Here is a 922,746-nt window from a genome sequence, read left to right on the forward strand (position 1 = left end):
TGTGAGGAGGCCTTCGACGAGCAGTTTTACGGCGGCTATCTGTTGCTCGGCGGTTCCGGGTGTCACGGCGGCCCGGGCGCCCGAGGCTCGAATGGCTCCCGACAGAGCCGTGGCCAGGGCATCACTGTCGGAGCCTTGGCGCAATTGACCTGCAGCGAGTGCCGTGGAAAGGTCGAGTTTGATCAGCGCCTCGAACGACTCGGATGTCCGCCGCACACCGGAAAGGACAGGTGTGACGTCCGGCCCCATAAGGCCGTAGAAGCGTCCTGAAGGACTGCTGGTCATTTCCACGTAGGCGCGTGCCAAAGCTGATATGCGGCCTGCTGTGTCGCTTGCTTCGTCGCGAAGCTCCAGGCCTCGGGCGTGCACGGCGTCTGCGACCCGCAGGTACACTTCCCGGACTACATCATCGCGCCCGCCGGGAAAATGCGCGTACACAGTCCCCCGGGAGAGTCCAGCCCGCTGGCTGACTTCTTCGAGGGCGAGCCCGGAGTAACCACTCTCGCCCAACATCTCTGCCGCAGCGTCGAGAATGTCTGATCGCGTCCGAAGCCGGTTCCGCTCACGCAGCGACAGTTGCTTGTCCGTTTTCAGGTCCATGCGGTTACCCAACCTTCCCAAGGCCATCCGTTGTCTTGCTTATTCAATAATGACACACGTCACTCAAAAACTGAACACGCTGTACTGTTGCCAAACTATGTGTGCAGGATTTAGCTTTAGGTATGACCCCGCTCACAACCGGGCTCAGGAAGCAGGAAATCAGCATGACAACAGAAGCGGCAATCCGAACAGTCAGGGGAGCGCTGGAGCAGTACGGTTTTGATCCAACCGCCCCTATTGAATTGGTCAAGTACCGGGAGAACTACGTTTTCCGGCTCACATCTGACTCCGGGGACAGCTATGCCATCCGCCTGCATCGGGCCGGGTACAGGACTGATGCGGAGATCAACACCGAGCTTGCCTATCTGCATGCGCTGGCCGAGCACGGGCTAAGCGTGTCCCAGCCGGTTGCCACCCTCAGCGGTGACTTCGTATGCGTAGTCACAGCTGAGGATGGGACCGTTTTCCAACTGGACGTCTTGCGTTGGGTGGACGGTGGGGTGCCCTTGGGTGACATCACTGAAGCGATGGCGGGGGAAAGCTCGCTTGATCCGGCAGTATTCCGCCAGTTGGGCGTCCTGACCGCTGAACTGCACACATGCACTTCCACAATCGGCCGAGTCGAAGCGTTCCGGCGCCAGGCCTGGGATGCCGACGGGCTGGTAGGCGACTCGGCCCAGTGGGGTAATCCGTTGGCCCTTCAGAGCCTGGGTCCCGAGGGCGAATCACTCCTGGAATCCGGGGTGGAGAAGTTGCGGCAAGACCTTGCGGCCCTTCCAAAGTCTGTCGAGGTCTACGGGGTGATCCACGCTGATCTGACTCCCGAAAACGTTCTGGTCGGTCAAGACGGCCAGATGGTTTTGATCGATTTCGACGACTTCGGTGAGGGTTGGCACCTCTTCGATTTGGCAACGATCATGTTCTTCTTCCAGCCGCACCCCCTTTACGAGAGCTACCGCGGAGCTCTGCTTGAGGGCTACGCCTCGGCCCGAGCCTTGCCGGACGGATTCCTCAAATCCTGGGACTGCATGCTGCTCTCGCGGGGGTTGACCTATTTGGGCTGGGCATCCACGCGCAGAGGTGACGAAGCTGCAGAATTCATCGTCGAACGCATTGTTCCGATGGTCCTTGGACTCGCCCGAAACTACATCTCCAAAAGCTATACGTCCGCAGCCACCTAACCATCATTCCCCGGAAATCTCCGGTCAGGCGGCCTGTCTCCCCACGCCCGTGCAGCTTTCCGGCTCACCGGCGGGTACCCAGTTGTGCCAAAAAGCACGACCTTCGCTCGTACATCTCCCAGGAGTAAACCCCGTGAAACCTCAATTCCCTGAGCAAGGCGCTGCCGGCACCGAGCTCTCTTCCAATGCCTTGGGCGTCGGAGGCATCGTTTTTCTGGTGCTGGCAGCGGTAGCCCCGTTGACCGGCATCATCGTTATCGCGACACTAGGCATTGCCCTGGGCAACGGAGGGGGTATGCCCGGTGCGTTTATCATCGCAACCCTGATTTTGTTGCTCTTCGCTGTCGGCTACGCACAAATGGCCAAGAAGCTCGTCAGTGCCGGAGGGTTTTACGCTTTCGTCGTCAAAGGCCTCGGCCGTCGCATGGGCCTTGTGGCAGGCAACATCGCCCTGCTCGGCTATAACTGCTTTGTGGCTGGAGCCATCGGCACGTCCGGCTTCTTCACCGCCACAGTCATCAAAGAACTGACAGGACTGGACCTGCCGTGGTTCGTCTGGAGCCTCATCACCGTGGTGCTGATTTTCTTGCTGACACGCCGAGGCATCGATTTCAGCGCAAAAGTGTTGGGCGTCTGCCTGGTCCTGGAGGTGTCCATCCTCTTGATCCTGGACTTCAACGTTCTGCTCACGCACGGGTTCTCATTTGAAGCGCTGATGCCCCAGGCAGTGTTCTCGGGATCACTGGGACTGGCCTTGCTCTTCGCAGCCAATTGCTTTGTCGGCTTCGAAGCAACCGGCCTGTTCAGCGAGGAAGCCCGGGACCCCCACCGCACGATCCCGAAAGCGACGTACATCGCCATCTTGTTCATTGGCGCTTTCGCTGCATTCACGACGTGGGCCATCGTCAGCGCCCTGGGTGTCGCCCAGGCACAGGACACCGCCATCGAGCACTTGCCCACAGGTGACTTGGTCTTCATGCTCTCAAATCAATACCTCGGCGACACCCTCACCAAGGTCATGATGGTCCTGCTTCTGGTCTCACTCTTCGCTGCGCTGCTGGCACTCCACAACTCGGCCGCCCGCTACATCTACGCCTACGGCCGCGTCGGAATTCTGCCGAGAGCCCTCAGCCGCACACGAAGCTCCAACGGATCCCCCCAGAACGCCAGCGCCGCGCAGCTACTTTTCGGCACGCTGATTGCGGGAATCTACTACGCGGCTGGTTTGGACCCCATTACCGCCCTGACCGCCTCAATGACGGGATTCGGCACCTTGGGAATCCTGACCCTTCAAATGCTTGCCGCTGTGGCCGTTGTCGTCCACTTCCGCCGCAACAGGGACCCAAGGCTCTGGAAAACCCTGGTAGCCCCGAGCCTTGGAGCACTCGGGCTTGCCCTGATCGTGCTGCTGGCGATTCTAAACTTCACCGCACTGGCCGGTTCCGACAATCCCGTCATTGGCGCGCTGCCGTGGCTGCTCGTTGTTGCGGTTCTCACCGGACTCGCCACTGCGCAGTGGCTCAAGTCCCGCAGGCCTGAGATTTACCACGAGCTGCTCAGCGACATGGAGCACTACGACAAAGCGCATCGCGACCTCGCCGATGCCACCAGCACATCTGGACCCGGCGCATGGTAGACCTCCGACTAGAGGGCCGGCGAGTCCTGGTCACCGGCGGAACGTCGGGCATCGGGCTCGCAGTGGCCGATGCCTTCGCCAGAGAAGGGGCCAACGTAGGCATTGTCGGCAGGTCGTCGCAACGGCTCTCGACGGCGGTGGACGACTTACGTGCGAGACATCCCCACGTAACCGTCGTCGGAGGCGTCTGTGACATGTCCGACGAGTCAGCTGTACAGTCCGCCACCAGTGACCTGGTGTCACAATTGGGCGGGTTGGATCACCTTGTCAGCAGCGCCGGCATCTCTGGATCCCTCGGCAGCCCTGTGGATCAGGTTCCGGCCGAGGAGTTCATGGAGGTCCAACGGACCAACGTGCTGGGCCCGTTCCTGGCGATCAAGACAGCGTTGCCCCATCTTCGCGAGGGGACAGGTGCGACATATACGCTCATCGGCAATGACTCCGGCTTCGTCGCCGTGCCAGGCATGTTGGCTTACAACGCATCCAAGGGCGCAATCGTCCAGCTGACTCGGGCTTTGTCGACGGAACTCTACAATGACGGCATCCGCGTCAACAGCGTCTGCCCGTCAATCGTGGATACGCCAATGGCCCGCGAAGGCCTCGGCATTGACTCATTTGAGAACGCCGGATACCCCGTCAGTAAGCCCTCGGATGTTGCCTGGCTTGTGCTCAGTCTTGCATCCCCTCTCTCCGGCCCTGTCAACGGTGTCTCCCTCATGGCTGACTACGGCTACCACGCACGGTCGTCTTTTCCTGCCTGAACGACTACCGCAACCACCACGAAAGGATTTCATTTTGAACACCACAACAACGCCCGAGTTTATTTCCGTCGGCGCCCTGGGTGAGGGTTTCGCCGTTAACAACAACATTCTCGAAGTGAACGAGGGCCTGAACGGCCAGGGCTTAATGCTCCATTTTCCCGGCGGACGCACTCACGAGTGCCGGATCTTGAACAGCCAGACACTGGTCTGGGACGGCCGGGAGCAGGACGCACGCGTCACCTCCGTCAGGGAAGGCATTTACTTCATTGATTTCCTCATGGGCGACGGTTTCCTCGTGGGCGACTCGGTCAAGAAGTCAGTAAGCCTCGTACTGGACAACAACAACGGGCAAGCGACCCTGATAGAGGGAGCACTCCCTGACGAGCAAGCCACTTCCATCAGTGCCTACGACAGGGCACGCCAAGGCACGGAACTAACTGGAGTTGAAGCAGCCATTCTTCACGGCTCGGTAGGCGGGACGCACGGCGGAACCGCACACGCCCCCACCGGCGAACTGATCGGGCTAAGGAACCGTTACCACTACAGCCCCGAAGAGGTATACGAACACGTTTACCTGAACAACAACTTCTACACGTGGCACTGCATTGAGGGCTCAGAAGCCGGTCTGGGTGACACCGACCGCTGCAACTACATCAAAATCGCTGAGGCTCTGTATCTTTTCGTCTGGCGTGAAAAGATCGTCCCCACCCTCGGCGTCATTCTCATCGATATGAACCGACTAAAAACAGACGGCAAGATCTTTGGGTACAACGGCTTCGACTTCTCCACCTACACAAACTTCCCCGTGGGTGCCATTACGGAAGTAGTCAACGTCACCACTCACTAAGGCGTCTCCGGTTTCGGCATTGCTGTAGGCCCATGCAGGATGCAGAGCGCCGTGGCCCATATGTCACGTGGGTCTCGGTGGGGCCCCACCGGGCATTCTGCGTGGCCTGCCTATACTCAAACCATGACAACCGAGAACGCCCCGAACACTCCCTCTACAGCGGACTCGTCCCCTCCGGAAAGTGGTCAGCAGGGCGCCCTCGAAGCCATTATCGCGCTGCAAGTCAGGCGCTACAGAGTCGAAGCCGGCATGTCGGCCGCTGAACTTGCTATTCGTACCGGGCTTTCCAAGGCCATGGTTTCCAAGATTGAGTCCGCCAGCACTTCATCTTCTTTGACAACCCTTCAACGGCTGGCGTTGGGGCTTAACATCCCTGTCACCGCCCTTTTCCAGGGGGCTGATACGGAGCGCGAGGCCTCGCTCACTCGTGCCGGAGAAGGGAGCGTCACGGTACGGACCGGAACTCGACATGGCCACGAGTATCGTTTGCTGGGCTCCCTTAAGCGGCGGGAACATGCCGTCGAACCCACTCTGGTCACCCTTTCCAGTGCCTCTGATGTTTTCCCGCAGTTCCAGCACACGGGCACTGAATTCATCTACATGCTCGAAGGTCGAATGGTTTACAGTCACGGATCCTACGAGTATGAGCTCGCACCAGGAGACTCGTTGTTGTTCGAGGCTGAGGGACCGCACGGACCACTTCGGCTAACGGAACTCCCCATTCGCTTTCTGGCAGTTGCTTCGCATTAATTGCAGTGGTACGACTGCAACTATTTCCGGGGCGTAATCGGTCTGCACATCAGGTGCGGCAATTATGAGCGTGAAGGGGAGCCGAGCATTTCGGGTTCTTCGTCGATGAGGTAGGCTTCTTCGGCGTGGGCGGCGATGTCGATGCCTCGCATTTCGTCTTCCGGTCGTATGCGCAAGCCGACGGTGACGTGGACGAGCTTAGCTACGAGCCATGTCACGGCGAACGAGTAGACCAGCACTGCCCCAGTGGCCAGCGCCTGTGTGCCCAGCAGGCCCAGTCCGCCCCCGTAGAGCAATCCCGCAGTCTTGTTGGGTGCAGCTTCGGTCGCGAAGATGCCGATGAGCAGTGTGCCGATGACGCCTCCCACGAGGTGCACGCCCACAACGTCCAGGGAGTCATCAAAGCCGAGGCGAAATTTCCATTCGACCGCCAGGGAGCACACGGCTCCGGCGATGGCTCCAATGGCAATGGCACCCAGCGGGCTGACTGCGCCACACGCTGGAGTGATGGCAACGAGGCCGGCCACGAGACCGGATGCGGCCCCGATGCTGCTGGCGCGCCCACGGCGGAGGCGTTCGACGGCGATCCAGCCCAGGAGCGCAGCGGTACCAGCCACCGCGGTGGTCAGAAAGACGACCGATGCGGTGTTACCGGCGGCGAGGGCTGAACCGGCATTGAATCCGTACCAGCCGACCCAGAGCAGACCGGCACCGACAAGTACCAGCGGGCGGCTGTGCGGACGGACGTGTTCGCTTTTGGGCCAACCGGCGCTGCGGCCGAGCACCAGCGAAAGCGCCAACGCTGCGACGCCGGCGTTAATGTGGACGGCCGTTCCGCCGGCGAAGTCGATGGCTTTCAGGCTGTTGAGGATCCAGCCGCCGGTGACAGTGCCGTCAGGGGAGTTGAGGGCAAAGACCCAGTGGGCCACGGGCAGGTAGACCAGTGTTGACCAGAGCGCCGCGAAGAGCATCCATGCGCCGAACTTCATCCGCCCGGCCGCGGCACCGGCGATGATGGCAGTGGTGATCCCGGCGAAGAAGAGTTGGAAGACGGCAAAGACTGCTGGGGGAACGTCGGCGTTGGGATCAGCGGCGAGCAGCTGGTTCATGCCCAGGTATTGGATGGGATCGCCGATCAGGCCCAATCCACCGATGGAATTGCCGAAGACTGCCGAGTAGCCGAAAGCGGCCCAGAGGACCGCGACAATGCTGACGCCGCCGAAGCACATCATCATCATGTTCAGTATCCGGCGTGAACCCACCATGCCTCCGTAGAACAGAGCGAGGGCGGGGATCATCAAACACACCAAAGCCGAGCTGACCAGCAGCCAGGCGACATTTCCGGAATCCATGGGATGCCCTTTCTGAGGAGAGTGGGAATGTGCCCCACGCCGGTTTGCGGCGCGGGGCACACACGTTTACTTATGGACCGCAATCACCGGGCGCGGCCCGGCGGTAGGAAGCGCGTGGGATTATGCGAGGGCCGGGGTGTCCCAGAGATTCAGGACCGTACCGATGTTCTTCTCCTCGGCAGCGTGGTAAAGATCGGTGGCCCAGGCGACATCCTCAATGGGCATGCCGCCTACGGAGTAGAGGATGACTTCCTCATCGTCGCGGCGGGCAGGGAGCTTGCCGGTGGCAATGTCCGCGATCTCCTCGATTTTCGAGGCCGGAATCTTTCCTTCCTCCAGAAGCCCGAACCAGTGTGATCCCGGAATGCCGAGGATTTGGTAGGCCGTGGGTCCATATTCTTCGAGCCACGCCTGGTAGAGGCCTTCGGCGTCGATGACCAGGCGGGCATCGCCCTGCAGGAAGTCGTCGTCGAAACGGGCAGCAGCGGGAAGGAGCAGCAGTGCACCGGGCTTGATGGCTGATTTCGGGAAGTACGGGAAGGCGTCGCTGCCGGCGGCATCGGTGGATGTGGTCGCCATAACCACATCGGCGTCGGCGATGGCGTCTTCGATGGTTTCAGCTGCGGTGACGTTGGTGAGTTGGGGGAAGGTTGCTTTCGCCCAATCCACAAAGGTGCCGGTGCTTCCTTCGCTACGGCCCTTCACGTACAGGGTGTCGATCGAAGGGCGCAAGGCCAGCGTGGTTGAAAGGACCGAGCGGGCGATGACACCGGGGCCGACCACCGCTGCGACTTTGGCGTCGGCCTTGGCCAGGTGCTTGACGCCGACGCCGGGAACGGCGCCTGTGCGGTATGCGCTCAGCAGGTTTGCGCTCATGATCGCCAGTGGCGCGCCAGTGTCGCTGTCGTTCAGGACGAATACGTGGATCGAGCGGGGAAGTCCCTTCTTGCGGTTTTCAGTGTTGGAGCCGTACCACTTCACGCCCGAGGTGCCGAAGCGGCCGCCCAGGTAGGCGGGCATAGCCATGAAACGACGATCCGGTCCATCCTTTGGCATGCCTTCAAACTCAGGAGCGATGGGGAAAGTGATCATGGCGCCGTGGGAATTGCCGTTCTCGCCGGCCATTCGGTAGTCCCCTTGACGCAATAGAACGAGGGCTTCCTCCATGACGTCGGTGCATCGGACGAGATCGCCGACGCCGGCCTCGATCATGTCGGGCTCGCTCAGGTAACGGAAGTTGATTTGTGTGGACATGGCACTCCTTAGTCGTTGAATCTTATGAAACATGAATTACTAACAGTAAACACGGAAGGGATTTCTGATGGGTCAAGCCAGCGTTTCCGGCTTGTTACTTCTTTCTCGGGGACATTCCAGAGCGGCTGTTTTGCTGAACGCCTCAGTTCATGAGGCTCGCGAGTGCGTCGGCCAGAGCCTGCGCCCCGATTTCGGCGTCCTCGTCCACCACGTGTTCTTCGGGGGAGTGGGAGACGCCGCTGGGATTCCGGACGAATACCATGGCGGTGGGCACGAAAGGTGAGAGGACCCCGGCGTCGTGACCGGCTCCGGTGTCGAGGATGGGCGCATCCGGCAGGGCGTGCTGCAGTTGATTCTGCAGGCCTAAGTCGAAATGAACGGTGGGGCTGCGGGATTCTTCTGTCAGCTCCAAGGTGCAGCCTTCTTCAGCAGCAATCAGCTGGGCCTGGCGCTGGATGGTCTCAACGAGCGATGCGGTAATGGCGTCGTCCGGGTGCCGGACATCGAGCCAAAAGTCCACCCTGGAGGCGATGACGTTGGTGCCACCCGGGATTGGCTGAAGCCGCCCGACAGTTGCCCGGGCGTGGGATTGGTTCTTCGCGGTGTCGCGGATGGCGACGACCATGCGTGAAGCGGCGATCATGGGGTCTTTACGATCGGCCATGAGCGTTGTCCCGGCGTGGTTGCCCTGTCCTTGAATGCTGAGCCGCCAGCGGCCGTGTCCCAGGATGGAGGAGGCAATTGCGATGGGCCGGTCGAGGTCGATGAGCCCCCGGCCTTGTTCCACATGGAGTTCAACGAACGCCCCGATACTGCCAAGGAGCTGCTCATCCTTGCCGATGTAGCGGGGGTCCAAACCGTTGGCGCGGGCGATGTCCGCAAAGGTGTTGCCGTCCGGATCCCGTAGGTTTCGGGCTTTGTTGGGGTCGATGGCACCTGTCATCAGACGGGAGCCCAGGCAGGCCACCCCGAAGCGGGACCCTTCTTCTTCGGGGAACACCGCGATGGCCAGTGGCCGGGCCGGAATGGGGTTTCGGGCTTTGAGGATGTCGACGGCGACGAGGGCCGAGGCGACGCCAAGGGGTCCGTCGAACGCACCTCCTCCGGGGACGGAGTCGAGGTGGCTGCCGGTGACGAGGCTGTTGCTTCGATCCCCTCCGGGGGTGTCCCACCACGCCCAGATGGTGCCGTTACGGTCCGTTTCCACAGACAGCCCGCGTCGGGTGGCTTGATCGATGAACCACGTCCGAAGGTCCAGTTCGGCGGTTGAATAGACGGGACGGGTGTAGCCTCCGCGCAGTGGATCGGTGCCCGTGGTGGCGATGTCGGACAGCAACCCGGTGACGGTGGCCGCCGTCGTGCTTGTCTGGATGGTGACAGGGGTGACGTGTTGCATTTAGTGGGCTCCTGCTGATGCGGCGGCGAGGCGGAACTGTTCCGGGACGGCTCCAGTGCCGGTGGCCAGGTCTGCGGCCAGTTGGCCGATCAGTGGCGCGAATTTCGCTCCGTGGCCCGAACAGGGGGACAGGAGGGTGATGCCCTCGGCGCGGTCCAGGATGAAGTCCTCATTGGGCGTATTGGTGAAGAGGCACGTGGTCTCTGCGTACGGTTCGGGGACCAGCCCCGGGAGGTATTTCTCGACGTAGTCGATGACTCGACGGCGGTTGGCCGGGTCGATCTGACCGTCCTGGTCCGCTGCGGACGGCAGAATTTTTCCGCCGTTGTATTCGGCGACCTTTTGTCCGCGGAAGCCGGCATCGCGGCCACCGGGCAGACCGTAGGCCTGCCAACCTTCGCGTTTGTGGATGAAGGTGGGCCACGGCGAGCTGCTGTCGGCGTACGGGAAGTGATAAGCCAGCTCCTGCCGCACTTCAAGAGCGGGGATACTTTCCAGGAATGAAGACGGCAGGGACAGGGAGCCCAGCAGCTGGGGGAGCCAGCCGCCCGCGGCGACGATCACGTTTACGGCCATCATCGAACGGCCGTCTTCGGAAGTCAGCGTGTAATGGCCGGCTGATCCTTTGATGGAGGCCACGGCCCAGTTGGTGTGCAGTGCCGCGCCATGGGCCACTGCCTGGTCAACCATGGCGGCCACTGATTCGTGGGCGTCGATCACGCCGGCGCCGGGGTGCCAAAGCACCTGGGTGTCGAAGGCGATCTGCGGCCATCGTGCCTGCGCTTCGTCGGGGGACAGGAGTTCATGGTCAATGCCGTGTGCGGACAAAGCCGCGGCGAGGCGTTCGGGTTGCCTGACCGTTCCATAGTCGACGGCGCCGGTAGGTGTAATGAGCTGTTTACCGCTCAGGCGCGCAAGCTCGTCCCAACCGGCCTTGGCCTCTTTGACCAGACCCGTGTAGAAGTCGCCCGGGTAGGCGTAGCGGAAAATCCGCGCCGATCCATGCGAGCTCCCGGCGTCGTTGGCCGGCGTCGAGCGTTCAAGCAGTGCAACGTCGTGGCCGCGGGCGGCAAGCTGCCAAGCCGTGGCGGCACCCGACAGCCCCGCTCCGACGACGACGTATTCGATCGATTCCATGGACGGCTCCTGTACGTGGTGGTTGTTGCGTTGTTTCGCTTCAACCAGTTACCCACGCGAGATTGAACTGCGTCCAATATCATTTCTGTAGCAATTATTAGCGTCAATCGAAAGAATCATCATGGAACTGCGACAGCTCCGCTACTTCCTCGTGGTCGCTGAGGAGCTCCACTTTGGCCGGGCGGCAGAACGCCTGCACCTTACGCAGCCACCGCTAACTGTCGCCATCAGACGGCTGGAGCGTGAGCTCGGGGTTCAGTTGTTTGACCGGACCACCCGACGCGTTGCGCTGACCCATGCTGGGGAGGCGTTCAAGCGGCGCGTTCAAGACGCAGTGACCGAACTCGACGAAGCGGCGGGTGACCTTGCCAGCGTCGCGGCGGGCCTCAGTGGCCGGATCAGGGTGGGCTTCGTCAGTTCGGCCAGCTACACCACCATCCCTGAAGCCATCAGGGCTTTCCGCCAACAACGCCCCCGCGTGGAACTGATCCTGAGTCCGCTCACCAGCGGTGAGCAGATCGAACAGCTGCTTGACGGCGACCTGGACATAGGGCTCATCCGAGATCCCGGAGAAGTTCCGGGACTGACAATGGAACTCGTGGGCACCGAAGACCTGGTCGCCGTCCTGCCTGAGGCGCACCCACTGGCTTTGCAGGAGGAAATCCGGCCCGCAGATTTGGAAGGGGAACCGATGATCCTGTTCCCGTACCGCCTGATGCCCGGATTCGTGACCCGGGTACACCGGTTGTTTGATGGATTGGAAACCTCCCCGCAGGTGGTTCAGCAGACGATCCACCAGGAAACCGTCCTGGGACTGGTAGCCGCGGGCCTGGGAATCTCCATCCTCCCCGCGTCAGTCCGACGCTTCCAGATGCCCGGCGTCCTGACCCGGCCCATCGCCGGACGGCCGCAGACGGCCCTCTACGCAGCCAGGGGACGAGGCCACTCGCCAGCGGTGGACCATTTCATGTCCGGCCTGCTGAGCAGTACGAGGTTGCGGGGCTGAAACTCGATGGGGTCGCCCACCGTCAGGTGTTTTCGGCCAGGTCCTGGGCATCGAAGGTCTCGCGTGCTTGTTCGATGTGGGGCATGTGCGCTGCGGCCCATTCCAGGAGCACGTCCATGGGGTGGCGAAGTGTCTTGCCGAATGGTGTGATGCGGTACTCGATCGCCACGGGGCGCGAGCTGAGCAGCTCGCGTTCGATGATGCCGTTGCGTTCGAGGCGACGCAGCGTCGCGGTCAGGGACTTCTGCGACACCGATGGGATCGCGCGCCGCAGTTGGCTGAACCGGCATGGCCGCTCGCAGAGTTCGTTGAGCACGCTCAATGACCACTTGTCCAGAACTTGATCGAGCAATTCCCGGTGCGGGGTGCTGATCTCCAGAGGGTCAGCATGGCTGGTGGTATCCGGCATGAAACCTGGTCTCGTTGAAGTGTCCTGCATCTACCAGGTATCAAAGATATACCAAGGTTCATCTCTCTTCCTAAGGAGTCTCATGTCTGTTCAGCGTTTCAGCCCGGAAGGCCTGTTGCAGCCCACCCCGTACCACCACGTCGCCGTCGGCACCGGCACCCGTCACGTTCACGTCGCCGGCCAGATTTCACGCCTGGCCGATGCTACCCCCGTCGCCCCGGGCGATTTGGCCGGCCAGGTCGCCCAGGCTCTCCGCAATACCGCGAGCGCGCTTGCCGGCGCCGAAGCGAGCTTCGACGACGTCGTGCGTTTGACGTTCTATGTCACCACTTGGGCCCCGGAGAAGATCACCGCTTTCATGGAAGGTATCGAAAGTGTCGCCGCGGAGATCGGACTGCCCACGCCGATGCCGCCGACCTCGCTGATCGGCGTCGAGTATCTGTTCGAACCGGATGTGCTCGTCGAGGTCGAAGCAACTGCAGTACTGGATTAGCAGCACCAGGTACCCGAACCGCCGCCGGGCTATGAGGAGCCACGGCGCGGAGTGTTCCCGTCCTGCGCCCCGTGGCACTTGGCGCCGGAGCGCCAGTAGCCTGAGTGCCTACAAGGCGTCCCCCGGTGAGGTAGCGGCCATGCGGGGGACCCGGATGCAAAAGCAGGCACCGTCGTCGGGGAAGTCTGTGGCTTCTGCGGTCAGCGTGAGTCCCATGCGTTCCGCAAGCCGTGCTGCGATGGAGAGGCCGAGGCCGCTGCCGGTGGGGCGTTGTCCGTTGTAGCGGTGATGGAGGACGCCGCGATCGAAGGCGACGGCGGTGTCTTCGGCCGTGAGACCCGGGCCGCTGTCCCGCACTTCGATGAGGATCACGTTGGAGGTGCCAGGGAACTGATCAGGGGATTGGGCCGACCCCGCGGTTGTGGGGCGTTCTTCTAACCTGGCGCGGAGGATGAGCGGTTTCCCTCGCGGGGTGACGCGCAGGGCGTTGCCCACGAGCCCGTCGATGATTTGGCGTAACCGTTGCGCGTCCGTAGTCACCAGCAATGGTTCACTCGTGGCTGCTTCCGGCAGCTGGAGAGTCAGTTCCACCCCGGCCTCCGTGGCTGCACCCTGCCATGTCCGCTGTACTTGTCCGAAGAGCGCTGCGACGTCGACGGGTTGGAGGTCCAGGGTGAAATCGTCCGCTTCCAGTCGGGCCAGTGCGAGAAGGTCGCGGACAAAACCATCGAGACGGTCCGTTTCCGCGGACAGTGTGCGCCCTATCCGTGACATGTCCTCCGGCGGGATCAGCCCGTCCTCAAGGGCTTCGGCGTAGCCCCGCATGGCGGTGAGTGGTGTTCGGATCTCGTGGGAGATGGACAGCAGGAATTCACGTTGCCTGCTTTCGCTGGACAGCAACGCGTGATCCAGGGTGTTAATGGCTTCTCCCACATCGCGCACCTCAGTAACTCCGGCCGGGTCAACGCGAACGGTCCGTTCACCGGCAGCCATCCGCCGCGCGGCTGCAGCAGTCCTGACGAGGGGGCCGGAGAGACGCCGGGCCAGCAGTGTTCCGGCAAGCACCGCGATTAACAGTCCGGCCGCAAGGGCCAGCAACGTGCGTTGGAGGAGCTGGGAGGAGGCGGCGTTCACATCGTCCAAGGACCTGCTCAGCACGATCCCCCCGCTCTTGGGAAGGGCCCTTGCCTCCACAAGGAGTTGGGCACCGTCATGGACAACTGTCGCGGACACCTTGTGGCCGGAAAGCACTTGTTGAATGTCGGCTGGCCCCAGGAGCTGTGTGGCTGGCCCCCGGACGGTGCCGGTGGCGGTGATGGTGGACAGCTCGTAGGTGTCCGGTCCAAGAAGGTGCCTCTCGCGAAGGTCCAGCGCCTGGGAGGCAACGGGTGCCGCGGCGAACGCGTCGGCTTGGCGGAACAGCTGCTGTCTGGCCTGTTCGACGGCCGCGGATCGTATCAGTGGGTAGGCGGTGCCTCCGGTGACCAGTACCGCCAGGACAGCCACCGCGGCAGTCACGAGCGTGATTCTTCCCGCCAGTGAGCGCAGCCAACCCGACGCCGGATTCCGGCTTTCGCGGTTAGCGTGACCGTCAAGCCCGCCGTTACCAGCGTCATGGATTTTCACGTGCGGCCGCCATCGACAGAGTATCCAACACCTCGCAGCGTACGGATGGGGCTGTCATCGCCGAGTTTGGAGCGAAGCTGGGCTATATGTACGTCCACGGTCCGCCCACCCGCGTAATTGGCCTGCCCCCAGACCGAAGACAGAAGCTGTTCACGGCTGAACACTCTGCCCGGGCTGGCCATCAAAAAGGCGAGCACGTCGAATTCCCTCGCGGTCAGCTCCACCGCTGAACCATCGACGCTGACAGTGCGGCTGCCCCGGTCCAGGGTCACGGAGCCAACCCGCAGGACGCCGCTGCCGGGGGCGCCCGTGCTTCGGCGCAAGACCGTCTTGAGCCTGGTCACCAACTCCCGAGGTGAAAACGGCTTAGTCATGTAGTCGTCTGCGCCCAGTTCCAATCCCAAAAGCATGTCCACCTCCTCGTCCCGGGCAGTGACAAAAATGATCGGTGTCCAATCCTCCTGAGTGCGCATCCGGCGGCATACCTCGATTCCGTCGATGCCAGGCAGCCCGACGTCCAACACGACAGCGACGGGTCGAAGACTTCTGACCCGCTCCAGGGCGCCTTCGCCGGTGGGTTCCACATGCACGCCGAACCCCGCTTGGCTCAGATACAGCCGTTCCACGTCGGCGATCGCACGCTCATCTTCCACGATCATCACCAGACCACGGGAAGGCGTCGCATCGGGAGTCGATGGTTGTTCCATGCTTCCATTGAACGCTCTGTTGGGGCGGGTAACGCAGCAAGGGCCCATACTTTACCGTCCCCTTACATTCCCCGAACCTGTCCCGGACGTCGGCAGGCGATAGTGGAATGGTAAGGACCCCTACTGGCCCAATCCAATGGGGTCCCACCGGATCACTCAGGAGACGTCATGAACAACAAGCAAATGCCAAGCGGTGACGTTATCCGTCGATGGCGGATGCGCGGTGCCGCCTTGGCGGCAGGTGCTGTCCTTCTCGGGGGAGCAGCAATTGGGGCAACAGCTGCCTCGGCAGACGGTCAGAGCCCGTCCCCTTCTCCAAGCGCGTCATCCTCAGCCTCGACGGCGGGACCGGACAGCGCGAGCCACGCTAAACATCCATTTGCCCGAGCCCTTCCAGCCGTGCTGAGGGTCAGCATCCGGGCCGAGGCCGGGTTCGGGGACAAAGCCCACGAGGTCGCTTACCTCCTGATCCACCACCCCAAGGCGTTCAGCAAACTCCCCGCAAATCTGCAGACCGACCTGAAGACCTTGGAAGCAGCCCCGGCATCAGAGCGGGACGCAGACGCCTCAAAAATCAAGGACACCGCACTCAACGGAGGCTACGGCGAGCAGATACAGAAACACGCAAAAAACATCCAGACGAAACTGGCCCAGACACCAGCAAAGTCCCAGTAGAGGGTTTAGGTCAGCGAAGTCCCAAAGCTCAAGTACCGCAACGATGGAGCATGAAATGGCGACTGGTACGGTCAAATGGTTCAGCACCGAAAAGCGTTTCGGGTTCATTGCCCCCGACGACGGTTCAGATGAGGTCTTCGCCCACTACTCGGCGATCGTCAGCGGCGGGTACCACTCCTTGGAAGGGAACCAGCGTGTCCAGTTCGATGTTGTGCAGGGCTCCAAGGGACCCCAGGCGGAAAATATTCGTCCTGTGGGGTGGCCGCGATAGCCAAGCTGCTCCGTCCTTCCGGAGCTTCACTCAGTGCTGCCGGTGGTAGCTTGCGGTTATGGTGAATGCCCTCGCTTGGTTCTCACAGTCCGGCATCGTGCAGGGCTTACTTCTCGGTGGGGTGCTTGCGTTCTTGACGGCGATCGTCGTGATGAATGCCGTGGGCAGGGCCATCACGACGACGGTCAACGGCTGGAGTGCCATCCCCAGGTGTGGCCAGCGTGGAAACGGAGTCTTTGTGCGGGCCGCCTGCGCGAAGGCCCTGCCTCTGGTTAATGTGTTTGAAGAGGCCGCGTATTGGACAACGAAGGTTGATGCTGCAGGACAAACCTTGAGCGGCGGGAACGGATATGTCCTGCGTTTCCCTGCCGGGCAACTCCCGCCCCATAACGCTTTCTGGTCTCTCATTCCGACCGATGTTGTCGGATACATGGTGAAGAACCCGACTAACCGGTACAGCATTGGGGACCGTTCACCCCTGGTGCGGAACGCTGACGGTTCGCTCGATATTTATCTCCAACACCAAGCGCCGGGCAGAAACGAGCAAAACTGGCTGCCGATTCCCTCGGGGAAGTTCAAGCTGACGTTCCGTGTGTATCTGCCCGGTCCGGCAATACTCGAGGGCTCGTACCATTTGCCACCTGTCATAAGGGCGCACTGACATGAACCGCCTCATCCTGAAGTACGGCCGTCCCCTTACTGTTGCCATACTGTTGATCTTCGCCTGGGTCATCTTCCGGCGGATCGTCAACGGGGACGAGATCATGCCTTTGGCGTTAGCCGCAGTCATCGTCTGGGGGCTGGGAACGCCGGCTTTCATTTTCTTTTGGCCGCGGCTTACGGTCCATGGCTACAAGAAGGCAATTCTTAAGCATGGTCTTGGGCAAGGCCCGATCCCTGTCAACACGCTGTATGCCGTGCCTGGAACGTCGTCCCCTTCGGCCTCCCATGGGAGCCTCATGGCGACCGGAGCCGACGATCTTCTCTACATCGGCGGCTGGCTTGACTTGGGCAACGGGCCGCAAGTTCTGCACGTTCCAGACATGGCCGAACGCTACTTCAGCTTGCAGTTCACCGACCCGTCGACGAGCGCCAACTTTGCCTACGTCGGCAAACGGACCACGGGAACCGAAGTCGGTGACTATGTTCTCAGCGGGCCGGTTTGGAAGGGGGCGATGCCCACCGGCATGATACAGATTTCCTCACCAGCCAATTCAGTGCTCGTCATTGGGCGTGTGTTCGTCGAGAACGACGACGATCTGCCGGTCGCTTACTCGCTTGCGAAGCAAATACAGTTGGCCCCACTGAGGCAGTAGAAGTCACCAACCCCATAGTTCCCATTGGCGATCAAGACTGGCCGGACAACGTTCTTCCTCGGATGAGCTGACTGCTGGGCGAAGGGGTCAAACTAGCTAGATGCCGATTGTTGAGATTCGCATTTCTGACTTGGAGCAGGACCCCATCGAACGGAGCCGTCCTCAGCTGGATCCGGAGCGGGTGTCCTATTACCTGGAGCATTTGGCCGAGTCCGCGCCGGTAGTGGTGTTCAGCGTTAATGGCCACTTGCTTTTAGCTGATGGTCACCACCGCGTCGCAGCAGCCGAACAGCTTGGCCGATCTACCCTAAGGGCGAATGTGCGAGAAGGCAGCAGGGGAGATGCCCTGCAGTTCGCGATCGAGATCGCACAGCAGCAGAGGAGCCTTTCACGGGAGCAGATCATGGAGGCCATCGCGCGCCGCGGGCGTCGACCAGAAAATCTGTAGACGCGGCTAAAGAACGTGAAGGGTCACAGCGTTCGGAGAGCCGCCGTTTCCCCCTGCCGGGCGTCGGAGGTGCCGGCCATTATGGCGACCAGAGCACAGATGGCTTTAACCGCATCTTCGTTGGAAAGCCCGTTGTCATGGCACAGTGACCGCCACGTCCAGAATGAAATAGCGTGGCCCATGATGGCACCGAGCCGGCCGGTCCTGTCTTGCTGTGAAAACGGTTCGCAGAGGACATCGCGAAAGTAGGCGTTGCGGGTTTCGAGGTCCTCTCGGTGTCCTTTCGGGAGCGCATCCTTGTCCGCATAGATGCGCGTCAGCATGGCCTCGCCGTCGCGATAGAAGCGGTAAAGGTCGGACAAGCCGAACTTTAGCCGTTCCAGGGGATCGGAATGCCCGGACCAGGCGGCAGGGTCCGGAAGCTGCTGCTGTCCGCGCCAGTGCGAGGAGCACGCGGAGAATAACGCCTCATCGTCAGGAAAATGCCGATAGACCGTCAGGCGCGTGACACCGGCCTTCTCGGCGACTCCGGCGATCGTCGTGCGCGCCGGTCCCACCGAGCCGTGGAGGGCCACGGCGGCATCGACAATACGCTGCCGTGTGCTGTCCACAAGTTCGGCCCGCCTGCTCATCTGATAGCGGCGGGATTTGGATGAACCATGCTGTTCACTCAAAGTATTGACACCCGTTCTTTGCGGCCGGACAATTTCGATATACACCATTGTATATCGAAATTAGAAAGCGGACTTGTGATGGACATTGAAGGGGCTCCGCGGCTGACGGTCGTGCAGCCGGGACAAGGGCGGCAGAGCAGCCTCGGAAGCATCGGGGTTGTGTTCAAGCTGTTCGGCGAACACACCAATGAGCAGATCTCGATCGTGGAGCATCCGTTCCCGGTCGGGGCCCTGGTTCCGCCGCACACGCATACCCGTGAAGATGAGTATTCGATCGTCCTTGAAGGGGAGATCGGGTTCAGGTCGGGCGAGCGTGAGGCCGTGCTGGGCGCTGGTGGCTACATCACCAAGCCGCGCGGGGAACTGCACACCATGTGGAACCCAGGCAAGGTCCCGGCACGGATGATCGAGGTGATTAGTCCTGCGGGGTTTGAGCATTTCTTCTGGGGATTGGCCGATCAACTCGAAGCCGGGCCACCCGATCCCGAGGCCATCGGCAAACTTGCTGCCAAATACGGGCTTCAGTTCGGGGAAGCCCCGTGGCTGCCGGAGATCATTGCCCGGTATGGCCTGACGCCTCCAATGGGCTGACAGGAACCGGTCATGGGTGTCCTGGCTTCCCTTGAGCGGCCGAAGTTCAGCAGTGCAAGAACCGCGCGGTGGCGGCTGACTCCCGTGGCAGGCATGGCGGGCACCATCATCGCTTTGCACGCGGTGGGCTGGGGTGTTTTGGTTTTCAGCATCGTTCCTCAAAGCCTGCACCTCAGCTCCACACAAATCTTCGGCATGGGGATCGGAACCGGCGCGTACCTGCTAGGAGCACGGCACGCGTTCGACGCCGACCATATCGCAGCCATCGACTGCACCACCCGCAAGCTCATCGGTGAGGGCCTTAGGCCGCTCTCGGTGGGCTTCTGGTTCTCGCTCGGCCACGCCAGCGTCGTCTTCGGACTTTGCGCACTACTGGCAGGAGGAGCACAGTATCTCGGAATCCTCGTCGGTAAGGACGCCTCGCCCCTGCGCGAAGCTCTCGGGCTGGCTGGAACCACTATCTCGGGAGTGTTCCTCTATATCCTGGCGGCACTCAACGTGACTCTTCTGATCCGGGTCGTTGTGGACTTCCGCCGGCTTCGGGCTGGCCACGCAGTGCCTCCAGAGACCGGATCTCCCACAACGCTGATGGTCCGTGTCCTGCGGCCGGTCATGCGGAGCATCACGCGCCCGTGGCAAATGTACTTGGTAGGGCTGCTTTTCGGCCTGGGGTTCGACACGGCGACTGAAGTGGCCCTGCTGGTCATTGCCGGCGGCGCGGCCACAATGGCGCTTCCCTGGTACGCCGTCCTGATCCTGCCAGTGCTTTTCGCCGCCGGCATGAGTCTGTTCGACACGGTGGACGGATGGTTCATGAACCTCGCCTATAACTGGGCGTTCTCGAAGCCGGACCGCCGGCTTCAGTACAACATCGTCCTCACGGGGCTCTCCGCAGCCGTCGCGCTAAGCATCGGAACGGTGGAGCTGATCTCCGTGGTTGTTGCAAAAACCGGAACCATTGGAGGGGCACTGGCGACGATCGGAAGCATCGATCTGACCGGATTGGGCTATGCGATAGTCGGCATGTTCGTACTCTGCTGGGTCCTGGCCGCTTGCGCCAGTCGATTGCGCACCGGCAGGAAAGCGCCTATCCGAACCAGGCCCGCTTTTAGTACGCCGAGCCGGACAATGAAACCTTGATGCGCCGGGCCTCGGCAACAGTCCTCTATAGCGCCCACCAGGAGTGTCCCGATTCCAAGGTTCTCTCGGGGTCCGACGGGACTCCGGCAAGGAAAAGGGCTCGTTTGTGCAGGTCAGGCGTCGTCGGGCGCCACCATGTCGTGGGCCACAGGTGTGGTCCTAGCGATTACACCCGTCGGAGAGTGGCGGGATTCGCCGCCGGGCCCAACCTGATCGAGGTCGGCCCTGATCGAGGCCGGCGCCCGCAGTGGTTTCAGCGCAGCCTGCTGAAGAACTCCCGGACGTCGGCGACGAGCAGGTCAGGGGCCTCCATGGCGGCGAAGTGGCCGCCGCGGCTGAATTCGGACCAGTGCACGAGAGTGTGTTCGAGCTCGACGGTGCGCCGGATCGACACATCCATGGGGAACACCGCGACCCCGGTCGGCACTTTGGAACGTTCACTCGCGCCCCAGGCTCCGGCGTGCGCGGTTTCATAGTAGCTGTTGGCCGAGGACCCGGCGGTGCCGGTCAGCCAATAGAGCATCACGTTGGTGAGTAACAGATCCCGGTCTACCGCGTCCTCGGGCAGTTCTGCGGCCGGATCGGTCCACTCCTTGAACTTCTCCACGATCCAGGCCAACTGCCCGACCGGGGAGTCGTGCAGCCCGTGCGCCAGGGTCTGCGGCCGGGTGATCTGGATCATCATGTAGCCGGACTGCTCGGTCTTCAGGTACTGCAGGTGATCCAGCCGCGCCCGCTCGGCCTCGGTCAGCTCGCCCGCCTCGTCCGGGTTGACCTCGGTGAACGCAGAGAGCCCGTTCGCGTGCACGCCGACGACCTTGTCGGGGTTGAGCCGGCCGAGCCCCGGGGAGATGACCGCGCCGGTGTCCCCGCCCTGCGCGCCGTAGCGGTCGTAGCCGAGCCGGCTCATCAGCTCAGCGAAGGCCCTGGTCACCCGGTTGGTGTCCCAGCCAGCCTCGCCGGTGGGTCCGGAGAATCCGCTGCCGGGGATCGACGGGATCACCAGGTGGAACGCGTCCGCCGGATCTCCGCCATGTGCCCTGGGGTCGGTCAGCGGGCCGATGACATTCAGAAACTCCACAATCGAGCCGGGCCAGCCGTGGGTCAGGATCAGCGGCAGCGCGTCCGGCTCGGGCGAGAGGACGTGCAGGAAGTGGATGTTCTGTCCGTCGATCTCGGTGGTGAACTGTGGGTACTTGTTCAGTTCCCGCTCGTAGACGCGCCAGTCGTAGCCATCGCGCCAGTACTCGGCCAGGCCCTTGAGGTAGCCCACCGGCACCCCGCGGCTCCAGCCGACATTGGGCAGGTCCGCGGCCCACCGGGTTCTGGCGAGCCGGTCCCGCAGGTCGTCCAGGTCAGCCTGGGGAATGTCGATGGTGAAGGGCCGGATCTCTGTGTTGTTCTCCATGCCGATAACTCTAGGAGCCGGTTAGGTCAGTTTCGGTCCTAGGACTATGGCAGACTTCAAATCATGTGGGAAACCTCGGCACGGCTGCTGCGACTACTCTCTCTCCTGCAGACCCGACGCGACTGGTCCGGCACCGAATTGGCCGAGCGGCTGGAGATTACTCCACGCACTGTGCGCCGCGATATCGACCGGCTTCGCGGCCTCGGCTACCCCGTGATGGCCACCCCGGGCACCGCCGGTTACCGGCTGGGCGCAGGCGCGGACCTGCCACCGCTGCTGCTCGACGACGACGAAGCCGTCGCGGTCGCGATGGGCCTGCGCACGGCCGCCGGCGGGTCGATTACAGGCATCGAGGAGGCCTCAGTGCGGGCACTGGCCAAGCTCGAACAGGTACTTCCGTCCCGGCTGCGCCACCGGATCAACGCCCTGCAGTCGATGGTCGTGCCGATGGCCAACTCCGGCCCCACCGTCGACCCGAGCACGCTCACGGCCATCGCCGCCGCCTGCCGTGACTCGCTGCGCCTTCGCTTCGACTACTGCACCCACGACGGAACCAGCAGCATCCGCACGACCGAGCCACACCGGGTGGTGCACGCGGGCCGGCGCTGGTACCTCATTGGCTGGGACGTCGACCGCCAGGACTGGCGCACTTACCGCGTGGACCGCCTCGATCCGCGCACGCCCACCGGGCCCCGGTTCACTCCGCGCACCCCGCCTCACCCGGATATCAGCGGCTATGCCTCGCGGGCGATCTCCACGTCGGCCTACCGCTACCAGGCCCGGTTCACCCTGCAAGTCAGCGCCGAGACCGCTGCGGAGCGGATTGCCCCCACCACTGGGGCGCTGGAGCCGATCGACGAGCACAGCTGCACCCTGCGGGCCGGTTCCAACTCGCTGGACGAGTTGGCCATCTACGTGACAACCAAAGGGTTCGACTTCCAGGTGCACGAACCCCAAGAGCTTGTCGAGCACGTCAGGTCGCTGGCAGCCAGGCTCGCCAACGCGACCGATTAGGCGGTCCAAGGACGTCCAGTAGGCTCTGCGCATGCTCGATGCACTCAGGGCCTACCGGCTCTGGGAGCTCCGCGGGTTCCGGAGCTGACACAAGTCGAGCTTCGAGCCGCTAGGGCATGATCTTGTACAGATCGATCACGGTCTCCTCGGGCTGCGCTGCAAATCCGCCTTCGATTCCCTGCTGCATCCGGGGAAGGAGGATGCCGTCACGGAATTTCTCCCAGCTCTCCTTCGATTCGTGGACGGCCATGATGGTCCAACCTCCCTCCGAGGCGCCCGCTGCGTGGAAGGTCTGCCCCTCGGGCAAGAGCCCTTCCCCCGGGTGGACGGCAGCAATTGATGCCTCGTATTGGTCCTGTGTGCCTCCTGGGAAGAAGTGCACAACTCCATAGCCGTTGGCTTCCATGTCCGCTCCTTGGATGTGGGAATGCATTCAACATGCCAAGCACTAGACCCCATTACTCGGGAAGTCAAGGACTTCGCGTTAGATGCTTTGTTGCTGCCATAGGGGCCGGATTCTCCGATGGCAGCAGCACCTTCCATCCCTCTGGATTGGGAGTCCTAGGGTGAATTTCAGTATTCAGGCGGAGCGGCTCCTGGCCGTGGATTCGCGAACCACCAGACGGCCGCCCAGTGCTCTCCGACCAAACTCAGTTGACACCAATGAGGCCCACCTCACCCTGCTGGGAAATCGAGTATTACAGTTGATGTATGGCTGCCAGCCGGAATCCGCTCGATGACCTGCGCGAAACCATCGGCCACTTGGCCAATCAGCTCAAGCTGCCCGGTTCGGAACGCGTCGATGACCTGATGGGCGATCTCATCGGTGCCAGGCAGGGTCCGGCCCGGCCGCTGTCCGAGGTACAGGCCGAACTCGACGCGCTGGTCGGACTGGAAACCGTGAAGGAACAGGTGCGGGGCCTGGTCGCATTGCTCCAGGTTCAGGCCCGCCGCAAGGCGCACGGCCTTCCGGAGGTGGCCACATCCCAGCATCTGGTGTTCCTCGGAAACCCCGGCACAGGCAAGACGACAGTGGCACGGCTCCTGGCCGAAATGTACCGCGCGGTCGGTCTGCTGCAGAAAGGACACCTGGTCGAGGTCGACCGTTCGGGCCTGGTGGGGCAGTACGTGGGTGCGACCGCTATCAAGACGGACAGGGTGATCCGGCGTGCGCTGGACGGCGTCCTGTTCATCGACGAGGCCTACGCGCTGGCACCGGAGGACGGCCGGACTGACTTCGGTCCCGAGGCGATCGAGGTCCTGCTCAAGCGGATGGAGGACCACCGCCACCGCCTGGTGGTGATTGTGGCCGGGTACCCGCGGCTGATGGAATCCTTCTTGCTCTCCAACCCTGGGCTGCGCTCCCGGTTCGCTCGCGAGATCACGTTCCCCGACTACTCCGTCGACGAACTCCAGACGATCTTCCACCAGATGCTGGCCCAACACGAATACACGCTGGAGCCGGGAGCGGACCAGATGCTGCGCCGCATCCTTACCGGGCTCCACGCCGGGGAGGACTCCGGCAATGCACGGTTCGCCCGCACGCTGTTCGAGCAGGCGCTCAACCGCCAGGCGCTGAGGCTGTCGCTCGACGAGGAACAAAGTCTGGACGCTCTCGATCGTGAGGCTGTCATGACGCTCACCGCGGAGGACATCGCCGAGGCCGCACTGGCCTTGGGTGAGGAGCCAGAGCCGGAGCCTGAACCGACGCCGGAACGGGAACAGTCACGGTGGTGGCGCTGGTTGGTCTGACCGGACCTGTGACGGCTCTCAGGCTAAATGCCTGTCATTTTTAGAAGACACGTGCTCACGAAGCTGCAACGTCAATAAAGAGATCGGCGAGGCGACTTCGCTGCCACCGGGCGTGAATCATCCAAAGTGGGGCCATGATGTCATCCGGGTCGATGTCTACGGCCACGACTCCGGCGCGGGAGATGTTCGCATTCGACGTGGACAGGAGGGCGATGCCCACGTTGGCAGCGGTGAGGGCCAGCTGCGTCTCCAGGCTCGTGGCGTATCCCTTAACCAATGGCTCGAAACCGGCGGACCGGCAGGCAGAGACGAGCAGGTCGTAGTACGAAGGGTTGTACTCGCGTGGCAGGAAAACCATCGGCTGCTCACGGAGGTCTATTAGTTTGAGGCTGGTGCGGGAAGCGAAGGGATGTTCCTCAGGCAGGAATGCCTTAAACGATTCGTCAAGAATGTGTGTGGACACCACCTTGTTGTCCATTGCGGCCGAGCGTACGAATCCGATGTCGATGTTCCCGGCCACGACTGCGCGCACTTGCGCGCCGGCATCGAGGAAGTGCTGAAGCTCAACCATGCACCCTGGTTCTTTCCCGAGAAGGCGACGGATAAGGTCCGGCACGGGGCCGTTGGCAGCTGCGCCGAGACATCCGATCACCAGGCGGCCAAAAAGACCGTCCCTTGCATCGAGCACTGTTTCCCGCGCACGCTCCGCCTCGGCGAGAGTTCTCCGGCACGACTGGAGGAACAGCTCACCGATCTGGGTCAGGCCGACGGCGCGGCTGGACCGCGCGAGCAGTTGAACGTTCAGCTCGTCTTCGAGCTTGCGGATCTTCTGACTGAGCGCGGGCTGACTCATTTCCAACTGCTGGGCCGCCCTGCCGAAGTGCAATTCGTCCGCGAGTGTGCGGAAGGCCAGCATGTCCTTGAGGTCCATAAGTACAGGTTATCGCATCAGAACCTGAACCCCATCGACTTATTGATGCGGGAGTTTCAGACTGGACTCATGTTAGAGAAAATGTCCCGCCGACATGGGCTGGAACTGACGTTCCTCGCATTGAAAGGTCCTGTTGGCAGCTCCCTCGCTGAGTTATTAGTTCAATGGAAAAGAGGTGCATCTGATGCTGTGGACCAAGGAGTTTGAAGCCCCTCAGCGGCGGGCCGCCACGGAGGCTGGTCCTTCCCGCTCGGCTTCAACGTCCTCATCTACGGGTCGAAACGTCGGCTCGTGGTTCGTGCGGTTTGGCCCGACGATCGTCTTGATCGTCCTCGGCCTGCTGTTTTGGCAGTTCGTGCTCACCCGGGTCAATTTCCTGGGGATTCCTTCGAGATATCTGGGTTCTCCCAAGGGGATCATCGACGCACTCGTCACGCTCATACAGTCCGGCTACACCGGAACCCCGTTGTGGCAGCACTTCCTGGCGAGTATCAGCAGAACACTTTTCGGGGTGGGGCTGGCTACCGTCATCGGAGTGCCGCTTGGCCTGGGCATCGGCCTCAACCGGTTCCTCGACCGGCTGCTTAGCCCGATCATCGGGTTCCTTCGGCCCATCCCGGCGCTTGCCTGGATTCCGATCGTGGTTATCTGGCTGGGTATCGGTGAACAGTCGAAGGTGTTCGTCATCTTCATGACGGCGGTGCTGTTTGTGTCCACAGGCGCGGCTCTTGGTGTTCGGGCAGTGCCTCAGGATTTCTATCTTGTGGCCCGTAATTATGGACTGAGCAGGTTGCAGTTCCTGAGGAAAGTCGTGCTTCCACCGGCACTCCCGCAGATCCTTGCGGGGCTGCGGACCGCCTTGACCGTCGGTTGGGCAGTTGTGGTCGCGGCGGAGTTGATCGGCGCATCGCAGGGCCTCGGCTATATGATCCGTAACTCCTCCCAGGTGTTCGATGTCAACACGGGCTACGTGGGGATTCTCCTTATCGGTGTGGTTGGCGTCGCCTTCGAGTACGGGTTCCGTTACTTCGAGAATCGCCTGTTGCATTGGCAGGTCTCGCGATGAACCAGAAGAACATCCTCTCGTCCCGTCCCACCAGAGAGCAGACCATGAACGGCATGGACAAAACGCCGGCCCGCGCGATCGGCGACACGAAAATCACCTTGAGCGGCGCAGCCCAGGCGTACTCCGTACGTGGAGGACGCCGGGAGGTACTCACCGGGCTTGACATTGAAATCAAGACAAACGAGAGCGTCGCTGTCATTGGACCGACCGGCGTCGGCAAGAGCACGCTGCTCCGTCTGATCGCAGGATTCGAGAGTCCCACCACTGGCGAAGTGAAGCTTTGGGATGACGGCAGAAGCAGCCTCGCGGCACCGGCGGCGGAGATCGGTTACCTCTTCCAGCAACCGGCTTTGTTCCCGTGGATGACCGTAAAGGAGAACGTGCTGTTTGGAGCCAGGCATGCAAAGACGTACGGCACCGATAAGCAGGCCATGTTCTCCCAAGCTGACTACTTCATGGACCGTGTCGGGCTTTCGGACGCGGCGGACCTCTTCCCGTATCAGATCTCAGGGGGCATGCGGGCCCGGACTGCTCTGGCAAGGGTCTTCCTCACCCGGCCGAAGGTGCTCCTCATGGACGAACCTTTCGGCGCACTGGATGCCCTGACCCGCCGCGAGATGTACGTGCTCCTGCGCGATCTCGTGTCGACGTCGCCAGAGCTCACTACCGTCATGGTCACGCACGACGTCGACGAGGCGATCACGCTGTGCGGAACCATCATGATCATCTCGGGTATCCCGGGAACCATCACCTCTGTATATCGCAGCAGACTCGCAGCGATGGCGGAGTCGGCGGAAGACCTGCAGCGCGAGCCCGACTACGTCGAACTCAAGGCAGCGCTCCTCAGGTCGCTCAACGCGCGCCGGAATGAAACCAGAACAACCACCGGCGCCACATCCTAGCCAAACCCATCACATCACGTACGAATCAACGGAGATCGAAAATGTTTAACTTTCGTCTGCGTCGGTATGCCACTGCCTTGGCGGCGGCCCTGACGCTGTCCCTCGGACTTGCAGCCTGCTCTTCCCCCGGTTCATCCGGCGGAGGAGGGGGCGAGACGCCCACCATCCGGGTTGCCTACGCGCAGGGCCTGCAAGCCAACTTCTACTATGCCCTCCAGCATGATCTCTTCGCGAAGCACGGAGTCAAGGTTGAAGGCACGAAGTTCGATTCCGGGCCTGCCCTCATCTCCGCCCTGGTGGGCGGCAGCGCAGACGTGGGTTACTTCGGAGTTCCTGCCATGGCTACAGCCAACGAGCAGGGCGCACAGCTCCAAGTCTTCAGCATCGCAAACAACGCCGGAGACATGGCCGCCCTATATGTGAAGCCGGACAGCGGCATCCACTCCATTCAGGATCTTCGAGGCAAGAAGGTAGCGACCACCCAGAATACAGTGGCGCACATCTTCCTGCTGATCGCCCTGGAAAAAGCGGGCATGACTCCCAGCGATGTTCAGATTGAGTTCTACGACCCGGCTGGCCTGGTCGCCGGCTTCGACCGCGGGGACCTTAGTGCCGTGTTCATGTTCGCCTCAGTCGGCGCCAAGTTTATTTCCAGCGGTGCCCAGATCGTGAAAGGCACGACGTCGACCGACCTCGGCGTCCCGGATACCGGAAACTTCATCGCGTCGAAGGACTATATCAACAGCAACAAGGCTGCTTTGCAGAAGTTCATGGCAGCCGTGGACGAGGCAACTCCCATCGTCAATCAGGACAAGGCCACTTACATCGACGCGCTGCAAAAGGGCATCGGCCTTGCCGGCGATCAGGCTCAGATCATCTACGACAACCAGCCCTCGCCTTGCCTGGTCTCTTCCACGCTTGCTGACCCTGGTTCGCCCGTTTCTCTGGCGCCGGGCGCCGGCTTCACCAAGATCACCCAAAAGATGATCGAAACGATGACCAAACTCGGCATCCTCAAGTCCGCTCCGAACGTCGCCGACTTCGTCACATCCTCCGTTGTGGAAGGCATGGGCAAATGACACAACCATCACATGCCCGACCCAATGTAGTGATCATCATCTGCGACGACCTCGGCTACGGTGACCTCGCGTGCAATGGCGGCACAGTGATCGCCACACCCCGGCTCGACGAGCTTGCAGCAGACGGAGTGCGTGCCACGGCCATGTACAGCGGGGGGCCCACATGTTCACCGGCGCGGGCGGCGCTGCTCACGGGCCGGGTGGCAGCGCGCACCGGCGTAGGCAGGGTGCTGTTCCCGGACGAGGATACCGGTCTCCATAAGGACGAGATGACGATCGCGTCCTACCTGTCCAGAGCTGGTTATGCCACAGGAGCATTCGGCAAATGGCATGTGGGACAGATGCCCGCAAGGGGTCCGCTCCGTTTCGGCTTTGATCATTACTTCGGCCTGCCGTTCAGTAATGACACTCCACCGTACTTCCTGTATCGAAATGAGGAAGTGCTCGAGGACGGCCCGGATATGTCTTCCCTGACCCGCCGCTATGTCGAAGAAGCCATCGGGTTCATTGACAACGTTCCTGAGGGGCAGCCGTTTTTCACCTATGTCGCCTTCACCACTCCGCACTACCCTGTGGAGCCGGACCCCGAGTTTGAGGGCAGGTCTGCAGGAGGTCCCTACGGGGACACCGTTGAGAGCATCGATCATCACGTCGGAGTGTTTCGTGACGCCCTTGAAGAGCGAGGCATTCTTGAGGACACCATTTTCGTGTTCACCGCTGACCACGGCCCATGGTTCGAGGGGTCAACGGGCGGCATGCGAGGACGGAAGTTCGAGACGTGGGAAGGGGGCACGCGTGTCCCGTTCCTGGCGTCGTGGCCAAGGCAGCTTCCGCGGTCAGTGGTCATGAACTCGCCTCTGGCGTCGGTTGACGTCCTGCCGACCATTTGCCACTACCTCGGGCTGGATCCCGACGGAAAGCCAGTGGACGGCCAGATCATCGCGGACACCCTTGAGGGCAAGGAATCCACTGAACACGACCCCATCTGGTATTTCGACGGATATGAACTGAATGCGGTCCGCAAAGGGAAGTGGAAGCTGCACCGCCGTCGACAGACCTGGGGAGCGGAGCGATTCGCCACCATGTCCCTGCCTCAGCTGTTCGATATCGAGGCCGATGCCGGGGAGTCCTACGACCTCAGCAGGAGGCATCCCGACGTCGTCGCCGAACTTAGCCGCCTGATGGACCAACAGGAGGGAACCATCGACAGGTCCGACGACGATGGCCGCCTTTGGTGGCTCGAAGGCAATGTCGACGCCCGATGAACCGAAAATCCCAAGAGAGGACTAAAACCATGTATGCATACCAAGTCAATGCCTGGGGTGACGTTGTGGGCACCCCGGGAGCCGTCACTGATTTGGCTTCCGGACACTATCTCACCCCGGGAGATTTGGACCCCGCGCTTGAAGCCATAGCAACAGCAGGGTTTTCCGGCGTCGAAATCTTCGACGGCAACCTGTTGGCCATGGGTGACGGTGCGCAATCATTCGGACGCCGCCTGGAAACCCATGGCCTGACACTGGCAGGTGTCTACTCCGGCGGCCACTTCATCTATCCAGACGCACACGAGGAGGAATACCTGCGTTTCGAGCGCTCCATCAAGGTGGCCGCTTCCGTGGGTGCCCGCCACTTCGTTATCGGAGGAGGTGGAGTGAGGGTACGCGGCCGGCTCGATTCCGACTACCGGGTTATGGCGGAGCTGCTGGAGCGTGTAGCCGCATGCGCGACGGCGGAGGGTCTCATCCCCAGCTACCACCCCCATCTGGGCAGCCTCGCTGAAAACCCGGACCAGATCGACGCCCTCTTCGCCGCCTCATCCATTGGCCTGTGCGCCGACGTCGCCCACCTCGCCGCCGGTGGTGGCGATCCGATCAAGATCATGGACCGCTACGCTGACCGGCTCACGTACGTCCATCTTAAGAACTACATCGCAGCTTCGGGCACGTTTGTCCCTCTGGCAGATGGGGATCTCGACATTCGTGCCATCCTCGCTGCGATAACAACCCTCGGTTACTCCGATTGGATCGGAGTGGAACTCGACGGCTATCCGGGTGATCCGGGCGTTGCAGCCGTCGAAAATTACAAATTCCTTCAGGAGGCTACCAATGCGTGATGTAAACATCGCCCTCATCGGCGGAGGCTTCATGGGCAAAGCCCATTCTCTGGCCTACGCGGCAATGCCAATGTTCTTCTGGCCGGCACCGGCCCGCCCCATCCGAAAGGTGGTGGTCGACGCCACCGACGAACTGGCCAGGACCGCAGCCGATCGCTACGGCTGGGAGCGGCACTCCTCGTCCTGGCAGGAGATCGTCGAAGATCCCACGATTGACGTCGTCGACATCGCCACGCCCAATCATCTCCACGCCGAAATCGCAATTGCCGCTGCGAAAGCGGGCAAGCACGTCATTTGCGAGAAGCCCCTGGCACCAACGGCAGACGAAGCACGGCTCATGCTCGACGCAGTCGAAAGGGCCGGAGTGGTCAATGCTGTCGCCTTCAACTATCGGCGAACCCCTGCCGTGGTCCTGGCCAGGAAGTACATCGAGAACGGCGAGATTGGTGACATCCTCAACTTCCGCGGTACCTACTTGCAGGATTGGAGTGCGGACCCCAACTCGCCTCTGAGTTGGCGCTTCCAGAAAAAGATCGCAGGCTCCGGTGCCATAGGCGACATCGGCTCGCACGTCGTGGACCTCGCACGCTATCTAGTCGGAGAAATTGCCGAGGTAAATTCCGTCGTCTCGACCTGGATCAAGGAGCGTCCGCTGCAAAGTGGCGGATTCGACACCCTCGGCACGGCCAAGGTCTCCTCTGGGCCAAGGGGAACTGTCGACGTCGACGATGAGGCGGTGACTCTGGTCAGGTTCACCAACGGGGCAGTAGGGTCGCTGGAAGCCACGCGAAATGCCTGGGGCCGGAACAATTTCCTGACGTTTGAGATCCACGGCACCCGCGGTTCCCTGGTATTCAACTACGAGCGCCGGGACGAACTCCAGGTTGCATTCGCAGATGATCCTGCAGACCGGCGAGGCTTCCGCACTGTATATACCGGGCCGGCCACGCCGTACGGCGAAGCACTCTGGCCCATTCCTGCACTCGGCATCGGATACGGCGAGACCAAGATCATCGAGGCTTATGAACTCATGAAGGCCATAGAAACTGGGGAGCGGATTCGGCCGGACTTCGCTGATGGCTACCAGACGGCCCTCGTCGATGAAGCGATCGCGACATCAGGAGCGACGCGCGAGTGGGTAAAGGTGGAACCCGTGCAAACGGCAGCCCACGCCCAGCGGTGACAGGGGGAAAGTAAGAAATGGGAGAAGCCTGATGCTCGGCTGCTGTTCCACATCCATCAAGCCGGGGAGTGAGAACAAAAGGCGCTCTGTGGATCAGGACGAGACTTCGACTCCTCCTGCTTGGCTGCCAGTGCATGACGAAGTGCTGCTTTCCGGTGGAGTGTTCTCCATGGGGGACGCATTCGATGAGGGATACACCGCCGACGGCGAGACACCGGTTCACAGGGTGCGGCTGGACGCCTTCCGAATCGACGCGACAGCGGTCACCAACAGCATGTTCGCATCCTTTGTCAAGGAAACCGGGTATCGGACTGAGGCCGAGCAGTACGGCACCTCCGCCGTGTTCCATCTGCTCGTCCGTGCCCCGGAGCGGGATATCGTCGGCACCGCGGCGGGGGCGCCGTGGTGGCTCAACGTTCGCGGTGCCGACTGGGCCCATCCTTTCGGCCCGGATTCCCACTGGAACGAGCTACCGGATCATCCGGTCGTGCAGGTTTCCCACTTCGACGCCCTGGCCTATTGCGCCTGGGCCGGTCGGCGGCTGCCCACGGAGGCGGAGTGGGAATACGCCGCCCGCGGCGGACTAGAAGGCAAACGGTACGCCTGGGGTGACGAGCTCACCCCAGGCGGGGAGCACTACTGCAACATCTGGCAAGGCGTCTTTCCCGGAGCAAACACGAGCGAAGACGGATATCTCGGAACCTCGCCTGTGAAGACCTTCCCCGCCAACGGCTATGGGCTCTACGAAATGGCCGGCAACATCTGGGAATGGTGCACCGACTGGTTCTTGCCCAAGTACTACCGCACGTCACCCATAGACAATCCGCAGGGGCCCACGATCGGTGCAGGACGCGTCATGCGGGGCGGCTCCTACCTCTGCCATGACTCCTACTGCAACCGCTACCGTGTAGCCGCACGCACCTTCAACACGCCCGAGTCGTCCAGCGGCAACTGCGGCTTCCGGACCGTTAGGAACGCCTCATAAACCGGCGAAGCATTCACCAGCATCATCGAACAAGGACATGGAGAATTGAGAATGAAAGCAGTCATCCTTCCCGGTGACGGGCGAGTCAGCGTGGAAGACCGGAATATCCCGGACCTCGGCCCGCATGACGTACTGGTCCGCACCCGTGCCTCGGCCATTTGCCGCAGCGACATGAGCCTCTACCATGGGAGCCCGATTGTCGGTGGTGAAGGGGCCCGGCAAGGATCCGTCATCCCAGGACACGAAGCCGCGGGTGAAGTCGTCCGCATCGGCGATTCCGTCACCTACGTAAAGGAAGGTGATCGCGTAGCCGGGTACCTCGCTCTGGGCTGCAACTTCTGCGAATACTGCCTCAGCGGCTACATGATGCTATGCAAGCAGTGGAAGTGTTGGGGATTCGATGTCCACGGAGGCGACGCCGACTACTTCGTCCTGCCTGAACGGAACTGCTTACATCTCCCGGACGAGCTCTCCTTCCGGGCCGGAGCAGTCATGACCGACATGCTCGGCAGCCAGTACCACGTGCAGAAGAAGCTCGGAGTGGCAGGCGGCAAGACCGTCGCCGTCTTCGGCATAGGCCCCATGGGATTGGCCGCGGTACTTGTTGGGAAGGCGTTCGGCGCCCGTATCATCGCCGTCGATGTCATTGCCGACCGTTTGGAACAGGCTAGGCGGCTCGGGGCAGATGTCGTCATCAACAGTGCGACCGACGATGCCCTCCAACGGGTCCGTAACCTCACCCAAGGCCGTGGTGCCGAGATCTGCATCGATTGCTCCGGCAATCCGGCCGGGCAAAACTCAGCCCTGGATGCTGCGGCGAAGTTAGGAGCCGTCGCCTTCGTCGGAGAATCCCGGGCAACGGAAATCAACCCAAGCGAGCAGATCATCCGCAAGCTTCTCACCGTCGTCGGGGGCTGGTACTTCCCTGTCGGTGATTGGGAAGGAATCGTCCGCCTTGTCCTTGATCAGAAGGTCCCGGTTGAAGAGCTCATCAGCCACGAATTCTCCATCGACCAGGCCGAGGAAGCCTTCCAAGCCTTCGATCGTCGCGAAACCGAAAAAGCCCTCTTTACGTGGTAGTCCCAAAATCAGTTTCTTCGAAAGAAAAGTTCATGTTCAGATATGCCGCCGAACTGGTCCCGTTCCACGACTACGACTTCGAGGATTCGATCCGCGATCTCGCAGACATCGGCTTCAAGGAAGTCAACCTCTGGTCCTCAGCTGCACCGCTGGCTCATCACGTCAACCCGGGCGAGGACCCGGGCGCCATCCGTGGATTGCTCGATAAGTACGGACTAACCCCGTGCGGGCTGACTGTCTACGGCAAGACTCAGGACGAAATCCTCGAACGCGTCGATTTCGCCGCTGACCTGGGCATCGACACGCTGATCTTTGATTGTGAGGCGAACTATGCCGACTTCGTCTCCACCTTCCTGCCTCCTATCGTTGAGGCGGGAGCCCGGAGGGGTGTGCGGATAGCTGTTGAGAACCACCTCACAGTGCCTTTCGCCGAGGACTTCGAATCCGGCGCCAACGAAGACAAGCGGTGGCACGACGGCGTAGACACCCTGGCCCAGATGAAGCGGCTGATCCGAGACATCGACCACCCCTATCTTGGAGTATGCATTGCACCTCCGCACCTATGGGTTATGCAGGAAACCATCAGCGAGGCCATCACCTTCCTCGCAGAACGCAAACGGCTTTTCTATTACTACATCTGGGATATTGACCGGGCCTACCGTCACGGCATGGACGGCCTCAACTTCGGTCCGGGTGAGCAACAACTCCCGCGCGCCGACGGGACCTTGGACCACTACGTCATGCTGAGCACTCTACGCCGCGTCGGATATCAAGGCGTGGCAAGCCTTAAATGCCACGGAACCGGGGGCTGGAGCTTTGAAAAGATCAGCAAACACCTCCGCGCCTCCGACGCCTACATCAAAGAATGCATGAAAAGGGATGAGCTCTTACCAGTATTGAATTCCAGGCAGGAGAAAGTGCGGTGAAAGACAAACGGCTTGGCGTGGCCGCGATCGGCTACGCGTTCATGGGGAAGGCCCACTCGAATGCATGGCGGAACGTGGCCAGCTTCTTCGACGTCCCGGCCTTCGAGCAGAAAGTCCTCGTCGGCCGGGATGCCGGTGCCGTCGCGGAAGCCGCGGCAAAGTACGGTTGGACCGAGTCCGCCACCGACTGGCGGTCCGTCCTTGAACGGGACGACATCCACATCGTCGATATCTGCGCCCCGGGCTGGATGCACGCCGAAATCGCCATCGCCGCCCTCCAGGCCGGCAAGCACGTCCTGGTGGAAAAGCCGCTGGCGAACACCCTGGCCGAGGCCGAAGCCATGACTGCAGCCGCCGCTGCCGCCCGTGCGAACGCCGTGCAGTCCATGATCGGCTTCAACTACCGCCGCGTCCCGGCATTGGCGCTTGCACGCGAGCTGATCGCCGAAGGCCGGCTTGGCACTGTCCGGCATGTCCGGGCTGCGTATTTGCAGGACTGGCTCTCCGACGCCGAATCCCCCATGAGTTGGCGGCTCCGGAAGGAAACCGCCGGTTCCGGCGCCTTGGGTGACATCGCTTCGCACGCGATCGACCAGATCCAGTTCCTGACGGGTCAGACCATCCTTGAAGCATCAGGTGTCCTGAAAACCTTCACGACCGAACGCCCGGGACCGAAGGGGTTGGAAGAGGTCACCGTTGACGACGCAGCCTGGGCAACCTTCTGGCTTACCGGAGACATGGGCGCGTCCGTCGAAGCGTCCAGGGTCGCAACAGGGCAGAAGAACAGCCTTCAGATCGAGATCTACGGTGCCCAGGGAGCCCTGGCATTCAATCTGGAGAACCTCAATGAACTGCAGTTCATGGACGCGACGGCCCCAGTCCGCGAGCAGGGTTTCCGCCGGATCCTCGTCAACGAACCCGAACACCCCTACCTCGAAGCGTGGTGGCCGCAGGGTCACGTTATCGGCTGGGAACACACCTTCACACATCAGATCCGGGACTTCCTGCTGGCCATTCGGGACGGCAGCCAGCCGTCACCGTCCTTCGAAGAAGGCCTGCAGGTCCAGCGCGTTCTGGCAGCAGTGGAAGCATCGGCCAAGAACAAAAGCACCATCACAGCCGTCGAGCACAACTCACTCGTTACTGAAGGAGCCTGACCGTGTCCCGCCCGTACACCCTGTTCACGGGCTCTGGCGGGCTGAATGCCTAGCTTCCTAGATGCGCAACCATTCCAGCTCGACGTGAACCGGACGCTCGCCGATGGTGAGCTGTCCGCCCGCCAATGGCTCGCCGTTAATCCGGATCGACGCGGGACGGGGGAGCCGCACCCCCGTCCCCGCCGGCGGTGCCAGCCACCCGGCTCCAGGAAGTCGACGCACCGTGAAGGAGGCTCCTTGCGTGTCCCAGCCAAGATGTTCGACGGCGAGCCCTCCGCGTGCGCGAAGTCCCGTCACGGACCCGCGCGGCCATGCGGCAGGTACCGCCGGCAGTACTGACAGCGAGTCGGTGGTGGACCCGAGCAACATCGAGGCGACGAGTCCTGGAAGACCTCCGCTTGCGTCCAGGTTGAAAATCCTGCCCGCATCGTGCGTTGTTGTGAGCGTCGGACTCCAGTGATCGATCGCGAGCCAGTTGACGCAGGTCTCCGCCGCCGCTGCATCCCCGAGCGCTGCAGCGGCCATCCCGAGCTGGACGAGGCCGAAGGCCATCTCCATGCGTCCAGGGGGAGAGGTGGGCGCCTCAGCACGCCACGCTATCTTGTTCTTCACGGTTTCAGAGGCGGCTGCACGCAATCGCGTCGCCTCCCCGCCGTCGCCGTCAAAAGCCGGATCGATCTCGTACCACAGCGGGTAAAGCTGGGAGGCGTGGCGGTGCGCGATGTTCTCGTTCCACTGTGGGTCAAGCCATTCGGCAAGTGTGCCGTCGCCTGCGATGCGATAGGCCGGCAAGTGGCGCAGCACATTTGACCACCGCTCATCCAGGGAGTCGTCGCCGCGGGCTCGGCCAAGTAGCGCGGTCGCCCGGGCAGCATCGCGGAGAATGGCGACGTCGATCGTCGCGTCCGTCGCGAGGGGGACCCGGGCGCTTCCCGGTGTGTTTTCGGGTGAGTAAGAGGGGACGATCCTGCGGACGCCGTCGACTTCGGGAAATGCGGTTTCGGCAAACCGGAGGACTCCTTCGGCCAGTTCCCACACTCTGTCGTCCACGATCGATCGATTGCCGGTAGTGGCCACGGCATCGGCTATGACCCGCAGAACCCACCCGCCGCACCCGGTCCAGAACAGGTGGGGATATTGCTCGGCGAAATGGTTGGCGCGGCCGTGGGTCGACATCCGCGACGGTAGTAGCATTCCCTCGGCACCAAAGACCCGTCGTGCGTTATCCCGGTAGTCGTCAAGATGCGGGAGTACGAGGTTGAGGAGCGACAGGGCAAGCTCCGGGGTGCCTGTTGGAGTCATACCTGCCATGGCGCCATTCTGTACGTTGCCGTTGAGGGTGTAGTCGGCCGACCAAGCAGGCCGCCAGGTTCCCTGCCAGACACCCTGGAGGGTCGGCGGCAGCTCGCCGGTGGAGGCGATGATGTTCGCCCGTCCGCTCAAATACGCTGCCTCGACCACCCGGCGTCGCGCATTTTCGTCACCGATGCGGGCCTTTGCCCATAGTTCCTCGGTTCGTGTCTCGGACGAGCCGCTTTGCAGATCGAGCATTGACGCGGCAGTGAGGGGATAACGCGCTTCCCGCTGCTGGTTGCGGACTTCATCCCACGACGCCGGAATGGCTCCGGCCGCTTTAGCGTTTCGCCCGGTGGTCGGCAGCGCGATGTCGACGCGGATCAGCCGAGGGACGTCGGGCCCCGTCTGTGCAGCCGAGCGTGTAACGTCTCCATCGACCTCCCACGTCGTCCCCGTTACTGCCGTAACGGCAGCACGGATGGCAGCGGGCCCATCGCCTGCAGAAGCCACGAGTAAGCCACGGGCCCCGCCCTCGAAACTCGCGCTGACTGCGGCGGAAGCGTCGGGAACCCCGGTGTCAAAGGACGTTGGCGCGCCGGCACCCAGGCTTAGCTCGACAATGCTGGTGCTTTCGCGTTCCGCCTCAAGCGCAAGCAGGACAGACTCGCTACCGTGCGGGGCGATGAGGCGGAGCGCGTGCCGTCCAAGTTCGAGATCGGTCCACTCGATCGCGACCTCGCCAAGAAGCGGATCGATGGTCCGGTGCGACTCAGAGACGCCGCCGGGGGTTCGTATGGTCAGTGTCGCGCAGAGACCGAGCGGGTCGGTCCAGATCAGGCCATCGCCGTACCCGCTTGCGCGGACGCCATCACTGACTGCGGCGTTTGCGGCGTCAGCATCACCGGAGAGGAGGGCGTCCTGCAGCCGCCCCCGCACAGGATCGAGATCGGGTGCGTTAGGTCGCGGATTCACGGGGAGGAAGTACTTCTCGTGCGCGAGGGAAATGGTGATCGCGTCGGCCGGACCGTACGCGACGGCACCGACCCGACCACTGCCGACGATAAGCCCTTCCTCCCAGGTCAGCGCGTTTGTGGCCGTCACGAAGACGGGTCCCTGGTTTGCGGTGGCAGCGGGAAGGCCAGTCATTAAGCTGACTCGCGCTGGACCAGGGAAGTGCTCAGAACTGGCCGTCGGTCGACGTCGCGCCCACGCAGGACCGCGAGTATGGTCTCGGCGGCGACGCGGCCCATATCCTCCAACGGCTGTCGAACTGTCGTGAGTGTTGGATCCATGGTGGTCGCAATGGAGACGTCGTCGAAGCCGATCACGGCGACGTCGGACGGAACGCGTCGACCCGCTGCCTGGAGGACCCGAATCGCCCCGCTCGCCATCAGGTCGGAGGACGCGAAAACGCCGTCTAGGTCCGGGTATCGCTTGAGGAGTCGCGCCATCGCAGCTGAACCGCTCATGAGGGTGAAGTCGCCATGCACGATCGGGCTGTGGTCGATGCCGAGCTCCGTGAGTTCGTCGCGCCAGCCCCTGATGCGTTCGCGGGCCGGCTCCATATCGTTCGGGCCTGCGATGATGCCCAGTTGTCGTCGTCCGGCGTCGGCCAGTGCCCGGGCAGCGAGCCTTCCGCCACCGTGGTTGTCAGAGTCGATGACGATCGCGTCGGGAGCAAGTGGGACGCGGGGTTGCCCAACCCACGCAATCGGAATGGGGGAGTCCGTGAGCGCCTGCGCCAGATGCGTGATCTCGTGCTGAAGGATGACGATCGCACCGTCGATTGCCCCCGAGCGCAGAAACCGTGGGATACGGTCGCCCTCGTCGTGGTCGGCCGGGACCAGTATGGGTTGGACTTCGCCGGCGTAAAGGCCCTTCGCAGCACCCTTGAGCACCGAAGTGAAGAACGTGCCTGTCAGGCTGTCAAGCTCGTTGAAGGCGACGATGAGAGCGATCGCCCCCGCCCGCCCGCCGCGCAGCATGCGTGCTGCACTGTTGGTCTCATAGCCCAACTCCTTTGCGGCGTGCTCGACAGCCGCTGCCATCGTGACGTCGACATTCGTCTCACCGGCGAGTACCCGCGCAGCCGTGGCACGGGACACGCCCGCCATTTTGGCAACATCCACCAGGGTGGGTCTTGGCATTGTGCATCCTTCTGAAGGTTGTCGACGGCGGACCTTGGTTCATCGAAACGCGTCCCATTGGCGAAACTTTGTTATCCAACAGTATAGAGATCGATACCCCGAGGATTGAAGTGTTGTCCCAAAAAGCTATTGCGTGGCGCCAAACTGCAAGCTACGGTTGGCCCAGAGATCGTTCTCTGGCCCCAGACTGAACGCTCTGAAATCCCTTCCAAGTCCCCAAAGAAGAGGAATTGTCGTGAAAAGAAGCTTGTCGGCGATAATCGCCGCTGCAGCAGCACTTGCCGTCGCTCTCACCGGATGCTCCTCCGGCGGCAGCGGAAAAGCAGCCGATCCGAATGCGGAGGTTTCCTTCTGGTCCTTCACCGGGATCAACGCGAAGGACAGCGTCAATGAGTACGCCAAGAAGGTGCCCGGCGCGAAGGTCAAGCTGACTGAGGTCGGAAGCACCACCGAGACTGCAACTGCCCTCACCGCCGCGCTGGCCGGGGGCAAGGTCCCCGATCTCGTCATGATCCAGAATGACGATTTGCCCAAGTTCGTCGAGAACAGCACCAACTTCCTGGACCTGCGAAAGCTGGGCGGTGACAACATCGCCCACGACTATCTCGACTGGGCCGCGGGTGCTGCGACCGCGCCGGACGGCTCCGTCATCGGCATTCCGACGGATGTCGGAGGACTGGGTTTCGCCTACCGTGCGGACCTCTTCGAGCAGGCCGGCCTGCCGACGAACCCTGATGAGGTCGCTGCCATGTGGAAGGATTGGCCCTCGTTCATCGAGATGGGACGGAAGTACACCGCCGCCACGGGTAAGCCTTTCGTGGACAATATTGAGACCAGCGTCTTCTTCTCGACCGTTAACCAGGTCAGTGAGAAGTACTATTCGGACGAGGGAAAGCTCGTCTACGACACGAACCCCCAGGTGAAAGACGCGTTCGACGTCGCGGTCAAAACCCACGACGCCGGCATCAGTGCAGGTATTGCGGCGTGGTCCTCGGGCTGGGCTCCAGGCCGTGCGAACGGTGCCTTTGCCGTCACCATTGCTCCCTCATGGATCCTCAAGGGCATCAAGACTGATGCCCCTGACACCGCGGGCAAGTGGCGCATCGCCAGCGTGCCCGGCGTCGGTGGCAACTGGGGTGGCAGCGTCATTGCCATCCCGGCCCGCGCGGAGCACCCCGAGGCCGCCTGGCAGTACATCAAGACAATGATGTCGGCTGAGGGTCAAACGGACCACTTCACGCAGTCGGGCACGTTCCCGGCGGCGACCTCCGCCGTCGCAAGCCAGTCAGTCCTGGACTACACCGACCCCTTCTTCGGAGACTCGAAGATCGGAAAGGTTATGGCCACTTCCGTCCAGCAGTTCCCGTCGTTCTATAACGGCCCCGACACGACACCAATCAACGGTGCGCTCCTGAACACCCTCGTCCAGCTGGAAGCCGGCGGTGTGACTCCCGATAAAGCCTGGACGACTGCCCTCCAGACGGCCAAGCAGGCCATCGGCGGCTGATCGTCCCACCCACCCGAGTGGCCCGGTGCGGACAGGGCCGGGCCACTCTTCGACGGAGGTACACCTATGTCATCGGCGACAGCCACTCTCTCCCGCAAACAGCGCAAAGCCCCGATTCAGAAGGCCACGCGGATCCGTAACCCGCTCGCTGAGCGAATCGCTCCCTACGCGTACGTTGCGCCCTTTTTCATCATCTTCATTGTCTTTGGACTTTTCCCCCTCGTCTTCACCTTTTACGTCTCGCTTTTCGACTGGAATCCCATTGGAAAGCAGACCTTCGTCGGCTTTAAGAACTTTGAGCAGCTCTTCGCCGACGGACGGTTCTGGAATGCGCTACTGAACACGTTTGGGATCTTCCTGATCTCGACGATCCCGCAGCTGCTCCTAGCGCTTTTTCTCGCGCACCTGCTCAACCATGCGCGTCTTCGCTGGGCGAACTTCTTTCGCATGGCACTGCTGGTTCCTTACATCACCTCAGTGGCAGCGACCGCGATCGTCTTCGCTCAGATCTTCGACAAGAACTTTGGCCTCATCAACTGGTTCCTAGGACTGTTCGGGCTCCCGTCGGTGAACTTCCTTGCCACCAACTACGGCTCCTGGATCCTCATCTCGGCAATGGTGATGTGGCGCTGGTTCGGGTACAACACCCTGCTTTACCTGGCTGGATTGCAATCGATGCCCCGGGAGATGTTCGAGGCGGCCTCCGTGGACGGCGCTTCGAGCTGGCAGCAGTTCCGGCATCTGACGATCCCATCGCTGCGTCCCATCATCGTGTTCAGTGTCATCATGTCAACCATCGGTGGGCTGCAAATCTTCACGGAGCCGCTTCTCGTATCGCCCGAATCCGGCCTCACCTGCGGGGCGGGCCGACAGTGCCAGACTCTTTCCCTCTTTCTTTATGAGCAGGGTTTTGGCCTCTTCAAGTTTGGCTATGGTTCCGCAATCGGCGTCGTGCTGTTTGTGATCGTGGTTCTCGTATCGCTCCTTAACTTCTTCCTGTCCACACGTACGAGAAAGGCCAGCTGATGTCCGATGTAATCGATGAGGTTATCCCGCAGCGCCTGGCCGTCCGTGGGGTGAAACCGGGCCGCCAACCCAAGCGGCGCGGCAAGGGCGGCGGAGTCAGCCGGCGCGTGTACATGTTCCTCGCCCTCGCCGTCATCGTGTCGGTGTTCCCGCTGTACTACATGTTCGTCATCGCGTCTGCGGGAGCCACAGCTGTGACCTCAATCCCGCCCCGAATGTATCCGGGCACGCAGTTCTTCGAGGTCGCCGCGAAGGTGTTCGACACCGTCCCGTTCTTCGCTTCGCTGATCAACAGTATTTTCGTCTCGCTCACAATCGCGGTCGTTTCCGCGATCATGTGCGCGATGGCGGGCTTCGCATTCGCCAAGCTTCAGTTCCCCGGCCGGAATTTGTTGTTCCTCATCGTCCTGTTGACGATGACTGTCCCTGCGCAGCTCAGTGTGATTCCGCAGTATCTGATCATTTCCGGACTTGATTGGGTGGACACGCTGCAAGCAATCATCGTGCCTGGGCTGGCCAGTGCGTTTGGTATCTTCTGGATGCGTCAACATATGGCGACCACCGTGAGCGACGAGCTTATCCAGTCGGCCCGGATTGACGGTGCTAATTCGTGGCAGATGTTCTGGGGGATCGCATTCCCGGTGGTGCGTCCGGCCGCGTTTGTGCTTGGACTGATTACGTTCACCAGCGTGTGGAACGACTTCATGTGGCCATTCATTGTCCTGAAGTCCCCGGAGCTGTTCACTGTGCAGATCGCGCTGAAACAACTCCAGGCCAACCGTACGATTGACGTTGCGTTGGCCATGGGCGGCTCGTTCCTGGCTACGCTGCCCCTGCTGATCGTGTTCTTTTTTGTCGGCCGGCGCATGGTGTCCGGGATCATGGATGGGGCGTTCAAGGGCTGATGCTGCACAATATTTCCAGCGCAAATGCATTGCCCATCACCGGTTCTGCGGATAGCCCCGGTCAGCAGGGCTGGCGGGATCGCTCTCTCCCTGCTTGGGAACGCGCTTGCTTGCTTACCGCCGAGCTGACCCTTGAAGAGAAAGCCGCCCAGCTAGGATCCGTTTGGCTTACCGATTCCGCTGACGACTTCGCGCCCAAGCTGGAGGGCGGTGTTGAGTCCGGCGCCGATCGGTTTGAGGGTGGACTCGGGCAGCTGACTCGCGTTTTCGGCACGGAACCGGTCACTGTCGCGGAGGGAGTGCGCCGTCTGCGCGAATTACAGGAGCGCGTCGTTGATTCCAACCGCTTCGGCATTCCAGCCATCGCACACGAGGAGTGCCTCACCGGGCTTGCAGCCTATGGCGCCACGGCATTCCCGACGCCGCTCGCCTGGGCGGCCACCTTCAATGAGGAACTGGTCCATCGGATGGCGGAAGCTATCGGCTCCGACATGCGCGCACTCGGCATCCATCAAGGTCTCGCTCCCGTGGTGGATGTGGTGAAGGACTACCGCTGGGGCCGGGTTGAAGAGACCCTCGGTGAAGACCCTTACCTCGTGTCGCAACTGGGTGCCGCATACGTAGCCGGACTGGAGAGCACGGGGATCATTTCGACGCTGAAGCACTTCGCCGGCTACTCAGCATCCCGCGGTGCCCGTAACCACGGCCCCGTCAGCATGGGTGCGCGTGAGTTCGCTGACACTGTACTACTGCCATTTGAGGCCGCGCTGCGCCAAGGAGGTGCCCGCAGTGTCATGACGTCGTATACGGATATCGACGGCGTGCCGAGCAGTTCAAATGGGCAACTCCTGACGACGTTGCTGCGGGACCGTTGGGGCTTCGAGGGCACCGTGGTGGCGGACTACTGGGCTGTGCCGTTCCTCTCAGCCATGCATCACGTCGCGGTTGATACGGCCGACGCGGGCCGCCTTGCCCTGAGCGCAGGAGTCGACGTCGAACTTCCGCAGACAGCGGCGTATGGTGAGTTGCCGCGCTTGATCCGAGAGGGCGTCGTGGACGAACACGACCTCGATCGCTCGGTCCAGCGCCACCTCCGGCACAAGTTCGAGCTGGGGCTGTTCGATGACGTACACCTTGTGCCGCTCGATGCCGAAAGCGTCGATCTCGACAGCGAGCACAATCGGTCGATTTCATCGCGGCTTGCAGAGGAGTCCGTAGTGCTGCTGCGTGACGAGGGCGCTCTTGCGCTTCTCGGCTCGGGGAACATCGCGGTCCTCGGCCCGGCGGCTGACCAATTCCGCAGCCTCGTTGGATGCTACGCGTTCCCCAACCATGTACTTTCGAAATACCCTGGCCACGATCTCGGCATCAGGATTCAGACTGTGCTGGCCGCTGTCCGCGACGAGTTCGGAGCGGACCGGGTGCAATTCAAGGCTGGGGCTGAAATAACGTCCGAGGACTCCGACGCCCTCTCCGCAGCTGTTGCGCTTGCCCGCGACAGCGACGTAGCGATCGTGGTGGTTGGAGACATTGCCGGGCTGTTCGGCGACGGCACCTCAGGCGAAGGCTGCGACGCCGCGGACCTTCGGTTGCCCGGCGGACAGGATGCACTCGTCACCGCCATTCTCGACACTGGAGTGCCCACTGTCCTGGTCGTCTTGTCCGGCCGCCCGTACGCCCTTGGTGCCTACGGGAAGGCGCGTGCCATTATCCAAGCATTCTTCCCCGGAGCCGATGGCGCCGCTGCGGTTGCCGGAGTGCTGTCCGGTCGCGTCCCGGCAACAGGACGCCTGCCCGTGCAGATTCCGCGCTTTCCCTACGCCTCGATGACGTACCTGCAGCCAGCGCTCGGGCTCTCGAATCCCGGGATCACCTCCCTGGACAACACGCCGCTGTACCCGTTCGGGTTCGGGCTCACTCGGGGCACGATCGTCTACGAAAACATCACCGTTGCCGCGAACCTCAGCACTGATGGCTCGCTCGTCGTGGACGTGACGATACGCAACGACGGCGATAACACCGTGGAGGTCGTCCAGCTCTACGCCGCGTTCCCGTCCGCCCCAGTGGTGCGCCCGGCCGTACAACTCATCGGATACGCACGGATCCCGATCGGATCCTCTGAATCGCGGACAGTCTCCTTCCACGTAGATGCAGCCCGACTCGCGATCACAGGTGTTGACGGGACGCTGGGAGTGGACCCCGGTCCGCTGCGGCTCATCGCTGGCCCCTCGGCTGCCGAGGCCGCGGTAACAGCTGAGGTGACCATCGTCGGCGAACGACGACTGCTGGCCGAGCGCGTCCTGCGCACACCCTGGTCGATCAGCGCCGCGACTGGCTAGATGGAGAGGTTCTTCCCGGCTCGGGCTCGACCTGCATTCCGTGAGGGGGAGACCGGCAAGCCTTCAGTCACGGCAGTCGGGCCAGAGTTGGCGGCTCGTTTCCTGAATGCCAAAGCCACAGGATTTGGGTCGCGGGTCCGTTTCGGAGGGAGTCCTGCACCCCGTCGTCGGATGTGCGGCTCCGCTCGGCACTTTGACCGGTGAGCTTCCCTTGGGGGCTCCGCCAAAGTTAGGGGTGACTGTTATCCGCTTCATGGCTCCTCCTGCATCCTTGCTGGTTCAACCATGCTGCAGCTGGATCAAGAGTTCCCCTGGTTTTGCGCAGCTTCGGCAAAGTTTATGGACAGGAAAAGGGGCAAGTCATAGGGGGGAGGGTCAGGGCGTAGCTTTGTAGCAACGCCATCTTGTTCTTCCGGCCTGCTAGATCCCGGACAAACTGCTGACTGCGCAGATTGCTCCTCCGGCGCTCCGCGCCTCGGCGCCGTTGGCCAGGCCATCCGGCCCCGGGACGATCGAGAATGTCTGGCGTTTGGTCATCGGGGAGGCCAGCCGGTAGCTAAAGGTTTTACCCGTCAGGTCGATTCCTTCACGGCGCATGTGCTCGCCCATCATCAGAGCCAGAAGAGGACCGTGGATCACCAGGCCGTCGTAGCCCTCATTCAGGCACCAGTCGAGGTCGTAGTGAATCCTGTGTGCGTTGTACGTCAGTGCGGAGAATCGGAACAGCAGTCGTTCATCGGCGGCTTGCTCCAGCACAGGGCCCTTGGGTGGGGGCGGCGGGGTTTGCGGGTCGGGTAAGGGGGCGCTGCCCGGGGCCCGGTAGACAATGTCCTGTTCTTCGCGGATCACCAGACTATTGTTTTGGAAGACTTCGTGGCGAACGGTGGTGAATGTAAGTGGCCCTGTGCGGCCGGCCTTCTCGACTGATCCGGCCACGGCAATGACTTTTGTGGCCGGGGTTCCGATCTTGAGTTGGCCGAAGGTTGAGACGCGACCCCCGGCAAACATTCTGCGCCGCCCCGGCCCAGGTGGGGCCGGAATACCCACAGTGGGATGACCATCCGGCCCCAGGTCGCTCTGCCGGTTGCGCTCCAGAAGGTAGAGCCAGTGCCATAGTGGAGGGACTGTTGTGCCCTCGTCGAAGGGCACGTCAATATCCAGTGCGGCCGCAAGGGATTCAACGGGTTCCGCGGCGATGCGTTCAGTGCGTTCGACCCGCTCGGTCAAGGTAGTTGGTGTCATAGTGAGTCTTACTCCAGATGGGTAGAGGGGTTGCGCTGAGGGCGTTGATCAGTTTGTCGAGGGTGGATGCTGAATCCAGGTTCTCCACCGCCTCGATTAGCTGCGCTGCTGCCTCGTTGCCGTAGGGGCGCAGAAGGGCCTGTGCTTTGGCGACGACCTCACCGTGGGTCATGGGGTTCTTTTCAGAACCTTTGGCATCTGTGGGGTTTCCGGCCAGGAGCGTGATTTTTTCGCCGGACATCAGGTCAAAATCGAGACGGGGCCCGTCCTCGAGCTGGATCGACGGGTCCAGCACCATTGAGATCCTGGCGAAGGTCTCTTGGATCCGGGGTTCCGAAATGCGTGGTGGGTCGAATTGCTCCAACCCTACTGAGCGGTTCTCCAGCGCCACGCTGATGGCGTAGGGCAAGCTGAATTGGGCATCAAACACGGTCTCGATGGGGTCAACATTGAGCATGTTGATCGCAGTTTCGCCCGCGGTCACAGTGATGGAGAGTACATCGGAGGGTTGCAGATCGCGTTCTGCGATCAGCTTCAGCACCGCGTCAACCGCTGAGTGGCTGCCTCGGCAGCAGGCATAGGGCTTGAGATAGGACGTGGAGACGTTGAAGGTCTCACCAAGACCTGCTGTGACCCGTTCGGGGAAACCCCGGCCGTCCCCATAGGTGGCAAAAATCCCACCCCATGGAGCCTCGAAGAGCCGATGAGGGCCAGTGATACCCGCTCGGGCCAAAAACGCTGCATCGATTCCTGACTCGCCGGCTTTGCCTGGGTGCACCCGCTTTGTCCATGCGCCATCTTCTATGAAGGCCCAGACCCCTCCAGTGAATGAGCCGGCAATGCCGAGCGCATTCGCGAAGGTGTCCGCATCAAGATGCAGGATTTTGGCGCACGCGGCAGCCGCCGCAAACGTGCCAAACGTCCCCGTAGAGTGCCAGCCCCGGTCGGTATGCGCGGCAAATCCGCCGATGCCCTGCAAGAGCCGATAACTGACGTCGTAGCCCGCGCAGGCGGCGACAATCAAGTCCTTGCCGCTTGCGCCGACCAGTTCTGCGGCAGCGATCGCGGCTGGCAAAGTTGCCGAGCCGGCGTGTCCTGGTCCGCCGCCGTCGTCGAAGTCCCGTGCGTGGGCCGAGGTTCCATTGGCAAGAGCCGCGTGGGCCGGGTTCAGCCGTCCCCGGGTGCCCCAGATGAGGCATGGACCGCCGTTGGACATGCCGGAGAGGGCATTGCGGACACGGCGGGATTCCTCCGAAGGGATACCGGCCATAGCCACGGCCAGTGTGTCGAGGATGTGGTCTTTCATGGCGGAAACCACATCCTGTGGGAGGTCGTCGTAGGTGGTTCCGGCCCAGTATTCGGAGAGAACTTCTGTGATGGATGGTTCGGAGTGGGATTCAGTTGACATGAATGACCTCAGCTTCTGGGGCCAAGATCGACGGTTAGTTTCTTAATCGTCCACCGCCCGGCGGTCTGGCTTATTGCTGATTCGGATTCGACGACGCTGGCCTGGGGGTAATGGCGCGCGAGGTGTGAGACGACCTCTTCGATTTCCACCTTCGCCAGTCCTTGACCCAGGCAGTTGTGAGGGCCCGTGCTGAACGTTAGTGGTTGGTTTCGCTCGCGGCCCAGGACGAATTCGCCGGGGTTTTCGAACCGTTCAGGGTCTCGGTTGGCTGACCAGACGGCCACATGCACATCGGCGCCAGCCGGGATGGTGATCCCGCCAACCTCCATGTCCTCCGTCGCAATCTTGCTGATAACACCCGTCCGGGGATAGAGGCGGAGCGCTTCCACCACTGCGGTAGGTATCCACGTAGGGTCGGCAACAATCTGCTCCCAGACTTCCGGGTTGCGCAGCAAATTCCAGACGACGAGGCCGATCTGGTGGCCCGTGTTCACGGAACTTGCTTCAAGCATCGAGGTTGCCTCGTCGAACAGTTCCTGTGCGGTGAGCTTCCCCTCGTCTGCGAGTGTCATCAGGTGGGAGAGCATGTCGTCGCCAAGGCCGTGGCCACGCTTTCGCTCCATCAGATCATTGAGGTACCGGAATAGGTCGTCGTAGGCAGAGAGGATGTCGGTTTTCAGGCTGGGATCCCTCGCCAGAAGCGCCAATGTCCGTTCGGACAATTCCTGTACCTTGGGTGCATCGGATTGCGGAGCTCCCGCTAAATGGCAGTAAACCAAGGAGGGGATTCTGCGATCAACCCCTGCATGAAAATCCACCGGCTTCGTGTCCTTGAGGTCGTTGAAGATGCCTGTCACGATGTCCGTGAGGACGTCGCGGGTGTTCTGCACTGTTGCCGGGCCCATGAAACGTGCAAGCGGAGTCCGTAAGCGCAGTTGCTGGGCTCCGTCTTGCATGATGATGCTGCGGGCTCGAAATCCGTGGACAGAGCCGTCGTTGATGCCGAACTCTTCCATCAGGCGCAATGCTGAGTTGGCAAACCGTGGATTGCGCAGCACCTCGGTAGAGAGTTGGTAGGACAGAACGGCGTAACCATCGGATCCGACCGCGATTCCTCCATCGGGAAGCGCGCCGCCCTGGTGGCCGTTGGCCTGTGGAGAGAACAGTTCGAATGCTGGCACTGTGGTTGTCATGACCGCGAAATCGCTCCCATCGGGCAGCAAAGGATGACTTCTTCAAGTTCGCTTTCGCGATCGTCTTCGACGTCGGAAGCCAGCTGTACCAACGTGCCATCCTTCTCTATGTGGAACACGTCCGGCATTAAGGCTGCGCAGGTGCCGTTGGCATCGCAGCGCTGCAGGTCCACGTTGACTTTAATCATGGGGATGCCCTCTCTCGGAATCATCGGGCCGGAGCAGCCCGGGTTTCCGGGCAAGGAGTGCGGCGACCATTTGGTGTTTCAAGGTCTACCTTGGTGCCGCCCGCGACATTTCACAAATACCAAAATTCCGGGATACTCATCTATTTCGCATATACCTTGATTGGTATACCGCACCGGCTCGAGAGAGAAGGGCTGTTCCCTTACGACGGGGTTTGAACCCCGGAAAACAGGACTGCAAACCGCTCAGCTACCGGAGTTACTACGCCGTCGCGTCGCGTGACGATGGCAATTGGCACGTTGGGCCAACCGCCAACCACGGGAATTTGTGCGACATCCGGGTGGAGGCGGGCCATCTCCAAACTGGAGAGGGATACTCCGACTCCCGCACCCACCAACTGTGCGGCAGTCATGACCGTCGGTACTTGGATCACCTCGGTTGGGTTTGCCCCGGCGGGTGCGAACTTGTCGGCCCAGATTCGCCAGAGGATGCGCACTCCCGGAATTCGGGCGGGCAGGATCCACGTGGCGTCCGTCAGCGTCGCAACGTCCACTGGCGTGATTTCCGAAAGGCCCCAGGATCTGGGTGCGATGAGCGTTAGCGGCAGTTCGTCCACAACTGTGATGTCGAAATGCACTCCGTTGATGGGTTGCAGCGGCTCCTCGGCCACTATGGGCATGATCGCCAGGTCAAGGGTGCCATCGGCCAGCCGGTCCAGCTGCACTTTGGGATTGGCGTCTGTCAGGTCCAGGGTCACGTTTCGGTAGATCGAGAGGAACTCCGAGATTTTGGTACTGCCGATCCGCCATAGGCACATCGGTTCGCACCCGAGGTGGAGTTCGCCCGCAAGCCCCTGCCCCATGGCTTTGAGCGTGTCTGAGATTCTTCGCTCTTCAGCCAGAAGCCGGCGTCCGGCATGGTGCAGATACTCGCCCGCGGCGGTCAGTTCGATGCCTCGGGGCTTCCTGTCGAACAGGGTCACTCCGAGCTCTTTTTCGAGCTTCGCCATAGCCATGCTCAAGGGTGGCTGGGATATCCGCAAGGCTTGGGAAGCCTCGGTAATGGAACCGTTCTCCGCCACCGCGATGAAGTATCGAACATTCCTGAGATCCATGCATTCAGTATATGGAAACCTCTACTAATTGGTATTTGATGTATGGCCGGATGTGGACGACCGTTGGTTGAGGGCAGCGACGCTCACGTCATTTCCGCAGGTTTACAACGGAGGCATCATGGAATACCAGCAGCAGGTAATTGTGGCCGGAGCCGGTCCTACTGGTCTGCTCAATGCACTGGGCCTGGCACAGCAGGGACTGGACGTTACCGTCGTCGAACGCTCAAGGGAGCCAAGTGACGCCCCGCGGGCGATCCTCTACCACTGGTCCACACTCGACGGTCTGGAACGTCTCGGTCTTTTCGTCGACGCTTCACGGGCCGGGTTCCTGAAGCAGGATTATGCCCATTACGTCCGGGACACCGGTGAAACTATTAATTACGGTTTGAAGGCGTTGGAGGGCCGCGTAACCCACCCCTACAACCTGCACCTCGGCCAGGGTGCGCTGGCCACGATCATTCTTCGCCACCTTGAGCAATTTCCCAACGTCCGCGTCCTCTGGGGACACCAGATCACGGGGCTGACCCAGGATGACTCAGCAGTGACAATCACGGCGGAGCACGACGGAAATCGTGTTAAGTTGCGGGCTCCCTGGCTCATAGGTGCCGACGGCGCGGGCTCTGCCGTCAGGAATGCATTGAATCTGCCTTTTGAAGGTTTTACGTGGCCGGAGCGCTTTGTTGCCGCCAACATCCGTTTCCCCGACGACCGCAAGGGCTGGGCCCAAACGACCTTCTACGTCGACGATGTTCTCGGAGCAATCATCGTGAAGATCGATAATTCCGGGCCCCACGGGCTGTGGCGCTACACCTACATGGAGGATGCCGTTCTACCCGAAGCAGGCGTGGTGGACCGTCTGCCTCGGTTCTTGGAACAGATATTCGGCCCTGAGGTGGCTGCCGGCACCACCCTGGATGCCATTGCGCCTTATCGTATGCACCAGCGCAGTGCTCCAACCTACCGGCTTGGCCGTGTTCTGCTTGCCGGCGATGCAGCGCACGCAACAAACCCGACAGGCGGCTTCGGGCTGACAATGGGGCTGTTCGACTCCTACCTGCTGAACGAGGCATTGGGCGCCGTGATTGCGGGAAATGCCGATGAGTCCGTTCTTGATGCCTACTCCGAACTACGACGCGCCGCTTTCATTGACAAGGCCAGTCCCCGCGCCACCGCAAACAAGCGGTTGATCTTTCACTCGACAGACCACGTTCAGAGGGATAAAGACCTGGAGCTGTTCCGGAGGATGGGCAACGATCCAGAACTGGCCGCAGAAGTCCTCTACTTCACCAAGACACTCGAGACGCCCTCGCTTGTTGCCGCATAGAGCGCCTTCGCGTTCGTCAACAAGCCGGCACTACCTACTTCAGGAGTTAACATCATGCTTCCTCTGAGCGGCATCACAGTCGTCTCGCTTGAGCAGGCGGTCGCAGCACCGTTTGCTACACGCCAACTCGCCGATTTGGGGGCCAGGGTCATCAAGATCGAGCGCCCAGGCGTGGGAGACTTCGCCCGCGGGTACGACGAAACAGTCAAGGGCATGGCGAGCCACTTTGTTTGGCTGAACCGGTCCAAGGAGTCAGTCGCCTTGGACCTGAAGAGCCCAGAGGGTCATCATGCCGTGCACGAGTTGATTCGCAGTGCTGACATCTTCGTGCAGAACCTGGCCCCGGGTGCGGCAGAACGTCTCGGGCTCGGCGCCGATGCGCTGCGTGCTGAGCGTCCGGAGCTGATCCACGTCTCAATTTCCGGCTATGGTGCCGACGGTCCGTATTCATCAAAGAAGGCTTATGACCTCCTGGTGCAGTGCGAAGCCGGTCTGGTGTCCATTACCGGCTCTGAAGAGACCCCATCCAAAGTGGGGATTTCGATTGCGGATATCGCCTCCGGTATGTACGCCTACTCAGGCATCCTGACTGCGCTGCTTCAGCGCGGGCAGACCGGGGAGGGGGCAACCATCGAATTATCGATGCTCGAGGCGCTCGGTGAATGGATGGGATACGCCATGAACTATGCAGTTTACGGCGGAACCGCACCAAAGCGGACAGGTTCATCACATGCAGCAATCGCCCCGTACGGTCCCTTCACGTGTGGTGACTCGCAGCAGGTGTTCCTGGGAATCCAGAACGAACGTGAGTGGGCAACCTTTTGTGAGCGGGTCCTTGGCCGTCCAATGGTCGCATTGGATGAACGCTTCGCGCGAAATTCCCTGCGTGTAAAGCACCGAGCGGACCTCACGTTGGTGATAGAGGAGGGGCTGTCCCGGTACCCGGCGGACGAGGTTGTGGACTTGCTTGAGAAAGCCGGGATAGCGAACGCACTGCTGCGTGACATGCAGGGCTTCGCTGACCACCCCCAACTGGCGGCGCGCAACAGATGGCGGGAATATGACTCACCGGTCGGGCCCTTACGTGCCCTGATTCCTCCAGCCACGTTCGTCGGGCAGGAGCCTGTGATGGGTCGCGTTCCCCAAGTGGGAGAAGACACCGAACGCATTCTGGCAGAGTTCAAAGTGCTGGAAACAACATGAGCAAGGACTCTTTGGCGTTGCTTCAGAGCGCCCGCTCGTTCCTGTTTGTCCCGGGGGACCGGCCCGAGCGGTTCTCGAAAGCGCAAACTTCCGGGGCTGATGTGGTCATCCTCGATTTGGAAGACGCCGTCAGCGCTCGCAATAAGGATTCGGCCTTGCTGGCCGTCACCTCCTGGTTGTCAGGAACAGGTCAAGCGGTGGTGCGGATCGAGCGGGACCAGGAGGTTGCTTCTTTGAGGGGCATCCCGGGCCTTATTGGGGTAATGGTGCCCAAGTCCGAAGACCCGGTCCACGTGTCCAGAGTCCATCAAACGCTGGGATGCCCTGTCATAGCGCTCATTGAGTCAGCCTCCGGCGTTGTGGCCGCCCACTCCCTGGCGAGTGTTCCGGGCGTGGCTCGACTCGCTTTTGGCGAGCTCGATTTCGCGGCGGATATTGCTGCGCAGCCGAACCAGCGCGCAATGTTGCTGGCCCGTTCGTCACTGGTCCTCGCCTCCCGCGCCCACGGCCTTCCGGGTCCCCTGGACGGCGTTACCCCAAAGTTCGACGACGACTCCGCGCTGACGCAGGACCTGCACGCCGCCCTCGAGTTGGGAATGTCCGGAAAACTCCTGATTCATCCCCGTCAGGTCGCCGTAACGCACCACGTCTTCCGTCCCAGTGACGACGAGGTCGCGTGGGCGGGGCGGATTGTGAAATCCATCAGTGACGGGGGAGCCGTGGTCAAGGTTGACAGTGCCATGGTGGACGCCCCTGTGCTGCGGCGCGCGCAAGCCATCCTCGCGCGCCTCGCGTCCGATGCACGCACGCTGGTCAATCACCGGGAAGCACACGCCGGCGGCAGCCTGGCAGAGGAGGACAAATGACTCACCCTATGAATCATCGGCCTGTTGCCGTCATCACCGGCGGCGGCGGTGGCCTCGGAAATGACATCGCCGATCGCCTGGCGGATGACGGGTTCGACCTCGCGCTCCTTGACGTCTCGTCGTCGGCGCTACAGAGCGCAGCAGCCAGACTCTCGGAGAGATCGCCGAAGCTCAAAGTGCTGACATACGCGGGGAACCTGGCCGAGGAATCAGTGGTCGCCGAGACCTTCACCCGTATCGAGGAGGAGTTTGGGCGCATCGATGTCCTCGTCAGCGCGGCTGGAGGCAGTGGCACTGCCAAGGTCCGTGAACTCTCAGAACTGAGCGGCGAGGTGTGGCGTGCAGTGATCGAAAGCAACCTCACCAGCACTTTCCTGTGCGCGCGGCAGGCTGTCCCGATCATGCTGAAGCGCGGCTATGGACGGATCGTAAATTTCTCGTCGCTGGTTGCCGACGGTCTCGATGGGCCGTCAGGAACTGTAGGCGCCCGGCTGGCCTATGCTGCGTCCAAGGGAGGCATCGTGAGTCTCACCAAGCAGCTCGGCAAAGACCTCGGTGGCACCGGGATTACCGTGAACGCCGTAGCTCCTGGACTCATCCTCCCCACCACTGGGCGGGTCCGGGACACCTTCGAGGTGATGGGGGCGGAAGAGAAGGCCGCCGCCTCTGCCGCCATCCCCGTTGGCAGACCAGGAACCGGCCGCGAGATTGCCGCCGCCGTGGCATACCTCGCCTCAGCGGCAGCCGCATTCACCTCAGGCACCGTCCTGCACGTCGACGGAGCAGCATCTTGACCACCAACCCCACTTGCAACGGAGACTTCAGATGAAACACCCCCCGCTGATCATGCTTCCGGCCCTGGGCGCCGACTCCCGGCTATGGCAGCCGGTCATTGACGAACTCGGGGGAGAGTTCGAATGCACGGTGGTCCGTGGTGAAGGGCAGACGATCCAGGCCATGGCGGACCATGTGCTGTCACTGGCCCCCAGCGAATTTATCCTGGTTGGAATTTCGATGGGAGGGTATGTCGCCCTTGAGATAGCGCTAAGGAAGACCGGAAGAGTCAAGGCTTTGGCGTTGTTCAACACCTCGGCCATTGCCGCGCCGGAGGATCGTCGGAAGAACTCCGAAAGCCTTATCTCGCTGGTGAATTCCGGGGGATTCCTGGAAGCGATCACCCGCACGGCCCCGGCCGTATCGCGGGGAATCCCCGAGGTTCAGCGGGTTGTGGAGGCGATGACCGAAGAACTGGGCGAACAGGTTTTCGTGGATCAGCAGCGCGCCGTAATGGATCGGTCCGACCGACGTTCGGAACTGGCCTCCATGGACTGTCGCACCCTGGTGGTGGGCGCTGCCGAAGACATCATTACGCCGCCGGCTTTGAGCGAGGATCTCGCTGGACGACTCCCTGATGCGCGCTTTGTCCTTATCCAGGAGAGCGGGCATTTCGTTCCACTGGAGCAACCAAAGGCGGCCGCAACCGCGCTGCAGGCTTTTCTTCGGAACCAGGCGGAAGGTTCGCCGCAGGTGGTCGGCAGGTGAGCATCACTTCCCTCCTTCCATCCTGAACTGGAGCACCACGCCATTGAAAGGAAGTCCTCCATGAGCAAAGACCTAGGTCCGGAATCGCTCACTGACGCTGTCATCGACAGTTTCAAAGACACTGCTGACCCGCGGCTTAAGGCCATTCTGGAAAGCCTGACCCGCAACCTTCACAACTTCGTTCGTCAGGTAAGCCCCAGCATTTCCGAATGGGAAGCGGCAATCAACTTCCTTACCGCAACAGGCCGGAAGTGCGATGACGTGCGCCAGGAGTTCATCCTGCTTTCGGACGTACTGGGAGTTTCCATGCTGGTGGAGACGATCAACGATCAGGAAACCCCGGACGCTACGGATTCGACCGTCCTCGGGCCCTTCCATATGGTCGAATCACCCGAACGGCATCTGGGCGACAACATCTCTTCCGAAAGCGAAGGGGACGTGTGCGTTGTCAGGGGGAGGGTCCTCTCAGTCACCGGACTGCCTATTCCCAACGCCCGGATTGACGTGTGGCAGGCCAACACCACGGGCTTCTACGACGTCCAGCAGCCGGGCATTCAAAGCGTCGGCAACGGCAGGGGACTCTTCCGTACCGACGAAAACGGTGCGTTCCATTTCCGCAGCGTTGTACCGAGCTACTATCCGATTCCAACCGATGGTCCGGTTGGAGGTCTGTTGAAGGCCAGTGGAAGACACCCCTACCGTCCAGCCCATATCCACTTCATTGTCACCGCGGCGGGTTTCAAGGAGCTGACGACCCACATCTTCATTGGGGGAAGCGAATACATCGACTCGGATGCGGTCTTCGCTGTCAAGGAAAGCCTCATCAAACCCTTCACCCCCAACGAGGACCCTGCGGCGGCCGCAGAGTTTGGGGTGGATTCCCCGTTCATCGAGGGAGTCATCGACATTCTGCTGCACCCGGAGAGCCAATCTCCCAGCTCACGTTTCCAAGTATCCGAGGAGGTAGTCCGGTGAAGGAATTCCGCTATGAAGCACTGCCGATGCGGGTAACTTTCGGCGCGGGGTCGGTCAAGACTCTCCCCGAGGAGGTCCGTGCGTTGGGCCTGCGGCGTGTACTGGTCCTGTCCACTCCGTTTCAGGAAGATCTGGCCAGGAACGTATCCAGGCAATTGGGCGAGTTGAGCGCCGGGGTGCACGCAGAAGCCGAGATGCACGTCCCCATTGAATCAGCCCACAGGGCACGTGATGCAGCAAGGGCAGCGGATGCCGATGGTTATGTAGCAGTAGGGGGTGGATCCACCACGGGACTTGGGAAGGCAATAGCTTTGGAGTTTGGCGCCCCCATCATCGCGGTGCCCACCACCTACGCCGGATCGGAAATGACGCCGATCTGGGGGCTGACAGCCGACGGCGAAAAGAAGACCGGCCGTGACCCGCGCGTGTTGCCTACAAGCGTCATTTATGACCCGGAACTTACGCTGACCCTTCCGGTGGGCATGTCCGTCACCAGCGGTTTCAATGCGATAGCCCATGCGGTGGAAGCGCTCTATGCCCCTGACGGATCTCCTGTCATCTCGCTCATGGCAGAGGAAGGAGCCCGTGCAATGCTCAACGCCTTGCAGAAAATCGTCAAGGATCCAGCCCATGCGGAGGCCAGGTCAGATGCGCTGTACGGGGCATGGCTTTGTGGTGCCACTCTGGGAGCGACCACGATGTCGCTGCACCACAAGCTCTGCCACATCCTCGGCGGGACCTTCAACTTGCCCCACGCTGAAACCCATACGGTAGTGCTGCCCTATGCGCTGAACTTCAATGCCGGGCATGCTCCCGATGCCATCGCTGCATTGCAGCGGGCCACTGGGGCACAGAATCCTGCCCGCCACATACGTGAACTCGCTGTGAACCTGGGCGGTCCGCGTTCTCTGCGTGAACTCGGCTTCACCGACGAAGACATCGACACGGCCGTCGAACTGGCAACCCACAATCAATATGCCAACCCGCGTCCATTGACAGCAACAGGCCTCCGGGGCCTCCTCACCGCCGCGCTTAACGGTGACGCCCTGACATCTCCCTAGGCATACATCAAATAGATGCCTAGCGGAATTAATTGGTATTTGTGCAATACCAACTGCGGTCACAGAGTAGAGGAAAGCAGTGATTCACCTCACGCAAACTCACAACAGAAAGACAGGCCATGGTCCAAACCACTACCGACATTGTGATTGTTGGGGGATCGACGGCGGCACTTAGGGCGGCTGAGACCGTCAGCCGCCGGGCACCGGGCTTGAAGGTCACGGTGGTCAGTGCCGAGCAGCATCTGCCCTATGAATTGCCCCCGTTGTCGAAGATCCCCTTGAAGGAATCCGTCGACATTGAAGCGTTGATCTACCCCTCTGCGCGCGCTCTGCAGGAGAGCGGCGTGGAGTTCCGACTCGGAGACACGGCCACGGCCCTTGACCCGCAACGTCAGGTGGTGACCACAGGCAGTGGCGACATCAAATATCGGGCAGCAATCATCACCACAGGATGTGAACCGATCATGCCTCCAATATTCGATGGGGAACGGGACGTGTTCGTCTTGCGGCGCTTTGAAGACTCCGTAGGACTCCGGGAAGCCGTCAACGATCGCCGTCGCTCCGTGGCCATCGTGGGTGCAGGGTTTATTGGTGGAGAATTCGCCTCGACCTTGATCGGGGACGGCCGCGAAGTATCCCTGATCGATCTCTCCGAACACCCGCTTATCCGCTTCGGTGAAGAAGTTTCCAGGGTTTACGAGGACCTGCATCGAGGCAAGGGAGTGGAAACATTCTTTGGATTGGGCGCAACGGCCACCATCGAACGGAACGGCCGTCGATTCCTGAAGCTTAGTGATGGCCGTGAAGTTGCCGCTGATGTGATTGTGGTGGGAGTCGGGGTGCGGCCCGCCGTTTCGTGGTTGGCTTCTTCGGGTATCGAACTGGAAAACGGCATTCTTGCCGACGAATATCTGCAGAGTACCCGGGGCGTCTTCGCCGCAGGTGACGCCGTCCGGTGGCCCAATAAACGATTCGATGCAGCCATGCGCATTGAGCACTGGACCACCGCAGCCGAACAAGGGCGAGCAGCCGGACTGAACGCGGTGAACTATCTTGAGGGATCACCACTGGTGCCCTGCGCTACTGTTCCCTTCTTCTGGTCCGACCAACATGGTCAAAGGGTGCAGTGGGCCGGACATCAGTCCGGAGGGGAACAAGTGTATTCCAGCCAGAATGACAACGGATCACTTTTCCTCTTCCGTCAGGGAGGTTTCCTCGCCGGGGCCTTGGCCTTCGAACGGCGCCAGGAGTTCGTGCAATTGCGCGCAAAACTACGCCAGCCCCTCGCCTGGGAAGTAGCCATGGGCATGGTCCCGGGGCTCGAGCCCATGAGCAGCGCGGTCCTGGTGCCATGACTGTTAATCGGCGCCGCTATGTCTCATGCCCGTGCGGCATCCTCCTGGATGGGGTGGACGATGAGGAGCTGGTCATCGCGGTGCGTGCTCACTTGAACGAATCTCATCCAGGACTGGACTACACACGGGACCAGATCCTTCTCATGGCCTACTGACATCAAACAAAGGAGTTTCAATGTCTGTTAAAACACCAGGGCGAATGAAATCGGTACTCTTTTCAAGTTTCATGGGAACAGCCATCGAATTTTACGACTTTCTGCTCTATGGACTGGCTGCCAGCCTGGTTTTCGCTCCGCTCTACTTCGCCAATCTCTCACCCGCATTGGGCATCGTGGCGTCGTTCGCGACCCTGGCAGTCGGTTACTTGGCGAGACCACTGGGTGGTCTGATCTTCGGCCACTTCGGTGATCGGGTCGGACGAAAGCAGATGCTCGTCCTGACCATGCTCCTGATGGGCGGTGCAAGCTTCTGCATCGGTCTCCTCCCAACCCAGGCAGCAATCGGCCAGCTGGCGCCCCTGCTGTTGATTGTGCTCCGCGTGATTCAGGGTATCGCTGTCGGAGGCGAATGGGGTGGGGCTGCCCTGATGGCCATGGAACACTCGATGCCGGAGCGGCGGGGCTTCTCCGCCAGCTTCGCCAACATGGGTGGCCCTGCCGGCGCTGCTTTGGCAACGGTGGTCTTCAGCCTCTGCAGCATGATGCCTGAGGAACTGTTCATGACATGGGGATGGCGGTTGCCGTTCCTGTTCAGTGCAGTCCTGGTTGGCGTCGGACTCTTCGTGCGCCTCAAGGTCGCTGAATCGCCAGTCTTCCTGGAAACGCAGCGCAAGGAAGCTGCGTCGCAACACCGCAGGGTGCATCCGCTCCTGGAGGTAGTCCGGAAGTATCCGCGCGCCGTCGTGATCGCTTGCCTGGGTACGATCATGGCCTTTGCCATGCAGTCACTTCTCGCCACCTTTGCCATGCCGTATGCCGTTGCCGCCGGGCACAACCGCTCGGAAGTCCTGTGGATCAGCCTCGCGACCCAGGTAATCCATGTGTTCACGATCCCTATGTTTGCAGCGTTGTCAGACAGGGTAGGGCGACGCAAAGTGATGATGACCGGCGTAATCGGCATGATTTTGCTCATCCATCCCATCTGGTTGATGATCGCTGTAGACAACGTTGTGCTGTTGTTCGTGGCTTTCCTGATTGGAAATCCACTGCTCCAGGCCATGGTGTACGGACCCACAGCGGCCTACATCTCCGAGATGTTCGGCGCCGAATCCCGCTATACAGGTGCATCCTTGGCGTATCAGGTGTCCGCGACGTTGGGTGGCGGACTGGTTCCCCTTGCGGCAACCGCGTTGCTGGCAGCCCGTGGTGGAAACGACCCCGTCTACGTTTCGGGCCTGGTCATTACCATTGGCATTGTCAGCCTGTTGGCCTTGTTGGTACCCGGCCGCCGTCAGAACAATGATCATGCTCAGGCGGACACCGAGGCGTCGATTTCCGTGCAGTAATCGGGACAAACGAGAGGATCAAAATGATCTACGAACATGCCGATCTCCGGATCAATCCTGACACCGAGGAGAAATTTGTCAGGGACTTCAGTGCCGTCAGGAAATCACTGGTCGAGGCGGAAGGGTGTCATTCAGTTGAGTTGCTGGTTAGCGTGGACAGCCCCAATACATATCTTTTGCGGGTAGGTTGGGAGAATATTGAAGACCACACCGTAAGATTTCCAGGTACCTCGGAAGCAAACGAGCTACGCCGGGTCCTGATGGAACACTGCGTCACTCCGCCACAGGTTCTCCATTTCGGTGGACAGGACGTTTCGATCTCACTGTGAGGCCGGTGCCTTCGACTCAAATCTAAACGGCTACGCGCTGTTTTGCAGCTCTTTTCTGGCATATTCTCCACGTATGGCGGATCAATGAATATTGTATTTGTGCTCAAGGCGGATGAAGCACAGGCTGGACTTAGTCCCGCATTGTTGCGAGGCAATCACCACACTCAATGAGGAGTACAAATGGGTACCATCGGCACTTATCTTGGAACAATACTGAGCTTGCATTCCGTGTCACCCTCCAACCCGGGCCCCTCGTCCTGGAACGTGGGCCACCGCGGGCCATCGGGGCGCATAGTGGCCCATCCATGGGCAGGCTGGTTCATCGAGGACAGCGCCGAGGCAGAACCGGAAACCGACACCGTCGCGTAACGCGAGAGGAGCTGGTGCCCTATTGTGCCCTGGTCCGGCCTGCCAGCCAGGATGCGACTTGGGTTCGTGAAGTGAAACCAAGCTTGGACAATATTCGCTCGATGTGACCACTGACCGTCCTTGGGGACAGAACCAGTTCGGCAGCGATTTCCTTGTTGCTGCGCCCTTGGGCAACAAGGGCCGCAACTTGCGTTTCCCGCTCGGTCAGCTGTGGCCCGCCCGGGCTGTATAGACCCACAAACTCCGCTTTGTTTGAACGACGCAGTTCGGCACGGTTCCTGCTCTCAACGGAGTCCGCCCGGGGCGAAACATAGGAGCTTTTGGCCAGGTTCAATGCGAGCTCAACAGCTTGGTCCTTGGACAGAGCCGGCCCCCCGTCGACTATTGACCGGAACCGCGCCTCCCCGAGCTCCCGTCGAATCTGCCCCACAGTCTGCTTGAAATCTGTTTCCAGCGGACCGAAGGCAGAAACGGTGGTGCCGATCCCTTTCCAAACCGATTGAGCTGCGTGAAGAAGTGCTGCTGCCGATTCAAACTGCCCGTTCGAAGCGGCTGTCCACGACATTTGCTCGATGGTCAGGGCAATGCAAAGCCCATCGTGAAAATCCCGTTGAATTTCCAGCGCGGAGATCTGGCATCGGCGGGCATCCTCGAGCTGACCAAGGTGCCAGTGGCAAAGGCCCATGACCGCGTGCCCATACGCACGGCTCCACCGCTCACCGTGCCTGCCGCTTTCAGCCAGTACCCGCTGGCAGGTCGCGAGGGCTTCCTCTATCCGCCCGGCATACATCTGAGTCCAGGCCAAAAGGAAAGTCGCCGTAAGTGCTGAAGCGCAGTCCTCCTGCAACCGGTGGACGGCTGCTGCGCGGCCAAAGAGCCCTATAGCCTCTTCGAGCCGACCTCCGAGGACTTCGCTTAAAGCCTGCCATTGGTCGGCATGAGCTGCCAGCACCGGATCATCCAGGTCATGAGCGATTTCACGGCATTCGGCCAAGTACCCCTGTGCGGGTTCCGGATCGCCCTGAAGCAGGGCTACCCACGCGGCTACCCATAGGACATTTCCACGCTCGCGCGTTCTGCCCGTAGCCAGACCAAGCATCCGCTCAAGCCACCCACGGCCATCTGAAAGGTTGCCCCCAGCGACCCAGTGGTACCTGAGAAGGGCCGCCAGATTCATCCCTGCCAGTTCCTCACCCGGAGTGCTTGCCGACCATTCCAACGCCGAGAGAATATTCGTATGATCCCGCCGCGCGGCAGCGAGGCGCGTTGACTGTTCCGGACCGCACCAGAGCGCAACAGTTTCGGACGCTTTTCCGAGGTAGTGGTCGCGTTGGCGACGGCGGAGTTCGGAAGACTCGCCGTTGCGATCAAGCAACGCCGCCCCGTATTCCCTGAAGGTCATCAGTTGCCAGTACCGCCTTGGCTGGTCGCCCGCAGACATGACGTCAATGACGTTTTCTGCGACCACCAGAGACTTTGCGACGAGGTGATCCAGCAGGTCCAGGACATCCACTTTGTTGATCTCGCCGAATCCGCAGACCTCCTCCGCGGCCTCGACGTCAAAGCCGGCCGGGAAGACCGCAAGCCTGGCCCACAAAATCTGTTCCTCCCGGGTACAGAGTTCATAGCTCCAGTCCACCAGCGCCCGCAGCGTCTGCTGCCGGGGAATTGCTGCCCTGTTTCCGCCCTTAAGGATGTCAAAGCGCCGGTCCAGCCGCTCCACGAGTTGAACAACCGATAATGAGCGCAGTCGGGCAGCAGCAAGTTCAATGGCAAGAGGTATGCCGTCCAACATCTGGCACAGTTGGGCAACGGCCTGCCGGTTGCCATCGGTGATCTCAAATCCAGCGTTTATGCTTTTCGCTCGATCAACCAACAGCCGAACAGACTCAAAAGCCTCAATCGTTCCGGCTTCGATGTCGGACGCCGAAGGGGCACTGAGCGGTGGCACTTGGTAGACCTGCTCACCGAAGATCCCCAGGGGTTCCCTGCTGGTTGCAATGACACGCAGCTCTGGTGAAATTTCCAGGAGCCTTGCCACCAAAGCCGGTATCACGTCCAGAAGATGTTCGCAGTTGTCCAGGACCAAGAGCAGTTGCCGTTCCTGGACGTACTCCGCAATCCTCTCTGCGGGTGATCGGTTCGACTGGTCAGGCAGTCGAAGGGAAGCCGCAATCTGCGAAACAACCAAAGAGGTGTCTTCCAAGGCTGCAAGTTCAACTATCCAAACGCCATCGCGAAACGCCTTGCGGGTTCGTGCGGAAAGCTCCGCAGCGAGGCGCGTCTTACCGACGCCTCCGGGTCCGGCAAGCGTAAGGAGGCGGGAGCGTGACATCAGCTCCCTCGCTGCGCCGAGTTCATTGCGTCGTCCAATAAAGCTCGTTAGGTTATGGCCCCCCAAGGAGCCAATGGTCACTGCTTCGGTACTCATGACCCTCCTGTGATGCAGATAACAATACAGGTAGCAGATGGGGTCATTTGACCCGTCCGCTGGCAGTCGCAGCCGCGCACACTGGATGCAGTCAGAACGACTCTTGGAGCAAATCGGAAGGCAAGCGCGATGAGGCGCAGAGCAGCAAATCCAAGCACCTGCCGGAACGGCGGCAACGGATCAAGTGCAAGCACTAATCCAGCCACTGTATTTTCCGGTTTCTCCAAAGACGGCGGCCCTGCCGGCGCCGTTTCCAATCCATGGGCGGCGGACAATTTCTGGCCGGACTGTATTGACACACAAGTCCGCGAATTCCTGCCTGTTTTCCTCACAGACTACAGCAGTAAGCAACGCTATCTCGATATCTGAGGGCTATTTCCTCAATCCTTAAGGCAAAATGCGGCGGGAATTCGCCTGCGCTATTCCACGGTTTACCACAATTACTCAGCAATGAAAGAGGCGCCATGACAGCGACGTCAATCACCGAATTGTCAGATATCAACGTTCCGGATGCTGAATTGGTGGCCCGCGCTGCCAATTTGGTGCCGTTGGTCCGGGAGTTCGCAGCGCAGGGTTCCGAAGCCCGCCGCGTTGCCCCGGAAGTGGTAACGGCACTGGAAGGCGCCGGACTTTTCCGGATGTTGGTTCCGAAGCGATACGGGGGCATGGGTGCTTCATTGCGCACAGCCGTGGAAGTGACGAAGGAAATATCCCGCGGTGATGGTTCCACGGGGTGGGTCACCACGCTCATGATGGTGGGAACAGGTTTCGCCTCGACTTTTTCGGAGCAAGCCCAGGAAGAGGTCTTTGGAAGCAATCCCTTGGCGAAGGTGGCTGGCACGTTCAGCCCCGGAAGCAAGAGTGAGCGCGTTGACGGTGGCTATTTGATCAGTGGCCGGTGGCCGTATTCCTCCGGTTCCTTTGCTGCGGACTGGGCGACGCTTGGTGTGTTGCTTGATGGCGATGACCCGATGGCGCTGGCCCTCATCCCCGCCGAAGCATGGACCATCGAGCCGACTTGGTTTGTCGCGGGTATGAAGGGCACAGGCAGTGACACGATCGTGGTGGAAGACCACTTCGTGCCGGAGCACCGGGTGCAGCGACTCAGCAACATGCTCACCTCGAATTTCCTGTCCCCGTACAAGGACGACCGCATGGCAAATGTGGCCTTCAACGCCGTGGCAGCCGCTATCCTCATTGCCCCGCAGATCGGCCTGGCGCGGCACGCACTGGAAATCACCTTGGCCAAGCTGCCCGGCAAACCGGTGGCCTACACCATGTACAGCAACGCCAAAGATTCCCCCACCCATCAGTTGGCCGTTGCGAAGGCAGCTTCAAATCTGCATATGTCTGAGCTACTGCTGAACAGGATGTGCCTGGACATTGACACAGCCGCCGACGCCGGTGAGAAGTTGGATCTTCCCACAAGGGCCCGTATCCGCAATGACACTGGAGTTATCGCCGAATTGATCGGGCAGGCCATCGATGCGCTGATGACCGCCAACGGTGCAGGATCCTTTGCCGAAGCCAACGTCCTTAACCAGATCTGGCGCGATTCCGAAATTGCCGCACGGCATGCCTTTGTGACTCCTGAAATTGGTAAAGAAGCCTACGGCCGGGTCCTGATGGGCCTGGAACCCACCATCAACCTCTAAGGCAAGGTCAACATGTCCATTCCCACGATCCCCGAAGCGCCTGCTGAAGACCCCGCACGAACCTACCGGCACGTTCTCGGACACGTCCCCACAAGCGTCGCGGTAGTAACAGCCGGCTTAAGGTCCGGGCCTGTCGGCATGACTGTGGGCTCCTTCACATCGGTGTCACTGGAACCACCCTTGGTGGCGTTTTTTGTAGACAAGTCGTCTAAAACGTGGCTTCGGCTCTATGAGGCAAGCCACTTTGGCGTCAATATCCTCGGCCAGGACCAGACCGAGCTCTGCAAGGCGTTTGCCCGCCGTTCGGAAGACCGCTTCAACGAAGTGGACTGGACGCTCTCCGAGCGTGGGGTGCCACTGCTGAACGATGCCATAGTCACGCTTGAATGCACCCGTTACAAAATCGATCTCATTGGAGACCACTACCAAATCGTCGGGCGGGTCGAGTCCCTGGAACTGCGAGCCACCAACCCACCCTTGATCTTCCTTCAAGGCAGCTTCCTCAACCTCTCGGTTTAGTGGCGAAGAACGCCACCGGAAGGACCGCCCCAGGCAATTGGGCAGCCCTTCGTCCCAACAACTTTTAGCAAGGAGAACGCATGTCTCTCATCGTTGAGAAGCCAAACGATCTGGACCGCAAGCATTTCTTTATCGACGGCGTTTGGGTCAAGCCCACAGGGGGTCGGACCCGAAACCAGGTGGAGGCAGCCACCGGAGAAGTCATCGGTATAGCCGCTATGGGTTCGGAAGCAGACATCGACGCCGCGGTCAGGGCAGCCCGGCGAGCCCTGGACGATGGGCCTTGGGGTAAAACGTCTCCCCAGGAACGCGCTGAGGTGATGCGACGATTCGCCCGTGAGCTCGACCTCCGATCCACCTACACATCCGAGCTGGTCTCTCGCGAGAATGGGATGCCAATCGGGTTGTCGCAGATGTTGAACGGCGGGGCGCCATCCGTCCTCCTGAACATCTATGCGGACGTCATCGAGAACCTCTCCTTGGAAGAGGTGCGCACCAGCCAGGCTGGCTCGACCATTGTCCGCCGAGAGCCCGTCGGAGTAGTCGGCGCGATCGCACCATGGAACTTTCCGCAAGCGTTGGCCATGTTCAAGATCGCGCCGGCCCTTGCTGCCGGCTGCACGGTGGTGCTCAAGCCCTCGCCGGAAACAGCATTGGATTCTTATGTCTTTGCCGATGCTGCAAAGGCCGCCGGTCTGCCTGATGGCGTATTGAACATCGTCCTGGGTGATCGGGACGCAGGCGCAGCGCTCGTCTCGCACCCTCTGGTGGACAAAATCGCATTTACAGGTTCAACCGCAGCGGGCAGAATTATCGGCGCCGAGTGCGGGCGTTTGATCCGCCGCTGCACGCTTGAACTTGGCGGCAAATCCGCAGCTGTCTTCCTCGAAGACGGCGACGTCAACACCCTGCTGGCTGGCCTGGACAACGCCTCCTTCCTGAACAACAGCCAAACCTGCACCACCCAATCACGAATTCTCATCGCTCGATCCCGATACAACGAAGTCGTTGACGCGATCGGGAGCTTCGCTGACTCGTACAGGTTGGGGAACCCGCTCGATCCAACAGTGACCATGGGGCCAATGGCCACACATGAGCACCTGGAACGGGTGATGGAGTACATCGATATGGCAAAAGCCTCCAACGCCCGTTTGGTGACAGGAGGCAGCCGCCCTGATGGCCTTGATAGCGGGTGGTTCGTTCAGCCCACAGTCTTTGCCGACGTCGACAATAATGACCGCCTCGCACGTGAGGAAGTCTTTGGTCCCGTCATGGCACTGATTCCTTTTGACGATGACGACGACGCCGTTCGGATGGCAAACGACAGCAACTACGGTCTTGGAGGATCGGTGTGGAGCGCCGACGAAGACAGGGCCTTGTCCGTTGCGCGGCGGGTAAGGACCGGAACCATCGGACTCAATTACTACACCTTGGACCTGGGGGCGCCGTTCGGCGGATTCAAGGATTCCGGTGTCGGCAGGGAACTCGGGCCCGAGGGTATCAACGCATACCTGGAATACAAGTCAATCTATGCCTCTGCCAGGTATCTCAGCGTCTGACCCAAAAAGCCCAGTAACAACGCCATGCAACCTTCAACGGGTTGCAATGGAAGGAGATCGAACCGCATGAGTAATTCAGCTGAGATTGTCGCGGCCTATTTCGACGGCGTGAAAGCGGGCGATGCGGATGCAGTGGCCAACCTGTTTGCCCCTGATGCGCAGTTGATCAATGCTGCGGGGATCCTCAAAGGGGCTGATGCCATCAGACGGATGTACCAAAACGGACTGACGCCCGGAGCGATGACGCCAAGCCCGCATCCGCCGGTGGTGAACGGAGAGCACGTAGCCGTCGAGATAGACCTGAATGCCAACGGAGCCAGCCTCAAACTCGGAGACTTCTTCACCATTCGCGATGGGAAGATCCACAGTCTCACCATCTATAGCCTTACCCCATCAGACGCGCGCCTCTTCGACGACGTCGGAATAGACCCCGCACGGTAGGGCCTGATCCATCCGCCAACCGCAGCCAGTCCAAGATCGTGAAAATACCAGGAGAACACATGAAAATAGCTGTCTTTGGCCCTCATCGTCGCGTGGGTGTCATCAAGGACGATAAGATCGTCGACGCCAATGGAGCCTACGCAAAGTTCCTGTCCGTAACGTCAGAGCTGACGCGCCCTCAGGCACAAGCCGACGCTGACGTCCCTTCGGAACTTGGGGCGTTTATCGCAGAGGGGGACCGGGCCCTGGAAGGCGCCCAAGCCGCCGTCGAGCACTTATGGGCCAAAGCCCAGGACGATCGTGGGCTCGCGGGGGAGCCGCTCTTCTTTGGCCTCGGTGAGACTGAACTTCATGCCCCGGTGGCCCAAGGTTCCCGGATCTTTTGCGCTTTGGCCAACTTCTTCGATCACATGGAAGCCGCCAGCAAGAACAGTGCAGGGAATGACACAGCTGAAGTCCTTGACCGGCTGGTCCAGGGTGGACCCAAATACTTCCTGAAGGACCACCGGGCAGTAGGAGCTGACGCCCAGCCGGTGCGTTACCCCGCAAGGACCCGTCGCTTGGATTACGAGGCCGAGGTGGCGATTATCGTCGGGAAACAAGGTCGCGATATCGGCCGCGACGATGCTCTTCCCTATATCTGGGGATACACATTGCATAACGACTGGTCGATCCGCGACAACGTGTCCTTCGGGCCGGACTTCATGCACTCCAAGAACTTCGATACGTCGGCAACCATTGGGCCCTGGATCGTTGTCAATGAAGGCATTGACCCGCAGGACATTCCCATTGAGTGCCGTGTCAACGGGGAGGTCCGGCAAAGCGGCAACACCAAATCAATGGTGCACGATTTCTCCGCCTTCATCCAACACCTCTCAGCTGACACCACCCTGTATCCGGGCGATCTCATCAGCAGCGGAACGCCAAAGGGAACCGCCGTCGATTCCAGCCGGCAACAAACTGACGGATCTCATCCGGACACGCTGTTCGTGAAGCCCGGCGACGTCGTCGAGGTGTCCTCGAGTCTCATCGGCACCATCCGGAACGAAGTTATCAGTCCCGCCACGTGAGATTTCAGATCAGCGTGAAGTCTTCAGCCATTGCTCCCCTTGGCACACATAAAGAAAGATGACCATGAGCGAACAGCAGCACAACGTGGGCGGTGTTCTCTACGACCGCCCCTTCAAAATCCGCCGGCTCAACCATTTTGGCATCAGCGTCGAAGATACAGGCGCGTCGCTGACCTTCTACCGGGATCTCCTCGGATTCCAGGTGGCCGATGCCCTTGACCTGGAAAAGTATGACCCAGGGGTATGGCTTGATGGCCTCGCCGACAAACATATCTATTTCCTTCGCCACAACAGCGATCACCACACCTTCGTCCTGATGCCGAAGGCCTGGGTGGACCATATGGATTCCCCGGCCAGGGGTGACCTGACCATCAACCAGATCACGTGGCAAGTTGGAAGCCTTCGCGAGGTGGTCCAGGCACGGCTATGGCTCGAGTCCCTGGGTAACAAGATCGAACGCTATGGCCGGGACCCCGGATCCAACTGGCACACTTACTTCCCCGATCCCACAGGGCACACCAACGAACTGGAATATGGCATCGAACAGGTCGGTTGGGATGGCCGGAGCAAACCCGAAGTCTTGTGGCCATGGGCGAACGAGCACCCTTCGCTTCCCACGACGTCGGAGGGCAGCGAGCTGGCTGCCGCCGAGGCGGATGGTGTGGATCTCACCAGCGGTTACCGGTGGGTGGACGAGTTGCCGAAGACGTTCGATGTAGGCGGTGTGCTCCTTTCCCGCCCGTTCAAACCCGTTCGCATCGGACCTGTCAGCATCTTCGTTGAGGACGTCGCCAGCGCAGAGGAGTTCTACACGCAGCGGCTTGGCCTGGTAAAGAGCGAGGAAACGGTGGTCCATGGTCACCGTGCCGTCTTCCTGAGGGCAAACACGGAACACCACAGCCTGGGACTCTTCCCGATGGAACTCCGGAAAAACCTGGGCGTCAGCGAACACACCACGTTGCTCTCCTTCGGCATCCAACTCGGCTCGTATGAACAGTTGCGAGCAGCGCGAAGCTACCTCGAAGAACGCGGTGTCAAGCTCCTGGACCTGCCACAGGAGATCCACCCCGGTGTCGACTACACGCTTCACGCAGTCGATCCCGACGGCCACGTCATGGAGTTGTACTACTACATGGAACAGGTGGGATGGGACGGGACCGTGCGGACACCAGCACAACGACGCGTTATCGATCCCGAGGTTTGGCCCGAGGCGCTGTCTCCCATGTCCGATACGTACGGCGGCGAAACCTTCTGGGGTCCCCTCGGCTGACGCCGGATCACTTGCACCACCGTTCCCGCCAAAGAGGCCGGGAGCAAGAAACTACAAAAAGGAGGCCTGAAGTGGGCCGTATCATCATCAGTGGGGCGTCGGGGGATCTTGGGCGCAGAGTCACAGAACTGCTTCTGGCAGCTAACCCGGACATAGAACTAACGCTGGTATCACGTACGCCGGAAAAGCTGTACAAACACAAGAATCCGGGCATCCGCGTGATGCGTGGCGATTACCAGGAACCTGAATCCCTCAACGAGGCCTACATCGGCGGCGAAGTCCTCTTCCTCATCAGCGGACTCAACCTTGGCCGCCGGGTTGCCGAGACGAGGAACGCGATTGCCGCAGCACAGCATGCTGGTGTCCGCCACATCGTGTACACGTCCGTGGGCGGCATTCACCCCAACAACCCGGCTCTTTCAGCCAGGGACCACTATCAGAGCGAATTGGATCTCCGGAATTCGGGCTTGGCCTACACCTTCCTCCGCAACGCGCTGTACGCGGAGATCATCAGTAACATTCTTGTTGCTCCTGCGGTAGCCAGCGGAGTGATGGCACAGGCAACGGGTCATGGACGGCTGGCACCGGCCGCCAAAGCCGATGTCGCCCGCAGCGCAGCCGCTGTATTGCTTGCTGCAGAAAGGCATGCGGGTGCTGTCTATGAAATCACAGGGCCTGAACTGCTGACTTTTGAAGACATTGCGCGCATCGGTTCGAAGGTACACGGCGCGCCAATTGATTATCAGCCGATTTCCGATGATGAGCGGCTCGCCTTCTTTGATTCCATAGGTATCCCAAGGACTTACGACCCCTCCATGCCGCCGAGTGCCGACGGCCACATGTGGGCAAGTGATGAGTTGGTTACTGCTGAAGTCGCCATTGCCGAGGGGTATCAGACCGTTCTCTCAGGACACGTTCAGCTGATCACCGGGCGCAGTCCCGAACCGCTGCAATCGGTGATGGAAGCCGTCAAATCGGTGCCGTACGACCAAATCCCGGCACAGGTGTCCTAGCTCTTTACTTCAGGCATGCGTTCCACAGGACGGCTTCGCTCATAGGGATATGGGCGAAGCCGTCTTTGCATTCCTGCCGTGCCAAGACCAAGTGAGTCTTCTTGGGTGCCGCCAAGTCTTGTGCAATACGATACGGTTCGTATAAGTTGGGTGGACTGAGATGCAAGGGCGGGCCCCTTGGCTTAGCAACCCTGTGTTCTCAATCCCGTCCTTCTCGCGCCAAGGGACCAGCGGCGTGCCGGGCGGTCCCCAATGAAAGGAAAGCATGATCGTGAAGACTGCCTTGGAGCCACGTGATGCTGTGGTGGTCGCCTACCGCCGAACACCGATTGGCCGGGCCCGTAAGGGTTCATTGGCCGCTGAGCGTCCCGAGGATCTGGCCCTCGCAGCCATTCGGGGAGCACTCGCTGCCGTTCCACAGCTGGGCTCTGACGAGTTCGCGGATGCCTACGTGGGGTGCGCTGTCCCGCAGGGCGCACAGGGCGACAACATCGGACGTCGAATCATGGTGCTTGCAGGAATGGACACTGTCCCGGCGGTCACAGTAAACCGTTTCTGCGCCTCCTCGTTGCAGGCTACGGCAATGGCAGCACAGGCCGTGCGCGCGGGCGACGGCGATGCCTTCCTGGTTGCGGGTGTCGAATCGACCAGCGCAGTTCCTCCAGTGACTGATAACCCCCACCCGGCCTTTGCCGAGGCAGCGCGACGGGCCGATGCCAGCTTCGAAGCTGGTCAGCCGTGGGTGGACCCCAGGGACCATGGGGAGCTGCCCGATGTGTATCTTTCGATGGGCAAGACTGCCGAGTTCGTAGCCCGTCAATCCGGGACCTCGCGCCACGACCAGGACGAATGGGCTCTTGAGTCTCAACGCCGGGCGGAACGAGCTGTCCTGTCCGGGTACTTTGCGAGAGAGATTGTCTCAGTGACCACGGCTTCCGGCATGGTGGTAAGCGCCGATGACGGCCCGCGACCGGGAACCACCATGGAAGCCCTGTCAGGTCTGAAGCCTGTGTTCCACGAGTCCGGAACCGTGACCGCGGGCAACGCCAGCCCGCTGAACGACGGTGCGTCGGCTTTGGTGGTAATGAGCGCCCGCCGCGCTGGCGAACTTGGATTGCGGCCGTTGGCCCGGATTCTGGGCAGCGCCGCCAGCGGGCTTTCACCAGAGATCATGGGACTGGGACCGGTTGCTGCGTCCAGTCGTTTGCTTGATCGCTTGGGACTGTCGATCGGTGACATTGACGTCGTCGAACTGAATGAGGCCTTCGCCGCCCAAGTGGTCCCAGTAGTCCGCAAGCTCGGCGCCGATCCTGAGCGGGTCAATCCCTTTGGCGGCGCAATCGCCCTGGGCCACCCCTTCGGTGCAACGGGAGTGAGGTTGGTTGGAACGATCATCAATGGACTGCAAACCACTGACGGATCCCTCGGCCTGGCCACCCTGTGCGTGGGCGGCGGCCAGGGTATGGCGATGGTGCTGGAGAGGCTCTCATGAAACCGACGGCACTTATTGCGGACCCGGCCCGCTCAATGCTCGCCGCAGACCGCTCCTTGGAAGGCCTGGGTATTCGGGTGTTGAACGCAAGTGAAGGGCGGGCCACTGCAGTCATGACCGTTATGCCACAGATGGCCAACGGGCACGGGATCGCTCACGGTGGCTTTGTCTTCGCGTTGGCAGACACCGCATTCGCCATGGCCGCGAACACGTTCGGAGCCGGAATCGCGACTGCGGAGGCTTCGATCTCCTATGTTTCCCCGGCCCGTATCTCGGAGGAGCTTGTTGCCTGCGCTGAAGTGACATTTCACGAGGGCCGCAGGATGATCGTGGATGTCATGGTGCGGGCAGGGGAGCGAACCGTTGCCATCTACCGCGGAACAGGCAGGGCGCTTCGCGCAGTGGACTAATTGTCGTGCACGGCGTCGGGGCCACGCGGTGGTCCAGCCATGCACGAGGAAACCCCTTGGATCACCGGGCAATAAACAAGTCGGCGATCCAAGGGGCTTTCCGTGCCAGCTCACGGCCGGCCACGCTTTATGCGGAGACGCGTCCGCGGAGGAATTCGGAGTCAGGTGAGTCCGTGACTGGAAGGCCCGAAGCTTGCAGGCTGGCGCGTAGCTGCTTCATGAAGCGGTCGGGCAGCCTGACTGCCGGAGGACGCAGCGCGCCCCCATTAAATCCGGAGAGCCATTCCTGGTATTTCCACTGGGTGCGGTTGATGGAGCTCGTTCCCGGAGTGGAAGTGGACGACACCGCAATATTCGCGGCCCGGGCGGGCTGCACCTCCCAGTACCGTTCCATGGCCTCCTCCCACTTGCCCGTGCGCGCCAGCTCAAAGGCCTTGGGGTAGTAGTCACCCATCCAGTTAGTGTTCGCGGTACCGGAGAATTGAACGTCCAGGACCGACATGAGGGGGATCAACTCGGCCTCAATGGGGCAGGAGATCACTACTTCATCGCGGAAGTGATGGTACATCTCCATGACACCTGGAATGCCCGGGTATCCCTGTTCGGCCTTGATGGCAACAATGCTGGGCATGGCATCAAGGACGCGGCGCACGAAATCAACGCTCATGCCCGCGGGGTGAATCCTCTCGAACCCCCAAGCCGGCAGCGGGAACAACATGGTGGCAAGGTCGGTTTCGTCGGTAAAACGCTTGGTGTAGTCGAAAACCTCGTCGTACGAAGTGGGCCAGAACGAGGAAGGATAGGCCAGCAGGGCACGGTCGGCGCCGGCCTTGGTCGCCAGGTTCGCGGCGTGGATGTTTTCTTCCAATGTCCCGAAAATGGCGTGGAAAAAGAGGCCGAAGTCTTCCCCGGCGGCCTCCCGGGCCACCTCGGTCATCCGGGCATTCTCCTCCGGAGTTATGTTGGCTTCGGCGATCAGCAGGGAACCCTTGTAGCCGCGTTCCTTGAGCAGGAGGATGTCGTGCCGGATTGCATTTTCGTTGATGCCGGAGAAATCCGGCGTGAAGGATGGGTGCGTGACGGCGACAGTGCCGACAAAGTTTTCCCGGGCCCAGGAACGCGCCTCGGATTTGGTGTAGTCCACCATGATGTACTCCTTGTTTTTTCAGTTGGTTCTGGTCTGGGGCCTATTTGCGGCTGGTGACGATGCCGACCGGCAGGACCGTGCCAACGCCCTCGGCACGGGCGCGATCCACGAGCATTTCGGCCACCACGATGTCCTGCAATCCGGAACCCGTTGACTTATATATCCGAATCCCGCGCTCCACATTGATGGCAGTTTCCCCGCTGAGGACCGCATTGAGCGTGACGACGAGCGAATCGACGTCGACGCCGTTCGCCCGGGCCGCGATCATGTCCCCGCTGCCGTGAACAACCTCGTCACGGGTGTCCACCACTACTGTTGTGGCCCTTGCGATCAGCTCCGCAGGCAGTTCCCGTTGGGCTGGGGTCGTGGAACCGATCGAGACTACCGCGGAGTCGGGGCCGACCCATTCGGCCTGCAGGGTGGGGGACTCGTCCCGTGAGCGGGCCGCGCACAAAATCAGATCAGCCCCTTCCGCAGCCTCGCGGGCGGAACCGACAGCGCGGACGGGGGCGCCAAAGGCGCCGTCGAACTCGGCGGCAAAGGCCTCGCGATTGGCGGCCGTTGGGCTGAACACGCGAACGTCCGCGAATTCAAGGACATGCGAAAACGCGGTCAGATGGGAACGTGCTTCAAAGCCGGAGCCGATCACCCCGACGCTCAGCGGCCGTGGCGGGACAATGCTGGAGGCGCCCACTGCTGTGGTTGCGGCGGTGCGCAGGCCGGTCACACGGTTTCCGTCCACCAGCGCCACAAGATCCGCGGTGTCTTTATCGAAGAGGGAAATCAAGTAGCTGACGCGGAGTCCATCCGCGAATGACCCTGCGATGGATTTCGCGCCGAACAGTTGCCCGCTTGGTGGGACCGAGGGCATGACCCGCAGCCATTCCCGTGGCGTCTGGGCGAATATGCGTCCAGGCGTGCCGGCGTCGTCGGCGGGATTCTTATAAGCGGCGCGGATTGCCTGGATCGCCGCAGGCCAGTCCGAAATGCTGGCCACATCGGCGTCGGTAAGAAAGAGTGGAAGGTTCGTCGGTAGCTCACCGTCGGTGCTCACGGGCACTCCTTTGTGTCGTGCAGCCGAAGTGGCTGCTGCGTGGGTGGATGAATCAGGAGAAGGATCGAAGATTGTGTCCGATACGCATCGTATCCTATAGTCGTGACGAAGAACACGTCTCTGGAAGAGGACCTGCCCATGGCAATTGCAACCGTCAACCCCGCCACCGGTTTAACCGAATTGATCATTGAGCCGCACACCGCGGAGGAAGTCCAGGAGCGCATTGCAGAATCGGCCAAAGCAGCGCAAGTGCTGCGGGGGACAACCTTTGCCCAGCGCGCGCGGTGGATGCTCGCCGCAGCGGAAATTCTCGAGGATCAGGCGGAGGGCCTGGGTGAGCTGATCACCGTTGAGATGGGTAAGCCAATTGCGCAATCCATCGCCGAAGTGCACAAGTGCGTTAAGGCCATGCGCTTTTATGCCGCGCGGGCCGAGGAATTCCTTGCTGACGCTCCCTTGGACAACCCGTCATCGGTGGGGGCCAGCAGGGCGTGGACCCGCTACGAACCGTTGGGGACCGTCCTGGCGGTCATGCCTTGGAACTATCCGTTGTGGCAAGTCATTCGTTTTGCGGCCCCGGCGCTCATGGCAGGCAACTCGGGCCTGCTCAAACACGCATCAAACGTGCCGCAGGCCGCGCTCTTTCTGGACACGCTCTTTGAGCGGGCGGGTTTCCCGATTGGCTCTTTCCGCACCCTGCTGATTGGCGGCTCTGCGGTCGCCTCCGTTCTGGCCGATGAGCGAGTCAAGGCCGTCACGCTGACCGGATCCGAGCCGGCAGGACGTTCGGTGGCTTCCATCGCCGCCGACCACGTGAAGAAATCCGTGCTGGAGCTCGGCGGCTCGGACCCCTTCATTGTCATGCCTTCGGCCGATGTCGCCGAGGCAGCAGCGACCGCCGTCCGAGCACGTATCAGCAACAATGGCCAGTCATGCATTGCGGGCAAGCGCTTCATTGTGCACACCGAGGTCTACGACGCATTCGCCGCCGAATTCGTGAAGCTGATGTCGGAGCTTTCCGTGGGGGACCCGCTGGACCCCGCAACCCAGGTGGGACCGTTGGCCACCTCGTCCGGACGCGACGAGCTGGCTGAACTCGTCGAGGACGCACGCGCTTTGGGCGCCCAGGTGCTGACCGGCGGGACAGTCCCGGAAGGTCCGGGATTCTTCTACACCCCGACGGTGCTCGCCGGACTTACTGAAGAGATGCGGATCATCCAGGAAGAGGCCTTCGGCCCGGTCGCGTCGCTGTACCGCGCCCGTGATCGCGAGGATGCCTTGCGGATTGCGAACCAGACTGCCTTTGGGCTTTCGAGTTCGGTCTGGACCGGCGATGTTCAGGAGGAGGAATGGTTCCTGGCGAATCTCGACGCGGGGGCGGTCTTTATCAACGGAATGACGGTTTCGTATCAGGAGCTTCCCTTTGGCGGAATCAAGCGCTCCGGCTTTGGTCGTGAACTGGCTGCCGACGGCATCAGGGAGTTCTGCAACCTCAAGACAGTCTGGAAGGCCTAAGCCGGCAGGCCCCGTTTTAGGCGCTTCCCTGCACCCTTGTGCCCCTGCGTGATGCATGTTACTTTTTATTCGAAACGATACGTACTGAACTTGAAGGAGCGAGATGACTAACGTCAACGTCGACGTCGTAGTGATCGGGGGAGGGCCCGTTGGAGTCACTGCCTTGGCCTTGTTGGGGCGCGCAGGTCTGACCGCAGTCGGGGTGGAGCGGGATACCCAGGTTTGGCCAACCGCCCGCGCCGTGCATTTTGATGGTGAAACCTTCCGTACCCTCCAATCGCTGGGGGTAGCAGAGCGCTTTGCCGAAGCAACTTTGCCGATGTCCTCCTTCCACATTGAGAATGAGGAACGGGAAGTCCTCGTGTCCGTGCCCACTGGCCAATTCGGCACTCAGGGCTGGCATGATGACCTCACTTTTCACCAACCGGACATCGAAGTTCTGCTACGGGGCGTGGTGGAAGAACTTCCCGGTGTTGACTTCCGACAAGGCGCCACCGTGATCTCAGTGCGCAACCAGGCGCCCGGCGTCGCGGTGGCGGTGCGGGACGCTGACGGCACGGAATCACTCATCCATGCCCGCTGGGCCATTGCTGCGGATGGGGCCCGTTCGTCAATCCGCCAGGCGTTGGGGATTGAGTGTGAAAAGCTGGGTGAAGATGCGCAGTGGCTGGTCGCAGACGGCATTTTGGAAGAAGGCCCTGGGTTGTCTTCCGACATGATCTTCCTGGGCCATCACACCCGGCCCTCCCTGTGGATCCGCCTGCCCGGCAAGCGTGTTCGCATGGAGTTCATGTTGATGCCGGGGGATGACCCCGAAGAAATTGCAACCCCCGCGGGCGTTGAAAGAATCAGCCACGGCGTCCTGCCGGCAGGGAAGTTTATGGCAGACCGCCTCGCCGTCTATACCTTCCGCGGCCGCATCGCGCAGCAGTGGCGGGCCGGCAACATATTCCTGGCAGGAGATGCAGCCCACCAGGCACCCCCGCTTTTTGGGCAGGGACTTTGCGCAGGAATGCGGGATGTGGCCAACCTGGTCTGGAAGCTTGGCGCTGTCAAGCGGCGCACGGCCAATGAAAGCCTGCTCGACACCTATGAGAGTGAACGCATGCCGCATGCACGGTTCTGGGTGGAGCAGGCAACAAGAGCAGCGGGTTTCATGCAAACAACCGACGCCGAGGTCGCCAAGCAGCGTGACGCCTTCATTCGCGCAAACCCTGCTGCCTCCGCCCCGGTAGCCCCCGCACTGGGCCCGGGCCTGCACGAAGGTGGTGTCGATGAACGTGCTGGCAGGCTGGCCATTCAACCGATCCTCAGCGACGGAGTGCGTCTGGATGACATGGTGGGAAGCCGGTTCCTCGTGGCAACAACACGCGAAATCTATTCCGCAATCCCATCCCAACTGCGCGACCAACTCGAGGATTCTGCCGACGTCGTGGTCCTGTTTGATCCGGCAAAAGTGGGCCAGATCCTTCAGGCCGCCGGCGCCCAGGCTGTTGTCATCCGCCCCGACCGCTACATCCTGGGCTTAGGCGATACCCCTGAGGCCTTCGAGCGCCTCATCAGCAGAATCCCGGGCCTTGCCCGGGAAGTGCCGGCACCTCTCTAAGGCAAAAATTCGACAGACCACACACGGACAGGAACACAGGAGCGCATCATGGCATTCAGCCCGATCACACACCTCAGGCACTTCGACATCGCAGTGCCCGATTACCAAAAGCAGGTTGAGTTTTACAAGAACCACTGGGGACTCACCGAAATGGAGAACGACGGCGACGTGACGTACTTCGCCGCCGAAGGCTCACCGGAACAGTATTCGGTTCGTGTTCGTAAGGCCGATGAAAAGCGCCTCGACATGGTCGCTTTCGGTGCAGCGGACAAGTCCTCAGTGGACCAACTCGCCTCGGATCTCATTGCCAAGGGCGTAAAGCTGATCGGGGAACCCGATGACGTCAAGACCCTTGGAGGTGGGTACGGCTTCCGGTTCTTCGACCTGGAGGGACGCACTATTGAGGTCTCCTCAGACGTAGATGTACGCAAGCATCGCAAGATTGAGGAACGCGAGGCGATCCCGGTGCGGCTCTCCCACGTGGTGCTGAACTCTCCTGAGCCCGAGAAAATGCGCGCCTGGTATGAGCAGCACCTGGGTTTCCGTCTCTCCGACACCCTGAAGCACCCGCACATGGGGGACCTCTTCTACTTCATGCGCTGCAACGCCCAACACCATTCCATAGCGATCTCCCGCGGCCCGCACGCTTCACTGCAGCACGCATCCTTCGAACTCCGCGGTATCGACGAGTACATGCGCGGCAGTGGCAAACTGCTGCGTTCGGGATTCAAGAAGATCTGGGGTCCCGGCCGCCACAAAGCCGGAGACAACACCTTCACCTACTTCCACGATCCCAACGGGAACACCATGGAGTACACCACGGAGCTGGACTCGGTGGACGAGGATACGTGGCATCCCAGCATCTTCGACACCCGCGACCCTGAGACGTCTGACCAGTGGGGAACCGGTGGCGACATGGACGAATTCATCGCCCGCGAGATGTTCAACGACCAGGACAAGGGCCTCTATGTCGCCCCGCCCGTTTAGCGGCACCAGATGATGGCCATTGGAGGATTCATGGAAGAAAACCAAGTGAACGGCTTCACGCTGGGCACCTTCGAAAAGGCGGGGGAGAGCTTCCCCGGTGCGGTCTTTGGGGACCGGGTAGTTGACCTGCGCATCGTGCTGCCGGGAATTTCACGCATCGGCGATCTCTTCGCCGATTGGGACGCACACCTGGATGTGCTCGGGTCCATCGACGTGGCCGCCGCGGCTACCCTCCCGCTCAAAGGGCTGAAGGTGCAGGCGCCGGTCCAGCCCGTGGGCAGCATCATCGCTGCCGGGGCAAACTACCGCGAGCACGTCGTTCAAATGAGCGTCGCCCACAAGCTCGGCAAGGAAGGCGCCGACCCAGCGCAGCTGGCAGCTGACGCGGCGGCCGAAATCGATGAGCGGGGCCGCTCGGGGGATCCGTATGTCTGGACGGGTATACCCTCGGCGGTGTGCGGAGCCTACGACGACGTACAACTTCCTGATGTGGGTGGCAACGTCGACTGGGAACTGGAGTTGGGAGTGGTCATCGGACGCAAGGCCCACAGGGTCTCAGCCGAGGACGCTTTTGACTACGTGGCCGGATACACCATCGTCAATGACATCACCGCACGCACGTTGGTCCCGCGCAACGACATTGCGATGATGGGTACCGACTGGTTTCGCGCAAAAAACCAGCCCACGTTCTTTCCTACGGGCCCCTACCTCGTGCCAAAGCGGTTCGTCCCGGATCCGGCAAAGCTGCGGATCCGCCTGAGCCTGAACGGCAATCCAATGCAGGATGCTCTGGCCGATGACCTGGTCTTCGACATTCCGAGCCTGATCGCCTACGCATCCTCCGTAGCGGTACTGCTGCCTGGGGATGTCCTTATCACCGGTTCCCCGGCAGGCAACGGTTCTCATTGGGGCCGTTTCTTAAGGGACGGTGACGTCATGGAGGCGGAAATCAGTGGACTGGGTACCCAACGTTCGACTGTTCGCGGGCCCAGCGGGCAGTTGCCTCCCTGGTATGTGGATCGGCCGCTCGCCGTCGCTGCTGCTCGCGGAGCCGCCCAGTGACCCTGCGCCAGAGCCATTTTGTCCCGCCGGTGTCCTATCTGCTGGCGGAAGATCTTGGATTCCTGCGAGGATCAGACGTGGTGCTCACCCGCACCACCTCAAGCGCCGAACAGCTTCGAGCCCTGCTCGCAGGGGAACAGGACATGGTTGTCACGGCGATCGACAACCTGTTCGAGTGGACCCTGGCCGGGGCCGACCTTCGCCTGGTGGCCCAGATGGAGGCGACCACGCCGCTGGGCATCCATGCCCGCAGTGGCCTGGAGACAATAGCGGATCTGGCAGGTTGCCGGTTCGCGGTTGACGCTCCCAACAACGGTTTCGCGCTCATTGCCAAGCGTCTGCTGGGGGACGCCGGCGTCGAAGTCGACTACGTAGTGGTGGGCGGTGTGCGCGAACGCCTTGAGGCACTGCTCGACGGCGAAGTGGACGTGACTCTGCTCGGGGCGCCGTTCGACAAACTTGCGGAGAAAGCCGGATTCGCCCGAATAGTGGACATCAATACATGGCTGCCGGAGCTGCCGGGCCAAGGACTGGTGGTCCGTGCCGACGTTGTCGGATCCGTGGAGCTGGAACGCTACCTCCGAGCCCTGGTGCGCGGCGTGGAGGCCGGAGTTCCAATGTCAGATGCGCAGGGCATCGAATTACTTCAACGGTGCGGTTTCCATGCTGGGGCTCCGCGCGCATGGGACTCACGGGCGCGGACGCTAACCGTGGACCAGCGCGGGCTGGAGCTGTTGACCGGGATCCGACAAAGCCTGGGTATGCTTCCGCCGGGCATCGGTCTGGAGGAGCTCTACAACGGCGAACCGCTCTTGCGGGCCAGCCGGTCCGCCCCTATCTGTAACTGAGCATGATCCCCACGAAGTTGCCTATTGCAACCGCATCAAGCCGATACGATACTGTACGTATCGTATGAGAAATCTAAAGGAGCAATCATGAAATTGGGAAGAATTGCAGTGCCAACGCCTGATGGCGAACAGATTCGACTCGTCGCGGTCCAGCCCGAACAAGGCCGGGTAATTGACCTTGCCCGCGCCTACGCCCTGACACTTCAGCGCAAGGCCGCCGAGCCGGATCGTGCCCGTGCGCTCGCGTTGGCGGTGCTTCCAGGAAGCTTGGCAGCGGGAATCGGAGGAGGCTCCATCTTCCTGGACGCCGCGCACGATGCGCTCGCTGCGGCAGACGACGCTTCCTACAACATCGACGACGTTTTGTGGCGCGCAGCTGTTGACGCCCCAGTCATCCGCGACGGGCTGACTTTCGAAAAGCACATCCAAAACTTCCACCGTATTGTCGCCAAGGCCCAGCCGGCACGCTCGATTTACGAGCGGCCGGGTTATTTCAAGGGAACCACGGCCATGTCCTACGGGCACAACGAGGAGCTGCCTTACCCCGACTTCACGGAGGCCCTGGACTGGGAACTTGAGGTCGGGTATGTGGTGGGCAAGTCGGGAAGCGACCTGACCCCTGACACGGCGATGGACCATCTCTTTGGCATCACCGTCTTCAACGACTTCAGCGCACGCGATGTCCAGAGCGCGGAAATGGCGATCGGCATGGGCCCGCAGAAGTGCAAGGACTTCGGTTACGGCATCGGCCCCTGGGTCACTACGATGGACGAAATCGATTCGATCGAGGGGCTGCGCGGCCAGGTCCGTGTCAACGGCGAGGTGCTCTCCGATACCAAGGTCGAGGACTTCGTCTACACCCCCGCGGAGTTGCTGGCCTACGTCTCGATCTCCGACCGCCTACAGCCAGGGGACATTATCGGGTCCGGCACCATGGGCTTCGGCGCCGGCGTGGAGATCGGAAAATTCCTAAAGCCCGGCGACGTTATTGAGTTGGAACTCGAGGGTGTGGGCACACTGCGCACCCCGATTTCCACTGAACGCCAAAAGGCCCCCTGGTGGCCCGAACCCCGCACCTACCCGCATGAAGAATGGGTGGCCTGATGACCCGGCCCGCAGTTCGCCGCATCGTCACCGGTCACGACGACGAGGGACGCGCCATCATCCTCTCGGATGGAGCGGCACCCAACAACTGGTCCTCGGACATGATTCCGGGATTTGGTGCCACAGTCCCCTGGGTGACCGAGGCAGGGGCGATCGATCATGTGAGCGACGAGGATCCGGCTGGCGCGGACGTCGAGATCCCCAGCTTCCCTGCCCCGGGCCAGACGATACTGCGCGTCGCCGATTTTCCGCCGGACTCTGTGTACCCGGACGAGGCTGGCTCGGTCATCTTCAACGAGATCGACGGACACGAGGAGGCTGAAGCCGGGGCCGAGCACAGCGGTTCCAGGCATTTCTGGTTCCACCGCACTGACTCGCTGGACTATGCGGTCGTTCTTGAAGGTGAAATCACGCTGCTGGTTGACGAAGGTGAGGCAACCATGCGCGCCGGTGATGTGGCCGTGCAACGTGCCACGAGCCACGCCTGGTCCAACCGCACGGAGCAGACCGCCAGGGTCCTGTTCGTACTGATCGGAACCGAACCGCTGACCGCGGCACAGATTGCCGAGCAGCGCAGGAAGGCCTCCCGGCACTTGGAGAGGGCATGATTACCAACGCGCAGGCCGCAGATGGCGAATTGATCTGGCAACCTGATCTGGAACGGGCGCCCGAGACCGGCGTTGGCCGATTCGCCGAGTTCCTGGCCGGCCACAGCGTCGGGATTGGGGCGGGCTACGACGAACTGTGGCAGTGGTCAGTGGATGAGCCCGGGAAGTTCTGGGAGCTTTTCGCCGAGTTTGCCGGCGTCGATTTAGGTGGAACTCCGGGGCCGGTGTGCAGCAGCGACCCCATGCCACACACGCGCTGGTTCCCCGGCCGCACGCTCAACTTTGCAAAGCATCTGCTGCAGGGCCACGAGGGAGTCGCCCTCATCGGCATCGATGAGGATGGGAAGCGCGAGGAGGTCACATGGGCTGCTCTGAGGCGGGACGTTGCCTCCTTGGCTGCCCATCTTCGTAGTTGCGGCGTAGGCCAGGGGGACAGGGTTGTCGGAATACTTCCCAACGTTGCCGAGGCCGTCGTCGGGCTGCTTGCCAGTGCGTCCGTCGGCGCTATCTGGTCGGTCTGTGCCCCGGAGTTCGGCCCGGGTGCAATCGTTACACGCTTTGCCCAGCTCGAACCAAAGGTCATCCTTGCCGCGCCGGGCTACCGACTCGGCGGGAAGGACCGGGATCGTCGTGGTGAGCTGGTGGAAATCATCGCAAAGCTGCCTACGCTCGAGCACATCATCTGGGTGGGGCGGCATACTTCCATTCCAAGTATCCCCACCCAGATCCCGGGCACGGCTTGGGAGCAGGCCATCGCCGATCCAGCGGAGCTTGTCTTCACCGACCTCGAGTTCAGCCACCCCCTGTGGGTACTGTTTTCTTCGGGGACCACAGGGATTCCCAAGGGGATCGTTCACGGTCACGGCGGAGCGCTGCTTGAGGAGCTGAAAATGCTCCTTATACATTCCGACCTGCGCCCGGGGGATCGATACCTCAACGTTGCTTCAACGAGCTGGGTGTTGTGGAACTCTCTGGTCTCTGCGCTCGGAGTTGGTGCCACAGCGGTCCTGGTTGATGGAAACCCCACTTTCCCGTCCTTGGACCGGGTATGGCAGATCGCCGCAGCAGAGCAGATTGCTGTCCTGGGCGTGGGTGCTGGTTTCATCCACGCCTGCGCAAAGGTTTCCCTGGCACCGATGCGCGACCATGACCTGGCTGCCTTGAAATCCGTTCAGGTCACAGGTTCACCGCTCTCCGCTGACGGCTATCGCTGGGTTTACGGCAATGTGGGCGATGTCTGGTTGAACTCGATGAGTGGCGGTACTGACATCGCCTCGATTTTCGTAGGGGGATGTCCCACACTGCCCGTCCACGTCGGCTATATCCAGGCGCCTGCCCTTGGGGTACGTGTGGAGTCCTGGGATGAAGCCGGCAATCCCACGCGTGGCAAAGGCGAACTGGTGGTTACCCAAGCAATGCCATCGATGCCCCTGAGCTTCTGGGGTGACGACGGCAGCCGCTATCACGACAGCTACTTCGCGACTTATCCGGGGGTGTGGCGGCATGGGGATTTCATCGAGTTCACCCTCCAGGGCATCCTCATCCACGGCCGCTCCGACTCAACCCTCAACCGCAATGGGCTGCGGCTCGGTTCGGCAGATATCTATGCCGTGGTTGAATCGCTGCAGGAGGTCGCCGAGGCCTTGGTTGTCGGTGCGGAACTGGACGTTGATTATTACATGCCACTGTTTGTCCATTTGGCCAACGGAGTAGACCCAAGCATCGCCCGGGAAGCGATCACCAGATCCATTCGGGAGAACCTGTCCGTTCGGTACCTTCCCGACGACATTGTGTTCATGCCCGGAATTCCGCATACCCGCACTGGAAAGAAGCTGGAGGTCCCCGTAAAGCGGCTCTTGCAGGGTGCGCCACTGGAATCCGTCGCGGATCTCGGGTCAGTGGACAACGCCGCCCTGTTGGAAGAATATGCAAGGTTTGCCCTTAATCGGCAGACCGTATCACCGTAAGCGGCACCGCCCTACGGGCAATGGAAATGGGGGAGAGGACGAGCCGGACCGGCGCAAGCGAGGTCCGGCTCGTCGTCGTGCTCGGGCACTTGCGTCAAAGCCGTCCAGAAGCTGATTCGCCCGCTAGCGACGGCCCATCACCGCTTTCCTCGGGGTGCGATGCATCCAGGACTTCGACTGCGTATTGCACCACCGCTTTGGCCCGGTTTGTGAGGACCGCTTCCTTGGGCCACACCGCGACGACGGAGGTTTGGCCGGCACGGGGGCGGAGGTGCCTGGTGACGAGCCCTCTGCCTTCGCTCGAAACGGGGATCTGGTTGGGCCGCGACATCAGCAGACTATAGCCGAGTCCCCGCCCGACCATTGCCCGGACAAGATCTATTTGCGGTACTACGGCCCGGAGATGTGCTTTGAGTCCGCGCTGGGAGAACATCAACTGCGTATATTCGGTGCTGGGCGCCGTGTTCAGCATGATGAGCGGCTTGGTAGCCAAAGCTTCCAGTTCAATGTCCTCCTCCCGGGCAAGGGGATCGTCTGCGCCCAGAACGGCCATGACTTCGGTTTCGTAGATGACTTTGCGCTCCACGTCCGCGGGCAGGCCGATGTCATAGACGATCGCAGTGTCCAGGCTTCCGTCTTCCAGAGCGGGCAGCAGGTCGGCATGGTCCCCAACCGTGATGCTGACTTCAACCTTTGGGTGAAGTTTGGCCATGCCCTCGAGGACGGCGGGGAGCACGTTGCTTGCCAGGCCTGTGTAGCAGCCCAGTGACACAGGACCCTTGAGCTCGCCTCGAAGTTCCCCCAATCCGTCTGCCAGCGCGCTGGCTTCCCGAAGCAATTCCCCGGCCCGCTTTGCGAAGTGGCGTCCAGTGGGTGTCAGGTGCATTCCCTTGGCTTTCCTGCGGATGCACAGCTGTTCCCCCAGTGCTGCCTCCAGTTCACTGATGGCGTGGGAGAGCGCGGATTCGGAGATGTGCAGCTGTTGTGCTGCTGACCCCAAGGTGCTGTGTTCGGGGAGCGCGGCGAACAGTTCGAGCTGTCGAAAGGTGAACTTCGGCACTTGAGTCTCTATTCCTAAGAAATCGAATTACTTCCACTGATATCCGCAGTTTACTGGAGAATGTTTTCCCGTGACACTGATTACACGACGACGTACCAGCAGCACCGGTACACAATGACGTGCCAGTAGGAGAGCAAGCGATGACGACACAAGCGGGCGGGTGCCCGTTCCACGGGAACGCGGCGATTATCCAAACGACAGCAGCCCCGGTTCGCGGCAGCGGGGGAGAGGAGCCTGCAACCGTTTCACCGGATGCCGCTGACTACCCGGTGGCTGATTGGGTTGACGTAGCCGCCCTTGCAACTGATCCTTACCCGACTTATGCCCGGCTCCGGGCCGAGTCTCCGGTGGCGTGGGTTCCTCAGCTTAACAAGTTCCTGGTGACGACTTACGCCGGTTGCCACACGGTTGAACAGGACCAGGAGCTGTTCAGCGCGAACGTTTCGGGTGCGACGATGACCCGTGCGATCGGCGCCCAGCCAATGTTGCGCAAAGACGATCCGGAGCACTCAGTAGACAGGGCGCCTGTAAATCCTGTTCTTCGCCCCAAGTCCATCAAGGAAGTCTGGGGACCGGTTTTTGAGCGTAACGCCGAGGCCTACCTTCAGAAAGTCGCCGAGCTGGGGCCGGAGGAAGCAGACCTGAACCGGGATTACGCAGCTCCCGTGGCATCGCAGAACCTTATTGACCTCCTGGGATTGAAGGACGTTTCCGTGGAGCAGGTGCGGCGCTGGTCTCACGACTTCATCGCTGGGATGGGAAATGTTCTGGATGATCAGTCGATCTGGGATCGGTGTGATGCCGCTACCGCGGAGGCTGATCGCTTGCTGGAGGAGCTCATCCCCTATTACCGGCAGAATCCGGACGCCTCGATGGTGTCCGCTTTTGCCAACAGTGGACTCCCCACCGCGAATGTTGCGGCCAACGTCAAACTGACCATTTCCGGTGGTATGAACGAGCCGCAGCATGTGGTTACCAACATGGTGTGGGCGCTGAGCAATCATGGGGACCAACGCGAGCAGGTCCTTGCTGATCCAGCTTTGTGGGCATCAGTGTTTGATGAGGCGGTCAGATGGCAGTCACCGATCGGAATGTACCCCCGGGAAACGACACGGGAAACTGTCCTCGGAGGCGTCCGTATACCTGCCGGCGCCGGTGTCGGCGTCGTCGTGGCATCTGCCAACCGCGACGCGGGCCACTTCGGCGCTTCAGCTGCAGAATTCGATATCAATCGGACCAAACGCCCCCACCTCGCCTTCGGCAGCGGCGTCCACCTCTGCGCCGGTCACTGGGCGGCGAAGACCTCCATTGGCCAGATCGCCGTGCCGATGGCCTACGAGCGCTTTCCGGGCCTGCGCGTGGACAAGCGACGGAGTGAAAGCTGGGATGGCTGGGTCTTCCGCGGACTGACCAGCCTGCCCGTCACCTGGAACTAACCCAACTACCCATTACCAAAAGGAGCAACGATGCCCAGCGTCACCTACACCCAGCCCAATGGCACCCAACAAACCCTCCAGGTCGAGTCAGGCACTACCCTGATGCGCGCTGCTGTCAACAACGGCGTCGACGGCATCATCGGCGAATGTGGAGGCCAGGCCATGTGCGCCACCTGCCACGTCTACGTCCGCCCGGAATATGCGCAAGCGCTCCCGGACATCAGCGATGACGAAGACGAAATGCTTGACTGCGCCACGGCCGAGAGGACGGACAGCTCCCGGCTCGCCTGCCAGATCCAACTCAACGCGGAGCTCTCGGAGATTGTCGTGGACATCCCGGTCGGCCAACTCTAGAACGGGGACAGTGATATGAGCGTTGTCATCATTGGTGCCGGACAGGCCGGCCTGCAGCTCGCCGACTCTCTGCGGACAGAAGGATACGACGGCAAGATCGAGGTGATAGGCGAGGAATTCGGTGTGCCCTATCAGCGCCCCCCTCTGTCAAAGGACTACCTCGCTCCGGGTAAGGAAGCAGCTCCATTGCCGTTGCGCGGCCCATCCTTCTTCCTCGATAAGCACATCACGCTTCATGCAGGGGTTCGGGCACTGACTGTTGACCGGCCTGAACGCACGGTGAAAACCACTGAAGGGATGCTCGAATACGACCACCTCGTTTTCGCAACCGGCGCCAGAAACAGGATGCTGAGCTGCCCGGGCGCCCTCCTGCCCGGCGTCCATGGTCTAAAAACACTCTCGGATGCAGAGGCATTGCACATGGCGCTGCCCGCGGCCCGCAACATCGTGATCATCGGTGCCGGATTTATCGGACTCGAATTCGCGGCGGCAGCCTTGGCACACGGATGCAACGTCACAGTCCTGGAATTCGCTCCCCGTCCAATGGGACGAGCGCTGACTCCCGTCATGAGCGAATGGTTCGCAGGCGCCCTTCGCTCCCAAGGCATAAGCCTGCGCCTCGATGAAGGAATTGAGCGCTTCGAGCCTGGAACTGATGGCCGGGTAGCAGCCGCAATCTCCACCTCAGGGGCTTCCTACCCAGCAGATCTCGTCCTCGTCGGCATTGGCGTACAGCCCAACGACACCTTGGCTCGCGACAGCGGAATCGAAACAAGCAACGGAATCGTCGTCGATGAAACACTCCGCACAGCAGACCCCGCTATTCTGGCAATCGGCGACTGTGCGAATTTCCCCAGCGCGCATTCCTTGGGCAATTTGCGCCTGGAGTCCGTGCAAAACGCCACCGACCAGGGACGTCACGCGGCACGTACAATCCTGGGAACAGAAAGCCCCTACAATGCACTCCCGTGGTTTTGGTCCACCCAGGGCCCCTACAAGCTGCAGATGGCAGGCATTCCACAACCCAATGACGACATTCTCATCTTGGGCGACCAGAGCGAAGCAAAGTTCTCAGTCCTCTGCTTCAGGCAAGGCATCCTCGCAGCTGTGGAATCGGTCAACAACGCCGCGGACCATATGGCGGCCCGCAAACTACTCTCCGCAGGCACCGCCATCACCCGTAACCTAGTGGAAAGCGAGGGCTTCACCCTCAAGGCTGCCACTAGGGAGGTATCGCTTGTCAGCCCAGTCCCCTAATGGATGGACCCCCACCGGGATGGACCTGAATCTGTTGATGCCCCTGCGTGTGTTGCTGGAGGAGCGCAACGTCAGCGCGGCCGCTCTTCGGTTGAATGTCAGTCAGCCCACCGCTTCCACATTTCTTGCCAAGCTTCGTCGGTACTTTGATGACCCTCTGCTGGTGCGGGAAGGCAATATCTACAGATTGTCCCCTCTGGCAATGCGCTTGAAGGAAGAGCTACCGGGCGCCCTGCGGTCTCTCGAACAGATCATGAGGGCCAAATCGGAGTTCAATCCTTCCACCAGCGATCACGAATTCACCATTTTGGCCACGGACTATGCCAGTTGGCGCGTCGGCACCCAGCTGCTTCCCCGACTTGAGTCCTTGGCTCCGGGGATCAAGATCAGGTTCGACCATGTCCTTCCCGCCCACGTCGACGGCGCGCCCGAGTCCCTCAAAGATGTGGATGGCATGCTGCTGCCGCACGGCTACCTCGCCCAACAGCCCTACTTGGACGTCCTCCTTGACGATTGGACATGCTTGGTCGCCAGCGACAACCCGCACTTGGGGGAGCGCCCTTCACGGGAAGAACTTCTGGCGATGCCGTGGATCATGACCATCAGTGGCAGGGGAGCGTTTACTCCCGCCGCACGGCAACTTCAGATAGCCGGGATCGACCCAGTGGTAAGCACCATTACCCCAAATTTCTTCGTCATTCCTTCCCTGATTGAAGGATCCAACAAGGCCGCCTTGATGCCCGGGGCGTTAGCCCGGAGGGCAGTCCAAAGCTCAAGCCGACTCCGCCTTGTGGACCCTCCTATCCCTCTGTCTGCGCTTTCAGAGGCCTTCTGGTGGCACCGGGACCGAGAACACGAGCCCGCGCACCGCTGGTTCCGCCAGCAGTTGGAACTGGCCTGTGCGCCGCTGCTTCGAGCGCCCTCGGAAGAGTTTTAACACCGCTCAAGGCAGACCTTCCACTATCTGGTTTTCCAATAGTTCCTATTGGAAAATCCCGCTTCCCAATAGCTATGAGCCAGCTCACACTGAAATAGCCGGCAGATAACAAGCAATGGAAATTTGCTACGGCTTTACAGAAAGGATCGACGATGATCCACCTCCTCTCACATCTTTCCCACATCGAGATTTACGCGAGCGATCTCGAGGAATCCGTCCGCTATTACGAAGAGCAGGTTGGTCTTCGGGTCGTGGACCGTGCACACGGCAAGGTGTACCTCCGTTGTTGGGGTGACTACTACGCGTACAGCGTGGTCTTGACTCCCGGAAATGAGCCTGGGATGGTGTCGATGGCGTGGCGCACCTCCAGCGACGAAGCGCTTCAGGAAGCTGCGCGGCGGCTTGACGCAACAGCATATGCCGGAGGTTGGAAGGATGCGGGAGAAGGCCTCGGGCGCTCCTACGTCTTTACAGGACCGTACGGCCACACAATGCAGCTTTTCTGGGAAGTTGACCTTTACAAGGGCGAAGGCGAATTCGCTTCGACGTACCCTGACCGGCCTTCCAAAAGGAGCAACCAAGGCATCGCGCCCCGCCAACTGGATCACGTCACCATCGCCGCTTCCGATGTTGAGGGATTTGCCACGTGGTACAACGAGATGCTGGGCTTCCGCATCATGGCCTTCGCAGGCTTGGAGCACCCGGACATCACTTTCTTTGGGGTCCTGACCACCAACGAGAAGTCACACGATCTGGGAATTCTGCTCGATGCTTCCGACCGTCCCGGTCGCATTCATCACTACGCCTTCTGGGTGGATAACCAGGCTGAGCTGGCCCGCGCGGCAGACCTCCTCATCGAGAACGGCACACCCATGGAGTTCGGTTCAGGCATTCACGGTATCGGTGAGCAGGATTACCTGTACTTCCGGGAGGCAAGCGGCCTACGAATTGAGGTCAATACCGGCGGATACCGTAACTACGTGCCTGACTGGAAGCCAAACCGCTGGACCCCTGCCCTCGGGGCGAACGATCTCTACCGGAACAGGGAACTGCCGCAGTCGATGCTGGAGGCGTTCCCGCCCGCAGCAGCACCAACCGCTACCGAGCAGGGCCTTGTTCCCGGCACCGAAGCCGAACTTATTGAACAAGCGGCGCTGCGAACGGAGAGGTTCATTGGATCATGACCGCATTCCCGGAATCAAAGCAGAGTTTGTCCTCTTTCACTGACTCCGTCGGCCTTACCTGGCGCCATTGGGCCTACTTCACACTCATTACGCTCGTCCTCCTGGCAGACGGGATGGAAGTTACGATTATCAGCCACACCTTCCCTTCGCTTGTGAAGGAGTGGGGTGTCTCTGTGGGCGGCGGTATCACCCTCATCGTGACTGCTGGCTTCATCACTATGGGAATCGGCGCGATCATCGCCGGACGTCTTGCTGATGTGCTGGGAAGAAAGACAGTGTTGACCAGCGCCGCCGGCCTCTTCTCCATCGCAACGACGCTAGGGGCAACATCCCCGGATTTCACCGCTTTCACCATGTGGCGGCTCGTGGCTTGCTTCGGCATCGGCGCCGTGATGCCAACCGGCGTCACTCTCCTTGCTGATCTGGTTCCAGCCAAGCGACGCGGGGCAATGGTTGCGGCAGCATATGCGGGCGTAGGACTGGGAACGACGGTTGGTGCAGCACTCGCCGGCCTGCTGATACCCAGTGGCGGTTGGAGGGCGCTTCTCGTTGCAGGCGGCCTTGCCCCGGTGGCCATCATCATTGTGCTTGCATTCCTCGTGCCCGAACCGCCTGCTTTCCATGCCGCCCGTGGGGCGACTGAGAGAGCGAAACAGGGACTGGCGCGCCTTGTTCCGAAGGTTGATCTCGCACATGTCGATCTGACGCCACCGGCAAAGGGAGACACTAAGGAAGCCCTTAAAGTCGTTGTCTCCAAACGCTTTGCCGTCACGACCATACTCCTCTGGGTCTTCGGGTTCTTCTCCCTCGGTACGCAGTTGCTGATCGCCCAGTATCTTCCGACGCTCCTCCAGCAGCCCGTCCCCGGCCTCAACACGGTGCAGAGCAGCACCATCGTGGGTGCATATGGATTCTCCAGCGTTCTTGGTGGACTGGTCCTTGGGGCCATTTTGACCAAGGTATCCCGATACTTGACCATTGGCCTCGTCCTTGGAATGTCCGTAGCAATGACCCTGGTCATCGCTCTTGTACCGAGTCCCGGGTTTTCCACGTTGTTGCCGCTCTTCACGATCGCTGGCTTCATCCTGCCGACAGGCTTCGGCCCTACACGCAACATCCTCGCCACTGCTGCTTACCCGACGGCGGTCCGCGGCACCGGCGTCGGAATGACAGAACTCGGAGCACGCCTTGGTTCGGCCGCCGGAGGAGCGGCCGGCGGCACCCTGATAGGTGCCGGACTGAGTCTCTCGGCCATTTTCCTCGCGCTCCTTGTACCTCTCGCAGTCCTGCTTGGCGCTCTCGTCGGCTTGAGAGCCGAAGCGAAACGAACGGGAGAAACCGGGGCGGAGGCCTCCGAAGAAGTAGCCGGTCCGGTCCTTGCCGCACCTACCGTTGCCAACTGACGCCGTCGTCGTTCCTCTGCCTTGGATTATTTGATGGCGCCTGCCCCGATTCCTTTGACGATGTGCCGCTGCGCCAGCAGATAGAAGACGATGACGGGAACAATCGATATCGCAGTTGCCGCCAGGAGGATTTGTTGTTGCGGTGTTTCTGCCGAATCGAAGCTGGTCAGGCCTCGCTGTATGGGCATGAGTGAATTGTCGTCGAAGAGAACAAGGGCCATTAGATATTCGTTCCATGCAGCCAGTCCTTGGATTACAGCTACCGCCGCCAAGCCCGGCTTGGCCAAGGGGAGGATGACGCTGGCGAAGATCCTGAGGGAGGAAGCGCCATCAAGAGCCGCCGCTTCCTCAAGATCCTTGGGCTGGCTGGCAAAGAAGCTGCGCATGATCAAGGTGGCCATGGGAACACCTGAAGTGATGAGGATCAGGACGTAACCTACCCGGCTGTTGGTGAGCCCGAGGTCGGTGAGTAGCCGGTATTGGGCGAGGAACATAGCCGGGGCCGGGATAATCATGACGGCGAGAATCACGACTGTGAAGATGCTCTTGCCCCGGAACTCCATGCGGGCCAGGGCGTAGCCGGCCATGCTCGATGCCACGAGAATCCCGGCGACTGCCGCCAACGTGTACGTAATGCTATTGAGCAGGTACATGCCCAGATCGCCCTGCACCCATGCCGTGACGTAATTTTCCCAATGCGCATCAAGGGGCACGAGGCTTTTTCCCGCAAGTAACTCCTCCAACGACTGGAGGGAGCCGGAAACCATCCACAGGAGGGGGAAGAGCGCTATGAGGGCTGCGACGATCAGCAGTCCGTACAGACCGATTTTGTCAGGCCGGATCCGACTCCTGCGAACGCGCACGTGCTGATCCTGGGGTGCAGCACCGGCGGGGATGCGAGCCCGATGTTCGGCGACTTCAGTGTTCTTCAATGACATCAGAGGCTTCTTTCGGATGATTGGTGTGTCCTCATGCCCGGGACCGCCTGGCTGAGACGGCAAGCTGAACCAGAGAGAGCAGCACGAGGGCACCGCCGAAGACAACCGACATGGCGGCAGCGCTGCCATACTCGTGGTTGGTAAAAGCTTCAGCATAAATTTGCAGGGTCGGAACCATCGTGTGATAGCCGGGTCCTCCGTTCGTCAGCACCTGGACGGTGCCAAAGACCTGCAGTGCCGCCAAGAGGGTGAGCAGGCTGACAATGGTGGTTACAGGCGCCAGCTGCGGCCAGGTGATGAACCGGAATTTCGACCACGCCCTGGCCCCGTCCAATTCAGCGGCTTCGTAAAGTTCCGAGGGAATGTCCTGGAGTCCTGCGAGGAAAAGCAGGAATCCGAAGCCCCAGTGGAACCAGATGAACACCGCAATGACCGATGGCAGCGCGAGGGCAGGATCGCCGAGCCAGTTTTGTTGGAAGGCGCCGAGTCCCACGATCTCGAGCATGCGATTGAGGACTCCGGATTGCGGTGAGAAGAGCGAGGTAAAGATCAAACCAACGACGACGACCGAGAGGACTCCGGGAAGATAGAAGACTGTCCGGAAGAAGGTTTTTCCTCGTACCACTTTGTTGACTGCCACGGCCATGGCGATCGCGAGACCGTTACCGATGAAGAAACCGACCAGAGCGAAGACTGCGACGTTCTGCATGGATGCCCAGAACGCTTCGTTCTTAAACACTGACTCGTAGTTCTTCCAGCCGATAAAGGGCGTGTCCGGGCTGACACCGTCCCAGCTCTGGAAACTGAGCAGGATGGCTTGCGCGAATGGAGTGATGGTGAACGTAGCTATCAGAACGATCGCAGGGGAGAGGAAGAAAAGCCCGAGCAGCGTCTTGCGCGCGCTGCCTCTGCGTCGCGGCGCCCCGAAGGAGCGCCGCGACGCAGATGTCGCGAGGTGGGGGGACATCAGCTCTTATCCTGGGCAGCCTGCAGGTCATCCAGGACCTGGTCGATCGTAAGCTCGCCGAGGACAAGGCCCTGCGCATCCCGGATGATAGCGGTGTTCACGTTGGTCTTGATGGTGTTCGGCAGAACCTGCATGTCCTTAACACCTGCCCCAAATCCGGAAAGTTGGGGCGATAGTGTCCCGCTTGCCAGCAGCTCAGGGTTCGATGGCATGATGTGACCCACTTCAGCGAAGACCTTCTGCTGTGAAGGAGCAGTCAGCCATTTGACGAACTCCAGCGCTTCCTTGGGGTGCTTACCCTTCGGATTGATGACTGCGCCCTTTCCAGGAAGGCCCGGTGAGCGGGGTGCAAGCTTGCCGTTGGCGGCCGGCGGAACGGTCAAAGAGATGAAGCTGTTGTAGTCGGGGGCGGTCTTGAATCCGACCGAGACTCCGGGGGAAGCGTCGAAAATGGCGCCAACTTCATGCTTGCTGAAAAATGATGCTTCCACGGTGGGATTGTCATTTTGGCCGCCCGTAAGGGAGCCGTTGGCAATGACGCCGGCCTTTTTCAAATCCACGAGCAGTTGGAAGGCATTGCGCCACCCCTCGGACTTCCAGCTGGCCTTGCCGTCAAAAGTCGCGGAGATCTCATCGTCCGTCAGCCAGTTTGAGGCGAACCCCTGGATAAGCTGGGGTGTCAGCGAGGCTGCGACAGAGAAGGTGCCCTGGCCGTTCTTGCTGGCCGCTGCGAGTTTTGAGATGAGTTCACTGGACGTCTTTGGCAGGGCCTTGGGGTCGATGCCCGTCGCTGCCGTGTCCAGGAGGAGCCCGTACGTCTGGGTTTCCCAATGCGCCGTGTAGATTCCGGCGGGAACACCCAGGTTATTCCCATCTGCGAACGTAGACATGTTGATCACGGCGGGGCTGAAGTTCTTGCCCCAGTCTCCCTGCAACTCCGATTGAAGGTTCATCGCCCAGCCGGCCTTGTAGAAGGGCGCCATGTCCGTTGCATTGAAAGAGGAGTAGATGTCAGGCATGGATTTCGACTGTGCTTTTGCCTGCAGCTTGGGCAGATAATCAGTCGGGCCGGGCGAATCAACCGTGATTTTGATGCCCTTCTCCTTGGAGTACTGCTCCGCGAGCTGATTCAGGGCCGCTTCCTGTCCGCGGGATTGGTTAAGGAAGGTCAACTCAACCGCACCAGAGCTGTCACCGGACGCGTTCGTGGAGCCGCCGCCAGCGGAACAGCCCTGGAGGAAGAGTGAAGCGGCGACTGCAACCGCGCCGACGGTAACAGCCCGACGCCGGATGGTTGCCGGACTTGCTGGAGTACTGCTGTTTTTACGCATGAATTCTCACCTTTGAAAAGGACGTAAGGAGTGGGGGAGTTTTGGATTCTGTTGTTCAAGGAACGAGTTCAGGACCGCCTTGGCAGCGCGGAGGCGCCGGGCCTCCTGAATGGCGGACCGGGCGGACAGCTGATTTCATGGGCACGATGATTGCTCCACCAAGGCCGAAGATGGTTGGAGGTATGCGCTGGATGTGATGGCTTGGTGTTCGATAACCGCCACACCTTGCGACTCGAGGACCATTCCAGCTGTTGGGCCTCCGCTCAGCAGATCTGTGCCTCTGGCGGTGAGAGTTACAGGAACGCAGCCATGGTTGATCACGAAGCTCACTTCGCCGCGCCGGACGGTCTCAACCCATCCTTCTCCGTCGGGTATCTCCGTAGCCGTATCGAATGCGATGCCTGCTTCGCCGAGCAAGGTGTGGACCAGCTCGGTCATCGCGCGGGGTTCCAGACGGGTGGCCAAATACCACGCTGCGCCGTTCCCCGTGGATCTGCGCGTGAGGGCAGGCATTCCCTTAAGGTGGCCTTGTCCGAAGCGCGCCTTGACCTCTGCGTCCTGGATGCGTACCGCTTCGCTCCATCCAAGAGCCGTGGCGCCGCCGCCGGCAAATACGTCGCCGAGCACTTCTACTGTTGGAGGGATGGTCGCGTCGGGCCGAACCGGGATGGAGCCGGGTCGCTGCCATGCAGCCGCAAGGGGTACGAACTCTTCGATCCACGCCCCCAGGGTCTGCTGCAGCTTGCCAAGATAGCCGTTCAGCCGGACATGCAGGGACTCATCGAGGATCGCCGATTGGGCTGTGACGAAAACGGTCGATCCGGAGTTGGCGGCCTTGTCCAGAGCGTCAAGTTGGGCGTCTGTTGCTACGAGGAGGTTGGGGACGATGATGAGGGGATATGCGGCGAGGTCCTCATCGCCGCGAACGAAATCGACCACGATACCGGCCCTTGTCATGGCTGCGTGCCAAGGAGCTACGAGGGCGAGATAGCTGGATTCGACTGGTTGCCCGCGCTGCTCCAAGGCCCACCAACTGTTCCAATCGAAAACGATCGCCGCCTGGGCGGGGACGTGTTTGCCCATGAGCTGGGGGAGTCTGTCCAGCTCGTGCCCGAGCTGGGCTACTTCGCGCCAGATCCGCGTGTCGGTCCCGGAATGGGGCAGCATCGCTGAGTGGAATTTCTCTGCGCCAGCTGCGGATTGGCGCCACTGGAAGAAGAGAATTCCGTCGGCTCCACGGGCCATGGCCTGGTAGGACAATGCCCGCATCTGCCCTGGCGTCTTGGGAGCGTTCTCTGGCCGGGTGATAACAGCGCCGGTGGACTGTTCCATCAGGATCCACGGCTTGCCCCTGCCCAAGGACCGCATGAGGTCGCGCGCCATGGCTGCGCCGAGGGGCGCGTCGGGGTCTGCAGGATCGGGGTACAGATCATCTGAAATGACATCGACGTGTTGCGCCCATTGCCAGTAGTCCGCACCGCGGAAGACACCCATGAAGTTGGTGGTCACCGGTATGTCCGGCGTTACTTCTCGCAGGATGGCTTTCTCGGCAAGGAAGCAGCCGAGCAGTTCGTCAGAGCTGAAGCGGTCAAAGTCGAGCAGTTGGGTGGGGTTTGCGAAGGCTGCTGTCGTCCGCGGAGGCAAGACCTCGGCGAAGGACCCGTAGCGCTGGGACCAGAAGGCTGTACCCCAAGCATGGTTGAGTCCGTTGACGTCGACGTATTTCTTTTCAAGCCAGCGTCGGAAAGCTGCCGCCGATTCGTCGCAATAGCAGCGGGCCACATGGCATCCGTACTCGTTGTTGATATGCCATAGGGCCAGCGCGGGATGCTGACCATACCGCTCGGCAAGCTTTCGTGCGAGCCGTCCCGCGGCTGAACGGTAGGCTGGCGAGCTCGGGCAGTATGTCTGGCGTGAGCCCGGGGCCAAGCGGACGCCGTCGGCTGTCACCGGAAGTGACTCCGGATAGGCCAAGGAAAACCATGGCGGAGGTGAAGCCGTCGCCGTTGCAAGATCGACGCGGATGTTCCCAGCGTGGAGGTTGTCCAAGGCCCGGTCGAGCCATTCGAAATCGTACTGGTTCTCTTTCGGCTCCAGCATGGCCCAGGAGAAAACGCCAACAGTTGCGAGATTGACTCCTGCAGCCTTCATCAGGCGAACGTCTTCAGGCCATATCGATTCGGGCCACTGTTCGGGGTTGTAGTCACCGCCGTACCACGGGGTGGTGGAGAACGCGGAGCGCATAGCTGCCTCTCTCATTGGTGATGGAAGGAAAAAGCGTGGTTCTAGCGGCTTGAATGGGGGGAAACGGCGTATCCGCTGAAGCGGGGCAGAGTGTTGAAACCCTCCGCGGCGAGTCGCCAACCTGGTGGGAGTGCTGCTCCACGATCAACAGCAAGGGCCAGATGGGCTATCGCAGCCAGGAGGCCACCGTTGGCAGGAAGGTAAAGAGTGAGGAAGCCCGGGATCTGGGGATTGTGCCCATTGACGAGGAACTGGTTCTTCGGCGACGGCAGAAGAAGTGCCTGAATCGCCCTCTCCATGTCTCCCAGCCGTGCTGCCGACATGGACATGACGGGATAGTCCCATCCCCAGCTGGATTGAAGGTCCCAATTCAGCCATACGGATTCAAGGGTTGCGCGCATGGCCTCGGGATCAATAATGTCCGTGTCGGGCAACCAGCCAAGAGCCATCAGCATGGAGGGATGGTCTTTGCGCAGCAGGTATGGCGGAGTCGCCAAGGCAGCGTACGTTCCGTCGGGCATCAACCGGGGTTGATGCATGCGCCGACCGATAAGGTCCCAGTCCTCACGAATCGGTAGGTTCAGCCGTTGCCGCCATTCATTCGCAACGTTCAGCGCCCAGGACCAGTAGGCGAGTTCGAAGGTGGGATCTGTGTTTGTAGCCCGGTCAACGAGGTAGCTTTCCTGGGCAGGGATAAGCGGCGGTGGCAGGATAAAGGTTCCGTCATGCTCTTCAACGAAGTCGGCCATGAAGTCGGCTGTCGCTTCAATAAGTCTGTAATGCTCCTCGAGGAACCCTTGTTCGCGGCCCTCGCTGTATAGAAGTTCGAGCAGGTGGATCAAATGTGGCTGCTGCCATATGAGGAACACGCCGATATGACTGGGCGATTCCCGCGCTGACGGGTCTGTTTGCTTCGGCCAACGGGCACCCTTGTATCCTTGGCGGCTGGCCGTTTCCTGGGCAGCCGGGAGGGCTGTGTTGTACCAGCCGAGGCTACGTTCAAGGAGTGCCCCGCGCCCCCACAACGGGAAATGGGCGCCATGCCACCAATGCATTTCGAGGTGGAACTTCCCGCACCAGGTGTTGTAAGTCAACCCTGTTTCTGCAGGCGGCGTCCCTCCAGCGCTATTCACTGCGAGGAGGTACTGGGACAGCACAACCCGGCGTTCAAGCTCCGTGGCGCCTGCGTCTGTGCTTCCGTCGAAGCTTACGGCGGCACCGCTCAGCCAGTAGTCCTCCCATGCAGAAGCGGCGGCGGTACTGACTGCCTCAAAAGTGCGGGGAGAGTCAGTCGGTTGAGGCGCCGGAACGGGCTGTAAGGTAACGACGACTTCGAGCTCGTCCTCATCGGTAACTGCCATCACGCGGGTCCCGCCGTCGAGCAGGCATAACGTACCCGTTGTCTCCACTCGGACTTCGTAGGTTGTGGATTCCACAACTCTGCGGGCCAGCCATGTCCCGGGTGATGTCTCTTCCCAACGCACGCTCTCGGCCAACGGGAGTTCGAACGGGGCCAAGTCATCGCGCTGGGGGTCGAAGATCCAGGACACTGCCAGTCCGCTGCGCAGCAGTTCTGATCTGATTCTCGTTGCGAAACTCTGGGCGGTGGGATGCGCCGTGGTGGCTACTTCGACAGGTACGCCTTGGAGCTGATAACCGGCACGCACTGTGCCGGACCACAAGTCGAGTTCAGTTTGTGCGCCCTCCAGTTCGTTCGGATGGACTATCCGGGGACCTGCCTCGGTTGCATCCAGCGCGAGGCGGCCCAGATGCATCCTTCTGGGGTTGAAGGCGAACCAGGCACTTGCGCTCAGTTCGTCGGGAATTGGATCGGCGGCGCGTTGCAGCCCCATTCGATCCAGGTAGGGTACCGGGCCCCTGGGGGTTTGGTGCATGGTGGTGGCATCTTCCTGAGAAAATTCCTGTCCGCTCCGGGTGCTGTACCAGCCCCAGCTCGATTGAGTGCGAAGGGGGATTTGGAAGTCGTCCACGTTAAAGGGCCGTATCTGTTGTTCAGGCAGGCCCCTGCTGCCGTCGTCGGCATTCCGCAGTGGATCCGGCCGGAGTTCGTGAAACGCCGGAAAAGTCTGTAGCCCGGAAATGTCCACGGTCATGGCAACGTCGCCGTTGCCCACGCTCAGCGTGTTGGTAGCGTGCGCCTGTGTGAGCACGGGATTATGACGGCACACGGTGCTGCGCCGATTGATTTTCATGCGCGTACCCCACGCAGGTCGTCAAACGATATCTGGCCAGGGCGTGTCACCTTAAGCGGTTGACAGTGTTTGGGCATCTTTGCCTCCTCGACGCTTTGACCCGAATTCTGAGTCAACTATAATTTCTGCTTAGAGGATAGCGTTAAGGTTTGAAACGAATCAATAGTTTTCACGAAAGGACTTGATATGGCGGAAAAGCGGGGGGAGTACGCAAAGTCGAACAAGCGCCGGGAAGCGCTCAGCGCGGCGGCGCTCAATCTTGTGCAGGCCAAGGGGCATCGGAATGTCACGGTCTCCGAGGTTGCCCAAATGGCCGGGGCCAGCGAGCCGACGGTCTTCTACCATTTCCCCACCAAGGAAAGTCTGTGGATCTCTGCCTTGAAGCAGTTTGACGACGAGAACATCCGCAGCGTTGGTCATGAGGCCGGAGCTATCGCTGATATGGGCCGTCGTGCGGAAGTAGGTGTTCGCCGCCCCCACATTCCGCTTCTTTATGCGGAAATGGCGGGCGCCGCCGTCGACCGGGAAAACCCCGCGAACCCCTACTTCCAAGAGCGAATGGCCCGATCCCTGCAGGTCATAGCGACCGATATTGAACGCCTGCAGGGCGAAGGCAAGGTACCGGCTGACATAGATGCGCACGTGGCAGCCCGCGTTCTCCTCGCGTGCTGGGAAGGTTTGCAATTCCAGTGGCAGCACGGACCTGAGTTCGACATTCGAGCCCATTTGGAATGGAACATCCGGGCAGTCCTGGGTCCTGACGCACTGACCCCGCCGTGATGGCTTCCGGCAGCGGCGGGGACAGTGGGTCAATTTACATCATGGGTAGAACTGGCCTCAGTGCACCAGGGCATGCACCAAGCGGTCCACGGCTGTGACAGTGATCGTGGCCGTTTGGTTCGCGCCTTTCACCGTGATGGTGATTTCACCTGCTCCGGTGGGGCGCACGATTGCCAGTGCCCTTCCCTCGTAGGTGTTGCCGACGTCGGAGCGGAAGGAATCCTGTGACTGCGGGTTGCCATTACCGACCCCCTGCAACACGCCGTCGCCCTCCACTACAACAGAGAAGGGCTCCGCTCCCTGTCTGAAGACGCGGCCCGCATCGTCTTCCAGGGATATGTCGACGAACGCGAGATCGCCGTCGGAGGCGTCGATGGTGGTCCGATCGGTTCGAACCCGGAGGGTGGGCAAGCCCTCCGGAGTCGTGAGGCTCCATCTTGCCTCCGATCCGTCGGCATTTCTGGCAATAGCCGTTACCTCGCCAGCGGCGAATTCGGTTTCGAAGATCGCCTTGAACCCGTTCGCGGGGCCTGTCGGGCGGACTCCTGTACTCTTGCCGTTGATCTGCAGTTCCACCTCAGGCGCTGCGCTGTAAACCTCGATGCGCATCGGTGTTCCCTCGGCAACATCCCAATCCCATGTTGCAACTGCGTCGCTGAAAGACCATTGAGTGGGGCGTGCCTCCCGCATGAAATTTTCGGGGGGATGCACAGCGATGTAGGGCTCGGCCCTGAGACCGAACACAATTTCACGGAAGTAGGAAACAGGCCGGCGATGTCCGGTAATGTCGATGTCCCCGCACCACGCGGTCCGCCAAGGGAATGGTGCACCGAAGGACTGGGGTCCTTCGTCAGCGTAGTTGACGCGTCCTATACCGGCCTCACCCAGGTAGTCCCATCCTGTCCAGGTGAAGTCGCCGATGAGATGTGAGTTCTGTTCAATGGCCACCCAGTTCTCACTGATCTTTGCGGGGAAAGTCTCGGTCCCCACGATGAGGCGGTTCGGGAACAGCTTACGGTCCAGCTCGTACCTGCTCTCTCCATAGTTGAGTCCGGCAACGTCGACTACCGCAAAAGACTCCTCAGTGCTGTTGGTGACCAGGTCCGACGTCGCGATGTCCTTCATCAAATCGCCCATCTGATTCATGGCTGAGTTGACGCCGCCTTCCATGTTCCTTCCCGCCTCGGCGAGGCGGTGGATGACGGAGACCATCGGATTCATGCCGTTCGTTGTGAAGCGGGTGGGATCCAACTGACGGATCTTCTCAGTGATGCGCCTGCCCCACACTGCGCCCAGGGAGTTTCCGGTCTCGGGAATCTCATTCCCGATCGAATACATGATGACGCTGGGGTGGTTGGCGTCTTTGAGCACCATCGCTTCGACGTCGCGCTCCCACCAGTCAGCGAAGCGCAGTGAATAGTCAAAGGATGATTTGGACTCGGTCCAAACGTCGAAGGCCTCATCGATGACAAGTAGCCCCTGGCGGTCGCAAGCGTCGAGCATGGCGGGGCTGAGGGGGTTATGGCTACTCCTGATGGCGTTGAATCCGGCCTTCTTGAGCAGTTCGACGCGGCGTTCTTCTGCCCTGCGGATGGTGGCTGCGCCGAGGGGTCCATTGTCATGGTGAATGCACGCGCCCCGCAGTTTAACGGTCCGTCCGTTCAGGCGCAGGCCGTGCGCGGTATCCAGTTGCAGCGTGCGGAAGCCAAACGCGGTGGTGGAAAGCTCAAGCTCGTCGCCGCCGTCGAACACGCGGGTCACCGCTGTGTAAAGGTTGGGATCATTGACGTCCCACAGCTGTGGGTTCTTGATGGTCAGACGCTGGCGCAGCACCGCGGACTCAGCCGGAAGGACAGTTACGGGGGCCTCAGTTTGCGCGACCAACACCTGTTCCTGGTCAAGGATGTCAACGTGAACCCGCACTGTTCGCGGTCGGGCCCCGGAGTTGCGCAGCGTCGTCGCTATGGCTGCGACGCCCAGGTCAGCATCAAGGTCAGGGGTCGTGATCTGGACGCCCGCGTAGTCGAGATGCACGTCGCCGGCGACAGTGAGCCAGACATCACGGTAAATGCCCACACCGCTGTACCAGCGTGAGTCCTCGTGCGCGCGTGCCTCAACCCGGATGACATTCCGTTCCCCATGGCGTAGGTGGGGGGTCATGTCCACGCGGAAACCGGAGTAGCCGTACGGGCGTTGGGCCACGAAGTCGTCATTTACGAAAACCATCGCGTCGCGGTAGACGCCCTCAAAGTCGACCGCGACGTGGCAATCGCTCCACTCGGACGGCACATCGAACTCCTTCGAGTACGCGAACGCACCCCCGGGGACGTAGCCGGTGTTCGACCCGTTATCGCTGGGAATCCGTGCTGATCCCACAAGCGCGTCGTGAGGTAGGCAGATAGATTCCGGTGGTGCCTGGCCGGGGCGCAACTCGGAGAAGAAGCCGATTTTCGGGCGAACGGACCACCCACTGTTGAAGGAAACGCGTGTGGGCTGCCTGTATTCGGTGAGGTCCTTCGTCATAATCTCTTCCTGTCGGTCTTGGGTGTTCCGTGGACGGGCTTCCCACGGTTGCGCATGCAACAGCCGCTGCAGAGGCCGGAGCAGGTCAAAGGCAGGGCAGCGCAAAATGACCTTTGCTGGGGGACGCGGAAGTACTGACTCTCCGCTCGGGCATGGGCAGAGCCTGAGATCTGGCGACACGCCCATGGTCTCGTTGCTTCAGGTGCACGTTGGTGATTGGGCAGCAGCTACGCGAACTGGGAAGCTTGAATTGAATAGTAACCGCCATGGTAACTATTGGCAAGGTTCGACAGGCCTAAGCTGACGTCCCGTCTTCGTAGTCCGTGACGCCGGCCAGGTCGCGTCCTGCGATGTATCCAAAGGTGAGGGCGGGGCCGAGGTTGATGCCGCCGGCGGGGTAGTGGCCGCCCATGACTGAGGCTTGGTCGTTGCCGGCGACGTAGAGTCCGTTGATGGCTCGCCCTGCATTGTCCAAGGCACGCCCGCGCGGATCGGTGGCGAGGCCGGCAAAGGTGCCGAAGGAGCCGGGGAGAACCTTGACGGCGTAGAACGGACCCTTTTCCACGGCTCGGAGGGATGGGTTGGGGGTGTTCTTGGGGTCTCCGCCGTATCGGTTGAATTCGGTGGTTCCCCGGTTGAATTCGGGGTCGATGCCTTTGCGGGCGTTTTCGTTGAAGTCCGCCACGGTTTGCGCCAATGCTGTTGGATTAATGCCGCAGGCGGTGGCCAGTTCTTCGATCGTGTCGCCCTTTTTCAGGTAGCCGGATCGGAGGTAGGGGAACAGTGGGACGGGCAGTGGTTTGGCCATTCCCAGGGGGAACTTGCGGACGTAGGCGGCGTCGGCGATTTGCCAGGCTTCGACGGGTTCGCCGTCGGGCGTTGCTTTGAGCATTCCTTCGACGTAGTCGTAGTAGCCGTTGGCTTCGTTGACGAACCGTTTTCCATTGCGGAGCACGCCGATGCTGCCTGGTTTGGCGCGGTCCATGATGTGGGGGAATGTTCCTGTGCGGCCGTTGCGGTAGGGAACCAGGGAGACCGGGCACCAGGCGGCAGGCGATTCGACGTTGGTGTTGAAGCTTGCCCCTACGGCCTGGGCCATCGTTATGCCGTCTCCGGTGGCTTCCTTGGGTGCCAGGGTCCAGTGTTCCTTGCCCGTGGGGGTTTTAGGGAATAGTTCTGCGCGGCGGGCCACGTCGTTCGGGAAGCCGCCCGTCGCGAGCACGACGCCGCGCGAAGCGTTGATGGTGTACCTTCCGTCGGGTGAATGTACGACGGCGCCGCTCACCTTGCCTTCCTTATCGGTGAGTAAGTGTTGGGCTGGTGTGGAGACGCGGATGTCAGCACCAAGATCGTCAGCTGACTTCAACAGCCTGGCGGTGAGGGCGGTGCCGTTGACGAGTTGCATGTTGCGACGATGGATGAGCAGATCCAGAACATGCCGTCCCACCCGCCATGTTGCGTGGAGCAGGCCCTGGATGTTGCCCTGGGATGCCGAAAGGAATTTAGTGAGGTCAGGTCCGGCCATGATGCCCATGCCCAGGAACGAGGTTTCGTAGAGCTGGTGGCGCGCCTTTGAACGTAGCTCGGGCTTGATATTGCGTGCATTGAGGGGTTTGGGGCCGACAGAGCGGTTTCCGGTGCCCGCGCCAGGAGTCTGGCCATAGATGTCTTTGATCTTGGCCCCGGGGACGAATTGGAGGCTGGTCTTGTTATGGAAGAACCCAACCATGTGGGGGACTGCTTCAAGGAAGGCCTCGATCCTTTCCGCGTTGTAGTTCTTGCCGAGGCGGTGGCGCAGGTAGGTGCGGAAGAGTTCGGGGTCCTCCTTGATTCCTGCGGCCGTGGCCAACGGGTTTCCAGGGGTCCAGGCCCAGCCGCCGGACCAGGACGTGGCACCGCCACAGACGTGCGCCTTTTCCACGACGATGACTTTCAGCCCGTGGTAGGCCGCTGTGACCGCAGCTGAGAGGCCGCCTGCGCCCGATCCGATGACGAGGACGTCGCAGTCGAACGTGGTGCCGGAGGTTGCGCTTGATTCGATGGTTTTGGTGGTCTTCACTCGGTTCTGGCCTTCAATGTTGTTTGTTGGTCTCGTGTACGGGCTGGTTGGGTACTGCTGGGTTCAGCGGTGTTCTTTGTTGGCCCACTTATAGGACCAAAGGCTGGAGACCAGTGCTATGAGGCATAGCCCTGCAAGGAGTGCTGCTGCCGGGACCCAGCTGCCGCTGCTTGCCATCAGGGCGGTGGCGATCAGGGGAATAAAACCGCCGACGGCACCAGCCAGTGCGTAGGCAAATCCTGCGCCGCTGTATCGGATCCGGACGTCGAACATGTCGGTGAACCACGTTTGCTGGACGCAGGTGGAGATATTGTGTCCGAGGTTGATCAACGCGACGAAGCCAAGGATCATCGGGACCAGCTCACCGCTTTCTAGGGCCGCGAAGAACGGGGCTGCTGCAAGTGCTGCGGCCAGTGGGCCGATGATGTAGAACCATTTCCGGCCGAACTTGTCCGCGAGTCGGCCCCAGAGGGCAAGGAAGGGAATGGCCAGGACCATGGCGACCATGGAAGCGGTCAGGACGGTTGAGGACGGCGTGTCTGTGAAGTTCTTGACGTAGGCGAGTGAGAACGTGAAGCCCATGTAGAAGGTGCTTTGGTCCACCATTCGCATTCCGATCACTGCCAGGATCTTTTTCGGGCTTGTCCTCAGGGCTTCGGCCAAAGGTGCCTGGGCGGCTTTGTGTTCTTCCTTGGCTGCGGCAAACTCCGCTGATTCCGGCACGCCTGCCCTGATCCAGAGGCCGACGAGGGCGAAGAGGATGCTGATCAGGAATGGCAGCCGCCAGCCCCAGGCAAGGAACTGTTCTGGGGTGGTCATGGCGGTGACCAGCGAGAACGCCGCGGTGCCGAGCAGCAAGCCGACGAATGAGCCGATCTGGACGCCGGTCGCCAGGAAGTTCCGCTTACCTGCGGGTGCGTTTTCCACCGCCATCAGGGCGGCTCCGCCCCATTCCCCGCCGACAGCCATTCCTTGGATGGCCCGCAGGGTCACCAGCAGGATGGGCGCGGCGACACCGATGGCAGCGTAACCGGGGAGCAACCCGATGGCCGTGCTGGCCAGGCCCATCATGATGACGGTGATGAAGAGCATGGTGCGGCGGCCGTACTTGTCACCGAAGTGGCCGAAGATGGCCCCGCCCAGTGGGCGGAACAGGAACCCGACGGCGAAGGAACCCATGGATGCCAGCAGGCCGGCAACTTGGTTGTCGGACGGGAAGTACAGGGGACCGAAGACAACGGCAGCGGCTGTGCCATAGAGAAAGAAGTCGTACCAGTCAACGACTGCGCCGACTGTGCTGGCCAGTGCTGCACGGCGGCCTGCCCTGGCGCTGATCGTTACCGGGGGATGGGTGGGAGTGCTCATGGCGGCAGTGCTCCCTGTGCTGGGGGTTTGGGGAGTCGTCATTGCGGTTCACCGCAACCTTTCTGTAGCTCGGCACCTTTGCCGGCGAGTGGGATAAGTGCTTTAATGACTACGCAGTCATTTAGTGATTTTGATCATACGCGCATCGTTGGATCGCGGTCAAACACCCATTAAGCAGGACGGAAGTTATGAACAGAACCATTGGTCTGGCCCACTTGTCAGCGTTGCATCTGAGCCCGCCCGAACTGGTCCAGGCTGCGGCTAACGCCGGCTTCACCTCTGTGGGCATCCGCGTTTACCCCGCGACCAAGGGCGAATCGACCTACCCCATGGCGATTGGCTCCACCATGTTTGTACACACGATTGATCGTCTCGCAGGGACGGGAATAGCGGTGCGTGATGTGGAGGTATTCACGCTCAACGGGAACCGTGGACGCGCCGAATGGGAGCCCGTGCTTGAAGCGGGAGCTGCCCTGGGTGCGAGTGTTCTGAACGTGATCGGAAGTGATCCGGATGGGGGCCGGCTAAGGGACAGCCTTGCGGCGCTGGTCGAAGATGCCCGCGCGTTCGGGATCAGGCCCTCCGTTGAGCCGATCTCCTACCAGCCCCTGGCAACCGTGCCTGGAGCGGGACTGCTTGTCCAGCAAACGGGATGCGGAATCATGCTCGATGTTCTTCACTTCGTGCGTGCCGGCGGCAGGATTGGCGAACTGGAGCATCTGCCGGCAGGGGCAGTGACTGTCATCCAGCTATGTGACGGCCCAGCCGACACCCCGGACTTGCCGGTCCCGCGTGCCATGCCCTTGGGACAGGACGTCAACGGATCCCCCCGGCAGATCGAATCCCGGTCAAAGAGGCTAGCGCCAGGGGAGGGTGTCTTCCCCCTCAGGGAGATCCTGGACCTCTTCCCGGACACGCCGATCAGCGTCGAAGTCCCTGACGTCCTGGCCGTCGAGGCGCAAGGCACATTTGCCCACCTCCAACACCTCTATGAGGCAGCCGCAACGCTGACCCGCACCCCCCCGAAAACCGAAACGAAGTGAACACCATGAGCGAACTCACCCAAGAAAAAACAACCCGAACCGCAACCCCGGAGACCTATTGGCCCGGTCGCTTCCAGGACCAGGTGATCCTCGTGACCGGCGCCGCCGGCGGCCTCGGCTCGGACACCGCGGACCGGCTGGCACGCGAAGGTGCCACAGTTGTATGCACGGACGTCAATGCCGGCGGCCGGGGTGACGGCAGCAGTCCGTCGAACTGCATGGCCCTGAATGTCACCCAAAGGCAGGACTGGGACCACACCGTGCAGGCCGTTCTGCAGCGGTACGGCAGGATCGACGGGGCGCTCTTTGCCCACGGCATCCAGGGACCGGAGGTTCCCGTGACGGAGATGCCGGCAGAAGGATGGGCCAGAACCCTGAGCGTGAATCTGGACGGCTGCCTCCACGGTCTGGCCAGCATCCTGCCGGTCCTCACCAAGCAGGCCTACGGCAGGATTGCCATCCTGTCATCCATTTCCGCGCGTGAAGGGAATCCGCACCAGGCCGCCTACTCGGCTTCCAAGGCGGGCCTGGTCGCACTGGTGAAAACGGCAGCCAAAGAGGTGGCACCTTACGGTGTTACGGTCAATTCCATCGCCCCGTCCATGATGAAAACCCGGCTCCTTCAGGACCTGAGCCCGGAACGAAACGCCCAACTCCTCGCCAAGGTTCCCATGGGAAGAGTCGGGCTACCGGAAGAATTCTCGGCTCTGGCCTCATGGCTGCTATCCACCGAGGCCAGCTACATGACAGGCCAGACACTGGACCTCAGCGGCGGCCGCAACACCGCCTAAGCGGGCGGTCCCGTCGTCCCCCGCACCTGCATATGGACCGGAAACACCGTCTTCATCGTTTCGCTGGGAGGCTCACCTTCGATCCTCCCAGCAAGACGGTCCACTGCCAGATACGACATCTCCGGGATCGGCTGATGCACAGTGGTGAGGTTGATGAAAGCCCACCGCGCCGGCCCGGAATCATCGAACCCCACCACGGAAAGCTGCTGGGGAACACTGATCCCCAGTTGCGCAGCGGCGTCCAACACGGCAAACGCCAAAGCATCCGTCACGCAATAAATTGCCGTCGGCCGGTCCTGGGTATCCAACAACTCCAGCGCGGCCCGGACCCCTTCTTCATGGGTTAGCCTCAGATGCCGAATCCAGTCCTCACGAACCTGAAGTCCACGCCGTCCCATGGCCGCCCGGAACCCGTCCTCACGGTCCCGGCCATTGGACCGGTCCCTCAACGTGGTCAGGAGACCGATGCTCTTGTGCCCCAGGCCTTCGAGATGGGCCACGACGAGCTCGCCAGCGCGTCGGTCATCGGCAAGGACCGCCTCGACCTCAACAGTCGTATCGTCACGGCTAAGCAAAACCGCCGGTGTCCCGCGCTCCAACACCCTGCGGACGGCGGCAGAAGATTCCCGGGCCGAAACAAAAATCATTCCGTCCACCGTTGCACTGTCCAGGACATCAACTGCCTCAGGGTCAGGTGAAATGTCCGGGTCCCGGATGAGGACCATCCGATACCCGCGCTCAAGAAGCCGATTCTGCAACGACTCAACAATGACCGGATAAATAGGGCTGGTCAGGTCAGCAACTACCACACCAACGGCGTGTGTCCGCCGCGTCACCATCATCCGGGCAGCAGCATCGGGCACATACCCAAGCTCCCGTGCCACGGAAAGAATCCGCGCTTTCGTAGCCGGGGCAACGGATGGATGGCCCCGAAGGGCACGGGACACTGTCGACTGCGACAATCCCAAATGACGGGCCACGTCAACGCTGGTTACCATTCCACCATCGTATTTCACCAGATCAGGTCGGGTCCCGATGCTATTGAACGTGCGTCTGGCTCTGCTGAGCGGACGGGCTGTCTTGCTGGTGCCGTGGGTCTGCGGTGTCCTGACTGAACTTCTTGCGGGTTTCGGGTGCGAGGAGTGCGGACACCACCGTGATGATCCCAATGATGCTGAAGTACAGGATCACCCATCCTGGTTCACCATTCCCGGCGTTCAAAAGGGCGACGGCGACCAGCGGCGCGACGCCACCGGCGAGCACCGAGCCGAACTGATAGCCCATGGAGGCTCCGCTGTAGCGCAATTTAGTAGAGAACAGTTCTGCAAAGAAGGCTGCCTGTGGCCCATACATCGAGTTGTGGAAAACAGCGAGGCCAATGATGATGGCGAGGGTTGCCAGCAACGCACTGCCTGTGTCGGTCATGACGAAGTACAACGGGAAGAACAGGAGTCCTCCGATGGCGCCGAAAAGGTAGACGGGCTTGCGGCCGATTTTGTCGGAAAGGATGGCCCAGAGGGGGACGGCGATAATGCCAATCGCGGAGGCGATAAGTACCGACATCGTTCCTTGGTTGGCGCGGTCGGTCCCAAAGGTCTTCATGATGTAGACCACGGAGAAGGTGGTGTAGAGGTAATAGGCGGAGTTTTCTGCCAAACGCATTCCGACGACGAGCCAAATGCCCTTGGCCTCTTTCTGCAGTGCCTCACCCAAGGGTTTCTGCGAGGTCTGCTTGGCCGCGACGAGTTCTTTGAAGTCGTCGGAGTCCTCGAGCTTGGAGCGGACGATGATGCCGGTAACGATCAGGAGGACACTGAGCAGGAACGGTATCCGCCACGCCCAGGCGTCGAAAACGTCGGCTGGCACTGAGGCTTTTACGGCAAGGACGCTGGAATTGGCGAGCAGCATTCCGGCGGGAACGCCCATCTGGGTGAAGCTCCCGAACAAACCACTGCGGCCCGCAGGCGCGTGCTCGATGGAAATAACTGCCGCTCCCGCCCATTCTGCTCCTGCCCCGAAACCTTGCAGCAGGCGCAACATCGTGAGCAGGACGGGAGCCCAGAATCCGATCTGGGCGTAGGTCGGCAAGAGTCCCATGGCAAGGGTCGCGACCCCCATGATCAGGAGGGAGAGAACGAGCATGGGTTTCCGGCCGATCTTATCTCCGAAGTGACCGGCGAACATCCCCCCGAAGGGGCGGGCCACGAAACCCACCGCGTAGGTGACAAAGGCAAGAAGGAGACCGGTTGCTGGGTCTTGTTCGGGAAAATACAGTCTGCTGAAGACCCCGGTCGCGGCAAGGATGCCAAAAATGTAGTAGTCATACCATTCGATGGTTGTGCCGACGAAGCTGGCGAGTGGCACACGCCAGGGGGTCTTTGTGCTGATGGATGTGCTGGGAAGTGTCATGGGATTTTCTTTCAGCTTGGTACAAGGGAGTTGGCGGGGGAGTTGGTCAGGCGAAGGGGTTGGACAGTCCGATGTAGACGGTCTCGAGGAATTCCTCGATTCCTTCGGCTCCGCCTTCACGACCGAGGCCTGACTGCTTGACACCGCCGAACGGTGCTGCGGGGTTGGAGATGATGCCCGAGTTCACGCCGAGCATGCCGGTCTCGAGTTGTTCGGATAGGCGAAGGACCCGGTTGATGTCGCGGGTGAACACGTAGGAGATCAACCCGTAGGGGGTCGCGTTGGCGAGGTTGATTGCCTCTTGTTCGTCGTGGAAAGGAACAATCGGGGCCACCGGTCCGAAGATCTCCTCTGTTAGTGCACGCGCCTCGGCCGGCACATCGGTGAGGACGGTGGGTTCGTAAAAGTAGCCGGGTCCGGGCAGCATCCTTCCACCGGTGAACACGCGTGCCCCCTTACTGACAGCGTCATCGACAAGGTCTGCGACTTTTTGGCGGCTGTGCTCGTCAATGAGCGGTCCGATCTGAACTCCGGCCTCCGTCCCGCGACCGAGTGTCATTTCGGACATTCGGGAGGCCAGACGCTTGGCGAACACATCGGCAAGGCTGTGGTGAACGTAGAACCGGTTGGCCGACGTGCAGGCCTGTCCGCCGTTCCGGAGCTTGGCTGCGATGGCACCTTCAACTGCCGCGTCGAGGTCTGCGTCGGCGAACACCAGGAACGGTGCGTTTCCACCAAGTTCCATGGAGGTTCGAAGCACGGTCCCCGCTGCCGCTTGCAGGAGGCGGACCCCGACTTCCGTGGAACCGGTAAACGAGAGTTTCCGCAACCGGGGATCTGCGATGAGGGGACCCGTCACAGCTCCCGCCGAGGATGTGGGTACCACGTTGAGCACACCTGCCGGCAATCCTGCCTCGTGCATGACCTGCGCGAAAAGGAGCGTCGTCAGCGGTGTCAGGGCCGGTGGCTTGATCACCATCGTGCAGCCGGCCGCGATTGCAGGAGCGACTTTCCGTGTCGCCATCGCCAAGGGAAAGTTCCACGGAGTGATGAACAAGCAGGGGCCGACCGGTCGTTTCGTCACCAGAAGGCGCGAATTCCCGTCCGGCGATGGGGAATACCGGCCCGAGATGTGGGCTGCTTCTTCACTGAACCAGCGGAGGAACTCTGCGCCGTAGGCGACCTCGCCGCGAGCCTCAGTAAGGGACTTGCCCATCTCCATTGTCATCAAGAGAGCGAAGTCCTCGCCGCGGGCAGTGACGGCTTCGAAGCCGGCTCGGAGGATTTCGGCGCGGCTGCGCGCGGGGGTGCTGGCCCAGGCAGATTGGGCTGCCGCAGCCGCGTCGAGTGCTGCCAATCCGTCCACAGGGGATCCATCGGCGACGGTGGTGAGGACTTTCCCGGTGGCAGGGTCTTCAACATCGAAACGTTGCCGTGTCGCGGCGTCATGCCACTTTCCAGCAATGAAGACCCCGGTTGGTAAGGAGTCCAGCAGGGAGATTTCCGAAGCCGCGTTCACCGGGGATCTGCTTCGGTTGCCGCAAACGTGATGATTTGTCGCACTGCGAGGCCGTCCGCGAGGTCGTCCATTGCTTGGTTTACTTCCTGGAGGGTGATGGTTGATGAAATCAGTGCTTCGATGGGTAGCCGCCCCTCACGCCAGAGCTGCGCGAAGGCGGGGATGTCACGGGCAGGGACGGCGGAACCGAGGTAACTGCCAATGATCGTGCGGGCCTCGGCCGTGAGTCCGAGCGGCTTGATCGCCGCTTCCGCAGTTGGTGCTGGAAGGCCAACGGTGACGGTCCGGCCACCTACGCCGGTCAGTGCCACGGCAGTTTCAAAGGCTCTGGCGTTACCGGCAGCTTCGATCACGATCGGCGCCTTGAGCCCTGCTTCGAAGGCCTGACCGGGCGTGTAGACCGCGCTTGCGCCCAGAGCAGTGGCTCGTTCGAGCTTGTCGACGACCGCGTCCACTCCGATGACGTCCCCTTTTCCGAGGGAAACCGCGGTGAGCAGCGCCGCCATTCCGACTCCGCCGAGACCCACCACTATGGTGGTCTCTCCCTCTTCGGGCTTGGCGGCGTTGATGACTGCCCCGCCCCCTGTGAGCACGGCGCATCCAAGGACTGCGGCGATCTCCGGCGGGATGTCGTCGTCAACAGGCACCAGTGAGCGCCGATCGATGACGGCGTGGGTTGCGAACGCGGATACACCCAGATGGTGGTAGACATCCTGCCCGCCGCGATGCAGGCGTGTTCCGCCTGAAAGCAAGGTTCCCGCATTGTTCGCTCCCGAGCCGGGCGTGCAGGGTAGTCGCCCGTTCGTGCGGCAATTGGCGCATTCCCCGCATCGGGGAAGGAAGGCCATCACGACCCGTTGGCCAGTGACCAAGTCCTCGACTCCAGGCCCCCAACTGACGACACGGCCGGCAGCTTCATGGCCGAGCAGCATCGGTAGCGGTCGAACCCGGTTGCCGTCCACGACGGACAGGTCGGAGTGGCAGATTCCTGCTGCTTCGATTTTGATCAGGACCTCACCTGGGCCCGGCGGATCGAGTTCGAGTTCGCTGACGGTGATAGGACGGGAGGCTCCGAAAGGCCTTGGGCGGCCGATTTCTTCCAGGACTGCTCCGGTTATTTTCATGGTGTGGCTTTCATGTCGATGTTTCCCCGGTCGGTCCGGGGTGATGGGAATGCGGGGTCGCTCCCTCGGCGATGGCCGAAGATACCGCCGTGGTGATGTCGTCACCAGCGCGCAGTGGGCGGCCTGAAAAGATGCCTTCGTGCGCGAGGATGGGGCGTCGGTCACCGGCCAGTTCCGGGTAGCGTTCCTCGAGTGCTTCACGGCGCTCGGCAACCCGGTGCCAGTGCGCGATCGTTTCGCGGTCGCCCCGTCCGACCGCGTTCCAGCTACGCGGCATCTGCTCCCGGGAGGGTCCGGCGGACGCGCGCCCCCCAATGTTTAGCCGGGAAGGGCGCTTACTGGTTTCAGCCCCACACCCTGGACAGGGCGGGTTGGCTGATGTCATTGCCGCGAGGCCGGCCTCGAAGTGGTGCCCGTTCTGGCAAGCGAAATCGTAGAGGATCATGTGCTCTCTCCCAGCGCCGGCTCAGCTGTAAAACCCATCGGGTGCATATCGCAGTGACCTGGCCTGTTCGCCGTCGTGGCCGAAGATAACCTCCGCCCCCGTCCGATCGGCGATGGCCCGGAGTTTTTCGACAGACTCAAGCCAGCGAACGTTATCCCAAACGATCGCCGCACCGACGGCGGGAGGCCCCCAACTGTCCGCAAGGTACACCGCGTCCGACGTGAAAATCTTCGTACCCTCGTTCTTGAGATCAAGCTGCAACGACATGGTTCCCCAGGTGTGCCCCGGGGTCTCCAGTACCTTGACGCCGGGCACGATCTCCACGTCGCCGCTGACCCCCTCCAGATCGAGCGACTCGTAGTCCGAGACGATGTGCGCCCCCTTCGAATAGCCTTCAATGGCACGTGCGCCAGCGATCTCGGCGCTGTTGGCGATGATCCGGGTTTTGCCGTTGTCGAACATCGAGGCGTTTGCTGCATGGTCGAAATGCAAGTGTGAGAGCACCAGCATGTCGATATCATCCGGTGTCAATTCCAGCTGAGCCAGAGAAGAGTCCAGATAGCCCGGTCCGTCCACTGGCTCACGTACCGGAAAGAAGTCCTGAAACCCTGTCGGCGCCCATCGCTGCTCCCAGTCACGGGGAACGCCCGTGTCCCACAGAATCCGCCCCTCAGGATGCTCGATGAGCACAGCATGGGTGGGGCATTCGCCCCAGACGACAGGCTCCTCTTTGTGGTGCCGGTCTCGGATAGTCCGCCCACCTTTGAGCAGGAGCCAAGTCAGGTCGGTCTCCATGACCCCGGTGGACAGAATATGGACCCGCATATCAGTCACTACAACCTCCTTGTTGTTAGCGGCAACTTTTACCGTTCCCCCACTCTGCAGGTTCATGGGAAGCAAAACCATGGTGCTAAGGGATATACAAATGGTGAATACATAGCCGGAATCGACATATGTCACTTAGAATCACGGTATGACCGAGTCCAGAATCCAGGAATTCAGGGCACCGGGGGACCCGGAAATCCTCATGGCCGCCACCGAAAGCTCGACTGACCTGGCGAGCGTGCGCGATCGTACGCTCATCCTCAAGGGGATCCTGCGCCGCACCCGCACCCTTTTAGGTGCCGACATGGCATACCTCAGTCTGAATGACCTCCCTGCCGGGGAGACGTACATCCATGTCACGGACAACGTGCGTACCGAGGAATATCGGAACATCCGCATGCCGTTGGGTACCGGGGTACTCGGAGCAGTCGCCACGGGCGGCTCAACCGCGTCCACTCTTGATTACCTGGCTGACCCAAACATGAACCACATCCCTGCGATCGACCAGATCGTCGCCCTCGAAGGGGTAAAGGCGATCGCCGGGGCGCCGCTTAGGGTAGGTGGTCGGATAGTCGGTGCCCTGCTCGTCGCACATCGCGCGCCGGCCAGCCTTCCGGCTGCCGGGCAACGGGCCCTTGAGCACATGGCAGCCCAAGCGGCCCTCGCACTCGAACAGACCCGCCGAGGAAGTGAGATTACTCAGCTTCGGGCGTTGATAGGCAGTACGACTACCAGCAACGCCGGCCGGACCCGGGAACTGGAATCAATGCTTGCGTTGGATGAGCGGCTGATGGGAAGTATGGTCGCCTCCGTCAACGCGGAGGGCGTCATTGCGGTGCTTGAAGAAGCATCGGGGCGGCCCTTGGGACTGTTTGACCCGGCAGGGCGTCACCGCTTCGGATCCGTGACGCTGAGTAAGCCCGCGCTTGAGACGTGGGGGGTGCAATCGGCAATCAGCAGTTCGCTGCATGGCGCGAGTGCTGCGACCGTTCGACACAAAGGTGATGCCTACACGGTTGTCGCCATCGCGGCCGGCAATGAGCACCTGGCAACGTTGGTCATGAACGGCTCCGCCAGCAAAGAGACCTCACTCCTTGAGCGGGGTTCGGTGTTTGTGAGCGCAGCGCTACTGTTCGAACGCACCCTCGTGGATGCCAACAACCGCGCCCAATCAACGCTCATGGAAGATCTGCTTACCAGCCGAACTGAGGACCAGGCTCAGGCTGTGAGAACCAGGTTCGCCGCCTACGGCATTGAACTCCGCAATAAAATCGCCGTCCTGGTCATCCTGGTTGATCCTGCGGTCCGGCACGCTGCGCTTGCGATAGTGCAACAGAGACTTCGAAAAGCTCCGATGCTCATTTCGTCCCACATGGGCCACATCTGCGTGGTGACGACGTCGAGCGCGGCAGCCTTGGCCGAAGAACTGGACCAGATCCTGCACGAGGATGGGCTCTCTGCAGTAATTGGCCACGCAACAGCTACCGGCGAAACCATCAGCAGTGTCCGGGAGGCCCATGATGAGGCCTCCCAAGTCGTTACGGCCGCCAAAGAACTCGGCTGGCGACGCGGGTTTGCCGACCTCAACGATTTGGGTATTGCCGGAATCATGCTCAGCCATGACCGTGCTGCAACCGCAGCGCGGATCATCGAACGAACGCTCGGCCCTGTTCAGGAGTACGACCGGGCGCACAGAACTGAACTGCTTGGCACGCTCTGGGCGTACCTCGAGACTGGGAGTCGTCTCCAAAGCACGGCTGCGCAGCTGCACATCCACCAGAACACCGTCAAGCAACGGCTCGAGCGGATCGACTCCCTGCTCGGCCCGGAGTGGCGTACGCCCTCACGCCGCGTCGATGTGCACTTCGCGCTGCGGCTCTGGAAACTGACTCCGCAACGACTACACGAACCGCACCGATAGTATTCCGTGATGGCAGCCCCACGGACTTAGGAAGAACCAGTCACAAGAATTGCCCTGGCATACAGAGCTGCTCCGATCAATCCAGCGTCTTGGCCAAGGGTTGCAGGGAGAATGCGGGGGCGGCGATGAAAGGTCAGCAGTTCGTAGACCGCTTTTCGTAAGGGGACAAGCAAGGCTTCTCCCGCTTGGGAGAGTCCACCACCGATGACGAAGACCTCCGTGCCCAGGATGCTGACGCACTGGCTGATACTGAAGGCCAGTGCGTCTACTGCTTGTTCCCAGACTTGCCGGGCGATTGGGTCGCCCTCGGCGGCGAGCGAGAGTACAGCTTTTGCGCCGTCTACCGTGTTGCCGCTGATTGCCGTGTAGCGGTGGGTGATGGCTCCTGCTGAGCCGAGGGCTTCAAGTATCGTCGTACCGCCGGAAGGGGCCGGGACCAGTGCGTGGCCTATTTCCCCGGCGTAGCCTCCGGCGGTCACGGGTTTGTCGCCGGAGAACACGGCGGCGGCAATTCCCGTGCCGATGATGAGGACGGCGGCGTCGTGGTGGTCGTGTGTCTGGCGCATTTGTAGTTCGGCTGCCCCTGCGGCGGCCACGTCATGGCCGAAAGCCACGGGCATGCCCAGCCTGGACTGGGCTTGGGTGGTGAAGGGGAAGTCGCGCCATCCTAGATTGGCGGAGTAGATGCCCGTCCCTGTGGCGGCGTCTACTATGCCCGGTACCGTTAGCCCAGCTGCTTGGACCCCCGCGTGAGGGTGTTCTGCTTGTAGCTCGCGGGCGAGCTCTCCGATCCGGTCCAATATCGTCTCTGCCGGTTGCGTTGGATGCAGTGGCGTGGCCACGCTGCGGGAGCCCCGCACGTCGCCGTTGGTATCGACCAGCGCGGCTTTGATGAATGAACCGCCGACGTCGAAGGCCAGGACTGAGGCGGATGCTGCGCCAAGTGACACGGGGGATGGCATGGGTGTCCTACTCTTTGTCTTTGGAATGGTGGAACGATTGCAGATGGCCGGTTTATACCGCGCCGTAGGACAGTCCTGAGATGAGCCGGCGCTGGAAGATGATCGCGAGGACCAGGATTGGGATTGTTCCCACTGTTGCCGCGGCGGCCATTTGTCCGAAATCTGTTCCCGCGATCGAGATGAAGAAGTTGACGGTCGTCGGGAAAGTGCGGGCGTCGATGGACGTCAGGAATTGTGCGAACGCGAATTCGTTCCAGGTCTGGATAACAAGCAGCAGACCTGCCGACACCATTCCAGGGCCGAGGATGGGGGTGTGGATGGTCCACAGGATCCTCCATCGGGATGCCCCGTCCAGTTGGGCGGCTTCGTCGATGTCCATGGGAATGTCGCGCATGAACCCCCGGAGCATCCAGACGGCAAGGGGGACGTTCATGGTCATGCAGGAAATGATGAGCAGGATCTGGGTGTCCAGGAGACCGATGAACTGGGCTATCAGGAAGAACGGGATCACGACCGCGATGGCCGGGATCATGCGGAAGGACAGCACGTTCAAAGCGACGGAGCGTTCCTTCCGGAGGCCGAAACGAGTCAGGCCATAGGCGGCCATGAGCGCGAGAACGAGGGATGGTATGACCGACCCGATTGTCACGATGACGCTGTTGGTGATGTACCCGCCGAAGTGCTTCCCCTGGAAGAGCTCGGCGTAATTGTTCAGCGTGGGTTGGAAGATGAATGCTGCAGGGTTCAAAACGTCGCGCTTGAGTTTGAAGGATGAGATGAGCGTGAAGGCGACGGGGAAGAGAGTGATGATGCCCCATATACCGACGACGGCGTAGATAAGGGCTGTTGTTGTTCTCGCCTTTCGGCGGTTGGCGCTCATGACGGCAGGTTTCGCGGGAGCCGCGATTTTTTCCGTCAGGTTCGGTCCTTCTACGACGGTCATCCCTGAAGCCCTTCTGCTTTTTTGAGGTGGCGTGTGACGAATTGGGAAATGATGATGACCAGAATGAGCAGCAGGACTGCGACGGCTGACGCGCGGCCGATCCATCCTGAGGTATAGAGGCCGTAGTGGAAAACCATCAGGCCCAAGGTTTCGGTGGCCTGTCCTGGGCCGCCTTGCGTCAGGGCGTAGGCGGTATCGAATATTTTGACTGAATCGATGAGGCGCAGGGCGATCACGAGCCCGAAGATTGGCTGGATCATGGGAAAGGTGATGTTCCGGAACAACTGCCAGGCATTTGCTCCGTCGAGCTGGGCTGCTTCTTTGGGGCGGGGGTCCAGGGATCGCAGTCCTGCGAACATAATGAGCGCTACGAACGGGGTCCACTGCCAGGTTTCGACGATGAGAACGGAAATGAAGGCCAGTGGTGGCGAGCCGAGCCAGGCCTGGTCAAGGCCGATGGGCCTGAGGAATGCGTTCAGGGCGCCGTTGAGGTCGTTGAAGATCAGGCGCCAGATGAGCCCGGCCATGACGGGCGCCATGACGAGCGGGATCAGCAGGAGCGTGGTGATGATGCCGCGGCCGATGAGAATGCGGTCAAGCAGGAGTGCCAGGATGGTGCCCAGCAGGACCGTGGTCAGGGTTGAGCTGAGCAAGAAGCCAATGGTGACTCCGACTGCCGGCCAGAAGTTGGTGTCCGTTCCGGAAATCAGCCGGGTGTAGTTCTCCAGTCCGATGAACTTTGCTGCGCTCAGTGGTGTTCCCCTGTCGTAGTCGAAGAGGCTTATTCCATAGAGGAACAGGCCCGGCAGGACTCCCACCAGGGTGACGATGATCACTGCCGGGGCAACAAACAGCCGCCCGGTGCGGTCATTGCGTAATTCAGAGGGGCTTCGCTGCGTTTGGCGTTTGGCCCTGGTCGGCGCTACCGATGCTGCGCTCACAAGATTGCTCCTTGCTGGGTCATGGTGGTGGTTGAGGGCTGTCCGCAACCACCACCATTCGTTCTTACTTGATCAGAGTGATTTGATTTCGGCGCTGGCGCGTTCGAGGGCTTCCTTGGCTGTCAGGTTTCCTACGAAGGCTTCTGAGCAGTAGTTGCCGATGATGGTCAGTTTTTCGTCGAGCTGTTCTACCTTGGGCAACCAGCTGATGCCTTCATCGCTGAGGTTCTTGGCCTTGTCCAGGGATTCAAGCATTGCAGGGTACGTGACCTTCTCCTGGTCGGTCTGGGGGTTGGCCAGGGTGCTGGTCCGGGTCGGAACCCCGCCGTTGTGGGTGTATTCCGCGGCCTTGGCCTTGGAGGTCATGTAGGTGATGAAGGCCCAGGCAGCGTCAGCGTTCTTGGCCTTCGACGCCAGGCTGAGGCCCCATCCGGCAAGTGCTCCGAACTGGCCCTTTGGTCCCGAGGGCGGCGGAACGAAAGCGACTTTGTCGGCGACAACTGACGAGTCGGGGTTCAGGATCGTCGGGGCGATGGCTGTAGCGTCAAACCACATGGCCGAATGTCCCGAGGTGAAGGCTGAGAGGGCTTCTTCGTGCGTGTAGCTTCCCACGTCCTTGGGCATGGTCTTGAGCAGGTCGAGGTAGTACTGGAGAGCCTCGACGTTCTCGGGAGAGGCAATTTGGTCCGCCCCCGTCTTTGGATCCCAGAAGCCCGTGCTGAACTGGTACATCAAGGTGAGCAAGCCGGACGCGAAATGGATGCCCTTCTGTGCCCGCATGGACGTTCCGTACAGCCCGTCTTCCTTGCCATTGAAGAACTGTGCCAGTTCCAGGTATTCCTTCATGGTGGTTGGTGGTTTCTTGCCGTACTTGTCAAAGAGGTCCTTGCGGTACCCAATGAAGCGGGTTTCGCCGGCGATCTGGACCCCATATGACTTGCCGTCAACTTCCTGCAAGCCTTCACTGTAGGCCGGAAGGATGTCTTTGTAGTCGAAGAAATCCGGGGCGCTGTTCAACCGCTGACTGACGTCTGCGACTATGCCGCGTTCAGCGAAACTGGACATCCAGAACCCGTCCACCATGACGGCGTCGTAAGCGGCGTTGCCGCTCTGGTAATCCAGTTCGATCTTCTGCTTGAGGCTGTTCTGGTCAACGATGTCCCACCGGACGTCAATGCCCGTCAACGCTGTGAAGTCGGCAGTCATTGCCTGCATTGCAGCAGTACTTGGGTGTGTTTGGGCTGCGATGGTGATGGACGTACCGTTGTACTTTTCCTTCACGCTCGTCGCCCAGTCCTGCACGCCGGGGTCCTGGGTGGCGCCCGACGTCGTGCCGCCCCCGGTAGTGCTGCAGCCGGCGAGCAGCAGAGCCGTGACGCCGACTGCGAGCAGCCGTTGCCTGTTGCGCTTCATGGTTGTTCCTTAGGTCTTGTTGGGAGTGGGTGGTGAAGAGATGCCTTGCGTGGACGATCTGCGGTGCACCGGATTCCGGTGAACCCTCGATCGCGACAAGGACCTCGTTGACCGGCAGATGGCGGCGGCTCGAAGGTCCCGGGGAGTATGCGGGGGACTGGCGCTGTTGTCCTTTGCTGGGGGAGATGCATCAGCTGACAGGGGCGGGAGCCAGGAGGCTTTCGCGGGTTGTAAGGGAAACGCTCTCGCCGCTCTCCAGCGAACGGTGGACCGCTTCGATGGCGTGGGTGACGATGAGTCCCTGTGTTGCTGTGGGCACGGTGGTGACCGTGCCGCGGACGAAGTCGATGAATTCGTTAACCATGTCAATGGGTACGCCCCCAATGCGGCTGGCACGCTCGGTGACGCCCCATTGAGGCCATGAAACCCGGTCCTGGGAGTAATGGGTGATGCCCTGGTTGGAGACATCGATGTGGAAGGCATCCGTGCTGGTCTGCACTTCGTAGCGGAAATCGTACACCGCAGGTGCGGTTTGGGGCAGGATCCACGATGAGTGCAGGACGGCTGTGGAATCGTCGTCCATGACGAACGTTGCGCTGATGCAGTCCCATGTGTCCACGTCAAGGGCGGGCAGCACACGTTTCACTCCGACGGCATGGACCGAAACCGGTCGCGCACCGCTGAGCCACATGGCCAGGTCCAGGGAGTGGGGCATGAGGAACCATGCCGGGGAACTCTTGGCAGCCCAGGAGAGCATCTTCGTCGGAACGAAGATGGTGTCGTTCAGGCTGATGATCTGGTTCAGGACACTGCCACTGTCCTGGGTCTTCAAAAGCTCCCGCACGGCGGAGAACCGCGGGTTCCAGCGGTTTTCGAAACCGACCATGATCCTGGCCCCGCCTGCCGCTGCGGCCTCGATGATGGCCTCTGCATCAGCTGTGGAAGTGGCCAGCGGTTTTTCGATCATCAAATCCAAGCCGGCGGCGGCGCAGGCGATCGCTGCTTCTTTATGGGCGAAGTCCGGGGTGGCGACTACCGCAGCCGTGAGCTCAGGATGGGCGATGAGCATCTCGTCCACGGAGGGGTAGCCGGGGACGCCGTGTTTGGAGGCAACAGTATCCCGTGCGTGTGGGCTTGGATCACAGACCGCAATCAGTTGACCCAGGGGGTTCTCCCGGATTGCCCGGGCAAAGAGCCCGCCACGGATTCCTCCACCCACTATCCCGACATTTGCCGTTTTCAAACTGGTCATTAGCGTCAGATCCTTCAATAGGGAGCGGAGCCCGTCATTGGTACCCGAGAACGAGTGACTTCAGTCACTAGGGTTTGTATGAGTGCCCAGCATACATACTTCATGTAAGGTGTGTCCATACATATCTTTTGGAGTTCAGCTGGCTTGAAGGAGAATCTCGTCGTGGACGTTCAAGACAAGCCCCCGTTTACCGCCTCGCCGTCCAAGAGCGGCCCGGTGGAGTCGAGGCGGCTGATTACTGCATCCCGTATCGGTGAAGCTAATCGTGCACGAGTGCTGCAGGTTCTTCACACGGACGGCCCTGCCAGCCGGGCACAGTTGGCACGCGCGCTGAACGTGAACCGCGCAACCATTGCTTCGATTCTGCAGCCCCTGATTGATGACGGTGCTTTAGTTGAGGGCGAGCCCGTGTCTGCAGCGGTGACCGGTGGAAAGCCAGCCCGGCCGTTATGGTTCAGCCATCACGGGCCACTCCTGGGCGGAGTGCGTATTTCCCCGGACGGAGTGACGGTTGCGCTCATGGGAATAGACGGCAAAATCCGCGTTCAGGCTTCGCGTGCCTACGGACGGGACGCTTCGGGCGAGGCCATTATGGAGGCCATTGAGGAGTCCGCCGATGAGTGTTTTGTCGGGCGGAAAATCATCGGCATCGGTGTGGGTGCTGCGGGTATGGTCAATGCCACCACAGGCACCATCATCTCCATGCACCTCACCCCAGGACTGAACGGGCTGCAGGTCGGTACACGGCTTCAGGAGCGGTACGGAGTTCCCGTCCTGGTGGATCACCACCCGAGAGTCCAGGCCCTGGGGGACCGCTGGTTTGGCCTCGGCCGGCATGTGCAGGACTTTGCCTCCGTCTATACGGGGGAGGCATTGGGCTTCGGGATCGTCTACCAGGGAGCAATAGTCCGCGGCAGGGACGGTGCGGGTGGTGAATCCGGCCATACCACCGTGCAGCTCGACGGCGCTCCATGTCGGTGCGGGCGCCAAGGGTGCTGGGAAACCGTGGCTACCCTCGGTTGGCTCCGGGAACGGGCAGCCGAGCTCCAACTACCGCAGGCGGAATCGATGGATTCCGCTGCGCTGGTGGCATTGTCGGCTGAGGGAAATGCCGCCGCAGCGGACTTGATGGATCTCTATGCACGCAACCTTGCCGTTGGAATGGCCAACAACGAAGAAGTACTCGGCTCGGGGACCTACATCATGCATGGTGATGTGTGCGGAGGTGGAGAGCCAATGCGCGCAGCCATTCAAGCCTGGATGATCAAGCTTCCCCTTGACCGTGGGCAGCCCGCCACCGTGGTCTTTGCCGACGCTCAGGATCCTATGACCCTGCTCGGAGGCGGTGGCCTCATCCTTGCCTCAACGTTCTCGATAACCGTTTAGCCATCCGGTGCTCCCCGGAACTTCGCATGGGTTAAGCGATGAACAACCAAGGTCCAAAGTTTGTGAGCCGGGGTGCGCTCAGGCGAAGTCAGGGAGGTTCAACGTATGGGCAGTACGGTCGCGTTTGGCGGCAAGGTAGCGGTGGTTGGTAGAGGACAGGTGGACTCCCGTAGGCACCTGCTCCGTCACCTGGATCCCGAGGGCTCCCAATTGAGCTGTCTTGTCAGGATTGTTGGTCAGCAGTCGGATGCTGTCGGCGCCAAGGGCGGTCAGCATCTGGGCCGCTGCTGTGTAGTCGCGCTCGTCTTCACCATGGCCAAGAGCCAGATTGGCTTCGTAGGTGTCCAGGCCGGCGTCTTGGAGGGCGTAGGCATCCAGCTTTGAGTACAGGCCTATTCCGCGGCCCTCCTGCCGAAGGTAAAGCAGGAATCCGCCTGCTGCGGCGATCTGTTCCACGCCTTCTCGCAGTTGGGGCCCGCAGTCACAGCGCTCAGATCCGAACACGTCTCCCGTCAGGCATTCGCTATGTAGCCGGACGAGTGGTGCCGGGTCCGTATGGCGCAGCAGTGCCTGCTCCCACTCGCCCAGGGCAAGCAGCAGATGCTCCTTCCCATCGGCCAGTCCGTTGAAGGTCAGCACTTCGGCTGTTGCTCTAAAGCCGTCGGGGAACTGCAGGGGCACAGTGACCTGGCTTCGGACCGCCGCTCGAGAAAGGGCGGCGGCCATTCCGTGCGCTTTGATGGTCGCGGATACAACAGTCATCTCAGATCCTCAGGCATTCAGTAGGCGGGCATCAGATTTTTACTTCACGTATGAAGCAAACGTTAGGGCTATTTAGTTCACAACGCAAGTGAATGACGTCAAAATAAAGTTCATGCGTGAAGTTTTCTAGGCTATGCTTGGGCTCATGGAAGATTCTTCGGGACCTCGGTGGCTAAATGACGAGGAGCGACAGGCCTGGCTCGCATTCGTTGGCGTGCTGATGCGGCTGCCCCCTGCCCTGGATGCTCAACTGCAGCGCGACGCAGGGCTCAGCCACTTTGAGTACACGGTTCTCGCTGGGCTCTCTGAGGCCCCTGACAGGACCCGTCGTATGAGCGACTTGGCTGGCTTTGCGGAGGCTGGGCTCCCGCGCCTGTCCCAGGTGGTTGCCCGTCTTGAAAAGCGCGGTTGGGTGCTCCGCTCACCCGACCCCACCGACGGCCGCACTACTCTGGCAACCCTGACCGAAGAAGGGTGGGAAAAAATCGCCAGCTCAGCCCCCGGTCATGTAGAGGCTGTCCGAAGCCTCGTCTTCGATCCTCTCACTAAGACGCAGTCACGCCAGCTGAGCGAAATCTGCCAACGCATCATGCGCACCATCGACCCTGACGATCGATGCCTCCGTGACATCGACTGATTCGCGATCGTGTCCATGATCCTTAACCCTCATCCACTCAACGCGGCAACCGCCAACGCAGCCGGAGGATGATAGATAGGGCAACGTATCCGCCGTCGCGGAGGTTAGTCACGAGTCAACGCGTGCTCTGGCCTGAGAGGGAAAGCAGGCGTAGCGTCGGTCGAAGAATTGGCATTGACGGCAGCAACACGACCCGCTGGATCAGGGCGGGCGATTCAGATTTGTGAGGGCCTGAGATGGCTGGCTGGAATGCGGACACGGCGGCGGGGCCTCTGGGAGCCGGGACGATTACCCTGCTCGAGGGGTCCTCGTTCTGCATCTCTTTGCAGAGCGGGGACATGCAGCCGGAACATCCACACGGTCTTTTTGTCAGGGACACACGCATTTTGTCCTGCTGGCAGCTCACGATTAACGGTTACCCCCTTGAGCCGTTGGCGGCGGAGATGAAGGAGCCGTACCGAGCGCTGTTTGCAACGCGGGTTCCCCGCTCTGACGGGTATGCGGACAGCCCGCTGATTGTGGAGCGGCTGCGGGAAGTTGGAGTGGGCATACAAGAACATGTGCGCATCGGAAATTACTCACTGGACCGCGTCGATTGTGTTGTCTCACTGAGAGTTGAGGCGGATTTCGCAGATCTGTTCGAGGTGAAGGAGGCGCGGATCCAGCGGCGCTGGGATCAGACCCGCCAATCTGACGGGGACACACTAACCATCCAGGCTGTTTGGCAAGATGTCCGGAAGGGCGTTGTTGTCCAGGCTCCTGGAGCGGACATTGGTCAAGAGACGCTCACATACCGGGTCTCGGTCCCGCCGCACGGCGAGTGGAGCACTACCTTGACAGTGACTCCGATGGCCGAGGGGACCAATCCTGAAGCTATGTTTGTCCATCCTGATGAGGACGGCCTATCCCCTCGTGACCTGCGTCGGCAGAAATGGGTGGCAAAGATTCCCGTAGTGCAGATGGGAAACCTCTCTATCGAGCGAATTGGCCGCCGGAGCTACGACGACTTGGGTTCCCTTCGCATAGAGGATCCGAACCATCCTGACCGTGTCGTGGTGGCCGCGGGCGCACCCTGGTTTATGACGCTGTTTGGCCGCGATTCACTGTGGGCATCCGAGATGTCGATGCCGGTGGATCCGTCGTTGGCATTGGGCACACTCCAAACGCTGGCAGAACGGCAAGGAACAGTGGTGGATCCTTTGAGCGAGGAGGAGCCAGGCAAGATCCTCCACGAAGTCCGGCTTGACGTTTCCAGCGGTTTGTCCCTGGGTGGAAAATCCGTCTACTACGGGAGTGTCGACGCAACGCCCCTGTTTTTGGTGGTCTTGGGGTCCGTCGGTCGCTGGGGCTTCGCGAAAGAAACCATCGCCGATCTCCTTCCGCATGCAGATCGGGCGCTGGCTTGGATCAGGGATTACGGCGACAAGGACGGTGATGGATTCGTTGAGTACGAGCGACTCAATCCCAACGGGCTCGTCAACCAAGGCTGGAAGGACTCTTGGGATGGCATCAATTTCGCTGACGGAGCCTTGGCCGTACCCCCTATCGCTCTCTGCGAGGTGCAGGCCTACGTCTACGTTGCGTATCTCTCGCGTGCATGGATGGCCTACCAAGCGGGAGACGGTCCCTTGGGAAACGAGTTGGCCATTCGTGCCAGCCAGTTGAAGGAACAGTTCAATGAGCAGTTCTGGATGCCGGATCGGGGCTACTATGCGGTGGCCTTGGACCGCGACAAGCGTCAAGTCGATGCCTGCGCTTCCAACATGGGCCACTGCCTTTGGGCCGGACTCGTGGACGAGGACAAGGCCCCACTGGTTGCTGAAAGGCTGATGTCCCCGGAAATGTTCAGCGGCTGGGGAGTGCGGACTTTGGCTAGCGACATGTGCGCTTACAACCCGGCAAGCTATCACAACGGTTCGGTGTGGCCGCATGACAATGCGATCATTGCCGCCGGCCTGCTGCGCTACGGATTCGTTGAGGAAGCGCAGCGTATCGCCACTGCCCTGCTCGAGGCGGCCGAGCTTTCCGATGGCCGATTGCCAGAGCTGTTCTGCGGCTTCAGCCGGGAACGCTACGCGCGGCCCGTGCCCTATCCCACGGCCTGTACCCCGCAGGCTTGGGCAGCGACCACACCCATCTTCCTGGTGACCAGCCTGCTGGGATTTGATGCCGATGCGTCCCAGGGCGGTTTCTGGATGGATCCTGTGCTCCCGAAGTCCTATGGTGACCTGCATGTCAGGAACGCACCCATGGCCGCTGGCCGGATCAGTCTCGACATCGAGGATTCAATACCCTCAGTCCACGAAATGCCTGAAGGTATGGTCTTCCACCGCGGCCGCAGGCCGTGGCTGGCAGAACTCGTCCGGCAAGCTGGCCGCGAGAAATGGCCTAACACCCACAACGCTCCGCCGGAATAAGCCGCTGATCGGCAATCACGTCCCCCTGGCCCGTCAGGCGAAGGCTCAGCGGGTACTTCGAACAGCGCAAACGCGACCTTCATGACAGCTCGTCAGAGTGCTGCCGGACTATCGTGAACGTTTCGTATTGGATGGATCACGTATTAGAGTCATCGTATGGCGATTAGAAGCGAGCAGAGTCAAAGAGCGATCCTCGACGCCACCATGGCGTTGCTTGATGACAGAAAACCTGGTGCCTTGACCGTCCAAAAGCTATCGATTGAGCGTGTCGCCCGGGAGGCGGGCGTAAGCAAGACAACGATTTACAGGTGGTGGCCCAGCAAGGCTGCGGTCGTGATTGACACCTTCCTCGACAACCACATCGCGCGTACTCCCATACTGGAGGATGTTCCGGCGATCGAGGCACTCAAAGAGCATCTTGGCTCACTGGCTGAGGTTTATGGCGGCCGGGAGGGCCACCTCGTCGCCCAGCTGATCGCGGAGTGCCAGTACGATCCGGCTGCCATGGCCGAGTTCAAGGACCGATTCTGGAATCACCGTTTGGAAGCCGCGCTTGCCCTCATTGAGCGGGCGGTCCAGGAGGGGTCGATCAGGAGTGACATACCTGCCATGGTTGTGACTGAACTTCTCTACTCGCCAATCTATTTTCGGTTGTTGCTTCACACTGGACCACTAGACCGAAAGATGACGGACCAGACGCTAAGGGCAGTGCTGGAAGGCGTCCGCGCATAGCTGGATAAGGAACAAACACAGGAAGGGATTGGCGCTGACAGCGTCAATCCCTTCCTCTTTGCCTGCCCGGGAGCCCGCGCCCGAAGGCGTAAATCACGCCAGCCCTCGCCAGCTGCATCTGGGATAGCCCGGCCGGGTTTGGCAGACAGGCCCGCCCTTGAGGCATTGTCAATACGATACGAACCGTATATATTCGGGCTGGGGCGTCGCGCTGCATCGGCCCGGCGGGTTTTACGTCACCCATTTCCGTGAACAAAGGAGTTCCACGTGACTTATCCGAATCAACTTGGCAAACCATCGAATCAAGGTCCTGAGCCGAACCCGCCCGGCATCCAGGTTCGTGTGGGCGCGACCCTTACCGCAGCCTTTGCCGCACCGTTCGTCTCCTCGATTGCGAACGTCATACCCGGATCACTGAACGGTGTTCTGCAGCAGCACTTTCACGCCCACGCTTCGCAGCTCACGTGGATCACCGCAGCATTCCTGATTCCGGTTGTCGTCTTCGAGCTAACCTTCGGAGCCATCGGTGACATCTTTGGGCGAAAGAGGCTCATGTATCTGGGGTCGCTGCTCCTTCTGGCTGGAAGCGTAGCCTCGGTGTTGGCTCCGACGGTTGAAGTGATGTGGCTTGGCGCTGCACTGAACGGCCTGGGTGCGGGCGCGTTGTATCCGACGTCGTTGGCGATGGTGGCCGCCGTCGTGCACACACCAGTCCAGCGGACCCGAGCCATCGCGGCCTGGGCAGGATTTCTCTCCCTTGGCGGTGCCATCTGTCCCATCATTGCCGGGGCGTTCGCAAACGCGGGCTGGTGGCAGGGCGGCTATGTGCTGATCGCGGTCGGCGCAGTGATTACGCTTGCTTTGGTTATCCGGGCAACGGATTCGTCGGCGCCTATGGGCCGAAAGCTGGATCTTCCCGGACAGGTGACGTTTGCTGTGGGCCTGACCGTGGCCCTTTGGGCGACAGTGCAGGGATCCGAGGTCGGCTGGAGCCAACCGGAGATCATCATCGGCTACCTCGTCGCGGCTGTCCTGCTGGCCTCATTCATCATCATCGAATTGCGAACACCTTCGCCGCTGCTGCACCTGGGCATGTTCAGGATTCGTTCATTCTCGATTGTTGGCATGGTGACTGTGATCGGTACCTTTGGATTTCTCGTTTATTGTTTCTCCACCAGCGTTTGGCTTGGCGTGCTGCAGCACCAGAATGCGGTCTACATCGGGGTCATTTGGCTCGTGATGCAGGGCCCGTCCTTCGTCTTCGCCCCGGTCGTTGGCAGGCTCCTGCACTCCGTCAGTCCACGGTGGCTTCTCAGTCTCGGGTTCGCGTTGATCGCCGTTGGTGCCTTTATCGCGGGCGGATTTGACCCGCACGACTTTGACTGGACGAAGTTCTTCCTTCCAGGGGCGTTCATCGGTATTGGCTGGGCCCTGACCATCGCGTCGATTTCGGAGGTATCTGTGAACACCGTGCCGAAGTCCCTTGCCGGGATGGGCAGCGCTACGACGAACCTTGTTCGCGATCTCGGTTTCGCGCTCGGCCCCGTCATTGGCAGTGCGATCGCTTTCGGGACGGCCAACAGCCAGCTGATTCCTGCCTTGGGCGCGCTAAACCTCCCGGCGGAGCAGGCAGGCCCGGTTCTGGGTATCGCCCAGGCCGGTGGAGCAATTGCCGTCAATAGTGTTCCCACCCTCCCAGCTGGTGCGCACGAGGTTGCCCTGACAGTATTGGGCAGTGGATTCCAATTGGCCTTCCTGATCGGTGCGATCGCTGCCGCTGTTGCAGCGGTCGTCACACTCGTCGGCCTCGCTGGCATGGACAACCAACCGGCGGTCGAAGAGGTTACAGCCCAGGACCTGGAGCCTCTGGCCGATCCCGTCTGACCTTACTTCCCAAGGCGTCTCGTCGGTCGCCCACGGCGGGTTTGCGTTTACCGTCGCTGCCACCGCGAGCACGTACCCGGATGAGGCAGGTGTTGAATCTGACTGTCATAAAGGGTGCGGGAAGCCTGAAGCCAGGATGCTGTTTGGCTCGAGATTTGCCCGGGATATCGACTTCCCCGATGATGACGACCGCGACGACCAGCCGACGACGGCGGCGAACTCCCGCCGTCGTCGGCTGCAAGGTCCTCTGGAACCTTCTTGAGATGTGGACGGAAAGGGGGCTACCTTGCGGGAAAGACTGTTCGTGAACCAGAGACTGAACTCCGCTACGCCGAATGCAAGTCAGCTAGCGCTCTTGCGTTCCAGGATGTTGACCATTTGCCTGAAACCTTCAGCATGCGTCTGGCTGAGTTCGAGCGCGACCGGCTGTGGGCAGGAGGAGAACTTCGCAATAACAGTGTCGCTGACAGGGTCAATCCAGATGAATTGGCCGTGGATCCCGGCAGCGTAGACCGTGCCTCGCGGATCTCCGGGGACCCACCATTGGTTTCGGTATGAGCCGTTGGGGTGGACTTGCTGGTAGGCCGTTCCCCGGGCCAGTTGCGGGTCTCCGCCACGCATCGTGTCCTTGATCCACCATGATGGGACGATTGTTTGCCCGTTGGCTTTTCCCTCGTCAAGCATTAGCTGTCCGATTTTTGCCATGTCCCGTGCGGTGCAGGCGATTCCTCCGTTCGCAAAGGCGAACCCCCCGGAATCGGTGGTAATGAGTGCATCATCGCTGGTCCCAAGCCGGGACCATAGTTCGTCCGAGAGGACTTCGGCGTATCGCTTTCCGGTGACGTTCTCAATGACCCATGCGAGCACGTCTGTACTGGCCGAGCAGTACTGGAATGATCTGCCGTGGTCGCCGGCAGGTTGGAGCCGCGTGAGGAATTCGTAGGTGTCCCTTGAATCTGTCTCGAGCTTTGGACGCCAGCCGGCGACCCTGTCCTGCTGCTGGACTTCAGCGTCCGCATCCAGGTAATCCTCGCTGTAGCGAACTGCCGCGGTCATATCGAGCACTTGGCGGACAGTCGCGTTTCCGTAGGCGCTTTCCTTCAGCGCCGGCACGTAGTGGCGGACACTCTGTTGGGTATCTATGAGTTCCTGGCCTACCAGGATGCCCATGGTGAGCGCGCAGATGGATTTGGAAACAGACATCAGGACGTGCCGGTCGTGCGACTGGAAAGCGCCAAAGTAGCGTTCCATGACCACGTTCCCGTGCTGGAGGACCACGATGGCATCTGTGTGCGTGGATTCCAGGAACTGGTCAACACTGCGCCACTTCTCTGCGTGTTCCGTGGTGACTGGAGCGATTCCAGTAGGCGGCTGGGATGAGCTGTCCCGACGGATCGTTGCGGTGGTGATGAGTTCATTAATGTGAGCGAAGCCCCAGCGGTTGAATGGACTTTCCTGCCAGTTGTCCAGGGTGACGTTCCCGTTGAAGTCCTGGCCTGTGTAGCGGTCGATCTTACCGGGATTCGTAAGGAGGAAACCACTTGCTGTTGTCTCTGGCATGTTCTAGTCGCTGCCTTGCGTGTTAAGGGTGTGGGCGTTTGCAATCTCTGGTTGGCCATGCCCTGGGGCTGCCTCGAGGAGTTTGCGGGTGTAGTCGTGCTGTGGGTTGGTGAAGATCCGCTCGGCTGGTCCGCTTTCTACGATCTTTCCGGTCTTCATGACCGCAACGTCATCGCTAAGGTAGCGGACGACGTCGAGATCATGAGAGATCAGCAGATACGTCAGCCCTTTTTGTTGCTGCAAGTCCCGGAGCAGGTTCAAAATCTGGGCCTGGACGGAAACATCAAGAGCGCTGGTGGGTTCATCCAGGATCAGGAGACGGGGCGAGGTGGCCAGAGCGCGTGCTATGCCGACGCGTTGGCATTGTCCTCCGGAGAGTTGGTGTGGGAGCCTATGTGCGTGTTCGGCTCCCAGCCCGACCTCGTCAAGCAGATTGTTTACTCTTGCTTGGAGGGTCTGCCCCTTCAGGGAAGTGTGGGTCCGTAGTGGCTCTGCCACTGAAGCCCCGATGGTCATGCGTGGGTTCAAGGCCGCCACGGGATTCTGCAGTACTATCCCCATTCGCGAACGGACAGCGCGCAGTGCCTTGGGTGCGAGCATGCCGAGGTCTTGTCCTTCAAAGATGGCCCGCCCGGATGTTGTCCGCATTAGCTGCATGGCGCAGCGGGCCAGGGTACTTTTGCCAGAGCCGGATTCTCCGACCAGGCCGTAGACGGTACCTTCCTGGATGTTGAGGGAGACGTCGTCGACTGCGGTGAAGACTCTTCTATGGTGCGGGAACGTTTTGACGATGTTTTCGAGGGTGAGAACGTTGGTCATAGTTCGGCTTCCTGGAGGCAGGCGACTGCCTGGTGTGGTCCTGTCTCGGTGAGGAGCGGGTCGGTGAGGGAGCAGTCGGTGACTGCATGCAAGCAACGGTTTCTGAAGGCGCACCCGGTGAGGGAGAGGAGGTTTCCCGGCACTGTTCCAGGGATGGCATTCAGTCGCTGGCCGTGGGTTCGCCCTGCTGGGAGGGCGCCCAGAAGGCCGCGGGTGTAGGGGTGGCGTGGGTTGTTCATGACCGCTTCGACAGTTCCGGTTTCGATCACCCTGCCTGCGTAGAGGACCGCAACCCGGTCACATACATCGCGAATGATGCCAAGGTTATGGCTGATGAGCAGCACACCGAACCCAAACTTGTGCCGGAGTTCGTCAATCAGGACCAAAATTTGCCGGGCGACAGTGACGTCCAGGGCCGTCGTCGGCTCATCCAGTATCAACAGCCGGGGCTGGCGCAGCAGAGCCATGGCAATCATGGCCCGCTGCAGCATCCCGCCGGACAATTGATGCGGATAACTGCGGTAGACACGTTCGGGGTCGGGAAGGCCGACCAGGCTCAGGTGTCGTATGATTTCAACTTTGCCTTCGGGCCTTGAGATCTGTCGGTGCCGGCTCAGGACATCGCTGAGTTGGCGGCCAAGCGTGAAGACGGGGTTGAAGGCAGTTCCGGGGTTTTGGAACACGATGGCCACTGGCCCGCCTGGTTCCGAGGAGGCGTGTAAGGGATCATTGCTGATGCTCACTTGCCCCGTGCGCCGTGCACCGCGGGGAAGGATCCCCAAGGCTGCAAGTCCTGTGAGGGACTTACCGCAGCCCGTTTCACCTACCAGGCCGAGGATTTCACCCGCGGAAACATCAAGGTCGATCCCGCGGACGGGGCGGTTGGTAACCTTCCCCCGGTCGGTGAATTCGACGTTTAGGTCGCGGATGCTAAGTACGTGTGTCATCGCTTTACCTGCCTGGGGTCAAGGAGGTCGCGCAGCGAATCTCCGAGGAGGTTGAATCCCAGGACGGCCACAAAGATGGCCAGCCCCGGAAAGGTGGCTATCCACCAGGAGCTGAATATAAGTCCTCGTCCTTCGGCGACCATCAGGCCCCAGTCGGGCAAGGGCGGCTGCGTTCCAAGACCGATGAATGCCAGGGATCCGGCGGCCAGGATCACAGTACCGATGTCAACGGTTGCTTGGACGAGGATGGGCGTCATGCAGTTGCGAAGTATGTGGCGGCTGATGATGAGCAGTTGCGGAATGCCCATGGCGCGGGCTGCTTCGACGTAGGAGCGTTCCCGAAGGGATTTTGCTTCCGCTCGCACAAGGCGCGCATACCAGGGCCACCAGCTGATGGCCAAGGCGATGCCGGCGTTGGTCAGGCTGGGCCCAAGAATCGCAACGGTCACCATCGCCAGGAGCAGAGGCGGGAAGGCCTGGAAGATCTCGGTCACACGCATCAAGGCTTCGTCAAGCCAGCCACCGCAATACCCGGCGACAGCGCCGAGGGGAATGCCGATGAGGGCAGCGGCCGCGACAACGACGGAAGATATGGTGAGCGCCGGGTTCGCGCCCATGATGATGCGGCTGAGAACGTCACGACCGAGTTGATCGGTGCCTAGCCAGTTTAAGGCGTTGGGGGCGAGGTTTCGGGCGGAGGCATTGGTCGCACCCATTCCCTGATCAGGGAAAGGTGCCAGCCATTGCCCGAAAACAGCCAGGATTACGAGAAGGATAATGATCATGGCGCCGACGGCGGCCAAACGGTCACGGCCCAGCGTCTGTTTGAGTAGCTTGATCGGTGTGAGGGTTCGCTGTTCTCCGGTCGTTCCGGAAAGGCTAGGGGCGGCGATTTGGGTGGTGGGGCTCATGACATGCTCACTCTGGGGTCGATTCGGGATTGCAGGATGTCCACCAGAAGGTTGGCCAGCAGGTAGGCTGTGGCGCCCATGAGTGTAATTGCCATGATGGCCGGGTAGTCCACTGCAAGCATGGAGGATGTAGCGAACTGCCCGATCCCTGGCCAGTTGAAGACAGCTTCGACGAAGAAGGTTCCGGTCAGGGCGTAGGCTGCAGCCATTCCGGCGATAGACAGGACGGGTGGCAGAGCATTTTTCAGGGCGACGCGCCACCGGATGGCGGACTCCCTTAGACCGTAGGCCCGGGCGGTGAAGATGTAATCCTGGTTCATGACATCGAGCATGGCGGCCCTTGTCATTCGTGCAACGAGTCCGAGAGGGTATGCGGCCAGGGTGAGGGCCGGCAGGATCATGTGCTGCAACCCGTCGGTGAAGGCCACGCCGTTGCCGGTGATCATGCTGTCTAACAGGGGAAGACCGGTCACGTGACTAATGGGGTTGGAGTATTTGATGGAGTTGCTGAATTGCCCCGTTGCTGGAAGTATTCCCAGCCCCCCAACGAACAGGAGTTGAAGGAGCAGTCCGAGCCAGAAGGCCGGCACTGAAATCCCTCCGATAGAGAGGAAACGGATTGCTCCGTCGAGGAATCCGCCGGGGCGGCGGGAGGCCACCACGCCAAGGATGATCCCCGCCATAACAGCCAGGACTATGGCAAACCCGATGAGTTCCAATGTGGCCGGAAGGCGGGTGAACAGCTCGTCCAATACGGGGCGTTTTGTGGCAAGAGAATGCCCCCAGTCACCGGTGACCAGGTTCCTCAAGTATTCGAAGTACTGAATGAATATGGGACGATCAAAACCCAGCTCTTGGCGGACCCGGTCAAGCTCGGCCGGTGGGGCCTTTGGACCGGCATAAATGACGGCAGGGTCGCTGGGAACGATACGGGATAGTACGAAGACGATCGCTGTGAGCACGGCGAGAACCAGCACCGATGTGATGAGCCGTCTGAGGACGAAGCGCAACATGGTTCTCCTTATCTTGGTGATGGAATGAAGGTCAGGACAGGGGAGACGCGGCCCGGTTCAACGAGCCCGGGCCGCGTCTCTGAAGGGACAGCTAGGCAGAGGGTTTGATGGATGCAAAGAACACTGTGAAGGGATAATTTTCGTTGAACTGGGAAATGTTCAGTCCAACGGGAACGACGGAGACGGCGCGGGCATCGTAGAGGAACGCAGCAGGTGCCTCCTTATAAAGGAGCTGCATGGCTTCCTCATAGAGGTCCTGGGCTGCAGACCTGTCCGTTCCTGTCAGTGTTGCCGCCTTATCCACCAATGCGTCGTACTCGGGGGATTTCCAGTAGCTCAAGTTGAAGGACGGCTTTTCGCTGGAATGGAACAGTGTGGTGAGGTTGTCACTGCCGGCGTCGCTGTAGGTCGGCCAGTAATACAGCACAAAAATGTCCTGAGCTGTTGCGGGATCGGCCTTGGCGGCATCCCACTGCTGATTGAACAACTGGGCCTTGACGTCCACTTCCACACCGATTTTGGCGAACGCATCCTTGATCAGTGGCACAAAGCGGGCTTCCGCAGGGTTTTCGGAGGCATAGCTAAGAGTGAGCTTCAGGCCGTCGGCATGGCCAGCTGAGGCCAACAGTTGCTTGGCCTTTTCCAAGTCTTGGGAGTACTGCAGGACATCCTCGCTGTACGGGAATATGCCCTTGGGAGCAGGGCCGTGGGACTGCGTACCGTAGCCCTGCCCTCCGATGTCGATGATCTCCTTGTACGGAATTGCGTAGCTGAGCGCGCGGCGGACCTCCGGGTCATTCAGCGGTGCGCGGCTGGTGTTAAACATGGCCAGGAAGTTGAAGGGTGAGTTGAAGTCTTTCACCGTGAACTTCGGATCGTTAGCCAGCGTCTTGGCGTTTTCCACGGGGATGCTGGTCGCATAATCGACCTCTCCTGCGGTCAACATTTGCTGGGCCGTCACCGCATCCGGAGTGATGGAGATGTCCACAACGTCGAAATGCGGGGCCTCTTCTTTGTTCCAGTGGGCATCGAACCTTTTCAGCGCGACCTCAGAGCCGGGTTTGTAGGAGTCGATGGTGTAAGGTCCGGAGCCCGCGTCAATTCCGGCATCAAAGTACTTCTCGTCCTTAGCCGATGCCGCCAGGGCTTTGGGGGAAACGATCCAGGCGCCATAGGTGGAGGAAGCTACGAGGTCCATCGGGGCAGCGTATTTAAGATTGATAGCCACAGTTGAGTCGTCAGGGGTTTCTATGCTCTCCACCGGGGCCCAGATGAAGGATGCTGCTGCCCGCTCCCTTGCGGCGTCAATGCTGGCCTTGACAGCTGCAGAATTGACGGGCTCGCCGTCGTGGAAGGTTGCGCCTGAACGGATCTTAAAGGTCCATGCCTTTCCGTCCTCACTGGCGCTCCAAGACTCGGCGATGGCCGGCTTGAATTCTTCGGCGGAGCCTTCAGGGTTCTTCCATAGCAGGGGCTCATAGACGTTTCCCATGTACAGCGCCTCGGTTGAAAAGGAACGCACGGGATCCCATGTGGTTATGGCAGCAGACGCGGCGACCGTGAACACATCCGGCTTTGAAGGTGCATCCGGAGAGGGAGTGCAGCCCGCTGAGCTTAAGGCAAGAACCACCGTGGCGGCCGCAGCGAACACGGTCCGAGCCGGGGTTGGAAATGAGAGTGCCAAGAGAGACTCCTTGAAGAAGGGGGGAAGTGTGACGAGTCTAACTAGGCGACACTATGCCTGGGAAATGCCTATGATGGGTAGAACCAATACCTTGGAGGCATAGGTGGACTTAAGGCACCTGACATATTTCCTGAGCATCGTTGATGAAGGATCCATCAATGCTGCGTCACGCTCGTTGATGGTGGCCCAACCATCTTTATCCCGGCAGCTTCGTTCGTTGGAGAAGGACCTCGGGCTGACCCTCTTCGATAGATCAGCAGCAAAATTGTCACTGACCGCTGCGGGCACTGCATTTCTGCCCATCGCCAAGGATCTGGTCACTCGCGCCGCCCAGGCCAAATCATCCGCACGTGCAATGGCCGGGGGATCAGTGCAACGGCTGACGATAGCGGCAGCCTCTGCCACCATCGCCGACATCATCGCCCCCTTCATTGTTTCGCAGGGGCCAGATGGAGTCCTTACCAATGTTGTCGAGGCAACCCCTGAGTTTGTCTACGATGCGTTGCAAGAAGGTAAGGCTGACTTTGCGCTGGGAACAAAGCCACCGCCATCCGAGCTTGAATCAGTTGTAGTGGGGAGGGCGTTCCTTTGGGCGCAGTGCAACGCCGAACACCCACTTGCCGGGCGGGAGAAAATCAGCCTCCAGGAACTCGTGCAATGGCCGCTCATAACCATGACAACCGATTTTGGTGTCCGCACAATGTTCGATGATGCTGTTAGCGCCGAGAGTCTCACGTATAAAGCCGAATTTGAAGTACGCTCCGCCCGGGTCGGCCAAGCGCTGGCGGCCGCAGGCAAAGGCATCTGTGTGCTCTCGGATGATCCGGGTTTTGGAGTGCATGCCATGCCCATAACTCATCGCGGAAAGGATCTGGTGTTCACGCTCTTCGGCGTGTGGAATCCGCTGCACTTCGCCACACCTGCGATAGGGGAGTGCCTGAACAACCTTTCACGTTTCACATCGGACCTGTATCCGGCCGCTCGAACATAGAAGGGACCTCACTCCCTTGTCTTGGTTTTCACCATGGTCCTCGCGTAGCTGATCAGAAACTCGTACTCGTCTTCCGGTGTCAGGTCACCGAGGAGCACGTCCATTACAAGGCCGTCCTCGAGGGCTACGAAGCTCCGGGCCAGGAATCCGGCGGGCGCCGACAGGGTGAAAGTATCCTCCTGCGCGCCTCGTTCCAGGATCCCCTTGTAGAGGTTCGTTTGGCGTTCCACGAACGCCATCTGCTGTCGGGCAGCTGCTTCGTTGCGCAGATAAACCGGGATCAGTTCCACGAGGATTCGGGATGCTGTTTCGCTTTCCCCTGGCCAAGGTACGCCGGAATGGACGCAGGCCCTGAGCTGCGCTTCAGGTCCGCTCTCAGCTTGGATGCGAGCCTCCCTCCGGTCACAGTACTCCGTAACGCCTTGATGGAAGACTTCGCTGAAGAGCTCGTCAACGTCGCGGTAGTAATACAGCACTGCAGCTGGGGTGACACCGGCTTCGTTTGCAATGTCGGAAAGGCGGGCCGCTGATGAGCCCCTGTCCAGGAGGACTCGTCCAGCCGCTGCTACGAGTTGATCCCTGCGTTCTGTCTGGTTCCGTGGTCTTGCCATGATCTCAATGCTTTCACACCGCGCTCAAGGTGAGCCTTGACACACCCAGGTTCCTTAATTAATCTTTAATTAATCTTTATTTAAGAAACTCGCTATACGCAAGGAAACCTCCCTGTCATGACTCGACTTCTCCCTCTCGCTCTTGTGCAATCACCTGCAGAGACGTTGACTGATTTTGCTGCTGGTCTCGAGCGGAAGGTCAAAGCACATGCGGTTGCCGACCTTTTCGTTTACCCGGAGCTGCACTTGAACACGGCAGACTCTCCGGGTCCTGAGGGCCGGCAGGCCTACATGGAAGCCTCGGCCGAACCTCTCGATGGCCTGCGCGGGCGCACTCTTTCCGAGCTTGCCGGAGACCTTGGAATCTGGCTTTTGCCGGGCAGCGTGCTCGAACGTGGCACGGACGGACGAATCTACAACACCGCCGTCGTGTACTCCCCGCAAGGAAAAGCTGTAGCCGCGTATCGGAAGATCTTTCCCTGGAAACCCTACGAGACCGTTTCTTCCGGCCAGGACTTCGTAGTCTTCGATATGACTGGTTACGGCCGCGTCGGCCTATCCATTTGCTACGACGCATGGTTCCCCGAGCACAGCAGGCATCTGGCGTGGATGGGCGCGGAACTCGTCCTTAACGTTGTCCAGACCCCGACCAATGACCGCGTGCAGGAAGTGGTCATCGGGCAAGCCAACGCAATCGTCAACCAAAATTTCGTTGCCAGTGTTAACGCGGCCGGTCCGCACGGGGTCGGACGCAGTTTTCTGGTTGACCCTGAAGGCCGCGTGCGGATCTCTGCGACCGGGCCTGAAGACGCCACCCTGGTGGATGTGATCGACCTGGACCAAGTAGGAAATGTACGTCAGTATGGCACTGCGGGCGTCACCCGCCCCTGGGACCAATTCGCTGAAAATGATGACAGCATTCCGTTGCCGCTCTACGCGGGTCAGCTGGATCCCCGCCTCTGGCGGCAAACCAACTCCCCATCAAACCTGACCAACCTCAGCACTGCCCCAGCCCAAGGAACCTCCCATGTCCGCTGAGAACATCAAACTCACCCCCAAACTATCCCTGCTATCGGTGGTCGTGTTCGGCTTGGCCTATATGGCGCCGGGCATCGTCATGACGATCTTCGGTGTGATCTCCTCCACCAGCGACGGAACAGCCCCGACAGCATTCGCCCTCGCCACTGCCGCCATGCTGCTGACGGCCCTCAGCTACGCAAAAATGGCAAAGATCTTTCCGAACTCAGGTTCGGCCTACGTGTATGCGCGCCGACTACTCGATTCCCGCGTCGGCTTCCTCGTCGGGTGGGCGATCCTCCTGGACTACCTCTTCCTTCCCACCGTGGCCTGGCTCTTCCAATCGTTCTACCTCGCAGCACAGTTTCCCGACATCCCCGTTTGGGCCTGGCTCGCCTTGAATGCAGGACTGACAACGATCATCAACGTCACGGGCATCGTGCTCACCGACCGTGTCAATAAGACGCTGACCCTCCTGGTGGTTACCCTCATCGGGATCTTCATCGCCTACTGCCTGGCCTACCTCGGTGGAAACCCGCCGTCCTCGTTCACGGACCCCTTCTGGAATAGTGCGACGACGGTAGGCGGCGTCGCCGCGGCTGCGGCCATCGCTGCCTACGCCTTCCTGGGATTCGACGCCGTCAGCACACTCAGCGAAGAAACCAAAGACGCCGAGCGCAATATTCCGCGGGCTATCCTCCTGACAGTCCTCGTCGGAGGAGTACTTTTTGCCGTTGTCTCCTACATCATGCAGCTCGTTCATCCCGGCGGGGACTTTGAAGAAGCAGCCACTGCGGCATATGCGATGCAGGTTCTCGTCGGAGGGCAGTTCTACGCCAACATCACCAACATGCTGTTTATCGTCGGCGGGTTCGCGTCGGGGCTCGCCATCCAGGCCAGCACCAGCCGGCTCCTCTACGTCATGGGCCGCGACGGAGTCCTGCCCCGCCGGCTCTTCGGGCGCCTTCACCCCCGAACCAGGACGCCTATCTTCAATCTGGTCCTCGTTGGTGCCGTGGCCATGCTGGCTCTGAACATCTCCTTGGAGGTCGCAACGTCCTTCATCAACTTCGGCGCCTTCCTGGCATTCACCACCGTGAACCTCTGCGTCGTCGCCTACTTCATCCGAAGCCGTCGGCAAGGAAAAGACCTTTCGATCATTGGCTTCATCGTCCTACCAATACTCGGGGCTGCCGTCGACATCTACCTTCTAACCCAGCTCAGTCCCATCGCCATCACCATCGGCGTCTGCTGGATCGGCCTGGGCGTGCTCTACCTCGCCTTCCTCACCAAAGGATTCCGCAAAGAACCACCAGAAATGCGGCTACAAGACCGTGAGGGTCAGCCGGGCGAACCCACTAACGTTCTGCCGCCAAAGGCGGACGACACACGGGCAGCCAGGCAGAAAGCAGCCCCGGTCCAGCCCACTGAAATCTAAACTCCCCGACAACTATAAGGACGGGCCGGGCACGGGTGCCCAGGCCTGTCCTTGCGTGGCATGCGAAATGACGACCAATCCAAGTCGACACAAAGAGCAAAGCAGGAGTCCAATGATCATTACGATCGAGGCCGGCCGCTACTTCCACATCACCGGCCAATCGACAACAGAAATCTCAGACAGTATCAACACGGCTGTAGAGATGGCCCGCGACCACTCGATGACAGAAGGATGGCAGGGCATTATTGTCACCCGCCACGGGCCTGACATGTACACGGTGAACCTGAGCTCTGATGTTCCCTATGGAGTAACGGTGGAACGGGATCTCACCAGCGGCAACCAGCCTAAGGACTGGGGACGTCAGGCAGCTATCTAGAAACACGCCGACGACGGCAGCAAAGTCCCGCCGTCGTCGGCTGTAATGTACCCCGAGCTTTCTCGAGGTGCGGCCGCAAACCGGCTACCTGGCCGCGGTTGCCGGCGCCTCTTGGAAAGCCGGTACAACGTGCTCGATGAAGAGTTCGAGCGAGAGCTTCTTCTCCTCGTGCGAGAGGCTGTTGTCGGACCAGATGCTGAACTCCGTAACCCCCAGTGCCTCGTAGTGGCGGAGCCGTTCGATCACTTCTTCAGGGGTCCCGATCATTGCCGTTTGGTGGAGGGACTCCGGTGTGAACTCCGGACGGTCGGCGAACTTTTCTTCGGGGCTGGGCTCGAGGAAGCCGTTGATCGGAGTGTTCTTGTTTCCGAACCAGGCGTCGAATGTCCTATAGAACTTGTTGATGGCCTCGGCCGGGCGGCGCCACCCGTCAGGTTCGTCGGCTGAGTGGACATGCGTGTGGCGGAGCACCATGAGATCCGGCCGGGGGACACCCGGGTTGTTTTCGACGGCGGTATCAAACTTGCGCGCGAGGTCGTCGACTTCCTCGTCGCCCTTCATCAGCGGGGTCACCATGACGTTGCAGCCGTTCGCGACCGCGAACTCGTGCGAGGAGATGTCGCGGGCTGCGATCCACATGGGCGGAGTCGGTTTCTGTATGGGCTTGGGGACGCTGGTGGATGTGGGGAACTGCCAGATCTCGCCGTCGTGTGCGTAGTCACCTTCCCAGAGCGCGCGCACGGCGGGAACGATTTCGCGAAGGTGCTTGCCGCCGTCCACCGCGGACATGCCTCCCATGAGGCGGTCGAACTCGAACTGGTAAGCGCCGCGGGCGAGCCCTACCTCCATTCTGCCGTTGCTGATGACATCCAGAAGTGCGGTCTCTCCAGCCACGCGGAGCGGGTTCCAGAAGGGCGCAATAATGGTCCCGGCGCCCAGCCGGATGCGTGAGGTTCGCGCCGCCAGGTAGGCGAGTTGGGGCATGGGGCTGGGGGAGATGGTGTACTCCATGGAGTGGTGCTCACCGATCCAGACGGTGCTGAATCCTCCAGCTTCCGCGAGGAGGGCCAGCTCCGTCAGGTTCTCGAAGCATTCGCGGTGGGAGACGGACTCGTCCCAACGCTCCATGTGGACGAAGAGGGAAAACCGCATTAGTGACTCCTTCGTTCTGCGGCGGCGTGTGCCGGCGAATCGATGTTTGGGGCAGCTTCCTGGGCTGCTGCATTGCGTTCGGCAATGGTCTGATTGCCGCGGGACCAGTGTTCGTGCTGGATTTCGCGGATGATGACCGTGGTATTTTCGGGCAACGCGCCCACAGAGATCTCGGCGGCGCGGTGGAGCTCGTCAATGAGCGATCGGAGCTGCTCGGGGGTCCTGCCCCGGGCGATTGAGACTTCGATAAGAGGCAAGATTGTCAGCTCCTCATGATGAAGGGGTCGGCGATGGGGGATTCGTCGGTGTTGATCCAGACGCTCTTGACCCTGGTGTATTCACGGATGCTTTCCACGCCGTGTTCCACGCCCACGCCGCTGGTCTTGAAACCTTCGCGTGGTGATTGGGGAGACATGGTGCGGTAGGTGTTGACCCAGATCGTTCCTGCCTCCAGACGGCTGGCCATCCGGTGTGCCCTGGCCAGGTTGGTGGTCCAGACGCCGGCGGCGAGTCCGTACGTGGTGTCGTTGGCAAGGCGAAGTACTTCGTCCTCGGTTTCAAAGGGCATGATCGCTGCGACCGGGCCAAAAATTTCCTCCCGAACCACACGCATGGAGTTGTTCACGTCGGTAAGGACGGTTGGCTCGAAGAAGTAGCCGCCGAGGCCGGTGTTGGGTCGGCCCCCGCCGGTCAGGACAGTAGCCCCTTCAGAGACACCGAGATCCACGTAACTGGCCACCTTGTCACGTTGGTCCTGGAATGCCAACGGTCCCAGTTCAGTGGCGTCAAGCAGGGGATCGCCAATGACAATGCTGCGGGCGCGGTTGGCAACGCGCTCAAGCAGTTCGTCGTAGATGGATTTGTGGGCGAACACACGACTTCCTGCAATGCAGGTCTGCCCGGCGGCGGCGAATATGCCAGCTACTACTCCCATGGACGCATTGGCAATGTCAGCGTCGCCGAAAACAATATTCGGGGATTTGCCGCCCAGCTCCAGGGTTGAACCGATGAATCGGGATGCGGTTGAGGAAGCAATGCGAGCGCCTGTGGCGGTGCTGCCTGTGAATGAGATCTTTGCCAGGCGGCGGTCCTCCACCAGCGCGGCCCCCGCCTCTGCGCCGAACCCTGTGACGACGTTGATGACACCGGGCGGAAAACCGGCTTCATCGGCCAGCGCGGCGAGGCGCAGGACGGTGGCCGACGTGTATTCGGAGGGCTTGATGACAATGGTGTTGCCGGTCGCCAGTGCGGGGGCCAGCTTGCTCGTGGTCAATGTCAGGGGCGAGTTCCACGGTGTAATGGCACCCACGACGCCGAGGGGTTCCCGCAGCGTGTAGTTCAGCATGGCGCGGCTTGAGCCAGGTATGGTGTCGCCCTGGATCTTGTCGGCGAGGCCCGCGTAATAGTAGTAGTACTCGGGCATCGCGGCGAGCTGGGCCCGCATTTCGCGCAGGAGCTTACCGTTGTCAAGGGATTCCATGCGGGCGAGTTCGTCACCGTGCTCGCCGATCAAATCGCCGAGCCGGCGGAGGAGGTGTCCGCGCTTGGTCTGGCTCAGGTCCCGCCAGGCCGGGTTCTCGAAAGCCGCAGATGCTGCTGAAACGGCCTTGGAGACATCGGCTTCGTTGCCGCGTGCTGCGCGGTACAGGACGTCGAGGGTTGCGGGGTTGCTGCTGTCGAAGTAGTCCCCATTGGATGGCGCAACCCACTCGCCGTTAATGAAGTGTTCGTAGCGGCGTTCAGTGGACATTCGAATGCTCCTTGATGAAGGCTGTCAGCTCGTTCGCGAGCTCTTGGGGACGCTCAACGGGCATCATGTGGCGTGCCCCGCTGATGATGGAGTATGTGCAGCCGGGGATGGCCGCAGCCAGCCGTGCACTCATCTCGGGCGTTGATCCCGGGTCCAGCTCGCCCGTCACAGCAAGGGACGGAACGTTAATCCGGGGAAGCTCGGGGGCAATTTCGGCATCCGCAGTTGCGAATACCCGATAGCAGGCCAGGAAGGACTGGGGATCGTTGCGAAGCAGGACCTTTCTGGTTGCCTCGACCAACTCGGGCGTCACGGAGGACCCTTCCGGATACCAGCGGAGGATAGATGCTTCCACGGTGGCGGGAAAATCGGCGGCAGCTGAGGCCAACCGCGTCATCACTGCGGCGTGCTCGTGCGGTGTCCGGTTACATACTGATCCGACCGAAACCAGGGAGGCCACAAGATCGGGCCGGTAACGAGCCAGATGCTGGGCGACGAGGGCGCCGAGCGAGAACCCCACGAGGTGGGTGCCGGGTTCGAGGTGTCCCGCGACATCCGCGGCGAGTTGGGCGAGCGTCACTCCTTCCGGTGCGGCCTGCCCGCGGCTTCCGTGGCCGAGGAGTTCAATTACTTGAGTGTCGAACTCAGGTTCGAGGAATTCACGGAGCGGCCCCCACATCGACCCGTCAAGGCCGACTCCGTGAATGAGTGCGATGCGGGCGCGGCTCACTGGGCAATCTCCTTAGTTGGCTTCGGTGCTGAAGGCCGCGAGGCGCTGCTGGGGCCGCCCCTGGGCTGCTGCTGCGAGGGCAATCACGATTTCATCGGCGTGCGGAGCATCGTTAATCCGGACTTCGATGCTTTGGTGGTGGGACCGGATGGTCGCATCAGTGATGTGCTTGAGGGGAATATCGAAGACAACACCAGCAGGGCCACGCTTTTCCACGGCCGGCAAGAGGGTGGTGGCGTTGGCAGCGTCACGGAAGTGATTTCCGAACGCGAGGGTGTGGATGAGGCCGGAACCGTGCTCGATTTCACCGTTCAGTCCCACGATCGCAGCTTTGCCATATGCTTCGGCGGGGGAGCCGAGCGCTTCAAGCACGCGGGGAGCGAGGAGGGCCCCGATGTCCGATGCATTGCCATTGATACCGGCGGAAAGGTCCTCAACAAACCCTTGGCCTGCCCACGGATTCTTAATGATGGCTGCGACAACTGCGACCCTCGCGGTCGGGCTGACCTCCCGGCCTCCTTCAGTCAGGACGTCTTCGGTCAGGGTGACAATTTTGCGAATGCTCATGAAACAAGTTCTCCTAGGGTGTCTGCTTTGACGATGGGATCAGTGCGGCGGTCACCAATGCGGGAATGCGGCCTGGGCCCGGTTGAGGCGCCGAGGACGACGACGATCTCGTCTGGGCGCGGGGCGTCACCGATGCGTGTGGTGATGCTCTGGTAATGGGTGCGGGTGGCGGCGGCGTTCTTATGCCAGAGGGGTACCACGAGCGAGGTCCCTGCCTCTGCACGATCGTCTGCGAAGCAAATGATGGATTCGCCATCGAAGCTTTCACGGACCAGGTTGCCAAAGAACGGTGTGTGGATAAGTGCGGCGCCGTGTTCAATTTCGCCGTCGATGCCGACCAGCGCGGCCTTGCCGAACGCCTCGATGGCGTCCACGCCGCCGAGGTTGGCAGCGAGGACGTCGGTCAGTTTTCGTGCAAGCACCGGAGCGAGCTGTACTACTTCCTTGCCGAGGTCATCGCTCGCGTCGCCGCCCAGCCATGGGTTGGTGACCACGGCAGCAGCTGTCGCGCGAACCGCTGGAATGGCGGGGGAGGCACCATTTTCGAGCAGGATTTCCTCGCTGTAGTAGACAATCTTGCGGATGCCTAGTCTTTGGTCGTTCATTATCGGTTCTTTCCAATGGTGGTGGAGCGCATGGCTTCCTTTCGTCGTCGTTGCTTCAGCTCCGGCGGCCCGGAACCGGTTCGGTGAGGGCCTCCCTCGATGAGGCGTGAACGTGGTTCCTCATGGCGGATTCGGCCCCGAAGGGGTCCTTGTGCTCGATCATGTCCAACACAGCCCGATGTTCACGCGTGGAGGCTTCGAGCCTCCCCGGGTGTTCAACCGTGCGCAGGACAAGGCGTTGGTACGCGAGCTGGTTCATGAGCCGTTCGTAGTGCTCAATAAGCTTTCGGTTATCCGAGCCCCGAACGATCGTCCAGTGAAACTCATGGACCAGCCGGGCATAGGTGTCAGTGTCGTGGGTGAGGGAAGTCATTTCGGACTCTTCCAGGTTCCGCCGCAGTATTGAGAGCTCCTTGACCTCTCCGCGTCCGGCGAGCAGGGATGCAGCGAGTCCCTCCAGGGACTCCTTGAGCTGGAAGAGCTCGATGATCTCCCTGCGCGTGGGCTCACGCACGAAAGTGCCCACTTTGGGCCGGATCTCAACCAGACCTTCATGCTGCAGCTGCTTTAGTGCTTCGCGGATAGGGGTCCGGCTCACGTCGAACTCCTGGGCCAGGAATGCTTCGGGAAGAACTGCGCCCGGAGGAAAATCCCCTCCCAGTACCAGTCTGCGGATCCGATCAAGGAGGGCGTCGCGGTCAGCCAGCGCATTCTCTACTTCCAGGTTCTCTTGCATACATGAAAGACTATGTTGCATGCATCAGCGGAGTCAACAGCGCATCGCAAACTTTTGCTAAAGCCCGCTATTACAGGGAATTTGCCAATTTTGCGTTGGCCTATTGACGTTGGCATGTGACCTGTCTTACGGTCATTGGTATGCAACAGACGCTCGAACCGCTTATCACGTCAGCTTGGCTCGCCGCTTGGGACAAGGGAGACCTTGATGCTTTGGACAGCCTCGTATCTCCCGGTTATACCCGCACCAGTAAGGCGACAGGCGCAACTGTCGACCTCGCCGGCCTCAAGTCGGAGATCGCCGCCGTTCGGGAGGCCTTCCCGGACCTGCGCACTACTGTCGATGACGTCGTCGAAGGGGACGGCACAGTCGCCGTTTTCTGGACCTCCACCGGCACCCACACCCATGAATACCTCGGCGTACCGGCCACTGGTCTGACTGTGCAGACCCGTGGCTCAAACATCCTGATCCTTCAGGACGGCAAAATACTCAACGAAACCGTGACGTGGGACGGCAGCGAACTGCTCGCCGGCCTTGGAATCCGGCCGCTGCGCGGGATTGCAGCCCCGATTGTTCCGGATGGCGACGAGTTTGCCGAATTGGACCCATCGCTGATGAAGGCTTTCAACCGCCAGTTCATTACAGGAGTTACGGTCGTGACCACAAAGGAAGGGGAGACCCCAAAGGGCCTGGCAGCCAACTCCTACTGCTCGGTCTCCCTGGAACCACCGCTGGTGCTTGTCTGTGTCCAAAAGACGTCCAGCACCTACCCGGCCCTTTTTTCTTCAAGCCATTTGGGCATCAACATTCTCGGCACGGAGCAGTTGGGCACTGTGAAGACTTTCGCTTCGAAGGCTCCTGACAAGTTCGCTGAGCTCGACTGGCACGAAGGGCCCAAGGGAAGTCCTCTGTTGGACGGCTCGGCCGCTTCCCTTGAAGCTGAAATCCAGGAACGTTTCCAAGCCAAGACCCACACGGTCTTCATCTGCAGGGTCCGCCACGCGGAAATCAGCGAAAGTGCGCCGATGGTCTACAAGGCCGGGCACTTTTTCGACGGCGCTCAACTCGCCGAACTTTAGACGGCCGGCGCGGCCAACAATCCCCGACAGGAAACCAACCGCGCCGACCGAACTGCTCGTAAGCAGCGCACCGAGGTGCGCATCCAACATTAGGACAAAAATGAGCCCGGATACCATTCGCGCTGCAGAAAGCAGCATTGCCGAAGATCGCGGTTACCGCGACAGCCTCACCAAGATCGAGCCTTACGGCATAGAGCACATCCCCGACGTCGAACGCCACGGCAAACCCCGTTCCCAGTTCTTCCTCTGGTTCGCCGCCGGAATGAACTTCCCCATTGTCGTACTGGGGTTCAGTGCCACATATTTCGGCCTGCCGTTCTGGGCTGCGGCCCTGGCGATCATCCTCGCCGGCGTGACCTCCTCGGCGGGAATGGGCTACCTGTCCGCAATGGGTGTTCGGCTGGGCGTCCCACAGCAGATGCAGGGGCGCGGTCCTCTTGGTTTCATCGGCAACCTCTTCCCGGTGGCCTACGTGAATGTCTTCGCTGGAATCGGCTGGGCCGCCGTTACAGTCATCCTCGGCGGCCAGGCGATCGCCCTGCTCACCGATATCCCCTTTTGGCTCTCGTCACTGATCCTCATGGGCATCCAGCTTGGAGTGGCCGTCATTGGCTACAACCTGATCCACTTCCTGCAGCGCATCCTGTCCTTTGTCCTGGTGATCGGGTTTGTCTTCATCACCATCGTGGCAGCGGCCAACGGACGCGTCGAGACCGACTTCAACCCCGCAGCCCTGGGCTTCAACGGCCTCGGAGGGTGGATCGTCTTCTTCGGCTGGTTCTTCTCCTTCATCGTCGCGTGGATGCCCTTTGCGTCCGACTACTCCCGTTACCTTCCCAATACAGCCGGGAACAGGCGCGGTGCCGGCTGGGCTACCATGCTGGGGAACTTCGTCACCCTTGTCTGGATGGGGATCCTCGGAACCCTCCTGGGAACAACCACCACGGCGTCCGACAGCATCGGTGCGCTGAAGGAACTTATGGGCCCTTGGGCCGCCGTCGGCCTCGGCGTCGTCGCTTTGTCCTCGTTCACGCAGAACTTCCTCAATGTCTACGGCGGTGCCATTTCCATCCAGACCATGGGCGTCCCCGTGAAGCGACACACAGCAGTAGTCTTCATCTGTGCCGCATCGTATCTCGTGGCACAGTGGGGCCAGACCGGGTTCAACGAAGGCTTTACTGCATTCCTTAATCTGACTGCCTACTGCATCGCCCCGTACGTCGCCGTCCTGGTCTGCGATTACCTGTTCGGAGGCCGACGCACCGATCGTGGGCTGCGCGAACTTTTCGATAAGAGTCGGAAGTTCGAATGGGGCTTCGTGGCTTGGGCAGCCGGCGTCGTGCTTTCCTCCCCGTTCTGGATGTCCTCGATCTATACCGGACCGATAGCCGCTGCTTTCCCGCAAATGGGTGACCTCTCCTATTACATTGGTGCGGCCATTGCTGCTGGCACCTACCTCGCCACGCATCGCCGCAGGCGTCTTTCAGGGCTGGAAATGCTCGACCGCAGCCCCGGCGCGCAAACCCTCTAACCATCAAGGTGGCAAAGGTCGCGGAGTGGTCCACCCAGGATCCTCCCCGGCCTTTGCACAACAACCTTCAAACCCCGGGCAACCGAGCGCATCAGGAGCACCGATGAGTACCGCAACACTGCAAGGGACGAGCGCGGAAGTAGACTTCACCGCAGTCTTCCCGCCCCGGGCCGTTGTAGCTGTGGTGGTTCAATGGCGCGGACGAATTGCCCTCTTCAAGCGCAGCCAGTCCGTCGGTCATGAACGCGGACTCTGGCACTGCATCACCGGATACCTCGAACCAGCCGTTTCGCCGCTCCAGCAGGCACTGGCTGAACTCGAGGAAGAAGCAGGTCTCGCCCTCGGGGATCTCGCTAGCTTCCGGACCGGTGAACAGCTTCAAATTTCTGACCACGAAGGCAATCCGTGGCTGGTCCATACCTATACAGCCGTCAGCAAGAGGCGACGGTTAACGATCAATGACGAGCATGACACTTATCGCTGGGCTGCTCCCGGGAAGATCCGGCGGTTCTCAAATCGGGTCCCGTGGCTGGACATGGTCCTGGGGAGCCTGATGCCGGGTGCCGAAACGAATGCAGGACGATGAACGCTGCGTCGGGTCCTGGAACACAACATGAGCTACGCAATAGTAAGGAACCCTCTGTGGCCGAAAACTCTACTTTGATGATTGACCGGGAAACGAGCCTCCTCGCGTCCGTGCCCACCGGATTGTTGATCGGTGGGCAGTGGCGGGACGCGTCCGACGGCGGCACGTTCGATGTGCACGATCCGGCCACTGGGGAGGTGCTCGCCACGCTCGCCTCGGCGACCAGCGAAGACGCGGTCGCAGCGTTGGATGCCGCCGACGCCGCCCAGTCCTCTTGGGCGCGGACCGCACCCCGGGTCCGGGCCGAGATCCTGCGCCGGGCCTTCGATTTGGTGACTGAACGGGCTGAGGACTTCGCTTTGCTGATGACCCTGGAAATGGGCAAGCCCCTGGCCGAAGCACGCGGCGAAGTCACGTACGGGGCCGAGTTCTTGCGCTGGTTCTCCGAAGAAACCGTCCGCGACTACGGCCGGTACCTCACCACCCCCGAGGGCAAGAACAAGATCCTGGTCCACCACAAACCCGTCGGACCCTGTTTGCTGATTACCCCGTGGAACTTCCCCCTGGCGATGGCCACCCGCAAAGTCGCTCCCGCTGTCGCGGCAGGCTGCACGATGGTGCTCAAACCCGCCAAGCTCACACCCCTGACGGCCCAGTACTTCGCGAAGACCATGCTCGACGCCGGCCTGCCCGCCGGAGTCTTGAACGTCGTCGCCTCCTCGTCCGCGTCCGGGATTTCCGGGCCGCTGTTGAAGGATTCCCGGTTGCGGAAGGTCTCCTTCACCGGCTCCACCCCCGTGGGCAAGCGGCTCATCGCAGACGCCTCCCAGAACGTCCTGCGGACCTCCATGGAACTTGGCGGGAACGCCCCGTTCGTCGTCTTCGAAGACGCCGACCTCGACGCCGCCGTCGAAGGCGCCATGGCCGCGAAAATGCGGAACATGGGCGAAGCCTGCACCGCCGCCAACCGCTTCCTCGTCCACGAATCCGTCGCCCAAGAGTTCACCCGTAAGTTTGCCGCCGCCATGGGCGCCCTGGTGACCGGCCGAGGCACCGAACCCACCACGCAGGTCGGGCCGCTGATCGACGCCGGCGCCCGGGAGGACGTCCACGCCTTGGTGAATGCCGCCGTCGACGCCGGAGCTGTTGCAGTTACGGGCGGTGCGCCCGTGGACGGACCCGGGTACTTCTACCAGCCCACCGTCCTGTCCAACGTCCCGAACGACGCAGCGATCCTGGGCCAGGAAATCTTCGGACCCGTCGCCCCCGTCACCACCTTCACTAGCGAGGAAGACGCCATCCGCCTGGCCAACGCCTCCGAGTACGGGCTCGCGTCCTACCTCTACAGCCGCGACTTCAACCGGCTCCTACGTGTCGCTGAGCAGATCGAGTTCGGCATGGTTGGCTTCAACGCCGGCGTCATCTCCAACGCCGCGGCACCCTTTGGCGGGGTCAAGCAATCCGGCCTCGGCCGCGAAGGCGGCTCCGAAGGCATCGCCGAATACACCACCACCCAATACATCGGCATAGCCGACCCGTACGCGGACTAAGAAGGCAGAGAAACCGTGAATAGCCCCACGCGAGGAGCCTCAACCCGCGAATCAAAAGGCCATCTGGTCATTATCGACATGCAGCGCGCCTTCCGTGAAGTGGGGGACTGGCACATCCCGCGCTACGACGAAGCCGCCCAGACCATCGCACGGCTGGCAGGCGCAGGATTTCAACCAATAACCACCCGGTTCGTCCCCGACACGACAGAACCGGGTTCGTGGTTGTCCTATTACGACCGGTGGTCAAGCATGCGCCGGGAACCCACGGATCACATGTGGGATCTCGCTCTTCCAGGTGTGGACGCCCCAAGCTCCATTGTCCTTCCGACGTTCACTAAGTGGGGCGAAGCCATGGCGGATCGAATTCCTGTGGGCGGAGAGCTCATCCTGACAGGTGTGGCAACCGACTGCTGCGTCCTCGCCACCGCCCTTGGTGCCGCAGACGCAGGCCGGTTTGTCACGGTTGTCCAGGACGCGTGCGCTGGACAGAACGACGACGCCCATGATCAGGCGCTCAACCTCATGCAGCTGCTGTCGCCGATGATCAACGTGGTCAAGAGCGAAACCCTGCTCCAGCCGTAGCGTCATGACTTCTAATCCGGGTCGTTTATTGGCCAAGGAATGCGTTATCGGGGTAGCCGGAGCGATATAGAGTTCATACGATTGTCGTCATCCAATCAATATACGGCGGTGAAAAATCGCTGCTATTACAGGAGAAGTTATGACAACATTCGTTCTCGTTCACGGCTCATGGCACGACGGAGCTTCTTGGGATTCCGTCATTGAGCATCTGGAATCCCTTGGACACAGGGCCTACGGTCCCACTCTCGCCGGCCACGGCATCGGCGTCAATAAGGAAGTGAACCACGACGATTGTGTGCAGTCTGTAGTTCAATTCATTACGGACAATGATCTGACGGACGTGGTTCTTTTGGGGCACAGTTTCGGCGGCACAGTAATTGCGCGAGTCGCGGAAGAGATTCCAGAGCGGCTGCGCCGGCTCATTTTCTGGAACGCATTCGTTCCGCAGTCGGGGAATTCGCTGCTTGACGAAGTTCCCCCACACTACCGTGAACTTTTCAGCTCGCTGGCTGCCGGTTCTGAAGACAATACTGTAGCGCTGCCGTTTTCAATCTGGCGTGATGCATTCATTCAGGACGCGGACTTGAAACTCGCGGAATCTACTTTCGAATTGTTGTCTCCAGAACCCTTCCAGCCCTTCGCCGACCACTTGGACCTCACCGCTTTCTATCAGTCAGCAATTCCCAAGAGCTACCTCAACGGGACCGAAGACACTGCGTTGCCGCCTGGAGAATGGGGCTGGCACCCGCGGATGTCCAGCCGGCTTGGGCTCCACCGTCTGGTCCAAATGCCGGGGAGTCACGAAGTCGTCTTTACCAACCCCGAATTGCTGGCCGTCAAAATTGTGGATGCCGGGCAGGACTGATTCCACATAGTGGTTCCAACAACATGAAAGCGGTAACCGTGAGTAATTCACCTGTAGTTACAACGTCGTACGGCGATGTGGTGGGCGTTTTCGAAGAAGACCTGAGTGTCTTCCGGGGAATTCCGTACGCCGCACCCCCAGTCGGCGATCTGCGGTGGCAATCTGCACGCCCCCACGAGGGGTGGGCGGGGATAAGGAGCGCTGAAAATTATGGACCGTCGGCGCTCCAGCCATTTGTCCCCGGCGGATCGCCTATTCTGGGGGAGCACGGGTCCCCACCGTTCGATGAAGATTGCCTCAGTCTAAATATTTGGACGCCCTCTGCCGATGACAAGCGGAGGCCGGTCCTGGTCTGGATTCACGGTGGCGGACTGCTCATCGGTTCTGGGAATATTCCCTACTACGCTGGCGATACTTTTGCGAAAAACGGCGACTTGGTGGTTGTTACGATCAACTACCGGCTCGGTGCCTTGGGGTACCTGTCCGGGATGGGTGACCGTCAGAACCTATGGCTCGATGACCAAGCCGTTGCCCTGCGCTGGATTGTAGATAACATCGAAGCATTCGGTGGTGACCCCAACGCCATCACTCTCCTAGGTCAATCAGGTGGTGCCCTCTCAATAGGAGGACTTGTACAGCACCCCACTTCCCGTGGCCTTTTTCATCGGGCGATACTGCAAAGCATCCCTCTGGGCATCGAGTTTCAAACACCTTCGGAGGCATTCGAGCGCACCCGGAAACTCGCCGCCCTGCTCGGCCACGACGACGTCGAAGCGCTAAGGAATGAGCCAGGGGAACGTCTCGTTGAGGGCTCCCTGGGAGTACTGAATGACAACGCGGCGTTTGGAAATTGGCCGCTGGCATTCCTGCCGGTTATCGACGAGGACAGTATCCCGGTTCATCCACTGCAGGCGCTGGCGGAATCTGACGTTGAGCTGCTGGTCGGCTGGACCGAAGATGAGGCTAGTTTCGCGTTCGCGTTGGACCCCCAGTATGCAGATACAAGCCAGTCCCAGGTGTTGGATTGGTTGGGCAGTGAGGGCGAGGAGGCCCTCGGCATCTATGGGGCCTACACCAGCTCGGGACGAAGCACCCCAAAGGAGGTGCTTTCCGGTGTTGTCAGCGACAACCTCTTCAGGCGGAGCGCGCTGGACTTGGTGGAAAAACGGGCTGTAGACGCTCCGGTGTACGCGTATGAGTTCCGACTCGATTCGCCGGCATTTGACGGCAGGCTGGGCGCGACTCATTGCCTGGACCTGCCATTTACGTTCAACAATGTCGATAAATGGTCGGGGGCAGGATTTATTCAGGGCATTGAGGAAGTTGTCTTTGAGAGGATCGGGACGTCAATGCATAAGGCTTTTATTTCCTTTGTTGTTACGGGAGACCCAAAGCATGAGGGTTTTGCCTGGCCGAAATATACCTCTGAGCAGGGCGAACTGCTTCTGATCGACCAAAACATCCGGGTGGGCACCGAGGTTGGAAGACCCTGGCAGAGCCTTGATGGGTCACGTCCCTCGTAGGGTCCCTCCTTCATAAGGATCTGAGCGGCGAGTGCTGGAATGACGAGGGCGCTGCCCTTGTCATTCCAGCACTCGCCAATTGTCATAGGCGAGATGTCAGCGCCGCAGCGTAGCGGATGGCGGGAATCCGTAGCGTTCCCGATACTGCGCGGCGAACCTGCCCAAGTTTGAGAACCCCCAACGGTCTGCCACTTCTGCAACTGTCCTGCCCCGGCCCGACAGGAGGTCGTCGTGGGCCCTGCGAAGCCGCACGTCTCTAATGAATCCGATGGGAGTTGTCCCCAGCTGGTTCCGGAAAGCCTCCTGAAGCGCCCTGACACCCAACCCAGAACTTTTTGCGAGGTCGGCTACTTGATATTGATATTCCGGCCGGGCCTCAACTATCGCCATGACCCGACGGACAGCGGCTGAGTCAGCTTGCAAGCCAACTTCCTCCCCGGCGTCGATCGCCAGCGGGTGGGTGTCTGCGAGGGCGGCGACGGCGGTACGGATCAGCTGGTCTTGCAATAGTGGATAACCGGCGCCGGAAGTGTTGGCATGGGACTCCCGAACCAGCAGTGACGATACTGCATTCCAAGTGGCAGCGGCCCGCAAAGACTTGGGCCCTTGCAAACCAAACCGTACCCGGGACGTTGTCTTGTCACCGCGCAAATCATGCAGGGCCTGTTCCACGTATGCACGGTCAAACCGGAAAGTGAGGAGCTGGGAGTTCATCCCAAATACGAGCCTGAAGTTTCGATACGAGTCCAAGACAATCGTCTGCCCTGACGTCAGAATACGTTCAGCACCACCCGAACTTACGGCCAGTCTGCCTTTGAGCACCATACTGATCAAGATCCATGAGGCTAGCGGTTCCGCATCGACAGATGCCTCCGATCCGTAACTCAGCCTGTGTATGGAAAGAGGGCCTAAGGTGGCCTCTTCCTGGACAGCATGGAAGGCCCTGGGCTGGGAAACAGCCAGGATGTGGGGGCAGTATGCGTTACTGAGTGCCTCGCGAGCCTCAGAGGGGTCGTGCGTGTCCAGGACGAGGGGACCGCCTCCCGTACCAAGCCCGTGGGTATGCATCTAGTACTCCAAAGTTTTCGATGTGGGTTGATAATCCGGATACGGGCTTGCCGGAGTAGAGCCGGAGGTATATCGAGTTTATTTGATTATCGTCATGGATTCAATATACTTTCTTTGACATCGCGGCCATTTCAGGACGGCCTGGCGGGCGCAGGTCCCAGCCCGTAACAGGAAACGAAGTTGGGAAAAGTATTGACGCCTCCACACGCTCGTGTAACGATAAACGCATCCTAAAGCACACTTTCTCGTGATGCATCCGGATCTCCCGTTTATCGTTACATGCCTAGCCTTTCGCTGGGCATGTACGCGTAGCAAGGAAGGTGCGCAGTTTATGAAAATCCAACCCATTAATCGCAGGGGATTCCTCGGCCTTACGGCCGCCGGTGTGGCAGCCGCAGCTCTTAGCGGCTGCAAGGTCAACACGTCTAGCCCAGCAGGAGGCAGCTCTTCCGGCAAGGGTGCACTGACCATCATGGGCAACGATGGTGAGATCACCAAGGACGTGATTTCCGGCTGGCAGCAACTCAACGCCGATGCTCCCATAACGTTTATCAAGTACGACGAGACCCGCCTCAACGCAATGCTCACTGCCGGCACACCCCCGGACCTGGTCCGCGGCGCTGGTGCCCAAGTGACTCCGTATCTGGCTTCCCGAAAGATTGCGAAACCGCTGGACGACTACCTTTCCGGCAGCTCCCTCATCCACTCGGGCGACCTCGAAGCAATCAATGATGTGTGGAAGTGGGACGGTACCCGGCAGGGCAGCGGCAGCACCTACGGACTGACCAAGGACTGGAGCCTGGACATGATGTTCTGGTACAACCAGTCCGTTTTCGAGGAGGTGGGTGCCCGGGTCCCTGACAGTGCCAATCCGTTCACCTACGACGAATTGCTGGACGTTGCCAAGAGCATGACTGCAACCTCGGGCGGCAAGTCTTCCCGCTATGGCTTGTTCGCCACTACCCCTGATGTCGCGTTCCTTCAGGGCATGCTCGCCACAACCGGCGTCTCGCTGTTCAGTGAAGATTTGAAGAAGGTGGACTTCAGTTCACCCGAGGCCCAGAAGGCCGTCGGCTGGCTGGCAGAGGTGGCGAAGGCCAAGGCTGGCTACACACTCCTGGATCCCAACCCCGACGGCTGGGACTGGCCCCCGTTCAGTTCAGGCCGGCAGGCCATGCAGAGTGCCGGATACTGGCTGACCGGCGTCGTGTCCGGCGACACGAAGGCGCCCGACTTTGCCCGTATGGCACCTGCGCCCTTGTTGGGCAAGGAGCGGGTAAGCCCCACCACCAGCGCCACAGGCCATTGGATTCCCGCCAAGGCCAAAAATCCAGACGGAGGCTTCGCCTTCCTCGAATGGTTCACTGCCGGGCAGCCCGCAAAGGACCGTGCAGCAACCGGTGGTGGTCTCCCCGTCATGAAGAACCTTCGTTCCAGCCTTCCTGCCAAGGAGGCGTACCAGAAGTCAGCCCTGGAAACCCAGACGGCCGAGGACAAGTACGCCAAGGTGTTGAGCTTTTCCCCATACGCAACCGTCACGGCGCTGACAGCTGCAGTTTCGGAGCAGTTCCCCAAGCTGGTCCAGGGATCCCTGACGGCCGGGCAGTTCGCCGATCAAGTCAACACCAAATGCAACGCACTCCTCGCCGAGGGTGTTTCGCGTATCGGCGGTTGACATGGCTTCTACGCTAAGCGTTGCCCGTCCCGTACGGCGGGGCAGCCCATTGACCAAGCGGCGTAGCCGGGCTTTTTACCTCTTCATCTCGCCCTGGCTCATCGGCACCGTCCTGCTCACGATCTTTCCGCTCGCCTACGCCCTGGGTGTCAGCTTGACCGACTGGGACGGCGTGAGCCCGGGTTTTCGCTGGGTGGGTGCGCAGAACTATCTCGATGTCCTGGGTGACCCTGAAACGTGGGCGAGCATGTCGCGGTCTGCAGTCCTGGCTGTTGTTGTAGTGCCTCTTACAGTTGCGGGCAGTCTCGGTCTGGCCATCCTGCTGAACCAGAAGGTGCGACTGAGGTCTTTCTGGCGGACCATGATCTACCTCCCCGCCGTCTTCCCCCCAGTGGCGTCGGCATTGAGTTGGAAGCTGGTGTTTGACCGGGATTCCGGCGCCATCAACGCTGTCCGTGCCTGGTTCGGGCAGGACGCCGTGAACTGGATGACGGGGCAGCAAGTGTTCGTGGTCCTGCTGGCCGTGATGCTTTGGGGCATTGGTGCCGGCATGATCATCAACCTCGCTGCGCTGCAGGATGTTTCCCCGGAGCTCCTGGAGGCCGCAACGTTGGATGGAGCCGGACCTTGGCGCCGGTTCACGGCAGTGACACTTCCCACCATCTCGCCAGTGCTCCTCTTCCAGACCGTGACTTCGACCATCGGCGTTCTGCAAACTTTCGTTCCCGCCCTTTTGCTTTCCCCGACCACTGGCGCAGCTGCTGTCACGGCGGTTCCCGAAGCCAACAGGATTTTCATGATCGACGTCTATGCACAGTACTTTGCCTACTCCCGCTACGGTTATGCCTCAGCGATGTTGTGGCTGTTCTTCCTGGCCATCCTGGTGGTAACGGTCTTGTTCTTCCGTGCGAGCCGAAAGACTGTCTTCTATTCCGTGGATCCTTCCAGCGATGGAGGGAAGTAGATGACCCTCAAGGAACTGCAGTCATCCAAACGGGCGCATCCCTACCCGGTGCAGTCACCTGGTCATGAGCGGGGCACGCGAAGCCGATCGGGCATTCGGCGACGCTCGACCATTCTGGTCACGGCCGTCCTCGTGTTCATCACTGCCCTTGTTGCCTTTCCCATGTACTGGGTGCTGGCCACGGCGTTCAAATCGCCTGAGCAGTTGTACTCAGGGATCGCCGTTCTGTGGCCGCTCCCATCGCACATTGAGAACTTCGTAGAGGCACTAACGAGGATCCCCTTCCTTCCGTACATGCTGAACTCCTTGTTCCTGGCCACGGTCAACGGAGTCCTTACTACGCTGTCTTCGGCATTGGTCGGTTACGGTTTTGCCAGGCTCCGCGGGCCGGGAAAGGGAATTTTTTTCGGAGTACTCATCGCCATGATGATGATGCCCGGCATTGTGACACTCATTCCCACCTATCTGTTGTTTTCGCAGGTGGGACTTGTGGGGAATTACTGGCCTTGGGTGATCTGGGGATTGGTGGGATCTCCCTATCTGATCTTCCTCTACCGTCAGTTCTTTGCCGGCCTTCCCAAGGAACTGGAGGAGGCGGCCATCCTGGACGGGTGCGGACAATTCCGCATATTCACCAGGATCTTTCTCCCTATCTCCAAACCGATCGTCGTCACCGCCTTCGTCATGTCATTCCTGGCGGTCTGGGGCGATTTCATAGCTCCCAACCTTCTCTTGGATCAAAGCAACACCACCTTGGCAGTTGCGTTGTCATCCGGGTACGTCAATGAAAGGGGTTTCCCACTAAACAACCTCATAGCCGCAGGATCCATCCTTTACGTGATACCTGTAGTTCTGGTCTTCTTCTTCGTCCAGCAGCGCTACACGCAAAGTTTTAGTTCTGCCGGCATCAAATAAGTTTTGTGGAAATGGGGTCTGCAATGGTCACGATGTCTGACGTAGCGCGGCTGGCAGGAGTGTCAACAATGACGGTATCCAACGTCGTGAACGGCCGGCGGTCTGTAAATCTGGATATCCGCAGGCGTGTCCTGGAGGCAGTGGAGGAGAGCGGTTACGTCATGAACCGTTCTGCAAGGACATTGCGCACCGGGACCACCGGGGTGATCGGGTTGGCGGTTCCTGCCCTCAGCCACGCCTATTTCGGTGAGCTCAGTGGCAGGGTTGTTGCCCAGGCCGCCGAGCTCGGATACCGCGTGGCCGTTGAGCAGACCGGTCTGCACATCGAAGACGAACTCGACGCCGTCGCAATGTCGCGCAATCTGGAATACGACGGCCTGATTCTCTCTGCACTGGTACTGGGGCCGGAGGAAGCCAGCCTTCTGAACCAGTCCATACCCCTGGTCCTCCTCGGCGAAAAGATATACGGCGATGCCGTTGATCACGTGGTGATGCCAAACGCAGAAGGAGCCAAGGCGGCCACCGCACATCTCGTGGAGCAAGGGTGCCAACGCATCGCGTGGGCGAGTAACTACTCTCCCGAAACCGAGCTCCACAATGTTGTACTGGATCGTCTTAAGGGCTACCGACAGGGCTTGGCGGACGCAGGACTCAGCGACGACCCCTCGCTGCACGTGCCCATGGATCAACCCAGCATGGAGCATGCCGCTGATGGCATCAAGAAGCTGGTCCACGACGGTATTGAATTCGACGGCGTGGTAGCCGTTACCGATGCGGTCGCCTTCGGGGTGATTCGAGGTCTTAAAGACGCCGGCTTGCGAGTTCCGGAGGACGTGAAGGTCATCGGTTTCGACGACGTCCAGCAGGCAGCATTTTCCGTTCCGTCCCTTTCCACCATCGCACCGGACCATGACTGGATGGTCCGGTCCTCACTCTCCCTTCTCACCGAACGGATTAAAGACCGTTCCCCCCGCCCCGGGCGCGAGCTCGTGGCCCCTTTCCGGCTCATCGTCCGGGAATCAACCAGCTGAATCACACATAGACTTTGGAGAAATCTTGACCATGGCATCTTCGCCCCGGCTCGTCGTCAATCTGGACATTGCGGGTCCCACCATCAGCCGTCACGTCTACGGCCATTTCGCCGAACATTTGGGCCGTTGCATCTACGGTGGTTTTTGGGTGGGGGAGGACAGCGAAATACCCAACACCCGTGGCATCCGGAATGATGTGGTGGAAGCCCTGCGCGAGTTGCGCATCCCAAATCTTCGCTGGCCCGGCGGTTGCTTCGCCGATGAATACCACTGGCGTCACGGCGTCGGCCCTCGTGAGCAGCGCCCCGTGATGGTCAATTCCCATTGGGGCGATGTCGTAGAAGACAATTCGTTTGGCACCCATGAGTTCATGGACCTCTGCGAAATGCTCGGCGCGGACGCCTACGTCAACGGCAATGTGGGTTCCGGCACGGTCCAGGAAATGAGCGAATGGATCGAATACCTCACCCGCGCCGATGATTCACCTATGGCTCGCCTGAGGCGACAGAACGGACGCGACCAGCCCTGGAAAGTCCCCTTCTTCGGCATCGGCAACGAACCTTGGGGGTGCGGTGGCAACTTCCGGGCTGAGGCCTACGCAGACTTGGCCCGGCAGTACAGCACCTTTGTCCGCTCCCACAACGGCAATGATGTTTACCGGATAGCAGCCGGCGCCAACGACGATGACGTGGCATGGACCAAAGCCCTGATGGAAGCGCTTCATGACAAGGGCGGGCCAGGCCGCAAGAGCTCCCCATATCAAGGTGTCTCGCTCCACTACTACACGATGTCCGGTCACTGGGACAGCAAAGGCTCCGCCACGGAATTCAATGAGGAAGAGTACTGGAAGACGGTCAAGGCCGCCCATCACATTGAGACCCTGCTGACTGCGCACTCCACCATGATGGACGTCTACGATCCGCACAAGGCGGTGGGGTTGGTCCTGGACGAGTGGGGCACATGGTGGGACGTAGAGCCCGGCACCAACCCCGGCTTCCTCTATCAGCAGAACACCATCCGCGACGCCCTCGTGGCCGCAATCCACTTTGACTCCTTCCACCGTCATGCCGACCGTCTCGTCATGGCGAACATCGCCCAAACGGTCAACGTCCTGCAAGCCATGCTGCTCACGGATCCAGAGAGCGGAGCGCTCGTAAAGACGCCCACGTTCCACGTCTTCGCCATGAACGCAGGGCATCAGGATGCCACCGCGTTGCATACCCACCTTGACTCTGACGGCTCGCACAAGCTGGAGGGGGAGCAGGTTCCCACGTTCACTGCCTCCGCCAGCACCAAGGATGGCCAAGTGCTCATCTCCATGGCCAACCTGGAACTGGAGGACGAGAGCGAGGTGGTGCTGGACCTGCGCGGCGGGTCCCTGGAGCAGGTGGAAGCACTGGTCCTTTCCGGCGACAAAGTTTCAGCGTTCAACGCGCCCGCACACCCCGACGCCGTCACGCCGCGCTTCCTCGAAGTTGAAGAACGCGAGGGCCAGTTGGTACTGCGTCTTCCAGCCCACTCTTTCGCGACCGTTCGGGGAACACTGTCTGGTCAGGTCCCTGTAGTCACTGCTGCAGCGGCCGCGACGTCCAGCCCCGCCACGGGCAGCAAGCCCTGCTTGAACTGTTGAGATGACCATGACTTTTGACTACCGCCCCCTCAGCCAAATTCGGCTTCGCGAGGGCGTCTTTGCTGAAGCCCAGCGTGTGAACCGTGAAGCACTGCTGCGTCTGGATCCTGATCGTCTTCTGGCGCCCTTCCGTCTCGAAGCGGGCCTCCCCGCTACGGCGGAGCTCTACGGCGGTTGGGAATCAACGGGACTCAACGGCCACACGGCAGGGCACGTCCTGTCAGCGCTTGCCCACGCTGTATCCGGGGACGGTGACCCACGCCTGGAGAAGATGCTTGGAAGCCTGCTGTCCGGACTGCGGGAAGTGCAGCAGGCCTCCGGCACAGGATACTTGGGCGGCGTACCTCAAGGGCGGCAGCTCTGGGACGAGCTCATTCAGGGAGACATTAGAGCCTCCCCCTTTGAGCTCAACGGGCGTTGGGTTCCCCTGTATAACCTGCACAAGACGCTGGCGGGCTTGGTGGATGTCGCATGGAATGTTCCCTCCGTGGAGGCGGACCAGATCCTGGATGAGCTGGCCAATTGGTGGCTGGAAACCACGGACCGGCTGGACCAGGAAGCACTCGAGCTCATCATGCAAACCGAGTTCGGCGGACTTACTGAAGCGTTCGCCCGCATGGCACTTCTCCGGCAGGACGGGCGCTACCTTCACCTGTCCATGAGGTTCATTCGGGAAGAGCTGATAACCCGGGTGCTGGCTCTACCGGGCGAAACAACGCAGGACTCACTTGCAGGACTCCACGCCAACACGCAGATTCCGGTTGTGGTGGGCTACGCCGCCATTGCCAGGGCTGCCCGCGAACTGGGGTTGGAAGATGCAGCGACAGCGCGCATCGGGCAAGCCGCCCGAGACTTTTTCGACGACGTCGTTGCGTGGCGCAGCAGCGCCATTGGCGGCAACAGTGTTCGGGAGCACTTCCACCGCAGGGACGACTTCTCCCCGATGTTCCTCGGGCGGGAGGGCCCCGAGAGCTGCAACAGCTACAACATGGTCAAGCTGGCAGCCGAGCTTTATCTCCTGGATAAAGAGGACCGCTACCTGGACTACATCGAGGTCACTCAGTGCAGCCATGTGCTATCCACGCAGCACCCTGGGCACGGTGGCCTGGTCTACTTCACTTCCCACCGTCCGGGCCACTACCGGATGTATTCGCCGGAACAGGACGGCTTTTGGTGCTGTATGGGCTCCGGGTACGAGGCTCACGCAAAGCATGCTGCGCACGTGTACGTCGCTGATGGCGACGAACTCCGTATCAGCTGGCTTTTGGCCACGGAACTGAACTGGATGGAGCAGGGCGTCCGGGTCACCATTGACTCGGCCTTACCCTCAGGGAACACCGCCTCCGTCCGCGTGAGAGTGGAGGAGCCGCGGGAATTCACCCTCGCCATCCGCCTACCGCAATGGGCGCGAGGCGCCAAGGCCACACTGGGCGACGGCGGCAGGATCGACGGCGGCAGGCTCGAGGAAGAAGCGGGTTGGTGGCGACTGCGCCGCGTGTGGGACGGGACGGAGGAGATTCTGCTAAGTCTGGACCGTGAACTGCAGATGGTGCGGGCCGCGGATGATTCCCCATGGGCCTGGATCAGATACGGACCCACGGTCCTTGCCGAAGAGATCCCGGACAATGGACTGCATTACCGGGCAACGGGGGCCAGGGCCGCCCACATCGCTTCAGGGCCGCTCAGGCCGCTGGCTGAGACGCCTGTTCTGCTTGCCAGTGGGCTGGAAACGCACTCCGAAGGGGGCGAAGAGCTCTCGGTTCTCGCCTCGGATGGGCAGAGGCTGACGCTAAAGCCTCTGCACAGGATCCACGATGCCCGGTACAGGCTCTCCTGGCCTATGGCTCAGGACGGAATGCAGATCACCGAAATCCAGGGGAAGTTGGCGGAGCAAGACAGGGCATCTACCGCCTTGGAAGCACGGGTAGTGGACGGGGTCACCTTCGGGGAACAGCAGCCTGAACTTGATCATGAGGTTAGCGCCCAGCATGCTGAGCGTGGAATGACACCCGACGGGGCACACTGGCTGCGCCCCAAGGAGCCGCTCACACTGGTGCTGCGTGACTGGACGATGATCGGCACGAGCCTTCGCATTGAAAGCGTGCCGGGGGAGGATCAGGAATCGTTCCTTCTCTCCGGGGCAGACAACGGGACGGCAGCAACAGTCAGGCAAGGGCCGGACGGTACCAGTGAGATTCAGTTCAACAGCAACGGCAGCTCGGAGGCCCGGCTGGTCATTGCTCCTCGGCCGGGCCACACGATGCCAAGGCTAAGGCGCCTGCTGCTCTTGACCGATGCCGCGGATTCGTTGGCCTGAAAAGTTGGGGTCCTCACTGCATCATCTGCAGTGAGGAACCCCAAGGGCTTTTCTTACTGGACCGACCACGCACCGTCCGATGGCAGGACGGCGCCGGAGATGTTGGTTCCGTCCTCGCTGAGGAGGAACGTGATGGAGGCAGCCAGCTGCGAGGCCACAGCAACAGGTGGGATTATCTGCATGAACGGAGCCAACCGGTTCGCCCCGAGCTCCGAGCCAAAGGTGGCCTCGATGCCTGTTGCAACCGGGCCCGGGGCGACTGCGTTGACGCGGATTCCCTGGGGCGCGTACATAAAGGCAGTACTGCGGGTCATTCCGAGAACTGCGTGTTTGGACGCGGTGTACGCGAGCCCTGCAGAGTTGCCGCGGAGCGCGGCTTCGGAGGCAACGTTCACGATGGAACCGCGTCCGGCAGCCAGCATGGCCGGTAGTACGGCGCGGGTCAGGCGGAACATTCCGTCGACGTTGACCGCGAATACCCGGTTCCAGACGTCATCGGCCACCTCGTGCAAGGGGGTCATGTCGTCCATGATTCCGGCGACGTTTGCCAAGGCATATATACGGTCTCCAGCCGCTTCAACAATCCTCAGAATGTCTTCATCCTTGGTGATGTCGGCCTGCACTGTTACCACGTCAGCCTGCGGGTGATCCATCGCCAGTGAGTCGAGCCGGGCAGCTGCGATGTCTACGGCAATCACCCTTCCCCCTTCCCGGGCAATCCTGGAAGCAGTGGCGCGGCCGATCCCGGAGCCGGCGCCCGTGACGATGACAGTCTTGCCCAGGAATCTGCCGTCGGTGATGCGTTCCTGCCACAGGGCGTCGTCGATGTCCTCAGCGTCCTCCTCGGGTTCGATTCCACCATTTGCTTCCCTCACCAGATGATCAAGCAGGGACTGCGGGAACTGTCCGCCACCGAGTTCAACCAGCTGTTGCAGGGCAAGGTGATCGATGGGTTTCAGGGCTGATTCGTCCTGTCCGGCCTCGTTAAGCATTCCCCGAAGGAGGGGACCGCCAGCGGGATGGGCGAGCCATTCCCGAACGGGACGCGAGCCGGTTAGTGCTTTGATGTTGTTGGTCATTTTGCTCCTTCGAGGGCCGGTGCTGGATTGAGCTCGCTTGTTATGTTTTCGGGAACTTCTGTTTCGTCCATGGCGGGCTTGGCACCGTTGAGACCAGTCCATCGGGCACGCAGGGTGTGAGCTGCCGCTTTTGGTTTTCTGTCCCGGCTAAAAACGCCCTTACGGTTGCCGTCCACGCGGTGGATCCCGTTTGACGTTTGGAAGTCGGCGAAGTTCCAGACGTGTTCACCTACGAAGCCATCAATCCTGTCAAAGACGCGGTGGTTCATGGCGAGGAACGATTGCTGGTACTCCTCGCTCCAAGGCATGTCCCAGATGGAGTGTTGTCCGGGCATGGTGTCTGCCCCGTATTCGCTCATCATGATGGGTTTGCCGAAGGCCTCCAGCCAGCCGCGGAGGTCACGTTCAAGGTAATCTTCTGCCGTCTTAAGATCCCCCGTAAAGACGTACCAGCCGTAGTAGCGATTAATGCTGAGGACGTCGAAGAGGTCTGCGATTTTGTCGTTCTGGAAGGTTGCAAACATGACTGCGGCGTAGGTCAGCGGACGCGTTGGATCGAGCTCACGGGCCAGTTGAACGAGTGGCTTGAAGAACTCCCGGGCCCCGTCCTCGTTCGAGGCCGGTTCGTTGGCGATACTCCACATGACAACGCTTGGGTGGTTCTTATCGCGTGAGATGACCTCGCGAAGGTGCTGTGCGTGGGCCGCCTGGGTTTCGTGGTTGAAGGTGTCCGGCGAAAACGTGGGCTTGGGGCCCACCCCTGTCAGCCCTCCCTGGACCCCCAGGTTCAGTCCGACGGCGGCAGTTTCATCGACGACGACGATGCCGTGGCGGTCAGCGAATTCCAGCACCTCCTCCGCGTAGGGGTAGTGCGAGGTCCTGAACGAGTTGGCGCCCACCCAATCCAGCAACTGGAAGTCGTGCACAAGGTAGGCGTTGTCGTGACCCTTGCCCCGAACGGCTGTGTCCTCGTGCTTACCGAAGCCAGTAAAGTAGAAGGGCTCTCCGTTGATAAGGAACTGGGTCCCGCGGACTTCGACGGTCCTCACACCAAACGGCTCCGTATAGCTGTCAATCACGTCTTCGCCGTCGAGGAGCTCTACCACCAGGTTGTACAGGTAGGCTGCACCTGGTCGCCACAGCAAGACGTCGTCAATAGTGAGTGTTCCTTGGCTGCCTTCTGCCGATGAAACTTCCTGGCCTGTAGCATCCAAAACCCGCACACGGACCGATGTTTGGTGATTGGTTTCGACAGAATAATCCACGACGCCGGTTCGGCCAATAACGCCGGTAACAACGGTGATGTCGCTGATGTGGCGTTCTGGCTTGCTGTAGAGCCACACTGACCTCGCCAGGCCAGCGTAGTTGTAGAAGTCATGCAGGTAAGTCTGTTGGCGTCGGCCGTCCTGGCTGACGCTGATGCTGCCAGGTGGGATGGTGGCACTGGTCAGTTCATTATTTACCCCAACGGTGAGCCTGAATTCACCTCCGGGTGAGACGTGGTCGGTGATGTCTGCTTCAAAGGGCGTGTAGCCACCGACGTGCCGGGCTACCAGGACGTCGTCAACATAGACCTTGCCCTCGTGCGTGGCTGCGTCCAAACGGAGCAAAACCCTTTCCCCGGTCCAGCCCCGCGGTACGCGCACCGTCCGCTGGTACCACACCCAGCCCACGTGGTCCCGGATCTTCTGGTCAGCAAAGAGATCGTTATAACTCGAGGGGACAGGGGCTTCGAGTTTGCCCCCCAGGACGCCTCTCCAAGGCTCGGGAACGTCTGCATCTTCAAGGGCGAAGCGCCAAAGACCGTCCAGGTTGATAAGTTCTCGGGTAATTGTAGGGCGGGGCTTAAGCAATGTCTTTTCTCCTGCTTGGCTGTCAATGAGATAACTGGCTGGCGATGGTGTCCAGGGTGCGGAACACGGCAATCGTGTCTTTCGCCGGATGTATTGAGTGGTGGATTTCCCCGGCCCGGATTGCTTCGCTGGCGGCTCTGAGCATGGGGACGTAGCCGTTGCCCTCGCGGGCGTGATCGATGGGTTCAGGGGCGAACATTTTTTCCCAGGAACCGGCGTGAATCTGGAGTGTGGTGGATGTCCAGAACATGCCTGGGATGGTGATCCAGCCCTTGGCGCCGTTGATAGCGGCGGAGGGATCGACGAATTCGGTCATTGAACTCGCGCATTGCGCAAACTGGCCACCGGCGAAGTCGAGGGTGAAATGTTCCGCGAAGTCCAGCCCGTCGGCCCTAAGGCGTCCATGGGCCGTGATGGCTGTTGGCTCACCGAAGATTGAGTGGGCCAATGTCACCGGGTAGATCCCTTGATCAAGGAGCGTTCCTCCGCTGCGCGCAATGTCCCATCTGCTGCCACCGTCGGCGATCAGGGGAAAGCCAAATCCCGCCCGGAGGCTGGACGGCTTTCCGATGATTCCGGTGCGGAGTAGCTCGAAAAGGTGTTGGAATGCCGGGTTGAACTTCATCCACATTGCCTCCATGAGGAAGAGTCCTTGGCTTTCGGCCAGCGCAAAGAGGTCTTGCACATCATCGGCGTTCAATGCCATGGGCTTCTCAACAACCACATGTTTGCCGGCAAGCAGGGCCTGGCGCGCCATGGCGGCATGAGTAGCGAATGGCGTCGCCAGGTACACAACGTCGACGCCAGGGTCCCTGACAAGGGAATCGAAGTCGTCGGTCCACCGGTCCAGGCCGAACTCCTCTGCGAAGCTGGCTGCATTCGCCGGGTTCCTGCTGAAGATCATTTCCACGTGGTCTCCGGGCAAGAGCTGCAAATCCGGCACTATGCTCCGGGAGATAGTGCCGGCCCCGGCGATAGCCCACCGCAATGGAGTTTGGGGACGCCGTGTCTCCTCCACGGTTCTTTCCGTCATCCCGACACTCCTGCTTGGATATGCTGATCCCGGTGCAGCTCCGCAAGGCGATGGCGATCTGCCCGGCGTTTTTCTTGCTCCACAGGGTCTGCGATGGGCGCTGCGAGTAACAGCCTCTGGGTGTAGGGATGCTCTGGAGTGGAAGTTACCCGGTCGGCGCGGCCAGTTTCAACGATGTCCCCTCTGTAGACGACGCTGACGCGGTGGCTGATGTGCCGAACCACGGCCAAATCGTGCGAGACGAACAAGTAGGCAACGCCTGTGCGCCGTTGAATGTCGATGAAAAGGTCCATGACGCGGGCCTGTGTGGAAAGGTCCAACGCGGAGACCGGCTCGTCGCAGACAATGAGTTTCGGTTCCGGCGCAAGTGCCCGGGCTATGGCGACCCGTTGACGTTGTCCGCCACTGAACTCCCGGGGCAAACGTTCGGCAGCGTCACCGGGCAGGCCGACTTGATCCAACAGCATGCGTACACGGGCCCGGGCTTCAGTGGCACTTGTTCCCTGGACGATGAGGGGCTCGCTCAGGGTGTCACCAATGGTCAGGGACGGGTTGAGGGAGGTATACGGGTCCTGGAAGACTACCTGGATGTCTTTGGACAGGGTACGGCGTTCCTTCGGAGTGGCATGGGTAATGTCAGAACCCCGGAAGGTGATGCGCCCACCACTGGGCTTTACAAGACCCAGCACTGCCCGCCCAATGGTGGTCTTTCCGGATCCGGATTCGCCCACGACGCCGAGTGTCTCACCCTCCGCGATTGTTAGGGAAACCCCGTGCAGGACTTCCACCTCCCGGGGCCGGAATCCGCGGCCTTTGAAGGCCACGCGGAGGTCTTTTACGTTCAATAGCGGTGTTGTCATCAGTTCTTTCCCCCGGTGGCCGTCACGACAGGCCTAGGCTGGTCGGTTCGAACGGTGTGCTCGTCGAGGATGGAGCCCAGAAGCAGTTGAGTGTATGAATGTTGCGGCTCCCGGAAGAGCTCCAGCGCGGTCCCTGATTCGACAACCCGGCCGTCCTGCATCACGGCGATCCGATCGCAGATATCTGCCACGACTCCAAAGTTGTGCGTTACGAGCAACACAGCCATGTTGAGCTCGGCCTGGAGGTCCCGTATCAGGTCCAGGATTTCGGCCTGGACTGTGACGTCAAGTGCCGTCGTGGGTTCATCGGCGATGAGGAGCTTGGGGCGGCTTGCCACGGCGCCTGCGATGAGGACGCGTTGTGCCATTCCGCCGGAGATCTGGTGCGGGTAGGAATTGAACGTTCGCTGGGGATCTTGGATACCCACACGTGCCAGCAGCGCTATCACCTTCGCCTTTGCCTCCCGGCGTGACATCCGGGCTGAGGCGCGGATGCCTTCGACGAGTTGGGCGCCAACTGTGTAGGAGGGGTCCAAATTCGACATGGGTTCCTGCGGGATGTACGCGATCTCGCGTCCTCGCAGGGTGCGTAGCCCTTGCTCCGAAAGACCGATCAGATGGCGGCCATCCAACTGAATAGCGCCTTGTGTGATCACGGCCTCGGGCGGAAGCACACCGAGGATGGCAAACGCGGTCTGCGTCTTTCCGGAGCCGGATTCACCCACCAAGCCCAGGGTTTCACCTGCACGCAGGCTGAGGCTGACTCCCTTCACCACTTCCCTCAGCTGGCCTGATGGAGTGGGGTAAGCGATGGCCAGGTCGTCAACCGAGAGCAGGTCCGCCGCTGAACCTTGGATGCTGTCCGTGGTGGGGGTAATTGCTCTGGGGGTATTTGTTCTGGGCGCCGAAGCCTTGGATGGTTTCAGCTTTGCTCCCTCAAAGGCGTCCCGGAGGGAATTTCCGAGCAATACAAGGGAAGCAGTAAGCGTGCCGAGCATGACGCTGGGCCAGATGAATTGGGTGGGATCGACATAAAGGTTTGTGAAGCCGTCGGCGATCATTGCACCAAAGCTGGGAACGAGGTTGGACCCAACGCCGAGAAAGGCCAGGCCGGACTGCAGGCTGATCGCCGAACCTATCAGGAACGCTGCGGCGACGATGATGGGCCCACGGACAGCGAACAGCACGTGGCGGCCCAGGATTCTAAGGTTGGACAGTCCGGAGACGCGGGCGGCATCGACGTAGAGTTCGTTCTTCACGCCAAGGACCAGGTTCCTCACGATGCGATAGACCCCGGGGGAGAGCAGCACTCCAAAGATCAGCATGGTTGCCCGGTAGTCGCCCTTGGTCACGGGCATCAGGACGATCAGGAGCAGCAGCCCGGGGAACGTCATGATGAGGCTGAAGACCCACTCTGTCGCGGTTCGGAGCCGTCGGCCGAAGTATCCGCCGATAAGGCCAAAAGTTATTCCGATAGCCAGGGCAACGCTTGCTCCAATCAGGCCTGCGATCAGGCTGGTGCTGATTGAATGGAGGAGCCGGGAAGCGATGTCGCGTCCGTTCTGGTCGGCTCCGAGGGGGTATCCCGGGGTGCCAGGTGTGGCGTTTATCGCATTGAGTTGTGCCTCATTGGGATCGTGCGGGGCGATCCAGGGAGTGAGAAGACCCAGGATGATGATGACCAGTAGCAGGACCGAAGTAATCACTGCCTGAGGGTCGGTGGCGAGTTTCCGTAGCGGAGACTTCCGGGGTGGGGCTGCCAACCCGGAAGTCACGCTGAGTTCTTCGATGCTCAATAGATTCTCGCCTTCGGGTTGAGCCAGCCGTTCACTACGTCTGTGATGAGGTTCACCGTGACAACCAACATGACGCTGAACAAAGTGATGCCCATGATGATGGGGATATCGCCCTGGAGCGAGGCGTTGAATGCGTAAGCGCCAAAGCCAGGAAGCGCGAACACGTTCTCGATGATGAGCGCACCACCGAGCATTTGAATAAATTCAAGGGACAGGACAGTCAGGGCAGGACTTGCAGCATTCCGAAGCGCGTGGCGAAGCACGATCGACCGCGTCGGTACACCACGGGTCCGCAGGGTACGGACGTAGTCTTTCCTGAGCTCCCCGATCATGGTGCCGCGGATCTGTGCAGCCATGCTGGCCACTCCACCAATGACAAGCACAATGACAGGGATAGTGATCGATGCCGCCCACTTTCCAGGATTCTGCGCAAAGGGAGTAAAACCGGTGGCAGGCAGCAACTTCAGATTCACGGCGAACACAGCCACAAGGACTATGGCGATGAGCAACCCGGGGACGACGTAACCTATCAAGGACAAGCCTTGGGAAACCTTATCGGCGAGTCCTCCTCGGGTTGCCGCCCAGACGCCCAGCGCAACGCTGACGAGCACTGTGATGATGAGCGCGGTGACGACCAGCGACAGCGTGACGCCCAGACGCGCAGCAACGGCAGGCGCCACTGGTTGGCTGGTGAAAAGAGAAGTACCGAAATCACCGGTCAGTACCGAGCCGAGCCAGTCCATGTATTGGACGATGGCCGGCCGATCGAAGCCAAGCTGGGTCATCAGTGCTTTCAGGGATTCTGGCGTCGCTGCACTGCCCAGGCGTTCGCGGGCAACAGATTCCAAGGATCCGCTGAGGAGGAAGAAAGTGATGAGGGTGACGAGCAGCGCAAGGACAATGCCTGCACCAAGACGTCGGAGGGCGTAACTGATCATGACCCGCGGCCCTATTTTCCAGATACGCCGAAGTCACGTACGGTCGGCAAAACCACCCCGGTAGGGAGGAAATCAATGCCCGGAGCTGTCGCCCAGAGCGTGCCTACGTAGGCGATCGGCGCGTTCAATGCCTGCTTCACGGTGTATTCGTTGACCTTCTTATACAGAGCATCGCGGGCTGTATCGTCTGGTTCGGTGGCAATGGACTGAAGCAACTTGTCGAATTCAGGGTCCTGCCACTTGAAGGGGTTGAGGAAGGCTTCAGGGGCGTACATGTCGCCCACCTGACGGCCCGCGCTGTTCAGACCGTAGAACCACAGAACCGCCGGATACTTCTTCGAGGCAATTGATGATGCCGTATTCTGCGGAGGCACAGGTTCCCACGTCACCTTCACCCCGATGTCCGAAAGAGCCTGCGTGATCACCGGCTCGAAGGACTGGGAGATCACCGTGCTTGGCATCGTCATGGAGAAACCGTCGGCGTATCCTGCCTCAGCCAATAGCTTGCGTGCCTTCGCCGGATCGAAGCTGTAGGCATCTTCAAGCCCGGGATCGTATGCTCCACTGTTGGGGTCGAACACCTGGACCGTGGGCTTACCCAGTCCATTGAGGAGGGCCTTGACCACCTGTGCCCGGTCAAAGGCCATGTTGATAGCCTGGCGGACCTTTACATTGGCCAGGGCAGGAACGAGTTCTCCCTTCCGGTCGGCCAGGACGAGAACGAGAGCGGCCGTAGCCTGCACCTCCTTGACTGCGAATCCTGCACCTTCGGCCTGCTTGCGTTGCGGGGCCTGGATCAGGGCTGCCTTTACTTCCCCTGCCTGGAGCGCGTTGTACTGGGCGGTCCTGTCCTGGATGACCTTGACCTTCACGGTCTTGAATGGATAGGCCGAGGCGTTCCAGTAGTCATCCCGGCGTTCCATGACGTACTCGGTGCCGTCGACAGTCTTGTCCGAGAGGACGTAGGGTCCGGAGCCAGTTGGGCGGAGTTTGGTGGTGTCGGACGCCAACGTGTCCGCGTCACCAATGACGCCTGTGGCTTGCGCCAGATAGTTCAGCAGCGATGGTTCCGGAGCGGAAAGCTGAATAACTACTGTCGAGGCATCGGGGGCGGAAATGGAGGACACCTTGGCGAGCTTGGGCTGTTGCTGGCCCGGTGTCGTCCTGGTCCTCTCCAAGGTTGCGGCTACGTCCTTGGAAGTGACGGCGTCTCCGGAACTGAACTTCAGGTCGCTGCGAAGCTTGAGGGTCAGCGTGCGCAGGTCATCAGAATATTTCCAGCTCTCAGCCGCGTTGGGACGGATCTTGTTGTCCTTGTCCACCATGAGAAGGGTGTCGAAAATTGATGCCCAGATGTAGGACTGCTGTCCTTCAGCGAGCTGGGCCGGGTCCAACGAAGCCGGCTGGGCTTGAACGGCAATGCTGAGTTCCTCGTTGCGTGAGGAATTAGTAGGTTCCGACGCCGGCGCGGAAGAGGAACACGCCGCCGTGGAGAGTAGCGCTGCTACCGCGACGGCGGCTACTGCCGCACGGGTCAGTGATGTGGTTCGGGACAAGACAGGGAACATGTCTTGAGACTCCTTTGTCATTGAGGAAAAGCTTCTGGAGATTTTTTGGGGGGCCATTGTTTGGGCCATTTAGTCTGGGGTGACCGATATCACTAGCAAAGCACTAGAAAAGCGAAAAGGCAACCGATTGCCATCATTTTAAAAAAGTTAATGTTGCCCTGAAATCCTGTTGCATTTCGGGTACTCCAAATGACCACCTGGAATTCAGAAATAAAGTGTCCGGAATTCGGGGCGGTCTTGTCTTGCTAAATCCTGCGGTGGAAGTTTGTGGTCTGTTGAGATCAGCTTTGCGACATGAATTCAGTCATTTCTTGTTTGAACTTCATGAGTGGGTAACCGTTAAGGGCAAGGAATGACTGTGATACTGCCGCCGTCAGATCCAGGGAAGGGTCGATAAGCCATTGCATGCGAAGACCGCTCCATGCGGCCATCATTTGGCGGGCAACCCTGTCCGGATCGAGTTTGGGATCAGCAATTCCCTTGGCCTGGCGTCTTTTGACTCCTTCAGTGAACTCAAAAATCACCTGCTCATGGTGGGCCTTCAGGTACGCGTGGGCCGGATGTTCGGGGTTGACTGCCTCTGCGCTTAACGCGAGGAACAGGCGGGTCGTAGCTTGGTCATCCAGGGTCAGGTGAGCCATTGCGGGTGGAGGCCAGTCGGCCTTCCCGCCATCGATAACGTGAAACTCGGCCGTAAGGATGGCGCGATAATCCTCATCGGCCAGCTCCATGGCCGCGACAAGAATGTGGTCGCGCGTCGGGAAATGGTAGAGCATGGCGGTCTCGCTCATCGAGGCCCGCGCTGCCACCTCCGCCGTGGTCAAAGCTCGATGCCCCTTCTCCAGGACGATGTCGAGGGCGGCCCGGGCTACGGCAGACCGGCGCTCAAGTGTTTTTGCGTACCGCTTCCGGGGGGCTGTTGTCGAGTCCATGCACTAACGGTAGTCGAAAATTGAGTGTTACACCATAGGACTCCTGAAATTGAGCTACCTCCAAACGTCGCCAAAGAGAGTTTGGCTGTAAAAAGGGAGCATCACTCAGTTTTATAGGACTCCCTTCCAAGGTCCCGCAGACCCCCGGATGATCAATTCGGTGTCTAAGGGCAGGGTTTGGGGATCTTGAACAGTGCCGGAGAGGGAGGCCAGGGCCAGGCCGGCGGACAACGATCCGCACTGCCCCAGCGGGGACCTGATGCTTGTCAATGACGGCGTGGTGAAGTCTGCGCCGAAAATATCGTCAAAGCCTATGATGCTGAGGGCATCGGGTATGACAACTCCCGCGTTTTGGAGTTCGTGCATCAGGCCAATCGCCAGCAGATCGTTGTGGGTGATGACGGCCGTTGCTCCCGAGGCCTTGACGGCCCGTGCGACTCGCCTGCCCCCGTCAACGGTTGGTGCCGCCGACTCGATGCGTTCGGCTGCGAGATGGCACCACTCGCAGGCGGCCGAGATGGCGTCCCATCGGCGGGCGGACATCCAGGACAATTCCGGCCCCGCGACGAAGAGGACCTTTTTGTGCCCATTCCCTGCCAAGAGGCGGATTGCCTGGCTAACACCCCTGTCTGGATCAGGGATGACGCAACTAATGCCATTTACCTCCCGGTTTATCACGACTACCTGTGTGGTCTTGGCTAGAAGCTGAATATCAGTGTCACTCATGCGGGGGCTGGTCAAAATCAGCCCGTCCACGGCATTGATAACTCGATTGGCCGAAGCGAGTTCTTTGCTCGGGGACTCGGCTGCATTTACCAGAACCACGGTGTAGTCGCGTTGTGCCGCGACTCTTCCTGCCTCGCGAAGAATGCCAAAGAAGGTTGGATTGGTGACGTCAGAAACAATTAGCCCGAGCGTCTTTGTTGATCCTGTCTGCAGTACTTGGGCGGCATGGTTCAGTTGAAAATTGAGTTCACTTGCGGTTGCTTCAATGAAACGTCTTGTGCGGGCATTGACTCTTTCGGGATTATTGAGTGCCCTGGAAACTGTTGATGGATTAACGCCGGCTTGCCGCGCTACATCATAGATAGTTGCCTTGGCTGTTCTCGATTGCATTATTGTCTCGTCGGACGGCACTCTTCACTTCCTTGCACGGTGGAGCACATCACAGCGGAACACCAGCACAGCGGAACACCAGCACAGTGGAGGACAGCACAGTGCTGCGCCCAGCCAGGCACGTGTGCATCTTGCTGCCGCGCACGTGCCTGGCTGGAGGGTGATCCTGCTGGCGTTAGATGGTCTGGCCTGCGTCGGCCAGGAGCGTGCTGCCGGTCATGATGGTGGACAGGTCGCTTGCGCAGAACAGGACCACGCGTGCGATGTCATCCGGTGTTCCCATCCGGCCAATGAGGCTGTTGGTCATGACGTCCATGGCCGCTGTCCCATCTGCGGGGGCGTGCGCAGCAGCGGCGGCCATGTTGCCCTCGGTTGGCACAAAGGTTGGGGCAACGCCGAGCACGCGGATGCCCAGTGGGGCAAACTCGAGGGCCATTTGCTTGGTGATGCCACGGACAGCATGTTTCGATCCGACGTAGGCGGACAAGCCCGGTGCCGTCCCACCGAATCCGGCCGTGGAGACGATGTTGACAATGACGCCGCCGTGATTCCCGTTGGACATGTGGCGTGCGGCTTCGCGGGAGCCATTGAAAACGCCGCGGGTGTTGACGGCAAAGACTTGCTCCCACATCCTGTCAGTCGTCTCCAGGACCGGGACGCTGGGGAAGATGCCCGCGTTGTTGACCCAGATGTCGATACCTCCGAATGACTCCACGGCTTCCAGTGCGCCGAGCCGGACCGATTCGGCGTCGGTGACGTCCATGCCCAGGCCTAGTGTCCGGACCGGGAAGCGGTTCGCGATTTCCGTAGCGGCATCGAGGGCTAGGTCCGCGTTTACGTCCCCGATCAGCACGTCCGCACCGGCTTCTGCCAGGCGGAGTGCAATGGCTTTGCCCAGGCCTTGCGCGCCGCCGGTAATGACGGCCCTGCGTCCGGCCAGGGAAAGCAGGTCCTGGACAGGGGTGAGCGAGGCATCGGCGAATGCGGTGGTCATGCGGAAACCTCGACGTCGAGCTGGTTGCTCTGGGCGACGCGGCCAAGCCAGGCGAGGCTGGGCTTTGGTGTGCGGGCAAAGGTTTCCCTATCGACGGCGATCAGGCCGAACGTAGGTTCCCAGTGCCCCCATTCGAAGTTGTCCAGCAGGGACCAGTGGAGGTAGCCCCGAACGTCAATTCCTTCGGTCATGGTCTGGTCCAAGCCCTGCAGTGCCTCTGTGGTGTAGCGGATCCGCTGCTGGTCATCAGCTGTAGCGATGCCGTTCTCCGTGACCAGTACGGGGATGCCCCCGGTAATCTTCCAGGCGTGGCGCACTGCCATGGCCAATGCGTCGGGCCGGTATGCCGTGCCCACCAGGGTGTTGTCCGGGTGCGGCGGATGTGGGACGAGCCCGTTGGCGTCGACTTGCTGGCTGGAGTAGGCCTGAACGCCAACGAAATCATCGCCGCGGCTACCTTCCCAGTAGACGTCTTCTTTGCCGTAGCGGATCTCCAGCAGCTTCTCTTCCCCGCCAGGGGCGGCAGTGAGCGCCCCGGCCGCAATGGTCCATCCCACCTTCGCGTCGGTGTGGGCGCGGATAATCTCCCTGGCAGCGTGGTGGATGGCGGTGAACGTCCTTCCTATTTCCGGATCGGCATAGGTCAGGAAGTCGCTGTGCGTTTGTTTGGTCTCTTCGGTGCCTTCGACCGTGGGACTTTGCCACTGGCCGCCCTCGGCCAATTGCATTCGGCGCATGGCTGTCATGATCGCTGCCTGCATGTTCGGCTCGTTCATCGTCGCTACCCACTCCACCCCGTCCAGGATGGTGGTGGTTTCCTTGACGTAGCGCTGGAACTTCTCCGATGCGTCCGGAGCCAACCAGCCGCCGTCGTTCGCGAACCATTGCGGAGTGGTGAAGTGCTGCAAGGTCACCACCGGGGTGACGTTCCGGGCGAAGCAGTGCTCGATCATGCGGCGGTAATGGGCGAGTTCGGCCTTGGAGAAGGCGCCGGGGGCGGGTTCGATGCGGGACCATTCGAGGCTGAAACGGTACGAGGTCAGGCCTGCGTCGGCAAGAAGATCGATGTCCTCACGGTACCGGTGGTAACTGTCGCACGCGTCGCCGGAGAGTTCCATGCCCGGCATGGTCAGTTCGCGTGCCCACCAGTCGCTGTTGACGTTGTTGCCTTCGATTTGGTGTCCGGCGGTTGCGGCGCCCCAGAGAAAATTGGCAGGGAAAGTTGTCATGGGTTTCTCATTTCTTGAAAGGTGTGATGCCCTTGCAGGCGGATTGAAGGTGTCTCAGGCGGGACTTGGCACGCTGATGCCGTGCAAAGCCGCAGGCGCTGCGGCGCGGAACCTGCCCGGACCGGCTGTGTATTCGGATCCGTCGGGGAAGAGGATCCGGGCTGTCGTCTCTGCCGGGATGTCGGCGTCGATGCGGAGGTCGTCACCGTCGAGTTGCCAGTGGACGCTGATGGTGCCGTTGGGGGTTTCATGAGAGCCCCTGGCCCACGTAACCGACGGTCCGGGGGTGGGGGCAATGATGATGGAGTGCCAGGCCACAGAGCCTTCGGCCTGGCGCAATCCAAGGGTGTGCTCGTGCAGGAACCGGAGCACGGTTGCCTTGCTGTAGTGGTTCAGCGAATCATGGGCGTCGCCGTTGTTGTCGATCCCTTCCCAGGATTCCCAGATAGTGGTGGCGCCCTTGTCCACCATGTACAGCCACGACGGCGATGTGCGCTGAAGAAGCAATTCATAGGCGACGTCGGCCCTGCCGGCTTCAACCAGGACCGGGAGCAGGTAGCCCGTTGAGAGGAACCCCGTTCCCAGGTGTGTGTCTGCGGAGCGGATGAGTTCCACCAGCCGCTCGACGGCACGTTCGCGTGATTGTCCGGGAAGCAGGCCGAACGCGAGGGCCCGGACGTAGCTGGCCTGGGTGTCGGCGTCGGTTGTTCCGTCGGGACGCAGATATGCTGCACGCCAAGCATCGCGAACAGCGCCCGAAACCTCCTCAAACTCTGTCGCCTCTGTGGATCGTCCGAGGACGCGGGCAATCCGGGCGAGCGTTGCGGCCGAGCGGTAAAGATAGGCCGTACCTACCTCGCCCTTGTCTTCCATGAACCAGGCCATCGGGTTGTCCTGGACGGGGTCGATCAAGCGTCCATCGGCGTCGCGTTCCTTGGGTTCCGTCCATTCACCCCAATGGAAGGTGCCATCCCACAGATATTGCTCGTACGGCTCAGGCTCGGGGGATGCCTTTGCCCGTGCATGATGGCGCGTTGTGCGTGCCATTTCCAGCGCCCACCGGACCCACCGGAGCATTGAATCCCAGTTCTCGGCGAGAACGGCTTCATCTCCGTAGGCCTCATACAACTCCCAAGGAACAGTGACGATCGCATCTCCCCACCCGGCAGATCCGGTCATCATGGCGAACTGATCGTCCACGTGGTTCTTGATGCCGCGGCCGTCAGGGGAGAAGTTCGTAATGCGGCCATCGGCAAGCTGGTCGTCACGCACCGATCTCAACCACTTCCGGCTGAACCCGAGCACATCCCTCAAGCGCGTTGCTGTGGAAATAAACACTTGGTAGTCACCACTCCACGCCAGGCGTTCGCGGGTTGGGCAGTCTGTAGGAACATCCACAGCATTTCCCAGGAAGCTCCACTGTCCGATGCGATGAAGTTGATTCAGGTCCTCGTTACTGCAAGCGAACTCACCCGTGCTGGGGAGGTCGCTGTGCACAATCTGCATGCTGAGCTTTGACGGGTCCAGGCTTGCTCCGTTGCGGCTGATGCGCGCGTACTGGAAACCGTGGACGGTGTGGCGGGGTTCAAAGACTTGCCCGGACGCGCCCGCGGTTACTTCGTCGCACTGGGAGAAGATCCTTGCTGGTTCTCCTGGCCGGTGCGAATCCAGGTGTGAGGTTGAGAGGTCGCCATCACTGTCAACGTGCTCACCGTACTCGATCACTGTTCGCGTTCCTTCCGGCCCAAGGTCTTCAAGCCGGATCCATCCGGAGGCGTTCTGGCCGAAGTCCGCAATCCACACGCCGGGCCTTACTTCGCTAACGGCTTTCGCCACTCGTGATTCGATGACCCGCACAGGTGGAGCGGGAGACCAGTCAATCGGGGGTGCGTCCACGACGTTGAGCAGGACGTTCGACGGCGGTGCGGTCGGGGCGGTAAAGTCCACCGTTTGTCCGTCCATAAGGTCCGCACGTGTTGTGGTGGACGGTGTGCTGGTCCAGTCGCCATCCGTCACGATGATCTGGTGCGATCCATCGACACGTTCAATGTGCAGTTCCGCGCGGGTCCCCACCGAAGTTCCCCAACCGGCGGGATGGCGGAACGCACCCACTTGACCCCGATACCAGCCGTCGGACAGTTCAATGGCCAGCCTGTTGAGTCCGGGGGCCAGCGAGGATGTCACGTCTGACGCTTGGGCGTAGAGAGTATGGTCGTACGACGTCGACCCGGGGGACAGTTCCGCGGTCCCGGCCCGTTCTCCGTTGATAACAGCGGTGTAGACACCAAGGGCTGTGGCGTAGAGACGGGCCGTCTTAACCTCCGCGTCCACCATGAATTCTGTGGCAAGGACATGGGCGGGCCGCTGGCCGTATGCCTTGTCCTCTTGCTCGACCGGGGAAATCCAGGAAGCCGTCCAGTCGCCGTCGAGAAGACCTGTTTCAAAAGCAGACCACGCCGACCATTCGGACGTCTTTTCTGCAATCCGTACGCGCCAGGCGACACGCTGCCGGCTGCGGAGTTCCTGCCACGGCCATGAAACGTGAAGGCGGCTGGCCGTCGTCGACGTCGGCTGCGCCACGCCGTCGACCGTTGCTTCCAGCTCGTAAGCCGTCGCCGCAACGTCGGCGGGAATCTTCCACGAGAGCCTCGGAGAGGGGCCGGTGACGGAGAACTGGTCTCCACCGCTGTCCACGATGAGGTCATAGGGCGCTTCGCCCATAGTTTTTCTTCTTTCTTCTGCCGACGCGGGCGTTATCGAATGGACTTGACCTTGAGCGCGATCACGAGCCCACCGATCAGCGCCAGTACAGCGCCCGAGAGATACAGGAAGGTGTAGTTCTTGTCCGATCCGGTGATGCCGATGGTGATGATCACGGAGGCGACCAGTGGGGCCACGGCGCTTGGGATCTTCTGGGCGAAGGCAACCACCGCCATGTACCGTGCCGTTTCGGTGCGGTTGGGCAGAATCGCGAAGACGATGGCCTGGTCTACCGTCGCGAATACGGCGATGGCAGTCTGCATGAGAATTGCGCCGATGATCAGCTGGGGGAGCGACCATGCGAAGGCTTCAGCCAAGGCTCCACCCACAAAGAGAACTGCGGCAATGACCACAAACAAGCGGCGTCGCTTGAGCTTGTCGGAAAGGAAGCCACCCAGCAGTGCACCGGCCGCAGCAGCCACCACGCCGAGCATTCCAATGGTCGCCACAACGCCGGCCACTTCCCTCACGGGGAGCCCGAGACGCTGGGCGTAGAAGAACGTGCCGAAAGTGGTGTTGAAATACAGGCCCATGAAGAAGACGAAACGGCCCAGCCAGTTCCATGCAAAGTCCGGATATTTACGGATACTGAATCCGTAGCTTGCGATCACCGAACGGAAGGTGACCCGGTTGTCCACGGTAATGTTCTGTGAACTTCCTTCCGGCTTGATGAGCGGGAAGAGTGCCAGGAGGATGGCGCCGATCACGCCCGGGACGACGAACACCAGGAAAGTGTTCGAAGAAACTGCGTAGGCAACACCAATGCCCAGGACGGGAGCAATCTGCGTCATGAGTCCCGTCAGTGCCGAGACGCGGCCGCGCTGGCCTTCCGGCAACTTGTCAGCCATCAGATTCTGGATTGCAGCACCGGAAATGGACCAGCCGGCCATTCCAAGGACCCACCCTGCACCCACCAGCAGGAGGTCCGGGGCGAGACCCATAACCACCAATCCCGCCAGGCCAATGCCTGTGCCCAGGAAGATGAACGGAGCCCTGCGGCCGAAGCGGGACCGCGTGCGGTCGCTCCAGATGCCGATGATGGGGCTGACAACCAGGTAGATGCCCTGCGCTGTCCCTGTGATGAAGCCGAGCATCTGCTCCTGGCCGGGAGCAAGTTCGGTGATCCGAACGGCAATGCCATAGGAGAGGGGCACCATCATTGCGATTGATGCGCCGAAGCTGGCCAACATCAGCCACAGAATGTAGCCCTTGCTCACGGGAGTCTGGGGCTCTTCCGTGAGCTCTGGATGTTCGACGGGGCCGACTGGCAGATGACTGCCCGGCGATGGTTCGGCGGCTGCAATGCCGCCGGCGAGACGTGGAGCCCCGTGCTTATCAGTAGTCACCAATGACTCCTCTATAAAGGTAGTTGGTCGCCTGCGGCATCGCAGGCGAGGACTGGACGACGGTGGGGTCGGGTACCAGTAAAGGTAACCACAATGGTTACTATTCGTGAATAGTAGTCACAGTGGTTACAATTGACAAGACCCAACGCAAAAAAGAGATTTTCCGTTCGTGAGAGAAGGCTGTTCGTGACTACCACTTCTGAGCAGGAGACCGGGAAGAAAGTCAGCTCCGGTAGGCGTGGCCCATACGCAACAACGCCGGCTCGTCGCGCGGAGATCGTGCGCGCGGCCTCGGCCAGCTTCGCTGAACACGGCTATGAGCGGGCAAGCCTCAGGGATATCGCTGCCCGGGCCAACGTCACCCACGCAGCCCTGCTTCGTCACTTCGCCACCAAGGATGACCTTCTCCTCGCCGCCCTTGCGGAGCGGGACGCCGACGACGCCGAGCTGGCCAAACGCATTGTGCAATCCAAGGTGCCACGGGAGTTGGTGTTGAGCAGTGTTCTTAAAGAGGAATTTGCGCGGCCCGATCACATGCGAAATTGGCTGTCCATCACCATCGCAGCTACCAACCCCGAGCATCCCGCCCATGACTTCTTCATCGCGCGCCGTGAGCGAATGCGGGACTACTTCACCAGCAAGCGACTCGCCACTGCCCAGGACAGTGAGGAGCTCACTGCTGATGACAAGGTCACCATGGTGATGGCGATGATCGACGGACTCCGGATTCAATTCCTTCTTGACCCCCATCGGAAAACACTGCACCTGCTGGAGACGCTGATGCGGTTCATCGACACGCCGCCGGAAGAAGCTTAACCAGTCAGCAGCAGTTCAGGCGTTGCTGCGCAGCTCGCGACTTACAGCCTGCAGGCCGGTTTCAAGTGCACGGAGCTCCTCAACCGAGAGCCCGGCAAGGACTTCTCCACCAAGCTCGGGGCGTGCGGCCATAAGTTCACGAACGACGGATCGGCCCAGGTCGGTTGCGTATATCCGCCGAACCCTCTGATCTTCCGAATCGAGGGATTTCGTGACCAGTCCTGCGGCCTCAAGGCGATCGACAAGTTTGGACATGGAGGCCATGGAGACGCCGAATGTTTCGACCAACCCGACGCCGGTCGCTCCAGGCTCCGTGGTGACCACAACTGACAGGACTTTCAATTGCTGGATTGTCAGGTCAGTTGTCAGAAGCGGCTGAAGGACGCGGGGGATGGAGCGGATGGTGATGGCGATAGCCAAAGCGTCAATGCTCTTTTGTACCGCATCCCGGTCGCGTGATTCCGCCATGACAATAAGATATCCCGGGACTTCGCTTTGCCGAATTGCTTAGCTTCAGGCTAAGCTTTTTTCGTAAGCCGACCCGTAGTCGTGTCGACGCGTACAGGAAGCATCTGTGGGCTATTTCCCCGGACCTGGATCGCGGGCGCACATTGGGGGCGTTCGCGTAAACGTGCGCATGGCGCAGAAGCGAAGCGAGGACGATCCATGAGTCAAACGAAAAACCAGGAACGGCTTGATATCGAAGCGCTCCGGGCCAAGTACCGCGCCGAGCGCGACAGGCGGATCCGGCCAGAGGGCCTCGGACAGTATCAAAGTGCAGCCGGTGGGTTCGGCTACTACGCGAAGGATCCCTATACCGAGCCGGTCGACCGGGACCCACAGACGGATTTCGTGGAAGTACTCGTCATCGGCGCCGGGTTTGGCGGGCTGCTCGCAGCCGCCAGGCTTCGGGAGGAGGGCGTGGAGTCCATTCGAATGATGGACGAGGCTGGCGACGTTGGTGGCACGTGGTACTGGAACCGATATCCGGGAATCCATTGCGATATCGAATCGTACGTGTACATGCCGCTTCTTGAAGAGGTGGGATACGTGCCCAAATGGCGCTACGCCCCGGGTGAGGAGATCCGGCAGCACGCCATAGCTGTTGCCAAGCGTTTTGACCTGTATCGGGACACACTTTTTCACACCAGGGCAACGGCCCTGACCTGGGATGAAGCAGCCGAGGTATGGATTGTTGAGACCGACCGCGAGGACAGGTTCCGTGCACGCTTTGTTATCACGTCCTCCGGAACACTCACACAGCCCAAGCTGCCGGGCATCCCGGGCATCGAGACTTTTCGCGGGCACACGTTCCACACCAGCCGCTGGGATTATGCGTACACCGGTGGATCTGCCGAGGGCGGCTTGGCCCTACTGGCCGGAAAGCGGGTCGCCGTCGTTGGCACCGGGGCCACGGGCGTTCAGGTCATTCCCCATCTGGGCCGCGATTCGGAGCAGCTCTACGTGTTCCAACGGACGCCGTCCACCATCGGTGTGCGTGATAATCGCCTGACGGACCCAACCTGGGAAGCGTCACTTGAGCCAGGGTGGCAGCGCGAACGCATGGAAAACTTCCTTTCGGTGCTTGCGGGGGAGCCGGTAGAGGGAAGCCTCGTCACGGACGGGTGGACGGAAACCATCCAGTTGCAGCGCAAGATCCTCTCCGGTGCGGTCGACACCACCCTCACACCGGCGGAACGTGAATTGCGGGACGAACTTGCCGACTTCGAGACGATGAACCGCATCCGTTCCCGCGTGGACGAGATCGTGCAGGATCGCGGAAAGGCCGAGCTCCTCAAGCCGTGGTACCGGTACATGTGCAAGCGCCCATGCTTCAGTGACACATACCTCCAGACATTCAACCGACCCAACGTGACGCTCGTGGACACCGCGGACTTTGGAGGCATCACCCGTCTCACCGAGACGACGATCGTCGTCGGCGAAATCCACTATGAAGTGGACTGCATCATTTTCGCTACCGGCTTCGATGTAGGCGTCTCTGGGGTGCTGTCCGGCACCCTGCCCGTCCGGGGGCGCGGCGGGCGGTCACTGCTGGAAACATGGGCCGGCGGACTGCGCACCTTGCATGGGTTCTACAGCCATGGATTCGAGAATCTGTTTCACCTCGGTGCCCTGCAGAACGCAAACTCCGTCAACTTCGTACACATCCTTCAGAAGCAAGCCGAGCACATCGCCGCCGTCATTTCACGGGGACGTGCCAGCGGTGTGCAAGTCATCGAACCCACTCCCGAATCCGAGGCCGCCTGGGTAAGGACCGTCGTCGAGACGGCGTCCGACAACAGCGCCTTCCAGGCAGAGTGCACCCCGGGCTACTACAACGGCGAGGGAACGCGCACCATCACGGGTTCTTCGTTTAGCCCCGGTCCTGTAGCCTTCCACCGCATCCTTCGGGATTGGCGCGAAGGTGACATGAGCGACGTCCTTGCCCCTGCAAGACCCAGGACTGAAGTATGAAGCGGTCGCGCGGACAGAGATCCAACGCGTCAGTTGTCCCGGCGGCAGTTGCGATCACCCTTGCACTGTCCGGCTGCACTGCGGCTACCCCTTCCCCGACTACTGAGGCCCCTGTCCCATCCAAAGGGACGGCAACGGAGCTCCTTCAGGCAACGTCGGTCCACGAAGCCACCGGGATGACGTTACTGGAAGGGCCCACACTGGGGCCGGATGGAGACCTGTACATCGTGGACGTAACCGCGCCGGCAGGATCCCCAAAGGTCATGGCAATCGATCCGGGGTCCCGCGAAAAGCGGTCCGTCTACACAGACGACACGAGCGCATTTACCTCCGCCCAATTCAACCCCCTCGACGGACGCCTGTATCTGACGGACTTCCTCGGCTCCATCGTGAGCATCACGCCGGACGGCAAAGATCCACGTGTCTTCTTCGCTGGTCCGGTAGCCGGGGCACCCATGAATCCGGACGACATCAGTTTTGACCAAGCCGGAAACCTCTACATCACAGATTCAACCGGCGCCCAGGACCCGTACTGGAAGCCACAAGGACGTCTGATTCGAATCGATGGTCGAACAGCGGAGGCAACGGTCCTGGCCCACGGGTTGCCTGCCCCCAACGGGCTCGCCTTTACGCCTGGCTTCGATGGGCTGTGGGTCAGTCACAACACGGCGAACCGGATCGACTACATCCGTCTAACCGAGGACGGGCGTGAAGTGAAGACCGCACACCCCGCGATTCACGTCAGCGCTGGCGCCGGCCAAATCGACTCCTTGGCAGTAGATGCGGACGGGAACCTATACGTCGGCTTTCACAACCGGGCAGCAATCTTTGTGTATGACACCGTTGGCGAACACATCTCGACAATATCCATACCCACAGAAGGCGATGGATTATCGTCAGCGACCAACATCGCCATCGCTCCGGGAACCACCGATGCCTACGTAACGGTCAGCGGAAAAGAAGGCGGATGGATTTATAGGTTTCGGTCTCTTGCCGAGGGGATCAGACAATCAAATGGAGGGTAGGGGCAGCGCTACACGACTTGTGAAGCCTTCTTCCCGGTGGGCTGGGTCTTAGCTCCTTAGCGGGCTCCGCCGCGCAGGGGAGCGGAGGCGAACTCCCGCATTCCCTCCTCAAAGTCGATAGTTGGAGACCAGCCAAGCTCGGATTTGATGAGTTCCGAGGACGCAGTGATGTGCCTGACGTCCCCTGATCTGTACCGACCTGTAACCACAGGAGCCGGCCCGTTGCCAAGGGCACTTAAGGTTTTGGCGACGTCGCCTATGGTGTGGGCCTGGTCGGCGCCCACGTTGTAGGCGCGGAAACATCCTTCCTGGCTTTGGAGAATGGACTGAAGAGCGGCGATGTTTGCGCTCGCTACGTCGCGAACGTGAATGAAGCTGCGGCGCTGGCCACCATCTTCGAAGACCAGGGGCGCCTCGCCGCGGGCCAATGCTGAACGGAACAGCGACGCCACGCCGGCGTAGGGCGTATCCCGCGGCATCCTGGGCCCGTACACGTTGTGGTAGCGCAGCGCTATCGCGTTGCCTCCCGTGCTTCGTGCCCACGAGGCGGCGAGGTGTTCCTGGCACACCTTGGAGGCGGCGTAGACGTTTCGCGGGTCAAGGGGTGCCTCCTCCGTGACCAAGGCAGGTTCGAGTGGCGTGCCGGAGTCAGGATTACGTGGCTCGAAAATGCCCGCCCTTAGATCAGCTTCGGCACGCGGACCCGGCCTGACGGGACGCCCGGTGGAGGGGTCCGTGTACGCGCCCTCCCCGTAAACCACCATGGACGATGCCAGCACGAGCCGCTGGATTGTGTGCCGTTCCATGGCGGACAAGAGGACGGCCGTGGCGTAGTCGTTGTTGCGGATGTAGTCCGGCGCATCGGCGAAGCTGACACCCAGCCCCACTTTGGCACTTTGGTGGCAGACGGACTCAATGCCCTTCATGGCACGGTCCACGGTAGCGGGATCAGTGACATCACCCGTCATCAATTCCACGCGTGGGTCCACCGGTGGCGGGCCGGAATGGAGGGCAGGGTCCAGGGAGTCCAGGATCCGGACCTCCCACCCCTTGTCCAAGGCGGCATCCACGATATGCGAACCAATGAACCCTGCCCCGCCGGTCACCAGGATTGTCACAGGGCGGACACCGCCTGCCTGGCTACGGGGAGGGCCATGATTCGTTCAACAGCGGTGGGATTCATCAATTGCCGGGGAACGTAGTTGTCGCCAATCGAAGCAATCGTGGCTTCAAGCACGGTAAGAATACTGGATTGGGCGTCCTTAATGCGTGCGAATACGGCCTCGGCGGTCACCGGCTCCGAGCCATCGTGGCCTGTATCCGAGTCCGTGACGAAGGCCAGATTGCCGAAGCCCATGTTGAGTTCGGCGGCGAGAACCGGCTCAGGGTATTGGGTCATGCTGATGATGTCGGCACCGCCGGCCACATACCAGGCCGATTCCGCTTTCGTCGAGAAGCGGGGGCCGTTGACCACCACCACAGTTCCCTGCGGTGCAAACTTCACCGGGCGGGCGGCCAGCGCGCTGGTCAGGTGTGAGCGCAATGTGGGGCAGAACGGCTCTGAGCCTGGCAGGTGCTGTACGCCGGCTGGGGCCATGCCCTCAATCACCGTACCGTCGAAGAAGGTATCGGCCCGGCCCCAGGTCCTGTCGATCAATTGGTCGGTGACCACAAAGGTCTCCGGTCCGTAGCCCTCCCGCAAGCCGCCAACCGCCGACGAGGACATGACCGCTTGCACCCCGAGGCTCTTCAACGCCCACATATTGGCCCGGTAGTTGATTTTCTGGGGCGGCAAGGAGTGGGTCCCGCCGTGGCGGGGAAGGAAGGCGACCGTTCGTCCAGCGACTTCCGCCAACGTCACAGCGGACGACGGCGGCCCGTAGGGAGTTTCGACGTCGAACGTCGCCTTGATAGTGGCGCGAGGAAGGCCGTAAGTCCCGGAGCCTCCGATGATGGCGACGCGGGGGCGGGCTGTTTCAGGGGTCTGTGGCATGGTTGTCATCCTGTCATTCGTGCGGAAGGGTTTGTTCAAGCTCGTGCCGGCGCCGCAGCCACGCAGCGGCCATGAGTATGGCGGCAGCGGCGAGCAGGGCGCTTTGATTGATGGGACCGGCGTATTGCACGGGTTTGGGCACCATGTAGATAAAGCCCAAGGCCAGGATTACTGCCAGGTACTCCCACCTGCGGCTGAGTACGATGAACGGCAGCAGCATCAAGGAGTACCACGGGTAGTTGGGGCTGATAATCAGCAGCGTGAGGCCGATCATCACTGTTTGTTGGGTCCACATCGAACGCGCGTTTGACCGCTTCAGCACCACCAGAGCCACGATGGCCAACACTGCCGCGCTCAGGACCGCTGGCCAGATGCCCACAGACACGAGTTGGGCGAGGCCGAACCTGATGCCGCCGCCCTGGCTGTACCCCTCTTCTTTGAGGTACCCAGGCAGGAAGCCAAGGACGGCCGGCCCGGCAACCACCAGGTACGGAACGTAGAGAGCCAGGAACGTTGCCACCGCGGCCACGACGAACCGGACGGGCCGGCGAAACAGGAGAGCCGGCGCCGCGATGACCGGAATGAACTTTGTGGCCACAGCGGCACCGAAAGCCACCCCGGATCCAAGCGGTTTTCCGCCCACGAGAAACATTCCGGCAAGCAGGAGCAGGGCAGCGCCCAGCACATCTACGTGGGCATTGTTAACAGCCTCCAGCATGACCAATGGACTCCAGGCCCACACGACGGCCAATTGCAAGGGCATCTTCCGCCTGTCCAGCACGCGCAACAGCATGAGTGTCACGGCCGAGCTGATGAGGAGGCCACCAAGCTGCATGGGAAGATAGCCAACCGAGTCCGGAACGGCCGCTCGTACCACCAGGAAGTAAACTTCGGCAGTTGGTGGATAAATGGTGGGCGCGTAAGGGCGGTTGATCGCAGTACAAAGTGGGTCCCCTGAAGGAAACCCCGTGGCCGGTACGGACTCCGTGCCGAACAGCTCCGGGGGGCATGCCGGGCTTCCGCCGGCCCCGGCGGCACCAGGGGCAAAGAGCCAGTCCGGCCGAAGGTTGTTGAGCGTTTCGTCAGTTGGCACATAGGAGTACGGGGAAATTCCAGCCTTTTGGACGATGCCGTCCCAAGCATACCGGGCTGAATCATTACTGGTCCGCGGCGGGGCACTTGCTGCCATCAGTCCCAAGAGGAGCGAGCCGGCCATGATCACCACGCCTAACCGGTGCCGCGGGACATTTGCCAGGAGCTTAACCACCATCAGGAGCGCCAACCACCAGAGGCACGATCCTACGATCGGCGCAGAGTCGATGGGGTTCCCGGGCCACACCATCCACCAGAGCAAAGCCGCGCCAGCAAGAAACACCGCCGGAAGGGCGATGACGAGCTTGGTTCGGCGGGATCCATCCAGCTCGGGTGCAGTGGGGGTCACCCTAACGATCCTGCCGCATGCCGAATGCTATTTGGGGCACTTCCGGACTCCACGGGCGAGGCTTCCGGGAATCGTAAGATCTGGGTCAACCCCCAACCACGGTTTGATGGTGTGATCGAGCTATGGAAAAGTTCACCAACGCCTTGGCAAGCAGGTTTGCTTCGCCGACGCGCAGCACGCGGCTCACCGTAGTGTTGGGGCGATGGCTGGGCGTCACCTTTACTGTCTGTTTCCTCACCGGCCTCCTGAGTCACGGCTTGCAGAATCCGCCGGGATGGATGTTCTTCCCTACCCAGCCGGTTTGGATCTATCAACTGACACAAGGCTTGCATGTGACAGCAGGAATCGCGTCCATCCCGCTGCTCCTGGCGAAACTGTGGTCCGTGTACCCCGAGCTACTGAGATGGCCACCCATCAAGTCCTTCGTGCAGGCGCTGGAACGGGGCACTATTGCCTTGTTCATCGCCTCGTCACTTATCCAGCTCACTACCGGCCTGATCAATACCTACAAGTGGTATCCGTGGCCCTTCCCTTTCCGCGAAACGCACTACTGGCTGGCATGGGTCATTTGGGGTTCGCTGCTGCTGCACATCGCGGTCAAACTCCCCGCAATCCTTGAGCATTGGCGCGTACGCCCGCAATCCGGGGCCGCCAGTATGCACAAAGCGGTTCAGGACGAAGCCAGCCCGGCACCCGGGCGTTGGTCGCGGCGCAGCTTCCTTACCGCCGTCGGGACCACAACCGGAGCAGTAGTGCTGACGACGGCGGGCCAGTCGTTTTCCTGGCTGGACCCGCTTAATCTCTTCGCACCCAGGAACATGGGGACTGGGCCACAGTCGGTACCGGTGAACCGCACGGCGGCCGAAGCGAAGGTGACCGACCTTGCCCGCGCAGCTGATTGGATCCTGACGGTCACGTACGCGGGCATCAGCAGGCCGTTCACGCTGGCGGATCTCCAAGGCCTGCCACAGCATGAGCACGAACTCCCCATTGCCTGTGTGGAGGGCTGGAGCCAAACTGCCACGTGGCGCGGAGTCCGGGTCCGGGATCTCGTGGGCGCGGTAGGAGGCCCTCCTTCCGCCGAACTGCGGGTCACTAGCCTGGAACCGGAAGGCGCCTACAGGACCATGCTGATGCCCGCCGCCTATGTCCAGGACGAGCAGACCCTGGTGGCGCTGGAATTGAACGGCCAGACCCTGGATCTGGACCATGGCTATCCCGCCCGGATCATCGCTCCAGGGCGCCCGGGCGTCCTGCAAACCAAATGGCTGAGTTCCATGGAGGTGCTGTGAAGGACATGGTGAAATCCAAGGGAGGAACGCCGGCAACTTCTCGAACGGTTTGGGCTGTTCGCTTTGTTCTGGGAGCGGCGGGGCTGGGCCTCATGGGCTATGGAGCCATGGGCTTTCCCACTCAGCTGGGACCGTCGCAGCTTCTGGGGCTGTTGGTGTGGATGGCGGCTGCCATCCTGATTCATGATGGCCTCATCGTCCCGTTGTCCACCCTGGCAGGATTTGGACTTCGGCGCTCAGGATCCAGCCTTCGTCCCGCGTCTGCGGCCGTGATGCGGGGATCGCTCATGGCCGGCGCCGTGGTAACGCTCATCGTTGGTGTGTTGCTGAAAGCACAGACTGTGGCTCGAAGCACCAGCGCCCTCGAAGGCGATTATGCCATCAACCTGATGTGGTTCTGGGCTGTCCTGCTCACAGTCGCAGCCGGGCTGATCTATACGATCGAACGCAAGTCCCGGCGTGGTTCCAGCCGTGGGACGAGCCGGTAGAAGACCCGGCCCTGCACATGCTGTTTGGCTGCTACCGTCCAACCTGAGGACCTTGTCCGCGACTCCAGCCCTACGCTGCCCGTTCGTGCCCACCCAAAGGCGTCGCTCCGGTTTCCCTCCTCATCTTCAATAACGGCCGAATAGGAAGTATCCAGATCCATGTCAGCTTCCACCTCGACCAGGAGGACCCCGGTGGGAGCGACCAGTTGCCGGCAGCGGCGAAGCAACGAGCTGATGCTCCCGCCGATGCCGATGTTGCCATCCAGCAACAGCAGGCTCTGCCACTGACCCGTGTGCGGTACCGCAGCGAAAACGGACTGTTGAATGGCGCGGCCACCCTGCCCCTTCGCCCGGTTGACCGCCTCGGAACTGGTATCGATGCCGAGGGCGGGCATCCCCACTGAGCGTGCTGCCGCCAGCATCCGCCCCGGTCCACACCCAACATCCAAGAGCGGCCCCTGCAGACTGCACAGTAAGGATCTCTCCAACAAATTCGCGTCGGAACACCAGGAACCGACATCAAATTGGACGGGCCCTGCCGTGGCTGGATTGGTCTCGGGCCACAGGGTCAACGTTCCTGATCCCGTCCTCAGTGCACGTGCGTACGGCTCGCTGTCTCCCGCGCCGAACTGGGTTGTGGGCGCTGTCATTCGTCCCGTCATGGCAACGTGTTCCTGAGCCCGGTAACTGCCCCGGCAAAAGCGCTCCCGGGAATTTCGGCGGCAATATGTACGGCGTCGTGGAGGAAGTCCATGTCCCGCAGTACCGGAAGCATTCCCACGGAGATGCCTGCGGAAGTCAACCGGGCGAGCTGTTCCTCCCCGGTGGTATCTGTTGACATTCGCACCCCACGGATCAACGCAGCGCGGGGGTTGGCCAGGGCGAGTGCCCAGAAGCCACCATCTGCTGCCGGGCCAAACCAGGCATCATGTTGCCTGTTTTCCGTTGCCCAGTCATGGAACACTGCGGCGAGATGGTCCGAAGAGAGCTGCGGGGTGTCCATCCCGACGATGAGCAAGGGTCCAGCCACGGCATCGCAGATAGCGGCCAATCGTTCGTCCAACCCTCCGGACGCTTGCGGCAACACCACAAAGTCCCTGGCATCGGAAGCTGATGGCGTTCCATCCATAACCAACCACCGCTCCCTCACTGGCAGGTGCCGGACCGTATCCAGTGTTTGGCTTAGGCTCAGCTGCGCCAGCATGGCTGCTTCCGTCGGCGACAACGGAGGACTCAACCGGGTTTTCACCTTCCCGGGGAGGCATTCCTTGGCGATGACGGCAATGGTGAGATCCCAGATCGCGCTCATCTGGTTTGTTCCTTGGATGGGGCCCCGTGGGGCTGCGCTGCTGCGACGGCGTCCTTGAGTTGGACGGACATGTCTTTCACAGCGCTCAGCGTTCCCTTCAGGGTGCCTGTGACTTTGGACTTCCCGGTCCGGGGGAAATAACCAACGGGAACCTCAACGATCCGCCATCCGCGGAGGCTTGCTTTGAGGAACATCTCCAGTGGATAGCCGCTTCGCCGGTCTTCCAACCCCAGGGACAGCAAACTGCTGCGGCGGGCAATACGCAATGGCCCAAGGTCCGTCACCCGGTGTCCGGTCAGGCGTCGCAGCCGCCACGCCAGGGCCTTGTTGGCCAGGCGCGCGTGGAGGGGCCAGGAGCCTCGTTCGGGTCGCCGACTACCGAGCACCAGATCAGCTTTGCCCTCCAGGATCGGCGCCAGGAGCCTCGGCAGCTGGGCCGGGTCAAGTGAGCCGTCGCAATCACAGAAGGCGACAAAGTCGGCTGTTGCTGCGAGGAGGCCTGCATGCGCAGCCGCTCCGAAACCCCGCCGTGGCTCCGTGACAACCTCCGCGCCGAGCCTGGCCGCCGTTTCGGCCGAACCGTCCGTGGATCCGTTATCGACCACGATCGCACGGTATCCCTCAGGTAGCCGGGACAGTACCCACGGTAGGGCGCCGACCTCGTTCAAACAGGGGAGAACTACATCAACCTGCGGCTCTGTCGCTTCAAACATGCTCCAAGGCTACGGATCAGGGACCGCCCGAAGGCGGCTAAATCCTTACGGTATGTGGACGGAAAATTGCTGGGGTCCTCCGCTGAGGTGCGGCGGCACTTTTCCACCGACAGCTCCGAACGACTCTATAAGGAAGCCAGCGGTTTGGGGGTTACTGGCCGCCGGTCACGGTTCCTGCCGTGTCTCCGCCATCGATGACGAATTCAATGCCGGTGACAAAGGATGCCTCGGTTGAAGACAGGAACAGAACGAGATCGGCCACCTCCCCGGGATGACCCACCCTGGACAGTGCCGTGTGGCTCATGTCTATCGGCATCCCGGCCGTCATGGGTGTGGAAATAACGCCGGGGTGGACCGAGTTGACCCGGATACCATACGACCCAAGTCCAACGCTGCGCTCTTCGTCAACCCCGCCCCCCAAATTTCGAGGCGCTGTATCCGGGAATCCCTTCGTATCCCGCAGCCCGGCTATCGACGAAATATTCACGATCGACCCGCCGCGCGCCTCTTTCAGAGCCGGAATTGCGGCTTTGATCCCGTTAACGGTCCCGGTTAGGTTCACCGCCAGCACAGCGTTCCATTGATCCAGCGAGTAGTCCTCGATCGGGGCTGGGGACTAAGCCGGCGGCCTGTTGTTTCCAGGATCCCGACGTCGTGGCAGACTCCTGCTATGACTGCAGTCGCGCCTGGGCTGCATCGGCGTTTTCCTCCAAGAGAGCCGGGTCTTGTCTGCAATACGACTGCCACGAACGGAACGGACCTGACGTGACCTCTGTTGATGGTCGGGAGAAGAGCTTCCTTCAGCTTCCCGTTGTGGGCGCGGCCAGATTGAACGCTGATCAGGTCCTGAACCAGCTTGATTCGGGCATGACAGGACTATCGGATCAGGAATCCGTGTCCCGAATAGCCATAGTGGGGCCCAACGCTGTCCTGTCACATAAGGCCAACGGTTGGGCCGTGCTTGGACGTCAGCTCGCCAGCCCAATCCTGATCTTGCTGCTCGTCACAGCATCCGTATCGATGTTCTTGGGGGACGTGACCAACTCGATAGTGATTGGTGCAATTCTGCTGGCCAGCGTTGGTCTGGGCTTCAGCAGTGAATTCCGGGCTGAACGTGCATCGGAAGCCCTGCACTCACAGATCACCCATCAGGCTTTGGTGCTTCGGGATGGCAGGACCCTTCCAGTGGACGTGACGGACAGCGTCCCTGGCGATATCGTTCAGCTGGGACTGGGAACAATCATTCCTGCGGACATTCGGCTGCTGGAAACGAACAATCTGCTGTGCGATGAGAGCATTCTCACGGGGGAGTCCCTACCGGCGTTGAAAGACCCGTCTCCCGCAGCGGATAACGCAGCCCTGGGAGATCTGGCATCGTGCGCGTTTATGGGCACGGTCGTACACTCCGGCGGTGGAACCGGCGTGGTGGTGGCCACCGGGAGCGGCACCGAATTTGGCCGCATCGCCTCCGGACTGGGAGAACGTCAGCCGCAGACGGAGTTCCAGATCGGGCTTAGGCGTTTCTCATTCCTCCTGCTGCAGGTCGCCATCGGCCTGACCACCTTGATTTTCATAGCCAACCTGCTGCTCCAACGACCGATCATCGAATCCCTGCTGTTCTCACTGGCCATCGCCGTCGGTATCACTCCCCAACTTCTCCCGGCTGTCGTCAGCACCAGTTTGGCCACCGGCACACGGTTGCTGGCCAAACGGAAGGTACTCGTCAAACGGCTCGTCTGCATCGAAGACCTGGGCGACATGGACATCCTGGTCACCGACAAGACCGGCACGCTGACAGAAGGCAGGATCAGTTTCACCGACGCACTTCCAGCGACCTCGCCGATTTCAAAGGATTATCTGCTCACATTGGGGTTGCTGTCCACGGAGTCGGATTACACCACTGCCAAGTATTCAACTGCCGGACAGAACCCACTGGATGCCGCCCTTTGGGCCAGCCCCCAAGCGGCCAAGCTTGACCCTGAACGTTTTAAACGCCTGGACCTGATCAGCTTTGACCACGAACGTCGGCGTACCACCGTGCTGGTCCAAGAAAACGCAGGCCGGAGGCTGCTGATCACCAAGGGCGCCCCGGAAGAAGTCCTCACCCTCTGCGGGCCGCCAGCACCCACGGCGCTGGCCACGCTGAATGAACAGTTCCAGGCAGGATCCCGTGTCGTGGCGGTCGCCTACCGTGAGGTCCCTGGAGTGTTCGAAGTCAGTGAAGCAGATGAACACGACCTCACCTTGGCGGGCTTTCTGATCTTCCTGGACCAGCCCAAAGCCAATGTAAAAGCGTCACTGGACCAGCTGGAAGCCCTGCAGATCACGGTAAAGATTGCCACTGGAGACAATGCCAAGGTAGCCGAGAAAGTTTGTGCCGACATCGGCGTGCTGTCCGGGGGTACGCTCACAGGGGCCGACATCGATGGGATGTCAGATGCGGAACTTGTTCCCGCAGCCCACACAGCCTCAATTTTTGCCCGCGTTTCGCCGGAACATAAAGCACGAATCATCACTGCTCTGCGTCAGAGCGGCGGCTCCGTGGGGTTCCTGGGAGATGGGGTAAACGACGCCCTGGCCCTACACAAAGCCGACATAGGCATCTCGGTGGATACGGCCACCGACGTCGCCAAGGATGCGGCCGACGTCATCTTGCTCGACAAAGACCTCGGCGTCCTTGCCGATGGCGTCAGGGAGGGCCGCCGGATCTTCGCGAACACGATCAAATACGTCCTGATGGGAACATCAAGCAATTTCGGAAACATGTTCAGTGCCGCGACTGCCTCAGTGGTGTTGAGCTTCCTGCCCATGCTCCCGGGCCAGATCCTGCTCAATAACCTGCTCTATGACGCCGGTCAACTGGCCATTCCCAGCGACAGAGTCGACAACGAACAACTCCGTGCCCCTGCCCACTGGAATATCGCCTTCATCCGACGATTCATGTTCCTCTTCGGGCCCATCAGCTCAATCTTTGACTTCGCCACCTTCGCCCTGATGCTGACAGTGTTCCATGCTGTGCCCGGGGAGTTCCGTGCCGGATGGTTTATCGAATCAATCGCCACCCAAACCCTGATCATCTTCGTCATCCGGACCCGCAAGGTGCCGTTCCTTCGCAGCAGGCCCTCGGCCGGGCTCGTCGTCGCATCCTTGACGGTAGTCGCCGTTGGGGTGGCCTTGCCCCTGTCACCGATAGGACCGTGGTTAGGTTTCGATCCACTACCGGCACCGTTCTTCCTGGCCCTCCTGGGCATGGTTATCGTCTACCTGATACTGGTGGAGATAGCCAAAAAATGGTTCTTCTCCCGGGCCAAGCAACAATCCCTTGCCGCCGCGTTACCTATTCCCCGGCGTCGGGCAACCCATCACATCAGCAGGCGGGCCTCCCGCTTCAGCATCGCCGCAAAACTATCCAGGCCAGTAGAGAACACCCCCGGCACCTGAGCAGCCCCCGTCAAGCCCAATAAAGGACCGGTTCGTCCAGAAGTCCGCCAACCTGGGCTGGCTGCGTCCGGATCCGTTAGCTCTTGGACTGGAAGGCGCGTCTGCTGGCCCGGTCCGTCTCAGGGAGCGGTTTCGGGCGAATGGACGACGACGACGGGACAGTGGGCGTGAGCTACGACTGCCGAACTCACTGAACCCAGAAGGAGGCCACCAAAGCCACCATGTCCGCGGCGGCCGACGACGACGAGTGCAGCATGCTGGCTGCCCTCCACCAAGGCAGCCCTTGCTGAGCCTTGGACAAGACGTGTGCTGACGTTCTTTGGCAGGTGGGCTCCGAACGCGTCCTCAAGGGCGTCCTTCACGTGCCGCTCTGCATCATGGGCGAAACCATCGATGCCCATCGCCAGATATCCTTCGTATCCGAGCGGAAGCTCCCAACAGCCCCACGCCTCCAAGGGCGCATTGAGGGCCATCGCCAGATGTTGGGCTTGGCGCAGCGCCTCCACTGACGCCTTGGACCCATCGACGCCAACGATGATCTTGCTGGGGTTCAAGCGACCGGCCATCATGGACTCCTCTTGGTTGAACGCACATTCATGAAGAGAGTCGCCCAGTAGGTGCCGCAGCCCATCAGCATGAAGCCCGTTATGCCGAGCACTGGTTCCCCCATCGCCACTCCGGCCAGCAGCAAACCGAGTCCCGCCAGGCCAACAAAGGCACCCTGGAGGGCATGCTTCCAGCGGATTCGTCCAAGATCTTCCAGGCTCATTAGGGTGGCCAGCTTGGGATCCTCTTCTTCGAGACCCCGAGCAATCTTGTCCAATGCCAGCTTTTCAAAGTTGGAGAGTTCCACGGCTTTGCCTCCTGCTCTCCTGTCAAGCATGGGCGGCCGTCATGTAATGAAACAGGGCCAAAAGTCACAGTGGTCACAACATAGCCGCGTGTATTGGGCATCATTCCGGTCTCATTGTTGCGGGTGTGGGGTCGAAGGTCATGCCCTGGAGGTGTTCGGGCCCTTGCCCCCGGATCTGTACCCGTAATCCGACGACTCACCTAGACTCGGGAGAGGCAGTCCATAGCAGTTCAGGGAGGCAAAGGCCTATGGGTACGGATCACCCTTGGCGCTCCCCGCTGAAGGGGCGCGTTGAAACACTCCTCCGTGAGTTCGTGCAGCGTGCGGATGAGATGATCCATGCACAGGAACAAATGAACGGGTTGCTCTCAGCGGTAATTTCCATTGCCGAGGACCTCAGCCTGGAAGCTGTCCTGGACCGCGTCGTCAGGTCGGCCTGCGAATTGGTTGACGCCCGATACGGAGCTCTTGGTGTCATCGGAGAGGATCAGCAGCTCAGCCACTTCATTACGGTCGGCATGGATGAGGACGCCATTGGATCCATCGGCGATCTTCCCACCGGGCATGGTGTCCTGGGACACCTGATCCGCGAACCCGAACCACTCCGTCTTCACGATCTCACCGCTCACCCAATGGCTGTGGGCTTCCCGGCAAACCACCCTCCCATGAAGTCGTTTCTCGGAGTACCAATTCGGGTCCGAGATATTGCTTTTGGCAACCTGTACCTCACCGAGAAGCGGGACGGGAAGGACTTCAGCCAAGATGATCAGGAGCTTGCCATCGCACTGGCGGCAGCAGCCGGCGTCGCCATCCAAAATGCGCGCCTGTTCGACGAAAGCAATCGCCGGCAGCGATGGTTGGAAGCGGGTATGGAGCTTGGCAGCCGCCTCATTGCAAGCAAGCCCGACGACGACTCCGGCAACCTGGATCTTGTGGCGGAGGCGGCCGTCCGTGCTTCCGACTCAATCCTGGGTGTCGTTGCCATACCAACGCCCGGGGGAGAGGTCCGCTGTAGATCGGCGGTCGGAGTGCAGGGCTTGAACACGGGCCAGCAATTGCCGGGCTCCGAAGTAGTAGCATCAGTGCTTGCCACTGGCGACTCCCGCCTCGTGCAGGATGCTTCCCAAGTTCTCGGTCCCGAGGTTTCGGAGAAGCTGGGCACTGTGTTGGTAGCGGCCCTGGGCCACAGGGGGAGGGGAAACGGAGTTCTGCTGATGGCCCGGGCCGTTGGCGGCCCGGCCTATACCCGTTCTGATCTGGAATCCAGTGCGTTGTTTGGCAGCAGGATCGGCCTCGCACTGGATCTCGCGGAAGTAAGCGCTCTCCGTGAGCAGGCCTTGTTGCTCTCAGACAGGGAGCGCATAGCCCGCGACCTTCATGACCTGGTCATTCAGCGTATATTTGCGGCCGGCTTGGGAACGCAGAACTTGAAGCGATTCCTGGTGGAACCTGCAGCCGTTGAGCGGATGATGCACGTCACGTCGGAATTGGATGACACCATCCGCACTCTTAGAAAGACAATCGAAGACCTCCGTTCCGAGGAATCGCCGCCCATGCAATAGGCCTCTCCGTGACTTTGGACCCTGTCTAAGGACGCTCCCCAGCGCCATTCTGGAGGGATCGAAGCTTTCATTTGGCAGGAGAAGTCATGGACAAAGTCGGCTCAACGGGAGAAATCATTGTCGGAGTCGATGGCTCCGATGCGTCCATAGCTGCACTCCAAGAAGCCCAATTGTTGGCGAAGCCCTTGGGCGCTGACGTGATTGCCACGGCTTTCTGGGAATATCCCCCCGTGTACGAGGGCTATGTGGCGATGGGCATCACCGGTTTTGAGGAAGCCGCCAGGCGAATCCTGAAGCAGTCCGTGGAAACGGCCTTCGGCCCGACCCAGCCCGACAACGTCCATTCCCGCCTTGTTCAGGGTCATCCCAGACAAGGACTGATCGAAGCGAGCCGGAAGGCAGACATGATTGTTGTGGGGCGACGTGGACACGGTGGTTTCGGTGGGATGCTGCTGGGATCAGTCACCTCAGCCTGCGTAGCTCATGCCCACTGTCCGGTTCTCGTGGTCCACGTACGTGAGGACCACTCGAACGAAGCCAATGAAGGGCGACCATGATGGAAATCTTGGTGGTCTACGAAACAATGTACGGAAATACCCGCAGGGTAGCTGAAGCAATTGCCAGCGGCTTTGATGGCGAGCCTGGGGCCATAGCACAGGATATCGATGCAAACGTCGGCATACGTGAGTGGCTGGCCCAGCTCCGACCTGCCATCCCGGGCCAAAAAGCCGCAGCATTCGACACCCGCAACCACGGACCGGCATTCCTCACCGGCAGAGCATCCAAACACATCACCTCCGGGCTGCGAAAAGCCGGCTTCGAGCTCATTGCAGAACCGGAGAGCTTCGAAGTCAGCCAGGAACCTTCGATAAGCGAAGACGAGTTCCACCGCGCTGCAAGATGGGGCAAAGCTCTGGCCGCATTAATTGACACCCGAAAATAAGGAGTTTGGGCTTTGAGAAGAAGTAACAACGAAAGAGAACGAGCAATGAGCAGCAGGCCCTGGGAGCCACTGGGCTCCAGGCCTGCTGCTCGCTACTTACTTGGAATGCTTGACCGGCTGGATCCTGGTGATGATTGTGGGGCACGGCAGTTTGGTAAGGACTGCGTGGGCCGTAGATCCCATGAGTAGACGTTTGAAGCCGCCACGGCCCCTGCTGCCGACGACCAGGAGGCTGGCTGTTGCGGCGGCATTTACCAGCGCCTCGGCAGGACGCATGTGGGTCTCCAAGTTCTGGTGCACAACAAGATCCGGATATTTATCCGCCAAGCCCGCGACCGTTTCCGCAAGAACCACCCGTTCCTCCTCGGTCACGAGTTCAAAGAAATTGCCGTGGGGCACTCCACGATCTACCCATGGATCCGGTGTCCGGAAAGCGTGCAGGACGGTTAGCTCCTGGCCTTCACGGTCTGCCTCTGCGGCAGCAAATGCCACGGCCTGAGTGGACTCTTCGGAACCATCGACTCCGACCAGAACGCCGCGTCGACTGGTCATATCATGTTCACCGATCACAGCTACGGGGCACTTCGCCACTGCGGCAACCTGTAGCGCACGGTCCGCGAGGGATCCGCCTGACCAACTATGGCCGGAACCAATAACCACCATCGATGCCGTTTTTGACCTCTTGCGCAGGGCGTACCCGGCTCCTCCCGAGACGAGATCCGTGCTGATTTTGACCGTTGGCTCGATTTTTTCGGCCCGGTCTTTGGCAGTAGCAAGGAATTTTTCACCGGATTCCCGGATCCACTCGTTATAGCCAATGGCATCGTAGGCCCAACGATCATCCACAGCGTGTACCAGGAGAACAGGTAATTTGAGGGCAGCGGCCCTTTGCACGGCCCATCGGCTCGCGGCCTCACTACTGGGTGAATCGCTGACGCCGACGACAATTGCTTCCTTCATGACTGCTCCAGTTCTAGTTCGATGGTCCCCGGATAATCCGTTTGCCGGGTCCTGCCAGTCCAGCTTCTGCCCGCCAGATGCAGGCTTGGTGCCTCGGGGGCGTGTCTGGAGAAACCGCGGGGCCTGATGCTGGGCGGCTTCATCTCCCGTTCTCCCAGCGTCCGTTTAATCGCCCCATCCCAACAGGGCCTAAAGTCACGCGCGGGGCATGGGTCCTTGGGCCCTTGTGGCACAGTCATGCAGTCGGCAAGAATTTGGCATCAATGAAGTGTCGGCAAGCGCGGTTGTCGCCGCCGGCCGGAGAGGGAATGTCATGAATCACCCGGATGTCCCAGGCCTTGCCAGGGCGGCTTCGCCAGAAAGTCCTGTTCGTGTGTTCATTCTTGATGACCACGAATTGGTTCGCCGTGGGTTGCAGGAACTTTTGGAAAGCGAAGGTTTCCAAGTGGTGGGCATGTCCGGATCAGCTGAGGAAGCAACGCGTCGTATACCGGCATTGCACCCCGACGTCTCAGTCCTGGATGCACGGCTGCCTGACGGTACGGGCATTGAAGTCTGCCGTGATGTCAGATCCGTTGACCCTCGCTTGAATTGTCTGATTCTGACCAGCTACGACGATGAAATGGCTCTGCGAGGTGCAGTCCTGGCAGGAGCCGCCGGATACATCCTCAAGGAAATCGGTGGTTCAGACCTTCTGGGTGCGCTGCGCCGGGCGGCGCGTGGCGAGTCGCTCTTTGATGAATCAGTAAAGTCGCGGATTATCCAGGGACTCACGGAACCGAAGAGGCTCGATCCGCGGGTAGCCGCCCTGACCCCCCAGGAGCGGCGCGTACTGGAATACGTCGGTGAGGGAATGACCAATCGCCAGATAGGCGAGGAGATGTTGTTGGCCGAAAAGACAGTTAAGAACTACGTCTCGTCCCTTTTGGCGAAACTTGGGTTCGAGCGACGGACCCAAGCCGCAGTCTTTATGGCCCACGCACCCGACGAAGACGCTGGTTCCGTTCGCTGACACTCAGGCCAAAGGAACGGACCAAGTCAGCGAAGTACCCTTCCCAGGCGTGCTGGTGACAGTGAATGCGCCGTTAAGTTCTGCAGCCCTACGGGCCATGTTCGGCAGCCCGTTACCGGATCCGTTTGCCCTGAAGCCGCGGCCGTCGTCACTGAGTTCCATGCTTAGCATGCCGTCAGCAACCCAAACTGACACGTCAATGGTGTCCGCGCCGGAATGACGAACAGCGTTGCTGAGGCTCTCCGAGATAACCGCCAGGAGGTGGCCTATCGTGACATCGTCCTCCACGGAATCAACCGGTCCCATCAAGGCCAGATGCGGCGTCTGTGCCAACGATTTTGCCCCGGCTTGTATCGTTTGGAAGATCCGGCTGCTCAGGAGTTCGCGCTCGTTGGTACTTGTCCGCAGGAAGTAGATGGTGTTCCGAAGGTCGCGGATGGTCGTATCGAGTTCGTCCGTTATGGAGTCGATGCGTTCAAGGGCTGAGCTGCCCGCGGTGTAGCGCCGGAGGCTCTGGATGCTCAAGCCCGCGGCAAAGAGGCGTTGGATGACCAGGTCATGAAGGTCCCTGGCAATCCTGTCCCGGTCGGTGAAAACCACAAGCTGCTCCCGGACGAGATGGATCCGGTCCAGCGCCAAAGCCAAGGCTACATGTGAGCCGAAGACTGGGGCCATCTCAACATCTGTGGCAGAAAAAGGCCCGGCGCCGGGTTTTCGACCAAGAACCAGCAGCCCTTGATGGGTGCCTTGGGCGCTGAGGTCTACGACGAGTATTTCTCCCGGACATTCGCCGGCCGGATCGCCAAGGAGGAGCCAAGGGTCCTCGCCTTGGGTTGCTCCTTGGGCGGTGACGTCAAGGAAATCGGTGGAATCCAAGGATAGTACCCGGCCCATCAGGCCCGGGCCCGTCTCGCCTGCTACCGCCTCTAGGGTGTAGTCTCCGCCGTGCTCTGCACGGGGCATCAGGACCACGGCAAGGTGGCATCCGGACTCCCTGAGAGCCCTGTCTGCAATGAGGTCAAGGGCATCACTTTCGGGCTGGTCCTCCTCCAGCATCAGCCCCGTAATTTCCATACAAGCTTCAAGCCACGACGTCCGGTGCCCGGCGTCCTCGTAGAGCCGGGCGTTTTCGATCGCGACGGCGGCAGCTGCCGCCAATGCCACCGCGACATCCTCATCTTCCGGAGTGAAGTCCTCGCCGCCGTCCTTCTCTGTCAGGTACAGGTTGCCGAAGACGACGTCCCGGATGCGGATTGGAACACCGAGGAAAGACTTCATCGGCGGGTGGTGCTGCGGGAAGCCGTAGGCCATCGGGTGTTCACGGAGGTCGTGGAGCCGCAAAGGTGAAGGTTCGGTAATGAGCAGTCCCAGAACCCCATGTCCAGTGGGCCGAGGACCAATCCGGCTCGTCAAATCGTCGTCGATTCCCACTGTGATGAAATGGCTGAGCGCCTTGTCCTCGCCGATAACACCCAACGCACCATAGCGTGCCTGCAAGAGATTGCATGCGGAAGTAACCACCCGCTCCAGCACAGATTCAAGGCTCAGGTCTTCTGCAACGGCCACGACGGCCTCGAGCAGGCCCCGCGTCCTCTCCTGGGCCTGCAGTAACTCGTCTGCCCTGGACGTGAAGTCCTTCAATAGGTCCTCCAGTTGGACCGCCGGAGCAACCGTGTGGTGTTCGCGTGGGAGATTGGGAGAGTCTTTCATCGCCGCCTTTCGGCGCCCGCCACCAGCGTGGTGCACGGCGTTACTGTTTGGCACTTTCGGTGTCAGCCTACTCCGGGCCCGTACGGCTAGCCATAACCGCAGGCAGAAGGGGTCTTTGGGCCCTGTCGCAGCAACCGAGGCAGGCTTAGGATCCTCGCATGAGGAACGAACCATCAGCATCCGAGGCCGAGCACCTGGACACCAAGCAATGTTGGGAGCAACTCCGCAGCGTATCCGTGGGCCGCCTGGCAGTGTGGATGGGCGACCATCCCGATATCTTCCCCATCAACTACAAAGTTGACCACGGCACCTTGGTCTTCCGAACCGGCGAAGGAACCAAACTCCATGCTGCGCTTGGAACAACGCCGGTAGCGCTGGAAGCCGACGGTGTGGATACAGCCTCGGGAATTGCCTGGAGCGTGGTGGTAAAGGGGACGGCCGAAAGCATCCAGCTGACGCAGGAAGTACTGGACAGTGTGGGACTGCTGCTCTTCCCCTGGCAAGCCGGGCGGAAGGATCACTTCGTCCGGATTATCCCAACCACGATGACGGGGAGGCGTTTCAAGGTGACACCGCCATTGACGTGGTGGAGCCCTTTGGACGATGCCACCCGTGCGGGTTTGGAATGACGGTGCCGTTCAGCGGCAGCCAGGACCAACGGCCCTAACGACGCCCGCATGGCCGTCCTGCTGGAGGGACATCAGTAAATTTTCCTGCTCCAAGGCTCCTACAGGAATGGACCACACCATGAAGGCACTCGTCTATGAAGGACCAGGATCCACGTCCTGGAAGGACGTTCCTGATCCACACATCACCCACCCTACGGATGCGATTGTCCGCATTGACACGACCACCATCTGCGGGACGGACCTGCACATCCTCAAGGGCGACGTCCCAGCGGTACAGCCAGGACGGATCCTCGGGCATGAAGGCGTCGGTACCGTCACCGAGATAGGCACCTCGGTTAGTGGCCTGCGCGTTGGTGACCGGGTCATCATCTCGTGCATCAAGTCCTGCGGCCATTGCAGCAACTGCAGGAAGGGCTTGTTTTCCCATTGCCTTGGAGAAGAGGGCCAGGTGGGGACGGGGTGGATCTTCGGTCACCTCATCGACGGGACCCAAGCGGAATTCGTTCGCGTCCCGTACGCGGACAACTCGCTCCACAAGCTCCCCCCGGGGGTAAGCGATGATCAGGCCGTTATGCTCTCCGATATCCTGCCCACAGCCTTCGAAATCGGTGTCCGCGATGGTCGCGTGGCCCCCGGTGACGTCATTGCCGTTGTTGGCGCCGGGCCCATCGGTCTGGCAGTGATGGCGACGGCGGGGCTTCACGGTGCCGCGACCATTATTGCCATTGACCCCAACGAGAGCCGCCTGGCCCGGGCGGCGGAATTTGGTGCGACGCACGCCGTGAATCCAATGAACCCCGAGTGGATCAGTGAGGTCCTTGCCCTCACTGATGGTGCCGGGGTTGATGTTGCCCTGGAAGCCGTCGGGCTCCCGGAGACTTTTGAGATGGCATTGCGCTTGGTGCGGCCAGGGGGAAACGTTGCAAACATTGGCGTTCACGGGAAGCCCGTCGAACTTCCGCTCCAAGATCTTTGGATCCGCAACATCAATATCAGCATGGGCTTGGTCAACACCAACACGACTCCGATGCTGCTTCGCCTCGTCGCCCAACAAAAGCTGCCTGCCGGGAAATTCGCAACCCATCATTTCGCGCTTGACCAGATTATGGATGCGTACGACACATTCTCAAGGGCGGTCGAAACGGAGGCTTTGAAGGTGGTCCTCAGCAGAACCCCGCATGATTAGCGCCATGGCGCCGCAAGTAGCGAAGCTTGCGCTGCGCTTTCCTTTAGTAGCGTCCACCGTGCTGGCAGGGGTCATCGTTGCGGGATTGGTCATCGCGGGACACGCCGCAGCGGCCCAGGGAACAGCCACCATTTATTCACTCTCGGTGGCCATATACCGTACGGTGGCTATGGTCAAGGGCCTCCTTCGGGGACGGTGGGGCATCGACCTCTTGGCTGTGACGGCGATTGGTTCCACAGCAGCGGTTGGGGAATACGTGGCCTCATTGGTCATCGTCCTCATGTTGACCGGCGGCGAAGCGCTGGAAGACTTTGCACAGGGCCGGGCCACAAGAGAGCTCCGAGCGTTGTTGGAGCGTGCTCCCCGGAGCGCCCATCGCGAGGGATCGGATGGCCAGGTGGTGGACGTTGGTGTCGATGTCATCCGTCCTGGCGACCTCCTCTTGGTGAAGCCGGCAGAAACGGTCCCCGTCGATGGCAGGATGTTGTCCGACGTCGGGACTCTTGACGAGTCCGCGATCACAGGGGAAAGCCTGCCGGCGGAGCGAGCAAAGGGTGACCTGCTGCTCAGTGGCTCCCTGAACGGAGCCGACGCCATACGGATGGTGGCCACTGCCTCAACGGAGGAGTCCCAGTACAGCCAGATCGTCGCCTTGGTACGGGAAGCTGCAGCGAGCCGCGCCCCCATGGTGCGCCTGGCTGACAGGTACGCAGTGTCGTTCACGCTGGTTGCGTTTCTTCTTGCCGGTACGGCGTGGCTGCTCAGCCAGGATCCCGTACGCTTTGCCCAGGTGCTGGTGGTTGCAACACCCTGCCCTCTGTTGATAGCCGCACCTGTGGCCTTTCTTGCCGGTGCCAGCCGTGCCGCCAAAGCAGGAATCATTATTAAGAACGCCGGTACGCTGGAGAAGCTCAGCCGGGTGAAGACGGCTGTGTTCGATAAGACCGGGACACTCACTCAGGGCAGGCCCGTCCTGTCCGGGATACGGCTTGCTGCCGGGGGAACCCTGTCCGAGGACAGGCTGCTGCAGCTGGCGGCATCGGCCGAGCAATATTCCTCCCATGTCTTCGCGGCTTCTGTCATTGAAGCGGCTCGCGAGCGTGGCTTACCTCTGTTGCCGGCGTCCGGTGCCAGCGAACACGCCACCAATGGTGTCAGCGCCGCTGTGGGGCCGCAGATGGTTCTCGTAGGAAAGCCTGCGTTCGTCAGCGCAAATACGAGCGGGTTCGAACGCACCAACCTGGAAGGTGGACAGCTCGCCGTGTACGTCGGTGTCGATGGCACATATGCCGGAAGCCTGATCATGAGCGATCCGCTGCGCACCAACGCCGTTGATACACTCGCCCTGCTCCGGAAGTTCGGTGTCGTGGAGACGATGCTGCTGACGGGCGACACCGCCAGTACTGCCCGCCATATTGCCGCTGTTGCCGGGATCGGCAACGTCCTGGCGGAATGCCTGCCGGCCGACAAAGTCGCTGCCGTTGCGTCCCTGCCGATGAGGCAGGTCATGATGGTGGGCGACGGCGTCAATGACGCACCCGTCCTGGCTGCGGCCGACGTCGGAGTCGCCATGGGCGCCAAAGGCGCCACCGCAGCCAGCGAGTCGGCCGATGTGGTCATCATGGTCGATGACCTGTCCAGGGTCGCGTCGGCTGTGGACATCGGGGAGTACACGCTGCGGATTGCCCGGCAGAGTATCTGGACCGGCATTCTGTTGAGCCTGGGCCTGATGGTCATGGCATCGTTCGGGGTGATCCCGGCTGTTGCCGGAGCACTGCTGCAGGAACTTGTAGACCTGGCGACGATTCTGAACGCGCTAAGGGCACTTGGACCGGTGCAGCATTTCAAGCCCGCACAACTGGAAACCGTCCAACGCGAACGGATTCCGCGTCAGTAACGTTCCGGCTCATCCCCAAGTTCAAAGTAACGGCCCTGGATGCTTGTCGGAGTAATTTCGACGTAGGTGTACTTGCGGGTGGCAATCCATGGTTTGAGGGGCAGCTTGTCTGCCTCGTCGATTTCGGTTTGCGACTCAATAACCCTCGCCTTGCCCTTAAGAACTACGCTCCATGCCTGTGCATCTAAAATCTCCTCCACTTCGAAGGCCACCTTCTCGTTCACCGTCAGTTCGGCCAGCTTCGTTCCCGGGTTGGTTCTTAGGAGCAGCCGATGGTTGTGGGCGATGAAGTTCAGGGGATAGATGTCGGGCTCACCCAAAACGCTGACCGCCAGGCGACCATGTTGGTTGCGTTCGAGGACTTTCCATGAATCGTCCTCAGACAGGACGGTGCCGGGCCGCTCGTCATTTTCCATGATCGTTGTCTCCTGTGGTGCGGACGGGACAGGCGCCGAGGGTTCCTGCCATCTGATGTCGTGATCCTATGGCTGCGGTCGTGCCCGCCAACAGAGTCCAAGGTCCCGCAGCAACCTGTCCACCGTGACCTTCGGCTCTACGCTGGCCCCCAAGGACGCGTTAGGCTCGGCGCCATGGAGAACACATCAATGGACCAGGACACCAAAGAGCTCAGCGTTCACGACTGCTGGAAGTATCTTCAGTCCACATCCACCTGCAGGATTGCACTCATCAACGGAAACGTTCCGGAGATCTTTCCGGTGAACTACATTCCCAATTTCGGGACGATCCTGTTCAGGACAGGGCAAGGGACCAAACACAAAGCCCTTCGTGAAGGGACACCGCTTGCCCTGGAGGCTGATGGATTTAATCGTTATGGAACCATCGCGTGGAGTGTCATCATCAAGGGTCATCCAGAGTTCGTAACCCACCCCGAGGAAATTCAGGAAGCCGTAAATGCAGGGTTGTCGCCATGGCAGCCAGGTGCAAAGGACATTCTGGTCAGGGTCACTCCCACGGAAATCAGTGGTCGGCGCTTTGTGATCACGCCGCCGTCGAAATGGTGGCCGCCCCTGGACCCGTCGGCTGCTGCGCAGGACTCGGTCACCCCGGAGGATGTGCCGGACGGGGACTCCTCGAAACGGAACGACGACGAAATCCGCTAATTGCCTTGCCCCAGGTTCGGGTCGGGCCGGGTCAGGATTGTGGGGCACTGGACGTTCAGGAGAACATGCTGTGCCACAGATCCCAGCAGCACGCGCAGTCCGCCGCGACCCCTGCATCCCATCACCAGGATCTGGGCTTCCTTTGCAGCAGCGACGAGTGCATCCCCTGGACGGTGGTCCAAGTCCAACTTCTCCCGGACGTTCAGGGCCGGGTAACGTTCTTTGACCCACCGGACAGAGTCGCCCATAACGTCCCCATCCTTGCCAGATCCATCCCTGGGAAACGGGGCCCCTGGACCTGATGCATGAACAATCACCAGCGCCTCCCTTAGGCGTGAGGCTTCAGTAGCTGCCATGTCCAAGGCGCACAGCGAATCTGGGGAGCCGTCTACTCCGACCACCACTCCAGAACGTTTCCCTGCAGTAATGTCCGGGACCACAGCGACAGGCGCTTTGCTGGTGACTGCGATCTGGAAACTGACCGAGCCGTACCCCTGCCCTTCGGTACCTGGGCCGCGATCCGTTCCAACCACCACCATCTCCGCTTCCGAGGACAGGGAGGCAATCGTTTCCGCGGGTTCGCCGGAGAATTGTGTGGATTTGATCTCCATCGAGGGAAAGACCCCGGCAAGTCGCGCTGCTTCGCTCTTGAGGAGGTCGTTGGCACGCTCCATCGCCAAGGTACGGTCACCCGGGAGTGGGAATGCCCAATCCGGGGGAACGACGTGGATGAGATTGAGTACCAGACCGAGGGAATCTGCACGGGCGAGAGCCCAGTCTGCGACACGGCTGCCCGCCCTGGAACCATCAAGGGCCGCCAGAATCTGCTTTTTCACGTACAGACGTCCCTTCGGTTCATTCCGATAGTGATCGTCTCCACTATCGGCGTGGCGGACCGTCGTGGCAAGGGTCCGAAGCCCCTCCCGCTGATCGGCAGAGTGCGTTAGGGTCCTCAGCAGAGAGTGCTTGACCTTTCACCGAAGACCGACGGGAAGGACATGAGGTGCACGTTCTTGTGCTGAACCCCGGCTCGTCGTCACTGAAGTACCACCTGAGAGACACCACGGTCCCGACCGGAAACAACAGCATCCTGGCTTCCGGACAAGTCAACTGGCCGCCGGATCACCGTTTCGATGTCGCCCGCCTCCACGGCGTTTTTGACGAAATCGTTACGGCTGTGGCCAACAGCCTGGATTCAGGTACTCCGGATTCAGTCGGGCATCGTGTGGTCCACGGCGGCGACCGCTTCAGCACCCCTGCACTTGTCACGCCAGACGTTGTAGGGGTTATTGAAGGGCTCAGCCCGCTGGCGCCGCTTCACAATCCTGCCAGCGCCGCGTGCATGAACACTGCGCAAGAGCGTTGGCCGGGCGTTCCACAGGTGGCCGTCTTCGACACCGCTTTCCACCGGTCCATACCGGAGTTCGCCGCCCGCTATGCCGTTCCGGAAGACAGCTATGTGGAACACCCCATCAGGCGCTTCGGATTTCATGGTATATCCGTGGGGATGGCCTGCCGTGACACTGCGTCCTACCTCGGGGTGAACGGTTCCTCGTTGAATGCGATTGTGGCGCATATCGGAAACGGGGCCTCAGTCACTGCCGTGAGGGGAGGTCAGAGCGTTGACACCTCCATGGGAATGACACCGCTGGAGGGACTCGTCATGGGAACCCGCTCCGGTGATCTGGACCCTTCCATCATCCTGTTGATGCAACGTGCGGGAGCGTCGGCCGACGACGTCGATGAGGTGCTCAACCACAGATCAGGCCTCCGGGCATTGGCCGGGACCGCGGACATGCGTGAGGTCTGCGCGGCTGCAACGAGGGGAGAACCCAAGGCCATTCTCGCCCTCGAAACGGCTGCCTATCGTTTGGCCAAGTACGTAGCGGCGTACTCCATGGTGGTTCAAAAGCCCGACGCGTTGGTGTTCACAGGTGGGGTGGGCGAGAACTCCGATGTGTTCAGGTCGCGGGTCCTCTCATGGCTGGCCCCCTTGGGACTGCGCATCGCGGAGGACAGGAATTCGGCCCCAGTGGAAGGCATCCGTGGAGTCAGCTCCGATGACTCGTCATTTCCTGTGCTGGTGGTGCCCAGCGACGAGGAACGGGCGATAGCTGAAGCAACTGCATCACTCCTCGGTGGACATAGTTAGGAAGGAACGCGGCATGACGCAACGCACTCAAGACAGCCACCCAGGTTCGGGGTCGGAAAGCGAAGACTTCGAACTGCTCAACAAGTACTGGGCAGCGGCGAACTACCTGACTGTTGCACAGATCTATCTCCAGGAAAATCCGCTGCTCCGCGAGCCATTGGAAGCCCAGCACATCAAGCCCAGACTTCTGGGCCATTGGGGGACCAGTCCCGGGTTGTCTCTCATTTACGCCCACCTGAATCGCCTCATCCGTCGCACGAGTGCGGAAGTCCTCTTGGTGACGGGCCCCGGTCACGGAGGCCCCGCCGTCGTCGCCAACACATATCTCGAAGGCAGCTATTCCGAGGTCTATCCCGCTGTTGGCAGGGATCTTGCAGGGCTGAGACGACTTGTCAGGCAGTTTTCGACGCCGGGCGGGATCGCGAGCCATGTCGGACCGGCCACGCCAGGTTCCATTCACGAAGGCGGTGAATTGGGGTATTCGCTGATGCATGCCACAGGTGCGGCAATGGACAACCCCGGCCTGATCGTTGCGTGTGTGGTGGGGGACGGGGAGGCAGAAACCGGGCCATTGGAGGGTTCCTGGAAGGCGCCGTCGTTTCTTAACCCGCTGAGCGACGGCGCTGTGCTTCCGATTCTCCACCTCAACGGCTACAAGATCTCGGGGCCTACTGTCTTGGGACGGCGCTCGAACCTGGAGGTGGCGTCGTTGCTCGAAGCGCATGGCTGGGAGCCTGTGATCGTCGACGGGGATGATCCTGACCTTGTCCATCCAGCATTGGCATCAGCCATGGACTCGGCCTATGCAGCCATCCGGGCGATACAGTCACATGCCCGCCAGGAAGGCGTTACGGGGCCGGCCCGATGGCCAGCCATTATCCTGCGGACACCCAAAGGCTGGACGGGGCCGGCCACCGTTGATGGGGTCCCCGTCGAAGGTACTTTCCGTTCACATCAGGTCCCTCTTGCCGGAGTGCGGGAAAAGCCGGAGCACCTGGCGCAACTGGAAACCTGGATGCGCTCCTACCGGCCGGAGGAACTGTTCGACGCCGATGGCCGGCTTGTCGCCGAACTGTCGGCGCTGGCTCCCGACGGCGATCTGCGCATGGGCGCGCTGCCGGCCAGCCGCGGCGTGGGTGGCACGGATCTCGTGGTTCCGCCCATCCAAAAGTACGCTGTGGAGACCCTGCCCCGAGGCCAAAAAATGTACCAAAGCACAAAGCCGCTGGGGGAGATGCTCCGGGACATCTATATTGACACTGCCGAGGATCCCAGATTCCGGCTTTTCTGCCCCGACGAAACCAACAGCAACAGGCTCGGTGCCGTCTTTGAAGCCACAGACCGTTGCCTTCTGGAGCCGGATGCCAGTGTGGCTGCCCCACGTGGCGGCGACCATGTTTCCGCTAATGGACGCGTCATGGAAGTCCTCTCCGAACATCTCTGCCAAGGTTGGCTGGAAGGATATGTCCTTACTGGCAGGTACGGCTTGTTCGCGAGCTACGAGGCGTTTGCAATGGTGAGTGCGTCCATGACAGTCCAGCACGCCAAATGGCTCCAACATTCGCGGGACCTGGAGTGGCGACGGCCTGTGCCGAGCCTGAATATCCTCCTGACCTCTACCTGCTGGCGGAACGACCACAACGGTTTCAGCCATCAGGGTCCGGGACTCATCGACACGGTTTTGTCACTGTCCGGCACTGTCATACGGGTCTACCTTCCACCGGATGCCAACACCCTGCTGGTCACAGCGGAACACATGCTCAAAAGCAAGAACTATGTGAACCTTGCTGTCATCGACAAGCAGGACCACCCGCAGTATTTGACCCTCGACGAGGCCAGGAAGCACGCCGCCGTCGGTGCATCCGTATGGGACTGGGCGGGGAACGAAGTGTCCCTGGGGTCTTCGAAGGACGTTGCGAAACCCGACATCATCCTGGCCTGTGCGGGGGATGTTCCGACCCAGGAGACCCTGGCAGCGGCATGGCTGCTCCGGCGCCATGTTCCCGATCTGACTGTCAGGGTGGTCAACGTCATGGACGCCATGGTCCTACCGCCTCCGGACACGCATCCGCATGGGCTTTCCAGTGAGAAATTTGAAGAGATCTTTACTGGTGACGTGGATGTGGTGATGGCATGGCACGGGTATGCACGGGCCCTCCATCAGCTCCTGCATGGTCGCCCGCTGCCTGAGAGGTTCCACGTCCGCGGATACAACGAGCAAGGTACTACGACCACACCGTTTGACATGGTGGTCCTGAACAAAGTCAGCCGCTATCACGTCGTCATGGAATCACTTCGCCGTTCCCGCGGACATTTCGCGGGTGCAGAAGAACTCCTGGAACACTGCCGCAACCAGCTCGACGCCCACGCTGCACATATACGCGAACACTTCGAGGACCTCCCTGAAATCCGCGACTGGGTATGGACGGAGCCGGATTCCTAAAGGATCTCGATCTCCTCGTGCCGAATGTCCGAATGCAGGGCAGCAGACCCTACGCTGGGTTCATGAGTGAGAGACCGGCTACCTGGCATAGGCAGCATAAAGCAGGTTTGAGCCGGGGCGAGCGCGCAGCGGATATCCTTCGGAATGGCATGGGTAGTTGGATCTTCGTATCGCTGTTCCTTGCATTTATGGCTGCTTGGGCTGCTATCAACTCGTTTGTTTTTACGTCACATGCGTGGGATCCATATCCATTCATCCTTCTGAACCTCTTCCTGTCCATGCTGGCTGGGCTTCAGGGCGCAATATTGCTGATAGCTGCAAAGCGGCAAGACGCCATCGCAGCAGCTATGGCCTTGCATGACTATGAAACGGACGTGCAGGCAAAAACCGAGATCGATCGGCTGATGGCAATCAACAGCCAACAACTGGAACTTCTTGAGGAACTGAGGGCCCTGTTGTTGCGGCCCAGAACGTCGGGAGGCGACGGCGACTGGGAGCCGGGGCAAGCCGCGGAAGAGTAATCTCAATGGCCCCAGCAAGTTGCTGGTATGTCTAGCCGTACCCCACGTTTAGTGTTGGAGGGTGGAAGTACAGGGAGAACTTAAGACTGCTCAAGAGGCCGCCAATGATCCTCGTATCCTGGTTTTCGGGCGTTTGCTTGGTGCTGCTAACCGGCTGGAGTATTTGCTTGGTCGATCTTTGGAGCAGGAGGTGGGGCTCAGTCACTCACTGTTCGAACTCCTTCTCTTAGTGGGCCGTGCTGGTGACAAGGGAATGCCTGTGCGCGATATTGCGCAAGCCAGGGTGCTGACCTCGGGTGGTGCTACCCGGCTGGTTCAGCGTGCATCGGCGCAGGGTTTGATCGAGCGCAGAGATTCCACGGATGATCGTCGCGTCCAGCTGATCCACCTCACCCCTCACGGAGAGCAAGTCCTCCTTCGGGCGGCTGCCATTCATGCCCGAAACGTAGAACGCTATGTCATCGACCCCTTGACTGTTGATCAAGCCGAGGTCTTTGCGACAGCTATCCGAACACTGAGCAAGAACGCCGCGAAAGAACTGCCGACCATGCCGTGATCACCTGTCCGTGCGCGGGAGGGGAATAGCTGACTAGTCAGCTTTGTTGATGGCTGCAGGCGATGAAGAAAACGCCTGTCCGGACGTTCCCTGCTGTACACGAGAAGGAGCACCACCATGTCGCTTAACTTCGAAGTCTTCGATCTGGACTTTCCCGCCGGTTCACCCAATAAGTCAGCCACTCTGGTGACAGGTCCCACAGGAGCGCTGCTCGTTGATGCCGGCTTCACCCGGGCAGACGGACACCGGTTGGTGGCCGCCATCCTCGACTCCGGGAAGGACCTGGCCACGGTCTTGGTAAGCCACGCCGACCCGGATTTCTATTTCGGCCTTGAAGCTATCGCTGATGCGTTTCCCGACGCGGCCATCGTCGCCACGCCGATCGTGATCGAGCACATCCGCGACTCCTTCGAAGGCAAGCTCAAGGCGTGGGCCACGCTGGGAGCGAACCTGCCAACGCGATTGGTCCCGATCACCCCGCTCGTCGGTGATTTCCTTGAGCTGGATGGTTACAGATTCGACGTCAGGGGAGGTTCGACCCTGCTGCCGGACCGGCATTATCTGTGGAACGCCGATTACCAGGCCGTCGTTGGTGGGGTCCTGGTGTTCCAGCAAGAACATGTCTGGACCGCCGATACCGCGACGCCGGAACAGCGGGCTGCCTGGATCGACATGCTCGATGAGATGCAATCGCTGGAGCCTCAGTTGGTCGTCGCCGGACACCGGCTCCCTGGGACCGCAAACGATGCGAGCGGCATAGGCTACACCCGCAAGTATCTGCAGGACTTCGAGCGCATTCTCGAACATTCCCCCGATGGTGCTTCGGCAACAGCCGCGCTCGTGGAAAGCTATCCGGAATCGGGAATGCTGATCGCGGCACAAATTGGACCCAAGGTGGCAAAAGGTGAGATGACATGGGGCTGAACGAGACGATGGACCCAAGGACGTCCACAGCCCCTCGTGATGTTGTCCGCCGGCAGTACATTGCCTCAGCCGCCGGTGACCTTGAGGCGCTTCGTGCCACGATGGCGCCCGACGTCGAATGGACTGAAATGGCGGGGTTTCCCCTTGCGGGAACCTATCGCACACCGCAGGGCGTCACGTCCAACGTCATGGAAGTACTCGGGCGCGACTGGGACGGTTGGACTGCTCACGATGACAACTACGTCGTCGATGGTGAGAACGTCGTCGTCCTCGCACGATACACAGCAACGCACCGTAAAACGGAGCGGAAGCTCAATGTCCGGGTAGCCCATCACTTCATCGTCCGCGGGGGTCTCATCGTGCGCTTCGAGCAGTTCGTCGACACCGCGAAAGTCGCGGAAGCCGCCAGCGGCGAGGGGGACCATTGACGAATGCCGACCCGGCCGCAGACTAGTCCAGCGGGTCGCCGTCTTCCTTCTACCAGAACAGGCCGTATTGGTGGATGGTGTTGCCGTATTAGCCGATGTCGCCCGCTATCCCGAGCCAGGTCACGTTTGATTCACGTCACTTCGTGACGCGCGGATCGACTCCATATTGGGTCGGAGCGCCCAGATGTTCGCGCAGGGTTGTGCCCTCATATTCCCGATGGAAGAGCCCGCGATCCTGGAGGATTGGCACCACGCCATCTACGAAAGCGTCAATCCCGTCCTCGTATATATCCGGCGACACCCAGAAGCCGTCCACAGCTTCTGCTTCGAACCATTCCTGCATGTGGTCAGCGGCTCCGGCGGCCGGTCCGACGACGACGGGGTGATAGTCGATCACACCGTGCGCGAGCACATCGCGGACCGTCCAGCCTTCACTCGCGATCCTGAGTGCATTAGCCGAGCGAGGGTCGCCCGCTGATGGCCGCGCCTTGGACAGCTGCTCCTGCGATAGTGGCTCGTCGAGCTGTGCCGGATCGAGGCCCAGGCCGAGCATTTGTCCAAGATAGGACGCGCGCTGAGGAAAGATTCGCCCACTCAGCGTAATTCGGCGATCAAGACCTTCGCGCTTGTCCTTGGCGATCGTCGTCATTAGGCCGGCAAAGAACTTGAGTTCGTCCGGATCCCGCCCGGCGCGTTCGGCCGCTTCGCGAAACGCGGCGCGCTGCGCACGCGCATCGTTGATGGTGAAAGCTGCGCCGATAACGCCGTTGGCGTAACGACCGGCGAGTTCGAGGGCGTTCGCACTGCCTCCCGCGTGGAAGACAACAGGTTGACCCTGCTCGGATGGAGGGATATACAGCGGACCACGCGAGGCGACGAAATTGCCACCCATATTGATGGGTGCGATCTGGTCGGCGTCCGCGAAGCGGCCCGTTGCCTTATCGTGCATCCACGCTGTCTTTCCCCAGCTGCCCCAAAGAGACTGTACTAGCTGGATCGTCTCATGCGCTCTCCCGTAGCGTTCCTGGCTGGATGGAAGTCGTTGGCCATAATTTGCCGCGACATCTTGTCCGCTCGAGGTGACGGCATTCCAACCCGTCCGCCCATGACTCATGACATCCAGCGCCTTGAACTGTCGGGCGAGGTTGAACGGCTCGTTGAACGTCGTCGAGCCGGTGGCGACGAGGCCAATCCGGCTCGTTTCGCGCGCGACAGCTGCCAACGTCACCATGACGTCGAGATTGAAGTGGGGCGGCTCGTTCTCGATATCGCCGACGTGAGTGGGGCCATCCGGTAGGAACAGGAACTGGAGCTTCCCGCGCTCGGCCGCCTGGGCATGGCGAACCTTCGCGTCAAAACTCGTATAGTTCCTGGGGTCTACTGCCGGGGCGCGCCAGGCCCCAGGCAGGTTGCCGTATCCGTTGCCCAGATGCATGCCGACAATCATTTGTCTGGTCATGATCTCTTCTTTCTGTGCGCAGATTGGGGTTGCCGACAGTCCTGTTCCGGCCCAGTTCGCCCAGGTTCCGGCTATTGCGCGCCCGCGGTGTCGGGATGATCGCGAAAAATCCACCTCAGCGTCTCCGGGAGGACTGCGCCACCGTGCAGGAGCGAGTGTCCGCCCTCGCCATACACGAATTTGGCATCGTAGCGTCGATACTCAAGGGCTGCGAACATGTCGTGGTTGGCGATCGGAATACTGCCGAAAATGACGTCAAGATCCCGGGCTCCAGTTTGTAGCCAGACCCGGATTGGTTTTCGTGGGTTCTGCCGGATTGCCGAGGGGTGATTGTGGCCGCCCCGGATATTGATGAAGCTGCCGCAATGGGAGATGACGTTGCCGAAGACGTCAGGACGTGCCCATGCTGCGGTGAACGCACAATTGCCGCCCGAGCTGATGCCTACAAGCACTCGATCCCGGGGAACTGTGGAGACATTGAGATGCCCTATGGCATCCGGAAGGAATTCGTCCGTGAGGAATCTGGCATAGTCGCCGTTGACGGAGTCGTACTCGATGCTGCGGTTGTCCGTTCCACCAAAGTGGGGATATCCCGGGCCTTGCTCGCCTGCTTCAATGAATATGGCCACCGTAACCGGGATCTCGCCCTTGTTGATGAGGTTGTCCAGGACGATATCCGCGCTGGCCTTCGGTGCCAGATACAGATTGGCATCCTGAAAAATGGCAAGGGCGGCGGGCTTGTCTGGCGTGTATTGAGCAGGGACGTAGAGGTAGTAGCTCCGTTCCACGCCAGGGTAAACGCTTCGCCCTGTGTGATGTCCCTTTGTCAGCGTGCCTTGAGGGGTGCCTGGCTGTCGCTCGGAATCTGGACCCAGCGAATAGATCGGCTTGGTGTCATCGGCGAGGACATAGGCAGAAGCATCCTTGCCGGAGATTGTGAGGTCATCCTGGTAGTCGTTTTCCTGCCGGTAATCAGCATCCGGGGTCTGGCCATTGTTACCAGGCACGCGTGGTTCGGTGTCCGGGGAGTGCGTCATTGTGATCCTTTCAGTGAGAGGTGAACCCGCCGTCGATGACGAGTTCCGTTCCGGTGATGAACTTGGCCTCATCCGATGCGAGGTAGAGCATGCCATACGCGATGTCGGATGCTTCCCCCGCGTGGGGCGGCAAAGGAACGGTTTCAGGGTTGGCCAGCGATTCCCTGGTGAGCCCGTAGCCACGGGTCAGGCCGGTGTCGACCGGACCGGGATGCACTGAATTCACCCGGATGTTGTCCTTTGCAAACCACTGGGCAGTGTGTTTTGTCAGGGAACGGACTGCCCCCTTCGAAGCGGAGTAGGCTGCACTGCCGCCATCCGAGGCGCCACCCACAATGCCAGCGATCGATGACACGTTCACGATGGAACCGGCGCCCGCGGCCTGCATGGCGGGAATGACGCTCTTCATTCCCAGCCAAGGTCCGGTGACATTGATGGCCATCACCCTATTCCAGTCGTCAAGCTCGGCTTCGAGAACACCCTTCGCCATGGCAATTCCGGCGTTGTTGATCAGGATGTCGATCGTGCCCCACTCGGCGAGTACGTCCTCGACTACACGCTTCCAGTCCTCAGCGGAGGAAACATCGTGCGTGCGTGCAATTGCCTCGCCTCCGTTTTCGGTGACTTCCCCGACTGCCTGTCGCAGTGCCTCTGCGGAGATGTCCGTGGCCGCTACCCGCGCCCCCTCGGCTACGAAGAGCTTGAGGGCGGAGAGGCCCATTCCGCTGGCTGCGCCCGTGATGATGGCGACCTTGCCGACCAATCGTGACATGTCATCTTCCTTCCCTGATGGTTGATGTGTGAGCACGTGTTACGGACGCCGGATATGAGACAGCTCAGGCTTCTCCTGACCGCTTCCGAGACCGTGTGTAGGCGTCCAGCGAGACGGCGGCGAGCACGATCACACCAAGGGCCACCTCTTGTGTTGCCTGCGGAAATGCCAGGATGTCAAAGACGTTGTTGATAGTCCCAAAGATCAGGATGCCGACGAGTGTTCGCCACATGGCGCCTTCTCCGCCGAGCAATGAAGTTCCGCCGATGATGACGATCGCGATCGAGTTAAGCGTGACTCCAACGGCCACGCCTGGCTGTCCGACGCCGATGACCGACCCCAGGACGATTCCCGCGAGGGTTGCCAGCATCGCTGTCAGCACGTAGGTACTTGCCCGGAGGGACACCACGGGCAGTCCGGCCAACCTTGCGGCTTCGTTGTTGCCGCCGATCGCGTAGATGCCCCGGCCGTACACGGTTCTGGAAAGTGCGAACCATCCTGCCGCTACGAGGACGGCAAGCAGCCAGACGGAGAGCGGCGCCCCAAGGAAGTCCTTGTCCGAGAGGAAGTCGTAGCCGCCTGCGGCCATGGGAACCGGTTTGGAGTTCGTGAACAGCAAGGTCAGGCCGCTGAACAATGAGGCTGTCGCGAGAGTAGCGATGAACGCGTTCACTTTCGCTTTTGTGATGAGGAGGGCATTGATCAGGCCGAGAAGGAATCCGATCACCAGCGTGATGAGTATCGCCAGACCCGCAGGCATCATGTGGGACAGCGTTGCGTAAGACACTCCGCCGATGGCCAGTACGGCGGCGACCGAAAGGTCGAAACCTCCGGCGATAATAATGAACGTCATCCCTACGGCGATAATGCCGACAGGTGCATTTTGGGTGAGGATGTTGACGAGGTTTCCTGGGTTGAGGAAGCGAGGATTGAGGCTGATCGCCGTCATCACGAGGATGATGAGCACCCAGACCATCCCGAGGCTCGCTGCTCTCTCCCGTAGATTGACTCTTCTCTTTCTTGTGACAGGGGGAGCAACGGTGTTATCCGGGGTGGTGTCCCTGTCGATGGTGGCGCTCATGCGTTCTCCTTCAATCCGAAAGCAGCTTTCAGTACGTCTTCCATGGCGATCTCTTGATCGCCGTTTCGCTCCAGCAGGCCCATGCTGTGGCCCTTGGCTACGACGAGTACACGGTCAGAAACGGCCAGCACTTCCTCGAGTTCGGATGAGACCACGATGACGCCGACGCCGTCGTCCGCCATTTTGCGCAGGCTCTCAAGCAACTCGCCCTTGGCGCCGATGTCTATACCGCGTGTGGGCTCGTCAGCGAGGAGCACTTTCGGGCGGTCGTACAACCACCGTGCCATCAAGAGCTTCTGTTGGTTGCCGCCGGAAAACCGGTCGCTCCGTTCACCCAGCCGGGCTATCGGGAAGTTCAGCTTCGAGGCAGCCTCGGCAACCATGGCACGCAGTTTCCTTCGCCCAATTACGCCGCCTGATGAGGCTGCGCCAAGATTGGACAGGGCAATGTTGTCCGCGGCATTTCGGGGCATAACCAGGCCCTGGCCCTTACGGTCTTCCGGGATCAGACCGATTCCCAGCTTGCGGGCCGCGCGAACTGTTCGCGGCCAGGGGGACTGGGCCCCCGACAAGCGGATGCTTCCCCGGGCAGTCGATTCCGCGCCGGCAATCGCCCTCAGCAACGTCGAGCGGCCCGAACCTACCAGACCGGCAATGCCGAGTATTTCGCCTGGCTTCACTTCCAGGTCGATGTTCTCGATGACCCCCGGCACAGTAAGGCCGACCACTTCAAGGACCGGCGCAAGAGACGGGTCAATCGATTTCTGGTGGATACCGGCCGGCTTGTCCATCAGCACCCGGCCAAGGGTTTGGTCACCTCGCTGCTCGCCAAGCATCGCGCGCACGAGTTCGGCGCGCGAACTCTCTCCCCGCCCGCTCGTGACGATGGCCCGGCCATTCCGGAATACCGTGACTCTGTCGGCCAGTCGTTCGATTTCATCGAAGTTGTGACTGACAATCACGATGGTGACGCCGCGCTTACGCAATCCTTCGATCGCTCTATACAGGGCTTCCCGCTCCTCCACGGCCAGGGATGCGCTCGGCTCATCGAAGAGGATGACGCGAGGATCCACCACCAGCGACCGCATGATCTCAAGCAATTGCTGCTCAGCCACTGACAGGGTGCCGACGGGCACGCCAGCCGGAACGACCTGGACCTCCAGCTGGGCACACAGCTGGACGTATTTGCGTCGCATCTCAGCGGCGGAGAGAACTCCGAACCGGGACAGGACGGACCCGAGAAAAACGTTCGCTGCTGCATCCAGATGCGGGATGATCGTCAGTTCCTGATAGATGGCCGAGACACCGCTCCGGCGTGCAGCGCGAAGGTTCCCCGGTTCAACTTGTTCACCGAAGACTTCGACGACACCCCCGTCATAGTCGACGCGACCGGCGATAGCGCCCAACGCCGTGGACTTGCCCGCTCCGTTCTCGCCGATCAGTGCATGTACCGTTCCTTCATGGATCTCAACGTCCACATCGATTAATGCGCGTGTGGCACCGTAGGTCTTCGACACCGCTTTTAGTGCGACGGCGATAACCGGGTCCGATTTCGAAGGCTCCATTGCCAGTTCTACTTTCTATGTTGGGCTGGGCAGCGTTCGAGCGAACGACGCCCAGCCCCAGGCTGGTGAGCTGCCGCGCTAGCGTAGCTCGGCGGGCAGTTGTGAAATCGTTTCCTTTGTGACTACGAAGGGATTCTTTGCAGTGCCAACGACCGAGTCATCCACAAAGCGTGTGCCGGCGTCCCCGCGTTGCGCAGCGGCAATGGAGTTGAGGTTTGCCTTCATTTGGTTGAAAGGGAACAGCATTGTGGAGAGCTGTACCGTACCGGCCTCCAATTGTTGGATCTGGAACTTGCCGAAGCCGATGTCCACGACGTGCACCTTCTCCGACAGGCCCGCGTCTTTTTCGGCCTGGACGACGCCCTGTGTGAGGTCGGGCGAGGACGCGGACATGATGAGGGTGGTGTCAGGATGGCCCTGCAGGTAGGTCTGGGTCTTGTTGTAGGCGTCGGTCGTCGTCCAGTCCGTGTAAATCGTCTCAACGGAATAGTCGGGGTTGTCGGCCGTGAGCTTTGCCAGTGCTGCTTCTGTGACGCGTGTCTGGGTGTTGACCGCGGGGCCAAGAACAGCAACGATCTTCTGCTTGCCGGGGTTTGCCTTTGCTGCTGCCGCCAACCAGCCGTCGACATAGTCGCGGGTGGTGTTGCTGCCCACGAAGTTCAACGTCCCCGGCGCCCAGACGTCGTCAACGGACTTGCCGGCCTGGTTTTTGCCGTCGTCGCACAGGGGTGAGCCCGAAATCGACGTAAGGATATTCGCCTTTGCGAAGTCATGGGTGAGGAGCTTGCAGGACATCACGCCGTCGAGGGCCATTACCACTGCTGCATCGAAGTTGCCGGAAGTCATCGCAGTCTGCATTTGGTTGAGCTGCTTGTTCGGGTCATAGCCTGCGTCGAACAAGGTCATGTCCATGCCAAGTTCCTTGGCAGTCACGTTCGCTGCCCTCTCCTGCTCCAGCCCGAACTCATTGGCAACACCCGGGATAAAAACGGCGACCTTAAGGCCCTTGCCGGTCTTCAAGTTGACTGTCATGTCATTGCCGACATCGATTGCGACCGTGCCGGCCGGGCCCTGACTGCCCGGTTTACCGGCGTCGTTCCCGGCACAACCGGCCAAAGCCAGCAGCACTGCCGTAGATCCAGCAGCCAACATGACCAGCGACTTCGTTGTACGCATAATTCTCCTGATTACCTGGTGCCCGCGCCTTAGGCGGCCGGGGTGAATGTGATGTGTCACGGAGCTTCATTGCTTCGCGATCTTGATTGGGGCGGCTGGCGTTACGGTGTAAGCCGCCGCAGCGGTCCTCCAGGCGATCTGCGCGGCTAGCGTAGTTCGGCGGGAAGCTGGGAGATCGTGCCATTCGTGACAGTGAAAGGACTCTTCGCAGTGCCGATGACCGAGTCATCCACAAAACGAGGTCCGGCATCTCCGTGTTGAGCCGCAGCGATGGCCTCCAGGGATACCTTTATCCCGTTGTAGGGGAAGAACAGCGTTGAGAACTGGATATTTCCTGCTTCAATCTGTTTGATTGAAAATTCGCCGAATCCCTGGTCAACAATGTGGACCTTTCCAAGAAGGCCTGCGTCCTCCACGGCCTTGACGATGCCCTGTGAGATGTCTGGCGTGTACATGGAGAGGATGAGGCTGGTGTCCGCGTGGCCTTGCAGGTAGGTTTGGGTCTCATTGAACGTGCCGGTAGTCGTGTAATCGGTGTAGATCTTATCCACCGTGTACTCGGGGTTGTCCTGCGCGAACTTCGCCAAGGCAACCTCAATCACCCGTGTTTGGGCGGCGACAGCAGGACCTAGTACAGCAACAACGTTCTGCTTTCCGGGGTTTGCTTTTGCTGCCGCGGAGAACCAGCCGTCGATGTAAGCGCGGGTGTTGTTGCTGCCTACAAAGTTCATCGTTCCCGGCGCCCAGACCTCCTCGACTGACTTGCCGGTCTGATTTGTGCCGTAGTCGCACAATGGGGTGACGTTGTTCACCACAAGAATGTTGGCCTTGGGGTAATCCTCGGTGAGGGTTTTGCAGACTACTGTGCCGTCGAGGGCCTGCACGACGGCAGCGTCATAGCCCCCGGATACGAGCGCGGTCTGCATTTGATTGAGTTGCTGGCTCGGGTTATAGCCCCCGTCGAACAATGTCATGTCCATGCCGAGCTGCTTGGCCGTCTCCTTTGCGGCAAGCTCCTGCGCCTGGCCGTAGGCATTGGCAACGCCCGGGATAAAAACGGCGACCTTGAGGTTGGGGCTTGTCTTCAGGTTGACCTTCATATTGTTGCCGACATCGATTGCGACAGTGTCAGCGGGGCCTTGGCTGCTCGGGCTTTGCGCGCAACCAGCCAGGGCCAGCAGCACCGCCGTCGAGCCTGCAGTCACCATGATTCGCGACTTCATTGTTCGCATTTTTCTCCTCGCGTTTCGCGGTTTCCCACTTGTAGGTCATCCAGACCTCATATCCGTTGGCTTTGCTGATCAGGCTCTTAGTGGCTAACAGCATGGACCTTCGTGGGGTCGGTCTCTGTGTCGACTGCATGCAGATCGGTGATGCGCTTGGGTGCCAGCACCGCCCAGACGATCACGAAGAAAGCGATAATCACGGCCGACGCGATATAGATGCCGGCAAACGTTGCCTCAGGGATGAATCCGTCGGGGCCGGGCACCAGCACGTTCAAAATAATTGCAACGGCTATCATCGCTCCGACGAACTGGATGATTGTTTGCATGCCAATGGTCGTCGCCATATTGTCCTGGCGGCCAGCCGCGGCAACGAGAGTGTACCCGGTGGTCAGGCAGCTGACGATCGTGAGGGTGTACAGGAACACCCACATCCACGACAACCACACTTGATCGTGCACCAACGCGAGTCCGAGGAAGACGAAGATGCCAGCGCCGCCAGAAACTACCAGGACGATTCTCGGTCCCAGACGCCGAAGGCCCCATCGGGTCCAAAGGTATCCCAGTGCCGCCCCCGGAATCATCGCCAAGTAGGCATACGTGGACTCCAGGGCAGAGAGGCCGTGACCATATCCGGAAGAAGCCGGGGTCTGCAGCAACGCCGGCAGCACGATAAAGATGCCTTGGCCAACCAGGCTGATCAGGAGGATTCCGGAGTAGCCGATGACCGCCTGACGGATATCCATGTTGCGGAATGACACTAAAGGCTCCTGAGCGCGTCGCTGCTGAATGATCCAGGCAGCCAGTGTGACTGCGCACACGATGAAGGCACCCAAGACCAGAGGCGAGGTCCAGCCCTGCCCGGGACCTTCAGCAATTCCGATCAGGAGTGCGGTGACCCACACGCCGAGCCCCAGCGCACCGAACCAGTCCAACTGCGCCACGGCGCGGGCGGCGACGGGCGTCTCGGGTGAGATCAGGGCGAGGACCAGCATCACCGCGTACAAAGCGAAGGTCAGCCAGAAGACGGTCTGCCAGGGCAATCCCAATCCAACGATGAGTCCGCCAGCACTAAGTGCCAGCGGTCCAAAGACTGCCATGACTGTTGAGAGCACCAGCGAGACCTGTCGGATTTGCCGGGCGGTACCCCGCGGGCGCAGAAGCCCCCAGCTGAGTGGAATCGTGGTAGCGAGGCCCATGAGGAATCGGCCCGCGACCAGAGGCCAGAAACCATTGGCGGTCGCACCGAGTGCGCATCCCACCAGTGCCAAGACGATCAGCGCGAGGAGAACTCTGCGATGCCCGAAAATGTCTCCCATACGGGCGGTCAGGCTGACAGAAATCACACTGCCAATCATCATCGCGTTAAGGACCCACCCGATTTCCGAACCCGTTAGGCCTGACTCGGTCGCAATCACGCCAATGAGCGGGGCGAGGATTCCGTATTGGATGTCAAGTGTTATGCCACTCAACAGGAGTAGGGCAATTATTGCTGTGCTTTGGCCAGTGCGGGACTCGACCAATGTTGTTTGTGTCATCTTTGATCACCTTGTATGTAACCAGCAGTCGCTGGAGTCGTTCCTGACCGCAGAGAACCCTGCTTCTTTGCCGGGCCTGCGTAGGCTTCAACGGTAAGGTGGGCCGGCCCCGACCCGGCACGGCAATCAACGCCGTCCACATGGGAATGTACGCCAAGGTGTGTCGCGGGTCACGTGAGGATCAGGAGCGTTCAAGAGACCGGTGGGAGCAGGCCTAGGCCCCGGAGCTGACCTTGCTCTTGTACTGGGAAGCTTCCCGGTAGGCCGTCGGTGGCATCCCCTTCCACCGCTTAAAGGCGATGGTGAAGCTGGCAGGCTCTGTATAGCCAAGCCTGCGCGATATCCTCGCTACCGAAAGATCCGTATTCGAGAGTAAATCGGCGGCGAGATCACTCAAGGTCTTGTCCCGGAGTTGGGCGAAGTCATCCCCAGTAAGTTCGAGCTTGCGTTGCAGCGTGCGGGGGGAAACCCGAAGTGTTGCGGCCACATTTGCCAGTTTGCGGTTGAGCTCGGGCGCAGTCCGTATGGTCTTGGCGACAGTGTCGGCCCAGTCTCCGGTCGCCCTTAGAGTATCGACAATCTGGGTATCCGCCTTGATCCATGCCGCGTGCTGAAAGGCGTTACCAAAGGGAAGTTCCTGTGCAGACGTTGCGGGGTCCCACCATAGCCGCAGTGTTTCGGCGCCGCATTCAATGCCGCAGGGGACGTTGCTCGAGAGCTCGGGGGAGGCTTCCGGGAGAGGGAATTCAATCCGGGTGAAGGGGAAGGGGCTGCCATAGAGCCATGTGAAGTTTCGGGCAATGAAACAGAGGTCGCGGTAAACGCTGAAGGGGATCAGCTCTTCCGGGGCATCGGGGTAGGTGAACTCCATCCCCGTTACCGCGCCATCCGCTGTCCTCAGAGACGTTAACTCGAACAGGGCAGGGCCATAGTCAGTGGTACTTGCAACATCAACCCACGCCTCGATGGTCGGTGCAGTAGCGAGGGCCAATCCTCTAACTCCGAAGGAGCCAAGTGAGTAGGCACGTGCGGCCCGCACCCAGAGATCCACACGATCTCCTGTGAGACCAACGAACTGAAGCTGGAAGGCCAGCTCCTTCCTGGCAGGAATAGTACCTCCCGGGCGGTTCACCGCGTCGGGGTCTATTTCCGCATTCGCCAGGGCAGTTTGCCAATCCAAATCCGCATCCTCAAGCAGCCCCCGCAGTATGTGCACGCTGAAGTTAGGCACGCGCAGGTTCTGATATGTTCCGCCTTTCACCGTCGCCACCCTCTCCCGCAGTCATAATCCGAGTACCAGAAGCCTCGTGAAGTCATGTCAGTAGCTTTGCACCTCCGGCGGGGCTGAAACGCACACGAGGTGACGTTTGGCGCGGTTTCCCATCTACTTGGCGTCGCCTGTCATGCCGGCCGACGCTGAAGGCTCCTAACGTTGAAGCTAACCAAGGCTCCGCAGTGGAGCCGAACAAACAACCCAACAAAGAGAGGGAACGAGATGACACGCGAAGAAGCCTTTACACTCTGCCCTTCCGACTCCTACGTGGAGCTCTACGGCAACCAGTGGCTCATCGTTCCGTTTGCACCGGTCGCCCAGCCTCAGTTCTTTATCTGCACACCAGGCCAGCGAACTCCCAAGCACGGTAATTGATCCTGCCTTCGAAGCCACAGCCGCAAAAGCCTATGGGGATCATTCATCTTGTGATTGAGTGAAGCATGGCTGCCCCGATTGAGGATTATGCGCTGCTTTCGGATCTCCACACTGGACCCCTTGTTTCCCGCCAGGGCAGTGTTGACTGGCTCTGCTTCCCGCGTTTCGACTCGCCGTCGCTCTTTGCCTCCCTGCTCGGGCATGAAGACCATGGCCGGTGGCTGCTGGCCCCGAGTCCGCCGGAGGCAGTTGTGGTGGACCGTCACTATATGGAGTCGACGTTCGTACTCCAGACAACGTGGCAGACGAATTCCGGAAAGGTCCTGGTGACGGACTTTATGCCGGTTGGTGCCGCCCATCCATCACTCGTCCGGCGGGTCACTGGACTCAGCGGGACAGTTCCCATGCACCAAGAGATAAGAATTCGGCCCCAGTATGCCACCGTCTTGCCTTGGGTAAGCAGGATCCGCGACAGCGCCGACCCCGGCGCCGAAATACTTCTCGCAATGTCCGGCCCGGATGCTCTGTCTTTGCGGGGCGACTTTCTTCCACAGGCCGAAGACCACCGGCATGCGGGGGAGTTCACGGTTGAGCAGGGACGGAATGTGGACTTTCACCTGACATGGTTCCCCTCCTACCAGGACGTGCCTCCTTCCATCAACATTGATGCAGCCCTGGACTACGCCATCCACTACTGGACGACGTGGGCGGCCAATTGCCGCTACGACGGGCCGCATCAGGATGCAGTCAAGCGATCACTTCTGGTCTTACGTGCTTTGACCCACTATGAGACGGGCGGCATTGTGGCCGCTCCCACCACTTCCCTGCCCGAAGAGTTTGGCGGACCACGCAACTGGGACTACCGCTACTGTTGGCTTCGCGATGCATCGTTGACACTTGAAGCCATGCTGACGCACGGCTACGAATCCGAAGCCCTGAAGTGGCGCAACTGGCTTCTGCGTGCGCTGGCCGGCGATCCGGAAGATCTGCAAATAATGTATGGCGTAGGGGGCGAACGGGACCTGACAGAAAAGGAACTCCCGCACCTGCCGGGCTACCAGGACGCCAGACCCGTTCGAATCGGCAATGCAGCCGTCTCCCAGCATCAGGCCGACGTCGTGGGGGAAGTGATGGTGGTACTGGAGAGGCTTCGCTTGGCCGGTGGCAAGGAAGATCATTTCTCCTGGGCCTTGCAGCGCGCCCTTCTTGGTTCCGTGGACAAACACTTCGACGACAAAGACCTGGGATTGTGGGAAATGCGCGGGGCACCGCAGTATTTCACGCACTCGCGGGTCATGATGTGGGCAGCCTATGACAGCGGGGTACGGGCTGTCCGGGACCACGGATTGCCTGGGCCGCTGGAGGATTGGGAGCGGCATCGGGATCGGCTCGCCGTAGAAATAACGGATCTCGGATTCAACCGTGAACTTAATTCCTTCACTCAGACTTACGGTGGTGAGGCGACGGACGCGGCCCTGCTGGTTTTGCCGCAGGTAGGCTTTCTCGCCTACGACGACGAGCGGATGTTGGGAACCGTCGCCCAGCTGGAGAAGGAGCTACTCACCACTGATGGATTTCTGATGCGCTACCGCACCGAGACGGGCGTCGACGGGTTGGCGCCCGGAGAACATCCATTCCTTGCCTGTTCCTTCTGGTTGGTGGAACAGTACGCACGCTCAGGCCGACGGGCAGACGCCAAGAACCTGATGGGCGCCCTGGTGGGACTTTGCAATGACCTCGGTCTGCTGAGCGAAGAATATTCAATGAACGAAAAACGCATGGCGGGAAACTTTCCACAAGCCTTCTCCCACCTGGCCCTGATACGTGCCGCAGACGCCATGCACAGCGAAAGCGTCTAAGCCGTGGAACCCGCGTTGTTCTTGTATCGGGATGCTTCCCTGTAGGCCGTCGGTGGCATCCCATTCCATCGTTTGAAGGCGATGGTGAAGCTCGTTGGGTCTGTATAGCCCAGAGTGCGGGATATCCGTGCCACAGAGTGGTCCGTTTTCGAGAGCAGATCGGCGGCAAGGTCACGCAGGGCTTTGTCCCGCAGTTGGGCAAAGTCGTCACCGGTTAGTTCAAGCTTGCGTTGCAACGTGCGGGGGGAGACCCGAAGTGTTGCTGCCACATTTGCCAGTTTGCGATTGAGCTCGGGCGCGGCCCTAATAATCTTCATGACGGTGTCAGGCCAATCGCCGGTCGCCCTGAGGTCGTCAAGGATCTGATGATCCGCCTTGAGCCATGCCTCGTGCTGGAAGGCGTTGCCGAAAGGGAGCTCGTGTACAGATGTTGCCGGATCCCACCAGAGGCGCAGTGCGTCGGATCCGCAGTCGATGGCGCAGGGGACGTAGTTCGAAATCTCGGGGGAGGCGTCTGCGAAGGGGAATTCGACCTGAGTGAAGGGGAAAGGGCTGCCGTACATCCATGTGAAAGTTCGGGCAACGACGCAGAAATCGCGGTAGACGCTGAACGGGATGAGCTCTTCCGGAGTATCGGGGTAGGTGTACTCCATACCAATCACCGTGCCACCCGGTGCCCTGAGAGGCGTAATTTCCATCAGGCCAGGGGCATAGTCTGTTGAGCTGCCAGCTTCTACCCAGGCCTCAATGGTGGGCGCTGTAGCGAGGGCCAATCCGCGAATTCCGAAGGATCCCAGCGTGTAGGCCTGTGCGGCCTTAACCCAAAGGTCGACGCGATCCTTTGTGAGAGCCACGAATTGCAATTGGAAGGCCAACTCCTTCTTGGCGGGAATAGTGCCTCCCGGGCGGTCTATGGCATCTGGGTCGATCTCTGCATTTCTGAGCGCAGTTTGCCAATCAAGATCCGCATCCTTCAACACTGCGCAGAGTCCGTGAACGCTGAAGTTCGGTAGCCGCAGATTCTGGTAGGAGCTTAGTTTCACTGCCGCCCCCTTTCACCGTTGACGAAGAGGCGCTCCAGAGCCCAGGGCGAGGAGTCGCACAGGCCCAGCATGTGAAGCACGTCACCAGCTTTGCATCCCATGCCATGTATTCACAAGAGGCCCCAGCCTGACGCAGTTTCCCATCTGTTTGGCATGTCTTGCCATGCCGCCTACCTCACCTACGCACCTAACGTTGAAGCCCTAAGCAAGGGCCGGCAGTGAAGCCGGCGAACTGATATCAAAGGAGATCCGGTGAGCTTATCCATCACCCAAAGCCTTGAACCTGCAGTCACTGCCGACGAATTCAAGGCGGCGTTTCGCAACCATCCCGGTGGTGTTGCTGTCATCACCGCTGATGCGGGCAACGGGCCTGTCGGCCTGACGGCAACGTCTGTCATTTCCGCCAGTGCCGAACCCCCCATTCTGGCCTTCTCAGTATCGGAATTTTCCTCCAGTACCCCCACCATTCTGGCTGCAGACACCGTCGTCGTGCATCTACTGGGCGCTGATCAGGTGGACATTGCCAAACTCTGCGCCACCAGCGGGATCGATCGCTTTGCTGACACCTCTCTCTGGTCCCGTCTCGAGTCGGGGGAGCCCTACTTTGTGCAGGCCCAGACTTGGATCCGGGGAAGGATCATCAACTCGATGGCCGCCGGAGGGTCCACCATCGTGGCGGTCGAGGCGCTTCAGGCGTCTCTGGCGCTCTCAAGTGAGGCAGCGCCCGCGGACCCGCTGGTCTATCACAACCGGACCTGGCACGTCCTTGGGGATGCATCCCAAATCTGAAACGCGACCCTGCCGGTCATAGCAATTCCAACCCCTTCTGCACCCAATTTCAATCTTCCCGAAAGGACGGCGATTATGAGCATCGCATCCAACGAAACTTCCACCGACCAAGCCGTTGATCGCGACTTCGTCGCGGATTACACAGTCGAGCGTGACAAGGGCCCGATGGTCGGAAGCGACAACGCTTTCAAGGTCGCGATCTTCGGGGCGAACGTGTCCACGGGCCAAGGCGGCCTGAACTTCGCCGAGAACTCCATCAAGCTTGGCAACTGGGGCGAAGTGCAGCATCTCGCCCAGAAGGCCGACCGGTACGGCTTGGACGGATTCATCCCCATCGCTCGCTGGCAGGGGCTCGCTGGTCCCGACCGGCCCTGGGGTCGTCAGTTCGAGACGTTCACCTGGGCGGCAGGTATCGCCGCGGTGACGCAGAACATTCAGATCATCGCCACCTGCAACGTGCAGTTCATCAACCCCGTGATGGGCGCGAAAATGGTGACAACCATTGACCACATCAGTGGTGGTCGCATGGGGCTGAACGTGACAGCGGGCTACTTCAAACCCGAGTACGACATCTTCGGCGTCGAACTCCCAGAGCACGATGTGCGATACGAGCTCGCCGACGAGTGGATTGAGATCGCCGAGCGGCTGTGGGCGAACGAGGAGCAGGAGTTCGACTTCGACGGCAAGTTCTTCAATCTGAAGGGCGCGCAGGCGCACCCGAAGCCCGTGCAGTCCCCGCGCCCGATGGTGATGAGCGCCGGTTCGAGCCCAGCAGGGCAGGAGTTCGCGTTCAAGCACGCAAACGTCCTGTTCGCGTCGGTTGCCAGCGTCGAACACAGTGGCGAGCTGACACCGAAACTGCGGCAGAAAGCCGACGCCGCTGGACGCGAGGATCTCGGCCTGTGGGCTGGCGCGCACATCATCGTCAAGGACACCGAGAAGGAAGCGCGCGCCTACGCGGACTACGTCACGGAAAACACTGACTGGGAGAGCGCGCTTCGCTATCGCGAGATCATTCGCAGCGGCACGCAGAGCTTCAACTGGGATGAGTACAAGCAGTCCGAGGACTACAAGCGTGACGAATCCGTGAGGGCCTTTGGCCGCGCGGCGCTTATGCCCATCACTGGTACTCCCGAGATGGTCGTCGAGGAGCTGCAGAAGTTGCAGGCCTCGGGCATCACGGGCATCTGCACCGGCCTCGTCGACTATGACGAGGGCCTGGACCGGCTGAACGAGCAAGTCTTCCCGCTGATGCGCGAGGCGGGCCTGCGCGCCTGACCACTAAGCGCCCAACCGCGAAGCGTCCATCCACGAAGGAGTGAACACAGATGACTTTTCCTGATCCCAAAAAATTCCAACTCGTCGTCGCGGGGCCGAACGAGGCCGGCGAGGCCGACTTCCTCGAAGTCGGCCCGGCCGCAGAGTTCGACTTCCCCGGCGTGGCAGCGGGTGCCTTTTACTGGGCTGTTGACGGGGGCCACAGCAAAACGAACATCGGCGCCCCGCCAAGCAAGGTCGCCTTGGCTGGACCCAACGGATCCACCTTCGGTATCAGCAGCTTCCCTGCGCACTCTTCCGGGGAGGTGGACGCTGAGACGCTGGACGAGAGCATGAACGCCACCGACGACGACGGCGACGCCGGGATGCACGCGAGCGACACCATCGACTACGAGGTGGTTATCTCGGGCAAAGTTGACCTCGTTCTCCCGGGTGGGAAGAAGCGGACGCTCGTGCCGGGAGACCTGCTAGTCATGGCCGGGGTGCCCCATGCCTGGAAGAACCCGTACGACGAAGACTGCGTCTACGTCGTGGTAACTGTCGGTTTCAACACCCCTGAGGTGGCATCATGAGTCTGACCTCACCGGGCAAGGCGCTGCGTGCCGTCTTCGACAGTCCCCAGACGGCCCTGGTGCCGTTCGGCGCCTTGCCGCTCCACGCACAGATGGCGCAGCACGCAGGTTTCGACGCGTTCCAGCTCTCCGGCGGCATGTCGGCTTGGTGGCAGGGCGTCTCCGACACGGGATGGCTCACCCTGACCGAAGTGGTTGAGCATGCAAAACGTACCGCCCGCGCCGCTGACATTCCGATCTATTGCGATGCCGATACCGGCTTCGGTGCACCGATCAACGTGCAGCGCACAGTGTCAGAGTTCATTGATGCCGGCGTCGCCGGAATCCACATTGAGGATCAGCGGGAGCCCAAGAAATCAGGCGGCGTAGCCGGGATCGAATTGGTTTCGGACGCCGAGGCTATCGGACGACTGAACGCCGCCGTCGATGCCCGCGACAAATTGGACAGCGATTTCGTCATCGTTGCCCGCACCGACGGCTATGGTGCCGCCGGCGGTGGCGTGGACGAGGCGATCCGCCGCGCGCAACTCTACAAGGCCGAGACCGGTGCGGACGTCATCTTCTACGAGGGATTCCATACCTGGGAGCAGGCCGAACTCGCGCTGAAGGAGACACCCGGGCCCGCCTACGCCGTCGGAGTTCCGTTGATCGGCCGAAAGACCGTCGCCGAGATGACAGCGCTCGGCCAGGCGATCCAGCCTGTGGCTTTCGTGCTCCCGGGCGTCAAAGAGGTATGGCGCCTGCTCATGGAGGTCAAGGAATCCGGCGAGGCCACACCCATCGGCGAGTACATCGACCACTTGAACGATGGCCCGGACAGCATCGGCTGGGGCGCAATGTTCGGCCGGCCCCTGACCGACTACGTGCGTGAAACCGAGGACAGGTTCCTCCCACAGGAATCGCGCCGCAATTATGACAACAACGTCCATGTTGGAGAGAACTACTGATGAATGAGGAAAAACTGATGATGAAAGACAAAGCCGGTCTCGTCACCGGCGCGGGCTCGGGCATTGGCCGGGCAGGTGCCCTGGCGTTCGCGAAGAATGGTGCGCGCGTAGTGGTGTCAGATATTGATGAGGCCTCCGGGCGCGAAACAGTGGAGATGATCACCGAATCCGGTGGAAAGGCTGTCTTCTTCCAGTGCGATGTCAGCGATGAGGAGCAGGTCAAAGGCCTCGTCGACGCGACGGTGTCGAACTTCGGGCAGCTGGATTTCGCTTTCAACAATGCAGGGATGAACGGTGTCTTCGCACCTATTGGGGAGACTGACAGCGAGACCTGGGATCGAGTCATGAAGGTGAACCTCTACAGCACCTTCTACTGCCTCAAGCACGAAGTCAACGCGATGCTGAAGACCGGAGGTGGCGCGATCGTGAACACAGCTTCTGCTGCGGGCTTGATCGGCATCGCCAACAACGCGCCGTACACGGCCTCGAAGTTCGGCGTCGTCGGGATGACGAGGAACGCGGCCATTGATTATGGGCCCTTGGGCATCCGTATTAACGCTCTCACGCCGGGGTCGACGACGAGTCCCATGATGAAGAACGCTTTCGAGCAGAACCCGCCCGAATTCCGGGAAAGGATCCTGTCGGCGATTCCGATGCGCGGGCTGGCTGAACCCGAGGACCAGGCAGATGCGGTTGTGTGGCTCTGCTCGGAGCAAGCCCGCATGGTTACCGGAATTTCCCTGGCGGTCGACGGCGGCTGGCTGGCTGGAAAGTAATGGCAACGCCTGCCCGCTTCCACAAGAAATGGAGTAACTGAAAAATGAACAATCTTGATTTCAAGGGCCGGGTGGCAATTGTCACGGGTGCCGGACAGGGAATGGGCCGCGAGCACGCAAAGATGCTCGCCTCCCGCGGGGCCCGCGTCGTCGTCAACGATGTCAACGTGGCGAACGCCTCCGCGGCCGTGGCCGAAATTACCGACGCCGGCGGTATGGCAGTGGTTGACAGCAATAACGTTGTCACGAACGCGTCTGACATAGTCCAGACCGCACTGGACTCCTTTGGGCAGCTCGACATCGTCGTGAACAACGCCGGGATCAACGCGTTCGGCCGCTTCTGGGAGATGGAGCCCGATACGTGGTGGCGCATCTTCGATGTGGCCGTCAAGGGCGTGGTCGGAGTCTCACGTGCTGCCATGCCGCACCTCATTGCCTCCGGCAGTGGCCGGCTTATCAATATTTCGTCGAACGGGGTCATGGGCGTGCCGACGGACTCGGCCTACAACGCTGCCAAGGCCGCGATCTGGGGTCTGGGTATTACCCTCGCGGCCGAGGCCCGTGAGGTGGGAGTTCAAGTCACCACCCTGATGCCGGTTGCCTTGACACCAATGACGGAGGACGCCTTCCCCAATCCCGTCGTCAAGGACGCCATGCGCACCAATGTTCCGGCGAGCTCTGTGTCTGCGTTCGTGACGTGGCTGGCGCACCAGGACACTTCAGTCTTCGGCGAAACGTTCGAGATTGCCGGAGTCGCTGCCGGCCGCGTGGCCATTGCCGGCATGCCGCGAATGAAGGTCGAATCACCTACGCCCGAGAGTTGGGCCGACAGCGGGGAGGCGCTCATGAAGGGCGGCGAGCTGCGGGAATTCCGCAATGCGAGCGAGTCGTTCCGCGACCAGATGGTGTACTTGGCGCCCGAATTGGACACGGTGCTCCCAGTCGACGCAGCGGACGTTTCGCGGTGACGGTCGCGGCATCAATTACCACGTAGGGGCAAGTTCAAGGCCGGAACCGGCTCACAAACAAGACAAGGATTCTCATGAAGATCGGCATTGTAGGAGCAGGATCAATCGGAGCGACACTCGCCCGCAAACTCAGTGGAGCTGGCCATGATGTGAAGGTTGCTAATTCCCGCGGCCCTGAAACCATCAGTTCGGACATTGTCGCGTCGGGAGCCAGGCCAGTAGAGGCAACCAGCGTCGCCACCGACGTCGATGTCCTCATCACGTCCATACCGCTCAGCCGGATGCCGGAGGTCAAAACCCTTATCGAGGACCTCCCGGCCCACGCCGTCATCGTCGATACGTCCAATTACTACCCCCTTCGTGATGGGCGGGTGGATGCCCTGGAAAACGGGATGGTCGAAAGCGTCTGGATCACCCAGCAGCTCGGGCGTCCCGTTGCCAAGGCCTGGAACGCCATTACGGCTGGGTCTTTCGAGGCCTATGGACGTGAAGACGGCGATCCCGATCGGATCGCGATCCCCGTGGCCGCGGATCGCGACCACGACAAAGCGGTGGCGATGGCCCTCGTCGAGGAAACCGGCTTTGACGCGGTCGACGCCGGATCCCTGGCGGAGTCTTGGCGCCAGCAGCCCGGATCCCCCAGCTACTGCACCGATCTCACCCGCCAGAAGATACCCCACGCCCTTGCTTCAGCCGATAAGGCGCGGAGCCCACACCGACGCGACATCGCTCTTGCTGCCATTACAGAACGCTTCCCGAACTATTCGGATGTCACCGCCGACTACCTTGTTCGACTTCACCGGGCCCTCTACAGCTAAACCCGTGACTATTCGCCAGCAGCCCCAGGGCCAAGGAGCATCAATGAACCGTAAGGAAGATATTGTCATCGTTGGGGCTGCCCGGACTCCCCAGGGCCGGTTGATGGGTCAGCTCGCCGCGTTGTCCGCCGTCGAGCTCGGCGGCGCTGCAATCGCTGCCGCCCTGGACAGGGCAGGCATCAGTGCGGATGCTGTTGACGCTGTTCTCATGGGCCAGGTAATCCAGGCGGGCGCTGGCCAGAACCCTGCACGACAAGCAGCAGTAGCCGGCGGCATACCGCTCAATGCCCACGCTGTCACCGTTAACAAGGTATGCCTGTCCGGACTGACCGCGATTATCGAAGCCAGCCGGCTACTCCAGCTTGGCGAAGCGGAAGTAGTCATCGCGGGCGGACAAGAATCAATGAGCAATGCACCGCATCTGCTTCCCGGTTTACGCGCCGGGCAGATCTACGGGGATGCCGTGCTGTCGGACTCTGTTGCCCATGACGGGCTAACCGATGCCTTCGACCACGAGTCCATGGGCCTTAATACTGACCGTGCCAATGAGGTACACGGCATCGCTCGTGCCGAGCAGGACAAGGCCGCTGCAGACTCCCATCGACGGGCAGCAGCGGCCCACAGCGCAGGGTACTTTGATGCGCAAATTGTTCCGGTCAAAGTGCCGCGTCGGCGGGGAACGGCCGAATTGGCAGGCATGGACGAGGGTGTCCGTCCGGACAGCAATGCGGAGTCCCTCAGCAAACTCCGGCCGGCTTTTTCCCCTGGCGGTACCGTAACGGCAGGCAACGCATCGCCGCTCACTGATGGTGCTGCCGCCGTCGTCCTTACCACTCGCGGATACGCAGAGACCCATCGCCTGGAGATCTGGGCTGTGCTCGGAGCTCATGGACAGATTGCCGGCCCCGACACATCCCTGCCGGACAAACCAGCGCAAGCCATTGCGAAAGCGCTCGGAGCCGCGGGCTGGACCGTAGAAGAGTTGGATTTCGTGGAGATCAACGAAGCGTTCGCGTCCGTAGCCCTCCACTCAGCTGCGCAGCTCGGAATTGCAATGGACAAGGTCAACGTGAACGGCGGCGCCATCGCTCTCGGACACCCCATTGGCGCCTCCGGGGCGCGCGTGGTTGTCTCCGCTGTCTACGAGCTGCAGCGCCGCGAAAGGGGCAAAGTTGCTGTGGCACTGTGTGGTGGAGGCGGCCAGGGCGAGGCGCTGCTCCTGTCCCGGACCCGATAGATGACTGGAGTAATTGAGCCCATGAAGGAGGCTACGCCGAACACCGGCAAAACGGTGGACTGGGCTGCCGAGCTGGACCAACTGCGTGTCCTGGTCGCCAAGCAGGAGCTGAACGAGAACATGATCCGCTATTGCCGGGGCATGGACCGGAAGGAACTGGACCTGATGAAGTCCACGTACTGGCCTGAGGCGACTGAGGATCATGGCATGTATGTGGGCCTGTCCCATGACTTCTGCGACTGGGCCTATTCCATGCGGCGGGAGTCCTCCCACAAGGCCAGTCACTACGTGACCAACATACTCATCGACCTCAACGGCAACGAAGCCAAGCGTGAAACAGCGTTCATCTACCGTACGGTTCCAGCCGACGGCGGCCCTACGGACCTGCTTTTTGGCCGTTACCGGGATCTTTGTGAGCGGCGCCAAGGGGAGTGGAAGGTGCTCGCGAGGACTTGCGTCTGGGACGGGGCGCAACGGCTCGGTCCGGAAGCGGACGTAGCCGAGCTGTTTGGCATCCCACCCACGTCGAACTTCGGCGATCGCTATCCGCACGACCCGATCTATGCCACGGATTGGGGAAAAGCATCCCCTGTCCAGACCACGAATGCAAAGGAGCATTTCAATGACTAGCGACCAAATCCTCGCTGGAAAGCACATCCTCATTACCGGCGCCGGTCGCGGCCTCGGCGAGGCTTATGCACACGCGGCCGCAGCGGAAGGTGCCCGCGTCGTCGTCTCGGACATTAATGCCGAAAGCGCCGAGGCTGTGGCGGAGGCGATCAATCGGGAGGGCGGCGAAGCATTAGCCGTCGCGGCCGACGTCACCGATTGGGACAGTTGCCAGCGGCTTGTCTCGGCGGCGGTAGAACGCTTCGGGAAACTTGACGGCCTGGTAAACAACGCCGGTTACTTGGAGACGGTGACGGCCGGGGAGGAGACCCAGGAGCACATCCGCCGCCATGTGGACATCAACGTCTGTGGTACCTACTTCATGTCAGTCCATGGCCTTGCCGCCATGGAGGGACGCGGATCGATCGTCAACGTGACCTCGGGCGCGGTTGTAGGTCTCCGGATGATGAGTGCTTATGCCGCAGCCAAGGCGGCGATCGCCTCGTTGACTTTCGCCTGGGCAACCGAGTTCGGCGCCGAAGGCGGAGATATCCGGGTAAACGCCATGGCACCCCATGCCGACACACCGATGATGACGGCCGGCACCGAGGCGTACACGAAGTTCTTCGGCGGAAACCCCATCGCACCGCCGCCGTCCACAAACGCTCCAGTGGTGCTTTATCTCCTGTCTGACCTCAGCAAGGGAGTAAACGGCCAAGTGGTCCGTTTTGCGAACGGGCATGACCTCATGCTGCTTTCGCACCCGGCCGTCGTCGACTCCGCCCTCACCCGCGAGTCATGGACGCCCCTTGATGTCAGCGCTGCGTTCGATGACGTCCTGCGCGCCAGGATGCAGCCGTGCGGCCAACTGACGTACATGGATTCCCGCATCACGGAGCCAGAACTGACGGAGTTTGCAGGAGTCAGCCAGTGAACGAGCGGAATGAACCCGCGAAGCGCAGCGTCGACGTCCTGATTATCGGAGCTGGTCCGGTGGGACTTTCGGCGGCGATCCTCCTGGGGCGGTTCGGCGTCGACACCCTCGTTGTCGAGCGACGAACCGAGCGGTCGCGCCACCCCAGGTCCCGTGCGGTCAGTTGCCGCACCATGGAGGTTTTTCGCGAACTCGGTCTCGCGGAAGAAGTACGGGCTGCGGCACTTCCTGGCGGACCACGGCGCCTGCTGGGAAGCGATGCCGTATCACCGTGGCGTTCTGTAGTCACCAGCAGCGGTGCTGACGGCCCCGCCGACACCAGCCTCGGTCCGGAGACCCTGGATGTGGTGCTGTGCTCACAGGACGCCCTTGAGCCCATCCTCGTTGACGCGGCCCAGGCAGAGGACACGGTCACGATCGAGTTCGGAAGGACGGTGTCGACGGTTAAGGACACAGGGACAGAAGTCCTCGTGTCCATAGCCGATGATGATGGCTCTGTGGACGTTGCCGCAAAATATGTCATCGCGGCCGACGGCGCCGCCAGCCAGGTGCGCACTGCCCTGCGGATCGGGACGACGGGCGATCAGGACCTGCAGACGGCGGTGAGCGTGCTGTTCCGTTCGCCTGTTATCCAGCGGCGCACGGGCGATCCGTCCAGCTTTATCTATCTCGATAATCCAGAGACCATCGGCGCTGTCGTGATCGCTCCCGTTGACGCGACCGATCGGGTAGCGATGCTGGGCCGCCCACTGGTCATGGACAGGGTGCCCTTCGAGGACATTGACTGGACGACGCAAATACGGGACGCGATCGGCGATCCTCACGAGTCGGTGGAGTTAATGGACGCCCGGACCTGGACTGTGGGCGCCTGGGTGGCAGACAGCTACCAGTCCGGCCGGATCCTGCTCGCCGGAGACGCCGTGCACGTCATGCCTCCATACGGCGGCTTCAACCAAAACACCGGCATTCAGGACGTCCACAACATCGCATGGAAGCTGGCAGCTGTCCTCAAGGGCTGGGCTGATCCTGCCCTCCTGGCCACCTACGAAGTGGAGCGGCGGCCCGTTGCAGTGTTTAATATGGCCGAATCCGTCCGCAACTTCCGATCTATTGTGGGTAACGCCGATGAAGGCCCCCGCTCCTTCCGGCCGGAAAACTTTGTACACCCTGGCCTGGACATCGGATTCCGCTATAACCGTGGAGCGGTAGCGGGACCCACCTCGCCGGATGCCGGCTGGCCGGTGGGAACCTTCACGCCAACTGCTGCCGTGGGTGAACGCGCCCCGCACGTGTGGCTCAACGCCGAGGAAACTACTTCAACGCTTGATTTGTTCGGACGCGAACTGACCATCCTCGCGCGCTCCGGTTCGGAGCCAGCAAGGGAGGCAGCGCGGCGCGCAGACATCCGTGGCATTCCATACCGCTTGGTGACGTTCGGGCCCTCAGGTGACTTTGACGCTGCAGAGGCCGAGTGGGCGGCTGCTTACCGTGTAAACGGGGACGAGGCCATCCTTGTACGGCCCGATGGGCACGTGCTGGCGCGGTTGGACAGCGAGGACCCGGCAACGCTGGACGCCGCCCTGCTCGCTTACACCGGCCGGAGGACTGCCGCATGATTCCGGCAGAGTTGGACCTGCCGCCGCCGGCAAGTCCAAGGCAGGCTCGAAACGCTATTCTTCGCGCGGATTTTTGCCAACGACTATTGAGAACTCGCGCTATTTGTATATACAGTTCATATTACGAGAGTTTAGCCGCGCTGGCCGGACGGCCTTATGGAGCGCGACTCATGGCTCAATCACAGAAATAAGGAGATTCACGATGGCGTGGATAACGTTTGATGATTACAAGGACAAGTACCAGCACATCAAATTGGAGCGTGACGAGGATGGCATTCTGCTGGTCACGTTCCATACGGATGGAAGCGACGTCGTCTGGGGTGTGGGAGTCCATGACAATGTTTCATCGCTCTGGGATGACATCAGCCGGGACCGGGGGAACCGCGTTGTCATCATCACCGGAGCGGGCGACACCTTCATCGACAAGGAAGCCCCGATTGATAACAAGAACTGGGTAACCCCTGAGATCTGGCTCGGCCTTCATCACGACGCCAAGCGCCTTGTGCTCGGCCACCTCGACATCGAGGTTCCGATGATTGCCGCAGTAAACGGTCCGGCGAGGTATCACAATGAGCAGGCGCTGTTGTGCGACATTGTCATCGCTTCCGAGGATGCCGTGTTCGCCGATCATGCACATTTCTCCCAGGGAAACATTCCCGGCGACGGCATGCAGATCATCTGGCCGCTGGTCATCGGCCTGAACCGGGGCCGGTACTTCCACCTCACCGGCCAGGAGATCACTGCGCAGCAGGCATACGAATGGGGTGCCGTGAACGAAGTGGTGCCCAAGGATCAGGTAGTCACCAGGGCATATGAACTTGCCCGGATGCTTGCCGCGAAGCCTACGCTGACGCTGCGCTCCACGCGGATGCTGATGGTGAACGAGCTCAAAAAGACCATGAATGACGCGGTCAGCCACGGAATGATGACCGAAGGTCTTGTTGCCATGGGCGAAGGCTGGAATCCGACTCCGCTCACGGGACCGGAGCTGGCCGCGGGTGTAAAAACTCCGGCCTGACGCAAATGAAAGCGCCGACGACTTGAGATGTCGTCGGCGCTTTCTGCTCGTGAATCAGTTGCAACAAACTGTCAGGAATAACCGAAGTGGCGGGCCTTGCGGGCCCAGTCTGCCGCATCGATTGCTTCCATGATGGGTATGTAAGCGCCGCCTTCTGCTTCGCCCTCGAGCAACTCACCACGCGCGAGGAGGGACAGATTCTCGCGAAAGCCCGCCACGGCACCGTTCACGGTGTTGATGACCAGCAGCATCTTTACACCCGCGTCTTCGAGTTCCTGGCGCTCTTCCAGGGTGGGATTCTTTACGGTCACCATGACGTACTTGCCTGGGACGACTTCCGAGAGCTTGGGCAAGTCGAGAAGGGGGTAGCCGCACGGATAGAGCATGTCTGCGCCGGCAGCAGAATAGGCAGCCATGCGTTCAGAGAGGTTGTCGAAGCCAAAGCGGCTGGCATCCGATCGGGCCACGATCACCATATCCGGGGACGTCCGCGCTTCCACGCAGGCACGGATGATGTCACTCATCTCCTCGACGGTGCGAAGTTTGAGTTGCGGCTTCCAGCGCTCCCCGCCGTCTCTGGGTGTCCAAAAGTGCTTCGTTGCAGGCACCATGTCTTCGACCAGCAGGGCTGCGACGCCGGCTTGCTCGGCAAGTTGGACGCCACGGAACGCTTGAAGGGGTGATCCTCCTGCATCATCAAAGTCGAGAATGAGTGGCAGGTCTGTGACTGCGGTGATGCGCCTCCCGGCCTCGATGAGTTCTCCCTGGGAGATAAAACCGTTATCCGGCACCCCGTAGTGGAAGTTGGAGTAAGTGCCCCCGGCGATAAGCACGACATCGAAGCCGGCTTGCTCAATCAACTTCGCTGAGAGTGCATCGTAGGCTCCCGGCGCGATGATCATTTTGGAATCCGCGAGCAGTTCCCGGAGTCTTTGCGCGGGTTTCATGGTTATTTCCCTTCATTCCATCCGAAATTGTGGCTAGCACGAGAAAGAAGAAATCCTCGTGGAAAGTAGCAATGTTACTATCGTATCACGGTAGTAACATTCACCATTTGAAAATAACGAGATCAGCAGTCCGCAGCTCTCTTCCCATCATGACGACCCAAAGGATGAACGATGCAACAAACCCAACCTCAAGCAGGAGCAAGCAACAAACAGAGTGAGCCAAGCGTTCACGTCAGCAACTCCGGGGGAGTTCGCATCATGACGATCACCCGTCCGCACAAGCGAAATGCCATTGACCGCCCCACAGCACTGGCGCTTGCAGCTGCGTTCGATGCGTTCGACGCCGATGATTCTGCAAGCGTCGCCATCCTCACCGGCGCTGGCGGATACTTCTCGGCAGGCGCTGACCTCGTATCGGTTGCAGCGGGAGACGTCCCGGTCCTTGAAGGACGTGGTTTCGCCGGCATCACCCGTCGGCCGCCCGTGAAACCCGTCATTGCCGCCGTCGAAGGCTACGCCTACGCAGGGGGATTTGAGCTTGCGCTCGCATGCGATTTGATCGTGGCCAGCTCAACGGCCTCGTTTGCCCTTCCTGAGGTAAAGCGGGGACTGATCGCCGCAGGCGGCGGGCTACTCCGCCTACCGGACCGTATGCCGTATCACATCGCGATGGAGCTGGCGCTGCTGGGAGAGCCGATCACTGCGGCCCGCCTCGCCGAGCTCGGCCTCATCAACAGGCTGACGGAGCCGGGCAAAGCACTCGACACAGCACTGGAACTCGCCGGGAAAATCCAGCTCAACGGACCCGTTGCAATGAAGACTGCCAAACGCATCATCTCGGAGTCGCGGTATGCCGCAGCGGAGGCGCGCTTCGCTGCCCAGGAAGAAATCGTTGCTCCGTTGCGAAGCGGACCGGAAGCGCGTGAGGGTGCCCTGGCCTTTGTGGAACGGCGCGACCCCGCGTGGGCAGTCACTGCGCAGGGCAGCGATAGCCGCTGAGTTAACAAACTGGAAGTCTGGCGTGGCTTCCTACGTCATTGGCGTCCTATGCCGTGTCGCTCAGGGTCCGCCCCCTCTTAGCGTTGTTTCAGAGCAAAGATCGGTTGAAATGCCGCAGCACTAACATCCATAAACACGAAAGGCCAAGGCAACGATGCCCGAAAATCACCAGAAATTGCACTTCGGACCGGCACGTACAGAACTGCACGTAGGCGTTGATCTCGAGCGGATGCGTCGAGAACGCGCTGACCGTATGCGGGCCCTGATGCGCTCCAAGGGCATACCTGCGCTCCTGCTCACGGGCGCGGACAACGTGCGTTATCTGACAGGTTTTTGGTGGGGAGAATTCTCGCTCCAAGTGGGCTATGCATTGTTCTTCGCAGATGAGGAACCAATCGTGTTCGCGCCAGCGGGATCCCTCCAGCAAATGCCCGACCAGGCTCCATGGATCACACAGTGGCGCCCAGCCATCTCTTGGCTCGGCGGTGTGGCGCCCACTTCTGCAATTGCCGAACTGTCGGCCGTTTTCGCAGCCCAGATCCGCGACGAACTTGCATCACGATCTCTCGAGGGCGAGCAGTTGGCCGTCAGCGAGATTGATGAGCCCGGTATGAATGCCCTGGCCGATGCAGGCATCCAAACAATTCCCGGGCTCCCTCTCTTGCTCGAATGCTCAACGATCAAGACCGCTGATGAAATCTCCTGCATCTCGATGGCGGCGAGCTTGAGCACCGCAGGGTTTGAGGCGACCCGGGCCGCATTGCGGCCCGGAACCAAGCAGGCCCAGATCGCGTTGATGGCCCGTCGCGCCATTGAAGATGCCGGTGCGGAAGTGGGAGCCGCCCGTCTGCTCTCCGGACCACTGTCATTCCCCCGTGGGATCAGCGGTGGAGACCGCATCGTTGAGCATGGCGATCTCGCCTACCTCCTCACCTGCGGAACTTCCTACATGGGGTACACCGCGTGTCTCTACCGCCAATACGTCGTGGGCCGCGCCCCGACGTCAGCCGAGCGCTCGTCCTACGCAAAGCTGACGGACCGTTTGGATCTGGCGATGTCGCTCATGAAACCCGGCGCAAGCACAGCTGACGTGGCCTCCGTACTTGCCCCCGCGGAAGATCTTGGCTTTCCGTCCGAGGCAGAGTGTTTCAGCATCGAACTGGGGCACGGGATCGGCCTGGTCAACGCAGGGTCCCGGGCAATCCACTACAACCCGCCCACCATTACGCGCTCGTGGTCGCTTGACCATCCTGAGGAGATCCAAGAAGGCATGGTCATTGCCATCGAAGGTATCGAAGGGCAGCACCGTGTCGGAGGCGTACGTCTTGAGAACCTCGTTGTCGTCACGGCAAATGGCGCGGAACTTCTTGACCACTACCCGCGCCTGGACATGGTCCAAACAGCTGGGTGACCATCCCAGGCCAGACCGACTGCGATTGCGAAACACCGAAGGCTGACATGACCCTGATAGTTGAAAAGCACGTCCCTGTCGCAATGCGCGACGGCGTTACCCTCTCTGGAGATGTGTACCGGCCAAGTGCTGGGGAACCGCGGTCCACAGTTCTGATACGAACGCCCTACTGCAAGGATGACCCCGCGCACGCCAACACGTGGATTAACGTCCTGCGTGCCGTGGAAAGCGGGTGGGCGGTGGTGGTTCAGGACGTACGGGGCCGGTTTCGAAGCGAGGGCGACTTCGTTCCTTTTGTGAATGAAGCCGATGATGGTGTGGACACTATCCAGTGGGTGCGCGGGCAACCGTGGTCCGACGGCAAAGTGGGCATGGTAGGCGGGTCATACGTAGGTATCAGCCAGTGGTTGGCGGCGGCGAAGAATCCTGAAGGCCTCATTGGCATTGTTCCCGCTGTGACCGCCGACGACGTCCATTCCGGTTGGCTTTACGAGGACGACAACGTCGTGTTGGGATTCCTTGCACACTGGGTGTCGATTCTCCTCGCAAGCGCCGGTATGGATGAAAATAGCCGTCCGCGGATCGCAGGCCTGGAGCGGAACGTCGCAGAGGGGAAAATCCGTACTTTTCACCAACTCATCGAGGAGGCGGGGGAATTCGCGCCGTACCTGCGCGACTGGCGGGACCGTAGCCGTTCGCTGGTGGATCCGGAGCTGGCTGGGCACGTTGAGGTGCCGGCATTTGTCATCGGAGGCTGGTTCGACATTTTCCTTCCAGGAACGGTTGCCAGTTTTGTCCGACGAGAGGCCATGGGTGCGCGGAGTCGCCATGATCGCCTCTTGATAGGGCCCTGGGCGCACGGTCTCATGGGCGGATGGTTCCCGGCGCGCTTCTTTGGTCCTGCATCATCGTTTGACAGCCTGGACCCGACCTCCCTTCAACTCGGTTGGTTGGAGGAAATACGCGACGGCCGCAACCACGCTGACCACCCTGTGAGTGTTTTCTCCATGGGAGCTGATGAATGGCGATGCTTCTCAAGCTGGCCACCGGATGACGCCCGCCGAATGCAGCTTCAATTACGCTCCAGCACGCCGGACCGTGCTAAAACGAGTGCGGATACCTACGGCGTGCTGTCACTGGAGCCACCCGTACCGACAATCGGCGGGCGAACATTCTTCCCGGGCTACAAGGTGGGCGCGAATTCAGGTCCGCGAATGGTGGACGCATTGAGTGCGCGCCACGACGTGCAGACCTTCGTTTCAGATCCACTGTTCGAAGACGTCGAGATCCTGGGGACGGTCACCTGCAGGCTCAAGGTGGCGGCCACTGGTCCCACGCCTGTGGTCATCAAGCTGGCAACACTGGATGACAACGGCTCCTCGGAGCTGCTCTGCGAGGGGTCCTCATACAGCAGTGGGGACGGTGGAAGCGGGAAGCCAATCACCGTGAATCTTGGATCCACCGCGATCCGGCTTTCGAAAGGAACCCGCTTGTGCGTTTACCTTGCCAGCTCAGATTTTCCACGGTTGGAGGACGGCCCCCGGACATCCCTGGAAGTTTTTCACGGGGAAGGGGGGCCGGTACTGGAACTTGACGTACTACGGCTGGGTTGAGTCTCCTTCTTCTTCGTCGAGGCGACGGGCTTCCATCAGAGCATCGAGGCACACCTGGAAGTGCTCCTCGTTGGTAAATCGATGAAGCGGGACCGTAATCGTCAGAGCAGTGCGGGGGCGTTGCGAGCCTTCGAAGAGAGGAACTGCCATGCCGCAGACGCCCAGGACGTATTCCTGGTGGTCCAGTGCGTAACCACGCGATCTGGTCACCTCAAGATCGGCCAAGAATTCAGGAAGGGTAGTGATCGTATGCTCGGTTCGCCGCGTGAGTTCACCGTCTACGAACCGGATCCGTTCCAGTTGTGATTCGGGACCGAAGGCGAGGAGGGCCTTGCCTGAGGCGCGAGCATGAATGTCGCCGGAAACGCCAACCCTAAGATCCGCTACCCGAACCGCGTGGCTGCCCTCCTCAACGGCGACCACAGTGACAGTGCCGCCTTGCCACGCGGAAAGGTAGGCGCTTTCGCCGGTAGCATCAACCACCATCTTCAAGAGACGCAGCGCCAGGGGCGAGGGACGCCAGTCGTCTTCCACGCGCGAACTAAGATCCAGGATTTTCCCGGCGGCGAGTTTGTAGGTGCGCTCGTTACGTTCCAGATAACCGGCATGTACAAGCGTCGCCAGTAAATGGGAGGTCGTCGCAATGTGCAGGTTTACCGCGCTCGCGATGGACTGGGCCCGCATGGGCTCCTTCGACGCCGCAACGACATCAACGATGTTCAGGGCCCGGGCAACCGACTGCACCAGGTCTTTCGGAGCTTCGCTGTCGGGAGACGGTTTGTCGATTGTCTTAGTTGTACTTGCCATGCGGAAATCATACGCACATGGCGAAAGGAGAGCTACAACGCCATGAGAAAGAGTCGGTACCCGGGGACAGCATTTTATCCGTTGACAGCAACTAGAAAGCTAGCGTAGTTATTACATTATGAATGCAACTATCACATCAAGAGAGTTTGAGCGGGATGGCGACGCTGCCAGGCCCGTGGCGGGAGCGGAATCTGTTCAGTTCGCAGCTTCTGTTCCGATAGGAAAAGTGGGGCAGGTAGGGATCCTCGTGCCGGACCTGGACGAGGCCATCGACTTGTACGGCCGAGCCTTCGGCATCGACGAGTGGACTTGTTACAGCTATGACCAGGAGTTCATGCCCTGGTCACGCTTTGGCGCCGAGGAAGGCGCTTTTGCCATGAAGCTCGCCATGGGCGGGTCCAATCCCCAGATCGAGCTCATCCAGCCATTGGCCGGTCCAAGTATCTATCACGAGTTCACCGAACAGGGGCGCACCGGCCTGCACCACTTGGGCGTCTTCGTGGACAGCCTTGATGACGCGATCACGCTCATGGAAGGGTCCGGATATCGGGTTACGCAAACCGCGCGTGGCTATGGCCAGGGCGGCGACGGCGGATTTGCCTACTTCGATACCGAACGTGATCTCGGCGTCGTGGTCGAGGCAATAGAAGTCCCCGCCCGCCGCAGGCCGGGGACCATCCGACGTACTGGAGGAATGTAAATGTTGGATAGCAAGGCCGTTTTGAGCCCGGTGCGCATCGATAACCCTCTAAAGGCAGAGAGTGTGGCAGTGGTTGGCCCCTCCCGGGACGCATGGAAGACCTCGGGACGGACCTTGGATTACCTCGCCCGGCTCGGCTTCGAGGGGCGGTACTACGCAGTCAGCAGCGTGCACAAGGAAGTGCTCGGTGTACCCACCGTGGAGAGCCTCTCCGACCTCCCCGAGGTGCCCGACGTTGCTGTCCTCGTGGGTCCGGCCGACAGGGTCATCGAGGATCTTCGCGAGTGCGTGGCGCTCGGCGTCCCTTTCGCGGTGGCCTTCGCTGCCGGCTTCGGTGAGACCGGCAGGCACGACCGCGACGAGTTGCTCCGTGCAGAATTGGCCAAGGGCACCACCCGACTTATCGGGCCCAACTGCATCGGCTTTATGCACGTGGGCCGGTCACTGACCGCAACGTTCTCCTCGGTCCTGCAGCGTAGTGCGATTCCGGCAGGTCACGTGGCCATGTTCAGCCAGAGCGGCGGACTCGGAAACGCGCTCATGCAATCCCTTGCCGCACGCGGCGCGAGCGGCTTGAGTGCATGGGCCAGCTCAGGAAACGAGATTTCTACGGGCTTTACCGACTGGGCGCAGTGGTTGGGCGCTGATTCGGACACGCATGTCCTCACCTGCATCGTCGAGAGCTTCAGCGCAAACGACGACCTCGAAGCCGCTGCAACCGCTGCGGGGGACCGCGGAATCCCGGTCATCGTCCTGAAACTGGGACGGTCCACCCGCGGCGCGATGAGCGCCCAGTCGCATACCGGGAAGCTGGCGGGCAGCGGCCGTGTCGCTCTGAGCGTCCTGCGCCACCGTTTCGGAATGGTGTGTACCTCGCCTGAGCAACTCCTTGATTTGACCGAGACGTTCGACGTCTTCCATGGACGGCTCTCCGGCGGTGACCAGGAACTGACGGTCGTCACGACTTCCGGCGCCCAGGTGGGGCTCTGGAACGACCTGGCCGATGACCGCGGCCTGACTTTCCGGGATCTTGAACCAGATGCGCTCCAATCAATCGGCGATGCGGTTGGCAGCAATCACCTCGGCAACCCCATCGACGTCGGAGTCCAGTCATCCACTGCCGACTACCTGCGCATCCTTGAACGGGTCTTCGCCACGACGTCGGACGGTTGGGTTATCGTGACGGCGACCCGGCTCGCGCACGATTTCGATGAGTTGGCGGCCGGTATCGCCGGGATGAGCATCCCGGCGGGAGTGCGCGTCATGGTGGTCCCCTTGTCCGAGGACGACCGGGTCACGGCCACCCAGGCCGGGATCCTGCGCAAAGCAGGAGTACTTTCCCTGCCTACAGCGGGGCGTGCGCTGGATGCAATCGCGGCCGCATCTTCATGGGCCCAGGTCCAAAGAACCCGTGCCAACCGCGGAGATCTCGTGGGGAGGGCCCTCAAGACGACGACGACTGACGGGACGTCCAACCTGACGTGGCGTGAGGTGGCTGAATCCTTGGCGGAATCCGGTGTCCCTGTGCCCGCCAGCCGCGCCGTCCGTGATGTCGACGGCGTTGTCCAGGCCGCCGAGGAGATCGGCTTCCCAGTGGCGATCAAAATTGACGACGCCGAGATCCTGCACAAGGCAGACGCCGGCGGCGTTTTCATCGGCGTCAACGACGCCGACAGCGCGCGTGCGGCAGCCACCCAGCTCGCATCCCTCCAGGGGGAGGCCGCGACGATCTCTGTCCAGGCGATGGCACCAGGGAAGACCGAAGTCCTCCTGGGGCTTCGACGCGATCCCGAATTTGGTCCGGTCCTCGTCATCGGCGCCGGCGGCGGGATGACTGAGGCAATCGACGATATAAGTATCCTTCCGCTCCCGGTGTCCCGGTCGGAGGTCCGGCAAGCCATCTCTGACGCGCGCGTTGTGGCCACCAGCCTTCGCGGTGAGGCCGGCGGGAAGACCCTCGAGGCCCTTACGAGCACTGTGATCGACATAGTTGCCTGGGCCGAACGGCACGGGAACATCCACGAGTTCGAATTCAATCCCATCCTTGCGGACCCGGCGACAGCAACCGTCACGGTCGTCGATGCTGTCGTCTCAGTCCACACCACCTCGTTAGGACCAACAACATGACCAGCGCAGCTACTGCCGTACCGGCAAAGCAGATCACCGATGAAGACGTCGCTTACATGAAGAGCTTTGTCGGCGAGTCAGCCGTTATCGTGCAATGGAACGAGGAGGCCAGCACCGACTCGATCCGCCACTACGCGTGGGGGATCGGCGACGAGAACCCGCTGTGGCTATCCGACTCGTACGCGCAGACAACGCGGTACGGTACCCGGGTTGCACCCCCCACCTTCCTCTACTCCGTGTGTGACGCCGAAGTCGCAATGGGCATGTCAGAGGGCCTCCAGGCCATTCATCTTGGTGCCGACCTCGACTTACGCCGGCCGATCCGGCTGGGGGAGCGGGTGCGGGCCCGCGCCTTCGTCGAGGACGTACGCGAACGGGTTGGCCGCCGGTCGGGCCGCCTCGTGGAGCAGGTGGGGCGCACCGATTACTTCGTCGGCGAAGAGCTGGTCGGGATCGTCCGTAACACGATCGTCTGCGTGGCTCGAAGTTCCGAGGCCCAGCGGATGCACGAACCGCGAGACCCCCACGTCTACACGGACGAGGAGAAGGACCAGATCCGAGCCGCGATCCTTGCTGAGGAGATCCGCGGCCAGCGCACGCGTTTTGCTGAGACGGTATCCGTCGGCGATGTCGTGCCGCAGGTGGTCAAGGGTCCGCTCGACCTCATCACCATGACTGCGTACTACGCGGGCGCAATCGGTACCGCCGGCTACCGCGGCGTCGAGACCCGAGTGCGCCAGCAGGAGCGAGTGAGGAACGGCGACCCAAGCGCGCCGACGAACCTCGGTCCCGAGCACTTCCTCTCCGAGCCCTTCCCGAGCTTGGGACACCAGGACGCTGCCATGGCGCATGCGATCGGTATGCCGGGCGCGTACGACAACGGCAACCAGCGCGTGTCGTGGATGTCGCACTGCGTGACCAACTGGATGGGCGACGACGCGGATCTTGTGTCGCTTTCGGTCCGCATTAAGCAGCCGGGTGTCTTTGGTGATACCCAGTGGATCGGAGGCGAGGTCACGCGCGTGTTCCGCGATGAGAACCATGGAGCATGCGCTGAACTCACACTGAAGGCCATTAACCAGTTAGGTGTGGAGACCACGAGCGCCGTAGCGATCGTCGCCTTGGCCGAGACCCGCACGAGTTGACGCTAACCGGGTGGATGACTGGATGACGCATTTTCCCGCCATATTGGCGTCCATTGCCATGCCGGTCCTGCCCCAGCGGCTCTTAGCGTTATTTGTGAACCGTTATTTGTGAACGAGGATCGGCAAAGAAGCCGACGCACTGACATCAAAGGAGATCCGGTGGGCTTTTCAAACGTACGAAATCAGGCAGACGGGACTGAGGAATATTCCGTCGTCGTGATCGGCGCGGGCATGGGGGGCATCTACGCCCTCCACCGTTTTGCAGATCTGGGACATGACGTCCACGGCTTTGAGGGAGCAGACGGCGTCGGGGGCGTCTGGTATCACAATGCCTACCCGGGTGCCCGCGTGGACTTGGAGAGCCACAGCTACTCCTTCATGTTTGATCCCGAACTTTACGCGGGATGGGACTGGAGCGAACGATACGCAGCGCAACCCGAAATCCTGCGCTACCTGAACTATGTTGCGGACCGCCTCGATGTGCGCCGAAACCTTTCGCTAAGCACCTGGGTGACGTCGGCTGAGTGGCAGCCGCATGAGAACAAATACTTGATCAAGACCAATACGGGCCGGACAGTTTGGGCCCGCTACCTGGTCATGGCCACCGGACAGCTGTCAAAGCCGCGCAAGCCGGACTTCCCCGGCCTGGATGATTTCCAAGGTGAATGGCATCAAACCGGCCACTGGCCACAAACCCCCGTCGAGTTTGCCGGCAAGCGCGTGGCAGTCATAGGAACGGGCTCTTCAGGCGTGCAGGCTGCGACTGAGATCGCCAAGACCGCCGGGCAACTCTATGTCCTGCAGAGGACCCCGAACTACTCGATCCCTGCACACAACGGGCCAGCGGACAGGAGGAAGAAGGCCCGGCTCAACAAGAAAGTCCTGCAACTGCGTGATGAGTCATACAATTCTCCAGTTGGGTACGTCATGCAGGGCTTTGCGGGCAAGGCTTCAGACTTTTCCGAGGAACAGCAACAGCAGATTCTCGAGTCGAGATGGGCGTTCGGGGGCCAGACTTTGCTCGGAACTTTCTCGGACCAGGGGACGAACATCGACGTTAATAACGTTGTAGCTGAATTCGTCCGCGGCAAGATCCGCGACATGATCGATGATCCGGAGACCGCGGAGAAGCTGATGCCAACCTCCTACCCAATCGGCATACGGCGCCTCTGCATCGACACCGGGTACTACTCGATCTTCAATCAAAGCAACGTCAGTCTGGTTGACTTGAGAAGTGATCCGGTGGAGCGCATCACCAAGACCGGGATCAAGACCCGGAACAATGAGTACGAGGTTGATCTCATCGTTTTTGCCCTCGGCTTCGAGGCCTTTACGGGAGCCCTGGACCAGGCCAACGTCCGCAATGAGCACGGCCAACAGCCCAGCGACCGGTGGAAGCATAAGCCGCAGACCCATTTGGGGGTCATGACGCATGGATTCCCCAACCTGTTCATGCTTACCGGCCCGCAGAGCCCCAGTGTGCTTGCAAACTTCTTCGTGGGGAACAACCAACACGTTGATTTTGTAGCGGACATCATGGCGCACGCCGAAAAGAAGGGCGCCGTCCGCATTGAGGCCAGCCTTGAGGCAGAGCGGGAGTGGGGCGAGCACTGCAATGAGATTGCGGAGCCGCTGTTGCGCCGGGCCGTGGACAACTACATGGTCCACGTCAACAAATACGACGGCTCGCGCTATTTCATTCCGTATGCCGGGGGCTTCGACAAATACGTCAAAAAGGTCCAGGAAGTTGTCTCCGATGACTACCGCGGCTTCATGTTTTCGAAGGCGTTCGCGTCCGGCAATGCAGGACAAACCGGGAATGAAAGCCGGAGCCGTGACGCGGTTCTGACAGCAAAGTAGATAGACAGCCAACGGGCTCCCCGGAAGCAGGACTGGTCATCCAGTTCAGGCTTCCGGGGAGCTTTTGTTCTTGCGGGCAGTCTTCGCCGAGGACACATCTTGGCGCAGTTTCCTTCCTTGTTGGCGCCGATGGCCATGCCGTTGCAGCCCCATCCGCTCATAGCGTTGATGGTGGGCCAACTACCAGGACATGAAGGAACAACCATGGACAACATACTTGAAGGCAAGACAGCAGTAATCACCGGTGCGGGTTCAGGCATGGGTTTGGCAACCGCCCGCCTGTTTCATCAGCATGGCGCAAACATTGTCCTGGCCGACTTCTCCGGGGCCCAGGAGAAGACGGCAGTCGAGCTGGGAGACCGCACGGTGCCGATCCAGGCTGACATCTCAAACTCGGTAGACGCCAAGGCCATGGTCAGCTTGGCCGTCAGCGAATTCGGTGGACTCGACATCCTGTGCAATATCGCAGGAGCCAATGCCCCAATGGTGCAGCACCATGAGGCGCTGGAATCGGACTTCGACAAGATGATCAACGTGAATCTCCGGGGTGCTTTCCTCACGATGAAGTTTGCCATTCCGGCAATGTTGGAGCGCGGCGGGGGATCGATAGTCAATGTGGCTTCAGCCGCAGCCTTGATGGGAACGCCCTTGTATGGCAGCTACAGCGCCTCCAAGACCGGCCTCCTGGGATTGACCCGCACCATCGCGCTTGAATACGCGGCACAGAATATCCGCGCGAATTCCATCTGCCCGGGCCCCATTAGGACTCCAATGATGGAAGAAGCCCTCGCGGAAAACCCTGCGGCCGCCGACTACCTCATCAATATGGTTCCGGCACGTCGCGTCGGAACCGCAGAAGAAGTAGCCAATGCCGTCCTGTTCCTCGCCAGTGAGCAGTCTTCGTACATTACCGGGATCGCCCTGCCTATTGACGGCGGCCAGACCGCAGCATAGCGGTCGCGGCGTATTCGGTCCGGGAGTGGTTCGAGAGCGACCACTCCACTCGGGCACCGAGAGGAAGAAAATCATGAGTCAAAAATTTATGACCCGGCCGAAGGTCAGTGCATTCGGCAACGACCCCTTGGTGGTGCGAAGCACGTTCGCGCAGTTTCCCTCCGGCGTTGCAGTGCTGGCGATTGAAGCCGGCGATGAGAAGCATGCACTCGTTGCGTCATCGTTCATGGTTGGAGTGTCGCTGGAACCGTGCCTGGTTGCGGTAGCTGTGCAGAAGTCGTCGGAGACGTGGGAACAGATCAAGGACGCTGCCTCGCTCGGGGTTTCGATCTTTGGCAAGGGGCAAGGGCATCTGACCCGCAAGCTCGCAGGCAAGGACCGTGCCACACGCTTTGAGCAGGTGGCAGTTGACATCGGCGAGGACGGAGCCGTGTTCATAGAAGACGCGGCGTTGTGGCTGGAGTGCTCCATCCATGAGGTTTCAGAAGCCGGCGACCACTGGATGGCGCTGCTTGAGGTGAAGAAGCTCGGAGTTGGGGAAAACGAGCCGCTCATCTGGCACGGTGCAAAGTTCCGCGAGCTTGTTAACTCCCGGTCGATCGACGTCGTGTAGCGGCCTGGGCCGGTTGCTGCACGTGGGAGGTAAATACGCGCTGGGAGGAAAATATGAGCGCCATTGATGCGGTGTCCAATGTCGGGTTTCCGTCACTCGCTGCGCATGACATCCCGGCGGACCGTACCGTGATTGCGGCCGTGGTCCAGTGGCGGGACAAAATTGCCCTGTTCAGAAGAAGCGGAAATCTTGGTCACGACTGCGGTCTTTGGCATTGCATCACCGGTTTTATGGAAGCCGGTGCCACGCCTGAACAACAGACCCTTGAAGAGTTATTTGAAGAAACCGGCCTCCAAGACAATGATCTCCTGGCCCTCCTGCCGGGACCGGACGTGGTGGTGGCCGACGGTTTGGGGAATCCGTGGCTCATCCACACTTTCACTGCTGTGACGTCCCGCCGGCGGCTGAAGATCAACTGGGAAAACGACGCCTACCGGTGGACCGCTCCGCACAAGGCCAAGCGGTTCGCCAACCGGGTGGCCTGGCTGGACAACGTGCTCGACGCAACCGGCCACCTCCCCAATCCACCACTCTCAAAAGAGGAATAGATATGACCACCCTTGGAATTATTGGCACCGGAAACATCGGTGCTGCCATAGCGCGTCTGGCCGTAAATGCCGGGATCCGTGTAGTGCTGTCCAACTCCCGCGGCCCGGAGACCCTAGCCGGCTTCGTCTCAGAGCTGGGACCCCTGGCTTCCGCCGGCACCGTCGAACAGGCCGCAGCGGCCGGAGACGTTGTGGTGCTCTCCGTGCCGCTCACGGCACACACCGCCGTTCCTGCATCGCTCCTGGAAGGGAAAGCTGTACTGGACACCACCAACTACTACCCGTTCCGGGATGGAAGGGTGGCTGAGCTCGACGAGGAACGGCTCACTACGAGCGAGCTTGTCCTGCGGCACTTTCAAGGAGCCGGCCTGACAAAGGCATTCAATAACATCCTGGCGCACCACATTCCGCAGCTGGTTCGTCCCGCCGGCGCCTCCGATCGCACCGCCCTTCCGGTGGCGGGCAATGACGTTTCTGCCAAAACCAAGGTAATGGGCGTTATCGAGCAACTGGGTTTCGATGCCGTGGACGCTGGCGCGTTGGCCGAGAGCTGGCGTTTCGAACCGGAAGCCGCTGCCTACACCAGGCTTTACCTGGCTGACCCCGCAACCCCGGACGAAAGCATGCTCGAAGCTCCCGCGGCACCTGTGTCAGCTGAGCGTCTGGGCGAGGCCCTGAAGCGGGCCGAACCAGTGCGGGTCGCCGCACGCACGTTCTAAAAACCCCAACGAGGGTAGTCAAAGAAGCTGCCTGACGTTTGAAGTAGAAAGTCTGGATATATGTCTCTCACAGATGCTCAACTAAATGAGTTGTATGACAAGCAAGCCCTCCACGACAATCTGATGTTGTACGCGAGGGGCGCGGACCGGCACGACCGCGAGCTGATGAAATCCACCTACTGGCATGATTCATTCGATGATCACGGCAGCTACGTCGGAAACGGCCATGGGTGGGCCGATGCAGCCATGACCTGGCACGACAAGATCCACAGTTGCAGCCACCATATCTCCAATGTCTTGTCCGAGATCGACGGTAATCGGGCGAAGCGCGAAAGCATGTTCATCTGCGTTGTTCCCTTCAAAGAGCCCGAAGTAACAATGTTCCAGGCAGGCCGCTACCGCGATCTGTGCGAGAAGCGCGATGGCGTGTGGAAGATCCTTCATCGGACCTGCATCTGGGACTGGATCGACGTCCGGCCCATCAACTCGGATTGGGACGTCGTAAATGTCCCTCGTGTCTCACACTGGGGAGCTTGGCACCCGGAGGACCCGATCTACCTGGACTGGGTGGACAGCCCGGCCACAGAGTTCTCGCGGTAGTCACTGCATCTGCGGCGACTGCCTTCCCTGGACCAACGTTGTCTGGCCCAACACTAAAGCGCCTGCCGGCTCCCTCAATAGGGGCCGGCAGGCGCTTTTGGTGTGTCTTCCGGCGTTTAGTGGGCGTAGGGGTCGGCGATGCCGATGTATTGGGTGGTGGTGTAGTCGTTGATGCCTTCGGAGCCGCCTTCGCGTCCGAGGCCGGATTGTTTGACTCCGCCAAAGGGTGCTGCGGCGTTGGAGATGACGCCGGCGTTGAAGCCGACCATGCCGAACTCGATCTGCTCCGCAACCCGTAGGAGGCGGTTGAAGTCGCGACTGTAGAGGTAGGACGCGAGCCCGTACTCGGAGGCGTTGGCCAGGCGGATGGCGTCCTCTTCGCTAGTAAAGGTGGTGACGGGGGCGACAGGGCCGAAGATTTCCTGGCCCAGGATCGCTGCGTCGTTGGGAACGTTTGCCAGGACGGTGGGCTGGTAGAAGTAGCCGGGTCCGTCCACGGGCGCACCGCCCGTAACTGCAACAGCTCCGGCGTCGACGGCGGCACTCACCAAGGCGTGCACATCCTCCCGGGCCCCGGCGTCGATCAGCGGACCAACCTGGGTGGCGGGGTCGGTGCCTCGCCCGGTGGTCAGCGCGCCCATGGCGGCGGCGAACTTGGCCGTGAACTCCTTTGCGACGGATTCGTGGAGGAGGAAGCGGTTGGCGGCGGTGCAGGCTTCGCCCATGTTCCGCATCTTCGCGGCCATGGCCCCTGCGACGGCGGCGTCCAGGTCTGCGTCTTCGAACACGATGAACGGGGCGTTCCCGCCGAGCTCCATCGAGGTCCGCAGGACGTTCTGTGCGGCGTCTGCGATGAGCCGCTTCCCCACTGGGGTTGATCCGGTGAAGGAGATCTTCCGCAGTCGTGAATCCTGCAGGAGCGGCCCGGAGATCCCGGACGCACTGGAGGAGGCGACGACGTTCAGGACTCCGGCGGGCAGGCCGGCGTCGAGCATGGTCTTGGCGAAGTACTGGGCCGTCAACGGTGTGAGCTTGGCGGGTTTGAGGACCATGGTGCAGCCGGCCGCGACGGCGGGGGCGACCTTGCGGGTGGCCATCGCCAGCGGGAAGTTCCACGGGGTGATCAGCAGGCAGGGTCCGACGGGTTTGTGCTGGACCAGGATCTTGTTCTTGCCTTCGGGCGTGGTGAGGTACCGGCCGTAGTCGCGGACGGTTTCTTCGGAGAACCAACGCAGGAACTCAGCACCATAGCTGACCTCGCCGCGTGCTTCGGCCAGGGGTTTGCCCATTTCCAGGGTCATCAGCAGGGCGAAGTCCTCGGCCCGTTCGGTGACGAGGTCAAAGGCGCGGCGGAGGATCTCGGCCCGGGTTCGGGGTGCGGTGCGCGCCCAGGAGGACTGGGCGGCGTCGGCCGCGTCCAACGCGGCAACAGCGTCCTCGCTGGTCGCGGAAGCGAGGGTGGCCAGCACCGCCCCAGTGGCGGGATCGTGCACATCGAACGTGCTGCCGTCGGACGCGTCCCGCCACTGCCCACCGATCAACAAACCGGTAGGCACGGACGCGAGCAGCGTAGCTTCGCGTTCAGATGATACGGCAGGGGAAAGCGCAGAAACTGTCATGAAGGGAAGTCCTTAAAAGTTGAGGGTTTGAGCGGCTCAAGTGAGCCGATGGCTGATGGGTGGTTAGTAGGCTTTGACTCTCTGCTCAACCACCAGATGGATCAGCGCAAACACGCGGTCCTCGTCTATGGCTTTCAGAGCAGCCTTGATGGCTGCAGGAATGTCAGCATCAAGTTCCACCTTGATCCCGAAGCCGCCGAAGGCCTGCGCCATGAGCGCGAATTCCGGGTTCTTCAACTGGGTCCCTGACACCCGCTCCGGGTAGTGACGTTCCTGGTGGGTGCGGATGGTGCCGTACTCCTGGTTGTCCATGACGATGACCAAGGGAGTGGCGCCGTATTGGGCGGCTGTCGCGAGTTCCTGGCCATTCATCAGGAATTCGCCGTCACCGGCAATGGTCACCACACGCCGGCCTGGGTATTCCAGGGATGCGGCGATGGCGGAGGGGACCGAGTAGCCCATGGAACCGTTCCGGGCACTGATCATCGAGGCATACCGCTGGGTGGGGAAGTAGCGATGGGCCCAGTTGGTGTGCTCCCCGGCACCGAGGGTCACCATGGCGTCAGCAGGTAGCGTGGGGACGAGGTTGGCCATCAGTGTATCCATCCGTGCGGGGCCAGCCGACGGCGTCGCCGGGGGCAGGCTGGCGAAGGCTTCCTGCTCCCCGCGCATTTTCGACGTCCAGTTCACCCATTCATCCTTGACGGGAAGATCTATCTTTGCCAGGTCACGGATAAAGACGTCCGGTTTGGCCAGGATTTGGTAGGAGACCGGACCCGAGCGGCCACGGAGCGAGGGGTCGATGGTGACAAGGAAGTTCTTTTTTGCCCAGTCCTGGCGGCAGAGGAATCCGTTGGTAATAACATCCCCGGGAACCGTGCCCACAAAGATCAGCAGGTCGGTTTCTTCCAGCAGATCATAGGTGGGGCGGGGCCTGCCGTAGCCGATGGGGCCTACGTAGGACGCCGAATCGAAGGGGATGGTGCCTTCGGTGCGCCATTCAGCTGCGGCCGGGATGTGGTGCTTTTCCAGCCAGCGCGTGAGCTGGTCGGCGCCTTCCTGGGTCCAGTCGTTCCCACCCGTCACAAACAGTGGCTTGCTGGATGCGGCCAGGGCATCGGCCAGCGCGGCCGCGTCCAAGGTGGTCATTCCGCCGGTGGCGACTGGGATGGCTGGATGGAGTTCGGCGGGGATCTGCTGACGGATAACGTCTTCGGGAAGGCCGACGACGACAGGCCCAGGCCGTCCGCTCATCGCCGCGAACAAGGCTTCGGCAACGATTTCGGAAGCGCGTGCCGCGTGGTCCAAGACCATCACACGCTTCGCGCCCGTATCGAACCAGGCCTTAATATCGAATTCCTGGAAGGCCTCGCGATCCCTGTGGGCGAAGGGGATCAGCCCCACGAACAGAACCATCGGCGTTGAGTCCTGCCACGCTGTATGCAGTCCAACATGGGCATTGGCAGCGCCGGGTCCACGGGTAACCATTGCGATCCCGGGCAGCTGGTTCATCTTCCCATCAGCCTCGGCCATGTATGTGGCTCCACCCTCATGGCGGCAAACGATGGTTTCGATGGGGGAGCCGTGGAGCCCGTCAAGAACGTCAAGGAAGCTCTCGCCCGGCACCACATGCGCCCGCTTGATGCCATGGGCGGCCAGCGTATCAACGATGACATGGCCCGCGGACTTGAGGGATGGCTGCAGCACGGCCTCTTGCAATTCGTCGTGCTCGGCTGTTACTTGAGTCATGGATAGGACCTTTTCGATGGATGCCGCGTCATTGCGCAACAGGTTTAAGTCGATGGATGGACTACAGGAGAATGCTGAGCGGGTTCTCTATGCGCGCCTTGAATGCAGCCAGCAACTGGGCTGCCACCGCGCCGTCGATAACACGGTGGTCTGCGGAGAGGGTGCAGCTCATGACCGTGGCAACTGCCAACTGGCCGGAGCGCACCACGGCGCGCTGTTCCGCCGCACCGACGGCCAGGATCCCTGCCTGGGGCGGGTTCAGGATGGCCGAGAACTCCCGTGTTCCATACATGCCCAGGTTCGTGAGGCTGAAGGACCCACCGTCGAGTTCTTGCTGCCGGATCCGGCCGGCGGCGGCACGTTCTTTGTAGTCACCCATCAGCCTGCCCAGAGAGCTGAGGGAGAGGTTTTCCAGGCCGCGGACCACCGGTGTCAGCAGGCCGTCCGTGGTCGCGATGGCCACGGAGACATCGACTGTGGAATAACGGCGGATGGCTTCACCTTGCCAGGAAGCATTTGCAGCGGGCACGTCCACGAGGGCGCCTCCCAGGGCTTTCAGAACGAGGTCGTTGACGGTCGTTTTCTGTCCCTGGGCGGGCATGTCCTGATTGATCTGTTTGCGTAAGGCCAGGAGCGCGTCCATTTCGACGTCAATGGAGACATAGAAATGGGGAACGCTGGTCTTCGACTCGGTCAGCCGCCTGGCAATGGCCTTGCGCATGCCGGAGAGTGGTACGTCCTGGAAGTTTTGCGCTCCCGTCTGCGATGAAGCCATCGGGGGAGCGGGAGCGGGTTCTTGCACCCTGGGGACGGGCTGTGGCCCCACTGCTTGATGCCTTCCGGCAGCTTCAACGTCGCCGCGCAGAATCCTGCCGTTGGGTCCGGAACCCTCCAATGCTGAGAGGTCTATCCCCATTTCTTTTGCGAGCTTTCGGGCCAGGGGTGACCCGAAGATGCGCGAGCCCGGTCCTTGATTCTTGCTGGACGCTTCAGGGCTGGAGTCCGGAGCCCCACGCCGCGGATCCCGGGTTGTTGGGGCTTCAGTGTCCTCCGGAACTAGATGCTCTGCAATGCTGTGCGAGGCGCCGCCAGCGGAGGCGATCTGCTTGTCGATGGACGCCTCATCTTCCCCGGCTTCCACGAGCACGGCAATGGGCTCACCGACACCTACCGAAGTTCCCGGCTGTATTAACAGCCTTCCTATGGTGCCCGGAAACTCAGCCTGAAGCTCAACAGTGGCCTTTTCAGTCTCAATTTCGGCGATGGGCTGTCCGGCGGCGATCGTGTCGCCTATTTTCACGAGCCAGTCCTGGAGGGCTGCTTCGGTGGCGTCTGCGACGACGGCCGGCATGGTGATGATGGTTGCCATGGTGAATATCCTTTGATGGGAGCCGGTTCAGGAACGGCCGAGGTTGCGGGCTATTTCGTCAAAGCCGGCAAGGACGTCGTCGACATCGGCATTGGCGGCAGCCTCAAGGACTTTCGATATGCTCGGCGCCGCTTCCCTGCCCGTAACTCTTTGGACGGGCTGGTCGAGGTAGTCGAAGAATCTGCGTTGGATCTCGTCGGACAGCCAGCCGCCATATGAGGTGCCCCGGGCGCCTTGCTCGACGATCAGGACGTTGTTGGTTTTCTGGATTGAGGCCCCGATCGTGTCCCAGTCCAGGGAGGCTCGGTCAAGCCACCGGAGATCAATGATTTCGGGGTCGAGATCCATTCGCTGCCCGGCAGCCCGGAGGGATACGTCCACCATGTTCAGGTAGCTCAGTACGGTGACGCCTTCGCCTGCGCGACGCACGGCAGCCTTGCCAACGGGCAACTGGTAGTCGAGATTTCCAGCGGGTATGTCTCCCTTGGTCCCGTAGAGGTCAACGTGCTCAAGCACCAGCACAGGGTCCTGGAGTTCCAGCGCAGTATTCATCAGGCCGATGTAGTCGTGCGGAGTTGACGGCGCTACGATTCGCCAGCCCGGGTTGTTGGCGAAGATACCTGCCGGGTCCATGGAATGCTGGGAGCCATAGCCGGCTCCCATTGCAACCTTGGAGCGCAGAACCACGGGCATCGTAGACTGGCCGCCGAACATGTGCCGCGCCTTGCCGATCTGGTTAAATATCTGGTCAGCCGCGACCCACAGGAAGTCCGAGTACATGAACTCAACAACTGGTTTGTAGCGCCCTGTCATGGACAGGCCGCCCGCGAGGCCCGCGAAGGCGTTCTCACTAATGGGTGTACCAAGGACCCGATCGGGGTAGGCGTCCTTCAGCCCGCGGGTGGCCCCGTTGGTGCCGCCCTTGAGCCGGTGAACGTCCTCGCCCAGGACCAGCACACCCGGGTCAACGTCCATCCGGCGCCCCAGTACATCTGCAATTGCATCTACGAAGCGGCGCTCCTCGGTGCCGGTTTCGGTGCTTTCTCCGGAGGTTGATCCTGTCAGCGCAGGTTCGCTCCTGATGTCCGTGTCCACCCCTGTGGGGTCGGGCCAAAGCGTCGGGCGGATGCGGCGGGCGCCTTTGGTGCTTTCCGGGTCCTTCTCCGTAATTCCGTCTACAATTCGGGTGATGTGTTCTGTGATGTGCGAGGTGAGATCGCTCAGTTGTTCATCGGTGAGGAGTCCGCGCCGGGTCATCTCGACGGCCAGCTTGGCCAGCGGGTCGCGATCACGCCACTGCTTTTCCTCCTCCTTGGTCCGGTAGCCGAAGGCACTGCCCGGGAAGGGGCCGTTCTGATGGAAATAGCGGTAGGTTTCCGCCTCGATGAGGGTTGCGCCCTTGCCTGCGCGCATATGATCCACGGCTGCCTTCTGGGCAAGATAGACCGCGAGGGGATCCATCCCGTCCACGCGCCAGGATCTGATTCCGAAGCCAGGGCCACGAGCCGCCAGCCGAGGTTCACCGGTAACGTCGGCAACATGGGTCGAAACGGCATACAGGTTGTTCTCAATGTAGAAGCACAGTGGCAAGCGCCAGGCAGCGGCAAGATTCAGCGTCTCCAATGTCGAGCCTATGTTTGAGGCGCCATCGCCGAAATAGGTCACCGTGACGCCCATGCCGTCTGCCGGCCCGCCGCCGTCGTGGATTTCTGCGTCATGGCGCTGTGCCCAGGCGTTGCCTGCGGCAAGCGGCACTCCGCCACCCACGATCGCGTTCGTACCCAGCGCTCCGGCCTCAAGCCACTGCAGATGCATTGAGCCGCCCCGACCACCGCTGAAACCGGCTTTGAGACCCAAAATCTCGGACATCGTTCGTCGGATGAACTCCGTGACTTGGTCGTTCTTTATCCCGTCGATGATCGACATGCCGTTCGGGGACAGGTAAGCAAGACCCTTTGCCAGGAATTGGTGATGGCCTCGGTGCGTGCCGTTGACGCCGTCGGCGCCCCTCAGCGCCAGAATGGATCCAACGGCGGCACCCTCCTGACCGATACTGGAGTGGGCGGGGCCGTGTACGAGGCCCTCACCTGCCAGCTGCAGGACAATTTCCTCGAAAATTCGAATGGTGTGCATCTGTACCAGCATGGATTCGAGCAGCTCCGGAGCTGCTTCATCCCAGTCTTTACGGGTTGTCCGCAGCTCTGTGCACTCTGTCGAGTAGGTCAAAGGCGTGGTGGTTGACATCTATGGCTCCCAGGTGGCGAACGTGAAATGGCTTTGAGGCGTTCGTACAACCATAGAGGGGCGAATGGATCCAATGCAATGCATAGGACCATGTTTTACACGCCAAACATCATCGAATGGATCCATTGGAGCCGAGTCCGTATGCTGTAGTTATGTCCATCGAAGCTGTTCCGTTGAAGAAGTCGGGTGCTGCGAGTCAGCGCATCGCAAACGAATTGAGTCAGAGGATTCTCGACGGCGATCTTGCGCCTGGCACGAGGATCCGCCAGGAGCAGATTGCAGAAGAGTTTGGCGTGAGCAGGCTGCCGATTCGGGAAGCGTTGCGCATTCTTGAATCGCATGGTCTCGTCACGCTGGTCGCCTCCTCGGGTGCCTGGGTCAGCTCAATGAACCTCGCTGAGTGCCAGGAGACGTATCTGATTCGCGAACGAATTGAGCCGCTTGCGTTGGGGCAGGCCATTGACAGCGTCAGTGCCGAAACCATGGATCGGCTCAGCGAGCTGGCGGAGCAGATGGAAACTTGCACGGTGGTGGAGGACTTCGTTGAACTCGACCGGGAATTCCACCTGTTGAGTTTTCAGGATGCGGGCATGCCAACGTTATTGGAGATGGTCGAGAGGCTCTGGAACACTACACAGCATTATCGGCGCGCGTACGTACAGCTGATCGGTCCCGAGGGGCTCGGAGACACGAATTTGGAGCATCGGCTCCTCGTGGCAGCAATCCGCCGGCGTGACATCCGCTCTGCAGAGGAACTGCTGGCGATGCACGTCCGCAAAACCCGCATTGCGCTGCTTGATCACCCAGAGATATTTGATCGCTAGAGACATACGGCTGGAGAAGTAGATGAACCTGGACGCCGAACAGCAAAACGCCCCCATCGAACGAAGCGGGCTGCCGGGCATCCGCGGGACAGACCACGTTGGATTCACGGTGCCCGACATGGAACAGGCACACGAATTCCTCGTTAATGTCATTGGATGTCAGCATGTTTACTCCCTGGGGCCCTACCCGCAGGATCCCGTGTTGATGCGGACCAAGCTCAACGTCCATCCGGAGGCAACGCTGGTGGAAATACGCTTCTACCGCTGCTTCAATGGATCAAATTTTGAAGTCTTCAACTATTCCTCGCCGGATCAACGCTTGGACCAGCCCCGCAACAGCGACATCGGAGGTCATCACCTCGCCTTCTACGTCGAGGATCTCGATGTAGCTGTCGACTACCTCAAGGGTCACGGCATCCAGGTGCTTGGGGACCCGACCCTGAGCTCCGGCGCGAGCAAGGGGCAGCGTTGGGTTTACTTCCTGGCACCATGGGGGATGCAATTCGAGCTCGTGTCCTTTCCGCAGGGAAAAGCCTACGAGTCGCAAACCCCGCTGCGGCTTTGGATGCCTTGACCAGGGTTGCCCTGCGGTCGAGACTGCTCCAAGACAAACACTGAAGTATCGCAATACGAGAGTTTAAAACTTAGCGCGAAAGTTTTCCTTGACGCCGCATGTTGGGCCGAAGTAGCGTCGGCATACCGACCTGATCGATGAAGAGAATCTTCAGGCCGGACCCACTTGCAACCCGGCTACGCTTTTGCGCCGGCGAAAACACCCAGGAGAACTTATGCGGACGACGAAGTCCCAGGCCCTGCTGACAAATCAATCGATCGTGGAGAAGGACGCATCTATCGTCCTACCCGCAGAAACCAGAAAGTTCGGACCAGAAGAGAAGAAGCTGTTGCGCCGTACTGTCGCCGGTAGCGTCGTTGGCAACATCATCGAGCAATATGATTTCGTCCTGTACGGATCGGTGGCCGCGCTGGTCTTCGGAAAACTGTTCTTCCCGAGCTTCGACCCGACTGCAGCACTACTTGCATCGTTTACCACCTACGCCGTCGGCTTCATTGCCCGGCCTCTTGGCAGTTTGGTAGCGGGACATGTTGGCGACCTGCATGGCAGGAAACGGGTCTTGGTGGCCATGCTGCTTATCGCAGGCCTTTCAACCACTGCTATCGGGCTGCTTCCGACCTACGCCGCAATCGGCTTTTGGGCGTCCATTTTCCTCGTGATGCTGCGATTCGTGCAGGGCTTCTCCTTCGGAGGCGAGTACGGTGGCGCCATTCTGATGGTGAGTGAGACGGCGCCGCCGGAAAGGCGCGGTTTTTATACAGGGTTAATTCCGGCATCCTCCGCGATCGGCGGACTGCTGTCCACCGGTGTGCTCTTCGCTTTGAGTTTCATGCCTGCTGAGACCTTCGAAGCGTGGGGATGGCGGGTCCCGTTCCTGCTGTCGATCATCCTCGTGGTGACGGGCCTGATTATTCGGCTGCGCCTGAAAGAGACCCCGGTGTTCAAAGCCGCAGAGGCTCAAGGTAAGACCACCCGCAAACCCATCCTGGAAGTCATGAGGTCCAACCCCAAGGAGCTTCTCCTCGCAGCTGGGATCAGTTTTGGATTCGGCACGCTCGCGTACATCCTCGTGACCTGGTTGCTCAGCTATATAACCATCGGCCTCAAGCTTGACGCGGGGGTAAGCCTTATCGCTCTGACCATCGCTTTCGTCTTCTACGGCCTTAGCGACTGGGTCAGCTCAGCAATCTCCGACAAGGTGGGTCGTCGACCCGTCATACTCGCAGGGGGCATTGCCTTCGCTCTCTGGGCATTTCCCATGTTTGCCCTGGTTGACACCAAGAACCCTGTATTGATCACGGTGGCAATGACAGGTGGCACTATCCTGGCCGGTATGATTTATGGCCCGCTGGCCTCATTGATCAGTGAGCTCTTCGCTACCAAATTCAGGTACAGCGGTGCTTCGATGGGTTACCAGTTCGGACAGACGCTGGGCGGCGGGTTCTCGCCACTGATCGCAACGGCCCTGTACGCAGCAACGCTGGCTTCCTGGTCCGTCGCGCTCTATCTGGTGGTGGCCGGGGTCATCACAGCAGTGTGTGTGTTCTTCCTGACGGAAACCAAGGGACGAGACCTCACACACTGACCGTCAGCCAACTGTCGCCGACTCTGCCCACCCGGACGCTGCCGCGGACAGGGCAGAGCTCGGACCAGAAGTTGGGTGGCGCATATTCGAGGGTTGTTGACGCGGATGGCTATGGCCTGGCGATGCGCCTGGTACTAGCCTTAAACAAGCGTGAATCTGAGCGAAAACAACTATCGCACGGCCATCATCGTTCGGAGAATTCTTCGGGCCCGAACGGCGCCTGGAGATAGAGGAAATGAGTTTGCATGACGACAGAGACTTCTGAGGGCGTCGGGTTTCGGTCTCGGCGAGGACCTATCCTCATCGCCTTGATGCTCGCAACGGGTCTGGTAGCGATTGATTCGACGATTGTTGCGACGGCGGTTCCTTCAATTGTGGGTGACGTCGGCGGCTTCACGTCTTTTCCTTGGCTCTTTTCCGCTTACCTGTTGGCGCAGGCTATCTCGGTGCCGGTCTACGCGAAGCTCTCAGACATGGTTGGGCGTAAGCCGATTATCCTTTGCGGTATCGGACTCTTCCTGCTCGGATCGATCCTCTGCGGAGTAGCGTGGAGCATGCCCGCCCTCATAGCATTCCGGGTTCTTCAGGGTCTTGGCGCCGGAGCAGTGCTGCCGATGTCCATGACCATCGTGGGTGATATCTACACTGTGGCTGAACGGTCTAAAGTGCAGGGCTACCTCGCCAGTGTTTGGGCCCTTTCCTCGGTGGTTGGCCCAACCTCCGGAGGCGTGTTCGCGTCGCTGGGCATCTGGCGTGGGATCTTCTTCGTGAACATTCCACTTTGCCTCTTGGCGGGTTGGATGCTGATTCGCTCGTTCCACGAGAATATTGAGCGGGCCAAGCACCGTGTGGACTTCCTGGGGGCGGGCCTGCTGTCACTTTCTCTGAGCCTGCTCATTCTTGGGGCACTCGGCGGTGGCCAGTCATGGGCCTGGAACTCTCCCATAAGTATCGCGATATTTGCTGCCGGCTCTGTCCTGTTCGCTGCGTTTGTGCTCGCCGAAAGGAGGGCAACGGAGCCGATACTGCCTGCGTGGGTAGTGTCCCGTCGGCTGCTGGCGACGACGGCGATGACCTCTTTTGGCGTCGGTGCGGTCATGTTCGGCCTCACCTCCTACGTTCCCACGTACCTTCAAGGAGCCACCTCGACCTCCCCAATCATCGCGGGGCTCGCTTTGGCTGCCCTGACCATCGGTTGGCCGATCAGTGCATCCCAGGCGGGCCGTTTCTATCTCCGCATCGGGTTCCGGAGGACCGCCCTGATTGGTGTCACGATCACGGTCTTGAGTACAGCTGTTCTTGCTCTGACTGCGCCTGCGCCCAACATTTTTGTGGTGGCTGCGGGCTGCTTCGTCGTCGGGCTTGGCCTGGGGCTGGTGGCGACCCCGAGCCTCATTGCCGCACAGACCAGCGTCGAATGGAATGAGCGAGGCGTAGTTACCGGTACCAATCTTTTTGCACGTTCGATCGGCAGCTCTGTCGGCGTCGCCGTTTTCGGGGCTGTCGCTAACGCGATATACGCCCGTGTTCCCGGCGGAAATTCGGATCCCCAGACAATCGTGACGGCATCTACCGCTGTATTCATCGCCGTGCTGGTCAGCGCCATACTCACTGTGGTCGCCGTTATCGCCATGCCCTCGGTCAACGGCGAAAGCAACACACTCGAGGCATCGGCGGAGGCCAGGGCGGCCTCTTCATCTGGTTAGGAACGAGTCGCCGTATAGACCCGAATCAAATTCTTGCGCTGAGCGCCCGACCCCCTCGTCGAGGGGGTCGTTGCTTTTAACGTGTGCTCCTGATCGTGGGAACCCCAGCGGCAAGGAACGTGCAGGCCGTCCAGGCACTCGACAAATATTATGATTCGATCTACGATACGAACGTACCAAAAAACGTACTCAACAGATCAAGGGTGATCACATTGGACGTAGACCTCTTCACCGATATCAGCGGCCCCTATGTGGACGAAAGTGCGTGTGCTGCCTGGGTTCTCTGCGACCGCCATGATCCGGAGTCAACGGCCTACACGGTAGTCGAAGACAACGGAGCGGCAAAAGCGGTCACTTACGGCGAACTCCACAACGAATCGATCAGGCTTGCCAACGGCTTTCGCGACCTCGGAGTGCAGCCTGGCACCCGCGTTGCCACTCTTCTCCACAAGGGCCCCGAACTCGTGACCACAATGCTTGCGGTATGGCGACTGGGCGCGGTGTACGTGCCGTTGTTTACCGCCTTTGCAGGCAAAGCCGTCGAATTTCGGATCCATACGGCACAGGTAGGCCTGGTTATTACGGACACAGCCCAACGCGGGAAGCTTCCGGACCTCACGGGGAGCCCCATCAAGGTCGTCGTTGTCGATGGAGCCGGCGAGCCCGAAGATGTTGACTACCGAACGTTGCTGGCTACCGCTTCCACCAAAGACTTGGGTGCTTTTGTTCAGGGTCCCGATGGCCCTCTCGTCCACATGTTCACATCCGGTACAACTGGTTCCCCCAAAGGTGTCATTCACCCGCTGCGACAAGCGGCAGGATGGCACAGCTACCTTAAGTACGGGCTCGGAGTCGCCAACGACGACGTGTATTGGTGCGCAGCGGACCCTGGGTGGGCCTATGGCCTATATGCCGGAATCGTGGCCCCGCTCGCGAATGGGACGGGGGCGATCCTGCAAGCCGGAGCCTTTGAGCCCACTGCTGCATGGAAAATCATCGAGAACCTGGGAGTCACAAACCTGACGGCGGCCCCCACCGTATACCGGGCGCTACGCACTCATTTCCCGGTCCTCCCCTCGCGCACCCGTCTGAAGCGCCTGTCAAGTGCGGGTGAACCGCTCACGCCGGAGGTCAACGTATGGGCAGGGGAACAGTTGGGCCTGGAGGTCCACGACCACTTCGGCCAGACAGAAGTTGGTATGGTCTTCGGCAACGTCCACCACCCCGCGATCGCCCGCAAGGTTGTCCCGGGATCCATGGGCTACCCGCTTCCCGGATGGGCGGCGACGGTGCTTGGTGAAGACGAGGCCATGGAACTCGCGCCGGGCGTGATGGGCCGGGTGGCAATCGATGTCGCGAAGAGTCCAGCGATGACATTCCGAAGCTACCAGGACCCCTCGCAGACAGCATCGCGATTCACCCGCGACGGGCGCTTCTATCTCTTGGGCGACCTCGGCCATCGGGACGCTGATGGAGCATTCCATTTCGCATCCCGCGATGACGACGTCATCATCATGGCCGGCTATCGGATCGGCCCGTTTGAGATCGAATCGATGCTCAGCGAACACCCGGCCGTCGCCGAAAGCGCTGCGATCGCCGCTCCCGACGCGGATAGGGGAGAAGTGCTGGAAGCCTACGTCGTACTCAGTGATGGGTGGGAGCCGTCTGACGCCCTTCGGCAGGATCTTCAAGGATTTGTGAAAAGCCATTATGCCGCTCATGCATACCCCCGATCCATCCACTTCATCCAAGAGCTTCCGAAGACACCCAGCGGCAAAATCCAACGCTATGTCTTGAGGCAGCAGCGACGTTCCGAGGTGGAGAAGGCAGGGCAGCTGTGACGTCCCAGCATCTCCAAGTCGAACAACGGGGAGCGGTCCGGTGGCTCTTCCTGAACCGCCCAGCTCAGCGCAATGCTCTCAATGGCGCCTTAGCGAACGCCTTGGCCGCTCAAGTCGACGATATCGCCCATGATCCAGGGACGGCCGTCGTCGTGCTGGCCGGGAAAGGCAAAAGTTTCAGTGCTGGCGGGGATTTCCGGCATTTCCTTGCACTTGAGGACGAAAGCGAAGCCGGCGTGGTGGAATTCCTCGAACGTCTTTCGAACGTCGTCACGACTATAGAGCGAAGCTCCAAGCCCTGGGTTGCAGCTCTCCACGGACACGCAATCGCCGGCGGTCTTGAACTCGCTTTAGCCTGCGACGTCGTCATTGCTGCTGAAGGAACACTGGTCGGCGACGGGCACCTGAACAATAAGCTGACGCCCGGGGCAGGGTCCAGCGTTCGTCTGGAGCGCGCTGTTGGAAAGAGCCCGGCACGGTGGATGCACCTCAGCGGTCAGCCCATGACAGCGGAAGCATTGCGACCAACTGGCTGGCTGCATGACGTGGTGCCATATCAGCAGTTGCACCTGAGGGCCGCCGAGGTCGCCGCCCAGCTCGCCGCCAGGGACTCGCCGGCGCAGCAGAACCTCAAAAACCTGCTTTCCTCGATTGTCGAACTCGACGATTCAGACGCCCTTGATCTGGAACTCGCAGCATTCCAGGCCAATTGGCGTGACAACAATGTTCCAGATGCGCTCCGCCAGTTTCTGGCAGCACGCAGGCTCAACCAGAAGTAGGAGACACACGCCTTGAAAACCCACAAGACCCCGGTGACCGACCGATATAAAGGCAGGACCGTTGCGATAACAGGGGCTGCCCAAGGCCTGGGATTGGCTATGGCCAGCCGCTTTGCAGCGGAGGGTGCTTCCTTGGCGCTGGCCGACGTCAACGACGTATTGCTCAGCGAGGCCATGAACCAGATCCAGGTCCACGGCGACGCCACCGTCAGCCAGAATGTGGTTGACGTGACGGACTCGTCCACGGTGAATGGATGGATCTTGGAAGTGGAACAAACCCAGGGAGCAGTCGATGTGCTGGTGAACAACGCTGGGATCATCCGGGACAACCGCATCGAGAAAATCAGCGACGCGGACTGGGACGCAGTGGTGGACGTCAGTCTGAAAGGTGCCTTTTACTGCTCGCGTGCCGTATTCCCGGGGATGCGGAAACGCCGCTACGGCCGGATCATCTCGTTTTCGTCGATGTCCTGGAGAGGAAACTTCGGACAGTCCAACTACGTGGCGGCCAAAGCCGGCGTGGTGGGGCTGACGAGAACCCTTGCCCTGGAGGGGGCGCGAGACGGTATAACTGCCAACGCCATCGCTCCCGGGCTCATTGAGACGCCCATGCTTGCATCAATGAACGATGCAGCACGGAACCTCCTCATCAATAAGGTCCCGATGATGCACACGGGTGACCCCTCGGACATCGCGGAAGCAGCAGCCTTTCTGGGCTCCGAGGGAGCGGCATTCATCACAGGTGTAGTTCTCGATGTTGACGGAGGCATCTCGATCGGGTCTTCCATACGTTGAACAGACCCCGATGCGGGGAAGGTGCTCGCCCACCTTCCCCGCATAGTTACTGGGGCTTAGCCGTCAATCCGTGGATGACGAGCTCGCCGATTTCCGTGAACGCCTCACCTGCAGTCAGTCCCGTCGCCTCCAGGAGCTCGCCGGACTGCACACCGTCAATCAGCAAAGAAATGGCTTGACCAGCCAAGGCTGCATCTGCGGCCCGGAACGCTCCCGAGGCCACACCATCTTCGATCATGCCTTGAACTTTTCGGGCAGCGGCACGGGAATTCAACCGATAGATCGCCGCGGTTGGCTCGTAGGTAATCATGTCGAGGTAAAAAGCGCGCGAATTACGACTCATGGCAGAGCCGACACCCGCAAGATAGCGGATAATCCGGTCTGCGGGATCCTCGATAGCGGTAATTCCAGCCTCTATGGCCTTGGTAGACCGTTCAAAAAAGTGCCTTGTAACCTTTTGGATGATCTGCTCGCGGCTGCGGGCCACTGAGTAGAGCGTAGTTTTGGAGCATCGAAGCCGGCTGCAGAGTTCCTCGATCGTCAAACCGCTGAATCCCTCTGCCAAAAAGAGAGCTTCAAGCTCCACCAGTAATTCCTGGCTCCTGGACCCGTCGTCGCTCTTGCGGGATCGACGGGCGCGGCCCGTTGCCGACGTGGCACCTTGAGGCATCATGTGACGAGCCCTCCTTGTCTGAACTTGGGAGTACGAACGTACCATGTCCCGTACACCTCAGTTCTTCCTTGGCGCCTCGGCTTGCCGCCGTGCCCTCCCAAACTGTCCACCGGCCGCCGTCGAACGTTAAATGTTCGACGACGGCCGGGGCTCGGGCGGTTCCTAGCCGTTGATGACGGGCAAGACGAGTCGGCTGGGATGCTCGGATCCGTGCATGATCCGGTTGGTCGCTACGACCGCCTGATCCACAGACTCCTGGGCGATAAAGCCTCCGGTGTTCGTATTCCGGTCGTAGCGGGGGAAGTTGCTGCTGGAAATATCGAGTCGGATGCGGTGACCGGGCAGGAAGACGTTGGAGGTCACCGCCATCGGTACGGTCACCTCGTACACCTCACCGGGGGTCAGGGGCGCGGGGTTCGACAGGTCGTTCCGGTAGCGCAGACGCAGGATGCCGTCGCAGAGGTTGATTGCGCGTCCGTCGGGGAAGACGTCAACGAGTTTGGCGGTGATATCCGTGTCCACGGCGCTTGAAGAGACGAACACCTTGAGCTCCACGTGCCCGGTCACTTCAATGGGCTCCTCGAGGACGGGTCCGGTGTAGCAGAGGACGTCGGATCGGCCATCCACAACCTTCTGGTCAACTGGGCCCACCAATCCGGGCACGCTCGGAAGAAGGGCGCCACCGGCGGTGGGCAGTGGATCACGTGGATCGTACTGGAATTCGTCGTGGCCCGCCAACGAGGATGCCGCGGACTGGAGGGTGCCATCGCCGTGGCGGGTGTTGGCCGACCCGCCACTATGCAGGTGGTAATCCGTGTAGGACGTGTCGGGGAGCGGCCAATCCTGCTCATCACGCCATTGATCAATGCCCATGACGAAGATCCGCACCCTGGGTGCGGGGGACTCGGGTGCGAGGTTACGAAGCGTCTGGTTGAAGAATGTGATGTGTGCCTCGGTGGCGTCTCCAACGCCAAGTGGCCCGAAGTGCCGATCTGCATACTGCCCGGTGAGCGGCCCGTGTTCCCATGGGCCGATAATCAGACGGGAGTCCTCACGGGCCGTTTCCGATGCGCCCTGTGTGCGGACCCTGATGAAGTCTGAGACCGTCCCGTTGATCTTGAGGTCATACCAGCCACCGATGGCCAAGACGGGAACCTCCACCGAGCTGACCAAGGGGGACCAGTCTTGGGCGGCCCAATAGCCGTCGAAGTCGGGGTGGGCCAGCCAATCGTCGAACCAGCGCCCCTTTCCGATCACCGGCAAATCGGCGACGGGCGTGGCGTCATTCAGTGATAGGACGTTCAGGAATGAGCCGCCGAGCCGTATCAGTGTGGCGGGGTCACTCGCCCTGCCGCTTGCCAGATCACGTTGTTCTTCGTTGGCGTACATCATGACGTTCCACATGGTGTCAAGGCTCAAGGACAGTGCGCCACCTTTTGAATACCAAAGCTCGGAATACCAGTCGGTCGCTGCCATGGTGGGGGCAATGGCTTTCAGGCCCGGCGTTTCCTTGATCGCCAGGGCCCACTGGGTCATCCCCATGTACGAAGCCCCATACATGCCGATCGTGCCGTCTGACCATGCCTGCCGGGTGATCCAATCCGCCGTGTCCTGACCATCAGCGATCTCGTTGATCTTGGGCTCGAACTCACCTTCCGAGCCAAAGGTGCCTCGCGCGTCCTGAAGGACGACTGCGTACCCCGCGTTCACCAGTCCGATCAGGCTGGGGTGTGGAGTTCCTGGTCCACCGTACATCGTCGGCGTCTGCCTGTTGTACGGAGTTCGTACCAGAAGGGTCGGTGCGGTTCCTTCGAGCGGGCGCCAAATGTCAGCTGCCAGTGTGACTCCGTCCCGCATCGTCATCGTAACGTCGGGCTCATATATGTGCTTCATGAGTCTCTCCTTTGAGAACTCGAACGATCAGCACTGGCGTACGCCTCAGCTGTGTCCGCTTGGTCAGCGTTAATGTTTAGCAGTGTGCCTTGGATGAGGCATGGCGTCAGCGGGTGAAGCAGGGGGAGATCAATGCCGACGCGGGTACGATCTTTGATACGAACTACCCTTAAAACGTATCACAAAACATGGGGAGTGCAAGGGGCGATTTGGCTGGCGCACAGGCAGTTTGCTTACCGCTGTTACACTGAATGATGGAATCATCAATCAAGCGACTCCCATCATGGGGCGAGAGGCAAGCATGGATGAATTTTCCGATTTTCGGGCGCCTCTGTATGAGGTGAAGGCAAACCTTTTCAAGGGCTTGGCGCATCCTGTCAGGATCAGGGTCTTGGAGTTGCTGAGCGCAGCTCCGGAGGTATCGGTGACCGACATGCTGGCCGAGACTGGTCTGGAAGCATCCCACCTGTCCCAGCACCTGTCCGTGCTGCGCCGCTACCACCTTGTCACCGGTGAACGCCGTGCGTTGCAAATGTTCTATTCGTTGGCCTACCCGCAGGTCGCAGAACTGCTGGCGGTGGCCCGGCAACTGCTACATGACATGCTGAACAACACCCGCGAGCAGCTTGAACATTCAACGGCGAACCTTTCCGCGACAGCCCGTTCCGGCGCCCCGCGATGACCGCCCTTCGCGCGGCCCGGGCGCTGCTGCCGTCCTGGCGGGACTACGCGGAACTTCCCCGGTCGTGGAAAGGGGATCTCGTTGCAGGGCTTACCGTTGGAATCGTTGCGCTGCCCTTGGCTCTGGCTTTTGGAGTCAGCTCCGGGGCCGGAGCGGCCAGTGGACTGATTACCGCGGTGATCGCCGGAATCGTTGCGGCTGTTTTCGGTGGGTCCAATATTCAGGTATCCGGGCCGACCGGTGCCATGGTTGTTGTCCTCGGCCCTGTCATCGCAGCTCACGGTATCGGCGCGTTGGCCGCTGTGTCCGTCCTTGCCGGCATAATGGTCATCGTCGCTGGTGTCCTTAAGCTCGGCCGCGTCGTGACCCTGCTGCCCTGGCCGGTGATCGAAGGATTCACCCTGGGCATCGCGCTGATCATCTTCCTCCAGCAGGTGCCCGCTGCGTTCGGGGTGCACGCCGGGTCAAGCAGCAACGCGGCCGTCTCGGCTTTCCAGGGGCTGGCGACGACGTCGCTGGCCGCTGTATGGGCTCCCGTGGTCCTGGTGGTCCTGGTAGCAGTGATCATGGTCGCCGCACCGCGGATCCATCCGCAGATTCCCGGTTCCCTCCTCGCCATCATCGTGGCCAGCGTCGCTGCCCAGGTTCTGGACCTTCCGGTGGCGAGGATCGGCGCACTTCCTGGCGCGCTGCCGTCCCCAGTCGCCCCCGCCCTTGACTGGGGCACTGTGGCAGCGCTGGCAGCCCCGGCCGCAACGATCGCAGCGCTGGCTGCGATCGAGTCACTGCTTTCTGCACGGGTCGCCGCCTCGATCTCTGACACCGGTCCCTATGATGCAGACCGCGAACTCCTGGGCCAAGGCCTGGCCTCTATCTGCTCCGGGTTTTTCGGCGGTATGCCTGCCACCGGTGCCATCGCCCGCACAGCAGTGAACATCCGCTCTGGCGGCCGGACCAGGCTGTCCGCCGTCATCCACGCCGTAGTCCTGCTGGCCGTTGTCTACCTTGCTACGGGTCCAGTCTCGCGGATTCCGCTCGCTGCTTTGGCCGGTGTCCTGATGATCACCGCCACCCGCATGGTTTCCGTGGCCACCCTGCGCAGTGTGATCGGGTCCACGCGGGCAGATGCTGTCGTTTTCTTTGTCACTGCCGTGATCACCGTGTCCTTTGACCTGATTCAGGCCGTAGCCATCGGCATCGCCGTCGCGTCCTTCTTTGCCCTGCGCACGATGGTCAAGTCCAGCGGGGTGCACCGTGAGGAAATTCCCGGTCCTGTCCAAGACGGGGATGAACACATTGCCGTGTTTCGACTGGATGGGGCGTTGTTCTTCGGCGCCGCCGAGCGTGTTCTGGAACGCGTCAGTGCTATCCGCAACGTTGACGCAGTCATTATCCGCATGTCCCAACTCCAAGTCCTGGATGCTACTGGGGCGAGGGTCATCACCGACATCGTCAATGCACTGGAACGGCGCGGAATCACAGTGTTGATCAAGGGAATCCAGGCCCGGCACCTTGCCTTGGTCACGCGGGTGGGCGTGCTGGAATCCCTACGCCACCACAAACACCTGTTCGAGGACCTGGCCCCGGCCGTCGAGCACGCGCGCAGTCATGTCGCCCGGGCGATGGCCGCCCGCGCCGCGGAGCAAGCCGGCGCACCTCCAGGACGACGGTCCGATCAATGATCAGGAACCCCTTCGCCGGCCTGAGAAGGCCTGTCCACTGAGGATCTATTCGAACGAGGCACGTCGGGCATCATTTGTTTTGGTTTGCCACACGTCGGGTGCGTTGACCTTGAACCGCCGGCCTGTCAGGGCGCGGGGTACCAGTCGGATGTAGTTATCCTTGGGGCCAGGTTGCCATGGTTCAAGTCCCAGCGCATCGACCTTCGCTGTCTCGTCGGGATCTGTCATGAGAATTGTTTCACCGCGGGCGACGACACTCCAGGCTTCCGTTGTCGCGGCGTCGTACCCATCGATTTCCAAAACCCCGGGCCTGGACGCCATTGCTCCCCACAGTTTCCGTCCGGGGCTGCTGCGGAAAACGATGTGACGGTCAAAGAGAACGTAATTCACCGGGAAGATTTCGGGGTGGTCATCCACCACCAGGCCAAGGCGGCCTATTGTCGCCGCAGCCAGCAAATTCCAGCACTCGTTAAACGACAGCGACGAGTCATGGCCTTCAGAGGTTCCGTCGTCCAGCGTTGGGGAATCATTCATCTCAGACCTCACATCTTCCTGTGGTTGGTTCCGGAGCTGTCGTTCCAACAATGCCTTGTGGGCTGGTTTGGTTCAATGGCCAGGTTCCGGCCGTTTAGTGTTCCCGTCCTGTACCGAAGAAAAGTGCGACGGCGGCACTCGCCCGAGTGCCGCCGTCGTCCGGTTCCTTCTAGCTAAGCCAGGACGTCACCGTTTGCTGGTGCGCGTCCACCCACTTTTTGGCTGCGGCCTCGGGCGTCATGCCGCCTTGGATATCCGTGGCAACTGAATTTTGGTCATCATTGGTCCATTTGAAGCCCTTGGCCAGTTTGGCTGCAGGTGAGCCGCTGTCGGCGAACTTCTTGGAAATGACCTTGTTGAGGGTATAGGTCGGGTAATCGCAGGCGACCTTTTCCGCGTCGGTATCGCAGCCCTCGGTCCAGGCCGGCAGGGCGACCTTCTTAAGTGGAACCTGGGACAGGAACCACTGTGGCTCGTAGAAGTAGCCCAGTAACGGCGTCTTGTTTTGTTCCGCCGTCCGGAACGACTGGATAAGGGCAGCCTCCGAGCCAGAGAACACCACCTTGTAATCCAGGTTCAGATTCTTCACCAAGGCTTCGTCGTTCGTGACGAAAGCGGGGTCGCCGTCGAGGACCTGGCCCTTTCCGCCGGACTCGGAAGTAGTGAACATCGAGGCGTACTTGTTCAGGTTCTTCCCGTCCGTGATGTCCGGGTACTTCTCTGCCATCCATGGTGGTACGTACCAGCCGATGTGGCCTTCATTGCCGGTGGCACCGGCGTCTACAGCCACCTTCTGATCCGTAATGTACTGCTTGGTGAGATCAGCATGGCCCCAGTTTTCCATGATCACGTCCACCTCACCGGAGGCGAAACCCTGCCAGGAAATCTGTTCGTTCAGGTCCTTCTGCACCACAGTGCAGCCAAGCTGGTTTTTCGCTACGTAGCTGTACACGGCGGCATTGGCCGTATAGCCGACCCAGGCGTTCATCGCGACACTAACAGCTCCGCAGGGTGCATCCCCGCCGCTTGCGGGGGCGGCGGCCACCTGGTTCACGGAAGCACCCCCACAGCCTGTCAGCAGCAAAGCGGCCGCAGCGACTCCTGCCATCAGCGGGATAGTTCGTTTCAACAGCGGTGGGACTTTTTTCATTTGTTTGGTCTCCTTGTTGGGGGTGGGAGTATGGCGGGCTGGATTGTTGGTTTGAGCGACTAGGTTGAGGGGGTCTTGGCCGAGGCAATTTTCCGTATCGGGGCTGCCGCTGCAGCCTGGGTCATCCTGTCGAGCAGGATGCCGAGGAACACGATGGCAAGGCCAGCGGCCAGGCCCTTGCCGAACAGGGAACTTTGGACAAAGCCGGCGACGACGTCGTACCCGAGTCCGCCTGCACCGACCAAGGCACCCACGACCACCATGGCAAGGACGTAGATCAACCCTTGGTTGGCGGCGAGGGCCAGGGATTTCCTGGCCATCGGCAGCTGGACCTTGGTGATGACCTGCCATGGCGTCGACCCGCTGGAAATGGCAGCTTCAAGGACGGTGGGGGAGATCGCTGCGATGCCGTCGGCGGTGATTTTGATGGCGACAGGAGCTGCATAGATGATGCCTGCGATGATCGCCGTGAAACGGGTAGCGCCGAATAGTCCCAGGAAAGGAACAAGGTAGACGAACGCGGGCATCGTCTGGCCGGCGTCGAGTATTGGCCGGAGGACTTGGTCTACTCTTTGGGAACGGCCCATGGCGACGCCGAAGACCACACCAAGGACCATGACCAGCACGGTGGCCACCAGCGTTCCTGCGAGGGTGACCATGGAATCGCTCCATAGGCCGAGGTAGATGATGACACCAAGGCAGGCGGTGGTCACGGCGGCGAGCTTCCAGCCGCCCAATGCGTATGCCGCCAGGGCAATGACGCCGACGAGGATGTAGAAAGGCGTGTCCGTGAGCAGGGACTGGAACGGGTTAAGGATTCCAGTGGTGATTGATTCCCGCAGGGACACCGTGAACAGGGACAGGTTGTTCTGCATCCACTGGCTTGCCGAGCTTACGGCTTGAACGATCGCCGGGCCGATGTTGAAGTCTTTGGGGAAAGCCGCGGCCCACAATGAGCTCCTGGACAACTGGACCATGACCAAGGCCAGGCCCAGCGTGACGCCCAAGAGTATGTATCGATTCCTGCGGGAGATTCGTCCGTTCCGGGCAGCGCCGGGTTCCGCACGGCGGCTGGCCGCAGTGGTCACCCGGTCCAGCACGATCGCCAGCAGGACGATGGAGAGGCCGGCATTTACTGCAGTGCCGACGTCGAGCGATTGCAACGCGCGGACAACAACCTGGCCAAGCCCTGGAGCGGCAATAAGTGCCGCGATAGTAACCATGGATAGAGCCGCCATGGTGCTTTGGTTGATTCCCATGACAACCGTCCGCCGGGCCATGGGAAGCTGCAGGGTGAGCAGCCGCTGGAGGCCTGTTGTACCCAGCGAGTCCGATGCCTCCCGGGTGTTCTCCGGGATGCTCCGGATGCCGTGGGCCGTAAGGCGGATGACCGGAGGCGCGGCGTAGATGACGGTAGCAATGACGGCCGAGGCCGGGCCAATGAGGAAGATGAGCGCCAAGGGTGCCAGGTAAACGAACGTGGGCAAAGTCTGCATGAAGTCCAGTACCGGCGTGATCACGGTGGCGACGCGCGTGGAGACGCCGGCGAGGATACCGAGCGGGATTCCGACCAGTAGTGTCAGCAGCACCGCGGTGAGGACCAGGGCGAACGTGTAAGTGGCCTCGACGAACAGACCTTGGAAGCCGAAGAAGGTAAAGACGGCTACCGTCAAGAGGGCCACGCGGGCGTTCCCGACTGCGAATGCAATCCAGCCAAGCAGTCCTACGGTTCCAAACCAGCCGATTTCTGGCAGTCGCAGACCGGTGGAACTTGCGGCAAAGAGCGTGATGAAGAGGTTGGCGACGTTGTCCACCACTGCCCGCAGGGGCGTGAAGACATACAGGAAGACCGGGTTGTCCGCGCGGTTGGCAGCGACCCAGGCGTTGAACTGGTTCAGCGAGCGATGCAGATCAGTCAGCTCGGAGGCAGGCAAAGTCAGAGTCGACGTCCCGTGCAGGATCAAAAATCCCAGGATCCAGAAGACGCCCGCGCCCACCAGCAGAACGGTGCGGCGGCTGGGCCGGCGGCGCGGTTCCCTGACAGGGGTCGATGTTGGCTGGACCTTTTCCTGGTCCCGGACAAGCGTAGTCATCAGGCCGCTGCTTCCGCTGGCTGCAGCACTGAGAGGATGCTGTCACGGTCGATCTGTCCGATGATCCTGCCTGCCTCGTCCTCCACGAGGACAGGGCAGGAGGAATGCATCACAGCTGTTATGGCGTCCCGGATGATCATCCCGGAACTGAGGACCGGAGCATCCAGGGGCGTTCCATCCGTCACGGGACGGATGATCCACTTCAAGGTCAGAACGTCCGCGCGGGGAACCTCGGACACAAAATCAGCAATGTACTTATCTGCCGGGGATCCCACCAATTCATCCCCGGTGCCGCACTGGACCATCTCGCCATTGCGCATGATCAGGATGCGGTCACCGAGCTTGAGTGCTTCGGAAAGGTCATGGGTGACGAACACCATGGTCTTACCCATTTCCTTGTGGAGCCGGATGACCTCGGCCTGCATGTCACGCCTGATGAGGGGATCCAGTGCCGAGAAGGGCTCGTCGAAAAGGATAGTGTCTGGATCGCCCGCCAAGGCCCGGCCAAGGCCAACGCGCTGCTGCATCCCGCCGGACAGTTGGTCCGGATAGTGCTGTTCGTACCCCTTCAGGCCGACCAGTTCAATGATTTCCCGAGCCCGGCCGTAGCGCTCGTTCTTGGCCGCCCCACGGATCTGCAGCCCGTAGGAGACGTTGTCCAAAACCGTCCGGTGGGGCAGGAGTCCGAAGTGCTGGAACACCATGGACATTTTGCGCCGGCGCAGTTCCCGCAGCTCCCCAACGCCTGCCTGCAGGACATCCTTGCCGTCCACCATTACCTGCCCTGACGTGGGTTCGATAAGCCGTGTGAGGCAGCGGATCAGGGTTGATTTGCCGGATCCCGAAAGACCCATGACTACAAAGACCTCACCCTTTGCGACGTCGAAACTCAGGTTCCGGACGGCCGCCACGCAGCCCGAGGCTGCCAACAGTTCAGCAGAGCTAAGGGACGAAAGCTGGGGATCGCCAGGGACCTTTTCTCCAGCGGCGCCAAAAACCTTCCAGAGGTTCCGTACTGAGATGTCGGGGCTGTTCATTGCTGTACTCCTGCTTATGGCGGCTCGAACCAATGGCCGGGCTTTGAGTGGACTGGCTTGGGGAAGGCCGGGGTTACGTCGGTGAAGGTAGTGCTCTCGATGTGATGCCTCTGACGCCTTCAGGCAAGTCATGTGGCGATGTCGCTAGGGCACTTGTGGATCTCTTTCGCTGCGGACGGGCTGAATCTGCAGGCTGTTGGTTGTGCATGTGTCAACATCACCCGTAATACGCAACAGTGAGGTATCTCACTCATTGCTGTCAAGGGTTGGAAATAAGTAAAAACGATGGCCAACGCGTTTATGAGCTTGACCTTCAGGAGGGACAGCCTGCCTGAGCCCAAGCCGACGCGGCGCATTACGGCAATGCGCTTCCCGACAGACGCGGCCAACACCCTTGTGTTTCAGGTGACTGCCGGAGAGGGTCGCCCGGCTTCGACTTCGGCGGCCGTGCGACTTAGAGATCGTCTTCGGGCCGGGCAGTGAGAATTCGATTGGCGCTTTGCTGCAGGATGCCGAGCGACTCCTGGATCAGGGGCGATGTGATGCTGCCTCGGCGCACGGCAGCGACAATGCGGCGTGACGGCTTGCCCCTTCCGGTGATACGCAGGCGGACTACGTTTTCTGCACTACGCAGCGGCGCCAGTCGCGGCAGCAGGCCCACGCCCAGCCCTGCGCCCACGAACGCGATTTGGGTTTCCCACTCAACGGCCTCATGGGCAATTCGTGGTGTTACCCCGGCCGCGGTGAACGCCGCGGTGAAGAGGGAATGGTAGGTGGAGCCGGCGGCCTCGGTGATCCAGGGTTCTGACGCCAGCTCTTGGAGAGTCACTGTTTCCCGCGATGCCAACGGATGGTCAGAGGGAATGATCACGTCCAGGGGGTCATCGAGCAGGACGGTCTGTTCGAAGCGCGGATCGTCCTCAGCGTAAGTGTCGGACTGCATGGCGACGATGACCGCAAGGTCGATCCGCTCTGCGACCAACAAATCGAAGCAGCGAGATGGATTGGCCTCGAGTACCTGCACCTCCAGCAGGGGACGTGTTGAGCGAAGTGTCGCGGCCAGCGGCGCGAGCAACTGGGCGGCCGCCGTCGAGAATCCGCCGAGGCCAAAATGTGACTGCACCTGGTCGCCGGCCTCCATGGCTGCGGCGCGAAGGCTCTCCCAGTCGGCAATGAGGGTGTCCGAACCCGCCACGAGAAAGCGGCCGGTAGCGGTCAGCCGCACGCCCCGGCCGTCCTTGGTCAGCAGCTGCATTCCCAGCACGCGCTGGAGCTCGCGCAACTGCGCGGAGACGGCGGAGGGAGAATAGCCTGTGAGCTCCGCAGTGGCGCCAATGGTCCCGCAGCGCGCAAACACTCGAAGTGTGATGAGTCTCGCATCGATCATGCACCTATTGTGCATGGTTATCTTCTAAATGTTGCGCTTTTGTTGCAGCTCATTCGTCCCTAATCTCATGACTACAAGGATTTTGAATACAACATCGGTTGCACCCAAGCACCCTTGGTCGCCATGAATCGCACGCTAACCCAGGCCTCCCGGGAGGAAACACATGTCTGCTCCAGTCTTGCCCCTCAATTCACGCGGAAAACTCGCTTCATCTTTGCCTGCAGAGCAGCTGGCAGAGATCAGCGAGTTGTTCGAGTTCCGGCGCAAGGGATATTCCCTCGATGCGCCTTTCTACACCGATGCCACGATCTTCAAGATCGACATGGAAGCCATTTTTGGCCAGCACTGGATCTTTGCCGCCAGCATCGCGGAACTTCCGGAGCCGGGCGACTACGTCACCGTCGACTATGGTCCCTACTCCCTGATCGTGCTGCGCAATGACGACGGCGGCGTGAACGTCCTGCACAACGTGTGCCGCCACCGCGGCGCCCGCGTCTTGACCGAGCCCGCCGGGTCAACAGGCAACCTGGTCTGCGGCTACCACTCCTGGACATACTCCCCGGAGGGCAACCTGATCCATGCCTCGGCGCCGGGGGAGACGAAGTTCGACAAGGGCTGCTTCGGCCTCAAGCGCGCCCACAGCCGCGTGGTTGCCGGACTGATCTTCGTCTGCATTGCGGACGAACCGCCCACCGACTTTGACGAGACCTCCAAGATCTTCGAGCCCTACCTCGCACCCCACGATCTGTCCAAGACGAAAGTCGCTTACCAGCAGAACATCGTTGAAGAGGGCAACTGGAAGCTCGTCATGGAAAACAACCGTGAGTGCTACCACTGCGACGGCCACCCGGAACTCGCTTGTTCCCTCTTCCCCACCTGGGGCCTGACGGAGGGCTTGATCCCGGCCCACCTTGAAGAGGTCTGGGACCGCAACAAGGAAGCACAGGCATCGCTCGAGGAGCGTTGCCGCCGCTATGGCCTTCCCTACGAGGTGGTGGAAGAGCTCGACACCCGAATTGCTGGAATCCGTATCTCACGGGAATCGTTGGACGGCGACGGCGAATCGTTCTCGCCCGATGGGCACAGGCTCTCCAAGAAGCTGCTCGGCGATTTGCCCGACTTCCGGCTTGGCCGCTGCTCGATGCACCTTCAGCCCAACAGCTGGTTCCACTTCCAGAGCGACCACGTCATCACGTTCGGGGTCTTCCCCATCAACGAGCACCAGTCCTTGGTCCGCACCACGTGGCTGGTAGCCGACGACGCCGTGGAAGGTGTCGACTACGACCTGGAGAAGCTCACCTACACCTGGAAGCAGACCAATCTGCAGGACAAGGCGTTCGTGGAGCTGTGCCAGACGGGCGCTGGCAGCCCCGCCTACGAGCCCGGCCCGTACATGAAGAGTGAATACCAGGTGGAGGCATTCATTAACTGGTACGTGCAGCGTGTCCAGGAGCACCTGGCATGATTGAACTCCTCACTGAGACGGCAGTCCAGGAACCGCAGCGCATTCGCGGCCTTGAGATGCCTTGGAACCGGGTGATGGGAAGCACCGAGGGACCCGCCAGCGCTGCCCGCGCGCTGGGCCCTTGGCATCCCCAGGAGTTCATGGCCGAGTGTGTCGAGGTGGTTCCCGAGGTGGGCGGCATGATGACCTTCGTGTTCCGCCGCTGCGACGGCGCGCCCCTGGCGTTCCGTGCGGGGCAGTACGTGAACGTCGCCTTTCCCGTGAACGGCGAGGACCAGGATCCGGTGGACCGGAGCTACTCACTGTCCAGTTCGCCCACTCAGCCGTGGACCTTTAACATCACAGTCAAACGCGACGCCACTGGCCTTGTCTCACCTTGGGTGCACGAGAACATCAAAGCCGGGACAGTCCTGGACATGCTCGGACCGGTCGGGGCATTTCACCTGCCCGACGCCGACCGCCGTGCGCGATACCTCTTGTTGGCCGCCGGCGCAGGGATCACCCCCATCATGTCGATGGTGCGGACCATCCACTCCCTGCCCGGGCACGCGGATGTCATCGTGCTCTATCACGGCGCGGAGGCGGGAGGCTTTGCGTTCCACAAGGAGTTGGCCTACATCGCCTCCGTGGACTCGCGGGTCAAGGTCTTCTACTCCCTTGGCGACCGCAGCAAGCCGGAGGGGTGGGAAGGGCTCACCGGAAGGCTGACGGCGGCCATGCTGGACGAAGTGGCCCCGGACGCCAACGGCCGCCAAGTCTATGCCTGTGGTCCAGAGGGTTACCTGAACACCGCAACGGAGCTCCTGGGGAAGGTCGGCGTCGACGACACCTCCATCTACATGGAATTCTTTTCGGGAGACCGCCAGACCATCCTTGAGTACCAGGCGGAGCTCGCGCTAGCGGCGGACATCGCCGAGGAAATCGCGGACGAAATCGCCGATTCCGCGGAGGACTACTACGAAAGCCAGCCCACGGCGTTCGGGCTCTATGAGCCAGGCTACGACGCCGAGGGAACCCTGAAAGCCGGGGGACTGCCGCTGGAAACCATCGATCCAGATGCACCTAGTGCGGAAGCGCCCGACGGCGGTTCGGACGCGGTCCCGCAGGCCTCGTCCCCGGATGCCTCAAGCTTCGACACCGTGGGAACGGGAAGCCTCACGCTGTCCTTCATGCGCACCGGAATTAATGTGCGCATCGACCCCACCGAACACATCCTGGGGGCGGCCCAGCGTGCGGGCGTCAGGATCGGTGCGAACTGCAAGGAAGGCATGTGCGGCTCGTGCAAGGTCGTCAAGCTTTCCGGTGAAGTGGAAATGAACCACCAGGGCGGGATCCGGGCTAGGGAAATTGATGCAGGCAAGTTCCTGCCCTGCTGCTCCACAGCGCGGACCGATATGGTGATCGATGCCTAGGGTCTTCCAGGTGCCTGAACCGAAACTTCCCTGATTTCCCGCTGCTTGGAGGCTTGGAACCCATCTGGGGTCTATCTTCAGGCCCCGCAAACCCCCTCGTCAGAGGGGGTTTCTGCTTTAAGCTACTGCACCACAAATTTATAAGCATACTTACTACTCAAATCATTGACACTAAGCATACTTACCTTTCGGCTCGAAAATAGAAGGGCAATACCGGGGTTGGTATGGGATTCTTCTTCAAAGGCCAGTGACAGTGGCATGGCGGCGATGCGATCCGACAAGCCGGCCCCCGCTCCTCTCTACCGCAACCGGCGGAACCTAAGAAAACCATGATGTCCGTATTTCCACGTGACACTGTTGGCATACCTGTGGGTATTCCAGCTTCTGGGGATGACTTGGGGAAAGAACGGACGAGTCCAGGGAGTACAAAAATGTCCATCATGCGCAGAATCACCACGGCAGCAGTGGCAGCAGTGGTTGGCATCGCGGCCAACATCTGTGGTGTCAACGTTGGTCCTGTGGCCGCTGCAGTCCTTGGTGAGGCCACCGCAGTAGACGCCTCCGGACGAGATCGGACCATTTGCGATGCCGCTGCCAACGGTATGCCTGTAACGATCATGCAAAACTAAGCACTTCACATCAGAAAGGCAGCCGCCGGAGACCCAGGGTCTCCGGCGTTGCCGTTCCCGCGATGCTTAGATAAGTGATCGGAAAATGTCCCACCGGTGCCAATCGTTTCGTCGGTGGGAACGAACCCTGTAACTACCCGTAGATGACGTTTCCCTCAGTGTCGTCCGTCGGGAGCGGCTATATCCCTCGTCAGTCAAGGTTTCCGAGGGGCCGTCTCAAGGGATTTAAACCCTCCGCAGCCCAGTCAGACTAGTTGAAAGGGCAGCCGTGGGACGCTTCTGAACATCCATCAGCCTAAGAACTCCTTGAATCTGCCTGTTCAGGTTGCGGGAAGCACCGTGGCGGTGCACTCACCAAAATCGATGATTGAGCCCCCCGGGCCAGGGGCTGTTCCCCGGAGGGTGACAGTTTGTCCGTCCGCCAGAAAGCTCATTTCAGTATCCGCTGTCAAGGCGAACGGTTCCTTTCCGCCCCACGACAGTTCCAGGAACGATCCGCGCTGGTTCTTCTCGGGGCCGGACACCGTCCCTGAGCCGAAAAAGTCGCCTGGACGCAGGGGAGCGCCATTGACGGTCATGTGAGCAACCATTTGAGGTGCAGTCCAGTAAAGGGCGCTCACAGGCGGACGTGCAACTGTATACCCGTCAACGATGACCTCCATCGTGATGTCCAGTCCCCACGGCTCATCCCCCTCGTCATTCAGATACGAGGCAAGCGCCTGCTCGCGCGCCGGCGGAGTGACCCGGGCGGCGGTCAATGCTTCGAAGGGCACGACCCAGAGGGAAATTGTTGAGGCGAACGACTTCCCCAGGTAGGGGCCGAGGGGGACGTATTCGTAGGCCTGGATATCGCGTGCGGACCAGTCATTGAAGAGCACCACGCCGAAGAGGTGTTTAGCGGCCCCGGCCACCGAGACTTCTCCAGCGGGGGCGGATCCACCCAGGATGAACCCCATCTCGGCTTCGATGTCCAAGCGGCGGGACGGGCCGAAACTGGGGGTGCCGTTCTGCTCGGGCCGCAAACCTTTAGGACGCGGGAAATCCCGGCCGGAAGGAATCACCGAGCCGGAGCGTCCGTGGTAGCCCACCGGAAGGTGTTTCCAGTTGGGCAGCAACGGCGCTTGGTCCGGACGGAAGATCTTACCCACGTTGCCGGCGTGGTGTTCGGAGGCGTAGTAGTCGACGTAGTCGGCCACGGTGAAAGGCATGTGCAGGCGAACATCGTCAACCGAATAAGAGGAATCCGCGACCATCTCGTCATTGCCGTCAGTGGTTACGGCATCGACAAGCCAGGCCCGCAAAGCTGTCCATGCCTGGTATCCGGCCGCCAGCAGCGCGTCCAGATTCGGAGTTGAAATGGCGGCCTGGACGCTGTCGTCAAGTCCGCCCGCTGCATCGGACAGTGCGGAAAGATCGATGGCCTGGTTACCGAGGCGTGCGCCTAGTCGAGGTTGTCCGCCGGCTGGGGAGAAGGAGGCGTAGGGCAGGTTTTCGGGGCCGAAACCCTCGGTTGCGAAACGGTCGGCGGCAGTAGTCACGGAAGATTCTTTCTGAGTGCAGGGGCAGGTCGTGTGGGGTGGGAGGGTGCCCGCCCTGCTGTTTCAGAGGGCGGGCATTCCATTTATCCCAGTCCTGGGGGGAACAGGCCCAGACCGGCCAGGCTTTCGGCGGGCTCGGCGACGCTACACGTGCCAAATGAGATGAAGAACTTGCGCCACGTTCCCGCGGAGGTACGTGCGAGCTCGGCCAGAGCGGTTGGGTCCGTGGCCGCGAGCAGTGCCGCGACCCGTTCCACGTCTTCCCCCCGCAGGGCGGCCTCGGTGGCCACCGCGATGTTGAGGAAACCATGGTGAGTGAATCCGGTAACCGGGTTCGTGTAGCGGATGGCCTCATGCAGTCCGGCGGTGAGCTTGAACGGGACGGACGCGGCGATCGTCTGGGTTAGCACTGCGGCGAGTTGCTCTGGGGTGGGGAACAAGTGTGCCTCCAAGCCGCCACGTCAGCCCCGGAACCGTTTCGGCCCCCTTTGCAAGGCGAGGCATCCGGCCTCACTCGGATGCCCGGCGAAGGCGATTAAGCGCTACTTGGAGAAGGTGACCGATCCGGCCTTGACCCCTGATGGGTTGACGAACTACTTGAAATACGGTCCGGTCATCGATGGCAGAATCCTGAGGGGCAACACGTGGGCGGAGGGCGCCCCGCAGCCCGGGCCAATGCCGTCACTGCCGAAGATTGAGCTGTTGCTCCGGATCACAACCGATATCGGCTTCTGGAACTACTCGCTGAGGCTGTCGTCGGCCAAAGCCGAACAGGTGGGGGCTCCTGTATCCGCGTACGAATGCCAGTGGAGGACTCCGTGCTTCGACGGCATGTGGTCACCACACGGCGTCGAGCTTCCGTTCATCTTCCACTGCCAGGACTATGGCGCCGCCTGGGACGGCGAGGACTCCAACGAGGCACGCATCGCCGCTGACCCGAACGGAGACCGCTTCGATGTTGGCGACAAGATGTTCGAAGCCTGAATGAACTTCGCCAGGACAGGCGACCCTCAACGGGCAGCCTCGCCTGGCCTGCCTACAACACGACCTCGCGCCCGACCATGGTGTTCGACACGCACACCCGTGTTGTCAACGACCTCCGAGGGGACGTCCGGCCCCACATCACGGCGCTCACGGTTCGGTGGAGGTGTCGGTCGCACCGGCATCTACAATTCAGCCGGGAAGCGCCGCTGCCGAGGCCAGCACCGTGCTTAGGGGGCAGGAACAAGCAGGGCTCCTTTGACACTAGCGCCGTTAGTCGGCTTGGGTGCGTGGATGGAGAGGCGTTTCGGCCAGCCCATGCCGCACGCGGCGTATCGGCCCATCCGTATGCGATGTCGTGCAACTCCGCGTCTGCTTTGGCAGCTTTGACATCATGGCTGTTCGGGTTTGCGATTGGGAGGACGCCAGAGTCGGGAAGGCTCGTTCGTAAAAGATCTAGTTACGAACAGCTGAGCAAGCAGCGACCATCTTAATTGGTTGCAGGTTCCGAAACACCCCAGCGAGTCCTGGTAACCGTGAGAATGCACTCCGAAAGACCAACCGCGCTTATCGGACCACGTTGAAGGCAGCACCTCTGTCTCGTGGGTAATCATCCTCGACTTGGGAGGGACTAGTCGACCTGTTCCGCCCAGATGTGTTGGATCTCTTGGGAATTGCCGAGGCATAATCTTTGCACTTGTCGATGAACGATTGTTCACCAACTTCGGTACCGCCCCTTTATTGCCGGCGGTTTCTTCTTCCCGAAAAGGTTCTCCGTTCATGACAGCACCCCCTTTCCCGCGTCGGGAGCGCAAAGCTTCCGCCATCACCGCAGTGCTTGCACTGAGCGGCACCGTTGTGGCGCTGATGCAGACCTTGGTCGTGCCGCTGCTGCCCATTTTTCCCGCCGTCTTTTCGGTCTCCGGGGATGATGCGTCGTGGACGGTGACCGTCACGTTGCTTTCCAGCGCAGTGGCTACTCCTATGGTCTCGCGCAGTGCCGACATGTACGGCAAGCGCAAGATGATGATAATCTGCCTCGCAATCATGGTCGTCGGCTCCATCATCGCGGCGCTGGGCGGGACCTTCCTTTGGACGATCATCGGCCGCGCACTCCAAGGATTTTCCTTATCTCTGATCCCGGTGGGGATCAGCATTATGCGCGATGAACTTCCCAAGGAAAAAATGGGTTCAGCCGTGGCGCTCATGAGCGCCACTTTGGGCATTGGCAGCGCCATGGGGCTTCCCCTCGCGGGGCTCCTCTACGAAGGCTTGGGCTGGGAGGCCTGTTTTTGGGTTTCCGCAGCTGCCGGCGTTGTGTTGCTGGCCGCGGTGCTCCTGGTGGTTCCCGAATCCAAAGTCCGCTCGCCTGGCCGCTTCGACTACATCGGCGCGCTCGTGCTGTCCGCAGCACTGGGCGCACTGCTGTTGGCTATCTCCAAGGGCGGATCATGGGGCTGGCGCTCGGAACTTGTGATCGTACTATTCCTTGCCGCCGCTGTTCTCATGGTCTTTTGGGTGCCCTACCAGCTGAAGGCCGGTCACCCCATGGTGAACCTGCGGACCACAGCCCGGCGCCCTGTTCTCATGACCAACCTCGCGTCCCTGCTTGTCGGCTTTGCCATGTTTGCCAACATGCTCCTTACCACCCAGCAACTTCAACTCCCTGCAGCAACCGGTTATGGACTTGCACTTACTGTATTTAATGCCGGTTTGTGCATGGTGCCCTCCGGGTTGGCAATGGTGATCTTTTCTCCAGCGGCGGGCGCGATCATTCGCAACTTTGGTGGCAGAAGTGCCCTCATGGCGGGTGCTGGAGTCATGATCATTGGCTATGTCGGCCGGGTCTTCCTTCATGACTCTATCGCTTGGGTGATACTAGGTTCCGCTGTGGTGGCTATCGGCACGGCGATCGCCTATGCCGCCATGCCGACGTTGATCATGGGCGCGGTTCCGATCACGGAAACTGCATCCGCCAATGGCTTGAACACCTTGGTCCGTTCAATCGGGACGTCAACATCCAGCGCCGTGATCGCCGCGATCCTCACGTCGGTCACCATGCCTTTAGGAGGAGCCCCGCTGCCATCGTTTGACGCATTCAGAGATGTCTTCTGGATGGCCGCGCTGGCGTGCGGCGCATGCATCACAGCAGCTTTCTTCATCCCACGAGCAACACATCGCTCTGCGGCTTCGGCAGCCGAGCTCGTGGTGCAGGGACGCGTCCTGGCGCCGAACCACAGGACGCTGACGCCAGCACTCGTCAGCGTCCTTCAGACGGAAGGCGAACCCGTTGACTGGAGCCTCGTGGACACCGAGGGTAACTACTCCGTTGCGCTGCCGGGGGTCGGGAAGTATGTGGTAGTAGCCAGCGCGAGGGGGTGGGCGCCGGTTGCGGAAATCTTCGACTTTGATGGTGAGACTGGCAAGCATGACTTCCATCTAAGGGAACGACTTGAAATCAGCGGGCGTGCGATGGCGTTCGGGGAGGCAGCGCCCGCCGCGGTGCTGACTCTCTTGCGGGCAACGGGCGAGCGGGTAGCAACTTCGCGGGCAGATTCGCGCGGAAATTACACGATTCCCCTTCCCGCCCCTGGACACTACTTGCTGACTATGTTCCAACAGGAACCGCTTCAGGCCGTCGCCCAAAAAATCACCGTCGATAACCGGTCCGTAGTGCTGGATTTGGTTATCGAAGGCACGGACTCGCCACCTACACGTACTGACATGGGGTCCGTCGCAAGATCGGGGAAAACAATTTCAGTAAAAGCGCAACGGGCGCAGGGAGCCACAGACTCAGAGATCTTCTCCGAGGCGATGGGCGATGGCAATGGCAGCTTTCACTAACATTCCACCGAACTTGTCTTGCAACTCAGCAGACATTCGATGAATCGGGGTTGAGATGCCTATCCCAGCGACCCCTACGCCGGCGACAACGATGGGGGCTGCAATACCGTGGACGCCTTCTTGCCACTGCTGGTCGTTCACTGCGTAGCCCCGCACCCGGGCTTGATGAATGGCAGAGCCAAGAGTAGCAACATCCGTGATGGTAAATGGTGTGTAGGCGGTCAATCCCCGGAGCAGGACTCCTTGAACCTCCTTCTCAGACCGTGTCGAGAGAAAGGCGTGCCCGTGGGCGGAGGCCAACAGTGGAATCGACATACCTGGAGAGACGTGCGCGCGTACTGCTTGAGGGCTGTCGAGAGTCTCAAGGACAAAGACAGAGTCCCCCTTAACGGTCGCGAGATGTATGGTCTCTCGGGTCTCCTCCCGAAGCTGCTCCATCACCGGTAGCGCTATCGTGCGGAGATCATTGCCAGCTTGATGTCGCTGCCCCAACTGAAACATCTTCGGCGTCAACGTCCAACGGGTCACCTCGCCGTGGACCTCGGCGGCCCAACCTCCCTCCTGAAGCGTGCGGAGCATCCGCTGTACGGACGACTTCGGGAGTCCCAGGTCTCTTGCCAGCTCCGATACGCCCACCAGACCGGGCTCGGTAAGCCGCTCCAGCACCCGCATTGCCGTCAACACGCTTCTCACGCCGTCACTGGCCACGCGATTCCTCCCAATTTAGCCGCCACTGCACATGATCTCGCCAGCTTACTGCGTCCGGAAGTACCAGTCGGAACGTCGAACGACCACCGGCAGGGACGCTGCTGAATCGTGCTGTGATTTCACTTCGGGATTTATCGACTATTACGAGGACGTCATCGTGTCGGTTACTCGTATTCGACCTGGTCGCGGGGGAGCCAACGGAATGTCATTGGGAACACAGCCCCGGTGAACGCGGACCCAAGTCCCCGCTTAGCGACAGCTTTGGGGAAGGGATCGGGCCGAGAATTGCCTGCCCGACGGCGCGTGGGTGAGCGAGCCCAGCACAAGACAACCGTCGGGGGTAACCCCATCAGAGGAATCCCCATTAGGTACCGGCGAGTGACAACTGCCAGCATGATCTCTGTTGGCGTTCAAGGCTATGAAGGCCGCTCGCGCTGCCAGGCGACAGGGCGCTTGTGTCTATGTCTTGGTTGATGTGCCCTGGCCCTGGTGAGGGCCGGGGCAGTTGACGACAGAATCCCCCGGACCTCGTCGGCGCCAGGACGGACTGCATGCGCGGAGCTAGCTTGAAGGCGAAAGTACCTGTTCAATTGCGGCAACCCTGTCAGCTTACGAATGAGGGCGGTACTCGTATCATTTGCCTGCTGATATGGCGCAGCCCTCTGGAACGCGTCCATTCGATCAAACCTCCGTCATCAGCGATTGGTCCGCTGTAGCGATGGAGGGTGGTGTTGTACGGCCGCCCCAGGCAGCGAACACGAACAAAATACCACCGACGATGAACATGCCAGAAACGGCGGCCGTGCTATCGGTCCCGGAGGCCGTTATGAGTGCCAAAGCCAGCACCGGACCGAATCCGGCGGCAACTGCGCCACTCGATTCCTTGGCCACGCCTATGCCCGTCACACGGGATTTGGTCGCAAACTGGCGTGCCATAAAGGGGCTTGTGGCTACGGAGAGAAGTGGTGCAAGAAGGCCCGTGCCGAGAATCAAGGCGATCCAGATGTACAGCGGGACTGCCGTGTTGAGTAGCCAGAAGAAAGGGAACGCGTAGAGGATGACCAGCAGGCCGCCGAACGCCAGGACTCTCTGAACAGGGATCATGTCGCAGAGTCGGCCGCAAAATGGCGTCCAGAAAATTGCGACCGCGCTGGCCAATGTTATGCCGAAGCTACTGACAGCACCGCCTATGTCTTTGAATTCAGCAAGGTAAGAAATAGAGAACGTCTTCCACAGAGTCGCGATGAGTGCGTAGCCAGCGTAGGCAGCAAATACGATGACCAGGCCTCTCCAGTCGGACCTGAATAGGTCGGTCAGAACACGAAACCAGCTTCTCCGGGTTTCTGCCACTGGCATTGCCTCGAAATCGGGACTTTCCGGTAGCTTGAGGCGAATTACATATCCCACGACGGCAACGAGAAAGCTTATTACAAAGGGGATGCGCCAACCCCAGGAGTAGAAAAAGTCGTCGCCGATCATGGCCAAGCCGGCCACCGCGAGTGAGGCGAAGAAGACACCCAAGTTGACTCCTAGCGTCGGGAGAGAGCCGAACCGCCCGCGCTTGCCGTCCCCGGCATGTTCATACGAGACCGTTATCGCAGCACTGAACTCTGCGCCTGCGCCAATACCTTGGAAGATGCGAAGCACGACCAGCAGGATTGGGGCTGCCACGCCGATGGAATCGTACGAAGGAATGAATCCCATCAGTCCCGTGGATCCGCCCATCAGGATAAGACTCCAGGACAATACCACCTTGCGTCCGAACTTATCTCCCAGAATGCCGAACACAAGTCCCGCAAGTGGGCGGGCGAGGAACCCGACGCCGAACGTGGCGAGGGCCGCCATTGCGCTTGCCGTCGAGTCCGATGAGGGGAAGAACGTGGGGCCAATTACGAGTCCGGCCATCGCCGAGTACAGAAAGAAATCGAAATATTCGAGAGCGGTGCCCACGACAACTGCGGGTCCTACGCGACGATGACCAGCCTTAGCTGCTTGCGTATAAGCCCCACTGGGCGGTGTTGGATAACTCACTGCGTAACCTCCGATTAGTCGGGTTGGTCAATAGCTCCCCACCCAATTTGCCAGATTCGGCACGGCGTTCCATTAGGCGGCACGAATCATGATGCCCGTCACATAGCTCGGTGTCAATGGTCCAGCACTCCTACACGGGGGTAGTGGGAAAATGTCGATGAGATTCTTCCGTCTATTCCTGGAGAGCGCTGCTGGCGTGCCCAGGCGCAGGCCGGCGGTAACGCTGGGCGAATGTCTGCGGGTGGACGTGGTTGGCCGTTAGACGTCCGGCCTCTATATGACTGCTAGTGGTCTGTCTCAGTTTTGTTTGAGGGTTTTGAGGGCGACGCGGCCACGGGCTGGAGGAGCCGACCATTTTTCCGGCGACCACATCCAGGGCAGCGAACAGCGTCGCCGTTCCATGTGTCGATTCCTCGATGATGTCCTGGCTTCATCCCTTTGCAGGTACAAAACCGGCTCTATGGGTGGGGCGTTATCAAAAGCCTTGATCAGTTGGATCGGAAGTGCGGAATCCAGCCCTATCCAATCGCCGCTTTGCTTCTGCGTAGACGTCCTCCGCCAGACTCCCTCGAGCTGCAGCCTGGGCATTCTCCCGTACATGCTCAGGAGAGGCTGTTCCGACAATGACTGTGGACACTTCCGTCCGCGTCATCACGAAGCGAAGGAGGAATCCCTGCAAGTCGTCGCCATCCAGCAGATCGTCGAAGGCAAGATCCGCCGGCGAGTCAGCACGGCTGTCCACAATCTGTTTTGCCTGCACCGAGCGTGCCGTTCCTCCCCGCACAATGACGCCCGCGCCGGAGGCGTTGATAAGTGGAAGATATTTTTCAAGAGAACGCTCGAGTGCGGAATACGGGACTTGGAACGTCTCGAATACGCCGAGGTCGATGTGGTCAAGGATGTCCGGAAAAGTTGAGGATATGCCAATCGCCCGCACCTTGCCCTCCTCCCTGGCACCTTCCAGTGTCTCCAGCACGTCATCACGTTGAAGAACCGCTACAGAGGGCCCAATGTGGACCTGCGCCAGGTCCAAATAATCAGTTCGAAGACGCGAAAGGCTTTGCTCGATCCCTGCACGGATATTCGCAGGGGAATAGTCATGGACAAGAGGGCCGTAGGAAGGGCCATCTGGTTGGTGGTCCAGAGGACAGCCCACCTTGGACGCGAGCAGATACTCCGACCGACGATGGCCAATATGGCGCCCAATGAGCTCTTCACTCTCCCCATAGTCGATTGAAGTATCGATGAATCGGATGCCTTCGTCGAGCACGGTATTGAGAAGCGCTTCAGCAACTCCCTTATCGAGTAAACGGGGCACGCGGTGCGAGGCTCCCCGTAGCTCCATGGCGCCAAAACCCAGCACTGTGCTGCGCTGCCCTGTACTTGTGAGGGGGCGCTCTTCAAATCGAATCATGGGCTAAAGTACCTTTCTCCGGGCCCCATTGTTTGGATGCTCCATTCCTTGCAGCGTCGCTTCGTTGCTACTCATTCGGTGCGCCTTGGTAGCCGTGGTCATTTAAGGTCATTGCGGCCGCAGTTGCGGTTGTTCATCAATGCGTCGCCGTGCGGTCGATCGGCCCAATCGCCAAGACGCCCTCCAGACCCTTAAATACGGCTTCCACCCTCGGTCTCTGAATGAGCAAGCGGGCTGCGAGGCAGTTCCGCTGAGTCGATGAGGCTGTTGGTGTCCTGGCTATCAACGAGGTACTGGGCCTCTTCCGTTGTTTCCACGTTGGGCATGGACCCATTTAGGGGTTTCCTGCTTGTTTCTTTGAGGAAAAAGACGGAAATTAGTCCAAGAAGGGCAGCGCCCATCAGGTAGTAGGCGGGCACCATCTTGTTCCCGGTAACTCCGATAAGCGCCGCAACAACCAGTGGAGCCGTACCGCCAAAGGCAGCATTTCCCACATTGTATGCAAGCCCAAGAGCGCTGGAGCGCGACGGCGTAGGGAACTGCTCAGGTAGCGAAGAAGCGTAGCTCGACGAAAAGAGGGTGGCGCAGATCATGATGAAAAGTGTCCCGAGTTGGGCACCCCAAAGCTGGCCGGACCCCATCATCATGAACGCTGGAACCGGAAGCACGACGCCCAGGATTGCGCCGCTGAACAGGATCCGTTTCCTGCCTATCTTGTCCGAGAGCGAGGCAAAGAACTGGGTTGCGAAGGCCGCAAGGACGAACAAGGGAAAAATCACAAGGGTGCCAAGGGATCCTTGGAAGCCCAACGTCTGATTCAGATATGTGGGAGTGAACGACGTCATGGTGTAGGCAATGACGTTGCCGGCCGCCGCGACACCCATGACGGGCAGGATATAGCGCCCGTGGGCCCGAACGACCTGCACAATGCCCGGATTTTTTGCCATCTCACCGGTTTTGCGGGATTCCTCAGCGCGTTCCTTCAGGACTGCACTGAAGGTAGGGGATTCTTCGATCCGATAGCGGAAATACAGGGCTATCCCAGCAAGCGGCCCAGCGATGAGAAAAGGAATACGCCAGCCGAAGGCTTGCATCTCGTCCTGACCCAGGCTTAGCTGAAGGACAGCCACCAGACCGGCTCCAACGGCAAATCCGAGGTAACTGGATCCCATAAATCCTACATAGAAGCCCCGTCGCTTATCTGGAGCGTATTCGCTCAGGAAAGTCGCACCACCGGTGTATTCTCCACTGGCTGAGAACCCTTGCAGCAGTTTCAGGAACACAAGAAGGGCCGGAGCCCAGAGCCCGATAACGGCGTAGCCCGGGAGCAGACCGGTAGCAAACGTGGCGATGGACATCAGGAGCAACGTAAACGTCAAAACCTTCCGTCGCCCGATCCGGTCTCCCAGCCATCCGAAGAAAACGCCGCCCAACGGCCGGGCAACGAATGTAACTGCGAATGTGCCATATAGGTACAGCGACTGGACTGTCGGATCGGCCTGCGGCAGGAAGACAGGGCCCATTACGGTTATGAGGTAGGCAAATACACCGAACTCATACCATTCGATGATGTTCCCGACGACTGTTCCGGCAACAGCGCGCTTCAAGGCGGCCTTGTTGACTATTCGGATGTCACTTATTTTCAAATGCCGCGTGCCACCATGGGCGCCGTCGGCGTTTCCAAATCTTTGGTCTCCAGTAGACATTGATATCCTTCGTCGATTCACTGATGCTGGGGTGAGGTCGCAGAGGACCGCGGCCCAAAAGACCGCGGTCTTGCATCGGTACGGACACATAAGCAGCTATCGTCACGGTGATCCATAAGACATTCGCCAACGAAATACTTGCAAGCTTGTATCGCCTCCGATCCAGGCAACCGTGCCGAGTTAAATTCACCTCTTGTTTGGTGCCCCGACGATGGGCTTCGGTTGTGGCTTCCGGAGATCGAACGGCCGGCCCATGGTTCATTGTCATCCCATCATCTGGTGATTTTTAGCCCTGGGCGAAGCTCGACGCCGTCGCCGACGGCATCGACGGCTTCGATGTCCAGAATCGGGGGAAGGAGAAGTCCGGGCCGGACTGCCCCTTTCGATTGGTGACCTCGGACTCATTAACGTCAAACGCCGTGACTCGGATGCGCACCTGCCCAGGCTCGACGTCGGGGATTTGTACCTGGGAAACGGTGAGTTCGTTGGGTGTGACCAGGCAAGCCAGTGGATAGCGCGCAAGGTATTAGTCACCGTGGGTCCCCTGGGCTGCTATGGGTTCGATAGCGGGGAGGTTGACGAGTGCTTGGTACGCGCGGCGGACCATGTTCTGGTCAAGCGGCAGGTCTTCGTGGAAGAGGCGATAACTCCACCACCCCCACAAGAGAGCGTCGACGGCTCGGGCGGAACCGTCGGAGAAGGAGCGGCGGAGGATCACAAGGGATTCTTCCTGGAAGTCGCGGAGGAGGTCCGCCACCTGAGAGCTTCGTGCTCCGTAGTGGCGCATCTCCTCGTAGAGCCGGATGTCATCGAGGGTCGGGCTTGTCGTGCCGCACGTGGCGTCAACGAGCACCTCAACTGCTTCGGCATTGTTCTGGGCGGCGCGCAGCGGGGCCGCGTATCGGGGCTCCAGGCCATCCCGGAGTGTCTCGAACGCACTGACGATCAGGGCCTCCAGATCGGAGAAGTAGTACGTTGTGGACCCCAGCGGCACACCAGCTTGCGCGGCAATACGCCGATACGAGGCGGCGTGAACCCCTTCCGTGCCAATGATTTCAAGGGCTGCGCGAAGGATTCGCGCCCGGCGCTCTGGATCATTCGGTTTGCCCTTTCGCACCGGTTCCTCCTTTGTCAGACCAAGTGCGTACAATGGTACGCACTTCGACTGGATGAAACGCGACGAAGGAGGAACACATGCACGGTGACACGCTGCAACAGCGCGCCAGGGACCGCGTCGAAGAGCTGCCGGGCGCCGGACTCGAGCATCCGTTCGGGCCCGACTGGGACGTGTTCAAGGTGGGGGAGAAGGTCTTCATGTTGATGACCGAGGTCACGGGACAACCCATCGTGATCGTCAAGGCCGACCCCGAAGACGGAAAATCACTTCGCGAGGAATACGGTGACATCACCCCCGGCTATCACATGAACAAGGAACACTGGATCACGCTGCACCCCGGCGGAACCCTGACGGAGACCCTCGTTGATGAGCTGGTTATCGAGTCTTACCTGCTCGTCGTCGAAAATCTGCCCAAGGCGAAGCGCCCCGTAGACCCCGTCCTGTTTGGCAGGACAGGCTGATGACCCTCTCTGGTGACCTGCTGCAACAGGCAGCCCGTAACACCGCGGCCGCACTGGGCGATGTCAGCAATGGGCGGCCGTTCACGCCCCACCTCGACGTGTGGAAGGTGCGTGGCAAGGTGTTCCTCATCATCACCGAGGACAACCCCGAACAGCAGATCATCACTGTCAAGGTCGACCCGCATCACGGCGACGCGCTCCGCCGCGACCACGACACGATCACTCCCGGTCAGTACCTCGACAAACAGCACTGGATCTCCGTCGGCCCAGGCCCAGGTGTGACGAAGCGGCTCGTTGAGAACCTGGTGCAGGACTCCTACGACCTCGTCTCCGGCCGCCAAGCGGAGGAGCGATCGTGAGCGAGCAACCGATGTCACTGTTCGACATGGACGATTCCTCACGGCCCCTCGCCGATCGGCTGCGCCCGCGCACACTGCAGGACGTCCTCGGCCAGGACCACCTCCTTGCAGCAGATGCCCCGATCGGGCGCATGGTCGGCGCTCAACGACTGGTGTCGATGATCCTGTGGGGGCCACCTGGCTGCGGGAAGACCACCATCGCCCGCCTCCTCGCAGAGCAAACCAACCTGGCGTTCGAACCGCTATCCGCCACCTTCTCGGGTGTCGCGGACCTTCGCAAGGTGTTCCAAGCAGCCCAGCGCCGCCGGGAGATCGGGCAGGGAACACTGCTCTTCGTCGACGAGATCCACCGCTTCAACCGTGCCCAACAGGACTCTTTCCTGCCCTACGTCGAAGACGGCACAATTGTCCTCGTCGGCGCAACCACCGAAAACCCCAGCTTCGAACTCAACGGCGCACTGCTGTCCCGCTGCCAGGTATTCGTCCTGAAACGCCTCGACGACGTGGCGCTCCACGCCCTCATCAACCGCGCAGAAGACATACTCGGTGCACCACTGCCCCTGGACGAGAACGCCCGGCAGGCACTTATCGCCATGGCAGATGGAGACGGCAGGTACCTGCTGAACATGATCGAACAGGTCCAATCGCTGCCCGCGCCCGTGGATCCGACAACCCTAGCGGCCGCGGTGCAGAAGCGCGCGCCGCTATACGACAAGGCGCAGGAAGGCCACTACAACCTCATCTCGGCGCTCCACAAGTCGATGCGCGGCTCGGACCCGGACGCGGCCCTGTACTGGTTTGCCCGAATGCTCGACGGCGGCGAGGACCCGTTGTTCATCGCCCGCCGCCTTACACGCTTCGCCACCGAAGACATCGGCATGGCCGACCCCAACGCGGTACAGCAGGCCCTCGCCGCCTGGGACGTTTATGAACGTCTCGGTTCCCCGGAAGGCGAACTCGCGATCGCCCAAGCCGTGCTCTACCTCGCAACAGCGCCCAAGTCGATCGGAGTGTACCGCGGCTTCAACAGGGCCAGCGCCGCAGCACGAGGAACCGGGTCGCTGATGCCGCCAGCGCACATCCTCAATGCCCCCACCCGGCTGATGAAGGACCTCGGCTACGGCAAGGGCTACCAATACGACCCCGACACGGACACCGGATTCTCCGGCGCCGACTACTTCCCCGACGACATGCCCCGACAGACCTTCTACGAACCCACAACCAACGGATACGAACGCGCCATCAGCGAACGACTCCACCACTGGGAACAACTGCGGACCGCTGGCCCAAACGCGTCTATCCACAACAACTCCATTACCCCCGAAACTGACTGAGCTTTTAGAAAGGACTTCACCTGTGACCGACACCAGCGGCACCTCTACCAACCAACACGCAGTTCGCTCCTGGCTGGGCATTCCCTACGCCACCGCTGAACGGTTCCGCCGAGCCACCCTGCTGCCCTTCAACCCGGACCTCCCCTACGACCAGAAGGGACCCGCACCGCTTCAAGCCGGAGACACCAGCTGGCTCGAAGCCGACAACGGGTTCAGTGAGGACTGCCTGAACCTCAACGTCTGGGCACCCGAAAACGCTGGTGACGAGCCACTCCCTGTGGTCGTCTACATCTTCGGTGGCGGGTGGGAGCTTGGGGCGAACACCCAGACCACCTCGAACGCGTCAGGCCTGGCCGCGACCGGTCGGGCAATCGGCGTCTCGATCAACTACCGGCTCGGCCCGTTCGGCTGGCTCTCCCTCTCCCACTATGGCGGTGCACTCGAGGAGGCCACGAACCTTGGCCTGCAGGACATCATCACCGCGCTGGGATGGGTGCAGGAGAACATCGCCCGATTCGGCGGGAACCCGGAGAACGTCACCGTCACCGGCCACAGCGCCGGCGCCTTCTCCGCCCTCGGCCTTCTTGCCGCGCCATCAGCCAACGGCCTCTGCCACCACATCGCCGCGTTCTCCGGCATGCCATCACGCCTGGTGCCGGCCTGGGGAGCGGAAGAGCGCGCGCTGGAAGTCCTCACCGAGCTGGGAATTCAGGACGATCCCGAACAGCTCCTGAACGTGGACGCGAAGCTGCTCGCCGAGACGATGAGCAAAACGCAACTGTCGGACCCTGGTGCACGGCACGGCATCGACAACAACGTCATCGCAATCGTCGATGACAGCACTCAGCCCGGCGGCGTCATCGCCGATCATCCCCTGAGAGCCCTCGAGTCCGGACGCCACCGAGACGTCGACATATTGTTCAGCAGCACCACTCACGAGACCGACTGGTGGGTCCAGCACAAGACGGACGAGTTCGACCCCGGCAGCATCAGCGACCTCGCCGAGGAATTCGCCGCCCGGAACCGCATCCCACGCAGCCGCGCCCGAAAAATCATCGCTGCGTACGACGTCGAAGGGCGCACCCCGGTCGAGGCCCGCGGCGCGTTGCTCACCGACTTCTCCTTCACCCTGCCTCAGGTCCGTGGCGCGCTCGCGCACGCCGCGGCTGGAGGAAGCGCACATCTGCTCTCCATCGGTCCTGCGGAAGGTGCGCATGCCGTCCACGGCACGGAAATGTACGGCATCGTTGGTCAGGTCCGACCTGACGCCAGCGACGAGCAGGTACTCCGCGACACCTTCGTTCGGGACGCCCTCCTCGCCCTTGCATCAGGCAAAACTGACCAATTGTGGGAACCCGTGACCGCCACACCCGCCACGAAGGGCATCGGCAACATGCCCTACGACGCCACCACCCACGCCAAGAACGTGCTCGAGATCTTCACGGACATCGACCGACCATAGCCACCGCAACCGGACTCGGATCTTCAAGACGCACCTTCAGCACTTGCGTGGTCACAGCCGGGGACAGGCATCGTCTGTCTTCCCGGCCGGTCCTGCGGTTGTCGGCGAGCCAGCACATAATCTTACAAGGCGCGCCTGCATCTGAATTGGACGTCTTTGGGCTGTTGGGTGGATCCCGTTTCGGGACGATCGAGCACAGCGAGTGCCGTTGTCCTCTACACGGGGAACGGTGTTGCTTCAGTGACCGGTGAACTCGATGGTGTCCAGGTCTTCTTTGCTATGAAAAGCGCTCACGGCACGTTTGTGGTCGTCAGTGGCAGCCAAGACTCCCTGCGCAAGACCCTCACGGTCCAGTGCATCGCGGAGGGTGCCGTCCACAGAGCGGTTGGTAAGGAACTTGGTCAGGCCCAGGGCCAAAGGGGCTCGCCGGGAGAGCGCTGCGCAGTACGCCACGGCTTGGTCGTCGAACGACTCACCTTCCAGAACCTCGGCAACGAAACCTAGCTGCTTGCCTTCATGCGCGGAAAACCTGCGCATATTCAGCACCGCCTCCTTGGCCCGATGTAACCCGATGGATTGGGCGAGAAAATATGTTCCCCCCATGTCCGGCATTAGTCCCATTTTTACGAAAGATTGTTGGAACCAGGCCTGCGGGGCGGCCAAAATGACATCGCAGGCGAGGGCAAGGTTGAAACCAGCTCCCGAAGCGATGCCATTCACGGCGGCCACGACCGGCTTCTGCAGGTTGTAAAGGCCTTCGATGATCTGGCGGCCGTAAGTCAACACTTGGTTCATCTCAGCTGGGGTGCGTTGCCCCATGCCTCGAATATCGCCACCGGAACAGAACGCGCGGCCAGCACCGGTCAGCATCAGCACACGCACCTCAGGATCTGAAGCTGACTGGAGAATTTGCTCCAACAAGGCACGCTTGACTGGATCATCAAGCGCGTTCAAAGTTTCCACTCCGTCCAACCGGCAGCGGAGTACCCCCGGCGCTGGGCGGTCGGTCCTTAGCTCTGTCATGGCTGCACCCCCAAAAGAGAGCGTCGCTGGATGTTGTTCAGGTAGTGGTGCAATCCGCCGGGTGAATTGAGCCTACTACGCATTCGATCATCGCTGTCGAGTACGCGGTCCGCACTTCGAGCGGCCGCTGCGGTCGGAGTGATCCAGGCCGCCGAATGGATCCTCGGTGCTACATTGGCATAGCCGAACGCGTAATTTTGTAGCCCCGTCGCAGCTTCCAAACCGCTAAGCTCCAACAGCATCGCTACTACCAGTTCTCATGGAACGAGCGAAATTCGGGAATCTGGCAGGCAGCTTGGTACTCGATACGCAGGCGTTGAACCAGTTCAGATACTGAAGGAGCATCGTCTATGAGGTCGATGCCTTGGCCGGCGCTCCAGATGTCACGCCATGGTCGGGTGTTGGGCGGCAGATGGTCATAATTGCCCCGGCCGGATGAGACCGGAAGTTCCTCAGGATTTAAGCCGATTGAGGCGAGTGAGGGCTTCAACCAATTGGCCGGAACCGCAGTGACACTGCTCGTATAGATTAGGTCAGTCGACCTCGACTCTACAAGCATCTGCCGATACGCGGGAGCAACATTAGCCTCCTTAGTCGCAATAAAGCGAGTCCCCAGGTACGCAAGATCAGCCCCGAGGATCTCAGCGGACCTTATCGCGGCGCCGGTTGAAATGGCCCCGGCCAAGAGTATTGTGCCATCGAACATGCTCCGCACCTGCGGAATAAAGACGAATGGGCTGAGTAGCCCAGAGTGGCCACCTCCTCCGCCTACGATGCAAGTCAGGCCGTCGACGCCGGCAGAAATTGCCTTCTCAGCGAAACGCATACTCGTCACGTCATGAAAGACCTTGCCGCCCCACCCGTGCACAGTCCTGGTGAGTTCGGTCGGATCGCCCATGGCACTGACGATGACGTCTACACCGTACTGAGCGCAGAGATCAAGGTTTGCTCTCATTTCGTCATCGGTCCAGCGTCGAGAGAAATTCACTGCCAGGGGGCCGATGATCGCTAAGGGATTACGTTGGTGGTGTTCGTCAAGGTCGCGGCGGATCTGACGGAGCCAGTCCCCGAATTGTGTGATGTCCGCGGCGTTGTGTCGGGGCAGAACGCCCATGATTCCTGATTTGCACGCTTCGCGGACCAAGTCGGGCCCTGACACCCACGCCATGGGTGCGCACACAACCGGGAGAACGAGCGAGTTACGTTGTGTTGGATCCAATGACATTTTATGCCCTCTGCTCTTTTAGTCCAGGAGACTTGGTCGGCGGTTTCGGGCCTCACAGACCGAAATATCGATGTGTCCACGCTAACATAATTGCGTATCGAAAAGTAAGTTTCTGAAGTATTTCACCCGAAAAGAGATGCGGTGAGCGGTCAAACGATGCGGGGCTGGGGCCTCGTGTTCCAAGCTTTAGTTTGCCAAAGCCTGGGCCGCTAGGGATTCATTGGGGCCCGCGGTTCTCAGTCGCTGTGACTCCTGCTGTGACGACTCATGCGGACAGCGGACCCAGTGCTGTATGAAGCAATACGAAGGTCAAGACCCTCGATGCTCTGGTGTCTCACCCGTGGTTGGGGTCCCCGCGGAGGATCCCCTAGCTCGTGTCAGCAACGTGCACCCAACCACAATGAGCACTTGGCTTGCCGCCAAGATGCTAGCTCTTTCGGCGTCGGTCGGCTTGATCTACGAGCTCCGTGATCCATGGCCTGTGCCCGCGATGGAAAGTCAAGTCTTTGGGTAACCCCTCGACGGATGGGATGGAGTTTGAGATGTCGATGGTGATCCGTCCGCCAGCCATGGGAGCGTTGGTGATGTGGACGTCGCCAAAGGACGCGGGGAGGACTGGGTCCATCCAAACGCCGCCTTGAGAAACGTGTGCGTCGTACCGCATTAGGCCTGTCACCAGCAATATGGGCGTTGTTGATGCCCAGGCCTGGGGTGAACATGCCGTCGGATAGGGCAGGGGCACGGCGAATTGTTCTCGGCTGAAACCGCAAAATAGTTCAGGGAGGCGGCCACCGGAAAACTCGGCGGCCTCCAGCAGGGCGGTCGAGATCCGTTGAGCCGCGTCCACAAACCCATATCGCAGCAGCCCGGCTGCAATAATGGCGTTGTCGTGGGGCCATACGGAACCGTTGTGATAGCTGGCGGGGTTATAGGCGCCCATGTCCGTGGCCAAGGTTCGGACGCCCCATCCACTGAACATTTCGGGGGACATGAGGTGCTTCACCACCGACGGCGCCTTGTCCTCATCCACAAGTCCGAGCCATAGGCAGTGACCCATGTTGGAAGCGCAAGCGTCGACCTGGCGCTTCTTGCCGTCCAAGGCCACGGCGTAATAGCCACGTTCCGGCATCCAGAATTCCTCGTTGAAGCGCTTCTTCAACTGCACCATGAGATCGGCATACTCGTTCCCCAGGGCATCGTCGCCGGCGTCATAAGCCATCCAGGCGCGGGCCGCGTAGGCTCCGTAGACATACGCCTGCACCTCACACAGGGCTATCGGTGGCTCGGGCATACTTCCATCCGCGAAATTAATTCCGTCCCAGGAATCCTTCCAGCCCTGATTAATCAACCCCCGATTGTTCAGGCGCTCATATTCGACGAAACCGTCGCCGTCTTTGTCCCCATACTTCTGAATCCATTCAAGCGCGCGGTCTGCATGAGGCAGCAGAGCGGCAATGGTGTCCGCTGCGAATCCCCAACGACTAACCGATCCGAGAACCATGACGAACAAGGGGGTCGCATCAACGCTGCCGTAATAGGTGGCTTTTCCTCCCAGCGCCAGTGCGCTTGAGACATCCAACCTGACCTCGTGCAAAATCTTGCCGGGTTCTTCTTCGCTAATTGGGTCCACTATGCGTCCCTGGCGATCGGCGAGCGTTTGCAGCGTGCCCAGCGCTAAGGAGGGATCAATTGGAAGCGACATCTCCGAAGCCCATAGTGAGTCCCGGCCAAAAAGGGTCATGAACCACGGTGCACCGGCGGCCACGACGACCCGGTCTGGGTGATTAGGGTCTTCGATCCTGAGTGCACCCAGATCGTCATAGCTACGCCGCATAGTCCGTTCAATCGACCGGTTCCCCATCTGCAGGACCGGAATCTTGGCCACCCACTGTTGTCGGCGTTGGTCACTGGGGGAGAGTTCGCCGTCGGCGTGAACGAAAGACGCTGGACGACTGCCGCCCTGGGTTTCGGGCATCACCGTCAGAGTTGTGCTCCACCGGCCGTGCGGTGGGATGGTCACCCTATATGTCAGTGTTTCGGGCGTAACCTGTGCTCCTGGGGCACGAATAACAACGCCCTTTCGGACATCTTGCCAGGTGGCTTGAATGACCAGCTCATCGCCCCGGTTGTGGCGGGTTTGGTCCCAACGCCTTTTGATTCGGGCCTCCTTCACTTCGAAAAGATCAGCGAAATCGGCCGCAACCCGAAGCGAAACCAGGCAGTCCGCACTCACCGGCGAGTAGTTCCGAACGGTGATCTGTTCGTGGATTCCCGACCCTACTTCGCGCAGCCGCTCCACAATAAGGGGGCTATCGGCACGTCCGCTAAGGTCGGGTACCCGCCCCGCAAATAGCGCGCGGTACGGCTCCTTCGTTTCAGCCCCCAACTCTTCTACGAGCTGGCCGTCTACGGACAAGCCCCAGTGCGACAGGATACGAGTGTCTTGGACGAAAAGACCATGCGGATGCTCAGGATGGATATCACCATTCCCCAAGGAGATACAGAAAGACGAACCCTCAACCAGGGTAACCGTGCCTGCACCCAGAGGCCCCGCAGCGTTATCAACATTCCAACCGGACATTCCAGCCCTCCGAGTAGAGGCTAGCGCTGATTAGCCACCGATGCGCTACACGTCTCAAGTGAACATTTCCTCGAAATGGACGCTACTCTCGCCTGTGGTTATAGGCCAGAGCGTGGAGACCGGAAGCGAGTAAGTTGGGTGGATTCAGGAGGGCACGAGCCGCTCAGATGGCCTGAACTTTCTCGTCCAGCGACTGTTTCGCGTCTTGTTCGATTCTCGTCATTCTCCTGTCGTACCACCCTCTCCGGACGGCTGCCGACTCCTTGGAGACGTGGGCTTCGGGCACCATCAGATCGGAACCATGTATTGTGCCCGCCCACTGGTGGAGGTCTGCTGTGCCACCGGAGCGCCAGATTGCCTGAGCCAAAGCCGTTGTGTCGTCTCGAAAGGCATCACTGGCGCCGCACATGAGAAATACGGGTGGAAAGCCGGAGAAATCTTCGTCGATAAGTCGGCCAACAGCGAGGTGTGGATAATCGTCAAGTATCGAGGGCGAGGCCTCTCCCAGGACGGCGTTCCACATCACGCGGTACATGCTGGCGACGTCTGCAGCGCTGCTTTCCAGTTGTTGATAGGAGTGCGAGCCCATCCGATCGTCAATCATGGCCCCGTCGATGACCAAGCCGGCATATTCCAGGGCGGCTGCCCGCGCTTCAAACGCTACTGCAGCGGCGAGGCCAGCACCGCCGCTGAGTCCATGCAGGAACAGGGCGTTCCGTGGATAGTTGAGTTCGTCTGCATGGGCTGCGACCCATCTAAAAGCATCAAGGGAATCCAGCATCCCGGCTGGGGCGGGGTTTTCGGGTGCCCGGCCGTATTCCACTGCAACGACGAGTAAGGACTGATCTTCGGCGATGTCCAAAATTTGGGGAAGATCCAGTGAGAGAGCCGCCCCGGAAACCATCCCGCCGCTATGCAACCAGACGATAGCACCACGTGTCGGCTGGCGTGCCGGACGTATGACATGCAGGGTCACGGAGCGTCCCTGCCGGCCCTGTATGACCTTCGTGCGAGCGGTGAACGTTCCATTGCGAGTAATCTGATCTTCCCCTAGAACTAATTCCCTCTGCTGAATCATCACTTTGAGCGCGGCCCGTTGGTCTTCGTGGCGTGGAATGCTGGCGATGAACGGTGCGATTTCTGGATCGTACGGAGGGAGGGGACCGACGGCAGAGGGTTGAACTGACATTGACAATCCGTTTCTTAGGGCCGAATGCGGTACGAGTGATCGGGTGCAGGAATGAAGCCCGCGCAGAGCCGAGTGCAATGAGCCAGCATGCTACTGCTCCGGCACCAAGACGGGCGGTGTAAGCACGTCCAGTTCAGGAATATCGCCTGACCATGCTTCGACTTCAACGAGCGCGTGCTGGGCAGTAGTGGCCTGTGAAAGACTTGAGGACGGCCTGTCGGATGTCAGCACATTGGGATTGCCGTGACGGCAGAACGATGGATCATCGGGATCGGGGTCGTACCAGGCCCCTGCTGAAAGCTGGACAACGCCTGGACGGATCGCAGCGGAAGTCACCAGGCCGGCCAGGCACCTTCCCCGGTCGTTTCGAACCAAGACAACCTGACCGTCCGAAAGTCCCCGGGCAGCGGCATCTTCAGGATTCATTCGAAGGGGCTCGCGTCCCTTTATTTTAGACTTTTGGCTGGTGGCCCCTATGTCCAGCTGGCTGTGTAGTTTGGTCTTAGGTTGATTAGCTATCAGATGCAGCTTGTAATCGCCAGCTGATCCAAGCCATTCGTCGGGCTCAATCCAAACGGGATGACCGGGGCAATCAGGGTAGCCGAAACTTTCGATCTTCGAGGAAAAAATCTCAATCTTGCCGCTGGGGGTGGCCAGTGGATTCCCAATTGGATCGCGCCGGAACTCGGAAAAAAGAACCTGATCCGGTTTTATCACGGGGATCTCAATCTTCTCGCTCGCCCAAAATGTGTCGAAATCCACGACGACGGTTCCCTTGTCAGCGAGCCTCTTCTGCCACCCGTCGTATAGATGGCGAAGCCAGCCCATAGTGTCCCGGTTTTCGGTGAAAACTTCACCCCGTCCCATCTTTTCCGCCACAGCGGCGAAAATATCGAAATCATCGCGTGCTTCTCCAGCGGGCGCCGTCAGAGCGTGCATGGGAAAGAACGTAGGGTCGTTGCGGCCGGCCCCGTAATCGTTTCGCTCAAACGTCATTGTTGCAGGCAGTACTATATCGGCGTGCCGTGCGGTACTCGTCCAGAACTGTTCATTGACGATGACCGTTGCCGGCTTTGACCATGCTTTACGGAATTTGGCAAGGTCTTGGTGATGATGGAAGGGGTTGCCGCCAGCCCAATAGATCAATTCGATTTTCGGCAAAGTCAGACGGTTGCCATTGAAGTCGATCTGGCTGCCCGGTTCGAGCAACATGTCTGAGATCCGAGCTACCGGGATATAGGACGGTTCTTCGTTTCGCCCCTGGGGAAAGGACGGGGCGCTCGAGACCCGCAATGGCAATCCGACGTCCGCAGAAGAGCCGTACCCATGCTGGAAACCACCGCCAGGCAGGCCTATCTGGCCCAGCATGGCTGCCAGTGTCACACCGAGCCAAACAGGTTGCTCGCCATGCTGTTGCCGCTGCATCGACCAACTGATGTTAATCATCGTCCGCGAGGCTGCCATCTCGCGCGCAAGCCGAACGATTCGCTCAGCCGGTATCGACGTCAACTTTTCTGCCCATTGAGGATTCTTGGGCGCTCCGTCAATTTCACCGCGTACGTAGGACAAGAATTTGTTCGCCCCAACGCAATATCGGTCCAGGAATTCCGAGTCAGCGAGGTTCTCTGAATCCAGAACGAAGGCCAATGCCAGCATCAAGGCGGCGTCACTGCCGGGAACGGGGGCGATCCATTCGGCTTGGGCTTCCCTGTAAGTATCATCTGCGATTGGTGATACATCGACGAAGCGGCAGCCGCGCGCAACTGCGTCCTTAATTGCGTTGCGAGCGACGTGCCGACCAATTCCACCTGGGCCTATTCCGCTGTTTTTTTCTGACAATCCGCCAAAAGCAACGAACAGCTCTGTGTTCTGGCTGACCACGTCCCAAGATGTTGCCTTCGCCATGATTTCAACTGGGGGAGCGATGACGTGCGGAAGCAGTACGCCGGAGGCCCCATAGCTGTAGTCGGTCACACCTGCAACGTATCCGCCCAGGGAGTTCAGGAATCGGTGGATTTGGCTTTGGGTGTGATGGAAACGGCCGGCGCTGGCCCATCCGTATGAGCAGCCGTATATAGCCATGGGGCCGTATGCGCCGTAGACGCGACTAAGTTCCGCACTGACTAGCTCTATGGCCCGTTCCCATGACACCTCCACGAATGGCTCGGAACCACGTCCTGATCCGCTCCCGGGTCCGTGCTCCAGCCATCCCGAGCGAACGGCCGGGCGCAGCACGCGAGTTGGATGATGTTGCGCTGAGGCCACATTATCGAGAATGTCTCGGGGGTCTGGATCTCCAGACCATGGTTTGACGGACCGTAGAGACGTGCCGTCGCTCTCAGCTTCGAAGGCTCCCCAGTGTGTCAAATGCGTACCCATGCTTTGGGTCCCCCTGCGTCGTTTCGTGTACGTCGGTCTGGTTCCCGTTCAAGTCGTTGGACGTACCAGGCCATTCTGAAAAAAGATTAGGTCCGGAATAGGAGCGTGGACATTGGAGTAGAGCCGACAGCTGTCTCGTGTGCTCGGCGAAACTCCAAATCCGCTCAAGAACTACCCATGCAGCACCGTCCGCGAACCGGCTGGCAAGCAGCCAGGCTGTGCCGGGACGTATCTCTTCCTGCGCTCAGGGACGGCTGGAACGCGAACGAAACCATCGATCAATCTTGGTGAATCGGCCAGTTCCGGATGTCTAAGAGTGTGTCCAATATCATGTTAGACCGCTGAATTTGCGTGTCCAAACGACACCTGGAGCGGCGGTTCCGAAATCACGTACCGACCGTGCGAGGCAGACGACGCAAATCGCCTCTCGCGGAGAAATCACCTCCTCGGGTCGTGCGGCAACAGGTTTTGTCACACCAACCTGGGGGTACCGCTTGTGGCCCTACCTCGATCATTGGTGCTGCAAAAATCGTGAACTAAGAAGGGACAACAAATGGATTTGACGATTCCGGCGGCCGCTGAGCGGTCCACCCAATCGCCCCACCTCACTGGCAACATGGGCTTCTTCCAGCTGATCTTTAGCGTGATGGCCTACAACGCACCGATGGTAGTTGTCATCGGAATTATCCCGATCATGGTCATGGAGGGGGCCGGTATCGGAACTCCCATCTCCTTTGTCGTAGCCGGTATCATCCTGGCTCTGTTCTCAGTCGGATTCACCAGAATGGCAAGGGTGTTGCCCAATCCGGGCGGCTTCTATGCCCTTATCACTGCAGGTCTCGGCCGCCATGTAGGCCTGGGGTCCGGTTATATCGCTTTGCTCGCTTATTTCTGCGTCTACGCCGGCACCTTCTCGTTCGCTGGCATCGTAGCGGGAGAACTCATTACAAACACTCTGCATGGTCCGGAGCTTCCCTGGTATGCCTGGGCGGCCTGCTTTTGGCTGGGTTCAGCGGTCCTCAGCTATTTCAAGGTCGAGTTGTCAGCTAAGGTTCTCACGATCTTCCTCTTCTCCGAACTGACTGTCATCGTTGTCTACTGCGCCTTGGTTTTCATTAATGGAGGTGCCAATGGTGCTGGCGTTTCCTTGGAGCCCCTGAGCCCGGCCCATTGGTTTGACGGAAACTTCAGTCTGGGAGTTCTCCTGGCGATCGGTATGTATGGTGGATTCGAGGTCACCGTGCTCTTCCGGGAGGAAGTACGTAATCCAGTCCGTGTCATCCCCCGTGCCACCTTCGCCGTCATTGCCATCGCCATGGCGACTTATGCATTGTCGTCGGTTGTATTCATAGGTTCTTTGGGCATCGACAACGTAGTAGGGCTGGCACAGGAAGACCCGACCGGGGCAATGAATGCCAGTATTCACTCCTCTGGTGGAGAATTGCTCGCTACCCTTGCCGCAGTGATGGTCGTTACAAGTACCTTCGCGGTGATCCTGGCTGCGCACAACATCACTGCTCGATACGTCTTCAACCTCAGCGCCGATAAGATATTGCCTGCGAGGATGGCCTCAGTCCATAAGCGTCACGGATCGCCGCACATCGCCTCAATCATGACCAGCGCTGCTGCCCTCGTTCTCAATGCTGCCGCCGTTGTTTTCGGGCTGGATCCCCTCGTCTTCTACACGGCGGTACTTGGTATGACCAGTTTCATCGCCCTGGTCATCATCTTTGTCTGCAACATGTCAGTGGGAACCTATATGCGTCACAACGGCGGCCAGCTCGCCTCGCCCTGGGCAACCGTTGCCTGCCCGATTCTGGCTGCAGTAGGCCTGGGCAGCGTCCTGGTGATGGCTGCAATAAACTTCCCCATGTTGGTTGGAGGTTCCGAAGCACTAGCCGGTGGACTCATGGCCTTTATCGTCGGTGTGTTCGTCTTGGGCGTAGTGACGGCGAGCGTCCATCGCCGTAAAAATGCTGATATTTATAGCCGCATCGGTCGGCAGTAATCTCCCGTTCCCAAGGTCCTGACGACGGCGACGCCACCTCGGAAGGGGGCGTCGCCGTCGTCGTTTATCCACGCTGTTTAGAGCCAGATGGGGCGACTGGCTGGCCCCGCCGATAGTTATCGTGGCGTCCTGCCCACGTAAGCGGTAGCAACTCCCCGTCCAGCCACGGTACGCATCAGCGTATCCATTCGCGAACGTCAGCGGCTCCGCGGCTTCCGAGTCCGACATGCTCTGCAAGGCTTACACACCAGGCCAATCCGATCACCGCCGCCGGACCGGTGTTGGTCACTCTGCCGCGAGGGAAACAAATCCTCCATCATCGAATTGGGAAACAACCGTTCCCGATACATGGCAGGAAAGGCGAAAACGCTGGCCGGGACCATCAAGTCCCGGCCAGCGTTTTCGCGAGTTTTCAGTTCTGCGTACTTGAATCCGAAGTCATGGAACCGTCGGGCGTAACGACAATCTTGCCGATATGGGTTCTCTTCAGCATCGTCTCCTGAGCCTTACTGAGCTCAGAGAGCGGAAAGACCTCTTCTACGAGAGGCTTGATCTTTCCCTCCTCGATGAGACTGACAAGACGCGCAAACGTCTCCGGCGTCGGGTTAGTGATCCCGTGCAACTCCAGATCCTTATAGATGAGCTCCCGAAGGTCAATGCGGCTCACCGGTCCACCGATGGCTCCTGCGGTCGCATATCGACCCCCACGCCGAAGCATGAGGAGCAAACTCTCGAACATGCTCCCCCCGACAACATCGATAACGACGTCGGCACCACGTTCACCGATGACAGCTGCTACGGCAGCCGCCAGGTCCGGTACGTCTCGAGCGACAAATCCGTCGACGCCGAGCTCCCGCAACCGTGCCTCTTTGCCAGCACTCGCAATGGCGATAACACGGGCACCACGTGCCTTCGCCAGCTGGATCGTCGCAGTGCCCACGCCGCCGGCTGCGCCGGTGACGACGACTGTCTCGCCCTCGCTCAGCTCGGTCCTGGCCAACATCTCCTCGGCAGTGTCGTAAGAGCAGGGGAAAGTGGCGAGCTCAGCGTCACTGAGGTCGGTGCTCACGCGATGCGCGTTCACAGACGGCACATGCACATACTCAGCGAATCCTCCGTCCCGGTCTCCGCCCAGGTACTCAACAATCTGTGCACGCCGGGGAAGCTTCGGATCCCGAACAGACGGGTCGACGATGATTCGGGTACCGATCCGGCTCTCATCAACTCCTTCACCGACTGCCACGATCGTTCCAGCCACCGAGGCCCCTTGAACGCGGGGAAACGACATTTTCGTGCTATTCCACGTGGCGCCGGCATCGTCGTCGCGCCCCGACCGTCCAAGTTCCTCCGAGACAGACTCCTCCACGACGCGGTCGTACCATCCAGTGCGCGTGTTGATCTCGGTATTGTTGAGCGCGCACGCACCAACCTTGACCAGCACTTCTCCCGGGCCCGCCACAGGCGTCGGCACCTCGGTCCGGTACACCAGCTGATCGAGACCGCCGTGGCCGACCAGCTGGACCGCAGCCATCATTGTGGGAATGTTCGTAATCGTGGGCACTGCTCTCTCTGTCATCTCTTAGTCCTCCAGCTTCTAAAGGTCGAGGCCAGGCTTGACCATGACGTGCTTCAGCTGGGAGTACTCGTCCAGCCCGTGCAGCGATAGTTCGCGGCCGTAGCCCGACTCACCGTATCCACCGAATGGCATCTCTGACACATTCGGCGTGTGTTGGTTGACCCAGACCGTGCCGAAGCGCAGTTCTTTGCTAAAGCGCATGGTGCGCGCAAGATTGGTCGTCCACACGCTGGCCGACAGGCCGTAATTGACGTCGTTCGCGAGCTGCAGCATTTCGTCGTCGCTTTTTGCCGATTGGATGCTCACTACCGGGCCGAACACTTCGCTCTGAACGATCTCGTCCGTCTGCTTGACGTCGGTGATCACAGTCGGTTCGATAAACCAGCCCGGACGATCTGCCTGTCGTCCGCCCTGCCTGATCGTGTTGCCGGCATCCCGTGCGCGTTCGATGAACCCGAGGACGGACTTCAGTTGCTTTTCTGAAATGACGGGTCCCAGCGTGGTGGCAGGATCGGATGGGTCGCCGAGGACAAGCTCGCTCACTTCCTTGCAGTACGCCTCGACGAATTCCTCGTAGACAGACTCTTCAACGATGATGCGGCAAGCAGCCGTGCAATCCTGGCCAGCGCCGGAATAGCCGAAAGTCACGAGGTCCCTGGCCGTCTCGCGAATCGGGCTATCCGCAAACACCAGCACCGGAGCCTTACCGCCAAGCTCCAGGCCCACCTTTTTGACGGTATCCGCAGCCGTTGCCGCCACAAACTTGCCGGTCGAGGTTGCTCCGGTGAACGCGATCTTTCGAATTCCGGGGTGTTTGGCCATCGCAGTGCCGGCCGATCCGCTACCCAGAATGAGGTTGATTACGCCTTCAGGAAGGAAGCGGTTGGCGATCTCTACAAGCTTGAGGGTACTGAGTGGTGTCACAGTCGCCGGCTTGAGCAGCATTGTGTTGCCGGCTGCGAGGGCTGGCGCGATCTTCCAAGCTCCCATAAGGAGAGGATAGTTCCAGGGCGTGATGAGCCCGACGACACCGAGCGGCTCGCGCCGAACCCATGAGGTACTCTCGTTGTCGTACTCATCGACGGCGGGCGCCGTAGAGATGCGGGCAGCACCCGCGAAGAATCGAAGAACATCCACGACAGTCGGCACCACGAAGTCGCGCACGTCTCCGATCGGAAGGCCCACGTTCAGGCTCTCGATCCGCGCGAACTCCTCGATTTCCTGCTCGACGGCGTCAGCGATCTTAAGCAGCGCGGCCGCGCGCTCAGCAGGGGACGTGCTTCCCCATGTCTTGAACGCCTCCGAAGCTCGCTGCACGGCAGCATCGACGTCGGAATCAGACGCTATGGGGAATCTGGCGATTACTTCGCCGGTCGCCGGGTTGAATACCTTCGAAGCGCCTTCACCTTTCTCATCAGCGAGGTACGTTTCCGCAAAGGCCATAAAGTCCATGCTTTCCAGGGTCATTGTCGAGTTGCTCCTCAGTGGTCGTGGTCGTCGTCCAAGGTTGGGTCACTGTCAAGCTCAATCATCGCTTGCCGCGGTGGACGCCGCCTCGTAGATTTTCCGATGCGAGTACAGAAAAGTGAGCGGTGGCACAAAGTGGCGACGACCTGCAGGCATCCGGAACACCGCCCTCCCCGGCGCTCCGCCCAGGAGGGCGGTGTTCCGCTGACATGTCATGGCTCACAAGATGCCATGCTGCACTTCGTAATCTTCCCTAGCCCATCCCGTTGGCATCTGGGGAAAGATAATCGTAAGGCCATGGCTTTGCGTCGGATGACGCCGCTCGACAATGCCATCTACCAAGTGAGGACAAAACAATGAAGCTTGACGCTTATGACTACATCATTGTTGGGGGAGGTTCGGCAGGTTGTGTCCTCGCGAACCGTTTGAGCGAGGATCCGCAAAATCGGGTGTTGGTTCTTGAGGCTGGTCACAGGTACTCCTTGTTTGATGTGCCGGTGCGGGTGCCTGCGGCTTTCCTCTTCCTCATGGGCCACCCTTTCTATGACTGGCGTACTAAGTCCGAGCCTGAGACTGGGCTTAAGGGTCGTCGAATCGACCATTATCACGGCAGGGTCATGGGGGGAAGCAGTTCGATTAATGGGATGTTTTATCAGCGCGCCAATCCGCTCGTCTACGAGCGCTGGGCCCGAGAGACCGGGGCCGAGGAATGGGACTACGCTCACGTTCTTCCGTACTTTAAGCGGATTGAGTCGTTCAAGGGATCGGATCCAACGGGTGAGTACCGAGGTCGGTCTGGACCTATTCCGGTTAATCAGCATCATCACAAGGGTTCGCGGAACCCGTTGTTTGGTGCGCTCTTTGAAGCGGCCGAGCAATCGGGCTACGAACTCGTCAACAACGTCAACGGCTACCGCCAAGAGGGCTTCTCCTCGTTCGATTCAAACATTGAGAACGGCGAACGCTACAACGCCGCGCGCACCTATTTTGCCCCGGTGAAGAAGCGGAAGAACCTCGACGTCATCACCGGTGCGCGGGCAACACGGGTGGTCTTTGAGGGGACTCGCGCGGTCGGCGTCGAGTTTGCCACCCGGTTTCGGAAGCGGAGCATCGCGAGAGGCGCTGAAGTCATTTTGAGCGGCGGCGCATATAACTCGCCGCAGCTGCTGCAACTTTCGGGCGTCGGTAACGCCGCCGAGCTAAGGGAGCATGGCATTGACGTCGTAGCCGATCTGCCTGGCGTCGGCGAGAACCTGCAGGATCACCTTGAAGCGTTCATCATGTTCGAGTGCAAACAGCCCGTCTCCAACCAGAGCATCGTCAAAAAGCACACCTATCCGATGACAGGTCTCAAGTGGTTGTTCAATAGGACAGGGCCGGGTGCGTCGAATCACTTCGAGGGCGGCGGGTTCGTCCGCTCGTTCGATGACGCCCCCATGCCGAACCTGATGCTGACCATGCTCACGCTCGGGGTGCGGAACGACGGCACCCCTGCCGAGACGCCTCACGCATATCAGATCAACCTCGGTCCGCAGCAGCCACAGTCGAAGGGGCACATTAAGTTGCGGAACAGCGACCCGTTCGAACAACCCGTTGCGACGTTCAACTATCTGTCCACTGAGCGTGATCGCCAGGAATGGATTGACGGTGTTCGCACTACCCGTGCCCTCATGAATCAGCCCGCTTTCGCAGCATTCAACGGCGGTGAGCTCTCGCCCGGCCCCGAAGTCCAGACGGACGAGGAGATCCTCGACTGGGTCTCAAAGGATGCAGAGACGACCTACCATCCGTGCGGGACCTGCAAGATGGGGAACGATGACCTGTCCGTCGTTGACCCCCACAGCTTCCGAGTGCACGGAGTTGAGGGCCTTCGAGTCGTCGATGCGTCGGTGATGCCGTCTATTCCGAATGCCAACCTCTATGCGCCGGTCATGATGATCGCCGAGAAAGCAGCCGACGTCATCCTCGACAAGGCGCCACTTCCCGCTGAGCACGTCGACTTCTACAGGCATGCTGCGGCGGAGGGTCTCAGCCTCTAGCCCGAGCATTCGGCCCGCCCGCGGGTTGCGAGTGTCCGCAGCAGTCTGCCTTTTCTCCAAGTCACTACGACGGCGGGGTGCGGCTTCGTGTGGAAGCGGCACCCCGCCGTCGTGCTGACTGCGAAAATGTCGCATGCTTCCCGGCGAAAGAAAGATCATGCAACTTTATCAAGTTGCTTGTGTATATTATACGAATGGGCGAAGTTATAGTGTATTCCTCTATTGAGAACCTGAATCCGCTACTTCACACAATGCATCCGGGGCGGACGATGCCCCTAGACAAGAATGGAACGTTGGACCATCCTGCCGATATTCGGCGGACAACGATTTCCAAAGGGGCGGGCCTATTGCACGCCAGCTCACACGGAATCACCTCTGCCGTCCGTGAACTTAAGCCAGGCGAGCCCGTCTCGGGGATTGGCTACAGCGTGGCCTGTCGGCCGAGCCGGATCGGGCCCACCGAGGCCGCACGCCAGCGGCTGTACAAAGAGTGTGCCGGAGGGTACGAAAGAGTGTCTGGTGTCGGGATAAGGACATCGATGCTCCAAGAGCGGGCGACTATTGAAGCAGCGGTATCTGTCCCGAAGGACACTGGCATCGGATTCGTTCGATGACTGACTCGCCTGCGCCCTCCCGCTTGGTTCCGGCGCTGATTTATGCAGCCCTTTCGACGTCGATCGTGAGTTCGCTCGGCATGTTGCTGGTGCCTGCCATATCTCGCGAGATGGATGTTTCCGTCAGCAACGCCCAGTGGATGCTCACCGTCAACCTGTTGTTTGGAGCGATCTCAACACCAATAATGGGACGTCTAAGCGATGGCCCCCATAAGAAGCGGCTTCTCCTGGTCTCCTTGACCGTCATCCTTGTTGGCTCCGTGGTGGCGGCCTTGGCGCCAAACTTTACGGTATTCCTCATCGGTCGAGCCCTTCAGGGATTGACCTATGGAATAGTACCGGTGACGATCGCTCTTGCCCGCCGCTACGCTTCGGCCGACAAAGTGCAGGTTTCTATCTCGAGCCTATCTGTGACGGTGGCTACCGGCCTGGGACTTGGGTACCCCTTGACGGGAGTGATCGCGGGCCTGACGGATTTTCGTGTCGCGTTCTGGTTTGCCGTGCTTTTTGTAGTTTCCGCAATCGTAGTGGTGTTCGTTGCAGTTCCGGCAGGACCTGACACGCAAGCCGCGCGGTTACCGTTCGATTACTGCGGAGCCGCGTTGCTCAGCCTAGGTCTGGGCGGACTACTGCTCAGTGTGAGCGAGGCACCAACGTGGGGGTGGGCGTCTCCGTGGACTATGGGCAGCTTTGCTCTGGCCGCTCTCTTTCTGTTCCTTTGGGTCAGGACCGGGCTTCGACTGCGGGACCCGCTGATCAACCTACGAGTATTCCGGCACGGTGAGGTCTTGCTCGCTAATGCCACTGGAACCGGATTAGGCGCCGCCCTGTACATCGGCCTCTCAATTTCAAGTCTCGTCGCACAAGCTCCCCTGTCCACCGGGTATGGCATCGCCCTTCCGGTCTTCTGGGCTGGATTCGTGATGCTGCCGCTCTCCGTGGGAAGCTTCGCGGCCAACCGGCTGGTCCGCTGGCTCTCACGACGAATAAAGCTAACAACGCTTCTGCCGATTGGTGCCGGCATTATGACCGGGGCTGGAATGTTGCTCTGGTTTGCCCACGATGAACTCTGGGAGATTCTGGCGGGGATGGTCACTTTCGGTGTCGGTATGGGGGCCAGTTACGCCGCAATGCCCGCTCTCATTGCACGAAGTGTGGCTAGGGCAGAATTGGGAAGTTCCGTGAGCTTCAACCAGGTCTTACGATCAGTTGGCGCTTCCTTCGGCACCGCCGTTTCTGGCGCTGTACTCGCGGCGAATATGGCACCTGACCTCCACGCAACCGGGGACGGAATCCGGGCAACCTTCGCGATCGGTGCGCTGCTCTGCATGGCGGTGTTCATAGCGCTGCTTATCCACGCATTCGCCGGCCGTCGTCGCCAAATCGGCCAGGGGTGACCGTTCATTTCATGGCTTAGCTGAGCAGGCTGGGATGTGTAGTCTGCGGTGAGGCGGGGAGCGCATACTCGACAATGTATGCGGTGGGGAGAAGGCTTGGACCGTCAGCAGGGCACTCGGCCAGCTGCCTGCGGCACAGTCGGGGCGGCGATGGTCAAGTTCCCCAAGACGCTACCTCTGACCTCGACCGTTGGGGAAGTTCGTTCCCTCTTCGCTGACGAACACGTGCAGCTGGCCTTAGTGGTCGCGGCAGACGGACAGCTTTTGACCACCATCGAACGCTCTGACATTGCGGCGGAAGCGCCCGACGAAGCGCCCGCAGTCCACTTGGGAGAGTATCCGAGCTGCACCCGAGTCTGCCGTACATTCTCCACTTTCCACTTTGTCGCTCCTTCTCATATATTCCTCCCAACTCTCCCTGAAGAAATCGGAAGCCATTTAGCCACGCAGCTCCCGGAGGAATCCCTCTGCCTGGTCGGGACCCTAAGTAGGGCTACGCCCCCACTGTCGGGATAAGAGCGGCAACTCGCTCAAGCGTATGTGCCGAGCGAAAGCTTCCTAACGTTCGAATTTCCTCGACATCTGCCGCATTTGACTCCTGTAACCGGGAATCAACCGCGGCCAAAGTACAGGAGCCTGAACCACCATGAGGACTGACAACTACGCCGGAACGGGCGAAAGCAACAGTATCGCCGTGGGGCAACCTCTTGAGCCGGGCTTTGCCGCCGGAACCTCGACAGGCTACCGGACAGTCGAGACGGAACCAGGCAGACTGCGCGGCGTGGTCGCCGATGGGCTGGCCGTGTTCACGGACATCCACTATGGTGCATCGACGGCGGGGCCCAATCGCTTCCTGCCGCCTCGGCTAGTCACGCCTTGGGCGGGGGTGCGAAACGCGCTCGAGCTAGGTCCTCAATGTCCCCAGATCAACCCGGACTTTCCTGACTGGGTGGACCCCAGCCGTTGAAAACGAGGACTGCCTCGTTCTCAACGGCTGGGCGCCGGACCACGCGACCATGTCCTCGAAGCTGCCCGTCATGGTCTGACTGCACGGCGGGGCCTTCATCTGGGGTTCGGCGGGGGCGCCGTTCTACGACGGGGGCAGCATGGCGCCCCGCGGCGACGTCATCGCCGTCGGCGTCAAGCACGGCTAAACGCATTCGGATAGCTCGGTGAGTCTGCCGACGAGCGGTTCGCTACCTCGGAAAATGTCGGCCAGCTCGATCTCGTTGCCGCGCTGCATTGGGTGAGGGAGAACATCTCGTCCTTCGGCGGCGATCCGGACAACGTCACAATCTTCGGCCAGTCCGGGGGAGGCGCCAAGGTCATGACTCTGATGGCGATGGAAGAAGCCAAAGGCCTCTTCCACAAGGCCATCGTGATGAGCGGCTCCCTGCTCAGTTCGAACACCGCTGAGGATGCCTCCTCCGTGACGGCAGGCCTCTACAGCGAACTAGGCATCCGCGAGGGTGACCTTGAAGCCCTGCAGGCGGCCCCGGCGAGGGCGATAGTGCGCTACGTAGAGAAGGTGACTGACCCGCCTTTGACCCCGGACGGGTTGACGGCCTCCTTGAAATGCGGCCCGGTAATCGACGGCAGAATCCTGAGGGGTAACTCTTGGGCAGATGGTGCTCCGGAGTCTGCCGGCCACATCCCGATGATGATCGGTACCGATCTGCACGAGACGGTGGGTTTTGCCGGCTTCGTCCCACGAGACCTGGAGATACCGACTGCCGACGACCTCGAGTTCGCGCGGAGACTGGTTCTGTACGCCATCGTCAGCAACGTCAAGGTTGAGGAGCTCGTCCCCCTGATTGCTGAATACCGGCGGGCCATGCCGTTGCTGCCGCAGACGGAGCTTTTGCTGCGGATCACGACCGACATCGGTTTTTGGAACAGTGCAGTGCGGCAAGACCGAACAGGGCGGGGCCCCGGTCTTCGCGTATGAATGCCAATGGAGGACTCCCTGTTTCGACGGCAGGTGGTCTCCGCACGGCGTCGAGCTTCCGTTCGTCTTCAACCGTCAGGACTACGGTGTGGTCTGGGACGGCGAGGACTCCAACGAGGCACGCACCGCCGCGGACCCGAATGGCGACAGGTTCCATGTAGGCAACAAGATGTTCGATGCCTAGATGAACTTCGCCAGGACGGGCAACCCCTCAACGGACAGCCTGGACTGGCTGGCCTACAACACGACCTCGCGCCCCACTATGGTGTTCGATGCGCACACCCGAGTGGTCAGCGACCTCCGCGGGGACCTCCGGCCGCACATCATTGCGCTCACCATCTGGTGAGGGCGCCGCAAGCGCGGGTTACCCGCCCCGTCGCTGTCCTAAAGCAGCCACGTGGGGGCGTCGACGTCCCTCACGGCGCTTTGGGACCTTCCTTCGTCGATGGGGCTTCCGCACGCCTGGCCTAAAAGGACGCAACCTCTCTGCCCAAACAACTTGACAAGGGCGGGCCGCGGCCGCTCGATGTGTCGGGCTTGTGGGATCCACCAACGGCGATCTCCCTTTTATGAAAATCAACAATTAACGGTGATCTTTTTCACAGATAAGTTCTTTATCAATCGTCATCGGTCTGTCCGATGCACCGAACATGGAGGCGTACCACATGGATCACAGCAGTCACGAGTCGTCCGCAGCAAGGCCCGTCAATCCGTTCAAACTGGAGGCTTCCCGGCGGCAGGTGCTCGCGGTCGGCGGCATCAGCCTCGGCGCACTATTGCTGGCTGCTTGCACCAGCTCGCCCGGCACCGGTTCCGAACAGTCCGGCGGAACGCCTCAGAAGGGCGGTACCCTGCGCCTCTCGATCAGTGACGGTAGCAGTTCGGACACCCTGGACCCTGGCACCGCCCTCACGGGAAATGCGTCCACGGTCTTAAAAGTGGTTTATGACATGCTTGTGGTGACCGACCCCAATTTTGTGGCGCAGCCAGCTCTGGCGACCGCGTGGGAAGTAAACTCCGGTGCCACACAGTGGACAATCCACCTTCGGGAAGGCGTTAAATGGCATGACGGAAGTGACTTCACGTCAAAGGACGTCGTTTACACGATAGGCCGCTGGCTCGATCCAAAGACAGGGAGTTCGATGAACGCATTCCTGTCGCCTTACCTCGACATGGGCGAGGTTTCGGCACCGGACGCCTCGACGGTTGTGCTCAAGCTTAAGAAGCCCAACAGTGTCCTGATGCAGACTATGGGCAATTCTCTTAGTCAAATAGTCAAGGACGGAACCACTGATTTCAGCGGTACCAACGTCGTAGGCACGGGGCCGTTCAAGTTGACGGCGTGGAGCCCGGGCACAAGCTGGAAGGCTGTCCGAAACGACGCATACTGGGGTGGCGCGGCGTACCTGGATGGGATCGAGGCAACGATTACGCCGGATCAGGGCGCCAAGTTGCAGGCAGCGCTGTCAGGAGCGGCAGATCTCACCGACCTGATTCCGATCTCCTTGTGGGCCGGGATTCAAGGTCGCAATGACCTGGTACTCGAAACGATCAAGAACCGGCAACAATGGATCTTTGCATTCGATCAGCGCGTCGCGCCGTTCAACGACCAGCGGGTGCTCGATGCCATCAAGCTGGCAACCGATCGCGACAAGATGGTCGAAACCGCGCTGCAAGGCCACGGTGCGGCAGCAGCAGACGTGTTCATCGCCCCCGACTCTTCGTGGTATCCGGCAGGCCTCAAGCCCGAGTACGCACCAGACAAGGCAAGGACGCTGCTGGCCGAGGCCGGTTTCCCGAATGGCCTCGACATCAAGTTGAGTGTCACCGATTCAGTGCCTGGGATGTTGGACGCTGCTCAAGCATGGCAGCAGGCCGTAAAGAGCGCGGGGATCAACGTAACACTGGACCAGTTCTCGCCGGACACGTACTGGTCCAAGGGATATATGGTCACTCCTGCTTTTATGTCTTACTGTCCCCAGGTCTTCCCCGTGTCCCGGTTTGACGCCTCCTACCGGAAGGACGCGGCTTGGCCCTATAGCCACTTCTCAGATCCAGTTCTGGACAAGATCGTTGACGAGCTTTACGCCACAACAGATCAGAGCCGGCAGATCGAACTGACTCAGCAGGCTTACCTTCAAGCCCGGAAGACCTACGGCATTCTCCTTCCTGTCTGGGCGGACGCTGCTTATGCGCGGTCTTCCAAAGTCAACGGACTCTTCATCACCATTGACACAGTGGACTTCAGGAAGACGTGGTTGGCCTGAAAGCCCGGGGACGGGCAGACACGATCGATGACTCGCAACTGAGAAGGGTAATGACATGACCATCGTGGCAGCGGAACCGGTAGCCGACCCGGTGGTAGCTGGCGGCAGGAGCATGACTCGCGTTTTGGCGTTGAGCCGTCAGCTTCTGATGTCGGTTCTGACGCTCTTGCTGATTTCGTTCATAGCGTTCGCAGCAATGAACCGTTCAGGTGAGCAAATCGCACGCAACGCCCTCGGGATCAACGTCACCGACGAGCAGTTGCAATCGTTCATCACGGTGCAGGGACTGGATCGTCCGTTGCTGGTTCGATACTTCGACTGGCTCGGTCACTATATCCAGGGTGATTGGGGAACAACTCTGATCTCAAAAGTACCGATCAAGCCGCTGGTACTTCCTGCTTTCGCCCATACGGCAGAGCTCGCTTTGGCATCTCTGGCCTGGTCCCTTCCCGTTGCCATCCTCCTGGGAGTGTTCATGGCTCGAAAAGGAGGGTTCTTTGATCGAGTTGCATTCGTGGTGATGACAGTGCTGGCCGCGCTCCCGGAGTTCGTCATCGGATTGGGCGTAATGATCCTGTTGGCCGTTCAGGTTCGCTGGCTGCCCGTTGGTTCGTCTGCCGCCGCGGGGGAGGTCACTGCTGCCTGGTTCCTGGCATTCGTCCTCCCCGCGTTGACTTTGGGACTGAGTGTCGTGCCTTACGTTTCACGAATAGCACGTGCGTCCGTTTCGGAGGCATTGAACGCACCGTTCACAAGGAACGCCGTTTTGCGGGGGTTGCCCAGACGACTAGTCGTATGGCAACACGCCACCCGGTCTGCTGCCGTCCCGCTCGTGCACGCTGTCGCGCTCGTCATGACTTACCTTCTGGGAGGAGCCATCATCGTTGAGAACGTATTCGGTTTCCCAGGGCTGGGCCGTCTTTTGATTCAGGCCATCACCCAGGGTGACACCAACTCCGCTCTATCGATAACCGTGCTACTGGGGGCGGTATTTATCGCCCTTAGTTTCATCGCGGATATCTTCGTCACGTATCTCAACCCACGATTGAAGGCAGCCCGATGAGCGTTGATTCCATGCCTCAAGCCACAGCTGTTCATCGCAGACCAGTACGTAAGTTTCGTCCTCTGAGACCCATTACCCACACCTGGTCGGGTCGCTTCGGACTGGTTATTGTCAGCGCCGTCCTGCTAGTGCTCATTCTTGGTCCGGCATTGGCTCCACATGCGTACGATCAGCTTGCTGTCGGGCGCCCGCTCTCGCCGCCCAGCAGTGGTCTGCCGTTCGGAACGGACCACTTGGGGCGGGACGTTTTCAGCAGATTCCTACTGGGCGGCCAGATGGTGTTGCTGATTCCCTTGGCGGCCGTCGCACTGGCGACTATCACCGGGGGCTTGTTGGGGATGGTTGCTGCATATGCCGGGGGAGTGTTCGATAAGGTGGTTGCCCGAGTCTTCGACATTCTCCTGACTCTCCCACCCCTACTCATTGCCCTCTCGGTTATAGCTGGATTCGGCTCGTCGGCGACAGTCCTGTTGATCACAGTGGCTGTAGTCTTTGTACCGCCCATCGGACGAGTCGCCCGGGGTGCAACGCTCGCAGTTGTCACGGCCGATTATGTCCAAGCCGCTCGGGCACGCGGCGAGCATGCTGTTTCCATTGTCGTGCGGGAGATCGCCCCGAACATCGTCGGACCGCTCGTCTCGGATCTTGCCCTCAGGATCACCTACGGGGTGCTCTTCGTGGCAGCCCTCAATTTCCTTGGCCTTGGAGCGACGCCACCCTCCCCGGACTGGGCCCTTTCTATCGCGACCAGCTTGGGCTACGTGCAGGTTCAGCCCTGGGCGGCTCTCGCACCGGTAGTCGGCATCGCCGCTCTGTCGGTTGGCCTCAACCTGATCGCAGATGCGATCATCTCCTATGTCAACAAAGACACTACTAAGGACTTCATGCTATGAGTACCTCGGTCGCACTGGAAGTGCGAGGCCTCTCAGTGGGGTACGGCCTGCGGAACGGCGTCCTGAAAGAGGTCGTGAGCGACGTCGATTTCGTGCTGGAGCGAGGAAAGATCCTCGGAATGGCGGGCGAATCCGGCTGCGGCAAGAGCACGACGGCGTTGGCGGCGATCGGTTATCGGCCGGGTGCCATGCAAGTGCCCGCTGGCCAGTCAAAGCTCGGCGACATTGATCTGCTGAACATCCCCCTTGCACAACTTCGACGCATATGGGGGAGCAAGGTAGTTTACATGCCCCAAGCATCGTCGAATGGATTGACTCCGGCCTTGACTATTGGGCGTCAGATGGCCGAGCCCCTGAAGATCCACCTCGGACTAACCGGACAAGCCAACCATGACAGGCAAGTGGAACTTTTGAAGGAGGTCGGCGTTCCTAATCCGGAGGCCGCGCTTCGACGTTATCCGCATCAGTTCAGTGGTGGTCAGCAACAGCGGATCAATCTGGCGATTGCTATCTCATGCAATCCCGAGGTGTTGATCCTCGACGAGCCGACGACTGGGTTGGACGTTACGACCCAAGCGAGGATCGTCAAACTTCTCCGACGCGTAGTGGAGGAACACCAGACCGCTGCCTTGTTCGTGAGCCATGACCTGCCTCTCCTCGCGGAAATCTCCGACCGAATCGCAATCATGTATGCGGGCCAAGTCATCGAGTCCGGTCCAGCGGGTGAATTGATGTCACGTCCGGAGCATCCCTACACCAGGGCGCTGCTGGCGGCTGTTCCGGATGCAACCGGCACTCGCGCATTATCAGGGATCCCCGGGGCACCGCCTCCAGGGGTTGTAGCTGGGGCCTGTCCCTTCGCACCACGATGCCAGTTCAGTATCAAGAGCTGCTCGGAATCCAACCCCAAGCTGTTGCCGCTGCGACCAACCCACAACGTTCGGTGCCTCCGGGCTGGCAACTACGAAACCCTTTCGATCAGTGATCGACCTGGAGTCCTGGGAACAGTCGAGGATTCAGCCTCGCTGCTTTCTGTTGATGATGTCTGGTGCGAGTACGGCTCGCGTGGTCATGCGATCCCGGTCGTCAAGGGAGTCACATTCAGCGTCGCTCCAGGCGAGACGCTCGCCTTTGTCGGTGAATCAGGCAGCGGAAAATCAACTCTGCTGCGTGCCATTGCAGGATTGCACCCACGCAGCAGCGGAGAAATTCAGTTTGATGGCGCCACTCTGGCCCCAGACGTGGGAAAGAGGTCACGCTCCGCGCGGCGCGACGTGCAAATAGTCTTCCAAAACCCCGACATGTCCCTGAACCCGCGGCACGACGTAATGAGCCTCGTCACCAGACCACTGCAACTCTTTGCACCCGAGCTATCCAAGGCCGACCGTGAAGAACGAGCACGTAAAATCCTGGCCGACGTAAACCTTCCCGAATCAATGGTCCATCGATACCCAAGTGAGCTCTCTGGCGGGCAGAAGCAACGCATAGCCATCGCGCGGGCATTCGTGACGAATCCACGGCTTATCCTTGCCGACGAAATCACCTCAGCACTTGATGTGTCCGTGCAGGCTGCAATACTCGATCTCCTGTCCGGACTGTCTGCTGAGTACGGCACATCTGTAGTATTCGTCACCCATGACCTCGCGGTAGTACGCGCAATAGCCCATCGCGCGCTCGTTTTGCAGAAGGGCGTTGTCAGGGAGATCGGTCCGGTCACCCAATTATTCGATTCACCGGCGGACGACTACACGCGTGAACTCGTTGGCGCCATCCCGATGTTCAGGCCACAAACGTATGGAGTCGACGCTACGAGCTCACTTACCTGAAAAAGACGCACAGTACGGCTTCGATCCTGAGGTTGAAAGCTGTACTGTGCGAGTTCAGGGGATCGTTCTCATCACGGCTCACCCTTGACGTGAAACCTGCCGTACATGCCACTTCCCTGTCGCCGGAATCGGCGAATGTAGTTTAGGATGCGGCCGTCGGCCGACCGGGAGGATTTCGCTACCTGGTGCCGGATCACCGAACTAAATGCGGTGGTTGCTGTCGTCGAGTAGCGGTTGGCACCTGAGTTCCTTTAGAACTGCTCTGTATAGGACTGTTACGCCGGTTTGCTCGGCGGATATAAACCTGGATGGGGCCTGGATCGAGCCGGCCAAACTTATTATCGAGGGCGCTGGCGCTGGTAGCGGCATCACTCAGGCGTCGCGTTCAGGAGGCTGATATGTAGTTCCGGTTGTCAAGAGGCATGGATGAACGGCTCCTGGCTTTTGTGCCGGGGGCCGTTCATCTTGTGCCGGCCGGTCGTGGTGACTTGTGGTGCCGAGTCTTTCTCGACTGCAGTGTCAGGCTGACATTCGCGGGTTGGTTGCCGCATGACGATGTGTTCGGCTGGAGCGTATCGGAGTCTAGAATCGAGCGCCGTCGACGGTTTAGCCCGTCTGCTCATTGGTCGTTGGCCGCCCCGCTCCAGCAAGGAGAACGCATGAACGCGGCCTGACCCCGAACGTGCCTCCGGGACGTGGTGCGACTGCGATGGCAGCAGCGGAGCCAACTCGAGAGCCAGGCTTGCGGTGGAGTCTGTGGTTTCCTTCCAGGGCGCGGATGCGGGTGGCCGGGTCGACGAGATCGAGCTGGCGCATCAGTCGTTGCCCGGGCCGGGCGTAGGCGCGGCGGTGTTGCCACGCCGCTTCGATGAGGAGTTTGCGGGCATAGGTGTTCCCGGCCTTGGTGATCGGGCCCTGGTGCCGGGATTGACCGGAGGACTCCTCGCTGGGCACCAGCCCGAGGTAGGAACCGATGGACGAACCGCTGAATCGGGTCCAGTCCCCGATCTCCACGGCCAGCCCGACGCCCTGGTCATCTGGATGCCCCGCAGGCACATCACCGCCTCGAGCACCGGGGAGTAGCGGCTGGCCGCGGCGTGTTTGTCGATCCGTGATAGATGCGCGACGAGTAGTTCGGGCTGTTCAACGTCGGCCTCGTAGGTGAACTGCAGGGCCGGTTCCTCAAAGCGCTGGCGGTGCAGCCACTCGGGATGTTCCTTCGTCCACCAGGTGTCCTTGGGGTAGCGGATGCCGTGGCGCAGCAGGATGGCGTTGACGTGTTGGCGGGCGTGTGCGAGGTCCCTGGCCATGCCGGACCGCAGCCGGGACAAATCCCGCAGAGCCTCTTCGTCCAGGTCAGGGATCCGCACCTCGGTGACCGAGCCCACCGCGAGCATCTCGGCCAAAGCCCGGGCGTCGCGCCGGTCGGTTTTAATGCGGTCCCCGGGAGCTCGCAGCAGTTTCGAGGACGCCGCGACCACGCAGCTGATGTACCGGGCCCGGACGAACGCGGTAGGGCCGGAGTCGTACACGGCCTTGACGGGTGGCTCGAAGTGGCGGACCCACTCCAGCACCATGGCCGGGTCAGCGGCCATCGTGTGGTTGTAGATTTCACCGGTGGCCGGGTTCAGCGCATGGCCCACCACGTTGACCGCGTGAACATCCAGACCAATGAAAGCATGCTCAAACGTAGCCGGGACCTCCCAAACCTCACATGTGGCACTACCATCGCACTCCCGACGAGCCGGTCGGGCCAAGGGAGCCGCCAATGGCAACCCACGGCCTTGTGAAACAGAAGGCCCCGGCCCCAGCCCCTCCCGGCCGTTCCCGGTCCGTCCGAAACAAAGGACATCACCGCCGGGGTTTCGGGGCCCGCTTCGCCGCTTGCCCGCACCAAGAAACCGATCACCAGGCCTACGCTGCGGGACCGGCCCCGGTGAAAATGGACGGCCCGGACGGACAGAACCCTCAACCCCTCGCTTCATCTAGACCGCGGGGGCATCTCTCGCTGGCCAGGTTCGTATCTATAAATTACCTGACAACAGGGAAGCTGCTGTCGGGTCGCACCTGCGCCGTCGGAAGCTGCTGATCATTCCGGCTTGCCGAGAGCGTACGTCGAACTAGGGCCGTGTTTCCCGTTGAGGATGCGGAGGCTGAGAGGAAATTGCAAAGCGCCCTGATCGAAAGGCTGCTTCATTTCGTTGCAGAGCCCACTCATTCGACACACCTGTCTGAATTGACGTTTGCAAAGCGGCCCGCGATTCGATGCCGTCCATCGAACGATTTGGGCCGTCGGCGAACTGTCAACGAGTCCCGAGTCGCGTGACAGCCGATACCAAGGTCGACCGGCCGGAGTTGAACGTGCCGGCATCGCCCATGGTCAGTAATTAGGGACTTTAATCTGGGCGACGCTGGGGATGATCAGTTCGACGGCTTGCCTTTCCATCACGGTGCCGGGTCTGCTCGCCGGGTGCCGCGAAGATCGCATCAATCGGGTTCACCGGGACCTTTCCACAGTTGCTCCTGGAACACCGCATCTCCCCGGATAGGCCCCCGCCCGCAGGCCGGTGGACCCGGCGTTCTTATTGAATTACTCCAGGACCATGGACTGGGTCGTGAGCCCTGTTCCCGGCAGTCGGTTCATCGCCCGGATGCCCATCTGGCGCTCCGGGGCCCATGTACTAGAACACTCATTAACCGCCACAGGTTACGAAAAACGTAACTGGAGGCGCCGGCATCATCGACCCACCCGAGACGGGTTTGGACCCTCCGCCCTAGGACGCAAGCCCGCCGGCCAGTGGCGGCCTCCCGGGAATGGCTCAAAGAACAGCTCCGGGCGTCACCTGGCGAGAAGGGGGCGTCGGTGTTGACCAAGGGATGATGAGGGCCAGAGAGACTTGGGCAGTCGACATGTCGCAGCGACAAGTAGCGCCACGAGCGATTCCGGTCCGGGATTGGCAACACCGCCGGAGTTCGCTGGCTTCCCACGCAGCAGTGTACTTATGGCCCCAGCAAGATTCCCCTCCGCGCGCACAGATCCCGGTCAGGTGTACTCTTGCGGGACGTCCGCTGCCGATCGTTTGATCTCCGAGGATCCCACAGCAAGTGGATCGTTCAGAGCCGGAAGACTAAGTCGAGTGGTCTCGTGGGAGTCGGGTCGGCGCGCGATGCGTCTGGGTCCCCCGCGAGACTGCCCATAGCAAGCTTATTCAAAAAACGGGTATCAGCAAGGCATAGGAGGCACTGCACCATTTGGACCAAATCAACATTTTCAGATTGTGATTTCCCCGTTCGTATCAGTCGCCTCCCTAAGCGTCCACCGACGGCAAAAGGGGTTGCTGAAGGAACATCTGGTAACCGTCAGCTGCATGGAAGAGGCGACGTTCCCCAACCCATGAAGTAACCCAGATAATAGTCCGGTCGAAACTCAACGCGTCTACCGTTCCGGAGAAACGGTGATTCCCATTTTCGAGAACTACGTTATGCCCTTCTTCGACCAGATCCCAGGGGGTGGTTGACGGTGGCGCCCAAGCCTTTTGAGAGCCTCCGAGACCTTCATCATATGTTGCTTCCATAGCTGGGATTCGCCCTAAGCGACTTCGTCGCGCCAGTGGACTGGGCTGATGGAAAGCAAGAGGCGGGTACCCGGGGTTGCGCTGTACTGGACAGTGGTTCCTTTAGGAAGAACAAGCAGTTCATCGGCGTCACCAATCAGGTCTTCCTTGTGGTCGCCGTTGATTATGATCAGGCGAGCCTGACCGTCAATCACGTAAATTGTTTCTTCATACTGAACCGTCCACGGGTCACTGAAGCCCTCCTCCTGAAAGGTCATAATGTATGTTCCAAGCTGCCTGAGCTTGCTTCCGGCCGTTCGATGTTCGATTTTTGCCGGACCAAAGTCGTTAACGTTGCTCGGATCAAAAGTGGGTTTGTGGGTCAAAGCGTTTGTCATGAGGGCTCCATGTTCTGTAGTTCGTGATTCGATGGCCAGCAAGGCGTACTTCGACGATTTGCTGGCCGAGCTTGAGAGGGAGAGTAACTGGGACTTGGGGCAGGGTTGTTGGATCAGCCCTGCAGGGCGCCATCGAGTGCCATCGCGACGGCTTCCGGAAGTGGTCGGGAACGGGCCTGAGTTGGGTCGACGTTAACGTAAACGAGTTCGACGTTCGCCAGCTCCTTTCCACCACGAGCAATCGAAACGTCAATCTTGAAGCTGGAATTCCCGACGTTTCGGCACTTGACGTCAACGTCGAGAAGGTCGTCGAAGTAAGCGGGGGATTTGAAGGAAAGAACTGCACTGACAACCGAGGGATCCGTCCCTTCAGCGACCAGCTTCGGGTAGGGCCAACCAATACTGCGGAAGAACTCCGTCATAGCGACGTCGGCGATTTCGAGATAGCGGCTGTTGAAGAGAAACCCCTGAGAGTCCACCTCGTGGTTCCTCACGCGATGCTGGTACAGCGGCATCATGCGCCCATTTCTGCCTGCAGCTTGGCGTACAGATCCAGCCTCCGCAGTGCCAGGCCGGGTGCTTCGGGTTTTGCACGTGAGGCAACCAACAGGTCGTGGTCCAAATCGGCGATCAGTACTTCTTCGTCGGCTGACGCAGTGGTGGCCAGGATCCCGTCGTTGACTCCCACTGTTTTGTCCACGGGCCCGGCGACTAGGGCCTTACCAACTGCGAACATCGGGGAATCGGTGGGAATGCCGCTTGTACCGGACAGTGGTGACATCACCACGTACAGTTGGTTCTCGATAGCACGCGCCTGACAGCCGGTACGCACCCGGTGGACGCCCCGCCGGTTCCACGTGAGCGAAGGGCAAAGGATCAGGTCAACGCCTTTATGGACCAGATAACGTGAGAGCTCAGGGAACTGGATGTCCGCGCAGATCAGCAGGCCGACCGTAAACGGCCCAATCTTTGTGACCAGGAGTTCATCGCCGCCCCGGGCGCCTAGAGCATGCTCCTGTGGTGTGAGGTGAATCTTGTCTTGGGACTCGATCCGACCATCCGGGTGGGCGATGAACGCTGTATTGCGCAGCGATCCATCTTCGGCGACCCGGTTGTGACTTCCACCAGCAACCACGATGTTGTAATCCTGGGCCATCCTGCGCATGCCCTCAACGAGGTCATCCGTGAACTCCGGCAGGAACTTCCAGTAGTCCGATGTGATTGTGGCGGTCGTAACTTCGTGATCTGTGACTGCTCCGAGGAGCCCCGTGCTTGCGAGCTCTGGGAAAAGCACGAGTTCGGCCTTTTGTTCCGCCGCGCGCTTTACCAGCCCCTCCACATGATCCAGATACTGCTGGAGAGTCCTCTCCGGCCGGAGTTCGAACTGAATGGTGGCTACCTTTAGTGACGCCTTGGTCATAGGAATCTCCTGTCTGAGAAGTCGGCCGTCGCTGGTCGGCGATTCTTCCTTTATGTTCTTCCCGCGGTTGCGGACGAGTTGGTCGGCAGGTCGTAGAAAGAATATTCAGGTGGGGCATGGCGTTGTTGTCACAATCCATGTGCCGGGCGACTCATGCAATAGACGCTAACGGAGCGTCGAGGGGCTGAATACTAGGAGGATTCTGAAAGGGTAGTCAATGATTTGGTTCTCAGGCCAAAGGGTCAGGACTACTGAGCCAGTTGCTACGGCTTTTGACTTGGAAAGAAGGCTGTAGAGCTAGTCGGCAGAGATTCTGAGCGCGGACCGGTTCTTTTTCAAGGCACCAGCAAAGGTGCTGGTCTCCCCGGCGATGACCTCCGCCATCACCTGGCCGCAGATGGGCGCGCTTGCGATGCCCCACGCGTGGCCGACGTTTATATAGGCGCCGTCAGCCCGATCGACGATGGGCAGATGGTCCGTTGTTTCGCTTCCGAGTCCAGCCCAAAGTCCGGTAACGCCGTATTCAGCAAGGCTTGAGTATCTGTCCAAGGTTGTTGAAACCATTGCGTTTGTAGCATTAATGCTGATGTGGGGATTTAGGGAACCCCGTCCGTCAAGACTATTGCCGATGAATATTGACCCACCGCGGTTTTGGGCGATCGAGTCGTCATAGTCAACGAACGAGGACCCTGAAGTCCCGCCGGGGCTCGTTCCCGCGCTGGAACTGTTCGGGCCGGCAAAAACCGCGGCTTCATAAGTTGGAAGGTCAGTGAGCGCCCCGCATCCGTACACACCCCGGGGTCCATGCATTATGGCGTTCAAGCGCGTGTCTATGGGCTGAGTCAGCATCTGACCCACTCTTGCAGTGCTGATTGGGACGTCGATCCCCTCGGCCCGGAGGTTGGTTGACCAGGCACCCGTTGCCCACACCACGCCCGATGCATGGATCTCGCCCCGGACCGTGCGGACCCCTGTTACGGTTTCGCCGTTTCGCAGGGTTGAAAGGACAGACGTATTTTCAAAAGTTCGGATACCTGCCCGCACACAGGCGCTGGCCAGAGCGTTGACGAACTGCACACCATCTATTTGGGCATCATCGGCGCAAAAGACGGCGCCGAGCGCGCTTTCCGGAAGGATGGAGGAGTGCTTCTGAGCCTCTTCCCGGCTGATCATGGTTGCGTCCAAGCCGGCTGCCCGCCGGTTGGCAGCATAATCTTCAAGAACCCGGCCCTGCGCGTCGTTTTCGAAGAAAAAGAGGCCGCCTTGATTGCGATAGTCGAACACATCGCCAAGTTCGCTCAAGTAGTCCTGGTACTTTTCCTTGCCGGCTTTAGCGAGAGAGAGTTCGTCCCCTGTACGCCGCGTCTGCAGCCATAGGGAACCTGCGTTTCGTCCGGAAGCACCGTAGGCAGGAAACCGCTGTTCTACGACGACGACGTCGAATCCCCGCTTGCGCAGCTCCCAAGCGGTGCAAAGCCCCACAATTCCTGCTCCTATGACGACAATGTCACCTGTCGCAAGTGTGTCAGCGCTCATGGCAAGGTACCTTCTTCCTCGGGCTGTCCTGTGGCCCTCTTCGTTAGTCTTCCAGATAGACGAATCCGATAGCAGGGTGAGAAGTCCTTGACGCTTGAATTTCCAGAGGTCAAGCCCATGCAACATGACCTATACGCCAGAGAACGCAAGCAGGCCCCATATGCCCAGCCGTATGGTGTTCGAGTCTCTACCTGCGACGTTAGGAGCCCACCAGCACAGGTGTAATTGTTTCTTGTCCAACGTTCGTCGAATAGCGTTAGAATTCTCACAGGGGGACGGCTAAATTTCTGGTCTAGTCTGGGCGAAAGCGGTAGGCGAGGCCAACCGCCCGTCCCGGTCTCTTCCCGAAAGAGTTCCCTATGATAGTTGATCCGACCTCCTTGCCACTGGGAGCAGTTCTAGCGGACTTGGGTCCTGCCGCGAAGCTTGTCGCGGGGGACGCTTCCCAGCAGTCCAGGCAAGTTCGTGGCGCTGTTGTCTTGCTGAAGCCGGAAGACTTACCCACCGACGTGGATGTGGTCGTGATATGCCCAGGTGCCGCAAGCTTTAGTGACTTGGTCGCGGACCGGCTCGATGGGCCCGGACGCGTCATCTTCGTTACGGCGTCCGAGTCCTCTCTTTCGGAAGGGATCCAAGTCGTCGGGGAGCAGCACGTCGTCATCGCTGTTGATCCAGCCCTGAACGTCGCTAGCGTCGTGATGTCATTTTCTCGATCGATGCAAATGCCGGAGGAATCCGTTTCCCGCCGATTAGCCTCCTTGCAGAGGGCGCTCAGTCAAGCGATGACAGAAACTGAACCGATACCGGCGCTACTAAGCCGATTGGCGCACGTATGTAATGCCACCGCAGTCCTCATCGACAGATTCGGTAAGACTGTCCATGCCACCGGGCCCACACCCATGTCACTTTTGTTTGAAGAGATCGGCCGCACCGAGGCCGATTCACAGAACGTGGACGTGGACGGATGGAGGGGGGTGGCAGCCAGAATTTCGGCTCCTGACGAGGCCGACTCGCATTTCGGTTGGCTCGTCATCACGGCTCGGCGGACGAATTTTCCGGATAGCCATTCGACCTCCGCCGCTCACGTAGCCGCAACCTTGGTCGAGGCCAGCCAGCGAATGGCCGTGGCCGCCAGACAACAAGAACGAGCCATACGCACTGCCGTGCTTGAGGAGGCGCTGGCATTGCGCCGCGAGCCTCACAATCCCGAATTGGCGGCCCGAATAGCGGCTTTCGGCCTGTCTTTTGCCGACGAGTTGCGGACCATTGTTTTCCGGCCAATTCGACCTGCGGTCGCATCGCGCTCGTTGCCGGCGTCTGAGGATCTATCGGAAATGTTGGGCAAGGCACTGGAGTCACAGTCCATCGCGTACCTCATGACCGCCAAGGACAAGACAATAACGATAGCGGCGCAGTGTAGCGTTCAAGCCTTCCGGCGAGTGATCGTGGCGGAAGGCTCCAAACTCCCAGGCGCCCTCATTGGAATCGGCCGCAGTGTGCATGCCTTAGGCGACATTCTGGACTCATACCAGGACGCGCAGTTGGCGGTTCGAACCCTTCGCCGTAATTCGCGAGGTCCTAAACTTATGGCGTACGAAGACTTCAACTATGCAACTAGGCTTTTCGCTGACGTCGGTTTCGACAAGATGATCAAATGGGCCCAGGAGTTCCTGAAGCCCTTGGAGGGGCGCGAGCTGCTGGTAGAGGGTCTTCAGACATACTTTGAGCATGCTCAGAACATCAACGCTGCGGCCGACTACCTGGAAATCCACCACAACTCACTGCGCTACCGGATAGCTAAAGCTGAAGAAATCCTGGGCATCAATTTGAGGGAACCGGGTGCTGTTTCTTCCGTTTTCTTAGCTCTGACGGCCCTTGAGCTGGGACGGATTCAACAGCTGCGGCCCAAATCGTCCGGCGATACGGGACGAAGCCGTAAACCATCGGACGTTGAAGCAAGCGACGTCGTGCCCTACTCGAGGCCATTCGTCGAAAGAGCCGGCGTAGTTCGTGCTCCCGCCAGGTGAGACACGGAGCGGGTGATCCTAAGAGCGTGGGCGTCGCCTTCCAAACCTCGGACGGAGTATCGATTCGGTATGACGACGAAGGACACGGCCGGCCCATCGTTTTTGCGTCCGGCGGCACCGCTCACAGCGCCTACTTTGTATGGCAGCGTCATGCGCTACTTGAAGCCGGATACCGGGTTATCCGTTACGATCACAGGCTGCACGGCCGCTCGGACATGCCGGAGCACGGTCAGAGGATGAGCAGGCTAGGCCTGGACCTTGGAGAGCTTCTCACGGCCCTCGACCTCCGCGATACGGTTCTGGTGGGGCACTCCATGGGAGTTTCGGCAAGCTTGGCCTACTTCTCGATTACGGCTGACCCATGGGATCGCATATCGGCATTTGTCGCCGCTGAGCAAACTGCAAAAATTGTCAACACCGCAGACTGGCAGCTGGGTGTCCGGGGTATCACCGAACAGAATGTTTTCGATGCCATCGACTTTAAGTTCAATTGGGACAACGATGGCGTAGAGCCGGATCTGCCAGAGCATGTCCAGCAGTTTTTTGACTCGATTACGCCATCTTGGAAGGACTTTGCGTGGGACAAGTCACGCCGTCTTTTCGCAGATCATTTTCTCTCAGATTGGCGAGACGTCGTGCCACGAATCAAAATCCCCACTCTCGTGATCGCAGGCAGGCATTCTCCCTTCTACGACGTTGACGTAATGCGTTGGTTCGCCGAAACGGTACCCGATGGTCGGCTCAGCGTCTTCGAGCACAGCGGCCACGACCCCTATCTGAACGAATACGTGGAGTTCAACTCTCAGCTCTTGGAGTTCATCTCTAAACACTAGTCATCGTTGCTAACACTTCCGATTGGGGTTCCGGCATTTGCCCCCTCGGGTTGACAACTGTGCACATGCTGCGCGCCGCCTACTGCTAGCTTCAATGTGTTTGGCAATGAAACAAGTTTGCCCGTTACCGTTGACGAACTCCTGCCACTTTGCCGCGCGGTAACCCGCTCTGCCAGGCGCGCACTGGTCGTCGCCGACCTACCGTTTGGCAGCTATGAGGTATCAGCCCCGGCAAGCCATCGCCACCGGCATCAGGTTCCTCAAAGAGGGGCTGGCCCATGCCGTGAAAATCGAAGGCGGAGGCTTTTACGCCGGAACTGTGAGGACGATGGTAGAGGCAGGAATTCCCGTCATCGCTCACGTCGGGCTCACTCCTCAGAGCGAGCACGCTCTCGGCGGATACCGCGTGCAGGGCCGAAGCCACGACGGCCAAAGGTTGATTGAAGACGCCCTGGCCTTGGAAGAGGCGGGCGCCTTCTGCGTTCTGATGGAAATGGTTCCTGCGGATACCGCGGGACGGGTCGATGCAGCGATATATCCCCACAATCGGCATCGGCGCTGGCAAAGCGACCACCGAACAGGTTCTGGTGTGGCAGGATATGGCCGGGATTCGCGGTGGGAAGTTGCTAGGTTGTCAAGCAATACGCAGATCTTCGATCAAGACTACTCCAGGCTGCAACGACCTCCGGACAAGAAGTTCGTTCCGGCGAATTTCCCGAAAGCAAACACTCCTTGTAACAACTGCCCGGCCACTTTCTCTAACTAATTCCAAACACGATGAATCTAATTGCCGGCCAAGTTCTACTTATCCCTTGCTGGCCACCACTTGATCTCTAACTACGCCAGTAACGATTGCACATGCGTGAGAGTCGAAGATGAGGTGATGAAACGAATTCTGAGCAGGAGGCCGCCAGGTGGGGAGGGACTTTAGCCCGCATTGCCCGCCCACCAAGGGTTTTTTGGCTTGTCACGGTTCCTGGTGATGGTCCGGCAACGATGAGTACTTCGATCTCTATTCACCACCGGCAAACCGTGCGCCAGAGCCGACCGTTTTCGAAGCGGTGTTGGTCAGTACCCAGCATCGCTGGTCCAATTTTCGCTGGATCAGCCGCCACGAGAAACCGAACGAAGCGGCTTCCTCGGCGATGGCCCCGGTGGATCCGATGAGGGTGGCCACCAGCGCTTCACGGGGCCTGCGGCTGTGCCGTGCCGGCACGGGACCTGCGCTGTCTGCTCGCTGAAGCTCTGGCGCGGGCACGGCACAGCCGCAGAAGGATCATCGCTTTGCCGGCGCGTCAACCCGACCAGCGACAGGAATGTCACGCAGAGGTTGATGCCGGCGGAAGCGTCCTATCCACTCGGTTCGTTCCGGGAGCCGAGGCCTCTCAAGGAGACTAGGACATAATCCTTAGGGGAGTGCCGTGGCAACTAGAACAGGCGCCGGCTCGAGTCTGCCATTAGCCGCTACTGCGGTGGTCTGCCTTGATGACAATCCGAGAATAAGATCCAAGGCGGTCGAAACTCTGCTGGATACGTCCGAGATACTTCCCAGACCATCCACCCCCGTTAAGATGGCGCGTTCGCCGTACCGGGACGTAACGGCGGTTGTCTGGTCGAAATACAGTTTCATCCTGTTTCTTATGACTTCCGCAGTGTCGTCCGAGCGGTTTTCGCGTTCAGCTCTCTGGAGTAAGCGCTGGACCAGTTCTTCTGTATCGGCAGTGAGCTGCAGTACGACGTCAAGCTCGCGCCCCTTGGTTGCAAGGATCTCGTCGAGATAGTCAACCTGACCTAGAGTGCGGGGATATCCATCCAACAGAAATCCGTTGTCCGCGTCGTTTTGTTCCAGGCGCTCACGAACCATCGCGTTCGTCACCGAATCGGGCACAAATTGCCCTGCATCCAGATATGATTTAGCCGTTTGGCCCAAGCGTGTTTCATTTTTGACATTTTCGCGGAAGATGTCCCCGGTTGAAATGCTGACGATCCCGAACCTCTTTGCAATGTAGCTTGCTTGCGTACCTTTGCCAGCTCCGGGAGGACCTATGAGAAGCATTCTGATCACGGAAGCATCCTATCTAGCGGATCGAGGTCATTCAGGACGGTTCTGGAAACTGCGGGGGAGGATGCCGCCGCTAGCGCAGTGTCGTCTTGCCAGCAGTTGAAGAGCTCGGAGAGCGTTGGAAACCATACACCTTCAAATGAAGTGACGTGGTCGAGGAACTTTTCGAGCATTACAAGGTTGTGTGCCCGTCCAATGGTCTGCGGGTGTAGTGTCCACGTCATTGCGCCCCCGGCACATCGCTCATAGGCGAAATTGAAACTGTCGATCCAACGGGCCAGAACCGTTTCGTTGCTCTGCATGAGCGCGTTTCCCTTGAAAGATTCGAGTTCGGGGAAATCGTCGAGGAACCAGGACACAGGGAACTCAAGTACGCTGCTCTCCGGGCCGAAGGTGTTGCCTTCTTCCTCGCTAACGCCGACCACCATCCGGGGCCGGTAAGGCTCGAAGTCCCTCCCCATGAGAGACGAATCCCAGTCAAACTCGAATTTCGCAAGGAGATCGAGGGTGTTGTCCGTAACATCCAATGCAGGAGAGCGGTATCCCCGAGGACGTTTACCCAGGAGCTTTTCGTGCTGGGCTATTTGAAGTTCCAGCAGCCGTTCCTCCTCGGCTCGATCGAGTGAAGGCACATATTCGTGGTAGACACCGTGAGCGCCGATTTCATGGCCGGAGTCGACAATTGCATCTACTGAGCTGCGGAATGTTTGCATCGTGTGTGTGGGCACACACCATGTCGTAGTGATTCCGTAGCGACGGAACACGTCCAGGAGTCGTGGGGCACCGACTAAGGCACCGAATTCACCTCGGGACATCAAGGACTGGGACGTTGATCGAAAAGTGCCTAGCCATACGCTTTGGGCATCAAAATCGGGGCTTAGAGAAACGGCGAGTCGTTTGCCATCGGGTAGATGAAGAGGCACTTCGAGCAACTTTCTATTTCAGGCAAGGGGAGTTCGCCTTGACGAATGTTCTGGTTCGAGGCGCCAACCTAGGCTGGCCGCCGGGAAAGGAGGACGATCCAGTCGCCTTCCTGGCAGATCACGCCGTCCTGGTTCAGAATTTGAACCCGAGTGGTCACAACACCCCGGTCGGGCTTGCTGGCGGATGGCTTGATGCCAATCACTTCTTCGCGGACACTGATGGTGTCGCCAATACGGATCGGGGCACGGAGGTTCCAGTTGTCAATTCCTAGAAAGGCGATTGCTGAGCCGTTCTTCCATCCCAGTGCCATTTCCAGCCCAAAGGCAATTGAAAGTGCGCCGGGACCATGGAAGAGCCGGGTGCCAAATTCTGTCGTTTTGGCGTACTCCTCGTTGGTGTGCAGCGGGTGCATGTCTCCGGACCATGTGGCGAACGTTACGACATCGAACTCTGTGACGGTCCGTCCTGCCGAGTTCCACTGCTGTCCAAGTTCCAACTCGCCCAGGTAGCGCACGGCTGACTCATTGGTCGTGCCGAGTAGATGAGTAGTCAATGTTTCTTTCACTTCCGTATAGATTTGGTGCTCTTGTGGCAGGGGCGGGTGCCCGGTGCTAATAGCGGATGACTCCGTCTACCGGGGTGGTCAGGGACGACCGGTAGAGGGAAAGTTCGTCGAGGGAGTGGCTGAGGCGGTCGCCTGAGATCAGTTCGGCCACCAGCTTTCCCGTGATCGGCCCGGCCAAGTTGCCGTAGACGTGCCCGGTGGCCAGAATCAGCCCGGGAAGTTCCTCCACCTCGTCAACGATCGGGAGGGAGTCAGCCGTGGCGGGGACGAGGCCAGCCCAGGCACGTTCAATACCGAGAGACCTGTAGTTCGGGAAGGTTTTGAGCAATGAATCGATGGCCAGCTTTAGACCGGCGGCAGGCATCCTGTCGTCGAGTTGGTCGGGGTAGTCCATTGGGCAGCCAATGAATAGATTCCCGTCCTCGGTCTTGGCCACACATTCCATGTGTTCGAGGCCCTGTGATTGGTCCTCTGAAGGGGAGGTGAAGTACTCGTCCCGGTAACTGGGGAGGTTCCGGATGTGGGCGTATTGCTTCGCAGCAAGCGGTCCATTGAGGATTTTATCGAGCTTCTCCTCTACAGGAGCCAGTAGGACAGCACCCAGCCTGTGCGGCTTGATGGGTACGGTTACGCCCTCTGATTCGAGCATTGTAGACCACACACCACCCGCCCAAACGACGTTGTCCGCTGAAACGCTGCCGCCGGCTGTTCGTACTCCGACGACTTTCGAGCCATTCCGCAGGAGTCCGAGGACTGGCGTGTTTTCATGAATTCGAACACCGAGCCTGCGGCATTCCTGCGCCAAGGCACGGACGAACTTCGGGGTACGAATTTGGCCATCTTCGGGGCTGAACGTGGCTCCAATAACATCGGGCGGCAATATCGGGGCGGCTTCATGCGCGGCCTGGTCGTCAAGGAGCTCGGCTTTGAATCCGTCTGCGATCCGGGCTTCCACAAATTCCTTATAGACTCGCCGCTGATCGTCCGTGTAGAAGAACGTCATGGCACCGTTGCTTCTGTATTCGAAGGATGGCCCGAGGATGTCTGCAAAGTCGTCGTACAGGGCCCTCCCTGCACGGGTCAGTTCGACGGCGTAGTCGCCGTGGCGATTCTGCATGTGGAGGAAGCCGAGATTTCGCCCGGAAGCGCCGTGGCCAAGTTCCCGCTGTTCGAGAAGCACAACATCGTGCCCCTTTGAAGCAAGAAAATAGGCAGTTGATACACCCACTATTCCGCCGCCTACAACAACCACACCGGCCTTGTCGAACTTCATTTCGTCATGTCCTAACTTCGTCTTGATGCAACACGTATGAGGGTGGCCGGCTCGTGATTTGTCGGCCTAGGAGCCGGCTGCTAAGCCCTGCCCTGGCTCTTTTCAGCTGTCAACAGTGTCGCCACGTCCCGCCTATTGACTTTGCCGGTTGTCGAATTCACTGGAAGCGAGTCGACGGCGATGAACTCGCTTGGAACCTTGTATGATGACAAGCGGGCGGCAGCGAATCCCTTCAGGTCGGCTTCGTCGAGGGGCTCTATGCCCCTGGGGACGACGGCAGCAACCACGCGCTGGCCGTAGACGTCATCGGGAAGACCAACAACGGCCACTTCACCAACGGAGGCGTGCTCCTGAAGTACACGCTCAACTTCCGCCGGCGAGATGTTTGTTCCACCACGGATGATGACGTCTGAGAGCCGCCCAACCACGTAGACGAAACCGTCCTCATCCACCCGAACGAGATCTTTTGTGCGGTACCAGCCGTCATCAGTGATGGCTGTCCGCGTTTGTTCTTCATCACGCCAGTAGCCGAGCATAAGCCCCGGTCCAGTCGAGTACGCCTCCCCAACCTGCCCGGGTGGAACTTCCGCTCCGTCGGCGTCGAGAACTTTCAGCTTTGACCGCGGCACGAGCTTGCCTGCCGACCCCGGTTGGGGAGTAGGGTTTGCGACGGGATCGTAAGTCACCAGGGGCAGGCATTCGGAGGCGCAATAAGCATCCAGGACTGGTAGTCCGGTCTGGACTTCCCAGCGGCTGAATGCGGCTTCGTTCCTTGGCTCTCCGCCCGAGATGCATAGCCGAAGTGATGGGAAAGCGGGGCGGTCCCCGGCTTGGAGTTCGGCGTACTGGGCCAGCTTTCCGAAAGTCGCCGTGACGCCGGCGAGGAAAGTGGCCGAATGCTGCTCAATGGCCGGAGCTATCATGTCCGGCCGTGCCCTCCGGACCACCACCACTGTGCCGCCACGCAGCAGGACGGCCAGGGAGGTGCTCGCGAGCCCATAGAGCCACGCCATCGGCAGGCAGATTATTGCCTTGTCTTCGGGGGACAGGTGCCATACTTCGCCGTACGTGTCCGCGCAGTTATATATGGCTGTGGCTGAAAGCATGATCGCCTTCGGTCGGCTGGTGGTGCCTGACGAGAAGCAGATCATGGCCAGCGGTTCGCGAAGACCTTCAGGATTGGGTAGGGCGTCGTGCCGGACACTCGTTACCTTGAAGTCCACGATGTCGACGATGGGGGCGTTCTGCGCAGCGGCAGCGAAATGCGCGGAATTTACGCTTGCTGAGACGATAATCAACGCAGGGTCACTCGTGGCAATTGCATATTCCAAGTCCTCTGGACCTGAAGAAGGATAGACAGTGACCAGTACGCCCCCACTGCGCCATACCGCCAGGGCCGTGGAAAGATAGTCCGCTGAGCTTTCCGCCACAAGGGCCACGCGGTAACCCGGCTTGAGTCCGGCCGCAAGCAGAACGGCTGAGCGTCGCTCGATCGATGCCTGCAGATCCTTGTAGCTGATGGTGGTGTCGCCGTCGACAATGGCTGTCTTTCCGGGGTACTGATCGGCAATGCTTTCCAGTGCGGAGACACAATCCGCTGGCTTCGGCGACAATGTATTCATATTCGCTCTACTTTCATTTAATACTTGGAAGATTCCAACTGGCCCGTTGAGCCGATCTGGTCGAACTCAACGGGCCCCTTGGCTTTGACGTAGTCGATGGTTGTTACTGTCCGGCCGAAAGTCGACGGAGAATTTTCTCTGCATCTGATGCCATGTTCTCGACAATCTCGCCTGCAGGCAGGATTTCGTGAACAAGCTGCATGGTCTGGCCAACAGGCATCATCCCGAAGTCCATGTCACCGTCCTGGTATCCAGTTTCGACCCGCGTGCCGGCAACAGCGTACTGTCCGGGGAAGCCTGCGGGTTTCTTGTCAGAAGACTCCCATTCCGAGGTCCATTTGTTCTCGAATGCACGCATACGCTTACCGCTGTACGAGTAAGTGATAGTGCTATCCTTGAAGGATCCTTCCACCACTCGGTTCTTGAAATTGTCGTGCCCATATGCTTCGGGGCTGGCAATGAATCGCGTTCCCACCCAGACGCCCGCCGCGCCCAAAGCCAGGGAGGCGGCCAGGCCGCGTCCATCGGCGATCCCGCCGGCGGCCAGGACTGGCTGATCCACCACATCAATAACGGCAGGGACAAGGGTCATAGTGGATGCGTATCCGGTGTGGCCGCCGGCCTCAGTTCCTTGAGCGACAATAAAGTCGACACCCGCTGCGCTGGCCTCCTGGGCCTTGCCCACGGAGCCGACAAGAGAGAAGACCGTGATTCCGCGGTCCTTGCACTCTTTGATGAACCAGTCCGGTGTAGCGAACGTCAAAACAACTGCCGAGGGTGCGGCATCCAGGACAATCTGCACCTGGTCTGCAACGGCCCCAGGCGTCAAAAGCGCCTCTACACCTGCAAGCTTTTCTTGGTCTGCACCCGAAAGCGATTGCCACAGTTCGCGCACTGGCGCCCACTGCGCTTCATCTTCAGTGGTGAGTGAGTCCGGTAGCAGGAGATTAATTGCATAGGGCTTGTCGGTTCCAGCTTCGATCTTCTTGATTTCGGCGCGAAGGTCATCGGGCATGAAGCTGACGCCGCCCAGGCATCCCAGGCCGCCAGCGTTACTGACCGCGGTGACGAGTTCGGCCTGCGCCACACGCGCCATGCCGGCGGAGCAGACGGGGTATTGGAGGCCCAGGGCTTCCGTCAAAGCTGTCTTGATCACTTATACACCTTTCACTTCGGAGCCCAAGATCATCCTGGTTTCCGGTTGGTTCATGTTTGCCCCGAAGGGGGAGTTGGTGGGGTACCTGTTGTTAGCAGGCCACACGGTCGGCAGGACTATGTCGCGTTCCAGCCGCCGTCGACCTGGATCGTTTGCCCGTTCACATAACCAGCAGCGTCGGACGCGAGGAACAGCACTACGCTCGCCACCTCTGAGGGTTCGCCCGATCGCTTTGCCGGAATGAGGAAGTCCATAATTTCAGGCGACACCCCGATGCCTCGCTGCTGCGTCGAAACGAGATCACCCAAGATCTCCTCAGAAGTCGCACGAAGATTTGTCTTGATGACGCCCGGGGCGACAACGTTGGCGGTTACCCCGTGTGGAGCAACATCGATGGCGAGACGACGGGTCAGCCCCTCTATGCCCGCCTTGGACGCGACGTAGGAGATGCCGTCTGCTGCGCCCCTTTGGCCCGCGACGGAGCCGATTGTAATGATGCGACCCGAGTTCTGCTTCGTCATTGCCTGCGCCGCTGCACGGCAGCCGTAGAACGTTCCTGTCAGGTTGACTCCGATAATCTTGGCCCACAACTCGGGCGTCGTTTCGAGCACGTCTGCATACCCGTCGAAGACTCCCGCGCTGTTGACCATGACGTCCAGTTTGCCGGTCTTCTCGACAACCTCGTCCACCAAGGCAGACACCGAGTGGTAGTCGCTAACATCTACGACCCGTGTGTGCAGTGAGTCCGGAGAGCCGAGCTCTTGCCGGGTCTCCGCCAAACGTTCCTCTGAAACGTCACTCGCATAGACTTCGTAGTCTGCTTCGACGAATGCCTGGGCAATGGCCCGGCCGATGCCAGAGCCGGATCCGGTGATAATTACGCTTTTGCTTCCCATGCCCTACAAACTACGTTGGGGATCTTCCGAGTGAAACTGTCATCTTCACGGCTTTTTGTCGACGTTGTCGTGGAAGCTACAGGAGCCGGGTTGGAGGTTCGGTATCTGGGCCGCCCACTCATGGACTCGCAAGTGAGGGATGAGGATGGGCGCTGGCGCCCTGCGTTTGTACTTTGACTAGGGGCGGGTGGCGGCCGTTGAAAAAATTCCGGGGCCGGTACCCGTCTTGTCGCTTTAAGGTGGCGGGTACGACAAACCGTCACCAGATTCCGGCAAATCAAGGCGCCCAGACCACAGAACGGGAAGGGCAACGATTATGCCGGTACCAACCCCGGGTCCCCCAACTGACCGTACGCTGGGGGACCCGGCTCCAAGCAGTGCCACGTTTTTCGTCGCTTGACTGATCCGTCAGCACTTGCGCAGATGCGTTAGTAATTTTCCGCCTGGAGGTCACGGCTTCAGAAAATCTCCAATGCCAGGATGATGCGGTTGATTCTAAAGTTCAAGGACATGGCCGATTTTGGAGCTTGGCTCGTCATCTTGCCTAGCACCGCAGGCCCTTTGAAACACATGACGGTTCGGGAGAAACATTGCAAAAGGATACTGCAGACCAGTCTGGGGCCTATTGGTCATCTTCTGTTAGCCAAGTCACTGATACGAACGTTTATGTTCGCGGCTATGACCTTGAGGATCTGATCGGGCAAATCCCCTTCACGGCAGCCATATTTCTCGTGATCCGTGGTCGGATCCCTTCGGACCATGAGATACGGGCGCTGGACGCAGTCCTCAGCGGAATCCTGGATTATGGTCTTGAAAAGCCCGGGACAGTGGCCGCGAGGTTTGCTGTCTCCGCCAATCCAAGTATGGCTATCGGCATGTCAGCCGCCTGTTTATCTGTCGGGAAGCACACGCTGGCGACTGAGGACAGCGGCCGCTTCATCCGGGCCACGCATGCGGAGTTCCTGGGATCCGGCCTCACGCTCGAAGCTTTCGCTGAGGATAAGGTAAACCGCATGCGTGAAGCAAGGGAACGCATCCCGGGCTTGGGGCACCCCATTTTTAAGGTTGTTGATCCTCGCGCTGAACGGCTCCGATCGATTGCTATGCAGGAAGGTCTGTGGGACCAGGCGGCTGAAGTGTACGAGGCAGTGCACAGGGCCTTCACGAAACTCCCAGGTAAGTCGGACATCCCGATAAATGACGTTGGTGTTATGGCCGCGATACTGCTGGGGCTCGGCTTCACACCAGAAGAAGGGACAGGTATTGCCTTGCTCTCGACGCTGCCTGGGGTTATCGCCCACGTATCCGAAGAGCTCTCCGGAGGGAAGCCAATCCGAATCGTCCCGAGAGATTCAGCATCCTATGAGGGGGCTACTGGCCGTGATTTTAATGCGGATCGACTCGAAGCCGGCTGGGGCCCTTCCGGGGCCTAGGCGGTAACCGAACAGGAGCAAAGATGGATGCAGGGGCCGGGAATCGTCTGATCCCTTCAGCAACCCGATTCTTTGAGGATCTCCAAACAGGAGATTCGTGGTCGTCTCAAGGGCGAACGATTACAGAGACGGACCTGGTTACCTTCGCGACGTGGTCGGGGGATATGCACCCCCTACACACCAACCAGGAGTATGCCCGTGGTACTCAGTTTGGAGAACGGGTTTTCCACGGTCCTGGGACACTTGCGATCGCTTTTGGCCTGGAAATGGGAATGGGGTGGAAGGAACGTTCGGCCATAGCATTTCTCGGCATTCATGACTGGAACCTCATTGCACCTGTTCGCATCGGCGACACCATTGCTGTACGGGAAGAGGTAGTAGAGCTCCGGCCTTCTGCGACTAAGCCGGACCGGGGCATTGTGAAAACCAGACTTCAGATACTCAATCAGCGAGGCGAAGTCTGCCAAGAGGGTTTCTGGGTCGTTCTTCTGTATCGGTCTGCTGCTTACACACCATGACAACGAGAGTTGGGCAACTCGGCGGGAGGAATCAATGAGCATTACCGCTGGTGAGGAGATATGCGCAATGGACCCACCGGTTCCGCGGCTTGCGGTAAGCGTGGTCCTGATGCGGGATTCCCTGCACGGAGTTGAAGTCTTTGTCCAACGCAGGGCACTAACGATGGATTTTGCTGCTGGTGTGGTCGCATTTCCAGGAGGCCGCGTCGACGCTGTTGACTCCTTGCCATCGGCGCTGAGCAGAACGCTGTTGGACTCTCAGGCGGTGGCATGGCGGCGGACCAGGGTTGGAACGGAAGCAACGAGTGCGCCCCAAACTGCCGCTTGCCTCCTGTCTGCCGCCGTGCGTGAACTGGCAGAAGAATGCGATGTTGTCCTACAACCAGAAGACTTGGTCCCTTGGGCAAACTGGGTCACACCTGAGGGCTTTCCCAGACGTTTCGATACGTTCTTTTTTGTGACTGCTGTAGCGCCCGATCTGGAGCCCCAGCATGTGACGACGGAGGCAACATCGTCGCAATGGATGCTGGTGCGAAGGATCCTTTCAGACGAAGCTGCCGGAAGGCTTAAGCTCCTCCCCCCAACGCTGGCAATTCTGGATGAAATTGCAGTAATGCGCACCACCGAGCAAGTGCTTTCGGGGAAACGGGCAATCGAGTCGGTGTGCCTACGCCTTGATGAAGTAGAGGAGTTCCACCGCCTGCGGCAACTGAGCATGACGGATACACGGAAGCGGTCTTGATACAGCTTCGCGTGCCTATACCAGCTGCGCATTCGGGGATGCCACACTGCCAACCCACTACCAATATTTTCACCAGAGTTTGGGTGAAGGGGTTGGTGCAATTCCAGTAGCATCGCCGAAGCAGTCGTCGTAGCGTGACGCATGTGCCGCAGAGCGGATGAAACTGTCATGAGGACAAAGGAGCAAGTGTGGCCCACGCTGGTGATCCGGACGCTCTGATGACGAACGCTCTCCAGAGCGTGTCAACGTCGCTGCGGGCAGACACGCTGTTTCCGGGAGATGTTCCTCTCCAACTGGACAGGTTTGTCACCAGAAGATTTTTTCAATATTGCATATCCGACGTGCGTGCCCGGCTTCACCGGGACGAAACTGGAGCCTGATTACGCTATGACTCAAGATGTCCTCTCCACACCGGGCCGTGCACCGGTCCTTGCCCGGCTGGAAGCCGCGGGCGTGCTTGCCGAAGAAATGGGCCATCGTATTGCCGCGTATTCCTATGACGCGTCCAACTACAGGGTTCCGCCTGTTGCCGTGGTCTTCCCACGAAGCGTCCAGGATGTCGTGGCTGCGGTGGCCGCATGCCGGGAAACCGGCACACCGTTGGTGAGCCGGGGTGGCGGGACATCCATGGCCGGCAACGCCATAGGCCCCGGCATTGTTCTGGACTTCTCCCGGTACATGAACCGGATCAACAGCGTCGATGAGGCCACCAAAACCGCCGACGTCGACCCCGGCGTCGTCCTCTCCCACCTCACCGTTGAGACAGAGAGGGTCACCGGTGGGAGGCTCACGTTCGCACCGGACCCTTCGTCAAAGAACCGGGCCACGATCGGCGGCTCACTCGGGAACGATGCTTGCGGTAATCACTCAGTACGCTATGGCCGCACCTCTGATCATGTGCTGGAGATTGACGTTGTCACTTCCGACGGCGCACAGTTGACCGCCACGGCGATCGGTCTGCGCGCAACTGACCCAGCCGATACGTTCTCGGTCTCCCGCGCATTTGAGCTGGGGGATGAGCTTAAGCAACTCGCCCAGGACAACCTGGCAAGTTTCCGGATAGAGCTGGGCCGTATCCAGCGCCAGGTCTCCGGTTACCACCTGGGCAACCTCCTGCCTGAAAATGGTTTCAACGTGGCCCGAGCCCTCGTGGGAACCGAGGGCACTTGCGCGATCGTCGTGCGGGCCCGCATGAAACTCGTCCCTAAAGCACCCAGCGCCCTCCTCGTGTGTCTCGGGTACGCCGATGTCGTGGACGCCGCCAAGGATATCGAGACCATCCTGGAATTTTCGCCCGCCGCCGTCGAGGGCATTGACGAGGCCATCGTGGACACAATGAAGTTGCGACGCGGACCCGATTCAGTTCTGGGCCTGCCCGAAGGCAAGGCCTTCCTCTATGTGGACTTGGACGGGGACAACCCCGAGCAGGTAGCGGGGGAAGCGTCCCGGCTCCTCGAACGGCTGGCGGCAAACGGACGGATGGTAGACGGGCGCGCGGTTCCAGACCTCGTCCAGCGCGCCACCCTCTGGCGGGTCCGGGAAGACGGGGCGGGTCTTTCCTCCCGGCCGGCAAGCGGCGGGGAATCACAGGCAGGCTGGGAAGACTCAGCTGTTGCGCCGCGGAACCTGGCCGCATATCTGTCCGATTTCCGTGACCTTTTAGCTGAGTTCGGGTTGACCGGAATTATGTACGGGCACTTTGGTGCAGGCTGCATGCACATCCGCATCACTTATGACCTGCGTAGCGAGGAGGGCCGGGGCGTCTTTCGTAAGTTCACCCACGCCGCAGCTGACCTCGTAGTGCGGCACGGTGGCTCATTGTCTGGTGAGCATGGCGACGGACGCGCCCGCTCGGAGTTTCTGCCGGTCATGTATTCCCCAAAAATGATCGCAGCATTTGAGACCTACCGTGGACTTTGGGACCCTGCCGGCATCCTGAACCCAGGATCCATGACAGATGCGGACCCCATGGATGCCAACTTGGCGCACGAAGGTATTCCCCAACGCGAGTGGCGAACTCACTTTGAGCTCCGTCCGGTCGAGGCCGCGGCCGCCGGTGCTGACCCGTGGGTTCATGCCGTCCAGTCCTGCATTGGCGTGGGCAGGTGCCGATCCGATGCCGGTGGCGTCATGTGCCCGAGCTACCGAGCCACAGGGGACGAAAAGGATTCAACGCGCGGCCGTTCCCGTGCTCTGCAGGACATGGTCCGAGGTGCCAAAAGCATCGACGAAGGTTGGAAGTCGAAGGATGTCCGGGAAACACTGGATCTGTGCCTGGCGTGTAAAGCCTGCTCCAACGACTGCCCTGCCGGGGTGGACATGGCCACGTACAAGTCGGAGTTCTTCTCCCACTACTACGAGGGCAAACTGCGGCCCATGTCGCATTTCTCCCTTGGCTGGTTGCCGCGCTGGCTGAAACTGACCACCCTGATCAGCCCGCTCGTGAATCTGGTCCTTGCCAGTCCGCTGGGCAAGGTGGTGGCCGCAGCAGGCGGGCTGACTACGCACCGGAAGATGCCGAAGTTTGCCTCCCGGGCCATGCTCCGCAAGGAATTGGCGCCCTACGCGTATTCATCGGCCCCGGCAGATGCGGTCCTTTTCGTGGACTCGTTCACCAAGGGCTTCAGGCCTGAGGTTGCCGGGGCTGCTGCCCGGGTCATGGAAAGCACAGGTCGCACTGTCGGCTGCGAGTCCGATGCTTGCTGCGGCTTGACCTGGATCTCCACCGGCCAGTTGGACACCGCCAAGAAGCTCATGGGCAATGCGGTCGCGAAGCTCGACGACGGGGCCGATACCCCCATCGTGGTGATTGAACCTAGCTGCGCCGCGGCGTTGAAGAAGGACGCACCCGAACTGCTCGGCAGCGAAGCGGCCGAACGCGTCTCCCACAGGATCCGGAGCTTCGCGGAGGCCGTGAAGGAATGGGTCGACGGCGGCTGGACACCACCTGCCGTGCCGACGGACGTCACCGTGCAAACCCACTGCCACGAATACTCCACCTTCGGGGCCACCGTCCAACGAAAGGCCTTGGCCGCCCTCGGTGTCGCAAACGTCAACGAAGCCACAGGCTGCTGCGGGGTCGCCGGGAACTTCGGGTTTGAAGCCAACCACTACGCCATCTCGATGAAGGTGGCCGAACAGGCCTTGGCTCCGGCCTTGTCTAAAACAGCCTCCGACGTCCCCGTTCTGGCCGACGGTTTCAGCTGCGCCATGCAGGTCAAGCAGCTGGACCCGGACCGCAAGAGCCTGCATTTAGCGGAACTGCTCGACCAACGCGCGCCTGGAGGTGAAATGCAGTGAAGAAGTTAGAGCCAGCAACAAGCTTTCCGGTCGCAGTCGAACCCCACACCCCGGGCTTGCCCCTCTTTTTCGACCCATTGGTTGAGCTGACAAAACACGGCCCGTCCAGGAGTCCGCAATCCGAACTCGCCGGCCCTAAGAAGCCACCTCTCCGGCGCGGACGACCGCGGAACCGATCCCGCGACAGGTCAACTGACAGGAGTGCGATGCTCGACATGGTCGTCCATGACCTGCAAGCCCTTGGTGTCCGACTCAACAGCAGCAGCGCCCTTTCGTCCGAGCACTCGTCCTACCTTCAGATCGTGCGCACGGAGCTCCCGCCCCTTAGCTGCCGCGGCGAGTCCTCAGGCGCAATCTAGCGCAAGGCCATCCTCGTCGCGGAGTTCGTGTTACCCGGCCACCCTTCAATGAAGATCTCAAGAAAAGGCCTCCCGTAATGCAAAACGCACAAAAGTCCTCAGGAATGCCCGCCCACCGCTACACGCCGTTCCAGGACCAGATCAAGGTGGAACTGCCAGACCGCACCTGGCCGGACAAAATCATCGCCAAGGCGCCCCGCTGGTGCGCCGTGGACCTGCGCGACGGTAACCAGTCTCTGATCGATCCCATGAGCCCGGCGCGCAAGATGAAGATGTTCGACCTGCTGGTCCGCATGGGCTACAAGGAGATCGAGCTCGGGTTCCCGTCCGCCTCCCAGACCGATTTCGATTTCGTCCGGCAGCTCATTGAGGGCAACCATATCCCGGACGATGTGACCATCCAGGTACTGACCCAGGCCCGCGAACACCTGATTGAGCGGACCTACGAATCCTTGGTGGGCGCCAAGCAGGCGATTGTCCATCTTTACAACGCCACCTCGGTGTTGCAGCGCCGCGTGGTGTTCAACCAAGACGAGGACGGAATTTTGGATATCGCCCTCCAAGGCGCCCGGCTCTGCAAAAAATACGAGGAAACGCTCGTTGACACGCATATCATCTATGAGTACTCCCCGGAATCCTTCACGGGCACGGAACTGGAGTACGCGGTGAGGGTGTGCAATGCCGTGGCCCATGTTTTTGAAGCCTCCGCTGACCGGCAGGTCATCATTAACCTGCCCGCCACCGTGGAAATGGCTACTCCCAATGTTTACGCCGATTCGATCGAGTGGATGAGCCGTCATCTGCACCCCAGGGAGGGCATCATCCTGTCCATGCACCCACACAACGACCGCGGAACGGGTGTTGCTGCCGCGGAACTGGGGTACATGGCTGGCGCGGAGCGGATCGAAGGCTGCCTCTTCGGCAACGGCGAGCGGACCGGAAACGTGGACCTTGTCACCCTGGGCCTGAACCTTTTCGTCCAGGGCATCGATCCCATGATTGACTTCTCCAATATCGACGAGGTCCGCCGCACGGTGGAGTACTGCAACCAGCTGCCCGTCCCGGAGCGTTCGCCCTACGGTGGCGATCTCGTCTTCACCGCGTTCTCCGGATCACACCAAGACGCCATCAAGAAGGGCTTCGAAGCACTCGAACGGGACGCGGCCGCTGCCGGCAAAGACGTTTCCGACTTCACTTGGCAGGTTCCGTATCTGCCCATCGACCCCAAGGACCTGGGTCGCTCCTATGAAGCAGTCATCAGGGTCAATTCCCAGTCCGGCAAGGGCGGAGTGGCCTACCTGCTTAAGGCCGAGCACAGCCTGGATCTGCCGCGACGTGCCCAGATCGAGTTCTCGGGCGTCATCCAGCGACGCACTGACACAATGGGCGGGGAAGTCAGCGGCGCTCAGCTTTGGCAGATCTTCCAGGACGAATATCTGCCCTCCCGCGAGGCTGACGGGCGGTGGGGCCGATACTCGCTGGGCGCGGTCAAGACGGAAACAGATGACGACGGCGGCATGACGCTTCACGCCTCACTCGCCGTAGACGGCGTGCAGGTTCAGCGCACCGGCACCGGCAACGGCCCAATCGCTGCCCTGCTGAGCATCCTGCAGCAGGATGGTGTGGACCTCAGGGTGCTGGACTACAGGGAGCACGCCCTCTCAGAGGGCGGTAGCGCGATGGCTTCAGCCTACGTGGAGTGTGCAGTGGGGGAGCGCGTGCTGTGGGGCGTCGGCATCGACGCCAACACAAGCACGGCCGCTCTCAAGGCTGTCATTTCCGCCGTGAATCGAGCCATCCGCGACGCTCAGGCCTGATCTCGGCAGCTGGTTGACCGCCTCGCAGGATTCTGGACACGGCTGGACGCCCGACGAGTCGTGTCCGGAACCTCAAGCTCGGTTGCCGCATGAGGCCAGCGTCGCGATCGTTTTCTTTCTGGGCGAGAAGTCGATACGCGCCCTGCCAGAGAGGCTTTTCGCATGAAAGAGCAAGCAGGTTGATCAAGTCGGTTGTATATTCGAGGCATGATTGACCAGAAGAAAATGACACACTCCTTCTTTGAGGCGCTGCACCCTCTACTGGCGCGCTTGAACGTAGAACGGACCCTCTCGCCTGGAAAGCTGGGCATTCTCAGATATCTGTCCGAGCACGGCCGGGCCACCACTTCGGAACTTGCTGTGGCTGGACGGGTCAGCCCTCAGGGCATCTCGCTCGCTGCGCGGGAATTGGAACGGCTGCAGCTTGTGACGCGCGTACCTGATGACGTGGACCGTCGCCGGGTCTGGATCGAACTTACGCGGGAGGGCGGCGAAAAACTTTCTCAGGAGGTGTCTGTTGGGTACGGCTGGCTGGACCGGACAGTCAGCGAGCGCTTGACGCCGGAAGACCGCAGGGTGCTCGAGGCAGTCATTCCCGTTCTCAGAAAGCTGGCGTCCGAGGCGAGCAGCGACTGAGCCCTGGTACCGGATGCTCAGCTGAGAGAGTTCCGCCTCGGGCCTGGGCATGCGCCGGTCTAAATCTCGTCTTGCCAAAAACTGCAGTAATATCATAGTTGCTAAGCAAGTATTATATTCCCAAGGTCCGGAGACGCTAACGCAAGGTAGGCGCTCGTCCTCCCGGGCAATCCCCGCCGCACAAGTCGCCCACCAGGTTTCCCGGTGACCTCGCAATGCCCTTCTGTAGAGAGCCGATCTGACGGTGTCGGACCGCCACTACTGCCTCCCTCGACTAAGGAATGACATATGACAAACCCGACTCGCACGGTAGCTCAATCCGGTGATCCGGATGCCAAGCCCCTCGGCGGGCTGTCGCCCTATGTGCAATTGACAGAGGTCCAGCTGCCTGGAGCCGGCAACTTCGCGCTGATCACTCTGACCGGTGGTGACGGCAAGCCCGCCACCTTTAGCCCCGAGTCGCTGCAGGCACTCCACGGGATGCTTGCGGAAGTCGCGAAGCGAGTCGACTCAGGACGCGTGGCTGGCGTTGGCATCACCGGCCAGAATCGCTTTTTTGTGGCCGGCGCAGACTTAAAGTCTCTGAAATGCGTGAAGGACCTGGAGTCGGCCCGAGCTGTTGCACGTCTAGGACATCAGGTGTTTGGCGCACTCGCGGCAATAAAAGTTCCAACTTTCGCCTTCATCAATGGCGCGGCCATAGGCGGCGGGCTGGAAGTCGCGTTGGCAGCGCGCTACCGTACAATTTCATCGGACGCGAAGGGGATATCTCTGCCCGAGGCCTACCTCGGCCTGGTTCCCGGCTGGGGCGGAGTGTACCGACTTCCCCGGCTCATCGGGCCCGCTAATGCGGTGAAGTTGATGATCGAGAACCCACTGGCTAACAACAAGGTTCTTGACGGCAGGTCAGCGTATGAGCTTGGTATTTCAGACACTGTATTCGACAGTCCCGATTTCCTGAGTCAGTCACTGGCCTGGGCTGACCTGGTTATTACCGATACGGCATTCCGGGAAGAACTTGACCGACGGCGGGCCTCGGTTGCCGGCTCCTCTCGGGAAGAATGGGATGCGGCCGTGGCTGCGGGTCGGGCCATCGTTGCATCCAAGACCTCCAATGCCTCACCTGCCCCTGCTCGTCTGCTGGATCTGCTCGAACTCGGCAGGAGTCTGGATCAGGCACAATCCGCGGATTTGGAAGTCAACGCACTCGGCGAACTGATCCTGACACCGCAGTTCAAGAATTCAATGTATGCGTTTCTTGAACTTCTACAGCGTAGAGCCAAGAATCCGTCGAATGCGCCTGATCCGGCGCTGGCCCGCCCGATCAACAAGGTCGGAGTTGTCGGCGCTGGACTGATGGCCGGGCAGCTGGCCCTGCTGTTTGCCCGACAGCTCCAGGTACCCGTTGTGATGACGGACATCGACCAAGGCCGCGTAGATAGAGGTGTAGGTGACGTCCACGCCCAGGTGGACAAACTGTTCACCCGCAAACGCATCTCCCTGGACGACGCCGATCGCCTTAAAACCCTTATTAGCGGCTCGGTGTCCAAAACCGCCTTTGCCGACGCTGACTTTGTGATCGAGGCGGTCTTCGAAGAACTCTCTGTCAAGAAGCAGGTCCTCGCAGAAGTCGAGTCCGTCGTTTCCGAAAAGTGCGTTCTTGCCACCAATACGTCCTCGCTGCTGGTGACGGAGATGGCCGCAGACCTCCTGCACCCGGAACGCGTCATCGGGTTTCACTTTTTTAATCCGGCCGCCGCCATGCCCCTGCTGGAGGTTGTGCAGGCAGCCAAAACCAATGATGAAGCCTTGGCCACAGCGTTCGTCCTCGGTAGCACGCTGAAAAAGACCTCGGTGCTCATCCGTGATGCCACAGGATTTGTGGTCAACCGTGTACTACTGCGGCTGGTTGTGGAGGTCCTGAGGGCCTTTGACGCGGGCACCCCTGCTATCGTCGCCGACAAGGCACTCAAGCCCATGGGACTGCCAATGACGCCATTTCGGCTTTTGGCCATGATCGGTCTTCCTGTGGCGCAGCATGTTATCGAATCCCTCCATCTCGCCTTCGGCGACCGGTTCCCCATCTCGACTAATCTCCAGAGACTTATAGACCATGGCATCACCTCGTTCTGGTCTGATGAATCCGATGGCAGCCCGCACATCCCACGGTCCACCTTGGAAATCCTGGAGTTCACTGACAGCCCTGCGACTTCGGAGCAACTGCTTGAACGTGTCCAGGACGCCTTGGCGCAAGAGATCGGGCTTCTACTTGACGAAGGAGTGGTCGCATCGGCGGAGGACGTGGACCTTTGCATGATCGCTGGCGCTGGCTGGCCGCTCCACCTCGGTGGTATCACTCCTTATTTGGACCGGACGGGCGCCTCCGAAAGAGTCAATGGCCAGCGGTTTCACCTGGACAAGCGGCAGGTCCAGCTGCGGAGCCCATCTTGCCCTGGGACCCCTTGAGACACTTTCGACGTCATAAGTGCTTTCCTGGGTTGCGGCGCCAACAATGTGAATGCCTGCTCAGGCCCACCAGGGACCGCGGAGGTTGGTGGAGTGGGGTTTGTCTGGCTCCCTTGATTCGCTTCTAGAAAGTCCACCGGACCAGGCTCTGCTGACCCAGCTGCATTCCGGGATCGGCTGCTAGATTCTTCTTTGATTGATAGTCGACAAATAAGTTCTTGATTGCTGACCAGTAAGTTGTTATGCTGCAAGGGCGTTCTAAGGAGTAAGACGTGCGCAAAGGGCAAGAAGTCGAAGAAGCAGCGGGATGGCCTTCACCCAGTTGGACTGTTCAAGAAGAGGCTGAGCTGCGGCGGCAGACTGTCCGGGGAAGCAAACGCGTAGCAAGCAAAGAAACGCAGACCTCGCCGCCGCAACGCCGCACTCAGCAAGAGCGGCGCGAGGAAGCTGAGATGAGGCTTCTTGCGGCAGCGCGGACCCTGCTCTCGCGCAAAGGATGGGTCGGAATGACCTTGGCGGAGGTGGGCCTCACGGCTGGCTACAGCCGGGGACAAGCCGCGCACCACTTCGGCAGCAAAGGTGCGCTGTTGCGTGCCCTGACGCTGCACATCAATCGGTCGTTCGCGCAGGAGATGCAAGATGCGCCAAAGCCTCCTGCCGGCCTGCAGGCGGTTCTCGGCTATGTCCGAGTGTACCTGGGGCGTAGCGATCCGAAGTGGATAAACACCCGAACCCTCCTGTTGCTGCTGGCGGAGTCCTTGCTCGAAGACTCGGAGACGGCCGACGTAGTAGCGGTATATAACCGCGAAATGTTTGCCTGGCTGGAGGACAACCTTCGCATCGGAATTGAGCAGGGCGAGGTGCGCCGCGATATTAATCCAGCGCTCGGAGCTGAGTTCGTTGTGGGCGCGCTGCGTGGCCTTGCATCGCAACGTCTTATACAGGGTTCGCCGGCAGACATACGTGGAATTAAGGATCAGGTAGTGCAATTAGTCGAACACACGTTCGCAGCGCCCTCCGATCGCGAACAGAAGGAAGGAGCAAACGATGGATGATGAAACTCGCGAGATGCTCCATCAAACGGCAGCGAGCATTTTCGCTGAGGGACCCTCTGACTTATGGGAGGTCCTTAAAAGCGTTGGATTTGACAAGGCATTGGTGCCTGAAAGCAAGGGCGGCGTGGGCGTGAGCTGGGCAGTTGCCTGCGAGCTTCTGGCAATCGCAGGCAAGCACGCAGCTGCCGTGCCGATGGCCGAGGCAATGATTGGGCACTGGCTCGTTGATCTTGCAGGTGTTGAAGAGATAGAACTGCCGACCCTCGGCTTTTCGTCGCTCTCGGAACCGGTCCGGCTCACCCGCACCGGCGACGAGTGGCACGTCGGCGGGGCACTTGTACGGGTGCCTTGGGGCAGTGCCTGCACACACATCGTATTCATTAGTGAGGGCCCGGAAGCCCAACTGATCGTAGTTGCCCGCGATGCATCGGGCGTCTCAATTACGCCCGGTCACAATCTCGCAGGGGAGCCGCGCGATGACATCGCCTTCGAAGGCGTAGTGCCGCATGCGGTGGTGCCTGCGCCGTTTGAATCGAATTCGCTGCAGGCGGTAGCTGCAATCACGCGCAGTGCTCTGATGGCAGGCGCCATCGAACGTGCTTTGACCCTGACTGTGGATTACGCCAACATGCGGGTCCAATTCGGCAGGCCGATTGGCAAGTTCCAAGCGGTCCAGCAGAACATTGCCGTACTTGCGACCCAGGCAGCAGCCGCGCGTGCAGCGACCGAAGCCGGGAGTGAGGCGATTGACGACTGGATCGCTGGCGAGAATGAGTCACTCATGCACAGCGTTGCAGTGGCAAGCGCGAAGATCCGCACTGGGGAAGCAGCCGGAGAAGCCGCTGCCATCGCACACCAGGTATTCGGGGCGATCGGCTTCACTGAGGAACACGAATTGCAGCGCTTCACGAAACGACTCTGGTCCTGGCGCGACGAATACGGCAACGAAGCCTTTTGGGCCGAAGTTCTCGGGCAACGCGTTCTGGCCGACGAATCTGGGAAAACCCTCTGGCGCACGCTGACGCCGGCGGGCAGTGCCCTCGAATTAGGAGCGACGCGATGAGTAACCTGTCCTTTCCGCGCCCAAGGCAGTCCGAGGTCGGCGAACGGCTGCGGGCAGAGGTACGCGAGTTCCTCGACGATTTTGATTTTCGGGGCGACCCACACACAGCCAGCGTTTTTGGTGGCTTCGATCCTGAATTTAGCGAAGCGCTTGGCGCGCGGGGATGGATCGGCATGGGCTTTCCACAGCGCTATGGCGGTGGCGGCTACGGCCTCGTTGAACGCTATGTGGTTTTGGAAGAGCTGCTCGCCGCCCGCGCTCCGATCACCGCGCACTCCGTAGCCGACCGACAGAGCGGCCAATTGCTGCTGCGCTTTGGCAATGAGCGTCAGCGTGAGGAAATTTTGCCCCGCATCGCCGCCGGCAAATCTTACTTTTGTATCGGAATGAGCGAGCCGGACTCCGGGTCCGACCTGGCGTCGGTTCGCACTCGTGCGACGAAAGTGGACGGAGGCTGGCTTGTAAGCGGCGCGAAAATCTGGACCACGAATGCACACCGCAGCCACTACATGATCCTGCTCTGCCGCACATCGCCGGCCACCCAGGAACGTCACGCGGGCCTGAGCCAGTTCCTGGTGGACATGAAGACGCCCGGAATCGTGTGCAAGCCGATCGTCAACATCGCCGGAGTGCACGACTTTAATGAAGTGCACTTGCAGAATGCTTTCCTCCCCGACGAGGCGCTTATCGGGGTCGAGGGTGAAGGATGGAAGCAGGTCACCAGTGAGCTGGCGTTCGAACGTAGCGGGCCGGAGCGCTTTCTGTCTCATCTCGGTCTCTTGGAAGAATTCGTACATGTTCTGAAACGGCAACCGTCGGCGGAGGGCGCCAAAGCCCTAGGGCGCCTGGTTGCCCACCTCGCCACCCTGCGCCGGATGTCACGATCTGTGGCGACGATGATCTCCGACGGTCAAGACGCTGCACTGCACGCGGCGCTAGTAAAAGATCTGGGCACCTGCTTCGAACAGGAGATTCCCGAGATCCTGCGGCTCGCTCTGCAGACTGAGCCCGATCCCAACGCCTCTGACGCCTATCGTGCTGCACTGGCTCACGTGGTTTTGAACGCGCCTTCCTCCACAATTCGAGGGGGAACCAAAGAAGTGCTGCGCAGCATCGTCGCGAAGGGGCTCGGACTGCGATGAGCGGGCACGCCATGAACACGCAGGTTCCTGCGTCAAAGAACGTGATGCTCAAACCCACCAAGAACTACCTAAAGAGGGCTTCAATAGAACGCCCGAGGATGCAAAACGTAGCTAATTGAGAAGGGCAAAACGAATGTCTATAGAGCTGTCAACGGAGACGGACGAACTTCATCTGCAGCAGTCCGAGCACGTCTTGTGGCTAAGGCTAAACCGGCCGCAGGCATTGAATGCGCTTACCGCGTCGCTTGTTGATGATCTAACCAAGGTCATTCAGGAGGCTGATGAAGATCCAGATGTGCGGGTTATTGTCCTCACTGGAACTGGTAGGGCTTTCTGTGCCGGCGCGGATTTGAAGGAGAGTGCAAAGCGCAGTACCGAAGAGGGTGCTCGTTTTGTGAAGAAAATTGGTGAACTCACGAACCTCATCGAAGAGTGCACTAAACCTGTGATCGCGGCGATTAATGGTATCGCTATCGCCGGTGGTCTGGAATTGGTGCTGGCGTGCGACGTTGTGATCGCGGCGGAGGCGGCGGTCCTCGGGGACGCCCATTCAAATTACGCTATGTTCCCTGGGGCGGGCGCCACAGTGCGTTTGCCGCGCAAGATCGGCCTTAACAATGCCAAGTATCTGATGTTCACGGGCGATATGCCTAGCGCCCGCGAGTGGCTGGCGATGGGCTTGGTAAGCCAGGTCGTCCCTGGCGAAGGCCTAAATGACGCGGTATCGGCACTGGCCAGCAAGCTTGCCGGTAAAAGCCCGTTCGGTTTGGCAAAAATGAAGCAGGCGCTAAATGACTCTCTGGATCAGCCGGCACAAATCGGACTGCGCTACGAACGGGCGTTGGTAAACCTTTATAGCCACTCTGCCGATCGCGTAGAAGGGCTGGCGGCATTCCGGGAAAAGCGTCCTCCGCAGTTTCAGGGTAGATAGACGGCGGTGCGTCCCGGGCCGAGGCCCCTCACCTGCGTATTCAAGATTTGAGGAATGAGATCTATGGAACAGAACGTCAAAGGACCGTTGTCAGGCATACGAGTGATCGATGTCGGCACCATGGTCGCTGGACCCGTGGCTGCAACTCTGATGGCCGATTTCGGCGCGGAGGTGATCAAGGTTGAGCAACCCGGCAAAGGTGACACTTTGCGTCATATCGGCCCGAGCTTGGGCGACGGTGAGAGCTTGTGGTGGAACGTCGAGGGGCGCAATAAAAAATCGATCACGCTGGACCTACGTCAACCCGAGGGGCAACGGATCCTGAAGGAGCTAGTGAAGACCGCCGATGTCCTGGTGGAGAATTTTCGTCCAGGGACCTTGGAACGATGGAACCTTGCTTGGGAAGACCTAGAACAGGTGAACCCCGGGTTGGTAATGCTCAGCGTCTCCGGGTACGGACAAACTGGCCCATATGCCTCTCGAGCGGGCTATGACCGAATGGGTCTGGCGCTGGGCGGGGTGTTGAACGCGACAGGCTACCCGGATCGGGCTCCCGTGAAGGTTGGCGTTGCCATCGCTGACTACCAGACAGCGGTGCTTGCAGCTTTCGGGACGATGGTGGCCCTGTACAACAGGGACGTTGGCGGTGGTAAGGGCCAGCAGATCGACCTTTCGCTGTATGAAACGGTCTTCCGATTCACTGATGTGATGGTGACCGCGTTCGATAAGTTTGGCGACAGGCGCGAGCGCACAGGGAACCTTCATTTCGCGGCCGCGCCGGGGGACCACTTCGAAACGATCGATGGGCGCCACATCGTCCTGACAGTATCCTCGGACCGCATGTTCCGCCGCCTGTGCGAAGCAATACCGGAGCTGATCGGTGATGATCGGTTCACCACTCACGCGGATCGCATCTCCAACATCGAGGAGATAAATCGACTCGTGGGGGAGTGGATCAAGTCTCGACCCATTCCGGAACTCTGTCAGATCCTCGATGAAAAGGGCCTGGCGTACTCTCTCATTTACTCGATCGAGGACATCGTTGTCGATCCGCAGTATCAAGCGCGGGGCACCATCGCCACCGTCGAGAATCCGCGGTACGGTGCGCTCAAAATGCCAGCACCGCAGCCGAGGCTGAACCGAACGCCAGCGCCTGCGATGCGACCAGCTCCCGAATTGGGATCGCATACGGACGAGGTTCTAAGTGAACTTATTGGTCTCTCGGCCGAGGAGATCGCAGGACTGCGCAAAGCGGGCACCATCTAGGCGCAGGAACGGCACTGCGCTGCAAAAATGTTGGGAAGACTGCAGGTGAAGTTGCAGGGCGGTTCGGCCGGCGCGATGCTACCGCCGTTCTGCCGGAGTCCACCTGATAGCCAATGAAGGCCTTCAGCAAGAACTACCGAAATCGAGACACTGCTAGGAGAAGTGCGTTGATATCATCACGCGTCACGACTGAAGTGCAGGACCCCGCGAGTGTGGAAGCTGCCATCGAGAGCCGCTTCTCGTGCCGGGCATTCCTTCCGGACAAAGCCGTCGCCCGAAGCGACATCCAAGAAATATTACGCGTCGCCAGCCAATCCGCGTCCGGCACGAATACGCAACCGTGGAAGGTGTATGTGCTTCAGGGCGATCAGCGGGATAACCTTGTCCACCAAGTGTGCGCTGTGGACGACGCGGTCTTTTCTGATCCGGGCTTGGCCGAAAAGCACCGCGACAAGGTCGACTTCTACCCGGCTGAATGGGTCTCGCCGTACATCGACCGGCGTCGTCAAAACGGCTGGAGCTTGTATGACCTTCTCGGCATCGGCAGGGGCGAGAAGAACAAGATGCACGCTCAGCTACAGCGTAACTACCGCTTCTTTGATGCCCCCGTGGGGCTGATATTTACGGTCGATAAGGTCATGGGGCGAGGATCGCTCATCGATTACGGCATGTTCCTGCAGAACATCATGCTTATGGCCCGGGCTCGGGGCCTCCACACGTGCCCGCAGGCGGCTTGGAACTACTACGAGTCGACAATTAAGCCGATCATCGGCGCTGGTGCGGACGAAACGCTGGTTTGCGGTATGTCACTTGGCTACGCCGATGAGTCGGCGCCAGTGAACTCACTCGTGACGCCGCGGGAGACCGTGGATAGTTTCACCCAGTGGGTTTGAACTCGAAAGTCAAGTTCCTGATCAGTCGGGAAAATGCGACTTTTCCATCCTGGCAAGGGGCCCTTGGTCTTCACCGCCAAAGTCACACCGGCAATTCATCTTAAGAGCAACGGAGAACGAATCGTGGAGAAAATCATCGTCCTGGACGGTGCACGCACCCCTATTGGCAGCTTCGGAGGCATCTTCAAGGATGTTCCCGGCCATGTGTTGGGGGCGACGGCCAGCAGGGCAGCCCTGGAACGCGCCGATGTTACCGGCGACGACATCGACGAAGTCGTCATGGGTTGCATTGGCCAGGTGGGGGCCGACGCGTATAACGCGCGGCGAGTCGCTGTCACGGCGGGACTGCCAACGGGTGTTCCGGCCTTCAACGTCAACCGGCTGTGCGGTTCCGGCTTGCAGGCAATCTGGTCGGCAGCCATGGAAATGCAGTGGAACCAGCTTGACTTCGCTCTGGCTGGCGGCAACGAGTCCATGACAAGGATGCCGTACTACGACTTCGGCGCGCGCCAAGGCTACCGCCTTGGCGACCGTTCCCTCAGCGATGGCACTCTCATGATGCTTACCGACCCCTTGCACGGCATCCACATGGGAGTCACTGCCGAGAACGTCGCCAGCAAATACAACGTCTCCCGCCGGGAACAGGACGAGTTCGCTGTCGAATCACAACGCCGCGCCGCTACGCCCGAGGCCCAGGCAGCGTTCGCCGAGGAAATCACGCCAGTCAATGTCGCGGGTCGAAAGCCTTTCACAGCTGACAAGGATGAGCACCCCAAGCCTGAGACAAGCATGGAGACCTTGGCGGGATTGCGTCCTGCATTTGCCACTGGTGGGACAGTCACGGCCGGTAATGCATCGGGTATCAACGACGGCGCCGCAGCCGTCGTCCTTGCTCGCGAGTCCGTCGCTGCTCAGCGTGGCCTGAAGGGCTTGGTTAGTCTTGAGGCGGTGGCCACGGCCGCCATGGAACCCGAACTCATGGGGTACGCACCCACGCTGGCTCTGAGGTCCTTGTTCGAGAAGACCGGCACCACCCCGAAGGATATCGATTCGATTGAACTGAACGAGGCATTTGCCTCACAGGCTGTCGCTGTCATCCGGGACGCCGACCTCGATCCGGCCCAGGTCAATCCCTACGGCGGAGCCATTGCCCTAGGGCATCCGGTCGGTGCCACCGGAGCGATCCTGACGCTGCGCCTTGCCAAGGACATGGCACGCCGGGATCTGGAACTCGGAATTGTCACCATGTGCATCGGTGGAGGACAGGCGCTCGCAGCACTCTTCCGGAGGATCTGATGTCAAAGCCCGTAACTTTAACTACGGTCGGCGGCGTCGGACACCTGCAGCTCAACCGCCCGGAGGCGGCCAACACTATAAATATGCCCTTAGCCGTAGCCCTCGGAGAGGCGGTTAGCCGGGTTGCGGAGGACGACGCGATTAAGGCAGTCTTGCTGACCGGCAACGGCAAGCGGTTCTGCGCCGGTGGAGACATTTCTGCGTTCACGGAGTCCCCAGACCAGGGTCGGTTCCTGACTGAATTGGCGGCCACGGTTGATGCGGCTGTGCAGGCTCTCGAATCTCTGGAGAAGCCCGTGGTGGCGGCTGTTCACGGGGCCGTTGCCGGTGGTGGGCTTGGTATCATGCTGGCCGCTGACGTGATCATCGCAGGGGAAGGTACAAGCTTTGTGTTTGCCTACCCCTCCATTGGCCTGACTCCCGACTGTGGCACTTCCGCCAGCTTGCCCCGCGCCATGGGGCTACACCGCGCACTGGCCTTTGCCCTATCCGGCCGGCCTTTGAATGCCAGTCAGGCGCTCGACCAGGGACTTGTTTCAGAGGTGGTCGTCGACCCGATGGACCGAGCGCAAGAGGTGGTCGCAGCTTGGGTTGCCGGGGCTCCGGGTGCGCTCGGCGATGTCCGAAGGCTGTTGCGTCAGGGCCTCGGCCTCTCGCGCGCGGAGGTGGGTGCATGCGAGTCCGTGACTATCGGTGAGCGCATGGCCGCCGACGAGGCTCAGGTCCTCATTCCGGCATTCCTTGGTCGCTGACCGGTCGGCTGTGGCTTTCGTCTTCTGAAGGGCGAAACCGCACCACCTTTGCAATTCTGCACAGGCGGTCCAACAAAATAGTTGTCGAGCAACTAGTATTTTTCGCTAACTCCCCGTAGATTGGGATATGAAAGCGAAAGCGTTAGCCCACCGAGGAGGGTTCTCCATGAAGATAGTTGTGTTGGCGAAGCAGGTTCCGGACACCTGGTCCGATCGTAAAATCGACCTGGAATCCGGAATGCTGGACCGCGGTGCGTCCGAGTCTGTGCCGGACGAGATCAATGAACGGGCCTTGGAGAACGCCCTTCAGCTAAAGGATTCGCGTAAAGATATCGAAATTGTGGTGGTCGCAATGGGGCCGGAGGACGCGGGCAAGAGCATTCGGAAGCTGTTGTCGATGGGCGCTGACTCCGCCGTTTTGGTCTCGGACGAGTCTTTGGCGGGTTCCGACATGGTGCAGACAGCGCGGGTGCTGGCCGCCGCCGTCGAAAAGCTCGGAGGCGTGGATCTGGTCCTCGCCGGCAACGCGGCCACGGACGGTCGGGGTGGAATGGTTCCAGCAATGGTTGCCGAGATCCTCGGGTGGCCTGTACTCCCGGGACTTGATGAGGTCGTCATCGAACCCGACGCCGTCTCGGGCCGGGCGCAGGTGGACGGCGGTGCTCTTCGCTTGTCATCGGCCTTGCCGGCAGTGGTGTCTGTCACGGAGAAGTCCGCCGATGCCCGCTTTCCAAACTTCAAGGGAATTATGGCGGCAAAGAAGAAGCCGCTGGCGAATTGGTCGCTCAGTGATCTAGGAATCGCCGTAACTCCGGAAGTCGCATCGGTGATGGTCTCGGCGTCGGCCCGCCCTGCGAAGCAAGCCGGGCCGAAGGTTGTCGACGACGGCACCGCGGCTGCGCAGCTGGCCGAGTTCCTGGCGGCGAACCGCCTCATCTGAACATGAGCGGACCCTACTGACACAGAAGTTAAACAGCTGAAGGAAAACACCATGCCATATACCGGAAACGTTCTGGTCCTGATCGAGACCAACCGCGAGGGGTCGCCGAAGTCCACTGCCGCTGGCCTGCTTAGGTTGGCTGCCGACCTCGGCAAGCCCGTTGCGGTGGCGGTTACTGCCCCGGGCCGGTCCGGGGACCTAGTCGCTGAATTGGGGACCTTGGGCGCGGCCAATGTGTACCTGACCGAATCGGAGAGTGCCGCCACCGAATTGGGGTCCGCGCTGGTCGGTGCCCTGGCAGACGCCGTACATACGTATGGGGCGGACTTGGTGTTGGTACCGGCGACGAACGATTCCAACGCTGTGGCAGGTCGGCTCGCAATTGTGGCTGGCGGTTCTGTAGCCGCTGACGCGGTCGCGGTTCGCTTCGACGAGGAGAGCCAGGAGCTCATAGCTACCCACTCAATTTTCGGCGGCGACTTCACGACCGAGTCGACCGTGGAAGGTGGCCTAATGGTAGTTACAGTGCGTCCGGGCTCCATCGAAGGCGTGGCAGAAGCCGTCGACTCTCCTTCGGTCACGTTTGCACAGATATCAACCACGACGGCGACTGGGGCCACGGTCGATGAGGTCAGCGAGGCTGGGGCGAAGGCAGGCAGGCCGATGTTGAGAGGGGCAAAGAACGTCGTCTCCGGCGGACGCGGTGTTGGTTCGAAGGAGGCGTTCAGCGTGGTGGAGGAACTAGCCGACGTGCTGGGTGCCGCTGTGGGTGCCTCGCGTGCCGCCGTTGATGCCGGGTACGTGCCGCAGTCCTACCAGGTGGGTCAAACTGGCGTTACGGTGACCCCCCAACTCTATGTGGCGCTGGGAATCTCAGGGGCCATCCAGCACCGGGCTGGCATGCAGACTTCCAAAACGATCGTTGCCATCAACAAGGACGAGGATGCTCCGATTTTCGACGTCGCGGATTTCGGCATCGTCGGGGATGTGTTCACAGTGGTCCCACAGCTGATCGAAGAGATCAACAACCGACGCAGCTGACCCCGGTGCCGGGCAGTCCGCTACCCAGTGAGGACCATGAGCAATGGTCTGACGGAGGCCTTCCGGCCATTTGAACCCGAAGTTGATACCCATGCAAAGGACCGAGATCTATGACTAGCGAGCGAGACCCCAGCCAGGCACCCACACGGCGTCACATGGCAGGATACACGCCGCTAGCGCCCGAGCGCACCGATGCCGGGCCCATGTCTGCAGAGCGCGTACAGACGCATGTGCAGCAGCAGCCGGGCGATTCGTCGGTTACAGAGAAGGCCATGACGATGTCGCCGACCATCGATGACGTCACTGCGATGATCGATAAGACGGCGCCTCAGGGAATCGACCTGTCAGCGGAGCGGGAACGCGAGCAAGCCAAGCCCGCTGCTGAGCACGCTCCTCCACGCAAGCGCCGGATGGGCGCTGTCCCGTCGGCTGCCGGAGAGCAGGAGGTCGCGCGTCCATCGACTGATTCTGCAGTAGGGAGCGGTTCTGGTTCCGCACAGGCGGGTTTGGTCGCACCAGCGGCCAAAATGACCTCTTCGGCTAGTCTCCTCGGCACAAAGGGGGCGGCAGAGGACGGCCCCATAAGTAAGTCGAGGGTGACTGGCCCGGCATGGCGGAAACCCGCCGTAGTTACCGCTGTGTTGTTGGTTCTGGGCCTGCTGATGGTGGTTGGCGCGCGTTGGCTACGTACGCTTGAGGGTGTACAGCAGTTCGTTATGTCTTACAGTGGGCACGCCTGGCAGCCCGAAGGTGCGCCGGTCGGAATCCCGGCATGGCTAGGCTGGCAACACTTTCTCAATATGTTCTTCATCGTGTTGATTGTCCGCACCGGCCTTCAGGTCCGTACGGAGCGTAAGCCTCCCGGCTACTGGACGGCGGAGAAGAACTCGTTCTTCTCCCCGAAGGGCAACAGCCCGAAAAAGGTATCACTGTCCCAATGGCTGCACCAGACTCTGGATGTGCTCTGGGTGGCGAACGGGATAATCTTCGTCGCTCTGCTATTTGTCAGCGGGCACTGGACACGGATCGTACCGATGAGTTGGGACATCTTCCCAAACATGCTCTCAGCAGCACTCCAGTATGCCTCGCTGGACTGGCCGGCCGAAAACGGCTGGGTGCACTACAACGCACTGCAGGTGATGGCGTACTTCCTCACGGTGTTCATCGCCGCTCCGTTGGCGGTTCTGACAGGCGTCCGGATGTCGACTTGGTGGCCCGAACGTGCTCGACGCCTCACGATGATATTTCCGGTGGAATGGGCGCGGGCATTGCACTTTCCGGTGATGCTCTACTTCGTTGCGTTTACGGTGGTGCATGTATTCCTGGTGTTCTTCACCGGAGCCTTACAGAACCTAAACCACATGTACGGCTCCCGGGACGTGGTGGACTGGTGGGGCCTTGTCATCTTCCTGATCTCGCTATTGGTCATCGCCGCAGCCTGGTTCCTGACCAAACCGTTGTTCACCACACCCATCGCAAACCGTATGGGCAAGGTCACCAAATAGTCCAACGAACTCCAGCCCGATGGAGTGAAGCATGGGTAGGAATCACCGCTGATCCCTGCGTGACCTACAGGAACAAACCCAATAACAGGCCGCCGAAAGACCATTTCCGGTTGGGACCTCCCGTTCGGAAGACGCCCGGTGCGCTGACGTCGAGAGTTGCCGGCACTGTTCGCCTGGTCACTCTAGGTCGGTCAGCGGGCCGGACGGAAGAGTGCGTGGGCTTGTGCGACTGGCTTGGTTTCGAAGGCCTTGTCAAGGTTCTCTCGCCGAGCAGTTTCTGAGCCACGTGATGCCGGGTTCCGTGGAGTTGTACGGATGCTGAACAGTTCCACGTCCACGCTGCACAGGGAGCGGCCTGCATGTCGGATTCGTGCGCGTGTAGCAATCGGTCCAGTGGACGGGCGCAGAAACACCATCCGAAGGGACTGGAGATCGAAGTGATCAGGAGCCGGAGTGGCCGCATGGGCACCGAGTCCCGCCATCATGGTCATGGCCCCTCCGTGAACGGTCCCATTGCGATTCATAAACTCATCGACCGCAGGGAAATCCGGTCCCCGAAGGAAACCTTCGGTATTCGCCGGCTTCCCGCCCGCAGGGCTCGAGGCCGGACTACGCATGCCAAGCAGCCTGTCCAACGTGACGTCGGATTCGGGTCCCAAGGGCAGCGCGCCCATACGGTTGAAATGGTCAAGTGCCCCGGCAGGGGTGGGTCCGACTGTTTGAAACCAGCCAACGGCATGTACGTGCTCCCTACCGTCCGGCCCACGGAGACTACCAAAGGACACGCCTCCCCTCGGATCCACGAAGCCGCTTCTGGTCCAAGCCTCCAGTACTGTGCCGTCAGCAGGTAGCGGGGCCAGGAAGTTCAGTTGCAGCTCCGTCGTGACCATCCAAGTAAGGTCCGGGGCGGCGGCGCGGATAGAAGTTGCGAGAGTTTGGTCCAACAGGGAGGCGGCCGTCAACCCCGTTGGGCGCCCCTCATGGTCCAGGCACCAAACTCCAGTGACCATGGAACCGGTGCATTCGGGTACGGTGCCGTCAACGGCGCCATGCAGCCGGGTTCGCATGAGCCGCTCGACGCGCCCCGACGTGGGCGCCACAGCACCGCGGGAAGCTGCGGTGCGGGGGTCGGCGGGCGGGGAGGACTTGTGCATGCCCGGAGTTGAAGGAGCCATTCCACGAACATATCGCAGTCTTCGCTATGGCTGAATCCGTTTAGCAATCTATGAGCCCTCAGTGTCCGGCTGGTCTCTGCCGCAAAACCTCCCAGTCGAACTTGGTCCGCCGGCCCGGTAAACACTTGATTGTTGATCAGTAAGTGATATCCTGCTTGCATAGTACCGCCCTCAGCTAGTCGGAACACTGGCAAGCGAGACGATTAGGCCACGGGGTTGCGACTAGCTCGCCGGCTCCGAGGGTCGGCAATCTAGGTTGCAAGGGCGGCCTAGAGGAACTGCCACGGTACTCACGAGACTCGCATCGCGGATCTGGTACCTCGCTGCATTGGCGGTTGGGCGCAATATGAGAAACCAGCGTGCAGGACCGGAGCATTTCGGTGCGCAAGCTACCGAACTACAGGTAAAACTAGAACTGAGGACATCAAGTGACCACACGTGATACCAATGCTTGGGAAACTGACATAGGGGAAGTCGAGAAGGACGATGTAATTATTCGGGGACACCGCCTGAGTCAATTGATCGGGAATACTTCATATTCTGAGATGATGTACCTGGTTCTTACCGGGAACCGTGCAACACCTGGTCAAGCTCGCGTTCTCGATGCTCTACTCGTCTCGGTGATGGAACACGGAATATCGCCGTCGAGTACGATCACCAGAATGCTCGCCTCATACGGGGTTCCCATTCAAGTAGGGATTGCAGCCGGAGTAACCACCTTCGGGGACATCCAGGGTGGCGCTGGACAACAGCTGGCATTGAAGTTGCAGTCGGTTGTTCATCGACTAGCCGAAGATGGCGAGGTCACTGACGAATCGCTGCAGCGGGCCGCCAAGGAGATTGTGGCTGACAGCAGGGCAAGGCGTGCCCCTCTTGAGGGGTTTGGTCATCCGCAACACGGTGCGGATCCGCGCTTTCCTATTCTGATGGGTATCGCCAAGGAAGAAGGGGTCTTCTCCCATCACTCGACATTGCTGGCCCACCTGGAACACGAGCTGAGTCAAGCGGTTGGGCGCAAGATTCCAGCGAACGTTGATGGCGCGATTGCAGCCCTCATTCTTGATCTCGGGTTCACCTGGGAGACGACGCGAATCTTCCTGGTCGCACCGCGGTCTGTCGGCCTGGCAGCCCACTACTTGGAGGAGGTTGCACAAGGAAACACCTGGCGGCACGTACCTGCCGACCAGGTAAATTACACTGGCCCAAACCCATCGTAATTGGTAATCCAACGGTGATGACAATGTTCGAGTAGCAGTATTGGCGTTGCCGCTGCGGTCATCGTGTAGTTCTCACAATCAACTTATGTGAAGTTTTGCTTTCTGAGTTCCCACATGTTCAGTTGAGCGACGACACAACTGCATCGGAATTTCAGTGCATCTCAGCGTGGCTCGAGACAATCTCGCTCGAGCATCAGTATTAAAGAACGATCGAATGGATGGGAGCAGGCTTATGGGTGTTCTGGATGGAAGAGTGGCGATTGTGACTGGCGCCGGACGCGGTCTCGGCCGCGAGCACGCCCTGCTGCTTGCGGCCGAGGGTGCGCGTGTGGTTGTAAACGACGTTGGGGGAGCGAGCCCGGACAATGGTCCGGCGCATGACGTGGTTGCCGAAATCATATCCGCGGGCGGGCAGGCCGTGGCTAATACTGACAGCGTCAGTGATTGGCATGGCGCGCAGCGGCTGGTCGAAAGCGCCATCCGCGAATTCGGAGACCTCCATGTGGTGGTAAACAACGCGGGCATCATGAGGGATCGGACGTTGATCAACATGACCGAGGAGGAGTTTGACTCGGTGGTGGACGTCAATCTAAAGGGTACTTTCGCTGTCAGCAGGCACGCGGCTGCGTATTGGCGTAACCAATCAAAATTGGGGTTGGCCGCAGACCGGGCGATTATCAATACCTCCTCGGCCGCGGGTCTACAGCCTGGGGCAGGCCAGACGAACTACGCCGCAGCGAAGGCAGGGATCGCTGCCATGACGCAGGTCGCTTCAAAAGAGCTCAAGAGGTATGGCGTACGGGTCAACTGTATTGCGCCGGCTGCGCGGACCCACTTGACTCTGTCTACGCCGGGGCTCAGTGAACGGGTTGCGGAGCCCGAATCCGAGACGGAGTTTGACAGCTGGCACCCCGGAAATATCTCGCCGCTGGTCGCGTTCCTGGCGGCCGAGCGCTGCGCCCTCTCCGGCCATATGTTCCGTGTGGTGGGTGATCTGATCGGAGTCTACGAAGGATGGCGGGTCGTAGAGACATTCGAGAATGGTAGCCGCTGGAGTGTGCCGCAGATCGAGCAGGCACTTGTCGGCGTCGCAGTCGAGCCCGTCGCCCAAGAAGCCTGAGCGTAACACGTCCTTCCATTGCCGAACGGGAGAGGCTCCGTGCCCGAATTCGCCTGCGCACACAGGTGCTTGCGTCCTCGCACTGATGAGGGGACAGCTGCGTTTCGTCGCGGTGGAAAACTGCTGACCGAGACGTTGGCAAGAGTCGCCTGATTCGGAAATCGAAACTAAACACTTGATTGCCAACCAGTAAGTGTTATACTAGCCAAAGGCTACTTGAGCAAACAACCCGCACTGGAGCGGAGCCTTTTCGTTTTTGTTGAGAGAGTGAATTGGAGTAACTATGACCGACCGCGTAGCGATCGCTGGAATTGGAATGACTTCTTTTGGGAAGTTTCTTGATCGATCGGTGAAGAGTCTCTCCGAGGAAGCTGTGAGAATAGCGCTGGAGGATGCCGGAATCGATGCGGACAAAGTAGACCGCGTCTACTTCGGCAACTCGGCGTCTGGAGTCATCACCGGGCAGGAGATGATTCGAGGCCAAGCCGCGCTCAGGAACACGGGCCTCATGGGCAAGCCCATAATCAATGTGGAAAACGCTTGCGCTACGGGCAGCACAGCGTTCCATCTGGCGTGGCAGACAGTGGCCAGTGGCCAGGCAGATGTTGTGCTGGCAGTGGGAGCGGAGAAGCTGAGCCATGCAGACAAGACCGTCTCCATCGCAGCGTTCGGAGGTGCGGTAGACAAGGAAGAGGAACTGCCCTCGCATGTTGGCTCCGGCAGCGGCTCCATTTTTATGGACATTTACGCAGAACGTACTCGCAGGTACATGGACGACACGGGAACGACGCCGGCCGATTTTGCTCGAATAACCGTCAAGAGTCGCCACGCTGCGTCGCTCAACCCCTTCGCGCAGTTTCGTCAAGAGACGACGGTCGAGGAAGTGCTGGCAAGCCGGATGATCAGTGAACCGCTGACGCTTCCTATGTGCTCTGCAATCGGCGATGGGGCAGCAGCGGTGGTCCTGTGTTCGGCTCGTGTGGCGTCCAAGCTCTCAAGGTTCAGGCCTGTTTGGGTAGCCAGTTCGGCGCTTGTTTCGGGCTCAGCAGATCCGACGAAGCCGAACGCTTCGTCTCGGGCTGCGAAGGTGGCTTACGAGGCAGCTTCGATTGGTCCCGAGGACGTCCATGTGGCAGAGGTTCACGACGCATCGGCCCCTGGCGAGCTAATCAATTACGAAGTCATGCAGTTCTGTGCGCCGGGGGGTGCTGCGGAACTGTTGCGCAGTGGTGCGACGGACCTTGGCGGAAGGATTTCCGTCAATCCGAGCGGTGGTTTGCTCAGCAGGGGCCACCCCATTGGCGCTACCGGAACCGCTCAGATATTCGAACTGGTCCATCAGTTGCGTGGAGAAGCGGGTGCACGGCAACGGGAGTCGGCAAAGGTCGCCGTAGCACAGAACTCTGGGGGGCAGGTTGGCGGAGATTCTGCTGCAGCGGTGGTCTCAATCCTCGTATCGTAGGCATCTTTCGCTGCCAGCATGATGAGGATCCTGGCGCCTTGGTCTAAGGCTGGGAGACCCGACGACTTGTCGTCACAAGGGGATGCGGCGGTGTCCGCATCCCCTTTGTGGTCTTGCATGCGACGACAAGGGTTCTCCGTCTCCTCTCGGGGCAGCGTTCGTCGAGTAAGGCGCATTGCTAAGACATTGCACCTGCTGGCTCTGATCGACCCGACGGATGCGACCATTTGGGGACTCCTCGCCTGAAAGCTGACTGGACTCCAGTGCCAGCCACCGCCGGGCCGCAGCGCAGGTGGAGGAATACAGTCTCCCATCCCGCCGCCCAGGCAGCAGTGGTCGCTTGCGCGCGGTCCGAACGCTATATGTTCACTTCCTGACACGATTTCGGAAAGCAAGCCTGGCCGCTTTGGTGTGCAATGCCGAGAAGCTCGCGCCGTCGTAACGCCGGATTCTGGGACAGGCACGGAAGGAGCCGGCGACGGTTCAACTGACCGAATCAGCCGCGTTCTCGCTGGTATCTACGCCCAGCCATAGACTCCAGGGGACCGGGGGAGAGTGATTCTCCGTTCGGCCTGATGGAAACGGGATAGGACTCCACCGACGAGGCTGGCCGTGTTGGTGGCTAGAACCACTTCGTTGTGGTCCACTATGCACGTGTTTGGTGGCAAAGGCCGGAGGAACGCGTCGAATTCAGTCTGGAGCCGGCTGACGGGAACCTCGACGGCAGCAACGCCTACCATCTTGCCCGGCTTAGGAAAACGTCAGTGCCTTGTAGATGATGCTGCAATGCAGTCGGACACGGCGCGTGAGAGACCGCATCCGCCTCAGCATCCCAGCTCCGCCAGACAAACGCACTTACATCCATACACCGAATGCTCGCAGCGTCCTTTGGTTTGCAACAATCATCGTTTACAGCTTCACTTGCAGCCTCACATCCGTCGTCGGATGCTGCCCCAACACGCCGCTCGCTCCTGTATCTGCCCCATACCGCCTTCTGCTTGGCCGCTTCACTGGGAGCCCTCAGCTTTTAAAGCGGCGTCCTCACAGGACATGCGTTTGGGGGCGATGGGCATCAGCCGCCGGCGCCCACCCATTCCACCGTTCCATCAGTGAAGAACTGTTCCTTCCAGATGGGAACCTGTTCATTTATTCGATCCAGCAGCTCGGAGCCACGTCGAAAGCCTGGCCACGGTGAGCTGCGGACACCGCGCACACCAGCGCGGGATCGCCGATTTGGAGCACGCCGATTTGGAGCACGGCGATTCGGTGGGCTGCCCAGATGCGGATGGACTGCGAGGACGCAGGGCCCTCTCCGTCGGAGCTGCTGGATGCCTGCTGTTTTGCGACCAGCTTCCCGACGTCCGCCAACACTTGGTGTGCGGTGGGGTGCGCACTGTAGCTGAGGCGCTCAATCGCCTAGCCGCCGTCGTGGTTCCGCACCACGCCGCTGAAGCTGACCACGGCGCCGACCGTGTCAGTTTCCGCGGCCGCACTGGCCTGATCAACGGAGATGCGCTCCGCGCTCAGGACAGCATTGACTACCTCGAATGAGGTTTCAGTGCGCATGTCCGCCATCGCAACTTTATCGCGTCAGTTCCAGTCACTTGTCAGCAGTCTGCCGGTCGATCGGGGGCTGGTTCCCCATATCCGGAGCGCTGGGAGAAACCCGGATAGCGTTCAGCAACCGTCTCAATCAGCTGCAAAGCGAAAGAGTCCTAGTTTTACAGCGGGCAGGGCGATTATCGATGACATCGGAGGTACGTAAGCCTGCGGCGTACGGACCGGGTCAGTGGGCACTGCGCCGCCTGATCTGCGCAGTGCCCACTGGATCATTTAGGTACGGGGAACTTGTTTCTCTTCCGTTGGGACGATGGGGAGTTGGATGTATGACGGACGGCTGGCGTCGTGGTAGAGCCGCTGATGTGCGGTGACGAACTCCGTCCCGCCCTGGTCACCGGTGTTGAGGTTGCGGTCCCAGTGAGGGAAGCAGCTGTTGGTGACCTGAACCCTGATCCTGTGTCCGGCCAGGAACACGTTGCTTGTTGACCACAGATCGATCTCGATCTCCTGGGCCTTGTCCGCACCGCTGTGAATGCGGCGGATTCCGTCGGTCAGGTTCAGGGACCGCCCGTCGGGGTCCACGTCGCAGAGGCGGGCGACCCAGTCGGTGGATGGCGCCGAGCTCGCCACGTGCAGCCGTACCCGGATCGGGCCCGTCACCTCGAGGTCCTCCTGGAGAACCTCTGAGGTGAAGACGAGCACGTCCGGCCGGGACTCGACCAGCGCCTGGTCAAGGGGGCCCCGGCCCGCACCAAGGCCCATTACCCCACCATGGGTGGGGACCGGGTCTGCTGGGTCATAATCGATTTCACTCGGCCTTGCCTCAATAGGTAGCGACGTCGTGCCAAGGCCACCATCGGCGTGCAGGTGCCAGCGCTCGGTGCGGGCGCGCTGCAGGGGCCAGGTTTCCTCGTCCCGCCATTGATTGCGTCCCATCACGAAGATCCTTACCGGCGCCGACGCGCTCACGGGTGCATCATCGGTGAGGTGACCGCGGACAAATGCCAGCACCTCATCGCTCCAACTCCCGTTCGGATGGGCCCCCGCGTCCCGGCTGGACATGATTCCGAAGTCCACGGCGCCAACCCGGGGGCCGAAGTCCACGTGCGTCCACGGGCCGATGATCAGTCGCGATTCCCGGCCGAGGTCGCGCATCGTCGTGAAGTTGTCGATGGTTCCCTGTAAGCAGCTGTCGAACCAGCCTCCCGTGTGCAGGCTGGGGAGCTGGACACGCTTCTGGCCCCCGGCGACCCGCATGTGCTGCGTGGCTTCGACATCGTTGGCTTCGCCGGGCTCTACGAACATTGGCGTACCGTGCCGACGCAGCACGGGCAGTTCGGCGACCGGCAATCCCCAGTAGCCGTCCTTTTCGAGACTGTCGAAATCTTCGACCAAGGCCGCGGCCCGGGCGGCCAACTCGTCTCCGGTCAGGCCCTGACGGCCCAACCAGTCGAACCCGGAAGACAGCGACCACCCGGATATAACCGCCGCCTGGGTGGCACCACCGCGGGCCACCAGGGCTTCACGCGGTTCCGTCCACGTCATCAGGGGTGTGATCACCTTCAACGCGGGCGGCTGTTGAAGCGCGGCCTGCCATTGCGTATGACCGCAGTAACTGCCGCCGAGCATGCCAACGCGCCCGCTGGACCCGGCCAGTTGGGCGGCCCACTCAATGGTGTCAAAGCCGTCAGCGCCCTCATGGCGCAGAGGCTCCCAGTCACCATCAGACGCATAACGCCCACGGACATCCTGGATGACCATAATGAATCCGCTCCGCGCTACTTCTGTCGGTGAGAAACCGTTCCAGAGGTTGTCAGCCGCGCCGGCCTTGTTGTAAGGCGTGCGCACCACCAATGTGGGCCAGGGACCATCGCCCGACGGGCGGTAAACATCAGCCCGCAGTACCACGCCGTCCCGCATCCGGGCCGGGACGTCGAACTCCACCTGCACTGACGCGATGGAATTAGCGTCCGTCTTCACGACACTGCTCATTTTCTGCTCTTTCATTTCCAGGGTCATTTGTCTTCAATCTGATCGCGGAAGATCCATTTGAGTGTTTCCGGAAACGCCTCGCCAGCATGTCGCAGGGTGTGCCCGCCTGTGCCGAACACGAACATCGAATCATAGCGGCGATACTTCAGAGCGGCATCGAGGTCGTGGTTGGCGATGGGGATGTTGCCGAAGATGATGTCGACGTCGCGCTGACCCGTCTGGTGCCAGACACGGATCGGCTTGCGCGGGGCGCGCCGGACCATGCTGGGCAGGTTGTTTGCACCCAGGATGTTGATGAAGCTGCCGCAGTGCGAGATCACATTCCCGAACACATCCGGTCGATGGAACGCCGCGGTAAAAGCACCGGCGCCGCCGGAGCTATGGCCGCAGATAACTCGGCCTTTCGGGTCGTCCGTGAGCCTGACCTTGGTCCGGATGACCGGAAATAGCTCCTCGGCCAGGAAACGGGCGAAGTCTCCGTTGACGGTGTCGTACTCGACGGCACGATTTGTGGTGCCCCCGTAGACCGGATATCCCGGTCCAGTCTCGCCCGGGTTGTGGAATAGGCCAACGGTCAGGGGGATTTCGCCCGCGTGGACCAGGTTGTCCAGAACCGTGGTGGCACGACACTGCTCGTCGACGTAGTAAAGGCCGTCCAGGCAGACCATCAGGTTGACCGACTCAGCCTCCTCCGCCCCATGCGGCAGGTACAGGTAAATGCTGCTCGTCACGCCCGGGTAGACGGTGTGGCTGGTCCAACGAAAGTGGTAAAACTTTCCCGCGCGAACTCCCTCCTGCGGCAGCGACTGGTAGGTCAACCGATAGTCAGAATTGACGTCATCGCTGGACTCCCATAAAACGGCTCGATCCTTACTCGGGTAAGAATCCAAATCCGACATATCGTCGTTGAAAACCGATTCGGAGTGGTCCAGACCTACAAGCTGGAGATCGACCGCAGCTGTCTGCGGATGGGTCATTTGAAACACCCTTTCTTCTTCTCAAGGTTGCCGAGATCATGTCTCGACGTCGCGTGAATACTAGGCCGCCGCGCTGTGCGTTGAGCTCGAAGCTGAATCCGTTGGCGGTCCCGCCGTCACAGACACTAAGAACAGTGCTGTAATGACTTTGGACCCTTCCGTCTCCAGCGCGCAATCCCACACCTTCACGTCAGTCGCGTGAATCGATTTTGCCCAGGGTGAACTGCTTCGGGTAGTGGTGTTTTAACCACTAGACCTGGAATGACTTGGGGCTATTCCAGTGCCCGGCTAGTCTTGCGGCCCTAGCCGCAGGACTGAAAGAAGGCGCATTTTAGGACTACTTGCGAGTTGCCTTCCCTATCTAAGCGACGAGCCCAACGTGCTCGACTACGGCCGGCCTCCTCCATCACGGCCGTCTGCCCTGGTGCAAAGGTCAACGTCGAGAACCGCGTCGCTAACAAGCATGCCAAGTCCTGCGACTCCGCTTCTGCTCAGCCAGCTTGAGATGGCGGCTCGGGTTTTCGTGACTGGGAGGAGGCCAAGGTCCTGGAGGCTCGTTTGGTAAAACAACTAGTTACGAATAGACGACCAAGCAGCGAACATCATCTTCAGATAAATCGGCGTGTGATGCAAGTCCCAACAACCAAGCAGGCCCTTTGGACCTTGACTATGCACTCCTGAGGGAGCAGCCGCTCGTGTCGGACCGCGATGAGGGTCCGAGCCCTTTGTTGGCGACAACGATTCTTTCCTAGGAAGGTACTTATTGAATATGGACGTAACGAATTATGTGGAAACTAAGGCTCCGCCGCAGAGCCAGCCACACCTAAAGGGGAACATGGGGTTCTTCTCGCTGTTCTTCAGCGTAGTGGCCTATAACGCGCCTCTGATGGTCCTCGTTGGGGGCATCCCCATCATGGTGAGCAGCGGCGCAGGCTTGGGGACGCCCGTGTCGTTCATCATCGCAGGACTTATCCTGGCCGCCTTCGCAGTCGGATTCACACGTATGTCCAAAATTATGCCGAAACCCGGCGGCTTTTACTCCATGATCACCGCCGGACTGGGCCGGGAAGTTGGCCTTGGCGCCGGTCTTATTGCCCTTCTAGGGTATTTCTGCGCTTACGCGGGAACCTTCGCTTTTGGAGGCCTCGTACTCGGCGAACTTGTACACGGCACGCTCAACGGCCCAGAGCTCCCTTGGTATGTCTGGAGTTCCGTCTTTTGGGCGATCAGCGCGATCCTGGGCTATTTCAAGGTCGAACTGTCGGCTAAGTTGTTGACCGTCTTCCTACTATTTGAGGTCATCATCGTCGTGTCCTACGACTTCCTTGTCTTCATTAACGGTGGCTTCGATCAGCAGGGCATCTCCGCGGCACCGCTGAGCCCGACCCACTGGTTCGACGGTTCTTTCCCTCTGGGCCTGCTATTCGGTCTCGGGATGTACGCCGGCTTCGAAGTGACCGTTCTGTTCCGTGAGGAGGTCCGTGACCCGAGCCGCACGATTCCTCGCGTCACCTTCGCCGTAATCGCTATTTCGATGATCGTCTACACCGTCTCTTCACTGCTGTTTATCAATTCGATCGGCGTCGACCAGGTGGTCGAAGCCGCCACGGCGGACCCGTCAGGGTCGATGACGCAAAGCTTGCAGGCCTTCGGGGGAAAGGTCCTCTCGGACTGTGCCACGATTATGGTCAATACGAGCACGGTTGCCGTGATCCTCGCAGCGCACAACATCACTGCACGGTATTCCTTCAATCTGAGTGCGGACGGAATCCTCCCGAGGAAACTGAGCATGGTGCACTCTCGCCACGGCTCGCCGCACATCTCGTCTCTCTCCGTTAGCGGTGCAGGCCTGATAGTGAACCTGGTCGTGATTTTCACCGGCATCGGACCCGTTAATTTCTATACTGCAATGCTTGGAATCACCAGTTTCGTGATCCTTGGTGTGATCTTCGTTGCAGCCGTCGCAACCCCGGTCTACCTTAACCGTCATGGCAAGCAGCATTCGGTGTGGAGCAGGGTTGTCTTCCCGACCTTAGCAATTGTCGGTTTAGGATCCGGACTGGTCCTTGCGGGCGTGAATTACCCCCTCCTGGTCGGCGGGTCCAACGTCCTTGCCACCATCCTGATGACGGTGATCTTCGGCCTGTTCGCGCTCGGCATTGTTCTTGCAGTGGTTTACCGAAGGACCAAGCCGGAGACCTATGCCCGAATCGGCCGCCAGTAAGCCCCAGCAACAGCTAGGTAACAGGACGCCGAAAGCTCCGAACTTGAAGGGTCTGCACCCTAAGGGGGCGGTGTGATTGCTCCCCGTGAGCTGGACCGATCTCACGTCCGGGTTCGCGGGGAGCAGTCGTATACAGGTCGCTTTTACCTTCCCGGCCAGTTGCCCGGTGCGACTGACGGATGAATTAGCGGGCCGGGGGCCATTCCGTCGGATTGTGGCCGCAAACCTGCGCGAGTTTGGGGTGCTCCGTCGATCATGAGTCGGTAACCGGCGGCAACTACAACAGCCCAATGGAGATCCGTGCTGTATTTTGCGATGGCATGAGCATCCTGCGCCGATGCGGCCTCGCGCACCCTCGTTAGGGCCTCGCGCAGCGGCGAGGGGTCAGGATGCAACGCCGGATAGGCCGCCGCCGGAGGTACCTCGAGAGCGAGGCGGACAAATTAGACCTACGTGAGGTCGTCCTGGGAGGCGGACCGAACGAAGGTTCCCCGGCGAGGAAGGTTCTCGGCCAACCGGGTCGAAGAGAGTTCGCGCAGTGCTTCACGGACCGGCGCCTGGCTGACGCCGAAATCCTTGGCGAGCTGGAGCTCCAGAAGCCGAATGCCCGCCGACTAAACGCCGTCGTGGGAAATGTGTGCGTCGTAACGCATGAGGCTGGTCACAAGCAGAATAGGTGTTGTGGCAGCCCATGCCTGAGGTGAGCAGGCCGTTGGGTAAGGTACGGGCTCAGCGAAGTGATCACGGCTGAACCCACAAAACAACTCGGGCAATCGCCCGCCGGAGTACTCGGCTGCCTCCAGCAGAGCAGTCGAAATCCGTTGGGCCTCCTCCGTGAAGCCGTAACGCATGAGCCCGGCGGCTATGATCGCGTTGTCGTGGGGCCACACAGAACCGTTGTGGTAGCTAACAGGGTTATACGCGCCCATGTTGCTGGCCAATGTCCGGACGCCCCAGCCACTGAACATTTCCGGAGACATGAGCCGTTCGGCTACCAATGGGGCCTTGTCGTCGTCAATAAGCCCCAACCGAAGGCAGTGGCCCATGTTGGAGGCGCAAGCATCGACTTGCCGCTTGTTGGCGTCCAGTGCCACTGCGTAGTAGCCCCGCTCGGGGATCCAGAACTGCTCGTTGAAGGCGCTCATATTCGACGAATCCATCCCCGTCCTTGTCCCCGTACTTGCGGATCCACTCGAGCGCCCCGTCCGCGTTCGGAAGCAGCTCTGCGATAGTGTCCTTGGCGAATCCCCACCGGCTGACTGATCCGAGAACGGCCACGAACAGTGGGGTGGCATCGACGCTGCCGTAATAGATGGACTTGCCGCCCAAGGCCAGCGCGCTTGAGACGTCGAGGCGGACTTCATGAAGGATTTTTCCGGTTCTTCCTCGCTTTGCAGGTCGACCTTACTGCCTTGGTATTCTGCCAACGTCTGCACCGTCCCCAATGCCAGGGAGGGGTCTACTGGGAGCGCCATCTCAGAGGCCCACAGGGAATCCCTGCCAAAGAACCAGGGTGCCCCAGCGGCTACGACAACACGTTCAGGGTGTTGGGGATCCTCGATCCGGAGCGCGCCGAGGTCATCGTAACTACGCCGCAAAGTTCGTTCGATGGATCCGTTACCCATGCGCAACAACGGGATTCTCTCTACCCATTCCTGTCTACGGCGGTCCCGGGGGGACAGACCATCCTCGTTCTCATGACGGAACGCCGCTGAACTTTCCGCTGCCTCAGTGGCAGCAATCACCTTGAGCGTTGTACTCCAGTGGCCGTGCGGGGCGACCGTAATCCGGTAGGTGATGTATTGCCCATCAACATTTGCCGCTCAACCACGAGGGGAGTGTCAGCATATCCATCCGAGATAGGGATGCGGCAAGCGAACAGAGCGCGATACGGCGCTTACATCTCAGCGCTTAAGGGTTCGAGCGATTGACCGTTCACTTCCAAAATCCAGCCGGAGAGGATGCGCGTGTCCTGATAAAAGACACCATGAGGAAAATCGGAGTGAATGTCTCCGTTACTCAACGAGATGCAAAAAGAAGATCCCTCGACCAGCGTCACTGATCCAGTCCCAAGCGCACCAGCTGCCGTATCTGCATTCCAACCAGCCATGTCATCCTCCTTTTTGAACAACATCAACCCGTCAGCGTCGCCTTCGTGTAGATCGCTCAAATGGAGGCTACTCCCTCATCTCTCTGGAAGCCCGCAGTATGGCAACGGACTCAGAGTCGCCTCGACTCGGCTTCGACGTGGCGGACCCCGCTGCCCGAAGGGCCGCTACTAGAAGGAGTGTTTGGTCTCCGGGAATTCACCTGAACGAACTTCTTGCCCGAAGGTCATTGCGGTCTGGAGGAGGGCTGATCGAAGATCCGCATACTGTCTGACGAACCTGGCCATTTTCCCGCTGCGAATCCCGGCCATATCCTGCCACACCAGAACCTGTCCGGTCGTCGCATTTCCAGCGCCGATGCCGATTGTCGGGATATTTATGGCGGCATCCACGCGTTCTGCTGTGGCAGCAGGAGCCATTTCCATCAGGACGCAGAACGCTCCCGCTTCTTCCATGGCCAAGGCGTCTTCGATCAGCCTCTGCCCGTCATGGTTTCGGCCTTGCACGCAGTACCCTCCGAGCGTGCTCGCTTTTGAGGCGTAAATCCAGTGTGGGCAATGACCGGACTTCCTGCCTCTACCATCGCCCTCGCTGTTCCGGCATAAAGGCTTCCACCCCCGAGTTTGTCTGCATGGCCCAGCCCCCTCGTTGAGGAACCGGATGCCGCTGGCTACGGCTTGCTGTGTGGATACCTCGTGGCTGCCAAACGGCAAGGTCAGCGACAACCAGTGCACGCTTGGCAGAACGGGCTACTGCGCTGCAGCAGAGTGGCAGTGAGCATCGCAAAGCGTTCGCCGTTGTCCTTTGCCTGCTGCAGGTGATGCGTCCTAGTCCGTCCTTTCCACTTTCCGGCCGGGCCGTTCTCTGGATCCCGTCTTTGCGAAATGCCATTTCCATAAGGCGCCGGCTCTTCCAGTGGCATATGGACTGGATATTCTGGCATTTGCCATAGTTCTATTTCACCTTTTCGGCTCGTGTCCGCCTCGGGCGGACATGTTTGTATCAGCTGCGATGGCTAGTGTTCAGAGATAAAGTCCAAAAGCTGTGAGTTGAACTCCGGGTATTCGTTGAGATATGGATCATGGCCGCTGTGTTCGAAGATGCTCAACCGACCATCCGGGACCGTTTCAGCGAACCAACGCATGACGTCAACGTCATAGAAGGGTGAATGCCTGCCTGCGATGACTAATGTTGGGACCTTGATGCGCGGTACAACATCACGCCAATCCGAGAGAAAGTGATCTGTGAAAAGACGGCGCGACTTGTCCCACGCGAAGTCCTTCCAGGAGGGTGTGATCGAGTCAAAAAACTGCTGAACGTGCTCCGGCAGATCCGGCTCCACGCCACCATTGTCCCAATTGAACTTAAAGTCGATGGCATCGAAAACATTCTGTTCAGTGATGCCCCGAACGCCCAACTGCCATTCGGCGTTGTTGACGATTTTGGGCGTTTGCTCGGCGGCGACAAACGCCGATATACGCTCCCATGGGTCAGCCGTAATCGAGAAGTAGGCCAAGCTTGCTGAAACGCCCATGGAGTGTCCCACCAGAACCACATTGCGGAGGTCAAGCGTTGCAATAAGTTCTCCAAGGTCCAGCCCTAGCCTGCTCATCCTCTGACCGTGCTCAGGCATGTCCGAGCGACCGTGCAGCCTGTGATCGTAACGGATAACCCGGTATCCGGCTTCAAGGAGCGCATCACGCTGCCATGCAAAGTAGGCGCTGTGAGCCGTACCACCGGATGCGAAAACTATGGGTCGTCCTTCTCCTTCGTCGTCATACCGAATGGACACTCCGTCGGAGGTTATTAAGGCCAGGTTAATTCCAGTCATTGTGCTTCCTTATGATTTTCATATCTATCGCAGCGAACTTGGCCACCGGACAGACGGCTCACGCATCCAGCAGCCCAGCTGCAATAAACCCTCCGTCCACGGGCAGGGTGTGACCGTTGATGTAGTTAGCCTTTTCGGACGCAAGGAATACAACGGCGTTGGCAATGTCCTCTACCTTTCCGTAGCGCCGCAGCGGGATGTGTCGGTTGTAGGCCTCGCGGGTCGCATCGGTGTGGACGAGGTTCGCCAACGGCGTATCGATGGGGCCGGGAGCGACGGCGTTGGTAGTGATGCCTACCGACCCTAGTTCGGCCGCGAACTGTCTCGTAAGCGCGTCCACTGCCGCCTTGGTCGGGCCGTAGGCTGCACGTCCCACACCCGCGCGAATCCCGCTGATCGAGCTGATGTTGACGATGCGCCCCCAGCCTCCCCGTGCCATGAGACGCGCAGCATGCTGACTGCAGCGGAATGTCCCAATCAGGTTGATCTGTACGGTGCTCGCAAAGAGATCGTCGGAGAAGTTCAGAATGTCACGGATCTGAGACACGCCGGCGTTGTTGACGAGGATGTCACAGCGATGATGCTCCTGGTCGATGCTCGCGAATAGTGCCGCGATTGAGTCTCGGTCGCCGATGTCAACGTGTTTGGCCTGCGCGCGCAGCCCTCGCTGAAGAAGCTGGTCAACGACGTGCTCGGCGGCGTCGAGGTCTCGATCGGCGACTATGACGTGATGGCCCTGAGTGGCCAACAGGTCGGCGGTTGCGGCTCCAATGCCGGAGCCTGCACCCGTGATGACTGCAAGCCTGGATGTCATGTGAGTTCCTCCTCGGATATCAGTGGCATGCCGCCTCGACGACTGACACTGAAAGTGGTTGGCAGACCGAGAACGATCCGTGGCCGTGATCTCAGTCTGGTTCACCGTGGGTGTCAGGCGGAAGCGTCCCCGAGAGGAAGACCTGGAGCCGATTTGCGACTATTTGTCGGGAGCCTGTGTTGGGTGGATGAGGTGCAGAAGATGGAGTCCGATATGCAGTTCGAGGCGGTTGCGGCCGTCGTCTAGATCAAGTCCGGTTGCTTCCCGAATTTGGTCCAACCGATAGTACAAAGTCGTGCGGTGGAGATGCATGGCATTGGCTGTCGCAGCGATAGACCCGCCGTGGTCAAGGTACGTCCGCAAGGTGTGCAAGAGTTTTCCGTCGCGGTCCTGGTCGTAGAGCGCTCGAACTGAGGTGGGCACGCTCTCCCAATCCAGGTCGGACTCTGGCAGTCTGAGAAGGATGGCGTCTACGCCGAGGTCGGCCCAGAACACTGTCCTCGCATTATCAGTCCTCATTTGGCGACGGGAAGCCCTCAGTGCAGTGTCAGCACGGCGTCCTGCGAGCCATGCCGCATCCAGTCCGCGGTCAACGTTACCTATGCCGATATCGACGCGGCAGTGTCGCCCCAGGGAGCGTCGGAGCTCGACGACGATCCGGTCGGCTTGGTCTCTTAACGCGCCGCGATGGATCTCACTCGAATCAATCTGTATCAGCAGGGCCCGACTATCCTCGACGAGATAAAGTGACCTTCGACTGTGAGTACGGTTTGCCGTCTCCAGCGCGAGATTCAGCGCGATGTAGAGCGACGCCCTGGTGGCATCCCCGAGCGGAACTTGGACCATGGTAACGGAGACTTGCCGCGCAGTGGCGAAGTTTGCTTCCTCAGCGAAGAAGTCCAAGGCTTCGCGCCGGGTTGACTCATGCTCACTGAGGAGGGCTTGTGTCTTTCGCTGCCGCTCGACGTGATCAGGGTCGGTGTTGATGCGATCTGCGTAGAGCTGGGCGGCGATCTCGTGTGCCGCGGCCTCGATACGTTCTCGCTCCAGGATGGTCAACGACTGGTCGGCGTCGATGACCATCATATTTCCCAGAAGCCAGCCGGAACCCAACAGCGGGACGCAGAAACGAGACACCATCCCCAAATCGGGATTGCCTGGCAGCACATGCGGCTCGCGCCACTGATTTACGCCTTGGGCAAGGATGGATCCGGCGAGCTCAGCGCCGCCGTCGCCGTAAAGCACGGCACGGATGCGTGCGGAATCTTCGTCTCCGTAGTGGGTGCTGGCATATATCAGACGAACGGACTGGTCGTTCACGACGACAGAACGCTGAAGGTCTCGTGAAAGTTCGTCCACGAGCTGACGTAGTTGATTTCCTGCGCTCATCTTTGCCGTCATTTGGTCGGCCCCATCGTCACTCTTTCCAAGAAATCAGCCTAGATCAAGCCTAACTGCACAGTGCGTGCGTGTGGTTGGCGAGAGGGGATGACGAAAGCCCCGGAGGGAGCCTAACGCTAGCAGGTCCCTCCGAGGCTGGTTCGTGACGAAGTGCGCACACACTTCGCACCTGATCGTTGAGTCCTTAGAACCAGCGGTGGTCGACGGTCTTGCTGCCGACCAACTTGCCGATGTCCGAGACGTGGCGAACAATCATCCCTGCATCAGACCCAAGCGCAACCATCCCGAAGCCCTGGTCGCGCCGTGCTACGACGTCGTCAGCATTGCGTGCGACAACCGCGCTGGCGATGCCTTGGGCCTTCGCTCGCTGGACCAGGTCGAGTATTTCCTCGCCCACACCTGGTGCTTCCCACTGTCCGATGTGGCCGTAGCTGGACGAGAGGTCTCCCGGCCCGAAGACAACCGCCTCAACTTGATCAAGGGCGATGATGTCGTCGAACGCCGCAGTCGCCTCTTTGGACTCGATCATGGGGAAGATCATGATCTCGTCGTTTGCCCTCTTGATGTAATCTTCCAGCCCAAGGCCCCAGCGTACGTTGCGCTCACCTCCGAGGCCCCGTTCACCCCGGGGTGGGTAGTAAGCGTACTGCTGGATCCGCTCGACTTCCGCTGCATTGCGGACGAGCGGGATGACGATGCCATGTGCTCCCAGATCGAGCACTCGCTTTGTCGGTTCAAGGTCATGCGATGGCACGCGGACGATGACGCTAAGATCGGTGCCCTTCGCCGCGCGCAGGTGGTTGGCGACATGCTCGTAGCTCAGATATCCGTGTTCGAGGTCTATCACAACCCAGTCGAGCCCTAGCTCGGCGGCGATCTCGATGACTGCTGGGCTTTCCATCGTCACCCATAGCCCGTATGCGGTTTCGCTGGCGCCGATCTTGGCGCGGAGCTTCTCATTCATAGCCATTCCTTTCTCGGGCGCGGGTAATCGTCCCGTTCCACACTGGACAACGATCGCAGCAGCGACGGCGGTCGTGCCACCGCATCCCGTAGCAAGTTTTCTCAGCGTTCTTCGTCATTTTGTCGCAACGGCAACACAAGGACTTGACCGAATGGCGAAGAGGAATCCGGGGGTCTGTCCGGTTCCCAATGGCAAGCCGCTGTTGAGCGGTCACTCTCAATGGAAGGGTTGGCCGAGGGGCCTAGCCGGTAGTGAATGAATGCAAAGGAAATCGCCATGAGCGGTACGAACCTGGCCTTGACGTGACCCGTGCATACGAACAGGGCAAGCCATGGCTCGGTCTGATGTGGCGGCCGAGCTACATGACGCAGAAGTACGACCTCACCCGCGTTGAATTCCCCGAACACTCCAAAGAATGCTGGGGCAACACCTACGCCTGCCAGTGACCGGAAACTGTCGTCCATCAGTGGGCTTCCTCCGTGGTCGAGAAGGACTACCCGGCGCTCTGGAGAATCCTGAAAAACTACAACCTGAACAACGATCAGCTCCATGCTCCCTGTAGTCGAAGGGGTGGTTCTCAGACCATTGATGTCTGAGAACCACCCCCCCCCTTCGTTTAAAGGCTGAAAGGTCCGAAGCGGGCGATTGCTACGCCAGCCGCAAGAATGACGATGGCGACGTTGAAGATGACGTTGGGCTTTTCGCCGCGTCGACCATGGGTGATGGCAGCGCCGAGCATAAGGACCGCCAGCCCGATTGCAGCCGTTGGCACGAGGACCGTGGCTACGCCAGCGAGCGCGGGGAGGATCAATCCAAGCGCGGCGAGGACCTCGAGGCTACCGATTCCCTTGACGGTCCCGTCGGAGAAGTCCTCCACCCAGCCTTGACCTGAGGCAGCCAGTTTCGCCTTGGGTTGCACGATTTTCATCGTCCCGGCTGCAAGGAAGAGAAGTGCAAGGATTGCGGTGATGATCCAGAGGGTGATGTTCATGATGATTGTTCTTTCTTGAGGAAGGTGTGACTACGAACCGGCCGTGTGGGCACTATCCGCAAGGATTTCGCGGACCATGGGAACCACCCTGCTGCCGTAGAGTTCGACTGCTTTGAGCCGGTGGCTGATCGGCTGGGCTCCGGAGGTGAAGATGAGGTCGAACCGGCCAATCTCCATTGCGCCGACTGCCCGGGCGATCTTCTTGGCCACCGTCTCGGGGGACCCGATGTACATGGAGCCATGCTCGATTTCCGATTCAAAATCTGAGCGGCGAACGGGTGGCCAGCCGCGGAGTGCTCCGATCCGATCACGGACTATTTTGTAGTGGGGCCAGAAGATCTCTTTGGCTTCGTTGTCCGTGTCGGCTATGAACCCGGGGGAGTGCATTCCTACAGGCCATGCTGTGGTGCCGAATTCTGCGGAAGCCCGCTTGTACAGATCAATGAATGGCGTGAACCGCTCAGGCTGACCTCCAATGATGGCGAGCATCAAAGGGAAGCCATACTTTGCTGTCCGGACCACGGACGCGGGTGTGCCTCCGACGCCGACCCAGGTCTTGAGCCCGTGTTCGGTCTTCGGATAGACATCCGCGTCAACCAGCGGCGTGCGCGTGGAGCCGTTCCACGTGACGGGTTTCTCTTTCAGGAGTTGTGCGAAGAGCTCAATCTTTTCCTCAAAGAGTTTGTCGTAGTCCTTCAGGTCATAGCCGAAAAGCGGGAACGACTCCGTAAAGGAGCCTCTGCCCAGGATGACATCGGCCCGTCCGTTGGAAAGTGCATCAACTGTGGCAAACCGCTGGAAGACCCTTACCGGATCGTCCGAGCTGAGCACCGTAACGCCGGATCCAAGCCGGATACGGGAGGTAACAGTCGCCATCCCGGCCAGCACAGTTTCCGGGGACGACACCGAATATTCCGGGCGGTGGTGCTCGCCAACGGTGAAGACATCCACGCCGAGCTGATCAGCGATCACGGCCTCATCCACCAATTGCCGGATGGCTCGGGCGTGGCTTGCTGGTATGCCGGCATCGTCCAGCGGGATATCGCCAAAAGTATCCAAACCAAAGATCAACGTGCTCACGGCCCTTCACTAGTTGATACGTCAATTACTTAATTGACGCGTCAATCATGACCCGGTATTGTTGACCTGTCAAGCGAGGGGAAATGTTCTTATGAAGCAAAGCACCAACGGCGCCAGGCGGAGCCCAACCGCCGATGAGCTGGCTATTTGGCGTGAGTACGTAGAAACAAGCGAGGAAATCCGGCAGGCGATGGCAGCGGGCCTGCAGGCCACCTCCGGCGTATCACCGGGGGATTACTCGGTGCTCCTTGCGTTGAGCGAAGCAGACGGGCATCGTCTCAGGTCCTCCACCTTGGCCGAAGGAATTGGGTGGGAGCGGAGCAGGCTGTCCCATCATTTGGCGCGGATGGAGAGTCGAGGGCTCATCTGCAGAAAGAAGTCGGGTCAGGACAGTCGCGGCGCAGTGGTGGAACTGACCGACGACGGCGCACGCACTTTCCGCGCGTCCTCTGCGCCCCATCTTCGACTCGTACGCGAGCTGTTCATTGACGCGCTCAGCACCGAAGAGTTGGACGCCCTTGCCAAGATCATCAAGCTTCTGCGCCAACATTTGGGAGAAGTCCTACCAAGATCCGGCTCCACGAACACCATGATTTGAGGAGGCGCATTCTGGAAGGGCGTCCTCTGACGCTCAGCCATTCCCGGTAGAGCTGCCGGCATCACCCACTGGATTGCCCGGCTTCAATGGTCGGATTTCACCAATTCGTGGGCCAGACGTGCGGTAACATCTTCCGCCGTAGGAGGTGGCCCGAAAAGCTGCATCTGTCGCCGGGTGTTGGCTACATATCTTCCGGTATCGAACCAGACAAACATTGCCGTCATGTCCTGAATAATAGGCTTGATTCGGCCCGCCATCGCGCCTATGAAACGGACGACGCCGGAAGGAACTGCGCGTACCCGGATCGGCTTCCCAGCACTGACTTCTATCAGCTCTGCCAACTCAAGTACACTAACCGGCCGGTCCCAACCGATATCGATGCGCTCAGCGTCTCCTGCATCGGCGTCGACGGCGGCTGCCAGATATCCAGCAAGATCTGACGTGTGGACGAACGTCAGAGGGACGGATGGCTTACCCAGCCACAACATTCGGCCTTTTTGGATCGGATTGCCGCCCATGCTCGCTACCTGGTCGATGAATGCCCCTGGCCGCAGGGCGATGAACGGAACGCCGAGCTGTTCCAGCCTGTCCTCGGCGACTTTTTTGTGCCAGAAGTGCGGAACGTTGGGTGTCTGGTCGCTGGTCAGGATGCTGGTCAGTACGAATCGCCGGATATTGGTCCGGCGCGCCGCTTCGGCAAGGTTGGAGTTGCCGACAATATCTATGTCCTGCGCGTTTTTGCCACCGCGTGTGTATCCGGCTGCCGTGGTGATGACGGCATCTGTGCCATGCATGGCGGCGACCAGAGAGTCGACGTCGAGCATGTCACCACGAGCGATTTCGACCCCTTTGTTCTCAAGCCGGCTGGCGTCCGTAGTTGAGCGAACCAACGCGCGAACGCTTCTGCCGCGTTGGAGCAATTCATCCACAACTTTGCCACCGAGGGAGCCGGTGGCGCCAACGACGAGGACTGGGAGGTTTGAGGGAGAGGCGGTCATAAAGTTTCACTTTCCGTCCCGTGCATTGCGGCACGGGCGTTAATTGCGCCAACGATGGCGTTGGCTGCGTTCAATATGGATTCCGCCTGCGCTGGTGACAGGTTTCGTGTAGTGGTCTCCTCCAGCGTTTTCCACATGGTCGCGATGGGTTCTCGCATGGCCTGGCCCTTGTCGGTGAGGTAGACCACCATCACACGACGGTCATGATCGGCCGGTTGACGGATGAGAAGACCGGCGTCCTGCATTCGACGCAGGGTCTTGGAAACCGTGGAATGGTCGAGCCCGACGCTGGCGAGGAGCTCGGACTGGGTCTGGCCGTCCCGGTCGAAGAGGTGCATGAGCACCAATTCCTGCCCGGGATGCAGATCGAGTTGGCGGAGGAGCCCTGCAGCGTATCCCCGGTGGGCTCGGGCAAGCTCGAAGACTGCGTAACTCACAGGTCCTTCGTTAGCTGTAGTGGGGATGTGTGGTGTGGGAGATGCCATGTAGTTCCTCAGTGGGATGAAGCGGGAGAGATTTCGGATTGGCGTGGTCAGTTCATGGTGAGCACAAGCTTGCCGCGGATGTGTCCGTTATCGCTGATTTCCTGCGCCGTTGCCGCGTGACTAAGAGGGTATCGATTGACGGTGGTGACGATCTTTCCGGCCGCAACGTCCCGTGCCAGTGCCTCCAGGTGCTCGACCGAATGATCGCGTTGGCCCGTAGCGAAAGTGATCCCGAGCTGATGGGCCCTGAAATCGGCGAGAGTGACGATCCGTTCAGTGCCGCCGCGGAGGGTAATGGAGTCCTCCAGCGCTCCCTTTCCCGCGACATCGAACACAGCGTCGACGCCATCGGGAGCAAGACGTTTCACCCGATCCACCAGCCCGTCACCGTACAGGGTCGAGGTTGCTCCGAGCGAGGTCACATAGTCTTGGTTGCCCGGACCAGCGGTTCCGATAACGCGCGCACCGCGGGCTATTGCGAGCTGGACCACGATGGTTCCGACCGCCCCTGCGGCTCCATGGACGAGCAAAGTTTCTCCGCGTGCGACGCCGAGTAATGTCAAGACCCGCTCGGCTGCCTCGCCAGCTACGGGAAGCGCGACGGCGGCGTCCCAGCCAAGTCCGACTGGCTTGCGAGCGACGGTGGTAGCCAGAGCGTACTGCGCGTAGGCGCCTGTGTCTGACCATCCCACGACGTCGTCTCCCACGTTCACATCCTTCACGCCGACGCCGACTGCGTCCACCGTGCCGGCGACTTCAAACCCTGGAATGACGGGCAGTGGTGTCGGGAACGCAGCCTGCATCGAACCTGAGCGGATCTTCCCGTCCAGCGCATTAACTCCGGCGGCCCTGACGTGCACGCGTACTTGCCCGGGACCGGGCTGGGGGACCTCGACGTCCACCTCGCGGAGGACATCGCTTCCGCCGAACTCTTCAAACTGAATAGCCTTCATGGTCTCTTCTCCAGATCCATCGGTAGATTATGTGGTTAGCCACATACTTTACATCAAACTATGTGGCTAGCCAAGTATTCGAGAGACCAGGCTGACTATTTCTTAAAAGATTGAGACCGGCGCCAATAGGCGCCGGTCTCAACGGGGTATATAGACAGGAGCGGGCTCGCGCTAAGCGGTGGCGCGTCGCGCCACGTTGTAGAAGCGGATGTTCTCGTACTCTTCGAGGCCCTCGGCGCTTCCTTCGCGTCCGAGACCTGATTGCTTGACGCCTCCGAAGGGGGCGCCTGCGTTGGATGGGACGCCTTGGTTGATGCCGACGATCCCTGTCTGGAGACTGTCGGCGACATTAAGGGCGCGGTCCAGGTTCTCGGTGAAGACGTAGCCGGCGAGTCCGAATTCTGTGGCGTTGGCGCGGTCGATTACTTCGGCCTCGGAGCTGAAGCGCTGTATCGCTGCGATGGGTCCGAAAATCTCGGACTGGGCGACGTCGGAATCTTCCGTAACGCCGTCCAGGACGGTCGGGGCGAAGAAGTTGCCTACGGAATCGTATCCGTGGCCGCCGGTGAGCAGTGTGGCGCCCAGGGCAACGGCGTTCTCGGTGTAGGCCTGCATTTGAGCGACTGCACGGTCATCGATGAGTGCGCCGAGTCCCGTCTGCTGTCCGAGACCGCTTCCCACACTGACCTGGCCGAAGCGTTCGGTGAGCGCTGCTACAAAGTCATCCGCTATTCCGTCCTGCACGTAGATTCGGTTGGCTCCAATGCAGGACTGGCCGCCGTTGCGGAGTTTTGCGGCAAACGTTCCATCCACTGCCCGCTGCAGATCGGCGTCGCTGAAGACGATGAGCGGAGCGTTGCCGCCAAGCTCCATTGAGCTTCGGAGAACATTCTGGGAGGCGAGCTTCAGGAGCTGACGGCCCACCGGCGTCGATCCCGTGAAGGATACCTTCCTGACTCTGGGATCGAGCAGGACGGCTTCGCTGAACGCGCCTGATTTTGAGGTCGTGATGACCTGGATCAGTTCTTCAGGAACCCCCGCTTCGATGGCGAGTTGAACAGCAAAGTACGTCGTGAGTGGAGTGAGGGTCGCAGGCTTGATGACTACGGGGCATCCTGCAGCCAGGGCGGGTGCCATTTTTCGGGTTGCCATCGCTAACGGGAAATTCCACGGCGTGATCAGTACCGCCAGGCCGACGGGGGATCGGCGTGTCAGGAGGCTCGCACCACCATCCGGCGTTTCGCGGAAGTTTCCTGCGGGACGCACAGCTTCCTCGGCGTACCAGCGAACGAAGTCGGTGCCGTATTTGACCTCGCCGCGTGCCTCTGCCAGCGGCTTGCCCATTTCGCGCGAAATCAGGTGAGCGAGATCCTCAGTGTGGGCCACGAGCTTGTCGTACCAGGCGTGCAGGACGTTGGCGCGCTGGCGCAGGGTGCTCTTGGACCACACCGCTCCAGCGTTGTCGGCCTTCGCAACAGCTTCCAGGGCGGCCTCGACATCGGCGTCGGGGACATGAGCTATGGTCTCACCTGTCGCAGGATCGTGGACTGCGATGCCCGAGCTGGGAAGGCTGATGGATTGAATGACGGCATGCGCGTGTTGGAGGCTTACGGGGTCTGCCGCGATCAGGGGAGTAGTGACGTCGGATATGAGGCTCATCGGTTCTCTCTTTAGTAGTGGCCTGCCTGAAGCCAATGTATCTACGACGAAAAGTAAATAAAAGCGAACCTTTTTGACGCGTATATGTAAGCGCTCCTTACATGTCGGTGGCGTGCAGCACTTGGGTTATCGCTTCCCTGACGGCGACAAGGGAAGCGCCGCGCTCCGAGCCTGACCGAACGAGGAACTGGATGCTGCGCTGTTGGTCGGCCGGCAACCAGGAACTAGGTGAAATGAGACTGCCTGCTTCGCGCACCACCATGTCAGGCAGGAAGGCCGCGGCGAGGCCTTGTTCAACCATGCGGAGGTGGAAAAGGAGATCCGAAGACACGTAGGCAATCGCGGGTTCAATGCCTAGTTCACGGCAGACACGCATTGCCCATTGTGACGAGGCCGTATGCGGCGGCTCTGCTGCCCAACGTAGCTCCTTTAGATCGTCAAAGTCGGCGAACTCCAGGCCATGGGGGAGGTAGCCGCGGATTGGGTCCTGACCGATCACGGTGGTGTGCACTCCTCCGGGTGGCGCCGCTGCGGTTCCAGGAAACGCATCGCTGACCACGGCATCGACCTGCCGCGAGATCAACTGGACGACTGCCTGCTCGGGATCCTCGCGTCGCAACCTGACGTCGAGTCCGGGATAATTTCGGGCCAGCTCGGCCAGCGCAAAAGGCATCACGCTTCGGCTGATGGTGCTGAATGCCGCTATGGTCACAATCCCCTGGGGCCGTTCATGGGAGGTCGCAAGATCAGCCTCAGCGCGCTCCATCGCGGCCAGTATTGCCTCCGTATTTCGCACGAGTTCCTCGCCTGCTGGAGTGAGCCGGACATTGCGCCCCACCCGCTCAAGAAGGACGACACCTGTTTCCTTCTCCAACAAGCTGAGCTGCTGCGAGATGGCGGAGTGGCTGTAGGAAAGTTCGCGGGCGGCGGCACTCATGCTGCCGTGCAGCTTGACTTCCCTGAGAAGGGTGAGGCGATGGAGGTCGAGCATGCTGGCACCTGTCTGATTGCTGTCGGTTGAGTTCAACGGCGCGCGATCCAGCGGTGTGACTGGGTGTGCTCCCCTCCAATCAAACCAGCTGGGGACTCCCATGGATTCTATCCAGAACCATTACTTACTAGCCCACTCTTTACGCAATACGCAGTGTGCAATATATTGGAGCTATGCAGCCCTTTCTATCCGGGACAAGGTTCCAATGAATCCGCGTTTGACAGTTGTTGATAAGCCCTTGCCGGCAACGATGAGGCCAGCGGGCTCCGCCCGCCTCGTTGTTGGGATTCTGGGTGGGATGGGGCCAGCGGCTACGGCGGACTTTTATCTGAAGCTGGTCAGAGCAACCCCGGCCACCAGGGATCAGGAACACCTCCGGGTGCTGATCTGGTCCGATCCCACCATCCCGGATCGTACAGCCGCCCTTCTGACAAATGGTCTCGATCCGACTCCTGCGCTTATCGCCGGGGCGAGGCTCCTACAGGACTCAGGTGCATCCATGTTGGCGGTGCCCTGCAATACTGCCCACGCCTTTTTGTCCGAGGTTCAGCGCGCCGTCGACATTCCGATCGTCCACATGATCGGTGAGACGGCCCTCCGGGTCCAGGGCCTGAGACCTCGCATTGAAAAGGTGGGACTGCTTTCTACCAGCGGAACGCAAAAGGCAGGGCTCTACCAGTCGTGGCTCGAACGGCGGGGGATTGCTGTCATATCCCCCACGGACGACGCCCAGGAGGAGTTGGTGATGAACCCCATTCTGGCCATCAAAGCGGGCAAGGCCGGAAACGATGTCCGGCCACAGTTAATCCGTGCCGCGCAGGGGCTCATCAAGGCCGGGGCGCAAGCCATCATTGGTGGTTGCACTGAAGTTCCAGTGGGACTTTCGGCCGAGGACATCCCCGTTCCCTTCATAGATCCGGCAGAAATTCTTGCCGTCGCAGTGGTGAAGCGCATGCTCGTCAAGAGATGACGCGGAGTACAGTATGCAATATGCCACTAGTTCGCGTGACAACTGTTGAACGACCAAAAATGAGCGACGCCGCCTACGACCGCCTGCGCGACGCGATCGTCAGAGGCGAACTCGCTCCCGGTGAAAAAATCAAGGATGCGGACCTCGCCGAGATGCTCGGTCTGAGCAGGACACCTGTACGGGAAGCCATTACCCGCCTCGTGGACAGTGGACTCGTGGAATCGAAGCCCGGCGTTTACACGCGCATCTCAACTCTCAACCATGACGACGTTGCTGCGAATCTGGCAGTATTGAAGGCCCTGGACTCGCTGGCCATGGCTTCAGCAGTCCCGCACCTCACCGAGCGGGACCTGCAAAACATGCGTCAGGCCAACAAGACCTTCGCCAGTGCAGTAAAAAAGCAGGACGTCTCCAAGGCGTTGGCCGCAGATGACTCTTTCCACGGCGTCGTAATCCAGGCAGCCGGCAATCCCGTCATTGAACGGATCATCGACCAACTCCACCCTCAACTCCACCGCATCCTCTACAGGAAGTTTTCGGGCCTGCTCGGGGGAGAGGACACCGTCAAGCACCACGACGAGCTGATCAGGGCCTGCGAATTTGGCGACGCCCAGGCCGCGGCTGCCATGTCCGGTGAACATTGGTCGCGGCTCGGCGACCTGATCAGCGGACTATTCGACTCCAAAGAGCTTTCCGAATAGTCAGATAAGCGTCCCCTGCCCCGCGGAACCGGCCGCATCCGGTTCCGCGCCTGGGAACTACTGAGACATCCGAGGATACGGGTAGATGCGGCAGATCGAGATGCCGGAGTGCGCGTGGCCCATCGGAATCGGGAAGACCGCAGTGGACATTGGTTCGTTGTGTGGATGGATCCACGTAGTGCCGCCTGCTGTCTCATCCCCGTTGAGTAAACGTCCGGATCGGGCATCAGCCACCCCGGATATTTCCTGCACGGATTCCATGCCGATGTTCGATTCTCCGTCGATCGCGGTGAAAGCTATTTTGAATCCGCGGCCGATCGCCGCGAACTCATTGGATCCCAGCTGGCGGATGATCCCGTAAGCGCATGTGCCGATAGGGTCGGTTCCGATGGCAGTCATCCGCGTTACAGTCATTCGAACAGTCGAAAAGACGAGGTCGATCTGCGGCTGCTGATCAGTGAGGAAGAACCCGCGCTGTTGGCCAGCGGAGAACGCGGTGTCGCTAAGTAGATGATCGGCGCGGGCGAGGAGATCGTAGGCGTCAGCAAGTGCTTGGAGATCCTCGGCGCTGCCGGAATCAACGCCGAATGGTGATACGCCGAGGGCGCCGAATTCTCCGATGGCTTCAAAGATATGCCCGACTCCAGTAATGTCGCGCCGCATTTCCGGGATGAACAGTCCCTTGGATGCGGCAACGTAGTTGCCGAAGATTGTCCTGCTGTCTCCGAAATAGAAATCGGGCGCCAGCAGATCGATGGAGGGCGCGCACGCCTGCCAGATATCGGCGACGTGGGGGAGCGGCCCACCACTTGGATAGATGCCTGGCCGCTGGCCTCCAGCAACAGCGAAACCCGGAAGGTCGACGTCGATATCGCTGTCCAGCCACGTGTTCACAAATAGGGGAAGTGCCGAGTGCTGCCGGCCGGCATGTGCGACACGTTCGATGTGGGTTGCGATCCCGTACGCCATGAAGGCCTCGTCAGAGCGGTCGGGAGAGGGAAGTACTTCCGGCCACACGGTGATATTGGCGCCCAGTGCTTCTCGTGGCCGGTTTGCCAGGGCATCAACCACAGGCTGCGGCACTGGTTTGGTGAATGCAGCATTGGCTGGATGGGAATGATCCCGCGGAGCTCCAAGAAGGCCGACCTCGTTCTCCACCTGCACCATGAGGACGGTTCTCTGCTCGCCGTCGATCATCTCGACGTGCCGCATCAGAGCGGCAAACGCCGTGGCATCCAATGGCTCCTCTGTGAAGGGAGAAAGGGTGTCAGTGAGACGCCCATCCTCCAGAACGCATCGCGTAAAGCGCGTCCAGTCCCTCTTTACCCAGGCAGGAGCATAGGTGGAGGCCCCATTCTTCCAAGCCCCGAACCAGAGGATGATCAAACGCAATCCAACACCGCGGGCCGACTCAATCAAGTGTGTAACGTGGGCCAGTTCAAAGGTGCCTTCAGTGGGCTCGACGGTCTCCCACGACACCGGTGCCAGGACTGTATTCGCGCCAACCGTGAGGGCTGACTCCAGTCCATTCCGGAACGCTTCAGGGGACGAACTGGACGAGTTATGCAGTTCGACGCCTCGGACCAGAAAGGGCGAGCCATCGACGATGAGTCGTGCCCGTCCAGTTGATCTTTCGAGCGTGGGAACATGCGTCGAATTCAACTTCATTTCGAGAAGTACTTCGGTTGACACGATTTGGACCTCCATTGGTTAAAATGTGGCAAGTGCACGGTTTTAGAGTAGCAGGACATAGGAACTTTTCTAAAAATGTAGCGCATGCACTGTTTTTGAGCTAACGTCTTCCTTGTCGGACCTTCGTCCCATGCAAAGGAGCATCCCCAATGGCAATAACTTCCTCAGCCCCAGGCCAGTCTCAGGACGCCGTGCCGGCCCCACGACTAGGGCGCCTCGGGCCACTTCTCTTCCTGGCGCATGCTGGCTGGATGCTACCGTTCAGTGCTGCTGGCGCCCTTATCCCCGCCCTGATGGCCCAGATTGATCCCGATCAAAAGGTCGCACTCTATGCCACGCTGGCAGCGGCCGGATCGATCGCCAGCATGATAGCGACCATCGTTTTCGGTGCCTTGTCAGATCGGACACGTAGCCGTTTCGGACGGCGAAATCCTTGGATTGCAAGCGGTGGAATCGTGCTCGGCCTTGCCGCCACGATGATGTCGTTCACGAGCGAGTTTGCCATCCTGGTTGTTCTCTGGGTTGTGCTTCAGATCGGGCTTGCTGTCGTCCTCGCTCCGCTGTTCGCCGTGCTGCCCGAACGAGTGAGCGCCAAGAACCTCGGGAAGGCCTCCACCCTCATCGGACTCGGTCAGCTGCTGGCGCAGAGTCTGGGCGCGATCGTTGGTGGCGCTTACATCATGATGCCGAGGGAGGGACTCCGTTGGCTGCCGTGGCTCATAGCCGTGGCAATGATCATCTTTGTCCTCCTCTCGCGTGAGAAGGACAACCGCGACGTCGCACGCGAACCCCTGTCTATTGGCGCACTGTTGCGCGGCTTCGTTCCGCCAAAGGACAGAGATTTCCTTCTCGCCCTCATCGGCCGTTTCCTTCTTCTCCTGTCGTTCATGATGGTCTTGCTGTACCAACTCTTCGTCCTCACTGACTACATCGGACTCGATATTTCCGAGGCGGGCGGTGTTATCGGGACGGGCGGCGTGATCATGGCCGTCTCCTCTGGAATCGCCACGCTGATCTCGGGACCACTCTCGGACAAGATCAGGCGGCGCAAACCAGTCGTCATCGTCGCTTCGTTGGTTTTCGCCGCAGCCGAACTTCCGCTCGTCTTTGCCGCCGACCTTAGTGCCTTCTACCTGTTCCTGGCCGTCGGGGGTTTCGCCTACGGAATGTATATCGCCGTCGACCAAGCGCTACTCGCTGAAGTTCTCCCGGACGCCGAGAACCAAGGCAAGGACATGGGCATCCTGAACATTGCCAATACTGGACCCCAGATCATTGCCCCGATCGTCGCCGGGATAGTCGTATCGATCGCAGGATTCCAACTGGTGTTCGGGATGGCGGTTGCGCTAGCGGTTCTGGCAGCGGTGGTACTGGTTCCGATTCGCCGCGTCCGATGACAGTAGACGGGGGGTCTGCCACCTGGTTGACCCCCCGGTCCGCGTAGCATTGCCACGTGACTACATCCGCTACGCCGACCCCCAAAAGAGCTACCCGCGGCAGCTACGCGAAAACGGAAGCCCGCCGGCGGCAAATCATCGAAGCCGCCACCGTCGAGTTCGCCACCCGCGGTTACACAGGTGGCTCTCTCCGGGAAATCGCAAAGGCCCTTTCGTTAAGCTTCACAGGCTTGATGCACCATTTTCCGAGCAAGGAACTGCTCCTCGAAGCCGTGCTTGAGCACGCGGACCAGTTAGCTGCCAGCGAGTTCGAACGCCGTCGACTTGCCGACGGTCTCCTCGAGGCGATCCTTTGGCTGGCGGAATATAACCTCGGGCATCCCCAGCTGCTCCGCCTCCTGGCCGTCCTCAGTGCGGAAGCATCGTCGCCGGGGCACCCTGCGCACGGATGGTTCACAACCCGATATGCGAACCTCCGGCAGGCCTTCACGGCGCATATTCGCGAGGATCAGGCTAAAGGACTCATCGATACAAGCTGTAATGCTGAGCTCGCCGCTGCCTCCATCGTGGCCAGCTGGGACGGGACCCAGCTTCAGTGGCTCATCGATCCAGACTTTGACATGATGCCCGCCTTTAGCCACTCAATCCGGACCGCGCTGCGCGGCATGGCGTAAAGCCCATCACAAGGTATTCCCGGATTGGTCAGCCCGTGGTTCCGGTGTCATCATGCGCCGAGCCGACGGGCTTGGACTCCGGGGATCCGCGTTGGCGAAGGTAAATCGACAGGACCACCATGGATCCGACCGCAAGGAACTCCGACTGCCAGTTCTGCAGGGTACGGTTCCAAAAGTCAGGGGACACCAGGTATTCGGCCCATGAAAGGGGCTCTTGGAAGTTGCGCAGTTGCTCTTCATTGAGGGCGATGTGACCTGCGATGGACTGGACCAGCCACGACAGGATAAAAATCAATCCCATGGTTCCAGCAAGTGAGTTTGAGAAAGCGGTGAGGCGCCAACCTTTGGCCTTGGCCCATGCGGGGGACTTGGCATTGGCATGCTCGCCAACGAGTTGTTCTTCGTCGGATTCCAGGCCGGGTTTGTCCAGCTCTTTTGATTCCGGCGAGCCCTTCTGAAGCAGCCAGATGGTGGCTGTGATGTAAAGGAGAAACTGCAGGTACTCCGACTGCCAGTTTTCTGACACGTCAACGGCGAAGCTGGAAGAAGTGATGTATTGGGTGAAACTGATTTCATCAAGGCCGGCGGTGAGTTGACCTTCGTTGAAGACGGCCTGTCCAGTAATGGCTTGACCCGCCAAGGCCAGAATGAAGATCAGACCGAAAAATAGACTCAGTCCGTTGTTCCTCAAAGCTGTTTTCACGTCGCCCCCTATCCGTGAACCAGTCCAACGGCGGCCATATAGGCAAGCCCGCCGAAGATGAGAATGAGATAGAGAGTAAAGACCACACGCATTGCTATCTGCCTCCTACTTCACAGGAATAGGGGGTTTCCTCCCTCGGCGTGCATCCGGCAGCAGTCACACGCCAAGTTGAGCCGGAAACAGCCACGAAAACCGCATCCCCCTCGAACTCCACCAACGCTTCCCGGCCATAGGCTTCGGTTTTGACCACTTGGCCGGGGACTCGAAGATGTACGGACGCCAAGTGGGACTGGCAGTCATCGCCATTCTGCTCTTCCGACTTTTCCCGGATCGTGGGCTGGAGCAAATCGCATGCAGCGGCCCAGTTCGAGGCATCCACGGCACGATGGAAATCCTCCGCGACCTTGGTTGCGCCTGCAGTGTCTACGGCGCAGCCTGTTGCAGTCAGAAGGAGAAGGGTGGCGGCAGTGGCGGGGAATATTCTGCGCATGGGGCCCAGCTTAAGAGACTGGGCCAGCCAACCGTAGCTTCGACATCCGCCCATGCGTTCCTCCCCGCCACCGACACTAAGCAACCTGATGATCTGGTATGGCTTCAGTGTAAACCAAGGGACTGCTTAGCTACTCGTGGTGAAGGAACTCCACTTCTGCCAGGTTGGTGTTGCCGCCGTGTTCGTCGAGCACCCTGACCTGGGCGTAGTCAACCCGTTGGGGAAGGCTGAAGGCGTACCAGTCGGCCGCAGACATGCCAGTGATCGTCAGGAATGTCTGCCACGTGGCGCCGCCATCGTTGGATCCCTGGACAACAGTTCCATTTCCGCGGGTCACAAAGCCGGCTCGCGGGTACACGCGGACGATGTCGGCGGTAATGCGCGTCGCATCGGTCGGCTTTACCGTCACCCAGCCATTCGCCGTCGTGGTGTCCGTGTACGTGGTGGTGTTGTGGTCGAACATCTTCCAGGCGTTCTCTTGCGTGGTGCCTGTTCCGGGCCATGCCCGGGTGGAGGCGTTCACCCAGCCTTGAACCACCGGTACCCGTTGTATCGCGGTGTTCCACAGGGCAAGCCGGCTGTTATCGGTGGTGGCGGTGATTGTCGTCCCGGTCTTACCGGAGGCAGTCTGATAGTCCACGGTGAACTGTACGTCACGGCCGTATCCGACGTCGTTGGGCAGTTGCGCGGTGGCCTTCCAGTTGATCCCGTCGGCAGATGTGGCGATCGCAGCTTGTCCCTCGACGACGACCTTCAGTTCGGACAGCGGCTCATTTGCGACGGCGTTGAACGTCACCGTGTCACCGTTGGTCGCCAGACTCTTGTCCGGGTTGGAGGTGGAGATGGACAGGGAGGAAACAGCCATTGCCATCTCGTGCCGTTCCCCTTGGATATGGAACTCGCTGAAGGAAGAGATGCCGGGGTATGCGGGATCAGTAGCCACGCCGGGGTGATCCACCTGGACTTTGAAATAGCGGAACGTCTGCCCCGCGACATCTGCCCGCACGGGGATGGTCTCCATCGCGAAGCCACTGGCCGTTGTGTCGGTGGTTTCACGTTCGGTCAACAGAGTCCAAGTTCGTCCGTCGCGGGAACCGTAGACATTTGCCCCTTGGGAACGATTGGCGAAGTTGTACCGGGCTTGAATGCCGAACGATTTCGCTGAAACCTGGAAGCCTTGTCCGAAGTCGACGGTGAACGGCGCGCGCAGGTCTCCAGTGGTGGTGTCGAAGCTTCCGTCCAGGAGATTCCTGGGCTGAACGGTTGCCGGGTCGGTGGTGACGAGTCCGCGGTAGTCGATGGACCCGTCGCTCGCCAGACGGGGTGTCAAGAGTTTGAGCGCCTTGACAGCATCCTGGAGACGAACGAGCTGATCGAGGAAGCCTCCGTCGTCGGCCGTATCAATGGCTGAACGGACCTCGGCCCGAACCTTTTCAAAGGCTGCAAACGACGGCGTTTCATAAACGGCAGTGGGATCGAAACCCGTCAATGCGGTGTCGACGGCGGCCTGCCGGTTCGCTGCAATGATCACTTTTGCCGGACGCGTCGCCACGGAGATACCGTCATCTGCAGTGACCTGGAACGTGTGTTCGCCAACTGCTGTGGTTGGTGCGGCCCATGTGAGTTGGCCTGTGGCGGGATCCAGCCCGGCACCGGCCGGCAGACCGACAGCGGAGTATTGGAGCGCCTCCCCGCCGGCATCGGTTGCAGCGAGCGAGCGTGAGAGTTCTGCTCCTGCCAACCCGATGAGGGGAGTGGTGGTGTCCTTGGGGAACTGCGGAATGGTCAGTTGCGTCTTGGCTTCGAGGTTCACGTAGTCAAAGTCGACTTGTGTATCCTCAGCTCCGCTCATGACGGTGAAGTACGCCAGGTTCTCGCCACCAAGGCTCATGCCGGTCAGTTTCTCAGCGTCAACGTCATAGGTAACGTAGCGCCACTGACCGCGGGTATCGGGAAGGGGGACGGAGAGCCGGTTTGCCTGGTCCTTACCGATGGCCAGGGTTGCGGGGCCGTTGGTGCGGAACTGGACGCCAACGGGGCTATATCCGCTTTGGCTCACATACATGAGGGTTCGCACTGCGATCGTGCGGCCCTTGCCGGTCGCATTGACCTGAACATACGTTCGTCCGTCTTCGTTCAGGACCTTGAGCTTCTTACCATCCGTTGCCGAGCTTCGCGTCTCCATCTGTACTTTGGCATCTGTGGCGACGGGCCGGGCCTGGCCGGCAACTGAGGGCGGCAGGGACAGCCAGAACTCCGGGCTGTAATCGGGGTTACTTTCCCAGGAGTTGTAGGCGCCGACGCCCCAGAAGAACTTTGGCCCGTCCGCCTTGGCGTGCAGCTCGGCGACATAGGGCGCCTCACGTTCAACATCCACGCCAAGCTGGTACTTGTAGACGTTGTAGAGCTCATCAATGGGGTTATAGATGCGGCCGCGATATGCCTCAGAGATTCGGCCCGGTCCGCCGGTGGTATCGATCCATGGAGTGTCGTAGCCGAGCATATAACCAGTGAAAGCGTTCGCGGCCATGAGCAGACGGTTACCAAGGAATTTGTAGGGCGAGACTGCGTTCGGAGCCGTGGACACTGTGCCGGCAGTCGGATCCACTTTGGTCCCCTGGATTGTCAGGAACCGCGCGATTGCCCCCGTGGCGTTGATGCCGTCTCCGGCGTGGGCCTGGTCCCGGCCCATCTCCTGGTGCTGGACGAAGGAATAGCCATAGGGATTCAGGGGATCATTGGCTGATATGAGGGGGAACTGGGCTGCGATGGAGCCGTTCTGCTCCGGACGGGACGTGGAAGCGTTGACCGTGTACCACTCGACAGCCTCGGAATAGCGGTCACGGTTCCCAGTGAAGATGTATCCAGCGATGGAACCGACCAAGGGATAGGTGTGTTGATTCAGGTAGCGCCAGTTCGTGTGCAGGAAAGTTTCCGTCATCGGCACGATGAGATTGGTGCTGAGCCTGCTCGTGTCCTGGTCATGCCAGCCCAGGTCGTAGGCCGTGTAGCCGTCCGGAACACTGGTGGATCGGAAAATTTCGGCTGCCGCGACAAGCCTGTACAGCGGAACGCCGGAGTGGATGTGCGCATCCGGATAGTAGGCGTACTTGGCGGGGTCCATATTGGTCCACGTGCGGATAATCCGCATGCCGTTCTCCCTGTACACGGGATCACCTGTGATGACGTAGAGGGTGGCCTGTGTGTAGGCGCCGAACGCGTCCCGGATGAGTTTGCTCTGTACCCCTTGGGAGTTGAAGGCCGTGGTGCCCGGCTGGTCAATGATGCTGCTGGAATTTGAGGAGCGGAAGTCCCGCGCTGCAAATGACGTCTCTGCCATCGCAGCGTAGTAGCTCTTCCACGGTTCCGTGCCCGCCTTAACCATGGAGCGGGCGTTGCGCAGGCTATCGGCGCTCACGCCAATTCCAGGGTGGACGAAGCCACTCGCGTCCACGCTTTCGGTAATGGTCACCTCCTGCCCGGAATCCGCAACGGCCGGGGCCACGCCACCAAAGACGGGGATGCCTCCGGCCGGTGCAATGAGGGCGACGGCGGCGCCAAGCGCAAGCACGCGGGCCCACCGCCTTACAGTTTGAGGATGCTTCATCGTCCTCCTGGATCGATAAGTAATGAGAGTGATGTGGTGCAGTTCTGGCGTGGACATTTCGCCTGCCGCTTGGGGTAGGCCCAGGACACGAAAGGGCCAGGCGGGGTATTCGCAGACGAGCCGAATTGCGTGTGGCTCGGGACATCGGGCGGATCGGAAAGGTCTTCACCACCGTTCCGGCGGCAGTCAGCCTGCCGCAACGGGTCGAATGTCGGCAAGCTTAGCTGGGGAGAGTCATTCAGGCAATCGTTTTCCTGAAGCTGCACTGGTGGCATCGCGGAGATCCCCGAGTCGCCTTTACGCCGACTTCGGGCAGCCTCTTGACAGCCCGTGATTCACGCCGCAGGATAGGGGATAACGTTTTCCTCGCTATCCCTTCCAGCCCTTCGCCAGTACGGAAACATGCCACGGTGGCATCGTCTCCCATCACTGTGAGTCCCACCTTCTAGAGTCAAGGGAGTGTGCCATGCAACAGCGCATGACCGCCCACAACGAGAACACCGCGGATTATGCGGTCTCTGTTCCTAAAGCACGCGCCAAGCTTTCACGAAAACACCGCAGCCGCGGTTCCGGCGTCCTGCTGCTTCTGGCAGCGCCGGGAATCGCCTGGTTCCTGATTTTTGCCTATGCTCCCATGGCTGGACTGATCGTTGCCTTCAAGAATTTCGATGTCAGCAAAGGGATTTTCAACAGTCCGTGGAGCGGACTGGATAATTTCAAGTACTTCATCGAAAGCGGTGATGCTCCCGCCATTGTGCTGAACACTCTTGTCCTCAATGTTCTCTTCCTCGCGGCAACCTTGGGAGCTGGCCTCGCCCTGGCCATCATGCTCAATGAACTGCGCGCCCGGTTGTTCAAGAAGTTCATGCAGTCCGCGATCTTTTTTCCTTACTTCGTGTCCCCGATAGTGATCAGCATCATCCTTCAGGTCATACTTGCCGGCGCAGGCGGCCACGGGGGAGCAGTCAATGACGCGCTGGGATTGTTCAACCTTCCTCAGATCAGTTGGTACACAGAACCAGGTCCCTGGCCTTGGATCCTTACCATCGTGAAAGTCTGGCAGCTGGGTGGCTACATGTCGGTCATTTTCCTGGCAGCGATTACCTCTATCCCCGAGGATGTCTACGAAGCAGCAATGCTCGACGGCGCAACCCGGGCACGGATGGCATTGTCCATCACCCTGCCCCTCTTGAAACCGACGGCCGCCATCCTGATCGTGCTTGGCGTGGGAAGGATCTTCTACGGAGACTTCGGCACCATCTTTGCCATCATCGGCGACAACGGCACACTGTTCTCCACCACTGACGTGATCGACACCTACGTTTTCCGTTCCCTCAGGACCATCGGTGACTTCGGTACCACAGCCGCGATTGGCCTCTTCCAGTCCGTGGTCGGATTCATCCTCGTTACAGCGGCAGTGCTCATCCAACGCCGCTACTCGAAAGAAAGCAGCATCCTGTGAGCACCTCCACATCACCGGCCGTGACAGCAGATGACAATCCTTCAGAGGCCAGCGTAAGCGCACCCAAAGGGTCGTTCTCCCGGGCAGCAAAACTGACCAAGGTTTCGCATGGCAAAGGACCCAAAAAGACCAGGCTTGAGCCCTTCACGGCAATCAGTTATGTGGGTGTTACAGTCTTTGGCCTCTTTGCCCTGATTCCGTTGTGGATGATCGTGGCAGGCTCTTTGACGGAAGAGTCCGCTCTTGCCCGCAGCGGCTACAGCTTCTTTCCCGAACCATTCTCGTTGGATGCGTACGTTGCCATTTTCAGCGGTACGGCCCTCTTCCAAGGCTATGCGGCCACGTTGTTCATCACTGTGGTTGGCACCGCGCTGTCGCTGTGCGCCACGGCGTCGTTGTCCTGGGTCATTGCGCGCCGGATGCCCCGGATCAGCAGGCCGCTGACTGTCTTCGCCTACCTTCCCATGCTCTTCTCGGGTGGTCTGGTGCCCCTGTATCTGCTGGTAACGCAGGTGCTGCAGCTCCAGAACAGCTGGTTCGCCGTCATTCTCCCGCACATGATGGCCCCCTTCCTTGTCTTCGTAGCCGTCAGCTTCTTTCGCCAGCTCCCCGAAGAAATCCTTGATTCCGCAAAGGTAGATGGCGCGGGCGAACTGAGGGTCTTTTTTGAGATCGTACTTCCGCTGTCCAAACCCATCCTGGCCGTCATTGGCCTGTTCTATGCCGTGTCCTACTGGAATGAATGGTTCACAGCCATGCTCTTCATCTCCGATCCCGAGAAGTACCCCTTGCAGCTGATGCTGCAGAACCTCATCGCCAACGTCACCAACGCCGCGATGCTGCCCGGATCCGGCTCAGTGGCCCCTATCTACCAGCTCCGCCTGGCCCTGACCGTCGTAACCATCGGCCCCATCCTCCTGGCGTATCCGTTCGCGCAGCGTTACTTCGTCAAAGGCCTCACGCTTGGCGCCACCAAAGGCTAGCCGCTCCGTAAACACCAGATCTTCGTTCCAGTCTCCAGCCCCAAAAACTCTTTAGCCCCACAAAGTGTCTGGCCCACGATGCCAGCGTACAAAGGAGTGCAGCACATGATCCCCAACTCATCAGTTTCCCGGCGCGGTTTCCTTGGTCTGGCCGGTGGACTTGGAGCAGCGGCAGCGCTTGCCGGCTGCGGTACATCAGGATCGTCCTCCACGGGCGGCGCCGTCACGGGCACGTCGGTGGCAGTCCTGCCCAGCACTGCTCCAGCCACCTGGAATGCTGTTCTGGCCAAGGTAAACAGCAAGCTCAAAAGTGATCTCGGCTTCGATTTGGACGCGCAGTTCATTAACTGGTCCAACTACCAGCAGCAGTCCCTGCTCAAGTTCACGGCCGGAGAGAAATTCGATTCAGCCCTGCAGGCGCTTTGGCTGAACATGGCGCAACTACAGCAGAGCGGGTCCCTGGCAGATCTCACCAATGAGGTGGCCAAATACAAGAACCTCAGTGCAACACTGCCCAAGAAACTGTTGGAGTCCAACAGCTGGGACGGGAAGCTCTGGGGGATCCCGCAGGTCAACAGTGCGGCACGCGTCCAGCACTTCGTCATTCGCCAGGACATTGCCGACTCCGTTGGCTTCTCCACGATTGCAGACTTTGACCAGCTCGAGCAGTTCTTCTACGCCGTGAAGCAGAAAAACGATGGCACCGTTGCTTATGGAGCGGCTTCCAACAGTGGTTACCTTCACGCGCTCCCCGTTCCCACGGGAATGTTCAATGCCTCCTCATGGGAGACCCCGGACACGATTGCCCGCGCCTTCAGCGGAAAGGGTATGTTCTTCCTGCTCGCCAAGGATGCCGCCAAAACGGGGTCCTCAACGCCCAAGGCCTTTTGGGACGACGAAGGCATCGTGGATACCCTTCACCGGATCCGCAAGTATTACAACGACGGAATCATCAACGCCGATGCGCTGAACACCGATGCAGCAACCCTGAAGAGCCAATGGATCGCCGGTAAGTACGCAGCTGGATGGGCCATGACCGATGGCACCGCGAGCAACTCACTCAGCACCCTGCAAAAGGCCGTCCCCAAGGCAGCGTTGGCCAATATCATGCCCCTCACAGGTGGCTTGTCTGCAAAACCGAACCAAACATTCCAGGCCGACAATCTCGTTGTGGTCAATTCCAAGGGCGGCAATCTGGACCGGACCATGCAGCTTCAGGACTGGCTCTCCATCAAGGAAAACCACGACCTCATCACGTATGGGATTGAAGGCACTGACTGGGAACCTGCAGACGGGAACAAATTCAAGCCCCTGAACGACTACGCGTTTCCGGGTTACGCGCTGTCCTGGCGGTCAAGCCTGGAGCGGAAATCTATGTCCATCAGTCCCACGGAAGAGAAGATCTTCGACTGGGCACAGAACTTCGACAACTTCACTCTTGACCCCTTTGCTTCCTTCATCCCGGACACCACACCCGTGAAACAGCAGGTGGCGGCGATGTCCAACGTCATCACGCAGTTCGCCAACCCGCTCTTCTACGGTGTGGTGGATGTAGAGGATCAATTGGACAAGCTGAAAAAAGCCGCCGACGGTGCCGGGGTCGCGAAATTGCAGGAAGAGATGGAAAAGCAAGCCAACGCCCATCTCAAAAAGCAAGCCTGACCCTGCCTGAACACTGATCAAGAGAAAGGTTCCTGATGCTGTCATACCGGTTGGCACTGCCCGAGTCACCGGCCACCGCCGTCGTCATCGCCATCCACGGCCTGATGGAATCTGCAGAGTGCCTCGAAGCTGCCCGTCCGCACTGGATTTCCCAGCAATGGGCAGCCCTGACAATGGATCTTCGCGGGCACGGCAGTTCGCCCCGCTGGTCAGAACAGGAGCTTCGGGAACACCCAGGGGATGTCATGGTCAGGGATGTCCTGGACCTCCTTGAGTTGGAGGAACTGCAGGACGTGGCACAGCTCCCGGCTCTTTATTATGGGCACTCAGCCGGCGGTGGCGTTGCAGCCGCGGTTGCCGCCAGCGCGTTGAAAAGGACACCTGCCGGATTTCGCCCGGCGGGTGTCCTCCTCGAGGATCCATTCTGGCGGCTACCAGTGACGAGGCTGCAGGACCGTGATGTTGCAGAAGCCGCCTACGCTCACCTCGTTGACGTTCAATCCCGCACGCCGGAAGAACGTGTGCAGATGAGGAGACGCGAGTGGCCCAACTGGAGCGAGGCCGAGATTCAGCGCAGTTGCAAGGCGCAGGAGGATTGCGACACAAACCTGTTGCGCAACGGCAACGTCATTCCGAGCACGCCGTGGCCGGAGTTGCTCGCATCATTCACGGCATCCGGCGTCCCTACGCTGATTATCACTGGCACCGTCAGAACCGGGATCACGCCGCGGCACCAGCAGATCGCCCGAACCGCAGGCGCCGCGATTGAGGTATTCGACGGCGCGTCCCACTTCATCCGGCGCGATATGGAAGACAGATTCATGGACACCGCAACCAGCTTTTTCACGAAATCCCTGGAGGGGAAGGGCAAGCAACGGGCAAAGCCCGTCGCCATGGCAGTCATGGCACCGCCTGAACTCTTCTCCAAGCTCTTCTCGAATGCCGCGATGAGCACGTTGGACCGGTTGGTGGACCTTCGTGGACCGGTCTTCAAAGACTTCTCGACGCCGGGCGCCCAGGCAGCACTTGCCGACGTCGAAGTCCTTATTACCGGCTGGGGATGCCCGAAAATCGATGGGGACGTCCTTTCCGCAGCCCCCAAGCTGCGTGCCATCATCCATGCCGGTGGGGTCATCGCGGGAAACATAGGGCCGATTCCCGCAGGCAGGAAAATTGTGGGTTCCAATGCTGGTTAGGCGAATGGACGTCCCGTCGCGGAGTACACGCTGGCCATGATCCTGCTCGCCAACAAACAAGCCTTCGAAAGCGCCCGCATGTACGCGGAGCGCCGTTCGCCGATAGACCGTGAACAGGAATTTCCCCGGGCGGGAAACTACCAGAAAACCGTGGGCCTGGTGGGAGCTTCCCGCATCGGCCGCCAGGTTGCCAAGCTGCTGTGGCCGTTCGATCTCGACGTAGTGATTCATGACCCCTATCTGGACGAGGCAGAAGCAGCCGCCCTGGGGGTGACGCTGCTTCCACTGCAGGAGCTGATGACCCGGAGCGACATTGTGTCCCTCCACGTCCCCGTCACGTCGGAAACCACAGCCATGATCGGGGCGTCCGAACTGGCGTCAATGAAGGATGGCGCCACGCTCATTAATACGGCGAGAGGCGAGGTCCTGGACCAGGCAGCCCTCGAAAAAGAGCTGGCCAGCGGACGGATCAACGCGATCCTCGATGTGGCAGTGCCGGACGTGCTGCCCCCGGACCATCCTTTTTACGAGCTGCCCAACGTCATGCTCACACCCCACATCGCTGGTTCCATGGGCACCGAACTGCTCCGCATGGGGGACCACGTGGTGGCCGAAATGGAACGGTACGTCAAGGGAGAGCCGTTCGCCTACCCGGAAGAGCTTTCCTAGCATGGAGAAATTAGTGACCGTCAACAGCAACCCTGTCCTGCCGGGGTTCTCGCCAGATCCGTCCCTTATCCGTGTGGGTGAGTGGTTCTACCTGGCCAACAGCTCCTTCGAGTGGTACCCAATTGTCCCGATCCACCGCTCCCGGGACCTGAAAACCTGGGAGTTTGCCGGCTCGTTCAGCGGCCCGGACGCGGTTCTGGAACTCAGGGGACTCGGGGACTCTGCAGGCGTCTGGGCACCGTCGTTGAGTTGGTCTGATGGCCTTTTTTGGCTGGTCTTTACCGTGGTCCGGAGTTTCGGCGGACCACACAAAGACATGGACACCTACGTTACGAGAGCGGTGGATGTGGCAGGGGAATGGTCAAAACCAACCCGTGTGACCACCACGGGTTTTGATCCATCCATCTTTCATCACGAGGGCCGCCACTGGCTATTGAACATGGAATGGGACCACAGGCCAACCGGGCGCGGAGGATTTGCCGGCATCAACCTCCAGGAGCTGAACGCAACCGGGACAGCGACCATTGGCGAACCCCGCATCATTCATCGTCGTGCCGAACTCATCGAAGGTCCCAATCTCTACTTCTTCAAGGACCGCTTCTACCTCATGCTCGCCGAGGGCGGAACGGGTCAGAACCATGGCATCGCCATGATGCGTTCCGGTTCTCTTTTCGGCCCTTATGAACCGGATCCGCACGGTCCGGTGCTGACCTCCCGCGACCATCCCACCCACATGCTGCAAAAGGCCGGGCACGGTGAAATCGCCGTCGCTGAGGATGGGACCCTTTTCCTGGCACATTTGGCTAGCCGGTGGGCTGAAAAGGACGGCAAGCAATATTCCATCCTTGGACGCGAGACGTGCATTCAGCGAATGCGGTTTACTGACGACGGCTGGTTGCGCCTGGAGCAGGATGGCTGGCATCCGTCCCTGACGGCTGAAGGTCCAAAACCAACGCTCGACGGCGCCGCTCCGGTTTCGACGTCGGTGCCGGCCGCTCGGGCTGCTGATACCAGCACCGTTGGCGGGTTCGCCACAGAAGCGGTGACCAATGATGGCCACCTGACTCTGGGTTGGCCCTGGAGTTCCCTGAGGCATCCCGTCTCATCACAGTGGGCCAGCCTTTCGGAACGGCCTGGATGGCTTCGCCTCACGGGACGATACAGCACGGACTCGGTCCTGGAGCAGTCACTGGTGGCGCGCCGCTTGACCAGCGGCAGCGTGAGGGCGGGGGTGACAGTTGAAGCGCAACCAACCAATTTCACTCAAAGCGCCGGACTCATTTTCTACTACAACACCTCAAGTTACTTCTACCTCAGGACCACCGTAAGGGAAGCCGGCGGAGAACTGCTTGATGGCGACGCACCAACTGAGCAGATTCTCGAAGTGTTCGAGAAAGACCCCCATAAGGGCCTGCATTCCTTCGGGTCCGTTGTGGTGGAATCAAGCTTCCCCCTCCGTTTGGAAGCGACTCTTGACGGCGGACGCCTGCAATTCTTCTGGTCCCAGGTGGGGAAACCGCTGCAACCAATTGGGCCCGAACTCAATGCCCTTCAATTGTCCGATGATCATGGGGACACATTGCGGTTCACTGGGGCCCTCGTCGGCGTGGCCGCACAGGACCTGCGCGACCAGCGCTTTACTGCCGACTTCACGGACTTTCAGTTCCAGCCACTGGCAGGGCAGTGAGGCCCATGAGCGAGAGCCCTAATAAGCAGACCCCCATGAAACAGAAACCTCCGGTCCTCGGGGATGTCGCGAAGGCTGCCGGCGTTTCCGTTCCAACGGTTTCCCGTGTCTTGACTAGCAGCAAGTACGTTGCCCCCAGCCTCCGGACCCGTGTCCTGAAAGCAGTCAACGACCTCGGCTATCGTCCCAACGTGGCCGCTCGAGCCACAAGGTCCGGAAAACGTTCAATGGTGGCGGTTCTGACGGGCGCTACGTCCAACTATGGATACGCCCAAACCGTTGAAGGCATTGAGAGAGCTGCACGCCAAGCGGGCATGTCCGTCATCATCGCGGTAGTGGAATCCGACGCCGAAGAGGCAGTCAACGCCGCAATCGACCTCGTCCTCTCCCAACCCGTGGCCGGCGTAGTGATCCTCGAATTCGATCGCCCCGGACTTGCTGCCGTCCGGGCCTTTCCGCGCTCCATTCCCATGGTGGTAGCCGGCGGAGGAACAGGCCGTTCCACCAGAACCACCAGCGCTCTGCTCGACGAACATGGTGCCGGAAAGGATGCTACCGACCACCTTCTTTCGCTGGGGCATCGGACAGTGCACCACATAGCAGTTCCCACCATGGGCAAGCAGTCCGGCCGAACAGAGGGTTGGAAGGCAGCTTTGACAGCAGCGGGGATTCCTCTTCCCCGGATCCTGCACGCTACCTGGGAGCCTTCCAGCGGCTACAGCGTGGGGCGGAAACTCGCCGCCCAAAGTGATGTTACGGCTGTGTTCTGCGGGAATGATGATGTGGCGATTGGCGTCATCAAGGCATTCGTGGAATCCGGCAGGCGAATTCCCGAGGATGTTTCCGTGGTGGGCTTTGACGATCAGCCGCATGTGGCCATGTGGCGACCAGCTCTAACCACCATCCGGCAGGACTTCCAGGACCTCGGTTCCCGCGCGTTCGGGCTGCTGGAAAAGGCTTTGGACGGCGGTCCCAAGCCGCCGACTGCTTCCACCGTTAAACCAAAACTCATCATCCGCGGCTCCACTGGTGCCGTCGGATCCATCTTCAGCGACTGACAAAAGGAGAGCTTTACCCATGAACACTTCCTGGAGGGCACCGTGACCCTCACGCACCCCAGTTCCGAGCTTGAGAACAAGCCTCCCACCGCAGGTGTTCCCCAAGGAGGGGATGTCCTGGCGTGGGGTAATGATTGCCTGACCTTGCACATTCTCCATGGGGAGCACATGGCTCCGAGGCTGCTTGCCATCGGGCACGCACAGCTTCCGCTGCCAGTCCTGGAAGGATTGCGTCGGTCGTCCTTGCCCATTGTGGAGATTGCACTGGCCGGCGACGGTCGGCATGGCACCGCGGGCAAGCGGCACGTCGACGGCGCTGCCGCCCAGCGGCTACGACTCATCGAGGTGCATGAATCTGAGACACATGGTGTGGCCCGGCTCTGCCTGCTTGCCCGCGATCCGGAGACCGGCCTTGAGGCAACTGTCTATTATGAGCTGGCGCCAGGGTCCTCCGTGCTGCGAAGCTGGACTGAGCTACGGGCCGGGGCATCCGCCGTCGGGCTTGAATATGTGTCTTCCCTGGTTCTTTCCGGGCTGGGCCGCTCCCGGGACTGGGAGGAGGGGATGGGTCTATGGCAGGCAGCGAACCCGTGGTCCGGCGAATTTCGGTGGCGGCGTGCCAGTCTTGCCGAGCGTGGCCTGTACAACGTGGGCATGGTGGACTACGAGCAAGTCGGTTCCAAAAACCGGATCGCGCTGACATCCACCGGTGCATGGTCCACGGCAGAACACCTTCCCATGGGAATCCTGGAAGATCTTGCAACAGGGACGATGCTTGCGTGGCAGGTAGAGCACAACGGAGCCTGGCACTACGAATTAGGGGACCGGTACAACGACCTCTACCTCGCAGCTTCCGGTCCAACAGCCGCTGAACACCAGTGGGCACTGACCCTCCAACCGGGAGAAACTTTCACCACCGTTCCTGCAGCTGTGGCTGTTGTACCCGCCGGCGGTATTGACGCTGTCACGGCAGAACTTACTGCCTACCGTCGCCGGATTCGCAGGCCTCACACTGACAATGTTGAGCTTCCCGTTATTTACAACGACTTCCTCAACGGCCTCATGTCGGATCCCACAACCGCAAAGGAACGTCCGCTCATTGCAGCAGCATCAGCACTTGGCGTCGAAGTCTTCTGCATCGACGCCGGCTGGTACGACGACGAAAACGGCGGCTGGTGGGATTCGGTAGGGGAGTGGGAGCCCTCCGTGACCCGCTTCCCCGACGGCGGTCTGGCTGGCCTGATTGCAGAAATCCGGGCCGCCGGCATGAAACCCGGGTTGTGGCTGGAACCTGAAGTTGTGGGTGCGCGAAGTCGAATCGCTGAGCAGTTGCCTGCCGAGGCCTTCTTCGTGCGCAGTGGCCGACGGGTCAAAGAATGGGGACGCTACCAGCTGGACTTGCGGCACCCTGCTGGTAGGTCACATCTGGACGGGGTGGTCGACAGGTTGATGGCTGACTTCGATCTTGCGTATCTCAAACTGGACTACAACGTCGATATCGGCGCAGGCACAGACCTGAACGGTGCCACTGGTGCAGGGCTCCTGGAGCACAACCGAGCCTATCTGGACTGGGTGTCTTCAGTGATGGATCGGCACCCCGGACTGACTGTTGAAGGTTGCGCGGCCGGTGGATCCCGGACTGACGGTGCGTCCGGTGCCGTCTTCCCCATCCAATCGCTGACGGATCAGCAGGACTTCGTCAAGACGCCACCCATCTCAGCTGCCGCACCACTCGCCATTACTCCCGAACAGTCCGGTGTTTGGGCCTCCGTGGATGGGTCAATGGGTGATGAGCAATTGGCGTTTTCGATCGCCAGCGCGCTGCTCTCCCGCGTGCACCTCGGGGGCCGGATCGATACCCTCAGCCCCGGGCAGTTGGGTGTGATCCGTGCGGGCCTTGATGCCTATAAGGCCCTGCGCGCCGATATTTCATCCAGCGTGCCAACCTTCCCCTTGAGGCTGCCGGGCTGGCGGGATAACTGGATCGCGCAGGGCGCGCGGCTGGGAGAACGGATGCTTGCCGTCATTGTTCACAGGCGGGGAGGTGAAGAGCAGCAATCAATTGACCTGCCTGCCTGGCTTGGAGAGCACCCCAGCGTGACGGTGGCGTATCCGACCTGGGGTGCGGCAGACGCCGTCGTACTTCCAGCGGCGGCCGGTGCGGCGGTACTCAACGTGAGGCTCGCTCAAGAACACAGCGCAAGACTGATCCTCCTGCACGCCTAAGAACACTTCCATTAACTCCAGAGTCAGGTACCGATATGAGCCCTTTTCCGCAGACGGCAGCCACCATCCGAACAGCCGCAGCCGTGACCGACCAACACGGTGACGTCGCCCAACTCCATGGAGTGGGCGTGCTGTTCCACGAGGGCCGATACTACGCATGGGGTGAAGAAAAAAGCGCAGGAGCACTCTTTACCTCCGTCGAGTGCTACTCAACCGAGAACTTCGCCGTATGGCGCCACGAGGGGACTTCCCTTCGCAGGGAAGCAGCCGGCGATCTGGGTCCACAAAGGATCGTTGAGAGGCCGAAGGTGCTTTTCAATTCCGCCACGGGGTATTTCGTGATGTTCCTGCATATCGACTCACCCGACTACGCCGAAGCCAGACTTGGTTTCGCCCGATCAACATCACTCATAGGCCCCTATGAGTACCTGAGGAGCTCCCGTCCGCTCGGCAATTCAAGCCGCGATATTGGCGTGTACCAGGAGACCTCCGGCCTCGGTGTGCTGATGTCTGAAGACCGGGAAAACGGGTTGCGTCTATACCGCCTCGCGCCGGACTATCTGAGTGTTGAGTCTGTTCTTTCCACCACTCTGAAAAATGATGGAAGCCATGGGTACGAATCGCCGGCTTTGGTACGCGTTGATGGTTTGTATTATCTGTTTGGATCAGACTTGACCGGCTGGAACATGAACGACAATAAATTCGCAACCGCCTCCCTTGAGGGGCCATGGTCTGAATGGCATGATTTCGCTCCATCCGGCAGCCGAACGTTTGATTCACAGGTCAGCGCCATAGTCCCTGTCCTCGGATCCAGCAGTGTTTCCCACGTCTACATTGGCGACCGCTGGAACCAGCACGACCTCTACAACTCCCTCCCCGTCATCCTTCCCATCAGCATTGGAGGCGGGCACGCCAGTCTTAGCTGGCGGGACGAGTGGTGGTTGGACTGACGGCGGCAGTTGACTCCCGGATAACGAGCTCGGGCTTAACGGCCGAGGAACCGGGAGCCTCGCCAGTGGCCACTGTTGCGGCAAGAAGTGCAAAAGCCCTAGCTCCCAGGTCCCGGAAATCCTGCCGCACGGTGGTCAAGGCGGGCCGCCACATAGCCACGTGCGGCTGGTCGTCGAAGCCAACCACCGACACGTCCTCCGGGACGCGCTTGCCGCTGTCGAGGAGGGCACTGATCACGCCGATGGCGACATCGTCATTGCCGCAGAAAACCGCAGTGACGTCATCTCTGGCTGCAAGCTCTTTCCCCACGCGGTAACCGCTGGCCGGCTCCCAGGTTGCGTGCAATACCGGCGGGACCGGGGCACCCGCAGCCGTCAGGGCCGCCCGCCATCCTTCGGTGCGGCCCGAGTGCTTTCCCATCGTCGGAACTGAAACGTGATGGACAGTTTGGTGCCCGAGCGACAGCAGGTGGTTGGTTGCGTCCCTCCCGGAACCGCGCTCATCCAGAAGCGCCGCCGGAGTTTTTCCAGTCCGTCTGCTTCCCCCTCCGGCCGAGACCAAGGGGACAGATTTCGGGAACGCTTTCACTGCAGCCAGGCCCGGCCGGTCGAACTCAAGGATGATGACGCCAGCCACCGGCTGGGAAAGGACGAGGTCGATGGCCGCGTTGACGGCGTCGTCGTCGTCGGACTCAATCACTGAAATGATCACTGAGAGGCCCGCGGCCCGGGCCGCCTTCTCGACGCCCTCGATGGTCTTGGCATAACCGTAATTCGAAGTTGCTCCAGTCAACACGGCGACCATCGATCGTTTCCCGGATCTGGTAGCCCGGGCAGCACCGTTGGGCCTGTAGCCGAGCTCTGCGACAGCTTTCATTACCCGTTCGCGGAGTTCCGGTGCAACATACTTGCTGCTGGTCAGAACACGCGAAACCGTGGGAACGGACACCCCCGCTGCCTTGGCGACGTCGCTCAGCACGGGAATCTTCTGCTTCAAGGGGTAGTCCGGAATCTTGGTCACAGTCCTCAGAGTAACCGCACTTCCCGCCATGTCATGGGAAGCTCCGGGCTGTGGAGGTAATCGTTATCTTCACGTCAGGTCGTCGAAGTCTCCTCGCGCCCAGGCTGCATGCCGTTGGGCCGAATCGTGTAGAACCGCTTTGGCTCCGGAGGCGATGACGTTGTTGAAGTTGCCGTAGATCCTGTCGAACGTGAGTTCTTCCAGCTGCGCCGCCACCCGCAATGCTACTGCCCCCGACAGCGGCAGATGATTCGGGTAGCTGCGCATGAAGGCGACGGAGCGGCGGTCTGGATTAGGAAAGACGCTGTCGCCTGTCAGCAGGACCCCTTTGCCGCCCGCTCCTGCAGTCCAGTGCGCCACTGCGCTGCCGGGGAAGTGGCCTCCGGTCTGGTGCAGTGTCAACCCTTCGGTGATGGTCCTGCTGCCGGTCCAGTAGGAGATGACTGGATCATTACGGCCAACCCATCGCCGGTCGGCGTCCGCCACAAGCACAGGCACGTCGCCAAGCAGGCGTGACCATTCCACCTGTACCCCGAACATGTGGGGATGACTCGCTGCGATCGCCACAACGGGGCCTCGCTCAAGGACTGCTTTCACAGTGATGTCATCAACGAATCCAACGGGATCCCACAGCAGCGAACCCTCTGGTGTCACGACAAGTTGGGTAGTTTGGCCGATCCCGACTTTCGGCGCGGTTCTGATGCCGATTAGCCCGGGCTCGTTCTCCTCCAGCAGTAACTGCTGGCCGGCCTGCGCCAACTCGTCGAGTGAAAGCCACTTTTGCCCGTCCTCGGGCACGTACTGCCGCTCGTCGGTGCAGATCGGGCAGAGTTCGGGCGTCGGCTCGTCGCGTTCGACGGCGCAGGTTGCGCAGATCAGCATAGCTTCCCCTTCCCGGCTTAGGACCCGGTCGGATGCGGCCGGCGCCCGGATAGATTTTCAACGGCTTGCTCGATCCCCACTGCCTCGGCTTCGACGTCCTCCATATACAGCCTGCCGGACGTGATCAGGCCGTCGTTTACTTCGAAGAGTGTGACCCCACGGGCTTGGAAGGGTTGCCCGTCGGTACGATTACCGGTCCATGACCATTCTGTCCATGTGGTGTTTCCGTCGTCGACTGAGCGGATCGATTCTGTCCGAAAGTCAGGTATTCCAGCGAACATCGCAGCCCAGTTCGCGTGCATCTGACCCCTGCCTGTGAAAGTACGGCCAGGGTGGGCAGGCTGCTCGCTGTGGTAGTTCTCGTGGAACAGAGCTTCCATCGCTTCGGGATCGTGGGCGTTCATCGCCAGCAAGAGCCGGTCTATGACTTCACTCAACCTTGGTTTCCTTCCGCTCAGTGTTTGCCACCTTCAACCGCGCTTCTGGACGCGCGTGATGAGATGCCCAGTCTGGCGCCAATTTACGCGCAATCAGCCCTCCACTCCAGACCCTGTATCTGGGGCAGGGTGTGGATTTCATCCGGGTCTGGTTCACGCTCTGAACTAAAACCCGTGCGTGTACAGCACGTACAGCAGGTAGAGCCGTGAACCTGCGGCCAGTCAGGGATGTAGCCTAAGACCCTAAGTCCATCCCTGAACCAATAGAGGTAGCACTGAATGGCCAAGGCCGACGCCGCGCCGGACGTTGCCCCGACGCCGCGCCACCAACACTTGATCGTCACTGTCTATGGCTTGTATGCCCGGCATCAGGACGGAACGTTTGCGATCGCGGACCTCGTACAACTCCTGGGAGACCTGGGAGTTGAATCAGCCGGAGTACGTTCGTCCGTGTCGCGGTTGAAGAAACGCGGAGTCCTGGTCAGTGTCAAACGCGGGAATTCTGCGGCATACAAGCTATCGCCGGAACTCGAGGACGTTTTCAATGCCGGTGACGAACGGATTTTCGCTCCCCGTCGTGCGGACAAAGACGACGCATGGCTCCTCGCCTCTTTCTCGGTCCCCGAGACACAGCGGCACTTGCGACACAAGCTCCGGAGCATCCTGACCCGTATTGGCTGTGGGCAGGTGTCTCCGGGGTTGTGGATCGCACCCGGAAATCTTGCGTCCGACGTCGAACACCAGCTGCGGCGGGCCGCGCTCATGGACTACGTGGAGCTCTTCAAGGCAACCCATCTGACCGGCGGCCACCTGGAGGAGAAGGTGGGCCAATGGTGGGATCTGCCCTCGTTGGAAACCCTGTACACGGACTTCATTGCACGGCATCAGCCCGTACTCGATCGCTGGGAGAACCACGAGGAGGAGGCTGGGGCGTCCAAACTGCTGAAGCAGGCCTTTGTGGATTACGTTCCCATAGTCACGCAATGGCGGAGGCTTCCCTATATGGACCCTGGGCTCCCGGAAGAATACCTGCCGGAAAATTGGCATGGACTGGCCGCACAGGAGCTCTTCACCAAACTGCACGAGCTATTGGGTCCGAGGGCCCAGGATTATGCGCTGTCCGTCGTCGGATCACCTGCGGAACCAGATGCGGTAGCAGTCGCATCCCCTTAAGAACTGTGTGAAAGTACGCAACGGCGGAAAAGGTTGGGGCAGCATTGCGCCCCAACCCTTTTCCAACGCACCACCCAGGATCAGTGTCCTTGGAAGGCCTCCGCCAGCCACCAGGAGCCACCATCCGAGGCGATCTTGGCATCGATCACCAAGGGCCGGTCCTGTCCGCCATCGCGGAACGCGGCAACCCATTCCCGTACTGGTTGAAGGTCCTCCAGCGTCCGGACGGTCACGCCGTCGGCTCCGTATCCCCGGGCGATCGCGGCAATATCCGTCTCCGGGAAGGACACGCTGCCCAATTCCTCTTGCGTGTGGTGCTCCGCGAAGTGATGGACTTCAGCGCCGTACGCGGCATCGTTGTAGACGATGCAGACCAGCGGCAACTTCAGCCGGACGGCGGTCTCCAGTTCGCTGATGCCCATCAGGAACCCACCATCTCCGGCCCCCAGGACCGGCAACCGCTGCGGTTGCGCTATGGCAGCGCCGATCGCCGTGGAGAGGCCAAGGCCAATCGCCTGGAATGCCTGGGTAAAACAGAACCCGAATTCGTCCGGCACCGCCAAATACTGGCTCGGGTAGCCCATGAAGTTGCCCGAATCCACTGCGACAATCCGGTCGGCGGGAAGGATGGTATCCAGGTCCCGGCTGATGACCCGTGGGTCGATCGACGTCGCAGTGCCAAGGTCCGGAGTCTCCACGTCCCGCCACCGTGCACTCTGTTTGATGGCCAGGGCGTTCTGCTCGGTGCGGTACTTTTCCGCCGCAGCAGGCTGGATCGTCCTGAGGACGTCCAGGGCGTCCTCGGCCGTGAGGGCGGAATCACCCAGCACGCCCAGTGTGATCTGCCTGTTGGCGCCCAACGAGGAATCTTCGACGTCGATCTGCACTACTTTTGTTCCCGCCGAGATCAGCCGGCCGTGACGCATGGTCCACATATTCAGGGTGCAACCCCACCCGATAATCAGGTCCGCTGAGGTAATAAGCTCCGCGGTCAGGGGAGAGGAGAACCCGCCGGAGATGCCCAAATTGTGGGAATCGCCGTTGAACAGCCCGTTCGCGACAGCCGAGGTCGCCACGAGTGCCCCCGCATGCCGGGCCAGGGCCAGGATGGAATCCCGGGCGCCCCTGCCGCCGCGGCCCGCTACAAACACGGGACGTTTCGCGTTCGAGATCAGCTCCACCAACTGGTTCACTGCGCCGGTATCCGGACGAAGCCGCGCCGGTACAGGCACGACGACGGTACTCACCGTGTCTGCCGCGGATCCGCTTTGGACATCCAAGGGCAAGCTCAGGACCACGGTCCTGCGCTCGTTCACCGCTGTTCGGAAGGCCCGGACCGTATCCGCTACAGCCGTTTCGGGGGAGTGGATCCGTTCCGCCACGGCCCCGACACTGCGCGCCAGTGCATCCTGATCGATCTTGAAGTTGGACCGGATGGCCGCCGCCTGCGTATCGGCAGTCAGCACAATCATCGGTGTGCGGCTCTTGGCAGCTTCTCCGACGCCGGTGATCGCGTTGGTCAGGCCACATCCTTGGTGCGTGGTTACCACACCCACCTTGCCCGACATCCTGGAGTAGGCATCGGCCATGGTGGCAGCGCCGCCCTCATGGCGGGCCGCGGTGTACGGAATTCCGGCGTTCATCAGCGTGCTCGTGATGTCGAAGTTGCCGCTACCCACCACCCCGAAGACGTGACCGACTCCCAGTTTTGCCAGAGTCTGGCCCACCAGCGTGGAGACCCTTACCTGCTCGCTCATGCGACCGGCTCCGATGCTGTGCTTGCAGGGCTCTCAACCAGCGCATAAACGCGGCTGGGGCTTCCCGTGCCGCCGACGATGGGCAGGGGTGCAACCACCAGCGTCGCGCCGGTGACTGGGAGGCGGTCAACGTTCCGCAGCGACGTCACACCGTATTTGTCCGCGCCGAGCAGGAACGAATGGACGGGGAACATCGGGTCCAGCGTGGCTGCCTGGCCGGCGTCGATGCCGACCGTTTCCACGCCGAAGCCGCTGATGGATGCATTTCCGGCGAGCCATTTGGCACCAGCCGCGGAGACCCCCGGAGTGTGGGGACCGGCGTCGTCAGCGTTCATGAAGTCCGCAGCGTTACCGCCGCGGGTGGACCAGCCGGTGCGGAAGATGACCCAGCAGTTTTCCGGGAAGGGGCCATGCTCCTGCTGCCACTGCTCGAAGTGTTCGGGCTCCAGCAGGAAGTCGGGGTCCTGGGCGGCTTCGGCGCTCTTGTCAATCACCACCGCCGGCCCCACCAGGCGGTGCGGCTCTATCTGGTCCACGGACTTCCCGTCCTTGCCCGTGATCCAGTGGACGGGAGCGTCCAGGTGCGTCCCGGCGTGTTCGCCCACCGTGACGTCGTTCCACGCCCAGGCCGGTCCGGCGTCGTCGAAATTGCTGACGGGAGTCAGCGAAAGCCCAACCGTATTGGCCAGGGGTTGGGGAAGATTCAGAATCGGGGTATCACCGCTGAGCGGGGTGGTGAGGTCGACGACGTCGATGGCGCCGGATGACAAGGCTGCGGTGAGCTCATTTAGAACAGACATTGTTCTCCTGTCGGGTTGATGTGTGGTTCATTTCAGTTTCTGGGCAACTAAATGCCCCGATCCGCCGGATAGCCCGGGGCCGGGGTGGGTGGAAGCGCCGATGTGCCACAAGCCCTTGACGGGGGTTTTGTGGTTGGCGGCCTGAGGGAAGGGCCGCCAGAGGAGGTTTTGGAAAAGCTCCGCGGATCCGCCGTACGGATCACCGTTGACGGCATTGGGGTTTTCCGCGGCCAGATCGGTTGGTGCCAGGATGTCCCAGGCAAGGACGGAAGCCCGGGTGCCCGGTGCGAATTGCTCGAGCCTGGTCAGGACGCGCTCCATGTACTGTTCCTTGAGGTCCTGTGTCCACCCGCCGTCCACGGCGAGCGCCCCTGCGGCATCCGCCACAGGCGAAAAGGGCACTTCCTGTAACTGCAGCCATAGTGTCGCTTTGCCTGCTGGGGCTCTGGAAGAATCCAGGACGCACTGTTGACCGACGACGACGGTAGGTTCCGTAGGCAAGAGTCCCGCCTCGGCTTGGGCGCAAGCAATTGCAGTGCTGTCCGAACCGTTGCTCACGTGAACCAGGGGCACGGAATCCAATCGGGGATCGAGCCATTGGACCGGTTTGTCCAGGGCCAGGTGGATCTGCATGGCCCCGCGGCCGTTCTGGTAACGCGCGGCTGCCTCGGCCAACCCGGCTGGTGGCTGGCGCAACAGCTTGGAATACAGGGCCTGGGGTGACACGTTTGCCAGGACGGTCCGTGCGCTGAGCAGCCCGTTGGAGGTTTTCACTCCCGTTGCACCTTTGGAATCGACCAGGATTTCCTCGGCTTCTGTGTCCAGCATGATCCGGACGCCTTTATCCCTCAGGAGGGTCTCAAAAGCAGCGACGAAGTTCCCCGCTCCGCCTTTCACTACCGGGAGGCCAAAGCTGTGCATGCTCAAAGCCATGACCGGAAGCATGACGCCGCCGGTCGCTTGGTCCGGGCCGAGGCCGGCGTGAAGGAGCCAAGGGGACCACAGCTGGTCGGTTTGCCATCCGTTGAAGCGGCTGCGGAGGTAGTTGCGGCCGCTCATGACTGAATCGCGGACGAAAGCCTCCGTACCCTTGACCTTTCCTCGCCTCAAAGCGCCGGCGGCGATCGCCAGCACCTCCCTGAAAGAGCGCAGTTCAGCACCGAACGCACCGAAGATGGTCCCTGCATTGCGGCCGAGGTCCTCCAGCATCGCCAGGTAGGCGCCTTCGTCTCCGCTCTCCTGCAAAGCCGAGGCAGTGAGTGCCGGGTCGCGATGGGCCACGACCACCCTGTGTTGCCCTGTCTTTGGGTCGGCTGCCACGCTGGCCGTCACCGCGCCGTCGGAATTGCAGTATTCCAATCCCCTCGCATGCAGTTCACTTCCCAAGGCCTGGTATGCGCCTCCGGAAACGAACAGGGGGTGCCAGGAAGAGAAGGAATCGTGGATGAACCCGGGCAGCGTGCGTTCCCCTGAATGGATGAAGCCGCCCAGCCTGCCGGCCCGTTCAATGAGGCAGACGCGCTTCCCGGCCATGGCAAGCTCCGCGGCGGCTACCAGGGAGTTGATTCCCGAACCAATGATGGCAATATCAGTGGAGTCCGTCATGGAGGGCACCGTCATCTCAGAAGTCCGGGTGGTTGGTTGCGGCGTGGTATTTGCCGCTGTGGAACAGGAGGGGTTCCCCTCCAGCATTCTCGTACCTCTCCACCTCGCCTACGTAGATGACGTGGTCGCCGGCATCGTGTCGTGAGACGGTCCGGCACTGGAACGTGGCAACGGCGCCGTCCAGCAACGGAATTCCGGCGATTCCCTCGGTGGTTTCCGCGCCGGCGAATTTGTCTGTTGCCGGCGTTGCGAACTGGCGCGAGAGGACGTGCTGGTCACTGGCAAGGATGTTGATGGCGAAGTGCGTAGCGTCCTCGAAGTCCACAAGGCTCGGAGCCCGCTTGCTGGGGCACCACAACACCAGCGGAGGTTCCATGGAAACGGACGTGAAGGAGTTGGCGGTCATGCCCACCTTCCGCCCGTCGACTCCAAGGGTGGTGACCACCGTGACGCCCGTGGCGAATTGTCCCAGGGCGCCCCGGAAGTCCCTCAGGTCAAAAGCTGACGAATCTTCGTCCTTGCGTGCCTGCACGAACTCGGCGGCAGCTGCGGGATCGAACCACCATGGGTAGAACGTGCGGGGATCATCGAATCCGCCAGCGATGCTTGCGGCCAGTGCCGGGTGATCAGCTGCTTCGGCCAGGACGGCCTGTTGGTGTTCCCGCCGGGGTTTGAGCATGTCATTTGTCCACGCCACGGCCCACTGACCCCAGCCCCGCCAGAACTCGTCAAAGGTGCGTTCCATCCACTGCTTGTCGAAGGGCTGCTGCCCTCGCCGCACGATGGAATCCAGGTAATACTTGGCGGCCAGCGTCGCGTTGTTGGATCCCTGCCCGGTGAGGGGATCGTTGAGCAGGACGGCGTCGCCCAGGCCGAAGACAAGGTTGCCATTGCCCAGTTCGCCCACTGCCGAGCGAACGGTCGGGGTGATCCGGCCCAAGAGTGTTGCGCCCTCATCGGTGAGCGTTGCGTTGGCGAAGTTCTTCGCCTCGTGGGGGAAATGCTCTTCCAGGATTTCCAGTGATCGGCTCAGCTGTTCCTGTGGGCTTGTAACATCGGTCCACTTGTCCATAGGGCCGCCCACGACGCCTTCAAAGACCATCATCCGGCAGGGCCCGGACACGGTAAGTCCGGGAAAGGTGAAGAATTCCCCGACGCCGGGGACTACGGACATGCGAATGCTGTCACTGGGCTGATCGGCCGGTTCGGTGGATGTATCGGTTGAGACCGAATCGAATGACACCGTATCGAGTGAGACATAATTCAGGGCGAGCACTCGTTGCGGCCGGTCGAACGGGGACTTGGACCTGTCCTTGGGGAAGATCTGGGCGATCTCGCCCTTTCCGGTGCTGACGATCACCAGCTCGTAGTCCCGTGCGAGCTCCTCCAGCATGCGCGGCGTGACTTTCTCTATACGGAAATCGCCGCCGCCAGCTACAAAGGCCTCGATCCAGGCCGCACTCTTGATCCGCTGATCCACCGAGTGGGCGGTCCCCTCAAGGGGCGCCTCCCACTCGATGGCCCCGGCGCCCGATTCGCCTTCGACACGCAACCGGATGGCACTGATCCCAGGCACGGCTTCGCCGTCATAAAGCTTCGTAAGAGCTGAACTCAGCTGCGCTTCAGCGGCCAGGGCTGTGGGGAACATGCATTGGCTGGACATGACCTTGCCGGTACGGATTTGAGCAGCCGAACGGTCCGAGAACAGGGTGACTTCATACCCCTCCCGCTGCAGGCCCAAGGCCAGTTGGGCGCCGGATTCGCCGGCTCCGATGATTGCGATCTTTCGCATGTCTGGTTTTCCTTCGAGGAACGTTGTTGCCAGGAGTAGTGGAGCGACTGTCAGGTCGCGGGTACGGCGGAGCCCACGCTTGCAAGGTATGCAGCGGCCTTATCCGGATCCATGAACCATTCCTGGAAGTCCGGCGGGTTGTTGAATCCGTTGGCGAACCGGTGCGCGATCTCGGCCGACTGACCGGCCGCTCCCAGAAGCGAAAGGACATGCGGGGGCGGCGGAGCCAGCAGCGCGTTCGTCCACTGTGCTACGTGCTGCGCATAGCTCCAATACGTTTCGAAAGTGGCCTGCATGAACGCTGCGTCGAAGGCACCTTCGCCGTGCGCCGCGATGCTCTGCAAGTAGGACGCCGCGCATTTGCTGGCGTTGTTGGAGCCCTGGCCAGTGATGGGGTCGTTCAGCACCACGACGTCGGCGAGTCCCAGGACCTTCTTGCCGCTGGGAAGCGTGGCGATGGGATGGCGGACAGTGGGCGCGAACCGGCCCTGCAGGAACCCGTTGGGATCGGTCAGCTCGACGTCGGACGCCCGGCTGGCTTCCCACGGCAAGTACTGCTTCAGGATGTTTTTGGACGTCTCCAGGTGTTCCCCGGGAGTCAGGCCCTTCCAGCAATCCATGGGTCCGCCCGGGATGCCCTCGAAAACCATGATTTCGCACGGACCGGTGGTGGTGAGCGCCGGGAAGGCAAAATACTCGCCCACGCCTGGAATCAAATTGAAGGAAACGGCCGAGTGTTTTGCCCTGGGCTCCATTCCCGTGACATACGTCAACGCCAAAGCGCGTTGCGGTGCGTCATAGGCGCTGCGCTGGGCATCGCGGGTGAAGAGCTGGGCAATTTCTCCCTTGCCGGCGGCCACAATCACCAGATCGGAGTTCAGGGAGTATCGTTCCAGTTCCTCCACACCGGCGTCCTCGAACACGAGCTCGCCGCCCTGCGCCACGAACTCTTCCATAAACCTCGGGAATTTGACCCGTTGGTCAATGGACTTGGCCGGGTTATCCAGGCGGGATGCCCAGCTGATGGCCTTCTCACCAGCAACCTCAGGATGGGGGATCGTAAACGATATTCCGTCCACGGTGGGAGCGTCAGGCCAGAAGTCCAGGCCGAGCGCCCTCTCGTGCTCAAGGGCATCGTGGAAGATGCACTGGCTCGAGGAGACTTTTCCATCATGGATTTCTTCGGCCGTGCGGTTGGAGATCGTGGTGACCGCAAAACCGGCCTTAAGCAAACCGATGGCAAGTTGCAGGCCCGATTGCCCTGCTCCGACGATGGTGATGTGGCGCTGTGTCATAGTGTTGACCTTGTCTTTCTGCTGTCTCTGCATCCGTAAATGATGGGGGAAGATATTTGGCCTGGCCTCGGCGTTGGCTCGGGATGGGTTTGTTCCCAGCCGGGGAGGCCAATGTGTACGAGCTTGATGTCATTCATGTGTCGTCACCTCTTTTCGGCGGCGAGTAGTGGGATGGCTTCTTCGGCGCGCTCGGGTCCCAAAGCGGAGTAGCCGCCGTCGACGGCCCAATCAGCGCCTGTCACGAAGCTGGCGGCATCGCTGGCGAGGAAGGCGACGACTGCTCCGATCTCCTCTGGCCGTCCCACCCGCTTGAGCGCGTGGAACGGGGCTGCCACTGAATCTGTTTTGTCAATGTCGCCGCCGGACAGGGTGTCCATGATGTTGCTCCAGACCCATCCGGGGCTGACAGAATTGACACGGATGCCGTCGTCGGCGAGATCTACTGCCATGCTCCGGGTCAACTGGACCAGGGCAGCCTTGCCCGCGGGGTAGAGCCAGCGGCCTGTCTGGGCAACGGAACTCGAAATCGAGGTGAAGTTGATGATGGCTCCGTGCTGGGACGCCTTGAGGTACGGGCGCGCCGCGTTGCTTGCCATCACGGCGCTCACCACATTGACGTTCAGTGCCTGCAGCCAATCGTTCCTGTCCGAAGCCGCGCCATCGTCCTTGTAGGTGCAGGCCAGGTTGACGAGGATGTCGATGCCTCCGTGGGATGCTGCCGTATCGTCCATGAGCCGCGCCACCGCTGCGTCATCTGTGATGTCAGTGAGGGAAAAGCTGATGTCACTTCCCAGCGTGTGGAGCTGGGCGCCGCCGTCGGCGTCGATGTCGGCGACCACAACGGTGGCACCGGCATCGCGCAGCGCCTTCGCGACGCCTTGGCCGATCTTGGTGACGCCGCCTGTGACGATTGCGGTCCTGCCCGAGAGTGCTGACATGGCCAAACCTTTCGTAGTGAATCCATGGGATGGGAAGTCTTATGTACGCATAACGCTCGTCGTTGCCGACGGTGGGCCTCTACTTGACGCTGGGCCTGGGCGCGGGCTTCGGATGAGTCCGTTCCCACTCGATTCGGCGGTCATGCACCAGCTTGACGTTCTTCATCTCTGCTCACCCCTTCCGTCGGTTTCGTTGCTGCGTTTCTATGACGTGCGTCATACTTGTTCTAAGAGCGACTCTATTCACAGGCGAAAAACGGGTCTATCCGCTTGGCGCAGGGCTCATCCGAAAAACGAAAACCGGGGAAGGAACGCGCAATGGTGAGAATCCTTCCCCGTGATGTCCTACGAGGTCTCCCAACAGTGAGCACGACCGACGTGGATGATGCGCACCAGAAAATCGCCGATTTGTTCTGCGGTCACGATCTCGTTCCGCAGACCCGGGGGACGTCCGTGGACATGAAGCTGCGCTCGTTGCATCGCGGTGACGTTGGCATCGAATTCCTGGATTATGGCGCCAACGTCCGGATCAGTCCGGAAGGCCTGGAGAACTTCCATCTCATCCAGATCCCCCTCGCGGGCCACGCACACATGGAAGTGGGCTCATCCTCGGTGGAGTCCAGCCCCAAAACCGCCACAGTTCCGCCAATCGATCGCCCATTCACCATGACGTGGGATCGCGGAACCCCGCATTTGATTGTTTACGTGAGCCGCCTCGCCCTTGCTTCCGTGGCGGCGCAACTCTATGGCGAGGATCCGCACGGTCGTGATCCCGGCAGCGGCGATCCGGAGAAGAGCGTGAAACTCGGCTACGCGATGGACCTCACCGGCTCTGCCGGCCGGGCATTCCTGAGGTCTGTCGTCGAACTCCACGACGACATGATCAGCCAACGGCAAAGAACAGCCCCAGGCTTCGTCCAGAAGCTTCTCGCGGACACGATGGTTTCCCGGCTGCTCCTGGCAATGAATCCCGTGACGGAGGCTGACCACTCCAGTCCGGCTTCCGAAAGCCGGTTGATACGACAATTCCGGGAACTGCTGGAACGGCATGCCTCTGAGGAGTTGGGGGTTCCGGACATCGCAGAGAATCTGGGCGTGTCCGTACGAACCCTGCAACTGGCGCTTCGCTCCGAAGTGGGGGCAACGCCGTCGGAGTTGTTGAGGAGAGTGCGTCTGGACCGGGCCCGGGAACTGCTTCTTGCTGCTGCCCCCGGACAGGAAACTATTGTTTCGATCGCGGAGCGCTGCGGTTTCTCCCATCAAGGGCGCTTCTCGGCCCTCTACCTTGACACGTTCGGCGAACTCCCATCGGAGAGCCTTCGCCGCTAGCCTCGCTCGGGTGTCAGCGTGAGATGGTCCTCAATGACTCACTTGACCAACCCACTGCGGAGGTTTAGAGGCCTGCTGTTTAGGGACGCCCCGCAATCTTTGCAGCGTAGCGGACGGCGATTCCTTGTACTTTTCGCTGTAGTATGCGGCAAACCGCCCAAGGTGGGAGAAGCCGGCGTCGAAGGCGGCTTCGGCCACCGTGGCCGCGACTGGACCGGCCTGTCCCTCCAACATCCGGCGTGCACGCGCCAGCCTCATGTCTCTCAGTACGTGTGCGGGGCTCTGGCCGATGTGCGCCTGAAAGGCATTATGCAGCTGCCTTGTACTGATACCGACGGCGGAGGCCACATCATCAATCCGGATGTTTGCCCCCAGGTTCTGCTCCAGGTAATTGCAGGCTGACTCAACGTACGCCGGAGCCCCCTTATTGCCAGGCAAGGGGGCGAAAGCCGGCTCCAGGAAAGGAGCAAGCCCGGCGGACATTGTGGCAAGAAGGATATTCTCAAGCCACGTGACAGATTCTCCTGCGATGCCCTGGTCCAGCTGGCGGCAGGCTTCCAACCAGGTTTGCGACACCATGTTTGGATTGCTGAGCTGTAAGGGAACGTCGCTAGCAAGGGAAATGGGCTTGACCAGCACGCGATTCGACGTAGCCGCCAAATAGTTTTCCAGCACATCGGCGTCGACACCGCCAACCAGGGCTCCGCGCAGTGGATCCGGAACCATCTTGGTCTGATGGTGGGAGCTCAAAGCGAACGGAGTGTTCGCCACCCACTGGTTGCCGCAGGATTCCACGAGCATCGGACCCCTCGGTATGACAAGCAGCGCCCGGCGACCCGAGGGCGGACTGACAATCGTGACCCCGGTGCCATACGAGACAAAAACCAGGCTGATGGCGCCCGCCACCAGGCCGTTGACCGTCCCGTCGATTCCGCGTCCCTGATGCGGAACCAGCAGATGCTCATCCGACGTCAGGCTGTTGACGGAGTCCCGGACAACTGTTGGCGAGGTGCTGCGGGTTAGAGCATGTGCCTCAAGGGGTCTAGCCGCAGGCAACTGACATGAAACAGCGTCTAACGCCCCAGCTGAGTCCATGTAATGACCTTTCCCTGAAAGGGATCTTGATCCCGGTCGCGCCAGCTGCTCCTCGAACATCGTCAAAGGCATATAGCGTGTGCTTGACGATAGTCATTGCTTCTATACATTGGCAAGTGCCGGTTCGCGAACGCCCAGCTTCTCCAAGCGCGGAAGTACCTCCTGGACGAAGTACTCAAGCTCGCCCGCGTAGTCCACAAAGGCAAGTGTCATCCCGTCAAAACCCGCCTTGGCGAAGCGGGCAATTTCAGCGGCCACTTCATCGGGGGTGCCGACGAGCGGGCAGGAGCCATGGCCCGCGGCAAAACGGGATCGCATGGTCCCCAACATTTCCTTGGTGAAGGACTCCGCGTGCAGACCCTGGAGATTCATCAGGTAGTCCACCGCACCCCAATCGGCATTCTCTTCTGCGTAATACGCGAGATAGTCCGTTGCCTCCTGATGGCTCGGCCGGCACACCACGTGGCTAAGCGTCAGAACACCAACCTCACGCTGGTAATTCGCCATCGCCTGGCTTTTCACGGAGCGGACAATTTCCGCCCCGTCCTCGGGCCCGCCGACCACCGTGAAGACGAAATCCGAGTTCCTTCCAGCGAAGTTCCTGCCTTGCGCGGAGGAACCCGCATTGAGAATGGGAACCTTTCCGCCGGCGGGCTTCGGCGATGCCTCAACATGCTTAAGCGAGAAGAATTTCCCGTCGAAATCAAAGATTCCTTCCTCTTGCCATGCTCGGCGCACCACCTCCCACCACTCCTGGGCGAAACCGTAGCGATCGTCATGGGCCTCCGCCATGTCCACGCCCATGGTTTCGTACTCGGGTTGATTCCAGCCGGCCACGATATTCAGTCCAGCACGGCCGCCACCGATCGCATCAAGGGTGGCGATCTGCTTCGCCGTCACCAGTGGATGGTTGAACGCTGTGTGAACCGTTGAGAAGACAGAAATCCTTTCGGTGGCGGCCAGGAGCGCGGCGGCCCATGGAATGGGCTCGAGTACCGAACCATGAAAGTTCGTATCGCCCTTGTAACCGATCCATCTCGCGATGGGCAGCAGGAAATCAATTCCTGCCTGGTCGGCGATGCGGGCCATCCGAAGGTTTTCCTCCCACGTTGCTCCCCATCTTTCGGGAATCTTCGTAACGGCCAATCCTCCCGAGCAATTTGCCGAGAATAGTCCGAGCTTGAAGTGGTCTTTTCTGTCCATGGGATGCATGATTCCTCTTTCTGGTCCTGTCAAAGTGTTGGTGATGTCACGAGCCGTCAGGCGCTTTTCTACGGTTTCCGCAAGTGCTGAAAGAGCAGGGGATCGAACGACTCCGGTTGCGTTATGTGGTCCACTTGGCCGACCAGGATCATGTGGTCGCCGCCCTCATAGCGGGCCCATAGCCGGCAGTCGAGTCGCAGCCCTACGTCCGGCAACGCAGGCGCGCCGGTATATCCCACAAGGGGAATGAGACCTTCAAACTTGTCCTTGCCGCGCTGGGCGAAGCGGGGGACGTAGTGCCCAAGATCCTTCCCCAAAACGTGGATGGAGAAGTTATCTGTCGCCATCCAGGTCTCAATGCTGGACGATGCTTTGTCCACGCACCATGAGACAAGGGCCGGGTCCAGGGAGACGGACGCGAAGCTGTTCATGACCATGCCGGCCCGTCGACCACCCGCCGCCGTTGTCACGACGCTGACTCCGGAGGGCCAATGCCGCATGACGGACCTCAGGTCCGGAGGGACCTCACAGGCTTCCAGGTCTTTTGCTACAAGCGGTTGCTGTTGGATGCTTTCAGTCAACATCGTGTGCCACCTCCAGTCAGTGTTGCGAACGTTCCACAATTCTGCGGATCGCAGGCTGACTGGACTATCCGTTCTTCGCTGACTTATGGCCGTTTTGCGACAACCAGCGCCGCGCCCCAATCCCGCGAGGGAAAGTACGAGGCGGCGTTCCTGTCACTGGAACGCGCCCAGCTGGATGTTGACGGCAAGCACGACGGACGCCAGCGCGAGGATTCCCGCGCCGAGCTGCAGGAGGAAGCCGTCCTTGGAACGCCGCAGCCCTCCTGGCATGGACCGTGGCATGAGGGAGACTGCACTGAAGCTGGTCACCAGTGCCGCTGCGATGATGACGCTCAAGCTCAGCATGGCGTCAGAACCTTCCCCGGCTTGGATAGCTTCCAGGGTGATACACGACGACGTTGTCGCATTGTGACTGCCTTTCGCAGACGAATGCAACAACAATATCGTCAATTGTTGACAATGAACAAGGCTTTGTTGCTGGTCTTCGCTCAGCCTTCCCTGGGGGCGTCGGTCGAAGTCAGGGACCGTTCGGCAAGTTCGCGCGCCATCTCATCTCCGACTTCCCTGAGCTTTTCTGCCAGGAGTGCTGCACTCGGGGCCAAGGGCCTATCTGGATGGAGCAATAGCCCGACTTGTTGAGCCAGCCCGTTCAGATGAAGGCTGAGGATCTTTACATCCGGTTCAGCCAAGGCCATGGATTCCGGCATGAGGGCCAGGAACCCGGCCTCCACCACGAGCGTACGTACGGTGGCCGGAGCGCCGGATTCGACCTGTTGCGCAGGAGGGGCAAGTCCAGCATTCCGGAAGTTCTGTTCGAGCTCATCCCGAAGGGGCGTGTTGGCAAGTGGTACCACCCATCGGTAATCTGCCAGGTCCTGCAGGGAGACTTCGGGTATGGCGTGGGCGGGGTGCCACGGAGCGGCGACGATACGGAAGTCCTCGCGATACAGCGGGACAAGCCGCAGCCGGGCGGTACTCGGATGGTCGGTCACCCGGCCTACCAACAGGTCCAGGTCACCGTTACCCAGTTCCTGGATCAGCGTTTCGGGAGGTGCTTCGCGCAGTCGAACTTCCACCCGCGGCTTTTCGCCAGTGAGCCGGGCGACGGCCCGCGGCAACAGAAGATTGGCCCCTGTGACATGCGCGCCCACCTTGACAAGGCCCGACGCCGGGTCGGCCAGTTCCTCTACCCGTCGCCGCAGGGTGCTGAGATGGCCGACGATCGCTCTTGCATGCTCAAGGCATGCCTCCCCGGCCAGCGTAGGCACCATCCCACGCGCTGTTCTCTCGAAAAGAGGCGCGCCGATGGCATGCTCGGCTTCCCGTAAAGCCCGGCTCAACGCCGGCTGTGTCAGATAGAGTTCTTCGGCGGCCCGGACAAGGCTGCCTTGCTCCGCGACGGCGAGCACAATAACAAGGTGGCGCAGCTTTACGTGGGTTGTCAGCAGCGCCCGCAGGTCCATGTCTTCATCCTACGGGTCCTCCTCCTGCGGGCTGCTGCACCGACAGCGGGCCGTGATCAATCAGCGGGCAGCAACAGCAGCCGCCCGCCGCGGGGAGGTGATATCCCTGTCCCACTGTGCTGCCTCCCGGCCGGCGGCTTTAAGCACCTGCTTGCGCACTTTGCCGTTCTCGGTCTGGGGCAGTTCATCCACCACCCGCAGGAAGCGGGGGATGGCGAAGGAAGCGAGCCGGGGAACACAGAACTGGCACAACTCGGCAAAATCCACAGGCTCACGGAGGACCAGTGCGGCCATCACCTCATCTTCACCGAGTTCGGAATCCACTGCGTACACGGCAGCCTCCTGGACGGCGGGATGCTGCCGCAGAACCTGCTCAACCTCTACTGAGGAGATATTTTCCCCGCGGCGCCGGATGACATCCTTGATCCGGTCAACAAACCGAACCCAGCCGTCCTCTTCCAGGACGACCCTGTCCCCGGAATGGAACCAGAGATCCTGCCACGCCTTCGTTGTCGCCTCGGGCATGGCATGATATCCGGTGGCCATTGCATGGGGCTGGTCACTGCGGATGAGCAACTCACCCGGATGCCCGTTGGGAACGGGCACTCCGTGGGCGTCCACAACGCGGATGGAGAATCCGGGCCGCACCCGGCCAACGTACCCTGGGCGCCACTGATGGGGCGTGGACCCGATCACCGAGTTCGTCTCGGTGGATCCGTAGCCGTCCAGGAGGAGCACTCCGAACCGCACCTGGAAGGGTTCGACCAGCCGGGCAGGTGTGGCCGGGGAAAGGGCCAGGCGAATGTGGTGGTTCCGATCACCCGGTCCCGGCTCCTTGCCAGCGAGTATTCCGACCATCGCGCCGAGAAGGTATGTCACCGTCGCTCCCGCTGAGGAGGCATCTGCCCAGAACCGCGAGGCCGAAAACCGTGGGCCGAGTACGTACTCGCCTCCGCAAGCGACGGCCTGCATGAAGGCATTGAGGGCGTTCGTGTGAAACAGCGGCAAACAGGTGTAGAGCACGTCATCGGGCCTCAGACCCAGCTGGTCTGACATATTTTCAGCCCACCAATAGAACTGCCCTTGAGGGCACAGCACACCCTTGGATACCCCGGTGGTGCCGGAGGTGTAAAGGATGGCAGCCGTGTCTGCCGGTCCTGTTTCCACTGGCTCCACTCCGGGAACCGGTTCAGGGACCGGAGTGACCTCGAAAGCGGGGGTGACCCCAAAAGCCGTGGTGGGGTCCGCCGTCGGCCGATCAAGTACCCACACCTGCTGTAGGTCCGGTACGGGACCAGCTGCGGCGATATGTGGCAACAGTTCAGCTTCAGCTACCATCAGTGCCGGCCGGGAGTTGGTCAGGACATGGCGCAACTGTTCGCCCCTGCTCGCCGTGTTCACGGGGACAGCGACGGCGCCGATCCATGCGCAGCCCAGGATGAAGTCCAGCAGTTCTGTCCTGTTGGAGGACATCAGGGCCACTGTTTGACCAGCCTCGATCCCGGCACTGCGCAGCAGGCCGCCAGCGCGGGCGGCGGCGTCGGCCATCATCTGGCTGTCCCGACGAATTTCACCGCAGCGGAAAAGAGGCGCTGCAGGAGCTTTCCGGGCTCGTTCAAGGAGCATTTCGGGGATGGTCAAGGGACGGAGGCTTGGGTCTGTTACCTGGGGGTTCATGGCTGATTCTCATTTACGTTTGAGCGGACAGGGATGAAGGCGTGGACGCCGGGGCCGGCGTTTGGGTTGTTGGTGAGCGGCAGGCTTTCACCGGGCACTGTCGTGCCGCCGGTCACGCGGGCAATGACATGAGGCCCATTCGGGATGGTCAACGTGGCCAGAAGCGTGCCGTCGGCCAGTTGCGTTGTCTGCTGGACGTCTGCCTGCTCGGCCTGGACCGTTGAAAAGTCATCCTGTCCGCAGCGGGGACAGATGAGACGTGCCGGAAAGAGGAGGCTCCCGCATCCAAGGCAGGCTTGGATGGCGGCGCTCATTGGGCTGCCTCCAGCACCGACATCGTGGCGCAGGCCCCGTAACGGTAGAGGACCATCCCGTAACCGCTCACGACTGCGTGGCGTGCCGTGACCTGGCGGGCCCCAGCCCGCCCCATCAGCTGGGCGGCGGCTTCAACCAGTCCGTGCATTCCGCCCGCAGCCCCGGCCTGCCCGGCCGAAAGCTGGCCTCCGGAGGTGTTGACCGGCAACAGGCGCGTGGCAATTCGGTGTTCGATGAAATCGGCCGGGTGGTCCTGATTTGAAAGAATGCCCAGATCCGCCAATTGCGCCACCACCATGGCCGGGTAGTCGTCATAGACGCAGGCGAGTCCTATGTCGCTGGGACCGATCCCGGCCTGCTCCCAGCCGTTGGTTGCGCAGGCTTGCAGGCCCGTTGCCAAGCCGTCGTCGGACTGTTGGTCGGAGTTGTACGAGGCCTTTACGGAAAGCACTTTGGCACGGGGAGTTCCCTTGCTCCGATCTGCCACCAGGACAACGGCGTCCGCCCCGGTAACAGGAGGTACACAGTCGTACCGGCCCAAGGGGGTGGCAACCATCGGGGCGTTAAGGTATTGGTCCATGCTCAGTGATTCGCGGTAGACAGCAGCTGGGTTATCCATGGCCCATTGGCGCTGCGCCACGGCGATGCGGCCGTAATCTTCACGGCAGAGTCCGAGCTGCTCCATCTGGCGGGAAGTGAGCATCGCAAAGAGTGCATTCGGTCCGTTCATCGGCAGGGGCGCCAGATGGTCTTCAGTCGCCTTGTTGTAACTGGCAACAAGACGGGAGAACGCGGCCTGGTCCATGAGGTCGCCTGCGGCCAGAACGATGACGTTTGCGTCGCCTGCTTGAATGGCACGGACGGCATGCTGGAGCATTCCGCCTGCGCTGGCGCCCCCGTTGGTGTCTTGCATCAGCCAGGAGAGTCGAAGGCCCATGCGCCAGGCCAGATCAATGGCGTGATCGGGTGCGAGCGTGAAGCTGGATACTGCAAACCCATCCACGTCACTGGTTTGGAGGCCGGCATCATGCAATGCCTTGCTCACAGCCCGGGCAATAATCTGGGACGTCGTTGTCCCTGCTGAAGGGTGCCGGGTGTAGGGGGACTGTCCAGTCCCAATGATGGAGACCGTCATGGCCATCCTTTCTAAAAAACGACAGCAGAGCAGAAGAACTTTTGGGGTGCCTACGAGAGAACTTCTGCCTCGTGGCCGGCCTTTTCCTTCTGGTCGGCTTTGATGCCATGGCGGGAGAAAACCAGTGCTATGAGCGTGACCAAGACCAGGCCAATCACATATAGGGATACCGGAATGGAGGAACCGTATTGCAACAGCAAGGCTGTGGCGATCAACGGGGCGAATCCGCCGGCAAAGACCGCTGCGAGCTCGTGGGCGATCGCCATCGCGGAATAGCGGACCTCGGCGTTGAACAGTTCGTGGAAGAAAGCTGGCTGCGTTCCGATCATTGCGCCGTGGCAGAGGCCATTGCCCAGGAGGAAGGCCAGGATGACGATGGCGGGAGTGTTGGAATCAATCATGGAAAAGAACGGGAAAGCCATGGCACCCATGCCAATTGCACCAAGGGCGTAGACAGGACGCCGTCCAATCCTGTCTGAGAGATGGCCGAAGAAGATGTAGGTGCCAAACGAGACAAGCATGGATACTGCCACTGCCATCAGCAGCAGGCCCTTGTCCACGCCCACGTGAACTCCATAGGCAATGGAGAAGGAGAGGAAAATGTACGAGCCGCCGTTCTCGGCCACACGAAGTCCCATGGCGACGAGGATTTCGCGGGGGTGGGTTTTGATGGCCGCAAGCACGGGGAGGCGGTGTTGCTTGCTGTGGCTGGCGGCGGTGAACTCCTTGCTTTCCGGTAGCCGGAAGCGGATGTAGGCACCTACTGCCAGCAGCACCACGCTCAGGAGGAACGGGACGCGCCAGCCCCACGCCAGGAACTGGGCGTCCGGCATCAACTGGACCACAAAGAAGACCAAGGAGGACAGCACGAAGCCGAGCGAAATTCCTCCCTGGCTGAAGGCGGAGAGCATGCCCCTGCGGGTAGTGGAGGAGTTCTCGCTGATCAGCAGGACGCCTCCGCCCCATTCACCACCGGCCGCGATGCCCTGGATGACCCTGAGCAGGATCAACAAGGCAGGGGCCCACAGCCCTACTTGCGCATAAGTGGGCAGCAAGCCCATGAGAGCTGTGCTGATTCCCATGATGGATAGCGTCATGACCAATGCGCGCTTGCGCCCCAGCCTGTCTCCGATGTGACCGAAAATGATTCCGCCCAGAGGACGGGCTGCGAACCCGACGGCGAAACCAGCGAAGGCGGCCATGGTACCAACCAGGGGGTCGACGTTGGAGGGGAAAAACAACCGACCAAAGACGACTGCCGATGCAGTGGCGTAGAGGAAGAAGTCATACCACTCCAGCGCATTGCCCACGAGCGAGGCAACAACGTACCGTCGGACGCCGGGACGTTGTCCCGGCAAGGTGTGCTGTGGATGGGACATTGTTGCTCCTTAGTGCGAAAAACTCTGGCAATGCTCCGGCCAATTCGACGTATCGTCCTGGCTGAAACTCTGCGATCAGGTTGTCCGCTTCATGATCGAAACGGTCAATTGTGATGGGCGTTACAGCTGCTGATTTCAGTTTCCCCCGCGGTCAGGGCAACGTCGAATGCCGGTTTTGCCAGGGGCTATGCCTTTCCGGGTAACCCTTGCGATTTGCACAAAAACGCTGTTCCGGTGCGTATGAATGTGCTGCTAATGTCGCAGCCACAAGTCCTGTTGCGCACCGCCACGGGACCCTCAACGCCCTCATCGACGGCGAACCCATCCCCAAGGAACTCTTATGGATACCAGCAGCAATATTGACGTGCGCCAGGGCAGCGTAGCCCAGGTGCTTGCCGGCCTCGCCACGGGCCGGATTGATGTCATTGACCTGACCACCAGGCTCTCGATCAACACTCCAACTCTCGAACTGCCGGAGCCCTTCGCAAACCTCATTGACTTCAGCCTCGAAGAGGTCTCCGCCTACAACCGCCCCGGACCCTTCTGGAAGCATCACAACATCCACACCGGCGAACACATAGGCACCCATCTGGACGCGCCCGTCCACTGGATCACCGGGCGTGACGGCAAAGACGTCGCCCAGATCGAACCCGCCCGGCTCGTGGGCCCGGCCATCGTCCTTGACGCGACCGAGGAGGCTACTGCGGACCCGGGCTTTCTCCTCGACCGTCACCACATCCTCCGATGGGAGGAAACCTACGGAGCACTGCCCGACGGCGGCTGGCTCCTCATTCGAACAGGGTGGGACAAGCGCTCCCAAGACCGACAACGATTCCTGAACAAGGACGAGCACGGCCCACATTCTCCCGGGCTCACGGTCGAATGCGCCCGATGGATTGCCGAGGAGTCTGCATTGTCCGGCATTGGCGTGGAAACCGTTGGTATCGATGCCGGGGCCGCCGGTGGACAGGAACCTCCATTTCCGGCCCATCACTTCCTGCTGGGGAACGACAAGTACGGAATCACCTCATTGCAAAACCTGGACCAACTGCCCCCAACCGGAGCAGCCCTCATCGTTGCGCCCTTGCCAATCGTTGGCGGAACCGGGAGCCCAGCTCGCGTGTTCGCGCTCAAAGAAGGAGAAACACGATGACCGTCACCACCAGCGGACCGGTACTCAAGGAGGACTCCACGGCACTGGCCCCCGCATCCCGCTCTGACAATGTTGCCGAACTCGTGGGGAACACCCTTGCCCGGCTCGGCATCGGCCACGTCTTCGGAGTAGTGGGCAGCGGAAATTTCGTCGTGACAAACGCACTGCGCCGGGCAGGAGTTCCCTATACCGCAGCAAGGCACGAAGGCGGCGCAGCCACCATGGCTGATGCCTACGGGAGGATGTCGGGCAAGGTCGGAGTCGTCACTACGCATCAGGGTTGTGGGTTGACCAATGCGGTAACAGGAATCGGCGAGGCAGCGAAGAGCCGCACCCCCATGATCGTCCTAACCGCGGACACACCTGCATCGGCCGTCAGGTCCAACTTCACCATCGATCAGGATGCACTAGCCCGAAGCGTCGGTGCAGTGGCTGAACGGGTCCACTCACCGCAAAGCGCAGTAGCAGACACCCTCCGCGCCTACCGCACGGCAGTCAACGAACGCCGGACGGTGGTCCTTTCCCTGCCGACAGACGTCCAAAGTGCAGAGGCACCGGCAGAAGTCGGCCTCTTGGAGCCGTTGGAACCCCGCCAGCGGACCAGGCCCTCAGCCGCGGCAGTCACGAAGCTGGCAGAGCTCATCCAAGGTGCGAAGAAGCCCGTATTTGTGGCTGGCCGTGGAGGCCGCCAGGCAGGACCGGAAATCGCGGCGCTCGCCGAAACCGCTGGCGCGCTCGTGGCGACCTCCGCCGTCGCTCACGGACTCTTCAACGGCGACGCATTCAACCTGGGGATTTCCGGTGGATTCTCCTCGCCGTTCACCGCGGACATTGTGCGCGAAGCTGACTTGATCGTCGGTTGGGGCTGTGCACTGAACATGTGGACGATGCGCCATGGTTCGCTCATTGGCCCAGGAACAAAAGTGGTGCAAGTGGACCTTGAGGACTCGGCTTTGGGGGCAAACCGGCCCGTCGACCTGGGGGTACTGGGGGATTGCAGCGAGACAGCCCTTGCTGTGCTCAATGAACTGCGTTCTGCCGGACACCAGGCGGTTGGCCTGCGTACCTCACAGATGGCTGACCGGATAGCCGTGCACGCGCGCTGGAACTCGGTGGACACAGAAGACCTGTCCGCTGCGGGGACCATCGATCCCCGGGTCCTCAGCCGCGAGCTTGACCGGATCCTGCCGGACAATCGCATTGTTTCCGTTGATTCCGGCAATTTCATGGGGTATCCAAGCGCCTACCTGTCCGTTCCTGATGAGTATGGCTTTTGCTTCACCCAGGCTTTTCAGTCGATTGGGCTGGGGTTGTCCACTGCGATCGGCGCGGCGAAAGCCCAACCGGAACGCGTGCCGGTCCTGGGCACCGGCGATGGTGGCTTCCTCATGGCCATTTCGGAATTGGAGACGCTGGTCCGTGAGCGGATTCCCATGGCGGTGATTGTCTACAATGATTCCGCGTACGGCGCCGAGGTCCATCACTTCGATGCAGATGATGAAGACCTGGAAGTGGTTCGATTCCCCACGACAGATATCGCCTCCATCGCCGCAGGCTACGGTGCTGCCACCGTGACGGTCCGGTGCGTCGCGGATCTGGCCCCGGTGGAGGAATGGGTTGCGGGTCCTCGGACTATGCCGCTGGTCATTGACGCGCGGATCGCTTCCGACGGCGGCGCGTGGTGGCTGGCCGAGGCCTTTAAAGGCCATTGAGGCTAAACGGCGGAGTCGCTAGTCTGGCTCGCAGTGATGTCGATCCCGGGCCACCCGATCGGCGTACGGTTCGAGGCAGCATCCGGTTGCCTCTCATGCGAAGGAGTACATGATGGGAATCCTCTCGGTCGATCTTTTCATCACCCTTGATGGCGTGTATCAAGGCCCGGGTGGCCCTGATGAGGACCGTGAGGGTGGCTTCGAGTTCGGCGGCTGGCAGGCGGCTTATTCCGATGAAGAGACCGGGCGGGTGATCGTCGAGGGAATCAACCGCATGGATGCGCTGCTCTTGGGGCGCAAAACCTACGACATCTTCGCGGGATACTGGCCCAACCGGGCCGATGACCCGATCGCTGATACGTTCAACGCACTGCCCAAGTTCGTCGTCTCCCGCTCGCTGACGGACCCTGGATGGGCGGGCACGACGGCGTTGTCCGGGGTGGCGGAAGTGGCTGCCCTGAAAGATCGGTTCGAGGACATACATGTCATAGGCAGCGGCGAGCTGGTGCGGTCCTTGCTGAAGGCCGACGTCGTTGATCGACTGAACCTCTTCCTGTATCCCATCACGCTTGGAGCCGGAAAGAAATTGTTCCCCGACGGCGCCGGCGTGCCGGCAGCGTTCCGCTTTGCACAACCACCGCAGGGGTTCCCGACGGGCACCGTTGCCCTCGCTTACGAGCGCGCGGGTATGCCGGTTACAGGCATCGACATCGGCGAAGGATAGTCACGATCCTGCACGGCCGGGCCATTCCTTGCCGGCCCAGGGGTCGTAATCGGCGATGAGCTCCTCTTGGGGAGGACGCTTTGCTTCGGGGATGTGCTGCAGGTTCACCCGGACCCTGTACCAGAGCGAACTCGAGCCGCGCATCCCGTCGATGAGTACATCCGCCGGGTGCAGCTCCGGGACCACGTCGGCGTGCCGGGCCTTCCATTCATCGAGGGCGGCCACCGCTTCGGGCTTTGTCTTGGTGCGGGCCACCTCAATGAGTGGCATCGTTGAGACCCGGCGCCCGGACCCGTCGCCGGCGCGCGGCGCCTTCTCCGCCGGTCCAAGTTCCTTCGCCAAGGCCAGCAGGCCCTCAAGGGACCCAACGGCGTCATCGATGCCGGCATGGGGATCACCCAGGTCCGCGAAGCGCTCGGGCACTGAGCGGACGGTGAATTGTTCGGGCCTCGTGGACGTGACCTCATCCCACGTCAGGGGAGTGGAGACCCGGGCATCAGGCCGGGGTCTGACCGAGTACGCCGACGCAACAGTCCGGTCCTTCGCATTCTGGTTGAAGTCGACGAAGACGCTCTCGCCGCGTTCTTCCTTCCACCACCGCGCCGTGGCAAGCCCGGGTGCGCGGTTCTCCACCTCGCGGGCAAGGGTCTCGGCGGCGAGCCGCAGCTCGCTATAAGACCATTCCGGGGCGATCCGCACCAAAATGTGGAGTCCGCGGGAGCCGCTCGTCTTAGGCCAACCCACCAGCCCGACGTCGTCAAGCACCTCGCGCGCCACATAGGCGACGTCGACGATCTGCGACCAGTCCACTCCAGGCATGGGATCGAGGTCGATTCGGAGTTCGTCGGGATGATCCAGGTCCTCGGCACGGACGGGGTGGGGGTTGAGGTCCAGGCAGCCAAGATTTACCACCCACGCCAAACCGGCAGCGTCCCGGATGACAGTTTCTTCTGCTGAGGTCCCCGATGAGTAGTGCAGCGTTGCCGTATCAATGAACTCCGGATGATTTTCGGGAACGCGTTTCTGAAAGAACGGCTCAGCGTCGATGCCCTTGGGGAAGCGCTTGAGCACCATGGGGCGGCCGCCGGCGCCCCGCAGCGCACCCTCCGCAACTGAAAGGTAATAGCGGACCAAATCCAGCTTGGTTAGTCCGGGTTCGGGGAAAACCACCTTGTCCGGATTGGAGACGCGAACTTCGGCGTCGTCTATGTCCAGAATCTCTGCCGGAGTCTTCGACGGGTTCATGCCGCCACGCTAGCAACGATCGGCGGCCCCAGCTAGACCATCACAGCTAGACCGTCACAGCCAGACCAAGGGCAAGGGCGACTATATTGACCATGTCAGCCCACCACCACAATCGCGGGAGTCTGCACACTATGGCCAAGGAACTTGCTACCCAGCTCATCGAACAACTCCAGGCTGCCGGCGTGCAGCGGATTTATGGAATCGTCGGAGACAGCCTCAATCCAATAGTGGACGCTGTCCGTCAAACGGGAGGTTCGGCCAAAGGCGGCATCGACTGGATCCATGTCCGCCACGAGGAGGCCGCCGCTTTTGCCGCAGCGGCCGAGGCGCAACTTACTGGGAAGCTTGCTGTCTGTGCCGGCTCTTGTGGCCCTGGCAACCTCCATTTGATCAACGGACTCTACGACGCCAACCGCACTGGGGCGCCGGTCCTTGCCATCGCTTCGCACATCCCCAGCAAGCAGATCGGCAGCGGATTCTTCCAGGAAACCCATCCCGACCGGATCTTCACTGAATGCTCGGTCTATTCGGAACTGATCAGCACCGCCGAGCAGGCGCCCCGCGTGATGCACAGCGCTATCCAGAACGCTGTAGCCCTGGGAGGGGTCGCCGTCGTGACTCTTCCCGGCGATATCGCCGGGCTTGAAGCCACCGCGCCGACGCCGTTGCCCGCCATCTTCCGGCCAGCGAGCCTGGTCCCGGACCAGTCGAGCGTTCAGGAACTGGCTGACGCCATCAACGACGCCGGTAAGGTCGCCATTTTCGCGGGGGCGGGTGTCCAGGGAGCCCACGACGAACTCATTGCTTTGGCGGAGTTGGTCAATGCTCCGATTGGCCACTCACTGCGCGGCAAGGACTTCGTCCAGTACGACAACCCGTTCGACATCGGTATGACCGGTCTTCTCGGCTACGGTGCGGCGGCGGAGGGCATCGAGGACGCTGATCTGCTGATCCTCCTGGGTACCGATTTTCCCTACGACCAATTCCTGCCGGACACACGGACGGCACAGGTTGACCGCGCGGCGCAGCGGCTGGGGAGGAGGACCGACGTCGACATTGCTGTTCATGGAGATGTCCTTCCTACTCTGACCGCCCTTCTGCCTTTGGTGAATCCAAAGAAGAACCGCCGCTTCCTGGACCAGATGCTGAAGAAGCACGACCGCCTGATGAACAAGGCCGTGGGCGCGTACACAAGGAAGGTCGAAAAGAAGCAGCCCATTCATCCTGAGTACGCTGCTTCGCTGCTGGACCAAGTGGCGGCGGATGACGCCATCTTCACCGCGGATACCGGAATGTGCAACGTCTGGACGGCTCGCTATATCAACCCGCTCGGCACGCGCCGGCTGATCGGTTCCTTCCTTCACGGGTCCATGGCCAACGCCCTTCCGCACGCGATCGGTGCACAGGTTGCCTATCCCGGGCGCCAGGTGGTTTCTGTCTCCGGCGACGGGGGCTTGTCCATGCTGCTGGGTGAGCTCATTACCGTGGCCGCACATCAACTGCCGGTAAACGTCGTGGTCTTCAACAACTCAACGCTGGGCATGGTCAAGCTCGAAATGTTGGTGGACGGGCTGCCCGATTTCGGCGTTGATGTGCCGGACGCCAACTATGCGGCCGTTGCGAAGGCCTTGGGCTTCCATGCTGTTCGGGTGACGGATCCGGCGAATATCGAGGAAGCGTATCGGGAGGCGTTCGCCCACCCGGGTCCTTCGCTGGTGGAACTCATCACTGATCCGAATGCACTGTCCATCCCGCCAAAGATTTCCGGGCAACAAGTCATCGGTTTCGCGACGGCCATGTCCAAAGTGGTCTTGAACCGCGGAGCCGGTGAAGCTGTGAGCATGGCCCGGAGCAACCTGCGCAATATTCCTCGGCGCTGAGAGGAGTCTTTGGCGGCAGCAGCTTCAAGCCGACAGCAGGTATAGATTCTCTGGCCTACGAATGTTCGTCAAGTAGGTTTCCAAGGATGGTGAGGGCTTTGGACAACTGGAGGTCGGACACTGCGCCATACCCGATGACCAATCCGTTCACCGGTGGGCGTTCGGCGTAATACCCGGCCAAAGGGATGACCCGCACGCCCCGTTCCAGCGCCTTCGCAGCCAGGTCCGCTGCGTCAGGCTGTTCGAAGCGGATCACTGCATGCAATCCGCCGTCGAGGCCTGCAAGCTCCACATCTGTCCGCGCGCCTAAGCGCTCAATGAGCAGGGAACGGCGGTGCGAATATTCCCTCCGGGCGCGGGCAATGTGACGGGAGAGTCCACCGCCCTGAAGGTAATAGGCGAGGGCCGACTGCAGGACCCCGGCAACCGGAGTGTCCAACGCTTCACGCATTGCCTTGAGGCGTTGTCCGGCTGCGCCCCGGACCACCAGATATCCGCAGCGCAGCCAAGGACTCAGGTTCTTTGAGAACGTTCCGAGAAGTACGACGTCGGCAGCTGCGGGCAAGGATGCGACGGCCGGCAGGGGCATTCTGCTGTGACGGAATTCGCTGTCGTAATCGTCCTCCAGCACCAGCACGCCGTGGCGGTCCGCCCACTTCAGCAGGCCGAGCCGTTCCTGGACTGCCATCCTGCCACCAAGAGGGTACTGGTGGCTGGGGGTGATGAGGACGGCGTCGGGAATGGCGTTGAGTCCTGCGAGTTGGGAGCTCTTCAGGCCGTCTTGGTCCACGGGAAGCAGCTGAAGTTGGGCACCAGCCGCGCTCATCACGCGTCGCGCCGTGGGGTAGCCCGGGTCCTCAACCAGGATGCGCGGATTGTTCCTCTTGCCGCGAAGCATGGCCACTATCAAGTGCAGCGCATCACTGGTGCCAGCCGTAATGATGACGTCCTCGGGGTCTACGGCCAGGCCCCTGGACACCGCCAGGTGACCGGCCACGGCTTCCCGCAGGTCCAACGTTCCAAGGGCTGGCGGCAGATGCGTGTTTCCTTGCTCCGCCAAGGCCCTTTTCCATGCATTACGCCACTCCCTGTCCTGGAACGGCGATCCCGAGGGGCGGCCGGGGGTCAGGTCAATCACCTCCGCGCGGACAGGGCTGTTGCTCTGCGACTTCTGTTCAAAGGGGCGCTGTTGGATGTCCGGCCGGACCGCTACTTTGGTCCCGCCAGTACCGCTGCTTTCCAGGAACCCTTCCCCGGAGAGTTGCTCGAAGGCGCGCACCACCACACCACGGGAAACCCTTAAATCCGCGGCCAGCCGGCGGGTGGCGGGGAGCGTGTGCTCAGGCTGCAGGAGTCCGCTGAGGATGGCGGTACGGAGCTGGCTTGCAACTTGGGCGGACAGGGAGGCCGGACTCTTCCTGTCGAGCTCGATGGGTATTTCCGATTCGCTCATTGGACCTCCAGAGTTGTTCATTCTTGGATCTAGTGTAGGACCAAGCCCTTTGACAGCATGAGACGCGTAGTCACCCATTTGCTGTGTTCGCACCCGGCCACAGCCACAAGAAAGCAGGACTGTAGTGTTCAACGGCCTCAGCGCATTCCCCCTGACACCCATGAGCGGTGAAAGTGTCGATCTGGACGCCGTTGCCCGGCTGGTGGCCCGCGCGGCGCAGTCCGGTGTGGATTCACTCGGTGTTCTTGGCTCGACTGGAAACTACGCTTATCTCTCCCGTGAAGAACGCCGCATGGTCCTTGAAACGTCCGTAGAGGCTGCGGGTGGCGTGCCAGTTTTGGCTGGTGTTGGGGCTTTGCGTACCCGCGACGTCCTCACGCTTGCCGGCGATGCACATACCGCCGGCGCCTCAGCATTGCTCTTGTCCCCGGTGTCCTATCAACGCCTGTCGGAAGCGGAGGTTTTCGGTCTGTTTGAGGACGTTGCGTCGGAGTCAGACCTTCCGATCGTTGTGTATGACAACCCCGGCACAACGGGCTTTACCTTCACCGACGAGCTGCACGGACGGATCGCCCGGATCCCAGGGATCACATCCATCAAGATTCCGCCGCCCGCCGACAGTGACATTGCCACCAGGCTCGGCAAGCTCCGCGCAGTTTTGCCCCAGCAAACATCTGTGGGAATCAGCGGAGATTGGATCGCCGCCGAAGCACTGCTTGCCGGTTGCGATCTCTGGTACTCGGTGATCGGCGGGATCCTTCCTCGTCAGGCCCGGGAAATCGTTGATCACGCTTTGGCTGGTCGGCGCGATGATGCGATGGCAGCTTCCGCCGCGCTGGAACCCCTCTGGTCCCTTTTCCGAACCTACGGCAGCCTCCGTGTCACCGCAGCACTGGCCGAAGAGCTGAGGCTCATTCCATCCTCAGCCTTGCCCTTGCCGCTGCGTGGCCTGGATCCCGAAGGACGCAGCAGAGTCGCCGATGCCATCCGCCAATGTGGATTGGAGACGACATGAGCCTCATCGAAGGGCGCAAAGCCAGCCGTACAGCTACGGGTGAGCAGACATCTCCGGGCGGGTTGGCCCGCTATGTCGTTGCAGCCACCCTGGCCCGCAGCGCCGATGGGGGTGCGGTCGTCGCCATTGTCCTGCTGGTGACAACCAGCGGGGCGCCGGGTTGGCTGGCCGGAATACTGGGTGCCTGCATCACCGCTCCCCACCTCTTCGGTCCGTTCGTTGCCAGAACTCTCGATACTGCCCGGGACGGCAGGACGGTGATCGCTTGGGCGTGCCTGATGCACGGCGTTACCTTGGCAGCAGCTGTCCTGCTGTACCCGCTGACTCCTCCAATCGTTCCGGCTCTACTGCTCATTGCGTCCGGATTGGTCGGTCCACTACTGACAGGCGGTATTAGCAGCAGGCTCTCGGCGATCGCTGGGGCCAGCAGAACCAGCCAGCGACGCGCACATGGATGGGATGTAGCAACGTATGGCATCAGCGGAACCATTGGTCCCTCTTTGGTCGCAGCTGTTTCGGCCTGGGCGAATCCGGCACTGGCGGCATTGATCCTTGCCGGATTAACATTTGTCGCCGCCGCTCTCGTCAGGCTTTTGCCCCCTTCTCCTCCAGCATTGGCCCCATCTGACGTACCGCGCCCTGGCCGTACATTGCTGATGATACTGTCCACCGGACCCTTGCGCCGCACGCTCTACCTGACGGTCATCATCGCCCTGTCGGTCGCTGCGTTGCCGATCACAGCAGTGGCTTCGACGGCAGAACTCGGAGTCGAGCCAGCTGCTGCAGGAGTCCTGACGGCCGCATATGGTCTGGGCGGGCTTCTCGGATCCGCCGGCGTCATGATCCGGCCCCTGCGAAGCGAAGCGGACCACCTCATGTCCTGGCTGGGAGCTGCTGTTGGGGTTGCGCTGTGTGGGGCAGCCTTCGCCGGGATGTTTCCGGCAGCCGTGGTGGTCTATTCCCTGGCTGGAGTGCTCAACTCCTGCTTTTTCGCCGCAACACTGGCCGCACGCAGCGAATACGCCCCAACTGGCGCACGAGGTCAGGTCTTCGTGTGGATCGGCGCCTTGAAGATCACTGCAGGTTCTGCCGGCACAGCGTTGGCAGGGGCCATGGTTGTACCAATGACACATCTGCCCTTGCTTTTGGCGTCCGCACTCATCGCGGTGGCCGTGAGCGCTTCCCTGGTTGACCGGCGTCGTGAGCGTGCCCAAACGGCAGGACCGGCTCCTCTCAGCTGATCTGACGTGGTTGATTCGACAGAGGTCAGTGCTGGAGTGTGCCGGCGTCAATCAGCCGCTGGGCGGTTACGACCTCAGCTCCCAGGAGGCGCAGGTGCGTGGTGAGGTCCTCGCCGGCGGCAAGGAGATCGTCGGTGGTCACGGGTGCGAGGGCATCAAGAATGAACAACGCCGAGGTTGTATCGTCCCGCAGTTGCGTGCGGCGGCCCTGGCGCCAATTCCAGCGACGGCAAGTGACGCCGTCGACGTCGCACCATACAACTTCCCCTTCATCGGGGTGTTCGACAATGGGCTCGCCGCTGGCAACCGTGTCGAAGGGCTCCTGGCCCGTTGCACGGATCAGCCGCGGCGCCCCACTGTAACTGGAAAGGTCTTCGCCGCCGAGCGGAATCTGGTGCAGTACCGATACCGCGTTGTAGAGGTCCGTGAGCCTGTTGACCCTGGGCAGGCCGGCATCAGCCCGTCGAAGCAGTGCTTCAAGGCTGTTGCGGGTGCGGTTGGGCTTTGCTCCGAAGGATTGGTAGGCCTTCCGCCACGCGGCAACATGCGGGAGGTGCTCGACCTTCTGCTCTCTGAGCGCCGTCCGGGCTGCCGCCTCCGCCTGATGCAACAGGGCATCGCTGGCATCATCGCTGGGACCCGGCACGAGACCATCGACGGCGATTAAGAGGGCTTTGTAGTCCGGTTGCAGTTCGAAGACGGCAGGTTCAACGTGGGCGGCGTGGAGAATTTCCTGGAGGTATTCAACCCTAAGCATTGTTCGCCTCTCGATGCGCCGATCCCACTCCACGTTCAAAAACAGCGAGTGAGAACCTTGCTGCGTCCGGGCCGTTGTTGCCGTAGGAATGGGCTACGTCTCCCGGGAAAGACAGCGAGTCGCCCGCCTCAAGGACCACCGTCTGCTCTGCGGCGACGACGGTAACGGTGCCTTGCAGAACCTGCAGGAGTTCCTTGGTACCAGGCGTATGAGGCTCACTGACGTGCTGGTCTCCAGGGGCGAGGGTCCAATCCCAGAGTTCCATCACTTCCGGCGGTTCCGTTCCCGCAACGAGTACTCCGCGTCCGCCTGCTTCACTGCTCCACAGCAGGGCACCTTCACCCTTTCGTGTCACCTTGACTCCCTTGGGCTCGGGGGACTGGACCAGGTCCGGCAGACCTACACCGAGCGCGGCGCTGATCCTCAGAAGAGTGCCCACACTGGGGTTCATGGTTGCTTGTTCCACGTTGATGAGCATGCGTCGGCTTACGCCGGCAGCTTCGGCCAGTTGGTCCAGGGTCCAGTGACGTGCCTGGCGCTCCTGCCTAACCCGTCCCCCGATGGCGGAGGCAAGCGATGCGATGTTTTCTTCCATCAATGCAGCATAATGCACTTAGAGTGCAGTGGGCAATATCCCTGCCAACCAGTCCAAGAAGCAATACACCAATGGGATATGTTTGTACCGGCCAATTTGCTGGACACGCTTGCCGCGGCGGCATTCCTGCATCGAAGGACGCCCAAACACATGTTCACATCCCTCAGACAGGAGCGTCCGTGCCGAAGAGTCCACGTGATGAGATAGATGCGCAGATTCTGGCCGAGCTGCGGCGCAATGCCCGTATCAGCCTTGCCCAGCTGGGGGAGAAGGTGCTGCTCTCCCGCAACGCGGTGCGGCAACGGATTGAGCGGCTTGAACGGGACGGGTATATCCACGGATACACCATCAAGGAATCGGCCGGAGAAGGCACGCCCACGGTCAATGCCGTGCTTCTGATCCAACGGCATGACAGGATGCGGGGCGGGGACGTGATTGCCGGGCTCAAGGCAATTCCTGAAATCGCAACTTGCGATGTTGTCAGCGGCGAACTGGATATCGTGGTCAGGGTTGAGGCCCCGGACGCCGCACGAATCCAGGAAATCTGGAGGCAGGTCTCAGAGTTTCGTGGAGTCCGCGACATCACCACCGCCTTGTCCCTCTCCACAGTCATCGACAGGCAGGCGCCTCGTTAAGGCAGCGTGCTGAGACGGCGTGAACCATGCTGGGCTTAAATGGTTCCGGCGCTGCGGAACCAAGGTGGTTACGCAACGCCGGATCGGCACAGCCTGATTGATTGACGGTAACGTCAGACGATCGTCATGAAGTGATCGCTATGACCTTGGGCTGCGTCATTTCCTCGTAGGCGAAGCGGACGCCTTCCCTGCCCATGCTGCCGTATTTCGAACCGCCAAAAGGCATGGCATCTAGCCGGTAGTCCGAAGAATCGTTGATCATCACCCCGCCTGCGTCGATTGCCTTGGCGGTGGCCAGCGCACGGGCCAAGTCCTTGGTGAATACCCCGGCCTGCAAGGCGTATTCGCTGTCGTTGGCCAGTTCGATGGCTTCCTCGGCGGAGTCGAAAGGTTCCACCAGGACCACGGGTGCGAACAATTCTTCGCTCCATGCCTCGCAGTTGCGCGGGACTCCGGTCAGGACAGCAGGCGTCAGGAGCGCGCCATCCAGGGTGCCGCCAGTGAGCAGTCGTGCCCCGGCCGACACTGCCTCGTCGATCTTACGCTTCGCTTCAGCGGCAGACGCAGCGCTGATCATGGGTCCGACGTCGGTCTGCTCCCTGCGGGGATCGCCTGCAATCAGGGCGGCCGTTTGGGCAACAAAGGCGTGAAGGAAGGCGTCGAAGACTGACCGCTGGACGAGGATCCGCTGGGCGCCGATGCAGTTCTGTCCAGCGGCCCAGAAGGAACCGGAAACACTGGCCTCGACGGCGGCGGGAAGGTCCGCGTCGTCGAACACGATGACTGGCGCGTTGCCGCCAAGTTCCATGGACAGGCGCTTGATGCCGGCGTTGGCGGCGATGGCCCGGCCCGTGGAAAAGCCGCCCGTGAAGGAGACCATTCGAACCAGTTTGGACGAGATGATGGTTTGCGCGATGGTGCGATCGCCCAGGACAACAGTGACGAACTCCGCCGGCAGGCCTGCCTCGCGCAACAGGTCCACGAGGAGAATGGCCGTCAGGGGTGTCAGCTGGGATGGCTTGAGGATGACGGTGTTTCCTCCGGCAATCGCCGGCCCGAGCTTGTGCGCCACCAGGTTCAGGGCGTCGTTGTAAGGGGTGATGGCAGCGATAAGCCCCAACGGCTCACGGGTGAACCATCCCTGGCGGTTTTCGGAGCCGGCGAAGGAGTCGAAGGGAACTACTTCGCCAACGTTACGGCGGGTTTCCGCTGCCGACAGCTTGAGCGTGTTGACCGCACGGGAGACCTCTTTGAGTGCCTGCGTGATGGTCTTCCCGGCCTCGGCGACGATTAGCCCAGCCACTTTCTGCGCCCGTTGCTGGAGCAGGTCTGCAGCGGCGTCCAGAATTCGGCCACGCTCATGGCGGGGCATGGCTGCCGCTGCCGGAGCGGACGCAGCGGCGCGGATGAGTTCGACGCGTACGTCTGCCTCCGTGCACTGGGGAAGGGTTGCCAGGACGGTACCGTCAAATTTGTCGTACACCACCAGGTCACTGGTAGCGGCTGCCGTTGTCGAGTGGGCAATGGCTGTTTCAGGCACGGACCGCTCCTTTGGCGAATTCGTCGACGGCGATGATGTCGGAGATGAGGGCATAGGCAGTTTCCACGCGCCCGGCTCCAGGGCCCGATACCGTGACGGCCCCCAGCAAATCCGTGCTGAAGGATACGGCGTTGGTGGCACCGGAAATCCCAGCCAGCGGGTGGTCTGCCGGGAGGGCGATGGGCTGGACAGTAGCAACGATGCTGCCATCGCTCTCGCGGCGTGCTTCGCCGATGAGCTTCCAGCGGAGGCCATTGGCCAGGGCTTGGGCGACGTCATCACCCTTGATGTCCTGAATGCCTGTGGTTTGAACATCATTGGGGTGGATGGTGGCACCGAGCAGCTCATTGGCCAGGATGGCGACCTTCAACCGGACATCCGAGCCGCCGATGTCTGCAGTGGGATCCGCTTCGGCGTATCCACGCTCCTGGGCTTCGGCAATGGCTGCGTCCAGGCCCAGCCCGGCCTCCATCCGACCCAGGACGTAATTGCTGGTTCCGTTCAGGATGCCTTGAACGGAGTTCAATTCGAGGCCGCCCAGCATTTTGTGTGCGAGTCGAATGACGGGCGTGCCGCTCATGACTGAGCCCTCGTATTCGAAACGGACACCATTGTTTGCCGCAAGCTGGCCCAGTTCCCGGCCGTGCAACGCCACAGGACCCTTGTTGGTGGTCACCACATGCTTGCCGGACTCGATGGCCCATTTGACATGCGAAACTGCCGGTTCGCCGTCGATCGGACTGGTGAAGGTAGCCTCAACGACGATGTCGGCCGGGCTGTTCTTGATGACGTCTTCGTTGCGGGGATCCGGGCTGCCACCTGGCAGTCCCTCGAACGAGGCCCCTCGGGGCATAGCGAGCACGGCCGTAAGGTCGATCCCGTCTCCTTGGACGAGCGAGCCGAAGGCAAGATCAGTGATGGCCACGACGCGAAGCTCGAATCCGAGTGAGGCAAATCGCTGGGGTTCGTCCCGGATGAGCTCGGCCAAAGCGCGGTTGACGCCTCCGAAACCGATGAGGGCCAGGTTGTAGGTAGTCACGTGATCTCCTTGGTAGGGCGGTGGTGCTGTCCTTTAAGCCTCGGTTCCAGGAGTGTCAGTTCCCTAGACGCGAATCGCCCGCCAAGGATGACGAAACGCCCAAAAAAGCTGCCAACCATGCTCAAACGCCCGCGGTGCGGCCCCTCGTTGGAAGAGGAGCCGGTACGACGGGTTGCTGTTGCCGCCGCCCGCCGCGCTGCGCCGCAGCACCGGCGACAATGACGAGCAAGAGACCTGCGAGTTGCAGCATCGATGGCAACTGACGCAGGACGATCGCGCCGAGCAGCACGCCGATGGCTGGTTCCATAGCCAGAAGAGTCCCGAATGCTGTGTGTGTCATGCGGCGGAGGGCAAACATTTCCAGAATGTAGGGCAGAACCGGTATAATAGCACTGCCAAGGCGGCGGCAACGGCCACGGTTTCCCACGTGATGTGGCCTATGGCTTGCGGCAGTCCAAAGGGTGCCGCGGCTACAGCAGCAATCGGAATGGTCAGCGCGAGGCCTCCGATTCCATTGAAGCGATCACCCACCCGCTGGGTCAAAAGGATGTAGATGGCCCACCCCACGGCGCCCATCACCGCAAAACCGACTCCGAGCAGGTCCACGTGGCCTGCCCACGGTTCGGTGAGCAGCACGACGCCTGCCAGTGCCGTTGCCGGCAGGATCAAGGAACGGACCCCGCGGCCCCGCAAGGCTGCAACCGTAAGCGGTCCGAGGAATTCAATGGCAACCGCTGTTCCCATGGGAATGCGTTCCATGGCGGCAAGAAACGTCACCGACATTACTGCGGTGGCGACGCCGAGGCCAACCACCACCGGAGCGTCACGAAGTCGCAGGTTCTTCAGGGGTGGACGGGCCAGCGCCAGCAGGATGAGCGCTCCCATACTCAGGCGCAGCCATGCTGTTCCGAGGGGACCCAACGTCGGCATCAACCCCAGGGAGAGGGCGGAGCCGAGCTGGATGGAGAACATTGCTGCGACGGTCAGGAGCCATGGGGGGATTCGGCCTTTGATTGTGGTCATAAGGCATAATACTGCACTTTGAGTGCAGTCTTGTTCTTACCGCTCGACGGCGGCTACCGCACTGATCTCCACCAGCGCCCCGGGAACGCCCAAACGGGACACAAACGCTGCTGTCACGAGGGGCGGCTCGTCGGCGGCGAGGTCTGCCGCGATGGCCCCATACCCTGCCGCGAGGTCGGCACCGTCCACGAAGAGAACCGTCCACTGCACAACATCGCTGAGGGTTGCCCCGGCAGCCGCCAGCGCGGTCTTTGCGTTCGCCAAGGCGCGGGCAGATTGCACTCCAACATCACCTTCGCCGATAAGCGAACCGCCACTGTCGACCGAGTTCTGGCCACCGACGTAGATGGTGGTGGCGTTTGGAGGGACGATGGCTACGTGGCTGAATGCGGGGCTGGAGACAAGCCCCTCGGGCCTGATGCGCTGGATGGATGACATGACTGTATGCTGCCATCCCCGACCAATTGCCAAAAGGGGGTGCGGCCTAGCGCCCGGGCTGGCCGGCTTCGTCATTCAGGCACCCGTCATTCAGGCGACGGCCGCCGTCGTTGCTGTTTGGTTGCTGCCCTCTGTACTTTTGCGGCGCGGTGCCGCTGGGCAGACCCGCGGGTGGGCTTCGTTGCCCTGCGCACAGTCCTTGGGGCAAGGCCGGCCACCACAATGTCAGCGAACTTGGCCAGGGCACTCTCGCGGTTGCGTAACTGCGAGCGCTGCTCGGAGGCTGTGACAGTGATGACACCGTCGACGAGTCGCTTCTCCAGTCGACGCAGCAGGATCTCCCTTTGGCTTTCTGTCAACGCTTCCGACATGGCTACGTTCCAGAAAAGCTCAGCCCTGCTGTCGGTTGTGTTGACGTGTTGACCGCCCGGTCCTGATGAACGCGAGAACCGCCAGCCGAGTTCCGAGGCCGGAATCGTGAGGGAAGGCGAGATTTCCAAGTCCATGGAACAAGCGTTGCACGTCAGGGGTGGGTCTTCCCAGCGGAGCGGCGCTTCGACGTGACGTGTCAGAGTAGCTTTGCAGGTCAGAGCAGGTTTGCAGTCAGCGTTGAGGCGACAAACCGGCCATACTGCTCTGCGCTCCACCCTCGTTTCAGGACGAGGCTCTCGAACAGTTCGGGGGTGGTGCACGCGAACATGACGTCCGCGGCCTCTTCCGGGGACAAGCCCGGACGAAGCAGGCCACGGGCAATCAGTTGGCGCGCGTTGTGCAGCATCCGGCGATGGCGGGCGTCGTCGACGTCCTTCAGGAGGTTGGCCATGTCGGCATCCCCTGTTGCGGCGGCGTCGCGGATGAGCAGGATGATCGGCGCCGCGAGGGGGCCGATTTCTGCAGTGAACCGGCCGAACTGCTCCATCAGTGCTCGCGGGTCGTCTGCCGCCTCTTGTGCGAGGTCTGAGCGCTGTTCGGCAGGCGCGCCGCCCTTGCCAAGGAGGCTCTGCTCGTGGAGGGCCCGGACGAGACCAGCCTTGCTGCCAAAGTTCTTGTAGATGGACTCGGCCGACACCCCGGACGCACCTGCAATTTCGGCGATGGTGGTTGCGCCGAAACCCTGCAGGAGAAACAGTTCCCGGGCGCGCGCAAGGATGGTGCGCCGGGATGCCTCGGCCGCTTGGCGGCGACGGCTTGCATCGTAGCTGCGTTGAGTCCCGGATGTTCCGCCGGGACTCTTGATTCCGGTTGTCATGACTTCTAGACTCCAATCAATACAGAGAACTGTATTGAATTCAAGATACCAGCCCTGCCCGCCCGTGAGGGGAAAATTGCGGGGCACCAAGGAGTCACCATGGCAACCGTGGAGGGACTTGAGCGCCTTCCGGAAGGACCCGTTCGCCGGATGTTCGCAGCTTCCGGACGCCACGACCTTGACGCTTTGGTCGCCGAATTCGCCGACGACTACGTCAACATCACGCCGATTCATCCCGAACGGAATTTCACCGGCAGCGCCCAGGTCCGCGCCAACTGGACCAGCCTTTTTGCTGGCATCCCCGATCTCACACCGGCAATCGCCGACGCCGCAGAAGGCAAGCACGGAACCATTTGGGTGGAATGGGGCGCCCGGGGCACCAGGCGCGATGCCACGCCGGTGGAACTTGCCGGCGTCGCGATCTTTACAGTGCGCCAGGAGCGAATCGCCTCCGTGCGTTTCTATCTCGAACCTGTGGAACGTACTTCAGGTGACATCGACGACGCCGTCCAGGCCACTGCGGGCGCGGGTCTTCTGGCTGGGGCCGTACTTCCGACATCGCAGGGGTCATGATCCTCGTAGTGGGTGGCACGGGCCGCCTGGGTTCACGCCTTACCGGGGAGCTGGTTGGGCACGGGGCTTCTGTGCGGGTCATGGCCAGGGGCGAATCCCAGCCATTCCCAGGAAAGCCGATGGACGGCGTCGAGCTTGTCCGTGGGTCCCTCGCCTCAGGCACGGACTGCGGGCGGGGCGTTGCCGGGTGCAGCCATGTGGTGTTTGCGGCGTCGGGCTTTGGGCTGAAAAGGGGCGGCAACCCGCGCACTGTGGACCGCGACGGCGCACTGCGGCTCATCGATGCCGCATCCCGGGCGGGCGTGGAGCATGTGGTCATGATGTCGATGCATGGGGCAGCTCCGGATGCCCCTCTGGATTTCCTGCGCATGAAGTACGCAGCGGAGGAGGCGCTGAAGGCCTCGGGCATGGCGTGGTCAGTGATCCGAATGGGAGCAAACCTCGAGCAGTTCCTCGATTCAATGAGCCAGCCCCTTCACACGAAGGGCAGGGTGCTTGTCTTCGGTTCGGGACGGGCACCAGTGACATTTACGTCGACGCCGGACGCTGCAGCCGCTGTCTTGTTGGCTCTTTCCGGCCCTTCCTTGCATGGAAGGACCATTGAGTGGGGGTCCGAAACGCATTCCTTCAACACGCTCGCGGAAGCTGTCCTCGCGCACGCCGGAAAGGGTTCGATCCAACGGATACCAGTGGCAGCCTTACGGGTGATGGCCGCCGTCGCACGTCCGATTTCGCCGTTTATGGCCCGGATGGCGAGGGCGGCCCTGTGGATGGAATCGGGAGAGGCGTCCTTCAATCCAGCGGTGCAACGTGCCGCCTTCCCTGAAATTCCGGTGATCGGACTGCGTGAGAGTTTGGACCAGATCAGGAGCACGTGAGTCGTGGTGCAAACCGTCCTTCGGGAGGACAATGCTAGGCACAACCCGAAATCTCGTGAGGAGCAGACATGGGTGAGCCAACTACAGAAGCGACATCAGCGCAGTTGACGGTGGACTTGATCATATCCCTGGACGGGTATGCCTCCGCCGAGGGCTGGCCCGGCTGGTGGGGACTGGAATCCCCGGAATACCTTGCCTGGCTCGAGGAGGAAGGGAAGAAGGAGTTCACCACTCTTATGGGGGCCAACACCTACCGGGTGATGTCAAGCATGTCAGAGCAGGCCGCGGGCGAAGACTCCGGCTTCTCCGAGGAAGAGGGAGCGGCATTGACCGGCCTGGCGGCCGTGCCAAAGATCATCTTCTCGTCCACTCTTCAGGAACCGCTGGCCTGGCCGAATTCTGAACTGGTGGGCGGTGATGCGGTGGAAGCTGTCAAGGAGCTGAAGCGGACCCGGACCGGCGCCCTGACCACTCTGGGAAGCCTCAGCCTCTGTCGCTCCTTGTTGACGGCCGGACTCGTGGACCGCTACAGGATTGTTGTTTTCCCCGTGATCACAGGCCGCACCGGCAGGGAGCGGATTTATGACGGGTATCCTGACATTTCCCTTGAAATGGTGAACAGCAGGACTTTCGATGGTCAACTGCAGCTGCTGGAGTACATACCCACCTTGATCAGCGGTCCGCCTGTCCGGCAGCCGTGAACAACGGCTCCAGCGAATCCGAATAGCTGGACAGTATTTCGGCAAACGTGAGCAGTTGGAATCCTTCAGTGCGGCACAGGAGTGGCTCGCAGCTGGTTCCCTTCGCGGAAAGCGTCGCAATTCCCCATGGATGCGTTGGCTCGCCGACCGTGATGCCTGCTGCGTCGAACGTGTCACGGAGCACGTAACGCGTGACGGTCCGCCAGGACTGCAGGAACGGTGACCGCAACTGCTCAATGAGTTCTTCGTCGTTGGCGTCGTAGGCCGCCCACAGGTTCATGGACAGCTCGTCCCACTCCTTGGCGTCGCGGACCATGAGGTGGGCGGCCCGGAGGCGCGCAATCGTTTCGTTCAACGTCATGGTCAGTCCCCAAACTTCCTGTCGTTTTTGATCTTCCGCCACCCACCTGCGCGATTGTTGGCGGCAATCTGTCGCAGCATCTCAATCAGGGGCTTCGTAGGTACTTCGTCATCGACGTAAAAGCTGATCATTCGGCCAGTCTTGTTATCGTGCCCGGCTGTAATGATCCCGGCAGGGTCGGGAACAATTGCGCCATCATAGAGAAAGAGGTTGACGTGGTTCTTGGCCGCGAGCAAAGCACAGACGTTTCCCTCCAGGACAAAGTACGGCTGAACCCGTCTCTTGATCGTCTCCACGACGTCCGGTTCTGCCTCGTGGATCACGTCCCGCAGTTCCTCACAAACTGCTTTTTGCCAGGCCGGGAGGGCGTCCATGTAACTATCGACTCCGGGATGGCGCGCGTAGTTCCCCATGACGTTATTAGGGCATCACACCCCACGGCTTGTCCAGAGCAGGGGATTGTCCATACCAGGGGATTGTCCATACCACGAGGTTGAAGGTGATGAGTAGGCTTGCTCACATGCACGACGTCGAGCGGTTCCGGGTTCTCCTGGAGGAGGAACGCGCCCGGAAGCTTGCGCTGCTGAAGGCGCTGCGCAGCGACATCACGGGAGTCAGCCTTGCCCGCCAGGACTCGAACGTCGACGACGAGCATGATCCTGAAGGCACAACCATCGCCTTCGAGCTCTCACAGGCCTCGGCGCTGCTGGACCAGAGCCGTATCGGCCTGGAGCAGATTGAGGCCGCATTGCAGCGGATTTCGGATGGAACGTACGGTATATGCGCGATTTGTGGTGTCGCCATTCCCGAAGGGCGGCTCGAAGCCAGGCCGTGGACGCCCTATTGCGTGAGTCACGCCTCAGGTAACCGGTAAAACCCGGTAAACAGTAAAACCCAGGCAGATATGAAACCCGCCCCAGCGCAATTCACGCCATGTCAGGGCTGATGGGGACGAACTCGATACCCTGCTGGACCTTCTTTTTTGGTCCCCGGTCGAAGCCCTTGCCGTCGAGGTTGTTTCCTGCCCGGAACGCGGCCAACGCATCGTCGAAGATTTCGTTGAGCCGCTTGCCCTGGAAAACCTTCTGGGTGCCGTCGGCAAAGGTGATGGACACGGAGGCGCTGGCGGGAAAATGCCGGCTCATTCGGATGAAGCCTTGGGAATCCTGCCGGAGGGAGATCATTACTTGTCCACGCTTTCAGTATCTGGGTTCCACCACAATTCACGGTGAAGTCCCACTCTGTCATTCCGAGGGACTTTCCGCCTCATTTACATTCCCTTGATCGGGGGCCACAATAGCGCCCATGTCCATACTCAAGGTGCCATCCGAGTCCGAGGCCACGGGTCTGACCGCCGAAATCTACCAAGCCGATCTGCAGTCGATGGGCTATGTTCCGAGCCACACGAAGGCCATGAGCATAAACCCGGAGGCGTACAAGGCATGGCAGGCACTGGTTAAGGCAATCGTGTCATCGCTGGGTTTGCGACGATACGAACTTGTGACACTCGCCGCCGCCCAGGCTATCGGTTCCTCCCACTGCCGGTTGGCCCATGGGAAGAAGACGTTGGCCATCATTGATGAGGAGCAACTACTCGCTGTCGCCCGGGACTACAGGGATGCCGGGCTGCCCCCGGAGGAAGTCGCGATGATGGACTACGCGGTCAGGCTCAGCACCGATGCGGCTGCAATGAACGACGACGACACGCAGCACCTTCGCGATCTGGGCTTCAGCGACCGGGAGATTGCCGACATCACTCTCGCTGCCACTGCCAGGAACTACTTCAGCCGCGCACTTCTTGCCCTGGCCGTGGACCTCGATGTACCTCCAGGCGTGACCGCCGAGCTTCAGGACGCCTTGTTGACGCCGCTGCCGGCTCAAGGTGACTGAACGGCTTCGGTGTTGGCACGGTCTGCGGATGCCCCTTGCCTCCGGCTCGCCAGCAGGAATGGCACCGAAATGAGCTCGATGATGCCCGCCATGGCCAACGAGGCCGGGTAGCCGTAGAGGTCGGCGCCCCGGCCAAGGAGCGGCTGAACCACCACTCCGCCGCTTGAGCCCATGAGCGAATCGAAGCTCAGGACCGTGGCCCGCTGCTTCGAGGGGATCATGTCGTTGACGTACGCCTGCCGGACCGGGGTTGCTGCGGAACCGACCACCGCCCAGAGTGCCAGCAGCACCAGTGCCAGCCAAAAGACACGCGTGAAGCCGAGGACGACCAGGATCACGAATCCTGCCAGGCCGCCAAGGATGAGCACCGAGGTTCGTTTATGGAATAAACGCCGGGCATGCGGCGCAAGCCAGCCACCCAGGATTTGCGAACCGGCCACAATTGCAGCGGCCAGACCCGCAATGGAATAGGCCCGCGGGTCGCCATACAGGTCAAGAAGGAATGGCTGCAGGGCGTAGAAGACATAAATCCCGACGCCGGCACTAAAGGGAGCGGCCAGCATGACGTACCGGACGGGCGGGTTTTTCAAGCCGTTCTCGATCGAGGCAGAAAGTACTGCGCGGGTGGCTCGGAGGGGGTGAGTGGACCGCTCAGGTGAGAACCCGACGTCGTGCATTAACCCAAACGCTACGGCGAACATGGCAACCAGAACGAAAACCCGAATGAGGAACGGGACGCCAAGGTTGGTGACTTGGGCGATCACCCCACCTGCCACTGAACCCAGCAGCATCGCCACACCCTGCACCATCTGGCCGCGCCCCAGAACGGTTTCAAGGCCGCCTTCATAGCCGGAGAAGCGCAAGGCATCCACCAGCCAGGCTTCCACGGCTCCGGAGAAGAACGTGAACCCGAGACCAAGGAGCACCGACACAACGGCCCACATCCAAAACGGTGCGGAAATCTGCCAGAGCACGTAGTACAAGTACGTAGACGCCGCCAACGTGATCGTTCCAAGCAGGAACGACGTGCGGCGGCCCCAGCCATCAGCGACAACGCCTGTGGGTATCTCGAAAAGGACCATTCCGGCTGTGAAGAAAGCGTTGGCCGCGAAGGCTTCAAGGTTGCTCAAGCCCGCATCAAGCAGGAAAAGCGTGTTGATACCCCAGATGAAGGAAGCAGCCACCGTGTTGCCCAGCGTCAGCGTGAGATAGACACGTTGAATCTTTCTGGCGGCGTCGTTCAGGGTGTCGCCGCCAGCGCTGGGAGGGGTGACCACAAGCCCATTCTCGTCCCGTTGCCGTGCGTCCGCCAGAGCCCGTGGGCACAGTTTGCTACCTCAGAGTTTGCTACGTCCCGTGTGTGGTTGGGATGCCCTGGGACGTTGCCCACTCGCTGACGTCCCGGCGCTCAATTGCCGCCGCCATCATCTCCGGAAACAGGTCCGGCGTGCAGGCAAAAGCCGGGACACCAATCCCGGCGAGCGCTGCGGCGTGGCTGGAGTCGAAGGACGGATGACCACTGTCGCTCAGGGCAAGCAAGGCGATCATGGTAGTTCCCGCGCCAACAATCGAAGCGGCACGGCGCAGCATCTCCTCGGCTATCCCACCTTCGTAAAGGTCACTGATCAGCACCAGGATGGTCTCAGCTGGCTTGGTGATCTGATCCTGGCAATAGGCCAGGGCGCGATTGATGTCGGTACCACCACCGAGCTGCACACCAAACAACACGTCCACGGGATCATCCAGGTCCTCGGTCAGATCAACGACTTCGGTATCGAAGACCACCAGACGGGTGCTCACGGAACGCAGTGAACTGAGCACCGCGCCGAAGACGCTGGAGTACACCACGGATTCCGCCATGGATCCTGATTGGTCGATGCACAGGATGATCTCGCGCTGGATCTCCGTGCTGCGCCGGGCATGGCCATGGAGTTGTTCGGGCACAACCGTCCGATATTCGGGCTGGTAATGCTTAAGGTTGGCCGCAACGGTCCTGTTCCAGTCAATATCCCTGTGCCGTGGTCGCCTGGTCCGGGCGGACCGATTCAGCGCCCCGGCGACAGCCTGAACGGTCTTTGCGCGCAAACGATCCTCAAGATCCTTGGTCACTTGGCGAACCACAGACCTTGCTGTCTCGCGCGACTGCTCGGGGATAACCCTGCCCAGGCCAACAAGCGTGCTTACCAAGGCGATATCCGCTTGGACCGTTCGCAACATCTCGGGTTCAAGGAGCAATTGCCGCAGCCCCAGACGGTCCATTGCGTCAGCCTGCATCACCTGGACCACGGAAGAGGGGAAATATCCCCGGATATCTCCGAGCCACCGAGCCACGCGTGGACTCGAGGCCCCGAGCCCACCTCGGCGAGTGGAACCCGCGCCATATAGCTCCTCAAGATCCTGGTCACGCCGGGCATCATCGGCCGAGAGCTGGACGCGCTCGCCGTCGGCTTTTGAGATGCCGTCTGCCTCGTTACCGCCCAGCACGAGACGCCAACGGCCCAGCCGGTCGCGCCCCCGATCCTCCTCAAAGTTGCCATCTGTCATGTGATCTCCTCCCATCCGAGGATTCTGGCCATCGTCCTGATGGCTGGGCTTGCCGCAGCCAGGTCAAAGCTTGTACCTGCTGTGGTGTCCCGCGAGGCGCCGGAACGGCTCAGCTGCTCACCGATCTCGCGCCGTTCAGGGCGGCTGAAGGCCGAGAATGTCCTGCGCAGGAGCGGCAGCACGTCCTCGAAAACCTCGTCCTGCACGCCATCCACCCACTCATCCACAATCTGAAGGAGGCGGCGATCATGGATCAGCAGCGTGGCATCGCCGGACAGCAGCCCATCCAACCAGGCCGCAGCCTCGGGGGCCGGGGCTGCGACAGACAAACGGCGGCTGAGGTTCGCCGCAACGTCTTCGGCGTCCACCAGGGCGGCGTCCAGCAGGAGACGTAGAGCACGACCGGCCACGGAGCCGTGGATCCGGTCAGAATGTGCCACCGCGGCGAGCGCTGAATGCCAGTCGTCCAAGGGCAAGTCCGGGAGCAGGGACAGCCCGTCCTGGGCGGAGTCGATCGCCCCGCGCATGACGGTGGCAGCCTCGTCGTCCAAAGCTGCGCACGCTGTGGGCAGGCCAACGCAGGCGCGCACGACAGTGGCTTCCAGGATCTTTCGGACATTGCTCACGTCCACCCCGCGCACGTTTCCGTACCGGCATGTGCGGGCAAGAGGCGCAATGGTTTCCAGGAGCGGGGGAACGTCCTGCTGGAGCGCTGTTCGTTCAGCAAGAGCGGAGACGACGCCGGAAATACCGTCCGGGAGGTCCGCGAGCAGGCAGTTTGCCAGCAGTTCGGACAGGACAGGAAGGCCGTCGGCGGCCTGGGCTTCTTCGGTCACAAACGCCGCTGCGGCGGAGGCAACTGTTGTGCCGTACCGGCTGGCTTCCACCAAGGACAGGGCGAGTTCAGGCTTCCAGAGAAGGGTCCACGCCTCCTTGAACGTGCCGGTGGTACGGCCGGTGTCAGTGGGCACGCCCCAGTCCACACCCAGCAGTGACAGGCGATGGAGCAGCACGGAACGCGCCAGTTGGTTGGGTTTTCGCAGGTCCAAGACCCTGACCTCTTCCATGGCGCTGGCTTTCATCCTCAGTTTGCGTTGTGCCGCGGCGAGGTCAGCAGCCAGCGGAAGCGTAGGCGCGGAGTCCGGCACCCTGCCGAAATCCCGTCCGACACTTAGTTCGCGATGTACCAGTGCCAACGGCAGGGGAGAGCCATCGCACAGGACGGCCTGCGCAGCGTCGTCCAGTTCGGGTAACCCCGGGCTTGGCCGACCCCGAACGGCAGCGAGGGTCTTTGCCATCCGGCTCGCCTCCACCACGGAGGCCGTCGAGGCGTCGAGGTTTTCCTTGCGCAAAGCCCGGGCAACTCGAACAAGCCAGGTCGTAGACACATCCACGCCTGGATCCTGGGCCATCCAGTGCGCGAACAGATGCTGATACCAGCCCGGTGCCGTCACACCTGCCCCGTATCCGCTCCGCAGGCTGAGCCGGTCCGATGTCCACGGGACCCATGTCACGGCCACCTTGGCCTTGGGCAGGCCAGAGAGTACTTTGTTGTCCGCGGAAACGGAGGGGAAGCCGGCGGGCACGAGTGCTGGTGCATGGTAGGCGCCGCAGACCACAGCGATACGACCATATCCTTCACGAATCGCCGCTCTCAGGATGCGCCGCATTGCCGCTTCCCGGCGGTGGTTCTCCACGACGTCCGGATGATCGGGGGATCGGTCGTCCAGTGCCCGGATTTCGGAAATGGCATCGATCAAGGCCTCGAAGCGCTCCACGGGGTTTGAGTTGCGGTGCTCGACGGCGTCCTCCCACCAGCGCTCGGCATCGCTGTACCCGGCAGCTTCTGCCAGGATGCCGATTGCATCCGGGCGGTACGGCTGATCCGGGGTGGAAATCGACTCAACGGCTTCGGCAGCTACCCTCAGTCCGAACGTGTGTGCCGCTGGCAGATCGATGGCCTGCACGGGGGTCCCTGTGGACAGCGCCCAGCGGATGGCTACCCATTCAGGTGAGAAGCTGGCCATGGGATAAAAGGAAGCCAACCGCGGCTCATCCACTGCATAGATCAGGCCGGCTACGGGAGGAACCATCCCTGGATCGGTGATGAGCGGAATGACTTGGTCGAGCTCAGGTGGGCCCTCGACCAGCACCAGATCCGGGCGAAGGGTAGCCAACGCTTCGGCCACCGAGTGCGCCGAGCCGGGTCCGTGGTGCCGGATCCCCAGAATGTGGACGTCAGTCATCGCCTAGGTCGTCGACTCGAGGTCACGGCAGGCCCGATAGAGGTCCTTCCACTCGGGTCGGTTCCGCACCACCGTCTCCAGGTACTCCTGCCAAATCACCCTGTCTTGTACAGGATCCTTGATCACTGCGCCCACCAAGCTCGCCGCAACGTCATCGGCCCGGACCGTTCCGTCGCCGAAGTGCGCAGCGAGGGACAGCCCGTTGGTCATCACGGAAATGGCCTCCGCCGTGGACAGAGTGGCCGACGGGGATTTGATGGTGGTGCGTTGATCCTGGGTGACCCCGGAACGCAGTTCACGCATGACGGTGACAACCCTGCGGATTTCGGAGAGGGCCGCCAAGTCTGCCGGAAGCTCCAGCGCCTCGCCCAAGCTGCGCACACGTGTTGTCACGATCTCCACCTCCTGATCGATAGTGTCCGGAAGCGGCAGGACAACTGTGTTGAACCGCCGGCGGAGAGCCGAGGAGAGCTCGTTGACGCCTTTGTCGCGGTTGTTCGCGGTGGCGATCACATTGAACCCCTTGCGGGCCTGCACTTCCTCATTGAGTTCGGGGATGGGCAGAGTCTTCTCGCTGAGGATGGTGATGAGGGAATCCTGGACGTCAGAGGGGATGCGCGTCAGTTCTTCCACGCGCACCAGGCTGCCGGCCTCCATTGCACGCATCACAGGTCCCGGAACCATGGCTGCCCTCGAGGGACCTTCGGCGAGTAGTCGTGCATAGTTCCACCCGTACCGCAATGCTTCTTCGGGTGTTCCCGCCGTGCCCTGGACCACCAGCGTGGACGCGCCCGAAATAGCCGCGGCCAGGTGCTCGCCAAGCCAGGTCTTCGCAGTTCCCGGCACGCCCAGGAGCAGCAGGGCCCGGTCCGTAGCAAGGGATGCCACAGCGATTTCCACCAAACGCTCCTGACCCAGGTATTTCGGCGTGATCTCAGCGCCATTGGGTAGGGTTCCGCCCAGGATGTAGGTGGTGACCGCCCATGGTGAGAGGCGCCAACTGGGTGGCCGGGGCCGGTCGTCAACCGCCGCCAACACACTGAGTTCATCGGCGTACGCATTTTCGGCGTGGGCCCGGAGAACATCGGTTCCGTATGGGGCATCTGTCATTGGAAGGCCTCCGTGAGGGATTGTCGGAATGCTTGGTATTGAACAGCGTCGCGGAGCACCCGACGCCGGGCAGGGTCCTCGTCTGAACGCTCCAGAAGGCGTCGGCATTGCTCGGCGGCCTCCGGCGGCAGCGCGGTTGGCAGCACCTGCGCCAGCATGGCCGCCAATTGGCCACCGTTCTTGCCGGCAATCAGCCCGAGCAGCGCATCAGCCAACCCCAACCCCCACGGCTGGTGCAGATCCCGTAACAGCGGAACCAAGGTCAGGGGCTGGTCAATGCCATTGCGGATGTACCCTTCCAGCCATTGCTCACGCTCACCAGCAGGCAGGCAACCCAGCAGCCGCACGTCGGTCCGGACGGTCAGCAGCGCGCGGATCCACTCGAGGTCTTTCCGGCTCACAGCAGCTGTGATGAGGCCATCCAGGACCCGGGGCTCGGGTTTCAGGAGTTCCACAGTTGAGGCCGGGCCGCGGCCGGACACGGATGTCCAGACCTCAAGCGGTGCACCCCTGATGATGATGTCCAATCGCGCCAGTCTGTCAGGTTCACCACTGCGTTGGTTGGACGGGATGCCGTCGCGTACAGCTTGCTCATCCGGGTCTGGCGGAAGATCGATGTCGATCCGCTTGTTCAACAGCCCCTTCAAATGCAGCAGGGGAAGCAGCCGGGCAGACATGCGCCCGGCTCGGAGACTGCCAGGGAGTCGGTCCAACAATCCGGTTGCCACCTCGCGCACACTCTTCGCTTTGTCGTCCAAGGCGCGTTCCAACAGCTCTTCGTCGTCGCTGCCCATGTTCGTGGCCAACAGGGCCAGTTGATGTGCGCGTTCCCGGGCGCTTAGGTCATCCCAGTGCGTCGCCAGCCTCTTACGTGCAGCTGCAGGGTCAGTGCTTCGGAGGCGTTCAAGGTCCGCCCTGGCGTCTTCGCTCCCCAGCTCTGCCCCTTCATCGGCCGGCTTCGGAACTGATGTTTTTGAGAGACTTTGAAGCCAGCGGCCGCGGGTTCCGATGGCTGGCTCCAAGCGCTTGAAGACAGCTGCTTTAGTTTCGGCCAACGCGAACATCGCCGGAAGCAGTCGGTGCGGGACCCGGCGTCGTGATTCTTCTGCCAGCTGAAGCCAGTCCACTACCAACTGGTTCCTCAACTCCAGTCCGACCGGCGGTTGAGTGAGCAGGAGTTCCAGCAGCCGGGCAGCTTCTCCAGCGGCCTGCGGCTCCGTATCAGGCGACGCCGGCAGCGGCAGAGTGGCGGCGGGCGCTTGGGCGGGTCTGCGGGACGCGCGGATGACGACATCCGCCATGGCGGCCTGGTCCAGCACCTCTTCCTCACGGGACAATCCTTCGGGAGGGCGCACACCCAGTCCAGCTGGCGGAGACGGCGCGGAATGCCTCCCTGTTCCTACGAGTGCGGCAGTGCGTAACCCGTCCAACCATGTCAGCTCGTCCAACCACGTCATGGAGTCACCACCGCGTCATCGACGACGACGGTCAGCGGCCGCAGGCGGCCATCCTCCAGTTCGCCGAAAACATCCACCGGGTGCCCGCCCGTCAGCGCCAGCAGCGAATCGAGGGGAGCATCCATCAAGGGAAGAGCGTTGTCGTTACCGTCAAGCAGCCAACCATGGTCCTCCGGCAGGATGGTGACGCCGGCCAACAGTACCGGCTGACGGTCGCGCCACGGTGAGCGGGCAACAGCGGCTGACTGCTGCTCGAGGGCTTGGGCGATGGTGCAGCCAGGACCGAGGCTGGTGGCCAGTCCTTGTGATGCAACGGCACTGGTGAACATCGCGCGTTGCGGCGGGGAGCCGGGGTAGCGGGCAACCGTGACGTCCAACAGGGCGCCCGCGAGTTGAGGTGTCGCGAGCCCTTGGCCTTGCCCGGCAAAATCCAGGATGACCACCACCGTGCCATCGGGACCCCGGAGCCAGGTCCGCTGCTGTTGGAGCCGGCCGTCGTCGCTTCGATGGGCTCCCAGTACCAGCCATGGGCCGGGGAGCGCCTCGGTATCGTTGACGTCGGCCGATGCAGTGGCCCAACCGACGGCTGCTTTAACGTCTGCAAATTCCTCGGCGGACAGCGTGTCCCGTGCGGCCCAGGCTTTGGTCAGCGCCCACCAGCGGCCTGCATGAAGCAACAGGTGGTCTGCCCAGTCGGTCCTGCCGTGGACCTCCGAAGCCATGGTCCGCACTTGTTCGGCAAGGCCGGGCAACTGGGAGTCGACCAATCGGGCCGCCACACCATCCCACCAGGAATAGGGCTGGCTGCGGGCGGCGGCAAGCCCGGTCCGGATCAGGTCGGTGAGCCAGCGGGCGAAGTCTGCGATTCCTGCATCCATGAGTGCTTGTCGCTCGGCGAGCCGCTTCGCCTGCGCTTCGGGATCCGATGCCTCCCCTGACTTCCTGCGGTCCTTGGCGGTGGCACGTTCTGCGCGCTGGCCTGCCCATTCCTGCGCGAAGTCCGCCGTCTCGGCCGAAGCCTCTGCAGCCTCACCCCGTGCCCACAGAAGAAGCAGTGCCAGGGCGTGTTTGCAGGGAAATTTGCGGCTCGGACATGAGCATCGGTAGGCAGGGGCGACGATGTCCACGCTCACTTGATAGGGCGTTTTCCCGCTGCCTTGGCATTTGCCCCAAACCAGGACGTCGTTGCTCCCTGAGTCCGACCACGGGCCGGGACGTGCCAGTTTTCGTGCCGCTGCCAAAGACGATTCGTCGGGGGCGGCGTTGATGACTCTCTCTTCGCTCCAACGCCCCATGAGGGCTATTCTGCCTGACACCTGCGACGCTTTGGGAGAGGACCGCGACAGCGCGGCGATTTGCTGCCGGGAGCCTTGCCCGGCTCCCGGCAGCTGCCTCCGTCGTTACGCCTGGTGGCTGACCAGATCGGCGTCCGTTGTGGTCGACTTTTCCCGCTGCCCGGAATGCACAGTGGTCCCGGAATGCACGGTGGCGAAGAACTCACCGAGTTCCGCGGTGGCTGTCAGTGGGAGCACGTTCGCGACGTATTGGTCGGGACGAACCACCACAACCACACCGTCGCGGCTGAGGCCGCGCATATCGAAAATGTCGTTGGCGGGGTCCGTCCCGAAGACCTTCTCCAGGTAGGTGAGCTTGAACGGTCCAACGGTCGGCTTGAACGCCGTGGGGACGGCATTGATGTCTACGTTGGTGTGGTCCTGTTGGTAGATCACCTTCACATCGAACCAGGCGTCACGGTCAGCGTCCGACGGCGTCGCGGCCAGCGGTGAATCCGGCGAGTTCGCAATCCACTCAGCGAGGTCCGCGACGGGTCCCGGGGCGCCTGCAGGGGCGGCGTCGGCAAAGACGTAGATGCGCCAGCGCCCGTCTGCCTTGGCATGGTGGCCGAGGTGCATCGGGTTCGTGTCGCAGACCCGCAGGACCGGGGCAGACTTGAAGCGTTTGCCAATCGGGAAACCGGTGGCCAACTCTTGGTGTTTCGCTTCGGCCACGAGCATGGACGGAGCGTACTGAGTCATGAAGCCTGCAGGGAACTCGGCCGTGCTGGTGTAGAAAGTCTCCAGCTCCGCCGGGTCTTCGAACTCTTCGGGCTTCTTGGCCATCAGGGTGGACCATTGCTTGTCGAAGTCGATGAGGTTCTTCGCGACCACCTGGCGCTCAGCCGAGTAAGTATCCAGCAGGCTTTCGGGGCTGCGGCCTTCCAGGACGTGCCCGAGCTTCCAGCCGATGTTGAAGCCGTCCTGCATGGAAACGTTCATTCCCTGCCCGGCCTTAGCGCTGTGCGTGTGGCAGGCATCGCCGGTGATGAAGACACGTGGCGTGCGCGTGCCGCGTTCCTCCGGCAGGACGTCGTCGAACCTGTCTGTGAGCCGGTGGCCTACCTCGTAAACGCTGTGCCAGGCGACGTTGCGGACATCCAGAGTGTACGGGTGGAGGATGTCGTTGGCTTTCTGGATGATCTGCTCGATGGTCGTTTTCCGCACGGCGCCGTGATCCTCCAGTTTTACCTCGCCGAGGTCCACGTACATGCGGAACAGGTGGCCGCCCTCGCGGGGGATCAGCAGGATGCTGCCGCCGGCACCGGATTGGATAGCACATTTGGTGCGGATGTCCGGGAAGTCCGTGATGGCCAGGACGTCCATGACCCCCCAGGCATGGTTTGCCTGGTCACCTGCCAGATGGCATCCGATGGACTCGCGGACCTTGCTGCGTGCCCCGTCCGCACCGACGACGTACTTAGCCCGGATGGTGCGCTCCTTACCCTCGTTGGCCCCGGAGGTGTAACCGAGGGTCACCTCCACCGGGTAGTCACCCTCGCCGGTGACCTTCAGGCCGTGGAACTCGTAGCCATAGTCAGGCTTCATACGCGTGGGGGAGTTGGCCATGAACTCCGCGAAGTAATCCAGCACGCGGGCCTGGTTCACGATCAGGTGCGGGAACTCGCTGATACCTGTGGGGTCATCCACTGCCCGGGCAGCCCGGACGATGCGCGAGTGGTCAGCGGGGTCCGGCTTCCAGAACGCCATTTCGGTGATGCGGTATGCCTCGGCAATGATCCGCTCGGCAAACCCGAAAGCCTGGAAAGTCTCGACGCTGCGGGCCTGAATGCCGTCGGCCTGGCCGATCGCCAGACGCCCGGGCCGGCGCTCAATAATACGTGTGGTGATATCCGGGAACTGGGCCAGTTGCGCCGCAGTCAGCATCCCCGCAGGACCGGTGCCCACGATAAGAACATCAACTTCATCGGGAAGCTCGGCCGGGCGGTTGATTCCGACGCCGGCGGCCGGCTCGACTCGAGGGTCACCGGATACGTAACCGTGGTGGTGGAACTGCACGGGCTTTCCTCACTTCTTTGTGGGTCGAAATTATCTGATGTTCTATAGTTGAACACGTTGTTCTATTATCGCTCACATTATCGTAATGCGGCTCACAGTGCGGATCAAGTCTTTGCCCAGCCCACCGACGAGGTTTAGCTCAGGTTCACGGTGATTCCGGGCAGGACGTGTCAGGATCAGGTATGCCTCGACTCATGCTCCTGGACACTGCCTCCTTGTATTTCCGCGCCTTCTACGGCATTCCGGACTCCATCCGCCGCTCCGACGGCACACCAGTCAACGCCGTCCGTGGCCTGATGGACATGGTTGCCCGCCTCACCACCGAGTATGAAGCGACCCACGTGGTCGCTTGCTGGGACAATGACTGGCGCCCGAAATGGCGGGTTGAGCTGATCCCCAGCTACAAGGCGCACAGGGTGGCAGAAATCGTCCCGGTGGGCCCCGACGTCGAAATCGTTCCCGATCCTCTCGAAGCGCAGATCCCGCTGATCCGCCACGTGCTGGACCTTGCGGGAATTGCTGTGGTGGGCATGGATGACCATGAAGCTGACGATGTTGTAGGCACGTACGCCAGCCTGGCGCAGCTGCCAACCGATGTGGTCACGGGTGACCGGGACCTTTTCCAGCTCGTCGATGACGATCGGGACGTCCGCGTCATTTACACCGCCCGTGGCATGAGGAACCTCGAAGTGGTGACCGACGTCGTCGTCGTTGGAAAGTACCGCGTGCTGCCGCAACAGTACGCCGACTACGCCACGCTGCGCGGCGATTCCTCCGACGGACTCCCGGGCGTGGCCGGCATCGGCGAGAAAACGGCCGCGTCTTTGCTCGCGGAATACGGCTCCCTGGAGGACCTCCTGGAGGCAGCAGAGGATCCCGACGGCGGACTGTCCAGTTCCGTACGCGCCAAGCTTTCCGCAGCGGCCGGATACCTGAAGGTGGCGCCCGCGGTCGTAAACGTGGTTCGCGACTTGAAGGTTCCCACCCTTGAGGAGGCAGGCGCCCAGCTGCGCCCCGTGACAGGTGAGGCACGCGCTGAGCTTGAGCGCTTGGCCACGGACTGGAACCTGGGTGGTTCGGTCAAGCGATTGCTTGCGGCCTTGGACACCCAACCGCACCTTCACAGCTGATTGACAGCTTCACAACAGCGTGGGCTTGGGTGATCGACTCATTGTAGTAACAGGACGGTGTTACAGATCGTCTGGAAGTTACAAGCTGTCTGGAAGTTATAGGCCGCTCGGACGGCTCAGCAGCCGTTACAGCGGCGCCGGATTGAGGAGAGGCACCATGTCAAAGACCAAGAGAATCACGCTGGGCATTACAGCCGGAGCGTTGGCGCTGGGTGCAGGGCTGGGTGTCACCAGCGTTGCTTCAGCCACCACGACGCCGACGCCGAGCGCAACGTCGTCAGCCGATGCCACCACGCCCCCGGAGGGCCACGGAAGGCCCGGAGTCCACGGCCCCGACCGCGGTCAACTCGCAGCGGACCTTGCCGCCAAGTTGGGAGTGGACGAAGCCAAAGTCACCGACGCGTTGAAGGCCTTCAGAGAAGCGAATAAGCCCACCACTCCACCAACTCAAGGCACCGAGGGAACCAAGCCGGACCGGACGGCGCAGGAGGCCGCCATGGCCAAGTCCCTGGCCGCTGCGCTGGGCATTGATGAATCCAAGGTCACTGCCGCCTTGCAAGAAATCCGCACTGCGGCCCAGGAGGAGCGCGCCGCTGCCCTCAAGACCAGGCTGGACAAGGCCGTCACGGACGGCAAGCTCACACAAGCCGAAGCTGACGCCGTCACCAAGGCTGTTGAAGCCGGAGTTATCGGAGGCGGCGGCCGCTAAGGCCCCTGCCCGCGAGCCGCTGAGGCTCTGCTAGCGAAGAGAAGAAACCACGACGCCTACACTTGGCAACAAAGGATCCCCCGGACAGTGCTCGTAACACCTCCGGGGGATCCTTTGCGTGCACGCCCTTGTCACCAGTGGCGACCCTATCCAGGCCTGAACCTGTCCACGACAGGACATTCAAAGGGTTCGCCAGCGAAGAGACCCACGTTGTTCAAGTACCTGACGACGATTGCGTACGAAGCTGCCAGTGAAGTCTCCGTGTAAGGGATGTCCAGTTCCCGGCAACATTCCTTGACGATTCCGGAGGCACGCTGCAGGTAAGGCCTGGGCATGTCCGGGAAGAGGTGGTGTTCGATCTGCCGGTTCAGTCCGCCCATAAGTGCGTCAAGGAACCGTCCCCCGGAAATGTTCCGGGCAGTAAGAACCTGGCGGTTCAGGAAATCCGCCCTGCTGGATGCTGGCAGGATGGGCATGCCTTTGTGATTGGGGGCGAATGCAGCGCCCATATAAAAGCCGAAGACGCCCAATTGGACGCCAAGGAAGGCAAAGGCCATTCCCAGCGGCAACAAGGAGAACACCAAAACCGGCACCACAAGCAGGCGCAGCATAAGGACAGGGATTTCCACCCAGCGGTGATCTGCCTTTCGTTGGCGTAACAAGTACTTCAACGAATCAACATGCAGGCTCGCACCGAGGAAGAACAACAGGGGGAACAGCAACCATCCCTGTTTCCGGGTGACACTCACCATTGGGCCGCGACGCGATGCGGCGGCCTCGGGATGGAAGGCGATGGCGCCTGTGTGGATATCCGGGTCCTTATCGATGACATTGGGGAAGTTGTGGTGCCGGGTATGCTTTTGGGCCCACATCGCATAACTGATTCCCACCAACCCCGTGCCAATCAGGCGCGCGGACCATTCGTTCATGCTCTTGGATTTGAACACCTGGCGATGGGCGGCCTCATGTGCGAGAAACGCGAATTGAGTGAGGACAACGCCCATGCCCGCCGCGATCAAGAGCTGGAACCACGTGTCCCGCAAGAGAAGAAAGCCACTCCATGTTCCGGCCCACGCCAGCATCAGAATCACGAAAACCGTGATGTAGAAACCCCGGCGGCGCTTCAGCAAGCCCGCACTGCGGACGGACTTCAGGAGGGCTGCATAGGAGTTAACCATCCGGGCGGCGGCACCGCGTTCCGGAAAAAAGTCTTCGGGAGAGCGTGATGATGCCATGATGCCTCGAACCAGTTACCGGCGGGAAAACACATCGTTTATCCACTGTTCCTCAGGATACGCCCGGCAGCCCTGGATGGAACGGGAAATTTCTTTTGAGAGGTTGTCGATTTCGCCTCGCACTGTTCGACCCATGAATGAGAAGGTCGAAGGGCGACCTTCCACAACACAGGAGATTGAGTGCAATGGCCAAGTACATGCTGATCATGCGGGCAACCGACGAATCGTTCGCCAAGTTCGAGAACATCGACTTCAACGAAATCCTCGAAGCGATGGGCAAGTTCAACGACGAACTGATCCGGGCTGGAGTGCTGCTCGCTGCTGAAGGACTGGACGATGCAAAGGAAACCGTCGTGGTCGACTTCACCGGTGACACCCCGGTGGTCACTGATGGCCCGTACGGTGAAACGAAGGAACTGTTTGCCGGTTACTACATCCTGGATGTCGCCTCCAAGCAGGAAGCAATCGAGTGGGCCAAGCGTGCTCCGATGACCGCAGGCAGCAAGACAGAGATCCGCCGGGTCACCAGCATCGACGAATTCCCCCAAGACAACGAATGGATCCAAAAGGAGCGGGCTTGGCGCGAGCGGACCGGACAGCTGTAGACGGGACGGCCATTGCTTCGGGGGAGCACCTGCAACGAGCAGCACCAGACGTGAGCAGCACCAGACGTGAGCAGCAACTGACGTGAGCAGCAACGAGGTAAGGGCCGCCGTCGAAGCGGTGTGGCGCAGCGAATCCGCCCGCATCGTCGGCGCCCTTGCCCGCTATACAGGGGACTTTCCACTGGCAGAGGACCTCGCACAGGAAGCACTCGCAGAGGCCCTCGTCTCGTGGTCTGTCAATGGCGCACCTGCCGAGCCGGTGGGATGGCTCCTCACAGCGGGTCGTCGTCGTGCCATCGATGCTTTCCGGCGGCGGGCAGCCCTGGACGAGAAATACGCGCTTCTGGCACGCGATCTCACAGAGGAAGAAGCGGGTGTGGATACGCTGTTCAACCCCCAAGCCATTGATGACGATGTCCTGGCCCTGATGTTCATTTCCTGCCACCCCGTGGTGTCCAGGGAGGCCCGGATTGCCATGACACTTCGCGTTGTGGGCGGCATGACCACGGATGAGATCGCCAAGGCATTCCTGGTCCCGGTGCCAACCATCCAGGCGCGCATCACCAGGGCAAAGAAGACTCTCGCCGCTGCCCGCATCCCGTTTGCAGTGCCCGAGGCCGATCAGGTTCCTGAGCGGCTTGGTTCGGTGCTGAATGTCCTCTACCTGATCTTCACGGAGGGGGCCTACGCTTCCGGAGGAGAAAACTGGATGCGCACCGAGTTGGCGAGTGAAGCACGTCGACTTGCCCGGGTGTTGGTCCGCGTGGCGCCGGAACCCGAAGCATTCGGATTGCTGGCACTGATGGAACTCACAGCCGCGCGATTCCCGGCAAGGCTCGACGCAGCTGGCCAACCGGTACTGCTGGAAGACCAGGATCGACGTCGGTGGGATCAGTCAGCAATCCGGCGCGGACGCGCAGCACTTTCGACGGCGGTGGATGCCGGCCGTGGGCTCGGCGCCTACGGGCTCCAGGCTTCCATTGCCGAATGCCATGCTGTGGCGCGCACGGTGGAGGACACAGACTGGGAGCGAATCGTGGTCCTGTACGAGTCACTTGGGCGACTCACGCCGTCGCCAATCATTGATTTGAACCATGCCGTCGCCGTCTCCATGGCCTCTGGCCCGGCCGCCGGACTGGACCTCGTTGACGGATTGGCGGCCCGGGGTGAACTCAAGGGATCGCATCTCTTGCCGGCGGTCAAGGGCGAGCTGCTGTCGCGGCTTGGGCGCCCTGAAGAAGCGAACGAGGCTTTTCACCAGGCTCTTGAGCTGTGCTCAAACGGCGCGGAACGATTGGCCCTTGAGCGAAAGATTAAGGACTTGGAACTCATGTAGCGTCAACAACGGGCCGCGCGAATGGGTACACCTCGGCTGCACTCCGCGTCTGGTCGTCGTGAGGCGCAATTTAGCGCGATGGCACTCTTATGTTCTGAGGGGTGTGTGGTGGTGGTTGCGTCGGGGGGGTTTGTTTGGGGTCGATGTGTGGTGGTGGGGTGAACCAGGGCACGCCGGTGGTCATGTCGATCCGCCACTGTTCTTTGTGGATGACGCCGTGGTGGTGGCTGCAGAGCAGGGTGCCGTTCTCGGTTCCTGTGGTGCCGCCGTGTGACCAGTAGGTGATGTGGTGGGCTTCGCACCAGGGAGCGGGCATGGTGCAGTCGGGGAACGCGCAGCCGCCGTCGCGGGCGGTGATGGCTTTGCGGATGTGCGGTGGGAAGATCCGGGTGGTGCGGCCGATGTCCAGGACGCGGGAGTCGCTGCCGAGCAGGACGGGGAGGATATCGGCGTCGCAGGCGATTTTGCGGATGGTGTTGGGGTGCATCGGGCCGACGAAGGTCGCGGTCCCGGTGCTGAGTCGTTGATGGTCGGTGCGTCGTTCGAAGAGGTCGCGTTCGTCGATGGTGAGGGTGAGTTGGGGTCGGAGTCCGCCGTTGGCTGGCAGTTTCCCGGTGGTCATGGCGACGGCGCAGGCTCCGACGAGTCCGTCGAGGAGTTTCATGGGGCGGGAACGCCGGTCGAGATCCGGTCCGGTGGGATTATTATCCGTGGTGAGTCGGGGGTTGGTGGCGACGTTCATGGCGGTGGTGAGGGTTTCGTATTGTTCGGCGGTGGCGAAGATTTCGATGTGGTGGAGCCCGTGGCGGCGTCGGCGGCGGAAGAACGCGCCTTGGAGTTGGCGGAGAACTTCCTCGGACGGTTCGGAGCCGTCTTGGTCGATCGAGTCGACCCAGCGTTTGGCCATTTTGGTGACGAAGTCCGGGTCGGTTTCCACTGCTGTTGCGGTGAGGGCGTGTTCCATCCGGGTGAGGGTGTCGTCGTCGGTGAGGAGGCGTACTTTGTCCAGGGTGGCGCTGATGATGCTCGCGGACCGGGTGGGTATGCGTGTGGTTTCGAGGGCTTGGGCCAGGATTTCGCGGCGGGGCGGGATCTCCTGCCCGGCGATTCCGGTCCGGGGGAGGACCTCGGCGGCCAGGGCGAGCCGGCGGTTGGCTTCGCTTTTGCTGATCCGCAGGCTCGCGCGCAGGAATTCCGCGGCGTTCCGGTAGCCATCATCCGCCACCGCAGCAGCGTCTGCCGAAGCAACCGGGTTTGGTCCTGCGGCCGGGGCCGCGGGGTGTGTGGTTCCGGGGTCGGTCCAGCCTGTCTGCCATCCCGTCCCAGCGGCGGATGAGGGCCGTGCCTGCTGCGCTTGCGTGCGGGTCCGTTCCACAGCATGCGCCGCGATGACCTGCAGGTACTCCACGGTGCGGGCAATCTCCTCCACCCGCCCGGCGAACCCTGCGGCCTCGGTAAACCCGAACGTCAGGGCACCGGCCACAGTCGCGGAACGCAGAGATTCCAACGCTTCAACACTTTCAGCCAGCGCACCCTCGATTCCCAACGCACCGTCAAGCCCGTGGGAAACGCTAAACCCACGGAAATCGTCAGGTCCCGGGGAAACAGGGGCGACTTCAGGAGCGATTTCAGGGTCCACTTCACCAGGGGCGACGAAGGGCCCTGGTTCAATGCCGCGAAGCAGCCAAATGCCCCTGGGGTTGTCCGAATCGGTGGCTACCGCCGTCGGGCTTTCATGGGCCGCCAGCTCGTTGGCAGGAACGGTGTGGCTTGCTCGGGGAACTCTTCGGGGGCGCAACGCCACGCCAGACATCGCTGCCCGACGCGCCAACATCTCCCCAATACTTCCCATGAATAAACCCTCTCATTGGGGTCTGACATTTTAGGAAGCCCGCTAAAAGCCCTCAGCCCGGATAGCCATACTCCGCATCTGTCACTAGCTCGCCCCACGTAGTTTCGGAACCGTCGGTGGCTCCGATGGTTTCCCACATGGCGAGGTGGCTCATGAAATGCTCCGGAGCAGCACCGTGCCAGTGCCATTCGCCCGGTGGCGTGTAGATGGTGTCACCTTGGCGGACCACTATGACCTCGCCTCCGCGTGCCTGGACCAGGCCTACGCCGTCCGTCACATGGAGGGTCTGTCCAACCGCGTGGGTGTGCCACGCCGTTCTAGCGCACGGAGCGAAGCGGACGATGTTCACCCGCAGTCGGGAGGGCTCGTCTCCCTTGGCGATGACGTCGAAATAGACGTCGCCCGTGAAGAGCTCTGACGGTCCCTTGGTGCTGGTGGTTTTGGGGGTAATGTCCATGGTTCCTTTGTCGTTCCAGAATTAGTTGCGGTTCGTCTTGCGAAGGTCTTGGCCGAATTCAGACCTGCCGGATTCAGGCGCGAGCGTGGTTGCAGCCCAACTCGCCAGTAACTGCAGGGCATCCTCGGTTCCGGTGCCAGGCTCAGCGTTGTAGATGGTCATGGTCAGGCCGTCGTCGGCGGAGAGCTCAAACGCCTCGTAGAGCATGTGCAGGTCCCCGACGATCGGATGCCGGAACTGCTTCTTCCCGGTGTAATGCTGCCGGACGTTGTGCGCTGCCCAGCGAACACGGAATTCTTCGCTGCGGGTGGACAGCTCACCTACGAGGTCGGTGAGTCCACGGTCGTAGGGGTTACGCCCGGCCTCGGTCCGCATGATGGCTACGGTGTCGTTGGCGGCCCGTTCCCAATCGGTGTAGAAGTCATGGCTTCGAGGGTCAAGGAACAGGAAGCGGGCAAGGTTGGGCGGCCCGAAAGGCGTGTCAAAGCTATCCGCGTACAGTGCCCTGCCCAAAGCGTTGGTAGCGAGGATATCGAGCCGGCCATTGCGGACGAAGGCCGGCGAATGCGTGATCGCGTCCAACGTGAGTTGGACACCCTGTCGGATGGACTGCTTCCGTACCGGACGACGCCGCAACCGACCGCCGTCGTTGGCCGCACGGGCGAGGTCGAAGAGGTGTGCCCGTTCGGCGTCGTCCAGTTGCAGGGCGTTAGCCAGGGCTTCCAGCACGCTATCCGAGACGCCGGAGAGGTTCCCCCGCTCCAAACGGGTGTAGTACTCAACGCTGACGCCGGCAAGCATGGCAACTTCGCCGCGGCGGAGCCCAAGGACACGCCGATTGCCGCCATAGGCGGCCAGGCCAGCTTGCTCTGGGGTGATCTTCGCTCTTCGGGTAGAGAGGAAATCGCGCGTCTCGGTCCGGTTGTCCATGGTTCCAACGGTATGGCTTTTGGCCCTCCAAGGGAGTCCCTGTCATTACCCCTAACAGCAGTAACTCCTTGCATTTTGGAAAAGAGGGTTAGATGGAAGCATCCACTCATCTTCATCACGCAGGAGAAACATGCCTTCCGCTAACGCTTATGCTTCACCTTCGGCCACGGGCGACCTCACCCTGACCACCATCGAACGCCGCGACGTTGGACCTCACGACGTCCACATTGACATCAAATTCGCCGGTATCTGCCACTCTGATATCCATACTGTCCGGGGCGATTGGGGTCCCCAGCAGTACCCGCTCGTCCCCGGCCACGAGATTGCCGGCATCGTTACCGAAGTCGGTCCGGAGGTCACCAAGCACAAAGTGGGCGACCGCGTAGGTGTTGGCTGCATGGTCAACTCCTGTAAAGAGTGCAGGAACTGCCTGGCGGGCGAGGAACAGTATTGCCTCAACGGCAACGTGGGCACCTACGGCGCGGTCGACCGTGATGGCACCATTACCCAGGGTGGATACTCCCGGAACGTCGTCGTGAACGAGGACTTTGTCGTGACCATCCCTGAAGCGCTGGACCTCGACGTCGCCGCACCGCTTCTGTGCGCAGGCATCACGACCTTCTCCCCGCTACATCACTGGGACGCCGGTCCTGGCAAGAAGGTCGCGATCGTGGGCTTGGGCGGCCTGGGACACATGGGCGTCAAGATTGCCCACGCCATGGGTGCCGAGGTGACGGTCCTCTCGCAGTCCCTGAAGAAGATGGAAGACGGCTTGAAGCTGGGCGCAGACCACTACTACGCCACCAGTGATCCGGCCACGTTTGAGCAGCTGGCAGGGACGTTTGACCTCATCATCAACACGGTCAGCGCGTCCATCGACATCAGCGCCTACCTGCAACTGCTGAGCCTTGACGGCACGCTGGTGAACGTTGGTGCACCCGCCGAGCCGTTGCCCGTGAATGCTTTCGCCCTCATTGGTGGGCGCCGCAGGTTCGCCGGCTCCATGATTGGCGGAATCCGCGAAACCCAGGAGATGTTGGACTTCTGTGCCGAGCATGGACTGGGTGCTGAGATCGAGGTCATTCCGGCCAGCGAGATCAACGAGGCCTATGAGCGGGTGCTCGCCTCCGATGTCCGCTATCGCTTCGTGATTGACACGTCCACCATTGGCTAGCACACTGACCCAAGAGCAATAACGTTGAAGGGGCCACGCCTCCTCGCAGCCGTCAGGTTCACCGAGGAGGCGTGGCCTTTTTAGTGCTGGCAAGCAGGGACAATGGTCTGGTGACTTTCAGACTGGACACCATCGGCGCAGGACTGGTTTTCGCTGATTCGTTGGGAAGGCTCGCCGCCGCTTTGGAGAACCAGGGCGACGGCGGAACGGTGGTCGTCCAGGCACCGCCCGGGACGGGAAAGACCACCCTGGTTCCTCCACTGCTTGCCAACTTCGTGGGGGAGAGGCACCCCGGCCAGCCGCGCGTCGTCGTCACCCAACCGCGCAGGGTGGCCGCGCGTTCAGCGGCCCGCCGTCTTGCCTCACTCGACGGCAGCCGTCTGGGCGGCCGGGTGGGTTATACGGTCCGCGGCGAAAGCACCGCTGGTTCGGACACTGTGGTGGAGTTCGTCACTCCCGGCATTCTCCTGCGACGCCTCCTTGCTGATCCCGGACTCGAGGGAACGCAAGCGGTGATCCTGGATGAGGTCCACGAGCGTGGACTCGAAACCGACCTGCTCGTGGGCATGCTCGCGGAAGTTCGGGAACTTCGCGGCGACCTCACGCTGGTGGCTATGTCGGCAACTCTCGACGCCACGCGTTTCGCCGCCCTGCTCGGACGAAGCGGGTTAGGGCGTACCGGCTTGGGGGAGGCCGACGACGGCGCGCCGGCTCCCGTCGTCGACTGTCCTTCGGTTCTGCATGCCTTGGACATTGATTGGGTTCCGGCCTCAGTTCCGCGCCTGGACGAGCGCGGCGTTGCCTCCAGCTTCCTCAACCATGTTGCCGCAACTACGGTGGCTGCCCACGACGAAGCGCTCATGGAAAACCCCGATGTTGACGCTCTGGTCTTCCTCCCGGGCGTGCGTGAAGTTTCCGACGTCGCCAGCCGGCTCCGCGGGCTGGTCCGGGCCGACGTCGAGGTACTTGAGCTGCACGGCCAGATCGGTGCGGACGCCCAGGATCGGGCAGTTTCAGGCAGGGAACCCGGCGACCCTCCTCGAATTATTGTGTCAACGGCGTTGGCCGAGTCCTCACTCACGGTGCCGGGCGTCCGGCTCGTCATTGATTCCGGCCTGTCACGTGAACCGCGTCGCGACGCCGGCAGGGGCATGTCCGGGCTGGTGACGGTATCCTGCTCAAAGGCGTCGGCCGAGCAGCGGGCCGGCCGCGCAGCGCGCCAAGGACCAGGCAGGGTGGTTCGGTGCTACGACCAGCAGGCCTTCGCCGCCGCGCCAGCGCATCAAACTCCCGAGATTTCGGTGGCCGACCTGACCAGTGCTGCTTTGGTGCTCGCCTGCTGGGGAGCACCCGGGGGCCGTGGGCTTGCACTGCCCGACGCACCACCACGTGCGGCTATGGAGGACGCCGTCGAGGTCCTTCGGGAACTCGGTGCCGTGACCGCGGAAGGAACTGTCACGGACGTGGGCAGGACGCTCGCGAAGATCCCGGCAGACCCTCGGCTTGCCCGGGCGCTGCTGGACGGTTCTGCGCTGGTTGGCCGTCGCCTTGCCGCTGAAACGGTGGCACTGGTAGCCGGTGATCAACGTGCGCCGGGTGCTGACCTCACAAAACTGTTGGCGTCAGTTCGTTCCGGATCAGACCCGGCAGCCCGACGATTTGCCGAAGACGTCAAACGGATGGAATCGATCGCGCGCCAGGAAACTTTCGGCATCGCCTATCAACAAGGCATCGATGAGCAACGGGCACTGGACGTTTCAGCGAGGGAGGCGCCCGGGTTCGTGGTCGCGTTGGCCTTCCCGGACCGTATTGCCAGGCGGGTTCCCGGCCAAGGGGCGCCAACATATCTGCTGACATCGGGCACCAGGGCTGGTCTGCCCGCAGGTAGCTCCCTGGCTGGCCATGAGTGGTTGGCCGTGGCGGAGGTTTCCCGCGCCCAAGGCAGGGATGCCGCGGGCACGGGAGCCGTGATCCGATCGGCGGCGCCCTTGTCCGCTGAGTTGGCGGCCGCCGCGGCGCCGGAGCTGCTGGCCGAGGAGGTAACAGCACGTTTCGCCCAGGGTCGGGTGACGGCGAGGCTCGATCGGAAACTGGGAGCCCTTGTGCTGTCCTCCACGCCCGTGCGCCCCAGCGTAGAGCAGGCCCGTGATGCTGTTGCGGTTGCACTGGAAAAGGCAGGACTCTCGATGATCGGGTGGTCCGCTGCGGCAGATGCGCTGCGCCGGCGCCTTGCTTTGTTGCACAGGGAACTAGGCGATCCGTGGCCCGATGTCAGCGAATCCGCACTTTTGTCCAGATTGGATGACTGGCTTGCCCCGGAGCTCGAATCCATGGCCACCGGCACCCCCGCCACCGCCATTGACCTCAGCGATCCACTCCGGCGCCTGCTTCCGTGGCCCGAGGCTTCCAACTTGGACAGCCTGGTGCCCGAGCGCCTCCAGGTCCCCAGTGGCTCGCGGGTGCGGATCCAGTACCCAGAGGTCTCTGAGGGCACCGACCGAAAGAAAGCGGAGAACGACGGCGGTAGCCCGGTTGTAGCGGTCAAGCTGCAGGAATGTTTCGGCTGGGACCGCACGCCTCGCCTTGTTGGCGGAAGGGTGCCGGTGCTTTTCCACCTTTTGTCTCCCGCAGGCAGGCCGTTGGCGGTGACAGGTGATCTCGCATCGTTTTGGTCCGGGCCCTACGCCCAGGTTCGGGCAGAGATGCGTGGGCGCTACCCCAGGCATCCCTGGCCCGAAGATCCGTGGACGGCACTAGCCACGGCCAAAACCAAGAACCGGATGTAGCCCGCCCGATCACAAGGGCTGGGCGGATCACAACGTTTAGGCGAGCCTTTCCAGCATGAACTGGATCTCGCCATCCACGAACGTTCCCAGCACGCTGCTGGCGGCAAACTCGTCCGGGGCGGTGGTCAGTGGATCGCGCTCAAACGCGGTGAAGTCGGCGCGTTTACCCACCGTGATCGAACCCGAAACGTCCCACAATCCTGCAGCTCGTGCGGCGTGCGAGGTGTAGCCCTCAAGCGCCTGAAGTGCGGTGAGTGCCTGCGAAGGTGCGATCGGTTCCTGTTCCGGATGTCCGGAACGGCGCCGCAACTGGGCGTCTGCAATGATCGGCAAGGGTTCGTACGGAGCGATCGGCCAGTCGGAGCCGATACCCACGGTAACTCCAGCCTCGCGGAGGTCCCTGCAACGCCATGCGCGGTCGGCACGGACCTTGCCAAGCCTGGTGGACCAATTGTCACTGTGGTCTGCCAGGGAATAGTGCGTGCAGTGCGTGGGCTGCATGCTCGCCACCACTTCGGCGTGCTGGAAGCGTTCCACCAGCTGGTCGGGCACCGTCTCGATGTGTTCAATCCTGTGAACCGTCTGGCGGAGCACGTCCGAGGGCACAACACCGCGGAGCGACTCCAAGGCGTACAGCACATGTTCCACGCCGGCATCGCCAATGGCGTGGGTCGCCGTCGGGATGCCGCGGGAGGCAAAGTAGCGAACCGCAGCTGTGTATTCTTCCGGCCGTGGCCAGAATGGCGCAGTGGATTGGCCGTACAGGTCCGGCTCGTAAAGCCACGCGGTCCCGTTGTCCACGGTTCCGTCAACGAACAGTTTGATGGCCTCGACGGACCAGCGGCGTCCGCCGGTGCCTATGGTGTGGGCAAGTCCCTTCCACTCAGCCTCGTCAGTGCCCGGCATGCACCATGGCGCACTCCGCAGCCGCAGGGGCAGCTCGCCGTCGGCTTCCAAAGCCTGAAAAAGGGCGGCCGACTCCTCGTTGTGGTCCATGACGTGCCCGCCGGTCAGGCCGGACAGGGCGAAGTCCCGGAGCAAGTTGCCCAGGCGGGTCTTCCGTTCCTCAAACGATTCCTTGGGAATGTGACGCTGCACCAGATCAATGGCCGCCGCTTCCAGGAGCATCCCGGTGGGGACGCCCTCGGCATCGCAGACCACCTCGGCGCTCTGGTCAAATTCAACACGGCCGTGGATCCCAGCCAGTTCCAGGGCCCGGCTGTTCGCCAACGCGGAATGGCCGTCGAACAACCGGATCATGGCTGGCCGGTCACCGGAGACCTCGTCGATCACGTTCCGGTGCAGGGGCACTGGCCCAAACGCGTTCGGGTTCAGGCCCCAGGCACGCAACCAGCCGCCGTCGTTTTGTGATGCGAAGCTTGCTGATTCTGCCTGCAGCAGCGCCCGTACTTCAGCCAAAGTGGATGCGCCGGACAGATCGCAGCCAATGGTCAGGTCCAGGCCAAACACGGGGTGGATGTGGCAATCAACCAGGCCTGGCGTCAGCGTGGCACTGCCAAGATCCACTATTCGCGTGCCTGGCTGACGCCACTCCTGGGCGTCCTCCCTGGATCCGACGGCGGCGATCAAACCCTCCCTGACGGCGACGGCCTGAATAGCCGGACCCGAACTGTTAGCCGGGCGGTCGTCGAGCGTGTGGATGGTGTCAGCAAGCACGATGAGGTCAGGAGTCATGGGTTTCGAAGCTTCCAATCCGGGCAAAGATGGCGGGGCGGGTGGTGCGCAATCTGCGGGCGATCAGCAGACCGGCCAGGAAAACAAGGGGCGTCACCAGCATGAGAACGGTGTTGGTGAGGGCATCGGCGAACGTCAGGAGTTCGATGTTGATGGCGATCAACGCAACCACGCCAAACAGCAGGATGGCTGACGCAATGCTCAAGGGAATGAGTAGCCTGTTGGTCACGGCCTCGGGATTGCGCCGCAGGTAGATGAAAGCTGCCACGGAAACCAGTCCCTGCAAGGCGACAATGCCGAAGATGCCGGGAGTGTTGACCCAGATCAGCAGCTGTTTGTAGGGATCGGCGCCGGCGATGGCGCAAATGATGATGACGACGGCGGCGAGGGCTGTCTGGATTTGCCCAGCGCGGTGCGGGGACTTGTACTTCGGGTGGGTCCTGCCGAGGAATGCGGGAAGGACGCCGTCTTTGGCGAGCATGTAAACGTAGCGATTGATGGCATTGTGGAACGCCAACTGGGAGGCATACACGCTGGTCACGATCAGTACGTACATGACAACTTCTGCCCAGGGTCCCACGTAATGGTTGATCGTGGCGAAGAACATGCCGTCCGCCAATTCACCGGCAGCAGCCATCACGTCGCCATCTCCATAGGCCTGGATGACTGTCCACACGATGAAGGCGTAGAACACGGACATGAAGCCGACGGCAATGTAGGTTGCCCGCGGCACGGACTTGTCAGGGTTGCGGGCCTCACGCCGGTACAGCACCGTGGATTCAAAGCCCATGAAGGCGGCGAAGCAGATAGCAAGGATGGCAAGGACGCCAGGGGTGAAGGCGTGCTCGGGGGAGAAGGAGGCAACGCTGATGCCTTGTGCGCCGCCGTTCGCCAGAATGCCGGCGCCCATGACGGCAAGTATGGCGGTCTCGGCAATGAGCAGGACGCCCAGGACCTTGGCCCCAACGTCGATGCCCCGATAGCCAAGGAACCAGACGGCGGCCACGGCTGCCAGCGCTACCGCCGGCCATGGGACGTCCAAGCCGAAGAGTGTCCGGAGCATGGCCTGGGTCTGGACTGCAAAGAGTCCATAAACGCCGATCTGCAGGCAGTTATAGGAAACGATGGCGAGAATGGCCGAGGCAAGCCCCACCGTTTTTCCCATGGCCAGTGTGATGTAGGTGTAGAAACCGCCGGCTGCTTTGACGTGCTTGGTCATGGCCATGAAGGCCACGGCGAAGATCAACAGAACGGCGCCGGCGATGACGTAGCCCATGGGGGCGCCAATGCCCCCGATGCCAATGGCCACAGGTGCCACGCCGGCCATTACGGTCAAGGGGGCTGCTGCGGAGATCACCAGGAAGGCAATGCCGCCGGTGCCGATGGCATTCTTCTTGAGCCCGTTTCCAGCATCCGCTTCAGGAGGGCGGGTTTCGATTTCAGACATGGTGTCCTCGGAGGTCTAATGCGGGGAGATTCAGGGGAGGAGCCGATCGATAAGCGAAAGGCTTTCGTTTATCGTAAGGCCTTGTGATGGGGCGCACAATACCTTTGCCCAAACTTCTGGCTAGAGTCGTAACAACACTTTGATTGGAGACCCAATGCCACGCCCGCTGGTTCCGCTGATATCCATCGACGCTCTCGTCACCGCCGCCTTGGAGCTGGTAGACGAAGCCGGGGACTTCAGCCTGCCCAAACTGGCCAAGAGGATCGGCGTCAGCCAATCGTCCATTTACAACCACGTCAGCGGCCGGGAAGAAATACTGGAGCTCATGCGCGGGCGGATCATCGCCGAGAGCCCCTACACCCTCCATGAAGGGCAGGACTGGGAGGAGGCCCTCAGAGTTATTGTCCGCAGCTACCGTGACGCGTTCGCCCGGCATCCCCGTCTGGCCCCGCTGCTGGTGTTGCAAACGGTGCAGGACGATCAGGTGCTGGCTCTCTACGAGAATCTGGCCGTCGCCCTGGAAAAGGCCGGTTTCCAGGGACAGGATGTGGTTTCGGCGATCTCCACCATCGACAGTTTTGCCTTGGGATTTGCGTTGGACCTGGCCGCTCCCGACGTCGTGTGGGCACCTCCGGTTCACGGCTACCCGACCCTTACCCAGGCGTTGACGCACGCCGGTCCGCCGGACCAGCGTGGTGAAGCGGCCTTCGATTTCGGTTTGGAGATCCTGGTAGCGGGACTCCGTTCACGCCTCAAATCCTCGGTGCTGTGAACGGTGCTGTGAACCCTGCTGTGAACTTGCTGCAAACCTGGTGGGCGGCCGTAGTCCGTGGCTTCACCGACGTCCAGACTACTGCCGTGCCCCTGCCTGCGTTGTTGGCGATTCTCGCTGGAGCCACCATTCTGAGCATCCCTCGAGCCACATGGCGATGGTTCGGTCTCTACGTGACATTCGTCCATGAGCTTGGCCACGCATATGCCGCCCTCATGACGGGGCGATTTGTCCACAGTCTTCGCATCGGACTGGATCATTCGGGTCGCCTCGTCAGCAGCGGCCGGAGCCCTTTCGGCGCAGCCTGGTCAGGGTTCTGGGGTTATCCCGCCCCGGCAGTCGTGGGACTTGCCTTAATTGCTGCGTTCGCCGCGGGCCGATCGGGAGCCGCGATGTCTGTGGGCGCCCTCATCCTGCTCGTCTCCCTGATTTTCCTGCGCAACCTGACAGGGATCCTCGTGGCGGTGGTCAGCGCAGCTATCGCCCAGCTTTTGCTCCTCTTCGGATCGCCCACCATCGTCAACTACATTGTGCTGGCCCTGGGGATCGCCCTGTCAGTGGGTGCCGTGCGGGACCTCTTCAAGCTCGCCGGCGTCCATACACGGCGCCGGGACCGGCTAGCAGCGTCGGACGCCTACATCCTTGGCCGAACCACGGGTGTCCCGTCGTTCCTGTGGCTGACAGGATTCTCCGTGGTCATCACAGGGAGCACAGTCACCTCAGCATGGTTGTTATGGGGGATGGTCGCGGCCTAGAACCCCTTGGCCACTTCGCGCTGGCTCTTCGTCCGCGGCTGGGTCTTGCCCTGTGGTCGCCTCAGGGTGTCCAATCCTCTTACACGTTCGAACCTTTCGGCGCGTTCGAACTCCGAGCTTGGATAGGACACCAGGAGGTGCTCATGTCCGCGAAGGGCACACGGGAGACGGCCAAGGCGGCCGGACCCGGCACACCCGAGTCCCGGCGAAGCGAGAACGGAACGGCTCTGGCGGCAAGTGATCCTGCCAAGATACGCAACGTGGCACTCGTAGGGCATTCAGGTGCAGGGAAGTCGATGCTCGTTGAGGCGCTGTTGGCTGCCACCGGTGCCATCACCCGGATGGGTTCCATCACTGAGGGAACAACTGTCAGCGATTCAGACCCTTCAGCCATCCATCAGCAGAGGTCCGTCACCATGTCCGTGGCCCCGATCCTGGTGGGCGAGGTCAAAGTGAACCTGATCGACACTCCGGGGTACACGGATTTCACGGGGGAATTACGAGCAGGGTTGAGGGCCGCCGATGCGGCCCTCTTTGTCGTCTCCGCCGTGGACGGCATCGACGGCGCCACCATCGCCTTGTGGGGTGAATGCGAGAAGATCCGCATGCCGCGGGCTGTAGTAGTCAGCCGCCTGGACCACCCCCGCGCGGACTTCAGCGCCGCCGTCGTACGTTGCCAGGAAGCCTTCGGTGAGTCTGTCCTTCCGCTGTATCTGCCCTCTGGCGGAGGGTTGGCAGGGGTGCTCGAGGGGAACAACGATGATCCCGTCGTGGAGGAAGCCCGCGGCCCTTTGATTGAAGGGATCATTGCCGAAAGCGAAGACGAGACCTTGATGGACCGCTATCTGGGCGGTGAAGAGTTGCCCTTGGAAGACCTCATCAGGGACCTGGAAACCGCCGTGGCCAGGGGCTCCTTCTTCCCTGTGATGGCTACCTCGGCGGAAACGGGTTTGGGGCTTCCCGAGCTCATGGCACTGATGATCGATGCTTTGCCTTCGCCGCTGGAACGCACCGCGCCCCCAGCGATGAAACTCGATGGTTCGTCCTTGAAACCACTGGAATGCGACCCCGCAGGACGCCTCGCTGCCGAGGTAGTGCGGACTACCGTGGATCCGTTCCTGGGCCGCGTCTGCCTGGTCCGTGTTTTTTCCGGCACCCTTCATGAAGATTCAGCCATCCACATCGGCGGCAGGGGATTGGCCGACAGGGGCCACGAGGACCACGACAGCGATGAACGTGTCACGCACCTGTACTCGCCCGTCGGATCAAGCCTGAAGGCTGTTTCGCAGTGCATCGCCGGTGACATTTGCGCCATCAGCAAGCTGGCGAGCGCGGAGACCGGGGACACTGTCTCGGACAAGGACGCTCCGCTGCTGATCGAAACCTGGAACATGCCTGAGCCGCTGATGCCCATAGCGATCGAAGGAGTGTCCCGTAGCGACGAGGACGCGCTCGCCAAGAGCATCGGGAAGGTAGTCGCGGCAGATCCGACGCTTCGGGTGGAACGCAACCAGGACACGCACCAGTTGATTCTTTGGTGCATGGGTGAGGCGCATGCCGAAGTGATATTGGACAGGCTGCGCAACCAGGGCGTCAAGCTTCAAATGGTGGAGGTCATCACGCCGCTGCGTGAGACCTTCGCCAGCAAGGCCGCAGGGCACGGCCGGCATGTCAAGCAATCAGGCGGACACGGACAGTTCGCCATCTGCGACATCGAAGTTGAGCCGTTGGCGCGCGGGGAGGGGTTTGAATTCGCTGACAAGACGGTGGGCGGAGTTATTCCCGGTACGTTCGTCACTTCCGTGGAAAAGGGCGTGCGCTCCCAGATGCTCAAGGGCGTTTCCGCTGGGTTCCCCGTGGTGGATATCAAGGTCACCTTGGTGGGCGGAAAAACGCACAGCGTGGATTCCTCAGACGCAGCCTTCCAGGCAGCCGGTGCATTGGCGCTTCGAGAAGCCGCGTCAACGGCCAGGATCCAGCTTCTGGAACCCGTGTCCGCCGTGGTGGTCAGCGTCCCGGACGAACACGTGGGGGCGGTGATGAGTGATTTGTCGGGCCGGAGGGGACGGGTGACCGGAACTACGGCAGCTAACGGCGAGGGTACTGAGATCACCGCAGAAGTCCCTGACCAGGAGCTTCTGCGCTACGCCGTTGAACTTCGGGCGCTCACGGCGGGTACGGGGCGCTTCCGGCGATCGTATCTGCGCCACGAGCCGGTGCCGAAGTAGTTCCTCAACTGTTTTCCCTCATGAATCCCGCCACTGCGGGTGCAAGCGAGGCACCTATCTCGGCGGCACTGCGCTTGAGGCCCTTGACCACAAACGAATGGTCGGCATTTTCGCTCCACTGGAGAGTCGCCGTCGAGCCTATCCTGGCCACTACCGACTCCAGAAGTTCCGGCGTCGCGAAGGTATCGCGAGTGCCTTGGAGGAAGAGCATGGGCACCGTTATCCCATAGAGGTGTTCATCGCGGAGCTTCTCCGGTTTGCCCGGTGCGTGGAGGGGATAACCGAGGTACACCAGGCCAGCCGCGGGCATTCCCTCGGCCACGGCCATGGATGCCATCCGACCCCCAAAGGATTTTCCGCCGGCCCACAACGGTTCATCGCCTGCGAGATCCGCGGCCTTTTCCATGACGGCCCGCCACGTGGCAATCGCTGCGGGCGGACGGTCGGGGAAACGGCGTCCGGCTTCCCGGTACGGAAAATTGAAGCGCAGGGTACTGACGCCTTCCTCCGCCATCGCTTCGGCAAATCCCTGCAGGAAGGGGTGTTCCTTGCCTGCTCCGGCGCCGTGGGCAACTACGAGGGTCGCGAACGACTTCTCCGGACGGACGTGGATCGCCGATACCTTGGTGTCTCCCACGGCAACAGTCAGGGCGGTTTCAGTGTTTGGCATGTATCCATCATGGTGCAGTTTGGCCTTTGAGCTGTCAGGCACTACTTCACGCCGCCCGAAAAAAGGAACGCAGGATGCTGACGTGAACGCCCTTGACGGGGTAGCTTGTGGCCATGGCGAGCGAATCAGCAACAGTCTCCGTGCCCGGTCCCGAGGGCCCCCGCGAAGTCCGGATTTCAAGTCCAAGCCGCGTCATGTGGCCCGAGGCCGGACTGACGAAACTGGACCTGGCTAACTACCTGGTGGATGTGGGCGATGCTTTTGTGGCGGCTAACGGCAACCGGCCCGTCAGTCTCCAGCGTTACTCCGGCAACATCGAGGGCGAGATGTTCTTCTCCAAGAACCCTCCCAAGGGTGCGCCGGAGTATGTCCGCTCGGTCATGGTGACCTATCCGAGCGCCCGGACCCATCCGCAGTTGGTAATCGACGAACCTGCGGCCGCGGTGTGGGCAGCGCAAATGAACACGGTCGTCTTCCACCCGTGGGCTTCCCGTGCCAACGATCCCGACAATCCCGACCAGCTGCGTATCGACCTCGATCCGCAGCCGGGAACGGACTTTGATGACGCCATACCGGCCGCGCAGGAACTCCGCGCGTTGTTGGACGAAGCCGGGCTGACGGCCTTCATCAAGACCTCGGGCAACCGGGGACTGCATGTGTATGCGCCCATCCACCCCAAGCATGAATTCCTGGAAGTGCGCCACGCGGTGATCGCTGCGGGCCGGGAGTTGGAGCGACGGATGCCCGAGAAGGTCACCACGGCATGGTGGAAAGAAGAACGCGGGACCAGGATCTTCGTGGACTTCAACCAGGCCAACCGGGACCGGACGATTGCCGGTGCGTACAGTCCGCGTGCCGTGCCGAATGCACAGGTATCGTGCCCGTTGGCGTGGGAAGAGCTGGAAAATGCAGATCCGGCCAAATACACCATCAGCACAGTTCCGGACCGGTTGAAGACGACAGGCGACCCTTGGGCCACCATGCATGAGAAGCCCGGGGACATCGACGTCCTTCTGCAATGGTGGGAGCGCGACGTCAAGAACGGCCAAGGCGAAATGCCGTTCCCACCGGAATTTCCCAAGATGCCGGGCGAGCCGATGCGGGTACAGCCGAGCCGCGCTCGGAAACAGGAGGAGTAACCGCAGGAGCAAGCATGCATCCAGGTTCACGCAGGGGAATTGTGACCGCAGCGCTTGTGTGCGGACTGTTCCTCGCTGGCTGCACGGGCGAACCGCAGCCCAACCCGTTTCCGCCGGCACCAGTGACGAGCTCGACGTCGGTCCCTCCCACAGTACCCACCCCGCCATCCGGGAGGGCACAGTCCACCACGGCATCAGCCTCACCACCAGTAACACCCGCCTTTGGCGAGCTGCAGGCAACTTTGGAGCTCTTTAGCCGGGAAATGCTGCAGAACGGTGCCCCCGCGGTGCTGATAGAGGCCAGGGCCGGCCAAGAAGTGTGGAGGCACGCGGCGGGTGTCAGGAGCCTTCACGGAGGTGCTCCTGTGCAGGCGGATGATCCGATCCGGGTGGGCGGGCTCACACGGACCATGGTGGCAGTTTCCGTGTTGAAGCTGGTGGAAGAAGGCCGGCTGGTACTTGAGGATTCGATCGCCAAATACTTGCCGGGGATCGACGTCCTCCTGCCGCCGGAGCCAGAGTCCGTGACAGTCCGGCAATTGCTGGGCCACACCGCAGGGATTCCCTATGCCAGCGGGCTTTCGGACTATGCAGTCCTTGGCTTTTTGGTGGAGCGGCTCCGGGGCGCTCCTTTGGCCGCGGTCCTGCGAACGGAAATCCTGGATCCCTTGAATCTGCACTCAACCATGCTTTTGGACGCGGGCCCCCTTTCAAACACCCTGGTCCATGGTTATGCAGTGGTGGGGGGTGAAACGGTGGACGTCACGCATTCCGTCCAGCAAGGCGGCCCGGCTTCCGACGGCGTGATCGCGAGTGTTACCGACATTGACGCCTTCTACGCAGCGTTGCTCAAGGGGCGGCTGCTGTTACCGGAGAGCCTGGTGGAGATGAAGGGTTCGGTTTTCGCCGATTACGGATTGGGCCTGGACCACTGGAAGGACACGTGCACCAACGGCTACTATTACGGCCACTCAGGTGACGTACCGGGCTATGGCACCATCTCCATCAGCAGTGCTGATGGGAACCGTCAGCTCACCATTTCCTTGGCCCACCCGCCGTCGCCCCTGTCTACGCAACCTTCGGCCATCGCTTTGGAACTGACAGGACTCGCCCAGGTCGCTTTGAACGCGAGTTGCCGTTTCCATTTCCGCTGATCGCGGTTCGACCCCCGCTGGGACCCTATTCGAACCTTGAAGGATCGCCCGTTCCGCGCCGAACTACTTCTGCCGTGCCGCTGGAGAAATCGATCACCGTGGTGGGCTCCGAACCCGTATCGCCGGAATCGATCACGGCGTCCACTTCGTTGTCCAGCCGCTCCTTGATTTCCCAGCCCTGAGTGAGGGGCTCTTCCTGGTCGGGCAGCAGGAGCGTGCTGGAAAGCAAGGGTTCACCGAGCTCCGCCAAGAGCGCCTGAACCACTTTGTGATCCGGGATGCGTACGCCCACTGTCTTCTTTTTCGGGTGGAGCAGGCGCTTGGGAACCTCGCGCGTGGCCGGAAGGATGAACGTGTAGCTGCCTGGGGTGACGGCCTTGATGCTGCGGAAGACATCGTTATCGATCATCACGAACTGCCCCATTTGGGCGAAATCCTTGCAGACCAGGGTGAAGTGGTGTTTATCGTCCAACTGCCGAATAGTCCGGATACGATCCAAGGCTTCCCTGTTGCCGATCTGGGCACCCAGTGCGTAGCAGGAGTCGGTGGGGTAGGCGATCAGCCCGCCGCTTTGGAGCATATTAACCACTTGGCCGATGGCGCGTGGTTGGGGATCTTCAGGGTGCACGTCAAAGAATCTGGCCATGGAGAGAGCCTACGTCAAAGCTAGGACAGGATGTCTTTGGTGGAGAACTTCCCGTAGGCCAGCGCGCCGCAGACGGCGATATAACCGGCTTGGAGCAGCGCGTTCTCGCCAAACGATGTCCAGGAGATCGGTTGCCGGAGGAGGTCGGCGAAGCCCAGCCAGTGGTGGCTGAACAGCCAGGGATGCAGCCAATCGAGTTGTGGCAGGTTATCCAGGACCTGCGATACCACCGAGAGGACGATGGTCGCCGCCATCGCTCCTACTGGGACATCCGTGAAGGTCGAGATGAGCAGCCCGATCGCAGACAATCCCAGGAGCGAGACCGTGATGTAGGCAGCAATCAGCAACGAGCGCAGTACTGACTCGCCTACCCCGATCGTGTCGCCGGACAGTAGCGTCACGGGACCGATGGGGAAGAACACGACGCCGGCCAGGGCACCTGCCGCTGCGACGGTGGCTGTTGCGGCGCAGCAGAAAGCGACGGCACCGGCGTACTTGATCAAGAGCAGGCGGATACGCCCCGCCGGTGCCAGGAGCAGATAGCGCAACGTTCCAAGGTTGGCCTCCCCGGCGATGGTGTCTCCTGCCACCACTCCGATGGTGAGGGGGAGGAACAGCGGGACACAAACCACCAGGGCTGTCACAGCAACAAAGAGGCCATTCTGGGTGATGCGATCCAAGAATAATGGCCCGCGACCGGGTGTCGCTGGCCGGGACGAGAGCTTGACCGCAAGGGCAATCAGGATCGGAACGGCGGCGAGGGCCACCAGCATTGCCCAGGTCCGGAGGCGACGGAACAGCACGGATAGCTCCGAGCCAAGCAGCGCCCACCCCATCCCGGGATGGACAGCATTGTCATTGGAAATAGCAGTCGTACCAGTAGTAGGAGTCGCTCCAGCCCTTCCAGCAGTTTCAGCGGTCCCAGCAGTTTCAAGAGTGTCACCAGTTTCAGCCGACAACGTCGAACCCCTCTCCGGTCAAGGACACGAAGCGCTCCTCCAGGCTTGCGTTCTCCACAGTGAAGCCCCTGACCCTGACGCCATCGGCCACCAATGCGGCAACGATCTCTTCAGGCTTAACGCCGTCCAGGCCGTTTCCCTGGACCACCTCGCGGCCAGGCGCTTCGCCGGGTACCAGACCCAACCGGGCCAGAACACGGGCAGCACGTTCGACGTCGGGCGTTCGCACCAGGACGTGCGCTTGCCCGGCAGAGCGCAGTTCATCCAGCGGTCCTTGGGCTACCAGCCGTCCGGCACTCATCACGCCCACATGGGTGCACATCTGTTCCACCTCGGCCAGGAGGTGGCTGGAAACGAAGACGGTGGTCCCGCCGGCGGCAAGGGAGCGCACCAGGCTTCGCACCTCCCGGGTACCTTGGGGGTCCAGCCCGTTGGTTGGTTCGTCGAGCACCAGCAGTTCCCGCGGCCGGAGCATGGCGTTGGCCAGCCCGAGGCGCTGTTTCATACCCAGTGAGTAGGCACGCACTTTCTTCCCCGCTGCATGGCTGAGGCCTACGCGGTCCAACGCCTCGTCCACGCGCTGGCGTCGGGTGGAAGAGGATGCATGGCGATCAGCGGAGTCCAACCGCAGCAGATTGGCCGCTCCGGAAAGAAATGGATAGAAGCCCGGCGCCTCCACCAGCGCGCCGACCTCGGGCAACACCGAGGCCAATTGCTGCGGCATCTCCCTGCCTAGAACCCGTATTTCACCGCTGTTCGCTGAAGCGAGCCCCAGCAAGACCCGGATGGTGGTGGTCTTTCCCGAACCGTTGGGCCCCAGGAAACCGAACACCGCACCACGGGGGACCGCAAGGTCAATGCCATCCACCGCGGAACGGTGCCCAAAGCGCTTCACGAGGCCATGGGTTTCTATGGCAAGGTCAATCGATTGAGCGCCGGGTGCAGTTTCACGGATCTCCGTCACAGGCTGCCGATCATGGGGTGCCGATCATGGTGCCGTCGCGGCTGATTCCAGCCGGTCCAACGGCACCAATCCCGCAAACACGCGGCCGTCGTCGAGAATGAGGACGCTCACCAAGGAGGTAGTCAAGGCTCGTCCGCCACTCACGGGTTGCAGGGCCTGGGCGAGTAGCGGGTTCGAGGTGAGTTCGGCGGGCGCCGTTCCAGCGGGCAAGCCGATCACGGTGTCCCACCCTTCACCGGTCACTGAAGGGCTGGGGTGGGGGAGCATCGGAGTGGCTGATCCCTCAGGAGTTGGAACAACAGCATCCGGGGTCGGAGCCGGCTCAGTGGTAGCTGGCTCATTGGGGCTTGGGACGGGAGCATCCGGTGCCGGGGCAGCAGGACCTTCCATCGCAGGCGGCACCGGCTTCATGGGGACCGGCTTCTCCGTGACAGTGGCACCGGCAGGAGGAGTGAAATTGAACAAAGCCGCGTCTGGAGCGGTGAGGTTTATTTCGGTATAGGCAAGGGAGTACGCGGGCTCCGGCTGGCCCTTCGCGCGGACCTCGACGCCCAGCGGCAAACCGGTTTCGGAGTCGACGTCGATCGACACCGAAGCAACCAAGGTTCCGTCACTGCGCGGCAGCAGGCTCAGCCGGTATGCGCTGCGACCCGCCACTGTGGACGCATCTCCCACAGTTACTTTGGTGCTGGAATCAATGGCTGACAAGAAGTGACTGGCCATCGCCTCCGGAGTGGGAATGTCAGGACGGGCTGTTTCGCTTGGCCCGGATCCTCTCCGCTCAGCCTTTGACGGCACAGGGACGCTCAGGTGCGTTGCGCTGTTGTCCGCGGAGTTGTAGAACCAGGCATCGCCGCCATTGACCACAAAGTCACGTTCGGCCATCCGGTCCAGGATCTGCAGCCTGGCCTTGAAGGGCCCGTCCAGATAGACCCGCGCTGTGTGCGAGCCTGTGAGCAGCTCAAGTGCCGACGTGGCTCCGGGCACGATTCCCGGGCCAGCCGTGGGAACTTCAGGCAGCCCCAACTCCGCAGTTTGCACCACAGTGCCGGATAACGCCCGCACCTCGGTACGGGCTATCATCGCCAGGATCTCGTCGGCCGTTTTAGGCGGCAGGGAGACAGTTGCGCCGGCCTGGACGGAGCCAATAAGCGCCGCCAGTGCCAAAGCAAGGGGAATCAGGAGAGCTGGCAACCACCGCTGCCTGGCCCGCGCCATTGCTACCGACCACCACACGTGAGAGGCATGAATCCAGACTACGCCTGGCTGCTTCCTGCGCCTACCAGGTTTCAGTGACCTTCAGCAGGCCACGCGGCGCATCCGGATCATTGCCGCGCTCCACCGACAACTGCAACGCCAGTCGCTGGAGGGGCAGGATCTGCAGGATAGGAGAAAGCTCCTCCGGAACGCCCGCAGGCAAAGGAAGCACCAAACTGCCTGGAAGGGCGGCAGCGGGATCGCCCACCACGCACACGTGCGCCCCCCGCTCCGAGAGTCTGTTCAGGACCGGGCGCATCGCCGCACCTCCGATTCCTTCCGGTACAACTGCAATCACAGGGTGCTGCGAGTCAATCATCGCGAACGGGCCGTGCAGCAGATCCGCGCCAGAGAATGCCTGGGCAGGAAGATAGGAGGTCTCCATGAGCTTCAAGGCGCCTTCCCTCGCCGTGGGGTAGGAATAGCCACGACCCGTGGTGATGATGCGGTCGGCAAAACGGTAACCACCAGCGACCTCCAGCACGGTGTCGTCGGCAAGGACGGAAGCGGCCCACTCTGGAAGACCCGCGGCGTCGGCGAACGTCCCATCACGCCACGCATCAACCAACAACCACAGGGCCAGAAGCTGCGCCGTGTAGCTCTTGGTAGCGGCAACTGCAGTTTCGCTTCCCGCCCGAATATCCAGGTGATGCTCCGCCGCCCCAGCCAGCGCGGACTCCGGCGAGTTTGTCACCGCAACAGTGAGGGCGCCCAGGCGGCGAGCTGCCGCCGTCGACTCCACCAGGTCCGGTGAGCCGCCGGACTGGCTAACCGCCAACCACAGCACGCCCTCCAGTTGGGGCGTGGCGCCATAGGCGGTGAGGGTCGACGGCGATGCGAGGCCAACCGGCAGCCCCAAGCTGATTTCAATGAGGTACTTCGCGTACAAAGCCGCATGGTCACTCGTGCCGCGGGCGGCCAGCAGGACAAACCGAGGGCTCGCCTTCTTGATGATGTCCGCCATCGCCACGAACTGGCGCCGGCCTGAGTCCAGGAGCCCGGCAAGAACCTTGGGCTGCTCGCCGATCTCATGGGCCATCTTCACGCCGGGAGTATTGTGCGAGACGTCTGGGGAGGTAGGAGTGATCGTCATGGTTCCTGTCTGTTGTTCGAAGGGGCAAAATCTCTGGGAGTCAGGGCTGGATCAGCTGCCGTGCGAGCTTTACGGCCCCGTGCACCGGCGCCTGGCTCTGGATCCTGATCAGCGACGGATCCTCCACGGCAACCTTGCGGGCAACAGCGCCCGCCAACTGCTGTTGATTGACCAGAAGGCCGCCAGCCATCACCAACGGCAGGTCCAATCCGAGCTCGCCCAGTACTTGCCTGGCCAACGTGGCCAGAGAATGTGCCGCTTCGGCTTGAATCCGCAACGCAGCAGGATCACCCTCAACTGCAAGGTCCAGGACCAGCGGGGCAAGGCCCGCCCAATGGTCCGGCTCGGGCTTGGCATAGAACAGATCCATGAGCTGCAGCGCGTCCGCGCTCGCCGTCGCAGCCAAGAGTGCGCTGACCATGGTGCCGGGTTCCAGCCCCGCGTAATACTCCCGCAAGGCCTCCCGGACCGCGTCACGCACCACGGAATAGCCTCCGCCTTCATCGCCGAGCAAGTAGCCGTAGCCGCCGCTGCGCGCTTCCCGTCCCTCCCGGTTCCGGCCCCAAGCTACCGAGCCGGTGCCTGCGACCAGGACCGCTCCGGCGTCGAGGTCTGCTGCGGCGAGGATGATGCGGGTGTCATGGACCACCTCAATCCTGGCGCCGGGAAAATACCCTGTAAGTAAAGCACTCAGGACTGCCCTGCTGGCAGGAGTATCAGCCCCCGCGGCGCCTGCGCAAACCGCCTCGACACCGTCACCGACGGCAACCGCGATCCGCCGCAGCACGGCATCTGCTCCCTGATGACCCACTGAGGACAGGTTGGCGCTCGCCTCAGTGATCTCCAGAGGTGCCTCGCTTGCCTGCGCGCCCCGGCTCGAGTCCGACTCCGAGTGCACATCCGAACGGACAGCATGTGTCTTGGAACCTCCAATATGAAGGCCCAACACTGCCGGCGTCATCGGCTAGCCGCCAGTTCGGTGTTTTCCTGTGGGGGGACCTGGCCGGCTGCCACAGGCTCCGGCCACTTCCCACCGTTTTCCCAGTACTGCTGTATTTCCTCCAAGGGGCGGCCCTTCGTCTCGGGAGCGAACTTGTGGACAAACATAAAGCCGAGAATAGCCAGTACACCGAACACTGCGAAGGTGCCCGCACCACCCAATCGCTGGAGCGTGATCAGGAAGAAGGCTGCCACCAGGACATTGGCACCTATCGTTTTCGGAGTTTCTCTGCAATTGGTTTAGACCAACCTGCACAAGATTGGCATAGACCAATGACGTTGTCTACAAGTAGGATGTCCAATATGTCCTCCAATGCCACGCCGGCAATGCCCAAGTACTACCTCCTCAAGACCGAGCTGCTTGCCTCGATCGCCGGAGAGCAGCCGGGCACGCTCATTCCAACGGAGCGGGCGCTGGCTGAGAAGTACAATACGTCCCGCACCACCGTTCGGCAGGCCATTAGCGAGCTGGTTGCAGAAGGGAAACTGGGCCGCATCCAAGGGCACGGCACGTTTGTGGCGCCGCCAAAGATCACCCACGTGCGGCAGCTCACGTCCTTCTCCGACGACGCGAAGAACCAAGGCCTTCGGCCCGACTCGCAGCTTCTGTCCCTTGCAACAGCAAAGGCGGACATCGACGTCGCGGCGCACATGGGGCTCGACGACGGCGCTGTTGTCACCCGGCTTGAGCGAATCCGGTTAATCGACGGCGAACCGCTGGCCCACGAGATCGCCTACCTCCCAGGCAAGCTGCCGCGGTTCAAGGCAAACCTCGAGAAGGCCGGTTCGCTCTATACAGCCCTGGCCGACATGTACGGCATCCACATCTCCGACGTTGAGGACACCGTGGAAACGGCACTTGCCGGGCCCGAGGACGTCCGGCTCCTCGGGATTGAAATGGGGGCACCGTTGCTGGTGGTCCACCGCCTGGCACGGGACGCTGCAGGCGTCCCCGTCGAGTGGACGCGCAGCACGTTTCGCGGCGACCGCTTCCGGTTCGTCTCACGCGTGAAGTCCGGCTCCTGAAATGGCCAACTCACAATCGGGCGAATCCGTAATCCGCCGCGTCGTTCGCTTGGTTGGAGCTTTCGACGACGGACACCGGACCATGAGTGTGGCAGGTCTTGCCCGCCGGTCCGGGCTCCCCGTCACCACCACGTATCGTTTGGTCGATGAACTGCTCGCGGAGGGGCTGCTGGAAAGGGAAACCAACAGCGAGGTTCGCATAGGTACGCGGCTCTGGGAACTCGTTTCCAGATGTTCACGGATGGTCGGCCTTCGTGAAGCCGCGCTGCCGTTCATGGAGGACGTCCAGTCGGTGGTGCAGCATTCAACAACTCTGGGAATCCTGGATTCGGATGAAGTCCTGTACATCGAGCGGATCGGCTCCAGGGACTCCATGGTGGATATCACGAAGGTCGCAGGGCGCCTTCCGGTGCACGGGACTTCCTCCGGCCTGGTCTTGTTGGCCCACTCTCCGGCGGCATACCAGGACCTCTTGCTGTCACGGCCATTGGAAAAGTTTACGGACGCGACGCTCACCGATCCGGCTGAACTGCGCCGCCATCTGGCAAGCATCCGCCAACGGGGCTTCGCGTCCATGCCTGGAATCATCGTCCCGGAGTCCAGTGGCATCGCCGTTCCCGTCTTTGACCGCTCCAATACAGTGGTCGCAGCCCTTAGCGTCGTCGTACCGCGGAATGAAGAAAATGCGGCCATCCGCGTGCCGGTGTTGATGACAGCGGCCCGCGGCATTTCGCGTGCTTTAGGGTGGCGCGGCGAACTAAAACGAACCTTGCGGCAGAGCAACGGCAATATCTGATTCCCGTTCATCGGTAACGTTGTGTTCCCACTCACAGGTCGCTGGAAGAGTGGAGTTCAAGCAGGGCAGCTCGCCCGGCAACCACAATTTTCAGCCCCAACGGGCTATTCCGTGCTGCCCTGCGTCGAATCGATGGTTGAGCAGCCGCAATCCCGCGGCAGGAGGAGTTGTTCATGGAGACTGCAGCGCATTCAGTTCCCGAAGGGACGGCACGCCGCGTGGCCGGCAAGGTAGCCGTGGTCACGGGCGGCAGGGGTGACCTGGGCAGCGCAACAGCCCGTTTGCTGGCGGACCATGGGGCAGTGGTCGCCAGCCTGGACCGGGCAGGAACGGGCAGCAGGCACGGGCACCCGGGAGTTGAGGAGTACGACGTCGATGTCACCGATGAGTCGAGCGTCGCGGAGGCTGTCCGGCAAGTAACCACAGACCTTGGCACTCCGGACGTCCTGGTCAACGCTGCCGGCATCATCGGACCAGCGGGAGCCAGCCACACTGCAACCCTTGAAGATTTCAACGTCATTTTTGACGTCAATGTCAAAGGCGTATGGCTGATGACCAAGTATGTCGTCCCGGGGATGATCCACAAGAAGTCGGGAAGCATCATCAACTTCTCCTCCATCCACGGAATCACCGGTGGACGCAATGTCCCGCTTTATCACGCCACCAAAGGTGCTGTCCGGCTCCTGAGCAAGTCCGATGCGGCAGCCTACGGCATTCACGGTATCCGGGTGAACTCCATCCACCCGGGTTCCATGAACACCAGGATGAGCCAACGCTCGGCTGAGCAGTCCGATATCGGCCCCGAGGCCTACTACAAGCAGCTCGTGGGCGGAAACCCGCTACCGCGCCAGGGCGAACCGGACGAAATTGCCTACGGAGTCCTCTATCTCGCCTCCGATGAATCCCGTTTCACCACCGGCTCTGAGCTTGTCATCGACGGCGGCTACACAGCTGTCTGACGTTCACGCACCATCGTTTTCCAGAGAGGCATGATCATGAAATTCCTGAACGGCACACGTTCCGATACCTATGACGTCGTAGTGGTTGGTTCCGGCGCAGGCGCTTTGACCGCAGCGGCGACTGCCGCACGGGCCGGTAAGTCCGTCGTCGTGCTTGAAAAGACCCAACTGTTGGGCGGTACGTCCGCAGTGTCCGGCGGCATGCTGTGGGTGGCTGACAACCACCATGCCCGTGCGGCCGGCTCAGCGATTCCAAGAACGACGCCGCCCGCTACGTCCGGGCCGTCGCGCGGGGCCGAGGCAGGGAAGAACTGCTGGATGCCGCGTTGAACTACGGGGACGCGATGCTCCGGTTCACCGAGGACGAGTGCGGACTACGTTTCATCTTCCTGGAGAACTTTCCGGACTATCGTCAGGATCTCCCCGGATCCGTCACAGGCGGCAGGACAGTTGAACCTGAGCTCTTCAACATTCGTGAAGCACTTGGGGGGCTGGCAGAGCATGTCCGCTCCGACGGCCGGGCACCTTTCACCATGCAGGAATACGAAACGTGGGGTGCTTTCACCAAATTTCCTTGGGAGAAGCTCAACCAGCGGCAAGAGGACGGCCTCGTGGCCAAGGGCCAGGCCCTCATCGCGATGTTGCTGGCCAGCTTGGTCCGCGACGGTGCCTCGTTGGTGGTCGGTGCGCGCGGTGATCGATTGTTGCACGACGACGGCAGGGTAGTGGGCGTAAGGCTCGAGTCGGGTGAGGCTTTCCACGCTAATGACGGCGTTGTCCTTGCCACCGGCGGTTTCGAATGGGACAAGGCCTTGGCGGACTCGCTCCTGGCATCGCGCTTGTACATTATGTGCTCGCCCCCTTCGAATACGGGAGACGGACTCAGGATGGCCCAGCGGATCGGGGCACAAACCCGCGGAACCCGGGAGGCGTGGTGGGCTCCCATGTCCATCACGGGGGATACCCGGGATGGCGCGCCCATTGGCACACTGCTCCGGTTCGAACGGCAAGGACCAGGCTCGCTCATGGTGAACCGCCACGGGCGACGGTTCGCCAACGAGGCCCAAAACTACAACGACCTCGCCCGATGCTTGCAGTCCTGGGATTCGCCCAACAACCAGACCTTGAACACCCCTGCATACGTGGTGTTCGATCACAGCTACCTGGAGCGGTACGGTGTGCTGGCGCACCGGGCGGGCCAGCCGACGCCGGACTACTTGATCGAAGCTCCCACGCTGATGGAACTGGCCGGAAAGATCGGCGTCCCTGCGGAGAATCTGGCAGCCACGGTCCATCGCTTCAACGAATTCGCAGTCAAAGGCGAAGACCCTGACTTCAGTCGTGGCGAAAGCGCCTACGACAAGTACTGGGGCGACGACGACTGCCCGTGGCCCAACCCCTCCTTGGGGCCGTTGCAAACTGGTCCGTTCTACGCCATGGAGGTAGTCAACGGTGCCTTCGGCAGCAACGGAGGCGTAGCCACTGATGGTCTCGCCCGGGTTCTGGACGTGGACGGGCAACCCATCTCCGGGCTGTTCGCTGCCGGAAATACCACGGAAAATGCTTACGCTGCCGGCTACCCCGGAGCGGGGGCAACCCTGGGCCCCATCATGACCATGGGATACCTGGCGGGCAGGACTCTTGCGAACCAAACGGCAGAATACGAAGGTCTCCCGGCCGAGGTGGCCTCATGATCCGCCATACGGTCTTGTTCAAGTTCAAACCTGACTTCCCAGCGCTGGACAAAGCCGCCTGGATCGAAGGCCTTGACCGGATGGCCGGCAATGTTCCTGGGCTGTTGACACTCACCCACGGCCCGGACATCCTCCAGCACGGGCGATCCTTCGACTACGCCATTGTGGCCGATTTCAACGCCGTGGAAGACATCGAGGTCTACAACACCCACCCCTTGCATGAGCCCCTGAAGAAGTACTCGTTCCCCAACAGCGAGCAGATCATCGCCGTTGATTTTCAGTTGTAAGCCCGGCCTGCCATTCAAAGGAGAATCGCTATGTTAAGCACCACCCGGCAGCCGCAAGCGCTGCGTAAGACCCCACGAAAAGCCGCACTCGCCTCTTTTCTGGGAAGCACCCTGGAGTACTACGACTTCTTCATCTACGGTTCGGCTGCCGCCCTGGTTTTCGGCCCGTTGTTCTTTCCGTCCGAGGACCCTGCAATGGGACTCATCGGGGCATTCGCTACCTTTGGAGTCGCGTATGTTGCCCGCCCGGTAGGCGGCATGGTCATGGGACACTTCGGCGACAAGCTGGGCCGGAAGAAGGTCCTGCTCATCACCCTGGGGGTGATGGGCACCGCGTCCCTGGGCATCGGTTTCCTGCCCAGCTACAGCCAGATCGGCATTTGGGCGCCAATCCTGCTGGTGATTGGTCGGCTGGCACAAGGCTTCTCGGCCGGTGGGGAATCAGCGGGCGCCTCTACCCTGACCTTGGAACACTCCCCGGAGGGCCGCCGTGGCTTCTTCACCAGTTTTGTGATGACCGGCTACGCCTCCGGAATGGTCCTCGCAACGCTCGTGTTCATCCCAATAGCTGCGTTGCCCACTGAAGCACTCATGAGCTGGGGTTGGCGCATTCCATTCTGGTTGTCCATCGTGGTCCTGGCCATCGCCTACTGGGTGCGCACACATTTGGACGAGACGCCGGTATTCGAGGAAGCAAAGGACCGCCAAGCGGTAGCACCGATGCCGATCCGCGAGGTCCTGCGCTTCCAGTCCGGGGACGTGATCAGGGTAGTGGGCATGTCCATCATGTCCGTCATGCAAACCATATTCACGGTGTTTGGCCTCTCCTACGCCACAGGATCGGCGGGCTTTGACAAAGCATCGATCCTGACGGTGAACGCCGTAGCTATTGGATTGTCGATGTTCGTGATGCCTTTGGCTGCGAAGCTCTCTGACAGAGTGGGGCGCAGGCCGCTTCTCCTGACGGCTGCCCTCGGCTGCTCGGTCACGATCTTCGCCTATTTCGCCGCGTTGTCCACCGGCAACATCATGCTGGTCTTTGCTGCAGCATTTGCCAACATGACGCTGCTCTATTCCTGCTTCAACGGCATCTGGCCAGCCTACTTCGCCGAGCTGTTCGCCTCACCGGTCCGTTATTCCGGCATGGCTTTGGGAAACCAGCTTGGTTTGGTGGTCGCTGGATTTGGACCGTTGATCGCCGGACTCCTCCTGGGTAAGGGCCACGACGGCTGGCTACCTGTCGCGGGCTTCGCGGTCCTCTGCATGCTCATCGCAGCAGTGGCAGCTTTCTTCTCCCGCGAAACGGCAAGAACGCCCATTGACGAGCTCGGCTCGCCGTACTGGCTTGGGGTGGCCGCTAGGAAACAGTAACCATCGCGCTTCCCTCCAAGGTGCGGCGCACGAACTCCGCGCTTGGTTCCGCGTAGGCCTCCACAATCCGTTTGAACAGCGCAGTGCCTTCGGCCCCGGGCCAGTCTTCAGGCAGGAATGTACCGGGCAGCCCGGGGTCGAGGTAGGGGATGATCCGCCAGCGGTCGATGCATTGGACGTACCTGGCAAAGGCCCCCTGGGTCGCTTCGATCCCGTCGCTGTCCGGTTCAGGCACCGCGGCGCCGTGCTCCCGGATGAAATCCTTGTGCAGCTCCGCCACCGAATCCAAATCCCACCAAGCTGACGCAGCGTCCTGGAGGGTGCCGCCCACCAGTGGGGTTTGCGTGACGAAGAGGGTTGCCATCCCTCGGAGTCCGAGGTCGGCAAGGATTTCCTCCACCTCGCCGCGAAGGGTATCCGGGCAAATCCACAAGCCGGCGGCCACAGTCCCGCACCCAATCCAGTGGAGCCTTCGCCGCAACTGATGGCGCTTCTCCCGCTCGGTCTCCGGAATCGAAAAGGACACCAGGCACCATGGATCGGACGGTGACATGCTGATGGGGTTGTAAATGCGGCGGTCGCCGCGGGCCAGCATGGTGGCCGCTCCCTCGGTCAGGGTGAATCCGGGTATCCCGTCGCGTGTCTCCTGCAGCACCACGTCCTTCTTCCGGAGGCGGCCCAGGGCCGTCCGGGTCACTGTCCCGGATGTGCCCAGGGCCTCCATGAGGACGACGATGTCCTTGGCCGACATCCATCCGCCGGCTTCCCGCAAGTACAAGCCGATGACTGTTCGCAGCAACGATGTGGTACTCCCGGGACGGGAGTCCATATCGTCAAGGACGGCACTCACAGCAGTTCGGCGAGGGCGTCGCGGATAGCGGTCACTCCCAGCTCAACCTCGGCGTAGCTCGTGCTCAAGGGAGACAGGCCGATGCGCAGACCATGCGGGGGACGGAAGTCAGGGATGACGCCCTGCTCCCACAGTTTGGCTGTGACGTCGGCAAAGAGCGGGTGGTCCACCGTGATGTGCGAGCCACGCTCGGCAGCATCGCGGGGGCTCACGATTTCCACGCCAAGTGGCACCAGGAGTTCTTCGGCGAGGGCAATCGCGTACTCCGTTAGTTTGACGGACTTCTCCCGGACCGCATCCATGCCCACGGAGGCGATCAGTTCCACCATGTCGTTGATTGGCTGCATGGCAAGAACCGGAGGAGTACCCGTGATGAACCGGCGGATTCCCTCTGCGGGGCGGTAGGAATCCGTCATGCCAAACGGATTGTCCGCCCCCATCCAGCCCCAAATTGGCTGCTGGAGCACGTCCTGCCGTGAGGCGTTGACATATGCGAACGCGGGGGAGCCCGGACCACCGTTGAGGTACTTGTAGGTGCAGCCGACGGCCAGGTCAACGTCCCAAGCATCAAGTTCCAACGGCACGGAACCTACGGAATGGCACAGGTCCCAGAGCATGAGGGCACCGGCAGCATGTACTTTGCCGGTGATTGCCTTCGCGTCTGCAAGGAACCCCGAGCGGTAAGCCACATGGCTAAGAACCACGACGGCGGTCCGCTCGCCCAGGAGCCCGTCGAGATCCGCGGCACGGACACCGCTGGAGGGGTTGGCCGCGATCCATTTGATGCTTGCCCCACGTTCTTTGGCGATCCCTTCGATGATGAAGCGGTCCGTGGGGAAGTTGTCGCGGTCAATGATGATCTCGTCACGCCCTGGCTGGGCATCTACGGCTGCCCGAATCAGCTTGTAGAGCATGACCGACGTCGAGTCGCCCACAGTGACCTGCCCCGGCGCCGCACCAAGCGCCACTTCGCCAATGCGGTCGCCCACGCGAGTAGGCTCATCCATCCATTGTTCGTCCCAGCCGCGGATCAGGCGGCTGCCCCAGGCGTCTTGCACAAACGACTGCAGGCTGGCAGCAGTTACCTTCAACGGGCGTCCGAGTGAGTTGCCGTCCAGATAAGAGGTGAGCTGCCCGGCGTCGGGCGTGTAGAAGGCCTCACGCTGGGCGGCGAGTGGATCTGCGGCGTCCAGCTCGGCCGACGTTGGCCATTGGGTCTGCTGGGCGGTAGTCATATTTCCCTCCTGGGGAGTGGTGGGCCGGGTGTTTGCTTAGTTGCCGATCTCAGTACGGACGGCGTACAGCTCGGGGAAGAAGGTGAGATCAAGGGCGCGCTTGAGGAAGTCGACACCTGAGGAGCCGCCGGTGCCCACCTTGAACCCGATGGTCCGCTGGACCGTACGCAGGTGGCGGAACCGCCAGGCCTGGAAGTTGTCTTCGACGTCCACCAGGTCTTCGCACGCCTCGTACAGCCCCCATTGGGTATCGTCCGATTCGTAGATCTTCTGGAAGACGGGGACCAGATCCTTGCGGAAGGTCCAGGGCTCGCTGGTGTCCCGTTCAAGGATGTCTGCCGGAATGTCATATCCGGCGCGGGCGAGCACCGCCAGGAAGGCGTCATACAGCGTGGGCTCTTCCAGCAGCCTGCTGAGCAGGGCATGTGCCTCGGGGTCGCTTTCGAAGACCCTCAGCATTCCACGGTTCTTGTTGCCCAGCAGGAATTCAACGCCACGGTATTGGTACGACTGGAAACCTGAGGAACTGCCCAGGAAGCCGCGGAACTGAGCATACTCGCGAGGCGTGAGCGTACCCAGGACCGACCACTGTTCGGTCATGGTGCGCTGGATGGCCTTGACGCGGGCGATGCACTTGAGTGCCTTGCCAAGGTTGTCAAGGTCAAAGAGCCTGCGGGCTTCCAGCAGCTCATGAAGGACCAGCTTGAGCCAAAGCTCGCTGGTCTGGTGCTGGATGATGAACAGCAGTTCGTCGTGGTGCTCCGGCTGGCTGAGCGGATGCTGGGAGCTGAGCAGGTGGTCCAGGTCCAGATAGCCGCCATAGGACATCGCATGCCGGAAATCGGTGCGGACAGAGTCTTCAATGTGGCGGACACTTTGGGGGGAATGGACTGGGGGCTTTTCCATATCTTCGAGATTATCACTTCCATGACGAACGTCAAGAGAATGATTTGATTTGTATGTTCTTCCCCTGAAGTTCTCCGCCGTACCGTACGCTGGGCTTGATACACCGGAACCTGGGGGAAGGGAGGACGGCCATGGCCTCCAACATGCCGGTGTCCATATATTTGGACGTCGACGGCGTGGTGAACCCGTTCGGACCCCAAGGCGTCACTGATTGGGGCGGCGAGTGGAAAATCGCCGACGCCGGCATCCTTGACGTCGCGTTCGCGCCGGAGGCAGTGGCCGAACTGAACGAGATCTCGGAGCATCCCCTCGCCCGTTTTGTTTGGCTTACCACCTGGGAACGCCTTGCCCCGGAGTTCCTCTGCCCTGCCATTGGACTGAAGGGCGAGGACTGGCCTGTCCTCTCCAGCCAGGGCTGGGACCAAAGCCCGGAATGGTGGAAACTCGGCGCGCTCCAGAAGGACCTGGCCGCGATTGGGGCTGATCGCTTCGTATGGCTGGACGACCAACTTGGCCAGGAGTCAGATGCCCGTTCCTGGGCCGAATACCACCAGGACCGTGTGCTTTGCATCTCACCGGATCCGCGTAAGGGGCTCTCCCGCCGCGATCTTGCCTCGGTCCGGACCTTCCTCGGTTGAGCGAAGCGCCGGTAAATGTTTGTCGGCTCGGTGGTTGGCACGTAGGATTCTAAAGGTTTCAAGCCCGCCGGATAGAGTGCGGCAAGTCCAGTCAGCTGAACATTGGCTGAACTATGCTGTGCATGGCAGGTATGGGGAAGTGGAACTGCTGAACGTCGACTCTGCAGATTGGGCAACAGGTGGAAATCACCTTCATGGTCGCGCTTGTCATAGCGTTGGCCCTATTCTTTGACTTCACCAACGGCTTTCATGACACAGCCAATGCGATGGCTACGCCTATCGCTACGGGGGCGATCAAGCCCAAGACGGCGGTTGCCCTGGCTGCCGTGCTCAACCTTGTTGGGGCGTTCCTATCAACTGAAGTGGCAAAAACCATTTCCGGTGGACTCATCCGGGAAGGCTCGGACGGTATCCACATCACGCCGGACATCATCTTTGCCGGCCTGATGGGTGCAATCCTCTGGAACATGGTCACCTGGCTCAAGGGCCTGCCCTCCAGTTCCTCCCACGCACTGTTCGGCGGCCTCATCGGCGCCGCCGTGGTGGGTATCGGAGTACACTCCATCAACTTTGAAACAGTGCTGCAGAAGGTGATCCTGCCGGCTGTCTTCGCACCACTCATCGCCGGCGCCGTGGCATACCTTTGCACGCGCCTGGCCTATGCGCTGACGTCCCGCCATGACCCGGAAACGGGCGACAAGCTCACGCAGAAACGCGGCGGTTTCCGGACAGGCCAGATCTTCACGTCCAGCCTCGTCGCCCTCGCGCACGGCACCAATGACGCCCAGAAGACCATGGGCATCATCACCCTGGTCCTCATCGCCGCAGGTACGCAGGCGCCTGGATCCGGTCCCCAGTTCTGGGTCGTGACCGCCTGTGCCCTGGCGATCGCCATCGGTACGTACGCCGGCGGATGGCGCATCATCCGCACCATGGGTTCGGGCTTGACCGAAGTGAAGCCTGCTCAAGGATTCTCAGCGGAGACCAGCACGGCCTCCGCCATCCTGGCTTCTTCCCATTTGGGGTTCGCGCTCTCCACCACGCAGGTCGCCTCCGGCTCGGTCATTGGTTCCGGCTTGGGCCGAAAGGGCACCTCCGTGCGCTGGGGCACTGCGGGCAAGATCGCTTTGGGTTGGCTGTTTACCCTGCCGGCATCGGCCATCGTGGGCGGACTTACCGCTCTGCTGGTGAACATCGGCGTCGTGGGCGTGGTCATTGCCGCCGTCGTAGGTAGCGCCGCCGTGGTCTTCATGTTTGTTGCGTCGCGCAAATCGCATGTCGGCCACCACAACGCAGTGGAAGTCGAAGAGGCCGGCCACGCCGTGAAGTTCAGCAAGAAGAAGAAAACCCGAAAGTCCGTCAACAACAAGGATGTGCAGCGATGAAGTGGCTGGAATTGCTTCAGGTTGCCGGCGTCACGCTCGTTGCTGCCGTGACACTGGTGGTCCTTTACTCCCTGGGAGTACGCCTCACCGCAATTGCAGGTGACGCCCAGCAGAAGTCGCCTGGACTCATCCGTTCCCTGGCCGTCGTATGTTTCGGCGTTTGCGGACTGGCCGTGCTGTTCGGCATCTACTTGATCGTGCCCTACTTCGGAAAGTAACGGCCTCTCTGGCAGCAAAGTCCTTTCGGGAGAATAATCAGCAGTGAAGTTACATCACTGCGTGATTGTGATCCGGCAGATGTGGGGCTGTCATGAAGTGCCATTCCCGAAGCCATCTCATCGGACTGGCGCTGGTTCCGGTCCTGATGCTGGCACTTTCTGCCTGCGTTCCCAACGCTGCCTCACCAGGTAGTCCTTCTCCCAATCCGGCATCTCCCGCCACCACCGCAACGGCACCAGCGGTTCCCACCGCCGTCGATCCCACTGCCGGGCAGCCCGCCGGTCCGGCCGGCCCCGGGGCTCCACAGGCGGAAGCGCCCGTGGTGCGTTGGGTACCCATTGGGCCGGTGGGCCCCAACGATCCCACGTCCGGTCAGCGCTATCTCCTGCTGCAGCAATTCCAATGCGATGCCCTCGCCCAGAGCCTGGAAGGTGCGGAAGACGCTGCTGTCTGGCAAGCGGGCGCCGCTGTCTGCAAGGCACTCCAAAGCGGTTCCCAGCAGGACTGGCAGCGGGCTTCGAACGCCGTAGCAGCCACACCGCGCATACCCCAGACCCAGTGTCTCGAATTCACGGTTGCCGCCACGTCAGCCTCTGCGATCGCCCAACACCGCAGCAACCCGGGAGTTCCACTAAAGCCCGAGACCGCCCCGGGTGAAGCTTGCCCTCGGCACTTGAGCGGCCTCACGGTGGTAGACAACGACCTGAGACCAGTGGCCGGCACAGCACGTGCCTCCGGCCCCCGAACAGGCGGAACTGTCGTCAGGCTGGATGGCTATTACGTCAGGGTTGGGGACATCCTGTTCGACGGCGTCCCGGCAGCTCCCGAAATAGTTGCCGGCGGCGGGGATTACGAAACGCTATACCTGAGGATGCCTCCGTCCGACGGCCGCGACTCCGTCCGCATCTCCATCACGGACACCGTGGACATCAGCGGAACCGTGACGTTCTTCTATGAAGATTCCACGCCCACCAGCACGGGCCCGGGTGGAACGCCTGGAACCCGGCCAAGTGATGGACCCACGCAGAGCGGCCCGCCAACCATTCCTTCCTTTGGCGCCTCCCCAACGGCAACTCCATGAGCGTCCCCCAGGAGTCCGCTGCCTCACAGGAGTCCGCTGCCTCACAGGAGCCCGCTGCGTCACAAGAAGCCGAGGAGCGGAGCCTGGTCAACAACCGCTGGCAGCGGACCCTGGACGTCCTCTCCGTCATTGGTCCGCCCCTCACCGTGGCCACGGCGTTGTTGGTCTACTTCGGCTGGGCGCGTACGGATGCCCAGGCGAAAGCCATGGGCCTGGACGTCAGCCTGTTCGGTTATACCGTGCAGGACTTTATCCTGCGGAGTATCCAGTCGCTCTTTCAGCCGTTGGCCTGGCTCGTGGTGATCGGGTTGTTGTGGCTCATGGTGGATAGGCTGGTTTCCCGACTCCTGGGCGCCGCACGCTACCGGACACTTCTGCGAAGAGCCGCCCTGGTAGTGCTGGTTCTTGGCTTCGCCTACGCGGCCGTGATGTGGGTGGCGATCGTGACCCAGCCGGAACGGATCCTGCTCTATGCGCCGTTCCTCATCGCGGCCGGCCTACTTGTGGGGGCTTGGGGACTGAGCGTGCGCCGGCGGGCCGCCGATCCGGCCCAACGGGGACTCCGCGCCACCACTCCGCGCTCGCTCGAGAGATCCCTGGTGTTTGTCCTGGTCACCCTGCTTCTCTTCTGGGGTACGTCCGATTACGCGCAAGCCCTTGGGCGGGGCGCAGCCATCGATTACCAGGAACGGTCCAGTCTGCTGCCAACAGCCGTGGTGTACAGCAAGGAGCGGTTGGCCGTGACAGCGCCCAACGTCCATGAGGAGTCAGCTGGTACAGATGCCGTGCCGCTGTACCGGTACACAGGCCTGAGACTGCTGGTGGTCAGCGGCGGAAGAATCTTTCTACTGAACGACGGATGGACGCTTGCCCAGGGCCGGGTGGTGGTACTCCGCGATGATGGCAGTGTGCGTGTGGAGTATGGGAACGCCAACGCCAACTGACTAGTCTGGGGCCATGTCGATCTTCCAGTACTACGTTGCCTCCACCGTCGACGGCTTCATTGCTTCTCCGGACGACGACCTCGGCTGGCTCCTGCAATTCGACCAGGTTGAAGGCGTGAGCGGCAGCTATGAGTCCTTCTTCGCAGGGGTGGGTTGTATCGCCATGGGCGGCGAGACCTACCGTTGGCTCATGGAGCACGAGCCCGGCAAGTGGCCCTACCCCGACACCCCCTGTTGGGTGTTCACCCACCATGAATATTCGGCTCCGGCCGGTTCGAACGTCACGTTCGTCCGTGGGGATGTGCGCGAGTTCGCCCCGGACCTCCTCGCCGACGCCGGAGACAAGAACGTCTGGCTGGTGGGCGGCGGGGACCTGGTAGCCCAGTTCGCCAACGCCGGATTGCTCCACGAGATGATCGTCACCATCATCCCCGTTGTGCTCGGCGCCGGTAAGCGGCTGCTGCCGCTCAAGGGTCCGACGGCGCCACTTGAGTTGCTGTCCTCGCGCATCCTTGGCGGGGCCGCGGCTGAACTGCATTACCGCATGCCGCCGGTGTAATTGATTCGGCGTAGCTGGTTGATCAGTAGCTGCTTGGGCCGTAGCTGGTTGGTCAGTGGCGGTTGTTGCGGATCATGTTGGTAATCCGGGCAGTTGAAAGCCTCCGGCCTTTTTCGTCTGTGATAACGATCTCGTGCGTGGCCAACGTCCCGCCCAGGTGGATCGCCGTACACGTGCCGGTTACCGTTCCGCTGGCGATCGAGCGGTGATGCGTCGCGCCGACTTCGATTCCCACAGCGTGCCGCCCTCTGCCGGCGTGAAGCGACGCAGCAAATGAGCCCAGGGTTTCCGCGAGGACCACGTGGGCTCCGCCGTGAAGGATGCCGGCTACTTGCGTGTTCCCTTCCACAGGCATGGTTGCCACAGTGCGTTCGGCACTGAGCTCGGTAAACCGAATACCCATTTTCACCACAAGGGAGCCAACGCCATGCCCGGAAAGCCAATCATGGAACTCTTCGGGCACACCTGCCTCGTTCAGCTCGTCGACAAACCGGTTCGGCGTGAAATTGTCCATCATGCCAACTAGGCTGGCACCTGTGAGTGAAACAACCAAACCGGACCAGGTTCCAACGGCCCAAGCTGCTGCCATTGCAACAGCACCCACCCCCTCTTCCACCGCTTCACCCAGCACCACGGGGGAGGGCCGGCCCAGGTTGCTGGTCCTGGATGGCCATTCCATGGCGTTCCGGGCCTTCTACGCCCTCCCTGCTGAAAACTTCTCTACTGCCAGAGGCCAGTACACCAACGCCGTGCATGGATTCACCTCCATGCTCATCAACTTGATCAAGGACCAGAAGCCCACGCACGTCGCCGTAGCGTTTGATGTCTCTGACGACACCACCTTCCGCAAGGCCGAGTACAGCGAGTACAAGGGCGGCCGTAACGCGACGCCCGCGGAGTTCCAGGGCCAAATCGCCCTCATCGCGAGGGTTATGGAGGCGTGGGGAATCAAGACCATTGCTCTGCCCGGCTACGAAGCTGATGACATCCTGGCCACCCTAGCGGCCCAGGCGGATGCCGCCGGCTTTGAGGTCCTCCTGGTCTCGGGCGATAGGGACTCCTTCCAGCTCATCAACGACAACGTTTTTGTGCTCTACCCCAAACAGGGCGTGAGCAACATCCCCAAGCTGGATGCTGCGGCGATCGAAGAGAAGTACTTTGTCAAGCCCGCGTTGTATTCGGACCTGGCTGCCCTGGTGGGCGAATCGGCGGACAACCTTCCGGGCGTACCCGGCGTGGGGCCAAAGACCGCCGCCAAGTGGATCAACCTCTACGGTGGCCTGGAGGGCATCCTGGAGAACCTTGACGCAATCGGTGGCAAGGTGGGCGGAGCGCTCAAGGAGAACCTTGAGAACGTCAAACGGAACCGCAGGCTGAACCAGCTGCTGACAGACCTCGAACTGCCCGTCAGGCTGGAGGACCTCCACGAGCCGCGCCCCGACCGCCGCGCCATCGAGGAACTGTTCGAGGAGCTGGAATTTCGTACGCTCCGCCCCCGGCTCTTCGATCTCTACGGCGACGACACCACCGGTGCTGCCCCGGACACCATCGAAGCCCCCGAGTTTGTCACACTCCAGGGCGCCGCTGAGCTTGAGGCCTTCTTCAGCGCCGGTTCCGGCACTCGTTCCGCGATAGCCATCCAGCCTGTCCAGGGCCGTATCGGCGAGGATGCCAGCGCGTTGGCTGTGGTCCGGAACAATGGCGCTGCCTACATCGAGCTCAGCGGGCTGGATTCAGCAGCCGAGTCGGCGCTGGCCAGCTGGCTCCGGGACCCTGAAGAAGCCAAGGTGGTGCACGAGTTCAAGGCCGCGCTCAAGGCCCTGCACAACCGTGGTCTGGGCTTGGAAGGCGTTGTGGATGACACGTCGATTTCCGGATACCTGATCCAGCCGGACCGCCGCAGCTACGACCTCCCGGAGCTCGCCCAGGTCCACCTCAAGATCTCCTTGGGCGTTGTGACCGCATCCGCCGGGCAGTTGGAGCTGGACCTCACGGGAGGCAGCGACCAAGCCGCGGCCGCAGCGCTCGTCCAGCAGGCCGCCGTCGTGCATGCCCTCAGCAAGCACTTCGAAAGGGAACTTGCCGGTATCAAGGCCGACGCCCTGCTGACCACGCTGGAGCTTCCGGTATCCCGCGTCCTGGCGCAGATGGAACTGACCGGTATCTACGTCTCCACGGACCGTATGGACGAACAGCTTGCGGACCTCACCAAGGTGATCGAGAACGCCCAGGAACAGGCGTTTGCGGCAATCGGTCATGAGGTAAACCTGGGATCACCCAAGCAGCTCCAGACCGTCCTGTTCGAGGAACTTGGACTTCCCAAGACCAAGAAGATCAAGTCCGGCTACACCACCGACGCCGCGTCCCTGAAGGGCTTGCTGGAAAAGACCGGCCACGAGTTCCTGGTGCAGCTCATGGCCCACCGCGAATCCTCAAAGCTCGCCCAGATGGTGGAAACCCTCAAGAAGTCCGTCGCGGATGACGGGCGCATCCACACCACCTACGCGCAGAACATCGCCGCCACGGGCAGGATCTCCTCAAACAACCCCAACCTGCAAAATATCCCGGTGCGCAGTGAAGAAGGCCGCCGGGTCCGCGGGATCTTCGTGGTCAGCGAGGGGTATGAATGCCTTCTGTCTGCTGACTACTCACAGATTGAAATGCGCATCATGGCCCACCTCTCCGGTGACGAGGCGCTGATCCAGGCCTACAGGGATGGCGAGGACCTGCACCGCTTCGTGGGCTCGCGGATCTTCAATGTCCCTCCTGCCGAGGTCACCAGCGCGATGCGCTCCAAGGTGAAGGCGATGTCCTACGGCCTGGCTTACGGACTGACCTCGTTTGGCCTCTCAAAGCAGCTGGAAATTTCGGTGGATGAGGCCAGGACGCTGATGAAGGACTACTTCGATCGCTTCGGCGGTGTGCGTGACTATCTCAGGGGCGTTGTGGATCAGGCGAGGGTGGACGGGTACACGGCCACCATTGAAGGTCGTCGCCGTTACCTCCCGGACCTCACCAGCACCAATCGTCAGGCCCGGGAAGCAGCCGAGCGCATTGCGCTTAATTCGCCCATCCAGGGTTCCGCCGCCGACCTCATCAAGCGGGCAATGCTGGGCGTCTCAGCCGAACTTGCGAGCCAGGGCTTGAAATCGCGGATGCTCCTCCAGGTCCATGACGAACTCGTCCTGGAGGTGGCACCGGGAGAGCGCGACGCCGTCGAAAAACTGGTCGTAGAGCAAATGGGGACTGCTGCTGAGCTGTCAGTCCCGTTGGACGTCCAGCTCGGCGTAGGGTCCAGCTGGTACGAGGCCGGCCACTAGTAGCCCGCACGTTCGAAAGGATCGCCGGAGGGCGCGCCGCCTTGATGGTGGCGCGCCCTCCGGCGTCTGGCTAGGCTCGGGGCGTGGCTGATCCCAATGAAAGTTATTCCGAAACGAACTCCGCCGAGAAATATGCCGATCAATACAGGGTTCAACAATTCCCTGCTACAGCTGATCGTGAGGACCCTGCCTACTCCCGCTGTGCCGCATGGGTCCAGGCTGTCTCGCACGGCTTCCACCAGCACAGGCGTGACGACGAATACATCGCCAAGACCCTGGCGGCCTACCGCACAGACCAGCGTGAATTGACCGGGGTGTACATCAACGGAGACGTTCCCGAGCATGCTATGGGCGTCGAGGTCCCGGTGGCCACGTACGGCACCATGCGCAAATCCCTGAATATCGGGTTTGGCCGACAACTGGAATCAAACCTGGTGACCAACGTGACTGTCCGTGGAACGCACCGGCGCAAAGGGCTGCTCCGGGGCATGATCACCGCTGACCTTGCCGGCGCAAAGGACGATGGTCTCGCCATGGCAGCGCTGACCGCCTCAGAGGGGTCCATCTACGGCCGCTTCGGTTTTGGCGTGGCTACCTTTGAACGCAGCATCAAGGTCGACACCGGCCCTCGTTTCCGCCTCAAGGGGTTGGCGACAGGAACGGTTGAGGTGGCTGACCCCAGCGTGCTCCTGGAGGTTGCGCCACAGATCTTCGGCCACGTCCAGCGTGCGACTCCTGGCTCAGTAGACCGCCAAGAGTACTATCGCTTGCTGGCTTCCGGAGCGATCGGCCATGACGGAAAGCCTGACACCGGTGTCAGAAGCGCCCTGCACTACAACGCCTCCGGATCACTGGACGGCTACGTTTCCTATCGCTTCAAGGGCTGGGATGCCAAGCCCTACACCATGGAAATCGTGGACCTCGTTGCTGGTACCAATGCGGCCTATCTCGATCTCTGGCGCTTCCTTGGGAGCATCGATCTCATTGAGCAGGTGACGTGGGCCGAGGCTCCCGTGGACGATCCGCTGACCTGGGCCTTGCAAGATCCCAGATGCATCGACTCCTCGGATGTTCGGGACATGTTGTGGCTACGGATCCTGGACGTTCCGGCAGCGCTGGCCGCCCGACGGTATCCGGTTGCCGGAAAGCTGGTCATGGAAGTCTCGGATACACTTGGCCTGGCTGGTGGCACATGGGCGTTGGAGTCCGACGGCGGTGGTACCGCGGCCGTCACCGAGGCATCCGGCCAACAACCTGATCTCCGCATGGATGTCGCGGATCTCGCGTCCATCTATCTTGGTGCTGTGTCCCCAGTGACGCTCACTGCTGCCGGGCGGATGAGCGAAGGCAAGCCCGGTGCCGCGTTCGCAGCCCAGCAGCTTTTTGCTGTGGAACGGCCGGCGCACTGCCTCACGCACTTCTAAAAAGCATTTCCGGAAACAAGCACTTTTACAAGCGACTCACATACTCAATAGACAAGGACATCCATGGGGGATTCCAAGCGGCGGCCGTTGGCCGGCCGGCGTTCGGTGCTGCTTGGAATGGCGGGGCTGGCAACTGCAGCTCTGGCGGCTTGCGCGGACAACGGGAGAGGGGCGCTCCCGGACGCCGCCGGACCAGGGCAGACGGCGCCTGGCACCCCACCAAACGGACCCGGGGCCGGCCCTGCGACGCCACCGCCCTCCATCGCCGCGCTGTCCAGTGAGCAAGCTGCTGCTGCCCTCGCCGCCAAGGCCGGCAGCGGTGAGGGAGGCAGCCGCGACGCAGGCAACCAAAGTCCAGTGCCGCCGTCGAGCGCTCCCGCATTGCCAGCCGCCATCCCAGGCAAGCCGCAGATCCTGGCAGAATTTGGATCCCTGCGGCCGCAGGAGTGGGGCCTTCACGTGACGGGTGTGGTGAACAATTCGGCATCCCGGCATGTGGCCCTCACGTTCGATGCCTGCGGTGGCCCAGGCGGAACCGGCTGTGACCACAAGCTGCTCAAGTCACTTCGCAGCCTCAACGTCCCCGCCACACTTTTCATTAACAGCCGTTGGATTAACGCCAACAAGTCACTTGCCGCGGAACTGGCCGCCGACCCCCTGTTCGAGCTCTCGAACCACGGCACACTTCACCTGCCCTTGTCAGTCAATGGCAAGTCCGCTTACGGCATAGCCGGAACGGCAAACCCTGCGGCAGTGTACGAGGAATTGATGGGCAACCAGGCCCTCATGCATGAGTTAACCGGGGTTTCCCCGCGCTTCTTCCGGCCAGGAACGGCGTTCTACGATGACGTCGCTGCCAGCATGACCCGCAGGCTGGGGATGCTGCCAGTCAACTTCACGATAAACGGCGACGGCGGGGCCACCTTTGCGCCGGCTACCGTCGCCGGGGAAGTGGCCAAGGCAGCGGCGGGAGACATCGTCATCTCGCACTTCAACAGGCCGGGCGCCGGAACTGCAGAGGGTTACGCGAGGGCTTTGCCTCGCTTGCTGGACCGAGGGGTTACGTTCGCGCGACTCGGAGACGTCCTGCCTGTATGAAGGCCTTTGCTGGTCCTGCCGGAGTCCTTTTGACCCTGCTTTGCAGATACGACTAGAATAAACGGGCGTGTACTACGTGCATGCGTCCATTTTGTATTAATCCACAAATCAGGATGACCCGGTATTTTGCCGTGTTCTGCCGTCCGGACCCGGGCGGCAGCGGTTTGCCTGACCGACTAACTATCCACAACGGAGCCCCTACTACATGACCATCACCTCCACCGAGAAGCCCGGTACCCCCGTAGTCGCCATTAACGACATCGGTACCGCTGAGGACTTCCTCGCAGCTGTCGACGCCACCATTAAGTACTTCAACGACGGTGACCTCGTCGAAGGTACCGTCGTCAAGGTCGACCGCGACGAAGTCCTGCTCGACATCGGTTACAAAACCGAAGGTGTCATCCCTTCCCGCGAGCTTTCCATCAAGCACGACGTTGACCCCGGCGAAGTTGTTGCCGTTGGCGATCAGGTCGAAGCTTTGGTTCTCACCAAGGAAGACAAAGAAGGCCGTCTGATCCTCTCCAAGAAGCGTGCTCAGTACGAGCGCGCCTGGGGCGACATCGAGAAGGTCAAGGAAGAAGACGGCGTCGTTACCGGTACCGTCATCGAGGTTGTCAAGGGTGGCCTCATCCTGGACATCGGCCTGCGCGGCTTCCTGCCCGCATCCCTCGTCGAGATGCGTCGTGTCCGCGACCTCGCTCCGTACATCGGTCAGCAGATCGAAGCCAAGATCATCGAGCTGGACAAGAACCGCAACAACGTTGTGCTGTCCCGCCGTGCATGGCTCGAGCAGACCCAGTCCGAGGTCCGCTCCACGTTCCTCAACAAGCTGGAAAAGGGCCAGGTTCGTCCCGGCGTTGTTTCCTCCATCGTCAACTTCGGTGCATTCGTGGACCTTGGCGGCGTAGACGGCCTCGTTCACGTTTCCGAGCTCTCCTGGAAGCACATCGACCACCCGTCCGAGGTTGTCGAGGTTGGCCAGGAAGTCACCGTCGAGGTCCTCGAAGTGGATCTGGACCGCGAGCGTGTCTCCCTGTCGCTCAAGGCTACGCAGGAAGACCCGTGGCAGACCTTCGCCCGCACCCACGCCCTGGGCCAGGTTGTCCCGGGTAAGGTCACCAAGCTGGTTCCGTTCGGTGCGTTCGTTCGCGTCGAAGACGGCATCGAAGGCCTCGTTCACATCTCCGAGCTGGCTGTCCGCCACGTTGAGCTCGCCGAGCAGGTTGTCTCCGTTGGCGACGAACTGTTCGTCAAGGTCATCGACATCGACCTCGAGCGTCGCCGCATCTCCCTCTCCCTCAAGCAGGCTAACGAGGGCGTTGACGCTGACAGCACCGAGTTCGATCCCGCTCTGTACGGTATGGCCGCCGAGTACGACGAAGAGGGCAACTACAAGTACCCCGAGGGCTTCGACCCCGAGTCGAACGAATGGCTCGAAGGCTACGAGACCCAGCGCGCCGCTTGGGAGCAGCAGTACGCTGACGCCCAGACCCGTTGGGAAGCCCACAAGAAGCAGGTTGCCCAGCACGCTGCTGACGACGCTGCCGCTGCAACGTCCGGTGAGAGCGATTCCGGCACCACCAGCTACTCCTCGGAGCCGGCTGCTGCTGAGTCCAACGCCGGCACCCTGGCGTCCGACGAAGCTCTCGCCGCACTGCGTGAGAAGCTGACCGGCAACTAATTCCGCCACCCCACACGGGATGCGCTGAATAGCCAAAGAAGGACCCCTGCCATGTGGCAGGGGTCCTTCTGCTTAAGCTAAGCCGGCCCTTCGAGTCCGGCTGCGGCCACCCGGGGTTGCATAGTTGATTCAGGGCACATCGATCCACTCCGTTCCCTGCGGACTCAGTGTGCCCGTGCCTGCAGTGAGGGCCGCTACACGGGAGTCAGCCTCAGCCAAGGCGTCGCTGTTGTCCGCCAGCGCGACCCGGAGGACTGTGTGCTTGGCTTCATAGCTGGTGTTCGCCATGACAAAGCCGGATCCGCGGAGTTCGTTCTCCAAGCGTCCGGCGTCCGCATGCGGCACGTCGATGTCGCAAAGCCGCAGCCGTCGACGCTGCACCAGGGGTGCCAGTTCCAAAGCTGCAGATACCGATTCGGAATAGGCACGGACCAGCCCGCCCGCGCCCAGGAGGATTCCGCCGAAATAGCGGACGACGACGACACTTACGTCGCTAAGGTCGGTCACCCCGGGTGCTGTCTCACGTTTGAGCAGTGCTTCCAGCATGGGAATACCGGCCGTGCCCGACGGTTCGCCGTCGTCACTGGAACGTTGTATCATCCTGTCCGGACCTACAACGAAAGCCGAACAGTGGTGCCGTGCGTCATGGAACTCGCGTCTCAGCGCAGCCACCAGGGAGCGTGCAGTTTCTTCGTCCGGCGAGCGGCGGAGAACAGTGATGAAGCGGGAACGCCGGATCTCCAGTTCGTGGCGGAAATCCGGACCTTCAGCCAACGTTGTGTAACTGGTTGCACGGCTGTCATCCTCAATTTCCACCGCTTCAGTCTAGTGTGGAGGGGTGTTGAAGATCGGGCTGACGGGCGGTATCGCCTCGGGAAAATCGCTGGTAGCTGCCAGGCTGCAGGAGTTGGGGGCCGTGCTCATTGATGCTGACCTCATTGCCAGGCAAGTGGTGGAGCCCGGAACTCCGGGGCTCGCCCGCGTAGTAGAGGCTTTTGGACCGGGGATCCTGGGCCCTGAGGGGAGACTGGACCGGCCCGCCCTTGGCGCCATAGTTTTCCAGGATCCCTCACGGCGTGAAGTGCTCAACGGCATCATCCACCCTTTGGTCCGGGAGTCCGCAGCCGCAATCGTTGCCCAAGCCGCGGATGAAGACATTCTGGTCCAGGACATTCCCCTGTTGGTTGAGACAGGGCAGGGGAGTGCTTTCCATTTGGTGATTGTGGTGGATGCTCCCGATGACGTGCGGATACAACGGATGGTAGACCTTCGCGGGATGAGCCTGGAGGACGCGCGTTCCCGAATGGCGGCCCAAGCCAGCCAAGAGGCAAGAAACGCTGCAGCGGACATCGTCCTGGAAAATTCCGGCAGCCGGGAGGAACTGCTCGCCACAGTGGATGCCTTGTGGTTCGGTCGACTGCTGCCCTTCGCGGACAATTGCCGGCGGGGTGTTCGTGCACGGCGAACAGAAGGGCCAGTCCTGTCTGCTTCCAGAACCGACTGGGGCCCGCAAGCGGCCCGACTGTCCTCGCGGATCCAGGCAGCGGCACCGGAGGACATCCTTGCCGTGGACCACATTGGATCTACATCGGTGCCCGGGTTGGCGGCCAAGGACGTCATTGACCTTCAACTGACTGTTGCCGATCTTGAGGTGGCGGATCGGATTGCGCCACATCTGGCCGCAGCCGGATACCCGCGTGTTCCGGGCGTCGTCGCAGACACCCCGAAGCCGTCGCAGCCGGATCCGGCCCAATGGCAGAAACGCTTCCATGCCAACGCGGATCCAGGACGCCCGACGAACCTGCATGTGCGCGTTGCCGGCTCGCCCGGCTGGAGATACGCGCTGCTGTTTCGTGACTGGTTGAGGGCCGAAGCTTCTGCTGTTGCCCTGTATGAGGGGCACAAGCGCCAACTTGCTGCACAACATGCCAGCGACCCCGGCACGGCTGCCTACGCCGATGCCAAAGAACCCTGGTTCACGGATGTGGCCTGGCCGCTGATGGATGAGTGGGCCAGCCGCACCGGCTGGCAACCGCCGTCGTATTCTTCTGTTGCAGCGGGACTTAATTCCGAACAATAAACTGTCGGGGTGCGGGGGTAGATTGGTGTCATGAGTCTTGCCCAGGAGATCAACCGTGTCGTCGCGCCCTTCGAAGTCGTCAGCGATTACAAACCCGCCGGCGACCAGCCGGCGGCAATTGCGGAACTGACAGAACGCATCAACAACGGCGAGAAGGATGTTGTCCTTCTCGGCGCTACCGGTACGGGCAAGAGCGCCACCACAGCCTGGCTTATTGAGCAGGTGCAGCGTCCCACGCTGGTCATGGTTCAAAACAAGACCCTGGCAGCCCAGCTGGCCAACGAGTTCAGGGAACTCCTGCCCAACAATGCGGTGGAGTACTTCGTCTCGTACTACGACTACTACCAGCCCGAAGCGTACGTACCCCAGACGGATACGTTCATCGAAAAGGACTCCTCGGTCAATGAGGAAGTCGAGCGCCTTCGGCACTCGGCAACCAACGCGCTGCTGACCCGGCGCGACGTCATCGTAGTAGCCACAGTCTCCTGTATCTACGGCCTGGGAACACCCGAAGAGTACATCGCGGGCATGGTGACGCTCACCAAGGGCGCCGAAATGAACCGGGATCATCTCCTTCGCAAGTTCGTTTCCATGCAGTACGCGCGCAATGACATGGACTTCCACAGGGGCACCTTCCGCGTCCGTGGGGACACCGTAGAGATCATTCCCATGTACGAGGAACTCGCACTCAGAATCGAATTTTTCGGCGACGAAATCGAGAACATCTACACGCTGCATCCGGTAACGGGCGAGGTCATCCGCGAGGAAACCGAAATGTACGTCTTCCCGGCCTCCCACTACGTTGCCGGCCCGGAGCGGATGGGCCGCGCAATCTCGGCCATCGAGGACGAACTCGCAGAGCGCCTGAAGGTGCTGGAGAGCCAGAACAAGCTGGTGGAAGCCCAGCGGCTGCGGATGCGGACCACCTACGATCTGGAAATGATGCAGCAGATGGGTTTCTGCAACGGCATCGAGAATTACTCGCGGCACATCGACGGCCGTGCAGGCGGTACGGCACCGCACTGCCTCCTGGACTACTTCCCAGACGACTTCCTTCTGGTCATCGACGAATCCCACGTCACTGTCCCGCAAATCGGCGCTATGTACGAAGGGGACATGTCCCGCAAGCGCACGCTGGTGGACCATGGGTTCCGGCTGCCCTCGGCCATGGATAACAGGCCTTTGAAGTGGGACGAGTTCCTTGAACGCATCGGCCAGACCGTGTACTTGTCGGCCACGCCCGGCAAGTACGAGCTCGGGAAGGCAGACGGCACTGTCCAGCAGATCATCCGGCCCACTGGACTCATCGATCCCGAGGTGATCGTGAAGCCCACCAAGGGACAGATCGATGATCTCCTGGGCGAAATCCGCCAGCGCACTGAACGCGATGAACGCGTCCTGGTCACCACTTTGACCAAACGGATGGCCGAAGATCTCACGGACTACCTCCTGGGCCACGGCGTCAAAGTCCAGTACCTCCACTCCGACGTCGACACTCTTCGCCGGGTTGAGCTGCTGCGCGAGCTCCGGATGGGTGTCTTTGACGTCCTGGTCGGCATCAACCTCCTGCGCGAAGGCCTGGACCTGCCAGAAGTCTCGCTGGTCAGCATCCTGGATGCGGACAAAGAAGGCTTCCTGCGTTCATCCACGTCCCTTATCCAGACGATTGGCCGTGCCGCTCGAAACGTGTCCGGCCAGGTCCACATGTATGCGGACAGGATCACGGACTCCATGGCGCACGCCATCGAGGAAACCAACCGTCGCCGCGCCATCCAGGTCAAGTACAACACCGACAATGGCGTTGATCCCCAGCCGCTTCGGAAGAAAATCGCTGATATCACGGACCAGCTGGCCCGCGAAGATGCTGATACCCAGGAGCTCCTGAACAACAACAGGCTGGCCAAGGGAGCCAAACGTACCTCGGGCAGCAAGGGTGCAGCCACCGTCCGGAAGGACGGACTGGCCGCGGCTCCCGCAGAAGATCTGGTTGGCCTGATCGAACAACTCACGGAACAGATGCACGGGGCCGCTGCCGAGCTGCAGTTCGAGGTCGCCGCCCGAATCCGCGACGAAGTGGGGGAGTTGAAGCGCGAATTGCGTCAAATGCAGTCCGCAGGGCACGCCTAAGGTAAGGTTGTGGTCACGTAGGGGAGTATCCCAAGCGCTATGTCCGTCAGCACGCAAGGCACAGATGCCTCGCCGGACTTAGTGGGCCGCTGAATGTGCATTCACCGCACTGGCAGGCCGGAGAGACTTACACCGCTTTCCCGTACCCTGCGAAAGGCCTGCATTAATGGAGCTTCCAATCTGGTTTGAGGTCGGCTCATTCGTCGCCCTCGGCATCATCCTGCTCATCGACCTCCTCCTGGTGGTCAAGCGTCCCCACGAACCATCAATGAAGGAAGCCGGCCTCTGGGTCGCCTTCTACGTTGCCTTGGCCCTGGTCTTTGCCGGTGCCATGTTCTACTTCACTGGCCCCGAATATGGCAGCCAGTTCGTCGCCGGCTGGGTTACTGAATACAGCCTGAGTATCGACAACCTGTTCGTCTTCATCATCATCATGGCCCGCTTCTCCGTGCCGCGGAAATACCAGCAGGAAGTGCTGATGGTGGGCATCATCATCGCACTGGTCCTCCGCGGTATTTTCATTGCCCTGGGCGCGGTGGTCATCGAGCAGTTCAGCTGGATCTTCTACATCTTCGGCGCGTTCCTGCTGTGGACTGCCTGGAAGCAGGCCACGGATTCCGGTGAAGACGAAGAAGAAGGTGCCGAAAACCCCTTGGTTGCGCGCCTGCGCAAGGTCCTTCCGATGTCTGAAAAGTTCGACGGCGGCAAGCTGCGGACCACCGTAAACGGCAAGAAGGTCTTCACCCCGATGGTGATCGTCTTCGTGACCATCGGCATGACCGACCTCCTGTTCGCGGTGGACTCCATTCCCGCGATCTTCGGCCTGACCCAGAGTGCCTTCATCGTCTTCACAGCCAACATCTTCGCGCTCATGGGCCTGCGCCAGCTGTACTTCCTGCTGGGTGGACTGATGAGCCGCCTGATCTACTTGAAGCACGCCCTGTCAGTCATTCTTGCCTTCATTGGCGTCAAACTCGTCCTGCACGCAATGCACGTCAACGAGCTTCCGTTCATCAACAACGGCCACCACATCGAGTGGGCTCCCGAGATTCCTACCTTCGTTTCTTTGGCGGTCATTATCGGCACGATCGTCGTAGCAGTCGTCGCCAGCTTGCTCAGCCCGGCGGCGCGCCAGTCGAAGCTGGACGCACGGTTGGAAGAGGACTCGAAGAAGAGCTTGAGCGAAGCCGAGTAACCGGGCTGTGAAAGTTGTAGTCTCGTGAAGTGACTACCACTTCTACTACGGCGCTGGACCCCCAACGGGTCCAGCGTCGTACTGTTTTCCTGCTCAGTTCGGCCCAGCTCCTCAGCGGAGTCGGCAACGGCGCCACATTGTCCATTGGTTCGCTCCTAGCCGTGGATCTGTCCGGGTCCGAGGCGTGGGCGGGATCGATCACTACTGTCCTCACCCTCGCGGCAGCCTTGACTGCCCTACCGCTGGCACGGCTTGCGGAAGCGCGCGGACGCCGGGTGGGCCTCGTCTCTGGCCTGGTTGCTGCCACGATCGGGGCTCTTCTGGTGATGGTCTCCGTGGTGGCCGAATCATTCCCGTTGCTCCTGCTCGCTGCCGGTTTTCTCGGACTTGGTACAGCCGCCAACCTTCAGGCGAGGTTCGCCGCCGTCGACCTCGCCCACGCTGAGCACCGCGGCAGGTCACTGTCCACTGTCGTCTGGGCGATCACTATCGGAGCCGTGGCCGGTCCAAACCTCATCCAACCTGGTGCCGCAGTGGGGTCCGCGTTGGGCCTGCCACCCATTGCCGGTCCTTTCGTCTTCTCAGCCGCAGGTCTGTTCCTGGCGGCGGTGTTGCTCTTCATCGGTTTGCGGCCGGACCCGTTGCTGCTGGCGCGGCGGTTGGCCTCGGAGTCCGCAGGCTCGGGGACCCTCCCTGTCAGGGGCACTATCCGCTCCGGCCTTCAAGCTGTTCGTTCCTCGCCCCGGGCCATCCTTGCGCTTGCAGCCGTGGTTGCTGCCCACGGCGTCATGGTGGCGATCATGTCCATGACGCCCTTGCACCTGCAGCAGCTGGTGGGCGGTTCACATGCCGGCCATCACGGCGGAACAACCGACAGCACAGACGCCTTGGTTGTCATTGGGCTGACAATTTCGCTGCATATCGCCGGCATGTTCGCCCTCTCGCCGCTCTGGGGCTGGCTAACGGACAAAGCCGGCCGCATCCAAACGATCGCCATAGGGCACGGACTTCTGCTGGTGGCAGTGCTGATCGCGGGAATCGGTCAGCAAGAGCCCGTATTGGTGACCATAGGCCTGATCATCCTTGGCCTTGGATGGTCCGCCGCGACCATTGCCGGGTCCACGCTCCTTGCTGAAAGTGTTGCCCAAGAGCAGAAGGTAACCGTGCAAGGCGTTTCCGATACGCTCATGGGCGCGGCGGGTGCAACGGGCGGCGCCACATCCGGACTTGTCCTCGCCTGGCTCGGCTACGAAGGGCTGAACATAGCCGCCGGAGTGCTGGCCGCTGTGATGCTGACACTGACAGCCGCCACCGCTGCCCGGGCGCGCCGTGCAATCCCTGCCTAGGACAGATGTGGCCTCAGCGGGAACCCCGCACCAGCCCGAAAAGCCGCCCAAAGATGCCTTCGCCGTCTTCCCCGATGCCGTCATGGTGGAAGTCGTCCGTCACCCAGGTTTGAAGCCCACGGACTGCCGCGGCGGTTTCCATTGAGAGGTCATGGTCTACGTAGATGTCGTCCTTGTAGACGGCCGCTGCCACTGGAACCTTGTTGACCGCCAACTGCTGGTGGTCATATAGGGGACACCAATCCGACTTGGCAGCCAGCAAGGCGGCTACGTCGTGGAGCGGGATCAGCGCCGGATCCTGTTCGAAGTACCAGGGGTAGACCATTTCTCCCGTGAGCAGCGGGGCCTCCGCTCCCGGCTTGAACTCGGGGAATTCTTCCAGCACGCGCCAAGCTGCCCAATCCGTGGCTTCGCCCTGCCCGTAGATCGATTCATGGAGTACCGCGTACAAGGGGTTCCCTGCGCGGCTCACGAGGCTACGCACTTGCTCCAGGAACACCTCCGACAGTCGTTCACCCAAAGGTGTTTCGATGAAAGCGTCCTCCAGGAGGTAGTGCAGGGAGTCCACCCGGGTGTTGCCGCCGAGGAATGATCCCACCATCTGGAACCGCTCGGGCGTCAGCCGTTCTCCGCTGGCCAGGAATTCCTCATGCTGTTCTAGGTGGCGGACGATCCTGGTGACAGTTTCGCGGTCTTCCGGATACCAGGCGAAGTACTCCGCGTTCCGCTCGGCCACCCGCCGGAATGTGGCACGGTACACGCGCTCGGCCGGGCCATGCAGGGGAGCAAGTCCTCCCGTGATGAGGACCTCCCGCAGCCCTTTCGGGGCGAAGGACAAATAGGTCAACGCGCAGAATCCACCAAAGCTCTGTCCCAGCACTGACCATGGCCCGGAATCCAAGATATGCCGGATGAACTCGGCGTCGGCCACGATCGAATCAGCCCGGAAGTGCGTCAGATAGTCAGCCTGGGCTGCAGCGTCACCGCGGAGCGCCAATGACTGTCGCTCCATAGGTGTGGAGAGGCCCGTGCCACGCTGGTCCAGCATCAGGATCCGAAAATCCTTGGCCGCCGCCTTCATCCACCCTGAAAGGGAAGTGACGCGGTTCCCGCGCCCGCCAGGTCCACCTTGGAGGAACAGCAACCATGGAAGTTTGGCGGCCTCCTCCTCTGAGTGATCGGTGGAGGAATACTCCCGTGCGAACACGGTGATCGTTTCGCCGCTCGCCTGGTCGTCCGTAACGGATTTAGCCGAACCATGGTCCAGGGGGACAGTGAAGTAGTGCTCGGCGGTTCGGAGGCCTCGGAATTCATGCCGGGCGCGGATACGGTGAGCGTCGGTCAAGGCTCGCGTCTCAGCCATGGGCAAGAGCCTTGTTGCTTGTGCTGGCACCTGCTCCGAACGCTTCCAGCGCCTCGCCGGTCAGCCTGAACGTGGACCACTCCTCCATGGGGAAGGCGCCAAGGTTCTTGTAGAACTTGATGGACGGTTCGTTCCAGTCCAGGACGCTCCACTCCACCCGGGCATAGCCGCGTTCGACGGCGGTCGCGGCCAGATGCTGAAGGAGCGCCTTGCCGTGGCCCTCTCCACGCGCGTCCGGAACGACGTAGAGGTCTTCCAGGTAAATGCCGTGAACACCTTCCCACGTTGAGTAATTCAGGAACCACAGGGCAAAGCCCTGCACTGTACCAGCGGCATTACTGGCCATGCTCGCGTACACCCGCGGGTTCTCTCCGAACAACGCCTCGGTCAGCAGCTCCGGGGTATTCCTGACGGCGTCGGGTTCCTTTTCGTAGATCGCAAGATCGTGGATCATGCGCAGGATTGTGGGAACGTCTTCAACGGTGGCAGGGCGGATTACACTCATGCTTCCGAGCTTACTAGGGGCCGGGGTTTACCAGGGGCCGGCCGCCTACCGCCAACGCCGTGCGGAGGAACCGTACGTGACAGGCGGTTCTTGATAAGCAATGGGAACACCGTCCACCGCGATGGGCGGACCGACGTACCGGAGACGGCCGTAGGGGCTGTCTACCTCGTGGTAATCGGGCTCTGGTAGCTCGACGTCAGTCCCGATGCCCGTCGGAAGGAGAAGTAGCTCTTCCGCTGTCCGGGCCAGCGAAAGCCGGGCCGTTCCGCCACGTCCCGTAGCCAGTCGCTGGGTCAGCAAAGCGAACACTGCCGCAGCAAGGCCATAGCCCGTGGCATGATCCAGCGCCTGCACCGGTAGCGCGCCAGGCCGCCACCCGCCGTCGTGGTCATGACCATATCGGTCAGCTATGCCGCACGCTGCCTGGACCAGACTGTCAAAACCACGTCGCCCCTGCCAAGGACCTCCGTGGCCCCATGCACTCAAGGTGGCCACCACGAGGTCCGGGCGGCGCAGCAGCAGCGCGTCAGGTGTCAATTCAAAACGATCCAGCCCGCCGTCGCGATACCCCATGATCACTACGTCTGCCATCTCCAGAAGTTCCATGACAGCAGCCAGATCGTCCGGATTCCGGAAGTCTGCTTCGGCGCTGCGCTTGTCAAAGCCGGAGTCAATGAAGGCGTCTGTCAACTCCGGAAGGTGCAGAGGGTCGATCCGGAGGACGTCGGCGCCCAAGGCTCCGAGGAGCCGGGTTGCCACGGGGCCGGCAATAACGCGGGTCAGGTCCAGGACTTTCAGACCTGCCAAAGGGCGTTCCGGATCCGTGGAAGGAACCCACGACGACGGGCGGCTTGTTTTCGCGGATGGTGCCGCGTCGTCGAAACTGATCCAAGGCCCGCCACTGGCCACTTCATGCATGGGAGTGGATGCCCACTCGTCCCTGGTACGGACGGCGGCAGCTACGCCGTTGTTTCCGAGAATAAGGCCTTCGGCTTCCAAAGAGGTCATGGCCAGTAATGCGCGGTCCACATCCGAAGCTTCGCTGGCCGAGACTGCTTCCATGAGCCGGGCCGCGTGGTGCGGATAGTTGGCGTGGAGGCGGATCCAGCCATCAGCGGTCCTTCGGAAACCGGACAAGGGAGCGAACCCCTCAGGTTTCTGGCCGGCTATCCGCAGGTGCCCCAGGGAATCGAAGGCAGCCGCCGTACGCCCGGCAGCGACAGAATATCTGTGCGTCGCTCCCGTCAACGCGTTCAGTGCCGTTGCTGCCGCCCGGACCGCACCCAAAGCCAGGCCTTCAACGTCCAGTCCCGGAACGCCATCTGCAACTGCCCACCATCGTCGCGGTCCAGTCCAAGGAGCCGTAGGCTGTGTGCTCATGACGTCCAGCGCCCGCAAGCTGCTGCCGAGACCAGGGACGGATTCCACGGGACCTCCTTCAGACGGTTGACTAGAGCCGGTTGACGTTCGTCACCCGAACCACAGCGGTGCCCGTCTCATCGGAAGCCGCGAGATCCACATCGGCCGAGATGCCCCAGTCGTGGTTTCCGGCGGGGTCATCGAAGATCTGGCGGACCCGCCACGTGCCGGGTTCTTCGGTGATGATAAGCAATCCGGGCCCACGGGCATCGGGGCCCGTGCCGATGTCATCGTGTTCATCGAAGTAGTCGTCCAGAACCTCTTCCCAGCGTTCGGCGTCCCAGCCGGCGTCGGCGTCCAGCTCACCCAGCGCGGCAGAGTCTTCGTCCGCGAAGAGCTCCACCCTGCGGAACATTTCGTTCCGGACCATGACCCGGAAAGCCCGGATGTTCGTGGTCAAAAGCGGTGGCGGTGGCGGGGGAGCGTCGTGCGGTGTAGGCGTAAGCCCTGACGTGAGCTCCTCCCACTCATCAAGGAGGCTGGAGTCCACTTGCCGGACAAGTTCACCCAGCCAGGCGATGAGGTCCTCGAGGTCCTCGCGCAACAAGTCCTGGGGCACGGTCTGCCTGAGAGCACGGAATCCATCCGCCAAGTAGCGCAGGACGATGCCCTCCGAGCGGGCCAGGCCGTAGAACTGCACGAACTCTCCGAAGTTCATGGCACGTTCATACATGTCGCGGATGATTGATTTGGGCGCCAGCTCAAAGTCGCCCACCCACGGGGCAGCCTTGCGGTACACCTCGAAAGCCTCGCCGAGAATCTCCGCCAAGGGCATCGGGTACGTCACTTCGTCGAGCATGGCCATGCGCTGCTCATATTCGATGCCGTCAGCCTTCATGGCGGCAACTGCCTCACCACGGGCCTTCTTCTGCTGTGCAGAGAGAATCTGGCGCGGCTTCTCCAACGTGGCCTCGATAACCGAAACAACATCCAGCGCATACGACGGCGACTCTGGATCCAACAGTTCCAGCGCGGCAAGCGCAAACGGAGAAAGCGGTTGGTTCAGGGCGAAGTTGGCCTGCAAGTGGACCGTCAAGCGGACAGAACGGCCTTCGGACTGTTGTTCATCCTCCGGAATGCGTTCAACCACACCCGCGGCCAACAGTTCGCGGTAGATTCCCAAGGCCTTCTTCATGAGTTTCAACTGCGCCGGACGGCTCTCATGGTTTTCGCTGAGCAAGCGCCGCGTTGCCTGGAAAGGATCTCCGGGGCGTTCCATGAGGTTCAACAGCATTGCGTGGGTGACAGTGAAACTTGAAGTCAAGGGCTCGGGTACGGACTCCACAAGGCGCTTGAACGTCGGCTCACCCCAGGAAACGAATCCTTCCGGAGGCTTTTTCTTGACCACTTGGCGCAGTTTCTTCTGGTCATCGCCAAATTTGGCGGTGGCTTTGGCCATGGCTTTGGTGTTCTCCACCACGTGGTCAGGAGCCTGAACCACTACGGTACCGGCGGTGTCGTACCCGGCGCGGCCGGCGCGGCCGGCAATCTGGTGGAACTCACGCGAGTTAAGCGATCTGGTGCGTACGCCGTCGTACTTGCTCAACGCCGTCAACAGAACCGTACGGATGGGAACGTTGATGCCCACGCCCAGGGTGTCGGTACCGCAAATGACCTTAAGGAGCCCGGCTTGTGCGAGTTGCTCCACCAAACGCCGGTACTTGGGCAACATCCCGGCGTGATGGACACCGATGCCATGGCGGACCAACCGGTTGAGCGTCTTTCCGAAGCCTGCGGCAAACCGAAAGCCGGCGATGAGCTCTGCGATCCGGTCCTTTTCATCCCGGCTGCACATGTTGATGCTCATCAGGTTCTGGGCGCGTTCGATCGCTTCTGCCTGGCTGAAGTGCACAACGTAGACGGGGACCTGCTTGGTGGAGAGCAGTTCTTCCAGGGTCTCGTGGACCGGAGTGAGGTGATAGTAGTAATGCAGCGGAATCGGTCGCTCCGCAGAGCTAACGGTTGTGGTGGACCGGCCGGTGAGTTCAGTGAGGCCGGCTTCGAAACGGCTGACGTCGCCCAGCGTCGCGGACATGAGCAGGAACTGGGCCTGGGGGAGTTCGAGCAGGGGAACCTGCCAGGCCCATCCGCGCTGGGGATCGGAGTAAAAGTGGAATTCATCCATGATCACAGCGCCAAGTTCCGCGGAGGCTCCCTCGCGGAGGGCAATATTGGCCAGGATCTCGGCGGTGCAGCAAATAATCGGCGCATCCTGGTTCACGCCGGAGTCGCCTGTAATCATGCCAACGTTTTCGGCACCGAAGATATCGCAGAGCGCGAAGAACTTCTCCGAGACCAAAGCCTTGATGGGAGCGGTGTAGTAACTTCGTTGGCCGCGGGCCATGGCCTCGAAGTGGGCTGCAATGGCAACAAGCGATTTTCCCGAGCCCGTAGGCGTCGCCAGGATGACGTTGGCGCCAGAGGCGAGTTCCATGATGGCCTCGTCCTGGGCGGCATACAACTGCAAGCCGCGGCCCTCTGTCCACTCAACGAACCGTGTGTAGATCTCATCCGGACCCAAGGGGTTGGAGGCGGTGGAACCAGGGAGCTGCTCAAGAAGTTTCATTGGTTTCCAGCTTAGTGCCCGGACGGTTTAGGCTCGCCCCAGCGCTGCTGCCAAATGCGAGGAGGCTTATATGAGGTGGGATCCATCCAAGTATGTGGAGTTCGGCAATCACAGGGACAGGCCGTTCCATGACCTCGTGGCCAGGATTCAGGCTGAGTCACCGCGGAAAGTGGTGGATCTTGGATGCGGCCCCGGTAACCTCACAGCCACACTGGCTGTGCGCTGGCCTGATGCCCGCATCGTCGGCCTCGATTCCTCTGGCGAGATGCTTGCGAAGGCACTTGGACAAGCCCGGAAATTCGCCAACCTGGAATTCGAGCAGGCGGATATTGCTGGCTGGCAGCCTGACCAGGAGACCGACGTCGTAGTAACCAATGCCGCGCTCCAGTGGGTTCCCGGGCACCAAGCCATGCTGGGTCAGTGGCTACGTGAACTTAAGCCGGGTGCCTGGTTCGCCCTGCAGGTGCCGGGAAATTTCACATCCCCTTCGCACACGCTCATGAGGGAGCTAGCCGAGTCATCCAAGTGGTCCTCCCGCCTTGGCGACGTTCTTCGGCATGATGGCGTTGTGGGTAGTCCCGCCGACTACCTTGGGATCATGCTCGACGCCGGATGCGCAGCTGACGCTTGGGAAACCACCTACCAGCAGGTACTACCGGGCAAGGATCCGGTCCTTGAATGGGTGCGGGGCACGGGACTCCGGCCAGTGCTCACAGCCTTGTCTCCCGAGGATGCCGCCGACTTCGAGCACGAATATTCCGCTTTGCTGCGCAAGGCTTATCCGGCCACAAGCCACGGAACAGTGTTCCCGTTCCGCCGCATCTTTGCGGTGGCCCGGAGGGACACGTGAGGCCGCACGACCCGTTGCCGGCCGTAGCAATTAAGTTTCCAGCCGTAAGTGGCTTGTTCCCGTTCCGCGTCGCTGGTCTAATTCTCGGCATGGACCATGGACGCTTCATTCAGCAGCAAACGCCCGCATGGGTCCCGGCACCTGGCCGGTGTTCGCGATGACTGCCATGGACGGATTTCCCGGGAACTGGCGCCCCAACACCAGCAGCGGAGTTGCCCTTTTTGAGCAGTTGAGACTGCGCATCATCGAACTCGCAGACTCCGGGGTCCTCGCAGTGGGAGCCAAGCTCCCGCCGGTGCGCAATCTTGCGGGCGTGCTGGATGTGGCCCCACATACAGTGGCCCGGGCCTATAAGGAGTTGGAGGCTGCGGGTGTCGTCGCTACGCGGGGACGCAACGGCACCATCGTGTGTGCCCGGGATGACCGCTGGGGCGCGCTTGCGGAGGTTGCCGCCCAATATGCTGCTGCGGCTAAGGCCCAAGGCGCCTCATTCGCCGAAGCGGTACAGCTTCTTGCGGCCGCGTATGACGCTGATTGATACCGATGAGTAGCATGTGAGGCACGACATGGAAATTCGAAGAAGTTTTCGATTAGCATTGGTAGGTGCCCAAAGCCTTAGCTGAAGATGCAGCCATCGATGCCCTGAAGAGCGTAGCCGTCGTTCCCGATACCAAGCCCACCAGGCCGGACCTGTCCCGGCTGGTAGTCAAGGGCGCACGTGAACACAACCTGCGCAATGTAGATCTGGACCTCCCAAGGGACGCGATGATCGTGTTCACGGGCCTTTCGGGTTCGGGCAAGTCCTCCTTGGCCTTCGATACGATCTTCGCCGAAGGACAGCGGCGGTACGTGGAATCGTTGTCCGCCTATGCCCGCCAGTTCCTGGGCCAAGTGGACAAGCCGGACGTGGACTTCATTGAGGGCCTGTCCCCGGCAGTGTCGATCGATCAGAAGTCCACCAGCAAGAACCCCCGTTCCACGGTGGGCACCATCACCGAAATTTACGATTACATGCGTCTTCTCTGGGCGCGTGTAGGCCGTCCCCACTGCCCTGTCTGTGGCGAGCCCATCGCCCGGCAGACCCCGCAGCAGATCGTTGATCAGCTCCTGGAACTGGAAAAGGGCACACGCTTCCAAGTTCTGGCCCCCGTGGTTCGCGGGCGCAAGGGCGAGTTCGTGGACCTCTTCAAGGAGCTGACGGCCAAGGGTTATTCGCGCGCCCGGGTGGACGGCGAGCTGGTACAGCTCAGCGAGCCGCCCAAGCTTGGCAAGCAGTTCAAGCACACCATCGAAGTGGTAGTGGACCGCTTGGTGGTCAAGGAAGACATCAGCCAGCGGCTTACCGATTCCATTGAAACTGCGCTGGGCTTGGCAGAAGGCCGGGTGCTGATTGAGTTCGTGGACCTTGAGGCCGGAGACCCCGCACGTATCCGTGCCTTCTCCGAGAACCTCGCATGCCCCAACGAGCACCCCCTGGCCATCGATGAAATCGAGCCTCGCTCTTTCTCGTTCAACAACCCCTTCGGCGCCTGCTCAGCCTGCAGTGGCATCGGAACCAGGCTTGAAGTGGATGAGGAACTGATCGTTCCCAACCCCGAGCTTTCCCTGGCACAGGGCGCCATCGCGCCTTGGTCCCTGGGCACCGCCACCACCGAGTACTGGAACCGCCTCCTGGAGGGCCTGGCCCATGAACTCGGCTTCTCCATGGACACCTCGTGGGAAAAGCTCCCCAAGGATGTCCGGAACACCGTGCTGCACGGCAAGGATCACAAGGTTGTGGTCCAGTACCGGAACCGGTTTGGCCGGGAACGCAAGTACAGCACCGGCTTTGAGGGTGCCATCCAATACGTACACCGCAAGCACGGCGAAACCGACTCGGATTGGGCGCGGGACAGGTACGAAGAGTACATGCGCCAGATTCCCTGCCCCGAGTGCAACGGTGCGCGACTCAACCCTGCTTCGTTGTCGGTGTTGATTAATGGCAAGTCAATCGCTGAAGTAGCGGCGCTTCCCATGCGTGACTGCGCGTCGTTCCTGGGCAGCTTGACCTTGACAGACCGCGAGGCGCAGATTGCCCACCAGGTTCTGAAGGAAATTCAGGCCCGTCTGACGTTCCTTCTGGACGTAGGGCTTGAATACCTGAACCTGGAACGTCCTTCCGGGACCTTGTCCGGCGGTGAAGCCCAGCGCATCCGCCTTGCTACCCAAATTGGGTCCGGCCTCGTGGGAGTCCTCTACGTCCTGGACGAGCCCTCCATCGGCCTTCACCAGCGCGATAACCGCCGCTTGATCGAGACACTGACCCGCCTTCGGGATCTCGGCAACACCCTGATCGTGGTGGAGCATGACGAGGACACCATCCATGAAGCGGACTGGGTGGTTGATATTGGACCTGGCGCCGGCGAGCACGGCGGACAGGTTGTACATTCCGGTACTTACAAGGAGCTCCTGGAAAACAAGGAGTCCTTGACTGGCGACTATCTGTCCGGCCGCCGAAAGATCGACATCCCGGCCAAGCGCCGCAAGTACGACAAAAAGCGTGAGCTCAAGGTCATCGGTGCCAGGGAAAACAACTTGGACAATGTGGATGCCACATTCCCCCTGGGCCTCTTTACGGCAGTGACGGGTGTCAGCGGCTCCGGCAAATCCACGCTCGTGAACGAAATCCTTTATAAGGTCCTCGCCAACAAGCTCAACGGCGCCAAGCAGGTTGCCGGGCGGCACAGGAGCGTGAATGGATTGGAGCACCTGGACAAGGTGGTCCACGTTGACCAGAGCCCCATCGGACGCACACCGCGCTCCAACCCGGCAACGTACACAGGCGTCTTCGACAACATCCGGAAACTGTTTGCTGAAACCACCGAAGCAAAGGTCCGCGGTTACCAGCCCGGCCGCTTCTCGTTCAACGTCAAGGGCGGCCGCTGCGAAGCATGCTCCGGCGATGGCACATTGAAGATCGAAATGAACTTCCTGCCTGACGTCTACGTTCCCTGTGAGGTGTGCCACGGCGCCCGTTACAACCGTGAAACCCTTGAAGTGCATTACAAGGGAAAGACCATTGCCGATGTCCTTAACATGCCTATCGAGGAAGGCGCTGAATTCCTTGCTGCCTTCACTCCCATCGCACGGCATCTGAACACCTTGGTGGACGTAGGACTGGGCTATGTCAGGCTGGGCCAGCCAGCTACAACCCTGTCCGGTGGAGAAGCGCAACGTGTGAAGTTGGCCGCAGAACTCCAGAAGAGGTCCAACGGCCGAAGCATCTATGTTCTGGACGAACCCACTACCGGCCTGCACTTTGAGGACATCCGGAAGCTGCTCATGGTCCTCCAGGGACTGGTGGACAAAGGCAACACCGTGATCACCATTGAGCACAACCTGGACGTCATCAAGTCCGCGGACTGGATTGTGGACCTCGGGCCGAACGGCGGTTCAGGTGGAGGAAAGATCGTCGCAACGGGTACCCCTGAGCAGGTAGCCAAGTCCACTGACAGCCACACCGCAACGTTCCTTGCGGAAATTCTGCGCTAACTGTCCGGACTGCCTCACCGGACACCTAAAGAATATCCTCAGCACGGCAGAAGTATTCCGGTAGCGGCATGCGAGTTTCAGGCATGCCGCTACTCGTGAGAAACTAACCCGGTGACTCAAACAACGGTGCCCGTAATTTTCGATCTGGACGGCACCCTTGTCGATCCAGCCGGCGGTATCACAGGAGGAATATCCGCGGCCCTGCGCGAAATGGGCCTCCCCGTTCCGGAACAGGCCGTGCTGAACGCCATGGTTGGCCCCAAGCTCAGCGATGCACTCCTGCATTTAGCGAATGTCCCGGCGGAATTGGTCGATGAAACCATTTCCCGTTACCGGCAGCATTACAGGGAAACCGGTATTGGCCAGAGCAAGTTGTATCCGGGAATCTTCGACCTCCTTGAATTCTTTGCCGAAACAGGGCGGGCCGTCGCAGTTGCAACCCAGAAGCCCCAAGGTATTGCCCGGATTGTCCTTGAGCATCACGGTATTGCGGATTTCTTTGTGTCCATTAGGGGAGCTGCAGACGACGAATCGCTGGCGGCCAATTCCGCGTCCGGCAAGATCGAGATTGTTGGCGCAGCCTTGGCGGATCTCCACTCCCAGCCTGCTGTGATGGTGGGAGACCGGCACCAGGACGTGGCCGGAGCAATGGCCAACGGCCTGGATTGCATTGGTGTACGTTGGGGCTTCGCCTCGGACGGCGAGCTGGAGGAAGCCGGTGCGGTCGCCGTGGTCGGCACCGCCCTTGAGTTGCGAACCAAAATTGAAGAACTTGATGCTGTCCGCGCGGCGGCCCTGAGCGAGGTACAAAACGATGGCAGTCTTTGATGCGATCCGCTGGACTACGCGTGGACTGATCTCCACCACGTGCCGGCCCACGGTCATTGGACTGGAGAACGTGCCCAAAGAAGGTCCGTTCATCGTGGCGCCGAACCATCTCTCCTTCCTGGACAGCGTGATTGTCCAGGCGCTCATGCCTCGTCCAGTGGCGTTCTTCGCCAAGGCGGAGTATTTCACCACCAAAGGCGTTAAGGGCGCTGTGATGAAGTCCTTCTTCGAAGCTGTCGGTTCCATCCCGGTGGAACGCGGTGAACAGGCAGCGAGTGTGCAGGCGCTGAAGACCCTGCTGGACATCCTGGAGTCCGGGAAGGGCATTGGAATCTACCCGGAGGGTACCCGGTCCCGCGACGGCATCCTGTATCGCGGCCGGACCGGCGTCGGTTGGTTGGCACTCACCACGGGCGCACCTGTGATTCCTGTGGGGCTGATAGGCACGGAGAAACTGCAGCCGGCGGACAAGAACGCCGTTCGCCCCCAGCACTTCACCATGAAGGTTGGCGAGCCGCTGTACTTCGACAAGACGGGCCCGGACCATTCCCTGCCTGCACGCCGCCAGGTGACGGACAAGATTATGGATGCCATCGCTGCCCTCAGCGGTCAGGAACGGTCCACAAGCTATAACCAAAGCAAATCGGTGGACTGAGCGCCTGGCGCTGGCTGTCGGTCCAGTTCACTAGACTGGAATGGTGGCAAATCCAGCAAGTTACCGGCCCCAGACGGGTGAAATTCCCACCACCCCGGGCGTCTACCGTTTCCGCGACCCCCACGGCCGGGTCATCTACGTGGGCAAGGCCAAGAACCTCCGTTCCAGGCTGAATTCCTACTTTGCCAACCCCTCCGGGCTTCTACCCAAGACCCACGCCATGGTCCATGCCGCGAGCAGCGTGGAGTGGACCGTTGTGGGCAGCGAGTTGGAGTCGCTACAGCTGGAATACACCTGGATCAAGGAATTCAAGCCTCGTTTCAACGTTGTCTTCCGGGACGACAAGACTTATCCCTACCTGGCCGTCACCATGGGGGAGAAGTACCCCCGGGTGCAGGTCATGCGTGGCGAACGCAAAAAGGGCACCAGGTATTTTGGCCCCTACACGGCTGGCGCGATCCGGGAGACCATGGACACCCTCCTTCGCGTGTTCCCGGTCCGCAGTTGCAGCGCAGGTGTCCTCAAGCGGGCGCAAGCCAGTGGGCGCCCCTGCCTTCTGGGCTACATCGACAAATGCGCGGCACCCTGCGTCGGCCGCGTGACGCCTGAGCAACACCGTCAACTTGCGGAGGACTTCTGCGCCTTCATGGGTGGGGAAGCCAAGCGCTTCATCAACCGGCTTGAAAAAGATATGGCGGCCGCTGTCGCCGAACTGGACTACGAGCGCGCCGCACGGCTCAGGGACGACATCATCGCCCTGCGCAAGGTCTTCGAACGCAACGCCGTAGTCCTCGCGGAGGATACGGACGCCGACGTCTTCGCGCTGCATGAAGACGAGCTTGAGGCCTCCGTGCAGGTGTTCCACGTCCGCGGCGGCCGGGTCCGCGGACAGCGCGGCTGGGTGGTGGAGAAAGTCGAAGACGCCACGACGCCGGAACTCATCGAGCACTTGCTGCAGCAGGTCTACGGGGAGGACAGCGAGGTCCAGGGCCGCATCCCGCGGGAAGTGCTGATTCCGGAAAATCCGAGCAACCATGCCGAGCTGAGTGAATGGCTCGGCGGGCTCCGCGGGGCAAAGGTGGATATCCGTGTGCCCCAACGCGGTGACAAGGCTGCGCTGATGTCAACGGTCCGGGAGAATGCCGAGCAGGCGCTGAAGCTGCACAAGACCCGCCGCGCCGGGGATATCACCGTCCGCTCGCTGGCCCTTCAGGAGCTCCAGGAGGCCCTTGAGCTTCCTGTTCCACTGCTTCGGATCGAATGCTTCGATATCTCGCACGTCCAAGGAACCAACGTGGTGGCGTCCATGGTGGTGGTGGAAGACGGCCTGCCCAAGAAGTCCGATTACCGCAAGTTCTCCATCACGGGAGCTGCGGCAGCCGACGATACCGCCGCCATGCATGACGTCCTGACGCGACGCTTCCGCCACTACCTCACTGACAAGGCCGCCCAGGTGCCCGTCTCCGGCGAAATCATCAACCCGACCCGTGCGGGCGGCGCCGCGGCTGCCAAGGGAACTGAAGCGCCGCCGTCGGACCCCACCATGCCGGCGCCTAAGGCCAAGTTCGCGTACCCGCCCAACCTGGTGGTGGTGGACGGCGGGCAGCCGCAGGTCAATGCTGCAGCGCGTGCTTTGGCTGAGTTGGGCATCGACGACGTCTACGTGGTTGGCCTGGCAAAGCGCCTTGAAGAGGTCTGGCTCCCCAACAGCAACTTTCCGGTGATCCTTCCCCGGACGTCGCAGGGCTTGTACCTGCTCCAGCGCATCCGCGATGAAGCCCACCGCTTCGCCATCACTTTCCACCGGCAAAAGCGCGGCAAGGCCATGACGGTCTCTGCCCTGGACGGCGTTCCGGGCTTGGGAGAGGCCAAACGCAAGGCCTTGGTGGCGCATTTTGGTTCCCTCAAGAAGATCCGGGCGGCCAGTATGGAGGAACTTACCTCTGCCAAGGGCATCGGTCCAGCGTTGGCAGCTGCGGTCGTGCAGCATCTGGGTTCGAGCGAAGACGCAGGTGAAGCCGCTCCCGCCGTGAACATGACGACCGGCGAAATCCTCGAATCTTAGCTAGGGTAAGAACTTGACCGGTGGCCGCGATTGCGATGCCACCGGTCAGGCTGTAACAACCACTTCCAAGGAAACGGGGACCACTGATGGATGAGGCAACGGCAGGAGCCGGCGCGGAGCAGGACGGACTAACGCCCGTCAAGCCGGCGGAGGCGGAACTGCTGGTGGTTACCGGCATGTCGGGGGCGGGACGCAGTACCGCTTCGGACGCATTGGAGGACCACGGTTGGTACGTTGTAGACAACCTTCCTCCCCAGATGCTTGGCACCTTGGCGGAAATCGTCTCTCACGCGCCCAAATCCATCCCCAAGCTGGCCGTAGTGGTGGATGTCCGAAGCAAGGACCTCTTTACTGACATCCAGACCGCTCTGGGCGCCTTGAGCGCCACTGGCATCACGTTCCGGGTACTGTTCCTCGATGCCAGCGATGAAGTCCTGGTCCGCCGGTTCGAACAGGGCCGGCGTCCCCATCCGCTGCAGGGCGGTGGACGGATCCTTGACGGAATCGGCATAGAGCGTGAGGTCCTGCGAGAACTCCGGGAGCATGCCGACGTCGTTTTGGACACCAGTGAGTTCAACGTTCACGGCCTTGCAACTGCCATCACTGAATTGTTCAGCGATACCGGACCTGTGACGCTCCGGCTCAATGTCATGAGTTTTGGATTCAAGTACGGCTTGCCTGTTGACGCCAACTTCGTGGCCGACGCCCGTTTCATTCCCAACCCGCACTGGGTGCCACAACTTCGTCCCCACACAGGATTGGATGAGGATGTCAGCGACTACGTGCTCGCCGCTGACGGGGTCCAGGAATTTGTCGACCGTTACGTCAAGGCCCTGGAACCGGTCCTGGACGGCTACCGCCAGGAGAACAAGCATTACGCCACCCTTGCTGTGGGATGCACAGGTGGCAAGCACCGTTCGGTGGCAGTCGCCGTCGAGCTCTCCAAACGCCTCGCGCAATATCCGCGCGTTACCGTCACAACCACGCACCGCGACCTGGGGCGTGAGTAATGGGAGTCCTCACAGGTCCGTTGCCCCTCATCCCGCCCAAGGGTGTTCCGGGCAGCCAACAAAACAAGAGTCCATCCGTGGTGGCCCTCGGCGGCGGACACGGACTGGCGGCCTCGCTCTCCGCGCTTCGTCTGTTGACGTCAGAACTGACGGCAATCGTCACGGTAGCTGACGACGGCGGCTCCTCCGGGCGTCTACGGGACGAGTATGGTGTCCTGCCGCCCGGCGACTTGCGGATGGCACTGAGCGCGCTCTGCGACGACACCGACTGGGGGCGCACATGGCGGGACGTCATGCAGCACCGATTCGCTGCGGGAACCGCCAAGGGCGGTTCCCTGGACCACCACGCGATGGGAAACCTGCTTATCGTCACCCTCTGGGAGCTGCTGGGGGATACCGTGGCCGGCCTCAAATGGGCTGGGGCATTGCTGGGCGCGAGGGGCCAAGTCCTGCCGATGTCCAGTGTTCCTTTGACCATCGAGGGCCAGGCCCGGGTGGAACTGCCCGGCGGGGGACACGAACTGCAGACGGTCAGCGGCCAGGCGAAATGCGCGGTTGCTGGAAAACTGGAGGAAGTGCGGCTGCTGCCCGAGGACGCCCGAGCCTGCACTGAGGCGCTCACCGCGATCGAGCTCGCCGATTGGGTCATTCTCGGACCAGGGTCCTGGTACACATCGGTATTGCCCCATTTGTTGCTCCCGGAGCTTCGGCAAGCCTTGGGCGATACTGCAGCCAAACGCTGCCTCACCATGAATCTTGATGTCGAAACCAAGGAAACGTCCGGCATGACGGCGGCCGACCACTTGGATGTCCTTCGACGCTACGCACCGGAGTTCAGCGTCGACGTCGTACTTGCCGATCCCTCCGCGATCCAGGACCTGAAGGCCTTTGAGAAAGCAGCGGGGATGATCGGTGCGGAAGTGGTGTTGGGTAGAGTAGGGGCTTCGAGGCGCCGCCCCGTCCACGATCCACTGCTCTTGGCGGCGGCGTACCACGATATTTTCGGGAACAGTTAGGAATACACACGCGATGGCACTTACCGCGTCGGTCAAGGACGAACTGTCCCGGCTGGACATCAAGAAATCTTCAGTCCGTAAAGCTGAGGTTTCGGCGATGCTCCGCTTTGCTGGCGGCTTGCATATTATTTCGGGACGAATCGTCATCGAAGCTGAGGTGGACCTGGCCTCGACTGCCCGGCGTCTGCGCGCCGCGATTGCCGAGGTTTACGGACACCAGAGCGAGATCATCGTGGTCTCAGGCGGCGGCCTGCGCCGGGGCAGCCGCTACGTGGTCCGTGTTGTCCGCGACGGCGAAGCCCTGGCACGCCAAACAGGACTCCTGGACGGTCGCGGCCGTCCGGTACGCGGACTGCCTTCTGTAGTTGTCAATGGCTCTGCGGCCGACGCGGAAGCCGTCTGGCGCGGAGCTTTCCTGGCCCATGGATCCCTCACCGAACCCGGACGTTCTTCGTCCTTGGAGGTAACCTGTCCCGGGCCGGAGTCCGCGCTGGCACTCGTGGGTGCTGCACGACGGCTGGGCATACAGGCCAAGGCCCGCGAGGTCCGCGGCGTCGACCGCGTGGTTATCCGCGACGGCGACACGATCGCCGCGCTCCTTACCAGAATGGGCGCACATGACGCCTTGATGGTCTGGGAGGAGCGGCGCATGCGCAAGGAAGTCCGGGCCACTGCCAACAGGCTGGCCAACTTTGATGACGCCAACCTTCGCCGTTCGGCGCAGGCCGCCGTGGCGGCAGGTGCCAGGGTGGACCGCGCGCTTGAAATTCTGGGCGACGATGTTCCGGATCACCTGAAGTATGCGGGGGAGCTCAGGGTCGCCCACAAGCAGGCAAGCCTGGACGAGCTGGGCCGCCTTGCCGATCCCCCCATGACCAAGGACGCCATTGCGGGCCGGATACGCCGCTTGCTCGCGATGGCTGACAAACGCGCACTCGATCTCGGAATTCCCGGTACGGAAGCAAATGTGACTCCGGAAATGATGGACGAGTAGCTCCCGCCCATAGAATCGAGATCGTGTGGAGGAAATACTGTGAGGCCGCAGCGGGTTGTTGCCGGTGGCGGCAGGAGCAGGCTTCTTCCCCAAGGATTTCCGGCTGGCCTGCCGGCCGGATGAACACAACGAGAGTTACCAAACCGGACTTCGGTCCATTACATTGGAGGATTTCGTGACAGAGTACGTTCTGCCCGAGCTCGGCTACGACTACGCAGCTCTTGAGCCGCACATTTCGGCGAAGATCATGGAGCTGCATCACAGCAAGCACCACGCTGCGTACGTTGCAGGCGCCAACAACGCCCTCAAGCAGCTTGCTGAAGCCCGCGAATCGGGTGACTTCGCCAACATCAACCGCCTCTCCAAGGACCTCGCGTTCCACACCGGCGGCCACATCAACCACTCCGTGTTCTGGAACAACATCTCCCCGGACGGCGGCGACAAGCCTGAAGGCGAACTCGCAGCAGCCATCGAGGATGCCTTCGGTTCATTTGACGCTTTCCGTGCCCAGTTCACCGCTGCCGCACTCGGCCTGCAGGGTTCCGGCTGGGCCTTCCTGGCTTACGAGCCCATCGGTGGCAACCTGGTCATCGAGCAGCTCTACGATCAGCAGGGCAACGTCGCCGTTGGTACCACTCCGCTGCTCATGCTGGACATGTGGGAGCACGCCTTCTACCTGGACTACGTCAACGTCAAGGCTGACTATGTCAAGGCATTCTGGAACATCGCCAACTGGGCAGACGTCGCCAAGCGCTTCGAAGCAGCCCGCGCCAACGCTACGGGCCTCATCGTTCTGTAGCTGGTGAGCCCCGGTTCACGTTGATGTAACAAAAGTCACATTAACAGTGAAATGGGACCAAATACTGGAAAGCCTGCCCCCGCAGTTGCGGGGGCAGGCTTAGTTAAACGTAAGATGGGTCACGGAAGGCGGTTAGCCTTCAGCAACGTGGCTGGTCGCCCTCCGATCTGATAATCACCTCTGCCCAATGACGTGCGGGGTCTGTTAGTTGGAAATAAAAATCCGACTCACTAGGCGTGCTTGCAAGAGCACCAAGGAGATTGACACACAGTGACCACCCGTATTGGTATCAACGGCTTCGGCCGCATCGGCCGTAACTACTTCCGCGCAGCACTGGCCCAGGGCGCAGACCTTGAGATCGTCGCAGTCAACGACCTCACCAGCCCCGAGACCCTCGCCCACCTCCTGAAGTACGACTCCGTCGGTGGCCGTCTGACCCAGTCCGTGGAAGTCAAAGAGGGCAACCTGATTGTTAATGGCCAGTCCATCACTGTCCTTGCCGAACGCGATCCCGCCAACCTTCCCTGGGGCGAGCTCGGTGTCGACATCGTCATCGAGTCCACCGGTTTCTTCACCAAGGCGGCAGCTGCTCAGAAGCACATCGACGCCGGCGCCAAGAAGGTCCTTATCTCGGCACCTGCCAGCGACGAAGACATCACTATCGTCATGGGCGTGAACCACGAGCTCTACGATCCCGCAGCCCACCACATCATTTCCAACGCATCCTGCACCACCAACTGCCTTGGCCCGCTGGCCAAGGTAGTCAACGACGCCTTCGGCATCGAGCGTGGCCTGATGACCACGGTTCACGCCTACACGGCAGACCAGAACCTGCAGGACGGCCCCCACAGCGACCTCCGCCGTGCCCGCGCTGCCGCCATCAACATGGTCCCTACCTCCACTGGTGCTGCCAAGGCCATCGGCCTGGTCCTGCCGGAGCTCAAGGGCAAGCTTGATGGCTACGCGATCCGCGTTCCCGTCCCCACCGGTTCCGCCACCGACCTCACGGTCACTGTTTCCCGCGAGGTTACGGTCCAGGAAGTCAACGCCGCAGTCAAGGCTGCCGCCGAGTCGGATCAGTTCGCCGGAATCCTGAGCTACACGGATGCTCCCATCGTCTCCTCGGACATCGTTGGCGACCCCGCTTCCTCGATCTTCGACTCCGGCCTGACAAAGGTCATCGGCAACCAGGTCAAGGTTGTTTCCTGGTATGACAACGAGTGGGGCTACTCCAACCGCCTCGTCGACCTCACGGAGCTCGTCGCATCCAAGCTGGGCTAGGGTAGACACATGACATCTCACACCCTCAACGAACTCATCGCTGAAGGTGTCCGCGGGCGGTACATTCTGGTTAGAAGTGACCTTAATGTGCCGCTCGACGGCTCTACAGTGACCGACGACGGCCGCATCAAGGCCTCCCTCCCGGTCCTTAAGAAGCTCTCGGACGCCGGTGCCCGTGTGCTCGTAACCGCCCACCTCGGCCGCCCCAAGGGCGCTCCTGAGGACAAGTACTCGCTGAAGCCCACAGCGATCCGCCTTGCGGAACTTGCGGACTTCAACGTCCAATTGGCTGCTGATACCGTTGGCGACTCCGCCAAGGAGCTGGCAGCTGCATTGCAGGATGGCGAAGTACTCATCTTGGAAAACGTGCGTTTCGACGCCCGCGAGACCAGCAAGGACGACGCCGAGCGTGGCGCTTTCGCTGACGAACTGGTTGCCTTGACTGGTGACAACGGCGCCTTCGTGGACGATGCTTTCGGCGCAGTCCACCGCAAGCACGCCAGCGTTTACGACGTCGCAACGCGCCTGCCGTCTTACCTCGGCGATCTGGTGCACACCGAGGTGGAAGTTCTCCGGAAGCTCACGGCAGACACCCAGCGGCCTTACGTCGTTGTCCTGGGCGGTTCCAAAGTCTCGGACAAGCTGGCAGTCATCGACAACCTTCTTGGCAAGGCAGACACCATCCTGGTTGGCGGCGGCATGCTGTTCACCTTCCTGGCCGCCGAAGGCCACAAGGTAGCTGGGAGCCTCCTGGAAGAGGACCAGATTCCTGTGGTGCAGGACTACCTCAAGCGCGCAGCTGACGCCGGTACGTCGTTCGTGATTCCTACGGATGTCGTGGTTGCAAGCCGTTTTGCGGCCGATGCCGAGCACGAAGTGGTCCGCGCGGATGCTATAGAGGAAAGCTCGTTTGGTGCCTCCGGCATTGGACTGGACATCGGGCCCGAATCCGCGTCAGCTTTTGCGGCGCAGATCGAAGGAGCCAAGACCGTGTTCTGGAATGGCCCCATGGGCGTCTTCGAATTCGAGGCATTCTCCAGCGGCACGCGGGCCATCGCGCAGGCCCTGACTGACACCGTGGCCTTTACGGTGGTCGGTGGCGGCGACTCAGCCGCAGCAGTAAGGACCCTCGGCTTCGAGGATTCCCAGTTTGGCCACATCTCCACCGGTGGCGGGGCCAGCTTGGAATATCTTGAAGGCAAGGAACTTCCGGGCCTCAGCGTCCTGGACCGCTAAACAGCAATCCGGCCGGCAGGACGCCCACGCGTCCTGCCGGCTGTTCCATTTATCAACGCATTCTTGGAGTTCATGTGACTACCTCTGCCAACGGCAACTTTGTCCGAAAGCCCTTCATCGCAGGCAACTGGAAGATGAACATGGACCATGTCCAGGGCATCACCTTGCTTCAGAAGCTCGCCTGGACCCTCTCGGACGCCAAGCATGACTACAACCGTGTAGAGGTTGCCGTCTTCCCTCCGTTCACTGATCTCCGCGGCGTGCAGACGCTCGTACAGGGCGACGAACTTGACGTCGTTTACGGCGGTCAGGATCTGTCCCAGTTCGACTCCGGCGCCTATACCGGTGACATCTCCGGCCAGTTCCTCAGCAAGCTGGGCTGCGCCTATGTCCTGGTGGGGCACAGTGAACGCCGCACCATCCACAACGAGTCCGACGACGTCCTGAACGCAAAGGTCAAAGCCGCGTTCCGCCACGGAGTCACACCAGTCCTTTGCGTCGGTGAAGGCCTCGAAATCCGTCAGGCAGGAACACACGTGGAGCACACGCTGGCCCAGCTGCGCGCCGGTGTCGAAGGCCTCACACCGGAACAGGCCGCTGAGCTTGTGGTCGCCTATGAGCCCGTGTGGGCTATCGGAACCGGCGAAGTTGCAGGCCCGGAAGACGCACAGGAAATGTGTGCTGCCATCCGCGCCGAACTCGCCAAGCTCTTCGACGAGGTCGTAGCTGAAAAGACGCGCCTTCTGTACGGAGGCTCCGTCAAGGCTAACAACGCTGCCGCCATCATGGCAGAAAACGATGTTGACGGCCTGCTTGTGGGTGGCGCCAGTTTGGACCCAGCTGAGTTTGCTAACATTGTCAGGTTCGAGAGCCACCTCGTCACGGACTAGTCCGGCTCCCGTTTTCCGCTTCTTCGAAAGGCCGTCGTGGACGTTCTTCATGTCATTCTGCAGATCCTGCTGGGCGTAACCAGCCTTCTGCTGACGCTGCTCATTCTTCTCCACAAGGGACGTGGAGGCGGTTTGTCCGACATGTTCGGTGGGGGAATGAGCTCCGGATTGAGCTCTTCCGGCGTTGCTGAGCGGAACCTGAACCGCTTCACAATCATTCTTGGTGTCACCTGGGGAGTCGTCATCATCGGCCTGGGCCTGATCATGCGCTTCACCTCGGGCGGCGATTCCTAAAAGTTTGCACAGGAAGGCTCCTCCAAGGGAGCCTTCCCAGCACTTCTTAATCATTGGGCACCAAACACCAGTGCCGCCGTCGTACCCCTCGCATTAGACTGGGCCTGTTGGCCGTAAGGCCTACGGGCCGTGACGGCCAACCACCGAGTCGCTAGGGGTTCGAAAATGGTTCATGGCACGCCTGGTTACCGGGGCACCCGCGTTGGTGTAGCACTGGGATCTGCTCCGCGACATCAAAGCGACCACGGCGATGGAGAACAACTGCCGCGTATTCGTGTCCCGTATTGGTGCGCCAAGGGACACGAGACGCGGCTTGTTTTCCTTAAACTGCCGGACGAACAAATACCGAAGAACTGGGACTGCCCAAAGTGTGGCCTCCTTGCATCGAGGGACCCCGGCCAGGTTGCGGAAACCCGGCCGGAAGACGACCTCTTCAAATCCCACTTGGATTACGTTAAAGAAAGACGCTCCAGCCAGGACGCCGAAATCGTCCTGGCTGGAGCGTTGGAGCGGTTACGCGCCCGCGGGGTCCTTCCGGACCAACTGCTGGGGGACACGTGACGCAGCGTTCTCGTCGATGAGCCACAGGGTCCTGGAGCGCCCAACGGGGCCTGCTGCGGGGACCTGAACAGGGTTGGCGCCTGCCAGGGCAAGGCCCACGGCACCGGCCTTGTCCTCGCCCGCTACCACCATCCAGATCTCCTGCGCAGTATTGATGGCGGGCAAAGTCAAGGAAATGCGCGACGGCGGGGGCTTGGGTGAGTTTTCAACGCCCACCACTGTACGGTTCTTCTCCCTGATGGCTGCCTGCTCCGGGAAAAGGGAAGCGACGTGGGCGTCTGGACCAACACCGAGTAGCAGTACGTCGAAGCGCGGCAAGACACCGGGCTCCTCCGGACGGGTATCGGACATGTCAGCGGCATGCTCTGCCTCTGCTGCTGCCTTCAGCCTGTCGGCATAGTCAGCCGCAGCGTCATCAGCCGATGCGAACTCGTCCGATGAACCCGGCTCATGGACGCGGGCAGGATCAACAGGAAGGTGCGCGAGCAGCGCCTGGTGTGCCTGGCGGGTATTGCGATCATCGCTGCCCGCGGCCACAAACCGTTCATCACCCCACCAGAAGTTCACCTTGGACCAATCGACAGCTGGTGCCGCAGCAGAATCCGCCACCGCCTTCAGGGTGCCAATCCCGACAGTGCCTCCTGTCAGGACCACCGTGGCCTCACCGTGCTTGTCCTGGACATCCACGAGCTTGGTGATCAGGCGGGCCGCAATGGCCGCCATGAGCACCTTGGAATCGGGGTGGATGCTTACTCTGGGCTCAGCGTGCACTGGTCTGGACTCTCCTCTGACTGGTTAGTGGCAGTCCCATCGTAATCACTTCTCCGAAGACTTCGTCCGGGTCCAGCCGGCGAAGTTCTTCGGCGAGGCAATCTTTCAGGCTGCGTCGGGGGAGGGTGATGCGCTGGGCAGGCTGGCCGGGCTGCGTCAGCTCGGCCACGGACAATCCGGGGCGGAAAAGCTGAACGTCACCGCTGGCACGCGTCATGCGGACGCGGCGGATGCCCGTACCCGCCGGATCGGCAACGATCGTTACCGGCGCCTGCAGGGCAAGGCCCAGCCAGGCTGCCAGGAGCAGGGTGCTGGGGGAGTCCGAAGCACCTTCAACGGCTACGGCGGAGACGGGGTCGTTGTCCACTTGGTCGAACACGGCTGCGAGCTGCATGCGCCAGTTCGTCAGGCGGGTCCATGCGAGGTCCGTGTCGCCTGCCTTGTATGTCCGGCGAATGTTCTCCAGTGCTTGGGCGGGGTCGGGCTCGTTCGCGGAGTCGGTGATGCGCCGGTGGGCAATACGACCGATGGACGTCTCGCAGGCGCTTTCCGGTGCGCCGTGAGGCCACCAGGCCACAATCGGTGCATCCGGAAGCAGCAGGCCTGCCACCAAGGACTCACTTTCGTGGGCCATGTGGCCGAACCCTCGGAGGACGATAACTTCGGAAGCACCGGCATCTCCGCCAACGCGGATCTGCGCGTCAAGGCGGTCCGGTGCCTCAACCCCGGCATCGGCAAGCACGATGATGCGGCAGGGGTGTTCGCGGCTGGCCTCGTTGGCCGCCTCGATGGCGTCTTCTTCCTGCCCGGACTTCGTGACAACCACCAGGGTCAGCACACGGCCCAGGGCGATCACGCCGCCTTGTTCCCTTAGCGACATGATCTTCTTGGAGATCTTGGAGGTGGTTGTGTCGGGAAGATCTACGATCATGGCCTTCTCCAGGTTCGTCCATCACGGGCAAGGAGTTCATCGGCTGAAGCCGGTCCCCAGCTACCGGGTGCGTACGGTTGCGGTTGTTCTTCCAGGCCCGCCCAGTACTCTTCGAACGGGTCCAGGATCTTCCAGGACAGCTCGACTTCCTGGTGGCGCGGGAAAAGCGGCGGTTCGCCCAGGAGTACGTCCAGGATGAGTCGTTCGTAGGCTTCGGGGCTGGACTCCGTAAACGAGTGGCCGTAGCCGAAGTCCATCGTGACGTCGCGGACCTCCATTTGCGTGCCCGGGACCTTGGAACCAAATCGGATTGTGGCGCCCTCGTCAGGCTGAACACGGATCACCACGGCGTTCTGGCCGAAGTCGTCGTCGTTGTGGTCCCGGAACAGCAGGTTGGGTGCACGCTTAAAGACGACCGCGATCTCGGTCACTCGACGGCCAAGACGCTTGCCGGCGCGAAGGTAGAACGGGACACCGTTCCAGCGGCGGGTGTTGATGTCCACGCGGATCGCAGCATACGTTTCGGTCTTGGAATCAGCCGGAATACCGTCCTCATCCAAGTACCCCAGTACCTCTTCGCCGCCCTGCCAGCCACCGGTAAATTGTCCCCGGGCGGAATGCGTGGACAAATCATCGGGCAGCTTAACGGCCGCGAGGACCTTTTCCTTCTCGGCACGCAGGTCATCGGCGTTGAAGGAAATAGGCTCTTCCATGGCCGTCAGGGCCAGGAGCTGCAGCAGGTGGTTCTGGATGACGTCGCGGGCCGCGCCCACGCCATCGTAATATCCTGCACGGCCGCCGGTGCCGATGTCCTCGGCCATGGTGATCTGGACATGGTCAACATAGTTGGCGTTCCAGAGCGGTTCGAACAACTGGTTCGCGAAGCGCAGCGCCAGAATGTTCTGGACCGTTTCCTTGCCCAGGTAATGATCGATCCTGAACACAGCATCCGGCGGGAACACTGACTCGACGATGTCGTTGAGCTGACGGGCTGACTCGAGGTCGTGACCGAACGGCTTTTCGATGACCACTCGCCGCCACTGGCCGGGCTTCGCCTGAGCCAGGCCATGCTTGGAGAGCTGGCGACAGACCTGCTCGAACGCCTTGGGCGGGATGGAGAGGTAGAAGCCATGGTTGCCACGCGTGCCGCGGGTCTCATCCAGCTCCTCCAGCACGTCGCCGAGGCGCTCAAAGGCGTCGTCGTCGTCGAATTCGCCCTGAACGAAGCGGATGCCTGAAGCCAACTGTTCCCAGACGGCTTCGTCAAACTTGGTCCGCGCGTGGGCCTTGACGTTCTCTTTCACCTCCGCGGCGAAGTCGGCGTTGTCCCACTCGCGGCGTCCGAATCCCACCAAGGCAAAGCTCGGCGGAAGCAGGCCGCGGTTGGCGAGGTCATAGACCGCCGGCATGAGTTTCTTACGGGCGAGGTCGCCGGTGACTCCGAAGAACACCAACGACGACGGCCCGGCGATGCGGTTCAGGCGCCGGTCCCGCGGATCCCGCAAAGGATTCCGCAGGCTGGCGTTCTTCCTGCCGTTTTCAGTTTCTGGCATGTTTGGTTTTGTGCCTTAGCTTTCGAGTGCGCTGGCCTGGCCGGCCAGTGCAGCGACGACTTCCTGGAGTTGGGCTACGCCGGCCGCACGCTCGGTGAGGTGCAGGCGCAACACAGGACGGCCATGGCCTTCCAGGACCTGGGCGTCGCCCGAGGCCTGTGCAGCAATGAGCTCCCCGAACGTGAAGGGGCGGTCAGGGATTTCCAGATCCAAGGACGAGGCCGCCGTGATCTGAAGGAACACTCCGATAGCCGGGCCGCCCTTGTGGAACTGACCCGTGGAATGCAGGAAGCGCGGGCCCCATCCGAACGTCACCGGACGGCCGGAGACTGCGGCGAGTTCGTCACGGATACCTTCAAGAGGTGCATGGGAGATGCGGTCCAGGTAAGCCTGGACGCTCAGGTAACCGTCAGAGCCGAGCTGGGCCAGAAGTGCCTGCACGGCTTCGGCTGCGGTGGAAGCACTACCGAGCCAATCGCCGCCGCGAACTTCCACGACGCCGTCGGTGAACGCGGCCGGAGTTGGCTCAGGGCGGGCATCCAGCAAGCCGCGCGCGGCCACCTTGGCAGCCTCGACATCGGGCTGGTCAAACGGGTTGATGCCCAGCAGTCGTCCTGCAACTGCGGTCGCGAATTCCCAAAGGAACATCTGGGAAGCCAAGCCGCCTGCGATCGCAACTTCGTTTTCACGAAGTTCGACGTCGGCGTCTGCACTGACCAGTCGGACCACCAGGACATCCTCTGCGCCGCCAAGCGCCTCGGGGGAATCCGGTCCCGCGACAACAGGCAGCACACCCGTGCCAAGCTTGCCCGTCGACTCCGCGATGAGCTGTTCGGCCCAGTCAGCGAAGCCCACAATGCCGGAACCGTCCTCGGCAATGACGATCTTGTTGCGCAGAGGATTGGTACCGCCCAGGGCAATACCCAAAGCGAGGCCAATGTTGTCCTCCGAATCCTCATTGAGGATCTCGGCAGCCTCCTCAGCTTCGTCCAGGAAAGCCTGGATGTCCACGCCAGCCAGGCCACACGGGACAAGCCCGAACGCCGTGAGTGCAGAGAAGCGGCCGCCGACGTTCGGATCGGCGTTGAACACTGCACGGTAGCCGGCCTCGCGGGAGGCCTTGTCCAGCGGCGACCCCGGATCCGTCACGATGATGATCCGACTCTTGGCGTCGATACCGGCGTCGTTGAACGCTTTCTCGAACACCCTGCGCTGGGAATCGGTCTCAACGGTTGAACCGGACTTGGAGGAGACCACAATTGCAGTCGCCGCCAGCCCGTCCGTCAAAGCAGCACTGACCTGCTCGGGATCTGTGCTGTCCAGCACAGTCAGCTCGACGCCGGCGGTGCCGGCGATGACCTCAGGAGCCAAGGAGGAGCCACCCATGCCACAGAGGACAATACGGGAGACGCCCTCGGCGCGGAGAGCATCGCGAAGTTCGAGAATGCCCTCCACCAAAGCTTGCGATACGGCGGCAGCCTCAACCCAGCCCAGACGAATGGCCGACTCGGATTCCGCTTCAGGACCCCACAGGGTGTGGTCTTTGGCGAAAATCCTCGTGGCGACCTTGTCGTCTACCAGGCTGGAGATGTTCTGGGCGATGGCCTGCTGCGCGGCACCGCTGGCGTCGTAGCTGATTGTGCTCATGGTTGGTTAGGAAGCCTTCCGTGCAGTGGCGAGGGCGCCTTCAACGTCGGCCAGGAGTTCCTTCCAGCTGGCCACGAACTTCTCGAGGCCTTCGGTCTCAAGCACAGCTACGACGTCGTTGTATGAGACGCCAAGTGCTTCGAGTGCGTCGAGGGTCTGGTTCGCTTCTGCGTAGGTGCCCGTGATGGTATCACCGGTGACTACGCCGTGATCGAACGTTGCGTCGAGTGTCTTTTCCGGCATGGTGTTGACCACGCCAGGGGCGACGAGTTCGGTGACGTACAAGGTGTCCGGGTAGGCCGGGTCCTTGACACCGGTGGATGCCCACAGCGGACGCTGGGGGAGGGCTCCGGCTTCGGCGAGCAAGGTCCAACGTTCGGTGGAGAACAGCTCTTCGTAGACCTGGTAGGCGAGGCGTGCGTTGGCGACGCCCGCCTTGCCCTTGAGGGCCTTGGCTTCGTCGGTGCCGATGGCGTCAAGGCGCTTGTCGATCTCGCTGTCCACGCGGGAAACGAAGAAGGATGCCACGGAGTGGATCTTGGAGAGGTCGTGGCCGTTGTCCTTGGCCTGCTCCAGGCCGGACTGGAAGGCGTTGATGACGGCGCGGTAGCGCTCCAGGGAGAAGATCAGGGTCACGTTGACGCTGATGCCCTCGGCCAATGTTGCCGTGATGGCTTCCAGGCCTTCGAGGGTCGCCGGGATCTTGATGTGGACGTTGTCCTTGTTGACCTTGCCGTACAGGTGCTTGGCCTCCGCAATCGTGGCCTGGGTGTCCCAGGCAAGGCGGGGATCCACCTCGATGGACACGCGGCCGTCCACGCCATTGGTGGCGGCGGCGACCGGTGCGAACAGATCGCAGGCGTCGGCGACGTCGGTGGTGGTGATCTCGAAGATGGTCTCTTCGACGCTGGCACCGGCCGCGGCCTGCGCGGCGATCGTGCCGTCATAGTCCGTGCCGGTGGTGATGGCGGCGTGGAAGATGGACGGGTTGGTGGTGACACCGACTACGTTCTTTTCGTCGATGAGCTTCTGCAGCGTGCCCGTTTCAAGGCGGTTGCGGGAAAGGTCATCGAGCCAGATGGAAACGCCGGCGTCGGAGAGTTGCTGCGTGGGGGTGCTGGTCATTTGTTTTCTCCTTGATAGAGGTATCAGGCGCTCAGGCCTGCGAGGGAGTCTTTGGCAGCGGCGGCAACAGCTTCGGCAGTAATGCCGAATTCCTGGAACAACCGCTTGTAGTCTGCCGAGGCACCGAAGTGTTCAAGGGAGACCATACGTCCGGCGTCACCGACGAATTCGCGCCATCCCAGCGCAAGGCCGGCTTCGACGGAAACGCGTGCCTTCACATCGGCCGGGAGCACGGACTCACGGTAGGCCTCGTCCTGCTTGTTGAACCATTCCACGCACGGCATGGAAACAACGCGGGTGGCGATGCCTTCGGCCTGGAGTGCTTCGCGGGCTGCGACGGCGAGCTGGACCTCGGAGCCGGTGCCGATCAGGATGACCTGGGCGTCAACGGTTTCGCCGTCCTTGGAAGCCTCAGCCAGGACGTAACCGCCCTTGGCCACACCAGCGGTGGAACCGAAGGTGTCACCTTCTGCTGTGCCTTCGCCGCGGGCGTAGGTGGGGATGTTCTGGCGGGTCAGCACGATGCCGGCTGGGTTCTCGTGGTTCTCGAGCATGGCCTTCCACGCTGCCGAGACCTCGTTCGCGTCACCGGGGCGGACCACGTCCAGGCCCGGGATGGCACGCAGCGAAGCGAGTTGCTCCACGGGCTGGTGGGTAGGACCGTCTTCGCCCAAGCCGATGGAGTCGTGCGTCCACACGTACAAGGACGGGACACCCATCAATGCGCCGAGGCGGATGGCCGGACGCTGGTAATCCGAGAAGATCAGGAACGTGCCCGAGAACGCACGGGTGCGTCCATGCAGGGAAATGCCGTTCACGATCGACGCAGCTGCGTGCTCACGGATACCGAAGTGCAGCACGCGTCCGTACGGGTTGCCCTTCCACGCATCGGTGGAGCGCGAGGTGGGGATAAACGACGGCGAGCCTTCAATGGTGGTGTTGTTGGACTCGGCGAGGTCGGCGGAACCGCCCCACAGCTCGGGGAGGACCGGGCCGATCGCGTTCAGGACCTTGCCCGATGCTGCACGGGTGGAGACGTCCTTGCCGGCTTCGAACACCGGCAGCGCGGCGTCGATGCCCACGGGAAGCTTCTTGGCCTCAACGCGCTCCAGCAGGGCAGCCGCGTCCGGGTTGGCGGACTGCCAGGCCTCGAACGAGGACTGCCACGCAGCGCGGGATTCGGCGCCACGGTCCAGGACCTTGCGGGCGTGTGCCAGGACCTCTTCGTCAACATCGAAGGACTTCGCGGGATCGAAACCAAGCACGGTCTTCAGCGCTGCGACTTCCTCGGCACCCAGGGCCGAGCCGTGGATCTTGCCCGTGTTCTGCTTCTTCGGGGCCGGGTAGCCAATGATGGTGCGCAGCGAAATGATGGACGGCTTGTTCGTCTCAGCCTTCGCAGCCAGCAGCGCCGAGTAGAGTTCCTGGACGTCCTCGACGTAGTCACCGGTCTTGGTCCAGTCCACACGCTGGGTGTGCCAGCCGTAGGCTTCGTAGCGCTTCAGGACATCTTCCGTGAACGCAACGTCGGTATCGTCTTCAATGGAAATGTGGTTCTCGTCGTAGATCACCACGAGGTTGCCCAGTTCCTGGTGGCCGGCCAGCGAGGACGCCTCGGACGTCACGCCTTCCTGGAGGTCGCCGTCGGATGCGATAACCCAGATCGTGTGGTCAAACGGCGACTGGCCGGCGGGAGCATCGGCGTCGAACAGGCCGCGCTGGCGGCGCTGGGAGTAAGCGAAGCCGACAGCCGAAGCCAGGCCCTGGCCCAACGGGCCGGTAGTGATCTCCACACCCGCGGTGTGCTTGTACTCGGGGTGCCCCGGGGTCAGCGAACCCCAGGTACGCAGTGCTTCGAGGTCCTTCAGTTCCAGGCCGTATCCGGCGAGGAACAGCTGGATGTAAAGCGTCAGTGACGTGTGGCCGGGGGACAGGACGAACCGGTCACGCCCAATCCAGTCAGGGTTCTTCGGGTCATGGCGCATCAGCTTCTGGAACAGCAGGTACGCTGCCGGTGCCAAGCTCATAGCCGTGCCGGGGTGGCCATTTCCAACCTTCTCCACGGCGTCAGCAGCCAACACGCGAACGGTGTCAACCGCCTTCCGGTCCAGATCGGTCCATGACAGTTCTTGCTCTTCCAAATGTGGCACGAAAACCGAGCCCCTCTCTGTGCTGACGGCAGGCGGAAGGACACGGCACGCAGGAAGCACAGGATGGCGCCCGCTGCAATGTGTCTACCAGCCGTTCACCATTGAAACGTTGATCCTTCATCCAGACGCACGGATAATCCGAGAATACGGTTTCCCGGAGTGTCAACGTGTCCTGATCTGCTCAACAGCTTAGCCCTAAACGTGTCCTGGGACTCAGGGAATCCCACTAACTGGACAGAATTTCCCTTATATGAATCACGATGGCGCCCCTGGGAAGTGAACTTTCCGAAACATTGGCGTTTTTTGCGGACACGGACGCACTTCCGGCCACGGTATGATATCTGAAGGCCACCAGCGGTTTCATGCGCCTGCGGTTCCTTCTCGGAAACCCGGACGGCAGCCGCTGCGAGAAACCCAGAGCATAGAACAGAGTGACTGCCGCCGTGAGCACAACTGATACGCCCCTCAACGCGTCCCCGGCCCGGGGAAGCATCGGAATCTCCCGTAAGTTAAAGGCGTATCTGGCTCTCACCAAGCCCCGTGTCATCGAGCTGCTCCTGGTCAGCACGCTCCCCACCATGATCTTTGCCCAGCGCGGGTTCCCGTCTATTGGGCTCATTCTGGCAACGCTCGTTGGGGGTGCCTTCGCGGCAGGCAGCGCCGGTGTGTTCAACTGCTACATCGACCGCGACATCGACAAATTGATGCACCGCACAGAGAAGCGCCCACTGGTCACCGGTGAAGTTTCGCCCCGGGAGGCTTTGGTTTTTGCCTGGATTCTCGGCGCCGCTTCAATCGCCATCCTGTGGTTTGGTGCGAATCCTTTGTCCGCATGGCTTGGACTGGGCGCCATCGTTTTCTATGTAGTCATCTACACCATGATCCTGAAGCGCCGCACGGCACAAAACATCGTTTGGGGCGGGGCTGCTGGCTGCTTCCCGGTGCTGATCGCCTGGGCTGCAGTCACGAACACCGTTGAGTGGCCCGCCATTGTGCTGTTCATGGTCATCTTCCTGTGGACGCCTCCGCACTACTGGCCGCTGTCCATGCGCTACGGCGAGGACTACCGCAACGCGAACGTGCCCATGCTCGGAGCAATTGCAGGGGCAAAAGTTGTGTCGGTCCAGGTGGTCCTCTACGCCTGGGCCATGGTGGCTTGCTCGCTCCTGATGGTTCCCGTTGGCCGCGCGGGCTGGGTCTATACGATTGCGGCTGTCGCTGCCGGCGCCTGGTTCCTTTACGAGAGCCACGCCCTCTACAAGCGGGCACAAGGCGGCGACGTCTCCAACAAGGGGGCCATGAAGGTCTTCCACGGCTCCATCAGCTACCTGACGCTGCTCTTCATCGCGCTGGCAGTAGACCCCTTCATCGGATCACCGATCATCGGCGGCTGACCTTCGGGACCGCTTTCCGCAAAAGAACGCAAGACAAAGAAGGCGCGACGCCGGCACTCACCCGAGTCCCGGCGTCGCGCCTTTTCATTTCCCCCCGATGCTCTCTCACATCCCACGGCATTTCCCCCGATCCTCTCTCACATCCCGCCGGTTTTCCCCGGATGTTCTCTCACATCCCGCACCGGTTTCCGACGGACGGTCTCACACATTCCACGGGGTAATCGACTGCGCTCGTCAAGTTTTTGAGACAGTTTCGTTGGTGTTAGGCGGCCAGGGGTTCCTGGGCGCGGTTGTGGTGGTTTTCGTGGGCGGCGGCCGGTGGGATGCCGCCGGCCCTGCGGTTGGGACGGCGGCGGTTGTACCAGCCTTCGATGTAGTCCATCACTCCGGTCCGGGCTGCGAGTCTGGAGCCGAATCCGTGGTGGTGGTAGAACTCGGTTTTGAGGTGGGAGAAGAAGTTCTCGGCGACCGCGTTGTCCCAGCACACCCCGACCTTGCCCATGGACTGGGTGACCCCGTTCTGGCCGCACCATTCTTGGAATTCGTCAGAGGTGTATTGGGTGCCACGGTCGGAGTGGAACACCACACCATGCTCGGCGAAACGGCCGTGGTTCCGTGCCATCTGCAGGGCTGCGGTGCACAGGCTTGCCCGCATGTGGGCAGCCATGGACCAGCCGATGACCATGCCCGAAAACAGGTCGATGACGGTGGCCAGATAAAGCCAGCCCTCGCCGGTGCGCAGGTAGGTGATGTCTCCGACCAGACGGGTCCCGGGCACTGCGGAGGTGAAGTCGCGTTTGCCCTGTTCATCGAGCATGTGGTTCTCGATGTGGGCGGTCTTGGCTTGCGGGTCCTGGACCGTGGTCCTCTTCCAGGCCCGGGTTCGGATGGCCCGCAGGCCCTTTTCTCGCATGATCGCCCCGACGGTGGGGGCGGAGACCTTGGTCCCGGCCGCGTTGAGCAAAAGCGTCAGCTGGTCACGGCCGGCACGGCCATTTTCCTTCTCGTACAGGCCGGTAACCGCGGTGACCAGATCCTCATGCCGCACGGCACGCGGTGAGGGCCCGGCAGGGGCGCGCCACCGGTAGAACGAGGCCCGGGAGACCTTCAACGCCCGGCACAGCCACACCACGGAATAGTTGGCCTTCTCCGCTTCGATGAACTCGTAGAAGTCCTCTACTTTTGCTTCGCGGCAAAGAAGGCGCTGACTTTTCCCAGGAACTCGACCTCGGCCTTCAACCGCTCATTTTCGGCCAGTGCCTTCCGGTGCTCGTCCCACGGCACCGGCCCCCGTTCTTCAGGCAGGACCGGCGCGGCGCCCTGGTGGCTCTCTCGATGCCTGTGCAGCCAGTTCCCCAGCGTGCTTTCCTTCACCCCGATCTCCTCGGCGACCTGTTTCACCGACCGGTTCGTGGACAAAACAAGCCGCACAGCATCCTCACGGAAAGCGGCATCGTATTTTCTTCTGGGCGTGGTCATCTGAACTGAAGCTCCCATCAAGCTGTCTCACAAAACCATACGACCGCAGACGAATGCCCTCATCGTCAAGTTGGTTGTGAGTCCTTCATTACCTGTTGATTGCCGACCCTGGATCTGAGAAAACATCGGGCTCAAGGATCCTGCATGTGCAAGAACATCCGGCCACAGGCCGCAGGACATGCAAGAACATTCGGCCACGGGCCGCAGCATGTGCAAGAACATCCGGCCACAGGCCGCAGGACGTGAAAGAACATCCGGCCACAGGCCGCAGGATGTGAGAGAACATCCCACCCAGCGCGGCCCGATGTGAGAGAGCGCTACTTGGCGGGGCTGTACTTTGCGATGTCCGCCGCGTTGGTGGATGCGCTCATCAGCAGGGCTGCGCCAAGCATGTGTGCGCCCACGAGAAGCGCAGGAATTCCGTTGTAGTACTGGGTGAACCCGATGACAGCTTGCAGCAACGTCACGGCGAGCAGCAGGAAGGCAGCGGTTCGGAACGGGCCGCCGATCTTATGCCGGACCACAAGGTATACAGCCAACAGTGTCCCGGCTGTGATCAGGTAAGCGGGCACAGCGTGAATGTGCGAGAAGAGGTCCCAGTCCAGATCATTGCGGGGCGCATCGGCATCGCCCGCGTGCGGACCGGCGCCTGTGACTACTACGCCGAGCATGACAGCTATGGCCGAGAAGACGGCGACGGCCAACATCACAGGCCGGGCAACCGAAGGCAGTGTAGGCAGCGCGTGCTTCATGAATCGTCCCGTGCGGCCAAAAGCGCGGTTAACAAGCAGCGTCGCGAAGACAACCAAGGCCATGGATACCAGGAAGTGCAGGCCCACAACCCAAGGGTTGAGGTTGGACAGGACTGTGATTCCGCCGATGATGGCCTGAGCCGGGATGCTCGCCAGGAGGCCAAGAGCAAGCATGAAGAGGTCGCGGCGTTCTTTGCGGAGATTCCACAAGTAGACCAACATGAGCGCCGCAACCGCCGCCAACGCGAACGTGAGCATCCGGTTGCCGAACTCGATAAGACCGTGAATGCCCATTTCAGGCGTGTTGACGAGGGATTCGTCAGTGCATCGCGGCCAGGTTGGGCAGCCAAGGCCCGAAGCCGTGAGACGAACTGCTCCACCGGTCACTACGAGCACGGTCTGACCGATCAGGGAAAGGACCGAGAGTCGGCGGATAGTGCGGTTTACCTCCGTCGGCAGCTTGGTGGTGAATCGCTGGACGGATTTAGGGAGGCGCGATGCCGTGCTCACAGTTTGCTCAACTCTCAGTTCTGCTTGTTGTCAGTTCCACTTGAACCAGCGAATGGCCGCGGCGCCGGCCAGCAATGTCCACATCAGGAGGACCAGTACGGCCGGGAAGGGCACGATGCCCAAAAGGAAGGCATCCCGCAATGCTTGGCCCAGTGCGCCGGAGGGCAGGAAGTGCACGATGCCCTGGGCTATGGCGGGGAGCCTTTCCGCCGGGACAACGATCCCGCCCAGCGCTCCGAGGAGGATCCACAGGAGATTGGTGATGGCCAAGGTGGCTTCAGGCCGTACAGTTCCAGCGACCAGGAGTCCCAGCGCAGTGAAGGCGGCCGCACCAAGGACGAGTATCCCAAGGCCTGGAAGCCATGCCTCCGGCCGCGGCTGCCAGCCCAGGAGCCCGGCGACTGCCCCCACGACCAGCACTTGGAGGAAGAGAACGACGAGCACGGCCAGTATTTTGCCGGCGATCAGGCCACCACGACCCAGGGGAGTGGTGGAGAGGAAGCGCAGAACGCCGTAACGCCGGTCAAATCCTGTGGCAATGCCCTGTCCGGTGAAGGCGGTGGACATGGCACAGAGAGCGAGGATTCCGGGCGTCGCCACGTCAATGCGCGAGCCTCCGAGCCCATCCAGCAGGGGAGTAACAGTCAGCCCGGCCAAAGCAAGAAGCGGAAGGACGACGGCAAGAATCAGCTGTTCGCCGTTCCGCAGCATAGTGATGGTCTCGTAGCGGCCCTGCTGGAGAATACGGCGCGGCAGGGAAGCGGGCCCGGCATTGGGGGAGAGGAGCTTGCTCATCGGAGGTCCCTTCCGGAAATGTCCAGGAAAACGTCCTCAAGGCTCCGCGCCTCGAGTCTCAGGGACGCTGGCATGATGTTCCGTTCGGCCCACCAGGCGGTCAGGGCGGCAAGGTCCCCAGGTGCCAGAGCACCGGTGATCGAGTAGCTGCCGGCACGGGTTTCAAGGACTTGCAGGCCTGCGCCGAGGACGCCTTTGAACTCGAGTCCAGGCGGCGCATCGAAAAAGAGGGTCCGGTCCGTGATCGCGGTATCGGCGGAATGATCGTGCCGCAGAAGGTCAGCGACCGTCCCCTCGGCGACGTTGTGTCCGCCGTCGATGATGTAGACGTAGTCCGCCAGGCGCTCGGCGTCATCCATCAGGTGCGTCGTGAGGACGATGCCCATGCCGGCGTCGCGCAATTCTGCAATGAGGTCGAAAACCACTTGTCGCGAATGCGGATCCAATCCAGCGCTGGGTTCATCGAGGAAGAGGACCTCGGGGTTGCCAATCAAGGCCGCAGCCAAGGCCACCCGTTGCTTTTGGCCACCTGAGAGGCGCCGCACACTGGTGCGGCTGAACTGGGCAATGCCCAGGCGATCCACGAGGGCATCGACGTCCATGGGGTTCCGGTACATGCCGGCAACGTGACGCAACAGGGGGATAGGACGGGCCGACGGCGGGAGCCCGCCATCCTGAAGCATGACGCCTACCCGGGACCTCAAGTCAGCGCCGGCAGTATCCGGGTCTGCGCCAAGAAGTGAAATAGTTCCACCAGTCCGTTTCTGCAAACCTTGGGCACATTCAAGGGTGGTGGTCTTGCCGGCGCCATTGGCCCCGAGGAGGGCGGTAATCCGGCCCCGTTCAGCCACCATGGACAGGCCACTCACAACACGGAGCATTTTGCCGTCAAGGGCAGCCAGGGGCCCTACATCCTTAATGAGTCCGTCTATAGTGAGGACAGGGGAATCGGTGGATCGCACCAAAGTATTCTACGCGAAGTAGTACGGTCGCACCTGGCGGGTGACTAAGGTCAGTCTTGCCTTACTGGATGCATGAAACAAATTACGACATGATTGTGTTGTGTATTCCATGAGCAGTCCAATTTCCATGCCCTCCAGGCGGCATGCTGCAGCGGCAGAGGCCTTTGCGCCTTCGTCTGTGCTGCCGGACGCGGAAGACCGCACAAGGGACCGCGTTCTGGGTGCTGTGTTGGAGAACGGCCCCGTGAGTGCCGCTGAGCTGGGCGACCTCCTTGGTTTCACGCCTGCAGCGGTCCGTCGCCATCTGGATCATCTTGAGCGCAATGGCGTTATCGAAGTCAAGCGCGTCGCCAAGGCGGGAGCCGGTGCCGGACGTCCGGCGCGCCGTTATGTCCTGAGTTCACAAGGGCAATCCAAGCTTGGCGATGACTACTTGAACATCGCCAGCTCCGCGCTCAGGCGGCTACAGGAAATTGCCGGCGAGGATGCAGTCCGCGAGTATGCAGAGGAGCGCTTCTCTGAAATGGAGCGCCGGTATGCACCGGAAGTTGCCGCCGCCGGGCAGGACATCGCCGCCCGAGCCCTGGCCTTATCCAAGGCCCTCAGCCGGGACGGCTATGTAGCCTCTGCCCATTCCATTGAGGCCAAAGCCCCTCTGCCGGCAGAATTTTCCAGTGTCCAGCTCTGCCAGGGACATTGCCCCATCCAGCAGCTCGCAGCGGAATTCCCTGTTTTTTGCGACAGCGAGACCAAAGTCTTTTCCCGCTTAGTGGGCGTCGATGTCCGGCGTCTTTCAACCCTGGCGCAAGGCGGGCACGTCTGCACCACCCACATACCTACCGGGCGACCAGCTGCCACGGTGCATCACAGCACCGCAGAGCAGTCCGGGAACCCGTACCAGGAATCAAACAACCAGCAAGAAAGGCCGTGATGACGGACCAATTAGCAGAGAAAGCGGTAGCTGACGGCACTGTGATCTCGGAGATTCTGGAGAAGAATCCCGAACTGCACGGTATCGGAAACTACGAGTACGGCTGGGCCGACAAGAACGACGTAGGCGCGAATGCCCGTCGTGGCCTCAACGAGGACGTTGTCCGCGACATCTCCTCGAAGAAGAACGAGCCCGAATGGATGCTCGATCTACGCCTCAAGGGCCTGAAGTACTTCGACCGTAAGCCCATGCCTACGTGGGGTGCAGACCTCTCCGGCATCGACTTCGACAACATCAAGTACTTTGTGCGTTCCACCGAGAAGCAAGCGGCAACGTGGGAAGACCTGCCGGAGGACATCCGGAACACCTACGAAAAGCTCGGTATCCCGGAAGCTGAGCGCAGCCGGCTCGTTTCCGGCGTTGCAGCCCAGTACGAATCCGAGGTTGTCTACCACCAGATCCGCGAGGACCTCGAAGCCCAGGGCGTCATCTTCCTGGACACGGACACCGCCCTGCGGGAACACCCGGAGATCTTCCAGGAGTACTTCGGCACCATCATCCCCGTGGGCGACAACAAGTTCGCTTCGCTGAACACGGCGGTATGGTCCGGTGGATCGTTCGTGTACGTGCCCAAGGGCGTGCACGTGGACATCCCGCTCCAGGCTTACTTCCGCATCAACACGGAAAACATGGGCCAGTTCGAGCGCACCCTGATCATCGCCGATGAGGACTCCTACGTTCACTACATCGAAGGTTGCACGGCTCCGATCTACACCTCGGATTCGCTGCACTCGGCCGTTGTGGAGATCATCGTGAAGAAGGGCGCCCGCGTCCGCTACACAACCATCCAGAACTGGTCCACCAACGTGTACAACCTCGTCACCAAGCGTGCCATCTGCGAAGAGGGCGCCACCATGGAATGGATCGATGGCAACATCGGCTCCAAGGTGACCATGAAGTACCCGGCCGTTTACCTCGTTGGCGAGCACGCCAAGGGTGAAACTCTGTCCATCGCCTTCGCCGGCGAGGGCCAGCACCAGGACACCGGCTCCAAGATGGTGCACATCGCACCGAACACCAAGAGCTCCATCATTTCCAAGTCCGTGGCCCGCGGCGGTGGCCGTGCGGCTTACCGCGGCTTGGTCCAGGTCCGCGAAGGTGCAAAGCACTCGGCCAACACGGTCCGTTGCGACGCCCTCTTGGTGGACACCATTTCACGCTCGGACACGTACCCGTACATCGACATCCGCGAGGACGACGTCGTCATGGGTCACGAGGCCACCGTTTCCCGCGTCAGCGAAGAGCAGCTCTTCTATCTGATGTCCCGCGGCATGCCTGAGGACGAGGCCATGGCCATGATCGTGCGCGGCTTCATTGAGCCGATCGCCCGTGAACTGCCCATGGAATATGCCCTTGAGCTGAACCGCTTGATTGAACTGCAGATGGAAGGGTCCGTCGGTTAACAATGACTGATATCACTACTGAAAAGGCACGCATCGGCGCGCCCTCGGCCCAGCCGTTTATCAACGGCTTCACCGAGGAAGGCGAAAACCTTTCGCCCGTAAATACCGGAACGAACACCAGCACGACGTCGGAGCAGCCTGCTGCTGGTCCGCTCGGTGGCGCATCGGTCAAGAGCCACTCGCATGGCGGCGGCGTCGGCATCCCGGACAGCTCCCGCGCCGGCCGCCTCACGTCCTACAAGCTGGAGGACTTCAAGCCCCTGACCGGCCTTGAAGAAGACTGGCGTTTCACGCCGCTGAAGCGCCTGCGCGGTCTCCACACCGAGGTCCTTAACGGTGCAGCTCCGGCTGTCAGCGTGACTGCACCGTCCGGCGTCGTCGTCGAAACGGTTGGCCGCGAGGACAAGCGGATCGGCCAGGCAGCCATCCCCGAGGACCGCGTGTCCGCCAACGGTTGGGAGAACTTCGCCGAAGCTACCGTTGTCACGGTTCCGGCTGAGCTCCAGGCCGAGAGCGAAGTTTCCGTCCTGATCACCGGATCCAGCGAGGCTCCTGCTGCCCAGCACATCGTGATCGTGGCAGAGCGTTTCTCCAAGGCGGTCGTGGTCCTGGATCACCAGGGCACGGCTGTTGTCTCGGAGAACGTTGAGATCATCGTCGAAGATGGCGCTGAGCTCACGGTCGTGTCCTTGCAGGAATGGGCCGACAACGCTGTTCACGCGTCGGCCCAGCAGGCCAGGATCGGCCGCGACGCGAAGTTCAAGCACATTGTGGTCAGCCTCGGCGGCGACGTTGTGCGCGTTACGCCGTCCACCCGCTTCACGGCCCCTGGTGCCGACGTCGAAATGTTCGGCTTGTACTTCGCCGATGCCGGTCAGCACCTTGAGCAGCGCCTGTTTGTTGACCACGCGGTGGCCAACTGCAAGTCGCGCGTGCTCTACAAGGGCGCGCTGCAGGGCCGCAATGCCCACACTGTGTGGGTGGGCGACGTCCTGATCCGTAAGGAAGCAGAAGGCACTGACACCTATGAGGCCAACCGCAACCTGGTCCTGACGGACGGCGCGCGTGCGGACTCTGTGCCGAACCTGGAAATCGAAACTGGACTCATCGAGGGTGCCGGCCATGCCAGCGCCACCGGCCGTTTCGACGACGAGCACCTTTTCTACCTCATGGCACGCGGCATTCCCGAAAAGGTAGCCCGCCGCCTGGTGGTCCGAGGCTTCCTCAACGAGATCATCCAGCAGATCAACGTCCCGGCAATCGAAGAACGCCTGACCGCAGCTGTTGAGCGCGAACTCGCCGCGACCGACAACTAGCAAAGACCAGGCAGGACAAGCATGAGTGAACAAACCAAGGGCGAACTGGTATGCAACGCCAATGACATCCAGGTCAAGCAGGCGCTGCGCGTCCTGATCGATGACTATCCGGTAGCCATCGTGAGGGACTCGATGGGCGAGATCCATGCCGTCGGCGATACCTGCTCGCACGCGGACATCTCGCTGTCTGAAGGCGAGATTGAAGGCTGTGCGATTGAGTGCTGGGGCCACGGTTCCCAGTTCGACCTCCGCAGCGGACAGCCTCTTCAGCTGCCTGCCTACGACCCCGTTCCCGTTTTCGCAGTCACCATCGATGGTGACGACGTCTACGTGGACGTGACCAACGTTGTGAACGGTGCTTCGGTAGATAACTACTAAGCGCCCGGTATCACCAGACTTACGAACGGAAAAGAAAGAAGAGCATGTCTACTCTTGAGATCAAGGACCTGCACGTCAGCATCGAGACGGAGCAGGGCACCAAGGAGATCCTGAAGGGCGTCAGCCTCACCATCAAGACCGGTGAAACGCACGCCATCATGGGCCCCAACGGCTCGGGCAAGTCCACCCTCGCGTCCACCATCGCCGGCCACCCGCGCTACACGGTGACCAGCGGTACCATCACTCTCGATGGCGAAAACGTCCTGGAAATGAGCGTTGATGAGCGCGCCCGTGCAGGCGTCTTCCTCGCCATGCAGTACCCGGTAGAGGTTCCCGGCGTCACCATGACGAACTTCCTGCGTACCGCCAAGACGGCGATCGACGGCGAAGCACCCGCCCTTCGTACGTGGACCAAGGACGTCAAGGCTGCCATGCAGCAGCTGCGCATCGACGCCGACTTCGCTCAGCGCAACGTCAACGAAGGCTTCTCCGGTGGCGAGAAGAAGCGCGTCGAGATCCTTCAGCTCGAGCTCTTCAAGCCGAAGTTCGCTGTTCTGGACGAGACCGACTCCGGCCTCGACGTCGACGCCCTCAAGGTAGTTTCCGAAGGCGTCAACCGCGCACACGCAGAGGGAAACATGGGCACGCTGCTCATCACCCACTACACCCGCATCCTGCGCTACATCAAGCCCGACTTCGTCCACGTTTTCGTCGACGGCAAGGTCGTTGAAGAGGGCGGCCCCGAACTGGCCGACCGTCTTGAAGAAGAGGGCTACGACCGCTACGCCGCAGGCGCAGGCGTTGCCGTTGCTCCTGCCGTACAGGCCTAGTTAGGATCATTCCATGACCGAAATCAACGCGGCGCGCACCAGCCTCGAGGACGTTGAGGAAGCGCTCAAGGACGTCATTGACCCGGAGCTCGGTGTCAACGTCGTGGACTTGGGCCTCCTCTATGGCCTGAAGTACTCAGATGAGGACGGCGCACTCCTGATCGACATGACACTGACGACGGCGGCTTGCCCGCTCACGGACGTGCTGGAAGAGCAGGTAGGCAAGTCCCTCGACGGAGTCGTGGACGAGTGGCGCCTGAACTGGGTATGGATGCCGCCATGGGGTCCCGAGCGGATCACCGACGACGGCAAGGACCAGATGCGGGCCCTCGGCTTTAACATCTGATTGGCAGTTTTCGCCCTCCAAGGGCAAAGAAATGGTTCCGGACCTGTGGTCCGGAACCATTTCTGCATTTAGCCGTTGGCTCAGGAAATAAACCGTCGCCACCGCAGCTATGGCGCCGCAACACCAAACGTGTCGCATTTGTTGATGTCGCCCGTGGCGTATCCCTGGTAGAACCACTTCTGCCGCTGCGCGCTTGAGCCATGGGTCCAGGACTCCGGCGAGACCCGACCTGTTGCTGCCTTCTGGATTCGGTCATCGCCGACGGCGGACGCAGCGGACAGCGCGTCCTGCAGGTCCTGCTCGGTGAGGGGGTCAAGGAACGGCTTGCCCGTTGCCGGGTCTTTCTGCGTGGTCGCATGGCGAACCCAGAGTCCTGCGTAACAGTCCGCCTGCAATTCAACCCGGACTGCACCGGACTCCGGCCCTTGGGGATCCTGTTGTGCCCGGTCAAGGTTGCCCAGGATGCTTTGGATGTGATGGCCGAATTCATGGGCCACCACATACTCCTGCGCCAGTGGCCCGCCTGATGAGCCAAAACGGGTCACGAGCTCATCGAAGAACCCGGGGTCGAAGTATGCCTTGGTATCCGCCGGGCAGTAGAACGGACCGACAGCCGTGGTAGCAGCACCACATCCGGTATTCGTCCCTTGCTCGAAGATGACTGTTCCGGGCCGGGAATACTGAACGTTGTACTGGGCGAGGTATTCGGGCCAAAAAGCATTAAGGCTGTTGACAGTGCCTGTGATCCGGCAGTCGAGTCGTTTGTCCGCATCAGCGCCCGTCTTGCACTCCTGTACACCGCCGCTTCCACCTTCGACGGCGGGTGGCTGGGTTCCGCCACCAGTAAGGTCGCCAAGGATGTTGGGGTTGATTCCGAAGAGGGCCAGAAGCAGCACGACGATGCCACCACCAATCCCGCCACCTATTTTCGTCCCGCGGCCCATGCCTCCGCCGCGTCGGTCTTCTACTTGGGATGGGTCTAGCTGCGCACCGTCATTGAAACTCATACAGTCAGAATAGACGTCACCATTGGTGCCGGAGGGCGAACACTGCCGTAAAATTGCGGGGATGCCTTTTCTGGACAAAATTGAGCTCTGGGCCGATGAGCGTCCCCACGACACCGCCGTCGTTGTGGGCCGCAGCCGGCTCAACTGGGCCGAGCTCCGCGACGCCGCGGCAAGCCTGCTTGGCCACGCGACGGCCACTACTGTGCTTGCCGAACCCAACTCCACTGACTTCGTCGCGAAGTTTACGGCGGCGGTGGCGGGGGAGCGCCGCTGTGCTGTGCTGGACCCACAGTGGCCTGCAGCAATGGTGGAGGAAGTGACGTCGCGCATCGTCGACTCCACCATCTCAACCGGCGTGGACCTTGTGGACGGGGATCCGTCCACAACCTTCCTGATTGGGCTTACCTCCGGCACGACTTCAGTGCCCAAGGCGTTCACACGGTCCCGCCGGTCGTGGCAGGTCTCGTTCGACGCTTCGATCGAGTTCTTTGGGCTCTCGCAGGACGATCGGACCCTGGCGGCAGGTCCCCTCTCCTCCAGCTTGAACCTCTACGCCCTGTCCGAATGCCTGTACGCGGGCTCCGCGTTTCACTCGCTGGAATCGTTCGACGTCGGTGACGCGCATGCAGCGATAAGCCACGACAACATCACAAGACTCGTGCTCACCCCGACCATGCTGCGTTTGCTCAGCGAACGTGGCTTGGCTGGAGACGTGGATGCTTCCGGCATCCGCAGCATCATCTGCGCGGGTTCCAAGCTGGATGGCCGTACGTTGGAAGCGGCGCGGCGCTGGGCCCCACATGCTGCCATCTTTGAGTACTACGGAGCCTCCGAATTGAGCTTCGTCTCCGGCACGCGGCTGGCTGCCGGGGAACCGCTCGACGTCGGGGGTACTGGGATTGGCCGGCCTTTTCCTGGTGTGGAATTGCGAATCCTGGACGACGCCGGCCAGATTCTGCCGGATGGGGAGCACGGCAACATCAGCGTCCGCAGTGGGATGGTGAGCAACGGCTACCTGTGGGGCGACGACGGCCAAGCCCTCCGCTGCTTGGACGGCTGGTACACAGTGGGGGACCAGGGCTATCTCGCCGACGGGATCCTGCACATTCTGGGACGTCGTTCGGACATGATCATCACGGCGGGGAAGAACGTGTACCCACACGAGGTGGAACTCGCCCTCGCTTCCGTTCCAGGCATCGAAGTTGCGGTAGCAGCCGGCGCTCCGGATGACATCCGCGGCCAAAAGGTGATTGCCGGCGTCGTTCCCGCTTATGGTGCCGTCACGGCGACGCAGCTCCGCACTGGCCTTGATGGCCTGCTCGCGCGGGACAAGTGGCCTCTGCAGTACTACGTCCTGTCCGAGTTACCGATTACGGATCGCGGTAAGGTCAGCCGGATGGTGCTGCTCGACTGGATCAAAAACCATGATGCCCGGGCGCGTCCCCTTGGGTAGCGGCGGCCCCTTGGGAAGCGGCCCTTCCATGCAGCAGGTCGACGAGTCCCGCCAGCCGGTCATCATCGCGGCGCTGCGGACTCCGATCTGCCGGGCAAACGGGCAGCTGAGGCAGCTCCGCGCCCCGGATCTCCTGGCACCGGTCATCCGTTCCCTCATCGAGCGGGCTGGCGTTGATCCAGCCGAGGTGAACGATGTCATCATGGGCAATGCTGTTGGTGGTGGCGGAAACGTGGCGCGCTTCGCCGCTCTCCAGGCCGGTTTGCCTGTCACGGTCCCGGGGCTCACCGTGGACCGGCAGTGTGGTTCCGGCTTGGATGCCATTGCGCTTGCGGCGCGCCTGGTTGGCGCCGGCGGCGACCCGCTCTATGTTGCCGGAGGGGTGGAAAGCATCAGTACGGCTCCAGCGCGGGCCAACAGGACCGACGACGGCGGACTGGACTTTTTCTCTCGGGCCGCCTTTGTGCCACCCCTGTTTGGTGATCCTGACATGGGTGTCGCTGCGGAAAATGTTGCCCGCGAGTTTGATATCAGCCGTGAGAGGCAGGATGAGTACGCACTCCGCAGCCATCGGCGCGCTCTTGAGGCCGCTGCAACGGGGAAGCTGGCAGGCGAAATCGTGGCACTTGAAAACGAGGGAACCATCGTCGAGGCCGACGACGGCCCCAAGCCTTCGTTGCGCGCCTCACTGATGTCGCGGTTCCCGGCAGTTTTCGTCCCCGACGGAACTGTCACGGCAGCGAACTCGTGTTTTGATGCCGACGCAGCTGCCGCCGTCGTCATAACTTCGCTGAAGCGCGCCCGGGAGATGGGCGCGGTGGACGGCTTGCTGGTTTTGGGTTGTGAGACCACAGGTGTGGATCCGGAGTTGCTGGGCATCGGGGCCGCACACGCCGCCGAGCAGTTGTTGGCTCAACATGGCGTGGCTGCAACCGACGTAGACCTCATCGAATTCAATGAAGCCTTTGCGTCCCAGACCATCGCTTGCCTTGATCATTTGGGTATCGATCCTGGAAAAGCCAATGCCGAGGGCGGGGCCTTGGCTTTTGGGCACGGTTACGGCGCTTCGGGGGCTGTTCTGGTGACGCGCTTGCTTACCCAGGCTCGCGGCCTCTCTGAAAATTCCGGGCTGGCGCCGCTGGGCTTAGCCATGATCAGTATCGCGGGGGGCATGGGCACCGCAGCCCTCATGCGCTACGCCCGGCTCCAGCCCAACTGACCAGCATTAGTGGTTGTTATGACGCCTGAAAACAACCACGAATGCCAGCTACTTGGGTTCGTCAGGTTCCCCGAGTCCGCGGGCGGCCAAGGCGTCGCCGGTTTGGCGTGCATAAGCGACCGTCGTGATAAAGACGGGGAGTACCAATGCCCTGGGATTGCGTTCAAGTCCGCGGGCGCGGGCGGCATCCCTTACGTCCGAAAAGGCTCCAGCAATGAAGGGGATACTCCTGAGCATCACGGCAATGGTGAGCGCGAAGCGCTCGGGATCGGCACCAAAGCGCTGGAACGGTTTGGCGAGGGAGACAACGCCGTCCAACAGGTCCTGGACGGGTGTGGTGGCGGTCAGAACCGAGGCTGCGACGACGCACACCAGGACGTTCAGGACGATGCGTGCAGCCGTGGGGGCACCTAATTGCCACCATTGGAACAATCCGATCACCACGAGGATGGGCGTCACCATCCATATGGCACGCATCAGACGGCGCAAACCGGCCCCGCTCAGCAGGAACAAGCCGCACATGATGGCGAAGACCAGCAGCGAAACTGCCCAGTCGACAATCAGGAAGGACGCGGTTCCGCACCCTGCAACCACCAGGAATTTCAGCCACAACGGGGTTCGGTGGATGGGCGAGTTGCCCGGCACATAGTTTGCTATCAGGAAGCCGTGGCCCCTCATAATTGGCCTCGTCCGGGGCGTTCGCCATGGCTCGGAACCTCACCAAAGCCCGGAACCTCACCAAAGCCCGGAACTTCGTCGAGCGCAGTTGCGCATAGCTCCCGGTACCGTGCAACACCTTCAGCCGCACCGCCGTCGAAGACTATCCGCCCCGACTCCACCACGAGGACACGATCCATCTCCAACGCAAGGTCGAGGTCGTGGGTGGACATGACGACTTGCTGCTCCAGGCCCGCCAAGGTGCGCCGCAACAGCTCGCGATTACGCAGGTCAAGGAGGGTGGATGGCTCGTCGAGGACCAACACCTTGGGATTGACGGCGAGGACTGCAGCCAAGGCGAGCAACTGACGCTCACCACCCGAGAGCTCATAGATGCTCTGGTCAGCCAGGGGCAGCAGGCCAAACCTGTCAAGCACTGCTTCCGCGTGCGCGGCTCGTTCGCGGGTGTTCTTGATGGAGCGGCGGAGGGAGAGCTCAACGTCTTCACGGCCGGTAGGCATCACCAATTGCGACAAGGGATCAGTGAAGACGAATCCGACGTTTGCACGAACCCGGCGCACGGCTTTAACTGTGTCATCGCCGTAGACGTCGACAGTTCCGTCGCTGGGCTCCACCAGCCCGTTCAACAGCCGCAATAACGTGGACTTTCCGGAGCCGTTGGCACCGATGACGCCGATACGCCGCTCGGTGAGGCTTAAGGAAACATCCTCCAGCAGGGTCTTGGACGTTCTGCTGCCGTCAATGGCTACACGAACCGAGACCCTGTTGAAGTTGATGGAGTTCATAGAGATATTGTTTCCGACTTTTGCGTGACGCAGGCTATTTGACCCTGCGGACCAGGACATCCGGGAAGGCCTTGTGAATAGCCACCGCAATGATCACGGCGAGGACATTCTTGATGATGTCCCCGGGGTAGAAGGCCAGATCGGCAATGAAGGCTTTGGTGAAGTCCAATTTGCCGTTGACCATCATGCCCAGGACGCCCAGGCCGTGGATGAGGAAGATGCTGCTGACCATGGCGGCAGCAAACAGCAGCAGGGAACGGCTCCGTACCGTCTTGCGGATAATCAACGCCGCCAGATAGCCCGTGGCAGCCGCGGCAAGGGGGAAAGCAATGATGTAGCCCGCGGATGGAGTAGCCAGGATGCCCAGTCCGCTGCGGCCCCCGCTGAAGATCGGCAGGCCAGCCAGGCCAAGGAGGACATAAAGCCCGACGGCGGCGAATCCCCGCCCGGCGCCAAGCACCAGACCGCTCAACATCACAGTGAGGGTCACCAAGGTGATGGGCACACCAAGGGCGCCAACCGGAATGCCGGGAACGATCGCGGACGCGGCCACAAGGGCTGCGAAGACGGCAATGAGGCCGAGGTCTGTGGCGGTCCATCGCTTGCGCGAAGAGTTGCGCTCCACAGAGGCGGAGGTGGTTTGGCTCATGACGGGTCCTATCAGGAAATGCTGTGGGTGCGAGGTTGAAGTTTGTTTCCCCCAACAGTGAGGATACGGAGCTTGGGAAGGGGCTTTTTTGGAGCCTCTCCACAACTGTGGACATTAATCCTGTGTGAAATGGCACAATCTGCCCTTCGGGCGACGTTATGTCCGGGGGAGGGCAGGCTGCCGGTAGACTTGAACAGGCTGTTCTCACGGCCGTCCCCGCCGCAACTACCGGGCCACCGGTCACGCAGGCGTTCCCCATTGAAAGGCATCACCCAAATTGATTACCGTCCAGGAACTCGAACTCCGCGCCGGCGCACGCCTGCTCATGGACAAGGTCAACTTCAGGGTGGACAAAGGCGACAAGATCGGCCTTGTCGGCCGCAACGGCGCGGGCAAGACCACTTTGACCCGCGTCCTCGCAGGCGAAGGCCTGCCGGCAGGCGGCAAAGTAACCCGTAGCGGTGAGATCGGCTATCTGCCCCAGGATCCCCGCACCCCGGACATGGAACAGCTCGCCCGTGATCGCATCCTTTCTGCCCGTGGCTTGGACGTGGTGGTGGGGAAGCTGAAGAAGGCACAGGACGAGATGGCCAGCGAGGATGACGCCATCCAGCGCAAAGCCATGAACCGCTACGACCGCTTGGAAACTGAGTTCCTGGCCGGCGGAGGATACGCCGCCGAAGCGGAGGCAGCCGCGATCTCCTCCAACCTTGCGCTCCCTGAACGCATCCTCAACCAGCCGCTGAAGACCCTCTCCGGTGGCCAGCGCCGTCGTGTTGAGCTCGCCCGCATTCTGTATTCCTCGGCAGAAACCCTGCTCCTCGACGAACCCACCAACCACCTCGACGCCGACTCCATCACGTGGCTGCGCGACTTCCTGAAAGACCACCAGGGCGGACTGATCGTGATCAGCCACGACGTCGAATTGCTGGAAGCCACTGTCAACAAGGTGTACCATCTTGACGCCAACAGGGCCCAGATCGACTACTACAACATGGGCTGGAAGCGCTATCTCCAGCAGCGCGAAACGGATGAACGAGCCCGCAAGCGCGAACGCGCCAATGCTGAAAAGAAAGCCCAGGTCCTCATCGACCAAGCCAACAAAATGCGTGCCAAGGCAACAAAAGCTGTCGCAGCGCAGAACATGGCAAAGCGTGCTGAACGTCTCCTCGGCGGCTTGGAAGCCGTCCGCGAAAACGATCGCGTCGCCGCCCTGCGCTTCCCGGATCCGTCCCCGTGCGGCAAGACCCCACTGACCGCCGAAGGGCTCAGCAAGTCCTACGGCTCACTGGAGATTTTCACTGACGTGGACCTGGCGATCGATCGCGGTTCCAAGGTGGTCATCCTTGGCCTCAATGGTGCCGGCAAGACTACCCTCCTGAGAATGCTTGCAGGCGTGGACAAGCCGGACACCGGCGACATCATCCCGGGACACGGATTGAAAGTGGGCTACTACGCCCAGGAACACGAAACCCTGGATCACGATCGCACGGTCCTTGAAAACATGCGTTCCTCCGCACCTGACATGAAGGACGCCGAGGTCCGCGGCATTCTGGGTTCGTTCCTGTTCTCAGGTGACGACGTCGAAAAGCCGGCGGGAGTTCTGTCCGGCGGTGAGAAGACCCGGCTGGCCCTCGCGACCATCGTTGCCTCCAGCGCCAACGTGCTGCTCCTCGACGAGCCCACCAACAACCTGGACCCAGCCAGCCGCGCGGAAATCCTCGGTGCGCTGAAGAACTACAGCGGCGCCGTCGTCATGGTCAGTCACGATGAAGGCGCCGTCTCAGCCCTGAATCCGGAACGCGTGGTGCTGCTGCCGGACGGTGTTGAAGATCACTGGAACGAGGACTACCTGGATCTGATTACGCTGGCTTAGTCCGCCTCGCCGTCCGCTGCGGCCCGTGCTTCGTTCCGCTGCGCGGCGCACAGCGCGTTGTGGTTGCGTTCCGCTTCGCGGCGCGCTCGATGTGCCGCTGCGCAACGTGCTGGGTTCCGCTGCGCACCCCGCCGGATTTGCCGCGTGCTCGCTCGTTCCTCGCTTGGACGCACGCTACACAAATCCACCGCGCTGCTCCACTCGTGAGTCAGTCGCCTTCGCGGGGGCTAGCGGACCTGCAACGGCTCAGCGTTCGTTATCCTTTGCAGCTGGTCGTAGGTGATGGAGAACATTGAATTGTGGTCTCCGGCGCCGGCCCACAGTAGTGGGTGTTCTTGCAGCGAGGTGTCCAGGATGGTTCTTATGCGTTGTGGGTGACCGATAGGCGCGACTCCGCCCACCTCCTGGCCGGTGTGTTTTAGTACGAAATCTGGCTTCGCGCGGCGGATCTTTTCGGTTCCCAGGAGTTTGGCTAACAATGTCGTATCTACCTTTGCGGCTCCGCTGGCGAGTATCAGCAAAGGTTTGCCGTCGAGTTCGAAGATCAGGCTGTTCGTAATGGCCGCAGCGTCACATCCAAGGACGGAGGCCGCGGCAGCAGCGGTGGGCACCTTGTCCTCGAAGATCCGGACCGTGTCCTCAGCGCCTGCCGCCGTAAGGGCCGACTTGACGTTGAGCACGGGGTCCGGGATCGCTTCAGTAACCTTGGGCATCCAGGATTGCGTCTTCCTCTTCTTCTGACGTGGGGCGCTTGTTCTTTCGGTTTACCGGCACGCGGCGCTTGGGTGGCCCGTTGGCAGCAATAACTTCCTCGGCGTCGTCTTCGTCCTCTTCAGCGTCGATGGCAGCGTTACGCGCCTGCTGCCTGGCTGCGTAGCCGAAACCAATGAACATCAGGACGCCGAAGGCAAACCACTGCAGGGAGTACGAGAGGTGCGTGCCCTCTTCCGTGGCTGGTTTGGGGAACGGCGTGGGCATGGGTTGGACTGCGGGATCTTCGCTGGCCAGCTGCCCATAGGCGCCCGTCGCGATGGGGTAGGGGAGTTCGCTTGCAAAGCTGGCCAGGTCAATGGATGGCAGTTGTCCATCCACCGCACCGCGGTCCAGCTTCGGTTCCGTTGGCTTGAGGCGGGCAACCACGGTCACTTCGCCCGCGGGAGGTGCCGGAACGACGTCGGGACGGCCCGGCGTGTTGTTGCCAATCGGCAACCAGCCGCGGTCGATAACCACCGCTTCGCCGGTGCTGAGGCGGAAAGGAACCACGACGTCGTAACCTGGCTGCCCGTTCAACGGACGGTTCCGTACAACGCGCTGGCCATTCAGGTCGTAACTACCCCGCAGTTCCACCTGGGTCCACTCCCGCTCGGGGTCCAGGGTGCGGAACTGGTCCTTGATCCCAGCGAAGGGGACAGGCGTCGCGGAGTAGTTGTTCACCACGCGGTTGATCTCAGCCAGCGTCTCTGCCCGCCGATCCATTTGCCAGCGGCCGAGGAACACGCATGCTGTGGCGAAGATAACCGCCAGAACGAAATAGCCCAGCCACTTGCTGGAGAAAAGGAAACGATACATTCAGCGGGCCTCGCCAACAGCAGCGTCATCTGCCTCGAAAGGGACGGTCTCTTTCCAGAGGCCCCGCGTTTGGAGGTAGTCCTCAAGCCACTCGCGATGCTCGTTGCACGAAAGCCAAACCTTCCGCCGTTCGGGGGTATGGATCCGGGGGTTATTCCACAGGAGTTGCCACGCCGCCCCCTCCCGGCATCCCTTACGGGAGCACAGGGCGGAGCCACTGGCGCGATCGGACTCCTGGCTGCCCAAACCGGCGCCGCCAAGGTTAAAGATGTTCATGAAGCCGCCCGTTCGTTGCCGGCGTCCCCGGCCTTCGGTGTATGAGTCGCGTCAGGCTCTGTTTCCTGACTTGGTGGATCATCGTCCACCACCTCGCCTTTTAGCACGGTGACGTTGTCCGTCGATTCCTCTTCGATGGGCAGCGAAGAGCCCTCGATTTCCGCTGTTCCCACGTAGTCCAGCAAGGAATCGCTGTGATCCTCGGCTTTGTCGCTGCCATTGGCAATGACCACGGCTATCCAGGGAAGGAACACGGCGCCGGCCACGGCGATTATTTTCAACCAGCCGTCCACCACGAAGATCAGGATGATGCAGACCATGCGAATACCCATCGCCACTGCGTACTTGATCATGCGCTCCCGCATGTCTTCCGAGTGGGCAGCCGCGGCATCGGTGATGCTGTGGACTTCGGGGTCGCCAGAGACGGCGTCCGGATCCCCGGGCACCTGCTGCAGGGGACTGTTTTCTCGTGTCACAACTGAATCATCACGCTCCAAAGGCTTCTCTCAATTCTCTCACCAAGGCGGTGGCCGCCCAAACCGCGGACAGGCCGGTTACCGGGCGGTTGGAGCACGTGCCCGATAAGATCGAGGCAGGAAATCCCCTCTTCACCGCAGCACACCCATGCCGCAGAACCTGGAGCGAAAGTATGTCTGAAGCAGTATCCACCGGCCGGAGCGTCCTCATCACCGGCGGCAACAGGGGCATCGGCCTGGCCATTGCCGAGTCCTTCCTCGCGAACGGTGACAAGGTGGCAGTGACCTATCGAAGCGAAACAGAACTGCCTGAAGGCATCCTGGGAGTCAAAGCCGATGTCACTGACGAAGCCTCGATCGATGCCGCCTTTAAGACAGTAGAAGAAGCGCACGGCCCGGTGGAGGTTTTGGTTGCCAACGCCGGCATCACCAAGGACACGCTGCTCCTGCGCATGAGTGAGGACGACTTCACCTCCGTGCTGGACACCAACCTCACCGGTGCGTTCCGCGTCATTAAGCGTGCTTCCAAGGGCATGATCCGTCTCCGCAAAGGCCGCGTGGTCCTCATCTCATCGGTCTCCGGGCTGTATGGCGCTCCGGGCCAGATCAACTACTCCGCCTCGAAGGCGGGCATGGTGGGCATCGCACGCTCGCTGACCCGCGAACTGGGCAGTCGGGGGATCACGGCCAACGTGGTTGCTCCGGGATTCATCAACACGGACATGACGGCAGAACTTCCCGAGGAAACCCAGAAGTCGTATCTGGCAAACGTGCCGGCAGGCCGTTTCGCCGAGGCTTCCGAGGTAGCCAATGTTGTGCGTTGGGTGGCCAGCGACGAGGCTGCCTACATTTCAGGGGCAGTGATTCCCGTTGACGGCGGTCTCGGGATGGGCCACTAAAGCGGCCCACTCCGAGGCAAACAGCAGGTTTTTGTCGCCAGCCGACAACGGGGGTCGAGTCGGTCGCTGGCATGATGGAACCCGGGACCACACATTTTTAGATGAAGTGAACAAAAGGAGCACGAATGGGAATGCTGGATAACAAGACCGCGATCGTCACGGGATCTTCGCGTGGCATCGGTGCTGAAGTCGCCAAGATCCTCGCGGGTGAGGGCGCCGCTGTGGTCGTCAACTACCGTCAGAAGGCACCGCGCGCCAACAAGGTCGTCGCTGAAATCCAGGCAGCGGGCGGCCGCGCTGCGGCCGTGGGTGCAGACCTCACCACCGACGAAGGCGTTCACACTCTTGCCAGCACCGCAATGGAGCAGTTCGGCTCGCTTGACGTGCTGGTGCTGAACGCATCCGGTGGCATGGAGTCCGGCATGGAGGAGGGCTACGCGCTCAAGCTAAACCGCGACGCCCAGATCAACATGCTCAATGCGGCTGTGCCGCTCATGCGCGAAGGCTCGCGCGTCGTCTTCGTCACCAGCCACCAGGCGCATTTCGTGGAGACCGTTCCCACCATGCCTGAATACGAGCCGGTAGCAAAGAGCAAGCGCGCCGGTGAGGACGCACTGCGCGCACTCCTGCCCGACCTTGCCGACAAAGGCATCTCGCTGGTGGTTGTTTCCGGTGACATGATCGAGGGCACTGTGACGGCCACCCTGCTTGACCGCTCCAACCCGGGCGCCATCGAGGCCCGCCGCGCAGAAGCAGGCAAGTTGTATTCCGTTGAAGAATTTGCGGCAGAGGTCGCCAAGATGGTGACGGCCGACGTCGAAACCGGCCACACCGAATACGTGGGTGGAGCAGACTACTTCGGCAAATCCGCCGAGTAGGCACCCTGGCAGAATTAGTTGTGGCCCGGACACGCGTCCGGGCCACAACTGTTTAACCGTCCAGATGCCAATCAAAGTGGACCATGACAATTTGATAAATTGTTCAGTTTCCTGCAACACGAAATACTAAAAGTTGTTTCAAGTTCCCGCTTTTGCATTTGGGGAATCTATCTGATTGAATCTGCAAGGCGTCGTCGTCCCTAAATGCAAGCAAACTGTATTAAGCCAAGGTAGGAACTTTATGGCAGTGTCCAGGGTCGAGCCCACTACTGTGAACTAGGAGCATCTTTGGACCTGTTACTGCACGCTGATGATATTCATGCGTCCTACGATCAAAGGCGCATCCTCAAGGGCGTTGAGCTTTCCCTCCACCGCGGCGAGATCCTGGGACTAATCGGGACCAATGGTGCGGGCAAAACCACTCTCATGGGCGTATTGGCAGGATCCCATAAGCACGATGACGGGCATATCATGCTGGCTGGCGAGAAATACGGACCGGATTCCATGGAGGAAGCCCAGGCTTGCGGCGTCGGCCTCATCCCGCAAAACTTCCGCCTCGACCCTGAACTGTCCGTCGCCAAGGCCATTTTTCGCGGAACTTTTCAAGCTGACAAATCCCATGATGAACTCCGGATTCAGGCAGTTAAACTCATCAAGGACATCGGGATCACCTTGGATCCGGACGTGAAAGTGGGCACGCTGATCCGTGCCGAGCAGACACTCGTGGAAGTTCTGAGAATGGTGGCCGAAGAAGCCCAACTCGTCATCATGGACGAAGTTGCTGCGTCGCTACCGGATCATGACGTCGCCGTCCTGCATCAAGTTTTGCGGATGCTCGTCGGGCAGGGGCGTGCGATCATCTACATCACCCATCGCCTTGATGAAGTCCGCTCCATAGCCCACCGCATCGCCGTCATGCGGGACGGCAAGGTCCACAAAATCCTGGAAGCCAGCCGGACAGACGTCGACGAGCTCGCTTTCCTCTTGCTTCAGCACAAGCTGGCCAACACCTCCAGACCCAATGATCCGGCACCCGGAGATGAAGCTATGCGGGTGGTTGAGCTCACTGTGGAAGACAGTATCCGCGATATTTCCTTCAGCGTATCCAAAGGTGAGATTTTCGGGTTGGCGGGAACACATCGCTCAGGCATATATCAATTGCTTGAAGCGCTTGTGGGTATTCACCCGAGTACCTCGGGCCAGATTTTCATGCAAGGAAAACCTGTACAGATCCGAGGGCTGCAGGATGCACTGCGTTTGAAGATCGGTTACTTGTCAGACACCGCAGACACCCTGGAATCGGCAAGTGGAATCGTTGAAGGCCTTCAGCGCAGTGACGATACGGCCGGGTCCAATTTACAGGATGAAATCACACAGCTTCGTGGCGTGATCGAACTGGTTCGCCGTATGCGCATCAACACGACAAACATCCATGGCGCCATCACCACTCTTTCGGGTGGCGATCGCCAGAAGGTGCAGCTTGCCAAGTGGATGACGAGCGACTGCGATGTGTTGATCCTTAGCCACCCCAGCCGCGGTATAGATGTTGGGGCCAAAGAGACGGTGTACAGGATGCTCCAGGAGCTCAGCCGAACCGGGGTCGCGATCATCCTGTTGTCGTCGGATTTGTCGGAACTGGTCAGCTGGTGCCATCGGATTGGTGTGATGCGCAACGGCGAAATGGTAGCCATAGAGGCTAATGCCAATACCAACGAAGACGCCCTGGTACACCATATGCTGGGCGAGAAGTTCACGTCCGGCAGTGGGGAAGCCCGTCGCGTGAAGAGTTGACTGCAGTTGCCTTCCTGACGTGAAACCGAAAGGGGCGACCGCGAATGTGCGGCCGCCCCTTTCGCTCTTACGGGGAAGATCAGATGGTAATTCCCTTGGCAAGATTGCTGAGCTTGTGGCGCGCCAATGCAAGGTTTGCGTAGGTGCGGTCAAGCACCAAGTAGACAAACAGGCCCTTGGAACCGCCTGAGTTAAGAACGTTGATCAGGTGGTACTGCGAACCCAGGGTGATGAGGATGTCTTCGATATCGCTATCCACGTGCAGGTCGGCCATGGTGCGGAGTTTTGCACTGACAACATTCGAGTTACCGGCAGCGGCCACTCCCAGGTCAAAGCCAGGACTTCCGCCCTGGGCCAAAGCCATTCCGCTGGAGTAGTCCACGACGGCCGCGCCTGTTGCGCCCTCGATGGACAGCAACTGCTTTATGGATTCGTCAAGCGTGCTCATATTTTGTTCTTCCTTTTCTTTTTTATCATCACCGATATGTGTGAAGTAGACTGCCCCGGGCTCCTGGTACACCGGTGCATTACGAAGTGATTCATCCTCATGGGCATGCACTTCAGCAGGAACATGCTTTTCCCGGCGTTGCCACCATCTTCGTGCGTGCCGCGAACGATTCACTTTCTGCCCCTGCTGGTCTTAATCCCGGGCCGCCTAATGCATCACGACTCCGTCTTGGAATTTCCAACAATACACATTAAGAAGCCACCGGAACGCACTGTCTCAAGAAGCGAACCAGTTAGTGACAATCGCATAAATTATTCCAAAGTTGGCGTCACGAAATGGGACCCCGGGCTTCCGAGGCGCTTCTGTGCAGCGCCTTTCGATTAATGAAAGCGACGTTAATAATGTGGTCTCCTCCAGCTTCCGTCGTATTTTGGAAGATCACTTGATACGGAGTATGCCGAATCAATAGGGCTATCCCGTCAGGAGCCCTGTCAGGCGTTTTGGACGCATGGGCGAGCATGTCCCGGAAACCCGGGTGGTTTTCCACGTGCCCACGGATCCCGGATTGATCAAAAGACGCCAGGGTAGACAACCACACAGTTCCATCTGCCTCGACAACTCCGTGGGCCGGGTACACCACGTGGCCGGTTTCGGTGGCGAAGCCGAAGTCTGTTGGGAAGATCTTGAACCGCCCACACCAAGCGATGAAGTGCTTCCTCAGCACACCGTCAGGATCAGCTGAAACAACAGATCTGAAAAGAGTTTCATGCTCCGGCAACGCATCTCCTTCGGATGGGCAAGCCGATGTTCGCTCACCGGCAAGGGTCACATCTGATGAGTGTCCTGAAAGCGCCAATCGTTTCGCTGAAAACCCTGTGAAATGCGCAACATGAACCCTGTGGTCCCGCTACTCGAATGGTGGAGGTCCCTGGGCAATTGCCCGGGGCACCATCAATCGAAGGGACAAGTGTGATAAATCAACGCGCATCACGGCACTGGCGAGCGGCCAGTGCCACCTTGGTCGGGGCGGTGCTGACTGTGTCACTTTCCGTTGCCCCAGCTTCGGCAGCACCCGTGATTGACAGTGACCAAACCGGTTCCATCACTGTTCACAAATTCGAGAAGCCGATCCCTGAAGGCGGCGGGAACAACGGTGGCGGCGGACACGGTGGCGGCGGACACGGTGGCGGCGGCAGTAATGGCAGCGGGAACGGTGGCAGCGGCAACAACCTTTCCCGCGTCGTTCCGGACACCACCGCGCTGACGCCCCTGGCTGGGATTGAGTTCACGATCCAGCAGGTCAACACCATTGATCTGTCCACCAATGCGGGCTGGGACGCGGCACACAACCTCAGCGGCGTCTTCGCGTCGTCTGACCCCCCCGGTTCCATCACAGGCGCTGGATACACGTTGGGTGCTGGCCAGGCCCAGGTCACTGCTGCTGATGGCACTACCGTCTTCGCTAACTTGCCGATCGGCCTGTATCTGGTGACGGAGACCAACTATCCGGCCGGTGTCACCCCATCGGCCCCGTTCCTTATCTCGGTGCCACTAACCGATCCGGACAACCAGGACAACTGGATCTATGACGTCGACGTATACCCGAAGAACTCTGTTTCGGGTGCGGAGAAGATCGTCACTGATGCTCCCGACGTCAAGCTCGGCGACCAGGTCGATTGGACGATCACAGCTGATATCCCGAACGAGGCCGTGATTGACGGTTACAAGGTGGTGGATCAGCTCGACACCAAACTGACCTACGTCGGTGCCACCGCCCAGTTGGAGGATGGTACGCCACTTATCGAAGGTACGGATTACGTTGTGGGCTTCGACGCCACAACCAACACCGTCTCGGTGGTCTTCACCGATGACGGGCGTGCCTTGCTGGCAGCCCGCACCCAAACCCGTGTTCAGGTCATGGTGAGCACCAAGGTCAACACCATCGGGGAGATCGAAAACGAAGCACTCGTCTACCCGAACGCTGCGAGCTTCAACATCACCCCCGGCCAGCCGGGAGGGCCAATCGTAACGCCGCCTGTCGCTACCAAATGGGGCGGGATGACGTTGCAGAAGGTGGACGAGAATGCTGCCGCCCTGGCCGGCGCTTCTTTCTCGGTCTACACCAATGAGGCTGATGCCAAGGCAGGCACCAACCCTGTGGATATTGAAGGCCAAAGCGTCTTCACCGTTGCCGGCGATGGAACGTTGACCATTTCAGGCCTGCGCTACTCGGATTGGGCCAACGGTGCGGCCGTTGCCCCTGGGGACGCGGACTACCGCACCTACTACCTGGTGGAGACCACAGCGCCGACAGGGTACGAACTGCTCGCCGAGCCTGTGTCCTTCCTGATCAACTCCACCACCACAGCCGTCGGTATTGACCTGAGCGTGAAGAACATCCCGTCCAACAACGGCTTTGAACTGCCGCTGACTGGCGGCGTGGGAACCGGCATTCTTTACGCAGCCGGTGCTCTGCTGGTCATTGGTGCCGGCCTGTTGTTCGTCCGCAACCGCAGGGCGGGTAGGAACAGCTAAGCACGTGGGCTTCAGACGTTGGCGATGTGCCGCACCGCATCAAGGTACGGCATGTTGATGACGGCGTCTGCCGCTGCACGGACGGCCGGTTTGGCGTTGAAGGCAACGCCAATTCCGGCCGTCCCCAGCATGTCGAGGTCGTTGGCGCCGTCGCCCACAGCAATGGTGTGCTCAAGGTCGATCCCCTCAGCGGCTGCCCACTCACGCAGGTACTTCTCCTTGGCCGCGCGATCAATCACGTCGCCCAGCACCCTGCCCGTCAAAGCGCCATCGACGATTTCCAACTCGTTGGCAATCCAGTAGTCCAGGCCGAGTTCTTCAGCGATGGGCCCCAGGATCTGGTTGAAGCCGCCGGAAACAACAGCCACCACGTGGCCTGCCTCCTTGAACGCGGCCACCAGTTCTGCTGCACCAAGGCTGAGGCGCACTTCCGCGCGTACAGAATCGACGACGGCGGCAGGCAGCCCTGCGAGCACTTCAACGCGGGCGTAGAGGCTCTGGGCAAAATCCAGCTCCCCACGCATGGCTGCTTCGGTAACAGCTGCAACTTCGTCGCGCTTGCCCGCATACGCTGCCAGCAACTCGATGACTTCCTGCTGGATCAGCGTGGAATCCACATCCATGATGAGGAGCTTCCTGGGAGCCTGGCGAAGGGCCTCCGGAACGATCGCAGTATCTACTCCGGCATTCGCGGCCTCAGCCACCCGCCGTCGAATAGCACTTAGTTCTGCAGGTGTGATTGCATCAACGGCGAAACCGGCCGTGTGAACACCGAAGCGGTCGTCCCCGGAATGTGATTCCGATGACACTGCGGCACCGGCATCAGCCAGCACTTTGCGCACGTTATCAAGCGATTCAGGGGACAAATTCACGCCATAGCTGACCGCAGCCAAGTTCGAAGTCATGGCCTCAATCCTACTGAGCGTGCCAGGTTCACCCGAATTCGTTTCTCCGCAGCAGCGAGCACCTATGCCCGGTTATCAGTCATCTGTATTTTTGTCCTAGTGTCTACTGCTATGAGTGATGTTCTGGAATTGGCTTCCGTCAGCGTTGTCCGAGGCAAGAAGACCCTGCTGGACAAGGTTGACTGGCAGGTCAACGAAGGCGAACGCTGGGTCATTCTTGGCCCCAACGGCGCAGGCAAAACCACACTTCTCCAGATTGCTGCAGCACGCATGCACCCGTCCAGCGGAAGGGCAGGGATCCTTGACGAAACCCTGGGCCGGGTGGACGTCTTTGAACTGCGCCCCCGGATTGGCCTTTCCTCGGCAGCACTCGCTACCCAGATTCCGGAACACGAGAACGTCCTCAATGTCGTAGTTACCGCGGCCTATGGCGTCACGGGCCGCTGGCGTGAAGGATACGAGCGCGACGACGAGCGTCGCGCCTTTGGCCTTCTGAACGACTGGGGGATGGGCCCGCTGCTCAACCGCACGTTTGCCACTCTCTCCGAAGGTGAGCGGAAGCGGGTGCAGATCGCGCGCGCACTCATGACCGATCCCGAACTCCTGCTCCTGGATGAACCGGCGGCCGGACTGGACCTCGGGGGGCGCGAAGAGCTAGTGCACAAACTTGGTGAACTGGCCAAGGACGAGGCGGCTCCCGCGATGGTCCTGGTTACCCACCACCTCGAAGAAGTTCCCCCGGGATTCACCCACGCAATGCTGCTGCGCGAAGGTGGAGTAGTGGCAGCTGGTGCCATCAAGGACGTTCTCACGGACGAACACCTGAGCAACACCTTCGGCCTTGCCCTGGACGTCACGGAAAACGCCGGCCGCTACACCGCAACCGCACGCCGCTAGGCGAACTCTTCGTCAACTGTGGAGATTCTTAGCAGCGTCCTGGTCTTTTTCGCGGGCTTGTGGGCCGGCACCATTAATGCGGTAGTCGGCTCCGGCACCCTCGTGACTTTTCCAGTGCTCATTGCGCTGGGCGTAACCCCGGTGGTTGCCTCCATGAGCAACGCCATGGGCCTGGTGGCCGGAACTGCGGCCGGAGCATGGGGATATCGCCAGGAACTCGCGGGCCGCGGCAGGCAGTTGCTGAAGCTGCTGCCGGCTTCACTTCTGGGCGGCATCACTGGCGCATGGTTGTTGCTGCACCTTCCGGACAAGGTGTTCCATTACGTCGCCCCCGTCCTGTTGGTACTGGCGCTGCTGATGGTGGTGTTCCAGCCTCGACTCCAGGCCTCAGTGCGAAACCGTGAAGAGAACCCGGAGCATGCCCTCAGGGACCGGAGCCACGGCATCCTCCTCGTGGTCCTGGTTTACCTCGCCGGGGTATACGGCGGCTACTTCGTAGCGGCCCAAGGGATTTTGCTCGTAGGAATATTGGGCGTGTTCCTCACTGGGACCATGCAGAACGCCAACGCCATGAAGAACATCCTCGTGCTCGGCGTTAACATGGTGGCCGCTGTGTCCTACCTGATCTTTGCCTTCGATCGCATTAATTGGCTCGTGGTCCTGCTTATCGGCGTGAGCTCAACCATTGGAGGCCTGGTTGGATCAAAGGTTGGCCGCAAGCTTTCCCCGCGCGTTTTGCGTGCGATTATCTTCACCCTTGGCATCGTGGCCCTCGTCGTCATGATCGCCAACCTGCTGAAATAATCACCCGGTGACGTTCCACTACCTTGAGTCCGCGGATGATCCCCGCGTGACCGACTACACCACCCTGACCGATGTGCACCTTCGCAAGCTCCGCGAGCCTAAAGAAGGCATGTACATCGCCGAATCCTCCAAGGTTCTTCGTCGGGCGCTGGCAGCAGGTCATCAGCCACGTTCCTTCTTCCTGGCTGAGAAGTGGCTGGAAGACCTCGACGACGTTTTCCGGGCCTATCCCGACGTTCCGGTCTTCATCGGCAAGGCCAAGCTGCTGGAAGAAATCACGGGATTCCACCTGCACCGCGGAGCGATGGCAGCCATGCACCGTCCGGAACCCGTGCCGCTCACGGAGCTGCTGGCCGGTGCCCGCCGGATTGCCGTACTGGAAGACATCGTGGACCACACCAACGTCGGCGCCATCTTCCGTTCAGCTGCCGCCTTGGGAATGGACGCCGTGCTTGTTTCGCCGCGCTGCGGGGACCCGCTGTATCGCCGGAGCGTCCGGGTCAGTATGGGAACGGTCTTCCAGGTTCCCTGGGCACGTCTGGAAAGCTGGCCGGGCGACCTCGAAAGGCTCAAGGAACAGGGCTTCACAGTTGTCGCTATGGAATTGACCGATGACGCTGTTGACCTTGACGAACTCGCTGCCCGCAACATCCCCAAACTCGCTCTGGTACTTGGCACGGAAGGTGCCGGAATGAGCGCAGAGACGCTGGCCGCCGTCGACCTCGCCGTCAAGATTCCGATGCGCACCGGTGTCGATTCACTGAACGTCGCATCCGCCTCGGCAGTGGCGTTCTGGGAGCTTCGCCCGCAGGACTGAGCCTGGTTCGTGCACCCGGCTGGTTTCGGCTATGATTGATTGTTGGCCCGGCCGCTGGAATTTCTACATGGCAGCAGGCGGACCACCTCCATTCATACCTGGCAGCTGGCAAAATCCAGTTGCGTGAACAAAAGGTCCCATTATGAAGTCTGATATCCACCCGAAGTACGAAGCTGTTGTTTTCAACGACCTGGCTTCCGGCACGAAGTTCCTGACCAAGTCGACTGTGTCTTCCTCGAAGACCATCGAATGGGAAGATGGAAACACCTACCCGGTTATCGACGTCGAAATCTCTTCGGAGTCCCACCCGTTCTACACGGGCAAGCAGCGCATCATGGACTCCGCTGGCCGCGTCGAGCGCTTCAACGCTCGCTTCAAGGGCTTCGGCGGCACGAAGTAACCCACTTCACCCCAAAGCTTTTCGAAAGCCCGCATCGCTGGAATTTCCAGCAATGCGGGCTTTTTTGTTTTCCGGCAAGATGGAACCCATGACGTCCCAGCCCGTACCCGAAAAGCCCACTAACTACATTGACGACGGCGCCACTCGCCTTCACGGGGAGTATAAAGTTCCCGGCGGCAAACTCGTGGTGGTGGATCTGGACGTCCAAGGCGGCCTCTTGGCCAACGTTTCACTGAGTGGCGACTTCTTCCTGGAGCCGGACGAAGCCCTGCAGGACATCAATGCGGCGCTGACGGGCCTGCCTTCGACGACGTCGGCTGCAGACATCACTGCAGCTGTCTCAGCCGGGCTGCCCCCAGGGTCCGTGCTTTTTGGATTCTCGGCGGAGGCCGTCGCAGTGACCGTCCGCCGTGCGCTGTCCGAAGCCACAGGCTGGTCCGATCACCAATGGGAAATTATCCCGCCTACGGTCCTGCCCACCGAGGTTAACGTCGCACTCGATGAGGTCCTCACGGAAGAAGTCGGCGCGGGACTGCGAAATCCCACCCTGCGGTTCTGGGACTGGGAGGAACCTTCAGTGGTGATCGGGAGTTTCCAGTCCGTTCGGAACGAAGTCGATCCTGAAGGTGTATCCAGGCACGGCATCACAGTAGTCCGCCGGATCAGCGGTGGCGGTGCAATGTTCATGGAAGCCGGCAACTGCATCACCTACTCCCTCTACATACCGCAGACGTTGGTGGACGGCATCAGTTTCGCTGATTCCTACGCCTTCCTTGACGCATGGGTCATGGCGGCGCTGGAGAAGCTTGGCATCACGGCTTTCTATGTTCCCCTCAATGACATCGCCACTGAGCAAGGCAAGATCGGTGGCGCGGCCCAGAAACGGCTCGCCAATGGAGGCATGCTGCACCACGTGACCATGAGCTATGACATCGACGCCGACAAGATGGTGGAGGTCCTGCGCATCGGCAAGGAAAAGCTCTCAGACAAAGGCACGCGAAGCGCCAAGAAGCGAGTGGATCCATTGCGCCGGCAGACCGGCTTGGCCCGCGCCGCTATCATCCAGGCAATGCAGGAAGTCTTTACCGAACGCTACGGCGCAGTTGAGTCCCGCCTGTCGGACGACGAACTTTCGGAGGCCAGGAAGCGGGTAGAAACCAAGTTCGGCACAGAGGAGTGGTTGAACAGGGTCCCTTAGGCTTACCCCGCCGCTTGCGCCGTCAGCGCCCGTAGCAGGTGGCTGCGCTGTTCGATGATGATGCGGCGCAAAGCGCGGGGTGCATCGGCATGCTCATGCAGCCACCGGTCAGTCTTCACCAGCACTGGATGCGTGATCGGCTCCATCCCGGCGGCTAAGTCCTGGGCGCCGGGGTAGAGGCCCCTGACGATCCTGCCTGCGATTTCGATACTGCGCTCAGCCCAGACACGTTCCAGGCATTCAAAGTAGGGCTCGATGTATGGGTCCAGGAGGTCTCTGGGCGCAATGGTGAAACCCGTGATTGTTGCACTGAGGATCTCGTTGGACAGGCCGGTGGTGTTGACTGCTGCGTCCCATACTCCAGCCTTTACGGAGGGGTCAGGGCGGGCTGAGGAGGCTACTGCGTGGCCTTCACGGCCGGAGGCCGTCTTGTCCGCCTCAAGTTCAGCATCCAGCTCGCGCTGCGTGGCTTGTCCATGGGCGGCGAGGGCCTGCCAGAAACTCCAGCGCAGTTCAGCATCAACGGCCAGGCCCTCAATAACGGTGCCGCCTTCCAAGATGCCCCGCAGCAGGGGGAGCTCGCTGTCGCCGTGCCTGGAAACATCGGCCAGGGTTCTGGCCCACGCAAGCTGGTGGTCGGATCCAGGGGCTGCGGATTGCAATTGGGCGGCGGCGACTGCCAGGAAGTCCTTACGCGCGCCTTCCCGCATGACAGCGGGGACATAACGTTCAATAGCGGTGGCCGCATTGCCCAGCACATTCAGGAGGACGCCGATGCCGGTTTCGGTGGCTGCGAATTGTTCGACGGCGGCAACGTACCGAACCGCTGGCGTAGCGCCATCCCGAGCCGAATCCCACAGTGCGGTCCAGCACAGGGCACGTGCCATGGGGTCCTGGATGGTGCCCAGGGAACTGCGGACCGTGTGCTCCGAAATGACGTCCAGCCGCACCTTGGCGTAACTGAGGTCCTCATCGTTGACCAGCAGCAGGGCGGGCCGGGGCTTCCCTGCCAGTTCGGCCACCAGCGTGCTCGGGCCAGAGACGTCCAGCTCGATGCTCTCTCGCCGGACGAGGTGGCCGGAGGAATCGGGGTCATACAGGCCCAACCGGAGTCGGTGGGGCCGCAACTCCTGCCTGCCGGTCAGGGGGTCGGTTGCATCCTGTTGGAGCGTCACGGTGCCCATGATCCCGTTGTCATCAACGATGTCCGCCGTGATCGTGGAAATGCCCGATGTCTGCAGCCACTGCCGCGCCCAGCCGGCAAGGTCCCTTCCCGACGCGAGGCTGAGCGCCTGCAGAAGGTCCTGTAGCGAGGTGTTGCCGAACTCGTGGCCCCGGAAGTACTGACGGGATCCGGCGATAAAGTCGTCAAAGCCTACGTAAGACACCAGTTGCTTCAGAACAGAGGCCCCTTTGGCATACGTGATTCCATCAAAGTTCTGCTTGGCCGCCTCGAGGTCCGGAATGTCGGCAACGATGGGGTGCGTGGTAGGCAGCTGGTCCTGTACATAGGCCCAGGCTTTGCGTTTACTGGCGAAATTCACCCATGCGGTATCCCAGTCAGTGGCACGGTCCACGCCGAGGGTCCCCATGTAGTCAGCAAAGGATTCCTTCAGCCAGAGGTCATCCCACCAGGTCATGGTGACGAGGTCGCCGAACCACATGTGGGCCATCTCGTGCATCAGTGTGTTGGCACGGGCCTGGTACTGGGCGTCCGTTGCCCGCGAAGCGTAGACATACTTCTCGGTGAAGGTGACCAGCCCGGGGTTTTCCATGGCGCCGAGGTTGTACTCGGGCACGAACGCCTGATCGTATTTGCCCCAAGGATAGGGGTAGTCGAAAAGTTCGTTGAAGAACGCCAGCCCGCTCTTGGTCAGCCGGAAGAGTTCATCGGCATCGAACGACTCCGCCAAAGACGCGCGGCAGTAAAGGGCCAGTGGCACGTCAAGGCGGGTGCCGTCGTCGAGAGTTGCTCCCCAATGATCCGTCGCCTTGAAGTAGGGCCCGGCGAGGATCGTGGTGATGTAGGTGGACATCCGCTTGGTGGTGGCAAAGTCCCAGCAGCATGCTGCCGCATCATCCGCTAGAGGCGTTCGGGCGGTCTCCACGCCATTGGAGGCGACTTCCCAGCCTGCCGGAGCGATCACGTGGAAAGTGAATTCGCCTTTGAGATCGGGCTGCTCGAAGTTGGCGAAGACGCGGCGGCTGTCGGCCGGTTCGTACTGGGTGTAGAGGTAGCACTGGCCATCGGCGGGGTCGACAAAGCGGTGCATGCCCTCTCCGGAGCGGCTGTAGAGCGCTGTCCCGGTCACAGTGACGGTGTTTTCGGTGGCGAGGCCTTCCAGGATGATTCTGTCCCGGTCCACGGCACGGTCAACATCAAGCTCCTTGCCATTCAGCACCACGGACTTCACTCCGTCACTGATGAAATCCAGGAAGGTAGCTGAACCAGGCTTGGCTGAAAACCTGATGGTGCTGGTGCTCGGGTAGCCGGCGGTTGCGGGATCTGCCGCGTCGCGGACATCGAGGGTGACGTCGTAGCTGTGGGTGGTGATCAGGGCTGAACGTGTTGCGGCTTCGTCGCGCGAGAGATTGTGATTCGACACACAGCTATCTAATCATGATCCATACGGCGCCCAGGCCCAGCGTTGCGATCAGCAGCCACGATCCCAGTGCAACAGCAACGGCACGGCCACCGGTATGGACCAGGGTGCGCACCCGCACGGCGGAACCGAGCCCAAACAGGGCGGTCGCAAGCAGGATGTCCTGTACTCCGGCGGCGGCTTCCAGAGCTGCCGGTGGCGCCCACCCCAAGGTGCGGACGCCCACCATCGCGATGAAGCCGAGGACAAACAGAGGGACAATCGGCGGGAACCTGCCGTCGCCGTCGTGCTGTCCTGATTGACCTGGTACCCCATTGGACCGCCGCCGGACGTGCATCACCCGCTGGTGGAGCCCTGCCGCGGCCGCGATGGGCGCCAGAAGCACCACTCGCGTCAATTTAACGACGACGGCGACAGCCAGCGCCGCTGTCCCCGCAGTTTGGGCGGTGGCAACCACTTGACCGACATCATGCACGGACGCACCGGTCCAGGCTCCGAATTGTTCCGGGTTCAAGCCCAAGGGGTGCATAAGGAGGGGGAGCACTCCAATGGCCAGAGTGCCGCACAATGTCACCAGCGCCACGGGAAGAACAGTGTCCTGATGCTTGACCCGGCGTACCGCTGCCATGGCACCGATGGCAGACGCACCACAAATGGAAAACCCTGTGGCGATCAGGAGGGCCGCCTCGTCCGGAAGGCGCAGGATCTTCGCGAGTCCATATGTCCCGGCGAAACTCAGTACTACAACGGCCGCAATCAGAAGCAGTGACAACCACCCCAATCCCAGGACGTCGCCCATGCTCACTTTGAGTCCAAGCAGGACGATTCCGGCACGCATGAGGTGCTTCCCTGCGAAGTCCAGGCCTGGCCGGGCGCGCCCCGCCGCCCAGGCAGCAGTGCCCGGTATATTTGCAGAGAGCAGACCCAGTGCAACAGCAAGCGTCATGACGGGAATGACCCCCAATGCCGGAAATACCGTGTGGACGGTAAAGGCGACCCCCGTTGCGGCAATACTCAGGACCAACCCCGGCCCCAGCCGGGACAGGTGGGGCGCAAGACTGTTCAAGGGCATGCCTCAACCCTGCCGGATGGGGGCACCGAAAGGCGAACCGGGAGTCTCCGGAAACCGCGACACAATCAGTGCGAAATGCGCTTGACTCAAAAAGGTGATTGTCTAATTCCCATGTCTGACCTATTTCAGGATTATTCCGAGGCCGCTGCGCGCAGCGGTGCCTACGACGAGATGTTCGCTCCCGGCCACGTCGCCAGAAAATCCTACGGTCAGGTCTCCGGTGCGCTGCGCGAACTTTCCCTGGCCGATGTCACCGCCCGCGCCGATTCCATGGCACGTACGTTCCTGGACCGCGGTGTGACGTTCGACTACGCGGGGGAGGAGCGGCCATTCCCGCTGGATATCGTCCCGCGCGTTATCCCCGCCGATGAGTGGGACGTCCTTGAGCGCGGCGTGGCGCAGCGGGTCAAGGCCCTTGAAGCATTCCTCAACGATGTGTATGGCCGGATGGCCGTGGTGGCTGATGGCGTCATTCCCCGGCAACTCGTCACCACAAGCGCCCATTTCCACCGTGCGGTTCACGGCTTCGAGCCTTCCGGTGGTGTTCGCGTCCACGTCTCAGGCATCGACGTCGTCCGTGATGCCGAAGGTACCTTCCGTGTCCTCGAGGACAACGTCCGGGTCCCCTCCGGCGTGAGCTACGTACTGGAGAACCGCCGTGCCATGGCAAAGGGCCTGCCCGAGGCATTTGGCCAACAACACATCCGGCCGGTGGAGGAGTACCCCCGCAGGCTCCTCTCAGCGCTGCGCAAGACCGCACCGGCCGGCGTCGACGATCCCACGGTTGTGGTGCTCACACCTGGCGTGTTCAACAGCGCTTATTTTGAGCACACCCTCCTTGCCGGACTCATGGGCGTGGAATTGGTGGAAGGCCGGGACCTGATCTGCCGCGGCAACCGTGTGTACATGCGGACCACAGCCGGCGAACAGCGCGTGGATGTCATCTATAAGCGAATCGACGACGACTTCCTGGATCCCCTGCAGTTCCGTTCCGATTCCATGCTTGGTTGCCCTGGCCTGGTCAACGCCGCCCGCGCTGGTGGCGTCACCATCGCCAACGCCGTTGGCAACGGCGTAGCCGACGACAAGCTCGTGTACAGTTACGTGCCTGACCTGATCCGGTACTACCTTCACGAAGAGCCAATCATCGCCAACGTCGACACTTTCCGGCTTGAAGAAAAGGAAGCCAGGGAACATGTTCTGGACCGCTTGGAGGAGCTTGTGGTCAAGCCCGTCGATGGTTCGGGCGGCAAGGGCCTGGTCATCGGTCCGGATGCTTCCAAGGAAGAGCTTGACGCTTTGCGGAAGCGCGTGATTGCAGATCCGCGCGGCTGGATCGCACAGCCCGTTCTTCAGCTCTCCACTGTCCCCACGCTCTCCGGAGACAAATTCGGGCCGCGGCACGTGGACCTCCGCCCCTTTGCGGTCAACGACGGCGACGACGTCTGGGTCCTTCCCGGCGGCCTGACGCGTGTGGCGCTCAAGGAAGGTTCCCTGATTGTGAATTCCAGCCAGGGCGGTGGTTCCAAAGACACCTGGGTGTTGGCCAATTCGCCACAAATGCCTGCCGAGATCATTCCCCGCCAGTCCGTGACGGTGCGCGAGCAGGTTTCTGTGTGGCCCGTGGAAAGCAATTGGCGGGACCGCCAAACGGAGCAGCAGCAGTGAGCCGCATCGCAGGCCTCAGCGGAATCCCTTCTCGATCAAACCCTGAACTTCGACAAGCACCACGCGAAGGAGGCGCAGTTTCATGCTGAGCCGTATTGCCGAGTCACTTTTCTGGATCGGACGCTATGTGGAGCGGGCCGACGGCACTGCCAGGATCCTGGACGTGCACCTGGAGCGCTTGAACCACCTGCCCCTTGAGGAGCAACGCAGTGTGGCCCGCGAACTCCTCGCCGTGATGGGCGCGAAACCACAAAGCGAAGACTTCGGCCTGCCGGAGTTGCTGCATGCACTTGCCTATGACAAGCAGAGCGCATCCTCCATCGCGGGCTCGCTTGGCGCCGCACGTGAGAACGCACGCAGGGCGCGGGAGACCGTCTCGCAGTCACTCTGGGAAAGCCTCAACACCACGTATTACGGCCTCAGCCAGCATCGCAAGGACGTCGTGGGAACCTACCGTTTCTGCAACTGGGTCCTTGAGCGGACCGCCATGGTGCGCGGGCTGGCCGACACCACCGTCAGCCATGACGAGAGCTGGCTGTTTATGGTGCTCGGGCGTTCCCTTGAGCGTGCCGACATGACAGCCCGCATGCTGTCCACGCGGGATGTGCAGTCCGCGGGAATGTCGTGGGTGAACATGCTGCGCTGCGCCGGAGCCTATGAGTCCTTCATCCGGACCCGGAGGGCCGCATTTGGCGACCAGCACGCAGCCGAGTTCCTCCTTCTGGACCGTTTGTTCCCGCGCTCGATCGTCTACGCCCTGCGCGACGCGGACGAGTGCCTGGCAAAGCTGGATCCTTCAGCACAGCGGGTCGGCTTCATTAATGATGCGCGTCGGATTGTCGGGCAGGCCAGAACGTTCCTTGAGTTCCACCGGACGGATGACCTGATGTCCGAATTGCCAGAGCATATGGAACGTGTGCAGAAGGCCGTGACCCAGGCTTCGGACGCGATTTCCCGTAAGTACTTCAATCAGGCTGATGAGCACGCCTGGGTGGGAGAAGTTTCATGACCCGGCTGAGCATCGTCCACAAGACGGCGTACAAATACAACCGACGCGTGACGTTGTCCTACAACGAGGCGCGGATGACTCCGTTGACGGACGGCCAGCAGGTGGTCCTGGAGTCCTCGCTGAAGGTTTCACCCAACCAGGCCTCGGTCAGCACGTACCGCGACTACTGGGGCACGCGGGTCACCGCCTTCGATATGCAGATGCCCCACGAGAGCCTCGAAGTCCTTGCAACGGCCACGGTGGAAGTGCACCGGACCGAGCGCGTGGCAACCGAGGACGACATCGTGGGCTGGGACGTCATCGCCTCGGAGAAGATCCAGGACGAATTCAGCGATTGGCTGCCCCAGTCCCGCTTGAGCGGTCCGGGCGAGGAAGTCCTCGGCATCATCCCAGGGGTAGTCGACGGTAAGAACCCCCATGAGGCGGCCTTGGCGGTCTTTTCCTGGATGGCCGGCGAGATGACGTACATGAAGGGCACCACGGGTGTCACGACGAATGCCGAGCAGGCGTGGACCCAACGCCAGGGTGTCTGCCAGGACCTTGCCCATTTGGCCATTGGTGCATTGCGTAGCCGGGGCATTCCAGCGCGCTACGTTTCCGGATACATCCATCCGCGATCGTCCGCTGACATCGGCGAAATGGTTGCCGGGCAGTCCCACGCCTGGCTGGAGTGGTGGGACGGGGAGTGGCGCAGCTGGGATCCCACCAACCATAAGCCTGCCGGCGACTACCACGTGACCGTGGCGAGGGGACGGGACTACCGGGATGTTCCGCCGCTGAAAGGTATTTTGTCCGGCGGCGGTGGCTCGGGCCTGTCCGTTTCCGTGGAGATCACCCGCCTCGCATAAGCAGTTTGCTTACAGATATGGCCCCCAAGAAAGCACTTGGGGGCCATATCTGTTCACAAGTCGAGGATTTTTTGATCTACCAGGGGGAGGGCTTGTAGTCCTTGAGGAACACTCCGTACTGGTCCTCGCCGTTCTCGCCCATCACGATGGGGTCATACACGCGGGCAGCACCGTCCACCAGGTCCAAGGGCGCATGGAATCCTTCTTCCATGAGCCGCACCTTGGTGTAATGCGGACGTTCATCAGTGATCCAACCGGTGTCCACGGCAGTCATGAGGATGCCATCGGAATCCAACATTTCCTGGGCACTGGTTCGCGTCATCATGTTCAAGGCAGCTTTGGCCATGTTGGTGTGAGGATGCCCCGGACCCTTGTAGGCACGGGAGAACTGCCCCTCCATGGCCGAAACGTTCACGATGTACTTTCGCCTCGCCGTTGAGCGTTTCATGGCATCGCGGAGGCGGCTTACCAACAGGAACGGAGCTGTGACGTTGCACAGCTGCACTTCGAGCATTTCGAGCGGATCCACTTCGTCCACTACTTGCGTCCAGCTGTTGATGGTGGCGAGGTCCGGCACCAGCCCGCCGGCATCGATAGCCGTTCCGGATTCAATCCGGGCCAAAGACGCCGAGCCGGTAGAGAGCGCCAGGGAAGTGATCGCGTCTCCGGCGAGGACAGGATGTTCGGTGACGCTGCTGGCCAGGGCCAGTGGATGCTTGTCATGGGCGTGGCCGAACGTGACAAGCTCGGGTCCTCCGTTGGAAGCCTCCAATGCCGCCGGCAAGGGCTCGTCCTCGGCGTCAACCAAGGGTTTGTAGGCGTTACCGGTCCGCCGCACGGTTTGCGCGGCATTGTTGATGATGATGTCCAGCGGACCGGCCTTGTTCAGGGAGTCCGTCAGGGCCATCACCTGGGCGGGATCACGGAGGTCAATGCCAACGATCCGCAAGCGGTGCAGCCAATCCGCGCTGTCTTCCATGGCCGCAAACCGACGTGCCGCGTCTTTGGGGAAGCGCGTTGTGATGGTGGTGTGGGCACCATCCCTGAGCAGGCGGAGCGCAATGTACATACCAATCTTGGCGCGGCCACCGGTCAACAGGGCATTGCGACCCGTGAGGTCCGTGCGGGCATCGCGTTTGCTGTGGCTGAACGCAGCGCACTCGGGGCACAGCTGGTGGTAGAACGCATCCACCTGGGTGTAGTGCTGCTTGCAGATGTAGCACGGGCGTGAACGGATCAGGTGACCCGCGACCTCGCCGGTCGCTGAAGGAGCGAGCTTGTTGCCACGGGTTTCGTCGTCAATGCGGTCCGGTGCAGCTGTTGCCGTGAGGGCAATGACTGCACGGTCCGCTTCCGCGATCAGATCCCGCTTGGTGACGCGGCGGTGCCGCTTGACGGCTTTGAACATTTTGCCCGTTGCGCGGCGGACCGCGACGTAGTCCGGGTGCTCCTCGTCATAGACGTGGATTGTGGTCAGAACCTTGAGGCAGGCCTGGATCTCTTCAGGCGTCAGATCGGTGGAGCTCATTGACCTGATTTTACAGCCTTGGGAGCCTGGGGCCTGCCTCGGGTTCTACCAGCGCAACCGGTGATGAAGGGGAGCCTAGCGGCCAGCGCCGTTTGACGCTGCGTCTACTACCCGGGCCTGAATGCCTGCAGCTACCTTTTCTGCAGAATCCCGGATATCGGGATCATCCTGCGTCGCAGCCTTAACGGCTTCCGGCAGGCCCCGGCGGTACTCTGCGGACAACGCGAGCTCTTCTTCGCCAGGTTCAGGTACAAGCTGTCCCTTGGCAAGGACTGTGATCCCGGATTCGGTGACCTTGTAGCCACGGGCCTTGTCCAGCGCCGGGTCCAGTCCGATGGCAGCGCCGGCCGGGACTTTGACGTTCTTGTCCAGGATGGCCCGCTTGATCACTGCACCTTCGCCGACGCGGACCTTGTCCATGAGTACCGAGTCCTGAACACGGCTGCCCGCCTCCACGAAGACATCGTTGGAGAGCACGGAGCCTTCAACGATGCCGCCTGAAATGACCACACCGCTGGCCACGATGGAGTCCAGCGCCGTACCCACCGTGCTGTTTCCCCCGCGCACAAACTTGGCGGGAGGGGAAATGCTCTGGCGGGTGTAGATGGGCCATTCGGAGTTGTAGAGATTGAAGATGGGAACGGGGGAGATGAGGTCAACGTGGGCGTCGTAGAAGGAGTCGATGGTGCCAACGTCCCGCCAGTAAGTACGGTCACGTTCCGTTGCACCAGGGATGTCATTGAGCGTGAAGTCATAGACTCCGGCCTCACCCTTGTCCACGAAGTAGGGAATGATGTCCCCGCCCATGTCGTGCTTGGTATCCAGTCGCTCAGCGTCAACATGAAGCGCCTCAACGAGGGCGTCGGCATTGAAGACATAGTTGCCCATGGAGGCGAGGAACTGGGTGGGATCGGCCGCAAGTCCTGGCGTGCTGGCCGGCTTCTCCACGAATGCCCCGATCTTCTGGGGATCGTTCTGGTCAACTTCAATCACACCGAATTGGTTGGCCATGTTCAGCGGCTGTCGCACGGCTGCTACGGTAGCCTTCGCGCCACTGGCAATGTGCTGTTCCACCATTTGGGAGAAATCCATGCGGTAAACGTGGTCTGCGCCGACCACAACCACAATGTCCGGAGCGTCGTCGTGAATGAGGTTCAGCGACTGATAGATGGCGTTGGCGCTGCCAAGGAACCAGCTCTTGCCGACGCGCTGCTGCGCCGGAACGGAAGCTACATAGCGGCCCAACTGTGTGGACATGCGCCAGGTCTCGGAGATATGTCGGTCAAGGCTGTGCGATTTATACTGCGTCAGAACCACGATTTTCAAATATCCCGAATTGACCAGATTCGATAGTGCAAAGTCAATAAGCCTGTAGCCCCCGGCGAACGGAACTGCTGGCTTGGCCCTATCCGCCGTCAAAGGCATGAGGCGATTGCCTTCGCCGCCAGCCAACACGATTGCCAATACTTTCTTCAACGCCATGGTCATAGCTCCCCGTACGTCTTCGTAGCCCCCAAAAGTCCGATTTTCCGGACCCTTTCACACTAGAACACATAAGCCGGAACGACTACGTTGGGTAACGTGCGAATAGACATTGTGACTAAAGAATTCCCTCCGGAAATTTATGGCGGTGCCGGTGTCCACGTTGCCGAGCTCAGCCGTGTGCTGGCGAAGCACGTGGATCTTCATGTCCGGGCGTTTGGCGCCCCACGTGATGCCGACTACCATGGGGCCACCGTGGCCTCCTATGCCACACCCCAGGACCTCGGCGATGCCAATGCTGCCCTCCAGACGTTGGGCGTGGATCTTCGGATCGTTCCGGACATTGCGGGAGCGGATCTCGTCCACTCGCACACCTGGTACGCCAACATGGCAGGACACCTCGCTTCGCTGCTGCATGGCATTCCCCATGTACTGAGCGCCCACAGCCTGGAGCCGTTGCGTCCGTGGAAGGCCGAACAGCTCGGTGGCGGCTACGCCTTGTCCTCATGGGTGGAGAAGACGGCCTACGAAGCGGCTGCGGCGATCATCGCCGTATCCGATGGAATGCGGCAGGACATCCTGCGCAGTTACCCTGACGTTGATCCCGCCAAGGTCCGGGTTGTCCACAACGGCATCGACGTTTCCCTGTGGGAACGGGACGAAGAGGACGACGCCATCCGCGCGCTGGGCATAGATCCCGCCAAGCCAAGCGTGGTGTTCGTTGGCCGGAACACCCGCCAAAAGGGCGTCCCCTACCTGCTGCGCGCAGCGTCCAGCCTTCCCGCCGATGTTCAACTGGTCCTCTGCCTGGGCGCAGCTGATACTCCCGAATTGGCAGCTGAAACAGCACGCCTCATTGAGGAGCTCCAAAGCAAGCGCGAGGGCGTGATCCTCATTGAGCGGATGCTGCCGCGCCGGGAACTCATCCAGGTCCTCAGCCATGCCACCGCATTCGCCTGCCCCTCCATCTACGAACCGCTGGGCATCGTGAACCTTGAAGCAATGGCTTGCGGCGCCGCTGTAGTGGCAAGCGCAACAGGCGGCATTCCTGAGGTGGTCCAGCATGGCGAAACCGGCTTGCTGGTCCCTTTGGAGCAGGTTACCGACGGCACGGGAACGCCGCTGGATCCACAGAAATTTGTGGCCGACTTCGCTGCAGCCCTGAACGAGGTAGTGGCAGATCCAGAGCGCGCCCGCAAGATGGGCATGGCGGGCAGGCGCCGCGCCGAAGAACATTTCTCGTGGGAATCGATCACTGAAACCACCCTTGAGGTATACCGCTCCGTTCTTAACTGAGCACCCTTAACTCAGCCCGGCCCGTCCGGGAAAGCAGGCAAACCACGACGGCGCCGCCCCCCTTGAGTGGGGACGGCGCCGTCGTGGTTTGGCGAAACTTCCTAAAAAGTTCACTGACGGGAAATCTCGTACTGTTACCGGGACTTGGACGCCTTCAGTGCCAGTAGTGACTTCTCGTCCGCTGGGGCGGATCCGCTGGCGCGCTGTTTACGGAAATGCGTGCTGGCCTCGTCCTGGCGGCCTGCTTCAGCGCCGGTAGCGATGGCTGCGCGCAGGTGCTCGGGACCGTAGCCAAACGCGTCCACGAGGTCCAGCGCGTGGGGACGGATCTTGACCAGCAACCGGTTGATGTAGGTCCCCACGGTCCGGCCGCGTTGCATCGAGAGCCGCCCATTCATGAGATACCAGGACAGGTGCTTCTCAATGAGCGACAGTCCGAACAGGTCCCGCAGCCAAGTGAGGACCCGCTTGGTTCCCTCATCGGAAACCTCAGCCAGGGCCTCCGTGAAGGCTTCCCATTGAAGGAGCTCTGCATGGGCTTGGGCGGCTTCGATGAGTTCATGCTGGTGCTGGTTGAACAGGGCTGCCGCCTGATGCTGCGGCAACTTATTGGCCCCCTTCAGCGCAGCACCTACTTCGGCCACCATGGACTGCACGCGGTCAGTCAGCAGGGTCCGCTGGCCTTCCTCGTCGCGCAAAGCCAGCGCTGCTTTCTGCACCGAACCCGTGTCGGCTACGAACTGGGCAACCTGGCGAAGGCCCGTCCTGTGCAAGGCGACACCCGCGGCCTGGTCCACTACATAGCGTGCAAGCACACCGAAGTCCGCACTGCGGAATTCCTTGGCATAGTCGGCAAGGAGGCGCTTGGCCACCAACTGCAGCAGGACGGTGTTGTCGCCTTCAAAAGTCACGTAAACGTCAAGGTCCGCGCGCAACGAGGCAAAGCGGTTCTCGATCAGGAATCCTGCGCCACCACAGGCTTCGCGGCATTCCTGCAGGGTGTCCAGCGCATGCCAGGTGCTGAGGGGCTTCAGCGCGGCCGCCAAGGTTTCCAGATCCTGGCGGTCGGCATCGGTGTCGTGGGCACCGGAGAAAACGTCGTCAAACTTTTGCAGGAGCTGCTCGTGGGCAAAACTCGCGGCGTACGTCGTGGCAAGCCGGGTGAACAGGCGCCGCTGGTGACGCTGATAGTCCAGCAGGACTTCCTCATCAGTGGGGGAGGACGCATTGAACTGACGGCGCTCAGTGGCGTACTGAATGGCTGTTTTGAGCGCAACCTTGCTTGCTGCCACAGCTGCACCGTCCAAGGAGACCCGGCCTTGGACCAAGGTTCCGAGCATCGTGAAGAAGCGGCGGCCCGGGCTCTCGATGGTTGACGAATACGTACCATCCACAGCTACGTCGCCGTAGCGGTTCAGGAGGTTGGTGCGGGGGATACGGACATCGGTGAAATGGAGCCTGCCGTTGTCGATGCCGTTGAGGCCGCCCTTGATGCCGTCATCCTCCCCGCCGATGCCTGGCAGGAATTCTTTGGTAGTAGGGTCGCGCAGTTCTACGTAGAAGGCGTGGACGCCGTGGTTAACATTCTTGGTTACCAGCTGCGCGAACACGACGGCGGCCAAGCCATCGTTCGCGGCGTTGCCGATGTAGTCCTTCCAGGCTGCCCGGAAGGGGGTGTTGATGACAAACTCCTGGCTACCCTCGTCATAGGTGGCCGTGGTGGCGATGCTTGCGACGTCGGAGCCGTGGCCCGTCTCCGTCATCGCGAAACAACCCGGAATTGCCAGGCTCATGATGCCGGGGAGCCATTTGTCGTGGTGCTCCCGGGTACCAAGGTGCATGACAGCGGAGCCAAAGAGGCCCCATTGAACGCCAGCCTTGATCTGCAGGGAGGGGTCCGCCGTGACGAGCTCTTCGAATCCGGCAATATTGCCGCCGTGATCATCGGAGCCACCCAGGCGCGTGGGGAACGCCCGGTGGACAGCATTGTTATCCACCAGGAACTTCAACTGCTCAAACACGCGGGCCCGGTGTTCCGTGTGATGCAGGCCTTCGATCTTCTGGACATCGGGATGACCTGCTACTTCGCGGGCTTGGTGCCGGATGTGGGCCCACTTGCCCAAGAGCTGCTCACCCAGCGCAGCGACATCGACCACCGGGTCCGCACCCTGCTTGCCAGAGTCACGGCCTCCGGATCCACCGGTGCCGGATGCGCTATTGCGGGTGGCCGCATCCTCGCGGCCTGAGGGTTGTTGGGCTGATGCCGCCCGGTCCGCTACTTCAGTCATGTTGATTCCTTCTTTGGTTCCTACAACTGATGGGTCGTTGCTCACGTCACGTTGTTGCTTTGAGTTCGGGTGCGATGCCCAGGCACAGCCAGTCCGTGATGTGTCCGGCCATGGCTGCCTGATTCGGTTTCGCCTCGGAGGCAGGGCTTCCAAGCCACATTTCGCCGGCGTTCCGAACGAGCCCAATGGCTGCAGTGGGCCAATACTCGATCAAAGCCTCTTTCTCTGTACCGAGGTACTGCCGCATGGGTGTGGCGATCATGTCCGTGATTTGTTCGAAGAAGTTTCCCAGCGCACCCGACGCCGCAATGGCATCCTGTGAGGAAGCTTCCCCGGGCGTCAGCCGGGTGATGAACGCATACACGTTGGGGCTGGATTCCGCCATTTGCAGGTAGGCCGAGACCATGGCGTAGAGCCCTTCACGTGGCGTCTGCGCCAATTGGGCCGCTTCTTTCATGCGGCGCTGCATTTGCCCCAGCACCACTTCTCCCATCGCCTGTTGAAGGCCTGCCTTATCGCCGAAATAGCGGTAGTAGACCGACTTTGAGGTGCCCGCGGCACCGGCGATGTCTTCCATGGACGCCTCGCTGCCCAAGGCGTGCACAGCCCTGCGTGCTGCCTTGATGAGCTCGCGCCGACGCTCCTCGCGATGACTCTGCCACCTGGCAGCACGCCCATCTACTGCAGGATCCGGGACGGCGCTGCCGGACTCCGCTGCGGTATCAACAGCGCCAGCGCGGGAAGAGGCAGGAGCGTGCGGAAATTCTGTACGACGACGGTTCACGATACCCAGCGTATCAGGTACGCTGGGTATCAGTAACTGGTATTCATCGAAGGAGTCAAGCATGGCTGCAGCAGACGGACCCGCGGGCACGAACACAGGTACAAACAGCTTCGCAAGCGCAGAGCAGAGTGCCGAACAGAACAAGGGCATTCAAGGGACGCGTTCTGCCGTGATCGTTGGAGGCAACAGGATTCCGTTTGCCCGGACGGGCGGCGCTTACCTGAAGTCCTCCAACCAGGACATGCTTACGGCTGCACTGGATGGACTGATCGCCCGCTTCGGGTTGCAGGACGAGCGGATCGGTGAAGTAGCAGCTGGGGCGGTGCTGAAGCATTCACGGGACTTCAACCTCACCCGGGAGGCGGTACTGGGTTCGGCGCTATCTCCAGAGACACCTGCATACGACCTTCAACAGGCATGTGCAACGGGACTGGAAACCGTGCTAGGGCTTGCCAACAAGATCAAGCTTGGCCAGATCGATTCCGCGATCGCCGGTGGTGTTGACTCCGCGTCCGATGCCCCGATTGCTGTCAGCGAGGGGCTGCGGGAGATCCTGCTGGACCTCAACCGTGCCAAGACCTCCGTCCAGAAGCTGAAGATCCTGGCCCGTATCCGGCCAAAGGATCTGGCCCCGGATGCTCCCAACACCGGCGAACCACGTACCGGCCTCTCCATGGGCGAACACCAGGCCCTCACCACGGCACAGTGGAAGATCAGTCGGGAGGCACAGGATGAACTCGCGTTCAACAGCCACCGCAACCTCGCCGCCGCCTACGAACGGGGCTTCTTCGACGACCTCATCACTCCCTACCGGGGCCTGAACCGGGACTCCAATCTTCGGGCGGACACCACATTGGAGAAGCTCTCCACGTTGAAGCCTGTCTTTGGCAAGAACCTGGGATCCGAGGCCACGATGACGGCCGGCAATTCGACGCCACTGACCGACGGTGCGGCAACCGTGCTGCTTGCCACCCAAGAGTGGGCGGACAGCCGGGGCCTGCCCAAACTCGCCACCGTCCTGGATGGTGAGGCGGCCGCCGTCGACTTCGTCCACGGCAAGGACGGACTTCTGATGGCGCCGGTCTTTGCCGTACCGCGCCTCCTGGCCCGCCATGGGCTGACTCTGGAGGACTTCGACTTCTTCGAAATTCACGAGGCCTTCGCCGGAACCGTCCTCAGCACCTTGGCTGCCTGGGAAGACGAGGACTTCGGACGAACGCGGTTGGGGCTGGACGGCGCTTTGGGAAAGGTGGACCGCGCCAAGCTCAACATCAACGGTTCCTCGCTCGCTGCCGGACACCCATTCGCAGCAACCGGTGGCAGGATTGTGGCTTCGCTGGCAAAGATGCTCCATGACAAGGGCACCGTGGACGGAAGGCCGGCACGTGGCCTGATTTCCGTGTGCGCCGCCGGCGGGCAGGGCGTTGTTGCCATTCTGGAAGCAGCCTAGGGGAGCGTGATGACAGACAAGTACACCAAAATCGTCAGCAAAGGACTGGGCAAGGACGTCGCCAAAAGGCTCGGCCTGCCACAGCCCGTGGAGCTGCGTCGACACCAGCCAGGCGCACCGCTCGTCACTGGGCCGGTGCTGGTCAACGGCGACAGCCTGGGCGCAGATGACCTCGCCACTACGCTTCTTGGTTGGGGCCTGGACATCCGCCGTCATGCGTTGCCCAAGGAAAAGCTCGGGGCCATCATTGTTGTCCTCGACGCCGTGCAGCACCCGGAAGATCTGGGCAAGCCAGTCCTGACAATTGGCGCTTCCTTGCGGGACCTCGCGCCCAATGGACGCGTCATTACCGTCTCAAGGACGGCCAGGTCGGCACCTGCGCCCGCTTCGGCTGCCGCCCGGCAGGGCATCGATGGCCTCGTGCGTTCACTGGCCAAGGAATTGCGTGCTGGAGCCACGGCGAACGGCATTCTTCTTGACGAGGACTTAGCCACCACCAGCCCATCCACGCTGGGGGCGCTCCGATTCTTCCTTTCCGGCCGCTCCGCCTACGTGGATGGCCAGTTCCTGACGATCAGTTCGTCCTCCGGCAGCCTGCCCTTCGACGCCGACAAACCCCTTGCCGGAAAAGTTGCCGTTGTCACCGGTGCAGCGCGGGGCATTGGTGCGGCGATCGCCCGTACGCTCCACCGTGATGGCGCGAAAGTTGTGCTGGTGGATATTCCTGCAGCGGGCGACCATTTGGCGGCGGTCGCCAACGAGGTCCATGGAACCGCGCTCCAGCTGGACATCACCCGCGACGACGCCGGTCACCGGATCATCGACCACGCAGTGGAACGCCATGGCCGGCTCGACATCGTAGTCCACAACGCTGGCATCACCCGCGACAGGCTCCTGGCCAACATGGATGAGGGACGCTGGCAGTCTGTCATCGCCGTCAACATCGCTGCGCAATTGAGGATCAACGGGACCCTCCTGGCATCGGAGCACTTCAAGGACAAGCCGCGCATCGTTTCGGTGGCATCCACCAGCGGAATTGCGGGAAATAGAGGCCAGACCAACTATGCCGCGTCCAAGGGGGGCGTGATCGGAATGGTGCGCTCAACAGCGCCGCTCATGGAGTCCTTCGGGGGGACGATCAACGCCGTAGCGCCAGGGTTTATTGAAACAGAGATGACGGCCCGGATGCCGCTCGCCATCCGGGAAGCAGCGCGAAGGGTCAATTCCCTCAGACAGGGTGGCCAGCCCCAGGACGTAGCCGAAGCCATCGCTTTCCTGGCGAGCGACGCCGCAGGAGGAATCTCGGCCGAAGTCCTTCGCGTGTGCGGGCAGCAAATGGTGGGAGCATGAGCAAACCCCAGCCGGTCATCCTTGGGGAGCTGCCGTCGCTGTCCAAGCTCTACATGAATGCCGCGGCAACTGCCGCTCGTCGGCGGGTCCTGGGGTCATCAACGGGGCAGGCGACACTGCCTGCCGCTAGCCACGAGGTCAAGGGAGTCCAGGCGGACGTCGCCAATCTCACCGCCTACCAGCACCTTCTGGGGGAGACCGCCAGTGACATCCTGCCAGCAGGTTTCGTCCACGCGCTGGCGTTTCCGGTGTCAATGAGTGTCATGAACCGGGATGACTTTCCCTTGCCATTGCTCGGGATGATCCACCTCAGGAACCATGTGGAACAGCGGGTTCCCCTCCAGTTCACAGAAGCCTTGGACATCCGCTCATGGTCGGAGAACCTGTCGGGTCATCGGGCGGGGACGCAAGTCGATGTCATCGCCGAAGTCCGCTCGAGTTCGTCAGGCGCGCTGCTGTGGCGGGGAATTTCCACGTACCTTGCGAAAGGGGTCTTCCTGCCTGGCATCGACAAGCCGGGAAGCTCAAGTGGCTCCGGTGATAATGGCGGCTTTTCTCCGCCGGACCCTACGGCCCTATGGCAACTCGACCTGGACATCGGCCGTAACTATGCGGCCGTCTCCGGCGACTTCAACCCCATCCACCTGAGCGTTCTATCGGCCAAAGCCTTGGGTCTGAGAGGGTCCATTGCCCACGGCATGTACCTTGCCTCCCGGGCGTTGGCAGACGTCGGTGCGGTCAAGTCGGATGCCTTCACTTGGGACGTAGCGTTTGAAGCGCCTGTGTTCCTTCCGGCCCGGGTGGCGCTTGACATCTCCACCATCCAGTCGGAAACCGGGGCTTGGCAGCGTTCGTACTACGTGGCGTGGAACCCACGCAGCGGTCGGCGTCATTTCAGGGGCGGCGTGGCGCCCTTGTAGGAAGCTGTTGGAACTTGGTGACTTCACAATCATCCTCTGGATAAACTCACTTAGCGCTGGGAATCCTGCCTGGACGCCGCCCAATACATTGGCGGGGAGTGATGATCTCGATGATCGAGACCGTCACCGAATGGGAGGAAGGTCGCGCCCTCGCCACCAGGAACGAGCCGTCGACACTGGTGCCCTTCAAACAAGCCAGCTCCAGGCTCGTCCTCCAACCACTTGGCGAGGGGACAGCGATGGCCTTTGACTACCGTTATGTGCCCAGGGGTGGGCCTCTCGGTCGCCTGACCGGCCCTCTGATTGCCCGAATGCTGACGGCGACCTTCGAAAGCATGCTGGCAGCGGTCGAGAAGGCTGCCAGCCAGGCAACTGAGTGCGTTTGTGCAGACCCTCCTTTAGATTCGAACATATGTTCTATTCTTAGTTCATGAGACCCAAGCAAGACTCCAAAGCTTTCGCCCGCATGATGTTGCAGACCGAGGCGGAGGCAAACCACCCCAAACCTGACGATGGCAAGATCATGGAGCTCGAGCAGGGTGCCCAACCGCTTGTCCGTGTTGGTGAGGTGTACGGACGTGCGATCAAGTACACCCGTACCTACGGCCTGGTGGAGTGGATGGATGATCGGCGGGACTATCACGTGGAATGGTTTCCGGCCGGACAGATCAAACGGGTGGCCCAGGAGTCATGGAGGGGCTGGCCGTTGGCTTAGCAAACGGCATAAGTGATTGGACAAGCGCCACCCAGGGTTGTCAAGGGGGTCCAGGGTTATCATTGGGGCCCAGGGTGACTGAGGGCACAAAAAAACCCCGGTTTCCCGGGGCCTTCTTTGTGCGCGGAGGGGGACTTGAACCCCCACCCCCTTTCGAGGACTAGCACCTCAAGCTAGCGCGTCTGCCATTCCGCCACCCGCGCAGGTGGTGTTCAGAGAAGCATTCTGCACCTTCCGGTGCTTCACTTTCCTCCGAAGCAGCGAGAAAAACTCTAACACGGTTTGAAGCAACTAAAAAATCGATGCTGGTCAGGACTGGGTGCAAGCTTTCAACCCGTGGCGATGCCCGGAATTGCTCAACCGACGGCGCTTCCGGTGAGTAGGCTGGTGGAACACGGGACGGTAGAACTGCGGGGTCCGCAGTGCGCGTCGCCGGCACCTGCAGCCCAGCCAACGCAAGGAGAATTTCCATGTCTGTCATCCGCCCCGAAGATGAAGTTGTCCGGATCTGCCAGGAGCTCATCCGTATCGACTCCTCCAACTTCGGCGACGACACCGGACCGGGCGAACGCGCTGCTGCGGAGTACACGGCTGGCCTGATCACGGAAGTGGGTCTTGAGGCCGAGATTTTCGAGTCCGCACCGGGACGCGCCAACGTCGTCACGCGCATGGCGGGGGAGGACCCCTCAGCTGACGCGCTGGTGGTCCACGGACACCTGGACGTTGTGCCGGCCCTGAAGGATCAGTGGAGCGTTGACCCCTTCAGTGGTGAGCTGAAGGATGGACTGATCTGGGGCCGCGGTGCCGTGGACATGAAGGACATGGATGCCATGATCCTGTCAGTGATGCGGGACTTCGCCAGGACTGGCCGCAAGCCTAAGCGGGACATCATTTTTGCCTTCTTCGCAGACGAGGAAGCGGGCGGCACTTATGGCGCCCGCTATGCCGTGGAGCACAGACGAGAATTGTTCGATGGGGCCACCGAGGCTATCTCCGAAGTGGGTGGGTTCTCCGCGACTATCGGCGGCCAGCGGACCTACCTGCTTCAAACTGCAGAAAAGGGGCTGTCCTGGTTGCGCCTGGTTGCCCATGGACGGGCAGGCCACGGCTCGCAGATCAATACAGACAACGCGATCACCAGACTCGCGGCCGCAGTCACCAGAATCGGCGAATACAAGTGGCCTGTGGAACTCACTCCCACCACCAGGCAGTTCCTGGACGGCGTGACTGAACTCACCGGCGTCGAATTCGATGCGGACAACCCGGACATCCTTCTCAAGGAGCTTGGCACCGTTGCCCGCTTTGTTGGCGCAACACTGCAAAATACCTCCAACCCCACCCTGCTCCGCTCGGGCTACAAGCACAATGTCATCCCGGAATCGGCGGAGGCCTTCGTGGATTGCCGCACGCTGCCCGGCCAGCAGGAACTGGTGTTCGAGACCATCAAGGAACTCGCTGGCGACGGCATCGAGATCAGCTACGTCAACAAGGACGTCTCCTTGGAGGTGCCGTTCGCCGGCAATCTGGTGGACTCCATGATCGACGCCTTGCACTCGGAGGACCCGGGCGCCAAAGTGCTTCCCTACACTCTCTCGGGAGGTACCGACAATAAGTCCTTGAGCAAGATCGGCATCACCGGTTATGGCTTCGCTCCGCTGATGCTGCCGGACGAGTTGGACTTCACGGGCATGTTCCACGGGGTGGACGAGCGGGTACCTGCGGAGTCCCTGCAGTTCGGCGCGCGAGTGCTTAACACGCTGCTGAGCAACTACTAAGAAGCGAGATTCAGGAGGGCAGGTTCGCTATGACTCCAGAGGAAATCCTTCCGGATGCACTGTTGGAACGGCTACGCGGGCGGGCGGCCGGTTATGACCACAACAACGTCTTCTTCCATGAAGACCTTGAAGAACTGGCAGCCGCCGGTTACCTGAAACTGTTCGTGCCAGTTGCCGACGGCGGTATGGGACTGGGTCTGGAAGCGGTAGCTGCGTTGCAGCAGCGCCTCGCCACGGCAGCGCCTGCCACAGCGTTGGCAGTCAACATGCACCTGGTGGGGACCGGCGTCGCGCATGTCATGGCCTCCAGGGGAGACGACTCGCTGGACTTCGTGTTGAAGGAAGCCGGCACGGGGGAAGTGTTCGCTTTCGGAATTTCCGAAGCGGGCAACGATTCAATGCTGTTCGATTCAACAACCATTGCGGAGCCGCTGCCTGACGGAGATTATCGATTCACCGGACGGAAGATCTTCACTAGCCTCTCCCGAGGTTGGACCCGTCTGGGAACGTTTGGCAAGGACGCGGAGGGCAGGGACGGAGAGGGCGAGTTGGTTTTCGGGTTCGTCCATCGCGATGAACCCGGGCACGAAACCCTTGACGATTGGGACACTCTGGGCATGAGGGCAAGTGCCTCAAACACCACCCTGTTGAAGGGAGCGGTGGTTCCTTCAGGGAGGATCTTCCGTAAATTGCCTGTCGGCCCCAACCAGGACCTACTGATTTTCGCGATCTTTGCCTGCTTTGAGACCTTGCTGGCGGCCGTCTACACGGGATTGGCGGAACGCGCCTTCTTGCTCGGCGTTGAAAGTGTCAAACGGCGGGTCTCGGCGAAGCACGGCGGACGCAGTTTCGCCCAGGACCCGGACATTCGCTGGAAAGTTGCTGACGCGGCCCTGGCCATGGACGGTATCTATCCCCAGTTGTCGGCAGTAGCGCGCGACGTCGACAATCTGGTGGACCATGGACCCCAGTGGTTCCCCAAGCTTGTTGGACTTAAAACGCGGGCCACAGAAAACGCCCGGTATGTGGTGGATCTGGCGATCAGGGTCACGGGAGGATCCAGCTACTTCCGTGGCTCCGAACTGGAACGCCTCTACCGGGACGTACTCGCTGGAATTTTCCATCCATCTAACGACGAGTCGGCGCACAACACCGTGGCGAACGCCTGGCTGGGGCCCCTGGACAGCTAAAGGCTCGGCAGCTGAGGCAAGTGGACAGCTGACTAAACCGTGCGCTGCACGGAATAGACTTTTCGGCGCAACCAGAAGCGTCTGCCGCCGCCGAGGTATAGCCGGCTGCGTTCCAACTCCCACTTCCCGTACTCCGAGTGCTCAGCAAGCCGTCGCCGGGCTTCGGGCAGTGAATCGTCAGGTCCTACCGTCAGTACGAGGTACTCGTACTGACGTGCATAGTCACGTTGGCGCTCTTCGGAGCTGCCTCGAAATTGTTCCTTCATCCCTCTCCATTTTCGTCCTTTTCGGGCTAACGTGAAGTCATGAGCATCGATCCGCGTGTCGCGCTTCAGTCACTGACTGCTGCCCTGGAAGAGCATTTGGCCGCCGCTTCCGCCCGTCGGGGCGAGGGTGACCCCAACGTCGAGGCGGCGTTCTTCGCCGTCGCAGATGCCTTCGAGGTTTACGAAGACGCCTTGTACGAGGCATATTCCGAGGTTACTCCGCTGCAGGTGTTTGATGACGAGGAAGAAGACGATGACGAGATCCTGGACGAAGACCTCGAAAGCCTGGAGGACTAGGAACTTTCAATAGGCGGCAACTAACCGGTCACCGGCGGTGGCCGGTTTTTTGTGTCGTTTCGCGACCTCTTTGTCCTGTTTCCTGCCCGAAATGTAGCGGTTTTCGGTGGTTCCGTGAGGCTTAAAGCACGTAGTCCTGCGTTATCCGGCTAGGTACTTGCACGTAGGAGCCATGGGTAAACCTGCGCAAACTTGAGTACCGACTACTGGTGCGCCTCCTGACAGCCGCCGCTTCACTGGGATGTAGGCAACGGCAGGTCTGCGAAGAAGGCTGACATGGTAAAAGTTCCAGTCTTGCGTTCAGGCAAGGTCGCGGCACCTCAGGGTCCGCACGACTTTTCCTTGGGCGCGGCGTTCCCTGCGAAACCTGGTGTTGTCGACGTCAATCCGCCGGTGTCTCCCTGGATTGACAAGTCCGTTGCTGCACAACGGGCTGAAAAGGCGGGACTGGCGGTGTTGAGGGCAGATGTGACCCTGGACCTCAAGCCGCCAGTCACCCACCGCAAACCCCGCAGTTCCTCCTCTTTGGCCGACCGGTCCGAGCGGTACAACCGCTCCGGCTGGACCAAGTCGCTCACCAATAGTCTTCGATGGGCAGACAGCGCCCTGGTAGCGGCAGCAGTCACGTCAGGATTCCTTCTGAACACTGATGGTCTTGCCGTTGCGGCAGGTGGCACGGAACATGAGCGGCACCTCATGCTCGGTTTCATACTTGGCATTGCCTGGCTCGGCGCACTTGAGGTCTATAGGACGCGGGATCCGAAAGTACTCGGGGTGGGGCCTGAAGAATACAAGCGTGTGTTGTCAGCGAGCCTGCGCGTTTTCGGCTTCCTGGGACTCGTGGCGGTCGTTTTCAGGCTGGAGTCCGCCAGCTCATTCGTCCTGGTGTCCTTGCCCGCGGGTTTGGTTGCACTGACCGGCAGCCGGTGGATGTTCCGCCGTTGGCTGACGCGCGAAAAGTCACGTGGGCGCTGCCTCTCCCGTGCCATTGTGGTGGGGGAGCCGCAGGACGTCAGATACGTCATCAAGCAAATCAACCGAAAGTCCGGTGCCGCGTACAACATCCTGGGGGCATGCCTTCCAGGAGCGCGGCGGGGTGCCGTCTTGGTGGTCGATAACGTACGGGTTCCCGTCTTGTCATCGATTTATGGCATTGCCCACACTGTGCGCCAGACAGGCGCAAATGCGGTGATCGTTGCGGGCCCGGTCCCTGGCGGCAACCAGTTCATCCAGGAGTTGGGCTGGCGTTTGGAAGAAGATGCCGCCGAACTGGTCCTGGCGGCAACGCTGACCAACGTGGCCGGGCCGCGCATCCACTGGCGCCCCGTTGAGGGCCTGCCCTTGATGCACGTCGATATTCCGCACTACTCCGGTGGCAAACACACGCTCAAGCGCCTGATGGACATTGTGGTCTCGGCTGCTGCTTTGCTTTGCCTGGCGCCACTGCTGGCTGTTTTGGCGCTGATAGTCACATTGGATAGCCCGGGTCCGGTGCTTTTCCGGCAGGAACGGATTGGCAGGCGAGGCACCACCTTTCAGATGCTGAAGTTCCGTTCCATGGTGGTTGATGCTGAAGCGCGGCTGGAAGAACTCAGAGGAAAGGACCAGGGCGCCGGTGTCCTCTTCAAGATGCGCGAGGACCCCCGCATCACCAAATGCGGCCGTTGGATGCGCAAGTACTCCCTGGACGAGCTACCGCAGTTCTGGAATGTGCTGGCCGGGAACATGAGCCTGGTAGGCCCGCGTCCGCCGCTCCTGCGCGAAGTCAGTGGTTACGAACGGCATACCCATCGCCGGCTGCTCATCAAGCCTGGAATTACGGGCTTGTGGCAAATCAATGGTCGATCGGACCTTCCTTGGGATGAAGCCGTCCGCCTGGACCTCTATTACGTCGAAAACTGGTCGATAGCAGGCGACCTCATGATCATGTGGCGGACCTTCCGGGCCATGATCCAGCCCTCCGGTGCCTACTGATGGGCTGGCTGGAACTTACTGGCTGATCCGAGACACGCCGAGCGGCACAACAAGCTTTACCTGAGAAAGAACCGAGCTATCCAACACAGAATCCGAGTGGAAAATGAGCATAGGAACTATTCCATCAGGCCACCTTAACGGCCACGGGATGACCCCGAAGTTACGGATCGCCGTGGTCGGAGCAGGATATTGGGGCCCGAACCTCGCGAGGAACCTTAAAGCCAGCCCGGATTGGGAACTGGTGGCTATTTGCGATCTTGACGTGGAGCGCGGACTTCGGCTGGCCGAAACGGTAGGCGGCGTCGCCGTCGTCGAGTCTTTGGACGAACTTCTGGACACGTATAACCTGGACGCCGTCGCCGTGGCGACCCCGGCGCACACGCATCACGGAGTAGTGATGACTGCATTGCGCGCCGGGATGCACGTCCTCGTCGAGAAGCCACTCGCGGACAGCCGTGCCAAGGGCTTGGAAATGGTGGAGGAAGCCAAGGCCCGCGGCCTCGTCCTCATGGCAGACCATACCTATTGCTTTACTCCCGCGGTTTTGAAGATCCAGGAACTCGTCTCCAGTGGGGCATTGGGCGACATCTTGTATGTCGACTCCGTGCGCATCAACCTCGGACTTGTCCAGCCGGACGTCAACGTGTTCTGGGATCTAGCACCCCACGATCTCTCGATCCTGGATTTCGTCCTGCCGGGAGGCCTGCACCCCACCGAGATCTCTGCACACGGCGCAGATCCGCTGGGTACGGGCCGTGACTGTGTAGGCCACCTGACCTTCGGCCTTCCGAACGACGCCATGGTGCACATCCACGTGAACTGGCTCAGTCCCACCAAAATCCGCCAGATGATCATTGGCGGCTCAAAGAGGACGCTCGTCTGGGACGACCTGAACCCCCAACAACGACTCAGCGTCTACGATCGCGGCGTCAGCCTGGAACAGCAGCCACGCTCAGCGGCGGACAAGAAGAACTCGGCCATCTCCTATCGCCTGGGCGACACATGGTCACCGGCGTTACAGGAACGCGAACCGTTGGGCCAGGTCGTCGCTGAGCTGGCCGGATCCATCCGGAATCACACGATACCGCGCACCAGCGGCGAATCCGGGCTCAGGGTCCTCTCAGTACTGGAAGCCGTCACCCAAAGCCTTGGAACAGACGGCCAGTCAACCATCGTTGTCGGCAACGAGGTAGCTCTCCAGGTCGCACAGTGAAGAAGTTGCTCGGCGCCAACGTCCTGGTCACCGGAGGCGCCGGAACCATCGGATCCACCCTGGTTGACCAACTGGTCGACGCCGGCGTGGCGCACGTGGACGTCCTGGACAACCTCGTCAGGGGGCGCCGGGCCAACCTCAACGATGCGCTGGCTACCGGACTCGTACAGCTGGTGGAAGGTGACCTGCGGGACCGGGACCTGATCCACGACCTCACCAGGGGCAAAGATCTGGTTTTCCATCAGGCTGCGATCCGCATCACCCAATGCGCCGAGGAACCACGGTTGGCTCTTGAGGTCCTGGTGGACGGAACCTTCAACGTGTTCGAAGCCGCCGTTGAGCACAACGTGGAAAAGGTCATCGCCGCGTCAAGCGCCTCGGTCTATGGAATGGCAGAAGAATTCCCCACCACCGAGCGGCACCACCACCACAACAACGACACCTTTTATGGGGCCGCGAAATCGTTCAATGAGGGAATGGCGAGGAGCTTCCGGGCCATGTCCGGCCTGGACTACGTCCTCCTGAGGTACTTCAACGTGTACGGACCCCGCATGGACGTCCACGGCCTCTATACGGAGGTACTTGTCCGATGGATGGAGCGGATAGTCGACGGCGTTCCGCCCCTGGTCTTCGGCAGCGGCCACCAGACAATGGACTTCATCCACACCGCCGACGTCGCAAGGGCCAACATCCTCGCAGCCGCAAGCGATGTCCGAGAGGGTGTCTATAACGTGGCCAGCGGCACCGAAACCAGCCTGGCAGAACTCGCACAAACACTGCTCCGGGTCATGCAATCCCTGCTGCACCTTGACCACGGACCTGAACGCGCAGTCAACGGCGTCGCTCGCCGACTCGCAGACGTCACCGCCGCCAAACGGGACCTTGGCTTTGAAGCCGCAATAGAACTTGAAGATGGACTACGCTCACTCGTCACGTGGTGGCGTCCCCTCCGGGAAGAAATCGCAGCCTCCCGGCACCTGGCCCGGCCCGAAGCACCCTCAGTAGGTGCACGATGACCACCTCCGAAACTTCCCTGGCACGCATCGACGTGATGAAACCGTGGCTTGGGGAAGAAGAAGCCCAAGCAGTGGCCGAGGTCATCGCTTCCGGTTGGGTGGCCCAAGGCCCCAAAGTCAAGGAGTTCGAGGAAGCCTTCGCCCTGGAGCAACAGGCTGCTTTCGCCGTCGCCGTTTCCAGCTGCACCTCAGCCCTGCATCTGGCACTGGCTGTCGCAGGTGTTGGTCCGGGAGACGACGTCATTGTTCCCTCCTTCTCCTTCATTGCCACGGCAAACGCCCCCAGTTATGTAGGGGCCCAGGTGGTCTTTGCCGACGTCAACGTACTCACAGGTTGTGTCACCGCTGAAACGATTGCCGCCGCGTTGACGCCTGCTACACGGGCCGTCATAGCCGTGGACCAAGGCGGAGTACCCGTGGATCTCGATCCCATCCGTGCCCTATGCGACCCCCTGGGCATCACCGTGGTGGAAGACGCAGCCTGCGGCATCGGTTCCCGCTACCGCGGCCACCCCGTAGGAGCCGGCGCCGAACTGGCGGCTTGGTCCTTCCACCCCCGCAAAATCCTCACCACAGGCGAGGGCGGGATGCTGTCCACGCCGCGGCAGGACCTCGCAGACCGGTCCCGCCGGCTCCGCGAACACGCAATGAGCGTCTCAGCCGCGGACCGTCATGCCAGCATCCTTGCCCCCGCCGAGGAATACCTCGAAATAGGGTTCAACTACCGCATGACCGACCTGCAGGCCGCCGTCGGGATCGTCCAGCTCGCCCGCCTGCACCAAGCAGTACAACGCAGGCGCGAACTGGCCGCCAACTACGCACAGGCCTTCGCTGGTATCGAAGGCCTCCGTTTAGTGGACGACCCCGTATACGGAACCGGAAACTTCCAATCCTGCTGGTTGGAAGTAGGCACGGCTTTCCCCCTGGGAAGAGACTCCCTGATGACCCGCCTGGCAGAGGACGGAATATCGGCACGACGCGGCATCATGGCCGCACACAGGCAACCTGCCTACGCCCGGACAGCCAAGGGCGCGGTTTCGCTGGCAGCAACTGAATGGCTGACAGACCACACATTGATCCTGCCTCTGTACCACCAACTCACCCTGGGTGACCAGGTCCGGGTCATCGACTCAGTGCTCCGCGCGGCAGGACAGGGAAGATGACCGAGCTCCTCCTCATCGCCGCCAGCGGACTCGCCCGCGAGGTCCTGGCCATGGTCCGCAACACCGGACAATACGACGTCATCGGAATCCTGGACGACGACGAGGACAAACTCGGGCGCGTGGTGGACGGCGCCCACGTACTGGGCCCCATCCGCGATGCCCTGACCTTCCCACACGCCATGCTGCTGGTCTGTATTGGATCCGGCCGAGGACGCGAAAGCGTCGTCATGCGGTTACGCACCCTGGGCCTTGCGGAAGACCGCTACGCAACGGCGATCGACTCATCTGTACATCCGCCGGAGGGATGCAGGATCGGCCTTGGCAGCATTCTCCTGGCGAACGTCACCATGACAGCCTCCGTCACAGTGGGAAGCCACGTAGTAGCCATGCCCGGCGTCACGCTCACGCACGACGACGTCGTCAGCGACTTCGCCACCCTGGCCGCAGGCGTATCCCTCGGCGGGAACGTCCACATCGGCCGCGCAGCCTACATCGGCATGAACGCCAGCGTCCGCGAGCGCCGCACCGTCGGCGCCGGCGCAACCATCGGCATGGGAGCGGCCGTGCTTACTGATGTTCCCGCCGAGGAAACCTGGGCCGGGGTGCCCGCACGCGTTATCCGCCGCGGATTTTCTCCTGAGCTGGAGGATGCCTTGTGACCCTCCGCAGCCGGCTCACGAAGCGCCCAGCACCTGACCACGACATATGTAGCGGGGGTTAGACATGTCCGAAGCGACGAGCTCGTTTATCAAAGGGGGTGTCGGCCGCCGAGCCATCAAGGGGGCGGCTTGGAGCGGTGTGAACACGTTGATGATGAAATTCGGAACGCTTGCCATCATGGTATTCGTCGTCCGAATCGTCTCACCGAACGATTTTGGTGTGTTCGCCGTTGCCTTGGTTGTCCATGCCGTCGTGTCCAGCTTTGGGGAACTGGGGCTTTCCTCGTGTATCTCCCGCCGGGATCTAGATCCGGAGCGAGTCGGGCCCACCGTTGCCACCCTGGCGTGGGTAAGCAGCTTTGCGCTGGCCGCCATAACTGCTTTGTCCGCGGAGCCACTAGCGACCGCTCTGGGATCAATACATGCGGCCAATCCCATCCGCGTCCTATCCATCTCCATATTCCTGGGTGGACTGTTCACCGTTCCGGGCGCCTTACTCGTGCGTGAATTTCGTCAAGGCAGGATCCTGCTGGCAAGCGCAGTTGCCTTCCTCCCCATGAACGGATTGCTACTTCTCCTCGCGCTTAATGGCGACGGGGCTATGGCATTTGCATGGTCTCGAGTCGTCGGGCAATTGATTAGCGGGCTGGTCATGGTCGCGAGTGTGAAGCGACAGTATTGGCCTCGAATTAATGTCCACGAAATCCTACCTTTGCTCAGGTTTGGGCTGCCCCTTGCTGGCGCCAACTTGTTGACTTATGTGTTCTTAAATGCAGACTTTGCCATCATCGGCCGATCGCTGGGAACGGAACAACTGGGGATCTATACTTTGGCATTCACTATCGCCTCCTGGCCGACCTCAATACTCAGTTCCACAATCAACAGCGTCGCCATGCCCGCATTCTCGGCTGCAAGTTCTGACAGCGAGGACTTGACAAGGCTGCTGCGGAGTTCGACGACAATAGTGGCTCTGCTTGCATTTCCGATCGCAGCCCTTTCCATGGTGTTGGCGACGCCACTGCTCATTGTCGTGTATGGCGACAAATGGTCGCCCGCCGCGCCCGTGCTATCGGTGCTTGCCGTCTATGGTGCGCTATTCTCGATTTCGCTTCTGCTCTCTAACCTGCTTGTAGGAACAGGTAGGTCGGGAGTCGTGTTTCTTGTCCAAGGGGCGTCTATATTGGTCCTTGTCCCAGCCGTCGCGTGGGGCGTATCCGTCGTGGGCCTGGTGGGGGCTGCTTATGCACACATTGGCGTCGTGCTTTTAGCTCTTATTTTGTATGTACTGTTGCTGCGCAACTCCCTGGCACCTGGTCGAGGGCTCATCGCTGCAACTTGGTGGCCCTTGGCTACGGCAGCAGGAGCTGGTACGGCTGCAAGCCTGGCTGCCGGGCTCTTCGATGAGCCCGTCGCCAGCCTTGCAGTTGGGGGAGTGGTTGGACTGCTTGTGTGCTTCGCCATGGCCTTGCCCTATCTTCATGCGTATGCCCCAACGGCGCTTACCTCTCGCTTGCAGCGGGCCGTGCACGCGATCGGTGGTGTGTGGCGTGTCAGATGACCAACTGCAGGGCCGTCCCCATATGCTATTTTTCCGGCGAGTAAAGCCGGGCTTGGCACCGTTCCTGTCGCAGCATCTCGACGATCAAATCCGGGTACTCGGCCATTTCTATGATGTCAAGATCATCAGCCGTGACTGTGATTATGCTCAGGAGTGTGAACTTTTCGAACCAGAAATCACCGTCTTTGAGTCGGGCGTCTACTCGTACAATCAGCGCATAAGGAATACAAATGCCCACGCCGAAATACCCAAGCTGGGCTTTCTTCACTCAGACGCCTACGATCTCGCACGCGCAGTCTTTATTTCCAAGATGGCGGAATGGGGGATCGAAACGTTCTTTACGACGTCGACGTCAATGGCGGAGTACACCCCGGAGATCGCGCAAAATCTCTTTGTGTGGCCCAATTCGATAGACCCCCACACGTTTCGAGATTTCGGTCTGGCCAAAAACATACCTGTACTCGTTACGGGCAGTCAGGAGCGGCACTACCCGTGGCGGAATGCCGTCAATCGCGCCCTCGCCGAGAGGTTTCCCACCATGACTATGCCCCATTTTGGTTGGGGAAACGGTACCGAACGCCTGGTCGTGGGAACGGACTATGCCAAATTGCTAAGTGCGAGCTATTTTGTACCGGCATGCGGCAGCATGGCTAGAGAAGTGGTGCGAAAGCAGCTCGAGATTCCTGCCGCGGGCGCCTGTTTAGTTACGGAACGGTCGACTCGACTTGAAGCGTTCGGATTTTCGGACATGGTTAATTGCGTCTTCGCGGATCAAGCCAACGTGGTAGAAAAGCTAGACGATCTCTGGCGTGATCAGGACCGATTAAAAGGCATCATCACAGAAGGCCACAACCTTGTTCATTCCCATCATGCTGACGCAAACCGAAGTCAGGTTCGGGAGTGGCTTGAACTTTATCGGCAACGGACCCCTGGCCAGAAGATTATCCAGGAAACGCCGTGCTCCTCGCTAACCCTTGTTGACAAGAGCGCCTCGGCCCCCATCCTAGTCGGCCCTGGACTGGACCGTGTCCAACTTACGGACGGTTGGCGGCTTTTGAGATCACATATGCTCGACGATGCTGAACGCGAGTTTCTTAAATGTTTGAACTACTACTTCATTCCCGAGGCAATCCCGGGACTTGTCTTCACCAGCCTCGCCAAAGGTGATGCCCATGCGGCACTGGGGTGGGCGACTCAGGCGCTCAAACGATCCATGCAAGACACTGGTGCCATTGATCCTGATCCCGTCCTTTGGGCCTGCCGTATCCGGGCCCTCATTTGCGCCGGTGAAGTGTCTGCTGCGATCTCCTCGGCTAAAAGGTACCCGCATCTAAAGCACATCGAACTGGACAGGGTACGACTTGCCGTCAGCGAGTTGTTGTCGTCGACAGATTACGCTTCGCCGGATGTTCCCATCTACGGATGGGAGCCACGCCCATCGATTGCACCTGTTCCAGTCTTAGATCTGCATGCATGGAAACAGGAGTTCGAACAATTTTTGGCGAGCTGTGGGCAGTTTGAGTCTTCCCCCGGAGAAGCCGGCAGCGGATTCCAAATCAGAAGGTCCTTTAGGGCAAAGCGACTGCCACTCTTGCAACAGCTGTTTCCAGCCGCCAAGCGCTCCTTCGCTGGCCTGCTTGACTCGGGAACCATCGTTCGACTGCGGATGGCTTTGTCCCCACTAAAGCAGCTCTTAGTGGGCACGGCATGGTCAAGGAGGATCAAGGAGACGGTCGGACGGGAGAGGCTTTCCCGGGCCATTGTCATCGGCCGACTAGACGGAACAGATAGGCGCGCACTGGAGTGGGGGCGGAGTCTAAATCCCTGGTTGCCTCTTCTCGATTTTTCAGACTCTTTTAGCCAGGCGGATGCTCGCGGCTTACTGAGGGGTGGTGGGAGGTACGTGCTGCTTTTGGCAGACTTTCAATTGGGCCCGTTGATCGCCCCGGACGCGGCCGAGATATCAAAACTCGCTGGTTTCGGTCTGGTACTAATCCGCGGAACCACGACCCCAGATGGCTATAGGACGTTTTCCGGTCTGCTTGAATCCCGATGTTTCACGGTCGTGGCCCATGACCCCTCCAAGGGAACAGCAGTGCTCAGACAATCTGGCCTTGTTGACCATGGCCGGGCCACGCGCCCAGCGGCCGATTCCGACATGGCGGCAAACACCGATGGAAGGAGCGAATGATGGACACTATTGTGTATTTGTCCGGCACGCGCTGGAGCAGCCTTCCCGGGACCGACAAGATGCTTGCACGATCGCTAGCCAGACATAATCGTGTGCTATGGATCGATCATCCCGTACCGATTCACAGCTACAAGGATGTCCGAGAGCATTTTGGGAGAAGCCTCTTGGGGATCCCCGAAGCTGTGGCACCTGGAATAGCCAGGTTACGTTTGCCGGCCCTGCCCGGCGTCGGGAAGCCTGTCTCGCGTTCTGCAACAGAGATTCTCGCGAGTCGCTGTGTGGAGTCCGCGTTGGCGAGGACAGAAGGGCGCATCGCGGGCGTCGTCAATTCGTCTCCCATTTTGCGCTTTCCCGCGCACACCGGGGGCGGGATCCGCCTCCTGCATTTGACCGATGACTGGCTCGCAGGGGCCAAGCTAATGGGCTTCGCCCCCATCTATTTACGTCGGGTGCTTCAAGCGAACATCGAATCAGCAGACGTAATCTCGGCGGTCTCAGAGGACCTTGCCTCCAAGATCTCCCATAGCTCGGGCAGGCCTATTGAGGTGGTGCCCAATGGCTGCAGCACCTCAACCCTTGCTCTGGGTTTGCGGCGTCGTCAAGTCGTTGCCCTTGTTGGTCAGCTGAACGAGCGACTGGATCTCGACGTCCTGGAATCGGTAGTTGCCTCAGACGTTGCCATGCTCGTTATTGGCCCCAGGGCTGACGGTGATCCAGTCGCTGGCTCAAGACTGGACGCCCTGTTGTCACGGCCCAACGTGGACTGGAGGGGACCTATGCCACAAGAAGAGGTTCAGCGATTGTTACAAACCGTCTCGGTCGGCATCACCCCTTATGCTGACACCGAGTTCAACCGATCGAGTTTTCCACTGAAGACGCTTGAGTACCTTTCAGCAGGTCTGCAAGTCGTGGCTACCGATTTGCCGTCAGCCAGATGGATTGGATCCTCGGCTGTGTCCATAGCTGCAAACCCATCCGACTTCGCAAGGCAGGTCACAGACTCCCTTCGTCAGCCAGTTACTGCTGCGCGTCGACAGGAAATTGCTGCAACTGTTCTCAAACACTCCTGGGACACACGGGCAGACTGCATTGAGAAGTTGTTGTCTGCTAAAAGGGAGGCAGCTTCTGCAACCCATGGGTCGTCCACGCCCCTGATGTTCGAAACTGGCCGCGTCATGTCAGCGACAGAACCTAATCCCAATGTCGACCACGTCCTTCTCACTCGATTCAACCTGCCTTCCAAGGGCTTCGAAAGCATCGTGCGCGCCAAGGACGGATGGCTGCGAAACCGAATACAACTGTTTGAGACCTACTGCCTTCCTTCAGTTATTGCACAGAGCCAAAAGAACTTCCATTGGATCATTTATCTGGATCCACAAAGTCCTGCCTGGCTGGTCCAACGCATCGGCGAACTTAGCGTCGGCGGCCGATTTCATCCCATCTATCGCGAAGAGGTCGACGCATTAGATTTACTGAAGGACATCAGAGATGTTACCGGCCAGAGCGCAAAGCACCTCCTGACAACAAATCTCGACAATGATGATGGCTTGTCATCCGACTTTGTGGCGCGGGTACAGGCGATCGAGGCTCCCGAGTTGCCGTCCGTAGTATTTTTTACGGCGGGTCTAGTGAAATGCAACAATTCCCTTTTCCTCCGAACCGATCGAAGAAACGCTTTCTGTTCTGTCCTTAGCGATTGGAATGAACCCACTACTTGCTGGTCCTCGTGGCATGACCAGATAGGCAAGACCATGCCGTCAATACGTGTCGAAGGGACGCCAGGATGGCTTCAGGTGGTTCATGGATTGAATGTCAGCAATAGAACACGCGGAAGGCTGGTATCTCCAACGAAATTCATCCATGCCTTCCCGGGACTTATGCTTGATGTACAGGAACCCGACCGATTTATGCTCTTCCATGATTTCATAATTGGGCGACCACGACGAATACTCCGCGAAGCATGCCGAGCTGCGCTTAAATCCGTCACCATCGCTTTACTTGGAAGATCGGGAATCGACAGAGTAAAAGTTGTTGCTGCCTGTATCCGTCGGGAGGTTGGAAAATGCAACTGAGGACAATACTCCGAAGCCTTTGGCGCCGCTGGTACCTCGTACTGTTTGGGATTGCCCTTACACTGCTCGTCTGCATTCAGGTCCAGCAGAACACGCCCGAAAAGTACAAGGCTCAGGCCAGTCTCGTTATGATGCCCTCGGCCCAGACTGTCGGCGCCGATGGCAACCCGTACCTGAAGTTGGGCGGTATGGGGGAGGCTCTCGACATTCTTACGCGTCGGCTCTCGGCGGATGAAGTCAGACGCCCGCTCGCTGAAAGATTCGCCACGTCGACATACACGGCAGAGACGGACCGGGGTACAAGCGGCGCCATCCTGCTCATTACTGCGGTCTCATCCAGTCCTCAAGAGACCATGGAGACGCTCCAGGCAGTTATGGATCAGGCACCAGTTTCGCTCAAGGAAATGCAGGAAGCCTTGGATGTCCCTCTGGAGTCACGCATCTCGACGATGACCCTTGTAGTCGACAGGGGACCTGTCCCTGAGGTCAAAGCGCGCACGCAGCTTCTACTAGTGGCCGGCGCCGGTGGAGCCGGATTGACTCTGGTACTGACTGCACTGGCTGATGGATTACTGACTTCGCGAGGGCACAATGGTCAGTCTGGACGCAAGGGCACGAGGAAGTCGCATCGCGGGCACCTGCCTGCAACCGCCCAGCGGAGTCCCGCCCACGAACAGAAGGAGCGGCGGAGCGTCGCTGGTTCGCTTTCAAGTCCTACCTTGGATGCGACTTCCGGATTCCCCGGCGGAATAACTCGCAGCAGGGCCATTACAAAGGAACATGACCTTATGCAGCGCGAAGTTCCGACGCCGGTGCCATTGTCCCAAAGGCCCTCATAGTCATGACAACCAAGAAATTGCTACAGGTGGTCGCCCGCCGATGGTATGCCGCTTTGGTTGTTATGCTGCTCGGCGTCGTCAGCTTAGGCTCTATTCGCTCCTCGGAGCCCGTCTATTGGACTCAAGCAGAAGTGTCGTTCGTCGGGCCGGCGGGCAAACCTTGGTACCTAATACCCAATGCCGACGTCGCCCCGTTGGTGGAATTTGCAGCCCTAGTGGAGCGGCAGGTTAACCACGATTCAAGTCTTTCAGGCTCCGTAACGTCTCCCGGGACACTTTATGGAGCGGGTGTGAAGCAGGGATATTCGATTACGCTTCCCAACGCAGGTGGACAGTGGGCCAAAAGCTTCAGGAGGCCAGCCTTAGCCGTGCAGGTGGTCGATTCAAGCGCGGCCAAAGTGAATGAACAGTTGGCTGCCTTGGTCAAGCGAATAGAAGCTGCCACTTTATTGCTACAGGAACAAACCGGGAAAAAGGGGGGTCTGATATATACAATAACGTTTCCATCAAGTCCCGAAGTTGTCTTCGGCGGCGGAAGCACCTCGAATCGCATCAAAGGCGCTATCGCCTGGCTCTCGTTGTCCCTTGGATTGGCTGTTGTTGGTGCTGTCGGCTGGGACCAAATCCTGGTGCGTAGGACGAGACGCCGGGGCCGGGCAGGGCAGTTCCATGGGGCGTAACAGGCAAGACGTTGCTAATCCTTTCAAGGACCAACGATTCGCAGGAACAACTTTGCCGGAGAGCAGTAATATCCCTGCCTTCGTTGCCATATTCCTGATTGTCACTTGCGCCGTCCCTTCCAACTTGACTATTCCAGCACTTGGTTCTGTGGGTAGGCTAACAACTCTATGGGCTCTCCTTGCTTTGGTCTGGTGGATATTGCACCAAGTCAGCAGAACTATGCCTGAACGGGCTGTTCGGCGGCCAATACGGATCTTCCTGGGCGTGCTTCTTGTTTTCGCCGTGGCCAGTTATGCGATCGCAATGTTGCACGGAGTTCCCGAGAAGGAGTCCAGCCCGGCTGATGGGGGCCTCATCCGCTTGTTTGCTTGGACAGGAATTTGCTTCCTCTTGAACGATGGACTAAGAAATCGAATCGAACTTCTAAAGGTCCTTAGGCACATAGTTATGGCAGGAACGTTAACGGCGTGTCTTGGGCTACTTCAGTTCGTCACCGGCTCATCGCTCGTAGATTGGATGTCCATACCAGGGCTAAACAGCGCGGACAGTATCTCAAACATCGATGTCCGGGGCGATTTCGTCCGGGCTGCTGGGATGGCATCACACCCTCTGGAATACGGGGTCGTCCTGGCAGTCTCTTTCCCTCTGGCAATAACGCTTGCTTTTACTGACACGACAAAATCCTGGCTGGCGAAGTGGACCCCCGTCTGTGCGATAGTCTGCGCATCTGCATTGTCTGTTTCACGAACAGCCCTCATCGCGACGGCAGTATCATTCGTTGCACTAATCCCCGCTTGGCCAAAGCAACGACGCCGGCGAGCGTATGTGGCAATAGTACTGCTTTTGGTTGGCGTTTACTTTATAACACCGGGGATGCTTGGCACATTACGAGGACTCTTCACTTTTGGATCTGCGGACAGCAGTATCAACTCTAGAACAGAGAGCTTTTCGATAGCGATAGAAATGGTGGCGAACAACCCAATTGTTGGTCGTGGATTTGGAACGTTCCTACCAGAGTACGTCATTGTCGACAACCAATATTTAGGGCTGCTTGTAGAATTGGGTGTGCTAGGAGTCATATCGTTTGTTTCCCTTATAGCCGCGGGACTGCACTGCGCAAAGCGTGCACGCCTAGTATCTGTCGACGAAGTAATGATCCAACTCAGTCAGGCCGTCCTCGCTTCTCTTGCGGCTGTCGGCATAGCATTCGCGTTCTTTGATGGACTTTCATTTCCCATGGCCGCCGCGATGTTATTCCTCATACTTGGCGTATCCGGCGCGTTGTGGCGCATCGTCCAGGAAGAGCGCGCAGCCCTTCCTGCCGGAAAGCTAGATGCGTTGACCGCCCGAATGACTCCTGGATTTAGATTACTGCGTCCGCGTCGAGAGGGAGTTGATGATGGTCCGAACGCATGAGGTCTACGCTGCAGGCGAGCCGAGAATCCTCCTCATCAAGACCAGGGGACGCTCCACAGTGGAGCGGCGCGAACGCCAGCTCCGCGAGTCCTCCGGCGCAGAGCCACGGAGCTTGCTCTTTGAGGACACGCTCCATTGCGATGTCCTGGACGAAAACACCATTCAAAACACAGGAGGTTTCCGGGCACACATCTATAGGCGCTTGCCGGGCTTTGCCGCTCAGGCCTTTGAAGCCGCACGGTTGAGCCGCTCCTACGACGTGGTCATTACGTGGTCGGAAAGGCATTCAGTTGCCGTTGCGGCACTATTTGCGATCCTTCGTATCAGGACTCCGCATTTGGCCATGATGTTCTGGCTATCAAAACCAGCAGTTCGATGGCCTCTCAGGCTTGCCCGGACCGGCATTGACAGAATCGTGACGTGGAGCTCAATCCAACGCAGCGTGGCGATTGAACAGATTGGATTTAGACCCGACGACGTAGTCCTCGTCCGTCACCCAGTAGATCTGGAATTCTTCAAACCTGTCGATTCCGAGCGTGAAATCATCTTTTCAGCAGGATCCACTCAACGGGACTTTCCGACCTTCGCAGACGCAGTCAGGGGGTTGGACGTTCCCGTTCATATAGCCGCCTCGCTGGTGGTTGCCCTTGACGGATACAAAATCATCACGCGGGACGTTCGTGATGAACCGGGCTGGCCAGAGAACTGCCAGGTCGGACCACTCACGTCCGTTGAGTTGCGCGATGCGTATGCCGCCGCCAAGATGGTCGTCGTCCCGCTGTTGCCCACGGACATTGACGCAGGAGTGAACGTCATTCTCGAGGGCATGGCCATGGGAAGACCTGTCATTGTCTCTCAAACCAAGGGCCAGGTGGACGTAGTTCATGATGGGGAAACCGGCGTATTCGTGCCGACAGAAGACTCCTCGGCCCTCAGGAGTCGCATGGAGTCTTTCCTGGCCGACCCGGAAGCTGCGGAGGAAATGGGGCGTCGTGGACGCGCCTACGTGGAGCAACACCACCGTTTGGAAGACTTCATAGACCACGTCAGGAGCAATGTGCTCGAGTTGTCGGCGCGGCCAAGCAGAAGGAACTTTTGGTCCCGGAGAAGCGGCGTACCAGTAAAGTCCAGCTAGGACCGCCCACCCTCAGCTACTGCCTGCTGCTCTCATCGCGTTCCCAGGAAGCGCTCGCTCTCCCCGTAAAGAATGCTCCATACCGGCCAATAACAGCGAAAGCTGCATAGACCAGGGCATCGAATGCACTGACCGGCCCGCGTACTGAACCAGTCAGCTCCTGCAAAGTCCGCGCCGTCGAGGAGGCTGCGTCAGGTGACGTCGACTGCGGGGCCCGTGATGGCCTTTGCTGCTGGTTTCCCCGGTAAGTGCGCCGAAGAATCGCGAGCAATGCCCTCGATGAGCGGGGAGTCCTCACAACGACAGGGTCGGTCTCCAGAACAGCCTTTTCGCCGGGTTGAAACAAGCCGTCCACGTAGTAGTCGTCACCGGTCAGACCAGGAAATTCTCCGAGCCGGTCATGACCATTTGCGTTCATTGCGTAGACACCCGCCCCCCACAATCCTTGCGAGTTTCCAGGAATCCGGTTCCGGGCCCTGTAATAGGCCCTGACCAACGCGGAGGCTCCGATGGTGTCGTACCGGAAAGCTGGCCGTGCAGCCAGAAGGGACCCGGCCTCAAGAGCCTTGAAAACGGCTTGGAGTGCCTCGGGGTTGAGCTCTACATCAGCATCAAGATACAGTCGCGGCCACAGTTCCGTGGCGCCGTCCGCGGCGTTGAGCGCTGCCGTTTTGGACGCTTCCTCGACGTGCAGGACTTTAATGCCCCGATACTGTGAGGCAATGGATTCCGTATCATCGGTGCAGCCATTGCATGCCACGATGACGTCCACAGTTCCCGCGCTGATGACTTCCTTCAAAGAATCCAGTGTCCGGCCAATCACTTTTCCCTCATTGTGCGCCGGAATAATGACGGCTCCGGTTGGAAGGCCCTTCGAAAAATCAGGGGATCGGGTGGCATGAGGCAACGTCTGCCATAGACGTTTACTCAAAAGGGCCCTCGCTGCTTCCCGGTGGCCAGGCTTGTTCATGCGTGCCATCTCAGCGGCGCAAACCGCGGCCCGGAAAAGCAGAGCCCTGCTCCGCCCGAGATGTTTGGCTGCATAGCGAACACGATTCACGGACAGAAGCGCCGTCAGCTGGGGCGAGGTACCCGAACCCCCGCCTTCATGCCACATCCTTGCTGTGGGCTCGAACCAAATTGATTTCCCTGCTTCGCGGATTCGATGGCAATAATCTGTCTCTTCCGAATACAGGAAAAATTGCTCGTCCCATTCCCCAACGGTCTGGGCTGCCTCGTCGCTTATCAAGAGAGCCGCGCCTGTGGCCCATTCGATGCGATGAGCGTATTGATAGCCCTCCACGTCGAAGTCCATTTCAGAGAGCCAGGCGGGCCGACGGCGCAGATGGCTGCCCAGCGCGGCATCGCCCAGGGCCCGCATCACGCTCGGCTCGCGGCGCAGGGAGGGGTAGACACTGCCATCATTTTCCAGCAGGACCGGAACAACCGCCCCAGCGTGGGACAGGCTCATTCTTCGGCGCAATGCTGCCACCGCCCCTGGCTCCACCCGCAGGTCCGGATTCAAGATGAGGTACGCGTCGGCGGGCCCCGCCACGCGCATCGCAGCGTTGATGCCACCCGCGTAGCCGAGATTTCCGCCCGTTGGCAAAGAGATGACATCCGGATGCTTCGCCAGCTCGGTCATGGTCCGATCGTCAGGAGAATTGTCAGCCACCACTACTTTCATGGTTTGCTCGCCCGTCATGGCCCTCAGGCTCGAAATCAGGGGCCCGACGTCGTCGGCATTGTTGTAGGTAACAACTATGGCTGCTACCTCTGCCCTCACCGCCGCCGGCAGGAAGGGCTGCGGGGCCTGATGGTTGGCCCGGGCCGGGGCATTTATCGAATGGTCCGGGTTCCGGCCCATCGGCAGTGCGGTGGGAGGAATGTTTGCAGCGCTGACCTGACGCAACTTCAGGTAGGCCTCGGGTCCATCCACCAGATACCGGCGAGCAAGCCTGCGCGGCTCCAGCAGGAGTCGCCAAGCCCATTCAAAGCCGTGGGAACTGATCCAGGATGGGGCGCGCCGGATTCGACCAGCGAGGAAATCGACAACAGCACCGAATGCCAGCAGAATCTTGGCTCCCGTGAGGCGACCATACTTGCTGACCCATAATTCCTGGCGGGGTTTGCCCATGCCAACCACCAGGATGTCCGGAGCATTGGCCGCTATCTGTGCGGCGAGCTCCAACGAAGCCTGCTCATCGCTGATCACGGACCTTTCCGGGGCCCACCAGCCTGCGATCGCCAGATCCGGACGCTCTACTGCGAACCTACTGCGGATAAGCTCCTGGGCCTGCTCCGTCCCACCGAGGAATCCCACGCTCAGGCCGCGGCGTTCGGCTTCGTCCAGCAGAGGCTCCACAAGATCACTTCCCGCCAATCGTGGCCACGGCTGGTCGGTGAGACGACGGGCTTGGGCGACCAGGGGGGCTCCGTCCAACAACGTCAGCCACTCCACGGACGCGTGCTCCGCCATGGCGCCCACCCACCTGCTTCCGGCCCCAAAGTGCAGGATATGGTCCAGGTTTGCAGAACAAACGCCAAGAGGTGGCGCCCCCACTGAGGTTGCCCTGTCCATAATTTCCCGCAGGGCGCCGTCAAACTCCAAGAGCTTCACAGGGACTCCACCCAAACTCACCCACAGATCCTGCCCGGCGGGGGAAACTATTGGCGGTCTGGAACCATGCCCTCTGGCTTCTCCCGGGCGAAACTTCGCAGAAATATGGCGGTTGGCGACCCGGGAGGGCGCAGTTTCTTGGTGCAGCATTCTCGGCTCCAGGCTCGATGATCCAACTCACGGCACAAAAATGTGCCGGCGATCCAAGTCGCTGCACTTCCTGGATCGCCGATGCCGGACGGCGGGTGCCGCCCGAACTTACTTCCTTGAGTTGTCTCCCGGCCCTACTGTTTCGAGGCTGCCGTAGGGCTACTTTAGGACGATTTGCCTGCGTACACCAGAGCGCGCGTTTGACTCATGGGAAGGTCCGCGGCCGCAGGGTATTGCCTGCCGGCCCCTGCCGGGAGAGGATGCGTTATGTCGACACCGAGGGACCAACCCTGACCACGTAGAGGACGGACATGGGCAGCGAGATCACAGACTGTTTGGGGGGCTCGGCAACGCATTTTGTTCTGACACGCTTCAATGTCCGCAGCTTTTATCACAAGGCAGAGCCCACAGACGAATGGCTTCGCGAGCGCCTTCAACTCTTTGAAATGTACTGCATGCCGTGCTTCCGAAATCAAACAGAAACCCGGTTTACTTGGCTGGTTTTCCTTGACTCCCTGTCACCAGTGTGGTTGAGGCAGGAGATTGACAAACTATCCCAAGGCGTCTTTCGGGCCGTTTACGTTGAGGGTGCGTTCTCGCAGGAATTCCTTAGCCGGACAATTGGCGAGCTTAGTGCCACTCCCTACGTCATCACTACGCGGGTAGACAATGACGACGCAGTGGCAAACGACTTTATTGAGACAATTCAAAGTTGTTTCACGGAACAGGACAAAAACTTCGTTAATCTCGTGAACGGCGCGCAGTATGCCGGGCGGAAACTCTATGTCCGCCCATACACGATGAATCCATTTTCAAGCTTGATAGAACGGGTTACGAACCACCGTCCGGCCACCGTGTTCGTTGAACATCATTACCGGATCGATGCATATGCCCCCGTCCTGAACGTGCGGACCACACACCCGATGTGGTTGCAGGTGATTCACGGCGGTAACGTCCTCAACGAGGTCGTGGGCCTGCGGACGAGTGCCCAACGCATTGCACCGCACTTTTCTGTTTCCCTCGACGTGGATGATCGATTATTCAGCCGCAGCGTGGACAGGGTCCTGGGCGCCTGGAAAATTCTCCTGCGCCTGCTCCGAAAGCCATCGCGGCTTAGGGATCTGACCAAGACCCTCCTGGCGCGGAAAGCCGGCAGCCCCGTCTCAAAGTGACGTTCCGGAACGCAGGTACGCTTCCAAGCGGGAATGAGACATGGACGGAGTGAAGCCCGCTTCCTTTATTTTCGAAAGGTCCAGAACACTGCTGCCTGGACGCGGCGCCGCCCCGGGCTTGGCGTACTCGGAGGTGCTGATGGCCGTGATTTTCCCAGGATCCGCGCCGCAGAGGCGATAGACATCCTGTGCAATTTCCGCCCAGGACTGGGGCTCGCCGTCGCTACTGAGGTTGTACGTTCCATAAGGTGCTTGGCTGGTGACTAAGTGCCGGATCGCCGCGGCAATATCGGATGCAAATGTCAGCCGCCCCCATTGGTCGCCCACCACCGCGGGCGCCACGCCTTTCGCCGCCAACCCAGCCATGGTGCGGACGAAGTTGCGGCCCTCGCCCACTACCCAACTGCTCCGCACAATGTAGTGCCGCGGCACCGCAGCAACGGCAACGTCACCGGCGGCTTTGCTTTGGCCATAGACGCCCAGCGGGCTGGGTTGCTCCTCTTCGTGGTGAACGGCGGCCGTACCGTCGAACACATAGTCGCTGGATACATGGACAAGCGTCAGTGAATGTTCGACGGCGGTCCTCGCCAGGCGGGACACTGCGGCTGCGTTGATGCTCCAGGCAGCAGTGCGGCCTTCCGCTGTCTCCGCGGCGTCGACGCCTGTGAAGGCGGCGGCGTTGATGATCGTGGAGTACTTGCGCCAATCGGCGGCGAGATAGGAATTCTCTGCCGAGATATCGAACTGGGCCCGCCCCGCAAAGTCCACGGTCGGGTCGCCGTCGAACTCCCGTCTGTGCGCCTTCCCGACTTGTCCGTCCGCACCGAGTACCAACGTCCGCCTGGATTGCATGGGCGTGACTGTTGCCAGCCTCGGATGGTTTCGGTCCTGCGGTGAGAGGATGGCCCGCTCCAAGGGTATTGGCCACGGGACAGCGACGCTTTCGTCGCCAACGTTCAGGAACGTATATTCGGCCTGGGCGCCGGCGCTCCAATGGTCGTTGACCAAGTAGGTGTAGGCGGTGTCGTCTTCCAGGGTCTGGAAGGCATTGCCCACGCCGCGTGGAACGAAGATGGCGTCCTTGGCCGTCAGCTCGGCATGGAACATCGTTCCGAACGTAGGCCCATCCCGCAGGTCCACCCACGCACCAAAGATCCGCCCTGAGGCGAGGGAGATGAACTTGTCCCACGGTTCGGCGTGGATACCCCGCGTGGTCCCGCGTTTGGCATTGAAAGAGATGTTGTTCTGTACAGGCCCAAAGTCCGGCAGGCCCAAAGCCAACATCTTGCTTCGGTGCCAGTTCTCCTTGAACCATCCCCGGTGGTCTCCGTGGACCGGCAGCTCGAAAAGCACCAGCCCAGGGATCGGCGTACCGCGGGATGTCAATTCAGCGGGTTCCATGGCTTAGTGGCCTTGAGCTGCATATTTGGTTTCAGTCGCAGCTTTTTGCGGCCGCCACCAAGCTTCGTTGTCCTGGTACCAGCGCACAGTGTCAGCCAAGCCGGCGTCGAAGTCTGCAAACCGGGGGACCCAGCCAAGTTCCTTTCGAAGCTTGCTGGAGTCAATCGCATACCGCAGGTCATGGCCCGGCCGGTCGGTCACGAGGTCGTAGGCATCAGGTGACTGGCCCATGTGCCGAAGCAGCTTCTCCACGACGTCCCGGTTGGACTGCTCACCGTCAGCACCGATCAGGTACGTTTCACCAATCCGCCCACGTTCCAGGATTGCCAGCACAGCCGAGGAGTGGTCCTCCACATGGATCCAGTCCCGCACATTGCGGCCGTTGCCGTAGAGGCGGGGACGGTTGCCATCCAGGATGTTGGTGATCTGTCGGGGAATGAACTTCTCCACGTGCTGATAGGGCCCATAGTTGTTGGAGCAGTTGCTGATGGTCGCCTGGAGCCCGAAGGAACGAATCCAGGCCCGAACCAGCATGTCTGAACCGGCCTTGGTTGCAGAGTAGGGGCTCGTGGGCCGATAGACCGATGCCTCAGTGAAACGCTGCGGGTCATCCAGGGCCAAATCCCCATATACCTCGTCCGTGGAGATGTGGTGGAAGCGGGTACTGTGCTTCCGCGCCGCTTCAACGAGCGTGAACGTCCCTACGAGGTTCGTGTCCACGAACGGCCTGGGATCCTCCAGCGAGTTGTCGTTGTGCGACTCGGCCGCAAAATGGACCACGGCGTCAACGGCTGCCGCCATGCCGTCTACCAGCGGGGCATCGCAGATATCACCCTGGACAAATTCGAAGCGTTCGCGGGGCAGGCCTGCGAGGGACTCGATGTTGCCGGCGTACGTCAATTTGTCCAGGACCGTGACATGGAGCACAGTGTGCTCCATGATGTAGTGGACAAAGTTGCATCCAATGAATCCGGCCCCGCCGGTGACAAGGATTCTCTGCATGGCCATAGCGTAGCCGTCAATTACGGCTATGTGCAGCGGGAGGGACAGCAAATATGCGCGGGATAATTCTTGCCGGCGGCACAGGTTCCAGGCTTCATCCCATTACGCTTGGCATCAGTAAGCAATTGGTCCCTGTCTTCGACAAACCAATGATTTACTACCCCCTGTGCACGCTGATGCTGGCTGGAATCCGTGACATCCTGATCATCACCACACCGACTGATGCCCCTCAGTTCGAGAATCTCCTGGGGGATGGATCCCAATTTGGGATAAACCTCAGCTATGCACAGCAGCCGACACCGGATGGCCTGGCCCAGGCATTCATCCTGGGGGAGCAGCACATTGGCAATGGCAAAGTAGCGCTCATCCTGGGTGACAACATCTTCAACGGTCCCGGAATGGGTAACCAATTCCGCAAGTACGCCGACGTCGAAGGTGGCGCGATCTTTGGTTACTGGGTCAAGGATCCAAGTGCTTACGGCGTCGTGGAATTCGATGACGATGGTCTGGCCGTCTCCATCGAAGAAAAGCCCGCGTCCCCAAAGAGCAACTACGCGGTCCCGGGCCTGTACTTCTACGACAACGACGTCGTCGCCATGGCAAAAAACCTCAAACCTTCCCCTCGAGGGGAGCTGGAGATCACGGATATCAACCGGCAGTACATGGAGCTCGGCAGGCTCCACGTACAAAAATTCCCCCGCGGGACCGCCTGGCTGGATACGGGAACCTTCGGCGACCTCAACGATGCTTCAAACTATGTCCGCACCACCGAGAACCGGCAGGGCCTGAAGATCGGAGCGCCGGAGGAGGTTGCATGGCGAATGGGATACTTGAACGACGAAGAACTCCGCCAGCAGGCTTCCAAGCTCGCCAAGAGTGGCTACGGCAGCTACTTGTTGGACATCCTCGACCGCCAGTAAGGAACTCGAGGGCTATGCCGCCGAGACGTCTTCCAGGGCACGCGCAATCTCGGCCGGGAGAACCGTCAACTTGGCATCCAGCAATTCCTTGAGCTGGACGGCGTTCCGGGCTCCCACTATCGCCGTGGCAACGCCGGGACGGGAAAGCAACCAACTCAGCGACACGTCCAGGGGCGATCGTCCCAGCCCCCGGGCGGCCATGGCGACGGCCTCCACTACCCGTGATGCCTTCGGTTCAAGGTATGTCTCCACATAGGCAGCAAGCCTGCTCTGCGCGGCACGGGAATCCGCGGGAATCTGGCCCCGGTACTTTCCGCTCAAGACACCACGGCCCAGGGGAGCCCAAGCCATCAGGCCGAGCCCGGCATCCTCCACGGCAGGAATGAGCTCTTCCTCCGGCTTTCGCTGCACCAGGGAATATTCGGATTGGTTGGCTACGAGCGTGAAACCAGCCACTGCCGCCGCTTTGGCTGTCTGCCACCCGTTGTAATTGGAAATTCCCACATAGCGGGCGCGTCCTGACCTCTGTGCGAGCTCCAGCGCTGACAGAGTCTCGTCCAAGGGAACATTCGGGTCCCACTCCTGAACGAACCAGATATCGAGATAGTCGGTTCCAAGCCTTGCCAGGCTTGCGTCCAAGGCCGAGAGCAGGGCACCGCGTGATGCGTTGATGCTGCGCCTGGATTCCGACGACGAGACGCCGGCTTTGGTTGAGATCACGACTTCCGAGCGAGCCACGACATCACCCAACATGGAGCCCAGCATGGCCTCAGCCTGGCCCTGGGCATACGATGCAGCGGTGTCGATGACGGTGCCACCTGCGTCCACGAACGCGTGGAGCAACTCCGCGGCGTCCTGCTCATCCGTCTCCTGCGCCCAGGACATTGTTCCGAGGGACAAAGAGGAGACACGGAACCCGCTGTTCCCGACATAACGCTGCTGCATGCTGATAGCTTACGGGGAGTTCCCAGTCTTCATGACGTAGGGTCTATTCACGTGAACTGGATAGAAGCAGCCTTGCTGGGCCTGGTGCAAGGCCTCACCGAATTCCTCCCGATCTCCTCAAGCGCCCACTTGCGGATCGTGGGCTCATTCCTTCCGAATGCAGCCGATCCCGGAGCCGCCTTCACGGCCATTATCCAACTGGGTACGGAGACGGCGGTCATTGTCTATTTCTGGCGCGACCTCGTGCGGATCATCGGGGCCTGGTTCAGGTCCCTGAGTGGGAAAGTCCCACGAAACGATCCGGACGCCCGAATGGGATGGCTGGTAATCCTGGGCAGCCTCCCCATCATCGTGCTCGGCTTGTTGTTCCAGGACCAGATCGAGTCGGTCCTGCGAAGCATGTGGATAGTTGCCACCATGCTCATTGTCTTCGGCATGATCCTGGCAGTTGCCGATGCCATTGGCTGCCAGGAACGGGATCTCACACAGCTCAGCTATAAGCATGGCATTCTGTACGGCCTTGCCCAGGCGATGGCCCTTATTCCGGGCGTTTCGCGTTCCGGCGGAACCATCACTGCCGGGCTGCTGATGGGGTACACGCGCGAAGCTGCGGCTCGCTACTCGTTCCTCCTCGCCATTCCGGCGGTTTTCGGCAGCGGCCTCTACCAGCTCTACAAAACGGTTTCCAAGGAGGGGCTCGCCGGTCCCTACGGCCTTCCGGAGACGGCACTGGCCACAGTCATCGCTTTCGTGGTGGGCTACGTGATCATCGGCTGGTTCCTGAAGTTCGTCTCCACACGCAGTTACAGGCTCTTTGTCTGGTACCGCATCCTTCTTGGCTTGGCCTTGTATGTCCTGCTCGGTTTCAATGTGATCAGCGCCTAGCACTAAGGTTGAGTCGTGAAATCGTGGACTTCCCGCCCTGTTCCTGAGCTGCCAGGCAGCATGCCGCAACTACGCCTCTTCGACACCGCCCTCGGCCGCGTCGTGGAGATAGAGCCGCAGCCGGAACAATCGATGTACGTCTGCGGCATTACGCCGTACGACGCGACGCACATGGGCCACGCCGCCAGCTATGTGGCCTTCGACCTCCTCAACAGGGCGTGGCGCGATGCCAGGATCCGGGTGGACTACGTTCAAAACGTTACGGATATCGATGACCCGCTGCTTGAACGCGCCACGGCCACCGGCGTGGACTGGCGTGACTTGGCGCAGAGCCAGATTGAACTGTTCCACACCGATATGGACGCCCTGAACGTCCTTGCCCCCAATCACTACATCGGCGCAGTCGAAGCCATTCCGGATATTGTGCCGGCGATCGAGCGGCTTATTGCGGACGGCGTCGCCTACCGCGTACAAGGTACGAATGGCGAGCCCGACGGCGATGTCTACTACGACGTCGAAATGGCCGGCAAACGATCCGACGCCACGGATGCATGGACTCTGGGCGACGTTTCAGGTCTCGGCGAAGCGGAAATGCTTGCCCTTTTTGCAGAGCGCGGGGGCGATCCGGACAGGGCAGGCAAACGCCAGGCGCTCGACCCCTTGCTCTGGCGGGTGGCACGCGAAGGAGAACCCAGCTGGCCGGGCGCCACTTTGGGCGACGGCCGTCCCGGGTGGCACATCGAGTGTACGGTCATCGCACAGAAGTACCTGCCCGCACCATTTACCGTGCAGGGTGGCGGCTCGGACCTCATCTTCCCCCACCACGAAATGGGAGCAGGACACGCCTACTCGCTGGCGGGCGTTCCGCTTGCCCGACACTATGCCCATGCCGGCATGGTGGGCCTCGACGGGGAAAAGATGAGCAAGTCAAAGGGCAACCTGGTTCTTGTCTCCAAGCTCCGGGCTGCTGGAGAAGAACCCGCAGCCATCCGCCTTGCGATCCTCGCCCACCATTACCGCTCTGATTGGTCCTGGACTGAGGCGGACTTCGGGGCAGCAAAGGATCGGCTGGCCCAGTGGCGCAATGCCCGTGACGCTGCTCCTGCCGGTTCGGCCGCAGCGCTCGTCGCCGCCATGCGCCTGGAATTGGCCAATGACCTCAACGCTCCCGGAGCGATGGCCGCTGTCGATCGCTGGGCTGAGGAGGCATTGCGGAACAACGCTCCGGCGTCCGGGATCGACGCCGCACTTATGAGCGATGCCGTAGACGCGCTGCTCGGCGTGGAGCTTTAGGGCCGGTCCTTACCCCGCCGCTTGAGGTAGCGCTCGAACTCCCGGGCGATCGATTCGCCCGAGGCTTCCGGGAGGTCCGCTGTGTCCTTGGCCTCCTCCAGTTGGCGTACGTAGGCAGCAATCTCAGGATCTTCGGTGGCAAGTTCGTCCACTCCGCGTTCCCAGGCCTCGGACTCTTCCGCCAGGGCCTGGCTGTCAAGGGGAACCTGGAGCAAGTCCTCGATCTTGTGAAGGATGGCGAGTTGGGCCTTGGGCGAGGGCGGCTGTGCGACATAGTGGGGGACCGCTGCCCACAGGGAAACCGTCGGCAGCCCTGCCAGCATGGCAAACTCGGCCAGCACCCCCACAATTCCCACGGGCCCCTCGTATTGGGAGGCCTCCAGGTTCAACCGTTCCCGAAGTGAACTGTCTTCCGTGGTGGTGCTTACCGGAATGGGCCTGCTGTGCGGAACGTCGGCCAGCAGCGCACCCACAAGAATGACCGAGTCCACCTTCAGCGCTTCGGCGTGGACCAGGAGTTCGGTGGTGTAGGCGCGCCAACGGTATGAAGGTTCTGTGCCCAGAACAAACACCACGTCCACATTGCTGTCCGGAACTGACGCTTTGTAGATCCGCGTCGAGGGCCATTTGACCTTGCGCGCACCAGAGGACGTGCGCCGCACGGTGGGCCGGGTGAACTGGAAGTCGTAGTACTCCTCGGCGTCCACTGTGGCGACCTTCTTGCCGTCCCAGAGCTTGTTCAAATAGTGCAGCGCATCGCTGGCGGCCTCGCCGGCGTCGTTCCAGCCTTCAAACGCGGCGATCATTACGGTGACGCGCTGGCCTTCCGCGGGTTCCTTAAGGAAACGCTCGGGCTCCGCGGTGATGTCCTGTCCTTCGGGGGTCCCGTCCACACTGTTCATCCACTCACCCTACGTCCAAGACCCTTGTGGATGCATGGCATTTCGCCCCGAAGCGTTGCCTGTATTCGCCCACAGCGCAAGCCCGGCCGGAAGCGCCCCGGCTTCCACGTAGACTTGAAACCATGCCTTCGTCATCCAGTCAGCCCCTCCTCAAAGCCGTGCTCTGGGACATGGATGGCACCCTAGTGGACACTGAGCCCTACTGGATCGCCGCCGAGCGCGCACTCGTGGAGGCGCACGGTGGGACCTGGTCACACCAGCAGGCCATGCAGTTGGTGGGGCAGTCCCTGCTGCACTCGGCCGCAGTGCTCCAGGCTGCAGGAGTCCGTCTCGAAGCCCGTGAAATTGTGGATACCCTCAGCGCACAGGTAATCAAGCACGTCCGCAATGAAGTTCCCTGGCGCCCGGGAGCACGCGAGTTGCTGGACGAATTGCACCAGGCAGGCATCCGTTGTGCCCTGGTCACCATGTCCGAGGGCCCGTTGGCCGGCGTCATCGTCGAAAGCCTTCCCAAGCCCTACTTCGAATTCCTGGTCACGGGAGACACCGTCAGCAACGGCAAGCCCCACCCGGAGGCCTACCTCACGGCTGTTGAACGGCTCCGGCTCGATGACCCGTCGCTGACCATCGATCACTGTGTTGCGCTGGAAGATTCCATCCCGGGCGCCACGGCTGCCCTGGCATCCGGAGTGCTGACCGTGGGCATTCCGCACCAGGTTCCGTTGCCCGAGTATCCAGGCATGGTCATGTGGGAAACGCTGGTGGGCCGGTCCGCGGCGGACGTCAGCCAGCTGGTTGCCAACCGCTTCGCACAGGGAAACCTGCTTGAAGGGGCAAACTAGGTGAGCAGCTCCTCCACGCCACACCATGCCGTGACCAAAAAGGACGGCATCCCGCTCGGAAAAATCGCGGGAATCTCCGTGTACCTCGCGTACTCGTGGTTCGTTATCGCCGGCTTCACCGTCATCGTCTATGGGCCTGCCCTGCTGGTGCGAATGCCCAACCTCGGCATCTGGGCCTACTTTGTTGCCCTCGGCTATGCCTTGCTGCTCGCGCTCTCCGTCCTGGTCCACGAGCTTGCCCATGCGCTCAGCGCCAAAGCGTTCAACTGGCCAACGGAAAAGATTGTCTTGAACCTGTGGGGCGGGCACACGCAATTCGAGAGCTTCACCGCATCGCCGGGACGCTCGGTCATCGTTGCCCTTGCCGGACCAGTGTCAAACTTTATCCTCGCCGGCGGCATGTGGGCGGTCCTTTCTTCAGGCATCCTCGGTGGCGTCGCGGAAATCCTGGCAAACATCCTGATGTGGGCCAACCTCCTTATTGGCATCTTCAACATTCTTCCCGGTTTGCCCTTGGACGGCGGTCGGTTGGTGGAATCGGCGGTCTGGAAGGCCACCGGCAGCCAGGACAAGGGAACCATTGCGGCAGGATGGTCAGGCCGTGTCATCGTGGCCGCCCTTGTCATTTGGTTTATCGGAGTGCCGTTCCTCACAGGAGCGCCCCTGGATATCAGCCTCATGCTCATCACTGTCCTCGTCTGCGGCTTCCTGTGGATGGGAGCCTCCAGCTCCATCAACCACGCAAAACTCCGCAGCCGCCTATACCTGGTGAGCGCGGCCGGGCTAGCGGAGCCCGCAGTGGGGCTCCCGAACGCGGCGACTGTGGCAGACATCCTGGCGGTATCACCTGCCGGGCGTCCCGCCGTCGTAATTTGCGGACCTGACGGAAAGCCTCAGGGAGTGGTTGATCCCGGCGCGGCTGCCGCGGTTCCTCCCGCGGCCGTAGCGACGACGCCGGTCACCGCCGTAGCGCATGCACTGGCGGCCGGTGCCTACGTCCCGGAATGGTCCAAAGGCCAGGAGCTGATCCAGTATCTGGCGCGGCTGGAGGGTGGCGAATACGCTGTGGTGGACCACAACGGAACCGTGACGGGGTTGCTCAGGCAGCAAGCAGTAGTGACAGCGATAACAGGTAAAGAAGCCCGGGGCAGCGGGCGCGCTCAACGGGCTTGCCGGTAGAGTTACGTGCCGGTCCATAAAAACAAACCATCGATTTTCGACGCCCATACGGCAGCAACACATGGCGGCGCAGCCGCCCAGGAGCGAGGAACACCACATGAGCAGCGAAACCGCCGCGGCGCAGACAATCGCAGGCACTGTCCCGGGCGCGGACACAGGCACTGACAAGCCAGCCACGGACTCTGCCACGCAGCCAACCGGGGCTGCCCGGCGCCGTGGGCCTTTCCGTGTGGGCGAGCGGGTGCAGCTCACGGATGAGCGTGGCCGGATGAACACCATCACGCTTGAGGTGGGCGGAGCTTTTCATACCCACCGAGGGTTCCTGAACCACGACGAAATCATCGGCAAGGTTGATGGTTCGGTAGTCAGCAATAACATCGGGCAGCAGTACCAGACGCTGCGGCCCTTGCTCTCGGACTTCGTCCTGTCCATGCCGCGTGGCGCGGCCGTCGTCTATCCCAAGGATGCTGGCCAGATCGTCACGATGGCTGACATCTTCCCCGGGGCCCGCGTTGTTGAAGCCGGTGTTGGCTCCGGCGCGCTGTCCATTTCCCTGCTCCGTGCAGTAGGCGACGGCGGCTACCTCCATTCCTTTGAGCGGCGCGAAGAATTCGCGGACATCGCCCGGGGGAACGTCGAGACCATCTTCGGTGGCCCGCACCCCGCTTGGCAGATCTCCCTGGGCGACTTCCAGGAAGAGGTAGTCAAGGCCGAGGCACCCGGCTCCGTAGACCGTGTAGTGCTGGACATGCTCGCTCCGTGGGAGTGCTTGGACGCTGTTGCAACAGTCCTGGCTCCCGGCGGCGTCTGGATCAATTACGTAGCAACCGTCACCCAGTTGTCCCGCACCGCCGAAGCCATCCGCGCTGACGGACGCTTCACCGAGCCGGACGCCTGGGAATCCATGGTCCGCGGCTGGCACCTTGAAGGACTCGCCGTCCGTCCGGATCACCGCATGGTGGCCCATACTGGATTCCTCCTGGTCACCAGGCGGCTCGCCGACGGCGTCACGGGAATCTCCGTCAAACGGCGCCCGTCCAAGACCGAATTCAGCGAGGAAGACCTGAACGCCTGGACTCCGGGAGCAGTAGGGGAGCGCGCAGTATCGGACAAGAAACTCCGGCGCGCCGCACGTGATGCCATCGCCGGAACCAACGTCCAGGACGAGCCCTCGGTCACAAACTGAAAAGGTCACAATAGGGTCCGCATTCCGGATGTCACCAAGCACCCTGCGCTTTTCGGGACTAAGGTCTTGTTAAGCGCAGGAAGGGGCTGATGAATCGTGGATACGTCGAACAACAACGACATTGGACGGCCGACACCGGAGGAAGCTAACGCCGCTGCTGAAGAGGCAGCAAACCGGAGGCTTGCCGCCATCCAGCCGCCCGACCCATCCAGTGAATTGACCGTGGCCGAACGCCAGATCAACATCCTTCGGGACAAGCTTCGCCACATCGACCGCCAGCTTGCCGCCGCCACCCAGAACAACAGCAAGCTCGTCAGCATGCTTGAAACGGCGAAGAGCGAGATCCTCCGTTTGAAGGGTGCTTTGGAGCAGGAAGGGCAGCCGCCCTACAGCTTCGGAACAGTGGTACAGATCAACCCCCGCAGGCAGCCGGGCCCGGGAAGTTCCGGCCAGGCGGCCACGGAGGAATCCGTTGACATTTTCAATGCAGGCCGCAAGATGCGTGTAGGCATCAGCCCGCTGGTAAATGTCAACCAACTCGCCGTTGGCCAGGAAGTCCTCTTGAATGAGGCCCTGCTGGTGGTTGCCGGACTCGGCTACGAACGGGCGGGTGAACTCGTTACGCTCAAGGAGATGCTGGGCAAGGACCGCGCGTTGGTAGTTGGCCGGGCCGACGAAGAACGCGTAGTCCGCCTTTCCGGAGGGCTGCAAAGCGTGCACCTGAAGGTAGGAGACGCACTGTCACTGGATTCGCGCACCGGCTACGCGCTGGAGAAAGTTCCGCGCGCTGAGGTGGAGAACCTTGTCCTGGAAGAAGTTCCGGACATCACCTATCAGGACATCGGCGGCCTTGGTCCGCAGATCGAACAGATCCGCGATGCCGTTGAACTCCCGTTCCTGCATCCGGACCTTTACCGGGAACACGGGCTCAAGGCGCCCAAGGGCATCCTTCTCTACGGTCCGCCAGGTTGCGGCAAGACCCTCATCGCCAAGGCTGTGGCCAATTCCCTGGCAGCCCGTGCCGCCGAGCGCGCAGGCAACACCGACCTTAAGAGCTACTTCCTCAATATCAAGGGTCCTGAGCTCCTGGATAAGTATGTCGGCGAAACCGAGCGGCACATCCGGCTGATCTTCTCCCGTGCCCGGGAAAAAGCGTCCGATGGCAGCCCCGTGGTGGTTTTCTTCGATGAAATGGATTCGCTGTTCCGCACCCGAGGAACTGGCGTGTCTTCCGATGTCGAAACCACCATCGTCCCGCAGCTGCTCAGCGAGATTGATGGCGTGGAGCGATTGGACAACGTAATCGTCATTGGTGCCTCAAACCGCGAGGACATGATCGATCCAGCGATCCTCCGGCCGGGCCGCCTTGACGTAAAGGTCAAGATCCAGCGACCCGACGCCGAAGCCGCTGCAGACATCTTTGGCAAGTACATCACCACCGATCTCCCCTTCCATGCACAGGATCTGGCGGAGTACGGCGGGGACGTCCAAGCTACTGTCGACGCCATGATCCAGCGAACCGTGGAGGCAATGTACTCCACCGAGAAGTCGAACGAATACCTTGAAGTCACGTACGCCAACGGTGATACGGAAATGCTGTACTTCAAGGATTTCAACTCAGGCGCCGTGGTTCAGAACGTCGTGGACAGGGCTAAGAAGTACGCCATTAAAGACCTGCTGACAAACCATCAGAAGGGCCTGAGGATTGACCACCTGCTGCGTGCAGTGGTGGATGAATTCCGGGAACACGAGGATATGCCAAACACCACAAACCCTGACGACTGGGCAAGGATCTCAGGGAAGAAGGGTGAACGGATCACGTACATCCGCACGATCGTGCAAGGGAAGGCCGGCCAAGAACCCGGCAAGTCGATCGAGACCACGGCCAACACAGGTCAGTACCTGTGACGGCCAAAACCGAGGGTGTGCCCGGGGAAAGGTTGCCTGCGGGCGGCGCCATGCGCGTCATGGGTTCCGAAACCGAGTACGGAATCCATGCGCCGTCGGCGCCTGGGGCGAACGCCACGATGATGTCCGCCCGGATCATCCAGGCCTATGCCACGGTCACGCGCCAACGTGCCGCCGGGGGAGCGGAAACCCGCTGGGACTACACGGACGAAGAACCTTTACACGATGCCCGCGGCTGGACCGTTGACCGGGCGTCGGCCGATCCCAGCCAGTTAACTGACCAGCCGCCAGTGCTCGACGCCGAGGCAGTCGCGTTGGCGTATGGCCGCCAGGAACTGGAGCTGGACGGCCAGGACGAGTCCGGATCGCTCCTGATGAACATGGTCCTCGGGAACGGCGCGCGCCTTTACGTGGACCACGCACACCCCGAATACTCAAGCCCCGAAGTCACCAACCCACGGGATGCGGTGGCCTGGGATGCCGCCGGTGATCTCGTCGCACTTGCCACCGTGAGGAAAGTGGCGGCAGACACCAGCCTTCCGCCGATCAATCTCTACAAGAACAACACTGACAACAAGTCAGTGTCCTATGGCTCGCACGAGAACTACCTCATGCCCCGTTCAGTTCCCTTTTCCGACATTATCCGGGGGCTCACACCATTCTTCGTGTCCCGGCAGGTGATTTGCGGAGCCGGACGTGTGGGGATCGGGCAGGACAGTTCCACTGCCGGCTACCAGATCAGCCAACGGGCAGACTTCTTCGAGGCTGAGGTGGGCCTTGAGACCACTATCCGACGCCCCATCATCAACACCCGCGACGAGCCCCATGCGACGGCGGATAAATACCGGCGTCTCCACGTCATTATCGGCGATGCGAACCTCAGCCAGGTTTCCAACTACCTGAAGTTCGGCACCACGGCCATGGTTCTCAGTCTCATTGAGGCTGGCCAAGCGCCCCGGATCGAGGTCCACGAACCGGTTCAGGCGCTGCAGGCCATCAGCCATGACACAACCCTGACCACCACGGTAAGACTGCTGGACGGGCGAAGGGTGACCGCCCTGGACATCCAGTGGATGTACTACGAGGCCGCCGCAAAGCTGGCGCAAGAGACCGGAGTTGCAGATTCCGTCACTGGCGACGGGCACACGCACGGCGTCCTTGAGCGCTGGGAATCCACCCTGTCACTGCTGGGCAGCAACCCCGCTGCTGCTGCCTCATCGGTGGAGTGGGTAGCCAAGAAGTCCCTCCTTGAGGGGTACCGGAACCGCGACGGCCTTGGTTGGGACGATGCCAGGCTCGGGTTGGTCGATCTCCAGTGGTCCGATATCCGGCCCGAAAAGGGTCTTTACTACAGGATGCTGTCCAGGGACAGGATGATCCGGATCGTCGACGACGCCGACGTCGCCAGGGCCGTGAGTGAACCGCCGTCGGACACGCGGGCGTACTTCCGCGGACGGTGCGTTTCAAGCTTCGGCAAAGATGTTGTCGGCGCCAGTTGGGACTCGGTCATTTTCGACGTTCCGGGACTTGGGAAACTGCAGCGTGTACCCACCCGCGAACCACTGCGGGGAACCAAGGCGCTGACGGGCGCCCTCTTTGACCGGCATCAGGAAGCGGGCTCGTTCCTGGCCGAATTGCTGGGCCAAAAGCCGCCGCCGCCCAAGGACTGAGGCATTCAGCCACCGGAAAAATGGTGCCCTCGCAAAGCCGGGCGGAGCAGCCCACAGCGTGGCAATATGGCAGTAGGAAGTCTCCACAAACGGGGACTGACAGTAGGGAGAAAGAAATGGCAGCTCAGGAGCAGCAGCAACCGCAGTCACGGGACACCGAGACTGAAGTGGATGTCCCGGAGGCCCCGCCGGCAGCACCCGAAGCCCAGGCCTCGGACGCGACCCAGGGTGTGGACGATCTCCTTGACGAAATCGATGGCGTCCTGGAATCCAACGCTGAAGAGTTCGTCAGGGCCTTCGTCCAAAAGGGCGGCCAGTAAGCGGACCCGGACAAATTATGTACTGCCCGGCCGGCGCGAGGCCGCCGGGCATCGGAATGCAGAGTCGAAGGAGTGCAGCAATGCAGGACCCATCAACCGGCCCCCTGGCCACCCAGGCAACGTCTTCATTCACGGAGCACCTTCAACGCTCGCGTCCCGAACTCCTTCCCTTCAACCAAACGTTGCCGGCCGGCACCGTACCGTCCTCGCCGCATGCAACCACTATCGTCGCCTTGACATACGCTGGCGGGGTGCTGATGGCCGGAGACCGGCGGGCAACCATGGGAAACGTGATCGCCAGCCGTCACATTGAGAAGGTCTTTCCCGCGGACCAGTATTCGGTGCTGGGCATCGCCGGTACCGCTGGCTTGGCGATCGATATTACGCGGCTCTTCCAGGTGGAACTGGAGCACTACGAAAAGATTGAGGGTACGCTCCTTAGCCTCGTAGGCAAGGCCAACCGATTGGGTGCGATGATTCGCGGCAACCTGCCCATGGCAATGCAGGGAATGGCCGTCATTCCCTTGTTTGCCGGTTTCGACCAGGTATCGGGCACCGGACGGCTTTTCTCCTACGACGTAACCGGTGGACGCTACGAAGAACAGGAACACCACTCAGTGGGTTCCGGTTCAGTTTTTGCGCGTGGAGCCCTGAAAAAGCTGTGGAAGCCAAACCTCTCGGAAGAACAAGCCGTGGCCGTCGCGGTTGAGGCCCTCTATGACGCCGCGGACGACGACTCCGCAACGGGCGGCCCCGACCCCGTCCGCCAGCTGTGGCCGGTGGTTTACACCGTGAACCGTGCCGGTAATCGCCGGGTACCTGAACGGGACCTGGCGGCGATAGCCGGCACCATCGTCGAATCCCGTGCCATCGCCGGACGGGAGGCCTGACATGACGCAGCAGTTCTATGTCTCGCCTGAACAGCTGATGAAGGACCGTGCGGACTTCGCGCGGAAGGGCATTGCGCGCGGACGTTCCGTAGTGGTGATCAGTTGCGCTGATGGCATCGCTTTGATTGCTGAGAACCCGTCACCTTCGCTGCACAAAATCGGCGAGATCTACGACAAAATCGCCTTCGCGGCAGTAGGCAAGTACAACGAGTTCGAAAGCCTGAGGCAGGCCGGGGTACGGTACGCGGACGTCCGTGGCTACTCGTACGACCGCGAAGACGTGACAGCCCGGGGATTGGCCAGCGTCTACGCGCAGAGCCTCGGAGCCGTGTTCACCGCAGAACAAAAGCCCTTCGAAGTGGAACTGGCCGTGGCGGAAGTCGCCCCGACCCAGGAGCAGGACCACCTGTACCGGCTCACCTTTGACGGTTCGATTGCCGATGAGAACGGCTTCGTGGTGATGGGCGGACTTGCCGATCAGATTTCCGACGTCGTGAGCGGGGCTTGGGAGCCTGAGCTTGGTTTTGCCGGGGCGATGAGATTGGCTTTGCGCGCTTTGGCGACAGACAAGGAAGCCGATGCCCTCCCGGCGACCGCCGTCGAAGCCGCAGTCCTGGACCGCGCTTCGGAGAGTCACAGGGGTTCCCGCCGGGCTTTCCGGCGTCTGCTTCCCGAGGACATGACACAGCTGCTCACAGAGGAGGCTTGAGATGGACAAGCGCATATTCGGCATCGAGACGGAGTTTGGAATTTCCTATTCCAGCCCCGACTCCCGTCCTTTGGCCCCCGAAGAAGTGGCCCGCTACTTGTTCCGCAAGGTGGTGAGCTGGGGCAGGTCCTCCAACGTCTTCCTGACCAACGGTTCACGCCTTTACCTGGACGTTGGTTCACACCCGGAATACGCCACCGCGGAATGTGACGACCTCGCGCAGCTCATCGCACACGACCGCGCCGGCGAGCTCATCCTGGACGACCTCGTCGATGAGGCCCAGGCCCGCCTCGCTGCAGAGGGTTTCAACGGCACGGTGTACCTCTTCAAGAACAACACCGACTCCGCCGGAAACTCCTACGGCAGCCACGAAAATTACCTCATACCCCGCCGCGGTGAGTTCTCCAGGCTGGCTGAAATCCTCATCCCGTTCCTGGTGACTCGTCAGCTCATCGCGGGGGCCGGCAAAGTCCTGAAGACGCCCCATGGTGCAACTTTCGCCTTTTCGCAGCGGGCGGACCACATCTGGGAAGGCGTGTCCTCTGCCACCACCAGGTCACGCCCCATTATCAACACCCGTGACGAGCCGCATGCCGACGCCGAGTTCTATCGCCGGCTCCATGTGATCGTGGGTGATTCCAACATGTCCGAAACCTCGGCACTCCTCAAAGTGGGCACGGTGGACCTCATCCTGCGCATGATCGAGGCAGGGGTGATCATGCGGGACATGCGAATGGAAAACCCGATCCGGAGCATCCGGGAAATTTCGCACGACCTCACGGGCAGCGCCTTGGTCCGCTTAGCAAACGGCAGGCAACTTTCGGCGCTCGATATCCAGCGGGAGTACCTGGCAAAGGTCACAGAGTTCGTGGCCGCAAACGGCGCACACAATGCCCACGTGCCGCTTATTCTGGACCTGTGGGAGCGGACCCTGGATGCGATTGAAAGTGGCGATACCAGCACGATTGACACCGAGGTGGACTGGGCGATCAAGAAGAAGCTGATGGACGGTTACATGCGCCGACACGATCTCAGCCTGGACTCGCCACGCATCGCTCAATTGGATCTCACCTACCACGACATTTCCCGGCAGCGCGGCCTCTTCTTCCTGCTGCAATCACGGGATGCCGCGCGGCGTTTGGTCCCGGAAACCGAAGTGAAGGACGCCGTGGACACGCCCCCACAGACAACCAGGGCCAAACTGCGGGGAGATTTCGTCCGAAGGGCGCAGGAGCTTGGACGCGATTACACGGTGGATTGGGTACACCTGAAGCTCAACGACCGCGCACACCAGACGATCCTGTGCAAGGACCCCTTCCGCAGCGTTGACGACCGCGTCGATGCGCTGCTGGACTCCATGGGCTAACCGCCTTTCTGAGCGGACTCCCAGCTTCACGCGCTATTCTGGACTGTGGCCTCTTTCCAAGAGGCCATTGCCTTGGATCTGCCATGCGCCTTTCCGAGTGTCCTTTGCCCCGACGAAAGTGTCTTTTTTGTGCGCCGACTCCTAGCAATTCTTCTGCCTGCCCTGCTGCTCATCACTGCGTGTGGGGGAGGGGGCACGCCAGCCGCCGAGCCCACCAGCCAGTCATCCGGCGATGTCTCCAAACTCGATTCCGTGAAAGTGACGGACAACGGCGATGATAAGGCCCCGGGTCTGGACTTCACCAAGCCGCTGACCGTCGCTGAACCTACCATCAAGGTAGTCAGCGAAGGCAACGGCGAGCGTATCAAGGCCGGCCAGGTTGCCGAGCTCGCATACATCGCTGTGGATGGCAATGACGGCAAGACCGTTGAAGACGTCTACAAGAATGGCCCCCAGCCCATTGAGCTGAATGACGAGCTGAAGAAGGGCAACGAGCTGATCTACAACGCCATTGTTGGCGCCAAGATCGGTTCCCACATCGCGTTCGCCGCGCCGGGCTCGGCCGCTGCGGGCGCGGCCGCCGGCTCGACGCAGTTGGTGGTTTTCAAGCTGCTTTCCGCTAAGGAAGCGGCTCCGGTCCTGTCGAAGCCGGAAGGCGAGACAGTCACCCCTCCGGCTGGGCTCCCAACGGTGAAGGAAGACGACAAGGGCGTCCCTCAGATCTCCGTTGACGGCGCAGCCGCTCCCAAGGAACTCATCGCGCAGGACCTCATCAAGGGCTCCGGCGCTGCCGTTAAGGCCACTGACACCCTCACCGTGAATTACGTGGGCGTCAATCTCGTGGGCGGCCAGAAGTTCGATTCGAGCTTTGACCGGGGGCAGACAGCAAGCTTCGCACTTTCCGGTGTCATCAAGGGCTGGACCCAAGGTCTGGAAGGCAAGACTGTTGGCTCCCGCGTCCTTCTGGTGATCCCGCAGGACCTTGCTTACGGCGCGGCCGGACAGGGTGACGCCAAGGGCGATCTCGTGTTCGTCGTTGACATCCTCGGCATCAAGTAGGCAGCCACCTGATCAGGGACTGGCTAAGCTGGTTCCTGACACCACTCATACCTCAAAGCAAGGAGCAACCATGTCATTTGGTCAGCGTGACTTCGACCGCACCAAGCCGGAAATCGACTTCCCGGAAGGCGATGTTCCCACCGAACTAGTCATCACGGACCTCATCGAAGGTTCCGGCGCCGAGGCCAAGGCCGGCGATACCGTTTCCACCCACTACGTTGGCGTCGCCTGGTCTACCGGCGAAGAATTCGACGCTTCCTGGGGCCGCGGCGCTCCGCTGGACTTCCGTGTTGGCGTGGGCCAGGTCATCCAGGGTTGGGACCAGGGCCTGCTGGGTATGAAGGTTGGCGGCCGTCGCCGCCTGGAGATCCCTTCAGAACTGGCGTATGGATCCCGTGGCGCCGGCGGAGCAATCAAGCCCAACGAGGCCTTGATCTTCGTCGTTGACCTCGTGGCTGTCCGCTAGGACGCAAGCTTCCTGCCAAGGCGCGTTACCTTCCGGCTTTGCCGGGCCGGTGACGCGCCTTGCTGCTTTCGCCCAGGTCTTTAGTAACGTAGCAAGCGTGTCCGCATCCCGCACTGAACGACTCCTGAATCTCCTGCTTGCCTTGCTCAACACCAGGGTGGGCCTTCCGCGCTCTGTCCTGCGGGAGAAGGTCTATCACGGCTCCGCTGAAAACGACGTCGCCTTCGGGCGGATGTTCGAGCGCGACAAAGTGGATCTGAAGCAGTTCGGCTTTGAGATCGAGACCCTCACCGACCCCCGCAGTTTCGGGTCCGACGATCCCGCATCAACCCGCTACCGCATCGGCAAGGATTCCAACAGGCTTCCTGATGTCAGCCTGACTCCCGCTGAATCCACTGTCCTCCTCCTTGCCGCCCAGTTGTGGGAACGCGCTGCTCTCGGCAACGCCGCAGTCAACGCTGTCCGCAAGCTTCAGGCCGCAGGCGGATTTACCGACGTCGACCTGCCTGCCGGTGTCCAGCCGAGGATCAAGCCAGCCGGACAAGCATTCGACGACGTCGTTGGAGCCATGCACGGCCGGCATGCGGTCCGCTTCGGGTACCTCGCCGGAAGCACCGGGCGTGAGGAATTGCGCGAGGTAGAACCTTGGGGCCTGGGGAGCCGGTTCGGGCAGTGGTACCTCGTGGGGTTTGACCGGGGGAGGGAAGCCAAGAGGATTTTCAGGTTGTCACGCATGACCACCGCCGTCTCAGTCATACCAAGCAGTTCCTTTGAGCCCCCTGCCGGTTTCAACGCCCGGGCGGAGCTGGATTCGCTCAACGAACTTCCCGTGCAGCAGGCTGTCATGGACGTAGACGCCGGACGACTTCTCGCCCTGCGCAAACGTTCTGATTCCATCGGCGCCGGGAAGGAACCGGCTGAGAAGGGGGCGGACGGCCGGAACAGGCTCGTGGTGGACTTTCGGGATCCCGAGCAGTTCGCCGAGGAGCTGGCCTCGTATGGCCCCCACGTCAAAGTGGTTGAACCTGCCGAGCTGCGTGCCGCCGTCGTACGCCGGCTCAAAAGCGCTGCGGAGTTCAATGCGTCTCCGGCCATCCCCGTGGAATTCCCCGAAGCTGCGCGCGCGCAGCGATCAAGGAAGCGCACGTCCGAAGACCAACTCACCCGCATGCTGCAACTGGTGCCCTTCCTCGTCCACCATCAGGGCTTGCACGTCCAGGAAGTTGCCGACCACTTTGGCATCACCCGCAAAGCGCTCATCGACGATCTAAAAATCCTGATCTGTTCCGGGCTGCCCGGAGGCTACCCGGACGACCTCTTGGACATCCAATGGGAAAACGACCATGTGTACATCACGGAGCATTTGGACCTGAACCGTCCTGTTCGCTTCAGCGAGGACGAAGCCGCCGCGCTGCTGACCGGGTTGTCGATGCTCGGCGATCTCCCCGCACTTGCGGGTTTGTCCGAGGATGAACCGGGCAGTGCCCTGGAGTCTGTGACCATCAAATTAACCGGCGCCGCAGGACAGGCCGGACGCTTGGCCGGTGCCGTTGCAGGCCAGTCGGTGGCGCCCGAGCAATCGGAAGCCTTCGCCACCATCACGCACGCCATCAGGGACGGCCAACAACTGCGCCTGAGCTACCTTTCCCCTCAAAGGGATGAAGTGACCGAGCGCGACGTGGACCCCCTGCGGCTCTACTCCATGGACAATACCTGGTACTTCGAGGCCTACTGCCATAGCAAGTCGGGACTCCGGAATTTCCGGCTGGACCGTGTGCAATCCCTGGAACCCAATGGCCGTCCTGTCTCCGGGACGGCGACTGCTGATGCAGACTTTCCGGCAAGGCTCTTCACGCCCAGTGATGACGACGTCCTGGTGGTGCTTGAGTTGACCCGGCAGGGCGCTGGCCTGGCTGACGACTACTATGCCGAACGCACTGCGGAATTGCCCGACGGCGGGCTGCTCGCCGAGGTGCGCTTTGGAAATGTGGAGTGGTTACCGATGTTTGTGTCCCAACATGGAGGGACGGTGCGGGTGCTGGACCCTGCGGAGTTGCGTCAGGAGGTCCAAGCGTGGCTCACGGCGGCGCTTGCCCAATACGGCGAAGTTTCCTCGTCGGACAACGTGGCTGGCTAGACTACTCAGATGCCTTGGTGGTTTTGGATCCTGTTGTGGATCGCGCTCATAGCCCTGTCGTTGCTCCTTCATGTGACCCTTGGTTTTCGGCTGTTCAGGAAATTCATGGCCACTGTTCACGAATTAGGAGACGCCGGGAAACGTTTCAGCCATGTCTCTCCTGACGCAGAAACCTCCGATGTTGAGGCCCCCGAGCGCCGGCCGGAGCCCGGATCCGCAATTTTTGCCTCGCCGGAGCAGATGCGTCATGATTACCTGACGGCCAAAGCCTTCCGCCAGGAAGTTCGTCGCCAGAAGCGCGTTCAGCGCAAAGCAGAGCGGGGTCAGCCCCAATCCCTGCACGACATTGAATTCAGATAGACGTAGGATGTATCCAAAAGGAAAGGACCTCCCCAATGGGACGACTATTTGACGGGCCGTGGCCGATCGTCATCATCATCATCGTTGCGCTTCTCCTGTTCGCTGCCCCCAAGTTGCCAGCGATGGCACGGAGCCTTGGACAGTCAATGCGGATCATCAAGTCCGAGGTCAAGGAGATGAAGAACGATGGCAAGTCCGACACCAAAGACTCTGCCGATACAACCGACGCCGTAGAGGGACGGGTTGTGGACCACCCCGACGCCAGGGCCAAGAACAACGGCGAAACCGACGTTCCGCCAGCCAACCGCGTCTAAGAAGAAGTGGTAACAACGAAAGGGCGCAAAGCCAATCCTGAAGCCCGGATGGCACTGCTTGACCATCTTAAGGAGCTGAAGAACCGCCTCATCAAAGCAGCGATAGGTGTAGTAGTCGCGGCTGTTGCCGGCTGGTTTTTGTATGACCCGGTGATTGATGCTCTGAAGTCCCCGGTTGATTCGATCGCCGGCCATACCGGCGCCATCGCAACCATCAACTTCAGCAGCATAGCTTCCCCTTTCGACTTCAAGCTTCAGATAGCCATCCTGATTGGTCTGGTCATCTCCAGCCCCATCTGGATCTATCAGTTGTGGGCGTTCATCACGCCTGGACTCACGAAGAAGGAACGCCAGTACACCCTCGGTTTCATGGCAGCAGCTGTTCCTTTGTTTTTGGCCGGAGTCTGGGTTGGCTGGTTGGTGACACCCCAGGTTGTCAGGGCCCTTACGCAGTTCACGCCATCCGGCGTGGCCAACATTATCGACGCGAGAGACTACATCGACTTCGTCACTCGAATGATTTTGTTCCTCGGGCTCGCCTTCCTCGTGCCAGTGGTCCTGGTTGGCATCAACATGGCGGGCTTGGTTTCAGGAAAGACGATCTTGAAAGCCTGGCGGATCACCGTCTTTCTCGTCTTCGTTCTGGCGGCCGTAGCAGCCCCCGGCGCTGACGCCCTGTCTATGTTCCTCCTCGCCGGGCCGCTGCTGGTTTTGTTCTTCTCGGCCATCGGCGTTTGCATCTTCAACGACCGGCGGCGGGAACGCCGCGCCATCAAGCGCGCTGCTGAGACCGAAGCCACGGCAGATATTGCCACCCCGGCCTCGGATCTGGAGAATCTCTAGACCTCAGGCCATTAGGCTTGGTGCATGTCCTCCATTTCCGGGTCTCCATCACCATCAGACCGCTACCAGGCGGCAGCTCACCGGGCAGCTGAGGCCAAGACATATCTTGGTGCCTTTGCCTTGACGCTGGACTTCGAATTGGACGATTTCCAGCGTGAGGCGTGCCGCTCATTGCAGGAAGGCCGCGGCGTCCTCGTCGCGGCTCCCACAGGTGCGGGAAAGACGATCGTTGGCGAGTTTGCCATCTACCTGGCTTTGGAACGTGGCCTCAAAGCGTTCTACACGACACCCATCAAGGCGCTGAGCAACCAGAAATTCTCCGAGCTCGCCGCCAAGTATGGCTCTGCGAACGTTGGCCTGCTGACGGGGGATACAACCATCAACGGTGAGGCGCCCGTTGTGGTCATGACCACCGAAGTCCTCCGCAATATGCTGTACGCCGACTCGGAGACCCTCGGCGACCTCGGCTTCGTCGTGATGGACGAGGTCCACTACCTCGCGGACCGCTTCCGCGGAGCCGTCTGGGAGGAAGTCATCATTCACTTGCCCAGTGAAGTGCAGGTTGCTTCGCTGAGCGCCACTGTGTCCAACGCCGAAGAGTTTGGTGCCTGGCTGGATACCGTTCGGGGCGATACTGATGTCATCGTGTCCGAACACAGGCCCGTGCCATTGTGGCAGCACGTCATGGTGGGCAGGGAGATCGTCGACCTTTTTGCCGGCGATACCACTTTTGATGAAATCGCTCCCCAGATACCGGATACAGAAGTTCCGGATCTTAGCGATACTGACGACGCCGTGGACGAGGCCACCCTCCCGGCAGAAACCCGGAAGATCGCCGTAAAGAGTTCCGTGGCACCTCCTGTCCGTCAGGCAGTGACAGGCCCCGAGTTCGAAGTGAACCCGGATCTGCTGGCAATGGCCCGTTCCGAGAGCCGGATGAACTTCAACGGCCGATTCGGCCACGGTGGCCGGAGCCGCCGTCGGCAGGACCGCTATCGGGATGAACGGCAGAACACTGAACAGCGCAGTCCAGTTCGGAAAGCAAGCCGCCCCCAGGTTATTGAAAGCCTTAACCGTCAGGGCCTGCTGCCTGCCATTACGTTTATTTTTTCCCGGGCCGGTTGTGATGCTGCAGTGGCCCAGTGCGCAGCATCGGGACTATGGCTCACTACTGAGCGCGAACAACAGATCATTGCCCAGCGGGTGGATGAAGCAAGCCACGAAATCCCTGCAGACGATCTCGATGTTTTGGGGTTCTGGGGCTGGCGCGATGGCCTTATACGGGGCTTCGCGGCTCATCACGCAGGCATGCTTCCCACCTTCAAGGAGGTAGTGGAGAAGCTGTTTGCGGATGGCTTGGTCAAGGCGGTTTTTGCCACCGAAACGTTGGCACTCGGGGTGAACATGCCTGCGCGTTGCGTGGTATTGGAAAAGCTTGAGAAGTTCAATGGCGAAGCCCACGTCAACATCACGGCGGGGGAGTACACACAGCTCACTGGGAGGGCTGGACGCCGGGGTATCGACGTCGAGGGCCATGCCGTCGTACTGTGGCAGCCGGGAACAGATCCCGCTGCCGTGGCCGGCTTGGCGTCACGGCGCACCTACCCGCTGAATTCCAGCTTCCGGCCCACGTACAACATGAGCATCAACCTCATTGCCCAGTTTGGACGGGTCCGGGCACGGGAAATCCTCGAGTCGTCTTTCGCACAGTTCCAGGCAGACCGCTCGGTCGTAGGGCTGGCCAGGCAGGTCCGCGGCCGCGAGGAGTCCTTGGCAGGATACGCGAAATCCATGGAATGCCATCTGGGCGACTTCACCGAATACGCCAGGCTCCGGCGGGAGCTCAGTGATACTGAACAGTTCGCTGAACGGAACTACCACCGTGCGCGAAAGTCCAGGGTGGCGGACTCACTGACACGGCTCATTCCAGGGGACGTCATCAGCGTCTCCAGCGGCAGGCTGGCGGGCTACGCCGTCGTGCTTGATTCCGATGCCAATGCCCGCGAGCCGAGGCCTTCTGTCCTCACCTCGGACAATCAACTGCGCCGGATCGGCGTTCACGACGTCGATGCCCCGGTCTCTCCTGTGACCCGGATCAGGATCCCGAAATCCTTCAATGCCAAGGTCCCCAAATCGCGGCGTGACCTCGCCTCCTCCATGCGCCATGCCATCAGCGACGAAGCGCCCAAGTCGCGTCGCAACAGCAGGCATGAAGACTTTGGACTGGGATCCCGGCTCCCGGACCAGGAACAGAAGATCACTGAACTACGCAGGGCGCTCAGGGCGCATCCTTGCCATGGCTGCAGTGAACGAGAAGATCACGCCCGCTGGGGGGAGCGTTGGTGGAAACTTCGCAAGGAGACAGACGGCCTGATTCGCCAGATCCAAAGCAGGACCAACACGATTGCCAAGACCTTCGACCGCGTCTGCGATGTCCTGTCCGCCTATGGCTACCTCGAAACCAACGACGCCGGCAAGGTCACCATCAGCACGGATGGGCAGCGGTTGCGGCGCATTTACGGTGAGAAGGACCTGCTCATCTCGCAGTCCATCAGGCGGGGTGCCATCAACGATCTCGATGCTGCCGAGCTGGCCTCCTTGGCCAGCACCTTGGTGTACCAGGCAAAGCGTGAAGACCGGGGCCTTCGCCCGAGGATGCCTTCGATTGCACTGGAAACGGCTGTCGACATCGTCGTCCGGGAATGGTCGCAACTTGAGGACACTGAGGAACAGAACAGGCTTCCACTGACCGGCGAACCGGAGCTGGGCCTCATGTGGCCCATGTACAAGTGGGCCAAAGGCCGCCATCTTCAGGACGTGCTCAGCGGCACGGACCTTGCTGCGGGCGACTTCGTCCGTTGGGCAAAGCAAGTGGTTGACCTCCTGGACCAACTCGCCAAAATTCCACAACTGGATCCCCGCTTGACGCGGATCTGCCGTGAATCCATCGATCTGGTCCGCCGTGGCGTCGTGGCTTACTCCACCATCGCCTGACCCGGAACCGTTTTCGAGACCCAGACCTTCTTCAACGCTCGAGGAGCACACCGCATGAACCAGCCAGGCCTGTCCGCCGGCGACGGCCCCCACGAAAACGTTCGCAAAGTGACCCTTTACCGGAACGGTTCGATCTATACCGCTGCCGATCCGTTCGCTACCGCCATGGTGGTGGACGGTGACACGGTCGCGTGGGTGGGTTCCGAGCAAGCGGCAACATCCATCGCTGATTCCACCATGGACATCATTGATCTTCGGGGAGCCCTCGTGGCGCCGGGCTTTGTTGACTCCCACGCGCACTTGACGGAGACGGGCCTCGCTTTGGCTGGACTGTCCTTGACGGGCTTGCGTTCTTCCCGGGAACTGCTGGACGCCGTTGCTGCCGCTGGCGGTACCGGGACTGTCTTTGGGCATGGCTGGGATGAAACAACCTGGCAGGATGCCACCCTTCCAACGCTTGAAGAGCTGGAACAGGCCTCGGGCGGCAGGCAGGTTTACCTTTCCCGCATTGACGTTCACTCCGCCCTCGTTTCATCCTCCCTTGCGGCGTCGGCAGGCCTTGCTGGCATGGACGGCTTCACGGTGGACAGCGGCCGCGTAGTCAGGACAGCCCACACCGCCGCCCGCCTCGCGGCCCGGCGCCTCAGTAAGGCCGAACGGAGTGGGTATCAGGAACAGGCCCTGCATTATGCGGCTTCCAACGGCTACGTTGCCTTGGCTGAAATGTCGGCCCCACACATTTGCGGGCCGGAAGATCTTCACATGGCCATGTCCTGGAACAGGCAAGCCGGCAAACCGCAGGTGCTGCCGTATTGGGGCGAGCTGGCTTCATCGGAAGATCATGCCCGCAGGATCCTGGACAGCGTGGGCCCCGAGGTCCTGGGCTTGGCGGGAGATCTGAACATCGATGGTTCCATTGGTTCGCGGACAGCTGCCTTGAGGCAAGACTATTCCGATGCGCCAGGTCAACGGGGCAACGTGTATCTTTCAGTGGATGAAGTCGCCAAGCACCTTGCTGCATGCTCGCTGTTGGGCATCCAGGGCGGTTTCCACATCATCGGAGATGCAGGACTTGATGTTGCGCTTGAGGCATTGGACGCAGCAGCTGACGAGGTGGGGGAGCAGCGGATCCGCGCGGCGGGTCACCGCTTTGAACACGTTGAGCTCGCCGACCAGTCCGCCGTCGAGAAGCTGGCCAAGTACTCCGTGACTGTCAGCATGCAGCCGGCATTCGACGCTCTCTGGGGAGGCCCCGGGCGACTCTACGAGCAACGACTCGGCGGCCGCAGCAAGGCAATGAACACGTTTGCGTCCTTCTACGCCAGCGGAGTTCCGATCACCTTTGGCAGCGATAGCCCGGTCACACCGCTCAGCCCTTGGTCCAGCATCCGGGCTTGCCTGGAACACAGCAACCCGGACCAGCGCATTTCAGCCCGCGCGGCTTTCCTTGGCCATACGAGGGCGGGCTGGCGGGCCACCAAACACAGGAACCCTCTCATGGGCCAACTCGTCCCTGGCGCGCCAGCAAGCTTCGCGGTATGGGAAATTGAGGAACTCATGGTGCAAGTAGCGGATAGCCGTGTGCAATCGTGGAGCACCGATCCCCGAGCCCGCACCCCCTTGCTCCCGGCACTGGATACTGGCAGCGATCCTGTATGCCTGCAGACCGTGAGGGAAGGCCAGGAGCTCTTCGCTCACGAATCCCTCCGGGTCTGAGGGCACTATTTCCTTGGCTTCGAATGGGCCCCCTGAACTGGGACGATACACGAACCCGCAGGTCAAGTCCTGGTTGACAGCTTTTGTAAAGTCCGTAACATTGAGCCTCAACAGATCGTTAGGGCTTCGGGTTCTCCCGCGAGTAATTATCTGGTCGCGGCCAGAAAATGGTCTGGTGGCGGTACGCGAGTGGGCAGGCCCATAGGGTCCTAGAAAACAGTTCGTCCGGCAAAATAACTGTCCGGACAACACTGGTCCTGGGTCTATGGACCTGCCCTCAGCACTTAACCCTGTGTGGCCATGGCCACAGCTGCCTTTAGTAGTGCACTCGATCGTCCTATAATAGAGAGTTGCGCCAGAATGCCAGCCCCAAGGCTGGTCCGGCACACTGACCGCTCCATCAAGGAAAGGCCTCTTCTTGCGTGTCCTGACGATCATCCCTACCTACAACGAGCTGGAATCGCTCCCCAAGACATTGGGTCGGCTGCGGACAGCAGTACCTGAGTCGGACGTCCTGGTGGTTGATGACAACAGCCCGGACGGCACGGGACAGCTTGCCGACGGCATAGCCGCCGAGGACAAGCAAGTGCACGTACTGCACCGCAAAGGCAAAGAAGGCCTCGGCGCAGCCTACATCGCCGGCTTCAAATGGGGCCTCGCGGCAGGGTATGACGTCCTGGTCGAGATGGACGCCGACGGCTCCCACAAGCCCGAGCAGTTGCCCCTCCTTCTTGATGCCGTCAAGGAGGGCGCGGACCTTGCCATGGGCTCACGCTGGGTGCCGGGAGGCAGCGTTGTGAACTGGCCTCTCTACCGCCAAGCAATCTCCCGAATCGGCAGCACGTACGCCCGCCTCATGCTTGGTTTGAAAATCAAGGACGTCACGGGCGGTTATCGTGCTTTCCGCCGCAGCACACTTGAAGCCCTCAAGTTGGATGACGTGGATTCAGTGGGCTACGGCTTCCAGGTTGACCTTGCCTGGCGCGTGGCCAAGCTCGGCCTGCGTATTGAGGAGCGACCCATCACCTTCGTTGAGCGGGAACTCGGTGCATCGAAGATGAGCGGCAACATTGTTGTTGAAGCCATGATCAACGTCACCAAATGGGGCATCGCAGCACGGTGGGCCAAGCTCACCAGAAAACAGCCTGCCCTCGCAAAGTAAAAATTCCACAAGAAAAGGCCGGACCAGTTCCCACGAGGAACCGGTCCGGCCTTTTTGCTTGAGTCTGAAGACTAAGCTGAGCGACGCTCTCCGCGGCGCTCACGCAGGATGTTCAAACGATCCTCAAGGATCTGCTCCAGCTCCGGAAGGCTGCGGCGTTCCAGGAGCATGTCCCAGTGGGTACGGACGGCTTTCTCGTTGGCATCCACGGGACGCTCGCCATCTACGAGCAAGGCTTCCTTGCCAGTCTTGGAAACCCAAACAGGGGGGATCTCGGCTTCCGCAGAGAAGGTTACGAAGACCTGCTCGCCGTCCTCGCAGCGGTATTCAACCCGCTGGCGCGGTGCCGGTTCAACGCCGGACTCGGTTTCCATGCTTTGGGCGCCAAGACGCATACCCCGCAGGCTGCGATCGCTCATGATTACTCCCTCTGTCTGTTCGCGGAGCCTGAACCCCGCGCTAGCCGTAAGCCGTTATTACGGTCTCAACGGACTACTTCTGCACACCTTGCATCACTAATTGCAACGCCTGGCCAAGCTTTAATGTTCCATCCACACTGAACCAGCCGGACAAATATCCCATTATACGCCCATGGATAGCGAGTACCCAAAAGCAGTGCAAACGCAGCGAGCGGCCAGCCGCCTGGCTGACCGCTCAACTGCCTGACGACAGAGTTATTCTGTGGGCCGTGTCTGTGCCGCCGTGGTGGATTCCACCGGAGCCGCCGGTTCTGAAGCCGCAGCTTTGTTGCTGCCGCCAAACAGGCCAGCAGCATCGGAGTCACCGTTGACGCCTCCGAGCGCGCTGCCAATGCCCTTCAGGGCTTCGCCAACTTCGCTCGGGATGATCCACAGCTTGTTGGAACTCCCCTCCGCGATCTTGGGCAGCGTCTGCAGGTACTGGTAAGCCAAAAGCTTCTGGTCGGGGTTGCCTTTGTGGATGGCATCAAAGACCTTCTGGATGGCCTGGGCTTCACCGTCTGCCCGAAGGATGGCGGCCTTCGCATCACCTTCAGCTGCAAGGATGGCCGCTTGGCGCTGGCCTTCTGCCGTAAGGATTTGCGACTGCTTGGTTCCTTCAGCAGTCAGGATGGCTGCTCGACGGTCGCGCTCTGCACGCATCTGCTTTTCCATCGAGTCCTGGATGGAGTGGGGCGGATCAATAGCCTTCAGCTCCACGCGCGAGACGCGGATGCCCCAGCGGCCTGTGGCCTCGTCCAATACTCCACGCAGCTGGCCATTGATCTGGTCACGGGAGGTTAACGCCTCTTCGAGGTTCAGGCCACCCACAACGTTACGAAGTGTGGTGGTAGTCAGCTGCTCTACCGCCTGGATGTAATTGGCGATTTCGTAGGTGGCCGCCCGGGGGTCCGTTACCTGGAAGTAGACCACGGTATCGATCGAAACCACGAGGTTGTCCTCGGTGATCACTGGCTGCGGCGGGAAGGACACCACCTGCTCACGGAGGTCAAGCAACGGCAAGAGCCGGTCGACGAACGGAATCAGGATGGTGAGGCCGGGGTTGAGCGTGCGTTGGTACTTACCGAGGCGTTCAACGACGCCGGCACGTGCTTGCGGGATGATCCTTACCGACCGGACCAACACGATGATGACAAAAATGACGAGAACAATCAGCACAACTGCTGCCGCTGTTCCTCCTAAACCGTCCATGCGTCTCCTTGATTCCCCAATTGCGTGGCTTGCTTTGGCCATTTGCGGACAGGCTGCCAAGCCGTTATCCGCAGAATTCTGGTTTTCCGGTTCGAATCAGCGCGGGCTGTTTTCCGCAGGCGAGGCAACTACCGCCGTCGCGCCGTCAATCCGGGTGACCTGAACCGTGGCACCGGCGTCGAGGACTCCGGCGGTGCTGCGCGCACTCCAGACGTCGCCGCCGATCTTTACCAGTCCGCTGGTGCCCGTGACGGCTTCGATGACGAGGGCGGGTTGACCGATAAGGCGGTCGATGTTCGTCCGCTGTTCTGCTGGTCCCTTATGCAGGTGCTTCAGGGCGACCGGCCGGACGAAGGCGATCATCAAGAGGGAGACCACGCTGAAGATGACGATCTGGAGCCAGAAATCGGCGCCGGCGAAGTCCGCGACCAATCCCGCCAGTGCGCCGCCGCCGAGCATGATGAAGAAGAGGTCGAGGGTAAGCATCTCCACCACCGCGAACGCGAGGAAGACCGTGAGCCAGAGCGCCCACCAGTTCTCGCCGAGCCATTCAAACATCAATTCCCCCTTGGTCCCGGATTCCGCCGCAGGCGGGATCACAGTCGCTGTTCCTCCATCCTAGCCCGACGCTGAGTCCCTCGTCAGGAAGCCGAAGCCCCCACTGTGAAGCGGCTGATTCGGAACTTCGCGGTGGTTGCTACGGTCCCATGCTCATCGGCCAGAAGTGCGAGTTCTTCGGGCTTGATGTGGTGGCCGGCTGGCCCCATATAGGCGATGTCGGCCAGCTCGGAGCCCGTGAGGATGAGCGGCACGTCCAGGTTGTACGTTGAACCAGCGTGGAAATAGCCGCCCAAGGACTCAGCCAAGCGCTCGGCCTTGCCTTCCTCAATGCTGAGCATTCCGGTGCGGGCAGCGATTTCAGCTAAATGTCCGGGCTGCGGCGTCACCACAATCAGTTGTCCACCAGGCCGCAGTACTCGGGCAAACTCTGACGGATTCCGTGGGGCGAACACCACCAGCACGACGTCCACCGCGTCATCGGCAATGGGTAGCGGACGCCAAATGTCCCAGACGAGGTTGGCAGCGTCCCCGTTGAGCCGCGCGGCGCGACGCAGCGCGAATTTGGAGATGTCCAGCCCTATCGCGGAGGCCGGAGTGGTTTCCAGGACGCGGTGGAGGTAATGCCCGGTGCCCGTTCCGGCGTCGAGAACCACGGCCCCGGGCCGCTGCAGCGATGGAGCTACGAAACTGGCGACGCGATCGGCCAGCGCAGCGTAATGTCCGCTGTCCAGGAATCGCTGGCGGGCTCCCACCATCTCCGCCGAATCAGCTTCGAATACTGTGCCTTTGCCCGTCAGCAGGTTGAAGTAACCCTGCTTCGCGGCATCGAATACATGCTCGGAATCGCAAACGAGCCGCCGCTGTGGATCTTCGACGAGCTGAAACCGCCCTTCACAAACGGGACATCGGAGGGCGGCAACGGCGTCGGACAACATGGATTCAATCCTACGGTGGGCCGGAGTGTCTGGTGCCGGCGCCAAGCCAGCGGGGCTAGGCTCACCAAGGTGAAACCCGAGCAACTGCCTTTGTTGAACTCCGTCTCCGCCCCAGCCATCCATCCTGACGGGACCAAAGCGGTGGTATCCGTCGTCAGGCCCGATTTCGACGCCGATGCTTACGTCGGTCAATTGTGGAACGTTCCGCTGGACACCACCAAGCGCCCACGACGCATCACCCGCGGGTTCAGGGATACTTCCCCGGCTTTCTCGCCTGACGGACTGGTTTTGGCCTTCCTGCGGAGCGACGCAGAGGGAAAAGCACAACTGTTTGTTGTGGAGTCGGCAGGGGGCGAACCACAACAGGTCACGGATCAGCACGCCGGGGTCAACGGGTTTGCGTGGGCTCCCGATTCCCATCGGGTGGTCTTCACCAGCCGTGTTGCCGAACCGGGCCGCTATGGAACGGTCGACGGCGTTACTTCCGGCAGCGAAGACGCCCGGCTTATCGCCGTGAACCAGTACCTGATGAACGGCGTGGGCTACGTCCTGGACCAGCGCCAGCAACTGTTCGTCGTTGACGTGCCGGAATTGGGTGGCGAGCCTGTTGTCATTCCCCGCGGCAGAGCCGCCCACGAACGGCCAGGCGCCAGGGTAACTGGTGTTCCCGATGCCAGGCAGATGACGTTCGGCGAATCAGACCATGAGGCGCCCTGCTTCTCGGCCGACGGCAGATTCCTCTACTTCGTAGCCGCCCTCCACGACGGGCATGATGACGACCTCGTAACGTGGGTGTATCGGATGGACGCAACAGGCGGCGAACCCCAGCTCGTCAACCCTCACAACCCAAAACTGCAGACCGTCACGGTCGTGCGGGCGTCCACCGATGGCCGCTCGCTGTTCTTCACCGCGCAGGACCTGGGCGACACAGGACGTGACTTTGTCGCGCGCAACAGCGTTCTCTACTCAATGCCTGTCATCGGGGGAGATGCGGTGGCCCTGACCGACGTCGAGCATTTGGACGTCTCGGGTCCGCTGGAACCGAGCGGACCAGACAGCGTCCTGGTCCTGAACACAGCGTTGGGCAGCGTGGAGCTCCTCGATGTCACTGCAGAAGGAAGCATTACACCGCTCGTCCATGGAGCCCGGGTAGTCAACGGCGCCACTGTCGCTGCCAATGGTGAAATTGCCGTCAGCTTCCTGGACGCGTCTACCGCCGGCGACGTCGCCTCCCTGGAGCGTGGTGAACTGCGTCTGCTGACGGACTTCTCGGCGGGACTACGGAATAACTCACGAGTCAGCGAGCCCTTGGATTTGCAGGCAACCGCCGACGACGGATACCCCGTGAACGGTTGGTTGGTGCTGCCCGACGGCCCCGGACCGCACCCTGTCCTGCTGACCATCCACGGGGGTCCGTTCTCCCAATACACGGGAGCCTTCTTGGACGAAGCCCAAGTCTACGCAGCTGCGGGATACGCAGTAGTGATGTGCAATCCGCGGGGCTCGTCAGGCTACGGACAATCACATGGCCGGGTCATCAAGGAGCGCATGGGAACCGTGGACATGCAGGACGTGCTCGCCTTCCTGGACGCTGCCCTGTCCGCCCACGCAACCTTGGACGCAGACAGCGTGGGCATCATGGGTGGATCCTATGGCGGTTACCTTACGGCGTGGACCATCGCACACGACCACCGTTTCAAAGGGGCAATTGTCGAACGCGGATTCCTGGACCCTGTCAGCTTTGCGGGTACGTCCGATATCGGCTGGTTTTTTGGCGGCGAGTACGCTGGAGCCACACCCGGTCAGCTTGTGGCACAGAGCCCCCTGGCCGTAGGCGGCTCCGTCGTGACACCGACCCTGGTGATCCACAGCGAAAACGACCTTCGGTGTCCTCTCGAACAAGGGCAGCGGTACTATGCGCTCCTCAAAGAGAGGGGAATTGAGACGTCGTTACTCGTCTTCCCGGGCGAAGACCATGAACTGTCGCGTTCGGGGACTCCGCACCACCGAAAGCAACGGTTCGAACACGTCCTTGCGTGGTGGGCCAGGCATCTGCCGACGGCATCAAACCATATGGCGGAATGATGCATAAAGAGGAGCGGCTAGCCGTGCAGGAAGCCGAGGGTCCGGCGCGCGTCCTCAATGTCCGGATTGGACCACCGTAGGGAGTGTTCGGCGTTGCTGGAAAGCGATCGCATTTCTGCTTTGTCCACGTAGAGAACTCCCTGCAGGTGGTCTGTTTCGTGCTGCACAATGCGTGCCTGCCATCCTGAGAACCATTCCTCCACGGGGCGCCCCTCTGGCGTGAGGTAGCTCAATTCCACATTGCGATACCTGGTGACCACCGCTTGGTAGCCGCTAATGGACAGGCACCCTTCGTAGAAGGACGCTGTCTCATTGCCCAAGGGCCGATATTGCGGGTTGAGCACAACCATGAACTCCATTGGCTCCCTGTGCCGGACCGTTGCCGACTCCGGATCCACCTCGTACTTGTCCTCAAGGACTGCCAACTGCAACGGAATGCCCAACTGCGGAGCCGCCAGTCCAACCCCCGGTGCCGCATGCATGACCTCACGCATCCTCTCAATGAACGCCGCCAATTCAGCGCCATCAAGCTGGCCGTCATAGGGCGCCGCCTGTTGCCGGAGGACGGGGTGCCCGGCTTGAACGATCGGCGGAAGTTCCTCGGTTTCAAGTAGCCGCAGGACTGCGTCCCTGATCTGAAGGGGATTAAAATCAGTGGCCGGGCTGGGCGCCTCGGAGTGAGGTTGCTGCGTCATGACTCGAGCCTAGCGCGAAGGCTCCGCCTCGCGCCTGCGTCCTGCACTACGGTTCGCCCTTGCCGGGCCTCGGTCTCCGCGTTCAGCTAGGCTCGTCGAATGAGCGAAAGCAACCCCCTGGACCATGTACTCGGATTTATCAGGACGGTTGAGTCCGGCGGCGGCGCCACTGAGATCAGCCCGTACCTGGCCCACGACTTCACCCTCACGGAGTGGCCGCATGCACTATCCAAGACCGGGTCCACCAGGACTCTTCAGGAGACTCTCACCGGCGCGGATCACAGTAAGAACATCGTGGCGAACCAGAGCTTTGAGGTGGTCCGGACCACCTGCGAAGGCAACCGGGTAGTCCTGGAGATGAACTGGTCAGCCACATTGCTGCTGGACCTCCCGCACTGGGACGCTGGCGAAACCATACGTGCGCGGAGCACCGCTGTCTTTGAACTACGGGATGGATTGATCGTCAGCCAGGACACTTACGACTGCTACTACACCCTCCCTGAACAGACAGCCGCGGGCTCCTGAACGAGCGCTGAGTGAACACCCACGAGCTAGCGCATGGTGAAGCGCCGCTCCACCAGCGCTGAGACAGCGGGCAATTCCAAGGCGTGGGCAAAAAACGAGTTCCTGGCCGCCATGATCGCCGGAGGGAGAGGCCTTCCAAGTGCCATGTTCAACCCCGCCTGCAAGGAGGCGCGAGCCGCTGCCCGGCGTCGGTCCTTCTCGAACAGCTGAAGCTGGCGGCCGACGCCCTGCCCCCTGAGGGAGGCACCAATGAGAGGTGCCAAGGCAGCAGCGTCAAGCCATCCAAGATTCATTCCCTGGCCGCCAATGGGGCTGATCTCATGGGCGGCGTCGCCCAACAACACGGTTCTGCCATGGATCATGCGCCCCGCAAGCCTGGATTGGACATCAAATGCACTCAGCATGGTGTTGCTGTGCGCATCCACCACGGCCCCGGTCCGGGCGTGGACCATGGCAGCCAGGTTGGCCGCCGTCGCGCCTTTGGCCGGGGTTCCCAGCCGTACCACCCATCGCCGAACCTCTCCAGGCAAAGGGAAAGACTCGACGATGCCCTCCGGCTCCAGATACAGGACCGCGTTGTCTCCGTGGCCTGTCCCATCGGTGAAGTCGCCCATCAGATAACTATCCGGATAGTTACGGGCCGGGAGGTCGGGGAGAAGACGTTCTCGTATCAGCGAGTGGGCTCCGTCAGCTGCCACCAAAAGACGGCTGGTGAAGGTGCCTTCCCCGGAAGCTGAGGCCGCTCGGACGCTGACAGTGCCGCCGTCGTCGGCAAAATCGCGAACGTCCGCGCCGCGGACGATCGCGTCCGGGTCCAACGCAAGGACTGCTTGCTCCAGTGCCTGCTCCGTCACTGGTTGCGGGACCGCGAGGATGAAGGGAAAGTGCGGGTCCCCTGAAAAAGGCAACTCGGCGATTTTCCTGCCTTTGCTGTAGGCAATGCCCCGCTCGATCCGCACGCCGGATGCCAACAACGGCTCGGAAAGACCGGCCCTTTCCAGTTCGCCAAGCGCCGGCGGGTGAATCCCTATCGCCCTTGAACGGTGGCTCCTGTTCAGTCGGCGTTCAAGGATTCGGACCTGGTGCCCTCGTTTGAGCAACAAAGTGCCCATGAACAAACCGACAGGACCGGCACCCACGATGATGACGTCAAGCACGTCCGTCCCTCATGTCCAGGATCCATTGCCGGCATGCTCGTAGACGAGCAGGTTGTGCCATGGTCCGTTTCGATCCACCCTCCATCCTCCCGGAGCCGCCGTTTGGAGCTCTGCAGAGGTGAAACTGCGTTTGATGGAGACCAAACCATCTCCGCAGATGAAGGAGCCAACGCCCAAAGGCCAAAAGCCGGCCGCGAAGAGAAGGTAGGCGATGTTGCTCCGTTTGAGATCGTTATGCAGCGCGAGCCTGCGGCTCAGTACTTCTGAGTCCTTCAACACTCCGGCGAGTTGCTCAGCGTCGAGGTGGTGAAGCATGTGGTTCGACACGACGATATCGAAACTGCTGCCCTCGGCCACAAGCTCGGCACTGTGCGCCCGCCGGTAGGTGACGCCTTCCACCGCTGGCGCACGGGTCGCAAAATTGTACGCCCGTTCGTCAGGGTCTATGGCAGTCACCTCTAACGCAAATCCATCCTTTGCCGCCCATTTGGCCAGGCTTCGAGCGACGTCCCCACCACCGCACCCGATGTCCAGGACCGACGCCGTGCCACTCGCTGCGAGAACTGGCCGGAAGCGGTCACGGTACGTCCGGTGCCATCCGGAAAGGAGGCGGTTAACCACCGGGAAGCGGGCGTAGCTGCGATCCAGGCGCTGGAGGTCACAATCAGGCCGGTCCATGTCCTCGATGGCCTGCAAGTCCCTGTCCTTCAGGAATCCCCACGGGCTCACAGGCTGGGAGAGACCAGGGTAAAGAGGCCTGTCTCCACCGTGAGGCCGGGACCGAAAGCCATGGAGCAGATCCGCTCCTCGCGTTGGTTTGCGGCCTGTCCGAGCATGTACTTCAAAACAAACAGCACAGTGGCGCTACTCATATTGCCGTATTCCCTGAGAGTCTCCCTTGCCGGGACCAGTTGCTCCGCAGTGAGTTCGAGCTTGGATTCGACCTTGTCCAGAATGCTGCGCCCACCCGGATGAATGGCCCAGTGCATTATGTCCCGATAGGGCAGTCCTGCCAGTTGAGGCTCCTTGGCGAGCAGCGGCTCCAAGGCGCCGGTGATGTGCTCCTCGATGATGTGGGGCACATACGAACCCAAGACCATTTCAAAACCCTCGTCACCGATGTTCCAGGCCATCGCTTCTTCACCTACGGGAGTGAGGACCGTTTCGAAGTGGTCCAGCCTGATGACGGGCTCAGGCCCTTGCGGTTCCTTGGACGTCACGATGGCCGCGGCTGCACCGTCGCCGAAGATCGCCGAGCCCATGATGGTGTCAGGGTCGTTGGAGGTGCGCACGTGCAGCGAACAAAGCTCCACACAGATAACCAGAACGACGGCGGCTGGATCAGCGAGGCAGAACTGCTTGGCTGCTTTCAGGGCTGGAAAAGCGGCGTAGCAGCCCATGAAGCCCAAGTGGTAACGCTGCACGGAGGGATTCAGTCCCAGTGCGCGGACGACCTTGTAGTCGGGACCAGGGTTGAAGAATCCAGTGCAGGAAACAGTAATGACATGAGTGATGTCATCGAGATCGATATCCGGTACGCGCGCTACTGCAGCTTTGCCGGACTCTATGAAGAGCTTGGTGGCCTCTACGGCAAAAATCTCGTTCCGGACTTTGGTGCTCGGGCTTAGCACTTGGTTGGTTGAGGGATCGAAGAATCGTGGATTTTCGGGATGCGCGTCCAGGCTCAGCTCTTCCACCGCCGTATAGCGGGTATCTATGGCAGCGGAGTCGAAGCAGGTGGAGACCAGCCGCGACCCAAGCCGGGTCAGGCCTGGTTGCGCTGCGAAGACGTCGCGTGCCTGCGACTGCACGAGGATGGTTGGCGGAACTGCGGTTTCAAGGGACCTCATGTATACCGGCATGCTTCATTCTTAGTGAGTCCGCAGCTGATGACAATGGTTGGAGTGGTTCAGGATTCGCGTCCTCCCGAAGGCATGCAGCGCAGGCCGTTAGTGTGGACAATGACCGTTGCCGCTTTCGCGACGACGAACGAGAATTTTACGTACTGACCGAGGCTGGCCGGTCCGGGCCAGGCGGGCCGACGAGCTTTTGGGCAGCGCCGACCAACAGATCGTGCCTAAAGATGGAGAAATCATGAGCATTGCCACGAGCACCGACGCGCAGTCTGCTGCGTCGCACGTAGCAGACACCCACGACCTCATTCGGGTGCAGGGTGCGCGCGAGAACAACCTCAAGGACATCAGCGTAGAGATCCCCAAACGTCGTCTCACTGTGTTCACGGGTGTCTCCGGCTCGGGCAAGAGTTCTTTGGTCTTTGCAACCATCGCCGCAGAATCCCAGCGGATGATCAATGAGACATACAGCGCTTTTGTTCAGGGCTTCATGCCTTCGTTGTCACGGCCGGATGTGGACATGCTGGAAGGCCTGACAACGGCCATCATCGTGGACCAGGAGAGGATGGGCTCGAATCCGCGCTCAACCGTGGGCACTGCGACAGATGCCAATGCCATGCTCCGCATTCTCTACAGCCGGCTCGGGCAGCCCCACATCGGGTCGCCGAACGCGTACTCATTCAACGTGCCCACCGTTAAGGCCAGCGGGGCCATCACCGTCGACCGTGGCGAGGGCAAAACCAAGACGGAGAAGGCCAGCTTCAACCGCCTGGGCGGCATGTGCTCACGCTGTGAGGGAATGGGCTCGGTCAACGATTTCGATCTCACCGCGCTCTACGACGACAGCAAGTCCTTGAACGAGGGCGCGCTCACGATTCCCGGGTACACGATGGATGGCTGGTATGGCCGGATCTTCAGCGGATCAGGCTACTTCAATATGGACAAGCCAATTGCCAAGTTCACCAAGAAGGAGCTCCACGACCTCCTGTACCGGGAACCCACCAAAATCAAGGTCGAAGGCATCAACCTCACCTACGAAGGTGTCATCCCCAAAATCCAGAAATCGATGCTCTCCAAGGACGTTGACGCACTTCAACCACACATCCGCGCCTTCGTGGAGCGGGCCATCACTTTCACCACCTGTCCAGAGTGTGAAGGCACCAGGTTGAGCCCGGAGGCACGTTCTTCCAAAATCAGCGGCAAAAGTATTGCGGATGTGTGCAAGATGCAGATCAGTGACCTTGCTTTGTGGATCCGTGAAATCAATGAGCCTTCAGTGGCGCCGCTTCTCAGGGGACTACAGCACCTCCTGGACTCCTTCGCCGGGATAGGCCTCGGATATCTTTCCCTCGATCGGCCTGCCGGTACATTGTCCGGGGGAGAGGCGCAGCGAACCAAGATGATCCGGCATCTGGGCTCATCCCTGACTGACATCACGTACGTCTTCGACGAGCCAACCATAGGGTTGCACCCGCATGACATCGAGCGCATGAATCAGTTGCTGCTGCAGTTGCGGGATAAAGGCAACACTGTCCTGGTAGTCGAGCACAAGCCTGAAACGATTGCGATCGCTGACCACGTGGTGGATCTGGGTCCCGGCGCGGGCACAGGCGGCGGCACAGTCTGTTTCGAAGGCGATCTGGACGGGCTGCGGGGGAGCGACACCATCACTGGACGCCACCTCGACGATCGCGCATCCATTAAGGAGCAGGTTCGTTCCGCCTCCGGCACTCTTGAAGTCCGTGGCGCCTCCACCAACAACCTTCAAAACGTGGATGTTGATATTCCATTGGGCGTGCTGTGTGTGCTCACCGGGGTGGCCGGATCGGGCAAGAGCTCGCTCATTCACGGGTCCGTAGCCAAACGTGACGGTGTCCTGGTGATCGACCAAGGTGCAATCCGGGGTTCCCGCCGAAGCAATCCTGCAACCTACACCGGACTCCTTGAGCCCATCCGCAAGGCATTCGCCAAGGCCAACAACGTGAAACCGGCACTTTTCAGCTCCAATTCCGAAGGCGCTTGCCCCACCTGCAACGGCGCCGGGGTCATTTACACGGACCTGGGCGTCATGGCCACTGTGGAGTCAACGTGCGAGGAATGTGAAGGAAAGCGCTTCCAGGCATCCGTACTGGAGTACAGGCTTGGTGGCCGCAATATTGCAGACGTGCTTGCAATGTCTGTCAACGAGGCTGGGATCTTCTTCAGCGAAGGCGAAGCACGCACACCGGCCGCCCACAAGATCCTGGACCGCCTTGCCGACGTCGGGCTTGGTTACCTGACGCTTGGCCAGCCGCTCACCACACTGTCCGGCGGGGAACGCCAGCGGCTCAAGCTTGCCACGCAAATGTCAGAGAAGGGCGACATCTATATCCTGGACGAGCCAACAACAGGCCTTCACCTGGCCGATGTCCAGAACCTGCTCGGCATGCTGGATCGTTTGGTCGAGTCAGGAAAGTCAGTCATCGTCATCGAGCATCACCAGGCCGTCATGGCACATGCGGACTGGATTATCGACCTCGGTCCCGGCGCCGGACACGACGGCGGCAAAATTGTTTTCTCTGGCACGCCAGCTGACTTGGTGGCTGACCGCTCGACGCTGACCGGCAAGCACCTAGCGGCTTACGTCGGGGCTTGATGCTCGATTGGCCTGAAAAGACGCCAATCCAGCATGCTGTGAAGCCGTCTATAGCCGCTTCTCAACTAAGCTTTTTTACGGGATTCCTTGACTATTCCCTGTGATGTGACCCACACTTACTCAAGATTTGGACTATTTACAGACCATTAAAGATCTTGAACGCAGGGGGAAGCATGTCCACATTTTCGTCAGGCTTGGTCAAGGGTGACAACACCCACGCGAAGGAATCTCGCCGGAAGCACCATTTCCGGTTTGCGACCACTGTGGCGGCGGTGGCGATCCTCATGTCGGCCACGTCGTGCGCCACGCCACTTGCAACCGGCATTGAGCCAGCAGCCGAGTGCCGCCAACTTGACGCCAAACTGACGTGGCCGGATGAGGTCCGGGAACAACTACAAAAAACCATCGACGCCCACAGCAGTTGCACCGGAACATCCCGCGGAGACCAAGCTCCAGTGGCGATCTTTGACTGGGACAACACCGTGGTGAAGAACGACATCGGCTATGGCACGAACTTTTGGATGCTGCGGCACGACAAAGTCCTGCAACCGGCGAACAAGGACTGGAAAAGCACAAACCGCTACCTTACAGATGCGGCAGCGAAGGCGCTGACAGCGGCCTGCGGCACTGACACTCCCGCAGGCCAACCTCTCAAGACCAGCAGCAACATTGACTGCGCCGATGAAATCCTCGCCATCCTTGAGGACAAGACACGTTCCGGCGAACCGGCATTTGAGGGCTTCAATGCCCGCCACCTCATAGGCGCCTACGCCTGGGGTACGGCCTTGTCTGCCGGATATACCGAGGAGCAGCTCAGCCAGTTCGCACTCGCGATGAAGCAGGAAAACCTGTCCGCAGCACAAGGCAGCACGCAGACCGTTGGAAGCCAGCAGGTGGACGGTTACATCCGGATCTACCCACAGATCAAGGACCTCATCGGCGTCCTTCAGGCACATGGCATCGATACTTGGGTGGTGTCGGCATCGACGCCGGGCACGTCGTGGGCGTCCGCAGCGTCTACGAGGATGGCATCCAAACCTCCCACTTGAAAGGCTGCGGCGGAATACCCGACGGCGAAGATTCCGTCATGACCTACATCGAGGGAAAACGTTGCTGGGCCAATCAGGTGATCTTCGGCGTCGAGGGTCCTTCAGCCTTTGAGCAACTGCCTGCCGAACGCCGCCAGATCCTGGCCGCCGGTGACTCCGGCACAGACGTAACCTTCGTTGGCGACGCCATCGAAGCCAGGCTGGTGGTGAATCGGAACAACGCCGAAATCATGTGCCACGCGTACGACAACGAGGACGGCAAGTGGCTGATAACCCCAATGTTCATCCAGCCCAAACCACAGCGTAGCGAGCCGTATCCATGCACCACCAAGGCGTACACCAACCCAGACGGCAGCAAGGGGCCGGTGAAGCGCGAGGACGGCAGCCTCATCCCGGACCAGGTGGACCGTGTCCACTGAAGGTACTTCGTGGTAGCCGCTTCTGTCGCGAAGGGTCCTACTTCAGGCTTCCCATGGTGACGCCGGAGCGCCAATAGCGTTGCATGGCAATCATGAGGACGATCATGGGAATGGTGGAGACGAGGGATCCTGTGATCACAAGACCGGTCAGGTCATACTGGCTGTCAGTTCCGCGCTCAAGCCATGAATAGAGTCCGAGCATCACAGGCCATTTATCTGCGCCCTTGAGGAAGACCAGAGGCCACATGAACGTGTTCCAGGAAGCCACAAAGTGAAGGAGAAATATTGTTGCACCTGCAGTTGTCATGAGCCTGAGACCGAGGGAGAAGAAGATCCTGTACTCACCAGCGCCGTCGATCCTCGCCGCTTCCATGAGTTCACTGGGGACTGCTCCCTCGGCGTATACCTTCGCCAAGTAGACGGAAAACGAGCCGAACATACCGGGGAGGATCATTGCCCAGATCGTGTCGTAGATACCCATCTGCGTGAAGAGCACAAAAGAGGGGACGATCATGAGGGTTCCCGGAATGAGGAACGAACCGATAATGAGGCCCATGGTGAACCCTCGCCCTAAATAGCGGTACTTGGCGATGGCATAACCCGCTGCCAAGGCAACCAACGTCAATCCGACTGAGCCCAGGGTGGCGTAGACCACGGTGTTCCAGAGCCATCGGGCGAAGATGCCGTCCTGATAAGTGAAAAGGTCCGAGAGGGTGTCCAGGAGACTGAATTCCCCAAACCACATGCCGTTGGTTGTGTACAGCTCTTCTTTCGACTTCGTCGATGCCACGATGAGCCACCACAGCGGGCCCGCGGAGTAGATGGCCAGGAAAGCCAGAATTCCCAGCATGACCCAGCGGGAGACTCCCACAGCCTCGTTCGCGGATCGCTGTACATTTGGATTTCGCCTCCGCTTGCGGGGGAAACGAGCAGGGTGGGGCGTGTCTGCTCCTTCAGGGACTGTCCCGCTCACCGCGGGCCGCAATGATGCCTGGGTCATGACTCGATCCTGTTCGTAAAGCGGTAAATGATGGTCGAAACGATGCCCACCACGACTCCCAGCACGATTGAGAGTGCCGTGGCGTAGTTGATGTTTCCCACTTGGAAGGCCTGGTTGTAGATCATCATGGCGGGCGTGAAGTCCTTGGTTATGGTCTCCGGAGTGACGGCTCGGAAGAGAAGTGGCTCGTTGAAGATCTGGAGCGTTCCGATGATTGCCAGCAGGCTTGTCAGAACGAGGGAGCCCCGAAGGAACGGCACCTTAATGTCCATGGCGATTCGCAGTTCCCCGGCGCCGTCGATCCGGGCGGCTTCGAAAATTTCATGGGGGATCGACTGAAGGGAGCCGTACATGATGAGCATGTTGAACCCGATGCCGCCCCAGATTGCCAGGTTCCCGATTGATGACCATATGGTGTTGCCGGCGAAGAAGTTTACCTGCACCCCGAACACCTGGAGGAAGTCACTCAGTGGCCCAACAACAGGGCTGTAAAGAAAGATCCAGACCATGGTGGCCACCAGCCCTGGGACCATGTAGGGGAGCAGCAGTACGATCCTGAACCTCGCCGCGACCCGCCGCCGAACGCCGTCGAGCACCAAAGCCATGGCGAGGCTGACCAATTGTCCAAGCGGTACGACGATGATCGCGTAGATGAACACACGAAACATTCCAGCCCAGAAGGACGTGTCCGCGAGGGCTTCGGCAAAGTTGTCAAAGCCAACAAAGGTTGACGTTGCTTTGCCGAAGCCGAGCCCGGATGTCTTGGTTGCAAAAACGCTTTCCTTGAGTGCCATCGCGACAGGAACGAGGGTAAACAAAGCAAACCCGAGGAGGAAAGGCAGGCTAAGGGACGCACCTTTCAGGTCCTGCTTTACGCGCCACCCGGATCGTGCCCGAAGGGCTGGTCCGTCCATGCCACCGCTGTTTTTCTTCCGGGTCGTGTTTCCACGAGGGGACCGGCGTCGCTTGGTTGCTGCCTGGATAGTTGCTGTCATGAAGTCCTCCTGCTCTCAATGCACCGCAGCCGTTAGCTGCCGGTGGTGAATGAGATGCCCTTCTTTTCCAGGTCCGAGGTCACGAAGTTCTGGACATTCTTCAGTGCCTCGCTCAACTTAATCTGGCCCGCCACGGCCTTGCCCCATTGATCCTGCAACTCCGGGAACCACGCATCGTAGTTCGGTCCCAGCTCAAATTTGCCTACCGTAGCCTTCTGGGCCTCCACCATGACTTCTGCAGCTTTCGTGTCGTCGACGAAGAAGCCCTTAGGGATGACATCCTTGACGTACGGGGACGGGTCCTTCAGGGAGGAAGGCAGGCCTACGGAACCAGTTTTCGGGTTTTTGCCCGCTTGGATACCTTCGGGCGTGGCCAGCCAGTCTGCGTACTTGACCACAGCTTCGGGGGAGTCGCAGCCAACGGGGACAAAGCTTGGAGTCGATCGGCCTGGAGTAGCCTTCTTGTCGGAACTGAATTGCGGGATCTCCACTGCCTCCCAGTGGCCTGAGGTGGCGGGAAAGTTCGTTTTGTAGCCAGTTAGCGACCACCATTGCGTGGTTGTGGAGGCCATCTTGCCTGAGTCGAAGTACGAGTACAGGGCAGGCCTATCCTTATAGGTCTGATTTGAGACGAAGTCGTTGTCGATAAGTTGCTGAATGATGTCGGCCGCCGCCATCGTGGCCTTGTCGGTAAAGTTGACCTTCCATTTGTCCCCGTCTATCGCGAACCACTCCGCGCCGCCCTGCTGGGCCAGGTTCATCAGGGTACTCGGGTCCTCACCGGCGAGGTTGGTGACGTCAACGCCGTTGGCTTTGAAGATTTTGCCGGCGTCCACGAATTCCTGCCATGTGGCGGGTATCTTCACTCCGTATTTGTCGTACGTGTCCTTGTTGACGATCATGAACTGCCCGTCAGATCCGGAGGGAAGACCGTAGTAGCGGTCATTCACCTTAGCCGCGGCCTTGGCACCGTCGTTGTAGATGTCCTCGGTAGGAGTGACAGCATCAGTGATGTCCTGGGCCCAGCCGTTGACCACCATCGTGGTCAACGGCGCGAAACCCTGAACCAGGCATGGAACATCGCTCTTGGCTTCCATGGCATTCCGGAAATTTGTTTGGGTAGCGGTGTTGGAGGCCTGGAGAACGTAGTTGACCTTAACATCGCTCTGTGCGGCGTTGAACGCGTCCGCTATCTGCTTACCCGTTTCGGCATTCCAACCCCACACGTCAATCGTGACCGGGCCCGACCGGGCCTCTGGGGCTGCCGGTGAGGCAGAGCCCCCGCCGCATGCCGAAAGTAAAGCGGCTGAGGCTAGGACGGCAGCACTCAAAGTGACCCGCCTGCGATGTGTGAACTTCATATGTCTCTCCTTTGAGGTGGTACGAAAGGTGGGGAAAGGGCCCGTTCCCCACATGACTAAGGCGCGGGCGAACTGGACAGGAAATCGTTATCCCAAGCATGAGTGATGAAGGCCACATTGTCAACGCGTTAGCGCTAACAATGGCCTAACGGCGCGCTGTTGCTGATAACCAGGGACCGAATGCTGGGGGAGTAGCGGACGCTTTTGGCTAAGAAGGCTTACTGCTGGGAGTGTGACCAGTGAACTTGCCTGGACCCACCAGAACGGCCCCTACGGATGGTGTTCCATCCGTAGGGGCCGTTAGCCACTGATCGGCTTCGAAGCGGCGGCTAGCTCTTTTGGCTACGCGGCAAGAGCGGCATCGAAAAGTTGCTCGGCCAGCCGGAGCAAGTGAGGGGGTGCATCTAACTCCTCGCCGTTGTCGTCATGGCCAAGTAGAACGGCGGTCCCACTAACGGGCTGTTCAATCTCCAAGCCTGCTTCGCGCAGCAACACCTCGGCCCGGGCATTTAGTGGCAGGGGAATAGACGCTGCCTCATCGTTCAAATAGACGTGCCAATCGTTCCAGGTAATTGCTTCAACGCTTCCTTCAACCAGCCTTTGCATTGTGGGCAGGGTCGGGTCGATTCTTTCGACGCGGACGGGCTGCCTGAGAGGAGCTGGGATAATCAGGGCATTGTGTTTCCGATACATAATTCATCCCTTCCACGTCTGGGCGACCGGCATTCCCAGGGCTTCAAACCCGTCCCTCCTGGGAATGACCAAGTGACCGCTCGGGGCAAACTTTTACATAGACTTGGCCGCGATTTAGACCGCGTCGTGCCCGTGTGCCAGATCCACTAACAACACTGACCCTAAGCGCGACGCGTCACCTTTGGTTTTTACGCGGCTTTTGGAAGAGATTTTCGCTGGTATCAATTTTTGCCCTTTTCGCGGCTCTTTTTTCAAGAATCGATTTTCCCGATTTTTTGGCACTAATATTTCTGGGGGACTTACCGGCCACAGGAATCACGCCTTTCTGAACGCTATCTAGCAATCACCATACCGACTTTAATTTTTAAAGCCAGTCCGCGGTTTGGTGGATATTTCTGCAAGCTACTCGTAGACAAGACTTTCGAAAAATTTATCGCAGACTTCAACACCAAGGAGCCGACGTTGCCAGCCGGGCGCACGGACAACCACCGGGCCGCTAAGGGCAGCACGCCGTCCAGTCCCACCTGGTGCAGGCAAGCCCCTTCTGCCCCCGTGCCTTTAACGCCGATAATCTACATTATGTAAAGTTGAACAGTGATTATTGCATCTGATGCATGATCACCTCTCCTCCGCCCGACGCGGTCGATTCAGCGGGACGGGTGCTCGACTTCGGCGCTGTGAGTTTCCTTCACCCGGAAGACTACGTGTTCACCCAGATGCTCACTGGCTGGCGTAACCAGCAGTTGAGCCGGAACCTGGCGTTTGGCACCATCGAGGGCCGGGAACGGCTAGTGACGCGGTTCCAGGAGTCCACCAACGAGTATCCATGGCAATGGACGCCGGCCCACGTTGACGAGTTCTTCGGGGATCTTCGCAGCGTGAAGCGCGCCGCGCAATCCACCATCCGGAGCTACCAGGCAGCGCTGAGGGCGTTCTGCTCCTACGCGGCGTCGCCTGAGTATGGCTGGGACCGGGTCTGCGAACAGTACTTCGGAACACACCCTTCGCAGGTCTGCTTTGACTGGAACACCGCGGTCCATGCGCAGGCGACAGAATCCACTCCTTTCCGGCGCCCATTTACCAGGCAGGAGTTACAGGCCTTCTTTGACCGAGCCGATGACGAGGTGGACCGGATCGCGACTCTGGGCCGCAAGGGCTGGTTGCCGGCCTACCGCGACGCTGTCCTGTTCAAGGTGGTCTACAGCTGGGGCCTGCGACGCAATGAGGTCAGACACCTGCAGACCGTGGATTTTGCCCGGAACCCGCACGCCCGGGAATTCGGCAAGTACGGAGTGCTGCAGGTCCGCTATGGGAAAGCCGTGAAAGGGTCTCCCCCGAAACGGCGCAGCGTCCTGACGGTGTTTGACTGGTCGGCGGAGATCATCGCAGACTGGCTGGAACGCGGCCACCCCTACATGACCGACGGGCTGGACCTGTTCCCCTCCGAACGCGGCACTTTGGTTTCCGAGACTGCGCTGAATCGCAGGTTCAACCGGTACTGCCAAGATCTGGGCCTCTCCCCCGGCCTGGACATCCACTCGCTGCGCCGCTCCTACGTCACCCACCTCATCGAAGCCGGCTTGGACCCCCTGTTCGTCCAGCACCAGGCTGGACACGAGCACGCCTCGACCACGGCCCTCTACACGTCGGTTTCCAGAGATTACCGGGTCAAGACACTGCGCCGGGCCCTGGACTCCACCGTCCGGGACGCCCTTGCCGGAATGGAAGACTGAACCCCATGAAACGAGAGATCGACTACCGGTGGCGACTCGCCGAACTCATGGCAGCCCGCGGACTGCACAACAGCACCGACCTGGGCCCGCTGCTAAAAGAACGCGGCATCGAACTCTCGGCCTCCCAGGTATACCGGCTGGTCACGCAACGCCCGGAACGCGTCTCAGTTATGATGGTCGCCGCCCTCTGCGACATCTTCTCCTGCGGTCCCGAAGACCTGGTCACCGTCACGGCAACAGACGCCAAAGTCCGCAAGGTCGCCTCCGACACCAACGTCGTGGACCTGAACAAGACCATCCGCCCCAAGCGCGCCCGCGTGATCCGCGATGACGGCTGAGACCATCCCCCGGCCTGGCGTCCGCGGCCGACCCCGCACCGCAGGCAACTTCACCTGCGACAGATGCTCACGAGCAGCCGGCAAACACCGCACCAGCTGGCCTGAAGGCAGGATCTGCGGAACCTGCTTCACGATCGCCATGCGCACGCACGGACCCTGCCCCGGCTGCCAAACCGCGCGCATGCTTCCCGGGCGGTCCGCTGCCCACGGCGACCAACCTGTCTGCGTCGATTGCGCGGGTATCACCCAGGATTACCACTGCTCACACTGCGGCACGGAAACCGAGCACTACCGCCAGAACACTTGCGCACGCTGCTCGCTTCGGGATGACCTCACCGTCCTGTTGCGCGTCGACGAGGCCCCGGGATCGGAAACGACGGCGACCAAACTGCTCGGCGCTCTCTGCGGAGCCCAGCGCCCCGAAAGCATCCTGACCTGGCTGCGCAGGGCCAGCGTTCGCGACCTGCTTTCACGCCTCGCCACCGGAGGCATCCACCTCAGCCACGAAGCGCTCGACAAGGAACCCAACAGCCTGCGCGTGGAACACCTACGCAGCCTACTCACCCACCACCAGCTACTCCCTGCCCGGGACCACTACCTTGCTCTCTTCGAGCGGTGGCTACCCACCAAGCTCGACGCTATCGATGATCCCGAGATTCGGCGGCCCATCGAGTCCTTCGCCCGCTGGCACCACCTGCGACGCATCAGGAACATATCCGTGAACGGGAAGCCCACTAGGGGCCCGGTGCACAGTGCGAAGCAGGAAATCACCGAAACCATCAAGTTCCTCACTTGGCTCAAACTCACCCACGGACGGACCGCAGCCTCGTGCGTTCAAGCTGACGTCGACGCGTGGCTGGCGGACGGCCCGACCACCGGGCACGCCATCAGAACCTTCTTCGTCTGGGCTGTCGAGAACCGGACCTGCGCCAACATCACGATCGGTTTTCGGCAGGCCAAGACCACGCCGCTGCTCACCCAGGGGCAACGGCTCTCCATGCTCAAAGCCTGCCTCGCGGACGACATCGACACATTGCCCTATCGGGTCGCCGCAATTCTCCTGCTGCTCTACGCCCAGCCAGTAGTGAAGATCGCCGCGATGAAGAGCACCGACGTGATCCTCACGCCCGAGGGCCTGCGCCTGTCACTCGGGGAAGAACACGCAGCGCCAGTACCCGAACCCTTCGCCGCCCTCCTCGCACAACACCTGGCCTCCCGCCCCAACATGCGCACAGGGAGCAGTTCTGGCAGCCAGTGGCTGTTCCCCGGCTACCGGCCCGGGCAACACATCCACCCCAACACCCTCATGGAAAGGCTCCGGGAAAACGGCATCAACCTCCTCGGCGCACGCAACGCATCCCTGCGCGCGCTCGTCAAGGAAGTGCCCGCCCCGCTCGTCGCAGAAATGCTTGGCTACAGCTACCAAGTCACACAAAAACACGCTGCAGCAGCGGCGGGCCAATGCCAGCTCTACGCGCCCAGCCGAGCGCCTGCCCGACAGACTGCCACTTGAATTCCGGCAGCCTGGGACTCACCATCCCATGTCACGGGCAACCTCTGCGCGTGCGACGTCGATCTGCGTCTGGGTGACACCAGGTATGTCCGTCTCAGTTTCAATGCGAGTCAGGAGATCCGCCAAGGCCTGTTTCTCCGCCGGGTGCGTTATCGGCACCGAGTTCAGATCAACCGACATGAGCCAGTCGTAGAGAACAACAACGTCCGCGCGCCAGAGATTGACGCTAACAGTTGGTATCGAAGGATCCATTTACCAAACTCCCCACCTCTAGTCCGCCCCAAATGGAGGACGCTAGAACAGAATAGTTTGGAATCGAATACGCACGGTTACCAGTAGTACTCTGCGTATCTCATCAGATGAATCATTCGGGCCCTCTCCCGCAGAGTTCCGCACCAAGCGTTCGAGGCCCTCTGCGCCGCAGCATTCAGGGGTTTTGTCCGAGTCCAATCGATGTTCCCAGCCATGACTGGGCGGGACGGCTCGCAACACTGTCCGCGGCCGGCCCCGGACTACCGGCTCCGTCCAGTGCCCCCGGTGCGGCCGCAACGCCGGCAAAACCAGGGTGATCTGGCCGGAAGGCAAGATCTGCGGTCCTTGCTTCACCGTGGCCACCCGCACCCGCGGCACATTCCCAGGCTGCGGGCAGCACAGGTTGCTCCCTGGCCCACCCGAACAGGATGGAGGACCGCGGTGCGCCCCGTGCGCCGGTATCCTTAACGACTTCCGCTGCGCCCGCTGCAGCCGCGAAGGTGAGTTCTACCGCCGCGGCATCTGCGCCCGCTGCGCGCTCAGGGACGACCTCACCGCCCTGCTGCTCACGAACCCGGCTGATCCGACAACCGCCCTCCGCCTGATCGATGTCCTCTGTCAGGCCGATAGACCGGAAAGCATCATCACCTGGAAACGCGCCGCCAAAGTCCAGACGCTCCTGACCTCTGTCTCGAGCGGCAACACTCCCCTGACCCACGAAGGCCTCGACAGTCACCGCGAAACGGCGGGACGGGCAGTCGACCATCTCCGGGCGCTACTCGTGCATCACGGGCTCCTCCCCCACCAGGACCCCTATCTGATTCGCTTCGAAGCCTGGATCGATGACAAGCTGCGCCCCCTTCCGGCCGAAGTTGCCAAACCCGTCGAGCACTTCGCCAAATGGCACCACCTCCGACGCATCCGCGCCATGGCAACGCCGGACAAACCGGCCCAGCGCCCGGTGCACTCCGCCAAACAGGAGATCACTGAAACCATCAAGTTCCTCGACTGGCTCTGGCAGACCCACCAACGCACCGCCGCCAGCTGCGCCCAGCAGGACGTGGACACCTGGCTCACAACCGGACCGACCACCAGAAAAGCTATCCGGACCTTCTTCATCTTCGCGAAAAAGACCGGCACAAACATGCGCGTCGAAATCGGCCACTACACAGCTAAGAGCCGACCTGCCCTCCCGCAGGAACAACGCCTTGCCTGGCTAAAGGAACTGCTCACCGGCACCAGCGAATCCGGGCCCTACCGAGTCGCCGGAGTACTGCTCCTCCTCTATGCCCAGCCCCTGGTCCGGGTGGCCGCCCTCCGTATCGACGCGGTCAGCATCAACGACACCACCGGCGCGATCAGGATCTCCTTTGGCACACACCCAGTTCCGGTCCCGCAGCCCTTCGCGGAACTCCTCAACCAGTATCTCCGGAACCGCCCCAACCTCCGAACAGCATCACCCGGGGACAGCCAATGGCTTTTCCCCGGAACCCGGGCAGGTCAGCACCTCCACCCAAACACCATCATGGATAGACTCCGCAGCCTCGGACTGGACCTGCTCGGCGCACGGAATGCGGCCCTGGACGAGCACCTCTCCGTCACCCCGCCACCACTGGTCGCCGACGCGCTCGGCTACAGCTATCAAGTCGCGTTCCTCCACGCAGACGCCGCAGGAGACGCATGGTCCCGCTACGTCGACCAGCGGACTGAACCCCGAATGAACCGAGGAACCCGATTTTCAACCGAGGCGGAAATCGGACGCGAAGAACCCTAAGCAAATGAACATTGCCCCCCACAAATACGCTCTTTGCACCGAAGATGTGAGCAATTGGAAGCCAGGGTGATTCACCAGTCCCGCGCGCCTTCAACTGCGGAGAGAAGAGCCGATCGCTCAGCCACGAGAGAACGGCCCAGCTCCAGTTCCCGCTCAGTGATAACTGTGTTGAGTGCGGCGAACAACTCCTCGCGCTCCTCCGTCTCGATGAACGGGGACCGCCCATCGAGGCGATTGAACGCCAGCGCATATTCGCGCCCGAGTTCCATCAAACGGGCCAAGGTGGACTCATCTGACTGAGGGCCGATCACAGCGAGAACTTCGCGCCGCGTCTTCTTGAATTGTTCGACAGCTTTCTTAAAGCGGGCTGCCGTAATGTGCTCGCGCCCGTCCCAGTCGCGAAGCGGGTTCTCAAGATTCTCTTGCACCCACTCGGGTTTGCGTGCCTTCGAGATGTTGACACTCGTGCCGTTAACCACCTCTGACCGCCACCGGGCCCGCATCGCAAGGGCGTACTCGTGAGGCACGCTGTGTAAGTCGAGGTATTCCAGATCGGGAACTTCGACCGGAAGCACGCAGTCAGCTTTCGTCATGCCGAATAAGTCGGAGATGAAAAGGCCCTTGAGCGAGCTGAGCCGGTTGAGTTTGCCCGCGTTCGCGAACTGCCCGAGGCTTCCGCCGAGCGTCAGACTTGTCAGGTTGGGGAAGATGGCTGTGAGCCGGTCGCCGTCTACGTCGGACAGACCCGTCGCCTTGAGTCTACGTACCGCGTTTTGAGACGGTGCGCCGTCGGCGAGGGCCTGCTCAAGTTCCGCAGGGGTCAGTTCGAGCGCGCCTGTTTCTTGCCAGTCACGTTCGCCCCGGTCCCACGCGCGTTGTCGGGCAAGTTGGTCACCCACGCGCCAGCGGCTGGTGTAGCTATTCGACCGTTGATCGTGCACCAGTGGCAGCCTGCCGAGGACTCGATAACCCCGAGGGAGCACCCAGTCGTAGTTGGCGTGGGACAAGCTCCCGTTCCAGGAACGGTGGGTGAGCCGGAGCGGCTCAACTTCACCCAAGTCATCTGTTGTGGACGGCTCGGGACCCGACCAATCGAGTTCGAGCACCCCGACCTTCTTCCAATCGGGGTCGATATTCGTGACCTGGGCAGCGACCCACTCACCAACAAGGTCGTTCGGGCGGACGACGATGTCCCCGACGCTCAGGGGGCGCGGCGGACCGTCCGAAGTTGTTGGTGACACGGTGGCAATCCTACGGATCATCTGGAAATACTCAAACGAATACACCCGAACGTGATACGCAGAGGTGCCAGTAGAAGAGTGATTATTGCATCCGATGTATGACGACCTGGCTCCGCAAAACCCGTGTCCGTGAACTGCTCGACCGACTTGCCACCGGCGAGATTCCGCTCAGTCACGAGCCGCTGGACATGGAATCCAACAACCTGCGGGTGGCTCAAAAGCACGCCGCTGCCGCGGCAGAACCCCGGTCCCAGTACGCGTTCCCCGGACGGGTAGGCTCTCAGAAAACGCAAAAAGGAGTGAGATGCCCGCGGCAACCCTCTTCGGCCTGGTCTTGACGGGTGTCGGAATCTTTACCCTCTTCATATCCCGTTGTTTCACCAATCGCATAGCGCGATTTCGATCCGAATGGTTTCAACCCAACCTCGACCGAACGGCACTCCACGGCGACATCTCCGCATCATCAGAATCATGGCAACATGCTGGGTTGCGCTCGGGTTCGGATTCATCGTCACTGGTCTAATCCTGGGACGCTAGAACGATTTCCTAAGCCGAGTCCCGCCTAGTGCTGGCAACAAACGACGGAGAATTAGTCGCAATCGAATATGCACCGTTACCGGTAAAGGAAGAAGGCGACCCCCCCACTAGTGCCTATCCAGCGCGCGACCCGGCCTGTTTCATTCCTGACTGAACTTCCACCAGCTCAGCCAACACCCCTGTGCAACGGAGGCAGTCGTCCAAGTGGCGGCGCACTTTCTCCTGGGCGGCCTGGCGCACGGCACTTCGGACGTATTTGCCTAGATAGCGCGAGAAGTCTGCGCATGGGTCGGTGGCAGCGTCCTTCACATGTTCCTGCAGGTATGCCTGACGGAGACCCTCCCGCGCTCTGATGAGCAATGACGACACAGCGTTTGGAGTCAGTTCCATAGCCCGTGCCGCTGCAGCCGGCTTCATGCCCTCAACGTCCACATGCCAAAGTACGGCCTGCCAGCGGGATGGCAAGGAACGGAAAGCCAGCATCAGGATCGTATTCTCGAAGTCTTTGAGAACAGGATCATCATCATTGCCAACCACCACTTCAACCGCAGCGCTACTCACCGTCGCCGCCGCTCGTCTGCTTTGCAGATTGCGACGGTGCGACATTCGCCGAACGGTGGTCAACAGATATGACCTGAACGAGTCCACCGGTCCCCTGCCCTGAAGCAGGGATTTTAGGATCGATACAAACGCATCGGATACCACGTCGTCAGCGTCCGTTGGATTATCCGATTCAGTCCGGGCAACATAAGTGGCAATGACTTGATGCCGGCGGAAAAGTTCCTCGTAGGATCCGGAGTCTCCCCCGCGCACGGAAGCAACCAGGTATGTGTCACTCTCGCCAGCAACTAACGCATGTGTGCCCACTCCCCTCCCCTGCTGACTTTGTGCAGGTTTCAGTAGCACTTGTACTTGCTGAACCGTCGTGGAAGATTGGACGCGGCCGAACGGCAGGACGGGAGCAAGCATGGCTGCCTTCCAGAGTGTTTGAGTGGTGACGCCTAGAATCTAGGCAGCAAGTGATTGGTCACACTCAAAACGCAGGCAAATTGTTGGAAGTAGATGTTCCATGCAGGATTTCGACTTTGATGAACGGGATCTCAGGCTCCTGCATGCCCTTCAAATCCGCCCCCGCGCACCATGGACAGCCTTGGCACCCGCCGTTGGTGCCGATGCCGTCACCTTGGCCCGGCGCTGGAATTTTCTTTCCGCGGAAGGGCTGGCATGGGTAGCGACCTACCGTGGCCTCGGTTCCAAAGTCGCCTTTGCCCTGGTGGAAGTTGAGTGCGCGCCTGCCAGCATGGCAACCGTGACCGAAGAGCTTGCGGCCGATCCGGATGTGCTCTCAATGGATCACACCGCAGGTGGCAGGGACATGGTCATCACTGTCGTGAGCCGCGATGAAGCCTCCCTCGGACGATTCATTTTGGACCGCTTGCCAGCCGTCAAAGGAATTCGCAGTACAAGAACCCATCCCGGTATCAACCTTCTTGCGGACGCCCGGGCTTGGCGCTTGCGCTCCTTGCGGGACGACGAGGTAAAACTCATAGAGCGCGAAGCACCTCCACCAAGTCCCGCCGCGAAAGGCGCATCCGCAGACCTGGAAGAGCAACTTTTTTGGATCCTGCGCTCTGATGGTCGAGCCTCGATAACTGAAATATCCCAAAAGTTGGGAATCAGCCCTCCGCGCGCGAAAGCCGCTTTAAGCGCGGCCCTTGCACAGGATCGGATCGTTGTCCGGCTCGAAATCGCCCGTACATTGTCGCCTTGGCCCGTAAACGTTTGGTACTTCCTCCGCGTCCCAGCCACGCAGGTGGAGGCAGTGGGTGGCCGGTTGGTCGGTCTCGGAGAAGTGCGTCTGGTCGTCACCACAGGCGGTCTGTATTCGATTGTGATCGCGGTGTGGCTTCGCCGCCTTGAGGACATGACCATCCTCGAACGGCAACTGGGCGAAAAGTTGCCCATGGTGGAGATCATGGACCGTTCAGTCGTCTTGCGGACGCCAAAGCATGTTGGCGTCCGGTTGGACCCCTCTGGTCGCCGCATTATGTAAGCCGGACACGTGAATGCCTCGTCCAACGAGTCGGACGAGGCATTCGTTCGTTTGATTATTCCGTGCGACTGCTACTGCTCCTGTTGTTGCGCTCCTGCAATATTGACCAACCAAGCTATACCGAACTTGTCCACACACATGCCGAAGGTGTCACCCCACGGTGCGCTTTCCAGCGGCATGGTGACGGTGCCGCCGTCGGCTAGTTTGTCCCAGTAGCCACGAAGTTCGCCTTCATCCTCGGACTGACCGCTGAGCGATACCGAGATGTTGTTGCCAGGGTTGTAGTCCATTCCATTGGGTGTGTCGGCCGCCATCAAGGTCAGGCCGTTGGGTGTCACCAGCATCGCGTGCATGACCTTCTCCGCTTCGGCGGGGTCTTCACTGGCTTGGTATTCGCCAAAAGTGCTGAGCGTCAGTTCTCCGCCAAAGACGGACTCGTAGAAGTTGATTGCGTCCCTGGCATTGTCGCGGAACGAGATATATGGGTTGAGGCGGGTTGTCATCAGTCAGTTCTCCTCATGGTTGTGATAGGTGCGCACGTCACCGTGCGGTAATGCTAGCAGCGCCCAATGGCGCCTGTCCCCCAAACTTTCAGTCGCCGTCGTACGCCTTTTGCAGAATGTTGATGTCAAGCTTCCGCATCTTCAACATGGCTTCCATTGCCCGCTGGGATCCTGCTGGATCCGGACCATTCAACAGGCCCGGCATCCCAGCCGGGACGATCTGCCACGACAGGCCAAACTTGTCCTTCAGCCATCCGCACTGGCTTTCTTCTCCCCCTCCTTCCAAGAGCGCATTCCAGTAACGGTCCACCTCGTCCTGCGAATCGCAGTTCACCACGAGGGAAACTGCTTCGTTGAAGGTGAAGGCGGGTCCCCCGTTCAGGGCCATGAACTGCCGCCCTTCAATCTCAAAGTCCACGGTTAGGACCTGTCCGCCTGGCCCCGGCATCGATGTCAGGATGGACGAATCATCAAATGTCGAGGTGTAGAACTCAGCCGCCTCTGCCGCCCGGCCGTCAAACCACAAACAGGTGGAAATCTTCTGCATTCTGCAAGTCCTCCAGGATCGTGAGGAACCACTTGTCCCCCGACCGAGGCTAGTCGTGTGGGTTCGCCCACACAACGCCCGACGGCGGCTGTCACCGCATGCGCTGTACGCACCAGCCATCGGCGGCCAGTCCTTGAGCCAAAGTTAGTCGCCGGACGTCCTGATCCGGCTGACCAGGCCTACCGTATTTGCCTCGCTGTCCTCAATGAACGCCATCCATTCCTCGGAATCTGCCGGTCCGAGGAGGTCATCCTCATGGGTGAAGATCATGTGAGGCTCCGAAATGATCTTGACGCCTTTGCTCCTCAATGCCGCCACTGTGCCGTGAAGGTCTCCAACCTCGAAATAGAGCAGGGACGACGGCGCCCCTTTCTCCAGGAGAAGCCGCACGCCGCCCACGTCAAAGAAGAGGAGCCCAGGAGGGTCAAACAAGGCTTTGGGCTCGGCGCCCAGCAATGCAGCGTAAAAGGCCGCAGCCCTCTTCAGGTCTTCGGCATGCTGGGCCACTTGAACGAATCGCATGATCTCCTCCAGTAATTGGGGTGCGTCCTCTGTTCCTGCCAGTCATCGTGGCCGCAGCAGAAACCAAGCGCAAGAGAGAATCTGCGGGGCGTCAACTTCGCGCCCGCACTTCCGCCCGGATAGTGTCAGACCATGCCCTCATCGCTTAGATCCTGGATTCCTGCTGCCGCCGCCGATCTCGTGTTGATTCTTGTCTTCGCCGCGATCGGCCGCGACGCCCATGCCCGGGGAGACATCATCACAGGCGCCTTTGCCACCGCCTGGCCCTTCCTCGCTGGTGCGGGCGTTGCCTGGCTGGTCGCGAGGGTTTGGCGTGCGCCCTATGCCCTCTGGCCTTCGGGCATTTGCGTCTGGATCGGTACGGTAATGATCGGCATGCTGCTCAGGGCGGTGACTGGCCAGACGGTGGTGTTGCCCTTTGTCATCGTGGCACTTATCAGCCTGGGCGTTTTCCTGCTCGGCTTCCGCGCCATTCTCGCGTTAATTCTGCGGGCGTCACGAAAACGCCATTCCAAAGCCTGAAAGGGTCCCTTCATCTCCCATGTACTAGGCTGAAGTTCGTCCGCAATGAAGCTTTTCCGGAAAGGCCCCACGTGATCACCGCTTTCGTCCTGATCAAGACCGATGCTTCGCGCATTCCGGAAACCGCCGAGCAGATTTCAGCCATCCAGGGCATCAGTGAAGTCTATTCCGTCACTGGAGAATGGGACCTGATAGCTGTAGCCAGAGTGTCCAAGCATGAAGACCTCGCGGATGTCATCGCTGATCGCCTGTCGAAGGTGGATTCCGTGGTCCACACCACTACCCACATAGCCTTCCGTGCCTACTCGCAGCACGATCTCGACGCGGCCTTTGCCCTCGGATTCGAATAGGACTTAAGGACGCCTCTAGATCGCGCTTCGAGGCGGCAGCACAGCCTGCGAGGCTGACGCTGTGGCTAGTCTTTGGAACTCTGGCTAAGGGCGATCCACTTGGTCAGGACACCAGCGGCCTTACCTGAGTCCACGGACTCCGCCGCCAGCGTGAAGGCAGCTCGCATCCGTTCCAACAGATCGCCTTCGGCGTTCATGTCAACGGAAACCAGGCCAGCTGCAGCATTCAAGAGGACAGCATCACGCACAGGACCTGTCTTGCCATCAAGGACTTCACGTACAACCACTGCATTTGCGGCTGCGTCCCCGCCCCGCAGATCTGCAACGGTGGACGGTTCGATACCGAGCTCAGCGGGTGAGAACACGTGTTCTGTGACGGTTCCGTTCCTTATCTCCCAGACTGTGGATGGCCCCGTGGGTGTCAATTCGTCCAGCCCATCGTCGCCGCGGAACACCAGGCCGCGGCTGCCGCGACGGGCAAGGACGCCCGCAACAAGTGGCGCCATCCGGGCGTTGGCGACGCCGACTGCCGAAGCCTGAACATGAGCAGGATTCGTCATGGGGCCGAGAAAATTAAAGGCCGTGGGCACTGCCAACTCCCGCCGGGGTACTGCAGTATGACGGAACGAGGGATGGAAAACCTGCGCAAAGCAGAAGGTGATTCCTGCCTCCTCCGCATTCCGGGCAACCTGGTCAATCGAAAGGTCCAGGCGGACACCCAAGGCTTCCAATACATCAGCAGAACCAGACGTCGACGACGCCGCCCGGTTTCCGTGCTTGACGACTTTCGCGCCCGCACCGGCCGCAACAAGGGCTGCCATGGTGGAGATGTTGACGGTGTTCAGCCTGTCCCCGCCTGTTCCCACAATGTCCAGCTTTTCACCGGAGATCTGTATGGGGTTGGCATTCTGAAGCATGGCCTCCACAAGGCCGGTCAGTTCTTCCACCGTTTCGCCCTTGGCACGCAGGGCAACCAGGAAACCAGCGATCTGCGCGGGAGTGGCTTCGCCGGCCATGATCGTGTTCATGGCCCACTCAGTATTGCCCACTGCAAGGTCGTCGCCGTTGATCAGTGCTGAGATGAGCCCTGGCCAGTTATTGCTGGCTGCAGGTGCCGATACCGGAGAAGTCACCCCTTGATGCTATCGACCGGGCTGCACCGATGACCAATGTGAACCGGACCGGGAACTTTTCCGCGCGATTTCGCGTCTTTGTAGAAAAAGTCTCCCGAATCGGTGGTTTGCATTGGGAACTCTGGACTTTTACAGACATAATGTCCTTGTGACATCTGCGACCCATGCCCCCAGTACCCCGGCGCACCCGACGCTGAACCGCCCCAATCTGGTTTCTGTTGGAACCGTTGTTTGGCTGTCCAGTGAGTTGATGTTCTTCGCCGGTCTCTTTGCCATGTACTTCACCCTGCGGTCCACATCAGGATTGATGTGGGCCGAGGAGACGACCAAGCTCAACTTCCCGTTTGCGCTCGTCAACACCATCGTCCTTGTGGCCAGTTCCTTCACGTGCCAGATGGGCGTTTTCGCCGCTGAGCGCCTTGAACCGCGCCGCACCGGCGGACCCCTGCAGTTCACCCGCTGGGGCATGAGCGAATGGTTCGTTCTCACCTTCATCATGGGTTCCTTCTTCGTAGCCGGACAGACCACGGAATACGCCATGCTCGTCTCCGAGCACGTTTCCCTGTCATCCAACGCCTACGGTTCCGCCTTCTACATGACCACAGGCTTCCACGGCCTTCACGTCATCGGCGGTTTGATCGCGTTCCTGTTCATCATTGGCCGTGCGTTTGCAGCCAAGAAGTTTGGGCACTTTGAAGCCACATCCGCGATCGTCACCTCGTACTACTGGCACTTCGTGGACGTTGTCTGGATTGGCCTCTTCCTGGTCATCTACGTCCTGAAGTAGCCCGGCTTTGACTCTTTTTCTACAAGAGGCAGAATTTCAAGAAGCGGCTCGCGGAGCCGACGCAGGATCGAATAAAGGAACCACCACGTGAAGGCACTCTCGCAGAAGCGACGTCACCCACTGGCAGCCATAGCGCTGCTGCTGATGGGCCTCCTCCTCACTGGTGGGCTGTACGCCGTTGCCACATCTGTCAACCAGGCCAAGGCCGACACCACCAGCTACAGCGCAAGTGACGTAGAGCAAGGCGGCAAGTTGTTTGCTGCCAACTGCGCCACCTGCCACGGCATGGGTGCAAGCGGTACCAAGGACGGCCCCTCGCTGGTCGGCGTGGGCGCCGCAGCAGTTGACTTCCAGGTTGGCACCGGCCGCATGCCCATGCAGATGAATGGCCCACAGGCCCAGAAGAAGCCCGTCCAGTTCAACGAGGAGCAGACCAGCCAACTGGCGGCTTACGTTGCATCATTGGGCGCAGGCCCTGCGATTCCGGAAGAGCACCTCCTTGACGAAAAGGGAGACGCAGCCAAAGGTGGCGAGCTCTTCCGCGTCAACTGCGCCATGTGCCACAACGCTGCAGCAGCCGGCGGCGCCCTGACGCGCGGCAAGTTCGCTCCCGCGCTGGCAGATGTCACTGGAAAGCACATTTACGAAGCCATGGCCACAGGCCCTCAGAACATGCCTGTGTTCAACGATTCGAACGTCTCACCCGAAGGTAAGCGCGACATCATCACCTTCCTCAAGACCATCGAAGCCAACGGCTCACCGGGCGGTGCCGATCTCGGCGCCCTAGGCCCGGTGTCTGAAGGTCTCTTCGTCTGGATTGCCGGCTTGGGCGTCATCATCGCCTTCACCATCTGGCTGACGTCACGCACGTCCTAGTCCGGACGAAACAACAAACTTCTGCTGCATGGTCAGCAGTTTCGAACTGAAAATTAACTCGGCCCAGGCCGAGACAACGAGAGAAGGATGAGGCGAATTATGGGCAACCATAGTGACGGCAGTCCGAACCACTCGGGCACCGTAGCTACGGCTGGTCAGAATGAAGTGGAGAAGTTCCAGGATCCTGGACTTCCTCCGCATCGTTTGCGCCTGGCTGACACGGACCCGGTAGCCGCAAAGCGAGCCGAGCGTCAGGTAGCCATTTTGTTTGGCACCTCTGTCATCGGCACGCTGATCTTCCTGGTGGCGTACTTCGCCATCGATTTGGGCGACGATTCGACGATTGCAAACATCCGTACCCAGAACCTGCTCCTGGGCCTGGGTACGGCGTTCGCAATGCTTGGCATCGGCACCGGCATCGTGCACTGGGCCAAGGCCTTGATGCCGGATCACGAGGTGTCGGAAGAGCGCCACGCTATCCGTCACGAGGAAGATCGCCAGGCTGCGGTGCGCATCGTCGACGACATCGTCGAGGAAACCGGCATTAAGCGTCGCCCACTGATCCGCAACACCCTTCTTGGCGCCGTTGCCCTTGCCCCGCTTCCTGCTCTCGCCATTTTCGGCGATCTGGGACCGCGTCCTGATGACAAGCTCGCACACACCATGTGGGCTCCTGAAGGTGGCAAGCTCAAACGACTGACGCGCGATCCCGATGGCACTCCCATCAAGGCTTCGGATGTCACCATCGGTTCTGCATTCCACGTTATTCCCGAAGGCCTCAACGAACTTCACGAGGGCAAGCTGAACGCAAAGGCCAAGGCCGTAGTTCTGCTGATGCGCCTGGATCCGAACTCGCTGAACCCCTCTGAGGGCCGCGAGAACTGGAGCTACAACGGCATTGTTGCCTACTCCAAGATCTGCACACACGTTGGTTGCCCGGTTGCTCTTTACGAGCAGCAGACACACCACCTTCTGTGCCCGTGCCACCAGTCCACGTTCGACCTCACGCAGGAATGCAAGGTCATCTTTGGACCGGCCAGCCGTCCGCTCCCCCAACTGCCCATCGCAGTTGACGCAGAAGGCTACCTCGTCGCCACCAGCGACTTCAAAGAACCTGTAGGACCGAGTTACTGGGAGCGTGACGAGCATGAGCGCCTCATCAACAGCTGAAGCCCCCTTCGTAGCGAAGACCAAAGTTGGCCGTTTCACTGATTTCGTGGACGAACGTGTAGGTGGCTCCGGCATCCTGCGCGAGTTCGGACGCAAGGTCTTCCCGGACCACTGGTCATTCATGTTCGGTGAGGTGGCGCTGTATTCCTTCGTCATCCTCCTGATGTCGGGCACCTTCCTGACCTTCTTCTTCGATCCCTCGATGGCTGAAACCCACTACCAGGGTTCCTACACGCCGTTGTACAACGTCGAAATGTCCGTGGCTTACAGCTCATCACTGAACATCTCCTTCGATGTCCGCGGTGGCCTCTTCATGCGCCAGGTGCACCACTGGGCGGCGCTGCTGTTCGTGGCCTCCCTGGGTGTCCACATGCTGCGCGTCTTCTTCACCGGCGCGTTCCGCAAGCCGCGTGAAATGAACTGGGTAGTGGGCGGCGTCCTGCTGATTCTGGCCATGGCTGCCGGCTTCACTGGCTACTCCCTCCCCGATGACCTCCTTTCCGGCAACGGTCTGCGCATCATCGATGGCGTTATCAAGTCCATTCCGGTCATTGGTACCTACATCTCGTTCTTCCTCTTCGGCGGAGAATTCCCGGGCACAGCGATCATTGGTCGTCTCTATGTGCTTCATATCCTTCTGGTTCCGGCGCTGATTCTGCTCATGATCGTGATTCACCTGTTCATGGTCGTCGTGCACAAGCACACCCAGTACCCCGGCCCGGGACGTAACGACGGCAACGTCGTCGGTTACCCCCTTGGCCCGGTTTACGCAGCCAAGGCTGGCGGGTTCTTCTTCATCGTCTTCGGCGTCCTGGCCCTTATGGCAGCTGCCTTTACGATCAACCCGATCTGGAACTACGGTCCTTACGACCCCTCCCCGGTTTCCGCCGGTACCCAGCCTGACTGGTACATCGGATTTGTTGACGGCGCTCTTCGCCTCATGCCTGGCGTCATCAACAACTTCCACTTCGAATACATCATCTTCGGACACACGCTGACGCTGAACGTCCTGCTGCCGGCACTCGTGCCCGCGGGCATCATCTTCACCGTGCTGTTCATGTACCCGTGGATCGAACGCTGGGTAACCAAGGACAACCGTGAGCACCACGTCCTTGACCGTCCCCGTAACGCACCCACCCGTACCGCGATCGGTGTTGCAGGCTTCACTTGGTACTGCGTCATGTGGGCAGCGGCAGGCTCGGACCTCATCGCAACGCACTTCCACGTATCCCTGAACGATGTCACGTACTGGTTGCGCACACTGTTCTTCATCGGCCCGATCCTCGCGTTCATCGTGACCAAGCGAATCGCACTCGCTCTGCAGCGTAAGGACCGCGAGATCGCCCTCCACGGGCGTGAGACCGGCCGCATCGTACGGCTCCCCCACGGTGAGTTCATCGAGGTACACGCTCCCCTGGACGAGTACAAGCGCTACAAGCTTGTTGGATTCGAATCCCCGGTTCCGTTGCCCGCGACGCCGAACGAACACGGTGTCGTAACCCGCCAGGAAAAGCGGCGTGCAGCGCTCTCCAAGTGGTTCTTCGAAGACCGTGTTGCTCCGGCAACTCCTGCGGAACTTGAAGCAGCACACGCGCATGGCCACCACGAGGCCATCGAAGCCAGCGAGGACCAGAAGAGTCTCAGCCACTAGTTCCGGCTTGAAAAAAGGGAAGGGCACGATCCATATGGATCGTGCCCTTCCCTGTTGCATCTACTGTTTGTCACGAGCGGACCGTTACGGACCGCTTCCGGCGCTATTGAGTTCGATAACCAGAGGAATAGTTGCGTGTGGGCCGCACGCCTGGTCGCTGCAGAGGAACCCAGAGCTTGTAGCGATCTGCCCGATAGTACGAAACAGAGTAGTCCACCATTGCGCGGGCCACGAAGGCATGACGTTGGATCTTCAGCAGCGGCGAGCCCACATCCACGTTCAACAGCCTTGCCGTGGAGGGGGATGCAGCGGTTGCCTCGATCATGTCCTCTCCCCATTCCATGACCAGGCCGAAGCGTTCGCTGAGGACGTTGTAGAGCGACGTGGGCGGCGCCTCATCCAATAGTCCGGGGACACGGTGCGCCGGAATGAAATTCTCGTCGACGCTCATAGGTTCGTTGTCGGCCAACAGCAACCGCCTGAAACGGACCAACGGCGTGCCTTCCTCGAGCTGTAGCTCCCGCGCCAGAAAGGCACTGGCAGCAATCTGTTCGAAACTCAACACCTTGGCAGCCGGCACCATCCCGCGTCGTTGCATCTCCTCGCTATAGGAGGTCAGCTTCACTTGAAGATCAAGTTTGGGCTTCTTCACGAACGTGCCTAGTCCCACCACACGCTCAATGACTTCTTCGCCCACCAGCGCATCAATGGCCTGCCGTACCGTCATCCTTGCAAGGCCAAACCTTAGCGAGAGGTCCCTTTCGGACGGCAGCGACGAACCAGGAGGGCATGACTGGGCTATGAAACTCCTCAATATCTCACGGAGTTGGATGTAAATGGGAGTGCTGCTGGTCCGGTCAATTTCACCGGCGATACTCGCGGCTTCAGGCATGACGAGCGCCCAACATCAAATGAGTCATGCATTAAGGGTAGATCAGTCAGGGCACAGGTCTAGACCAGCCGGAGTCCTCGATATGGAGAGCAGGCCAAGCAGCGGCTACGCTTGTATGGATCAAATTTCACGGACGCATATTCCGTCCTAGCAAAGGAGCTGGCTTGCTGGAGCAGAAATCCTTCGTCGCAGCAGAGATTGGCTTGCATGCGCGAGCAGCAGCCATATTTGTCCGCGCAGTAACTGAGACAGGCCTGCCAGTGACGATAAGGAAGCCTGACGGACCGCCAGTAGACGCACGCTCCCTCCTGGAAGTCATGACAGAAGACTTTGGCCATGGCTGCGAGGTGCTCCTTGAAGTCGCGCTGGACGGCCTCCAGGACGGCCAAAGTGTCTCCGCCGCCAACAGTGCCCTTCGTGGGCTCTCTGCTGTGCTGGAGGGCACTCACGCCCGCTGAAACCCCAATAATGGCCCAGGACACTATCTAAGGCCAGCGACCACCCATAGAGACAACGACGACGGGCCCCACCAGAAGGTGGGGCCCGTCGTCGTTATGCTGTTTTGTTGCTAGTGCGCGTGGTCGCCACGGCTGTATTCGAAGACCCAGCCGACCAGTGCCACAACGGCAATGCCACCCGCGATGAAGGTGATCCAGAAACCCACCGCAAGGCCCAGGAAGCCGCTTGCGCATGCAATGCCGAGAACCAGCGGCCACCAGCTCCAAGGGCTGAAGTGCCCCTGTTCACCCGCGCCCTCGTGAATTTCAGCATCAGGGCGGTCTTCTGGACGCATGCCAATTCGCTTGCCAGTAAAGCCCAGGTAAGCGCCGATCATGCCTACGAGACCGCCAACCAGGAGAATGCCCAGAACGCCGACCCACTCATGCCATTCCGTCAGGAAGCCGTAGGCGATGGCGACCGGGATGAAGAAGAATGCTCCTGCTCCAAAGAGCCACGATTCAATTTTCACTTGCGAACGTCCTTCTGGTCGGCGTTGCCTAGCAGCACTGCTGCGGGGTCCGGGGACTGGGCGGTGTGGACCTGGGCCAACTCAGGGTGGTGCAGGTCCAGTGCCGGGCGCTCCGAACGGATACGGGGCAGCGATGTGAAGTTGTGGCGCGGCGGCGGGCAGGAAGTCGCCCATTCAAGCGACGCTCCGAAGCCCCAAGGGTCATCAACTTCCACCTTCTTGTTGCTGCGCCACGTGATGTAGACATTCCAGAAGAACGGCAGCAGGGATGCACCCAGGACGAAGGAGGAGATCGTGGAGAACTGGTTCATCCAAGTGAAGTTGTCCTGCGGCATGTAGTCGGCGTAACGGCGGGGCATACCCTCAACACCCAGCCAGTGCTGGATCAGGAAGGTGCCGTGGAAGCCAAGGAATAGAAGCCAGAAGTGAATCTTGCCGAGACGCTCGTTCAGCATCTTGCCGGTCCACTTCGGCCACCAGAAGTAGAAGCCGGCGAACATGGCGAACACAACCGTACCGAAGACCACGTAGTGGAAGTGTGCCACCACGAAGTAGGAGTCCGAGACGTGGAAGTCCAGTGGCGGGGACGCAAGGATAATACCCGTGAGGCCACCAAACAGGAAGGTCACCAGGAAGCCGATGCTCCAGAGCATCGGAGTCTCGAAGGTGATGGAACCCTGCCACAGCGTACCGATCCAGTTGAAGAATTTCACGCCGGTGGGCACCGCAATCAACATGGTCATGAACGCGAAGAACGGAAGGAGCACCGAACCGGTCACGTACATGTGGTGTGCCCAGACGGTCACGGACAGCGCCGCAATTGCGATGGTTGCGTACACAAGGCCCTTGTAACCAAAGATCGGCTTCCGGCTGAAGACCGGGAAAATCTCGGACACGATGCCGAAGAACGGCAGGGCGATGATGTACACCTCGGGGTGGCCGAAGAACCAGAAGAGGTGCTGCCAGAGGACGGCGCCGCCGTTTTCGGGGTCGAAAATGTGGGCACCAAATTTGCGGTCCGCACCGAGGGCGAACAGGGCAGCGGCCAGCGGCGGGAACGCCATAAGGACGAGGATGGACGTCACCAGGGCATTCCAGGTGAAGATCGGCATGCGCCACATGGTCATGCCGGGGGCACGCATGCAGATGATCGTGGTGATGAAGTTGACGGCACCAAGGATGGTACCGAAGCCCGACAGTGCGAGGCCGAAGACCCACAGGTCACCGCCGACGCCGGGCGTAAAGGTGGTGTTCGACAGTGGCGCATACGCGAACCAGCCGAACGATGCAGCACCCTGTGGCGTGATGAAGCCGGACACAGCAATGGTGGAGCCGAAGAGGAAGAACCAGAAGGCCAGCGCGTTCAATCGCGGGAAGGCGACGTCGGGGGCGCCAATCTGCAGGGGCATGATGACGTTCGTGAAGCCCGCAAACAGTGGTGTCGCAAACATCAGCAGCATCACGGTGCCGTGCATCGTGAACATCTGGTTGTACTGTTCCTTGGTCTGCAGGATCTGCATACCGGGTTCGAACAGTTCAGCACGGATCAGCAGCGCCATGACGCCGCCGAGGCAGAAGAACACGAAGGACGCAATGAGGTACATGTACCCGATGGTCTTGTGGTCCGTGGAGGTGATCCAGTTGACGACTATGCGTCCCTTGGATTTAGGAACTACGGGAGCCTCTAGGGTCCCGGCGGATTGAGTGTAAGTAGCCACGTCGCTCCCCTTACTTGGTTTCGATCAGGTCCGGGTTGCGGTCGTATTCCGCACCGAGCAGGCCCGTGTTGCCGTCCTGGCGAAGCTTGTCCATGTGGTCCTGGAATTCAGACTCGGAGACAACCTTGACGCGGAACAGCATTTCGGAGTGGTATTCACCGCAGAGTTCGGCGCACTTGCCATCGAAAGTGCCCTCCTTGGTGGGAGTGAACCTGATGTAGTTGGTCTTGCCGGGGATCATGTCCCGCTTCTGCAGGAAGGCCGGAACCCAGAAAGAGTGGATGACATCGCGGGAGTTCAGCTCCAGGTCAACCGACTTGCCAACAGGCAAGTACAGCGTGGGAAGCAGGTCCTTGTTGACCTCGTTGCCGGTCAGGTGAGCCTGAACGCCGGCCTCGTGGAGGTCTTCGTTGATGACCTGGCCCTTTTTGTAGTTGAAGTCCCAAGCCCACTGCTTGCCGCGCACGTCAATGACGACGTCTGCCGGCTGTGAGCGGTCATCGATCGCGCGCTGGTCCTGGTCGGTGAAGTAGAAGAACACCAGCACCATGAACAGCGGAATGGTCAAGTAGAAGACCTCAAGCGGCAGGTTGTAGCTGAGCTGCTTCGGGAATCCAATGGTGCCCTTGCGGCGCCGGTAAGCGATGATGCACCAGACCAGAAGGCCCCACGTGATGATACCGACTGCCAAGGCGGCGATCCATGAGTTGACCCAGAGGTCCATGATCCGGTCAGTGTGGTTGGTCGTGCCGCGCTCAGTTGGCAGCCAACCCTTCTCTACCTCTGGTGAACATCCGGTCAAAACCAACGCGCCGGCTAGTGCCAAGCCAGTGATCGAGGTGATCTTTATGCGTCGGCTGCCGGTTCGGTTCTGCGAACTCACAGACGGCCCTTCCTCTTGTTGCTGTCTCCCGGCAGGCCAAAGGCCACCGGGCACACTAAAAGTTTTACTACCCGATGTAGAGCTTACCGCTATGAAGCGGTTTTCGCGCACATGTCGGCGCCGTGGCTCCGAATGCGTTGGAACGCATGCAGAGGGGCGCCGACATGCGGCGATAGCTCACGTCAGTGGAACGAATCGCCGCAAGCGCAAGACCCACCGGCGTTCGGGTTATCAATGGTGAAGCCCTGCTTCGAGATGGTGTCCTCGAAGTCGATGCTGGCCCCACTCAGGTAAGGGACGCTCATCTTGTCGACTACGACCTCAACGCCGTCGTAGTCGCGGACGGCGTCGCCGTCGAGGAGGCGCTCGTCGAAGTAGAGCTGGTAGATCAAGCCGGAGCAGCCGCCCGGCTGGACTGCAACGCGCAGCCGCAGATCGGTGCGCCCTTCCTGTTCGAGGAGGCTACGGACCTTGCCTGCCGCGACATCGGTCAGATTGACCTCATGCGTGAGAAGCTCCTCGTCGGGGACGAGCTGTGCTCCGGTGCTGTTTTCGTTGGTTGCAGTGCTCATTGGCCTACCTTCTTATGACGCTTCTGGCGGCGGCGCCGGAACGCAGCCTGCCCTTACCCAATTACGTACGGGTTATAGCTCCATGCTACGTCGCGCAGACGCTGAGCTATAACTTCTGACGTAACCACGGACGGCAATTACTTGTTCCCGGCGTGCTCGACCGCCCACGGAAAGAGTCCCCCCGTAACGCCAATGCGCTGCTTACCGGTCCAGGCCTTCGACATTAAGCCGCGCCAGCATCAGCGCCTCGGCCAGCACAGCGTTACGGAAATCGCCGATGTGCAGTGATTCGTTGGCACTGTGGGCGCGGGAATCCGGATCTTCTACACCTGTTACCAGAATCTGGACATCGGGATACATCTCGGTCAGGTCGGCAATGAACGGGATGGAACCGCCGATTCCCATTTCCACTGGTTGGACTCCCCAGGCCTCCCCCAGGGCCCAGAGTGCCACCCTGGCAGCTGCTGACGAGGTATCGGTCGCGAAGGCATTTCCTCGCTCCCCCGGCGTGAATGTTACTTCTGCACCGAATGGTGCACGGGACTGAACGTGGTTCCTTAAAGCCTCCATGGCGGCGTCAGGATCCTGACCGGGTGCCAGGCGCATGCTGAATTTCGCCCGGGCTGCGGGAATGAGCGTATTTGAGGCAACGGCAACAGCGGGAACATCCATGCCGATGATGGACAACGCCGGCTTGGTCCACAAACGCGAGCCGATCGTCCCGCTCCCGGCAAGTTTGACGCCGTCGAGCACTGAAGCGTCAGCGCGGTATTCTGCCTCGGTCAGGTCAACCGCAACGTCGTCATTTCCCACCAGGCCCGCCACGGCGACGTTTCCTTCGTCGTCGTGGAGCGTCGCGATGAGACGGGACAACAGGGTGGGGGCGTCCAGCAGCGGGCCACCGTACATTCCCGAATGCACCGCATGCTCCAGCACACGGACTTCGAAGGTGCCATCCACGAGCCCACGCAGGCTGGTAGTTAAGGCGGGAATGCCGACCTTCCAGTTGCTGGAGTCCGCCACCACGATCACGTCGGAGCGGAGAAGCTCACGATGTTCCTCAAGGAATGTCCGAAACGTGGGTGAACCCGCTTCTTCTTCGCCTTCAAAGAAGAAGGTTACGCCCAGGCCAAACTCATCCCTCAGGACTTTCGTAGCAGCGGCGTAAGCCGCCAGATGGGCCATGATGCCGGCTTTGTCGTCAGCAGCGCCACGACCATAGAGCCGGCCTTCCCGCTCCTCCGCGATGAAAGGCTCGGAAGCCCAAAGATTTCGATCGCCTGGAGGCTGGACGTCATGGTGCGCGTACAACAGAATCGTCGGCTGACCGTCGCGGGCCGGACGGCGGGCGACGACGGCGGGACCACCGGGCGTTCCATCCAATTTGTCGCAGCGAAGAATTCGGACGTCATCCATTCCCGTTGCCCTTACCAAGGAGACGACAGCTTCAGCGCTGCGCTCCAGCTCGGCGGGGTCGAAACTGGGCCACGCGATTCCGGGGATCCCGACGAGGTCCTTTAACGAGCCGAGGGTAGCGCTAAATGATTCATCTACTGCTTTGGCCAGAGCGGCCACGCCATTGGAGTCGATGACCTGGTTCGACGACGGACCCTCCATGCTGTGGCCGGAGTTCCGTCGCTGATTCTGCGGGGTCTCCGCATGTGCTGATGTCATGCCCAAACTTTACAGCTGGCCAAGAGGCGGCGACGGAAGGCGCGGCAGGCTGCCACACGCCCACCGAACCACGGTGTGCCCGTAACCTGCGCCACCTTCCTGCGGGGTATTCTGTATGGGTGTTCGGACGCAAAAAGGAAGAGCCCAGCGCTCAAGCAGTAGTAGACCAGGCCCAGGCCGCCGCCCAGGAACCGGGCGTCGGAAAGGGCGCCCCTACGCCCAAGCGGAAGGACCAGGAGGCAGCCCGCAAGCGCCCGTTGGTGCCCACTGACCGCAAAGCTTCCAAGGAGGCCGAACGGGTAGCGGTTCAGGACCAGCGGCAGAAGATGCGGCAGGCATTGGACACGGGTGACGAAAAGTACCTGCCCCTGAGGGACAAGGGACCCCAGAAGCGTTTCGTTCGGGATTACGTCGATGCCCGGTTCAGCCTCGGTGAATACCTGATGTTCGGAGCCCTGCTGTTCGTGGTCATCTCCCTGATCATCCCGGCCAGCAGTTCACAGATTACGTATGTCCTGATTGGCTTCTGGATCATGTTCCTTGCCGTCTTTGTCGATGTTTTCATCCTTTCACGCAAGCTCCGTAAGCGCCTGGGCGAGAAGTTCGGTGAAGTCGAGCGTGGATCAGTCTGGTATGGATGTATGCGCGCCCTGCAGTTCCGCAAGCTCCGCCTCCCCAAGCCGCAGGTCAAGCGCGGCCAGTACCCCGCTTAGCGCCACGCTGAAGAGGCCCCAACCCACTACTTATACGAAGACCCCGGACCATTGGTCCGGGGTCTTCGTATTGTCGCCTTCGTCCTGGCTCCTGGATGGAGGCCCTGGACCAACGGCAGCCCTGGCCTAGCGGGAGTTACGCTTCCGGATCTTCGCCAGGCCCTTGTTAATACGCGATGCCCAGAACGGGCCCTCGTAAAGGAACGCCGTGTATCCCTGCACCAGGGTTGCGCCTGCATTCAAACGGTCCTGGACATCCTGGGCTGACTCCACGCCACCCACGGCAATGAGTACGAGCTGATCTCCCACGGCGTCCTTGAGTCGTCGCAGGACCTCCAGTGATCGCTGCTTCAGCGGGGCACCTGAAAGCCCGCCCGCTCCCAGTGATCCAACCATCGCGGCATCAGTGGTGAGCCCCTCACGGGCGATGGTGGTGTTGGTGGCGATGATGCCGTCCAGCCTGAGGTCAAGGGCAAGCCGGGCGACGTCGTCGATGTCCTCGTTGCTCAGGTCTGGCGCAATCTTGACCAGGAGCGGAACATGGCGGCCAGCAGCTTCATCTGCCGCATCCCCTACGGCCCGGAGCAAAGGCCGCAGAGTTTCCACGTTCTGAAGCAGCCGTAGTCCCGGCGTGTTGGGCGAACTGACGTTGACCACCAGGTAGTCGGCGGCGGGAGCGAGGCTCCGGGCGCTGACGAGGTAGTCTTCTGTGGCCTCATCCAGCTCAACAACTTTCGTCTTACCGATGTTGACACCAATCACGGGTCGTACATCGGCATGCAGGCGCTGCAGGGCAGCTTTCGCCGACTTGAGCCGCGGAGCAACTGCTGCTGCGCCATCGTTATTGAAGCCCATGCGGTTGATGACGGCGCGGTCCTCGATCAATCGGAACAAACGCGGCTTTTCGTTGCCCGGCTGAGCCTGCCCGGTAATGGTTCCCACCTCTACATGGCCAAACCCCAGTTCGGCCAGCGCTTCGATTCCATGGCCTTCCTTGTCAAAGCCGGCCGCCAAGCCGAAGGGAGAGGGGAACGTCAACCCAAAAGCCTCAGTTCGAAGGGAAGCATCCGGAGCTGTGATCCTGGCAAGAACCCGGCCTGCACCGGTGCGGTGGGCCGCCCGGATCGCTTGAAAGCCGATCTTGTGTGCTTTCTCGGCATCCATCCAGGAGAAGGCGAGCTTGAAGAAGGTGGGGTAAACACGCATGGTCCTAGTTTTCCGGTTTACGGACAACACACCAAACCCGTGACCTTGCCTGCGGCTAGCATGTACGCATGCCGCTACAAGATCGTGATGCAGATCATGGGAATCGAATCCTCGCCGACGTCATCGTTGTAGGTGCAGGCTTGTCCGGGCTGGTAGCCGCTGCAACTGCCTACGCGGCAGGCAAACGCGTAGCGATCCTGGACCAGGAACCAGCGGCATCCCTGGGTGGGCAGGCGCATTGGTCCTTCGGGGGCCTGTTCATGGTTGACACCCCCGAGCAACGCCGGCTCGGTGTCAGGGACAGCGCTGAATTAGCGCTCTCGGACTGGATGGCCTCCGCAGGCTTTGACCGAGAACACGATGCGATGGCGCGGCAGTGGACCGAGGCCTACGTCCAGTTTGCCTCCGGTGAGAAGCGCGCCTGGTTGAAGAGCCTCGACGTCGGCATCTTCCCTTTGGTGCAATGGGCAGAACGCGGGGGTTACGGCCCCCAGGGACATGGAAACACGGTTCCCCGATTCCACGTCACGTGGGGAACGGGCCCCGCCCTCGTGGAACCGTTTCTGGCCAAGGTCCAGGAAGGTGTCCGGGCCGGGAGGGTATCGCTGCACTTCCGGCATAGGGCTACTTCGCTGACGACGACGGCCGGCCGGGTGGCGGGTGTCTCGGGCCAGATACTGGAACCCTCGACGGCGGTGCGCGGCCAAGCGTCCTCGCGAGCCGCCGTCGGGGGTTTCGAAGCCACGGCGGGCGCTGTCGTAGTGACGACAGGCGGCATCGGCGGAAATCACGGGACGGTGCGTCGACAGTGGCCGGGCAATGCTGCACCGGCCGATATGCTCAGCGGTGTACCCGCTTCAGTGGATGGCGATTTCCTTCTTATTGCGGAGTCCGGCGGTGCAGCGTTGGTGAACGGAGACCGCATGTGGCACTACCCGGAGGGAATCCACAATTACGATCCGGTGTGGCCCAAGCACGGCATCCGCATCCTGCCTGGTCCGTCATCCCTGTGGTTGGATGCCGAAGGGCGCCAATTGCCTGCGCCCCTGTTCCCGGGCTTCGATTCCCTTGGCGCGCTTCGCCACATCGTCGCCACCGGTCACAGTCATTCATGGTTCGTCCTGAACCGCACCATTGCGCTCAAGGAACTTGCGCTTTCAGGATCCGAGCAGAACCCGGACCTGACGGGGAGGGACGTGTCACTGCTCGTTTCCCGACTGAAACCAGGCAGCGATACTCCCATACAACGTTTCCTGGACAAAGGCATCGACTTCATTCAGGGATCCTCACCACATGACCTTGCCGGGAAGATGAACGCACTCACGGGGAATCAACTGATCAGCGCTGAGCGCTTGGAGGCGCTGGTACGGGCCCGGGACCTTCAAGTGTCCAGCGGGCTGGGCAAGGACCCCCAACTGGCTGCTATCCGGGCGGCCCGCCGTTTTGCCACTGACAAACTGATGAGGGTGGCTCCCCCACACCGCCTGGCGGATCCTGCCCATGGGCCGCTCATTGCCATCAGGCTGTCCGTCCTCACAAGGAAGAGTCTGGGAGGGCTGCAGACTGACCTCCGATCTAGGGTCCTGGATCAGGAAGGCCGAGTGATCCCGGGCCTTTACGCTGCAGGTGAAGCGGCGGGCTTCGGCGGAGGCGGTATCCATGGGTACAGGGCGCTGGAGGGAACCTTCCTGGGTGGATGCCTTTTCACAGGCAGGTCCGCGGGACGCGAAACCGCGGCGGATGTCTAAGCTGAAGGCATGGAGTGGTCGGCGGATATCCTCGGAATGGACTTCCAGTCATGCGCCCTGGACGTGGAAGGACCTGACGGTGTGGTGCGGCGGGCAACCTTGGTCCGTCACAGGCCGGAGTCGATGACCCAGGAGGCCGAGGCAACCCGTGGCGCGTTGCTGTTCCTGCATGGCTGGAGCGACTACTTCTTCAACGTGGAACTCGCCAGGTTTTGGGCAAGGCACGGCTATGACTTCTATGCATTGGACATGCACAACCATGGAAGGAGCCTGACTTCAGGTTCGCCGGGCGGCTACGTGGCCAACCTTGGAGACTACGACGCCGAAATCAGCCGTGCCCTCGAGGTCATCCACAGCGAAAGCCCGGGACCTCGCCCGAATGGCGTTGCCATGATGGGCCATTCCACCGGAGGCCTCATTGCAGCACTGTGGACGAGCAAACACCCAGGCCAGGTGCAACACCTGATACTAAACAGCCCTTGGCTCGAAATGCATGGCAGCTCGATTGTCAGGCGGGCCGCGCAAGTCATGGTGGGACCCATTGCCAGGGTCCGGCCCGAGATGGTTTTAAGGCTGCCGGAGCGCGGATTCTACTTCCGGAGCATCAGCAATACCGCCGAGGGCGAATGGCCGCTGGACGAAAAGTACCGGCCTCCGCTGGCCTTTCCCGTCAGGGCAGGTTGGCTTAGCGCCGTCTTGGCCGGACACTCACAGGTTGCACGCGGCCTGGACCTGGACATCCCGGTCCTGGTCCTGACATCGGCTGCCAGCGCCAACGGAATGGTGTGGCAGGAGTCCATGCGACGTTCGGATGCGGTGCTGGACGTGGGCATCATCGCACTGCGTGCCATGGCCTTGGGTCGCAGCGTAACCCTGGAGAGAGTGGATGGCGGGCTGCATGATGTCTTCCTGTCCGCACCCAAGGTCAGGGCAGATGCCTACGCGAGGCTTTCACGATGGATTCGCGGGTACATGGAAAGTGAGTTGCCGCAGGTACGGCAGGAAGGGGACGCATGACCACCACTGAAGAATCGGTATCTCTGTGGCAACCGGACATCCTGGGCACCGGATACGAACGTCTGGAACTTCCCCTCTCCCCTGACGAGGAAGGACCGGTCAAAGCCACACTCGTCAGGCATGCCCCGCCAGTTACGGCCCCAACTCCTCACGGCATCCTCGATTTTCTATCCTCCTTCACACAACGCAAGCGACGTGAGGCGTCCATGGATCCCACGGGGGCGCCGCGAGTGGTCCTCTACTTGCACGGCTGGGCTGACTACTTCCTGCAGACCGAACTCGCCGAGTACCTGACGGCGTCCGGCTTTCATTTCTACGCGCTGGACCTTCGGAAATTTGGACGGAGCCTGTTGCCCGGTCAGACACCCGGATACACCACTGACCTGGCTGTCTACGACCAAGACATCGAGGCGGCCTTGCTGGAGATCGAACGGGATGTTGTGGCCAGGACCAACAACCCAGCATCACCGACCATTCATATGGTCGCGCACTCCTTGGGCGGGCTGATTGCTTCGTTGTGGGCTGACCGCCATCCGCGCCGGATCGGGTCACTGGTCCTGAACTCGCCTTGGCTGGAGCTTCAGGGCAGCAGCTTGGTTCGCAGCATCGCCATGCATCTGGTGGAGCCCTTCGCGCGAACCGACCCCAAGCGTCCGTTCAGGTTCCCCGAAATGCCTGCGTACTGGGAGAGCGTCAGCAACCAGGCCCACGGCGAATGGGTGCTGGATTCTGTCTGGCGGCCGCGGGCCTCATTCCCCATCCGCGCTGGTTGGACGAAGGCAGTGCTTGCCGGCCACAAAGCGGTGGAGCGAAAACTGAACATAGACGCCCCGGTCCTGGTCCTTTTATCAGGCCGGACCAGGATCCAGTCCGAATGGACAGCAGACCTCATGAGGGCCGACGCCGTGATCGACGTCGAGGAGACATCCCGGCGTGCGCTCGGCCTGGGAAGGCGGACGGCCGTGTTCCGCTACCCAGGGGCTCTGCATGACATCTTCTTGTCGCGAAGGACCATTCGCCAACAGGCGTACCGTGACGTGTCGGTCTGGCTTTCGTCCTACCCGTATTGAAGTAGCAGGACCATGTTGAAGTGGCAGACCCGTGCTAATTTGCTGCGGGCGCCGCATCTATCGCGCCACCGTAGCGCCGGTCACGCTTGGCGTAAATCTCGACGGCGTCCCAGAGCGTGCGCCTGTCAACGTCAGGCCACAGGGTGTCCATGAAGACGAATTCAGCGTAGGCGGACTGCCACAGCAGGAAGTTTGACAATCTCTGCTCCCCGGAGCTGCGCAGGAAGAGGTCTACGTCAGGAAGGTCTGGCTCGTCCAGGTACTTCTGGATGGTCTTTTCCGTCACCGATCCCGGCTTGAGCCGCCCGGCGGCAACGTCCTCGGCAATGGCCGAGACGGCGTCGGCGATTTCCGCCCGCCCGCCGTAATTAACACACATGGTCAACGTGCAGGTGTCGTTGGCCTTGGTAAATTCCTCGGCCTCTTCAAGCTCACGAATCACCGAACCCCAGAGGCGCGGCCGTCGACCGGCCCAGCGGATACGGACTCCCCATTCATCGAGTTGGTTCCGTTGGCGACGTAGCACATCCTTGTTAAATCCCATCAGGAAGCGGACTTCCTCCGGGGATCGTCGCCAGTTCTCCGTGGAAAACGCATACACGCTGACGTACTTGATGCCTAGTTCGATGGCTCCGGCCATCACGTCCAACAGTGCAGGCTCACCGGCCTTGTGCCCTTCAATGCGGGGCAATCCCCGCTGGTTGGCCCAACGGCCGTTGCCATCCATGACAATGGCTACGTGCTGCGGAATAAGTTCACTTGGAATGCTGGGCGGAACGGCACCTGAAGGATGTCCGTAAGGGGCCACTATGGGCGAAGTCCGCACCCGGGTTGTCTTGCTCTTCTTGCCAAGTGCCACAGTCAGCTTCGCTCCACGTGTTTAAGTGATTTCAAGGCGCGTTCCAAATGCCATTGCAGATAACTGGCCACCAGTCCGGCTGCTTCGCGTCGATGCCGCGAATCCGAGGCGTCAGCTACGTTCCAATCCCCAGTCAGGAGGGCTCCCAACAACACCACGGTCTCCGGTGCCGGGGCCGGGGAGCCGGGAGGGCGGCACTCGCTACACACCATACCCCCCAATGGCGCGGCAAACGCCGTGTGCAGTCCGGGCCTGCCGCACCGGGCGCAGTCAGTAAAGCTCGGCGCCCACCCGCCAGTGGCCAACGCGCGCAAGAGATAGGAGTCCAGAATAAGTTCCGGAGCATGGTCCGAGCGGCTGAGCGCCGCCAGGGCACCCACCAAGAGGTTGTACTGGGCGGTGCCGGATTCGGCGTCCGCGTCCGTAAGCTTCTCGGCCGTCTCTGTCATGGCAGCAGCTACAGTAAAACGGCCATAGTCCGCTGCGATACTGCTCCCATAAGCGCCTTTGGCCACAGCCTGGGTAACGATATCCAAAGTTCGGCCCGAGATGAGCTGCAAGTCCGCCACCATGAACGGTTCCAGACGCGCGCCGAAACGGCTGGTGGTCCTGCGCACACCTTTTGCGACCGCACGTACTTGCCCGTGATGCTTGGTCAGCAGGGTAATAATCCGATCTGCCTCGCCCAACTTATGGGTGCGGAGCACAACGGCATCGTCCCGGTAGGACCGTGCTGCAAATGAGGAGGGATTGGCCACAACTAATCTTCGCACTAAGCCAGTGGCCAAGGAGGACCACAAGCCGTGTGGTGACGGTATTTCCCGTCACCACACGGTCCAGGCGTTAGGCCCGGGCGTCCCGAACTGCCCGGTTTACGGCAGAGATGAGTGCTTTCAGTGAAGAAGTCGTGGTGCTGGGGTCGATTCCCACGCCCCAGAGGACACGTTCGCCTACCGCGCATTCAACATAAGCAGCCGCGCTTGCGCTGCCGCCTTCTGACAGGGCATGTTCGCTGTAGTCGAGCACACGAACATCAACGCCGTCATGGTGCAGGATGTCCAGCAGCGCGGCGATTGGACCATTACCGTGGCCGGTCCTGCGAACCTCTACGCCATCAATCCGCAGGTTCGCGTTCATGGTCATGGCGCCGGACTCATCCGTTTCAGTGCTTACGCTGCCCAGGGAGTACCGGCCCCACTGGGCTTGTTCCTCATCGGAGGGCAGGTATTCGTCCTGGAAGATCTGCCAAAGCTGCGCACCGCTGACCTCGCCGCCAACAGCATCTGTCCGGCGCTGGATAACGCCGGAGAATTCAATCTGGGCGCGCCGCGGCAGATCGAGATTGTGCTCGTTCTTCAGCAGGTAGGCGACGCCGCCCTTGCCGGACTGCGAGTTGACCCGGATGACAGCTTCATAGCTTCGGCCCAGGTCCTTGGGATCAATAGGCAGGTAGGGAACCTGCCAAGTGAAGTCATCCACGGGTACGCCTGCTGCGGCAGCATCCTTCTCGAGTGCTTCGAAGCCCTTCTTAATGGCGTCCTGGTGCGATCCCGAAAAGGCAGTGAAGACGAGGTCGCCACCATAGGGCGAACGTTCGGGAACCGGCAACTGGTTGCAGTACTCAACCGTGCGGCGGATCTCGTCGATGTCTGAGAAATCGATCATCGGGTCCACGCCCTGGACAAACATGTTCAGGCCCAGGGTGACGAGGTCAACGTTTCCGGTGCGCTCCCCATTACCAAACAGGCAGCCCTCAATGCGGTCTGCTCCAGCCAGGTAGCCGAGTTCCGCGGCAGCAACGCCGGTACCGCGATCGTTGTGCGGGTGCAGTGAAATGATGATGCCGTCACGGGGATGCAGATTGCGGTGCATCCACTCAATGGAGTCCGCGTAGACGTTGGGAGTTGCCATCTCCACCGTGGCCGGCAAGTTGATAATGACCTGCTTGTCCGCTGATGCTTCAAAAACGTCTGCAATCGCATTGCACACCCGGGCTGCATACTCCAGCTCGGTTCCGGTGAAAGACTCCGGCGAGTACTCGTACGTGATGTGGGTATCGGTCAGCGTCTCTTCATACTTCTTGCACAGGCGGGCACCCTGCAGGGCAATATCGAGGATGCCGTCCTCGTCCTGGTTGAAGACAACGCGGCGCTGCAGCACAGAAGTGGAGTTGTACAGGTGCACGATCGCCTGCTTGGCACCCACCAGGGACTCGTAGGTCCGTTCAATGAGGTGTTCACGCGCCTGGGTGAGGACCTGGATGGTGACATCGTCCGGAATATGGCCGCCTTCGATCAGCTGCCGAACGAAATCAAAGTCGGTCTGGGATGCGGAGGGGAAGCCAACCTCGATCTCCTTGTATCCCATGTTGACCAGCAGCTGGAACATCTTCAGCTTGCGCGCCGGGCTCATGGGATCGATCAGCGCCTGGTTGCCATCGCGCAGGTCCACTGCACACCAGCGTGGGGCCTTGGTGATGACTTTGTCCGGCCACGTACGATCCGGAACCTCGACAGTGATCTGGTCCTGGAACGGCAGGTAGCGGTGAATCGGCATACCGGAGGGCTTTTGTGCATTACGCATGTCGTGTTGGCCTTTTCTCTAAGATCTAAATGAAAGCTTAGCCGGGCACAACTAAACTCCGCGGCGAGGGTGGCCCAGCTTTCAGATAGCTTTCAGGCCTCGCCGCGGCAGCTAAGAAGAAGCATTCCCGCACGCACAAGTTCACAGTAACACGGTGCGTATGATGACATTGCAACACCTCATGCAACGTCCACTATGCAGACGCAGCGACGGTGGCAACGCCGGCTGCAGCGTCCATTCAAGGAGCCACAGTGCCACAGTCGGGGATCACTCTTTCCAACATCGATCACAGCGTCCGGCCGCAGGACGACCTCTACCAGCACGTCAACGGTGCATGGTTGAACAGCACGACGATCCCTGACGACCGCCCGCTGGAAGGCACCTTCACCGCTTTGCGGGACGAGGCAGAATTGGCTGTCAAGGCGATCATCGAGGAAGCCGCGAACAAGGGAGCATCAGCCTCCGGCATCGAACAGAAGGTCGGCGGCCTTTACGCGAGCTTCATGGATGAGGCTGCGGCAGAGGCGAAGGGACTCGAACCCTTGCAGGAGCGACTGGAGGAAGTCCGGTCAGTGGGTTCGGTGGAGGAATTTTCGGCGTTGCTGGGCCGCCTGTTCCGATGCGACGTGTCCGGTTTGTTCTCGATCTACCCGGCACCCGACGCCGGAAACCCGGAGCGGATTCTTCTGTACATCGGCCAGGGCGGCCTCGGACTCCCGGACGAGTCCTACTATCGCGACGAAAAGTTTGCGCCGATTGTGGCCTCCTACGGTGAATACGTCGCGAAGTTGTTCGGCCTCGCCAGAGTTGCAGACGCGGAAGCTGCGGCTGGCCGCATCGTTGCCTTGGAAAAGGCCCTCGCGTCCCACCACTGGGACAACGTCACACTTCGGGATCCCCAAAAGACGTACAACCTCAAAACGGCGGAAGAAGCAGCGAAGCTGTTCCCCCTGCTGGATACCTGGTTTGAGGCCGGCCGTGTCGATGCCGGCAAACGCGCCGAGATCGTGGTCAGCACGCCGGACTTCTTTGCCGGCGCCGCAGCGCTTCTGGAATCGGAACCCCTCGCCGTCTGGAAGGAATGGCTGACCCTGAGGGTACTCAGCTCAGCCGCGCCTTACCTTTCTTCGAAGTTTGTGGACACCAACTTCGACTTCTACGGGACCACCCTCAGTGGCACCCCGCAAAACAAGGAGCGCTGGAAGCGCGGCGTTGCCGTCGTCGAAGCAGCACTTGGCGAGGCAGTGGGCCAAATCTATGTGGAGCGCCATTTCCCCGAGGGGCACAAGGCCAGGATGCAGACCCTCGTGGCCAATCTGATCGAGGCCTACCGTGACAGCATTTCTTCCCTTGAGTGGATGGGTGAGGACACAAAGGCTGAAGCCCTTAAGAAGCTGGACGCATTCCGCCCCAAGATTGGTTTTCCTGAGAAATGGATAGACTACTCCGCTGTTGAGATCGACCCCCATGACCTCCTGGGTAACGTAGAGCGGGCCCACGACGCCGACGTCGATCGCCACCTGGATGAAATCGGCAAGCCGGTGGACTTGGACAAATGGCTCATGACGCCACAGACAGTGAACGCCTACTATCACCCGATGCTGAACGAAATCGTGTTCCCCGCCGCCATCCTCCAGCCGCCATTCTTCACTGCAGAAGCCGACGACGCAGTGAACTACGGTGGCATTGGTGCTGTAATCGGACATGAAATCGGCCATGGATTCGATGACCAGGGATCCCAATTCGACGGAAGCGGAGCCCTCCGCAATTGGTGGACCGAAGAGGACAGGACGGCCTTCGAAGCCCGGACGGCAAAGTTGGTTGCCCAATTCGACGCGCTATCCCCCTATGCCGCACCTGACCACAAGGTCAACGGCAAACTGACGTTGGGTGAGAACATCGGTGACCTGGGCGGCCTCACCATTGCGTATAAGGCCTACCTGCTCAGCCTCGATGGTGCCGAGCCTGAGGTCCTGGACGGTTTCACAGGCCAGCAACGGTTCTTCATGTCCTGGGCTGCCGGCTGGCGTCAGGTGATCCGAACCGAGGAAGCGATCCGCAGGCTTGCTACGGATCCACACTCCCCCAATGAGTTCCGCACGAATGCCATAGCCCGGAACCTCGACGCCTTCCACGAAACCTTCCAGGTCAACGATCAAGACCGGATGTGGATGGCACCTGAGGACCGGGTCAGTATCTGGTAAAGCCACTACGACGAATGGCCGGACCCCGTGGATGAATCGGGTTCCGGCCATTCGTCTTTTTCCTGCCTTTGCAGCCAATTACCGCTGCGATGACTGTTATTGGGTGATGTAAAGCGGGTTCACCTGTTGGCACACTGCTTCTTTGGCCGTCTGGTTGACTACATCAGGTGGAACAGAGGCCGCCCCATAGGCTGTCCCGGTCGCAAAGTCCGTGCCTACGTAGAGCTGCACGCCCGAAACTCCCTTGGCTTGCTGAACCTGTGCCGCCGGGATACCGAACAGCGCCGCAACGTCGGTAGCAACGTCGGCGAAGTCCGGACCGTAGTAGACCACGGTCTTCTCCACTGGGTTGGCCAGATACGAAACGGACTGTGTAAATCCATTGCCGGTCAAGGTGGCCAGGAGTTCCTGCGCCCTGGTCCCAACCCCGCTGCCGTTGGCGACTGCTACCGGCTGGATGGCTTTGTTGTAGGCCGGGACTGCAGGGGCAGCAGTAGTAGGCGCCGTGGATGGAGTACCGGCCCCAGGCTCTGTTGGAGCCGGGCTTGACGTTGCTCCGGGGTTTGTCAGATCCAGATCTGCGCGAAGGGCCGCAAAAAGCTGTGATGCCTGGGGCTCAACGAGCTCCAATCGGTTAGGGTCCAACGCGGCTGGCTGGGTGGGGACAGCAACAAAGGCGACTTTGGAGACATCAATGTCCTTCAGCCTTCCACCAATGGTCAGCAGCGATGGCACAGACGCCAACCCCTCATCGACGGTCAGGTTTTGCGTGACGACGTCAGCGATCTGCAGGAGCCTCTGGGGATTGCCGAGCGTGCCGTCGGCCTTCAGCTTCCGCGTCAGTGATGAAAGAAACGCCTGCTGGCCCTTGATTCGCCCGAGGTCCCCACCGTCTCCAAAGGCATGCCGGGTACGCAGGAATGCCAGGGCCTGCTCGCCTTCAACCTGGGAGTTACCCTTCGGCAAACGAAGATGGGAGTCGGGATCAAAGACGGGATCGCTGACACAAACATCCACTCCGCCCACAGCCTTGGACAGTTCCTTCACCGCATTGAAGTCGGCCATCATGAAGTGATCTATTTCCAGGCCGGTGAGCTTGTTGATGGTGTCCACGGCACAGCCGATTCCAGCTTCTGCCATGGCTTCGTTGATCATCACGCCGCTCCGCGCGGGGAACGTCTGGTTGTTGGTGTGGTCCGTGCACTGGGGCACATCCACCAGGAGGTCACGTGGGAAACTCATGACGCTGACACGTTTATTGTCCGCAGAAATGTCCAGCAGCATCATGACATCCGAGTGGCCGTAGCCCGTGGAATCGTCCGCGTTACCATACTGGGAGTTTTTCCCATCACGGGTATCCGACCCGAGGATAAGGATCTGCAGTCGGTCCGACTTGTCATTGACTACCGCATCATTGCTATCGCGCGATTCTGCCGCGGATAGCGGGGCCTTGGTGATGTTGGTCTGTAGACGGATAAACCAGAAGGCCGCAAAAGCAACGCCGGCAACGAGAGCCACTGACACGAGGCCGGTAACAATCTTTAGCCACAACGGGAGGCCCTTGGGCGCGTTCATGTGGCGCGGAGTTCCCTCGGGGTCCTCCCCATGGCGCGCCGCATCAGGAGCAGCGGTGCCGGGGCCCAGCGGGCGGGCGTCACGACGTCGCACTATTCGGTTACCTTTCCTCAAACACGTGGATCCCCGCAATCATAGTGGCGGATTCTGGGAAGTTCCTTATCGAGCCCGGGCCACGCCGTTGCCGTGACGCCGGTCAGAAGCCGAGTTTCACCAATTGCTTGGGATCACGCTGCCAGTCTTTGGCAACCTTGACATGCAAATCCAGGTAGATCCTTGTTCCCAGGAGCGTCTCGATTCCCTTACGCGCGTTGGTTCCGACCTCACGCAGCCTGCTGCCACCCTTACCAATGATGATGGCTTTCTGCGAAGGCCGCTCCACGTACAGATTGACGCGGACATCCAGCAACGGGTTGTCCTCCGTACGTCCTTCGCGGGGCACGATTTCCTCAACGACGACGGCAAGGGAGTGGGGAAGTTCATCCCGGACACCTTCGAGTGCGGCTTCACGGATGAGTTCAGCAATCATGACGGCCTCGGGCTCGTCCGTGAGCTCACCATCCGGGTAAAGGGGCGGCGACGAGGGCATATGCCCGATAAGTACGTCGGCAACGGTGGATACCTGGAAACCGTCGGCGGCAGAAACGGGAACGATATCCGCCCAGCCTTGTTCTCCGAGGACTTCACGGCCCAATGCGGCAACAGCGAGCAGTTGCTCGGTCAGGGCCTGACGGTCCACGAGGTCAGTTTTCGTCACAAGGGCAACAATGGGCTTGCGGCCAACGGCAGCGAGCTGCGCGGCGATGTACTTATCGCCGGGACCGATTTTTTCGTTGGCCGGCAAGCAGAAGCCGATAGCGTCCACCTCGGACAACGTGTCAGCCACGAGGTCGTTGAGTCGCTTTCCCAGAAGCGTACGTGGCCGGTGGAGGCCCGGTGTATCAACCAGGATCAGTTGTGCGTCCTCGCGATGGACGATGCCACGAATCGTGTGGCGCGTAGTCTGCGGCTTGGCAGATGTAATGGCCACCTTCTGCCCTACCAACGCATTTGTCAGCGTGGACTTACCCGCGTTGGGGCGGCCAACGAGGACCGAGAATCCGGCGTGGAAGCCACCGAAATCGTCATCGGCGTCGAATTTCTTATTTTGCTTGCTCACGTGGAACTCCCTGTTGCGTTGTGTCGGCCTCATCGAGAAGGTCTTCAAAGTCAGTGTCTTCCTTTGGCATGGCTGCCGCAATGATGTGGCTGACCCGGTTTCGGCGACCCTCAAGCCTATCTGCCTTTAGCGACACACCGTTCACTTCAACGGAGCTCCCGACGATCGGAACCTGGCCGAGAGCCTTGGCAAGGAGGCCGCCAACGGTGTCCACTTCGTCGTCGTCGAGGTCGATATCGAACAGTTCCCCGAGGTCATCGATGCTCATGCGGGCACTGACACGGTAGGTTCCGTCGCCCAGGTCCACCGCTTCTTCGGCGGCGGAATCGTACTCGTCAACGATCTCTCCCACGATTTCTTCGATGAGATCCTCCAAGGTCACCAGGCCGGCGGTGCCGCCGTACTCATCGATGACGATGGCCACGTGGGTGGATTCCTTCTGCAGTTCCTTCAAGAGGTCGCTCACGGGCTTGGATTCCGGGACGTACCGAACGTCCCGGGCGAGAGAATCGACGTCGTGCGGTTGCAGTCCGGGTTCGCCGCGATGCATCGCCGCGGCAACGTCCTTGAGGTAGAGAATGCCGCGGATCTGATCCGTGTTCTCGCCAATGACCGGTATCCGGGAATAGCCGGAGCGGAGGAAGAGTGCCATGGCCGCTTCAAGGTCCGAACCCGTCCCGATGCTGACGATGTCCGTGCGCGGAACCATGACCGAGCGAACCAAAGTATCGCCGAAGTCAAAGACCGAGTGGATGAGCTCTGCCTCGTTGTCTTCGATCATGTCCGATTCCGCCGCCCGGTCCACGAACTCGCGGAATTCTTCCTCGCTGACAAATGCGTCATCACCGCCGGGGGCGCCGGGCGCGACTGCGCTCCCCAACGCGACAAGCCAGCCGGGAATCGGTCCGAGGATCCAGCAGAGGAACCTGATCAGCGGGGCGGTAAAGCGGACGATGGGGCCCGAATGCGCGCGTCCCAGCTGCCGGGGCGAGACGCCAACCAAAACGAATCCGATGACAGCCATGATGCCGGTTGCCGCCAATCCGGCAAGCCACACGTTGTCCAGAAAACTGTGCATGACGACAGCGACAGCGACCGCTGCCGCCATCTCGAACCACACGCGCCAGAACCGCAGGGCACGCATATGAGCGACCGGCTTCTTGAGGATGCTCCCCAAGGCTTTGCCCTTGCTGCGGACTACCGATTGTTCAGCTTCGTGCCGGGGCAGGAAATTGAACGCAGCCTCGGCTGCGGTCAACAAGGCGACGAAACTGAGGAAAACCAGCGCCATGCCGACCAGGATGAGCGAGGTCACTGCATGGTCTCCATGGGGGCATCCTTGCCCAGGAACTCAGACAGCAACTCACGCTGCAAACCGAACATCTCTTCCTTTTCCTCCGGTTCAGCGTGGTCGAAACCAAGCAGGTGGAGGATGCCGTGCGTGGCGAGCAACAGCATTTCGTCCTGGGTGGTGTGTCCGGCGTTCCGCGCCTGCACCTCGGCCACCTGCGGACAAATGGCTATGTCTCCGAGCATTCCCTGCGGCGTGGGCTTGTCAGGTGTGCCCGGCGTCAACTCATCCATGGGCACCGAGAGCACATCCGTGGCTCCTGGTTCGTCCATGAGCTCGATGTGCAGCTTCTCCATGGCGGGTTCATCCACCAGGAGGATGGACAGCTCAGCCTGCGGATGGATGTAGAGGCGCTCGAAGATGAACCGCGACAACGTCACCAGTTGGGCTTCGTCCACCTCCACGCCGGATTCGTTGTTGATTTCAATGCTCATTTTCGTTCTCCACGTTTGTGATGTGTGCCGGCGGCCCCGTCCGTACGGTGCGCGTCATCCCACCTGCTGTAGGCCGAAACGATGTCTGCAACCAAACGGTGCCGGACGACGTCCGCAGCCTCCAGGATGGAGAAATTGACGTCCTCGATCCCACTGAGGATTTCCCGTACGATCCGCAGTCCGGAGGTGGAGCCAAAAGGCAGGTCGATCTGCGTTACGTCTCCTGTGACAACCATCTTTGAGCCGAATCCGAGGCGGGTTAGGAACATCTTCATCTGTTCAGGAGTGGTGTTCTGGGCCTCGTCCAGGATGATGAATGCGTCATTGAGCGTCCGTCCACGCATATAGGCCAACGGTGCGACTTCAATGGTGCCGGCAGCCATCAGCCTGGGAATGGACTCCGGATCCATCATGTCGTGCAAGGCATCGTAAAGCGGCCGCAGGTAGGGATCGATCTTGTCGCTCAGCGTTCCCGGCAGGAAGCCCAGCCGCTCCCCTGCCTCAACAGCGGGCCGGGTCAGGATGATCCGGCTTACTTCCTTGAGTTGGAGGGCCTGCACGGCCTTGGCCATGGCGAGGTATGTTTTGCCAGTACCTGCCGGGCCAATACCGAAGATCACTGTGTTGGCATCTATGGCATCCACATAGTTCTTCTGATTCAAGGTCTTGGGCCGGATGGTTTTGCCGCGGCTTGAAAGAATGTTGTGGGTAAGGACATCCACGGGATTCTGGACCGACTGTGTCCTGAGGAGGGAAACGAGCTGCTGCAGGACATCAGGGGTAACGACCGTTCCCCTGGCTACCAGTCCGCGGACCTCTTCAAGGAGACGCATGATGCGCGGGATGACCGTGGACGGACCGGACATGGACAATTCATTGCCGCGAACGTGGAAGTTGACGTCCGGGAACTGCTCCTCGATGTAGCGCAAGGCTTCGTCATGGCTGCCCAATGAGTGAACCATCTGATCGGAGTTGTCGAACGTGACGATTTCCGTGCGCGTGCCCGGTAAGGTGTGCGGGAACTCGGTGGTGGCTGGGTTCCCGTTTCCGGTCCGCAGCCGCCCATTCAGGGATTCACTCATAGTGGTGGCCGTACGGCCTCTTCTCCTCCGGTCGGATAACAGTTGGTCCATCGTTTCGACAACGGGACTGGCTCAACCGCCAGGCCATATGCCGGAATGCCTTCAATCCTACGCCAGCCCGGCAGACCTCGGGCGTTCGCCCGCGCACCCTCTGCCGTATCCTCCCCGCGGGGCGTCCGTCGACTGCGACATTTTGTCTCAACTCGGCATCAAGCGGGTATCAATCCTGTTTCAGTTGCCGCCAGTGCCCGCAAACCCGGCCAGCCGCCGTCGACGATATGCCAAGCTGGCAGAGCGGGTAGTCAAACTACGCGCGTTCGACGGGCCGGCGACAACCACCGGCTACCAAGGCAAGGAACCCCCATCGCGCAGTCAGTAAGCCATCAGCCCGGCGGGCGAAAGCGGAAAAAGTCCGCCGTCGCAGCGCCTGCGATGCTTGCTGTCCTTTTGCTGACCGGCTGTATCGCCAACGGCGGACCCACTCAAACTACGTCCAGTGCGCCGCCAGTCAGCGTCCAGGAAGCTCCGGCCAGCAACGCTCCCCTGGAGACCACCCAGGCGTCCACTAAGATCCCGGTCTACTGGATTGGGCGGAGCAAGGAAGATGTCTACCTCTACCGCGAATTCAGAGACATCTCCGGCGATGGAAACCCCGTCACCACTGCGCTGCGCATTATGATGGCCGAAAAGCCGTTGGACCACGACTTCTTCACCCCGTGGCAGGACCCCGGCAGCCTGGCAACATCCATCTCGGGCAAGAACGTGATCACCGTTGATATTTCCCGGGATGCCTTCAACTCCAACCTTGATGCCGGCATGGCGCAACGGGCTGTACAGCAGCTGGTCTACACTGCCACGGCAGCAGCCTCGTCGTCAGGCCTGATCAACTCCGGGCAGCAAATCCAAGTGGTCATCCTGGTCGACGGTCACACTGATTTCATGGCCTTCGGCCAGGTACGGCTCGGACAACCAATGGCCAGGGACGCTTCCTTGGTGGCGCCACTATGGATCATCGACCCGCAGGAGGACACCTCGCTCCCGGCCGGCGTGGTCAAGTTCAATGGCCGCAGCACTGACAGCTCCAAGCCGGTCAGCTGGCAGATCCTCCGGGACAACGGCAATGGCGAAAAGGCCAGCCTCCTGACCGGCCAGACAAAAGCCACAGGAGAGCCGGGACAATTCGGCGTCTTCTCCTTCAATGCGACCCTGAAACCAGGGAAATACGAATTGCGCGTGTCCCAGGTTCAGGACTCCGGGCAAGCAGACACATCCACCACCGATACGCGGCTTTTCAGCGTCGGCTAGAGCCGGCGTCGCGCCTTAGCTGGCGTTGCCTGGAAGGCGACACAGCCTACCAGCGGCCCAAGACGTCGGAGGCGAGTACGACGGCGGCGGGTCCCGCCGTCGAAGACCTCAGGACGTGGTGGCCCAAGAGCGCCGTGACCGCCCCGGCGTCGCTGAGGCGGGTTACCTCGCGTGGCGAGATGCCGCCTTCCGGCCCCACGATCAAGAGGACTTCACGTGGTGAATCCAGGCCGCCGGCCTCAGCCACGATGGGCGCTTCCAGGACGGTCCGCAAGGGGTTCTTGGCGTCCTCGTGAAGGATTACAGCCAGGTCCGCGGCGGCAACAGCCTTTGCCAAAGCCGCGGAATCCAGGATAGGACGCACCTCCGGTATCCACGCCCGCCGGGCCTGCTTCGCCGCGGCAGTGACTACAGACTGCCACTTCGCGTGGGCCTTGGCAGCGCGATCCCCCTTCCAGCGGACGATGGATCGCTCAGCCTGCCAGGGGATTACGGCGTCTATGCCCAGTTCGGTGGCAGTTTCAATGGCCAACTCGTCACGGTCACCCTTGGCCAACGCTTGGACCAGCACCAAACGCACGTCCGGCTGATCTTCGAAAACTACCTCGGATGCCGTGACGGACAAACTTCCAGGGCCAACTTCTGCAACCGTGCCTGTCAGGCGGGCTCCTGCGCCATCGGCGATGTCCACGGACTCACCGACAGTGAGCCTCTTCACGGTAACGGCATGCCGGGCTTCTGCACCGTCGATGACGAACACAGCGCCCGGCTCAACTCCGTCCAGGCTCCCGGCGGGCGTGAAGAAAACGGGGTTGCTCACCGCTACAGGTTACCGAGCTTGTCCCGCAGCTTGGCGAACATGCCGCCGCTGGCCACGAGTTTTCCTTCGCTGAACTGCTCGCCGCGCAACTTGGCAAGCTGCTGCAGGAGCTCTTCCTGTGCCGGATCCAGCTTGACCGGTGTCTCAACGTGCAGGTGCACCTTGAGATCGCCTCGGCCATAGCCCCTGAGGTGGGTAACGCCCAACCCGCGAAGCGTGATGACCTCGCCGGACTGGGTGCCGGCCTTGACATCAATCTCCTGGGGCCCGTCGAAAGTTTCCAGGCTCAGTTCCGTGCCCAAGGCGGCGGCTGTCATCGGAACGCTCAGTGTTGCGTGCAGGTCGTCGCCTTCGCGGATATACGTGGAGTCATTGTTGACGCGGATCTCTACGTAGAGGTCGCCCGCAGGTCCGCCAGCTGGTCCTGCTTCGCCCTGTCCGGAGAGTTGGATGCGCGTACCTGTCGCAACACCGGCAGGAACCTTGATGGTGAGGGAACGCCGGCTGCGGATACGGCCCTGCCCGTTGCACTCGTTGCAGGGATCCTTGATGACCGTACCGAAGCCCTCACAGGAACCACACGGCGCCGTGGTCATGACTTGGCCCAGGATGGATCGAACGGCCCGCTGGACTTGGCCGCTGCCGCCACAGATGTCACAGCGCTCCGGGTGTGTGCCCGGCCGGCAGCAGCTGCCATCGCAGGTGGGGCAGACGACAGCCGTATCAACTTCGAGCTTCTTGTTGACACCAAACACGGCGTCCTTGAGGTCGATGCGGACACTGATCAGTGCGTCCTGGCCCCGGCGCACACGGGAGGCCGGACCAGCGTGCCCGCCGCCACCGCCGAAGAAGGTATCGAAGATGTCCTGGAACGCGAAACCCTGGCCGGAGTAGCCGCCACCAAAGCCGTTGTCGGTGCCATTCTCGTTACCGGTGGCATCGTAGACGCGGCGCTTTTGGGGGTCGGACAGCACTTCGTAAGCATGCGTCACGGCCTTGAACTGCTCCGCGACATCCTCCCCCGGGTTGACGTCCGGGTGAAGCTTTCGCGCCAACTTGCGGTACGCCTTTTTGATCTCTTCCCCGGTGGCTTCCGGCGAGACTCCCAAAACGTCATAGTGGCTGCTCAAAGTCTGTATCTCTTCCTTGTTATACGGTTACACGGCGATTCTTACCTCGGGGCTTGCGTCAGCCGCCGAGAATGCGGGAAAGGTAACGGGCCACGGCGCGCACGGCAGCCATGGTGGTGGGATAGTCCATCCGGGTTGGTCCGAGGATTCCCACCTTGGCACCGGAGCCGTACCCCGTTGCCACGACCGAGGCCTCGGCCAGGCCGTCGTAAGGATTCTCGCGCCCGATGCTCACTGTCACGCCGCGGGGATCATCCCCCATATCGGACAACAACCGAAGCATGACAACTTGTTCCTCAAGAGCTTCCAGCACTGGCCCAATGCTCAACGGGAAATCGACATTGGAGCGGGCAAGGTTGGCTGTTCCGGCCATGACGATGCGCTCTTCACGGCTGGTGTCGCTGAGGGCTTGGAGACCTTGGGCAAGATGCTGCGCGAGTCCCCGAAGCTCCGGCGGGCACAGCGCCACTACGGAAGGCAACACCTGCGGCAGCAGTGCCAGCTGGGTTCCCGCGATGCTTCCCAGGAACCGGGAGCGCAGGGCCATCAACGCCTCGTTGCTTACATCGGAGCCAGCCTCGATGACCTTCTGGCCAACGCTTCCTGTATCTGCGATGAGCACCACGAGCACCTGCTTTGGCGCCAGGAGGACAAATTCAACGTGACGGACCAGGGCACGGTTGGAGTGCGGGTACTGAACGACGGCGACCTGGTTGGTCAGTTGCGACAGTAGCCTGACCGTGCGCTCAAGGATGTCATCGAGGTCGTCCGGCCCTTCAAGGAGCGAGTGGATGGCTCGACGCTCCGCGGCGGACAACGGTTTGACCTGCGAGATGCGGTCCACGAACAGCCGATAGCCCTTGTCCGTGGGGATGCGGCCTGCGCTGGTATGCGGCGCTGCGATGAGGCCTTCTTCTTCCAGCACAGCCATATCGTTCCGGATGGTGGCGCTGGAAACGCCCAGATGGTGCCGCTCCACAAGTGCCTTGGATCCAACAGGCTCACGGGAATGCACATAATCCTCAACGATTGCGCGCAGCACTTCAAGCTTGCGTGGCTCACTCATTGCAACACCTCCTGACGACTGTCCGGGCCTTTATCGGGACGGATAAACAGCACTCACTTAGCACTCAACATGCCCAAGTGCTAACAAGTCTAGTATGAGCCAGCACGTTGCTAGCATTGAAACCGCCCGCGGGAGTTATTCCCAGCACAACCAGCACAGAGGGGTATGAAGTCCTTGGCTTTCGATACGTGGGGCCCGCAGGATCTGTCCGCTCCTGCCAAACGCCAACTCCCCGAGGTAGCCGTCCAGCGCGGGATGGTCCTTGAAGACGTCCAGTCCGGCTGGGTGGGCGAAGTCACACGGGTGGAGAAATCGGGGGGAATGCACATCGTCTCCCTTGAGGACAGGCGTGGCAAAACCAAGTCGTTCCAACTCGGGTTCGGTTTCCTGCTTGAAGGGCAGGCCATCCGTCTCATGCCTCCGGCGGCAAAGGCTCCTGGTTCGCCTGTGCAGTCGGGTCGAACGGCATCCGGGTCCGTAAGGGTCCTGGGCCATCGTGCACAGGTGGCCAAGGCGAGCCGTATTTGGGTGGAAGGCAAGCACGACGCCGAACTGGTGGAGAAAGTCTGGGGCGACGACCTCCGCATTGAGGGCATCGTCGTAGAGCCACTCCACGGCGTGGACGACCTCAAGTCAGCTATCGCCGCATTCTCGCCCGGGCCAGGGCGCAGGCTCGGGATCCTGGTAGACCACCTCGTGGCAGGCTCAAAGGAATCACGCATCGCCGCAGAAGCCATGACGGTGCCCGGAGCCGCCGGAAACGTCCTGATCGTCGGCCATCCATATATAGACGTCTGGCAAGCCATCCGGCCAAAAGTGCTGGGTATTGAGCGGTGGCCGGAAGTTCCACGAGGCACTGACTGGAAGACCGGGATACTGACCGCGTTCGGCTGGCCGCACGAAACCGCCGAAGACATTGGACTCGGCTGGCAGCGCCTGCTTGGTGCGGTACGCAGCTACGCCGACTTGGAAGCGTCGCTGCTGGGAAGGGTGGAGGAAGTCATCGATTTCCTCACCACTGCCTGACCGTCTTGTCCTGAATTACGTTTCCTCAATGCACTTTTCGCAGGGACGTAACGGGGCGTTGGTCCCGGGATGACCCGGAACCCAGTATTCTGGGACAGCAACACTGCAGCATCTTTACAGCAAAGGGAAGACACCGTGGCAGAGAACGCCCCTGAAGAACCGGGCAGCGCCGCAGGCCAGCCCCAGTACCATGGCGCGCCAGCAAATGCACTCCCACTGACGGCAAGCGAAGACCGGCAGTGGGCCACCCTTGCGCACTTCGGGGGAATTCTGGGATGCCTGCCGTCCCTGTTGATCTATCTCATCTTCCGTGATCGCGGGCCATTTACGGCGCAGGAATCCAAGGAAGCACTGAACTTCACGCTTCCTCCGACCATCGCGGCAGTCCTGGCAAATATCCTGGTTCTGCTTCCCGTCGTGGGCAATATCTTTGCAGTCATCGCCACGGGCATCTGGGTAGCCCTGACGTGCTTCTCGGTCTCGGCTGGTATCCGCGTCAATCACGGACAGCCCCACCGCTACAAGCTCAACCTGCGCTGGATTAAGTAGTCCAAGGCTTCCATCGGATTCTGCCGACGATTAGTCCGGCAGAATCCTGCGCACCACGGCGTCGGCCAGGAGCCGGCCCTTAAGGGTAAGAACCAGGCGCCCCTTGAAGGCCGCACCCGGATCCACGAGTTCTTCAGCGATCAGTCCTGCCATCGCATGGCGGCCAACTTTGTCCAGCGCATCAACGGACAGACCTGTACCGAGCCGGGCCTCAAGCATGATGCGCTCGACTTCCCGGGTTTCGGCGTCAAGGGTTTCCCTACCAGCTGCCGGCGAGTCTCCTGCAGCCAGCCGGTTGGCGTAAGCGGTGGGGTGCTTGACGTTCCACCAGCGGACACCGCCCACGTGCGAGTGAGCCCCGGGACCGATCCCCCACCAGTCATCGCCCCGCCAATAGGCAAGGTTGTGACGGCAGGCCTGTTCAGGCGTCTTGGACCAGTTGCTGACTTCGTACCACGTCAAGCCGGCTTCCGAGATCAATTTGTCGGCGAGTTCATATTTGGCGGCGTGATCGTCGTCGTCAATTCCGGGAACTTCGCCACGACGGATTTGGGCTGCCAGCTTTGTGCCGTCCTCCACGATCAAAGCGTAGGCGCTGATGTGATCGGGTTCGTAGGACAGGGCGGTCTCGAGGGACAGTTGCCAGTCCGCCATCGACTCTCCCGGCGTGCCGTAGATGAGGTCAAGGCTAACGGCCAGGCCCGCCTCGCGCGCCCACTGGACCACCAGCGGAACGCGGCTCGGGGTATGGGTCCGGTCCAGCACTTTGAGGACGTGCGGTACCGCGGACTGCATGCCGAAAGAGACGCGCGTAAAGCCGGCATCCGCCAGCACCTGGAGCGACTCGGGCGTTACGGAGTCGGGGTTGGCTTCGGTGGTCACCTCAGCGCCCGGTTCAAGTCCCCACTGCACGACGGCGGCACGAAGGATACGAGCCAAGTCCTCGGCAGGGAGCAACGTGGGCGTCCCCCCACCGAAAAATACAGTGCTCAGTGGGCGCTTCGGCAGACCGGAGGCATCCATGGCTGTGGCTGCAAAGTCCAGTTCAGTGACAGCCGTGCCTGCGTAAGCATCCTGCGACGCCCCACCACCCAGCTCCGTGGCCGTGTAGGTGTTGAAGTCGCAATAACCGCACCTCACCGCGCAGAAGGGGATGTGCACGTACAGGCCGAACCTGCGGTGCTGGACGCCGGTCAGCACCTGCGGAGGCAACAAACCGTCCGCAGGTGCAGGGTCGCCCAAAGGGAGGACGCTGGGCATTTACTTCTTTGCCTTGTCCTTGGACTCGTCGGTGGTCAGCGCAGCGATGAAAGCTTCCTGAGGCACTTCAACGCGGCCCACCATCTTCATGCGCTTCTTGCCTTCCTTCTGCTTCTCGAGCAGCTTGCGCTTACGGGTGATGTCACCGCCGTAGCACTTGGCAAGAACGTCCTTGCGGATGGCCCGAATGCTTTCGCGGGCAATAATGCGAGATCCGATGGCGGCCTGGATGGGCACCTCGAATTGCTGACGCGGGATGAGTTCGCGCAGCTTGCCGGTCATCATGACACCGTAGGCGTAGGCCTTGTCACGGTGGGTGATGGCACTGAAAGCATCCACCTGCTCGCCCTGGAGCATTATGTCCACCTTAACGAGGTCGGCAACCTGTTCGCCGTCGGCCTTCCAGTCCAGCGAACCATAACCGCGCGTCTTGGATTTGAGGATGTCGAAGAAGTCGAACACGATTTCCGCCAAGGGCAGGCGGTACCTGATTTCCACACGGTCCTCAGAGAGGTAGTCCATACCACCCATAACGCCGCGGCGGCTCTGGCACAGCTCCATGATGGCGCCAACAAACTCGTTCGGTGCCAGGATGGTGGCTGAGACCATAGGCTCTCGGACCTCGGAGATCTTGCCTGTGGGATATTCGCTGGGGTTGGTCACGTGGATCACCTTCTTGTCCTCCAGCGTTACCTCGTATTCCACGTTGGGAGCTGTGGAGATGAGATCGAGGTTGTACTCGCGCTCAAGACGCTCACGGGTGATTTCGAGGTGGAGCAGACCCAGGAAACCAACACGGAAGCCAAAGCCCAATGCGGCGGACGTCTCGGGCTCATAGACCAGAGCGGCGTCGTTAAGCATCAGCTTCTCGAGGGCATCACGGAGCACGGGATAGTCAGTTCCATCAAGCGGGTACAGACCCGAGAAAACCATGGGCTTGGCATCGGCGTAGCCGCTGAGCGACTCCGACGCCGGCTTGGCGAGGTTGGTAACGGTATCGCCAACCTTGGATTGGCGGACGTCCTTAACACCGGTGATCAAGTAGCCGACCTCGCCCACACCCAAGCCCTTGGAAGGTGTGGGCTCCGGGGAGCTGACGCCGATTTCCAGGAGTTCGTGAGTGGCGCGCGTGGACATCATCTGGATCCGCTCACGCGGGTGCAGCATGCCGTCCACAACGCGAACGTAAGTGACCACGCCGCGGTAGGTGTCATAGACGGAGTCGAAGATCATGGCGCGGGCAGGAGCATTGGCATCGCCCACGGGAGCCGGGAGGTCACGGACAATTTTGTCCAGCAACGCTTCCACGCCTACTCCGGTCTTGCCTGAAACCTTGAGGACATCTTCCGGGTCTCCGCCAATAAGGTTGGCCAGTTCCGCCGCATACTTCTCAGGCTGGGCTGCCGGGAGGTCGATCTTGTTCAGCACCGGGATGATGGTGAGGTTGTTCTCCATCGCCAGGTAGAGGTTGGCAAGCGTCTGGGCTTCGATCCCCTGTGCTGCGTCAACCAGCAGCACAGCGCCTTCACAAGCTGCCAGGGAACGCGAAACCTCGTAGGTGAAGTCGACGTGGCCAGGAGTATCGATCATGTTCAGGGCGTAACTGGTGCCATCGAGTTCCCACGGCATACGCACTGCCTGGGACTTGATGGTGATGCCGCGCTCACGTTCGATATCCATACGGTCCAGATACTGGGCCTTCATGTCGCGCTGTTGAACGACGCCGGTGTACTGCAGCATGCGGTCGGCCAAGGTGGACTTACCGTGGTCGATGTGGGCAATGATGCAGAAGTTCCGGATGATGGCCGGATCTGTTGCGGCGGGCACCGGTGCGGTGCGGGCCATGGGAGACACGCAGGATCCTTACTGTCGACACTCACACGGCAAATCCACCGGCTGGGCAAAGGCCAGCCGGGACACGCCGCGCATCTGATCCTCTAGTCTCCCACGAACCAGCGGTTCACCGTACATTCCCTGACGGAGCAGTACATTCCGGGAGGACTCGATTGAAACGCTGCGCACCCTTGCTTGGCAAACCATCGCGGTAGCGTTGTCGGCATGGCTTTGGACTTGCGCCCTTTGGGCAAACTCATCCTTCGATCCCTCAAGGCGCTAGGCGGCAGCAGTACTGGTAGGAAGAACGCTCCCGCTGGTTCCCCTCGGCAGCGAACCCGGCAACCCGCCGTCGGGCAACAACCGGGCGCCTACCCCGGCGACTTCACCGGCGTGACGAAACTGCACTACTCCCCCAAGCCGGATGGTCGGCCTGATCCCGGTGAAATTGTGTGGACCTGGGTTCCCTTTGAAGAGGACTTCTCGCAGGGCAAGGACCGCCCGGTGCTGTTGGTTGGCAGGGATGGCGAATGGCTCCTGGGCCTCATGCTGACATCCAAGGACCACGACAACGGCAGGCGGGTAGGGGATTACGTTGATGTTGGGGTGGGGCAATGGGACCGTCAAGGGCGCCCGAGTGAAGTCAAACTGGACCGCGTGATCCGGGTGAGCTCCCAGGCGATCCGACGGGAAGGTGCAGTCCTCGGCAAGCCAGCGTTCCTTGAGGTTTCCCGCGCCCTGAGGGATCGTCACGGCTGGAGCTAATCACTGTTCCACACTGGGCCCGGCTTTCTGCTATCCTTTATAGCTGTGTGCCCGTGCAGGTCGACGGCCACTCATGGTTGGCTGCCATAGGCATCCCCACGCCGCTCAGTCGATGGCCAACCTGAAAACCCTCTAGACCATTTCCGCATTAAAAAGAGAGTTCATACGTGGCTAATATCAAGTCCCAGAAGAAGCGCATCCTCACCAACGAGAAGGCTCGCCTGCGTAACAACGCCGTCAAGTCCGAGCTGAAGACGGCCATCCGCGTCGTTGCCAACGCCGTTGAGTCTGCTGACAAGGATGCTGCTGCAACTGCACTTGTTGCTGCCAGCCGGAAGCTGGACAAGGCTGTCAGCAAGGGCGTTATTCACAAGAACAACGCTGCAAACCGCAAGTCGGCGATCTCCAAGAAGGTCAACGCACTCTAAGGTTTTTCCAGTTCGACTGAGCTGATCAAAAGGCCGGCGCCCACGGGTGCCGGCCTTTTGGGTTTAACCCCGTCGCTGGATTTAACCCCGCCGCGCGGAGGTAGCGATAACGGTTACCGCGTGTTCCACGGCATACACAGGATCGCGGGACAGGCCTTTGACTTGGGCGTCGGCCTCGGCGACAACCTGTATAGAGCGAATGAGGCCCTCCGGGGTCCAACGACGGACGTCCCGCTGGGCCTGCTCGACGAGCCAAGGCTGCATACCCAGGCTTTTCGCGATGTGGGCCGACGATCCTTGGGCTCCGGCAACCTTGGCCAACGTGCGCAGCTTTGCCGCAAGCGCAGCCACCAAGGGAACAGGATCAACCCCGGTAGACAGGGCATGTCGCAAGGTGGACAAAGCCACTGGCCCGTTGCCCGCCATCGCGGCATCGGCCACCTTGAATGCCGTGGCCTCGACGCGTCCGCCGTAGTAACGTTCCACGGTTGCTGCATCCACGGCTGTCGTCGCGTCAGCAATTAGCTGGTTGCAAGCGGCCGCGAGCTCGGACAGATTGGCTCCCACTGCATTGACCAGGGCCTGGACAGCTTCGCCATCAATCCGGCGACCAGCGGCTTTGAACTCCGAGACAACAAACGCAGTTTTGTCCGCGTCCTTCTTAAGAGGCTGGCAATCGATCACAGGCCATCCAGCCGATTTCACTGCGTCAAGCAGTTTCTTCCCGCGAACACCACCGGCATGGCGCAGCACCAGAACCACATCCTGTTCGGGACGGGCCAAGTACGACAAAGAGTCGGCCAGGAACGCATCATTCATGGCTTCCAGGCCCTCAACTTCAATGAGCTTTCCCTCGCCGAACAGAGACGGGGTCACGGTCATCGCCAATGACCCGGCCTCGTAGGAGCCAGCGTTCAGCCTGCTGAGTTCAACATCCGGAGTTGCCGTCCGCACTTGGGACCTGATGCGCTCCATGGCCCGAATACCGATGTACTCCTCCGGGCCCGTGATCAGCACCACGGCGGCCGGGGTCGCGTCCCGCCAGCTGACGTTGTTCGCAGCGACGCTCTTGGCCCGGGTGTTTTGGGCAGCAGCCACAGATGGTTCCTTCCGGCGGATTTTTTGCAGACTTCAAGTCTGCCATGCCTTCGCGGCCGTGGTGCCACTGCTGTTGCGGTCGGACTCTTCCCAACATCGAACACCTGGCTGCTGTGTGGACCTTCCCTCCGCCTGCGGCACGATTCGAACAATCTTCCTACTAGGTGTGTGTTAGCCGGCAGCAAGAAATCTGCCACAGGCACCTGTAAGGGGATACCGATGTACAAGAAATCGCTGCTGGGCCTCGGGGTCGTAGCACTCGTTGGAATGGCGCTGGGTGCATGCTCAGACCTTGGAACATCGCCGGACACAGCTTCCGCTCAGCCCAGTGAGAAGGCAGCACAGGCGAAACAGTACAGCAACGGGGAACTACTGGATTTGGTCAAGCAGATCAAGGCGGCTGATGGCACCAGCCTGACCACGGTCTCCGGCGAGGAACTGTCCAGCCAGGAGAACCCGATGAAGGAACTACTGGCCTTGATGACCATTGAGCCCGCGGAATGCAAGGCACTTGGCGCCCTCGGCTCATCGGAGACCATTGCCGGATCCACAACGGCAGGAGGGGCATCAGTTGACACTGCCGGTGGCGTGATGACGGGTGTAACCCTGACCTCTGGTGTGGACGCAGACGCACTGCGCAATACGGTCCAGAACAACAAGTCCCAAGCAGCAGCCTGCGAGAACATCACACTCTCCATGGCGGGGCAATCAATGACCATGACAACGAAGCCGGCGGAGGGCGTCAGCTCTGTGCCTGACGCCGCGGCGTACAAGACAGCCATCAGCCTGCCCGATGGCAGGGCGCAGTCCACGTTTATCGCTTACGCCGTGAAGGACGGAGTGTTGATTACCGCTACAGCGTCAGGGCAGAACGCTGATGCAACGGGTGCCGCCGCTGCAGGTGCGCTCATGGATCAAGCAGCGGCACTCATCAAGTAGCGGACCACAAGCGGCGGCATCAGGAAAACCATGATGCGCGCTACTTCCTCCGTGCGATGTTGTCCAGCCGCTCCAACACAACCATCACCCGGTGATGAAGGACCCTCATCCGCAGAAGCACGCCGCCAGGATGCAGGGCTGTCCAGACGACGAGTACGGTAACCACCGAAGAGATGGACATGGCAACGATGCCTGCCGGTCCTTCTGCCCAGGGAAGCGCCGCGCCCGGTAATCCGGCAAAGAACCGCGCTATGCCCGCCACACCACTGGCACAGCCACCCGCCAGCGCGATCGGAATCGCCGCTGCCAAGGGATGGATCGCGGAGAGCGGCACGGAAAGAGTCCCCAGAATCGTTATGGGAGCCACAAGCGGACCAGCGATCACGTTTGCAATGAGTGCATACGGCGAGAACTGCGGTTGGAGTGCCGCGATGACCGGTCCACACAGCACCTGCGCGGATAGCGGAACCGACACACCCACAGCCAACCATTTGGGAATGGTGCCAGGAAACCACGACGCAATACGGCTGGCAAGCAGCACGATGCCAAGCGTAGCCAGGACGGAGAGGAGGAAGCCAAAGTTGCTGGCAAGCGTGGGATCCAGCAAAAGAAGCACAACGGTAGCCAGGCATAGGAAAGTTAGCGGTCTTCCCCGCAACCCGCCCGTCAACGCAGCCATCCCGACAAATCCCATCACGGCTGCCCGCAGGACACTGGGCTCCGGTCCCACCAAGACTACGAAGGCACCAAGGCCACATCCCGCAAAGGCGGCAGCCGGAGGACGCGCCAGTCTGAGGCATCTCGCAAGCAGGATGAAGCCGCCCAAAATGAGGCTGCAATTCGCGCCACTGACCGCGGTCAAATGCACCATTCCGGTCGTTTTCATGTCCGCTTCCAGGCTCTCCGGAAGAGCGCTGGTATCACCGGTCACCATGCCTGGCAGCAGCCCCGCAGCATCGGGAGGCAACCAACTTGCGGCATCGCGTAACTGCTCGCGCAGCTTGGCGGCCGAGTCTTGCAGGTCGAAGGCGGAGCCCAACACAACCGGTTTGGTGGAGGCTGTGAGAATCGCCGCTTCTGATTGTCCGGGCCGAACTTCCTTGAGTGTGCCAGTTGTTCGCACACGCTGTCCCGGGCGTATGTCCTGCCACGCATCGTCACCAATGACGATAAGAGAGGCAGAACCGCGAATTACGTTCCCTTCGGTGGTAAGGCTGACCAGGTTCGCCGGAACGGACCATCGGGTATTGCCGGAATGCCCGGGCTGCGGTACAGCAGAAGGGCTGCCTGTGACCCGGACCTGGATGACCACACCGGCGTCGGCGTCGACGACGGCCCCGAGGGGACCTTGGTCCCGCTTTCCGGCAGCCAAAGCACAATGCCCAGCCGCCACAGCACCAAGTACACAGGCCAAGGCGAGAGTAGCCGGAACTGTCCTGGCACGTGAGGCCCCGGTTGCCCGCAGACGCGAATGAAACAGCAAGGCGGTGGCGGCAGCGGCAAGGACTGCGCCAACAGTCGCCGACCACGCGGCTGTGAGAACACTGCCAGCCAGTGCAGCGACCCACGTGAGAAGCACGGCAGGAACCAACCGGAGATCCAGACGCCTCAGCAAGCGATCGCGTTCTGAATCCTCAACCACCCTGCACCGTCACCAAATCCTGGAGCGACTCCATAAGCTTGGGCCCGATGCCGTCAATGGCATCCAACTCATCCACTGAGGCAAACGCACCGTGCTCTTTGCGCCAATCCACGATGCGCTGGGCAGTCACCGGACCCACCCTGGGCAGTGTCCCGAGCTCTTCCACGGAGGCAGTGTTGATGTTGACCTTTGTGCCTCCGGTTCCCGGGCTTGCCTTGGTTTCCGCTGGCCCACCTGCGCCGTTCGCGGGTCCGGTTTCCTGAGACGTCCCTCCCCCTGACGCCTCCCCCGCGGCAGGAACATGGATCTTTGCCCCATCTGTGACTACTTCTGCGAGGTTGAGACCATTTAGGTCAGCGCTGGCAGTTGCACCGCCCGCAGCATCGATCGCCTGAAAGACCCGGCTTCCTTCGGGAAGCGAAACGACACCGGGTTTCTGCACTGCCCCGGCGACGTGGACCAACAGCATCTTCATGTCTTGTGGCGGCGTCGCCGATCGAGTCGATTCAGGCTCCCCACCCTCGGGCACTGTTCCAGCCGATACCGACTGACTCAAGGGGTCCATAGTGGGCTGGCCAGTAGTCGCCTGAATAAGGAACCATGCTGCGCATGCTGCACCAACAACGAAAACGGCAACCGCTACCCTCCACGACGTTCGCCACCGAGTCCGCGCCGTCATCGTCTCTTGACCATGGAGGAGATCGGTAGTCACTTCGTCCGGAACGGCCTGGTCCAATGGAGGGATGGAAAGCAAGGGAGCGGGACCCTCTGGAGGGTTCAGTCCCGAGGCAAAGCGTCGCCTGGCTGCCAGCGCTGCGGCGTCTGGGGATCCATCCCGATTCCAGCGTGGCATGATTCGAGCCTACGACCGACGCGATGGGAACTCAGTGGGGCTCTTAGCCTATGTGGATAAGCTCACGTGGGCGTACTGCTCTCCCCCACGATCACCGCCAGAACGCCCAAACCCGCGTGCGCCGCGAGGACTGCCGGCAGGGCGCTGATCTGCGCGGGTGGACAGTTCGGGCATTTATCGCGCAGCCGTTCTGCCAACGATTCGGCCTCTGACTGGTTACCGAAATGATGAACCGCCAACCGTTGCTGACCAGCAGGTCTTGAAGCAACATCAGCGGCCACTATCTCCTCGAGCCGGGCAACGGCCCGGACAGCGGAACGGACCTTTTCCAACGGAACGATCCTGCCGCCGTCGACCGCGAGTATTGGCTTGATGGCCAGCACTGTCCCCAGCAGCGATGCTGCCGCTCCAATGCGTCCCCCGCGCCTTAGCTGCTCAAGGCTGGGAACGTAGAAATAAACCTTGGTTCGCTCCATGCGCTTCTCCGCGAAAGCACGAACTTCAGCTGCGGACTGGCCAGCGGCCGCTGCCACTACCGCGCTCTGCACACCCATGCCTTGTGCCATGCCGACGGTGCGGGAGTCGAGCACCTCCACGGGGATATCAACCCGAGCTGCAGCCAAGCGCGCAGCATCGGCGGTTCCTGACAATTCAGAGGAAATATGGATCGACACTACCGCTTCGAAGCCGCGACTTTGAGCGGCGCGATATGCCTGTTCAAACTGACCGGGTGAGGGGCGGGACGTCTTCACTGATGCACCCGATGCCAAGGCAACGGCCAACGTCTCGGTGATATCGTCTTCGCCCTCACCATAGATCTCGCTTCCCACCATGACAGGCATGGGAACGACGGCCAGACGGCCGTCCGCAGCAAATGCTGCAACCCAGTCAGCCGGCAGGGCAGCTGCAGAATCTGTTACTACAGCAGTCTTTACGACAGCGGGAAGGGCCTCATCGGCGACTGGAACCGGGAGCGCGGGCTGCCGGAGGCGGGACAGCCGTTCCTTGAGCCATATCCAGGCAGGTGGTTCTCGCTCGGGCACGCAACCTCCAACAAAGGTGACCGGCCGCCGGCACAATGCCGGCGGCCGTAAAGTCCCTGATGCCTTGTTAAGTGCCTCGTTTAGGCGGGGACGATGTTCACCAGTTTAGGCGCCCGGACGATCACGGTGCGGATGCCACGGCCATCCATGGCGCGCTGAACATTTTCGGACGAGAGTGCGAGTTCGCGGAGTTCGTCCTCGCTGATATCCGGCGATACTTCCAACCGGTCGCGGACCTTCCCCTGTACCTGAACAACGGCGGTGACGGTGTCCTGCACGAGCAGGGCATCGTCGTGTTTCGGCCAGCCGGCATTGGCCACTGAGGCAGGATGTCCCAGCGTGTTCCAGAGATCCTCTGCCGTGTAGGGAGCGAAAAGGCTCAGGATCACTGCAACGGCCTCGACGGCCTCACGCACGGCGGGATCTGCTCCGCCTGCTCCGGAGTCGATGGTCTTTCGCGTCGCGTTGACCAACTCCATGAGGCGTGCCACCACGACATTGAACTTGTTGTTGTCCAGCAGTTCAGCCGCATCCGCGATCGTCTTGTGGGTGACAGTTCGCAGGGCGCGGTCGCCGGTGGCAGGATCGACGCCGGGCTCGCTGCTGACGTCCTGGCCGAGGCGCCAGGCACGGGCCAGGAACTTGGCCGAGCCGGACGGCGAAACGTCAGCCCAGTCGACGTCGTCCTCCGGCGGGGAGGCGAAGACCATGGTCAGGCGTACGGCGTCCACGCCGAACTTGTCCAGCTGCTCGCCAAGGTCCACGCCATTGCCGAGTGACTTGCTCATGGCCTTGCCACCGTTGAGGACCTGGCCCTGGTTGAGCAGCGCGCTAAAGGGCTCGCTTGCCTCAATCAGGCCGATGTCCTTGATGACCTTGGTGAAGAAGCGGGCATAGAGCAGGTGCAGGATCGCATGCTCGACGCCGCCCACGTATTGGCCGACGGGCATCCAATTGTTGATCTTTTCGGGATCAAAGGGACCTTCGGTGTAGTCCGGCGAAACGAAACGCAGGAAGTACCAGGACGAATCCACGAAAGTGTCCATGGTGTCGGTATCGCGCTGGGCTGCGCGGCCACAGTTGGGGCACTCCACGTTGACCCATTCGACGGCGGCAGCCAGCGGGGAGGTTCCCTTCGGTGCCAGCGCCTCGCCACGCAGGTTCTCGGGCAGCTTCACGGGGAGTTGGTCGTCCGGGACGGGCACTTCACCACATTCGGCACAGTGGATGATCGGAATGGGCGTACCCCAGAAACGCTGGCGGCTCAACAGCCAGTCACGCAGGCGGAAGTTCACGAACTTTTCGCCGGTTCCCAGCTTCTCCAGGATGCCGATGGCAGCCGAGATGGCTTCGGACTTGGGCAGGCCATCCAGCTCGCCTGAGTTCTTGAGCGTTCCTTCTCCCGCGGTGGCAACCCCGGTCTCGGCGGGGTCTTCATCGCCGGTATCCAGCACGGCGCGAACGGGCAGGCCGAAAGCCTTGGCGAAATCGAGGTCGCGCTGGTCGTGCGCGGGAACGGCCATGATGGCTCCGGTGCCGTAGTCGGCCAGAACGTAGTCGGCTGCCCACACAGGGAGCTTCTCACCGTTGAGCGGATTGATCGCGTAGCGTCCGGTAAACACACCGGTCTTCTCGCGCTCTGTGGACTGGCGCTCGATCTCGGAGAGGGCCTTGACCTTTTCGCGGTAAGCCATGAGTTCGTCATGATGTTCAGGCGTGACGAGGTCAAGGGCCAAATGTGCATCGGCAGCAACAACGAAGAAGGTCGCGCCGTAGAGGGTGTCCGGACGCGTGGTGAAGACTGTGACTTCGCGCTCGGCCCTGTCCTGGGTCGCCTCGATGACAAAGCGGACGTGAGCGCCCTCGGAGCGGCCAATCCAGTTCCGCTGCATGGCCAGCACGCGCTCGGGCCAATGGCCCTGCAACTGGTCCATGTCTTCGAGCAGGCGGTCGGCGTAGTCGGTGATCTTGAAGTACCACTGATTCAGCGACTTCTTGGTGACAGGAGTGCCACAGCGTTCACAGGCACCGTTAACGACTTGCTCGTTCGCGAGGACGGTGAGGTCCTTGGGGCACCAGTTAACGGGCGAGTCCTTGCGGTACGCCAAGCCACGCTCGTAGAAGCGCTTGAACAGCCACTGCGTCCAACGGTAGTACTCGGGGTCGGATGTGTGGAGGCGCCGGGACCAGTCAGCCGAGATGGCGTAGCGCTTGAATGACGCTGCCTGGGTATCGATGTTGGCGTAGGTCCACTCGCTGGGGTGGGCGTTGCGCTTGATCGCCGCGTTCTCAGCAGGTAGGCCAAAAGAGTCCCAGCCAATGGGGTGCAGGACGTCGAAGCCCCTCTGGCGCAGATAACGTGCGACGACATCGCCCATGGCAAAGGCCTCGGCATGGCCCATGTGAAGGTCACCGGAGGGGTAGGGAAACATGTCCAGCACGTAGCGACGCTCCCGCGAACCGTCGTCAAGCGGGGTGAACACCTTGAGGTCTTCCCAGACCTGCGGCCACTTGGCTTCCATCGCGGCGAAGCTGTAGACACCTTCTTCAGGCGCTCCAGCTGCGGCTGTCTGTGCTGTTCCGGTCTCTGTCTCCGGCTGAACGCTCACTGCTGCCCTCTTCTGTTCTTCGATGGCGGTTTTGCCTCCTGCTGCGCCCCCGGTAAGCCCCGGACACACAAAAGCCCCTCGACAATGGAGGGGCGGCCGCTCGGCAGTTGATGGCCGGGCGGCTAGCTAAGCAGAAGGATCGCACGCATAGATCTACAATAGCGCACGATCATCCTTCCACTCGCCGACAAATCATGGTTGGCGGCGCAGCGGCCGGCTTACAGAAGGCCGGCTTAATTGACGCCGTGCTGTTATGGGGGCCCGGGAGCGGCTTCGGGCGTCCGCGTAGCGGGCGGGGCCCCCATAACAGCTAAGGCGTCATGTCGCTGGCCTTACTTAACGTCCTCGTCGACCCAATCCATGGACTTTGTCACGGCCTTCTTCCAGAGCCGCAACTGGCGCTCCTGCTCCTCTGCGGGCAACTGCGGCTCCCAGCGCTTGTCCTCGCCCCAGTTGGCACTGAGTTCGCCCAGGTCCTTCCAGAATCCAACAGCCAGGCCGGCGGCGTACGCAGCGCCCAGTGCCGTGGTTTCAACCACTTTCGGGCGGACTACGGGTACACCGAGGATGTCGGCCTGGAACTGCATGAGTGCCTCGTTGGCGACCATTCCGCCGTCGACCTTCAGTTCGGTGAGGGGAACCCCCGAGTCCGCGTTGACGGCGTCCAGTACTTCGCGGGTCTGGAACGCAGTTGCCTCGAGGGCCGCACGCGCAATGTGGCCCTTGTTGGCGAAGCGGGTGAGGCCAACTATGGCGCCGCGCGCGTCAGCCCTCCAGTACGGAGCGAACAGGCCGGAGAAAGCCGGGACGATGTAGACGCCTCCGTTGTCCTGCACTGCGGCTGCCAGGTCTTCGACCTCCGGAGCGGAACTGATCATGCCGAGGTTGTCACGAAGCCACTGGATCAATGAGCCGGTGACGGCGATGGAGCCTTCAAGTGCGTAGTGCGGCTTGTTGTCGCCCAGCTTGTATCCCAGAGTGGTGAGCAGGCCGTTCTTCGAGTGGACGATCTCTTCGCCCGTGTTGAAGATCAGGAAGCAGCCGGTGCCGTAGGTGTTTTTCGCTTCGCCGGCCTGGAATGCTGCCTGGCCGAACGTTGCTGCCTGCTGATCGCCGAGGATGCCGGCCACCGGAGTTTCCCGGAGCAACTGGGAGGTGTGGACGTGTCCGTAGACCTCGGAGGAGGACTTGATGGCGGGCATCATGGAGGCCGGGACGCCGAAGACATCAAGGATTTCCTGGTCCCATTGCAGCGTCTCAAGGTCCATGAACAGGGTGCGCGACGCGTTGGTGACATCGGTGACGTGCACGCCGCCGTCGACTCCACCAGTCAGGTTCCAGAGAACCCAGGCGTCGGTGTTTCCAAACAACAGGTCACCGGCTTCGGCGCGTTCGCGGGCGCCGTCGACGTTGTCCAGGATCCATTTGATCTTGGTCCCGGAGAAGTAGGTAGCCAGCGGGAGGCCAACCTTCTGTTTGAACCGTTCAGGTCCACCATCCTTGGCAAGCTCGTCCACGATCGGCTGGGTGCGCGTGTCCTGCCAGACGATGGCGTTGTAAACGGCCTCGCCCGTGTTCTTGTCCCAGACCACTGCGGTTTCGCGCTGGTTGGTAATACCGACGGCGGCGATGTCGTGCCGTGTCAGGTTCGCCTTGGACAGGGCGGAGGCAATGACCTCGCGGGTGTTGTTCCAGATCTCGGCGGGGTTGTGCTCAACCCAGCCTGCCTGCGGGAAGATCTGCTCGTGTTCCATCTGTCCCGTTGACACAATATTGCCCGTGTGGTCAAAGACGATGGCTCGGGAGCTGGTGGTGCCCTGGTCGATGGCGATGACGTATTGATTCATGGTGACGTCCTTGTCTCAGTGGTTTTATACGGTATGCGGATGAGTGTGAGTGATTTGTTCAGGACAGCGTGTCCAGGAATCAGCCAGCGACTGAGGGCATAATGGCCGGCACCCAGAGGCCCACGAGGCCGGCAAGGGTACCGCCAACAAGGGGCCCGACGACCGGGATCCAGGAGTAGGCCCAGTCGCTGGAGCCCTTCCCCTTGATGGGGAGGATGGCGTGTGCGATGCGGGGACCCAGGTCACGTGCCGGGTTGATGGCGTAACCGGTCGGTCCACCGACGGAGACGCCGATACCGACCACGAGCAGCGCCACAGCCAACGGCCCAAGGCCCGAGGGGGTGCCACCAAAAGTCAGGATGACGAAGACCAGGACGAACGTGCCAATGATTTCGGTGATGAGGTTCCACGGGGTTGACCGGATGGCAGGACCGGTGGAGAACGTTCCCAGTTTGTTGGCTGCCAGCGGCTCCTCATCAAAGTGCTGCTTGTAAGCGAGCCAGCAAACAACGGCGCCCAGGAATGCACCGAGCAGTTCGCCGCCGAAGTACGTCAACGTGGACGCGAAGTCCACGCTGACATCGGGCGCGTATTCCTTGCTTCCTTTCACAAGCAGGCCCAAGGTGACAGCGGGGTTCAGGTGCGCACCGGACTTTGCGGCCACGAAAACGCCCGCGAAGACCGCAATACCCCAGCCCCACGTCACCATCAAGAATCCACCGTTGTTGCCCTTGGTGCCTTTGAGCGCAACGTTGGCCACGACGCCACAACCCAACAGGGTCAGCATCATGGTTCCGAATACTTCGGAAAGGAAAACTATTCCAAGAGACATCTTTGACTCCTCATTTTTCTGTTGTCAGCCTCCTCGCGGGTTGAAAAGGCTGTTGGGACGGTTCCGTTTTCCGCAACCACCCCGGTGTAGTGGGCCTCAAGGGGCTCACCTACCCCGTTTTCCGTCCCCTCTGAGAAGGTGGACGGTCAGCATTTTGTGCAGTCGTCCTCAGGCTACGAGACTGTGGACGTCAACCTTGTGGAACCGCTGCAGGACTTCCTGGGCGTGGCGGATTTCAGCCTCACGGACAGCGGCATCCCAACCAAGTGGTTCAGCCAATGCTGCAGCAATCTCGTTCAGCAACTCGCCGGTCACAAGCCCCCGGAACGCCAGGGACGTCCGTCGGATGAGTACATCAACGAGGTGCCCGATCTGCTCGTGCTCAGCCATGAAGGCCAACTCGCGAACACTGAGTTCCCGGGTGGAACGAAGGGGCGAGTCGTGTCCGGCGTTGAGGTAATCGATGACCGCCTCTGCCCGCGTTCCATACCGGGTCAGGAGCCCAGCCACGCGATCGGCGTCCAAGCCCGGCCCCATGTGCTTCTTGATCCACTCCTGCTCGCCTTGTTCCGTGGCAGGGAAGCCGGCGCCACCGCCGATGGCGAGTTTCGCCGTCGAAACTTTCCGTTCCTGACCCAGTTCGCGCAGGACGTCGTTGGTCATGTGTTCGGCAAGCGCCCGGAAGGTGGTCCATTTGCCACCCACCAAGCTGAGTACGACGGCGGCCTTACCGCCTGACGTCGCCATGGCACCTTCGCCGGAGCGGACGCTGCGCTCGATCCTGTAGTCCCTTGAGACGAATCCTGGCTGGGTGGCGTCGTGACGCGGCAGGGGGCGGACCCCAGCGAAGCTGTAGACGATCTGGCCACGATCCACCGTGATGCTCGGGAAGACGTGGCCGATCAGCTCGAAGAAGTAGTCGATTTCGGATTCTGTACAGACGGCGTCTTCTGTCATGTCGGCGTCGACGTCCGTGGTGCCGACCAACACCCTGTCCCCCATGGGGTAAATAAGGACGATGCGTCCGTCGGTGTGTTCGAAGAAGATCTCCCGGCCGTTGCAGGCGGCCAGCAGTTCAGGGTGGTCCAGCACGATGTGCGAGCCCTTGGTGCCGCCCATGAACTGGCTGGCGGCTCCCATGGCCTGGTTGGTGAGGTCTACCCATGCGCCTGTGGTGTTGACGATGACGTCGGCCTGGAAGTCGAACTCCTTGCCGCTCAATTCATCGCGGAGCCGCACTCCATCGGTGCCCAGGGAAACCAGTGAGACGTAGTTGCTGGCGCGGGCCGTCCCGCCAGGGAGGCCACCGCCGCGTCCGGCCTTCTCGCCATCCTGAAGCACGTCCAGGGTGAGACGCTCAGGGTTGTGGACGGACGCATCAAAGTAGGTTGCCGCGTATTTAATTCCCGGGTGCAGCTTGGGTAGCTCCGCCAAAGCCTTGTCCTTGCCGCGGAACTGGTGCCGGGGGACGCTGCCGCCGTCACGGGAGAAGAAATCGTACATGCTCAAGCCGAGCTTGATGAGGAAGGCGCCGCGTTCGTTCGGTTTGCCCTGTTTGTGGGTGAGGAAGCGCATGGGCGCCGACAGGATTCCCGAGAAGGTGCTGAAGATAGGAATGGTGGTCTGCAGCGGCTTGACGTAGTGCGGGGCGATCCGAAGGAGACGGTTGCGCTCCACCACTGATTCCTGGACAAGGCGGAACTCACCGTTCTCCAGGTATCGAATGCCGCCATGGATCATGTGCGACGATGCACCGCTGGCTCCTTGGCAGTAGTCCCCACGCTCCACGAGCGCGACGTCAATGCCCTGCAGGGCGAGGTCCCGGAAGGTTCCTACGCCGTTGATACCGCCACCGATAATGAGTACTTTCGCCGAAGGCCGCTCCCGCAAGGCGGTTACAGATTCACGCCTGTGCGCATCAGAGGAGGTACCGGAAATCCTGTTGTGTCCCAAAACTGCTCCCTTGGGCTTGGTTTGTGCGCGGCGTTACGTTCGCTGCACCTTTCACCACTAATCTGGCGAAGGTGGAAAATGGAGTCAAGCTATTTGCACAAACGTGCAGTAAGGAAATGAGATGGGACGCTCACGTCACTCGGATGCCCTCCGGGCCGCACAAATGTATTATCTGCAGGACCTGACCATGGACGCGATCGCGCGGGAGCTCAGGACCTCTCGCTCCACCGTCTCCAGGCTGTTGTCTTCCGCCCGGGAAACAGGCCTGGTCCAGGTCCAGATCCGCAGCCCCTTTGACACCGCTCCCGAGTTGGAGAGCCAGATCCGCGACAAATTCAAAGTGGACGTCCACGTGGTGCCGGTGCTGGACACCTTGAACGAGGCGGAGACGCTGGACCGCGTTGCCATGCAGGCAGCGCGGACTATCGGACCGCTGGTGGATTCCAATGCCATCATCGGCATTGCCTGGGGTGCCACGCTCAGCGCCGTGAGCAGGCACCTCACCCGGAAAGTCACGCACGACACCATCGTTGTTCAACTCAACGGCGCCGGGAACATGCAGACAACCGGCATCACCTACGCGAGCGACATCATGCGACGCTTTGGCAGCGCCTATGGAGCGCGGGTGGAACAATTTCCGGTGCCCGCGTTTTTTGATCACGCAGCTACCAAGACAGCAATGTGGAATGAGCGCAGCGTTCAACGCATCCTGGATCTGCAGGCGCGCATGAGCATCGCTATTTTCGGTGTTGGATCCGTTGATTCGGACTATCCGAGCCATGTGTACGCTGGCGGCTACCTCGACGAACGAGACCTCAACATGTTGGCTGCCGACGACGTGGTGGGCGACGTCGCCACGGTCTTCTTCCGCAGTGATGGATCATCTGACGGCATTACGCTGAACGAACGGTCCACCGGTCCAAGCCATGAACAATTGCGGCAGGTACGGCGCCGGATTTGCGTCGTTTCCGGCGCCTCCAAAATCAACGGCCTGCAGGGCGCCTTGGCAGCCGGACTTGCCACGGACCTCATCCTTGATGAAGCCTCTGCGCGCCGCTTGGTGAGTTTCAATGGCCAGTCCTGAGGCATTCCGCCGCGGAATGGGTAAAGTCGTTGATATGAGATTCCCGGCCCGGCTGACCCTGAACAATGGCGTGATGATGGACCGCTTGGGATTCGGACTCTATAAGGTGCCGCCAAAAGAAGCTGAGGCTTTGGTGAGCACCGCCCTCGGCGAAGGCTATCGGCGGTTCGATACCGCGGCCATGTATCGCAATGAGGTAGGCGTAGGCCGTGCGATCGGTGGTGCAATCGGCGACGCCAACGAGGCAAACCTCGGCACGGGTGGTTCGGGAGAATCAGTGCACGCCCTGACCCGTGAAGACGTCTTTGTCACCACCAAGGTCTGGAATGACGACCACGGCTACGACTCCACGCTCCGCGCTTTTGATTCATCCATGGCCAACCTCGGATTGGACTACGTGGACCTTTACCTCATCCACTGGCCATGTGCCGGCCGAGGCCTCTTCGTAGAGACCTATAAAGCCATGGAAACCCTTTACAGGGAAGGCAAAGTGCGGGCCATAGGAGTTTCGAATTTCCAGCCCGGGCACTTGGAAGAACTCATGCAGAAAGCCGAAGTGGTTCCAGCCGTTAATCAGATCGAGCTGCACCCTTGGCTTCAGCAGGCCAGGCTGCGGACACTGCACGAACAACTCGGGATCCGAACCGAAGCATGGAGTCCACTGGGCCGTGGACAGGTCCTGGCCGACCCCGCGATCGTGGACTTGGCTGAAAAGTACGGCAGGACCCCCGCCCAGATCATCATCCGGTGGCATCTCCAGCTTGGGAACCTCGTGATTCCGAAAGCGAGCTCCGCTGGTCGGATCAAAGAGAACTGTGCTGTTTTCGACTTCGAACTCGAGGCAGCAGACATGGACGGCATGGCCGCGCTTGAACGCCACCACCGCACGGGCTCGCACCCGGACAACGTGAATTAGGAACGGCCGAATGGAAAAAGTGGACACCGCGCACACCCCTGAAGGTGCAGATGCCCCGATTGAGTTCTTCAGCAAGTCCCTGCCGGGACGCACCGTCGCCTCCGACGTGGACGTCGATGGCAGCAAAGTAGCTTATTGGACATACGAACCCGTCAAACCCACGCAGGATACCCGCACGATTTTGGTCATTCACGGTTTTAGGGGTGACCACCATGGATTACTCCGTGTAGCGGACCTGCTTCCGGAAATGCGGATTATCATGCCCGACCTCCCGGCGTTTGGCAGTTCAGATCCTTTCCGTGACGACGAACACTCGGTTGAGCGTTACGGCCATTTCATCTCCGGCTTCATGGCCGCGCTGGGCCTGGGTCCCAAGACCGTGCTGCTGGGCCACTCGTTTGGCTCCATCGTCGCGAGTCATTTTGCGGCCCGGAACCCTGGCGCCATTTATCCATTGATCCTGATCAACCCCATCGCTGCACCCGCTTTGGAAGGTCCCAAGGGGATCATGACCAAGCTCGCGGTGTTTTACTACGAGGTGTCCGCCAAGCTTCCAAGGCGCCTTGGACTTGCCCTCCTGCGCAACCGGGCCATTGTCCGGGTCATGAGCGTCACCATGGCCAAAACCAAAGACAAAAACCTGCGCCGCTTCATCCATGGCCAGCACGACGCCTACTTCAGCGCGTTCGCCGATCGACGGAGCTTGCTGGAATCCTTCAAGGCATCCGTATCGGGCACTGTGGCTGACGTCGCCGGAGAGTTGCGCCTCCCCGTGCTGCTGATCGCCGGCGAAAAAGACGAGATCGCCACTTTGCCCAACCAGCACAAACTGATGGAGCGCCTTCCCGAAGCCACGCTGGAAGTGATTCCCGACGTCGGGCATTTGATCCATTACGAGACGCCGGCCCCGGCGGCCGCAGCTATCCGCACCTTCCTGGAGGAACACCCCGCGTGAAAATTGTCATCGACGCCCGCTTCACCAGGACGGACCACCACGATGGCATCAGCCGCTACGGTTCAAGCCTCATCGCAGCAACATCCAAAATTGCCGATGTCACCATGCTCATCAATGACAAACGCCAACTCGCGTTGCTACCCGATGTGCCCTATGTGATGGTCAACAGCCCGCTGTCCCCTCGTGAGCTGTTCGTTGCCGCCAAGGTCAATCCCTTGGGCGCGGATGTGGTGGTGTGCCCGATGCAGACCATGGGAACCCTGGGGCGGAAGTATGGCCTTATCCTGACGCTGCACGATCTCATCTATTACGAACACCCCGCTCCCCCGGGTTTCCTTCCGGCTCCGGTGCGCCTGCTCTGGAGGCTGTACCACAAGGCGTTCTGGCCGCAGCGCGTATTGCTGAACCGGGCCGACGTGGTGGCTACCATCAGCAGGACCACCGAGGCTTTGATGGCCAAGTACACCTTGACCCGCCGCCCCGTGCGGATCGTTGGCAATGCCCCGCAGCCCGGCCAGACGCCCCGCGATCCTTCGGCCGGGGCGGATAAGACCCTGCTGTACATGGGTTCGTTCATGCCTTACAAGAACGTGGAAACCATGATTCGGGGAATGGCAGGCCTGCCGGATTACACCCTGCACTTGCTCAGCCGGATTACGCCCCAGCGTCGGACGGAACTCGAGGCCATGATCCCCCACGGCGCAAGGGTCCAGTTCCACAACGGTGTAACAGACGCCGAATATGAAGGGCTTTTGACCAGGGCGACTGCACTCATCAGCTTGTCCCGGGCCGAGGGATATGGCCTGCCCCTGGTGGAGGCGATGTCACTGGGAACTCCTGTTATCGCCAGCGACATTCCAATTTTCCGGGAAGTGGGCGCCGATGCGGTCAGCTATGTTGACCCCGAATCGCCCTCGGAGTTCGCTGCGGCTGTCACTGCCTTGGGCGATGACAGATTGTGGCAAGAACGTTCCCGGAGGTCCGTGGAACGTGCTGGAGACTTCAACTGGGACGAATCCGCCCGGCAGTTGCTGGCTGCGGCAGAAGAGGTTGTGGCGCTTCGTAAGCGCTACAAGACGTCCACGCCGTCGAGCCGCAGCTGAACCGGGCCGGCTGTGCGCTTCGCCGCATTCGCTGCCTTGACGGCACGCATGGCACGGGTTGCGTCTGCGGCGTCTGCGTAAGGAATGAAGTAGAGGGTACGGACGTCTGCCTCAGCCTCGCTTCCAGGGGCTTGCGTACCACCGGAGAACAGCTGAAGTGGCGCCGGACCGGCGCTACGGAGCTTTGTACCTGATTTCAGCTTGACGCTTGCCTCGAAGGTACTGGAAAAAAGCGCGACGTCGGCCCTTGGCCCGGTCACTGAAGCTACCCGCACTGCCGGGGGAAGCTGGAGTTCCTTCCGGAGTGCCAGTTCGCGCGAAGCGTAGCCCGGTGCATCCCAGCGGAGCAAGGCTCCGGTAGCGGTTGTGTCGTCTGCCGTGATGATGACCAATCCCCCCTGCTTGGCGGGTCTGACCAGCGACGCAGCGTTGAACCACCGCCGAACAGTGTCCTCACCGGCCCGCAGGTTTTCCCGGCGGAGCAATGAATTGCCATCCAGAAGCAGCGCCGCTGCGTACCCTTGGGGAGCCACGGGTTCGGCGCCAACTGTAGCAACGACCAATGCCGGAGCATCAGGCACCGTTGCCTTGATGTTCTCCCCCGACGAGGTGATAACCGTTTTTCCAGGAAAAGCCCGCCCTAGTTCCTCCGCCGTTCGCACAGCTCCTGTCGCACTACGGCGCAGGTGGGTGCCGTTGCAATGGTTGCATCGCCACTGCGGCGCCGGCGTGGAACACCAGCGGCAAAGCGGCATGGCGGAACTGCTGGAGATGACCAGCGGTCCTTGGCAGTTGTTGCAGCGGGCCAGTTCCCGGCACGTCTCGCAAGCCAAAGAGGGCGCGTAGCCAGCACGTGCAACCTGCACCAGCACAGGGCCATGTTCGAGGCCTTCCTTGGCCGCACGCCATGCTGCTCCGGGCAAACGTGCAATCCGGGCCAGGGGATCACGTTCCTGCTCAAAGCTGTCAGCTGTGTTCAGGACGCGCGGAACAGTGGAGCGAATGACCGTTCGCGGCGCCTCGATCGGCACAGCCCATTGCATTTCAACCAGGCGCTGGAGTTCAGTGCTGCGGCTGTGGGATGCCATCAGGCAGGCTGCGTTCTCCTGCTCGGCCCGCAGGAGCAGCACTTCGCGCGTGTGCGCATAGGGAGCCCGCTGATCGATGTGGAGGTCGTCACCGTCGTCCCAACAGACTACGAGGCCCAACTGCCGGACAGGCGCATAAGCGGCGGATCTGGTGCCGATGGCTACACGCGCTTCGCCACTGAGGATTCGCAGGAAGCTCCGGTAGCGCGGAGTTTGACCGTCGTCAGCCGTCAGCCGCGCGACGTCACCCGCTGGCAGGACTTTGGCGAGGGCCGCCTCCAGCTGTTCGAGATCCCTGTAATCGGGGACGACCACCACGGCACCACGGCCGGAAGCCCGGACTGCCGCCACAGCCGAGGCAACCAGCGAAGGCCACCCGTCGGGGCCGAATCCCTGCAACGCCGTGAGGACGGCCTTGGGCGAGCCGCCAGCGGCCAGGTGATGGAGGTACGGGGCTCCGTTGGAGTAGGAACCCCAGGCATGGGCGTCCGGCGAATTTGACGGAAGCTCCGATTCCCGTGCTGCGTCTCCGGAGAATAGCTCCTTCTCCACTTTGGCAACGCGAGGAGGAACAGCAGTACGCAGGACATCGCTCAAGGTTCCGGCGTAGCGCGCAGCTACCGTTCCAGCCAACTCAGCGATGTGGGGCGTCAGAACCGACAGTGTGGAGATTACTTTGTGAAGTGGGGTCAGCGGGTGACCGGCATCCGAAGTATCGACGCGTTCCAGCACGAAGCCGTTAAGCTCCTGGCCGTTGAACTTCACTTTCACGCGGACTCCGGGAACAGCAGAATCAGCGAGGTCAGCGGGCACGCTGTAATCGAAGGGCCGATCCAGGTGTGGCAGGGAGGATTCCAGCACCACGCGGGCGACTGGATTCTCTGCCGCCAGCGGAGGTCCACTGACGGGAGCCTTGTCCGGGAATCCTTGAAGCAAAGAAGGTTGAAGCAGCGACGGCTGGGCTTCGTGTCCGGCCATACTCTTCACCTCCAACTCAGTTGCGCGGACTTTCCACATGGAACGCAGGATGCCCGCAGCGGGATCGACCCACTGCGGGCATCTCTCTGGCTCCAGCCAATCATGGGCCACCGACAAAGTTACAAACACGCCGCTGGCACAGGCGGATAAGCGGGAGATCAGGCGTTGAAGAATTCCTTCAGGTCCGCCACACGGTCCAGGCGCTCCCAGGTGAAGTCGGGCTCGTCACGGCCGAAGTGGCCGTGAGCCGCCGTCTTGGTGTAAATGGGACGCTTGAGGTCCAAGGCGTCGATGATGGCCCGGGGACGGAGATCGAAGAGCTCGTTGATGGCCTCACCGATGCGGGCCGGGTCAACAGTTTCCGTGCCGAAGGTCTCTACGTACGTTCCCACCGGACGGGCCTGGCCAATGGCGTAGGCAATCTGGATCTCCGCGCGCTTGGCCAGACCTGCAGCTACCACGTTCTTGGCAACCCAGCGCATGGCGTAGGCAGCCGAACGATCTACCTTGGAAGGGTCCTTGCCCGAGAAGGCGCCTCCACCATGCCGGGAGAACCCGCCATAGGTATCGACAATAATCTTGCGACCAGTGAGACCAGCATCGCCAACCGGGCCGCCGATCACGAAGGCGCCCGCAGGGTTCAGGATGTTGGCTACATGGGAGATGTCAAGGTTGGACGCGGCCAGAACAGGATCGATGACGTGGCTCGCGAGGTCGGCGCGCAGTTGGTCCAGGCTCGCATCTTCGGCGTGCTGACTGGAAATCACTACCGTTTCAACCGAAACCGGACGGTCGCCGTCGTACCCTACCGTGACCTGCGTTTTACCATCCGGACGGAGGTACGCAAGTTCGCCGCTCTTGCGGACCTCGGTGAGGCGCTCCGACAAACGGTGGGCAAGCCAGATGGGCGTCGGCATGTAGGACGCAGTCTCATCGCTGGCGTAGCCGAACATGATGCCCTGATCGCCGGCACCTTGGAGATCGTAGTCGTCCTCTTGGCGGCCTTCACGTGCCTCAAGGGAGTTGAAGACGCCGCCGGCGATGTCGTTGGACTGCTGCCCGATGGACACCGAGACGCCACAGCGGGCACCGTCGAAACCGTTGGCGGAAGAATCATAGCCAATGCCAAGAATGGTCTCGCGGACAATCTGCGGTATCTCGACGTAAGCGTCGGTTGTTACCTCACCGGCCACGTGGACCAGGCCGGTGGTGGCCATGGTCTCGACGGCAACGCGGGATTCAGGATCAGCAGCCAGGAGCCCATCCAGGATGGCATCGCTGATCTGATCGCAGATCTTGTCCGGGTGCCCTTCAGTGACCGACTCTGAAGTGAAGAGCCGGAGCTTGGACGGGGTGCCATGGTGTTCATGGTGCAGCGGTAAAGTCACTCGACCACCTTACTGTGTTGCGGGGCGGCGGCATCTGCCGTGTGTCCCTTTGCTAAGAATTGGGGGCGGAGGCTACCGCCGGTAGATGTTACGGAGCCGGAAAAACCCTGGCCAACTCGGCGCCTACCCGATCAATAACGGCCGCAGCGACGTCAGACTTGGATCCGGACGCCGACTGCGGTTCGGCACCATGGCCGGAAAGGATCACTACGGAGTTGTCGTCCTGGCCGAAGACGCGGCCAACCCCGACGTGGTTGACCACCAGGAGGTCGCAGCCCTTACGCTTGAGTTTCGCCGTGGCATGCTCCAGAACGTCGCCGTGGGCATCACCGGTCTCGGCGGCAAAACCCACGATCAGCTGCTGGCCACTCTCGGCGTTACGCCGTTCGACGAGCTCATGCAGGATGTCCGGGTTGCGAACCAGGCGCACCAAGGGTGCGTCCTCGCCGTCGACCTTCTTGATCTTGGTGTCCGAAACCTCTGCGGGACGGAAATCCGCTACAGCCGCAGCCATAATAACGACGTCGGAATCCACCGCCGCTTTCAGCGCTGCCTCACGCAGCTCCAGGGCTGATTCAACGCGGACGAGCTCGACGCCGGCGGGTGGCTCGACGTCCATATGCGCGGCCAGGAAACGCACTGTGGCACCTGCAGCCAACGCTGCCGCGGCCAAGGCCGCACCCTGTTTCCCTGACGAACGGTTACCCAGGAAACGCACCGGGTCCAATGCTTCCCTGGTACCACCTGCCGAAATCGTCACCGTACGGCCAGCGAGGGAAGCATGTGCTGCCGGCACAGTCTTGGGTGAATCCGCCTCCGTGGTGGCCTCAGCCAACGCCATGGCGGCCGTGAAAATGGCCTCAGGTTCGGGCAGGCGGCCCGGACCGGAATCGGCACCGGTCAGGCGGCCGCTGGCAGGCTCCAGGACTGTGACGCCTCGACTCCGCAAGGTTTCCACGTTGGCCTGGGTTGCAGCATGCTGCCACATTTCCGTGTGCATCGCAGGAGCGAACAGCACAGGACCGTGAGCCATGAGGAGCGTGTTGGTCAGGAGGTCGCCGGCCTGGCCCGTGGCTGCCTTTGCCAGTAGGTCCGCAGTGGCCGGTGCGACGACGATCAAGTCAGCCTCGTGGCCCAGACGGACATGGTTGACCTTCTCGACGTCGTCAAAGACGCTGTTGCTGACCGGGTTTCCGGAGAGTGCCTCCCACGTAGCAACACCGACGAAACGGGTTGCTGCTTCGGTGGGGATCACCGTCACGTGGTGACCGGCTTCAGTAAAAAGCCGGAGGAGCGATGCAACCTTGTAGGCTGCGATCCCTCCCCCGACTCCGAGGACTATGCGCACGTGACCTCCGTCAACAGGCAGTCTGTTTTATTCTGCGGGCTCGATCGGCGTGGAAACCAGGAGGCCTTCGTTGATCTCGCGGAGGGCGATCGACAATGACTTCTCGTTCAGCTTGGTGTCTACCAAGGGACCGACGTACTCGAAGAGGCCCTCGTGCAGCTGGGCGTAGTAGGCGTTGATCTGGCGGGCACGCTTGGCGCCGAAGATTACCAGGCCGTACTTGGAATCGGCAGCCTCAAGCAGCGAATCGATCGGCGGGTTGATGATGCCTTCAAGGTTCGTGGACACGAAATCTCCAAATTCTAGCGGGCCGACAAGTGCAAGCGCTTTTAGCGCTCGTGCGGGGTTAGCCCCATGAGTGAAACAAGCTCGTCCGCTGCCCGGCGAACGTCGTCATTAATGACGGTGTGGTCAAACTCCGGTTCAGCAGCAAGTTCCAGTTTAGCGGTTTCCAGCCTGCGCTGCTGTTCCTCGGCAGTTTCGGTGCCGCGACCCACAAGCCGACGCACCATTTCTTCCCAGCTGGGCGGTGCCAGGAAGACGAACTTGGCATCCGGCACAGCCGCTTTTACCTGGCGTGCGCCCTGAAGATCGATCTCGAGCAGTACCGATTTTCCCTCCGCAATGGCAGCATTCACGGTACTCCGGAGCGTGCCGTACCGGTTCTGGCCGTGGACCACGGCCCACTCCAGGAGTTCGCCATCAGCTACCAGCGAGTCAAACTCTTCGGCGGACTTGAAGAAGTAGTGAACCCCATCCTTCTCGCCTGGACGCGCAGCGCGGGTGGTGGCGGAGACGGAAAGCCAGACCTCTGGATAGTTGTCCCTGATGTAGGTGGATACGGTTCCCTTGCCAACAGCAGTTGGGCCTGCGAGGACAGTCAGTCCAGGTTTCTTGCTCACGGATTCCTTCGGGGAGATGCGTCAAACGCTTTGCTGGGTGTCCATAAAATCTACCAGCGCCCGGGCCTGGTGAATTCCCAACCCCCTGATGCGCCGGGATCCGGCGATGCCTATCTCCGCCATGATCCCGGCCGCACGTACAGGTCCTATGCCTGGGAGGGCCTCCAACAGCTCCACCACCCGCATCCGCGCAATGGCTTCATCCGTAGTGCCTGAAGAGATCAGCTCAGCGATGCTCAGTTCACCGCGTTTGAGCCGCTCCTTGGCTGCGGCCCGCACAGCACGCGCCTTCGCAGCCTTATCCAAAGCATCGGAACGCTCCTGCGGTGTCAGCTCTTTCAGACCCACGGCCAAACCCCTGTCAGATCGGATTTGTGATTCACGTCACGCGAAACTGATCCTGAACCTACCGGCAGGCGGCAGGTTGCGCAATGAGGCGTCAGTGAATCATTCCGCCCGTAGCCCGTCGAGTGTTTCCTGGGTAACCGCCCGCAAGGCAGCCTTCGTTGGACCGGCGGCAAGGATGCCCCGGCTCGACGTAGCCAGCACTGTGGGATAGGCGGCGCCGAACGTGGAGCGGAGATCCGCGGGCGTAGCACCCTGCGCACCCAGGCCAGGCGCCAGGATTGCTCCGCGGACCGGGCCGAGGTCGATGTCCAGATCTTCGAGTGCAGAACCGATGGTGGCGCCCACAACAAGTCCCACTGAACCCAGGACGCCCGCGTAGCGCTTGTTCTCGGCTGCGGCAGCAGTGACTATCCCGCGGGCGACGGAATTGCTTCCGCCAACGTGCTGGACAGACTTTCCCTCCGGATTGGATGTCAATGCGAGCACAAACACTCCCCTGCCATTTTGTGCGGCAAGGTCCAGGGCCGGACGCAAGGATTCGAAGCCCAAGTAGGGACTCAGGGTCACTGAGTCCGCAGCCAGGGCTGAACCGTCACGCAGCCAGGCATCTGCGTAGGCAGCCATGGTGGACCCGATATCACCGCGCTTGGCGTCGGCGATGCTCAGCACATCCGCCTCGGCAGCTGCGGCCAACGTCCGCTCCAGGACAGCCATGCCCGCCGAGCCGTGGCGTTCGTACAATGCCACTTGCGGCTTCACCGCGGCAGCGAGGGAAGCCACGGCCTCCACAACGGTGAGCGAGAAGCGCTCCAGCCCGGCGACGTCGTCGTTCAGTCCCCAGTCAGCCAGAAGCTGGGGATGAGGATCGATTCCGACGCACAGCGGACCGCGGCTGGCCATTGCGGCAGCCAGCCGGGAGCCAAATGACTCCCGGACCGGCTGCTGCGCGTCCTGGGCCTCGTGCGCACCAACAGAGTCAGGCATTGACGGCGGCCTGTGATGCGCTCAGGTTGGCTGCGTGCTCCTGCAGGCTGGTGACCGACCATTCGTAGGTGCGAAGTGCCTCAATTGCCTGCACGGCTGCGTTGAACTCAGCCACAGTGGTGATGCAGGGAATGCCGATGGAGGTAGCCGCTGCCCGGAGCTCGTAGCCATCGCTGCGGGCTTCCCCACCGGACGGGGTGTTGAACACCATGTCGATCTCGCCGGCAATGACGAGGTCTGCGATAGTGCCTTCACCTTCGGCGCTGCTGCCCTCGGCCACCTTGCGGACCGGAGTCGCCTGGATGCCGTTGCGGCGCAGGACGTCAGCCGTGCCACCCGTGGAGACGATCTCGAAGCCAAGGTCCGAGAGGCGCTTGACGCCCATGATCACCGAGCGCTTGTCGCGGTTGGCTACCGAAACGAAGATCTTGCCTTCGGTGGGCAGCGCGTTGTTTGCGGCGGCCTGGCTCTTGGCGAATGCGGTATCGAAGTGCTTGTCGATACCCATGACTTCGCCCGTGGACCGCATTTCCGGCCCGAGCAGGGAGTCGACAACCTTGCCCTCCGGCGTACGGAAGCGGCTGAACGGCAGAACAGCTTCTTTGACGGCGACCGGAGCGTCCAGGGGCAAGGTGGAACCGTCACCGGTTTCCGGCAGCATCTTGTAGGCGCTGCGGAGCTGGTTGATGGTGACACCGGTACCGATCAGTGCGGCAGCTTTGGCCATCTGAACGCCAGTGGCCTTGGAAACGAACGGTACCGTACGCGAAGCACGCGGGTTCGCTTCAAGGACGTACAGGACGTCGGAGGCCAGCGCGAACTGGATGTTGATAAGGCCACGGACGCCCACGCCCTCAGCGATGGCCCGCGTTGCAGTGCGCACGCGCTCGATCACGTTGTTGCCAAGTGTGATCGGAGGAAGGACACAGGCCGAGTCTCCGGAGTGGATACCGGCCTCCTCGATGTGTTCCATGATGCCGCCGAGGTACATGTCGGTGCCGTCGAAGAGGGCATCGACATCGATTTCGACCGCGTCTTCCAGGAAGCGGTCAATCAGCACCGGGTGGTCCGTGGTGATTTCCGTGGCGTTGGCGATGTAGCGGGAGAGGTTTGCCTCATCGTAGACGATCTCCATGCCGCGGCCACCCAGGACATAGGACGGACGGACAAGCACGGGATAACCGATCTCGTCAGCGATCTTCTTGGCATCCTCGAAGGAAACGGCGGTGCCGTTCTTCGGGGAGGTCAGGCCTGCCTCGTCCAGGACGCGGGCGAAGGCGCCCCGGTGCTCTGCGAGGTCAATCGCCTCAGGCGAGGTGCCCAGGATCGGCACACCGGCGTCGGCAAGCTGCTGTGCAAGCTTCAGGGGCGTCTGGCCACCGAGCTGGACGAAGACGCCCATGACGCCACCGGTGCGCTCTTCAGCGGCGATGACCTCGAGGACGTCCTCAAGGGTCAGCGGCTCGAAGTAAAGGCGCGTGGAAACGTCGTAGTCGGTGGAGACAGTCTCGGGGTTGCAGTTGACCATGACGGTCTCGTAGCCGGCCTTGCGCAGCGCCATGGAGGCGTGGACGCAGGAGTAGTCGAACTCGATGCCCTGGCCAATGCGGTTGGGCCCTGAACCAAGGATGATGACGGAGGGCTTGGCGTGCAGGCCTACCTCATCTTCCTCGTCGTAGGACGAGTAGTGGTACGGGGTGTAAGCGGCAAACTCAGCGGCACAGGTGTCCACCGTCTTGTAGACCGGACGGATACCCAAGGCCTGGCGGACGCCGCGGACCACTGCCTCATTGTTGTGCGTCAAGGCACCGATCTGCTCGTCGGAGAAACCATGGCGCTTGGCGTTGCGCAGCATTTCCTCGGTGAGCACGCCAGCCTTGCGGATCTCCTGCGCGGTTTCGTTGAGGAGCTGCAGCTGGTCCAGGAACCAAGGATCGATCTTGGTGGCTTCGAAGAGGTCTTCCACCGTGGCGCCACCCAGAAGTGCGCGCTGTACCTGATGCAGGCGGTCCGTCGTGGGGCGCTTGGCCTTCTCGATGAGCTCGGCAACCTCGTACTCCGGCACGGAGCTGAAGTCCAGCTGCGAGCCCTTCTGCTCCAGTGAACGAAGGGCTTTCTGCAGGGCTTCGGTGAAGTTGCGGCCCATGGCCATGGCTTCGCCTACGGACTTCATGGTGGTGGTCAGCGTGTTGTCGGCTGCCGGGAACTTCTCAAAGGCGAAGCGCGGCACCTTGACCACAACGTAGTCCAACGTCGGTTCAAACGATGCCGGCGTCTTCTGGGTGATGTCATTCGGGATCTCGTCCAGGGTGTAACCAAGGGAGAGCTTGGTGGCGATCTTGGCAATGGCGAAGCCTGTTGCCTTGGAAGCCAGCGCGGAGGAACGGGACACGCGCGGGTTCATCTCGATAACCACGACGCGTCCCGTAGCGGGGTCGATGGCGAACTGGATGTTGCAGCCACCGGTGTCCACGCCGACTTCGCGGATAACAGCGATGGAGACGTCCCGAAGCTTTTGGTACTCGCGGTCCGTGAGGGTCAGCGCCGGAGCAACCGTGATGGAGTCACCGGTGTGGACGCCTACGGGATCGAAGTTTTCGATGGAGCAAACAACAACGACGTTGTCGTTCTTGTCGCGCATCATCTCAAGCTCGTATTCCTTCCAGCCGAGAATGCTCTCTTCGAGCAGGACCTCGGTGGTGGGGCTGTACTGGAGGCCCTGGCCGACGATGCGGCGGAGGTCGTCCTCGTTGTAAGCCAAGCCTGAGCCCAAGCCACCCATCGTGAAGGACGGGCGGACCACCATGGGGTAGCCGAGGTCTTCGGCCGCAGCGAAGGCTTCGTCCATACTGTGAATGATGTGGCTGCGGGCCGACTCGGCGCCACAACGCTCAACGACGCCCTTGAACTTCTCGCGGTCTTCTCCGAGCTCAATGGCAGCAATGTTTGCGCCGATGAGTTCCACATTGTACTTCTCCAGCACACCGTTCTTGTCCAACGCGATGGCAGTGTTCAGAGCCGTCTGGCCACCCAAGGTGGGCAGGATAGCGTCCGGACGTTCCTTGGCGATGATCTTCTCAACAACCTCGGGCGTGATGGGCTCGACGTAGGTGGCGTCGGCGAACTCGGGGTCCGTCATGATCGTGGCCGGGTTGGAGTTCACGAGGATGACGCGGAGGCCTTCCTCCTTGAGGACGCGGAGAGCCTGGGTACCGGAGTAGTCGAACTCGGCTGCCTGGCCGATGACGATGGGGCCGGAACCGATGACAAGGACGCTCTTGAGATCTGTACGCTTGGGCATTACTTCTTGTCCTCAGTCTTGGATTCGGTGGAGTTGGCGGCGCCCGCCGTGGCCGTTTTGGTTTCGGCCATGAGGTCGATAAAGCGGTCGAAGAGGTACGCAGCATCGTGCGGGCCAGCCGCAGCTTCAGGGTGGTACTGGACCGAGAACGCGGGGATGTCGAGGCAGGCGAGGCCCTCAACGACGTCGTCATTCAAGGAGACGTGGCTGACTTCCACGCGGCCGTAACGCTCCTCGGGGGCGACCGTGGCACCGTTCAGCGGCGCGTCGACGGCGAAGCCGTGGTTCTGCGAGGTGATTTCAACCTTGCCCGTGCGGCGGTCCATCACCGGCTGGTTGATGCCGCGGTGGCCGTAGCGGAGCTTGTAGGTTCCAAAGCCGAGGGCACGGCCCAGGATCTGGTTGCCGAAGCAGATGCCGAAGTAGGGCAGTTTCTCGTCCAGAACCGAGCGCAGGAGTGAGACCTGGTGGTCTGCGGTGGCAGGGTCACCGGGCCCGTTGGACATGAAGAAGCCGTCCGGATTGACCGCGTTGACCTCCTCCAGGGTGGAGGTCGCCGGCAGGACATGCACACGCACGCCGCGCTCCGCGAAGCGGACCGGGGTCATGGCCTTGATGCCGAGGTCAACGGCGGCGATGGAGAACCGGGGCTCGCCTTCCCAGCCGTGGTCCTTGGGTTCCACGACGTAAGCCTCGTCTATGGAGACCTCTTCAGCCAGCGCTGCGCCTTCCATGGGGGCGCTTGCCAGCACGGCGTTCAGGAGCTCTTTGTCCGATGCCTGTGCGGCCTCGCCGGAGAAGATGCCTGCGCGCATGGTCTTGTGCTCGCGGAGGTGGCGGGTGATGGCACGGGTGTCGACGCCCTGGATGCCCACGATGCCTTGCTCGACAAGTTCATCATCGAGACTGCCTTCCGAACGCCAGTTGGAGGGGCGGCGGGCAGCGTCGCGCACAATGTAGCCGGCCACCCAGATGCGGCGGGACTCAGCGTCTTCGCTGTTGACGCCCGTGTTGCCGATGTGGGGTGCTGTCTGCACCACGAGCTGGCGGGCATATGAGGGATCGGTGATGGTCTCCTGGTAGCCGGTCATTCCGGTGGCGAAGACGGCCTCACCGAGGGCCGTTCCCTGGGCGCCGTAGCTACGGCCGCGGAACATGCGACCGTCTTCCAGCACCAGTACTGCTGCGGAGGGGGTGGGTGTGGTGGCTGCTTTACTGTCCGTCACTTTATTACTTTCCACTATCGGCATCTGCCTGAGGGGCTGCGGAGATCAATTCTTGAATGGCTTCGAGGAGGAGCTCTTTGTCGGCTGCATGCCTGGTCCGGAATCCGGTATCCAGTTCCTTGTCGCCCAGCTTCCAGCTGACGACCAGGAGTCCGTCTTTTTCCACGAACTTCCCGGCCATGCCGGCTGCTTGGCGGCTGTCAGCCACTGCGGCGCGCGGGATGAACACCGGGGCGGCGCCCGAGCGGTCGAACAAGATGCCTTCAGTATGGATGCTCAGTTCCGCATTGGTGCGGAGTCCGAGGCCTTGCACTGCGATCCGGTCCAGCCAGTCACCTGCCGTGGTAGTGGCAACGTACTGGCCCTCCGCTACTACCGTGGCCGGTGTCAGCTGCTGCGGCACCTCGGGGAGGCGTTCGACGTCGGCTTGTCGCCTGAGCCTGTTCCGCCACCCCAGCCAGATCATCATCAGGACGACGATGATCAACGGCACCGTGATGAGCACGGTGAGTGTCTGGTTGTTCATCAGCTACCGCTGACTGCCCCGGCGGCATCCGGGGTTGGGTAGTTTCCGGCGTACCGGTATGGGGTGTTGAGCTTGCCGTTGAGAACAGTGGGGTGGCCCTTGAAGAAGGTTGCGACCACGGATCCGGGCAGCTCTTTGCCCTTGAACGGTGAATTGCGGCCCATGGTGGCCATCTTATGGGGGTCGACCGTCCAACGCGCAGCCGGGTCCACCAGGATGACGTTGGCGGGCTCGCCTTCCTCCAACGGGCGGCCCTGGTCCGCCACGCGGCCGATAACTGCCGGCGTGAAAGAGGTGACCCTGGCGAAGTCGGCCCACGTCATGAGTCCGGTTTCGATCATCGTCTCCTGGACAACAGACAATGCCGTTTCCAGGCCAGTCATGCCCATGGCCGCCTGGGCCCACTCGCATTCCTTGTGCTCGCTGGGGTGTGGGGCGTGGTCCGTGCCGACAACATCGATCGTGCCGTCAGCCAGGCCTTCACGGAGCGCCTGGACGTCGGCATCCGTACGCAGCGGCGGGTTGACTTTGTACACGGGATCGTAGCTGCGGACCAGTTCGTCGGTGAGGAGCAGGTGGTGGGGCGTGACTTCGGCCGTGACGTTGATCCCACGGGCCTTGGCCCAGCGGACAATTTCGACAGATCCAGCGGTGGAGACGTGGCAAACGTGGAGGCGGGAACCCACATGCTGCGTGAGCAGGACGTCGCGGGCAATGATGCTTTCCTCTGCCACGGCCGGCCAACCCGCAAGACCCAGCACCGCCGAGACGGCGCCTTCATTCATCTGTGCCCCGGCGGTAAGGCGGGGTTCCTGCGCGTGCTGGGCCACCACGCCGTCGAACGCTTTGACGTACTCCAGCGCGCGGCGCATCAGCACGGGATCGTGCACACAAATGCCGTCGTCGGAGAACATCCGCACCTGGGCGCGGGAATCCGCCATCGCACCGAGCTCCGCAAGTTGCTCACCGGCCAGGCCCACCGTGACAGCGCCAACGGGACGCACGTCCACCCAACCGGATGCCCGGCCGAGGCTGTGGACCTGTTCGACGACGCCCGCCGTGTCAGCAACGGGGTTGCTGTTGGCCATGGCGTGGACGGCGGTGAAGCCACCCAGGGCTGCGGCACGAGTGCCGGTTTCGACCGTTTCAGCATCTTCTCGGCCGGGTTCGCGCAGGTGCGTGTGGACGTCAACCATGCCGGGGAGGGCAACCAGGCCCGTCCCGTCGATCACTGTGGCGTCGTCGTCGTGGAGATCCTTGCCCCGGGCGGCGATGATGCCATCGCGGATCAGCAGGTCTTCAGCTTCGCCGCCGAGAATGGCGGCCCCGCGGATCAGGTACGTGTTCTCGGCCATCAGTTGCTCTCCTTGGTGGGCTGGCTTACAGCGTGGGTGGTGGCTGCCGTTGCAGGTGTTGCTTCGCGGGAATCCCCGGAGAGCAGCAGGTAAAGGGCGGCCATGCGTACTGAAACACCGTTCCGCACCTGTGCAAGCACTGTTGAGCGGGGCGAATCGGCGGCAGCCGAGGAAATTTCCAGGCCACGGTTCATGGGGCCGGGATGCATGATGATGGTGTCTTTCATGCCAAGGTCATCCAGTGCCCGAAGCCGGGCGTCGTCGAAGCCCCAGCGCCGTGAGTACTCACGGGTGGACGGGAAGAACGAGGCATGCATGCGCTCACCCTGGACTCGCAGCATCATCATCGCGTCGACGCCCGCTTCCAGCGTTTCGTCCAGGTTGTAACTGACCTTGCAAGGCCAGTGCTCGACGCCGATCGGCAGCAGTGTGGGTGGCGCAACCAACGTGACCTCGGCACCGAGCGTGCGAAGCAACCAGACGTTGGACCGGGCCACGCGTGAATGCAGGACATCTCCGACGATCGCCACACGCATGCCTCGAAGGTCCGCCCCTGTGGACTTCGTCCCGTTGAGCTGGGACCAGTGGCGGCGCATCGTGAACGCATCCAACAGCGCCTGCGTGGGGTGTTCGTGGGTGCCATCGCCTGCGTTGATCACTGCGGCGTCGATCCAGTCCGTGGCAGCAAGCCGGTGCGGAGCGCCCGAAGCCCAGTGACGGATGACAACCGCATCGGCGCCCATGGCGGCCAGCGTCTGCGCAGTGTCTTTCAGGGACTCACCCTTGGACACGGAAGAGCCCTTGGCGGCGAAGTTGATGACATCGGCCGAAAGCCGCTTGGCTGCGGCTTCGAAGGAAATCCGGGTCCGGGTGGAGTCCTCGAAGAAGAGGTTGACTACCGTGCGGCCACGGAGTGCGGGGAGCTTCTTGACCTCGCGGTCCCCCACGGCCGACATTTCCTCGGCGGTGTCCAGGACCCGGATGGCGTCGAAAGCGCTGAGGTTCTCAGTGGAGAGGAGGTGCTTCACTTGCCGGCCTCGATTACTACTTCGTTGACCGGAACGCCGTCTACGGAGTCGATTTCCTCAAGGTGGACGCGGACTTTTTCCGCGGAGGAAGTGGGCAGGTTCTTGCCTACGTGGTCCGCGCGGATGGGAAGCTCACGGTGACCCCTGTCAACCAGGACTGCCAGGCGGACAATCCTGGGACGGCCAAGGTCCACCAGGGCATCCAGCGCTGCCCTGATGGTGCGGCCGGAATACAGTACGTCGTCGATGAGGACAACAACTTTGTTGTCGATGCCAGACAGTGGCAAGCGCGTGTGGTGGGGAGGCCTGGTGGGCTGGTGTGAAAGGTCGTCACGGAACATGGTGACGTCGAGTTGGCCGACGATCGTTTCCGCGTTGACACTGGGGTCAGCGGCAGCGATCTTGTTGGCGAGCCGCACGGCCAAGGGATAACCGCGGCTGGGAATGCCCAGGAGAACCAGATCTTGGGAGCCCTTGTTGGCTTCGAGGATCTCATGGGCGATACGAGTCAGCGCGCGATCGATGTCCGCTTGGTTGAGGACAACCCGCGACGGAACCTGCGCTGAAGTGACTTCAGTCATTTGCTCGTCTCCCCTTTCCCCGCCTCACGGGACGGAATTAAAAAAGGAATATTTGCCTTCCAAAACTACCACAGCGGGAAGTGGCCGCCTCACCGGGCGACGGACGAGGCGGTGAGTTAAAGCTCACAGTCAAGGCTGTGGAATAGGCTCTAGGCCATGAGCAGCAACCATCCTGGACACCCCGGCGGACACCAACCCTACCCGCGGCCCTACCTGGAACCGGCAGCCAATCCAACGTGGATCGGGCGGGTACAGCCCGGAAACTACCAACCAGCCCCCGGGAACCCCGGCGACCTTCCCCAGCAGACCTGGGCGGCTCCACCGGCATCCCGGGGACGCCGGTCGCCGGGCACACTCCCCCTGCTCCTGGCGGGCGCCATATTAGTCCTCGGCAGCCTTCTCCTGGTGGTTCCGTTCCTGCTGGGCAATACAGGAATCGCCGGCTTCGTGATCGGGTTCATCGCCTCCCTGATCCCGTTGTCGGTAGTGCTGCTGACCGTGCGGCTCATTGACCGTTGGGAGCCGGAACCGAAAAGGCTGCTCTGGTTCGCTTTCACGTGGGGAGCCGCAGTTTCGATTGCCGGAACCCTGTTAATCCAGCCCCTCTTCGCCTTGGCAGCTCCTACCACCAGCGAAGAAGCATTCACATACTTCATGGCCACGGTCCAGGCTCCCATCGTGGAGGAATTCACCAAGTCGCTAGGCCTGTTGCTTCTCATCCTTGGTGCCCGGAAGTACTTCGATGGCCCCGTGGACGGTGTCGTCTTTGCTTTTACCATCGCCGCCGGCTTCGCCTTCACGGAGAACATCCTCTACTTCGGCCGTGAGATCGCGTCATCATCGGAGCCCGGCACGGACCTTGTCCGCATCTTCATCCTGCGTGGGGTTATGTCACCCTTCGCACATGCCATTTTCACGGGAACAACCGGCCTCATCATGGGATTCGCCGCCCGGAGGTGGCACTCCGGCTATGCAGTCCTGGCCTTCGTCATCGGCCTCCTGCCGGCCATGTTCCTGCACAACAGGTGGAACAGCATGGGCCAGGACTTCCTGCTGGACTACTTCGTGGTGCAGGTGCCAATCTTCCTGATAGCGGCCCTCGGCATCATTTTCCTGCGCATTGCCGAAGGCAAACTCACGCGCCAGCGGCTCCTCGAATATGCCAGGGCCGGATGGTTTACGCCTGCCGAAGTTGAAATGCTGGCAACATCCCAAGGAAGACGACATGCCCTTCGGTGGGCGGCCTCCCGTGGTCGCGCCGCACAGATGCGCGCATTCATCAAGGGTGCCACGGCCTTGGCGTTCACGCGCCAACGCATCCTCAGCGGCCGCGATGTGCTCCTTCATCAGCAGGATGAACTTGACCATCTTCGTGCGATTCCAGCGCTTCGGGCGGCTGTGCTGCACTAGGAGCTTGAGCACGCTTAAAGAGAAGGACCCGCATCCTGAATGGATGCGGGTCCGGCGGTGCACTTAGGCGAGAAGCGACGGCTTGAGCTTCTGGAGCCGGCCAAGCAAGCCGTTGATGAAGGCCGGTGATTCGTCCGTGGACATCGTCTTGGCGAGGGCCACAGCTTCGCTGACAGCCACTCCGTCCGGGACTTCGTCGTTGTAGAGGAGTTCCCAAGCGCCAATGCGGAGGATGATGCGGTCTACCGACGGCATCCGCTCCAGCGTCCAGCCCTGGGCATAGGTCTGCAGGAACTCATCGATGGTTGGCTGCATGGAGACGACACCCTCAACGATTTCCATCGTGTAAGGGTTGATGACGAGATCCGTCTTCTCCCGACGCGCCTTGAGCGCGTCAAAAGCCGAAACGGAACGCTGCTCCGCCTCGAAAAGTACTTCAAGTGCCCTGCTACGGGCTTTACCGCGTGCGCTCACTAGTCGTTGACCCGGCCCAGGTAGCTGCCGTCGCGGGTATCAACCTTGACTTTGGTGCCCTGCTCCACGAACAGCGGAACCTGGATTTCGTAGCCGGTTTCCACGGTCGCAGGCTTGGTGCCTGCCGAGGAGCGGTCGCCCTGGAGGCCGGGCTCGGTGTAGGTGATTTCGAGAACGACGCTCGGCGGCAACTCGATGTACAGCGGCGTGCCTTCGTGGATGGCGATGTTCACCATCTGGTTCTCAAGCATGAAGTTTGTGGCGTCGCCGACCGTGGCACCGGAAACGGTGATTTGGTCGTAGTCCTGGGTGTCCATGAAGACGAAGTCTTCGCCATCCTGGTACAGGTACTGGTAGTCACGGCGGTCAACCGTAGCGGTCTCGATCTTCAGTCCGGCGTTGAAGGTCTTGTCAACCACCTTGCCGGACATGACATTGCGCATCTTGGTGCGAACGAAAGCGCCACCCTTGCCCGGCTTGACGTGCTGGAACTCAATGATGTTCCAGAGCTGGCCCTCGAGCTTCAGTACGGTTCCGTTCTTGATGTCGTTTGTGGTTGCCACTCGTATCCTCTGGTTTCTCTCACTGGTTCTAGCTACGGTTTCTAGCTTCCAGCCGGGTATGCCAGCCAGCACGCCAAAAGGCGTGCCAGCGCGTATTTATCAAAAATCCAAGAACCATTCTACCGTCAAATGCACAGTGGCTTGCCTACGGGTGGTTTCGCCCGGGATCAGGACGCGAGTTCCAGCACATCCCTGGCCCGCTGGAGGGCCACCGCAGAGGAGTAGATCAGTGCGGCATCGGCAGCCTTGGCAACCCTTAGGTCCAGTGCCTTGGCAAACTCCTCGGATGCTGCCAGCGCATTTCCGCTGACGAAATATGCCCGGCCTAAATACTGGTGGACGATCGCTTCCTTGGAAGTACCTTGGACTTCCTGCAGCAGCTGGCGGAACAGTTGGATGGCACGATCCAGGCGATTGGTGGCCCGGTGGACTTCGGCTTCAAAAATCCGCAATCGGAAGGATTCCGGGTCCTTGTAGCGTGCCTCAGCGAGCAGTTCCGCCGCTTCCTTGGGCTGGTTTTCCAGCAGCAGCGCCATGATCCGGTCCGCAGGGTCTTCCGAAGCCGCCAACGCAGACTCCAGTGCGTCTTCGTTGACGATGACGGGCAGCAAAGTATCGGGGTTCGTGCGGACGCCCGGGAATCCGCCGGTTGGCCAGTCGCTGACGCCTTCTCTGAGGGCGGTCATCATGAAGCAATCTCCTGGTAAGCGGCAAACAACAGGGAGGTATCCGGGACGTCCAGAATGCCGGGCTTGCCCACGCCGTCCAGGACAACAAAGCGCAGGAGGTCCCCACGGGACTTCTTATCCCGGCGCATCCCGTCCAGCAGGCCTTGCCAGCGGTCCTTGCGGTAGGTGATAGGGAGGCCAAGGCTCTCAAGAATGGTGCGGTGCCGATCGGCGTCGGCGTCCGGGAGACGTCCAACGCTCCGGGCCAATTCCGCAGCGAACATCATGCCTACCGACACGGCCGCGCCATGGCGCCACGAGTAGCGCTCCACGAGTTCAATGGCATGGCCCAGGGTGTGTCCATAATTCAGGATCTCGCGCAGCCCGGATTCCTTGAGGTCCTGGGAGACGACGTTGGCTTTGACCGCAATGGCACGCTCGATGAGTTCACGGACAACGTCCGATTCCGGGTCCATCACTGCGTCCGTGTTCTTTTCAATGATGTCAAGGATCGCGGGATCGGCGATGAAGCCGCACTTGATGACCTCTGCCATTCCAGAAATCAGCTCGTTCCTGGGCAAGGTCTTCAGTGTGTCCAGATCCGCCAGAACAGCCGCGGGAGGATGGAATGATCCCACCAGGTTCTTGCCTTCGGCGGTGTTGATACCTGTTTTGCCGCCAACTGAGGCATCCACCATGCCCAACAGGCTGGTGGGCATGTGGATGACTTTGACTCCGCGAAGCCACGTGGCAGCAACGAATCCGGCGAGGTCGGTCACCGCGCCGCCACCTACGGCCACGATGGCGTCCGAGCGCGTGAAGTCGTTCTGACCCAGTACCTGCCAGCAGAAAGCGGCAACCTGTATGTGCTTGCCTTCTTCGGCATCCGGGATCTCGGCCGTCAGTGCGGTGAAGCCGGCAGCTTCGAGCTCATCGCGGACGGTGTCACCGGTCAGGCGAAGAGCGCGTGGGTGAATGACAAGCACGCGTCGAACCCGCTCGCCAAGTTTGGCGGGCAGGGATTGCAGGAGGCCACGGCCCACCACGACGTCGTAGTTCTCTGCGGTTGATTGGCCGGTCACCTTGATGACAGTTGCTTCGTTGCTCACTTTTCAACTTCCTCTTTCAAGGCTGCATGCTGGCGCAGCCGCTCCTCCAGGTGGAGGCCGATTTCAGCCACGGATCCTGAACGGACGTCCAGGACGATGTCTGCAAGACGCTCATATACAGGACGCCTGGTGGCAAACAGGGCCTCCCAACGGGACATTGCGTCGCCCTGCAGCAGGGGCCTTCCAGTATTTCGCGCGATCCTGTCCGCAACGGTGGAGGCGTCGCATTCCAGGTAGACCACGGTGCACTCCCCCAGCAATTGCTGGGTTCCCGAGTCCAGAACGGCTCCGCCACCGAGCGAAATCACCGCGGGCTGTTGCTTGGCGGCCTCGATGGCCTTCGCCACTGCCCGGGCCTCAATTTCACGGAAGGCGTGTTCTCCCCGACCAGCGAAGATGTCCGCGATGCTGCCGTGCTCGGCAACGACAACCGCATCCGTGTCCACAAAAGGAACACCGAGCTGCTGGGCAAGTTGCTGGCCAATTGCAGACTTGCCAACTGCCATAGGGCCCACCAGGACAACGGGACGGCCAGCGCAGCCGCCCTGGATCGTGCGGCCCACTACCGGCCGACCGAGTCCAGGGTTGCCGGGATGTTGTCCAGGTAGCTCTGCAGGTTACGCATGGTCTCGGCAACAGAATCACCGCCGAATTTTTCGGCAATGGCTTCTGCGAGGACAAGAGCCACCATCGCCTCTGCTACTACGCCCGCTGCTGGAACTGCACAGACGTCCGAACGCTGGTGGTGCGCCTTGGCTGGCTCGCCGGTGCTGACGTCAATGGTGCGGAGTGCGCGGGGAACCGTGGCAATTGGCTTCATGGCGGCCCGGACGCGCAGGACTTCGCCAATGCTCATGCCACCCTCAATGCCGCCGGCGCGGTTGGTCTGACGAATGATTTTGCCGTTCTCATCCTTAAGGATTTCGTCATGCGCTGCGGAACCACGGCGGGCAGCGGTGAGGAAGCCGTCACCGACTTCTACGCCCTTGATGGCCTGAATACCCATTAGCGCTGCGGCGAGACGCGAATCGAGGCGACGGTCCCAGTGGACGTAGCTGCCCAATCCAGGGGGAAGTCCGTAGGCAAGGACCTCAACTACGCCACCCAGGGTTTCGCCTTCCTTGTGGGCGGCATCCACCTCGGCGACCATTGCATCCGATGTTTCGCGGTCGAAGCAACGCAGGGGATCAGCGTCAAGGGCGATGACGTCCTTGGGCAGAGGCAACGCCTTGCCCTCGGGTACGGTGACGCTGGCGATGGAAACAGTGTGGCTGACCAACTCCACGCCCAGTTGCTTCAGGAACTGGGCGGCAACGGTACCGAGCGCAACACGGGTGGCGGTCTCGCGTGCACTGGCGCGCTCAAGGACCGGACGGGCTTCGTCAAAGCCGTACTTCTGCATCCCGGTGAAATCGGCGTGCCCAGGGCGCGGGCGGGTCAGCGGGGCATTGCGGGCTTGGTCGGCAAGGACTTCAGGGTCCACTGGATCAGCAGACATGATCTGCTCCCACTTTGGCCATTCGGTGTTGCCCACCTGAATGGCAACGGGACCACCCTGGGTGATGCCGTGACGTACGCCACCGAGGATGGTGACTTCATCCTGCTCAAACTTCATGCGGGCGCCACGTCCATAGCCCAGGCGACGACGCGCCAAAGCATCACGGATTTGCCCGCTGGTGAGTTCAACACCGGCGGGCACGCCTTCAACAATTCCGATCAGAGCCGGACCATGGGATTCACCGGCAGTCAACCAACGCAACATATAACCAATCCTGCCATGTAAGGCCTCTAGAACACTCGCCGGGGAAGCCCAACTGAGTCGCACATCACATCTATGACGGAGGCGTCAACGTCACAGCCGCTGAACTGCCGGATCTGCTCTGCTGCTTGATACATCAGCATTTCGAGCCCCGGAACCACCGCTCCCCCATGTCCGTGCCAAACCTCGGCGAGGCGGCTCGGCCAAGGGTCATATGCGACGTCAAGCAAAACACCCGCCGCCGTTCCCGGCAGGGCAGAGAGTTCCTCCGCCAGGGCATCGGCCGCACGCGGTGGAAAGGTGGAGATGATCAGCCCGGAGGAAGCAACGGCCGTAGCCGCCTCCGTGAGGGGGCGGAGACGCAGGGAAATTCCGACGGCGGCAGCGGCGGCTTGCGCGTCGAGGGCACGTGCGGTGTCCCGCACGAAAACGTCGACATGTTCGGCGCCGAGCTCGCGCACAGCAGCAATCGCGGCTGCCGAGGTACCTCCACCGCCAAGAACAGCAGCATGCGGTGTCGAAGCGATTCCCGCGTAACGAACTGCTTCCACGATGCCTTCGACATCAGTGTTGTAGCCGATCCGGCGAACCGATCCGGCGTCGTTCTCGAAGACGACCGTGTTGATAACACCCAGGTGGGCGCCAGCACCACGAACCTCATCGACTTCCCTGACCATGGCCGATTTCAGGGGCATGGTTACCGAAAGCCCGCACCAGGATGCGTCCCCGCGGAGGGAGTCCATGAACGCCGGAAGCCTGTCAACCGTCAGGTCGATTGCCGAGTATTCGATGTCCACACCGAGCTTGGCATAGGCAGCGGTGTGCATCGCCGGGGATTTCGAATGTGAGATCGGGTGCCCGAGGACCGCGGCGCGACGACTCACACGCACCGTCCGGCGTTTGCCTGGCACCAGGCGTTGTACTGCTCAACGTAAGTGCTGTGTTCGGCCAGCGTCTTGGAGAACTTGGTCTCCTTGGTGTCCAAGTTGATGGTCACCCAATACAGGTAATCGTTTTGCGTCGGTTTAGCCGCTGCATCGATTGCCGTTTTGCCCGGGGAACCAATCGGGCCTGCGGGAAGCCCTGGATTTGCGTAGGTGTTGTAGGTGTTGGACTTGTCAGCCTTCTCTTCGTCCGTGAGGTGGAAGGACTTCTTGCCCAGACCATAAGTGACCGTGGCGTCTGACTGGATGAGCCCGTTGGTCTCCGTGTTGTTGGGCTTAAGGCGGTTATAAATCGCGCCGGCGACATTTCCGTAGTCGGCCTGGCCGCCCTCCGCCTGGACGATGCTGGCGATGGTTACGGTGTCGTACTGCTTGGCCGGATCCGTAATTCCTTGGGCCTTGAGCTCATCAAGGGTGCTGGAGACCAGCTTCTGGATGATGTCCTTACCCGATGTGCCCAGTGGGAAGCGGTACTCTCCGGGAGCCAGGAAACCCTCCAGGTTCTTGGCCTTTGCAGGCACCCCGAATTGTCCCGGTGCCTGGTTGAAGCCATTGAGCTGGGCCATGGGAATACCGGAGCCCTTGGAGATTGCCTCCAACGACTCGGTGATCCGCAGGCCTGCACTCAAGGCGAAGTAGATCACCTTGGAAGCGTCCTTGTTGACGAGGACCGCAACGGCGTCGGAGTTTTTCATCTCGGTACGGAAGGTGAATTCCCCGGGCGAGAGTTCCCCGCCCTCGGTCACGAATTCCTTGACGAAGGAATCGGCGTCTGCCACGACGTGATTTTCCACCAGGGCTGTTGCCACCGCCTTGGGGCCGGCGCCTTCCGGCACCGTAATGCTGACGGAGCCTGTTCCGGGACCGGGGTAATCAGTGACTTTGTCCATGCCAAGGAGGGGCTTGAGGAATTGCGCCCCGATCGCGATGGCAGCAACAAAGACTCCCAGCGTAATCAGCAACGCAAGGACACGACGGCGACGCCGCGCCTTCTTGGCCGCAGCTTTGGACGACGCCGTAACTTCTACGGGAGCGATGAGGTGGTGGTGCTCGTCATGAAGCTCGTCATGAAGCTCCATGTGCCCTTCGTGGGCTTCGTAATCATAGTCCGGTGCATGTTCTGCAAACGCATGATCGTCCACGTGGACAGAGCCTTCGTGGACTGAGCCTTCGTGGACACCGTAATGGTGTTCGTTGGTATGACCGGCATAGACGTGTGCAACGGCAGGGACCGGAAGGGCATCATCATGGTGCTCCTCTTCCGGAAGTGCAGGATCCACGTGCTCACTGGGAGATGGCGTCGCAATTGCCGGTGCTGCCTCCGGAACGGGCGGTAAGGCCTCCGGAACAGGAGGAGTTACGACTGTCTGCACGGGTTCAGGCGCAGCCGGTGCAGGCGCAACCGGTTTAGGCGTAGCGGGTTCAGGTGCAACCGGTGCAGGCGCAGCAATTGGCTTGGGAACCGCGGGAATGGGGCGCGGCAGTTCAGGCGCAACATCCGCCGAAGGCGCTGCTTCCCCCGGGGTCGCTTCAGGAACGGGTACGACGTTCTGGTTCTGCGTGGCGAGGAATCGTTCCCGCGCCCGCAGTTCCTTGCGGGTCAGCGGCATGCCGCCGCCGGCGGTTCCGCTGGAGGGGTCGTTGTTGACCGGGCTCACAGTTGCAGTCCCCTCGTAGAAGAATCTGGTTCAGGGCCGGAGGAAGCCTGCAGCGTTGGGGCACTGCTGGACGTGTTGGACTGCGCCGGTGCTTTTACGCGGCGGCCAACGTCCGTTCCTCTGGCTTTTTGCATGTCGATCGCGTGCTGAAGTATTCCAGCAGCGGCAACCTGATCAACCACTTTACGGTGGTTCTTGCTGCTCATGCCAGCTTCGTGCAGGTTGCGGTGCGCCGTAACAGTGGAAAGACGCTCGTCCACGAGGTTCACGGGAACGTCCAAACCGGCACGGGCGAGCTCGCCCACCAGCAGTTCGGCGTACTCCGTGGCCATCTGCGCGGAGCTTCGTTCCTCGCCCTTCATGGTCTTTGGAAGGCCCACGAAAATCTGCACGGCCCGCATTTCCATGGCCTGTTTAACCACCACGCGAACATCGGAGTTCTTCTTGGCGTCGCGGCTAACTGTCTTGAAAGGCGTGGCCAGGATTTCGTCGGGGTCGCAAATGGCCAGCCCAACCCTGACGGTGCCGACGTCTACCCCCAGCTTGATGCCTTGGGGGTAGACGCCGCTGTTCGTGCTGGAATTCACCGTTAACGCTTGGCTATCGCATCCGCCACCGCTGTGAGGGCCTCAGAGACCTTCCCAGCGTCGGTGCCGCCGCCTTGGGCGACATCGTCCTTGCCACCGCCGCCACCGCCAAGGATGCCTGCAGCAAGACGGACCAGCGCTCCGGCCTTTACACCGGCTTCACGGGCAGCCTCGTTCGTGGCAATCAAAATGACGGGCCGATCATTGCTGACACCTGCAACTGCGACAGCGGCAGCTTCGGAGCCCAGACGGTTGCGGAGGTCCAGGGCAAGGTTCCGCAGATCGTCTGCTCCACCCACCTGGCCGGCATTGTGGGCTACAACCCGCACACCCGCGGCCTCCTTGGCGGTCCCCACGAGGTTGGCGGCCGCTGCAGCCAGCTGCTCCTTGCGAAGGCGGTCCAGTTCCTTCTCCGTGGCCTTCAACTTGTTCAAGGTGCTGGAGATGCGGTCCGCGAGCTGGCCGGAGGGAACTTTCAGCAGTTCTGTCAGTTCCGTAACGAGTGCGCGCTCGGCAGCCAGATGGCGGAAGGCGTCCAAGCCCACAAAGGCCTCAACACGGCGGTTTCCCGAGCCGACGGACTGTTCACCCAACAGGGAAAGGCTGCCAATGAGGGAGGTATTGGACACGTGCGTGCCACCACAAAGTTCGCGGGACCACGCGCCGTCGATCTCCACGACACGCACTTCGCTGCCGTAGTTCTCGCCGAACAGGGCCATGGCGCCCAGCGCCTTGGCTTCGGCCAGTCCCATGACCTTGGTGTCCACTCGGTAGTTGTTCCGAATGGCGATGTTGGAAACCTCTTCAATTTCGGATCGCGTGGCGGGGCTCAGGCCCTCACCCCAGGCGAAGTCGAAGCGGAGGTAGCCGGCCTTGTTGTAGGAACCACGCTGGGTAGCTTCCGGGCCCAGGATCTGGTGCAGCGCGGCATGCACAATGTGCGTACCAGTGTGCGCCTGCTCAGCTGCGTGGCGCCGTTCACGGTCGACGGCGGCGCGCACCAGGGCATCGGTGGCGATCTCGCCTTCCCGGACGATCGCCTTATGGACGCTGAGGCCCTTGACCGGGCGCTGGACATCCAGGACCTCGACGACAAATCCGTCGCCGGTGATCAGGCCGGTGTCGGCCGACTGTCCACCGGCTTCTGCGTAGAATGGCGTCTCATTGAGGACCACTTCGATTTCGTCGCCCGTGGAGGCGTGTGCCACCCGCTGACCGGCGCTGAGGATGCCGCGCACCTTGGACTCGCCATCAAGCTCGTCATAGCCGATGAAGGTGGTCTCACCCTCACCCAGCATTTCCTGGTAGGCGCTGAGGTCGGCGTGGCCACCCTTCTTGCCCTTGGCATCTGCCTGTGCGCGCTGACGCTGTTCAAGCATCAGCGAGCGGAAGCCTGCTTCGTCCACCTTGAGGCCGGCTTCTTCAGCCATTTCCAAGGTGAGGTCTATCGGGAATCCATAGGTGTCATGGAGCGCAAAAGCGTCAGCGCCGGACAAGGGAACGCCTGCAGCCTTGGATTCGGCCACTGCATCCTCCAGGCGTGCCGTACCAGAAGCAATGGTGCGCAGGAACGCCTTTTCTTCGGCATAGGCGATACGGCTGATGCGTGCGAAGTCCGTCTCCACTACCGGGTAGACACCCTTCATGGCGTCGCGGGAAGCGGGAAGAAGGTCCGGCAGGCAGGCCCGCTCAACACCGAGCAGGCGCATCGCACGGACGGCCCGGCGGATCAGACGGCGCAGGACATAGCCGCGGCCTTCGTTGGACGGTGCCACGCCGTCGGCAATGAGCATCAGGGCCGAACGGATGTGGTCTGCAACAACGCGCATGCGGACGTCGTCAGTGTGGTGTGGGTCATCAGCTGACTCTGCAGAGGTGTACTCCCGGCCGGAGAGCTCAGCAGCTTTGTCGATGACAGGACGGACCTGATCGGTCTCATACATGTTCTCAACGCCCTGGAGGATCATCGCAAGACGTTCCATGCCCAGGCCGGTGTCGATGTTCTTGTTCGGGAGTTCGCCTACGATGTCGAAGTCCACCTTGGAACGGACATTTTCGATCTGGTACTGCATGAACACGAGGTTCCAGATTTCGATGTACCGGGTCTCGTCAGCGAGGGGTCCGCCTTCCATACCGTAGGCGGGGCCACGGTCATAGTAGATCTCGGAGCACGGGCCAGCCGGGCCGGGCTGGCCGGTGTGCCAGTAGTTGTCGGATTTGCCCATGCGTTGAATGCGGTCAGCCGGGATGGCGGTGTTCTTGAGCCACAGTTCCTTGGCTTCGTCGTCTTCTTCATAGACGGTCACCCAGATGCGTTCGGCCGGAAGCCCATAGCCGCCGTCGTCAACGCTCTTGGTGAGAAGCTCGAAGGCGAACTTGATGGCATCTTCCTTGAAGTAGTCACCAAAGGAGAAGTTGCCGCACATCTGGAAAAACGTGCCGTGCCGGGCCGTCTTACCGACTTCCTCGATGTCGCCGGTGCGGATGCACTTCTGGACGCTGGTGGCGCGCTGGTAGGGCGGCTCTTCGCGCGCGGTCAGATAAGGAATGAATGGGACCATGCCGGCCACAGTGAAGAGAAGTGACGGGTCGCTTGAAACGAGCGACGCGGAGGGAACGGCGGTGTGGCCCTTGCTGACAAAAAAGTCCACCCAGCGCTTGGTGATCTCCTGCGACTTCATTAGCTGATTACTTACCCTTCTCAATTCACTGCACACGTTGTGCGCGGAACCGGCTGTTGCCCTTCCGCAGCTTTCCATTCTGCCCTGTTGCGGGCGCGGGAGCGAACCGTGTTCGCTAGCGCCGGCCGGCGTTGGGGTTGTTATCCGTACTTGTAATGCCCAACGCGGCCCTCAAGTCCTCTTCCCGTTCATGCATGCCTGACCGTACAGCGTCGGCGAAATCGAACATGCCATCGGCCAGGCGGCCAACCGCGCGATTCAGGCCATCGGGGCCGATGTTGGCCTGGGCCTGGGTGACTTTGCGGAAGGCGATAACGCCAATGGCGACGCCAATGCCCATCCATACAATTCTTTTCATGTGTTCCGGGTCTCCAATTGGTTCAGCGGCTGCGGCGGCCGGAGGACGGAGCGCGACGGCCGGCGAAAGCCGAACGGACACCATAACTGAAAGCTGCAACCTTGATCAGCGGCGAACCAACAGTCGCAGCCACCAGGGAGGTCAAAGCGGAAATGTTCGCCGATGCGTCGGAGACATTCGAGGCGATGCCGTCGACTTTTTTCAGTTGCTGGTTGGTAGTGGAAACCGTTGCGGTTACTTCGTCCATGAGGGGCGTCGCCCCGTCGCTGATGGATCGGATGGTGGTGCGCACTTCGTCAAAGACGCCACCGAGCTTCAAGATAGGCACGGCCAACAGCAGAACCAGGAGTGCGAAGACTCCTGCTGCTATCAGGCCGGCGATGTCGCCACCAGACATAGAATTCATCTCCTAGATTGTTGCGCTGCCCTGCACGACCGGAATCCGGCTTCGGCCAAGGCCTCCCCAGTACCTTATACAAAAAGGAAGCCCGCGGCGTGTGCCACGGGCTTCCTTGTAAGCGCTGCTTGAATTTAGCGAGCGTAGAATTCGACGACGAGCTGCTCTTCACAGATCACGGGGACCTCAGAGCGCTTCGGGCGGCGAACCAAGCGGGCCTGCAGGGCGTCGAGCTTGACGTCCAGGTATGCCGGCACGTTGTTCAGGGCGTGGGCACCAGCAGCTGCGACCTGGAACGGAGCCATGACCTCGGAGCGGCTGTGAACGTGGATGAGCTGGCCTTCGCCAACGCGGAAGGACGGGCGGTCCACGCGGATGCCGTCAACCATGATGTGGCGGTGCACAACGAGCTGGCGGGCCTGTGCGATGGTGCGGGCGAAGCCTGCACGCAGTACCAGGGCGTCCAGACGCATTTCGAGCAGCTCAACCAGGTTTTCACCGGTGAGGCCCTTGGTGCGGCGTGCTTCTTCGAAGGCACGGGTCATCTGGGCTTCGCGGATGCCGTACTGGGCGCGCAGACGCTGCTTTTCGCGCAGACGTACGGCGTAGTCGGAGTCCTGCTTCTTGCGGGCACGGCCGTGCTCACCGGGGCCGTACGGGCGGCGCTCCATGTACTTGGCGGCCTTGGGGGTCAGAGCAATGCCGAGTGCACGCGAAAGGCGTGCGGTACGGCGAGCACGAGTGTTGTTAGCCACTTGTGTCCTTCCAAATTACTGCGGTGTGTCAGTGTTACTGGCCTCCATCAGGGAGAGCATCGGCCAACCGCTGCCTTTTGCTACTGGCCCGCGGCACAGCTCCATTGAAGGAATCTTCAAAGGGATTGTGCGTCGGGTCATGCCAGACAAGCAACTATCCTACCACGCTACTGTCCCCGGATGATCTTCCGGAGCCGTTCCAGCCTGGCAGCTATATCGCGTTCGGCGCCATTGTTGGTTGGCTCGTAGTAGTCCTTCCCCACCAGGTCATCCGGCGGGTACTGCTGTGTTGCCACCCCATGCGGTTCGTCATGCGCGTACTTGTAGCTCTTGCCATGTCCCAATTGTTTGGCGCCGGGATAGTGCGCGTCACGCAGATGCATGGGGATGCCACCGCCGAAACCGGCACGGACGTCGGCAACCGCCTTGTTCAGGCCCATGTACGCCGCATTCGACTTCGGTGCGGTGGCAAGGTGGACAACAGCTTCGGCCAAGACAATCCGGCCTTCCGGCATCCCTATCAACTGGACGGCCTGCGCCGCTGCCACAGCTGTTTGCAAAGCGGTGGGATCGGCCATCCCGATGTCTTCCGCAGCGGAGATGACGATGCGCCGTGCCACGAACCTCGGGTCCTCCCCCGCTTCCAGCATCCGCGCCAGATAGTGAAGGGAGGCATCAACATCCGAGCCCCTGATGGACTTGATGAACGCACTGGCGACGTCGTAGTGCTGGTCGCCGGCCCGGTCATAACGGACAGCAGCGGCGTCCAGGGCACGCTCGGTGTGCCGGAGTTCCACCAGGACAGGAGCGTCGGGGGCGCCGTCGCCGGCAAGGCCCGGTTCGCCGTCGTCGGTGACGTTGGTCTGCGCGGCAATGTGGGTCCCGGCTGCGGCTTCCTCTTCCGCGTCGGCAGAGTCGATATTCCCGACGGCGGCAGAGTCTCCGAACGCGACGCCGGCCGCAGCTTCCAAGGCAGTCAGGGCCCTTCGGGCGTCACCTCCGGAGAGCCGCACCAAATGATCCAAAGCCTCAGGGCTGAGTTCCACGCGCCCGGCAAGGCCACGGGCATCGGCAACAGCCCGCTGTAGCAGCCCGGCGATGTCGTCATCCGTCAGCGGCTTCAACGTCAGCAGAAGTGAGCGGGACAGCAGTGGCGATACCACTGAGAACGACGGGTTCTCGGTGGTGGCCGCCACCAGGACCACCCACCGGTTTTCAACGCCAGGCAACAGCGCGTCCTGCTGCGCCTTGTTGAAACGGTGGATTTCATCAAGGAACAGGACGGTGGTCTTCTTGTACAGGTCCCGAGCGGTCAAAGCCTCATCCATCACCCGGCGAACATCCTTTACACCAGCAGTAATGGCGGACAGTTCCACGAACTTCCGCCCCGGCCCGCGGGCAATGACATGCGCCAGCGTGGTCTTCCCGGTGCCCGGAGGCCCCCACAGAATGACGGAGCTCGGCCCGGCCGGCCCCGCAGCTTCTGCACCGGCGGCGAGCTGCCGAAGCGGGGAACCGTGACCCAGCAGATGCTGTTGGCCCACCACGTCATCCAGGGTCCGGGGCCGCATCCGAACTGCGAGGGGGCTCCGCTGGGACGCCATCCATCCGGCGTCGGAGGCTCCCCCGGCGGCAGGCAGATCCTCCGACTCGTCGTCGTTGTTTGCACCGGCACCAAAGAGATCTTCCACATGGATAGGCTACTCATAGTTCCAACAAAGGAGACATCGACGTGGACCGCCGCGCATCCGCCCCGCAACAACGGCAGCCGAAGGCCTCCAGCCGCACGGCCCTTGTCCCCGCGTCACGGCTGTCCGGTTGGGTGGATCGGTTCGCCCAGAGCCATGGCGCACTCATTGAAGAGACCAGCGACCGCGGGATCCTCCTCCGCGCCGCCGACGGGGCTTCTGCCCTCCTCAAGGCACCGTGGCCGGTTGATGGGCGTCCAGGCCGCGGCGCCACTGACATCGAACGGCTTGCCGCTCTTGCAGGCCAGGAACGTGGCCTTGGTATTTTGCTGGTGCGTCGGGGCGGATTCGCCGTGGCTGTGGCGAGCGGCAGCAAGATCCTGGAATCCAAAAGCGGTAACCGCTACGTTCAGTCCAGAACGGCCGCAGGTGGCCAATCCCAACAACGGTATGCCCGGCGCCGCTCCAACCAGGCGGACGCCTTGGTGGACTCCGCGGCGGAATATGCCGCGCGTATTTTTGCCAGCCACCGTGTTGAGTACCTTGTACCCGGCGGGGATAGAGCATTGGTGGACCTGGTTCTGGCGCAACCCTCCATGCGCGCTCTGGCCAGCCGAAGCCAGCTTGCTTTCCTGGACGTACAGGAACCCAAAACTGCTGCGCTTGCAAAAGCTGCTTTGGACGCTTGTTCCATCCGGATCCTGGTGACTGATCCACCAGCGTAAATGATCCTCAGCAGCCTCCAGGCGCCCGCCTCAAGGGAGCCTGCCGATACAGATAACTCCCTTGTTCCACGAACCCGGCCCGCGAATACAACGCCTGGGCACCGCGGTTGGAAGCAGTAACCAACAGCCAAAAACCCTGGAGATTGCGGGCCGCTCCCTCATTCAGTAGAGCTGCCAGCACCATCGTCCCGTATCCCCGCCTGCGGTGGGTGGCCGAGGTTGCCATGGCGTAGAGGCCTCCCCAGCCGTCCACCAGGGCGAGGCGTCCGACGGCGGCCGGTCCGCCGTCGTCGTCCCTCACCAGTGCGTACACAGACTCGCATCCGGTAAGAATGGCGCGGGCAACCTCCAGTTCCGCCTGGCCACCACGCCCATCCACGGACCACCACAAGCGAAGCCATTCATCGGTGGGCGCGTCCGAGAGTTCTACCCTCTGGGGCCGGTCATCCAAGGTTTCCAAGACGTCCATGCCCCGGACCATAATCAGGGTTTCCGACTGCCTGGTGAAGCGTTGCCCGTCCAGGACGGCGTTAAGGCCTGCACTGGCGTTAAGACCTGCACTACGGGAGTCATCGAATATCTGGAAAATGAGCGGGAGACGCCGCTGCCTGTACCAGGATGACGCCGAGCTGACTGACCGCTCCAGGTCCGGACTGCTTGCCAGGCCCGGACTGCTTCCCAGCTCCGGCGTGTCGGCCAGCATCCCCTGCAGGTTCCTCGGCCAAACGGAGTTCGCCCTCTGCGTGACCCCAGCGGACGCACGGAGCACCCACTCCCCCGCATTTCCCACGTCAAGGGCTTCGCGCTCTACGGCGGGCCACGCCTTATCCATGAGGGTTTCCAAGAATGCTTGTTCCAACATCGCGGCACCTTTCATGTGCAGGAACACCAAAGGCTCCCCACATCAGTGGGGAGCCTTTGGCTACCGTCTTATTCGGACTCGGTCTCCGGCTTGGCCGCAGGCTTGGTTTCCGGCTTGAAGTCCACGCCGGCTTCCTTTCGCTGCTGTGCCGTAATGGGTGCAGGAGCGGCGGTCAGCGGGTCAAAGCCATTGCCGGTCTTCGGGAAGGCAATGACGTCGCGGATGGACTCGACACCGGCGAGCAAAGCCACCACACGGTCCCAGCCAAGCGCGATTCCGCCGTGTGGCGGCGCGCCGTACTTGAAGCCCTCCAACAGGAAGCCGAACTTGGTCTCGGCGTCTTCCTTGTCCAGGCCCATGAGCTGGAAGACGCGTTCCTGGACTTCACGTTCGTGGATACGGATGGAGCCGCCACCGATTTCGTTGCCGTTGCACACGATGTCGTAGGCGTAGGAAAGTGCCGACTCAGGGTCCTTGTCAAAGGTGTCAAGGAACTCGGGCTTGGGAGAGGTGAAGGCGTGGTGCACAGCTGTCCACTGGCCAGCGCCGACAGCAACGTCACCGGAGGCGACTGCCGCGGAAGCGGGCTCGAACATCGGAGCGTCCACGATCCATACGAAGGCCCAGTCTTTGGGATCAATCAGGCCCGTGCGGTGGCCAATTTCAACACGTGCCGCGCCAAGGAGGGCCCGTGATGCGGACTTCTCGCCAGCGGCGAAGAAAATGCAGTCACCCGGCTTGGCACCAACAGCATCGGCCAGGCCGGCACGTTCTTCGTCGGTGAGGTTCTTGGCCACGGGGCCAGCGAGTTCGCCATCTTCCTTGTAAAGAACGTAGGCCAGCCCCTTTGCGCCACGCTGCTTGGCCCATTCCTGCCAGGCATCCAGGGCACGGCGCGCCTGGGAAGCGCCCCCGGGCATAACGACCGCGCCAACGTAAGGTGCCTTGAAAACGCCGAAGTTGGTGTCCTTGAAGAACTCAGTCAGCTCGGTGAGCTCCAGGCCGAAGCGCAGGTCCGGCTTGTCGGAACCATACTTTGCCATGGCGTCCAGGTACGTCATGCGTCGGATCGGGGTGGGGACCTCGACGTCGATCAGTTGCCACAGGGCCTTCACGATTGCTTCGCCAAGCTCGATGACATCGTCCTGGTCAACGAAGCTGGCCTCGATGTCCAGCTGGGTGAACTCCGGCTGGCGGTCCGCGCGGAAGTCTTCGTCACGGTAGCAGCGGGCGATCTGGTAGTACTTTTCGAATCCGCCCACCTGGAGCAGCTGCTTGAAAAGCTGCGGCGACTGCGGGAGCGCGTACCAAGAACCCGGGGCAAGCCGGGCGGGGACGACGAAGTCACGGGCGCCTTCCGGCGTCGAACGCGTCAACGTGGGTGTCTCAATCTCGACGTAGCCGCGCTGGTGCAACAACTCGCGGGCGATACGGTTTGCCTCGGAGCGGAGGCGGAGGTTGCGTGCAGGACCAGGGCGGCGAAGGTCAAGGTAGCGGTGCTTAAGGCGGGCTTCTTCGCCAACTTCCACATGCTCGTCGATCTGGAACGGCAGGGGTTCCGAAGTGTTCAGGATGATGACTTTGTCCGCCATGACCTCGATCTCGCCCGTAGCCAGCGCGGGGTTCTCATTGCCTTCAGGACGCTTGCTAACGGTGCCCGTAACCTGCAGGACGTACTCGTTCCGCAGGCCGTGGAAGACCTCTTCTTCACGGACAACCACCTGGGCGACACCGGAAGCGTCACGAAGGTCAACGAATGCAACGCCACCGTGATCACGGCGGCGGCCCACCCAGCCGGCCAGGGTAACGGTTTGTCCAATGTGCTCGGAGCGAAGTGATCCGAGGTCATGTGTGCGCAGCACAGCATTCCTTTCAGCATGAATTTTCAAGGGATCATTGCAAAGACGATCCCGTCCGAGTTTACCCGCCCCGGCCGCGGCTGAATCACCTGGCCTGGATCAGGCGGTGATGACCCGGACGTGCAGATCTTCCTCCGACGGCGACCAGCTGGCCGGGTCCGCGTCCACCTGCGCGCCGGACCGGATGTCCTTGACCTGGTGCTTGCCGTCATCGTCAGTGAACCAAACAAACGGAATTCCCCGACGATCCGCGAACTTGATCTGCTTGCCGAACTTTTCTGCCTTCGCAGCAACTTCAGTAGCAATACCGCGGCCGCGAAGCTGTGCCGCGACGTCCTGTGCTGCGGACCAACTGTCGTCGTTATTCAAAGCGACCAGGACAGCAGTCGGCACTGCCCTGGTAGCCGTGGCGAGTTCCTGGCTCAGGATCCGCGAGACAAGGCGGGTGACGCCGATGGACAAGCCGACGCCGGGGAACTTGCGGTTTCCCTTGCTGGCCAAGGCGTCGTACCGTCCGCCGGAACAAATCGAACCCAGTTGTTCATGGCCTACCAGGACAGTTTCGACGACGGTTCCCGTGTAGTAGTCCAGTCCACGGGCGATGCTGAGGTCAGCGACCACCTTGCCGGGTGCGCGCTGGACCGCAGCCTCAATGACCTGCTGGAGCTCGCTCAATCCTTCCTCGAGCAGGTCATCAGTCACCCCCAGGGCACGTACCTGGTCCACGAACGAGGTGTCCTCCGTGCGGATGGTAGCAAGCTTGAGCGCCAGTGCCGCCTGCTCATCCGAGGCGCCAAGCTCGCTCTTGAGCAGCTCAGCGACTTTGCCTTCGCCAACCTTTTCCAGTTTGTCGATGCTCCGCAGGACTCCGGCCGTATCGGTCAAGCCAATACCGCGGTAGAAGCCTTCAGCCAGCTTGCGGTTGTTGATCCGGAGGCGGAAGTCCGGAATCGGGAGGGCGCTCAGCGCCTCGGCGATGACCAACGCGATTTCGACGTCGTAGCGGAACGGCAACTCGCCATCGCCCACCACATCTATGTCTGCTTGGGTGAATTCGCGGGCGCGGCCTTCCTGCGGACGCTCGCCACGCCAGACCTTCTGGATCTGGTACCGGCGGAAGGGAAAGGCAAGATAACCCGCGTTTTCCACGACGTAGCGGGCGAAGGGAACAGTGAGGTCGAAGTGCAGGGCAAGCGCATTCGGATCGGCTTTGTCTGCCCTGTCCGTGGTGGTTGACCTGGAAGCTTCGTCTTCGTCGTCCTGCAGGCGGCTCAGCCCATAGACCTCTTTGTCGATCTCGCCTTTACGCAGCAACTGGCCGACCGTTTCAACAGCACGCGTCTCAATGGAGGAGAAACCGTGCAGCTCGAACGTCTTCCGGAGCGTGTCCAGCACATGGAGCTCCACCATCCGCTCCTGGGGAAGCCACTCGGGGAATCCGGACAGGGAGGCGGTACGTGCCATGGTGGATAAATCTCCTCGAAGAAAGCTGACTCAGGAATGAGCGCCGCAGCTTTAAAGGCCTTTTCGGCGATTATGGGGCGGGCGTCCAGCCGGTCATGCATAAACTATGTGCGGCAGCCAGTTTATGCTTTCCGCGCGTGCACATCTAATGCAGCATGCCCGGTCCCTGCAGGCGGCCGGCGAACGTGGACACAATCAGGAGGACTCTTGGCAACAAGGTCGCGGGATGACCGCGAAGCGAGACGCCGCATCCGGCAGATGGAAGCCAAGCGTGCCCTGCGGCAGGAACAAGGCAAGCGGCGCAAACGCGACAATACTGTTGCCATCGGCGCGGGCGCTGCCGCTGTGATCCTTGCGGTGGTGCTGCAACTGACAGTTTTCAGTTCCAATCCCACTGAGGCAGAGTTCGCCGCCGCAGAAGCCGGACTGAACTCCCCTTCGGCCTCACCTTCGGCATCCAACAGCGCAGACATACCCAGCCCGGACACCGCAGCCGGTAAAACCTTCACCGGGGAGCTTGCATTGAACAGCGGCGTTGTAGGAGTGGAACTGAACGGAACTGCTGCTCCCCAGGCGGCCGCCGTCATCAAGTCCCTCACCGATGCCGGCTACTACAACGGAGCCTTCTGCCACCGGCTTACAACCTCTGAGACGTTCGGCCTGCTGCAGTGCGGCGCCAAGTCCGAAGACGGCGCAGACGATCCCAACTACCGCTGGGGTCCGCTGGAGAACACACCAACGGACAACACATATCCGGCTGGAACAATCGCCGTTGCCCGCTCGGGAAACAACGCCTACGGCAACGGTCATCAGTTCTTCATTGTGTATAAGGACACCACAATTCCTGCGGACACGGCCGGTGGTTACACAGTGGTAGGCAAGGTCACCAGTGGCCTGGACGTGGTCACGAAAATCGCTGCTGCAGGCCTGAAACCGGGCGAAAACGCGACCGACGGCGCCCCTGTGGCACCTGTCACGATAGACTCGTTTTCTCTGAAGTAACCAGCCTTTGGCCCCGGTCCGGGGTGCAGTACCTTAGCAGTCCCTCCAAGCGAAAGACTTTTAGCGGTGACAGACAGTCAGAAATCCGACGAAACAGCAGTAGTGGCCAACCAAGACGCAGTCGAGGCAAACAGCCCGAACGGCACTGAGGCAGCACCTGCGGCTGAACAAACCCCCGCCGTTGCGGCCGACGAAACACCGGCAGCAACCGAAGCCCGTGCCGCAACCGAAGCCACTGCCGCTGCAGAAACACCTGCGGCAGAAGAAACGCTTGCAGAAGCAGCTGAGGTGGCACCTGCAGCGGAGGAAGCACCAGCGGCTGCGGCGGCACCGGCACCCGCAGCGGAGGAAAGCAAGCCTGCCGATTCGCGGCCCACGCCTTCCCCTGCTGCCTTCGCCGCGCGCCCCAAGGCGCCTGCCGCCGTCGTTCCGGCTGCACCCGCAGTGTCGGCCGCCTCGCTTGCTGAGGCAGCCAAGTGGGGGCGCGCCGAAGGCGATGGCCACGTATTCCTCACTTTGGATGGCGAAGAGATTGCCGTAGGCCAGTACCCGGGTGTTAGCCCTGACGAAGCTCTGGGCTACTTCGCCCGGAAGTTCGACGACGTCATTGCCCAGATAGTCCTGCTGGAACACCGCGTGGAATCCAAAGCACCGGCAACGGACATGCAGAAAACGGTCACCCACCTCCGTGAACAGCTCGCAGAGCGCAATATGGTGGGCGATATCCGTTCGGCCGAAGCACGCCTGGACACGCTGTCCGAGCAGATCGCCGAGCTGGAAAGGTCCGAGAAAGCAGCACATGAGGCAGTCCGCGCAAATGAGCTTGCCGCGCGAGAAGCCATTGTGGCGGAGGCGGAGAGCATCGCCGGCCAGGATCCTGCCCAGATCCAATGGAAGACGTCCAGTGCGCGAATGAACGAACTTTTCGAGACCTGGAAGGCTGCGCAGAAGAGCGGGGTCCGTCTTGGCCGGAGCAATGAAGACGCACTCTGGAAGCGCTTCCGCTCGGCACGCACTGTCTTCGATCGCCACCGCCGCGCGTACTTCTCGCAGCTGGACAGCAACAACTCTGCGGCCAAGGTGGCCAAGGAAGCATTGATCGCAGAGGCTGAGGCGCTTTCCTCTTCCACTGACTGGGGTTACGCCGCCGGGGAGTACCGCAGGCTCATGGATCAGTGGAAGGCCACCCCACGCGCCAGCCGCAAGGATGACGACGCGCTCTGGGGCCGTTTCCGCGCCGCGCAGGATGTGTTCTTCAGCAACCGGCAGGCTGCAAACGAGCAGATCGACCAGGAGTACACGGCCAACCTTGCAGTGAAGGAGCAGTTGGTAGCTGAGGCGCAGGCGCTGCTGCCGATCAACGATCTCAACGCAACGAAGAAGGCCCTGCAGTCCATTCGTGATCGCTGGGAAGATGCCGGTAAGGTCCCCAGGGCGGACATGGGCCGCATCGAGGCCGGTCTTCGCAAGGTGGAGGACGCGGTCCGCGAGGCCGAGGAGGAGAAGTGGCGCCGGAGCAATCCGGAGACCAAGGCCCGCACCAACAGCGCTTTGTCCCAGCTTGAGTCCGCTATTGCCGGGCTCAAGGAGGATCTGGAGAAGGCTGAAAAAGCCGGAGACCAACGCCGCATCAAGGCTGCGCGTGAAGCTCTTGAAGCACGTCAGGCGTGGCTGGACCAGATCCAGCGTTCAGCGAGCGACCTCGCCTGACCCAGCTTTGGGTTCATGGTGAGCCCACGTTTGTCTGCAGGCCCTGTACCGGTTATCCACATGCCCGGTACGGGGCCTGTACTGTTGCGGTCAGGACACGGAATGATCAATGAATGGTCCCACCCGTCACAGCCCCGCACCTGCTGGAGCCCGTTCTTCCCGAGCTCTATGCACCCAGCCGCATCTTCACTTGGCCTGAATTGCAAGGCATGGCGCTGGATGGCATCCTGCTTCCCTTATACGGGAGGAGCTACGCGTCGCCCGGGATTGCAGTCACGCCCCGCCTCAGGGCCCGTGCAGCTGCCCTGACTGTCCCGGACCGGATGCGGACCAAGGTGGTGGCGGGCAGGCTTACTGCGGCGTGGATCTACGGATGCGCCAGCCCTCCAGAGCGGTTATCACTCCTGGTGGATGCCAAGCATCGTATCTCCAGTGTGCGCAGTGCCCGGGGATGCAACCTCCATGAGGTCCGGCTCGGCCAGCTGGACGTTGTAAGCCTAGGTGGCATGCTGGTAAGCAGCCCCTTAAGAACAGCCGCGGACATCGCACTGCACGTCGAGTCGGATCAGGCCCTGCCGGCACTGCGGCGACTCCTGGACCACCCGGAGCTCGGCATCAGGCTACGTTTGCTCACCCTTGCCGTGGAGGCAGCGCCGCGGGTTCCCCACAAGAAGCGTGCGCTCGCTACGCTCGCACGGCTCTTGTCCCCGAACTAGCTCCTGCGCCTGTTACCCGTGGTGCGGTAAACGTCGAAGACCCCGTCAATACGCCGCACCGCGCTGAGGACATGGTGCAAATACTTTGGGTCACCCATTTCGAAGGCAAACTTGGAGATCGCCACCCTGTCGCTGGAAGTGTGCACCGAAGCCGCAAGGATGTTGACATGGTTTTCAGACAGGACTCGCGTGACATCGGACAAGAGTGACTTCCTGTCCAGGGCTTCCACCTGAATCTCAACGAGGAAGACACTGGACTGTGTTGGTGCCCACTCGACCTCGACGATCCTGTCCGGCTGGTCGCGCAACCCGGAGACGTTAGTGCAATCGGTCCTATGGACCGAGACGCCAGAACCGCGAGTGACAAATCCAAGGATCGGGTCAGGGGGCACAGGGGTACAGCACCGGGCAAGTTTGACCCAGACGTCTCCCACGCCGCGGACAATGACACCGGAATCGGAAAACTTGGATTTGGCAACCTGCGTGGGGATGCTGACCTCGTCAAGGTCCTCATCCGGGGTCTCGTGCCCACCCAGATGCTCTACGAGCTTCTCCATGACGGACTGGGCAGAGGTGTGGCCGTCACCCACTCCTGCGTACAGCCCGGAAATGTCAACGTAGTGGAAGTCCTCGGCGACGGCAGACAGAGCATCGTGAGTCATCAGTCGCTGCAGTGGGAGGTTCTGCTTTCGCATGGCCCGCGTCAGCGTGTCCTTGCCGCGGTCAATCGCTTCCTCGCGGCGTTCCTTGGTGAACCACTGGCGGATCTTGTTCCGGGCCCTTGCCGACTTGACGAAGTGCTGCCAGTCCTGGCTTGGACCTGCACCCTCCGCCTTTGAGGTGAAGATCTCGACCCAGTCGCCATGGTTCAGCTCGCTGTTCAGCGGCACAAGCTTGCCGTTAACACGGGCTCCAATGGTCCGGTGACCTACTTCCGTGTGAACCGCGTAGGCGAAGTCCACGGGAGTCGATCCAGCAGGCAAGGCCATGACTTCGCCCTTGGGCGTGAAGACGAAGACTTCCCGTGCGTTGATCTCGTACCGCAGGGAATCGAGAAATTCGCCCGGATCCGAGGTTTCCTGCTGCCAGTCCACCAAGGACCGCAGCCAACCCATATCGCCGTCGCGCGGGCTGCCAGGACCCACGGCGGTGCGGTTCGGCTGGTCCTTGTACTTCCAGTGGGCTGCGACGCCATACTCAGCCCGGCGGTGCATCTCATGGGTGCGGATCTGGATTTCCACGGGCTTTCCACCCGGGCCGATCACCGTGGTGTGAAGGGACTGGTACATGTTGAACTTCGGCATGGCGATGTAGTCTTTGAACCGCCCTGGAAGTGGGTTCCATCGCGAGTGCAAGGTACCGAGTGCCGCGTAACAATCCCGCACCGAGTCAACTAGGACGCGAACGCCCATGAGGTCGTTGATGTCGTCAAAGTCCTTATCGCGGACGATCATCTTCTGATAAATCGAGTAGTAGTGCTTCGGCCGGCCGGTAATGGTCGCCTTGATCCGCGCAGTCCGAAGATCATCGGCAATCTGGTTGCGGATAACACTGAGGCTCTTCTCGCGTTCGGGGGTGCGGTCCCCCACCATGCGGACGATTTCCTCGTACACCTTGGGGTAGAGCGCCGCGAAGGACAGATCCTCCAACTCCCATTTAATGGTGTTCATACCCAGGCGGTGCGCCAGGGGAGCGAAGATCTCCAGCGTTTCCCGGGCCTTGCGGGACGAGGATTCTGCAGAAACGAACCGCCATGTACGAGCGTTGTGGAGCCGGTCGGCAAGTTTGATCATCAGGACCCTGATGTCCTTGGCCATGGCCACGACCATCTTGCGGACTGTCTCCGACTGGGCTGCTTCGCCGAAGCTGACCTTGTCCAGTTTGGTCACGCCGTCCACGAGCATGGCCACTTCCGGGCCGAAGTCGCGGGTGAGGTCATTCAGGGTGTAGGGGGTGTCCTCCACCGTGTCGTGGAGCAACGCAGCGGCCAGGGTGGTTCCCGTCATTCCCAGCTCAGCAAGGATGGTGGCTACTGCCACCGGGTGGGTGATGTACGGATCACCACTCTTGCGCTTCTGCCCCTGGTGACTGCGCTCTGCAACCGCGAATGCGCGCTGAATGAGGTCGAAATCTTCTTTGGGGTTGTTGGCCCGCACCGTTCGAAGGAGCGGTTCCAGAATGGGCGAGTACGGCGCTACGCCCCGGCCGGTCAATCGCGCAAGCCGGGATCGCGTGCGCTCCCGCCTACCTGGAAAGGTAGGACGCACGCCGGGAGTGTCGACTGGAACCGTACCAGCAGTCCGTCCAGCCACGCTTGTTGCCGGAACCGTCACACCGTGGTGACTGTCCTCCCCGCCCGTCGGTGGTGCCGACGTCGCACGTTCTTCCACAGAAGTACCCCTCACGACCTATTTAATTCTTCCAGTCTATTCCCGCAGGCGAATGCTTCCGCAACCGGACAGCACATGACGCAGGCGCCGGCAAGTCAAAGAGAAAGGACCCCGCTGTAAAGCGGGGTCCTGCTCAAGGACGTAATGCCTGGTGGAAATAGTCTAAACAGTGGCCTCGGCCCGGCGGTGGGCCACTTTCTTGGCCTGCTTCACGAGGTCCGGCTCGCCCTGGCGCAGCCAGGCATAGAGCGGTGCCGCAATGAAGATCGTCGCTGCTGTTCCGATGAGGATTCCGACGAACAACGCCAGGGAAAGGTCCCGCAGCGTTCCAGCGCCCAACAGTCCGGCCCCGATGAAGAGAATTGCTGCAACCGGAAGGACGGCAACCATCATGGTGTTGATGGAGCGGACCAGGGTTTGGTTGACCGCAAGGTTGACCTCTTCACCGAAGGTCCGGCGCGTAGAGGTGGAAATGTCCGCTGTGTTCTCGCGGATCTTGTCGAAGACCACCACGGTGTCATACAGCGAATAGCTCAGGACAGTCAGGAATCCGATGATGGCCGACGGCGTCACCTCGAAATCACTCAGGGCGTAGACGCCCGCTGTGGTGAACATCGTGACGAGCATGCCCACCAAGGCAGAGAGTGACATCTTCCAGGTCCGGAAATACAGAGCCATGAGGACAGCAGCGAGGCCGACGAACACCACCAGCCCAATGAGTGCCTGGCGTGTGACGTCCTGACCCCACGTGGGACCAACAAAGTTTGATGTCACCTCGTTGTCCGTTACACCGTAAGCGGTGGTCAGGCCTTCTTTGATGCGGTTGGTCTCATCATCTGTCAGCTGGTCCGTCTGAATCCGCATGGTGTTGCCCGCCACGTTCGCAACGCGGGGAATGGCACCGGATACGACGTCATGGACAGCCTTTTCGCCCAGGCCGGCATCGGTGGTCTTCACGTTGGAAACGGTGAACTCCGAGCCGCCGCGGAACTCGATGCCGAGGTTGAAGCCGCCCTTCAAGACCGGGATCAGGATGGAGAGGGCCACAGCGACCGCAGCAATGATGAACCAGATCTTCTTGGAATCAACAAAGTTATAAGAGCGCTTGCCCGTGTAAAGCTCGTTGCCGAAGGTTGCGAAGCTCGTAGTCATTACTTCTCCTCCTTGGTGCCGTTGGAGGGACCGGTCAACTGGCCCTTCTCGGCAAGGCGCCGTTCGGCGATGGTCATGCGGCGTTCTGCTTCGGCTGCTGCACCCGTATTACGTGCACGGACAACGGCCGGTTTCTCAGCAGGTGTGCGGAGACGTCCAGCTCCCCGATACAACGGGATAGCTCCCAGACGGTCAGGTGACAGGCCGGAGAATCTGTGGCCTTCGCCAAAGAACCTTGTGCGGGCAAGGACCTGCAGCATCGGATGCGTAAACATGAACACCACGATGAGGTCAGCGACAGCCGTGAGGCCAAGGGTGAAAGCGAAGCCACGGACATTGCCCACAGCCACGAAATAGAGGACCAAGGCTGCCAGCAAGTTCACTGCCTTGGAGGCCAGCACAGTCCGCTTGGCACGCTTCCAGCCATTCTCGACGGCGGATACGAGCCCGCGGCCTTCACGAAGTTCATCGCGGATTCGTTCGAAGTACACAATGAACGAGTCGGCCGTCTGTCCGATGGCCACGATCAGGCCGGCAACACCTGCCAGGGACAGGCGATAGTTTTCAGTCCAACCCAGAATGGCGATGGCGAGGTAGGTCAAGCCACCGGCGACTACCAGGGAAGCGATGGTGACAAAGCCAAGGGCCCGGTACTGGAAGAGCGAGTACACAACTACCAACAACAGGCCGATGAGGCCGGCAAGCAGGCCGAGCCGGAGCTGATCGCCACCGAGCGTGGCAGAGATCTGTTCCTGGGACTGGATCTCGAAGGAGATCGGCAAAGCGCCGTAGCGGAGCTGGTCGGACAGTGCTTTTGCGGAGGCCTGGGTGAAGTTGCCCGTGATCTGCGGTTTTCCATCGGTGATGACTGCAAGCGACCTCGGTGCAGAGATGACCTTGTCATCAAGGACGATGGCGAATTGTGCCTTGGGGTCGTTGCCGCCCTGGGCAAGGGACGCGGTGTAGAACTGGTTGAGCCGCTCCGTGACTTCCTTGAACTTGGCGGTTGCCTCGGAGTTGAACGTGATGTTCACGCCCCAGGAGTTGGTCACCGATCCCTGTGCGCCTTGGACCTGCGAGAAGGAGGAGGAGCTGATGTCCTGGCCTTTGACCTCGACCGGACCAAGGATGTACTTGATGGCGGGAGTTTTGTCCGTTGCCGGTTCACAGGTCACCAGCGGCTTGGCCGGATCAGAACGTTCCCGCTTCTCAGTGGAAGGGTTGACGCAGTCCAGCGCCTCGAATTCCTTGTAGATCTCAGGAGTCACCCAGTTGGTATCGCTCGCGTTGGTGGGTTCCGCGGTGGGCTTGGGCAGCTTGTCATCCGGCGTACGGGATTCGACAGGGATGGCCGCAGGATCGGCCGCAGCGATCACCGGGCGGAAGTTCATGTCCGCCGATGCCTGGATGAGGTCACGGGTTTCCTTGGACGGAGTTCCCGGGAGGCTCACCACCACGTTCCGCCCCGACTGGGTGCTGATCTCGGCTTCGGCAACACCGGAGCCGTCCACACGCTGCCGGATGATGGCCACTGCCTGGTTGAGCTGTTCCTCAGTGATATCGCTGGAACCCTCTACGCGGGGGGCCAGAATCATCTGGGTGCCGCCCTCGAGGTCCAAGGCAAGTTTGGGAGCCCAGCTCGCATGGCCGGAAATGACTCCGCCACCCAGCACAGCGGTGAGTACAACGAATATTGCTCCAAGCCAAGTCAGCACCCTGCGGGCTGAGTTTTTGGGGCCGGTCCGTGCCATTATCGATCTTCCTTTTATCGCCGGACAGCCGCCGGCGGACGCTGGTAAGCGTCAGTCGGCGGCTTCCGCTGCCGTAGAAGTGTCCTTGCGCGGTGTTGCCGCGACTGACGGTGCTAGTTGTCCTTCTTGTCCTCGTTGTTGAGGCGCGCGATGGTTTCGTCCGGCGTTTCAGTCGCAGCGGGGGTCTCATCGGCAACGGTCAACGAAGAAGCGTCGTCCGGAACAACAGGGGCTTCCTCTTCAGCCTTTTCGACCACCTTGGTGACGGCCTGGCGGTGAACCGTAGCTTCGTTTCCGGGAGACAGCTCGATAACGACCTTGTTCTCAGCTTCATCGATGGACACGATGCGTCCGAAAAGACCGAAGCTGGTCATGACATCGACGCCCGGAGCGAACTTGGACTGCATCGCAGCCTGCTGCTGCTGGGTCTTCTTGTTGCGGCGGAACATCATGAAGACAAAGAGTCCAAGCATGACGAACAGCAATATGGTCATTGGATCCACAGGGAAGTTCCGTTCTTTACTTACGTTTTGGTTCACGGCAACGTCCCCGGCAGATCCTGCGGCCACGGGACGAAACCCGCATAGCAACGCGCTTCACCGCGAAGCGGGCGCATGGATCAAGGACTCGAACGTGCCGAGCGTCATACCAGTCTAGTGGGAAAAGCTGAATACAGCGTGTTAACCGATGGTATCTACGCTTTCAGCATGGTTTTCATCCTCGTCAAACAACGCAAGGGTCTCCTGACCGAATACGCCCGCAGGCACAGCATAACCAAGGTGTGTCCAGGCTGATGCCATGGCGATGCGCCCACGAGGTGTTCGCCCAAGCAGTCCTTCGCGCACCAGGAATGGCTCAGCCACGGTCTCCACCGTTTCGGGTTCTTCACCCACGGCAATGGCCAAGGTGGACAAGCCAACAGGGCCACCATTGAACTTGGTAATGAGGGCTTCGAGAACGGACCGGTCCAGCCTGTCCAAGCCACGCTCGTCTACTTCGTACATATCCAAGGCAGCTGACGCCGACCGGGCATCGATTTGCTCAATGCCATGAACGAGGGCCCAGTCACGGACTCGGCGCAGGAGCCGGTTGGCTATACGTGGTGTTCCCCGGGAGCGACCGGCGATCTCGGTGAAACCTGCAGAGTTTACCTTCAGGTCAAGAAGCCCGGCAGAGCGGCGGAGGACAAGTTCGAGTTCGGCCACCGAATAGAACTCAAGGTGCCCGGTGAAACCGAATCGGTCCCTCAAGGGGCCCGGAAGAAGTCCTGCACGGGTGGTGGCGCCTACCAGGGTGAAAGGCGGGAGCTCCAAAGGAATTGCAGTTGCGCCTGCTCCCTTGCCAACCACGATGTCCACGCGGAAGTCCTCCATGGCCATGTACAGCATTTCTTCTGCGGGCCTGGACATGCGGTGGATTTCGTCAAGGAACAGGACCTCCCCCTCCGAGAGCGAGGAAAGGATGGCCGCGAGATCCCCGGCGTGCTGGATGGCCGGTCCGCTGCTGATACGCAGCGGCGCGTTCATCTCCGCTGCAATGATCATGGCAAGTGTGGTCTTACCGAGTCCTGGAGGTCCGGACATCAGCACGTGGTCGGCGCTGCGGCCACGCATCTTCGAGGCTTCAAGCACCAAGGCAAGTTGCTTGCGGACCCGATGCTGTCCTACGAAGTCATGCAGGTTCTTGGGTCGGAGGGCAGCCTCAATGACCCGCTCTTCCGGTTCCTCTCCCCCGCTGACGAGTGACTGCTCAGCCACGGCTGCCTACGCGATTGCCGGCGCGGGCCCCGTCCTGGCCAAGCCAGCGCAGCGTAGCCCGAAGTATTTGGGCCACGTTACCGTCGTCGACAAGCTCGGGGGAATCGGCCATGGCTTTATCGATACTGCCGGCGGCGTCCTTCTCGGACCAGCCCAGACTGGTCATGGCAGCCACTACCTGGGGCTTCCATTCCACGGTAGTGATCACCGCAGGTGTTGTTCCTGTGCCCGTGCCGTGCGGGACCAACTTCCCGGCCAGTTCGAGGACAATACGGCCGGCCACCTTTGGCCCAATGCCGGGCACCTTGGTGAATGCCTTGCTGTCACCAGTGTGAGCCGCCACGCGGATGGCTTCGGGCTCGTGCACCGCAAGTACGGCCAGAGCCAGCCGCGGCCCGACGCCGCTCACGCTCAGCAGGACATCGAAAACCTCGCGTTCATCATCATCGGCGAAGCCGAACAACGTGAGGGAATCCTCACGGACGATCATGGAGGTGAAGAGCTTCGCCTCGGCACCTACTTTTAGGTGGCTCAAGGTCTGGGGTGTAGCGAAAACGCTCATTCCCGCGCCGTTGAGGTCGATCACGGCGGTCGACAAGCCAACGTGGGCAACTGTTCCACGGAGAAAACTGATCAAGACCCGGCTCCTGAGGTACTGCCTGCTCGGCTCCCATGGATTCATGGCACCAAGCGGACTATCCGAACATATCTACGAATACCCTAGCAAGGGGTACTGACGATCACCGCGCACGGCGCGCTTTCGCTTCGGCTTCCGCCCAGGCCCGCTGAGCCGGGGTGAGGGAACCCGTGCCCGTGTTCCCGCCGATTCCACCCATGCCGCTCCCTGCCCGCCAAGCATGCGTCAGGGCCAGGGCGAGGGCGTCTGCGGCGTCAGCGGGCTTGGGCGGGGCATCGAGCCGGAGGATTTTCGTGACCAGTTTGGTGACCGCGTCCTTGTTGGCAGTACCACTTCCGGTGACGGCGGCTTTGACTTCAGAGGGCGTGTGCAAGGCGACAGGAATGCCGCGACGCGCGGCCGCTGCGATGACAACGCCGGAGGCTTGGGCCACGCCCATCACAGTGCTGACATTCATCTGCGAAAAAACGCGTTCGACGGCGACGACGTCCGGCTCGTGCAGGTCCAGCCACTCGTCGATGGCTTGTGCGATGACCAAAAGCCGCTTGTCCAGCGTCAGCTCAGCTGAGGTCCCCACCACACCAACAGCCACCATGGTGGCCCGGCGGTTCCGTTCGATATCCACTACACCGATGCCGCAACGGGTGAGGCCCGGATCGACTCCCAATACGCGAAGAGTCAAGTCCGGGCCTCCTTGTTTGTTGTCAAAATAAAGGTTCTGCCCTGCCTAGTCGGCGTCGAGGGCAGCCTGTACTTCCTCGCTGAAGTCGGCGTTGCTGTAGACGTTCTGGACGTCATCCAGGTCTTCGAGTGCGTCCACGAGTTTCATGAATTTCCGGGCACCATCAATATCCAGGTCCACTTGCATGGAGGGCACGAATTCAGCTTCATCGGATTCGTACTCGATGCCGGCATCCTTCAAGGCGTCACGGATGGCCTGCAGATCGGAGGGCTCGGAATGCACTTCCCAGTTCTCGCCACTGTCCTTGACTTCCTCTGCGCCGGCGTCCAGGACGGCCATCAGGATGTCATCCTCGCTCAGCCCATTCTTTGGCAGCACCACGACGCCCTTGCGGGTGAACAGGTAGCTGACCGAGCCGGGATCTGCAATGGTGCCACCGTTGCGGGAAATCGCGAGTCGAACCTCGGAAGCCGCACGGTTCTTGTTGTCGGTCAGGCACTCAATCAACAACGCCGAGCCCTGGGGGCCACGGGCTTCGTACATGATTTCGGTGTAATCGACCACTTCGCCTGTGAGGCCGGCGCCACGCTTGATGGCGCGGTCGATGTTGTCGTTGGGAACCGAGGTCTTCTTCGCCTTGGTAACCGCGAGTTCCAGGCCTGGGTTGCCGGCGAGGTCCGGGCCGCCCATGCGCGCAGCAACTTCGATGTTCTTGATCAGCTTTGCGAACGACTTTGCACGCCTGCTATCAATGATGGCTTTCTTGTGCTTGGTAGTCGCCCATTTGGAGTGGCCTGACATGCTTTACGCTTCTCCTCTGATCATTCGAATAAAGAGTTCATGCACGCGCTTCTCACCTGTGACTTCCGGATGGAAAGAGGTGGCCAACAGCTGGCCGGAGCGCACTGCAACAATTCTAGCCAATCCGTGCAAAGTGGCGGTGTGGCTGGCATGCTCCGGATCAACCTGAGCCAGGACTTCGACTCCTGGGCCAACCCGTTCCACCCAAGGTCCACGGATGAAGACTGCGTGCACCGGATCCACGCCGGACTCCCCTGCGCTGAACTCGAGTCCTTTGAAATCGAGGTCCGTTTCAAAGGACTCGCGCTGCCGCCCGAAGGCATTGCGGCGCACGGTGATGTCCAGTCCACCGAAGGTCTGCTGGGGGTTTCCGTCCAGATCAGTAGCGGGATCGGCAATCTCATCGGCAAGGAGAATCATGCCGGCACAAGAGCCGTACACGGGAAGGCCTTCGGCGATACGCTTCCGCAGCGGGTCCGCGAGTTCAAAGATCCTTGAAAGTTTGTCGATCGTGGTGGATTCCCCACCCGGGATGATGAGGCCGTCAACGTCATCCAGCTCTGCGGGCCGACGGATGCCCACACCCGTGGCGCCTGCGGCTTCCACTGCGTGGATGTGCTCACGGAAGTCGCCTTGGAGGGCCAGTACGCCGATCCGGAGTCCTGCACCCACGCGTGATGAAGCGTCGGAAAGGGGGTTGGTCATTAGCCCATCATAGTGGTCCGGCCAGGCAATCTCCTCCCCGAGGCCACCCCGGAGGACAAGCGGGAGTGCCAGCAGGAGAAGCCTCCAGGCCAAGTTCCATGCCTTAACTGGGATATATTACAGAGCATGTTTTCCTTCAGCGTTCCCCTCGGCAAGCTGGTCCGCACACTGTCCCGGCTCCGGGGTGGCGGCTCTGCTTTCCCCGGCCTGGTGGTTGAAAAAATCGATCCTGGTTTCATGCAGAGAACGCTGTCCGGCCTTCCCCATGGTGTGGCGGTTGTCAGTGGCACGAACGGAAAGACGACAACCACCAAAATGGTGGTCGAGCTGCTGGAAAGCCAGGGCCTGAAGGTCTTCACCAACCGCACAGGCAGTAACTTCACCCGGGGCGTAGCCGCCTCCCTCCTCGGCGATGTTGACTGGCGTGGCCGGCTCGACGCCGACGTCGCCATCCTCGAACTGGACGAAGCACATGCCGTGCATTTCGTGAACAAGGTCCCGCCCCGTTTCAGCCTCTTGCTGAACGTCCTCCGCGACCAACTTGACCGGTTCGGCGAGATCGACAAGACCGCCCGATTGCTCGAACACATCGCCCAGAAAACCACGGATACCGTGGTGCTGAACCGTGAGGACCCCCGTGTGGCACGCATCGCCAACACCCTCAATGCTCCGGGGGCCCTCCACCATCCCAGCGTCCGCTATTTCGGCCTCGATGAATCGCTGCGCAGCACATTTCCCAACGACGACGATATGCGGACCGCCACCACGGGCCCCTCGTCCCCGAACACACCGGCACCCGGCACCGCAGGTGAGGTACCCGCGGGCCCTGCTGCCGACGTCGTACTCCGCCGCGTGGGTGCCCAGGACGCTGACTTTGAGTTCGACGGCGGAACAGTCACCACGGGCATGAAGCTGCGGGGTGTTTACAACATCTTTAACGCGGCGGCCGCGCTCTCCCTGGCCAGGGCGATCCTGGGAACCGGAGCGGTCGACACTCCCAAGCTGGTCAAAGCGCTCGGTGATGTGGCTCCTGCTTTCGGGCGCGGCGAAAGCCTCACCGTGGATGGCCAGCCGTTGGAACTTGTGCTCGTTAAGAATCCCAGTGGCTTCCGGCTCGGCCTGAAGTCCTTCCCTGCCGGCGGATACGCCACGATGATCGCCATCAACGACAATTATGCAGATGGCAGGGATATGTCCTGGCTCTGGGACGTTGACTTCGAATCACTCAGGGAAGCTGGCGTCGAGGTCCTTACCGGCGTCCGCGCCTACGATATGGCCCTGCGCCTGCAATACGACGAGGTCCGCTTCGGTACAGTCGAGACCGACATCACCGCGGCCCTGCATGCATTTATCGACGGCTCGCGAGGCAAGCCCAAGCGGATTTTCTGCACGTACACCGCCATGCTCGCGATCCGTCGCGAACTGGCCAAAATCACCATAGTTGAGGTGGTCTCATGACCTCGGAAGCACAGCCCACCAAAGGAACCGTCCGCGTCCTGCAGCTGTACCCGCGGGACATGAATATTTACGGCGACTGGGGCAATGCCCTGGTCCTGCAGAAACGAATCAAGTGGCATGGCTACACGCCGGAGCTGCTTGAGTACAACGTCGGCGACGACTTTCCCGAGGACATTGACATCATCGTGGGCGGCGGCGGGCAGGACAGCGGCCAGCTGGTTATTCAGGATGATCTGCAGGCACGCGCCGATCATTTGCGGGAGCTCGCGGACGAGGGCGCACCAATGCTGGTCATTTGCGGTCTCTACCAGCTTTTCGGAAAGTTCTTCAAGACCAGCGCAGGCCCTGTCATTCCCGGGATCGGTATCCTCGACGTCGAAACGCACGGCACGGATGAGCGGCTGATCGGCAATGTCACACTCAAGTCCTCCGAATTCGGGGACGTTCTGGGGTATGAGAACCATAGTGGGCAGACCACCCTGGGCCCCGGCGTCCAACCGTTGGGGACAGTTACCAAGGGTGCAGGGAACAACAGCAAGGACGGTCACGAGGGAGCCCGCTACCGCAACGTGGTGGCCAGCTACCTGCACGGTTCGCTGCTGCCCAAGAACCCGGCGATCGCCGACTTCCTGATCCGGACGGCCGTGGAACGCAAGCATGGCACTTTCGTGCCTGGAACGCCCGACGACGACTATGCCCGCCTCGCGCGGGAGCACGCCGCCCGCCGCCCACGCTAGTCGGGTGGTGGCTCGACTACCTGCTGACCTTACTTCTCCTTGGTAATGAGCAACTCGTGGGCGCCGGCAGTTGCTGCCCCCATCGACTCAACCACAGTCTTGGTGCGCTCGTGGGTCTCTGCATCAGCTGCCGGCGAAGCGCAGACTCCTTGGGGTGCATCGCTGGCCACTGAGCACCAACGGTAGGGATCCCGGACAATCACTGACGGCGCCCATGCGAGATCCGAGGCGGTCCAAACACCGGCCGCGTTCTGGCTGAACTGTGCACGGACCAGAAGTCCTTCATTGTTGACCACATACCAGGGCGACAATTCCGTCACGCCGTTGCCCAATCCGTAGACAATCCACGTGCCCTTGTAGTTTTCGATCGGCAGCACCGAGTGCGTGTGGTGTCCATAAATCATGGTGAATTGGCCGCTGTCCACCAAGGCGTGGGCGACTTCCTGTTGTTGGGCATTGGCCTCGCTGGCGTACTCATCACCGGCGTGCATGACTCCCAGCACGATGTCGGCCCCTAGCGCACGGGCCTTTGTGGCCTTCGCAATCATGACCGTGGGATCAAGCTCGTCCACAAGCCACGGGTACTCCGGAATCTGCCCGTTGTGGCCGTAGGTGCCAGCAATGACGGCTACTGTTGCGGCGCCTGTTTTGAGCATCAGGATTTCCTGTGATGCAGCTTCAGTCCGGTAGGAACCAGTGTGCTTGAGCCCGGCAGCATCCAGCGCATCCAATGTCCGGAGCAACCCTTCCGTCCCCCGGTCTATGGTGTGGTTGCTGGCTGTGGTGCAGGCTTGGTACCCCACATCCTTGGAGGCGGTAACGATCTGCGGCGGGACATTGAAGGACGGGTACGCGGAGAACGGACCATCCGGCGTGGCAACGGGCGTTTCCTGATGGCAAATAGCGAGATCGCTGTTCCGGATGTAGCGGCGCTGGCCTTCGAGGAGCGGTATGAAGGTGTAACCAGGCTGCCCTGCGGCAGCAGCATCGGCGCGGGCCTGCTGCCACAACTGTGTATGGATCAGCATGTCGCCCGTGACAGTGATGGAAGTACAACGCAGCTCGGAACAAGCAGGCCCCTTGCCCGGGGTTGGCGTAGGAGTCGGCGTTGGGGTGGACGCAGGAGACGCGGGGGCAGTAGCGGCGCTGCTTTGCTCCCGGGAGTCGTTCTCTGCGATTACTCCGCAGGAGCCCAAGGACATGGCAAGCACTGAGGCGGCCAACAGGGCGCCCGTTCGCAGTGGACTCTTGCGGCGGCTGTGAGCCCGACGACTTGCGGAAGATGTGATGTTCCCCATAACGGCAATCCTACGGCGCACGACGCGCGGGATTCTGGCGAGCCGCCCTTGAGGACACGATTCTTAAGTGAAAGAGTCCCTTCATGACGAATCCGCTTTTGAGTCCCAGTCCCCTGCCGTTCGGCTTGCCACCCTTTGAAGCAATCAGCACCGAGGACTACGCCGAAGCCGTGGACGCGGGACTGGACGAACACCTCCACGAGATCCAGCAGATGGCGGCGAACCCTATGCCGGCGACTTTCGAGAACACGGTCTTGGCCATGGAAAGGTCCGGGCGGTTGCTGGACCGGGCCTCGGCGTCGTTCTTCACGCTTGTATCGGCCGATGCGTCGGAGGCGATCAGGGAGTTGGAGACTGGCCTCGCACCCAAGTTTGCCGCACATCAAGACGCCGTCTACATGAACCGTGACTTATACGAACGCTTCAATGCCATCGACAGCGCCAGCCTCAATGATGAGTCTGCACGCTTGGTCCAGGAATACCTCAAAGAGTTTCGGCAGTCCGGCATTCAACTTGACGACGACGGCCAGGCGCGGCTTCGGGAAATCAACGCCGAACTCTCGCGTCTGGGCACTGAATTCGGCCAGCGCGTCAAGGAGGCGATCAAGGCTGCCGCTATTCTCCTCGACGACGAAGCCGACTTGGCCGGCATGTCTCCCGAAGATGTCGCTGGCGCTGCCGAAGCCGCAAAGGCCGCCGGGCACGATGGTCAGTTCCTCTTGACGCTGATCCAGCCAAGCAACCAGCCTGCCCTCGCCTCGCTGGAAAACCGGACCGTTCGGCGTCGCCTGTTTGAAGCGTCCATCGCTCGAGGCACCGACGGCGGAAACCTGGATGTCCGTGATCTGGTGACGGCAACGGTCCGCTTACGCGCGGAGAAAGCCGGCCTGCTCGGCTTTCAAAACTTCGCGGAACTCGTAGTGGACCAGCAGACGGCCCCGGACTGCACGGCCGTGCAGGCAATGTTGGGCCGGTTGGCACCTGCAGCCGTCCGTAACGCCCAAGCCGAAGCCGAAGCTTTGGCCGAGTCCGCCGGCCATCCACTGGAGCCTTGGGACTGGGCTTACTACTCCGCCCAGGTTCGGCGGGAAAGGTACCAAGTGGATGAACAGGCCATCAGGCCCTACTTCAGCCTCGAAACTGTCTTGGCTGACGGCGTTTTCTTCGCAGCGACCCAGCTCTATGGCATCACGTTCCATGAGAGGCCGGATCTGGCCGGATACCATGAGGACGTCCGGGTATGGGAGGTCAGAAACGAGGACGGCAGCGCTCTGGGCCTCTTCCTTGGGGACTATTACACGCGCGAATCCAAGCGCGGAGGAGCCTGGATGAACTCGCTCGTGGAACAGTCCCGGCTCCTTGGCACGCAAGCCGTAGTGATCAACAACCTCAACATCACCAAGCCGGCGCCAGGCGAACCTGCTCTCCTGTCCCTGGACGAGGTCCGGACTGTCTTCCACGAATTCGGGCATGCGCTCCACGGACTATTCTCCGACGTGGAGTATCCGCGGTTCTCCGGAACGTCCGTGCCTCGGGACTTCGTGGAGTACCCGTCCCAGGTCAACGAAATGTGGATTATGTGGCCAGAGGTATTGACCAATTACGCACGCCACCATGCCACGGGAGAACTGCTCCCGCAGGACATCGTGGACAAAATCAACGGATCCCTGCTGTGGGGTGAGGGATTCGCCACCACTGAATACCTCGGAGCAGCATTGCTGGATGTGGCGTGGCACGTGATGGCAGAGCCGGAAGTTCCGGACGACGTCCTTGCCTTTGAAGCCAAGGCGTTGGCCGACGCCGGCATCGCCCACCCGCTGATTCCGCCGCGCTACCGTACCGGCTACTTCCAGCACATCTTCGCAGGCGCCGGTTATGCGGCTGGCTATTACTCCTACATCTGGAGCGAAGTCCTGGATGCGGACACCGTTGAGTGGTTCAAGGAAAACGGCGGCCTCACCCGCGCAAACGGCGACCGGTTCCGTTCGGAGCTGCTCGCCCGCGGAAACAGCCGGGATCCGCTGGAATCCTTCCGTTCATTCCGAGGCCGGGACGCCGACCTTGGCCCCCTGCTAAAGCGCCGGGGACTCAACTAACCCCAACACCCCAGAAACGGAACGGTGGGCGCCGATCCGGCAGCGTGCGTAAAAGGGCCCCCGCCCCAGCCCACCGCCAAAATGGCGGCAGCGAGAGCGGGGAATAGCACGCAGAGGATCGGCGCCCACCGGGCGCAATAGGACCTACCAGCCGCGCTCTGCCAAGCGGTGGGGCTGCGGGATTTCGTCGACATTGATGCCGACCATCGCTTCGCCCAGGCCGCGGGAGACCTTGGCGATGACGTCGGGATCATCGTAGAACGTGGTGGCCTTCACGACGGCGGCAGCGCGCTCGGCGGGGTTGCCGGACTTGAAGATGCCCGAACCGACAAACACGCCATCGGCGCCGAGCTGCATCATCATCGCAGCGTCAGCCGGGGTGGCGATGCCACCAGCGGTGAACAGCACCACCGGGAGCTTGCCGGTGGCGGCGATTTCCTTGACCAGCTCGTACGGGGCCTGCAGTTCCTTGGCCGCAACATACAGCTCGTCTTCGGGAAGTGCGGCCAGCTTGGCGATCTCGGAACGGATCTTGCGCATGTGCCCTGTGGCGTTGGAAACATCGCCGGTACCCGCTTCGCCCTTGGAACGGATCATCGCCGCGCCTTCGTTGATGCGGCGCAAAGCCTCACCAAGGTTGGTGGCGCCACAGACGAAGGGAACGGTGAAGTTCCACTTGTCGATGTGGTTCACGTAGTCGGCCGGCGTCAGGACCTCGGACTCGTCGATGTAGTCCACACCGAGGGACTGCAGGACCTGGGCTTCGACGAAATGGCCGATGCGGGCCTTGGCCATGACCGGGATGGACACGGCAGCGATGATCTGATCGATCATGTCCGGATCTGACATGCGGGACACGCCACCCTGGGCGCGGATATCGGCGGGTACGCGCTCGAGCGCCATGACGGCGACGGCACCGGCGTCCTCGGCGATGCGGGCCTGCTCGACGTTAACGACGTCCATGATGACGCCGCCCTTGAGCATCTCCGCCATGCCCCGCTTAACGCGGCTGCTGCCCGTGACGCTGTTCGCGGACGAACCGGCTTCGTTGCTTACATCTGGTGTAGACACAAAAACCCCTATGGGTAGATAAACGACCTTTTCGCCGGTGGCTCGCGCAGCCACACGACCGCAGTCAGCGCACACCGGGTTTTCAGGTCAAGGTGACCAAGTACTAGTAATACTAGTCGCACGTTGCCCGGTGGCTGTACATTCATTACCGCATTCGGGGGCCAAGAAGAGGGCGACTATAGGACACCTGCACAACTGCCGCTGCTGGGCTCTGGTCACATGCCAGTTTCCTAGGCTTCGGCCATCGCTTGCTTGCGGACAGTCGCCATTCTTTGCACGATAGTGACCACACTGGCGAGGGCGAGAAGGATCAGGGTGGCGAAGAGCACCACTGCTGGAAGTCCCAGCCCTGTGAGCCCGGTGACGAGAAGCACCGAAGCTAAACGCTCTGCACGCTCGGCAATGCCAACGCTGGCTTGATAGCCCAGTGACTCGGCCTTTGCCCGCGCATAGGAAACCACCATGCCCAGTACCAGGCAAACGACGGCGGCAGTACCAATAGCCGGGTCCTCACCTTTGGTGAAGAACCAGATGGTCAGCCCCGCAAAGATGGCGCCGTCCGCCAAACGGTCCAAGGTGGAATCGAGGAAGTTTCCCCAGCCGCCGCTTCGGCCTTGCAAACGGGCCATAATGCCATCCACGACGTCCGAGAACGCGAAGAACGCGACCACCACTGAACCCCACCACAGATATCCCAGCGGGTATAGAACCAGTCCGCCGAGAATGACTCCTGCTGTACCAGCCACGGTCACTGTGTCTGGAGACACGCCAATCTTGAGGAGCCAACGTGCCAAGGGTGTGAAAAGGGAAGTAAAGAAACCACGCGCATGCCTATTGAGCATTCGACTCCCCCGGCCAGGCTTCGGCCACCAGTTTGCGGACCTCGTCGAGTGTCTGCGTAATGGCCTTGGTCTGGGCGATGATCGGGAAGAAGTTTCCGTCCCCACCCCAGCGGGGTACAACGTGCTGGTGCAGGTGCGCGGCGATCCCTGCTCCACCGGTGACACCCTGGTTCATGCCCAGGTTGAAGCCGCTGGGGTTGGAGACCTTCCTCAGCACTCGCATGGCTGTCTGCGTGAGTTCGGAGAATTCCGCCGTCTCTTCCACCGTGATGTCCGTGTAGTCCGGAACATGGCGGTAGGGGCAGATCAGCAAGTGGCCTGGGTTGTAAGGGAAAAGGTTGAGCACCACATAGCAGGTCCTGCCACGGTAGACGATGAGTGATTCCTCATCGCTACGGGTGGGCCCAACACAGAACGGGCAGTCGTCCTTGTTCTTGAACTGATCCTGTCCGCCCTTGATGTAGGCCATGCGGTGGGGAGTCCACAGGCGCTGAAAAGCGTCCGGAACACCTGCCAAGCCGAAGTCATCGGTTACTTCGGCGTCGCCCGGAAGGTCAGCTGCCTCGCCTGTGTTCTCCTGCACCGTCTATTGTCCGTTCCGTCAGCTTTCGCGGTTCTTGACAGCGTCCACGATTCTGCGGACCGCTTCTGCCACGGGCACGCCGTTATCCTGGCTGCCATCACGGAAGCGGAACGAGACAGCACCTGCCTCGGCGTCCTCACCGCCCGCGATCAGGACGAATGGGACCTTGTCCTTGCTGGCCGTGCGGATCTTCTTCGGGAAACGGTCTGAAGAAATGTCCACCTCTGCGCGGATTCCCGCGGCTTTCAGCTGGCCGACGACGTCGAACATGTAGTCGTTGAATGCCTCGGCCACAGGGATGCCCACTACTTGGACGGGAGATAGCCATGCGGGGAAGGCACCGGCGTAGTGCTCGGTGAGAACGCCCATGAACCGCTCCACCGAGCCGAAGAGGGCGCGGTGAATCATGACGGGACGCTGGCGCGTTCCATCCGCTGCCTGGTACTCCAGCTCGAAGCGTTCAGGCAGGTTGAAGTCCAACTGAATCGTGGACATCTGCCAGGTCCTGCCGAGGGCGTCCTTCGCCTGGACGGAGATCTTGGGCCCATAGAATGCTGCTCCACCCGGGTCCGGTACCAGATCCAGCCCGGAGGCCTCCGCAACCTCGGCGAGTGTGCGGGTGGCTTCCTCCCAGGCGGCATCGTCACCTACGAACTTTTCCTCGTTCTTCGTGGAGAGCTCGAGGTAGAAATCATCCAGGCCGTAATCCTTGAGGAGGCCAAGGACGAAGTTCAGTGTTGTGGTGAGTTCGTCCTTCATCTGCTCCCGGGTGCAGTAGATGTGGGCGTCGTCCTGTGTCATGCCACGGACACGGGTCAGTCCGTGCACAACACCGGATTTCTCGTACCGGTACACCGAGCCGAATTCGAACAGGCGCAACGGCAGTTCGCGGTAGGACCGGCCGCGTGAGCGGAAGATCAGGTTGTGCATGGGGCAGTTCATCGGCTTCAGGTAATAGTCCTGCGCAGGCTTTCGCACGGTGCCGTCTTCATTGAGCTCAGCATCCACCTGCATCGGCGGGAACATGCCGTCCTTGTACCAGTCAAGGTGGCCGGAGACCTCGTAAAGGTGTCCCTTGGTGATGTGCGGGGTGTATACAAACTCATAGCCGGCGTCCACGTGGCGCTGACGGGAGTAGTCCTCCATGGCCTTGCGGATGATGCCGCCCTTGGGGTGGAACACAGGAAGGCCCGATCCAAGTTCGTCCGGGAACGAGAACAGATCCAGCTCCACACCCAGCTTCCGGTGGTCGCGGCGTTCTGCCTCAGCGATGCGTTCCTGGTAAGCCTTGAGGGCTTCCTTTGTGGGCCATGCGGTGCCGTAGATTCGCTGAAGCTGCTGGTTGTTCTGGTTGCCCAGCCAGTATGCGGAGGATGAGCGCGTCAGCGCGAACGCGTTGGAGATGATCTTGGTGTTGGGCAGGTGCGGTCCCCGGCAGAGGTCGCACCAGACGCTTTCGCCGCTCTTGCGGTCCACATTGTCGTAAATAGTGATGTCGCCGGCACCGACTTCAACGTTCACGCCTTCTCCGGCGTCGGCGGCGTCGTTCTTCTTGCCCAGCAACTCAAGCTTGTAGGGTTCGCCGGCCATGGCTTCGCGGGCTTCTTCTTCGGTGACCACGCGGCGAACGAACTTCTGGTTCTGGTTGATGATCTTCTGCATCATCTTTTCCAGCTGGCGCAGGTCTTCCGGGGTGAACGGCTCAGCGACGTCGAAGTCGAAGTAGAAGCCGTCAGTAATGTAAGGGCCGATGCCAAGCTTGGCATCAGGCCGCAGCTGCTGCACGGCCTGGGCCATCACGTGCGCGGTGGAGTGACGGAGAACGTTGAGTCCGTCAGGAGACTCGATGGTGACACCTTCGACGTCTGCACCCTCGGTGAGAACCTGGTCAAGGTCCTTCAGCACACCATTGACACGGGCAACAACGACGTCGCGGCGCTCGAAGAAGAGTTCCGCGCCGGTAGTCCCTTCCGTCACCTTGGTCTCTTCGCCATCGACGATGAGGGTGATCTGTTGGGCATCTGACACGGGTGTCTCCTATTCATAGTGAAGGCTTCATAGCTTGTGGCGTACGGGGACCACAGCCAGCCACCGTCAATCGTATCTGTTTCGACGAAGGCGGCCAAAGCAGCGCGCCGACACCTGATTTACCTGCCTGTTCAGCTCCCCAACCCGGTAATGGCCAGGTTCCTGGAGATACCTTCGAGGGGTCCTGAATGAGTGAATTCAGGCGGAAGCCCGGCGCCGGGTGGCAGCACTTCGGCAAACGGCAAGGTTTCGGGGCGGCTAAGGTCCCAGGCTTTGCTGGCACTGAGGCTGATTCCCTTGGGACCTGTTCTCCGCGTCGTTCCGCGGATCAGCAGAAGCCGGGTACCGAACAGGAGCGGACCCGATTCTTCCTGCGCTTCGTGGAAGAAGACGGTGTCCACGCAGCCTGTACCGTCGTCGATGCTGATGAACACCACGCGGCGACCACCACGCATGGGAGGTGTCTGCGTTGCGATCCGGACACCGGCAACCAGTACCTCGGTACCGTTCCGAAGCCCAAGAAGCTTATCCGCCGTGGTGACGCCAAGCTTGTCCAGTAATGGCCTATGGCTTTGCATAAGATGCTCGCTCACATCCACTGCCATGAGATCAAGCTCGGCCCTGACATTTTCCACCATGGAAGGCTCGGGAAGTTCAGGAGCCAGGTTCCTCAACTCAATATCACCCAGGGCAAATGACAGTTGACCCTCAATGACATCCGCAGCTTTCTTCGAGGGACTGGCCTGGAGGGCCTGCAAGTGCTGCACTAGATCGGCACGGTTTGCAGTTCCGCCAGCATCCCGGTGCAGGGCATCGAAGGCTCCAAGTTGGGCGAGCCTCTTGATGTTCGGTTTGCTCACCCTGGCCCTTGCCCGGAGGTCCGCGAGGGAATCATAGGGTTGACCAGCTACTATCCGCTTCAGCTCCGCTCCCGACAGTCCATATATTCCGTTCAGGCTCAAGCGAATGCCTAGCTTGCCGAAATCCTTGCCTTCATGGATTCTTTCCACTCTGTATTCAGCCTGGCTGCGATTAATATCCAAGGGCAGGATGGGAATACCCAAGCGGCGGGCCTCAGCAACCAGCAGTCGTTTGGGGTACATCCCTGGATCGTGTTCCCACAGCCCTGCAAGGAACGCTTCAGGGTGGTGTGCCTTCAGCCACGCCGATTGATAGGTGGGCACAGCAAAGGCAGCTCCATGGGCTTTGCAGAAACCAAAGCTGCCGAAGGCTTTGAGGGTTCCCCATACTTTGTCCACGACGTCCGGGGAGTATCTCTTGATCGCTTCCCGACGGAAATACTTCTCTACTTCAGGTTCGTGGAGCTCATCACCCAAGGCCCTTCGAAACTCGTCCGCCCGGTCCAAACCACACCCCGTCATGACATGGAAGGTCTTCAGGATCTGCTCATGGAAAACCGTGACGCCATGGGTTTCCTGCAAAACGGGTATCAGGTCCGGGTGCGGGTAGACCTCGGGTGCGAAACCATGCCGGTGTTCAAGGAAGGGGCGGACCATGTCCGACTTCATGGGTCCAGGCCGGAACAAGGAAATATCGATAATGAGGTCATTGAATTCGCGCGGCGCCATCTTCCCAATAAGCTCACGCTGGCCAGGGGATTCAATCTGGAAGCAGCCCAAGGTGTGGGTACTGCGGATCAACTCATAGGTGGGCTCGTCGTCGAAAGGCACCGCATTGAGATCAATCCTGCCGTCCTGGGCAATGTAGTCCGGGCCAGCGCCTCCCACCTCCACTGGGTGGCGGCCAGCCGCCACTACTTCAGCTTTGGACGGGTGCAAGCGGATAACCTCCCGCACCGCAAACGCCATGGCACTTTGCATCCGCACACCCAGGACATCCAGTTTGAGCATGCCCATGGGATCCATGTCGTGTTTATCGAACTGGCTCATCGGCAGCCCCAAACCGCTGGGCTGTACCGGGGTTCTGTCCAGGAGCGTGGCATCGCCCAGGATCACACCGCACGGGTGCATGGAAATGTGCCGCGGAAGGCGGTCCAACCTCTCAGTAAGATCCACCAGCAGGTCCAACTGTTGGTTTTCCTCCATGCCCCCAGGCCCTTCACGGCCAGCCTCCACCCTTCCGGCAAATTCTCGGAGTTCGGGCTTTTCAACCAATGCCTCCCTGAATTTACGCGCAGAAAACCGCCACAACTGCTTGGCAATTTCGCCGATTTCACCATCGTCCATGCCAAGGGCCATGCCGGCATCGCGGACAGCACCACGGGCCCGGTACCCGTTCTGCATGCTCATCAGGGTCACCCGTTCGGCTCCGAAGCGCTCGAAGATCTTCCGGTAGACGTTATGCCGTTCGGCGCTTTCGACGTCGATGTCAATATCGGGAAGGGTGGATCGGCGACCCGAGAGGAACCGTTCAAAAATGAGGTCATGCCGGATGGGATCCACTTGGCTGATGTCGATCAGATAGTTGACCAAGCTGGAGGCGCCGGAACCTCTGGCAGCCACCCGGACGCCCATCTCGATGATCATTCTGGATACTTCCGCAACAGTGAGGAAGTAGGAGGCAAAGCCGAGTTTGTCGATGATCCCCAACTCATGCTGCAACCGCGAGCGCATCTGTATTTCCGCATCGCCGTTGATGCCGGGGAAGCGGCGGGTGATTCCTGCCTCGCATCGTTGGGTGAGTTCCACCATGGGGTCACGGTCGATGCCGATGATGGAAGCTTCGGGAACAACGGGCTTTTTCCATCCCATGTCCAGGACGGGATCGATGCGGCATTTGTCGGCGAGCGCTTCTGTGTTGGAGAGCAGCTTGTTCAGCCCTGCCGCTCCTTGCCCTGCGGCGCCCATGATTTCCTTGCCGAGTTGGTGCATTTGTTGGGCGTTTTTCAACCAGCCTTGCCCTGTTGGTTGCAGCTGCCCGGTTGGTTGGAGCAGGCCGGTTGTTTGCAGCAGTGGGGCCGATGAGAGTTCGGGGAGGGATTTTAGTGTGCGAGCTGAGTCCAGGACGTCTGCGGTGGGGGCGCCGTCCTGGGCGCAGTAGCGGACGGCGTTGCTAAGGATGGCGGGGATGTTGTATTCGAGGGCGAGTTTGAGCATGCGTACAGCGTGGGATGTGCTGAGGGGTTCTCCGGGGGCGCTGAGGTGGGATACGGCTTCGGCGACGATTGTTCCTGGCGGCATGGCGTCGATCCATTGTTTGAAAAGTGTGCGGGGGCGAAGATATTTCCGCCCTCCCATGGCGCGGCCTACATCGGAGTCCGGTCCTATGAGGACGGTTAGCACGGGTTTGAGGGTTTTGGGGTCCAGTGTGCGTGATGCGAGTTCTGCCCGTGTTACGGCGACGGGCACTACTCCCCCGGCCTTGCCGGAGGTGCGGGCATGGGCGTCTGAGATTAGTCGGCAGAGGGCCCGGTAGCCGGCGCCATTGTTGTTGCCGTGGGCGAGTACGACGACGCGGCCCGCTACTTGGGTGCGGTGGTCGCCGTCGTCGTCGAAGATGGCGAGGTCCACGCCGATGATGGGGTCGATACTGGCGTCCATGCATGCTTTGAGGTGTTTGATGGTGCCGTACAGGCCGTCCCGGTCAGTACAGGCGAGCGCTGTTGCGCCGTCTGCTGCGGCTGACTGGGCAAGTTCGTCTGGCCAGGAGACGCCGTAGTGGGCGCTGAAGGCTGTGGAGACGTGCAGGTGTGTGAAGCTCAAGGTTCAGGCGGCTTCGTCTGGTTCGACTGCTTGGGCCGGTGCGGCGTCGTGGATGCGTAGAAGCCGCCAGCGGCCGCTGGCGAGGTGGCGGACGAGGTCAAGGGTGATGGTTTTGCCGGTTTGCCCTTCGTCCTGCGGGCGCTGGAGTTGGACCCGCCAGATCTCGTGATCCACCAAGCCTGCGCCGCTTCCCAGTGGGGCCCGGCTTTCTTCTACCCACCATTGGCGTCGTTCGTACCATCTGAGGGGTTCGTTGGTGACGAGGTAGTGGGTTCCTTTCCACTGGATTTCCTGCGGTTGGCCTGTATCCGTGCAGATGACGTCCACGGACTCGCTGAAAAGCCCCATATCCACACTCCTTGCCTGGTGAAATTCGTTCGAATGTATGTTCGAATATCTCCAGTTTACGTCGCCCCTCCGGCAAAACCTACTGGGAAGTTTTGCTCCTTCCGGGCGCTTTGGACTTTTGCTTGGCAGCAAGGTCCAGCAGCTTGTCGCGGAGGGGTTGCGCACCTTCTGCGAGCGCCACGCGCATCATCAGGGATGAGCCGATGCGGTATTGCTGGGTCCGAAGAACGCGTTGACGGTTGTACGCCTTGAGGGCTTGGTACAGGGGCAGGGTGTTGACCAGCTTGCCCAAGGTGACGGCGTCTATCAGTGATTCGCAAGCGCCTCGTCCGAGGTTGGGTGCCATGGCGTGGGCCGCGTCGCCGATGAGGACCACATTGCCCCGGGAATAACGCCATAGTGGCGGGGCGATCCAAATGCGTTGCGCCAATGATGTTTCGGGCGTCGCTGCTTGCAGGACATGCTGGATGCCTTGGGAGTGCCCGGCGTAGCGGCGGCGCGCAACTGCCAGGGCTTCGCCGACGTCAATTCCCTCGGGCCCCATCCGGGAGCGGAAGGACGCATACCAGTTGGTTCCGCCGCTTGAAGGGCCTATGCCAAAGAGGTCCCCGCGCCCCCAGTACTCACCTATGGTTTCGCTGCCCGGTTCTTGGGCAATGACGCCTCGAACGGCGAGGTAGCGTGTCAGCTTGGCCGAACGTGCTTGGCCCCACACGGAGCGCCTCACCATGCTGTGCACCCCATCTGCCGCCACTGTCAGGTGGGCGTCGCTTGGAACCGCATCCAGCTTTTCGATGCGTCGTTGGACTGTTGAGGGTACGGCTGAGTCCAGGAGTCGCAGGAGCGTGTGGCGGGCGACGCCCACAAGGTTCTGCCCTTCCACGCTCAGCCACCGCACCCCTGTGGCACTCCGTAGCGCACCGCCCCTGATGATGGGGCTGCTTTCGCGGACGGCCCCAAGTATCCCCAATGACGCCAGGGCCTCCTGGGCTTCAGGCCACATGGCCAGGGTTGTTCCTACCGCCGGGAGGCCGGCCCGCTGTTCGTACACGGTGACGTGGAACTGGCTGGGATCAAGAGTTCCTGCCAGCGCGAGGCCTGCTATGCCACCGCCGACGATATCCACTTTTTTCATGCTGCCAATGTACTACTACATTTGTAGTAATTACGAGGTTAAAGACTAGACTTTCTCCATGCCGGACAGACGAACCGACCTTGCCGACGCCGCCCTCGCCGTGGTCGCCGCCAAAGGTCTCAAGGGACTGACCCATCGGGCCGTTGACGCCGAAGCTGGCGTGGCCGTCGGAACGACCTCCAATTACTTCCGCAACCGTGCCGCTTTGGTAGCTGCCGCCGTCGACCGCGTTGAAGAACGGGATTCGCTCCTGCTGCAGCAGCAGGGTGGGTCCGAATTCCCGACGTCGGTAGCCGCCTTGGCGGAACAACTCGCGGGAGCGCTGCTCGGGCTCGCAAAAAACCACGCTGAACTGACCCGGGCACGATTCACCTTTGCCCTTGACCAACCCGAGGTGGTGGCCGCCGGGCACCAGAGGATGCTTTCAGCTCTTGAACAGATGCTCGATTCACTGGGAATTCCTGACCCAAGGGCCCGCGCAGAAGCCGTATCGGACTACGGCGACGGGTTGGCCATGCACCTCCTGACGGCACGCAGCGGCCAGGCGACGGACCAAGCCACAGTCGCAGCCAACGTCCGGCGACTCTTGGAGGGATGAAGCAAAGGGGTGGACGCGGGCGGGTCCACAGAGCAGGATTGTGGCATGAGTACCAATGACGCACTCCTGAAGCAGGTCAGTATCTCCGCCGCCGATGACAACCTCGTTGCGAGATTCGAAATCGAAGGCAACATACCGGGCTCCGGCGCTTATGTCGTGGGCCTTGTTGCTGCCAGCGAGGACTATTCCTCCCAACGCAGGCTGGGCATTGAGTTCATGAATGGAGAAGCGATCTCGTTCTACTCCTTCAACCACTCACTCAGTGCCGAGGAAAACTATGACATCAAGGGCGTGGAACACTCCGGCAACGTGATCACCGGGAACTTTCCGATGTCCGCCATCCATGGACTCAGTAAGGGCCACGTCATGACGGCCTTCAGCGAGGCGGACGGCCGCGATTTCCAGGCCGGCGTACCGGTCACGGAAGCGCTCTAGCTAGAAAAGGCCCTCCACCGGTTCAATGAGTTCCGGTGAGTTGTTGCGGACATTTCCGACCGCTTGCCCCACAGCGTCGAGCGTCCAGTCAGCAGCGGCATCGTGCGCCCTTGAGCGGACCATGTCCACCAAACCGGCCGCATCGTCCTGGCGTGGATCCAGCCAGGCCTCCATCGTTTCCCTGCTCATGGGCAAAGGGACCCTGTCATGCAGAACAGTCAGCTCGTCAAAGACGGAGGCACTGCGGCGCGTGCGGGCTGATTCGGACGTCGGAGTATCGGCAGTGATGATGGACATGGACAACAGCCACCGGTCGGGGTCGTCATTGGGCATCGATTGGTCCCGCCACCATTCATACAGGCCGGCGAAGACCAACCCCTCACCATTCACCGGATGCACGTAGTAGGGCTGCTTGGACTTTCCCTCACCCTTCTTCCACTCGTAATACCCATCAGCGGGAACAGCGCAGCGCCTGGCCGCCGCAGCCTTTCGGAATGACGGCTTCTCCAGGAGAGTCTCACTGCGCGCATTGATCAGGCGCGCGCCACCTTTGGGATCTTTCGCCCATGAGGGCACCAACCCCCAACGCGCAACATGCAACTGCCGCTTCAAACCATCGTCCACGAGCCTTTCCAGCACAATCGGAACAGCATCCGTTGGAGCCACATTCCACGATTTTTCCAGGGCGATCTCGTTTTCAAGTTCGGCATCAAAGTCAGCCAGCAGATCCCCCACGGCACGGGCCATTACATAACGTCCACACATGGGAACAGTCTGCCGTGTCGCTCAAGGACACACCAGCCCGGAATGTGACGTAACCCCGATTCCCGGCCTCACGGGAATTATTGGGCTGCGGGTTACGGTTGATACCAACGAATCACCCGTTAAAGCGACCAATACCGAGGAGAGCTCCGTGGACTTCACTCCCGACTCCGGCACCATCACCATGTTCTCGACCACCTGGTGCGGCTACTGCAACCGCCTGAAGAAGCAGCTCGACGCCAAGGGCATCGGCTACACCGAGATCAACATCGAAGAAGTAGATGGCACGGCCGAACTCGTCGAGCAGCTCAACGGAGGCAACCGCACCGTCCCCACTGTCCTCTTCCCGGACGGAACCGCGGCAACCAACCCTTCTGCTTCCGAGGTAGAAAACCGCCTCGCAGCCTAGGCATTCACTTCCGCTGTCCGGCTGCCACCTCGAAAATCGGGGCGGCAGCCGGTTCAAGGCGAATAATCACAGACTTCGACGCCGGCGTATTGCTGCCTTCCGCTGTTGAGTCCAGCGGCACCAACACATTCGCTTCCGGATAGTAGGCAGTCGCGCAGCCCTTGGCACTGGGGTACGCCACTAAACGCAACTGACGAAGCACCCGGTTAACGCCGTCGTCGGCTTCACTGTGCACATCCACATACGCGCCATCCTGGAAACCCAACCCCGCCAGATCCTCAGGGTTCACCAACAAGACCATGCGGCCTTTCTTGATGCCACGGTAACGATCATTCATGGAATACGTCGTCGTATTGAACTGATCATGGGACCGCACAGTCTGAAGGAGCAATCTCCCCGGCGGCACTTCAATGGTTTCCAGGTCATTGACAGAAAACATGGCTTTCCCCGTTGCTGTAGGGAAAGTACGGGAATCCCTGGGGCCGTGCGGAAGCACGAAACCGTCGCGCTCGCGGATGCGGGCATTGAAATTATCAAAACCAGGCACCACATGGGAAATGTGGTCACGGATGGTGTCATAGTTGCGCCTCAGACCGGCCCAATCCACCGGAACCTTGTGGTCAAGAACCGCCTCGGCCAGCCGGCTGATGATCGCCACCTCGGAGAGTACGTCCGGAGCGATGGGTTCCAGCGTCCCGGCGGAGCGGTGCACTGCGCACACAGTGTCTTCTACCGTGACAAACTGCTCAATCCCGTCCTGCTTGTCGATTTCCGTGCGGCCAAGGGTCGGAAGGATCAGGGCCTGCTCGCCAACCACCACGTGGGAGCGGTTCAGCTTGGTGGAAATCTGGACTGAAAGCCTGGTCTGACGCACAGCCTGCTCAGCAACCGTGGTGTCCGAGATCGCGTGGACCAGATTCCCGCCCAGCGCGACGAAGACCTTGATCCTGCCGTCCCGCATTCCACGGATGCTGTCCACGGAATCGACACCATCCTTCCGTGGCGGGTCAAAGCCAAACTCATCCTGCACGGAGTCAAGGAACCGCGGCGGCATCTTCTCCCAAATACCCATGGTCCGGTCACCCTGGACATTGCTGTGTCCACGGATCGGCGAAGGTCCAGCCCCCGGTTTGCCAATGTTGCCGCGGAGCAGCAGGAGATTAATGATCTCCTTGATGGTGGGCACTGCCTTCTTATGCTGGGTCAGTCCCATGGCCCAGGTGATGATGACCCTGTCCGCGTGGATGTACCTGTCAGCAAGTTCATCGATTTCTGCGCTGGTCAGGCCGGTGGCGGCAAGAACGTCCCGCTCCTGCAAAGTTGCCAGGTGAGCAGCGAATCCAACAAACCCCTGGCAGTGCTGATCGATGAACGAGCGGTCCAACACCGAACCCGGCGCCGCTGATTCGGCATCCAGGACGCGCTTGGAAACAGCCTGCAGCAGCGCCATGTCTCCGGCGAGCCTGATCTGCAGGAACTGGTCAGCCAAATCAGTTCCCTTGCCAACGAGGCCACGAACACGTTGTGGATTCCGGAAGTTGATCAGGCCAGCCTCCGGCAACGGATTAACAGCGACAATGGACGCACCGGCGAGCTTGGCCTCCTCCAGGGCCGTCAGCATCCGCGGATGGCAGGTTCCCGGGTTCTGCCCCATGATGATGATCAAGTCCGACTTCGCGAAGTCCGTATACGTGATGGCCGACTTACCCACCCCGATGGTCTCGCCCATGGCCACACCCGTGGACTCATGGCACATGTTGGAACAATCCGGGAGGTTGTTGGTCCCGAAAGCCCTAACGAAAAGCTGGTACAGGAACGCTGCTTCATTGCTGGTGCGTCCACTGGTGTAAAACGTGGCCTGATTTGGATCATCAAGGGCGTTCAACTCGTTTGCAATGACATCGAAGGCCCGCTCCCAGCTGATGGGTGCGTAATGCTCCGCCCCTGCCGCCTTGTACACCGGCTCCACCAGCCGGCCCTGTTGCCCCAGCCAGTACTCGGATCGGGATTCCAGGGAACTCAGCGGATTCGCGGCCCAAAACTCCGTGGGGATCCTCAGCGGCTCTGCTTCCCAGCCGATTGCCTTGGCTCCGTTTTCACAGAATTCTGCAGCCTTGCGTTCCGGTGGATCGGGCCAAGCGCAGCTCATGCAGTCGAAACCGTCTTTTTGGTTCACAGCTGACAGTGTCTTCCAGGCGCGGGCAGGGCCCATGTGGGCCATCGCGTGGGGCAGGGTTTCGCTGAGGCTGGGCAGGCCAGCGGCCGACCTCTTGGGCTCGCTGACGCTCAAGTCGACGTCGGTATCCTGAACTGGGTGCTTCTTCCGGCCCATCATTCCACCAGGTTTCGTGTGGTTAGGTTCCTGATTCCCTCAGCGTAAACCCGGCCCCCAGCAGGCTCAACCAGCCAGGAGAGTGCGGAAGTCGCCGTCGACCACGTCTGCGTAGCCGCGGTAAGCGTCAACCAGAGCGTCCTCCACAGTCTTGACGTCCAGGTGGGGCAGCAGGTCATTTGCAGCACCGGCGGTAGCAGGATCCCAGTCCAGGCCCAGTGCTGCGTAGCTTGCCGTCAGGACGTCACGGATGGGGCCGGAGTTCTCCACCACAATCACGGAGCTGAACAACCAACCGCCGGACACCACCCGTTGGGCCGTGCCAATCAGCTTGATGCGATGGGCGGGAAACTCCGCGTCCTCCCCGTGCACGCTGAACTCCCCGGGGCAATACTCCCCCGGGATCTCCCCGACGGCGGCATGGACGCCGACGCTGCGAAGCGCACCTGCCAGCAACTCACCGAACTCCGCGAAGCGGGCTTTTGCACGGACGATCGCGTCGGGGTGCGGCTCAATATGATCAATCACCAAGGTGCCCTGGTGATACGCCGCCGCACGTCCGCCGGCCTTCCGCACGAGAGGTTCGAAGCCGAGCTCCCGGCAGGCATCCTGGGCAGCACCGAAGCCGGGCAGGTTCGCATCGCGCTGGCCAAAGGCAACGGTGGGCTGCGGGCGGTACAAGCGCAGGGAGGGACCCAATTGCCCGCTGCGGGCTCGTTTCAGCAGCTCCAACGCAAAATCAAGATCCTCAGCAGCACCGAGGGTTTCCTCTTGGCGGTAGACGGTGAGCTTGGAGCGGTCGCCGACGCCGCCGTCGGACTCGTTCCTTGCTTCGCTCATCAGCTTTTCCTCAGCGTCAGGATTTGCTCGGCCCTGCCGAAAGGTCCGTTGATGTCATGGAGCACGCTGGACGTCAGGCCGATGCCATCGGCTCCGAAGGAGACCTTGTTGTCCAGCCCGAGCCACTCGCCCTGAGGCGCACGGTACATGTGGATCTGCAGATCCACGTTGGGGAAGATGTAGCTGTTCTCGCCCGGCGGGACCCGTGCGGCGATGCCGTTGGCTGTATCGACCAATCCCATCAGTCGGGCAAGATCGCTGCTGTCTTCCTTGTCCGTCAAAGGATGCATGGTCCGGATCCACACCCTGCCCGAACCTGGCCGATGGCCTTCGCCGATACGCATTTCCAGGGAACGGATGTAACCCCCAGGCCAGACGCTGGCACCATCCCACAACTTGCATTCGTCCGGGGCGGGCATGGCCTCGTCTTCGAACGCCGCCACCGCGCTGGTATCGCTGGTGATCATGCGCCACGCCGCGGCACGAATCGCCACCCGACCCCCAGCGGAAAGCTCAGCCTGGATAAGTTCAATGGTTCGTCCCGGCCTCAACGTTGAGGTGGTCACTTGAAACTCGCCGCCGGGGATCAGCCCCAGGATCTCGTAGCTGATACGCGCCATACGGACGTCGTCACGGGGCTCATGCCTCAGGAGGGCGTCAGCCATGATGCCCGAGGCAGGGGCCATGTGTTGTTCGTGCGGATTCCAGGCACCTTGGGCATGAATCGTGGAGCGGTAGTGGCCCTCACCCAACGATTCGTAGTAGAAGTTACCCTCCGCCAGTTCCGTTAATGAAGTAGTCAACCCGAGCCTTTCGCAGATCCAGCAGTAGAACTCAGACCACTGTATCCGCTGATTTGGCAGCCGCCCGACGCCGCCGGGCAACGACCACCCACACGATCACGACGACCACAGCCGTCACTAACAGCCCGGCACCAACCGGCGACGCCGCAGCTACCGCAAGCCACGCCTCAAGTGCAGCGAGTCCGATAGTTGCATACAGCAACGCCCAGATGAGGGAGCCCAGGACGGCAGCGGGGAGATAGCGGCGCAACGGCATTCGCGCTGCACCGGCGGCCAGGTTAACGGCAGTCTGCAGGCCGATGGTCAGGAAGGACAGCACGACGGCGTACGGTCCCCAACGCTGAATGAGGGCTTGGGCCTGGGCTGCTTTGGGCCGTTGGAGCGACGCCCCGAAGCGGGTGTGTGCGAAGCCGGCAACCGCTCCACGACCCAGCCAGTACGTGATGTTGACGCGGATCATGACAATCGCAAACAGCGCCGCAAGCGCGACGCCAAAGGGCAAGCTCATGATCTGGTCCACGTGACTTAGGCTACCCTAAGCGCTGCTGTGTCGTGGACGGGGTCAGCACAAGCGCACCTAGGATGAATCCATGGATCTTCGCGATGCCGCCCAACAGTTGTACGCCGTGCTGCCACGTGAATTCACCGCGCAGCGGACAGCCTTGGCGCGACAAGCCAAGGAGTCAGGCGACAAGGACCTCGCGAAGGAGATCGGCAGCCTGCCCAAGCCCGCGGCAGGCGCCTGGGCCATCAACATGCTTGCCGTCCACCAGCCCGAGGTGATTGACGGCGTCGTGCGTTTTGGCGCTTCCCTCCGTGCAGCACAAGAGGAGGGAGACGCTGAAGCCTTCCGTGAACTTGGCCAGCAGCGCCAAGGCCAACTGACCTCGGCCGTGCACGCAGCAAAGGACTTGGCGAGCGGGCTGGGAGCGCCATTGAGCGCGGCCGGGGCTGCCGACGTCGAGCAGACGCTGCGGGCAGCAATGGCCGACGCCGGCGCCGCAGCCGCGGTGACCACGGGCCGGCTGGTCCGGGCACTCAGCGGAAGCGGATTCGAGTCCGTGGACCTGACGGATGCCGTGGCTGCAACAACTCCGGATGAGATGTCCGCTGCAGGAGAACCGCCAAAAGTGAAGCTGCCTGCCGAACCCAGGCCGGCGCGCCAGAGCAAGAAGAAACAAGAGCCGCAGCCGAAAGAGAAAGCACCTGCGGAAACCCCAACATCCCTGGCCGAACGCCGGGCCCAAAAGCGCCAGGCCGCGTTGGAGGAAGCCCGCGAGGAATTTGAGGCAGCCGATCAGGAAGCCAGAGAGGCTGAAGACGCCGCATCCACAGCGTGGAATGTTGTCAAGGAAGTCGCGGGCAGGCGCTCGGATGTCGAGGCCGAGATCACCGAGGTCAAGAAGCGTTTGGCGTCCCTCGAAGCTGAACTGATCGGCATCACCCGGGACGCGGAAGCCGCTGAGTCGCAGAAGAAGCTCGCCGTGCGGGCCGCAACACAGCAACGACGCGCCGCGGACCAAGCCCGACGCCGCGTCGAACGGCTGGCGTAGTCAGTCCTTCTTCTTTACTGGCGACTTCTGAAGGTTATGGGTTGCCGGGCCTTCCAGGTACTTGCCGTCGGGAGCGAACCTGGAGCCGTGCAAAGGGCAATCCCAGGATTTCTCGGCGTCGTTCCAGCTCAGCAAGCCTCCCAAGTGGGCGCAGCTCGCCGACACCATACAGACGTTGCCATCAACGGTAGATACAGCTGCTGGCTCGCCCTTGTAAAGCCCGACGACGCCGCTCCCCTCCGGCGGTCGCGTCTGGTCCGTGATCTCGGGGTTCCTCCTGACCTTGGCTTTGTCCTCGACCATGCGTTTGGCGACGCTGGCATTGAGGCGAACGGATTCCAATGCGCCCTGGGGCGACGTAACGCGGTGGTGTATGACGTTGGCCCAATCTGACTGGCCGCCCAGAATGTCCGCAGTAATGGACAACGCGGCTGCAACGCCATTGCTCATGCCCCACTTGTTGTAGCCAGTGCCAAAGAAGATCCGGCCGTGGCCCCGGGGCATTTTGCCGAAGAAGGGAACGAGGTTGGTTGGCCGGTAGTCCTGGGCAGACCACGTATGGGTGACCTCCGCGGCCGGATAATGCTGGTTGGCCCAGGCGAGAAGGTCATCCAGGTGGGCCTTGGGTGAGGCCGCCCGGCCTCCCGTATGTCCATAGCCGCCTACCAGCAGCAACTCAGCCTCCGGTGTCGGGTGAGTGCGTTGGGAACGTGTGGGTGGATCAATGCTCAGGTACATTCCGCTCGGTGGCGGGGTTTCACCTGGAAGCCGAAGTGCTGCCGCATAAGAGCGGTTGGGTTCGAGCTTGGCGAAATAGAGTCCGCGGTCCAGGATCGGCGTGCCGGTGGCAATGACGACTGTGTCCGCGGTGAAGGCGCCTTTTCGGGTGGATACTTCCACCGGAAGGTCAGAACCCACATTCTGCACCTGGACACCTTCAACGATTATTCCGCCGTGCTCCCGGATATCCCTTGCAAGCGTTTCCAGGACTTCCATGGGGTGGATCTGCGCTTGGTCATCAAGTTCCAGTGCCTCAACCACGGGGAACGGCAGGCCTGGGTCACGGCTGAAATGTACGTCCAAGCCGGCATCCCGTGAAACTGCGGCCTCCTTGCGAAGCCGCTGGCCGCCGTCGTCGCTGGTTGCGAAGGTGACTGCCGTCCGGCGCTGAAACGGGACGCCCTGCTCTTGCATGTACCGCATCAGCCATGCCTGTCCAGTGCGGTTCGCCTCCACGTAGGCTTGCACCACTTTCAGGGAGTACTGGCCACGCAGGGCCGAGAGTGCCCCTCCCTGCAGGAGGCTTAGTTTGCCAGTGGTGTTACCGGTAGTTGCAGCGCCAAGGGTGCGCGCTTCCAAAACTGCCACACGCTGTCCCGATCTTGACAACAGCAGGGCCGTCACCATTCCTGTGAGCCCTGCGCCCGCCACTATTGTGTCGAAGTGCTTATCATCGGGGATTGCATCGGACGTGAAGCTGGATTCCCTGTCCAACCACAGCGATTTCATCGAACAACCTGCCTCTCAATTCACGGAATTGGTGCCTGGCATGCGTTGATGAAACGGTAAGCCGGTGGCTGCGGCTAATCAAGGGGTCGAACTGTCCGTGGCGAGCTTCGCGGCCCTGCGGAGCCATGGATCCGTGTCCTGGGACCATCGTTCCACTACACGTGCAGCACGTTCCTTCGCCTGTCCGTCGAGACTGGCGAGCAGGGGTTTGACTACGTCCGCTGCCAAAGGATCGGCCAGTTCCTCCGTGCCGGCCTGCCTGATGAAGCCCTCAATGCGGGTCAGGTCTGTGTTGACCAGGATCCCTACCTTGGTTTGCAGCAGCACAACAGCAGCGAGCCTGCGCTCAAAGACCGGTTCATCCCATAGTTCCGAACTCAGCGCCGTGATGTCGTCATGGCCCAGATTCTTGTGGCGCTTCAGGGCGTCCCGCACCGTTCCTCTCACCGCACCAACCGATGCCCCGTAGACCTTCATTCCACCCAGGCGTTCGCGGGCTTCCATGGCCTTCTCCCAGGACGATTCACGCTGCAGCGTGAAGTCCACAAATTCACCGGCTTCACTCACCTGTCCATTCTGTCAGTGCCTCCCCTTAGCGTGAGGGCAATAGCAATCGACAGGAGAAAATATGCCTTCGCAAGAGCTCGTCAGTGGAACCGCGGAAACCACAGCGTCGTTCCCGGGCGTCCCGGCCGCGGCATCGATGCCCGACTGGTATCCCGCCCTGCTCAACACTGTGGCTCAAGAGGTCCGGACAGGCCGCACGCGCGCTCTGGCGGCAGCGAACAGCGAGCTCCTGAATTCCTACTGGAGCATCGGCCGGCAACTTGCCGAGCGCGAATCGCAGGAGGGCTGGGGCGCCAAAGTGGTCACCCGATTGTCCGCCGACATCCGAACCCGTTTCGCCGACGCAAAGGGTTTCTCCCCCAGGAACCTGCGGTACATGAAGAGCTTTGCCCAGGCATGGCCCGAGTTTCCAATGTTGCAAGCGCCGCTTGCAACATTGCCCTGGTACCACCAGATCGCACTCTTGGAAAAGCTCGACGACGCCGCCACGCGCCTCTGGTACGCAGCGGCAGCTGCCCAACATGGATGGTCGCGCAACGTGCTGACGCACCAGATCGAGACCCGCCTGCACGAGCGTTCCGGGCAGGCCATCACCAATTTCAAAACCACTATGGTTCCTGCCGATTCAGACCTCGCCCAGCAGGCCACCAAGGATCCGTATGTCTTTGATTTCCTTGCCATGACAGACCGTCGGAGCGAACGGGAACTGGAGCTTCAATTGGTGCAGCACGTGGAGAAATTTCTGCTGGAACTGGGTCAAGGCTTCGCCTTTGTTGGTGAACAGGTTCGCCTGGAGATCGCCGGCGACGAATTCTTCGCGGACTTGCTCTTCTACCATTTGAAATTGCGCTGCTACATGGTCATTGAATTGAAGGCCGTGAAGTTCGAACCCGGATTCCTGGGCCAGTTGGGCATGTACATGGCCGCCGTCGACGACCTCATGGCCCATCCCGATGACAAGCCGACTATCGGCCTGCTGCTATGTAAGGAGAAGAACAGCGTGGTTGCCGAGTACGCCCTCCGTGGCTTCAACGCTCCGGTGGGAATCGCGGAGTGGCGGACCTCCATTGCCGAATCCTTGCCCGACGAATTTGTTGCCAGCCTGCCCAGTATCGAGACGTTGGAGGCTGAGCTGGCCAGCCAAGCTCCCAGCCTGCCGGACTGAGCTCAGACGTTGTCCTTGAACCAGGCCAAGGTGTCGTTCCAGGCCGCCGTGGCCTGGGCCTCGTTGTAGCGATCGCTTGTGTCGTTATGGAATGCATGGTCCACACCCGGGTACACCTTGAGCTGGTGCTTGACCTGCGTCGCATCCAATGCATCCTTCAACTGCGGCATGGAAGCGGTGATCCGCGCGTCTTTTTCAGCGTAGACACCGAAAACCGCGGGCTTGATAGTGGGCACCTTCGCGAGGTCCGGGGCGGGACCGTAGAACGCAGACGTTGCCTTCAACCCCGGGATCTCAGTCGCTGCCTGCCAGGTGATGCCTCCACCAAAACAGAAGCCGACCATGGCAATGCGGCCCTTGTCCACGAACTCCTGGCCGTTCAGATACTCGAATGCTGCCTGGAAGTCGCCAACGTGCCGCTGGGCGCCGGCCTTGGTAAGTGCGCCCGGAACTGCGTCCGGATCCATCGATGCGGTGCCACCCTCCCTGCTGAGGAGGTCCAGCGCCAGAGCCGCGTACCCTTCCTTGGCAAAGCGCCGGGCGACGTCCTGGATGTGTGGCGTGAGGCCGCGGTTTTCATGACAGACCAGGACGGCCGGACCCTTTTGGCTTCCCTCGGGCCGGGCCAGGTACGCACTGATTTCAGTGCCTCCGGAATCGAACTTCACCGTAGCTGTTGCCAGGCCCGCTGTCCCTTCCGGCACTGTCAGCGGACTCTTGGCGTTGGGGACGGCTGTAGTGTTTCCCGACATTGCTGACGCCGTGGGCGTTGGCATTGGGTCCCCGGTCTTGGGCACCTCGTCCGGTGTACAGCCCACCATGGTCATAGCCGCCGCGGCCGCGGTCATGCTTCCCATGATGAACGCCACGCGCCGGGTGAAAGTCCCATGGGACATGTCGCCCGAGCGGTAGTCGTCGTAGAACTCTTCGATCAAGTACTTTTCAAACTTCTCAAGCTGAACCATGACGTCCTCCCGAAGTTGGGCAGTATCCTCCTCCGATGGAAAGACGCGGGCAAGGGTGGAAGGGTTCACACGGCGGGCTGCTCGGTATTGGCCATCTTCGATGATCTATTGTTCGGTGCGTTTCCACCTTTGCCGTAGAACCTCTCTACCCGTGCGTCCAACCGACACAAAGATCCTATGAGTTCCCCCTTCAGTGTTACCGTGGTGGGCTGTCCGTCATGAGGTGAGGGCCGACCTGCACTCCGCCTTCCGACCGCCTGTTGGAACGGGCACTGGCAAAGGGTCGCCGCGACCAGGCGGTCAGCTCTGATAACAATATGAAAATGGGGGAAAGAATGACATCCGAAACAACCGACGGCACCGCATCGCAAGCATTGCCGCCAACGCCGGAGCACGCACCACAATTCAACGAAGTGCGCCGAAAGCCTAAACTAAAAGCCCTCGTGGCCGCCGTTGGAGGCCCGAACTTCGCACGTATCCTGCTCGGGGTTGTGACCGCCCTGCTTCTGCTGCTCGCGTGGTTTGGTAACAACCCGAACCTGATCGATTCCGGCAGTCCATCAGAGTGGCGGTCCCAGCTGAGTTCAGCCGCCATCAAGAATGAAGTGAATAACGGGGAAACAGAGGGAGCGCCGCAGCAGTCTGTCGTCAATGGCTGGTATGCGAACGACCTTGCTGAAGTCCAAGCATCCCAGAACAGCTATCTCGCCAGAAGCTCTGACCGGAACGGCGCCCTGACTGCTGCTATTGGCCTCGGAATTGCGGGAGAACTCATCATCCGTGGCATCGAGCGCTCGAATCGGAGGCGCAAGACAGTCGGATAACAGATGAGGCTCGTCCGCGCTCGGTATTGTGGATCGAGCGCGGATGAGTATCAGCAAGTTGTGTGCAGTCGCCGCTTGGATCTGCTGTCTTGGTTCCCGGCGCTAAAAATGTCGGTGGCTACTGACATAGTAAAAACATGAGCCGGAGTCAGCAGATACAAGCCACCCAAGTGGTCGCAACGCTGCCAGCGCCCGGTCATGCAGGCAGCATCAGCGGTGACCTGATAGATCAGCTGCGTGTTCTTGAGGACATGAAGTCTGCGATCTCAAGTTTGCAAGCGAAAATAGCCGTGGCCTTTGACCTTGCCCAGCGCCAAGAGCGCGCAGAGTCCGGAGTTCCAGCGGCTGAACGAAGCCAAGGTGTGGCAGCGCAGATCGCGCTCGCCCGGCGTGAATCACCAAACAAGGGTTCCCGGCTTCTGGGACTGGCCAAGGCGCTGGTGTCGGAAATGCCACGGACCTTGGCCGCCCTGGAAACCGGGAAACTGAACGAATGGCGGGCCACGCTGCTAGTGAAGGAAACAGCGTGCCTCAGTGCTGAAGATCGCTGCGCAGTGGACGAGGAACTCGCCCCGGATGCGGGCACGTTCGATGGTGCCGGCGACAAGACCATCATCGCCGCCGCAAAAGCCGCGGCCTACCGTCTTGATCCTCGTTCCGTGACGCAACGGGCTGCCCATGCGGCATCGGACCGGCATGTCAGCCTCCGCCCGGCACCGGACACAATGACGATCCTCACAGCGCTACTCCCGGTCGCCCAAGGCGTTGCTGCGTACGCCGCGCTCACCCGCCATGCAGACTCAGCACGCTCCGACGGGGACAGCCGGCCCCGGGGACAGGTCATGGCGGACACGCTCGTCGAACGCATCACCGGTTCGCCTGCAGGGTTCTCAGAGATCGACCTTCAACTCGTTATGACCGACCGCACCTTGCTACAAGGGGACAGCGAACCCGCAAGACTTACTGGCTACGGCGTCGTGCCCGCAGAATGGGCCAGAGAGCTCCTAACCAGCGGTGAGAGCAGGACAGATCAAGACGTCAGCATTTGGCTGCGACGACTCTTCACGGCACCAAGCACGGGCGAGCTCCTTGCCACCGACTCCAGGGCACGTTTCTTCCCCACGGGCATGAGACGGTTCATCGAAACCCGCGACCACACCTGCCGCACGCCATACTGCGACGCCCCCATCCGCCATTACGACCACATCCTGCCGTGGGCCAAAGGCGGTAAAACCACACTGAATAACGCTGCCGGGCTTTGCGAACGATGCAACCACACCAAGGAAAACCCCGGATGGAGCGTCAGACCAGAACCCGCAGAGAGACACACGCTGAAGGTGACCACGCCCACCGGGCACAACTACCACTCAACGGTTCCGCCACTGCCAGGCTATGAACGAACCCGGGTTCATTAAGGAAGTTTCGAGTCAATTGGCATGGTCCTACTGGAGCTGCCTGAGCTCTAGCGCGCATACGACGTGCCCCGGATACGTGCCTTCCACAACTGCGCTCTTAACAACAAGGCCCCTCACGCCAGCACAGCGTAAGGGGCTTTGAAGATACCAAGAACTAAATCCTTTTAGAACTCCCAGTCCTCATCCTCCGTGTTGACAGCTTTGCCAATCACGTACGAGGAGCCCGAGCCGGAGAAGAAGTCGTGGTTCTCGTCAGCGTTCGGGGAGAGCGCCGACAGGATGGCCGGGTTTACGTCGGTGACGGACGCCGGGAACATGGCCTCGTAGCCGAGGTTCATGAGGGCCTTGTTGGCGTTGTAGTGCAGGAACTTCTTGACGTCCTCGGCAAGGCCGACACCGTCGTAGAGGTCGTGCGTGTACTGGACTTCGTTTTCATACAGTTCGAAGAGCAACTCGAACGTGTAGTCCTTGATTTCCTGCTTGCGGGCCTCGGAAACCTTCTCCAGGCCCTTCTGGAACTTGTAGCCGATGTAGTAACCGTGCACGGCTTCGTCGCGAATGATGAGGCGGATGAGGTCGGCCGTGTTCGTGAGCTTGGCGCGTGAGGACCAGTACATGGGCAGGTAGAAGCCGGAGTAGAACAAGAAGCTCTCCAGCAGCGTCGAAGCCACTTTGCGCTTCAGGGGATCGTCGCCCCGGTAGTAGTCCATGACGATCTGAGCCTTCTTCTGCAGGTTCTCGTTTTCGAGCGACCAGCGGAAAGCGTCGTCAATCTCCTTGGTGGAGCACAGGGTGGAGAAGATGGACGAGTAGGACTTCGCGTGCACCGACTCCATGAAGGCGATGTTGGTGTACACGGCCTCTTCGTGTGGCGTCAGCGCATCAGGAATCAGCGAAACAGCACCAACGGTGCCCTGGATGGTGTCCAGCAGGGTGAGGCCGGTGAAAACGCGCATGGTGAGCTGCTGCTCATCCGGCGTCAGCGTGTGCCACGACTGGACGTCGTTGGACAGCGGCACTTTCTCCGGGAGCCAGAAGTTGTTGACCAGTCGGTTCCAGACTTCCACGTCCTTGTCGTCCTGGATCTTGTTCCAGTTGATTGCTTCGACGTGGCTAAGCAGCTTGACCTTTTCGGTCATTTCATCCCCTTTAGCGTTGGGTTCTTTAAGGTAAGCCTACGACGGCGGGTGGAAACCCGCCGTCGTAATCTTTAGTTTTCAGCGCGGCAACCGCCGCAGGAAGTCAACCAATTCAAGTTGATTAGAGGGCACAGCTGACGCAGCCCTCCACCTCTGTCCCTTCGAGGGCCATCTGGCGGAGACGGATGTAGTAAAGGGTCTTGATGCCCTTGCGCCATGCGTAGATCTGCGCCTTGTTGATGTCGCGCGTGGTCGCGGTGTCCTTGAAGAACAGCGTCAGGGACAGGCCCTGGTCCACGTGCTGCGTTGCAGCTGCGTAGGTGTCGATGATCTTCTCGTAGCCGATTTCGTACGCATCCTGGTAGTACTCCAGGTTGTCGTTGGTCAGGTACGGAGCCGGGTAGTAGACGCGGCCAATCTTGCCTTCCTTGCGGATTTCAATCTTGGCGGCCACCGGGTGGATCGACGACGTGGAGTTGTTGATGTAGCTGATGGAACCTGTGGGCGGAACGGCCTGGAGGTTCTGGTTGTAGATACCGTGCTCCATGACGGAAGCCTTGAGCTCACGCCAGTCATCCTGGGTAGGAATGTGGTGGCCGGCGAAGAGCTCGCGGACGCGCTCCGTTGCTGGAACCCATTCCTGCTCCGTGTACTTTTCGAAGAACTCACCGGAGGCGTAGGTGGACTTTTCGAAGCCGCCGAACTTCTGGCCGGTCTCGATGGCCAGACGGTTGGAGGCCCGCAGAGCGTGGAACAGCACCGTGTAGAAGTAGATGTTGGTGAAGTCCAGGCCCTCTTCGGAACCGTAGTGGACGTGCTCGCGGGCAAGGTAGCCGTGGAGGTTCATCTGGCCGAGGCCAATCGCGTGGCTCTGGGCGTTGCCCTGGGCGATGGACGGCACCGAGTTGATGTAGGACATGTCCGAAACAGCGCTGAGGGCGCGGATGGACGTCTCAATGGAGAGCCCGAAGTCCGGCGAGTCCATGGTCTTGGCGATGTTCATGGAACCGAGGTTGCAGGAAATGTCCTTACCCACGGTCTCGTAGCTGAGGTCTTCCGCGTAGATGGACGGCGAGGAAACCTGCAGGATCTCCGAGCACAGGTTGCTCATGGTGATCTTGCCGTCGATCGGGTTGGCCCGGTTCACGGTGTCCTCGAACATGATGTACGGGTAGCCGGACTCGAACTGGATTTCGGCGAGAGTCTGGAAGAACTCACGGGCGCTGATCTTGGTCTTCTTGATCCGCGAATCGTCAACCATCTCGTAGTACTTCTCCGTGACGGAAATGTCGGAGAAGGGGACGCCGTACACGCGCTCGACGTCGTACGGGGAGAAGAGGTACATGTCCTCGTTCTTCTTGGCGAGCTCGAACGTGATGTCCGGAACCACAACGCCCAAGGAGAGCGTCTTGATGCGGATCTTCTCGTCGGCGTTCTCACGCTTGGTGTCCAGGAAGCGGTGAATGTCCGGGTGGTGGGCGTGCAGGTACACGGCACCGGCACCCTGGCGGGCACCAAGCTGGTTGGCGTAGGAGAAGCTGTCTTCGAGGAGCTTCATCACGGGGATGACGCCCGAGGACTGGTTTTCGATCTGCTTGATCGGGGCGCCGTGCTCACGGATGTTGGTGAGTGATAGGGCTACACCGCCACCGCGCTTGGAGAGCTGCAGTGCGGAGTTGATGGCGCGGGCAATCGACTCCATATTGTCTTCGATGCGGAGCAGGAAGCAGGAGACCAGCTCACCGCGCTGGGCCTTGCCGGCGTTCAGGAAGGTGGGGGTCGCGGGCTGGAAACGGCCGTCGATGATTTCGTCAACCAGGCGGCTGGCAAGTTCTTCGTTACCGCGGGCAAGGTGCAGGGCAACCATGCAGACGCGGTCTTCGTAGCGCTCAAGGAAACGCTTGCCGTCAAACGTCTTCAGTGTGTAGGACGTGTAGAACTTGAAGGCGCCAAGGAAAGTCTCGAAGCGGAACTTCTTCTTGTATGCACGGTTGAAGAGCTCACGGATGAAGTTCATCGTGTACTGGTCGAGGGTTTCGCGCTCGTAGTACTGGTTCTTCACCAGGTAGTCGAGCTTCTCTTCCAGGTCGTGGAAGAACACGGTGTTGTTGTTCACGTGCTGCAGGAAGTACTGGTGCGCGGCTTCACGGTCGGCTTCAAACTGGATCTCGCCGTTGGGGCCATACAGGTTCAGCATGGCGTTGAGCTCGTGATAGCCCAGGCCCTTGTAGGCCTCCGGCAGTGGCTTCTTGGCCGTTTCCACAGCGCCCCCGGTTACTTCTGTTTCTGCGACAGTAGTGTCCAAAACTTTTCCAATCCTTGATTGACCCGATCGACGTCTTCCGGCGTCCCCATGAGTTCAAACCTGTAGAGATGCGGCACGTTGCACTTGGCGGCGATGATGTCTCCCGCTGCGCAATAGTTGTCCGCGAAGTTGGTGTTTCCTGCACCGATAACACCCCGGATCAGTTCCCTGTTCCGTGGGTTGTTGAGAAACCTGATGACCTGCTTAGGCACTGAACCTTCGCCGTTCGTCCCACCGTAAGTCGGCAGGACGAGGACAAAGGGTTCAAGTGCTTGTAGTGGGGCATCGTGCGCATAAAGCGGGATGCGCGCTGCATCCCTGCCCAATTTCTGGACAAAGCGCTTGGTGTTCTCAGATGTCGAGGAAAAGTAGATGAGGTGACTCCTCGTGGTCACAGTGTCCGTGTCACTGCGCACGGATGCCGTTGCCAGCGGTGCCATGGGAGTCACCTCGACTACATAGGAATTCTTGCTTGCTGTGGTGGCGAAGTCCGAAAGGAAACTTAGGCCACGGAGGAAACGGCCTGGGCCAGTTCCTCGATCTTGTCCGGGCGGAATCCAGACCAATGGTCCTGCTCGGTCACGACGACGGGAGCCTGCATGTAACCCAGCGCCTTGAGGCGTTCGAGCGCCTCGGCATCCTGGGAGATGTCGACACTCTGGTAGGCAATGCCCTTCTTGTCGAGTGCCCGGTAGGTTGCGTTGCACTGAACACAGGCCGGCTTCGTGTAAACCGTAACGGTCATGATCCCTGTCCCCTTAGTTGAAGTCTGTCGCTCTTCGTATCTGGCGGGCTCAACCGGAACTGAATACTGAATCCGATACCGGCCCGCAGGCTGCTGTGGCAGCCAACACGCTTATTTAGTCTTGTGCTGGTTTCCCGCTCAATCCGTAAACCGATACTACATGTAGTGCAAGCGCCTCGCCGGGACCCCAAGATGATGTATTACAAGTATGTCATTCAATCCACCGCTCGTCCACAGGCAAGGGCTCTCAAAATGTCCGTAATTCCGCCATATTGAGAGATGTCATCCACACCCTGTGGACTACTTAGCCACATTTAATCTCCAGCGTGTCGCCGGGTTCCGGCGTGTCGTGACACTTTGAAAATGTGGCGTGGCGAACAGCTAAACTCTCCTGATGGTCAATCTCCTCCACCTCCGGACGCTGATGGAAGTAACCCGCTTGGGTTCTTTCGCTGCGGCTGCCGCGCAGCTTGGCTATACAGCCTCCGCCGTTTCCCAGCAGATGGCCGCACTGGAACGCGACACCGGCGTGGAACTTTTCCAGCGTTCGGCGAGGAGCGTCATTCCCACCGAGGCGGCCATCACCATGACGCGGCACGCCTCAAAGGTGCTGACCGACGTCGAAGCACTGATGGCGGCAGCATCAAGGACCAACGATGCGCCAGCCCAGGAATTGCGGCTGGGCATCTTCCCAAGCCTTGCCACTTACGTGCTCCCGGACATCCTGAAGAATGAGCGGTGGAACGGACTCGGAATCGAGCTGCGGGTATCAGTCGCTGAACCGGCACAGACCATCCAGGGACTGCGCAGTGGCGGAGAATTGGACGTCGCCCTCGTGTACCAGGTGGGCCAGTCCGGATTGGCCTGGCCACATTCCCTGGAGCGGCAATGGATCGGCGACGACGACTTCCGCGTGGTGCTGCCCGCTTCATGGAAAATCCGTGAGGATGCCGAGATTGAAGCCGCGCACCTCTCGGACATGCCGTGGATCGTCCACCACCCAGGCACCAGCGACGCCCTGGTGATCGAACGCTTGTTTGCCAGCTGCAACCTGCACCCCCGCGTCGTGGCTTACAGTGACGATTTCCACGCCAGCCTGGAGATGACCGCGGCGGGCTTGGGTGCCTCGCTGGTACCGGAACTGGCGCTGCGCAACAGGCCACCCGGCGTCGTGGTCCTTGACGTCCCGGACATCCGGCTGGCGCGTAACGTGTTCGCGCTGCTCATCAATGAAAAGCGCACAGCGCAAGTCCAACTGTTTACGCAGCTCCTGGCTGACACCCTCCGCGGCACCTCCGAAAAGAGCGGTTTGCATCCCCTGAAATCAGCGCCTGTCAAGGGTCCGCAGCGTCGGAGGTGAATTCTTCCCAATTGCTGGAACCGGCCCGATGTTGGGGTTAGATTGATCACATGGGCAAGGTAGCAAGCACACATTTTGGGGAGATCGAGCTCAATCACGGGCGTGAACATTGCTTCGTGACCAAACACGAACTCGGCGGCAATCAGCTTGAGCTGGACCTCAACGTCACGGCGCATGACCATTTCGACGAGGCTGCCATGCACAAGGTGGACTACCGCTTGCGCTTCCTGCCGGAGCTGGTTGACCAGGTCCGGGAGATGATCGCCGATGAGCTGGACCAGGACGGCACCAATCCGCAGCAGTTCCTGCATTTCCACAGTTCCCAGCTCAAGGAAGAGCAGCTCGAATCGGTTTTCGGGGTCAGGGACAAGTCCCAGCTCACCAACGACGTCTTCCTCAAAGCCCTCAAACTGGGTCATGTGGCCATCTACCCTGGCCAGCCCGAGCGCTATTTCGTCCTGGACTTCACCCTCGGCTCGCACTTCACGGATGAGCTGCTGGTTGTGGCCGCCGATGAAGACGGCGTGGTGGATGACGAAATCCTTTGGGAGTCGTGAGGGACTGAGTCTTTAAACGCCCGACGGCGGCCGGTCACCTTTCGGAGACCGGCCGCCGTCGTTGTGGCTGGCTTACTTAGCGGTTTCGAGCAGCGTGGCGCGAACCGTCTGGGTTGCCTTGACCAGATTGCGCAGGGACTCTTCGGTCTCGGCGTAGCCACGGGTCTTCAGGCCGCAGTCCGGGTTGACCCAGAGCTGGCGCGAGGGAACGTGCTTGACGGCGGTGGCCAGGAGTTCGGTGACTTCTGCTTCACCCGGAACACGCGGCGAGTGGATGTCGTAAACGCCCGGACCAACGCCGCGGCCGAAGCCGTGGGACTCGAGGTCGTGGACGACCTCCATGCGGGAGCGTGCAGCTTCGATGGAGGTCACGTCTGCGTCGAGGCCGTCGATTGCATCGATGATCACACCGAACTCGGAGTAGCACAGGTGGGTGTGGATCTGGGTGGAGTCGGCAGCACCGGCCGTGGCGAGGCGGAAGGAGTCAACGGACCACTTCAGGTAGTCGGCGTGGTCTGCCTTGCGCAGCGGGAGGAGCTCACGGAGGGCGGGCTCGTCCACCTGGATGACCTTGATGCCGGCTGCCTCGAGGTCAGCAATTTCGTCGCGGAGTGCCAGGCCAACCTGGTTGGCGGTCTCGCCCAGCGGCTGGTCATCGCGAACGAAGGACCAGGCCAGGATGGTGACAGGACCGGTCAACATGCCCTTCATCGGCTTGCTGGTCAGCGACTGCGCGTACTCGGCCCAGGCAACCGTGATCGGGGCGCTGCGGGTGACGTCGCCCCAGAGGATGGACGGACGGGTGCAGCGGGATCCGTAGGACTGGACCCAACCGTGGACCGTCACGTCAAAACCTTCGAGGTTCTCCGCGAAGTACTGGACCATGTCGTTGCGCTCGGGCTCACCGTGAACCAGGACGTCGTAGCCCAGTTCTTCCTGCAGGTCCACAACGCGCTTGATCTCGTCCTTCATGAGCTTCTCGTACTGCTCGTTGGTGAGATCGCCCTTGTTGTTGCGGGCACGTGCGGAGCGGATCTCGGACGTCTGGGGGAACGAACCGATGGTGGTGGTGGGCAGCGGCGGAAGGTGCAGTGCCTCTTCCTGGGCAGCTTCACGAACCGCGTACTCGGAGCGGTTGAAGTCCGCAGCGGTCAGTGCCTGGGTGCGGGCGCGGACGTCGTCGCGGCGAACGCCTTCGGCGGTTGCGCGGGAAGCGATCACGGCGGATGCTTCGTCGATGGCAGCCTTGGCCGACGCGGGGTCCGCCAGGTAGGAAGCGAGGGTCTTGACCTCCACTGCCTTCTGGTCGGAGAAGGCGAGCCAGCTGCGCAGCTGCTCAGACAACGCGGTTTCCTCTGCGACGTCGTGCGGGACGTGCTGGGTGGAGGTGGACGTGCTGACGGCCAGCTTGCCGGCTGCAGCCTTCAGCTCATCCAGCTTCGCGGCTGAAGCGGCGAGGTCGTTGCGCCAGATGTTGTGACCGTCAACCACACCGGCAACCAGGGTCTTGTTGCCCAGGCCTGCGAGGGCAGCTGCAGAGGGAACTCCACCCTTGAAGACGTCGATGTGCAGGGCGTCGATGTTGGTGGCAGCAATCGTACCGAGCTGGCCGTCAGGCGAACCGTACGGGGTGGAGACAAGGATCTGCGGACGCTTCGCGGCAGACGTGAGGACCTCGTAAGCGCGGGCAACGGCTGCTTCGATCTCGGCGGCCGGCGTGTCCTGGTCAACAACCAGGGCCGGCTCATCGAGCTGAACCCAGCTGGCGCCAGCCTCGGCGAGCTTCTCAAGCAGCTGCACGTAAACGGGCAGGATGTCCTCGAGGCGGGACAGCGGGGCGAAACCGGCCGGGGCGTCGTCGGATGCCTTGGAGAGCAGCAGGTAGGTGACCGGGCCAACAATGTACGGACGGGTCTCAATGCCATTGGCAAGTGCGAAGGCGAACTCGTCAACCTTGGCGGTGGAGGCGAGCGTGAACTCGGTTTCCGGGCCGATTTCCGGTACCAGGTAGTGGTAGTTGGTGTCGAACCACTTGGTCATTTCCAGCGGCTGCTGTTCCTTGTTGCCGCGTGCCAGCGTGAAGTAGCCATCGATGTCCAGCTGGCCCTCAGCGTTGAGGAGCTTACCGAAGCGTGCCGGAACTGCGCCCAGGTGCGCAGTGGTGTCCAGCACCTGGTCGTAGAAGGAGAAGGTACCCGGAACAGCGGCAGCTTCAGTAAGGCCCAGGTCCTGCAGGCGCTTGGCGATGGTGAGCTGGATGTCCTTTGCTGCTGCGTCCAGTGCTGCGGCGTCGATCTTGCCGGCCCAGTAAGCTTCGACAGCCTTCTTGAGCTCGCGGCGACGGCCGATGCGAGGGTAGCCGAGCAGCGAGGCTGCCGGGAACGGAGTGGCGGGCGTGTTCTGTTCAGTCATGGGAATTCCTTGATGAAGTGGTTTGAAAAGGTTGGTGTCTTGGGTGGTCGGGAAGAGCCGACGGGTTGGTGGCAGGCTGTTAGCTTGCGTATTCCTGGCGCAGGGCCATGGTGTTTACGCGGCCAGCAGGGCGGGATGGCCGCGGCAGCGCCAGCTTGTCCAGCACGTCCAGGGCGTCGGCGTGCTCATTGAAGGTGTACAAGTGAATGCCTGGCGCACCGGCATCCAGTGCCGCATTGGCCAGATCCACAGTGGCTGCGACGCCGATTCGCCGACGGTCGGCTTCAGTGTCCACGGCAGCCAGGCGCTCCATGAGTTCCACGGAAGGGTCGACGCCGGCCAGCTCGCCGAGGCGCTTCAGGCGCCGGAGGCTGGTGAGCGGCATGACACCGGGGATGATCGGGATAGTGACTCCGGCCCGACGTGCACGGGTCACAAGGTCCGAGTATTCGTTCGCGTGGAAGAAAACCTGCGTGATCGCGAAGTCCGCACCGGAACGCTGCTTGGCGAGGAGAACTTCGACGTCGTGTCCCACACTTGGCGATTCAGGATGCCTGGTGGGGTACGCGGCCACTCCGACAGCGATCTTGCCGGCGCAAAGGAGTGCTGAACGACGCTGCTCCACGCGGCGGATCAGTTCAATCAGATCCTGGGCGTAGCGGAGTGAACCGCTGGCAGGCTGGCTTCCGTCTTTGGGAAGATCGCCGCGCAGTGCAAGGATGCCGCGGACGCCGTGGTCCAGGAGCTCACCGATGATCTCCGCCAGTTCAACCGGTGTGTTGCCTACACACGTCAGGTGGGCCAAGGGCCGAAGCGTGGTTTCGAGCAGGAGTCGGTTGATGAGGTCAACGGCGGTGTCCCGGTTGGATCCACTGGCACCGTACGTCACGGAGACGTAGTCCGGCTCGGTGGCTTCGAGTTCACGGATAGTGGTCCACAGAGTTTCTGCGGCCGCCGGGGAGCGAGGGGGAAACAGCTCGTAGGAAAGTGCTACGGGTGCCGTTCCGGCTAGGTTGGGATGTACGTCAATAAGACTTGGTGGCGACATTTGCGTCCTTGGCTGTTCGTCATCGAACGTCACCCAATGGTTCCAAGGGAACCATTGATTGCATGATCGATGAATTGAGTTTGGGATACACGAAAGAACTCCAGCAGGACGCAGCCGCGACTGGTACGCCTGGAATGAAGCTTTCCGTGTGCAAATGTCAGGCCCACATGGGGGCACCCACACCCTCCTCACCGCCCTTGCGGGGCGGATCCAACGGAGGATCGCTGACACGTTACCGCGGTAACTTGTTTATGACTCTAGGTCGTGGGCAAGGAGGGGTTCAACTCGACCACCGAATTAAGACGCAGTTTTACGATCCGTGAAGAAGGATTTGTGAACTTTGTTCGCCAAAAGGCGCCGTAGAAACCTTCACCACGGCCTGTCTACGCCCGAGTCGTTCCCGGGACCGCGCAGGTACTCCTCGCGTTCCTGCCCTTCTGCCCGCTCCCGTTGGGCCTGTTGCGCGCTCTCTCCCAGCTTTTGCAGTTGCTCTTTCTCTTGGTCAGGCGGCGTATCCTTGGCTGGCTTCTCCACCTCGCCGCTTCCGTCCGAGTCCGCAGCTATCTTGGCTTTGAGCCGATCCGTAGCCGAATCCAACGCTTTCCCCTCCCCTGCCGAATTTGCGGACCCCTCCTGGCCACACTTGGCAGGTGCGGACTCGACGACGTCCAACGCTTCACGAAACAACGTGGCTGCCATCGGCTTATTGCCTGCAGCCAAGGCGGCATCCCCCAGTTTCTCGATACTCAACACCAGATTGACCCGCACTTGGCATTCATCCTGGCCGGCACCGGCATCCAACGCCGCCTCGAAGTCCTTCCGAGCCGCCATGAAGTCGCCAGCCAGAACGTGGGCGTCCCCGGATGCGAAGTATGCTTTGTGCGGCTCGAACAGGTTTGCGACATGCAGCCAGGAAGCGGCTCCGGCTGCAGCATCCTGATCGGCCGTTCCGAAAGCCTGTGCAGCGTACCCGCCCAAGGCACCCACGCTCAGGAGTTTCGCTGCCACTGCGAGCGCCAGCAGGGCCGGCGGGGCGGACCACAGCGCGAGGCGGCGTCTCCGGCGTCGTGCTTTGTTCATGCCACTGGCCTCTTGGTTTTCGTGCGCAAGCTTTGACCCCGTACTTCCCGTAGCGCGATGAGATGACGCAGGGGTTCGTGAAGGGCCAGCAGGAATCCGGCGAGCGCCAGGAGCCAGTAGAGTTCCACGCGGCCGGGTCCATCGTTGTTGGTAGGCGTGAGGGCTCCGGGCTGGGCTTTGGCAAGCATGTCAGCCGTGGGTTGGTTCCCGGTCCGGTGGACATATGGGACATGGAGCTGAGTTGCGATGTTTTTCAGTTGCCCTTCGTCGATCCTGGACACCGCGTCCTGGCCCGAGCTCTTGTCCTGTACGTACCCGGCTTCGGTGTCCGAGGGGCCTTTCATCCGGCCACCCTGCCCGGTGCCGTAACCCAGCACGGCTCCCCCGCTTACGCTGCTCGCATCCACCGGCAGCGGCACTGGTGCCTCGGCGGCCGTGTTCTCGCCGTCCCCGGCGTAGAAGACCAATGCTGGACGTCCTGGGTGCTGCTCCCGGGCGGCCGCCAGCCTGTCCTTGAGCAACGATCCTGCGCCCGTAATGCTGCTGCCGTTGGCGTACCGCGGGTTTTGCGGCTGCAGCGTTGTCATGGCGGTTTGCAGCGCGGTGGCGTCCTGGCTCAACGGCATGCGGACGGTCGCTTTGTTGTCGAACGTGATGAGGGAAAACCTGGCTCCCGCCAATTCCTTGGCGACCGCCATCACGTCTTGTGTTGCCCCTGACAAGCGGGTGCCTGTGCCGTTGTAGTCCTCTGCAGCCATGCTGGTACTGGTATCGACAACAAAGAAGACGTCGACGTCCGCGACTGCGGTCCTCGCCTCACTGCCCGGCCATCCAGGTCGCAGTGCGGCAAGGACCAGAAGCACGACGGCGGCGCCCCGGACGGCGGCTGGCCGCACCGACCCTTGTGGTCCAGTGCTGCCGGGTCCCGGCCTGCGAAGGATGGTCCACAGGGTGAAGGCTATGACAGCGACACCCAGGGCGGCGAGGAATGGCCACGGAATAATTGGTTCCAGGGTCATGGGTTCAGCCTCCATCCCAGGATCACCGTGCCGGCACCTGTTAGCAGCGCAACCCCAAGCGGCAGCGCCGGACTATCGCTCACGGCAATCTGGGGCGCGGCCAGGTAGCTGCTGGCTTCGGTCTCCTGCACTTTCTGGACGATTCCGGGCACCGCGTCAGGGCTGTCCAGGGTGAAGTAGCTGCCCCCGGTTCCTTCGGCAACCGTCCGGAGTTGGCCGCCGGGCTGATCAGGTTGATCTCCGTAGTCAAAGTCGCCGGGGTTCAGTGCATACACCTTGGCGTTCTTGCTCCGGGCCAGCCCGCCGGCCTGCTGCAGGGTGAAGATGGGGTCACCGGAGAGGAAATTGTCGGTAGCCAGCACAACAGACCGCGAGCGCTTGGCGTTGCCGGACTCCGGATCGACGTCCGGGAAGCTTTGCACGCAGGATGCCAGGCCATCGCCGATCAGGGAGGATCCTCCCCTGTTCCATGTCCCGTCGAAGAAGGATCCTGCCCCGCTGTCCAGGGCCTTCTGAGCTGCCGTGAGTTGTTCCGCGGCGTAGTCGTAGTCGTCTGTCAGCGGGAATAGTTGGACGCTGCTGCTATCGAAGATCACCATGCCGATGCGCTCGCCATCGAATTCCCGGGCGAGTTCCTGAAACACCTTGGCTATGGCAGCGTCCGTACTGGTCATGGATCCTGAAACATCCAGGCAGAGGACGATGTCCCGGTTCCGGATTTCGGGCTGTTCCGTGGTGCGCTGGGCGGGTCTTGCCGCTGCTGTGGCTGTGGCCCCCAGGAACAACGCACCCAGGACCATGGCGAGGACCAACGTGGCCTTGTAGCGCCGCAGAGCATCTTGGTATTCGGGAAGGTCAGTGAGGCGCTCGCCGTGTGCCACTGGCCTGCCCCTTTGCGGACGACGCCGGATCACCAGTCGGGCGGCTATCGCCAGTAGCAGCGCAGCGAGGGGAAGAATCCACCAGTAGGTCAGCTCCACGCCTGTACCACCTGGCGTGCGGTCTTTGCTGAGTCCCGAACGGATTGCATGGCTACGGGCGCGAATTCGTTGGGGTAAATCAAAGCGATACCCACGGCGAACTGATCCAGTCCGTTGCGGCGCAATTCCTCCAGTGTCATGGAAGTGGCCGGAAGGCCTGTGGCTGCACCCGCAAATTCCCGCACGAGGAGGCTGAGTCGCTGGTGGGCGTCACGCCCGGGGAGGCGGCCGGCGTCGGCCTCTCTTTCGAGGGCATCTATTGCTGACAGACACCTGGCCCGCAGCGTTTCCAGATCGTGTGACCCTCCATGCCTGCTAGCCGGAGTTTTTCGCGTTGCTTTGCGGACGGGCCACAGTATCCATCCGTACCAGCACGCTACGAGAAGCAGTAGCGCCAATCCCAGCCATAGCCACAGCTGCTGATATTGAAGGGGTGCGTAGAAGCCCGCGTCATCCTGCACGGTTGCCACTCTTTGCAGACTTCGAGCCAGAGCGGTGCTTCTCCAGGAGCGCGAACACCGCCGGGAGGACGTCGCCTGTGGCACTAATCGTCTGCTCAGCAATGCCGAGCCTGCGGAAGAAGGCGCTGCGCTCCTCCGCGCGTTTCCGCATGGCGGTGGCGTATGCGGCACGAACAACATTGTTCCCCGCCAACGGCGCAGGGATCCGCTGGCCGTTTCCGACGTCGAAGCTGGCCTCGTGCATGGGCGCCGGATGGCCCTCCTTGGCCAACTCAGCGTCGAGGATAGTAAGCCAAAGGACTTCATGCCGGGCCCTCAGCCGCCGCAGCAGAGTTTCCGTGCGGTGGTCGGGCTTAAACTCATCGGCGAGAACGACAACAAGCAGCCGGCCCTTCAAGAACCTGAGCGCATAGTCGAGTTGCTCGGTGATGGCGCTCACCGGCCCACCCAGGGAAATCCCCGCCTCCACTTCCCGCAGCAGCCGTTCCAGGTGCTCTTCACCGCCCTGGGGCGGGAGGTAGCGCGAGGTAACGGCCGAGCCGTGCAGGAGTCCGACGTCGTCCCCGTGCCTGCAGGCGACATAGCCCAGCACGCCGGCAGCATCAACGGCAATCTCCTTTTTGGATTCACCGGAGGCGGCATGGGCTGCCATGTTCCGTCCTGTGTCCACGAGCAACAGCACCGAATGACGGCGGACGGCCACATAGCGCTTGACCAGTGGTGATCCGTGGCGGGCAGTGGCTTTCCAATCAATGTCCCTGACTTCGTCGCCGTGTACGTACGAGCGCAATTCATCGAAGTCCAAGCTGCGGCCCTTGAAGACAGAACCGTATTCGCCATCCAAAAGGGTGAGGGTCCTGCGATGGGCGAAGATGAACATCTTCGACTTCACGCGTCGGAGCAGGCTTGGCATGCGGTGACCGCTACGGCGTCTGCACGGACGCGAGCACTGCATCAATGATGGTTTCCACGGGGACGCCTTCAACCACGGCATCAAACCCGAGCACTATTCTGTGACGCAGGATCCTGTGGGCCAGTTTCTTGACGTCCTCCGGAATGACGTGATCCCGCCCGCTCAAGAGTGCCAACGCCCTCGCCGCCTGGCTGAAGGCAATGCTCGCGCGCGGACTTGCACCGAACTCGATGAGGTTGGCCAAACGGGGCTCCAGGTATTGGGAAGCATGCCGGGTCACATAGGCCAGGCCAACGATGTACCTGATGATGGCAGGATCAACGTAAACCATCTTGACGAGTTCCTGCACCTGAACAATGGCGTCAAGGGAAGCGGCCGCTGGTGGCTTCTGCGCTGCGCTGAACACCCCGGCATCTATGCGCCTGATGACTTCGGCTTCCTCCGCCGGGCTCGGATAGTCCAGGACGTCCTTGAGCATGAAGCGGTCCATCTGTGCTTCCGGAAGGCGATAGGTACCCTCCTGCTCAATCGGGTTTTGCGTTGCCAGCACCAGGAAAGGCTCGGGCAGAGGATAGGACTCGCCACCAATGGACGTCTGCCGTTCCTGCATCGCCTCCAGCATGGCGCTCTGCGTTTTGGCGCTGGAACGGTTGATCTCATCAAGCAGCACAATGTTCGCGTGAACCGGTCCCAATTGGGTGACGAACGTGCCTTTGGCCGCATCAAATATCTGGGTGCCCGCGATGTCGCTGGGCAACAGGTCCGGAGTGCATTGAATCCGGCGAAAATCCGCACTCACTGACTCCGCAAGAGCTTGCGCCGCTGTGGTCTTGGCCAGACCCGGCACGCTCTCCAAAAGGACATGTCCGCCGGTCAGTAAGCCGATCACCAGCGTCTCCTGCAGCCTGGACTGGCCCACCACCTTGGTCTCGAAGCTGCGGATAATGCTGCCGACGAGCTGCTGGGCACGGGCCAAGTCCGGTGCATGGATTCCGGTCGTGGCTGTGTTCTGAAGCACTCGTGGTCCCCTCGCTGGCGTGAATCACTCTATCCAAGCCTCCCCTGAACAAGCTCGCAATGGGGAGCCCTCCCCATGCGGGCTTCTGAGGTCTATTCTTTTGCCATGCCTCAGCTACCAGTCCGCTATGAGCAGTACCTCAACGGCCAAAGCCAGCGCGTCATCGACGCCGTCCGCCCAGTTCTGTTGCAGTCCGCCGCAGACCAAAGGCATGGAGTCCGGATTATCTACAACACAGGCCCCACCGGGCACCAGGCTCATCTGGATGAGTCGATACCCTACGGCGAAATAGTCGAGGACATCGACTAGCCCTTCACCGAGCCGGACAACGCGAAGGAGCTGCCCACGCTCCGGGATACCAGCACGTACAGCAACAACACCGGCACTGAGTACAGGATGGAAAACGCCGCCAGCTGCCCATAGGCTATGGCGCCATGCTGGCCAAAGAAGCTGAAGATGGACACCGCGGCTGGTTGCTTGGCTGTGGAGAGCAACAGGATGAAGGGGACGAAGAAGTTTCCCCATGCCTGTATGAAAACAAAGATGAATACTACGCCCAGGCCCTGCCTCATGAGAGGCAGGACGACGGTGCGTAAGGCCGTCATGCTTGAGGCGCCATCCATCCATGCCGCCTCCTCCAGTTCCAAGGGAACGGAGTCCATGAAGTTCTTCATCATCCAGATGGCCATGGGCAGCGTGGTTGTAGCCATGAAGAATACGGTGGCCATCATGGAATCGAGCAACTGGAGCTGGACGAACAATCCGTAGACGGGCACCATAATGGCGGTGACGGGCAACGACGTCCCGAAAAGCACCGAGTACATGAACGGCTTGTTGAACCTGGACTGGTAGCGGGACAGCGGATATGCAGCAAGAACTGCTGCCACCAGGTTGACCGCTGCTGTTCCGGCAGAGAGAAGGAAACTGTTGGTCAAGGGCTGGAACAACAATTCCGGCGTGAACACCGCGCCAAAATTATCCATCGAAGGCGCCGACGGCACCGCAGTCTGGTAGCCGGCATGAGGATCGACGGCGGCCAGCAGCAACCACAGCAACGGTGCCACAAAGCACAAACCGATCACGGCCAAGGCAACATCTGCCGCCAGCCGCGGCTTGGACATCACGACTTCTGCTCCTTGAGCAGGCGCACATAGACAGCGCCGAAGACTACTCCCAACACGATCAATACCGAGGCAATGGCCGTCCCATAGCCAATATCCCCGAATTTGAAGGCCTCTTGGTAGGCCAACACCGGCAAGGTGGTACTGGCATTGGCTGGGCCGCCGGCCGTCATCACCCAAATGAGCGTGAACACCGCCAACGTCTGCAGGGTAATCAGCATCAGGTTGGTGGCAATGCTGCTCCTGATCAGTGGCAACGTAATGAATGCCAGGCGCTGCCAGCCTTGAGCCCCATCCATCAGGGCAGCCTCCGAGACATCCTGCGGAACGTCCGCGAGGGCGGCCCTGAATACAAGCATGGAGAACGCCGTTCCCCGCCACGTGTTCGCCAGGATAATCGCGACAAGCGGGAACGTGTACAACCAGTCCGGCCCCTGCCCGCCAAAGAAGGCCAGCATCTGATTCAGTGTGCCGTCACGGTTGAAGTAGGCGTAGGCCGCGAAGGCAGCCACGATCTCCGGAAGTACCCAGGCGGCTACCACCGCCGTTCCCACCCACGAGGAAACTGCCTTACGTGAGCGCGTCATGAGCAGGGCGATCAATAGGCCGAGCACGTTCTGGCCGAACACGGCTGAGGCCGCGACGAAAACAACAGTCAGCCATGCCGCCAGTGGAAACGAGTCATCGCTGAACATCCGGACATAGTTCTCCAGCCCCACCCATTGTGGATCCCGGGCAGCCCGGCCTGAAAGTGCGGCATTGGTAAACGACGCATAAAAGGACCAGGCCACCGGGGCAAGCAGGAACAACAGGAGCAAGAGAACGGACGGAACGACCGGCAGGAGCCGCAGGTAGCGGCGAATCGTCATTTCGCCGCTGTCATTTCTTTGATGTCATCTCATGCCCGTCATCTGTCCAGGACCTTGTCATCGCCAACAACCTTGCGCACCGTGGCGTCATACTCCGCTGCGGCATCTTCAGGGCTTTGCCTTCCAGTGATGACAGACTCGGTGGCTACCTGGACCGCCGTCGAAATCCTCGGATAATCGGCGGTGGCTGGGCGGTAATGCGTCACCTTCACCAATTCCGACACGTCCTTGACGAACGGATTCGCCGAAACGTAGCTCGATTCCTTGGCAACATCCGTGCGGACCGCTATCTGGGAGTTGTTAACGTCAAAGGCCAAGGCATTCTTCTTGTTCAGCGCGGTGGTGAGGAACTTGAACGCCAGCTCAGCGTTCTTGCTCTTGGCACCAACTGCAAGGGTCCATCCACCGGACATACTGACGCCACCCGGTTCCTGTCCGTTCCGCGTGGGGAACATGGCCACGCCCATATCCTGCTCGTAGCCTGCCCACTCATAGGGCCCGCCCTTTTGCCAGAACGACGGCGTGTAGGAGCCTTCCACGGTTGCCCCCAGTTTGCCCTGCGGGAACCACTCGCCAAAGACCTTCTTCCAGACATTGGCGTCGAGGGCTTCAGCCGGGCTAGTTGCGAGTTTTTCGTCGTAGAGGGTCTTCAGGAAAGCCAGCGAGTCAGTAAAACCCTGGGAACCGACTACCCACTTCTTTTCCTTTTCGTCGTACAGCGTGCTGTCAGTCCCGTAGAGGAGTTCGTAGAAGCTCTGCATGACGGTTCCCTCGCCCGTACCCTTGCCGGCGTACATGTTGAAGGGAATCACGGTTGGGTCCGAGGCTTTGATGGCACGTGCCGTGGAGAGAATGTCTTCCCACGTTTTGGGCTGCCACGGAACAGGAATTCCGGCCTTCTGCAGCACTGCCTTGTTGTACCAGATAGCACGCGTGTCAGTGCCCAGAGGCACCGCGTAAATACCTCCGTCGTCGGCCCGGCCTGCAGCTTTGGCCGCTTCATTGAACTGGGACCAGTCATCCCACTTTTCCAGGTAGCTGTCCAGCTTGAGGAGGTAACCGGCGTCGACGTCGGAACGCACCTTGAACGTGTCCTCGTAGAAGACGTCCGGCGCGGTATCCGGGGATCGCTGGGCCAGAGCGAGCTTGGTGCCGTAGTCGTCATCGTTGGCTTGGATCGGTTCGAGATTGACCGTCACCGAAGAGTTGGCTGCCTCGAATTCTTTCTTGGCGTCCTGCATCACGGTATCCAGGGCCGTGAAGGAGTCGGATTTCTGGTAGACGATCTTCAGGGTCTTGTTCTCGGCAGTAGGCGGCGTCGAGGAACAAGCGGTTGCAGCGAGAAGAGCGGCTACGACGGGAAGGACGGTGGCAAACCTCATGGGGCGGCGCATTATGCTCCAATCGAGTCGACGTGGCGGAGTAGTTAGCCCTCCAGCAGGAGCCGTTGGGCGCGTGGTGCCAGCGTGTGCTCCAGCACGAGGCAGGCCGCACCAATGGCGCCCACATCCTCACCCACTCCGGAACCCACAACTTCAATACCGTGGATCATGCGGGCCGCACTGTTTTCAGCAATCAGGCCCGGAACACGCTCCAGGAAGTACTTTGACATCCGCCCCCAGAAAGGACCACCAAAAACAACGCGTTCCACGTCAAGGGTGTTGGTCACCACCGAGACAGCACGGGCCACAAGGGTGGCTGACTTATCAAGGATGGCGATGGCTTTTTCGTCGCCGGCATCGGCTTTGTCGCACAACAAGGCGTAACGTTCCTGTACCTGCGGCCCATCTGCGTCCTCGCCATGGCTGTCCAGCACACCGGCCGCCTCGGCCTCAGCCACCAGGACCTGTGGGATACACGAGGACTTCACGCAACCACGGAGCCCGCAGTCACACTGGGGCCCCATCGGATCAACGATGATATGGCCGATTTCGCCCGCATTGCCGGACGTTCCACGGACCACTTCATCGTTCAGGACAATGCCGCAACCAATACCGGTGCCCATATACATGAAGACGAAACTGCCGGCACCGCTGGCCCCGCCGGCCCAGGTTTCGGCCACCGCAGCACTCGTTACGTCCTTGTCCACCAGCGTCTCCAGGCCCGTGGCCTCTGTGAGGGCCTCGCGGATACGCACACGGTTCCATCGAGTCAACAGCGGAGGCTCCACGACGGAACCTTCATCGAGGTCGATTGGCCCCGGGACGGCTACACCGAGCCCCGCGATCTTGGATGCATCAACGCCCGATTCCTCAATGAGGACCTTGATCTGCTGGGCGATGCTCGTGATCACCGCGGCGGGGTCTCCGCCGGGAGTAGCCATCCGCGAATGCCTGACGACGTCGCCCAGAAGATCCAGGACAACAAAGGTGATAACTGCAGGGTCAAGGTGGACGCCTACCGCATACATGCCCGATGGATTGAGCCGCAGGATGGTCCGCGGCTTGCCTGGGCCAGTACCCTCTTTGCCTGCCTCCACAATCAAGTGCTGGTCAAGCAGGCGACGGGAAATATTGGAGATGGTTTGCGGGGACAGTCCAACAATCTGTGCGAGTTCAACACGGCTGAGCCCACCCGAAGACCGCCGGATCGCCTCCAGGATGACTGTCAGATTAAAGTCACCCATGCGGGGTAGATTCGTTCCGCGCCTCGGTGTGGGCTGCCGGATCTCAGTCACTGATTCCCCTAGTCGTTTTCGAAAAAACATCATCGTACTTCGTCTTTGTCTGAATCGTACGATACCCATGCTCACACGGGTATGCGCACACGCAGGCAACGGTGTCAGGGCTTGGTAACGATGACACTAAATTCCCGCCGTGAAGCGCGGGACCGGCTCATCCACGACGACTCCGAGTCACCGTAAACTTCGGGTTCCGGCCTTCCTCCACGGTGGGGCCAATGAGCCGCTCAAGCGCCGGCCGGTACTGCAGATGGCTGTTGTACACAGTCCACAGCTCGCCGCCGGGCGCGAGAACGTGGGCAGCCGCTTCGAACATCTTCAGGGCAGCGCCGGCATGCACGCTGGCTCCAAGGTGGAAAGGTGGATTCAACAGGACAAGATCCGCGCTGCCTGCATCAAACGCTGACAGGGCGTCGTCGTGGATCACGGAAATCCGGTCTTCCAGTCCATTGGCAGCTGCCGTGGCCGTAGCTGATGCCACGGCCGCCGCCGACTGATCAGTTGCTACCAGGCTCGCCTTCGGCTGGTGCCGTGCCAACATCGTGGCAAGAATGCCGGTCCCACACCCCAGATCCACCACCCGACGCGCTTGCGGCATCCTGTCCAGGAAGGTCAGGAGGTACCTGGTTCCGATATCCAGGCGTGCACCGGAAAATGCAGCACCATGAGCACAAACCGTGATCCCCAATTCCGGCAACTGCTCCACCACAGGGTAGGGAGGCTCGCTCGAAACCGGTTTGGGATTGCTGGCCATCAGTACCCTGGACTTCTGCCGGGCCAACTGCGGCTGCACAGATGAGAAATAGCGGTCCAGCACTTTATTCATACCCAGGGACATGTGCTTGACGCGGCCCCCCGCGAGCAGGACCGCATCCGGCGCTGCATAGCGGGCAACGGCGTCGGCGTTTTCCTCCAGCTCCGCCAGCGATTTCGGCAACTGCATGAGCACCAGATTGGCCCCCTCCAGGAGTTCAGCACCCAATTCGTGGGAACTGAACCGTCCCTGCAGGCCAGCTGCTTCTGCATTGCGCTGCAGCGCAAGCCTGCCGGTGTAGAGATCTTGATTAACGCGGACGTGCCCGACGCCGGTCCCGGCCAAAGCGCCCAGCGTCAGGGCACCATACCGGTCGCCGATGACAACAACCTTGGTTTCAGGCCGGATATGATCCGAGGCCGCCTGAAGCAACAGCCTGTCTGTGGCGTCATATGCCTGAAGGTTGTCCGCCTCGACATCGGGGAACCTACGAAGCCCGCCGAACAGCGACTCCAGTTCCTGTACGGTCACGATCGCGTTCTCGCTTTCCTTAAATTCGTTCGCTTTAGTGTCTCGACTTCATGCTGGCTTCGGAGGAATGTGGATGATGCAGCATTCCAAGCACCTGTTGTCGCGTCGAATGGCGACCCCATACCCTGACGGCATCAGGCACCGGTCCCGCCCAACCGCAGAGCCAGGCCACGGGACCGCACTTAACCGGCTCCCTCCCTGAGAGCAAACCATGAGTGTCAATGTTGTCACGCAACTCCAAGTGAAGTCACTTAACTCCCCCGATGAAACGCGCAGTCCGGACAAGACAACGGTTGAGATCGTTACTGTCGGAGACTACACAATCGGCCGAACCACCTTTGAACCCGGCTGGACATGGGACGACTGCATCAAACCAGTAGTCGGAACAGACTCCTGCCAATTGAGCCATGTGGGCTTCTGCGTCTCCGGCTCCCTTGAGGTGGAAACCAATGACGGTGGGCAGGTCAGCATTTCCGGCGGTGATTCCTACTCGATCCCACCGGGACACCATGCCCGGGTGGTAGGCGATCAGCCGTTCCAAGGCATCGAATTCCTCAGTGCAGCCGAGTTCGGCGTCCGTCCGGAGTAGGAATCCGGCCCTCTAACCCGCTAAGGCAGGCATCCCTCAAAGGATCCAGAAAGCAAAAGACCCCGCTCACCCGAGCGGGGTCTTTTATCCGAAGTGGAGCTGAGGGGACTCGAACCCCTGACCCCCTGCATGCCATGCAGGTGCGCTACCAGCTGCGCCACAGCCCCGGATCTTGTTGATCTCCGTAGGAAGATTTCCCTTCCCGCCGAAGCAACTCGTCAATACTAACCACAATCCCCCGAGAAGCGAAATCACAGGAGAGTGATCCCCATCACCGGGATTGGTGGGTATTTCCGCCCTGCTGAACTCGTAACGCCGCAGCCGGGGTGCGCTGGATTGCTCCACCGCACCTCCCCCCAACGGCTGCACGGGAGTCCCTCCGGTCCGGACCGGCGACTCCATCTGAAGTCTAGAATCATGGGAAGGATAAACCAAACCGTCCAGTCGGTTTTAGCGACCTGAATTTAGGCACGGTGGTAGCGTAGTGGGGTCCGGCGGCGCGTTTTTGCTTGCCACCACACCTCGGAATAACTGAGAGGCTCCCCACCATCCATGCAGCAACGTGCGAAAGACACCCGCCTTTCCGTCATTGAAGGCGCCGCCCATGTCTTCGCAGAAGTTGGATACGGCAACGCAAGCCTGAGCGACATCACCAAGCGTGCCGGAGTGACCAAGGGAGCACTGTACTTCCACTTCACGTCCAAGCGGGAGCTCGCCTTGGCCGTCATCCAGGAGCAGCATGCGTTGGTCCTCGCGGCGGGTGCTGGCATTGTGGCCTCAAGCATGCCTGCCCTGGAGAAGATCATTGCGCTCTGCAGGATGTTTGGCAGGCAATTACTGGACGAAGCGATTGTCCAGGGCGGAATCCGCCTGACGTTCGAAGCATCCGCGTTTGATGCCGATATCTCGGGCCCCTACCAGGACTGGATTGAAACGGTGGAGCAACTGCTTCGCAAAGCCCAGGACGAGGGGACCGTTCGGACCATGCTGGATCCCGCCGCCTTTGCCCGCTACCTGGTTGCTTCCTTCACTGGAGTCCAGATGGTTTCCAACGTCCTCAATGCCCGCTCGGACGTACTTCGCCGCATTGACGAGATGTGGGAATTCATGCTGCCAGCAATCGAAGCGGATGCTGGCGCCTAGCAGGTCGCAGCCAGGGCGAAAGCCACACAAAAAAGGCCCTGCCCTTCTTCATCACGAAGAAGGGCAGAACCTCAAGAGTGGAGCTGAGGGGACTCGAACCCCTGACCCCCTGCATGCCATGCAGGTGCGCTACCAGCTGCGCCACAGCCCCATATCCTTGCTGCTTCAAAGCTGTTCACGCCGAAGCAACTCAAATATCTTAGAACAACGATTCCGAAAATTCCAAATCGGGCATATTCGGATGCTGGCCCATGTTTAGAGCTCTGATTCCCCTGCTGGCGCGGCCTTTGCCGAGGCGTCATCCCCGAGTTCAAGGTCAACTACAGGGCAGTCCTTCCAAAGGCGCTCCAGCGCGTAGAAAACACGGTCCTCGGCGTGCTGGACGTGGATGACGATGTCCGCATAGTCCAAAAGCACCCAGCGGCCTTCGGAACGGCCTTCCCGACGAACCGGACGAAGATCCTGCTTCATCAGTTCTTCCTCGATGCCATCAACGATTGCGTTGACCTGGCGTTCTGTGGGCGCAGAGGCAATCAAGAAGATGTCAGTCAGGGCGAGGCGTTCGCTGACATCGAGGGCAACGATGTCTTCTGCGAGTTTGTCAGCCGCAGCACGCGCGGCGTGACGGGCGAGGGTGATGGATTGTTCATGTGCAGACACGGGGACTCCTTGTTGTGGCCAGTGGCCTGTAAATGGCGTTAGCCGGGTTCTAGCGAAATTAGCCGCTGGTGATCATGATGATGCCGACGATGAGCGCGAGAACACCCAACGCCAGGACGCCGAGCTGCAGCAGCCTGTTGCGCTGTGCCCGGGCCAAGCCGGCCGTGTTGGCGTCCAGGGGGTCAAGCCCATAGGCCGCACTGGCAGAAACCGGCGGGCGTTGCGTTTCTTCAAGCTGTTCGTCGACGGCGACAGGCCGCTTCCGCGCGTTCCTTGCCACAGCCTCGGCACGCGCGAGAACACCCGAACGGCCACGTGTGCCCTTTCCGCTGGCCGGGGCCTTCGCGGTATCAAGCGTGGGACCCGACGACGTCACGAGCGGCACGAATGTGGTGCTGGGACGCTTCATGACCGGGCGTTCAATGCCCGGAACCTTGACGAACTCCAGTGGCGTGACCATGGCAAGGTTGTTGGCAGTGGACGGACCTACCGAGGCTGCAGCTGGCACCTTTGCTTCGGCTTGGTTCTGTTCGGCTAGCTTCTGCTTGGCCGCGGCCCGCTTGTTCAGCACCGCAGCACGCTCGGCAAGGGCAATCTGCTGGGCGAGGACTTCAGGATCGACAGCCAGTGGATCTTGCTCGGCAATGTGCTCAAGCTTGGCGGTTTGATTCTGGACCTGCGCAGCAATCAGTTCACGTACCGCGAGTGCCTGCTCCACAGACATTTCAGATTCTGCGGTACCAGCGCTGGCTGCCGAATCGTCGTCGGAACCCCTAGCGCCCGCATCAGGCGCTGGGGCGGCCTTGGCAGCAACCGGTTTGTCAGTCGGATTTCCGCCAGGCATTGGGACGATGGGGTTGGCAGAGGTGGCCACTTCTGCCTGGAGTTGCTGCAGGCGAAGCTGCCGACGTGTTGGTGGGCCGCCGCCGGAGAGCTGCTCTTCCTTGTCTGCGAGCTCTTTGATGGTACGCAGCGCAGCACGGTCGCGGGCGCGGATCTGGGAGGACCGCTCCTGCGCGGCGGCACCCACTGCGTCTACAGGCGCGTCAGCAGCACGGCGATTACGACCAGTTACAGCATTCTCCGCTGCGTCCACTACCTGGGGTGGTGTAGCTTCGGCCTGCGGCTCCTGGTTCTCTTCGCGGGCGCGGCGAAGCTCACGCCTGCTGCGGATGGGTCGCTGTTCCTGGCTGCTCATTCAAAACTCATTCAGTACGTGCTTGGTCGTCTGATCCGGATAATGCGGGGGCCAGCTCCCCTGTCCCTGGCCGCGCGGTCCCGGAGTGTGCGGCGTACAGACCATATTTGGCGATGTACTGCACCACGCCATCGGGCACGAGGTACCAGACGGGGTTCCCCGCACCTACGCGTGTTCGGCAATCCGTTGAAGAAATCGCCATAGCCGGAACTTCCAGGAGGCTGACGTCTTCCCTGCCCATGCCGTCCAGTTCGTGGCCAGGGCGCGTTACACCAACGAAGTGCGCCAAAGACCAGAGTTCGTCAACGTCCTTCCAGGACAGAATCTGGGCCAAAGCGTCGGCGCCAGTGATGAAGAACAGATCAGCGTCGGGTCGCTGGGCCCTTAGATCGCGCAGGGTGTCGATAGTGTAAGTGGGTCCGGGGCGGTCAACATCAACCCGGCTCACCGTGAACCTCGGGTTTGATGCCGTGGCGATCACGGTCATCAAATATCGATGCTCGGGTTTGCTGACCTGCTTGCTGGACTTCTGCCAAGGTTGGCCAGTAGGCACGAAAACGACTTCGTCGAGATCGAACTTGGCGGCAACCTCACTTGCAGCCACAAGGTGGCCGTGATGGATGGGATCAAAAGTTCCACCCATCACGCCCAGCCGGAGCCTGCGCTCCGACTCCCCGCGCGGAGTTGCGGCGATAATGTTAGTGGCCCTGCTTGTGGGTGTGCTTGTTCGGGTGCTGGCGGTGCGGATCCGAGTGCTCTTCTACAGCCTCGTGACGGTTGCCGAGGTTGGTGTAGGAGAGAGCAACGAACATCAAAACCAGCAGGAGAGCAAACATGCTGACTCCGAAGACCCACGGCTCGGCCCAGAGCGGGGCGGGCGCTTCGTGGCCGCCTTCTGTTTGGGCTGCTATGGACGTGGCGATCTGCTGAAACAGCATCTTCTCCCCTAGTTGGTTCTCAAGGATTTTCGACGGCGGGACTCCCCGCCGTTCCGGACTTGTGTTCTATGTTACCGCGTAGCTAGCCGCGGATCTGGCCTTCGCCCTGGACGATCCACTTGGTTGTGGTGAGTTCCGTGAGGCCCATGGGCCCGCGGGCATGCAGCTTTTGGGTGGAAATGCCCACTTCTGCTCCGAGCCCGAGCTCACCGCCGTCGGTGAAACGCGTGGAAGCATTGACGATGACGGCGGCCGAGTCGATTTCAGCGATAAATCTTTCGGCGTTGGCCAGGTTGTTCGTCAGGATCGCTTCGGTATGTCCAGTGGTCCACTTCCGGATGTGATTAAGGGCATCATCAAGGTTGTCCACCATGGCCACAGCGAGGTCCAGGTCCATGTACTCGGTGGCCCAATCGTCGTCGTCGGCCGGAACGGTTTCCACGTCCTTGCCCAAGGCAGCGGCGATCCGGTCATCCACGTGGAGCGTGACTCCGGCAGAGCGGAGTGCGGCTGCAACGGCAGGCAGCACGGTGGAGCCCGAGTGGACGAGGAGGGTCTCGACGGTGTTGCAAACGCTGGGACGCTGGGTCTTGGCATTCAAAAGAATGTCAACCGCCATCTCTTCGTTTGCTGATTCGTCGATGAAGATATGCACGTTGCCTTCACCCGTTTCAATAACAGGCACGGCAGAGTTGGTCACGACAGTCTGGATAAGGTCCCGTCCACCACGGGGAATCAGGACATCAACCCGACCGCGGGCACGCATGAGCACGTTGGCGCCCTCACGGCCGTACTGGTCAACAGTCTGCACGGCATCGGCAGGCAGGCCTACCGAGTCCAGAGCTTCCCGAAGAATTTGCACCAAGGCCTCGTTGGTGTTCGCAGCTGCCGAACCGCCACGCAGGATGACGGCGTTACCGCTCTTGAGCGCCAGACCGGCAATATCCACCGTGACGTTGGGGCGCGCTTCATAAATAGCGGCAACAACGCCCATGGGGACATTGACCTGGCGCAGGCGCAAGCCGTTGGGCAAAGTCTGTCCGCGGACTACGTTTCCGACAGGATCCGGCAAGCCAGCCAGGTTCTCCAAAGCCGCAACCAAGCCCTCAATGCGGGCAGGTGTCAGTGTCAGCCTGTCCAGGAGTGCGGCAGACGTACCATTGGCACGGCCTGCGGCGACGTCCTTCGCGTTTGCGTCCAGCACGTGCTTCCGGCGCTCCTGAAGGGCGGTCCCGATGGCACGCAGGGCGCTATCCTTCCAAGCCCGGTTGGCCTGACCCATGCGTCGGGCAGCCTTCCGGGAACGGTCCGCAATGGCGTGTACCGCGGTTTGGACGTCTTCCGGTGACAGCGGAGCGCCTCCTGCCACAGGGGTCTCCGGCGTCTGGCCGGCGGCACCGGTAACGTCGGAAATCACAGGGGCGTCAGGGGTCAGCGCTTCAGTCATGTTCCAAGTTTAGATGAGCGGACGGCCTGAAGGAGTACGAGGTCGTCAACATGAACAACTTCGCGGTCGTAACCCCTGCCCATCGCCTGTCCGAGCTCCTGTGTGCTGCGGCCAAGCATGCGGGGAAGCTCTTCCGAGGAATAGTTCACCAGGCCACGCGCCACGACGGTCCCGTCCAAGGCCACCATTTCCACGGGGTCACCTGCTTCAAAATCACCGCTGATGTCCGAAATGCCCGCGGGAAGGAGCGACCTGTGCCGGTCGCGCACGGCTTTCACCGCGCCGTCGTCGAGCATCAAGCGCCCGTGAACCGTTGCCAGGTGGGCCAACCACAACAGGCGAACGGGCTTGCGGTTGCCGTTCACGGCGAACCACGTTCCCACGTCCTCCCCCGCAAGGGCTGCCGCAGCGTTCGCCGTGGACGTCACCAAGGCATGGATGCCCGAGCCCGCGGCAATGGAAGCGGCCTCCACTTTGGTCATCATGCCGCCGGTGCCCACACCTGCTTTACCCGCCTTGCCGATGGTCACGTCTTCGAGGTCCTGCGGACCGCGGACCAATGCGATCCGCTTCGCCCCATGGGAGGGCGGACCGTCATAGAGGGCGTCGACGTCGGAGAGCAACACGAGCGCGTCGGCGCGGACCAGGTGGGCCACCAAAGCCGCGAGGCGATCATTGTCGCCAAAACGGATCTCGTGGGTGGCGACGGTGTCGTTCTCATTGACGACGGGAACGACGCCAAGATTCAGCAAGCGATCCAGGGCCCGGAACGCGTTGGTGTGCTGCGTCCGGCGCATGAGGTCATCAGCCGTCAGCAGGACCTGGCTGACCGTGACGCCGTGAGCGCTGAAAGCTTGCGTATAGCGCGCCATCAAGAGGCCCTGCCCCACGCTTGCCGCGGCTTGCTGCGTCGCAAGATCCTTCGGGCGTTTGGCCAGCCCCAGGGGAGCAAGGCCGGCTGCAATAGCACCAGAAGAAACCAGGATGATTTCAGTGCCTGCGTTTCGCTTGTCCGCCAACGCATTAACCAGCGACGTCAGCGATTTCTCGGAGATGCCACCCTTGATACTGGTCAACGAGGACGAGCCCACTTTGACCACAATCCTCTTGGCGGTGGCCAGGGCCTGGCGTTCAAGGACCTCTTCGTTCGGAATTTCGACGGTCCTAGTCGTCATCACCGGTATCCAGGGTGCCTTCCGTCACAGGCTGGGCACGACGGCGGCTGACGGACTCAGTCCAGATGCCTGCCTTGCGCTCGGCTTCCAATTCGGCGCGGGCAGCAGCCTTGGCTTCGCGGCGCTCAAGCTGTTCATCGCGCTTCTGTGAACGCGTGGGACGGTCACCGATGTCGGCGACGCGGATGTCGGTACCGCGGGGAGTTGCCAGCAGTTCGGCACCGGCCATCATGGTGGGCTCCCAGTCGAAGACCACGCCATCGTCCTCACCGATGACCACGGTATCGCCGGGCTTGGCGCCAACCTTGAAGAGCTCAGTCTCGACGCCGAGCTTGGCCAGGCGATCAGCCAGGTAGCCGATGGCTTCCTCGTTGGTGAAGTCGGTCTGCTTGACCCAGCGGACAGGCTTCTCGCCGAGGACGCGGAACAACGGCTCGAGGTTCTTCTCCTCGCGGCGGATCCGGAATCCGCTCTCGTTGACGGCGCGGGGACGAAGGACAGGCGGGGCAATCTTGGGAGGCGCAGTCTCAACGGCGTCCCGTGCAGCCTTGACGATCTCCGCCATGGCGAAGCCAAGCTGGCGCAGGCCTACATGGCTGGTTGCCGAAACTTCGAAGACCCGGTAGCCGCGGGCTTCGAGTTCCGGACGAACGAACTCAGCCATGTCCTTGCCATCAGGGAGGTCCACCTTGTTCAGGACAACAAGCTTGGGACGTTCGTTCAACGGCACAACTTCGCCGTCGACGCCGGCATAGCTCATGTCAACGGCGTACTTTTCCAGTTCCGCCTCGATGATGGCCAAATCGGAGAGGGGATCACGGTCCGATTCCAAAGTTCCGCAGTCCAGGACGTGAACCAGGGCTGCGCAGCGCTCGACGTGGCGCAGGAAGTTGTGGCCAAGGCCCTTGCCCTCGCTGGCGCCCTCGATCAGTCCGGGAACATCGGCGATGGTGAAGCGGATGTCGCCGGCCTGGACGACGCCAAGGTTGGGAATGAGGGTGGTGAACGGGTAATCGGCAATCTTGGGCCGGGCAGCTGACATCGCTGCAATGAGGCTGGATTTTCCTGCGGACGGAAATCCGACCAAGGCGATATCGGCGATGGACTTCAGCTCCAGGACGATGTCACTGGATTCGCCCTCGATGCCAAGCAGCGCAAAGCCTGGCGCGCGGCGCTTCTGGGAGGAAAGTGAGGCGTTTCCGAGGCCTCCCTGGCCACCTGCAGCCGCAACATACTCCGTGCCCTCGCCAACGAGGTCGGCCAGGACTTCGCCGTCCTTGGTCTTCACCACAGTGCCATCCGGCACGGGAAGGATCAGGGTTTCGCCGTTCTTGCCGCCGCGCCAATCGCCCATGCCCGGGCCACCGTTGGTGGCATGGCGGTGGGGGGCGTGGTGATAATCCAGCAGGGTGGTGGTCTGCGCCGACACCCGAAGGATGACGTCGCCACCATTGCCACCATTGCCACCGTCGGGCCCGCCGAGTGGCTTGAACTTTTCGCGCTTGACAGAGACACAGCCGTGGCCGCCGGTTCCGCCGGATACGTGCAGGACTACCCGGTCTACAAAGCTCGCCACGTGAATCTCCTCTTGCTGTTGCCAGCGCTGTTGCATAAATCAGAGCGCCATAGACGCCCTAATCGATTGTAATGCGGTTAAAAGAACGGTGGAGCGGGCCGTTTGGCCCGCTCCACCGGTTCAGAACTTGTTGTTACTCTGCAGCTGCAGCAGCAACGATGTTCACTACGCGACGGCCGCGGCGAGTACCAAACTCAACCGCACCGGCCTCGAGTGCGAACAGGGTGTCGTCGCCACCGCGGCCGACGCCTGCACCGGGGTGGAAGTGGGTTCCACGCTGGCGAACGATGATCTCGCCTGCGGAAACTACCTGGCCACCGAACCGCTTGACGCCGAGGCGCTGTGCGTTGGAGTCACGACCGTTGCGAGTGGAGCTCGCGCCTTTTTTGTGTGCCATGTGAAATGCCTGCCTCTAAATTTCTGGGGAAACTGAAAATCTGAACAGAGTAACGAAAGTTACTTGATGCTCGTGATCTTGATCTTGGTCAGTTCCTGACGGTGACCCTGGCGCTTCTTGTAGCCGGTCTTGTTCTTGAACTTCTGGATGACGATCTTGGGACCGCGAAGGTCCTCAAGGATCTCAGCCGTGACCGTGACCTTGGCCAGGTCCGCAGCAGCGGACGTGACCTTGTCGCCGTCAACCAGGAGCAAGGCGGGCAGCTCAAGAGTGCTGCCGGCTCCACCGGGGACGCGGTTAAGCGTTACGTAGTCTCCAACGGAAACTTTTTCTTGGCGGCCGCCTGCGCGGACAATCGCGTACACCACTTGGGTACTCACTTCTCTCGACGTTTCTTACTAAATTTGCGTGCGGAACCTTGAACCGGAATCAGGCTTGGTTCGCGCTGTGCCTCAACGCCGTGGACTTCTGATCGAAGCCCGCGAGTCATCCCATGAACAATTCCAAGGGGCATAACCCAAGTGTTGGCGTAAGCACCGAAGATCAAGATTACGCTAGTTTGACCTTCAGCTGCAAATGAGGCCGCGTCCGGAGGCTATCGGGTGACTTGCATCACCAGTTGTAACGGACTCTCCCGGCACCGTGCCCATACAGCCTACAGGGTTTGTGGAGGAATACTGCGATTTGGCCGACGACGCGCTGGATTTTTGTGGAATTGCCCAGCCGCCAACCCCGGAAGCCCTGCTCAGGCGAAGAGCCGGGGTGCATCAAAGAAGGCTGTCTCGTAGCGGCAAGACTGGGCGAAGGCCTCAACCATGGCCCCGCGCTCCTGGGCGGAGGCGCTAATTGCCGCGGCATCAGTAAAGTCGATCGCCTTCCGGGTTGCGGCAGCAAACTCCTCGTCCGCGTACGTCGTCAGCCAGGCGGCGTACGGGTGCTCGCTGGGGGCGCCGGCGTCCACATAGGCGGCGTGGAGTTGCTGTCCTGCCTCCGCATACAGCCAATAGCAGGGCAGGATTGCCGCCAGCAACACGGCGTAACTGCCGGAGGCTGATGTGGCCAGCAGGTGGTCCACGTACGACCTTGTCACGGGTCCGGTCTGTGTTGAGGCCGAGCGCGTGCTCAGCCAGTTCCGATGGAGCTCGGACTCCACTTCAAGGCAGAGTTGCGATGACTTCGCCCAGAAGAGCTGCTCTTCTTCAGTGGGGGCAAGTGCACCTGCGCGCGCCAAAACCCGGGAGTAGCCGTTCAGGTAAATGGCGTCCTGGGCCAGGTAGTAGTTGAACTCGGGCTCCGGGAGCCGGCCTGACTGCAGGCCCTGGATGAAGGCGAGACCGTAAATCGCATCCAATTCCGGCGCAGCTTCGGCCCACAGCCGCGCGGCAAAGTCGCCGGATTTCCCGGCAGGATTCAGCGCTGGCTCCATGTGGTGGAAGTGGTGGACCGGCCCGCTGCCCTTACCCACCTTCAGCCCGTCGGCCGCCGCGAGGGCCTGCAGCAGCCACGGCTTTACCTCGCGGAGAGACGCCTCCCAGTCGCCGGTACGGGCTTGGACCGTGGCCAACGCCGAGGAGAGCGAGCACCCCGTTCCGTGGCTGTTCCTGGTATCAACGCGGGGCCCAGGCACCTCGATGACGTCCTGTCGCAGCAAACCGCTCGTATTGACCAGCGCATCGGGGCAGTCGTTTCCTGCCAAGTGGCCGCCCTTTACCAAAACCGTCGTTCCACACTCAGCAGCCAGGCGTTTACCCTGGTCAAGCGCCGTAGCCCAGTCGGGGGCTTCGGGCTCCCCCAGCAACATCGCCAGCTCGGGAAGGTTTGGGGTGACGAGATCCGCCAACGGCAGGAGGCTGCGCAGCGCAGTTTCAGCGGTCTCCCGCAGAAGGCGGTCGCCGCTGGTGGCAACCATCACCGGGTCAAGGACCACGACGGCGGGACGCACCTCTTCGAGCCAACTGCGGACTTCGTCGATGACGGCCGCATCACCCAACATCCCGATCTTGACCGCATCAATCTCAATATCGCTGCTGATCGCGTCCAGTTGCTGACGCAGGAACTCGACGGGCGGAACATGGACTGCACTGACGCCCAACGTGTTCTGGGCCGTCAAAGCCGTGATGGCAGCCATGCCATAGCCCCCGTGCGCTGCGATGCTCTTCAAGTCTGCCTGGATTCCGGCGCCGCCAGAAGGATCCGAGCCGGCAATGCTGAGCACCCTCGGATGTGGCAGGGCCGGGACTGCTCCCATACCCGCAGCGCAGACAGGGTAGACAGCGGAATTCGACGATGAAGCCATGGTGGACATCCCTTCGCCGGTGCTAACCGGACAGGTTCAACGGGTCTGGATCTCAGCCTGGCCCGTGCCCGGCACCCCGTGTCAGTTTCCTAGCGTAGCCCGGAAGCCCCTCGCCCCGGGAACCGGACAGCTTCACGGAATCGATGTGACTGGCGGGCAACGAAAGAGCCCCGCAGTATCCGCCGTAAACGGATGCTGCGGGACTCTTTCGTTGCATAGTGGCAGGTTGCCCTGCTTACAGCTCTGAAGCGGGAACTCCCACCCCAAGGATGATGGGTTCGTCCGCTACCTTCTTTTTGGCCGGCTCTTCCGCTGCTGGCGCCTTGGCCTCATGGGCAGATCCGCCAGCGGCAGCAGCAGTTACCTCGTGGTGTTCCACACTGGTTTCGTTTGCGGCACCCTGCGCCCTGCTGGCACTGCGGTTCCTCCGGCCACGACGACCACGGGCACGCGACGAATGATCGTGCTCATCGGTAGTGCCAGCAGAAGCACTGGCAGGGGAAACGGCGGCAGCAGCCGCAGGTTCGGAAACCGAAGCCGTGGCCTCTTCCTCCGCAGACGGCGAGGCACCGAGGTGCGAGAACGCCTCGGCCAGCAGGTCCAGGCTCATGGCCGGCTTGCCAGCAGTTGGTTCCTCATGATGTTCCACAAACGGAAGAGCCACTTCTTCGCCACCGAAACGCAGAACAGGAGTGGCGCGCGCTTCCCGAACCGCAGCCTCATGACTGGCGGTATCAGGTGCAGCCGGAACGCCAGCCTCGCCGGTTGCAGCCTCAGGGGCAGATCCATCGGTGTGACCCTGCTGGCCTGCTGCACGGGCCTGCTCCTCCGCGCGGTGAACCTCGTCATCGTGCAGGTGGGCGGCATGTGCTGCAGCGGCGATCGTGGCAAGAGCTGCCCTGGTCGCCTCAGCCTTCGCCTGGCGGACCGGGTCCACGGACTCCGTGGTCGCAGGAGCTGCGGGGGCGGCCGGCGTGCTGTGGACTGTAGGAGGCACTTCGGCCATTGCCGGTCCCCCACCCTTGCCACGGCGGCGCTTACGATCAGTGCGTGCAGCAGGCTGTTGGGGTTCGACGTGCGGGCGGTGATGCTCGGCAGCAACGACGTTGGCGCGTCGGTGCTCCACCGGCTCATCATGGGTGACGACACCCCGTCCGGCACAGTGCTCGCACTGCTCACCGAATACCTCGAGCAGGCCGGTGCCCATGCGCTTGCGGGTCATCTGCACCAGGCCCAGCGATGTCACTTCGGCCACTTGGTGTTTGGTGCGGTCACGACCCAGGCATTCCACCATTCGGCGGAGCACCAGGTCACGGTTCGATTCGAGGACCATGTCAATGAAGTCGATGACGATGATGCCGCCGATATCGCGCAGGCGTAGCTGGCGAACAACTTCCTCGGCTGCTTCAAGGTTGTTCTTGGTGACGGTTTCTTCCAGGTTCCCGCCGCTGCCGGTGAACTTACCTGTGTTGACGTCCACCACAGTCATGGCTTCGGTGCGGTCGATGACAAGGGAACCACCAGACGGAAGGAAAACCTTGCGTTCCAATGCCTTGTGGATCTGTTCATCGATACGCCAGGCAGCAAAAATGTCCTGGTCCTTGGTCCACTTCTCAAGGCGGCCCACCAGATCGGGAGCCACGTACGTAACGTAAGCCTCGATGGTGTCCCAGGCGTCGTCGCCGGAAACGATCAACTTGGAGAAGTCTTCGTTGAAGACATCCCGGACAACCTTGATGGTGAGGTCGGGTTCTCCGTAGAGCAGTTCCGGAGCAAGCACCTTGGTGGAGGACGCCTGCCCTTCAATGCCTTCCCACTGCGCGCGCAGACGGTTGATATCGTGCGTCAGTTCTTCCTCGGAAGCACCTTCAGCGGCTGTGCGCACAATGACGCCGGCGTTCTCCGGCAAGCGATCCTTGAGGATGCGCTTGAGGCGGTTGCGTTCGACGTCAGGAAGTTTGCGCGAGATACCGGTCATGGAACCGCCCGGCACGTACACAAGGTAGCGGCCCGGGAGGGAGATCTGGCTGGTGAGGCGGGCACCCTTGTGTCCAACCGGGTCCTTGGTGACCTGCACCAGGACGGAATCACCGGACTTCAGCGCATTCTCGATCCGGCGCGGCTGGCCCTCAAGGTTCACTGCGTCCCAGTTCACTTCACCGGCATACAGCACGGCGTTACGGCCACGTCCGATGTCAACAAAAGCAGCCTCCATGGAAGGCAGAACATTCTGGACCTTGCCCAGATACACGTTGCCAATGAGGGAGTCCTGCTGGGTCTTGGACACAAAGTGCTCGGCCAAGACGCCGTCTTCAAGGACCGCGATCTGGATTCTGTCGTCGCGCTGGCGGACGATCATCTGGCGATCCACGGACTCGCGGCGGGCAAGGAACTCAGCCTCGGTAATCACCTGGCGGCGACGTCCGGTCTCGCGGGATTCGCGGCGGCGCTGCTTCTTGGCCTCAAGCCTGGTGGAACCCTTAACGCTGGTAACGCGGTTTGACGGGGCCGTCTCAGTGATCGGGCGGGGCGCGCGGACACGGGTCACCGTGTTGGGCGGGTCATCGTCAGAGCCGCCCGTCAGTTCGAGATCCTGGTCACCCCTGCGGCGACGGCGACGACGACGCGACGTGACGCCCTCTTCGAGGGCTTCCGCTGCCGGAGCTTCTTCTTCGTCCTCAGTCTCAGTGCCGTCCTCGGCATCGGACTCGTCGCGTTCGTTTCCGCGCCGACCACGGCGGCCACGGCTCCGGCGACGACGACGGCTGCTGGAATCCTCCAGCTCCTCGGTTGTCCCCGTTTCCGGAGTTTCTTCAGTCTCTTCGGCCTTTTCCTCGACGGCCGGACGTGCCACGGTGCTGAGGTCAGGGGCCTGGAAGATCATGGACGTAATGGAGACCGGCTCCAGGAACAAAGACGTTGAACCGGGGGCGGACTCCTCGGCAGCTTCAGCCTCTTCCTCGGCGGGAATGGTGCCTTCTACAGATATGCCCTCTACGGGAGCGTCCGGCGTGGGCTGGGACGCGGCATCCGGCGTCGTGATTTCTTCGGTGGTTTCCACTGCGCCAGAGGCTGCAGGCGTCTCAGCGGCCGTTGCGTCAGCTGCGTTTACGTCCTTGGGCTTGGTAGTCCGACGACGGCGGACCGGCTTTTCAGGGGCAGGTTCGGCATCGGTTTCCGGCAGGGACGCTACCCCGGCCTGGTCATCAAAACTGGGGAGGGGCTCGGCAGGCACTGTTGTCTTGCGTGCGCGGCTACGGCGTGCCGGCGCCTTCACGGCTGCTTCGGTGGGTTCAGTACCGGTGGCTTCTTCGGCAGCTTCCTCAGAAGCGACGGCTTCTTCAGTACCGGCTGTTTCGACCGCTTTGGGCGCAGCCTTGCGCCGTGTCCGGGTGGTCTTTTTGGGCGCTTCCGCAGTTTCCGCGGTAGCTGCCTCTTCGTTAACGGCTACAACCTGGTCATTATCCATATGTGGCAACACTCCTGCCCCAGCGACGCCGCCACATCCGGCGCCCAGTGGGGCAATTATTTGTCAAAACCCTCAGGCGTTGACAGAAGTCGGTAGTATTCCTTCCGGTTCGCACCATCATTGGGGTGCGGCAGCCCTGGAAGGCCGATGGCTTTGCTCTGAAACCCGTTGTTCTGCTGCCACAACCAGGTGCCGTCCATTGTCATGGCGGGCATGCGAAGGATCACGTGATCCAGGCAGGCCCTGCTCATGCTGGCGGTCTTGGGAACAAGTCACCGGACCGGATTCCGAATGTGGATCGGCTTCCGGCCATGTTCATTCTCTCACACCCCTGCACATTCGAAGCGTAGGAGACTGTGTCGCACGGTGGGGAAAGTGCCGCCACGAGCTGGGGACCACGTCCAGCCTCCGGCGTTACAATCCTCAGAAGAGCCGTTCCCGGACTGGCCGGGTCATTGTCGAAAAGGATTGCGTCCGCGATGCCAAGCACCGCCAGGGGAAACCTGGCCAATCAAGCCTCCACCCCCGCGGGTGGGAAGACCACCGAGCCTGGATTGCAGCGCGCGGCCCGGCCTGACTCCCTCGCCAAAGCAGTGGAAAACAAGCCATTTGCGTGGCTCCTGCTGATCACCGGCGTCGTCGGCTGGCTGGCTTCCGGGGCATTGGTCCTTGAGAAGCTGGCAGTGCTCAAAGACCCCAACCACATCACGCTCTGCGATGTGAATCCGTGGGTTTCCTGCGGAGCCGTGATGCAGACACCGCAAAGCTCCGTTTTCGGGTTCCCCAACATGTTCATCGGGATCGTTGCCTTTGCGGTGATCATCACCACTGCCATGGGACTCCTGGCCGGGGCCAAGTATTCACGCAGCTACTGGCTGGGCTTGCAGGCAGGTGTAACCCTTGGATTCGTTTTTGTTGTGTGGTTGTGGTCTCAGGCCCTGTATGTCATCAACGTGCTGTGCCCGTACTGCATGGTGGTGTGGGCAGTCATGATTCCCATGTTCGTCTGGGTAACCATCCGCAACATCTCCCATGGAGTCATCAAAGCCCCGCCAGCGCTGGCCAAGATCCTGGGTGACTCCGGATGGATCATTGTGGCACTGCTGTACGTAGCTGTGATCGCCACGATCTTCTTCGCCTTCATCCACGTCTTCGCCGGTACCTCGGGCTACTAAAACAACTCCGCGACATAACAGTTAAGGCCAATGTTCATGGTGAACATTGGCCTTAACTGTTATGTCGGCGAGGGCGTCGTTAGCCCGCGAACCAGATCTTGATCTCACGCTCGGCGGAGTCAACGGAGTCCGAGCCGTGCACGAGGTTCTGCTGGACTGCCAGGCCCCAGTCCCGGCCGAAGTCGCCTCGGATGGTGCCCGGCGTGGCAGTGGTGGGGTCGGTAGTGCCCGCCAAGGAGCGGAAGCCTTCGATCACGCGGTGGCCTTCGAAGACCGCGGCAATGACCGGGCCACTGAGCATGAATTCCACCAGTGGTTCGTAGAACGGCTTGCCTACGTGTTCTTCGTAGTGCTGCTCCAGCAGCTCGCGGGTCGCGTTGACCTTCTTCAGCTCAGCCAAGGCGTAGCCCTTGGCTTCGATCCGGGCGAGGATGCTTCCGCTGAGGTTGCGGGCGACGCCGTCGGGCTTGATCAGGACAAGGGTCCGTTCAATGCTCACAGTTGCTCCAATGTGATGGGCGGGTGGGTTTCCCAGCCAGTTTACGGGGTTTCCGGACCTGCCTCGTCACTGTGCGTTGCATCCCATTCAGCCTGTTCCCGGTCCCGTTGAGCCACTTCACGGTCGATCCGCATCCCCGTCCGAATTCCGTACCACCAGCAGATGGCGAAGAGGACGCCCACGATGAACATCATGGGCTCGGCGATCCCAGTCAGGATCAACAGGAGCTGCAGCCCCCAGCCCAGGCCGATTCCCCAGGGCTTGGACAACACGGCACAGGCCAGAACGAGGACTACGCTGAGCGTGATGCCGACGCCCAGGATGATTCCAGGAGGCACTTCGCCACGCTTTAAGCCAAAGACCACCAACGTGCCGAAGAAGGCAACGAAGGCTTCAAGCAACAGCACGGTGGAAGCGAACATCACCTTGGTGGACCGGCGCTTTTTGGGCATGCCGGGGCGCCATTCACGCTGAGCCTTGGTCAGCCTTGCCACGGTCACGCACCTTCCTTGCCAAGCAGTATGCGTGCCTCGGCCACCAGGGTGATGGAACCGGTGACAAGGACGCCGCCGGAAAGGTCATCATTGGACTCGGCGCGTTCAACGGCCCATTCCAGGGCATCATCAAGCTTCTCGGCGATGTGGACGTTGTCCTCGCCAAAGCCAAGATCGACGGCGAGTTCGGCCAGTTCCGCTGCAGGGACGGCCCGCAGCGAGTTGGACTGGGTGAAGCAGAACTCCTCGGCCAGGTCTCCGAGCTGCTCCTTCAGGGTCTTCAGGATCTCCTCGGCGTCCTTCTCCCGGAGTACTCCCACGACCACCACGAGCTTGCCGAAGCTGAACGCCTCATGGATGGCCTCCGCAGAGACGCGGATCCCTTCGGGGTTGTGGGCGGCATCCACCACGATGGTCGGTGCTGTCCGCACCACTTCCAGGCGGCCGGGGGACGTCACATTGCCGAAGGCTTCTTTCAGGACATCTATATCGAGCTCTTTCTCTCCTCCACCGAAGAACGCCTCCAATGCCGCTACAGCAACGGCCGCATTCTCTGCCTGATGCGCACCATGCAGAGGCAGCAGGAGGTCCTCGTAGCGACCCGCCAGGCCTTGGACAGTCAGCACTTGTCCGCCCACCGCAACGCTGCGCGACTCCACACCAAACTCAACACCCTCGAAGCGGAACGGGACGTCCACCTCGCGGGCCTTTTCCAGCAGGACCTGGGCAGCGTCCACCGGCTGGGCAGCGCTCACCAGGAAACCACCCGGTTTGATGATCCCGGCCTTCTCATAGGCGATGTCCTCGGTGGTGTCGCCCAGGAGATCAGTGTGGTCCAGGGAGATCGGCGTGATGACAGAGACTTGGCCATCGCCCACATTGGTGGCATCCGTAATGCCGCCGAGGCCAACTTCCATGACCGCCACATCCACCGGCTGGTCAGCGAAAATCGCGAAGCCAAGGATCGTCACGCACTCAAAGTATGTGAGCCGGGGCTGGTTCTCAGCTATGAGCTCGTTGTCCACGATTTCCAGATACGGACGGATCTCGTCCCAGATCCGAACAAACGTCGCATCTGATACGGGCTCACCATCAATGCTGATGCGCTCGGTGACTTTTGAAAGGTGCGGGCTGGTGTAACGGCCTGTGCTCAACCCGTGTGCACGAAGCCCGGCCTCAATCATGCGGGCCGTGGAGGTCTTGCCGTTGGTTCCCGTGATGTGGATGATCGGGAAAGCCTTGTTGGGCTCCCCCAGCACGTCCATGGCCCTGAAAAGCGGTGCCAACCGGGGTTCCATCTTGTTTTCAGGTGCACGGCCAAGAAGTTCGGCGTACACACTTTCCACTGAGAATTCGTCAGTCATGATTCAGGCCCCTGCCTTTGCTACGGTGACGCGCGGTTCCTCGGCGCTGGAGAGAAGGACTTCCAATTCCAGGGACAGCGTCTCGGTCTTGACGAGCTCGGCGTTGGCTTCCAAGGCATCAACAACGTCCTGCTGTGCCTGGACAGACGTGCGGATGCGGTCGCTGACATTCAGTCCAGCATCCTTGCGTGCTTGCTGGATGGAACGAACCATGTCACGGGCAAGTCCTTCCGCAGCAAGCTCAGGAGTGACTTCGGTGTTCAGGACGACGAATCCCCCGCCCGGCAGCACCGAGACGGCCTTCCGGGCGGCAGCACCGCCGTCGGACGTTTCTCCTACCACAGTCTCCAGGCTGTATTCATGCGGCTCAAGCTCGAGTCCCCCGGCCACCACCGCGCCAGAATCGTTCACGGACCAGTCGCCTGACTTGGACCCCTTGATGGCCTGCTGCACGTTCTTGCCCAGGCGCGGACCAGCAGCCCGGGCGTTGACCACCAGTTTCTGCTCAATGCCGAACTCCTCCGGCGAAGCCGAAGCAGCGTCCAACAAGCGGACGGAGCGAAGGTTCAGTTCATCAGCGACGACGGCGGCGAAGCCTTCCAGCGCATCTGCACCAGGTGCCACCACAGTCAGTTCCTGGAGCGGCAGGCGGACCCGCAGGTTAGCGGCCTTGCGCAGGCTCGAACCGGTGGAGCAGATCTGCTGCACGCGGTCCATTGCTTCAACCAGTTGCGGGTTGGACGGGAACAGCGAAGCATCAGGCCAGTCAGCCAGGTGCACAGAGCGGCCGCCTGTCAGCCCGCGCCAGATCTCCTCGGTCACCAGCGGCAGCAAGGAAGCCGAAACGCGGCACACAGCTTCGAGGGCGGTGTACAAGGCGTCAAAGGCATCAACATTCTCGTCGAAGAAGCGCTGGCGGCTGCGACGAACGTACCAGTTGGTGAGCATATCCAGGTAGCTGCGCAGTTCATCGCAGGCCCCGGAGATGTCGTAGCTGTCCAGGCTGGCAGTGATGTTCCGGACCAGGTCTCCTGTGTTGGCCAGGAGGTATTGGTCCAGGGTGTCGGAGTAGCCGTCGTAGCGCAGCTTCGCCTCGTAGCCCGAACCGCCGTTGGCAGCGTTCGTGTAGAGGGTAAAGAAGCTGTAAACATTCCACAGCGGCAGTATGACCTGGCGAACGCCGTCGCGGATGCCCTGCTCGGTGACCACCAGGTTGCCGCCGCGAAGAATCGGGCTGGACATGAGGAACCAGCGCATGGCGTCGGAGCCGTCACGGTCCAGGACCTCGGAAACGTCCGGATAGTTCCGCAGGCTCTTGGACATTTTTTGGCCGTCGGAGCCCAACACGATGCCGTGGCTGATGACGTTGCGGAAAGCGGGACGGTCAAACAGCGCCGTGGACAGGATGTGAAGCATGTAGAACCAGCCGCGGGTCTGGCCGATGTACTCCACGATGAAGTCCGCAGGGTTGTGGGTGTCGAACCATTCCTCGTTCTGGAACGGGTAGTGCACCTGGCCGTATGGCATGGAACCGGAATCGAACCAGACGTCCAGGACATCTTCGACGCGGCGCATGGTGGATTGCCCCTCAGCCGGCGTACGGGGGTCGTCCGGGTTGGGGCGCGTCAGCTCATCGATGAAGGGCCTGTGCAGGTCCACTTGACCTTCGTTGTTCACCGGCAGTCGGCCGAAGTCCGCCTCAATGTCAGCGAGCGAGCCGTAAACGTCCGTACGCGGGTACTCGGGATCATCGGACTGCCACACGGGAATCGGCGAACCCCAGTAGCGGTTACGGCTGATCGACCAGTCGCGGGCGTTGTCCAGCCATTTGCCGAACTGGCCATCCTTGACGTTGCCCGGGATCCAGTTGATCTCCTGGTTCAGCTCGGACATGCGGTCCTTGAACTTGGTGACCTCGACGTACCAGGACGATACGGCCCGGTAGATCAGCGGGTTCCGGCAACGCCAGCAGTGCGGGTAGCTGTGCTCGTAGCTGGCCTGGCGGACCAGGCGGCCGTCCGCGCGGAGGACCTGGGTGATGGGCTTGTTCGCATCAAAGACCTGCAGTCCCACGATGGAGGCCAGTTCTCCGTGCGCAAACAACGGCAGGAACTTCGCGCCCTCGTCCACGGACAGGACAACGGGAATGCCGGCGTCTTCACAGACCTTCTGGTCATCCTCACCATAGGCCGGGGCCTGGTGGACAATGCCCGTACCGTCAGTGGTAGTCACGTAGTCAGCTACGAGGAAGCGCCAGGCGTTCTGGGTGCCGTACTTCTCGGCATCGGCGAAGTCGTTCCACAACGGCTCGTACTCAAGGCCCGCCAACTCGGCGCCTGTGTGCTTGGAAACAACGGCAGCAGTTGCGGCCTCTGCGTCGTCGTACCCCAAATCCTTGGCGTAGGTCCCCACGAGGTCATCGGCCAGCAGGAAGCTGCCCGAGACCGGCGCTTCTGCAGAAGCAGCCTTGACGCCATTCGGACCGGCGGGCACGACGGCGTAAGAAATCCCAGGCCCGACGGCGAGCGCCAGGTTGGTGGGCAGCGTCCAGGGCGTGGTGGTCCAGGCCAGCGCCTGGACGCCTGCGAGCGCCTGTGAGAGTTCAGACGAACCCGCCTTGATGGGGAACGTCACCGTGACGGTCTGGTCCTGGCGGTTCTTGTAGACGTCGTCGTCCATGCGGAGTTCATGGTTGGAGAGCGGGGTCTCGTCCTTCCAGCAGTACGGGAGCACGCGGTACCCGTTATAGGTGAGGCCCTTCTCATGCAACTGCTTGAAGGCCCACAGCACTGATTCCATGTACTCGACGTTGAGTGTCTTGTAATCGTTGTCGAAGTCCACCCAGCGCGCCTGGCGGGTGACGTAGGCCTTCCATTCGTTGGCGTACTTCATCACGGAGGCGCGGCAGGCGTCGTTGAATTTATCGATGCCCATGGCTTCGATCTGGGTCTTGTCAGTCATGCCCAGCTGCTTCATGGCTTCCAATTCAGCGGGGAGCCCGTGGGTGTCCCAGCCGAAGCGGCGTTCCACGCGCTTTCCGCGCTGCGTTTGGTAGCGCCCTACAAGGTCTTTGGCGTAACCCGTGAGGAGGTGGCCGTAGTGCGGGAGGCCGTTGGCGAAGGGAGGGCCATCGTAGAAGACGAATTCGTTGCTGCCGTCTTTGCCTGCATCACGCTGGTCGATGCTTGCCTGGAAGGTGCCGTCTTCATCCCAGTACTTGAGGATGCGCTCTTCGATTTCCGGGAACTTCACGGAAGCGGACACGCCGTGCGTGCCTGAAGGAGACGCTGAGGCCTTGGGGTAGTGGGTCATCTCATATCCTGTGATAGCTGGTTGACTGTCAGGATGCGAGGACGGCTTCAGTGTTTGCTGTTGCCGCGGTACCACCTCACTTACCGATACCTTGGCGCCCCTTGGTGCGGGAAACTTCCGGTTCCGGCCTCTCATTACTGCTGTGACGGGCTTACCCGTCCGGTTCTACTGGGCGCTTGGCACCTTTGCGGTGGTCAGTGCTGTTCTTCCGGAAGCTCACCGGTGATGGCCGGGTCAACGCTGGTCTCCCAAGTCTAGCGGCAGGAGAGCCCGGTGCTCCACTCGCAGGATCATCCTTCGGGTGGATAAGCTGGATGCCCTCGGCTGCATAGACTCGACACCATGACCAACCCCGCCCCTGTCCTTCCGGCCGCACGCCCGGTAAAACGCTGGTTGGGTGGCCAGGCATCCCCTATATGGTCGGTCCTGGCTCTGCTCTTGGCGTTGCCGGTGGCAGGAATGTCCTTGTTCAGGGCGGTCGCCACGGAGTGGCCGCTGGTGGTTGTTCAATTGTTGTCGTTCACCCCGTGGATGGCGCTGCCCTCGGCCCTGGCGATGGTCCTTGCGTTGGCGGGGCGTCGCCTGTGGGTCATCATCACGACGGCGGCCCTGCTGGCTCTCCAGCTGTTCTGGCTGTTTCCGCTTGACGGCGGAAGGGAAACCGTTCCTGCCGGGACCGCGACTGTTTCCCTGAAGGTAATGAGCCTCAACACTGAATACGGTGAGGCTGACGCAAGTGCCATCGTGAAGCTGGTTCGAGACAACGGGGTCCAACTCTTGACCCTCCAGGAGCATACTCAAGGGCTGGAAGACCGCCTACGGTCCGAAGGCTTGGAGTCAATACTGCCGAACCTTGTCAGTGAACCCAACGACGACGCTTCCGGTGGCGCCGTGTATTCCGTGTTTCCTTTGCAGCCGGAGGGACTTCTGCCTGATACACCGTTCCGGATGGACGTCACGCGGGTCCTCATCACGGATCCCGTCAGCATCACCGATCCGGGCAGCTCCAAGGCCACGTTGAACCTCACGAACGTTCATGCTCTGCCCCCGGTTGATGAGCGGATCCAGCAGTGGCGCAGCGACCTCGTCCAGGTTACCCGACAGGCCTCCCGTCCGGGACATCACCTGCTGATGGGCGACTACAACTCCACCTACGATCACTCCGAGTTCCGGGCCTTGCTCGACCCCGCGCTGGGCGGTGGACAGGACGGCAAAAAGCTCGTCGACGTCGGAACAGCCTCCGGCGGGCGGTTCTCTCCCACTTGGCCAATGGAGGGACCACCTCTTCCGGGAATCGTGATCGACCATATGGTTACCTCGCCCCGGATCAGCAGCAGCGGCTACGGAGTCCACCAGGTTTCCGGTTCTGACCATGCCGCCATTGTGGCAACGCTGATTATTCCCGCCAGCTAGTACGCCCCGTGCTTTAGCTGTCCTTGCGGATGAGCTTGTGGTTGGCCGCCTGCGCAACAGGGCGGATAACGATCTGGTCCAGGTTGATGTGGTGTGGCAGCGAGACTGCGTACTTGACGACGTCGGCCACATCCTCTGCCGTGAGGGGCTTTTCGACTCCGGCATAAACCTTGGCGGCTGCGTCCTTGTCGCCCAGCCGGTTGAGGGCAAATTCCTCAGTGTGGACCAGTCCCGGTGCTACCTCGATAACCCGGATGTTGTTACCCACTTCTTCCAGCCTCAGGGCGGTGGTGATCGCGTGCTGGGCAAACTTTGCCGCGTTGTATCCGGCGCCGCCTTCGTAAGCAGCCAGTCCGGCGGTGGATGTCAGGTTCAGGACAGTTCCTTCCCCGTCCTCCCTCAACATCGGAAGGAATGCCCGGGTGATTTTCATGGTGCCCAGGACGTTGACCTGGTACATCCACTCCCAATCCTCAGTATCGGCGTTCGCGATCGTGTCGGCGCCCCGGGCACCGCCGGCAATGTTGATGAGGGTATCGGCTCCCCCGGCTTTGGAAACAGCCTGCAAAAGGGCTGCCACGTCGTCGTCGCTGGTGATGTCAGCCGCGAACGGAATGGCGCCGGTTTCGGCACCCAGCGCGCCCAACCGATCGGCTCTGCGGGCAACCGCAAAGACCTTCCAGCCTGTGGAGGCCAGCGCCCGCACCGTAGCCTCGCCAATGCCCGTGCTCGCGCCGGTTACTACTGCCGTTTTGTTCTGAACTGGATGAGCCATCTGTGCTGCCAAAGTCATGGCACCACACTATCCGCAGGCCTCAAGCATCTGCTCGGCCGAGCAGGAAGTCGCGTAACACCGCGGCATGGTTGACCTGCGGATCCCGTGCGGCATAAAGCAGGGTGACCCGCGGATTCGACGCCGCCAACTCCAGCAAGGTCTGAACTGCGGGATTTCCGTCCAACTCAGCCTCGTACTGCTGCCTGAAATCGGCGAATCGTTCCTGCATGTGGGCGAACCCGGTCCGCAACGGCGGCGATGGGGCAACGTCCTTGAGCCAAAGATCCAAGTGGGCCTTGTCCTTGGACACCCCGCGCGGCCAGAGACGGTCCACTAAAACCCGGAAGCCGTCGTCGTCAGCGGGTTCATCGTAGATGCGTTTGAGGACGAAAACGCTTTGATGGCCAGCCATGACGGCATGCTACGGCAAGCCGCCGGCCTGGGCCATGAAACAATTGACCCATGGCTGAATCAACGCAGGGTACAGACACGCCCGCCACCGCCCCCATCAACGTTCCCGACAAACCGGCCCTCGAAGGCCTGGAGGCCACGCTGACGCGGCGCTGGCTGGACGAAGGAACCTACAAGTTCAACCCGGACACCACCCGGGAGCAGGTCTACTCGATCGACACTCCCCCGCCGACCGCCTCGGGCTCCCTGCACGTGGGGCACATGTTCTCGTTCACCCAGACAGACGTCCAGGCCCGCTATATGCGCATGACCGGAAAGAACGTCTTCTACCCCATGGGTTGGGACGACAACGGCCTGCCCACCGAGCGTCGCGTCCAGAACTACTACGGTGTGCGCTGCGATCCCGCCATCCCCTACAACGCCGACTACCGCCCTCCCGCACAGCCTGCCAAGAACCAGCGCGATTTCGACGTCGTTTCCCGGCAGAACTTCATCGAGCTGTGCGAGGAACTCGCTGTTGAGGATGAGAAAGTCTTCGAGAACCTCTTCCAGACCCTCGGTTTGTCCGTGGACTGGGATCTGACCTACCGCACCATCGACGACACCTCCCGTGCGGTGTCCCAGCGAGCCTTCCTCGCCAACCTCTCTGCCGGCGACGCTTACATGGCCGAGGCGCCCACGCTGTGGGACGTTACCTTCCGCACCGCCGTTGCCCAGGCTGAGCTGGAGGACCGCGAGGTTGCCGGCGCGTACTACCGCTACCCCTTCTTCACCGAAGACGGCGAAAAGATCTTCATCGAAACCACGCGCCCGGAGCTTCTTGCCGCCTGCGCTGCCCTGGTGGCAAACCCCGACGACGAACGGTACAAGCCGCTCTTCGGCAAAACAGTGAAATCCCCGCTGTTCGATGTAGAGCTTGAAGTCAAGGCCCACCCGCTCGCCAAGGCGGACAAGGGTTCCGGCATTGCCATGGTCTGCACCTTTGGCGACCTCACCGACGTCACCTGGTGGCGTGAACTGCAGTTGCCTACACGCGCCATCATGGGCCGCGACGGCCGCATCATCGCCGAAAGCCCGGAATGGATCACCACCGACGCCGGCAAGGAAGCCTACGCTGCGATCGCCGGCAAGACGGCTTTCTCCGCTAAAGAAGCAGTCGTAGAGCTCCTCACTGCAGCAGACCTGCTGGACGGCGAACCAAAGAAGATCACGCACCCTGTGAACTTCTTCGAAAAGGGCGACAAGCCCCTGGAGGTCGTGACCTCACGCCAGTGGTACATCCGCAACGGCGGGCGAGACGAAGAACGCCGCGAACGCCTGATCGGCCGCGGCCAGGAAATCGCCTTCCACCCCTCCTTCATGCGCTCCCGCTACGAGAACTGGATTGCGGGACTGAACGGCGACTGGCTCGTATCGCGCCAACGCTTCTTCGGCGTGCCCATCCCCGTCTGGTACCCCCTGGATGCGCAGGGCAACCCGGACTACGACCACCCCATCCTGCCCTCGGACGACATGCTCCCCGTGGATCCCGCCGCAGATGCAGCCCCTGGCTTTGAGGAAGCGCAGCGCGATCAGGCCAACGGCTTCACAGGTGACGCCGACGTCCTGGACACCTGGGCCACCTCCTCCCTTACCCCGCAGATCGTGGGTGGCTGGAGCCGTGACGAGGAACTGTTCTCCAAGGTCTACCCCTTCGACCTCCGCCCCCAGGGTCACGACATCATCCGTACGTGGCTGTTCTCCTCCGCTGTCCGCGCTGATGCCCTGCAGAAGAGCGCGCCCTGGAAGCACGCAGCTATCTCCGGGTGGATTCTTGACCCGGACCGCAAAAAGATGTCCAAGTCCAAAGGCAACGTGGTTGTCCCGACGGACGTCCTGAACGAGTTCGGCTCAGACGCCGTCCGCTACTGGGCTGCCTCAGCCAAGCTCGGCGCAGACACGGCGTATGAGATCGCGCAGATGAAGATCGGCCGTCGGTTGGCCATCAAGCTGCTCAACGCCTCCAAGTTCGTATTGAACCTTGGCGCCACCGAAAACTCCGTGGTGTCCAGCGATCTCTCCGTGCTGACCAATCCGCTGGACCGAGCACTGCTCGCTCAGTTGTCGGACGTCGTTGCCCAAGCCACCAAGGCCTTCGAAAACTACGACTACGCCCGGGCACTGCAGATCAGCGAGTCATTCTTCTGGCAGTTCACTGATGACTACGTCGAGTTGATCAAGGACCGCGCCTACGGTGCGGCCGGGGACTCGGAGCAAGCATCCGTGCTGGCTGCCCTGGCCACCACCTTGGATTCCTTGCTGCGCCTTTTCGCGCCGTTCCTGCCCTTCGCAACCGAAGAGGTGTGGAGCTGGTGGCGCACTGGCTCGGTTCACCGCGCCCAGTGGCCGGCCGCACTGGAAATCGCCGACGGCGACACCACGATGCTTGGCACTGTTGGCGTAGCACTGAGTGGCATCCGCAAGGCCAAGTCCGAGGCCAAAGTGAAGCAGCGCACCGCAGTACTCTCGGCCTCCATCACGGCCAATGAAATGCTGGTTGCACAGCTGAAGGCCGGACTCGGAGACCTGAAGGCCGCCGCTAACGCCCAGGAGATTGCACTCCAGTCCGGCGAGGGTGAGCTGACGGTCAGCGACGTCGTCCTGGCACCAGCAGAAGAAACGCCCGCCGTCTAGAATTTTTGGGCAAAGGGGAAGCCCCATCAGCGTTTTGCCGTTGGTGGGGCTTCGACTTTTCGGCTGTCTGGTGACGGCTTGACAGTCTGGCGGAATCCTCGGAATTTCAGGTCTTACTACCTCGTCACTGGTAGCTTGCTTCCAACTTTGCCAAAGGCTGCGTTGGTTGCATATCACTGAATCTTTGGTTTCCGTGTCCCTCTTCTTTCGAAGTGGGTAAGAACCATTGTGGTCCCGCCCGGGTCCATGCACAAGGGGCCCGGCAGAACTACAATCCTGTAGTTCTGCCGGGCCCTTTCGCCTAGCTTTTCCTGCAGCCGGGGCAAAGCTATGGCAGAGTATGGTCATGCCGGAACTTCCCGAAGTGCACGGCCTGTGCACGTATCTGGACACCCAGCTCCACGGAGCTGTACTGAACAGCGTCCGCATTAACTCCATCGCCGCACTGAAGACCGCTGATCCGCCATACAACGCACTTGAGGGCCGCACCATCCAGGGCACGCAGCGCTTCGGCAAGTTCATTTGCCTCGATGCTGACGGCCTGTTTTTCGTTTTCCACCTGGCAAAGGCTGGCTGGGTCCGTTATACGGAGCATCCCTCATCAGCAGGGTTGCGCATGGGCAAGAGCAATATCGCGGCCAGGCTACTGCTGCACCGGGAGTCCGACGATGCCCATATCGGCCTTGACCTGACAGAAGCCGGCACCAAGAAAAGCCTCGCCATCTACGTGGTCCGGGATCCCTCGGATGTTCCTGGAATCGCAACCCTGGGCCCTGAGCCGCTCAGCCCCGACTTCGACGAAGAAGCCTTGGCAGCAATCCTGAGGTCAAGCTCCCAACAGATCAAGGGGCTTCTCCGCAGCCAAAGTGTTATCGCAGGGATCGGCAACGCCTACAGCGACGAGATTCTGCACGCTGCCAAAATCTCGCCCTTTGCCATCGCCAAGACACTCGACGGCGAAACGGTGCAGCGGCTCTACGATGCCATGCAGGAAGTTCTGGTGGGTGCCGTCAACGCGGCAGCCGGAAAGCCTTCCAGCGAGCTGAAGGACACCAAGCGAAGCAATTTCAGGGTGCATGCCCGGACCGGGCTGCCGTGCCCTGTTTGCGGAGATACAGTGCGTGAGGTGTCCTTCGCCGACACCTCACTTCAGTACTGTGCCACCTGCCAAACCCATGGAAAGATCCTCGCGGACCGGCGCACATCACGCTTCCTGAAGTAGGGCGCTGAACCCAAGCCTGTTGAATCCCGGGCTTGCCTAGTTGAACTCAGGGCTTTCGGTGCGGCTGCGCTTGAGTTCGAAGAAGTGTGGGTACCCGGCTAGGGTTACCGTGGCATCCCAAAGCTGTCCCGCCTCTTCGCCCCTCGGAATCCGGGTGAGTACCGGGCCGAAGAAGGCCGTGCCATTTACGGCGACCACGGGTGTTCCGACATCCTGGCCCACCAAGGAGATGCCGGCCTCGTGACTGGCTCGCAGCTTGGCGTCGTACTCCTCGGAGTCCGCGAAGCGTGCCAGCTCAGCAGGAAGGCCTACCTCTGCCAGCGCTTTCTGGATCACGGAACTGCGGTCCTTGTTGCCTTCATGGTGGATCTGCTCCCCCATGGCGTCGTACAACGGCTTAATATAGCTGCTGCCATGGAGCTCCTGGGCAGCAATGATCACGCGAACAGGACCCCAGCTGTCGTCCATCATTGCCCTGTAATTCCCGGGAAGGTCACGGCCCTCATTCAGGACGGACAAGCTCATGACATGCCATTCGGTCTCAATACCACGCACTTGTTCCACCTCGCCGATCCAGCGCGATGTGATCCATGCGAAGGGACAAACGGGATCGAACCAGAAATCGGCTTTGTTGACGGGCTGCTCAAGCAAATTCTGTTCAGGCAAATTCTGTTCGGGCACAGGAAACTCCTAGGAAGAGTGAAAACGGGCGTAGGGCAAGGCGGATTCAGTGAACCGCCGCTTACTAGGCCAACGGGTGGCTAGGCCGACTTATTCCGGCGCTTCGCTACGACGTCGTGGCCAATCATGGTCGGCTGTGCCTTGTTTTCGACGACATCAGCGGTTATGACCACAGTTGCGATGTCATCCCTGCTCGGGAGATCAAACATGACGGGCAGCAACACTTCTTCCATGATGGCCCTCAAGCCGCGGGCGCCGGTGCCGCGCTCAAGAGCTTGGTCTGCGATGGCATCCAACGCGTCGTCGTCGAACTGCAGCTCCACACCATCCAACTGGAACATCTTCTGGTATTGCTTCACCAAGGCGTTCTTGGGAGTGGAAAGGATCTGAATCAACGCAGGACGGTCGAGATTCGAGACCGTGGTGATCACCGGCAGGCGGCCGATGAACTCCGGAATGAGTCCGAACTTCAGCAGGTCCTCGGGCATGACTTCACCGTAGGTGTCCACGTTGTCCCGGACCTCATTCAGCGGCGCCCCGAAGCCGATGCCCTTGCGCCCGGACCGGGAACCGATGATGTCCTCGAGACCGGCAAATGCGCCTGCCACGATGAAGAGCACGTTGGTGGTATCGATCTGGATGAATTCCTGGTGCGGATGCTTACGTCCACCCTGGGGCGGCACGGAGGCGACCGTGCCTTCGAGGATCTTCAGCAGGGCCTGCTGGACTCCTTCGCCGGAGACATCCCGGGTAATCGAGGGGTTCTCGCTCTTGCGTGAAATTTTGTCGATCTCGTCAATGTAGATAATGCCTTGTTCGGCTTTCTTGACGTCGTAATCGGCGGCCTGGATGAGCTTGAGCAGGATGTTCTCAACATCCTCGCCGACGTAGCCTGCCTCCGTGAGCGCCGTGGCATCGGCTACAGCGAAGGGCACGTTCAGCCTCCGTGCGAGCGTTTGCGCCAAGTACGTCTTGCCACAGCCGGTTGGGCCAATCAGCAGGATGTTGGATTTGGCGATCTCCACATCCTCGTGATGAGGTCCCTCACCAAGGCTGCCGGCCTTGGGAGCATGGCCTGCCTGGATGCGCTTGTAGTGGTTGTACACGGCAACCGCCAGCGACCGCTTGGCAGGTTCCTGACCGATGACGTATTCCTGCAGGAAATCGAAGATCTCACGGGGCTTGGGGAGTTCGAAGCTGCCAAGGTCCGAAACTTCCGCAAGTTCTTCTTCGATGATCTCGTTGCAAAGCTCGATGCACTCATCGCAGATGTAGACACCGGGCCCGGCAATCAGCTTCCGTACCTGCTTCTGGCTCTTTCCGCAGAAAGAACACTTCAGCAGATCCGTGCTCTCGCCAATCCGAGCCATGTGGGAATCCCTTCGTTACATGCGGGTGATGCGGCACCGGGCCGTACTTAAGTGTGCAGCGTGGCCGGGGTTGGCACCACCGTGACACCATCCACTCTAGGTCACAATGGGCTGCTTGGGTGGAAACAGAACGCCGGTGCGGTTCATATTTCGCGAACCGCACCGGCGTTGATTTCCGTATGCTACCGGGCGATTGCCTGGGGCTTGATCTTGCGGGAGTCCAGCACTTGGTCGATCAGGCCATAGCTCATGGCCTCGGCCGCGGTGAGGATCTTATCGCGCTCGATGTCGTTGTTGACCTGTTCGGACGTGCGGCCCGAGTGGTGTGCCAAAGTGTCCTCCAGCCATGTACGCATGCGCATGACTTCAGCAGCCTGGATCTCGAGGTCGGATGCCTGGCCGCCCTGGCCGCCGGACAACGCCGGCTGGTGGATCAGCACGCGTGCGTTCGGCAGTGCCAGCCGCTTGCCGGGAGTTCCCGCTGCAAGCAGGACAGCAGCCGCGCTGGCTGCCTGGCCCAGGCACACCGTCTGGATCTCCGGACGAATGTATTGCATCGTGTCGTAGATCGCCGTCATGGCCGTAAACGATCCGCCTGGCGAGTTGATGTACAGCGTGATGTCGCGGTCCGGATCCGTCGACTCAAGGACCAGCAACTGGGCCATGATGTCATCGGCAGAAGCGTCGTCAACCTGGACGCCGAGGAAGATGATGCGGTCCTCGAACAGCTTGGTGTACGGGTCCTGGCGCTTGAAGCCGTACGGTGTGCGCTCTTCGAACTGGGGCAGGACGTAGCGGCTGGTTGGGAGATTACCGGCAGACCATCCGAAGTTGTAGTTCATGTCATTACTCCTGGGGGTTTCAGTGGTTCTTGGTGCCGGTTAGTTTTCGGAGCCTGGCTCGGAGTTCGACTGGTTGGCCGTTCCACCGCCACCAGCTACCGAGCCTGCGTGAGCCGAGATCTTATCGAAGAAGCCGTACTCCAAAGCCTCTGTGGCCGTGAACCATTTGTCGCGGTCATTGTCCTTGAGGATGGTCTCCACAGTCTGACCTGTCTGTTCAGCGGTGAGTTCCGCCATGACCTTCTTCATGTGCAGGATCAGTTCGGCCTGGATCTTGATATCCGAGGCAGTGCCACCGATTCCACCGGAAGGCTGGTGCATGAGGATACGGGCGTTGGGGGTGGCGTAGCGCTTCCCCTTGGTCCCGGAGGAGAGCAGGAACTGCCCCATGGAAGCAGCCAGGCCGGTGGCAACAGTGACAACATCGTTGGGGATGAACTGCATGGTGTCGTAGATGGCCATGCCGGCCGTCACGGAGCCACCGGGTGAGTTGATGTAAAGGTAGATGTCCTTCTCGGGGTCTTCAGCCGAGAGGAGGAGCAGCTGGGAGCAGATGGCGTTGGCGTTCTCGTCACGGACTTCAGAGCCAAGCCAGATGATGCGCTCTTTCAGCAGGCGGTTGTAGATGTAGTTGTCCTGGGCTGCGGGATCGACAGTTGCCATCCGGGGAGCCTCTGATTGCTGTGACATAAGTACTTACCTCTCGCTGGTGCCAGTGACCTCACTGAACTTCACTACTTGGACACTAACCGTTTTCACTGAGGATTTGTTCGCCGGAATCGCGCTGTTCGCTGACGGCGCACGATTGAAGCAGGCCCGCGGATCCGGCGCCCTGATTGTTTGAGGGCTTGTCCGTTCAGGGCTTAAAACAAACCGACCCCGGATCACTGATCCGGGGTCGGTAGATGCGTTATTGACTAGAACTTCACGGCTGCGGGGTCATCGCTGGCGACGACATCCGCTTCCTCGCCGCTTTCGACAGGTGCAGCCTCATCGGCAGCAACTTCGCCGGCAGGGCGGACGAAATCGCTCAGGTCAACCTTGTTGCCTTCAGAGTCAACGACCTCGGCCTGGCCCAGCACAACGGCCAGTGCCTTGCGGCGGCGTACCTCAGAAACCATCATGGGGACCTGGCCGCTCTGATCGATGATCTGGGCGAACTGGTTCGGATCCATGCCGTACTGGCTTGCGGTGCTGACGATGTAGTCGATCAGCTCGTTCTGGCTGACGTCAACTTCTTCCTTGTCCGCAATGGCGTCAAGGATGACCTCGTTCTGGAAGGCGCGCTCAGTGTTTGCCTTGACCTCGGCGCGGTGCTCCTCGGTGTCGTGGTCACCTTCGCCGTGGGCGTTCTCCGGGTTGAAGTGAGCTTCGATCTGCTCTTCGACAACCGAAGCCGGAACCGGGACCTCGACGAGCTCTACAAGCTTGTCCAGAACCTTGTCGCGGGCCTCAACACCCTGTCCGACGACCTTGGAATCTGCAGCCTGCTTGGCGAGGTCCTCGCGGAGCTCATCAAGGGTGTCGAATTCCGAGGCCAGCTGTGCAAAGTCGTCATTGGCTTCAGGAAGCTCGCGCTCCTTGACGGCCTTGACAACAACCTTGACCTGGGCTGCCTCGCCGGCGTGGTCGCCGCCAACGAGTGTGGTGTCGAAGATTGCTTCTTCGTCTGCGGACAGGCCGGTCACGGCCTCGTCCAGGCCTTCAAGCATGGTGCCGGCACCAACCTGGTAGGACAAGCCGGAGGCGGAGTCGATTTCTTCGCCATCGATCGTTGCGGTGATGTCGATCGTGAGGAAGTCCTCGTTCTGAGCGGGACGCTCCACGGACTTCAGCGTGCCGAAGCGGCCACGCAGTTCGTCCAGGGCCTTGTCGACGTCTTCAGAGGAGGACTCAGCCGCAGCAACCTCAACCTTGATGCCTGCGTAGTCCGGCAGCTCGATCTCGGGGCGAACGTCAATTTCCACCTGGAACTTGAGCTCGCCATCGGTTGCGGACGGGTCCGGAACCTCAGTGATCTCAACTTCGGGACGGCTCAGGGGGCGAACACCCGTTTCCTGGACAGCGGCCTGGTACCAGCCGTTGAGGCCATCGTTGATGGCGGTTTCCAGGACATAGCCACGACCAACACGCTGGTCAATCAGCTTGGACGGAACCTTGCCCTTGCGGAATCCGGGGACCTGGATCTGCGAAGCAACAGTCTTGTAAGCGGCATCGATGCTCGGCTTCAGTTCCTCAAAGGGAACCTCAACGTTGAGCTTGACCCGCGTGGGGGTGAGGTTCTCGACAGCGCTCTTCACAGTCTAAGTACTCCTGATTTTGTGGGTATGGGGTTCTGCCGCATCCCTGAGGCGGACACGAAACACAGAGTCGGGGTGACAGGATTTGAACCTGCGACTTCCTGCTCCCAAAGCAGGCGCTCTAGCCAAGCTGAGCTACACCCCGAATGCACAGGACAGTCTACGGGCAAGCAGGCCCTGAATGCACATTTGACACCGACGCCGGAATTAGGTTTAGTTGTACCCGGCTTGAACAGCCACCGGGAAGACGTCCTGAGCGAGTGATCCATACAGGGATCGCACAGGAGATCCATCCGGGGACGTAGCTTAATGGTAAAGCCTCAGTCTTCCAAACTGATTACGCGGGTTCGATTCCCGTCGTCCCCTCCAGTAAAAAGCCCCAATCCTCGGATTGGGGCTTTTTCGTTGTTGCAGCCGACGCTACACCTGGCAGCCAGGGCACCAGTACAGTTTGCGGGCGCCGATTTCGGCCACGCCCACCAGCGTCCCGCAGGCGCGGCAGGGCTGCCCTTCGCGCTTATAGACAAAGTGGGCATCGGCGTCGGGCGCTGTGATGCCGTTCCCGGTCCACAGCGCTGGCGGCGTGGTGACAATCCGGCCGTCGCGGACGCCGTCGGACATTGCAAGGACGGCGTCATCCCACAACTTGCCCGCCGTGGCAGCATCAATCGTGTTTCCAGGGGTCCATGGATCCACAGCCTGACGAAAGAGGACCTCGGCACGATAAATATTGCCGACCCCTGCCAGCACCGATTGATCCATCAACAGCAAAGCCACGGCCGTCTTGCGGCGTCGCAACCGACGGACGAACTCGTCCCGGTCCCCCGGGCGGTTACGCAGCGGATCAGGACCCAGCCGGCCCAGTACGCCTTCGGCTTCATGGGACGTAACAGCGGCGCAAGTGGTGGCGCCACGAAGATCGGCCCAGCCGTTGTCCGACACCAGGCGCGCGCGGACGGCACCCACCGGGGCGGGAGGTCCGGCGTAGTGCACGTCAGCACCGGGCTCCACCTCAGCACCGGATGAGGCAGTCTCGCGCTCCCCGATCCGGCGAGGCGCTCCAATGCTGGACGCCCCCGTGAAGGAGCTATCGCCGCCAAAGCTCCAAGCGCCATAAAGACCAAGGTGAACGTGGAGGAGAAGATCGTGATCGAACCTGAGGAACAGCTGCTTTCCGTGGGCAACAGCTTCAACCATCACATGACCGCTCAGAAGCTCCGCACCTGCCGTGAATCGCCCCTGTGGACTGGAAACATCCAAACGCCGGCCGCCAAAAACATCGTGGAATTGGCGGGCCAGCCTATGGATGGAGTGCCCCTCAGGCACTACTCGACGATCTCGCCGGTGGTCTCGTAAGCCGCAATCTTGCCGATACGGCGGATGTGGCGTTCATCATTGCTGAAAGGTTCCTGCAGGAAGGCCTCAATGAGTTCGGTTGCTTCTTCCACCGTATGCTGGCGGCCGCCAACGGCCACTACGTTGGCGTCATTGTGCTCGCGGGCGAGCTTGGCGGTAGAGAGGTTCCAAGCCAGCGCGGCACGCACACCCTTGACCTTGTTGGCGGCAATTTGTTCACCGTTTCCTGAACCACCCAGAACGATGCCCAGCGCGTGCACGCCTGCTTGCTGGTCAGCCACCACTGCAACTCCTGCATTGATGCAGAAGGACGGGTAGTCATCCAGTGCGTCATATTCCTTGGGTCCGTGGTCCACAACCTCGTAGCCCTTGGCCGTGAGGTGGCTGACCAGGTGGGCGCTGAGTTCCATGCCGGCGTGGTCGGTGGCGATGTGGACGCGGGGTGTAGTCACAGGAAGTCCATTCTTTCTGGCGCGCCGGTACGGCACCTGGCCGGGCGCGGCGGTGTGGGATGCGCTACCTAGGTTACCGCGCCCCGGGTTGCTGGGGTTGCCCGCCGTGGTGGGCCCGCTCGGCAGCCCGGTTCAGGATACCGGCGAGTTCGTCCGCGGTTGCCGTAGTCCCTGCACTGAGCGCAACCCTTCCTCCATTAAGTTTCCTTACGACGACGGCCGGTCCGCTGCTGACCAGCATCGCTGTTGCGTCGTCATGATGCCGCCAACCCCATCCACCAAAGTCTGCGGCTTTCACGTCAGCTGGAGCTGCTGCCGCGATGTCGACGGCGGGAACGGTCAGGACCCGCACTATGCCGCCTGCGAAGACCTGCAGCCCTCCCCTGTCAGCCCGGACGCGGGCGAAGAGGAAGCCTGCACCAACCAACGCCACTGCGGCCACCAAGGCTCCCAGCCATGGGACGGCTATCGCGATCAGCGCGGCTGGAAACAACGTGGACACGATGATCATGATGAAAACTGAACTGCGGGCATGGACCCACATGCGCAGCGTATCCCGTGCGAGGTCCGGGTCCGTGACGTGCAAACGTGCGGCCTCAAGGGCTTCGTCATCCTCCCGCGTCCACCGGGGATCCGGTTTGAAGGCGAACATGAGGACGACTCCCAAGGACACGGCCGCACCACTGCCCATGGCGAGGACGATCGGATCAACGTGGGAAGCGCGCGCGTCCTCCAGTCCCGATTGTCCTACCAGCCCGCCAGCCAGCACTGTTGTCACGAAGAGGCTCACCATGAGGCCAAGGCCCATCATGACCCTGCGCATGACCACCGGTCGTGATAGCGGTACGGCCTGCAGGAAGGCGACCCAACCGAAAAAGGTGATCATGGCCGCGCCGCCGGCTACATAGGTGCCGAAGGGAGCAAAGGCGCTGCCGCCGTCGGCGTTCCACATGACTGCTACGGGATCAGGAAGATCGTTTCGCACCATCTGTGCGCATACGACGAAACCTATGGCCAGCAGCAACGGAAAGGCGAGTGCAAACCTGAGTGCGCGGATATCAAGAGACTCCCTGAACGTTCCCATGGTTCAAAGCTACTCCGTGGCGGCGACACTGTGGTGGCACCTCCTTGCCATCGGCGCGTGGAGTGAAAGAATGGCTTCACACCATCGACCGGACCTGCCCCGGCCGGTCACCCCAACCTCTGGAGGCACCACTTGCCAGGCCTTAACCTGACGCGCGAAGAAGCTGCGCAGCGCGCTGAAATGCTCAACGTCGAGTCCTACAACGTCACCCTGGATCTGACCAAGGGTGCCGAGGTCTTCGGATCCACCACCGTGGTGAAGTTTTCGGCCAAGGCTGGAGCCGCGACGTTTATCGACGCCGTCACCGAGAGCCTTTACAGCGTTACCCTTAACGGCACCGAACTGGATCCCGCCGAGGTATCTGATGGCATCCGCATCCAACTTCCAAACCTCGCTGCCGAGAATGAACTCACAGTCGTCGCCGATGCGCGGTACATGAACACGGGCGAGGGCCTCCACCGCTTCGTGGATCCGGTGGATGGGGAGGTCTATCTCTACACCCAGTTCGAGGTTCCGGATTCCCGGCGGATGTTCGCTGTCTTCGAGCAGCCGGACCTGAAGGCCAGCTTCACGTTCCACGTCACCGCTCCCTCCCACTGGGACGTCGTCTCCAACTCCCCCACGCCGGTACCGGTTGAAACTGATGGAGGCGAGGGCGGTGGAGGCAGGTCCGTGTGGGAATTCACTCCCACCCCGCGTCTGTCCTCGTATGTCACCGCCCTGATAGCCGGACCGTACCAGTCCATTCGTTCCGAGGTGACAAGTTCGGATGGCAGGGTCATTCCGCTCGGCGTCTTCGCGCGCAAATCCCTGATGCAGTACCTGGACGCGGACAACATCTTCGAACTGACCCGCCAGGGCTTCGAATTCTTCGAGGCACAGTTCGGTTGCCCGTACCCGTTTGAAAAGTACGATCAGCTGTTCGTCCCGGAGTTCAATGCCGGCGCGATGGAAAACGCAGGTGCCGTGACAATCCTGGAGGGATACATCTTCCGCGGCAAGGTCGCCGGTGCGCAGATCGAGCGCCGTGCCATCACGGTCCTGCACGAGCTCGCGCACATGTGGTTCGGGGACCTTGTGACCATGCGCTGGTGGAACGACCTCTGGCTCAACGAGTCCTTCGCCGAGTACATGTCCCACCTGGCCGCGGTGGAAAACACTGCCTTCGACCGGGCGTGGACCACCTTCGCCTCGGTGGAGAAGTCCTGGGCCTACCGTCAGGACCAGCTGCCCACCACGCACCCGATCTTCGCGGAAATCAACAACCTTGAAGATGTGGAAGTCAACTTCGATGGCATCACCTATGCCAAGGGCGCCTCTGTCTTGCGGCAATTGGTGGCCTGGGTTGGACCCGAGCAGTTCATGTCCGGGGTGCGCGCGTATTTTGCCAAGCACGCCTGGGAGAACACTGAGCTTGCTGATCTCATGGTGGAACTTGAAGCCGCAAGCGGCCGTGACTTGGACGTTTGGGGCAAGCTCTGGCTTGAAACCGCCGGCGTGAACACCCTCGCTCCCGAGGTGGACGAGGACGCCGACGGCACCATCACCGCGTTCAGCATCCTGCAGTCCGCGATCGATGAACAACCAACCCTCCGCCCTCACCGCCTTGCGGTGGGCTTCTACAACCTTTCCGAACAGGGCAAGCTGGAGCGGACGCATCGCGAGGAGCTGGACGTCGAGGGCCATCGGACCGAAGTCCCCACCCTGGCTGGCCTCGCACGCCCGGACCTCATCCTGCTCAACGACGACGATCTCGCCTACGCCAAGGTACGCCTGGATGCTCACTCGCTGGCCACAGCGAAAGCGCATCTCAAGGATTTTGCCGCCAGCCTGCCCCGCACGCTGGTCTGGGGTTCCGTGTGGGATGCAGCACGGGACGGAGAAACTCCTGCGCGCGGCTACGTCGAACTGATCCTGGCAAACATCGCAGAGGAAACAGACTCCTCGGTGATCCTCGTCCAATTGCGGCAACTTGCCACGACGCTGACCTACTATGTGGCAGCCGAGCACAAGCTGGAGGCAACGATCGCGGCTGCCGACAAGTTGTGGGACCTCGCCTCCGAAGTGGAAGCCGGCTCGGATGCGCAGCTGCAGTTCGTGAAGTCCTATGCTCAACTTTCACGGAGCGGGGATCAGCTGGATCGCATCCAAGCGCTGCTGGACGGGACCGACACGCTTGAGGGCCTCACCGTCGACCAGGACATGCGGTGGGAGCTGCTAACCGCCTTGGTGGCCGGCGGCAGGCAGGGCCAGGAGCGCATCGACCAGGAACTCGCCCGCGACAACACCTCCACCGGCCAAAATGCCGCGGCACAGGCCAAGGCCGCTATTCCCACAGCCGAGGCCAAGGCTGCGGCGTGGGATTCCATCGTGGTCAAGGGCGAACTCTCCAACGCCCTGCAAGCCTCAGCGGTGGCCGGCTTCATGCGGGTGCCTGACACCAGCCTGCTGGAGCCGTACGCGGAAAAGTACTTTGAAGCGGTCCCCGGGATTGTCAAAGAACGCACGCACGCCTTGGCCCAGCAGATCGTCGTGGGCCTCTACCCGGCGCAACTCACAACCCAGGCCACGGTGGACCGCACGGACGAGTTCCTCGCGAACCTGCCCGAAGAAAGCGCAGCGCTGCGCCGCATGATGCTGGAAAACCGGGACGCAGTGGCGCGGGCGCTCCGTGCCCGGGCAGCGGACGTGGACGTGGACGCAGACGCCTAAGCAAGTCCGTTGGGGCCTGTGCTGGCGCTGTTTGGCTGATGGCTAAACTGTCCGCATGGGTCTCAACGAACACCACTATGCATTGACCGTCCGCTGGACTGGAAACCTGGGCGTCGGTACAGAAAGCTACCGAGGGTACTCGCGGGATCATGATGTCGATATCCCGGGCCTTCCGATCTTGAAGGGTTCCTCGGACCCGACCTTCCACGGCGACCGCACACGCTACAACCCAGAACAACTCCTGCTTGCTGCCCTGGCGCAATGCCACATGCTCTCATTCCTACACGTGGCGGTAAGACATGGAGTTGTGGTTACCGGTTACGAGGACAACGCCGAGGGCGTCATGAAGCTAAATCGTGATGGCAGCGGTCAGTTCGAGAGCGTGACCCTGAAGCCTCACGTCACCATCGCGGATCCGGCTCATTCGGCATTGATGGCGCAACTTCACCACGAAGCCAACCACGTCTGTTTCATAGCGCGCAGCGTCAACTTCCCCGTTCTGCACGAACCAATGACGACGTCGGCAGCGGCCTGAGGCTGTTGAACCCGCCTTAGGTCCTTTGTTCCCGCAGGAGTCCTACCAGCCTGCGTTCGGTTTCGCGGCTTAAGCCTGCCTTGCGCTCCCTTTCCAAGCCCAGGCTGCGCTCGTAGTCCAAGGCGTCCCGGAGAGTCTCCTGCCATGGGCGCAACGTCATACCGAGCGCCTTGGCGGCTTGATTGCTTCGCGATTGGAAGCCGTCGTGGTCCGCTGGCAACCACAAGGGAAGTGAGTCCGGCCCGGCCCAGTACTCAACGCCCTGCTCCACCAGCCAGCCTTCGTCGGCCTGGACTGTTTCGCTCAACGGTGGCCACTCCTCCCTGTCCGGCTGCCTCTCCTGGCCCAGGGCCACGCGGCAGGATTCCGAAATGTACTCGCGGAACGGAACTACATCTCCCGACGCGTTGTAAGCGCCCGTCAGGCCCTTCTCTGCCCCTTGAATGATCCACCTGGCGAGGTCCCGGACGTCGATAACCTGGGTGGCGTCATCCGGAATGTTCGGAACCAGAACCGGCTCAGTATTGGCAGCAAAGCGCCCAGGCCAATAGCCGTAACGGTCAGAGCCGTCCTCTGGCCCTCCGATCAGACCCGCCCGCACAATGTGGGCTTTGTGCCCCACCAGGTCCAGCGTCATGCGCTCGATCGCAGATTTTGATTCCCCATAGGTTTCCGGGGTTCCGGCTTGTCCTTCGGGCAGGGGTTCAAGGAGCCCCGCCGTCTCGTCAGCCCCGGGAACCGAATGATCGGCATACACAGAGCAACTGGACACGAAGGTCCAATGGCGCGCACTCGGTCCCAAGACCTCAAGGGCATCCCGCGCCTGAACAGGATCCCTGGAAACATCAACCACCGCGTCCCAGCTGCTGTTCACGTCCTCATAGGCTGCACTACCCAAGGCGCGGTCGCCACGAACCCAGGTCACGCCGTCGGGCGGGTTCGCCTGGGTGCCACGGGCAAGACACGTGACGTCGTGCCCCAAGGCAAGCGCCTGCTTTGCGATTTCAGCTGACAGGAAGGCAGTACCGCCAAGGACCAGAATGCGCATACCGTCACGCTACGGCGATAGGGTTGGACGTGGACAGAGTGTTCCGCGCCCGGCGAACACGGGCCGACCACAAGGAGTTATTCCACCTTGACCTCCATCCCCCTGGCGGAAACCATCACCATCGAACCGGAGAAAATCGACTTCGTTTCGATCCTCATCACCTTGGGCGTGGGCCTGCTGGTGTGGATCGTGGCGCGATTCATCATCCTGCGCATCACGCGGCGAGTGTCCGCGGGCAGCTCCTTCTTCAAGAAGCCCCACTTCAAATGGGTGCAACCGGCAATCCGCGCACTGGATCACGAACGCCGTTCACAGCGTGCCGAAACCATAGGCACTTTGCTGACAAGCCTCGTGAGCGTCGTGGTGGTGGTGATCGTGATCATTTACGTCCTCAAGTTCATGAACGTGGACGTCGCGCCCCTGCTGACAAGCGTGGGAATACTGGGTGTCGCTATCGGTTTCGGTGCACAGCAGCTGATCCGTGACTTCCTCGCCGGTATCTTCATCACCATCGAAGACCAGTACGGAATAGGCGATGTGATCGTCACCAGCGAAGTGATTGGTACCGTTGAATCAGTGGGCCTGCGCATTACGCGGGTCCGCGCTGAGGACGGAGCCATCTGGTATCTGCGAAACGGTGAAATCCTGCGCGTGGGCAACCGCTCGCAGGGAGACTACGTTCCGTTGGAGTCGCCGGAAACCGACGACAATGATGCTGCCAAGAAGGCTGAGGAGAAGGCCAGTGAGTGAGACGAACCCCCAAGCTGGTCCACGACGCCAGCTCATGCAGAACGATCCCTTCAGCCAACCTGCCTACACCGACAGCTTTTATGCAGCTGTGGGCGGGCACGATACTTTCGTGAAGCTGATTGACGTCTTCTACGACGGCGTTGCGCAGGATCCCCTTCTGCGGCCCATGTATCCCGAAGAAGACCTGGAACCGGCCAAACGGCGCTTCCTCATGTTCCTTGAACAGTATTGGGGCGGTCCAACTACCTACAGTGAGGAGCGCGGCCATCCGCGCTTGCGGATGCGCCACATGCCGTTCCGCGTCACGCCCGAAGCGAAGGACCGCTGGCTCTTCCACATGCGGACAGCAGTGGACTCGCTGGGGTTGTCGCCCCTTCATGAGGGAACCCTATGGGACTACATGGAACGCGCTGCGCTGACCATGGTGAACAGCCCCTCGGCCGTCTGAACCTGGTCGTCTGCTTCTGGTCGTCTGGGGCTAGAAGCCCAGGCCCAAGCCTGCGCCCGTGCGGACCAGTACATGGCCACGAGGACCACTTAAGCGGAACCACCGTCCATTGCGGAACAACTGCTGTTCGCCCGCTCCCAGGAATCCCAAGGCGAATGCAGCGAAGGCCGCACCGGCAGGCAGGTCACTGAGGCCGGGGAGTTCTCGTCCCCACACGGCGGCCCGGGCGGTATTCACAACGGCAGCTCCGGCGGCAGTGGGCACCACGCCAGCCACCTCTGCAATGCCGGCCTCCGCTGCTGACTTCAGGTCGGCGTCGAGCACCTTCCCAAGGGCTTCCCAACCGCTCCTCGGCGCGCCGACGCCAGCCCAGGACTCCGAAACCGTCGACGGCGGAATGGGCAACTCGACGTCGTCGGCACCTGAGCGGGCAAGACGGTCCATGACGGAGGCGAGCGTCACCGTGACATCGGCCTGCGCGGGTTCTGCAAGTGCCATAGTCCGTAACCCAAGGATTGTGGGAGTCGATTCGCCCAGGATGCGTGGCCTGAGCACACACACGTACGCGGCCAATACCTGGCCTGCGGCCTGCAGGCGGATGGCACCGTCATCGATGCTCTTGGCACGCGTGACGTACGTCCGCAGGTCAACGAGGTCGCTGGGATCGGCAAAGCGGAAGGACTGGGTCAAGAGGTCTGTCACAGCATCGACTCTACCGGCATGTCCGCAGTTGAGAGGGGTCCGGGGGCCGTCTAGAGTCGAACCATGACTGACACGAACGCTGGCCTCAAGGTTGAGGCACCCGCCGAAGATCCGACGGAAGTCCTGATTGGCCTGTTGGACCTGGGTGACTTCGACGGAGCCCGGACCAATGAGGACATCTTCCTTGGACCTTCCCAAAAACAGCCCCGGCATCGTGTCTTCGGCGGCCAGGTTCTAGCCCAATCCATGATGGCTGGCATGCGAACCGTGGAAGCTGACCGGGTGGCCCACTCCATGCACGGCTATTTCCTGCGTCCCGGTGACGCCAATAAGCCCATCACCTTCGGTGTGGAACGGTTGCGTGACGGTCGGTCCTTCTCGGCGCGGCGCGTTCATGCTTATCAGGACGGTGTCCCCATCCTTTCCATGATTGCCTCGTTCCAGGTTCAAGATGAAGGCCTGGACCATCAAGCGACAATGCCCGAAGGCATTCCGGACCCCGAATCCTTGCCCAGCACGGCTGAGTTGCTGGCTCAATTCGACCACCCGTTGGCACGGCATATGTCCTCGGAGCGGCCGTTCGATGTCCGCCACATCGACCCCGCACTTTACGTGTCACCGCCCAACGAGCACGTGGCCACCAATGCCGTCTGGATGAAAACCATGGGCCCCTTGCCCGACGATCCCAAGCTGCACCTGGCCGCGTTGGCCTACGCCAGCGACTACACCTTGTTGGAGCCCATTCTCCGCAAACACGGCCTCGCCTGGATGACACCGGGTATGAGCGTCGCAAGTCTCGATCACGCCATGTGGTGGCACCGGCCCGTCCGGGTGGATGAGTGGATGCTGTACGTCCAGGAGTCCCCCAGCGCCCAAGGGGCACGTGGTTTGGCTACCGGCCGGATATTCAACCGCGAAGGCGTGCACGTCGCGACCGTGGCACAGGAGGGGATGGTCAGGATTCCGTAGGCTGTTGGTGCGCTGGAAGGTTAAAGCGCAGGTGTTAAAGCAAAGAGGCCGGCCCCTGGTGGGACCGGCCTCTTTTTGTGTCTGTGGCTACCCGTTAGTCGCGGGTCAGACGGCGGTGCGTCACGCGGTGCGGCTTTGCCGCATCAGCGCCGAGGCGCTCCACCTTGTTCTCCTCATAGGAGTCGAAGTTACCTTCGAACCAGTACCACTTGGAGGGGTTCTCGTCGTCACCTTCATAGGCGAGGATGTGGGTTGCTACCCTGTCCAGGAACCAACGGTCGTGAGAGACCACCACGGCGCAGCCAGGGAACTCGAGCAGGGCATTTTCCAGGCTGCTCAGGGTTTCGACGTCGAGGTCGTTAGTGGGCTCGTCAAGGAGCAGGAGGTTGCCACCTTGCTTAAGTGTCAAGGCAAGGTTGAGGCGGTTGCGCTCACCACCGGAGAGGACACCAGCCTTCTTCTGCTGGTCCGGTCCCTTGAAGCCAAACGCCGAAACGTAGGCACGTGAAGGCATTTCGACCTGCCCGACCTGAATGTAGTCATGGCCTTCGGAAACAACTTCCCAGAGAGACTTATTGGGATCGATGCCGCCACGGGACTGGTCCACGTATGAGATCTTCACGGATTCGCCGATCTTGAGCTCACCATCGTCCAACGGCTCCATGCCGACGATGGTTTTGAACAAGGTGGACTTGCCCACACCGTTCGGGCCGATGACGCCAACGATGCCGTTGCGGGGCAGTGAGAAGGAGAGGTCTTCGATCAGGACACGATCGTCGAAGCCCTTCTTCAGCTTCTTGGCCTCGATCACTACGGAACCCAGACGCGGGCCCGGCGGAATCTGGATCTCTTCGAAGTCGAGCTTGCGCGTGCGCTCGGCCTCTGCAGCCATTTCTTCATAGCGGGCAAGACGGGCCTTTGACTTGGTCTGACGGCCCTTGGCGTTGGAGCGCACCCATTCAAGTTCTTCGGTAAGGCGCTTGGACAGCTTTGCGTCCTTCTTACCTTGGACCTCAAGGCGGGCCTTCTTCTTCTCCAGGTAGGTGGAGTAGTTACCTTCGTACGGGTAAAGGTGGCCGCGGTCGACTTCTGCGATCCACTCAGCCACGTGATCCAGGAAGTACCGGTCGTGAGTCACGGCAAGGACGGCACCGGGGTACTGGGAGAGGTGCTGCTCAAGCCAAAGAACGCTCTCGGCGTCCAAGTGGTTGGTGGGCTCGTCAAGGAGCAGAAGGTCCGGCTTCTGGAGCAGAAGCTTGCACAGCGCTACGCGGCGGCGCTCACCACCGGAGAGGACGGTGACATCGGAATCAGCAGGCGGGCATCGCAATGCGTCCATGGCCTGCTCGAGCTGGGAATCGATATCCCAGGCATCGGCAGCGTCAATGGCTTCCTGCAGCTTGCCCATCTCATCCAGGAGAGTGTCGTAATCCGCATCCGGGTTGGCCATCTCTTCGGAGATCTCGTTGAAACGCTGGATCTTGCCGTAGATCTCGCCAACGCCTTCCTGGACGTTGCCAAGGACAGTCTTTTCTTCATTCAGCGGCGGTTCCTGCAAGAGGATGCCCACGGTATACCCGGGGCTCAGGCGGGCCTCGCCGTTTGAAGGAGTGTCCAGCCCGGCCATGATCTTCAGGATGGTGGACTTGCCAGCACCGTTCGGGCCCACGACGCCAATCTTCGCGCCAGGGTAGAACGACATGCTTACATCGTCCAAAATAAGTTTGTCGCCAACGGCCTTGCGAGCCTTGGTCATCGTGTAAATGAATTCCGCCATGCCCTTAAATCTAGTGGGTAGGCGGACAGATCTCACATTCGGTGCTATTGGGCCCCTGCCAGCAGCTCCTTGGGGCGGTGCTCCTAGCGAACGCTGCCCACGAAGCATTTCCCCGTGGCAAGTACCGGCAGAACGCTCATCACGACGCCTCCATCCCGGATCTGGCCCATGACGCAACTATCGCCTGCCAGCGCCGCAGCTTCCAACGCATCGACATCAAGACCAGTGGGCGTCCGGCTGACGGACACTTCTACATTGGCTTTGGGAATGCCAGCCGATACCAAAGCTGCTCGAACGGATTCCGTATCCGGCTTGGGGTTGGCAGCCACGATTTTCTTAAGTGCCGCCTCCACAGCCGTGCTCGTGGTCACGACTGCGGGGTCCATAGTCGTTCCGCCGCCGGGCTGTTGGGACGCGGGGCTTGAAGAAGGGGTGCCTGCCGTGGGTGTTTTGGGGGATGCGGCACATGCAGGCAGCGCCAGCGCAGCAACAATGACCAGAGCCGTCCCGACAGCCTTACCGTTCAACTGAAAATTTCTTGCACGACTCGGCTGCTCCACCCTGGTTCCCCTGCTCATCACATAGCCATTCTGCCATTCCCACGGGCTGCAGGCGGGCGTAGCGTGGGCCAAGTGCTGGCTCGCCGGGACGGGTGGGCCGCAGGAAGGAGAAATCATGGAAGGAAAAGTTCCCAATGCCGAGGCCTCGATCACGGTGGCCGCCCGGCGCGAGCAGGTATGGAAGGCCCTGACGGATCCTGGCCTCATCAAGCAATACTTCCTCGGGACCAATGTCGAAACGTCGTGGAAGGTCGGCGACCCAATCACGTACTCCGGCGAGTACAACGGCAAAGCATACGAGGACAAGGGCGTCATCCTGGCCTTCGAACCCCTACAGCTCTTGAAAACCACTCACTACAGTCCTGCGTCAGGACTTCCCGATTCCCCCGGGAACTATCACACGGTCGAATACCGACTCGACGATGCGGATGAAGGAACATCAGTCACGATTGCGCAGGGCAACAACAAGAGCGAAGAAGAAGTGGAGCATTCCGCAGCGACGTGGCGCACGGTTCTTCAGAACCTCAAGGAATTTCTTGAGTCACAGCCCCAAATTTCTTGAGTCACAGCCCCAAATTTCTTGAGTCACAGGCAAGGTGCCAGGCAGTGAAAGAATAAATCCCCCGGAACCCTGCAGGTTCCGGGGGATTTCTCGTGCCCCAGGAGGGAATCGAACCCCCGACCGGCGGATTAGAAGGCCGCTGCTCTATCCCCTGAGCTACTGGGGCGCACTGGCGCCAATACCAGCCTAAGCCGCTGGCGCCACAAAGAGTTTACAGTGCATTCGACCTCCAGCCTGTCAGCCCACGCCTATGGGTACTTCTCCTCCACAACAGGCCTTCGTTCGGTAGTTATTCACATAGGCACATACCGTACTCCCCTGCGCGGGTTGTGTGGATGAAGCTAAGAGGGCCGGACGGGCACTTTCCTACATCCAGAAGGACCACCATGAACGACACCATTACTCTTCGAGGCTTCGTAGCCTCGGAGGTCAAGAGTTCTACCACTACGCGGGGTACGTCCACTGCTTCATTTCGTCTTGGGACAACTGAACGCCGCTACGACCGGGCCAGCAATACATGGGTGGACGGCAATACCAACTGGTACACCGTGCAGTCGTTTCGCTACTTAGCCGGCCATGTCGGCTGTAGCGTGAAGAAGGGTCAACGCGTCATCGTCGTCGGAAAGCTACGCCTGCGGCAGTGGGAACACGAGGGCAGGATCTACCATGTGGCAGAAGTCGACGCGGAATCAGTCGGGCACGATCTCATGTGGGGCTCTGCGAACTTCACCCGGATGAACGGGACGTCGGCTCCAGCTGACTCGAACCCGTCCGGCGAGGCAGCCGGGAAGCTTGGAGATCCGGGGATTGAGTGGGAGTCCGGCGACAACGAACAAGCGCCCCCGGAGGAGGAGACAGAAACAGTCGACGTCGATGACCCGGACGGTACCGGTCCGCTGGTGGTAAACACCACCACAGGTGAGTTGGTGGGTGCCGGGGCTTGAACTTCCGCGTCGGGGACCGCGATGAAACTCGCGGGACCAGCCCCGCGGGTGGAGATTATTCTGGGTCCATGGCATACGACGCAGCAGCTCCCCGGCTGGAGACCGCTCCTGCATCCTGGGAGGCCTTGGAGGAGTTATTCGGGGTCAAGGGCGAGCCATCCCGGTGCTGGTGCCGCCGGTTCGCCCTCCCCGGCAAGGAGTTCAGGTCCACGGCACCAAACGAACGCAAGGAGCTCCTGCGGACACGCTTTGACGAGGATCCAGAGCCAGGGGTACTGGCATTCCGGGGTGGTCAGGTGGTCGGCTGGTGTGCAGTGGAGCCCCGGGCAAACTACGCGCGCATAGGACGGTCGCAGCCTTCAATAACGGGGCTACTACCCTTGAGGCGTATCCCATCGACACCCGCCTTCGTCCAAAGGCTGGTCCCTCGGACTTGTATCACGGCACGGTTTCGCTGTTCATTGAAAGCGGGTTCTCCGTGGTTTCAACTCCCATTCCCGGGCGCGCCATCGTTCGCCTAAACAACCAGGCCGCATAAGAAACCCCATAACAAGCCCGGGCAAATCCTAGTCGCTGCCAGAGTGGCCAACTGCCATCGAGGCAGCTACGGCAAGGTCAGGATCATGGGCCCATCGGCGGTGATCGCCACGGTGTGTTCGCTATGCGCGGCCCTGTTTCCGCTGGAGGAGCGCAGAGTCCACTCATCGTCATCGTGGTAATAGTCGTCCTTACCTCCAAGGATGAGCATTGGTTCGATGGCAATGACCAGCCCTTCTTGAAGTTTGATGCCCCTGCCCGGCCTGCCGATGTTGGGAACGGGCGGTTCGGCGTGCATTGTCCGGCCGATACCGTGGCCACCGTGATCGGCCAACAAACCATATCCAGCACGTTTGGCCTCACCGCCGATTGCATAGGCGAGGTCGCCCATCTTGTTGCCCACCCGGGCAGCTTCGATACCCCGGGCGAGTGCAGCGTCTGTGGCATCGATCAGTGCCTGGTCCGCTGGATCTGCCGTCCCCACGATGAAGCTGATGGCAGCATCTCCACACCAGCCTTCAAGGAAGGCGCCGCAATCCACACTTAGGAGGTCCCCGTCCTGGAGGACGTAGCCATCTGGTATTCCATGCACCACAGCGTCATTCACGCTGGCACAGATCACCCCGGGAAACGGGAGCGCTGCCCACCGCGGATGGTAATCCAGGAAGGCCGGTTTGGCCCCAGCGCCTGAAATGACGTCCGCAGCAACCTCATCCAGTTCCTTGAGGGAAACGCCGACATCGGCATGCTCCCTGACTGCTGCCAAGGCGTTGGCCACCACCCTGCCGGCCTCACGCATCATCGAGATCTGGTCCGGTGTCTTAAGCATGGACATGGGATTCCTCCGGTTTTGCTGGGCGGGAGCATTTGCTGTTCAGGGTCATTCGCTGTTCAGGGACATTCGCTGTTCTGGATCATCGTGGGATCCGCTGGCCATTGGACCCACTCTACGTGGGGCAGGTGGCTGCATGGCGTGGAGAATAAGGAGGAGTTCCCGACTGGATACTTCCCACGACGGCCGGTCATAGAGTTGGGGCATGGAGAACAAGGACTTACTTGAGGCCATCCGGTCAACACTTCGCTCCGCGAGGGACGCTGAGCGAGCCCGGGGAGCCCAGGCATATATGAAGTCGGACATGCCGTCCTGGGGTATCCGGGTGCCTGAAGTTCGCAGGATCGTCAAGGTGGCAGCGAAGCAGTTTCCCATCTCTTCACCCGCCAGCCTTCGCGAGGCCGTTCATGATTTATGGCGGAATGCCCAGGCGCGCGAAGAACGATATGCAGCCATTGAATTGACGGGCCTGCCGTTGGTCAAGGAAGACCTTGGCATGCTGCCGGTCTATGAGGAAATAATTCGCACCGGCGCGTGGTGGGACCTCGTCGACGGGGTGGCCCACCGCCTCTGCGGCCTCCTGCTTGCCCACAGGTCCACCATGACGCCGCTATTGCTCCAATGGTCCACTGACCAGGACATGTGGATCCGAAGGGCGTCCATTACTGCGCAATTGGCAGCCAAGGGCCTAACGGACCCGGGACTGCTGGCGGCTGTCATCAAACCCAACCTTGCCGACAAGGAGTTCTTCATCCGCAAGGCCATCGGATGGGCCTTGCGTGAGTACAGCAAGACAAACCCGGAGTGGGTCAGGGCGTTTGCGGCAGAGAATGCTCCAGCACTGAGCCCTCTCTCCACACGTGAGGCGGTACGGCTTCTGTCGTCGCATTAAGCATTGGAACAGGAGCCCTCAAGACGCTCGCCCGATTCCTCAGATGATCGGGCGCAGGCCCGGCTCGTCGCGCTTGCGGAAAAGGCTCTTTGTCTTCGGATCAACGAAGATCAAATAAACGGCAAACAGGAGCGCAATGATGGCTGCCGCGTTCCGCGCCAAGGTCAGGGCAAGGCCGAGATCCTCGCTTTGAAGATAGGGAAACACATCCAGTTGGTCTGAGATGGCGTAGACCATGAAGAACGACACCACGAAGTAGACCGCCTTTACCTGCCAGTCATTGCGTATACCTGTTACCGCAAACAACGGAATCAGCCACACCACGTACCAGGACTGGATCATCGGGGCCAACAAGACGATCGCCGCAAAGGCAAGGGTGAGCCGGCGCATGAGGCGATCGTGTTCTCCCCGGAAGACCTGCCAGGCAATGGCTCCCACCATCAGCACTTTGCCGGCGTCGTAAACCCACTTGGCCATGCCCCAGCCGTCAAGTCCAAAGACGTTGAAGATCGACGCGACAACCAGGCCTATCAAGCCGATGGGTGCGTACCAGATCCAGACGCTCCCGGGGGCAGACAGACCCTTCACCCATCCAAACCCAAACCCGTTGACCAGGCTCATGGCGTACAGGAGGCCGAAGGTCAGGGCGGCTGTCAGGAACCAGAAAAGGATCTTGCGCGGCCATGACGCACCCTTGCCCGCCCAGAGCAAGCCAATAAAGGGCAGGAAGACCACCGTAATTGGCTTGACCGAAATGGAGAGTGTCACCAGCACCAAGCCCAGGACCACCCGGCGGGTGGCGCAGTAGTACAGGCCTGCCAAGGCCAGACCAATCATGAGTGCGTCATTATGGACACTGGCAATGAAATTGGTGAGAAAGAGGGGGTTGGCGGCTGTCAACCATAGTGCGCGGTGCGGATTGACGCCGTGGAGTTCTGCCAGCTTGGGTACGTAGATGATGCAAAGTATGACGCCCGCAACTGCCACCAGCCTGAACAGCATGATGCAGGCCTCAGGCTGGACGTTGGTCACCCAAACAACGAATTGTTCGATCCAAAGGAACAACTGACCATAGGGAACAGGCGCTTCCGTCCACATCTTGTCGGCACCCAATTGGAAGTAGTTCGGTAGGGCGGAAATCCCATTCTCATAGGGATTCATTCCCTCAACCATGAGTCTGCCCTGCCCGATGTAGGCGTAGACATCCCTGCTGAACAGCGGGACAGTGAACATCATGGGCAACCCCCAGGCCACCACAGCCTGCAAGGTGGCCTTGCGGGCTTGGAGTCCCCATACCCGGACCCGCTGTCCCAGCCGCAGCCAAGCCCGGACAAGCAGCATGCCACCAACAGCCAACAGGACAATGGACAGCCCGACGCCCACACCTTCGGTACGCATCCAGATGAAAAGCGGAAGCCGCCGAAGTTCAGAAACCGGCGCGAGCCAGCCAACGCCCAGCGAGCCAAAGACAAGGAACATCGAACCTATGAAACCGGCGATCAGCGGGGACCTGGCGTTATCCACTTCGCTGGCAGCAGCATCCGCAGGCGGCGCTTCTTTCCCTGCCTTCTGGGCGGCGGGTACAGGCACCGTCATGTGGTCTTCATCCAATCGTTTGCCCGTTGCGTTCCGGGACAGAAATCTGAATCTCTGGGGGCTGTCCACGACAGGAAGAAAGGACACTGCCGTGCTCAAAAATCCTACCATCGGAGCACTTGGAACCGCCTGAAGGATAGGCTAGGCGCGTGCCTATTACTAATGAACGCATCGTCTGGATTGACTGCGAAATGACCGGCCTGGACCTCAAGAACGACGCCCTGATCGAAGTGGCGGCGCTCGTGACGGACTCCGAGCTCAACATCCTGGGCGATGGCGTGGACGTCGTCATCAAGCCCGACGACGCAGCGCTGGAGCAAATGAACGACTTCGTTCGCGACATGCACACCCGCTCCAAACTCCTTGACGAACTCCCCCACGGCAAGACGATGGCCGAAGCTGAGGCGCAGGTGCTTGAGTACATCGAGAAGTGGGTTCCGGACCCCCGCAAGGCCCCCTTGGGGGGCAACTCGGTGGGCACGGACAGGATGTTCCTGGCCAGGGACATGCCGAACATTGTGGAGCACCTCCACTATCGCGTCATCGATGTCAGTACCATCAAGGAACTCTCGCGCCGCTGGTTCCCGCGGGCCTACTTCCAGTCGCCGGCCAAGCATGGCGGACATCGCGCACTGGGGGACATCAAGGATTCCATCGACGAGCTCCGCTACTACAGGCAAGCTGTTTTTGTACCTGCCCCGGGCCCTGACACTGCTACCGCCCAGCGCATCTCCAAAGACATCACAGCCACTGCTGAGACTCTGGGTGCAACAGAAACTATGTGATCTGCGCCATTTTTGAAGGTTTTTTCGTCGAAACCGGCAAAAGTGGACTTTTCACCCCAAAACAGCAGGTAAGCTATTTGTCGTTGCCTTCACGGAATGCCGGTCATACGGACTTACCGAAAAAGGCGCATGGTGGGCGTAGCTCAGTTGGCAGAGCGCCTGGTTGTGGTCCAGGAGGTCGCGGGTTCAACCCCCGTCGCTCACCCCGCCGAGATTGGCTCAAAAGCCGGTTTCCACAAAGGCCGCACCGGTTATCCGGTGCGGCCTTTGTTTTGTTTTGGCCCGCCTGCAGTCCCACGGGTTGCTTCCGGAACACAGCGATCGACTAAGGAAGAGCTGACATGACCGTCCTCCCTGTGACCATTTGGGGCGAACCCGTTTTGCACCGTCGGGCAAGTGAAGTCGAAGTATTCGATGACGAGCTCCGAAAACTCATCGCGGACATGTTCGAAACCAATGATGCCGCGAACGGAGTGGGCCTCGCCGCACCCCAGGTGGGAGTCGGCAAGCGCATCTTTGTGTATAAGTACGCCAATGACGACGACGCGCCTGAGCAAGGCGTTCTGGTCAATCCCGTCTTGACCCTCTCAAAGATCTCAGGAGCCCTCCCGGACCCGGAAGAGCACATTGAGGGGTGCCTGTCGTTCCCCGGAGAGCACTATCCTCTGCAGCGCGCTGTGTGGGCCCGCGTCCAAGGCTTTGACGCTGACGGAAACCCGGTGGACTTCGAAGCTACGGGCTGGTTCGCTCGAGTGATGCAACACGAGTACGACCATTTGGACGGCAAGCTTTACATCAACCGCCTTGTGGACCGATATGCCAGGAAGGCCATGAAGCAGGCCAAGAAGAACGGTTGGGGCGTTCCCGGATTGACATGGATGCCTGGCGTCGACCCGGACCCGTTCGGACACTGATCCGATGAACCAAGAACGCCATGCAGAATTGTTTCAGCTCCTGGACGTTGCCGGCGAGGACGCCATGGAATGCGCCGCGCTCTTGGACAGAAACCCCAGCGGCCACGTCTTGGACGCATTGGAACTGCTGCAGCAACGGCTTGGCACTTTTCCAGCTGACAGTATTTCTCCCCATGAGCTGGGCGAGACCGTCTGGATCGAAGCTCTGCTCCGCTTCGCACCCAGGGTCCACGCATACCATCTGGAGTTGGGAATCGGCGCCGACGTGTCGGCAGCCGCCCTGGCTGACGTGGGACTTCAGCTCCGCATCAACCGCCGCGTGCATGGACATTTCGGCTTGGACACCTGGAGCTGGCTGACGTTACATATGGCAGGCAATCTGTTCCGGCTCGGCCGATTGCAATTCCATTTGATCCGGAGCGGGCCTGACGACGGGCCAGGGGGCAGCCTCGCGTACGCATCCGATTGGGTCCTGGGTGTCCACATTCCCGAGGATGGCGGCCTCTCCCCCTCGCTGGTAGACGCCAGCTTTGACGAGGCGCGCTCGTTTTTTCCCCACTACTTTCCGGACAAGCCGGCCACTGTGGCCACGTGCGAGTCCTGGATGCTGGATCCCTACTTGGTTGAACGGCTTCCCAATAGCAACATCGCATCCTTCGCCCGCCGTTTCACGCTGGATCGGTGCACCGATGCCCCCACTGATGCCGTGTACTTCACGTTTAGGCAGCGGGGGCTCGAGAACCTGGACAAACTACCCCGGGAAACTTCGCTCCAGCGCATAGTCCTTGAGAGAATCGACGACGGCGGTACCTGGCAACTGGGACACGGTCACCTGACGCTGTAAATGGTCTGCTGATCGGGGCAAGAAGAAAGGACGCGCATCATGGCGTCCTTCTCCGCCTGTGTGACCCAGAGCTTGTAGGCTGCCTTGACGGAGATCTGCCGTGCTACGTAGTGACACCGGAAGTTCTTGTTCGGCGGGAGCCAGGTGGCGGCGTCGCCTGCGCCCTTCTTCACATTCTCGGGCCCATCAGCTGCAATCAGGTTCAAGGGATCATTTGCCAGCCTTTGACGCTGCTGCACCGTTAATTGCTTGGCACCCTTCTGCCATGCGTCGGCGAGGGCGACAATGTGGTCAATCTGAACATCAGCGCTGGTGTCCTGGCCCCGACGGAAGGTCACGTGGGCGCCCGTGTAGGGTTCGTGAAACTCTCCAGTGGCAACCTTGCATGAGGAACCACTAGTGAACTCCACCGACGACAGGTCCCTGCGCAGGATGTCGTTCCTGGTATCGCATCCGTTTCGATCGGCATCCAGCCACGCCTGGCCGAATGCGGTTCGCTCATAGTCTTCCTGGGATGCCCGTCCCTTAACTTCCAACTGTGCCAGTGCGGTGCTTGCCTTCTCCGCGGGAACAGCCTCGATGCCGGAAATGGGTTTCATCCAAGCCGGGTTAAATACCGGCGCATCAGTGGGGCCGGAGACCCAAGGCTCAGCCGCGTTGAACTGGCCGGTGGTGAAGAACCAAGACAGTCCTGCCACGACGGTGGCGGCCACTAATCCTAGAATGGCCCAGGCTTGGCGTGATCGTCTGCGCGCGCGTTTGTAGGCAGACCAGGTGATACTCAAGGGGCTCCGTCCAGTCGGGGAGGGTGGTGTCCTTCGAGCGTAGGACACGGCACCGACAGTCAGAGCCGATATCCACAGTGTGTAGGAGAAGTCACACTGCAGTGGTGGGGTTCTTCCCCGGGTTACTGCTCACGCATAACGCGTTGCAGGTCTTCCGCAGCCACCTCCAGCAGCGTACGCAATTGCTGGACGCGTTCGTCGCTGACGTCCCCCGCAGCGTTTGCTGCGATGGCCTGGTCCAGCAGTTTCTGTGCCTGCTTGTGGTTGGCCCGTGCTACGTCCAACGCGTGTTCCAGCGTTGTCTCGTGTTCCAAAGTCGATTCATTTTCCATGAACCCATTTTGGTCAGGTTTCCCGGCTGATGCCAGTGACACCGCCGGGAAACCCGTGAATACTTCCCGGCTTAGGCGTTGGCTGCCTCAAGCACTGCGATGGGAGCCACGATGTCGCGGGCAGGGAAGGACGGCGGGTTGACGCCGGCCATTTCCTCCATGACACGGACCACCTGGCAGGAGTAGCCGAATTCGTTGTCGTACCAAACGTAGAGCACGAGGTTCTTGTCGTTGGAAATAGTGGCCAGACCATCAACGATGCCTGCGCGGCGGGAACCAACGAAGTCGGTGGAGACAACGTCCGGCGAGTCGATGTAGTCGATCTGCTTCCGCAACGGCGAGTGCAGCGACATTTCGCGGAGGTAGTCGTTGACCTCATCGCGTGTGGTGCCATTGGCAAGGTTGAGGTTCAGGATCGCCATGGACACATCCGGGGTAGGTACGCGGATCGCGTTACCGGTGAGCTTGCCCTGAAGTTCCGGAAGCGCCTTGGCAACAGCCTTGGCTGCGCCTGTCTCCGTGATAACCATGTTCAGGGCTGCCGAACGGCCGCGGCGGTCTCCCTTGTGGAAGTTGTCGATCAGGTTTTGGTCGTTCGTGAACGAGTGCACCGTTTCAACGTGGCCGTGGATGATACCGAATTTGTCGTTGATGGCCTTCAGTACCGGAGTAATGGCGTTGGTTGTGCACGACGCAGCGGTGACGATCTTGTCGTCATCGGAGATGTCGGACTGGTTGATTCCGTGGACGATGTTCTTCAGATCGCCCTTGCCCGGAGCCGTCAGCAGGACGCGCGCAACACCCTTGCTCTGCAGGTGCTGGGACAGGCCCTCCGCATCGCGCCAGCGTCCGGTGTTGTCCACTACCAGGGCATCCTTGATGCCGTAGGCGGTGTAGTCCACGGTGGCGGGGTTGTCGGAGTAGATGACCTGGACCTGAACGCCGTTGGCAGTGATGGTGTTGGCTTCTTCGTCCACGCGGATGGTTCCCTCAAAGGAACCGTGTACGGAGTCGCGGCGCAGGAGGCTGGCACGCTTGACGAGGTCGTTCTCGGCGCCCTTGCGGACAACGATGGCACGCAGCCGCAGGCCATGCCCACCACCGGCCTTTTCAATCAGGATGCGGGCCAGGAGGCGACCGATGCGCCCAAAGCCATAAAGCACGACGTCGGTGCTGGTGCGGTCATCAGCGCCACGCTTTCCGACGATTTCGGCGAGCTCGGCCCGCAGGAACTCATCCAAGGAGGTGCCGTGGCCCTCTACGCGGAACTTCTCCGTAAGGCGGGCAATGTCGATTGCAGCCGCACCGAGTTCCAGCTCAGCAAGAGCGTTCAACAGGGGTGCGGTTTCTTCGAGCAGCAGCTCGGTGTTGCTCATCCGGCGCGCAAAGCGGTGGGCCTTCAGGATGTTCATGGTCGACTTGTTGATCAGGCTCCGGCCGTGGATGCTCGTGACCACGTTGTTTTCCCGGTACAACCGGCCGATCACCGGAATCATGGCCTCGGCGAGAGCCTCCCGGCCCATCCACTTATCAAGACAAGAATCTGACGTCTGGCTCACAGAACTACCTTCCTTGGGTCAACCACATACGTCCTCGTATGCAGATGGCGGCCGCCCGGAGTAATCCTGCGGCACGGGCACTGGCCGGGCTTCGGTCCACCCACAGCGCCTTGAACGATTGCAAAGAAAAGACCGCCGGCTGCGAACGCAGTCCCGGCGGCAGAACATCTACGTTCATAACAAGTCTAAGGCGGAAGGGCGTCCTCTTGGGTGCCGGGGGGCGTGAAATCACTCACATGGCAGTCACAATGGACGTCATATGCCCGGGACCTCAGTGGCGAATGTGGATGGGTTGACCGATACGCCGGGTTCTGTCATCCCTTGCCGTTGCCGGCAAAGGAGTGGCGGCCATCCATCTACGAACGCCGTTGCCGACGCCCTCCAGCAGCCTACCCGGACACTCGGGCGAGCAGCCCTCAAACGTGTCCTGTCTGGCCTTGCTCCGGGTGGGGTTTACCTAGCCTCCCCGGTCACCCAGGGAGCTGGTGGTCTCTTACACCACCGTTTCACCCTTACCTGCCGCATGCTGATGCGAGCACCATTACGCGAAGGCGGTCTGTTCTCTGTGGCACTGGCCTGCGGGTTACCCCGAGTGGGCGTTACCCACCACCCTGCTCTGCGGAGCCCGGACGTTCCTCGAGCCACTTCCGTGACGCGCGACCGCCTGGTCAACCCATCCGCCGTACAGTCTACCGGCGTCGAGGGTTGCCTCGGTCCCCGGTAATATCGTCAGGTGCTGATTCTGCTGCCGCCTTCCGAAGGCAAGACCCCCGCCGTCAAAGGCCCCGCCGTCGAATGGGAGTCACTCAGCTTTCCGGAACTCAACCCCTACCGCGCCAAGGTGCTGGAATCGTTGGGCACCGTCAGCGCGCACGAGGACGCCTTGGCGTTGCTTGGCGTCGGCGCCTCGCTGAAGGACGACGTCGAACGTAATACCCGGCTGCACGCGGAACCGGCGGCGCCGGCCCACCAGGTCTACTCGGGAGTCCTGTATGACGCGCTCGGCTTCAATTCGATGACGCCGACTCAACGCCGCAAGGCAACCGAATCGATTTTGGTGATTTCGGCACTGTGGGGTGCCATCGGTTTTGGTGACCATGTGCCGGCTTACCGGCTGTCCATGGGAACGGCACTGCCCGACGTCGGACGCCTCGCCTCCTTCTGGAAGCCTCAACTCAGCACCGCCCTCGCCACCCGTAGCGAGGGGGAGCTTTTGGTTGATTGCCGTTCCAGCACGTATGCAGCGGCGTGGGCTCCACCAGCAGCGCAAACCGTCACAGTGAATGTTTTCAACGAGGCCAACGGCAAGCGCACTGTGGTGAGCCACTTTGCCAAGCACACGCGAGGTGAGTTTGCCAGGCATCTGCTGACCAGGCGCGGGAAGGCGCCCGCATCACCCGATCAACTGCTAAAAGCGGCTAAAGAGATTTGGCGGGCGGAACTCGTCCCCGGCACTGCCCGCAAGCCGCACGCGCTGAACATCATCCTGACCAGCTGACTGAAACTGTCAGTTCCACTCCGCCGAACGAACCAGAATGACACCGGAATCCGGGCAGAAGACAATGTCGTCTTCAGCAGCGGCCTTGACTTCGGCCAGGTCACCGGGGCTGAGCATCATGCCCGACCCCTCGGACTTCCCGTGGAACAGCCGGGCAGCCCCGACGCCACGCTTGGCAATCGTCTTCTCATAAACTGCAAGCATTCCGGCGTCCAGGGCCTCCGCGAAAGCGGCACGTTGCCCGCGGACCACGGTTTCCTCGGCCGCGATCTCAGCAATTGCCTCATCCAGTTCGGCGCGGATGCCGGCAAATGAACCCTGGATGTCATCCACGATGGTCTGTTGTGCGGCTTGACGCTCCCGCAGGGTGTCCAAACGCTCCAGGATTTCAAGCTCAACGTCCTCAAGGTCGGAGCGGCGCTTGTTAAGGGATGCGATGTCACTCTGAAGCGCCACCAGGTCCTTGGAGAGGCCGGTTCCGCTGTTGAGCCTGGCTTCGTCACGTTCGATGCGGGACGCGACCTGCTCCACGTCCGCTTCGGAACGACGCAGTTCAGCTTCGGCGTCGTGCACCGCCATCTTGGCAGCGCCCAGTTCACCATTGGCTACATTCAGTGCATCCTGAAGGTCAGCTATCCGCGGATCTGTTTCCAGCACCTTCCGGCGGCCGGCCAACGATTTGAGCTTGGCATCCAGTCCCTGCAGTTCAAGCAATTTCAGTTGTTCTGCCGGTGCTGCTTTCGCCACGCTTACCTCCGCTTGTATCGCTTCCGGCCCTGGGGATCAGTTCCGGATGGACGGCCCGTGTTTATTGGGATTGTCCGTATCTTCTAGACTCTAGTCCCCGCCGGGAGTGAGTATGAAGTCCCAAGGATCGCTGTTGGTGCTGCTCACGCGGATCTCGACGTCGTAGCCCTGATCGCCCAGTACGTTGCCGAGCGCTTCCGCGGCTACGGGCAGCCACAGCCATTCACTGGCAAAGTGTGAGACGTCGATGAGGTACGGCCGGCCGTTGACCGCCCCTTCGCGCGCTTCCGACGCCGGATGGTGCCGCATGTCTGCTGTCACATAGACATCTGCATTGCTGGCCCTGACGGCATCGAACAAGCTGTCGCCCGCACCACCACAGACGGCGACGCGCCGCAGCAGACCGTCCTTGTCACCGGCCACGCGAACCCCTCCGGCCACCGCGGGGAGCATCCCAAAGACCCGGGCAGCGAAATCACCCAGGGTCATGAGCTCAGGAAGGTCACCAACCCGGCCAATGCCTTCCTCGGGCAATCCATTGGCGGCAGGGGTCAGTGGAGCAACATTCTCCAGGCCAAAGGCGTCCGCCAACACGTCCGATACGCCCCCGACCGCGGAGTCACCGTTGGTGTGGACGGTCAGGAGTCCGGTGCCCGCTTCGATCAGCCGGTGCACGGCCAAGCCCTTCGCGGAGGTGGCCGCGACGGAGTTTACGCCTTTGAGCAGCAACGGGTGATGGGTAATCAGGAGCCCCGCTCCCCACTCAATGGCCTCATCGATCACAGCCAATGTAGGGTCCACAGCAAACAGGATCTTGGTGATGGGCGTGTTGGGGCGCCCAACGACGAGGCCTACCTCGTCCCAGTCCTCAGCCAAGGACTCTGGCCAGAGCTCCTCAACAGCAAGCAACACCTGGCCAAGAGTCGGGTCCCCGCTTGCTTCCACTGTCCCGGCGTCGTCGCTGGAATCCGCACCAGAAATGGCGGTGTCTACTGCTTCCATACTCTTATTCTTACCTACTGGACCCGATGGGGCAGTTTTGGTAGCTGCCGTACCTGCCCAGCGGCGTTATTGTCCCGTAAGGTATTGCGGGAATCATCAGGCCCTCCAATCCATTGAAGAGATCATGAAAACTTTTGTACTTGGTGGTGGATGCTTCTGGTGCCTTGATGCCGTGTACCAGAAAACCCGCGGTGTCAGTTCGGTAGTCTCCGGCTATACGGGTGGCCATGTCAGAAACCCTGACTACTACGACGTCTGCTCGGGAACTACCGGTCATGCAGAGGTGGTTGCGGTGACATTCGACGAAACCGTGGTGCCGGAGGAGGTCATTCTTGACATGTTCTTCGCGTTGCATGACCCCACCACGTTGAACCGCCAGGGCTACGACACAGGCACCCAATACCGTTCGTCGATGTTCTACACCACGACGGAGGAAAAGATCCTCTTCGAAGAAGCCATCGAGCGCGCGCAAGCACTCTGGGCCAATCCGATTGTGACGGAAGTAAGCCGGCTACCCGAGTTCTATGAAGCAGAGGAAGTCCATCAGAACTATTACGCCAAGTTCCCGTACCAGGGCTATTGCCAGGTCATCATCAATCCAAAGCTGGCCAAAGCGCGGAAATATTACTCTGCATGGCTAACTGCTTAGCAGGGTTTCGATGCGGCTGGTTAGGCTGACCTCAGCATTCCCTCTTCAGAGATAGGCATAATCTTCATGGCAAGGATCTACGACGACGTCACCCAGCTGGTCGGCCGCACTCCGCTGGTCCGTTTGAACCGGCTGACCGAAGGCCTTGAGGCCACCGTTGCGGTCAAGCTTGAGTTCTACAACCCGGCCAACAGCGTGAAGGACCGTATCGGTGTGGCCATCATTGACGCCGCCGAAAAGTCCGGTGCCCTGAAGCCGGGCGGAACAATTGTGGAAGGCACCTCGGGTAACACCGGAATCGCGCTGGCCCTTGTTGGTGCTGCACGCGGCTACAAGGTCATCCTGACCATGCCTGAGACCATGTCCACGGAACGTCGTGTCATGCTTCGCGCCTATGGTGCAGAGATCGTCCTGACTCCCGGTTCCGAAGGTATGCGCGGCGCTGTTGAAAAGGCCCAGGAAATTGTTGCCAACACCGAGAACTCCATCTGGGCGCAGCAGTTCGCCAACCCCGCCAACCCGGAGATCCACCGCAACACAACAGCCGAGGAAATCTGGGCTGACACAGATGGCGAAGTAGACATCTTTGTTGGCGGCATCGGTACCGGCGGTACCGTGACCGGCGTCGGGCAGCTCCTCAAGGAGCGCAAGCCCGAAGTCCAGATCATTGCCGTTGAGCCCAAGGACTCCCCCATCCTTAATGGCGGCAGCCCCGGTCCCCACAAGATCCAGGGCCTGGGCGCCAACTTCATTCCGGAGGTCCTTGACACGAACGTCTACGACGAAGTCCTCGACGCTACCCTTGAAGACTCGGTTGCCACCGCCCGCGCCTTGGGTTCCAAGGAAGGCGTACTCGCCGGCATCTCCGGCGGCGCCGCAGTATGGGGTGCACTGGAAGTCGCCAAGCGTCCCGAGAACAAGGGCAAGCTGATCGTCGTGATCGTGCCGGACTTCGGAGAGCGTTACATCTCCACTGTGCTCTTTGACGATATCCGCGGCTAACACTTCGCCCGCAAGCATTCATTTCCTGTAGAAAGGTCTTTGTGAGCTTCTTCGCAAGGCTTAAGGAAGACCTCGACGCCGCCCGGTCACATGACCCGGCGGCTCGAGGTTCTTTTGAGAACTTTTTCGCCTACTCCGGCCTGCACGCCATCTGGGCACACCGCGTGACCCACAAGCTCTGGCAAAACCCGGCCCTTCGCTTTCCCGCCCGCCTGATTTCCCAGTTGGCGAGATTCCTGACGGGCATCGAGATCCATCCCGGCGCAACCATCGGCCGGCGTTTCTTCATCGACCACGGCATGGGCGTCGTTATCGGTGAAACTGCTGAAATCGGCGAGGACGTGATGATCTACCACGGTGTGACGCTCGGCGGCCGGTCCCTTGCCAAGGTCAAGCGCCATCCGACCATCGGGGATCGTGTGACCATCGGCGCCGGCGCCAAGGTCCTGGGTCCCATTACGATCGGCGCAGACAGCGCAATTGGCGCGAACGCCGTCGTGGTGAAGAACGCTCCCCCGGAGTCGATCATCACGGGCATTCCTGCCACATGGCGGCACCGCGACGCGAAATCCGAAACCAAACCGGCGGTTGACCCGGCTGAGTACTACATCGAATACCGGATCTAGCTGGTAAACCTCTTGTAGGAGTTCCAGAGGACGGCGTCGAAGACGCGGTCAGGAAGCACCCTCCGTAAGGCCAGGACGCTCCAGGCTCCCCTACCCACCGGGTAGCGGGTCTTGGGGCGTTTTGCCGTTGACGCGCGAACTATTGCCCTGGCCACTACCCTCGGAGGCGTTGATATCAGCTGTCCGGATGTTGACGCCAAGGCTGCTGCCATGACGTGGACCTGCCCTTTGTATGGACCTCTACCGGACGCGGACAACAGGCCTTCCCCGGCAATGGTGCCCCATTCGGTGTCCGTTCCGGCCGGCTCAATGAGGACGACGTCGATGCCGTGCGGCTTCAGCTCGAGCCTCAAAGAATCGCTCATCCCCTCCACTGCGAATTTTGTCCCGTGGTACCAAGCGCCCAGGGGCTCGTAGATCTTTCCTCCAATGGACGAGACGTTGATGATCCGACCAGAACCCACTTGCCGCATCCTTGGAATAACGAGTTGAGTCATCCTTGCCAGACCCATCACGTTCACCTCGAACTGGCGCCTGCCTTCGGCCAAGGGAACCTCTTCCAGGGAGCCGTAGGAGCCGTACCCGGCGTTGTTCACGAGGACGTCTATGTGCCCGTGTGCAGCCTCAACAAGCGCGACTGCTGAGGCCATGGAGTCCTCGATGGTGACATCCAGGTGCATGACGGTGATTCCCTGTGCCTTAAGCGGATGCATCTTCTCCACCCGACGCGCGCCGGCGTAGACAACGAACCCTTCAGACCTTAGGGCACGCGCCGTCTCGAAACCAATGCCGGTAGATGCTCCAGTGACAAAGGCGATGCGGTCGGTCATGGCACTGGCTCCTTGGCTCGTGGCACCCGCGCGATGGCCCAGTACCCGTTCCGGCACGGCAAAGGCCGGCTCCTCCCAGCGTATCGGGGAAGAACCGGCCTTGCGGTGGAACTTAGTGGGTGTCGACGGCCGAGATTTCGGACTTGTCTTCGCCCCACAGCGTGTGGAACGTACCTTCGGCATCAACGCGGCCGTAGGTGTGCGCACCGAAGAGGTCACGCTGGCCCTGGATCAGCGCAGCGGCAACGCGCTTGCGGCGCAGGCCGTCGTAGTACGCCAGCGAGGAGGAGAAGACCGGTACCGGGATGCCCAGCTGGACGGCGGTAGCAACAACGCGCCGCCAGGCCGGGAGTGCCTCGGCGATGGCCTTGGTGAAGGCCGGCGCGAACAACAGGTTGGCGGGCTTCTCCTCGGCAGCGTAAGCCTTGGTGATGTCCTTGAGCAGTTCGGCACGAATGATGCAGCCAGCACGCCACAGCGAGGCGATCTCGTCCAGCTTGAGGTCCCAGCCGTACTCCTTGGCAGCGGATGTCAGCATGTCCAGGCCCTGGGCGTAGGACACCAGCTTGGAGGCGTACAGCGCCTGGCGGACGTCCTCAACGAACGTCTCGGGGATCTCGACGGAAGCCTCTTCGCCAGCCAGCAGTTCCTGGCCAAGCTTGCGCTGCTCTGCCTGGGAAGACAGTGCACGTGCAAATACGGACTCGGCAATGCCGGACACCGGGGAGCCTAGTTCAAGGGCGGAGATAACCGTCCAGCGCCCGGTGCCCTTCTGGCCTGCGGCATCCACGACGACGTCAACGAACGGCTTGCCGGTCTTGGCGTCAACGTGGCCCAGGACTTCGGCGGAGATTTCGATCAGGAAGGAGGACAGATCGCCCTTGTTCCATTCAGCGAAAATCTTGGACTGCTCGGCGGGCTCGATGCCTGCACCCGAGCGGAGGAGGTCGAATGCCTCACCGATGACCTGCATGTCGGCGTATTCGATGCCGTTGTGGACCATCTTCACGAAGTGGCCGGCACCGTCGGTGCCGATCCAAGCGCAGCACGGTTCGCCGTCGACCTTTGCGGCAATCTTCTCCAACAGCGGCCCAAGGGCGTCGTAGGACTCACGGGAGCCGCCGGGCATGATCGAAGGACCGTTCAACGCGCCTTCTTCGCCACCGGAAACACCGACGCCTACAAAGTGGAGGTCCTTCTTGGCCAGCGCGGCTTCGCGGCGGCGGGTGTCCTCGTAGTGCGAGTTACCGGCATCGATGATGATGTCGCCGGCCTCGAGCAGCGGCTCGAGCTGCTCAATGACGTTGTCCACGGGAGCGCCTGCCTTGACCATGATCAGGACACGGCGGGGCTTTTCAAGGGAATCAACGAGTTCCTGCAGCGTTTCCGTGCGGATGAAATCGCCGTCCGTGCCGTGCTTTTCCAGCAGGGCGTCGGTCTTTTCCACGGAGCGGTTGTGGAGAGCCACAGTGAAGCCGTTGCGGGCCAGGTTGCGGGCCAGGTTGGCGCCCATCACCGCAAGGCCGGTGACACCGATGTGTGCTGACATCAAAACTCCAATTCGATCGTGTACAAACAGTCCCACCTACCCCCCTGGGGGCACGCAGGAAGCGATTTCATAACCAGGGGCTGTAATAAACCATACGTATTTATGCCATGAGCAGGAAAGCGGCGCCCACGTTTTGGAACTGCGCCGCGTCATAAACAGTCTATGATGTGCGGGACTTCCGCAGGCTCTCCCACGGCGGAGGCGGCATCGGATGCTACACGCGGATTGTCCTCGCCCCACTATGCTTACCTCTATGTCAACCAGCCTCCACCACCGCGCCGTAGAGCATCTGGGAACCCGGATTGTGGGCGGCGCCCTTCCGACCGGCCACGTCATGCTGGCCGAACATTTGGAAGACGAGCTCAACGTTTCGCGCTCGGTGGTCCGGGAGGCTGTCCGCGTCCTGCAGTCACTGGGCCTGGTGGAGACGATCAAGCGTGTCGGAATCCGCGTCCTCCCCGCCCATCGTTGGAATCCCTTTGATCCGTTGGTCATTCGCTGGCGCTTGGCTGGTGAGGGTCGTGGCGCCCAACTGAGGTCCCTCGCGGAGCTGCGTTCCGCCGTCGAGCCTGTTGCTGCGGAACTCGCAGCCGGGAACGCTCCGGAAACCCTGCGGCGGGAACTCGTGGATATTTCGCTGGCGATGAAGGAAGCCGGCGACGCCGGAGACATGCCACGGTTCCTTGACCTCGACATCCGATTCCACGCGCTGGTGCTGTCCGGCTCCGGAAACGAAATGTTTGCCAACTTGATTGGCCAGGTGACAGAGACCCTGACGGGACGCACAGTGCACGGACTCATGCCTGAGCACCCGCAGAAGCAGGCGCTGCAGTGGCACATTGATGTCGCCCACGCGATCGACGCCGGCGACGGTCAGCAGGCCAAAGATGCGGCCGGAAAAATTATGCGCCAAACGATCGCGGAGCTGGCGCCCAGCTGGAATGACCAGCCCCGCGTGTTCGTACCCGTGGGCGAAAAACTAAGTCTGGAAGTTCAGCAGGACTTTGCCGGACTCGGCTGAGTTCCTGGCTACGTCGAATGCCTCGAGGCCGTGGGCGAGGTCGAACTCGTGCGTTATCACGGGGTCCACGAACAAAGATCCGTCGGCCAACGCTGCGATGACGTCATCGATTTCGTTGTTGAACCGGAAGGATCCCAACAGTTCCAGCTCACGGGTAATGGCCAGGGAGATGAGGACCGGCTGCGGCCCGGAGGGCAGCAGCCCCACCATGACTACTTTCCCGCCGCGGGTGGCTCCCTTGATGGCCGAGGCAAGGCCGTGGTGGCTGCCGGAAGACTCGATAACGACGTCGGCCTCCACAGACGCGATAGCCTCGGCGTCGTCGCCCTTCAAGACGGCATCGGCACCCACGGCGCATGCGATCTCCAAAGGCTTGTCATGCATATCGACGGCGACAATACGGGCAGCGCCGGCGCGCTTGAGGACAGCGACAGCGAGGGCACCGATCGGGCCACTGCCGATCACCATGGCAGTCTTTCCCGCAACGTCACCGGCCCGGGCGACGGCATGCCAGGCCACGCTGGCCGGTTCCACCAACGCCGCGGTCCGCAGATCCAGGGTTTCCGGCAGGGCACGGAGCATCCGCGAGGGAAGGGTGGCGTAGCGGCTGAAAGCGCCGTCGGTGTGCGGGTAGCGTGCCGCGCTGCCCAGGTACGTGCAGCCCGGGGAGAGGTTGGGCCGCTCTTCGGGGTACCGTGCCGCGCCCGGGCCCGGTGTGGCCGGGTGCACGGCCACTGGAGTGCCGGGTTCGGGGCCGCTGCCATCGGCTGCCTGCTCGATGACGACCCCGACAATTTCATGGCCCAGGACCATCGGGGCCTTCAGGATGGACTCCCCGGCGGCACCATGCAGCCAATAATGCAGGTCTGAACCGCAGATCCCGCCGTAGGCGATCTCCACGATCGACTCATCCGGCGCCGGCGCCTTCAGTGGGATGTCTTCGATCCGCAAGTCCCCTTTGGCGTGCGCGACGACAGCGGGGCCGGAGGCCGGGAGGGTGATGCCCATCAGACCACCACCGTCATTCCGCCATCGACGAAGATCGTCTGGCCATTGACGAAATTGGACCCCTGGGACGCCAGCCACACAACAGGCCCGGCCAGGTCAGCGACCGTGCCCCACCGGTGGGCCGGTGTCCGGCCGAGGATCCAGGTGTTGAACGCTTCGTCATCGACCAGGTTCTGCGTCATTTCCGTATGGATGTACCCCGGGGCGATGCCGTTGATCTGCAACCCCGACGCCGCCCACTCAGCCGTCATCGCCCGGGTCAGGTTACGCAGCCCACCCTTCGCCGCCACATACGGGGCAATCGTCGGCCGGGCAAGGTCGGTCTGGACCGAGCAGATATTGATGATCTTCCCTCGGCCCCGGGGAATCATATGCCGCGCCGCTTCCCGGCCCACCAGGAACGCGCTGGTCAAATCCGTGCTGATCACCCGGTCCCAGTCCTTCACATCCAACTCAAGCATGGGAACACGGTGCTGGATACCCGCGTTGTTGACCAGGATGTCCAACGGGCCGACGTTGGCCTCGATCCACGCGACGCCATCAGCGGCTGAAGCCGCATCCGTCACATCAAACGCCCGGCTGTGGACCCTTCCCGCAGGATAGTCGGCAGCCATGGCCTGATGGGCCGCTTCAAGCCGTCCCGTGGTGATGCCGTTGAGCACTACAGTTGCTCCGGCGTCGGCGAGGCCCCGGGCCAGGGCGTTGCCAATCCCCCGGCTCGAACCCGTCACCAACGCGACGTGTCCACTCAGATCAAATAGTCCACTCATGTTTCTTTTTGCATTCCTTCTTGTCTGGACAAGTTTGTTGGTCAGGGCCGGCAGTTAGTTGTCAGCCGTGGAGAGGGAAAGATTGGCAATTGCCTGGCGAACGACGGCGAGGTCCTGATCGCCAAGTCCTTGACGTTTGAGCTCGCCGTAGAGCTGGATGGCCGCAGAGGCCATAGGTACCGGGGAGCCCACAGCTTCGGCGCTTTGGACCACGAAGGCAAGATCCTTGTGCATGAATTTGGCTGGTCCGGTGGGCGCATAGTCCTTTGCTGCCAAGCGTGGCCCGACGACGTCCAACACCCGGCTTCCGGCCAACCCTCCTGCGAGGACTTCATACAGCGCGGCAACATCCATACCGGAGCGCTCGGCAAGCTCAGCAGCCTCGGCAAGTGCCGCCGTCGTGGTTCCGACGATCAGTTGATTGCAGGCCTTGGCGAGCGAGCCCGATCCCAGTGGGCCCATCCGGCGCACCGTTGTTCCCATGGTTTCAAAGAGTGGCTGAAGCCGTTCAAAGTCCGCTTCGGACGCCCCGGCCATAATGGCCAAAGTTCCGCTTTCGGCCCCGGTGGTGCCGCCACTCACTGGCGCGTCAATCACTACGGCATTTCCGTCGCTGGCCTGATGGACTCGTTCGCCGAACTGGCGGACATCCGTTGGAGAAACGCTGCTCATAATAACGACGGCGGTCCCGGGCTGGGGCGGCTCCGACCGCCAGGCATCGAACAAGCCTTCTGCTGCAGCCTCAATGAAGGGCAAATCGGGGAGCATGAAAATGATTATTGGTTCGCCCCGGAGCCCGGCAACGGTGCCCACCCGGCCAATACCGGCGAGGCCTTCGAAAACGGCGTCGGAGCGGTTCCATGCCGTGACAACCCATCCTGCTTTAGCGATGTTGGCCGCCATGGGAGCCCCCATCAGTCCCAAGCCCACGAAACCCACGCGTTTGCTGGTCATGTTGTGAAGAACCTCACTTCTTTGTGTGCACCAAAAGTTTGTATCAAACATAACGAACTGTTCAATATCCTAGCCTCCATTCAGTATGATGAACACTATGACGACTGATGAACTTACCATCGCGATCGCTGTGCCGCTCGAAGTTGAGCATGTGGAGCGTATTCGCGCCGTGGATCCTTCCGTAACTGTCCTGCACGAACCAGATCTCCTTCCGCCCGAGCGCTTCCCTGCAGACCACAGCGGGGACCCTGATTTCAAGCGGACGCCAGAGCAGGAAGAACGCTACTGGGCCATGCTCAACCGGGCCCAGGTTCTGTACGGCTTCCCTAACGAAAGCCCCGCCGGCCTTGCCCGGATTGCCCGGAGCAATCCCCACCTTCAATGGATTCACGCCATGGCCGCTGGGGCTGGCGGAGCCGTTAAGGCTTCGGGGCTGGATACTGAGACGCTCCTAAAATTCCGCGTCACTACGTCGGCCGGGGTCCACGCGTTGCCGCTCGCGGAATTCTCCGCCTTTGGCATCCTTAACGGCTTCAAGCGCAGCGCCGAAATGGCCCAGGACCAAGCGGCCAAGGTTTGGCCCGAGTTGCGAACACCCACCAAGTTGGCCAACGGATCCAAGGTGGTCATTGCCGGGCTTGGCGAGATCGGCATGGAAACCGCACGTATTGCCCGTGCTCTGGGGATGAGGGTCAGCGGCACCAAACGCAACGTCGAGGCCATTGAAGGCATCGACGAGGTCACTAACAATGACGGCCTTGCGGATCTGGTTGCCGACGCTGATGCCGTGGTGAACACACTCCCCGGCACTCCGTACACTGAGAAGCTGTTCAGCACTGACATCTTCTCCGCAATGAAGCCGGGTACCGTGTTCGTCAACGTTGGCCGTGGCACAGTGGTGGACGAGGATGCCCTTCTTGAAGCCCTCAACAACGGGCAGCTTGCCTATGCTTGCCTGGACGTCTTTGCCGTCGAGCCGCTCCCGCAGGATAGTCCCCTGTGGAACCACCCCAAGGTTCTGGTATCGCCACACACGTCCGCACTGAGCACAGCCGAAAACCGCCTCATCGCGGAACGCTTCTGCAGCAACCTCCGTACTTTCCTGGACGGTGGCGACCTTCCCCACCTGGTTGATCCGGTCCACTTCTACTAGGCCCGATTTTTACCAGGCCCGATCAAGCTCTGATGCAAAAGGCTCCGACCCCAAGGGGTCGGAGCCTTTTTGCGTCAATGTTTTCTGCGCAATGCCTCGAAGCTGCCGGTGGGCTACTTCGCGTCCTCAAGGGAAAGAAGGTCCCGTCCAGCTGTTTCAGGCGTGAAGAACGTCGTAATGAAGGAAATCAGCGCCAAGACGAGCGAGTAAACCGCCAGTACTACCCAGGAGTTATGCGTAGCCGCCAGAAGGATGGCGCCGAGCAGGGGCACGAGGCCACCCGCCAGCACAGCAGAGATTTCGCGGCTCAGCGCAACACCGGTGAAGCGATACTGGGAACCAAACAGTTCAGGTAGCAATGGGCACTGCGGACCCAGCATGGACTGGACGCCCAGTGCGATACCAACCACCATGACAGCCCATACGAGAGTCACGTTTCCGAGGGTCACCAGGTAGAAGGCGGGGATGGCAAAGACCGCCTGGAACAACGCGCCGTACCGGTAAACCCGTACCCGACCAAAGCGGTCGGACAGCGCACCGAAGGTGACCACCATAACGGCCGCGAATCCAGCGGCAATCAGGAGTCCCACAGGGCCAATGAATTTGTCTCCAGGGAAGACACCTTCCTTGACTGACATGAAGGAGATCAGCAGAGCCGAATAGATGGACGAATTACCGTTCTCTCCCATCCGGAGTCCTATACCAACCAGCACGTTCCTTCTGGAGTGCTTCCAAAGTTGACCGACAGGGTTCTTGACCACATTCTTATGCTTCTCCAATTCCTGAAATACCGGGGTTTCCTTCAACCTCAGGCGAATGAAGACGGCAACGATGATCAGGACAAAGCTGGCAAGGAACGGCACTCTCCAGAGCCACGCCTCGAAAGCATCCTTATCCGCCAGCTGCAATAGTGCGAAAGTTCCGGCGCCCAGGAGCGTGCCGAGCTGAATGCCCACGAATGGCAGCGACGCGAAGTATCCGCGACGCTTCGGCGGAGCCACTTCTGATATCAGGGTTGTGGCTCCAGCCTGTTCCGCTCCGGCACCCAAGCCCTGGATGATGCGCAGCGTCACCAGGAGTACAGCGCCGAGCATTCCGGCTTGCTCGAAGGTGGGCAGCAGGCCGATGGCAAAGCTTGCGAGTCCCATCATGCCAATTGTCAGCAAGAGGACCATTTTGCGGCCAAACCTGTCTCCGATGAATCCGAAGAAAATACCGCCGAAGGGCCTGGCCGCAAATCCCACGCCATAGGTGGCAAAGGATGCGATCAAAGCCCCACTCTCACCCAAGGGTTTGAAGAACAAGGGCCCAAAGATCAGGGCCGAGGCCAGGCCGTAAATGTAGAAATCGTAGTACTCCAGGGCAGAACCCACGGAGCTGGCCAGCGTCGCCCTGCGAAGCTGTTCCGGCTCAACCACTGCATCGTCAGCCTCAGCTGCGAGCTTTGCATTAGTACGAGTTGTCACAAGCACTCCCTCAAAATCACCCCAGGCCCCCGTTGGCCCGGCGAGATAGTGATGGCATCACCGCCAAGATCACTATGATGAACAGCGTACAGCTTGTTGAACGCAGTGCCAAGGTTGAAATCAGATTTATTCAAAACCGGCGATTGTGACGGGCCCCACGGCATCAACCCATCGGATTCCCCAGGGAACGCGCGAGCTCCTTGAGTTCCTTGACCATGAGGGCGCCCTGTTCCTCGGAATAAGTAGCCTTCAATGCAGTAACAGAAAGCCCCAGGCTTGGACCATGTGCTCCATGGGTGGGCACGGGAACGGCAAGGCACACCACGCCTACCGTTGATTCTTCGTCCTCAAAGGCAAATCCCTGCTTGCGGATCGTGGCAATCTGCGCCTTCAGTTCCTCTGCCCTGCGCAGCGAGTTCGGAGTCATAACCGGAAGTTCCATGCCATCCGGGAACATGGCATCGATGTCGTGATCGTGCAACTGCGCCAGGAGCGCCTTTCCTACACTGCAGAGGGAGACTGGCATCTTGTCGCCTATGTTGGAGGTCAACCGAACTGCAGGATGACCTTCATAGCGCGCAAGGTAAATGACATGGTCCCCGTCCAACATGGCAATGCGGACAGTTTCTCCGGACAGGGTGGGCGCTTGTTCACAGTACTTATAGAACTCCTGCACTTCGTCCAACCGGCTCAAGTAGGCGGCGCCCAGCTCTACGAGCTTTCGACCCAAGCCAAAGTCCGCGCCCTGCCTGGTAATAAGCCGCGCCTCCTCGAGCGCCAGCAGCAGATTGGACGTGGAAGACTTAGGGATTCCCAACTCCCTGGACAGATCACTCAGGGTGAGGCGGCCCGACGGCGATTCTGCCAATGCTTCCAGAACGGCCGCGGCGCGGGTCACCGCAGGCGCCGGCGATGAAGCGCCCAGTCCCTCGGAGCGGATAATGCGGGAATCGGCCATGATTCTCCTTCGTCATATCAAACCGGACGTCGCCGTCCAGCGGCTGTTCATTCAGCTGAACACTACCCATCATAGTGTGACTGCCTACCGTCCTGCCGGGGCGAAAGGCGACTTTGTCGACACACAAGGCCTTAAGGAGGGCTTTACTTTCCAAACCGAAAAGTTCGCTGTATATTCATTTTCGAGCTCTCCACCGCGGCATCCCCCAATAGTCGCGGTGGAGAGCTCATCCATTTCGCGGCCCGAATCCTACGCCGCCACCCGCTCTTCGCCACGCAGGTACCAGCCCCCACCGCTTCCGTCCCGCACGAGTTCCCACGTCGCCAGGCTGGACATGGCGTTGCTTCCCAGCCGCACCTGGACTTGCAACACCTCAACATCCACGCGGCCCTGCCCGCGGGGCATGCGCTTGGCGTTCTCCCACCACGGCACCCGCTCGAACCATCGGAATGGTTCTTCGGCAATCTGCCAGTTCCGACCGCCCCGGACAACCGTAGTTGCCGTACCGCCCCCTGAAGTGAGGATGTATACCTGTTCCATGAGCCAGACACTAGGCGTGGGCACTGACTTTTTTCCGGTGCTTCCAGGGAAAAGGAAAACCCCGCCATTCTCGAACCTTGCGGTCCAGAACGACGGGGTTTCTTTGTGGGTCCTACCGGGATCGAACCGATGACATCCACGGTGTAAACGTGGCGCTCTACCAGCTGAGCTAAAGACCCAAAGTTCAGTTTCAGTGCCTTAGCGCTTCAACCAACGAACAATGACTCTACATGATCATTCGGGGGAAACACCAATCGAGTCCCTGGCTACAGGGTCAGGCAAATTCCTCGCGAGATAATCCAGGGCGCCACTGACTCCCACTTCAAGTTTGAGGGCGGCAAATTCGTCACCTCGCGTGGGTCCCCTGTTGATGATGACCACCGGCTTGCTGGCCTTCGCCGCATGGCGCACGAACCTCAACCCACTCATCACCGTGAGCGAGGAGCCGGCAACCAAGAGCGCTTCGCCTGCGTCCACCATGGCATACGCCCGTTCGACGCGGGTTTTGGGAACATTTTCGCCAAAGTAGACGAAGTCAGGCTTCAGCGTGCCGCCGCAGACAGGACAAACTGCCACCACGAATGACTGTATAAGTTCGGGATCTTCCACGGTGGCATCAGCGTCTGGTGCCATTTCCACCACACCGGCCTCAAGCGCGGCTGCTACGAACCCCGGATTCAGCTCCTCAAGGATGGCGGCGAGCAGCTTTCTGGAAAATATGTGTCCGTGCTCGAGGCAAATCACCTGATCGAAACGCCCATGCAGATCCACTACATTGGTGCTCCCGGCGTCCTCGTGGAGCCTGTCGACGTTTTGGGTGATGAGGCCTGTCAGCAGACCTCGCCGTTCCATGAGGGCGACGGCGAGGTGACCGGCATTTGGATCAGCGTGCCGCAGGTGGGACCAGCCGATATGGTTCCGGGCCCAATACCGCCGTCGATTGGCAGCACTGCCGATGAATTCCTGATATGTCATGGGGCTCCGTGGCGCCGAACCAGGTCCCCGGTAGTCCGGAATACCCGAATCGGTGCTGAGCCCGGCCCCAGTGAGAATAGCCAGCCGCTTGCCGCCAAGGATGTCCAGGGCTTCCTTCAAGGCCGCCTCTTCCCCGGCCTCCAAGGTGGCAGCGATGGCCGGCTCCATGCTGGCGAAGCCGGTCATACCAACACCGGGCCGCGCTTGGTTCACCCCTGCTGCACTCTCAATTCAGAGAGCGCCTGACGGTAGCCTGCGAGGTCCCTCGCCTGTCCCCGCGGATTGACCACCACGTACCGGATCAATCCTTCGGCATCAATGATGAACGTTCCCCTAAGAGCCATCCCGCTCCGGGCATCAAAGACGCCGTAAGCCTGTGCCACAGCTCCATGTGGCCAGAAATCAGCCAAAAGATCGAACTCGTAGCGTTCCTGCTCCGCGTACGCGCGCAAGGCAAATTTGCTGTCTACGGAGATCGCAAGGACCGTGGCGTTCGAGTCTTCGAAGGCGCCGATATTGTCGCGAATCTCACACAGTTCTCCCGTGCAGATGCCGGAGAAAGCGAACGGATAGAACACCACCACAACGTTGCGACCCCTGAAATCCGATAAACGGACCGGCTCGCCATATTGATTCAGCAGCTCAAAGTCAGGCGCTACCTCCCCGATCCCGGGAACGAGCACGGGGGCCGGGGCTTGCTGGACTTCCGTCACTTGTTCTTCTTCGGCACCAAGCGGGTGGCGCTCCAGTCCTTGGATACCCCGGCAGAAGTGGTCAGGTGCAGCCCGGACGTAGGCGCCGCGTCCTGGATGTCCGCCGGAGAGACGTAGTTGTCGCGGCCGGATTTGGGTGTCAGAACCCACACCACGCCGCCCTCTTTCAAGGTGGTGAGCGAATCCATCAGAGCATCGACCAGGTCACCATCGCCGTCCCGCCACCAGCAAATAACAGCGTCTACGACGTCATGATCATCTTCATCCAACAGCTCAGAGCCCGTGACATCTTCAATGTCGTCACGCAAGTCGAAATCGACGTCGTCGTCGTAGCCGCGTTCCTGAATCAGATCCCCGTCTTTGAAACCCAATCTTTCCGCCACATTTACCGATGTGGCGGCGTCGGCCTCGCTCACGTTTCCTCCTTTTGAAGTGACTTCCATTACTAACAGCCAACACCCTTTGGGCGTGTGCTTCAAGCCATTGTCCCTGCGATGACGCATATTCCGCACTACCTAGGGTGTTTCGAAGCTGTGACAATCACGTGGCATCCGTCACGGAGAGCACCAAGATGTGACATACAACGCCCCTGAAGCCCCGCGGCTACGCATCCCAGCGCTGTCAAAGCTAGAGTGGCCATGAGCGCTTTGGCTGCAGGGCGATCGCCCCGAGGAATTCTACTGGGCAGCCATGCGCTCACAAGACCTGCCCGGCGCATCCGACCGGGCTGTTGAAACCGAGATGTCGCACACGACGCGTTCATGACGGGCAGTTACCCTGCCAGACCTGAGGCGCCGATGCATGCGCCTAAAGGAAGGTTGGACGTGGCTGCAGGAGAAGAGACCTCACACATCCTCAGCGGGTTGACTGCCCAGCTGCCTGATCGTGATCCGGAAGAGACCGCGGAGTGGATTGAGTCCCTTGATGCGTTGATCGCGGAGCAGGGCACGGAGCGTGCCCAGTACATTATGCGGTCGTTGTTGCAGCGTGCCGGTGCCCGGTCGGTGGGTGTGCCGATGGTGACGACCACTGATTATGTGAACACGATCCCGGTGGACCAGGAAGCAGAGTTTCCCGGGAACGAGGAGTTCGAGCGCCGGTACCGTGCGTACATGCGCTGGAACGCCGCGGTCATGGTCCACCGTGCGCAGCGGGCCGATATCGGGGTGGGCGGGCACATTTCCACCTATGCCGGCGCGGCGACCCTGTACGAGGTCGGGTTCAACCATTTCTTCCGCGGCAAGGACCACCCCTCGGGCGGGGACCAGGTGTTCTTCCAGGGCCACGCGTCCCCGGGCATGTACGCCCGCGCGTTCATGGAAGGACGCCTCTCGGAGGAGGACATGGACGGGTTCCGTCAGGAAAAGTCCAAACAAGGCCATGCCCTGTCCTCCTACCCGCACCCAAGGTTGATGCCGGACTTCTGGGAATTCCCGACCGTGTCGATGGGCATCGGGCCGATGAACGCGATCTACCAGGCCCAGTCCAACCGGTACCTGCACAACCGCGGCCTCAAGGACACCTCCGACCAGCAGGTCTGGGCGTTCCTCGGTGACGGGGAAATGGACGAGCCCGAGTCCCGCGGGTTGCTGCAGCTGGCAGCGAACGAGAACCTGGACAACCTGAACTTCGTGATCAACTGCAACCTCCAGCGCCTGGACGGGCCCGTGCGGGGCAACGGCAAAATCATGCAGGAGCTCGAGGCGTTCTTCCGCGGCGCGGGCTGGAACGTGATCAAGGTCGTCTGGGGCCGGGAATGGGACACCCTGCTGGAAAACGA

At 60.9% G+C, this 922,746-nt stretch carries 821 protein-coding genes, 8 tRNA genes, 1 other RNA gene, 5 pseudogenes and 1 riboswitch (2 of these 836 cut by a window edge); of the genes and pseudogenes, 407 read left to right on the forward strand and 428 right to left on the reverse strand.

Features of this window, described 5'->3' with window-relative positions:
* Window positions 1-600 carry the 5' portion of a TetR/AcrR family transcriptional regulator gene (locus VUN82_11810; protein XAS74461.1) on the reverse strand. Its footprint begins 12 nt before the window's first position, so 600 of the gene's 612 nt are visible here — the first part of the coding sequence; the start codon lies at window positions 598-600; its stop codon lies beyond the left edge, outside the window.
* Window positions 601-764: 164 nt separating this feature from the next.
* Between VUN82_11810 and VUN82_11815 the strand changes: the two genes are divergently transcribed.
* From VUN82_11815 to VUN82_11835, 5 genes are all read left to right on the forward strand, one after another.
* A complete protein-coding gene (locus VUN82_11815) occupies window positions 765-1,781 on the forward strand; it encodes a phosphotransferase (GenBank protein ID XAS74462.1) in 1,017 nt (338 codons plus the stop codon).
* A 133-nt stretch (window positions 1,782-1,914) separates the two neighbouring features.
* Window positions 1,915-3,417 (forward strand): APC family permease, encoded by a 1,503-nt coding sequence (locus VUN82_11820; GenBank protein XAS74463.1) that lies wholly within the window; start codon window positions 1,915-1,917, stop codon window positions 3,415-3,417.
* On the forward strand, window positions 3,411-4,178 hold the full coding sequence (locus tag VUN82_11825) for an SDR family oxidoreductase (GenBank protein ID XAS74464.1): 768 nt from the start codon (window positions 3,411-3,413) through the stop codon (window positions 4,176-4,178). The genes VUN82_11820 and VUN82_11825 overlap by 7 nt, the downstream gene beginning before the upstream one ends.
* Before the next feature lie 34 nt (window positions 4,179-4,212).
* The gene (locus tag VUN82_11830) at window positions 4,213-5,025 is read left to right on the forward strand and encodes a MoaF C-terminal domain-containing protein (GenBank protein ID XAS74465.1); all 813 of its coding nucleotides are present in this window, start codon (window positions 4,213-4,215) and stop codon (window positions 5,023-5,025) included.
* 123 nt (window positions 5,026-5,148) lie between these two features.
* Entirely contained in the window at window positions 5,149-5,775 is a 627-nt protein-coding gene (locus VUN82_11835; protein ID XAS74466.1) for an XRE family transcriptional regulator, read from the forward strand.
* A 62-nt stretch (window positions 5,776-5,837) separates the two neighbouring features.
* Here VUN82_11835 and VUN82_11840 read toward each other — a convergent pair whose 3' ends face one another.
* From VUN82_11840 to VUN82_11855, 4 genes are all read right to left on the reverse strand, one after another.
* On the reverse strand, window positions 5,838-7,127 hold the full coding sequence (locus tag VUN82_11840; protein XAS74467.1) for an ammonium transporter: 1,290 nt from the start codon (window positions 7,125-7,127) through the stop codon (window positions 5,838-5,840).
* 120 nt (window positions 7,128-7,247) lie between these two features.
* Complete coding sequence (locus VUN82_11845; protein ID XAS74468.1) at window positions 7,248-8,381, reverse strand: tyramine oxidase subunit B; 1,134 nt, start codon at window positions 8,379-8,381, stop codon at window positions 7,248-7,250.
* Between the two features lie 142 nt (window positions 8,382-8,523).
* Complete coding sequence (locus tag VUN82_11850; protein XAS74469.1) at window positions 8,524-9,777, reverse strand: allantoate amidohydrolase; 1,254 nt, start codon at window positions 9,775-9,777, stop codon at window positions 8,524-8,526.
* A complete protein-coding gene (locus VUN82_11855) occupies window positions 9,778-10,914 on the reverse strand; it encodes an FAD-dependent oxidoreductase (GenBank protein XAS74470.1) in 1,137 nt (378 codons plus the stop codon). It lies immediately after the preceding gene.
* Window positions 10,915-11,035: 121 nt separating this feature from the next.
* On the opposite strand from VUN82_11855, the gene VUN82_11860 reads away from it, so the two are divergent.
* Window positions 11,036-11,920, forward strand: coding sequence for a LysR substrate-binding domain-containing protein (locus VUN82_11860; protein ID XAS74471.1), 885 nt, complete (start codon window positions 11,036-11,038; stop codon window positions 11,918-11,920).
* 22 nt (window positions 11,921-11,942) lie between these two features.
* Here VUN82_11860 and VUN82_11865 read toward each other — a convergent pair whose 3' ends face one another.
* Window positions 11,943-12,329: a helix-turn-helix domain-containing protein gene (locus VUN82_11865; GenBank protein ID XAS74472.1), complete on the reverse strand. Its 387-nt coding sequence runs from the start codon at window positions 12,327-12,329 to the stop codon at window positions 11,943-11,945.
* An 82-nt stretch (window positions 12,330-12,411) separates the two neighbouring features.
* Between VUN82_11865 and VUN82_11870 the strand changes: the two genes are divergently transcribed.
* Window positions 12,412-12,822, forward strand: a complete 411-nt coding sequence (locus VUN82_11870; GenBank protein ID XAS74473.1) for a RidA family protein — start codon at window positions 12,412-12,414, stop codon at window positions 12,820-12,822.
* A gap of 108 nt (window positions 12,823-12,930) precedes the next feature.
* On the opposite strand, the gene VUN82_11875 is transcribed toward VUN82_11870, so the two are convergent.
* The gene (locus VUN82_11875; protein ID XAS74474.1) at window positions 12,931-14,448 is read right to left on the reverse strand and encodes a HAMP domain-containing sensor histidine kinase; all 1,518 of its coding nucleotides are present in this window, start codon (window positions 14,446-14,448) and stop codon (window positions 12,931-12,933) included.
* Entirely contained in the window at window positions 14,445-15,155 is a 711-nt protein-coding gene (locus VUN82_11880; GenBank protein ID XAS74475.1) for a response regulator transcription factor, read from the reverse strand. The genes VUN82_11875 and VUN82_11880 overlap by 4 nt, the downstream gene beginning before the upstream one ends.
* A gap of 168 nt (window positions 15,156-15,323) precedes the next feature.
* Between VUN82_11880 and VUN82_11885 the strand changes: the two genes are divergently transcribed.
* The 5 genes from VUN82_11885 to VUN82_11905 all read left to right on the forward strand — a co-directional run bounded on the left by VUN82_11885 (window position 15,324) and on the right by VUN82_11905 (window position 17,865).
* Entirely contained in the window at window positions 15,324-15,830 is a 507-nt protein-coding gene (locus VUN82_11885; GenBank protein ID XAS74476.1) for a hypothetical protein, read from the forward strand.
* Between the two features lie 55 nt (window positions 15,831-15,885).
* Window positions 15,886-16,101: a cold-shock protein gene (locus VUN82_11890; GenBank protein ID XAS74477.1), complete on the forward strand. Its 216-nt coding sequence runs from the start codon at window positions 15,886-15,888 to the stop codon at window positions 16,099-16,101.
* A 58-nt stretch (window positions 16,102-16,159) separates the two neighbouring features.
* A complete protein-coding gene (locus VUN82_11895; GenBank protein XAS74478.1) occupies window positions 16,160-16,762 on the forward strand; it encodes a DUF1214 domain-containing protein in 603 nt (200 codons plus the stop codon).
* 1 nt (window position 16,763) lies between these two features.
* Window positions 16,764-17,417 carry a DUF1254 domain-containing protein gene (locus VUN82_11900; GenBank protein XAS74479.1) on the forward strand — a complete coding sequence of 218 codons (654 nt, stop codon included), beginning with the start codon at window positions 16,764-16,766 and terminating at the stop codon, window positions 17,415-17,417.
* Between the two features lie 100 nt (window positions 17,418-17,517).
* Entirely contained in the window at window positions 17,518-17,865 is a 348-nt protein-coding gene (locus tag VUN82_11905; GenBank protein ID XAS74480.1) for a ParB N-terminal domain-containing protein, read from the forward strand.
* A gap of 23 nt (window positions 17,866-17,888) precedes the next feature.
* On the opposite strand, the gene VUN82_11910 is transcribed toward VUN82_11905, so the two are convergent.
* Window positions 17,889-18,476, reverse strand: a complete 588-nt coding sequence (locus VUN82_11910; protein XAS74481.1) for a helix-turn-helix domain-containing protein — start codon at window positions 18,474-18,476, stop codon at window positions 17,889-17,891.
* A gap of 48 nt (window positions 18,477-18,524) precedes the next feature.
* Between VUN82_11910 and VUN82_11915 the strand changes: the two genes are divergently transcribed.
* Window positions 18,525-19,130 (forward strand): cupin domain-containing protein, encoded by a 606-nt coding sequence (locus VUN82_11915; GenBank protein XAS74482.1) that lies wholly within the window; start codon window positions 18,525-18,527, stop codon window positions 19,128-19,130.
* A gap of 12 nt (window positions 19,131-19,142) precedes the next feature.
* On the forward strand, window positions 19,143-20,270 hold the full coding sequence (locus tag VUN82_11920; GenBank protein XAS74483.1) for a HoxN/HupN/NixA family nickel/cobalt transporter: 1,128 nt from the start codon (window positions 19,143-19,145) through the stop codon (window positions 20,268-20,270).
* 253 nt (window positions 20,271-20,523) lie between these two features.
* On the opposite strand, the gene VUN82_11925 is transcribed toward VUN82_11920, so the two are convergent.
* Window positions 20,524-21,678, reverse strand: coding sequence for an epoxide hydrolase family protein (locus VUN82_11925; protein ID XAS74484.1), 1,155 nt, complete (start codon window positions 21,676-21,678; stop codon window positions 20,524-20,526).
* A 63-nt stretch (window positions 21,679-21,741) separates the two neighbouring features.
* Between VUN82_11925 and VUN82_11930 the strand changes: the two genes are divergently transcribed.
* On the forward strand, window positions 21,742-22,692 hold the full coding sequence (locus tag VUN82_11930) for a WYL domain-containing protein (GenBank protein XAS74485.1): 951 nt from the start codon (window positions 21,742-21,744) through the stop codon (window positions 22,690-22,692).
* A 109-nt stretch (window positions 22,693-22,801) separates the two neighbouring features.
* On the opposite strand, the gene VUN82_11935 is transcribed toward VUN82_11930, so the two are convergent.
* Window positions 22,802-23,098: a hypothetical protein gene (locus VUN82_11935; protein XAS74486.1), complete on the reverse strand. Its 297-nt coding sequence runs from the start codon at window positions 23,096-23,098 to the stop codon at window positions 22,802-22,804.
* Between the two features lie 305 nt (window positions 23,099-23,403).
* Between VUN82_11935 and VUN82_11940 the strand changes: the two genes are divergently transcribed.
* Complete coding sequence (locus VUN82_11940) at window positions 23,404-24,444, forward strand: AAA family ATPase (GenBank protein XAS74487.1); 1,041 nt, start codon at window positions 23,404-23,406, stop codon at window positions 24,442-24,444.
* Between the two features lie 55 nt (window positions 24,445-24,499).
* On the opposite strand, the gene VUN82_11945 is transcribed toward VUN82_11940, so the two are convergent.
* Window positions 24,500-25,375, reverse strand: a complete 876-nt coding sequence (locus tag VUN82_11945; GenBank protein XAS74488.1) for a LysR substrate-binding domain-containing protein — start codon at window positions 25,373-25,375, stop codon at window positions 24,500-24,502.
* A 184-nt stretch (window positions 25,376-25,559) separates the two neighbouring features.
* Here VUN82_11945 and VUN82_11950 point away from each other — a divergent pair, with 184 nt between their 5' ends.
* The 10 genes from VUN82_11950 (at window position 25,560) to VUN82_11995 (ending at window position 35,866) form a co-directional block, all read left to right on the forward strand.
* Entirely contained in the window at window positions 25,560-26,441 is an 882-nt protein-coding gene (locus VUN82_11950) for an ABC transporter permease (protein XAS74489.1), read from the forward strand.
* A complete protein-coding gene (locus VUN82_11955) occupies window positions 26,438-27,343 on the forward strand; it encodes an ATP-binding cassette domain-containing protein (protein ID XAS74490.1) in 906 nt (301 codons plus the stop codon). Before VUN82_11950 ends, VUN82_11955 begins: the two co-directional genes overlap by 4 nt.
* 41 nt (window positions 27,344-27,384) lie before the next feature.
* Complete coding sequence (locus VUN82_11960; protein XAS74491.1) at window positions 27,385-28,422, forward strand: ABC transporter substrate-binding protein; 1,038 nt, start codon at window positions 27,385-27,387, stop codon at window positions 28,420-28,422.
* On the forward strand, window positions 28,419-29,687 hold the full coding sequence (locus VUN82_11965) for a sulfatase-like hydrolase/transferase (protein ID XAS74492.1): 1,269 nt from the start codon (window positions 28,419-28,421) through the stop codon (window positions 29,685-29,687). Before VUN82_11960 ends, VUN82_11965 begins: the two co-directional genes overlap by 4 nt.
* A gap of 29 nt (window positions 29,688-29,716) precedes the next feature.
* Window positions 29,717-30,535, forward strand: a complete 819-nt coding sequence (locus VUN82_11970; protein ID XAS74493.1) for a sugar phosphate isomerase/epimerase — start codon at window positions 29,717-29,719, stop codon at window positions 30,533-30,535.
* Window positions 30,528-31,718, forward strand: a complete 1,191-nt coding sequence (locus tag VUN82_11975; protein XAS74494.1) for a Gfo/Idh/MocA family oxidoreductase — start codon at window positions 30,528-30,530, stop codon at window positions 31,716-31,718. The genes VUN82_11970 and VUN82_11975 overlap by 8 nt, the downstream gene beginning before the upstream one ends.
* Window positions 31,719-31,842: 124 nt before the next feature.
* The gene (locus VUN82_11980) at window positions 31,843-32,703 is read left to right on the forward strand and encodes a formylglycine-generating enzyme family protein (protein ID XAS74672.1); all 861 of its coding nucleotides are present in this window, start codon (window positions 31,843-31,845) and stop codon (window positions 32,701-32,703) included.
* Between the two features lie 51 nt (window positions 32,704-32,754).
* On the forward strand, window positions 32,755-33,783 hold the full coding sequence (locus tag VUN82_11985; protein ID XAS74495.1) for a zinc-binding dehydrogenase: 1,029 nt from the start codon (window positions 32,755-32,757) through the stop codon (window positions 33,781-33,783).
* Between the two features lie 32 nt (window positions 33,784-33,815).
* Window positions 33,816-34,709, forward strand: a complete 894-nt coding sequence (locus tag VUN82_11990) for a TIM barrel protein (protein XAS74496.1) — start codon at window positions 33,816-33,818, stop codon at window positions 34,707-34,709.
* Between the two features lie 41 nt (window positions 34,710-34,750).
* Window positions 34,751-35,866, forward strand: coding sequence for a Gfo/Idh/MocA family oxidoreductase (locus VUN82_11995; protein XAS74673.1), 1,116 nt, complete (start codon window positions 34,751-34,753; stop codon window positions 35,864-35,866).
* A 57-nt stretch (window positions 35,867-35,923) separates the two neighbouring features.
* On the opposite strand, the gene VUN82_12000 is transcribed toward VUN82_11995, so the two are convergent.
* A complete protein-coding gene (locus tag VUN82_12000; GenBank protein XAS74497.1) occupies window positions 35,924-38,308 on the reverse strand; it encodes a hypothetical protein in 2,385 nt (794 codons plus the stop codon).
* On the reverse strand, window positions 38,308-39,309 hold the full coding sequence (locus VUN82_12005) for a LacI family DNA-binding transcriptional regulator (protein XAS74498.1): 1,002 nt from the start codon (window positions 39,307-39,309) through the stop codon (window positions 38,308-38,310). The genes VUN82_12000 and VUN82_12005 overlap by 1 nt, the downstream gene beginning before the upstream one ends.
* Before the next feature lie 235 nt (window positions 39,310-39,544).
* Between VUN82_12005 and VUN82_12010 the strand changes: the two genes are divergently transcribed.
* The 4 genes from VUN82_12010 (at window position 39,545) to VUN82_12025 (ending at window position 45,086) form a co-directional block, all read left to right on the forward strand.
* Window positions 39,545-40,816, forward strand: a complete 1,272-nt coding sequence (locus VUN82_12010; GenBank protein ID XAS74499.1) for an extracellular solute-binding protein — start codon at window positions 39,545-39,547, stop codon at window positions 40,814-40,816.
* 66 nt (window positions 40,817-40,882) lie between these two features.
* Complete coding sequence (locus VUN82_12015; GenBank protein XAS74500.1) at window positions 40,883-41,842, forward strand: sugar ABC transporter permease; 960 nt, start codon at window positions 40,883-40,885, stop codon at window positions 41,840-41,842.
* Window positions 41,842-42,747: a carbohydrate ABC transporter permease gene (locus VUN82_12020; GenBank protein XAS74501.1), complete on the forward strand. Its 906-nt coding sequence runs from the start codon at window positions 41,842-41,844 to the stop codon at window positions 42,745-42,747. Before VUN82_12015 ends, VUN82_12020 begins: the two co-directional genes overlap by 1 nt.
* Window positions 42,747-45,086, forward strand: a complete 2,340-nt coding sequence (locus tag VUN82_12025; GenBank protein XAS74502.1) for a glycoside hydrolase family 3 N-terminal domain-containing protein — start codon at window positions 42,747-42,749, stop codon at window positions 45,084-45,086. The genes VUN82_12020 and VUN82_12025 overlap by 1 nt, the downstream gene beginning before the upstream one ends.
* A 420-nt stretch (window positions 45,087-45,506) precedes the next feature.
* Here VUN82_12025 and VUN82_12030 read toward each other — a convergent pair whose 3' ends face one another.
* The 5 genes from VUN82_12030 to VUN82_12050 form a co-directional block, all read right to left on the reverse strand.
* A complete protein-coding gene (locus tag VUN82_12030; GenBank protein ID XAS74503.1) occupies window positions 45,507-46,328 on the reverse strand; it encodes a mesaconyl-C4 CoA hydratase in 822 nt (273 codons plus the stop codon).
* Window positions 46,288-47,736 (reverse strand): MmgE/PrpD family protein, encoded by a 1,449-nt coding sequence (locus VUN82_12035; protein ID XAS74504.1) that lies wholly within the window; start codon window positions 47,734-47,736, stop codon window positions 46,288-46,290. The genes VUN82_12030 and VUN82_12035 overlap by 41 nt, the downstream gene beginning before the upstream one ends.
* Before the next feature lie 8 nt (window positions 47,737-47,744).
* Complete coding sequence (locus tag VUN82_12040) at window positions 47,745-48,929, reverse strand: cytochrome P450 (GenBank protein ID XAS74505.1); 1,185 nt, start codon at window positions 48,927-48,929, stop codon at window positions 47,745-47,747.
* Window positions 48,926-49,117, reverse strand: coding sequence for a ferredoxin (locus VUN82_12045; GenBank protein XAS74506.1), 192 nt, complete (start codon window positions 49,115-49,117; stop codon window positions 48,926-48,928). The genes VUN82_12040 and VUN82_12045 overlap by 4 nt, the downstream gene beginning before the upstream one ends.
* A 200-nt stretch (window positions 49,118-49,317) precedes the next feature.
* On the reverse strand, window positions 49,318-50,229 hold the full coding sequence (locus VUN82_12050; GenBank protein ID XAS74507.1) for a LysR family transcriptional regulator: 912 nt from the start codon (window positions 50,227-50,229) through the stop codon (window positions 49,318-49,320).
* Window positions 50,230-50,257: 28 nt separating this feature from the next.
* On the opposite strand from VUN82_12050, the gene VUN82_12055 reads away from it, so the two are divergent.
* From VUN82_12055 to VUN82_12110, 12 genes are all read left to right on the forward strand, one after another.
* On the forward strand, window positions 50,258-51,553 hold the full coding sequence (locus VUN82_12055; GenBank protein ID XAS74508.1) for an NAD(P)/FAD-dependent oxidoreductase: 1,296 nt from the start codon (window positions 50,258-50,260) through the stop codon (window positions 51,551-51,553).
* A 54-nt stretch (window positions 51,554-51,607) separates the two neighbouring features.
* The gene (locus VUN82_12060) at window positions 51,608-52,756 is read left to right on the forward strand and encodes a CaiB/BaiF CoA-transferase family protein (GenBank protein XAS74509.1); all 1,149 of its coding nucleotides are present in this window, start codon (window positions 51,608-51,610) and stop codon (window positions 52,754-52,756) included.
* Window positions 52,753-53,622, forward strand: a complete 870-nt coding sequence (locus VUN82_12065; protein XAS74510.1) for a CoA ester lyase — start codon at window positions 52,753-52,755, stop codon at window positions 53,620-53,622. Before VUN82_12060 ends, VUN82_12065 begins: the two co-directional genes overlap by 4 nt.
* On the forward strand, window positions 53,619-54,416 hold the full coding sequence (locus tag VUN82_12070; GenBank protein ID XAS74511.1) for an SDR family oxidoreductase: 798 nt from the start codon (window positions 53,619-53,621) through the stop codon (window positions 54,414-54,416). Before VUN82_12065 ends, VUN82_12070 begins: the two co-directional genes overlap by 4 nt.
* 31 nt (window positions 54,417-54,447) lie before the next feature.
* Complete coding sequence (locus tag VUN82_12075; protein ID XAS74512.1) at window positions 54,448-55,164, forward strand: alpha/beta fold hydrolase; 717 nt, start codon at window positions 54,448-54,450, stop codon at window positions 55,162-55,164.
* A 60-nt stretch (window positions 55,165-55,224) separates the two neighbouring features.
* Window positions 55,225-56,139, forward strand: coding sequence for a dioxygenase (locus tag VUN82_12080; protein XAS74513.1), 915 nt, complete (start codon window positions 55,225-55,227; stop codon window positions 56,137-56,139).
* Window positions 56,136-57,200 carry a maleylacetate reductase gene (locus VUN82_12085; GenBank protein ID XAS74514.1) on the forward strand — a complete coding sequence of 355 codons (1,065 nt, stop codon included), beginning with the start codon at window positions 56,136-56,138 and terminating at the stop codon, window positions 57,198-57,200. Before VUN82_12080 ends, VUN82_12085 begins: the two co-directional genes overlap by 4 nt.
* Window positions 57,201-57,319: 119 nt before the next feature.
* Entirely contained in the window at window positions 57,320-58,555 is a 1,236-nt protein-coding gene (locus VUN82_12090) for an FAD-dependent oxidoreductase (protein ID XAS74515.1), read from the forward strand.
* Window positions 58,552-58,710 (forward strand): hypothetical protein, encoded by a 159-nt coding sequence (locus VUN82_12095; GenBank protein ID XAS74516.1) that lies wholly within the window; start codon window positions 58,552-58,554, stop codon window positions 58,708-58,710. The genes VUN82_12090 and VUN82_12095 overlap by 4 nt, the downstream gene beginning before the upstream one ends.
* Before the next feature lie 20 nt (window positions 58,711-58,730).
* A complete protein-coding gene (locus tag VUN82_12100; protein XAS74517.1) occupies window positions 58,731-60,059 on the forward strand; it encodes an MFS transporter in 1,329 nt (442 codons plus the stop codon).
* 23 nt (window positions 60,060-60,082) lie between these two features.
* Window positions 60,083-60,388 carry an antibiotic biosynthesis monooxygenase family protein gene (locus tag VUN82_12105; protein XAS74518.1) on the forward strand — a complete coding sequence of 102 codons (306 nt, stop codon included), beginning with the start codon at window positions 60,083-60,085 and terminating at the stop codon, window positions 60,386-60,388.
* A gap of 180 nt (window positions 60,389-60,568) precedes the next feature.
* Complete coding sequence (locus VUN82_12110; GenBank protein ID XAS74519.1) at window positions 60,569-60,757, forward strand: hypothetical protein; 189 nt, start codon at window positions 60,569-60,571, stop codon at window positions 60,755-60,757.
* Between the two features lie 19 nt (window positions 60,758-60,776).
* Here VUN82_12110 and VUN82_12115 read toward each other — a convergent pair whose 3' ends face one another.
* Window positions 60,777-63,188, reverse strand: a complete 2,412-nt coding sequence (locus VUN82_12115) for a LuxR C-terminal-related transcriptional regulator (GenBank protein ID XAS74520.1) — start codon at window positions 63,186-63,188, stop codon at window positions 60,777-60,779.
* A 464-nt stretch (window positions 63,189-63,652) separates the two neighbouring features.
* On the opposite strand from VUN82_12115, the gene VUN82_12120 reads away from it, so the two are divergent.
* The 9 genes from VUN82_12120 (at window position 63,653) to VUN82_12160 (ending at window position 72,617) form a co-directional block, all read left to right on the forward strand.
* On the forward strand, window positions 63,653-64,843 hold the full coding sequence (locus VUN82_12120; GenBank protein XAS74521.1) for an acyl-CoA dehydrogenase family protein: 1,191 nt from the start codon (window positions 63,653-63,655) through the stop codon (window positions 64,841-64,843).
* A gap of 12 nt (window positions 64,844-64,855) precedes the next feature.
* A complete protein-coding gene (locus VUN82_12125; GenBank protein XAS74522.1) occupies window positions 64,856-65,362 on the forward strand; it encodes a flavin reductase family protein in 507 nt (168 codons plus the stop codon).
* 80 nt (window positions 65,363-65,442) lie between these two features.
* Window positions 65,443-66,921 carry an aldehyde dehydrogenase gene (locus VUN82_12130; protein ID XAS74523.1) on the forward strand — a complete coding sequence of 493 codons (1,479 nt, stop codon included), beginning with the start codon at window positions 65,443-65,445 and terminating at the stop codon, window positions 66,919-66,921.
* Between the two features lie 66 nt (window positions 66,922-66,987).
* Window positions 66,988-67,362 (forward strand): nuclear transport factor 2 family protein, encoded by a 375-nt coding sequence (locus VUN82_12135; protein ID XAS74524.1) that lies wholly within the window; start codon window positions 66,988-66,990, stop codon window positions 67,360-67,362.
* 59 nt (window positions 67,363-67,421) lie between these two features.
* Window positions 67,422-68,432: a fumarylacetoacetate hydrolase family protein gene (locus tag VUN82_12140; GenBank protein ID XAS74525.1), complete on the forward strand. Its 1,011-nt coding sequence runs from the start codon at window positions 67,422-67,424 to the stop codon at window positions 68,430-68,432.
* A gap of 64 nt (window positions 68,433-68,496) precedes the next feature.
* Window positions 68,497-69,702 carry a VOC family protein gene (locus tag VUN82_12145; protein XAS74526.1) on the forward strand — a complete coding sequence of 402 codons (1,206 nt, stop codon included), beginning with the start codon at window positions 68,497-68,499 and terminating at the stop codon, window positions 69,700-69,702.
* A 71-nt stretch (window positions 69,703-69,773) separates the two neighbouring features.
* Complete coding sequence (locus VUN82_12150; GenBank protein XAS74527.1) at window positions 69,774-70,715, forward strand: NAD(P)H-binding protein; 942 nt, start codon at window positions 69,774-69,776, stop codon at window positions 70,713-70,715.
* Window positions 70,716-70,980: 265 nt separating this feature from the next.
* The gene (locus tag VUN82_12155) at window positions 70,981-72,207 is read left to right on the forward strand and encodes an acetyl-CoA C-acyltransferase (GenBank protein ID XAS74528.1); all 1,227 of its coding nucleotides are present in this window, start codon (window positions 70,981-70,983) and stop codon (window positions 72,205-72,207) included.
* Window positions 72,204-72,617 (forward strand): hotdog fold thioesterase, encoded by a 414-nt coding sequence (locus VUN82_12160; GenBank protein XAS74529.1) that lies wholly within the window; start codon window positions 72,204-72,206, stop codon window positions 72,615-72,617. The genes VUN82_12155 and VUN82_12160 overlap by 4 nt, the downstream gene beginning before the upstream one ends.
* Before the next feature lie 127 nt (window positions 72,618-72,744).
* Here VUN82_12160 and VUN82_12165 read toward each other — a convergent pair whose 3' ends face one another.
* Both VUN82_12165 and VUN82_12170 read right to left on the reverse strand, forming a co-directional pair.
* On the reverse strand, window positions 72,745-73,764 hold the full coding sequence (locus tag VUN82_12165) for a dihydrodipicolinate synthase family protein (protein ID XAS74530.1): 1,020 nt from the start codon (window positions 73,762-73,764) through the stop codon (window positions 72,745-72,747).
* 40 nt (window positions 73,765-73,804) lie between these two features.
* Window positions 73,805-74,818, reverse strand: a complete 1,014-nt coding sequence (locus tag VUN82_12170) for an ornithine cyclodeaminase family protein (protein ID XAS74531.1) — start codon at window positions 74,816-74,818, stop codon at window positions 73,805-73,807.
* Between the two features lie 102 nt (window positions 74,819-74,920).
* On the opposite strand from VUN82_12170, the gene VUN82_12175 reads away from it, so the two are divergent.
* The 8 genes from VUN82_12175 to VUN82_12210 all read left to right on the forward strand — a co-directional run bounded on the left by VUN82_12175 (window position 74,921) and on the right by VUN82_12210 (window position 84,515).
* Complete coding sequence (locus tag VUN82_12175) at window positions 74,921-76,333, forward strand: aldehyde dehydrogenase family protein (protein ID XAS74532.1); 1,413 nt, start codon at window positions 74,921-74,923, stop codon at window positions 76,331-76,333.
* 103 nt (window positions 76,334-76,436) lie between these two features.
* Window positions 76,437-77,939 (forward strand): bifunctional 3-(3-hydroxy-phenyl)propionate/3-hydroxycinnamic acid hydroxylase, encoded by a 1,503-nt coding sequence (locus VUN82_12180; protein ID XAS74533.1) that lies wholly within the window; start codon window positions 76,437-76,439, stop codon window positions 77,937-77,939.
* 48 nt (window positions 77,940-77,987) lie between these two features.
* The gene (locus tag VUN82_12185; GenBank protein ID XAS74534.1) at window positions 77,988-78,926 is read left to right on the forward strand and encodes a VOC family protein; all 939 of its coding nucleotides are present in this window, start codon (window positions 77,988-77,990) and stop codon (window positions 78,924-78,926) included.
* A gap of 30 nt (window positions 78,927-78,956) precedes the next feature.
* Window positions 78,957-79,988 (forward strand): fumarylacetoacetate hydrolase family protein, encoded by a 1,032-nt coding sequence (locus VUN82_12190; GenBank protein XAS74535.1) that lies wholly within the window; start codon window positions 78,957-78,959, stop codon window positions 79,986-79,988.
* Window positions 79,985-80,836 (forward strand): ABC transporter substrate-binding protein, encoded by an 852-nt coding sequence (locus VUN82_12195; GenBank protein ID XAS74536.1) that lies wholly within the window; start codon window positions 79,985-79,987, stop codon window positions 80,834-80,836. Before VUN82_12190 ends, VUN82_12195 begins: the two co-directional genes overlap by 4 nt.
* Before the next feature lie 87 nt (window positions 80,837-80,923).
* Entirely contained in the window at window positions 80,924-81,940 is a 1,017-nt protein-coding gene (locus VUN82_12200) for a fumarylacetoacetate hydrolase family protein (protein ID XAS74537.1), read from the forward strand.
* On the forward strand, window positions 81,940-82,548 hold the full coding sequence (locus VUN82_12205; GenBank protein ID XAS74538.1) for a cupin domain-containing protein: 609 nt from the start codon (window positions 81,940-81,942) through the stop codon (window positions 82,546-82,548). The genes VUN82_12200 and VUN82_12205 overlap by 1 nt, the downstream gene beginning before the upstream one ends.
* Window positions 82,545-84,515 (forward strand): acetoacetate--CoA ligase, encoded by a 1,971-nt coding sequence (locus tag VUN82_12210; protein XAS74539.1) that lies wholly within the window; start codon window positions 82,545-82,547, stop codon window positions 84,513-84,515. Before VUN82_12205 ends, VUN82_12210 begins: the two co-directional genes overlap by 4 nt.
* A 94-nt stretch (window positions 84,516-84,609) precedes the next feature.
* Here the strand turns inward: VUN82_12210 and VUN82_12215 are convergent, their stop codons facing one another.
* Complete coding sequence (locus VUN82_12215; GenBank protein XAS74540.1) at window positions 84,610-85,575, reverse strand: LysR substrate-binding domain-containing protein; 966 nt, start codon at window positions 85,573-85,575, stop codon at window positions 84,610-84,612.
* A 140-nt stretch (window positions 85,576-85,715) separates the two neighbouring features.
* On the opposite strand from VUN82_12215, the gene VUN82_12220 reads away from it, so the two are divergent.
* From VUN82_12220 to VUN82_12245, 6 genes are all read left to right on the forward strand, one after another.
* Window positions 85,716-87,011: a cytochrome P450 gene (locus tag VUN82_12220; protein ID XAS74541.1), complete on the forward strand. Its 1,296-nt coding sequence runs from the start codon at window positions 85,716-85,718 to the stop codon at window positions 87,009-87,011.
* A gap of 30 nt (window positions 87,012-87,041) precedes the next feature.
* A complete protein-coding gene (locus VUN82_12225; GenBank protein XAS74542.1) occupies window positions 87,042-87,365 on the forward strand; it encodes a 2Fe-2S iron-sulfur cluster-binding protein in 324 nt (107 codons plus the stop codon).
* Window positions 87,366-87,380: 15 nt separating this feature from the next.
* A complete protein-coding gene (locus VUN82_12230; protein ID XAS74543.1) occupies window positions 87,381-88,622 on the forward strand; it encodes an FAD-dependent oxidoreductase in 1,242 nt (413 codons plus the stop codon).
* A gap of 19 nt (window positions 88,623-88,641) precedes the next feature.
* Entirely contained in the window at window positions 88,642-89,559 is a 918-nt protein-coding gene (locus tag VUN82_12235; protein ID XAS74544.1) for a LysR family transcriptional regulator, read from the forward strand.
* A gap of 152 nt (window positions 89,560-89,711) precedes the next feature.
* Window positions 89,712-90,743 (forward strand): VOC family protein, encoded by a 1,032-nt coding sequence (locus VUN82_12240; GenBank protein XAS74545.1) that lies wholly within the window; start codon window positions 89,712-89,714, stop codon window positions 90,741-90,743.
* Window positions 90,740-92,146: an MFS transporter gene (locus tag VUN82_12245; GenBank protein XAS74546.1), complete on the forward strand. Its 1,407-nt coding sequence runs from the start codon at window positions 90,740-90,742 to the stop codon at window positions 92,144-92,146. Before VUN82_12240 ends, VUN82_12245 begins: the two co-directional genes overlap by 4 nt.
* Before the next feature lie 26 nt (window positions 92,147-92,172).
* On the opposite strand, the gene VUN82_12250 is transcribed toward VUN82_12245, so the two are convergent.
* The 5 genes from VUN82_12250 to VUN82_12270 form a co-directional block, all read right to left on the reverse strand.
* Window positions 92,173-93,084 carry a carbohydrate ABC transporter permease gene (locus VUN82_12250; GenBank protein XAS74547.1) on the reverse strand — a complete coding sequence of 304 codons (912 nt, stop codon included), beginning with the start codon at window positions 93,082-93,084 and terminating at the stop codon, window positions 92,173-92,175.
* A 31-nt stretch (window positions 93,085-93,115) separates the two neighbouring features.
* Window positions 93,116-94,051 carry a sugar ABC transporter permease gene (locus VUN82_12255; GenBank protein XAS74548.1) on the reverse strand — a complete coding sequence of 312 codons (936 nt, stop codon included), beginning with the start codon at window positions 94,049-94,051 and terminating at the stop codon, window positions 93,116-93,118.
* Window positions 94,051-95,382 carry an extracellular solute-binding protein gene (locus tag VUN82_12260; GenBank protein XAS74549.1) on the reverse strand — a complete coding sequence of 444 codons (1,332 nt, stop codon included), beginning with the start codon at window positions 95,380-95,382 and terminating at the stop codon, window positions 94,051-94,053. Before VUN82_12260 ends, VUN82_12255 begins: the two co-directional genes overlap by 1 nt.
* Before the next feature lie 135 nt (window positions 95,383-95,517).
* A complete protein-coding gene (locus tag VUN82_12265) occupies window positions 95,518-97,641 on the reverse strand; it encodes a beta-galactosidase (GenBank protein ID XAS74550.1) in 2,124 nt (707 codons plus the stop codon).
* A 26-nt stretch (window positions 97,642-97,667) separates the two neighbouring features.
* On the reverse strand, window positions 97,668-99,839 hold the full coding sequence (locus VUN82_12270; protein XAS74551.1) for a hypothetical protein: 2,172 nt from the start codon (window positions 99,837-99,839) through the stop codon (window positions 97,668-97,670).
* Window positions 99,840-100,025: 186 nt separating this feature from the next.
* Between VUN82_12270 and VUN82_12275 the strand changes: the two genes are divergently transcribed.
* Window positions 100,026-100,619 carry a TetR/AcrR family transcriptional regulator gene (locus VUN82_12275; protein ID XAS74552.1) on the forward strand — a complete coding sequence of 198 codons (594 nt, stop codon included), beginning with the start codon at window positions 100,026-100,028 and terminating at the stop codon, window positions 100,617-100,619.
* Window positions 100,620-100,676: 57 nt separating this feature from the next.
* Here the strand turns inward: VUN82_12275 and VUN82_12280 are convergent, their stop codons facing one another.
* The 3 genes from VUN82_12280 to VUN82_12290 form a co-directional block, all read right to left on the reverse strand.
* Window positions 100,677-103,142 (reverse strand): glycoside hydrolase family 2 TIM barrel-domain containing protein, encoded by a 2,466-nt coding sequence (locus VUN82_12280; GenBank protein ID XAS74553.1) that lies wholly within the window; start codon window positions 103,140-103,142, stop codon window positions 100,677-100,679.
* Window positions 103,143-103,437: 295 nt separating this feature from the next.
* On the reverse strand, window positions 103,438-105,201 hold the full coding sequence (locus VUN82_12285) for an FAD-dependent oxidoreductase (protein ID XAS74554.1): 1,764 nt from the start codon (window positions 105,199-105,201) through the stop codon (window positions 103,438-103,440).
* A gap of 63 nt (window positions 105,202-105,264) precedes the next feature.
* Window positions 105,265-106,566, reverse strand: a complete 1,302-nt coding sequence (locus VUN82_12290) for an MFS transporter (protein XAS74555.1) — start codon at window positions 106,564-106,566, stop codon at window positions 105,265-105,267.
* A gap of 188 nt (window positions 106,567-106,754) precedes the next feature.
* Between VUN82_12290 and VUN82_12295 the strand changes: the two genes are divergently transcribed.
* Window positions 106,755-107,609 (forward strand): TIM barrel protein, encoded by an 855-nt coding sequence (locus tag VUN82_12295; protein XAS74556.1) that lies wholly within the window; start codon window positions 106,755-106,757, stop codon window positions 107,607-107,609.
* A 5-nt stretch (window positions 107,610-107,614) separates the two neighbouring features.
* Window positions 107,615-108,400: an SDR family NAD(P)-dependent oxidoreductase gene (locus tag VUN82_12300; protein XAS74557.1), complete on the forward strand. Its 786-nt coding sequence runs from the start codon at window positions 107,615-107,617 to the stop codon at window positions 108,398-108,400.
* Here the strand turns inward: VUN82_12300 and VUN82_12305 are convergent.
* The 6 genes from VUN82_12305 to VUN82_12330 all read right to left on the reverse strand — a co-directional run bounded on the left by VUN82_12305 (window position 108,397) and on the right by VUN82_12330 (window position 114,788).
* Window positions 108,397-109,398 carry a LacI family DNA-binding transcriptional regulator gene (locus VUN82_12305; protein XAS74558.1) on the reverse strand — a complete coding sequence of 334 codons (1,002 nt, stop codon included), beginning with the start codon at window positions 109,396-109,398 and terminating at the stop codon, window positions 108,397-108,399. The two genes, VUN82_12300 and VUN82_12305, sit on opposite strands and share 4 nt — an antisense overlap.
* Window positions 109,399-109,438: 40 nt before the next feature.
* A complete protein-coding gene (locus VUN82_12310) occupies window positions 109,439-110,809 on the reverse strand; it encodes an MFS transporter (GenBank protein XAS74559.1) in 1,371 nt (456 codons plus the stop codon).
* A 46-nt stretch (window positions 110,810-110,855) separates the two neighbouring features.
* Window positions 110,856-112,328 (reverse strand): NAD-dependent succinate-semialdehyde dehydrogenase, encoded by a 1,473-nt coding sequence (locus tag VUN82_12315; protein ID XAS74560.1) that lies wholly within the window; start codon window positions 112,326-112,328, stop codon window positions 110,856-110,858.
* Window positions 112,325-113,452, reverse strand: a complete 1,128-nt coding sequence (locus tag VUN82_12320; protein ID XAS74561.1) for an alcohol dehydrogenase catalytic domain-containing protein — start codon at window positions 113,450-113,452, stop codon at window positions 112,325-112,327. The genes VUN82_12315 and VUN82_12320 overlap by 4 nt, the downstream gene beginning before the upstream one ends.
* Window positions 113,453-113,462: 10 nt before the next feature.
* The gene (locus VUN82_12325; GenBank protein XAS74562.1) at window positions 113,463-113,729 is read right to left on the reverse strand and encodes a hypothetical protein; all 267 of its coding nucleotides are present in this window, start codon (window positions 113,727-113,729) and stop codon (window positions 113,463-113,465) included.
* Between the two features lie 189 nt (window positions 113,730-113,918).
* The gene (locus tag VUN82_12330) at window positions 113,919-114,788 is read right to left on the reverse strand and encodes an N-acyl homoserine lactonase family protein (GenBank protein ID XAS74563.1); all 870 of its coding nucleotides are present in this window, start codon (window positions 114,786-114,788) and stop codon (window positions 113,919-113,921) included.
* 82 nt (window positions 114,789-114,870) lie between these two features.
* Here VUN82_12330 and VUN82_12335 point away from each other — a divergent pair, with 82 nt between their 5' ends.
* Window positions 114,871-116,643 carry a helix-turn-helix domain-containing protein gene (locus VUN82_12335; GenBank protein XAS74564.1) on the forward strand — a complete coding sequence of 591 codons (1,773 nt, stop codon included), beginning with the start codon at window positions 114,871-114,873 and terminating at the stop codon, window positions 116,641-116,643.
* Window positions 116,644-116,669: 26 nt separating this feature from the next.
* Here VUN82_12335 and VUN82_12340 read toward each other — a convergent pair whose 3' ends face one another.
* From VUN82_12340 to VUN82_12360, 5 genes are all read right to left on the reverse strand, one after another.
* Window positions 116,670-117,605 carry an ROK family protein gene (locus VUN82_12340; GenBank protein ID XAS74565.1) on the reverse strand — a complete coding sequence of 312 codons (936 nt, stop codon included), beginning with the start codon at window positions 117,603-117,605 and terminating at the stop codon, window positions 116,670-116,672.
* Window positions 117,606-117,657: 52 nt separating this feature from the next.
* Window positions 117,658-118,548: a carbohydrate ABC transporter permease gene (locus VUN82_12345; GenBank protein XAS74566.1), complete on the reverse strand. Its 891-nt coding sequence runs from the start codon at window positions 118,546-118,548 to the stop codon at window positions 117,658-117,660.
* Entirely contained in the window at window positions 118,545-119,489 is a 945-nt protein-coding gene (locus VUN82_12350; protein XAS74567.1) for a sugar ABC transporter permease, read from the reverse strand. Before VUN82_12350 ends, VUN82_12345 begins: the two co-directional genes overlap by 4 nt.
* Window positions 119,490-119,561: 72 nt before the next feature.
* Window positions 119,562-120,902, reverse strand: coding sequence for a sugar ABC transporter substrate-binding protein (locus VUN82_12355; GenBank protein ID XAS74568.1), 1,341 nt, complete (start codon window positions 120,900-120,902; stop codon window positions 119,562-119,564).
* Window positions 120,903-121,092: 190 nt separating this feature from the next.
* The gene (locus tag VUN82_12360) at window positions 121,093-122,154 is read right to left on the reverse strand and encodes a Gfo/Idh/MocA family oxidoreductase (GenBank protein ID XAS74569.1); all 1,062 of its coding nucleotides are present in this window, start codon (window positions 122,152-122,154) and stop codon (window positions 121,093-121,095) included.
* Between the two features lie 162 nt (window positions 122,155-122,316).
* On the opposite strand from VUN82_12360, the gene VUN82_12365 reads away from it, so the two are divergent.
* The gene (locus VUN82_12365) at window positions 122,317-123,540 is read left to right on the forward strand and encodes an ROK family transcriptional regulator (protein XAS74570.1); all 1,224 of its coding nucleotides are present in this window, start codon (window positions 122,317-122,319) and stop codon (window positions 123,538-123,540) included.
* Window positions 123,541-123,618: 78 nt separating this feature from the next.
* On the opposite strand, the gene ribA is transcribed toward VUN82_12365, so the two are convergent.
* Window positions 123,619-124,266, reverse strand: a complete 648-nt coding sequence (ribA, locus tag VUN82_12370; GenBank protein ID XAS74674.1) for a GTP cyclohydrolase II — start codon at window positions 124,264-124,266, stop codon at window positions 123,619-123,621.
* Window positions 124,267-124,447: 181 nt separating this feature from the next.
* Here ribA and VUN82_12375 point away from each other — a divergent pair, with 181 nt between their 5' ends.
* From VUN82_12375 to VUN82_12390, 4 genes are all read left to right on the forward strand, one after another.
* Entirely contained in the window at window positions 124,448-124,939 is a 492-nt protein-coding gene (locus VUN82_12375) for a MarR family transcriptional regulator (GenBank protein ID XAS74571.1), read from the forward strand.
* Window positions 124,940-125,175: 236 nt separating this feature from the next.
* Window positions 125,176-127,356, forward strand: coding sequence for a glycogen debranching N-terminal domain-containing protein (locus tag VUN82_12380; protein ID XAS74572.1), 2,181 nt, complete (start codon window positions 125,176-125,178; stop codon window positions 127,354-127,356).
* Window positions 127,357-127,512: 156 nt separating this feature from the next.
* Window positions 127,513-128,088 (forward strand): TetR/AcrR family transcriptional regulator, encoded by a 576-nt coding sequence (locus VUN82_12385; GenBank protein ID XAS74573.1) that lies wholly within the window; start codon window positions 127,513-127,515, stop codon window positions 128,086-128,088.
* A gap of 267 nt (window positions 128,089-128,355) precedes the next feature.
* Window positions 128,356-129,972: an MFS transporter gene (locus tag VUN82_12390; protein ID XAS74574.1), complete on the forward strand. Its 1,617-nt coding sequence runs from the start codon at window positions 128,356-128,358 to the stop codon at window positions 129,970-129,972.
* 342 nt (window positions 129,973-130,314) lie between these two features.
* Here the strand turns inward: VUN82_12390 and VUN82_12395 are convergent, their stop codons facing one another.
* From VUN82_12395 to VUN82_12420, 6 genes are all read right to left on the reverse strand, one after another.
* Window positions 130,315-131,532, reverse strand: coding sequence for a serine hydrolase (locus VUN82_12395; protein ID XAS69927.1), 1,218 nt, complete (start codon window positions 131,530-131,532; stop codon window positions 130,315-130,317).
* Window positions 131,533-131,535: 3 nt separating this feature from the next.
* Entirely contained in the window at window positions 131,536-132,351 is an 816-nt protein-coding gene (locus tag VUN82_12400; GenBank protein XAS69928.1) for an ATP-binding cassette domain-containing protein, read from the reverse strand.
* Window positions 132,348-133,298, reverse strand: coding sequence for an ABC transporter ATP-binding protein (locus VUN82_12405; GenBank protein ID XAS69929.1), 951 nt, complete (start codon window positions 133,296-133,298; stop codon window positions 132,348-132,350). The genes VUN82_12400 and VUN82_12405 overlap by 4 nt, the downstream gene beginning before the upstream one ends.
* Complete coding sequence (locus tag VUN82_12410; GenBank protein XAS69930.1) at window positions 133,295-134,209, reverse strand: ABC transporter permease; 915 nt, start codon at window positions 134,207-134,209, stop codon at window positions 133,295-133,297. Before VUN82_12410 ends, VUN82_12405 begins: the two co-directional genes overlap by 4 nt.
* Window positions 134,206-135,222: an ABC transporter permease gene (locus VUN82_12415; protein XAS69931.1), complete on the reverse strand. Its 1,017-nt coding sequence runs from the start codon at window positions 135,220-135,222 to the stop codon at window positions 134,206-134,208. Before VUN82_12415 ends, VUN82_12410 begins: the two co-directional genes overlap by 4 nt.
* A 91-nt stretch (window positions 135,223-135,313) precedes the next feature.
* The gene (locus VUN82_12420) at window positions 135,314-136,906 is read right to left on the reverse strand and encodes an ABC transporter substrate-binding protein (protein ID XAS69932.1); all 1,593 of its coding nucleotides are present in this window, start codon (window positions 136,904-136,906) and stop codon (window positions 135,314-135,316) included.
* Window positions 136,907-137,009: 103 nt separating this feature from the next.
* Here VUN82_12420 and VUN82_12425 point away from each other — a divergent pair, with 103 nt between their 5' ends.
* Window positions 137,010-137,897, forward strand: a complete 888-nt coding sequence (locus tag VUN82_12425; GenBank protein ID XAS69933.1) for a LysR family transcriptional regulator — start codon at window positions 137,010-137,012, stop codon at window positions 137,895-137,897.
* Between the two features lie 8 nt (window positions 137,898-137,905).
* Here the strand turns inward: VUN82_12425 and VUN82_12430 are convergent, their stop codons facing one another.
* Window positions 137,906-138,508, reverse strand: coding sequence for a TetR/AcrR family transcriptional regulator (locus tag VUN82_12430; protein ID XAS69934.1), 603 nt, complete (start codon window positions 138,506-138,508; stop codon window positions 137,906-137,908).
* A gap of 117 nt (window positions 138,509-138,625) precedes the next feature.
* Here VUN82_12430 and VUN82_12435 point away from each other — a divergent pair, with 117 nt between their 5' ends.
* The 3 genes from VUN82_12435 (at window position 138,626) to VUN82_12445 (ending at window position 141,339) form a co-directional block, all read left to right on the forward strand.
* Complete coding sequence (locus VUN82_12435) at window positions 138,626-139,546, forward strand: carbon-nitrogen hydrolase family protein (protein ID XAS69935.1); 921 nt, start codon at window positions 138,626-138,628, stop codon at window positions 139,544-139,546.
* Window positions 139,536-140,963 carry an APC family permease gene (locus VUN82_12440; protein XAS69936.1) on the forward strand — a complete coding sequence of 476 codons (1,428 nt, stop codon included), beginning with the start codon at window positions 139,536-139,538 and terminating at the stop codon, window positions 140,961-140,963. Before VUN82_12435 ends, VUN82_12440 begins: the two co-directional genes overlap by 11 nt.
* Before the next feature lie 112 nt (window positions 140,964-141,075).
* Window positions 141,076-141,339, forward strand: a complete 264-nt coding sequence (locus VUN82_12445) for a hypothetical protein (protein ID XAS69937.1) — start codon at window positions 141,076-141,078, stop codon at window positions 141,337-141,339.
* A gap of 84 nt (window positions 141,340-141,423) precedes the next feature.
* Here VUN82_12445 and VUN82_12450 read toward each other — a convergent pair whose 3' ends face one another.
* From VUN82_12450 to VUN82_12480, 7 genes are read right to left on the reverse strand one after another with little or no spacing between them, the layout of a single operon-like run.
* Window positions 141,424-142,491 (reverse strand): LLM class flavin-dependent oxidoreductase, encoded by a 1,068-nt coding sequence (locus tag VUN82_12450; GenBank protein ID XAS69938.1) that lies wholly within the window; start codon window positions 142,489-142,491, stop codon window positions 141,424-141,426.
* Window positions 142,491-142,748, reverse strand: coding sequence for a tautomerase family protein (locus tag VUN82_12455; GenBank protein XAS69939.1), 258 nt, complete (start codon window positions 142,746-142,748; stop codon window positions 142,491-142,493). The genes VUN82_12450 and VUN82_12455 overlap by 1 nt, the downstream gene beginning before the upstream one ends.
* Before the next feature lie 5 nt (window positions 142,749-142,753).
* Window positions 142,754-144,241 carry an aldehyde dehydrogenase gene (locus VUN82_12460; GenBank protein ID XAS69940.1) on the reverse strand — a complete coding sequence of 496 codons (1,488 nt, stop codon included), beginning with the start codon at window positions 144,239-144,241 and terminating at the stop codon, window positions 142,754-142,756.
* Window positions 144,231-144,971, reverse strand: coding sequence for an alpha/beta fold hydrolase (locus VUN82_12465; protein ID XAS69941.1), 741 nt, complete (start codon window positions 144,969-144,971; stop codon window positions 144,231-144,233). Before VUN82_12465 ends, VUN82_12460 begins: the two co-directional genes overlap by 11 nt.
* Before the next feature lie 12 nt (window positions 144,972-144,983).
* Window positions 144,984-145,538 carry an amino acid synthesis family protein gene (locus tag VUN82_12470; protein ID XAS69942.1) on the reverse strand — a complete coding sequence of 185 codons (555 nt, stop codon included), beginning with the start codon at window positions 145,536-145,538 and terminating at the stop codon, window positions 144,984-144,986.
* The gene (locus tag VUN82_12475) at window positions 145,535-146,143 is read right to left on the reverse strand and encodes an amino acid synthesis family protein (GenBank protein ID XAS69943.1); all 609 of its coding nucleotides are present in this window, start codon (window positions 146,141-146,143) and stop codon (window positions 145,535-145,537) included. Before VUN82_12475 ends, VUN82_12470 begins: the two co-directional genes overlap by 4 nt.
* Before the next feature lie 55 nt (window positions 146,144-146,198).
* Entirely contained in the window at window positions 146,199-146,879 is a 681-nt protein-coding gene (locus VUN82_12480) for a GntR family transcriptional regulator (GenBank protein ID XAS69944.1), read from the reverse strand.
* Window positions 146,880-147,019: 140 nt separating this feature from the next.
* Between VUN82_12480 and VUN82_12485 the strand changes: the two genes are divergently transcribed.
* The 7 genes from VUN82_12485 (at window position 147,020) to VUN82_12515 (ending at window position 154,595) form a co-directional block, all read left to right on the forward strand.
* Entirely contained in the window at window positions 147,020-147,958 is a 939-nt protein-coding gene (locus VUN82_12485; protein XAS69945.1) for a flavin reductase, read from the forward strand.
* Between the two features lie 100 nt (window positions 147,959-148,058).
* Window positions 148,059-149,489, forward strand: coding sequence for a cytosine permease (locus VUN82_12490; GenBank protein ID XAS69946.1), 1,431 nt, complete (start codon window positions 148,059-148,061; stop codon window positions 149,487-149,489).
* Window positions 149,490-149,592: 103 nt separating this feature from the next.
* Entirely contained in the window at window positions 149,593-150,075 is a 483-nt protein-coding gene (locus tag VUN82_12495; GenBank protein XAS69947.1) for an NUDIX domain-containing protein, read from the forward strand.
* A 77-nt stretch (window positions 150,076-150,152) separates the two neighbouring features.
* A complete protein-coding gene (locus VUN82_12500; protein ID XAS74675.1) occupies window positions 150,153-151,625 on the forward strand; it encodes an NAD-dependent succinate-semialdehyde dehydrogenase in 1,473 nt (490 codons plus the stop codon).
* Window positions 151,626-151,640: 15 nt separating this feature from the next.
* Window positions 151,641-152,207 (forward strand): isochorismatase family cysteine hydrolase, encoded by a 567-nt coding sequence (locus tag VUN82_12505; protein XAS69948.1) that lies wholly within the window; start codon window positions 151,641-151,643, stop codon window positions 152,205-152,207.
* Between the two features lie 139 nt (window positions 152,208-152,346).
* Window positions 152,347-153,072, forward strand: coding sequence for an alpha/beta fold hydrolase (locus VUN82_12510; protein XAS69949.1), 726 nt, complete (start codon window positions 152,347-152,349; stop codon window positions 153,070-153,072).
* A 38-nt stretch (window positions 153,073-153,110) separates the two neighbouring features.
* Window positions 153,111-154,595 (forward strand): carboxylesterase family protein, encoded by a 1,485-nt coding sequence (locus VUN82_12515; GenBank protein XAS69950.1) that lies wholly within the window; start codon window positions 153,111-153,113, stop codon window positions 154,593-154,595.
* Between the two features lie 96 nt (window positions 154,596-154,691).
* Here VUN82_12515 and VUN82_12520 read toward each other — a convergent pair whose 3' ends face one another.
* Window positions 154,692-155,663 (reverse strand): AraC family transcriptional regulator, encoded by a 972-nt coding sequence (locus VUN82_12520; GenBank protein XAS69951.1) that lies wholly within the window; start codon window positions 155,661-155,663, stop codon window positions 154,692-154,694.
* A gap of 331 nt (window positions 155,664-155,994) precedes the next feature.
* On the opposite strand from VUN82_12520, the gene VUN82_12525 reads away from it, so the two are divergent.
* The 6 genes from VUN82_12525 to VUN82_12550 are packed head-to-tail and all read left to right on the forward strand — an operon-like array spanning window position 155,995 to window position 164,195.
* The gene (locus VUN82_12525) at window positions 155,995-157,338 is read left to right on the forward strand and encodes an extracellular solute-binding protein (protein ID XAS69952.1); all 1,344 of its coding nucleotides are present in this window, start codon (window positions 155,995-155,997) and stop codon (window positions 157,336-157,338) included.
* Between the two features lies 1 nt (window position 157,339).
* The gene (locus VUN82_12530) at window positions 157,340-158,302 is read left to right on the forward strand and encodes a sugar ABC transporter permease (protein ID XAS69953.1); all 963 of its coding nucleotides are present in this window, start codon (window positions 157,340-157,342) and stop codon (window positions 158,300-158,302) included.
* Window positions 158,303-159,217 (forward strand): carbohydrate ABC transporter permease, encoded by a 915-nt coding sequence (locus VUN82_12535; GenBank protein XAS69954.1) that lies wholly within the window; start codon window positions 158,303-158,305, stop codon window positions 159,215-159,217.
* A 32-nt stretch (window positions 159,218-159,249) separates the two neighbouring features.
* Window positions 159,250-160,248, forward strand: coding sequence for a LacI family DNA-binding transcriptional regulator (locus VUN82_12540; GenBank protein ID XAS69955.1), 999 nt, complete (start codon window positions 159,250-159,252; stop codon window positions 160,246-160,248).
* A 31-nt stretch (window positions 160,249-160,279) separates the two neighbouring features.
* Entirely contained in the window at window positions 160,280-161,878 is a 1,599-nt protein-coding gene (locus tag VUN82_12545; protein XAS69956.1) for an alpha-L-arabinofuranosidase C-terminal domain-containing protein, read from the forward strand.
* Window position 161,879: 1 nt separating this feature from the next.
* Window positions 161,880-164,195, forward strand: a complete 2,316-nt coding sequence (locus VUN82_12550; GenBank protein XAS69957.1) for a beta-L-arabinofuranosidase domain-containing protein — start codon at window positions 161,880-161,882, stop codon at window positions 164,193-164,195.
* A 53-nt stretch (window positions 164,196-164,248) separates the two neighbouring features.
* Here the strand turns inward: VUN82_12550 and VUN82_12555 are convergent, their stop codons facing one another.
* The 13 genes from VUN82_12555 to VUN82_12615 form a co-directional block, all read right to left on the reverse strand.
* Entirely contained in the window at window positions 164,249-165,274 is a 1,026-nt protein-coding gene (locus VUN82_12555; GenBank protein ID XAS69958.1) for an SDR family NAD(P)-dependent oxidoreductase, read from the reverse strand.
* Complete coding sequence (gene uidA / locus VUN82_12560; protein ID XAS69959.1) at window positions 165,271-167,127, reverse strand: beta-glucuronidase; 1,857 nt, start codon at window positions 167,125-167,127, stop codon at window positions 165,271-165,273. Before uidA ends, VUN82_12555 begins: the two co-directional genes overlap by 4 nt.
* Before the next feature lie 22 nt (window positions 167,128-167,149).
* Window positions 167,150-168,160: a Gfo/Idh/MocA family oxidoreductase gene (locus VUN82_12565; GenBank protein ID XAS69960.1), complete on the reverse strand. Its 1,011-nt coding sequence runs from the start codon at window positions 168,158-168,160 to the stop codon at window positions 167,150-167,152.
* On the reverse strand, window positions 168,157-169,020 hold the full coding sequence (locus VUN82_12570) for an ATP-binding cassette domain-containing protein (protein ID XAS69961.1): 864 nt from the start codon (window positions 169,018-169,020) through the stop codon (window positions 168,157-168,159). Before VUN82_12570 ends, VUN82_12565 begins: the two co-directional genes overlap by 4 nt.
* Window positions 169,020-170,816 (reverse strand): dipeptide/oligopeptide/nickel ABC transporter permease/ATP-binding protein, encoded by a 1,797-nt coding sequence (locus VUN82_12575; protein ID XAS69962.1) that lies wholly within the window; start codon window positions 170,814-170,816, stop codon window positions 169,020-169,022. Before VUN82_12575 ends, VUN82_12570 begins: the two co-directional genes overlap by 1 nt.
* The gene (locus VUN82_12580) at window positions 170,813-171,754 is read right to left on the reverse strand and encodes an ABC transporter permease (protein ID XAS69963.1); all 942 of its coding nucleotides are present in this window, start codon (window positions 171,752-171,754) and stop codon (window positions 170,813-170,815) included. The genes VUN82_12575 and VUN82_12580 overlap by 4 nt, the downstream gene beginning before the upstream one ends.
* An 11-nt stretch (window positions 171,755-171,765) precedes the next feature.
* Entirely contained in the window at window positions 171,766-173,322 is a 1,557-nt protein-coding gene (locus VUN82_12585) for an ABC transporter substrate-binding protein (protein XAS69964.1), read from the reverse strand.
* A 281-nt stretch (window positions 173,323-173,603) separates the two neighbouring features.
* A complete protein-coding gene (locus VUN82_12590; protein ID XAS69965.1) occupies window positions 173,604-174,254 on the reverse strand; it encodes a TetR/AcrR family transcriptional regulator in 651 nt (216 codons plus the stop codon).
* Window positions 174,255-174,365: 111 nt separating this feature from the next.
* On the reverse strand, window positions 174,366-175,370 hold the full coding sequence (locus VUN82_12595; GenBank protein XAS69966.1) for a LacI family DNA-binding transcriptional regulator: 1,005 nt from the start codon (window positions 175,368-175,370) through the stop codon (window positions 174,366-174,368).
* 175 nt (window positions 175,371-175,545) lie between these two features.
* A complete protein-coding gene (locus VUN82_12600) occupies window positions 175,546-176,364 on the reverse strand; it encodes an SDR family oxidoreductase (protein XAS69967.1) in 819 nt (272 codons plus the stop codon).
* Entirely contained in the window at window positions 176,361-177,593 is a 1,233-nt protein-coding gene (locus tag VUN82_12605; GenBank protein XAS69968.1) for a family 1 glycosylhydrolase, read from the reverse strand. Before VUN82_12605 ends, VUN82_12600 begins: the two co-directional genes overlap by 4 nt.
* Before the next feature lie 54 nt (window positions 177,594-177,647).
* Window positions 177,648-180,314 carry a family 78 glycoside hydrolase catalytic domain gene (locus VUN82_12610; GenBank protein XAS69969.1) on the reverse strand — a complete coding sequence of 889 codons (2,667 nt, stop codon included), beginning with the start codon at window positions 180,312-180,314 and terminating at the stop codon, window positions 177,648-177,650.
* 32 nt (window positions 180,315-180,346) lie between these two features.
* Window positions 180,347-181,699 carry an MFS transporter gene (locus VUN82_12615; protein XAS69970.1) on the reverse strand — a complete coding sequence of 451 codons (1,353 nt, stop codon included), beginning with the start codon at window positions 181,697-181,699 and terminating at the stop codon, window positions 180,347-180,349.
* Between the two features lie 186 nt (window positions 181,700-181,885).
* Between VUN82_12615 and VUN82_12620 the strand changes: the two genes are divergently transcribed.
* The gene (locus VUN82_12620) at window positions 181,886-182,515 is read left to right on the forward strand and encodes a TetR/AcrR family transcriptional regulator (protein XAS69971.1); all 630 of its coding nucleotides are present in this window, start codon (window positions 181,886-181,888) and stop codon (window positions 182,513-182,515) included.
* Window positions 182,516-182,530: 15 nt separating this feature from the next.
* Here VUN82_12620 and VUN82_12625 read toward each other — a convergent pair whose 3' ends face one another.
* Window positions 182,531-182,983, reverse strand: a complete 453-nt coding sequence (locus tag VUN82_12625) for a MarR family transcriptional regulator (protein ID XAS69972.1) — start codon at window positions 182,981-182,983, stop codon at window positions 182,531-182,533.
* Between the two features lie 198 nt (window positions 182,984-183,181).
* Here VUN82_12625 and VUN82_12630 point away from each other — a divergent pair, with 198 nt between their 5' ends.
* Together VUN82_12630 and VUN82_12635 are read left to right on the forward strand one after the other, a co-directional pair.
* Window positions 183,182-184,990, forward strand: a complete 1,809-nt coding sequence (locus tag VUN82_12630) for an NAD(P)/FAD-dependent oxidoreductase (protein XAS69973.1) — start codon at window positions 183,182-183,184, stop codon at window positions 184,988-184,990.
* Window positions 184,987-186,015 carry an SMP-30/gluconolactonase/LRE family protein gene (locus tag VUN82_12635; protein ID XAS69974.1) on the forward strand — a complete coding sequence of 343 codons (1,029 nt, stop codon included), beginning with the start codon at window positions 184,987-184,989 and terminating at the stop codon, window positions 186,013-186,015. The genes VUN82_12630 and VUN82_12635 overlap by 4 nt, the downstream gene beginning before the upstream one ends.
* 56 nt (window positions 186,016-186,071) lie before the next feature.
* Here the strand turns inward: VUN82_12635 and VUN82_12640 are convergent, their stop codons facing one another.
* Genes VUN82_12640 through VUN82_12650 form a run of 3 tightly spaced genes read right to left on the reverse strand, consistent with a single transcriptional unit; the run spans window position 186,072 to window position 189,449 of the window.
* On the reverse strand, window positions 186,072-187,133 hold the full coding sequence (locus VUN82_12640; GenBank protein XAS69975.1) for an NAD-dependent epimerase/dehydratase family protein: 1,062 nt from the start codon (window positions 187,131-187,133) through the stop codon (window positions 186,072-186,074).
* Entirely contained in the window at window positions 187,130-188,008 is an 879-nt protein-coding gene (locus VUN82_12645; GenBank protein XAS69976.1) for an MTAP family purine nucleoside phosphorylase, read from the reverse strand. The genes VUN82_12640 and VUN82_12645 overlap by 4 nt, the downstream gene beginning before the upstream one ends.
* Before the next feature lie 13 nt (window positions 188,009-188,021).
* On the reverse strand, window positions 188,022-189,449 hold the full coding sequence (locus tag VUN82_12650) for a glycosyltransferase family 87 protein (GenBank protein ID XAS69977.1): 1,428 nt from the start codon (window positions 189,447-189,449) through the stop codon (window positions 188,022-188,024).
* 122 nt (window positions 189,450-189,571) lie between these two features.
* Here VUN82_12650 and VUN82_12655 point away from each other — a divergent pair, with 122 nt between their 5' ends.
* The gene (locus VUN82_12655) at window positions 189,572-190,741 is read left to right on the forward strand and encodes a molybdopterin-dependent oxidoreductase (GenBank protein ID XAS69978.1); all 1,170 of its coding nucleotides are present in this window, start codon (window positions 189,572-189,574) and stop codon (window positions 190,739-190,741) included.
* Complete coding sequence (locus VUN82_12660) at window positions 190,738-191,229, forward strand: hypothetical protein (GenBank protein ID XAS69979.1); 492 nt, start codon at window positions 190,738-190,740, stop codon at window positions 191,227-191,229. Before VUN82_12655 ends, VUN82_12660 begins: the two co-directional genes overlap by 4 nt.
* Here VUN82_12660 and VUN82_12665 read toward each other — a convergent pair.
* The 4 genes from VUN82_12665 to VUN82_12680 all read right to left on the reverse strand — a co-directional run bounded on the left by VUN82_12665 (window position 191,175) and on the right by VUN82_12680 (window position 193,822).
* A complete protein-coding gene (locus VUN82_12665) occupies window positions 191,175-191,651 on the reverse strand; it encodes a hypothetical protein (GenBank protein XAS69980.1) in 477 nt (158 codons plus the stop codon). The genes VUN82_12660 and VUN82_12665 overlap by 55 nt on opposite strands.
* Window positions 191,652-191,887: 236 nt before the next feature.
* Window positions 191,888-192,538 (reverse strand): DUF2064 domain-containing protein, encoded by a 651-nt coding sequence (locus VUN82_12670; GenBank protein XAS69981.1) that lies wholly within the window; start codon window positions 192,536-192,538, stop codon window positions 191,888-191,890.
* Complete coding sequence (locus tag VUN82_12675; protein ID XAS69982.1) at window positions 192,535-193,251, reverse strand: glycosyltransferase family 2 protein; 717 nt, start codon at window positions 193,249-193,251, stop codon at window positions 192,535-192,537. The genes VUN82_12670 and VUN82_12675 overlap by 4 nt, the downstream gene beginning before the upstream one ends.
* Before the next feature lie 151 nt (window positions 193,252-193,402).
* Window positions 193,403-193,822 (reverse strand): SDR family oxidoreductase, encoded by a 420-nt coding sequence (locus VUN82_12680; protein XAS69983.1) that lies wholly within the window; start codon window positions 193,820-193,822, stop codon window positions 193,403-193,405.
* A 194-nt stretch (window positions 193,823-194,016) separates the two neighbouring features.
* Here VUN82_12680 and mgtA point away from each other — a divergent pair, with 194 nt between their 5' ends.
* A complete protein-coding gene (gene mgtA, locus VUN82_12685; GenBank protein XAS69984.1) occupies window positions 194,017-196,692 on the forward strand; it encodes a magnesium-translocating P-type ATPase in 2,676 nt (891 codons plus the stop codon).
* A 119-nt stretch (window positions 196,693-196,811) separates the two neighbouring features.
* On the opposite strand, the gene VUN82_12690 is transcribed toward mgtA, so the two are convergent.
* Window positions 196,812-197,258, reverse strand: a complete 447-nt coding sequence (locus VUN82_12690) for a universal stress protein (GenBank protein ID XAS74676.1) — start codon at window positions 197,256-197,258, stop codon at window positions 196,812-196,814.
* Complete coding sequence (locus VUN82_12695) at window positions 197,258-197,545, reverse strand: DUF3040 domain-containing protein (protein ID XAS69985.1); 288 nt, start codon at window positions 197,543-197,545, stop codon at window positions 197,258-197,260. The genes VUN82_12690 and VUN82_12695 overlap by 1 nt, the downstream gene beginning before the upstream one ends.
* Window positions 197,546-197,793: 248 nt before the next feature.
* Here VUN82_12695 and VUN82_12700 point away from each other — a divergent pair, with 248 nt between their 5' ends.
* The 3 genes from VUN82_12700 to VUN82_12710 all read left to right on the forward strand — a co-directional run bounded on the left by VUN82_12700 (window position 197,794) and on the right by VUN82_12710 (window position 200,050).
* On the forward strand, window positions 197,794-199,107 hold the full coding sequence (locus VUN82_12700; protein XAS69986.1) for a GAF domain-containing protein: 1,314 nt from the start codon (window positions 197,794-197,796) through the stop codon (window positions 199,105-199,107).
* A gap of 86 nt (window positions 199,108-199,193) precedes the next feature.
* Window positions 199,194-199,664, forward strand: coding sequence for a universal stress protein (locus VUN82_12705; GenBank protein XAS69987.1), 471 nt, complete (start codon window positions 199,194-199,196; stop codon window positions 199,662-199,664).
* Entirely contained in the window at window positions 199,661-200,050 is a 390-nt protein-coding gene (locus tag VUN82_12710) for a hypothetical protein (protein ID XAS69988.1), read from the forward strand. Before VUN82_12705 ends, VUN82_12710 begins: the two co-directional genes overlap by 4 nt.
* A gap of 96 nt (window positions 200,051-200,146) precedes the next feature.
* Here the strand turns inward: VUN82_12710 and VUN82_12715 are convergent, their stop codons facing one another.
* A complete protein-coding gene (locus VUN82_12715; protein ID XAS69989.1) occupies window positions 200,147-201,010 on the reverse strand; it encodes a universal stress protein in 864 nt (287 codons plus the stop codon).
* Window positions 201,011-201,323: 313 nt separating this feature from the next.
* Here VUN82_12715 and VUN82_12720 point away from each other — a divergent pair, with 313 nt between their 5' ends.
* Window positions 201,324-202,022: a response regulator transcription factor gene (locus tag VUN82_12720; GenBank protein ID XAS69990.1), complete on the forward strand. Its 699-nt coding sequence runs from the start codon at window positions 201,324-201,326 to the stop codon at window positions 202,020-202,022.
* Between the two features lie 3 nt (window positions 202,023-202,025).
* Here VUN82_12720 and VUN82_12725 read toward each other — a convergent pair whose 3' ends face one another.
* Window positions 202,026-203,732, reverse strand: coding sequence for a GAF domain-containing sensor histidine kinase (locus VUN82_12725; GenBank protein ID XAS69991.1), 1,707 nt, complete (start codon window positions 203,730-203,732; stop codon window positions 202,026-202,028).
* A gap of 158 nt (window positions 203,733-203,890) precedes the next feature.
* On the opposite strand from VUN82_12725, the gene VUN82_12730 reads away from it, so the two are divergent.
* The 3 genes from VUN82_12730 to VUN82_12740 all read left to right on the forward strand — a co-directional run bounded on the left by VUN82_12730 (window position 203,891) and on the right by VUN82_12740 (window position 207,444).
* A complete protein-coding gene (locus VUN82_12730; GenBank protein XAS69992.1) occupies window positions 203,891-204,361 on the forward strand; it encodes a pyridoxamine 5'-phosphate oxidase family protein in 471 nt (156 codons plus the stop codon).
* A 118-nt stretch (window positions 204,362-204,479) separates the two neighbouring features.
* On the forward strand, window positions 204,480-205,547 hold the full coding sequence (locus tag VUN82_12735; protein XAS74677.1) for a zinc-dependent alcohol dehydrogenase family protein: 1,068 nt from the start codon (window positions 204,480-204,482) through the stop codon (window positions 205,545-205,547).
* A gap of 4 nt (window positions 205,548-205,551) precedes the next feature.
* Window positions 205,552-207,444 carry a heavy metal translocating P-type ATPase gene (locus tag VUN82_12740; protein XAS69993.1) on the forward strand — a complete coding sequence of 631 codons (1,893 nt, stop codon included), beginning with the start codon at window positions 205,552-205,554 and terminating at the stop codon, window positions 207,442-207,444.
* Here VUN82_12740 and VUN82_12745 read toward each other — a convergent pair.
* Window positions 207,438-207,860: a pyridoxamine 5'-phosphate oxidase family protein gene (locus tag VUN82_12745; protein ID XAS69994.1), complete on the reverse strand. Its 423-nt coding sequence runs from the start codon at window positions 207,858-207,860 to the stop codon at window positions 207,438-207,440. The two genes, VUN82_12740 and VUN82_12745, sit on opposite strands and share 7 nt — an antisense overlap.
* Window positions 207,861-208,034: 174 nt before the next feature.
* Between VUN82_12745 and VUN82_12750 the strand changes: the two genes are divergently transcribed.
* Window positions 208,035-208,565 (forward strand): pyridoxamine 5'-phosphate oxidase family protein, encoded by a 531-nt coding sequence (locus tag VUN82_12750; protein ID XAS69995.1) that lies wholly within the window; start codon window positions 208,035-208,037, stop codon window positions 208,563-208,565.
* On the opposite strand, the gene VUN82_12755 is transcribed toward VUN82_12750, so the two are convergent.
* On the reverse strand, window positions 208,562-209,401 hold the full coding sequence (locus tag VUN82_12755) for a universal stress protein (GenBank protein XAS69996.1): 840 nt from the start codon (window positions 209,399-209,401) through the stop codon (window positions 208,562-208,564). The genes VUN82_12750 and VUN82_12755 overlap by 4 nt on opposite strands.
* Before the next feature lie 167 nt (window positions 209,402-209,568).
* Between VUN82_12755 and VUN82_12760 the strand changes: the two genes are divergently transcribed.
* The 6 genes from VUN82_12760 (at window position 209,569) to VUN82_12785 (ending at window position 215,589) form a co-directional block, all read left to right on the forward strand.
* A complete protein-coding gene (locus VUN82_12760; protein ID XAS69997.1) occupies window positions 209,569-210,717 on the forward strand; it encodes an acetate/propionate family kinase in 1,149 nt (382 codons plus the stop codon).
* Window positions 210,718-210,730: 13 nt separating this feature from the next.
* Window positions 210,731-213,160, forward strand: coding sequence for a phosphoketolase family protein (locus VUN82_12765; protein ID XAS69998.1), 2,430 nt, complete (start codon window positions 210,731-210,733; stop codon window positions 213,158-213,160).
* 62 nt (window positions 213,161-213,222) lie between these two features.
* The gene (locus VUN82_12770) at window positions 213,223-213,681 is read left to right on the forward strand and encodes a DUF1003 domain-containing protein (protein XAS69999.1); all 459 of its coding nucleotides are present in this window, start codon (window positions 213,223-213,225) and stop codon (window positions 213,679-213,681) included.
* A gap of 61 nt (window positions 213,682-213,742) precedes the next feature.
* The gene (locus VUN82_12775; protein ID XAS70000.1) at window positions 213,743-214,237 is read left to right on the forward strand and encodes a MarR family winged helix-turn-helix transcriptional regulator; all 495 of its coding nucleotides are present in this window, start codon (window positions 213,743-213,745) and stop codon (window positions 214,235-214,237) included.
* A gap of 117 nt (window positions 214,238-214,354) precedes the next feature.
* Window positions 214,355-215,161: an MBL fold metallo-hydrolase gene (locus VUN82_12780; protein XAS70001.1), complete on the forward strand. Its 807-nt coding sequence runs from the start codon at window positions 214,355-214,357 to the stop codon at window positions 215,159-215,161.
* The gene (locus tag VUN82_12785; protein ID XAS70002.1) at window positions 215,152-215,589 is read left to right on the forward strand and encodes a nuclear transport factor 2 family protein; all 438 of its coding nucleotides are present in this window, start codon (window positions 215,152-215,154) and stop codon (window positions 215,587-215,589) included. The genes VUN82_12780 and VUN82_12785 overlap by 10 nt, the downstream gene beginning before the upstream one ends.
* Before the next feature lie 136 nt (window positions 215,590-215,725).
* On the opposite strand, the gene VUN82_12790 is transcribed toward VUN82_12785, so the two are convergent.
* The 9 genes from VUN82_12790 to VUN82_12830 all read right to left on the reverse strand — a co-directional run bounded on the left by VUN82_12790 (window position 215,726) and on the right by VUN82_12830 (window position 226,701).
* Window positions 215,726-217,048 (reverse strand): NtaA/DmoA family FMN-dependent monooxygenase, encoded by a 1,323-nt coding sequence (locus tag VUN82_12790; GenBank protein XAS70003.1) that lies wholly within the window; start codon window positions 217,046-217,048, stop codon window positions 215,726-215,728.
* A gap of 71 nt (window positions 217,049-217,119) precedes the next feature.
* Window positions 217,120-218,085, reverse strand: coding sequence for an alpha/beta hydrolase-fold protein (locus VUN82_12795; protein XAS70004.1), 966 nt, complete (start codon window positions 218,083-218,085; stop codon window positions 217,120-217,122).
* Window positions 218,086-218,095: 10 nt separating this feature from the next.
* On the reverse strand, window positions 218,096-218,857 hold the full coding sequence (locus tag VUN82_12800; GenBank protein ID XAS70005.1) for a glucose 1-dehydrogenase: 762 nt from the start codon (window positions 218,855-218,857) through the stop codon (window positions 218,096-218,098).
* Window positions 218,858-218,921: 64 nt separating this feature from the next.
* Entirely contained in the window at window positions 218,922-219,938 is a 1,017-nt protein-coding gene (locus VUN82_12805) for an ABC transporter permease (GenBank protein ID XAS70006.1), read from the reverse strand.
* Complete coding sequence (locus VUN82_12810; GenBank protein XAS70007.1) at window positions 219,935-221,503, reverse strand: sugar ABC transporter ATP-binding protein; 1,569 nt, start codon at window positions 221,501-221,503, stop codon at window positions 219,935-219,937. Before VUN82_12810 ends, VUN82_12805 begins: the two co-directional genes overlap by 4 nt.
* A 78-nt stretch (window positions 221,504-221,581) precedes the next feature.
* Window positions 221,582-222,679, reverse strand: coding sequence for a sugar ABC transporter substrate-binding protein (locus VUN82_12815; GenBank protein XAS70008.1), 1,098 nt, complete (start codon window positions 222,677-222,679; stop codon window positions 221,582-221,584).
* Window positions 222,680-222,825: 146 nt separating this feature from the next.
* Window positions 222,826-223,902, reverse strand: coding sequence for a sugar ABC transporter substrate-binding protein (locus VUN82_12820; GenBank protein XAS70009.1), 1,077 nt, complete (start codon window positions 223,900-223,902; stop codon window positions 222,826-222,828).
* An 86-nt stretch (window positions 223,903-223,988) separates the two neighbouring features.
* On the reverse strand, window positions 223,989-225,440 hold the full coding sequence (locus VUN82_12825; GenBank protein ID XAS70010.1) for an MFS transporter: 1,452 nt from the start codon (window positions 225,438-225,440) through the stop codon (window positions 223,989-223,991).
* Between the two features lie 214 nt (window positions 225,441-225,654).
* Window positions 225,655-226,701 carry a helix-turn-helix domain-containing protein gene (locus VUN82_12830; GenBank protein ID XAS70011.1) on the reverse strand — a complete coding sequence of 349 codons (1,047 nt, stop codon included), beginning with the start codon at window positions 226,699-226,701 and terminating at the stop codon, window positions 225,655-225,657.
* A 234-nt stretch (window positions 226,702-226,935) separates the two neighbouring features.
* Here VUN82_12830 and VUN82_12835 point away from each other — a divergent pair, with 234 nt between their 5' ends.
* Window positions 226,936-227,088, forward strand: a complete 153-nt coding sequence (locus tag VUN82_12835; protein XAS70012.1) for a hypothetical protein — start codon at window positions 226,936-226,938, stop codon at window positions 227,086-227,088.
* Between the two features lie 65 nt (window positions 227,089-227,153).
* Window positions 227,154-228,947, forward strand: coding sequence for a glycoside hydrolase family 15 protein (locus tag VUN82_12840; protein ID XAS70013.1), 1,794 nt, complete (start codon window positions 227,154-227,156; stop codon window positions 228,945-228,947).
* Here the strand turns inward: VUN82_12840 and VUN82_12845 are convergent.
* Window positions 228,944-229,990, reverse strand: a complete 1,047-nt coding sequence (locus VUN82_12845; protein ID XAS70014.1) for a helix-turn-helix domain-containing protein — start codon at window positions 229,988-229,990, stop codon at window positions 228,944-228,946. The genes VUN82_12840 and VUN82_12845 overlap by 4 nt on opposite strands.
* Window positions 229,991-230,242: 252 nt before the next feature.
* On the opposite strand from VUN82_12845, the gene VUN82_12850 reads away from it, so the two are divergent.
* The 12 genes from VUN82_12850 (at window position 230,243) to VUN82_12905 (ending at window position 241,552) form a co-directional block, all read left to right on the forward strand.
* Window positions 230,243-230,779 (forward strand): flavin reductase family protein, encoded by a 537-nt coding sequence (locus tag VUN82_12850; protein ID XAS70015.1) that lies wholly within the window; start codon window positions 230,243-230,245, stop codon window positions 230,777-230,779.
* Between the two features lie 75 nt (window positions 230,780-230,854).
* On the forward strand, window positions 230,855-232,057 hold the full coding sequence (locus tag VUN82_12855) for an LLM class flavin-dependent oxidoreductase (protein XAS70016.1): 1,203 nt from the start codon (window positions 230,855-230,857) through the stop codon (window positions 232,055-232,057).
* 50 nt (window positions 232,058-232,107) lie between these two features.
* Entirely contained in the window at window positions 232,108-232,629 is a 522-nt protein-coding gene (locus VUN82_12860; protein ID XAS70017.1) for a cupin domain-containing protein, read from the forward strand.
* Window positions 232,626-233,576, forward strand: coding sequence for an isocitrate lyase/PEP mutase family protein (locus tag VUN82_12865; GenBank protein ID XAS70018.1), 951 nt, complete (start codon window positions 232,626-232,628; stop codon window positions 233,574-233,576). Before VUN82_12860 ends, VUN82_12865 begins: the two co-directional genes overlap by 4 nt.
* Window positions 233,577-233,593: 17 nt before the next feature.
* Window positions 233,594-234,352 carry a glucose 1-dehydrogenase gene (locus VUN82_12870; GenBank protein ID XAS70019.1) on the forward strand — a complete coding sequence of 253 codons (759 nt, stop codon included), beginning with the start codon at window positions 233,594-233,596 and terminating at the stop codon, window positions 234,350-234,352.
* Between the two features lie 44 nt (window positions 234,353-234,396).
* Entirely contained in the window at window positions 234,397-235,320 is a 924-nt protein-coding gene (locus VUN82_12875) for an SDR family NAD(P)-dependent oxidoreductase (GenBank protein XAS70020.1), read from the forward strand.
* A gap of 74 nt (window positions 235,321-235,394) precedes the next feature.
* On the forward strand, window positions 235,395-236,138 hold the full coding sequence (locus tag VUN82_12880) for an NAD(P)-binding domain-containing protein (GenBank protein ID XAS70021.1): 744 nt from the start codon (window positions 235,395-235,397) through the stop codon (window positions 236,136-236,138).
* Window positions 236,139-236,181: 43 nt separating this feature from the next.
* Window positions 236,182-237,375, forward strand: coding sequence for an acetyl-CoA C-acyltransferase (locus tag VUN82_12885; protein XAS70022.1), 1,194 nt, complete (start codon window positions 236,182-236,184; stop codon window positions 237,373-237,375).
* Window positions 237,376-238,005 (forward strand): nuclear transport factor 2 family protein, encoded by a 630-nt coding sequence (locus tag VUN82_12890; GenBank protein XAS70023.1) that lies wholly within the window; start codon window positions 237,376-237,378, stop codon window positions 238,003-238,005.
* Complete coding sequence (locus VUN82_12895; protein XAS70024.1) at window positions 237,998-238,918, forward strand: SDR family oxidoreductase; 921 nt, start codon at window positions 237,998-238,000, stop codon at window positions 238,916-238,918. Before VUN82_12890 ends, VUN82_12895 begins: the two co-directional genes overlap by 8 nt.
* Window positions 238,915-240,534 (forward strand): FAD-dependent monooxygenase, encoded by a 1,620-nt coding sequence (locus tag VUN82_12900; protein ID XAS70025.1) that lies wholly within the window; start codon window positions 238,915-238,917, stop codon window positions 240,532-240,534. Before VUN82_12895 ends, VUN82_12900 begins: the two co-directional genes overlap by 4 nt.
* A 202-nt stretch (window positions 240,535-240,736) precedes the next feature.
* Window positions 240,737-241,552, forward strand: a complete 816-nt coding sequence (locus VUN82_12905) for an enoyl-CoA hydratase-related protein (protein XAS70026.1) — start codon at window positions 240,737-240,739, stop codon at window positions 241,550-241,552.
* A 71-nt stretch (window positions 241,553-241,623) separates the two neighbouring features.
* Here VUN82_12905 and VUN82_12910 read toward each other — a convergent pair whose 3' ends face one another.
* Window positions 241,624-242,499 carry an isocitrate lyase/PEP mutase family protein gene (locus tag VUN82_12910; GenBank protein ID XAS70027.1) on the reverse strand — a complete coding sequence of 292 codons (876 nt, stop codon included), beginning with the start codon at window positions 242,497-242,499 and terminating at the stop codon, window positions 241,624-241,626.
* Window positions 242,500-242,670: 171 nt separating this feature from the next.
* On the opposite strand from VUN82_12910, the gene VUN82_12915 reads away from it, so the two are divergent.
* The 3 genes from VUN82_12915 (at window position 242,671) to VUN82_12925 (ending at window position 246,522) form a co-directional block, all read left to right on the forward strand.
* The gene (locus VUN82_12915; GenBank protein XAS70028.1) at window positions 242,671-243,498 is read left to right on the forward strand and encodes a crotonase/enoyl-CoA hydratase family protein; all 828 of its coding nucleotides are present in this window, start codon (window positions 242,671-242,673) and stop codon (window positions 243,496-243,498) included.
* Window positions 243,499-243,652: 154 nt separating this feature from the next.
* Window positions 243,653-244,909 carry a M24 family metallopeptidase gene (locus tag VUN82_12920; protein ID XAS70029.1) on the forward strand — a complete coding sequence of 419 codons (1,257 nt, stop codon included), beginning with the start codon at window positions 243,653-243,655 and terminating at the stop codon, window positions 244,907-244,909.
* A 47-nt stretch (window positions 244,910-244,956) separates the two neighbouring features.
* On the forward strand, window positions 244,957-246,522 hold the full coding sequence (locus VUN82_12925) for a CocE/NonD family hydrolase (protein ID XAS70030.1): 1,566 nt from the start codon (window positions 244,957-244,959) through the stop codon (window positions 246,520-246,522).
* Here the strand turns inward: VUN82_12925 and VUN82_12930 are convergent.
* A complete protein-coding gene (locus tag VUN82_12930) occupies window positions 246,508-247,329 on the reverse strand; it encodes an IclR family transcriptional regulator (GenBank protein ID XAS70031.1) in 822 nt (273 codons plus the stop codon). The genes VUN82_12925 and VUN82_12930 overlap by 15 nt on opposite strands.
* A 118-nt stretch (window positions 247,330-247,447) precedes the next feature.
* Here VUN82_12930 and VUN82_12935 point away from each other — a divergent pair, with 118 nt between their 5' ends.
* The 9 genes from VUN82_12935 to VUN82_12975 all read left to right on the forward strand — a co-directional run bounded on the left by VUN82_12935 (window position 247,448) and on the right by VUN82_12975 (window position 256,595).
* Complete coding sequence (locus VUN82_12935; GenBank protein XAS70032.1) at window positions 247,448-248,029, forward strand: VOC family protein; 582 nt, start codon at window positions 247,448-247,450, stop codon at window positions 248,027-248,029.
* Window positions 248,030-250,156: an acetate--CoA ligase family protein gene (locus VUN82_12940; GenBank protein ID XAS70033.1), complete on the forward strand. Its 2,127-nt coding sequence runs from the start codon at window positions 248,030-248,032 to the stop codon at window positions 250,154-250,156.
* On the forward strand, window positions 250,153-251,301 hold the full coding sequence (locus VUN82_12945; GenBank protein XAS70034.1) for a MaoC family dehydratase N-terminal domain-containing protein: 1,149 nt from the start codon (window positions 250,153-250,155) through the stop codon (window positions 251,299-251,301). Before VUN82_12940 ends, VUN82_12945 begins: the two co-directional genes overlap by 4 nt.
* 159 nt (window positions 251,302-251,460) lie before the next feature.
* Window positions 251,461-253,161: an NAD(P)/FAD-dependent oxidoreductase gene (locus VUN82_12950; GenBank protein XAS70035.1), complete on the forward strand. Its 1,701-nt coding sequence runs from the start codon at window positions 251,461-251,463 to the stop codon at window positions 253,159-253,161.
* Between the two features lie 204 nt (window positions 253,162-253,365).
* A complete protein-coding gene (locus tag VUN82_12955; GenBank protein ID XAS70036.1) occupies window positions 253,366-254,115 on the forward strand; it encodes an SDR family NAD(P)-dependent oxidoreductase in 750 nt (249 codons plus the stop codon).
* A gap of 73 nt (window positions 254,116-254,188) precedes the next feature.
* Entirely contained in the window at window positions 254,189-254,728 is a 540-nt protein-coding gene (locus VUN82_12960; GenBank protein ID XAS70037.1) for a flavin reductase family protein, read from the forward strand.
* Window positions 254,729-254,781: 53 nt separating this feature from the next.
* Window positions 254,782-255,276, forward strand: a complete 495-nt coding sequence (locus VUN82_12965; protein XAS70038.1) for an NUDIX domain-containing protein — start codon at window positions 254,782-254,784, stop codon at window positions 255,274-255,276.
* Window positions 255,277-255,278: 2 nt separating this feature from the next.
* Complete coding sequence (locus VUN82_12970; protein ID XAS70039.1) at window positions 255,279-255,995, forward strand: NADPH-dependent F420 reductase; 717 nt, start codon at window positions 255,279-255,281, stop codon at window positions 255,993-255,995.
* Between the two features lie 60 nt (window positions 255,996-256,055).
* Window positions 256,056-256,595: a nuclear transport factor 2 family protein gene (locus VUN82_12975; GenBank protein XAS70040.1), complete on the forward strand. Its 540-nt coding sequence runs from the start codon at window positions 256,056-256,058 to the stop codon at window positions 256,593-256,595.
* Window positions 256,596-256,711: 116 nt separating this feature from the next.
* Here the strand turns inward: VUN82_12975 and VUN82_12980 are convergent, their stop codons facing one another.
* The 4 genes from VUN82_12980 to VUN82_12995 all read right to left on the reverse strand — a co-directional run bounded on the left by VUN82_12980 (window position 256,712) and on the right by VUN82_12995 (window position 263,576).
* A complete protein-coding gene (locus VUN82_12980) occupies window positions 256,712-258,214 on the reverse strand; it encodes an NAD-dependent succinate-semialdehyde dehydrogenase (protein XAS70041.1) in 1,503 nt (500 codons plus the stop codon).
* 63 nt (window positions 258,215-258,277) lie between these two features.
* Window positions 258,278-259,963, reverse strand: coding sequence for a thiamine pyrophosphate-dependent enzyme (locus VUN82_12985; protein ID XAS70042.1), 1,686 nt, complete (start codon window positions 259,961-259,963; stop codon window positions 258,278-258,280).
* 61 nt (window positions 259,964-260,024) lie between these two features.
* Complete coding sequence (locus VUN82_12990; GenBank protein ID XAS70043.1) at window positions 260,025-261,332, reverse strand: 2-oxo acid dehydrogenase subunit E2; 1,308 nt, start codon at window positions 261,330-261,332, stop codon at window positions 260,025-260,027.
* A 27-nt stretch (window positions 261,333-261,359) separates the two neighbouring features.
* Window positions 261,360-263,576, reverse strand: coding sequence for a thiamine pyrophosphate-dependent enzyme (locus VUN82_12995; GenBank protein XAS70044.1), 2,217 nt, complete (start codon window positions 263,574-263,576; stop codon window positions 261,360-261,362).
* Between the two features lie 152 nt (window positions 263,577-263,728).
* Between VUN82_12995 and VUN82_13000 the strand changes: the two genes are divergently transcribed.
* The 7 genes from VUN82_13000 to VUN82_13030 all read left to right on the forward strand — a co-directional run bounded on the left by VUN82_13000 (window position 263,729) and on the right by VUN82_13030 (window position 271,680).
* A complete protein-coding gene (locus tag VUN82_13000) occupies window positions 263,729-264,400 on the forward strand; it encodes a GntR family transcriptional regulator (protein ID XAS70045.1) in 672 nt (223 codons plus the stop codon).
* Between the two features lie 22 nt (window positions 264,401-264,422).
* Window positions 264,423-264,974 carry a VOC family protein gene (locus VUN82_13005; protein XAS70046.1) on the forward strand — a complete coding sequence of 184 codons (552 nt, stop codon included), beginning with the start codon at window positions 264,423-264,425 and terminating at the stop codon, window positions 264,972-264,974.
* 214 nt (window positions 264,975-265,188) lie between these two features.
* The gene (locus tag VUN82_13010; protein ID XAS70047.1) at window positions 265,189-266,559 is read left to right on the forward strand and encodes an MFS transporter; all 1,371 of its coding nucleotides are present in this window, start codon (window positions 265,189-265,191) and stop codon (window positions 266,557-266,559) included.
* 245 nt (window positions 266,560-266,804) lie between these two features.
* Entirely contained in the window at window positions 266,805-268,265 is a 1,461-nt protein-coding gene (locus VUN82_13015; protein XAS70048.1) for an MFS transporter, read from the forward strand.
* Between the two features lie 203 nt (window positions 268,266-268,468).
* On the forward strand, window positions 268,469-270,106 hold the full coding sequence (locus VUN82_13020; protein XAS70049.1) for an AMP-binding protein: 1,638 nt from the start codon (window positions 268,469-268,471) through the stop codon (window positions 270,104-270,106).
* The gene (locus VUN82_13025; protein XAS70050.1) at window positions 270,103-270,885 is read left to right on the forward strand and encodes an enoyl-CoA hydratase/isomerase family protein; all 783 of its coding nucleotides are present in this window, start codon (window positions 270,103-270,105) and stop codon (window positions 270,883-270,885) included. Before VUN82_13020 ends, VUN82_13025 begins: the two co-directional genes overlap by 4 nt.
* A gap of 12 nt (window positions 270,886-270,897) precedes the next feature.
* On the forward strand, window positions 270,898-271,680 hold the full coding sequence (locus tag VUN82_13030) for an SDR family NAD(P)-dependent oxidoreductase (GenBank protein XAS70051.1): 783 nt from the start codon (window positions 270,898-270,900) through the stop codon (window positions 271,678-271,680).
* Window positions 271,681-271,726: 46 nt separating this feature from the next.
* On the opposite strand, the gene VUN82_13035 is transcribed toward VUN82_13030, so the two are convergent.
* Both VUN82_13035 and VUN82_13040 read right to left on the reverse strand, forming a co-directional pair.
* Window positions 271,727-272,353, reverse strand: a complete 627-nt coding sequence (locus VUN82_13035) for a hypothetical protein (protein ID XAS70052.1) — start codon at window positions 272,351-272,353, stop codon at window positions 271,727-271,729.
* A gap of 162 nt (window positions 272,354-272,515) precedes the next feature.
* Window positions 272,516-274,246: a CocE/NonD family hydrolase gene (locus VUN82_13040; GenBank protein XAS70053.1), complete on the reverse strand. Its 1,731-nt coding sequence runs from the start codon at window positions 274,244-274,246 to the stop codon at window positions 272,516-272,518.
* Window positions 274,247-274,547: 301 nt separating this feature from the next.
* Here VUN82_13040 and VUN82_13045 point away from each other — a divergent pair, with 301 nt between their 5' ends.
* Complete coding sequence (locus VUN82_13045; GenBank protein ID XAS70054.1) at window positions 274,548-274,928, forward strand: metalloregulator ArsR/SmtB family transcription factor; 381 nt, start codon at window positions 274,548-274,550, stop codon at window positions 274,926-274,928.
* Window positions 274,925-276,610, forward strand: coding sequence for a SulP family inorganic anion transporter (locus VUN82_13050; protein XAS70055.1), 1,686 nt, complete (start codon window positions 274,925-274,927; stop codon window positions 276,608-276,610). Before VUN82_13045 ends, VUN82_13050 begins: the two co-directional genes overlap by 4 nt.
* Before the next feature lie 45 nt (window positions 276,611-276,655).
* Here VUN82_13050 and VUN82_13055 read toward each other — a convergent pair whose 3' ends face one another.
* From VUN82_13055 to VUN82_13075, 5 genes are all read right to left on the reverse strand, one after another.
* On the reverse strand, window positions 276,656-277,144 hold the full coding sequence (locus VUN82_13055; protein XAS70056.1) for a pyridoxamine 5'-phosphate oxidase family protein: 489 nt from the start codon (window positions 277,142-277,144) through the stop codon (window positions 276,656-276,658).
* 169 nt (window positions 277,145-277,313) lie between these two features.
* A complete protein-coding gene (locus VUN82_13060; protein ID XAS70057.1) occupies window positions 277,314-278,294 on the reverse strand; it encodes an ABC transporter substrate-binding protein in 981 nt (326 codons plus the stop codon).
* 59 nt (window positions 278,295-278,353) lie between these two features.
* Entirely contained in the window at window positions 278,354-280,387 is a 2,034-nt protein-coding gene (locus VUN82_13065) for an ABC transporter permease subunit (protein ID XAS70058.1), read from the reverse strand.
* The gene (locus tag VUN82_13070) at window positions 280,387-281,424 is read right to left on the reverse strand and encodes a glycine betaine/L-proline ABC transporter ATP-binding protein (protein ID XAS70059.1); all 1,038 of its coding nucleotides are present in this window, start codon (window positions 281,422-281,424) and stop codon (window positions 280,387-280,389) included. The genes VUN82_13065 and VUN82_13070 overlap by 1 nt, the downstream gene beginning before the upstream one ends.
* A 454-nt stretch (window positions 281,425-281,878) precedes the next feature.
* Window positions 281,879-282,811: a LysR family transcriptional regulator gene (locus tag VUN82_13075; protein XAS70060.1), complete on the reverse strand. Its 933-nt coding sequence runs from the start codon at window positions 282,809-282,811 to the stop codon at window positions 281,879-281,881.
* 163 nt (window positions 282,812-282,974) lie between these two features.
* On the opposite strand from VUN82_13075, the gene VUN82_13080 reads away from it, so the two are divergent.
* The 3 genes from VUN82_13080 (at window position 282,975) to VUN82_13090 (ending at window position 286,317) form a co-directional block, all read left to right on the forward strand.
* On the forward strand, window positions 282,975-284,276 hold the full coding sequence (locus VUN82_13080) for an aromatic ring-hydroxylating dioxygenase subunit alpha (protein XAS70061.1): 1,302 nt from the start codon (window positions 282,975-282,977) through the stop codon (window positions 284,274-284,276).
* Complete coding sequence (locus VUN82_13085) at window positions 284,273-285,688, forward strand: ferredoxin reductase (protein XAS70062.1); 1,416 nt, start codon at window positions 284,273-284,275, stop codon at window positions 285,686-285,688. The genes VUN82_13080 and VUN82_13085 overlap by 4 nt, the downstream gene beginning before the upstream one ends.
* A gap of 440 nt (window positions 285,689-286,128) precedes the next feature.
* Complete coding sequence (locus VUN82_13090) at window positions 286,129-286,317, forward strand: hypothetical protein (GenBank protein XAS70063.1); 189 nt, start codon at window positions 286,129-286,131, stop codon at window positions 286,315-286,317.
* Between the two features lie 320 nt (window positions 286,318-286,637).
* Here the strand turns inward: VUN82_13090 and VUN82_13095 are convergent, their stop codons facing one another.
* Window positions 286,638-287,855 carry a fumarylacetoacetate hydrolase family protein gene (locus tag VUN82_13095; GenBank protein ID XAS70064.1) on the reverse strand — a complete coding sequence of 406 codons (1,218 nt, stop codon included), beginning with the start codon at window positions 287,853-287,855 and terminating at the stop codon, window positions 286,638-286,640.
* A gap of 83 nt (window positions 287,856-287,938) precedes the next feature.
* The gene (locus VUN82_13100; protein ID XAS70065.1) at window positions 287,939-288,295 is read right to left on the reverse strand and encodes a hypothetical protein; all 357 of its coding nucleotides are present in this window, start codon (window positions 288,293-288,295) and stop codon (window positions 287,939-287,941) included.
* Window positions 288,296-288,410: 115 nt separating this feature from the next.
* Here VUN82_13100 and VUN82_13105 point away from each other — a divergent pair, with 115 nt between their 5' ends.
* Together VUN82_13105 and VUN82_13110 are read left to right on the forward strand one after the other, a co-directional pair.
* Window positions 288,411-288,839 carry a hypothetical protein gene (locus VUN82_13105; GenBank protein XAS70066.1) on the forward strand — a complete coding sequence of 143 codons (429 nt, stop codon included), beginning with the start codon at window positions 288,411-288,413 and terminating at the stop codon, window positions 288,837-288,839.
* A gap of 777 nt (window positions 288,840-289,616) precedes the next feature.
* Window positions 289,617-291,680: an MFS transporter gene (locus VUN82_13110; protein XAS70067.1), complete on the forward strand. Its 2,064-nt coding sequence runs from the start codon at window positions 289,617-289,619 to the stop codon at window positions 291,678-291,680.
* Here the strand turns inward: VUN82_13110 and VUN82_13115 are convergent.
* From VUN82_13115 to VUN82_13140, 6 genes are all read right to left on the reverse strand, one after another.
* Complete coding sequence (locus VUN82_13115; GenBank protein XAS70068.1) at window positions 291,630-292,388, reverse strand: IclR family transcriptional regulator; 759 nt, start codon at window positions 292,386-292,388, stop codon at window positions 291,630-291,632. The genes VUN82_13110 and VUN82_13115 overlap by 51 nt on opposite strands.
* A 681-nt stretch (window positions 292,389-293,069) precedes the next feature.
* Window positions 293,070-294,338 (reverse strand): MFS transporter, encoded by a 1,269-nt coding sequence (locus VUN82_13120; GenBank protein XAS70069.1) that lies wholly within the window; start codon window positions 294,336-294,338, stop codon window positions 293,070-293,072.
* Window positions 294,339-294,894: 556 nt separating this feature from the next.
* Entirely contained in the window at window positions 294,895-295,833 is a 939-nt protein-coding gene (locus tag VUN82_13125) for an aldo/keto reductase (GenBank protein ID XAS70070.1), read from the reverse strand.
* A gap of 191 nt (window positions 295,834-296,024) precedes the next feature.
* A complete protein-coding gene (locus VUN82_13130; GenBank protein XAS70071.1) occupies window positions 296,025-297,539 on the reverse strand; it encodes an MFS transporter in 1,515 nt (504 codons plus the stop codon).
* 286 nt (window positions 297,540-297,825) lie between these two features.
* Window positions 297,826-297,975: a hypothetical protein gene (locus VUN82_13135; protein ID XAS70072.1), complete on the reverse strand. Its 150-nt coding sequence runs from the start codon at window positions 297,973-297,975 to the stop codon at window positions 297,826-297,828.
* A 90-nt stretch (window positions 297,976-298,065) separates the two neighbouring features.
* Complete coding sequence (locus VUN82_13140) at window positions 298,066-298,656, reverse strand: TetR family transcriptional regulator (GenBank protein ID XAS70073.1); 591 nt, start codon at window positions 298,654-298,656, stop codon at window positions 298,066-298,068.
* Between the two features lie 77 nt (window positions 298,657-298,733).
* Between VUN82_13140 and VUN82_13145 the strand changes: the two genes are divergently transcribed.
* Genes VUN82_13145 through VUN82_13160 form a run of 4 tightly spaced genes read left to right on the forward strand, consistent with a single transcriptional unit; the run spans window position 298,734 to window position 302,272 of the window.
* Complete coding sequence (locus tag VUN82_13145; protein ID XAS70074.1) at window positions 298,734-299,117, forward strand: MmcQ/YjbR family DNA-binding protein; 384 nt, start codon at window positions 298,734-298,736, stop codon at window positions 299,115-299,117.
* Complete coding sequence (locus VUN82_13150) at window positions 299,117-299,476, forward strand: MmcQ/YjbR family DNA-binding protein (protein ID XAS70075.1); 360 nt, start codon at window positions 299,117-299,119, stop codon at window positions 299,474-299,476. The genes VUN82_13145 and VUN82_13150 overlap by 1 nt, the downstream gene beginning before the upstream one ends.
* Window positions 299,473-300,810, forward strand: coding sequence for a replication-associated recombination protein A (locus VUN82_13155; protein ID XAS70076.1), 1,338 nt, complete (start codon window positions 299,473-299,475; stop codon window positions 300,808-300,810). Before VUN82_13150 ends, VUN82_13155 begins: the two co-directional genes overlap by 4 nt.
* A gap of 22 nt (window positions 300,811-300,832) precedes the next feature.
* A complete protein-coding gene (locus VUN82_13160; protein XAS70077.1) occupies window positions 300,833-302,272 on the forward strand; it encodes a carboxylesterase family protein in 1,440 nt (479 codons plus the stop codon).
* A 237-nt stretch (window positions 302,273-302,509) separates the two neighbouring features.
* On the opposite strand, the gene VUN82_13165 is transcribed toward VUN82_13160, so the two are convergent.
* The 5 genes from VUN82_13165 to VUN82_13185 form a co-directional block, all read right to left on the reverse strand.
* Complete coding sequence (locus VUN82_13165; protein XAS70078.1) at window positions 302,510-303,235, reverse strand: enoyl-CoA hydratase-related protein; 726 nt, start codon at window positions 303,233-303,235, stop codon at window positions 302,510-302,512.
* A gap of 307 nt (window positions 303,236-303,542) precedes the next feature.
* On the reverse strand, window positions 303,543-304,520 hold the full coding sequence (locus tag VUN82_13170) for a nitronate monooxygenase (protein XAS70079.1): 978 nt from the start codon (window positions 304,518-304,520) through the stop codon (window positions 303,543-303,545).
* A 427-nt stretch (window positions 304,521-304,947) separates the two neighbouring features.
* On the reverse strand, window positions 304,948-307,101 hold the full coding sequence (locus VUN82_13175; protein ID XAS70080.1) for a glycogen debranching N-terminal domain-containing protein: 2,154 nt from the start codon (window positions 307,099-307,101) through the stop codon (window positions 304,948-304,950).
* 163 nt (window positions 307,102-307,264) lie between these two features.
* Window positions 307,265-308,077 (reverse strand): alpha/beta hydrolase fold domain-containing protein, encoded by an 813-nt coding sequence (locus VUN82_13180; GenBank protein XAS70081.1) that lies wholly within the window; start codon window positions 308,075-308,077, stop codon window positions 307,265-307,267.
* A gap of 303 nt (window positions 308,078-308,380) precedes the next feature.
* A complete protein-coding gene (locus VUN82_13185) occupies window positions 308,381-310,669 on the reverse strand; it encodes a molybdopterin-dependent oxidoreductase (GenBank protein ID XAS70082.1) in 2,289 nt (762 codons plus the stop codon).
* A 553-nt stretch (window positions 310,670-311,222) separates the two neighbouring features.
* Here VUN82_13185 and VUN82_13190 point away from each other — a divergent pair.
* Complete coding sequence (locus tag VUN82_13190) at window positions 311,223-312,677, forward strand: APC family permease (protein XAS70083.1); 1,455 nt, start codon at window positions 311,223-311,225, stop codon at window positions 312,675-312,677.
* Between the two features lie 412 nt (window positions 312,678-313,089).
* Here VUN82_13190 and VUN82_13195 read toward each other — a convergent pair whose 3' ends face one another.
* Together VUN82_13195 and VUN82_13200 are read right to left on the reverse strand one after the other, a co-directional pair.
* Window positions 313,090-314,253, reverse strand: coding sequence for an alcohol dehydrogenase family protein (locus VUN82_13195; protein ID XAS70084.1), 1,164 nt, complete (start codon window positions 314,251-314,253; stop codon window positions 313,090-313,092).
* An 18-nt stretch (window positions 314,254-314,271) separates the two neighbouring features.
* On the reverse strand, window positions 314,272-315,720 hold the full coding sequence (locus VUN82_13200) for an aldehyde dehydrogenase family protein (GenBank protein XAS70085.1): 1,449 nt from the start codon (window positions 315,718-315,720) through the stop codon (window positions 314,272-314,274).
* A 356-nt stretch (window positions 315,721-316,076) separates the two neighbouring features.
* On the opposite strand from VUN82_13200, the gene VUN82_13205 reads away from it, so the two are divergent.
* From VUN82_13205 to VUN82_13245, 9 genes are all read left to right on the forward strand, one after another.
* On the forward strand, window positions 316,077-317,759 hold the full coding sequence (locus tag VUN82_13205) for a choline dehydrogenase (protein ID XAS70086.1): 1,683 nt from the start codon (window positions 316,077-316,079) through the stop codon (window positions 317,757-317,759).
* 610 nt (window positions 317,760-318,369) lie between these two features.
* Window positions 318,370-319,770 (forward strand): MFS transporter, encoded by a 1,401-nt coding sequence (locus VUN82_13210; protein XAS70087.1) that lies wholly within the window; start codon window positions 318,370-318,372, stop codon window positions 319,768-319,770.
* A gap of 646 nt (window positions 319,771-320,416) precedes the next feature.
* A complete protein-coding gene (locus VUN82_13215) occupies window positions 320,417-320,737 on the forward strand; it encodes a carboxylesterase family protein (GenBank protein ID XAS70088.1) in 321 nt (106 codons plus the stop codon).
* A gap of 279 nt (window positions 320,738-321,016) precedes the next feature.
* Complete coding sequence (locus VUN82_13220; GenBank protein XAS70089.1) at window positions 321,017-321,718, forward strand: carboxylesterase family protein; 702 nt, start codon at window positions 321,017-321,019, stop codon at window positions 321,716-321,718.
* 184 nt (window positions 321,719-321,902) lie between these two features.
* On the forward strand, window positions 321,903-322,064 hold the full coding sequence (locus tag VUN82_13225) for a hypothetical protein (GenBank protein XAS70090.1): 162 nt from the start codon (window positions 321,903-321,905) through the stop codon (window positions 322,062-322,064).
* A 319-nt stretch (window positions 322,065-322,383) separates the two neighbouring features.
* Window positions 322,384-323,985 carry an ABC transporter substrate-binding protein gene (locus VUN82_13230; GenBank protein XAS70091.1) on the forward strand — a complete coding sequence of 534 codons (1,602 nt, stop codon included), beginning with the start codon at window positions 322,384-322,386 and terminating at the stop codon, window positions 323,983-323,985.
* A 55-nt stretch (window positions 323,986-324,040) separates the two neighbouring features.
* Window positions 324,041-325,048 (forward strand): ABC transporter permease, encoded by a 1,008-nt coding sequence (locus VUN82_13235; protein ID XAS70092.1) that lies wholly within the window; start codon window positions 324,041-324,043, stop codon window positions 325,046-325,048.
* Window positions 325,045-325,941, forward strand: coding sequence for an ABC transporter permease (locus tag VUN82_13240; GenBank protein XAS70093.1), 897 nt, complete (start codon window positions 325,045-325,047; stop codon window positions 325,939-325,941). Before VUN82_13235 ends, VUN82_13240 begins: the two co-directional genes overlap by 4 nt.
* Window positions 325,938-327,767: an ABC transporter ATP-binding protein gene (locus tag VUN82_13245; GenBank protein XAS70094.1), complete on the forward strand. Its 1,830-nt coding sequence runs from the start codon at window positions 325,938-325,940 to the stop codon at window positions 327,765-327,767. The genes VUN82_13240 and VUN82_13245 overlap by 4 nt, the downstream gene beginning before the upstream one ends.
* Window positions 327,768-328,582: 815 nt before the next feature.
* On the opposite strand, the gene VUN82_13250 is transcribed toward VUN82_13245, so the two are convergent.
* From VUN82_13250 to VUN82_13270, 5 genes are all read right to left on the reverse strand, one after another.
* Window positions 328,583-329,413 carry a transposase gene (locus tag VUN82_13250; protein ID XAS70095.1) on the reverse strand — a complete coding sequence of 277 codons (831 nt, stop codon included), beginning with the start codon at window positions 329,411-329,413 and terminating at the stop codon, window positions 328,583-328,585.
* Window positions 329,414-331,356: 1,943 nt separating this feature from the next.
* Window positions 331,357-331,719 (reverse strand): hypothetical protein, encoded by a 363-nt coding sequence (locus VUN82_13255; protein XAS70096.1) that lies wholly within the window; start codon window positions 331,717-331,719, stop codon window positions 331,357-331,359.
* 113 nt (window positions 331,720-331,832) lie between these two features.
* Window positions 331,833-332,237 carry a thioesterase family protein gene (locus VUN82_13260; protein ID XAS70097.1) on the reverse strand — a complete coding sequence of 135 codons (405 nt, stop codon included), beginning with the start codon at window positions 332,235-332,237 and terminating at the stop codon, window positions 331,833-331,835.
* Window positions 332,234-333,139, reverse strand: coding sequence for a nitrilase-related carbon-nitrogen hydrolase (locus VUN82_13265; protein XAS70098.1), 906 nt, complete (start codon window positions 333,137-333,139; stop codon window positions 332,234-332,236). The genes VUN82_13260 and VUN82_13265 overlap by 4 nt, the downstream gene beginning before the upstream one ends.
* 297 nt (window positions 333,140-333,436) lie before the next feature.
* Window positions 333,437-334,675, reverse strand: coding sequence for an FAD-dependent oxidoreductase (locus VUN82_13270; GenBank protein ID XAS70099.1), 1,239 nt, complete (start codon window positions 334,673-334,675; stop codon window positions 333,437-333,439).
* Window positions 334,676-335,034: 359 nt separating this feature from the next.
* On the opposite strand from VUN82_13270, the gene VUN82_13275 reads away from it, so the two are divergent.
* The 3 genes and pseudogenes from VUN82_13275 to panB all read left to right on the forward strand — a co-directional run bounded on the left by VUN82_13275 (window position 335,035) and on the right by panB (window position 338,273).
* Window positions 335,035-336,702, forward strand: a complete 1,668-nt coding sequence (locus tag VUN82_13275; GenBank protein XAS70100.1) for a helix-turn-helix domain-containing protein — start codon at window positions 335,035-335,037, stop codon at window positions 336,700-336,702.
* A gap of 26 nt (window positions 336,703-336,728) precedes the next feature.
* Window positions 336,729-337,535, forward strand: a complete 807-nt coding sequence (locus VUN82_13280; GenBank protein ID XAS70101.1) for an alpha/beta hydrolase — start codon at window positions 336,729-336,731, stop codon at window positions 337,533-337,535.
* An 81-nt stretch (window positions 337,536-337,616) separates the two neighbouring features.
* A pseudogene (panB, locus tag VUN82_13285) lies at window positions 337,617-338,273 on the forward strand (3-methyl-2-oxobutanoate hydroxymethyltransferase).
* A 274-nt stretch (window positions 338,274-338,547) separates the two neighbouring features.
* Here panB and VUN82_13290 read toward each other — a convergent pair.
* The 8 genes from VUN82_13290 to VUN82_13325 form a co-directional block, all read right to left on the reverse strand.
* On the reverse strand, window positions 338,548-338,712 hold the full coding sequence (locus VUN82_13290) for a hypothetical protein (GenBank protein XAS70102.1): 165 nt from the start codon (window positions 338,710-338,712) through the stop codon (window positions 338,548-338,550).
* Window positions 338,713-338,943: 231 nt separating this feature from the next.
* The gene (locus VUN82_13295; protein XAS74678.1) at window positions 338,944-339,591 is read right to left on the reverse strand and encodes an adenylate kinase; all 648 of its coding nucleotides are present in this window, start codon (window positions 339,589-339,591) and stop codon (window positions 338,944-338,946) included.
* Window positions 339,592-339,596: 5 nt separating this feature from the next.
* On the reverse strand, window positions 339,597-340,412 hold the full coding sequence (locus VUN82_13300; protein XAS70103.1) for a polysaccharide deacetylase: 816 nt from the start codon (window positions 340,410-340,412) through the stop codon (window positions 339,597-339,599).
* A gap of 176 nt (window positions 340,413-340,588) precedes the next feature.
* Entirely contained in the window at window positions 340,589-341,074 is a 486-nt protein-coding gene (locus VUN82_13305; protein XAS70104.1) for a MaoC/PaaZ C-terminal domain-containing protein, read from the reverse strand.
* 58 nt (window positions 341,075-341,132) lie between these two features.
* Entirely contained in the window at window positions 341,133-342,359 is a 1,227-nt protein-coding gene (locus VUN82_13310) for an FAD-dependent oxidoreductase (GenBank protein ID XAS70105.1), read from the reverse strand.
* An 80-nt stretch (window positions 342,360-342,439) separates the two neighbouring features.
* Complete coding sequence (locus VUN82_13315) at window positions 342,440-343,981, reverse strand: class I adenylate-forming enzyme family protein (GenBank protein XAS70106.1); 1,542 nt, start codon at window positions 343,979-343,981, stop codon at window positions 342,440-342,442.
* Between the two features lie 103 nt (window positions 343,982-344,084).
* Window positions 344,085-345,137 carry a nitronate monooxygenase gene (locus VUN82_13320; protein ID XAS70107.1) on the reverse strand — a complete coding sequence of 351 codons (1,053 nt, stop codon included), beginning with the start codon at window positions 345,135-345,137 and terminating at the stop codon, window positions 344,085-344,087.
* 116 nt (window positions 345,138-345,253) lie between these two features.
* The gene (locus VUN82_13325; protein XAS70108.1) at window positions 345,254-346,033 is read right to left on the reverse strand and encodes an SDR family NAD(P)-dependent oxidoreductase; all 780 of its coding nucleotides are present in this window, start codon (window positions 346,031-346,033) and stop codon (window positions 345,254-345,256) included.
* A gap of 590 nt (window positions 346,034-346,623) precedes the next feature.
* Between VUN82_13325 and VUN82_13330 the strand changes: the two genes are divergently transcribed.
* The 18 genes from VUN82_13330 to VUN82_13415 all read left to right on the forward strand — a co-directional run bounded on the left by VUN82_13330 (window position 346,624) and on the right by VUN82_13415 (window position 369,188).
* A complete protein-coding gene (locus VUN82_13330; GenBank protein XAS70109.1) occupies window positions 346,624-347,466 on the forward strand; it encodes a citryl-CoA lyase in 843 nt (280 codons plus the stop codon).
* 552 nt (window positions 347,467-348,018) lie between these two features.
* Window positions 348,019-348,726 carry an NUDIX hydrolase gene (locus VUN82_13335; GenBank protein ID XAS70110.1) on the forward strand — a complete coding sequence of 236 codons (708 nt, stop codon included), beginning with the start codon at window positions 348,019-348,021 and terminating at the stop codon, window positions 348,724-348,726.
* Between the two features lie 387 nt (window positions 348,727-349,113).
* Window positions 349,114-352,026 carry an FAD-binding and (Fe-S)-binding domain-containing protein gene (locus VUN82_13340; GenBank protein XAS70111.1) on the forward strand — a complete coding sequence of 971 codons (2,913 nt, stop codon included), beginning with the start codon at window positions 349,114-349,116 and terminating at the stop codon, window positions 352,024-352,026.
* Between the two features lie 206 nt (window positions 352,027-352,232).
* Window positions 352,233-352,385, forward strand: coding sequence for a hypothetical protein (locus tag VUN82_13345; GenBank protein ID XAS70112.1), 153 nt, complete (start codon window positions 352,233-352,235; stop codon window positions 352,383-352,385).
* 77 nt (window positions 352,386-352,462) lie between these two features.
* The gene (gene leuA, locus VUN82_13350) at window positions 352,463-354,202 is read left to right on the forward strand and encodes a 2-isopropylmalate synthase (protein XAS70113.1); all 1,740 of its coding nucleotides are present in this window, start codon (window positions 352,463-352,465) and stop codon (window positions 354,200-354,202) included.
* Window positions 354,203-354,409: 207 nt separating this feature from the next.
* Complete coding sequence (locus VUN82_13355) at window positions 354,410-354,838, forward strand: MarR family transcriptional regulator (protein XAS70114.1); 429 nt, start codon at window positions 354,410-354,412, stop codon at window positions 354,836-354,838.
* A gap of 288 nt (window positions 354,839-355,126) precedes the next feature.
* Window positions 355,127-357,304 carry a 3-hydroxyacyl-CoA dehydrogenase NAD-binding domain-containing protein gene (locus VUN82_13360; protein XAS70115.1) on the forward strand — a complete coding sequence of 726 codons (2,178 nt, stop codon included), beginning with the start codon at window positions 355,127-355,129 and terminating at the stop codon, window positions 357,302-357,304.
* A 272-nt stretch (window positions 357,305-357,576) separates the two neighbouring features.
* Entirely contained in the window at window positions 357,577-358,359 is a 783-nt protein-coding gene (locus tag VUN82_13365; GenBank protein XAS70116.1) for a TetR/AcrR family transcriptional regulator, read from the forward strand.
* Window positions 358,352-359,422 carry an acyl-CoA dehydrogenase family protein gene (locus tag VUN82_13370; protein XAS70117.1) on the forward strand — a complete coding sequence of 357 codons (1,071 nt, stop codon included), beginning with the start codon at window positions 358,352-358,354 and terminating at the stop codon, window positions 359,420-359,422. Before VUN82_13365 ends, VUN82_13370 begins: the two co-directional genes overlap by 8 nt.
* Entirely contained in the window at window positions 359,419-360,564 is a 1,146-nt protein-coding gene (locus VUN82_13375) for an acyl-CoA dehydrogenase family protein (GenBank protein XAS70118.1), read from the forward strand. The genes VUN82_13370 and VUN82_13375 overlap by 4 nt, the downstream gene beginning before the upstream one ends.
* A 133-nt stretch (window positions 360,565-360,697) precedes the next feature.
* Window positions 360,698-361,495, forward strand: a complete 798-nt coding sequence (locus VUN82_13380; GenBank protein ID XAS70119.1) for an enoyl-CoA hydratase/isomerase family protein — start codon at window positions 360,698-360,700, stop codon at window positions 361,493-361,495.
* Between the two features lie 63 nt (window positions 361,496-361,558).
* On the forward strand, window positions 361,559-362,761 hold the full coding sequence (locus tag VUN82_13385; protein XAS70120.1) for a CaiB/BaiF CoA-transferase family protein: 1,203 nt from the start codon (window positions 361,559-361,561) through the stop codon (window positions 362,759-362,761).
* A 167-nt stretch (window positions 362,762-362,928) separates the two neighbouring features.
* A complete protein-coding gene (locus tag VUN82_13390; protein XAS70121.1) occupies window positions 362,929-363,654 on the forward strand; it encodes a nitroreductase in 726 nt (241 codons plus the stop codon).
* 120 nt (window positions 363,655-363,774) lie between these two features.
* The gene (locus VUN82_13395; protein XAS74679.1) at window positions 363,775-364,950 is read left to right on the forward strand and encodes a thiolase family protein; all 1,176 of its coding nucleotides are present in this window, start codon (window positions 363,775-363,777) and stop codon (window positions 364,948-364,950) included.
* A complete protein-coding gene (locus VUN82_13400; protein XAS70122.1) occupies window positions 364,950-365,702 on the forward strand; it encodes an enoyl-CoA hydratase/isomerase family protein in 753 nt (250 codons plus the stop codon). The genes VUN82_13395 and VUN82_13400 overlap by 1 nt, the downstream gene beginning before the upstream one ends.
* Window positions 365,703-365,868: 166 nt before the next feature.
* Window positions 365,869-366,642 (forward strand): electron transfer flavoprotein subunit beta/FixA family protein, encoded by a 774-nt coding sequence (locus tag VUN82_13405; GenBank protein ID XAS70123.1) that lies wholly within the window; start codon window positions 365,869-365,871, stop codon window positions 366,640-366,642.
* Between the two features lie 51 nt (window positions 366,643-366,693).
* Window positions 366,694-367,683 (forward strand): electron transfer flavoprotein subunit alpha/FixB family protein, encoded by a 990-nt coding sequence (locus tag VUN82_13410; GenBank protein XAS70124.1) that lies wholly within the window; start codon window positions 366,694-366,696, stop codon window positions 367,681-367,683.
* A 110-nt stretch (window positions 367,684-367,793) separates the two neighbouring features.
* Window positions 367,794-369,188 carry a hypothetical protein gene (locus VUN82_13415; GenBank protein XAS70125.1) on the forward strand — a complete coding sequence of 465 codons (1,395 nt, stop codon included), beginning with the start codon at window positions 367,794-367,796 and terminating at the stop codon, window positions 369,186-369,188.
* A gap of 191 nt (window positions 369,189-369,379) precedes the next feature.
* On the opposite strand, the gene VUN82_13420 is transcribed toward VUN82_13415, so the two are convergent.
* Complete coding sequence (locus VUN82_13420; GenBank protein ID XAS70126.1) at window positions 369,380-370,363, reverse strand: acyl-CoA thioesterase domain-containing protein; 984 nt, start codon at window positions 370,361-370,363, stop codon at window positions 369,380-369,382.
* A gap of 548 nt (window positions 370,364-370,911) precedes the next feature.
* Between VUN82_13420 and VUN82_13425 the strand changes: the two genes are divergently transcribed.
* From VUN82_13425 to VUN82_13435, 3 genes are all read left to right on the forward strand, one after another.
* On the forward strand, window positions 370,912-371,580 hold the full coding sequence (locus VUN82_13425) for a citrate/2-methylcitrate synthase (protein ID XAS74680.1): 669 nt from the start codon (window positions 370,912-370,914) through the stop codon (window positions 371,578-371,580).
* 232 nt (window positions 371,581-371,812) lie between these two features.
* Window positions 371,813-372,700 carry an SDR family oxidoreductase gene (locus VUN82_13430; GenBank protein ID XAS70127.1) on the forward strand — a complete coding sequence of 296 codons (888 nt, stop codon included), beginning with the start codon at window positions 371,813-371,815 and terminating at the stop codon, window positions 372,698-372,700.
* A gap of 316 nt (window positions 372,701-373,016) precedes the next feature.
* Window positions 373,017-374,162: a thiolase family protein gene (locus tag VUN82_13435; protein ID XAS70128.1), complete on the forward strand. Its 1,146-nt coding sequence runs from the start codon at window positions 373,017-373,019 to the stop codon at window positions 374,160-374,162.
* Between the two features lie 1,072 nt (window positions 374,163-375,234).
* On the opposite strand, the pseudogene VUN82_13440 reads toward VUN82_13435, so the two are convergent.
* The 3 genes and pseudogenes from VUN82_13440 to VUN82_13450 all read right to left on the reverse strand — a co-directional run bounded on the left by VUN82_13440 (window position 375,235) and on the right by VUN82_13450 (window position 378,691).
* Window positions 375,235-375,728, reverse strand: a pseudogene (locus VUN82_13440) (molybdenum cofactor biosynthesis protein MoaE).
* A 267-nt stretch (window positions 375,729-375,995) separates the two neighbouring features.
* Window positions 375,996-377,714, reverse strand: a complete 1,719-nt coding sequence (locus tag VUN82_13445) for a CocE/NonD family hydrolase (protein XAS70129.1) — start codon at window positions 377,712-377,714, stop codon at window positions 375,996-375,998.
* Between the two features lie 23 nt (window positions 377,715-377,737).
* Window positions 377,738-378,691, reverse strand: a complete 954-nt coding sequence (locus tag VUN82_13450; GenBank protein ID XAS70130.1) for an alpha/beta hydrolase-fold protein — start codon at window positions 378,689-378,691, stop codon at window positions 377,738-377,740.
* Window positions 378,692-379,460: 769 nt separating this feature from the next.
* Between VUN82_13450 and VUN82_13455 the strand changes: the two genes are divergently transcribed.
* Window positions 379,461-380,915, forward strand: coding sequence for an APC family permease (locus VUN82_13455; GenBank protein ID XAS70131.1), 1,455 nt, complete (start codon window positions 379,461-379,463; stop codon window positions 380,913-380,915).
* 449 nt (window positions 380,916-381,364) lie between these two features.
* Here the strand turns inward: VUN82_13455 and VUN82_13460 are convergent, their stop codons facing one another.
* The 7 genes and pseudogenes from VUN82_13460 to VUN82_13490 form a co-directional block, all read right to left on the reverse strand.
* Window positions 381,365-381,520 carry a GntR family transcriptional regulator gene (locus VUN82_13460; protein ID XAS74681.1) on the reverse strand — a complete coding sequence of 52 codons (156 nt, stop codon included), beginning with the start codon at window positions 381,518-381,520 and terminating at the stop codon, window positions 381,365-381,367.
* Between the two features lie 24 nt (window positions 381,521-381,544).
* Window positions 381,545-383,025 (reverse strand): annotated as a pseudogene (locus VUN82_13465) (glycogen debranching N-terminal domain-containing protein).
* Window positions 383,026-383,193: 168 nt separating this feature from the next.
* Window positions 383,194-383,945: pseudogene (locus tag VUN82_13470) on the reverse strand (3-methyl-2-oxobutanoate hydroxymethyltransferase).
* Between the two features lie 93 nt (window positions 383,946-384,038).
* Window positions 384,039-384,854 (reverse strand): alpha/beta hydrolase, encoded by an 816-nt coding sequence (locus tag VUN82_13475; protein ID XAS70132.1) that lies wholly within the window; start codon window positions 384,852-384,854, stop codon window positions 384,039-384,041.
* A 58-nt stretch (window positions 384,855-384,912) separates the two neighbouring features.
* Window positions 384,913-385,668, reverse strand: coding sequence for an SDR family NAD(P)-dependent oxidoreductase (locus VUN82_13480; protein XAS70133.1), 756 nt, complete (start codon window positions 385,666-385,668; stop codon window positions 384,913-384,915).
* A gap of 159 nt (window positions 385,669-385,827) precedes the next feature.
* Window positions 385,828-387,057 (reverse strand): helix-turn-helix domain-containing protein, encoded by a 1,230-nt coding sequence (locus tag VUN82_13485; GenBank protein XAS70134.1) that lies wholly within the window; start codon window positions 387,055-387,057, stop codon window positions 385,828-385,830.
* 196 nt (window positions 387,058-387,253) lie between these two features.
* The gene (locus VUN82_13490) at window positions 387,254-388,033 is read right to left on the reverse strand and encodes an aldolase/citrate lyase family protein (protein XAS70135.1); all 780 of its coding nucleotides are present in this window, start codon (window positions 388,031-388,033) and stop codon (window positions 387,254-387,256) included.
* 302 nt (window positions 388,034-388,335) lie between these two features.
* On the opposite strand from VUN82_13490, the gene VUN82_13495 reads away from it, so the two are divergent.
* Entirely contained in the window at window positions 388,336-388,479 is a 144-nt protein-coding gene (locus VUN82_13495) for a glycine betaine ABC transporter substrate-binding protein (GenBank protein ID XAS70136.1), read from the forward strand.
* Window positions 388,480-388,649: 170 nt separating this feature from the next.
* Here the strand turns inward: VUN82_13495 and VUN82_13500 are convergent, their stop codons facing one another.
* Both VUN82_13500 and VUN82_13505 read right to left on the reverse strand, forming a co-directional pair.
* Window positions 388,650-389,024, reverse strand: coding sequence for a DoxX family protein (locus tag VUN82_13500; GenBank protein ID XAS70137.1), 375 nt, complete (start codon window positions 389,022-389,024; stop codon window positions 388,650-388,652).
* A 30-nt stretch (window positions 389,025-389,054) separates the two neighbouring features.
* Entirely contained in the window at window positions 389,055-390,104 is a 1,050-nt protein-coding gene (locus VUN82_13505; protein XAS70138.1) for an LLM class flavin-dependent oxidoreductase, read from the reverse strand.
* A gap of 91 nt (window positions 390,105-390,195) precedes the next feature.
* On the opposite strand from VUN82_13505, the gene VUN82_13510 reads away from it, so the two are divergent.
* On the forward strand, window positions 390,196-390,702 hold the full coding sequence (locus tag VUN82_13510; protein XAS70139.1) for a MarR family winged helix-turn-helix transcriptional regulator: 507 nt from the start codon (window positions 390,196-390,198) through the stop codon (window positions 390,700-390,702).
* An 83-nt stretch (window positions 390,703-390,785) separates the two neighbouring features.
* Here VUN82_13510 and VUN82_13515 read toward each other — a convergent pair whose 3' ends face one another.
* From VUN82_13515 to VUN82_13535, 5 genes are all read right to left on the reverse strand, one after another.
* Window positions 390,786-391,700 (reverse strand): SDR family oxidoreductase, encoded by a 915-nt coding sequence (locus VUN82_13515; GenBank protein ID XAS70140.1) that lies wholly within the window; start codon window positions 391,698-391,700, stop codon window positions 390,786-390,788.
* Window positions 391,697-392,185 (reverse strand): MarR family winged helix-turn-helix transcriptional regulator, encoded by a 489-nt coding sequence (locus tag VUN82_13520; protein XAS70141.1) that lies wholly within the window; start codon window positions 392,183-392,185, stop codon window positions 391,697-391,699. The genes VUN82_13515 and VUN82_13520 overlap by 4 nt, the downstream gene beginning before the upstream one ends.
* A gap of 47 nt (window positions 392,186-392,232) precedes the next feature.
* Window positions 392,233-393,138 (reverse strand): NADP-dependent oxidoreductase, encoded by a 906-nt coding sequence (locus VUN82_13525; protein ID XAS70142.1) that lies wholly within the window; start codon window positions 393,136-393,138, stop codon window positions 392,233-392,235.
* A 171-nt stretch (window positions 393,139-393,309) separates the two neighbouring features.
* Window positions 393,310-394,797: an NAD-dependent succinate-semialdehyde dehydrogenase gene (locus tag VUN82_13530; protein XAS70143.1), complete on the reverse strand. Its 1,488-nt coding sequence runs from the start codon at window positions 394,795-394,797 to the stop codon at window positions 393,310-393,312.
* 97 nt (window positions 394,798-394,894) lie between these two features.
* Window positions 394,895-395,788 (reverse strand): LysR family transcriptional regulator, encoded by an 894-nt coding sequence (locus VUN82_13535; GenBank protein ID XAS70144.1) that lies wholly within the window; start codon window positions 395,786-395,788, stop codon window positions 394,895-394,897.
* A 205-nt stretch (window positions 395,789-395,993) separates the two neighbouring features.
* On the opposite strand from VUN82_13535, the gene VUN82_13540 reads away from it, so the two are divergent.
* Window positions 395,994-396,758, forward strand: a complete 765-nt coding sequence (locus VUN82_13540; GenBank protein ID XAS70145.1) for an amino acid racemase — start codon at window positions 395,994-395,996, stop codon at window positions 396,756-396,758.
* A gap of 59 nt (window positions 396,759-396,817) precedes the next feature.
* Entirely contained in the window at window positions 396,818-397,459 is a 642-nt protein-coding gene (locus tag VUN82_13545) for a GntR family transcriptional regulator (GenBank protein ID XAS70146.1), read from the forward strand.
* Window positions 397,460-397,516: 57 nt separating this feature from the next.
* Here the strand turns inward: VUN82_13545 and VUN82_13550 are convergent, their stop codons facing one another.
* Window positions 397,517-399,151: a DUF5597 domain-containing protein gene (locus VUN82_13550; protein ID XAS70147.1), complete on the reverse strand. Its 1,635-nt coding sequence runs from the start codon at window positions 399,149-399,151 to the stop codon at window positions 397,517-397,519.
* A gap of 149 nt (window positions 399,152-399,300) precedes the next feature.
* Between VUN82_13550 and VUN82_13555 the strand changes: the two genes are divergently transcribed.
* On the forward strand, window positions 399,301-400,548 hold the full coding sequence (locus VUN82_13555) for an MFS transporter (protein ID XAS70148.1): 1,248 nt from the start codon (window positions 399,301-399,303) through the stop codon (window positions 400,546-400,548).
* Between the two features lie 56 nt (window positions 400,549-400,604).
* Window positions 400,605-401,222, forward strand: coding sequence for a TetR/AcrR family transcriptional regulator (locus VUN82_13560; GenBank protein ID XAS70149.1), 618 nt, complete (start codon window positions 400,605-400,607; stop codon window positions 401,220-401,222).
* A gap of 28 nt (window positions 401,223-401,250) precedes the next feature.
* Here the strand turns inward: VUN82_13560 and VUN82_13565 are convergent, their stop codons facing one another.
* The 3 genes from VUN82_13565 to VUN82_13575 form a co-directional block, all read right to left on the reverse strand.
* Window positions 401,251-401,925 (reverse strand): DUF6766 family protein, encoded by a 675-nt coding sequence (locus tag VUN82_13565; protein ID XAS70150.1) that lies wholly within the window; start codon window positions 401,923-401,925, stop codon window positions 401,251-401,253.
* A 94-nt stretch (window positions 401,926-402,019) separates the two neighbouring features.
* Window positions 402,020-402,415, reverse strand: a complete 396-nt coding sequence (locus VUN82_13570) for a hypothetical protein (GenBank protein ID XAS70151.1) — start codon at window positions 402,413-402,415, stop codon at window positions 402,020-402,022.
* 130 nt (window positions 402,416-402,545) lie between these two features.
* Window positions 402,546-406,022 (reverse strand): putative Ig domain-containing protein, encoded by a 3,477-nt coding sequence (locus tag VUN82_13575; GenBank protein ID XAS70152.1) that lies wholly within the window; start codon window positions 406,020-406,022, stop codon window positions 402,546-402,548.
* A 466-nt stretch (window positions 406,023-406,488) separates the two neighbouring features.
* On the opposite strand from VUN82_13575, the gene VUN82_13580 reads away from it, so the two are divergent.
* From VUN82_13580 to VUN82_13620, 9 genes are all read left to right on the forward strand, one after another.
* Window positions 406,489-407,484 carry an ABC transporter permease subunit gene (locus tag VUN82_13580; GenBank protein XAS70153.1) on the forward strand — a complete coding sequence of 332 codons (996 nt, stop codon included), beginning with the start codon at window positions 406,489-406,491 and terminating at the stop codon, window positions 407,482-407,484.
* The gene (locus VUN82_13585; protein ID XAS70154.1) at window positions 407,481-408,467 is read left to right on the forward strand and encodes a carbohydrate ABC transporter permease; all 987 of its coding nucleotides are present in this window, start codon (window positions 407,481-407,483) and stop codon (window positions 408,465-408,467) included. Before VUN82_13580 ends, VUN82_13585 begins: the two co-directional genes overlap by 4 nt.
* 105 nt (window positions 408,468-408,572) lie before the next feature.
* On the forward strand, window positions 408,573-410,129 hold the full coding sequence (locus tag VUN82_13590) for a DUF3502 domain-containing protein (GenBank protein XAS70155.1): 1,557 nt from the start codon (window positions 408,573-408,575) through the stop codon (window positions 410,127-410,129).
* Window positions 410,130-410,164: 35 nt separating this feature from the next.
* Entirely contained in the window at window positions 410,165-411,325 is a 1,161-nt protein-coding gene (locus VUN82_13595; GenBank protein XAS70156.1) for an alpha/beta fold hydrolase, read from the forward strand.
* Between the two features lie 36 nt (window positions 411,326-411,361).
* Entirely contained in the window at window positions 411,362-411,994 is a 633-nt protein-coding gene (locus tag VUN82_13600) for a hydroxyacid dehydrogenase (protein ID XAS70157.1), read from the forward strand.
* A 13-nt stretch (window positions 411,995-412,007) separates the two neighbouring features.
* On the forward strand, window positions 412,008-413,681 hold the full coding sequence (locus tag VUN82_13605; GenBank protein XAS70158.1) for a family 43 glycosylhydrolase: 1,674 nt from the start codon (window positions 412,008-412,010) through the stop codon (window positions 413,679-413,681).
* Between the two features lie 35 nt (window positions 413,682-413,716).
* Complete coding sequence (locus VUN82_13610) at window positions 413,717-414,739, forward strand: substrate-binding domain-containing protein (protein ID XAS70159.1); 1,023 nt, start codon at window positions 413,717-413,719, stop codon at window positions 414,737-414,739.
* Window positions 414,740-414,781: 42 nt separating this feature from the next.
* Entirely contained in the window at window positions 414,782-416,965 is a 2,184-nt protein-coding gene (locus VUN82_13615; GenBank protein ID XAS70160.1) for a glycoside hydrolase family 36 protein, read from the forward strand.
* A gap of 35 nt (window positions 416,966-417,000) precedes the next feature.
* Window positions 417,001-417,915 (forward strand): hypothetical protein, encoded by a 915-nt coding sequence (locus VUN82_13620; protein ID XAS70161.1) that lies wholly within the window; start codon window positions 417,001-417,003, stop codon window positions 417,913-417,915.
* On the opposite strand, the gene VUN82_13625 is transcribed toward VUN82_13620, so the two are convergent.
* From VUN82_13625 to VUN82_13635, 3 genes are all read right to left on the reverse strand, one after another.
* Window positions 417,884-418,936 (reverse strand): LacI family DNA-binding transcriptional regulator, encoded by a 1,053-nt coding sequence (locus VUN82_13625; GenBank protein XAS70162.1) that lies wholly within the window; start codon window positions 418,934-418,936, stop codon window positions 417,884-417,886. The genes VUN82_13620 and VUN82_13625 overlap by 32 nt on opposite strands.
* A 69-nt stretch (window positions 418,937-419,005) precedes the next feature.
* A complete protein-coding gene (locus VUN82_13630; GenBank protein ID XAS70163.1) occupies window positions 419,006-419,818 on the reverse strand; it encodes a hydrolase in 813 nt (270 codons plus the stop codon).
* Between the two features lie 17 nt (window positions 419,819-419,835).
* A complete protein-coding gene (locus VUN82_13635; GenBank protein ID XAS70164.1) occupies window positions 419,836-420,255 on the reverse strand; it encodes a nuclear transport factor 2 family protein in 420 nt (139 codons plus the stop codon).
* A 279-nt stretch (window positions 420,256-420,534) separates the two neighbouring features.
* Between VUN82_13635 and VUN82_13640 the strand changes: the two genes are divergently transcribed.
* The gene (locus VUN82_13640; GenBank protein ID XAS70165.1) at window positions 420,535-421,428 is read left to right on the forward strand and encodes a PaaX family transcriptional regulator C-terminal domain-containing protein; all 894 of its coding nucleotides are present in this window, start codon (window positions 420,535-420,537) and stop codon (window positions 421,426-421,428) included.
* An 80-nt stretch (window positions 421,429-421,508) separates the two neighbouring features.
* Here the strand turns inward: VUN82_13640 and VUN82_13645 are convergent, their stop codons facing one another.
* The 6 genes from VUN82_13645 to VUN82_13670 form a co-directional block, all read right to left on the reverse strand.
* Complete coding sequence (locus VUN82_13645) at window positions 421,509-423,185, reverse strand: thiamine pyrophosphate-binding protein (GenBank protein ID XAS70166.1); 1,677 nt, start codon at window positions 423,183-423,185, stop codon at window positions 421,509-421,511.
* On the reverse strand, window positions 423,182-423,985 hold the full coding sequence (locus VUN82_13650) for a cyclase family protein (GenBank protein XAS70167.1): 804 nt from the start codon (window positions 423,983-423,985) through the stop codon (window positions 423,182-423,184). The genes VUN82_13645 and VUN82_13650 overlap by 4 nt, the downstream gene beginning before the upstream one ends.
* 27 nt (window positions 423,986-424,012) lie before the next feature.
* Window positions 424,013-425,590 (reverse strand): NAD(P)/FAD-dependent oxidoreductase, encoded by a 1,578-nt coding sequence (locus VUN82_13655; protein XAS70168.1) that lies wholly within the window; start codon window positions 425,588-425,590, stop codon window positions 424,013-424,015.
* Between the two features lie 16 nt (window positions 425,591-425,606).
* On the reverse strand, window positions 425,607-427,382 hold the full coding sequence (locus VUN82_13660; GenBank protein XAS70169.1) for a flavin reductase: 1,776 nt from the start codon (window positions 427,380-427,382) through the stop codon (window positions 425,607-425,609).
* Window positions 427,383-427,432: 50 nt separating this feature from the next.
* A complete protein-coding gene (locus VUN82_13665; GenBank protein ID XAS70170.1) occupies window positions 427,433-428,677 on the reverse strand; it encodes a styrene monooxygenase/indole monooxygenase family protein in 1,245 nt (414 codons plus the stop codon).
* Between the two features lie 143 nt (window positions 428,678-428,820).
* Window positions 428,821-429,615, reverse strand: a complete 795-nt coding sequence (locus tag VUN82_13670) for an SDR family oxidoreductase (GenBank protein ID XAS70171.1) — start codon at window positions 429,613-429,615, stop codon at window positions 428,821-428,823.
* Window positions 429,616-429,978: 363 nt separating this feature from the next.
* Between VUN82_13670 and VUN82_13675 the strand changes: the two genes are divergently transcribed.
* Complete coding sequence (locus VUN82_13675) at window positions 429,979-430,944, forward strand: AraC family transcriptional regulator (protein XAS70172.1); 966 nt, start codon at window positions 429,979-429,981, stop codon at window positions 430,942-430,944.
* Window positions 430,945-430,974: 30 nt separating this feature from the next.
* Here the strand turns inward: VUN82_13675 and VUN82_13680 are convergent, their stop codons facing one another.
* The 9 genes from VUN82_13680 to VUN82_13720 form a co-directional block, all read right to left on the reverse strand.
* Entirely contained in the window at window positions 430,975-432,039 is a 1,065-nt protein-coding gene (locus VUN82_13680; protein XAS70173.1) for a helix-turn-helix transcriptional regulator, read from the reverse strand.
* 102 nt (window positions 432,040-432,141) lie between these two features.
* A complete protein-coding gene (locus VUN82_13685) occupies window positions 432,142-433,242 on the reverse strand; it encodes an LLM class flavin-dependent oxidoreductase (GenBank protein ID XAS70174.1) in 1,101 nt (366 codons plus the stop codon).
* A gap of 68 nt (window positions 433,243-433,310) precedes the next feature.
* The gene (locus VUN82_13690) at window positions 433,311-433,826 is read right to left on the reverse strand and encodes a flavin reductase family protein (protein XAS70175.1); all 516 of its coding nucleotides are present in this window, start codon (window positions 433,824-433,826) and stop codon (window positions 433,311-433,313) included.
* A 153-nt stretch (window positions 433,827-433,979) separates the two neighbouring features.
* Window positions 433,980-434,171 carry a hypothetical protein gene (locus tag VUN82_13695; GenBank protein XAS70176.1) on the reverse strand — a complete coding sequence of 64 codons (192 nt, stop codon included), beginning with the start codon at window positions 434,169-434,171 and terminating at the stop codon, window positions 433,980-433,982.
* Between the two features lie 143 nt (window positions 434,172-434,314).
* Complete coding sequence (locus VUN82_13700; protein ID XAS70177.1) at window positions 434,315-435,289, reverse strand: LysR substrate-binding domain-containing protein; 975 nt, start codon at window positions 435,287-435,289, stop codon at window positions 434,315-434,317.
* Window positions 435,290-435,349: 60 nt separating this feature from the next.
* Window positions 435,350-436,966, reverse strand: coding sequence for an ATP-dependent acyl-CoA ligase (locus VUN82_13705; GenBank protein XAS70178.1), 1,617 nt, complete (start codon window positions 436,964-436,966; stop codon window positions 435,350-435,352).
* Window positions 436,963-437,280, reverse strand: coding sequence for a zinc ribbon domain-containing protein (locus VUN82_13710; protein ID XAS70179.1), 318 nt, complete (start codon window positions 437,278-437,280; stop codon window positions 436,963-436,965). Before VUN82_13710 ends, VUN82_13705 begins: the two co-directional genes overlap by 4 nt.
* Window positions 437,277-438,416, reverse strand: coding sequence for a thiolase family protein (locus VUN82_13715; protein ID XAS70180.1), 1,140 nt, complete (start codon window positions 438,414-438,416; stop codon window positions 437,277-437,279). The genes VUN82_13710 and VUN82_13715 overlap by 4 nt, the downstream gene beginning before the upstream one ends.
* A 50-nt stretch (window positions 438,417-438,466) precedes the next feature.
* On the reverse strand, window positions 438,467-439,795 hold the full coding sequence (locus tag VUN82_13720; protein XAS70181.1) for an MFS transporter: 1,329 nt from the start codon (window positions 439,793-439,795) through the stop codon (window positions 438,467-438,469).
* Between the two features lie 340 nt (window positions 439,796-440,135).
* On the opposite strand from VUN82_13720, the gene VUN82_13725 reads away from it, so the two are divergent.
* The 3 genes from VUN82_13725 (at window position 440,136) to VUN82_13735 (ending at window position 443,384) form a co-directional block, all read left to right on the forward strand.
* Window positions 440,136-440,948 carry a cyclase family protein gene (locus VUN82_13725; protein XAS70182.1) on the forward strand — a complete coding sequence of 271 codons (813 nt, stop codon included), beginning with the start codon at window positions 440,136-440,138 and terminating at the stop codon, window positions 440,946-440,948.
* Window positions 440,945-442,660: a thiamine pyrophosphate-binding protein gene (locus VUN82_13730; protein XAS70183.1), complete on the forward strand. Its 1,716-nt coding sequence runs from the start codon at window positions 440,945-440,947 to the stop codon at window positions 442,658-442,660. The genes VUN82_13725 and VUN82_13730 overlap by 4 nt, the downstream gene beginning before the upstream one ends.
* Before the next feature lie 112 nt (window positions 442,661-442,772).
* Complete coding sequence (locus tag VUN82_13735; protein XAS74682.1) at window positions 442,773-443,384, forward strand: dihydrofolate reductase family protein; 612 nt, start codon at window positions 442,773-442,775, stop codon at window positions 443,382-443,384.
* Here the strand turns inward: VUN82_13735 and ligD (VUN82_13740) are convergent, their stop codons facing one another.
* Window positions 443,385-444,629 (reverse strand): non-homologous end-joining DNA ligase, encoded by a 1,245-nt coding sequence (gene ligD, locus VUN82_13740; protein XAS70184.1) that lies wholly within the window; start codon window positions 444,627-444,629, stop codon window positions 443,385-443,387.
* A 131-nt stretch (window positions 444,630-444,760) separates the two neighbouring features.
* Between ligD (VUN82_13740) and VUN82_13745 the strand changes: the two genes are divergently transcribed.
* Window positions 444,761-446,509 (forward strand): pyruvate dehydrogenase, encoded by a 1,749-nt coding sequence (locus VUN82_13745; GenBank protein XAS70185.1) that lies wholly within the window; start codon window positions 444,761-444,763, stop codon window positions 446,507-446,509.
* Window positions 446,510-446,564: 55 nt separating this feature from the next.
* On the opposite strand, the gene VUN82_13750 is transcribed toward VUN82_13745, so the two are convergent.
* Window positions 446,565-447,962, reverse strand: a complete 1,398-nt coding sequence (locus tag VUN82_13750) for a PLP-dependent aminotransferase family protein (GenBank protein XAS70186.1) — start codon at window positions 447,960-447,962, stop codon at window positions 446,565-446,567.
* 124 nt (window positions 447,963-448,086) lie between these two features.
* Here VUN82_13750 and VUN82_13755 point away from each other — a divergent pair, with 124 nt between their 5' ends.
* Window positions 448,087-448,977, forward strand: coding sequence for a dihydrodipicolinate synthase family protein (locus tag VUN82_13755; GenBank protein XAS70187.1), 891 nt, complete (start codon window positions 448,087-448,089; stop codon window positions 448,975-448,977).
* Window positions 448,974-450,218, forward strand: a complete 1,245-nt coding sequence (locus VUN82_13760; protein XAS70188.1) for an MFS transporter — start codon at window positions 448,974-448,976, stop codon at window positions 450,216-450,218. Before VUN82_13755 ends, VUN82_13760 begins: the two co-directional genes overlap by 4 nt.
* A 25-nt stretch (window positions 450,219-450,243) precedes the next feature.
* Here the strand turns inward: VUN82_13760 and VUN82_13765 are convergent, their stop codons facing one another.
* Both VUN82_13765 and VUN82_13770 read right to left on the reverse strand, forming a co-directional pair.
* On the reverse strand, window positions 450,244-450,975 hold the full coding sequence (locus VUN82_13765) for a phenylalanine--tRNA ligase beta subunit-related protein (protein XAS70189.1): 732 nt from the start codon (window positions 450,973-450,975) through the stop codon (window positions 450,244-450,246).
* Entirely contained in the window at window positions 450,968-451,570 is a 603-nt protein-coding gene (locus VUN82_13770; protein XAS70190.1) for an XRE family transcriptional regulator, read from the reverse strand. The genes VUN82_13765 and VUN82_13770 overlap by 8 nt, the downstream gene beginning before the upstream one ends.
* A gap of 179 nt (window positions 451,571-451,749) precedes the next feature.
* Here VUN82_13770 and VUN82_13775 point away from each other — a divergent pair, with 179 nt between their 5' ends.
* Window positions 451,750-452,205 carry an Lrp/AsnC family transcriptional regulator gene (locus tag VUN82_13775; GenBank protein XAS70191.1) on the forward strand — a complete coding sequence of 152 codons (456 nt, stop codon included), beginning with the start codon at window positions 451,750-451,752 and terminating at the stop codon, window positions 452,203-452,205.
* A gap of 124 nt (window positions 452,206-452,329) precedes the next feature.
* Here the strand turns inward: VUN82_13775 and VUN82_13780 are convergent, their stop codons facing one another.
* The 7 genes from VUN82_13780 to VUN82_13810 form a co-directional block, all read right to left on the reverse strand.
* Window positions 452,330-453,745, reverse strand: coding sequence for an aldehyde dehydrogenase family protein (locus tag VUN82_13780; GenBank protein XAS70192.1), 1,416 nt, complete (start codon window positions 453,743-453,745; stop codon window positions 452,330-452,332).
* A complete protein-coding gene (locus VUN82_13785) occupies window positions 453,738-454,784 on the reverse strand; it encodes a homoserine dehydrogenase (GenBank protein XAS70193.1) in 1,047 nt (348 codons plus the stop codon). Before VUN82_13785 ends, VUN82_13780 begins: the two co-directional genes overlap by 8 nt.
* A 121-nt stretch (window positions 454,785-454,905) precedes the next feature.
* The gene (locus tag VUN82_13790; GenBank protein XAS70194.1) at window positions 454,906-455,124 is read right to left on the reverse strand and encodes a hypothetical protein; all 219 of its coding nucleotides are present in this window, start codon (window positions 455,122-455,124) and stop codon (window positions 454,906-454,908) included.
* Entirely contained in the window at window positions 455,121-455,807 is a 687-nt protein-coding gene (locus tag VUN82_13795) for an EamA family transporter (GenBank protein ID XAS70195.1), read from the reverse strand. Before VUN82_13795 ends, VUN82_13790 begins: the two co-directional genes overlap by 4 nt.
* Window positions 455,808-455,843: 36 nt before the next feature.
* Complete coding sequence (locus VUN82_13800) at window positions 455,844-456,245, reverse strand: RidA family protein (protein XAS70196.1); 402 nt, start codon at window positions 456,243-456,245, stop codon at window positions 455,844-455,846.
* Between the two features lie 86 nt (window positions 456,246-456,331).
* Window positions 456,332-456,751, reverse strand: coding sequence for an alternative ribosome rescue aminoacyl-tRNA hydrolase ArfB (gene arfB / locus VUN82_13805; GenBank protein ID XAS70197.1), 420 nt, complete (start codon window positions 456,749-456,751; stop codon window positions 456,332-456,334).
* Window positions 456,752-456,831: 80 nt separating this feature from the next.
* Entirely contained in the window at window positions 456,832-457,494 is a 663-nt protein-coding gene (locus VUN82_13810) for a helix-turn-helix domain-containing protein (protein XAS70198.1), read from the reverse strand.
* A 99-nt stretch (window positions 457,495-457,593) separates the two neighbouring features.
* On the opposite strand from VUN82_13810, the gene VUN82_13815 reads away from it, so the two are divergent.
* The 3 genes from VUN82_13815 (at window position 457,594) to VUN82_13825 (ending at window position 459,646) form a co-directional block, all read left to right on the forward strand.
* The gene (locus VUN82_13815) at window positions 457,594-458,067 is read left to right on the forward strand and encodes a nuclear transport factor 2 family protein (protein ID XAS70199.1); all 474 of its coding nucleotides are present in this window, start codon (window positions 457,594-457,596) and stop codon (window positions 458,065-458,067) included.
* Complete coding sequence (locus VUN82_13820; GenBank protein ID XAS70200.1) at window positions 458,064-458,945, forward strand: NAD(P)H-binding protein; 882 nt, start codon at window positions 458,064-458,066, stop codon at window positions 458,943-458,945. The genes VUN82_13815 and VUN82_13820 overlap by 4 nt, the downstream gene beginning before the upstream one ends.
* A 68-nt stretch (window positions 458,946-459,013) precedes the next feature.
* Entirely contained in the window at window positions 459,014-459,646 is a 633-nt protein-coding gene (locus VUN82_13825; GenBank protein XAS70201.1) for a dihydrofolate reductase family protein, read from the forward strand.
* Here the strand turns inward: VUN82_13825 and VUN82_13830 are convergent.
* Entirely contained in the window at window positions 459,618-460,007 is a 390-nt protein-coding gene (locus tag VUN82_13830; GenBank protein ID XAS70202.1) for a hypothetical protein, read from the reverse strand. The two genes, VUN82_13825 and VUN82_13830, sit on opposite strands and share 29 nt — an antisense overlap.
* 2 nt (window positions 460,008-460,009) lie before the next feature.
* Window positions 460,010-460,420, reverse strand: a complete 411-nt coding sequence (locus tag VUN82_13835; protein XAS70203.1) for a DUF1801 domain-containing protein — start codon at window positions 460,418-460,420, stop codon at window positions 460,010-460,012.
* Between the two features lie 107 nt (window positions 460,421-460,527).
* Here VUN82_13835 and VUN82_13840 point away from each other — a divergent pair, with 107 nt between their 5' ends.
* The gene (locus VUN82_13840) at window positions 460,528-460,881 is read left to right on the forward strand and encodes a TraR/DksA C4-type zinc finger protein (protein ID XAS74683.1); all 354 of its coding nucleotides are present in this window, start codon (window positions 460,528-460,530) and stop codon (window positions 460,879-460,881) included.
* 52 nt (window positions 460,882-460,933) lie between these two features.
* Here VUN82_13840 and VUN82_13845 read toward each other — a convergent pair whose 3' ends face one another.
* On the reverse strand, window positions 460,934-461,152 hold the full coding sequence (locus VUN82_13845) for a hypothetical protein (GenBank protein ID XAS70204.1): 219 nt from the start codon (window positions 461,150-461,152) through the stop codon (window positions 460,934-460,936).
* A 160-nt stretch (window positions 461,153-461,312) separates the two neighbouring features.
* Between VUN82_13845 and VUN82_13850 the strand changes: the two genes are divergently transcribed.
* On the forward strand, window positions 461,313-461,897 hold the full coding sequence (locus tag VUN82_13850) for a peroxidase-related enzyme (protein ID XAS70205.1): 585 nt from the start codon (window positions 461,313-461,315) through the stop codon (window positions 461,895-461,897).
* On the opposite strand, the gene VUN82_13855 is transcribed toward VUN82_13850, so the two are convergent.
* The 7 genes from VUN82_13855 to VUN82_13885 all read right to left on the reverse strand — a co-directional run bounded on the left by VUN82_13855 (window position 461,885) and on the right by VUN82_13885 (window position 472,607).
* On the reverse strand, window positions 461,885-463,141 hold the full coding sequence (locus tag VUN82_13855; protein ID XAS74684.1) for an MFS transporter: 1,257 nt from the start codon (window positions 463,139-463,141) through the stop codon (window positions 461,885-461,887). The two genes, VUN82_13850 and VUN82_13855, sit on opposite strands and share 13 nt — an antisense overlap.
* Window positions 463,142-463,244: 103 nt before the next feature.
* Window positions 463,245-464,441 (reverse strand): VWA domain-containing protein, encoded by a 1,197-nt coding sequence (locus tag VUN82_13860; protein ID XAS70206.1) that lies wholly within the window; start codon window positions 464,439-464,441, stop codon window positions 463,245-463,247.
* The gene (locus VUN82_13865) at window positions 464,438-466,687 is read right to left on the reverse strand and encodes a DUF5682 family protein (protein ID XAS70207.1); all 2,250 of its coding nucleotides are present in this window, start codon (window positions 466,685-466,687) and stop codon (window positions 464,438-464,440) included. Before VUN82_13865 ends, VUN82_13860 begins: the two co-directional genes overlap by 4 nt.
* Window positions 466,688-466,690: 3 nt before the next feature.
* Window positions 466,691-467,797, reverse strand: a complete 1,107-nt coding sequence (locus tag VUN82_13870; protein ID XAS70208.1) for an AAA family ATPase — start codon at window positions 467,795-467,797, stop codon at window positions 466,691-466,693.
* Window positions 467,794-469,254, reverse strand: a complete 1,461-nt coding sequence (locus VUN82_13875; GenBank protein ID XAS70209.1) for a DUF5691 domain-containing protein — start codon at window positions 469,252-469,254, stop codon at window positions 467,794-467,796. Before VUN82_13875 ends, VUN82_13870 begins: the two co-directional genes overlap by 4 nt.
* Window positions 469,251-470,549: an SWIM zinc finger family protein gene (locus VUN82_13880; GenBank protein ID XAS70210.1), complete on the reverse strand. Its 1,299-nt coding sequence runs from the start codon at window positions 470,547-470,549 to the stop codon at window positions 469,251-469,253. The genes VUN82_13875 and VUN82_13880 overlap by 4 nt, the downstream gene beginning before the upstream one ends.
* A gap of 105 nt (window positions 470,550-470,654) precedes the next feature.
* Window positions 470,655-472,607, reverse strand: coding sequence for an FAD-binding monooxygenase (locus tag VUN82_13885; GenBank protein ID XAS70211.1), 1,953 nt, complete (start codon window positions 472,605-472,607; stop codon window positions 470,655-470,657).
* 182 nt (window positions 472,608-472,789) lie between these two features.
* On the opposite strand from VUN82_13885, the gene VUN82_13890 reads away from it, so the two are divergent.
* Both VUN82_13890 and VUN82_13895 read left to right on the forward strand, forming a co-directional pair.
* A complete protein-coding gene (locus VUN82_13890; GenBank protein XAS70212.1) occupies window positions 472,790-473,737 on the forward strand; it encodes a 5'-3' exonuclease in 948 nt (315 codons plus the stop codon).
* A gap of 157 nt (window positions 473,738-473,894) precedes the next feature.
* Window positions 473,895-474,446: a hypothetical protein gene (locus VUN82_13895; GenBank protein XAS70213.1), complete on the forward strand. Its 552-nt coding sequence runs from the start codon at window positions 473,895-473,897 to the stop codon at window positions 474,444-474,446.
* A gap of 146 nt (window positions 474,447-474,592) precedes the next feature.
* On the opposite strand, the gene VUN82_13900 is transcribed toward VUN82_13895, so the two are convergent.
* Window positions 474,593-475,681 carry an acyl-CoA desaturase gene (locus tag VUN82_13900; protein ID XAS70214.1) on the reverse strand — a complete coding sequence of 363 codons (1,089 nt, stop codon included), beginning with the start codon at window positions 475,679-475,681 and terminating at the stop codon, window positions 474,593-474,595.
* A 185-nt stretch (window positions 475,682-475,866) separates the two neighbouring features.
* Here VUN82_13900 and VUN82_13905 point away from each other — a divergent pair, with 185 nt between their 5' ends.
* A complete protein-coding gene (locus VUN82_13905; GenBank protein XAS70215.1) occupies window positions 475,867-476,286 on the forward strand; it encodes a YciI family protein in 420 nt (139 codons plus the stop codon).
* 82 nt (window positions 476,287-476,368) lie between these two features.
* Complete coding sequence (locus VUN82_13910) at window positions 476,369-477,622, forward strand: RNA polymerase sigma factor (protein XAS70216.1); 1,254 nt, start codon at window positions 476,369-476,371, stop codon at window positions 477,620-477,622.
* Between the two features lie 70 nt (window positions 477,623-477,692).
* Here the strand turns inward: VUN82_13910 and VUN82_13915 are convergent, their stop codons facing one another.
* From VUN82_13915 to VUN82_13925, 3 genes are read right to left on the reverse strand one after another with little or no spacing between them, the layout of a single operon-like run.
* Entirely contained in the window at window positions 477,693-479,474 is a 1,782-nt protein-coding gene (locus VUN82_13915) for a DUF222 domain-containing protein (protein ID XAS70217.1), read from the reverse strand.
* 52 nt (window positions 479,475-479,526) lie between these two features.
* On the reverse strand, window positions 479,527-479,931 hold the full coding sequence (locus tag VUN82_13920; GenBank protein ID XAS70218.1) for a cupin domain-containing protein: 405 nt from the start codon (window positions 479,929-479,931) through the stop codon (window positions 479,527-479,529).
* A gap of 21 nt (window positions 479,932-479,952) precedes the next feature.
* Window positions 479,953-480,861, reverse strand: a complete 909-nt coding sequence (locus tag VUN82_13925; protein XAS70219.1) for a helix-turn-helix transcriptional regulator — start codon at window positions 480,859-480,861, stop codon at window positions 479,953-479,955.
* Between the two features lie 130 nt (window positions 480,862-480,991).
* Between VUN82_13925 and VUN82_13930 the strand changes: the two genes are divergently transcribed.
* Both VUN82_13930 and hrpB read left to right on the forward strand, forming a co-directional pair.
* Window positions 480,992-482,035, forward strand: a complete 1,044-nt coding sequence (locus VUN82_13930) for an NAD(P)-dependent alcohol dehydrogenase (protein ID XAS70220.1) — start codon at window positions 480,992-480,994, stop codon at window positions 482,033-482,035.
* An 83-nt stretch (window positions 482,036-482,118) separates the two neighbouring features.
* Window positions 482,119-484,821 (forward strand): ATP-dependent helicase HrpB, encoded by a 2,703-nt coding sequence (gene hrpB / locus VUN82_13935; GenBank protein ID XAS74685.1) that lies wholly within the window; start codon window positions 482,119-482,121, stop codon window positions 484,819-484,821.
* Between the two features lie 36 nt (window positions 484,822-484,857).
* Here the strand turns inward: hrpB and VUN82_13940 are convergent, their stop codons facing one another.
* A complete protein-coding gene (locus tag VUN82_13940) occupies window positions 484,858-486,516 on the reverse strand; it encodes an amidohydrolase family protein (protein XAS70221.1) in 1,659 nt (552 codons plus the stop codon).
* Complete coding sequence (locus VUN82_13945) at window positions 486,506-487,963, reverse strand: APC family permease (GenBank protein XAS70222.1); 1,458 nt, start codon at window positions 487,961-487,963, stop codon at window positions 486,506-486,508. The genes VUN82_13940 and VUN82_13945 overlap by 11 nt, the downstream gene beginning before the upstream one ends.
* Before the next feature lie 154 nt (window positions 487,964-488,117).
* Here VUN82_13945 and VUN82_13950 point away from each other — a divergent pair, with 154 nt between their 5' ends.
* The 3 genes from VUN82_13950 to VUN82_13960 all read left to right on the forward strand — a co-directional run bounded on the left by VUN82_13950 (window position 488,118) and on the right by VUN82_13960 (window position 491,718).
* Entirely contained in the window at window positions 488,118-488,735 is a 618-nt protein-coding gene (locus VUN82_13950) for a TetR/AcrR family transcriptional regulator C-terminal domain-containing protein (GenBank protein ID XAS70223.1), read from the forward strand.
* Complete coding sequence (locus VUN82_13955) at window positions 488,732-489,490, forward strand: M50 family metallopeptidase (protein XAS70224.1); 759 nt, start codon at window positions 488,732-488,734, stop codon at window positions 489,488-489,490. The genes VUN82_13950 and VUN82_13955 overlap by 4 nt, the downstream gene beginning before the upstream one ends.
* A gap of 143 nt (window positions 489,491-489,633) precedes the next feature.
* Window positions 489,634-491,718 carry an elongation factor G-like protein EF-G2 gene (locus VUN82_13960; protein ID XAS70225.1) on the forward strand — a complete coding sequence of 695 codons (2,085 nt, stop codon included), beginning with the start codon at window positions 489,634-489,636 and terminating at the stop codon, window positions 491,716-491,718.
* A 4-nt stretch (window positions 491,719-491,722) separates the two neighbouring features.
* Here VUN82_13960 and VUN82_13965 read toward each other — a convergent pair whose 3' ends face one another.
* The gene (locus tag VUN82_13965; protein ID XAS70226.1) at window positions 491,723-492,388 is read right to left on the reverse strand and encodes an alpha/beta family hydrolase; all 666 of its coding nucleotides are present in this window, start codon (window positions 492,386-492,388) and stop codon (window positions 491,723-491,725) included.
* A 113-nt stretch (window positions 492,389-492,501) separates the two neighbouring features.
* Between VUN82_13965 and ligD (VUN82_13970) the strand changes: the two genes are divergently transcribed.
* Window positions 492,502-493,527, forward strand: a complete 1,026-nt coding sequence (gene ligD, locus VUN82_13970; protein ID XAS70227.1) for a non-homologous end-joining DNA ligase — start codon at window positions 492,502-492,504, stop codon at window positions 493,525-493,527.
* A 14-nt stretch (window positions 493,528-493,541) separates the two neighbouring features.
* Window positions 493,542-494,681: a serine hydrolase domain-containing protein gene (locus VUN82_13975; protein XAS70228.1), complete on the forward strand. Its 1,140-nt coding sequence runs from the start codon at window positions 493,542-493,544 to the stop codon at window positions 494,679-494,681.
* A gap of 25 nt (window positions 494,682-494,706) precedes the next feature.
* Here the strand turns inward: VUN82_13975 and VUN82_13980 are convergent, their stop codons facing one another.
* From VUN82_13980 to VUN82_14010, 7 genes are all read right to left on the reverse strand, one after another.
* A complete protein-coding gene (locus tag VUN82_13980; protein XAS70229.1) occupies window positions 494,707-495,327 on the reverse strand; it encodes an L-threonylcarbamoyladenylate synthase in 621 nt (206 codons plus the stop codon).
* 20 nt (window positions 495,328-495,347) lie between these two features.
* Window positions 495,348-496,163 carry an ABC transporter permease gene (locus VUN82_13985; protein XAS74686.1) on the reverse strand — a complete coding sequence of 272 codons (816 nt, stop codon included), beginning with the start codon at window positions 496,161-496,163 and terminating at the stop codon, window positions 495,348-495,350.
* Between the two features lie 112 nt (window positions 496,164-496,275).
* Window positions 496,276-497,250 carry an ABC transporter ATP-binding protein gene (locus VUN82_13990; GenBank protein XAS70230.1) on the reverse strand — a complete coding sequence of 325 codons (975 nt, stop codon included), beginning with the start codon at window positions 497,248-497,250 and terminating at the stop codon, window positions 496,276-496,278.
* A 24-nt stretch (window positions 497,251-497,274) separates the two neighbouring features.
* A complete protein-coding gene (locus VUN82_13995) occupies window positions 497,275-498,444 on the reverse strand; it encodes a DUF2092 domain-containing protein (protein ID XAS70231.1) in 1,170 nt (389 codons plus the stop codon).
* 85 nt (window positions 498,445-498,529) lie between these two features.
* Window positions 498,530-499,600: an SIS domain-containing protein gene (locus tag VUN82_14000; GenBank protein XAS70232.1), complete on the reverse strand. Its 1,071-nt coding sequence runs from the start codon at window positions 499,598-499,600 to the stop codon at window positions 498,530-498,532.
* Between the two features lie 40 nt (window positions 499,601-499,640).
* Complete coding sequence (locus VUN82_14005) at window positions 499,641-500,561, reverse strand: BadF/BadG/BcrA/BcrD ATPase family protein (protein ID XAS70233.1); 921 nt, start codon at window positions 500,559-500,561, stop codon at window positions 499,641-499,643.
* Window positions 500,558-500,794, reverse strand: coding sequence for an MFS transporter (locus VUN82_14010; GenBank protein ID XAS70234.1), 237 nt, complete (start codon window positions 500,792-500,794; stop codon window positions 500,558-500,560). The genes VUN82_14005 and VUN82_14010 overlap by 4 nt, the downstream gene beginning before the upstream one ends.
* Before the next feature lie 99 nt (window positions 500,795-500,893).
* On the opposite strand from VUN82_14010, the gene VUN82_14015 reads away from it, so the two are divergent.
* From VUN82_14015 to VUN82_14045, 7 genes and pseudogenes are all read left to right on the forward strand, one after another.
* Entirely contained in the window at window positions 500,894-501,625 is a 732-nt protein-coding gene (locus tag VUN82_14015) for a GntR family transcriptional regulator (protein ID XAS70235.1), read from the forward strand.
* Between the two features lies 1 nt (window position 501,626).
* Window positions 501,627-502,421, forward strand: coding sequence for an IclR family transcriptional regulator (locus VUN82_14020; GenBank protein ID XAS70236.1), 795 nt, complete (start codon window positions 501,627-501,629; stop codon window positions 502,419-502,421).
* Between the two features lie 173 nt (window positions 502,422-502,594).
* Window positions 502,595-503,380 (forward strand): SDR family oxidoreductase, encoded by a 786-nt coding sequence (locus VUN82_14025; protein ID XAS70237.1) that lies wholly within the window; start codon window positions 502,595-502,597, stop codon window positions 503,378-503,380.
* Window positions 503,381-503,416: 36 nt separating this feature from the next.
* Window positions 503,417-503,710 carry an FAD-dependent oxidoreductase gene (locus VUN82_14030; GenBank protein ID XAS70238.1) on the forward strand — a complete coding sequence of 98 codons (294 nt, stop codon included), beginning with the start codon at window positions 503,417-503,419 and terminating at the stop codon, window positions 503,708-503,710.
* Window positions 503,686-505,074, forward strand: a pseudogene (locus VUN82_14035) (FAD-binding protein). Before VUN82_14030 ends, VUN82_14035 begins: the two are co-directional and overlap by 25 nt.
* Entirely contained in the window at window positions 505,071-505,361 is a 291-nt protein-coding gene (locus VUN82_14040) for a Dabb family protein (protein XAS70239.1), read from the forward strand. The pseudogene VUN82_14035 and the gene VUN82_14040 overlap by 4 nt, the downstream one beginning before the upstream one ends.
* 30 nt (window positions 505,362-505,391) lie before the next feature.
* Window positions 505,392-506,732, forward strand: coding sequence for an MFS transporter (locus VUN82_14045; GenBank protein ID XAS70240.1), 1,341 nt, complete (start codon window positions 505,392-505,394; stop codon window positions 506,730-506,732).
* Here the strand turns inward: VUN82_14045 and VUN82_14050 are convergent.
* From VUN82_14050 to kynA, 3 genes are read right to left on the reverse strand one after another with little or no spacing between them, the layout of a single operon-like run.
* Window positions 506,719-507,582: a PaaX family transcriptional regulator C-terminal domain-containing protein gene (locus VUN82_14050; GenBank protein ID XAS70241.1), complete on the reverse strand. Its 864-nt coding sequence runs from the start codon at window positions 507,580-507,582 to the stop codon at window positions 506,719-506,721. The two genes, VUN82_14045 and VUN82_14050, sit on opposite strands and share 14 nt — an antisense overlap.
* A complete protein-coding gene (gene kynU, locus VUN82_14055) occupies window positions 507,579-508,817 on the reverse strand; it encodes a kynureninase (protein XAS70242.1) in 1,239 nt (412 codons plus the stop codon). The genes VUN82_14050 and kynU overlap by 4 nt, the downstream gene beginning before the upstream one ends.
* 36 nt (window positions 508,818-508,853) lie before the next feature.
* A complete protein-coding gene (gene kynA / locus VUN82_14060) occupies window positions 508,854-509,723 on the reverse strand; it encodes a tryptophan 2,3-dioxygenase (GenBank protein ID XAS70243.1) in 870 nt (289 codons plus the stop codon).
* 131 nt (window positions 509,724-509,854) lie between these two features.
* Between kynA and VUN82_14065 the strand changes: the two genes are divergently transcribed.
* The 6 genes from VUN82_14065 to VUN82_14090 all read left to right on the forward strand — a co-directional run bounded on the left by VUN82_14065 (window position 509,855) and on the right by VUN82_14090 (window position 514,549).
* Window positions 509,855-510,361, forward strand: coding sequence for an HAD domain-containing protein (locus tag VUN82_14065; GenBank protein XAS70244.1), 507 nt, complete (start codon window positions 509,855-509,857; stop codon window positions 510,359-510,361).
* A gap of 179 nt (window positions 510,362-510,540) precedes the next feature.
* On the forward strand, window positions 510,541-511,746 hold the full coding sequence (locus VUN82_14070) for an anion permease (protein XAS70245.1): 1,206 nt from the start codon (window positions 510,541-510,543) through the stop codon (window positions 511,744-511,746).
* Window positions 511,743-511,964 carry a hypothetical protein gene (locus tag VUN82_14075; protein ID XAS70246.1) on the forward strand — a complete coding sequence of 74 codons (222 nt, stop codon included), beginning with the start codon at window positions 511,743-511,745 and terminating at the stop codon, window positions 511,962-511,964. Before VUN82_14070 ends, VUN82_14075 begins: the two co-directional genes overlap by 4 nt.
* Window positions 511,965-512,056: 92 nt before the next feature.
* The gene (locus VUN82_14080; GenBank protein ID XAS70247.1) at window positions 512,057-513,046 is read left to right on the forward strand and encodes a hypothetical protein; all 990 of its coding nucleotides are present in this window, start codon (window positions 512,057-512,059) and stop codon (window positions 513,044-513,046) included.
* Window positions 513,043-513,990, forward strand: a complete 948-nt coding sequence (locus VUN82_14085; GenBank protein ID XAS70248.1) for a hypothetical protein — start codon at window positions 513,043-513,045, stop codon at window positions 513,988-513,990. The genes VUN82_14080 and VUN82_14085 overlap by 4 nt, the downstream gene beginning before the upstream one ends.
* A 13-nt stretch (window positions 513,991-514,003) precedes the next feature.
* Window positions 514,004-514,549: a dihydrofolate reductase family protein gene (locus tag VUN82_14090; protein ID XAS70249.1), complete on the forward strand. Its 546-nt coding sequence runs from the start codon at window positions 514,004-514,006 to the stop codon at window positions 514,547-514,549.
* 52 nt (window positions 514,550-514,601) lie between these two features.
* On the opposite strand, the gene VUN82_14095 is transcribed toward VUN82_14090, so the two are convergent.
* A complete protein-coding gene (locus tag VUN82_14095; protein ID XAS70250.1) occupies window positions 514,602-515,066 on the reverse strand; it encodes a hotdog fold thioesterase in 465 nt (154 codons plus the stop codon).
* Window positions 515,067-515,226: 160 nt separating this feature from the next.
* On the opposite strand from VUN82_14095, the gene polA reads away from it, so the two are divergent.
* The 4 genes from polA to rpsA all read left to right on the forward strand — a co-directional run bounded on the left by polA (window position 515,227) and on the right by rpsA (window position 522,072).
* Window positions 515,227-517,869 (forward strand): DNA polymerase I, encoded by a 2,643-nt coding sequence (polA, locus tag VUN82_14100; GenBank protein ID XAS74687.1) that lies wholly within the window; start codon window positions 515,227-515,229, stop codon window positions 517,867-517,869.
* Window positions 517,870-517,952: 83 nt separating this feature from the next.
* Window positions 517,953-519,293 carry a GNAT family N-acetyltransferase gene (locus VUN82_14105; GenBank protein XAS70251.1) on the forward strand — a complete coding sequence of 447 codons (1,341 nt, stop codon included), beginning with the start codon at window positions 517,953-517,955 and terminating at the stop codon, window positions 519,291-519,293.
* A 63-nt stretch (window positions 519,294-519,356) separates the two neighbouring features.
* A complete protein-coding gene (locus VUN82_14110) occupies window positions 519,357-520,391 on the forward strand; it encodes a polysaccharide deacetylase family protein (protein ID XAS70252.1) in 1,035 nt (344 codons plus the stop codon).
* A gap of 205 nt (window positions 520,392-520,596) precedes the next feature.
* Window positions 520,597-522,072 carry a 30S ribosomal protein S1 gene (gene rpsA, locus VUN82_14115; protein ID XAS70253.1) on the forward strand — a complete coding sequence of 492 codons (1,476 nt, stop codon included), beginning with the start codon at window positions 520,597-520,599 and terminating at the stop codon, window positions 522,070-522,072.
* A gap of 129 nt (window positions 522,073-522,201) precedes the next feature.
* Here the strand turns inward: rpsA and VUN82_14120 are convergent, their stop codons facing one another.
* A complete protein-coding gene (locus tag VUN82_14120; protein ID XAS70254.1) occupies window positions 522,202-522,888 on the reverse strand; it encodes a YigZ family protein in 687 nt (228 codons plus the stop codon).
* 22 nt (window positions 522,889-522,910) lie between these two features.
* Between VUN82_14120 and coaE the strand changes: the two genes are divergently transcribed.
* The 4 genes from coaE to VUN82_14140 all read left to right on the forward strand — a co-directional run bounded on the left by coaE (window position 522,911) and on the right by VUN82_14140 (window position 528,820).
* The gene (gene coaE, locus VUN82_14125) at window positions 522,911-524,152 is read left to right on the forward strand and encodes a dephospho-CoA kinase (protein ID XAS70255.1); all 1,242 of its coding nucleotides are present in this window, start codon (window positions 522,911-522,913) and stop codon (window positions 524,150-524,152) included.
* Window positions 524,153-524,182: 30 nt separating this feature from the next.
* On the forward strand, window positions 524,183-526,279 hold the full coding sequence (gene uvrB, locus VUN82_14130; protein ID XAS70256.1) for an excinuclease ABC subunit UvrB: 2,097 nt from the start codon (window positions 524,183-524,185) through the stop codon (window positions 526,277-526,279).
* Window positions 526,280-526,445: 166 nt separating this feature from the next.
* Window positions 526,446-527,474 (forward strand): TerC family protein, encoded by a 1,029-nt coding sequence (locus tag VUN82_14135; GenBank protein ID XAS70257.1) that lies wholly within the window; start codon window positions 526,446-526,448, stop codon window positions 527,472-527,474.
* A 29-nt stretch (window positions 527,475-527,503) separates the two neighbouring features.
* Window positions 527,504-528,820 carry an MFS transporter gene (locus tag VUN82_14140; GenBank protein ID XAS70258.1) on the forward strand — a complete coding sequence of 439 codons (1,317 nt, stop codon included), beginning with the start codon at window positions 527,504-527,506 and terminating at the stop codon, window positions 528,818-528,820.
* A gap of 13 nt (window positions 528,821-528,833) precedes the next feature.
* Here VUN82_14140 and VUN82_14145 read toward each other — a convergent pair whose 3' ends face one another.
* Genes VUN82_14145 through VUN82_14160 form a run of 4 tightly spaced genes read right to left on the reverse strand, consistent with a single transcriptional unit; the run spans window position 528,834 to window position 534,673 of the window.
* Window positions 528,834-530,183, reverse strand: coding sequence for an alpha/beta fold hydrolase (locus VUN82_14145; protein XAS70259.1), 1,350 nt, complete (start codon window positions 530,181-530,183; stop codon window positions 528,834-528,836).
* Window positions 530,176-530,688, reverse strand: a complete 513-nt coding sequence (locus tag VUN82_14150) for a GNAT family N-acetyltransferase (GenBank protein ID XAS70260.1) — start codon at window positions 530,686-530,688, stop codon at window positions 530,176-530,178. Before VUN82_14150 ends, VUN82_14145 begins: the two co-directional genes overlap by 8 nt.
* 45 nt (window positions 530,689-530,733) lie before the next feature.
* Complete coding sequence (locus VUN82_14155) at window positions 530,734-532,116, reverse strand: CoA transferase (protein XAS70261.1); 1,383 nt, start codon at window positions 532,114-532,116, stop codon at window positions 530,734-530,736.
* A gap of 22 nt (window positions 532,117-532,138) precedes the next feature.
* Window positions 532,139-534,673, reverse strand: coding sequence for a DUF3516 domain-containing protein (locus VUN82_14160; GenBank protein ID XAS70262.1), 2,535 nt, complete (start codon window positions 534,671-534,673; stop codon window positions 532,139-532,141).
* 70 nt (window positions 534,674-534,743) lie between these two features.
* Here VUN82_14160 and VUN82_14165 point away from each other — a divergent pair, with 70 nt between their 5' ends.
* The 15 genes from VUN82_14165 to VUN82_14235 all read left to right on the forward strand — a co-directional run bounded on the left by VUN82_14165 (window position 534,744) and on the right by VUN82_14235 (window position 550,683).
* Complete coding sequence (locus tag VUN82_14165; protein XAS70263.1) at window positions 534,744-535,523, forward strand: trans-aconitate 2-methyltransferase; 780 nt, start codon at window positions 534,744-534,746, stop codon at window positions 535,521-535,523.
* Between the two features lie 157 nt (window positions 535,524-535,680).
* Entirely contained in the window at window positions 535,681-536,061 is a 381-nt protein-coding gene (locus VUN82_14170) for a GntR family transcriptional regulator (GenBank protein XAS74688.1), read from the forward strand.
* A gap of 65 nt (window positions 536,062-536,126) precedes the next feature.
* The gene (gene uvrA / locus VUN82_14175) at window positions 536,127-539,054 is read left to right on the forward strand and encodes an excinuclease ABC subunit UvrA (GenBank protein XAS70264.1); all 2,928 of its coding nucleotides are present in this window, start codon (window positions 536,127-536,129) and stop codon (window positions 539,052-539,054) included.
* 111 nt (window positions 539,055-539,165) lie between these two features.
* Entirely contained in the window at window positions 539,166-539,882 is a 717-nt protein-coding gene (locus tag VUN82_14180; GenBank protein XAS70265.1) for an HAD hydrolase-like protein, read from the forward strand.
* Window positions 539,869-540,537 (forward strand): lysophospholipid acyltransferase family protein, encoded by a 669-nt coding sequence (locus VUN82_14185; protein XAS70266.1) that lies wholly within the window; start codon window positions 539,869-539,871, stop codon window positions 540,535-540,537. The genes VUN82_14180 and VUN82_14185 overlap by 14 nt, the downstream gene beginning before the upstream one ends.
* Window positions 540,538-540,580: 43 nt before the next feature.
* Window positions 540,581-542,602 carry an excinuclease ABC subunit UvrC gene (gene uvrC / locus VUN82_14190; GenBank protein ID XAS70267.1) on the forward strand — a complete coding sequence of 674 codons (2,022 nt, stop codon included), beginning with the start codon at window positions 540,581-540,583 and terminating at the stop codon, window positions 542,600-542,602.
* 86 nt (window positions 542,603-542,688) lie between these two features.
* Window positions 542,689-543,612 (forward strand): RNase adapter RapZ, encoded by a 924-nt coding sequence (gene rapZ, locus VUN82_14195; protein ID XAS70268.1) that lies wholly within the window; start codon window positions 542,689-542,691, stop codon window positions 543,610-543,612.
* Complete coding sequence (gene yvcK, locus VUN82_14200; GenBank protein ID XAS70269.1) at window positions 543,612-544,628, forward strand: uridine diphosphate-N-acetylglucosamine-binding protein YvcK; 1,017 nt, start codon at window positions 543,612-543,614, stop codon at window positions 544,626-544,628. Before rapZ ends, yvcK begins: the two co-directional genes overlap by 1 nt.
* Before the next feature lie 13 nt (window positions 544,629-544,641).
* Complete coding sequence (whiA, locus tag VUN82_14205) at window positions 544,642-545,622, forward strand: DNA-binding protein WhiA (GenBank protein XAS70270.1); 981 nt, start codon at window positions 544,642-544,644, stop codon at window positions 545,620-545,622.
* A gap of 175 nt (window positions 545,623-545,797) precedes the next feature.
* Complete coding sequence (locus VUN82_14210; GenBank protein ID XAS70271.1) at window positions 545,798-546,421, forward strand: superoxide dismutase; 624 nt, start codon at window positions 545,798-545,800, stop codon at window positions 546,419-546,421.
* A gap of 270 nt (window positions 546,422-546,691) precedes the next feature.
* A complete protein-coding gene (gap, locus tag VUN82_14215; GenBank protein ID XAS70272.1) occupies window positions 546,692-547,702 on the forward strand; it encodes a type I glyceraldehyde-3-phosphate dehydrogenase in 1,011 nt (336 codons plus the stop codon).
* 9 nt (window positions 547,703-547,711) lie between these two features.
* Entirely contained in the window at window positions 547,712-548,938 is a 1,227-nt protein-coding gene (locus tag VUN82_14220) for a phosphoglycerate kinase (GenBank protein ID XAS70273.1), read from the forward strand.
* A gap of 74 nt (window positions 548,939-549,012) precedes the next feature.
* Window positions 549,013-549,828 (forward strand): triose-phosphate isomerase, encoded by an 816-nt coding sequence (gene tpiA, locus VUN82_14225; GenBank protein XAS70274.1) that lies wholly within the window; start codon window positions 549,013-549,015, stop codon window positions 549,826-549,828.
* A 36-nt stretch (window positions 549,829-549,864) separates the two neighbouring features.
* On the forward strand, window positions 549,865-550,122 hold the full coding sequence (gene secG, locus VUN82_14230) for a preprotein translocase subunit SecG (GenBank protein XAS70275.1): 258 nt from the start codon (window positions 549,865-549,867) through the stop codon (window positions 550,120-550,122).
* A gap of 165 nt (window positions 550,123-550,287) precedes the next feature.
* Window positions 550,288-550,683 carry an RNA polymerase-binding protein RbpA gene (locus tag VUN82_14235; protein XAS70276.1) on the forward strand — a complete coding sequence of 132 codons (396 nt, stop codon included), beginning with the start codon at window positions 550,288-550,290 and terminating at the stop codon, window positions 550,681-550,683.
* On the opposite strand, the gene pgl is transcribed toward VUN82_14235, so the two are convergent.
* The 6 genes from pgl to tkt are packed head-to-tail and all read right to left on the reverse strand — an operon-like array spanning window position 550,636 to window position 558,860.
* Window positions 550,636-551,454: a 6-phosphogluconolactonase gene (gene pgl / locus VUN82_14240; protein XAS70277.1), complete on the reverse strand. Its 819-nt coding sequence runs from the start codon at window positions 551,452-551,454 to the stop codon at window positions 550,636-550,638. The two genes, VUN82_14235 and pgl, sit on opposite strands and share 48 nt — an antisense overlap.
* Entirely contained in the window at window positions 551,444-552,385 is a 942-nt protein-coding gene (locus VUN82_14245) for a glucose-6-phosphate dehydrogenase assembly protein OpcA (GenBank protein ID XAS70278.1), read from the reverse strand. The genes pgl and VUN82_14245 overlap by 11 nt, the downstream gene beginning before the upstream one ends.
* Window positions 552,382-553,938 carry a glucose-6-phosphate dehydrogenase gene (zwf, locus tag VUN82_14250; protein ID XAS70279.1) on the reverse strand — a complete coding sequence of 519 codons (1,557 nt, stop codon included), beginning with the start codon at window positions 553,936-553,938 and terminating at the stop codon, window positions 552,382-552,384. The genes VUN82_14245 and zwf overlap by 4 nt, the downstream gene beginning before the upstream one ends.
* A gap of 15 nt (window positions 553,939-553,953) precedes the next feature.
* Window positions 553,954-555,585 (reverse strand): glucose-6-phosphate isomerase, encoded by a 1,632-nt coding sequence (locus tag VUN82_14255; protein ID XAS70280.1) that lies wholly within the window; start codon window positions 555,583-555,585, stop codon window positions 553,954-553,956.
* 6 nt (window positions 555,586-555,591) lie between these two features.
* Window positions 555,592-556,710: a transaldolase gene (gene tal, locus VUN82_14260; GenBank protein XAS70281.1), complete on the reverse strand. Its 1,119-nt coding sequence runs from the start codon at window positions 556,708-556,710 to the stop codon at window positions 555,592-555,594.
* A gap of 23 nt (window positions 556,711-556,733) precedes the next feature.
* The gene (gene tkt / locus VUN82_14265; protein ID XAS70282.1) at window positions 556,734-558,860 is read right to left on the reverse strand and encodes a transketolase; all 2,127 of its coding nucleotides are present in this window, start codon (window positions 558,858-558,860) and stop codon (window positions 556,734-556,736) included.
* 431 nt (window positions 558,861-559,291) lie between these two features.
* On the opposite strand from tkt, the gene VUN82_14270 reads away from it, so the two are divergent.
* On the forward strand, window positions 559,292-560,254 hold the full coding sequence (locus tag VUN82_14270) for a heme o synthase (protein XAS70283.1): 963 nt from the start codon (window positions 559,292-559,294) through the stop codon (window positions 560,252-560,254).
* Between the two features lie 262 nt (window positions 560,255-560,516).
* On the opposite strand, the gene VUN82_14275 is transcribed toward VUN82_14270, so the two are convergent.
* From VUN82_14275 to VUN82_14290, 4 genes are all read right to left on the reverse strand, one after another.
* Window positions 560,517-561,733, reverse strand: a protein-coding gene (locus VUN82_14275) for an IS3 family transposase (protein ID XAS70284.1) whose coding sequence is annotated in 2 segments (ribosomal slippage) — window positions 560,517-561,469 and window positions 561,469-561,733 — 1,218 coding nt in all. Because the reading frame shifts where the segments join, the coding sequence is not laid out codon by codon here.
* Between the two features lie 317 nt (window positions 561,734-562,050).
* Window positions 562,051-562,995, reverse strand: a complete 945-nt coding sequence (locus VUN82_14280) for a COX15/CtaA family protein (protein ID XAS70285.1) — start codon at window positions 562,993-562,995, stop codon at window positions 562,051-562,053.
* A gap of 30 nt (window positions 562,996-563,025) precedes the next feature.
* Window positions 563,026-563,790 (reverse strand): ABC transporter permease, encoded by a 765-nt coding sequence (locus tag VUN82_14285; GenBank protein XAS70286.1) that lies wholly within the window; start codon window positions 563,788-563,790, stop codon window positions 563,026-563,028.
* On the reverse strand, window positions 563,787-564,752 hold the full coding sequence (locus VUN82_14290) for an ABC transporter ATP-binding protein (protein ID XAS70287.1): 966 nt from the start codon (window positions 564,750-564,752) through the stop codon (window positions 563,787-563,789). The genes VUN82_14285 and VUN82_14290 overlap by 4 nt, the downstream gene beginning before the upstream one ends.
* Before the next feature lie 127 nt (window positions 564,753-564,879).
* Here VUN82_14290 and VUN82_14295 point away from each other — a divergent pair, with 127 nt between their 5' ends.
* From VUN82_14295 to VUN82_14320, 6 genes are read left to right on the forward strand one after another with little or no spacing between them, the layout of a single operon-like run.
* Window positions 564,880-565,683: a helix-turn-helix domain-containing protein gene (locus tag VUN82_14295; protein ID XAS74689.1), complete on the forward strand. Its 804-nt coding sequence runs from the start codon at window positions 564,880-564,882 to the stop codon at window positions 565,681-565,683.
* Window positions 565,683-567,146, forward strand: coding sequence for a Fe-S cluster assembly protein SufB (gene sufB, locus VUN82_14300; GenBank protein ID XAS70288.1), 1,464 nt, complete (start codon window positions 565,683-565,685; stop codon window positions 567,144-567,146). Before VUN82_14295 ends, sufB begins: the two co-directional genes overlap by 1 nt.
* A 2-nt stretch (window positions 567,147-567,148) precedes the next feature.
* Window positions 567,149-568,462, forward strand: a complete 1,314-nt coding sequence (sufD, locus tag VUN82_14305) for a Fe-S cluster assembly protein SufD (GenBank protein ID XAS70289.1) — start codon at window positions 567,149-567,151, stop codon at window positions 568,460-568,462.
* Window positions 568,463-568,483: 21 nt separating this feature from the next.
* The gene (locus VUN82_14310; GenBank protein ID XAS70290.1) at window positions 568,484-568,840 is read left to right on the forward strand and encodes a non-heme iron oxygenase ferredoxin subunit; all 357 of its coding nucleotides are present in this window, start codon (window positions 568,484-568,486) and stop codon (window positions 568,838-568,840) included.
* Window positions 568,841-568,884: 44 nt separating this feature from the next.
* On the forward strand, window positions 568,885-569,670 hold the full coding sequence (gene sufC / locus VUN82_14315) for a Fe-S cluster assembly ATPase SufC (protein ID XAS70291.1): 786 nt from the start codon (window positions 568,885-568,887) through the stop codon (window positions 569,668-569,670).
* 13 nt (window positions 569,671-569,683) lie between these two features.
* Window positions 569,684-570,016, forward strand: a complete 333-nt coding sequence (locus VUN82_14320; protein XAS70292.1) for a metal-sulfur cluster assembly factor — start codon at window positions 569,684-569,686, stop codon at window positions 570,014-570,016.
* Window positions 570,017-570,123: 107 nt separating this feature from the next.
* On the opposite strand, the gene VUN82_14325 is transcribed toward VUN82_14320, so the two are convergent.
* The gene (locus tag VUN82_14325) at window positions 570,124-571,023 is read right to left on the reverse strand and encodes a neutral zinc metallopeptidase (protein XAS70293.1); all 900 of its coding nucleotides are present in this window, start codon (window positions 571,021-571,023) and stop codon (window positions 570,124-570,126) included.
* Window positions 571,024-571,084: 61 nt separating this feature from the next.
* On the opposite strand from VUN82_14325, the gene VUN82_14330 reads away from it, so the two are divergent.
* Window positions 571,085-572,476: an AMP-binding protein gene (locus VUN82_14330; protein XAS70294.1), complete on the forward strand. Its 1,392-nt coding sequence runs from the start codon at window positions 571,085-571,087 to the stop codon at window positions 572,474-572,476.
* Window positions 572,477-572,504: 28 nt separating this feature from the next.
* The gene (locus VUN82_14335) at window positions 572,505-573,695 is read left to right on the forward strand and encodes a thiolase family protein (GenBank protein XAS70295.1); all 1,191 of its coding nucleotides are present in this window, start codon (window positions 572,505-572,507) and stop codon (window positions 573,693-573,695) included.
* Window positions 573,696-573,743: 48 nt separating this feature from the next.
* Here the strand turns inward: VUN82_14335 and VUN82_14340 are convergent, their stop codons facing one another.
* Genes VUN82_14340 through VUN82_14350 form a run of 3 tightly spaced genes read right to left on the reverse strand, consistent with a single transcriptional unit; the run spans window position 573,744 to window position 575,807 of the window.
* Complete coding sequence (locus tag VUN82_14340) at window positions 573,744-574,373, reverse strand: energy-coupling factor transporter transmembrane protein EcfT (protein XAS70296.1); 630 nt, start codon at window positions 574,371-574,373, stop codon at window positions 573,744-573,746.
* A complete protein-coding gene (locus VUN82_14345; protein ID XAS70297.1) occupies window positions 574,370-575,158 on the reverse strand; it encodes an ABC transporter ATP-binding protein in 789 nt (262 codons plus the stop codon). Before VUN82_14345 ends, VUN82_14340 begins: the two co-directional genes overlap by 4 nt.
* Window positions 575,159-575,192: 34 nt before the next feature.
* On the reverse strand, window positions 575,193-575,807 hold the full coding sequence (locus VUN82_14350; GenBank protein ID XAS70298.1) for a biotin transporter BioY: 615 nt from the start codon (window positions 575,805-575,807) through the stop codon (window positions 575,193-575,195).
* A 277-nt stretch (window positions 575,808-576,084) separates the two neighbouring features.
* On the opposite strand from VUN82_14350, the gene VUN82_14355 reads away from it, so the two are divergent.
* Window positions 576,085-577,683, forward strand: coding sequence for an ABC-F family ATP-binding cassette domain-containing protein (locus tag VUN82_14355; protein ID XAS70299.1), 1,599 nt, complete (start codon window positions 576,085-576,087; stop codon window positions 577,681-577,683).
* 227 nt (window positions 577,684-577,910) lie between these two features.
* Here VUN82_14355 and VUN82_14360 read toward each other — a convergent pair whose 3' ends face one another.
* The 4 genes from VUN82_14360 to VUN82_14375 are packed head-to-tail and all read right to left on the reverse strand — an operon-like array spanning window position 577,911 to window position 580,025.
* A complete protein-coding gene (locus tag VUN82_14360; protein XAS70300.1) occupies window positions 577,911-578,396 on the reverse strand; it encodes a YbaK/EbsC family protein in 486 nt (161 codons plus the stop codon).
* Window positions 578,380-579,252: an SURF1 family protein gene (locus tag VUN82_14365; protein ID XAS70301.1), complete on the reverse strand. Its 873-nt coding sequence runs from the start codon at window positions 579,250-579,252 to the stop codon at window positions 578,380-578,382. Before VUN82_14365 ends, VUN82_14360 begins: the two co-directional genes overlap by 17 nt.
* Window positions 579,253-579,528: a hypothetical protein gene (locus VUN82_14370; GenBank protein XAS70302.1), complete on the reverse strand. Its 276-nt coding sequence runs from the start codon at window positions 579,526-579,528 to the stop codon at window positions 579,253-579,255.
* On the reverse strand, window positions 579,525-580,025 hold the full coding sequence (locus VUN82_14375) for a DUF3099 domain-containing protein (GenBank protein ID XAS70303.1): 501 nt from the start codon (window positions 580,023-580,025) through the stop codon (window positions 579,525-579,527). Before VUN82_14375 ends, VUN82_14370 begins: the two co-directional genes overlap by 4 nt.
* 152 nt (window positions 580,026-580,177) lie before the next feature.
* Between VUN82_14375 and VUN82_14380 the strand changes: the two genes are divergently transcribed.
* From VUN82_14380 to VUN82_14390, 3 genes are all read left to right on the forward strand, one after another.
* Complete coding sequence (locus tag VUN82_14380) at window positions 580,178-580,903, forward strand: beta-ketoacyl-ACP reductase (protein ID XAS70304.1); 726 nt, start codon at window positions 580,178-580,180, stop codon at window positions 580,901-580,903.
* Window positions 580,904-581,028: 125 nt separating this feature from the next.
* Window positions 581,029-581,781 carry an SDR family oxidoreductase gene (locus tag VUN82_14385; GenBank protein ID XAS70305.1) on the forward strand — a complete coding sequence of 251 codons (753 nt, stop codon included), beginning with the start codon at window positions 581,029-581,031 and terminating at the stop codon, window positions 581,779-581,781.
* Window positions 581,782-582,069: 288 nt separating this feature from the next.
* Entirely contained in the window at window positions 582,070-583,572 is a 1,503-nt protein-coding gene (locus tag VUN82_14390) for a sugar ABC transporter ATP-binding protein (GenBank protein ID XAS70306.1), read from the forward strand.
* Window positions 583,573-583,651: 79 nt separating this feature from the next.
* Here VUN82_14390 and VUN82_14395 read toward each other — a convergent pair whose 3' ends face one another.
* Together VUN82_14395 and VUN82_14400 are read right to left on the reverse strand one after the other, a co-directional pair.
* A complete protein-coding gene (locus VUN82_14395) occupies window positions 583,652-584,020 on the reverse strand; it encodes a hypothetical protein (GenBank protein ID XAS70307.1) in 369 nt (122 codons plus the stop codon).
* 328 nt (window positions 584,021-584,348) lie between these two features.
* Entirely contained in the window at window positions 584,349-584,798 is a 450-nt protein-coding gene (locus VUN82_14400; protein XAS70308.1) for a hypothetical protein, read from the reverse strand.
* A gap of 296 nt (window positions 584,799-585,094) precedes the next feature.
* Here VUN82_14400 and VUN82_14405 point away from each other — a divergent pair, with 296 nt between their 5' ends.
* Window positions 585,095-586,555: a SpaH/EbpB family LPXTG-anchored major pilin gene (locus VUN82_14405; GenBank protein ID XAS70309.1), complete on the forward strand. Its 1,461-nt coding sequence runs from the start codon at window positions 585,095-585,097 to the stop codon at window positions 586,553-586,555.
* An 11-nt stretch (window positions 586,556-586,566) separates the two neighbouring features.
* Here the strand turns inward: VUN82_14405 and serB are convergent, their stop codons facing one another.
* Entirely contained in the window at window positions 586,567-587,460 is an 894-nt protein-coding gene (gene serB / locus VUN82_14410; protein XAS70310.1) for a phosphoserine phosphatase SerB, read from the reverse strand.
* A gap of 111 nt (window positions 587,461-587,571) precedes the next feature.
* Here serB and VUN82_14415 point away from each other — a divergent pair, with 111 nt between their 5' ends.
* From VUN82_14415 to VUN82_14435, 5 genes are all read left to right on the forward strand, one after another.
* Window positions 587,572-588,357, forward strand: coding sequence for an ABC transporter ATP-binding protein (locus tag VUN82_14415; protein ID XAS70311.1), 786 nt, complete (start codon window positions 587,572-587,574; stop codon window positions 588,355-588,357).
* An 18-nt stretch (window positions 588,358-588,375) separates the two neighbouring features.
* Window positions 588,376-589,161, forward strand: coding sequence for a sulfite exporter TauE/SafE family protein (locus tag VUN82_14420; GenBank protein ID XAS70312.1), 786 nt, complete (start codon window positions 588,376-588,378; stop codon window positions 589,159-589,161).
* 7 nt (window positions 589,162-589,168) lie between these two features.
* A complete protein-coding gene (locus tag VUN82_14425) occupies window positions 589,169-589,978 on the forward strand; it encodes an RNA methyltransferase (GenBank protein ID XAS70313.1) in 810 nt (269 codons plus the stop codon).
* Window positions 589,979-590,120: 142 nt separating this feature from the next.
* Window positions 590,121-590,378: a type B 50S ribosomal protein L31 gene (locus tag VUN82_14430; protein XAS70314.1), complete on the forward strand. Its 258-nt coding sequence runs from the start codon at window positions 590,121-590,123 to the stop codon at window positions 590,376-590,378.
* Between the two features lie 88 nt (window positions 590,379-590,466).
* Complete coding sequence (locus VUN82_14435) at window positions 590,467-591,576, forward strand: lipoate--protein ligase family protein (GenBank protein XAS70315.1); 1,110 nt, start codon at window positions 590,467-590,469, stop codon at window positions 591,574-591,576.
* A gap of 2 nt (window positions 591,577-591,578) precedes the next feature.
* Here VUN82_14435 and pepN (VUN82_14440) read toward each other — a convergent pair whose 3' ends face one another.
* A complete protein-coding gene (gene pepN / locus VUN82_14440; protein ID XAS70316.1) occupies window positions 591,579-594,182 on the reverse strand; it encodes an aminopeptidase N in 2,604 nt (867 codons plus the stop codon).
* A gap of 4 nt (window positions 594,183-594,186) precedes the next feature.
* Entirely contained in the window at window positions 594,187-595,251 is a 1,065-nt protein-coding gene (locus VUN82_14445) for a putative sulfate exporter family transporter (GenBank protein XAS70317.1), read from the reverse strand.
* 111 nt (window positions 595,252-595,362) lie between these two features.
* On the opposite strand from VUN82_14445, the gene VUN82_14450 reads away from it, so the two are divergent.
* The 3 genes from VUN82_14450 (at window position 595,363) to VUN82_14460 (ending at window position 598,776) form a co-directional block, all read left to right on the forward strand.
* Window positions 595,363-596,919 carry a circularly permuted type 2 ATP-grasp protein gene (locus VUN82_14450; protein ID XAS70318.1) on the forward strand — a complete coding sequence of 519 codons (1,557 nt, stop codon included), beginning with the start codon at window positions 595,363-595,365 and terminating at the stop codon, window positions 596,917-596,919.
* Window positions 596,920-597,001: 82 nt separating this feature from the next.
* Window positions 597,002-597,928: an alpha-E domain-containing protein gene (locus VUN82_14455; GenBank protein ID XAS70319.1), complete on the forward strand. Its 927-nt coding sequence runs from the start codon at window positions 597,002-597,004 to the stop codon at window positions 597,926-597,928.
* Entirely contained in the window at window positions 597,925-598,776 is an 852-nt protein-coding gene (locus VUN82_14460; protein XAS70320.1) for a transglutaminase family protein, read from the forward strand. The genes VUN82_14455 and VUN82_14460 overlap by 4 nt, the downstream gene beginning before the upstream one ends.
* A gap of 76 nt (window positions 598,777-598,852) precedes the next feature.
* Here VUN82_14460 and VUN82_14465 read toward each other — a convergent pair whose 3' ends face one another.
* Together VUN82_14465 and glgC are read right to left on the reverse strand one after the other, a co-directional pair.
* Complete coding sequence (locus tag VUN82_14465; protein XAS70321.1) at window positions 598,853-600,304, reverse strand: SDR family NAD(P)-dependent oxidoreductase; 1,452 nt, start codon at window positions 600,302-600,304, stop codon at window positions 598,853-598,855.
* Window positions 600,305-600,379: 75 nt separating this feature from the next.
* Window positions 600,380-601,792: a glucose-1-phosphate adenylyltransferase gene (gene glgC / locus VUN82_14470; protein XAS70322.1), complete on the reverse strand. Its 1,413-nt coding sequence runs from the start codon at window positions 601,790-601,792 to the stop codon at window positions 600,380-600,382.
* Window positions 601,793-601,885: 93 nt separating this feature from the next.
* On the opposite strand from glgC, the gene glgA reads away from it, so the two are divergent.
* A complete protein-coding gene (gene glgA / locus VUN82_14475; protein XAS70323.1) occupies window positions 601,886-603,082 on the forward strand; it encodes a glycogen synthase in 1,197 nt (398 codons plus the stop codon).
* 134 nt (window positions 603,083-603,216) lie between these two features.
* Here the strand turns inward: glgA and VUN82_14480 are convergent, their stop codons facing one another.
* Together VUN82_14480 and VUN82_14485 are read right to left on the reverse strand one after the other, a co-directional pair.
* Window positions 603,217-605,370: an acyl-CoA dehydrogenase gene (locus tag VUN82_14480; protein ID XAS70324.1), complete on the reverse strand. Its 2,154-nt coding sequence runs from the start codon at window positions 605,368-605,370 to the stop codon at window positions 603,217-603,219.
* A 46-nt stretch (window positions 605,371-605,416) separates the two neighbouring features.
* Window positions 605,417-606,217, reverse strand: coding sequence for a TetR/AcrR family transcriptional regulator (locus VUN82_14485; protein ID XAS70325.1), 801 nt, complete (start codon window positions 606,215-606,217; stop codon window positions 605,417-605,419).
* Here VUN82_14485 and VUN82_14490 point away from each other — a divergent pair.
* The 5 genes from VUN82_14490 (at window position 606,216) to VUN82_14510 (ending at window position 610,589) form a co-directional block, all read left to right on the forward strand.
* Window positions 606,216-607,604 (forward strand): acetyl-CoA C-acetyltransferase, encoded by a 1,389-nt coding sequence (locus VUN82_14490; GenBank protein XAS70326.1) that lies wholly within the window; start codon window positions 606,216-606,218, stop codon window positions 607,602-607,604. The genes VUN82_14485 and VUN82_14490 overlap by 2 nt on opposite strands.
* A gap of 9 nt (window positions 607,605-607,613) precedes the next feature.
* The gene (locus VUN82_14495; protein ID XAS70327.1) at window positions 607,614-608,954 is read left to right on the forward strand and encodes a 3-oxoacyl-ACP reductase; all 1,341 of its coding nucleotides are present in this window, start codon (window positions 607,614-607,616) and stop codon (window positions 608,952-608,954) included.
* The gene (locus tag VUN82_14500) at window positions 608,951-609,874 is read left to right on the forward strand and encodes a MaoC/PaaZ C-terminal domain-containing protein (protein ID XAS70328.1); all 924 of its coding nucleotides are present in this window, start codon (window positions 608,951-608,953) and stop codon (window positions 609,872-609,874) included. Before VUN82_14495 ends, VUN82_14500 begins: the two co-directional genes overlap by 4 nt.
* Before the next feature lie 101 nt (window positions 609,875-609,975).
* Entirely contained in the window at window positions 609,976-610,308 is a 333-nt protein-coding gene (locus VUN82_14505; protein XAS70329.1) for an SRPBCC family protein, read from the forward strand.
* On the forward strand, window positions 610,305-610,589 hold the full coding sequence (locus VUN82_14510; protein ID XAS70330.1) for a hypothetical protein: 285 nt from the start codon (window positions 610,305-610,307) through the stop codon (window positions 610,587-610,589). The genes VUN82_14505 and VUN82_14510 overlap by 4 nt, the downstream gene beginning before the upstream one ends.
* A gap of 120 nt (window positions 610,590-610,709) precedes the next feature.
* Here the strand turns inward: VUN82_14510 and VUN82_14515 are convergent.
* Window positions 610,710-610,792 (reverse strand) — tRNA-Leu (locus VUN82_14515).
* 267 nt (window positions 610,793-611,059) lie between these two features.
* On the opposite strand from VUN82_14515, the gene VUN82_14520 reads away from it, so the two are divergent.
* Window positions 611,060-612,364 carry a M20/M25/M40 family metallo-hydrolase gene (locus VUN82_14520; protein XAS70331.1) on the forward strand — a complete coding sequence of 435 codons (1,305 nt, stop codon included), beginning with the start codon at window positions 611,060-611,062 and terminating at the stop codon, window positions 612,362-612,364.
* A gap of 29 nt (window positions 612,365-612,393) precedes the next feature.
* A complete protein-coding gene (locus VUN82_14525; GenBank protein ID XAS70332.1) occupies window positions 612,394-613,554 on the forward strand; it encodes an acyl-CoA dehydrogenase family protein in 1,161 nt (386 codons plus the stop codon).
* Window positions 613,555-613,586: 32 nt separating this feature from the next.
* Here VUN82_14525 and VUN82_14530 read toward each other — a convergent pair whose 3' ends face one another.
* Window positions 613,587-613,820 carry a DUF5703 family protein gene (locus tag VUN82_14530; GenBank protein ID XAS70333.1) on the reverse strand — a complete coding sequence of 78 codons (234 nt, stop codon included), beginning with the start codon at window positions 613,818-613,820 and terminating at the stop codon, window positions 613,587-613,589.
* A gap of 39 nt (window positions 613,821-613,859) precedes the next feature.
* On the opposite strand from VUN82_14530, the gene VUN82_14535 reads away from it, so the two are divergent.
* The 13 genes from VUN82_14535 (at window position 613,860) to VUN82_14595 (ending at window position 630,034) form a co-directional block, all read left to right on the forward strand.
* Window positions 613,860-614,117: a hypothetical protein gene (locus VUN82_14535; protein XAS70334.1), complete on the forward strand. Its 258-nt coding sequence runs from the start codon at window positions 613,860-613,862 to the stop codon at window positions 614,115-614,117.
* A 276-nt stretch (window positions 614,118-614,393) separates the two neighbouring features.
* On the forward strand, window positions 614,394-616,091 hold the full coding sequence (locus VUN82_14540) for a sugar transferase (GenBank protein XAS70335.1): 1,698 nt from the start codon (window positions 614,394-614,396) through the stop codon (window positions 616,089-616,091).
* A gap of 103 nt (window positions 616,092-616,194) precedes the next feature.
* On the forward strand, window positions 616,195-617,304 hold the full coding sequence (locus tag VUN82_14545) for a Gfo/Idh/MocA family oxidoreductase (protein XAS70336.1): 1,110 nt from the start codon (window positions 616,195-616,197) through the stop codon (window positions 617,302-617,304).
* A complete protein-coding gene (locus tag VUN82_14550) occupies window positions 617,301-618,320 on the forward strand; it encodes an NAD-dependent epimerase/dehydratase family protein (GenBank protein ID XAS70337.1) in 1,020 nt (339 codons plus the stop codon). Before VUN82_14545 ends, VUN82_14550 begins: the two co-directional genes overlap by 4 nt.
* Complete coding sequence (locus VUN82_14555) at window positions 618,317-619,483, forward strand: DegT/DnrJ/EryC1/StrS family aminotransferase (protein XAS70338.1); 1,167 nt, start codon at window positions 618,317-618,319, stop codon at window positions 619,481-619,483. The genes VUN82_14550 and VUN82_14555 overlap by 4 nt, the downstream gene beginning before the upstream one ends.
* Window positions 619,480-620,142, forward strand: a complete 663-nt coding sequence (locus VUN82_14560; protein XAS70339.1) for an acetyltransferase — start codon at window positions 619,480-619,482, stop codon at window positions 620,140-620,142. Before VUN82_14555 ends, VUN82_14560 begins: the two co-directional genes overlap by 4 nt.
* Before the next feature lie 178 nt (window positions 620,143-620,320).
* A complete protein-coding gene (locus VUN82_14565) occupies window positions 620,321-621,700 on the forward strand; it encodes an oligosaccharide flippase family protein (GenBank protein XAS70340.1) in 1,380 nt (459 codons plus the stop codon).
* Entirely contained in the window at window positions 621,690-623,891 is a 2,202-nt protein-coding gene (locus tag VUN82_14570; protein XAS70341.1) for a glycosyltransferase, read from the forward strand. The genes VUN82_14565 and VUN82_14570 overlap by 11 nt, the downstream gene beginning before the upstream one ends.
* Entirely contained in the window at window positions 623,888-625,963 is a 2,076-nt protein-coding gene (locus VUN82_14575) for a glycosyltransferase (GenBank protein ID XAS70342.1), read from the forward strand. The genes VUN82_14570 and VUN82_14575 overlap by 4 nt, the downstream gene beginning before the upstream one ends.
* Window positions 625,954-626,802, forward strand: a complete 849-nt coding sequence (locus VUN82_14580; GenBank protein XAS70343.1) for a hypothetical protein — start codon at window positions 625,954-625,956, stop codon at window positions 626,800-626,802. The genes VUN82_14575 and VUN82_14580 overlap by 10 nt, the downstream gene beginning before the upstream one ends.
* 2 nt (window positions 626,803-626,804) lie before the next feature.
* Entirely contained in the window at window positions 626,805-627,482 is a 678-nt protein-coding gene (locus VUN82_14585; protein XAS70344.1) for a hypothetical protein, read from the forward strand.
* A 265-nt stretch (window positions 627,483-627,747) separates the two neighbouring features.
* The gene (locus VUN82_14590) at window positions 627,748-628,899 is read left to right on the forward strand and encodes an O-antigen ligase family protein (GenBank protein XAS70345.1); all 1,152 of its coding nucleotides are present in this window, start codon (window positions 627,748-627,750) and stop codon (window positions 628,897-628,899) included.
* The gene (locus VUN82_14595) at window positions 628,880-630,034 is read left to right on the forward strand and encodes a glycosyltransferase family 4 protein (GenBank protein ID XAS70346.1); all 1,155 of its coding nucleotides are present in this window, start codon (window positions 628,880-628,882) and stop codon (window positions 630,032-630,034) included. Before VUN82_14590 ends, VUN82_14595 begins: the two co-directional genes overlap by 20 nt.
* A 16-nt stretch (window positions 630,035-630,050) precedes the next feature.
* Here VUN82_14595 and VUN82_14600 read toward each other — a convergent pair whose 3' ends face one another.
* Window positions 630,051-632,654: a WecB/TagA/CpsF family glycosyltransferase gene (locus VUN82_14600; protein ID XAS70347.1), complete on the reverse strand. Its 2,604-nt coding sequence runs from the start codon at window positions 632,652-632,654 to the stop codon at window positions 630,051-630,053.
* Between the two features lie 605 nt (window positions 632,655-633,259).
* On the opposite strand from VUN82_14600, the gene VUN82_14605 reads away from it, so the two are divergent.
* The gene (locus VUN82_14605; GenBank protein ID XAS74690.1) at window positions 633,260-633,976 is read left to right on the forward strand and encodes a glycosyltransferase; all 717 of its coding nucleotides are present in this window, start codon (window positions 633,260-633,262) and stop codon (window positions 633,974-633,976) included.
* On the opposite strand, the gene VUN82_14610 is transcribed toward VUN82_14605, so the two are convergent.
* Window positions 633,968-635,377: a bifunctional dTDP-4-dehydrorhamnose 3,5-epimerase family protein/NAD(P)-dependent oxidoreductase gene (locus VUN82_14610; protein XAS70348.1), complete on the reverse strand. Its 1,410-nt coding sequence runs from the start codon at window positions 635,375-635,377 to the stop codon at window positions 633,968-633,970. The two genes, VUN82_14605 and VUN82_14610, sit on opposite strands and share 9 nt — an antisense overlap.
* Before the next feature lie 3 nt (window positions 635,378-635,380).
* Complete coding sequence (gene rfbB, locus VUN82_14615; GenBank protein ID XAS70349.1) at window positions 635,381-636,379, reverse strand: dTDP-glucose 4,6-dehydratase; 999 nt, start codon at window positions 636,377-636,379, stop codon at window positions 635,381-635,383.
* 53 nt (window positions 636,380-636,432) lie between these two features.
* On the opposite strand from rfbB, the gene rfbA reads away from it, so the two are divergent.
* Window positions 636,433-637,299, forward strand: a complete 867-nt coding sequence (gene rfbA / locus VUN82_14620; GenBank protein XAS70350.1) for a glucose-1-phosphate thymidylyltransferase RfbA — start codon at window positions 636,433-636,435, stop codon at window positions 637,297-637,299.
* Window positions 637,300-637,311: 12 nt separating this feature from the next.
* Here rfbA and VUN82_14625 read toward each other — a convergent pair whose 3' ends face one another.
* Window positions 637,312-638,244 carry an aldo/keto reductase gene (locus VUN82_14625; GenBank protein ID XAS70351.1) on the reverse strand — a complete coding sequence of 311 codons (933 nt, stop codon included), beginning with the start codon at window positions 638,242-638,244 and terminating at the stop codon, window positions 637,312-637,314.
* Between the two features lie 51 nt (window positions 638,245-638,295).
* On the opposite strand from VUN82_14625, the gene VUN82_14630 reads away from it, so the two are divergent.
* On the forward strand, window positions 638,296-639,129 hold the full coding sequence (locus VUN82_14630) for an undecaprenyl-diphosphate phosphatase (protein ID XAS70352.1): 834 nt from the start codon (window positions 638,296-638,298) through the stop codon (window positions 639,127-639,129).
* Window positions 639,130-639,144: 15 nt separating this feature from the next.
* Window positions 639,145-640,422: a cysteine--1-D-myo-inosityl 2-amino-2-deoxy-alpha-D-glucopyranoside ligase gene (gene mshC / locus VUN82_14635; protein XAS70353.1), complete on the forward strand. Its 1,278-nt coding sequence runs from the start codon at window positions 639,145-639,147 to the stop codon at window positions 640,420-640,422.
* Here the strand turns inward: mshC and VUN82_14640 are convergent.
* The gene (locus VUN82_14640; protein XAS70354.1) at window positions 640,419-641,324 is read right to left on the reverse strand and encodes a PAC2 family protein; all 906 of its coding nucleotides are present in this window, start codon (window positions 641,322-641,324) and stop codon (window positions 640,419-640,421) included. The two genes, mshC and VUN82_14640, sit on opposite strands and share 4 nt — an antisense overlap.
* A 122-nt stretch (window positions 641,325-641,446) precedes the next feature.
* On the opposite strand from VUN82_14640, the gene VUN82_14645 reads away from it, so the two are divergent.
* The 18 genes from VUN82_14645 (at window position 641,447) to VUN82_14730 (ending at window position 662,445) form a co-directional block, all read left to right on the forward strand.
* A complete protein-coding gene (locus VUN82_14645; protein XAS70355.1) occupies window positions 641,447-642,166 on the forward strand; it encodes an HAD family phosphatase in 720 nt (239 codons plus the stop codon).
* A complete protein-coding gene (locus VUN82_14650; GenBank protein XAS70356.1) occupies window positions 642,167-643,345 on the forward strand; it encodes a site-2 protease family protein in 1,179 nt (392 codons plus the stop codon). It abuts the gene before it with no gap.
* Window positions 643,346-643,442: 97 nt separating this feature from the next.
* Window positions 643,443-644,531 (forward strand): tRNA (adenine-N1)-methyltransferase, encoded by a 1,089-nt coding sequence (locus VUN82_14655; GenBank protein XAS70357.1) that lies wholly within the window; start codon window positions 643,443-643,445, stop codon window positions 644,529-644,531.
* Window positions 644,532-644,627: 96 nt separating this feature from the next.
* Complete coding sequence (gene arc / locus VUN82_14660) at window positions 644,628-646,439, forward strand: proteasome ATPase (protein XAS70358.1); 1,812 nt, start codon at window positions 644,628-644,630, stop codon at window positions 646,437-646,439.
* Complete coding sequence (gene dop, locus VUN82_14665; protein ID XAS70359.1) at window positions 646,436-648,109, forward strand: depupylase/deamidase Dop; 1,674 nt, start codon at window positions 646,436-646,438, stop codon at window positions 648,107-648,109. Before arc ends, dop begins: the two co-directional genes overlap by 4 nt.
* A 116-nt stretch (window positions 648,110-648,225) precedes the next feature.
* The gene (locus tag VUN82_14670; protein XAS70360.1) at window positions 648,226-648,429 is read left to right on the forward strand and encodes a ubiquitin-like protein Pup; all 204 of its coding nucleotides are present in this window, start codon (window positions 648,226-648,228) and stop codon (window positions 648,427-648,429) included.
* Window positions 648,430-648,509: 80 nt separating this feature from the next.
* Window positions 648,510-649,319, forward strand: coding sequence for a proteasome subunit beta (prcB, locus tag VUN82_14675; GenBank protein XAS70361.1), 810 nt, complete (start codon window positions 648,510-648,512; stop codon window positions 649,317-649,319).
* A gap of 1 nt (window position 649,320) precedes the next feature.
* Complete coding sequence (gene prcA / locus VUN82_14680; GenBank protein ID XAS70362.1) at window positions 649,321-650,028, forward strand: proteasome subunit alpha; 708 nt, start codon at window positions 649,321-649,323, stop codon at window positions 650,026-650,028.
* A gap of 1 nt (window position 650,029) precedes the next feature.
* Window positions 650,030-651,394 carry a Pup--protein ligase gene (gene pafA / locus VUN82_14685; GenBank protein XAS70363.1) on the forward strand — a complete coding sequence of 455 codons (1,365 nt, stop codon included), beginning with the start codon at window positions 650,030-650,032 and terminating at the stop codon, window positions 651,392-651,394.
* Window positions 651,395-651,523: 129 nt separating this feature from the next.
* The gene (locus VUN82_14690) at window positions 651,524-652,453 is read left to right on the forward strand and encodes an FKBP-type peptidyl-prolyl cis-trans isomerase (protein XAS70364.1); all 930 of its coding nucleotides are present in this window, start codon (window positions 651,524-651,526) and stop codon (window positions 652,451-652,453) included.
* A gap of 70 nt (window positions 652,454-652,523) precedes the next feature.
* On the forward strand, window positions 652,524-652,919 hold the full coding sequence (locus tag VUN82_14695; protein XAS70365.1) for an FKBP-type peptidyl-prolyl cis-trans isomerase: 396 nt from the start codon (window positions 652,524-652,526) through the stop codon (window positions 652,917-652,919).
* 97 nt (window positions 652,920-653,016) lie between these two features.
* Complete coding sequence (locus VUN82_14700) at window positions 653,017-655,056, forward strand: WYL domain-containing protein (GenBank protein ID XAS70366.1); 2,040 nt, start codon at window positions 653,017-653,019, stop codon at window positions 655,054-655,056.
* Window positions 655,057-655,065: 9 nt separating this feature from the next.
* The gene (locus VUN82_14705; protein ID XAS70367.1) at window positions 655,066-655,416 is read left to right on the forward strand and encodes a hypothetical protein; all 351 of its coding nucleotides are present in this window, start codon (window positions 655,066-655,068) and stop codon (window positions 655,414-655,416) included.
* A 35-nt stretch (window positions 655,417-655,451) separates the two neighbouring features.
* Window positions 655,452-655,730 (forward strand): Sec-independent protein translocase subunit TatA, encoded by a 279-nt coding sequence (tatA, locus tag VUN82_14710; GenBank protein XAS70368.1) that lies wholly within the window; start codon window positions 655,452-655,454, stop codon window positions 655,728-655,730.
* 48 nt (window positions 655,731-655,778) lie between these two features.
* Window positions 655,779-656,573 carry a twin-arginine translocase subunit TatC gene (gene tatC, locus VUN82_14715; GenBank protein XAS74691.1) on the forward strand — a complete coding sequence of 265 codons (795 nt, stop codon included), beginning with the start codon at window positions 655,779-655,781 and terminating at the stop codon, window positions 656,571-656,573.
* Between the two features lie 24 nt (window positions 656,574-656,597).
* Window positions 656,598-659,567 carry a DEAD/DEAH box helicase gene (locus VUN82_14720; GenBank protein XAS70369.1) on the forward strand — a complete coding sequence of 990 codons (2,970 nt, stop codon included), beginning with the start codon at window positions 656,598-656,600 and terminating at the stop codon, window positions 659,565-659,567.
* Between the two features lie 54 nt (window positions 659,568-659,621).
* A complete protein-coding gene (locus tag VUN82_14725) occupies window positions 659,622-661,283 on the forward strand; it encodes an amidohydrolase family protein (protein ID XAS70370.1) in 1,662 nt (553 codons plus the stop codon).
* A 418-nt stretch (window positions 661,284-661,701) separates the two neighbouring features.
* Complete coding sequence (locus VUN82_14730) at window positions 661,702-662,445, forward strand: polyprenol monophosphomannose synthase (GenBank protein XAS70371.1); 744 nt, start codon at window positions 661,702-661,704, stop codon at window positions 662,443-662,445.
* Between the two features lie 71 nt (window positions 662,446-662,516).
* Here the strand turns inward: VUN82_14730 and VUN82_14735 are convergent, their stop codons facing one another.
* The 4 genes from VUN82_14735 to VUN82_14750 form a co-directional block, all read right to left on the reverse strand.
* The gene (locus VUN82_14735) at window positions 662,517-662,864 is read right to left on the reverse strand and encodes an RNA polymerase-binding protein RbpA (protein XAS70372.1); all 348 of its coding nucleotides are present in this window, start codon (window positions 662,862-662,864) and stop codon (window positions 662,517-662,519) included.
* 255 nt (window positions 662,865-663,119) lie between these two features.
* A complete protein-coding gene (locus VUN82_14740; GenBank protein XAS70373.1) occupies window positions 663,120-664,115 on the reverse strand; it encodes an SPFH domain-containing protein in 996 nt (331 codons plus the stop codon).
* Between the two features lie 96 nt (window positions 664,116-664,211).
* Window positions 664,212-664,673, reverse strand: a complete 462-nt coding sequence (locus VUN82_14745; GenBank protein ID XAS70374.1) for an NfeD family protein — start codon at window positions 664,671-664,673, stop codon at window positions 664,212-664,214.
* A gap of 83 nt (window positions 664,674-664,756) precedes the next feature.
* Window positions 664,757-665,611 (reverse strand): methyltransferase domain-containing protein, encoded by an 855-nt coding sequence (locus tag VUN82_14750; GenBank protein ID XAS70375.1) that lies wholly within the window; start codon window positions 665,609-665,611, stop codon window positions 664,757-664,759.
* 69 nt (window positions 665,612-665,680) lie between these two features.
* Here VUN82_14750 and VUN82_14755 point away from each other — a divergent pair, with 69 nt between their 5' ends.
* Window positions 665,681-667,696 carry a S9 family peptidase gene (locus tag VUN82_14755; GenBank protein ID XAS70376.1) on the forward strand — a complete coding sequence of 672 codons (2,016 nt, stop codon included), beginning with the start codon at window positions 665,681-665,683 and terminating at the stop codon, window positions 667,694-667,696.
* Between the two features lie 17 nt (window positions 667,697-667,713).
* On the opposite strand, the gene VUN82_14760 is transcribed toward VUN82_14755, so the two are convergent.
* Window positions 667,714-668,391 carry a peptide deformylase gene (locus VUN82_14760; protein XAS70377.1) on the reverse strand — a complete coding sequence of 226 codons (678 nt, stop codon included), beginning with the start codon at window positions 668,389-668,391 and terminating at the stop codon, window positions 667,714-667,716.
* A gap of 99 nt (window positions 668,392-668,490) precedes the next feature.
* Here VUN82_14760 and VUN82_14765 point away from each other — a divergent pair, with 99 nt between their 5' ends.
* Window positions 668,491-668,916: a nuclear transport factor 2 family protein gene (locus tag VUN82_14765; protein ID XAS70378.1), complete on the forward strand. Its 426-nt coding sequence runs from the start codon at window positions 668,491-668,493 to the stop codon at window positions 668,914-668,916.
* Window positions 668,917-668,942: 26 nt separating this feature from the next.
* Here VUN82_14765 and VUN82_14770 read toward each other — a convergent pair whose 3' ends face one another.
* From VUN82_14770 to VUN82_14780, 3 genes are read right to left on the reverse strand one after another with little or no spacing between them, the layout of a single operon-like run.
* The gene (locus tag VUN82_14770) at window positions 668,943-670,073 is read right to left on the reverse strand and encodes an NAD(P)/FAD-dependent oxidoreductase (GenBank protein ID XAS70379.1); all 1,131 of its coding nucleotides are present in this window, start codon (window positions 670,071-670,073) and stop codon (window positions 668,943-668,945) included.
* 9 nt (window positions 670,074-670,082) lie between these two features.
* Window positions 670,083-670,802 carry a class I SAM-dependent methyltransferase gene (locus VUN82_14775; GenBank protein ID XAS70380.1) on the reverse strand — a complete coding sequence of 240 codons (720 nt, stop codon included), beginning with the start codon at window positions 670,800-670,802 and terminating at the stop codon, window positions 670,083-670,085.
* Window positions 670,799-671,935: a type III polyketide synthase gene (locus tag VUN82_14780; protein XAS70381.1), complete on the reverse strand. Its 1,137-nt coding sequence runs from the start codon at window positions 671,933-671,935 to the stop codon at window positions 670,799-670,801. The genes VUN82_14775 and VUN82_14780 overlap by 4 nt, the downstream gene beginning before the upstream one ends.
* A 232-nt stretch (window positions 671,936-672,167) precedes the next feature.
* Here VUN82_14780 and VUN82_14785 point away from each other — a divergent pair, with 232 nt between their 5' ends.
* From VUN82_14785 to VUN82_14795, 3 genes are all read left to right on the forward strand, one after another.
* Window positions 672,168-674,561, forward strand: coding sequence for an excinuclease ABC subunit UvrA (locus tag VUN82_14785; GenBank protein ID XAS70382.1), 2,394 nt, complete (start codon window positions 672,168-672,170; stop codon window positions 674,559-674,561).
* A gap of 173 nt (window positions 674,562-674,734) precedes the next feature.
* Entirely contained in the window at window positions 674,735-675,610 is an 876-nt protein-coding gene (locus VUN82_14790; protein ID XAS70383.1) for a hypothetical protein, read from the forward strand.
* A gap of 38 nt (window positions 675,611-675,648) precedes the next feature.
* Complete coding sequence (locus VUN82_14795; GenBank protein ID XAS70384.1) at window positions 675,649-676,029, forward strand: hypothetical protein; 381 nt, start codon at window positions 675,649-675,651, stop codon at window positions 676,027-676,029.
* Window positions 676,030-676,066: 37 nt separating this feature from the next.
* Here VUN82_14795 and VUN82_14800 read toward each other — a convergent pair whose 3' ends face one another.
* The 4 genes from VUN82_14800 to VUN82_14815 form a co-directional block, all read right to left on the reverse strand.
* Window positions 676,067-677,029 (reverse strand): carbohydrate ABC transporter permease, encoded by a 963-nt coding sequence (locus tag VUN82_14800; protein XAS70385.1) that lies wholly within the window; start codon window positions 677,027-677,029, stop codon window positions 676,067-676,069.
* Complete coding sequence (locus VUN82_14805; GenBank protein ID XAS70386.1) at window positions 677,026-678,024, reverse strand: sugar ABC transporter permease; 999 nt, start codon at window positions 678,022-678,024, stop codon at window positions 677,026-677,028. Before VUN82_14805 ends, VUN82_14800 begins: the two co-directional genes overlap by 4 nt.
* Window positions 678,025-678,056: 32 nt before the next feature.
* Window positions 678,057-679,385 (reverse strand): hypothetical protein, encoded by a 1,329-nt coding sequence (locus VUN82_14810; protein ID XAS70387.1) that lies wholly within the window; start codon window positions 679,383-679,385, stop codon window positions 678,057-678,059.
* A gap of 342 nt (window positions 679,386-679,727) precedes the next feature.
* Window positions 679,728-679,991 carry a DUF3846 domain-containing protein gene (locus tag VUN82_14815; GenBank protein XAS70388.1) on the reverse strand — a complete coding sequence of 88 codons (264 nt, stop codon included), beginning with the start codon at window positions 679,989-679,991 and terminating at the stop codon, window positions 679,728-679,730.
* Window positions 679,992-680,692: 701 nt separating this feature from the next.
* Between VUN82_14815 and VUN82_14820 the strand changes: the two genes are divergently transcribed.
* Genes VUN82_14820 through VUN82_14830 form a run of 3 tightly spaced genes read left to right on the forward strand, consistent with a single transcriptional unit; the run spans window position 680,693 to window position 683,662 of the window.
* On the forward strand, window positions 680,693-681,811 hold the full coding sequence (locus tag VUN82_14820) for a site-specific integrase (GenBank protein XAS70389.1): 1,119 nt from the start codon (window positions 680,693-680,695) through the stop codon (window positions 681,809-681,811).
* Between the two features lie 5 nt (window positions 681,812-681,816).
* Entirely contained in the window at window positions 681,817-682,149 is a 333-nt protein-coding gene (locus VUN82_14825; GenBank protein ID XAS70390.1) for a helix-turn-helix transcriptional regulator, read from the forward strand.
* Window positions 682,139-683,662 (forward strand): hypothetical protein, encoded by a 1,524-nt coding sequence (locus VUN82_14830; GenBank protein XAS70391.1) that lies wholly within the window; start codon window positions 682,139-682,141, stop codon window positions 683,660-683,662. The genes VUN82_14825 and VUN82_14830 overlap by 11 nt, the downstream gene beginning before the upstream one ends.
* 18 nt (window positions 683,663-683,680) lie before the next feature.
* Here VUN82_14830 and VUN82_14835 read toward each other — a convergent pair whose 3' ends face one another.
* Both VUN82_14835 and VUN82_14840 read right to left on the reverse strand, forming a co-directional pair.
* Window positions 683,681-683,914: a hypothetical protein gene (locus tag VUN82_14835; GenBank protein XAS70392.1), complete on the reverse strand. Its 234-nt coding sequence runs from the start codon at window positions 683,912-683,914 to the stop codon at window positions 683,681-683,683.
* Window positions 683,915-684,089: 175 nt separating this feature from the next.
* Window positions 684,090-684,680 (reverse strand): hypothetical protein, encoded by a 591-nt coding sequence (locus VUN82_14840; protein ID XAS70393.1) that lies wholly within the window; start codon window positions 684,678-684,680, stop codon window positions 684,090-684,092.
* A gap of 15 nt (window positions 684,681-684,695) precedes the next feature.
* On the opposite strand from VUN82_14840, the gene VUN82_14845 reads away from it, so the two are divergent.
* Complete coding sequence (locus VUN82_14845; GenBank protein XAS70394.1) at window positions 684,696-685,688, forward strand: recombinase XerD; 993 nt, start codon at window positions 684,696-684,698, stop codon at window positions 685,686-685,688.
* A 71-nt stretch (window positions 685,689-685,759) separates the two neighbouring features.
* Here VUN82_14845 and VUN82_14850 read toward each other — a convergent pair whose 3' ends face one another.
* Both VUN82_14850 and VUN82_14855 read right to left on the reverse strand, forming a co-directional pair.
* Entirely contained in the window at window positions 685,760-686,929 is a 1,170-nt protein-coding gene (locus VUN82_14850; GenBank protein XAS70395.1) for a hypothetical protein, read from the reverse strand.
* Window positions 686,930-687,580: 651 nt separating this feature from the next.
* Window positions 687,581-688,435, reverse strand: coding sequence for a sigma-70 family RNA polymerase sigma factor (locus VUN82_14855; GenBank protein XAS70396.1), 855 nt, complete (start codon window positions 688,433-688,435; stop codon window positions 687,581-687,583).
* Window positions 688,436-688,535: 100 nt separating this feature from the next.
* Between VUN82_14855 and VUN82_14860 the strand changes: the two genes are divergently transcribed.
* On the forward strand, window positions 688,536-689,519 hold the full coding sequence (locus tag VUN82_14860) for an Lrp/AsnC family transcriptional regulator (GenBank protein XAS70397.1): 984 nt from the start codon (window positions 688,536-688,538) through the stop codon (window positions 689,517-689,519).
* Between the two features lie 71 nt (window positions 689,520-689,590).
* On the opposite strand, the gene VUN82_14865 is transcribed toward VUN82_14860, so the two are convergent.
* From VUN82_14865 to VUN82_14875, 3 genes are all read right to left on the reverse strand, one after another.
* Window positions 689,591-690,022, reverse strand: a complete 432-nt coding sequence (locus tag VUN82_14865) for a VOC family protein (protein XAS70398.1) — start codon at window positions 690,020-690,022, stop codon at window positions 689,591-689,593.
* A gap of 88 nt (window positions 690,023-690,110) precedes the next feature.
* Window positions 690,111-690,569: a VOC family protein gene (locus VUN82_14870; GenBank protein XAS70399.1), complete on the reverse strand. Its 459-nt coding sequence runs from the start codon at window positions 690,567-690,569 to the stop codon at window positions 690,111-690,113.
* Window positions 690,570-690,713: 144 nt separating this feature from the next.
* A complete protein-coding gene (locus VUN82_14875; GenBank protein XAS70400.1) occupies window positions 690,714-691,091 on the reverse strand; it encodes a VOC family protein in 378 nt (125 codons plus the stop codon).
* A gap of 132 nt (window positions 691,092-691,223) precedes the next feature.
* On the opposite strand from VUN82_14875, the gene VUN82_14880 reads away from it, so the two are divergent.
* Window positions 691,224-691,613, forward strand: coding sequence for a DUF3054 domain-containing protein (locus VUN82_14880; GenBank protein ID XAS70401.1), 390 nt, complete (start codon window positions 691,224-691,226; stop codon window positions 691,611-691,613).
* 71 nt (window positions 691,614-691,684) lie between these two features.
* A complete protein-coding gene (locus VUN82_14885; GenBank protein XAS70402.1) occupies window positions 691,685-691,963 on the forward strand; it encodes an Lrp/AsnC ligand binding domain-containing protein in 279 nt (92 codons plus the stop codon).
* A 65-nt stretch (window positions 691,964-692,028) separates the two neighbouring features.
* Here VUN82_14885 and trpD read toward each other — a convergent pair whose 3' ends face one another.
* Window positions 692,029-693,096 carry an anthranilate phosphoribosyltransferase gene (gene trpD, locus VUN82_14890; GenBank protein XAS70403.1) on the reverse strand — a complete coding sequence of 356 codons (1,068 nt, stop codon included), beginning with the start codon at window positions 693,094-693,096 and terminating at the stop codon, window positions 692,029-692,031.
* A gap of 112 nt (window positions 693,097-693,208) precedes the next feature.
* On the opposite strand from trpD, the gene VUN82_14895 reads away from it, so the two are divergent.
* The 4 genes from VUN82_14895 to VUN82_14910 all read left to right on the forward strand — a co-directional run bounded on the left by VUN82_14895 (window position 693,209) and on the right by VUN82_14910 (window position 697,580).
* Window positions 693,209-693,883, forward strand: a complete 675-nt coding sequence (locus VUN82_14895; GenBank protein XAS70404.1) for a heme-copper oxidase subunit III — start codon at window positions 693,209-693,211, stop codon at window positions 693,881-693,883.
* Window positions 693,884-693,970: 87 nt separating this feature from the next.
* On the forward strand, window positions 693,971-694,759 hold the full coding sequence (locus VUN82_14900) for a c-type cytochrome (GenBank protein ID XAS70405.1): 789 nt from the start codon (window positions 693,971-693,973) through the stop codon (window positions 694,757-694,759).
* 99 nt (window positions 694,760-694,858) lie between these two features.
* Entirely contained in the window at window positions 694,859-695,929 is a 1,071-nt protein-coding gene (locus VUN82_14905; protein ID XAS70406.1) for a Rieske 2Fe-2S domain-containing protein, read from the forward strand.
* Entirely contained in the window at window positions 695,907-697,580 is a 1,674-nt protein-coding gene (locus VUN82_14910; protein ID XAS70407.1) for a cytochrome bc complex cytochrome b subunit, read from the forward strand. The genes VUN82_14905 and VUN82_14910 overlap by 23 nt, the downstream gene beginning before the upstream one ends.
* Window positions 697,581-697,683: 103 nt before the next feature.
* Here the strand turns inward: VUN82_14910 and VUN82_14915 are convergent, their stop codons facing one another.
* Window positions 697,684-698,472, reverse strand: a complete 789-nt coding sequence (locus tag VUN82_14915; GenBank protein XAS70408.1) for a GntR family transcriptional regulator — start codon at window positions 698,470-698,472, stop codon at window positions 697,684-697,686.
* A 164-nt stretch (window positions 698,473-698,636) separates the two neighbouring features.
* Between VUN82_14915 and VUN82_14920 the strand changes: the two genes are divergently transcribed.
* Window positions 698,637-698,930, forward strand: coding sequence for an HPr family phosphocarrier protein (locus VUN82_14920; GenBank protein XAS70409.1), 294 nt, complete (start codon window positions 698,637-698,639; stop codon window positions 698,928-698,930).
* 110 nt (window positions 698,931-699,040) lie between these two features.
* Here VUN82_14920 and VUN82_14925 read toward each other — a convergent pair whose 3' ends face one another.
* The 5 genes from VUN82_14925 to VUN82_14945 all read right to left on the reverse strand — a co-directional run bounded on the left by VUN82_14925 (window position 699,041) and on the right by VUN82_14945 (window position 704,289).
* On the reverse strand, window positions 699,041-699,442 hold the full coding sequence (locus VUN82_14925) for a cytochrome c oxidase subunit 4 (protein XAS70410.1): 402 nt from the start codon (window positions 699,440-699,442) through the stop codon (window positions 699,041-699,043).
* A complete protein-coding gene (gene ctaD, locus VUN82_14930; protein XAS70411.1) occupies window positions 699,439-701,160 on the reverse strand; it encodes a cytochrome c oxidase subunit I in 1,722 nt (573 codons plus the stop codon). The genes VUN82_14925 and ctaD overlap by 4 nt, the downstream gene beginning before the upstream one ends.
* A 10-nt stretch (window positions 701,161-701,170) precedes the next feature.
* Window positions 701,171-702,043, reverse strand: coding sequence for a cytochrome c oxidase subunit II (gene coxB, locus VUN82_14935; GenBank protein XAS70412.1), 873 nt, complete (start codon window positions 702,041-702,043; stop codon window positions 701,171-701,173).
* Between the two features lie 182 nt (window positions 702,044-702,225).
* Complete coding sequence (locus tag VUN82_14940; GenBank protein ID XAS70413.1) at window positions 702,226-702,615, reverse strand: iron-sulfur cluster assembly accessory protein; 390 nt, start codon at window positions 702,613-702,615, stop codon at window positions 702,226-702,228.
* Window positions 702,616-702,816: 201 nt separating this feature from the next.
* The gene (locus tag VUN82_14945; GenBank protein XAS70414.1) at window positions 702,817-704,289 is read right to left on the reverse strand and encodes a dipeptidase; all 1,473 of its coding nucleotides are present in this window, start codon (window positions 704,287-704,289) and stop codon (window positions 702,817-702,819) included.
* Between the two features lie 119 nt (window positions 704,290-704,408).
* On the opposite strand from VUN82_14945, the gene VUN82_14950 reads away from it, so the two are divergent.
* Complete coding sequence (locus VUN82_14950; GenBank protein XAS70415.1) at window positions 704,409-705,002, forward strand: DUF3043 domain-containing protein; 594 nt, start codon at window positions 704,409-704,411, stop codon at window positions 705,000-705,002.
* A 126-nt stretch (window positions 705,003-705,128) separates the two neighbouring features.
* Here the strand turns inward: VUN82_14950 and VUN82_14955 are convergent, their stop codons facing one another.
* Window positions 705,129-706,208: a quinone-dependent dihydroorotate dehydrogenase gene (locus VUN82_14955; GenBank protein ID XAS70416.1), complete on the reverse strand. Its 1,080-nt coding sequence runs from the start codon at window positions 706,206-706,208 to the stop codon at window positions 705,129-705,131.
* Window positions 706,209-706,276: 68 nt separating this feature from the next.
* On the opposite strand from VUN82_14955, the gene VUN82_14960 reads away from it, so the two are divergent.
* The 3 genes from VUN82_14960 to VUN82_14970 are packed head-to-tail and all read left to right on the forward strand — an operon-like array spanning window position 706,277 to window position 710,043.
* Window positions 706,277-707,956 (forward strand): FAD-binding dehydrogenase, encoded by a 1,680-nt coding sequence (locus tag VUN82_14960; protein ID XAS70417.1) that lies wholly within the window; start codon window positions 706,277-706,279, stop codon window positions 707,954-707,956.
* 9 nt (window positions 707,957-707,965) lie between these two features.
* Window positions 707,966-708,973 (forward strand): alpha/beta hydrolase, encoded by a 1,008-nt coding sequence (locus tag VUN82_14965; GenBank protein XAS70418.1) that lies wholly within the window; start codon window positions 707,966-707,968, stop codon window positions 708,971-708,973.
* A complete protein-coding gene (locus tag VUN82_14970; protein ID XAS70419.1) occupies window positions 708,970-710,043 on the forward strand; it encodes an alpha/beta hydrolase in 1,074 nt (357 codons plus the stop codon). Before VUN82_14965 ends, VUN82_14970 begins: the two co-directional genes overlap by 4 nt.
* Window positions 710,044-710,077: 34 nt before the next feature.
* On the opposite strand, the gene VUN82_14975 is transcribed toward VUN82_14970, so the two are convergent.
* The 3 genes from VUN82_14975 to leuA (VUN82_14985) all read right to left on the reverse strand — a co-directional run bounded on the left by VUN82_14975 (window position 710,078) and on the right by leuA (VUN82_14985) (window position 713,485).
* Entirely contained in the window at window positions 710,078-710,902 is an 825-nt protein-coding gene (locus VUN82_14975; protein XAS70420.1) for an isoprenyl transferase, read from the reverse strand.
* Between the two features lie 2 nt (window positions 710,903-710,904).
* Window positions 710,905-711,660 (reverse strand): DNA repair protein RecO, encoded by a 756-nt coding sequence (gene recO, locus VUN82_14980; protein ID XAS70421.1) that lies wholly within the window; start codon window positions 711,658-711,660, stop codon window positions 710,905-710,907.
* A gap of 85 nt (window positions 711,661-711,745) precedes the next feature.
* Window positions 711,746-713,485, reverse strand: coding sequence for a 2-isopropylmalate synthase (gene leuA, locus VUN82_14985; protein ID XAS70422.1), 1,740 nt, complete (start codon window positions 713,483-713,485; stop codon window positions 711,746-711,748).
* Window positions 713,486-713,736: 251 nt separating this feature from the next.
* Here leuA (VUN82_14985) and VUN82_14990 point away from each other — a divergent pair, with 251 nt between their 5' ends.
* Window positions 713,737-715,689 carry a M13-type metalloendopeptidase gene (locus tag VUN82_14990; GenBank protein XAS70423.1) on the forward strand — a complete coding sequence of 651 codons (1,953 nt, stop codon included), beginning with the start codon at window positions 713,737-713,739 and terminating at the stop codon, window positions 715,687-715,689.
* Window positions 715,690-715,785: 96 nt separating this feature from the next.
* On the opposite strand, the gene VUN82_14995 is transcribed toward VUN82_14990, so the two are convergent.
* From VUN82_14995 to VUN82_15015, 5 genes are all read right to left on the reverse strand, one after another.
* Complete coding sequence (locus VUN82_14995; protein XAS70424.1) at window positions 715,786-717,357, reverse strand: LCP family protein; 1,572 nt, start codon at window positions 717,355-717,357, stop codon at window positions 715,786-715,788.
* Window positions 717,358-717,460: 103 nt separating this feature from the next.
* A complete protein-coding gene (era, locus tag VUN82_15000; GenBank protein ID XAS70425.1) occupies window positions 717,461-718,423 on the reverse strand; it encodes a GTPase Era in 963 nt (320 codons plus the stop codon).
* Window positions 718,407-719,738 (reverse strand): hemolysin family protein, encoded by a 1,332-nt coding sequence (locus VUN82_15005; GenBank protein ID XAS70426.1) that lies wholly within the window; start codon window positions 719,736-719,738, stop codon window positions 718,407-718,409. Before VUN82_15005 ends, era begins: the two co-directional genes overlap by 17 nt.
* Entirely contained in the window at window positions 719,735-720,208 is a 474-nt protein-coding gene (gene ybeY, locus VUN82_15010) for an rRNA maturation RNase YbeY (protein ID XAS70427.1), read from the reverse strand. Before ybeY ends, VUN82_15005 begins: the two co-directional genes overlap by 4 nt.
* Window positions 720,205-721,290: a PhoH family protein gene (locus tag VUN82_15015; GenBank protein ID XAS70428.1), complete on the reverse strand. Its 1,086-nt coding sequence runs from the start codon at window positions 721,288-721,290 to the stop codon at window positions 720,205-720,207. The genes ybeY and VUN82_15015 overlap by 4 nt, the downstream gene beginning before the upstream one ends.
* 432 nt (window positions 721,291-721,722) lie before the next feature.
* On the opposite strand from VUN82_15015, the gene VUN82_15020 reads away from it, so the two are divergent.
* Window positions 721,723-722,595, forward strand: a complete 873-nt coding sequence (locus VUN82_15020) for a GerMN domain-containing protein (GenBank protein XAS70429.1) — start codon at window positions 721,723-721,725, stop codon at window positions 722,593-722,595.
* Window positions 722,596-722,641: 46 nt separating this feature from the next.
* On the opposite strand, the gene VUN82_15025 is transcribed toward VUN82_15020, so the two are convergent.
* The 3 genes from VUN82_15025 to hrcA are packed head-to-tail and all read right to left on the reverse strand — an operon-like array spanning window position 722,642 to window position 725,611.
* Complete coding sequence (locus tag VUN82_15025) at window positions 722,642-723,415, reverse strand: 16S rRNA (uracil(1498)-N(3))-methyltransferase (GenBank protein ID XAS70430.1); 774 nt, start codon at window positions 723,413-723,415, stop codon at window positions 722,642-722,644.
* Between the two features lie 2 nt (window positions 723,416-723,417).
* Window positions 723,418-724,545 (reverse strand): molecular chaperone DnaJ, encoded by a 1,128-nt coding sequence (gene dnaJ / locus VUN82_15030; protein XAS70431.1) that lies wholly within the window; start codon window positions 724,543-724,545, stop codon window positions 723,418-723,420.
* A gap of 58 nt (window positions 724,546-724,603) precedes the next feature.
* On the reverse strand, window positions 724,604-725,611 hold the full coding sequence (gene hrcA / locus VUN82_15035; GenBank protein XAS70432.1) for a heat-inducible transcriptional repressor HrcA: 1,008 nt from the start codon (window positions 725,609-725,611) through the stop codon (window positions 724,604-724,606).
* A gap of 174 nt (window positions 725,612-725,785) precedes the next feature.
* Here hrcA and VUN82_15040 point away from each other — a divergent pair, with 174 nt between their 5' ends.
* Both VUN82_15040 and VUN82_15045 read left to right on the forward strand, forming a co-directional pair.
* Entirely contained in the window at window positions 725,786-726,637 is an 852-nt protein-coding gene (locus VUN82_15040) for a DUF3097 domain-containing protein (protein XAS74692.1), read from the forward strand.
* A gap of 135 nt (window positions 726,638-726,772) precedes the next feature.
* Entirely contained in the window at window positions 726,773-727,186 is a 414-nt protein-coding gene (locus VUN82_15045) for a DUF4870 domain-containing protein (GenBank protein ID XAS70433.1), read from the forward strand.
* Window positions 727,187-727,216: 30 nt separating this feature from the next.
* Here VUN82_15045 and hemW read toward each other — a convergent pair whose 3' ends face one another.
* A complete protein-coding gene (gene hemW / locus VUN82_15050) occupies window positions 727,217-728,446 on the reverse strand; it encodes a radical SAM family heme chaperone HemW (protein ID XAS70434.1) in 1,230 nt (409 codons plus the stop codon).
* A complete protein-coding gene (lepA, locus tag VUN82_15055) occupies window positions 728,447-730,300 on the reverse strand; it encodes a translation elongation factor 4 (protein XAS70435.1) in 1,854 nt (617 codons plus the stop codon).
* Between the two features lie 204 nt (window positions 730,301-730,504).
* Here lepA and VUN82_15060 point away from each other — a divergent pair, with 204 nt between their 5' ends.
* Both VUN82_15060 and rpsT read left to right on the forward strand, forming a co-directional pair.
* Entirely contained in the window at window positions 730,505-731,044 is a 540-nt protein-coding gene (locus VUN82_15060) for a type II toxin-antitoxin system PemK/MazF family toxin (GenBank protein XAS70436.1), read from the forward strand.
* 167 nt (window positions 731,045-731,211) lie between these two features.
* Window positions 731,212-731,472 carry a 30S ribosomal protein S20 gene (rpsT, locus tag VUN82_15065; GenBank protein XAS70437.1) on the forward strand — a complete coding sequence of 87 codons (261 nt, stop codon included), beginning with the start codon at window positions 731,212-731,214 and terminating at the stop codon, window positions 731,470-731,472.
* An 81-nt stretch (window positions 731,473-731,553) separates the two neighbouring features.
* Here the strand turns inward: rpsT and holA are convergent, their stop codons facing one another.
* Complete coding sequence (gene holA, locus VUN82_15070; protein XAS70438.1) at window positions 731,554-732,570, reverse strand: DNA polymerase III subunit delta; 1,017 nt, start codon at window positions 732,568-732,570, stop codon at window positions 731,554-731,556.
* Window positions 732,571-732,789: 219 nt separating this feature from the next.
* Between holA and VUN82_15075 the strand changes: the two genes are divergently transcribed.
* Window positions 732,790-733,509, forward strand: coding sequence for a hypothetical protein (locus tag VUN82_15075; GenBank protein XAS70439.1), 720 nt, complete (start codon window positions 732,790-732,792; stop codon window positions 733,507-733,509).
* 40 nt (window positions 733,510-733,549) lie between these two features.
* On the opposite strand, the gene VUN82_15080 is transcribed toward VUN82_15075, so the two are convergent.
* The 7 genes from VUN82_15080 to VUN82_15110 all read right to left on the reverse strand — a co-directional run bounded on the left by VUN82_15080 (window position 733,550) and on the right by VUN82_15110 (window position 744,288).
* Window positions 733,550-735,151: a ComEC/Rec2 family competence protein gene (locus tag VUN82_15080; GenBank protein XAS70440.1), complete on the reverse strand. Its 1,602-nt coding sequence runs from the start codon at window positions 735,149-735,151 to the stop codon at window positions 733,550-733,552.
* Window positions 735,144-736,004 carry a helix-hairpin-helix domain-containing protein gene (locus VUN82_15085; protein XAS70441.1) on the reverse strand — a complete coding sequence of 287 codons (861 nt, stop codon included), beginning with the start codon at window positions 736,002-736,004 and terminating at the stop codon, window positions 735,144-735,146. Before VUN82_15085 ends, VUN82_15080 begins: the two co-directional genes overlap by 8 nt.
* 62 nt (window positions 736,005-736,066) lie before the next feature.
* Entirely contained in the window at window positions 736,067-737,047 is a 981-nt protein-coding gene (locus VUN82_15090; GenBank protein XAS70442.1) for a DegV family protein, read from the reverse strand.
* 80 nt (window positions 737,048-737,127) lie between these two features.
* Window positions 737,128-739,656, reverse strand: coding sequence for a leucine--tRNA ligase (gene leuS, locus VUN82_15095; GenBank protein XAS70443.1), 2,529 nt, complete (start codon window positions 739,654-739,656; stop codon window positions 737,128-737,130).
* A gap of 332 nt (window positions 739,657-739,988) precedes the next feature.
* Complete coding sequence (glpK, locus tag VUN82_15100; protein ID XAS70444.1) at window positions 739,989-741,503, reverse strand: glycerol kinase GlpK; 1,515 nt, start codon at window positions 741,501-741,503, stop codon at window positions 739,989-739,991.
* Window positions 741,504-741,582: 79 nt separating this feature from the next.
* On the reverse strand, window positions 741,583-742,335 hold the full coding sequence (locus VUN82_15105; GenBank protein ID XAS70445.1) for an MIP/aquaporin family protein: 753 nt from the start codon (window positions 742,333-742,335) through the stop codon (window positions 741,583-741,585).
* A gap of 168 nt (window positions 742,336-742,503) precedes the next feature.
* Window positions 742,504-744,288, reverse strand: coding sequence for a glycerol-3-phosphate dehydrogenase/oxidase (locus tag VUN82_15110; protein XAS70446.1), 1,785 nt, complete (start codon window positions 744,286-744,288; stop codon window positions 742,504-742,506).
* Between the two features lie 121 nt (window positions 744,289-744,409).
* Here VUN82_15110 and VUN82_15115 point away from each other — a divergent pair, with 121 nt between their 5' ends.
* The 4 genes from VUN82_15115 to VUN82_15130 are packed head-to-tail and all read left to right on the forward strand — an operon-like array spanning window position 744,410 to window position 748,346.
* Entirely contained in the window at window positions 744,410-745,372 is a 963-nt protein-coding gene (locus VUN82_15115; protein XAS70447.1) for a sugar-binding domain-containing protein, read from the forward strand.
* Window positions 745,373-745,406: 34 nt separating this feature from the next.
* A complete protein-coding gene (locus VUN82_15120) occupies window positions 745,407-746,288 on the forward strand; it encodes an aldo/keto reductase (GenBank protein XAS70448.1) in 882 nt (293 codons plus the stop codon).
* A 10-nt stretch (window positions 746,289-746,298) separates the two neighbouring features.
* A complete protein-coding gene (locus VUN82_15125; GenBank protein XAS70449.1) occupies window positions 746,299-747,243 on the forward strand; it encodes an alpha/beta hydrolase in 945 nt (314 codons plus the stop codon).
* A complete protein-coding gene (locus tag VUN82_15130; GenBank protein ID XAS70450.1) occupies window positions 747,240-748,346 on the forward strand; it encodes a glycosyltransferase family 1 protein in 1,107 nt (368 codons plus the stop codon). The genes VUN82_15125 and VUN82_15130 overlap by 4 nt, the downstream gene beginning before the upstream one ends.
* On the opposite strand, the gene VUN82_15135 is transcribed toward VUN82_15130, so the two are convergent.
* From VUN82_15135 to pyrR, 13 genes are all read right to left on the reverse strand, one after another.
* Window positions 748,313-750,412, reverse strand: a complete 2,100-nt coding sequence (locus VUN82_15135; GenBank protein ID XAS70451.1) for a primosomal protein N' — start codon at window positions 750,410-750,412, stop codon at window positions 748,313-748,315. The two genes, VUN82_15130 and VUN82_15135, sit on opposite strands and share 34 nt — an antisense overlap.
* A 158-nt stretch (window positions 750,413-750,570) precedes the next feature.
* Window positions 750,571-751,800: a methionine adenosyltransferase gene (gene metK, locus VUN82_15140; protein ID XAS70452.1), complete on the reverse strand. Its 1,230-nt coding sequence runs from the start codon at window positions 751,798-751,800 to the stop codon at window positions 750,571-750,573.
* A gap of 88 nt (window positions 751,801-751,888) precedes the next feature.
* Complete coding sequence (gene coaBC, locus VUN82_15145) at window positions 751,889-753,148, reverse strand: bifunctional phosphopantothenoylcysteine decarboxylase/phosphopantothenate--cysteine ligase CoaBC (GenBank protein ID XAS70453.1); 1,260 nt, start codon at window positions 753,146-753,148, stop codon at window positions 751,889-751,891.
* Between the two features lie 27 nt (window positions 753,149-753,175).
* The gene (rpoZ, locus tag VUN82_15150; protein ID XAS70454.1) at window positions 753,176-753,436 is read right to left on the reverse strand and encodes a DNA-directed RNA polymerase subunit omega; all 261 of its coding nucleotides are present in this window, start codon (window positions 753,434-753,436) and stop codon (window positions 753,176-753,178) included.
* Window positions 753,437-753,477: 41 nt separating this feature from the next.
* Window positions 753,478-754,050 (reverse strand): guanylate kinase, encoded by a 573-nt coding sequence (gene gmk, locus VUN82_15155; protein XAS70455.1) that lies wholly within the window; start codon window positions 754,048-754,050, stop codon window positions 753,478-753,480.
* Window positions 754,051-754,071: 21 nt separating this feature from the next.
* Entirely contained in the window at window positions 754,072-754,398 is a 327-nt protein-coding gene (gene mihF, locus VUN82_15160) for an integration host factor, actinobacterial type (GenBank protein XAS70456.1), read from the reverse strand.
* Window positions 754,399-754,497: 99 nt separating this feature from the next.
* Complete coding sequence (gene pyrF, locus VUN82_15165; GenBank protein XAS70457.1) at window positions 754,498-755,382, reverse strand: orotidine-5'-phosphate decarboxylase; 885 nt, start codon at window positions 755,380-755,382, stop codon at window positions 754,498-754,500.
* Window positions 755,375-758,683: a carbamoyl-phosphate synthase large subunit gene (gene carB / locus VUN82_15170; protein XAS70458.1), complete on the reverse strand. Its 3,309-nt coding sequence runs from the start codon at window positions 758,681-758,683 to the stop codon at window positions 755,375-755,377. Before carB ends, pyrF begins: the two co-directional genes overlap by 8 nt.
* Window positions 758,683-759,933: a glutamine-hydrolyzing carbamoyl-phosphate synthase small subunit gene (gene carA / locus VUN82_15175; protein XAS70459.1), complete on the reverse strand. Its 1,251-nt coding sequence runs from the start codon at window positions 759,931-759,933 to the stop codon at window positions 758,683-758,685. Before carA ends, carB begins: the two co-directional genes overlap by 1 nt.
* Window positions 759,914-760,435, reverse strand: a complete 522-nt coding sequence (locus VUN82_15180) for a hypothetical protein (GenBank protein XAS70460.1) — start codon at window positions 760,433-760,435, stop codon at window positions 759,914-759,916. The genes carA and VUN82_15180 overlap by 20 nt, the downstream gene beginning before the upstream one ends.
* Complete coding sequence (locus VUN82_15185; GenBank protein XAS70461.1) at window positions 760,435-761,790, reverse strand: dihydroorotase; 1,356 nt, start codon at window positions 761,788-761,790, stop codon at window positions 760,435-760,437. Before VUN82_15185 ends, VUN82_15180 begins: the two co-directional genes overlap by 1 nt.
* A complete protein-coding gene (locus tag VUN82_15190; protein XAS70462.1) occupies window positions 761,790-762,818 on the reverse strand; it encodes an aspartate carbamoyltransferase catalytic subunit in 1,029 nt (342 codons plus the stop codon). Before VUN82_15190 ends, VUN82_15185 begins: the two co-directional genes overlap by 1 nt.
* On the reverse strand, window positions 762,815-763,399 hold the full coding sequence (gene pyrR / locus VUN82_15195) for a bifunctional pyr operon transcriptional regulator/uracil phosphoribosyltransferase PyrR (protein ID XAS70463.1): 585 nt from the start codon (window positions 763,397-763,399) through the stop codon (window positions 762,815-762,817). The genes VUN82_15190 and pyrR overlap by 4 nt, the downstream gene beginning before the upstream one ends.
* A gap of 156 nt (window positions 763,400-763,555) precedes the next feature.
* Between pyrR and VUN82_15200 the strand changes: the two genes are divergently transcribed.
* The gene (locus VUN82_15200) at window positions 763,556-764,809 is read left to right on the forward strand and encodes a PrsW family glutamic-type intramembrane protease (protein ID XAS70464.1); all 1,254 of its coding nucleotides are present in this window, start codon (window positions 763,556-763,558) and stop codon (window positions 764,807-764,809) included.
* A 63-nt stretch (window positions 764,810-764,872) separates the two neighbouring features.
* Here VUN82_15200 and nusB read toward each other — a convergent pair whose 3' ends face one another.
* The 14 genes from nusB to VUN82_15270 all read right to left on the reverse strand — a co-directional run bounded on the left by nusB (window position 764,873) and on the right by VUN82_15270 (window position 778,453).
* On the reverse strand, window positions 764,873-765,283 hold the full coding sequence (nusB, locus tag VUN82_15205; GenBank protein XAS70465.1) for a transcription antitermination factor NusB: 411 nt from the start codon (window positions 765,281-765,283) through the stop codon (window positions 764,873-764,875).
* Window positions 765,283-765,846, reverse strand: coding sequence for an elongation factor P (gene efp / locus VUN82_15210; GenBank protein XAS70466.1), 564 nt, complete (start codon window positions 765,844-765,846; stop codon window positions 765,283-765,285). The genes nusB and efp overlap by 1 nt, the downstream gene beginning before the upstream one ends.
* Window positions 765,847-766,013: 167 nt before the next feature.
* Window positions 766,014-766,535: a tetratricopeptide repeat protein gene (locus VUN82_15215; GenBank protein ID XAS70467.1), complete on the reverse strand. Its 522-nt coding sequence runs from the start codon at window positions 766,533-766,535 to the stop codon at window positions 766,014-766,016.
* Window positions 766,532-767,623, reverse strand: a complete 1,092-nt coding sequence (gene aroB / locus VUN82_15220) for a 3-dehydroquinate synthase (protein ID XAS70468.1) — start codon at window positions 767,621-767,623, stop codon at window positions 766,532-766,534. Before aroB ends, VUN82_15215 begins: the two co-directional genes overlap by 4 nt.
* Window positions 767,620-768,129, reverse strand: coding sequence for a shikimate kinase (locus VUN82_15225; protein XAS70469.1), 510 nt, complete (start codon window positions 768,127-768,129; stop codon window positions 767,620-767,622). The genes aroB and VUN82_15225 overlap by 4 nt, the downstream gene beginning before the upstream one ends.
* Before the next feature lie 56 nt (window positions 768,130-768,185).
* On the reverse strand, window positions 768,186-769,385 hold the full coding sequence (aroC, locus tag VUN82_15230; protein ID XAS70470.1) for a chorismate synthase: 1,200 nt from the start codon (window positions 769,383-769,385) through the stop codon (window positions 768,186-768,188).
* Window positions 769,386-769,411: 26 nt separating this feature from the next.
* Entirely contained in the window at window positions 769,412-770,266 is an 855-nt protein-coding gene (locus tag VUN82_15235; protein XAS74693.1) for a shikimate dehydrogenase, read from the reverse strand.
* Window positions 770,263-771,984, reverse strand: coding sequence for an endolytic transglycosylase MltG (mltG, locus tag VUN82_15240; protein XAS70471.1), 1,722 nt, complete (start codon window positions 771,982-771,984; stop codon window positions 770,263-770,265). Before mltG ends, VUN82_15235 begins: the two co-directional genes overlap by 4 nt.
* Window positions 771,981-772,571, reverse strand: a complete 591-nt coding sequence (ruvX, locus tag VUN82_15245; GenBank protein XAS70472.1) for a Holliday junction resolvase RuvX — start codon at window positions 772,569-772,571, stop codon at window positions 771,981-771,983. The genes mltG and ruvX overlap by 4 nt, the downstream gene beginning before the upstream one ends.
* A gap of 2 nt (window positions 772,572-772,573) precedes the next feature.
* A complete protein-coding gene (alaS, locus tag VUN82_15250; protein XAS70473.1) occupies window positions 772,574-775,252 on the reverse strand; it encodes an alanine--tRNA ligase in 2,679 nt (892 codons plus the stop codon).
* A gap of 115 nt (window positions 775,253-775,367) precedes the next feature.
* Window positions 775,368-775,610, reverse strand: coding sequence for a DUF6167 family protein (locus tag VUN82_15255; protein ID XAS70474.1), 243 nt, complete (start codon window positions 775,608-775,610; stop codon window positions 775,368-775,370).
* 22 nt (window positions 775,611-775,632) lie between these two features.
* A complete protein-coding gene (locus VUN82_15260) occupies window positions 775,633-776,007 on the reverse strand; it encodes a DUF948 domain-containing protein (GenBank protein XAS74694.1) in 375 nt (124 codons plus the stop codon).
* 134 nt (window positions 776,008-776,141) lie between these two features.
* The gene (gene rpsD / locus VUN82_15265) at window positions 776,142-776,762 is read right to left on the reverse strand and encodes a 30S ribosomal protein S4 (GenBank protein ID XAS70475.1); all 621 of its coding nucleotides are present in this window, start codon (window positions 776,760-776,762) and stop codon (window positions 776,142-776,144) included.
* A gap of 167 nt (window positions 776,763-776,929) precedes the next feature.
* Window positions 776,930-778,453, reverse strand: coding sequence for a replication-associated recombination protein A (locus tag VUN82_15270; protein ID XAS70476.1), 1,524 nt, complete (start codon window positions 778,451-778,453; stop codon window positions 776,930-776,932).
* A 41-nt stretch (window positions 778,454-778,494) separates the two neighbouring features.
* Here VUN82_15270 and VUN82_15275 point away from each other — a divergent pair, with 41 nt between their 5' ends.
* Window positions 778,495-779,175: an acVLRF1 family peptidyl-tRNA hydrolase gene (locus VUN82_15275; GenBank protein XAS70477.1), complete on the forward strand. Its 681-nt coding sequence runs from the start codon at window positions 778,495-778,497 to the stop codon at window positions 779,173-779,175.
* Between the two features lie 7 nt (window positions 779,176-779,182).
* On the opposite strand, the gene VUN82_15280 is transcribed toward VUN82_15275, so the two are convergent.
* From VUN82_15280 to hisS, 3 genes are all read right to left on the reverse strand, one after another.
* Window positions 779,183-780,037 (reverse strand): GNAT family N-acetyltransferase, encoded by an 855-nt coding sequence (locus VUN82_15280; GenBank protein XAS70478.1) that lies wholly within the window; start codon window positions 780,035-780,037, stop codon window positions 779,183-779,185.
* 68 nt (window positions 780,038-780,105) lie between these two features.
* Complete coding sequence (aspS, locus tag VUN82_15285; protein XAS70479.1) at window positions 780,106-781,899, reverse strand: aspartate--tRNA ligase; 1,794 nt, start codon at window positions 781,897-781,899, stop codon at window positions 780,106-780,108.
* 96 nt (window positions 781,900-781,995) lie between these two features.
* Window positions 781,996-783,360, reverse strand: a complete 1,365-nt coding sequence (hisS, locus tag VUN82_15290) for a histidine--tRNA ligase (protein ID XAS70480.1) — start codon at window positions 783,358-783,360, stop codon at window positions 781,996-781,998.
* A gap of 207 nt (window positions 783,361-783,567) precedes the next feature.
* On the opposite strand from hisS, the gene VUN82_15295 reads away from it, so the two are divergent.
* The 3 genes from VUN82_15295 to VUN82_15305 all read left to right on the forward strand — a co-directional run bounded on the left by VUN82_15295 (window position 783,568) and on the right by VUN82_15305 (window position 786,788).
* A complete protein-coding gene (locus tag VUN82_15295) occupies window positions 783,568-784,362 on the forward strand; it encodes a peptidylprolyl isomerase (GenBank protein XAS70481.1) in 795 nt (264 codons plus the stop codon).
* 66 nt (window positions 784,363-784,428) lie between these two features.
* Window positions 784,429-786,072: a DUF349 domain-containing protein gene (locus VUN82_15300; protein XAS70482.1), complete on the forward strand. Its 1,644-nt coding sequence runs from the start codon at window positions 784,429-784,431 to the stop codon at window positions 786,070-786,072.
* Window positions 786,073-786,185: 113 nt separating this feature from the next.
* Window positions 786,186-786,788 carry a hypothetical protein gene (locus VUN82_15305; GenBank protein ID XAS70483.1) on the forward strand — a complete coding sequence of 201 codons (603 nt, stop codon included), beginning with the start codon at window positions 786,186-786,188 and terminating at the stop codon, window positions 786,786-786,788.
* Here the strand turns inward: VUN82_15305 and VUN82_15310 are convergent.
* The 9 genes from VUN82_15310 to pdxT form a co-directional block, all read right to left on the reverse strand.
* Window positions 786,785-789,178 (reverse strand): bifunctional (p)ppGpp synthetase/guanosine-3',5'-bis(diphosphate) 3'-pyrophosphohydrolase, encoded by a 2,394-nt coding sequence (locus VUN82_15310; GenBank protein ID XAS74695.1) that lies wholly within the window; start codon window positions 789,176-789,178, stop codon window positions 786,785-786,787. The genes VUN82_15305 and VUN82_15310 overlap by 4 nt on opposite strands.
* A 162-nt stretch (window positions 789,179-789,340) precedes the next feature.
* Window positions 789,341-790,330, reverse strand: a complete 990-nt coding sequence (gene secF / locus VUN82_15315) for a protein translocase subunit SecF (GenBank protein ID XAS70484.1) — start codon at window positions 790,328-790,330, stop codon at window positions 789,341-789,343.
* Window positions 790,330-792,081, reverse strand: coding sequence for a protein translocase subunit SecD (secD, locus tag VUN82_15320; protein ID XAS70485.1), 1,752 nt, complete (start codon window positions 792,079-792,081; stop codon window positions 790,330-790,332). The genes secF and secD overlap by 1 nt, the downstream gene beginning before the upstream one ends.
* A gap of 113 nt (window positions 792,082-792,194) precedes the next feature.
* On the reverse strand, window positions 792,195-792,575 hold the full coding sequence (gene yajC, locus VUN82_15325; protein XAS74696.1) for a preprotein translocase subunit YajC: 381 nt from the start codon (window positions 792,573-792,575) through the stop codon (window positions 792,195-792,197).
* A 186-nt stretch (window positions 792,576-792,761) separates the two neighbouring features.
* Entirely contained in the window at window positions 792,762-793,838 is a 1,077-nt protein-coding gene (gene ruvB / locus VUN82_15330) for a Holliday junction branch migration DNA helicase RuvB (protein ID XAS70486.1), read from the reverse strand.
* Window positions 793,831-794,475 (reverse strand): Holliday junction branch migration protein RuvA, encoded by a 645-nt coding sequence (ruvA, locus tag VUN82_15335; protein XAS70487.1) that lies wholly within the window; start codon window positions 794,473-794,475, stop codon window positions 793,831-793,833. The genes ruvB and ruvA overlap by 8 nt, the downstream gene beginning before the upstream one ends.
* A 103-nt stretch (window positions 794,476-794,578) precedes the next feature.
* Window positions 794,579-795,157, reverse strand: coding sequence for a crossover junction endodeoxyribonuclease RuvC (ruvC, locus tag VUN82_15340; protein ID XAS70488.1), 579 nt, complete (start codon window positions 795,155-795,157; stop codon window positions 794,579-794,581).
* Between the two features lie 45 nt (window positions 795,158-795,202).
* The gene (locus VUN82_15345; GenBank protein XAS70489.1) at window positions 795,203-795,958 is read right to left on the reverse strand and encodes a YebC/PmpR family DNA-binding transcriptional regulator; all 756 of its coding nucleotides are present in this window, start codon (window positions 795,956-795,958) and stop codon (window positions 795,203-795,205) included.
* Window positions 795,959-795,961: 3 nt separating this feature from the next.
* Entirely contained in the window at window positions 795,962-796,663 is a 702-nt protein-coding gene (pdxT, locus tag VUN82_15350) for a pyridoxal 5'-phosphate synthase glutaminase subunit PdxT (protein XAS70490.1), read from the reverse strand.
* Window positions 796,664-796,789: 126 nt separating this feature from the next.
* Between pdxT and VUN82_15355 the strand changes: the two genes are divergently transcribed.
* Both VUN82_15355 and VUN82_15360 read left to right on the forward strand, forming a co-directional pair.
* The gene (locus VUN82_15355) at window positions 796,790-798,121 is read left to right on the forward strand and encodes a MurT ligase domain-containing protein (GenBank protein XAS70491.1); all 1,332 of its coding nucleotides are present in this window, start codon (window positions 796,790-796,792) and stop codon (window positions 798,119-798,121) included.
* Complete coding sequence (locus VUN82_15360) at window positions 798,118-798,858, forward strand: glutamine amidotransferase (GenBank protein ID XAS70492.1); 741 nt, start codon at window positions 798,118-798,120, stop codon at window positions 798,856-798,858. The genes VUN82_15355 and VUN82_15360 overlap by 4 nt, the downstream gene beginning before the upstream one ends.
* A 29-nt stretch (window positions 798,859-798,887) precedes the next feature.
* Here VUN82_15360 and VUN82_15365 read toward each other — a convergent pair whose 3' ends face one another.
* Window positions 798,888-800,060 carry a CapA family protein gene (locus tag VUN82_15365; protein XAS74697.1) on the reverse strand — a complete coding sequence of 391 codons (1,173 nt, stop codon included), beginning with the start codon at window positions 800,058-800,060 and terminating at the stop codon, window positions 798,888-798,890.
* A gap of 179 nt (window positions 800,061-800,239) precedes the next feature.
* Here VUN82_15365 and VUN82_15370 point away from each other — a divergent pair, with 179 nt between their 5' ends.
* Window positions 800,240-802,252, forward strand: a complete 2,013-nt coding sequence (locus VUN82_15370; GenBank protein XAS70493.1) for a M3 family metallopeptidase — start codon at window positions 800,240-800,242, stop codon at window positions 802,250-802,252.
* A gap of 144 nt (window positions 802,253-802,396) precedes the next feature.
* Here the strand turns inward: VUN82_15370 and pdxS are convergent, their stop codons facing one another.
* The 7 genes from pdxS to VUN82_15405 form a co-directional block, all read right to left on the reverse strand.
* On the reverse strand, window positions 802,397-803,323 hold the full coding sequence (pdxS, locus tag VUN82_15375; GenBank protein ID XAS70494.1) for a pyridoxal 5'-phosphate synthase lyase subunit PdxS: 927 nt from the start codon (window positions 803,321-803,323) through the stop codon (window positions 802,397-802,399).
* A 230-nt stretch (window positions 803,324-803,553) separates the two neighbouring features.
* On the reverse strand, window positions 803,554-804,165 hold the full coding sequence (locus tag VUN82_15380) for a CDP-alcohol phosphatidyltransferase family protein (protein XAS70495.1): 612 nt from the start codon (window positions 804,163-804,165) through the stop codon (window positions 803,554-803,556).
* Window positions 804,155-804,748 carry an HIT domain-containing protein gene (locus VUN82_15385; GenBank protein ID XAS70496.1) on the reverse strand — a complete coding sequence of 198 codons (594 nt, stop codon included), beginning with the start codon at window positions 804,746-804,748 and terminating at the stop codon, window positions 804,155-804,157. Before VUN82_15385 ends, VUN82_15380 begins: the two co-directional genes overlap by 11 nt.
* An 18-nt stretch (window positions 804,749-804,766) precedes the next feature.
* Window positions 804,767-806,776, reverse strand: a complete 2,010-nt coding sequence (gene thrS / locus VUN82_15390; GenBank protein ID XAS70497.1) for a threonine--tRNA ligase — start codon at window positions 806,774-806,776, stop codon at window positions 804,767-804,769.
* A 131-nt stretch (window positions 806,777-806,907) separates the two neighbouring features.
* Window positions 806,908-810,459, reverse strand: coding sequence for a DNA polymerase III subunit alpha (dnaE, locus tag VUN82_15395; protein XAS70498.1), 3,552 nt, complete (start codon window positions 810,457-810,459; stop codon window positions 806,908-806,910).
* Between the two features lie 3 nt (window positions 810,460-810,462).
* On the reverse strand, window positions 810,463-810,807 hold the full coding sequence (locus tag VUN82_15400; GenBank protein XAS70499.1) for a DUF6504 family protein: 345 nt from the start codon (window positions 810,805-810,807) through the stop codon (window positions 810,463-810,465).
* Between the two features lie 79 nt (window positions 810,808-810,886).
* On the reverse strand, window positions 810,887-811,942 hold the full coding sequence (locus VUN82_15405) for an FAD-dependent monooxygenase (protein XAS70500.1): 1,056 nt from the start codon (window positions 811,940-811,942) through the stop codon (window positions 810,887-810,889).
* A 58-nt stretch (window positions 811,943-812,000) separates the two neighbouring features.
* Here VUN82_15405 and VUN82_15410 point away from each other — a divergent pair, with 58 nt between their 5' ends.
* The gene (locus VUN82_15410; protein ID XAS70501.1) at window positions 812,001-812,540 is read left to right on the forward strand and encodes a TetR family transcriptional regulator; all 540 of its coding nucleotides are present in this window, start codon (window positions 812,001-812,003) and stop codon (window positions 812,538-812,540) included.
* A 45-nt stretch (window positions 812,541-812,585) separates the two neighbouring features.
* The gene (locus VUN82_15415; GenBank protein XAS70502.1) at window positions 812,586-812,975 is read left to right on the forward strand and encodes a hypothetical protein; all 390 of its coding nucleotides are present in this window, start codon (window positions 812,586-812,588) and stop codon (window positions 812,973-812,975) included.
* Here the strand turns inward: VUN82_15415 and VUN82_15420 are convergent, their stop codons facing one another.
* Window positions 812,976-813,722, reverse strand: coding sequence for an SOS response-associated peptidase (locus tag VUN82_15420; protein ID XAS74698.1), 747 nt, complete (start codon window positions 813,720-813,722; stop codon window positions 812,976-812,978).
* A 166-nt stretch (window positions 813,723-813,888) separates the two neighbouring features.
* Between VUN82_15420 and VUN82_15425 the strand changes: the two genes are divergently transcribed.
* Window positions 813,889-814,146: a mycoredoxin gene (locus VUN82_15425; GenBank protein XAS74699.1), complete on the forward strand. Its 258-nt coding sequence runs from the start codon at window positions 813,889-813,891 to the stop codon at window positions 814,144-814,146.
* A gap of 4 nt (window positions 814,147-814,150) precedes the next feature.
* Here the strand turns inward: VUN82_15425 and VUN82_15430 are convergent, their stop codons facing one another.
* From VUN82_15430 to VUN82_15445, 4 genes are all read right to left on the reverse strand, one after another.
* Window positions 814,151-816,478 carry an FdhF/YdeP family oxidoreductase gene (locus VUN82_15430; protein ID XAS74700.1) on the reverse strand — a complete coding sequence of 776 codons (2,328 nt, stop codon included), beginning with the start codon at window positions 816,476-816,478 and terminating at the stop codon, window positions 814,151-814,153.
* A gap of 66 nt (window positions 816,479-816,544) precedes the next feature.
* Entirely contained in the window at window positions 816,545-817,318 is a 774-nt protein-coding gene (locus VUN82_15435) for a lipoate--protein ligase family protein (GenBank protein ID XAS70503.1), read from the reverse strand.
* A complete protein-coding gene (locus VUN82_15440) occupies window positions 817,318-818,121 on the reverse strand; it encodes a thioesterase family protein (protein ID XAS70504.1) in 804 nt (267 codons plus the stop codon). The genes VUN82_15435 and VUN82_15440 overlap by 1 nt, the downstream gene beginning before the upstream one ends.
* Before the next feature lie 31 nt (window positions 818,122-818,152).
* The gene (locus VUN82_15445) at window positions 818,153-818,641 is read right to left on the reverse strand and encodes a VTT domain-containing protein (GenBank protein ID XAS70505.1); all 489 of its coding nucleotides are present in this window, start codon (window positions 818,639-818,641) and stop codon (window positions 818,153-818,155) included.
* Between the two features lie 70 nt (window positions 818,642-818,711).
* Here VUN82_15445 and VUN82_15450 point away from each other — a divergent pair, with 70 nt between their 5' ends.
* Window positions 818,712-819,674: a hypothetical protein gene (locus tag VUN82_15450; protein ID XAS70506.1), complete on the forward strand. Its 963-nt coding sequence runs from the start codon at window positions 818,712-818,714 to the stop codon at window positions 819,672-819,674.
* Here the strand turns inward: VUN82_15450 and VUN82_15455 are convergent, their stop codons facing one another.
* Together VUN82_15455 and VUN82_15460 are read right to left on the reverse strand one after the other, a co-directional pair.
* Complete coding sequence (locus VUN82_15455; GenBank protein ID XAS70507.1) at window positions 819,675-821,183, reverse strand: FAD-dependent oxidoreductase; 1,509 nt, start codon at window positions 821,181-821,183, stop codon at window positions 819,675-819,677.
* 78 nt (window positions 821,184-821,261) lie between these two features.
* Window positions 821,262-821,750 carry a DNA alkylation repair protein gene (locus tag VUN82_15460; GenBank protein ID XAS70508.1) on the reverse strand — a complete coding sequence of 163 codons (489 nt, stop codon included), beginning with the start codon at window positions 821,748-821,750 and terminating at the stop codon, window positions 821,262-821,264.
* A gap of 61 nt (window positions 821,751-821,811) precedes the next feature.
* On the opposite strand from VUN82_15460, the gene VUN82_15465 reads away from it, so the two are divergent.
* Window positions 821,812-822,915, forward strand: a complete 1,104-nt coding sequence (locus VUN82_15465; GenBank protein ID XAS70509.1) for a PDDEXK nuclease domain-containing protein — start codon at window positions 821,812-821,814, stop codon at window positions 822,913-822,915.
* A 2-nt stretch (window positions 822,916-822,917) separates the two neighbouring features.
* Here the strand turns inward: VUN82_15465 and VUN82_15470 are convergent, their stop codons facing one another.
* Window positions 822,918-823,949: a dienelactone hydrolase family protein gene (locus VUN82_15470; protein ID XAS70510.1), complete on the reverse strand. Its 1,032-nt coding sequence runs from the start codon at window positions 823,947-823,949 to the stop codon at window positions 822,918-822,920.
* 266 nt (window positions 823,950-824,215) lie between these two features.
* On the opposite strand from VUN82_15470, the gene VUN82_15475 reads away from it, so the two are divergent.
* Window positions 824,216-824,704: a hypothetical protein gene (locus tag VUN82_15475; protein XAS70511.1), complete on the forward strand. Its 489-nt coding sequence runs from the start codon at window positions 824,216-824,218 to the stop codon at window positions 824,702-824,704.
* A 137-nt stretch (window positions 824,705-824,841) separates the two neighbouring features.
* Entirely contained in the window at window positions 824,842-826,119 is a 1,278-nt protein-coding gene (locus VUN82_15480) for a DUF222 domain-containing protein (protein ID XAS70512.1), read from the forward strand.
* 164 nt (window positions 826,120-826,283) lie between these two features.
* Here VUN82_15480 and nrdF read toward each other — a convergent pair whose 3' ends face one another.
* The 4 genes from nrdF to nrdH all read right to left on the reverse strand — a co-directional run bounded on the left by nrdF (window position 826,284) and on the right by nrdH (window position 830,308).
* Window positions 826,284-827,258 (reverse strand): class 1b ribonucleoside-diphosphate reductase subunit beta, encoded by a 975-nt coding sequence (nrdF, locus tag VUN82_15485; protein ID XAS70513.1) that lies wholly within the window; start codon window positions 827,256-827,258, stop codon window positions 826,284-826,286.
* A gap of 121 nt (window positions 827,259-827,379) precedes the next feature.
* A complete protein-coding gene (gene nrdE, locus VUN82_15490) occupies window positions 827,380-829,500 on the reverse strand; it encodes a class 1b ribonucleoside-diphosphate reductase subunit alpha (GenBank protein XAS74701.1) in 2,121 nt (706 codons plus the stop codon).
* 32 nt (window positions 829,501-829,532) lie between these two features.
* Complete coding sequence (nrdI, locus tag VUN82_15495) at window positions 829,533-830,003, reverse strand: class Ib ribonucleoside-diphosphate reductase assembly flavoprotein NrdI (GenBank protein ID XAS70514.1); 471 nt, start codon at window positions 830,001-830,003, stop codon at window positions 829,533-829,535.
* Between the two features lie 62 nt (window positions 830,004-830,065).
* The gene (gene nrdH, locus VUN82_15500) at window positions 830,066-830,308 is read right to left on the reverse strand and encodes a glutaredoxin-like protein NrdH (protein ID XAS70515.1); all 243 of its coding nucleotides are present in this window, start codon (window positions 830,306-830,308) and stop codon (window positions 830,066-830,068) included.
* A 394-nt stretch (window positions 830,309-830,702) separates the two neighbouring features.
* Here nrdH and VUN82_15505 point away from each other — a divergent pair, with 394 nt between their 5' ends.
* A complete protein-coding gene (locus VUN82_15505; protein ID XAS70516.1) occupies window positions 830,703-831,668 on the forward strand; it encodes a LysR family transcriptional regulator in 966 nt (321 codons plus the stop codon).
* 50 nt (window positions 831,669-831,718) lie between these two features.
* Window positions 831,719-832,225 carry a DUF2004 domain-containing protein gene (locus VUN82_15510; protein ID XAS70517.1) on the forward strand — a complete coding sequence of 169 codons (507 nt, stop codon included), beginning with the start codon at window positions 831,719-831,721 and terminating at the stop codon, window positions 832,223-832,225.
* 72 nt (window positions 832,226-832,297) lie between these two features.
* Here VUN82_15510 and metE read toward each other — a convergent pair whose 3' ends face one another.
* The 8 genes from metE to VUN82_15550 form a co-directional block, all read right to left on the reverse strand.
* Complete coding sequence (gene metE, locus VUN82_15515) at window positions 832,298-834,637, reverse strand: 5-methyltetrahydropteroyltriglutamate--homocysteine S-methyltransferase (GenBank protein ID XAS70518.1); 2,340 nt, start codon at window positions 834,635-834,637, stop codon at window positions 832,298-832,300.
* 79 nt (window positions 834,638-834,716) lie between these two features.
* Entirely contained in the window at window positions 834,717-835,685 is a 969-nt protein-coding gene (locus VUN82_15520; GenBank protein ID XAS70519.1) for a methylenetetrahydrofolate reductase, read from the reverse strand.
* Between the two features lie 369 nt (window positions 835,686-836,054).
* Window positions 836,055-836,765: a hypothetical protein gene (locus VUN82_15525; protein XAS70520.1), complete on the reverse strand. Its 711-nt coding sequence runs from the start codon at window positions 836,763-836,765 to the stop codon at window positions 836,055-836,057.
* Window positions 836,762-837,784, reverse strand: a complete 1,023-nt coding sequence (locus VUN82_15530) for a VWA domain-containing protein (GenBank protein ID XAS70521.1) — start codon at window positions 837,782-837,784, stop codon at window positions 836,762-836,764. The genes VUN82_15525 and VUN82_15530 overlap by 4 nt, the downstream gene beginning before the upstream one ends.
* Window positions 837,781-838,764 carry a VWA domain-containing protein gene (locus tag VUN82_15535; GenBank protein ID XAS70522.1) on the reverse strand — a complete coding sequence of 328 codons (984 nt, stop codon included), beginning with the start codon at window positions 838,762-838,764 and terminating at the stop codon, window positions 837,781-837,783. Before VUN82_15535 ends, VUN82_15530 begins: the two co-directional genes overlap by 4 nt.
* On the reverse strand, window positions 838,755-839,234 hold the full coding sequence (locus tag VUN82_15540; protein ID XAS70523.1) for a hypothetical protein: 480 nt from the start codon (window positions 839,232-839,234) through the stop codon (window positions 838,755-838,757). Before VUN82_15540 ends, VUN82_15535 begins: the two co-directional genes overlap by 10 nt.
* The gene (locus VUN82_15545; GenBank protein XAS70524.1) at window positions 839,215-840,138 is read right to left on the reverse strand and encodes a DUF58 domain-containing protein; all 924 of its coding nucleotides are present in this window, start codon (window positions 840,136-840,138) and stop codon (window positions 839,215-839,217) included. Before VUN82_15545 ends, VUN82_15540 begins: the two co-directional genes overlap by 20 nt.
* A 10-nt stretch (window positions 840,139-840,148) precedes the next feature.
* Window positions 840,149-841,156 (reverse strand): AAA family ATPase, encoded by a 1,008-nt coding sequence (locus VUN82_15550; GenBank protein XAS70525.1) that lies wholly within the window; start codon window positions 841,154-841,156, stop codon window positions 840,149-840,151.
* Window positions 841,157-841,261: 105 nt separating this feature from the next.
* Here VUN82_15550 and VUN82_15555 point away from each other — a divergent pair, with 105 nt between their 5' ends.
* The gene (locus tag VUN82_15555) at window positions 841,262-841,465 is read left to right on the forward strand and encodes a hypothetical protein (protein ID XAS70526.1); all 204 of its coding nucleotides are present in this window, start codon (window positions 841,262-841,264) and stop codon (window positions 841,463-841,465) included.
* Here the strand turns inward: VUN82_15555 and VUN82_15560 are convergent.
* From VUN82_15560 to VUN82_15580, 5 genes are all read right to left on the reverse strand, one after another.
* Complete coding sequence (locus VUN82_15560; GenBank protein ID XAS74702.1) at window positions 841,462-842,277, reverse strand: carbohydrate ABC transporter permease; 816 nt, start codon at window positions 842,275-842,277, stop codon at window positions 841,462-841,464. The genes VUN82_15555 and VUN82_15560 overlap by 4 nt on opposite strands.
* On the reverse strand, window positions 842,277-843,146 hold the full coding sequence (locus tag VUN82_15565) for a sugar ABC transporter permease (GenBank protein XAS70527.1): 870 nt from the start codon (window positions 843,144-843,146) through the stop codon (window positions 842,277-842,279). Before VUN82_15565 ends, VUN82_15560 begins: the two co-directional genes overlap by 1 nt.
* Before the next feature lie 38 nt (window positions 843,147-843,184).
* Complete coding sequence (locus VUN82_15570) at window positions 843,185-844,528, reverse strand: extracellular solute-binding protein (protein XAS70528.1); 1,344 nt, start codon at window positions 844,526-844,528, stop codon at window positions 843,185-843,187.
* 44 nt (window positions 844,529-844,572) lie between these two features.
* Window positions 844,573-845,772: an ROK family transcriptional regulator gene (locus tag VUN82_15575; GenBank protein XAS70529.1), complete on the reverse strand. Its 1,200-nt coding sequence runs from the start codon at window positions 845,770-845,772 to the stop codon at window positions 844,573-844,575.
* A gap of 208 nt (window positions 845,773-845,980) precedes the next feature.
* Complete coding sequence (locus VUN82_15580) at window positions 845,981-847,111, reverse strand: methyltransferase (GenBank protein XAS70530.1); 1,131 nt, start codon at window positions 847,109-847,111, stop codon at window positions 845,981-845,983.
* 211 nt (window positions 847,112-847,322) lie between these two features.
* Between VUN82_15580 and VUN82_15585 the strand changes: the two genes are divergently transcribed.
* Window positions 847,323-847,700 carry a cupin domain-containing protein gene (locus tag VUN82_15585; GenBank protein XAS70531.1) on the forward strand — a complete coding sequence of 126 codons (378 nt, stop codon included), beginning with the start codon at window positions 847,323-847,325 and terminating at the stop codon, window positions 847,698-847,700.
* Between the two features lie 94 nt (window positions 847,701-847,794).
* Here VUN82_15585 and VUN82_15590 read toward each other — a convergent pair.
* Window positions 847,795-847,867, reverse strand: a tRNA-Ala gene (locus VUN82_15590).
* A 385-nt stretch (window positions 847,868-848,252) separates the two neighbouring features.
* Between VUN82_15590 and VUN82_15595 the strand changes: the two genes are divergently transcribed.
* Window positions 848,253-848,843 carry a ScbR family autoregulator-binding transcription factor gene (locus tag VUN82_15595; protein ID XAS70532.1) on the forward strand — a complete coding sequence of 197 codons (591 nt, stop codon included), beginning with the start codon at window positions 848,253-848,255 and terminating at the stop codon, window positions 848,841-848,843.
* 78 nt (window positions 848,844-848,921) lie between these two features.
* On the opposite strand, the gene VUN82_15600 is transcribed toward VUN82_15595, so the two are convergent.
* The 13 genes from VUN82_15600 to VUN82_15660 all read right to left on the reverse strand — a co-directional run bounded on the left by VUN82_15600 (window position 848,922) and on the right by VUN82_15660 (window position 862,250).
* Window positions 848,922-848,994: transfer RNA gene (locus tag VUN82_15600), tRNA-Ala, on the reverse strand.
* Between the two features lie 104 nt (window positions 848,995-849,098).
* A complete protein-coding gene (rsfS, locus tag VUN82_15605) occupies window positions 849,099-849,503 on the reverse strand; it encodes a ribosome silencing factor (protein XAS70533.1) in 405 nt (134 codons plus the stop codon).
* 58 nt (window positions 849,504-849,561) lie between these two features.
* Window positions 849,562-850,701 (reverse strand): hypothetical protein, encoded by a 1,140-nt coding sequence (locus VUN82_15610; GenBank protein XAS70534.1) that lies wholly within the window; start codon window positions 850,699-850,701, stop codon window positions 849,562-849,564.
* A gap of 7 nt (window positions 850,702-850,708) precedes the next feature.
* Window positions 850,709-851,344, reverse strand: a complete 636-nt coding sequence (nadD, locus tag VUN82_15615; GenBank protein ID XAS70535.1) for a nicotinate-nucleotide adenylyltransferase — start codon at window positions 851,342-851,344, stop codon at window positions 850,709-850,711.
* A 55-nt stretch (window positions 851,345-851,399) separates the two neighbouring features.
* Window positions 851,400-851,639, reverse strand: a complete 240-nt coding sequence (locus tag VUN82_15620; GenBank protein XAS70536.1) for a hypothetical protein — start codon at window positions 851,637-851,639, stop codon at window positions 851,400-851,402.
* Between the two features lie 82 nt (window positions 851,640-851,721).
* Window positions 851,722-853,086, reverse strand: a complete 1,365-nt coding sequence (locus tag VUN82_15625; GenBank protein XAS70537.1) for a glutamate-5-semialdehyde dehydrogenase — start codon at window positions 853,084-853,086, stop codon at window positions 851,722-851,724.
* Window positions 853,083-854,261, reverse strand: coding sequence for a glutamate 5-kinase (gene proB / locus VUN82_15630; protein XAS70538.1), 1,179 nt, complete (start codon window positions 854,259-854,261; stop codon window positions 853,083-853,085). The genes VUN82_15625 and proB overlap by 4 nt, the downstream gene beginning before the upstream one ends.
* Window positions 854,251-855,837 carry a GTPase ObgE gene (gene obgE, locus VUN82_15635; protein ID XAS70539.1) on the reverse strand — a complete coding sequence of 529 codons (1,587 nt, stop codon included), beginning with the start codon at window positions 855,835-855,837 and terminating at the stop codon, window positions 854,251-854,253. The genes proB and obgE overlap by 11 nt, the downstream gene beginning before the upstream one ends.
* 133 nt (window positions 855,838-855,970) lie before the next feature.
* On the reverse strand, window positions 855,971-856,234 hold the full coding sequence (rpmA, locus tag VUN82_15640) for a 50S ribosomal protein L27 (GenBank protein ID XAS70540.1): 264 nt from the start codon (window positions 856,232-856,234) through the stop codon (window positions 855,971-855,973).
* 59 nt (window positions 856,235-856,293) lie between these two features.
* A complete protein-coding gene (gene rplU, locus VUN82_15645) occupies window positions 856,294-856,602 on the reverse strand; it encodes a 50S ribosomal protein L21 (protein XAS74703.1) in 309 nt (102 codons plus the stop codon).
* A 377-nt stretch (window positions 856,603-856,979) separates the two neighbouring features.
* On the reverse strand, window positions 856,980-858,530 hold the full coding sequence (locus VUN82_15650; protein ID XAS70541.1) for a bifunctional hydroxymethylpyrimidine kinase/phosphomethylpyrimidine kinase: 1,551 nt from the start codon (window positions 858,528-858,530) through the stop codon (window positions 856,980-856,982).
* A riboswitch (TPP riboswitch) is annotated at window positions 858,522-858,619 on the reverse strand. Its footprint overlaps the gene before it by 9 nt.
* 146 nt (window positions 858,620-858,765) lie before the next feature.
* Window positions 858,766-861,999: an Rne/Rng family ribonuclease gene (locus tag VUN82_15655; protein XAS70542.1), complete on the reverse strand. Its 3,234-nt coding sequence runs from the start codon at window positions 861,997-861,999 to the stop codon at window positions 858,766-858,768.
* Window positions 862,000-862,055: 56 nt separating this feature from the next.
* Window positions 862,056-862,250, reverse strand: coding sequence for a hypothetical protein (locus tag VUN82_15660; GenBank protein ID XAS70543.1), 195 nt, complete (start codon window positions 862,248-862,250; stop codon window positions 862,056-862,058).
* A gap of 228 nt (window positions 862,251-862,478) precedes the next feature.
* On the opposite strand from VUN82_15660, the gene VUN82_15665 reads away from it, so the two are divergent.
* Window positions 862,479-863,174, forward strand: a complete 696-nt coding sequence (locus VUN82_15665; GenBank protein ID XAS70544.1) for a vitamin K epoxide reductase family protein — start codon at window positions 862,479-862,481, stop codon at window positions 863,172-863,174.
* Between the two features lie 79 nt (window positions 863,175-863,253).
* On the opposite strand, the gene ndk is transcribed toward VUN82_15665, so the two are convergent.
* Genes ndk through ileS form a run of 4 tightly spaced genes read right to left on the reverse strand, consistent with a single transcriptional unit; the run spans window position 863,254 to window position 868,843 of the window.
* Entirely contained in the window at window positions 863,254-863,673 is a 420-nt protein-coding gene (ndk, locus tag VUN82_15670) for a nucleoside-diphosphate kinase (GenBank protein XAS70545.1), read from the reverse strand.
* A 41-nt stretch (window positions 863,674-863,714) separates the two neighbouring features.
* The gene (locus VUN82_15675; GenBank protein ID XAS74704.1) at window positions 863,715-864,167 is read right to left on the reverse strand and encodes a DUF4233 domain-containing protein; all 453 of its coding nucleotides are present in this window, start codon (window positions 864,165-864,167) and stop codon (window positions 863,715-863,717) included.
* 2 nt (window positions 864,168-864,169) lie between these two features.
* Window positions 864,170-865,531, reverse strand: coding sequence for a folylpolyglutamate synthase/dihydrofolate synthase family protein (locus VUN82_15680; protein XAS70546.1), 1,362 nt, complete (start codon window positions 865,529-865,531; stop codon window positions 864,170-864,172).
* 3 nt (window positions 865,532-865,534) lie between these two features.
* The gene (ileS, locus tag VUN82_15685; GenBank protein XAS70547.1) at window positions 865,535-868,843 is read right to left on the reverse strand and encodes an isoleucine--tRNA ligase; all 3,309 of its coding nucleotides are present in this window, start codon (window positions 868,841-868,843) and stop codon (window positions 865,535-865,537) included.
* Window positions 868,844-869,185: 342 nt separating this feature from the next.
* On the opposite strand from ileS, the gene VUN82_15690 reads away from it, so the two are divergent.
* Window positions 869,186-870,256, forward strand: a complete 1,071-nt coding sequence (locus tag VUN82_15690; protein ID XAS70548.1) for an endonuclease/exonuclease/phosphatase family protein — start codon at window positions 869,186-869,188, stop codon at window positions 870,254-870,256.
* A gap of 13 nt (window positions 870,257-870,269) precedes the next feature.
* Here VUN82_15690 and VUN82_15695 read toward each other — a convergent pair whose 3' ends face one another.
* Window positions 870,270-871,049: an SDR family oxidoreductase gene (locus tag VUN82_15695; protein XAS70549.1), complete on the reverse strand. Its 780-nt coding sequence runs from the start codon at window positions 871,047-871,049 to the stop codon at window positions 870,270-870,272.
* A gap of 22 nt (window positions 871,050-871,071) precedes the next feature.
* Complete coding sequence (locus tag VUN82_15700) at window positions 871,072-871,443, reverse strand: DUF488 family protein (GenBank protein ID XAS70550.1); 372 nt, start codon at window positions 871,441-871,443, stop codon at window positions 871,072-871,074.
* A 50-nt stretch (window positions 871,444-871,493) separates the two neighbouring features.
* Between VUN82_15700 and valS the strand changes: the two genes are divergently transcribed.
* Together valS and VUN82_15710 are read left to right on the forward strand one after the other, a co-directional pair.
* Window positions 871,494-874,115: a valine--tRNA ligase gene (gene valS / locus VUN82_15705; protein XAS70551.1), complete on the forward strand. Its 2,622-nt coding sequence runs from the start codon at window positions 871,494-871,496 to the stop codon at window positions 874,113-874,115.
* A 346-nt stretch (window positions 874,116-874,461) separates the two neighbouring features.
* Window positions 874,462-875,337: a DNA-formamidopyrimidine glycosylase family protein gene (locus VUN82_15710; protein XAS70552.1), complete on the forward strand. Its 876-nt coding sequence runs from the start codon at window positions 874,462-874,464 to the stop codon at window positions 875,335-875,337.
* Window positions 875,338-875,373: 36 nt separating this feature from the next.
* On the opposite strand, the gene VUN82_15715 is transcribed toward VUN82_15710, so the two are convergent.
* The 6 genes from VUN82_15715 to VUN82_15740 all read right to left on the reverse strand — a co-directional run bounded on the left by VUN82_15715 (window position 875,374) and on the right by VUN82_15740 (window position 880,675).
* Complete coding sequence (locus VUN82_15715; GenBank protein XAS70553.1) at window positions 875,374-876,018, reverse strand: DsbA family protein; 645 nt, start codon at window positions 876,016-876,018, stop codon at window positions 875,374-875,376.
* 80 nt (window positions 876,019-876,098) lie between these two features.
* A complete protein-coding gene (gene clpX / locus VUN82_15720; GenBank protein XAS70554.1) occupies window positions 876,099-877,388 on the reverse strand; it encodes an ATP-dependent Clp protease ATP-binding subunit ClpX in 1,290 nt (429 codons plus the stop codon).
* Window positions 877,389-877,570: 182 nt separating this feature from the next.
* Window positions 877,571-878,230 (reverse strand): ATP-dependent Clp protease proteolytic subunit, encoded by a 660-nt coding sequence (locus VUN82_15725; protein XAS70555.1) that lies wholly within the window; start codon window positions 878,228-878,230, stop codon window positions 877,571-877,573.
* 39 nt (window positions 878,231-878,269) lie between these two features.
* Window positions 878,270-878,893, reverse strand: a complete 624-nt coding sequence (locus VUN82_15730) for an ATP-dependent Clp protease proteolytic subunit (protein ID XAS74705.1) — start codon at window positions 878,891-878,893, stop codon at window positions 878,270-878,272.
* Window positions 878,894-879,147: 254 nt separating this feature from the next.
* Window positions 879,148-880,530, reverse strand: a complete 1,383-nt coding sequence (gene tig, locus VUN82_15735; protein XAS70556.1) for a trigger factor — start codon at window positions 880,528-880,530, stop codon at window positions 879,148-879,150.
* A 70-nt stretch (window positions 880,531-880,600) separates the two neighbouring features.
* A tRNA-Pro gene (locus VUN82_15740) sits at window positions 880,601-880,675 on the reverse strand.
* Window positions 880,676-880,825: 150 nt separating this feature from the next.
* On the opposite strand from VUN82_15740, the gene VUN82_15745 reads away from it, so the two are divergent.
* A tRNA-Gly gene (locus VUN82_15745) sits at window positions 880,826-880,899 on the forward strand.
* Window positions 880,900-880,950: 51 nt separating this feature from the next.
* On the opposite strand, the gene VUN82_15750 is transcribed toward VUN82_15745, so the two are convergent.
* The 3 genes from VUN82_15750 to VUN82_15760 all read right to left on the reverse strand — a co-directional run bounded on the left by VUN82_15750 (window position 880,951) and on the right by VUN82_15760 (window position 883,422).
* A complete protein-coding gene (locus VUN82_15750; protein ID XAS70557.1) occupies window positions 880,951-881,856 on the reverse strand; it encodes a DNA-formamidopyrimidine glycosylase family protein in 906 nt (301 codons plus the stop codon).
* Entirely contained in the window at window positions 881,856-882,296 is a 441-nt protein-coding gene (locus tag VUN82_15755) for a ribose-5-phosphate isomerase (protein XAS74706.1), read from the reverse strand. Before VUN82_15755 ends, VUN82_15750 begins: the two co-directional genes overlap by 1 nt.
* A 115-nt stretch (window positions 882,297-882,411) precedes the next feature.
* The gene (locus VUN82_15760; protein ID XAS70558.1) at window positions 882,412-883,422 is read right to left on the reverse strand and encodes a hypothetical protein; all 1,011 of its coding nucleotides are present in this window, start codon (window positions 883,420-883,422) and stop codon (window positions 882,412-882,414) included.
* A 132-nt stretch (window positions 883,423-883,554) separates the two neighbouring features.
* Here VUN82_15760 and pepN (VUN82_15765) point away from each other — a divergent pair, with 132 nt between their 5' ends.
* Window positions 883,555-886,134 carry an aminopeptidase N gene (gene pepN / locus VUN82_15765; protein ID XAS70559.1) on the forward strand — a complete coding sequence of 860 codons (2,580 nt, stop codon included), beginning with the start codon at window positions 883,555-883,557 and terminating at the stop codon, window positions 886,132-886,134.
* 55 nt (window positions 886,135-886,189) lie between these two features.
* Window positions 886,190-886,669, forward strand: a complete 480-nt coding sequence (locus tag VUN82_15770; GenBank protein XAS70560.1) for an OsmC family protein — start codon at window positions 886,190-886,192, stop codon at window positions 886,667-886,669.
* Window positions 886,670-886,685: 16 nt separating this feature from the next.
* Here the strand turns inward: VUN82_15770 and VUN82_15775 are convergent, their stop codons facing one another.
* Complete coding sequence (locus VUN82_15775; GenBank protein XAS70561.1) at window positions 886,686-887,717, reverse strand: NAD-dependent epimerase/dehydratase family protein; 1,032 nt, start codon at window positions 887,715-887,717, stop codon at window positions 886,686-886,688.
* 87 nt (window positions 887,718-887,804) lie between these two features.
* On the opposite strand from VUN82_15775, the gene VUN82_15780 reads away from it, so the two are divergent.
* Both VUN82_15780 and VUN82_15785 read left to right on the forward strand, forming a co-directional pair.
* Window positions 887,805-888,467, forward strand: a complete 663-nt coding sequence (locus VUN82_15780) for a mechanosensitive ion channel domain-containing protein (protein XAS70562.1) — start codon at window positions 887,805-887,807, stop codon at window positions 888,465-888,467.
* A 34-nt stretch (window positions 888,468-888,501) separates the two neighbouring features.
* Entirely contained in the window at window positions 888,502-888,915 is a 414-nt protein-coding gene (locus VUN82_15785; GenBank protein ID XAS74707.1) for a globin, read from the forward strand.
* 30 nt (window positions 888,916-888,945) lie between these two features.
* Here VUN82_15785 and VUN82_15790 read toward each other — a convergent pair whose 3' ends face one another.
* A complete protein-coding gene (locus tag VUN82_15790; protein ID XAS70563.1) occupies window positions 888,946-889,617 on the reverse strand; it encodes a hypothetical protein in 672 nt (223 codons plus the stop codon).
* 63 nt (window positions 889,618-889,680) lie between these two features.
* On the opposite strand from VUN82_15790, the gene VUN82_15795 reads away from it, so the two are divergent.
* Window positions 889,681-890,586: an acyl-CoA thioesterase II gene (locus VUN82_15795; GenBank protein XAS70564.1), complete on the forward strand. Its 906-nt coding sequence runs from the start codon at window positions 889,681-889,683 to the stop codon at window positions 890,584-890,586.
* Between the two features lie 94 nt (window positions 890,587-890,680).
* Here the strand turns inward: VUN82_15795 and ettA are convergent, their stop codons facing one another.
* Together ettA and VUN82_15805 are read right to left on the reverse strand one after the other, a co-directional pair.
* A complete protein-coding gene (gene ettA / locus VUN82_15800; GenBank protein XAS70565.1) occupies window positions 890,681-892,363 on the reverse strand; it encodes an energy-dependent translational throttle protein EttA in 1,683 nt (560 codons plus the stop codon).
* Between the two features lie 83 nt (window positions 892,364-892,446).
* Window positions 892,447-892,890, reverse strand: a complete 444-nt coding sequence (locus VUN82_15805; GenBank protein ID XAS70566.1) for a hypothetical protein — start codon at window positions 892,888-892,890, stop codon at window positions 892,447-892,449.
* Between the two features lie 148 nt (window positions 892,891-893,038).
* Between VUN82_15805 and VUN82_15810 the strand changes: the two genes are divergently transcribed.
* On the forward strand, window positions 893,039-893,485 hold the full coding sequence (locus VUN82_15810) for an SRPBCC domain-containing protein (GenBank protein ID XAS70567.1): 447 nt from the start codon (window positions 893,039-893,041) through the stop codon (window positions 893,483-893,485).
* Between the two features lie 93 nt (window positions 893,486-893,578).
* On the opposite strand, the gene VUN82_15815 is transcribed toward VUN82_15810, so the two are convergent.
* Window positions 893,579-893,651: transfer RNA gene (locus VUN82_15815), tRNA-Arg, on the reverse strand.
* 220 nt (window positions 893,652-893,871) lie between these two features.
* On the opposite strand from VUN82_15815, the gene VUN82_15820 reads away from it, so the two are divergent.
* Entirely contained in the window at window positions 893,872-894,429 is a 558-nt protein-coding gene (locus tag VUN82_15820) for a single-stranded DNA-binding protein (GenBank protein ID XAS70568.1), read from the forward strand.
* 604 nt (window positions 894,430-895,033) lie between these two features.
* Here VUN82_15820 and map read toward each other — a convergent pair.
* Window positions 895,034-895,801, reverse strand: coding sequence for a type I methionyl aminopeptidase (gene map, locus VUN82_15825; GenBank protein ID XAS70569.1), 768 nt, complete (start codon window positions 895,799-895,801; stop codon window positions 895,034-895,036).
* Between the two features lie 202 nt (window positions 895,802-896,003).
* Here map and VUN82_15830 point away from each other — a divergent pair, with 202 nt between their 5' ends.
* The gene (locus tag VUN82_15830) at window positions 896,004-896,690 is read left to right on the forward strand and encodes a DNA alkylation repair protein (GenBank protein XAS70570.1); all 687 of its coding nucleotides are present in this window, start codon (window positions 896,004-896,006) and stop codon (window positions 896,688-896,690) included.
* 39 nt (window positions 896,691-896,729) lie between these two features.
* On the opposite strand, the gene mptB is transcribed toward VUN82_15830, so the two are convergent.
* Window positions 896,730-898,286, reverse strand: coding sequence for a polyprenol phosphomannose-dependent alpha 1,6 mannosyltransferase MptB (mptB, locus tag VUN82_15835; protein ID XAS70571.1), 1,557 nt, complete (start codon window positions 898,284-898,286; stop codon window positions 896,730-896,732).
* A 191-nt stretch (window positions 898,287-898,477) separates the two neighbouring features.
* On the opposite strand from mptB, the gene orn reads away from it, so the two are divergent.
* The 4 genes from orn to VUN82_15855 all read left to right on the forward strand — a co-directional run bounded on the left by orn (window position 898,478) and on the right by VUN82_15855 (window position 900,829).
* A complete protein-coding gene (gene orn / locus VUN82_15840; protein ID XAS74708.1) occupies window positions 898,478-899,071 on the forward strand; it encodes an oligoribonuclease in 594 nt (197 codons plus the stop codon).
* Window positions 899,072-899,203: 132 nt separating this feature from the next.
* A tRNA-His gene (locus VUN82_15845) sits at window positions 899,204-899,276 on the forward strand.
* Window positions 899,277-899,412: 136 nt separating this feature from the next.
* On the forward strand, window positions 899,413-899,985 hold the full coding sequence (gene def / locus VUN82_15850; GenBank protein ID XAS70572.1) for a peptide deformylase: 573 nt from the start codon (window positions 899,413-899,415) through the stop codon (window positions 899,983-899,985).
* A gap of 4 nt (window positions 899,986-899,989) precedes the next feature.
* Entirely contained in the window at window positions 899,990-900,829 is an 840-nt protein-coding gene (locus tag VUN82_15855) for an acyltransferase domain-containing protein (protein ID XAS70573.1), read from the forward strand.
* Here VUN82_15855 and VUN82_15860 read toward each other — a convergent pair.
* The 4 genes from VUN82_15860 to rnpB form a co-directional block, all read right to left on the reverse strand.
* Entirely contained in the window at window positions 900,814-901,614 is an 801-nt protein-coding gene (locus VUN82_15860) for an HNH endonuclease family protein (GenBank protein ID XAS70574.1), read from the reverse strand. The genes VUN82_15855 and VUN82_15860 overlap by 16 nt on opposite strands.
* Before the next feature lie 122 nt (window positions 901,615-901,736).
* Window positions 901,737-901,946 carry a hypothetical protein gene (locus tag VUN82_15865; protein ID XAS70575.1) on the reverse strand — a complete coding sequence of 70 codons (210 nt, stop codon included), beginning with the start codon at window positions 901,944-901,946 and terminating at the stop codon, window positions 901,737-901,739.
* Between the two features lie 71 nt (window positions 901,947-902,017).
* The gene (locus VUN82_15870) at window positions 902,018-903,469 is read right to left on the reverse strand and encodes a glyceraldehyde-3-phosphate dehydrogenase (GenBank protein XAS74709.1); all 1,452 of its coding nucleotides are present in this window, start codon (window positions 903,467-903,469) and stop codon (window positions 902,018-902,020) included.
* A 320-nt stretch (window positions 903,470-903,789) separates the two neighbouring features.
* Window positions 903,790-904,181: RNase P RNA component class A (gene rnpB / locus VUN82_15875), an RNA gene on the reverse strand.
* Between the two features lie 57 nt (window positions 904,182-904,238).
* Between rnpB and VUN82_15880 the strand changes: the two genes are divergently transcribed.
* Window positions 904,239-905,003: a peroxide stress protein YaaA gene (locus VUN82_15880; protein ID XAS70576.1), complete on the forward strand. Its 765-nt coding sequence runs from the start codon at window positions 904,239-904,241 to the stop codon at window positions 905,001-905,003.
* A 9-nt stretch (window positions 905,004-905,012) separates the two neighbouring features.
* Here VUN82_15880 and VUN82_15885 read toward each other — a convergent pair whose 3' ends face one another.
* Both VUN82_15885 and VUN82_15890 read right to left on the reverse strand, forming a co-directional pair.
* A complete protein-coding gene (locus VUN82_15885; protein ID XAS70577.1) occupies window positions 905,013-905,750 on the reverse strand; it encodes a C4-type zinc ribbon domain-containing protein in 738 nt (245 codons plus the stop codon).
* Window positions 905,751-905,840: 90 nt separating this feature from the next.
* Entirely contained in the window at window positions 905,841-906,752 is a 912-nt protein-coding gene (locus VUN82_15890; protein XAS70578.1) for a Nif3-like dinuclear metal center hexameric protein, read from the reverse strand.
* Window positions 906,753-906,876: 124 nt separating this feature from the next.
* Between VUN82_15890 and msrA the strand changes: the two genes are divergently transcribed.
* The 3 genes from msrA to epsC all read left to right on the forward strand — a co-directional run bounded on the left by msrA (window position 906,877) and on the right by epsC (window position 909,029).
* Complete coding sequence (gene msrA, locus VUN82_15895; GenBank protein XAS70579.1) at window positions 906,877-907,401, forward strand: peptide-methionine (S)-S-oxide reductase MsrA; 525 nt, start codon at window positions 906,877-906,879, stop codon at window positions 907,399-907,401.
* Window positions 907,402-907,467: 66 nt separating this feature from the next.
* Entirely contained in the window at window positions 907,468-908,403 is a 936-nt protein-coding gene (cysK, locus tag VUN82_15900) for a cysteine synthase A (GenBank protein ID XAS70580.1), read from the forward strand.
* A 41-nt stretch (window positions 908,404-908,444) separates the two neighbouring features.
* The gene (epsC, locus tag VUN82_15905) at window positions 908,445-909,029 is read left to right on the forward strand and encodes a serine O-acetyltransferase EpsC (GenBank protein ID XAS70581.1); all 585 of its coding nucleotides are present in this window, start codon (window positions 908,445-908,447) and stop codon (window positions 909,027-909,029) included.
* Here epsC and VUN82_15910 read toward each other — a convergent pair.
* Both VUN82_15910 and gndA read right to left on the reverse strand, forming a co-directional pair.
* A complete protein-coding gene (locus tag VUN82_15910) occupies window positions 909,026-909,859 on the reverse strand; it encodes an oxidoreductase (GenBank protein ID XAS70582.1) in 834 nt (277 codons plus the stop codon). The genes epsC and VUN82_15910 overlap by 4 nt on opposite strands.
* A 112-nt stretch (window positions 909,860-909,971) precedes the next feature.
* Window positions 909,972-911,408 (reverse strand): NADP-dependent phosphogluconate dehydrogenase, encoded by a 1,437-nt coding sequence (gene gndA, locus VUN82_15915; GenBank protein ID XAS70583.1) that lies wholly within the window; start codon window positions 911,406-911,408, stop codon window positions 909,972-909,974.
* A 253-nt stretch (window positions 911,409-911,661) separates the two neighbouring features.
* Between gndA and VUN82_15920 the strand changes: the two genes are divergently transcribed.
* The gene (locus VUN82_15920; protein XAS70584.1) at window positions 911,662-912,429 is read left to right on the forward strand and encodes an FCD domain-containing protein; all 768 of its coding nucleotides are present in this window, start codon (window positions 911,662-911,664) and stop codon (window positions 912,427-912,429) included.
* Here VUN82_15920 and VUN82_15925 read toward each other — a convergent pair.
* From VUN82_15925 to VUN82_15935, 3 genes are read right to left on the reverse strand one after another with little or no spacing between them, the layout of a single operon-like run.
* Entirely contained in the window at window positions 912,388-913,437 is a 1,050-nt protein-coding gene (locus tag VUN82_15925; GenBank protein ID XAS70585.1) for an L-idonate 5-dehydrogenase, read from the reverse strand. The two genes, VUN82_15920 and VUN82_15925, sit on opposite strands and share 42 nt — an antisense overlap.
* A complete protein-coding gene (locus VUN82_15930) occupies window positions 913,437-914,207 on the reverse strand; it encodes an SDR family oxidoreductase (GenBank protein XAS70586.1) in 771 nt (256 codons plus the stop codon). The genes VUN82_15925 and VUN82_15930 overlap by 1 nt, the downstream gene beginning before the upstream one ends.
* Window positions 914,208-914,261: 54 nt before the next feature.
* Entirely contained in the window at window positions 914,262-915,161 is a 900-nt protein-coding gene (locus VUN82_15935) for an NAD(P)-dependent oxidoreductase (protein XAS70587.1), read from the reverse strand.
* An 85-nt stretch (window positions 915,162-915,246) separates the two neighbouring features.
* Between VUN82_15935 and VUN82_15940 the strand changes: the two genes are divergently transcribed.
* The gene (locus tag VUN82_15940; GenBank protein XAS70588.1) at window positions 915,247-916,314 is read left to right on the forward strand and encodes a D-2-hydroxyacid dehydrogenase; all 1,068 of its coding nucleotides are present in this window, start codon (window positions 915,247-915,249) and stop codon (window positions 916,312-916,314) included.
* A gap of 113 nt (window positions 916,315-916,427) precedes the next feature.
* On the opposite strand, the gene VUN82_15945 is transcribed toward VUN82_15940, so the two are convergent.
* From VUN82_15945 to VUN82_15975, 7 genes are all read right to left on the reverse strand, one after another.
* Entirely contained in the window at window positions 916,428-917,786 is a 1,359-nt protein-coding gene (locus VUN82_15945) for an MFS transporter (protein XAS70589.1), read from the reverse strand.
* 157 nt (window positions 917,787-917,943) lie between these two features.
* Window positions 917,944-918,738, reverse strand: coding sequence for an IclR family transcriptional regulator (locus tag VUN82_15950; GenBank protein ID XAS70590.1), 795 nt, complete (start codon window positions 918,736-918,738; stop codon window positions 917,944-917,946).
* A 249-nt stretch (window positions 918,739-918,987) separates the two neighbouring features.
* Window positions 918,988-919,278 carry a hypothetical protein gene (locus VUN82_15955; protein ID XAS70591.1) on the reverse strand — a complete coding sequence of 97 codons (291 nt, stop codon included), beginning with the start codon at window positions 919,276-919,278 and terminating at the stop codon, window positions 918,988-918,990.
* Window positions 919,279-919,384: 106 nt separating this feature from the next.
* Window positions 919,385-919,457: transfer RNA gene (locus tag VUN82_15960), tRNA-Val, on the reverse strand.
* 55 nt (window positions 919,458-919,512) lie between these two features.
* Window positions 919,513-920,466 carry an NAD-dependent protein deacetylase gene (locus VUN82_15965; GenBank protein XAS70592.1) on the reverse strand — a complete coding sequence of 318 codons (954 nt, stop codon included), beginning with the start codon at window positions 920,464-920,466 and terminating at the stop codon, window positions 919,513-919,515.
* On the reverse strand, window positions 920,463-920,966 hold the full coding sequence (locus tag VUN82_15970; protein ID XAS70593.1) for a peroxiredoxin: 504 nt from the start codon (window positions 920,964-920,966) through the stop codon (window positions 920,463-920,465). Before VUN82_15970 ends, VUN82_15965 begins: the two co-directional genes overlap by 4 nt.
* Window positions 920,963-921,382, reverse strand: a complete 420-nt coding sequence (locus tag VUN82_15975; GenBank protein ID XAS70594.1) for a DUF3052 domain-containing protein — start codon at window positions 921,380-921,382, stop codon at window positions 920,963-920,965. Before VUN82_15975 ends, VUN82_15970 begins: the two co-directional genes overlap by 4 nt.
* Before the next feature lie 381 nt (window positions 921,383-921,763).
* Between VUN82_15975 and aceE the strand changes: the two genes are divergently transcribed.
* Window positions 921,764-922,746, forward strand: partial view of a pyruvate dehydrogenase (acetyl-transferring), homodimeric type gene (gene aceE, locus VUN82_15980; protein ID XAS70595.1) — the start only. It continues 1,819 nt past the right edge of the window; only the first 983 of its 2,802 coding nucleotides appear in the window; the start codon lies at window positions 921,764-921,766; the stop codon falls past the right edge of the window.

This window comes from Micrococcaceae bacterium Sec5.1, assembly GCA_039636795.1.
GTDB lineage: Bacteria > Actinomycetota > Actinomycetes > Actinomycetales > Micrococcaceae > Arthrobacter.

What these genes read in the sequence shown, in the direction of transcription:
- VUN82_11815 (XAS74462.1), top strand. Translation starts at nt 765, where the DNA reads ATGACAACAGAAGCGGCAATCCGAACAGTCAGGGGAGCGCTGGAGCAG.
- VUN82_11825 (XAS74464.1), top strand. Translation starts at nt 3,411, where the DNA reads ATGGTAGACCTCCGACTAGAGGGCCGGCGAGTCCTGGTCACCGGCGGA.
- VUN82_11835 (XAS74466.1), top strand. Translation starts at nt 5,149, where the DNA reads ATGACAACCGAGAACGCCCCGAACACTCCCTCTACAGCGGACTCGTCC.
- VUN82_11840 (XAS74467.1), bottom strand. Translation starts at nt 7,127, where the DNA reads ATGGATTCCGGAAATGTCGCCTGGCTGCTGGTCAGCTCGGCTTTGGTG.
- VUN82_11845 (XAS74468.1), bottom strand. Translation starts at nt 8,381, where the DNA reads ATGTCCACACAAATCAACTTCCGTTACCTGAGCGAGCCCGACATGATC.
- VUN82_11850 (XAS74469.1), bottom strand. Translation starts at nt 9,777, where the DNA reads ATGCAACACGTCACCCCTGTCACCATCCAGACAAGCACGACGGCGGCC.
- VUN82_11855 (XAS74470.1), bottom strand. Translation starts at nt 10,914, where the DNA reads ATGGAATCGATCGAATACGTCGTCGTCGGAGCGGGGCTGTCGGGTGCC.
- VUN82_11860 (XAS74471.1), top strand. Translation starts at nt 11,036, where the DNA reads ATGGAACTGCGACAGCTCCGCTACTTCCTCGTGGTCGCTGAGGAGCTC.
- VUN82_11865 (XAS74472.1), bottom strand. Translation starts at nt 12,329, where the DNA reads ATGCCGGATACCACCAGCCATGCTGACCCTCTGGAGATCAGCACCCCG.
- VUN82_11870 (XAS74473.1), top strand. Translation starts at nt 12,412, where the DNA reads ATGTCTGTTCAGCGTTTCAGCCCGGAAGGCCTGTTGCAGCCCACCCCG.
- VUN82_11880 (XAS74475.1), bottom strand. Translation starts at nt 15,155, where the DNA reads ATGGAACAACCATCGACTCCCGATGCGACGCCTTCCCGTGGTCTGGTG.
- VUN82_11885 (XAS74476.1), top strand. Translation starts at nt 15,324, where the DNA reads ATGAACAACAAGCAAATGCCAAGCGGTGACGTTATCCGTCGATGGCGG.
- VUN82_11890 (XAS74477.1), top strand. Translation starts at nt 15,886, where the DNA reads ATGGCGACTGGTACGGTCAAATGGTTCAGCACCGAAAAGCGTTTCGGG.
- VUN82_11895 (XAS74478.1), top strand. Translation starts at nt 16,160, where the DNA reads ATGGTGAATGCCCTCGCTTGGTTCTCACAGTCCGGCATCGTGCAGGGC.
- VUN82_11900 (XAS74479.1), top strand. Translation starts at nt 16,764, where the DNA reads ATGAACCGCCTCATCCTGAAGTACGGCCGTCCCCTTACTGTTGCCATA.
- VUN82_11905 (XAS74480.1), top strand. Translation starts at nt 17,518, where the DNA reads ATGCCGATTGTTGAGATTCGCATTTCTGACTTGGAGCAGGACCCCATC.
- VUN82_11915 (XAS74482.1), top strand. Translation starts at nt 18,525, where the DNA reads ATGCTGTTCACTCAAAGTATTGACACCCGTTCTTTGCGGCCGGACAAT.
- VUN82_11920 (XAS74483.1), top strand. Translation starts at nt 19,143, where the DNA reads ATGGGTGTCCTGGCTTCCCTTGAGCGGCCGAAGTTCAGCAGTGCAAGA.
- VUN82_11925 (XAS74484.1), bottom strand. Translation starts at nt 21,678, where the DNA reads ATGGAGAACAACACAGAGATCCGGCCCTTCACCATCGACATTCCCCAG.
- VUN82_11930 (XAS74485.1), top strand. Translation starts at nt 21,742, where the DNA reads ATGTGGGAAACCTCGGCACGGCTGCTGCGACTACTCTCTCTCCTGCAG.
- VUN82_11935 (XAS74486.1), bottom strand. Translation starts at nt 23,098, where the DNA reads ATGGAAGCCAACGGCTATGGAGTTGTGCACTTCTTCCCAGGAGGCACA.
- VUN82_11940 (XAS74487.1), top strand. Translation starts at nt 23,404, where the DNA reads ATGGCTGCCAGCCGGAATCCGCTCGATGACCTGCGCGAAACCATCGGC.
- VUN82_11945 (XAS74488.1), bottom strand. Translation starts at nt 25,375, where the DNA reads ATGGACCTCAAGGACATGCTGGCCTTCCGCACACTCGCGGACGAATTG.
- VUN82_11950 (XAS74489.1), top strand. Translation starts at nt 25,560, where the DNA reads ATGCTGTGGACCAAGGAGTTTGAAGCCCCTCAGCGGCGGGCCGCCACG.
- VUN82_11955 (XAS74490.1), top strand. Translation starts at nt 26,438, where the DNA reads ATGAACCAGAAGAACATCCTCTCGTCCCGTCCCACCAGAGAGCAGACC.
- VUN82_11960 (XAS74491.1), top strand. Translation starts at nt 27,385, where the DNA reads ATGTTTAACTTTCGTCTGCGTCGGTATGCCACTGCCTTGGCGGCGGCC.
- VUN82_11965 (XAS74492.1), top strand. Translation starts at nt 28,419, where the DNA reads ATGACACAACCATCACATGCCCGACCCAATGTAGTGATCATCATCTGC.
- VUN82_11970 (XAS74493.1), top strand. Translation starts at nt 29,717, where the DNA reads ATGTATGCATACCAAGTCAATGCCTGGGGTGACGTTGTGGGCACCCCG.
- VUN82_11975 (XAS74494.1), top strand. Translation starts at nt 30,528, where the DNA reads ATGCGTGATGTAAACATCGCCCTCATCGGCGGAGGCTTCATGGGCAAA.
- VUN82_11985 (XAS74495.1), top strand. Translation starts at nt 32,755, where the DNA reads ATGAAAGCAGTCATCCTTCCCGGTGACGGGCGAGTCAGCGTGGAAGAC.
- VUN82_11990 (XAS74496.1), top strand. Translation starts at nt 33,816, where the DNA reads ATGTTCAGATATGCCGCCGAACTGGTCCCGTTCCACGACTACGACTTC.
- VUN82_11995 (XAS74673.1), top strand. Translation starts at nt 34,751, where the DNA reads ATGGGGAAGGCCCACTCGAATGCATGGCGGAACGTGGCCAGCTTCTTC.
- VUN82_12000 (XAS74497.1), bottom strand. Translation starts at nt 38,308, where the DNA reads ATGACTGGCCTTCCCGCTGCCACCGCAAACCAGGGACCCGTCTTCGTG.
- VUN82_12005 (XAS74498.1), bottom strand. Translation starts at nt 39,309, where the DNA reads ATGCCAAGACCCACCCTGGTGGATGTTGCCAAAATGGCGGGCGTGTCC.
- VUN82_12015 (XAS74500.1), top strand. Translation starts at nt 40,883, where the DNA reads ATGTCATCGGCGACAGCCACTCTCTCCCGCAAACAGCGCAAAGCCCCG.
- VUN82_12020 (XAS74501.1), top strand. Translation starts at nt 41,842, where the DNA reads ATGTCCGATGTAATCGATGAGGTTATCCCGCAGCGCCTGGCCGTCCGT.
- VUN82_12025 (XAS74502.1), top strand. Translation starts at nt 42,747, where the DNA reads ATGCTGCACAATATTTCCAGCGCAAATGCATTGCCCATCACCGGTTCT.
- VUN82_12030 (XAS74503.1), bottom strand. Translation starts at nt 46,328, where the DNA reads ATGACACCAACTACCTTGACCGAGCGGGTCGAACGCACTGAACGCATC.
- VUN82_12035 (XAS74504.1), bottom strand. Translation starts at nt 47,736, where the DNA reads ATGTCAACTGAATCCCACTCCGAACCATCCATCACAGAAGTTCTCTCC.
- VUN82_12040 (XAS74505.1), bottom strand. Translation starts at nt 48,929, where the DNA reads ATGACAACCACAGTGCCAGCATTCGAACTGTTCTCTCCACAGGCCAAC.
- VUN82_12045 (XAS74506.1), bottom strand. Translation starts at nt 49,117, where the DNA reads ATGATTAAAGTCAACGTGGACCTGCAGCGCTGCGATGCCAACGGCACC.
- VUN82_12050 (XAS74507.1), bottom strand. Translation starts at nt 50,229, where the DNA reads ATGGATCTCAGGAATGTTCGATACTTCATCGCGGTGGCGGAGAACGGT.
- VUN82_12060 (XAS74509.1), top strand. Translation starts at nt 51,608, where the DNA reads ATGCTTCCTCTGAGCGGCATCACAGTCGTCTCGCTTGAGCAGGCGGTC.
- VUN82_12065 (XAS74510.1), top strand. Translation starts at nt 52,753, where the DNA reads ATGAGCAAGGACTCTTTGGCGTTGCTTCAGAGCGCCCGCTCGTTCCTG.
- VUN82_12070 (XAS74511.1), top strand. Translation starts at nt 53,619, where the DNA reads ATGACTCACCCTATGAATCATCGGCCTGTTGCCGTCATCACCGGCGGC.
- VUN82_12075 (XAS74512.1), top strand. Translation starts at nt 54,448, where the DNA reads ATGAAACACCCCCCGCTGATCATGCTTCCGGCCCTGGGCGCCGACTCC.
- VUN82_12080 (XAS74513.1), top strand. Translation starts at nt 55,225, where the DNA reads ATGAGCAAAGACCTAGGTCCGGAATCGCTCACTGACGCTGTCATCGAC.
- VUN82_12090 (XAS74515.1), top strand. Translation starts at nt 57,320, where the DNA reads ATGGTCCAAACCACTACCGACATTGTGATTGTTGGGGGATCGACGGCG.
- VUN82_12095 (XAS74516.1), top strand. Translation starts at nt 58,552, where the DNA reads ATGACTGTTAATCGGCGCCGCTATGTCTCATGCCCGTGCGGCATCCTC.
- VUN82_12100 (XAS74517.1), top strand. Translation starts at nt 58,731, where the DNA reads ATGTCTGTTAAAACACCAGGGCGAATGAAATCGGTACTCTTTTCAAGT.
- VUN82_12105 (XAS74518.1), top strand. Translation starts at nt 60,083, where the DNA reads ATGATCTACGAACATGCCGATCTCCGGATCAATCCTGACACCGAGGAG.
- VUN82_12110 (XAS74519.1), top strand. Translation starts at nt 60,569, where the DNA reads ATGGGTACCATCGGCACTTATCTTGGAACAATACTGAGCTTGCATTCC.
- VUN82_12115 (XAS74520.1), bottom strand. Translation starts at nt 63,188, where the DNA reads ATGAGTACCGAAGCAGTGACCATTGGCTCCTTGGGGGGCCATAACCTA.
- VUN82_12120 (XAS74521.1), top strand. Translation starts at nt 63,653, where the DNA reads ATGACAGCGACGTCAATCACCGAATTGTCAGATATCAACGTTCCGGAT.
- VUN82_12125 (XAS74522.1), top strand. Translation starts at nt 64,856, where the DNA reads ATGTCCATTCCCACGATCCCCGAAGCGCCTGCTGAAGACCCCGCACGA.
- VUN82_12130 (XAS74523.1), top strand. Translation starts at nt 65,443, where the DNA reads ATGTCTCTCATCGTTGAGAAGCCAAACGATCTGGACCGCAAGCATTTC.
- VUN82_12135 (XAS74524.1), top strand. Translation starts at nt 66,988, where the DNA reads ATGAGTAATTCAGCTGAGATTGTCGCGGCCTATTTCGACGGCGTGAAA.
- VUN82_12140 (XAS74525.1), top strand. Translation starts at nt 67,422, where the DNA reads ATGAAAATAGCTGTCTTTGGCCCTCATCGTCGCGTGGGTGTCATCAAG.
- VUN82_12145 (XAS74526.1), top strand. Translation starts at nt 68,497, where the DNA reads ATGAGCGAACAGCAGCACAACGTGGGCGGTGTTCTCTACGACCGCCCC.
- VUN82_12155 (XAS74528.1), top strand. Translation starts at nt 70,981, where the DNA reads ATGATCGTGAAGACTGCCTTGGAGCCACGTGATGCTGTGGTGGTCGCC.
- VUN82_12160 (XAS74529.1), top strand. Translation starts at nt 72,204, where the DNA reads ATGAAACCGACGGCACTTATTGCGGACCCGGCCCGCTCAATGCTCGCC.
- VUN82_12165 (XAS74530.1), bottom strand. Translation starts at nt 73,764, where the DNA reads ATGGTGGACTACACCAAATCCGAGGCGCGTTCCTGGGCCCGGGAAAAC.
- VUN82_12180 (XAS74533.1), top strand. Translation starts at nt 76,437, where the DNA reads ATGACTAACGTCAACGTCGACGTCGTAGTGATCGGGGGAGGGCCCGTT.
- VUN82_12185 (XAS74534.1), top strand. Translation starts at nt 77,988, where the DNA reads ATGGCATTCAGCCCGATCACACACCTCAGGCACTTCGACATCGCAGTG.
- VUN82_12190 (XAS74535.1), top strand. Translation starts at nt 78,957, where the DNA reads ATGGAAGAAAACCAAGTGAACGGCTTCACGCTGGGCACCTTCGAAAAG.
- VUN82_12200 (XAS74537.1), top strand. Translation starts at nt 80,924, where the DNA reads ATGAAATTGGGAAGAATTGCAGTGCCAACGCCTGATGGCGAACAGATT.
- VUN82_12205 (XAS74538.1), top strand. Translation starts at nt 81,940, where the DNA reads ATGACCCGGCCCGCAGTTCGCCGCATCGTCACCGGTCACGACGACGAG.
- VUN82_12210 (XAS74539.1), top strand. Translation starts at nt 82,545, where the DNA reads ATGATTACCAACGCGCAGGCCGCAGATGGCGAATTGATCTGGCAACCT.
- VUN82_12220 (XAS74541.1), top strand. Translation starts at nt 85,716, where the DNA reads ATGACGACACAAGCGGGCGGGTGCCCGTTCCACGGGAACGCGGCGATT.
- VUN82_12225 (XAS74542.1), top strand. Translation starts at nt 87,042, where the DNA reads ATGCCCAGCGTCACCTACACCCAGCCCAATGGCACCCAACAAACCCTC.
- VUN82_12230 (XAS74543.1), top strand. Translation starts at nt 87,381, where the DNA reads ATGAGCGTTGTCATCATTGGTGCCGGACAGGCCGGCCTGCAGCTCGCC.
- VUN82_12235 (XAS74544.1), top strand. Translation starts at nt 88,642, where the DNA reads ATGGACCTGAATCTGTTGATGCCCCTGCGTGTGTTGCTGGAGGAGCGC.
- VUN82_12240 (XAS74545.1), top strand. Translation starts at nt 89,712, where the DNA reads ATGATCCACCTCCTCTCACATCTTTCCCACATCGAGATTTACGCGAGC.
- VUN82_12245 (XAS74546.1), top strand. Translation starts at nt 90,740, where the DNA reads ATGACCGCATTCCCGGAATCAAAGCAGAGTTTGTCCTCTTTCACTGAC.
- VUN82_12250 (XAS74547.1), bottom strand. Translation starts at nt 93,084, where the DNA reads ATGTCATTGAAGAACACTGAAGTCGCCGAACATCGGGCTCGCATCCCC.
- VUN82_12255 (XAS74548.1), bottom strand. Translation starts at nt 94,051, where the DNA reads ATGTCCCCCCACCTCGCGACATCTGCGTCGCGGCGCTCCTTCGGGGCG.
- VUN82_12260 (XAS74549.1), bottom strand. Translation starts at nt 95,382, where the DNA reads ATGCGTAAAAACAGCAGTACTCCAGCAAGTCCGGCAACCATCCGGCGT.
- VUN82_12265 (XAS74550.1), bottom strand. Translation starts at nt 97,641, where the DNA reads ATGAGAGAGGCAGCTATGCGCTCCGCGTTCTCCACCACCCCGTGGTAC.
- VUN82_12270 (XAS74551.1), bottom strand. Translation starts at nt 99,839, where the DNA reads ATGAAAATCAATCGGCGCAGCACCGTGTGCCGTCATAATCCCGTGCTC.
- VUN82_12275 (XAS74552.1), top strand. Translation starts at nt 100,026, where the DNA reads ATGGCGGAAAAGCGGGGGGAGTACGCAAAGTCGAACAAGCGCCGGGAA.
- VUN82_12280 (XAS74553.1), bottom strand. Translation starts at nt 103,142, where the DNA reads ATGACGAAGGACCTCACCGAATACAGGCAGCCCACACGCGTTTCCTTC.
- VUN82_12290 (XAS74555.1), bottom strand. Translation starts at nt 106,566, where the DNA reads ATGAGCACTCCCACCCATCCCCCGGTAACGATCAGCGCCAGGGCAGGC.
- VUN82_12295 (XAS74556.1), top strand. Translation starts at nt 106,755, where the DNA reads ATGAACAGAACCATTGGTCTGGCCCACTTGTCAGCGTTGCATCTGAGC.
- VUN82_12300 (XAS74557.1), top strand. Translation starts at nt 107,615, where the DNA reads ATGAGCGAACTCACCCAAGAAAAAACAACCCGAACCGCAACCCCGGAG.
- VUN82_12305 (XAS74558.1), bottom strand. Translation starts at nt 109,398, where the DNA reads ATGGTAACCAGCGTTGACGTGGCCCGTCATTTGGGATTGTCGCAGTCG.
- VUN82_12310 (XAS74559.1), bottom strand. Translation starts at nt 110,809, where the DNA reads ATGACACTTCCCAGCACATCCATCAGCACAAAGACCCCCTGGCGTGTG.
- VUN82_12320 (XAS74561.1), bottom strand. Translation starts at nt 113,452, where the DNA reads ATGAAAATAACCGGAGCAGTCCTGGAAGAAATCGGCCGCCCAAGGCCT.
- VUN82_12325 (XAS74562.1), bottom strand. Translation starts at nt 113,729, where the DNA reads ATGCCGCGTAGCTGGAACGCGGTCGGACGGGGCGACCGCGAAACGATC.
- VUN82_12330 (XAS74563.1), bottom strand. Translation starts at nt 114,788, where the DNA reads ATGAACCTGCAGAGTGGGGGAACGGTAAAAGTTGCCGCTAACAACAAG.
- VUN82_12335 (XAS74564.1), top strand. Translation starts at nt 114,871, where the DNA reads ATGACCGAGTCCAGAATCCAGGAATTCAGGGCACCGGGGGACCCGGAA.
- VUN82_12340 (XAS74565.1), bottom strand. Translation starts at nt 117,605, where the DNA reads ATGCCATCCCCCGTGTCACTTGGCGCAGCATCCGCCTCAGTCCTGGCC.
- VUN82_12345 (XAS74566.1), bottom strand. Translation starts at nt 118,548, where the DNA reads ATGACCGTCGTAGAAGGACCGAACCTGACGGAAAAAATCGCGGCTCCC.
- VUN82_12355 (XAS74568.1), bottom strand. Translation starts at nt 120,902, where the DNA reads ATGAAGCGCAACAGGCAACGGCTGCTCGCAGTCGGCGTCACGGCTCTG.
- VUN82_12360 (XAS74569.1), bottom strand. Translation starts at nt 122,154, where the DNA reads ATGACCAGTTTGAAAACGGCAAATGTCGGGATAGTGGGTGGAGGAATC.
- ribA (XAS74674.1), bottom strand. Translation starts at nt 124,266, where the DNA reads ATGGCCGCCGCCCTTTCTCGAGCGGCGGTCCGAAGCCAGGTCACTGTG.
- VUN82_12375 (XAS74571.1), top strand. Translation starts at nt 124,448, where the DNA reads ATGGAAGATTCTTCGGGACCTCGGTGGCTAAATGACGAGGAGCGACAG.
- VUN82_12380 (XAS74572.1), top strand. Translation starts at nt 125,176, where the DNA reads ATGGCTGGCTGGAATGCGGACACGGCGGCGGGGCCTCTGGGAGCCGGG.
- VUN82_12385 (XAS74573.1), top strand. Translation starts at nt 127,513, where the DNA reads ATGGCGATTAGAAGCGAGCAGAGTCAAAGAGCGATCCTCGACGCCACC.
- VUN82_12395 (XAS69927.1), bottom strand. Translation starts at nt 131,532, where the DNA reads ATGCCAGAGACAACAGCAAGTGGTTTCCTCCTTACGAATCCCGGTAAG.
- VUN82_12400 (XAS69928.1), bottom strand. Translation starts at nt 132,351, where the DNA reads ATGACCAACGTTCTCACCCTCGAAAACATCGTCAAAACGTTCCCGCAC.
- VUN82_12405 (XAS69929.1), bottom strand. Translation starts at nt 133,298, where the DNA reads ATGACACACGTACTTAGCATCCGCGACCTAAACGTCGAATTCACCGAC.
- VUN82_12410 (XAS69930.1), bottom strand. Translation starts at nt 134,209, where the DNA reads ATGAGCCCCACCACCCAAATCGCCGCCCCTAGCCTTTCCGGAACGACC.
- VUN82_12415 (XAS69931.1), bottom strand. Translation starts at nt 135,222, where the DNA reads ATGTTGCGCTTCGTCCTCAGACGGCTCATCACATCGGTGCTGGTTCTC.
- VUN82_12430 (XAS69934.1), bottom strand. Translation starts at nt 138,508, where the DNA reads ATGGCAAGACCACGGAACCAGACAGAACGCAGGGATCAACTCGTAGCA.
- VUN82_12435 (XAS69935.1), top strand. Translation starts at nt 138,626, where the DNA reads ATGACTCGACTTCTCCCTCTCGCTCTTGTGCAATCACCTGCAGAGACG.
- VUN82_12440 (XAS69936.1), top strand. Translation starts at nt 139,536, where the DNA reads ATGTCCGCTGAGAACATCAAACTCACCCCCAAACTATCCCTGCTATCG.
- VUN82_12445 (XAS69937.1), top strand. Translation starts at nt 141,076, where the DNA reads ATGATCATTACGATCGAGGCCGGCCGCTACTTCCACATCACCGGCCAA.
- VUN82_12450 (XAS69938.1), bottom strand. Translation starts at nt 142,491, where the DNA reads ATGCGGTTTTCCCTCTTCGTCCACATGGAGCGTTGGGACGAGTCCGTC.
- VUN82_12460 (XAS69940.1), bottom strand. Translation starts at nt 144,241, where the DNA reads ATGTCCACTGAACGCCGCTACGAACACTTCATTAACGGCGAGTGGGTT.
- VUN82_12470 (XAS69942.1), bottom strand. Translation starts at nt 145,538, where the DNA reads ATGAGCATTCGCAAAATTGTCACCCTGACCGAAGACGTCCTGACTGAA.
- VUN82_12475 (XAS69943.1), bottom strand. Translation starts at nt 146,143, where the DNA reads ATGAACGACCAAAGACTAGGCATCCGCAAGATTGTCTACTACAGCGAG.
- VUN82_12480 (XAS69944.1), bottom strand. Translation starts at nt 146,879, where the DNA reads ATGCAAGAGAACCTGGAAGTAGAGAATGCGCTGGCTGACCGCGACGCC.
- VUN82_12485 (XAS69945.1), top strand. Translation starts at nt 147,020, where the DNA reads ATGCAACAGACGCTCGAACCGCTTATCACGTCAGCTTGGCTCGCCGCT.
- VUN82_12490 (XAS69946.1), top strand. Translation starts at nt 148,059, where the DNA reads ATGAGCCCGGATACCATTCGCGCTGCAGAAAGCAGCATTGCCGAAGAT.
- VUN82_12495 (XAS69947.1), top strand. Translation starts at nt 149,593, where the DNA reads ATGAGTACCGCAACACTGCAAGGGACGAGCGCGGAAGTAGACTTCACC.
- VUN82_12500 (XAS74675.1), top strand. Translation starts at nt 150,153, where the DNA reads ATGATTGACCGGGAAACGAGCCTCCTCGCGTCCGTGCCCACCGGATTG.
- VUN82_12510 (XAS69949.1), top strand. Translation starts at nt 152,347, where the DNA reads ATGACAACATTCGTTCTCGTTCACGGCTCATGGCACGACGGAGCTTCT.
- VUN82_12520 (XAS69951.1), bottom strand. Translation starts at nt 155,663, where the DNA reads ATGCATACCCACGGGCTTGGTACGGGAGGCGGTCCCCTCGTCCTGGAC.
- VUN82_12525 (XAS69952.1), top strand. Translation starts at nt 155,995, where the DNA reads ATGAAAATCCAACCCATTAATCGCAGGGGATTCCTCGGCCTTACGGCC.
- VUN82_12530 (XAS69953.1), top strand. Translation starts at nt 157,340, where the DNA reads ATGGCTTCTACGCTAAGCGTTGCCCGTCCCGTACGGCGGGGCAGCCCA.
- VUN82_12535 (XAS69954.1), top strand. Translation starts at nt 158,303, where the DNA reads ATGACCCTCAAGGAACTGCAGTCATCCAAACGGGCGCATCCCTACCCG.
- VUN82_12540 (XAS69955.1), top strand. Translation starts at nt 159,250, where the DNA reads ATGTCTGACGTAGCGCGGCTGGCAGGAGTGTCAACAATGACGGTATCC.
- VUN82_12545 (XAS69956.1), top strand. Translation starts at nt 160,280, where the DNA reads ATGGCATCTTCGCCCCGGCTCGTCGTCAATCTGGACATTGCGGGTCCC.
- VUN82_12550 (XAS69957.1), top strand. Translation starts at nt 161,880, where the DNA reads ATGACCATGACTTTTGACTACCGCCCCCTCAGCCAAATTCGGCTTCGC.
- VUN82_12555 (XAS69958.1), bottom strand. Translation starts at nt 165,274, where the DNA reads ATGACCAACAACATCAAAGCACTAACCGGCTCGCGTCCCGTTCGGGAA.
- VUN82_12565 (XAS69960.1), bottom strand. Translation starts at nt 168,160, where the DNA reads ATGACGGAAAGAACCGTGGAGGAGACACGGCGTCCCCAAACTCCATTG.
- VUN82_12570 (XAS69961.1), bottom strand. Translation starts at nt 169,020, where the DNA reads ATGACAACACCGCTATTGAACGTAAAAGACCTCCGCGTGGCCTTCAAA.
- VUN82_12580 (XAS69963.1), bottom strand. Translation starts at nt 171,754, where the DNA reads ATGATCAGTTACGCCCTCCGACGTCTTGGTGCAGGCATTGTCCTTGCG.
- VUN82_12585 (XAS69964.1), bottom strand. Translation starts at nt 173,322, where the DNA reads ATGTTCCCTGTCTTGTCCCGAACCACATCACTGACCCGTGCGGCAGTA.
- VUN82_12590 (XAS69965.1), bottom strand. Translation starts at nt 174,254, where the DNA reads ATGGACTCGACAACAGCCCCCCGGAAGCGGTACGCAAAAACACTTGAG.
- VUN82_12595 (XAS69966.1), bottom strand. Translation starts at nt 175,370, where the DNA reads ATGCAATCGAGAACAGCCAAGGCAACTATCTATGATGTAGCGCGGCAA.
- VUN82_12600 (XAS69967.1), bottom strand. Translation starts at nt 176,364, where the DNA reads ATGACCACCGCATTCGCCGATGCCTCGCTCACCCCTGTCCAGGACCTG.
- VUN82_12605 (XAS69968.1), bottom strand. Translation starts at nt 177,593, where the DNA reads ATGACAACTTTCCCTGCCAATTTTCTCTGGGGCGCCGCAACCGCCGGA.
- VUN82_12610 (XAS69969.1), bottom strand. Translation starts at nt 180,314, where the DNA reads ATGGGCGAAGCGCCCTATGACCTCATCGTGGACAGCGGTGGAGACCAG.
- VUN82_12625 (XAS69972.1), bottom strand. Translation starts at nt 182,983, where the DNA reads ATGGCGGAATCACGCGACCGGGATGCGGTACAAAAGAGCATTGACGCT.
- VUN82_12630 (XAS69973.1), top strand. Translation starts at nt 183,182, where the DNA reads ATGAGTCAAACGAAAAACCAGGAACGGCTTGATATCGAAGCGCTCCGG.
- VUN82_12635 (XAS69974.1), top strand. Translation starts at nt 184,987, where the DNA reads ATGAAGCGGTCGCGCGGACAGAGATCCAACGCGTCAGTTGTCCCGGCG.
- VUN82_12645 (XAS69976.1), bottom strand. Translation starts at nt 188,008, where the DNA reads ATGCCACAGACCCCTGAAACAGCCCGCCCCCGCGTCGCCATCATCGGA.
- VUN82_12655 (XAS69978.1), top strand. Translation starts at nt 189,572, where the DNA reads ATGGAAAAGTTCACCAACGCCTTGGCAAGCAGGTTTGCTTCGCCGACG.
- VUN82_12665 (XAS69980.1), bottom strand. Translation starts at nt 191,651, where the DNA reads ATGCTGGCGGCAGCACGCTCAGTGGGGATGCCCGCCCTCGGCATCGAT.
- VUN82_12670 (XAS69981.1), bottom strand. Translation starts at nt 192,538, where the DNA reads ATGAGCGCGATCTGGGATCTCACCATTGCCGTCATCGCCAAGGAATGC.
- VUN82_12675 (XAS69982.1), bottom strand. Translation starts at nt 193,251, where the DNA reads ATGTTTGAAGCGACAGAGCCGCAGGTTGATGTAGTTCTCCCCTGTTTG.
- VUN82_12690 (XAS74676.1), bottom strand. Translation starts at nt 197,258, where the DNA reads ATGGCCGGTCGCTTGAACCCCAGCAAGATCATCGTTGGCGTCGATGGG.
- VUN82_12700 (XAS69986.1), top strand. Translation starts at nt 197,794, where the DNA reads ATGGGTACGGATCACCCTTGGCGCTCCCCGCTGAAGGGGCGCGTTGAA.
- VUN82_12705 (XAS69987.1), top strand. Translation starts at nt 199,194, where the DNA reads ATGGACAAAGTCGGCTCAACGGGAGAAATCATTGTCGGAGTCGATGGC.
- VUN82_12710 (XAS69988.1), top strand. Translation starts at nt 199,661, where the DNA reads ATGATGGAAATCTTGGTGGTCTACGAAACAATGTACGGAAATACCCGC.
- VUN82_12715 (XAS69989.1), bottom strand. Translation starts at nt 201,010, where the DNA reads ATGAAGGAAGCAATTGTCGTCGGCGTCAGCGATTCACCCAGTAGTGAG.
- VUN82_12720 (XAS69990.1), top strand. Translation starts at nt 201,324, where the DNA reads ATGAATCACCCGGATGTCCCAGGCCTTGCCAGGGCGGCTTCGCCAGAA.
- VUN82_12725 (XAS69991.1), bottom strand. Translation starts at nt 203,732, where the DNA reads ATGAAAGACTCTCCCAATCTCCCACGCGAACACCACACGGTTGCTCCG.
- VUN82_12730 (XAS69992.1), top strand. Translation starts at nt 203,891, where the DNA reads ATGAGGAACGAACCATCAGCATCCGAGGCCGAGCACCTGGACACCAAG.
- VUN82_12735 (XAS74677.1), top strand. Translation starts at nt 204,480, where the DNA reads ATGAAGGCACTCGTCTATGAAGGACCAGGATCCACGTCCTGGAAGGAC.
- VUN82_12740 (XAS69993.1), top strand. Translation starts at nt 205,552, where the DNA reads ATGGCGCCGCAAGTAGCGAAGCTTGCGCTGCGCTTTCCTTTAGTAGCG.
- VUN82_12745 (XAS69994.1), bottom strand. Translation starts at nt 207,860, where the DNA reads ATGGAAAATGACGAGCGGCCCGGCACCGTCCTGTCTGAGGACGATTCA.
- VUN82_12750 (XAS69995.1), top strand. Translation starts at nt 208,035, where the DNA reads ATGGAGAACACATCAATGGACCAGGACACCAAAGAGCTCAGCGTTCAC.
- VUN82_12765 (XAS69998.1), top strand. Translation starts at nt 210,731, where the DNA reads ATGACGCAACGCACTCAAGACAGCCACCCAGGTTCGGGGTCGGAAAGC.
- VUN82_12770 (XAS69999.1), top strand. Translation starts at nt 213,223, where the DNA reads ATGAGTGAGAGACCGGCTACCTGGCATAGGCAGCATAAAGCAGGTTTG.
- VUN82_12780 (XAS70001.1), top strand. Translation starts at nt 214,355, where the DNA reads ATGTCGCTTAACTTCGAAGTCTTCGATCTGGACTTTCCCGCCGGTTCA.
- VUN82_12785 (XAS70002.1), top strand. Translation starts at nt 215,152, where the DNA reads ATGGGGCTGAACGAGACGATGGACCCAAGGACGTCCACAGCCCCTCGT.
- VUN82_12790 (XAS70003.1), bottom strand. Translation starts at nt 217,048, where the DNA reads ATGACCAGACAAATGATTGTCGGCATGCATCTGGGCAACGGATACGGC.
- VUN82_12795 (XAS70004.1), bottom strand. Translation starts at nt 218,085, where the DNA reads ATGACGCACTCCCCGGACACCGAACCACGCGTGCCTGGTAACAATGGC.
- VUN82_12800 (XAS70005.1), bottom strand. Translation starts at nt 218,857, where the DNA reads ATGTCACGATTGGTCGGCAAGGTCGCCATCATCACGGGCGCAGCCAGC.
- VUN82_12805 (XAS70006.1), bottom strand. Translation starts at nt 219,938, where the DNA reads ATGAGCGCCACCATCGACAGGGACACCACCCCGGATAACACCGTTGCT.
- VUN82_12810 (XAS70007.1), bottom strand. Translation starts at nt 221,503, where the DNA reads ATGGAGCCTTCGAAATCGGACCCGGTTATCGCCGTCGCACTAAAAGCG.
- VUN82_12815 (XAS70008.1), bottom strand. Translation starts at nt 222,679, where the DNA reads ATGCGTACAACGAAGTCGCTGGTCATGTTGGCTGCTGGATCTACGGCA.
- VUN82_12820 (XAS70009.1), bottom strand. Translation starts at nt 223,902, where the DNA reads ATGAAGTCGCGAATCATGGTGACTGCAGGCTCGACGGCGGTGCTGCTG.
- VUN82_12825 (XAS70010.1), bottom strand. Translation starts at nt 225,440, where the DNA reads ATGACACAAACAACATTGGTCGAGTCCCGCACTGGCCAAAGCACAGCA.
- VUN82_12835 (XAS70012.1), top strand. Translation starts at nt 226,936, where the DNA reads ATGACACGCGAAGAAGCCTTTACACTCTGCCCTTCCGACTCCTACGTG.
- VUN82_12840 (XAS70013.1), top strand. Translation starts at nt 227,154, where the DNA reads ATGGCTGCCCCGATTGAGGATTATGCGCTGCTTTCGGATCTCCACACT.
- VUN82_12855 (XAS70016.1), top strand. Translation starts at nt 230,855, where the DNA reads ATGAGCATCGCATCCAACGAAACTTCCACCGACCAAGCCGTTGATCGC.
- VUN82_12860 (XAS70017.1), top strand. Translation starts at nt 232,108, where the DNA reads ATGACTTTTCCTGATCCCAAAAAATTCCAACTCGTCGTCGCGGGGCCG.
- VUN82_12865 (XAS70018.1), top strand. Translation starts at nt 232,626, where the DNA reads ATGAGTCTGACCTCACCGGGCAAGGCGCTGCGTGCCGTCTTCGACAGT.
- VUN82_12870 (XAS70019.1), top strand. Translation starts at nt 233,594, where the DNA reads ATGATGAAAGACAAAGCCGGTCTCGTCACCGGCGCGGGCTCGGGCATT.
- VUN82_12875 (XAS70020.1), top strand. Translation starts at nt 234,397, where the DNA reads ATGAACAATCTTGATTTCAAGGGCCGGGTGGCAATTGTCACGGGTGCC.
- VUN82_12880 (XAS70021.1), top strand. Translation starts at nt 235,395, where the DNA reads ATGAAGATCGGCATTGTAGGAGCAGGATCAATCGGAGCGACACTCGCC.
- VUN82_12885 (XAS70022.1), top strand. Translation starts at nt 236,182, where the DNA reads ATGAACCGTAAGGAAGATATTGTCATCGTTGGGGCTGCCCGGACTCCC.
- VUN82_12890 (XAS70023.1), top strand. Translation starts at nt 237,376, where the DNA reads ATGACTGGAGTAATTGAGCCCATGAAGGAGGCTACGCCGAACACCGGC.
- VUN82_12895 (XAS70024.1), top strand. Translation starts at nt 237,998, where the DNA reads ATGACTAGCGACCAAATCCTCGCTGGAAAGCACATCCTCATTACCGGC.
- VUN82_12905 (XAS70026.1), top strand. Translation starts at nt 240,737, where the DNA reads ATGGCGTGGATAACGTTTGATGATTACAAGGACAAGTACCAGCACATC.
- VUN82_12910 (XAS70027.1), bottom strand. Translation starts at nt 242,499, where the DNA reads ATGAAACCCGCGCAAAGACTCCGGGAACTGCTCGCGGATTCCAAAATG.
- VUN82_12915 (XAS70028.1), top strand. Translation starts at nt 242,671, where the DNA reads ATGCAACAAACCCAACCTCAAGCAGGAGCAAGCAACAAACAGAGTGAG.
- VUN82_12920 (XAS70029.1), top strand. Translation starts at nt 243,653, where the DNA reads ATGCCCGAAAATCACCAGAAATTGCACTTCGGACCGGCACGTACAGAA.
- VUN82_12925 (XAS70030.1), top strand. Translation starts at nt 244,957, where the DNA reads ATGACCCTGATAGTTGAAAAGCACGTCCCTGTCGCAATGCGCGACGGC.
- VUN82_12930 (XAS70031.1), bottom strand. Translation starts at nt 247,329, where the DNA reads ATGGCAAGTACAACTAAGACAATCGACAAACCGTCTCCCGACAGCGAA.
- VUN82_12935 (XAS70032.1), top strand. Translation starts at nt 247,448, where the DNA reads ATGAATGCAACTATCACATCAAGAGAGTTTGAGCGGGATGGCGACGCT.
- VUN82_12940 (XAS70033.1), top strand. Translation starts at nt 248,030, where the DNA reads ATGTTGGATAGCAAGGCCGTTTTGAGCCCGGTGCGCATCGATAACCCT.
- VUN82_12945 (XAS70034.1), top strand. Translation starts at nt 250,153, where the DNA reads ATGACCAGCGCAGCTACTGCCGTACCGGCAAAGCAGATCACCGATGAA.
- VUN82_12955 (XAS70036.1), top strand. Translation starts at nt 253,366, where the DNA reads ATGGACAACATACTTGAAGGCAAGACAGCAGTAATCACCGGTGCGGGT.
- VUN82_12960 (XAS70037.1), top strand. Translation starts at nt 254,189, where the DNA reads ATGAGTCAAAAATTTATGACCCGGCCGAAGGTCAGTGCATTCGGCAAC.
- VUN82_12965 (XAS70038.1), top strand. Translation starts at nt 254,782, where the DNA reads ATGAGCGCCATTGATGCGGTGTCCAATGTCGGGTTTCCGTCACTCGCT.
- VUN82_12970 (XAS70039.1), top strand. Translation starts at nt 255,279, where the DNA reads ATGACCACCCTTGGAATTATTGGCACCGGAAACATCGGTGCTGCCATA.
- VUN82_12975 (XAS70040.1), top strand. Translation starts at nt 256,056, where the DNA reads ATGTCTCTCACAGATGCTCAACTAAATGAGTTGTATGACAAGCAAGCC.
- VUN82_12980 (XAS70041.1), bottom strand. Translation starts at nt 258,214, where the DNA reads ATGACAGTTTCTGCGCTTTCCCCTGCCGTATCATCTGAACGCGAAGCT.
- VUN82_12985 (XAS70042.1), bottom strand. Translation starts at nt 259,963, where the DNA reads ATGACTCAAGTAACAGCCGAGCACGACGAATTGCAAGAGGCCGTGCTG.
- VUN82_12990 (XAS70043.1), bottom strand. Translation starts at nt 261,332, where the DNA reads ATGGCAACCATCATCACCATGCCGGCCGTCGTCGCAGACGCCACCGAA.
- VUN82_12995 (XAS70044.1), bottom strand. Translation starts at nt 263,576, where the DNA reads ATGTCAACCACCACGCCTTTGACCTACTCGACAGAGTGCACAGAGCTG.
- VUN82_13000 (XAS70045.1), top strand. Translation starts at nt 263,729, where the DNA reads ATGTCCATCGAAGCTGTTCCGTTGAAGAAGTCGGGTGCTGCGAGTCAG.
- VUN82_13005 (XAS70046.1), top strand. Translation starts at nt 264,423, where the DNA reads ATGAACCTGGACGCCGAACAGCAAAACGCCCCCATCGAACGAAGCGGG.
- VUN82_13010 (XAS70047.1), top strand. Translation starts at nt 265,189, where the DNA reads ATGCGGACGACGAAGTCCCAGGCCCTGCTGACAAATCAATCGATCGTG.
- VUN82_13015 (XAS70048.1), top strand. Translation starts at nt 266,805, where the DNA reads ATGACGACAGAGACTTCTGAGGGCGTCGGGTTTCGGTCTCGGCGAGGA.
- VUN82_13035 (XAS70052.1), bottom strand. Translation starts at nt 272,353, where the DNA reads ATGATGCCTCAAGGTGCCACGTCGGCAACGGGCCGCGCCCGTCGATCC.
- VUN82_13040 (XAS70053.1), bottom strand. Translation starts at nt 274,246, where the DNA reads ATGAAGCACATATATGAGCCCGACGTTACGATGACGATGCGGGACGGA.
- VUN82_13045 (XAS70054.1), top strand. Translation starts at nt 274,548, where the DNA reads ATGGATGAATTTTCCGATTTTCGGGCGCCTCTGTATGAGGTGAAGGCA.
- VUN82_13050 (XAS70055.1), top strand. Translation starts at nt 274,925, where the DNA reads ATGACCGCCCTTCGCGCGGCCCGGGCGCTGCTGCCGTCCTGGCGGGAC.
- VUN82_13055 (XAS70056.1), bottom strand. Translation starts at nt 277,144, where the DNA reads ATGAATGATTCCCCAACGCTGGACGACGGAACCTCTGAAGGCCATGAC.
- VUN82_13060 (XAS70057.1), bottom strand. Translation starts at nt 278,294, where the DNA reads ATGAAAAAAGTCCCACCGCTGTTGAAACGAACTATCCCGCTGATGGCA.
- VUN82_13065 (XAS70058.1), bottom strand. Translation starts at nt 280,387, where the DNA reads ATGACTACGCTTGTCCGGGACCAGGAAAAGGTCCAGCCAACATCGACC.
- VUN82_13070 (XAS70059.1), bottom strand. Translation starts at nt 281,424, where the DNA reads ATGAACAGCCCCGACATCTCAGTACGGAACCTCTGGAAGGTTTTTGGC.
- VUN82_13075 (XAS70060.1), bottom strand. Translation starts at nt 282,811, where the DNA reads ATGATCGATGCGAGACTCATCACACTTCGAGTGTTTGCGCGCTGCGGG.
- VUN82_13080 (XAS70061.1), top strand. Translation starts at nt 282,975, where the DNA reads ATGTCTGCTCCAGTCTTGCCCCTCAATTCACGCGGAAAACTCGCTTCA.
- VUN82_13085 (XAS70062.1), top strand. Translation starts at nt 284,273, where the DNA reads ATGATTGAACTCCTCACTGAGACGGCAGTCCAGGAACCGCAGCGCATT.
- VUN82_13090 (XAS70063.1), top strand. Translation starts at nt 286,129, where the DNA reads ATGCGCAGAATCACCACGGCAGCAGTGGCAGCAGTGGTTGGCATCGCG.
- VUN82_13110 (XAS70067.1), top strand. Translation starts at nt 289,617, where the DNA reads ATGACAGCACCCCCTTTCCCGCGTCGGGAGCGCAAAGCTTCCGCCATC.
- VUN82_13125 (XAS70070.1), bottom strand. Translation starts at nt 295,833, where the DNA reads ATGATTCGATTTGAAGAGCGCCCCCTCACAAGTACAGGGCAGCGCAGC.
- VUN82_13130 (XAS70071.1), bottom strand. Translation starts at nt 297,539, where the DNA reads ATGTCTACTGGAGACCAAAGATTTGGAAACGCCGACGGCGCCCATGGT.
- VUN82_13145 (XAS70074.1), top strand. Translation starts at nt 298,734, where the DNA reads ATGCACGGTGACACGCTGCAACAGCGCGCCAGGGACCGCGTCGAAGAG.
- VUN82_13150 (XAS70075.1), top strand. Translation starts at nt 299,117, where the DNA reads ATGACCCTCTCTGGTGACCTGCTGCAACAGGCAGCCCGTAACACCGCG.
- VUN82_13170 (XAS70079.1), bottom strand. Translation starts at nt 304,520, where the DNA reads ATGTCATTGGATCCAACACAACGTAACTCGCTCGTTCTCCCGGTTGTG.
- VUN82_13175 (XAS70080.1), bottom strand. Translation starts at nt 307,101, where the DNA reads ATGTCCGGTTGGAATGTTGATAACGCTGCGGGGCCTCTGGGTGCAGGC.
- VUN82_13185 (XAS70082.1), bottom strand. Translation starts at nt 310,669, where the DNA reads ATGGGTACGCATTTGACACACTGGGGAGCCTTCGAAGCTGAGAGCGAC.
- VUN82_13190 (XAS70083.1), top strand. Translation starts at nt 311,223, where the DNA reads ATGGATTTGACGATTCCGGCGGCCGCTGAGCGGTCCACCCAATCGCCC.
- VUN82_13195 (XAS70084.1), bottom strand. Translation starts at nt 314,253, where the DNA reads ATGACAGAGAGAGCAGTGCCCACGATTACGAACATTCCCACAATGATG.
- VUN82_13200 (XAS70085.1), bottom strand. Translation starts at nt 315,720, where the DNA reads ATGACCCTGGAAAGCATGGACTTTATGGCCTTTGCGGAAACGTACCTC.
- VUN82_13205 (XAS70086.1), top strand. Translation starts at nt 316,077, where the DNA reads ATGAAGCTTGACGCTTATGACTACATCATTGTTGGGGGAGGTTCGGCA.
- VUN82_13210 (XAS70087.1), top strand. Translation starts at nt 318,370, where the DNA reads ATGACTGACTCGCCTGCGCCCTCCCGCTTGGTTCCGGCGCTGATTTAT.
- VUN82_13215 (XAS70088.1), top strand. Translation starts at nt 320,417, where the DNA reads ATGAGGACTGACAACTACGCCGGAACGGGCGAAAGCAACAGTATCGCC.
- VUN82_13225 (XAS70090.1), top strand. Translation starts at nt 321,903, where the DNA reads ATGAACTTCGCCAGGACGGGCAACCCCTCAACGGACAGCCTGGACTGG.
- VUN82_13230 (XAS70091.1), top strand. Translation starts at nt 322,384, where the DNA reads ATGGATCACAGCAGTCACGAGTCGTCCGCAGCAAGGCCCGTCAATCCG.
- VUN82_13235 (XAS70092.1), top strand. Translation starts at nt 324,041, where the DNA reads ATGACCATCGTGGCAGCGGAACCGGTAGCCGACCCGGTGGTAGCTGGC.
- VUN82_13240 (XAS70093.1), top strand. Translation starts at nt 325,045, where the DNA reads ATGAGCGTTGATTCCATGCCTCAAGCCACAGCTGTTCATCGCAGACCA.
- VUN82_13245 (XAS70094.1), top strand. Translation starts at nt 325,938, where the DNA reads ATGAGTACCTCGGTCGCACTGGAAGTGCGAGGCCTCTCAGTGGGGTAC.
- VUN82_13255 (XAS70096.1), bottom strand. Translation starts at nt 331,719, where the DNA reads ATGACAAACGCTTTGACCCACAAACCCACTTTTGATCCGAGCAACGTT.
- VUN82_13260 (XAS70097.1), bottom strand. Translation starts at nt 332,237, where the DNA reads ATGATGCCGCTGTACCAGCATCGCGTGAGGAACCACGAGGTGGACTCT.
- VUN82_13265 (XAS70098.1), bottom strand. Translation starts at nt 333,139, where the DNA reads ATGACCAAGGCGTCACTAAAGGTAGCCACCATTCAGTTCGAACTCCGG.
- VUN82_13270 (XAS70099.1), bottom strand. Translation starts at nt 334,675, where the DNA reads ATGAGCGCTGACACACTTGCGACAGGTGACATTGTCGTCATAGGAGCA.
- VUN82_13275 (XAS70100.1), top strand. Translation starts at nt 335,035, where the DNA reads ATGATAGTTGATCCGACCTCCTTGCCACTGGGAGCAGTTCTAGCGGAC.
- VUN82_13295 (XAS74678.1), bottom strand. Translation starts at nt 339,591, where the DNA reads ATGCTTCTCATAGGTCCTCCCGGAGCTGGCAAAGGTACGCAAGCAAGC.
- VUN82_13300 (XAS70103.1), bottom strand. Translation starts at nt 340,412, where the DNA reads ATGTCCCGAGGTGAATTCGGTGCCTTAGTCGGTGCCCCACGACTCCTG.
- VUN82_13310 (XAS70105.1), bottom strand. Translation starts at nt 342,359, where the DNA reads ATGAAGTTCGACAAGGCCGGTGTGGTTGTTGTAGGCGGCGGAATAGTG.
- VUN82_13315 (XAS70106.1), bottom strand. Translation starts at nt 343,981, where the DNA reads ATGAATACATTGTCGCCGAAGCCAGCGGATTGTGTCTCCGCACTGGAA.
- VUN82_13325 (XAS70108.1), bottom strand. Translation starts at nt 346,033, where the DNA reads ATGGGAAGCAAAAGCGTAATTATCACCGGATCCGGCTCTGGCATCGGC.
- VUN82_13335 (XAS70110.1), top strand. Translation starts at nt 348,019, where the DNA reads ATGAGCATTACCGCTGGTGAGGAGATATGCGCAATGGACCCACCGGTT.
- VUN82_13340 (XAS70111.1), top strand. Translation starts at nt 349,114, where the DNA reads ATGACTCAAGATGTCCTCTCCACACCGGGCCGTGCACCGGTCCTTGCC.
- VUN82_13345 (XAS70112.1), top strand. Translation starts at nt 352,233, where the DNA reads ATGCTCGACATGGTCGTCCATGACCTGCAAGCCCTTGGTGTCCGACTC.
- leuA (XAS70113.1), top strand. Translation starts at nt 352,463, where the DNA reads ATGCAAAACGCACAAAAGTCCTCAGGAATGCCCGCCCACCGCTACACG.
- VUN82_13355 (XAS70114.1), top strand. Translation starts at nt 354,410, where the DNA reads ATGATTGACCAGAAGAAAATGACACACTCCTTCTTTGAGGCGCTGCAC.
- VUN82_13360 (XAS70115.1), top strand. Translation starts at nt 355,127, where the DNA reads ATGACAAACCCGACTCGCACGGTAGCTCAATCCGGTGATCCGGATGCC.
- VUN82_13370 (XAS70117.1), top strand. Translation starts at nt 358,352, where the DNA reads ATGGATGATGAAACTCGCGAGATGCTCCATCAAACGGCAGCGAGCATT.
- VUN82_13375 (XAS70118.1), top strand. Translation starts at nt 359,419, where the DNA reads ATGAGTAACCTGTCCTTTCCGCGCCCAAGGCAGTCCGAGGTCGGCGAA.
- VUN82_13380 (XAS70119.1), top strand. Translation starts at nt 360,698, where the DNA reads ATGTCTATAGAGCTGTCAACGGAGACGGACGAACTTCATCTGCAGCAG.
- VUN82_13385 (XAS70120.1), top strand. Translation starts at nt 361,559, where the DNA reads ATGGAACAGAACGTCAAAGGACCGTTGTCAGGCATACGAGTGATCGAT.
- VUN82_13400 (XAS70122.1), top strand. Translation starts at nt 364,950, where the DNA reads ATGTCAAAGCCCGTAACTTTAACTACGGTCGGCGGCGTCGGACACCTG.
- VUN82_13405 (XAS70123.1), top strand. Translation starts at nt 365,869, where the DNA reads ATGAAGATAGTTGTGTTGGCGAAGCAGGTTCCGGACACCTGGTCCGAT.
- VUN82_13410 (XAS70124.1), top strand. Translation starts at nt 366,694, where the DNA reads ATGCCATATACCGGAAACGTTCTGGTCCTGATCGAGACCAACCGCGAG.
- VUN82_13415 (XAS70125.1), top strand. Translation starts at nt 367,794, where the DNA reads ATGACTAGCGAGCGAGACCCCAGCCAGGCACCCACACGGCGTCACATG.
- VUN82_13420 (XAS70126.1), bottom strand. Translation starts at nt 370,363, where the DNA reads ATGGCTCCTTCAACTCCGGGCATGCACAAGTCCTCCCCGCCCGCCGAC.
- VUN82_13425 (XAS74680.1), top strand. Translation starts at nt 370,912, where the DNA reads ATGTACCTGGTTCTTACCGGGAACCGTGCAACACCTGGTCAAGCTCGC.
- VUN82_13430 (XAS70127.1), top strand. Translation starts at nt 371,813, where the DNA reads ATGGGTGTTCTGGATGGAAGAGTGGCGATTGTGACTGGCGCCGGACGC.
- VUN82_13435 (XAS70128.1), top strand. Translation starts at nt 373,017, where the DNA reads ATGACTTCTTTTGGGAAGTTTCTTGATCGATCGGTGAAGAGTCTCTCC.
- VUN82_13445 (XAS70129.1), bottom strand. Translation starts at nt 377,714, where the DNA reads ATGAGCAGTGTCGTGAAGACGGACGCTAATTCCATCGCGTCAGTGCAG.
- VUN82_13450 (XAS70130.1), bottom strand. Translation starts at nt 378,691, where the DNA reads ATGACCCATCCGCAGACAGCTGCGGTCGATCTCCAGCTTGTAGGTCTG.
- VUN82_13455 (XAS70131.1), top strand. Translation starts at nt 379,461, where the DNA reads ATGGACGTAACGAATTATGTGGAAACTAAGGCTCCGCCGCAGAGCCAG.
- VUN82_13475 (XAS70132.1), bottom strand. Translation starts at nt 384,854, where the DNA reads ATGACTGGAATTAACCTGGCCTTAATAACCTCCGACGGAGTGTCCATT.
- VUN82_13480 (XAS70133.1), bottom strand. Translation starts at nt 385,668, where the DNA reads ATGACATCCAGGCTTGCAGTCATCACGGGTGCAGGCTCCGGCATTGGA.
- VUN82_13485 (XAS70134.1), bottom strand. Translation starts at nt 387,057, where the DNA reads ATGAGCGCAGGAAATCAACTACGTCAGCTCGTGGACGAACTTTCACGA.
- VUN82_13490 (XAS70135.1), bottom strand. Translation starts at nt 388,033, where the DNA reads ATGAATGAGAAGCTCCGCGCCAAGATCGGCGCCAGCGAAACCGCATAC.
- VUN82_13500 (XAS70137.1), bottom strand. Translation starts at nt 389,024, where the DNA reads ATGAACATCACCCTCTGGATCATCACCGCAATCCTTGCACTTCTCTTC.
- VUN82_13510 (XAS70139.1), top strand. Translation starts at nt 390,196, where the DNA reads ATGAAGCAAAGCACCAACGGCGCCAGGCGGAGCCCAACCGCCGATGAG.
- VUN82_13515 (XAS70140.1), bottom strand. Translation starts at nt 391,700, where the DNA reads ATGACCGCCTCTCCCTCAAACCTCCCAGTCCTCGTCGTTGGCGCCACC.
- VUN82_13520 (XAS70141.1), bottom strand. Translation starts at nt 392,185, where the DNA reads ATGGCATCTCCCACACCACACATCCCCACTACAGCTAACGAAGGACCT.
- VUN82_13525 (XAS70142.1), bottom strand. Translation starts at nt 393,138, where the DNA reads ATGAAGGCTATTCAGTTTGAAGAGTTCGGCGGAAGCGATGTCCTCCGC.
- VUN82_13530 (XAS70143.1), bottom strand. Translation starts at nt 394,797, where the DNA reads ATGAGCCTCATATCCGACGTCACTACTCCCCTGATCGCGGCAGACCCC.
- VUN82_13535 (XAS70144.1), bottom strand. Translation starts at nt 395,788, where the DNA reads ATGCTCGACCTCCATCGCCTCACCCTTCTCAGGGAAGTCAAGCTGCAC.
- VUN82_13540 (XAS70145.1), top strand. Translation starts at nt 395,994, where the DNA reads ATGAATCCGCGTTTGACAGTTGTTGATAAGCCCTTGCCGGCAACGATG.
- VUN82_13545 (XAS70146.1), top strand. Translation starts at nt 396,818, where the DNA reads ATGAGCGACGCCGCCTACGACCGCCTGCGCGACGCGATCGTCAGAGGC.
- VUN82_13555 (XAS70148.1), top strand. Translation starts at nt 399,301, where the DNA reads ATGGCAATAACTTCCTCAGCCCCAGGCCAGTCTCAGGACGCCGTGCCG.
- VUN82_13570 (XAS70151.1), bottom strand. Translation starts at nt 402,415, where the DNA reads ATGCGCAGAATATTCCCCGCCACTGCCGCCACCCTTCTCCTTCTGACT.
- VUN82_13575 (XAS70152.1), bottom strand. Translation starts at nt 406,022, where the DNA reads ATGAAGCATCCTCAAACTGTAAGGCGGTGGGCCCGCGTGCTTGCGCTT.
- VUN82_13580 (XAS70153.1), top strand. Translation starts at nt 406,489, where the DNA reads ATGCAACAGCGCATGACCGCCCACAACGAGAACACCGCGGATTATGCG.
- VUN82_13590 (XAS70155.1), top strand. Translation starts at nt 408,573, where the DNA reads ATGATCCCCAACTCATCAGTTTCCCGGCGCGGTTTCCTTGGTCTGGCC.
- VUN82_13595 (XAS70156.1), top strand. Translation starts at nt 410,165, where the DNA reads ATGCTGTCATACCGGTTGGCACTGCCCGAGTCACCGGCCACCGCCGTC.
- VUN82_13600 (XAS70157.1), top strand. Translation starts at nt 411,362, where the DNA reads ATGATCCTGCTCGCCAACAAACAAGCCTTCGAAAGCGCCCGCATGTAC.
- VUN82_13610 (XAS70159.1), top strand. Translation starts at nt 413,717, where the DNA reads ATGAAACAGAAACCTCCGGTCCTCGGGGATGTCGCGAAGGCTGCCGGC.
- VUN82_13620 (XAS70161.1), top strand. Translation starts at nt 417,001, where the DNA reads ATGAGCCCTTTTCCGCAGACGGCAGCCACCATCCGAACAGCCGCAGCC.
- VUN82_13630 (XAS70163.1), bottom strand. Translation starts at nt 419,818, where the DNA reads ATGCTGATCTGCGCAACCTGCGCCGTCGAACGCGACGAGCCGACGCCC.
- VUN82_13640 (XAS70165.1), top strand. Translation starts at nt 420,535, where the DNA reads ATGGCCAAGGCCGACGCCGCGCCGGACGTTGCCCCGACGCCGCGCCAC.
- VUN82_13645 (XAS70166.1), bottom strand. Translation starts at nt 423,185, where the DNA reads ATGAGCGAGCAGGTAAGGGTCTCCACGCTGGTGGGCCAGACTCTGGCA.
- VUN82_13650 (XAS70167.1), bottom strand. Translation starts at nt 423,985, where the DNA reads ATGTCTGTTCTAAATGAGCTCACCGCAGCCTTGTCATCCGGCGCCATC.
- VUN82_13655 (XAS70168.1), bottom strand. Translation starts at nt 425,590, where the DNA reads ATGACGGACTCCACTGATATTGCCATCATTGGTTCGGGAATCAACTCC.
- VUN82_13660 (XAS70169.1), bottom strand. Translation starts at nt 427,382, where the DNA reads ATGCGAAAGATCGCAATCATCGGAGCCGGCGAATCCGGCGCCCAACTG.
- VUN82_13665 (XAS70170.1), bottom strand. Translation starts at nt 428,677, where the DNA reads ATGACACAGCGCCACATCACCATCGTCGGAGCAGGGCAATCGGGCCTG.
- VUN82_13670 (XAS70171.1), bottom strand. Translation starts at nt 429,615, where the DNA reads ATGTCAGCACTCTCGGGCAGGACCGCAATCGTCACAGGCGGCGTCACC.
- VUN82_13680 (XAS70173.1), bottom strand. Translation starts at nt 432,039, where the DNA reads ATGGACTCAGCTGGGGCGTTAGACGCTGTTTCATGTCAGTTGCCTGCG.
- VUN82_13685 (XAS70174.1), bottom strand. Translation starts at nt 433,242, where the DNA reads ATGGACAGAAAAGACCACTTCAAGCTCGGACTATTCTCGGCAAATTGC.
- VUN82_13690 (XAS70175.1), bottom strand. Translation starts at nt 433,826, where the DNA reads ATGTTGACTGAAAGCATCCAACAGCAACCGCTTGTAGCAAAAGACCTG.
- VUN82_13695 (XAS70176.1), bottom strand. Translation starts at nt 434,171, where the DNA reads ATGCTGAGCTTGAGCGTCATCATCGCAGCGGCACTGGTGACCAGCTTC.
- VUN82_13700 (XAS70177.1), bottom strand. Translation starts at nt 435,289, where the DNA reads ATGGACCTGCGGGCGCTGCTGACAACCCACGTAAAGCTGCGCCACCTT.
- VUN82_13705 (XAS70178.1), bottom strand. Translation starts at nt 436,966, where the DNA reads ATGAACCCCCAGGTAACAGACCCAAGCCTCCGTCCCTTGACCATCCCC.
- VUN82_13710 (XAS70179.1), bottom strand. Translation starts at nt 437,280, where the DNA reads ATGAGCGCCGCCATCCAAGCCTGCCTTGGATGCGGGAGCCTCCTCTTT.
- VUN82_13715 (XAS70180.1), bottom strand. Translation starts at nt 438,416, where the DNA reads ATGACGGTCTCCATCATTGGGACTGGACAGTCCCCCTACACCCGGCAC.
- VUN82_13720 (XAS70181.1), bottom strand. Translation starts at nt 439,795, where the DNA reads ATGTCCCATCCACAGCACACCTTGCCGGGACAACGTCCCGGCGTCCGA.
- VUN82_13725 (XAS70182.1), top strand. Translation starts at nt 440,136, where the DNA reads ATGGATACCAGCAGCAATATTGACGTGCGCCAGGGCAGCGTAGCCCAG.
- VUN82_13730 (XAS70183.1), top strand. Translation starts at nt 440,945, where the DNA reads ATGACCGTCACCACCAGCGGACCGGTACTCAAGGAGGACTCCACGGCA.
- VUN82_13735 (XAS74682.1), top strand. Translation starts at nt 442,773, where the DNA reads ATGGGAATCCTCTCGGTCGATCTTTTCATCACCCTTGATGGCGTGTAT.
- ligD (XAS70184.1), bottom strand. Translation starts at nt 444,629, where the DNA reads ATGAACCCGTCGAAGACTCCGGCAGAGATTCTGGACATAGACGACGCC.
- VUN82_13745 (XAS70185.1), top strand. Translation starts at nt 444,761, where the DNA reads ATGGCCAAGGAACTTGCTACCCAGCTCATCGAACAACTCCAGGCTGCC.
- VUN82_13750 (XAS70186.1), bottom strand. Translation starts at nt 447,962, where the DNA reads ATGAGCGAATCGGAAATACCCATCGAGCTCGACAGGAAGAGTCCGGCC.
- VUN82_13760 (XAS70188.1), top strand. Translation starts at nt 448,974, where the DNA reads ATGAGCCTCATCGAAGGGCGCAAAGCCAGCCGTACAGCTACGGGTGAG.
- VUN82_13765 (XAS70189.1), bottom strand. Translation starts at nt 450,975, where the DNA reads ATGCTTAGGGTTGAATACCTCCAGGAAATTCTCCACGCCGCCCACGTT.
- VUN82_13770 (XAS70190.1), bottom strand. Translation starts at nt 451,570, where the DNA reads ATGGAAGAAAACATCGCATCGCTTGCCTCCGCCATCGGGGGACGGGTT.
- VUN82_13790 (XAS70194.1), bottom strand. Translation starts at nt 455,124, where the DNA reads ATGACACACACAGCATTCGGGACTCTTCTGGCTATGGAACCAGCCATC.
- VUN82_13795 (XAS70195.1), bottom strand. Translation starts at nt 455,807, where the DNA reads ATGACCACAATCAAAGGCCGAATCCCCCCATGGCTCCTGACCGTCGCA.
- VUN82_13800 (XAS70196.1), bottom strand. Translation starts at nt 456,245, where the DNA reads ATGTCATCCATCCAGCGCATCAGGCCCGAGGGGCTTGTCTCCAGCCCC.
- arfB (XAS70197.1), bottom strand. Translation starts at nt 456,751, where the DNA reads ATGGACTTGGAAATCTCGCCTTCCCTCACGATTCCGGCCTCGGAACTC.
- VUN82_13810 (XAS70198.1), bottom strand. Translation starts at nt 457,494, where the DNA reads ATGACAACCGGAATCAAGAGTCCCGGCGGAACATCCGGGACTCAACGC.
- VUN82_13815 (XAS70199.1), top strand. Translation starts at nt 457,594, where the DNA reads ATGGCAACCGTGGAGGGACTTGAGCGCCTTCCGGAAGGACCCGTTCGC.
- VUN82_13820 (XAS70200.1), top strand. Translation starts at nt 458,064, where the DNA reads ATGATCCTCGTAGTGGGTGGCACGGGCCGCCTGGGTTCACGCCTTACC.
- VUN82_13825 (XAS70201.1), top strand. Translation starts at nt 459,014, where the DNA reads ATGGGTGAGCCAACTACAGAAGCGACATCAGCGCAGTTGACGGTGGAC.
- VUN82_13830 (XAS70202.1), bottom strand. Translation starts at nt 460,007, where the DNA reads ATGACGTTGAACGAAACGATTGCGCGCCTCCGGGCCGCCCACCTCATG.
- VUN82_13835 (XAS70203.1), bottom strand. Translation starts at nt 460,420, where the DNA reads ATGGGGAACTACGCGCGCCATCCCGGAGTCGATAGTTACATGGACGCC.
- VUN82_13840 (XAS74683.1), top strand. Translation starts at nt 460,528, where the DNA reads ATGCACGACGTCGAGCGGTTCCGGGTTCTCCTGGAGGAGGAACGCGCC.
- VUN82_13845 (XAS70204.1), bottom strand. Translation starts at nt 461,152, where the DNA reads ATGAGCCGGCATTTTCCCGCCAGCGCCTCCGTGTCCATCACCTTTGCC.
- VUN82_13850 (XAS70205.1), top strand. Translation starts at nt 461,313, where the DNA reads ATGTCCATACTCAAGGTGCCATCCGAGTCCGAGGCCACGGGTCTGACC.
- VUN82_13860 (XAS70206.1), bottom strand. Translation starts at nt 464,441, where the DNA reads ATGACAGATGGCAACTTTGAGGAGGATCGGGGGCGCGACCGGCTGGGC.
- VUN82_13865 (XAS70207.1), bottom strand. Translation starts at nt 466,687, where the DNA reads ATGACTGACGTCCACATTCTGGGGATCCGGCACCACGGACCCGGCTCG.
- VUN82_13870 (XAS70208.1), bottom strand. Translation starts at nt 467,797, where the DNA reads ATGACAGATGCCCCATACGGAACCGATGTTCTCCGGGCCCACGCCGAA.
- VUN82_13875 (XAS70209.1), bottom strand. Translation starts at nt 469,254, where the DNA reads ATGACGTGGTTGGACGAGCTGACATGGTTGGACGGGTTACGCACTGCC.
- VUN82_13880 (XAS70210.1), bottom strand. Translation starts at nt 470,549, where the DNA reads ATGGGGCGTTGGAGCGAAGAGAGAGTCATCAACGCCGCCCCCGACGAA.
- VUN82_13890 (XAS70212.1), top strand. Translation starts at nt 472,790, where the DNA reads ATGCCTCGACTCATGCTCCTGGACACTGCCTCCTTGTATTTCCGCGCC.
- VUN82_13895 (XAS70213.1), top strand. Translation starts at nt 473,895, where the DNA reads ATGTCAAAGACCAAGAGAATCACGCTGGGCATTACAGCCGGAGCGTTG.
- VUN82_13900 (XAS70214.1), bottom strand. Translation starts at nt 475,681, where the DNA reads ATGGCATCATCACGCTCTCCCGAAGACTTTTTTCCGGAACGCGGTGCC.
- VUN82_13905 (XAS70215.1), top strand. Translation starts at nt 475,867, where the DNA reads ATGGCCAAGTACATGCTGATCATGCGGGCAACCGACGAATCGTTCGCC.
- VUN82_13915 (XAS70217.1), bottom strand. Translation starts at nt 479,474, where the DNA reads ATGGGAAGTATTGGGGAGATGTTGGCGCGTCGGGCAGCGATGTCTGGC.
- VUN82_13920 (XAS70218.1), bottom strand. Translation starts at nt 479,931, where the DNA reads ATGGACATTACCCCCAAAACCACCAGCACCAAGGGACCGTCAGAGCTC.
- VUN82_13925 (XAS70219.1), bottom strand. Translation starts at nt 480,861, where the DNA reads ATGGACAACCGGACCGAGACGCGCGATTTCCTCTCTACCCGAAGAGCG.
- VUN82_13930 (XAS70220.1), top strand. Translation starts at nt 480,992, where the DNA reads ATGCCTTCCGCTAACGCTTATGCTTCACCTTCGGCCACGGGCGACCTC.
- VUN82_13940 (XAS70221.1), bottom strand. Translation starts at nt 486,516, where the DNA reads ATGACTCCTGACCTCATCGTGCTTGCTGACACCATCCACACGCTCGAC.
- VUN82_13945 (XAS70222.1), bottom strand. Translation starts at nt 487,963, where the DNA reads ATGTCTGAAATCGAAACCCGCCCTCCTGAAGCGGATGCTGGAAACGGG.
- VUN82_13950 (XAS70223.1), top strand. Translation starts at nt 488,118, where the DNA reads ATGCCACGCCCGCTGGTTCCGCTGATATCCATCGACGCTCTCGTCACC.
- VUN82_13960 (XAS70225.1), top strand. Translation starts at nt 489,634, where the DNA reads ATGTCCGCGAAGGGCACACGGGAGACGGCCAAGGCGGCCGGACCCGGC.
- VUN82_13965 (XAS70226.1), bottom strand. Translation starts at nt 492,388, where the DNA reads ATGCCAAACACTGAAACCGCCCTGACTGTTGCCGTGGGAGACACCAAG.
- ligD (XAS70227.1), top strand. Translation starts at nt 492,502, where the DNA reads ATGGCGAGCGAATCAGCAACAGTCTCCGTGCCCGGTCCCGAGGGCCCC.
- VUN82_13975 (XAS70228.1), top strand. Translation starts at nt 493,542, where the DNA reads ATGCATCCAGGTTCACGCAGGGGAATTGTGACCGCAGCGCTTGTGTGC.
- VUN82_13980 (XAS70229.1), bottom strand. Translation starts at nt 495,327, where the DNA reads ATGGCCAGATTCTTTGACGTGCACCCTGAAGATCCCCAACCACGCGCC.
- VUN82_13985 (XAS74686.1), bottom strand. Translation starts at nt 496,163, where the DNA reads ATGGGGTGGGCGCTGCTTGGCTCGGAGCTATCCGTGCTGTTCCGTCGC.
- VUN82_14000 (XAS70232.1), bottom strand. Translation starts at nt 499,600, where the DNA reads ATGACGATCACTCCTACCTCCCCAGACGTCTCGCACAATACTCCCGGC.
- VUN82_14005 (XAS70233.1), bottom strand. Translation starts at nt 500,561, where the DNA reads ATGACGCCGGCAGTGTTGGGCCTTCATATTGGAGGTTCCAAGACACAT.
- VUN82_14015 (XAS70235.1), top strand. Translation starts at nt 500,894, where the DNA reads ATGTCCAATATGTCCTCCAATGCCACGCCGGCAATGCCCAAGTACTAC.
- VUN82_14020 (XAS70236.1), top strand. Translation starts at nt 501,627, where the DNA reads ATGGCCAACTCACAATCGGGCGAATCCGTAATCCGCCGCGTCGTTCGC.
- VUN82_14025 (XAS70237.1), top strand. Translation starts at nt 502,595, where the DNA reads ATGGAGACTGCAGCGCATTCAGTTCCCGAAGGGACGGCACGCCGCGTG.
- VUN82_14030 (XAS70238.1), top strand. Translation starts at nt 503,417, where the DNA reads ATGAAATTCCTGAACGGCACACGTTCCGATACCTATGACGTCGTAGTG.
- VUN82_14040 (XAS70239.1), top strand. Translation starts at nt 505,071, where the DNA reads ATGATCCGCCATACGGTCTTGTTCAAGTTCAAACCTGACTTCCCAGCG.
- VUN82_14045 (XAS70240.1), top strand. Translation starts at nt 505,392, where the DNA reads ATGTTAAGCACCACCCGGCAGCCGCAAGCGCTGCGTAAGACCCCACGA.
- kynU (XAS70242.1), bottom strand. Translation starts at nt 508,817, where the DNA reads ATGACTACCGCCCAGCAGACCCAATGGCCAACGTCGGCCGAGCTGGAC.
- kynA (XAS70243.1), bottom strand. Translation starts at nt 509,723, where the DNA reads ATGGAAAAGCCCCCAGTCCATTCCCCCCAAAGTGTCCGCCACATTGAA.
- VUN82_14065 (XAS70244.1), top strand. Translation starts at nt 509,855, where the DNA reads ATGGCCTCCAACATGCCGGTGTCCATATATTTGGACGTCGACGGCGTG.
- VUN82_14075 (XAS70246.1), top strand. Translation starts at nt 511,743, where the DNA reads ATGAAGTGGCTGGAATTGCTTCAGGTTGCCGGCGTCACGCTCGTTGCT.
- VUN82_14080 (XAS70247.1), top strand. Translation starts at nt 512,057, where the DNA reads ATGAAGTGCCATTCCCGAAGCCATCTCATCGGACTGGCGCTGGTTCCG.
- VUN82_14085 (XAS70248.1), top strand. Translation starts at nt 513,043, where the DNA reads ATGAGCGTCCCCCAGGAGTCCGCTGCCTCACAGGAGTCCGCTGCCTCA.
- VUN82_14090 (XAS70249.1), top strand. Translation starts at nt 514,004, where the DNA reads ATGTCGATCTTCCAGTACTACGTTGCCTCCACCGTCGACGGCTTCATT.
- VUN82_14095 (XAS70250.1), bottom strand. Translation starts at nt 515,066, where the DNA reads ATGATGGACAATTTCACGCCGAACCGGTTTGTCGACGAGCTGAACGAG.
- polA (XAS74687.1), top strand. Translation starts at nt 515,227, where the DNA reads ATGGCGTTCCGGGCCTTCTACGCCCTCCCTGCTGAAAACTTCTCTACT.
- VUN82_14110 (XAS70252.1), top strand. Translation starts at nt 519,357, where the DNA reads ATGGGGGATTCCAAGCGGCGGCCGTTGGCCGGCCGGCGTTCGGTGCTG.
- rpsA (XAS70253.1), top strand. Translation starts at nt 520,597, where the DNA reads ATGACCATCACCTCCACCGAGAAGCCCGGTACCCCCGTAGTCGCCATT.
- uvrB (XAS70256.1), top strand. Translation starts at nt 524,183, where the DNA reads ATGAGTCTTGCCCAGGAGATCAACCGTGTCGTCGCGCCCTTCGAAGTC.
- VUN82_14135 (XAS70257.1), top strand. Translation starts at nt 526,446, where the DNA reads ATGGAGCTTCCAATCTGGTTTGAGGTCGGCTCATTCGTCGCCCTCGGC.
- VUN82_14145 (XAS70259.1), bottom strand. Translation starts at nt 530,183, where the DNA reads ATGGCTGAGACGCGAGCCTTGACCGACGCTCACCGTATCCGCGCCCGG.
- VUN82_14150 (XAS70260.1), bottom strand. Translation starts at nt 530,688, where the DNA reads ATGAGTGTAATCCGCCCTGCCACCGTTGAAGACGTTCCCACAATCCTG.
- VUN82_14160 (XAS70262.1), bottom strand. Translation starts at nt 534,673, where the DNA reads ATGAAACTTCTTGAGCAGCTCCCTGGTTCCACCGCCTCCAACCCCTTG.
- VUN82_14165 (XAS70263.1), top strand. Translation starts at nt 534,744, where the DNA reads ATGAGGTGGGATCCATCCAAGTATGTGGAGTTCGGCAATCACAGGGAC.
- VUN82_14170 (XAS74688.1), top strand. Translation starts at nt 535,681, where the DNA reads ATGACTGCCATGGACGGATTTCCCGGGAACTGGCGCCCCAACACCAGC.
- VUN82_14185 (XAS70266.1), top strand. Translation starts at nt 539,869, where the DNA reads ATGGCAGTCTTTGATGCGATCCGCTGGACTACGCGTGGACTGATCTCC.
- rapZ (XAS70268.1), top strand. Translation starts at nt 542,689, where the DNA reads ATGGATGAGGCAACGGCAGGAGCCGGCGCGGAGCAGGACGGACTAACG.
- yvcK (XAS70269.1), top strand. Translation starts at nt 543,612, where the DNA reads ATGGGAGTCCTCACAGGTCCGTTGCCCCTCATCCCGCCCAAGGGTGTT.
- whiA (XAS70270.1), top strand. Translation starts at nt 544,642, where the DNA reads ATGGCACTTACCGCGTCGGTCAAGGACGAACTGTCCCGGCTGGACATC.
- VUN82_14220 (XAS70273.1), top strand. Translation starts at nt 547,712, where the DNA reads ATGACATCTCACACCCTCAACGAACTCATCGCTGAAGGTGTCCGCGGG.
- VUN82_14235 (XAS70276.1), top strand. Translation starts at nt 550,288, where the DNA reads ATGGTTCATGGCACGCCTGGTTACCGGGGCACCCGCGTTGGTGTAGCA.
- VUN82_14245 (XAS70278.1), bottom strand. Translation starts at nt 552,385, where the DNA reads ATGATCGTAGATCTTCCCGACACAACCACCTCCAAGATCTCCAAGAAG.
- zwf (XAS70279.1), bottom strand. Translation starts at nt 553,938, where the DNA reads ATGCCAGAAACTGAAAACGGCAGGAAGAACGCCAGCCTGCGGAATCCT.
- VUN82_14255 (XAS70280.1), bottom strand. Translation starts at nt 555,585, where the DNA reads ATGAGCACAATCAGCTACGACGCCAGCGGTGCCGCGCAGCAGGCCATC.
- tal (XAS70281.1), bottom strand. Translation starts at nt 556,710, where the DNA reads ATGACCAGCACCCCCACGCAGCAACTCTCCGACGCCGGCGTTTCCATC.
- VUN82_14285 (XAS70286.1), bottom strand. Translation starts at nt 563,790, where the DNA reads ATGAGCAAGCTCCTCTCCCCCAATGCCGGGCCCGCTTCCCTGCCGCGC.
- VUN82_14295 (XAS74689.1), top strand. Translation starts at nt 564,880, where the DNA reads ATGCCCTCCAGGCGGCATGCTGCAGCGGCAGAGGCCTTTGCGCCTTCG.
- sufB (XAS70288.1), top strand. Translation starts at nt 565,683, where the DNA reads ATGACGGACCAATTAGCAGAGAAAGCGGTAGCTGACGGCACTGTGATC.
- sufD (XAS70289.1), top strand. Translation starts at nt 567,149, where the DNA reads ATGACTGATATCACTACTGAAAAGGCACGCATCGGCGCGCCCTCGGCC.
- VUN82_14310 (XAS70290.1), top strand. Translation starts at nt 568,484, where the DNA reads ATGAGTGAACAAACCAAGGGCGAACTGGTATGCAACGCCAATGACATC.
- sufC (XAS70291.1), top strand. Translation starts at nt 568,885, where the DNA reads ATGTCTACTCTTGAGATCAAGGACCTGCACGTCAGCATCGAGACGGAG.
- VUN82_14320 (XAS70292.1), top strand. Translation starts at nt 569,684, where the DNA reads ATGACCGAAATCAACGCGGCGCGCACCAGCCTCGAGGACGTTGAGGAA.
- VUN82_14325 (XAS70293.1), bottom strand. Translation starts at nt 571,023, where the DNA reads ATGAGTTTCAATGACGGTGCGCAGCTAGACCCATCCCAAGTAGAAGAC.
- VUN82_14330 (XAS70294.1), top strand. Translation starts at nt 571,085, where the DNA reads ATGCCTTTTCTGGACAAAATTGAGCTCTGGGCCGATGAGCGTCCCCAC.
- VUN82_14335 (XAS70295.1), top strand. Translation starts at nt 572,505, where the DNA reads ATGCAGCAGGTCGACGAGTCCCGCCAGCCGGTCATCATCGCGGCGCTG.
- VUN82_14340 (XAS70296.1), bottom strand. Translation starts at nt 574,373, where the DNA reads ATGAGGGGCCACGGCTTCCTGATAGCAAACTATGTGCCGGGCAACTCG.
- VUN82_14345 (XAS70297.1), bottom strand. Translation starts at nt 575,158, where the DNA reads ATGAACTCCATCAACTTCAACAGGGTCTCGGTTCGTGTAGCCATTGAC.
- VUN82_14350 (XAS70298.1), bottom strand. Translation starts at nt 575,807, where the DNA reads ATGAGCCAAACCACCTCCGCCTCTGTGGAGCGCAACTCTTCGCGCAAG.
- VUN82_14360 (XAS70300.1), bottom strand. Translation starts at nt 578,396, where the DNA reads ATGCCCAAGGTTACTGAAGCGATCCCGGACCCCGTGCTCAACGTCAAG.
- VUN82_14365 (XAS70301.1), bottom strand. Translation starts at nt 579,252, where the DNA reads ATGTATCGTTTCCTTTTCTCCAGCAAGTGGCTGGGCTATTTCGTTCTG.
- VUN82_14370 (XAS70302.1), bottom strand. Translation starts at nt 579,528, where the DNA reads ATGAACATCTTTAACCTTGGCGGCGCCGGTTTGGGCAGCCAGGAGTCC.
- VUN82_14380 (XAS70304.1), top strand. Translation starts at nt 580,178, where the DNA reads ATGTCTGAAGCAGTATCCACCGGCCGGAGCGTCCTCATCACCGGCGGC.
- VUN82_14385 (XAS70305.1), top strand. Translation starts at nt 581,029, where the DNA reads ATGGGAATGCTGGATAACAAGACCGCGATCGTCACGGGATCTTCGCGT.
- VUN82_14395 (XAS70307.1), bottom strand. Translation starts at nt 584,020, where the DNA reads ATGAGCACGCTTGACGAATCCATAAAGCAGTTGCTGTCCATCGAGGGC.
- serB (XAS70310.1), bottom strand. Translation starts at nt 587,460, where the DNA reads ATGACTTCGAACTTGGCTGCGGTCAGCTATGGCGTGAATTTGTCCCCT.
- VUN82_14415 (XAS70311.1), top strand. Translation starts at nt 587,572, where the DNA reads ATGAGTGATGTTCTGGAATTGGCTTCCGTCAGCGTTGTCCGAGGCAAG.
- VUN82_14430 (XAS70314.1), top strand. Translation starts at nt 590,121, where the DNA reads ATGAAGTCTGATATCCACCCGAAGTACGAAGCTGTTGTTTTCAACGAC.
- VUN82_14435 (XAS70315.1), top strand. Translation starts at nt 590,467, where the DNA reads ATGACGTCCCAGCCCGTACCCGAAAAGCCCACTAACTACATTGACGAC.
- VUN82_14445 (XAS70317.1), bottom strand. Translation starts at nt 595,251, where the DNA reads ATGCCCTTGAACAGTCTTGCGCCCCACCTGTCCCGGCTGGGGCCGGGG.
- VUN82_14450 (XAS70318.1), top strand. Translation starts at nt 595,363, where the DNA reads ATGTCTGACCTATTTCAGGATTATTCCGAGGCCGCTGCGCGCAGCGGT.
- VUN82_14455 (XAS70319.1), top strand. Translation starts at nt 597,002, where the DNA reads ATGCTGAGCCGTATTGCCGAGTCACTTTTCTGGATCGGACGCTATGTG.
- VUN82_14460 (XAS70320.1), top strand. Translation starts at nt 597,925, where the DNA reads ATGACCCGGCTGAGCATCGTCCACAAGACGGCGTACAAATACAACCGA.
- VUN82_14465 (XAS70321.1), bottom strand. Translation starts at nt 600,304, where the DNA reads ATGAGCTCCACCGATCTGACGCCTGAAGAGATCCAGGCCTGCCTCAAG.
- glgC (XAS70322.1), bottom strand. Translation starts at nt 601,792, where the DNA reads ATGACCATGGCGTTGAAGAAAGTATTGGCAATCGTGTTGGCTGGCGGC.
- VUN82_14480 (XAS70324.1), bottom strand. Translation starts at nt 605,370, where the DNA reads ATGACTGAAGTAGCGGACCGGGCGGCATCAGCCCAACAACCCTCAGGC.
- VUN82_14490 (XAS70326.1), top strand. Translation starts at nt 606,216, where the DNA reads ATGGCTGCAGCAGACGGACCCGCGGGCACGAACACAGGTACAAACAGC.
- VUN82_14485 (XAS70325.1), bottom strand. Translation starts at nt 606,217, where the DNA reads ATGCTTGACTCCTTCGATGAATACCAGTTACTGATACCCAGCGTACCT.
- VUN82_14495 (XAS70327.1), top strand. Translation starts at nt 607,614, where the DNA reads ATGACAGACAAGTACACCAAAATCGTCAGCAAAGGACTGGGCAAGGAC.
- VUN82_14500 (XAS70328.1), top strand. Translation starts at nt 608,951, where the DNA reads ATGAGCAAACCCCAGCCGGTCATCCTTGGGGAGCTGCCGTCGCTGTCC.
- VUN82_14505 (XAS70329.1), top strand. Translation starts at nt 609,976, where the DNA reads ATGATCTCGATGATCGAGACCGTCACCGAATGGGAGGAAGGTCGCGCC.
- VUN82_14510 (XAS70330.1), top strand. Translation starts at nt 610,305, where the DNA reads ATGAGACCCAAGCAAGACTCCAAAGCTTTCGCCCGCATGATGTTGCAG.
- VUN82_14520 (XAS70331.1), top strand. Translation starts at nt 611,060, where the DNA reads ATGTCTGTCATCCGCCCCGAAGATGAAGTTGTCCGGATCTGCCAGGAG.
- VUN82_14525 (XAS70332.1), top strand. Translation starts at nt 612,394, where the DNA reads ATGACTCCAGAGGAAATCCTTCCGGATGCACTGTTGGAACGGCTACGC.
- VUN82_14530 (XAS70333.1), bottom strand. Translation starts at nt 613,820, where the DNA reads ATGAAGGAACAATTTCGAGGCAGCTCCGAAGAGCGCCAACGTGACTAT.
- VUN82_14535 (XAS70334.1), top strand. Translation starts at nt 613,860, where the DNA reads ATGAGCATCGATCCGCGTGTCGCGCTTCAGTCACTGACTGCTGCCCTG.
- VUN82_14540 (XAS70335.1), top strand. Translation starts at nt 614,394, where the DNA reads ATGGTAAAAGTTCCAGTCTTGCGTTCAGGCAAGGTCGCGGCACCTCAG.
- VUN82_14545 (XAS70336.1), top strand. Translation starts at nt 616,195, where the DNA reads ATGAGCATAGGAACTATTCCATCAGGCCACCTTAACGGCCACGGGATG.
- VUN82_14555 (XAS70338.1), top strand. Translation starts at nt 618,317, where the DNA reads ATGACCACCTCCGAAACTTCCCTGGCACGCATCGACGTGATGAAACCG.
- VUN82_14560 (XAS70339.1), top strand. Translation starts at nt 619,480, where the DNA reads ATGACCGAGCTCCTCCTCATCGCCGCCAGCGGACTCGCCCGCGAGGTC.
- VUN82_14565 (XAS70340.1), top strand. Translation starts at nt 620,321, where the DNA reads ATGGTATTCGTCGTCCGAATCGTCTCACCGAACGATTTTGGTGTGTTC.
- VUN82_14575 (XAS70342.1), top strand. Translation starts at nt 623,888, where the DNA reads ATGATGGACACTATTGTGTATTTGTCCGGCACGCGCTGGAGCAGCCTT.
- VUN82_14580 (XAS70343.1), top strand. Translation starts at nt 625,954, where the DNA reads ATGCAACTGAGGACAATACTCCGAAGCCTTTGGCGCCGCTGGTACCTC.
- VUN82_14585 (XAS70344.1), top strand. Translation starts at nt 626,805, where the DNA reads ATGACAACCAAGAAATTGCTACAGGTGGTCGCCCGCCGATGGTATGCC.
- VUN82_14595 (XAS70346.1), top strand. Translation starts at nt 628,880, where the DNA reads ATGATGGTCCGAACGCATGAGGTCTACGCTGCAGGCGAGCCGAGAATC.
- VUN82_14605 (XAS74690.1), top strand. Translation starts at nt 633,260, where the DNA reads ATGCCGTGCTTCCGAAATCAAACAGAAACCCGGTTTACTTGGCTGGTT.
- VUN82_14610 (XAS70348.1), bottom strand. Translation starts at nt 635,377, where the DNA reads ATGGAACCCGCTGAATTGACATCCCGCGGTACGCCGATCCCTGGGCTG.
- rfbB (XAS70349.1), bottom strand. Translation starts at nt 636,379, where the DNA reads ATGCAGAGAATCCTTGTCACCGGCGGGGCCGGATTCATTGGATGCAAC.
- rfbA (XAS70350.1), top strand. Translation starts at nt 636,433, where the DNA reads ATGCGCGGGATAATTCTTGCCGGCGGCACAGGTTCCAGGCTTCATCCC.
- VUN82_14625 (XAS70351.1), bottom strand. Translation starts at nt 638,244, where the DNA reads ATGCAGCAGCGTTATGTCGGGAACAGCGGGTTCCGTGTCTCCTCTTTG.
- VUN82_14640 (XAS70354.1), bottom strand. Translation starts at nt 641,324, where the DNA reads ATGAACAGTGTGGACGGGACCCCCGAAGGACAGGACATCACCGCGGAG.
- VUN82_14645 (XAS70355.1), top strand. Translation starts at nt 641,447, where the DNA reads ATGCCTTCGTCATCCAGTCAGCCCCTCCTCAAAGCCGTGCTCTGGGAC.
- VUN82_14655 (XAS70357.1), top strand. Translation starts at nt 643,443, where the DNA reads ATGAGCAGCGAAACCGCCGCGGCGCAGACAATCGCAGGCACTGTCCCG.
- VUN82_14670 (XAS70360.1), top strand. Translation starts at nt 648,226, where the DNA reads ATGGCAGCTCAGGAGCAGCAGCAACCGCAGTCACGGGACACCGAGACT.
- prcB (XAS70361.1), top strand. Translation starts at nt 648,510, where the DNA reads ATGCAGGACCCATCAACCGGCCCCCTGGCCACCCAGGCAACGTCTTCA.
- prcA (XAS70362.1), top strand. Translation starts at nt 649,321, where the DNA reads ATGACGCAGCAGTTCTATGTCTCGCCTGAACAGCTGATGAAGGACCGT.
- pafA (XAS70363.1), top strand. Translation starts at nt 650,030, where the DNA reads ATGGACAAGCGCATATTCGGCATCGAGACGGAGTTTGGAATTTCCTAT.
- VUN82_14695 (XAS70365.1), top strand. Translation starts at nt 652,524, where the DNA reads ATGTCATTTGGTCAGCGTGACTTCGACCGCACCAAGCCGGAAATCGAC.
- VUN82_14705 (XAS70367.1), top strand. Translation starts at nt 655,066, where the DNA reads ATGCCTTGGTGGTTTTGGATCCTGTTGTGGATCGCGCTCATAGCCCTG.
- tatA (XAS70368.1), top strand. Translation starts at nt 655,452, where the DNA reads ATGGGACGACTATTTGACGGGCCGTGGCCGATCGTCATCATCATCATC.
- tatC (XAS74691.1), top strand. Translation starts at nt 655,779, where the DNA reads ATGGCACTGCTTGACCATCTTAAGGAGCTGAAGAACCGCCTCATCAAA.
- VUN82_14720 (XAS70369.1), top strand. Translation starts at nt 656,598, where the DNA reads ATGTCCTCCATTTCCGGGTCTCCATCACCATCAGACCGCTACCAGGCG.
- VUN82_14725 (XAS70370.1), top strand. Translation starts at nt 659,622, where the DNA reads ATGAACCAGCCAGGCCTGTCCGCCGGCGACGGCCCCCACGAAAACGTT.
- VUN82_14735 (XAS70372.1), bottom strand. Translation starts at nt 662,864, where the DNA reads ATGAGCGATCGCAGCCTGCGGGGTATGCGTCTTGGCGCCCAAAGCATG.
- VUN82_14740 (XAS70373.1), bottom strand. Translation starts at nt 664,115, where the DNA reads ATGGACGGTTTAGGAGGAACAGCGGCAGCAGTTGTGCTGATTGTTCTC.
- VUN82_14745 (XAS70374.1), bottom strand. Translation starts at nt 664,673, where the DNA reads ATGTTTGAATGGCTCGGCGAGAACTGGTGGGCGCTCTGGCTCACGGTC.
- VUN82_14750 (XAS70375.1), bottom strand. Translation starts at nt 665,611, where the DNA reads ATGTTGTCCGACGCCGTTGCCGCCCTCCGATGTCCCGTTTGTGAAGGG.
- VUN82_14760 (XAS70377.1), bottom strand. Translation starts at nt 668,391, where the DNA reads ATGACGCAGCAACCTCACTCCGAGGCGCCCAGCCCGGCCACTGATTTT.
- VUN82_14765 (XAS70378.1), top strand. Translation starts at nt 668,491, where the DNA reads ATGAGCGAAAGCAACCCCCTGGACCATGTACTCGGATTTATCAGGACG.
- VUN82_14780 (XAS70381.1), bottom strand. Translation starts at nt 671,935, where the DNA reads ATGCCGGTATACATGAGGTCCCTTGAAACCGCAGTTCCGCCAACCATC.
- VUN82_14785 (XAS70382.1), top strand. Translation starts at nt 672,168, where the DNA reads ATGAGCATTGCCACGAGCACCGACGCGCAGTCTGCTGCGTCGCACGTA.
- VUN82_14790 (XAS70383.1), top strand. Translation starts at nt 674,735, where the DNA reads ATGTCCACATTTTCGTCAGGCTTGGTCAAGGGTGACAACACCCACGCG.
- VUN82_14795 (XAS70384.1), top strand. Translation starts at nt 675,649, where the DNA reads ATGACCTACATCGAGGGAAAACGTTGCTGGGCCAATCAGGTGATCTTC.
- VUN82_14800 (XAS70385.1), bottom strand. Translation starts at nt 677,029, where the DNA reads ATGACCCAGGCATCATTGCGGCCCGCGGTGAGCGGGACAGTCCCTGAA.
- VUN82_14805 (XAS70386.1), bottom strand. Translation starts at nt 678,024, where the DNA reads ATGACAGCAACTATCCAGGCAGCAACCAAGCGACGCCGGTCCCCTCGT.
- VUN82_14810 (XAS70387.1), bottom strand. Translation starts at nt 679,385, where the DNA reads ATGAAGTTCACACATCGCAGGCGGGTCACTTTGAGTGCTGCCGTCCTA.
- VUN82_14815 (XAS70388.1), bottom strand. Translation starts at nt 679,991, where the DNA reads ATGCAAAGGCTGGTTGAAGGAAGCGTTGAAGCAATTACCTGGAACGAT.
- VUN82_14820 (XAS70389.1), top strand. Translation starts at nt 680,693, where the DNA reads ATGATCACCTCTCCTCCGCCCGACGCGGTCGATTCAGCGGGACGGGTG.
- VUN82_14825 (XAS70390.1), top strand. Translation starts at nt 681,817, where the DNA reads ATGAAACGAGAGATCGACTACCGGTGGCGACTCGCCGAACTCATGGCA.
- VUN82_14830 (XAS70391.1), top strand. Translation starts at nt 682,139, where the DNA reads ATGACGGCTGAGACCATCCCCCGGCCTGGCGTCCGCGGCCGACCCCGC.
- VUN82_14835 (XAS70392.1), bottom strand. Translation starts at nt 683,914, where the DNA reads ATGGATCCTTCGATACCAACTGTTAGCGTCAATCTCTGGCGCGCGGAC.
- VUN82_14840 (XAS70393.1), bottom strand. Translation starts at nt 684,680, where the DNA reads ATGGTCGACTGCCCGTCCCGCCGTTTCGCGGTGACTGTCGAGGCCTTC.
- VUN82_14855 (XAS70396.1), bottom strand. Translation starts at nt 688,435, where the DNA reads ATGCTTGCTCCCGTCCTGCCGTTCGGCCGCGTCCAATCTTCCACGACG.
- VUN82_14860 (XAS70397.1), top strand. Translation starts at nt 688,536, where the DNA reads ATGCAGGATTTCGACTTTGATGAACGGGATCTCAGGCTCCTGCATGCC.
- VUN82_14865 (XAS70398.1), bottom strand. Translation starts at nt 690,022, where the DNA reads ATGACAACCCGCCTCAACCCATATATCTCGTTCCGCGACAATGCCAGG.
- VUN82_14870 (XAS70399.1), bottom strand. Translation starts at nt 690,569, where the DNA reads ATGCAGAAGATTTCCACCTGTTTGTGGTTTGACGGCCGGGCGGCAGAG.
- VUN82_14875 (XAS70400.1), bottom strand. Translation starts at nt 691,091, where the DNA reads ATGCGATTCGTTCAAGTGGCCCAGCATGCCGAAGACCTGAAGAGGGCT.
- VUN82_14880 (XAS70401.1), top strand. Translation starts at nt 691,224, where the DNA reads ATGCCCTCATCGCTTAGATCCTGGATTCCTGCTGCCGCCGCCGATCTC.
- VUN82_14905 (XAS70406.1), top strand. Translation starts at nt 694,859, where the DNA reads ATGGGCAACCATAGTGACGGCAGTCCGAACCACTCGGGCACCGTAGCT.
- VUN82_14910 (XAS70407.1), top strand. Translation starts at nt 695,907, where the DNA reads ATGAGCGCCTCATCAACAGCTGAAGCCCCCTTCGTAGCGAAGACCAAA.
- VUN82_14915 (XAS70408.1), bottom strand. Translation starts at nt 698,472, where the DNA reads ATGCCTGAAGCCGCGAGTATCGCCGGTGAAATTGACCGGACCAGCAGC.
- VUN82_14940 (XAS70413.1), bottom strand. Translation starts at nt 702,615, where the DNA reads ATGAGCACTGCAACCAACGAAAACAGCACCGGAGCACAGCTCGTCCCC.
- VUN82_14945 (XAS70414.1), bottom strand. Translation starts at nt 704,289, where the DNA reads ATGACATCAGCACATGCGGAGACCCCGCAGAATCAGCGACGGAACTCC.
- VUN82_14955 (XAS70416.1), bottom strand. Translation starts at nt 706,208, where the DNA reads ATGCGTGTTTACCCCACCTTCTTCAAGCTCGCCTTCTCCTGGATGGAT.
- VUN82_14960 (XAS70417.1), top strand. Translation starts at nt 706,277, where the DNA reads ATGCCGCTACAAGATCGTGATGCAGATCATGGGAATCGAATCCTCGCC.
- VUN82_14965 (XAS70418.1), top strand. Translation starts at nt 707,966, where the DNA reads ATGGAGTGGTCGGCGGATATCCTCGGAATGGACTTCCAGTCATGCGCC.
- VUN82_14970 (XAS70419.1), top strand. Translation starts at nt 708,970, where the DNA reads ATGACCACCACTGAAGAATCGGTATCTCTGTGGCAACCGGACATCCTG.
- leuA (XAS70422.1), bottom strand. Translation starts at nt 713,485, where the DNA reads ATGCGTAATGCACAAAAGCCCTCCGGTATGCCGATTCACCGCTACCTG.
- ybeY (XAS70427.1), bottom strand. Translation starts at nt 720,208, where the DNA reads ATGAGCATTGAAATCAACAACGAATCCGGCGTGGAGGTGGACGAAGCC.
- VUN82_15015 (XAS70428.1), bottom strand. Translation starts at nt 721,290, where the DNA reads ATGAGTGAATCCCTGAATGGGCGGCTGCGGACCGGAAACGGGAACCCA.
- VUN82_15020 (XAS70429.1), top strand. Translation starts at nt 721,723, where the DNA reads ATGCTTGCTGTCCTTTTGCTGACCGGCTGTATCGCCAACGGCGGACCC.
- hrcA (XAS70432.1), bottom strand. Translation starts at nt 725,611, where the DNA reads ATGAGTGAGCCACGCAAGCTTGAAGTGCTGCGCGCAATCGTTGAGGAT.
- hemW (XAS70434.1), bottom strand. Translation starts at nt 728,446, where the DNA reads ATGCCCAGCGTCCTCCCTTTGGGCGACCCTGCACCTGCGGACGGTTTG.
- VUN82_15060 (XAS70436.1), top strand. Translation starts at nt 730,505, where the DNA reads ATGGCTTTGGACTTGCGCCCTTTGGGCAAACTCATCCTTCGATCCCTC.
- VUN82_15075 (XAS70439.1), top strand. Translation starts at nt 732,790, where the DNA reads ATGTACAAGAAATCGCTGCTGGGCCTCGGGGTCGTAGCACTCGTTGGA.
- VUN82_15085 (XAS70441.1), bottom strand. Translation starts at nt 736,004, where the DNA reads ATGCCACGCTGGAATCGGGATGGATCCCCAGACGCCGCAGCGCTGGCA.
- glpK (XAS70444.1), bottom strand. Translation starts at nt 741,503, where the DNA reads ATGAATCAATACGTCATCGCCATCGACCAGGGCACCACCAGCTCCCGA.
- VUN82_15105 (XAS70445.1), bottom strand. Translation starts at nt 742,335, where the DNA reads ATGTCTCTTGGAATAGTTTTCCTTTCCGAAGTATTCGGAACCATGATG.
- VUN82_15115 (XAS70447.1), top strand. Translation starts at nt 744,410, where the DNA reads ATGGGACGCTCACGTCACTCGGATGCCCTCCGGGCCGCACAAATGTAT.
- VUN82_15120 (XAS70448.1), top strand. Translation starts at nt 745,407, where the DNA reads ATGAGATTCCCGGCCCGGCTGACCCTGAACAATGGCGTGATGATGGAC.
- VUN82_15125 (XAS70449.1), top strand. Translation starts at nt 746,299, where the DNA reads ATGGAAAAAGTGGACACCGCGCACACCCCTGAAGGTGCAGATGCCCCG.
- VUN82_15135 (XAS70451.1), bottom strand. Translation starts at nt 750,412, where the DNA reads ATGGCCGGACACGAAGCCCAGCCGTCGCTGCTTCAACCTTCTTTGCTT.
- pyrF (XAS70457.1), bottom strand. Translation starts at nt 755,382, where the DNA reads ATGCCTGACTCTGTTGGTGCGCACGAGGCCCAGGACGCGCAGCAGCCG.
- carB (XAS70458.1), bottom strand. Translation starts at nt 758,683, where the DNA reads ATGCCCAAGCGTACAGATCTCAAGAGCGTCCTTGTCATCGGTTCCGGC.
- carA (XAS70459.1), bottom strand. Translation starts at nt 759,933, where the DNA reads ATGCCGATAGTGGAAAGTAATAAAGTGACGGACAGTAAAGCAGCCACC.
- VUN82_15180 (XAS70460.1), bottom strand. Translation starts at nt 760,435, where the DNA reads ATGAACAACCAGACACTCACCGTGCTCATCACGGTGCCGTTGATCATC.
- VUN82_15185 (XAS70461.1), bottom strand. Translation starts at nt 761,790, where the DNA reads ATGGCCGAGAACACGTACCTGATCCGCGGGGCCGCCATTCTCGGCGGC.
- pyrR (XAS70463.1), bottom strand. Translation starts at nt 763,399, where the DNA reads ATGACTGAAGTCACTTCAGCGCAGGTTCCGTCGCGGGTTGTCCTCAAC.
- VUN82_15200 (XAS70464.1), top strand. Translation starts at nt 763,556, where the DNA reads ATGAGCAGCAACCATCCTGGACACCCCGGCGGACACCAACCCTACCCG.
- VUN82_15215 (XAS70467.1), bottom strand. Translation starts at nt 766,535, where the DNA reads ATGATGACCGCCCTCAGAGAAGGCGTCAGCGACTGGCCAACCGGCGGA.
- VUN82_15225 (XAS70469.1), bottom strand. Translation starts at nt 768,129, where the DNA reads ATGGCAGTTGGCAAGTCTGCAATTGGCCAGCAACTTGCCCAGCAGCTC.
- aroC (XAS70470.1), bottom strand. Translation starts at nt 769,385, where the DNA reads ATGTTGCGTTGGTTGACTGCCGGTGAATCCCATGGTCCGGCTCTGATC.
- alaS (XAS70473.1), bottom strand. Translation starts at nt 775,252, where the DNA reads ATGAAGTCGCAGGAGATCACCAAGCGCTGGGTGGACTTTTTTGTCAGC.
- VUN82_15255 (XAS70474.1), bottom strand. Translation starts at nt 775,610, where the DNA reads ATGAAAAGAATTGTATGGATGGGCATTGGCGTCGCCATTGGCGTTATC.
- VUN82_15260 (XAS74694.1), bottom strand. Translation starts at nt 776,007, where the DNA reads ATGTCTGGTGGCGACATCGCCGGCCTGATAGCAGCAGGAGTCTTCGCA.
- VUN82_15280 (XAS70478.1), bottom strand. Translation starts at nt 780,037, where the DNA reads ATGTTGGAACAAGCATTCTTGGAAACCCTCATGGATAAGGCGTGGCCC.
- hisS (XAS70480.1), bottom strand. Translation starts at nt 783,360, where the DNA reads ATGGCACGTACCGCCTCCCTGTCCGGATTCCCCGAGTGGCTTCCCCAG.
- VUN82_15305 (XAS70483.1), top strand. Translation starts at nt 786,186, where the DNA reads ATGGTCCCACCCGTCACAGCCCCGCACCTGCTGGAGCCCGTTCTTCCC.
- secF (XAS70484.1), bottom strand. Translation starts at nt 790,330, where the DNA reads ATGACTACGAGCTTCGCAACCTTCGGCAACGAGCTTTACACGGGCAAG.
- secD (XAS70485.1), bottom strand. Translation starts at nt 792,081, where the DNA reads ATGGCACGGACCGGCCCCAAAAACTCAGCCCGCAGGGTGCTGACTTGG.
- yajC (XAS74696.1), bottom strand. Translation starts at nt 792,575, where the DNA reads ATGACCATATTGCTGTTCGTCATGCTTGGACTCTTTGTCTTCATGATG.
- VUN82_15345 (XAS70489.1), bottom strand. Translation starts at nt 795,958, where the DNA reads ATGTCAGGCCACTCCAAATGGGCGACTACCAAGCACAAGAAAGCCATC.
- pdxT (XAS70490.1), bottom strand. Translation starts at nt 796,663, where the DNA reads ATGACCAACCCCCTTTCCGACGCTTCATCACGCGTGGGTGCAGGACTC.
- VUN82_15355 (XAS70491.1), top strand. Translation starts at nt 796,790, where the DNA reads ATGTTTTCCTTCAGCGTTCCCCTCGGCAAGCTGGTCCGCACACTGTCC.
- VUN82_15360 (XAS70492.1), top strand. Translation starts at nt 798,118, where the DNA reads ATGACCTCGGAAGCACAGCCCACCAAAGGAACCGTCCGCGTCCTGCAG.
- VUN82_15365 (XAS74697.1), bottom strand. Translation starts at nt 800,060, where the DNA reads ATGTCCTTGGGCTCCTGCGGAGTAATCGCAGAGAACGACTCCCGGGAG.
- VUN82_15370 (XAS70493.1), top strand. Translation starts at nt 800,240, where the DNA reads ATGACGAATCCGCTTTTGAGTCCCAGTCCCCTGCCGTTCGGCTTGCCA.
- VUN82_15380 (XAS70495.1), bottom strand. Translation starts at nt 804,165, where the DNA reads ATGCTCAATAGGCATGCGCGTGGTTTCTTTACTTCCCTTTTCACACCC.
- VUN82_15400 (XAS70499.1), bottom strand. Translation starts at nt 810,807, where the DNA reads ATGGGGCTTTTCAGCGAGTCCGTGGACGTCATCTGCACGGATACAGGC.
- VUN82_15405 (XAS70500.1), bottom strand. Translation starts at nt 811,942, where the DNA reads ATGAAAAAAGTGGATATCGTCGGCGGTGGCATAGCAGGCCTCGCGCTG.
- VUN82_15410 (XAS70501.1), top strand. Translation starts at nt 812,001, where the DNA reads ATGCCGGACAGACGAACCGACCTTGCCGACGCCGCCCTCGCCGTGGTC.
- VUN82_15415 (XAS70502.1), top strand. Translation starts at nt 812,586, where the DNA reads ATGAGTACCAATGACGCACTCCTGAAGCAGGTCAGTATCTCCGCCGCC.
- VUN82_15420 (XAS74698.1), bottom strand. Translation starts at nt 813,722, where the DNA reads ATGGCCCGTGCCGTGGGGGATCTGCTGGCTGACTTTGATGCCGAACTT.
- VUN82_15430 (XAS74700.1), bottom strand. Translation starts at nt 816,478, where the DNA reads ATGGGCCGGAAGAAGCACCCAGTTCAGGATACCGACGTCGACTTGAGC.
- VUN82_15435 (XAS70503.1), bottom strand. Translation starts at nt 817,318, where the DNA reads ATGAGCGAAGCAAGGAACGAGTCCGACGGCGGCGTCGGCGACCGCTCC.
- VUN82_15450 (XAS70506.1), top strand. Translation starts at nt 818,712, where the DNA reads ATGGATCTTCGCGATGCCGCCCAACAGTTGTACGCCGTGCTGCCACGT.
- VUN82_15455 (XAS70507.1), bottom strand. Translation starts at nt 821,183, where the DNA reads ATGAAATCGCTGTGGTTGGACAGGGAATCCAGCTTCACGTCCGATGCA.
- VUN82_15465 (XAS70509.1), top strand. Translation starts at nt 821,812, where the DNA reads ATGCCTTCGCAAGAGCTCGTCAGTGGAACCGCGGAAACCACAGCGTCG.
- VUN82_15475 (XAS70511.1), top strand. Translation starts at nt 824,216, where the DNA reads ATGACATCCGAAACAACCGACGGCACCGCATCGCAAGCATTGCCGCCA.
- VUN82_15480 (XAS70512.1), top strand. Translation starts at nt 824,842, where the DNA reads ATGAGCCGGAGTCAGCAGATACAAGCCACCCAAGTGGTCGCAACGCTG.
- nrdF (XAS70513.1), bottom strand. Translation starts at nt 827,258, where the DNA reads ATGACCGAAAAGGTCAAGCTGCTTAGCCACGTCGAAGCAATCAACTGG.
- nrdI (XAS70514.1), bottom strand. Translation starts at nt 830,003, where the DNA reads ATGGCACCGCTGGCAACGGCATCCGTGCGCAGTGACACGGACACTGTG.
- nrdH (XAS70515.1), bottom strand. Translation starts at nt 830,308, where the DNA reads ATGACCGTTACGGTTTACACGAAGCCGGCCTGTGTTCAGTGCAACGCA.
- VUN82_15505 (XAS70516.1), top strand. Translation starts at nt 830,703, where the DNA reads ATGGTCAATCTCCTCCACCTCCGGACGCTGATGGAAGTAACCCGCTTG.
- VUN82_15510 (XAS70517.1), top strand. Translation starts at nt 831,719, where the DNA reads ATGGGCAAGGTAGCAAGCACACATTTTGGGGAGATCGAGCTCAATCAC.
- metE (XAS70518.1), bottom strand. Translation starts at nt 834,637, where the DNA reads ATGACTGAACAGAACACGCCCGCCACTCCGTTCCCGGCAGCCTCGCTG.
- VUN82_15520 (XAS70519.1), bottom strand. Translation starts at nt 835,685, where the DNA reads ATGTCGCCACCAAGTCTTATTGACGTACATCCCAACCTAGCCGGAACG.
- VUN82_15525 (XAS70520.1), bottom strand. Translation starts at nt 836,765, where the DNA reads ATGAACAAAGCACGACGCCGGAGACGCCGCCTCGCGCTGTGGTCCGCC.
- VUN82_15530 (XAS70521.1), bottom strand. Translation starts at nt 837,784, where the DNA reads ATGACCCTGGAACCAATTATTCCGTGGCCATTCCTCGCCGCCCTGGGT.
- VUN82_15545 (XAS70524.1), bottom strand. Translation starts at nt 840,138, where the DNA reads ATGCCAAGCCTGCTCCGACGCGTGAAGTCGAAGATGTTCATCTTCGCC.
- VUN82_15555 (XAS70526.1), top strand. Translation starts at nt 841,262, where the DNA reads ATGCCTCAGCTACCAGTCCGCTATGAGCAGTACCTCAACGGCCAAAGC.
- VUN82_15560 (XAS74702.1), bottom strand. Translation starts at nt 842,277, where the DNA reads ATGTCCAAGCCGCGGCTGGCGGCAGATGTTGCCTTGGCCGTGATCGGT.
- VUN82_15565 (XAS70527.1), bottom strand. Translation starts at nt 843,146, where the DNA reads ATGACGATTCGCCGCTACCTGCGGCTCCTGCCGGTCGTTCCGTCCGTT.
- VUN82_15570 (XAS70528.1), bottom strand. Translation starts at nt 844,528, where the DNA reads ATGAGGTTTGCCACCGTCCTTCCCGTCGTAGCCGCTCTTCTCGCTGCA.
- VUN82_15575 (XAS70529.1), bottom strand. Translation starts at nt 845,772, where the DNA reads ATGGGTGACTTTAATCTGACAGTCATCCTGGAGGCGATCCGGCGGTCT.
- VUN82_15585 (XAS70531.1), top strand. Translation starts at nt 847,323, where the DNA reads ATGAGTGTCAATGTTGTCACGCAACTCCAAGTGAAGTCACTTAACTCC.
- VUN82_15595 (XAS70532.1), top strand. Translation starts at nt 848,253, where the DNA reads ATGCAGCAACGTGCGAAAGACACCCGCCTTTCCGTCATTGAAGGCGCC.
- VUN82_15610 (XAS70534.1), bottom strand. Translation starts at nt 850,701, where the DNA reads ATGAGCAGCCAGGAACAGCGACCCATCCGCAGCAGGCGTGAGCTTCGC.
- nadD (XAS70535.1), bottom strand. Translation starts at nt 851,344, where the DNA reads ATGGGTGGAACTTTTGATCCCATCCATCACGGCCACCTTGTGGCTGCA.
- VUN82_15620 (XAS70536.1), bottom strand. Translation starts at nt 851,639, where the DNA reads ATGCTGTTTCAGCAGATCGCCACGTCCATAGCAGCCCAAACAGAAGGC.
- VUN82_15625 (XAS70537.1), bottom strand. Translation starts at nt 853,086, where the DNA reads ATGACTGAAGCGCTGACCCCTGACGCCCCTGTGATTTCCGACGTTACC.
- proB (XAS70538.1), bottom strand. Translation starts at nt 854,261, where the DNA reads ATGACGACTAGGACCGTCGAAATTCCGAACGAAGAGGTCCTTGAACGC.
- rpmA (XAS70540.1), bottom strand. Translation starts at nt 856,234, where the DNA reads ATGGCACACAAAAAAGGCGCGAGCTCCACTCGCAACGGTCGTGACTCC.
- VUN82_15650 (XAS70541.1), bottom strand. Translation starts at nt 858,530, where the DNA reads ATGGCTTCATCGTCGAATTCCGCTGTCTACCCTGTCTGCGCTGCGGGT.
- VUN82_15655 (XAS70542.1), bottom strand. Translation starts at nt 861,999, where the DNA reads ATGGATAATGACCAGGTTGTAGCCGTTAACGAAGAGGCAGCTACCGCG.
- VUN82_15660 (XAS70543.1), bottom strand. Translation starts at nt 862,250, where the DNA reads ATGAGCAGGGCCTGCCTGGATCACGTGATCCTTCGCATGCCCGCCATG.
- VUN82_15665 (XAS70544.1), top strand. Translation starts at nt 862,479, where the DNA reads ATGCCAAGCACCGCCAGGGGAAACCTGGCCAATCAAGCCTCCACCCCC.
- VUN82_15680 (XAS70546.1), bottom strand. Translation starts at nt 865,531, where the DNA reads ATGACTGACGAATTCTCAGTGGAAAGTGTGTACGCCGAACTTCTTGGC.
- ileS (XAS70547.1), bottom strand. Translation starts at nt 868,843, where the DNA reads ATGACCCACTACCCCAAGGCCTCAGCGTCTCCTTCAGGCACGCACGGC.
- VUN82_15690 (XAS70548.1), top strand. Translation starts at nt 869,186, where the DNA reads ATGACCAACCCCGCCCCTGTCCTTCCGGCCGCACGCCCGGTAAAACGC.
- VUN82_15695 (XAS70549.1), bottom strand. Translation starts at nt 871,049, where the DNA reads ATGACTTTGGCAGCACAGATGGCTCATCCAGTTCAGAACAAAACGGCA.
- VUN82_15700 (XAS70550.1), bottom strand. Translation starts at nt 871,443, where the DNA reads ATGGCTGGCCATCAAAGCGTTTTCGTCCTCAAACGCATCTACGATGAA.
- valS (XAS70551.1), top strand. Translation starts at nt 871,494, where the DNA reads ATGGCTGAATCAACGCAGGGTACAGACACGCCCGCCACCGCCCCCATC.
- VUN82_15710 (XAS70552.1), top strand. Translation starts at nt 874,462, where the DNA reads ATGCCGGAACTTCCCGAAGTGCACGGCCTGTGCACGTATCTGGACACC.
- clpX (XAS70554.1), bottom strand. Translation starts at nt 877,388, where the DNA reads ATGGCTCGGATTGGCGAGAGCACGGATCTGCTGAAGTGTTCTTTCTGC.
- VUN82_15725 (XAS70555.1), bottom strand. Translation starts at nt 878,230, where the DNA reads ATGAACTACAACTTCGGATGGTCTGCCGGTAATCTCCCAACCAGCCGC.
- VUN82_15730 (XAS74705.1), bottom strand. Translation starts at nt 878,893, where the DNA reads ATGGCAACTGTCGATCCCGCAGCCCAGGACAACTACATCTACAACCGC.
- VUN82_15755 (XAS74706.1), bottom strand. Translation starts at nt 882,296, where the DNA reads ATGGAACTCAGCGCCCACCTGGTCAGCCACCTCACGGCCAAGGGCTAC.
- VUN82_15760 (XAS70558.1), bottom strand. Translation starts at nt 883,422, where the DNA reads ATGGGAACGTTCAGGGAGTCTCTTGATATCCGCGCACTCAGGTTTGCA.
- VUN82_15770 (XAS70560.1), top strand. Translation starts at nt 886,190, where the DNA reads ATGGGTCTCAACGAACACCACTATGCATTGACCGTCCGCTGGACTGGA.
- VUN82_15775 (XAS70561.1), bottom strand. Translation starts at nt 887,717, where the DNA reads ATGCGCATTCTGGTCCTTGGCGGTACTGCCTTCCTGTCAGCTGAAATC.
- VUN82_15785 (XAS74707.1), top strand. Translation starts at nt 888,502, where the DNA reads ATGCAGAACGATCCCTTCAGCCAACCTGCCTACACCGACAGCTTTTAT.
- VUN82_15795 (XAS70564.1), top strand. Translation starts at nt 889,681, where the DNA reads ATGACTGACACGAACGCTGGCCTCAAGGTTGAGGCACCCGCCGAAGAT.
- ettA (XAS70565.1), bottom strand. Translation starts at nt 892,363, where the DNA reads ATGGCGGAATTCATTTACACGATGACCAAGGCTCGCAAGGCCGTTGGC.
- VUN82_15810 (XAS70567.1), top strand. Translation starts at nt 893,039, where the DNA reads ATGGAAGGAAAAGTTCCCAATGCCGAGGCCTCGATCACGGTGGCCGCC.
- VUN82_15820 (XAS70568.1), top strand. Translation starts at nt 893,872, where the DNA reads ATGAACGACACCATTACTCTTCGAGGCTTCGTAGCCTCGGAGGTCAAG.
- map (XAS70569.1), bottom strand. Translation starts at nt 895,801, where the DNA reads ATGTCCATGCTTAAGACACCGGACCAGATCTCGATGATGCGTGAGGCC.
- VUN82_15830 (XAS70570.1), top strand. Translation starts at nt 896,004, where the DNA reads ATGGAGAACAAGGACTTACTTGAGGCCATCCGGTCAACACTTCGCTCC.
- mptB (XAS70571.1), bottom strand. Translation starts at nt 898,286, where the DNA reads ATGACGGTGCCTGTACCCGCCGCCCAGAAGGCAGGGAAAGAAGCGCCG.
- orn (XAS74708.1), top strand. Translation starts at nt 898,478, where the DNA reads ATGACCGGCCTGGACCTCAAGAACGACGCCCTGATCGAAGTGGCGGCG.
- def (XAS70572.1), top strand. Translation starts at nt 899,413, where the DNA reads ATGACCGTCCTCCCTGTGACCATTTGGGGCGAACCCGTTTTGCACCGT.
- VUN82_15855 (XAS70573.1), top strand. Translation starts at nt 899,990, where the DNA reads ATGAACCAAGAACGCCATGCAGAATTGTTTCAGCTCCTGGACGTTGCC.
- VUN82_15865 (XAS70575.1), bottom strand. Translation starts at nt 901,946, where the DNA reads ATGGAAAATGAATCGACTTTGGAACACGAGACAACGCTGGAACACGCG.
- VUN82_15870 (XAS74709.1), bottom strand. Translation starts at nt 903,469, where the DNA reads ATGGGCCGGGAGGCTCTCGCCGAGGCCATGATTCCGGTGATCGGCCGG.
- VUN82_15890 (XAS70578.1), bottom strand. Translation starts at nt 906,752, where the DNA reads ATGGAAGCAGTAGACACCGCCATTTCTGGTGCGGATTCCAGCGACGAC.
- msrA (XAS70579.1), top strand. Translation starts at nt 906,877, where the DNA reads ATGAAAACTTTTGTACTTGGTGGTGGATGCTTCTGGTGCCTTGATGCC.
- cysK (XAS70580.1), top strand. Translation starts at nt 907,468, where the DNA reads ATGGCAAGGATCTACGACGACGTCACCCAGCTGGTCGGCCGCACTCCG.
- VUN82_15910 (XAS70582.1), bottom strand. Translation starts at nt 909,859, where the DNA reads ATGACCGACCGCATCGCCTTTGTCACTGGAGCATCTACCGGCATTGGT.
- gndA (XAS70583.1), bottom strand. Translation starts at nt 911,408, where the DNA reads ATGTCAGCACACATCGGTGTCACCGGCCTTGCGGTGATGGGCGCCAAC.
- VUN82_15920 (XAS70584.1), top strand. Translation starts at nt 911,662, where the DNA reads ATGTCAACCAGCCTCCACCACCGCGCCGTAGAGCATCTGGGAACCCGG.
- VUN82_15925 (XAS70585.1), bottom strand. Translation starts at nt 913,437, where the DNA reads ATGGGCATCACCCTCCCGGCCTCCGGCCCCGCTGTCGTCGCGCACGCC.
- VUN82_15930 (XAS70586.1), bottom strand. Translation starts at nt 914,207, where the DNA reads ATGAGTGGACTATTTGATCTGAGTGGACACGTCGCGTTGGTGACGGGT.
- VUN82_15935 (XAS70587.1), bottom strand. Translation starts at nt 915,161, where the DNA reads ATGACCAGCAAACGCGTGGGTTTCGTGGGCTTGGGACTGATGGGGGCT.
- VUN82_15940 (XAS70588.1), top strand. Translation starts at nt 915,247, where the DNA reads ATGATGAACACTATGACGACTGATGAACTTACCATCGCGATCGCTGTG.
- VUN82_15950 (XAS70590.1), bottom strand. Translation starts at nt 918,738, where the DNA reads ATGGCCGATTCCCGCATTATCCGCTCCGAGGGACTGGGCGCTTCATCG.
- VUN82_15955 (XAS70591.1), bottom strand. Translation starts at nt 919,278, where the DNA reads ATGGAACAGGTATACATCCTCACTTCAGGGGGCGGTACGGCAACTACG.